Source organism: Croceibacterium aestuarii (genome assembly GCF_030657335.1).
GTDB lineage: Bacteria > Pseudomonadota > Alphaproteobacteria > Sphingomonadales > Sphingomonadaceae > Croceibacterium_B > Croceibacterium_B aestuarii.
Genome location: NZ_CP131039.1, coordinates 455144 through 1344111 on the forward strand (window position 1 = coordinate 455144; position 888968 = coordinate 1344111).

The 888968-nt window shown below is 66.0% G+C and carries 868 protein-coding genes, 8 tRNA genes, 1 other RNA gene, 2 pseudogenes and 1 riboswitch (2 of these 880 running past the window's edge); of the genes and pseudogenes, 434 read left to right on the plus strand and 445 right to left on the minus strand.

Annotation, left to right across the window (positions count from 1 at the left end):
- The 3 genes and pseudogenes from Q7I88_RS02075 to Q7I88_RS02085 form a co-directional block, all read left to right on the plus strand.
- Positions 1-327 (plus strand): annotated as a pseudogene (locus Q7I88_RS02075) (terminase large subunit domain-containing protein) (its annotated part extends 114 nt beyond the left edge of the window); the annotation flags it as partial.
- Positions 328-373: 46 nt separating this feature from the next.
- Complete coding sequence (locus Q7I88_RS02080) at positions 374-745, plus strand: DUF2793 domain-containing protein (RefSeq protein ID WP_439648398.1); 372 nt, start codon at positions 374-376, stop codon at positions 743-745.
- Between the two features lie 58 nt (positions 746-803).
- On the plus strand, positions 804-1334 hold the full coding sequence (locus Q7I88_RS02085; RefSeq protein WP_305097381.1) for a superoxide dismutase family protein: 531 nt from the start codon (positions 804-806) through the stop codon (positions 1332-1334).
- Here the strand turns inward: Q7I88_RS02085 and queC are convergent.
- The 5 genes from queC to Q7I88_RS02110 all read right to left on the minus strand — a co-directional run bounded on the left by queC (position 1331) and on the right by Q7I88_RS02110 (position 6040).
- The gene (gene queC / locus Q7I88_RS02090) at positions 1331-2056 is read right to left on the minus strand and encodes a 7-cyano-7-deazaguanine synthase QueC (RefSeq protein ID WP_305097382.1); all 726 of its coding nucleotides are present in this window, start codon (positions 2054-2056) and stop codon (positions 1331-1333) included. The two genes, Q7I88_RS02085 and queC, sit on opposite strands and share 4 nt — an antisense overlap.
- 50 nt (positions 2057-2106) lie before the next feature.
- The gene (gene hslO / locus Q7I88_RS02095; RefSeq protein WP_305097383.1) at positions 2107-3012 is read right to left on the minus strand and encodes an Hsp33 family molecular chaperone HslO; all 906 of its coding nucleotides are present in this window, start codon (positions 3010-3012) and stop codon (positions 2107-2109) included.
- 43 nt (positions 3013-3055) lie between these two features.
- On the minus strand, positions 3056-3985 hold the full coding sequence (argF, locus tag Q7I88_RS02100) for an ornithine carbamoyltransferase (RefSeq protein WP_305097384.1): 930 nt from the start codon (positions 3983-3985) through the stop codon (positions 3056-3058).
- Between the two features lie 2 nt (positions 3986-3987).
- Positions 3988-5175, minus strand: coding sequence for an aspartate aminotransferase family protein (locus Q7I88_RS02105; RefSeq protein WP_305097385.1), 1188 nt, complete (start codon positions 5173-5175; stop codon positions 3988-3990).
- 130 nt (positions 5176-5305) lie between these two features.
- Positions 5306-6040, minus strand: a complete 735-nt coding sequence (locus tag Q7I88_RS02110) for a cold-shock protein (RefSeq protein ID WP_305097386.1) — start codon at positions 6038-6040, stop codon at positions 5306-5308.
- 222 nt (positions 6041-6262) lie between these two features.
- On the opposite strand from Q7I88_RS02110, the gene Q7I88_RS02115 reads away from it, so the two are divergent.
- Genes Q7I88_RS02115 through Q7I88_RS02130 form a run of 4 tightly spaced genes read left to right on the plus strand, consistent with a single transcriptional unit; the run spans position 6263 to position 8789 of the window.
- Entirely contained in the window at positions 6263-7051 is a 789-nt protein-coding gene (locus Q7I88_RS02115; RefSeq protein WP_305097387.1) for a TerC family protein, read from the plus strand.
- Between the two features lie 8 nt (positions 7052-7059).
- Positions 7060-7500 carry a protein tyrosine phosphatase family protein gene (locus Q7I88_RS02120; protein WP_305097388.1) on the plus strand — a complete coding sequence of 147 codons (441 nt, stop codon included), beginning with the start codon at positions 7060-7062 and terminating at the stop codon, positions 7498-7500.
- A gap of 3 nt (positions 7501-7503) precedes the next feature.
- On the plus strand, positions 7504-7893 hold the full coding sequence (locus tag Q7I88_RS02125; RefSeq protein WP_305097389.1) for a hypothetical protein: 390 nt from the start codon (positions 7504-7506) through the stop codon (positions 7891-7893).
- A gap of 5 nt (positions 7894-7898) precedes the next feature.
- Entirely contained in the window at positions 7899-8789 is an 891-nt protein-coding gene (locus Q7I88_RS02130; protein ID WP_305097390.1) for a sterol desaturase family protein, read from the plus strand.
- 135 nt (positions 8790-8924) lie between these two features.
- Here the strand turns inward: Q7I88_RS02130 and Q7I88_RS02135 are convergent, their stop codons facing one another.
- The 3 genes from Q7I88_RS02135 to Q7I88_RS02145 all read right to left on the minus strand — a co-directional run bounded on the left by Q7I88_RS02135 (position 8925) and on the right by Q7I88_RS02145 (position 12210).
- Positions 8925-10052, minus strand: coding sequence for an OmpA family protein (locus tag Q7I88_RS02135; protein ID WP_305097391.1), 1128 nt, complete (start codon positions 10050-10052; stop codon positions 8925-8927).
- 404 nt (positions 10053-10456) lie between these two features.
- Positions 10457-11851, minus strand: coding sequence for an ammonium transporter (locus Q7I88_RS02140; protein ID WP_305097392.1), 1395 nt, complete (start codon positions 11849-11851; stop codon positions 10457-10459).
- A gap of 20 nt (positions 11852-11871) precedes the next feature.
- Entirely contained in the window at positions 11872-12210 is a 339-nt protein-coding gene (locus Q7I88_RS02145; RefSeq protein ID WP_305097393.1) for a P-II family nitrogen regulator, read from the minus strand.
- Between the two features lie 226 nt (positions 12211-12436).
- Between Q7I88_RS02145 and Q7I88_RS02150 the strand changes: the two genes are divergently transcribed.
- Both Q7I88_RS02150 and Q7I88_RS02155 read left to right on the plus strand, forming a co-directional pair.
- Positions 12437-13408, plus strand: coding sequence for an IS1595 family transposase (locus Q7I88_RS02150; RefSeq protein ID WP_305097394.1), 972 nt, complete (start codon positions 12437-12439; stop codon positions 13406-13408).
- Positions 13409-13691: 283 nt separating this feature from the next.
- Positions 13692-13919 (plus strand): hypothetical protein, encoded by a 228-nt coding sequence (locus Q7I88_RS02155; RefSeq protein ID WP_305097395.1) that lies wholly within the window; start codon positions 13692-13694, stop codon positions 13917-13919.
- Between the two features lie 125 nt (positions 13920-14044).
- Here the strand turns inward: Q7I88_RS02155 and Q7I88_RS02160 are convergent, their stop codons facing one another.
- Positions 14045-14176: a hypothetical protein gene (locus Q7I88_RS02160; protein WP_305097396.1), complete on the minus strand. Its 132-nt coding sequence runs from the start codon at positions 14174-14176 to the stop codon at positions 14045-14047.
- Here Q7I88_RS02160 and Q7I88_RS02165 point away from each other — a divergent pair.
- Entirely contained in the window at positions 14175-14723 is a 549-nt protein-coding gene (locus Q7I88_RS02165; RefSeq protein ID WP_305097397.1) for a hypothetical protein, read from the plus strand. The genes Q7I88_RS02160 and Q7I88_RS02165 overlap by 2 nt on opposite strands.
- Positions 14724-14965: 242 nt before the next feature.
- Here the strand turns inward: Q7I88_RS02165 and Q7I88_RS02170 are convergent, their stop codons facing one another.
- From Q7I88_RS02170 to Q7I88_RS02180, 3 genes are read right to left on the minus strand one after another with little or no spacing between them, the layout of a single operon-like run.
- Complete coding sequence (locus Q7I88_RS02170; RefSeq protein WP_369426102.1) at positions 14966-15694, minus strand: endonuclease/exonuclease/phosphatase family protein; 729 nt, start codon at positions 15692-15694, stop codon at positions 14966-14968.
- Positions 15691-16281 (minus strand): pyridoxamine 5'-phosphate oxidase family protein, encoded by a 591-nt coding sequence (locus Q7I88_RS02175; protein ID WP_305097398.1) that lies wholly within the window; start codon positions 16279-16281, stop codon positions 15691-15693. Before Q7I88_RS02175 ends, Q7I88_RS02170 begins: the two co-directional genes overlap by 4 nt.
- A gap of 53 nt (positions 16282-16334) precedes the next feature.
- Entirely contained in the window at positions 16335-17897 is a 1563-nt protein-coding gene (locus tag Q7I88_RS02180) for a peptide chain release factor 3 (protein ID WP_305097399.1), read from the minus strand.
- A gap of 409 nt (positions 17898-18306) precedes the next feature.
- On the opposite strand from Q7I88_RS02180, the gene Q7I88_RS02185 reads away from it, so the two are divergent.
- Both Q7I88_RS02185 and Q7I88_RS02190 read left to right on the plus strand, forming a co-directional pair.
- Positions 18307-18942 (plus strand): hypothetical protein, encoded by a 636-nt coding sequence (locus Q7I88_RS02185; RefSeq protein WP_305097400.1) that lies wholly within the window; start codon positions 18307-18309, stop codon positions 18940-18942.
- 173 nt (positions 18943-19115) lie between these two features.
- Positions 19116-19667 carry a hypothetical protein gene (locus tag Q7I88_RS02190; protein WP_305097401.1) on the plus strand — a complete coding sequence of 184 codons (552 nt, stop codon included), beginning with the start codon at positions 19116-19118 and terminating at the stop codon, positions 19665-19667.
- An 81-nt stretch (positions 19668-19748) separates the two neighbouring features.
- On the opposite strand, the gene pheT is transcribed toward Q7I88_RS02190, so the two are convergent.
- From pheT to Q7I88_RS02235, 9 genes are all read right to left on the minus strand, one after another.
- Positions 19749-22163, minus strand: a complete 2415-nt coding sequence (gene pheT, locus Q7I88_RS02195) for a phenylalanine--tRNA ligase subunit beta (RefSeq protein ID WP_305097402.1) — start codon at positions 22161-22163, stop codon at positions 19749-19751.
- Positions 22160-23299, minus strand: a complete 1140-nt coding sequence (pheS, locus tag Q7I88_RS02200; RefSeq protein WP_305098650.1) for a phenylalanine--tRNA ligase subunit alpha — start codon at positions 23297-23299, stop codon at positions 22160-22162. Before pheS ends, pheT begins: the two co-directional genes overlap by 4 nt.
- A gap of 74 nt (positions 23300-23373) precedes the next feature.
- Positions 23374-24261, minus strand: coding sequence for a helix-turn-helix domain-containing protein (locus Q7I88_RS02205; protein ID WP_305097403.1), 888 nt, complete (start codon positions 24259-24261; stop codon positions 23374-23376).
- Between the two features lie 243 nt (positions 24262-24504).
- Complete coding sequence (rplT, locus tag Q7I88_RS02210) at positions 24505-24864, minus strand: 50S ribosomal protein L20 (protein ID WP_305097404.1); 360 nt, start codon at positions 24862-24864, stop codon at positions 24505-24507.
- Positions 24865-24892: 28 nt separating this feature from the next.
- Positions 24893-25096 (minus strand): 50S ribosomal protein L35, encoded by a 204-nt coding sequence (gene rpmI, locus Q7I88_RS02215; RefSeq protein ID WP_305097405.1) that lies wholly within the window; start codon positions 25094-25096, stop codon positions 24893-24895.
- Positions 25097-25232: 136 nt separating this feature from the next.
- Entirely contained in the window at positions 25233-26036 is an 804-nt protein-coding gene (hisN, locus tag Q7I88_RS02220; RefSeq protein WP_305097406.1) for a histidinol-phosphatase, read from the minus strand.
- A gap of 43 nt (positions 26037-26079) precedes the next feature.
- Positions 26080-27696, minus strand: coding sequence for a hypothetical protein (locus Q7I88_RS02225; protein ID WP_305097407.1), 1617 nt, complete (start codon positions 27694-27696; stop codon positions 26080-26082).
- Positions 27697-27793: 97 nt separating this feature from the next.
- Entirely contained in the window at positions 27794-28198 is a 405-nt protein-coding gene (locus tag Q7I88_RS02230) for a cupin domain-containing protein (RefSeq protein ID WP_305097408.1), read from the minus strand.
- Positions 28198-29130, minus strand: coding sequence for a ribose-phosphate pyrophosphokinase (locus Q7I88_RS02235; RefSeq protein ID WP_305097409.1), 933 nt, complete (start codon positions 29128-29130; stop codon positions 28198-28200). Before Q7I88_RS02235 ends, Q7I88_RS02230 begins: the two co-directional genes overlap by 1 nt.
- A gap of 201 nt (positions 29131-29331) precedes the next feature.
- On the opposite strand from Q7I88_RS02235, the gene Q7I88_RS02240 reads away from it, so the two are divergent.
- A complete protein-coding gene (locus tag Q7I88_RS02240; protein WP_305097410.1) occupies positions 29332-29907 on the plus strand; it encodes a hypothetical protein in 576 nt (191 codons plus the stop codon).
- Positions 29908-30009: 102 nt separating this feature from the next.
- On the opposite strand, the gene glpX is transcribed toward Q7I88_RS02240, so the two are convergent.
- Complete coding sequence (glpX, locus tag Q7I88_RS02245; protein WP_305097411.1) at positions 30010-30993, minus strand: class II fructose-bisphosphatase; 984 nt, start codon at positions 30991-30993, stop codon at positions 30010-30012.
- 55 nt (positions 30994-31048) lie between these two features.
- Here glpX and Q7I88_RS02250 point away from each other — a divergent pair, with 55 nt between their 5' ends.
- Entirely contained in the window at positions 31049-31447 is a 399-nt protein-coding gene (locus tag Q7I88_RS02250) for a hypothetical protein (protein ID WP_305097412.1), read from the plus strand.
- Positions 31448-31449: 2 nt separating this feature from the next.
- On the opposite strand, the gene Q7I88_RS02255 is transcribed toward Q7I88_RS02250, so the two are convergent.
- Both Q7I88_RS02255 and Q7I88_RS02260 read right to left on the minus strand, forming a co-directional pair.
- Positions 31450-32745 carry a homoserine dehydrogenase gene (locus Q7I88_RS02255; protein WP_305097413.1) on the minus strand — a complete coding sequence of 432 codons (1296 nt, stop codon included), beginning with the start codon at positions 32743-32745 and terminating at the stop codon, positions 31450-31452.
- Positions 32746-32830: 85 nt separating this feature from the next.
- A complete protein-coding gene (locus Q7I88_RS02260) occupies positions 32831-33697 on the minus strand; it encodes a hypothetical protein (RefSeq protein ID WP_305097414.1) in 867 nt (288 codons plus the stop codon).
- 334 nt (positions 33698-34031) lie between these two features.
- Here Q7I88_RS02260 and Q7I88_RS02265 point away from each other — a divergent pair, with 334 nt between their 5' ends.
- The 4 genes from Q7I88_RS02265 to Q7I88_RS02280 all read left to right on the plus strand — a co-directional run bounded on the left by Q7I88_RS02265 (position 34032) and on the right by Q7I88_RS02280 (position 36575).
- Positions 34032-34685, plus strand: a complete 654-nt coding sequence (locus Q7I88_RS02265) for a TonB family protein (protein WP_305097415.1) — start codon at positions 34032-34034, stop codon at positions 34683-34685.
- A gap of 38 nt (positions 34686-34723) precedes the next feature.
- On the plus strand, positions 34724-35488 hold the full coding sequence (locus Q7I88_RS02270) for a MotA/TolQ/ExbB proton channel family protein (RefSeq protein WP_305097416.1): 765 nt from the start codon (positions 34724-34726) through the stop codon (positions 35486-35488).
- An 82-nt stretch (positions 35489-35570) separates the two neighbouring features.
- Positions 35571-36107, plus strand: coding sequence for an ExbD/TolR family protein (locus Q7I88_RS02275; RefSeq protein ID WP_305097417.1), 537 nt, complete (start codon positions 35571-35573; stop codon positions 36105-36107).
- Positions 36108-36140: 33 nt separating this feature from the next.
- Positions 36141-36575, plus strand: coding sequence for an ExbD/TolR family protein (locus tag Q7I88_RS02280; RefSeq protein WP_305097418.1), 435 nt, complete (start codon positions 36141-36143; stop codon positions 36573-36575).
- 83 nt (positions 36576-36658) lie between these two features.
- Here Q7I88_RS02280 and Q7I88_RS02285 read toward each other — a convergent pair whose 3' ends face one another.
- The gene (locus Q7I88_RS02285) at positions 36659-39127 is read right to left on the minus strand and encodes a ligase-associated DNA damage response DEXH box helicase (protein ID WP_305097419.1); all 2469 of its coding nucleotides are present in this window, start codon (positions 39125-39127) and stop codon (positions 36659-36661) included.
- A 236-nt stretch (positions 39128-39363) separates the two neighbouring features.
- On the opposite strand from Q7I88_RS02285, the gene Q7I88_RS02290 reads away from it, so the two are divergent.
- A complete protein-coding gene (locus Q7I88_RS02290; RefSeq protein ID WP_305097420.1) occupies positions 39364-40224 on the plus strand; it encodes a BON domain-containing protein in 861 nt (286 codons plus the stop codon).
- Between the two features lie 59 nt (positions 40225-40283).
- On the opposite strand, the gene Q7I88_RS02295 is transcribed toward Q7I88_RS02290, so the two are convergent.
- The 5 genes from Q7I88_RS02295 to Q7I88_RS02315 form a co-directional block, all read right to left on the minus strand.
- Entirely contained in the window at positions 40284-40871 is a 588-nt protein-coding gene (locus tag Q7I88_RS02295) for a DUF1989 domain-containing protein (protein ID WP_305097421.1), read from the minus strand.
- Positions 40868-41548 carry a guanitoxin biosynthesis heme-dependent pre-guanitoxin N-hydroxylase GntA gene (gene gntA, locus Q7I88_RS02300; protein ID WP_305097422.1) on the minus strand — a complete coding sequence of 227 codons (681 nt, stop codon included), beginning with the start codon at positions 41546-41548 and terminating at the stop codon, positions 40868-40870. Before gntA ends, Q7I88_RS02295 begins: the two co-directional genes overlap by 4 nt.
- Positions 41549-41627: 79 nt before the next feature.
- Complete coding sequence (gene pgmG, locus Q7I88_RS02305) at positions 41628-43031, minus strand: phosphoglucomutase/phosphomannomutase PgmG (protein ID WP_305097423.1); 1404 nt, start codon at positions 43029-43031, stop codon at positions 41628-41630.
- The gene (locus Q7I88_RS02310; RefSeq protein WP_439648399.1) at positions 43028-43273 is read right to left on the minus strand and encodes a J domain-containing protein; all 246 of its coding nucleotides are present in this window, start codon (positions 43271-43273) and stop codon (positions 43028-43030) included. The genes pgmG and Q7I88_RS02310 overlap by 4 nt, the downstream gene beginning before the upstream one ends.
- A 51-nt stretch (positions 43274-43324) precedes the next feature.
- On the minus strand, positions 43325-44131 hold the full coding sequence (locus Q7I88_RS02315; RefSeq protein WP_305097425.1) for a division plane positioning ATPase MipZ: 807 nt from the start codon (positions 44129-44131) through the stop codon (positions 43325-43327).
- A gap of 80 nt (positions 44132-44211) precedes the next feature.
- On the opposite strand from Q7I88_RS02315, the gene panC reads away from it, so the two are divergent.
- The 6 genes from panC (at position 44212) to Q7I88_RS02345 (ending at position 51577) form a co-directional block, all read left to right on the plus strand.
- Positions 44212-45093: a pantoate--beta-alanine ligase gene (gene panC / locus Q7I88_RS02320; protein WP_305097426.1), complete on the plus strand. Its 882-nt coding sequence runs from the start codon at positions 44212-44214 to the stop codon at positions 45091-45093.
- 53 nt (positions 45094-45146) lie between these two features.
- Positions 45147-45572 carry a methylmalonyl-CoA epimerase gene (gene mce, locus Q7I88_RS02325; protein WP_305097427.1) on the plus strand — a complete coding sequence of 142 codons (426 nt, stop codon included), beginning with the start codon at positions 45147-45149 and terminating at the stop codon, positions 45570-45572.
- Between the two features lie 135 nt (positions 45573-45707).
- Positions 45708-47861: a methylmalonyl-CoA mutase gene (gene scpA, locus Q7I88_RS02330; protein ID WP_305097428.1), complete on the plus strand. Its 2154-nt coding sequence runs from the start codon at positions 45708-45710 to the stop codon at positions 47859-47861.
- A complete protein-coding gene (locus Q7I88_RS02335) occupies positions 47861-49891 on the plus strand; it encodes an acetyl-CoA carboxylase biotin carboxylase subunit (protein ID WP_305097429.1) in 2031 nt (676 codons plus the stop codon). Before scpA ends, Q7I88_RS02335 begins: the two co-directional genes overlap by 1 nt.
- A 10-nt stretch (positions 49892-49901) precedes the next feature.
- The gene (locus Q7I88_RS02340) at positions 49902-50648 is read left to right on the plus strand and encodes an electron transfer flavoprotein subunit beta/FixA family protein (protein WP_305097430.1); all 747 of its coding nucleotides are present in this window, start codon (positions 49902-49904) and stop codon (positions 50646-50648) included.
- Positions 50648-51577 (plus strand): electron transfer flavoprotein subunit alpha/FixB family protein, encoded by a 930-nt coding sequence (locus Q7I88_RS02345; protein WP_305097431.1) that lies wholly within the window; start codon positions 50648-50650, stop codon positions 51575-51577. Before Q7I88_RS02340 ends, Q7I88_RS02345 begins: the two co-directional genes overlap by 1 nt.
- Before the next feature lie 4 nt (positions 51578-51581).
- Here Q7I88_RS02345 and Q7I88_RS02350 read toward each other — a convergent pair whose 3' ends face one another.
- The 10 genes from Q7I88_RS02350 to Q7I88_RS02395 form a co-directional block, all read right to left on the minus strand.
- Positions 51582-52100, minus strand: a complete 519-nt coding sequence (locus Q7I88_RS02350; protein WP_305097432.1) for a CcdC protein domain-containing protein — start codon at positions 52098-52100, stop codon at positions 51582-51584.
- Between the two features lie 56 nt (positions 52101-52156).
- Positions 52157-53713, minus strand: coding sequence for an aminomethyl-transferring glycine dehydrogenase subunit GcvPB (gene gcvPB, locus Q7I88_RS02355; protein ID WP_305097433.1), 1557 nt, complete (start codon positions 53711-53713; stop codon positions 52157-52159).
- Positions 53710-55071: an aminomethyl-transferring glycine dehydrogenase subunit GcvPA gene (gcvPA, locus tag Q7I88_RS02360; protein ID WP_305097434.1), complete on the minus strand. Its 1362-nt coding sequence runs from the start codon at positions 55069-55071 to the stop codon at positions 53710-53712. The genes gcvPB and gcvPA overlap by 4 nt, the downstream gene beginning before the upstream one ends.
- A 92-nt stretch (positions 55072-55163) precedes the next feature.
- On the minus strand, positions 55164-55535 hold the full coding sequence (gene gcvH / locus Q7I88_RS02365; protein ID WP_305097435.1) for a glycine cleavage system protein GcvH: 372 nt from the start codon (positions 55533-55535) through the stop codon (positions 55164-55166).
- Positions 55535-56710 (minus strand): glycine cleavage system aminomethyltransferase GcvT, encoded by a 1176-nt coding sequence (gcvT, locus tag Q7I88_RS02370; protein ID WP_305097436.1) that lies wholly within the window; start codon positions 56708-56710, stop codon positions 55535-55537. The genes gcvH and gcvT overlap by 1 nt, the downstream gene beginning before the upstream one ends.
- A 153-nt stretch (positions 56711-56863) precedes the next feature.
- Positions 56864-56957, minus strand: a riboswitch (glycine riboswitch).
- Positions 56958-57167: 210 nt separating this feature from the next.
- Complete coding sequence (locus Q7I88_RS02375; RefSeq protein ID WP_305097437.1) at positions 57168-59219, minus strand: PQQ-dependent dehydrogenase, methanol/ethanol family; 2052 nt, start codon at positions 59217-59219, stop codon at positions 57168-57170.
- Positions 59220-59227: 8 nt separating this feature from the next.
- Complete coding sequence (locus Q7I88_RS02380; protein WP_305097438.1) at positions 59228-60787, minus strand: carotenoid oxygenase family protein; 1560 nt, start codon at positions 60785-60787, stop codon at positions 59228-59230.
- A gap of 223 nt (positions 60788-61010) precedes the next feature.
- Positions 61011-63356, minus strand: a complete 2346-nt coding sequence (locus Q7I88_RS02385; RefSeq protein WP_305097439.1) for a heavy metal translocating P-type ATPase — start codon at positions 63354-63356, stop codon at positions 61011-61013.
- A 24-nt stretch (positions 63357-63380) separates the two neighbouring features.
- Positions 63381-64193, minus strand: coding sequence for a copper resistance protein B (locus Q7I88_RS02390; RefSeq protein ID WP_369426106.1), 813 nt, complete (start codon positions 64191-64193; stop codon positions 63381-63383).
- 224 nt (positions 64194-64417) lie between these two features.
- Positions 64418-66202, minus strand: coding sequence for a copper resistance system multicopper oxidase (locus Q7I88_RS02395; RefSeq protein WP_305097441.1), 1785 nt, complete (start codon positions 66200-66202; stop codon positions 64418-64420).
- A 62-nt stretch (positions 66203-66264) separates the two neighbouring features.
- Between Q7I88_RS02395 and Q7I88_RS02400 the strand changes: the two genes are divergently transcribed.
- Positions 66265-66540, plus strand: coding sequence for a metal-sensitive transcriptional regulator (locus tag Q7I88_RS02400; RefSeq protein ID WP_305097442.1), 276 nt, complete (start codon positions 66265-66267; stop codon positions 66538-66540).
- A gap of 430 nt (positions 66541-66970) precedes the next feature.
- Here Q7I88_RS02400 and Q7I88_RS02405 read toward each other — a convergent pair whose 3' ends face one another.
- The 3 genes from Q7I88_RS02405 to Q7I88_RS02415 form a co-directional block, all read right to left on the minus strand.
- Positions 66971-67294 carry a cupin domain-containing protein gene (locus tag Q7I88_RS02405; protein WP_305097443.1) on the minus strand — a complete coding sequence of 108 codons (324 nt, stop codon included), beginning with the start codon at positions 67292-67294 and terminating at the stop codon, positions 66971-66973.
- Positions 67294-67650 carry a hypothetical protein gene (locus Q7I88_RS02410; protein ID WP_305097444.1) on the minus strand — a complete coding sequence of 119 codons (357 nt, stop codon included), beginning with the start codon at positions 67648-67650 and terminating at the stop codon, positions 67294-67296. Before Q7I88_RS02410 ends, Q7I88_RS02405 begins: the two co-directional genes overlap by 1 nt.
- A 143-nt stretch (positions 67651-67793) precedes the next feature.
- Positions 67794-68480 (minus strand): alternative oxidase, encoded by a 687-nt coding sequence (locus Q7I88_RS02415; protein WP_305097445.1) that lies wholly within the window; start codon positions 68478-68480, stop codon positions 67794-67796.
- 167 nt (positions 68481-68647) lie between these two features.
- On the opposite strand from Q7I88_RS02415, the gene Q7I88_RS02420 reads away from it, so the two are divergent.
- Positions 68648-69277, plus strand: a complete 630-nt coding sequence (locus tag Q7I88_RS02420) for a trimeric intracellular cation channel family protein (protein ID WP_305097446.1) — start codon at positions 68648-68650, stop codon at positions 69275-69277.
- Positions 69278-69351: 74 nt separating this feature from the next.
- Here the strand turns inward: Q7I88_RS02420 and Q7I88_RS02425 are convergent, their stop codons facing one another.
- The 3 genes from Q7I88_RS02425 to Q7I88_RS02435 all read right to left on the minus strand — a co-directional run bounded on the left by Q7I88_RS02425 (position 69352) and on the right by Q7I88_RS02435 (position 73844).
- Positions 69352-71736, minus strand: coding sequence for a nitric-oxide reductase large subunit (locus Q7I88_RS02425; RefSeq protein ID WP_305097447.1), 2385 nt, complete (start codon positions 71734-71736; stop codon positions 69352-69354).
- A gap of 81 nt (positions 71737-71817) precedes the next feature.
- Positions 71818-73032 carry an NnrS family protein gene (locus Q7I88_RS02430; RefSeq protein WP_305097448.1) on the minus strand — a complete coding sequence of 405 codons (1215 nt, stop codon included), beginning with the start codon at positions 73030-73032 and terminating at the stop codon, positions 71818-71820.
- A 335-nt stretch (positions 73033-73367) separates the two neighbouring features.
- Complete coding sequence (locus tag Q7I88_RS02435; protein ID WP_305097449.1) at positions 73368-73844, minus strand: hypothetical protein; 477 nt, start codon at positions 73842-73844, stop codon at positions 73368-73370.
- Between the two features lie 98 nt (positions 73845-73942).
- Between Q7I88_RS02435 and Q7I88_RS02440 the strand changes: the two genes are divergently transcribed.
- The 6 genes from Q7I88_RS02440 to Q7I88_RS16525 all read left to right on the plus strand — a co-directional run bounded on the left by Q7I88_RS02440 (position 73943) and on the right by Q7I88_RS16525 (position 77528).
- Complete coding sequence (locus Q7I88_RS02440) at positions 73943-74224, plus strand: DUF6522 family protein (RefSeq protein ID WP_305097450.1); 282 nt, start codon at positions 73943-73945, stop codon at positions 74222-74224.
- Between the two features lie 40 nt (positions 74225-74264).
- Positions 74265-74957: a Crp/Fnr family transcriptional regulator gene (locus Q7I88_RS02445; protein ID WP_305097451.1), complete on the plus strand. Its 693-nt coding sequence runs from the start codon at positions 74265-74267 to the stop codon at positions 74955-74957.
- Between the two features lie 61 nt (positions 74958-75018).
- Positions 75019-75564 carry a hemerythrin domain-containing protein gene (locus Q7I88_RS02450; protein WP_305097452.1) on the plus strand — a complete coding sequence of 182 codons (546 nt, stop codon included), beginning with the start codon at positions 75019-75021 and terminating at the stop codon, positions 75562-75564.
- Positions 75565-75640: 76 nt separating this feature from the next.
- Positions 75641-76612: a protein NO VEIN domain-containing protein gene (locus tag Q7I88_RS02455; protein ID WP_305097453.1), complete on the plus strand. Its 972-nt coding sequence runs from the start codon at positions 75641-75643 to the stop codon at positions 76610-76612.
- Between the two features lie 344 nt (positions 76613-76956).
- Entirely contained in the window at positions 76957-77265 is a 309-nt protein-coding gene (locus Q7I88_RS02460; RefSeq protein WP_305097454.1) for a hypothetical protein, read from the plus strand.
- The gene (locus tag Q7I88_RS16525) at positions 77262-77528 is read left to right on the plus strand and encodes a helix-turn-helix domain-containing protein (RefSeq protein ID WP_369426109.1); all 267 of its coding nucleotides are present in this window, start codon (positions 77262-77264) and stop codon (positions 77526-77528) included. Before Q7I88_RS02460 ends, Q7I88_RS16525 begins: the two co-directional genes overlap by 4 nt.
- Here the strand turns inward: Q7I88_RS16525 and Q7I88_RS02470 are convergent.
- The 4 genes from Q7I88_RS02470 to Q7I88_RS02485 all read right to left on the minus strand — a co-directional run bounded on the left by Q7I88_RS02470 (position 77523) and on the right by Q7I88_RS02485 (position 81591).
- Positions 77523-78791, minus strand: coding sequence for a tyrosine-type recombinase/integrase (locus Q7I88_RS02470; protein ID WP_305097455.1), 1269 nt, complete (start codon positions 78789-78791; stop codon positions 77523-77525). The two genes, Q7I88_RS16525 and Q7I88_RS02470, sit on opposite strands and share 6 nt — an antisense overlap.
- Positions 78792-78955: 164 nt before the next feature.
- Positions 78956-79029 (minus strand) — tRNA-Gly (locus tag Q7I88_RS02475).
- A gap of 40 nt (positions 79030-79069) precedes the next feature.
- Positions 79070-79708 (minus strand): OmpA family protein, encoded by a 639-nt coding sequence (locus tag Q7I88_RS02480; protein WP_305097456.1) that lies wholly within the window; start codon positions 79706-79708, stop codon positions 79070-79072.
- Positions 79705-81591 (minus strand): cation:proton antiporter, encoded by a 1887-nt coding sequence (locus Q7I88_RS02485; protein WP_305097457.1) that lies wholly within the window; start codon positions 81589-81591, stop codon positions 79705-79707. The genes Q7I88_RS02480 and Q7I88_RS02485 overlap by 4 nt, the downstream gene beginning before the upstream one ends.
- Positions 81592-81748: 157 nt before the next feature.
- On the opposite strand from Q7I88_RS02485, the gene Q7I88_RS02490 reads away from it, so the two are divergent.
- Both Q7I88_RS02490 and Q7I88_RS02495 read left to right on the plus strand, forming a co-directional pair.
- Positions 81749-82537, plus strand: coding sequence for an SDR family oxidoreductase (locus tag Q7I88_RS02490; protein ID WP_305097458.1), 789 nt, complete (start codon positions 81749-81751; stop codon positions 82535-82537).
- Positions 82538-82555: 18 nt separating this feature from the next.
- Positions 82556-83161 carry a nuclear transport factor 2 family protein gene (locus Q7I88_RS02495; protein ID WP_305097459.1) on the plus strand — a complete coding sequence of 202 codons (606 nt, stop codon included), beginning with the start codon at positions 82556-82558 and terminating at the stop codon, positions 83159-83161.
- Here the strand turns inward: Q7I88_RS02495 and Q7I88_RS02500 are convergent.
- From Q7I88_RS02500 to pepN, 6 genes are all read right to left on the minus strand, one after another.
- Complete coding sequence (locus tag Q7I88_RS02500) at positions 83158-83694, minus strand: adenine phosphoribosyltransferase (RefSeq protein WP_305097460.1); 537 nt, start codon at positions 83692-83694, stop codon at positions 83158-83160. The genes Q7I88_RS02495 and Q7I88_RS02500 overlap by 4 nt on opposite strands.
- A 34-nt stretch (positions 83695-83728) precedes the next feature.
- The gene (locus Q7I88_RS02505; RefSeq protein ID WP_305097461.1) at positions 83729-84595 is read right to left on the minus strand and encodes a cytochrome c1; all 867 of its coding nucleotides are present in this window, start codon (positions 84593-84595) and stop codon (positions 83729-83731) included.
- Between the two features lie 26 nt (positions 84596-84621).
- Positions 84622-85905 carry a cytochrome b gene (locus Q7I88_RS02510; RefSeq protein WP_305097462.1) on the minus strand — a complete coding sequence of 428 codons (1284 nt, stop codon included), beginning with the start codon at positions 85903-85905 and terminating at the stop codon, positions 84622-84624.
- Positions 85906-85922: 17 nt separating this feature from the next.
- Positions 85923-86492, minus strand: coding sequence for a ubiquinol-cytochrome c reductase iron-sulfur subunit (petA, locus tag Q7I88_RS02515; protein ID WP_305097463.1), 570 nt, complete (start codon positions 86490-86492; stop codon positions 85923-85925).
- A gap of 175 nt (positions 86493-86667) precedes the next feature.
- A complete protein-coding gene (gene pgeF, locus Q7I88_RS02520) occupies positions 86668-87441 on the minus strand; it encodes a peptidoglycan editing factor PgeF (protein ID WP_305097464.1) in 774 nt (257 codons plus the stop codon).
- Positions 87434-90088: an aminopeptidase N gene (gene pepN, locus Q7I88_RS02525; protein ID WP_305097465.1), complete on the minus strand. Its 2655-nt coding sequence runs from the start codon at positions 90086-90088 to the stop codon at positions 87434-87436. The genes pgeF and pepN overlap by 8 nt, the downstream gene beginning before the upstream one ends.
- A gap of 50 nt (positions 90089-90138) precedes the next feature.
- Between pepN and Q7I88_RS02530 the strand changes: the two genes are divergently transcribed.
- The gene (locus tag Q7I88_RS02530; RefSeq protein ID WP_305097466.1) at positions 90139-90933 is read left to right on the plus strand and encodes a Rossmann-fold NAD(P)-binding domain-containing protein; all 795 of its coding nucleotides are present in this window, start codon (positions 90139-90141) and stop codon (positions 90931-90933) included.
- On the opposite strand, the gene Q7I88_RS02535 is transcribed toward Q7I88_RS02530, so the two are convergent.
- On the minus strand, positions 90893-91831 hold the full coding sequence (locus Q7I88_RS02535; protein ID WP_305097467.1) for a DMT family transporter: 939 nt from the start codon (positions 91829-91831) through the stop codon (positions 90893-90895). The genes Q7I88_RS02530 and Q7I88_RS02535 overlap by 41 nt on opposite strands.
- On the minus strand, positions 91828-92823 hold the full coding sequence (locus Q7I88_RS02540) for a threonine aldolase family protein (protein ID WP_305098545.1): 996 nt from the start codon (positions 92821-92823) through the stop codon (positions 91828-91830). Before Q7I88_RS02540 ends, Q7I88_RS02535 begins: the two co-directional genes overlap by 4 nt.
- 55 nt (positions 92824-92878) lie before the next feature.
- Between Q7I88_RS02540 and Q7I88_RS02545 the strand changes: the two genes are divergently transcribed.
- Positions 92879-93184: a GNAT family N-acetyltransferase gene (locus tag Q7I88_RS02545; RefSeq protein ID WP_305097468.1), complete on the plus strand. Its 306-nt coding sequence runs from the start codon at positions 92879-92881 to the stop codon at positions 93182-93184.
- A gap of 178 nt (positions 93185-93362) precedes the next feature.
- The gene (locus Q7I88_RS02550; protein ID WP_305097469.1) at positions 93363-93794 is read left to right on the plus strand and encodes a PRC-barrel domain-containing protein; all 432 of its coding nucleotides are present in this window, start codon (positions 93363-93365) and stop codon (positions 93792-93794) included.
- An 84-nt stretch (positions 93795-93878) separates the two neighbouring features.
- Here the strand turns inward: Q7I88_RS02550 and Q7I88_RS02555 are convergent, their stop codons facing one another.
- Positions 93879-95408, minus strand: a complete 1530-nt coding sequence (locus Q7I88_RS02555) for a PH domain-containing protein (protein WP_305097470.1) — start codon at positions 95406-95408, stop codon at positions 93879-93881.
- Positions 95405-95890, minus strand: a complete 486-nt coding sequence (locus Q7I88_RS02560) for a PH domain-containing protein (RefSeq protein WP_305097471.1) — start codon at positions 95888-95890, stop codon at positions 95405-95407. Before Q7I88_RS02560 ends, Q7I88_RS02555 begins: the two co-directional genes overlap by 4 nt.
- Positions 95891-96112: 222 nt before the next feature.
- On the opposite strand from Q7I88_RS02560, the gene Q7I88_RS02565 reads away from it, so the two are divergent.
- The 15 genes from Q7I88_RS02565 to Q7I88_RS02635 all read left to right on the plus strand — a co-directional run bounded on the left by Q7I88_RS02565 (position 96113) and on the right by Q7I88_RS02635 (position 106587).
- The gene (locus Q7I88_RS02565) at positions 96113-97219 is read left to right on the plus strand and encodes a tyrosine-type recombinase/integrase (RefSeq protein ID WP_305097472.1); all 1107 of its coding nucleotides are present in this window, start codon (positions 96113-96115) and stop codon (positions 97217-97219) included.
- A gap of 108 nt (positions 97220-97327) precedes the next feature.
- Positions 97328-97663, plus strand: coding sequence for a hypothetical protein (locus tag Q7I88_RS02570; protein ID WP_305097473.1), 336 nt, complete (start codon positions 97328-97330; stop codon positions 97661-97663).
- 265 nt (positions 97664-97928) lie between these two features.
- Positions 97929-98150: a helix-turn-helix domain-containing protein gene (locus Q7I88_RS02575; RefSeq protein ID WP_305097474.1), complete on the plus strand. Its 222-nt coding sequence runs from the start codon at positions 97929-97931 to the stop codon at positions 98148-98150.
- 187 nt (positions 98151-98337) lie between these two features.
- Positions 98338-98535, plus strand: coding sequence for a hypothetical protein (locus Q7I88_RS02580; RefSeq protein ID WP_305097475.1), 198 nt, complete (start codon positions 98338-98340; stop codon positions 98533-98535).
- Positions 98528-99280 (plus strand): winged helix DNA-binding protein, encoded by a 753-nt coding sequence (locus tag Q7I88_RS02585; RefSeq protein WP_305097476.1) that lies wholly within the window; start codon positions 98528-98530, stop codon positions 99278-99280. Before Q7I88_RS02580 ends, Q7I88_RS02585 begins: the two co-directional genes overlap by 8 nt.
- Before the next feature lie 281 nt (positions 99281-99561).
- Positions 99562-101145, plus strand: coding sequence for a terminase large subunit domain-containing protein (locus Q7I88_RS02590; protein WP_305097477.1), 1584 nt, complete (start codon positions 99562-99564; stop codon positions 101143-101145).
- On the plus strand, positions 101136-101447 hold the full coding sequence (locus Q7I88_RS02595) for an HNH endonuclease (protein ID WP_305097478.1): 312 nt from the start codon (positions 101136-101138) through the stop codon (positions 101445-101447). The genes Q7I88_RS02590 and Q7I88_RS02595 overlap by 10 nt, the downstream gene beginning before the upstream one ends.
- On the plus strand, positions 101440-102678 hold the full coding sequence (locus Q7I88_RS02600) for a phage major capsid protein (RefSeq protein WP_305097479.1): 1239 nt from the start codon (positions 101440-101442) through the stop codon (positions 102676-102678). The genes Q7I88_RS02595 and Q7I88_RS02600 overlap by 8 nt, the downstream gene beginning before the upstream one ends.
- Positions 102678-103289: an HK97 family phage prohead protease gene (locus tag Q7I88_RS02605; RefSeq protein ID WP_305097480.1), complete on the plus strand. Its 612-nt coding sequence runs from the start codon at positions 102678-102680 to the stop codon at positions 103287-103289. The genes Q7I88_RS02600 and Q7I88_RS02605 overlap by 1 nt, the downstream gene beginning before the upstream one ends.
- Positions 103286-103801, plus strand: coding sequence for a hypothetical protein (locus Q7I88_RS02610; RefSeq protein WP_305097481.1), 516 nt, complete (start codon positions 103286-103288; stop codon positions 103799-103801). Before Q7I88_RS02605 ends, Q7I88_RS02610 begins: the two co-directional genes overlap by 4 nt.
- A 1-nt stretch (position 103802) precedes the next feature.
- Complete coding sequence (locus Q7I88_RS02615; protein ID WP_305097482.1) at positions 103803-104864, plus strand: phage portal protein; 1062 nt, start codon at positions 103803-103805, stop codon at positions 104862-104864.
- Complete coding sequence (locus Q7I88_RS02620; protein ID WP_305097483.1) at positions 104864-105220, plus strand: hypothetical protein; 357 nt, start codon at positions 104864-104866, stop codon at positions 105218-105220. The genes Q7I88_RS02615 and Q7I88_RS02620 overlap by 1 nt, the downstream gene beginning before the upstream one ends.
- 2 nt (positions 105221-105222) lie before the next feature.
- Positions 105223-105633: an HK97-gp10 family putative phage morphogenesis protein gene (locus Q7I88_RS02625; RefSeq protein ID WP_305097484.1), complete on the plus strand. Its 411-nt coding sequence runs from the start codon at positions 105223-105225 to the stop codon at positions 105631-105633.
- A gap of 1 nt (position 105634) precedes the next feature.
- Positions 105635-105847, plus strand: a complete 213-nt coding sequence (locus Q7I88_RS02630; protein ID WP_305097485.1) for a hypothetical protein — start codon at positions 105635-105637, stop codon at positions 105845-105847.
- 89 nt (positions 105848-105936) lie between these two features.
- Entirely contained in the window at positions 105937-106587 is a 651-nt protein-coding gene (locus tag Q7I88_RS02635; RefSeq protein ID WP_305097486.1) for a hypothetical protein, read from the plus strand.
- A 22-nt stretch (positions 106588-106609) separates the two neighbouring features.
- Here the strand turns inward: Q7I88_RS02635 and Q7I88_RS02640 are convergent.
- Positions 106610-106684, minus strand: a tRNA-Thr gene (locus tag Q7I88_RS02640).
- 78 nt (positions 106685-106762) lie between these two features.
- Here Q7I88_RS02640 and Q7I88_RS02645 point away from each other — a divergent pair.
- Genes Q7I88_RS02645 through Q7I88_RS02685 form a run of 9 tightly spaced genes read left to right on the plus strand, consistent with a single transcriptional unit; the run spans position 106763 to position 114495 of the window.
- Positions 106763-106927, plus strand: coding sequence for a hypothetical protein (locus tag Q7I88_RS02645; protein ID WP_305097487.1), 165 nt, complete (start codon positions 106763-106765; stop codon positions 106925-106927).
- Between the two features lie 40 nt (positions 106928-106967).
- Entirely contained in the window at positions 106968-107654 is a 687-nt protein-coding gene (gene gpmA, locus Q7I88_RS02650; RefSeq protein ID WP_305097488.1) for a 2,3-diphosphoglycerate-dependent phosphoglycerate mutase, read from the plus strand.
- A 1-nt stretch (position 107655) separates the two neighbouring features.
- Entirely contained in the window at positions 107656-108141 is a 486-nt protein-coding gene (gene purE, locus Q7I88_RS02655) for a 5-(carboxyamino)imidazole ribonucleotide mutase (RefSeq protein WP_305097489.1), read from the plus strand.
- Positions 108138-109193, plus strand: a complete 1056-nt coding sequence (locus Q7I88_RS02660) for a 5-(carboxyamino)imidazole ribonucleotide synthase (RefSeq protein WP_305097490.1) — start codon at positions 108138-108140, stop codon at positions 109191-109193. Before purE ends, Q7I88_RS02660 begins: the two co-directional genes overlap by 4 nt.
- Positions 109190-109687: a dihydrofolate reductase gene (locus Q7I88_RS02665; RefSeq protein ID WP_305097491.1), complete on the plus strand. Its 498-nt coding sequence runs from the start codon at positions 109190-109192 to the stop codon at positions 109685-109687. The genes Q7I88_RS02660 and Q7I88_RS02665 overlap by 4 nt, the downstream gene beginning before the upstream one ends.
- The gene (locus Q7I88_RS02670; protein ID WP_305097492.1) at positions 109684-110619 is read left to right on the plus strand and encodes a bifunctional riboflavin kinase/FAD synthetase; all 936 of its coding nucleotides are present in this window, start codon (positions 109684-109686) and stop codon (positions 110617-110619) included. The genes Q7I88_RS02665 and Q7I88_RS02670 overlap by 4 nt, the downstream gene beginning before the upstream one ends.
- A gap of 14 nt (positions 110620-110633) precedes the next feature.
- Entirely contained in the window at positions 110634-113528 is a 2895-nt protein-coding gene (gene ileS / locus Q7I88_RS02675) for an isoleucine--tRNA ligase (RefSeq protein WP_305097493.1), read from the plus strand.
- Positions 113525-114073, plus strand: coding sequence for a signal peptidase II (gene lspA, locus Q7I88_RS02680; protein ID WP_305097494.1), 549 nt, complete (start codon positions 113525-113527; stop codon positions 114071-114073). The genes ileS and lspA overlap by 4 nt, the downstream gene beginning before the upstream one ends.
- Positions 114073-114495 (plus strand): DUF3035 domain-containing protein, encoded by a 423-nt coding sequence (locus tag Q7I88_RS02685; RefSeq protein ID WP_305097495.1) that lies wholly within the window; start codon positions 114073-114075, stop codon positions 114493-114495. Before lspA ends, Q7I88_RS02685 begins: the two co-directional genes overlap by 1 nt.
- 48 nt (positions 114496-114543) lie before the next feature.
- On the opposite strand, the gene Q7I88_RS02690 is transcribed toward Q7I88_RS02685, so the two are convergent.
- Positions 114544-115836 (minus strand): hemolysin family protein, encoded by a 1293-nt coding sequence (locus tag Q7I88_RS02690; protein ID WP_305097496.1) that lies wholly within the window; start codon positions 115834-115836, stop codon positions 114544-114546.
- A 157-nt stretch (positions 115837-115993) separates the two neighbouring features.
- On the opposite strand from Q7I88_RS02690, the gene Q7I88_RS02695 reads away from it, so the two are divergent.
- On the plus strand, positions 115994-116680 hold the full coding sequence (locus Q7I88_RS02695) for a YiaD family glycine zipper/OmpA-like lipoprotein (protein WP_305097497.1): 687 nt from the start codon (positions 115994-115996) through the stop codon (positions 116678-116680).
- A gap of 72 nt (positions 116681-116752) precedes the next feature.
- Here Q7I88_RS02695 and Q7I88_RS02700 read toward each other — a convergent pair whose 3' ends face one another.
- A complete protein-coding gene (locus Q7I88_RS02700) occupies positions 116753-117535 on the minus strand; it encodes a 3'(2'),5'-bisphosphate nucleotidase CysQ (protein WP_305097498.1) in 783 nt (260 codons plus the stop codon).
- A gap of 106 nt (positions 117536-117641) precedes the next feature.
- Between Q7I88_RS02700 and sucC the strand changes: the two genes are divergently transcribed.
- Together sucC and Q7I88_RS02710 are read left to right on the plus strand one after the other, a co-directional pair.
- Entirely contained in the window at positions 117642-118841 is a 1200-nt protein-coding gene (sucC, locus tag Q7I88_RS02705; RefSeq protein ID WP_305097499.1) for an ADP-forming succinate--CoA ligase subunit beta, read from the plus strand.
- Positions 118842-118936: 95 nt separating this feature from the next.
- The gene (locus Q7I88_RS02710) at positions 118937-119857 is read left to right on the plus strand and encodes a hypothetical protein (RefSeq protein WP_305097500.1); all 921 of its coding nucleotides are present in this window, start codon (positions 118937-118939) and stop codon (positions 119855-119857) included.
- Here Q7I88_RS02710 and Q7I88_RS02715 read toward each other — a convergent pair.
- The 7 genes from Q7I88_RS02715 to Q7I88_RS02745 form a co-directional block, all read right to left on the minus strand.
- Entirely contained in the window at positions 119854-120393 is a 540-nt protein-coding gene (locus tag Q7I88_RS02715; protein ID WP_305097501.1) for a GNAT family N-acetyltransferase, read from the minus strand. The genes Q7I88_RS02710 and Q7I88_RS02715 overlap by 4 nt on opposite strands.
- Positions 120390-121601 carry a DUF445 domain-containing protein gene (locus Q7I88_RS02720; RefSeq protein ID WP_305097502.1) on the minus strand — a complete coding sequence of 404 codons (1212 nt, stop codon included), beginning with the start codon at positions 121599-121601 and terminating at the stop codon, positions 120390-120392. Before Q7I88_RS02720 ends, Q7I88_RS02715 begins: the two co-directional genes overlap by 4 nt.
- Before the next feature lie 79 nt (positions 121602-121680).
- Complete coding sequence (locus tag Q7I88_RS02725; protein WP_305097503.1) at positions 121681-125184, minus strand: efflux RND transporter permease subunit; 3504 nt, start codon at positions 125182-125184, stop codon at positions 121681-121683.
- A gap of 10 nt (positions 125185-125194) precedes the next feature.
- Positions 125195-126376, minus strand: a complete 1182-nt coding sequence (locus Q7I88_RS02730; RefSeq protein WP_305097504.1) for an efflux RND transporter periplasmic adaptor subunit — start codon at positions 126374-126376, stop codon at positions 125195-125197.
- A 237-nt stretch (positions 126377-126613) separates the two neighbouring features.
- Positions 126614-126880 carry a GlsB/YeaQ/YmgE family stress response membrane protein gene (locus Q7I88_RS02735; RefSeq protein ID WP_305097505.1) on the minus strand — a complete coding sequence of 89 codons (267 nt, stop codon included), beginning with the start codon at positions 126878-126880 and terminating at the stop codon, positions 126614-126616.
- Between the two features lie 134 nt (positions 126881-127014).
- A complete protein-coding gene (gene sciP / locus Q7I88_RS02740; RefSeq protein ID WP_305097506.1) occupies positions 127015-127314 on the minus strand; it encodes a CtrA inhibitor SciP in 300 nt (99 codons plus the stop codon).
- A complete protein-coding gene (locus tag Q7I88_RS02745) occupies positions 127314-127631 on the minus strand; it encodes a hypothetical protein (RefSeq protein WP_305097507.1) in 318 nt (105 codons plus the stop codon). Before Q7I88_RS02745 ends, sciP begins: the two co-directional genes overlap by 1 nt.
- Before the next feature lie 110 nt (positions 127632-127741).
- On the opposite strand from Q7I88_RS02745, the gene mnmA reads away from it, so the two are divergent.
- Complete coding sequence (mnmA, locus tag Q7I88_RS02750) at positions 127742-128899, plus strand: tRNA 2-thiouridine(34) synthase MnmA (protein WP_439648355.1); 1158 nt, start codon at positions 127742-127744, stop codon at positions 128897-128899.
- Positions 128900-128902: 3 nt separating this feature from the next.
- On the opposite strand, the gene Q7I88_RS02755 is transcribed toward mnmA, so the two are convergent.
- Together Q7I88_RS02755 and Q7I88_RS02760 are read right to left on the minus strand one after the other, a co-directional pair.
- Positions 128903-130276 (minus strand): DUF2254 family protein, encoded by a 1374-nt coding sequence (locus tag Q7I88_RS02755; protein ID WP_305097508.1) that lies wholly within the window; start codon positions 130274-130276, stop codon positions 128903-128905.
- A 77-nt stretch (positions 130277-130353) separates the two neighbouring features.
- Entirely contained in the window at positions 130354-130701 is a 348-nt protein-coding gene (locus tag Q7I88_RS02760; RefSeq protein ID WP_305097509.1) for a hypothetical protein, read from the minus strand.
- Positions 130702-130733: 32 nt separating this feature from the next.
- Between Q7I88_RS02760 and Q7I88_RS02765 the strand changes: the two genes are divergently transcribed.
- Complete coding sequence (locus Q7I88_RS02765; protein WP_305097510.1) at positions 130734-131867, plus strand: serine hydrolase domain-containing protein; 1134 nt, start codon at positions 130734-130736, stop codon at positions 131865-131867.
- On the opposite strand, the gene Q7I88_RS02770 is transcribed toward Q7I88_RS02765, so the two are convergent.
- From Q7I88_RS02770 to pdxH, 3 genes are read right to left on the minus strand one after another with little or no spacing between them, the layout of a single operon-like run.
- Positions 131849-132646, minus strand: a complete 798-nt coding sequence (locus tag Q7I88_RS02770) for a PhzF family phenazine biosynthesis protein (RefSeq protein ID WP_305097511.1) — start codon at positions 132644-132646, stop codon at positions 131849-131851. The genes Q7I88_RS02765 and Q7I88_RS02770 overlap by 19 nt on opposite strands.
- Positions 132643-133593, minus strand: coding sequence for a cation diffusion facilitator family transporter (locus tag Q7I88_RS02775; RefSeq protein ID WP_305097512.1), 951 nt, complete (start codon positions 133591-133593; stop codon positions 132643-132645). Before Q7I88_RS02775 ends, Q7I88_RS02770 begins: the two co-directional genes overlap by 4 nt.
- Entirely contained in the window at positions 133590-134195 is a 606-nt protein-coding gene (pdxH, locus tag Q7I88_RS02780) for a pyridoxamine 5'-phosphate oxidase (RefSeq protein WP_305097513.1), read from the minus strand. Before pdxH ends, Q7I88_RS02775 begins: the two co-directional genes overlap by 4 nt.
- Positions 134196-134390: 195 nt before the next feature.
- Here pdxH and Q7I88_RS02785 point away from each other — a divergent pair, with 195 nt between their 5' ends.
- The 3 genes from Q7I88_RS02785 to fabI all read left to right on the plus strand — a co-directional run bounded on the left by Q7I88_RS02785 (position 134391) and on the right by fabI (position 137298).
- Positions 134391-135380 (plus strand): DnaJ C-terminal domain-containing protein, encoded by a 990-nt coding sequence (locus Q7I88_RS02785; protein WP_305097514.1) that lies wholly within the window; start codon positions 134391-134393, stop codon positions 135378-135380.
- 74 nt (positions 135381-135454) lie between these two features.
- The gene (locus tag Q7I88_RS02790; protein ID WP_305097515.1) at positions 135455-136498 is read left to right on the plus strand and encodes a YihY/virulence factor BrkB family protein; all 1044 of its coding nucleotides are present in this window, start codon (positions 135455-135457) and stop codon (positions 136496-136498) included.
- A complete protein-coding gene (gene fabI / locus Q7I88_RS02795) occupies positions 136495-137298 on the plus strand; it encodes an enoyl-ACP reductase FabI (RefSeq protein WP_305097516.1) in 804 nt (267 codons plus the stop codon). Before Q7I88_RS02790 ends, fabI begins: the two co-directional genes overlap by 4 nt.
- Before the next feature lie 8 nt (positions 137299-137306).
- Here the strand turns inward: fabI and wecC are convergent, their stop codons facing one another.
- Positions 137307-138554 (minus strand): UDP-N-acetyl-D-mannosamine dehydrogenase, encoded by a 1248-nt coding sequence (gene wecC / locus Q7I88_RS02800; protein ID WP_305098547.1) that lies wholly within the window; start codon positions 138552-138554, stop codon positions 137307-137309.
- Between the two features lie 312 nt (positions 138555-138866).
- Here wecC and Q7I88_RS02805 point away from each other — a divergent pair, with 312 nt between their 5' ends.
- The 5 genes from Q7I88_RS02805 (at position 138867) to Q7I88_RS02825 (ending at position 145653) form a co-directional block, all read left to right on the plus strand.
- Positions 138867-140198: an O-antigen ligase family protein gene (locus tag Q7I88_RS02805; protein ID WP_305097517.1), complete on the plus strand. Its 1332-nt coding sequence runs from the start codon at positions 138867-138869 to the stop codon at positions 140196-140198.
- 148 nt (positions 140199-140346) lie between these two features.
- Positions 140347-141069, plus strand: coding sequence for a polysaccharide biosynthesis/export family protein (locus tag Q7I88_RS02810; RefSeq protein ID WP_305097518.1), 723 nt, complete (start codon positions 140347-140349; stop codon positions 141067-141069).
- Positions 141070-141073: 4 nt separating this feature from the next.
- Positions 141074-143269 (plus strand): GumC family protein, encoded by a 2196-nt coding sequence (locus Q7I88_RS02815; protein WP_305097519.1) that lies wholly within the window; start codon positions 141074-141076, stop codon positions 143267-143269.
- An 82-nt stretch (positions 143270-143351) separates the two neighbouring features.
- A complete protein-coding gene (locus tag Q7I88_RS02820) occupies positions 143352-144458 on the plus strand; it encodes a hypothetical protein (RefSeq protein ID WP_305097520.1) in 1107 nt (368 codons plus the stop codon).
- 19 nt (positions 144459-144477) lie between these two features.
- The gene (locus Q7I88_RS02825) at positions 144478-145653 is read left to right on the plus strand and encodes a glycosyltransferase family 4 protein (RefSeq protein ID WP_305097521.1); all 1176 of its coding nucleotides are present in this window, start codon (positions 144478-144480) and stop codon (positions 145651-145653) included.
- Between the two features lie 2 nt (positions 145654-145655).
- On the opposite strand, the gene Q7I88_RS02830 is transcribed toward Q7I88_RS02825, so the two are convergent.
- From Q7I88_RS02830 to Q7I88_RS02845, 5 genes are all read right to left on the minus strand, one after another.
- Positions 145656-147143: a heparinase II/III domain-containing protein gene (locus Q7I88_RS02830; protein WP_305097522.1), complete on the minus strand. Its 1488-nt coding sequence runs from the start codon at positions 147141-147143 to the stop codon at positions 145656-145658.
- 357 nt (positions 147144-147500) lie between these two features.
- On the minus strand, positions 147501-149354 hold the full coding sequence (gene asnB / locus Q7I88_RS02835) for an asparagine synthase (glutamine-hydrolyzing) (protein WP_369426112.1): 1854 nt from the start codon (positions 149352-149354) through the stop codon (positions 147501-147503).
- Positions 149354-150580, minus strand: a complete 1227-nt coding sequence (locus Q7I88_RS02840) for an O-antigen ligase family protein (RefSeq protein WP_305097524.1) — start codon at positions 150578-150580, stop codon at positions 149354-149356. The genes asnB and Q7I88_RS02840 overlap by 1 nt, the downstream gene beginning before the upstream one ends.
- Positions 150564-151040, minus strand: a complete 477-nt coding sequence (locus Q7I88_RS16530; RefSeq protein ID WP_369426114.1) for a serine O-acetyltransferase — start codon at positions 151038-151040, stop codon at positions 150564-150566. Before Q7I88_RS16530 ends, Q7I88_RS02840 begins: the two co-directional genes overlap by 17 nt.
- The gene (locus tag Q7I88_RS02845; RefSeq protein WP_305097525.1) at positions 151028-152242 is read right to left on the minus strand and encodes a hypothetical protein; all 1215 of its coding nucleotides are present in this window, start codon (positions 152240-152242) and stop codon (positions 151028-151030) included. The genes Q7I88_RS16530 and Q7I88_RS02845 overlap by 13 nt, the downstream gene beginning before the upstream one ends.
- A 387-nt stretch (positions 152243-152629) precedes the next feature.
- On the opposite strand from Q7I88_RS02845, the gene Q7I88_RS02850 reads away from it, so the two are divergent.
- On the plus strand, positions 152630-153934 hold the full coding sequence (locus Q7I88_RS02850) for a sugar transferase (RefSeq protein ID WP_305098548.1): 1305 nt from the start codon (positions 152630-152632) through the stop codon (positions 153932-153934).
- 3 nt (positions 153935-153937) lie between these two features.
- Here Q7I88_RS02850 and wecB (Q7I88_RS02855) read toward each other — a convergent pair whose 3' ends face one another.
- Positions 153938-155065: a non-hydrolyzing UDP-N-acetylglucosamine 2-epimerase gene (gene wecB, locus Q7I88_RS02855; protein ID WP_305097526.1), complete on the minus strand. Its 1128-nt coding sequence runs from the start codon at positions 155063-155065 to the stop codon at positions 153938-153940.
- Positions 155066-155643: 578 nt separating this feature from the next.
- Between wecB (Q7I88_RS02855) and Q7I88_RS02860 the strand changes: the two genes are divergently transcribed.
- Positions 155644-156648, plus strand: a complete 1005-nt coding sequence (locus Q7I88_RS02860) for an NAD-dependent epimerase/dehydratase family protein (RefSeq protein WP_305097527.1) — start codon at positions 155644-155646, stop codon at positions 156646-156648.
- Here Q7I88_RS02860 and wecB (Q7I88_RS02865) read toward each other — a convergent pair whose 3' ends face one another.
- Positions 156649-157770 (minus strand): non-hydrolyzing UDP-N-acetylglucosamine 2-epimerase, encoded by a 1122-nt coding sequence (gene wecB / locus Q7I88_RS02865; protein WP_305097528.1) that lies wholly within the window; start codon positions 157768-157770, stop codon positions 156649-156651.
- 152 nt (positions 157771-157922) lie between these two features.
- Here wecB (Q7I88_RS02865) and Q7I88_RS02870 point away from each other — a divergent pair, with 152 nt between their 5' ends.
- Positions 157923-159233: a UDP-glucose dehydrogenase family protein gene (locus Q7I88_RS02870; RefSeq protein ID WP_305097529.1), complete on the plus strand. Its 1311-nt coding sequence runs from the start codon at positions 157923-157925 to the stop codon at positions 159231-159233.
- 22 nt (positions 159234-159255) lie between these two features.
- On the opposite strand, the gene Q7I88_RS02875 is transcribed toward Q7I88_RS02870, so the two are convergent.
- The 11 genes from Q7I88_RS02875 to Q7I88_RS02925 form a co-directional block, all read right to left on the minus strand.
- Positions 159256-159843 (minus strand): hypothetical protein, encoded by a 588-nt coding sequence (locus Q7I88_RS02875; protein WP_305097530.1) that lies wholly within the window; start codon positions 159841-159843, stop codon positions 159256-159258.
- Between the two features lie 126 nt (positions 159844-159969).
- A complete protein-coding gene (locus Q7I88_RS02880) occupies positions 159970-160497 on the minus strand; it encodes a demethoxyubiquinone hydroxylase family protein (protein ID WP_305097531.1) in 528 nt (175 codons plus the stop codon).
- Positions 160494-160964 (minus strand): disulfide bond formation protein B, encoded by a 471-nt coding sequence (locus tag Q7I88_RS02885; protein ID WP_305097532.1) that lies wholly within the window; start codon positions 160962-160964, stop codon positions 160494-160496. Before Q7I88_RS02885 ends, Q7I88_RS02880 begins: the two co-directional genes overlap by 4 nt.
- 11 nt (positions 160965-160975) lie before the next feature.
- Complete coding sequence (locus Q7I88_RS02890) at positions 160976-162310, minus strand: S41 family peptidase (RefSeq protein WP_305097533.1); 1335 nt, start codon at positions 162308-162310, stop codon at positions 160976-160978.
- A 93-nt stretch (positions 162311-162403) separates the two neighbouring features.
- On the minus strand, positions 162404-163621 hold the full coding sequence (locus tag Q7I88_RS02895) for a murein hydrolase activator EnvC family protein (RefSeq protein ID WP_305097534.1): 1218 nt from the start codon (positions 163619-163621) through the stop codon (positions 162404-162406).
- Positions 163622-163627: 6 nt separating this feature from the next.
- A complete protein-coding gene (locus Q7I88_RS02900; RefSeq protein WP_305097535.1) occupies positions 163628-164050 on the minus strand; it encodes a 23S rRNA (pseudouridine(1915)-N(3))-methyltransferase RlmH in 423 nt (140 codons plus the stop codon).
- A gap of 242 nt (positions 164051-164292) precedes the next feature.
- Positions 164293-164700: a ribosome silencing factor gene (gene rsfS / locus Q7I88_RS02905; protein WP_439648356.1), complete on the minus strand. Its 408-nt coding sequence runs from the start codon at positions 164698-164700 to the stop codon at positions 164293-164295.
- A 54-nt stretch (positions 164701-164754) separates the two neighbouring features.
- The gene (locus tag Q7I88_RS02910; RefSeq protein WP_305097536.1) at positions 164755-165417 is read right to left on the minus strand and encodes a nicotinate-nucleotide adenylyltransferase; all 663 of its coding nucleotides are present in this window, start codon (positions 165415-165417) and stop codon (positions 164755-164757) included.
- Positions 165417-166457: an aldo/keto reductase gene (locus Q7I88_RS02915; protein WP_305097537.1), complete on the minus strand. Its 1041-nt coding sequence runs from the start codon at positions 166455-166457 to the stop codon at positions 165417-165419. The genes Q7I88_RS02910 and Q7I88_RS02915 overlap by 1 nt, the downstream gene beginning before the upstream one ends.
- Positions 166458-166532: 75 nt before the next feature.
- A complete protein-coding gene (locus Q7I88_RS02920; RefSeq protein WP_305097538.1) occupies positions 166533-167585 on the minus strand; it encodes an aldo/keto reductase in 1053 nt (350 codons plus the stop codon).
- Between the two features lie 47 nt (positions 167586-167632).
- A complete protein-coding gene (locus Q7I88_RS02925) occupies positions 167633-168907 on the minus strand; it encodes a glutamate-5-semialdehyde dehydrogenase (protein WP_305097539.1) in 1275 nt (424 codons plus the stop codon).
- A 362-nt stretch (positions 168908-169269) separates the two neighbouring features.
- On the opposite strand from Q7I88_RS02925, the gene Q7I88_RS02930 reads away from it, so the two are divergent.
- On the plus strand, positions 169270-170310 hold the full coding sequence (locus Q7I88_RS02930; RefSeq protein WP_369426116.1) for a M23 family metallopeptidase: 1041 nt from the start codon (positions 169270-169272) through the stop codon (positions 170308-170310).
- Positions 170303-170707, plus strand: coding sequence for a bactofilin family protein (locus Q7I88_RS02935; RefSeq protein ID WP_305097541.1), 405 nt, complete (start codon positions 170303-170305; stop codon positions 170705-170707). The genes Q7I88_RS02930 and Q7I88_RS02935 overlap by 8 nt, the downstream gene beginning before the upstream one ends.
- A gap of 79 nt (positions 170708-170786) precedes the next feature.
- Here Q7I88_RS02935 and Q7I88_RS02940 read toward each other — a convergent pair whose 3' ends face one another.
- From Q7I88_RS02940 to Q7I88_RS02970, 7 genes are all read right to left on the minus strand, one after another.
- Positions 170787-171503, minus strand: a complete 717-nt coding sequence (locus tag Q7I88_RS02940) for a DUF1013 domain-containing protein (RefSeq protein WP_305097542.1) — start codon at positions 171501-171503, stop codon at positions 170787-170789.
- Between the two features lie 70 nt (positions 171504-171573).
- A complete protein-coding gene (locus Q7I88_RS02945) occupies positions 171574-172635 on the minus strand; it encodes a glycosyltransferase family 4 protein (RefSeq protein ID WP_305097543.1) in 1062 nt (353 codons plus the stop codon).
- 1 nt (position 172636) lies between these two features.
- The gene (locus tag Q7I88_RS02950; RefSeq protein ID WP_305097544.1) at positions 172637-173539 is read right to left on the minus strand and encodes a UDP-2,3-diacylglucosamine diphosphatase; all 903 of its coding nucleotides are present in this window, start codon (positions 173537-173539) and stop codon (positions 172637-172639) included.
- Positions 173540-173644: 105 nt separating this feature from the next.
- Entirely contained in the window at positions 173645-174259 is a 615-nt protein-coding gene (locus tag Q7I88_RS02955) for a glutathione S-transferase family protein (RefSeq protein WP_439648357.1), read from the minus strand.
- Positions 174259-175272, minus strand: a complete 1014-nt coding sequence (locus Q7I88_RS02960; RefSeq protein ID WP_305097545.1) for an LLM class flavin-dependent oxidoreductase — start codon at positions 175270-175272, stop codon at positions 174259-174261. Before Q7I88_RS02960 ends, Q7I88_RS02955 begins: the two co-directional genes overlap by 1 nt.
- Complete coding sequence (locus Q7I88_RS02965) at positions 175269-176234, minus strand: DUF8021 domain-containing protein (RefSeq protein WP_305097546.1); 966 nt, start codon at positions 176232-176234, stop codon at positions 175269-175271. Before Q7I88_RS02965 ends, Q7I88_RS02960 begins: the two co-directional genes overlap by 4 nt.
- A gap of 4 nt (positions 176235-176238) precedes the next feature.
- Complete coding sequence (locus Q7I88_RS02970) at positions 176239-177228, minus strand: NAD(P)H-quinone oxidoreductase (RefSeq protein ID WP_305097547.1); 990 nt, start codon at positions 177226-177228, stop codon at positions 176239-176241.
- A 131-nt stretch (positions 177229-177359) separates the two neighbouring features.
- Here Q7I88_RS02970 and Q7I88_RS02975 point away from each other — a divergent pair, with 131 nt between their 5' ends.
- The 6 genes from Q7I88_RS02975 (at position 177360) to Q7I88_RS03000 (ending at position 185914) form a co-directional block, all read left to right on the plus strand.
- Positions 177360-177566 (plus strand): DUF1192 domain-containing protein, encoded by a 207-nt coding sequence (locus Q7I88_RS02975; protein ID WP_305097548.1) that lies wholly within the window; start codon positions 177360-177362, stop codon positions 177564-177566.
- Between the two features lie 140 nt (positions 177567-177706).
- Positions 177707-180085, plus strand: a complete 2379-nt coding sequence (gene clpA / locus Q7I88_RS02980; protein ID WP_305097549.1) for an ATP-dependent Clp protease ATP-binding subunit ClpA — start codon at positions 177707-177709, stop codon at positions 180083-180085.
- Positions 180086-180093: 8 nt separating this feature from the next.
- Positions 180094-181839 (plus strand): M1 family metallopeptidase, encoded by a 1746-nt coding sequence (locus tag Q7I88_RS02985; protein WP_305097550.1) that lies wholly within the window; start codon positions 180094-180096, stop codon positions 181837-181839.
- A gap of 37 nt (positions 181840-181876) precedes the next feature.
- Positions 181877-182881, plus strand: coding sequence for a ligase-associated DNA damage response exonuclease (locus tag Q7I88_RS02990; protein WP_305097551.1), 1005 nt, complete (start codon positions 181877-181879; stop codon positions 182879-182881).
- A gap of 141 nt (positions 182882-183022) precedes the next feature.
- The gene (locus Q7I88_RS02995; protein WP_305097552.1) at positions 183023-184618 is read left to right on the plus strand and encodes a cisplatin damage response ATP-dependent DNA ligase; all 1596 of its coding nucleotides are present in this window, start codon (positions 183023-183025) and stop codon (positions 184616-184618) included.
- Positions 184619-184651: 33 nt separating this feature from the next.
- Complete coding sequence (locus Q7I88_RS03000) at positions 184652-185914, plus strand: SulP family inorganic anion transporter (RefSeq protein WP_305097553.1); 1263 nt, start codon at positions 184652-184654, stop codon at positions 185912-185914.
- Between the two features lie 9 nt (positions 185915-185923).
- On the opposite strand, the gene Q7I88_RS03005 is transcribed toward Q7I88_RS03000, so the two are convergent.
- From Q7I88_RS03005 to Q7I88_RS03030, 6 genes are read right to left on the minus strand one after another with little or no spacing between them, the layout of a single operon-like run.
- Positions 185924-186202 (minus strand): DUF167 domain-containing protein, encoded by a 279-nt coding sequence (locus Q7I88_RS03005; RefSeq protein WP_305097554.1) that lies wholly within the window; start codon positions 186200-186202, stop codon positions 185924-185926.
- Positions 186183-186758, minus strand: coding sequence for a gamma carbonic anhydrase family protein (locus Q7I88_RS03010; RefSeq protein WP_305097555.1), 576 nt, complete (start codon positions 186756-186758; stop codon positions 186183-186185). Before Q7I88_RS03010 ends, Q7I88_RS03005 begins: the two co-directional genes overlap by 20 nt.
- A complete protein-coding gene (locus Q7I88_RS03015; protein ID WP_305097556.1) occupies positions 186755-187297 on the minus strand; it encodes a GNAT family N-acetyltransferase in 543 nt (180 codons plus the stop codon). Before Q7I88_RS03015 ends, Q7I88_RS03010 begins: the two co-directional genes overlap by 4 nt.
- Positions 187290-187862: a GNAT family N-acetyltransferase gene (locus tag Q7I88_RS03020; protein ID WP_305097557.1), complete on the minus strand. Its 573-nt coding sequence runs from the start codon at positions 187860-187862 to the stop codon at positions 187290-187292. The genes Q7I88_RS03015 and Q7I88_RS03020 overlap by 8 nt, the downstream gene beginning before the upstream one ends.
- Positions 187855-188850 (minus strand): porphobilinogen synthase, encoded by a 996-nt coding sequence (hemB, locus tag Q7I88_RS03025; RefSeq protein ID WP_305097558.1) that lies wholly within the window; start codon positions 188848-188850, stop codon positions 187855-187857. The genes Q7I88_RS03020 and hemB overlap by 8 nt, the downstream gene beginning before the upstream one ends.
- Positions 188851-188898: 48 nt before the next feature.
- Positions 188899-190428 carry a M23 family metallopeptidase gene (locus tag Q7I88_RS03030; protein ID WP_305098551.1) on the minus strand — a complete coding sequence of 510 codons (1530 nt, stop codon included), beginning with the start codon at positions 190426-190428 and terminating at the stop codon, positions 188899-188901.
- 249 nt (positions 190429-190677) lie between these two features.
- On the opposite strand from Q7I88_RS03030, the gene Q7I88_RS03035 reads away from it, so the two are divergent.
- The 8 genes from Q7I88_RS03035 (at position 190678) to Q7I88_RS03070 (ending at position 197870) form a co-directional block, all read left to right on the plus strand.
- Positions 190678-193215, plus strand: a complete 2538-nt coding sequence (locus Q7I88_RS03035; RefSeq protein ID WP_305097559.1) for a helicase-related protein — start codon at positions 190678-190680, stop codon at positions 193213-193215.
- Complete coding sequence (locus Q7I88_RS03040; RefSeq protein ID WP_305097560.1) at positions 193216-193527, plus strand: S4 domain-containing protein; 312 nt, start codon at positions 193216-193218, stop codon at positions 193525-193527.
- A complete protein-coding gene (gene fdxA, locus Q7I88_RS03045; RefSeq protein ID WP_305097561.1) occupies positions 193524-193862 on the plus strand; it encodes a ferredoxin FdxA in 339 nt (112 codons plus the stop codon). Before Q7I88_RS03040 ends, fdxA begins: the two co-directional genes overlap by 4 nt.
- 120 nt (positions 193863-193982) lie before the next feature.
- Entirely contained in the window at positions 193983-194792 is an 810-nt protein-coding gene (locus tag Q7I88_RS03050; RefSeq protein WP_305097562.1) for a YihY/virulence factor BrkB family protein, read from the plus strand.
- A 261-nt stretch (positions 194793-195053) separates the two neighbouring features.
- Positions 195054-195587, plus strand: coding sequence for a CarD family transcriptional regulator (locus Q7I88_RS03055; protein ID WP_159796497.1), 534 nt, complete (start codon positions 195054-195056; stop codon positions 195585-195587).
- Positions 195588-195750: 163 nt separating this feature from the next.
- On the plus strand, positions 195751-196503 hold the full coding sequence (locus tag Q7I88_RS03060; RefSeq protein ID WP_305097563.1) for a head GIN domain-containing protein: 753 nt from the start codon (positions 195751-195753) through the stop codon (positions 196501-196503).
- Positions 196504-196596: 93 nt separating this feature from the next.
- Positions 196597-197427, plus strand: a complete 831-nt coding sequence (locus Q7I88_RS03065) for a head GIN domain-containing protein (protein ID WP_305097564.1) — start codon at positions 196597-196599, stop codon at positions 197425-197427.
- Positions 197428-197522: 95 nt separating this feature from the next.
- A complete protein-coding gene (locus Q7I88_RS03070; protein ID WP_305097565.1) occupies positions 197523-197870 on the plus strand; it encodes a hypothetical protein in 348 nt (115 codons plus the stop codon).
- Here Q7I88_RS03070 and Q7I88_RS03075 read toward each other — a convergent pair.
- Both Q7I88_RS03075 and Q7I88_RS03080 read right to left on the minus strand, forming a co-directional pair.
- Complete coding sequence (locus tag Q7I88_RS03075) at positions 197867-198802, minus strand: L-threonylcarbamoyladenylate synthase (RefSeq protein ID WP_305097566.1); 936 nt, start codon at positions 198800-198802, stop codon at positions 197867-197869. The genes Q7I88_RS03070 and Q7I88_RS03075 overlap by 4 nt on opposite strands.
- A 32-nt stretch (positions 198803-198834) precedes the next feature.
- Positions 198835-200205 carry an aryl-sulfate sulfotransferase gene (locus Q7I88_RS03080; protein WP_305097567.1) on the minus strand — a complete coding sequence of 457 codons (1371 nt, stop codon included), beginning with the start codon at positions 200203-200205 and terminating at the stop codon, positions 198835-198837.
- Between the two features lie 84 nt (positions 200206-200289).
- Between Q7I88_RS03080 and Q7I88_RS03085 the strand changes: the two genes are divergently transcribed.
- Entirely contained in the window at positions 200290-201126 is an 837-nt protein-coding gene (locus Q7I88_RS03085) for an ATP-binding protein (RefSeq protein WP_305097568.1), read from the plus strand.
- A gap of 9 nt (positions 201127-201135) precedes the next feature.
- Here the strand turns inward: Q7I88_RS03085 and Q7I88_RS03090 are convergent, their stop codons facing one another.
- Positions 201136-202575 (minus strand): PQQ-dependent sugar dehydrogenase, encoded by a 1440-nt coding sequence (locus Q7I88_RS03090; RefSeq protein ID WP_305097569.1) that lies wholly within the window; start codon positions 202573-202575, stop codon positions 201136-201138.
- A 64-nt stretch (positions 202576-202639) separates the two neighbouring features.
- Here Q7I88_RS03090 and Q7I88_RS03095 point away from each other — a divergent pair, with 64 nt between their 5' ends.
- A complete protein-coding gene (locus tag Q7I88_RS03095) occupies positions 202640-203122 on the plus strand; it encodes a free L-methionine (R)-S-oxide reductase MsrC (RefSeq protein ID WP_305097570.1) in 483 nt (160 codons plus the stop codon).
- Between the two features lie 119 nt (positions 203123-203241).
- Positions 203242-204108, plus strand: a complete 867-nt coding sequence (locus Q7I88_RS03100) for a hypothetical protein (RefSeq protein WP_305097571.1) — start codon at positions 203242-203244, stop codon at positions 204106-204108.
- On the opposite strand, the gene Q7I88_RS03105 is transcribed toward Q7I88_RS03100, so the two are convergent.
- The 9 genes from Q7I88_RS03105 to Q7I88_RS03145 all read right to left on the minus strand — a co-directional run bounded on the left by Q7I88_RS03105 (position 204109) and on the right by Q7I88_RS03145 (position 214453).
- Positions 204109-206814 carry an MSCRAMM family protein gene (locus tag Q7I88_RS03105; RefSeq protein ID WP_305097572.1) on the minus strand — a complete coding sequence of 902 codons (2706 nt, stop codon included), beginning with the start codon at positions 206812-206814 and terminating at the stop codon, positions 204109-204111.
- 28 nt (positions 206815-206842) lie between these two features.
- Positions 206843-207688 (minus strand): fimbrial biogenesis chaperone, encoded by an 846-nt coding sequence (locus tag Q7I88_RS03110; protein ID WP_305097573.1) that lies wholly within the window; start codon positions 207686-207688, stop codon positions 206843-206845.
- Between the two features lie 184 nt (positions 207689-207872).
- Entirely contained in the window at positions 207873-208445 is a 573-nt protein-coding gene (locus tag Q7I88_RS03115; RefSeq protein ID WP_305097574.1) for a DUF4402 domain-containing protein, read from the minus strand.
- A gap of 178 nt (positions 208446-208623) precedes the next feature.
- A complete protein-coding gene (locus Q7I88_RS03120; protein ID WP_305097575.1) occupies positions 208624-209598 on the minus strand; it encodes a ParB/RepB/Spo0J family partition protein in 975 nt (324 codons plus the stop codon).
- Entirely contained in the window at positions 209595-210371 is a 777-nt protein-coding gene (locus tag Q7I88_RS03125; protein ID WP_305097576.1) for a ParA family protein, read from the minus strand. The genes Q7I88_RS03120 and Q7I88_RS03125 overlap by 4 nt, the downstream gene beginning before the upstream one ends.
- On the minus strand, positions 210368-210997 hold the full coding sequence (gene rsmG / locus Q7I88_RS03130) for a 16S rRNA (guanine(527)-N(7))-methyltransferase RsmG (RefSeq protein ID WP_305097577.1): 630 nt from the start codon (positions 210995-210997) through the stop codon (positions 210368-210370). The genes Q7I88_RS03125 and rsmG overlap by 4 nt, the downstream gene beginning before the upstream one ends.
- On the minus strand, positions 210994-212844 hold the full coding sequence (mnmG, locus tag Q7I88_RS03135; RefSeq protein ID WP_305097578.1) for a tRNA uridine-5-carboxymethylaminomethyl(34) synthesis enzyme MnmG: 1851 nt from the start codon (positions 212842-212844) through the stop codon (positions 210994-210996). The genes rsmG and mnmG overlap by 4 nt, the downstream gene beginning before the upstream one ends.
- 66 nt (positions 212845-212910) lie before the next feature.
- Positions 212911-214191: a tRNA uridine-5-carboxymethylaminomethyl(34) synthesis GTPase MnmE gene (gene mnmE, locus Q7I88_RS03140; RefSeq protein ID WP_305097579.1), complete on the minus strand. Its 1281-nt coding sequence runs from the start codon at positions 214189-214191 to the stop codon at positions 212911-212913.
- A 10-nt stretch (positions 214192-214201) separates the two neighbouring features.
- Complete coding sequence (locus Q7I88_RS03145; RefSeq protein WP_305097580.1) at positions 214202-214453, minus strand: DUF6489 family protein; 252 nt, start codon at positions 214451-214453, stop codon at positions 214202-214204.
- A gap of 89 nt (positions 214454-214542) precedes the next feature.
- On the opposite strand from Q7I88_RS03145, the gene Q7I88_RS03150 reads away from it, so the two are divergent.
- Together Q7I88_RS03150 and Q7I88_RS03155 are read left to right on the plus strand one after the other, a co-directional pair.
- Entirely contained in the window at positions 214543-215244 is a 702-nt protein-coding gene (locus tag Q7I88_RS03150; RefSeq protein ID WP_305097581.1) for a dienelactone hydrolase family protein, read from the plus strand.
- A complete protein-coding gene (locus tag Q7I88_RS03155) occupies positions 215241-216860 on the plus strand; it encodes an FMN-binding glutamate synthase family protein (protein ID WP_305097582.1) in 1620 nt (539 codons plus the stop codon). The genes Q7I88_RS03150 and Q7I88_RS03155 overlap by 4 nt, the downstream gene beginning before the upstream one ends.
- A gap of 10 nt (positions 216861-216870) precedes the next feature.
- On the opposite strand, the gene rho is transcribed toward Q7I88_RS03155, so the two are convergent.
- The 3 genes from rho to hemE all read right to left on the minus strand — a co-directional run bounded on the left by rho (position 216871) and on the right by hemE (position 219798).
- Positions 216871-218127: a transcription termination factor Rho gene (rho, locus tag Q7I88_RS03160; protein WP_305097583.1), complete on the minus strand. Its 1257-nt coding sequence runs from the start codon at positions 218125-218127 to the stop codon at positions 216871-216873.
- Positions 218128-218300: 173 nt separating this feature from the next.
- Complete coding sequence (locus Q7I88_RS03165; RefSeq protein WP_305097584.1) at positions 218301-218744, minus strand: CopD family protein; 444 nt, start codon at positions 218742-218744, stop codon at positions 218301-218303.
- A gap of 31 nt (positions 218745-218775) precedes the next feature.
- A complete protein-coding gene (hemE, locus tag Q7I88_RS03170) occupies positions 218776-219798 on the minus strand; it encodes a uroporphyrinogen decarboxylase (protein ID WP_305097585.1) in 1023 nt (340 codons plus the stop codon).
- Between the two features lie 305 nt (positions 219799-220103).
- Between hemE and Q7I88_RS03175 the strand changes: the two genes are divergently transcribed.
- From Q7I88_RS03175 to Q7I88_RS03220, 10 genes are all read left to right on the plus strand, one after another.
- On the plus strand, positions 220104-220946 hold the full coding sequence (locus tag Q7I88_RS03175; RefSeq protein ID WP_305097586.1) for a pyruvate, water dikinase regulatory protein: 843 nt from the start codon (positions 220104-220106) through the stop codon (positions 220944-220946).
- The gene (locus tag Q7I88_RS03180) at positions 220943-221521 is read left to right on the plus strand and encodes a Maf family protein (RefSeq protein ID WP_305097587.1); all 579 of its coding nucleotides are present in this window, start codon (positions 220943-220945) and stop codon (positions 221519-221521) included. The genes Q7I88_RS03175 and Q7I88_RS03180 overlap by 4 nt, the downstream gene beginning before the upstream one ends.
- Positions 221518-222372: a shikimate dehydrogenase family protein gene (locus Q7I88_RS03185; protein ID WP_305097588.1), complete on the plus strand. Its 855-nt coding sequence runs from the start codon at positions 221518-221520 to the stop codon at positions 222370-222372. Before Q7I88_RS03180 ends, Q7I88_RS03185 begins: the two co-directional genes overlap by 4 nt.
- A complete protein-coding gene (coaE, locus tag Q7I88_RS03190) occupies positions 222369-222962 on the plus strand; it encodes a dephospho-CoA kinase (protein WP_305097589.1) in 594 nt (197 codons plus the stop codon). Before Q7I88_RS03185 ends, coaE begins: the two co-directional genes overlap by 4 nt.
- A gap of 45 nt (positions 222963-223007) precedes the next feature.
- A complete protein-coding gene (gene dnaQ / locus Q7I88_RS03195) occupies positions 223008-223697 on the plus strand; it encodes a DNA polymerase III subunit epsilon (RefSeq protein WP_305097590.1) in 690 nt (229 codons plus the stop codon).
- 35 nt (positions 223698-223732) lie between these two features.
- Positions 223733-224299 carry a ribosome hibernation-promoting factor, HPF/YfiA family gene (gene hpf, locus Q7I88_RS03200; RefSeq protein WP_305097591.1) on the plus strand — a complete coding sequence of 189 codons (567 nt, stop codon included), beginning with the start codon at positions 223733-223735 and terminating at the stop codon, positions 224297-224299.
- Between the two features lie 105 nt (positions 224300-224404).
- The gene (locus Q7I88_RS03205) at positions 224405-224866 is read left to right on the plus strand and encodes a PTS sugar transporter subunit IIA (RefSeq protein ID WP_305097592.1); all 462 of its coding nucleotides are present in this window, start codon (positions 224405-224407) and stop codon (positions 224864-224866) included.
- Positions 224841-225332 carry a PaaI family thioesterase gene (locus Q7I88_RS03210; RefSeq protein WP_305097593.1) on the plus strand — a complete coding sequence of 164 codons (492 nt, stop codon included), beginning with the start codon at positions 224841-224843 and terminating at the stop codon, positions 225330-225332. Before Q7I88_RS03205 ends, Q7I88_RS03210 begins: the two co-directional genes overlap by 26 nt.
- A 1-nt stretch (position 225333) precedes the next feature.
- Complete coding sequence (locus Q7I88_RS03215) at positions 225334-225678, plus strand: DUF1491 family protein (RefSeq protein WP_305097594.1); 345 nt, start codon at positions 225334-225336, stop codon at positions 225676-225678.
- Between the two features lie 209 nt (positions 225679-225887).
- A complete protein-coding gene (locus Q7I88_RS03220; protein WP_305097595.1) occupies positions 225888-226547 on the plus strand; it encodes a cell wall hydrolase in 660 nt (219 codons plus the stop codon).
- 14 nt (positions 226548-226561) lie between these two features.
- On the opposite strand, the gene xth is transcribed toward Q7I88_RS03220, so the two are convergent.
- The 3 genes from xth to Q7I88_RS03235 are packed head-to-tail and all read right to left on the minus strand — an operon-like array spanning position 226562 to position 228135.
- On the minus strand, positions 226562-227335 hold the full coding sequence (gene xth, locus Q7I88_RS03225; RefSeq protein WP_305097596.1) for an exodeoxyribonuclease III: 774 nt from the start codon (positions 227333-227335) through the stop codon (positions 226562-226564).
- Positions 227336-227345: 10 nt separating this feature from the next.
- Positions 227346-227672 carry an iron-sulfur cluster insertion protein ErpA gene (gene erpA, locus Q7I88_RS03230; RefSeq protein ID WP_305097597.1) on the minus strand — a complete coding sequence of 109 codons (327 nt, stop codon included), beginning with the start codon at positions 227670-227672 and terminating at the stop codon, positions 227346-227348.
- Between the two features lie 31 nt (positions 227673-227703).
- The gene (locus Q7I88_RS03235; protein ID WP_305097598.1) at positions 227704-228135 is read right to left on the minus strand and encodes a CBS domain-containing protein; all 432 of its coding nucleotides are present in this window, start codon (positions 228133-228135) and stop codon (positions 227704-227706) included.
- A gap of 118 nt (positions 228136-228253) precedes the next feature.
- On the opposite strand from Q7I88_RS03235, the gene Q7I88_RS03240 reads away from it, so the two are divergent.
- Positions 228254-228535 carry a hypothetical protein gene (locus Q7I88_RS03240; protein ID WP_305097599.1) on the plus strand — a complete coding sequence of 94 codons (282 nt, stop codon included), beginning with the start codon at positions 228254-228256 and terminating at the stop codon, positions 228533-228535.
- Between the two features lie 14 nt (positions 228536-228549).
- On the opposite strand, the gene Q7I88_RS03245 is transcribed toward Q7I88_RS03240, so the two are convergent.
- The 4 genes from Q7I88_RS03245 to Q7I88_RS03260 are packed head-to-tail and all read right to left on the minus strand — an operon-like array spanning position 228550 to position 231455.
- Positions 228550-228924: a (2Fe-2S) ferredoxin domain-containing protein gene (locus Q7I88_RS03245; RefSeq protein ID WP_305098552.1), complete on the minus strand. Its 375-nt coding sequence runs from the start codon at positions 228922-228924 to the stop codon at positions 228550-228552.
- 14 nt (positions 228925-228938) lie between these two features.
- Complete coding sequence (locus tag Q7I88_RS03250) at positions 228939-229391, minus strand: DUF2497 domain-containing protein (protein ID WP_305097600.1); 453 nt, start codon at positions 229389-229391, stop codon at positions 228939-228941.
- Positions 229391-230860, minus strand: coding sequence for a TolC family outer membrane protein (locus tag Q7I88_RS03255; protein ID WP_305097601.1), 1470 nt, complete (start codon positions 230858-230860; stop codon positions 229391-229393). Before Q7I88_RS03255 ends, Q7I88_RS03250 begins: the two co-directional genes overlap by 1 nt.
- A 1-nt stretch (position 230861) precedes the next feature.
- Positions 230862-231455 carry a protein-L-isoaspartate O-methyltransferase family protein gene (locus Q7I88_RS03260; protein WP_305097602.1) on the minus strand — a complete coding sequence of 198 codons (594 nt, stop codon included), beginning with the start codon at positions 231453-231455 and terminating at the stop codon, positions 230862-230864.
- Positions 231456-231631: 176 nt separating this feature from the next.
- Between Q7I88_RS03260 and Q7I88_RS03265 the strand changes: the two genes are divergently transcribed.
- The 3 genes from Q7I88_RS03265 to Q7I88_RS03275 all read left to right on the plus strand — a co-directional run bounded on the left by Q7I88_RS03265 (position 231632) and on the right by Q7I88_RS03275 (position 235192).
- A complete protein-coding gene (locus tag Q7I88_RS03265) occupies positions 231632-233158 on the plus strand; it encodes a fumarate hydratase (RefSeq protein WP_305097603.1) in 1527 nt (508 codons plus the stop codon).
- A gap of 73 nt (positions 233159-233231) precedes the next feature.
- Positions 233232-234458, plus strand: coding sequence for a sensor histidine kinase (locus tag Q7I88_RS03270; RefSeq protein WP_305097604.1), 1227 nt, complete (start codon positions 233232-233234; stop codon positions 234456-234458).
- The gene (locus Q7I88_RS03275; protein ID WP_305097605.1) at positions 234455-235192 is read left to right on the plus strand and encodes a LytR/AlgR family response regulator transcription factor; all 738 of its coding nucleotides are present in this window, start codon (positions 234455-234457) and stop codon (positions 235190-235192) included. Before Q7I88_RS03270 ends, Q7I88_RS03275 begins: the two co-directional genes overlap by 4 nt.
- Positions 235193-235280: 88 nt before the next feature.
- On the opposite strand, the gene Q7I88_RS03280 is transcribed toward Q7I88_RS03275, so the two are convergent.
- Positions 235281-235577 (minus strand): UrcA family protein, encoded by a 297-nt coding sequence (locus tag Q7I88_RS03280; RefSeq protein WP_305097606.1) that lies wholly within the window; start codon positions 235575-235577, stop codon positions 235281-235283.
- 217 nt (positions 235578-235794) lie between these two features.
- Here Q7I88_RS03280 and Q7I88_RS03285 point away from each other — a divergent pair, with 217 nt between their 5' ends.
- From Q7I88_RS03285 to Q7I88_RS03295, 3 genes are read left to right on the plus strand one after another with little or no spacing between them, the layout of a single operon-like run.
- Positions 235795-236064 (plus strand): hypothetical protein, encoded by a 270-nt coding sequence (locus tag Q7I88_RS03285; protein ID WP_305097607.1) that lies wholly within the window; start codon positions 235795-235797, stop codon positions 236062-236064.
- A 37-nt stretch (positions 236065-236101) separates the two neighbouring features.
- Positions 236102-236950, plus strand: coding sequence for a diacylglycerol/lipid kinase family protein (locus tag Q7I88_RS03290; RefSeq protein ID WP_305097608.1), 849 nt, complete (start codon positions 236102-236104; stop codon positions 236948-236950).
- The gene (locus Q7I88_RS03295) at positions 236943-237800 is read left to right on the plus strand and encodes a metallophosphoesterase family protein (RefSeq protein WP_305097609.1); all 858 of its coding nucleotides are present in this window, start codon (positions 236943-236945) and stop codon (positions 237798-237800) included. Before Q7I88_RS03290 ends, Q7I88_RS03295 begins: the two co-directional genes overlap by 8 nt.
- Positions 237801-237896: 96 nt before the next feature.
- Here the strand turns inward: Q7I88_RS03295 and rpsI are convergent, their stop codons facing one another.
- The 4 genes from rpsI to Q7I88_RS03315 form a co-directional block, all read right to left on the minus strand.
- On the minus strand, positions 237897-238433 hold the full coding sequence (gene rpsI, locus Q7I88_RS03300) for a 30S ribosomal protein S9 (protein WP_305097610.1): 537 nt from the start codon (positions 238431-238433) through the stop codon (positions 237897-237899).
- Positions 238433-238912, minus strand: a complete 480-nt coding sequence (gene rplM / locus Q7I88_RS03305; RefSeq protein ID WP_305097611.1) for a 50S ribosomal protein L13 — start codon at positions 238910-238912, stop codon at positions 238433-238435. The genes rpsI and rplM overlap by 1 nt, the downstream gene beginning before the upstream one ends.
- 157 nt (positions 238913-239069) lie before the next feature.
- The gene (cutA, locus tag Q7I88_RS03310) at positions 239070-239393 is read right to left on the minus strand and encodes a divalent-cation tolerance protein CutA (RefSeq protein ID WP_305097612.1); all 324 of its coding nucleotides are present in this window, start codon (positions 239391-239393) and stop codon (positions 239070-239072) included.
- Positions 239390-240466, minus strand: a complete 1077-nt coding sequence (locus tag Q7I88_RS03315; protein WP_305097613.1) for a COX15/CtaA family protein — start codon at positions 240464-240466, stop codon at positions 239390-239392. The genes cutA and Q7I88_RS03315 overlap by 4 nt, the downstream gene beginning before the upstream one ends.
- A 99-nt stretch (positions 240467-240565) precedes the next feature.
- Here Q7I88_RS03315 and Q7I88_RS03320 point away from each other — a divergent pair, with 99 nt between their 5' ends.
- From Q7I88_RS03320 to Q7I88_RS03335, 5 genes and pseudogenes are all read left to right on the plus strand, one after another.
- Positions 240566-240955: a MerC domain-containing protein gene (locus Q7I88_RS03320; RefSeq protein ID WP_305097614.1), complete on the plus strand. Its 390-nt coding sequence runs from the start codon at positions 240566-240568 to the stop codon at positions 240953-240955.
- 56 nt (positions 240956-241011) lie between these two features.
- Positions 241012-241225 (plus strand): annotated as a pseudogene (gene thiS / locus Q7I88_RS16560) (sulfur carrier protein ThiS); the annotation flags it as partial.
- Between the two features lie 36 nt (positions 241226-241261).
- Positions 241262-242056, plus strand: a complete 795-nt coding sequence (locus Q7I88_RS03325) for a bifunctional sulfur carrier protein/thiazole synthase protein (RefSeq protein WP_439648377.1) — start codon at positions 241262-241264, stop codon at positions 242054-242056.
- Positions 242057-242309: 253 nt separating this feature from the next.
- The gene (locus tag Q7I88_RS03330; protein WP_305097615.1) at positions 242310-242771 is read left to right on the plus strand and encodes a DUF892 family protein; all 462 of its coding nucleotides are present in this window, start codon (positions 242310-242312) and stop codon (positions 242769-242771) included.
- A gap of 82 nt (positions 242772-242853) precedes the next feature.
- Positions 242854-243378, plus strand: a complete 525-nt coding sequence (locus Q7I88_RS03335) for a hypothetical protein (RefSeq protein ID WP_305097616.1) — start codon at positions 242854-242856, stop codon at positions 243376-243378.
- Between the two features lie 3 nt (positions 243379-243381).
- On the opposite strand, the gene Q7I88_RS03340 is transcribed toward Q7I88_RS03335, so the two are convergent.
- The 3 genes from Q7I88_RS03340 to Q7I88_RS03350 all read right to left on the minus strand — a co-directional run bounded on the left by Q7I88_RS03340 (position 243382) and on the right by Q7I88_RS03350 (position 248064).
- Entirely contained in the window at positions 243382-245184 is a 1803-nt protein-coding gene (locus Q7I88_RS03340) for an AMP-dependent synthetase/ligase (RefSeq protein WP_305097617.1), read from the minus strand.
- Positions 245185-245267: 83 nt separating this feature from the next.
- Positions 245268-247019 carry a gamma-glutamyltransferase gene (gene ggt, locus Q7I88_RS03345; protein WP_305097618.1) on the minus strand — a complete coding sequence of 584 codons (1752 nt, stop codon included), beginning with the start codon at positions 247017-247019 and terminating at the stop codon, positions 245268-245270.
- Positions 247020-247029: 10 nt separating this feature from the next.
- Complete coding sequence (locus Q7I88_RS03350) at positions 247030-248064, minus strand: quinone-dependent dihydroorotate dehydrogenase (protein WP_305097619.1); 1035 nt, start codon at positions 248062-248064, stop codon at positions 247030-247032.
- 336 nt (positions 248065-248400) lie between these two features.
- On the opposite strand from Q7I88_RS03350, the gene Q7I88_RS03355 reads away from it, so the two are divergent.
- The 10 genes from Q7I88_RS03355 to Q7I88_RS03400 all read left to right on the plus strand — a co-directional run bounded on the left by Q7I88_RS03355 (position 248401) and on the right by Q7I88_RS03400 (position 255346).
- A complete protein-coding gene (locus Q7I88_RS03355; protein WP_305097620.1) occupies positions 248401-248814 on the plus strand; it encodes an SUF system Fe-S cluster assembly regulator in 414 nt (137 codons plus the stop codon).
- Positions 248811-250307 (plus strand): Fe-S cluster assembly protein SufB, encoded by a 1497-nt coding sequence (sufB, locus tag Q7I88_RS03360; RefSeq protein WP_305097621.1) that lies wholly within the window; start codon positions 248811-248813, stop codon positions 250305-250307. Before Q7I88_RS03355 ends, sufB begins: the two co-directional genes overlap by 4 nt.
- On the plus strand, positions 250304-250558 hold the full coding sequence (locus tag Q7I88_RS03365; RefSeq protein ID WP_305097622.1) for a hypothetical protein: 255 nt from the start codon (positions 250304-250306) through the stop codon (positions 250556-250558). The genes sufB and Q7I88_RS03365 overlap by 4 nt, the downstream gene beginning before the upstream one ends.
- On the plus strand, positions 250555-251073 hold the full coding sequence (locus Q7I88_RS03370; RefSeq protein WP_305097623.1) for a DUF559 domain-containing protein: 519 nt from the start codon (positions 250555-250557) through the stop codon (positions 251071-251073). Before Q7I88_RS03365 ends, Q7I88_RS03370 begins: the two co-directional genes overlap by 4 nt.
- 139 nt (positions 251074-251212) lie before the next feature.
- The gene (sufC, locus tag Q7I88_RS03375; protein ID WP_305097624.1) at positions 251213-251956 is read left to right on the plus strand and encodes a Fe-S cluster assembly ATPase SufC; all 744 of its coding nucleotides are present in this window, start codon (positions 251213-251215) and stop codon (positions 251954-251956) included.
- Between the two features lie 58 nt (positions 251957-252014).
- Positions 252015-252770 carry a SufD family Fe-S cluster assembly protein gene (locus Q7I88_RS03380; protein ID WP_305097625.1) on the plus strand — a complete coding sequence of 252 codons (756 nt, stop codon included), beginning with the start codon at positions 252015-252017 and terminating at the stop codon, positions 252768-252770.
- Entirely contained in the window at positions 252767-253954 is a 1188-nt protein-coding gene (locus tag Q7I88_RS03385; RefSeq protein ID WP_305097626.1) for an aminotransferase class V-fold PLP-dependent enzyme, read from the plus strand. Before Q7I88_RS03380 ends, Q7I88_RS03385 begins: the two co-directional genes overlap by 4 nt.
- Positions 253954-254454 (plus strand): SUF system Fe-S cluster assembly protein, encoded by a 501-nt coding sequence (locus Q7I88_RS03390; protein ID WP_305097627.1) that lies wholly within the window; start codon positions 253954-253956, stop codon positions 254452-254454. The genes Q7I88_RS03385 and Q7I88_RS03390 overlap by 1 nt, the downstream gene beginning before the upstream one ends.
- Positions 254455-254462: 8 nt before the next feature.
- Positions 254463-254987: a GNAT family N-acetyltransferase gene (locus Q7I88_RS03395; RefSeq protein ID WP_305097628.1), complete on the plus strand. Its 525-nt coding sequence runs from the start codon at positions 254463-254465 to the stop codon at positions 254985-254987.
- Positions 254984-255346, plus strand: coding sequence for a HesB/IscA family protein (locus Q7I88_RS03400; RefSeq protein WP_305097629.1), 363 nt, complete (start codon positions 254984-254986; stop codon positions 255344-255346). The genes Q7I88_RS03395 and Q7I88_RS03400 overlap by 4 nt, the downstream gene beginning before the upstream one ends.
- A gap of 11 nt (positions 255347-255357) precedes the next feature.
- Here Q7I88_RS03400 and Q7I88_RS03405 read toward each other — a convergent pair whose 3' ends face one another.
- The 3 genes from Q7I88_RS03405 to Q7I88_RS03415 form a co-directional block, all read right to left on the minus strand.
- Positions 255358-256299 carry a hypothetical protein gene (locus tag Q7I88_RS03405; protein WP_305097630.1) on the minus strand — a complete coding sequence of 314 codons (942 nt, stop codon included), beginning with the start codon at positions 256297-256299 and terminating at the stop codon, positions 255358-255360.
- A 63-nt stretch (positions 256300-256362) separates the two neighbouring features.
- Positions 256363-256794, minus strand: a complete 432-nt coding sequence (locus Q7I88_RS03410) for a hypothetical protein (RefSeq protein WP_305097631.1) — start codon at positions 256792-256794, stop codon at positions 256363-256365.
- The gene (locus Q7I88_RS03415) at positions 256784-257485 is read right to left on the minus strand and encodes an EI24 domain-containing protein (RefSeq protein ID WP_305097632.1); all 702 of its coding nucleotides are present in this window, start codon (positions 257483-257485) and stop codon (positions 256784-256786) included. Before Q7I88_RS03415 ends, Q7I88_RS03410 begins: the two co-directional genes overlap by 11 nt.
- Before the next feature lie 121 nt (positions 257486-257606).
- On the opposite strand from Q7I88_RS03415, the gene Q7I88_RS03420 reads away from it, so the two are divergent.
- The 6 genes from Q7I88_RS03420 to Q7I88_RS03445 are packed head-to-tail and all read left to right on the plus strand — an operon-like array spanning position 257607 to position 263155.
- Entirely contained in the window at positions 257607-258599 is a 993-nt protein-coding gene (locus tag Q7I88_RS03420) for an adenosine kinase (RefSeq protein WP_305097633.1), read from the plus strand.
- Between the two features lie 38 nt (positions 258600-258637).
- Positions 258638-259444: a COG4705 family protein gene (locus tag Q7I88_RS03425; RefSeq protein WP_305097634.1), complete on the plus strand. Its 807-nt coding sequence runs from the start codon at positions 258638-258640 to the stop codon at positions 259442-259444.
- A 58-nt stretch (positions 259445-259502) separates the two neighbouring features.
- Positions 259503-259991, plus strand: a complete 489-nt coding sequence (locus tag Q7I88_RS03430; protein ID WP_305097635.1) for a nuclear transport factor 2 family protein — start codon at positions 259503-259505, stop codon at positions 259989-259991.
- A gap of 1 nt (position 259992) precedes the next feature.
- Complete coding sequence (locus Q7I88_RS03435) at positions 259993-261225, plus strand: MFS transporter (RefSeq protein ID WP_305097636.1); 1233 nt, start codon at positions 259993-259995, stop codon at positions 261223-261225.
- A 35-nt stretch (positions 261226-261260) separates the two neighbouring features.
- Entirely contained in the window at positions 261261-262346 is a 1086-nt protein-coding gene (locus Q7I88_RS03440) for a GNAT family N-acetyltransferase (RefSeq protein WP_305097637.1), read from the plus strand.
- Entirely contained in the window at positions 262343-263155 is an 813-nt protein-coding gene (locus Q7I88_RS03445) for a proline dehydrogenase (protein WP_305097638.1), read from the plus strand. The genes Q7I88_RS03440 and Q7I88_RS03445 overlap by 4 nt, the downstream gene beginning before the upstream one ends.
- Here the strand turns inward: Q7I88_RS03445 and purD are convergent, their stop codons facing one another.
- The gene (gene purD, locus Q7I88_RS03450) at positions 263156-264445 is read right to left on the minus strand and encodes a phosphoribosylamine--glycine ligase (RefSeq protein ID WP_305097639.1); all 1290 of its coding nucleotides are present in this window, start codon (positions 264443-264445) and stop codon (positions 263156-263158) included.
- Between purD and xseA the strand changes: the two genes are divergently transcribed.
- The 4 genes from xseA (at position 264444) to Q7I88_RS03470 (ending at position 270541) form a co-directional block, all read left to right on the plus strand.
- Positions 264444-265904: an exodeoxyribonuclease VII large subunit gene (gene xseA, locus Q7I88_RS03455; protein WP_305097640.1), complete on the plus strand. Its 1461-nt coding sequence runs from the start codon at positions 264444-264446 to the stop codon at positions 265902-265904. The genes purD and xseA overlap by 2 nt on opposite strands.
- Before the next feature lie 24 nt (positions 265905-265928).
- Positions 265929-266132, plus strand: coding sequence for a DUF2093 domain-containing protein (locus Q7I88_RS03460; protein ID WP_305097641.1), 204 nt, complete (start codon positions 265929-265931; stop codon positions 266130-266132).
- A 53-nt stretch (positions 266133-266185) separates the two neighbouring features.
- The gene (locus tag Q7I88_RS03465; RefSeq protein ID WP_305097642.1) at positions 266186-267073 is read left to right on the plus strand and encodes a M23 family metallopeptidase; all 888 of its coding nucleotides are present in this window, start codon (positions 266186-266188) and stop codon (positions 267071-267073) included.
- A 303-nt stretch (positions 267074-267376) separates the two neighbouring features.
- On the plus strand, positions 267377-270541 hold the full coding sequence (locus Q7I88_RS03470) for a TonB-dependent receptor (RefSeq protein WP_305097643.1): 3165 nt from the start codon (positions 267377-267379) through the stop codon (positions 270539-270541).
- 132 nt (positions 270542-270673) lie between these two features.
- Here Q7I88_RS03470 and Q7I88_RS03475 read toward each other — a convergent pair whose 3' ends face one another.
- Positions 270674-272167 carry a tetratricopeptide repeat-containing sulfotransferase family protein gene (locus Q7I88_RS03475; RefSeq protein WP_305097644.1) on the minus strand — a complete coding sequence of 498 codons (1494 nt, stop codon included), beginning with the start codon at positions 272165-272167 and terminating at the stop codon, positions 270674-270676.
- 133 nt (positions 272168-272300) lie between these two features.
- Positions 272301-272588, minus strand: a complete 288-nt coding sequence (gene rpmB, locus Q7I88_RS03480; protein ID WP_305097645.1) for a 50S ribosomal protein L28 — start codon at positions 272586-272588, stop codon at positions 272301-272303.
- A 124-nt stretch (positions 272589-272712) separates the two neighbouring features.
- Between rpmB and Q7I88_RS03485 the strand changes: the two genes are divergently transcribed.
- Positions 272713-273168 carry a nucleoside deaminase gene (locus Q7I88_RS03485; RefSeq protein WP_305097646.1) on the plus strand — a complete coding sequence of 152 codons (456 nt, stop codon included), beginning with the start codon at positions 272713-272715 and terminating at the stop codon, positions 273166-273168.
- Between the two features lie 5 nt (positions 273169-273173).
- Here the strand turns inward: Q7I88_RS03485 and Q7I88_RS03490 are convergent, their stop codons facing one another.
- The 12 genes from Q7I88_RS03490 to Q7I88_RS03545 form a co-directional block, all read right to left on the minus strand.
- A complete protein-coding gene (locus tag Q7I88_RS03490; RefSeq protein ID WP_305097647.1) occupies positions 273174-273875 on the minus strand; it encodes a ribonuclease T2 family protein in 702 nt (233 codons plus the stop codon).
- Positions 273876-274304: a hypothetical protein gene (locus Q7I88_RS03495; protein ID WP_305097648.1), complete on the minus strand. Its 429-nt coding sequence runs from the start codon at positions 274302-274304 to the stop codon at positions 273876-273878.
- Positions 274305-274367: 63 nt separating this feature from the next.
- Positions 274368-275228: a carboxylating nicotinate-nucleotide diphosphorylase gene (nadC, locus tag Q7I88_RS03500; RefSeq protein WP_305097649.1), complete on the minus strand. Its 861-nt coding sequence runs from the start codon at positions 275226-275228 to the stop codon at positions 274368-274370.
- Positions 275229-275356: 128 nt separating this feature from the next.
- On the minus strand, positions 275357-276151 hold the full coding sequence (locus Q7I88_RS03505; protein ID WP_305097650.1) for a LytR/AlgR family response regulator transcription factor: 795 nt from the start codon (positions 276149-276151) through the stop codon (positions 275357-275359).
- Entirely contained in the window at positions 276148-277338 is a 1191-nt protein-coding gene (locus tag Q7I88_RS03510) for a sensor histidine kinase (protein ID WP_305097651.1), read from the minus strand. Before Q7I88_RS03510 ends, Q7I88_RS03505 begins: the two co-directional genes overlap by 4 nt.
- An 83-nt stretch (positions 277339-277421) precedes the next feature.
- Positions 277422-278114 (minus strand): DsbA family protein, encoded by a 693-nt coding sequence (locus tag Q7I88_RS03515; protein ID WP_305097652.1) that lies wholly within the window; start codon positions 278112-278114, stop codon positions 277422-277424.
- Between the two features lie 10 nt (positions 278115-278124).
- Positions 278125-279588, minus strand: coding sequence for a M48 family metalloprotease (locus Q7I88_RS03520; RefSeq protein WP_305097653.1), 1464 nt, complete (start codon positions 279586-279588; stop codon positions 278125-278127).
- Between the two features lie 12 nt (positions 279589-279600).
- A complete protein-coding gene (locus Q7I88_RS03525) occupies positions 279601-280536 on the minus strand; it encodes an alpha/beta hydrolase (RefSeq protein ID WP_305097654.1) in 936 nt (311 codons plus the stop codon).
- 135 nt (positions 280537-280671) lie between these two features.
- Positions 280672-282417, minus strand: a complete 1746-nt coding sequence (locus Q7I88_RS03530) for a PAS domain-containing protein (RefSeq protein WP_305097655.1) — start codon at positions 282415-282417, stop codon at positions 280672-280674.
- A 108-nt stretch (positions 282418-282525) separates the two neighbouring features.
- Positions 282526-283806, minus strand: coding sequence for an MFS transporter (locus Q7I88_RS03535; RefSeq protein WP_305097656.1), 1281 nt, complete (start codon positions 283804-283806; stop codon positions 282526-282528).
- A 40-nt stretch (positions 283807-283846) separates the two neighbouring features.
- Entirely contained in the window at positions 283847-284203 is a 357-nt protein-coding gene (locus tag Q7I88_RS03540) for a DUF2141 domain-containing protein (protein WP_369426121.1), read from the minus strand.
- A gap of 53 nt (positions 284204-284256) precedes the next feature.
- Positions 284257-284976 carry a sterol desaturase family protein gene (locus Q7I88_RS03545; RefSeq protein WP_305097657.1) on the minus strand — a complete coding sequence of 240 codons (720 nt, stop codon included), beginning with the start codon at positions 284974-284976 and terminating at the stop codon, positions 284257-284259.
- A 133-nt stretch (positions 284977-285109) separates the two neighbouring features.
- Between Q7I88_RS03545 and Q7I88_RS03550 the strand changes: the two genes are divergently transcribed.
- The 4 genes from Q7I88_RS03550 to Q7I88_RS03565 are packed head-to-tail and all read left to right on the plus strand — an operon-like array spanning position 285110 to position 287964.
- Complete coding sequence (locus Q7I88_RS03550) at positions 285110-285529, plus strand: hypothetical protein (RefSeq protein ID WP_305097658.1); 420 nt, start codon at positions 285110-285112, stop codon at positions 285527-285529.
- On the plus strand, positions 285514-285948 hold the full coding sequence (locus Q7I88_RS03555; protein ID WP_305097659.1) for a hypothetical protein: 435 nt from the start codon (positions 285514-285516) through the stop codon (positions 285946-285948). The genes Q7I88_RS03550 and Q7I88_RS03555 overlap by 16 nt, the downstream gene beginning before the upstream one ends.
- Positions 285945-286166 carry a helix-turn-helix transcriptional regulator gene (locus Q7I88_RS03560; protein WP_305097660.1) on the plus strand — a complete coding sequence of 74 codons (222 nt, stop codon included), beginning with the start codon at positions 285945-285947 and terminating at the stop codon, positions 286164-286166. Before Q7I88_RS03555 ends, Q7I88_RS03560 begins: the two co-directional genes overlap by 4 nt.
- Before the next feature lie 52 nt (positions 286167-286218).
- Positions 286219-287964 carry an alpha/beta hydrolase family protein gene (locus tag Q7I88_RS03565; RefSeq protein WP_305097661.1) on the plus strand — a complete coding sequence of 582 codons (1746 nt, stop codon included), beginning with the start codon at positions 286219-286221 and terminating at the stop codon, positions 287962-287964.
- 7 nt (positions 287965-287971) lie between these two features.
- Here the strand turns inward: Q7I88_RS03565 and Q7I88_RS03570 are convergent, their stop codons facing one another.
- The 3 genes from Q7I88_RS03570 to Q7I88_RS03580 all read right to left on the minus strand — a co-directional run bounded on the left by Q7I88_RS03570 (position 287972) and on the right by Q7I88_RS03580 (position 289803).
- On the minus strand, positions 287972-288475 hold the full coding sequence (locus tag Q7I88_RS03570; protein ID WP_305097662.1) for an MmcB family DNA repair protein: 504 nt from the start codon (positions 288473-288475) through the stop codon (positions 287972-287974).
- A 48-nt stretch (positions 288476-288523) separates the two neighbouring features.
- The gene (locus Q7I88_RS03575) at positions 288524-288931 is read right to left on the minus strand and encodes a hypothetical protein (RefSeq protein WP_305097663.1); all 408 of its coding nucleotides are present in this window, start codon (positions 288929-288931) and stop codon (positions 288524-288526) included.
- A gap of 62 nt (positions 288932-288993) precedes the next feature.
- Entirely contained in the window at positions 288994-289803 is an 810-nt protein-coding gene (locus Q7I88_RS03580; RefSeq protein ID WP_305097664.1) for a hypothetical protein, read from the minus strand.
- A 148-nt stretch (positions 289804-289951) separates the two neighbouring features.
- Between Q7I88_RS03580 and Q7I88_RS03585 the strand changes: the two genes are divergently transcribed.
- Both Q7I88_RS03585 and Q7I88_RS03590 read left to right on the plus strand, forming a co-directional pair.
- A complete protein-coding gene (locus tag Q7I88_RS03585; protein ID WP_305097665.1) occupies positions 289952-290353 on the plus strand; it encodes a DUF6152 family protein in 402 nt (133 codons plus the stop codon).
- A gap of 62 nt (positions 290354-290415) precedes the next feature.
- Positions 290416-290492, plus strand: a tRNA-Arg gene (locus Q7I88_RS03590).
- A 253-nt stretch (positions 290493-290745) separates the two neighbouring features.
- Here Q7I88_RS03590 and Q7I88_RS03595 read toward each other — a convergent pair.
- From Q7I88_RS03595 to traA, 4 genes are all read right to left on the minus strand, one after another.
- Positions 290746-291306, minus strand: a complete 561-nt coding sequence (locus tag Q7I88_RS03595; RefSeq protein ID WP_305097666.1) for a GIY-YIG nuclease family protein — start codon at positions 291304-291306, stop codon at positions 290746-290748.
- A gap of 6 nt (positions 291307-291312) precedes the next feature.
- The gene (locus Q7I88_RS03600; protein WP_305097667.1) at positions 291313-291756 is read right to left on the minus strand and encodes a hypothetical protein; all 444 of its coding nucleotides are present in this window, start codon (positions 291754-291756) and stop codon (positions 291313-291315) included.
- 263 nt (positions 291757-292019) lie between these two features.
- Positions 292020-292778 (minus strand): DUF6118 family protein, encoded by a 759-nt coding sequence (locus tag Q7I88_RS03605; protein ID WP_305097668.1) that lies wholly within the window; start codon positions 292776-292778, stop codon positions 292020-292022.
- 10 nt (positions 292779-292788) lie between these two features.
- The gene (gene traA, locus Q7I88_RS03610; protein WP_305097669.1) at positions 292789-295674 is read right to left on the minus strand and encodes a Ti-type conjugative transfer relaxase TraA; all 2886 of its coding nucleotides are present in this window, start codon (positions 295672-295674) and stop codon (positions 292789-292791) included.
- Positions 295675-295847: 173 nt separating this feature from the next.
- On the opposite strand from traA, the gene Q7I88_RS03615 reads away from it, so the two are divergent.
- Together Q7I88_RS03615 and Q7I88_RS03620 are read left to right on the plus strand one after the other, a co-directional pair.
- On the plus strand, positions 295848-296153 hold the full coding sequence (locus Q7I88_RS03615) for a conjugal transfer protein TraD (protein WP_305097670.1): 306 nt from the start codon (positions 295848-295850) through the stop codon (positions 296151-296153).
- A gap of 22 nt (positions 296154-296175) precedes the next feature.
- Complete coding sequence (locus tag Q7I88_RS03620) at positions 296176-296409, plus strand: conjugal transfer protein TraD (protein WP_305097671.1); 234 nt, start codon at positions 296176-296178, stop codon at positions 296407-296409.
- A 27-nt stretch (positions 296410-296436) separates the two neighbouring features.
- Here the strand turns inward: Q7I88_RS03620 and Q7I88_RS03625 are convergent, their stop codons facing one another.
- The 5 genes from Q7I88_RS03625 to Q7I88_RS03645 form a co-directional block, all read right to left on the minus strand.
- A complete protein-coding gene (locus tag Q7I88_RS03625; RefSeq protein ID WP_305097672.1) occupies positions 296437-298611 on the minus strand; it encodes a DEAD/DEAH box helicase in 2175 nt (724 codons plus the stop codon).
- Entirely contained in the window at positions 298608-299912 is a 1305-nt protein-coding gene (locus Q7I88_RS03630; protein WP_305097673.1) for an ATP-binding protein, read from the minus strand. Before Q7I88_RS03630 ends, Q7I88_RS03625 begins: the two co-directional genes overlap by 4 nt.
- A gap of 3 nt (positions 299913-299915) precedes the next feature.
- A complete protein-coding gene (locus tag Q7I88_RS03635; protein WP_305097674.1) occupies positions 299916-302330 on the minus strand; it encodes a tellurite resistance TerB family protein in 2415 nt (804 codons plus the stop codon).
- 62 nt (positions 302331-302392) lie between these two features.
- Positions 302393-303310, minus strand: coding sequence for a nucleotidyl transferase AbiEii/AbiGii toxin family protein (locus Q7I88_RS03640; RefSeq protein WP_305097675.1), 918 nt, complete (start codon positions 303308-303310; stop codon positions 302393-302395).
- Between the two features lie 3 nt (positions 303311-303313).
- A complete protein-coding gene (locus tag Q7I88_RS03645) occupies positions 303314-304102 on the minus strand; it encodes a type IV toxin-antitoxin system AbiEi family antitoxin (RefSeq protein WP_305097676.1) in 789 nt (262 codons plus the stop codon).
- A gap of 409 nt (positions 304103-304511) precedes the next feature.
- On the opposite strand from Q7I88_RS03645, the gene Q7I88_RS03650 reads away from it, so the two are divergent.
- Both Q7I88_RS03650 and Q7I88_RS03655 read left to right on the plus strand, forming a co-directional pair.
- Positions 304512-304718 carry a helix-turn-helix transcriptional regulator gene (locus Q7I88_RS03650; RefSeq protein WP_009802104.1) on the plus strand — a complete coding sequence of 69 codons (207 nt, stop codon included), beginning with the start codon at positions 304512-304514 and terminating at the stop codon, positions 304716-304718.
- Positions 304715-304915, plus strand: coding sequence for a helix-turn-helix domain-containing protein (locus tag Q7I88_RS03655; protein ID WP_305097677.1), 201 nt, complete (start codon positions 304715-304717; stop codon positions 304913-304915). The genes Q7I88_RS03650 and Q7I88_RS03655 overlap by 4 nt, the downstream gene beginning before the upstream one ends.
- A 34-nt stretch (positions 304916-304949) precedes the next feature.
- Here the strand turns inward: Q7I88_RS03655 and Q7I88_RS03660 are convergent, their stop codons facing one another.
- The 4 genes from Q7I88_RS03660 to Q7I88_RS03675 form a co-directional block, all read right to left on the minus strand.
- Positions 304950-305657 carry a hypothetical protein gene (locus Q7I88_RS03660; protein WP_305097678.1) on the minus strand — a complete coding sequence of 236 codons (708 nt, stop codon included), beginning with the start codon at positions 305655-305657 and terminating at the stop codon, positions 304950-304952.
- Between the two features lie 151 nt (positions 305658-305808).
- Complete coding sequence (locus Q7I88_RS03665; protein WP_305097679.1) at positions 305809-306954, minus strand: tyrosine-type recombinase/integrase; 1146 nt, start codon at positions 306952-306954, stop codon at positions 305809-305811.
- Between the two features lie 206 nt (positions 306955-307160).
- Entirely contained in the window at positions 307161-308411 is a 1251-nt protein-coding gene (locus Q7I88_RS03670; RefSeq protein WP_305097680.1) for an alpha/beta hydrolase, read from the minus strand.
- Positions 308408-308887, minus strand: a complete 480-nt coding sequence (locus tag Q7I88_RS03675) for a MarR family winged helix-turn-helix transcriptional regulator (protein ID WP_305097681.1) — start codon at positions 308885-308887, stop codon at positions 308408-308410. The genes Q7I88_RS03670 and Q7I88_RS03675 overlap by 4 nt, the downstream gene beginning before the upstream one ends.
- 100 nt (positions 308888-308987) lie before the next feature.
- On the opposite strand from Q7I88_RS03675, the gene Q7I88_RS03680 reads away from it, so the two are divergent.
- Complete coding sequence (locus Q7I88_RS03680) at positions 308988-310637, plus strand: hypothetical protein (protein ID WP_305097682.1); 1650 nt, start codon at positions 308988-308990, stop codon at positions 310635-310637.
- A gap of 11 nt (positions 310638-310648) precedes the next feature.
- Positions 310649-311419 (plus strand): OmpA family protein, encoded by a 771-nt coding sequence (locus Q7I88_RS03685; RefSeq protein WP_305097683.1) that lies wholly within the window; start codon positions 310649-310651, stop codon positions 311417-311419.
- On the opposite strand, the gene Q7I88_RS03690 is transcribed toward Q7I88_RS03685, so the two are convergent.
- From Q7I88_RS03690 to Q7I88_RS03740, 11 genes are read right to left on the minus strand one after another with little or no spacing between them, the layout of a single operon-like run.
- Positions 311416-312375 carry an alpha/beta hydrolase gene (locus tag Q7I88_RS03690; RefSeq protein WP_305097684.1) on the minus strand — a complete coding sequence of 320 codons (960 nt, stop codon included), beginning with the start codon at positions 312373-312375 and terminating at the stop codon, positions 311416-311418. The two genes, Q7I88_RS03685 and Q7I88_RS03690, sit on opposite strands and share 4 nt — an antisense overlap.
- Before the next feature lie 18 nt (positions 312376-312393).
- Complete coding sequence (locus Q7I88_RS03695) at positions 312394-313572, minus strand: CaiB/BaiF CoA transferase family protein (RefSeq protein ID WP_305097685.1); 1179 nt, start codon at positions 313570-313572, stop codon at positions 312394-312396.
- Positions 313554-314585: a TRAP transporter substrate-binding protein DctP gene (gene dctP / locus Q7I88_RS03700; protein ID WP_305097686.1), complete on the minus strand. Its 1032-nt coding sequence runs from the start codon at positions 314583-314585 to the stop codon at positions 313554-313556. Before dctP ends, Q7I88_RS03695 begins: the two co-directional genes overlap by 19 nt.
- Positions 314582-315868 carry a 2-hydroxyacyl-CoA dehydratase subunit D gene (locus Q7I88_RS03705; RefSeq protein ID WP_305097687.1) on the minus strand — a complete coding sequence of 429 codons (1287 nt, stop codon included), beginning with the start codon at positions 315866-315868 and terminating at the stop codon, positions 314582-314584. Before Q7I88_RS03705 ends, dctP begins: the two co-directional genes overlap by 4 nt.
- Positions 315865-317949, minus strand: a complete 2085-nt coding sequence (locus Q7I88_RS03710) for a CaiB/BaiF CoA-transferase family protein (protein ID WP_305097688.1) — start codon at positions 317947-317949, stop codon at positions 315865-315867. Before Q7I88_RS03710 ends, Q7I88_RS03705 begins: the two co-directional genes overlap by 4 nt.
- On the minus strand, positions 317946-318821 hold the full coding sequence (locus Q7I88_RS03715; protein ID WP_305097689.1) for a hypothetical protein: 876 nt from the start codon (positions 318819-318821) through the stop codon (positions 317946-317948). Before Q7I88_RS03715 ends, Q7I88_RS03710 begins: the two co-directional genes overlap by 4 nt.
- The gene (locus Q7I88_RS03720; RefSeq protein ID WP_305097690.1) at positions 318818-320122 is read right to left on the minus strand and encodes a TRAP transporter large permease; all 1305 of its coding nucleotides are present in this window, start codon (positions 320120-320122) and stop codon (positions 318818-318820) included. The genes Q7I88_RS03715 and Q7I88_RS03720 overlap by 4 nt, the downstream gene beginning before the upstream one ends.
- Complete coding sequence (locus tag Q7I88_RS03725; protein ID WP_305097691.1) at positions 320122-320565, minus strand: TRAP transporter small permease; 444 nt, start codon at positions 320563-320565, stop codon at positions 320122-320124. Before Q7I88_RS03725 ends, Q7I88_RS03720 begins: the two co-directional genes overlap by 1 nt.
- A 1-nt stretch (position 320566) precedes the next feature.
- A complete protein-coding gene (locus Q7I88_RS03730; protein WP_305097692.1) occupies positions 320567-321679 on the minus strand; it encodes a CapA family protein in 1113 nt (370 codons plus the stop codon).
- 24 nt (positions 321680-321703) lie between these two features.
- The gene (locus Q7I88_RS03735; protein WP_305097693.1) at positions 321704-324433 is read right to left on the minus strand and encodes a TonB-dependent receptor domain-containing protein; all 2730 of its coding nucleotides are present in this window, start codon (positions 324431-324433) and stop codon (positions 321704-321706) included.
- Between the two features lie 50 nt (positions 324434-324483).
- Entirely contained in the window at positions 324484-326175 is a 1692-nt protein-coding gene (locus Q7I88_RS03740; protein WP_305097694.1) for a CocE/NonD family hydrolase, read from the minus strand.
- A gap of 113 nt (positions 326176-326288) precedes the next feature.
- Between Q7I88_RS03740 and Q7I88_RS03745 the strand changes: the two genes are divergently transcribed.
- Positions 326289-326975 carry a GntR family transcriptional regulator gene (locus Q7I88_RS03745; protein ID WP_305097695.1) on the plus strand — a complete coding sequence of 229 codons (687 nt, stop codon included), beginning with the start codon at positions 326289-326291 and terminating at the stop codon, positions 326973-326975.
- Positions 326976-327060: 85 nt separating this feature from the next.
- Entirely contained in the window at positions 327061-328464 is a 1404-nt protein-coding gene (locus Q7I88_RS03750) for an aldehyde dehydrogenase (protein ID WP_305097696.1), read from the plus strand.
- A 54-nt stretch (positions 328465-328518) separates the two neighbouring features.
- On the opposite strand, the gene Q7I88_RS03755 is transcribed toward Q7I88_RS03750, so the two are convergent.
- The 7 genes from Q7I88_RS03755 to Q7I88_RS03785 all read right to left on the minus strand — a co-directional run bounded on the left by Q7I88_RS03755 (position 328519) and on the right by Q7I88_RS03785 (position 335894).
- A complete protein-coding gene (locus tag Q7I88_RS03755) occupies positions 328519-330993 on the minus strand; it encodes a membrane-bound PQQ-dependent dehydrogenase, glucose/quinate/shikimate family (RefSeq protein ID WP_305097697.1) in 2475 nt (824 codons plus the stop codon).
- A 155-nt stretch (positions 330994-331148) separates the two neighbouring features.
- Positions 331149-331233: transfer RNA gene (locus tag Q7I88_RS03760), tRNA-Leu, on the minus strand.
- Positions 331234-331285: 52 nt separating this feature from the next.
- On the minus strand, positions 331286-331888 hold the full coding sequence (locus Q7I88_RS03765) for a hypothetical protein (RefSeq protein ID WP_305097698.1): 603 nt from the start codon (positions 331886-331888) through the stop codon (positions 331286-331288).
- Positions 331889-331968: 80 nt separating this feature from the next.
- Positions 331969-333087, minus strand: coding sequence for a cobalamin-independent methionine synthase II family protein (locus tag Q7I88_RS03770; protein ID WP_305097699.1), 1119 nt, complete (start codon positions 333085-333087; stop codon positions 331969-331971).
- 4 nt (positions 333088-333091) lie between these two features.
- The gene (locus Q7I88_RS03775) at positions 333092-334126 is read right to left on the minus strand and encodes a 5-methyltetrahydropteroyltriglutamate--homocysteine methyltransferase (RefSeq protein ID WP_305097700.1); all 1035 of its coding nucleotides are present in this window, start codon (positions 334124-334126) and stop codon (positions 333092-333094) included.
- Positions 334126-334671, minus strand: coding sequence for a VOC family protein (locus Q7I88_RS03780; protein ID WP_305097701.1), 546 nt, complete (start codon positions 334669-334671; stop codon positions 334126-334128). Before Q7I88_RS03780 ends, Q7I88_RS03775 begins: the two co-directional genes overlap by 1 nt.
- Before the next feature lie 86 nt (positions 334672-334757).
- Positions 334758-335894 (minus strand): CaiB/BaiF CoA transferase family protein, encoded by a 1137-nt coding sequence (locus Q7I88_RS03785; protein ID WP_305097702.1) that lies wholly within the window; start codon positions 335892-335894, stop codon positions 334758-334760.
- A gap of 200 nt (positions 335895-336094) precedes the next feature.
- On the opposite strand from Q7I88_RS03785, the gene Q7I88_RS03790 reads away from it, so the two are divergent.
- The 8 genes from Q7I88_RS03790 (at position 336095) to Q7I88_RS03825 (ending at position 343836) form a co-directional block, all read left to right on the plus strand.
- Complete coding sequence (locus tag Q7I88_RS03790) at positions 336095-336877, plus strand: citryl-CoA lyase (RefSeq protein WP_305097703.1); 783 nt, start codon at positions 336095-336097, stop codon at positions 336875-336877.
- A 99-nt stretch (positions 336878-336976) separates the two neighbouring features.
- Positions 336977-337348 (plus strand): c-type cytochrome, encoded by a 372-nt coding sequence (locus Q7I88_RS03795; protein WP_305097704.1) that lies wholly within the window; start codon positions 336977-336979, stop codon positions 337346-337348.
- Positions 337349-337414: 66 nt separating this feature from the next.
- Positions 337415-339082 carry a GMC family oxidoreductase gene (locus tag Q7I88_RS03800; RefSeq protein ID WP_305097705.1) on the plus strand — a complete coding sequence of 556 codons (1668 nt, stop codon included), beginning with the start codon at positions 337415-337417 and terminating at the stop codon, positions 339080-339082.
- The gene (locus Q7I88_RS03805; RefSeq protein ID WP_305097706.1) at positions 339082-339975 is read left to right on the plus strand and encodes an MBL fold metallo-hydrolase; all 894 of its coding nucleotides are present in this window, start codon (positions 339082-339084) and stop codon (positions 339973-339975) included. Before Q7I88_RS03800 ends, Q7I88_RS03805 begins: the two co-directional genes overlap by 1 nt.
- Positions 339972-341153 (plus strand): cytochrome P450, encoded by a 1182-nt coding sequence (locus Q7I88_RS03810; RefSeq protein ID WP_305097707.1) that lies wholly within the window; start codon positions 339972-339974, stop codon positions 341151-341153. The genes Q7I88_RS03805 and Q7I88_RS03810 overlap by 4 nt, the downstream gene beginning before the upstream one ends.
- A 174-nt stretch (positions 341154-341327) precedes the next feature.
- Positions 341328-342137 carry an N-acyl homoserine lactonase family protein gene (locus Q7I88_RS03815; protein WP_305097708.1) on the plus strand — a complete coding sequence of 270 codons (810 nt, stop codon included), beginning with the start codon at positions 341328-341330 and terminating at the stop codon, positions 342135-342137.
- Positions 342134-343012: an NAD(P)-dependent oxidoreductase gene (locus Q7I88_RS03820; protein ID WP_305097709.1), complete on the plus strand. Its 879-nt coding sequence runs from the start codon at positions 342134-342136 to the stop codon at positions 343010-343012. The genes Q7I88_RS03815 and Q7I88_RS03820 overlap by 4 nt, the downstream gene beginning before the upstream one ends.
- A gap of 35 nt (positions 343013-343047) precedes the next feature.
- Entirely contained in the window at positions 343048-343836 is a 789-nt protein-coding gene (locus Q7I88_RS03825; protein WP_305097710.1) for an exodeoxyribonuclease III, read from the plus strand.
- 22 nt (positions 343837-343858) lie between these two features.
- Here Q7I88_RS03825 and Q7I88_RS03830 read toward each other — a convergent pair whose 3' ends face one another.
- Entirely contained in the window at positions 343859-344098 is a 240-nt protein-coding gene (locus tag Q7I88_RS03830) for a hypothetical protein (RefSeq protein ID WP_305097711.1), read from the minus strand.
- 136 nt (positions 344099-344234) lie between these two features.
- Between Q7I88_RS03830 and Q7I88_RS03835 the strand changes: the two genes are divergently transcribed.
- The gene (locus Q7I88_RS03835) at positions 344235-344618 is read left to right on the plus strand and encodes a hypothetical protein (RefSeq protein WP_305097712.1); all 384 of its coding nucleotides are present in this window, start codon (positions 344235-344237) and stop codon (positions 344616-344618) included.
- 4 nt (positions 344619-344622) lie between these two features.
- Here the strand turns inward: Q7I88_RS03835 and Q7I88_RS03840 are convergent, their stop codons facing one another.
- The 10 genes from Q7I88_RS03840 to Q7I88_RS03885 form a co-directional block, all read right to left on the minus strand.
- Complete coding sequence (locus Q7I88_RS03840; protein ID WP_305097713.1) at positions 344623-346236, minus strand: tannase/feruloyl esterase family alpha/beta hydrolase; 1614 nt, start codon at positions 346234-346236, stop codon at positions 344623-344625.
- A gap of 19 nt (positions 346237-346255) precedes the next feature.
- Positions 346256-347035 (minus strand): SDR family NAD(P)-dependent oxidoreductase, encoded by a 780-nt coding sequence (locus tag Q7I88_RS03845; RefSeq protein ID WP_305097714.1) that lies wholly within the window; start codon positions 347033-347035, stop codon positions 346256-346258.
- Positions 347032-347247 (minus strand): hypothetical protein, encoded by a 216-nt coding sequence (locus tag Q7I88_RS03850; RefSeq protein WP_305097715.1) that lies wholly within the window; start codon positions 347245-347247, stop codon positions 347032-347034. The genes Q7I88_RS03845 and Q7I88_RS03850 overlap by 4 nt, the downstream gene beginning before the upstream one ends.
- 124 nt (positions 347248-347371) lie before the next feature.
- Entirely contained in the window at positions 347372-348934 is a 1563-nt protein-coding gene (locus tag Q7I88_RS03855) for a phytoene desaturase family protein (RefSeq protein WP_305097716.1), read from the minus strand.
- Positions 348935-348944: 10 nt separating this feature from the next.
- Positions 348945-350090 (minus strand): serine hydrolase domain-containing protein, encoded by a 1146-nt coding sequence (locus tag Q7I88_RS03860; protein ID WP_305097717.1) that lies wholly within the window; start codon positions 350088-350090, stop codon positions 348945-348947.
- Positions 350091-350095: 5 nt separating this feature from the next.
- Positions 350096-350848: an SDR family NAD(P)-dependent oxidoreductase gene (locus tag Q7I88_RS03865; protein WP_305097718.1), complete on the minus strand. Its 753-nt coding sequence runs from the start codon at positions 350846-350848 to the stop codon at positions 350096-350098.
- Positions 350849-350853: 5 nt separating this feature from the next.
- Positions 350854-351267 (minus strand): nuclear transport factor 2 family protein, encoded by a 414-nt coding sequence (locus tag Q7I88_RS03870; protein WP_305097719.1) that lies wholly within the window; start codon positions 351265-351267, stop codon positions 350854-350856.
- Entirely contained in the window at positions 351264-351743 is a 480-nt protein-coding gene (locus Q7I88_RS03875) for a nuclear transport factor 2 family protein (RefSeq protein WP_305097720.1), read from the minus strand. Before Q7I88_RS03875 ends, Q7I88_RS03870 begins: the two co-directional genes overlap by 4 nt.
- Complete coding sequence (locus Q7I88_RS03880) at positions 351740-352147, minus strand: carboxymuconolactone decarboxylase family protein (protein WP_305097721.1); 408 nt, start codon at positions 352145-352147, stop codon at positions 351740-351742. The genes Q7I88_RS03875 and Q7I88_RS03880 overlap by 4 nt, the downstream gene beginning before the upstream one ends.
- An 88-nt stretch (positions 352148-352235) precedes the next feature.
- Positions 352236-353468, minus strand: coding sequence for a serine hydrolase domain-containing protein (locus tag Q7I88_RS03885; RefSeq protein ID WP_305097722.1), 1233 nt, complete (start codon positions 353466-353468; stop codon positions 352236-352238).
- Between the two features lie 114 nt (positions 353469-353582).
- Here Q7I88_RS03885 and Q7I88_RS03890 point away from each other — a divergent pair, with 114 nt between their 5' ends.
- Positions 353583-354776: an FAD-dependent oxidoreductase gene (locus Q7I88_RS03890; RefSeq protein WP_305097723.1), complete on the plus strand. Its 1194-nt coding sequence runs from the start codon at positions 353583-353585 to the stop codon at positions 354774-354776.
- A gap of 1 nt (position 354777) precedes the next feature.
- On the opposite strand, the gene Q7I88_RS03895 is transcribed toward Q7I88_RS03890, so the two are convergent.
- The 3 genes from Q7I88_RS03895 to Q7I88_RS03905 all read right to left on the minus strand — a co-directional run bounded on the left by Q7I88_RS03895 (position 354778) and on the right by Q7I88_RS03905 (position 357490).
- Positions 354778-355287: a hypothetical protein gene (locus Q7I88_RS03895; RefSeq protein WP_305097724.1), complete on the minus strand. Its 510-nt coding sequence runs from the start codon at positions 355285-355287 to the stop codon at positions 354778-354780.
- Between the two features lie 114 nt (positions 355288-355401).
- A complete protein-coding gene (locus tag Q7I88_RS03900; RefSeq protein WP_305097725.1) occupies positions 355402-356205 on the minus strand; it encodes a CmcJ/NvfI family oxidoreductase in 804 nt (267 codons plus the stop codon).
- A 37-nt stretch (positions 356206-356242) separates the two neighbouring features.
- The gene (locus Q7I88_RS03905; RefSeq protein WP_305097726.1) at positions 356243-357490 is read right to left on the minus strand and encodes an MFS transporter; all 1248 of its coding nucleotides are present in this window, start codon (positions 357488-357490) and stop codon (positions 356243-356245) included.
- Between the two features lie 332 nt (positions 357491-357822).
- On the opposite strand from Q7I88_RS03905, the gene Q7I88_RS03910 reads away from it, so the two are divergent.
- Positions 357823-360444, plus strand: coding sequence for a TonB-dependent receptor (locus Q7I88_RS03910; RefSeq protein ID WP_305097727.1), 2622 nt, complete (start codon positions 357823-357825; stop codon positions 360442-360444).
- A 130-nt stretch (positions 360445-360574) separates the two neighbouring features.
- On the opposite strand, the gene Q7I88_RS03915 is transcribed toward Q7I88_RS03910, so the two are convergent.
- Positions 360575-360856 (minus strand): integration host factor subunit beta, encoded by a 282-nt coding sequence (locus Q7I88_RS03915; protein WP_305097728.1) that lies wholly within the window; start codon positions 360854-360856, stop codon positions 360575-360577.
- Positions 360857-361023: 167 nt separating this feature from the next.
- Positions 361024-361365, minus strand: a complete 342-nt coding sequence (locus Q7I88_RS03920) for a GntR family transcriptional regulator (protein WP_305097729.1) — start codon at positions 361363-361365, stop codon at positions 361024-361026.
- Positions 361366-361511: 146 nt separating this feature from the next.
- Between Q7I88_RS03920 and Q7I88_RS03925 the strand changes: the two genes are divergently transcribed.
- The 3 genes from Q7I88_RS03925 to Q7I88_RS03935 all read left to right on the plus strand — a co-directional run bounded on the left by Q7I88_RS03925 (position 361512) and on the right by Q7I88_RS03935 (position 365621).
- A complete protein-coding gene (locus tag Q7I88_RS03925) occupies positions 361512-363167 on the plus strand; it encodes a peptide MFS transporter (protein ID WP_305097730.1) in 1656 nt (551 codons plus the stop codon).
- A gap of 6 nt (positions 363168-363173) precedes the next feature.
- Positions 363174-363653 carry an FKBP-type peptidyl-prolyl cis-trans isomerase gene (locus tag Q7I88_RS03930; protein ID WP_305097731.1) on the plus strand — a complete coding sequence of 160 codons (480 nt, stop codon included), beginning with the start codon at positions 363174-363176 and terminating at the stop codon, positions 363651-363653.
- 168 nt (positions 363654-363821) lie between these two features.
- Positions 363822-365621: a DEAD/DEAH box helicase gene (locus tag Q7I88_RS03935; RefSeq protein ID WP_305097732.1), complete on the plus strand. Its 1800-nt coding sequence runs from the start codon at positions 363822-363824 to the stop codon at positions 365619-365621.
- Between the two features lie 9 nt (positions 365622-365630).
- Here the strand turns inward: Q7I88_RS03935 and Q7I88_RS03940 are convergent, their stop codons facing one another.
- Positions 365631-366053, minus strand: a complete 423-nt coding sequence (locus tag Q7I88_RS03940; RefSeq protein WP_305097733.1) for a hypothetical protein — start codon at positions 366051-366053, stop codon at positions 365631-365633.
- A 12-nt stretch (positions 366054-366065) separates the two neighbouring features.
- A complete protein-coding gene (gene dxs, locus Q7I88_RS03945) occupies positions 366066-367988 on the minus strand; it encodes a 1-deoxy-D-xylulose-5-phosphate synthase (RefSeq protein WP_305097734.1) in 1923 nt (640 codons plus the stop codon).
- 149 nt (positions 367989-368137) lie between these two features.
- Between dxs and Q7I88_RS03950 the strand changes: the two genes are divergently transcribed.
- Positions 368138-368509: a hypothetical protein gene (locus Q7I88_RS03950; RefSeq protein ID WP_305097735.1), complete on the plus strand. Its 372-nt coding sequence runs from the start codon at positions 368138-368140 to the stop codon at positions 368507-368509.
- 39 nt (positions 368510-368548) lie between these two features.
- Here Q7I88_RS03950 and Q7I88_RS03955 read toward each other — a convergent pair whose 3' ends face one another.
- From Q7I88_RS03955 to rpe, 5 genes are all read right to left on the minus strand, one after another.
- Positions 368549-369016 carry a Fur family transcriptional regulator gene (locus Q7I88_RS03955; protein ID WP_305097736.1) on the minus strand — a complete coding sequence of 156 codons (468 nt, stop codon included), beginning with the start codon at positions 369014-369016 and terminating at the stop codon, positions 368549-368551.
- Positions 369017-369051: 35 nt separating this feature from the next.
- A complete protein-coding gene (msrA, locus tag Q7I88_RS03960) occupies positions 369052-369723 on the minus strand; it encodes a peptide-methionine (S)-S-oxide reductase MsrA (protein WP_305097737.1) in 672 nt (223 codons plus the stop codon).
- 250 nt (positions 369724-369973) lie between these two features.
- Positions 369974-371563: a bifunctional phosphoribosylaminoimidazolecarboxamide formyltransferase/IMP cyclohydrolase gene (purH, locus tag Q7I88_RS03965; protein WP_305097738.1), complete on the minus strand. Its 1590-nt coding sequence runs from the start codon at positions 371561-371563 to the stop codon at positions 369974-369976.
- Positions 371560-373455 (minus strand): heparinase II/III family protein, encoded by a 1896-nt coding sequence (locus tag Q7I88_RS03970; protein WP_305097739.1) that lies wholly within the window; start codon positions 373453-373455, stop codon positions 371560-371562. Before Q7I88_RS03970 ends, purH begins: the two co-directional genes overlap by 4 nt.
- The gene (rpe, locus tag Q7I88_RS03975) at positions 373452-374117 is read right to left on the minus strand and encodes a ribulose-phosphate 3-epimerase (RefSeq protein WP_305097740.1); all 666 of its coding nucleotides are present in this window, start codon (positions 374115-374117) and stop codon (positions 373452-373454) included. The genes Q7I88_RS03970 and rpe overlap by 4 nt, the downstream gene beginning before the upstream one ends.
- Before the next feature lie 221 nt (positions 374118-374338).
- Between rpe and Q7I88_RS03980 the strand changes: the two genes are divergently transcribed.
- Positions 374339-374842 carry a DUF2141 domain-containing protein gene (locus tag Q7I88_RS03980; RefSeq protein WP_305097741.1) on the plus strand — a complete coding sequence of 168 codons (504 nt, stop codon included), beginning with the start codon at positions 374339-374341 and terminating at the stop codon, positions 374840-374842.
- Here Q7I88_RS03980 and Q7I88_RS03985 read toward each other — a convergent pair.
- The 3 genes from Q7I88_RS03985 to Q7I88_RS03995 are packed head-to-tail and all read right to left on the minus strand — an operon-like array spanning position 374833 to position 377488.
- Positions 374833-375588, minus strand: coding sequence for a nucleotidyltransferase family protein (locus Q7I88_RS03985; protein WP_305097742.1), 756 nt, complete (start codon positions 375586-375588; stop codon positions 374833-374835). The genes Q7I88_RS03980 and Q7I88_RS03985 overlap by 10 nt on opposite strands.
- Positions 375585-376487 (minus strand): hypothetical protein, encoded by a 903-nt coding sequence (locus Q7I88_RS03990; RefSeq protein ID WP_305097743.1) that lies wholly within the window; start codon positions 376485-376487, stop codon positions 375585-375587. The genes Q7I88_RS03985 and Q7I88_RS03990 overlap by 4 nt, the downstream gene beginning before the upstream one ends.
- Positions 376484-377488 carry a diacylglycerol/lipid kinase family protein gene (locus Q7I88_RS03995; RefSeq protein ID WP_305097744.1) on the minus strand — a complete coding sequence of 335 codons (1005 nt, stop codon included), beginning with the start codon at positions 377486-377488 and terminating at the stop codon, positions 376484-376486. Before Q7I88_RS03995 ends, Q7I88_RS03990 begins: the two co-directional genes overlap by 4 nt.
- 86 nt (positions 377489-377574) lie before the next feature.
- On the opposite strand from Q7I88_RS03995, the gene Q7I88_RS04000 reads away from it, so the two are divergent.
- Genes Q7I88_RS04000 through Q7I88_RS04010 form a run of 3 tightly spaced genes read left to right on the plus strand, consistent with a single transcriptional unit; the run spans position 377575 to position 380253 of the window.
- Positions 377575-378693 (plus strand): CDP-alcohol phosphatidyltransferase family protein, encoded by a 1119-nt coding sequence (locus Q7I88_RS04000; RefSeq protein WP_305097745.1) that lies wholly within the window; start codon positions 377575-377577, stop codon positions 378691-378693.
- A 4-nt stretch (positions 378694-378697) separates the two neighbouring features.
- On the plus strand, positions 378698-379126 hold the full coding sequence (locus tag Q7I88_RS04005; RefSeq protein WP_305097746.1) for an HIT family protein: 429 nt from the start codon (positions 378698-378700) through the stop codon (positions 379124-379126).
- Between the two features lie 5 nt (positions 379127-379131).
- Complete coding sequence (locus tag Q7I88_RS04010; protein ID WP_305097747.1) at positions 379132-380253, plus strand: CDP-glycerol glycerophosphotransferase family protein; 1122 nt, start codon at positions 379132-379134, stop codon at positions 380251-380253.
- Here Q7I88_RS04010 and Q7I88_RS04015 read toward each other — a convergent pair.
- Positions 380250-380990 carry a phosphocholine cytidylyltransferase family protein gene (locus Q7I88_RS04015; RefSeq protein ID WP_305097748.1) on the minus strand — a complete coding sequence of 247 codons (741 nt, stop codon included), beginning with the start codon at positions 380988-380990 and terminating at the stop codon, positions 380250-380252. The genes Q7I88_RS04010 and Q7I88_RS04015 overlap by 4 nt on opposite strands.
- 92 nt (positions 380991-381082) lie before the next feature.
- Between Q7I88_RS04015 and Q7I88_RS04020 the strand changes: the two genes are divergently transcribed.
- From Q7I88_RS04020 to Q7I88_RS04030, 3 genes are all read left to right on the plus strand, one after another.
- On the plus strand, positions 381083-382429 hold the full coding sequence (locus Q7I88_RS04020) for a lipopolysaccharide biosynthesis protein (RefSeq protein ID WP_305097749.1): 1347 nt from the start codon (positions 381083-381085) through the stop codon (positions 382427-382429).
- Between the two features lie 19 nt (positions 382430-382448).
- Entirely contained in the window at positions 382449-383672 is a 1224-nt protein-coding gene (locus tag Q7I88_RS04025; protein ID WP_305097750.1) for a M20 metallopeptidase family protein, read from the plus strand.
- A gap of 127 nt (positions 383673-383799) precedes the next feature.
- A complete protein-coding gene (locus Q7I88_RS04030) occupies positions 383800-384441 on the plus strand; it encodes a PilZ domain-containing protein (RefSeq protein WP_305097751.1) in 642 nt (213 codons plus the stop codon).
- A gap of 27 nt (positions 384442-384468) precedes the next feature.
- On the opposite strand, the gene msrB is transcribed toward Q7I88_RS04030, so the two are convergent.
- From msrB to Q7I88_RS04045, 3 genes are read right to left on the minus strand one after another with little or no spacing between them, the layout of a single operon-like run.
- Complete coding sequence (gene msrB / locus Q7I88_RS04035; protein ID WP_305097752.1) at positions 384469-384963, minus strand: peptide-methionine (R)-S-oxide reductase MsrB; 495 nt, start codon at positions 384961-384963, stop codon at positions 384469-384471.
- A 49-nt stretch (positions 384964-385012) separates the two neighbouring features.
- Positions 385013-386308, minus strand: coding sequence for an ABC transporter permease (locus tag Q7I88_RS04040; RefSeq protein ID WP_305097753.1), 1296 nt, complete (start codon positions 386306-386308; stop codon positions 385013-385015).
- Entirely contained in the window at positions 386305-387282 is a 978-nt protein-coding gene (locus Q7I88_RS04045) for an ABC transporter ATP-binding protein (RefSeq protein WP_305097754.1), read from the minus strand. The genes Q7I88_RS04040 and Q7I88_RS04045 overlap by 4 nt, the downstream gene beginning before the upstream one ends.
- Positions 387283-387329: 47 nt before the next feature.
- Between Q7I88_RS04045 and queG the strand changes: the two genes are divergently transcribed.
- Complete coding sequence (gene queG, locus Q7I88_RS04050) at positions 387330-388379, plus strand: tRNA epoxyqueuosine(34) reductase QueG (RefSeq protein WP_305097755.1); 1050 nt, start codon at positions 387330-387332, stop codon at positions 388377-388379.
- On the opposite strand, the gene Q7I88_RS04055 is transcribed toward queG, so the two are convergent.
- The 9 genes from Q7I88_RS04055 to Q7I88_RS04095 all read right to left on the minus strand — a co-directional run bounded on the left by Q7I88_RS04055 (position 388363) and on the right by Q7I88_RS04095 (position 401653).
- Positions 388363-389589 (minus strand): NAD(P)/FAD-dependent oxidoreductase, encoded by a 1227-nt coding sequence (locus Q7I88_RS04055; protein WP_305097756.1) that lies wholly within the window; start codon positions 389587-389589, stop codon positions 388363-388365. The two genes, queG and Q7I88_RS04055, sit on opposite strands and share 17 nt — an antisense overlap.
- A 42-nt stretch (positions 389590-389631) precedes the next feature.
- Positions 389632-394260, minus strand: coding sequence for an NAD-glutamate dehydrogenase (locus tag Q7I88_RS04060; RefSeq protein ID WP_305097757.1), 4629 nt, complete (start codon positions 394258-394260; stop codon positions 389632-389634).
- Between the two features lie 254 nt (positions 394261-394514).
- Positions 394515-395498 carry an LLM class flavin-dependent oxidoreductase gene (locus tag Q7I88_RS04065; RefSeq protein WP_305097758.1) on the minus strand — a complete coding sequence of 328 codons (984 nt, stop codon included), beginning with the start codon at positions 395496-395498 and terminating at the stop codon, positions 394515-394517.
- A gap of 2 nt (positions 395499-395500) precedes the next feature.
- On the minus strand, positions 395501-396268 hold the full coding sequence (locus tag Q7I88_RS04070; RefSeq protein WP_305097759.1) for a tetratricopeptide repeat protein: 768 nt from the start codon (positions 396266-396268) through the stop codon (positions 395501-395503).
- Between the two features lie 13 nt (positions 396269-396281).
- Positions 396282-397010: an alpha/beta hydrolase gene (locus Q7I88_RS04075; protein WP_305097760.1), complete on the minus strand. Its 729-nt coding sequence runs from the start codon at positions 397008-397010 to the stop codon at positions 396282-396284.
- Positions 397011-397106: 96 nt separating this feature from the next.
- The gene (locus tag Q7I88_RS04080; protein WP_305097761.1) at positions 397107-398162 is read right to left on the minus strand and encodes a DNA polymerase III subunit delta; all 1056 of its coding nucleotides are present in this window, start codon (positions 398160-398162) and stop codon (positions 397107-397109) included.
- On the minus strand, positions 398159-398656 hold the full coding sequence (gene lptE / locus Q7I88_RS04085; protein WP_305097762.1) for an LPS assembly lipoprotein LptE: 498 nt from the start codon (positions 398654-398656) through the stop codon (positions 398159-398161). Before lptE ends, Q7I88_RS04080 begins: the two co-directional genes overlap by 4 nt.
- Positions 398653-401169 (minus strand): leucine--tRNA ligase, encoded by a 2517-nt coding sequence (gene leuS / locus Q7I88_RS04090; protein WP_305097763.1) that lies wholly within the window; start codon positions 401167-401169, stop codon positions 398653-398655. Before leuS ends, lptE begins: the two co-directional genes overlap by 4 nt.
- A 19-nt stretch (positions 401170-401188) precedes the next feature.
- Positions 401189-401653, minus strand: a complete 465-nt coding sequence (locus Q7I88_RS04095; RefSeq protein WP_305097764.1) for a DUF3576 domain-containing protein — start codon at positions 401651-401653, stop codon at positions 401189-401191.
- A 384-nt stretch (positions 401654-402037) separates the two neighbouring features.
- Here Q7I88_RS04095 and Q7I88_RS04100 point away from each other — a divergent pair, with 384 nt between their 5' ends.
- The 4 genes from Q7I88_RS04100 to Q7I88_RS04115 all read left to right on the plus strand — a co-directional run bounded on the left by Q7I88_RS04100 (position 402038) and on the right by Q7I88_RS04115 (position 405323).
- Entirely contained in the window at positions 402038-402754 is a 717-nt protein-coding gene (locus Q7I88_RS04100; RefSeq protein WP_305097765.1) for a hypothetical protein, read from the plus strand.
- A 158-nt stretch (positions 402755-402912) separates the two neighbouring features.
- Positions 402913-403635, plus strand: a complete 723-nt coding sequence (phbB, locus tag Q7I88_RS04105; RefSeq protein WP_305097766.1) for an acetoacetyl-CoA reductase — start codon at positions 402913-402915, stop codon at positions 403633-403635.
- A gap of 51 nt (positions 403636-403686) precedes the next feature.
- Entirely contained in the window at positions 403687-405081 is a 1395-nt protein-coding gene (gene fumC, locus Q7I88_RS04110; protein WP_305097767.1) for a class II fumarate hydratase, read from the plus strand.
- A complete protein-coding gene (locus tag Q7I88_RS04115) occupies positions 405078-405323 on the plus strand; it encodes a ribbon-helix-helix domain-containing protein (RefSeq protein ID WP_305097768.1) in 246 nt (81 codons plus the stop codon). Before fumC ends, Q7I88_RS04115 begins: the two co-directional genes overlap by 4 nt.
- Here the strand turns inward: Q7I88_RS04115 and Q7I88_RS04120 are convergent.
- Complete coding sequence (locus tag Q7I88_RS04120) at positions 405317-405559, minus strand: hypothetical protein (RefSeq protein ID WP_305097769.1); 243 nt, start codon at positions 405557-405559, stop codon at positions 405317-405319. The genes Q7I88_RS04115 and Q7I88_RS04120 overlap by 7 nt on opposite strands.
- Before the next feature lie 115 nt (positions 405560-405674).
- Between Q7I88_RS04120 and Q7I88_RS04125 the strand changes: the two genes are divergently transcribed.
- The gene (locus Q7I88_RS04125) at positions 405675-406544 is read left to right on the plus strand and encodes a UTP--glucose-1-phosphate uridylyltransferase (protein WP_305097770.1); all 870 of its coding nucleotides are present in this window, start codon (positions 405675-405677) and stop codon (positions 406542-406544) included.
- Between the two features lie 66 nt (positions 406545-406610).
- Here the strand turns inward: Q7I88_RS04125 and Q7I88_RS04130 are convergent, their stop codons facing one another.
- From Q7I88_RS04130 to Q7I88_RS04145, 4 genes are all read right to left on the minus strand, one after another.
- A complete protein-coding gene (locus Q7I88_RS04130) occupies positions 406611-407300 on the minus strand; it encodes a M23 family metallopeptidase (protein WP_305097771.1) in 690 nt (229 codons plus the stop codon).
- 147 nt (positions 407301-407447) lie between these two features.
- Positions 407448-408239, minus strand: a complete 792-nt coding sequence (locus Q7I88_RS04135; RefSeq protein WP_305097772.1) for a ferritin-like domain-containing protein — start codon at positions 408237-408239, stop codon at positions 407448-407450.
- The gene (locus Q7I88_RS04140) at positions 408236-408709 is read right to left on the minus strand and encodes a peroxiredoxin (RefSeq protein WP_305097773.1); all 474 of its coding nucleotides are present in this window, start codon (positions 408707-408709) and stop codon (positions 408236-408238) included. The genes Q7I88_RS04135 and Q7I88_RS04140 overlap by 4 nt, the downstream gene beginning before the upstream one ends.
- A complete protein-coding gene (locus tag Q7I88_RS04145; protein WP_305097774.1) occupies positions 408706-411372 on the minus strand; it encodes a [protein-PII] uridylyltransferase family protein in 2667 nt (888 codons plus the stop codon). The genes Q7I88_RS04140 and Q7I88_RS04145 overlap by 4 nt, the downstream gene beginning before the upstream one ends.
- Positions 411373-411461: 89 nt before the next feature.
- On the opposite strand from Q7I88_RS04145, the gene Q7I88_RS04150 reads away from it, so the two are divergent.
- The 4 genes from Q7I88_RS04150 to Q7I88_RS04165 are packed head-to-tail and all read left to right on the plus strand — an operon-like array spanning position 411462 to position 415374.
- Positions 411462-413141, plus strand: a complete 1680-nt coding sequence (locus Q7I88_RS04150) for a M28 family peptidase (RefSeq protein ID WP_305097775.1) — start codon at positions 411462-411464, stop codon at positions 413139-413141.
- Between the two features lie 4 nt (positions 413142-413145).
- Complete coding sequence (locus tag Q7I88_RS04155) at positions 413146-414138, plus strand: agmatine deiminase family protein (protein ID WP_305097776.1); 993 nt, start codon at positions 413146-413148, stop codon at positions 414136-414138.
- Between the two features lie 48 nt (positions 414139-414186).
- Positions 414187-415191 carry a UDP-glucose 4-epimerase GalE gene (galE, locus tag Q7I88_RS04160; protein WP_305097777.1) on the plus strand — a complete coding sequence of 335 codons (1005 nt, stop codon included), beginning with the start codon at positions 414187-414189 and terminating at the stop codon, positions 415189-415191.
- 60 nt (positions 415192-415251) lie between these two features.
- On the plus strand, positions 415252-415374 hold the full coding sequence (locus tag Q7I88_RS04165) for a hypothetical protein (protein WP_305097778.1): 123 nt from the start codon (positions 415252-415254) through the stop codon (positions 415372-415374).
- A 53-nt stretch (positions 415375-415427) separates the two neighbouring features.
- On the opposite strand, the gene thrS is transcribed toward Q7I88_RS04165, so the two are convergent.
- Positions 415428-417440 carry a threonine--tRNA ligase gene (thrS, locus tag Q7I88_RS04170; RefSeq protein WP_305097779.1) on the minus strand — a complete coding sequence of 671 codons (2013 nt, stop codon included), beginning with the start codon at positions 417438-417440 and terminating at the stop codon, positions 415428-415430.
- Between the two features lie 368 nt (positions 417441-417808).
- Between thrS and Q7I88_RS04175 the strand changes: the two genes are divergently transcribed.
- From Q7I88_RS04175 to Q7I88_RS04190, 4 genes are read left to right on the plus strand one after another with little or no spacing between them, the layout of a single operon-like run.
- Positions 417809-417982 (plus strand): hypothetical protein, encoded by a 174-nt coding sequence (locus tag Q7I88_RS04175; RefSeq protein WP_305097780.1) that lies wholly within the window; start codon positions 417809-417811, stop codon positions 417980-417982.
- The gene (locus tag Q7I88_RS04180; protein ID WP_305097781.1) at positions 417979-418152 is read left to right on the plus strand and encodes a hypothetical protein; all 174 of its coding nucleotides are present in this window, start codon (positions 417979-417981) and stop codon (positions 418150-418152) included. Before Q7I88_RS04175 ends, Q7I88_RS04180 begins: the two co-directional genes overlap by 4 nt.
- A 17-nt stretch (positions 418153-418169) precedes the next feature.
- Positions 418170-418742: a hypothetical protein gene (locus Q7I88_RS04185; RefSeq protein ID WP_305097782.1), complete on the plus strand. Its 573-nt coding sequence runs from the start codon at positions 418170-418172 to the stop codon at positions 418740-418742.
- A complete protein-coding gene (locus tag Q7I88_RS04190; RefSeq protein ID WP_305097783.1) occupies positions 418739-418930 on the plus strand; it encodes a helix-turn-helix transcriptional regulator in 192 nt (63 codons plus the stop codon). Before Q7I88_RS04185 ends, Q7I88_RS04190 begins: the two co-directional genes overlap by 4 nt.
- A 23-nt stretch (positions 418931-418953) precedes the next feature.
- Here the strand turns inward: Q7I88_RS04190 and Q7I88_RS04195 are convergent, their stop codons facing one another.
- From Q7I88_RS04195 to Q7I88_RS04205, 3 genes are read right to left on the minus strand one after another with little or no spacing between them, the layout of a single operon-like run.
- Positions 418954-419508, minus strand: coding sequence for an LptA/OstA family protein (locus Q7I88_RS04195; protein ID WP_305097784.1), 555 nt, complete (start codon positions 419506-419508; stop codon positions 418954-418956).
- A gap of 41 nt (positions 419509-419549) precedes the next feature.
- Complete coding sequence (locus tag Q7I88_RS04200) at positions 419550-420197, minus strand: LPS export ABC transporter periplasmic protein LptC (protein WP_305097785.1); 648 nt, start codon at positions 420195-420197, stop codon at positions 419550-419552.
- A gap of 24 nt (positions 420198-420221) precedes the next feature.
- Positions 420222-420839 carry a ribonuclease D gene (locus tag Q7I88_RS04205; protein WP_305097786.1) on the minus strand — a complete coding sequence of 206 codons (618 nt, stop codon included), beginning with the start codon at positions 420837-420839 and terminating at the stop codon, positions 420222-420224.
- 79 nt (positions 420840-420918) lie between these two features.
- Here Q7I88_RS04205 and Q7I88_RS04210 point away from each other — a divergent pair, with 79 nt between their 5' ends.
- A complete protein-coding gene (locus Q7I88_RS04210; protein WP_305097787.1) occupies positions 420919-421596 on the plus strand; it encodes a uracil-DNA glycosylase in 678 nt (225 codons plus the stop codon).
- Between the two features lie 24 nt (positions 421597-421620).
- On the opposite strand, the gene Q7I88_RS04215 is transcribed toward Q7I88_RS04210, so the two are convergent.
- Complete coding sequence (locus Q7I88_RS04215) at positions 421621-422541, minus strand: TauD/TfdA dioxygenase family protein (protein WP_305097788.1); 921 nt, start codon at positions 422539-422541, stop codon at positions 421621-421623.
- Positions 422542-422677: 136 nt separating this feature from the next.
- On the opposite strand from Q7I88_RS04215, the gene Q7I88_RS04220 reads away from it, so the two are divergent.
- Positions 422678-424027: an HD-GYP domain-containing protein gene (locus tag Q7I88_RS04220; RefSeq protein WP_305097789.1), complete on the plus strand. Its 1350-nt coding sequence runs from the start codon at positions 422678-422680 to the stop codon at positions 424025-424027.
- A gap of 44 nt (positions 424028-424071) precedes the next feature.
- Entirely contained in the window at positions 424072-424764 is a 693-nt protein-coding gene (locus Q7I88_RS04225) for a DUF4336 domain-containing protein (protein ID WP_439648358.1), read from the plus strand.
- A 28-nt stretch (positions 424765-424792) separates the two neighbouring features.
- Here Q7I88_RS04225 and Q7I88_RS04230 read toward each other — a convergent pair whose 3' ends face one another.
- The 4 genes from Q7I88_RS04230 to Q7I88_RS04245 form a co-directional block, all read right to left on the minus strand.
- Positions 424793-426229 carry a glutamate synthase subunit beta gene (locus Q7I88_RS04230; protein ID WP_305097791.1) on the minus strand — a complete coding sequence of 479 codons (1437 nt, stop codon included), beginning with the start codon at positions 426227-426229 and terminating at the stop codon, positions 424793-424795.
- Positions 426230-426234: 5 nt separating this feature from the next.
- Complete coding sequence (gltB, locus tag Q7I88_RS04235; protein ID WP_305097792.1) at positions 426235-430875, minus strand: glutamate synthase large subunit; 4641 nt, start codon at positions 430873-430875, stop codon at positions 426235-426237.
- A 222-nt stretch (positions 430876-431097) separates the two neighbouring features.
- Complete coding sequence (locus Q7I88_RS04240) at positions 431098-432906, minus strand: hypothetical protein (protein ID WP_305097793.1); 1809 nt, start codon at positions 432904-432906, stop codon at positions 431098-431100.
- A 28-nt stretch (positions 432907-432934) separates the two neighbouring features.
- Positions 432935-434164, minus strand: a complete 1230-nt coding sequence (locus Q7I88_RS04245) for a TIGR04063 family PEP-CTERM/XrtA system glycosyltransferase (RefSeq protein ID WP_305097794.1) — start codon at positions 434162-434164, stop codon at positions 432935-432937.
- A gap of 104 nt (positions 434165-434268) precedes the next feature.
- Between Q7I88_RS04245 and Q7I88_RS04250 the strand changes: the two genes are divergently transcribed.
- Together Q7I88_RS04250 and Q7I88_RS04255 are read left to right on the plus strand one after the other, a co-directional pair.
- Positions 434269-434418, plus strand: a complete 150-nt coding sequence (locus Q7I88_RS04250; RefSeq protein ID WP_305097795.1) for a hypothetical protein — start codon at positions 434269-434271, stop codon at positions 434416-434418.
- Between the two features lies 1 nt (position 434419).
- Positions 434420-435781, plus strand: coding sequence for a putative O-glycosylation ligase, exosortase A system-associated (locus tag Q7I88_RS04255; RefSeq protein ID WP_305097796.1), 1362 nt, complete (start codon positions 434420-434422; stop codon positions 435779-435781).
- Positions 435782-435822: 41 nt separating this feature from the next.
- On the opposite strand, the gene Q7I88_RS04260 is transcribed toward Q7I88_RS04255, so the two are convergent.
- Positions 435823-437061: a polyhydroxyalkanoate depolymerase gene (locus tag Q7I88_RS04260; protein WP_305098554.1), complete on the minus strand. Its 1239-nt coding sequence runs from the start codon at positions 437059-437061 to the stop codon at positions 435823-435825.
- 162 nt (positions 437062-437223) lie between these two features.
- Here Q7I88_RS04260 and Q7I88_RS04265 point away from each other — a divergent pair, with 162 nt between their 5' ends.
- The 5 genes from Q7I88_RS04265 (at position 437224) to Q7I88_RS04285 (ending at position 442807) form a co-directional block, all read left to right on the plus strand.
- Positions 437224-439011, plus strand: a complete 1788-nt coding sequence (locus tag Q7I88_RS04265) for an ABC transporter transmembrane domain-containing protein (RefSeq protein WP_305097797.1) — start codon at positions 437224-437226, stop codon at positions 439009-439011.
- A 132-nt stretch (positions 439012-439143) separates the two neighbouring features.
- Complete coding sequence (locus Q7I88_RS04270; RefSeq protein WP_305097798.1) at positions 439144-441264, plus strand: M13 family metallopeptidase; 2121 nt, start codon at positions 439144-439146, stop codon at positions 441262-441264.
- Positions 441265-441328: 64 nt separating this feature from the next.
- On the plus strand, positions 441329-442141 hold the full coding sequence (locus Q7I88_RS04275; RefSeq protein ID WP_305097799.1) for an undecaprenyl-diphosphate phosphatase: 813 nt from the start codon (positions 441329-441331) through the stop codon (positions 442139-442141).
- 72 nt (positions 442142-442213) lie between these two features.
- Positions 442214-442504, plus strand: coding sequence for a GlsB/YeaQ/YmgE family stress response membrane protein (locus Q7I88_RS04280; RefSeq protein WP_305097800.1), 291 nt, complete (start codon positions 442214-442216; stop codon positions 442502-442504).
- 51 nt (positions 442505-442555) lie between these two features.
- The gene (locus tag Q7I88_RS04285) at positions 442556-442807 is read left to right on the plus strand and encodes a hypothetical protein (RefSeq protein WP_305097801.1); all 252 of its coding nucleotides are present in this window, start codon (positions 442556-442558) and stop codon (positions 442805-442807) included.
- Between the two features lie 65 nt (positions 442808-442872).
- Here the strand turns inward: Q7I88_RS04285 and phhA are convergent, their stop codons facing one another.
- The 3 genes from phhA to Q7I88_RS04300 all read right to left on the minus strand — a co-directional run bounded on the left by phhA (position 442873) and on the right by Q7I88_RS04300 (position 444423).
- Positions 442873-443811 (minus strand): phenylalanine 4-monooxygenase, encoded by a 939-nt coding sequence (phhA, locus tag Q7I88_RS04290; RefSeq protein WP_305097802.1) that lies wholly within the window; start codon positions 443809-443811, stop codon positions 442873-442875.
- 58 nt (positions 443812-443869) lie between these two features.
- Complete coding sequence (locus Q7I88_RS04295) at positions 443870-444073, minus strand: hypothetical protein (RefSeq protein WP_305097803.1); 204 nt, start codon at positions 444071-444073, stop codon at positions 443870-443872.
- Positions 444074-444138: 65 nt separating this feature from the next.
- The gene (locus Q7I88_RS04300) at positions 444139-444423 is read right to left on the minus strand and encodes a hypothetical protein (protein WP_305097804.1); all 285 of its coding nucleotides are present in this window, start codon (positions 444421-444423) and stop codon (positions 444139-444141) included.
- Between the two features lie 143 nt (positions 444424-444566).
- On the opposite strand from Q7I88_RS04300, the gene recQ reads away from it, so the two are divergent.
- From recQ to Q7I88_RS04330, 6 genes are all read left to right on the plus strand, one after another.
- Positions 444567-446354 carry a DNA helicase RecQ gene (recQ, locus tag Q7I88_RS04305; protein WP_305097805.1) on the plus strand — a complete coding sequence of 596 codons (1788 nt, stop codon included), beginning with the start codon at positions 444567-444569 and terminating at the stop codon, positions 446352-446354.
- A gap of 311 nt (positions 446355-446665) precedes the next feature.
- Positions 446666-447583: an SPFH domain-containing protein gene (locus Q7I88_RS04310; protein WP_439648359.1), complete on the plus strand. Its 918-nt coding sequence runs from the start codon at positions 446666-446668 to the stop codon at positions 447581-447583.
- Between the two features lie 10 nt (positions 447584-447593).
- The gene (locus tag Q7I88_RS04315) at positions 447594-447797 is read left to right on the plus strand and encodes a type II toxin-antitoxin system antitoxin (RefSeq protein ID WP_305097806.1); all 204 of its coding nucleotides are present in this window, start codon (positions 447594-447596) and stop codon (positions 447795-447797) included.
- Between the two features lie 4 nt (positions 447798-447801).
- A complete protein-coding gene (locus Q7I88_RS04320; RefSeq protein WP_305097807.1) occupies positions 447802-447945 on the plus strand; it encodes a hypothetical protein in 144 nt (47 codons plus the stop codon).
- Between the two features lie 57 nt (positions 447946-448002).
- On the plus strand, positions 448003-448986 hold the full coding sequence (locus Q7I88_RS04325; protein ID WP_305097808.1) for a right-handed parallel beta-helix repeat-containing protein: 984 nt from the start codon (positions 448003-448005) through the stop codon (positions 448984-448986).
- Positions 448987-449035: 49 nt separating this feature from the next.
- Positions 449036-449299, plus strand: coding sequence for a DksA/TraR family C4-type zinc finger protein (locus Q7I88_RS04330; protein WP_305097809.1), 264 nt, complete (start codon positions 449036-449038; stop codon positions 449297-449299).
- Here the strand turns inward: Q7I88_RS04330 and ribA are convergent.
- The 8 genes from ribA to pabB all read right to left on the minus strand — a co-directional run bounded on the left by ribA (position 449296) and on the right by pabB (position 456800).
- Positions 449296-450372 (minus strand): GTP cyclohydrolase II, encoded by a 1077-nt coding sequence (ribA, locus tag Q7I88_RS04335; RefSeq protein WP_439648378.1) that lies wholly within the window; start codon positions 450370-450372, stop codon positions 449296-449298. The two genes, Q7I88_RS04330 and ribA, sit on opposite strands and share 4 nt — an antisense overlap.
- On the minus strand, positions 450369-451160 hold the full coding sequence (locus tag Q7I88_RS04340) for an exodeoxyribonuclease III (protein WP_305097810.1): 792 nt from the start codon (positions 451158-451160) through the stop codon (positions 450369-450371). The genes ribA and Q7I88_RS04340 overlap by 4 nt, the downstream gene beginning before the upstream one ends.
- 491 nt (positions 451161-451651) lie before the next feature.
- A complete protein-coding gene (locus Q7I88_RS04345) occupies positions 451652-452320 on the minus strand; it encodes a LolA family protein (RefSeq protein WP_305097811.1) in 669 nt (222 codons plus the stop codon).
- Between the two features lie 64 nt (positions 452321-452384).
- Positions 452385-452552, minus strand: coding sequence for a 50S ribosomal protein L33 (rpmG, locus tag Q7I88_RS04350; RefSeq protein WP_305097812.1), 168 nt, complete (start codon positions 452550-452552; stop codon positions 452385-452387).
- A 137-nt stretch (positions 452553-452689) separates the two neighbouring features.
- Positions 452690-453097 carry an alternative ribosome rescue aminoacyl-tRNA hydrolase ArfB gene (arfB, locus tag Q7I88_RS04355; protein ID WP_305097813.1) on the minus strand — a complete coding sequence of 136 codons (408 nt, stop codon included), beginning with the start codon at positions 453095-453097 and terminating at the stop codon, positions 452690-452692.
- Complete coding sequence (locus Q7I88_RS04360) at positions 453090-453743, minus strand: RluA family pseudouridine synthase (protein ID WP_305097814.1); 654 nt, start codon at positions 453741-453743, stop codon at positions 453090-453092. Before Q7I88_RS04360 ends, arfB begins: the two co-directional genes overlap by 8 nt.
- A gap of 85 nt (positions 453744-453828) precedes the next feature.
- Positions 453829-455004, minus strand: coding sequence for a pyridoxal phosphate-dependent aminotransferase (locus Q7I88_RS04365; protein ID WP_305097815.1), 1176 nt, complete (start codon positions 455002-455004; stop codon positions 453829-453831).
- Entirely contained in the window at positions 455001-456800 is a 1800-nt protein-coding gene (pabB, locus tag Q7I88_RS04370; RefSeq protein WP_305097816.1) for an aminodeoxychorismate synthase component I, read from the minus strand. Before pabB ends, Q7I88_RS04365 begins: the two co-directional genes overlap by 4 nt.
- A 96-nt stretch (positions 456801-456896) precedes the next feature.
- Here pabB and Q7I88_RS04375 point away from each other — a divergent pair, with 96 nt between their 5' ends.
- Positions 456897-458471 carry a helicase HerA-like domain-containing protein gene (locus tag Q7I88_RS04375; protein WP_305097817.1) on the plus strand — a complete coding sequence of 525 codons (1575 nt, stop codon included), beginning with the start codon at positions 456897-456899 and terminating at the stop codon, positions 458469-458471.
- 22 nt (positions 458472-458493) lie between these two features.
- Here the strand turns inward: Q7I88_RS04375 and Q7I88_RS04380 are convergent, their stop codons facing one another.
- From Q7I88_RS04380 to Q7I88_RS04405, 6 genes are all read right to left on the minus strand, one after another.
- Positions 458494-461154 carry a M1 family metallopeptidase gene (locus Q7I88_RS04380; RefSeq protein ID WP_305097818.1) on the minus strand — a complete coding sequence of 887 codons (2661 nt, stop codon included), beginning with the start codon at positions 461152-461154 and terminating at the stop codon, positions 458494-458496.
- Positions 461155-461239: 85 nt separating this feature from the next.
- The gene (locus tag Q7I88_RS04385) at positions 461240-462628 is read right to left on the minus strand and encodes an ATP-binding protein (protein WP_305097819.1); all 1389 of its coding nucleotides are present in this window, start codon (positions 462626-462628) and stop codon (positions 461240-461242) included.
- Positions 462628-463365 (minus strand): response regulator, encoded by a 738-nt coding sequence (locus Q7I88_RS04390; RefSeq protein WP_305097820.1) that lies wholly within the window; start codon positions 463363-463365, stop codon positions 462628-462630. Before Q7I88_RS04390 ends, Q7I88_RS04385 begins: the two co-directional genes overlap by 1 nt.
- Positions 463366-463390: 25 nt before the next feature.
- A complete protein-coding gene (locus Q7I88_RS04395; protein ID WP_305097821.1) occupies positions 463391-463969 on the minus strand; it encodes an EF-hand domain-containing protein in 579 nt (192 codons plus the stop codon).
- A 191-nt stretch (positions 463970-464160) separates the two neighbouring features.
- Entirely contained in the window at positions 464161-464562 is a 402-nt protein-coding gene (locus tag Q7I88_RS04400; protein WP_305097822.1) for a cupin domain-containing protein, read from the minus strand.
- Between the two features lie 3 nt (positions 464563-464565).
- Positions 464566-466371, minus strand: coding sequence for an aminopeptidase P family protein (locus tag Q7I88_RS04405; protein WP_305097823.1), 1806 nt, complete (start codon positions 466369-466371; stop codon positions 464566-464568).
- 116 nt (positions 466372-466487) lie between these two features.
- Here Q7I88_RS04405 and Q7I88_RS04410 point away from each other — a divergent pair, with 116 nt between their 5' ends.
- Positions 466488-468560 (plus strand): S9 family peptidase, encoded by a 2073-nt coding sequence (locus Q7I88_RS04410; RefSeq protein WP_439648360.1) that lies wholly within the window; start codon positions 466488-466490, stop codon positions 468558-468560.
- Positions 468561-468576: 16 nt separating this feature from the next.
- The gene (locus Q7I88_RS04415; protein ID WP_305097825.1) at positions 468577-468984 is read left to right on the plus strand and encodes an acyl-CoA thioesterase; all 408 of its coding nucleotides are present in this window, start codon (positions 468577-468579) and stop codon (positions 468982-468984) included.
- On the opposite strand, the gene ald is transcribed toward Q7I88_RS04415, so the two are convergent.
- Entirely contained in the window at positions 468981-470096 is a 1116-nt protein-coding gene (gene ald, locus Q7I88_RS04420; protein ID WP_305097826.1) for an alanine dehydrogenase, read from the minus strand. The two genes, Q7I88_RS04415 and ald, sit on opposite strands and share 4 nt — an antisense overlap.
- A 199-nt stretch (positions 470097-470295) precedes the next feature.
- Between ald and Q7I88_RS04425 the strand changes: the two genes are divergently transcribed.
- Positions 470296-471597 (plus strand): hypothetical protein, encoded by a 1302-nt coding sequence (locus Q7I88_RS04425; protein ID WP_305097827.1) that lies wholly within the window; start codon positions 470296-470298, stop codon positions 471595-471597.
- A gap of 69 nt (positions 471598-471666) precedes the next feature.
- Complete coding sequence (locus Q7I88_RS04430; protein WP_305097828.1) at positions 471667-472710, plus strand: substrate-binding domain-containing protein; 1044 nt, start codon at positions 471667-471669, stop codon at positions 472708-472710.
- A 68-nt stretch (positions 472711-472778) separates the two neighbouring features.
- Here the strand turns inward: Q7I88_RS04430 and Q7I88_RS04435 are convergent, their stop codons facing one another.
- Genes Q7I88_RS04435 through Q7I88_RS04445 form a run of 3 tightly spaced genes read right to left on the minus strand, consistent with a single transcriptional unit; the run spans position 472779 to position 475020 of the window.
- Positions 472779-474017, minus strand: a complete 1239-nt coding sequence (locus Q7I88_RS04435) for an SGNH/GDSL hydrolase family protein (RefSeq protein ID WP_305097829.1) — start codon at positions 474015-474017, stop codon at positions 472779-472781.
- Entirely contained in the window at positions 474014-474388 is a 375-nt protein-coding gene (locus tag Q7I88_RS04440) for a VOC family protein (protein ID WP_305097830.1), read from the minus strand. Before Q7I88_RS04440 ends, Q7I88_RS04435 begins: the two co-directional genes overlap by 4 nt.
- 17 nt (positions 474389-474405) lie before the next feature.
- A complete protein-coding gene (locus Q7I88_RS04445) occupies positions 474406-475020 on the minus strand; it encodes a hypothetical protein (RefSeq protein WP_305097831.1) in 615 nt (204 codons plus the stop codon).
- 160 nt (positions 475021-475180) lie between these two features.
- Between Q7I88_RS04445 and Q7I88_RS04450 the strand changes: the two genes are divergently transcribed.
- Positions 475181-476323 (plus strand): sensor histidine kinase, encoded by a 1143-nt coding sequence (locus Q7I88_RS04450; RefSeq protein WP_305097832.1) that lies wholly within the window; start codon positions 475181-475183, stop codon positions 476321-476323.
- Positions 476320-476676 (plus strand): response regulator, encoded by a 357-nt coding sequence (locus Q7I88_RS04455; protein ID WP_305097833.1) that lies wholly within the window; start codon positions 476320-476322, stop codon positions 476674-476676. The genes Q7I88_RS04450 and Q7I88_RS04455 overlap by 4 nt, the downstream gene beginning before the upstream one ends.
- A 28-nt stretch (positions 476677-476704) precedes the next feature.
- Here Q7I88_RS04455 and Q7I88_RS04460 read toward each other — a convergent pair whose 3' ends face one another.
- Positions 476705-477199: a MarR family winged helix-turn-helix transcriptional regulator gene (locus tag Q7I88_RS04460; protein ID WP_305097834.1), complete on the minus strand. Its 495-nt coding sequence runs from the start codon at positions 477197-477199 to the stop codon at positions 476705-476707.
- Positions 477200-477332: 133 nt separating this feature from the next.
- On the opposite strand from Q7I88_RS04460, the gene Q7I88_RS04465 reads away from it, so the two are divergent.
- Positions 477333-479729 carry a TonB-dependent receptor gene (locus tag Q7I88_RS04465; protein WP_305097835.1) on the plus strand — a complete coding sequence of 799 codons (2397 nt, stop codon included), beginning with the start codon at positions 477333-477335 and terminating at the stop codon, positions 479727-479729.
- Positions 479730-479837: 108 nt separating this feature from the next.
- On the opposite strand, the gene Q7I88_RS04470 is transcribed toward Q7I88_RS04465, so the two are convergent.
- Entirely contained in the window at positions 479838-482165 is a 2328-nt protein-coding gene (locus Q7I88_RS04470) for a DNA translocase FtsK (RefSeq protein ID WP_305097836.1), read from the minus strand.
- 46 nt (positions 482166-482211) lie between these two features.
- Entirely contained in the window at positions 482212-482769 is a 558-nt protein-coding gene (locus Q7I88_RS04475) for a thiamine phosphate synthase (RefSeq protein WP_305097837.1), read from the minus strand.
- Between Q7I88_RS04475 and Q7I88_RS04480 the strand changes: the two genes are divergently transcribed.
- Together Q7I88_RS04480 and Q7I88_RS04485 are read left to right on the plus strand one after the other, a co-directional pair.
- Positions 482768-483445 carry a YggS family pyridoxal phosphate-dependent enzyme gene (locus tag Q7I88_RS04480; protein WP_305097838.1) on the plus strand — a complete coding sequence of 226 codons (678 nt, stop codon included), beginning with the start codon at positions 482768-482770 and terminating at the stop codon, positions 483443-483445. The two genes, Q7I88_RS04475 and Q7I88_RS04480, sit on opposite strands and share 2 nt — an antisense overlap.
- Positions 483446-483574: 129 nt before the next feature.
- Positions 483575-486178 (plus strand): G8 domain-containing protein, encoded by a 2604-nt coding sequence (locus Q7I88_RS04485; RefSeq protein ID WP_305097839.1) that lies wholly within the window; start codon positions 483575-483577, stop codon positions 486176-486178.
- A gap of 73 nt (positions 486179-486251) precedes the next feature.
- Here Q7I88_RS04485 and Q7I88_RS04490 read toward each other — a convergent pair whose 3' ends face one another.
- Together Q7I88_RS04490 and Q7I88_RS04495 are read right to left on the minus strand one after the other, a co-directional pair.
- Positions 486252-487292 carry a rod shape-determining protein gene (locus Q7I88_RS04490; RefSeq protein ID WP_305097840.1) on the minus strand — a complete coding sequence of 347 codons (1041 nt, stop codon included), beginning with the start codon at positions 487290-487292 and terminating at the stop codon, positions 486252-486254.
- 246 nt (positions 487293-487538) lie between these two features.
- Positions 487539-490295: a [protein-PII] uridylyltransferase gene (locus tag Q7I88_RS04495; protein ID WP_305097841.1), complete on the minus strand. Its 2757-nt coding sequence runs from the start codon at positions 490293-490295 to the stop codon at positions 487539-487541.
- A 104-nt stretch (positions 490296-490399) separates the two neighbouring features.
- Here Q7I88_RS04495 and lgt point away from each other — a divergent pair, with 104 nt between their 5' ends.
- The 3 genes from lgt to Q7I88_RS04510 are packed head-to-tail and all read left to right on the plus strand — an operon-like array spanning position 490400 to position 493628.
- Positions 490400-491305, plus strand: coding sequence for a prolipoprotein diacylglyceryl transferase (gene lgt / locus Q7I88_RS04500; protein WP_305097842.1), 906 nt, complete (start codon positions 490400-490402; stop codon positions 491303-491305).
- Entirely contained in the window at positions 491305-492354 is a 1050-nt protein-coding gene (locus Q7I88_RS04505; protein WP_305097843.1) for a class I SAM-dependent methyltransferase, read from the plus strand. The genes lgt and Q7I88_RS04505 overlap by 1 nt, the downstream gene beginning before the upstream one ends.
- Before the next feature lie 5 nt (positions 492355-492359).
- Positions 492360-493628 carry an MFS transporter gene (locus Q7I88_RS04510; RefSeq protein WP_305097844.1) on the plus strand — a complete coding sequence of 423 codons (1269 nt, stop codon included), beginning with the start codon at positions 492360-492362 and terminating at the stop codon, positions 493626-493628.
- Here the strand turns inward: Q7I88_RS04510 and Q7I88_RS04515 are convergent.
- Complete coding sequence (locus Q7I88_RS04515; RefSeq protein WP_305097845.1) at positions 493625-495136, minus strand: sensor histidine kinase; 1512 nt, start codon at positions 495134-495136, stop codon at positions 493625-493627. The genes Q7I88_RS04510 and Q7I88_RS04515 overlap by 4 nt on opposite strands.
- A 149-nt stretch (positions 495137-495285) precedes the next feature.
- Between Q7I88_RS04515 and Q7I88_RS04520 the strand changes: the two genes are divergently transcribed.
- The 7 genes from Q7I88_RS04520 (at position 495286) to Q7I88_RS04550 (ending at position 502664) form a co-directional block, all read left to right on the plus strand.
- On the plus strand, positions 495286-496446 hold the full coding sequence (locus tag Q7I88_RS04520) for an isovaleryl-CoA dehydrogenase (RefSeq protein WP_305097846.1): 1161 nt from the start codon (positions 495286-495288) through the stop codon (positions 496444-496446).
- Between the two features lie 112 nt (positions 496447-496558).
- Complete coding sequence (locus Q7I88_RS04525; protein WP_305097847.1) at positions 496559-497569, plus strand: alpha/beta hydrolase; 1011 nt, start codon at positions 496559-496561, stop codon at positions 497567-497569.
- Entirely contained in the window at positions 497569-498639 is a 1071-nt protein-coding gene (locus Q7I88_RS04530; RefSeq protein WP_305097848.1) for an alpha/beta hydrolase, read from the plus strand. Before Q7I88_RS04525 ends, Q7I88_RS04530 begins: the two co-directional genes overlap by 1 nt.
- Before the next feature lie 78 nt (positions 498640-498717).
- A complete protein-coding gene (locus Q7I88_RS04535; RefSeq protein WP_305097849.1) occupies positions 498718-500319 on the plus strand; it encodes a carboxyl transferase domain-containing protein in 1602 nt (533 codons plus the stop codon).
- A 68-nt stretch (positions 500320-500387) separates the two neighbouring features.
- The gene (locus tag Q7I88_RS04540; RefSeq protein ID WP_305097850.1) at positions 500388-500918 is read left to right on the plus strand and encodes a MarR family winged helix-turn-helix transcriptional regulator; all 531 of its coding nucleotides are present in this window, start codon (positions 500388-500390) and stop codon (positions 500916-500918) included.
- A gap of 59 nt (positions 500919-500977) precedes the next feature.
- Positions 500978-501961 carry a thioredoxin-disulfide reductase gene (trxB, locus tag Q7I88_RS04545; RefSeq protein WP_305097851.1) on the plus strand — a complete coding sequence of 328 codons (984 nt, stop codon included), beginning with the start codon at positions 500978-500980 and terminating at the stop codon, positions 501959-501961.
- 115 nt (positions 501962-502076) lie between these two features.
- The gene (locus tag Q7I88_RS04550) at positions 502077-502664 is read left to right on the plus strand and encodes a hypothetical protein (protein ID WP_305097852.1); all 588 of its coding nucleotides are present in this window, start codon (positions 502077-502079) and stop codon (positions 502662-502664) included.
- A 60-nt stretch (positions 502665-502724) separates the two neighbouring features.
- Here the strand turns inward: Q7I88_RS04550 and gyrB are convergent, their stop codons facing one another.
- Together gyrB and Q7I88_RS04560 are read right to left on the minus strand one after the other, a co-directional pair.
- Positions 502725-505229 (minus strand): DNA topoisomerase (ATP-hydrolyzing) subunit B, encoded by a 2505-nt coding sequence (gyrB, locus tag Q7I88_RS04555; protein ID WP_305097853.1) that lies wholly within the window; start codon positions 505227-505229, stop codon positions 502725-502727.
- 665 nt (positions 505230-505894) lie between these two features.
- Positions 505895-506191: a hypothetical protein gene (locus Q7I88_RS04560; RefSeq protein ID WP_305097854.1), complete on the minus strand. Its 297-nt coding sequence runs from the start codon at positions 506189-506191 to the stop codon at positions 505895-505897.
- A gap of 222 nt (positions 506192-506413) precedes the next feature.
- Between Q7I88_RS04560 and guaA the strand changes: the two genes are divergently transcribed.
- From guaA to Q7I88_RS04575, 3 genes are all read left to right on the plus strand, one after another.
- Complete coding sequence (guaA, locus tag Q7I88_RS04565; RefSeq protein ID WP_305097855.1) at positions 506414-507988, plus strand: glutamine-hydrolyzing GMP synthase; 1575 nt, start codon at positions 506414-506416, stop codon at positions 507986-507988.
- 257 nt (positions 507989-508245) lie between these two features.
- Positions 508246-508614, plus strand: a complete 369-nt coding sequence (locus Q7I88_RS04570; RefSeq protein ID WP_305097856.1) for an alpha/beta hydrolase — start codon at positions 508246-508248, stop codon at positions 508612-508614.
- A gap of 107 nt (positions 508615-508721) precedes the next feature.
- Positions 508722-509171: a CHRD domain-containing protein gene (locus Q7I88_RS04575; protein ID WP_305097857.1), complete on the plus strand. Its 450-nt coding sequence runs from the start codon at positions 508722-508724 to the stop codon at positions 509169-509171.
- A 9-nt stretch (positions 509172-509180) separates the two neighbouring features.
- Here Q7I88_RS04575 and Q7I88_RS04580 read toward each other — a convergent pair whose 3' ends face one another.
- Positions 509181-509816: a hypothetical protein gene (locus Q7I88_RS04580; protein ID WP_305097858.1), complete on the minus strand. Its 636-nt coding sequence runs from the start codon at positions 509814-509816 to the stop codon at positions 509181-509183.
- Positions 509813-510241: a hypothetical protein gene (locus Q7I88_RS04585; protein ID WP_305097859.1), complete on the minus strand. Its 429-nt coding sequence runs from the start codon at positions 510239-510241 to the stop codon at positions 509813-509815. The genes Q7I88_RS04580 and Q7I88_RS04585 overlap by 4 nt, the downstream gene beginning before the upstream one ends.
- 183 nt (positions 510242-510424) lie before the next feature.
- On the opposite strand from Q7I88_RS04585, the gene Q7I88_RS04590 reads away from it, so the two are divergent.
- Positions 510425-511936: a thioredoxin family protein gene (locus tag Q7I88_RS04590; RefSeq protein ID WP_305097860.1), complete on the plus strand. Its 1512-nt coding sequence runs from the start codon at positions 510425-510427 to the stop codon at positions 511934-511936.
- A complete protein-coding gene (locus Q7I88_RS04595; RefSeq protein WP_305097861.1) occupies positions 511921-512358 on the plus strand; it encodes a GNAT family N-acetyltransferase in 438 nt (145 codons plus the stop codon). The genes Q7I88_RS04590 and Q7I88_RS04595 overlap by 16 nt, the downstream gene beginning before the upstream one ends.
- 50 nt (positions 512359-512408) lie before the next feature.
- On the opposite strand, the gene Q7I88_RS04600 is transcribed toward Q7I88_RS04595, so the two are convergent.
- The 5 genes from Q7I88_RS04600 to Q7I88_RS04620 all read right to left on the minus strand — a co-directional run bounded on the left by Q7I88_RS04600 (position 512409) and on the right by Q7I88_RS04620 (position 514666).
- On the minus strand, positions 512409-512642 hold the full coding sequence (locus tag Q7I88_RS04600; RefSeq protein WP_305097862.1) for a hypothetical protein: 234 nt from the start codon (positions 512640-512642) through the stop codon (positions 512409-512411).
- 188 nt (positions 512643-512830) lie between these two features.
- A complete protein-coding gene (locus Q7I88_RS04605) occupies positions 512831-513385 on the minus strand; it encodes a DUF924 family protein (RefSeq protein ID WP_305097863.1) in 555 nt (184 codons plus the stop codon).
- A 4-nt stretch (positions 513386-513389) separates the two neighbouring features.
- Entirely contained in the window at positions 513390-513791 is a 402-nt protein-coding gene (locus Q7I88_RS04610) for a hypothetical protein (protein ID WP_305097864.1), read from the minus strand.
- Positions 513792-513852: 61 nt separating this feature from the next.
- The gene (locus Q7I88_RS04615) at positions 513853-514113 is read right to left on the minus strand and encodes a zinc-finger domain-containing protein (protein WP_305097865.1); all 261 of its coding nucleotides are present in this window, start codon (positions 514111-514113) and stop codon (positions 513853-513855) included.
- A gap of 43 nt (positions 514114-514156) precedes the next feature.
- Positions 514157-514666 (minus strand): DUF4402 domain-containing protein, encoded by a 510-nt coding sequence (locus Q7I88_RS04620; RefSeq protein ID WP_305097866.1) that lies wholly within the window; start codon positions 514664-514666, stop codon positions 514157-514159.
- 199 nt (positions 514667-514865) lie between these two features.
- On the opposite strand from Q7I88_RS04620, the gene Q7I88_RS04625 reads away from it, so the two are divergent.
- The 7 genes from Q7I88_RS04625 to Q7I88_RS04655 all read left to right on the plus strand — a co-directional run bounded on the left by Q7I88_RS04625 (position 514866) and on the right by Q7I88_RS04655 (position 523291).
- A complete protein-coding gene (locus Q7I88_RS04625) occupies positions 514866-515816 on the plus strand; it encodes an ABC transporter ATP-binding protein (RefSeq protein WP_305097867.1) in 951 nt (316 codons plus the stop codon).
- Positions 515817-515855: 39 nt separating this feature from the next.
- Positions 515856-517442 carry an L-aspartate oxidase gene (gene nadB / locus Q7I88_RS04630; protein ID WP_305097868.1) on the plus strand — a complete coding sequence of 529 codons (1587 nt, stop codon included), beginning with the start codon at positions 515856-515858 and terminating at the stop codon, positions 517440-517442.
- Between the two features lie 93 nt (positions 517443-517535).
- Entirely contained in the window at positions 517536-518921 is a 1386-nt protein-coding gene (locus Q7I88_RS04635) for a peptide MFS transporter (protein WP_305097869.1), read from the plus strand.
- Positions 518922-519039: 118 nt separating this feature from the next.
- Entirely contained in the window at positions 519040-519777 is a 738-nt protein-coding gene (locus Q7I88_RS04640; RefSeq protein WP_305097870.1) for a hypothetical protein, read from the plus strand.
- 496 nt (positions 519778-520273) lie between these two features.
- Positions 520274-522286 carry a ribonucleoside-diphosphate reductase subunit alpha gene (locus tag Q7I88_RS04645; RefSeq protein WP_305097871.1) on the plus strand — a complete coding sequence of 671 codons (2013 nt, stop codon included), beginning with the start codon at positions 520274-520276 and terminating at the stop codon, positions 522284-522286.
- 80 nt (positions 522287-522366) lie between these two features.
- Entirely contained in the window at positions 522367-522876 is a 510-nt protein-coding gene (locus Q7I88_RS04650; RefSeq protein ID WP_305097872.1) for a hypothetical protein, read from the plus strand.
- Positions 522877-522949: 73 nt separating this feature from the next.
- Positions 522950-523291, plus strand: coding sequence for a hypothetical protein (locus tag Q7I88_RS04655; protein WP_305097873.1), 342 nt, complete (start codon positions 522950-522952; stop codon positions 523289-523291).
- 10 nt (positions 523292-523301) lie between these two features.
- Here Q7I88_RS04655 and Q7I88_RS04660 read toward each other — a convergent pair whose 3' ends face one another.
- Positions 523302-523511 (minus strand): hypothetical protein, encoded by a 210-nt coding sequence (locus tag Q7I88_RS04660; protein ID WP_305097874.1) that lies wholly within the window; start codon positions 523509-523511, stop codon positions 523302-523304.
- Between the two features lie 65 nt (positions 523512-523576).
- Entirely contained in the window at positions 523577-523771 is a 195-nt protein-coding gene (locus Q7I88_RS04665) for a hypothetical protein (RefSeq protein ID WP_305097875.1), read from the minus strand.
- Positions 523772-524021: 250 nt separating this feature from the next.
- On the opposite strand from Q7I88_RS04665, the gene Q7I88_RS04670 reads away from it, so the two are divergent.
- The 4 genes from Q7I88_RS04670 (at position 524022) to Q7I88_RS16575 (ending at position 526991) form a co-directional block, all read left to right on the plus strand.
- Complete coding sequence (locus tag Q7I88_RS04670) at positions 524022-525092, plus strand: ribonucleotide-diphosphate reductase subunit beta (RefSeq protein WP_305097876.1); 1071 nt, start codon at positions 524022-524024, stop codon at positions 525090-525092.
- A 5-nt stretch (positions 525093-525097) separates the two neighbouring features.
- Positions 525098-525304, plus strand: a complete 207-nt coding sequence (locus Q7I88_RS16535) for a hypothetical protein (protein WP_439648379.1) — start codon at positions 525098-525100, stop codon at positions 525302-525304.
- Between the two features lie 60 nt (positions 525305-525364).
- Positions 525365-526297, plus strand: coding sequence for a toll/interleukin-1 receptor domain-containing protein (locus Q7I88_RS04675; RefSeq protein WP_305097877.1), 933 nt, complete (start codon positions 525365-525367; stop codon positions 526295-526297).
- 199 nt (positions 526298-526496) lie between these two features.
- Positions 526497-526991, plus strand: a complete 495-nt coding sequence (locus Q7I88_RS16575; protein WP_500786079.1) for a hypothetical protein — start codon at positions 526497-526499, stop codon at positions 526989-526991.
- A gap of 102 nt (positions 526992-527093) precedes the next feature.
- On the opposite strand, the gene Q7I88_RS04680 is transcribed toward Q7I88_RS16575, so the two are convergent.
- The gene (locus tag Q7I88_RS04680) at positions 527094-527300 is read right to left on the minus strand and encodes a hypothetical protein (protein WP_305097878.1); all 207 of its coding nucleotides are present in this window, start codon (positions 527298-527300) and stop codon (positions 527094-527096) included.
- A 75-nt stretch (positions 527301-527375) separates the two neighbouring features.
- Positions 527376-527555, minus strand: coding sequence for a hypothetical protein (locus Q7I88_RS04685; RefSeq protein ID WP_305097879.1), 180 nt, complete (start codon positions 527553-527555; stop codon positions 527376-527378).
- Positions 527556-527592: 37 nt separating this feature from the next.
- Between Q7I88_RS04685 and Q7I88_RS04690 the strand changes: the two genes are divergently transcribed.
- A complete protein-coding gene (locus Q7I88_RS04690; RefSeq protein ID WP_305097880.1) occupies positions 527593-527781 on the plus strand; it encodes a hypothetical protein in 189 nt (62 codons plus the stop codon).
- A gap of 125 nt (positions 527782-527906) precedes the next feature.
- Here the strand turns inward: Q7I88_RS04690 and Q7I88_RS04695 are convergent, their stop codons facing one another.
- Positions 527907-528611 (minus strand): thermonuclease family protein, encoded by a 705-nt coding sequence (locus tag Q7I88_RS04695; RefSeq protein WP_305097881.1) that lies wholly within the window; start codon positions 528609-528611, stop codon positions 527907-527909.
- A gap of 36 nt (positions 528612-528647) precedes the next feature.
- A complete protein-coding gene (locus Q7I88_RS04700) occupies positions 528648-529058 on the minus strand; it encodes a hypothetical protein (protein ID WP_305097882.1) in 411 nt (136 codons plus the stop codon).
- A 92-nt stretch (positions 529059-529150) separates the two neighbouring features.
- Here Q7I88_RS04700 and Q7I88_RS04705 point away from each other — a divergent pair, with 92 nt between their 5' ends.
- From Q7I88_RS04705 to Q7I88_RS04720, 4 genes are all read left to right on the plus strand, one after another.
- Entirely contained in the window at positions 529151-529612 is a 462-nt protein-coding gene (locus tag Q7I88_RS04705; protein ID WP_305097883.1) for a hypothetical protein, read from the plus strand.
- A 76-nt stretch (positions 529613-529688) separates the two neighbouring features.
- Positions 529689-529925, plus strand: a complete 237-nt coding sequence (locus Q7I88_RS04710) for a KTSC domain-containing protein (RefSeq protein WP_305097884.1) — start codon at positions 529689-529691, stop codon at positions 529923-529925.
- Positions 529926-530027: 102 nt separating this feature from the next.
- Positions 530028-530174 (plus strand): hypothetical protein, encoded by a 147-nt coding sequence (locus tag Q7I88_RS04715; RefSeq protein ID WP_305097885.1) that lies wholly within the window; start codon positions 530028-530030, stop codon positions 530172-530174.
- Positions 530175-530228: 54 nt separating this feature from the next.
- Positions 530229-530444, plus strand: coding sequence for a hypothetical protein (locus Q7I88_RS04720; protein ID WP_305097886.1), 216 nt, complete (start codon positions 530229-530231; stop codon positions 530442-530444).
- Here Q7I88_RS04720 and Q7I88_RS04725 read toward each other — a convergent pair.
- Positions 530441-530599: a hypothetical protein gene (locus tag Q7I88_RS04725; RefSeq protein ID WP_305097887.1), complete on the minus strand. Its 159-nt coding sequence runs from the start codon at positions 530597-530599 to the stop codon at positions 530441-530443. The genes Q7I88_RS04720 and Q7I88_RS04725 overlap by 4 nt on opposite strands.
- A 436-nt stretch (positions 530600-531035) precedes the next feature.
- Here Q7I88_RS04725 and argB point away from each other — a divergent pair, with 436 nt between their 5' ends.
- Genes argB through Q7I88_RS04750 form a run of 5 tightly spaced genes read left to right on the plus strand, consistent with a single transcriptional unit; the run spans position 531036 to position 534498 of the window.
- The gene (gene argB / locus Q7I88_RS04730) at positions 531036-531920 is read left to right on the plus strand and encodes an acetylglutamate kinase (RefSeq protein ID WP_305098557.1); all 885 of its coding nucleotides are present in this window, start codon (positions 531036-531038) and stop codon (positions 531918-531920) included.
- A gap of 56 nt (positions 531921-531976) precedes the next feature.
- Positions 531977-532255, plus strand: a complete 279-nt coding sequence (locus tag Q7I88_RS04735; protein WP_305097888.1) for a YggT family protein — start codon at positions 531977-531979, stop codon at positions 532253-532255.
- Positions 532255-533145, plus strand: coding sequence for a bifunctional methylenetetrahydrofolate dehydrogenase/methenyltetrahydrofolate cyclohydrolase FolD (folD, locus tag Q7I88_RS04740; protein WP_305097889.1), 891 nt, complete (start codon positions 532255-532257; stop codon positions 533143-533145). The genes Q7I88_RS04735 and folD overlap by 1 nt, the downstream gene beginning before the upstream one ends.
- Positions 533145-533861, plus strand: a complete 717-nt coding sequence (locus Q7I88_RS04745) for a hypothetical protein (RefSeq protein ID WP_305097890.1) — start codon at positions 533145-533147, stop codon at positions 533859-533861. The genes folD and Q7I88_RS04745 overlap by 1 nt, the downstream gene beginning before the upstream one ends.
- 1 nt (position 533862) lies before the next feature.
- Positions 533863-534498, plus strand: a complete 636-nt coding sequence (locus tag Q7I88_RS04750; RefSeq protein WP_305097891.1) for a MarC family protein — start codon at positions 533863-533865, stop codon at positions 534496-534498.
- A 2-nt stretch (positions 534499-534500) separates the two neighbouring features.
- Here Q7I88_RS04750 and Q7I88_RS04755 read toward each other — a convergent pair whose 3' ends face one another.
- Together Q7I88_RS04755 and Q7I88_RS04760 are read right to left on the minus strand one after the other, a co-directional pair.
- Positions 534501-535115: an LON peptidase substrate-binding domain-containing protein gene (locus Q7I88_RS04755; protein WP_305097892.1), complete on the minus strand. Its 615-nt coding sequence runs from the start codon at positions 535113-535115 to the stop codon at positions 534501-534503.
- A complete protein-coding gene (locus tag Q7I88_RS04760; protein WP_305098558.1) occupies positions 535112-536026 on the minus strand; it encodes a tetratricopeptide repeat protein in 915 nt (304 codons plus the stop codon). The genes Q7I88_RS04755 and Q7I88_RS04760 overlap by 4 nt, the downstream gene beginning before the upstream one ends.
- Positions 536027-536222: 196 nt before the next feature.
- Here Q7I88_RS04760 and Q7I88_RS04765 point away from each other — a divergent pair.
- The 3 genes from Q7I88_RS04765 (at position 536223) to Q7I88_RS04775 (ending at position 539782) form a co-directional block, all read left to right on the plus strand.
- Positions 536223-536297: transfer RNA gene (locus tag Q7I88_RS04765), tRNA-Gly, on the plus strand.
- Positions 536298-536373: 76 nt separating this feature from the next.
- Positions 536374-537171, plus strand: coding sequence for an SDR family NAD(P)-dependent oxidoreductase (locus Q7I88_RS04770; protein WP_305097893.1), 798 nt, complete (start codon positions 536374-536376; stop codon positions 537169-537171).
- A 610-nt stretch (positions 537172-537781) separates the two neighbouring features.
- Positions 537782-539782 (plus strand): TonB-dependent receptor plug domain-containing protein, encoded by a 2001-nt coding sequence (locus Q7I88_RS04775; protein WP_305097894.1) that lies wholly within the window; start codon positions 537782-537784, stop codon positions 539780-539782.
- 3 nt (positions 539783-539785) lie between these two features.
- Here the strand turns inward: Q7I88_RS04775 and dcd are convergent, their stop codons facing one another.
- The 4 genes from dcd to Q7I88_RS04795 all read right to left on the minus strand — a co-directional run bounded on the left by dcd (position 539786) and on the right by Q7I88_RS04795 (position 544844).
- Complete coding sequence (gene dcd / locus Q7I88_RS04780; protein ID WP_305097895.1) at positions 539786-540340, minus strand: dCTP deaminase; 555 nt, start codon at positions 540338-540340, stop codon at positions 539786-539788.
- Positions 540341-540436: 96 nt separating this feature from the next.
- Positions 540437-540634, minus strand: coding sequence for a hypothetical protein (locus Q7I88_RS04785; protein ID WP_305097896.1), 198 nt, complete (start codon positions 540632-540634; stop codon positions 540437-540439).
- 77 nt (positions 540635-540711) lie between these two features.
- The gene (gene putA, locus Q7I88_RS04790; protein ID WP_305097897.1) at positions 540712-543825 is read right to left on the minus strand and encodes a bifunctional proline dehydrogenase/L-glutamate gamma-semialdehyde dehydrogenase PutA; all 3114 of its coding nucleotides are present in this window, start codon (positions 543823-543825) and stop codon (positions 540712-540714) included.
- Positions 543826-543953: 128 nt separating this feature from the next.
- Positions 543954-544844 (minus strand): MBL fold metallo-hydrolase, encoded by an 891-nt coding sequence (locus Q7I88_RS04795; protein WP_305097898.1) that lies wholly within the window; start codon positions 544842-544844, stop codon positions 543954-543956.
- A 174-nt stretch (positions 544845-545018) separates the two neighbouring features.
- Here Q7I88_RS04795 and Q7I88_RS04800 point away from each other — a divergent pair, with 174 nt between their 5' ends.
- The 14 genes from Q7I88_RS04800 (at position 545019) to Q7I88_RS04865 (ending at position 560170) form a co-directional block, all read left to right on the plus strand.
- Positions 545019-546872 carry a DUF3604 domain-containing protein gene (locus tag Q7I88_RS04800; protein ID WP_305097899.1) on the plus strand — a complete coding sequence of 618 codons (1854 nt, stop codon included), beginning with the start codon at positions 545019-545021 and terminating at the stop codon, positions 546870-546872.
- The gene (locus Q7I88_RS04805) at positions 546842-548734 is read left to right on the plus strand and encodes a DUF3604 domain-containing protein (protein ID WP_305097900.1); all 1893 of its coding nucleotides are present in this window, start codon (positions 546842-546844) and stop codon (positions 548732-548734) included. Before Q7I88_RS04800 ends, Q7I88_RS04805 begins: the two co-directional genes overlap by 31 nt.
- Complete coding sequence (locus Q7I88_RS04810) at positions 548731-549570, plus strand: peptidylprolyl isomerase (RefSeq protein WP_305097901.1); 840 nt, start codon at positions 548731-548733, stop codon at positions 549568-549570. Before Q7I88_RS04805 ends, Q7I88_RS04810 begins: the two co-directional genes overlap by 4 nt.
- A complete protein-coding gene (locus tag Q7I88_RS04815) occupies positions 549567-550544 on the plus strand; it encodes a HupE/UreJ family protein (protein WP_305097902.1) in 978 nt (325 codons plus the stop codon). The genes Q7I88_RS04810 and Q7I88_RS04815 overlap by 4 nt, the downstream gene beginning before the upstream one ends.
- A gap of 11 nt (positions 550545-550555) precedes the next feature.
- The gene (locus Q7I88_RS04820) at positions 550556-552229 is read left to right on the plus strand and encodes a thiamine pyrophosphate-requiring protein (RefSeq protein ID WP_305097903.1); all 1674 of its coding nucleotides are present in this window, start codon (positions 550556-550558) and stop codon (positions 552227-552229) included.
- A 70-nt stretch (positions 552230-552299) separates the two neighbouring features.
- Entirely contained in the window at positions 552300-553553 is a 1254-nt protein-coding gene (locus tag Q7I88_RS04825) for an FAD-dependent oxidoreductase (protein WP_305097904.1), read from the plus strand.
- A complete protein-coding gene (locus tag Q7I88_RS04830) occupies positions 553553-554641 on the plus strand; it encodes an alpha/beta hydrolase (protein WP_305097905.1) in 1089 nt (362 codons plus the stop codon). The genes Q7I88_RS04825 and Q7I88_RS04830 overlap by 1 nt, the downstream gene beginning before the upstream one ends.
- Positions 554642-554706: 65 nt before the next feature.
- Positions 554707-555618, plus strand: coding sequence for a hypothetical protein (locus Q7I88_RS04835; RefSeq protein WP_305097906.1), 912 nt, complete (start codon positions 554707-554709; stop codon positions 555616-555618).
- 28 nt (positions 555619-555646) lie between these two features.
- Positions 555647-556003, plus strand: coding sequence for a DUF6152 family protein (locus Q7I88_RS04840; RefSeq protein WP_305097907.1), 357 nt, complete (start codon positions 555647-555649; stop codon positions 556001-556003).
- A 17-nt stretch (positions 556004-556020) separates the two neighbouring features.
- A complete protein-coding gene (locus Q7I88_RS04845) occupies positions 556021-556389 on the plus strand; it encodes a DUF6152 family protein (RefSeq protein WP_305097908.1) in 369 nt (122 codons plus the stop codon).
- Positions 556389-557186, plus strand: a complete 798-nt coding sequence (locus Q7I88_RS04850) for a hypothetical protein (RefSeq protein ID WP_305097909.1) — start codon at positions 556389-556391, stop codon at positions 557184-557186. The genes Q7I88_RS04845 and Q7I88_RS04850 overlap by 1 nt, the downstream gene beginning before the upstream one ends.
- 86 nt (positions 557187-557272) lie before the next feature.
- Positions 557273-558055, plus strand: coding sequence for a glutathione S-transferase family protein (locus Q7I88_RS04855; RefSeq protein ID WP_305097910.1), 783 nt, complete (start codon positions 557273-557275; stop codon positions 558053-558055).
- Entirely contained in the window at positions 558052-558771 is a 720-nt protein-coding gene (locus tag Q7I88_RS04860; RefSeq protein WP_305097911.1) for a glutathione S-transferase family protein, read from the plus strand. The genes Q7I88_RS04855 and Q7I88_RS04860 overlap by 4 nt, the downstream gene beginning before the upstream one ends.
- Positions 558772-558817: 46 nt before the next feature.
- Positions 558818-560170: an MFS transporter gene (locus Q7I88_RS04865; protein ID WP_305097912.1), complete on the plus strand. Its 1353-nt coding sequence runs from the start codon at positions 558818-558820 to the stop codon at positions 560168-560170.
- 76 nt (positions 560171-560246) lie between these two features.
- On the opposite strand, the gene Q7I88_RS04870 is transcribed toward Q7I88_RS04865, so the two are convergent.
- From Q7I88_RS04870 to Q7I88_RS04880, 3 genes are read right to left on the minus strand one after another with little or no spacing between them, the layout of a single operon-like run.
- On the minus strand, positions 560247-560483 hold the full coding sequence (locus tag Q7I88_RS04870) for a helix-turn-helix domain-containing protein (protein ID WP_305097913.1): 237 nt from the start codon (positions 560481-560483) through the stop codon (positions 560247-560249).
- Positions 560483-561004, minus strand: a complete 522-nt coding sequence (locus Q7I88_RS04875) for a DUF2975 domain-containing protein (RefSeq protein WP_305097914.1) — start codon at positions 561002-561004, stop codon at positions 560483-560485. The genes Q7I88_RS04870 and Q7I88_RS04875 overlap by 1 nt, the downstream gene beginning before the upstream one ends.
- Positions 561005-561023: 19 nt before the next feature.
- Entirely contained in the window at positions 561024-561155 is a 132-nt protein-coding gene (locus Q7I88_RS04880; RefSeq protein WP_305097915.1) for a hypothetical protein, read from the minus strand.
- A gap of 394 nt (positions 561156-561549) precedes the next feature.
- Between Q7I88_RS04880 and rpoB the strand changes: the two genes are divergently transcribed.
- The 6 genes from rpoB (at position 561550) to gltX (ending at position 574538) form a co-directional block, all read left to right on the plus strand.
- Positions 561550-565725, plus strand: coding sequence for a DNA-directed RNA polymerase subunit beta (rpoB, locus tag Q7I88_RS04885; RefSeq protein WP_305097916.1), 4176 nt, complete (start codon positions 561550-561552; stop codon positions 565723-565725).
- A 60-nt stretch (positions 565726-565785) separates the two neighbouring features.
- Positions 565786-570186, plus strand: a complete 4401-nt coding sequence (gene rpoC / locus Q7I88_RS04890) for a DNA-directed RNA polymerase subunit beta' (protein ID WP_305097917.1) — start codon at positions 565786-565788, stop codon at positions 570184-570186.
- 100 nt (positions 570187-570286) lie between these two features.
- Positions 570287-571486 carry a S41 family peptidase gene (locus Q7I88_RS04895; protein WP_305097918.1) on the plus strand — a complete coding sequence of 400 codons (1200 nt, stop codon included), beginning with the start codon at positions 570287-570289 and terminating at the stop codon, positions 571484-571486.
- 112 nt (positions 571487-571598) lie between these two features.
- Entirely contained in the window at positions 571599-572708 is a 1110-nt protein-coding gene (locus tag Q7I88_RS04900; RefSeq protein WP_305097919.1) for an NADH:flavin oxidoreductase, read from the plus strand.
- 27 nt (positions 572709-572735) lie between these two features.
- On the plus strand, positions 572736-573182 hold the full coding sequence (locus tag Q7I88_RS04905; protein WP_305097920.1) for a hypothetical protein: 447 nt from the start codon (positions 572736-572738) through the stop codon (positions 573180-573182).
- A gap of 27 nt (positions 573183-573209) precedes the next feature.
- Positions 573210-574538 (plus strand): glutamate--tRNA ligase, encoded by a 1329-nt coding sequence (gene gltX / locus Q7I88_RS04910; protein ID WP_305097921.1) that lies wholly within the window; start codon positions 573210-573212, stop codon positions 574536-574538.
- On the opposite strand, the gene pyk is transcribed toward gltX, so the two are convergent.
- Positions 574535-575992, minus strand: a complete 1458-nt coding sequence (gene pyk, locus Q7I88_RS04915) for a pyruvate kinase (protein WP_305097922.1) — start codon at positions 575990-575992, stop codon at positions 574535-574537. The two genes, gltX and pyk, sit on opposite strands and share 4 nt — an antisense overlap.
- Positions 575993-576040: 48 nt before the next feature.
- Between pyk and Q7I88_RS04920 the strand changes: the two genes are divergently transcribed.
- The 5 genes from Q7I88_RS04920 to Q7I88_RS04940 all read left to right on the plus strand — a co-directional run bounded on the left by Q7I88_RS04920 (position 576041) and on the right by Q7I88_RS04940 (position 579339).
- Complete coding sequence (locus tag Q7I88_RS04920) at positions 576041-576355, plus strand: DUF1244 domain-containing protein (RefSeq protein WP_305097923.1); 315 nt, start codon at positions 576041-576043, stop codon at positions 576353-576355.
- 102 nt (positions 576356-576457) lie between these two features.
- Positions 576458-576694 (plus strand): DUF2312 domain-containing protein, encoded by a 237-nt coding sequence (locus Q7I88_RS04925; protein WP_305097924.1) that lies wholly within the window; start codon positions 576458-576460, stop codon positions 576692-576694.
- Positions 576695-576775: 81 nt separating this feature from the next.
- Complete coding sequence (locus Q7I88_RS04930) at positions 576776-577654, plus strand: SDR family oxidoreductase (RefSeq protein WP_439648361.1); 879 nt, start codon at positions 576776-576778, stop codon at positions 577652-577654.
- 31 nt (positions 577655-577685) lie between these two features.
- Positions 577686-578003 carry a heavy metal-binding domain-containing protein gene (locus Q7I88_RS04935; protein ID WP_305098560.1) on the plus strand — a complete coding sequence of 106 codons (318 nt, stop codon included), beginning with the start codon at positions 577686-577688 and terminating at the stop codon, positions 578001-578003.
- A 91-nt stretch (positions 578004-578094) separates the two neighbouring features.
- Entirely contained in the window at positions 578095-579339 is a 1245-nt protein-coding gene (locus Q7I88_RS04940; protein WP_305097925.1) for a histidine kinase dimerization/phosphoacceptor domain -containing protein, read from the plus strand.
- Positions 579340-579401: 62 nt separating this feature from the next.
- On the opposite strand, the gene Q7I88_RS04945 is transcribed toward Q7I88_RS04940, so the two are convergent.
- A complete protein-coding gene (locus Q7I88_RS04945; protein ID WP_305097926.1) occupies positions 579402-580121 on the minus strand; it encodes a CPBP family glutamic-type intramembrane protease in 720 nt (239 codons plus the stop codon).
- A 57-nt stretch (positions 580122-580178) separates the two neighbouring features.
- Here Q7I88_RS04945 and Q7I88_RS04950 point away from each other — a divergent pair, with 57 nt between their 5' ends.
- The 5 genes from Q7I88_RS04950 to Q7I88_RS04970 are packed head-to-tail and all read left to right on the plus strand — an operon-like array spanning position 580179 to position 582397.
- Entirely contained in the window at positions 580179-580922 is a 744-nt protein-coding gene (locus tag Q7I88_RS04950; protein WP_305097927.1) for a YebC/PmpR family DNA-binding transcriptional regulator, read from the plus strand.
- Positions 580922-581272 carry a DUF3147 family protein gene (locus Q7I88_RS04955; RefSeq protein ID WP_305097928.1) on the plus strand — a complete coding sequence of 117 codons (351 nt, stop codon included), beginning with the start codon at positions 580922-580924 and terminating at the stop codon, positions 581270-581272. Before Q7I88_RS04950 ends, Q7I88_RS04955 begins: the two co-directional genes overlap by 1 nt.
- The gene (gene ruvC / locus Q7I88_RS04960; protein ID WP_305097929.1) at positions 581272-581742 is read left to right on the plus strand and encodes a crossover junction endodeoxyribonuclease RuvC; all 471 of its coding nucleotides are present in this window, start codon (positions 581272-581274) and stop codon (positions 581740-581742) included. The genes Q7I88_RS04955 and ruvC overlap by 1 nt, the downstream gene beginning before the upstream one ends.
- Positions 581742-582056, plus strand: a complete 315-nt coding sequence (locus tag Q7I88_RS04965; RefSeq protein ID WP_305097930.1) for an antibiotic biosynthesis monooxygenase family protein — start codon at positions 581742-581744, stop codon at positions 582054-582056. Before ruvC ends, Q7I88_RS04965 begins: the two co-directional genes overlap by 1 nt.
- Complete coding sequence (locus Q7I88_RS04970) at positions 582053-582397, plus strand: ArsC family reductase (protein ID WP_305097931.1); 345 nt, start codon at positions 582053-582055, stop codon at positions 582395-582397. The genes Q7I88_RS04965 and Q7I88_RS04970 overlap by 4 nt, the downstream gene beginning before the upstream one ends.
- Positions 582398-582401: 4 nt before the next feature.
- On the opposite strand, the gene Q7I88_RS04975 is transcribed toward Q7I88_RS04970, so the two are convergent.
- The 4 genes from Q7I88_RS04975 to ubiG form a co-directional block, all read right to left on the minus strand.
- Complete coding sequence (locus Q7I88_RS04975) at positions 582402-583724, minus strand: MFS transporter (protein ID WP_305097933.1); 1323 nt, start codon at positions 583722-583724, stop codon at positions 582402-582404.
- A gap of 61 nt (positions 583725-583785) precedes the next feature.
- A complete protein-coding gene (locus Q7I88_RS04980; protein WP_305097934.1) occupies positions 583786-585393 on the minus strand; it encodes a GMC family oxidoreductase in 1608 nt (535 codons plus the stop codon).
- Positions 585390-585734 (minus strand): GatB/YqeY domain-containing protein, encoded by a 345-nt coding sequence (locus tag Q7I88_RS04985; protein ID WP_305097935.1) that lies wholly within the window; start codon positions 585732-585734, stop codon positions 585390-585392. The genes Q7I88_RS04980 and Q7I88_RS04985 overlap by 4 nt, the downstream gene beginning before the upstream one ends.
- Positions 585731-586468 (minus strand): bifunctional 2-polyprenyl-6-hydroxyphenol methylase/3-demethylubiquinol 3-O-methyltransferase UbiG, encoded by a 738-nt coding sequence (gene ubiG, locus Q7I88_RS04990; RefSeq protein ID WP_305097936.1) that lies wholly within the window; start codon positions 586466-586468, stop codon positions 585731-585733. Before ubiG ends, Q7I88_RS04985 begins: the two co-directional genes overlap by 4 nt.
- Positions 586469-586521: 53 nt before the next feature.
- Here ubiG and Q7I88_RS04995 point away from each other — a divergent pair, with 53 nt between their 5' ends.
- From Q7I88_RS04995 to Q7I88_RS05005, 3 genes are all read left to right on the plus strand, one after another.
- Positions 586522-587790 carry an aspartate kinase gene (locus tag Q7I88_RS04995; protein WP_305097937.1) on the plus strand — a complete coding sequence of 423 codons (1269 nt, stop codon included), beginning with the start codon at positions 586522-586524 and terminating at the stop codon, positions 587788-587790.
- Between the two features lie 161 nt (positions 587791-587951).
- Positions 587952-588281, plus strand: a complete 330-nt coding sequence (locus tag Q7I88_RS05000; protein WP_305097938.1) for a hypothetical protein — start codon at positions 587952-587954, stop codon at positions 588279-588281.
- Between the two features lie 23 nt (positions 588282-588304).
- Positions 588305-589648, plus strand: coding sequence for a L,D-transpeptidase family protein (locus Q7I88_RS05005; RefSeq protein WP_305097939.1), 1344 nt, complete (start codon positions 588305-588307; stop codon positions 589646-589648).
- Between the two features lie 5 nt (positions 589649-589653).
- Here the strand turns inward: Q7I88_RS05005 and Q7I88_RS05010 are convergent, their stop codons facing one another.
- Positions 589654-590142, minus strand: a complete 489-nt coding sequence (locus Q7I88_RS05010) for a nuclear transport factor 2 family protein (RefSeq protein ID WP_305097940.1) — start codon at positions 590140-590142, stop codon at positions 589654-589656.
- Between the two features lie 166 nt (positions 590143-590308).
- Here Q7I88_RS05010 and Q7I88_RS05015 point away from each other — a divergent pair, with 166 nt between their 5' ends.
- Genes Q7I88_RS05015 through Q7I88_RS05030 form a run of 4 tightly spaced genes read left to right on the plus strand, consistent with a single transcriptional unit; the run spans position 590309 to position 594172 of the window.
- Positions 590309-590800: a cupin domain-containing protein gene (locus tag Q7I88_RS05015; protein ID WP_305097941.1), complete on the plus strand. Its 492-nt coding sequence runs from the start codon at positions 590309-590311 to the stop codon at positions 590798-590800.
- 13 nt (positions 590801-590813) lie between these two features.
- Positions 590814-591803 (plus strand): hydroxyquinol 1,2-dioxygenase, encoded by a 990-nt coding sequence (locus tag Q7I88_RS05020; protein ID WP_305097942.1) that lies wholly within the window; start codon positions 590814-590816, stop codon positions 591801-591803.
- A gap of 41 nt (positions 591804-591844) precedes the next feature.
- Positions 591845-592711 (plus strand): hypothetical protein, encoded by an 867-nt coding sequence (locus tag Q7I88_RS05025; RefSeq protein WP_305097943.1) that lies wholly within the window; start codon positions 591845-591847, stop codon positions 592709-592711.
- A 33-nt stretch (positions 592712-592744) separates the two neighbouring features.
- Complete coding sequence (locus tag Q7I88_RS05030) at positions 592745-594172, plus strand: aldehyde dehydrogenase family protein (protein WP_305097944.1); 1428 nt, start codon at positions 592745-592747, stop codon at positions 594170-594172.
- Here Q7I88_RS05030 and Q7I88_RS05035 read toward each other — a convergent pair.
- Positions 594166-595746: a sulfatase-like hydrolase/transferase gene (locus tag Q7I88_RS05035; protein ID WP_305097945.1), complete on the minus strand. Its 1581-nt coding sequence runs from the start codon at positions 595744-595746 to the stop codon at positions 594166-594168. The two genes, Q7I88_RS05030 and Q7I88_RS05035, sit on opposite strands and share 7 nt — an antisense overlap.
- A gap of 87 nt (positions 595747-595833) precedes the next feature.
- Here Q7I88_RS05035 and Q7I88_RS05040 point away from each other — a divergent pair, with 87 nt between their 5' ends.
- Both Q7I88_RS05040 and Q7I88_RS05045 read left to right on the plus strand, forming a co-directional pair.
- Positions 595834-596844, plus strand: a complete 1011-nt coding sequence (locus Q7I88_RS05040) for an NAD(P)H-dependent flavin oxidoreductase (RefSeq protein ID WP_305097946.1) — start codon at positions 595834-595836, stop codon at positions 596842-596844.
- A gap of 365 nt (positions 596845-597209) precedes the next feature.
- Positions 597210-597722, plus strand: a complete 513-nt coding sequence (locus tag Q7I88_RS05045) for a hypothetical protein (RefSeq protein WP_305097947.1) — start codon at positions 597210-597212, stop codon at positions 597720-597722.
- Positions 597723-597725: 3 nt separating this feature from the next.
- Here the strand turns inward: Q7I88_RS05045 and Q7I88_RS05050 are convergent, their stop codons facing one another.
- On the minus strand, positions 597726-598406 hold the full coding sequence (locus Q7I88_RS05050) for an alpha/beta fold hydrolase (protein ID WP_305097948.1): 681 nt from the start codon (positions 598404-598406) through the stop codon (positions 597726-597728).
- 82 nt (positions 598407-598488) lie between these two features.
- Positions 598489-599895, minus strand: coding sequence for a vanillate/3-O-methylgallate O-demethylase (gene ligM, locus Q7I88_RS05055; RefSeq protein WP_305097949.1), 1407 nt, complete (start codon positions 599893-599895; stop codon positions 598489-598491).
- A gap of 118 nt (positions 599896-600013) precedes the next feature.
- Between ligM and Q7I88_RS05060 the strand changes: the two genes are divergently transcribed.
- The gene (locus Q7I88_RS05060) at positions 600014-600415 is read left to right on the plus strand and encodes a VOC family protein (RefSeq protein WP_305097950.1); all 402 of its coding nucleotides are present in this window, start codon (positions 600014-600016) and stop codon (positions 600413-600415) included.
- A 24-nt stretch (positions 600416-600439) separates the two neighbouring features.
- Here the strand turns inward: Q7I88_RS05060 and Q7I88_RS05065 are convergent, their stop codons facing one another.
- The 13 genes from Q7I88_RS05065 to Q7I88_RS05125 form a co-directional block, all read right to left on the minus strand.
- A complete protein-coding gene (locus Q7I88_RS05065) occupies positions 600440-601627 on the minus strand; it encodes an alpha/beta hydrolase-fold protein (protein WP_305097951.1) in 1188 nt (395 codons plus the stop codon).
- 124 nt (positions 601628-601751) lie between these two features.
- Entirely contained in the window at positions 601752-602930 is a 1179-nt protein-coding gene (locus Q7I88_RS05070; protein ID WP_305097952.1) for a BaiN/RdsA family NAD(P)/FAD-dependent oxidoreductase, read from the minus strand.
- 75 nt (positions 602931-603005) lie between these two features.
- A complete protein-coding gene (locus tag Q7I88_RS05075) occupies positions 603006-603641 on the minus strand; it encodes a YdeI/OmpD-associated family protein (protein ID WP_305097953.1) in 636 nt (211 codons plus the stop codon).
- Between the two features lie 5 nt (positions 603642-603646).
- Entirely contained in the window at positions 603647-604564 is a 918-nt protein-coding gene (locus Q7I88_RS05080) for a TauD/TfdA dioxygenase family protein (RefSeq protein ID WP_305097954.1), read from the minus strand.
- Positions 604565-604588: 24 nt separating this feature from the next.
- A complete protein-coding gene (locus tag Q7I88_RS05085; RefSeq protein WP_305097955.1) occupies positions 604589-605593 on the minus strand; it encodes a zinc-dependent alcohol dehydrogenase family protein in 1005 nt (334 codons plus the stop codon).
- A 30-nt stretch (positions 605594-605623) separates the two neighbouring features.
- Positions 605624-606409, minus strand: coding sequence for a glutathione S-transferase family protein (locus Q7I88_RS05090; protein ID WP_305097956.1), 786 nt, complete (start codon positions 606407-606409; stop codon positions 605624-605626).
- A 2-nt stretch (positions 606410-606411) separates the two neighbouring features.
- Positions 606412-607161, minus strand: a complete 750-nt coding sequence (locus Q7I88_RS05095) for an SDR family NAD(P)-dependent oxidoreductase (RefSeq protein ID WP_305097957.1) — start codon at positions 607159-607161, stop codon at positions 606412-606414.
- Positions 607154-607615 carry a protein-tyrosine phosphatase family protein gene (locus Q7I88_RS05100; RefSeq protein ID WP_305097958.1) on the minus strand — a complete coding sequence of 154 codons (462 nt, stop codon included), beginning with the start codon at positions 607613-607615 and terminating at the stop codon, positions 607154-607156. Before Q7I88_RS05100 ends, Q7I88_RS05095 begins: the two co-directional genes overlap by 8 nt.
- The gene (locus Q7I88_RS05105) at positions 607612-608484 is read right to left on the minus strand and encodes an amidohydrolase family protein (RefSeq protein WP_305097959.1); all 873 of its coding nucleotides are present in this window, start codon (positions 608482-608484) and stop codon (positions 607612-607614) included. The genes Q7I88_RS05100 and Q7I88_RS05105 overlap by 4 nt, the downstream gene beginning before the upstream one ends.
- Positions 608485-608645: 161 nt before the next feature.
- Positions 608646-610160 (minus strand): aldehyde dehydrogenase family protein, encoded by a 1515-nt coding sequence (locus Q7I88_RS05110; protein WP_305097960.1) that lies wholly within the window; start codon positions 610158-610160, stop codon positions 608646-608648.
- A gap of 86 nt (positions 610161-610246) precedes the next feature.
- Positions 610247-612400 (minus strand): PQQ-dependent dehydrogenase, methanol/ethanol family, encoded by a 2154-nt coding sequence (locus Q7I88_RS05115; protein ID WP_305097961.1) that lies wholly within the window; start codon positions 612398-612400, stop codon positions 610247-610249.
- Positions 612401-612425: 25 nt separating this feature from the next.
- Positions 612426-613226 (minus strand): glutathione S-transferase family protein, encoded by an 801-nt coding sequence (locus Q7I88_RS05120; protein WP_305097962.1) that lies wholly within the window; start codon positions 613224-613226, stop codon positions 612426-612428.
- Complete coding sequence (locus Q7I88_RS05125) at positions 613226-613993, minus strand: glutathione S-transferase family protein (protein ID WP_305097963.1); 768 nt, start codon at positions 613991-613993, stop codon at positions 613226-613228. Before Q7I88_RS05125 ends, Q7I88_RS05120 begins: the two co-directional genes overlap by 1 nt.
- Before the next feature lie 246 nt (positions 613994-614239).
- Here Q7I88_RS05125 and Q7I88_RS05130 point away from each other — a divergent pair, with 246 nt between their 5' ends.
- From Q7I88_RS05130 to Q7I88_RS05140, 3 genes are read left to right on the plus strand one after another with little or no spacing between them, the layout of a single operon-like run.
- Entirely contained in the window at positions 614240-615361 is a 1122-nt protein-coding gene (locus Q7I88_RS05130) for a 5-methyltetrahydropteroyltriglutamate--homocysteine S-methyltransferase (protein ID WP_305097964.1), read from the plus strand.
- Between the two features lie 21 nt (positions 615362-615382).
- Positions 615383-616567, plus strand: coding sequence for a DUF418 domain-containing protein (locus Q7I88_RS05135; RefSeq protein WP_305097965.1), 1185 nt, complete (start codon positions 615383-615385; stop codon positions 616565-616567).
- Positions 616568-616611: 44 nt separating this feature from the next.
- On the plus strand, positions 616612-616896 hold the full coding sequence (locus Q7I88_RS05140; RefSeq protein ID WP_305097966.1) for a hypothetical protein: 285 nt from the start codon (positions 616612-616614) through the stop codon (positions 616894-616896).
- Between the two features lie 65 nt (positions 616897-616961).
- Here Q7I88_RS05140 and Q7I88_RS05145 read toward each other — a convergent pair whose 3' ends face one another.
- Both Q7I88_RS05145 and Q7I88_RS05150 read right to left on the minus strand, forming a co-directional pair.
- Entirely contained in the window at positions 616962-619463 is a 2502-nt protein-coding gene (locus tag Q7I88_RS05145; RefSeq protein WP_305097967.1) for a TonB-dependent receptor, read from the minus strand.
- 194 nt (positions 619464-619657) lie between these two features.
- Positions 619658-622204, minus strand: coding sequence for a TonB-dependent receptor (locus Q7I88_RS05150; protein ID WP_305097968.1), 2547 nt, complete (start codon positions 622202-622204; stop codon positions 619658-619660).
- A 147-nt stretch (positions 622205-622351) separates the two neighbouring features.
- On the opposite strand from Q7I88_RS05150, the gene Q7I88_RS05155 reads away from it, so the two are divergent.
- A complete protein-coding gene (locus tag Q7I88_RS05155; RefSeq protein WP_305097969.1) occupies positions 622352-623254 on the plus strand; it encodes a LysR family transcriptional regulator in 903 nt (300 codons plus the stop codon).
- On the opposite strand, the gene Q7I88_RS05160 is transcribed toward Q7I88_RS05155, so the two are convergent.
- The 3 genes from Q7I88_RS05160 to Q7I88_RS05170 are packed head-to-tail and all read right to left on the minus strand — an operon-like array spanning position 623244 to position 625530.
- Positions 623244-624377 carry an amidohydrolase family protein gene (locus Q7I88_RS05160; protein WP_305097970.1) on the minus strand — a complete coding sequence of 378 codons (1134 nt, stop codon included), beginning with the start codon at positions 624375-624377 and terminating at the stop codon, positions 623244-623246. The genes Q7I88_RS05155 and Q7I88_RS05160 overlap by 11 nt on opposite strands.
- Complete coding sequence (locus Q7I88_RS05165) at positions 624377-624838, minus strand: nuclear transport factor 2 family protein (RefSeq protein ID WP_305097971.1); 462 nt, start codon at positions 624836-624838, stop codon at positions 624377-624379. The genes Q7I88_RS05160 and Q7I88_RS05165 overlap by 1 nt, the downstream gene beginning before the upstream one ends.
- Positions 624835-625530 (minus strand): nuclear transport factor 2 family protein, encoded by a 696-nt coding sequence (locus Q7I88_RS05170; RefSeq protein WP_305097972.1) that lies wholly within the window; start codon positions 625528-625530, stop codon positions 624835-624837. Before Q7I88_RS05170 ends, Q7I88_RS05165 begins: the two co-directional genes overlap by 4 nt.
- A gap of 73 nt (positions 625531-625603) precedes the next feature.
- Between Q7I88_RS05170 and Q7I88_RS05175 the strand changes: the two genes are divergently transcribed.
- Positions 625604-626533 carry an SDR family NAD(P)-dependent oxidoreductase gene (locus Q7I88_RS05175; RefSeq protein WP_305097973.1) on the plus strand — a complete coding sequence of 310 codons (930 nt, stop codon included), beginning with the start codon at positions 625604-625606 and terminating at the stop codon, positions 626531-626533.
- A gap of 54 nt (positions 626534-626587) precedes the next feature.
- The gene (locus Q7I88_RS05180; RefSeq protein WP_305097974.1) at positions 626588-627463 is read left to right on the plus strand and encodes a dienelactone hydrolase family protein; all 876 of its coding nucleotides are present in this window, start codon (positions 626588-626590) and stop codon (positions 627461-627463) included.
- A 285-nt stretch (positions 627464-627748) separates the two neighbouring features.
- On the opposite strand, the gene Q7I88_RS05185 is transcribed toward Q7I88_RS05180, so the two are convergent.
- The 10 genes from Q7I88_RS05185 to Q7I88_RS05230 all read right to left on the minus strand — a co-directional run bounded on the left by Q7I88_RS05185 (position 627749) and on the right by Q7I88_RS05230 (position 635473).
- Positions 627749-628687, minus strand: a complete 939-nt coding sequence (locus tag Q7I88_RS05185) for a dienelactone hydrolase family protein (protein ID WP_305097975.1) — start codon at positions 628685-628687, stop codon at positions 627749-627751.
- A gap of 22 nt (positions 628688-628709) precedes the next feature.
- Positions 628710-629513 (minus strand): CmcJ/NvfI family oxidoreductase, encoded by an 804-nt coding sequence (locus tag Q7I88_RS05190; RefSeq protein ID WP_305097976.1) that lies wholly within the window; start codon positions 629511-629513, stop codon positions 628710-628712.
- A complete protein-coding gene (locus Q7I88_RS05195) occupies positions 629510-630502 on the minus strand; it encodes an aldo/keto reductase (RefSeq protein WP_305097977.1) in 993 nt (330 codons plus the stop codon). The genes Q7I88_RS05190 and Q7I88_RS05195 overlap by 4 nt, the downstream gene beginning before the upstream one ends.
- 17 nt (positions 630503-630519) lie before the next feature.
- On the minus strand, positions 630520-630888 hold the full coding sequence (locus Q7I88_RS05200; RefSeq protein ID WP_305097978.1) for a hypothetical protein: 369 nt from the start codon (positions 630886-630888) through the stop codon (positions 630520-630522).
- A gap of 77 nt (positions 630889-630965) precedes the next feature.
- Positions 630966-631925, minus strand: coding sequence for a Gfo/Idh/MocA family oxidoreductase (locus Q7I88_RS05205; RefSeq protein ID WP_305097979.1), 960 nt, complete (start codon positions 631923-631925; stop codon positions 630966-630968).
- 79 nt (positions 631926-632004) lie between these two features.
- Complete coding sequence (locus Q7I88_RS05210; protein ID WP_305097980.1) at positions 632005-632916, minus strand: class III extradiol dioxygenase subunit beta; 912 nt, start codon at positions 632914-632916, stop codon at positions 632005-632007.
- A gap of 1 nt (position 632917) precedes the next feature.
- On the minus strand, positions 632918-633340 hold the full coding sequence (ligA, locus tag Q7I88_RS05215) for a protocatechuate 4,5-dioxygenase subunit alpha (RefSeq protein WP_305097981.1): 423 nt from the start codon (positions 633338-633340) through the stop codon (positions 632918-632920).
- The gene (locus Q7I88_RS05220; RefSeq protein WP_305097982.1) at positions 633337-633639 is read right to left on the minus strand and encodes a DUF2218 domain-containing protein; all 303 of its coding nucleotides are present in this window, start codon (positions 633637-633639) and stop codon (positions 633337-633339) included. Before Q7I88_RS05220 ends, ligA begins: the two co-directional genes overlap by 4 nt.
- Positions 633636-634676 (minus strand): amidohydrolase family protein, encoded by a 1041-nt coding sequence (locus Q7I88_RS05225; RefSeq protein ID WP_305097983.1) that lies wholly within the window; start codon positions 634674-634676, stop codon positions 633636-633638. Before Q7I88_RS05225 ends, Q7I88_RS05220 begins: the two co-directional genes overlap by 4 nt.
- The gene (locus tag Q7I88_RS05230; RefSeq protein ID WP_369426132.1) at positions 634673-635473 is read right to left on the minus strand and encodes an NAD(P)-dependent oxidoreductase; all 801 of its coding nucleotides are present in this window, start codon (positions 635471-635473) and stop codon (positions 634673-634675) included. Before Q7I88_RS05230 ends, Q7I88_RS05225 begins: the two co-directional genes overlap by 4 nt.
- Positions 635474-635637: 164 nt before the next feature.
- On the opposite strand from Q7I88_RS05230, the gene Q7I88_RS05235 reads away from it, so the two are divergent.
- From Q7I88_RS05235 to Q7I88_RS05255, 5 genes are all read left to right on the plus strand, one after another.
- Positions 635638-636312: a 4-carboxy-4-hydroxy-2-oxoadipate aldolase/oxaloacetate decarboxylase gene (locus tag Q7I88_RS05235; RefSeq protein WP_305097985.1), complete on the plus strand. Its 675-nt coding sequence runs from the start codon at positions 635638-635640 to the stop codon at positions 636310-636312.
- 1 nt (position 636313) lies between these two features.
- Positions 636314-637372, plus strand: a complete 1059-nt coding sequence (locus Q7I88_RS05240; protein ID WP_305097986.1) for a 4-oxalomesaconate tautomerase — start codon at positions 636314-636316, stop codon at positions 637370-637372.
- Positions 637365-638249 (plus strand): amidohydrolase family protein, encoded by an 885-nt coding sequence (locus Q7I88_RS05245; RefSeq protein WP_305097987.1) that lies wholly within the window; start codon positions 637365-637367, stop codon positions 638247-638249. Before Q7I88_RS05240 ends, Q7I88_RS05245 begins: the two co-directional genes overlap by 8 nt.
- 155 nt (positions 638250-638404) lie before the next feature.
- A complete protein-coding gene (locus Q7I88_RS05250) occupies positions 638405-639148 on the plus strand; it encodes a MipA/OmpV family protein (protein ID WP_439648380.1) in 744 nt (247 codons plus the stop codon).
- A gap of 231 nt (positions 639149-639379) precedes the next feature.
- Positions 639380-640978, plus strand: a complete 1599-nt coding sequence (locus Q7I88_RS05255; protein ID WP_305097988.1) for an AMP-binding protein — start codon at positions 639380-639382, stop codon at positions 640976-640978.
- Here Q7I88_RS05255 and Q7I88_RS05260 read toward each other — a convergent pair.
- Complete coding sequence (locus Q7I88_RS05260) at positions 640975-641142, minus strand: hypothetical protein (protein ID WP_305097989.1); 168 nt, start codon at positions 641140-641142, stop codon at positions 640975-640977. The genes Q7I88_RS05255 and Q7I88_RS05260 overlap by 4 nt on opposite strands.
- A gap of 48 nt (positions 641143-641190) precedes the next feature.
- On the opposite strand from Q7I88_RS05260, the gene Q7I88_RS05265 reads away from it, so the two are divergent.
- Complete coding sequence (locus Q7I88_RS05265; RefSeq protein ID WP_305097990.1) at positions 641191-642042, plus strand: PfkB family carbohydrate kinase; 852 nt, start codon at positions 641191-641193, stop codon at positions 642040-642042.
- A 4-nt stretch (positions 642043-642046) separates the two neighbouring features.
- Here the strand turns inward: Q7I88_RS05265 and Q7I88_RS05270 are convergent, their stop codons facing one another.
- Positions 642047-643246 carry a transaldolase family protein gene (locus Q7I88_RS05270; RefSeq protein ID WP_305097991.1) on the minus strand — a complete coding sequence of 400 codons (1200 nt, stop codon included), beginning with the start codon at positions 643244-643246 and terminating at the stop codon, positions 642047-642049.
- 150 nt (positions 643247-643396) lie between these two features.
- Between Q7I88_RS05270 and Q7I88_RS05275 the strand changes: the two genes are divergently transcribed.
- Positions 643397-644308: a hypothetical protein gene (locus tag Q7I88_RS05275; RefSeq protein ID WP_305097992.1), complete on the plus strand. Its 912-nt coding sequence runs from the start codon at positions 643397-643399 to the stop codon at positions 644306-644308.
- Between the two features lie 29 nt (positions 644309-644337).
- Here the strand turns inward: Q7I88_RS05275 and Q7I88_RS05280 are convergent, their stop codons facing one another.
- Complete coding sequence (locus Q7I88_RS05280) at positions 644338-645339, minus strand: nuclear transport factor 2 family protein (protein ID WP_305097993.1); 1002 nt, start codon at positions 645337-645339, stop codon at positions 644338-644340.
- 131 nt (positions 645340-645470) lie between these two features.
- On the opposite strand from Q7I88_RS05280, the gene typA reads away from it, so the two are divergent.
- On the plus strand, positions 645471-647303 hold the full coding sequence (gene typA / locus Q7I88_RS05285; protein WP_305097994.1) for a translational GTPase TypA: 1833 nt from the start codon (positions 645471-645473) through the stop codon (positions 647301-647303).
- Positions 647304-647420: 117 nt separating this feature from the next.
- Here the strand turns inward: typA and Q7I88_RS05290 are convergent, their stop codons facing one another.
- Positions 647421-648560: a phage exclusion protein Lit family protein gene (locus Q7I88_RS05290; RefSeq protein WP_305097995.1), complete on the minus strand. Its 1140-nt coding sequence runs from the start codon at positions 648558-648560 to the stop codon at positions 647421-647423.
- A 212-nt stretch (positions 648561-648772) separates the two neighbouring features.
- Here Q7I88_RS05290 and Q7I88_RS05295 point away from each other — a divergent pair, with 212 nt between their 5' ends.
- From Q7I88_RS05295 to Q7I88_RS05310, 4 genes are all read left to right on the plus strand, one after another.
- Positions 648773-650107, plus strand: coding sequence for an ImmA/IrrE family metallo-endopeptidase (locus tag Q7I88_RS05295; RefSeq protein ID WP_305097996.1), 1335 nt, complete (start codon positions 648773-648775; stop codon positions 650105-650107).
- Positions 650108-650113: 6 nt separating this feature from the next.
- Complete coding sequence (locus tag Q7I88_RS05300) at positions 650114-651739, plus strand: adenylosuccinate synthetase (RefSeq protein WP_439648381.1); 1626 nt, start codon at positions 650114-650116, stop codon at positions 651737-651739.
- Positions 651736-652404 carry a DUF7002 family protein gene (locus Q7I88_RS05305; RefSeq protein WP_305097998.1) on the plus strand — a complete coding sequence of 223 codons (669 nt, stop codon included), beginning with the start codon at positions 651736-651738 and terminating at the stop codon, positions 652402-652404. The genes Q7I88_RS05300 and Q7I88_RS05305 overlap by 4 nt, the downstream gene beginning before the upstream one ends.
- A gap of 229 nt (positions 652405-652633) precedes the next feature.
- Positions 652634-653671 (plus strand): hypothetical protein, encoded by a 1038-nt coding sequence (locus Q7I88_RS05310; RefSeq protein ID WP_305097999.1) that lies wholly within the window; start codon positions 652634-652636, stop codon positions 653669-653671.
- On the opposite strand, the gene Q7I88_RS05315 is transcribed toward Q7I88_RS05310, so the two are convergent.
- From Q7I88_RS05315 to Q7I88_RS05325, 3 genes are read right to left on the minus strand one after another with little or no spacing between them, the layout of a single operon-like run.
- Positions 653585-654787 (minus strand): spinster family MFS transporter, encoded by a 1203-nt coding sequence (locus Q7I88_RS05315; protein WP_305098562.1) that lies wholly within the window; start codon positions 654785-654787, stop codon positions 653585-653587. The genes Q7I88_RS05310 and Q7I88_RS05315 overlap by 87 nt on opposite strands.
- A gap of 47 nt (positions 654788-654834) precedes the next feature.
- Positions 654835-655695 (minus strand): alpha/beta fold hydrolase, encoded by an 861-nt coding sequence (locus Q7I88_RS05320; protein ID WP_305098000.1) that lies wholly within the window; start codon positions 655693-655695, stop codon positions 654835-654837.
- A gap of 31 nt (positions 655696-655726) precedes the next feature.
- The gene (locus tag Q7I88_RS05325) at positions 655727-658105 is read right to left on the minus strand and encodes a TonB-dependent receptor (protein WP_305098001.1); all 2379 of its coding nucleotides are present in this window, start codon (positions 658103-658105) and stop codon (positions 655727-655729) included.
- Between the two features lie 103 nt (positions 658106-658208).
- Here Q7I88_RS05325 and Q7I88_RS05330 point away from each other — a divergent pair, with 103 nt between their 5' ends.
- Positions 658209-658841, plus strand: coding sequence for a TetR/AcrR family transcriptional regulator (locus Q7I88_RS05330; protein WP_439648362.1), 633 nt, complete (start codon positions 658209-658211; stop codon positions 658839-658841).
- 3 nt (positions 658842-658844) lie between these two features.
- On the opposite strand, the gene Q7I88_RS05335 is transcribed toward Q7I88_RS05330, so the two are convergent.
- Genes Q7I88_RS05335 through otsB form a run of 3 tightly spaced genes read right to left on the minus strand, consistent with a single transcriptional unit; the run spans position 658845 to position 662783 of the window.
- Positions 658845-660239: an alpha,alpha-trehalose-phosphate synthase (UDP-forming) gene (locus tag Q7I88_RS05335; RefSeq protein ID WP_305098003.1), complete on the minus strand. Its 1395-nt coding sequence runs from the start codon at positions 660237-660239 to the stop codon at positions 658845-658847.
- A gap of 1 nt (position 660240) precedes the next feature.
- On the minus strand, positions 660241-662043 hold the full coding sequence (locus tag Q7I88_RS05340) for a glycoside hydrolase family 15 protein (protein ID WP_305098005.1): 1803 nt from the start codon (positions 662041-662043) through the stop codon (positions 660241-660243).
- Positions 662040-662783 (minus strand): trehalose-phosphatase, encoded by a 744-nt coding sequence (otsB, locus tag Q7I88_RS05345; RefSeq protein WP_305098006.1) that lies wholly within the window; start codon positions 662781-662783, stop codon positions 662040-662042. Before otsB ends, Q7I88_RS05340 begins: the two co-directional genes overlap by 4 nt.
- Before the next feature lie 189 nt (positions 662784-662972).
- On the opposite strand from otsB, the gene Q7I88_RS05350 reads away from it, so the two are divergent.
- Positions 662973-663767 (plus strand): hypothetical protein, encoded by a 795-nt coding sequence (locus Q7I88_RS05350; protein ID WP_305098007.1) that lies wholly within the window; start codon positions 662973-662975, stop codon positions 663765-663767.
- 10 nt (positions 663768-663777) lie between these two features.
- On the opposite strand, the gene Q7I88_RS05355 is transcribed toward Q7I88_RS05350, so the two are convergent.
- Positions 663778-665049 carry a PQQ-dependent sugar dehydrogenase gene (locus tag Q7I88_RS05355; RefSeq protein WP_305098008.1) on the minus strand — a complete coding sequence of 424 codons (1272 nt, stop codon included), beginning with the start codon at positions 665047-665049 and terminating at the stop codon, positions 663778-663780.
- 142 nt (positions 665050-665191) lie between these two features.
- Between Q7I88_RS05355 and Q7I88_RS05360 the strand changes: the two genes are divergently transcribed.
- Positions 665192-666184 carry an SPFH domain-containing protein gene (locus Q7I88_RS05360; protein ID WP_305098009.1) on the plus strand — a complete coding sequence of 331 codons (993 nt, stop codon included), beginning with the start codon at positions 665192-665194 and terminating at the stop codon, positions 666182-666184.
- Positions 666184-666666: an NfeD family protein gene (locus Q7I88_RS05365; protein WP_305098010.1), complete on the plus strand. Its 483-nt coding sequence runs from the start codon at positions 666184-666186 to the stop codon at positions 666664-666666. The genes Q7I88_RS05360 and Q7I88_RS05365 overlap by 1 nt, the downstream gene beginning before the upstream one ends.
- Before the next feature lie 29 nt (positions 666667-666695).
- Here the strand turns inward: Q7I88_RS05365 and Q7I88_RS05370 are convergent, their stop codons facing one another.
- Positions 666696-667640 (minus strand): complex I NDUFA9 subunit family protein, encoded by a 945-nt coding sequence (locus tag Q7I88_RS05370; RefSeq protein WP_305098011.1) that lies wholly within the window; start codon positions 667638-667640, stop codon positions 666696-666698.
- A 178-nt stretch (positions 667641-667818) separates the two neighbouring features.
- Here Q7I88_RS05370 and Q7I88_RS05375 point away from each other — a divergent pair.
- The 15 genes from Q7I88_RS05375 to Q7I88_RS05445 all read left to right on the plus strand — a co-directional run bounded on the left by Q7I88_RS05375 (position 667819) and on the right by Q7I88_RS05445 (position 684536).
- Positions 667819-667905, plus strand: a tRNA-Leu gene (locus Q7I88_RS05375).
- 144 nt (positions 667906-668049) lie between these two features.
- Positions 668050-668763: a cytochrome c oxidase assembly protein gene (locus tag Q7I88_RS05380; RefSeq protein WP_305098012.1), complete on the plus strand. Its 714-nt coding sequence runs from the start codon at positions 668050-668052 to the stop codon at positions 668761-668763.
- Positions 668760-669710, plus strand: a complete 951-nt coding sequence (gene coxB, locus Q7I88_RS05385) for a cytochrome c oxidase subunit II (RefSeq protein ID WP_305098013.1) — start codon at positions 668760-668762, stop codon at positions 669708-669710. The genes Q7I88_RS05380 and coxB overlap by 4 nt, the downstream gene beginning before the upstream one ends.
- Entirely contained in the window at positions 669707-671713 is a 2007-nt protein-coding gene (locus Q7I88_RS05390; protein ID WP_305098014.1) for a cytochrome c oxidase subunit I, read from the plus strand. The genes coxB and Q7I88_RS05390 overlap by 4 nt, the downstream gene beginning before the upstream one ends.
- On the plus strand, positions 671706-672317 hold the full coding sequence (locus Q7I88_RS05395) for a cytochrome c oxidase subunit 3 (protein ID WP_305098015.1): 612 nt from the start codon (positions 671706-671708) through the stop codon (positions 672315-672317). Before Q7I88_RS05390 ends, Q7I88_RS05395 begins: the two co-directional genes overlap by 8 nt.
- Positions 672314-672745, plus strand: coding sequence for a hypothetical protein (locus tag Q7I88_RS05400; RefSeq protein ID WP_305098016.1), 432 nt, complete (start codon positions 672314-672316; stop codon positions 672743-672745). Before Q7I88_RS05395 ends, Q7I88_RS05400 begins: the two co-directional genes overlap by 4 nt.
- Positions 672733-673071: a c-type cytochrome gene (locus tag Q7I88_RS05405; RefSeq protein ID WP_305098017.1), complete on the plus strand. Its 339-nt coding sequence runs from the start codon at positions 672733-672735 to the stop codon at positions 673069-673071. The genes Q7I88_RS05400 and Q7I88_RS05405 overlap by 13 nt, the downstream gene beginning before the upstream one ends.
- Positions 673072-673075: 4 nt before the next feature.
- Positions 673076-674998, plus strand: a complete 1923-nt coding sequence (locus Q7I88_RS05410) for a methanol/ethanol family PQQ-dependent dehydrogenase (protein WP_305098018.1) — start codon at positions 673076-673078, stop codon at positions 674996-674998.
- A gap of 13 nt (positions 674999-675011) precedes the next feature.
- Positions 675012-675542, plus strand: a complete 531-nt coding sequence (locus Q7I88_RS05415; RefSeq protein ID WP_305098019.1) for a c-type cytochrome — start codon at positions 675012-675014, stop codon at positions 675540-675542.
- 34 nt (positions 675543-675576) lie between these two features.
- Complete coding sequence (locus tag Q7I88_RS05420) at positions 675577-676521, plus strand: PQQ-dependent catabolism-associated beta-propeller protein (RefSeq protein WP_439648363.1); 945 nt, start codon at positions 675577-675579, stop codon at positions 676519-676521.
- Complete coding sequence (locus Q7I88_RS05425) at positions 676518-677312, plus strand: substrate-binding domain-containing protein (protein WP_305098021.1); 795 nt, start codon at positions 676518-676520, stop codon at positions 677310-677312. Before Q7I88_RS05420 ends, Q7I88_RS05425 begins: the two co-directional genes overlap by 4 nt.
- 84 nt (positions 677313-677396) lie before the next feature.
- On the plus strand, positions 677397-677927 hold the full coding sequence (locus Q7I88_RS05430) for an RNA polymerase sigma factor (RefSeq protein WP_305098022.1): 531 nt from the start codon (positions 677397-677399) through the stop codon (positions 677925-677927).
- 38 nt (positions 677928-677965) lie between these two features.
- A complete protein-coding gene (locus Q7I88_RS05435; RefSeq protein ID WP_305098023.1) occupies positions 677966-678889 on the plus strand; it encodes a FecR family protein in 924 nt (307 codons plus the stop codon).
- Position 678890: 1 nt separating this feature from the next.
- Positions 678891-681266 (plus strand): TonB-dependent receptor, encoded by a 2376-nt coding sequence (locus Q7I88_RS05440; RefSeq protein WP_305098024.1) that lies wholly within the window; start codon positions 678891-678893, stop codon positions 681264-681266.
- Positions 681267-681341: 75 nt separating this feature from the next.
- Complete coding sequence (locus tag Q7I88_RS05445; protein ID WP_305098025.1) at positions 681342-684536, plus strand: autotransporter outer membrane beta-barrel domain-containing protein; 3195 nt, start codon at positions 681342-681344, stop codon at positions 684534-684536.
- 126 nt (positions 684537-684662) lie between these two features.
- Here Q7I88_RS05445 and Q7I88_RS05450 read toward each other — a convergent pair whose 3' ends face one another.
- From Q7I88_RS05450 to modA, 3 genes are read right to left on the minus strand one after another with little or no spacing between them, the layout of a single operon-like run.
- Positions 684663-685274 carry an ATP-binding cassette domain-containing protein gene (locus tag Q7I88_RS05450; RefSeq protein ID WP_305098026.1) on the minus strand — a complete coding sequence of 204 codons (612 nt, stop codon included), beginning with the start codon at positions 685272-685274 and terminating at the stop codon, positions 684663-684665.
- Positions 685264-685962 (minus strand): molybdate ABC transporter permease subunit, encoded by a 699-nt coding sequence (modB, locus tag Q7I88_RS05455; RefSeq protein ID WP_305098563.1) that lies wholly within the window; start codon positions 685960-685962, stop codon positions 685264-685266. Before modB ends, Q7I88_RS05450 begins: the two co-directional genes overlap by 11 nt.
- Entirely contained in the window at positions 685962-686726 is a 765-nt protein-coding gene (gene modA / locus Q7I88_RS05460) for a molybdate ABC transporter substrate-binding protein (RefSeq protein ID WP_305098027.1), read from the minus strand. The genes modB and modA overlap by 1 nt, the downstream gene beginning before the upstream one ends.
- Positions 686727-686833: 107 nt before the next feature.
- Here modA and Q7I88_RS05465 point away from each other — a divergent pair, with 107 nt between their 5' ends.
- Positions 686834-687127 carry a winged helix-turn-helix domain-containing protein gene (locus Q7I88_RS05465; RefSeq protein ID WP_305098028.1) on the plus strand — a complete coding sequence of 98 codons (294 nt, stop codon included), beginning with the start codon at positions 686834-686836 and terminating at the stop codon, positions 687125-687127.
- Here Q7I88_RS05465 and Q7I88_RS05470 read toward each other — a convergent pair.
- The 9 genes from Q7I88_RS05470 to Q7I88_RS05510 form a co-directional block, all read right to left on the minus strand.
- Positions 687108-688565, minus strand: a complete 1458-nt coding sequence (locus tag Q7I88_RS05470) for an NAD-dependent succinate-semialdehyde dehydrogenase (RefSeq protein ID WP_305098029.1) — start codon at positions 688563-688565, stop codon at positions 687108-687110. The genes Q7I88_RS05465 and Q7I88_RS05470 overlap by 20 nt on opposite strands.
- A 61-nt stretch (positions 688566-688626) precedes the next feature.
- The gene (locus Q7I88_RS05475; protein WP_305098030.1) at positions 688627-690000 is read right to left on the minus strand and encodes an MATE family efflux transporter; all 1374 of its coding nucleotides are present in this window, start codon (positions 689998-690000) and stop codon (positions 688627-688629) included.
- 37 nt (positions 690001-690037) lie between these two features.
- Positions 690038-691039, minus strand: coding sequence for an alcohol dehydrogenase catalytic domain-containing protein (locus tag Q7I88_RS05480; protein WP_305098031.1), 1002 nt, complete (start codon positions 691037-691039; stop codon positions 690038-690040).
- A gap of 7 nt (positions 691040-691046) precedes the next feature.
- A complete protein-coding gene (locus Q7I88_RS05485) occupies positions 691047-691934 on the minus strand; it encodes an MBL fold metallo-hydrolase (RefSeq protein WP_305098032.1) in 888 nt (295 codons plus the stop codon).
- An 11-nt stretch (positions 691935-691945) separates the two neighbouring features.
- Positions 691946-692809, minus strand: coding sequence for an SDR family NAD(P)-dependent oxidoreductase (locus tag Q7I88_RS05490; protein ID WP_305098033.1), 864 nt, complete (start codon positions 692807-692809; stop codon positions 691946-691948).
- 120 nt (positions 692810-692929) lie between these two features.
- Complete coding sequence (locus Q7I88_RS05495; RefSeq protein WP_305098034.1) at positions 692930-693469, minus strand: 2,4'-dihydroxyacetophenone dioxygenase family protein; 540 nt, start codon at positions 693467-693469, stop codon at positions 692930-692932.
- Positions 693470-693604: 135 nt separating this feature from the next.
- On the minus strand, positions 693605-694150 hold the full coding sequence (locus Q7I88_RS05500; protein ID WP_305098035.1) for a 2,4'-dihydroxyacetophenone dioxygenase family protein: 546 nt from the start codon (positions 694148-694150) through the stop codon (positions 693605-693607).
- 78 nt (positions 694151-694228) lie between these two features.
- The gene (locus Q7I88_RS05505) at positions 694229-695485 is read right to left on the minus strand and encodes an MFS transporter (RefSeq protein ID WP_305098036.1); all 1257 of its coding nucleotides are present in this window, start codon (positions 695483-695485) and stop codon (positions 694229-694231) included.
- 13 nt (positions 695486-695498) lie between these two features.
- The gene (locus tag Q7I88_RS05510) at positions 695499-696044 is read right to left on the minus strand and encodes a VOC family protein (protein ID WP_305098037.1); all 546 of its coding nucleotides are present in this window, start codon (positions 696042-696044) and stop codon (positions 695499-695501) included.
- Between the two features lie 165 nt (positions 696045-696209).
- On the opposite strand from Q7I88_RS05510, the gene Q7I88_RS05515 reads away from it, so the two are divergent.
- From Q7I88_RS05515 to Q7I88_RS05545, 7 genes are all read left to right on the plus strand, one after another.
- Positions 696210-696968, plus strand: coding sequence for a class II aldolase/adducin family protein (locus Q7I88_RS05515; protein ID WP_305098038.1), 759 nt, complete (start codon positions 696210-696212; stop codon positions 696966-696968).
- Between the two features lie 29 nt (positions 696969-696997).
- Positions 696998-697177, plus strand: a complete 180-nt coding sequence (locus Q7I88_RS05520) for a hypothetical protein (RefSeq protein ID WP_305098039.1) — start codon at positions 696998-697000, stop codon at positions 697175-697177.
- The gene (locus Q7I88_RS05525; protein WP_305098040.1) at positions 697174-697716 is read left to right on the plus strand and encodes a (2Fe-2S)-binding protein; all 543 of its coding nucleotides are present in this window, start codon (positions 697174-697176) and stop codon (positions 697714-697716) included. Before Q7I88_RS05520 ends, Q7I88_RS05525 begins: the two co-directional genes overlap by 4 nt.
- 84 nt (positions 697717-697800) lie before the next feature.
- Positions 697801-698481 carry a Fe2+-dependent dioxygenase gene (locus tag Q7I88_RS05530; RefSeq protein ID WP_305098041.1) on the plus strand — a complete coding sequence of 227 codons (681 nt, stop codon included), beginning with the start codon at positions 697801-697803 and terminating at the stop codon, positions 698479-698481.
- 87 nt (positions 698482-698568) lie between these two features.
- Positions 698569-700770 carry a TonB-dependent receptor gene (locus tag Q7I88_RS05535; RefSeq protein WP_305098042.1) on the plus strand — a complete coding sequence of 734 codons (2202 nt, stop codon included), beginning with the start codon at positions 698569-698571 and terminating at the stop codon, positions 700768-700770.
- Positions 700771-700813: 43 nt separating this feature from the next.
- On the plus strand, positions 700814-701158 hold the full coding sequence (gene arsC / locus Q7I88_RS05540) for an arsenate reductase (glutaredoxin) (protein WP_305098043.1): 345 nt from the start codon (positions 700814-700816) through the stop codon (positions 701156-701158).
- Between the two features lie 99 nt (positions 701159-701257).
- The gene (locus Q7I88_RS05545; protein WP_305098044.1) at positions 701258-701887 is read left to right on the plus strand and encodes a class I SAM-dependent methyltransferase; all 630 of its coding nucleotides are present in this window, start codon (positions 701258-701260) and stop codon (positions 701885-701887) included.
- Positions 701888-701899: 12 nt separating this feature from the next.
- On the opposite strand, the gene Q7I88_RS05550 is transcribed toward Q7I88_RS05545, so the two are convergent.
- Positions 701900-702715: a glycerophosphoryl diester phosphodiesterase membrane domain-containing protein gene (locus Q7I88_RS05550; protein ID WP_305098045.1), complete on the minus strand. Its 816-nt coding sequence runs from the start codon at positions 702713-702715 to the stop codon at positions 701900-701902.
- A gap of 65 nt (positions 702716-702780) precedes the next feature.
- Between Q7I88_RS05550 and lipB the strand changes: the two genes are divergently transcribed.
- Positions 702781-703449, plus strand: a complete 669-nt coding sequence (lipB, locus tag Q7I88_RS05555; protein ID WP_305098564.1) for a lipoyl(octanoyl) transferase LipB — start codon at positions 702781-702783, stop codon at positions 703447-703449.
- On the plus strand, positions 703437-703721 hold the full coding sequence (locus tag Q7I88_RS05560) for a hypothetical protein (RefSeq protein WP_305098046.1): 285 nt from the start codon (positions 703437-703439) through the stop codon (positions 703719-703721). The genes lipB and Q7I88_RS05560 overlap by 13 nt, the downstream gene beginning before the upstream one ends.
- Positions 703722-703724: 3 nt before the next feature.
- On the opposite strand, the gene Q7I88_RS05565 is transcribed toward Q7I88_RS05560, so the two are convergent.
- Positions 703725-704591 (minus strand): HpcH/HpaI aldolase/citrate lyase family protein, encoded by an 867-nt coding sequence (locus Q7I88_RS05565; protein ID WP_305098047.1) that lies wholly within the window; start codon positions 704589-704591, stop codon positions 703725-703727.
- Between the two features lie 61 nt (positions 704592-704652).
- On the opposite strand from Q7I88_RS05565, the gene Q7I88_RS05570 reads away from it, so the two are divergent.
- From Q7I88_RS05570 to Q7I88_RS05580, 3 genes are all read left to right on the plus strand, one after another.
- Positions 704653-705561 carry a DMT family transporter gene (locus tag Q7I88_RS05570; RefSeq protein WP_305098048.1) on the plus strand — a complete coding sequence of 303 codons (909 nt, stop codon included), beginning with the start codon at positions 704653-704655 and terminating at the stop codon, positions 705559-705561.
- Between the two features lie 46 nt (positions 705562-705607).
- On the plus strand, positions 705608-706834 hold the full coding sequence (locus Q7I88_RS05575; RefSeq protein WP_305098049.1) for an MFS transporter: 1227 nt from the start codon (positions 705608-705610) through the stop codon (positions 706832-706834).
- A gap of 89 nt (positions 706835-706923) precedes the next feature.
- On the plus strand, positions 706924-708729 hold the full coding sequence (locus Q7I88_RS05580) for a DUF885 domain-containing protein (RefSeq protein ID WP_305098050.1): 1806 nt from the start codon (positions 706924-706926) through the stop codon (positions 708727-708729).
- Here Q7I88_RS05580 and Q7I88_RS05585 read toward each other — a convergent pair whose 3' ends face one another.
- From Q7I88_RS05585 to Q7I88_RS05605, 5 genes are all read right to left on the minus strand, one after another.
- The gene (locus Q7I88_RS05585; RefSeq protein ID WP_305098051.1) at positions 708730-710055 is read right to left on the minus strand and encodes a DUF2254 domain-containing protein; all 1326 of its coding nucleotides are present in this window, start codon (positions 710053-710055) and stop codon (positions 708730-708732) included.
- Positions 710056-710088: 33 nt separating this feature from the next.
- On the minus strand, positions 710089-711075 hold the full coding sequence (nadA, locus tag Q7I88_RS05590; RefSeq protein WP_305098052.1) for a quinolinate synthase NadA: 987 nt from the start codon (positions 711073-711075) through the stop codon (positions 710089-710091).
- Between the two features lie 48 nt (positions 711076-711123).
- Positions 711124-711843 carry a hypothetical protein gene (locus Q7I88_RS05595; protein WP_305098053.1) on the minus strand — a complete coding sequence of 240 codons (720 nt, stop codon included), beginning with the start codon at positions 711841-711843 and terminating at the stop codon, positions 711124-711126.
- A gap of 69 nt (positions 711844-711912) precedes the next feature.
- On the minus strand, positions 711913-712614 hold the full coding sequence (locus Q7I88_RS05600; RefSeq protein WP_305098054.1) for a DUF4230 domain-containing protein: 702 nt from the start codon (positions 712612-712614) through the stop codon (positions 711913-711915).
- Complete coding sequence (locus Q7I88_RS05605; RefSeq protein ID WP_439648364.1) at positions 712596-713477, minus strand: MBL fold metallo-hydrolase; 882 nt, start codon at positions 713475-713477, stop codon at positions 712596-712598. Before Q7I88_RS05605 ends, Q7I88_RS05600 begins: the two co-directional genes overlap by 19 nt.
- A 25-nt stretch (positions 713478-713502) precedes the next feature.
- On the opposite strand from Q7I88_RS05605, the gene glpK reads away from it, so the two are divergent.
- On the plus strand, positions 713503-714978 hold the full coding sequence (gene glpK, locus Q7I88_RS05610; protein WP_305098056.1) for a glycerol kinase GlpK: 1476 nt from the start codon (positions 713503-713505) through the stop codon (positions 714976-714978).
- Here the strand turns inward: glpK and Q7I88_RS05615 are convergent.
- Together Q7I88_RS05615 and Q7I88_RS05620 are read right to left on the minus strand one after the other, a co-directional pair.
- Entirely contained in the window at positions 714975-715442 is a 468-nt protein-coding gene (locus tag Q7I88_RS05615; RefSeq protein WP_305098057.1) for a DUF1465 family protein, read from the minus strand. The genes glpK and Q7I88_RS05615 overlap by 4 nt on opposite strands.
- 108 nt (positions 715443-715550) lie before the next feature.
- On the minus strand, positions 715551-715757 hold the full coding sequence (locus tag Q7I88_RS05620; RefSeq protein WP_305098058.1) for a YdcH family protein: 207 nt from the start codon (positions 715755-715757) through the stop codon (positions 715551-715553).
- Positions 715758-715934: 177 nt separating this feature from the next.
- Between Q7I88_RS05620 and Q7I88_RS05625 the strand changes: the two genes are divergently transcribed.
- The 5 genes from Q7I88_RS05625 (at position 715935) to tilS (ending at position 721388) form a co-directional block, all read left to right on the plus strand.
- Positions 715935-716093, plus strand: coding sequence for a YdcH family protein (locus Q7I88_RS05625; RefSeq protein ID WP_305098059.1), 159 nt, complete (start codon positions 715935-715937; stop codon positions 716091-716093).
- A 66-nt stretch (positions 716094-716159) separates the two neighbouring features.
- Positions 716160-718430, plus strand: a complete 2271-nt coding sequence (gene ptsP / locus Q7I88_RS05630; RefSeq protein ID WP_305098060.1) for a phosphoenolpyruvate--protein phosphotransferase — start codon at positions 716160-716162, stop codon at positions 718428-718430.
- Between the two features lie 100 nt (positions 718431-718530).
- Positions 718531-719358 (plus strand): helix-turn-helix domain-containing protein, encoded by an 828-nt coding sequence (locus Q7I88_RS05635; RefSeq protein ID WP_305098061.1) that lies wholly within the window; start codon positions 718531-718533, stop codon positions 719356-719358.
- Positions 719359-719473: 115 nt separating this feature from the next.
- Positions 719474-720442, plus strand: coding sequence for a tetratricopeptide repeat protein (locus tag Q7I88_RS05640; protein ID WP_305098062.1), 969 nt, complete (start codon positions 719474-719476; stop codon positions 720440-720442).
- Positions 720408-721388 (plus strand): tRNA lysidine(34) synthetase TilS, encoded by a 981-nt coding sequence (tilS, locus tag Q7I88_RS05645; protein WP_305098063.1) that lies wholly within the window; start codon positions 720408-720410, stop codon positions 721386-721388. Before Q7I88_RS05640 ends, tilS begins: the two co-directional genes overlap by 35 nt.
- On the opposite strand, the gene Q7I88_RS05650 is transcribed toward tilS, so the two are convergent.
- From Q7I88_RS05650 to Q7I88_RS05720, 15 genes are all read right to left on the minus strand, one after another.
- Positions 721385-722167 (minus strand): L,D-transpeptidase family protein, encoded by a 783-nt coding sequence (locus Q7I88_RS05650; RefSeq protein WP_305098064.1) that lies wholly within the window; start codon positions 722165-722167, stop codon positions 721385-721387. The two genes, tilS and Q7I88_RS05650, sit on opposite strands and share 4 nt — an antisense overlap.
- A gap of 34 nt (positions 722168-722201) precedes the next feature.
- Positions 722202-724970 (minus strand): phosphoenolpyruvate carboxylase, encoded by a 2769-nt coding sequence (locus tag Q7I88_RS05655; protein WP_305098065.1) that lies wholly within the window; start codon positions 724968-724970, stop codon positions 722202-722204.
- The gene (glk, locus tag Q7I88_RS05660; RefSeq protein WP_305098066.1) at positions 724967-725947 is read right to left on the minus strand and encodes a glucokinase; all 981 of its coding nucleotides are present in this window, start codon (positions 725945-725947) and stop codon (positions 724967-724969) included. Before glk ends, Q7I88_RS05655 begins: the two co-directional genes overlap by 4 nt.
- 45 nt (positions 725948-725992) lie before the next feature.
- The gene (edd, locus tag Q7I88_RS05665; protein WP_305098067.1) at positions 725993-727825 is read right to left on the minus strand and encodes a phosphogluconate dehydratase; all 1833 of its coding nucleotides are present in this window, start codon (positions 727823-727825) and stop codon (positions 725993-725995) included.
- Positions 727818-729248, minus strand: coding sequence for a glucose-6-phosphate dehydrogenase (gene zwf / locus Q7I88_RS05670; RefSeq protein ID WP_305098068.1), 1431 nt, complete (start codon positions 729246-729248; stop codon positions 727818-727820). The genes edd and zwf overlap by 8 nt, the downstream gene beginning before the upstream one ends.
- Positions 729249-729389: 141 nt before the next feature.
- Entirely contained in the window at positions 729390-730127 is a 738-nt protein-coding gene (locus tag Q7I88_RS05675) for a hypothetical protein (RefSeq protein WP_305098069.1), read from the minus strand.
- On the minus strand, positions 730127-730933 hold the full coding sequence (locus Q7I88_RS05680) for a hypothetical protein (protein ID WP_305098070.1): 807 nt from the start codon (positions 730931-730933) through the stop codon (positions 730127-730129). Before Q7I88_RS05680 ends, Q7I88_RS05675 begins: the two co-directional genes overlap by 1 nt.
- Before the next feature lie 5 nt (positions 730934-730938).
- The gene (locus Q7I88_RS05685) at positions 730939-731262 is read right to left on the minus strand and encodes a hypothetical protein (RefSeq protein WP_305098072.1); all 324 of its coding nucleotides are present in this window, start codon (positions 731260-731262) and stop codon (positions 730939-730941) included.
- A 195-nt stretch (positions 731263-731457) separates the two neighbouring features.
- On the minus strand, positions 731458-733752 hold the full coding sequence (locus Q7I88_RS05690; RefSeq protein WP_305098073.1) for a beta strand repeat-containing protein: 2295 nt from the start codon (positions 733750-733752) through the stop codon (positions 731458-731460).
- A 61-nt stretch (positions 733753-733813) separates the two neighbouring features.
- Positions 733814-735562, minus strand: coding sequence for a beta strand repeat-containing protein (locus Q7I88_RS05695; RefSeq protein WP_305098074.1), 1749 nt, complete (start codon positions 735560-735562; stop codon positions 733814-733816).
- A 473-nt stretch (positions 735563-736035) separates the two neighbouring features.
- Positions 736036-737034 (minus strand): CsgG/HfaB family protein, encoded by a 999-nt coding sequence (locus tag Q7I88_RS05700; protein WP_305098075.1) that lies wholly within the window; start codon positions 737032-737034, stop codon positions 736036-736038.
- 19 nt (positions 737035-737053) lie between these two features.
- Entirely contained in the window at positions 737054-737479 is a 426-nt protein-coding gene (locus Q7I88_RS05705) for a curli production assembly/transport component CsgF (RefSeq protein ID WP_305098076.1), read from the minus strand.
- Between the two features lie 204 nt (positions 737480-737683).
- Positions 737684-738250, minus strand: a complete 567-nt coding sequence (locus Q7I88_RS05710) for a helix-turn-helix transcriptional regulator (RefSeq protein ID WP_305098077.1) — start codon at positions 738248-738250, stop codon at positions 737684-737686.
- 159 nt (positions 738251-738409) lie between these two features.
- Positions 738410-739210 carry a transglutaminase-like domain-containing protein gene (locus tag Q7I88_RS05715; RefSeq protein WP_305098079.1) on the minus strand — a complete coding sequence of 267 codons (801 nt, stop codon included), beginning with the start codon at positions 739208-739210 and terminating at the stop codon, positions 738410-738412.
- 80 nt (positions 739211-739290) lie between these two features.
- A complete protein-coding gene (locus Q7I88_RS05720) occupies positions 739291-739707 on the minus strand; it encodes a secondary thiamine-phosphate synthase enzyme YjbQ (protein ID WP_305098080.1) in 417 nt (138 codons plus the stop codon).
- A 20-nt stretch (positions 739708-739727) separates the two neighbouring features.
- Here Q7I88_RS05720 and Q7I88_RS05725 point away from each other — a divergent pair, with 20 nt between their 5' ends.
- From Q7I88_RS05725 to Q7I88_RS05735, 3 genes are all read left to right on the plus strand, one after another.
- Complete coding sequence (locus Q7I88_RS05725) at positions 739728-740294, plus strand: alpha-ketoglutarate-dependent dioxygenase AlkB (protein WP_305098081.1); 567 nt, start codon at positions 739728-739730, stop codon at positions 740292-740294.
- Between the two features lie 78 nt (positions 740295-740372).
- Positions 740373-742130: a site-specific DNA-methyltransferase gene (locus Q7I88_RS05730; protein WP_305098082.1), complete on the plus strand. Its 1758-nt coding sequence runs from the start codon at positions 740373-740375 to the stop codon at positions 742128-742130.
- Between the two features lie 40 nt (positions 742131-742170).
- On the plus strand, positions 742171-744678 hold the full coding sequence (locus Q7I88_RS05735) for a DEAD/DEAH box helicase (protein ID WP_305098083.1): 2508 nt from the start codon (positions 742171-742173) through the stop codon (positions 744676-744678).
- Between the two features lie 322 nt (positions 744679-745000).
- Here the strand turns inward: Q7I88_RS05735 and rimO are convergent, their stop codons facing one another.
- Complete coding sequence (rimO, locus tag Q7I88_RS05740) at positions 745001-746374, minus strand: 30S ribosomal protein S12 methylthiotransferase RimO (protein ID WP_305098084.1); 1374 nt, start codon at positions 746372-746374, stop codon at positions 745001-745003.
- A gap of 74 nt (positions 746375-746448) precedes the next feature.
- Here rimO and Q7I88_RS05745 point away from each other — a divergent pair, with 74 nt between their 5' ends.
- Entirely contained in the window at positions 746449-746859 is a 411-nt protein-coding gene (locus tag Q7I88_RS05745) for a DUF1761 domain-containing protein (protein ID WP_305098085.1), read from the plus strand.
- Here the strand turns inward: Q7I88_RS05745 and Q7I88_RS05750 are convergent.
- From Q7I88_RS05750 to serS, 4 genes are all read right to left on the minus strand, one after another.
- Positions 746856-747884 (minus strand): potassium channel family protein, encoded by a 1029-nt coding sequence (locus Q7I88_RS05750; RefSeq protein ID WP_305098086.1) that lies wholly within the window; start codon positions 747882-747884, stop codon positions 746856-746858. The genes Q7I88_RS05745 and Q7I88_RS05750 overlap by 4 nt on opposite strands.
- A gap of 31 nt (positions 747885-747915) precedes the next feature.
- Positions 747916-748692, minus strand: a complete 777-nt coding sequence (locus Q7I88_RS05755; protein ID WP_305098087.1) for a LysM peptidoglycan-binding domain-containing protein — start codon at positions 748690-748692, stop codon at positions 747916-747918.
- Complete coding sequence (surE, locus tag Q7I88_RS05760; RefSeq protein WP_305098088.1) at positions 748689-749444, minus strand: 5'/3'-nucleotidase SurE; 756 nt, start codon at positions 749442-749444, stop codon at positions 748689-748691. Before surE ends, Q7I88_RS05755 begins: the two co-directional genes overlap by 4 nt.
- Before the next feature lie 112 nt (positions 749445-749556).
- Positions 749557-750837, minus strand: a complete 1281-nt coding sequence (gene serS, locus Q7I88_RS05765; protein ID WP_305098089.1) for a serine--tRNA ligase — start codon at positions 750835-750837, stop codon at positions 749557-749559.
- Positions 750838-750978: 141 nt separating this feature from the next.
- On the opposite strand from serS, the gene Q7I88_RS05770 reads away from it, so the two are divergent.
- Positions 750979-752238 carry a sulfotransferase family protein gene (locus tag Q7I88_RS05770; RefSeq protein ID WP_305098090.1) on the plus strand — a complete coding sequence of 420 codons (1260 nt, stop codon included), beginning with the start codon at positions 750979-750981 and terminating at the stop codon, positions 752236-752238.
- Between the two features lie 80 nt (positions 752239-752318).
- On the opposite strand, the gene Q7I88_RS05775 is transcribed toward Q7I88_RS05770, so the two are convergent.
- Together Q7I88_RS05775 and sppA are read right to left on the minus strand one after the other, a co-directional pair.
- Positions 752319-752393, minus strand: a tRNA-Val gene (locus Q7I88_RS05775).
- 65 nt (positions 752394-752458) lie between these two features.
- The gene (sppA, locus tag Q7I88_RS05780; RefSeq protein WP_305098091.1) at positions 752459-754366 is read right to left on the minus strand and encodes a signal peptide peptidase SppA; all 1908 of its coding nucleotides are present in this window, start codon (positions 754364-754366) and stop codon (positions 752459-752461) included.
- 139 nt (positions 754367-754505) lie between these two features.
- Between sppA and Q7I88_RS05785 the strand changes: the two genes are divergently transcribed.
- The 3 genes from Q7I88_RS05785 to Q7I88_RS05795 are packed head-to-tail and all read left to right on the plus strand — an operon-like array spanning position 754506 to position 757527.
- A complete protein-coding gene (locus tag Q7I88_RS05785; protein WP_305098092.1) occupies positions 754506-755543 on the plus strand; it encodes an aspartate carbamoyltransferase catalytic subunit in 1038 nt (345 codons plus the stop codon).
- A complete protein-coding gene (locus Q7I88_RS05790; RefSeq protein ID WP_305098093.1) occupies positions 755540-756772 on the plus strand; it encodes a dihydroorotase in 1233 nt (410 codons plus the stop codon). Before Q7I88_RS05785 ends, Q7I88_RS05790 begins: the two co-directional genes overlap by 4 nt.
- 2 nt (positions 756773-756774) lie before the next feature.
- Complete coding sequence (locus tag Q7I88_RS05795; RefSeq protein ID WP_305098094.1) at positions 756775-757527, plus strand: SDR family NAD(P)-dependent oxidoreductase; 753 nt, start codon at positions 756775-756777, stop codon at positions 757525-757527.
- 327 nt (positions 757528-757854) lie between these two features.
- On the opposite strand, the gene Q7I88_RS05800 is transcribed toward Q7I88_RS05795, so the two are convergent.
- Genes Q7I88_RS05800 through Q7I88_RS05810 form a run of 3 tightly spaced genes read right to left on the minus strand, consistent with a single transcriptional unit; the run spans position 757855 to position 760663 of the window.
- A complete protein-coding gene (locus tag Q7I88_RS05800) occupies positions 757855-759228 on the minus strand; it encodes a tetratricopeptide repeat protein (RefSeq protein WP_305098095.1) in 1374 nt (457 codons plus the stop codon).
- A 1-nt stretch (position 759229) separates the two neighbouring features.
- Positions 759230-759928, minus strand: coding sequence for a hypothetical protein (locus tag Q7I88_RS05805; RefSeq protein ID WP_305098096.1), 699 nt, complete (start codon positions 759926-759928; stop codon positions 759230-759232).
- Positions 759929-759946: 18 nt separating this feature from the next.
- A complete protein-coding gene (locus tag Q7I88_RS05810; RefSeq protein WP_305098097.1) occupies positions 759947-760663 on the minus strand; it encodes an AAA family ATPase in 717 nt (238 codons plus the stop codon).
- Between the two features lie 260 nt (positions 760664-760923).
- On the opposite strand from Q7I88_RS05810, the gene Q7I88_RS05815 reads away from it, so the two are divergent.
- From Q7I88_RS05815 to Q7I88_RS05850, 8 genes are all read left to right on the plus strand, one after another.
- Positions 760924-762066, plus strand: coding sequence for an SPOR domain-containing protein (locus Q7I88_RS05815; RefSeq protein WP_305098098.1), 1143 nt, complete (start codon positions 760924-760926; stop codon positions 762064-762066).
- Positions 762067-762112: 46 nt separating this feature from the next.
- Positions 762113-763408, plus strand: a complete 1296-nt coding sequence (locus tag Q7I88_RS05820; protein WP_305098099.1) for a DUF418 domain-containing protein — start codon at positions 762113-762115, stop codon at positions 763406-763408.
- 125 nt (positions 763409-763533) lie between these two features.
- Positions 763534-764199 (plus strand): SRPBCC family protein, encoded by a 666-nt coding sequence (locus tag Q7I88_RS05825; RefSeq protein WP_305098100.1) that lies wholly within the window; start codon positions 763534-763536, stop codon positions 764197-764199.
- Positions 764199-765380: a zinc-dependent alcohol dehydrogenase gene (locus Q7I88_RS05830; protein ID WP_305098101.1), complete on the plus strand. Its 1182-nt coding sequence runs from the start codon at positions 764199-764201 to the stop codon at positions 765378-765380. The genes Q7I88_RS05825 and Q7I88_RS05830 overlap by 1 nt, the downstream gene beginning before the upstream one ends.
- A gap of 75 nt (positions 765381-765455) precedes the next feature.
- Entirely contained in the window at positions 765456-765647 is a 192-nt protein-coding gene (locus Q7I88_RS05835) for a (2Fe-2S)-binding protein (RefSeq protein WP_305098102.1), read from the plus strand.
- A 112-nt stretch (positions 765648-765759) separates the two neighbouring features.
- A complete protein-coding gene (gene bfr / locus Q7I88_RS05840; RefSeq protein WP_305098103.1) occupies positions 765760-766245 on the plus strand; it encodes a bacterioferritin in 486 nt (161 codons plus the stop codon).
- 73 nt (positions 766246-766318) lie between these two features.
- The gene (locus Q7I88_RS05845) at positions 766319-768412 is read left to right on the plus strand and encodes an outer membrane protein assembly factor BamB family protein (protein ID WP_305098104.1); all 2094 of its coding nucleotides are present in this window, start codon (positions 766319-766321) and stop codon (positions 768410-768412) included.
- 19 nt (positions 768413-768431) lie between these two features.
- A complete protein-coding gene (locus tag Q7I88_RS05850; RefSeq protein WP_305098105.1) occupies positions 768432-769973 on the plus strand; it encodes an MBL fold metallo-hydrolase in 1542 nt (513 codons plus the stop codon).
- Positions 769974-770050: 77 nt separating this feature from the next.
- Here the strand turns inward: Q7I88_RS05850 and Q7I88_RS16540 are convergent, their stop codons facing one another.
- Both Q7I88_RS16540 and der read right to left on the minus strand, forming a co-directional pair.
- Positions 770051-770779, minus strand: a complete 729-nt coding sequence (locus Q7I88_RS16540; protein ID WP_369426140.1) for a glutathione S-transferase family protein — start codon at positions 770777-770779, stop codon at positions 770051-770053.
- Positions 770780-771273: 494 nt separating this feature from the next.
- On the minus strand, positions 771274-772668 hold the full coding sequence (der, locus tag Q7I88_RS05855; protein WP_305098106.1) for a ribosome biogenesis GTPase Der: 1395 nt from the start codon (positions 772666-772668) through the stop codon (positions 771274-771276).
- A 108-nt stretch (positions 772669-772776) separates the two neighbouring features.
- Between der and Q7I88_RS05860 the strand changes: the two genes are divergently transcribed.
- Positions 772777-773484 (plus strand): CHAP domain-containing protein, encoded by a 708-nt coding sequence (locus Q7I88_RS05860; protein WP_305098107.1) that lies wholly within the window; start codon positions 772777-772779, stop codon positions 773482-773484.
- 3 nt (positions 773485-773487) lie between these two features.
- Here the strand turns inward: Q7I88_RS05860 and Q7I88_RS05865 are convergent, their stop codons facing one another.
- The gene (locus tag Q7I88_RS05865) at positions 773488-773772 is read right to left on the minus strand and encodes a DUF3297 family protein (RefSeq protein ID WP_305098108.1); all 285 of its coding nucleotides are present in this window, start codon (positions 773770-773772) and stop codon (positions 773488-773490) included.
- A 35-nt stretch (positions 773773-773807) separates the two neighbouring features.
- A complete protein-coding gene (locus tag Q7I88_RS05870; RefSeq protein WP_305098109.1) occupies positions 773808-774032 on the minus strand; it encodes a hypothetical protein in 225 nt (74 codons plus the stop codon).
- 157 nt (positions 774033-774189) lie between these two features.
- Between Q7I88_RS05870 and Q7I88_RS05875 the strand changes: the two genes are divergently transcribed.
- Both Q7I88_RS05875 and tig read left to right on the plus strand, forming a co-directional pair.
- Positions 774190-774274, plus strand: a tRNA-Leu gene (locus Q7I88_RS05875).
- A gap of 44 nt (positions 774275-774318) precedes the next feature.
- Entirely contained in the window at positions 774319-775890 is a 1572-nt protein-coding gene (tig, locus tag Q7I88_RS05880; protein ID WP_305098110.1) for a trigger factor, read from the plus strand.
- 30 nt (positions 775891-775920) lie between these two features.
- On the opposite strand, the gene Q7I88_RS05885 is transcribed toward tig, so the two are convergent.
- The 3 genes from Q7I88_RS05885 to Q7I88_RS05895 all read right to left on the minus strand — a co-directional run bounded on the left by Q7I88_RS05885 (position 775921) and on the right by Q7I88_RS05895 (position 781840).
- Entirely contained in the window at positions 775921-778095 is a 2175-nt protein-coding gene (locus Q7I88_RS05885; protein WP_305098111.1) for a TonB-dependent receptor plug domain-containing protein, read from the minus strand.
- 105 nt (positions 778096-778200) lie between these two features.
- Entirely contained in the window at positions 778201-779691 is a 1491-nt protein-coding gene (locus tag Q7I88_RS05890) for an amidase (protein ID WP_305098112.1), read from the minus strand.
- A 40-nt stretch (positions 779692-779731) separates the two neighbouring features.
- Positions 779732-781840, minus strand: coding sequence for a TonB-dependent receptor plug domain-containing protein (locus Q7I88_RS05895; protein WP_305098113.1), 2109 nt, complete (start codon positions 781838-781840; stop codon positions 779732-779734).
- 216 nt (positions 781841-782056) lie between these two features.
- Between Q7I88_RS05895 and Q7I88_RS05900 the strand changes: the two genes are divergently transcribed.
- From Q7I88_RS05900 to Q7I88_RS05915, 4 genes are all read left to right on the plus strand, one after another.
- A complete protein-coding gene (locus tag Q7I88_RS05900) occupies positions 782057-782749 on the plus strand; it encodes an ATP-dependent Clp protease proteolytic subunit (protein WP_305098114.1) in 693 nt (230 codons plus the stop codon).
- A gap of 179 nt (positions 782750-782928) precedes the next feature.
- Complete coding sequence (clpX, locus tag Q7I88_RS05905; RefSeq protein WP_305098115.1) at positions 782929-784200, plus strand: ATP-dependent Clp protease ATP-binding subunit ClpX; 1272 nt, start codon at positions 782929-782931, stop codon at positions 784198-784200.
- Between the two features lie 4 nt (positions 784201-784204).
- On the plus strand, positions 784205-784567 hold the full coding sequence (locus Q7I88_RS05910) for a hypothetical protein (RefSeq protein WP_305098116.1): 363 nt from the start codon (positions 784205-784207) through the stop codon (positions 784565-784567).
- A 100-nt stretch (positions 784568-784667) separates the two neighbouring features.
- Complete coding sequence (locus tag Q7I88_RS05915; protein ID WP_305098117.1) at positions 784668-784853, plus strand: hypothetical protein; 186 nt, start codon at positions 784668-784670, stop codon at positions 784851-784853.
- A 10-nt stretch (positions 784854-784863) separates the two neighbouring features.
- On the opposite strand, the gene Q7I88_RS05920 is transcribed toward Q7I88_RS05915, so the two are convergent.
- The 6 genes from Q7I88_RS05920 to Q7I88_RS05945 all read right to left on the minus strand — a co-directional run bounded on the left by Q7I88_RS05920 (position 784864) and on the right by Q7I88_RS05945 (position 790357).
- Entirely contained in the window at positions 784864-785364 is a 501-nt protein-coding gene (locus Q7I88_RS05920; protein WP_305098118.1) for a GFA family protein, read from the minus strand.
- A gap of 8 nt (positions 785365-785372) precedes the next feature.
- The gene (locus Q7I88_RS05925; RefSeq protein ID WP_305098119.1) at positions 785373-786299 is read right to left on the minus strand and encodes a cation diffusion facilitator family transporter; all 927 of its coding nucleotides are present in this window, start codon (positions 786297-786299) and stop codon (positions 785373-785375) included.
- Between the two features lie 4 nt (positions 786300-786303).
- Positions 786304-786972 (minus strand): monofunctional biosynthetic peptidoglycan transglycosylase, encoded by a 669-nt coding sequence (mtgA, locus tag Q7I88_RS05930; protein ID WP_305098120.1) that lies wholly within the window; start codon positions 786970-786972, stop codon positions 786304-786306.
- Between the two features lie 38 nt (positions 786973-787010).
- A complete protein-coding gene (locus tag Q7I88_RS05935; RefSeq protein ID WP_305098121.1) occupies positions 787011-788264 on the minus strand; it encodes an MFS transporter in 1254 nt (417 codons plus the stop codon).
- 109 nt (positions 788265-788373) lie between these two features.
- Positions 788374-789288: an RNA polymerase sigma factor RpoH gene (gene rpoH, locus Q7I88_RS05940; protein ID WP_305098122.1), complete on the minus strand. Its 915-nt coding sequence runs from the start codon at positions 789286-789288 to the stop codon at positions 788374-788376.
- Between the two features lie 124 nt (positions 789289-789412).
- Complete coding sequence (locus Q7I88_RS05945; RefSeq protein ID WP_305098123.1) at positions 789413-790357, minus strand: RluA family pseudouridine synthase; 945 nt, start codon at positions 790355-790357, stop codon at positions 789413-789415.
- A 14-nt stretch (positions 790358-790371) separates the two neighbouring features.
- Here Q7I88_RS05945 and Q7I88_RS05950 point away from each other — a divergent pair, with 14 nt between their 5' ends.
- The 4 genes from Q7I88_RS05950 (at position 790372) to rnpB (ending at position 792608) form a co-directional block, all read left to right on the plus strand.
- Positions 790372-790770 (plus strand): M67 family metallopeptidase, encoded by a 399-nt coding sequence (locus Q7I88_RS05950; RefSeq protein WP_439648365.1) that lies wholly within the window; start codon positions 790372-790374, stop codon positions 790768-790770.
- A gap of 9 nt (positions 790771-790779) precedes the next feature.
- Entirely contained in the window at positions 790780-791418 is a 639-nt protein-coding gene (locus tag Q7I88_RS05955; RefSeq protein ID WP_305098124.1) for a histidine phosphotransferase family protein, read from the plus strand.
- Between the two features lie 20 nt (positions 791419-791438).
- Positions 791439-792149: an N-acetylmuramoyl-L-alanine amidase gene (locus Q7I88_RS05960; protein ID WP_305098125.1), complete on the plus strand. Its 711-nt coding sequence runs from the start codon at positions 791439-791441 to the stop codon at positions 792147-792149.
- A 7-nt stretch (positions 792150-792156) separates the two neighbouring features.
- An RNA gene (gene rnpB, locus Q7I88_RS05965) (RNase P RNA component class A) lies at positions 792157-792608 on the plus strand.
- 12 nt (positions 792609-792620) lie between these two features.
- Here rnpB and Q7I88_RS05970 read toward each other — a convergent pair.
- On the minus strand, positions 792621-793424 hold the full coding sequence (locus Q7I88_RS05970; RefSeq protein WP_305098126.1) for a metallophosphoesterase family protein: 804 nt from the start codon (positions 793422-793424) through the stop codon (positions 792621-792623).
- A gap of 287 nt (positions 793425-793711) precedes the next feature.
- Here Q7I88_RS05970 and Q7I88_RS05975 point away from each other — a divergent pair, with 287 nt between their 5' ends.
- Positions 793712-794458, plus strand: coding sequence for a TorF family putative porin (locus tag Q7I88_RS05975; protein ID WP_305098127.1), 747 nt, complete (start codon positions 793712-793714; stop codon positions 794456-794458).
- A gap of 61 nt (positions 794459-794519) precedes the next feature.
- Here Q7I88_RS05975 and Q7I88_RS05980 read toward each other — a convergent pair whose 3' ends face one another.
- Entirely contained in the window at positions 794520-795281 is a 762-nt protein-coding gene (locus Q7I88_RS05980) for an SIMPL domain-containing protein (RefSeq protein ID WP_305098128.1), read from the minus strand.
- Between the two features lie 99 nt (positions 795282-795380).
- Here Q7I88_RS05980 and Q7I88_RS05985 point away from each other — a divergent pair, with 99 nt between their 5' ends.
- Both Q7I88_RS05985 and nhaD read left to right on the plus strand, forming a co-directional pair.
- Positions 795381-795818: a VOC family protein gene (locus tag Q7I88_RS05985; protein ID WP_305098129.1), complete on the plus strand. Its 438-nt coding sequence runs from the start codon at positions 795381-795383 to the stop codon at positions 795816-795818.
- A 64-nt stretch (positions 795819-795882) separates the two neighbouring features.
- Complete coding sequence (gene nhaD / locus Q7I88_RS05990) at positions 795883-797184, plus strand: sodium:proton antiporter NhaD (RefSeq protein WP_305098130.1); 1302 nt, start codon at positions 795883-795885, stop codon at positions 797182-797184.
- Here the strand turns inward: nhaD and nhaA are convergent.
- Positions 797181-798374, minus strand: coding sequence for a Na+/H+ antiporter NhaA (gene nhaA / locus Q7I88_RS05995; RefSeq protein ID WP_305098131.1), 1194 nt, complete (start codon positions 798372-798374; stop codon positions 797181-797183). The genes nhaD and nhaA overlap by 4 nt on opposite strands.
- Before the next feature lie 144 nt (positions 798375-798518).
- Between nhaA and Q7I88_RS06000 the strand changes: the two genes are divergently transcribed.
- From Q7I88_RS06000 to Q7I88_RS06030, 7 genes are all read left to right on the plus strand, one after another.
- Positions 798519-799922, plus strand: a complete 1404-nt coding sequence (locus Q7I88_RS06000) for a glycosyl transferase family protein (RefSeq protein ID WP_305098132.1) — start codon at positions 798519-798521, stop codon at positions 799920-799922.
- Positions 799919-800989 carry a hypothetical protein gene (locus Q7I88_RS06005; RefSeq protein ID WP_305098133.1) on the plus strand — a complete coding sequence of 357 codons (1071 nt, stop codon included), beginning with the start codon at positions 799919-799921 and terminating at the stop codon, positions 800987-800989. Before Q7I88_RS06000 ends, Q7I88_RS06005 begins: the two co-directional genes overlap by 4 nt.
- 44 nt (positions 800990-801033) lie before the next feature.
- Positions 801034-801948 carry a sulfite exporter TauE/SafE family protein gene (locus Q7I88_RS06010; protein ID WP_305098134.1) on the plus strand — a complete coding sequence of 305 codons (915 nt, stop codon included), beginning with the start codon at positions 801034-801036 and terminating at the stop codon, positions 801946-801948.
- Positions 801945-802700: a TIGR02186 family protein gene (locus Q7I88_RS06015; RefSeq protein WP_305098135.1), complete on the plus strand. Its 756-nt coding sequence runs from the start codon at positions 801945-801947 to the stop codon at positions 802698-802700. Before Q7I88_RS06010 ends, Q7I88_RS06015 begins: the two co-directional genes overlap by 4 nt.
- Positions 802701-802784: 84 nt before the next feature.
- On the plus strand, positions 802785-804524 hold the full coding sequence (locus Q7I88_RS06020) for an ATP-binding protein (RefSeq protein WP_305098136.1): 1740 nt from the start codon (positions 802785-802787) through the stop codon (positions 804522-804524).
- A gap of 37 nt (positions 804525-804561) precedes the next feature.
- The gene (locus Q7I88_RS06025; RefSeq protein ID WP_305098137.1) at positions 804562-804996 is read left to right on the plus strand and encodes a hypothetical protein; all 435 of its coding nucleotides are present in this window, start codon (positions 804562-804564) and stop codon (positions 804994-804996) included.
- Positions 804996-805319 carry a hypothetical protein gene (locus tag Q7I88_RS06030; protein WP_305098138.1) on the plus strand — a complete coding sequence of 108 codons (324 nt, stop codon included), beginning with the start codon at positions 804996-804998 and terminating at the stop codon, positions 805317-805319. The genes Q7I88_RS06025 and Q7I88_RS06030 overlap by 1 nt, the downstream gene beginning before the upstream one ends.
- Before the next feature lie 22 nt (positions 805320-805341).
- Here the strand turns inward: Q7I88_RS06030 and Q7I88_RS06035 are convergent, their stop codons facing one another.
- The 3 genes from Q7I88_RS06035 to Q7I88_RS06045 form a co-directional block, all read right to left on the minus strand.
- Positions 805342-806820, minus strand: coding sequence for an MATE family efflux transporter (locus Q7I88_RS06035; RefSeq protein ID WP_305098139.1), 1479 nt, complete (start codon positions 806818-806820; stop codon positions 805342-805344).
- A gap of 23 nt (positions 806821-806843) precedes the next feature.
- On the minus strand, positions 806844-807590 hold the full coding sequence (locus Q7I88_RS06040) for a 7-carboxy-7-deazaguanine synthase QueE (protein ID WP_305098140.1): 747 nt from the start codon (positions 807588-807590) through the stop codon (positions 806844-806846).
- Positions 807591-807947: 357 nt separating this feature from the next.
- A complete protein-coding gene (locus tag Q7I88_RS06045) occupies positions 807948-810788 on the minus strand; it encodes a valine--tRNA ligase (RefSeq protein WP_305098141.1) in 2841 nt (946 codons plus the stop codon).
- Positions 810789-810901: 113 nt separating this feature from the next.
- Here Q7I88_RS06045 and Q7I88_RS06050 point away from each other — a divergent pair, with 113 nt between their 5' ends.
- The 5 genes from Q7I88_RS06050 (at position 810902) to Q7I88_RS06070 (ending at position 814850) form a co-directional block, all read left to right on the plus strand.
- Positions 810902-812011 (plus strand): ABC transporter permease, encoded by a 1110-nt coding sequence (locus Q7I88_RS06050; RefSeq protein WP_305098142.1) that lies wholly within the window; start codon positions 810902-810904, stop codon positions 812009-812011.
- Positions 812008-812889: an ABC transporter ATP-binding protein gene (locus Q7I88_RS06055; protein WP_305098143.1), complete on the plus strand. Its 882-nt coding sequence runs from the start codon at positions 812008-812010 to the stop codon at positions 812887-812889. Before Q7I88_RS06050 ends, Q7I88_RS06055 begins: the two co-directional genes overlap by 4 nt.
- A gap of 9 nt (positions 812890-812898) precedes the next feature.
- The gene (locus Q7I88_RS06060; protein WP_305098144.1) at positions 812899-813837 is read left to right on the plus strand and encodes an MlaD family protein; all 939 of its coding nucleotides are present in this window, start codon (positions 812899-812901) and stop codon (positions 813835-813837) included.
- 11 nt (positions 813838-813848) lie between these two features.
- A complete protein-coding gene (locus Q7I88_RS06065; protein WP_305098145.1) occupies positions 813849-814442 on the plus strand; it encodes an ABC-type transport auxiliary lipoprotein family protein in 594 nt (197 codons plus the stop codon).
- 141 nt (positions 814443-814583) lie between these two features.
- Positions 814584-814850, plus strand: coding sequence for a hypothetical protein (locus Q7I88_RS06070; protein ID WP_305098146.1), 267 nt, complete (start codon positions 814584-814586; stop codon positions 814848-814850).
- Positions 814851-814889: 39 nt separating this feature from the next.
- Here the strand turns inward: Q7I88_RS06070 and Q7I88_RS06075 are convergent, their stop codons facing one another.
- The 7 genes from Q7I88_RS06075 to crcB all read right to left on the minus strand — a co-directional run bounded on the left by Q7I88_RS06075 (position 814890) and on the right by crcB (position 819352).
- Positions 814890-815432 (minus strand): DUF2238 domain-containing protein, encoded by a 543-nt coding sequence (locus Q7I88_RS06075; protein ID WP_305098147.1) that lies wholly within the window; start codon positions 815430-815432, stop codon positions 814890-814892.
- A gap of 110 nt (positions 815433-815542) precedes the next feature.
- Entirely contained in the window at positions 815543-816247 is a 705-nt protein-coding gene (locus tag Q7I88_RS06080) for an ATP12 family chaperone protein (protein WP_305098148.1), read from the minus strand.
- Positions 816244-816492 (minus strand): hypothetical protein, encoded by a 249-nt coding sequence (locus Q7I88_RS06085; RefSeq protein ID WP_305098149.1) that lies wholly within the window; start codon positions 816490-816492, stop codon positions 816244-816246. The genes Q7I88_RS06080 and Q7I88_RS06085 overlap by 4 nt, the downstream gene beginning before the upstream one ends.
- Complete coding sequence (locus tag Q7I88_RS06090) at positions 816485-817141, minus strand: HAD-IA family hydrolase (protein ID WP_305098150.1); 657 nt, start codon at positions 817139-817141, stop codon at positions 816485-816487. The genes Q7I88_RS06085 and Q7I88_RS06090 overlap by 8 nt, the downstream gene beginning before the upstream one ends.
- Entirely contained in the window at positions 817138-817737 is a 600-nt protein-coding gene (locus Q7I88_RS06095; protein ID WP_305098151.1) for an FMN-binding negative transcriptional regulator, read from the minus strand. The genes Q7I88_RS06090 and Q7I88_RS06095 overlap by 4 nt, the downstream gene beginning before the upstream one ends.
- A complete protein-coding gene (locus Q7I88_RS06100) occupies positions 817737-818936 on the minus strand; it encodes an RluA family pseudouridine synthase (protein ID WP_305098152.1) in 1200 nt (399 codons plus the stop codon). Before Q7I88_RS06100 ends, Q7I88_RS06095 begins: the two co-directional genes overlap by 1 nt.
- Positions 818933-819352, minus strand: a complete 420-nt coding sequence (gene crcB / locus Q7I88_RS06105; RefSeq protein WP_305098153.1) for a fluoride efflux transporter CrcB — start codon at positions 819350-819352, stop codon at positions 818933-818935. The genes Q7I88_RS06100 and crcB overlap by 4 nt, the downstream gene beginning before the upstream one ends.
- A gap of 206 nt (positions 819353-819558) precedes the next feature.
- Here crcB and rpsU point away from each other — a divergent pair, with 206 nt between their 5' ends.
- From rpsU to Q7I88_RS06145, 8 genes are all read left to right on the plus strand, one after another.
- The gene (gene rpsU, locus Q7I88_RS06110) at positions 819559-819765 is read left to right on the plus strand and encodes a 30S ribosomal protein S21 (protein ID WP_305098154.1); all 207 of its coding nucleotides are present in this window, start codon (positions 819559-819561) and stop codon (positions 819763-819765) included.
- 141 nt (positions 819766-819906) lie between these two features.
- Positions 819907-820467, plus strand: coding sequence for an FKBP-type peptidyl-prolyl cis-trans isomerase (locus Q7I88_RS06115; protein WP_305098155.1), 561 nt, complete (start codon positions 819907-819909; stop codon positions 820465-820467).
- A gap of 162 nt (positions 820468-820629) precedes the next feature.
- Positions 820630-822288 (plus strand): DUF4153 domain-containing protein, encoded by a 1659-nt coding sequence (locus tag Q7I88_RS06120; protein ID WP_305098156.1) that lies wholly within the window; start codon positions 820630-820632, stop codon positions 822286-822288.
- Between the two features lie 36 nt (positions 822289-822324).
- Positions 822325-822627 carry an Asp-tRNA(Asn)/Glu-tRNA(Gln) amidotransferase subunit GatC gene (gene gatC / locus Q7I88_RS06125; RefSeq protein ID WP_305098157.1) on the plus strand — a complete coding sequence of 101 codons (303 nt, stop codon included), beginning with the start codon at positions 822325-822327 and terminating at the stop codon, positions 822625-822627.
- Positions 822628-822793: 166 nt separating this feature from the next.
- Entirely contained in the window at positions 822794-824281 is a 1488-nt protein-coding gene (gene gatA, locus Q7I88_RS06130; RefSeq protein ID WP_305098158.1) for an Asp-tRNA(Asn)/Glu-tRNA(Gln) amidotransferase subunit GatA, read from the plus strand.
- Complete coding sequence (gene gatB / locus Q7I88_RS06135) at positions 824272-825774, plus strand: Asp-tRNA(Asn)/Glu-tRNA(Gln) amidotransferase subunit GatB (RefSeq protein WP_305098159.1); 1503 nt, start codon at positions 824272-824274, stop codon at positions 825772-825774. Before gatA ends, gatB begins: the two co-directional genes overlap by 10 nt.
- Positions 825774-826247 (plus strand): nuclear transport factor 2 family protein, encoded by a 474-nt coding sequence (locus Q7I88_RS06140; RefSeq protein WP_305098160.1) that lies wholly within the window; start codon positions 825774-825776, stop codon positions 826245-826247. The genes gatB and Q7I88_RS06140 overlap by 1 nt, the downstream gene beginning before the upstream one ends.
- Positions 826248-826261: 14 nt before the next feature.
- Positions 826262-826723, plus strand: coding sequence for a tRNA (cytidine(34)-2'-O)-methyltransferase (locus tag Q7I88_RS06145; protein ID WP_305098161.1), 462 nt, complete (start codon positions 826262-826264; stop codon positions 826721-826723).
- Here the strand turns inward: Q7I88_RS06145 and Q7I88_RS06150 are convergent.
- Entirely contained in the window at positions 826720-829587 is a 2868-nt protein-coding gene (locus Q7I88_RS06150) for a M16 family metallopeptidase (protein ID WP_305098162.1), read from the minus strand. The two genes, Q7I88_RS06145 and Q7I88_RS06150, sit on opposite strands and share 4 nt — an antisense overlap.
- Positions 829588-829691: 104 nt before the next feature.
- A complete protein-coding gene (locus tag Q7I88_RS06155; RefSeq protein ID WP_305098163.1) occupies positions 829692-831014 on the minus strand; it encodes an MFS transporter in 1323 nt (440 codons plus the stop codon).
- Between the two features lie 214 nt (positions 831015-831228).
- Here Q7I88_RS06155 and clpB point away from each other — a divergent pair, with 214 nt between their 5' ends.
- The 4 genes from clpB (at position 831229) to Q7I88_RS06175 (ending at position 836444) form a co-directional block, all read left to right on the plus strand.
- On the plus strand, positions 831229-833808 hold the full coding sequence (gene clpB / locus Q7I88_RS06160) for an ATP-dependent chaperone ClpB (RefSeq protein WP_305098164.1): 2580 nt from the start codon (positions 831229-831231) through the stop codon (positions 833806-833808).
- 407 nt (positions 833809-834215) lie between these two features.
- Positions 834216-834998 (plus strand): SDR family NAD(P)-dependent oxidoreductase, encoded by a 783-nt coding sequence (locus Q7I88_RS06165; protein WP_305098165.1) that lies wholly within the window; start codon positions 834216-834218, stop codon positions 834996-834998.
- 15 nt (positions 834999-835013) lie between these two features.
- Positions 835014-835883 (plus strand): S-methyl-5'-thioadenosine phosphorylase, encoded by an 870-nt coding sequence (gene mtnP, locus Q7I88_RS06170; protein WP_305098166.1) that lies wholly within the window; start codon positions 835014-835016, stop codon positions 835881-835883.
- Positions 835884-835955: 72 nt separating this feature from the next.
- Positions 835956-836444 carry a MarR family winged helix-turn-helix transcriptional regulator gene (locus Q7I88_RS06175; protein WP_305098167.1) on the plus strand — a complete coding sequence of 163 codons (489 nt, stop codon included), beginning with the start codon at positions 835956-835958 and terminating at the stop codon, positions 836442-836444.
- A gap of 79 nt (positions 836445-836523) precedes the next feature.
- Here Q7I88_RS06175 and Q7I88_RS06180 read toward each other — a convergent pair whose 3' ends face one another.
- From Q7I88_RS06180 to Q7I88_RS06210, 7 genes are all read right to left on the minus strand, one after another.
- Complete coding sequence (locus Q7I88_RS06180; protein WP_305098168.1) at positions 836524-837537, minus strand: type II secretion system F family protein; 1014 nt, start codon at positions 837535-837537, stop codon at positions 836524-836526.
- Between the two features lie 19 nt (positions 837538-837556).
- Positions 837557-838528: a type II secretion system F family protein gene (locus Q7I88_RS06185; RefSeq protein WP_305098169.1), complete on the minus strand. Its 972-nt coding sequence runs from the start codon at positions 838526-838528 to the stop codon at positions 837557-837559.
- A 43-nt stretch (positions 838529-838571) separates the two neighbouring features.
- The gene (locus Q7I88_RS06190; RefSeq protein WP_305098170.1) at positions 838572-839858 is read right to left on the minus strand and encodes a CpaE/TadZ family protein; all 1287 of its coding nucleotides are present in this window, start codon (positions 839856-839858) and stop codon (positions 838572-838574) included.
- Between the two features lies 1 nt (position 839859).
- Positions 839860-840516, minus strand: coding sequence for a CpaD family pilus assembly protein (locus Q7I88_RS06195; protein WP_305098171.1), 657 nt, complete (start codon positions 840514-840516; stop codon positions 839860-839862).
- 14 nt (positions 840517-840530) lie between these two features.
- Positions 840531-842129, minus strand: a complete 1599-nt coding sequence (locus Q7I88_RS06200) for a type II and III secretion system protein family protein (RefSeq protein WP_305098172.1) — start codon at positions 842127-842129, stop codon at positions 840531-840533.
- Between the two features lie 67 nt (positions 842130-842196).
- Entirely contained in the window at positions 842197-843288 is a 1092-nt protein-coding gene (cpaB, locus tag Q7I88_RS06205) for a Flp pilus assembly protein CpaB (RefSeq protein WP_305098173.1), read from the minus strand.
- Between the two features lie 74 nt (positions 843289-843362).
- Complete coding sequence (locus tag Q7I88_RS06210; RefSeq protein ID WP_305098174.1) at positions 843363-843857, minus strand: A24 family peptidase; 495 nt, start codon at positions 843855-843857, stop codon at positions 843363-843365.
- A 105-nt stretch (positions 843858-843962) separates the two neighbouring features.
- On the opposite strand from Q7I88_RS06210, the gene Q7I88_RS06215 reads away from it, so the two are divergent.
- Entirely contained in the window at positions 843963-844904 is a 942-nt protein-coding gene (locus tag Q7I88_RS06215) for an alpha/beta fold hydrolase (RefSeq protein WP_305098175.1), read from the plus strand.
- Entirely contained in the window at positions 844901-845998 is a 1098-nt protein-coding gene (locus tag Q7I88_RS06220) for an NAD(P)/FAD-dependent oxidoreductase (RefSeq protein WP_305098176.1), read from the plus strand. The genes Q7I88_RS06215 and Q7I88_RS06220 overlap by 4 nt, the downstream gene beginning before the upstream one ends.
- 89 nt (positions 845999-846087) lie before the next feature.
- Here Q7I88_RS06220 and rnhA read toward each other — a convergent pair whose 3' ends face one another.
- From rnhA to ispH, 3 genes are read right to left on the minus strand one after another with little or no spacing between them, the layout of a single operon-like run.
- Entirely contained in the window at positions 846088-846525 is a 438-nt protein-coding gene (gene rnhA, locus Q7I88_RS06225; protein ID WP_305098177.1) for a ribonuclease HI, read from the minus strand.
- Between the two features lie 14 nt (positions 846526-846539).
- Positions 846540-847508, minus strand: a complete 969-nt coding sequence (thrB, locus tag Q7I88_RS06230; RefSeq protein WP_305098178.1) for a homoserine kinase — start codon at positions 847506-847508, stop codon at positions 846540-846542.
- Positions 847508-848479 carry a 4-hydroxy-3-methylbut-2-enyl diphosphate reductase gene (gene ispH, locus Q7I88_RS06235; protein WP_305098179.1) on the minus strand — a complete coding sequence of 324 codons (972 nt, stop codon included), beginning with the start codon at positions 848477-848479 and terminating at the stop codon, positions 847508-847510. Before ispH ends, thrB begins: the two co-directional genes overlap by 1 nt.
- A gap of 74 nt (positions 848480-848553) precedes the next feature.
- On the opposite strand from ispH, the gene Q7I88_RS06240 reads away from it, so the two are divergent.
- From Q7I88_RS06240 to tatC, 9 genes are all read left to right on the plus strand, one after another.
- On the plus strand, positions 848554-849201 hold the full coding sequence (locus Q7I88_RS06240; protein ID WP_305098180.1) for a hypothetical protein: 648 nt from the start codon (positions 848554-848556) through the stop codon (positions 849199-849201).
- Positions 849202-849256: 55 nt separating this feature from the next.
- A complete protein-coding gene (gene argS / locus Q7I88_RS06245; protein ID WP_305098181.1) occupies positions 849257-851014 on the plus strand; it encodes an arginine--tRNA ligase in 1758 nt (585 codons plus the stop codon).
- A gap of 9 nt (positions 851015-851023) precedes the next feature.
- The gene (locus Q7I88_RS06250) at positions 851024-851677 is read left to right on the plus strand and encodes an SPOR domain-containing protein (RefSeq protein WP_305098182.1); all 654 of its coding nucleotides are present in this window, start codon (positions 851024-851026) and stop codon (positions 851675-851677) included.
- Between the two features lie 109 nt (positions 851678-851786).
- Positions 851787-852806, plus strand: a complete 1020-nt coding sequence (nagZ, locus tag Q7I88_RS06255) for a beta-N-acetylhexosaminidase (protein WP_305098183.1) — start codon at positions 851787-851789, stop codon at positions 852804-852806.
- Positions 852803-853609, plus strand: a complete 807-nt coding sequence (locus Q7I88_RS06260; RefSeq protein WP_305098184.1) for a segregation and condensation protein A — start codon at positions 852803-852805, stop codon at positions 853607-853609. The genes nagZ and Q7I88_RS06260 overlap by 4 nt, the downstream gene beginning before the upstream one ends.
- A gap of 56 nt (positions 853610-853665) precedes the next feature.
- On the plus strand, positions 853666-854244 hold the full coding sequence (scpB, locus tag Q7I88_RS06265; protein ID WP_439648382.1) for an SMC-Scp complex subunit ScpB: 579 nt from the start codon (positions 853666-853668) through the stop codon (positions 854242-854244).
- A 33-nt stretch (positions 854245-854277) separates the two neighbouring features.
- Positions 854278-854517 (plus strand): twin-arginine translocase TatA/TatE family subunit, encoded by a 240-nt coding sequence (gene tatA / locus Q7I88_RS06270; RefSeq protein WP_305098185.1) that lies wholly within the window; start codon positions 854278-854280, stop codon positions 854515-854517.
- A 22-nt stretch (positions 854518-854539) separates the two neighbouring features.
- A complete protein-coding gene (gene tatB, locus Q7I88_RS06275; protein ID WP_305098186.1) occupies positions 854540-854935 on the plus strand; it encodes a Sec-independent protein translocase protein TatB in 396 nt (131 codons plus the stop codon).
- 9 nt (positions 854936-854944) lie between these two features.
- On the plus strand, positions 854945-855769 hold the full coding sequence (gene tatC / locus Q7I88_RS06280; RefSeq protein WP_305098187.1) for a twin-arginine translocase subunit TatC: 825 nt from the start codon (positions 854945-854947) through the stop codon (positions 855767-855769).
- A gap of 33 nt (positions 855770-855802) precedes the next feature.
- Here the strand turns inward: tatC and Q7I88_RS06285 are convergent, their stop codons facing one another.
- The 3 genes from Q7I88_RS06285 to Q7I88_RS06295 form a co-directional block, all read right to left on the minus strand.
- Positions 855803-855979: a hypothetical protein gene (locus tag Q7I88_RS06285; RefSeq protein WP_305098188.1), complete on the minus strand. Its 177-nt coding sequence runs from the start codon at positions 855977-855979 to the stop codon at positions 855803-855805.
- Between the two features lie 197 nt (positions 855980-856176).
- Positions 856177-857859: an amidohydrolase gene (locus Q7I88_RS06290; protein ID WP_305098189.1), complete on the minus strand. Its 1683-nt coding sequence runs from the start codon at positions 857857-857859 to the stop codon at positions 856177-856179.
- A complete protein-coding gene (locus Q7I88_RS06295; protein ID WP_305098190.1) occupies positions 857856-858755 on the minus strand; it encodes an NAD(P)-dependent oxidoreductase in 900 nt (299 codons plus the stop codon). Before Q7I88_RS06295 ends, Q7I88_RS06290 begins: the two co-directional genes overlap by 4 nt.
- Before the next feature lie 93 nt (positions 858756-858848).
- Between Q7I88_RS06295 and Q7I88_RS06300 the strand changes: the two genes are divergently transcribed.
- The 4 genes from Q7I88_RS06300 to Q7I88_RS06315 all read left to right on the plus strand — a co-directional run bounded on the left by Q7I88_RS06300 (position 858849) and on the right by Q7I88_RS06315 (position 867443).
- Positions 858849-860096: a threonine ammonia-lyase gene (locus tag Q7I88_RS06300; protein WP_305098191.1), complete on the plus strand. Its 1248-nt coding sequence runs from the start codon at positions 858849-858851 to the stop codon at positions 860094-860096.
- Between the two features lie 165 nt (positions 860097-860261).
- Entirely contained in the window at positions 860262-861110 is an 849-nt protein-coding gene (locus Q7I88_RS06305) for an arginyltransferase (protein ID WP_305098192.1), read from the plus strand.
- 52 nt (positions 861111-861162) lie between these two features.
- Entirely contained in the window at positions 861163-863241 is a 2079-nt protein-coding gene (locus Q7I88_RS06310; RefSeq protein ID WP_305098193.1) for an autotransporter assembly complex protein TamA, read from the plus strand.
- On the plus strand, positions 863241-867443 hold the full coding sequence (locus tag Q7I88_RS06315) for a translocation/assembly module TamB domain-containing protein (RefSeq protein WP_305098194.1): 4203 nt from the start codon (positions 863241-863243) through the stop codon (positions 867441-867443). The genes Q7I88_RS06310 and Q7I88_RS06315 overlap by 1 nt, the downstream gene beginning before the upstream one ends.
- Positions 867444-867452: 9 nt before the next feature.
- Here the strand turns inward: Q7I88_RS06315 and Q7I88_RS06320 are convergent, their stop codons facing one another.
- The 7 genes from Q7I88_RS06320 to Q7I88_RS06350 all read right to left on the minus strand — a co-directional run bounded on the left by Q7I88_RS06320 (position 867453) and on the right by Q7I88_RS06350 (position 874078).
- Positions 867453-868028 (minus strand): fasciclin domain-containing protein, encoded by a 576-nt coding sequence (locus Q7I88_RS06320; RefSeq protein ID WP_305098195.1) that lies wholly within the window; start codon positions 868026-868028, stop codon positions 867453-867455.
- A gap of 10 nt (positions 868029-868038) precedes the next feature.
- The gene (locus Q7I88_RS06325; protein WP_305098196.1) at positions 868039-869106 is read right to left on the minus strand and encodes a hypothetical protein; all 1068 of its coding nucleotides are present in this window, start codon (positions 869104-869106) and stop codon (positions 868039-868041) included.
- Between the two features lie 171 nt (positions 869107-869277).
- Complete coding sequence (gene glnA / locus Q7I88_RS06330) at positions 869278-870687, minus strand: type I glutamate--ammonia ligase (RefSeq protein ID WP_305098197.1); 1410 nt, start codon at positions 870685-870687, stop codon at positions 869278-869280.
- Positions 870688-870757: 70 nt separating this feature from the next.
- Entirely contained in the window at positions 870758-871096 is a 339-nt protein-coding gene (locus Q7I88_RS06335; RefSeq protein ID WP_305098198.1) for a P-II family nitrogen regulator, read from the minus strand.
- Between the two features lie 243 nt (positions 871097-871339).
- Complete coding sequence (gene argC / locus Q7I88_RS06340; protein WP_305098199.1) at positions 871340-872269, minus strand: N-acetyl-gamma-glutamyl-phosphate reductase; 930 nt, start codon at positions 872267-872269, stop codon at positions 871340-871342.
- Positions 872266-872607, minus strand: coding sequence for an SH3 domain-containing protein (locus Q7I88_RS06345; RefSeq protein WP_305098200.1), 342 nt, complete (start codon positions 872605-872607; stop codon positions 872266-872268). Before Q7I88_RS06345 ends, argC begins: the two co-directional genes overlap by 4 nt.
- Before the next feature lie 91 nt (positions 872608-872698).
- Positions 872699-874078 (minus strand): leucyl aminopeptidase family protein, encoded by a 1380-nt coding sequence (locus tag Q7I88_RS06350; RefSeq protein WP_305098202.1) that lies wholly within the window; start codon positions 874076-874078, stop codon positions 872699-872701.
- 35 nt (positions 874079-874113) lie between these two features.
- Here Q7I88_RS06350 and Q7I88_RS06355 point away from each other — a divergent pair, with 35 nt between their 5' ends.
- Together Q7I88_RS06355 and map are read left to right on the plus strand one after the other, a co-directional pair.
- Positions 874114-874947 carry a DUF4163 domain-containing protein gene (locus Q7I88_RS06355; RefSeq protein ID WP_305098203.1) on the plus strand — a complete coding sequence of 278 codons (834 nt, stop codon included), beginning with the start codon at positions 874114-874116 and terminating at the stop codon, positions 874945-874947.
- Between the two features lie 40 nt (positions 874948-874987).
- Entirely contained in the window at positions 874988-875815 is an 828-nt protein-coding gene (gene map / locus Q7I88_RS06360; RefSeq protein ID WP_305098204.1) for a type I methionyl aminopeptidase, read from the plus strand.
- Between the two features lie 20 nt (positions 875816-875835).
- Here the strand turns inward: map and Q7I88_RS16565 are convergent, their stop codons facing one another.
- From Q7I88_RS16565 to ccmA, 3 genes are read right to left on the minus strand one after another with little or no spacing between them, the layout of a single operon-like run.
- Positions 875836-876198 carry a DUF7668 domain-containing protein gene (locus Q7I88_RS16565; protein WP_439648383.1) on the minus strand — a complete coding sequence of 121 codons (363 nt, stop codon included), beginning with the start codon at positions 876196-876198 and terminating at the stop codon, positions 875836-875838.
- Between the two features lie 15 nt (positions 876199-876213).
- Positions 876214-876873, minus strand: coding sequence for a heme exporter protein CcmB (locus Q7I88_RS06365; protein WP_305098205.1), 660 nt, complete (start codon positions 876871-876873; stop codon positions 876214-876216).
- Positions 876870-877436, minus strand: a complete 567-nt coding sequence (gene ccmA / locus Q7I88_RS06370; protein WP_305098206.1) for a heme ABC exporter ATP-binding protein CcmA — start codon at positions 877434-877436, stop codon at positions 876870-876872. The genes Q7I88_RS06365 and ccmA overlap by 4 nt, the downstream gene beginning before the upstream one ends.
- Positions 877437-877532: 96 nt before the next feature.
- Here ccmA and Q7I88_RS06375 point away from each other — a divergent pair, with 96 nt between their 5' ends.
- A complete protein-coding gene (locus Q7I88_RS06375) occupies positions 877533-877823 on the plus strand; it encodes a 4a-hydroxytetrahydrobiopterin dehydratase (protein WP_305098207.1) in 291 nt (96 codons plus the stop codon).
- On the opposite strand, the gene Q7I88_RS06380 is transcribed toward Q7I88_RS06375, so the two are convergent.
- The 3 genes from Q7I88_RS06380 to Q7I88_RS06390 form a co-directional block, all read right to left on the minus strand.
- Positions 877820-878638, minus strand: coding sequence for an SDR family oxidoreductase (locus Q7I88_RS06380; protein WP_305098208.1), 819 nt, complete (start codon positions 878636-878638; stop codon positions 877820-877822). The two genes, Q7I88_RS06375 and Q7I88_RS06380, sit on opposite strands and share 4 nt — an antisense overlap.
- Before the next feature lie 34 nt (positions 878639-878672).
- Positions 878673-880634: a S9 family peptidase gene (locus Q7I88_RS06385; RefSeq protein ID WP_305098209.1), complete on the minus strand. Its 1962-nt coding sequence runs from the start codon at positions 880632-880634 to the stop codon at positions 878673-878675.
- 425 nt (positions 880635-881059) lie between these two features.
- The gene (locus tag Q7I88_RS06390; RefSeq protein WP_305098210.1) at positions 881060-881677 is read right to left on the minus strand and encodes a DNA-3-methyladenine glycosylase family protein; all 618 of its coding nucleotides are present in this window, start codon (positions 881675-881677) and stop codon (positions 881060-881062) included.
- A gap of 74 nt (positions 881678-881751) precedes the next feature.
- On the opposite strand from Q7I88_RS06390, the gene Q7I88_RS06395 reads away from it, so the two are divergent.
- From Q7I88_RS06395 to Q7I88_RS06435, 9 genes are all read left to right on the plus strand, one after another.
- Positions 881752-882069, plus strand: coding sequence for a 2Fe-2S iron-sulfur cluster-binding protein (locus Q7I88_RS06395; RefSeq protein ID WP_305098211.1), 318 nt, complete (start codon positions 881752-881754; stop codon positions 882067-882069).
- Between the two features lie 61 nt (positions 882070-882130).
- Positions 882131-883132: a cysteine synthase A gene (locus Q7I88_RS06400; RefSeq protein WP_305098212.1), complete on the plus strand. Its 1002-nt coding sequence runs from the start codon at positions 882131-882133 to the stop codon at positions 883130-883132.
- Between the two features lie 19 nt (positions 883133-883151).
- Positions 883152-883493 carry a hypothetical protein gene (locus Q7I88_RS06405; RefSeq protein WP_305098213.1) on the plus strand — a complete coding sequence of 114 codons (342 nt, stop codon included), beginning with the start codon at positions 883152-883154 and terminating at the stop codon, positions 883491-883493.
- The gene (locus Q7I88_RS06410; RefSeq protein ID WP_305098214.1) at positions 883468-884220 is read left to right on the plus strand and encodes a Gldg family protein; all 753 of its coding nucleotides are present in this window, start codon (positions 883468-883470) and stop codon (positions 884218-884220) included. The genes Q7I88_RS06405 and Q7I88_RS06410 overlap by 26 nt, the downstream gene beginning before the upstream one ends.
- Positions 884221-884473: 253 nt before the next feature.
- On the plus strand, positions 884474-884971 hold the full coding sequence (locus tag Q7I88_RS06415; RefSeq protein ID WP_305098215.1) for a division/cell wall cluster transcriptional repressor MraZ: 498 nt from the start codon (positions 884474-884476) through the stop codon (positions 884969-884971).
- Complete coding sequence (rsmH, locus tag Q7I88_RS06420; RefSeq protein WP_305098216.1) at positions 884968-885909, plus strand: 16S rRNA (cytosine(1402)-N(4))-methyltransferase RsmH; 942 nt, start codon at positions 884968-884970, stop codon at positions 885907-885909. Before Q7I88_RS06415 ends, rsmH begins: the two co-directional genes overlap by 4 nt.
- Complete coding sequence (locus tag Q7I88_RS06425) at positions 885906-886412, plus strand: hypothetical protein (RefSeq protein WP_305098217.1); 507 nt, start codon at positions 885906-885908, stop codon at positions 886410-886412. Before rsmH ends, Q7I88_RS06425 begins: the two co-directional genes overlap by 4 nt.
- 80 nt (positions 886413-886492) lie before the next feature.
- Entirely contained in the window at positions 886493-888160 is a 1668-nt protein-coding gene (locus tag Q7I88_RS06430; RefSeq protein WP_439648384.1) for a peptidoglycan D,D-transpeptidase FtsI family protein, read from the plus strand.
- Positions 888157-888968: the 5' portion of a UDP-N-acetylmuramoyl-L-alanyl-D-glutamate--2,6-diaminopimelate ligase gene (locus tag Q7I88_RS06435; RefSeq protein ID WP_305098218.1), read on the plus strand. Its footprint extends 652 nt past the window's final position; only the first 812 of its 1464 coding nucleotides appear in the window; the start codon lies at positions 888157-888159; its stop codon lies off the right edge, out of view. Before Q7I88_RS06430 ends, Q7I88_RS06435 begins: the two co-directional genes overlap by 4 nt.

Consider the following 888968-nt stretch of genomic DNA (forward strand, 5'->3'; position numbering starts at 1 on the left):
CCGCTCTGGGGGCGAAGCGCGCAGACCGCCCCGGCCGGCGACTGGTACTGCTGGCTGATCTGCGCCGGGCGCGGGTTCGGCAAGACTCGGGCCGGGGCGGAGTGGGTCCGCGCCGTGGCGCGGTCCGATCCGGCCGCGCGCATCGCGCTGGTCGGGGCGACGGCGAGCGAGGTTCGCTCGATCATGGTCGAAGGCGAAAGCGGCCTGCTCTCGGTCATCCCGGCAGCCAAGCGGCCCGAGTACGAACCGTCGCTGCGCCGCATGACCTTCGCCAACGGCGCGCAGGCGTTTCTCTATTCGGCCGGGGAGCCGGAGAGCCTGCGCGGCCCGCAGCACAGCCACGCTCGCCGGCCAGGCCCAGAAGGAGTTCTACATCAACGAAGCGCATGCCCGGATCGATGCGCTGCTCCACCCCGCCTGCGAGGGCGAGGCAGTCTCGCCCCCCGCCTCGCCGGCCGATGGAGACGCCTGGCTCGTCGGCTCCGGTGCCACCTCCGAGTGGACCGGCGAGGACGGCAAGTTGGCGAGTTGGCAGGCCGGCGCCTGGCTCTTCACCGCGCCGAACGACGGCATGCAATTGTTCGACCGCTCGACCGGACAAATCCTGCTCTATGCAGGCGACTGGCAGAGGCCTGTCGCGCCTTTGGCACCAAACGGAGGCACGAATGTGGACAGCGAGGCGCGTGCCGCTATTTCCGACCTGATCGCCGCGCTGGTCGCCGGCGGTATTCTTGCAGCAAGCTGAGGACAAGGAGCTTCGGCTTCGTTACTGCGTTGTGCTAGGAAACGCCCAGGAGATTGCCATGCCCCCGACCCGCATACTCGCGATCGCCGCTCTCGGTCTTGCCATCACCGGCTGCCAGTCGATCCAGGATGTGCCGACTGAGCGCATCGGCTCGGCCACGCTGCACTTTGCCAATGGCCTTCCGGCCGGAACGGCGCAACTTTACGGCAGCGGAACGCAGGTCAACATCTCGGTGGCGCTCGCCGGTTTTTCGCCGGGCGTCCACGGCATCCACCTGCATGCGACGGGTCAATGCGATGCCCCGGCCTTCACCTCGGCTGGCGGGCATCTCAACCCCGGCGGCAAACAGCACGGAATGGACAATCCCGCGGGTTCGCACCTGGGCGACTTGCCCAATGTCACCATCGGCGCGCAAGGCGCGGGCACTGTCAGTGCCACACTGAAAGGCTCGCGCGCCGAAGTCCTGGCTGACATCTTCGACGGCGACGGTACGGCAATTGTGGTCCACTCGGGCCCCGACGACTACAAGACCGATCCTTCGGGCAACTCCGGTTCGCGCGTCGCCTGCGGAGTGTTCAGCGCGTCCTAGCCGAGTTCGGGCCGCGCCGCGTACTCGAGACCGTCTTCCAGGCCCGCTTCGGCAAACCCCTTTAGCCGCAGACGGCACGAATCGCACAGCCCGCAGGCCCGGCCGTCAGGCGCCGGATCGTAGCATGACCAGCTCCACGCAGAATCCAGGCCGAGCCGCGCCGCCTCGGAGGCGATTTCGGCCTTGCCGAGATGCTGTAGCGGTGCATGGATCGTGAACGGCGCGCCCTCGATTCCGGCACGGGTCGCCAGCCGCACGGTTTCGGTGAAGCTGGCGATGAATTCCGGGCGGCAGTCCGGATATCCCGAATAATCGAGGGCGTTGACGCCGATGAAAATGTCGCTGCTGCCGTGCGCTTCGGCAAACCCGGCGGTCAGCGAAAGAAAGATCAGGTTGCGCGCCGGCACGTAGGTGACCGGGATGTCGCCGCCAACGCCGCCCTTGGGCACGTCGATGTCATCGGTCAGGGCTGACCCGCCGAACTTGCGCAGGTCGAGCGGCAAGATGACGTGACTGGCAACCCCCAGCTCGGCGGCAATGTGTTGCGCCGCCTCGATCTCGCGGCGGTGGCGCTGGTTGTAGTCGATGGTCAGGGCATGAAGCGTAAAGCCGGCTTCGCGGGCGAGCCCGGCGGTGACCATCGAATCGAGGCCTCCGGACAACAACACGACTGCGCCGGGACCAACGCCGGCCTGCTTTTCGCTACTAGTGTTGCTACTCATGTCGTTCGGCTAGGCGCAGCGCGCGCGCCCGGCAAGCCCGGGGCACGGCGCTAGTCTTCGATCTCGAATTCCCGCGAGCAGAACGCGCAATCGACCCGAATGATGCCGTGCTCGTCGCGCATGTCCTGCCGGTCTTCCTTGGGAAAGCGCGCCAGGACTTCCTCGAAATGGACCACCGAGCAACGGCATCCGCGGCAAAGCCAGGCGCCCTTCTCGACCCGCACCTCGTTTTCCTCGTGGAACAGGCGCCAGACGAGCGCTTCGAGGCCGAGTTCGGGATCGACCAGTTCGTCTTCGCGTGTACTACCGGCAAGGACCGCAACATGCTCCCATTCGGGGTGGTCCATCCGCACGTGTAGTCTTTCGCGCCCCTCCTCGCCTTCCGCCAGGTGCTGGATCAGCAGCCCCCCGGCAATCGAGCCGCCATGACCGGGCCGCACTGCGGTGCGCAGGATTGTCGGCACTTGCTCGCTCTGGGCAAAGTACTGCTCGACCGCTTCGGTGAGCGAAGCCCCCTCGAGCGGCACGATGCCCTGGTAACGCTGGCCGGTGGTGGCCAGATCGAAGGTAATGGCGAGATGGCCGGCGCCGAACAGCTGTTCGAGCGAAGGCGTGGCGCCCAGTTCGACCAGCTCGTCCGCATCGTGCTGGAGGTAGCCGCGCAGCTCGCCGTCGCGGTAGTCGCACACCAGCAGGCTGATCGCACCCTGGTCCGCCTGCGCCTGCATGGTCAGCTGGCTCCCGTCGCCCTTCAGCAACGCGCCCATGAGCGCGGTGACCACCAGCGCTTCGCTCAGTAACTGGCGCGCCACCGGCGGATAATCGTGCGCTTCGAGGATATCCTCGAGCACCGGGCCGAGACGCACAATGCGCCCGCGCGCGTTGCGGTCGGTCAGAGTGAATTGCAGGATCCGGTCGAAGCCGGTCTCGTCGGGATTCAAATCGTCGTCGCTCATCGCCTGCCCATATGGGGCGGATCCGATGGGATGGAAGGCGAGTTCAAAGCTTTCCGAAGCACCACAACAGAATCGACTTCTGCGCGTGAATGCGGTTCTCGGCCTCGTCGAATACGACCGATTGCGGTCCTTCGAACACGCCCTCGCTCACTTCGTCGCCGACGTGCGCAGGCAGGCAGTGCAGAAAGCGCGCGTCGGGCCGGGCCTTCGCCAGCAACGCTTCGTTGACCTGGAAAGGAGCCATCGCCGCCAGCTTATTGTGGGTGTGCTCCTGCCCCATCGAAACCCAGGTATCGGTGACCACGATGTCGGCGCCGGCTACCGCTTCGGCCGCGTCGCGGGTCAGGGTGACTTGCGAGCCGGCCTGGCGCGCTACGGCCACGAACTCGTCGTCGGGCTCGTAGCCGGCGGGCGTGCCGATGCGGACGTTGAACTTCATCAGCGCCGCGGCCTCGAGGATCGAGTGCAGGACGTTGTTGCCATCGCCGAGCCAGGCCACTTCGAGCCCGGGCAGCGCCTTGCCCTGCTCGATGATCGTGAGCAAGTCGGCGACGATCTGGCAGGGGTGCGAACGGTCGGTCAGACCGTTGATGACCGGCACGCTGGCATTGCGCGCCATCTCGGCAGCCTTGGCATGATCGTCGGTGCGGATCATGATCGCATCGACCATCCGGCTGAGCACGCGCGCGGTATCGGCGATGGTCTCGCCGCGGCCGAGCTGGCTGGTGCCCGAATCGAGGATCACCGAGCTCCCCCCGAGTTGGCGAATGGCGATGTCGAAGCTGACACGCGTGCGGGTCGAGCTCTTCTCGAAGATCATCCCCAGGACATGGCCGGCAAGCGGCACATCGGCATCCGCCTTGCCTTTCGGCCATCCGGCGCGCGCGGCCTTGCGGTCGATCGCGTCGTTAATCATCGCGGCGATGGAATCGCCGCCCGCATCGCTCAGGTCGAGGAAATGCCGCGCGGCCATCGTCAGGATTCCGGCGGCTGGTAGTCGGCCGCGCCGGCCGAGAGCTTGTCGAAGAACTCGTCGATTTCGGCATCGCCGATGACCAGGGGCGGCAGCAGGCGCAAGGTCTGGTCGCCCGCGGCGACGGTGAGCAGCTGGTGGTTGTCGCGCAGGTGCTGCATGAATGGCCTCGGCTCGACCGCCATGCGGATGCCGAGCATCAGGCCCTTGCCGCGCACACCTTCGAACAGCTCGGGGTAGTTGCCGATAAATTGCTCCAGCCGCGTGCGCAGCCGTTCGCCCTTCTCGCGCACAGAGGCCAGGAACTCGTCGTTGGCCACGGCATCGAGCACCGCCATGCCCGCGGCCATCGCCAGCGGGTTGCCGCCGTAGGTCGAGCCGTGAGTGCCAAAGGCCATGCCCCGTGCGGCCTTCTCGCTCGCCAGACAGGCCCCGAGCGGGAACCCCCCGCCGATACCCTTGGCCACCGCCATGATGTCGGGGACGACCCCGGCCTGTTCGTAGTAGAACATGGTCCCGGTCCGCGCGACGCCGCACTGCACCTCGTCGAATACCAGCACCAGATCGTTTTCGTCGGCCAGCTCGCGCAAGCCTTGGAGGAATTCGTCGCTGCCGGTGCGGATGCCGCCTTCGCCCTGGATCGGCTCGACCAGGAACCCGGCCGTGTGCGGCCCCATCGCTGCCTTCGCGCCCTCGAGATCGTTGAAGTCGACGTACTTGAAGCCGGGCAGGAGCGGGTTAAAACCCTTGTGCATCTTCTCCTGGTTGGACGCACTGATGGTCGCCATGGTCCGCCCGTGGAACGCATTCTTGAAGGTGATCAGCTCAAACTTCTCGTCGTCGCCGGCGTGTTGGTGATAGGCGCGCGCGGTCTTGATCGCGCATTCGACCGCTTCGGCGCCGGAGTTGGTGAAGAACACCGTATCGGCAAAGGTCAGGTCGACAAGCCGTTGCGCCAGCGCTTCGCCCTGGGGGCTGCCGTAGAGGTTGGAGACGTGCATCAGCGTCGCGGCCTGGCGCTGGATCGCCCCGATCAGGCCTTGATGGCTATGACCCAGTAGATTGACCGCAATGCCGGCGGCGAAATCGAGATAGCGAGTGCCGTCCTCGTCGATCAGGTGGCAACTTTCGCCGCGCACCGGCCGCACGCCGCACCGGGGGTAAACGGGCATGAGCGGGGTGATCGACATGGCTGGAATCCTTGCAACTGGAATAGACAAAAACGCGTGAACGACAAATGGCGGCCCTTACGGACCGCCATTTGCAACCGTTTATGCTTGTGCGTTGACCCGGTCAAATGCCGGGTCCGGCGCGGATCGGTCAGCCCTGAACGGGCACAAGGTTGACCGCCGAGTACTTGCCTCGTCGATCGACCTCGAGATCGAATTCGAACCGGTCGCCTTCGTTGATCCCGGGCAGGCCCGAGCGCTCGACCGCGCTGATGTGGACAAAGGCATCTTCCTTGCCGTCATCGCGGGTGATGAAACCGAAGCCCTTCATTGCATTGAAGAACTTCACCGTCCCGGTTGCCTTTTCGCCGGTCAGCTCGCGCTGCGGGGCTCGGGGCGCCACAGCAATAACGTCGCCGACGACCTGCAGGTCGGCAGCGGAGATCTTGCCCCCACGGTCGACGAGATTGAACTGCAGTTCCTGGCCTTCGGCCAGCCCCTCCAGCCCGGCGCGTTCGACCTGGCTGATGTGGACGAACACGTCCTCACCGCCCTCGTCACGCTGGATGAAGCCGAAGCCCTTCTGCGTGTTGAAGAATTTCACCTTGCCCTGGCCGGTTCCGACGACTTGCGCCGGCATTCCGCCGCCGCCGCCCTCGCGCGGGCCGCCGCCGCCACCGCCGCGGAAACCGCCGCCACCGCCGCGCGGTCCGCCGAAGCCGCCACCACCGCCGCGGTCGCCGCCAGCGCGGTCATTGCCGCCCCCCCAGCGATCGCCACCGCCATATGCCGGCGGACCATTATCCATGAAGGGATCGAAACCTTCTTCGCCGAACCCATCCCGCTTGTCGCGCCCCTTGCCGCGACGACCTCTGTCGTAACCCATCTAACGAACGTACCTTCGCTTCGCCCTCATTTCACCCCCGGCGGCGCGGACGAGGCGACACCGAGTGCCATGCGGAGGCCCCTCCTCCGCAAAAGTAGGGTCCGCTTATAGCTCAAAAAGCTCCGTGTGCGAACGATTTAAGAATCCGGCCTCGCGGAAGCGCGGCGCAGGCCTTCGTCAGTCAGCTTGCCAGGCCGGCGTAGTCGGGCCAGACAACCGAGCATGGACATCTTTGCACTGCTTGCAGATCCCGCGGCCTGGTTGGCCCTGCTTACCCTGGTGGCGCTCGAGATCGTGCTCGGAATCGACAACCTCGTGTTCATCGCCATCGTTTCCAACAAGTTGCCGGCGGAGCAGCGGGCGCAGGCCAGGCGGATCGGCCTGGCTCTGGCTCTCATCATGCGCATTGCGCTTCTTCTGCTGATTGGCTGGCTTGTGACGTTGCGGACCCCACTGTTCGACCTCGGCCTCGCCGGCGGCCCCGGCCCCAACGGTGAGCCGACGTTCGAGACCGCCTTTTCGGGCCGTGACCTGATCCTGCTGGTTGGCGGACTGTTCCTCCTGTGGAAAGCGACCAAGGAAATCCATCATGCGATGGACGTCGAAGGCGCCTCGGGCGAAATTCTCGACAAGGACGTGTCGCTCGGGGGGCTCGGCTTCACCGCCGCGATCGTCCAGATCATCGCGCTCGACCTCGTCTTTTCGGTCGATTCGATCCTCACCGCGGTGGGGATGACCGACGAAATCCCCCTGATGGTCGCCGCTGTCGTCATAACCGTGACGATCATGCTGTTCGCGGCCGATCCCCTGGCCCGATTCATCGAACACAACCCGACGCTCGTCATGCTCGCGCTGTCGTTTCTCGTCATGATCGGCTTCGTCCTGATCGCCGACGGCTTGGGATTCCATGTGCCCAAGGGGTACATCTACGTCGCAATGGGCTTTTCGGTCATGGTCGAGCTGCTAAACATGCGACAACGCAATCGGCGCGTTCGGCGCAGGACAGAATAGGCAAGACGATGAGCGATTTCCGCACTCTGTCGGACTCGATGCTGGCCAGTCCGCAAATCACCCCTTCGGATCTCCAGGATGCGAAGGAGCAAGGCGTGACTCTGGTCGTCAACAATCGGCCCGAAGGCGAAAGCCCGGACCAGACCCCGGGTGCGGAGATCGAAGCGGCGGCGCGCGCCGCCGGGCTGCAATACCGTGCAATTCCCATCGATCATTCGGGCTTCTCGCTGTCGCAAGTGGCGGCGATGGACGAGGCTTTGACGGCAGCGGAGGGAAAGGTCCTGGCCTATTGCAGGTCGGGCACGCGTTCGACCTTCCTGTGGGCTCTCGCCCAAGCCCGCCGCGGCACCGCGCCGGCCGCGCTCGTCGCCACGGCCTCGGCGGCCGGATACGACATCTCGCCGATCGCGGGCATGTTGCAACAGCTTGCGCAGGCGCGCAGCACCTGAGCCATGGCTGCGGCGCTCTGGCAATTCGCCGGTTCGCTCGTCGCTGTCGCGTCGCTGACCTGGCTGGCGTTTCGATTCGGGTTTTCGGGCCGACCGCAATTTCACGACGGCGCTGAGGCGGAACGCCTGGCCGACGAAATCTCGGGAGGTTTCCGACCGGTTGCGACCCTTCTGTCGGCCTCCCGCAGCGCGGCGCTGCTGCGCGACGAGGACGACCGGCTGGCGCTCGTCGCGCCCAGCGGGGCGCATTTTGTTGTCCGCCTGCTTTCGCCCAGTTCAAGCATAGTTCGTCGCTCGGATCTGCTGGAAGTCCGCGACGGCAAGGTTACAGGTGAATTCTCGGTCGACGCCGAGATGCTAGAGTGGGAGCGGGCGTTGGCTCGTTTAAGATAGCCGGCATGCCGCACTTCGACCCGCTGCCCTACGCGGTCCCCGTCTTCATAGCGCTGATCGCGATCGAGCTTGCCTGGTCGATTCGCAGCGGCAGGCAGCAAGCATACGAGGGCCGCGACACCGCCGTCTCGCTGGCGCTGGGACTGGGCAGCACTGTTGTCGGTGCGCTCGCGGCGGGTGCCGTAGCAACGATGCTGGTGTGGGCGCATCGGCTGGCGCCATGGGAAATTGGCTGGGCGTGGTGGGCATGGCCGCTCTGTTTCGTTCTCGACGACCTCGCCTATTATTGGTTTCACCGCTCGGCCCACCGCGTTCGCTGGTTCTGGGCATCCCACGTCAACCATCACTCGAGCCAGCACTACAACCTGTCGACGGCGTTGCGGCAGACCTGGACCGGCTTTCTTGCACTGGCATTCGTCTTTCGACTTCCGCTCGCCGCAATAGGCTTCGAACCGGGCATGATCCTGACATGCGCCGCCTTCAACCTGATCTATCAGTTCTGGATCCATACCGAGGCCATCGGCCGCATGCCCGCTTGGTTCGAGGCAGTGATGAACTCACCGTCGCACCACAGAGTTCACCACGCCAACAATGCGCGGTACCTCGACCGCAATTACGCGGGGACGTTCATTGTCTGGGACAAGCTGTTCGGGACATTCGAGCCCGAAACAGGGACAGAAGCCATCCGGTACGGAATCGTACGGCAGCTCGGAAGCTTCAACCTGTTCGAGGCGGCGTTCCACGAATGGATTGCCATCGCCCGCGATGTCGTGTCCGCACCCTGGCGTCACAAGCTGTCGTACCTGTGGCGCGAACCCGGCTGGAGCCACGACGGCAGCCGGGAGACCTCGGACGCGATTCGGCGCCGCCGTGGGCTGCATAAACCCTCGGGCTGAAGCTCGAGACCGCGGCCGAAGGAGCGCCATAGGTGCCGAGGCCGAGCAAGGTTGCTGCAGCTACCGATGCAGTCAAAGAAAAAGGGGCCGGAGGATCGCTCCTCCGGCCCCTTCTCGTTTTCGGTGGGGAACCGCTTAGTTGCCCGAACCGGGACCGTAAGTGATTTCCACGCGGCGGTTCTGCAGTTCGCGCACACCGTCGGCGGTGGGCACGCGCGGCATCGATTCGCCGAACGCCTGGCTGGTGATCGCCGAGGCGGGGACACCGTGGCCGGTGAGGTAGGCCTGCACCGACTCGTTACGACGGGCAGAGAGACCGACGTTGTACTTGGCCGAACCCGAACGATCGGCGTGACCGGCGAGCATGATCGGCACGTTGCGGCAATTGCCGTACGCAGTGATCGCGCTGTCGAGGATCGTCGCAGCTTCCGGCGTGATGTTCGACTTATCCCAGTCGAAGAACACGATGTACGGACCCTTGTTGCACACCTGGGCCGGCGGCGGCGGAGGCGGCGGGGGAGGCGGAGGCGGCGGCGGCGGCGGCGGCGGAGGCGGAGGCGGCGGAGGCGGCGGCGGAGCGGCCGCACCACCCAAGTTGGCGATCAGGCTGACCGAGAACGAATGAACGGCCAGCTCGGTCTGATAACCGCGCTGGGCAGAGTCGCGCATGTTGAACCTGTTGGTATTCAGGTACTTGTACTTCAGGCCGAGTTCGGCTTGATCGGTAACCGGAATACGAACAGCTGCGATCCCCTGATAAGCCCAGGCTGAATCGCTATCCTTAATATAGGTGTTGTTCGGAGTCGCCTGGAACTGGCTGGACAGCAAGGCGCGGCCAGCACCGGCGCCGATCGAAAGACCGACACCGTTGTTACCGCCGAGATCGAACAGGGCATTAGCCATGACCGTGGTGACGCGCGACTCGCCGGCGAGCTTGTAGCTTCCGGTATCGAACGGAGCCACGGTGTTAAGCAGCGGCGCGCCCAGCACCCCAGCGGTCACGCTCTTCGGGTCGAACTCGTAATAGGTCACTTCGCCTTCGGTGCGGATCGCACCCCAGTCGTAACCGATGAAGGCGCCGAGATCGAAACCATCGTCTTCGAAGACCTTGGTGCCGTCTTTGAAACCGTTGTTGATGACGTTGTGGTTTTCCGGATCGGCGTAACCGATGTCGGCGCCAAAATAGGCCTGACCATCTCGGGCCAAGGCCGGGGTGGCCAGGGCAGTGGCTGCTACAGCCATACCTAGGGCAATCTTTCGCATGGGACCTCCTTCAAAAAGCCGTGCGCTTATTGGCTACAATTTGCCAAATTCATAAAACGTCGAACCGAGCGGTCACCCTACAGGTTCCCTCCCCAAGGACAAAGCCTTCAGTTCAACTCAACATATTCAACGCCAGTGTTTTCGTTCCCCAATTCGCGGAAATCCGCGATTATTTTGTGCCCCGCGGACAAGAACGCGACAGAGTGTTGCGCGAATGCCACGTTGTTCGGCACGCCCTTACTATCTCGGTCGCGGCCCCGCAACAGGCGTTTTTGCCGAGGCTCAAACAGAAAAAGGGGCCGGAGCGGCTGGCTCCGGCCCATTGAGGTGTCGTTCGCAGGAGGAACGTGGGGAGGCGAGACCGGGGGGAGAGGAGGAGAGTCCCGGTCTCGCCAAACTTGCGATCAGTTGTAGGCGCGTTCTCCGTGTTCGCCGATGTCGAGACCTTCGACTTCGACTTCTTCGGAAACTCGCAGCCCGGTAACCAGCTTGGTCACGAAGGCGGCGATGATCGTCCCGACGGCGGCCCAGACGATGGCCACCACCACGGCAACGATCTGGGTGACCACCTGGTCGCCCATCACGAAGTCGTCGCCGCCCGGCCCGCCGAGCGCCGGCGAATAGACGATGCCGGTGCCGATCGCGCCGATCATGCCGCCGATGCCGTGGATGCCGAAGGCGTCGAGCGAGTCGTCGTAGCCCAGTGCGCTCTTCAACTTGGACACGGCCATGAAGCAGATCGCCGAGGCGACGAAGCCGAGGACGATGGCCCCGAACGGACCGGAGTTGCCGGCAGCCGGCGTGACCGCGACCAGGCCGGCGACGACACCGGAGCAGAAGCCCAGCGCCGAGCCCTTGTGGCCGGCCAGCTTCTCCATGAGCATCCAGCCGAGCCCGGCGGCCGCGGTGGCGACGAAGGTGTTGATCATCGCCAGCCCGGCAGTGCCGTCGGCTTCGAGCTCGGATCCGGCATTGAAGCCGAACCAGCCGACCCACAGCAGGCCCGTGCCGACCATGGTCAGCGTCAGGCTGTGCGGGGGCATCGGCTCGCTCGGATAGCCTTTGCGCTTGCCCAGGAAGTAGGCGAGCACCAGGCCCGAGACGCCGGCGTTGATGTGCACCACGGTGCCGCCCGCGAAGTCGAGGGCGCCCTTCTCGAAGAGAAAGCCGCCGCCGGCCCACACCATGTGAGCGATCGGGAAGTAGACGATGGTCAGCCAGACCGCCATGAACAGCATCGTCCCGGAGAACTTCATGCGTTCGGCGGTCGATCCGAGGATCAGCGCGGCGGTGATGGCGGCGAAGGTCATCTGGAAGCAGATGAACACGTATTCGCTGATGACTTCGTCGGAGAAGGTCGCCGCGGTCGAGTCCGGCGTCGTCGCGGCGAGGAAGGCATTACCCCAGCTGAAGAACGCGTTGCCTTCGGGGCCGAAGGCGGTCGAATAGCCCCACATCACCCAGATGAGCATGGCCAGCGCCGCGGTGGCGCCGATCTGCGTCATCGTCGAGAGCATGTTCTTGGAGCGGGTCAGCCCGCCGTAGAACAAGGCGAGACCCGGGAGGATCATCAGCAGAACGAGGATGGTCGAGGTCATCATCCAGGCGTTGTTGCCGGGATTGGCCACTGCGGCGGCCGGCGCCGCCTCGACGGTTGCCGCGGCGATCGGCGCCGCTGCGGCGGTTGTCGCATCCATCGCGGCGGTTGTTGCGTCGGTCGCCACTTCGGCGGCCTTGGCGGCGAAAGCCACGAGCGAAGCCCCGAGGGCCGCCGTGCCGTAAGCAAGTTTGCGGATCATCGTAAAACCCCTCATGTCTCTTAGAGCGCCGTGTCCCCGGTCTCGCCGGTGCGGATGCGCGTGGTCGACGCCAGGTCGAGCACGAAGATTTTCCCGTCGCCGATGGAATCGGTGCTGGCTGCGGTCTGAATCGTCTCGACCACCTGCGGCGCGAGAGCATCGGTGGCGGCGATTTCGAGCTTCACCTTGGGCAGCATGTTGGTCGAGTATTCCGCACCGCGGTAGATTTCGGTCTGGCCCTTCTGGCGGCCGAAACCCTTGACTTCGGATACCGTCATGCCCGCGACCCCGATGGCGCCGAGCGCCTCGCGGACTTCGTCGAGCTTGAACGGCTTGATGATGGCGATGATGAACTTCATCACGAACCCCTCTTGCTTACCGGATCGGTCCCGGCCGAGGAGCGCTACGCAATCATCGTGCCAAAATGTCGAAATGCGCCGTTTACCGCCGGTTACAGCTACCGCAGCGCGCGCGCCGTCCGTTCGGCTGCCCGAGCGCCGGGCAGCTGCCCAATATCTAGGCAATTGTATACTTGACAAAGCAGGCCTCTCTGCTAGGGTGTTTTCACAGACAGAGAGAGCCGAAATGAACGTCTTTGAACCCCGCTTCCAAAACGAAGATGCAGCCCGCGAGCACCTTGAGGCGCTGCACTGGCCGGACGGTCCTGCCTGCCCTCATTGCGGCTCGCTCGATGCCAAGCGCCTGCCTCCGCAGCACCGCAAGGCGACCAAGGCGCATCCGGGCGGCACGACCCGCAAGGGCGTTATCCAGTGCAACGATTGCCGCCAGCAATACACCGTGACTGTCGGCACCGTGTTCGAGCGCTCCAAGGTTCCGCTCAACAAGTGGCTTCTGGTGAACCACCTGCTCTGCTCGTCGAAGAAGGGTATGAGCGCCCACCAGATCGCCCGTATGATCGACGTTACCTACAAGACCGCTTGGTTCATGATGCATCGCATCCGCGAAGCCATGAAGGCCGTCGATAGCGAACCCCTCGGTGGCTACGGCACCACCATTGAAGCCGATGAAACCTACGTTGGCGGCAAGACCAAGAACCGCAATGCCAAACAGCAGCGCCGCTTCGATAAGCGCCGCTCGCACGTTGCCGACAAGCAGCCTGTCGTTTCGCTAGTCGAGCGCGGCGGCAAGGTCCGTTCGTTCCATATCGAACGCGCCACCGCCGAAACCCTGCGCACCGTGCTCGTTACCAACGCCGACCGTGGCAGCTGGCTCATGACCGACGATCACAGCGGCTATAAGACCGTTGGGCGCGAGTTCACCGGGCACGGCGTGGTGAAGCACTCGTTGGGCGAATATGGCCGTCACGGCGTGTTCCATACCAACACCGTCGAAGGCTTCTTTTCGATCTTCAAGCGCGGCATCGTCGGCATCTACCACCATGTCAGCGAGAAGCACCTGCACCGCTACACCAGCGAGTTCGACTTCCGTTACAACACTCGCAAGCTGACTGACTTCGAGCGCGCCGACGAAAACCTGCTTGGCGCCGTTGGCAAGCGCCTCACCTATCGGCGGGCTGGTTCTCTCCAAGCCGCGTAAGGCGAAGCCTGCGCGCCGCATTGGCGAAAGGCGAAAGCGTTGGAGTAAATAGTCGTTTTCCCCAACCGCGTGGCCTAGCGGACTCCGAAACCTCCCAGACTCGCATTATTCGGGAAGGTCGCGGGGTGCCCGAAGACACCCCGTCGATTCGCACTTGGCAATTTTGCTGGACCGCCAAGCCGGATCGAAGGAGCCCGAAGGCCCCCCGGCTGTGCAACTCTGGTGTGCCTTCGGCTCCTCTTTTTTGCAAGCGTCCTGCGACCAAACGAAGAGGAAAACGGCCATGGCCGCATGGTATAAATATGGATTCTATCTGACCCAGAGCGACAGCGAACAATTCGACAAGCTTTATCACCCCGGCACGACAGCACCGTACTCGGGCATCTATCGTTGTGAAAACTGCGGAGAAACGAATGCCTGCAACGCAGGGGACCCGTTGCCGCCGCAGAACCACGCGCAACATGCGCCGTCGCAGGGAGCGATCCTCTGGCGGCTCATTGTGTGGGCTTGACACCTTGAAGGGATAGCGCCCGCACCTCTGCGCTTGGCAGATGCCCCCAGAGCGCGGGCGCTAGACCGTTGAGCGCCATAGCCACGCCCGCAAGCCGGTTGGCCGGGATGTTCTCTTGCATAAACTCAGCGACTTTCTGAACGTCGCTGTCCGCGCTTAGGACCATCCTTGGCTCCTTTCGGCTTGTGCGGCTTCGGCGGCGTCTTCAGCATCCGCCTCAGCACTTCGTCTTCTTTCTTTTGATCGGTGTCTGTCATGACCATCTCTCTTGAAGACCTACATCGCGCCATCGGCAGAGTCGTCTATGAATGGGCACACCTAGAGGATGGCGTCGATGCCCTTGTCTTTGACCTTGCCGCGATCCTTACGCGGGCCTTCTATGACGAACGGGGAGCAGGCTTAGCCTATATGCTTCTTACATCGAACCTGGACCTTAGAGCAAACATTGCAACGGCAAAGGCCCTTGCCCTCCAAGCCGCCGAAGATTTGCCAGATCTCTTCGTTGAATTGGACCCCGTCCTAAACAACATCGAAGGTGAATTGCGAAATGAGCGAAACCGCTTCGTCCACGACAGGTGGATAATTCTCAATGAGAAAATTGTGCGCGTGAAAGCCGGTAGCAAAATCTCTCGGGAGCGCGGCTCGGGCCAACACCGCTTAGACATCGGAACGATCAAGGAATTTGCCCAACTATCAGAGGTCGAAAGTGTTGCGGATCACATCGCGGAAACGAGGCACGCTATCTTTCGATTCCAAGACCAACTTCAAGAAGCATACCGGCAGAAATTCCCTCCCGAAGAATAGCCTCGACAACCTCGCGTGGCGATCCCGGGCTGGAGCTATCGTGCCAAGCCAACGAAGCATACGCTTGTAGACCCGCCTCAATCATAGCGTCGGTAACCTCAACCCCATCCTTGGCATCGGCTGCCATGTGGCTTCCCCGGATATTGGGGCACCGGATACTCGAGTCATCAGCCTGTAACGCCGGGCAAACCCACCCGAATCGGCCTGCTTTGTCAAGTATACAATGCCCAATATCTAGGCAGTTATGTCGCCGACAAAGCAAGCGCCAGGCGGGCGACGACCGGGAGGTGGTCCGAAGCGCTGGTGGCGCTCGCGCTGTGGTGCACCCGGGCATCGCGGCACGACCATTCGGGCGAAGCGACGATGCGGTCGAGCGAGGCGAGCGGCTGGCGGCTGGGAAAGCTCTTGCCTGTCTCGAGCACCTGCCAGCTGTCGCGCAGCTCCTGCAGCGCGCGCTTGCCGGTGCCCCACTGATTGAAGTCGCCCAGCAGGACGGTCGGGTGATCGCCGTCGCAATCGTCGCAGTGGCGCAGCACGGCCTTGACCTGGTCGCGCCGGCGCAGGCCCGAGAGGTCGAGGTGCATGCCGAGCACACGCACGATGCGCGCCTCGATCCTGAGGTCGGCGCGCACCGCGCCGCGCGGCTCGAGCGTCGGCAAATGGAGCGCCTCGGTCTCGACGATCTCGATGTCGCGCCGCACCAGCAAGGCATTGCCGTGCCAGCCGAGGCTGCGCGGGCGGCGGGAAACCTCGGCCGCGCGCCACGGCGTGTCGTCGAGCAGGGCCTTGGGGAGCACGCTTTCACGCTCGCCGAAGCGGCGATCGCATTCCTGCAACGCGATGACGTCGGCATGCAGTTCGCGCAGGACGCGGATAATGCGGTCGGGATCGAAGCGCCCGTCGACGCCCACGGCCTTGTGGATGTTGTAGCTGGCGAAGGTCAGCTCCATCGGTTCGGCCGCTCCGCTCAATCGGGCACGGTGCCGGGCGCTCCGGCGATATAGCGGTCGGTCGGCTTGGCCGGCAGACCGTCGATGCTGGTCCGGCGGGTCCGGTACTTGCCGGCCCATTCGGCCGGGTCGGCCTTGGCGTGGTGCTTGAGCAGCGTCGGCCGCTCGCGCTCGAGCGTCATCAGCGGCACGCCGTAGCCGCAGCTCGTCTGCACGCTCTCCACCGCGATATCGAAGATCTGCCGCGTTCCCGGCAGCATGGTGAAATGCGCCGCCAGCTCGTCCCACCCGCGATCCCACGGCACCACGGGCCTGCCCCGGCCGTAGATCCTGAGGATCAGCGCCGGTTGCCGGAAGTTGCAGAACATCAGCGTGATGCGTCCGCCCGCACCCTTGTCGTCGGCGAGCAGGTGGGCATTGGTCTCGTTGCCCGATCCGCCGAGGTCGAGGTAGGCGACGCGCTTGGGCGCCAGAACGCGGAAGGCGTCGTAGCCCTTGGGGCTCAGGTTGATCCGCGCGTCCTCGGCCGCAGTCGCCACGAAGAACACCGGCTGCGCGGCGATCATCGCCCGGTGCGCCGCGCTCAGTTCGTCGAAGAATTCGGCCATGCTCTTCCCATACATAGCTTCGTCATTCCCGCGAAGGGCATGACGAATCGAGCCTACCGCTCCTTGGTCGCGCTGAAGGTCAGCTCGGGGTTCTTTTCCTGCTGGTAGCCGACGTCCCACGGGCTCTTGGCCATGAACACCATGTCCCCGTCGCGGTCCTTGGCGAGGTTGGCGCGGTTGAACTCCTCGAAGCTTCGCAGCGCCTCGGGCGAGCCTCTGAGCCAGCGGGCGGTGGCGAAGGGCGAAGCTTCGAGCCCGGCCTCGACCTTGTATTCGGCCTCGAGCCGCGAGACGAGCACCTCGAGCTGCAGCTGCCCGACCACGCCGACGATCCACTGCGCGCCGATCTCGGGATAGAAGACCTGGATCACGCCTTCCTCGCTGAGATCGTCGAGCGCCTTCCTCAGTTGCTTGGTCTTGGTCGGATCGCGCAGCTGCACGCGGCGGAGGATTTCCGGCGCGAAGTTGGGCAGCCCGGTGAAGCGTACGTCGTTCTTTTCCGACAGCGTGTCGCCCACCCGCAGCGTGCCGTGGTTGGGGATGCCGATGATGTCGCCGGCCTCGGCGGTGTCGGCGATCTCGCGGTCCTGCGCGAAGAACAGGATCGGCGAATGCACCGCGATCGGCTTGCCCAGCCCGCTCGGCGTCAGCTTCATGCCGCGCTTGAAGGTGCCCGAGACCATGCGCATGAAGGCGATGCGGTCGCGGTGCTGCGGGTCCATGTTGGCCTGGACCTTGAAGATGAAACCGGTGACCTCGTCGCGCTCGGGGCTGATCTCGCCCTGTTCGGACGGCTGCGGGCGCGGCTCGGGAGCGAAGCGGGCAATCGCCTCGACGATCTCGTTGACCCCGAAGTTCTTGAGCGCCGAGCCGAAATAGACCGGCGTCAGGTCGCCGCTGCGATAGGCTTCGAGGTCGAACGGCGCATAGCCCTCGCGCGCCAGCAAGCCCTCCTCGGCGACGCGTGCGACACCATCGGCGCTCAGGTATTCGGCTAACACCGGGTCCCCGGCGCCGCTCGTCTCGACGGTCTTGCCGTGGAATTCCTTGGCGTCGCCTTGCGGCAGGTGGAGCTGGCCGCTCTCGAAATCGAACACGCCTTCGAACAGCCCGCCCATCCCGACCGGCCAGCTCATCGGCGACACGTCGAGCGCCAGCTTGTCGGCAATCTCGTCGAGCAGTTCGAACGGCTCGCGCCCCTCGCGGTCGATCTTGTTGATCAGCGTGATGATCGGCACCGAGCGCAGCCGGCAGACCTCGAACAGCTTGAGCGTCTGCGCCTCGATGCCGGCGGCGGCGTCGAGCACCATGATCGCCGAGTCCACCGCGGTCAGCGTGCGATAGGTGTCTTCGGAGAAGTCCTCGTGCCCCGGGGTGTCGAGCAGGTTGAAGGTGATTCCGTTCTTTTCGAAGGTCATCACCGAGCTGGTCACCGAAATGCCGCGCTGCTGTTCGATCTTCATCCAGTCGCTGCGCGCGCGCCGCGCCTGGCCGCGGGCTTTCACCTCGCCGGCAAGATGGATGGCCCCGCCCTGCAGCAGGAGCTTTTCGGTCAGCGTCGTCTTGCCCGCGTCGGGGTGAGAGATGATGGCGAAGGTGCGGCGGTTGGAAGTCATGTCTCGATGGCGGTGTTGCAGCCTGTGAGCGGCCTTGGACCGAGCGTCACGCTGTAGGAAAGTGTTTTCTTGGGCTCGGCGCGCGGCCCTAGCCGGGCAGGACGGTCACGTCCATGCGGAAGCCGCGCTGCCTCGCCGCAAGCGAGGGTCATGATGTGACGGAAAACTGCGACACGTCACATCCAAAAATGGTCACCCGGACTTGTTCCGGGGCGGTGCTTTCTTTGCAACCTCGCCGAAGAAAAGCACTGGCCCGGAACAAGTCCGGGCTGACCGTGAGAGGATCGGCCCTCAGATCAGCGAAAACCTGCCTGTCGGCTAACGACCCAATTGCGGACATTGGGCGCGCTTGTCTGCCAGCCTGAAAGCTGCAACTTACTGTTCGTCTGGTGTGCGCTAGGGTCAGAGAATGCATGTATTCTGCAATCTTGAAGATGCTGGCGACGGCCTGCCGCCTTTGTGCGACATGACTTTTGAGGTCGTTGACAAAGCTTTCGATGAGAGCGCATCGACCTGGCGCATAAGCTTATGTGCCAGTGCTACGCCATACGAACCCGTAGGCTTTGTTGTCGACATACCAGTAGTTGGCTGGAGAGAGCAGATCGTTGGTGACGAAGATAGCGCTTTTCATAGCTTTTGGGGGCCGGTGACATTGCGAACGCGGGGCCACGATAGCGATAGACTGTTAGCACTTATGGCTGACTATTACGGGTTATCATCACCATCCGACAAACGACTACGCTGGCTGCCTAAGTACTTTCAGCCCCGTGACACCCTTTTGGGGAAAGGGTGGATTTTTTCTCAATGCGTAAACTGCCTTGCCGTAGGCATCCAATCAAACCCTGCGCTTATTTCTGACCATCCGGTGCATATGAAGCTCTTCTTTGATGATGGAGTTGAAGATGGTAACTACGCAGAAGTCTTCCTCGACATCGATTTGCCGCAGGGACTTTGTGCCTTGAACGAAAAAGATGAGGAATATCGCCCGCAGTTGGTTCATTGGTTATCTGTGCCGGGAATCGTTAACGCTAATCCGCGTGGCTGATAAGTTAGGATTCCAGTCAATAGCCGTTCCGCTTTCCACCCATAATCAGACGTTCGCACATGGCGCGGCGCTCGCCAGAAGCCGACAGGCGGCTTTCGCGCTTCGCGACCCGAAAGCAGACTGTCTGCAAACGACCCATTGCGGACATCCGCGGCAGGGCTACGACCACCGTTATGAGACGGAATCTAGTGGTTTTAACGATAGTCGCTGCTGCGTGCGGCGTCTGGGCAGGTTGGTCAGCGCGAAGTTATCTTGTCATCGACAGTTGCCTCGATGGAGGGGGTCGCTGGGCCAGCCGCGGCGATCGCTGCGAGGACATCACGCCCCCAAAGCGCACCGGCGGCGACGGGCAAACCACCAGTTCGAACGTGCAATCAAGATTGGTTGCCGCGGCACAGAGTGTGTCGCTAGAATTTCCACTGCAATTTGATCCAACCAATGCTCCCCCCAGCTATACCGAAATTGGTGCAAATCGAGGTCGGAAGAAGAGCCCGGAGCACCTAATCGATGCGCTGGTGCTTTGCAGCCCGGAGTTGGCTTGGATCGAGAAAACTTCCCATTCGATGGCGATCATAATGCCGTCAGACGAGAACGCGGTATGGACGGGAGTGAACGGCGCGGGATTTTCTGACGAGGACATCATCGGCTGCATCAAACAGAGCACCGCGGAGCCATTCCTCTATCGCAAGGTGACTACAGGGACCGACACTTTCCGCCGGAACTAATGTCGGCTTTCCACCCAAGATCGGACGTAGGGCGATAACCCACCGATTCCTAAAAGCGGGCACCGTGCGAGGGACGACAGCTTACCCCCGCAGTTCCGCACCCAGCTTGGCCGCGCTTGCCACGATCTTGTCGGCAATCGCCTTGAGCGCCTCGTCGGTGTAGCTCTTCTCGGCCGGCTGCAGCACCACCTCGATCGCCAGCGACTTTCTGCCCTCGGGCACGCCTTGGCCGCGAAAGTCGTCGAAAACGCGGGCATCGACGATGTTGGCCTTGTCGGCGCCCTTCACCGCGCGCAGCAGGTCGCCCGACGGCAAGCCGGCATCGACCAGGAACGCGAAGTCGCGGGTGACCGCCTGCAGCGCCGGGGGAGCGTAAGCAGGGCGAGCGAACGTGCCGCCACCCTTCCTGGCCGGAATGGCATCGAGGTACAGTTCGGCCGCCACGACGGGCCCTTCGATATCGAACGCGGCGAGCGTCGTGGGATGCAGCGTGCCGAACCGCGCCAGAACGTTCTTCGGACCAAGCCGCAGCGTCGCCGACTGGCCCGGATGAAACTGCGGCCCCGCCTCGCCCATGACCATGAGATTGGCCACCGGCGCGCCGGCCGCTTCGAGCAGCGCGAGGGCTTCGGCCTTGGCGTCGAAGGCATCGAACGCGGCGGCCTTGCCGCTGGCCCAGCCGCGCGGCGTCTTTTCGCCCGCCAGCAGCACGCCCAGCGTCGCGCGTTCGTCGCTGCGCCCGGCAGAACCGCGCAGATACCGACGGCCGAGTTCGAACAGCCGCACGCCGTCCGCGCCGCGGTCGCTGTTGCGCTTGGCGGCAGCAAGCAGCCCGGGGAGGAGCGAAGGCCGCATGGCCTTCATGTCCTCGCTGATCGGGTTTTCCAGAATCCACAGCCCGCCGTTGCCTTCGGCGAAATGCTCGGCCTCGCGTTCGGGCAGGAAGGACCAGGTGACGGCTTCGTTCAGGCCGCGCGCGGCCGCGGCGCGCCGAACCTTGCGCTCCATCACCTGTTCGGCCGTGGCGGTCGGACGGGCAACTCCATCCTCGCGCGGCAGGGCGACGCTTGCGATCGAATCGAGCCCGTGGATGCGGACCACTTCCTCGACGATGTCGGCCGGGCCCTCGATATCGTGGCGGCGCAGTGGTGCGGTGACCCGCCAGGCCTGCCCCGCATCTGACGCAGCGGGCGAAACGCCGAAGTCGAGCGCCGCCAGCGTGGCGCGCTGCTCTTCGTCGCCGATCGCCACTCCCCCGAGTTTCGTGGCCAGCGAGGGATCGTACGCGACGACCGTCGGCTCGCTCGGCGGCGAACCGGCACGCACGATCTCGCTCACCTCGCCGCCGCAGATGGTGACAATCAGCGAAGTGAGAATCTCGAGCCCATCGTCGAGGAACGCCGGATCGACGCCGCGCTCGAACCGGGTCCGGGCATCGCTGGCGAGCCCCAGCCGGCGCCCGGTCTGGCCGATCCGCTCGGGGTCGAAATAGGCGATTTCGAGCAGGACGTCGCGCGTCGCGTCCGAGACTCCCGAATCCTCGCCGCCCATGATGCCGGCGATGTCGTGCACGCCGTTATCGTCGGCGATCACCGTCATCTCGCTGTCGAGCGTGTAGGTCTTTTCGTTCAGCGCCATGACCTGCTCGCCGTCCCGCGCGCGGCGCGCGGCGACCGGGCCCTTGAGCTTGGCCAGGTCGTAGGCGTGGGCCGGGCGGCCGAAGGCGAGCATCACATAGTTGGTGATATCGACCAGCGCCGAGATCGGCCGCTGGCCGGACGCGATCAGCCGCTGCTGCATCCATTCGGGCGCGCTGCCGTTGCTCACGCCGCGCACGACGCGGCCGTAGAAGGCCGGGCAGCCCTCCGCATCCTCGGTGCGAATTTCGACCGGGCACGGGAAGCTGCCGGCAACGGCCTCGACCGTGTAGGGTTTGAACCTGCCAAGGCCTGCCGCAGCGAGGTCGCGGGCGATACCCTGCACGCCCATGCAATCCGGCCGGTTGGGCGTCACCGCCACATCGAACACCGGCGAGGCGCCGTGGTATTCGGCGAAGCTCTCCCCGACGGGGGCATACTCGGGCAGCTCGATGATGCCCTGGTGGTCGTCGCCCAGCTCGAGCTCGCGCACCGAGCACATCATGCCGTTGCTCTCGACCCCGCGGATCGCGGACTTGCGCAGTTCCATGCCATTCGCCGGAACGATCGCGCCCGGCAGCCCGAGCACGCCTTTCATGCCCGCACGCGCGTTCGGGGCGCCGCAGACCACCTGCAGCGGTTCGCCTTCGCCCGTGCTGACCGTCAGCACCTGCAGCTTGTCGGCGTCGGGATGCGGCTTCGCGCTGAGCACCTCGGCGACGCGGAACCCGGCGAGCCGTTCGGCCGGATCCTCGACCCCCTCGACCTCCAGCCCGATGCGGTTGAGCGCCGCGGAAATCTCCCCCGCACTCGCCTCGGTTTCGAGGAAGTCCTTGAGCCATTCGAGCGAGAACTTCACGACTTAGCTCCCACCCCGGCGCTGAGCGTGGGCTGGTCGAACGGACTGAACCCGTAATGCCGCAGCCAGCGAACGTCGCCGTCGAAGAAGGCGCGCAGATCGTCCATGCCGTATTTCAGCATCGCCAGGCGGTCGACGCCGACGCCGAAGGCGAAGCCCTGCCACTCGCCGGGATCGAACCCACCCATCTCGACGACCCGGCGGTTGACCATGCCGCTGCCGAGCAGCTCCATCCAGCCGTGGCCCGGCTCGTCGCCCGATCCGCCGAGCACGCGGCGTCCGTTCTCGATGGCGAAGCCGACATCGGCCTCGACGCTCGGCTCGGTGAAGGGGAAGTAGCTCGGCCGCAGCCGCAGCACGATGTCCTCGCGCTCGAAGAAGGCCTTGAGGAAAGTCTCGAGCGTCCACTTGAGGTGGCCGAGATGAATGCCGCGGTCGATCACCAGGCCTTCGACCTGGTGGAACATCGGCGTGTGGGTCGCATCGGAATCGGAACGGTAGACACGGCCCGGTGCGATGACCCGGATCGGCGCGCCGCCGGGATTTTCCTGCGCCACTTTGCGCATCGTGCGAACCTGTACCGGACTTGTGTGCGTGCGGAGCAGCATTCGGTGCTCCTGTGCGCCGCTTGTGTTCCCCTGTGTCTCCTGTTCGGCAGGAAAATAGAACGTGTCGTGCATGGCCCGTGCCGGGTGGCTCTCGGGCATGTTGAGCGCTGTGAAGTTGTGCCAGTCGTCCTCGATCTCCGGGCCGGTGGCGACCGCGAAGCCCATGTCCGCGAAGATTTCCGCGAGCTCGTCCATCACCTGGCTGACCGGGTGGACCGAGCCCTTCGGCAGCTCTGGCGGGGGCAGCGTGAGGTCGAGCGTTTCAGCTTTAAGCCGCTGTTCCAGCTCAGCATTTTCCATCTCGGCCTTGCGCGCTGCGAGCAAGTCCGAGACCTCCTCGCGCAGCGCGTGAATCTTCGGTCCCTGCTCCTTGCGCTCGTCGGGCATCATGCCGCCGAGCGTCTTGAGCAGCGCCGAGACCGATCCCTGCTTGCCGAGATAGGCCACGCGCAGCTTCTCGAGCTCTTCGAGACTCTGGGCCGCGCCGATCCTCGAACGCGCTTCGCTACCGATTGCCGCCGTATCCACGCGGTCCGCTTCCGCCTCTTCTGCTGCCAAGCGCGGCTCCTTAGGGGGACCGGGCCGGAAGCGCAACGTGGGAGCTAGGCGCGGGGGTCGTCGGGCGGGTCGAGCGCCTGCACCGCAGCCCAGGACAAGGACACCCGCCGGCGCATGACCGCGCCGATGATCGGGTGCTCCATGGCCCCGTAGGCGCCCGGCCCCATGCCCATGAACTGCTTGAATTCGCGGACGAACTGCGCCTGGTCGTGATAGGCGCAGTCCATCGCCCCGATCCACTTGAGCGAGGGGTCGAGCAGATATTGCGAGAGGCTGCGCATGAACCGCTGACGGCGCAGCAGCAGCTTGGGCGAGAAACCGAAAGCGCGACGGCACATCCGCTCCAGCGTTCGCTGGCTGACATCCACTCGCTCGACCAGCTCGGCGACCGTGGCGACGTCGGGGTCGACCAGCGCCTTGTGGATCGCCAGGATCAGCGCCTCGCCCGGTACAGGCTCGCCGCGGTTGTCGAGAAACCACTCGGTGATACGCGCAAGTTCGCCGGATTCGTCGGGCTCGTCGGCAAACACCGCGCCCGCCAGCGATGCGAAGCCGGCAAACGCCGGGTGGCCGTGCCCGTCGGCGACGACGTCGGCAAGGTGATGGGCCGGCACGCGGACGTATCTGGCCCAGCCCAGCGGCAGCAGACCGACGCCCCAGATCCGCGCAGTGCCCACCGAAAAGCGCACCGCACGCGAACTTGGGCCGGTTGCTGCAAAGGAAGAGCCGGCCACCGAAGTCCCGTTGGGCGAATGCGCCTCGGGAAGTCCGCCGGAACAGAAGCGCAAATTGGCCCATTCGGGATGCAGGTGATCCTGCGCGCGCGCGCCGTCAGAAACGGTAATGTCGGTGAAGTAGAAGGTCGTGAAATAGCGGCGCAGCTCGGGCGGCGGCTCGTAAAAGCGCACATCGACCCTGCACTCTTCCGTCACCGCACTCGCTGCCCCCTGCAAAGCTCGGCCCGTTCCGATCCCTAGCGTTCAGGGAACCGCAAAAGCCCAGAAAAAGCAAGACCTTCTACCGCTCAGCCTTTCGCGGGGGCGACCGGGCGCCCAGGAAAGAGCGCGGGAATGCGTCCTGGCGGTCGTATCGGAGGCAGCATGCGCGGACAAGAAAAGGGCGCGGTTGGCGATGCCAGCCGCGCCCTCTTCAGCTCTTTGGGGATCAATCCGGGATCAGGCCGGAAGAGCCTGCTTGGCCTGCTTGATGATCGTGCCGAAGGCGTCGCCTTCGTTCATCGCCAGGTCGGCCATGACCTTACGGTCGAGCTCGATGCCGGCGAGCTTCACGCCGTGCATGAACTGCGAATAGCTCAGCCCCTCGGCGCGGACCGCGGCGTTGATCCGCTGGATCCACAGCGCGCGGAAGTTGCGCTTTTTGACCTTACGATCGCGGTAGGCGTACTGCCCGGCCTTCTCGACCGCCTGGCGGGCGACGCGAATGGTGTTCTTGCGGCGACCGCGATAGCCCTTGGCCTGGTCGAGGATCCGCTTGTGCTTGGTACGGGTGGTGGTCCCGCGCTTGATACGTGCCATGTCGAAATACTCCTGTCGCTAACGCGGCTCAACCGAGACCGTACGGGGCCCACTTCTTGATCGTCTTCGCGTCGGCGTCGGCGATCACCTTGGTTCCCCGCTGTTGGCGGATGTACTTCGCATTGTGGCTGATCAGACGGTGGCGCTTGCCGGCGACACCGTGCTTGACCTTGCCGTTGGCGGTGATCTTGAAGCGCTTCTTCACACCGCTCTTGGTCTTCAGCTTGGGCATTTTCATCTCCTTGTCAGAGACACGTTGCAAACCGGCCCTGGCAGCCCTTTCAGCCAGGCAGGCCCATGGATTCTTGGGAATCACGTGTCGGTGAAGGGCGCGCAACTAGTGCCAAGCGGGGCAAAAGGCAAGCCGTTCAATGCGCGTGGTCGTGCCCGTGCGCCGCTCCGCCCATCGCCTCGAGCACGTCGTCGAGCCGCGCCGGATCACCGAGCGCCAGCACGAGGCCTTCGGACTCGGCGTTGAGCGGCTCGCCGTTCCAGTCGCACATCGTGCCTCCCGCGCCCTCGACCACCGGGACCAGCGCGGCGAAATCGTGCAGCTTGAGCCCGGCCTCGCAGACCACGTCGACGTGGCCCGAAGCGAGCAGCGCGTAGTTGTAGCAGTCGCCGCCCCAGATGATTTTGCGCTCGGCCACCGCGCCCGACAGTTGCATGAAGGGTTCGACCTGCTCGCCGGAGAACAGGTGCGGACTGGTCGTCGCCAGCACCGCGCCGGAGAGTTCGCTGCACAGCGCAGCGCGTACAGGCTTGCCGTTGAGGGTGGTTCCTTCGCCGGTCGCGCCGAGCCATCGTTCCCTCAGGATCGGCTGGTCGATCACCCCGAGCACGGGCCAGCCGTCCTGCAACAGTGCGATCAGCGTGCCGAAGATCGGCCGCCCGGCGATGAAGCTGGTGGTGCCGTCGATCGGGTCGAGCACCCATTGCCGGCCCGCGCCGGGATTGCGGTTGCCATATTCCTCCCCGATGATCCCGTCGCCGGGAAATTCCCGCTCGATCAGCGCGCGCATCGCCGCCTCGGCCGCCTGATCCGCCTCGGTCACGAACGACCGGTCGGCCTTCTGTTCGTGCGACCACTCCCCGCGATAGAGCGGCCGGATGGCATCACCGGCGGCATCGGCGAGGCGGCGAGCAAGGGCGATTTCGGCGGTAAGGTTCATCAAGCCGCGACTAACCTGTGGCGCGAAGGCCATGCAAGAAACTTCAGGGCCAGCTGAAGGTCAGCGGTGAAAAGAAGATCGAGATGGTCGTCGAATCCTCTGTCGGCTGGCCGAGCACGTCCCTTCCATCGAAAGAACGGGTGAGCTTGATGCCGCCAGATCCGCTGCTCCCACCGATATAGAACGGCAAATCGAAGATTTTGCGGTCGCCGTCGAAGGCGTATTCGAAACGTGGCGCAACACCCAGCGCTCCAATCCCGCGCAAGTTGAGGAATTCCGCACGGATTTCGCCGGCCAGCGTCCAGGTGGTAAACTTGCGCGGAGCAAGAAAATTGTAGGTGCCGCACTTGAGTAGCTGGTTGGCCGGCACGGTCTCGCAAATCTGAACGTCCTTCGCATCGTCGGGAATCGACCAGTCGCGCAGATAGCTCACCTGCGCCAGCAGCATCGCGCCCGGGCTGTAGCCACGCAGCAATTTGCTGCCTTTCGTCTCACCGACAATGCCGAAGGCGTGCGCTTCGATCTTTAGATTCTGGTGTTCGACCTCATCCTTCGTCCCCAACGCCATGGCCCGATCGAGAGTGAAGGCTTGCCGGTGGGCGTAGTCCTTATCGGGCCCAACCGAACCCGCGGCGGGATAGAACTTATACGTCTGCGTGCCGATCTTGGCCGATCCGCCGAAGCCGAAGAGCGGCTTGGGCTTCTCCTCCAGCGGGAGCCACAGCAGGCCCGACAGCTTGTTCAGAAGATCTCGATGCTTGGGATTTCCGTCTTTGTCTGCGGCCAATGCCCACAGAAGCGCCTCGTCACCGATACAGACCCTGTGCTTGTCCTCGCGGCAGGCATCAGCGAGCTGTTTGTCCAGAAAGGCGTCGAGCACATCGCGTGCATCCGACGCGTCGACTTTCCCGTACTGCACGAAATCGAAGCCCACCTGAATGCTGGTCTTGCTCGTGATGTCGAGATCCCCGACGCCGTCCTGGGTCGAGAAGACCTTCCCAAGCTTGGAATCCAGCGCAGTCGCGATCGCAACGAAGGGCGTGAATGTGCGCGGAGAATGCCCGTCGTAATTCGCCGCGTTGCAGCCGAGGTCGCTCTGCTCTCTCTTAGCGCTATGGTAGTAGCAATTGCGCAAATTGAGAGGAACGGAAAGCTTGAGCGAAGCCTCGGAGTCCTTGCCGAAGGCGACTTGCGGCACGAACCCAGCGGGCGACAGCGCCCGGCCCGGCAGCGATGTGGCGGCTTGATCGTACAACGCTGACGCTTCGACATCGGCGGCAGGCGCAAGGAGAGAGGCATCCGCCACGGTTTGTGCCGAGGCATCCCCGGTTGCGAGGGTGTCCGGCGGACCCTTGGGCACTCCGGTAAAGCATTTGCCCTCGAACACCGCGGGGTTGGCGATGACCGCCCGTCGCGCCTCGTCTGAGGCTAGTGCGCACCCGTCGGGCAGTGCGGCGCGAACTTGCTCCGGCGTCAACGGGGGCGGTGCACCTCGCAACTTGTCGATCTCCGCGCGCAACTCCCGCAGAACAGCCTCTTCGGCCGCAAGCCGTTTCTCCAGCTCCGCAATCTTTATTTTGTCGGGATTAGTTTGCTGCGCCATTGCTGGCGTAGAAAACACGAGCGCCAGCATACTTGCGGAGGTGAAGATGCGACCCATGATCGTTGCCCCCTGTTCGATCAGCGGTAAGTATGATCGGAATAGCGGGAATGACAAGCATGATCGAGCACGAGTTTTAGTTCGGATTGTTTTGGGCTCAGTCCCCCACCGCCTCGCGCAGCGGCTTTGTATCGTCCTTCACCCAGCTCGACACGGCGCGCACGCCCTGCGGGCCGGCCTTGCCCCAGTGGACCACGCCCGGAGCAATGCGCAGGCCTTTGCCGGGCTCGAGAACCACATCGGCCATTCCGGCGCGGGAAACAGTCGCGGAACCGCCCAGAACGTAAAGGAACTCCTCGCCATAATGGTAGTGCCGCGGAATTGCCGCGCCTGCCGGCATGTTGAGATCGCCGACGATCAGCGAATGGCCGGGGGCGGATTCGATCGGCCCTTCGAGCACCTGATTGATGCCGAGCGGCGGCGCGTAGACGGGGATGGGTGCGGGACTCGAAGCGCAGCCCGCCGTGGCTACCAGCCCGACCGCGGCAAGCGCGCGGCGCATCAGTCGAACAGGCTCGATACCGAGCTCTCGTCGGCAATGCGGCGCACCGCTTCGCCGATCAGCGGGGCGATCGGCAGGATCCGGATACGCTTGGAATCCCTGGCCGCGTCGGTCGGCAGGATCGAATCGGTGATCACCAGTTCGGTCAGCGCCGAGGTATCGACCCGCGCGACCGCCCCGCCCGAAAGCACGCCGTGGGTGATATAGGCCGCCACGCTCTTCGCGCCCTGGTCGAGCAGCGCCTGCGCGGCGTTGCATAGCGTCCCGCCCGAATCGACGATGTCGTCGATCAGGATGCAGTTGCGATCGCGCACAGAGCCGATGATGTTCATCACCTCGCTCTCGCCGGGCCGCTCGCGGCGCTTGTCGACGATCGCCAGCGGGGCATTGTCGAGCCTCTTGGCCAGCGCCCGGGCGCGGACCACGCCGCCCACGTCGGGCGAAACCACCGTGAGATCGCCCTCGTACCGCGCCTGGATGTCGGCCGCCATCGTCGGCGCGGCGAACAGGTTGTCGGTCGGGATGTCGAAAAACCCCTGAATCTGGCCGGCATGCAGGTCGACCGACAGCACGCGGTCCGCGCCGGCCTCGGTAATCAGGTTGGCGACGAGCTTCGCGCTGATCGGTGTGCGCGGGCCCGGCTTACGGTCTTGCCGGGCATAGCCGAAGTACGGCACGACCGCGGTAATGCGCTTGGCCGAGGAGCGCTTGCACGCGTCGATCGCGATCAGCAGTTCCATCAGGTTGTCGTTCGCCGGATAGCTCGTCGACTGGAGGATGAACATGTCTTCGCCGCGCACGTTCTCGTGGATCTCGATGAAGATTTCCTCGTCGGCGAAGCGCCGCACGCTGGCGTCGGTTAATGGAATCTCGAGGTAACCGGCGATCGCCCGGGCGAGCGGGAGGTTGGAATTGCCGGCCATGAGTTTCATCGGGGGCGCGCTCCTTTAGCCCGCAGAATCGCCTGCCGCCCGCTTAGCCGAGCGTCACTTTATTGCAACCGACGCCAAGGGCTATTCCCCCGCTCCCCTCGGACCATCGCGTCTGTGCGATAGTCGCCGGGTTTGGTTTACGGAGCGTTTACCGCGTTTCGCTATGGCCGATCGCGGGTCACGAGTAATGGAGCGCGGGTAATGCTGGCCAGGGCCAGGTGTAGCGTCGGCTTTCATCGACCGGACAAGGCCAAGGCCAGTCCGCGCAAGGGAAGCTGGATTTCGGGGTGCCGCGACTGCCGCCGCCCGATGACCTATTCGACCGGCTCCGCTTGGCGGACGCTGCCCGCACCCCCGCCGTCCACAACTCCGGTCTGGCGCCCGCTGGGCATCTTCTGCTCCGTCGTGCTTTCGCTGGCGCCGATCCAGAGTTCCGCGGCACAGAAAGATGCCGCCGCTTTGCTCGAGTCCGGTCAGGTCCGAGGTACACGCATTCTGCTGGCCGACCTCGAAATCCGCAATCTTCGCGACAGCGGCATGAACTGCCGTTCGCGGTTCGACGGCAGCAACGAAGATGCCGTACGGCTGGTGAGGGCCGGGCTGCCCAATCCCGGCTCCTACGTCCACATAGAGACCCAGTTCTGGCCCCAAGAGAACGGGCGCAATGCCTTCGCCATGACCTACACCAGCGAGGACGATGCCGGTCACCGGCAACTCGGCCGGGCCTTCGGCTCGGTCGACAGCGCCAGCTGCAAGGCGCGCCTGACCCGCGCGTGAGGGGCGGGCCGTCGGGTAAGCGGAAAACGTCGCTCGCCCTGATCCGTGCATAACGCCCGACGAGAGGGTTCGCCTGCCAGGACGCAGGCTTGCTTCGGCGCCCTAGTGCTTTCGGTGCTCGCCCTTGATCCAGCGCACGGTGCCGCTGCTCGCGCGCATGACCACGCTTTCGGTGGTCATCAGCCCGCCGCGGAGGTGTTTGACGCCTTCGAGCAGCGAACCGTCGGTGACCCCGGTGGCAGCGAAGATGCAGTCGCCCTTGGCAAGGTCCTCGAGCTGGTAGATGCGGTCGAGGTCGTCGATTCCCCACTTGCGGGCGCGGGCCCGTTCGTCGTCGTTGCGGAACAAGAGCCTGCCGTTGAACTGGCCGCCCACACAGCGCAGCGCGGCCGCCGCCAGAACGCCTTCCGGCGCGCCGCCGCTGCCCATGTACATGTCGACCGTGGTGTCGGGATCGGTCGTGGCGATCACTCCGGCGACGTCGCCGTCGCCGATCAGCACGATGCCGCAGCCGATATCGCGAAGTTCGGCAATCAGTTCGGCATGGCGCGGACGGTCGAGCACGCAGACGATGACCTCGTTGGGCGCGACTCCCTTTGCAGCAGCGACAGCCGTGACGTTTTCGGTCGGCGACTTGGCAAGGTCGATGACGCCTTCGGGATATCCGGGCCCGACGGCGAGCTTGTCCATGTAGACGTCGGGCGCGTTGAGCAGGCAGCCCTTCTCCGCCGCCGCCAGCACGGCAAGCGCGTTGGGTCCCGCCTTGGCGGTGATCGTGGTGCCTTCGAGCGGGTCCAGGGCGATGTCGATCTTCGGGCCGGTGTCCGGCGCGCCGCCGACCTTCTCGCCGATGAACAGCATCGGCGCCTCGTCGCGCTCACCTTCGCCGATCACGACGGTGCCGTCGATGTCGAGCTCGTCGAACGCCTTACGCATGGCCTCGACCGCAGCGGCGTCGGCCGCCTTTTCGTCGCCCCGCCCGACCAACCGGCTCGCGGCGACGGCGGCCGCCTCGGTTACCCGGACCATTTCCAGCACCAGCACCCGGTCGAGCACGTGACTGGGGGAGACGGCGGCGTTTTTCATGGCTAGTTCTGTCCCTCGAAAAGCTGGTCCCCGCGCTTAGGCAAGAGGCAATTGGATGTCGAGCATGCTATGGCTGGCGGCTGCGCTCACGACCTTCACCTTGCCGCCTTCCGCCGAGAGCTTGATCGAGCGGGCACGCGAGACCTTTTCGGTCGAAAAGCCCGAGCGCGAGGCCTGTCCGGAACCGACGGGCAACGAGATCGTGGTGTGCCGCGAAGCGGTCGATCCGGATAAGTATAGCGTACCCTCGGATGCCGACCTGGGCGTGGTCAAGGACGAGATTCCGCGCGCTCCCGACGTCTCGGGCTTGCCGGATTGCAGTAAGCCTTCGACCTGTATGGCGATCGGCGAGAAACCGCGCGACCCGCTGATCATCGACCTCGACGCGATCCCCGAGGCGCCCCCGGGGTCGGACGCCGACCTGATCGCGCGCGGCCTGAAGGCCGAGCGCTGAGCTCAGCCGAGCAGGCGCATGACCAGTGGCGCTTCGGCCAGGCTGGCCGAGCCTTCGAGCAGTGCCAGCGCCTTGGCGACATTGGCCTCGCGGCCTTCGTGGGTGACCATCGCCACCAGCACCTCGCCGCCTTCTTCTGGCCGGCCCTGTTGGATCAGGCTTTCGATCGACACGCCGCCGTCGCGCATCGCCGCGGCGATCTCGGCCAGCACGCCGGGCCGGTCGGCGACCACGAAGCGTAAATAGGTGCGGCCGGTGCGATGCCCGGCGTCGGCGCGCGCCAGCGTTTCGAGTTCCCCTGCCGGCACCGAGAAGGGCGGTCCGCTGTCGCCGCGGGCAATGTCGATGAGGTCTGCCGCCACCGCGCTCGCCGTCGGGCCGTCGCCGGCACCCGCGCCCTGAAACAGCAGCGGGCCGGAGAAATTGCCGACCGCCACCACGGCATTGGTCGGCCCGTCGACAGCAGCGAGCGGGTTGCCGGTCGGCACCAGGCAGGGCTGGACCCTCTGGAACAGGTTCCCCTCACCGTCGACCTCGGCCATGCCGATCAGGCGTATGCGGTAACCGAGCGCTGCGGCCTGGGCGATATCGGCGGCGCGCACGCTGCCTATGCCGCCCACGTCGACCGCTTCGAAGTCGATCTTCGCGCCGAACGCCAGCGCGGCGAGAATTGCCAGCTTGTGCGCCGCGTCGACCCCGTCGACGTCGAACGTCGGGTCGGCCTCGGCATAGCCCAGCCGCTGCGCTTCGCTGAGCACCTCGCCGAAGTCGCGCCCGGTCTGCTCCATCGTCGAGAGGATGTAATTGCAGGTGCCGTTGAGGATCCCGTAGATGCGTTCGATCCGATTGCCTGCGGCCCCTTCGCGCAGCCCCTTGATCACCGGGATGCCGCCGGCGACGGCCGCTTCGAAGCGCAGCACCGCTCCGCCCGCCTCGGCCAGTTCGGCGAGTTCGAGGCCATGGTGGGCGATCATGGCCTTGTTGGCGGTGACCAGAGCCTTGCCACCCTTCAGCGCGCGGCGCGCCGTGGCCAGCGCCGGTCCGTCCGACCCGCCGACGAGCTCGACCACGACGTCGACGTCGCTCCGGCCAGCGAGCGCGGTCATGTCGTCTTCCCACGCGAAAGACGAGATATCGACCCCGCGATCCCTGGCGCGGTCGCGCGCCGAGACCGCGACGATCTCGATCGGCCTTCCGGCGCGGCGGGCAATCAGCGCGCCGTTGGTTTCGAATAGCCGGACGAGACCGGCGCCAACGGTGCCGAGCCCGGCAAGAGCGATGCGAAGCGGTGCGGCCATGGCGATCCCCTTTGGAAAATTCGCCGGCGCGTTAAGGCCAAGCCGCGCCGTTGGCTAGGGCACCGTTATCTCTGCCGCGACAATCTCAGCTTAACGTGCGGGTGCAGGGGCCGAGCTGGTCGAGGACCAGCGCGTAATCGGCCTTGGCCTGGTAACGCGGGGCGCTGTCGCGCTGCAGGAAGGCCTTGTCCGGCAGTTCACGCGGCAGGAAGCAGGCCAGCCGGTACCAGGCGGCGGTCCCCTGTTCGGGCGGTCGCGCGGCCTGGTCGACGATCTCGGTCCACGACACGCCCCAGGTCGGAGCCATGCCGGGTCGCCGCACGACGGTGAGCGACACCGGCGTGCCATCCGCGGTATTGAGGAATAGCTGCGTTTCCGACTCGCCAGCGAGGTTGCCGGCCACGGACATCGCATCGCGCACGCCCGTGATGGGCGGCGGCGCGTCCGGCGCAGCGAGCTCGGCGATGATTGCGCGGAGCCGGGCGTCAGTGGACGCGTCCGCGGGCAGTTGCGCATCCGGTTTGACGAGTTGCAGCTGGCCCGGATGGCCGGGCACAGGTTGCGCAAAGACCAGGTATGACTGCTTCTTGAGCTTGGGCGGCTTGCCCTGGGGGGTCAGTGGCACGTCGACCAGGTACTTCAGCGATTCGCCAAGAGGACTGGGAGCCTTGAGCAAGGCCTCGGTCGTGGCTTCGAGATAGAGCCGGACCCTACCCGTCGCGAGACCCGGAGAGCGCTCGGGCTCGACCGCCGCCTGGTCCGTTACTTGCACCCGGGCGACGATGGCAGAGTCCTCAACCAGTCCGGCGAGATCGGCATAGGTAGGTTGCACAACGCCCGCCGGCTCCTGCCCGGCCGCGGTAGTGGGGAAGCTTCCGCCGGCGCAGGCGGCAAGCAGTGCAAGCGGGCCGACGATCAGCCCCGTCGTGCGGCGGCGCGAATCACTTAGCATCCTAAAGGTCTCCATGAATAAACAACGTAACGGCGGCGGCTTGGCTCCCGAAGTCTCCCATGGGAGGGCCCGAGGGTGAATCCGCGCTTAACCGATAAACCGATTGCCCACGCGTTTCTTCGTCGCTAAGCATCGGCGCGATGGGGACCGCTAGAACAGCAAACCACCCGTGGTGCCCGGGCCGATTTCGACAGTGATCCGTAACGGCGGATCGCACGACGGCTGCTTAGTTTGACATAGGCTCGACGTGCCTGTGAGGATGTTAGGTCCGGCAGGATACGGCGAGCTTGCCGGGCATTCGCCCCGGTGAATGAAGACGGAGTGAAGGGACTGGATGGCTTACGCTGACCAACAAATGAGCAGCAGTCGCATGATTGCGATTGTCATAGTTGCCCTTATCCACCTCGCTGTCGGTTATGCTCTTGTGACCGGCCTCGCTTACTCGGCCGCGAAGAAGCTGGTCGAGCGCGTGACGACGGTGGATGTGGAAGAGCCGCCGCCGCCGGAGGAAGAGCCACCGCCGCCGCCGCCCGAGCAGAACACGCCGCCGCCACCGGTTGCGCCGCCGCCGCCGATCAACGTCGCCGTGGCACCGCCGCCGATCCAGGTGCAAACGGTGATCCCGCCGCCCGCGCCGGTCGCACGCGTGGTTCCGCCGCCGGCGCCCCCGCCGCCGCCGCCGCCGCCCTCGCAGGCGCGCGGTGCCAGCCCGAAGGGCATGTCCGGCTGGGCGCGCCGAATTCAGGAAAACTATCCCTCGCGTGCCCAGCGCGAAGGAACTGAGGGAACCGTGGGTGTGGCGGTCGTTGTCGGAAGTAATGGCCGGGTGAGTTCGTGCAATGTCACGGCCTCGAGCGGCTCAAGCGTTCTCGACGAGGCAGCGTGCAGCGGCATGGAGCGTTACGCGCGCTTCGATCCGGCGCTCGACGACGCGGGCAACCCCGTCTCAGGGCGGTACAACACCCGCATCACCTACAAGCTCAACTAGTTCAGTTTTCCGAATTTCTCTAAGAGAGGACATCTCCAATGCTTATTGATCTCCTTGCTGCAGCTTCGACAGAAGCGCCGGCATCCAAGTTCGGCTTCACCGAAGCCCTGGAACAGGGCGGCGCCATCGCTTACTCGATCCTCGCCGTGCTCGTCATCATGTCGGTCGGTTCGTTCTACATCATGATCACCAAGCTGCTCGAGCAGGGCAAGATCATGCGCCAGTACAAGGCCGTTCGCGCCAACTTCTGGCGGGCCAACACTCTGAGCGAAGGCGCCAGCAAGCTCGAAAAGAACAGCGCCTGGCGCCAGGTCGTCGATGATGCGCTGGCCGCCGAAGCCCAGCACACCAAGATGACCGACTCGCTCGAGGCGCACGATTGGATGCACGGTTCGCTCGCGCGTTCGGAAGCGTCGATCAATTCGCGTCTGGCAAGCGGCCTGCCGTTCCTCGCCACCGTCGGCGCGACTGCGCCGTTCGTCGGCCTGCTCGGTACGGTTATCGGTATCTACCGCGCCATGATCGGGATCGCGATCTCCGGTTCGGGCTCGATCGACAAGGTCGCCGGCCCGGTCGGCGAAGCGCTGATCATGACCGCCATCGGCCTGCTCGTCGCGGTTCCCGCCGTGCTCGCCTACAACTGGCTGCAGGCGCGCAACAAGAAGATTTCCGAGATGCTGGCTGGCTTCTCGACCGATATTCTGGCGAACCTCACCTCGCGCGGCGCGGTGAAGCCGGCGGTCATCACGAAGACTTCGACGCAGCAGGCGGCCAAGACGACCGCCCCGGCAGCGAAGGCCTGATGCGCATTCCCGAGGCGGGCACCGGAGCACCGGCTGTCCGCCCCGGAAAACGCTAAAAGTAGTTTTGAGATAGGACGAGAACATGGCGATAGCAGTTGGCGGAGGCGGCGAAGAACGGCCGATGTCCGACATCAACACCACGCCGCTGGTGGACGTGATGCTCGTGCTTCTGATCATCTTCCTGATCACCGTCCCGGTGGCCTTGCAGACGGTCGAGAAGCTGAAGATCCCGGTCTTCCAGGCCGCTGAAACGAAGGACAAGGCCGAGAACCTGCTTATCACCGTCACAACGACGGACGCGCAGGGCCGCACGCCGACGCTTTCCCAGTCGGACTATTCCGGCGCAACGCGCAGCGGCAAGTGCCGGGTGTTCTTCAACAACGTGACCCCGGTGGATTCGACGGAACTCTACGACAAGGCGTTCGAGCGGCTCGACGGCATCGTCCAGCGCGAAGGCGGCGTTGAGGCGATCATGCAGGACCCGGAGAAGATCCCGCAGGTCATCATCCGCGCCGACGTCAACACGCCGTGGCGCTGCGTGGCCGGCACGATCTTCAACGTCCAGGCTGCTGGCTATCCGACGGTTGGATTCATCTCCAATCCGCGGCCGCTGAGCTGAGCCGGACCGAGAGCAATTCAGGAGTAACACGCAATGGCAATGTCTGGCGGTAGCGACGACGGCCAACCGATGATGGAAATGAACACGACGCCGCTGATCGACGTCATGCTCGTGCTCCTCATCATGCTGATCTTCACGCTTCCTCCGGTGACGAACGCGGTCAATATCGACCTCCCGTCGCCGAGCCCCAACGAAACCCCGCCGCCGGTCGACCCCGTGGTGAACAAGCTGGTGTTGACGCCCACCAACGAGATCCTGTGGAACGGCGAACCCATCTCGCCGGGCGGCCTCGCCGCCAATCTGCAGACATCGCTGCAACTGCCGACCGAACCGGAGCTGCAGTTCGAGCCGGAAGCAGAGGCGAGCTACGATCTTTCGGCCCAGGTGCTGAACATCATCAAAGGCTCGGGCGTGACCAAGTTCGGCTTCGTCGGCAACGAGAAGTACCGCGCTTTCGGCAAGGATTAGTCCAGGCCACAGACCAACAAGCGAAAAGGGGCGGAGGGATCCGCCCCTTTTTTTGTGAACGTCCGGCGCTGAGCCCATCCGACTCAGTCTTCGCTTTCGTCCGGCCAGAGATCGTCGACGGGCGCCTCCACCCGCATGGCCGCCCCCGCCAGCGCCTCCGCTTCGAACAGCAGCTCTTCGTCGACCGCACCTTGTGGCAGGCTTTCGCGGCCGATCATCACCATCACCGGCACCGCCAACGGACTGACGCGCTCGAGCCGCACGTGGACGAGCCGCGCCGCGGCGCTGTCGAGCAGATCGCCGAGCCTGCCGATGTCGGTCATCCGCTCACGGGCATCGGCCCACGCGGCCTCGAGCAGCACATGACCGGGCTCGTACTTGCGCAGCACGTCGTAGATGAGGTCGGTCGAGAAGGTTACCTGCTTGCCGCTCTTGCGCTTGCCCGGGTGTTGCCGCTCCACCAGCCCGGAAATGACCGCCACTTCGCGAAAAGCGCGACGCAGTAGGTGCGAATTCTGCACCCAGTCGACGAATTCGTGCGCCAGGATGTCCGGCGAAAGCAGCGCCGCCGGGTCTTCCACCGCCTTGAGGCCCCAGACTGCGAGCGAATAGTCGTTGGCGACGAAGCCGCCCGGCATCAGCCCGCGCTCTTCCATGCGCTTGGTGATCAGCATGCCAAGCGACTGGTTCGCGTTCCACCCGGTGAAGGTATAATAGACGGTGTACTCGCGCTGCGCGTGCGGAAAGCTCTCGACCAGCAGCGAATCCGGCCCTGGCATGGCGCTGCGCCAGTCCTGCACCTCGAGCCATTCGCGGACATCGTCGGGAAAACGGCCCCATCCGGCGCGGTCGACCAACATCGCCCGCACCCGATCGGCAAGGTGGGTGGTGAGCGGCAATCTCAGGCCCATGTAGCTCGGGATCTGTCCGGCGCGCTTCGCGGCGCGGACCACCAGCTCGAGATCTTTGAGCGCCTCGACCTCAAGGTCCATCCCGGCAAAGCGGATCGTGTCTCCGGGGCCGAGCGAAGCCGCAAAGGCCTCTTCCACCTTGCCGAGCGAGCGGCCGTTGCGGAATCGAATCTCGATCATTTCGGAATCGACGATGATGCCGGCGTTCATCCGGTGACGCTGGGCATGCTGCGGATGCGTCAGGCGCCACAGTCCGGCCTCGTCGCGCACGATGCGGCGAAACTTGTCGTAGGCCTCGAGCGCATAGCCCCCGGTGGCGACGAAGTGCAGCACACGTTGCCAGGTCGGTGCGTCGAGCCAGGCAAAGGCGAGGCTCGACCGCACCTCCGCGAGCAGCGCGGCTTCTTCGAACGGCGCAGCGCAAGCGCAGGTCATGACGTGCTGGGCGAGGACGTCGAGCCCACCGGGGCGAAAGTCCTCTCCGTCGCGCTGGCCCTGATCCACCGCATCTTTGGCGGCAGTGGCCTCGAGGAACTCGAACCTGTTGCCCGGCACCAGCACCGCTCGGCTCGGCTGATCGAGGCGGTGATTGGCGCGCCCGATGCGCTGGAGCAGGCGACTCGACCCTTTCGGCGCACCCATCTGCACCACGCAGTCGATATCGCCCCAGTCGACGCCGAGGTCGAGGCTGGCGGTGGCGACCAGGGCGCGCAATTCCCCGCGCGCCATCGCGCCCTCGACCTTGCGGCGCGCTTCTTTCGACAGCGAGCCGTGGTGGATGCCGATCGGCAGCGTGTCTTCGTTGGCATCCCACAGCTGCTCGAAGATCAATTCGGCGAGGAAGCGGGTATTGGCGAAGATCAAGGTCGTCCGCCCCTGCTTGACGAGCCGGTAGAGCTGCGGGATCGCCCAGATCGCCGCGTGGCCGCCCCACGGCACGCTGGCCTCTTCAGGCAACAAAATCTCGACCTCGGGCGCGGCCCCCTTCTCGCCTTCAACCAGCTCGACCGCGTCGATCTCGCCCCACGGCGCCAGCCAGGCGCGAAACCCCTCGACGTCGGCCACGGTGGCGGAAAGCGCGGCGCGTTGGAGGTCGGGGGCGATCGCCTGCAGCCGGCTGAGCGCAAGCGCCAGCAGGTCGCCGCGCTTGCCGGTGGCGAAGGCATGGATTTCGTCGATCACGACCCGCTTGAGCCCACGAAACAGCGCATAGCTGTCCGGGTAGCTTAGCAGCAGCGAGAGGCTTTCCGGCGTGGTCAGAAGGATGTGCGGCGGGCGGCTGCGCTGGCGCTTCTTGCGGTCCGACGGGGTATCGCCGCTGCGTGTTTCGATGCGGATGGGCAAGCCCATGTCCTCGACCGGGGCGACGAGGTTGCGCTGCACGTCGTGCGCCAGCGCCTTGAGCGGCGAGACGTAGAGCGTGTGCAATCCGTCGTCCGCAGGTGGCCCCCGCGACGGACAGAAGTCCGCCAGCGTCGGAAGAAACCCGGCCAGCGTCTTGCCGGCACCGGTGTCGGCCACGAGCAGGGCATGCTTGCCCGCATCGCTCGCCGCGAGCATTTCCGCCTGATGCCGGCGCACACGCCAGCCGCGTCCAGCGAACCACGCGGCAATTTCGGCGGGGATGGAAGGCTCAGGCATGGCTCAAGTCCATCCCTAGCGCGTAACGCGGACAGTCACGAAAGCGAAATTCGCTGCCGCTGTCGGCCCGGCGAATTCGCCGAATCGCATTGCCCCCGCGCCGGAGCGGGAAACACGGCGGCCCGTTCGCTCGTTGCGCTGTTGTACACTCCCCCTCCCCGGGGATCGGCCGCCGGAGGTTCTGTCTCCCTCCCGCCGCCGTTTGCATTGAGGCAGCACTCCAGAGGAGACCGGCCATGGCCGACCGCTACCAATCCAATCGACCCTATCGCGAGCGCTCCGACCGCGCGCCCGACTACGACGACCCGCGCGGGTATCGCCAGCAGGACCAGTTCTCGTCCGCCGCTGACGATGCCCCCGATGGATACCATCAGAGCTACGGCCAGATGGGCGAAGCCGGCTACCCGCGCGAGAATTATCAGGCCGAGCCGCGATACGAAACCGGATGGAACCGCAATGAACGTTATGGCGCCGGCGAAGCGGGATACTCGCGGCGTGAAGAACCACGCGGCCAGACCGCCTATCGTCCTGGCCGATACCAGCCCGCGGGGCGGGGCTTCGCCAGCTTCACGACCGAGGACCAGGGCGGCCGCGATTTCAGCGCTCCCACGCGGCGCCGCGGTTACGGCAGCTATGACGCGCGGATGGGTGTTCGCCCGACTTACGGCTATGGCGGCGGCGAGCAGCTCGACCGCGACGGCCGTCTCGACGACTACAGCGGCTTCGACGGCCATCGCGGCTGGTTCGACCGCGCCAGCGACGAGGTTGCGAGCTGGTTCGGCGACGACAGCGCCGCGCGCAGGCGCGAGATGGACCATCGCGGACGCGGTCCGCAGAACTATACCCGCTCCGACGAGCGGATTCTCGAAGACGCCTGCGACAACCTGACCGATGACTGGGCGGTCGACGCCCGGAACATTCAGGTCACCGTGAAGGACGGCGAAGTCACACTCGACGGCACCGTACCGAGCCGTAATCAGAAGCGGCGCGCCGAAGACTGTGTCGACTGCATCTCCGCGGTCGGCCACGTTCAGAATAACCTTCGCGTACAGGAGCGCCGCGAAGCCCCTGCCGAACGTGCCCCTTCGGGCAAGTGACCCAGGTTGTGGCAAGCCGGAATGGGGAGCGCTTGGGCGCCCCCCTCTCGGCCCCGCAGTCAATCCTCGATCGCGTAGTGGATGGGCTTGAAGCTACCGCCATTCGACGCATAGGCCGAACAGGCGGTCAAGCCGACGACGAGATCCATGGCCGCTCGCAAGCGGATGTAATCGCCGGGCCTGCTGACCGGAGAATCGACCCGCAGCGTCCCGTCCGGCGCGACCGGCACGTTCATGAACAGGTTGAACGCGCAGGGAATCGCGTCCGCTTCCACGCCCCACGGTCCGAGGGCCGCAGCGAGGTTGCCGAAGCAGCCGCGGTGAACCGGCTGGTCTGGGTAGAAATGCCGGAAGGTGGCCTCGCTACACGGGGTCAACAGGAAATCGTGGCTGCCAACGGTGTCCTCGACGATCTCAAGCATCGGGTTGGAGCGGTTGGACCATAAACGGTTGCCGGTGGAGAGCCGAATCGTCTCTTCGTAATCGAAGGTACGCCCGTTGGAGACGGCTTCGCGCACGTCAGTTGCCCCGAAACAGAGCAAGTCCGACACCTGCACCCCTTGCGGGTCGATGACCTTGAGCACCTGGCCTTGGCGCAGCTCGAACGCCACGCCGCTGCGCGGTGCAATCTCGACGATCTCGCTCACGCGGCGCGGGGATCGCGGAAGGGGCAGCGCCAGTCTTCTTCCACCGGGCGGCCGGAATATTGCCGCGCCTCGCTGGCTTCGCCGTGCCGCGCGAGCATCGGGTTCGGGCTTCCGGCCAAGTCAACATCGCGCTCGAGAATGCGCTCGCGCATGCGCTCATAGGTGCCGTCCTGCCGCAACTGCTCGAACTGGTCGTGCAGGTTGAACACCAGGATCGGATGGGGGAAGCGCCGCGCCGGCCGACTGGCCCGGGGGTGCAATCCGACCACGAAGAACGCTTCCCCGCCAAAGCTCAGCGAGAAATGCGGATCCTTGGGATTGGGGCTGACGCGCTCGTCATACGGCTGGCCGCACCACTCGTCCTTGTCGGCCAGCGATTGGATGCGCTGCCACATCGCGGTCTCGAACTCGTGCTCGTCCAGATCGCGCGGCCCTTCGAAGGCGATGGCGAGGCTGCGCAAGCCGCCCGGGTCGCGTTTGTAGCCATGCGCCCAGTCGATCAGTTCGCGGTGAATGCGGACGTCGTCCCAGGCGCTGGTGAGGTCGTGGCACGTCACGAGCTTGAGCGTTCCGCGCGCCAAAGCCGACTTGGCCCCCACGCAGGGAAAGGCCGGGTCGGCAATAAAATCGCGAATTTCCTGAACCGCCACTGCGGGCGGGTCGAACAAGCTGGTCATGTCTCGGATTCCTGAAGGATGTGACCAAACTACGCCGCAACCTGCCGAAAGGTTCCTTTCGAGAGCCGAAAAAGCCTGACTAATGCGGGGCTTGCGCTCCACGCGAGAGTCCCGAGGCGGCGAGCTGCTCGTCGATCTGCGCCATCAGGCGCTGAAGACCCGCTTCGGTCTCGCTCTCGGCCCGGGCGACAAGCACATCCTGGGTGTTCGAGGCGCGCAGCAGCCACCAGCCGTCCGCGCTCGTCACGCGCACGCCGTCGGTATCGTTTACATCGGCGTCGGTCTCGCCGAGCCTCTCCTTTACTTCGTCGATTACCGCGAACTTGCGGCTCTCGTCGACCTGGAAGCGCATTTCCGGGGTGTTTACGAGGTCGGGCATCGCCCCGCGCAGCTGCGTCACCGTCTTGCCGAGCCGCGCGGAGGCGGCGATCAGCCGGATCGCGGCGTACAGCGCGTCGTCGAAGCCGTAGTACGTGTCGGCGAAGAACACGTGACCGCTCATTTCCCCCGCCAACGGGGCCCGCGTCTCCTTCATCTTGGATTTGATCAGACTATGGCCGGTGTTCCACATCAGCGGCTGGCCGCCGAGCTCGGCGACCCGGTCGAACAGCGCCCGGCTCGCCTTGACGTCGGCGATGATGGTCGCCCCGGGAAGTCTATCTAAGAGGTCTTCCGCATAGATCATCAGCAGCTGATCGCCCCAGATAATGCGGCCTTCGCCGTCGATCGCGCCGATGCGGTCGCCGTCGCCGTCGAAAGCAACTCCGAAGTCGAGGTTCTTCTCGGCGACGAGCGCCTGAAGGTCCTCGAGGTTTTCCGGAACGGTTGGATCGGGATGATGATTGGGAAAGTTTCCATCGACCTCGGTGTAGAGGCAGAAGTGCTCGCCCGGCAGGCGCGCGACGAGCGCTTCGAGCGCGGGACCGGCGGCGCCGTTGCCGGCATCCCAGCCGACGCGCATGGCCGAAAGCGTGGCGGCATCGATGCCCTCGAGACCAGCGAGCAGCGCCTCGATATAATCGCCGAGCATCTCGTGCGAGCTGACCTCGCCGGTTCCGTCGAGCCAGGCGCCGTCCGCAGCCAACCGGCCGACCTTCTGGATGTCCTCCCCGAAGAACGGCCGACCCTGAAACACCATCTTGAAGCCGTTATAGTTGGCGGGATTGTGGCTGCCGGTTATCTGAATGCCGCCATCCACCTGCTCTAGCGCCGCCTCGGCGTAATAGAGCATCGGGGTCGGCCCCATGCCGACCCGCACGACGTCGCAGCCGCTGGAGGTCAGCCCCTCGATCAGCGCATGCTCGAGCATTGGCGAGCTGACCCGGCCGTCGTACCCCACGGCCACGGTCTTGCCGCCGGCTTCGCGCAGCAGCGTGGCGAAACTGCGGCCGATCGCCCGTGCATCGTCGGGCCCGAGCGTCTCGCCGATCACGCCGCGGATGTCGTATTCCCTGAGAACCGTCGGGTCGAATTTGTAACTCATCTGATCTCCGTGGAAGTATCCGGCAGTTCGCCGAGCAAGAGGTCGCGCGCGGCGTTGGCCTCGTGGACCTGGGCGTTGGTGCCGCCGCGGTCGGGATGGACCAAGGCGATCAGGCGCTTGTGCGCCGCGATTATGTCGCCCCTGCGGGCGCCGGCTTGGACGCCCAGCAACTTGCGCGCGCGCGACAAGGCCTGCGAACGAGTCGAGCTATTCGGCTGCCAGGGCCAGCGCCCGGTCGCCATTTTCCATACCACCACGGCCAGGACGGCAAAGACGATGAACCGGCCCACGCTTCAGGCCGCTTCGGCTCGCGGGACGAAGCCCGGCAAGTTCAGGTTGGCGACGAGTTCGCGCAGTTCCTGCCGCGCGACCAGATGGCTGGTGCCCAGTTCGCCGAGGTGCCCCTTGTCGAGCAGCGTGAGGCCCGAGGGGAACAGCTCGCGGTAAATCACCCGCTCGCTCAGCCCCTGGCTGACGCGGAAGCCGACCCGCTTGCTCAGCTCGGCCAGCGCCTGGTCGACGCGCTGCTGGTTGCGCGCCTCGACATGGTGGACGCGGTTGCGCACCACGATCCAGTCCATCGAGCGGCGTTCCTTCATCGCCCGGGTCTTGCGCGCCTCGAAAATCAGTTCGGAATAGAACGACAGGCGGCGGACCTTGAACGTTTCGGCATCGACCTGGCCGATCAGGTCGAAGTCGACGAAGCTGTCGTTCATCGGGGTGACCAGCGTGTCGGCGCTGGCGGCGGCGTGCCGCGCGAGCGGGTCGTCGCGCCCGGGCGTGTCGAAAATGACGAAATCGGCCGGTCCGGCGAGGTCGCCGCTGCTGAGCTCGGCGACCTTGGCTTCCAGCTCCTCGGGCGAGCCCCCGCCCAGCACGGCGAATTCGGCTGTCGGCAGGTCGATCTCGCGCCGCGCTGCGGTCTCGGCGCGGTTTTCGAGATAGCGGGCGAAGGTGCGCTGGCGATGGTCAAGATCGATCGCGACGACCCGCGCACCGCGATAGGCCAGCGCGATCGCCACATGCACCGCGGTGGTCGACTTGCCCGTCCCGCCCTTCTCGTTGGCGAAGACAATGCGGTGCGGTGTATGACTGGTCACGTGTGCTCGGGCTTTCTCGGTCGTGATGCGGCGGCTAGGGCTGCCTTGTCTGTCAGAGTCTTAGTCTAAGGGGTAGCCAAGTGGAAACCGTCGAACGGCTGGAAAAGCTCCGCGAAGCTGTGGACAGCTTACGCACTCGCGGCGCGGTGGCGCTGGTCCCGACGATGGGCGCATTGCACGAAGGCCACCTGACGCTGGTCCGCGAGGCCAGGGGGAAGGCCGCATCGGTGGTTGTATCGATATTCGTAAACCCGGCACAGTTCGGCCCGAACGAAGACTTGGGCGCCTATCCGCGCCAGCTCGCCGAGGATTCGCGTTTGCTGCAAGACGAAGGCGTCGACTTGCTGTGGGCGCCCCCCGTCTGCGAGGTCTATCCCGAGGGATTTGCCACTACCGTCTCGGTCAGCGGGGTCAGCGAGGGCCTGTGCGGCGCTTCGCGACCCGGCCACTTCGACGGGGTAGCGACGGTGGTGTGCAAGCTGTTCAACCAGGTTCGCCCCGACCTCGCGGTGTTCGGCGAGAAGGATTGGCAGCAGCTCGCCGTGATTCGGCGTATGGCCCGCGACCTCGATCTCGTGCTGCCGCGGGCCGAGGCAATCTACGGGGTGCCGACGGTGCGCGAGGCGGACGGCCTCGCCCTTTCCAGCCGCAACCGCTACCTTTCGCCAGAGGACCGGCAGAGCGTCGCCGCGCTGCCGCAAGCGATGCGCGAGGCAATCGCGGCGATCGGGGCGGGCAGCGCCGTTGCCCCCACCCTCGCCGCGCTCGAAGCGCACCTGCTGCAGGCCGGGTTTTCCAGCGTCGACTACGCCGAGTTGGCCGACGCGGCGACCCTTGCGCCACTGGCCGAACTGGGTGAGCGCCCCGCCCGCCTGCTCGTCGCCGCACGGATCGGCGGCACCCGGCTGATCGACAACATGCCGGTTGATGGAACCGCAGGAAGGGTGTCTGACTTGTCCTGAGAGGAGCGTTCGACTAGTTGCGCACGAAACCAAGTTAAGGATCAGCCAGCTCAATGAAACTCGGCCGCCTCAATCACGTGGGCGTCGCGGTGCCGGACATGGACGCGGCCATCGCGTTCTGGCGTGACACGATGGGCGCGACGCAAGTATGCGAACCGTTCGACATGCCCGAGCAGGGCGTGACGGTGTGCTTTATCGACACCCCGAACGGCGGCACGCAGGTCGAACTGCTCGCTCCGCTGTCGGACCAGAGCCCGGTGAGCAGCTTCCTCGCCAAGAACCCGCTGGGCGGTCAGCATCACCTATGTTTCGAGGTGCCCGACATCGCGAGCGCACGGAGCGAGTTTGAGGCCATGGACAAGCGCATCCTCGGCCCCACGCGGATCGGCGCGCACGGAACCCCGATCTTCTTCGTTCATCCAAAGGACATGGGCGGCATCCTCACCGAGATCATGGAAACTCCGAAGGCCAGTCACTGATGCGTTCGGTGCGAATCTCTTCCTTCGTCACCCTGAACTTGTTTCAGGGTCCATTTCTTCCCTCGCTCAGGTCAGGCCAACCGGCGCGATGGACGCTGAAACGAGTTCAGCATGACGGTTTCGGGAAAAGTGTTCATGGCTGAAAAGGCGACAAAGGACGATTGGCGCAATCTCGCCGACAATGAGGTCAAGGGCCGCGACTTGACCTGGCACGTGCCGGAGGGGTTCGCCATCGAGCCGCTCTACACCGCCGAGGACGCTCCGGCAGAGGGGCCCGGCCTGCCCGGTTTCGCACCGTTCACCCGCGGCGTGAAGGCCAGCATGTACGCCGGGCGCCCGTGGACGGTGCGGCAGTACGCCGGCTTTTCGACCGCCGAGGAATCGAACGCCTTCTACCGCCGCAATCTCGCCGCCGGGCAGAAAGGGCTGTCGGTCGCCTTCGACCTCGCGACCCACCGCGGCTACGATTCCGACCACCCGCGCGTGGTCGGCGATGTCGGGAAGGCGGGAGTGGCGATCGACACGGTCGAGGACATGGAGATTCTGTTCTCCGGCATCCCGCTCGACCAGATGTCGGTCAGCATGACGATGAACGGCGCGGTGATCCCGGTGATGGCGTTCTACATCGTCGCCGCGGAAAAACAGGGCGTGTCGGCTGACAAGCTTTCCGGGACCATCCAGAACGACATCCTCAAGGAGTTCATGGTCCGCAACACCTACATCTATCCGCCTGCGCCGAGCATGCGGATCGTGTCGGACATCATCGCCTACACCTCGGCGCACATGCCGAAGTTCAACAGCATTTCGATCAGCGGCTACCACATGCACGAGGCCGGGGCGACGGCGGTGCAGGAACTCGCCTTCACGATCGCCGACGGCAAGGAATACGCCGGGCGCGCGATGGAAGCCGGGCTCGACATCGACGCCTTCGCAGGGCGGCTGTCGTTCTTCTTCGGCATCGGCATGAACTTCTTCATGGAAGTCGCCAAGCTGCGCGCCGCGCGCACGCTGTGGTACGAGGTGATGGACGGCCTCGGCGCGAAGGCCGAGCGCTCGAAGATGCTCCGCACCCACTGCCAGACCAGCGGCGTTTCGCTGCAGGAGCAGGACCCCTATAACAATGTGATCCGCACGACAGTTGAGGCGCTCGCTGCGGTACTCGGGGGGACGCAGTCGCTGCACACCAACGCGCTCGACGAGGCGCTGGCGCTGCCCACGGACTTTTCCGCCCGGATCGCGCGCAACACCCAGCTCGTGTTGCAGGAGGAAAGCGGAATCACCAACGTCGTCGACCCCCTCGGCGGCAGTTATTACGTCGAGGCGCTGACCGCGAAGCTGGTCGAGGAGGCCCGTGCGCTGATGGCCGAGGTCGACGCCGCGGGCGGCATGACCGCCTACGTCGCCAGCGGCGCGCCGAAGGCTGCGATCGAAGAAGCGGCTGCCGCACGCCAAGCGGCGGTGGATCGCGGCGAGACGGTGATCGTCGGGGTCAACAAGTACGTGCTCGACGAACACGCCCCGATCGACACGCTCGACATCGACAACCACAAGGTCCGCGACGGCCAGATCGCCCGCATTCGAAAGGCCCGCGAAAGCCGCGACGAGGCGAAGTGCCATGCGGCGCTCGACGCGTTGGCCGAGGGCGCAAGGGGCGACGGCAATCTCCTCGCTCTCGCGGTCGAATGCGCGCGCGCCAACGCTACCCTGGGCGAGATCTCGTCGGCGATGGAGGCTGCGTTCGGCCGCTACGACACCGTGCCGACGCCGGTGAAGGGCGTCTATGCCAAGGCCTACGCCGGCGACGAACGCTTCGCCCAGGTGGTCGAAGGGGTCGAGGCCGTCGGCCGCCGGCTCGACCGCAAGCCCAAGATCATGGTCGCCAAGATGGGGCAGGACGGGCACGACCGCGGCGCCAACGTCATAGCCAGCGCCTTTGCCGACATGGGCTTCGACGTGCTCTCCGGCCCCCTGTTCCAGACCCCGCGCGAGACCGCCGACATGGCGTTGGCCGAAAACGTCGACGCGGTCGGGGCCAGCTCGCTCGCCGCCGGGCACAAGACGCTGATTCCCGAGTTGATCGGACACCTGCGCGATGCCGGGCGGGCCGACATCAAGGTCGTCGCCGGCGGGGTAATCCCGCCGCAGGATTACGACTTCCTGCGCGAGGCGGGGGTGCAGGGCATCTACGGACCTGGCACCAATGTCGTCGAGGCAGCCGCCGACCTACTGCGCCTGCTCGGCCACAACATGCCGCCGGCAGGAGACGTCACGAAGGAAGCGGCCAAATAATGTTCTCCAAGATCCTCATCGCCAATCGCGGGGAAATCGCCTGCCGCATAATCCGCAGCGCGCGGCGGATGGGGATTGCGACGGTGGCGGTCTATTCCGACGCCGATGCGCGTGCGCCGTTCGTGCAGCTGGCCGACGAGGCGGTGCATATCGGCCCGGCGCCGGCTTCCGAGAGCTATCTCGTCACCGACAAGATCATCGCCGCGTGCAAGGCGACGCGGGCCGAGGCGGTGCACCCCGGCTACGGTTTCCTGTCGGAGCGGACCAGCTTCGCCGAGGCGCTCGCGGCCGAGGGGATCGCCTTCATCGGCCCGCCGGTGGGTGCGATCGCGGCGATGGGCGACAAGATCGAATCGAAGAAGCTGGCGAAGGAAGCGGGAGTCAACGTCGTCCCCGGTTTCGTCGGCGAAATTGCCGATACGGATCATGCTGTCGAGATATCGAACCAAATCGGTTATCCGGTGATGATGAAGGCCAGCGCGGGTGGCGGCGGCAAGGGCATGCGGCTCGCGTATTCCGAGAAGGACGTCCGCGAGGGGTTCGAGGCGACCAAGCGCGAGGGGCTGAACTCGTTCGGCGACGACCGGGTCTTCATTGAGAAATTCATCGAGAACCCGCGCCATATCGAGATCCAGATCCTCGGCGACAAGTACGGCACGATCCTCTACCTCAACGAGCGCGAGTGCTCCATCCAGCGCCGCCACCAGAAGGTGGTTGAGGAGGCCCCCAGCCCCTTCGTCACGCCGACAATGCGCAAGGCCATGGGCGAGCAGTGCGTCGCCCTCGCCCGCGCGGTGGGTTACTACAGCGCGGGCACGGTGGAGCTGATCGTCAGTGGGGCGGACCCGACCGGCGAGAGCTTCTACTTCCTCGAGATGAACACCCGGCTGCAGGTCGAGCACCCGGTAACCGAGGCGATCACGGGGATCGACCTGGTCGAGCAGATGATCCGCGTCGCCGCCGGCGAGAAGCTCGGCTTCGGGCAGGACGACATCGGCATAAACGGATGGGCGATCGAGAACCGCGTCTATGCCGAAGATCCCTATCGCGGCTTTCTGCCGAGCACCGGGCGGCTGGTCCGTTACGATCCACCCGAGGCGAAATTCCACCAGGCGCCCTTCTCCCCCTCTCCTTCAGGGGAGGGGGACGCAGGGTATGTCCGGCTCGACGACGGCGTGGCCGAGGGCGGCGAGGTGTCGATGTTCTACGATCCGATGATCGCCAAGCTGGTCACGTGGGCGCCCACGCGCGACGAGGCCGCCGCGCTGCAGGTCGAGGCGCTCGACGCCTTCCGCATCGAGGGGCTGGGCCACAACGTCGACTTCCTCAGCGCGATCATGCAACACCCGCGGTTCCTGGCAGGCGAGCTGACCACCGGGTTCATCGCCGAGGAATATCCCGAGGGGTTCCACGGCGCCCCGGCAAGCGAGGAGACGCTGCGCGCCCTGGCGGCCGTTGCCGCCGGGATCGAATGCAGCGCCCGCGCCCGCGCGGCGAAGACCAGCGGCACGCTCAACGGCGCGCCGGGCAACATGAGCGACTGGTCGGTCGAGATGGACGGCGAACGCTTCGCGGTCACGCTGGACGAAGGCCACGCCATGGTCGACGGCCACAGGGTCGAGGGCACCTGCGACTGGCAGCCGGGCGACGCGACCGCGACGGCGAGCGGGAACGGAACGGCCCTCGGCCTGATTGTACGCAGGGACGGCGTTCGCTGGGCGATCACGACACGCGGTGCCACGCATCTTGCGCTGGTCCTGCCCGCCTCGGTGGCGCCGCTGGCCAAACACATGATCGAGAAGGTCCCGCCGGACCTCTCGAAGTTCCTGCTCTGCCCGATGCCGGGCTTGCTCGTTTCGCTGCATGTGGCAGAGGGCGATGACGTCGAACCCGGCCAGCCGCTGGCGACCGTCGAAGCGATGAAGATGGAAAATATCCTGCGGGCGGAGAAGGCCGGAACGGTCGCCGAACTGCGCGCAGCCGAGGGGGACAGCCTGGCGGTCGACCAGGTGATCCTCGAACTGGAGTGAAGGAAACGCCATGAAGATCCTCGTGCCCGTGAAGCGGGTGATCGACTACAACGTGCGGCCCCGCGTGAAGGCGGACGGCAGCGGGGTCGATCTCGCCAACGTGAAGATGAGCATGAACCCGTTCGACGAGATCGCGGTCGAAGAAGCGATCCGACTGAAGGAAAAGGGCGCGGCCGAAGAGATCGTCGCCGTCAGCATCGGGCCGGCCAAGGCACAGGAAACGCTGCGCACCGCGCTGGCCATGGGCGCCGACCGGGCGATCCTGGTGCAGACCGATGACGACGTCGAGCCGCTGGCCGTCGCCAAGATCCTCAAGGCGATCGCCGACGAGGAACAGCCGGGCATCGTCATGCTCGGCAAGCAGGCGATCGACGACGACAGCAACCAGACCGGGCAGATGCTCGCCGCATTGATGGACCGCCCGCAAGGCACCTTCGCCAGCAAGGTCGAGGTGGAAGGCGACGCGGTGAAGGTTACCCGCGAGGTGGACGGCGGTCTCGAGACCGAGAGCCTCAAGCTGCCGGCGGTGATCACCACCGACCTGCGCCTCAACGAGCCGCGCTACGCCTCGCTGCCGAACATCATGAAGGCCAAGTCCAAGCCGCTCGATACCAAGAGCCTGGCCGATTACGGCGTCGACACCACCCCGCGGCTGACGGTGACCAACGTTTCCGAGCCGCCCGTGCGGCAGGCCGGCGTGAAGGTCGAAAGCGTCGACGAACTCGTCGCCAAGCTCAAAGCCCTGGGAGTCGCCTGATGAAGACCCTCGTTTACGTCGAACACGACAACCAGCACCTGAAGGACGCGACGCTCGCCACGGTTACCGCCGCGGGCAAATTGGGCGAAGTCCATCTGCTCGTCGCGGGCAGTGGCTGCAAGCAGGTGGCCGAGGCTGCCGCGAAGATCGCCGGGGTCGGCAAGGTCCACCTCGCCGACGATGGCGCCTACGAGCACCAGCTGGCCGAGAACGTCGCGCCGCTCATCGTCGAGCTGATGGGCGACCACGACGCGTTCCTCGCACCCGCCACGACTACCGGCAAGAACATCGCCCCGCGCGTTGCGGCGCTGCTCGACGTCATGCAGGTTTCCGACATCATCGGCATCGAGGGCGAAAAGACCTTCGTGCGCCCGATCTACGCCGGCAACGCCATCGCCACGGTCGAATCGAGCGATGCCAAGCTGGTCATCACCGTGCGCGGCACCGCGTTCGACAAGGCCGATGCGGAAGGCGGAAGCGCTGCGATCGAGGACGTCAGCGGCCCCGGCGATGCGGGTCTGTCGACGTTCGTCGGTGCGGAAGTGTCCGAGAGCGAGCGGCCCGAGCTGACCAGCGCCAAGGTCGTCGTCTCCGGCGGCCGGGCGCTGAAGGACGCAGAGACCTTCGAGAAGCTGATCACCCCGCTGGCCGACAAGCTCGGCGCGGCGATCGGCGCGAGCCGCGCGGCGGTCGATGCGGGCTACGTCCCGAACGACTACCAGGTCGGCCAGACCGGCAAGATCGTCGCGCCGGAGGTCTACATAGCGATCGGCATCTCGGGCGCGATCCAGCACCTTGCGGGCATGAAGGACTCCAAGACCATCGTCGCGATCAATAAGGACGAGGACGCGCCGATTTTCCAGGTCGCCGACATCGGCCTCGTCGCCGACTTGTTCCAGGCGGTGCCGGAGCTGACCGAGAAGCTGTAAGCGTTCAGGAGGCGCGGCTCGCCCGCGCCTCCTCGAGCAGCCGCTTTGCCCGCAGGTACATCTCGATCCGCTGCATGGTGAACATGCCGAGCGCTAGCGCGGCGAGCGTGTTGACCAGCGCATTGACGTCCATGTGAAAATCTCCGCCGACCATCCGTGCGACATAGCGCACGGCGATAAGGCTGACGAGGAACAGCATCCCCGCGAGCGAAGCCTTCTGGCCGAGTTCGTGGGTCTCGGGGTCGACGTGGATCTCCATCAGCTTGCCCCGCTGCCAGCCGAGCGCTCCGCCGGCGAGCAGCGCGACCGCTACTAGCGCCCAGCCCACCACCGTGGGCGGGTGGGTGACGAACAGCATCGTCACCACCGCGCCGTAGAGCACCGGGACGATCCACAGCGTCTCGAGCCGGAGAGGTCGCAAATTGCGCATCCGCCGCATCCGCAGCGCCATGACGATGATGACGACGATGATCGGGACGATGTAGCTTATCAGCCCGCCGGGCTGTGCGGCCTGATTCTGCATTGACGCGAACCCCTTGCTGTCCGGGCAGCAAGGCTAACACGTGATCGGAGTGCTGCCTACTCCGCTTCCTCCCACGCCAGCACCGGCTTCCTCGCGGCCAGCGTCTCGTCAAGGCGGCGGCGGGGAGCGAGTTGCGGCGCTTGGTGCAGGCTCTCGTCGCCCGCGCGGCAGCGTTCGGCGACCGAGCGCAGCGCGAGGATGAACTGGTCGAGCGTCGCCTTGCTCTCGCACTCGGTCGGCTCGACCAGCATGGCCCCGTGAACGACCAGCGGGAAGTACATGGTCATCGGGTGAAACCCCTCGTCAATCAATGCTTTGGCGAGATCGAGTGTGGCAATTTCCTCGGCAAATCCCTTGTCGCCGAACAGCGCCTCGTGCATGCACGGCCCGCTGGCGCCGAAGGGCGCGAAGAGCACGTCCTCGCAGCTTCTGAGGATATAGTTGGCATTGAGCACGGCGTCGCCCGAGACCTGCCGCAGCCCGTCGGCTCCATGGCTGAGGATATAGGCCAGTGCGCGGGTGAACATGCCCATCTGGCCATGGAAGGCGGCCAATCGGCCTAGGCTCTGCGGTGCGGCATCGGTGCCGTCCTCCTCCTCGATCAGTTCGAGTCCGGCGGCGGACCTGCGGACGAAGGGAAGCGGCGCGAACGGCATCAGCGCTTCGCTCAGCACCACAGGCCCCGAACCCGGGCCGCCGCCGCCGTGGGGGGTGGAGAAGGTCTTGTGCAGGTTGATGTGCATGGCATCGACGCCGAGATCGCCCGGTCGGACCCGGCCGACGATGGCGTTGAAATTGGCGCCGTCGCAGTAGACGAAGGCCCCGGCGGCGTGGACCGCGTCGGAAATCGCCTTCATTTCGCGCTCGAACAGCCCGCAGGTGTTGGGATTTGTGATCATTACCGCGGCCACATCGGCACCCAGACGCGCCACAAGCGCACCCAGGTCGACCCGACCGGCGGCTGTGGCGGGGATGTTCTCGACCCGGTAGCCGGCGAAGGCGGCGGTCGCCGGGTTGGTGCCATGCGCGCTCTCCGGAACGAGAATGACCGAGCGGGCATCGCCGCGCGCCTCGAGCGCGGCGCGGATGGTGAGGATGCCGCACAGCTCGCCGTGTGCGCCGGCCTTGGGACTCATCGCCACCCCCGCCATGCCGGTGAGGGTGACCAGCCAGTGCGCCAGTTCGTCGATCACCCCGAGCGCGCCCTGGACCGTCGATTCGGGCTGCAGCGGATGCAGATCGGCGAAGCCGGGCATGCGCGCGATCTTCTCGTTGAGGCGCGGGTTGTGCTTCATCGTGCAGGAGCCGAGCGGGAAAATGCCGCAGTCGATGGCATAGTTCTGGCGGCTGAGGCGCGTGTAGTGGCGCACGGTCTCGGGCTCGGACAGGCCGGGCAAGCCGAAGCTTTCGGCGCGGCCCAGACCGCCGAGGCGGTTCGCGCCGGAGGACGGCTCGGGAAGGTCGACACCGCAAGTGCCGGTCCCGCCGATCTCGAAGATCAGCGGCTCTTCGAGCATCAGCCCGCGGTTGCCGGTCACGGTCTCGATCCCGCTCGCCCCCTCCGGCGCTTCGGGCGTTCCCGGCTTCCAGCCGCTGGTGTTGGGCGCGTTCATGCCAGGCACTCCTGCAGGGCGGAGGCCAGGGCCTCGATATCCTCTTCGGTCACGGTTTCGGTCACGGCGAGCACGATGCCGTTCTCGCGCCCTTCGCCATCGGGGTAGAGGCGGCCGAGCGAGACGCCCGCGAGCACGCCCTTCTCCGCCAGTTCGCGCACCAGCGGGCGGGTTTCGACCGGCAGGCGCACGGTAAACTCGTTGAAGAACGCCGTATTGAGCACCTCCACCCCCGGCACTTGCGCGAGCCGGTCGGCTGTCCGGCAGGCGAGGCGGTGGTTCTCGGCCGCGAGCGCGCGCAGGCCCTTTTCGCCGAGCAGCGTCATGTGGATCGAGAAGGCCAGCGCGCACAGGCCGGCATTGGTGCAGATGTTGCTCGTCGCCTTCTCGCGGCGGATGTGCTGTTCGCGAGTCGAGAGCGTGAGGACGAAGCCGCGCTTGCCCTCGGCATCGACCGTCTCGCCGCACAGCCGCCCGGGCATCTGCCGTACGTGCTTCGGGTCGCGCACCGCAAACAGGCCGAGATAGGGCCCGCCGAACTGCAGCCCGACGCCCAATGCCTGGCCTTCGCCGACGACGATATCGGCGCCCATCTCGCCGGGCGATTTGAGCGCCCCCAGCGCGACCGGCTCGGTCACCACCGCGACGAGCAGCGCGCCCGCTTCGCGGCAGGCATCGGCCAGCGCGGTCATGTCGCCGATGCGCCCGAGGATGTCGGGATATTGTACCACGACGCAGCCGGTCTCGCCGTCCACGGCATCCGCCAGCGCGGCGAAATCGGTCTCGGCGCTCAGCGTCGGCAGTGCGTAGTCGACCTGGTGACCGTCGAACTTGGCCATCGTCTGCGCGGTCGAGACATAGTGCGGGTGCAATCCGTTGGAGATGATTGCTTTGCTGCGCCTGGTCACCCGCCCGGCCATGGCGATCGCTTCCCAGCACGCGGTCGAGCCGTCGTACATCGAAGCGTTGGCCACCGCGCAGCCCAGCAGCCGCGCGACCTGGCTCTGGAACTCGAACAGCATCTGCAGCGTGCCCTGGGCGATTTCGGGCTGGTAGGGCGTGTAGGCGGTGAGGAACTCGCCGCGCTGGATCAGGTGGTCGACGCTCGCCGGGATATGGTGGCGGTAGGCTCCCGCGCCGAGGAAGAACGGCGCGTCGGCTGCCGCAAGGTTCTGCTTGGAGAGCGCGCGCATGTGCCGCTCGACCGTCATCTCGCTGGCGTGCGGGGGCAGGCCGTCGATCGGGCCATCGAGATAGTGCTCGGCCGGAACGTCGGCGAACAGGGCATCGATGGTCGGCGCGCCGATGACATCGAGCATCGCCGCGCGGTCGGTGTCCGTGAGGGGGAGGTAGCGCATATCCAACTTTCGTCATCCCAGCGGAAGCCGGGATCGGTTGCAGCAATGTCTTGCCTTGCCGAGAGCGGTCCCAGCTTTCGCTGGGACGACGATCAGAGCGAGGCCACGAAATCCTTGTACGCCGCCTCGTCCATCAGGCCTTCGAGCTCCGCGGCGTCGGACACCGTCAGCTTGTAGAACCAGCCGTCGGTCTCGGGCGCGGTGTTGACCAGCGCGGGGTCGTCCTCGAGCGCGGCGTTGCCTTCGGTCACGATGCCGCTGACCGGCGAATAGACGTCGCTCGCCGCCTTGACGCTCTCGACCACCGCGGCTTCCTTGCCTTTGGCAAGGCTGTCGCCGGCCGCGGGGACCTCGACGAAGACGATGTCGCCGAGCTGCTCCTGCGCATAGTCGGTGATGCCGATGGTGGCGGCGTCGCCGTCGACATCGATCCATTCATGGTCCTCGGTAAAGTAACGCGGCATCAGGCGGCTCCTTTGCGGAAATAGCGGTGCGGAACGAAAGGCATCGGGACGACCCGGGCGGGCAAGCGTTTGCCGCGCACTTCGAGTTCGAGTTGGGTGCCCTCAGACGAATGGGCAGCGTCGACGTAAGCCATCGCAATCGGATGCCCGAGCGTTGGAGCGAAGCCGCCGCTGGTAACCGTGCCGACCTGGCGGTCCCCCGCAAAGACGCCGGCCCCTTCGCGCGCGGCCATGCGGCCTTCGAGCGCGAGGCCGACGCGGCGGGTCGGCGTACCCTCTTCGAGAAGCTTGTCGATGCGTTCGGCGCCGGGAAAGCCGCCGGTCTTGCGCCGCGTCTTGCCGATGGCGAATGCGAGCCCGGCGCTGACCGGGTCGGTTTCATCCGAAAGGTCGTGGCCGTAGAGCGGCAGCCCGGCCTCGAGCCGCAGCGAATCGCGCGCGCCGAGACCGGCCGGCTTGATTTCCAGCTCGGCCATCAACCGCCCGGCGAGCTGTTCGGCTTGGCTCGCAGCGACCGAGATCTCGAACCCGTCTTCGCCGGTATAGCCCGAGCGGGTGACGATCAAATCGAGCTCGCCGAAGGCCCAGCGCTTGGCCTCCATGAAGCCGAAATCGGCGGTAATCCCGCGCATCGCGCGCTCGAGAGCGGTCGCCGCATCGGGCCCCTGCAAAGCCAGCAGCGCGCGCTCGTCGAGATGGTTGAGGCCGATCTCGTCGGGCAGGAACTCGCGCAAGTGGCCGATATCGTCCCACTTGGTCGCACCGTTGACGACGAGGTAATAGGCCGGTTCGCCCCAGTGCCCTTGGGTGCCCGCCTCCTCGTCGCCTTCGATCCAGCGGGTAAGATTGGTGACCATCAGATCGTCGAGAATGCCGCCGTCCTCGCCCAGCAGCAGCGAATAGCGCACCTTGCCGGGCTTGAGCGACGAGACGTCGGCCGGAAGCAAGGCTTCGAGCGCGGCGGCCGCGCCGGCACCGGTGACCATGAGCTGGCCCATGTGGCTGACGTCGAACAGCCCGGCGTGGCTGCGGGTCCATTCGTGCTCGGCGAGAATGCCTTCGTACTGGATCGGCATAGCGTAGCCGGCGAAACCGACCATGCGCGCGCCGTGGGCGCGGTGCCAGGCATCGAGCGGAAGCTTTTCGAGGGTTGCGGGGGCCTGGTCTTCGCTCATCTTACGTCCCGACAGTCGGCGGCGATGCCCGGGATGGGCCTCTGAACCATTGCCCCCTCTGTCGGGAAACCTGAGAGCCTGGCGCCGCTGTCGCGGCACTTACACCGTCGGTGGCCTCCGCGTGGACGGCGAAGACGCTTTCCAGAGTGCCCTGCCGACCCCGCGATCCATTCGCCTGAGAGATTCCGGGGCGGTTGCTCCTTCGGCGGCAGCGGACACGTCCGCTGCGCTCTCTCGCGGTCCGGCCGGGGCATGCCCCGGCGGGCACAGTCGTTTCGCGCGAAACTTTCCTTCGGTCAATCGGAAAGAGGATTCCTAGCAGAGAGTCTTGGTGTCCCCTGTCACACCGGACCTGGTCCGGGGTTGTGCCTTCTTTCGGCATTGGCGCTGGAAGAGCGAGCACCGGCCCGGAACAAGTCCGGGCCGGCTGGCGCGGGGTTGGGCCAGGAAGGGCTCGCTATCCCTCCCAGTCCTCGTTGGCCCGGGCGATGAGGTAGGCGTGGATGGCCTTGGCCTGCGCCTCGTCGAGCGTGTCGGCGAAGCTCGCCATGCCGTTCTTGGCGCGCTTGCCGCCGAGCACGATGTCGAGAAATTCGTCGTGCGTCGTCGGCGCCATGTGCCGCAGGTCCTTTACCCCGCCGCGCGCCGCGGCGCCGTGGCAGAGCGAACAGTGCTCGGCATAGAGCGCCTCCCCCTGCGCCACCGTTTCGGCGCTTGCTTCGAGTTTCGGCGGCGGGAGCAGTTCGGGCACCGCGAAAGACTCGGCCGGCATCGGCGGCAGCTTGGCGGTGCCGCCGAGCTTGAACACCAGCAGCCGCGGCTTGCCGAGAACGAGCTTGGAGTAACTGGCCTTTTCGACATGGGCGAGGCCGCCGCCCCACCCGGCGTTGACGGCGATGTATTGCACCCCGTCCACCATGTAGGAAATCGGCGCGGCGATCGGCACCTGCTGGACGGGCATCTCCCAGACCTTCTCGCCGGTGTCGGCGCGATAGGCGGCGAAGGTCGTACCGATCTTGCCCTGGAACACGAGGTTGCCGGCGGTGGCGAGCACGCCGCCGCTGCCCTTCTGCTCGTTCGGGGTGCGCCAGACCTCGCGCTGGGCGACCGGATCCCAGGCCATGAGCCAGCCCTTCGAATGGGCATCGGCGTATTCCGCCTGTCGCTTGCGTTCTTCCCCGGCGCCCATGAAACTGGTGCCGAGCCCGCCCTTGGCCGGATCGTAGCTCGGCGCAGCGGAATAGCTCATCCAGGTTTCGGTCACCGGGATATAGACCAGCCCGGTCTTCGGGCTGAACGCCATCGGGTTCCAGTTGTGCGCCCCGCCGGCGGCCGGCGAGACGAGGACCGGGTCCTCGCCGTAGCGCACTTGCGGGTTCTCGATCGGCCGGCCGGTTGTCATGTCGACGCCGCTGGCCCAGTTGATCGGCACGATGTTCCTGGCGCCGAGCAGCTCGCCGGTCTTGCGGTCGAGAACGTAGAAGAAGCCGTTCTTGGGCGCCTGCATCAGCACCTGCCGCTTCTTCCCGTCGATCACCAGATCCGTGAGGATCATCGGCTGGACCGCGGTGTAGTCCCATTCCTCGCCCGGCGTGGTCTGGTAGTGCCAGCGGTATTCGCCGGTCTTGACGTCGACCGCCACGATCGAGGCGAGGAACAGGTTGTCGCCGCCGCCCGGGCTGCGCCATTTCTGCGCCCAGGGCGAGCCGTTGCCGACCCCGATATAGACCAGGCCGAGCTTGGGATCGTAGGCCATCGCGTCCCACGCCGTGCCGCCGCCGCCGGCCTTCCACCACTCCCCGGTCCAGGTCTTCGCGGCCATCGCCATCGCCGCGTTCTCGAACCCGTCGGCCGGATTGCCCGGCACGGTGTAGAAGCGCCACGCCTGCGCGCCGGTCGCCGCGTCGTAGGCCGTGACGTAGCCGCGCACGCCGCGCTCGGCCCCGCCGTTGCCGATCAGCACCTTGCCGTCGTAGACCCGCGGCGCCCCGGTGATCGTGTAAGGCCAGGCGTTGTCGACCGTGAGCACCGACCAGACCGGCTGGCCGCTCTTTGCGTCGAGGGCGATCAAGCGGCCGTCGAGCGTGGCGACATAGATGTTGCCGCCCCACGCCGCGAGCCCGCGGGTGACGATGTCGCAGCAGGCCAGCCGCCCGAACTTGAGCGGAACGTGCGGGTCGTAGCTCCACAGCTTCTTGCCGGTCGCCGCGTCGTAGGCGGTGACGATATTCCACGGCTCGACGTCGAAGAGCACCCCGTCGACGACCAGCGGTGTCGCTTCCTGGCCGCGGTCGGTCGCTAGGTCGGCGTACCAGGCGAGGCCGAGCTGGCCGACGTTGCCGGCATTGATCTGGTCGAGCGGGCTGTAATGCTCTTCCGCGTAGGTGCGGCCGGTCGAGATCCATTCGCCCGGCGCCGGCGCGGCGAGGCGCGCATCGGCGACCCCGGCCGCGCCCGGCCCGGCAGCCGCCAGCAGGGCGGCGGCGGTTAAGACGGCAAGCGCTCGCATCCGCGGTCTCAGGCCGAAGCCCCGGGGATGTCCTGCGCGCCAGCCCAGAAGCCGTGAACCTGGCCGACGACCTTGAACGGCATCTTGATCCGCGCGATCGGCCCATCGGCCGGACGCTTGGTGTCGAACAGGATCAGGTCGCTGCGCCCGGCTTCCTTCACGCTCGAGCCGATTCCGATCAGGTAGCCGTCGCCTTCGTCGGCGTCGGGCTTGCGCGGTACGAAGGTCATTTCCGAAAGCCGGTAGTCGGGCACGCTGAGCTGCCGGGTGGTCTTGTCGCCGTGGTCGATCATCCACCAGCCGCCGTTCCCCTGCAGATAGCCGTAGCGATAGGGCAGCGTGTGGAAGCGGTCGTCCTGGCGGCTGAGCACACCGGTAACCTCGGGGAAGATCGTTTCGACCTGGAAGGTGTCGTTGCTCTTCCTGGCCAGATCTACGGTGAAACGGCGGATATAGCCGGTCGCCTTGACCGGATCCCACGGCTCGTGGACGTTGGGGAAGAACGGGAACTGGTTCGCTTCGCCCCCGTCCATGTCGACCGTGACCTTGTCGCCGTCGGACCACGCGCCCATCACGTGGGTGCAGAACAGGCTGTTGCCGGTGAACCACTTGATGTCCTTGCCGTCGCCGCCGCGGCGCATGATGCCGAGATAGCAGGGCAGCTTCGAATCGTAGGCGAAGTGCACGCCGCCGCGTTCCATCTGCGGCAGGTTGGCGGCCATGTTGGTCAGGTAGAGGATGACGTGGCGCTGGGTCATCGCGAAGTCGTGCATCATCCCGGCATAGGGCGCCTCGACGGTGACCGACCAGTTGATGTTGCCCTGCCGGTCGGCGGAGAAGACATTGACGTCCTTCGACAGGAACCCGCCCGCCTCGTAGCCGAACGAGAGGTATTCGCCGGTGTAGGGGTCGATCTTGGGGTGCGCGGTGTGGGTCTGGCTCTGCAGCTTGCCGCCGAAGGTGTAGTAGTCGTCGGTGGTCTCGAGGGTGAGCGGGTCCATCGCCACGGGCGGACTGTCCTCCTTGAACACCAGCAGCTTGCCGTGGTGGACGAACAGCTGGGTGTTGGCCGTCCCGCGCGACAGACCCTTTACGCTCGGATCGTCGGTCATGTGGTTGCGGTACATTCCGAAGAGGCTGCGCCGCGCCTCGTGCTGGGCCTTCCAGCGCTGGGTCTGGGCGTAGCGCGTGCGGTAGTCGACGTGACCGTCCTTGATGCGGAACATCGAGACGTGGCCCTCGCCGTCGAACGGAATGTCGCCGGCGTACTTGTCGGGCTTGGGATACTGCGGGTCGGGCCCGACGCGGTAGAACACCCCGTCGAGGTCGCTGGGCAGCGAGCCTTCGACTTCGCAATCGTAGAGATCGATCTCGGCGCGGCTGTTGGTGCCGGCCGGGCCGCCCCCGAAGGCGCGCGGGTCGGCCGGGAAATCGACCTGCGGCGCCGGACCTTCGTAGGCGAGCGCCGGCCCGCCGCTGCCGAGCAGCGCCGCCCCGGTGCCGAGTGTCGCCGCTCCGCCAAGGAACGAGCGCCGCCCCAGGCTTGGTCCGTCAGTCCTGTCCGTCATGTAAATCCTCTCCCGTCTGGGCAGCATTCTTGTCACATGCAAAAAGCTTTGCAAGCGCCGTTACGCCCGGCGCCGTGCGGAAACGTCGAATCCTGTGGTCGTTGGCATAGCATACGGGGGCGGCCTCAGCGCCGCGGCGCAGGGGGCTGAAGACGGTTGGCGCGGGTGGTGGGAATCGCACTCGCAATCGGCCCTCCGCAAATACCGCGCCCCCCGGCAGTCTTCAAAGCTTCAGCTGCCGTAATCGAAGCGCATTGCCGATCACCGAAACCGAAGAGAGGCTCATGGCCGCGGCAGCGATCATCGGGCTGAGCAGCAACCCGAAGGTCGGGAACAGCACGCCCGCGGCAACCGGAATCCCGACGGTGTTGTAGGCAAATGCGAAGAACAGGTTCTGCCTGATGTTCCGCATCGTCGCTCGCGAAAGGGCGATTGCCTGGGCGACGCCGAGCAGGTCGCCGCGGACCAGGGTCACGCCGGCGCTCTCGATCGCGACATCGGTACCGGTGCCCATGGCGATCCCCACGTCGGCGGCCGCGAGCGCCGGAGCGTCGTTGATGCCGTCACCCGCCATCGCCACTGTGCGGCCCTCTCCTTTGAGCGCGATGATCTTGCGGTTCTTTTCTTCCGGCGAGACATTTGCCTCGAGCGAGTCGATGCCGAGCTGTCGCGCGACGGCCTCGGCAGTCGAGCGGCTATCGCCCGTCAACATGACGATGCGGACGCCGCGCCGGTGGAGGTCCGCGATCGCCGCGGGCGTCGTCGGCTTGATCGGGTCGGCTACGGCAAGGAGGCCAGCGGGCTTGCCCCCGATTGCGACAAACATCACAGTCTGCCCTTCGCTCCGGCCCTTCTCGGCCGAAGCGAGCCATGCCGAGTCCGCGATGCCGACGCGCTTCATCATTTTCTCGTTGCCGATTGCAACGCGGCGCCCGTCCACGTCCGCCTCGACGCCTTCTCCGGTGATCGAGGATAGGTCAGTGGCCTCGGGCAGGGCCAGCCCGCGCTTAGCCGCTCCGGCGACTATTGCCGCCCCGAGCGGATGTTCGCTACCCTTCTCCACCGCGGCGGCGATCGCCAGTAGATCCTGTTCCGAGCTGTCACGATACGGAGATACCGCCACAAGATCGGGTTTTCCCTGCGTCAGAGTCCCGGTCTTGTCGACGACAAGCGTGTCGACCTTCTCGAGGGTTTCGAGCGCTTCCGCATTGCGGATCAGGATGCCGTGTTGCGCGCCCTTGCCTGTGCCTGTCATGATCGACATCGGGGTCGCCAAACCGAGCGCGCAGGGGCAGGCGATGATCAGCACTGCAATCGCGTTGACCAGGGCATAGGCCAAGGCAGGTGGGGGTCCCCAGATCGTCCAGGCGATGAAGGTAGCGATCGCGCTCGCGACGACCGCCGGAACGAACCACCCGGCGACGGTGTCGGCGACACGCTGGATTGGCGCACGGCTGCGCTGCGCTTCGGCCACCATCTGCACGATCTTGGACAGCATCGTGTCGGAACCGACGCCGGTTGCCTTCATTACGAAGCCGCCGGTCTGATTTACCGTGCCGCCGATCACCGGATCTCCGGCAGTCTTGGCGACGGGCACCGGCTCTCCGCTGATCATCGATTGGTCGACGTTGCTCGCACCCTCCTCGATCACGCCGTCCACCGGAATCTTGTCGCCCGGGCGCACGCGCAGTCGATCGCCCTCGCGAACTTCGTCGAGCGCGATCTCGCGTTCTTCACCGGGGCCAAAGATCTTTATCGCGCTGGGCGGAGCGAGCTCGAGCAGCGCTCGCAAGGCGCTGGAGGTCGAACCACGCGCCTTGAGCTCCAGCACCTGTCCGAGCAAGACCAGCGCGGTGATGACCGCTGCGGCTTCGTAATACACACCGACGCGGCCGGAATGGTCGCGGAAAGCTGGCGGGAAAAGATGCGGCGCAAGGGTCGCGACGAGGCTGAAGCAATATGCGATCGCCACGCCAAGTCCGATGAGCGTGAACATGTTCAGGTTGCGCGACTTGAGTGACAGCCACGCGCGCTCGAAGAACGGCCAGCCGCCCCACACGACAACCGGCGTCGCCAGGACGAGCTGGATCCACTGCACCCACGCCGGATCGACGATCCGATCAAGGTCGACGATCGCGACCATGTCGCTCATCGCGTATAGGAAAAGGGGCACGGTAAAGACGAGGGCGAACCAAAAGCGCCGAGTCATGTCGACCAGCTCGGGGTCAGGCCCTGCATCGAGGCTGACGGTCTCAGGCTCGAGCGCCATGCCGCAAATCGGGCACGATCCCGGGCCCGTCTGCCGGATTTCCGGGTGCATCGGGCAGGTGTAGACAGTGCCTTGCGGAAGGTCCTCGGGCTGCCTCCTGTGCGATCCTGAAAGATAATGGTCGGGATCGTTCACGAACTTGGTCTTGCAGCCGGCGGAGCAGAAGTAGTGCGTCGCGCCGCGGACTGTTGCGACATGCTCGGCGCCCTCGATCGAGACCTCCATGCCGCAAACCGGATCGATCGCGGTTCCCGCTTCAAGCCCCGATGGCCCGTGGCCGCATTGGGAATGATCGTGCATCTCACCCGTCCTTCGCAAATTTCCTCAGAACCAGAAGCGCAGGCCCGCGACGAAGCTGGTCGTGCTCGGGTCCTCTCCATCAGTCCGGGCCCAGTCGCCGCTTTTGCCGAGCCGCCATTCCTGCTCCACACCGATGTAGGGTGCGAACTGGCGGCTGAACTCGTACCGCAGGCGCAAACCTGCCTCTATCCGGTCGAGGCCCGAACCAATCCCCAGTTCTGGCACGTCCTGCGCGGATAGCGCGACTTCAGCGCGCGGCTGAAGGATAAGCCGCTGCGTGATCCGCTGGTCGAACTCGGCTTCGACGCGAGCGGTCAGATCGCCTTTGTTGGACAGGAAGGCAGCAGCGTCGACCTCGAACAGATAGGGCGCGAGACCCTGAACGCCGATCACCGCATGTGTCCGCGCTGGACCGGTCAGATCCTGCCGCACCCCGGTTTGCAAATCGAACCATGGCCCGATCGCGTGGCTCCACAGGCCCTGCACTTCGGCGCTCTCCGGCGTCTTGCCGAAACGCCCCTCACCCTCGCTCTTGAACCAGAACTTATCGTAGTCGCCGCCATAATATCCCTGGGCGTCCCAGAGGTAGGCATCCGAACCCTCTCGGGCACGGTACTCGAGTCGATCTCCCTGGAGCCAGAACACCGGCATCCCGCTGACGCCGCGCATGACCTCTATGCGCGAGGAATTCATCACGTCGGCGCCCCATCGATCATCCGCCGCGTGAAGCGGTCCCGCAAACGCCTCGGGAGGCGGCGGCCCTCGCGGAATGGTCTCTTCCGTGGCCGGCATGGCGGCGTGGTCCATTTCCGAATGGTCGGTCGCCGGAGCGTTCATCTGCACATGATCGGTCGCCGAATGGCCAGACCGGGGCTCGTGGGCTGAAGACGTCTTAGACCGCGACTGGTGCATTGCGCCGTGATCCGATTGCGTGGCGCTGGGCCCGGACGCCGGCGACGGCTGCCCCTGAGCGGGCGGCGTCCGATGCGCCGAGTGGTCCTGCATCTGCGCAGCCGCAGGCGCTGCACCGGCCAGCAGAAAGACGAAGAAAGCCAGGCGCTTCATCGGCCTTCTCCGCCGTCCAGCGGACGAACGGTCACCACCTGAAACATGCCGGTGTGCATGTGGTAGATCAGGTGGCAGTGGAAAGCCCAGTCGCCCGGCTCGTTCGCGGTCAGGTCGAACGTGGCGCTCCCGCCCGGCTGCACCACAACGGTGTGCTTGAGCGGCTGACGGCCTACAGAAGCTCCGTTCACAAGTTCGACGAAGTGGCCGTGCAAGTGGATCGGGTGCGCCATCATGGTGTCGTTCACCAGCTTCACGCGCACGCGTTCGTTATAGGCGAAGCGGATGGGATCGTCACTCACCGCGGAGAACTTCTTGCCGTCGAACGACCACATGTAGCGTTCCATGTCGCCGGTGAGGTGAATCTCCTTCAGCCGCGTCGGACTTCGGGCGTCGGTATTGGGCTTGGCCGCCACGAGCTGTCGGTAGGTCAGCACCCGGTGATCGACATTGTCGAGGCCGAGGCCGGGATAATCAGTCCGATCGACGGGGTTCATCGCGACCATGTCGAGCCCCGGTCCGACCTTGACGTTCGGCGGCAGCAGCGAGGTGTCGCGCATGTTCATGCCGCCTGACATCGTCATCGGCTGCGCAGCGCCGCCTTGGCCCGACCCGGGCGCCGGCCCGTGGTCCATCCCGGCCATCGAGCCGCCGGCACTCCCGCCCGAGCCGTGGTTCATGCCCATATCCGCCATGGTCAGCAGCGGGGTTTCTCGCAGAGCGGGAACCTCTGCCTTCGCGCCCGGACGACTCACCAGCGTAGCTACCGCCATGCCCGACCGATCCATCGCCTCCGCGACGAATGCGAAGGCGTCGGCGCCGTCAGGCTCGATAATGACATCGTATGTCTCGGCAACGCCGATCTGGAACTCGTCGGTCTCGACAGGGTGGACGTTCTGCCCGTCAGCGGCGATCACGGTCATCGGCAGGCCAGGAATGCGAACGTTGAAGAACGTCATGGCCGCCCCATTGATGATCCGCAGCCGGATCTTCTCGCCCGTGGCAAAACCGAGTTCGAGCCCGTCGTCGGGTCCGTGTCCATTGACGAGGTAGCTGTAGAGCGATCCCGTGACGTCGGAGATGTCGGTCGGCATCATTCGCATTCGCGCCCACATCAGGCGCTCTTTGCGACTGAGCGGATAATCGTCGGTCCAGGTGGTCTTGTTGAAGTTGAACGGGGCGTCGGCCACCTTCAACTTCTTGATTATCTCGTGCGGATGCATCGGCGACCAGTCCGTCAGCATCAGCACGTATTCGCGATCATAGGCGACCGGGTCCGGCTCGGCCGGATCGATCACGATCGGGCCGTAATGTCCCATCGGCTCCTGCAGCGTGTGCGCATGCCACCAGTATGTGCCCGCCTGGCGGATGGGAAATCGATAGCGAAAGGTTTCGCCCGGCAAGACCGCTGGCATCGTGATTCCCGGCACCCCGTCCATCAGGAAGGGCACCAGCAATCCATGCCAGTGGATCGAGGTTCCTTCCGAGCTGTTGTTGACGAGATCGACGGTGAGGTCCTGTCCCTCCTTGAGCCGCAACAACGGGCCGGGGACGGTTCCGTTCACGGTAACCGCGGGACCGACCCGTCCACCTGTGCGGAAGCGCGCCTCGGCAACGGTCATCGTCAGGTGCTCGCCCGAAAGCACGTCGCTACCTTTGCGGGCGAGTGTTCCCTCGTGAATTCCGCGAGCCCAAGCCGGCATCGCCAGACCGGAAGTCAACGCGGCGAATGCCGACCCCGCAATCACACCCCGGCGGGAAAGCGGCAACGAATCGCGCATTTCTTGCAAACTCCTCGGCGCCATTCTAAATACCCCATGGGGGTATATCAAGGGCAACGGATATGAGCTGCGAGAACACAAGGGCCAAGGTGAACCGGTTGAACCGCGTTGCGGGCCAGGTTCGTGGTATCGCGCAGATGATCGAAGACGGCCGCTATTGCATCGACGTTCTCACGCAGCTGCAGGCGGTGAAATCGGCGTTGGCCAAAGTCGAAAGCGAAGTTCTCAAAGATCACGCCGCTACCTGCGTCGCGGAAGCCATCGCTTCGGGAAGCGAGGCAGAACAGCGTGCGAAGTTCAACGAACTTATCGAGCTTATGGAGCGCGCACGAAAGTGAACGCGTAGCGTCGCCCTTTTGAGGGTTCGTTCATCAAGGTCGGCCGGGAAATCGTGGATGGGCGGCTGGAGCGGGTAGCGGGAAACGAATAGGACCAACAAGGAATTGATATTGTTTGCCTATCTGAACCCGTCAGACTTCGATCCAGCAGCGATACCATCACGAACAAAATGAAAACGGATCAGATTCCGAGAGTGGGAATCGCGTTTGCAGGTCGACGATTTCCGAATCAGTCCGAAAGTGATCGGTAGCGTCCGGTTTGCGCCCCAATCCCGGTCATTCCGATAAATCCGCGGTCCCGAAAGCAGCCCTTCGTTCAAGGTAGCGCCGATGGCAGCTGCGGACTTGAACTCGTCCCTCGAGAAGCCACCGCAAGCTCCGACAATAGCTGGCTGCGACCGCTGGTTCGCGCTGAGCCGTAGATTGAGGGCTACTTATCGAGCATAATGGTAACGAGCAGGCCGGCATCGTCATTTGCCCTGACCGAATGCCGCTGCCCGCGATCGAGGTAGAGCCAATCGCCCGAGGTCATCGTTACTGATTTGTCGCCCAGCACGAGTACGACGGACCCGTGCAGGCAGTGGACTGTCGCAAACCCCGCGACCTGATGCTCGGGGATTTCTTCGCCCGCCGCGAGCAACAGCCGCATGGCTTCGAACTGGCTCGTTTTCACAAGCGCGCGGTGGCGTGACCCGTTTTCGCCCGCTTCGTTGAGGTGGGCGATTTCAGTTGGCTGGATATGATGCAGTGCCATCAGGGCTCCTTTGGGGCTTGCCGTTTTGCCGGCCGTCCGTTGGTCCAGGCCGGCGGATCACTCGCGGGGAAGGACTGATCGGACGCTTCGTCGACCTCGTCCCAGCTGCGAAGGTCGCGGTCGAGCTCGGCAACACGAGTTCTGACCGCTTCTTCCATCACCAGATGAGTGCCCGACTTGCCGCCCTCGATCGCGTCCTGGATGCCTATCGCACAGCCGCAAAAGGTATCATGGACGGCGCCTTCGACATGGTCGAAGAGCAAACCGTCCGCCCCCTCCTTCCAGCGGGAAAACGCAAGTTGCGCAGCCTGTTCGATGGTCTCTGGGGTTATCGGATCGTCGTACTCGTGCGTCACTTTCGAAACCTCCGTGCTGGCTTGTGTGCATATCGGCAAGTCTGCGAAGCGCTGGAGGAGATAAGCGGGTGATCCGGCGCCGGGTGGTTGCGAGCCCATGCGTGCCCTCCTCGGGGCACACACGGTTCCTAGCTTAGTTCCCGCTACGCCGCCAAACGAATGTCGCCGGCATGCTCGGGGTATGCGGCCGCTTTCATCGCGGGAGCATCGCCGGCGAGCTGACTTGCGAAGCCATGATTAACGTCGCGGTGATGCGCTTCATCGGCGCGCACGACCAGCACCACGTCGCGCAGCGTCGCGTTGTCCGGAAGTTTCCAGTAGTGACGAGCGATTGCAGGCGCAGGGACATTCGGGCTGCGGCCTTCGTCGATTTCACACAGGTACAGCGTGTAGCTGATCACCGCCTCTTCCTCGAAGTAGCCGACGATGCGGTGCGCCGTACGCGGGCTGACGAGATACAGCGCGAAGAATGCCACGTAGAAGAGCCACTGCACGCCAAGGATCACGAGGCGTTCGAACGCTGTCGGCTGAGCAACTTCGATGAATGTCATCAGGTGCATGCGTTCGTTCTCCGCCTCCTCCATCAGGGTGCGGATCCATCCGTTATCGTCGCACATGCGGCGCAGGCACTTCAGGTGGTTGATCGTCGCGCCGACCATCCCGGGAACGGCTGCGACGGTTTCGAGGACGATTGCGCGGTGCCCGTAGCGCTTGGCGAAGAAGGTGTCGGCACAGAAGCGTAGCACTTTGGTGAAGCCGAAGGCGAAGTTATCCCGCAAGTCGATCGGTTTGTGATGAACGGCGGTGTCGACGAGTGGGATGTCGGCCATGGTGTGAAATCCTTTGGACTGGGGATCGGCAGCTTCGAAGCGGATAAATACGTACATAATTTACCTATTTATAGCACGTGCGAAACTTGCAACGGCCGTGCACATTATGGCGCGCGAATGAACCAGGGGGGCGCACTTCGGGAACGTCGTTCGGAGCGAGGAAAGTCATGTTCGAAAGCAGTCTTGTCCTGCTCGACTGGGTCGGAGTCGTGGTCTTCACGATAACCGGTGCGCTGGTCGCCTCGCGCAACCAGATGGATGTCATCGGCTTTGTCTTGCTGGGCACCGTCACGGGGATAGGCGGTGGGACGATCCGCGATCTCCTTCTCGATGTTCACCCGGTCCTTTGGCTGGAGCGGCCGCAGTATCTCGCCGTGTGCATCGCAGTTTCGGTCGCGGTTTTTTTCACCGCCCACCTTGCGAGTTCTCGCTACCGGCTGATCCTCTGGCTCGACGCACTGGGTCTTGCACTCTTCGCCACGGCTGGCGCCGAGAAGGCGATGAATCTCGGTGAAGACCCGCTGGTGGCGATCACGATGGGCGTTATCACAGCCTGCTTCGGCGGGATCGTTCGCGACGTGCTGGGAAAGGAGGACTCCATCATCTTCTCCCGCGAAATCTACGTGACCGCCGCCGTGCTCGCTGCGGCAAGCTATGTCGGGTTGGAAACGGCGGGGGCGTCCCGCCACGTCGCGATAGGGCTCGCGCTTGTGACCGGCTTCGGCCTGCGTGCCGGAGCCCTTGCTTTCGGCTGGTCTCTACCTCGCTACAAGTCACTCCCCCCGACCCGCCATTGACCGACGCACGAGCTCGCTCGGACGATCGTCGCAGCAAGGTGGTGGCGGGAGCCCGTCCCTGCGGAACAGGCTCCTCAGGCCATCAGTTGCACTTTAGGCTTGGGCCTCAACTTCACCAGAAAGTCCCAACCCATCAGTAGCGCGCCGGCGGAGAACACCACGTCGCCCGGCAGGCGCATCCACTGCCAGAACAGGGTGGTGTCGTAGAACGCCTGGCTGCGGGCCCACGCCAGCCCGTGTTCGTATACCGCGTCGAGTTGCGGCCAACCGATGGGGAAGAAGTGCAGGAATATCCACATCAGCAGGGCGACGTTGTAGCACCAGAAGGCGATGCGTCCCCAACGCTCGTCGAACTCAGCCTCGGGGCCAGCGCGATAGCGCAGGCAGAAGTAGATCAGCCCCAGCGCGAGCAGGCCGAACGCCCCGAACAGCGAGGTGTGCGCGTGATTCAGCGTCAGGAAGGTGCCGTGCTCGTAGTAGTTGACGAGCGGCGCGTTGAGCGTGCCGCCGCCGAAAACCCCGGCGCCTACGAAGTTCCAGAACGCCGAGCCGAGAATATAAAGATAGGCGAGACCGTAATCAAACGTCACGGCGCCCTTGATCAGACGATGCTGCGAGATCGCCTCGAGGATCAGCAGGACCAGCGGCAGGACCTCGATGAATGAGAACATCGAGCCGAGCGGAACCCACATGCTCGGTCCGCCGCCCCAGTACAGGTGGTGGCCTGTGCCGAGTACGCCGCCGAGGAAGATCAGGATCAGCTCCAGATAGACCGAGCGCTCCGCCAGCTTGCGCGAGACCAGGCCCAGCGACATCAGCAGGTACGCGCTCATCGCCACGGCGAAGAACTCGAACGACTGCTCGACCCACAAGTGCACAACCCACCAGCGCCAGAAGTCGGTGATGGTGAAGCTCTTCTCGATCCCCGTGAGCGGGACCATGCCGAAGATATAGAGCACTGCCACGTTGATGGTCGCCGCCCAGATCAGATGCTCCAGCCGGATGCGTCCGCTCCAGAACTGCCGTGTTGCTTCGACCAGGGTGTCGCGGCTTGGCCACAAGGCGCGGAACATCAGCACGCTCCAGCTCAGTAGGGCGACGAAGAACAGGATCTGCCAGAAGCGGCCGAGCTGGATGTACGACAGGCCCTGGTTGCCGAACCAGAACCAGCCCTTGTCGATCACCCCCTGGATGCCGAGGTAGTTGCCGAGGAGGGCGGCGGCGACGACGAACAGCGAGACCCAGAACAGCAGATCGACGAGGAAGCCCTGCCCCTTGGCCTCACGCCCACCGGCGATCGCCGGGGCGATGAAAAGGCCGCTGGCGATCCAACCCAGGCCAATCCAGACGATCGGCGCCTGCAAGTGAAAGCTGCGCAGGAAGTTGAACGGCAGAATGTAATTGAGCTGGATGCCGTAGAAGGTTTCCCGTTCGTAATAAGAGTGGGCCATGATCGCCCCGGCGGCCTGCGAGGCGAGGAACACCAGCGCCACGACGACGAAATACTTGCCGCACTTCTTCTGGCTTGGCGTCAGGGGAAGGTAGCGCGCCAGTCCGCGCTCCATCGGCGCATCGTCCGGGTGGTCGAGATAGGCGCGGTAGAGCCACAGCACGAACCCCATCGCGAAGAACGTGAAGCAGAAGCTGATCCACGTCCAATGGAAGGTGTTGGTGGTCGGGGTGTTGCCCACGCTCGGCTCGAACGGCCAGTTCTCCGTCCACGAAGTGTTGACCCTGTCGGGCCGGCGGGCGACCGTGGTGATCGCCGAATAGATGATAAAATCCGCCGTCTGCTTGCGCAGGGCAGGATCGAGGCTCTTGGCCGGAACCCAGCCCGCCGAGAGGTTTTCGGTGCTGAGCTTGGTTGTCAGTTCGTCCTGAAGTTGTCGGACCGCGTTGGCCACCGGATCCGGCAGCACAACCCTGTCCCGCGTCAGATCGATGCCCTGAAGCTGCTTCTGCATCTCGGACGTCGCAGCCACGTCGAGCAAAGTTTCGCTCAAGGACGAGGGCGCGGCGGTGGTCGGCTCGGGCGGTGTCCCGGCGGGACCAGTGGTGGCGAGCGACTTGTTGGCCGGCGGTTTGGTCCCTGGCGGCGGGGCGGTGGAATTCATGAGGCCTTGCTTGGTCAGCGCGCCCAGCCGCACGAGCGCCGAGGCGGTATAGTCCTCGCCGAAATAGGAGCCCATCCCGTAGATGCTGCCGTAATCCATCAGGTCGGCTTTCTGGAAGCCCCCCTTGCCGGCAATGATGTCCTCGGCGGACATCACCACTTCGCCGGAGCTGTCCACGAAGACGTCGGGAAACGGCGGTGCTTGCTCGTAGGTCTTGATTGTTGCCCAAGCGAGCAAGCCGAAACACACTATCGCCGTAGCGAGAAGGACCCACTTGAGAATATTGCTGACGCGATCTTCCGTGACAGGGGCCTCGAACTGCCCCGAAGCATCTACTTCAACCAAAGTACCTCTCCCCTGATCGCCACAATTGATTTAAATTACATAATCGATGCAATTGTCCGGTTGCGGACACTCTAGGCCCGTCTACGTCTTCTTCTTCTTCAAGTTCTGAAACAGTACGGGTGCATAGGCAATTGCGAACAGCGCGAAGGCGAGCGCCCACAGTCCGCCCGAGAGTTCCAGGCCAACTCGGTAGTCGAGCAAACCGGCCCCCGTGAGCACGCGCAAGGCGGCACCGGCGGTGACGCAGGCATAGATCGCGGCGGTTGCGGGCCCCGCGCGCAGCGCACGCCCGGTGTGGCCTAGCGAGGCGCGCGTCATCACTGCGAGGATCATGGTCGCTATTGCACCGGCGGTCAGGGCATGGACCGCGGCGGTCGGCGGCACCGCGGCTCCAGCGGAGCTGGCACCGAGCAGAAGCAACCCGAGCGGGATCCAGGCATATCCGATGTGAAGCACCAGAACGAGCGGATCGCGCCACGTGCGCCACCCTCTCCAGCGGGCGAGCCGAGCGAGCTGAGCGAGCCCCGCCAGTGCGAGGACAGGCGCAGTCCAAGGCTCCGAGGGGAACACGACCCAACCCGCGAGCGCCACCCCGGTCAGGACGATGATTGCGATATCGAACCGGCCCGGCTGGTCTGGAAGTCCGCTCGCGAAGCCCTGCTTGACCAACCAGTTGCGGGTAAATGAAGGGATGATCCGCCCGCCGATAAACGAAACCAGCACGACCAGCACCGCGATTGCCGCGTGGCTCGGAACTGTCTCGTCGCCGGGCAGGCCCAGGGCGATGGCATAGTCCAAGGCGTCGACACAGGCCAGGACGACCACCATGGCGATCGCAGGCACATTCCGGTTCTTGGCGGCGACGACCTCTCGTCCCGCAATGGCGGCAAAGACCAGGAGAAAGCCGACATCGAGTATCGCGGCACTGACGAGGCCGATCGTGCCGGAAAACCACACGGCCGCGCGCGCCGCCAGCCACAGCGCGGCCAGGGCGCCGAGCGGCGCGCCGGCTATGGGCAGCCGGCCGGTCCAGTTCGGTATCGCCGTAAGGAGAAAGCCGACGATGGCCGCTCCGGCGAAACCGAACAACATTTCGTGCCGGTGCCAAGCAAGCGCGGTGAATCCACTCGGGAGCGCCATCCCGTAGAGAATCGCGCCCAGCCAGGCGCAGACGGCAAAGGCGGCCCAGGCCGCCGCGAGGAAGAAGAAGGGCCGGAAACCGCCGCGCAGGATGGGCGGCGCGGCAGCCATGCGCGCCTTTCGCAAGGCAAGCATTTGTTCGCCGCGCGTCAGCATTTGCGCATCCCGGCATGTGTGGACTGTCGGCAAGCGGCATACCGGGCCGGCCCTGGTCGGGCGTCCCGCAATTCTTGCAACAAAGTCTGCAAAGCGCTCAATTCGGCCCGCGCCTCAACCGCGGCCTGTGCCGGAGCGGAGGTCGCGGTCTCTGTCGCTGCGATAGACCCACGCCCTGATTCGAGCGACCGAGCGCCGGAGGCGCTGGAGCCAGGTTGCCTGTTCCGCAACTCGGCCACCGCGTGCCGCACAGTGTATATCGAGCGGTCCGGGACCAGTGACGGTGCCGCATTCCGGGCAAAACATGATGTTTCTCCTTTATCTCGATGTCGCGTTCAGAAGATCGACCAGCCGTGGCTGCCCGCGACAGCGCCAAAAATGGTGACGAGGCTCAGCACCAGCAGGACGATGTGGGCTCGGCGAAGCCAGGCGAAGGCAGCGTCTGGCGATTTGGCCGCCCAACCGGAAAACCTGCGGTGCAGAATGAATGGTTCGCCGATAAACAGAATGAACGCAAAGATCAGCCAGAGGCAGACCATTGCGTGCATCCACCAGAAGGCAAGCCCGTGGAAGCGGTCCCAAAGGTCCAACTTGGCGATCATGTAAAATCCCGTCAGTCCGACCAGGATGACCGCCGCGCGCGCCTGCCAGACGAAGCGATGCTCGAACGCCTCGAACGCCCGAAGCCGGTCGGCACCGAGTTCTCCCCTGCGCACTGCGGGAATCGCCACCGTCGTCGCCATCGCTACCCCCCCGATCCAGATAACGATCCCCAGCACGTGGAGCGCGCGAGCCAGAGCGATATCATCCATTTTCCGAATCTCCTGACTGCGTCATTACGCCGCCCCGCGTCGCCAAGAGTTGCGCTGGCGCAAACTCCCGGCGAAAGGAATCGCTATAATGTTCGGTCATGGCTCAGACCATTTTTCAGGACGGTGACGTGGAGGTCGACGCAACGATCATTGCCGACGGCCTGGGAATGTCGCCCGAACAGGTCCAGGCCGAGATGCGTTCGGGCCGCCTCACGGCGATGTGCGAGCGCGGCATAGTTGAGGATGCCAGCACGTTTCGCCTGAGTTTCATGGCTGTAAACCGGCGATTGCATCTGATCGTCGACGCGGCGGGCGAGGTGCTCCGGCGCTCCGTCCTCACCGGTGGCGATCCGGCCGCCGGAAAGCTGCCTGACTCATGAACCGCTTCCTCTATCGCGGCGTAAACGGCAGGTTGAGAGAATGAGTTCAAACCATCCTCAAAGGCGCGCCATCGCTGCACTCGATTTGTTCGGCGGACTCCCAAAGGCGGCACTCGAGGAGGTGATCGCATGCGCGCGCATCCAAACGCTGGCGCGCGGCGCTCGCGTGTTCGATCAAGGCGAGCCGATCGAACGTGCGCATGCTCTGCTGTCCGGCGCCGTCCGCATCTCGCAGACAGGCAGTGACGGCGGGGAGGTCGTGATCCGCTTCATCGGCCCGGGCGAGGTCTTCGGTAGCGTGGCGATCTTTACTGATCATTGCTATCCGGCTGATGGGACGGTGATGGTCGAGTCGACCGAAGTCAGCTGGGCGCGCGCCGAACTGCTGGACCTCATTGCGCGGCATCCGCAAATTGCCTTCGATCTGGTCAAGATTGCCGGTCGCCGACTGGAGGAACTGCAGGAGCGGGTACGGGAGATGGCAACGCAACGGGTGGATCGCCGCATTGCGAACGCACTACTTCGACTCGCCCGGCAGGCCGGGATAACGAGCGACCGCGGCACGCAAATAGTATTTCCCCTGCGGCGAAAGGACATCGCGGAGATATCCGGGACCACGCTTCACACCGTCAGCCGCACACTCAATAATTGGCGCCGGCGGGGCTTGGTCATCGATGACAAGCTTGGCCTGATTCTGACCTCGCCCGAAGCGCTCGAGCAGGCGACGGAATGATGAAGACTGCCCGATAGTCGGATTGGGCGAAACGAGAACGGTAGTAGTCGGGAAGACACAGATGAACGAGACCATTCAATCGCTTTTGATCGATCACGATCACATGCGGAAGATGCTGACCTGCTTCGAGGCGCAACTCGACACCTTCGAGCGGGCGGCGCAGCCAGATTACGAAATCCTTGCCGATAGCTTGGCGTATTGCCGCGAATATCTCGATCAGTGGCACCATCCGCGTGAGGATGCGATGTTCGATTTATTGCAGATGCGCGACGCCGCGAAGGCCGCTTCGCTCAAAGAGCTTGAAGGCCAGCACAAGAACTTGGCTGCTGCGACCGTTCGCGTGGTTGGGATTTTCAAGGACGTGGCAGAGCGTGGTGCCGTGTACCTGCGAGAGGATCTAGTGAATTCCGGCCGCGAGCTTTCGGGAGCCTACAAGCATCACCTGAACTGGGAAGAAGCGAATTTCTTTCCCGTCGTGGAAGAAGTGCTTGAGTCGGCAGATTGGCAGAGTCTGAGCGAGCAGGTGGCGGTTCCGTCCGATCCACTGGCGGCGAACCTCGTCGACAGTCGGTACGGGTCGCTTCTGAGGGTAATCGCCGCCATGTGACAGACGCTTTGCGGCCGCGACGCAGCAGTGTCCTGGCTGGCGTTCGGGCGCTCTCCTCGTGTTCCTCGGCTGGATCATGAACAACCTCTACAAGAGGATCATGCCGTCGAATCTGCAAAGGAAAATCGTCATGAGCGTCGCTGATAGCGATGATAAGCCGATTATTATTTCTTCGGCCAGCGCTCGGGGAGGATCAGATCCCGAACACGGTAAGGCGGGTCAAACATTACTGCCGATGTTGATTGTGGGGCTGGTTCTCAATGTGGCGGGTGTCACCTTGGTCTGGCGGCTTGGAGGCGAGGATTTCAATAAGGCCGAGCACAATCGCGCCTTGCAAGACATCATCCCGCGCAGCCGGGGATCGATCGAATTCAAGCATCAGAATATCAGCGCAGTCTTGCTTGGGCTCGGGCAGCCGTGGATTGAGGGGTACAAACCCGCCGCCAATTTCCAGAACGCATTGGTCGATGGGGTCCTCCGTTGGTTGGATGCCCGACCGGATTGGCTCGCCACCAAAGAACGGGCGATCCAGACGTCTCGCTTGCGAGAAGCGCCGACACTCTGGATCGGGCCACCGCCGACGCAGCGCAATGAACCGCCGCCTGTCGATCCGGAATTCATGGCCGCCATTGGGCGCAAGTACGATGTTGCCGAACGGGACGCTCGGAATCGTGCCCTGGGCAAAGCTGGCGAGGAGATCGTCCTACAGCACGAGCAGAGCAGTTTACGCCAGGCAGGCCGGGAGGACCTAGTCGACAAGGTGCGATGGACCGCTGTCCAGGATGGCGACGGTTTTGGCTACGACATTGCTAGCTTCGAGGTCGATGGGCGCGAGAGGTTGATCGAGGTAAAGACGACCAACGGATGGGAACGCACACCCTTCCAGATTACGCGTAACGAATTGGCGGTGGCGGATGCCCGGCGGGATGATTGGCATTTGGTGCGCCTATGGAACTTCGCGCGCGAGCCGAAAGCCTTCGCAATAAGGCCACCCCTGGAGGCGCACGTCGAATTGACCGCAACGAGCTTTCTCGCCGGTCTGCGATAGGAGGAGTTGCCGCAGGCTCCATTCCGGAGGATTGCTCAAGACCTTCCAGCCTTGAACGTGAGAGCAATCGAAGCCAACCCGCGCAATTGGGAATTTGATCCACACCATACCCCGCGATTTGCGGGAAAAGATCAGAACCATTTCAGTTAGTTAAGGCCGGAATTGGGCTTTGGGCGAAACTGAGTGCTCTGCGAGCCGCGAATTGGATCAGGCGCCCTAACGATCTCAACCCCCTGTTTTGGCAAAGAATATCATCTGTTGACTGCAGTTTGTTCCCGATTTATTCTCATCACGCCTTCCGCAAGGTGAGCCAGGTTCCTCGGCCCGAAAAAGGAACCTGAATCATGGCTAGAAAATTCTCATTGCAGGCATATGTGCCTGCGCACGTTTCGGACTGGGTGACCGCTGAAGCGGCACGATGTCAGACAAGCCGAAGCGAATGGGTCGGCAGCATGCTGACCGACCTCTACGGCGGGCAGGAGCTGCGGACGGCATCCCAGAAGCAGATGGACCTGATGGCCCGAAGGCTGGTGTGGCTGAGCGTTGCGGTCGATGGCTTGCTCGCCGGCAGTCGCGATCCAGACCTGCGCGAGCAGGTGCATGCCGCCTATCATCGCAAGCTCAAGCGCATGGCGTTGGGAGAGAGCGAATGACCCGGCGCGATGACCAAAAGGGAGCGCCGGAGCAATTGTCGCTGCCCTATCACCAGGCCCGGCGGATAAGGAATGGTGGAGATGCCGCTCCTCTCGCCGTTCGCGTTTCTCAGGCGGCCAGGATGGTCGGGCTGGGCCGATCCAAGTTCTACGAGCTGATCGCCGCCGGAGACGTCGAGACGGTCAAGATCGGGCGCTGCACGCTCGTTCCCATCGAGAGCCTTCACGACCTGATCGAGAAGGCGCGAGAGGGGCGGTTATGATGCCCGATTGTCGTTCCCGAAGTTCGGGCGGAGGATCTTGGCGCCGCCCTTCAACTCGTCGAGATAATCCGACCAGTGCTGCATCATGCGCACGCGCTCGTCCCAGTACTGGCCTCGCGTATAGGCGCGGCGTACCGAGTTGGCTTCGGCATGGGCGAGTTGGCGCTCGATCGCATCCGGGTTCCAGAGACCCATCTCGTTGAGCAAGGTGGCCGCCATGGCGCGAAAGCCATGCGCGGTCATCTCGTCCTTGCCATAATCGAGCCGACGCAGTGCTGCGTTGATGGTGTTGTCGGACATCGGACGGTCGACCGCGCGGCGTGAATAGAAGAGGTAGGGGCTCAGGCGCACGTCGTGCTCAAGCTCTCGGATCAGCATGATCGCCTGACGCGACAGCGGAACGGCATGCGGCCTGCGCATCTTCATCTTGTAGTCGGGAATGGTCCACACGCCACGCTGCAGATCAAACTCGCGCCATTCGGCATGGCGCAGTTCGCCAGGCCGAACGAAAACATGCGGCAATAGGCGCATGGCGACGCTGACGATTCGATTGCCATCGTAGCCGTCGATTGACCGCAGTAGTGCGCCGACTTCCTTGGGTGTCGTTACCGCTGCTCGGTGGACGACCTTTGGCGTTACCAGAGCACCGCGAAGGTCCGAACACACATCGCGCTCGGCCCGCGCCGTCGCGATGGCATAGCGGAATATCTGGCTGCAGGTCGCCCGCATGCTGCACGCGGTGTAATACTTCTTGGTCTTTTCGATCCGCTTCAACGCCAGCAGCACTTCATGGGCGGAGATGGCCGTGATCGGACGATTGCCAAGCGTGGGCATGACGAGGCCGAGTTGCCATTCGTACTTCTTGATTGTCATCGGCGCGCGTTCTTCCAGCCGCGCCTTTTCGAGCCATTCGTCGGAGATCGCCTTGAACGTATGCGCCTGAGCGATCGAGGCGTGGATCGCGTCGAGCTTGGCCTGCTCCATCGGATCGATCTTGTCCGCCAGCAGGCGACGGGCCGCGAGCAGTTTCTCGCGCGCGTCGGCCAGCATCACTTCGGGCCAGCGCCCGAAAGACATGGTCTTCTGCTTTCCGTGGAAGCGGTAGTTCATCCGCCACAAGCGATTGCCGTTCGGCTGGACGAGCAGATAGAGCCCGTCGCGGTCCGAAAGTTTGTAGGGCTTGTTCTTGGGCCGCGCTGCCTTGACCGAATTCGCGGTCAGGCCCGTCTTGATCCGATTCTCTGGAAAGGGGCTCTGGGGCATGATGGTATGGCCTTTCTCCGTGGGTCCGGAGATACCATCAATCGTACCCGTTCCGTTCTGAAATCGGGAGAGATCGCTCCGAACTTACCGGGACTTTATACCAGAGAAAAACCGCAGAAAACAGCCGCTTAACGGACCAAAATGGACGTTGGCGGAAGGGCGGCTGGAGCGGGTAGCGGGAATCGAACCCGCCTAGCTAGCTTGGAAGGCTAGAGCATTACCACTATGCTATACCCGCTCGGGCCGGAGGCGCGCTTGCCATCAAGGGCGGCAGGGCGTCAAGCGCCCTCGTCGGGTTTCGAGACCTGCTGCGGCTTCGCATCGTCGACGGCTCCGTCGCCCGGCTGCGAGCCCGGCGGCCCCACCCAGACTTCGACGCGGCGATTCCTGGCGCGTCCCTTTTCGTTCGGCGTGCCGTCGGGCTTGGCGTTGGGAGCGACGGGGTTCTGCTCGCCCATGGCGATCACTTCGATGCGCTTTTCGGCAATCCCGTGCTCGACCAGCCACCCGGCGACCGCCTCGGCGCGCTTGCGCGAGGCGAACAGGTTGCCGCGGTCGTCGCCTTCCGAATCCGTATGGCCCCGCAAGACGATCGGCCAGCCTTCCCCGACTTGCTCGGACTTGAGGAGCGCCGCCAGCAGCTTCTTCGCTTCGGCATCGAGGTCGTAGCCGCCGTCGCCAAACGGGATGGTTGCCGTCAGCGGTTCGGGCGGGATGTCGAGCACGGGCGCCTGGACGACATCCGGCCTGATGATCGAGGCCGGCTCGCTCGCCGCGACCGTGGGCTCGGGGGCGAGCGTCGCCGTCTCGCTGGCGGCCGGCGTGGGTTCGGGTTCCTCCTCGCCGCGTTTGATCTCGCACCCGGCAAGCAGAACCAGGACGACAAGTGCGGCTCCGGCCGCGGCTCGCTTGGTCATGTCATCTCTCCCGCAATCTTCGGTTCGGTCTGCGGCGCGTCCGTCGATGCTTTGCGCCGCTTGGAATTGCGCCGGGCGGCGGCTTCTTCGGGCGTCTTCTCGCGTGGCGGCGAATAGGAAATGATCGTGTCGCCGGCCTTCGGCTCAGGAGCGGAAGCGTGGGTGAAGAACAGCATCCGGCCGTCGGGCTTGAGGATCAGCAGCATGCTGGTCGCATCGGGCAGCGTCACCTTGACGTCGTCGAGACCGTATTTGTCGGAAAGCGTCGTGCGGCGGAACTCCCAACCCTCGAGCTGGCGGCGCTGGACGTCGTAGACGCCGAACCCCGAGGCAAACAGCGCGCGGCCGCGCAGCGAGGCCGGCAGCGCGCGCGGATCGTCGCCTTCGTCCACTTCGCCGAGCTGGTAAACCGAGTCGGTCCCGATCTCGGGGGCGAATTCGGAACAGACCAGCGTGTTGTAGGCTTCGTTCTCGGTCGCCGCGACGAGCACCTGGAACGGCGACAGATCGAGATTGTGCTCGGTCGCCTCGTTGAGAATCTCGCCGTGATACGTCGGAATCCCGGCCTGCCGGGCCGAGCGCAGCCGCGCCCAGCTCGTATCGACCAGCATGACCGGCGTTTCCAGATCGTGCATCTGCCGGGCCAGTGCGGTGGTCCACGAGGTGGCGCCGACGATCAGCAGGCCGGGCCGCGTTTCGCCCGTGACCTTGAGCCAGCGGGCGACGATATTGGCGGTGAACCCGTGGGCGATGATAGTCGTCACGACCACCGCGAAGCTGAGCCCGTTGAGGATCGAGCCGTCACCGTAGCCGAGCTCCGACAGGCGGAAGGCGAACAGCCCGCTGATCGCCACCAGAACGATGCCGCGGGGCGCCACCCAGGCCAGAAACAGGCGCTCGCGCCAGGGAATGCTGCTGAACGCCAGACTGGTCAGGATCGTCGCCGGGCGCACGAGGAACAGCAGCGCAGCGAGGAACAGGGCGAAGCGCCATTCGAACTGCCTGAGCTCGGAGAAGTCCAGGCTCGCCGAGAGGAGGATGAACAGGCCCGAGACCAGCAGGACCGCGACGTTCTGCTTGAACGGATGGATCGAGCGCAGGCTTGCCACATCCATGTTGGCCAGGGCCACGCCCATGACGGTCACCGCCACCAGCCCGGCTTCGTGTTCGATCAGGTTGCAGACCACCGAAAGGCCCACGACCGTGACGAGCAGGACCGGAACCTTGAGGAATTCGGGCACCAAGCCGCGCGGGAAGGCGAAGGCGATCAACCGCGCCGCAAGGTAGCCGAGCCCCGCCGCCGCAGCGACGGCGAAGGCCATCGTGGGGATGACCGAAAATGTGTTGGCCCCGTCGGCCGAAAGGCGGAAGTATTCGTAGGCCACGACTGCGCAGATCGCCCCGAAGGGATCGTTGACGATCGCCTCCCAGCGCAAGATCGCCGCCGGCCGGGCGCTGACGTTGGACTGGCGCAGCAGGGGCTGGACGACCGTGGGACCGGTCACGACGAGAATTCCGGCAAACAGGATCGCCACAGGCCAGACGAGGCCGGCGACGTAATAAGCGGCCAGCGAGCCGAACAGCCAGCCGAACGGCACGCCGAACAGAACGATCCGCCACACGCCTTCGCCGTACTTGCGCAGCTCGCGGAAATTGAGGCTCAGCCCGCCTTCGAATAAGATCAAGGCGACCCCGATCGAGATGACCGGTTCGAGCATCGGGCCGAAGGCCGCCTCTGGATCGATGACGCCGAAGGCCGGCCCGGCGAGAAAGCCGGCGCCGAGCATGAGCACGATGGCCGGCCAGCCGGTTCGCCACGCGACCCACTGGGCCCCGATGCCGAGCACGCCGATCAGGGCGATGACGAGTGCCTGTTGTTCCAAGTGCCCCCTCTGGCGTGAAAGCCGCGCTTGCAGCCCTTCTCAAGCCAATGCGCGGGACGGCGATTCTTTCCTCGCCGGGCATAACACGAACGCATGCGGCTTGCGCGCTCCCCGTCGTTCGGCCAGATTTGACACCGTCAATGAGGGAGGGAAGCGAGTGGATCTCGGCATCCGCGGGCGCAAGGCCATCGTCAACGGCGGTAGCGCCGGCATCGGCAAGAGCACGGCGCTGGCGCTGGCGCGCGAAGGTTGCGATGTGTTCGTGTCCGCCCGCGGCGAGGCACGGCTGGTCGCGGCGTGCGGCGAAATCGCCGCCGAGACCGGCGCGAGGGTAGAACCGGTCGTCGCCGACCATGCGACCGCGGAAGGCCGCGAGGCGATTCTGGCGGCATGCCCGGAGCCCGACATTCTCATCGGTACTTGCGCGCCGCCGCCGATGACGCCCGATTTCCGGGCGATCGACGCCGCGCAGTGGCACGAGGCGATCCGCATCTCGATGCTGGGACCGATCGATTTCATGCACGCGGTGATCGACGGCATGGCGCAGCGTGGGTGGGGGCGCGTGGTCAACATCGCCACCGTGGCGGCAAAATATCCGGGCGAGATTCGCATCCTTTCGGGCAGCACGCGCGCCGCGCTAACCAACTATGCAGTCGCCGTGAGCAAGGTCGTCGCCAAGGATGGCGTGACCATCAACACCGTGTTGCCCGGCATGCACTACACCGCCACGGTCGACGAGCTGTTCAACGCCCGCGCCAAGGCCAAGGGCATCACCTTCGAGCAGGAAGTCGCCGAGTTCATCGAGGCATGGCACATCGCCAGCGGCACCTTCGGCGATCCCGACGACGCCGGGGCGATCGTGGCGATGTTCTGCAGCGAGGCGGCCAAGTACATAACCGGTCAAAGCCTGGTTATCGACGGGGGCGCAACCAATTCGACATTCTGACACACTGGGGAAAAAGGCATGCGCTTATCCAAACGCGTTCCCGGTCTCGCCTGGGCGGCGATCTTCGGGTTGGCGCTTGCTACCCCGCTGGCGATCGCCTGGGCGGCGCAGCACGGAGAGGAGAAAATCGTGTACGGACCCAACTACGGCAACGACCGCGCCGAAATCGAAGACCTGATGAGCCGCTATCTCTACGCCTTCGACTGGCAGGACGGCGACGCGTACGCCGCGACTTTTACCGAGGACGGTATCCTCGACTTCGCCGGGGGCGTCGAGCAGGGCCATGCCGAACTCAAGAAGGTGATGGACGACATGGCGGTGCGCGAGAAAGCCAAGGCCGACGCGAGCTTCCCCTACCATCGCCAGCGGGTGCGTCATTACGTCACCAACCTCGTGCTCGAGATCGACGGCGATACGGCGCGCTCGACCTCGTACTGGTGGGAATTCAACAACGACGCCCGCGCCGGCCGGCCCTATCTGGGCACCTACGGGCACTATGAGGACGAGCTCAAGAAGGTCGATGGCCGCTGGCTGTTCGCCAGGCGCAAGATCTACAACGAGGAAAATCCCAACATGCGCGCGACCGACGCCAACCCGGTCTATCGCCCCAGGCGCGAAAGTTAGTGCCCCGGGAACGCCATCAGCGCCCAGGGCTCGACGCCCGCGGCGCGTAGCGCTTCCGCCCCGCCGAGGTCGGGCAGGTCGATCACGAACAGCGCGTCCTCGACCGTCGCCCCGGCGCGGCGCAGCAGGTCGGCGCCGGCAAGCGCGGTCCCGCCGGTGGCGACAAGGTCGTCGACCACGACCACCCGCTCGCCCGCGTCGACCAGCGTGGGGTCGAGTTCGAGCCGCGCGCTGCCGTATTCGAGGGCGTAGTCGACGCCGATCACCTCGACGGGGAGCTTGCCGGGTTTGCGTAACGGCACGAAGCCGACGCCGAGCCGCGCCGCGACCATCGCGCCGAAGATGAACCCGCGCGCTTCCAGGCCGGCGACCGCTTCGGCACCGCGGTCCCGGGCGGCATCTGCGAGATGGTCGAGCGTCGCGGAGAGACCGGCTCCGTGGGCGATCAACGTGGTGATGTCGCGGAACAGGATGCCGGGGGCCGGGAAATCCGGCACCGTGCGAACCAGCGCCTTGATTTCGTCGGGCGTCATGGACGCGGCGCCCCATTGCGGGGGCGCCGGTGCATCAGGCTTTCTTCTTGGCGCGCGCCCAGATCTGCTGCTTGGCGAGGTAGGCCAGAATCGTACCGAACAGCACGAAGAGGACCACCGGCCAGCCGGTCTGCTTGCGCTTGGGCAGGCTCGGCTCCGCCGTCCATGTGAGGAACGCCGCGACGTCGCTCGACATCTGCTCGATGGTCGCCGGTGTGCCGTCGGCATAGGTGACCTGTCCCTCGGAGGTGAGCGGCGGCGGCATGGCGATGTTGAGATTGGCGAAGTACGGGTTGAAGTGCAGCCCCGGCGGCGTCGAGAAGTCGGGGAACTCGTCGTTCACGTGCTTGCCGTCGACGCTGAACGTGGCGATGTCGCGGTAGCCGGTGAGCAGCGAATGGACGTAGGCCGGTCCCTCCTCGCGCGCCTTGGTGATCAACGAGAGATCCGGCGGGATCGCATTGTTGTTGGCGGCGCGCGCCGCGACGTCGTTGGGATAGACCAGCGGGAAGTAGTCGGTCGGCTTGCCCGGGACGGTCGTCGCTTCACCGGTGTTCGGGTCGATGCCCGGAACCTGCCAGGTGGCGGCAATCGCCTTGACCTGAGCCTCTGTGTACCCGAGCTGCTCGAGGTCGCGGAAGGCGACGTGGCGCAGCGAGTGGCAGGCCGAGCAGACTTCCTTGTACACCTGGTATCCGCGCTGCAGCTGCTGCTTGTCCCAATGGGCGACAAGGTCGTCGCTCGCCTGGTTGAACGGCCGGGGCGACAGGTGGAACTCGGACTCGGCCGTCTTCTCTTTCAGGTAGCCCTGCGAGGCGACGTTATAGGCGCCGTTGGCGAAGGCCCACAGCGCAGCAACGGCGAAGAAGAGGCCGGCGAGTATCCCGATGATACGGACCATTGTTCTGACTTTCCCCTAACCCGCGCTTACGCTTTGTTCTCGCCAAGCACTGCCTTGTCGTCCGATCCCAGCACGGCCTCGGTGATCGAGAACGGCAGCGGATCCGGACGCTCGATCGACGACACGATCGGCAGGATGACGAGGAAGTGCAGGAAGTAATAGGCTGTGGCGATCTGGCTGATCATCACGAACGGCTCTTCGGCCGGCGAACCGCCGCAGTAGCCGAGGACCAGCACATCGATCACGAGAACCCAGAAGAACTTGCGAAACGCCGGACGGTAATGGCCCGAGCGAACCGGCGACCTGTCGAGCCACGGCAGGAAGAACCAGACCAGGATGGCGGAGAACATCGCCAGCACGCCCATCAGCTTCGCCGGGAAGAAGAAGAAATCGAACGTGAAGGCCCGCAGGATCGCGTAGAACGGCCAGAAGTACCATTCGGGCACGATGTGCGCCGGGGTGCTGAGCGGATTTGCCGGAATGTAGTTGTCGGCGTGGCCGAGCGCGTTCGGGAAGAAGAACACCATCGCAAAGTACAGCAACAGGAAGACGCCCAGACCGAAGCCGTCCTTCGCCGTGTAGTACGGATGGAACGGCAGGGTGTCGCTCTCGCTCTTCACTTCGACGCCGGTCGGGTTCGACGACCCCGGGATATGCAGCGCCCAGATGTGCAGGATGATGACGCCGGCGATGACGAACGGCAGCAGGAAGTGCAGGCTGAAGAAACGGTTGAGCGCCGCGGCGTCGGGCGCGTAGCCGCCGAGCAGCCAGATCTGCAGCGGCTCACCGACGGCCGGGATGGCCCCGAACAGGCCGGTGATGACCTTGGCGCCCCAGTAGCTCATCTGGCCCCAGGGCAGGACGTAGCCCATGAACGCGGTCGCCATCATGAGCAGGAAGATGACCACGCCGAGCAGCCAGACCATTTCGCGCGGCGCCTTGTACGAGGAGTAGAAGAAGCCGCGGAAGATATGGAGATAGACGACGACGAAGAATGCCGAGGCGCCGTTGGCGTGGGCATAGCGCATGAGCCATCCCCAGTTGACGTCGCGCATGATGTGCTCGGTCGAATCGAAGGCCCCGTTGGCATTGGCGGTGTAGTGCATTGCCAGGATGACGCCGGTGACGATCTGCAACACCAGGCAGAAACCGGCGAGGACGCCGAAATTCCACATGTAGTTGAGGTTGCGCGGTACGGGGTAGCCGCCGCCCAGCGAGTTGTAGACGAGGCGCGGCAGCGGCAGCTTCTCGTCCAGCCAGCGCATGAACGGCGCCTTGGGTTCGTAATGCTTCGCCCAGGGAAAGCTCATTGTCTCTCTCTTTCGCCTCAGCCGACCAGAATCGTGGTGTCGGTCGTAAATTCGTAGGGCGGCACTTCCAGGTTCCTGGGCGCCGGGCCTTTGCGGATGCGCGCCGCGGTGTCGTAGGCCGACCCGTGGCAGGGGCAGAAGTAGCCGCCGAACGGGCCGCGATTTTCACCCTCGCCTGCGCCCAGCGGAACGCAGCCGAGGTGGGTGCAGACGCCCATGGTGATGAGCCAGTTGGTCTTGCCCTCTTTGGTCCGCTCCTCAAGCGTTTGCGGATCGCGCAATTCGCTGAGCGGAACCGCGTCGGCCGCGGCAATTTCCTTGGTCGTCAGGTTGCGCACGAACAGCGGCTGCTTGCGGAACACCGCCTTGATCGCCATGCCCGGCTCGATGCTGGACAGGTCGACCTCGGTCGTGCTCTCGGCCAGCACGTCCTTCGACGGGGCCATCTGGCTGATCAGTGGGTATAGCGTGACGAGCCCGCCAACGCCGGCCGCACTCACAGCAGCGATTTCGATAAAGTCGCGGCGGCGAACGCCGTCATCATAGGCATGCGTATCGTGATCCGCGGTGCCGGTGGTTGTCGCCATTATCCCTGCCTTGCCATCGGCTCCGCCTGCGGTGGGAATTGGCGGACCCGTTTCTTATTCAATGCATCGCCCTGCCGGGAAGACCCGGGCGGGCGACTTGGCCGGGCTGATAGACGAGGCGGCTCGCCATGCCAACAGGCATTTTGGCCAGATTGAGCCGGGTGCGGAAATCGCGCTAAAGCGGCAGCCCGATCAGCGAAATCTGCCTGCCGTAGTCTGCTTCGCCGCGATGCGTGGCGCGCCGGTAAGAGAAGAACCGCTCCTCGTCGCTGTAGGTGTCCAGGCCGAGGGCGTCGATCGCGCCCACGCCCATCGCCTCGAGGCGCGCCTCGGCATAGCCTTCGAGATCGAAGTACCAGTGGCCGGCACGACCCGGTGCGAAAAACCGGCCGTCGCTCTGGGTAAAGCGCTCGCGAAAGGGGTCGTCGACCTCGTAGCTTTCGAGCGCTATAGCCGGCCCGATCGCCGCGGCGATGTCCTCGCGGTGGGCGCCGAGCGCCTCCATGGCCTCGACCACTGCTTCGAGCACTCCGCCCCAGGCCCCGCGCCAGCCGGCATGCGCCGCCCCTACGACGCCGGCAGAGCGGTCGGCGAGCAGGACCGGCGCGCAATCGGCGGTGAGGACGCCGAGGAGGAGGCCGGGCCGGTCGGTGACAAGCGCGTCGGCCCGCGGCCTTTCCGCTTCGTCCCATTCAGCGGCGATGACGCAGTCGGGCGAATGGATCTGGTAGACGGTGACCAGCCGCGCCTCCGGCAGCACTGCCTCGACTCCGCGCCGCCGGTTCTCGGCGATTGGCGCCATGCGCGGATCTCCCGGCTCCATGCCGCGTGAGCCCATGTCGAGACCAGCGACGAGCCCCTCGGAAACACCGCCTCGGCGGCCGAGGAAGCCGTGCGGTATCCCCGCTAGCGCCGCGCTGCGGATGACCTCGACCGGCTCGTCAACCAAGGCTGCGCGTGACCTGCTCGTAAGTGTCGCGGCTGAGCTTCGGGGCCCTGGCGATCCTTTCGAGTTCGGCCTTCATCAATGCCGAGCGGCCCGGTTCGATACGTCTCCACCGCCCCAGCGAGGGAACGAAGCGCGCCGCCGTCTGCGGGTTGAGCGGATCGAGCGCCAGGATGAGATCGGCGATCATCCGGTACCCCTCACCGCTCGCCGCGTGGAAGCCCTGCGCCGTTCCGGTGAAGGGCATATAGAGCGAGCGCACCCGATTGGGGTTCTTGAGCGTGAAGTCGGGATGGTCGGCGAGCGCCTTGACCTGTTCGAGCACCTTGGGGTGCAGCGAGCTGGCCTGCAGCGCGAACCACTTGTCGACCACCAGGGCGTTATCCTTGAAGCGTTTGTAGAAGTCGAGCAGCTTGTGAGTGCGCTGCGGCCCCTGGAGCGAGGTCAGCACCATCAGCGCGCCCTGCCGGTCGGTCATCGTCGTGGCCGCGTCGTACTGCTCCGCCGCCATTGCTTCGGCCCGCTCTGGATTGCCCGCGGCGAGATAGACCAGCGCCTGCGTCTTGAGCTTGCGCGCGCCCTTCGCCTCGAGCGACATCCCGCCCGGCGCCGTAACGGCGCGCTGGTGCATCGCCACCAGTTCGCCCTCGAGCGTCTGCCCGAGCCAGGCCTTGAGACCTTCACGCTCGGCACGGATGGCCGCAGGGTCGGCGACCAGCATCTGTTCGGCGAGGTAGGTCTCGCCCGGGAGCGTCAGCAGTTCGCCGCGCATCAGATCGTCGAGTTCGCGGTCTGTGATGACGGCGCGGAATGCTTCGCCGATCGCTGCGCGGCCGGAATCGCGTCTTGCTCCGTCGACCGACCCGCTGAGCAAGCCGCGCAAGTGGCCCACGACAAGGTCCTGCATCGCCTCGTAACGGGCGAAGGGGTCGTCGTCATGGGCGGCGAGGAAGACGAGATCGTCGTCCGCGACTTCGCGCTCGATCGAAACCGGCGCGGAGAAGCCGCGGTTGATCGAAAGAACCGGGGTCTCGTCGAATCCCGGGAAGTCGAAGGTCTGCCGGGCTTCGGTCAGCGTAAGGAGCTGCTCCCCACGATGCTTGCCCGATGTCCGGTCGAACAGCGCCACTCTGAGCGGAATGGGCATCGGCCGTTTGTCGGGCTGGCCGGGCGTGGCGGGGACGCTCTGCTCGAGCTGCAGGGTCGCTGTGCCGCCTGCGTGTTCCAGCTTCGCCGAGACCTTCGGGGTTCCTGCCTGCTCGTACCAGCGGCGAAATTCGCTCAGGTCGAGCCCGGCGCCATCCTCGATCGCGGTGACGAAATCCTCGCAGGTTGCCGCCTCGCCGTCGTGGCGTTCGAAATAGAGGTCGGTACCGGCCCGGAATCGCTCCTCGCCAGCCATCGTGCGCATCATGCGGATGACTTCGGCGCCCTTGTTGTAGACCGTGGCGGTGTAGAAGTTGGAAATCTCCTGGTAGCTGTCGGGCCGGATCGGATGCGCCAGCGGCCCCGAATCCTCGGGAAACTGGACCGACCGCAACACCCGCACATCCTCGATCCGCTTGACCGGCTCGCTGCCCATCGCCGCGCTGAACAGCTGGTCGCGCAGCACGGTGAAGCCTTCCTTGAGGCTGAGCTGGAACCAGTCGCGGCATGTGATGCGGTTGCCCGACCAGTTGTGGAAGTATTCGTGGCCGATCACGCCCTCGATCGCGTCGTAGTCGCCGTCGGTGGCGGTTTCCTCGTCGGCCAGCACGTACTTGGTGTTGAAGATGTTGAGGCTCTTGTTCTCCATCGCCCCCATGTTGAAATCGCTCACCGCGACGATGTTGAAGACATCGAGATCGTATTCGCGGCCGAAAGCCTCCTCGTCCCACTTCATCGAGCGCTTGAGCGATTCCATCGCATGGTCCGTGCGCGGCAGATCTTCCTCGCGCACCCAGATGGCGAGATCGACCTTGCGGCCGCTCATCGTCGTAAACGTATCGGTGTTGGCAACCAGCTTTCCGGCGACGAGCGCGAAGAGGTAGCTCGGCTTGGGCCAGGGATCGTGCCACTCCGCCCAGTGCGTTCCGTCCTCGCCCTCGCCCGAGGCGGTGCGGTTTCCGTTCGACAGCAGCACGGGAAAGTCTTCCTTCGAGCCCTTCATCCGCACGGTGTAGGTCGAGAGCACGTCGGGCCGGTCGGGGAAAAAGGTGATGCGGCGAAAGCCCTCGGCCTCGCACTGGGTGCAGAGCATGCCGTTCGAGGCATAGAGACCCATCAGCTGGCTGTTGGCCGCCGGATCGATCTCGGTGGTGACCTCGACGAGGTGCGAATCCTCGCGCAGCGGGACCATCAGGTCGCCGCCATCCATCGACCAGTTGTTGACCGCTTCACCGTCGACGAGCACCTCGGCAACCGTCAGGCCGTCGCCGTTGAGGCGCAGGACGTCGCTGCGATTGGCCCGGGCGTTGCGCTGCACGGTCAGAGCCGACTTCACCCTGGTCTTGTCGATACCCAGCGAGAAATCGAGCGAAACCTCGGGGACCAACCAGGGGAACGGGGTATAGTCCTCGCGCCGGATCAGCGGCGGATCCTTCGGGTCCGGTGCGGCGTCGGCCATCTCGGGGTTGCCGTCGGGGGTGGTGGGAGATGTGACGATGTCCATGTCGAATTATCCGGTCTTCCTGCTTGGGCCAATGCGGCTAGAACGCGGGCATGGCGCATATGTTCATTTTCGGCCTCGGCTATTCGGCGAAGGTAATCAAGAGTTCGCTGGAGCGCATCGGATGGAGCGTGTCGGCGACCGGTCGCGAGGGCGATTTCGCCTTCGCCGACACGCGGGCCGTGCAAACCGCGCTCGAACGCGCGAGCCACGTTCTCTCGTCGGTTCCCCCCGCAGAAGAGGTCGACCCGGTACTCGAAACTTATGGCGACGCGCTGGGCAAGCGCTGGCTCGGCTACCTTTCCTCCTCGGGGGTCTACGGCGACACCGGCGGCGCCTGGGTCGACGAAAGCGCGCCAACCGGGACAGGCCGGCGCACGGCCAGGGCCGAAGCGGATGCGCGGTGGCTCGATCTCGGGGCCAGGGTCTTCCGGCTTCCGGGAATCTACGGCCCGGGACGCAGCGCGCTCGAACGCGTGCGCAGCGGCCGGGCCCGGCGGATCGACCTGCCCGGCCAGGTCTTCAGCCGGGTCCACGTCGAAGACATCGCCCGTGGCGTGATCGCAGCGCTCGAGGCCCCGAACGGCGCCTACAACCTCGCCGACGATCTGCCCGCCAGCCAGAACGACGTCGTCGAGGAGGCGTGCCGCCTGCTCGGCGTGGAGGCGCCGCCCCTGCTCTCGCTCGAAGCAGCCGATCTCTCGCCCACGGCGCGCGGCTTTTATGCCGAGAACCGACGGGTGGCGAATGGCAAGGCGCGGCGCCTGCTCGGCTGGCGGCCCCGGTATCCGACCTATCGCGAAGGTCTCAGGGCGCTGGCGCGACGTTCTTGGCCCGCAGCGCAATGAACATGCCGCCCAGCGCCAACGCCGCCCCGGCGGCGGCGAGAAGCGACCACTGATAGCCTTCGAACACCGTCGAGAGCGCCATGGCGACGACCGGTACGACGACTCCGTTGTAGGCAGCCCGGCCCGGACCGAGCGTGCGGATAAGCCCGAAATAGAGCGGGAAGGTCACGACCGACCCGATCAGCCCGAGGTAGCCGACCGCGCTCCAGTAACGCAGCGAAGACGGGAACACGGGCGGCCCCGCCACGGCCCATGCATAGATCGCGTCGGCCAACGCGCCCCACAGCATCGCCCAGGCGAGCAGGATCAGCAGCGGCCGCCGGCTGGCCGTCTTGGTGGCCTGCAGGACGTTCGCGATCGAGGCACAGAGTATCCCCGAAAAGGCGAAGGCTATCCCGAGCCAGACCGAAGTGTCGAGCGAAGCAAGTTCGGCTTCGTGTTTGAGCAGGAGCGCAATCCCGGCGAGCCCGACGATCGAACCGACCAGGAAGCGCGCAGTCACCGGCGAGCCGATGAACAACCGCCCTAGAAGCGCATTGGGCACCAGCAGCAGCCCGAACAACACCGCGACGATTCCCGAGGTCAGATGCAGTTCCGCGCGGTAGACGAAATTGAAATTCAGGAAGAACTGCGTGAGGCCGATGAGCAGCGCCATCACGTGGCCCCCGAAGGTCATCGAGAAACCTCTCCGGTCCTTGAGGAATGCGGCGAGGATGAACATTCCCGCAGCGGCGATGAAGAAGCGGTAGCTTACCGACCAGCTTACCGGCGCCGCGGCGAGCTGGTCCTTGATGACCAGCCAGGTCGAACCCCAAATCACTGCGACCAGGATGAAGGGCACGGCGATGGCCGGGCGGAGCAGGGCGTGCGGCGGCTTGGGGTCGATATTCCAGCTCATAATGCGGCGATTGCCCTGCCCAGCGCGGCGGCATGGTCCTCGCGCGTGTCCCAGGCGGCCACGAAGCGCGCAGCGTTTGCCCCCCAGTCGTAAAAGCCAAAGCCCTGCGCCCGCAGCGCCTGGCGCTCCGCGGCCGTGCAGCGAACGAACACTTCGTTCGCTTCCACCGGATGGAGCAGGCGCTCGCGCGCGCCCTCGCCAATCGCCTGGGCGGCAGCATTCGCGCTTGCGGCGTTATGCAGCCAGGTGTCGCCATCGAGCATGGCCAGGATTTGCGCGGCGAGGAAACGGCCCTTGCTCTGCAGGTGTCCGGCACGCTTGCGGCGGAAGCGCACCGTGTCGGCCACGGTGGGATCGAAGAATACGACCGCTTCGGCGTTCATCGCCCCGTTCTTGACGAAACCGAAGCTGAGTGCGTCGGCCGGGCCGGCGCACTCGGCAGCCGGTCGGCCGAGGTGGACCACTGCGTTGGCGAAGCGCGCGCCGTCGATGTGCAGCTTCAAGCCCCGCTCTCCGGCGAGTATGTCGATCTTGGCCAGTTCGCCTGGAGTGTAGCAACAGCCGTATTCGCTCGCCTGGGTGATCGAGACGGCGTGCGGCTGGACCTGGTGGACGTCGGCCCGAATCGCGTCGAGAACGGCCGCTATGCCGTCCGGGTTCAGCTTGGCGTTCTCGCCCTCGGCCAGCAGCAGCTTGGCCCCGTGCAGGTAGAATCCGGGCGCACCGCATTCGTCCATCTCGATATGGGCCTCGCGGTGACACACCACCCCGCCGTGAGGAGGGACGAAGGCGGAGAGCGCGAGACAGTTGGCGGCCGTTCCCGTGGCCACCCACAGCACGGCGACCTCACGCCCGAATACCTGGGCGAAGCGATCGTCTAGCTCGGCCGAGAGACGATCGGTGTCGTAAGGGGTATCGGCTTCGTCGGCTGCCTGCATCGCAGCCCAGACTTTCGGGTGCACGCTGGCGGCATTGTCGGACAGGAATTGCATGATGGAACGCATTGGCCGTGCGGTCCGTTCGACGCAAGTAAGGAGACTGGCACAAATGACCGATATCATTGCAGTACGCCGCGAGGGCGATGCAAACCGTGGCGCCTACCGGGCCGGGGTGCCCGGCGGTGAACGCGACGCCGAGCTTACCTGGGTTGCGCGAGGTGAAGCGCGCATTGCCAACCACACGTATGTCCCGCCCGCCGCACGCGGCCACGGAATTGCCGCCGCGCTGGTCGAGGCGCTTGTCGACGATGCCCGCGAGCAGGGTTTCAAGATCGTTCCCCAGTGTAGCTACGTGGCCGCGGCGTTCCGCCGCCATCCCGAATGGTCGGAACTGCGAGCCGACACGCCGAACTGAGACAAGTATCGGATATTTCGCGTGAATTTCGGAACGATTGCTCGGCCCTGCCCGTTGATCAAGTGAACCAGCCGATGAGCTGCAGACGCCGGTAGGCGCGGGACGCCGTCCCTGGCCGCCGCTAGCATCCGGCAAGGATCGCGTCCGCCATCGGCACAATCCGGAAAGGCAGATCCACATGACTCAGACAACGCAATCGCGCCAAACCTATTCCGCCGGCGAACTCGACCAGCGCCGCGAATTCGACCGCAGCCGCCCGCTCGAACGCGACGAGACCAATCGCCTGATCAGCTCGGACAAGGTCCGCGGCACTTCGGTCTATTCGACCTCGGGCGACAAGCTCGGTTCGGTCGACCACTTGATGATCGGCAAACGCTCGGGCCGCGTCGAATATGCGGTGATGAGCTTCGGCGGGTTCCTCGGGATGGGCGAACAGTACCACCCCTTGCCGTGGGACGCGCTCGACTATGACACAGATCGCGACGGCTATGTCGTCGACATGAGCAAGGAAAAGCTCGAGAAGGCACCGACGTTCGAACGCGACGACCAGCCCACTTGGGACCGCGACTACGGCGAAACCGTCTACACCTATTACGGCGTGATCTACTGATCGGCGCCGCAGGAAAGCCCGGCAGAACGATCGGGCACAGACAGAGCAACAAGGGCTCCGGCAGACGCCGGGGCCCTTTTCGCGTCAACGGGGCAAGGCCGAGAAATCGATCGCCGCGGCGCTGTCGAGAACGGCATCCGAGACCTCCTGGGCGCGAGCGAATGGAATTCCGGGCAAGGCGAGCCTGCCGCCGGCAATTCCGAACCTCAGCGTGGCGTAGCCGCGTCGCCGGGCGAGCGGGCCCTGCACAATCTCGACCGACTGAACCTTGATTCGCGAGGCCAGGTCGAGGTGCGGCGCCAGCCACCCTCTGCGGACGAAGACCTGCTCTTCGTCGAAGGCATTGCGGTCATGCTTCCAGTGCTGATGCTGGACGATCGCTTCGACCGCCCCCAGCAATCCGAGACCAACCGCGACGAGCGGATAGCCGAACAGGGCCGCGGCAACGGCAAGAACGCCTACCGGAACAGTAAGCAGCAACGCCTTGTCGATCCAGTAGGCGGGACTCGGGCGCTGCCAGTTGGTCTCCGCGCCGGGCAGGTGGAACCCCGCCTCGCGCACCACCGCGGCAATCTCGTCGGTCCGCGCGAACGGGGCGACCGCGTGGCTGGCGTTCTTTTGATCGCTCGCCAGGCTGACGAATTCGAGGCCTTGCCAGCCGAACCGGTGTCGCACGATGCCGGTGGCTAGCCGCAAGGCCTGTACCCGGTGCACGGGCATGACGACGTCGGTCCGGGTAAACAGCCCGCGGCGGCGGCGGAAACCTTTCGATGTGCGCTCCAGCGTGAAGCCGTATTCGCGGGCGAACGTGCGTGCGATGCCGGTCAGCAAGCCGATCCCGGCGATCGCGAGCACCCCGACGAGGACGGCGAGCGCGGCGCCGAGCCGTCCGGTCGCACCGATCCAGTCGAAGTCGTGACGGTGGTTGCTGGCGAAGGCCGCCCACTCATCCCAGTCCCACGGGTTGAACGGCAGGAGAAAATCCAGCTGCTGGGCCGCGCCGAGGAGCACGGCGAAGATGACCAGCGAAAATTCGAACAGGCCAAAGGTGGCGATGCGCCGATTGTCCATCGCGAACAGGACCGGGGCGGACGCTGCTTGCTGCTCGACCTCGACCGGATCCGGTGCGGTATCGCCAGCTCTCGCCGTCTGCCTCTTCCGCTCGCGCACCAGCTCGCGAAGCCGCTCGGCCTCTTCGAGCGAGAGATAGGCGAGCGAGAGCTCGTCCTTGCCGCCCGCCCCGGTCTCGAACTTGACCTCGGCGAGCCCGAAGATCCTCGGCAGCAGCTTCTGTTCGAGGCTGACGTCCTGGATGCGTTCGTAGGGAACGGCGCGCGCATGGCGGCTCAGAAGGCCCTTCTCGACCCTGATGCTATCGGCGCCGGTGGTATAGGTCAGCTTGCTCCAGCTGAGCCAGGCAACCGCCATGCTCACCGCTAGAATGGCGGCCAAGATCGGGCCGACGACGAGCAGGCCCAGGGCGAGCGTCCCGGTGCCGGCGATGCCCGCCAGCGCCGGTATCCCGCCGCGCAGAAGCGCCGTCAGCGCCATGACCACAAGCCCGCGCGGATCGGTCCGCTTCGCGGCTTCGCTCGCGGCCGCCATGCCGGTCATTGAGCGGCGCGGGCGATCGTCTCGCGAATCGCCTCGCGCATCGCCATTGCTTCTTCTTCGCCGAGCCCCGGCAGCAGGACCGACGCGTTGTGGGTGCCCGCGGTGTGCAGGACCAGCGTGGCGAGACCGTAGTACCGCTCGATCGGCCCGCGGGTCACGTCGATGTGCTGGACCCGGCTGAACGGAACAACGGTGTCGGACCGGAACAGGATGCCGCGCACCACGCGTAGGCGGTCGGACGAAACGCGGAAACCGCGCGCGTAATGGCGCCGCAAAGGCATGCGGATTACCAGCCAGAGCGCGAAAGCGAGGATCGGCACGATCACCGAGCCGGTGGGCAGGATACCGGCGATTTCCAGCACCAGCGCAGCGACCACGAACGGCACGGTGAAGATGATGGCCTGCAGGCGCAGGACCTTCACGTGGTTGGGATGCAGCGGCGTGAGATCGCCCCCCACCCGGACCTTGGGAACATCATCCATAGGTGTCTTATATAGATAAGACGGCGCGCCGGGCAAGGCAGGGAACTGGTGCTGCTGGGGAGGATTGAACTCCCGGCCTCACCCTTACCAAGGTTGCGGCGCGGACTAACGCCGAAACATCCTGAAATGCCGAGCCCATTGTCTTAGCGCGATAATCTGTCTCCGCTTGCGTCATAATGTTTCCCCGTGTATTCGACACACATTCGACACGGGACAAACGGCATGGCGGACCTAAGCAAGGTTGGCGAGCGATCGAAGCTGAAGTCCAACCCTGGCAAGCAGCCTCACTGGCAGCGACTCAGGCGCGGGTGTTTTGTCGGTTATCGCCCCGCGGCCGATGGCGGCCCGGGAACGTGGATCGCGCGCGCCTATGACGACGTGGCGACCAAGTACCGGGTGAAGTCGCTCGGCGACTTTGGCGACCTTCCCGGAAGCGACCGCTTCGCCGCCGCTAAAGGCGAGGCCGAGGGGTTTGCGGTCGAGGTCGAGACGGGCGGGCTGCGCGATGCGAAGCTTGAAACCGTCGCCGACGCCTGCCGCGCCTACAGCGCCAAGGGAAACGACAAGGCCACGCTCGAGCGATTGGTTTATGGCGACCCAATTGCGGCCGTGAAGCTCGACAGGCTGCGCCGGCATCATCTCGAGGCTTGGCGCGGACGGCTCACCGGGAAGCCCTCCACGATTAATCGGGCCATGGTGCCGCTCCGGGCCGCGCTCAAGCGCGTCAAGGTCGACGGTCCCCCGGGAACCGATGCAGCGTGGCAGGAAGCGTTGCGGCCCGCCTCCGGGGCTGATGGCAGGCGGGCGCTCTATCTGGACCGCGCCGAGCGCCAGCGGCTCCTGCAGGCCATGGAGCCTGCCGCACAGGCGTTCTTTCGCGCCATGCTGATGCTGCCCTTGCGTCCCGGCGCCTTGGCGGGCTTGAAGGTGGCGGATTTCGACAAACGCACCGGCACATTGTCGATCGGCACCGATAAGAGCGGGCGACCTCGCCAGTTGTCGCTGCCCGACAACATCACCGCGTTCTTGACGAAGCAAGGCAAGGGAAAGCTACCGGGCGCGTGGTTGTTCACGACCGCGGACGGGCGGCAATGGAACCGCGATAGTTGGCAGGATCCGATACGCGCCGCGCGCGAGGCCGCCAGACTGCCTTCCGGTACCACGGCATACGTCCTGCGGCATTGTGTACTGACCGACCTTGTCGTTGCCGGCGTGCCGCTACTGACCGTGGCGCAGCTGGCCGACACGTCGGTTGCGATGATCGAACGGCACTACGGCCATTTGACCGCAACCGCGGCGAAAGACGCGCTGGCGAGGCTGGCGCTGTGAAGGAGACGAAGGAATCTCCCGGGTGACCGGGCGATAGAGCGGCCGAACGGGAGCGTAGGAGCGCCCCCGCCGGCCTGACCACCAACCGACTACGAAGGAGTCGAGAAGATGGCTACCCAAGCCCATAGCCCTAGCGGGCTCAACAATGCATCCCCGATCGTGGAGCTGCCGCGGACGCTCGCCTACATCATGGGCGCCCCGGCCGCTCCGCGCAGTGCAGTGGAAGCGTTGCTCCAGCGAGCGATCGACGAGCTCGACGAGATCGACGGCGACACCGACATGGAAGACGACGACCCCGCGGGCCAGTGCGACGAAGACGGCATAAACACCGCACTCGGATCGCTTTACTACTACGGCTTGGCGGGGCCGGGGTGTCCGATCGCCGATCCCGACGAGGGAGTGGAGGACAAGCCGCACGACCCAGAAGGCGACGTCGGCATTTGAGCCCACAAGGTCGCGACGTCGCGACGTTTGCACTGACCGTTGGCGGGAGGCCTGAAACCTCCCGTTGACGGGAGGTTCTGCCGAAACCTCGCGTCAACACGAGGCTCCAGGCGCTCGGAACTTGCTGTTGACGGCAAGTTCCTCCCGAAATGTCACGTCAACGTGACGTTCTGGGGCTTCGCGACGTCGCGAAGTTCGAGCGTCCGTAGTGCAGCCTCGAATCGCCCGATAACTGGTGTGCCGCCCTGAACAAAGGAGCGGCACAATGGAACACCCCAGTACTCCCAAATTGGCTTACAGCATCGAAGAAGCGATGGCGGCAACGACGCTATCGCGGCCCACTCTCTGGCGCCTGGCACGTGAGGGAAAACTCGAGACCCGCAAAATCGGCGGGCGCGTACTCGTGCCGGCTGAATCGTTGCGCAAGTTGATCGAGGGCGACAAGCTCACCGAGGGCGACAAGCTCACCGGGTTCGACGTCCTATGAACGCAGCGAAAAGCCCTCGCGCCGGGCAAGAGCGCGAGGGCTGGAATGTCCATTGCGGCGGACGTTTCGGCCCTAACAGAACCCGTCCCATTCTCCAAGCGAATGCCTCGATGGCAATGCGTCTGAGGGCGCTGCTGTGGCGACCGCGGTGGCAGCTCGGCAAGCGTCGCGCAGGCAGGGGCCGGTCATGAGCGCACAGTATCTCCGCGGCCAACACGCCGAGCTCGGCGACCTGTTCGCGGCTTGGGAACCTTGCTCGCATCACGTCGAGCCCGGCGTCCGAAACTCGCGCTTTGCTGCCCGCTTGGCGCCGTTCCGGACGCGAGAGGAAGCCGAGCAAGCACTGATCGCCGAGGGCGCGGTGATCGAGGCCAGCGATGGCTGACGAGCGTGAATTCACCACGCTCCCGCGGCGCGCGCTTGGCGATCGGCGGCTGTCCGGTATGGACCTGCGGGTACTCGGCGCGATCAGTCTGCACGACGGCCTGAGCTTGGCGAAGGGCAAGGGCCAGGGTTGTTATGCTGGTGACCGCAAGCTGGCGCAGACAGCGAACACCGATCGCAAGAACGTGAAGCGGTCGACTGCTCGGCTGATTGAGTACGGTTATCTCACCCGCGACACTGACACACTCAACCGCCGCGGCTTTGTCGTGCGGGTGATCCCGGACAGCATGGCGACGGATACCATAGGGGGTCAACTCGCCCCCTCCCAACAGGGGGTCAACTCGCCCCCTATAGGGGGTCAACTCGCCCCCTCTATAGGGGGTCAACTCGCCCCCCGAATAGATAAAGGAATAGAGCCTGAAGAGAACCACAGAATAGATTCAGCTAAGCTGCACAGCGCGCAAAGCGCGCCGTGCGAGCAGGTTCAAGAAGAGCTTGGCAGGGGGGACAGGGTTTCGATCCTGGCGCTCCTGCCGAAGCGCTTCAACGACTTCGCCACCGAAACACAACTGGTCATGTTCGAGAGGGCGTTCACGAAGATCGACCGGAACGCGGACGCCATCACATCGGAAGAGCGGAAGAAGCTTGAAGGCTGGCTTTTCGCCGCCGCCGATGCCTTCGCTGGCGAACAGCTTGGCTATCAGGCTCAGCGCCTCCTTGAGGAGTTTGCGCCTAATGCGGGCTAGCCTTGCCGTCCGTAGAGCCTCGCGTTGGGTTGGCGCGATAGTGCCCGCCATGAACGTAATCGCAGCATCCTCTTCGTTCGATTTGCGCCGGGACGCGTTCACCCGGCGTGACAGTGCGCCCGGCTGGCGAGTTGCACCATCGGCCGGGCGCACACCCCTTCCTCTCCTGCCGGCTCGCGCGGGTCGGTATGGACGTGCACCCAGCCCGCCGCGCGATCTTCGTTTTGCGAAGAACATCAGCGCTGGGTGCACACCTTTCAATCTGGTCCCAATGCCGGGCGATGCCCAACGGGGAGGGTTCGCGGAGCGGGCTGTTCCTTTCTCTCTCCCGAAAAATCCCGGGAATGGCGGCGATGACTGAGGCGGCAATCCGCTTCCTGCAGACGCTGAAGATCCCTGAGGGACCGAAAGCCGGACAGAAACTCAAGCTGGCGGAGTTCCAGAAGAAGTTCGTTCGCGGCGCGCTGGACCCGGAAAACATGGTGGCGGTGCTTTCGATCGGCCGCGGCAACGCGAAGACCGCGCTGGCCGCCGGCATCGCGCTCGGCAGCGTCATGGGCGTGTGGGATAAGCAGCCCAAGCGGGAAATCCTCATGGCAGCCCGCAATCGCGACCAGGCCAAGATCGCATTCAACTTCCTGGTCGGTTTCGTGGACAGCCTGCCGAAAGCGAAGCGCGAGAAGTTCCAGGTTCGGCGCGGCTCCCGGTTGGAGGTCGAGTTCATGGGCAACGGCGGCGGGCTCGCTCGCTGCATCGCGGCCGATGGCCGATCGATCCTGGGCGGTGCCCCTACGCTGGCGATCCTCGACGAACGCGCGGCATGGGAGCGCGAGAAAGGCGACACGCTCGAAAATGCGATCCTGTCGGGCCTGGGCAAGCGCGGCGGCAGGGCGCTTATCATCTCGACGTCGGCGCCGAACGACACGAACACCTTTTCCAAGTGGCTCGATGAACCCCCGCCCGGAACCTACGTCCAGGAGCACCGGCCGCCGTTCGGACTGCCGGCCGACGATCTGGAAAGCCTGCTGATCGCCAACCCCGGCGCGGTGGAAGGCATCGGCGCGAGCCCGGAATGGCTGCAGGCGCAGGCCCGGCGCGCAATCGCCCGCGGCGGCTCCGCGCTGTCCAGCTTCCGCAACCTGAACCGCAACGAGCGAGTCTCAACCGAGGATCGATCGGTCCTGGTCACCGTCGACGAATGGCTTGCGGCCGAGGTCGCGCCTGACGAGCTGCCGGCGCGCGAAGGTGAATGCGTGCTGGGCGTCGATCTGGGCGGCTCGCGGTCCATGTCCGCGGCCGCGTTCTACTGGCCGAAGACGGGGAGGCTCGAGGCCGTCGGCACCTTCCCCGGCAATCCGACGCTAGCCGATCGCGGCGCGGCCGATGGCGTGGCGGGCCGCTACGTCGAGATGAAGGAACGGGGCGAGTTGTCCACGCTGGGAGAGAACACGGTGCCGCCGGGGCCGTGGCTCGCCGAGATTGTCAGGTTGCTCGACGGCGCGCCTGTTGCCTGCATCGTGGGCGACCGATTCCGGCACGCGGAGTTCGCTGAGGCGATCAACCAGGCGCGCTTGCGCGCGCCGTTCATCTGGCGCGGGTTCGGCTGGAAAGACGGCAGCGAGGATATTGAGCGGTTCCGCCGGGCGCTATTCGATGGGCAGGTCAAGACCCGGCCCTCGCTGTTGCTGCGCTCCGCGTTCGCGGACGCGATCACACTGATTGACCCGGCCGGGAATGCGAAGCTCGCCAAGGGCCGCTCGCTGGGCAGGATCGACGCCGCGGCGGCCTCAGTGCTCGCAGTGGCGCAAGGCGCCCGGATGCTGGCGCGCCCGGCGCAGAAACCGGCGAGGACGCTATGGGCCTGAGGTTCGAACGCTTCGGCCGCTGGGTCTATCGCGACAAGCGATGGCCGGCACTGCGCCTCGCTGCGAAGCGGCGCGACGGCTGGGCCTGTGTCCAGTGCGGAGCGCGCGGGCGGCTCGAGGTCGATCATCGGGAGCCGGTGCGCTCCGCACCGGAACGCGCGTTCGACTTGTCGAACCTGCAATGCCTCTGCCCTCGCTGCCACACCCTGAAAACCCGGCGCGAGGTCGGAACCCCTGAACTCTCACCCGAACGTCAAAAGTGGCGCGACCTGGTTGCGCCGGAAAGGAACTGCCATGCTTGAAAGTGTAAAGATCGCCCGGCGCCAGTCGGAAATTCGCAGCTCCCTGTCGGAGCTGGTCGGCAAGGAAAGCCCGACCGAAGACGAAACCCGTTCGATGGAAACGCTCGACGCCGAGTACCGCGCGAATGAGACGCGCTACCGCGCCGCGCTGATCGCCGAGGACAGCGAGCGCCGGGAGGCCGGCGAAGAGCTCGAGACGCGCGATGACAAGGAATACGCAGAGCTGCTGCAGCGGTTCGAATTGCGCCAGGTGGCGCTAGCGATAGACGAAGGGCGCAAGCTCGACGGCGCGACGGCCGAAATCGTCGAGGAAATGCGCTCTAAGGGCGGATACCAGGGCATTCCGGTGCCATATGCCGCGCTCGAAACCCGCGCCGGGGAGACGGTTGCGGCCGACCAAATCAACCAGAAGACGATCCGCCCGATCATCGATCGCATTTTCCCGGGCAGCGTTGCCGAAAAGATCGGCGTGGAGCGCATCAACATCGCGTCGGGCGAACTGGCCTTCCCGGTTGCCACCGCGGGCGCCGTGTTCGGATGGCAGACGACCGAGCTTGGTAACGTGGGCGCTGCGTCGGAGTACCAGACCAGCGAGCGCAGCCTGAGCCCCGATCAAACCGGCGGTGCGCAGATGATTATCTCGCGCAAGGCGCTCAAGCAGGCAGGCGAAGGCCTCGAGGCGGCCATTCGGCGCGATCTGAACGCCGCGATCGGGACCGAGCTTGACCGCGTAGTGGTGAACGGCTCTGGCGCCTCTGGCGAGCCGCTGGGCATGATCCCCGGCGCTGCCACCTATGGCATTGCGAGCACGGCCGTGGATGCCGAAGCGACCTGGGCAGCGTTCCGCGCCGCCGTCGTCGCCTTCATGGAGGCGAACGCGATCACGTCGGCAAGCCAGGTCAACCTCGCGTTCGATCCGACGATCTGGGCCGAGCTCGACGCGGCCTACATCGGCTCGACTGCGGTGACCGAATGGGACCGGCTTACGAAGCACGTCGGCACGCCTGCCATTTCCAACGTCATCCCCGACGAAACCGCGATCATGACGGCCAACGTCCAGGGTATCGCGCCGGGCTATCTGGGCCTCTATGGCGGCGTCGACCTGATCCGCGACCCGTACACGAAGGCGGCCAGCGGCTCGCTTGTGCTCACCGGCCTGGTGACTGCCGACTTCACGGTGCCGAGGGGGCTGCAGGCGCGTATCCTTACCGGCATTGGCCCGGTGGCCTAATGGAAGCGCCGGTCTTCGATGCCGGATTGGAACTGAGAGCCGTTGGGGATGGCACCCGGCGGCTCTCAGGCCGTTTCCCGTACAAGAAGCGCGCCGTCATCGATTCGGGCGGCAACGGGCGCCGGCCGAAGAAAGAGCAGTTCGCGTCGAAGGCTTTCTCCTTCGCAGTGGAAGACGAGACGCGGGACATTCACCTGCTGATCGGCCATTCGTTCGATCGGCCGCTCGCCAGTCGGAAGGCTGGCACGCTGGCTTTGCGCGATGGCGATGACGCGCTCGCGTTCGAGGCCGTGCTGACACAGGACATTCAGCGCACGAGCTGGGCCCAGGACTTCATGGCTGCCTACGCTGCCGGCCTGATCGGCGGTATCTCGCCCGGCTTTCGCGTGGCGCCGCCCGAGGCCGTGACGAAGCCCGAGGAAACGACCGACGAACCCCCGGCCAAGGGCAACGCGCTCATTCGCACGATCTTTGCTGCCGTTCTGTTCGAACTGAGTATGGTGACCCGCCCGGCGTACCTTGAAACCGAGGCCGATCTGCGCGCCTTCAACCCGACGGCCGAACAGGGCGCGGCGCGGCATTTCCAGGCGATGGCGAGGTGGCGCGCATGAGCCTGACCCTGAAGCAAACCGAGGTCGCGCCCGATGAATGGCCTGCCGTCGAAGGCGTCACCGGCGATGCGCTGGCGATCGCGTGGCAGCGCGTCGAGCACTACATCGCGTACCGCTTCGCCGAGCGCGAGGTTGTCTGGCGCGTGGATAGTGACGGCTGCGAATGGCGCGCGCCGCTCGCGCCGATCGTCTCGCTTACGGCCCAGGAAGGCGAGGAAGCCGCCGCCGCGCCTGAGGCGGGCGCTATGGGCGGCTGGGTGCTCCCTTGCGGCCAAGTGACCGTGACAGCCCAGGTTGGCGCAGGGCCGGTGCCTGAGGCCGTTGCCGAGGCAGTGCGGCGCTACGCCGCGTTCGTCGCCAAGCTCGACGAAACGGGAGCCCCACCGCCGGGCGTCACCCGGATCGCCAGCGGCGACATTTCGCTATCGTTCCGGCTCGAGGATCGCGCGCTCGGCATGGCGATGGTCAACAGCGGCGCGGCGGACCTGCTGCGCCCCTACCGGAGGGCCTGACATGGGGTTGCTGCAAAGGATCTTCGGCGGGCAGGAAACCCGCTCCGCGTCGGGCACCGGGTACACGTCGCAAATCATGGCCGCGCGGGAGGCGTACATCGCCGGCCGGCTGGGCCTGGGCGATCTTACCGCCACGGTGCAAACCTGCGTCAGCTTGTGGGAAGGCGGGCTTGCGCTTGCCGACGTCAAAGGGACGGACCTGCTGACGCGGCACGATATGGCTATCGCTGCCCGCGCGCTGGCGCTGCGCGGCGAAGCGCTGTTCCTCAGTCGCGATCGACTCATTCCTATCATCGATTGGGATTTGTCGACCCGCAACAGCGTTCCTCGCGCCTACCGCGTATCGGTCCCCGAGATCGGCGGCGGCCGCTCCGAAACCGTGCTCGCTGGCGAGGTGATGCATTTCAGGGTTGCTCCCGACCCCGGCGCGCCCTGGACGGGGCAGGCACCGCTTCGCCGCGCGCAGCTCACTGCCGGCCTGTTGCACACGCTCGAAAGCGCGCTGGCCGAAGTGTACGAGAACGCGCCTCTAGGCTCCCAGGTAGTGCCATTCCCGGAAAGTGGCGACGTCGACCTCGAGACGATGGGGCATGGGTTCCGCCGCCGCCGTGGGCGGGTGCTGTTACGCGAATCGGTCAACGTGTCGGCAGCGGGCGGGCCGGTGCCACAACAGGACTGGAAACCGCAACAGGTGACGCCGGACCTGCAGGGCTCGCAGGCCGTGCAATCGCTCGCTGAGGCGCGTGCGGCGATCTTCGCCGCGTTCGGCGTCCTGCCGGCCATGTTCGCCACGAACGCCCAGGGGCCGCTCGTGCGCGAAGCCCAGCGGCACCTTGCGCAGTGGGTACTGCAGCCGATCGCACAGCTCATGGCCGAAGAGGCGAGCGCGAAGCTCGCCAGCGCGGTGACGATCGACGTGGTGCGGCCCGCCCAGGCGTTCGATGCGGGCGGACGTGCCCGGGCCTTCGGCGCTATGGTCACCGCTCTAACTCAGGCGAAAGAGGCGGGCCTGGACCCTCAGGCCGTCGAAGATGCGCTGAGTTTCATCGATTGGGCCGATTGATGGGATTGCTCGATACCGACATTGCCGCGATCTTTTCGGCCGCGCTGTCGGGGCTCTACCTCGATGCGACGTTGCACGCCGGGACTGGCGAGCCGATCTACGACGAGCTCGGCAACGTCATTGGCTACAGCGGAGGCGATACCGCGATCAAGGCGCAGGTCGACCAGGCCAGCGAGGCCATGCGGGAAGCGTCCGGCTTTGCGGAAGGCGACGTGCGGCTCATCATTCTCGCACAAGGCATCGGAGACGTGACCACCGACATGCAGGTGACGGTGCGGGGTGCAACCTTCAGCCTGTACGCGGCCGAGCTCGACGCCGCGGCAAGTCATTGGATTTGTCGAGCACGGGAGACATAGCAATGCCGATGAAGTTCAAGGGTGCGGACAAGCACCTGAAGCGGCTCAGGACGCTCGCCGCGAAGGTGCCCGACGAGGCGAGCGAGATGGTACTGGACGCGGCTAAGGCGCACGCCGCCGAGGCCAAGCGCCTGATCGGCGCCGGGAGTGTCAGCGCGGGGAAACACACCCCCTCGGCGCCCGGGCAACCGCCGCGAACCGACACGGGAGCGCTGGCCGATTCCGTTCGTGCCGAGCGCGTCGGGCCGTACAAGGCTGTGTCGAAAGCGACCGCGCCACATGCGGCTCCGCTCGAATTCGGGACTGTTGCGATTGCCGAAAGGCCGTTCATGCGACCGGCGGCAAAGAAGGTGCGAAAGGTTATCGGCGACCATGCCAGGTCGCGGGTGCGCCGCGTGACGGGAGAGGATTGAAATGTCCAAAACGCTGGGCGAGATTCTCACCGTGGGTGCCGCAATCGCGGTCAACGTCATCCCTGGTATCGGGCAGGCCCTGAGCGCCGCCATTACTATCGCTGGCCTGAAAGCTGGTGTCGACCTCCTGGGGCTGGGCCCCTCGGCTCCAAAGCCAGCGACCAACGAAACTGCGATCAAGCCGCGCCGATTGGGTTCGAGGCTGACACGGTGAGCGCTTGCAACTTGATCGTGCAGTCGCGCGCGCGCGCCGCATTTTTGCTAACTGACACCGCTTGCATTGGGTCCAGGACGGGGCGCGTCGTGAGCTTTCATTGCAAGGTGATTCCGGTGTTTGTCGATGGCCGCGCTGTCGCCGCTGTCGCGGTCACCGGACGGATAGAGCCGAGCGACCTTGGCGAGCATATCATGACACTCGTGCCGGCGTCGCTGCGGGACTTTCTCGACCGCTTCCCGGAGGCGTTTCGCGTCACCGAAATGACGCTTAAAGCCAGGAATGAAGCGGGCTCTATGGCGGCTGTCGTGGCTGCGTTCGACCATGCTCGAAACCTGGCGCTCGGCTTCACGATCGGGAATGACAACGCACTGTTCCCGCTCGACCAACGTCCCTATGAATTGAAGAAACGGTCAATGCACATAACGGAATTCGATCCGGACGACCTAGCGCTCCGGCGAATCGATTTCTGCGACCCGGGACAGTGGGAGCCGGAGAGCGACGGGGAGCGACTGATCGACGCGCAGCGGCGCGATCGTGGCCCGCAATTTGGCCATTACAGCATCGGAGGCGCGGCGGTGTTGACGCGGCTGGATAAGAACGGGCTCGCGACGAAGGTACTGAAAACATGGCCCGATCGGATAGGGCGCCGAATCGATCCCGACCGCCAACCGCCCCTAAAGGGGTGGCGTGATCGCCTCGCGCGTATTCGAGACAAATTCGACACGCGCCGCCGGTGACCGGCATAAGTCTTTGAAATAATGGTGCTGCTGGGGAGGATTGAACTCCCGGCCTCACCCTTACCAAGGGTGCGCTCTACCACTGAGCTACAGCAGCACTCGTTCGGAAGCCGCGCGCCTTAGCCGGACCCGCGCTCTTGTCAAGCGCGCGGCGCTGCGGCAACCGGCTATCACCATGACCGGGCAAGACGACAAGTCAACGCGCGAAGAACGCCTCGCGGCCAAGCTGAGGGAGAACCTGCGCCGCCGCAAGGCTCAAACTCGCGCTCTGGATTCGCGTACCCTCGACTCGCGCGAAACCGGCGAAGACGGCCTTCCCAAAGAGGGCGACGATAGCTAGGGCGTAGCGCTCCCTGATTTACCCCTAGGAGCGCGTTTCCTTGCCGACCCTCATTCTCGTCCGCCACGGCCAGAGCCAGTGGAACCTGGAAAACCGTTTCACCGGCTGGTGGGACGTCGACCTGACCGAGAAGGGCGTGGGCGAGGCAATCGCCGCGGGCCAACTGCTGGCGCAGAAAGGCGTGCTGCCAACCGTCTCGTTCACCTCTGTCCAGACGCGCGCCATAAAGACCCTGCACCTCGCCCTCGAGGCTTGCGGGCGGCTGTGGATCCCCGAGACCAAAGACTGGCGTCTCAACGAGCGCCACTATGGCGGGCTGACCGGGCTCAACAAGGCCGAAACCGCCGAGAAGCACGGCGCAGAGCAGGTCAAGATCTGGCGCCGCAGCTTCGATACCCCACCGCCCGAACTAGAAGCCGGCAGCGCGTTCGACCTCGCCGGCGACGAGCGGTATGCCGGAATTCCGATTCCCACCACCGAGAGCCTCAAGCTTACCATCGAGCGGGTGCTCCCCTACTGGGAGAGCGATATCCTCCCGGTGCTTGCCCGCGGCGAGACGGTGCTGATCTCGGCACACGGCAATTCGCTGCGCGCTCTGGTCAAGCACTTGTCGAACATCTCCGACGACGACATCACCGGGCTGGAGATTCCCACCGGCGAGCCGATCGTCTACCGGTTCGACGACAGCATGACGCCGGGCGAGCGGCGCTACCTCAAGGACATCTAGGATGGGAGCACCAGTCGCGATCGTGATGGGCAGCCAGTCCGACTGGCCGACCATGGAATGCGCCGCCAAGGTGCTGGACGAGCTCGGCGTGGCGTACGAAGCGCGGATCGTCTCGGCCCACCGCACGCCGGAAAGAATGTACGCATTCGGCAAGGGGGCGGGCGACGAAGGCTTCCAGGTCATCATCGCGGGGGCGGGCGGCGCGGCACACCTGCCGGGCATGCTCAGCGCGTTGACCCACCTGCCGGTGCTCGGCGTGCCGGTGCAATCGAAAGCGCTGTCGGGCATGGATAGCTTGCTTTCCATCGTGCAGATGCCGGCGGGTGTGCCGACCGGCACGCTGGCGATCGGCGAGGCCGGCGCGACCAATGCCGGCATCTTCGCAGCCTCGATCCTGGCACTCGGCGACGAGGCGTTGTCGCAGCGCCTGCAGGACTGGCGCGCGGCGCGAAGCGCGTCTGTCGGCGAGGTTCCGCAAGGCCGATGATCGCAGCTGGCGGCACCATCGGCATCCTCGGCGGCGGCCAGCTCGGCCGTATGCTGACCATGGCCGCGGCCCAGCTTGGTTATCGGTGCCACACTTTCGATCCCAACGCCGACAGCGGCGCGGCCGACGTCTGTGCCGAGTTCACCTCCGCCCCATGGGCCGACCGCAATGCCCTCGCTCGGTTCGCCGAGGAGTGCGACGTCGTCACCTACGAGTTCGAGAACGTGCCGCTTGGCGCCGCGCGGACGATCCCGGCAGACAAGCTGTTCCCATCGGCACGCGCACTCGAAATCGCTCAGGACCGGCTGCACGAGAAGGCTTTCGCCGAAGACCAGGGCGGGCGGCCCGCCCCTTATGCGCAAGTCGATTCGCTGGACGACCTGATGACCGCGGTCGGCCGGATCGGCGCGCCCGGCATCCTCAAGACCCGCCGCGACGGTTACGACGGCAAGGGCCAGTGGCGCATCGACAGCGAGCGCGAGGCGGAGGCGCTGCGCTTGCCTTCATCGAGTCTGATCTACGAGGGATTCGTGCGCTTCGCCGCCGAATTTTCGGTCATCCTGGTGCGCGGACAGGACGGCGAAGTGCGCTTCTGGGACAGCGCACAGAACGTCCACAACGACGGAATTCTCGCCACTTCGTGCCTTCCCCCCGCCTCCGTCATCGCCGCGCAAATCCCGGCGGCGCGCGCGCTGGCGGAACGGATCGCCGCAGCGCTCGGCTACGTCGGGGTTCTGAGCTGCGAATTTTTCGCCACCGAACACGGCCCGGTGTTCAACGAGATGGCCCCGAGGGTGCACAATTCCGGGCACTGGACAATCGAGGGTGCAGTCACCTCGCAGTTCGAGAATCACGTGCGGGCGATCTGCGGTCTGCCGCTCGGGGACACCGCGCTGGTGTTGCCGAATGTCCAAATGACCAACCTGATCGGCAACGACGTGAACCGCGCGAACGAGCTTCTCGGTACCCCCGGGATGCATCTGCATCTGTACGGCAAGAGCGAGGCGCGAGAGGGGCGCAAGATGGGCCATGTGACGCGGGTCTGGGCGTGAGCGGCGAAACGCCGGAGCGCGAGATCGTCTTCGTCGTCGCCCGCGCCGACGACGGGACCATCGCCAAGGACGGGGACGTGCCCTGGCGCATCCGCGAGGACCTGCAACGGTTTGTCGCCCACACCAAGGGCACGCCGATGATCATGGGGCGAAAGACCTTCGACAGCCTGCCAAAGCTGCTGCCCGGCCGCCGCCACATCGTGCTGACTCGCGACCCCAAGTGGTCCGCCGAGGGCGCGGAGGTCGCGCACAGCGTGAGCGAGGCGCTCGAAATGGCCGGCCCGGGCGATGTCTCGGTGATCGGCGGCGTCGACATCTTCAGGCTGTTCGAACCGCACGCTACCCGCTTCGAGCTGACCGAGGTCCACGAGAATACCGCGGGCGAACTGGTCATGGACTATCCGAGCGAGGACTGGATCGAGATCGCCCGCGAACGCCGTCCGGCCGACGAAAGCTGGCCCGCACACAGCTTCGTGACGTTCAGGCGCAGATGACCCGCCTCGACCATCGCCGGTCGGTGCCGGATGCCCTGCGCGGCGCGATAGTGGCGCTCGGCAACTTCGACGGTTTCCACCTGGGCCACCAGGCGGTGGTGCGCGAGGCGGTGGACTGGGCGAAAGGCGAAGGCCGGCCGGCGATCGTCGCCACCTTCGATCCGCACCCGGTGCGCCACTTCGCGCCGCACGTCCCGCCGTTTCGCCTCACCAGCCTCGACCAGCGGCAGGAGCTGTTCGCCGCCGCCAGGGCCGATGCGATGCTGGTGTTCCACTTCGATGCGGCGCTGGCGAATACCAGCGCGGAGGACTTCGTCGAGAAGCTGCTGGGCGAGCGCATCGGCGCGGCCGGCGTCGTCACGGGGGAAGACTTCACCTTCGGCAAGGGCCGCGGCGGCAACATCGGCGTGCTGCGCGAACGGGGCGCGGCTGTCGGCATCGAAACGCGGGCAGTCGGCCCGGTGATGGACGGCGGCCGCCCGGTTTCCTCCAGCCGCATCCGCGACGCGCTCAAGGCCGGCGAGTGCGGCGAGGCGGCGCGGTTGCTGACCCGCCCCTTCGCCATCCGCGGCGAAGTGATCCACGGCGACAAGCGCGGGCGCGCCATCGGCTATCCCACCGCCAACATGGAACTTGGCGCCTACCTGCGCCCGCGCTTCGGCATCTACGCCGTCCTCGGAACCCTGCCGACGGGCGAGGTGCTGCAGGGTGCCGCCAACATCGGCGTGCGGCCGATGTTCGATCCGCCCAGGGAACTGCTCGAACCCTATTTCTTCGACTTCGCGGGCGATCTCTACGGACAGGAGGTGGAGGTGGCCCTGCATCACTTCCTGCGCCCGGAAATGGCCTTCGACGGTCTCGACGCGCTTACGGCGCAGATGGCCGAGGATTGCGAGCGGGCGAGGAAACTCCTAAGCGCCGCCGCGAACTGACCTTTCAGAGTGCCATGAGCGAACAGCGCGACTACCGACCGACGGTCTTCCTGCCGAAGACCGATTTCCCGATGAAAGCCGGCCTTCCGCAGAAGGAACCGGGCATGGCCGCGCGCTGGGAATCCGAGGGGCTGTACCGGCAGATCCGCGAGAGCCGCGAAGGGCGCGAGAAGTTCATCCTGCATGACGGCCCGCCCTACGCCAACGGCGACATGCACATCGGCCACGCGCTCAACCACGTGCTCAAGGACATGGTCGTGCGCACGCAGACCCTGCTCGGTAAGGATGCGCCCTACGTGCCCGGGTGGGACTGCCACGGCCTTCCCATCGAGTGGAAGGTCGAGGAGCAGTACCGCAAGGCGAAGAAGAACAAGGACGAGGTCCCGCGCAAGGAATTCCGCGCCGAATGCCGCGCCTATGCGCAGCACTGGGTGGACGTGCAGCGCGAACAGCTGAAGCGTTTGGGCATCGGCGGCGACTGGGACAATCCCTACCTGACGATGCAGTTCGAGAGCGAAGCGACGATCGTCGCCGAGCTCCTCAAGTTCGCCGAGAGTGGCCAGCTCTACCGCGGCGCCAAGCCGGTGATGTGGAGCCCGGTCGAAAAGACCGCGCTGGCCGAGGCCGAGGTCGAGTACGAGGACATCGTCTCGACCCAGATCGACGTGGCGTTCGAGATCGTCGAAGCTCCGAACGCACCGGAATTAATCGGCGCTAGTCTCGTGATTTGGACAACGACGCCTTGGACAATACCTGTCAATCAGGCGATCGCCTACGGCAGCACCCTCTCATATCGCGTCTTCGAATTTGGCGGCAGGCGTCTTGTGATGGAAAAGAGCAATCAGATCGGCTCTGATTTCATCGAGCGGCTACAGCATGGCTCGCATCCCTTTGACCAAGCCCTCGTCGACAGTCCTGAAATCGGTGAGACTTCATTGCTCTCTTCGAAAGATTTCGAAGGGATGAGAGTCCGTCATCCTATGCACGAGCTTGGCGGCTTCTTCGCTGAGCTCAGGCCCGTTTTGAAGGCCGAATTCGTAGACAATGAGCAAGGCACCGGCCTCGTCCACATGGCACCCGACCATGGCGAGGACGACTTCGAGCTGTGCAAGTCCAACGGGATCAACCCGGTCTTCGCGGTCGAGGGCGACGGGAAGTACCGCGAGGATTGGGCCTGGCTCGGCGGGCAGGGTTCGGTCATCAACCCCAAGTTCAACGCGCCCGACGGGCCGATCTGCTCGGACTTGCGCTCAGCCGGCGCGCTGCTCGCGGCGAGCGCGGATTACCAACACTCCTACCCGCACTCGTGGCGCAGCAAGGCCAAGGTCATCTTCCGCTGCACGCCGCAGTGGTTCGTGCCGATGGACCGGCCGCTCGGCCACCTGCCCGCGATCTCCACCGCCGAGCAGCGCTTGGAGAGCGAGGGCGGCGACGACACGATCGACGAGGCGGCGACTGCCGGTTCGCCCACCCTTCGCGAACTGGCGCTGGGCGCCATCGCGGCAACCCGCTTCGTGCCCGCCAAGGGCCGCAACCGCATCGGCAGCATGGTCGAAGGGCGGCCCGACTGGGTGCTGAGCCGCCAGCGCGCCTGGGGTGTGCCGATCACCCTGTTCGTCAACCGCAAGAGCGGCGAGTATCTGGTCGATCCGGCGGTCAACGCGCGCATCGTCCAGAGCATCCGCACCCACGGCGTCGACGGGTGGGACGAGGAATACGCGCAGGCGATTCTCGGCCCCGAGTACGACGTCGAAGACTTCGAGCGGGTGACCGACATTCTCGACGTCTGGTTCGATTCGGGTTCGACCCACGCCTTCGTGCTCGAATCCGGCCGCTGGCCCGAGCTGCAATGGCCGGCAGATCTCTATCTCGAGGGCAGCGACCAGCACCGCGGCTGGTTCCAGTCGAGCCTGCTCGAAAGCTGCGGCACGCGCGGCCGCGCGCCCTACCAAGCGGTGCTAACCCACGGCTTCACTATGTCGAGCGACGGCCGCAAGATGTCGAAGAGCCTCGGCAACACGGTCGATCCCAACAAGGTCATGGAGCAGTACGGCGCGGACATCATTCGGCTCTGGGCGCTCTCCGTCGACTACACCGAGGACCACCGGATCGGCGAAGAGATCCTCAAGGGCGTCGCCGACCAGTACCGCAAGCTGCGCAACACCTTCCGCTATCTGCTCGGCGCGCTCGAAGGCTTCGACGAAAGCGAGCGCCTGCCGGTGGGCGAAATGCCCGAGCTGGAGCGCTACGTCCTTTCGCTGCTCGGCGAACTCGATGCGACCCTGAAGCGGGCGACCGCCGACTTCGACTTCAACACCTACGTCCGTGCGCTGGTCGATTTCTGCAACGAGGATCTCAGCGCCTTCTATTTCGATATCCGCAAGGACAGCCTCTATTGCGACGCGCCCGGCGACACGCGCCGCCGCGCCTGCCGCACGGTGCTCGACACGCTGTTCCACGCGCTGGTCCGCTACGCCGCGCCGGTGCTGGTGTTCACCGGCGAAGAGGTGTGGGGCACGCGCTATCCCGAGGGCGGCAGCGTGCATTTGCTGGAATGGCCGGACGTGCCCGCTGCCCACGCCGACGCGGCGCGCTGGGAGGCCCTGCGCGGCCTGCGCGAGCAGGTCACCGAAGCGATCGAGCCGCTGCGCCGCGAGAAGATCGTGCGCTCCGGGCTCGAGGCCAGCGTCACCGTGCCCGCCGACGCCGTGCCCCCCGGCTTCTCCGACGACGACCTCGCCGAGCTTTTCATCAGCGGCCCGGTCACCCGCGGTTCGGCGCTTGCCGCCGGCCGCACCGACAACCACAAGTGCGGCCGCTGCTGGCGCCTGCTGCCCGAGGTGAACGAGGACGGCGCGCTGTGCGATCGCTGCGCAGACGTGGTCGAAGAAATGGACGCCGCGGCATGAACACGATCGTCAAACGCCGCATCGCCGGCTTCGCCCTCGCTGCAGGGGTCTTCGCCCTCGACCAGTGGGTCAAGTGGTTCGTCGTCGCGCATTTTCACTTGCGCGACATCGGAGACCGGGTCGAACTGCTGTCGTTCTTCGCGCTGACCCGGACGCACAACTACGGCGTCTCCCTGGGGATGTTCACCGCGCGTTCGACCGAAATGCAGCTTGCGCTGATCGCGGTGACCGGAGCGATCGCGCTGGGTGTTGCGGTGTGGATCCTGCGCGAGCGCAAGATGGGCGACATCGTCGCGCTGGCGCTCGTACTGGGCGGCGCACTCGGCAACATCCGCGACCGCACCAGCTACAACTACGTTCTCGACTACGCCGACTTGCATTTCGGGGAGTTTCGCCCCTTCCTGATCTTCAACATTGCCGACGCGGCCATCACCATCGGGGTGCTGATAGTGCTTGCCCGCTCGCTGTTCATGCGCGAGAAACCCTCGCCCGAGCAGAGCCCCCCAGAGACCGAACCGGCGCCAGGCGCCGCGGAGACCCATTGATGCGCATTTCGACCCGTTTCGCCCTGATCGCCGGCCCCGTTACTGGTCTGGCCGCCCTGCTTTCGGGCTGCGGCGGCGGCGGCATTCTCGGTCGCGACCGGCCTGACGAATTCGCCGTGCAACGCCAGGCGCCGCTGGTCATTCCCCCCGACTTCGCCCTCGAACCCCCGCAGCCCGGCGCCCCGCGTCCGGCCGAAGGCACCGCCGCTCAGCAGGCGCTCGAGGCGCTGTTCGGCGGCACCGCCCCGCGCAGCGCGGTCGAAACCAGCGCCCTCGACCGCGCCGGCCAGGCCGATCCCGGCATCCGCTCCTCCGTGGGTGACCCGGGCACCTTCACCGTCGACAAGGGCACCACGACGCAAGCCATCGTCGCCGCCCCCGAAGGCGATGGCGAAGCGGCGCAAGCGGTTATTCCGAGCTAGGCGTCTTGTCGTTACGCCCGCCCATCCGGACGGGCATCAAACGAAAGACTACTCCTCGTTCACCAGCAATTTGTCGATCTTGCGCCCGTCGAGATCGACCACCTCGAAGCGCCACCCCTGGTCGCTGAAGTGTTCGCCCACCGCCGGCAGATGCTTGAGCATGAACAGCACGTAGCCCGCCGCGGTGGCGAATTCGCGCGACTGGGGCAGATCGATGCCGAGACGTTCGGCCAGCGCATCGGCCGACATCGCGCCGGAGACCAGTAGCGACCCGTCGTCGCGCTGGACCAGGTCGGGCTCGTCGCCTTCGTCCTGGTGGCTGGCGAAGGTGCCGGCCATCGCGTTGAGCAGGTCGGCCGGGGTGACGATGCCATCGAGATGGCCGTATTCGTCATGCACCATCGCCATGCCGAGACCCGAGCTCTGCAGGATACGCAGCGCATCCATGGCATCGAGCTGGTCGGGAACGACTTCGGCCTTGCGCATCAGCCGGTCGAGATAGACGGGCTTGCCCGCAACGAGCTCGGCCAGGACCTCGCGCACTTTGACCACGCCGAGCACTTTGTCGACCGAACCGTCGGCCACCGGCAGCAGCGAGTGGGGCGATTCGGCGATGGTTTCGGCGATTTCGTCCTTGTCCGCGCCCATGTCGAGCCAGTCGATCTCCGTCCGCGGGGTCATCAGTTCGCGCACCGTGCGATCGGTCAGCCGCATGATGCCCGAGAGGATTGCCCGTTCGCCTTCCTCGATCACGCCGGATCGCGTCGCCTCGGCGAAGATCATGTGAATCTCGTCCGCGCTCAGCCCGTGCTCGCCGCGGTGGCGCACCCCGATGAGCCGCATGATCAGGCCCGACGAGGTGTCGAGCAGCCACACAACGGGCGCCGCGGCGCGCGCCAGCAACGCCATCGGCCGGGCCATGACCAATGCGATCGGCAGCGCCTTGCGCAGCGCCAGCTGCTTGGGCACCAGCTCGCCGATCACCAGGCTCAGATAGGTGGTCAGCGCGATGACGAGGGCGAACCCGGCAGTTTGCGCAGTATCCGGGGCCAGGCCGAGCAATTCGAGCCGTTCGCCGGTCGGCCCGCCGAGCGTCGATCCGGAATATGCGCCGGCGACGATCCCGATCAGCGTTATGCCGACTTGGACCGTCGAAAGGAACTTGCCTGGGTCCCCGGCCAGCGACAGGACGGTCCTGGCCGAGCCGCTGCCCTTGTCGGCCAGCATCTTGAGCCGCGCGGTCCGAGCGGAGACGATTGCCAGCTCCGACATCGCGAAGACGCCGTTGAGCAGGATGAGTCCGGCAAGGATGGCCAGGTCGAACCAGGGAAAGGGAGACATTGCCGGCCGCCGCTAGCAGATTTGTGGCCCGGCGCGAAGCACCGCGAAGGAACGCGTCGGGCGCCGGGGCGTTTGTGGGGCTGTAGACGGCATACGGCGATCACATCGCCGTGCGCCGCGCACCGACCAAGTCTTTCCCAGCAAGGATGCCTACACCATGCAGATCAAACGCATACTCATCGCCGGCGCCGCGTCTGTCGCGCTGCTCGGCACCTCCGCCTGCGTCACCGATCCGAACACCGGCCAGCAGAAGATTTCGCGCACCGCCATCGGCGGCCTCGGCGGCGCGCTTGGCGGCTACCTTCTCGGCGGCCTGATCGGCGGCAAGACGGCCCGTATCGCCGGCGCGGTCGCCGGCGGCGCGGCCGGCGGGTATGTCGGTTATAAGATGGACCAGCAGATCAAGGAGCTGAAGGAAAACACCGCCGGCAGCGGGGTCGACGTGACCCCCGTCGACAACGGTAATGCCTTCCTCGTCAACCTTCCCGACGTGACTTTCGCGACCGGCAGTTCGACAATCAGTCCTTCGTTTCAGGCCACCCTCGACCAGGTCGCGTCCAATCTGGTGCAATACCCCAACAGCGTGATCGACGTGTACGGCCACACCGATACCGTCGGGTCGGCCTCGTCCAACCAGGCCTTGTCCGAACGCCGGGCGCAGGCCGTTGCCAACTATCTGACCAGCCGCGGCGTTTCCTCCGCTCGGATCCGCTGGCAGGGGTTCGGCGAGACCCAGCTCAAGGTGCAGACCGGCGACGGCGTCAACGAGCCGCTCAACCGCCGCGTCGAAATCAAGGTGATCCCCTTCACCGAAGCCGAAGCACGGGCTGCAGCGGGCCAGTAATCGGCCTCAGACAGGATTCCGCTCAGCGAGTGGAGTGGGGCCGGTCCTTAGCGGGGCCGGCCCCATCCGCGTTCAAGACCGGGAAAATTTCGCCGCGCGCTCGGCGAGCCGCTCGACTGCCGCGGCGTGGATTGCCGGGGCGCTGACCAGCAGGCCGAAGGCGCGCGGGTCGCGCTTGTTGTAGGCCAGGCGGTGACCGAAGGCGTCGGATACCGCCGCCCCGGCCTCGCGCGCGATCAGCGCTGCGGCGGCGACATCCCATTCGAAACCCCAACGCAAAGTCGCCACCAAATCTGCTTCGCCCGCCGCGACCATGGCCACGCGCAAGGCGATCGAATTGGGCTTGTCGACCATCACCAGGTCCTTGTCTGGACCGGGAAGGTGATCGGCGGGCACGCGGGCGCCCGGCAGTTCTTTGCGCGTGCTCGTGTGCAGGCGCTGGGAATTGCGCAGCGCGCCCTGTCCCGCCGTCGCACTCCACGATTCGCCGCGCGCCGGAGCCTCGAGCAGGCCGATAAGCGGCCGCCCTTCGCTGACCAGCGCGACCGAGATTGCCCAGCCGCTGCGCCCGCGGATAAAGTCGCGCGTGCCGTCGATCGGGTCGACCAGCCAGCACAGGCCCTTCTCGAGCCGCTCGGGATGGTCGACCGTTTCCTCGCTCAGCCAGCCGGCCGAAGGCAACAGGGCGCGCAATTCGCGCTTGAGGAAGCCGTCGACCTCGAGATCGGCGGCACAGACGGGGCTGCCCGGGCTTTTTTCCCACGATTCGAGGGCGTGGCCCGCGCCCGGCCACTGGCGCATGGCGATACGCCCGGCCTCGCGGCAAATCTCTTCCAGGCGCGCCCGATCGATCACTCGGGCGCTGTGAAGCGCCGCGGCGGTCTTTTCAAGCGCGGCAATCCATGCTTAGGCGCGCCCGCGGATTATCCTCTCTCCCCAAGACGTCAGGACATACCCCTCGATGAACATCCACGAATACCAGGCCAAGGAACTGCTGGCGAAGTTCGGTATCGCCGTGCCCACCGGTTATCCGGCGATGAGCGTCGAGGAAGCGGTCGCGGCTGCGAAGCAGCTTCCCGGCCCCCTCTACGTGGTGAAGGCGCAGATCCACGCCGGCGGGCGCGGCAAGGGCAAGTTCAAGGAACTCGGCCCCGAGGCCAAGGGCGGCGTGCGTCTGGCCAAGAGCGTCGCGGACGTGGAGACGGATGCCAGGGAGATGCTGGGCAATACGCTGGTGACTGTGCAAACCGGCCCGGCCGGCAAGCAGGTCAATCGCCTCTACGTGACGGACGGTGTCGACATCGCCCACGAATATTACCTTGCGCTTCTGGTCGACCGGGCCAGCGGACGTATCGCCATGGTCGTTTCGACCGAGGGCGGCATGAGCATCGAGGATGTGGCGCACGAGACGCCCGACAAGATCACCACCATCACCATCGATCCCGCGACCGGCTTCATGCCGCATCACGGGCGCAGCGTCGCCTTCGCGCTCAAGCTGAAGGGCGACACGGCCAAGGCAGCGCAGAAGCTGGCAAAGCAGTTGTACGAGGCCTTCGTCGCGCTCGATTGTTCGATGCTCGAGATCAACCCGCTGGTCGAGACCGAGCAGGGCGGTCTGCTGGTGCTCGACACCAAGATGAGCTTCGATTCGAACGCGCTGTTCCGCCACAAGGACGTGGAAGCCATGCGCGACGAGACCGAGGAAGACCCGATGGAGATCGAGGCGTCGAAGTACGACCTCGCCTACATCAAGCTCGACGGCAACATCGGCTGCATGGTCAACGGTGCCGGCCTCGCCATGGCGACGATGGACATCATCAAGCTCAACGGAGCCTTTCCGGCAAACTTCCTCGACGTCGGCGGAGGCGCCTCGAAGGAAAAGGTCACCGCGGCGTTCAAGATCATCCTTTCGGACCCGGCGGTGAAGGGCATCCTGGTCAACATCTTCGGCGGCATCATGCGCTGCGACACGATCGCCGAGGGCATTGTCGCCGCGGCCAGGGAAGTCGAGCTCGACGTGCCCCTGGTGGTGCGTCTCGAGGGCACCAACGTCGCGCAGGGCAAGGCCATCCTCGCCGAGTCCGGGCTGCCCATCATCCCCGCAGAAGACCTCGGCGATGCTGCCCGCAAGATTGTCGCCGAGGTCAAGCAGGCAGCCTGAAGCCGGCTTCGCCAGCGAAGATTTGCGACAAACTGCCCGCTTGACCCCGCGCGCTCGGACAATAGTCTCGCGCCGGGAAGAGGGGGAGTATTCGCATGGGCTTCGGGCGGATTGCCACGCTTACGATATTCATAACCGGGCTTCTCGCCGCGACTCCGGCCCAGGCGGCGGACGAAGCTTTGGTGTTCAAGCCGGCCAGCCAGTGGGCGCTCGATTACGGCGAAGACTATTGCCGGCTATCGCGCAGTTTCAGCGCCGATAGCAACACGCTGGCGCTGGCCTTCGAGCGCATCCAGCCAGGGCCGACAATGCGGCTGGTTCTGGTCGGCAAGGGCTTGCGGACCTATCGCAGCGCCGACGAGTTGGGCTGGAATTTCACGCCAGGCCAAGGGGAGCGCAAGACACGTTATGCCCGTGCCGAAATGGCCGACGGCAACGACTACTTCAATCTCGGACCGGTGACGATCGCACCCATCGCGGCGTCGGCGCCCGGCGCGCCACCGATTCCACCGCCCTACGACCGCGAGGCCGAACAGGCCGCCGCCAAAGCCCTGAGCGGCCTGCAGATCGCCGGCGGTCTGGTCGCACCGGTCGAGATCGACACCGGCTCGCTCGGCGCTCCCGTTGCCGCGCTGCAGGCCTGCGCCGACGATCTGGCCAAGACCTGGGGTCTCGATCCGGCGCGAATGGGCAAGGGCTCGACCCCGGCAGTTCCTGATGGCGGCGGCATCGGCTGGCTGCCGCAGGGGACAGTGCCGTTCGGCGACTTCTCCAAACTAACTGCAGGCTCGAATCAGGTCCGCCTGATGGTCGACGATTCAGGCAGGCCGACGGACTGCAAGATCCACTGGGCGACGCTGGACGCGGCGGTGAACGAGAAGATCTGCTCGACCCTGCTGGACAAGGCGCACTTCGCCCCCGCCAAGGACCCGGGCGGAAAGGCGATGCCGGGATTATGGATCGGCAGCCCGCTAATGCTCGGCCCGCCCTTCCCGGGCGGCAGGCGCGGGCGCTAGATGGCCTCCCGGGGCAGTCGCTCGAAAATCTGCACCGGTTCGCCGTCGGTTGGCATATTCGCCATGCGCAGCGGCACAAAGCCGAATTTTTCCGCCATGCGTAACGAGGGCGCGTTCTGCGGAGAGACGATGCAGACGATGCGCCGGGGACCGTGTTCGGCATCGAACCATGCGAGGATGGCGGTCATGGCCTCGCTGGCATAGCCCTTTCCGACATGGTCGTGGGCCATGATCCAGCCGGCCTCGGGGTTCAGGTCGAAATCGTCGCCCAGCCCGCGGTTGGAATGGAAAATCCCGATATTGCCGATCACTCGCGATTGTCCGCGCTCGCGGACGAGGAAGTTGCCGTAACCGTGGAAGTACCAACCGCCGGCGTTGCGGTGAAAGCGGGCGTAGTGGTCAGTCCAGCTCAGCGGTGGGCCGAGATGCGTCGCCGTCCGGGGATGGGTTACAAGCTCGTAAACCGCGCGCATGTCGTCGAAGCGCGGCTTCCACAGCTCGAGCCGCTCGGTCGTCAGCAAAGGCCGCTGACTCACACGAACTCCGAGACGAGGTGGATGACGACGCCCACCAGGCCGCCGACAAGGGTGCCGTTGAGGCGGATGAACTGGAGGTCGCGGCTCACCGCTCCTTCGATCCGGCCGGTCACCGTCTTCGCGTCCCAGCGGCGCACCGTTTCCGAGACCAGCTGTACGATCTGTCCGCCGTAGCGCGTGGCGACGCCGACTGCGGTGCGGCGAGCGAAGCGATTGACCTGGTCCTGCAGGGCCTCGTCCTCGCGCAGGGCCTGGCCGAGCTCGCCGATCATGCCCGCCAGTTGCCCGCCGAGCGCGCCCGCGCCCGGATTGCGGGCCGAGGCGATAAGCGCGGTGCGCAACCGTTCCCACACCCCCATCCACCACGCCGCCAGCGCGGGATTGGCGAGCAGGTCGTTCTTCATCGCCTCGACCTTCGCCCCCATGGCGGGATCGGTCTGCAAGTCGTGCGCCAGCTTTTCGAGCCCCTCCTCGATCTTGCCTCGCAAGGGGTGGTCGGGGTTCACCAGCACCTCGGCGAGCAGCCGGTAAAGCCCGTCGAGCACCGAATTGGCCAGCCGTTCGTCGAGGCCGGTCCAGCGCACCACCGAGTTGGCCTTGTCGTGGATGATCTGGCGGACCATGTTCTCGTTGTCTTCGAGCGTCAGACCGGCCCAGCGGATCAGCGCGTCGATCAGCGGCAGGTGGCGCTTGTCGGCAATCGCCCCGGCCAGCATCTGACCGAGCAGCGGCGAAACCTCGAGCTTTTCGACCTGGTGCAGCAGACCGGCGCGGACTTGCCCGCCGAGCCGCTCGGGATCGAGCGATTCGAGCACTTCGGCGAGGATCCCCCCGGCTCCGCTGCGAATGCGGGAGCCCTCACCCTTCGCTGGGCGGGAGAGAAAGTCGCCGGTGGCCTTCGCCAGATTCATCGCCCGCATCCGCCGGGCGACGACGACGGGCGTGAGGAAGTTGGTCCGCAGGAAGTTCGCCATCGTGTCGGCGATGCGGTCCTTGTTTTCCGGGATGATCGCGGTGTGCGGGATCGGCAGGCCCAGCGGGCGGCGGAACAGCGCGGTCACCGCGAACCAGTCTGCCAGGCCGCCGACCATCGCCGCCTCGGAAAAGGCCAGGACGTAGCCCCAGGCAGGATGGGTTTCGAGCATGGACCGGGCCAGCGCAAACAGCCCGGCCATCGACACCAGCAGGCCGGTGGCGATGCGGCGCATGGTCCGGGCCCGATCTGGAAGAACGAGAGGTTTGCTCACAGCGACAGGGCTGCCCGCCGCGGCCGGCCGGGTCAAGGCGTCACTCGGCCGGGAGCGCCCCACGCTGCGGCGCCTCACCGTCGGTCCGGTCGTCGCCCGGCTTGTAGGTCAGAATGCGGTCGCGCAGCCACGGCCCGAGGCGCTTTTCGAGCCCGTCGGCCAGGCTGAAGCCCGCGGGGACGATGAGCAGGGTCAGCAGCGTCGAGAGCGTCAGGCCGCCGATAACGATCGTGCCCATCGGCGCGCGCCAGGCGGAATCGCCAGCCAGCGAGATGGCCGTGGGTATCATCCCGGCAGTCATCGCCACCGTGGTCATGACGATCGGCTGGGCGCGTTTGTGCCCGGCTTCGATGATGGCCTCGCGCTTGGTCTTGCCGGTGGCCATTTCCTCGATCGCAAAGTCGATGAGCAGGATCGAGTTTTTGGCGACGATTCCGAACAGCATGAGGATGCCGATGAAAACCGGAAGCGAAATCGGCTGCCCCACGACGAACAGGAACAGCAGCCCGCCGAGCGGGGCGAGGAACAGCGAACCCATGTTGACCAGCGGCGAAACCAGCCGGCGGTAAAGCAGAACCAGCACCGAGAAGACCAGCAGAATGGCCGCCGCCAGCGCCACCACGAAGTTCTTGAGCAGCTCGGCCTGCCATTCATCCTCCCCGACGGGCGCGTTCGACACGCCCGAGGGTAGGTTCCGCATGATCGGCAAGCGGTTGATCGCCGACTTGACGTCACCGCTGGCGAAGCCGGGCGCCACGTCGGCACTGACGAAGACCCGGCGGTTCTGGTTGTAGCGCTGGATGCTTGTCGGACCTTCGCCGAAAGTGATGTCGGCCACGCGCTCGAGCGGGACCGAGCCGCCCGCCGACGTCGGCACCGGCAGGTTGCGAATTACCGACATGTCGCGCCGCGAATCCTCGCTCAGCCGGACCCGGATCGGGACCTGCCGGTCGGACAGCGAAAACTTCGCCGCGTTCTGGTCGATATCGCCGAGCGTGGCGATGCGGATGGCCTGGCTCAGCGCGCTGGTCGACACGCCGAGACTCTGTGCCAGATCTTCGCGCGGCTTGACGATCAGTTCGGGCCGCTGGAGATCGAGTTCGACGCGCGGCGCCACGGCGCCGGGCACATCCTTCATCTGTTCGACCAGCGTGTTGGCAGCCGCGTCGAGCTTGATGGGATCGGACCCCGAAAGCATGATCGAAATGCCCCGGCCGGTCCCGCCCCCGCCGCCCTGCTGGTTCTGGAAGCTTGCCCGCACGTCGGGCAGGGACTGGAGGTAGGGCGTCATTTCCTCCTCGAACTGCTTGCTCGTGCGTTCCCTGTCGTCCCGGAGCACGAGGCGGACCATGCCGCTGCCCTCGTTGACGATGCCCAGGGCGAGTTCGACTTCCTGTTCCTTCTTCATCCGCTCTGCGATCGTCTCGATCACCCGGTCGGTCTGCTCCAGCGTGGTGCCGGGCACCATGGAGACGCGAATCATCGAGAAGTCGCTGTCGTTGTTGGGGAAGAACTGCTTGGGAATGGCCATGAACTGCAGCGCGGTCAGGGTCAGCGCGACCACCCCGACGAGCATCATCCAGACCCGGTGATCGCCGCGGAATCGCGCGGCGTAGCGTTCATTGCGATAGGCATAGGCCTCGGCGAAATGCCGCCCGAGCAGGTGCGCCGCGAGAACAAGCACGCGGGCTATCAGGCGCGCTGCGAACCAGCCCGCCGCCAGCGCCACCGCGAGTCCCGCGAGCAGGAAAACCAGCGCGACCAGCCCGGCGATTACCTGACCGAGAAGTTCGGGCAGCGCCCCCAGGAAGCCAAGCCAGAACTGCGGCGTGACAAGCGAACCTACCAAGGTATCGAGAGCATACCCCACGCCCGCGAAGCCGGCGAAGGCGGCCGCCAGCACGACGAGACGGAAGACCAGCGCCACCGGGAAGTGCCACCAGTCCGACTCGACCGGAGTCAGCCGGGCGCGCAGCGCGTCGGCCTTGCTGGTGTCCAGAGACCAGTGCAGCACCGACATGTAGCGGTCCATCAACCGCCCCTCGCCGTGAGCCTGGTGGCCCTTCGCCTTGAGGAAATAGGCCGCGACCATCGGCGTGATGAGGCGCGCCACGGCCAGGCTCATCAGCACCGAGGCGACCACGGTCAGGCCGAAATTTTTGAAGAACTGGCCGGCGACCCCAGGCATCAGCCCGACCGGAAGGAACACGGCGACAATCGAAAAGGTGGTGGCGACCACCGCCAGGCCGATCTCGTCGGCGGCGTCGATCGACGCCTGGTACGCGCTCTTGCCCATTCGCATGTGTCTGACGATGTTCTCGATCTCGACGATTGCGTCGTCGACCAGAACGCCGGCGACGAGACCGAGCGCGAGCAGGGACATCTGATTGAGCGAAAAGCCCAGCAGGTCCATGAACCAGAAGGTGGGGATGGCGGAGAGCGGGATTGCCAGCGCTGCGATGATCGTCGCCCGCCAGTCGCGCAGGAACAGGAACACCACGACGACGGCAAGCACGGCACCCTCGATCATCGCCGCCATCGAGCTCTCGTACTGCTGCTTGGTGTAGTCGACCTGGGTGAACAGCCGGGTAAAGGTAATGCCGGGATTTTCCTTCTCGAGCTGCTTCAGCTCCTTGACGACGCCGTCGTACACGGTGACGTCGGATTCTCCGCGGGCGCGGGTGACCGAGAAGGTGACGATCTGTTTGCCGTTGAGCTTGGCGAGCGAACGCAATTCGCCGTAGCTGTCGGTCACCTTGGCAATATCGGCCAGCTTGATCGTCCGCCCACCGCCGATCGCGATTTGCGTCTGCGAAAGGTCGTAGGCCGAGGCGGCGTTGCCCAGGACGCGGACGGACTGCCGTGAACCGGCGATTTCGGCGCGGCCGCCGGCGGCGTTCGTGTTGAGGGTGCGCAGAGTCTGGTTGACCTGGCTGGCCGTCACCCCGAGCGACTGCATCTTGGCCGGGTCGAGAATGACCAGAATCTCGCGGTCGACCCCGCCGTTGCGGCTGACTTCGGCGAGCCCGTCGACCGTGAGCAGGCGCTTGGCGACGGTGTCGTCGATGAACCACGAGAGCTGCTCGATCGTCATGTCGTCGGCGGCGACGCCGAAGTAGACGATCGGCTGCGAACTTGTCCTCTGTTTGGAAACCCGCGGTTCGAGAATCCCATCGGGGAGTTCGCCGCGAATCTGGTCGATCGCGGCTTTGGCCTCGTTCACCGCCTCGTTGATGTCGGTGCCGAGTTCGAACTCGATCTGCGTGCTCGAACTGCCCTCTGAGGCGGTTGAGCTGATGTTCTGCACCCCGTCGAGCGTCTGCACGGCCGCCTCGACGCGTTGGGTGATCTGGTTCTCGATTTCGCTGGGCGCAGCGCCCGGCTGCGAGATATTGACGTTGACCACCGGGAACTCGATGTCCGGCCGGTCCTGGACGTCCATCTGGTTGAACGAAAAAAGGCCGGCCAGCAAAAGACCCACGAAGGCGACGATCGGGACGATCGGGTTGCGGATCGACCAGGCGGATATGTTGCGGAAGGCCATGCGCGAGGGCCTAGCGGCGCGAGGTGACGGGTTTGACGGTGTCACCTTCCGACAGGAAGCCCCCGGCACGCTCGACGATCTTCTCGTTCCCGGAGAGGCCCTCGACCACAGCGATACCGGTGTCGGTCACCAGCCCCGTCTTTATCGGACGCCGTACCACCTTGTTATCCTTGCCGACGATGTACACGTAGCTGCCCTTGTCGTCGGACATGATCGCGCTTTCCGGCAGTAGCGGAGCGGAAATCGTCCCACTGTCGATCACGGCGGAGGCGAAGCCGCCGGGACGCAGCGCTGGCGCATAGGCCAGCGCGATGCGGGCGTTGCCCTGCCGCGTCTGGGGGTCGATCACGGGCGACTTCTGCCAGATCTGCCCGGTAAACGACTTGTCGGTCCCGACAGGAGTGACCGTGGCGCTGGCGCCGAGGGGAACGGACGCGAGTTCGCTCTCGCCGAGCTTGGCGAGCAGTTCCATCTCGCCGCCCTTGGCGATCGAGAACAGCACGCCCGAACCCGCTCCCACGGTCTGGCCGGGTTCGACGTTGCGTTCGAGCAAGAGGCCCGCTGCGGGCGCTACGATGTTGAGCTGCGCGTTTCGCGCCCGCCGCTCGCCAAGTTGCGCTTCGGCGACGCGAACGCGGGCTACGGCCGCGTCGCGCGTCGCGGTCAGGCGATCAAGGTCGGCTTTGGAAATGAACCCACGATCGACCAGCTTCAGCGCGCGGTCGAGATTGGCCTGTGCCAGTTCGGCATCGGCCCGGGCTACCTGCAACTGAGCGGCCTGGCCGGCAGTCTGCTGGACCTGCACCGACCGATCGATAACCGCCAGCACCTGGCCGGCTTTGACCCAGTCGCCCGCATCCACGGGTACCGAAATCACCCGGCCGCCTTCGCCGACGCTGCCGACCGGCAGTTCGCGGCGCGCGGCAATCGTTCCCGTGGCGTTGATCGTGCCGGCGATGGTGCCCTCTCCGGGCGAAACGACGGTCACGACAGGAACCTGACCGGTGCGCGCGCCGAAATCCGGTTCCTCGCCGCCGGTGGCGAAGGCGAAATAGGCGACAAGCACCAGAACGGCGGCAACGGCCGCGATGACGATGTTGCGCCGCTTGTGACGCGCCCCTGCCTCCGCTTCCTCGAGAGAAGGGGACTGCCCGTCGGCACCGTCCAGACTGACTGTCGTCTCGTAGTTCATTCGCGCTTTCGAGCCTCACTGCCCGCCCCGGCGGACATAACACAGTTAACGCCGGCCCGCACGGCGAAGGTGCGGCCGGTTCGCCTGGGCGCATACTGCGCTGCAATATGCGGCGCAATCCGCTCTTCTATAGACGGCCGAGCCAAGCCGACGAGTAATAAATTGTCGTAAGCGACAAAAGGGGCGGCCCGCCATCGCGGACCGCCCCCCTCTTTACTGCAGTGTTTCGGCTTCGGCCTAGCGCACGCTGCCGCGCTGGAACAGATTGACGATGCCCAGCAGCACGATCGCGCCGACGATGGCGATAATGAAGCCGGTGAGATTGAACGTCTGGATCGTTCCTTCGACGTTGAAGATCCAGCCGGCCAGCAAGTTGCCGAGCAGCGCGCCGATGATGCCGACGATGATGTTCATGAAGATGCCCATCGAGGCATCGCGCCGCATGACAATGGAGGCAAGCCATCCGGCCACGCCGCCGACGATAATAGCGATAATCCAGCCCATATCCGTATTCCTCCTGCAAATTCGGTTTTATTCTCTCGAACTGCTGGGAAAACGTAGGATGGACGTGAGTGTTCCCCGCACCCGCTGACGACTCGCCGACGTATGGGTGCAAGCAACTGAAAGCTAATGGAATATCAGTACTTGAGCTGACGTTCGTAAAGGTCGCGATAATGCTGGATGCGGGTGACCCGCAGGCCCTGCATGCCCGAGCGGTCGACGGCACGCTGCCACGACGCGAACTCCTCGAGCGTCAGGTTATAGCGCTCGAGAACCTCGTCGATGGTCAGCAGGCCGCCATTGACGGCAGCCACGACCTCGGCCTTGCGCCGCACCACCCAGCGCTTGGTCTGGGGCGACGGAAGGTCCCTGATCGTGAGCGGCTCGCCGAGCGGGCCGATCACTTGCGCAGGACGGATTTTCTGGTTCTCGATCATCAATTTCCCCGGACGCTGTCCGCACCTCGTTCTACGTGTTGGTTCGCCATGCCGCTGGGTGCTTTGCCATCCGCTAAAGCATCGAGGTTAACGCCCTGTTTGCCGTCGCCGAGCGCAGCAATGTGCCGCGCGCAACTCGGGTTAAAGCTCCCCTCGCCCTGCTCGTCGAGCCCGTGCAAAGCGATGCGCAGATCGCGCGCCGCATCGAGCTTGGCGACCAGGTCCGACCAGCTGACCGGCCGAAGACCGCCGTCGGCCTCTTCGGCATGATCGAGCGGCCGCGCGGTGCCTTGTTTGTGGAACTTGGCTTCGAACATGTCCTTGCCGATAGCGGGCAAGCGTCAAGAACCGGTAAAGCCGCCGTTTACCCTGCATTATCTCCTTGCCTTTGCCGCGTCGCCTCCGGGCGTGTAAGGGGCGCGCCATCGTGTCCGCTATCGCCTCCGCCCCCGCCTCGTTGGCCGTCGATCCCGCGGCTTTGTTCGACCTGCCCCGGCCGGCCGGCGAATGCCGCATTGTCGTCGCCATGTCCGGCGGGGTCGACAGCTCGATGGTCGCCGCCCTGGCGAGCCGCAGCGGCGCCGAAGTCATCGGCGTAACGCTGCAGCTCTACGACTACGGCGCCGCCACCGGACGCAAGGGCGCGTGCTGCGCCGGCGACGACATCCGCGACGCGCGCACGGTCGCCGACCGACTCGGCTTCGCGCACTACGTGTTCGACCACGAGAGCGCGTTCCGCGAGGAAGTGGTCGAAACATTCGCCGACGACTACCTCGCCGGGCGCACGCCCATCCCTTGCATCCGCTGCAACATGGGGCCGAAATTCACCGATCTTCTGGACATGGCGCGCGAACTCGGCGCCGACTGCCTCGCCACCGGCCACTACGTGCGCCGCCTGGAGGGGCCTGCCGGACCCGAACTGCACCGGGCGCTCGATCCGGCGCGCGACCAGTCTTATTTCCTCTATGCGACGACCGATGAGCAACTCGATTACCTGCGCTTCCCGCTCGGCGGCTTGCCCAAGGCCGAAGTGCGGCAGATCGCCGCCGAATTCGGCCTCGCCGTCGCTGCAAAGCCGGATAGCCAGGACATCTGTTTCGTTCCCGACGGCGACTATGCGAAAATCGTACGTTCGGTGCGGCCCGAGGGGGTCCGGGCAGGAAGCATCGTCCATGCGACAAGCGGCGAAGTGCTCGGGCAGCATGCGGGTGTGATCCATTTCACCGTGGGCCAGCGCCGCGGGCTCGAGATCGGCGGCCAGGCCGAACCGCTCTATGTCGTCTCGCTCGATGCCGAGCGGGCTGAGGTGCGCGTCGGCCCGAAGCGGCTCCTGGCGGTCGGGGCCGCGCGGCTGATCGAGACCAACCGCATAGGTCCGCTCCCCGATGCGCCGCTGACGGCCAAGGTCCGTTCGCTCGCCCGGCCGGTTCCAGTGGTGCTCGACGGTCCCCTCGGCGCAGGAGCAGCAACGACCATTCGTTTCCCGCAGCCTGAATGTGGGGTCGCACCCGGCCAAGCGGCGGTGCTCTACGCCGGCGACCGGGTGGTCGGCGGCGGCTGGATCGAAGCGACCGAGCCCGGCTGAAGGTCAGCCGGAGGGCACCCGATCCGCCCGCGAATGGAGGTGTCCGCGAGACCGCGCCAGCTTGTCCCAGGCCCGCGCAAGCTTGTCGGCCGACTCGCGCCGGCCGCTGTCGCGAAAAGCCTGTTCGAGTCGCTCCAGCTCCTGACACAAGACGTCGGTCGGCACATGGTCGCCGAGGGCGGACAGGCTGTTGACCACAGCCCGTTCGATCTTGTCCTGCATTTCGGAAGGCACCTTGGCGAAGGCGCGGGAGAGTCCCTTGCCGATCTCGGCGAGGCTCTGCTGCTGCATCGATTCGGATGCTACCACCATCAGCGATTCGTAAGCGCAAGCGATGTGATCCATCAGCGTGTCGCGGCAATAGACCCGGCTTTCCGGGCAATCCTTCGCCGCCAGCTGTCCGCGCGGCCCCCAGGTGAAAAGGAGGTCGTTGAGAGCGTGAATGGCAATCAGACCGGCGGCCGGATTGGATTTGGCGGTCGATACCGAAGTCCAGCCGATGTTTCCAAGCTGATCGACGCCGAACATCGGGTCCCTGGTAAGCTCGCGCCGCCGCGCAACCCGTATCGCATTGCGGATGCGGTTTTCCTCGCTCTCGCCCAAGGGGGCCCCGCCCACGACCCGCGCCGCGACTTCGCCGTGGCAAATCGGCGCCCCGAGCGGTTTTTCGATCACGATTTTGCGATCGGCGTCCTGCTCGGCAATCTCCTTCAGCGGCGCGAAGTCGATGTGCACCACATAGCCGAAACCATGGCTGACGATTTCCTGCCCGCCCGGCAGCCCCGGCTTGCAAGGCTGCACGCCGGAACGGTGTCGCAATTGGCGCTCGCGCGCGGTGATCGTGGCGTCGTGAATCGTGGCGATGATCGACGAAGGCCGCGTCTGATCGAGCGTCGAGTAGATCAGCGCCACGAGCAGCACGAGGCAGATGATTGCCAGCAGCAGGCAGACGCTGGTGGCGAGCACCGGCACCGCATCCTTCTTGGAAAGGCCGAGACAGGTCAGGGCGAAGAGCGAAGACCCGACGAAGAAACCAAAGAAGGTCTGGTTGGAACGCCGCCGCATGTACTGATCGACGATCTGGTTGGTCAGCGCGGCGGAACTCTGTTGCACCGCCAGCAGCAGGATCGAGAAGGTGATCGAACTCATCGTCACGAGGCTTGTGGCGACCGTCGACATCAGCTGCGACGCCCGGTCCGTATCGCCGATGAACGAATCGAGCGCGCGTCGCCACGAACTCCACTCTCCCCGCTGGCCGGCGGCGGTATCGACCATGCTGATGCCCCAGGCAGCGACGAGAAATGCCGCCACCTCCGCGGTCGGTACCGCGAGGAATTCAGAAAAGCTGCGCCGTATGGTGTCGAACAACTTTTTCACAACCAAGCCCCGTTGCCCAACCGGTCATTCCCGGTTTTCCGACAAAAACCGCTCGGCGCGGGGTCCGTTCCGGCGCGCTACTCAGACCAGGGTTCGAGAACGCACCCATAGCCCTTGCGGTAACGCGCGGTCTCGCTGGCGAGCAGAGGCACGTACGCGGTGACCGATTTCTCGTCTGCGTCTTCGCTGAGGAAGACTGCTTCCATGCCCGGTTCGAAATCCTTCTTGCAGTCGGACAGGCCGCGTCCGGCGAGGTAGCGGCACGAGCAGGCGACGTGGGCGCCGTAGGCCGCCCCGGTCTCCGCCCGGCCGTAGATCGGCTCGCGGAAGAACCAGCCGGACACGAGCACGACGAAGGCCAGCGCGAGAATGATCTTGAGCCACCTTGGCCGGGAGCGCTGAGCTGAAGTCTTTGCGGTTGCCATTGCGAAGCGCCTGAAGGATGGAAGGCGCCCCGATGACGCCTCGCCATTTCCCTAGCCTTGCCGCAGCCCTGCTTCCAGCCCTGTTGCTGGCTGCTTGCGGCGACCCGGGCCCGCCACCCGAGCCACCGCTGCCGCCCGGCGCGCTCGAGGCGGTGAGCGCCGATCCCGGCGCCTCGCGCGAGAAGCTGGCCCGCGCGGTCGATGCGCTGTTCAACGACGAGGGCATCGGCGAAACCCGCGCCGTGCTGGTGCTCCACGACGGCGAGATCGCCGCCGAGCGCTACGAAGCCGGCTACGGCAAGCAAACCCCCTTCATCGGCTGGTCGATGTCGAAGACGGTTACCGGCCTGCTGATCGGCGCGCTCGTCGCCGAGGGACGGCTGCACCTCGACCGCTCGCCGCCGATCCCGGCCTGGCAGCGCTCGGGCGACCCGCGCGGCGAGATCACACTGCGCCAGTTGCTGCAGATGCGATCGGGCCTGCGCCACCAGGAGATGGCCGACCCGATCTACACCTCGGGCGAAGTGCGCATGATGTTCCTCGACGGGCGCGATGACATGGCCGCCTGGGCCGAAGCCGCGCCGCTCGAGCACGAGGCCGGGCGTGTGTTCCAGTATTCGACCCCCACCGCGATGATTCTCTCGGACATCGCCGCGCGGATTCTCGCCCCCGACGGCAGCGCCGACGAGCGCCGCGCGGCGGTCGACGAGTTCATGGTCTCGCGCCTGTCGGCGCCGCTACGCGCGCCCTCGCTGCGCGGCGAATACGATGCCTCGGGCACGATGCTCGGCGGCTCGATGATCTGGGCCACGGCGCGCGACTGGGCCAAGGTCGGTGAATTGATGCGCCACAAGGGCTCGGTACGCGGCACACAGCTCGTCCCGCGCAGTTGGGCCGAGTTCATGACCCGGCCCAGCCCGCGCAAGGCCGACTACGGCGCGATGACCTGGCTCAACCGCAAGTCGGACAGCGAGAAGGTCGTGCTGTTCCCCGACCAGGGGCCCGCCGACGCGTTCGCGCTGGTCGGGCACCTCGGCCAGTACGTGATCGTCTCGCCGAGCCAGGGACTGACCATCGTGCGGCTCGGCCATACCGAAGATAGCCAGCGCCGCGCACTGGTCGACGACCTGGCGAAGATCGCCGCGCTCTACCCCTCGAGGAAATAGGTCCCTTCGACCACCGTCGCGCAGTGGCCGCCGAGCCAGGCGCGGTCGCCATCGAGCCGGCAGACCAAATCGCCGCCACGCTGCGAGGCCTGGTGCGCGGTGAAGCGCTCGCGGCCGAGCCGCGCGGCCCAAAACGGGGTCAGCGCGGCGTGCGCCGAACCGGTCACGCTGTCCTCGTCGACCCCGGCGCCGGGGACGAACACCCGGCTCACGACGTCGCAGGAATCGCCCGGCGCGGTACAGATGTACTGGTGGTCGCCCAGCTCGGCCAAGCCCTTGAAGTCGGGCCGCAGCGCGCGGACTTCGCCCTCGTCCGCAAACAGGAAAATGGCGTAGCGGTCGGGGCTGACCCAGGTCTCGCGCGAAGTCCGCCCGAGCAGCACCACGGCTTCGGTGAAGCTGCCCCGCGCGGTCGAAATCGTCGGCAGGGCAAGCTCGTAACCGCCCTCGTCGAGCCGCTTCACCTCGAGCACGCCCGCCTGGCGGGTCCGGAACGTGACTCTGTCGCCGCCGTCGCGGGTGAGCACGACATGGCCCGATGCGAGCGTAGCATGACCGCACAGACGGATTTCGCAGGCCGGGGTGAACCAGCGCAGTTCCCAGTCGGCCGCATCGCTCGCGTCCGGCACGAGGAAGGCGGTCTCGGCGAACTTGTTCTCTTCGGCGATCGCCTGCAGCAGCTCGTCGGGGAGCCATTCGTCGAGCGGCATGACCCCTGCCTGGTTGCCGGCGAAGGGGCGATCCGAGAAAGCATCGACGTGCCAATAGGGCCGCTTCATGTGACTGCACTCCCGTCCTGCGGCAAAAGCTCTTCCGCCGCCGCGCCCGTCTCGTCGACGAGACCAATCGGATCGGTATGGATCAGCACCTCCACGCCGGGGAATTCGCGGTCCAGCCGGTCCTCGATCTTGTCCATCACGACATGGGCCTGGGCGACCGTCATCTGCGGATCGACCGAAATATGGAACTGGGCGAAATCGTGCACGCCGCTGGTCCGGGTCCGCAGATCGTGCATCCCATGGACTTCCGGAATTCGCGCCAGCACCGCGATGAACTCGTCGCGCTTGTCGTCGGGCCATTCCCTGTCCATCAGGTGGTCGAGCGCCTCGCTCGATGCGCGCCACGCGCCCCAGGCGAGCCACAGCGCGATCATCAATCCGAAGGCGGGATCGGCACCGGCAATGCCGACGAAGCGGTCCAGCACCAGCGCGGCGATCACCGCGAGGTTGAGATAGAGGTCCGACTTGTAGTGGACGTTGTCGGTCTTGATCGCGATGCTGCCGGTCGAACGGATCACGTGGCGCTGCCAGGCGAGCAGCGCGAAGGTGCCGAGGATTGCCAGGGCGGACACCGCAATGCCTTCGTTGGCCGAAGCGACCCGCCCCCCGGAGATCAGTTCGCCCACCGCGCGATAGGCAATGCCCACGGCCGACAGCGTAATCAGCACGACCTGGAACAGCGCCGCCAGCGCTTCGGCCTTGCCATGCCCGAAGCGGTGATCCTCGTCGGCGGGCTGGGCGGCGATCCATACCCCGATCAGCGTGGCGATGCTGGCGACGAGGTCGAGCCCGGTGTCGGCCAGGCTTCCCAGCATGGCGGTCGAATCGGTCTTCCACACCGCCCAGATCTTCATCGCCGCCAGCACGCTGGCCATCGTGATCGAGGCGAACGCGGCGCTGCGGGTCAGCCGCGCGCGGGCGGCAGGATCGTCGGAAATCGCGGTCATGGATACAGCAGCGTGCTCGACCAGCCGCCATCGGGCCGGCGGTTAAACTGGCGCCGCTCGTGCAGCCGGTTGTCGCGGTCGAGCCAGAACTCGATCCGCTGCGGCAGGCAGCGGAAGCCGGTCCAGTGAAGCGGACGGGGGATTTCCTGTCCATCGTAGCGCGCCGCAAGCTCGTCGACCCGGGCGAGATAGGTCTTGCGATTCTCGAGCGGGCGCGACTGATCCGAGGCCGCCGAGCCGAGCTGCGAGAGCGGGTGCCGCGAATGGAAGTAATCGTCGGCCTCCTGCGCGGTGACCTCGCTCAGCGGGCCTTCGATGCGGACCTGGCGGCGCAGGCTCTTCCAATGGAACAGCAGCGCGGCGCGCCGATTGGCGAGAATCTCCTGCCCCTTGCGGCTTTGAACATTGGTGTAGAACACGAAGCCCTCGGGCCCGTGGCCCTTGAGCAGGACCATCCGCACCGAAGGCGCGCCATCCGGCGTCGCTGTGGCGAGCGCCATGGCATTAGCATCGTTCGGCTCGCTCGCCCGCGCCTCGGCGAACCAGGCGTCGAACAACGCGGCAGGATCGCTGTGAGGGATCGCCTCCTGTTCGGCGGTCATGCCGAAACCCCCCGAACAGCCCCGATGATCGCGCCGGCCATGCGAATCGCGGCTCGGGAGAGATTCCCCGAATGCGGGGCGGGTGCGGCGCAGGAGGCGATTCTCGATAGCATGCAGCGACGCTGGCAGAATGACGGCATCGAGGAAAGTGTCGCGTGCTTGCGTCGGCATACTGTTGTGCCTAGCTAACACGCCATGGCCGATCCCTATGCAACCTTGGGCGTAACCCGCGACGCGAGCGAAAAGGACATCAAGTCCGCCTACCGCAAGCTTGCGAAGGAACTGCACCCCGACCGCAACAAGGACAAACCCGACGCGTCGGAGCGCTTCTCCGATGTGACCCGGGCCTATGACCTGCTGTCCGACAAGGACAAGCGGGCGCAGTTCGATCGCGGCGAGATCGATGCCGACGGCAACCCGGCAATGCCTTTCGGCATGGGCGGCGGCGGGAACCCGTTCGGCGGTGGCGGCGGTTTTCGCAGCCAGCGCGGCGGGGCCGGCCCGCAGGGGTTCGACCCGCGCGACTTCCAGAACATGGCCGGGGCAGAGGGAATCGATCTCGGCGACATCTTCGACGGACTGTTCGGCGGCGCCCGCGGCGGCACCGCCGGCGGATTCGGCGGCAGGTCGGGCGGGTTCGACCGCCGGCCCTCGCCGCCGCCGCGCAAGGGTGCCGACATCAATTATCGTTTGCGCGTCCCCTTCGCCGACGCCGCGGCGCTGAAAGAGCAGCGCATCACGCTCGCCGACGGGAAGACCATCGATCTCAAGCTGCCGCAAGGCACCGAGGACGGCACGCAAATGCGCCTCAAGGGCAAGGGCGAGGCCGGGCCGGGCGGTCACGGCGATGGGATCGTCACGATCGCACTCGAGCCGCACAAGTTCTTTCGCAAGGACGGACATGACGTGCGCATGGACCTTCCGGTCACGCTGAGCGAAGCGATTGCCGGGGCCAAGGTGCGGTGTCCGACGGTGGACGGCGCGGTCATGCTGACGATCAAGCCGGGGACCAGCGGCGGCACGGTCATGCGCCTCAAAGGTAAGGGTTTTTCGAAGAAAGGCGGCGGCCGGGGCGACCAACTGGTAACGCTCGAAATCGACCTGCCCGACGACATCGCCGAACTCGCCGGCAAGCTCGAGGGGTGGGAAGATACCCGCGACGTGCGCGCCGATCTCGGCGTGTGATCGCGCCTCGGAGCCATCGACCCGCCTGCTCGTTCGCTCGACAGGCAATGGACACCTGTTAGAAACCGCAGGCGATGGCGCCCCCTGGCCTCTCCGACCCGGACAAGCATGGTCCCCCGGTCGACGATCTTTCGCCCGAAAGCAGGCGGCGGCAGGCGCTCGCGCACAGCGCCGGATTCAGCGACCAGATGCGCTATCACATGGGCCCCGGCAGCCGCGTGTTCGAGGTGGTCAAGCGAGTCGTCGTCGGCACCTACAACGACGGCTTCATCCACGCCGGCAACCTCGCCTACATGGCGGTGCTGGCGATCTTCCCGTTCTTCATCACTGCCGCGGCGATGTTCTCGTTCGTCGGCGAGGAGAGCGAGCGGGCAGCGACGATCAACGCCGTGCTCATCGCCTTGCCCCCGGTGGTCGCCGACGTCATCGGCCCGGTGGCGCGCGACGTCGTCGCGCAGCGCAGCGGATGGCTGCTGTGGGCCGGCGGGCTCATCGGCTTGTGGACCGTCGGCAGCCTGATCGAGACGATTCGCGACATCCTGCGCCGCGCCTATGGCACCGAGCCCACCGCGGCATTCTGGAAATACCGCCTGTTTTCGACCGGAATCATCATTGCGTCGGTCATCCTGCTGATGTTCAGCCTCATCGCGCAGGTACTGATCGGTGCGGCGCAAGAAGTGATCGACGCCTATTTCCCGCAACTGGCGAACCTGCTGAGCGACCTGGCGCTCTCCCGCCTCGTCCCGGCCTTCGCACTCTTCGGCTCGCTCTACCTGTTGTTCCTCACCCTGACCCCGCACGCCTACCGCACGCGGCGATATCCAAAGTGGCCGGGCGCGCTGCTGGTCGCCGGTTGGTGGATTACCGTCACCCTGACCCTGCCGCCGCTGCTGCGCACCGTGTTCCGCTACAACCTGACCTACGGTTCGCTGGCCGGCATGATGATCGCGCTGTTCTTTTTCTGGCTCGTCGGCCTAGGCATGGTAATGGGCGCCGAACTCAACGCCGCGCTCGCCGAGACGCCGGAAGAGGAGCAGGACCTGATCGGTCAGGCGGACGAACGGCAGGACGCGGCGAACAGCGCAAGGCAAGAGATCCAGGAGGAACCTGACGAATGAACGGTCTGATGCACGGCAAGCGTGGCCTGATCATGGGCCTGGCGAACGACAAGTCGCTCGCCTGGGGGATTGCCCAGAAGCTCGCCGAACACGGGGCCGAGATGGCCTTTTCCTATCAGGGGGAGGCGCTTGGCAAGCGGGTCATTCCATTGGCCGAACAGCTCGGCAGCGATTTCACCTTCGAGTGCGACGTATCGAACATGGACGCCCTCGACGCCGCCTTCGCCAATCTCAAGAAGCGTTGGGCGACGATCGATTTCGTTGTCCACGCCATCGGCTTTTCCGACAAGAGCGAACTGCGCGGGCACTACGTCGACACGAGCCTCGACAACTTCCTGATGACGATGAACATCTCCGCTTACAGCCTGGTCGCGGTGGCTAAACGGGCCCGCGAAATGATGCCGAACGGCGGCAGCATCCTGACGCTGACCTACTACGGCGCGGAAAAGGTCGTGCCGCATTACAACGTGATGGGCGTGGCCAAGGCGGCGCTGGAAACCAGCGTGCAATACCTCGCCAACGACCTCGGGCCGGAAAACATTCGCGTCAACGCCATCAGCGCCGGCCCCATCAAGACGCTCGCCGCAAGCGGCATCGGCGATTTTCGCTACATCCTCAAATGGAACGAACTCAACGCGCCCCTGCGCCGCAACGTGACGATCGAGGACGTCGGAGGCTCGGGGCTCTATTTCCTCTCCGACCTGTCATCGGGCGTGACCGGGGAGACGCACCATGTCGATGCGGGATATCACGTGGTCGGCATGAAGCAGGAGGATGCGCCGGATATTGCGCTGAGTTGAGCCGATTCTTAGGCAGGCCAGATGCCGCGAGTGTCGTAGATCGTCTTACCGGCGAGTTTCTCCGGGTCGACCTGGCAAAATGCGTCGTGATCAACCAGGACGACGATGATGCCGCAATTATCAAGAGCATCGTCCAAGTGCGCCAAGGGTATGCCTTGAAATTCAACCTGGCCTTCTCCGGCATAGGGTTCGACCACCATCAGCCGATCCACGAACCGCTGATGAAGCGCTTTCGCCACCTCCAGTGCAGGACTTTCGCGGAAGTCGTCGATATTAGCTTTGAAGGCGAGGCCCAGAACCGCGATCTTCGTTTCAGGCTGCGCGACGGCGAGCCCCACGATCCTCTCAATCACGTAAGCCGGCTTGCTGTCGTTGACCTCACGTGCAGTCCGGATCAGGCGCGCCTCTTCCGGAGCGCTGTCGACGATAAACCAAGGGTCCACAGCAATGCAGTGTCCGCCGACTCCCGGGCCGGGGGCGAGGATGTTGACTCGAGGGTGCCGATTGGCAAGGCGGATGACCTCCCAAGTGTCGATGGCTAGTCGATCACAGATCAGCGAAAGCTCGTTTGCGAAGGCGATGTTTAAATCACGAAACGCGTTTTCGCTGAGCTTGACCATTTCCGCTACCCGCACCGATGTGGTCGAGCATTCACCTTTCACGAACTTCCGATAGAAGGCCGCAGCTTTTTCGGCGCAGGCCGGCGTAATCCCACCGATGCTGCGGTCGTTCTCGATCAGCTCGACGATTATCCGTCCCGGGAGTACGCGTTCCGGACAATAGGCGACCGAAATGTCGCCTTCCGCACCATTCACACTTGGCATTTGCAAGTCGGATCGCAGTTCGCCAATGACGTCCACCACTTGTTCTGTGGTCCCAACCGGCGAAGTCGATTCAAGAATAACCAGATCGCCTTTCTTCAAGACCTTAGCTATGCTGCGCGCGGCGGCCAGAACGTAGCTGACGTCCGGCACGTGAGCATCAGTGAACGGTGTTGGCACCGCGATGACGAATACATCCGCAGGCGCCGTTTCCAGAGAGGCCTTCAGAAGTCCGTTCGCCACCACTGCTTCGACAAGTTCAGCAAGGTCGTTCTCCTGGAGGTGAATCCGTCCCGAGTTGATTGTCTCGACCACCTGCGGATTAACGTCGATTCCCGTGACCCGCAGATGGGCGTTGGCCATCACGGCAGCGGTGGGAAGCCCGATGTAGCCGAGGCCCACCATGCAAACTTGGATCTTATTCGTGTTTTTCACTTTTGCGCACCCTGAACTTGAAGCGATAGAGGCGGCGGACTTGCTGCGCGCCATCCGCCGGAAAGCAACGAGAAAACGATGAAAGCCAAGCCCCTCGTCGGCCGCAACGCCGCTTAGTTGCATCCCGCCAGGATGTCGAGTACCGACTCACGCCAGGCCGACAAGCGGCGGGGGCTCTGAAGGAGTATGGGTCGCCGGATATGCCTTGTTTGGGTGTATTGGCACGCGGCGCGTTGGGATGAGGCTGTGGCAAGTACCAGAGAATTTCAGAAGTGGCCCCGAAGTGCCGACACTCGGCAAGGCAAGAGCGCGATGGTCGTCGCGTGGGTGTTCTTCAGCTTCTTGCTCATGTTTGGCGGAGGGGCGCGGGCTGATGCACTCTCGCAGGCGCTAGTCCGCATGCTTGCCATTCTCATCATAGCGACCACGGTCACAAATACGCCGGCCCAGGCTATAGTTAAGCTGCGCGGCCCACTGCTTCTGTTCGCAGGAGTAGTCTTGCTTGTCGTTGCGCAGCTTGTTCCCTTGCCACCGGGCATTTGGAGCTCCCTTGGAGACCGCGCGCGCTTTCAGGCACTTTCCACGTTCCCGGGCATCGATTTGGTATGGCGTCCGCTCTCACTCAATCCCGATGGAACGCTGAACACACTCGTTTCCCTGCTTCCGGTTTTGGCGTCCATCCTCGTTGTCGCCGACTCTAGGATGCGGAGTGCCGATCGAACCTTGCTGATGATACTGCTCGGGTTCATCGGCCTATCCGGCCTTGTCGGATTGCTGCAATTCGCCAGTGGCGGTAACGATTTGCTCTACCCCTATCGTATTACCAACCATGGATCGGCGGTCGGACTTTTCGCAAACCGCAATCATCAAGCCGCGGCCTTGGCGTGTGCCCTCCCTCTGCTGGCAGGGTGGCTGACGGCTCGCCGCGACCGAACGTTGGGCATCGCTGTGCTGCCCGCTCTGTCGGCCGTCTTGTTAGTAATCGCCCTGATCCTAATGACAGGATCCCGCGCCGGTTTTTTGCTCATGCTGGTCGGCCTCGCTGGTGCGGCGCTCCAACTTTGGCGGTCGGGCAAGATACCCTTGCACCGGATAAGTCCGAAAGTTCTGCTGTCCGGAGTGACCCTGCTGCTCATTGTCCTTGCCGCCGCAGGCCTGTTGCTTCGTAACGCCGAATCCACCAAACGCCTGCTTTCGCAAAGCGTACAAGGCGATCTTCGCTTGCAAGTCTTTCAACCACTCGTTGAGCTGGCGTTTCGCTACATGCCCCTAGGCACCGGCTTCGGGACCTTCCCGGATGTCTACAAGGTCTACGAGCCGAAGGACCTGCTGATGTTCCAATACCTCAACCACGCGCATGATGACCTGCTTGAGCTGGCGATCGAGGCCGGAATCCCGGGCTTGGCGCTACTAGCGCTGCTGCTCATCTGGTGGGGCGTCACGGTGGCCCGACTCTGGCGCCGGGGAAACGACGAAGAGCCATTGATTGACCTCGCTCGGGCCGGTTCGGTAGGGACCGGGCTCCTACTCTTAGCAAGCGTTGTTGACTACCCCCTTCGCACGCCGGCCTTGGGTGCCATCTTCGCGATCCTGTGCTGTTGGATGTACCTAGGAGGGCGTCGCTTGGCGGCGTTAAGGAACTGAAATCTTGCCCCAACCGGACAAAACCCTTTCCCGCAGACATCGCGTGATTTTGCCTTTACCCCCGAAGGCGTGAGCGCTAATGGCCCGCGCTTATTTGAGAAATCCGGCGGCGCAGGCTGCATCTAAGCCGGTGAAAGGATCCGCTAGAGTGAAGCTGTTCGTAACGCTGGCCGGGGCCAGCTTGGTGTGCTTAGTCTTGTCGGCCTGCGCGCACAACCCGGCCCTAGTAGAAGGGCCCGGCCTGAAGGTAGCGGAGAGCAGCGAACTTCCCGCTCCAACGGTCGGCGACACAACCGGGAGCGAGGGGCCCTATCGTATCGGTCCCTACGATACATTGAGCATTCAGGTCTACAATTTGCCAAAACTGAGCAACGACAAAATCCAGGTCGATGCCGGAGGCGGCATCGCTATTCCGCTGGTGGGATCGCTGGAGGCAGCGGGGCGGACGCCCGCTGAGTTGTCTGCGCAGATCACCTCAAGCCTTCGCGCGGCTGGCGTTCGGAAACCTGATGTCGCGGTGAATATGATCGAGATTTCAAGCCAGATCGTTACCGTGACCGGCGCAGTGCGCGAGCCGGGTAATTATCCGGTACAGCCGGAGATGACGCTCATGCGCGCCGTTGCGGCTGCGAAGGGTTCCACAGAATTGACCGATTTCAAACATGTCGTGGTGTTCCGCAATGTCGACGGGCAGCGGATGGCCGCGCTCTATAATGTCAATTCAATCCAGCGAGGCGTTTACGACGACCCGCGAATTTATCCCAATGACGTCGTGGTAGTTGGCGAAAGCGCGTCGCGCGAAGTACTTCGTATCGTGGGGCAACTTGCGCCCGCAATCGTAACACCCCTCGTCTATTTGTTTACAAGGTGATTTGATGGCTTTGTTCCGGCCCGTTACGCAGCCCGAAGCGCCGGTCCCGGCGTCGCAAGTTCCGATTGAGGGTTCAACAAAGTTCGGAGCGTTTCAGCTTCCGCAGCTCGTTGTCTACTGGCGCGTATTCGAGCGCCGCAAATGGCTGGTCGCGGCGATCGTCGCCGCGGCAGCTATTTTAGGACTAGTTGTCACCGTAGCGATGACGCGAACTTACACGGCTACCGCTTCGCTCGAGATTTCACGGCAGCAGGACAAGATTGTCGACGTCCAAGACGTTCGACAGGAGCCAACCGGCGTGGACCAGGAGTTCTATCAAACGCAATATTTGCTGCTTCGCGCTCGTACGCTTGCCGAAGGGGTCGTCGACCGCTTCAAGCTTGCCCAAAACGACCAGTTCTTCGCCTTATTTGATGTAAACCCCGAAAGCGACGGCAACTCGATGACCACGCGTCGTCGCAAAGCAGTGGATATCCTGCTTTCCGGCATCAGCGTCGATCCCAACAGGGGATCGAGCCTGGTTGATGTGAGCTTTTCCAGTCCCGATCCGCAGCTTTCGGCTAAGATTGCTAATGCATGGACCCAGCAGTTCGTCGACAGCAACATGGCCCGCCGATACGAAGCCACTGCCTATGCGCGGAAATTCCTTGAAGGGCGCCTCGAACAGGTGCGCGAGAAACTTGAGGATTCGGAGCGACAACTGGTACAATACGCAACTGCTCAGCGCATCATCAACGTCACTTCGAATGAAGGAACTGGTGCCGAAGGAACACGGCAGGAGCGTCCGATAGTGACCGACGATCTGGTGGCCATGAATCGCGCGCTCGCCGAGGCGAAGGCCGACCGGATTCAAGCGCAAGCTCGTCTATCCGCCGCTCGCGCCAACGGTGTGAGCGCGGAATCGCTCAGCAACAACGCAATCGCGGCCCTGCGCGAAAAGCGCGCCGAGCTTGCGGCCGAATACTCGAGATTATTGGTGCAGTACGAACCGTCCTTTCCGGAGGCGAAGGCGGCCGCAGATCAGATTGCTGAACTTGACAAGTCTATCGCGCGTGAAGAAGGGCGGGTGGTTTCAAGCCTGCGTTCCGCATATGCCGAAGCTGCCCAGCGCGAAAGCGAGCTTCAGGCCAAGGTCGACCAGCTCAAGACGAGCGTCCTCGACCTGCGTGGGCGGAGTATCCAGTATAACATCTATCAGCGCGAGGTCGACACCAATCGCGATCTCTACAATGGCCTTCTCCAGCGTTATAAGGAAATCGGAGCCGCCGCGGGCGTCGGTGCCAACAACGTTATCGTTGTCGACCCTGCAGAAGTGCCAGAGCAGCCTTCTTCGCCTAATCTTGGCATGAACGTTGCGTTGGCTATCATGGCTGGCCTTATGTTTGCTGGCATCGCGGTCTTTGCGCTCGAACAGATCGACCAGGCGGTCAACGATCCTTCCGACCTGCCACGCGTCCTTTCGTTGCCCACCTTGGGGGTCATCCCCGACCTGCCCGACCAAGTCTCGATCGACGAGTTGCTGGATCGCAAGTCGCAAACCGCCGAAGCCTATCTTACCGCGCTCACGAGTTTGCGACTGGCTTCAGATCACGGCGTGCCGCGAACATTTTCCGTCACCAGCGCACGCGCAGGCGAGGGCAAGTCCACGACGAGCCTCGCTCTAGCGATTTCACTGGTACAGGCTGGAGCAAGCGTTCTAATCATCGACGCGGACATGCGATCCCCCAGCGTGCATTCGCGCCTCGGCATTGCCAACGAACGAGGTCTCGCGGACTACCTCGCTGGCGACGACGATCTATCGTCAGTGGTCAAACTTGCGCGTCCAAACATATCGGCTCTTACCAGTGGGCCCATTCCTCCGAACGCGGGCGACTTGCTCGCCGGACCGCGCTTCGCCGCCCTGTTGAAGTTGGCCATGGCGCAGTACGACCACGTAATCGTTGACTCGCCCCCAGTTCTTGGCCTCGCCGATGCTCCGCTAATTTCCCGGGCGGTCGAAGGCGTGGTCTTCGTTGTCGAGGCAAACGGTTCGCGGTTCAACAAGGTGCGCGTCGCCCTCGATCGACTGCGCGATGCCCATGCCCACATCTTTGGCGGCCTTCTGACCCGGTTCCAGATGAACCGGGTGATCTACAGCTACGACTATGGATACGGCTATGGCGCGGAGAATCGCGAAGGAACGAAGAGGTCAAATGCCTGACGCCAAACGCCGGAGATGGCGAACCGGCGAGCTAATTCGAGTTGCGCTCATATGGATGTTGGCGGTCGCAATGGTCACTACCGTGACCGGCATCAGCCTCGGAACGGCGATCGTTTCGCGAGCGCCGAACGTGGTTGCCGCGCTGATGCCTTTCTTTGCCAGTTCGCATGATCGCTTCGCCGACGCCTTGGTGCAGGGCGGGATGATCGGCAAGCAGAACCAACTCATCCGATCGGAAGCCGCTGCGGCCCTGCGCCGCTCTCCCCTCATGGTCCACGCGGCAAGGTCGCTGGCGCTTGTGACCACGGAGCCACGGCAGCAGGCTGAAATCATGGCCTATGCCGATAGCCTCTCTCGCCGCGACTTGCTGACTAATACCTGGTTCATAGAGCAAGCCCACAAGGCCGGACAAATCGAGGAAGAATTGGCCCGGATCGACCTCGCGTTGCGCTCGTCGGCCAGCGGACAGACTGTGCTATTCCCTCTACTGGCATCGCTCCTAACAAAGCCCGCCAATGAGCGGGCGATTGCCCGTCTCTTCGAAAGGCAGCCCAATTGGCTACCGGCATTCGTGGATTTTGCTGTCAGCCGCCGTCTGGCGACGGAACCCTTAACTGCCGCCCTGCGTGGCATCGCCATCGCTTCGCCACCGGGAAAGGATCTGCCCCAGTCGTTGGTGGACCTGCTCATAGCCGAACACCATTACCACCTCGCTCTAGACTACGCCACCGAACGCGACCCGGCGCTAGCGTCAACCACTGGCTTTTTGCGTGATCCTTCCTTCGCTCGAGCAGAAGGCATCACTCCGTTTTCCTGGTTGTATGTTTCAAACGGGCTATTCGGCGCGCGACCGGCAGACAATGGTGTGGAACTTTATGGCAGCAGTACCGCGGGCGGTGTGGCGCTTGGACAACTCGTGCTTCTGCGGCCAGGGCGGTACGAGTTGGAGACGCGCGGGCGCGTAGGAGGGGGAACGGCGAAATGGGTGGTCGACTGCGCGCCTCCAGCCAACAGGACGCTGACTGAACTAGAGATACCGCGCGACAACGAGCGAGTTGTCCAAACTGCATTCACCGTGGGGGCCGGCTGCCCAGCCCAGTTCGTGCGTCTCACGGTGCGTGCTAGCGAAACGTCAGCTGCTTTTGAGGGCAAGATCGTCGAAATACGAGTTTCCCAAGCGTCCGAGTAACGCCTCCTCCGGTTTTGCTATGAAGATTCTGCTACTTACCGCTTATTTTCCACCCGACCTTTCGGCTGGCTCATTCCGCTGCGAAGCGCTCGCCGCGGCCCTAGGCCGGGCCGACGAGGTGCACGTCGTCACCGCGCAACCGCATCGCTACGCTTCTCACACGGCCAGCGCCCCGAACCATCAAGTGCTAGGTCGTGTAACGATCCATCGCGTACCCGTGCGGTCACACGACGGTTCAATGTTCTCTCAAGCCAGAAGTTACCTCGATTACGCGGTCGGAGCCCTGCGGTACGTTCACAGGCAGGATTATGACGTGGTGTTTGCAACGAGTTCTCGCCTCTTCACCGGAGTACTCGGCGCGGTAATAGCTACATGGAAACGGCGGCCGCTGTACCTCGACGTTCGAGACATTTTTGTGGATACGCTCAAAGATGTTCTTACCCGGCGCGCGTTTTTCCTGGTTCGCCCGTTTGCGACCCTGCTCGAAAGGTTCGCAATTTCACGCGCTACGACGATCAACCTCGTATCTCAGGGGTTCGAGGACTATTTCCGCAATCGTTACCCAGGCGAGCACTTCACCTTTCTCACTAATGGCATCGATGATTATTTTGTCGGCGCTCCCGTCAGAACCCAAGGGCGGAAATCCATTCCAGCAAATATCGTCTACGCGGGTAACATTGGCGAAGGCCAAGGCCTGGAACACATCATTCCGGCGGCCGCGCGAAGGCTTGAAGGGCAGGCGATCTTTTCAATCTACGGCGAAGGTGCCCGCCGGCCCGCTCTCGAACGCAATTGCGCACTGGCCGGAGTGCAAAATGTCTTGTTGCAACCTCCAGTTCCGCGCCATCGACTGCTCGAGGTCTACGAGAGCTGCGACGCCCTTCTGGTCCATCTCAACGCTTACGATGCCTTTCTGAAGGTCTTGCCGTCGAAAATTTTCGAATATGGCGCGCTGGGGAAACCCATCATAGCCGGAGTAGCTGGATATTCCGTGCAATTCCTGCGCGAACATCTGCCCGACGCTACCGTGTTTGAACCGCGGGACGTGGAAGGCCTCGTCACTGCAGTGAAGGGTTTGACGGAGGAATCGCCCAACCTCGATCGGACCGTTTTTGTCGCAAAGTTCCGACGCGACGCGATCAGCGAGCAAATTGCTCAAGGAGTCCGCCGAATAGCCGATACCTCTGCAGAGTGACGCTACCAGGTGACGCGGGTCTGAATTTCGGCAGGACGGTCGAACTCAACTTCGAGGACCGGAAGAGGGGTCTTTTCGAAGTAGTGCCGCGACTCCAGCCCGGCGACGACTTCAAATCGTACCGCTTCGACCTCACTCAAAACCGCAAGCGCGAAACGCCCCGACTTCACCGACCGGCCGTCCAGGTGCCAATCTCGCGGAGCCAACCGCCAGCGCAGAATCGCCTTATCGGCAAAGCCGCTTATGCAATCCTCCACTACCAGGGCCTGGTTCGACAGTTGAACCCGCCGTTCGTGCCGAGCCCCCCAGGCATCCCGGTAGCTAGCCGCGAAACGAGCCACAGGTCCGATAATGTCGAAGTTGAGGCCTCCTATCCGATTCCAGTCGCAAAAGAGAAAACGCCCAAGACGGGGCATCTGGTCGTGGTAATCGAAGGCGACAGTGTTATGCGAGCGCACACCGCTAAAGTAGTCTACCAGATCCGGTTCCGCCATGTAGCTGAAACTCCCCCCGTCGCGCAGGACATTGAGGCCCGCGACCGTCAGGTCGACATGGAGGGCATCCGCCTGCGCCGGCCGGAACGAATAGCTGGGGACTCGAATGAGCGCCGAAGCTTGGCCACGGCGAAGGATCGCGAACCCCCCCGCTAAGGCCATGTAATCGCCAGGCGGCGGAGCAGCGGGTCCCTGCGGAACGACCCCGAACGCCGTCAGGCCGTCGTTCCAAGGCCCCAGAGGGAAGGCCGGCCGCCCTAGAAAAAGGATCGATGCAAGTTGTACCGAAGGGCGATAGTCCCTGTATTCGGCGCACCCCAGGTCTAGAATTCGTGCGCCGTCGTTGTTGCCCACGTTTGGCACGTCGCCCGTACCGACATCGACTTGTGCACGTAGCCATTCGACCGCTGCCCGCGCCCTTTCCTGAAACCGGTTGGAAAACGCCGGTTGCTCGAAGCGCCTTCTCCAGAGTTCGGAGAGTGACAGCGTGTCAAGCAGGACCCGATGGTAATTCGTCGAGTAGAGGCTAAACGTGCCCTGGCTGTCCACGAGCCGCGCAACGCGATTCTCCAACCAGAACCTTCCCTTTTCGCGCCATTTGGATGCCTGATCATGACCGGCAAGAGAGGGCATCGTTCCGGCGATGAACAGCGCCGCCGCCTCCGAGGTTCCATGGTTGTTATCCTGGCCAATCGCATAGCCGATCGTCGGTTCAATTCGTTCGGCGTGCATTGCGATCAGGTCGGTCAGACCGGCTTCAGTGCTCTCGGCCTGCCCCAGCAAGAGGGCGGCCTGAGCCAGTTGCATTACGCGAACCGATGCTTCCTGCCCACACTTCCAGTTCGCACCGAAGTACGGCTCGTTCTGGGCAAGCCAGCGATCTAGCCAGCCATTGAGTGTTGCCAAAGCCGACACATTGCCTCCGCGCGCTGCGCGAGCGAGCGCCGGGACCCAAGCCATCCGGGACAGTTCCCAGATCACCTTGATGTCTCCCACCTCTTGGTCGAAATCGGGAATGTCCCACCATGGAGTGTGAGCGGAGCCGGCCCGGGCGCCTGTCAAGGGGTTGGACGTAAAATCTGGCCCCGACGCTGGCATCGCCAAGCGGAGGTACCCGAATAGCCGGAGTTCTCGTGACCAGTCGTGAACGTGTTCCGATCCATCCACATTTCCAATTGCTTCAGGCATGCGAAAAAAGGGGCCAGAGGTAGCCGTTGCTCGCAATTTTTGCACCCGATGAAATCGGAGCCTGAGAAGGGTCCGGTATAGAACAACGCGCGCAACGTTGTCCAAACCGAGATGCATCATGGTCCGTGCAGTTTGGAACACTCGGGCGAGCGGGCTCATCGCCACCTAGCTGAGGTAGGGGTCGAACTTGGCGATCCAAGTTTCGAGAGCCCAGGCAGAGAAAATTTGCCGATGAGCCACAGCCCGGTCGCCGACGAGGAACCGGTCCCATAGCCTTGTGAGGGCGGACCGATCGAGCAGCTGCCGATCAAAAATCGCTGCATCTCCCCGGATCAAGCGGTCGACGGTTGCGCGCAGGGGACCCCGCAACCATTGCTCTTGTGGGTTAGAAAATCCCTGCTTGTCGCGTCGCCAGATTATTTCACGCGGTAATGCGCCCTCAAAGGCTGTACGCATTAAAGACTTGGTCCATCCGAGGTTGACCTTGAGCGAAGTCGGTAGGGAAAGGCCGAATTCGATAATGCGGTGATCGAGATAGGGCAAGCGCACCTCCACGCCATGTGCCATTGACTGTCGGTCCTCATAGTGGGTGAGGTAAGGGACGGAAAAGCGTGCGATGTCCTCATACTGGCGCTCTGCGAGCGACTTGTTCCCTAGCGACACATCCCGACGTTTACGTGACGCCTTGGCCTGCACGCTCAGCGCCGATTCCGCGCGATTGGCCCAGGGAAAATAACGCTTCGCTTCGCTGTAATTGAGCTGACGCAGAACGGTTCCGGCTTCAATCGAACCAACCAGGTTGCCGAACGCCGCGCCCACGCGGGCCCGACGGAAATCATCGCGCAATGCCCAGAAGAAATACTTGCGATAGCCGCAAAACGTCTCATCCGCTCCTTGGCCACTGAGCGAGACGATCAAGCCCTGCTGCCGGGCCAGCTTCATCAAGCGGTAGAAGGCTACATTCGAGAAGCTTCCTAGCGGTGCATCGTTATGCCAGGTGACTTCCGCCAGCAGTTCCGCAGTGGTCTCCGGATCGGCTCCGAGATCAACCCGATGCGTGCTTATGCCGAGAGCTTCGCACACGCGATCAATATGTGCCGATTCATCGCCTTGTGCACCGGGGGAGACTGAGGACATCGCGTGCACTCTGGTTGGATCGCCGGTGACCTCTGCAATCAGAGCTGCGAGGATGCTCGAATCGAGACCGCCCGACAGCGTCAGACCTACCGGGACATCCGCGCGCAAACGAATTGCGACGGAATCGTACAGTAGCTCGCGCAGCCGGACCTCGGCTTCAGCGCGGCTTGTCTCAACGGTCTCGGTCCCTGGGATCCAGTAACGTTCTGTAGCCAGAGAGGGTCCATCCTGACCAAACTCCACGCGTGATAAGGTCGCGGGAGGCAATTGAACGATACCATCTAGCCAGCTGCCGCCCGAGACGTCCTGAAGCCCCTGGTCGATGTAATCCGACAAGACCTGCAGATTGACGTTGAACCGCGATCCGGAAAGTGCCGCCACAGTCTTCATTTCCGACGCTATCACCAACCGGTCGGCAGAGCGCCAGACGTACAAAGGTTTTTCGGCGGCGCGATCACGCGAAATTTGGACGGAGTTCGCCAGTGCCTGGACGAACACCATAGACCACATGCCGTTTGCATCCATTAGGGTCTGGCCAAGGCCTTGCTGTTCGGCCATCTCAAGCAGTACTTCGGTGTCCGTTCCCGTCCGTCGTTGGCGGTGCAACTTGTCTGCCAGCTCGAGGTAATTGTATATTTCGCCATTGAAAATGATCACACTACTGCCGCTTTGCGAACGCATCGGCTGTATCCCGGCGGCAGACAGATCAAGTATTGATAGTCTTTGATGGCCAAGGAGCACTCGCCACCCATTGCTCAGCGTCGCAACCTCGTGGCACGCGGCGTCGGGACCTCGATGGCCTTGGAGACGGTTGGCCAGGGAAGCCATTGTATCCGCTTCGGCATCGCTGAAACGTCCTACGACTGCATAAATACCGCACATCAGCCCTGGCCCACCGGTTCTTCAGCAACGTCGGGCGCAGGAGTATTGAGTCTGACAAGCAAGATCAGCATCAGCACAACCTGGATCGTCCGATAGGATGCCTGAGTAAAACAGAAGACCACGATCAACAGCAGAGATAGGAAGGCGAACCACTCGCCATCCAGTAGCTTGCGCAAATATACCCTCGGGGCGACCACGTAAAAGTAAAGGCCCAAGCCAATCAGCCCCATTGTCATTGCCATGTAGGCGATCGAAGAGTGGACATACCCCACAGAGGCGACGTCCGACCCTTCATTTTGCTCGAGCCCGTAATATGTCACGGACCCGGGCACTTGCCACCCGATTCCCTTGCCGAAGATTGGCGAGTCCTTGAAACTTTCGAAAGCGTACGTCCATTCCATCAGGCGGGCGCCGTTAGCATCTGAACTCAACTGTTCGAAGCGGTTGGTCAACTGGAATGACCCAAAGACGCCGAAGTAGTAGAACGCGATGACACCCACGACTAACGCGATGATCGCTAACAAGTTGAAGTGACGGATGCGTTCAAGAAAGTAGACTAGGATCGGAACCGACATCAGGGCCATGCCCGCGCGGTATCCGATCCAGATGTAGACATAGAACATCACCAGGACGAGAAGCCACCGATAAAGTTGCTTGAGGCCGCTGTCGCAAAAGAAAAGATACGGCACCATCACAAGTGGATAGGGGAGAACTGCGTCCACCACGTGATAAGTTAGCCGCTGCCCGAAGACATCCTGGCCAGTAAGCTGCAATACGATGGCAGTAATCAGGATGCGAGCGAGCCAGAATAGTCCAGCAACGAACAAGGCGTCGCTCAACCATTTCCTATCAAACGCTGTGAGTGGAGGAAGGAATACCGCCAGGAGGAAAAACGTGAAGGGCGCAACGCCTCGAACCCATTCGGCGACACCCCAGCCGTTGCCAAGTAGATTGAAAACACTCACCAGCGCAAAGAAGAGAAAGGCCAACATGGCGAGGGTACGGCCATTCGTTATCACGGGGCGAACTGTAGCGATCAGATACATCATCGTGCAGACCAAAACGCCGATGAACGCTAACGTACCCAAGTTCACCCCTGGGACGTAACTCATGAATGACGAAGCAATGACGAGAATCCCAAACGGTTTCACGCCCGGACTGGTCAATACAACGGGTGCGAGAGTCGCCGGGACGGGGGGGAGCTGGTCGCTAGCCGCCATCTGCATTTGATCTAATCGCCTTGTATCCAGGTTCGGTCGTTCCAACGACCCTGGCTGGGGCCCCTACAATGACTGAATATGGAGGAAAAGACTGCAATACCACAGAATTTGCGCCGATGACCGAATTGGATCCGATCTCAATATCGCCAAGGACCTTTGCACCTGAAGCAATGTAGACGTCATCGCCTATCCTTGGCGCAAGGTTTCGCTTCCGGCCAACGAATGCTTCCTTTGCACCGATAGTTATGGCCTGGCCTAGAAGGCAGCGCTCACCGACGCGGGCGCCAGCATGGACGACGACGACCAGCCCCCCATAGGCTAGGCGCGTGCCCTGCCCAATGGCGCAGGAGGAGGGCAATACGCACCGGGTCAGGGCGTAATTAGCCCGGTCGATCGACTTCGCGAGTCGATGCCATCCGCGCAGGTATGCGCCGCGGCCGAAGCGATAAAGCGTCATTGCATCCATTGCCAGCCTTTCACGAATAGTGTGCTTAGCGCAAGAAGGCCTAAAAGGGCGGTGACGGCCAATGCCGTGCCACTGGAAAGCGCGATAGCCAGCCCGACGCCAGTAAGACAAGTCGCGACGAGGGCCGAACGAAGAAAGTCCCTGGCGAACACGGTCGCGAGAAAGGTGGGGTAAAGCGACATACCGCCGAGTAAAGCATAAGCGTAGTCGGTTAGGTAAGTCGCGAAAAGGAGGAATCCCGCTATGGCGGCGGACCAGACGCCCACTCCGATTCCCACTACCTCGACGCCGCGGCGATGAATAAGAATCTTCTCGAAAATCGAACTGAATAATATGGTTGGATAGAGCGCGACAGCCACATAATATATGTGACTGCCCTTCGCGACGCCCCAATATGCGACGGCGACATCGGCACATAGCCACGCGAAGCCTAGAGCGGCGAGAACGGGAGCAAATGGCGAAATGCTGACCATCAGGTCTCTCGGGCCAGATATGCCGCGGCTAATCCCATAGAGCGCCTTGGAATTGATCGGGCTTAGCGTGTAGCCGAGCACTGCAAAAGTCGTGAAGAGGCGCAAGACGCCCAATTCCCGATCTGTAAGCTGAAACGATGCCGCCAGAACGGCTCCATATGTTACCACAATCTGGAAGCCGGCGAACATCAACCGCGACGGGAGCTGGCGCAACATCTGTCGGGTCCCTTCCACTGTCGTTAATGGAACGGGCGGACTCCGCAACTTCGGCCAGGCAAGAAGGCCAAGACCCATTGCCACTCCAAGACCATTGGTAATGGTCAATGCTAGGGCCAAATCGGTTCGACCGTTCAGAAACCATACCGCGCTGACGGAGAAGTTTATGGCACCGTAAGCGACGGCATAGGACAGCTGAGCGACCGGTGTGCCGATCTGGAAACAGAGATTGAGCACGACTGTTGAGAGGAAGACCGTGATAAAAAGCGGCAGGTCGAACGGAACGTTGGCTGCTCCCGGTACGAAGCTACGAACGGCCGCTAGGGCCGCTAGCGCGCAAGCTGCCGTTACTGTCGAGGATCGGATCAACTTGCCAGGATCTCGTTCCGCCAGGGTTGATTCCGCAATGAGGTCGACAATCCGCTGCACGACGAACGTGAGTGCGGTGGCCCCTACAAAGGTTCCGTACACCGTCAGGCCGAATAGCAGAGGATAGCCGTAAGAGACGATCATTGCGGAGCCGATTAGTGAGAGCTGCACGATTGGCGGGAGTAACCGCTCTATCAGTTGATGCAGGCCGCTCGACGACGCACCTCTGGGAATCGGCAATGCCGACTCCAGTTTTCCGCCTTTGAGATCTTGGGGCGCTCTCTCGTGCTCGCCAGTGTGTGACACGGAACCCTTCGAGTACGGTTCGCGGCGCCTTCGGCACCGTCAACGTCCGCTAACCGAGCGGCCCTAACAAAGGCTCCTCTCCTTGACCAGCGCAAATCCCGAGCCGCCCGAAACTTACGCTGCATGCCCTTAAGGCCGCGGGGGGTGACGTCATTTCTCGTAACCGTCGACAATGGACAAGTACCCATGTCGCGTCTAAGTCGTCGTAAGGAGAAGCTTGTGGGCATGTATTTGGGTACGAGTATTCGCGCTGTACTGCGCGATAGGGAGCCGTCGCGCCCTTCCCGATTTTATGCCAGATTCACATTCGAGTTGCTCGGCGGTCTATGTCTTTCAGTGCTGGTTCCAAGCGCTGTCGGGGCCGCCTTCGTGAGCGGTTTTCTCGAGCAGGCGACTGCGATCAACACCATCGTTGCACTGACGTTGGCATACGTTTCATCGATGTTAGTGATGCGCACCATGCGCGGATTTCCAGGGGTGGAGCCCGACACATACCTCCTACCGGCATTCGGCATTGTTTATGCGAGCATTGTCGTGGCCATGGTGCTGCTTCGTTTCGAATACAGCCGCATTCTCCTGATCTCAGGAATCTTGCTGGGCATGTCGTGGAGTTACTTCGTAGCGATAGCTCGGTCGCGCACAAAAACGTATCGCATCGGAATTATCGATTACGGTGACCTGCATGATATTGCGGAAATCAAGCGCGTGAAATGGCATCGCGTGACCGAGCCCACAGATGTCGCCGACCTTCATCTCGACGCCTTAGTAGCCGACTTCAGCGCAGACATCCCGGATCACTGGGAGGCTGCAATTGCGGAATTCGTCCTTCAAGGTTTACCTGCCTACCATGTTAAACAACTTAAGGAATCGCTAACGGGTATGGTGGAACTCGAACACTTGTCGGTCAACAGTGTCGGATCCCTCACTCCCACCCTTGCATATTTCCACCTCAAACGAATTATCGACTGGATTTTGGCCGCTGTCCTGCTGGGGCCATTGCTCCCTGTGATGCTACTGGTCGCCGTGGCTGTGAAGCTCGACTCTTCGGGGCCAGCCATCTTCCGCCAGATTCGTGTGGGGTATCGCGGTCGCCCCTTTACTGTCTACAAGTTTAGGACAATGTACGCCAAGAGCGTACACACGGATCCAAAGCTGGCGGCCCAGACACAACATGGCGATCCGCGTATCACGCGGCTTGGACGCCTGTTACGCGCAAGCCGGCTCGACGAATTGCCGCAAGTTTTCAATATTCTCAAAGGCGAAATGAGCTGGATCGGACCGCGCCCGGAAGCGGCGATTCTGGCTGAATGGTATGAGCGAGAAATACCGTTCTTCCGATACCGCTATGTCGTATTGCCGGGTATCACCGGCTGGGCTCAAGTCAATCAGGGTCACGTGGTGGAAGTGGCCGACGTGACCGGCAAACTTCATCACGATTTCTATTATATTACTCGCTTCTCCGCCGCGCTGGACTTGCTCATCATCTTCCGCACCATCCAGACAATGGTCAGCGGACGCGGCCATCGCTAGATCTTAGTTGGCTCCTGCAAGCAAATCAGCTATCCTTTGCGCGGCGTGACCGTCACCGAAGGGATTGTGTGAGCGGGCCATTTCGCCGTATGCAACTACATCGTCCAACAGCCGTTCGGCTTCGGCCACGATTGCGTTCGCCTCAGTGCCAACCAGCTTCGCCGTTCCCGCCTCCACCCCCTCAGGCCGTTCCGTCGTTGAGCGCATTACTAAGACGGGCTTGCCGAGCGCTGGCGCCTCTTCCTGAACGCCCCCGCTGTCGGTCAGGATCAGCGTGGAGAGACGAAGCAAGTGGGCGAAGTGGGGATAGTCGAGAGGCTCTATCATGGCGACGTTGTCGAGCCCAGCCAGCCGGTTGTTCATGACCTTGCGGACGTTGGGATTGAGATGAACGGGAAAGATTAGGGCGACGTCGTTTCGTTGTGCCAAGCGGCGAATTGCGCTGGCGATGTTTTCCATGCCCTCGCCGAAGTTTTCCCTCCGGTGCGTCGTGATGCCGATTATCCGTTTACCTTTGAAACGCGCTTCAATGTCGGCCAGGCCAGCTGCAAGCGAGGGGTCGCGCTCTATCCGACCCGTAATCCAGTGAAGTGCATCGATGACGGTGTTTCCGGTCACATAAACCCTGGAGGGATTCACATTTTCGCGCCGCAGTGCCGCTGCAGCAGTTTCGGTTGGGGCGCAGTTGAGCGCAGCAATAGTTCCAATGATCTTGCGATTTACCTCTTCCGGCCAGGGGTGGTGGATATTTCCGCTGCGCAGTCCCGCCTCGACATGGCAAACAGGAATTTTGCGATAGTAGGCCGACAAAGCTCCGACCATGGCTGTGGCCGTGTCACCCTGCACGATTACCCAATCAGGGCTTTCCGCATCCATAACCCGGCCCAGTTCGACAAGCAGCGTGGCGGTAAGTTGATCAAGCGATTGATCCGGCTTCATCACGTCAAGATCGTGATCCGGCGCAATTGAAGCAATCTCTAGAACTTGATCGAGCATTGCACGATGCTGCGCACTGACGCAGACCCTGCTAGCGAACCTGCCATCGCCGCCAAGCGTGTGTAATAACGGAAAGAGTTTGATCGCTTCTGGCCGCGTTCCGAAGATCGTCAGGGTTTTTATAGCTCGCTGCATGAACTGGCCTTGTTGCTTTCTCGTCGAGATGGAAGGGCTGCAACGGATGTTTGGACAAATTGTCAACCCTTTACCGGTTACTTTCGACGATGGATGTCTAGAGGACTCTCATATTCCAAGTGGCAACTCTTCTCTTGCACTTTCAGGACGAAAAACCACGGAGGACGCAATGAGGGTGGCAAGACACCGGACACGATTCTGTCGTGGTCCCAGTCGAGTGCCACTGTGGCCCGTCGACGAACTCGAACGAATCCTCGCGAACAGCGATTGCGAATAAGGGGGTCTCGGAGGTCCCAAACTCGGATTTCCTCCGCGCGCGCATGAGGCGGTCGGCAATTTCAAGGGCCGACAGGATCGTCATCGGCCCCAGTGATGACTTTGACTCGGAAATGATGGCGAGAGGTCTATCGGTCGCTGTTTCTCAACATATAGGTAGGCCGATGTAGCCGAGCCCGATGACCGAGACTTGCGGTAGGTTCTCGCCGCGCATGAAGACTTTCCGTTGGATTGCGTGTGCCGCATCCCCTAGGCGCGGGACGGTAAAGATACCGGTAATGCTGCTGCATTAGAGGGCGCATATGCAAGTTCTGGTCACAGGGGCGGCAGGATTCATCGGCGCGGCGGTGTGCGAGCGCCTGCTGGCGCGCGGCGACCGGGTCACCGGGATCGACAACCTCAACAACTATTATCCTGTCAGCCTCAAGGAAGACCGCGTGGCCCGGATCAGGGCGGCCGCTGGCGGCGAGCGCTTCGATTTCCGGCAGCTCGATTTCAGCAGGATGGACGCGTTGAGCGGCGGCCTGGCCGATTGCGAATTCGAACGGGTGGTCCATCTCGGCGCCCAGCCGGGGGTGCGCTATTCGCTGGAGAATCCGCACGCCTACCTCGAGGCCAACCTCGCCGGGCACCTCAACATGCTCGAACTGGCGCGTGCGCGGCAGCCCGAGCACATGGTCTATGCCAGTTCGAGCTCGGTCTACGGCGGCAACGAGAAGGTGCCGTTTTCCGTCTCCGATCGCGTCGACCACCCCTATTCGCTCTACGCGGCGACCAAGAAGGCCGACGAGCTGATGAGCGAGACCTACGCCCATCTCTACCGCCTGCCGCAGACCGGCCTCAGGTTCTTCACGGTCTACGGCCCGTGGGGGCGCCCCGACATGATGCCGTGGATATTCACCGCGAAGATCCTCGCCGGTGAGCCGATCCCGGTGTTCAACAACGGCAAGATGCGGCGCGACTTCACCTATATCGATGACATCGTCAGCGGGGTCGTCGCCAGCCTCGATCACGCCCCGGCCGACGACGGCAGCGAGAAGCCCGGCGGCAGCCTCGCCCCGCACGCGATCTACAACATAGGCAACAATCGTCCCGAGCAACTGCTCGACGTCATCGGCGTGATTGAGAAGGCCTGCGGCCGCAAGGCGGTTCTCGACATGCAGCCGATGCAGCCGGGCGACGTGACGCAAACCTACGCCGATATCGACGCGATCCAGGCCGACCTCGGCTTCGCCCCCACAACGCCTGTCGAAGTAGGTTTCCCGCGCTTTGTGGAGTGGTTCAGGGCCTATCACGGCCTTGGCTGATCAGCTCGCGAGCAGATCGGCGATCCGGGCCGCGCTTCGCCCGTCTCCGAAGGGGTTGTGGGCCCGCGCCATGGCCGTGTAGGCGGCTTCGTCGTCGAGCAGGCGCTCGGCCTCCGCCACGATGCGGTCGGCATCGGTGCCGACGAGCTTCGCCGTTCCCGCCTCGACCCCTTCGGGCCGCTCTGTCGTCTCGCGCATGACCAGCACCGGCTTGCCGAGCGCGGGCGCCTCCTCTTGAACGCCGCCGCTGTCGGTCAGCATCAGGGTCGAGATCGCGATCAGCCGCGCGAAGTGCGGATAGTCGAGCGGTTCGATCAGGGCGACGTTGTCCAAATCGGCGAGCCGCTCATTCATCACCTTGCGCACGTTGGGGTTGAGATGGACCGGCAAGACCAGCGCCACATCGCCGCGTGCGGCGAGGCGGCGGATGGCCCCGGCGATTCCCTCCATTCCTTCGCCGAAGTTCTCACGGCGGTGGCTGGTGACCCCGATGATGCGCTTGCCGGCAAATCGCGCCTCGATATCGGCCAGGCCTGCGGCGAGCCCCGGATCGGCCTCGACCCGCACAACGATCCAGTGGAGCGCGTCGATCACCGTATTGCCGGTGACGTGGATGGTCGCGGGATCGACATTCTCGCGCCGCAGCGCCGCCGCCGAAGTCTCCGTCGGCGCGCAATGCAGCGCGGCGATCGTGCCGATGATCTTGCGGTTCACCTCCTCGGGCCAGGGATGATGGATGTTGCCGCTCCTCAGCCCCGCCTCGACGTGGCACACAGGAATCTTGCGGTAGTAGGCGGCGAGCGCCCCGGCCATCGCGGTGGCGGTGTCGCCCTGCACAACGACCCAGTCGGGCCGCTCTTCATCCATCACCCGGCCAAGGCCGATGAGCAGCGCCGCGGTGAGCCCGTCGAGGGTCTGGTCGGGCTGCATCAAGTCGAGGTCATGATCGGGCGCGATCCCCGCGATCTGCAGCACCTGGTCGAGCATTCCGCGGTGCTGCGCGCTGACGCAGACGCGGCTGTCGAAGCGCCTATCTGCCTCGAGCGCGTGGACCAGCGGGAATAGCTTGATCGCCTCAGGCCGGGTGCCAAAGACAGTAAGGGTGCGTTTGCGGCCGCTCATCCAGCCGCCCTTAGCCCAATTCGGTTAATCGCGCGCTTACTTTGCCCGCTCGGGCGGGAATTGCTTCAGACATCGTTTGACGATAGCGCACACCAACTTCTCTCGCGCAACTGCGGGTGAGCGAGCTCCTGGCGCTAAACGGACGGAATTTCATGAAGATCGCAATGGTTGGCTCCGGCTACGTCGGCCTCGTGTCCGGCGCCTGTTTCGCCGATTTTGGGCACGATGTGGTCTGCATCGACAAGGACCAGTCGAAGATCGATCGTCTTCGCGAAGGCGTGATGCCGATCTACGAGCCCGGGCTCGACAGCTTGGTCGAAGCGAACGTGAACTCGGGACGTCTGACGTTCACCACCGACCTCGCCGAAGCAATCCACGGCGCGGCCGCCATCTTCATCGCTGTCGGCACCCCGAGCCGGCGAGGTGATGGACATGCCGACCTTTCGTTCGTGTACGCCGTAGCGCAGGAAATCGGCGAGACGCTGGGTAACGATGCCGTCGTCGTCACCAAGTCGACGGTCCCCGTCGGCACGGGCGACGAGGTCGAGCGAATTATCGCCGCCAGCGGCTGCAAGCACCGCGTATCGGTCGTCTCCAACCCCGAATTCCTGCGCGAAGGCGCGGCGATCGGCGACTTCAAGCGGCCCGACCGGATCGTCATCGGCGCCGAGGACGATTTCGCTCGAGAAACCATGCGCGAGGTCTATCGGCCGCTGTTTCTGAACGAATCTCCGATCCTTTTCGTCAGCCGTCGCAGCTCGGAACTCATAAAGTACGCCGCCAATGCCTTCCTCGCGACCAAGATCACCTTCATCAACGAGATGGCCGACCTGTGCGAGAAGGTCGGAGCCAACGTGCAGGACGTCTCACGCGGTATCGGCATGGACAACCGCATCGGGCCGAAGTTTCTCCACGCCGGCCCGGGCTACGGCGGCTCGTGCTTTCCCAAGGACACGCTCGCGCTGCTCAAGACCGCGGAGGACTACGACAGCCCGGTGCGCATCGTCGAGGCGGTGGTGAAGGCCAACGAGAGCCGCAAGCGGGCCATGGGTCGCAAGGTGGTCGAGGCGCTCGGCGGGATGGAAGCGGCGCGCGGCAAGCAGGTCGCGCTGCTGGGCCTGACCTTCAAGCCGAACACCGACGACATGCGCGATTCGCCGGCCATCGCAGTGGCACAGACCCTCATAGATGCCGGGGTAACAGTAAAGGCCTACGATCCCGAGGGCATGGAGCTGGCAAAGCCGCTGATGCCACAGGTCGAAATGGCGCAGAGCAGCTATGAAGCGATCGAGGGCGCCGACGCGGTGGTCATCGTCACCGAGTGGGACGCCTTCCGCGCGCTCGACCTCAAGCGGGTGAAGGACCTGGCCAGGGCCCCCCTGCTCGTCGACTTGCGCAACATCTACCGTCCAGACGACGTGCGTTCGGCGGGCTTCACCTACGTGAGCATCGGACGCAACTGACCACGACAGGGGCTAAACGCATTCACTCGGCCGGCGGCTTGGCTAGGTCGGCGTTGTTGTCGGGGTTGACCGCGTTGTCGGCGCCGGCGGCAGCGGCGGCTTCGTCCTCGCGCTTCAGCCGCGCCTCATATTCCTTCTCGATCTGTTCGACCCGGGCCTGCGTCGCCGCGGCCTCCTCGTCGATCGTCGAGAGGCGCTCCTCGCGCGCCTTGGCGACCAGCTCGGCCATCTTGACCGAATTGCCGTGCTTCTTTTCCTCGTAGGCCGCCTCGATCATTTTCGCGGTGCAGCCAAGCTCGCTGCCGAGCCCGACCGTCGAACACGACAACGGGCCGAAGTCGCCCACCGCTTCGAAGGACTTGACGCGATTGGTCCATGGCACGTCTTCGGGACTGTCGCTCTGCCTGAGGTCGGGCGGAATGCGATAGCGTTCGCTCTCGTCGAGGCGGGCGCAGACGGTGATCTCGTCGCCCGTCGACACGGGGCATTCGTCGTCGCCGTAGATGATCAGCTGGTTGATCTTCTCGCCGTCATTGTCCTGCGCGGCGGCGGGAACGGAAGCGAAGGCGCTTGCGGCAGCCAGCGCGGCGAGAACGGTCAGGGCTTTCATCGTCGGTATTCCTTCAAGCAAGCGGGCGGCATTGAGCACGGCGCGGCGTGAACTGCATATGAAGCGGCACGCCGATGCACGCCAGTCCCGCTATAGAAAGCGCCCCCGCGAGGGCCTTGTTCCGCGTCAAATCTTCTCGGACAGGCGGATCGCCGCGCGGCAGCCGAAGCGGATCGCTGCCGAGAGCAGCGGATAGCCCGGCGCGCGCTCGGCCCCCGCAGCAAGCGCCGTCTCGCGGTGCGTCTGTTCGTCGGCGCGGAAATCGGCGATCATTCCGGCCAGTTCCGGATCGTGATCGTCGGTTCCCTCAGCCCCCTCGAGCTCGTCGAGCTGGCGCGTATAGTGCCGGTCGATCTCTTCCTCGATCGCCGCGGTGCAGGCCATCGCCGCTTCGGGACCGATAAGTGCCGTCGCTGCGCCCAGCGCATAGCCGGCGACGGCCCAGAACGGTTGCAGCGCGGTCGGACGGGTGCCGCGCCGGGCCATCAGCGCGTTAAATTTCGCGAGGTGTACCGCTTCCTGTTCGGCCATGGCGCGAATCTCGGCCGAATCCGGCCCCCGATCGCCCATGACCGCCAGTTGCCCGGCGTAGATGCGGGTGGCCCCGTATTCTCCGGCCTGATCGACGCGAATCATCGCGGCGCGATCGGTCATGCGGATTTCCTTCCCAGCAAAGCGAAGATCGCGATCGCCGAAGCGGTCGAAATGAGGAAGTTATAGCCCGCCAGCGAGATGCCGAGCAGCGACCACTGCACCTCGTCGCAGCGCACGAGCGGGGCATTGAGGATCGCCTCCATCGCGTTTCCACCGCGCGCTGCGGCGGTATTGCTGCAAGCGGTCAGCCCCTCCCACCAGTCGTATTCAACCCCGGCGTGGTAGGCGCCAATCAGGCCCGAGGTAAGTATTCCTCCAGCGGCGAGCGCGATCCACACGCGCTTGTACGGGAGGAACAGCGATAGCGCGGCGAGCGCAAAGGCCGCGAAGTGCGGCCAGCGCTGCCACCAGCACATCTCGCAAGGGTAGAGCCCGAAGCCGTACTGGCCGAGGTAGGCTCCGCCCAGAAGCAGCAGCGGTATGCCGAACGCAAGGCGCTGTGCAAGCCGGTCGGAAGGGGACAGCATCGGCCTTTAGCTCAGCGATGCGCCGTCGTGACGCCGGCAGTGCGCTTCAGCGTCTTGATCGCATAGTCGAGCTGGAAGTCCTCCACGCCCTCCTTCTCAAGCTCGGCGGCGGTCGCGGTAAAGCGGGGATCCTGCTTGGTATCGCTTTCCAGCGCCTTGTCGTCGAGACCGGCCTCGTTGACGAGGTGGCGCTTGAGGTCGCTCTCGCGGTAGGAATACTTGGCGCGCAGCGCGGCGTCGGGATCGGACAGTTGCGGTACGCGAATGTCGGGTTCGATCCCGCCCTCCTGCACCGAGCGGCCCGATGGCGTGTAGTATCGCGCCGTGGTCAGCTTGAGCGCGCTGTCGCGGCTCAGCGGCAGCAACGACTGCACGCTGCCCTTGCCGAAGCTGCGCTCTCCCATGATCAGCGCGCGGTGCTGGTCCTGCAGCGCGCCGGCGACGATCTCGCTGGCGGAGGCGGTGCCGGCGTCGATCAGGACGATAATCGGGATACCGGCGGCAGCGTCGCCGCGAAACACCGATTCGGCGTCGTAATAGACGGTGTCGCGCCGCGTGCGGCCGCGCTGCGAAACGATGGCGCCCTTGTCGAGGAACAGATCGCTCAGCGCGACCGCCTCGTCGAGCGAGCCGCCGGGATTGCGCCGCAGGTCGAGAACCAGGCCGCCGAGCCGCCCCGCAGCCTGCTGGCGCAGCGCGCGCAGCGCGTTGTTGACGTCGTTGCCGACATCGCGGCTGAACTCGTTGACGCTGATGTAGCCGATGTTGCCGGCCTTCAAATCGGAGGTCACGGGCTCGAGCTCGATCACGCCGCGGGTTACCGTCACATCGAACGGTGCGTCGCGGCCCGCGCGCACCACCGACAGCCGTACCGTGGAGCCGGCCGGTCCGCGCATCTGCTCGACCGCATCGTCGAGTTCGAGGCCGTAGATGAGCTTGCCGTCGATGTGAGTGATGAAATCGCCCGCCTTGATGCCGGCCTTGTCCGCCGGACTGCCCTTGAACGGGGAGACCACCTTCACCGCACCCTCATCCATCTGCACCGAAATGCCGAGGCCCTGGTAGTTGCCGTCGATCATCGTCGTCAGGCGTTCGAAGCTGGCGCCCTCGAGATAGGCCGAATGCGGATCGAGCGCCGCAAGCATGCCGTCGATCGCGCCCTTGATCAGCACTTTGTCGTCGACCGGCTCGACATAGCTGGTCTTGATCCGCTGGTACGTGGCAAAGAACTTGGCGAACTCCGGCGAGAGCGCACTGTCGACCTGGGCATAGCCGGCGGTGGTGGCAGGCAGCAGGGCAACTGCGGTCAGCAGGGCGGCAGCGCGCAAGTGGGGAACGAATTTCATCAGCCGGTCCTCGTGGGTGTTGGCGCAGCTTGTATCGCGCACCGCCGGTTAATGCCAGATGAGGCGTCGGCCGGGTTTGCGGGCGGCACGTCCTCAGCCGACAAATTGCAGCGGATTGACCGGCTCGCCGCCGCGGCGCAGTTCGAGCGCGATGGTCGGGCGGCCCGGTCCGGCGACGCCCAGCGGAGCCCCACCTACGAGTGTGGCCCCAACTTCGACATCGATCCGCGCGAGCCCGGTCACCAGGCTGGTCCAGCCGCCGTCGTGCTCGATGATCACGATTCGGCCATAGCCGCGATAGGGACCGGCAAAGACAACGCGCCCGGCGGCCGGTGAGACGACCTGCGCCCCGGCGCGGGGAGCCAGCGTCAGCGCGCTGCTCGGCCCCGCCGGCGAGGGCGCGCCGAAGCCGCTGACAGTGCGACCGGTGACAGGAAGGTAATAGGGCGATGGCGGGCTCCCGGTGGCTGCATCGCGGGACGCAGCGGCGGGCTCGGGCACGGCATCGTTGCGCGCCAGCTCCGGCGCGGGCGGACGCAACACCGGGCCCGGCAAGGCGGCGAGACGGCGGCGGAGGTCGCCCGCCATGTCGAGTTGGCCGACGAGGCTGTCGAGATCGCGGGCCTGCTCGGCCAGCGCCAGAGCGCGCTCCGCCTCGCGCGCGGCGTTTCCGCCAGCCTCGCGCGAGGCGAGCCGCTGGCGCGTTTCCAGCGCAGCGAGCTCCGCGCGGCGCGTATCGTAGTTCTCCTGTTCGCTGCGCAAGACCGCGGCGGCCTGGACCGCCTGCTGGCGCAGCGCGCGGCTGCGCGCGAGCCGGGCGCGCAGGCCAGCCGTCTGCCGCTGCACCGTGGGGACGGCGCTCGACAGCAGGGCCCGAGTATAGACGATGTCGCGCACCGAACCGGGCCGCAGGATCGCGAGCGCCGCGGGACGGCGCGAAAACTGCTGCAAGGCCGCGGTCAGCCTGACCAGCGGCCCTTGCTGGTGGCCGAGTTCCTCGCGCAGCGCAGCGCGTTCGCGGTCGACCAGCTTGATCCGCGCTTCGGCGGCGGCGATCCCGGCCTCGGCTTGCTGGACGCGCGCGGCCAGTGCGGCGGCCTCGCGGCGGGTCTTGTCGGCGGCCTGTGTTGCGCGCGCCGCCTCCGCCTCGAGCCGTTTGCTGCGTTCCTCCGCCAGTTTTCGTTCGGTCAGCGCCTGGCGCAGCGCTTCGCGCGTCTCGCCCGGATCGTCGAACAGCGGCGTAGCGCCGTAGGCCGCCGCACCGAGTACGGCAGCCGAGACAAGGGCCAGGATCAAGACCGCACGCGTCATCGCCGGCTACCCTGCCCGATGATAGGGATGGCCGGCAAGGATCGAGGTGGCGCGAAAGAGCTGCTCGAGCAGCATCGCCCGGGCCAGCAGGTGCGGCCAGGTGGCCGACCCGAAGGCGAGCAACAGATCGGCCTCTGCGCGCTCCGCATCCGAATGGCCGTCGGCCGCACCGAGCACGAAGCGGCATTCGCGGATCCCTCCGTCCCGCCATTTTTCCAGTTGTCCGGCAAGCTGCTCGGAAGACAGGTCCCGGCCCTTCTCGTCGAGCAGGACAGTGCGAAATGGCGCTTGCGGCTCCGCGACGCGCCCGCCGGTCTCCGGCAGTTCGGTCAGCTTGACCGGCCAGGTCAGCCGCTTCTCGTAACGCGCCACGAGTTCGGCCTCGGGCGTACGGGCAATCTTGCCGCGGGCGATGACATGGAGGAGCATTGTGTTCTCTTAGCCTGAAACGCCGGCGGGGCCATCCGGCCTTTGGCGTTACTCGCGGCTCGGCTCGGCTTCGCTGCGGGCGCGCGTTCGTGCCTCGATGCCGCAACGGGGAAGGCCGAGGCTTCCCCTAGCGCCGGTTCGTTCGGCGACGAGCCGACCGCAAGGCCGCCCGCCGGTGCCCCGCAGCAAAGCGGCGGGATCCGCATCGAGGACGCGCGCCCGGATGGGCGCGCGCGAAGAAACTAGGCGTTGCCGGCCAGCGCGGCGCCGTCCTCTCCGAAGCCCCACATCCTCTCGAGGTTGTAGAAGCTGCGCACTTCGGGGCGGAACAAGTGAACGACCACGTCGCCGGCGTCGATCAGCACCCAGTCGGCGGCGGGAAGACCCTCGATGCGCGGGGAGCCCTGCCCGGCCTTCTTAAGACGCTCGGCCAGTTTCGTGGCGATAGCCGCGACCTGGCGCGTCGAGCGCCCCGAAGCCACGATCATGTAGTCGGCGATGCTGGACTTTCCCTCGAGAGGGATGGTCACGATGTCCTGTGCCTGGTCGTCCTCGAGACTTTCGAGAACCGAATTGAGCAATTCGTCAGCAGGCATGCGGACGGGGTTGGCAATGCCGGCAGCGGCCGGCGCGACCTGCGCAGGTGTCATTGCAGCAGTGTATGCTCCTGGATCGGGGAATGGCCGGCCCGGGCGCGGCTTGCCTCATGTGGCAGCCGGTCCGGAAGAATCGGATATGAGACTATGCGTAACCGCATCGCGCGGCGCCGGGCCGGAAAACCTCTTGGCCCAATCGGGATCCGACTGGCGAAGCCTGGTCGCCGAACGCGGATCGGGATCGAAACGCAGTACTATCAGCGCCGGGGCGCTCCATTCCATCCGGTTTTTCAATCCGGCCGCGGGCAACCGGTAGCGCCGCAGCCAGGCCATCGCGGGGCTCGCGAAAGCCTCGGCATCATACCCCGGACGAGCGATGACCGCAATCGGCATCGTCCTCGCTATGGCGCGCCAGTCCTTCCACCGGTGGAATTGGGCGAGATTGTCGGACCCCATCAGCCACAAGAAACGGCGTTTCGGATAGCGTCGCTTGAGCGCGCGAAGCGTGTCGACGGTAAAGCGCGTGCCGAATTCGCGCTCGATAGCGGTCACCCTGATCGGCGCCCGTCGCGCCTGCGCCCGGGCCGAACGCACGCGAGCGGCGAGCGGGCCGATGTCCTTGCGCGGCTTGAGCGGATTGCCTGGCGAAACCAGCCACCAGACGTCATCGAGCCCCAGGGCATCGATGGCGAACAGCGAAATTCGCCGGTGCCCGCCGTGGGCCGGGTTGAAGCTCCCGCCGAGCAGGCCGGTCAGCGGGCCGCCGGCCATTACGAGCTGGAGCTTTCGCGCGCCTTGCCGCCGCTGCGATAAGTGCCCTGCCGTTCGAGCATCCAGCCGGGATATTCGGGTGCCAGCGCGCTCGCCGCGTTGAGCTTGCTCATGTCCTCCTCGGTCAGGTCGACATCGACCGAGCCGAGATTGTCTTCGAGCTGGTCGGCCCGCTTGGCGCCGACGATAACGGTCGAGACGGCCGGCTGCTTGAGCAGCCATGCCAGCGCGACCTGCGCCACCGTGCAGCCGCGCGCCTTTGCCACGTCGCGCATCACGTCGATCACGTCGAATCCCTTGTCCTTGTCGACAGGCGGAAAATCGAAGTTCGCCCGCCGGCCTTCGCCCTCGCTGTCGCGCGTATACTTGCCCGACAGGAAGCCGCCGGCGAGCGGACTCCACACCATCAGCCCCATTCTCTCGCTTTCCAGCAACGGCACGATTTCCCGCTCGAGATCGCGCCCGGCGAGCGAGTAATAGGCCTGCAGCGAGACGAACGTCTCGAGGTTCTTGAGCTCGGAAATGCCGAGCGACTTCATGATCTGCCAGGCGGCCCAGTTGCTGACCCCGACATAGCGCGCCCGGCCCGACTTCACGATCGCGTCGAGCCCGCGCAGCGTCTCCTCGATCGGGGTCGCCGGGTCCCAGCCGTGGATCTGGTAGAGATCGACGTAATCGAGCCCGAGCCGATCGAGACTGGCGTCGATCTGCGCCAGCAGGTGGTGGCGCGAGGCGCCGCGGTCGTTGACCCCCTCGCCCATCGGCCCGAGCGCCTTGGTGGCGACGATCACCTCGGAACGGGTGACGCCGATATCCTTGAGCGCCTGCCCGGTCATCTTCTCCGACAGCCCGTTCGAGTAGACGTTGGCGGTGTCGAGGAAATTGACCCCGGCATCCAGAGCCTGCTTGACCAGCGCAGTCGCCCCGTCCTGCTCGACATCGGCGATCGCGGTCCACATCCCCGCGCCGCCGAAGGTCATGGTGCCCAGGCACAGTTCGGAAACGAACAGGCCGGTGTTGCCGAGATTGTTATAGCGCATGTGGGGAGGTCCTCTGTTGAGCGATCGGGGCCCGCTATCTGGGGGCGCGCGGCGGCCCGACAAGCGTCGGGCCGCTCATTCGCTCCGCCGGCGCGGCGAAATGCGGAAGCCGTGCCTCTGGCTCTGCGCGGCGATGGCCCAGCCGGGGTATTCGGGCTCGAGCGCGCCGATCGGTTCGAGCGTGGCCAGTTCCTCGCTGGTGAGTTCGATGTCGCTCGCGGCGAGGTTCTGGGCGAGCTGCTCGGCGCGCTTGACCCCGACGATGACCGAGGAGACCGCCGGACGGTGCAGCAACCAGGCGAGCGCGACGGCGGCGACCGAGACGCCCCGCGCCTCGGCCATCGGCTGCATCGCATCGACCGCGGCGAAGCTGGTCTCCTTGTCGACACGCGGGAAGTCGAGCTTGGCGCGGCGCCCCTCGCCGCTGACGTTGCCCTGCTCGTCGCGGGCATACTTGCCCGACAGCAAGCCGCCGGCGAGCGGGCTCCACACCATCAGGCCAAGCCCTTCGCTCGTCAGCAGCGGCACCAGCTCGCGTTCGAGATCGCGGCTCGAGACGGCGTAGAACGCCTGCAGCGAGACGTATTTGTCCCACCCCATCTTGTCCTGGATACCGAGCGCCTTGGCGATCTGCCACGCCGCCCAGTTCGACACGCCGACGTAGCGCGCGCGGCCCGAACGGACGATGTCCTCCAGCGCGCGCAGGCCCTCTTCCATCGGGGTGTGCGGGTCCCAGCCGTGGATCTGGTAGAGGTCGACATGGTCGAGCTGCAGCCGCTTCAGGCTGGCGTCGACCTGATGCAGCAGATGGTAGCGCGAATATCCCGCATCGTTCGGTCCATCGCCCATCGGACCCATGCCCTTGGTGGCGATGACCACCCGGTCGCGGGGCACGGCGAGGTCCCTCAGCGCCCGGCCCAGGAATTCCTCCGACTGGCCGGCGGAATAGACGTTGGCGGTGTCGATGAAGTTGATCCCGGCATCGAGCGCCTGTTTGACCAACGCGGTCGATCCCGCCTGGTCGAGGTCGTGCTGGAAGAAGGCGCTCGGGCGATTGCCGAAGGTCATCGCCCCGAGGCAGAGTTCCGAGACGACGAGGCCGGACTTGCCGAGGCGATTGTAGCGCATGCGAATTCTCCCTTGGCCCCGCTTTTACGGGTGCCGGGGAAAGAACATCAAGGGCGCGTTTGCCCGCTGCCGCGAACCTGCCACTTGTAGGTCGTCAGCCCTTCGAGCGCGACCGGGCCGCGGGCGTGGAGCCGCCCGGTGGCGATGCCGATTTCCGCCCCCAGTCCGAATTCCCCGCCATCGGCGAACTGGCTGCTGGCGTTGACCATGACGATGGCGCTGTCGACCTCGGCGAGGAAGCGCTCGGCCGCCGCGTCGTCGGCGGTGACGATGGCGTCGGTGTGCCCCGAACTGTGTCGGGCGATGTGCTCGAGCGCCGCGTCGAGCCCGTCGACCACCGCGACGGCCAGCACCGCATCGAGGTATTCGGTGTCCCAGTCGTTGGCGCTGGCCGGCTTGATCCGCGGGTCGAGCGACTGGGCGCGCGAATCGCCGCGCAATTCGCAGCCGTCGTCGAGCAGCGCGCCGACAACCTCGGACGAGGCCGGAAAATTCGCGTCGAGCAGAAGCGTTTCCATCGCCCCGCAGATGCCGGTGCGGCGCATTTTGGCGTTGAGAGCGATCTCACGCGCCATCTTCGGATCGGCGGCGGAATGGATGTAGGTGTGGCAGATGCCGTCGAGGTGGGCGAGCACCGGCACGCGCGCGTCGTTCTGCACGCGCTCGACCAGCCCCTTGCCGCCGCGCGGAACGATCATGTCGATCAGGCCCGCGGCCTTGAGCATGGCGCCGACCGCGGCGCGGTCCTGCGTCGGCAGCAACTGCACCGCTTCTGCAGGAACCCCTGCTTCGGACAAACCTTCGGCCAGCGCCGCGTGGATCGCGCGGTTCGAATTGACCGCCTCGGAACCGCCGCGCAGCATCACGGCATTGCCGGCGCGCACGCACAGCGCAGCGGCGTCGGCGGTGACGTTGGGGCGGCTTTCGTAGATGATCCCGATCAGGCCGATGGGGATGCGCACCCGCACGAGGTCGAGCCCGCTCGGCGCCGTGCTGTGGGAAATCTGCTCGCCGACGGGATCGGGCAAGGCTGCGACCGCTTCGACTGCGGCGGCGATTCCCTCGAGCCGGTCCGCGTCGAGCCGCAGCCGGTCGAGCATGGCCGGCGCCAGGTCTCGCGCCTCGCCAGCGGCGATGTCGCGCGCGTTGGCTTCGAGGATTTCTCCGGAATGACGGCGGAGCGCCGCGGCGGCCGAGCGCAAGGCCGCAGCCTTCGCGGCATCGTCCATGCGCGCCAGGACGCGCTGTGCTGCGCGTCCCGCCCGGGCAAGATCGGCGACGAGGGCGGTGTGATCGGTGGCGTGGTCTAATTGTGTCGACATGGCGCGCGCCTTATCATCGCCAGGCCGCCGTGTCAGGGGCCAACTGCCAAAGCGGGTCGGCGGGGCGGGCGAATCGCCCGATTGGACGAAGGTTCCCGCGATTCGTCGCATTTTTCATCAGGGCGCAACGACTCGTCCCGAATCCCGCTCGCCTCGCCCCCGAGTCGCTCGGGCCGATTTTGCTATTAACAATTGCATTGATAGGCCCGCCCCAACAAGAAAACGGGACTGGGGTCGAGAACTTGAACAAATCTACCGCTGACGGAATACGGGACCGTCTGCGGGGCTGGTTTCCGGATCGCGAATTTTTCATGCGATCGCGGGGGCAGGTCCGCTTTGTTACCCTGACATCGAAGGTGCAGATGGTCGCTGCCGGCGGCGCCCTGGCCGCGGTCGCGGTATGGGGCGGCTCGATGGCCGTGATGGGCGTCCTGCAATACCAGGCCCAGTCGCAGCGCAGCCTCTTGATCAACCGCGAGGCCAAAGTGGCCACCGCCGAGAGCCGCGTCGCCGAATACCGCGACGACCTCGACAAGGTGGCGGACGACCTCACGCGGCGGCAGGATTTCATCGAAAACGTCCTGCCGATGCTTCCCGACGACGTGAAGCCCGATGAAACCGTTTCCGACAGCAAGGACGAAACGCAAAAGACCATCGCCAAGGTCAGCGCCGCGCTGCCCGAAGCCACTGCACTGGCCCGGCTCGAGGCGCGCCAGCTGGCTTTCGTCGAAAACCTGACCCGCTACGCCGATCGCCGTTCGGCCGCCGCGGAAAAGGCGATTCGCCGGCTCGGGCTCGATCCGCGCCGGATGCTCGCCGCGACCCGCACCGCACAGGGCGGTCCGCTGCTGAAGCTCTCGACCAGTCGCGACGGTTCGCTCGATCCGCGCTTCGCCCGTCTCGGCGCCAGCCTGTCGCGCATGGATGCGCTCGAACGTGGGCTCGACGGCATCCCGCAGGTCATGCCGGCCGACTTCAACCAGATCTCATCGGGCTTCGGCTATCGCCGCGACCCGTTCACCGGCGGCGCGGCGATGCATGCCGGCCTCGATTTCCGCGGCCCTCGCGGCACCCCGATCCATGCGGCGGCGGACGGCGTGGTCAGCTTCGTCGGGCAGATCAGGGGTTACGGCAACGTGGTCGAAATCCGCCACGGCAATGGCCTGCTCACCCGTTATGCCCATATGTCGGGTTTCAAGACCAAGAAGGGCACCCGGGTCGATGCCGGCGACGTGATCGGCTTGATCGGCAGCACCGGCCGCTCGACCGGCCCGCACCTCCACTTCGAGGTCCGCATCAATGGCCGCGCGGTCAACCCCCGGCCTTTCCTGGAGTCAGCACCCCATGTTCTCGAAGAAGCCCGCGGAACCATCGCCGCAAAGGACACCGCGGCCAATGGCTAGCGGCTCGACCTTTTCCGTCATCGGTCCCGACGTCGTCATCAAGGGCGATATCTCGGCCAGCGCCGACCTCCACGTCGATGGCCGGATCGAAGGCGACATCGCCTGCGCATCGCTGGTCCAGGGCGAAGGCAGCACGATCGAGGGCGCGATCAAGGCCGACAGCGCCCGCCTCGCGGGGACGGTCAAGGGCACGATCGAAGCCAAGGAGCTGGTCGTGCTGAAGTCCGCGCGGATCGAAGGCGATGTGAATTACGACGCGCTGACCATCGAACAGGGGGCCGCGGTCGAAGGCCGCTTCGCCCACAGCGAACGCCGCGCCCAGCGTGCGGCCGAACCGGCGCAAACCAAGTCCGCGAAGGACGATGGCGAAGAGCCGCGCCTGACGCTCGCCGGCTAAGGGCCGGGCGCTTCGGCGCAAAGAAAAGAGCCGCTCCCTCGCGGGAGCGGCCCTTTTCTTTGCGCGTCTATCGAACGGCTCAGGCGGGCGATCCGCTTTCTTCCGCGGCGCGCTTGGCCTCGAGCCAAGCCTCCGCTTCCGCCTCCTGGGCCGCTTCGACCGCCGCCTTGGCCGAGGCGTCGCGCTCGGCGCGCAGTTCCTCGATCAGCTTCTCGCGGTCGTCGCGGCGATCGACCGCGACCGTCTCCTCTTCCTCGCTGGGCTCGGGCTGGGGTGCGCGCTTGGCCGCCTTCGCCACCGCCGCATCCAGCTCGCGCTGCGAACACAGGCCGAGCGTAACCGGATCCTTCGGCTGGATGTTCTGGATGTTCCAGTGCGTGCGCTCGCGGATGGCGTTGATCGTGTTGCGCGTGGTGCCGATCAGCCGGCCGATCTGCGCGTCGGAAATCTCGGGGTGGTTGCGAATGATCCAGGCGATGCCGTCGGGCTTATCCTGCCGCTTGGACACCGGCGTGTAGCGGGGGCCCTTGGTGCGGCTGACGTCGACCGGCGCACGCTGCATCTTGAGCGAATAGTTCGGGTCGGCCTGGCCGCGCTCGATTTCCCCGTGCGTCAATTCGCCCGAATGAACGGGATCGCGCCCGGTGTACTTGGAGCTGGCGAGGTCGTCGGCCATGGCCTGGACTTCGAGGATGTGCAGCCCGCAGAATTCGGCGATCTGCTCGAAGCTGAGCGAGGTGTTGTCGACCAGCCAGGAAGCGGTCGCGTGCGGCATGAGGGGGGTGGGCTGGGCCACGATATCTCTCCGGTAGAAATGCAAGGGCCGCCCCTCTCGGGACGGCCTGACGTGGAGACGATGTAGGCCATCAGGCGGCGCGCGGCAAGGATTCTCCGCAGGAAGGCGCCGTGTCGCCCGCCGGATCGGCCGGAAGCGGTTCGAGCGCGGCGAGGAACTGGTCGGTGCTCGCCTGCCAGGTGAAGCCGCGCGCCCGGGCGAGACAGTCCGAGCGGTCGAGCGCAAGCGCCCCGGCGATCGCGTCTTCGAGCCGCTCCGCCATCGCGCCCGAGCGCGCATCGAGCACGTCGCGCGGCCCGCAGACGGGATAGGCGGCTACCGGCGTGCCGCAGGCCAGCGCCTCGATCATCACCAGACCGAAGGTGTCGGTCCGGCTCGGGAACACGAACACGTCGGCCCCGGCATAGCAGGCGGCGAGGTCGGCGCCCGACTTGCGCCCGAGAAAATGAACCTCGGGCCAGGCGTCTCGCAGCCGTTCGAGCGCAGGCCCGTCGCCGACCACGACCTTCGATCCGGGATGCTTGCTGGCAAGAAAGGCCGCGATGTTCTTTTCCGGCGCGATGCGGCCGACATAGACCTGGATTGGCCGCGGCAGGCCGAAGAAGCGGCCTGGCGGCGCGATCTCGGGATGGAAAGTGGCGAGATCGACCCCCCGGGTCCACGGCCGCAGATTGCCGATGCCTTGTTCGCGCAGCTGCTCGCGCACCGATTGGGTGGCGACCATGACCCCGGAAGAGTGTGCGTGAAAGCGGCGGAAATAGGGCCAGAACAGCCCTGCCGGCAGGCCGCTGCGCCTGGCGATGTAGTCGGGGAACTGGGTGTGGAACGCGGTGGTGAAGGGGCGGCCCGCGTCGAGGCAGCTGCGCCGCGCGGCGCGGCCCAGCGGCCCTTCGGTGGCGATATGCACCGCATCGGGCGCGAATCGCTGCAGCCGCAGACCCACTTCTCGGGCCCCGGCAATGGCGAGGCGGATCTCGGGATAAGTCGGGCACGGCACGGTACGGAACTGGTCGGGAGCGATGACCGCCACGGTATGGCCGCGCCGGGTCAGTTCGCCGACCGTGGCGGTCAGCGTGCGCACCACGCCGTTGACCTGCGGCACCCAGGCATCGGTGACCAGAGCAATCCGCATGTCACGCCGCCGCCGCGATGGTCAGTTCCGCCACCGCGGCTTCTTGGGCTTCGCGGCGGGCGATCTCCTCGGGCCAGTGGAGGATTTCCATCCGGCCGTCGAAATGCTCGACCAGAGCCGTGCAGCCTTCGACCCAGTCGCCGTCATTATAGTATTCGATGCCGTCGAACTCGCGAGTCTCGGCGGTGTGGATATGGCCGCAGACCACCCCGTCGACGCCGCGCGCTGCGGCGGCGCGGGCGACCAGCTCCTCGTACTGCGAGATGAACTCGACCGCGTTCTTGACCTTGTGTTTGGCCATCTTGCTGAGCGACCAGTAGGACAGGTTGAAGCGGTTGCGGACCGCGTTGACCCAGCGGTTGAGGCCCATCAGCACGGTGTAGGCGGCGTCGCCGACGAAGGCGAGCCAGCGGTGCGCCAGCATGACCGCGTCGAATTCGTCGCCGTGCATCACCAGCAAGCGGCGGCCGTCGGCCGTATGGTGGATCGCTGCGCGTTCGATCTCGACCCCGCCGAAATTCATGCCCGCGAACTGGCGGAACATCTCGTCGTGATTGCCGGGCACATAGACGATGCGCGTCCCGCGCTTGGCCCGCTTGAGCACGCGCCAGACGATGTCGTTGTGCTCGGCCGGCCAATAGAGCCTCTTCCTCAGCCTCCAGCCGTCGATGATGTCGCCGACGAGGTACATCGTCTCGCTGTCGGTATTGTCGAGGAAGTCGATCAGCATCGCTGCGTTGCAGCCCTTGGTGCCGAGATGCACGTCGCTGATCCAGATCGTGCGGAAGCGGCGGCGCCCCTCGAGGGTCGGCTCGGGAATCCGCAGCGGTGCGAGCTTGTGCCCCGGGAATGCGGAGATTCCGCCGTTGTTGCCGACTGGCCTGTCTTCGAATGTCTTCAGCATGATGTCCGAACCCCTTTCGGCTGTCCGGGCACATCCAATGACGGCCAAATGTTACAGGGGATTCTCAGTTTGCGGACTGTTCCGCGACACTGTGACCGTTCGGGGTCAGACCATGGCGACGGAGCCGGGCAACTGCGCGACCCGCTCCAGCCATGCGCAAACGTAGGGACGGTCGCGCAGGCGAAAGCCGCCGGCTTCGGCGACATGGGTGTAGGCATAGAGCGAAACGTCGGCCAGGGTGGCGCTGTCGCCGACGAACCAGTCGCGTTCCGCGAGGTGCCGGTCCATCAGCGCCAGCGCATCCTCGCCGGCGATCCGCTTGGCCGGAATCTGCGCCTTCTGCTGCTCGGTGAGGTGCGCCTCGCCGACGAAAGCGAGCCAGAAGCGCAGCGTCGCGATGTTGGGCTCATGATTGTACTGCTCGAAGAACATCCAGCGCAGCATGTCGGCCCGCTGCCACCGGTCCTCTGGAAGCAGCGCGCTGCCTTCGGCGAGATACCAACAGGCGGCGTTGCTCTCGGGCAGGAAGCGCTCGCCTACCTGAAGCACCGGAATCCGGCCGTTGGAATTGACTTCGGACAGGAATTCCGCCGTTCGCGTCTCGCCCTTCATGATGTCGTATTCGCGCCGTTCGAGCGGCATGCCGAGCAGCGCCGCGGTGAGGCGGATCTTGTAACAGTTGCCGCTGCGCGGATCCTCGTGAAGGACGAGGTGCTCCATCAGCAAAATTCCGGCATGACTTCGCGCGCAAACAGTTCGGCGCTTTGGGTGATTTCCTGCTCGCAAAGATCGCCGAAGCCGATCTCGAGCGCCATGTAGTCGATTCCCGCATCGCTGCGCGAACGGGCCACCCAGTCGCGCACGGAAGCGGGAGAGCCGCCGAAGGCCATCCCGCCCTCCATCGCCGCGGCGAAGGTCGGGGCAAGGGGAAATTCGGGCATGTCGAGCCGCCGCGGCAGCCAGTTGAACGAGTCCGCAAAGCGCTGCCAGGCCCGCTCGCCGAGCGCAATGGCCTCGGCGTCGGTCGGGGCCACGACAAGCTGGCGCGCAAGCCCGGTGAACGGCACCGCGTCGCCGGTCTTGCCGAGCCTGGCGAGTTCCTCGCGGTAATCGTCGAACACGGGCCGCGCTCGGGCATCGGGGATGAGACACAGAAGGTTGACGTCGTTCGCCGCCGCCCAGGCGTTGCGGTGACTCGAGGCGGTGCCGTACCACAACGGCGGGTGCGGTTGCTGGACGGTTCGCACGCGCAGGTCGACGTCGGGCAGGGTGTAATAGGTTCCCTTGTGCGCCGTTACGGTGCCCTTCAGGCCGCCGATCACGATGTCCATCGCTTCCTCGAACATCGGCGCAAGATCGTCGACGGCGAGGCCGTAGCGGGTGTGTTCGGCCGGCTGGCCGCCGCGTCCGATCCCGACCTGCATGCGCCCGCCCGAAAGCTGATCGAGCATGCCGATTTCCTCGAGCAGGCGGACCGGGTGGTGCAGCGGGAGGAGATAGACCAGCGAACCCAGCTTCATGGTGGTGGTGCGCTGCGCCACCGCGGCGAGGAAAACCGAGGGCGACGGCGCCATGCCCAACTCGGTCGCATGGTGCTCGGTCAGGTGGTAGCAGTAGAAGCCGAGCCTTTCGTAGAGCTCGACCAGACGCAGCCGCTGGGCGTACTGCTCGCCGGTCGGCATGCCGTTGGCGTCGATGTGATCGAAGATCCCGAAACGCATCTCCCGGCTCATTTCCCCTCCTTCCCAAAAGGCGACCGCATGTGATAGGGCACGTCGATGAAGACGGCTTCGACCGCGGCAATCTCGCCGTCGACGATCTTGAACGCCTCCATCAGGTAATAACTGTGCGGGAAGGTGTAGAAGCTGTGCACCGGCGTCTTCCCGTCGGTCCAGGTGAAGTTTACCAGCTTGCCCTTGTGATCGATGAAGCCGCCGGTCACGACGATCCCCTTCTGCTCGTCGACGAGCGGAAAACGGCGCTCGCGCAGACGGTCGTCGTAGCGGTACTGGCCGAGCTCGAACTGTTTCTGGCAACCGTACTTGGCAATGGGATAATTGGGAAACGCAGCCTCGTTGCGGGTCGTCTGCAGGCCGTTCTCGATGCGGTCGCAATCGGGAGAGAACTTGGTCAGGATGGTGCCGTCGTTCTGCTCAATGGTGTTGAAATAGCCGTCTGCCAGCGCGATCATCCGCTCGCGCGATGTGCGCTTCGATGCGGGAACGTCGTCGAGCATGATCTTGCGCGGCGTGACATAGGTGTCGATCGAGGGGAACGGACTGTTCTCCACCTTGCGGGTGACGATCTGTTCGGCCTGGGCGATCTTTCCGTGTTCGATCTTCAACCGGAGCGCCATGATCGCCGGGACGCCATGCTCCTCGATGACCCCGAACCACGAGACTTCGCCGGATTTCGGGTCGGCGAACTTGAGATCGTAGCCGCGACGACCGTCGACGGTGTCCCAAGTGCCGTCGCCCACTTCGAGCTGGACGTTGTTGTCGGTGAAGATCACGTGGTCGGCCCAGGGAAGCCGCGCCGGGTCCTGTTTCACCAGGGCGTCGAGATAGGCATCGGCATGCCGATAGAGGCAGGCCCGGTCGCAAGCCACTGTCGGGCTGGAATTCATCGCCGGGTCGTGCGCCACCGCCGGGACGGTCGCCCCCGCCAGCAGGAGCGCCGCAATCACTTTCCGCATCGAACTATCCCTCTCCCGCGACTTCGAGCACGATCTTGCCGATGTGCTCGCCCGCTTCCATCCTCTCGTGTGCCGACCCAGCTTCGCGCAGCGCAAAGGTCCTGTCCATCGCCGGGCGCAGATCGCCTTCGGCGACCGCGGGCCAGACGTTTTCACGAATATCCTGCGCCAGCAGCGCCTTGAAGTCGGCGCTACGCGGACGCAGCGTCGAACCGGTCATCGTCTGGCGCATGACCATCATCTTGCCGACATTGATCGTCGCCTCGCGCCCGCCTAGGGTGGCGATCGTCACCAGCCGTCCGTCTCGGGCGATGCAGTCGAGATTGCGCTGCGTGTAGCTGCCGGCGACCATGTCGAGCGTCAGCTCGACCCCCTTGCCGTCGGTCAGGTCGCGCACGACTTCGACGAAATCCTGCGTCTTGTAGTTGATTGCTTGGGCCGCGCCGATTTCGCGCGCCGCCTCGCACTTTGCGTCGGTGCCGCAGGTCACGACGACCGTCAGCCCGAACAGCTTGCCGAGTTTGACCGCCATCGTGCCGATCCCGCTGGTGCCGCCGTGGACCAGCATTGTCTCGCCGTCGCGCGCCATGCCGCGCTGGAACACGTTGTGCCATACGGTGAAAAGCGTTTCCGGCAGGGCCGCCGCCTCGGCCATGGCCAGTCCACGGGGGACCGGCAGGCAGTGCCGCCAATCGACAGCGCAATATTCGGCATAGGCGCCGCCGTTGGTCAGCGCGCAGACGCTGGTTCCGAGCAGATCCTGCGGCGCTCCCGCACCCACAGCGACGACCTCGCCCGACATTTCCAGGCCAGGCAGCGGCGATGCGCCTGGCGGCGGCGGATAGGCCCCGGCGCGTTGCAGCGCATCGGGTCGATTGACCCCGGCAAAGGCTACCCTGACGAGGATTTCTCCCTCCCCTGGGTCCGGAACGGCGCAGTCCCGCGCGGCAAGCACCTCGGGGCCGCCCGGCGCGCTGATCGCGATCGCCGTCATTCGCTCGGGAATTCCTGCCACGATCTTACGCCCCCGCTCGTTTCTAACCCTGTCGCATCAAAGCCACATCCACACTGCTAACAACCGCCCCCATTGACAGCAAGCACCGCACATTGCGATGCTGCAGTGCAATGGACGATGACGATCTCCCACGCGCCCGCGGAGATGCCGCCAGCCTGCTGGCGAAAGAGAGCCTCGACACATATTCCCAGTTCGAGTTGACAGCGCGCATCGAGCTGCTCGAAGCCGAGATCGCTCGGGTCAAGGCCCATGCCAAACGTGCCTCGAACGATCGCGCTGCCGCAGAGGCCCTGTTCAGCCCGCGAGAGACCGACTGATGGCCCCCCGCCCCTCGCAAAACGGCGGGGGCACCCCATATGGTTGCTGTTCGAAACGCATGTTCGGACGCCGTTCAGGCCCGTCTTGCGATTTTCTTCATTCTTCGGATCGTATCTTCAGCCCAACGAACGGATAAGACATGCCAAGTTTCGCCCAGAGCCTCGAAAAGACCCTTCACGGTGCGCTGCAGAACGCCACCGACCGGGCTCACGAGTACGCGACGCTCGAACACCTCCTGCTGGCGCTGGTCGACGACCCCGACGCTGCGGAGGTCATGACCGCCTGCGGTGTCGAGCTCGACGAGCTGGGCCATGTGGTGCGGCAGTACCTCGATCAGGAATACCAGTCGCTCAAGACCGAGGACGAAAGCGATCCGCAGCCGACCGCCGGGTTCCAGCGGGTCATCCAGCGGGCGATCTTGCACGTCCAGTCCTCGGGCAAGGACACCGTCACCGGCGCCAACGTTCTGGTCGCACTGTTTTCCGAACGCGACAGCTACGCGGTTTACTTCCTGCAGCAGCAGGACATGAGCCGCCTCGATGCGGTGAGCTTCATCAGCCACGGCATCGGCAAAGGCGGCAAGCAGATCGAGAGCCGTCCGCCTCAGGGCGGCGTGGAACCGGGCGAAAAGACCGAGGAAAAAGCGGAGAAGGGCAAGAAGGATTCCGCCCTCGATCAGTTCACCGTCAACCTCAATCAGAAGGCGCTCGACGGCAAAGTCGACCCGCTTATCGGGCGCGGCCCGGAAGTCGACCGCACGATCCAGATCCTATGCCGTCGCTCGAAGAACAACCCGCTCTACGTGGGCGAGCCGGGCGTGGGCAAGACAGCCATCGCCGAAGGCCTGGCGCGCAAGATCGTCGAGGGCGATGTGCCCGAAGTCTTGCAGGATGCGATCATCTACTCGCTCGACATGGGCGCGCTGCTGGCCGGCACGCGCTATCGCGGTGACTTCGAGGAACGCCTTAAACAGGTCGTCTCCGAACTGGAAAAGATGCCGGAAGCCATTCTTTTCATTGATGAAATTCACACGGTGATCGGCGCGGGCGCGACCAGCGGCGGGGCGATGGATGCGTCCAACCTGCTCAAGCCGGCGCTTTCCTCGGGCGCGATCCGCTGCATCGGTTCGACCACCTACAAGGAATTCCGCAACCACTTCGAGAAGGATCGCGCGCTGCTGCGCCGGTTCCAGAAAATCGACGTCAACGAGCCTACGGTCGAGGATACCATAAAGATACTCAAGGGGCTCAGAAGCGCGTTCGAGGAGCACCACAAGGTGACCTACACGCCCGACGCGATCAAGACGGCGGTGGAGCTGTCGAGCCGCTACATCAACGACCGCAAGCTGCCCGACAAGGCGATCGACGTGATCGACGAGGTCGGCGCGATGCAGATGCTGGTGCCGCCGAGCAAGCGGCGCAAGAAGATCACGGCCAAGGAAATCGAGGCGGTCGTGGCGACGATGGCGCGCATTCCGCCGAAGTCGGTTAGCAAGGACGACAAGGCCGCGCTCGAGAACCTCGAGAAGGACCTCAAGCGCGTGGTGTTCGGGCAGGACGACGCGATCAAGCGGCTGTCGACCGCGATGAAGCTCAGCCGCGCCGGCTTGCGCGAGCCGGACAAGCCGATCGGCAGCTTTCTGTTCACCGGCCCCACCGGCGTCGGCAAGACCGAGGTCGCGCGCCAGCTTGCCTCGATCATGGGCATCCCGCTGCAGCGCTTCGACATGTCCGAATACATGGAGCGCCACTCGGTCAGCCGGCTGATCGGCGCGCCTCCGGGCTACGTCGGCTACGACCAGGGCGGCCTGCTGACCGACGCGGTCGACCAGCAGCCGCATTCGGTGCTGCTACTCGACGAAATCGAGAAGGCCCATCCGGACCTGTTCAACATCCTGCTGCAGGTGATGGATAACGGCCGCTTGACCGATCACCACGGCAAGACGGTCGACTTCCGCAACGTCGTGCTGATCATGACGACCAACGCCGGTGCGGCCGATTCACAGCGCCAGGGCATCGGCTTCGGTGCGGGCAGCAAGGAGGAAGCGAGCGAGGAGGCGGTGAAGAAGATGTTCACCCCGGAATTCCGCAACCGCCTCGATGCCATCGTGCCATTCGGCTATCTCGGGACCGAGACCGTCAGCCGCGTGGTCGACAAGTTCATCCTCCAGCTCGAACTGCAACTGGCGGACCAGAACGTGCACATCCAGTTCGACAACGATGCGCGCAGCTGGCTGGCCAAACGCGGTTACGACAAGCTGTATGGCGCGAGGCCGATGGCCCGTCTGCTGCAGGACGAAATCAAGCAGCCGCTCGCGGAGGAACTGCTGTTCGGCAAACTTGCGTCCGGCGGCGAAGTCCACGTCAGCATCAAGGACGGCAAGCCGTCCTTCGAGCTGACGCCGGCCCCGCCGAAGTCGCGGCCGAAACGCAAGCCGAAGAAGGCGGCGGCAGCGAAAAAGGCGGCGCCGAAATCGGCCGCCCAGGCCGAGGACGGCAAGGACGACGCCAAGGACTGAGCGCAGGGATGCCTGACGCGAAGACCCTGCGCGCCGCTCTGGCAGGCAGCGCGATGCTTTGTGCCGCGCTACCTGCGACGGCGCGCGACATCTCTCACGACGACCTTTCGCCGCACACGGCGGAAAGCGGCGCCCCGCTCACCGCTATCGAGCAGGCGATGGCGCTGCCGCATCTCGCGCTGGCGCTCGACGTCTATCCGGAAACGAAGACGATCAAGGGGCTCGCCGAATACACCGTCCAGGCGGCCGCGCCACTTTCGGCGGTCGAATTCGACCTCGATCCGCGCTTTGCCATTGCCGACATTACGGTCGACGGCAACTCGCTCGGCGCCGGCGCGTGGACCAACGATAAGGGCCTGTTGCACATCGATCTGCCGGGCGAGCTTGCCGCGGGTTCCTCCGCGCAGATCGGCATCGCCTATTCGGGCGCACCGCGGGTCGCGCCGGGCGCGCCGTGGAACGGCGGTTTCGTCTGGTCGGAGACCCCCGATGGCAAGCCATGGATCGCCACCGCAGTGCAAAGCGAGGGCTGCGACCTGTTCTGGCCCTGCATCGACCACCCTTCGCGGCGGGTCGACATGCTCGACCTGTCGGTTTCGGTGCCCGAGGGCCTTGTCGACGCCTCGAACGGGCGGCTGATCGGCTCCGAGACGGTCGGCGGGCGCACCACCTGGCGCTGGCAGGCGCGTCAGCCCAACAACTACGGCGTCTCGCTGCAGATCGGCCCCTACGAGCTGGCTCAGGCGGACTACGCCAGTCGCTTCGACAACACGATCCCGATACGCTTCTGGTATCTTCCAGGCCACAAGGAGGGCGCGGATCGGCTCGTCGGCGAGATGAAAGACTATCTCGACTTCTTCGAAAGCACGATCGGCCCCTACCCCTGGGGCGACGAGAAGGTCGGCCTTGCCGAAACTCCGCACCTCGGGATGGAGCACCAGACGATCAATGCCTACGGCGAGAACTACAAGCTCGCGCCCGAGGGCTTCGACTGGCTCATGGCTCATGAATTCGCCCACGAATGGTTCGCCAACCAACTGAGCAACGCGGGCACGGCCGACATGTGGCTGCAGGAGGGGCTGGGCACCTACATGCAGCCGCTGTTCCTGCAATGGAAACAGGGCGACGCGGCTTATGTCGCGAAAATGTGGGAGCAACGCCAGGACATCAAGTCCCGAGTCCCGCTGGCCCCGCGCGAATTCGTCCCGAGCGCCTATTACGACGATGCCGAGGCGGGGTGGGGAGGCGACATCTACACCAAAGGCTCATGGGTCATGCACACCCTGCGCTATCTCCTCGGCGACAAGGCGTTCTTCGCCGCGGTGACCAACCTGGTCTACGACCGCGACGATCCCAGACCGGGCAATTTCGACATCGTGGTCGCCAGCACCGACGATTTCGAGCGCATCGTGGAGGAGAAATCGGGCCGAGACCTCGGCTGGTTCTTCGACGCCTACTTCCGCACGGCGCCGCTGCCGCGGCTCACCTCGACCCGCGACGGGAAGACATTATCGCTGGCCTGGGTCACGCCCGCTGCCCAACCTTTCGCCATGCCGGTCGAGGTCAAGGTCGACGGCAAGCTCGTCACCGTTCCGATGGCCGAGGGACGCGGCACGCTCAAGCTGCCCGCGCCGCAAGCCCATGTCGTGCTCGATCCCGGGGCAAAGATCCTTCGCGACGACCCGGCGATAACCGCATGGCAGGCGCAAGAGGAAAAGGCCCGGGCCGCGAAGGCGAAGGATTCGCAAGGCTGACGCGGAACGAAGGCGGGCTATTCGCCTTGTCCAGTCAATGGCTGCACCGTTTTCCTGGATCCGCCCCGAGCCGCACGGGATCTACATCGCCCCGGCCGATTGCTGGATCGACCCGAGCCGGGCGGTCGACAAGGCCCTGGTCACCCACGGCCATGCCGATCACGCCCGCGGCGGCCACGGAGAGACGGTGGCAACCCCCGCCACGCTGGCGATCATGGAACTGCGCTACCAAACGCGTGAGGGCGCGGTGCCGGTGAGCTATGGCGAGACCCTGCGGCTGCCCGGCGAGGTGGACGCGACCTTCATCCCCGCCGGCCACGTTCTCGGCTCGGCCCAGGTTCTGCTCGAGCACGCCGGGGAACGGGTGGTGGTCACGGGCGACTACAAGCGGCGCCCCGACCCCACCTGCCCGCCGTTCGAAGTAACCCGGTGCGACGTGTTCATCACCGAGGCGACCTTCGGGCTGCCGGTGTTCTGCCACCCGCCCGTGGGCGAGGAAATCGCCAAGCTGCTCGGCGCGCTGGCCGACCATCCCGATCGCTGCGTGCTGGTCGGCGCTTACGCGCTCGGCAAGGCGCAGCGGCTGATCGCCGAGCTGCGCGCCGCGGGGCACCGCGATCCGATATACCTGCACGGCGCGATGGAGCGGATGTGCCGACTTTACGAGGAGTTCGGCGTCGACCTGGGCGATCTGCGGCTGGTGTCCGACCACAGCAAGGATGACATGCGCGGCGCCATCGTCGTCTGCCCGCCCTCGGCGCTCAACGACCGCTGGAGCCGCCGCCTGCCCGATCCGCTGACGGCCATGGCCTCCGGCTGGATGCGGGTGCGGCAGCGCGCCCGCCAGCGCAACGTCGAACTGCCGCTGATCATTTCCGACCATGCCGACTGGGACGAGCTGACGCAGACGATCGCCGAGGTCGACCCGGCCGAGACCTGGATCACTCACGGCCGCGAGGAAGCGCTGTTGCGCTGGTGCCAGCTGGGCCAGCGCCGCGCCCGGGCGCTGGCGCTGGTCGGGTACGAAGATGAGGACGATTGAGCGCGACCCGGTCCTCCCCGCCTGCGGGGAGGTGGCAGCGCGAAGCGCTGACGGAGGGAGCTATCCCCACAGCGCGGAGGGTGCGGCGAGCCCCCTCCACCGCACTTCGTGCGGTACCCCTCCCCGTCCCGGGGAGGATTGATGGACAAGTTCGCCGCCCTCGTCGATGCGCTGGTCTACACCCGCAGCCGCAACGAAAAGCTGCGGCTGATCGCCCAGTACCTTCGCAAGACCCCCGACCCCGACCGCGGCTGGGCGCTGGCTGCGCTGACCGCGGGGCTCGACTTCCCCGCCGTGAAGTCGAGCACGATTCGCAACCTTATGCACGAGCGGGTCGATCCGGTGCTGTGGTCACTGAGCCGCGACTTCGTCGGCGATACGGCGGAAACCGCGAGCCTGTTGTGGCCCGAACCGCCCGATGCCGCCATGACGCCGCCAAGCGTGAGTGAAACGGTCGATTTCCTGCATCATCTGACTCGCGCAACAGTCATGTCGGAGCTGCCCAAGCTGCTTGACCGGCTCGATGCCAACGGCCGTTACTCGCTGTTCAAGCTGGCCACCGGGGCCATGCGCATCGGTATCTCGGCGCGGCTCGCCAAGGTCGCCTTTGCGCAGGCTTTCGATGTGCCGGTCGAAGAGGTTGAGGAGTACTGGCACGGGATCGACCCGCCCTATGCCGCACTGTTCGCCTGGGCGGCCGGGGGCGGTGAGCCGCCGGACACCGAAAACCTGCCGCTGTTCCGCCCGTTCATGCTCGCTCACCCGCTCGAAGACGCGGTGCTCGACCTGGCCGACTACGTCGCCGAGTGGAAGTGGGACGGGATTCGCGTGCAACTGGTCCACGCGGGCGGCGAAACCCGGCTCTTCTCCCGCGGCGGTGACGACATCACCGGCGCCTTCCCCGAAATGGCCGCGGCGCTCGATATTCCGGCGGTGCTCGACGGCGAGTTGCTGGTGCGCGGGACCACGCAGGGCGGCGAGGCGGGCGGCGCGGCGAGCTTCAACGCCCTGCAGCAACGGCTCGGGCGCAAGACCGTCTCGAAATCGATGCTGTCGGAGTACCCCGCCTTCGTGCGTCTCTATGACGTGTTGATCCTCGAGGGCGAGGACTTGCGCGATCTGCCGTGGACCGAGCGGCGCGCCCGGCTCGAGGCGCTCTTGCCACGCCTGCCGGCGGAGCGTTTCGACATCTCTGCGGTGGTCGAGGCCGATCATTTCGAGCACCTCGCCGAGATCCGCGAAGGCGCCCGCGAGGATGCGATCGAAGGATTGATGCTCAAGCGCCGCGACAGCCCCTACGTCGCCGGGCGCAAGACCGGGCTGTGGTACAAATGGAAGCGCGACCCCCTGCTGGTCGACTGCGTGCTGATGTACGCACAGCGCGGCAGCGGAAAGCGCTCCAGCTTCTATTCCGACTACACCTTCGGCTGCTGGGACGGCGAGCCCGACGAGGGGGCCGACTTGCTCCCCGTCGGCAAGGCCTATTCGGGTTTCAGCGACGAAGAGCTCAAAAGGCTCGACCGCCACGTGCGGCAGAACACCGTAAACCGCTTCGGCCCGGTGCGCGAGACCGACAAGAGCCTGGTGTTCGAAGTGGCCTTCGATTCGGTCCACGAGAGCAAGCGCCACAAGTCGGGCCTCGCCATGCGCTTTCCGCGCATTCACCGCGTGCGCTGGGACAAGCCTGCCCACGAGGCCGACCGGATCGAGAGCCTGCGAGCCCTGATTCGCGATTGAGCGAGCAGGCCAGCAGGCCTAGTGATTCGTGCCGTGAAGCCCAAGCTCCTGACCACGCTGCCGACCTACACGGGACGCCTGTTCGTGGGCGACATGTTTGCCGGCATCAGCGTGGCGCTGGTGGCAATCCCGCTGTCGATCGCCATCGCCATTGCCTCAGGAGCCCCGCCCGCGGCCGGGCTGGTTACCGCAATCGTGGGCGGCTTCCTGATTTCCGCGCTGGGCGGCAGCCGGGTGCAGATCGGCGGACCGACCGGCGCCTTCATCGTCGTGGTGTACCGGGTCATCGCCGAGCATGGTTACGACGGGCTGGTTCTGGCGACGATCATGGCCGGTGCGATTCTGCTGATCGCGGGGCTGCTGCGCGCCGGCAACCTTATTGCCTACGTCCCCGAGGCCGTGGTCAACGGCTTCACCATCGGTATCGCCATCGTCATCGCCGCCAGTCAGCTCAAGGATTTTGCCGGCATCGAAGCGCAGGGCCTGCCGGCGGATTTTCTCCCCAAAATGCAAGCGCTGTGGAACGCGCGCCATTCGGCCAGCTGGATCGCCGCGGGCGCCGGGCTGGCGACGCTGATCTCGTTCGTCGTCCTGCGGCGCCTGGCGCCGCGCATCCCCGACCGACTGGTCGGCACCGTGCTGGTCTCGGCGATCGTGGCGGCGCTGGTCTTGCCCGTCGCCAACATCGAATCGCAATACGGCGCCCTGCCGCGCAGCCTGCCGCTGCCCTCGTTTCCGGCCGTGACCGGCTCGCGCGTCGCCGAACTGCTGCCTTCCGCGTTCGTCATCGCTTTCCTTGCCGCGGTCGAATCGCTGCTCTCGGCTATGGTCGCGGATCGGATGATCGGCGGACGGCATCGCCCCAATGCAGAGGTCATGGCGCAGGGCTGGGCCAATATCGGCTCGGCGCTGTTCGGCGGTCTGCCGGCAACGGGCGCCATCGCCCGAACGGCGACCAACGTGCGCGCCGGGGGCAAGACGCCCGTTGCGGGGATTGTCCACGCGCTGACGATCCTTGTCGTCCTGCTGGCGATCGCGCCGCTGGCGGGCTACCTCGCCATGCCGGCCCTGGCCGCGCTGCTGATGATGACGGCGTGGAACATGAGCGAGCCGCACAAGTGGAAGGGCTACATGGCCGCGCCCAACGAAGAACGCCTGCTGCTCCTCCTCACGCTATTGCTCACCGTACTCGCCGATCTCACGGTCGCGATCGGGGTGGGGGTCGGGGTCGGACTGGCTTTGCGGCTGCGCAAGAGCAAGCTCGAGGCGGAGCAGTGGCAACCGCCTGACGCGTGAGCCGACCGGCTAGTCGAGCTGGACCAGCTTGTCGCGCCCTGTTGCGCCGCGCAACAAGCGAAGGCGTGACGTCGCCACTCCGAGCGCCTGCGCCAGCAGCGACAGCACCGCCTCGTTCGCCTCGCCGTCCTTGGCCTTGGCGCGAACCTTGACGAGCACCGCACCGTCGCCAACCTCGACCGCTTCGCTGCGGGCGCCGGGGGTGACGCGCAGGGCGAGGCGGCCCGCACCATCGGCCAGCGCGCGAATGGCCGCGGGCGGCGGGAAATCAGGCTTCGGCCGGGCCACGCAGCTGCGCCAGGTGCCGTTCGGCCAGACGGCAGTAGCGCTCGGTCTGGAAGCGGATCTTCTCGACCTGCGCCTCGCTTTGCGTCTTGAGGAACTTTGCCGGGCGGCCGACCCAGATCTCGCGCGGCGGAATCTGCCTGCCGGGGCTGAGCAGCGCCCCGGCGCCGAGCATCGCGCCGGCGCCGATGCGGCAATTGTCCATCGCCACCGCGCCCATGCCGACGAAGCCGCGATCCTCCACCGTGCAGCCGTGGACCACCGCCATGTGGCCGATCACGCAGTCTTCGCCGATGATCGTCGGGCAGCCATCGGTGTCGGGGCGCGGTCCTTCGACGTGGAAGATGGAGCCGTCCTGCACGTTCGAGCGCGCACCGACCGCGATACGGTGAATGTCGCCCCTCAGCACGCAGTTGTACCAGACGCTCGCCTGCGGTCCGAGGGTCACGTCGCCGATAATCCGCGCGCCGGGCGCGACGAAGGCGGTCTCATGTATCTGCGGTTCCTTGCCCTCGAACGGCAGGATCGTCGCCCAGGGAAACCGCTCCGCGGGGCTCACGCCGCCTGCTCCAGGCAATAGGTGACATGCGGCCTGAGGCCGCTGTCCTCGGGGACGGCGGGATGTTCGAAATCCATGCCGGGCATATAGCGCATGCCGAGACGCTCCATCAGCCCGCGGCTGCGCACGTTGCCGACCGAGGTGATGGCCCAGATCGCTTGGCCGGGGTGCGTTTCCGCGGCCCAGCGCAGCGAGGCCTCGGCAGCTTCGCGCGCATAGCTCTGTCCCCAGCAATCCGAGGCCAGCCGCCAGCCGATCTCCAGCTTGTCGGCGATGAACGGCACGGTGCCGCGGGCGATGCCGCAAAAGCCCAGCACCCGCCCGTCGGCCTTGCGCTCCATGGCCCAGAAGGTGCAGCCCTCGCGCGCCTGCCGCTCCTGCAGGCGCGCGAGCAGCGCACGGGTCTTGTCCCGGTCGTTGAGCGGGCCGATCGTCGCCATGACTTGTGGGTCGGTGCACAAGGCGTGCAGCGGCGCGAAATCTTCGTCGCGCCAGGAGCGAACGACGAGCCGATCTGTCTCAATACGAACGTCATCCACGGCGGCGGCTCCATGCATCGGCGGTGACCGACCAAACCGTCGTCGGGTTGTCCTGCGGGGGATAGTCCGGATCGACATAGTCGAGATCGGTTCGGCGTTCGAGCCCGAGGCGGTGCATCATTCGCGTCGACGCAGCATTCGAATCGCTCGTCTGCGAATAGACGACGGCAATGCCGCGATCTTCGAACGCCCAGTCGAGCACCGCCCGCGCCGCTTCGGTGGCGTAACCACGCCCCTGGTGCGCCTCGGCGAACATCCAGCCGATTTCGCGCTGACCGCGCAAGGATACAGGCGCTGCCTCGCTGCGAACCTGAAACAGGCCAACCCGGCCGACCCGCTCCGCGGTGTCGCGCAGCAGCGCGGTCCAACGCTGGTGTCCTTCGGGCTTCAGGAATGCGGCGACGTCTTCTTCCAGACTCTGGGCAACGGCCGCCCGAGTACGGATCTCGCCACCCAAATTGCGCATCATCGCGGGCGTATTGATCGCTTCGAGAATCCAGTCGAGGTCCTCGGGCGCCGCGGGGCGCAGAACCAGCCGCTCGGTTTCGAGGACCGTGTCAGACACCGAGCAGTCGGGCCGCCAGCGGCGCGTGGTAGGTCAGCACTCCCGAGCATCCGGCGCGCTTGAACGCCATCAGAGTCTCAATCACCAGCGCGTCGCGCTCGCCCGCGCCGGCGGCCGCAGCCGCCTCGATCATCGCGTACTCGCCGCTGACCTGGTAGGCGAAGACCGGAACCACAAAGCGCTCCTTCACCCGCCGAACGATGTCGAGATAAGGCAGGCCCGGCTTGACCATCACGCTGTCGGCGCCCTCGGCGAGGTCGAATTCGACCTCGCGCAGCGCTTCCTCGGCATTGCCCGGGTCCATCTGGTAACTCTTCTTGTCGCCCTTCAGCAGTCCGCCCGAGCCGACGGCGTCGCGAAACGGGCCGTAGAAAGCGCTGGCGTACTTGGCGGCGTAGCTCATGATCTGGACGTTGTGGTGCCCGCCCATCTCGAGCGCCATGCGGATCGCCTTGATGCGTCCGTCCATCATGTCGCTCGGGGCGACGATGTCGGCCCCCGCCTCGGCCTGGTTGAGCGCCTGGTCGACCAGCACCGCCACGGTCTCGTCGTTGACCACGTAACCGGCCTCGTCGAGCAAACCATCCTGCCCGTGGCTGGTGTAGGGATCGAGCGCTACGTCGGTGAGCACGCCGATGTCTTCGCCGCAGGCGTCCTTGATCGCCCTTATGGCGCGGCACATGAGGTTGTCGGGATTGAGCGCTTCCCTGCCGTCGTCGGAGCGGCGCTCAGCCTGAGTGTTCGGGAACAAGGCAAGGCACGGAATGCCGAGATCGAGCGCTTCTTTCGCACGCGCGGCGATACCGTCGAGCGACCAGCGCGATACGCCCGGCAGAGAGCCGATCGGCTCTTCGACGCCTTTGCCTTCGGTCACGAACAGCGGCCAGATCAGGTCGGCCGGGGTGAGCGCGGTCTCGCGGTGCATCGCCCGGCTCCAGGCGGCGGCGCGGGGGCGGCGCAGCCGCGTCGAGGGATAGGAACCGGTCATAGGCGGCCACTTGCCGGATTTCGGCGCGGGTCGCAATCGCCGGCGAGGTCAGCCGACCTTCTGCTTGCTCTCGATCCGGTCTATTTCGCGCACCGGCTCTTCCGACAAGGACGGGTCGGGCGCGACCGTCGCCAGCGCGGCGCCGGGCTCGACCTGTTGCAGCTTGGCCAGCTCGCTCTTGAACGCCGCCAGCTGGCCGCCGCTGAGTTGCATGCGGGTGACGAAGCGCACGCCGGTCGGGTCGACAGTCTTGCCACCGCGGTACATCTCGTAATGCAGGTGCGGTCCGGTCGAAAGCCCCGTCGAGCCGACATAGCCGATCACCTGGCCACGCCGGACGCGCTGGCCCGGGCGCACGGCGATGCGGCTCATGTGCGCGTAGCCAGTTTCCATCCCGCCGCCGTGCTGCAGCTTGACGAAATTGCCATGTCCACCGTGACGGCCGGCGAATTCGACGGTTCCGTCGGTCACCGCATGGATCGGCTCGCCGTAGTGGGCCCGAAAGTCGATGCCCTTGTGCATTCGGCTGTAGCCGAGAATGGGATGGCGGCGCATGCCGTATCCCGAAGACCTGCTCCCCGGCACCGGGGCGACGAGACCCGAGCGCATCTCGCCATTGCCCGAAGCCTCGTAAAAGCGCCCGTCGCTGCCCCAGCGCATCAATTGCTTGCGCGGCTTGCCGTCGCGGATCAGCCCCGCATACAGCAGCTTGCCGGTCTCGACCTCGCCGGTCGCAGCGCGCTTGTAGTCGACGATGATGTCGAACTCGTCGCTCGCGGCGATTGCGCTCGACACGTCGATCTCATCGCCCAGCGTACGCAGGTACTCCTGCACCGCCCTGGCCGGCGCGCCGGCATTGCGCGCCGAGCGATAGAGGCTCGAGCCGACCACGCCGCGAATGCGAAGCGGGGTCGTGTCGACCTTGATCGGGTGAGGATCGAGGACCAGCCGCCCCGCCTCTCGCGAGACCCCGAGCTGGAGATCGAAACGGGCGCGGAACGACAGCGCGTCGAGCGGCCGCGAGGCGCCCGGTGCCGGGCGCCGGCCGAGCGTGATATCCACCTGGGTGCCAGGCGCGATGTCGCCGAGCGGCATCGTCCCGGCGACGAGGTCGGCGATGTGGTCGGCTTCTGCGGTGCTCACGCCGGCGCGCTGCAGCATGCGTTCGAAGCTGTCGCCTTTGCTGAGCGTGGCCACGAGATCGAGCCGGGGGCGTTCGGGAGCGCTTCGGAGCGGTACGACTTCGCGGGTTGCGCCCATGCGCCGGCCACTGTCAGCCCCGAGGGCGAGCGGCATGATCATCTGACTGCGGAATTCGTCGCGCACGTCTTCGTCGACGGCGACCACCGGCTTGGCCTCGAGCGGGGCAAAGTCGGGCCAACCGGCAACCGCCAGGGCCGAAAGTGCGAGCAGCGTGGCCGCCCCCCGCAACCAGCGCCGCGAGCCGATATCGCGCGCCAGGTCGGGCGCAAAATCGAAATCGGCCAAGGCCACCGACGTCCGCTGTCGCCACTGTTCATAGCGTTCCGCAAACGAGGAAAAGCGCGCGATTCTGGTCGCCGCCGGAGCACCGAGCATCTGGAAATGCGACAGCGCGGCAGCGGCGGCCGAGCCGCCCCCTTGCTGCGAAACATCGCTGTCGCGATCCTTGAACAACACGCGCCCTCCTGCGCGGCCAGGGCCAGCGTGGCTGGCCGGGCCCGATCCGGCGTTTCCTATCGGTCAAACGGGGTGAGCGGATAAAGTAAATTTCCTCTTAATGCGGCTGAGCCGAGTCCTGCCTGCGTCGAACTGTTGAGCGCAGCCGTGCCGGGCTTGCGACAAGCGGTGCGGCACGCCACATTTGCCGGCGACGTGACCGCATCGAACTCCGACAGCCGCGTGCGCGCCGTGCTCGGCCCCACCAATACCGGCAAGACCCACTTGGCGATCGAGCGCCTGTGCGGGCATTCGAGCGGCGCGATCGGCTTCCCGCTGCGCCTGCTGGCGCGTGAGGTCTACGACAAAGTCCGGGCGATCAAGGGCGACAAGCACGTCGCGCTGATCACCGGCGAGGAGCGGATCGAACCGCCACAAGCGCGCTATTACCTGTGTACCGCCGAGGCCATGCCGCGCGATGGGGGCGACCTGGCTTTCGTCGCTCTCGACGAGGCGCAGCTCGCCGCGGATCCAGAGCGCGGACACCTCTTTACCGATCGGCTGCTCAACGCCCGCGGCCGCGAGGAGACGATGCTGCTCGGTTCGGCGACGCTGGAACCGATGGTTCGCGCGCTGGTGCCCGGCGCGAGTGTCGAAGACCGACCGCGCTTTTCGACGCTGAAGCACGCCGGTTCATCGAAACTCAGCCGACTTCCGCCGCGTTCGGCGCTCGTCGCGTTCAGCGCCGAGCATGTCTACGCCATGGCCGAGATGCTGCGTCGCTTTCGCGGCGGCGCGGCTGTCGTCATGGGCGCGCTGAGCCCCGAAACGCGCAACCGCCAGGTCGAGTTGTTCCAGTCGGGAGAGGTCGACTACATCGTCGCCACCGATGCAATCGGCATGGGTCTCAATCTCGATGTGACTCACGTCGCCTTTGCCTCGCTGAGCAAGTTCGACGGGCGGCGCCAGCGGCGGCTGACACCGGCGGAGATGGCGCAGATCGCCGGGCGCTCCGGGCGCCACCAGAAAGATGGCACGTTCGGGACGCTGTCGGGCAGCAAGGCATTCGGCGGTGCCGAGTTCAGCGAAGATGAAATCTACGCCATCGAGGAACACCGTTTCGCGCCCTTGACCCATCTCTACTGGCGCGAGTCCGAGCCGCGCCACGACGACCTGGCGACCCTGATCGCCGATCTCGAAGCGCGACCCGACGAACCCCAGCTGCTCGCCGCGCCCGAAGCGATCGATCTCGCGGTGCTCAAACGCTTGGCCGAAGACGACGGCGTGGTGCAAGGCCTTGGCTCGGCCGCCGCAGTGCGCCGTTTCTGGCAGCTCTGCCAGCTGCCCGATTTCCGCCAGCAGGGCGCCGACATGCACGCCCGCTTCGTCGCCCGGCTGTGGCAGGACCTGCGCCACGGCCACCTCGGCGAAGACTACGTGGCGGCGCGAATCGCCGAGCTCGACAACACCCAGGGCGATATCGATGCCTTGCAGGGACGCATCGCCGCGGTCCGTTCCTGGGCCTACATCTGCCAGCGCCCCGACTGGGTCCGTTCGCGCGACGAGATGGCCGCCCGCGCGCGCGGCGCGGAGGCGCGATTGTCCGACGCCCTGCACCAGCGGCTCACCGAACGTTTCGTCAATCGCCGGACCGCTGTATTGATGAAGACCATGGGCAAGGACGCCGAATTGCTGCGTGTGGCGCTGGAAGACGACGGCAAGGTCGTGGTCGAAGGGCACGCGATCGGTCATCTCGAGGGGTTTCGCTTCGTCGTCGATGCCATGGCGACAAGCGAAGAGCAGCGCCTGCTGCTTGCCGCTGCCGAGCGGCACATGCCGAAGTTGCTCGCCGAACGGGCGAAACAGATGATCGCCAGCGAACTCGGCGAACTGAGGATCGCGCGCGGCCAGGTGCTGCGCGGCGGCGAGGCGGTCGCGTCGATAGAGCGCGGGACCACGCGCTCGCGTCCGCGGCTCGAACTGACGAAGGAACTGCGCTCGCTCGGACCGGCGCAGCGCGGGCGGCTGTGCGAAGCGCTGGAGCTATGGCTGACCGAGCAGCTGGCGCCGCTCGCGCCGCTTGCGGCGATCGAGGCGGCGGCACAGGACCAGGCGACCGGCAGCGAGGTGCGAGCGCTGCTCCTCACGCTGGCCGAGCACGGCGGGACCCTGCCGCGCGAGCGGGCCGGGTTGGCGGTGGTGCCGAAAGAGAAGCGCCCGCTGCTCAGGCGTCTCGGCGTCACGATCGGCTCGCTCGACGTTTTCGCGCCGGCCTTGCTCAAGCCGGCGGCGCGGACCCTGCTGCGGGAACTCGGCCTCGACCGGCGCCCGGTCAACCCCGGGATGGAAGCGGTGATCGCGGCGGGCAAGACCGTCCCGGCCGGCTATCGCCGCGCGGGCCGACAGGCGATCCGCGTCGACATGGCCGAAAAGCTGTTTCGCGCCGCGCACGAACAGCGCGCCGCAGGGCGGCGCCGCGGCTTTGCGGTCGACCCCGCGCTCGCCACTTCGATGGGTCTCAAGGAGGACAGCTTTCTCAAGCTGATGCGCGATGCGGGATTCCGCCGCAACGATCCGCCGCGACTCGCCGCCGGGGCATTCGGCCCCCCCGTTCCGGCGCGCTGGAGCTGGCGCGGGCCGCGCAAGGACCGCGATCCTGCGCCGCGTGGCCGCCCGGAAACTTCGGCCAACAGCGCCTTTGCCGCGCTCGCCGAGTTGATGCGCTGAATGCGGATCGACAAGCTGCTCTACTGCCTGCGCTTTGCCCGGTCGCGCTCGGCTGCGCAGCGCTGGATCGGCGAGGGCCATATTCGCCGCAACGGCGCGCGGGTGGTCCGCCAGGATCAGCCGATCGCCGTGGGCGACGTGCTCACCCTGCCCCTGCGCAGCAAAGTCCTGCCAATCGAAATCCTCGCCCTGCCGGTTCGCCGCGGGCCGGGCAGTGAGGCACGCAACTGCTATCGCCCGCTTGACGCAGTTGGCGCAATTGCCATAGCGGGCGAGCAAGACGCGCCACAAAAAGGAGCAGCGCACCCATGACTTACGTCGTCACCGACGCCTGCATAAAGTGCAAGTATACCGACTGCGTCGAGGTGTGCCCGGTCGACTGTTTCTACGAGGGCGAAACGATGCTGGTGATCAATCCCAGCGAGTGCATCGACTGCGGTGTGTGCGAGCCGGAATGCCCCGCCGAAGCCATCCTGCCGGACACCGAGGGCGGCCTCGAGCAGTGGCTCGAGCTCAACACCAAGTATTCCGCCGAATGGCCGAACATCACCGAGAAGAAGGATCCGCCCGACGACGCCGACGAGCACAAGGGCGAAGACGGCAAGTTCGACAAGTACTTCACGCCAGAGCCGGGCGAAGGCGACTAGGCGGGCACAAAATCGCCGCGCATCCGTAGGAAACGGGTGGGCACGAGCAAAACAAGCCGCGAATCAACGGGTTCTCCCTCGCTTTTCGAGCTCGAGGCGGGGGACTGGAAGCCAATCCTGGTGCGCGCCGCGCGCGAGAGTTTCGACGACAACCTTGCCCTGATCGCCGCTGGGGCTGCGTTCTACGCCTTCGTGGCCATCGTGCCGCTGCTCGCCGCGGCGGTGCTCATCTATGGAATGGCCGTCGAGCCCGAACAGGTTTCCAAGCACGTCCAGGCGCTCGCCTCGGTGTTACCGCCCTCGGCCGCCGACCTCGTCGCCCGCGAAATGCACACCGTCGTTGCGGGCTCCGACGGCAAGAAGGGCTTCGGTCTCGTCCTGGCCCTGGCGCTGGCACTGTTTTGGGCGCGTAACGGAGCAGGCGGTATCATTGCTGCGCTCGGCATCGCCTACGAGCGCGAGGATCGGCGGGGCATTCTCCACCTCACGCTGCTGGCCCTGCTGATGACGCTCGGCGCCATCTTCGCAACGGGCGTCGTCGTTGCCGCCATCGTGCTGCTGGCGGGCCTCGGGACCCTAATACCCGGCGTCGGTCCCGGATCGGCGACGCTCTACGAGACGGTGACCTACCTCGTCCTCCTGCTCGCCGGCATGGCCGCAGCCGCCACGCTCTATCGCTATGCCCCGGACGGGGCCGAACCGCGCTGGCAATGGGTCACCCCGGGGTCCGTCATCAGCGGAGTGCTCTGGGTCGTACTGATCGTGGGCTTCGGTCTCTACGTCAGGAACTTCGGCCACTACGACGCGACCTACGGCTCGCTCGGCGCAGTGATCATGCTGCTGACGCTGATGTGGCTCGGCTGTTACGTCCTGCTGTTCGGCGCGGAGGTGAACTGGGCCGCGCGCGAGCAAGCGGCCGCGAAATCGTAATGCTTGCTCGGGCCTGGGGCTTCCGAGGCGGCTTGTAGAACAAGCGCTGCGGGGAGAACGGAAGGAGGCTGGCAATTTTGTTGCGAATCTGCTACACAATCGTCCAACTGCCGCGGTTTTCCACAGGCGGCAGCCGATAAGGACAAGCAGGAGCTCACCCCCCAAGCGTCACCGAAAGATTGTACGGGTCGCCTCCCGGCGGTTCGGGCAGGTTTCGCTGACACAGTTCTCCGGGCTTCCTGCGTGACGAAAGGATTACAAATGGCTGCGAATGCGCCCGCCTTCGATGTCGGCGATTATGTTGTGTACCCCAAGCACGGCGTCGGCCGTGTGATCGAACTGCAGAGCGAGGAAATCGCCGGGATGCAGCTCGAACTCTACGTGCTGCGTTTCGAGAAGGAACGCATGACCCTGCGCGTTCCCGTCAACAAGGTCGAAGCGATCGGCATGCGCAAGCTGTCGAGCGACAAGACCCTCAAGGAGGCGATGGAAACGCTCAAGGGCAAGCCCAAGGTCAAGCGCACCATGTGGTCGCGCCGGGCGCAGGAATACGAAGCCAAGATCAATTCGGGCGACCTGGTGTCGATTGCCGAGGTGACCCGCGACCTGTTCCGGCCCGAAGACCAGCCGGAGCAGTCTTATTCCGAACGGCAGATCTTCGAAGCGGCCTCGAGCCGCCTCGCCCGCGAGCTGGCGGCGATGGAAAAGACCGACGAACCGACCGCGCTCGGCAAGATTCTCGACGTGCTGCGTAAGTATGCCCCGCAGTACTACGAAAACACCGAAGACGCCTGATCGCCTGCCCGCTGGGCTCGCGACAACCATCGATTGGGCCGCCCGGGAAACCGAGCGGCCTTTTCATTCGCCGAGCGGGCCATCCGGCTCGATGGATTACATTGCAGACGGCGCTCCAAGCCTGTATTATTGCCTTAACACACGGCAACAGGAGAATTTTGCGATGAGCTTCAAGAAAGTCCTCAAGGCACTCGGCCCCGTCGTCGCCATCGCTATAGCAGGGGGTCTGGCCGCCTGTGACAACGCGGACTTTACCGTGAACGGCAAGAAGGGCGTGCCGCTTGCCGACCTCGACCTGACGGGCAAGACACCGAGCGAGGTCGCGCTCCTCGGCCCCGATACCGTCGACGTCCGGACCGGCGAGACCCTGGCGATCGAGGTGGAGGGCGACGACGCGGTCAAGGACCTGCTGCGCTTCGTGCTCGACGACGAATCGCTGGCCATCATGCGTGCCAAGGGTGATGCCAAGGGTACCGCGGCGGTCACTGTCACCATGCCGAGCCCCCGCAAGCTGACCGTGGGCGGCTCGGGCAAGCTGACCGCCGCCGAACTGACCGGCGACGCCGAAGCCAATGTGCTCGGTTCGGGTTCGCTCGAAGTGGCCGGCATTTCGGCCGACAAGCTCTCGGCGAACGTCGCGGGGTCGGGCTCGATGAAGGCATCGGGCAAGACGGGCGAGCTCAATCTGGACGTCCTCGGCAGCGGCAGCGCCAAGCTCGGCGGCCTGAGCGCTGACAAGGCCGACGTGACCATCGCGGGATCGGGCGGCGCGACGTTCGCCTCGGACGGCGAGGTCGAGGCCGAGATTCTCGGTTCTGGCAGCGTGACGGTGCGCGGCGACGCGCGCTGCAAGGTCCATTCGGTCGGTTCGGGCAGCCTCGTCTGCGAGCGCAACACGGAAACGGTCGACGACTGAACCGGCGCTTCCCCCTTGCCCACCGCTGCGCCGGCGCGTTAACGACTGCCGCAGCGCTAACGACAGGGGACGTGCCGATATGAGTGTTCCGTTGTGAGCCGGCGCGGGCTGCCCCCGGCCAAGCCGAGGCTGCGCAAGCGCGAGATCGCCTTGGCAGTCGGCATCGGCCTGATCGGCGCGACCGGCGCGGCCGCGGTGATCGAGGGCATGCACGAGGACAGGACGCCCGTCGCTGCAAGCGCGCCGGCGGGGGTCGTCGGCGAAGACGGTGCCCGCACCTACCAGGTCGGATCGTTCGACACTATCGCCACGATTGGCCCGCAGGACGTTGTCGTGACCTACGGCGACGACTTCTCGGTTCGCGCCGAGGGGCCGTCCAGCGCGCTGTCGAAGCTCGAAGTCGTCACGCAGAACGGGACTTTGACGATCAAGCCGCAGAGCACCTTCGGCTTTGATTTCGGCCGCATGGAAGGGGCAACATTCTATGTGACCGTGCCGAAACTGACCGGCGTCGTCCTGACCGGCTCGGGCGACATGACGGTCGACAAGGTCGTGGGCGACAAGTTCTCAGGCACGATTGCGGGCTCGGGGGAGCTGGAGGTTGCCGCGATGGAGGTCGACAAGGCCGATTTCAAAGTGATGGGCTCGGGAACGCTTTCCACCACTGGCACCGCGCATTCAGCCAATGTCTTCATCGGCGGCTCAGGCGAGATCGATGCGTCCAAATTGAAGAGCGACGACGCCTCGATCACTGTCGCCGGATCGGGCGACGTCGGCCTGTTCGTCGCCAAAGCGGCGAAGATCTCGATCATGGGCAGCGGCGACGTCGATATCGACGGGACCGATAACTGCACGGTGTCGAACAGGGGCAGCGGAGACGTGAGTTGCAACGGTGCGGAGATTACCGGCCAATCCGACACCTGATATTGTCGGGCGAAGCCCCATGCTTCCCCACCGAGGTTCCCGAAAGAGGCTGGGCATTCACAGACCGGCAACCGTCGTCCGCCTAGGCCAATGACATGACCTCGCGTGCATCCACGGGCCTGCGCTATACGGCGCTGGCCGCCCTCGCCCCGCTGCTGCTCGGCGGCTGTCTCGCCAAGACCGCGCTCGATGTCGCCACGGCGCCGATCAAGGCGACCAGCCGGGCAGTCGATCTGGCGACGACAAGCCAGTCCGAAGCCGACGAGAAACGCGGTCGCGAAATTCGCCGGCGCGAAGAAAAGCTAGCGAAGCTCGACAAGCGGCTGCGCAAGCAGGAAACGAAGTGCCTCAAGGGCGACGACAGTGCCTGCCGCGAATCGGTCGAAACGCGCCGGGATATCGAAACGCTCTTGCCCACCGTTCCGCTCGAACGCGACCGCTAGGCGGCCGCGCGGCGTAGACGGTCGTTGATCGCCGCGCCCATGCCCGTTTCGCGAATCTCCGCCACGGCAATCCGCGGCTTCGCTGACGCCGCGGCTTCGTGCAGGCATTGGTAGAGCCGGGCGGCCGCCTCGGCGAGGTCGCCCGTCGCCGATAGGGTGCAATCCCCCTTGAGCGCCCCGAAACCGATCAGGAACTCGCCTGCTTGCGCGGCCTGCGCCCCGAGCCGCAACGGCTTGCCAGGCGAATAGTGCTGCGCCAGCTGGCCCGGCGCTTCGATCGCGCCGCCTTGCAGAGGCAGCGGCTCTCCGAGCACGCTTGCAATCTCCGCTTCGCCGATCGGGCCGGGGCGAAGCAGTTGCCAACCGTTGTCGCGCAGCGCGACTATTGTCGATTCGAGGCCGCGCGAGCAGATTCCGCCGTCGATCACCGCAGCGACCGAAGCGCCGAGCGAAGCAACGACGTGGCGCGGCTGCGTCGGACTGAGCGCGCCGCTGCGGTTGGCGGAGGGCGCCGCGAGCGGGAGACCAGTTTCGGCAAGCAGGCGCCGGGTCGCCGGGTGATCGGGCATGCGCAGCGCGACTGTCGGCAAGCCCGCCGTCACCGCCGGGGCAAGTCCACTGTCGTCTCGCAGCGGCAGGACGAGGGTCAGGGGGCCGGGCCAGTAGCGCGCGGCGAGATTTTCGGCGCGTTCGTCGAGCACCGCCAGCCTGCGCGCCGTGCCGAGCGAAGCGACGTGGACGATCAGCGGGTTGAAGTCGGGCCGGCCCTTGGCGCGGTAGATCGCCGCCACGGCGTCCACCCGGTCGGCCCTCGCGGCAAGGCCGTAGACCGTTTCGGTCGGCACCGCGACGAGGCCGCCGGCGCGTAGGATTTCTCCGGCGCGGGCGAGCCCGGCAGCGTCGGGAGCAAGGATTTCCGGCGCGACGTCCACCGCGCGGCGCTACAACGCGCCGCCCCCGCGCGCTAGTCCGGCGTGCCGGGCACGTGGAAGGTCCCCGGCGCGGGCGGGACAATCGGCACTTCGCCCGGCGGCGCGACTTGCGGCAGCCAGGCGTAGGGAATGCGGTAGGCGCGGTAGACCGCGTTCGAACGGCGCCCCACCTCGCCCGGCGGGTTCATGAATTCCCAGACCACGTCCTTGTCCGCGGTGACCTCGAAAATCCGCCCGGGCGCGCCTTCGGTCACCAGCGTGTTGCCGTTGGGCAGGCGCTGCGCGCTGCTGATGTTGGTGCTGTAGAAATTGGGCGCGGAGTAGGACCAGATCAGCTCGAGCGTCACCGGATCGATTTCCAGCACTCGCGAGTTCGCCCGCTGGTAGAGCGAATTGCCGAGCGGCGAGATCGGGCTGGGATCGCCGTATCCGCTGGCCCCGCCGTTGTCGAAGATCAGCACGTTGCCCGCACCCGGCAGGCCGCGCGGAATCATGTGGACGTGGTGCTGCCCGATAACCTGGCCGATCTTCGCCATCTGCGGCGTGGCGCTGAAGTCGGGGCCGAGCTGCCAGGCGATCGAGCCGTCGCGCGCGGCGATCGCGATCACGCTCGACTGGCGGCTCGAGACGATCACGTTATCCGGGTGGAAACGCTCGTCGCCGGCGTCGAACCACTTGTTCGGCCCCACATAAGTCGCCGAATTGGTGTGCATCCAGTCGTACCCGTCGCGCGTGCCGAGCCGGGCGATCGCCGCCCGCGCCCGCTCGCCGTAGCCAAGGCTGCCGATGTGTTCGCCGGCGATCCACTGCCAGCCAATCTCGCCATCCGCACCGACTTCGATCAACCGGTCGTCCTCGAGCAGCGTGGCGGCAATGCCCGGATCCCTGCGACTGGTGTGAGTCAGGAGCAGGGTCCGCCCACCGAGCGCCGGTGTCGCAGCGGGTGAGTAATATCCCGCGGGGAGGCTGGCGAGCTGCCAGTCGTGGTGCTGCCGCGCGCTCCATTGCCGCCCCGATTCCGGCTCGATCTGCTCGGCATGGTCGAAGCGCCACAGTTCCTTGCCGGCGAAGTCGACCGCGACCAGCGCGGTGGATTCCTGATGGCGCGCAAAGGCGCCCTGCGGGGCAACGAGCACGCCGCCGGGCAGGACGCGCGCGGGACCGCCGGCCGAAACGTTGAAGCCGTCCCAGCGCTTCACGGTCCGCCCGTTCATGTCGATGACCAGCACCGCCGGGGTGTCGAGCGTCGAGACCACAGTGAATCCGCTCCAGGTCCTGCCCGGATCGAAGATCGTCGTGCCAGTCGGAAATACCGTCGGTGCGGCCCAGCCGGTCGCCCCGGCGAGTCCGGCCAGTCCGGCGAGGCCGCCGGCGAATCCGCGCCGGGTCAGTGCCATGGTCATCGCGGTCTCCCCTCTCCCACCGGCAAGTCTAGGCAATCCAAAGCCGGCGGCAAGGCCAATCGCCGCTTGACCGCGGGGCCGCGAATGGCCGAACCAGCCGGCATGACCGATCTTGCCGACATCCTGCGCCGCCTCGCCGAACTGGGCGAGACGAAGTCGGGCGAAACAACCGACTGGCGCGCCGCCCCGGCCTATGTCTGGACCGGCACTAGCGGGAAACCGGTCGCGCAGATCGCCGCCCCGCCGCTAGCGCTGCTCAAGGGCATAGACCGGCAGAAGGCCGCCGCGACCGAGAACGTCGCCCGGCTGGCCGCGGGCCACGCGGCCCACGACATGCTGCTCTGGGGTGCGCGCGGCATGGGCAAGTCGGCGCTGGTTCGCTCGGCGGTCGCGGCGGCGCAGGAGGACGGCGCTGCGCGCCTCGCCCTGGTCCAGGCCGGAACCGATTCGCTCGATGCCCTGCCCGCGCTGTTCGCCGAGCTGGCCGGACAGGCGCGCAACTTCCTCGTCTTCATCGACGACCTCGGCTTCGCCGAGGGCGATACGCATGGACCCCGGCACTTGCGCAGCTGGCTCGAAGGTGGCGTCGAGGCACGCCCCGACAACGTGCGCCTTGCTGTCACCTCGAACCGCCGGGCGATCGTTCCGCGCGAGATGAGCGAGCAGGACGACCCGATCAATCCGCGCGACGCGGTCGATGACCGGCTGGCCTTGGCCGACCGCTTCGGCCTCTCGCTCGGCTTCCACGCCTGTTCGCAGGACGAATACCTCGCCATCGTCGCCGGCTATGCGGGCGAACACGGCCTCGACTGGGATGAAAGCGAGGCGCTCGAGTGGTCGAAGCGGCGCGGCGCGCGATCGGGCCGGGTCGCCTGGCACTATGTCACCGAACTGGCCGGACGCGCCGGCCAGAAGCTCTAGGGCGCGATCCTAGGGCGCTTCGTCGAAGGCGCGAGCGGGGTCGCCCTTGAGCTCCTTGCGCGGCGGCAGCGGCTTGCCGGTGTTGCGCACTTGCGCTCCGGCCGGCTCGGCGCCCGGTCTGGTGACCCGCCAGATGATCCCCGCGGTATCGTCGCTGACCAGCAGCGCGCCGGTCTTGTCCCACGCCACCCAGGTCGGGCGGCCGTTGGTCTCGTCGTCGTTCCTCAGGAAGCTCTTGAGCACCGGCACCGGCTTGCCGACCGGGTTGCCGCGTTCGTCGAACGCCACGTAGACCACGTCGTAGCCCGCGGCCGGCTTGCGGTTCCACGAACCGTGCCGGGCAACGAAGGCGCCGTGGTCGAACCCCGCGCCCATCGTGCTGCCCTCGTGGGTGAAGGCGAGACCGAGCGCGGCGACGTGCGGACCCAGCGCGAATTCGGGCCGCCGGGTGTATTCGGCCAGGAACTGCGGCATCGGCGCCTCGACGCGGTCATCGAACTTGTCGCCCCAGTAGATCCACGGCCAGCCGTACTGCGCGCCGACCGGCACGTTGGTGAGGTAATCGGGCACGAGATCCGATCCGAGCATGTCGCGCTCGTTGACCGTGGTCCACAGCTCGCCGCTCCACGGGTTCCAGGCGAGACCGTTGGAATTGCGAAGGCCCAGCGCGTAAGGCCGCGACTGGCCGCTGGCGATGTCGTATTCATGGATCGCTGCGCGGTTTTCCTCGGCCTTCATCCCGCCTTCACCAATGTTCGAGGCCGAACCGACGGTGATGTAGAGCTGATTGCCGTCGGGGCTCAGCACGATGTTGCGCATCCAATGGTTGCCCCCGCCGGGCAGGTCGAGCAGCTTTTCCGGCTCGCCGGTGATCGCCGCATCGCCGAGCTGGTAATCGAAGCGCAGCAGGGCGTTGTGGTCGGCGACGTAGAGCTTGCCGTCCTGCCACACGAGGCCGCCGGGCGATTGCAGGTCGTCGCGCAGCACCTCGCGCGCCTCTGCCTTGCCGTCCCCGTCGGCATCGCGCAGCAGAACCAGCTTGTCGGGCGAAGGCTCGTCGGCCCCGGCCTTGCTGAACAGGAACCCGGCGACGAGGTTGGTCAGCCAGCCGCCGGCCACCACGCGGTCGGGCGCGTTGCTCTCGGAAACGAGGATGTCGCCGTTGGGCAGGGGATAGATGATGCGCGGATGGTCGAGTCCCTCGGCAAACCGCGTCACCGTCAGACCCTCGGCCGCCTCCGGGACGGCGCCCTCGGGCCAACCGACCGGCTTGAACACCTTGACCGTCGGTATGGTCTGCGGATCGGGCTCGGCCAGTTGCGGATCGTCGCCTGTGACGGCCGCGACGCTGAGATCGGCGGGATCGCCGCGCAGCACCCACCAGAGCGCGACGGCGAGGACGAGGATCAGCACGAGCAAAGCGATGCCGATTTTCTTCAGGATAGCCATGGCGGCTGGATAGGGCAGCGGCGGGCTTGCGGCAATGCCGCGGCGCGCCTAGCTGGCGGGCACGATGTACGATTTCCAGGCCGATATCGACCAGCCCAAGTCCCAGTTCTACCGCGAACTCGCCGCCGCGGCCGACGCGCTGACGGCGGGCGAGCCGGATGCGGTGGCCAACATGGCCAACGTTGCCGCGCTGGTCTGGCAACTCGTGCCCGAGCTCAACTGGGCGGGGTTCTACCGCGCGATCGGCGAAGAACTCGTGCTGGGGCCGTTTTGCGGACGCCCGGCGTGCATCCGCATCCCCTTCGGCAGTGGCGTTTGCGGCACGGCGGCACTGAATGGCGAGAGCCAGCTGGTGGCCGACGTCCACGCCTTCCCCGGCCACATTGCCTGCGACGCAGCAAGCCAGTCGGAACTCGTGGTCCCGGTGGTCCGCGATGATACGGTCGTGGCGGTGATCGATCTCGATTCGCCGCGCGCCGGGCGCTTCGACGAAGAAGACCTCGCCGGGATTGAGGCGCTTGCCGGGATACTCGCCGCCCGCATCTGATTCGGCCCGTTTCGGGACACGGCCAGCGAACGCTTTGGTTTGCCGCGGCCTGCGATGGTAACCACCGGGTTAACTCGCGGGTCCTCCCCGCGTGCGGATTCGACAGGGGACCAGGGACCATGAAGCGCATTGCTTTTTCGCTCGTCGCGGCCACGGCCATGATGGCCGGCGTATCGCCGGCGCTGGCGCAGGACGGATATACGTTGCCGCCTCCGCCGCCGATCGATCCGCAGACCTATGAGCAGGCGCCCTACCAGCAGGCCCCGGCGGCCATGCCGGTCCAGACCTACGGAGACGCCGGGGTGCCCGCGCCGCAAGTCCAGTACCAGCAAACCGGCCCCCTTCGGCATTATGGCTACGGCGAAGCGCAGTATGCCCCGCCGCCCGCCCAATATCCCGCCGTGCAGGGACTGCCGCCGGTTCCCTCGGTCGGCTACACGCGCGACCAGCGCGAAGCCTGGCTGGCCGATTGCCGGCAGCAGTATTACGGCCCGAAGAAGAAGAACGGCGGAATAATCGGCGGCCTGCTCGGCATGGTCGGCGGAGGCATCGCCGGTCACGAGCTGACCGACGGACCGAGAACGCGACGGATCGGCGGAACGCTGATTGGTGCTGGCGTCGGCGGACTGGTGGGGGCCGCGATCGGTTCGGCCATAGGCGCGGCGGCCGACCGTGAGGACATGGACGAATGCGAGGCCTATCTGAGCCACTACACCGGCGGCTACGGCCTTGGCCCGATGCCCGCCGCGCCGGCCTATGGTCCGGGCTATGGCTACGGCTACGGTTACGGCGGATACGTCACGATTATGGTGCCGGTGCCGATGCAGCCGACTTACATCTACACTGCCCCGACGCGTCACGAGACCCGGTACGTGACAGAGGAAGTCGTCGAGGAGAGGATCGCGGCCCCGCGAACCAAGTACGTGCGCACGATCCAGCCAACCAAGTACATCAAGGCCAAGCCGGCCGCGAAGTACACAAAGTAATCAGGGCGAGCTACCGCCAAGCGGCAAGCCGCCGGCGCTGGCGATCGTGGTGGCCTGGAGCCGCACGATCCCGATTTCGACCAGCGTGACTTGGGGCGAGAGAATCGCCGTGCGGCCGAGGTCGCGCACGGTCCCCAGCGCTCGGGCAGTGCTCGCGGCGAGGCGCAGGCGGTAAGTGCCATAGGGCACGCGTTCGAACAGGAAGAACCCGTCATACTCGGTCAGCGTCGTGGCCGCGACGTCACCGTCCTGGTCGACCAGTTCGAGTTCGACCCCCGCGCGCGGGGTGTCCTCGAGCCCGTGGATCTCTCCCTCGATTTCGCCGGTCGGCGCGACCGGCAACTCGATTTCGCTGGTAATGCCGGCGCGCGGCGTCAGCACCAGGCCCTTCTTCACCGGCATCAGGAACGGATCGGGTAGCGTCGATTCGTCGACCGCCAGCAGGACCTGTTCGTAGGGGGAGAGGTTCTCGACGATCGTGCGGCCCTGCTTGTCGGTCGGGTCGGAGGCGCCGAATTGGCCGGCGGTGATGCCGACACCAGGCAAGGCTTCCTCGCCCGGCGAGCGAATCCCGTCGCCGTTTTCGTCGAGGAACACGGTGACCGCCGCCTGGCCCCGCCGGGCGAGCTTGTTCTGCGAGAATCGCAGGCCGTGGCCGAAAGGGTCGGGGCCGAAGCTGAAGTTGAGCGCGACATTAGCGCCGAGCGCACCGTTGGTATCGCCCGTGGCAGATACGTTGAGCGCAAACCTGTCGAACTGGCGCACGTAGCCGGCCTGGAACTCGGTCACCCGCTGGCGCGCGTCGTAGTCGGCCTCCAGCCGCAGGTCGGAGCGCTCGTCGAGCGACTTTTCGACGGTCACGCGGGCGCTTTCGAATCCCTTGCGCGATCCGCCCAGGCGATACTGTCCGTCGGCGCGCACGGTCAGCCCGAGTATCCGAGTATTGGCGAGCAGGCCGACCGAGGTCGCCTCGTCGCTGAGCTGCGGACCGAACACCTGGCGGTGAACGACGATGCCCGTCAGGGCAAGGCGCGGCAGGACGAGAGACGCGCGCGCCAACCATTCGTTAACCTTCTGGCCGTTGCGCTTCTCGGTGCGCTGGAAACCCGCGGAAATCGGGAAGACCCGCCGGCCCTTGCCGAGTGTGGTATCGAGTTGGAAACTTTGCGCCGACTTGTCGTCCTCCTGCACCAGGCCGCTGACATAGCCACCGTCGACGAAGAATGACTGCGCCTGGACGTTTATCTTGCCGAATCGGCCCAACGCCTGGGCGCGATAGGCGCGCCCCCGGCCCAGTTCCTGCGCCGCGGAGAGGTTGAGGACCATCTTTCCGAGCGTGCGCTGCAGGTCGAGTTCGGCGTACTGGCGTCGTTTGCCGTCGAGAAGCAGCGATTGCCCGTTCGCCCCGAGAACCGTGAGGTTGTCGAGCCCGTATTGCGCCCCGAAGCCATATTGCCAGCCTGTTTCGGGTCGGCCTGGCGGATCGTGGAAGGATATCAGGTCGCGGTTGCGCTGGATGACCCCGGCCCAGTACTCGAACTTGCCTGGCGGCACGGCGCCGTAACCGACCGGAATCGACTGGCTCTCGCGCCGGATCTGACCTTGCGGGCCGTACAGCACGACCTCGAGCTCGTTCTGGCCATAGACGAGGTTGACCTCGAATTCGTAGCGCCCGTCTTCGCGATCGCTCTGGAAGGCGAGCAACTGGCCGTTGCGGTACAGTTCGGCGTCCCAGCCTATGGGCAGGACCCCGCGCAGCACGGTGCTGCCGAAGCGTGAGGGGCGCTGCAACGGGCGGTTGCTGACGAAGGCGCCGCGGCCGATGCCGCCGGCACCGGCGAGGTCGCCTGAGAAGACCTCAACGTCCCCCACCGCGACCTGCGTGGCCCTCAGCGGCCCCAGCATTCCGCCTTTTGGATCCTTGCGGTAGGCGCGCACCCGCAAAGTGTCGGGCGTGCCCTTGTTGTCGGAGGCAAGCCGCGCGTCGTAGCTGACCTTGGCGACCTCGCCGCTGGCAAACAGCTCGTAGCGCATGTCGAGCTGCGTTTGGCCCTGGCCGCTGCGCAGGCCGGCGCGAGCGACCACGTCGACCGAGGGGGCGCGCCACGCCTTGTAGGGCGTCTCGGCCTTCGGGTAGGCGGAGAGGTCGAATGTCTTGTCTTCGCGAAGTCGCGCTGCACGACTCTTGCGCTCGATCGCCTCGATGAAGGGCAAGGGCTGCTCGCTTTCGAGCTTGAGCACAGACTGATAGAGGTTTGGCGTAAGGGTGGCGCCGAGCCAGCCGCCGAGCGACTTGACGTCCACGCACCAGCCCTCGGGCATGTCGAAGATTTCGCCGGGGAGCAAATTTCGCTCGTTGTTCATGATTTGTACCGTATTTTTGTCGCGGTCGATCGTGAAGGTCTGGTCCTCGCGGAACAGCCAGCCGGTCGCGCGGCGCGACTTCTTGTCGAGCCGGACCGGAAGGTCGAGGGCGAGGATCATGTCTCCCAGATCCACACAGACGCCATTTGCAGACTGATAGCCGCGCAACTCGTTGCGCAAGTTGAACTTTTTAACCTGAAGCTGGAGCAGGACGAAGTCTTCGGCGGTCGGAGCCGCGACAGGACCCGCCGGGGTCTGGGCCCTGACCGGAACGCCGAACGCCAGCAAGGCCGCCGCGCCCAGCGCGACGGCCTTGCCGGTCCATGTCCGAAAAGCCTTCATAGGTCTGTCCGCAAGCGGGACTGCTTGCTCAGCCGAGGACAGCGTCGACCGAAGCGATAAGTCCGCCGCCGCTCTCGACCGAGTCGCGGAATTCGATCCGCACCGGCCCCTTCAGCGCAGCGCTTTGTTCGGGCGTTATGGCGAACGCGGTGTGGCGCTCGCTTATCTCCGGATAGACCCCGAGGCCGCGGGCAACGAACACAGGTTCGCTGGCACCCTGGGGGTAGACGAGCAAGTCGCCGTAGATCGACGAGGTGCCGCTGCGTTCCATATCGACAGCGAACGCGTCGCCCTGCGGCGTGTGTTCGATGCGCGGGTTGGCGAGCCCGGCGGTAACCTTGAGTTCGCCCTTGCGGATGATGATCGGCATGACGATGCCGTAAATCGGCGTCAACCTGATGGAGATTCCCTCGCCCGATCCTTCCTGCTGATCGGCCACCGACTTGACCTTGGGCAAGGCAGCGAACGACATGTGCACGCGGTATTCGCCGTCGGGGAGGTCGGCGCCCGGCCTGGCGCTGATCCGCACCGACTGGGGCTGATCCGGCGGCAGGGTGACGCGGCGCGGGGCATAGCGGATCATCTCGAGCGCCGCCTTCTCGGTTGCGGTCTCTTCGCTTTCGCTGACCGGAACGAGGTTGCCGTCCTCGTCCATCCGGCGCAGTTCGAGCGTAATACGGTAGGTGGCTTCCTCGTTGCCCATGTTGTTGAGGATCACCTCGCCGCCGCGGCGCCCATCGAGCACCAGGCGGGTTGGTGCGATGAGCAGATCTCCCTGGGCCGAAGCCGGCATCGGTACGATCGTCGCTAGCGCCGCCAGGGCGGCTATCGAACTCTTGAACAAGGTGTGGATAGGTGTCGCTTCAAGGCGCATCGGCGTGGTCTCCCTCAGGGGACGCCCCTAAGTGGCTTCCCCTAGTTGGTGCCAATTGCCTAGGGCGTCAGGGTTAATTCGGCGTAAACCCTGCCCCTTGTGAGCAAAACAAAACCGCCCCCGCGCCACGCGCGGGGGCGGTTTGCTGTTCGCCCGTGGCCGGGTGCGGCCGCCTGGCGCTCGCTCAGTTGTAAGCGACCGAAACGGTCAGGGTTCCGCTGTAGACCCCCGGAGCCATGTTCGGCTGAACGATCAGATCGCCGCCGACGCTGAACGACCCGGCGCCGCCCGCGCTAAGCAGCAACTGGTTGGAATTGGCGCCGTTGACTGCGTTGGTCTGGAAGTTGTTGACGGTCATCGTCGAGGCGAAGCCGGCCGGGGCCGTTCCACCGTTGGCGACGGTGTCGTAGCTCAGCGTCTCGGACGTGTTGACGAAGGCCACATCGACCGCAAGACCGCCGAGCCCCGTCACGTTGAACAGCGGAGCCGCCGTGGTGCCGCCGCAAATGAGGCCGGTCGGGCAGGTACCGCGCGAACCGTCGGTGCCGACCGAAATCGTCTGGTTGGCGGTAATGCCGCCGTCGGCGATCGTGCCGAAATTCAGCGTGTCGGCCGTGGGATCGACATCTACCGACAGTGCGCTGAGGATGGTCGCCGTAACATCTGCCGAATCGGTGGTCGCGGCAGAGGCGGCCGAGGCAACGCCAAGCGACGCCATGGCGACGCCGGCAGCGGCGTAACGGAGAATCTTGCTCATAAGTGGTCCCTTCCAAGCTATTTTTTAAACGGACAGGCACCCATTGCCCGCCGAACGACCGCATCAGAGGTCCGTTCAGTAGGCGCTGTTAGCCGCTGCTTCGTTCAGCCTTGGTGGGCAACTATGGTTAATGACCACGCGTTTTCCCTTAAGGGATTCGACGCGGGCCCTTCTCTTCCTAGATCGAGGCGCCGGTCAGGCGCTGGCAAATCAAGTCGAGCTGGTCGAGCGTGCGGTAGCGAATGGTTACTGCACCCGAGCGCGGGTCCGCGTCGGTGGCGATCCGCACGTTGAGGCCCAAAAATTCCTCGAGGTGATTTTGCACCGCGGCGATATCCGCGTCCTCGCCCGGATCGCGCGGCTCGCGCGCCTTGCGCTGCCCGCCGCTGCCTTTCGCCCCGCGGGCGAGTTTTTCCACCTCGCGCACGGAGAGGCCGTCTGCAACCGCTCGCTCGGCCAGCTCGCCGGCATTATCGACACCGATCAGCGCCCGCGCATGGCCCATATCGAGACGACCCGCCTCGACATGATCGAGCACCGCATCCGGCAGCTGCAGCAAGCGCTGCAAGTTGGCGACATGGCTGCGCGACTTTTCGACCAGCTTGGCTATTTCCGCCTGGGTCATTCCTTCCTGTTCGGACAAGCGCTGGTAGGCGCGCGCTTCCTCGACCGGGTTGAGATCCTCGCGCTGAATGTTCTCGATGAGCGCCAGCGCCATCACCTCGCGCTCTTCGAGATCGCGAATTATCGCAGGTATTTCATGGACTTGCGCCTTTTGCGCGGCGCGCCAGCGGCGCTCGCCCGCGACCAGCTGGAAACGCCCTGCAGAGAGCGGGCGGACAATGACCGGCTGGATCACCCCTCGCGCAGCGATCGATTGGGCAAGCTCGCCGAGCGCCGCTTCGTCGAAGCGTCGACGCGGCTGGTCCGGGTGCGCCTCGATAGCCCCTACGGCAAGCATGGCGAGACCCTCGGCAGCATGCCGCTCGGTGCGATCGGCCGACGCTTCGTAGCCCTCCACTTCGACCCCGTGCAGGTCGCTTCGCACCAGCGGCTCCTCGCGCCGGGCTTCGCCGAGAAGCGCGCCGAGCCCTTTGCCGAGCTTGCGCCGCGCCGGCGGCTTGGCTGCAGCGGCGTTTTCCTTCGCGCTCATGCGGCGATCCTCTCTTTGGGCAACCGGCCGATCAGTTCGCGGGCCAATGCCATATAGGCGCGGCTACCGGCACAGGAGTGGTCGTAAATCAGTGCCGGCAGACCATGGCTGGGAGCTTCGGACAGCCGTACGTTGCGGGGAATGACAGCTTCGAACACGAGGTTACCGAGGCATTCGCGAACGTCGTCAGAGACCTGATCGGTCAAGCGGTTGCGGCGGTCGAACATCGTCAGGACGATCCCGACAATGCCCAGATCACGGTTGAAGCGTCCCTGCACCCGTTCGACCGTCTGAAGCAGCTGGCTCAGCCCTTCGAGAGCGAAGAATTCGCATTGCAGGGGGACCATGAGCGTATCGGCGGCCGTCAAGGCGTTGAGCGTGAGGAGTCCCAGGGAGGGCGGACAGTCGATGAAGCAGATTTCATGGCCCTTGTGCTCTCTGAGCGCATCGCGAAGGCGCGTGGCCCGGTTTTCCTCGGCGACCAGCTCGAGTTCCGCTCCGCTGAGGTCGACCGTCGAAGGAATGATCTCGAGGTTTGGGATGGCCGTGGCCATGGTACACTCGTCTGCGGGAGTGCCTTCGACGAGAAGATCATAGCTGGTTCGAGCGCGATCCGCGCTCGCTATGCCAAGGCCCGTAGAGGCGTTGCCTTGGGGATCGAGATCAATAAGTAGCGTCTTCCAGCCGGTGGCAGCCATGGCGGTCGCGATATTGATGGCAGTGGTGGTCTTGCCCACGCCGCCCTTTTGGTTCGCGATCGCTATCCGTATCATGCTGGTTCGGGCCTACCCCTGCCTACTATTATGCCTGCTTGCGGATCGGTCGCCGATTGTTCCACGTGGAACAGCGCGGCGCTCGGTGTGGGCAAGTCCTGCACTTCCTGCCCTGCGGAACGCCCTTTGGGCAACAGCCACATGGTGTCCGGTGTGGAAAACCGGGCGGACAAATCGAGCAGCTTGGGCAGCGGCGCGAAGGCGCGCGCGGAAATTATACCGGCGGAGAAGCTCTCCACACTTTCCAGCTTGCGTCCTTCTACCCGGCAGTTCGTAAGGCCTAGCTCCAACGCCGCCCGCGATAGCCACTCGGCGCGTTTGCGCCGGGATTCCACCAGGACGCAGACCGTATCTGGGCGCATGGCCGCGATCACCAGCCCGGGCGGGCCCGCACCTGTGCCGAGGTCGAGCCAAGGCGATGTTTTACGTGAAACATAGGCAAGTAGCTGCGCGCTATCGGCGAAGTGCCGGCGCCAAAGGAATTCTTCGCTCGATTTGGCGATGAGGTTCTGAACGCGATTCTCGGCGAGCATGAGGACGGCCAGTCGATCCAGGCGCTTCAGGCCTTCGTCATCGGTATATCCCGCACAGAAGCTACGTGCCTCGTGTTCGTCGTGTACCGTCATGCTGCTTCACCCGCCTTGCGCGCGTGAACCAAGATCACCGCCAAAGCTGCGGGCGTTATCCCTCGTACCCGCTCGGCATCCGCGAGGGTCTGAGGTCGCGCAGCTGACAGGCGTTCGATCATTTCCTTCGAAAGGCCCGGAATCCCGTTGTAGGTAAACTCCTGGCCAAGACGAACCGCGCCGCTCGATCGCATATCGCGCAACTCAGCGGCCTGCCGCGCCAGATATGGCGCATAGCGAGCGTCTTCTTCGACTTCGGATGCCAATTCGCTTGTCGGATCGAGGTCGCCATCGAACCATGGCGCGAAATCGCCGAGATCCATATCGAAGCGCAGCCAGTCGGCGATTCGACGTGAGCCTCCGTCGCGCTTAACGGAAAGACCGTGAGCGGCGAGCTGGGACGCTGACAGTTCACGGTCGAGAACCTGCGCCCAACGCGACGCGTCCTCCGTCCGCCTTTGGAACCAGGCTGCGCGTTCGTCGCCGACGCAACCGGCGGAAAGGGCCAGCGGCGTAAGCCGGGTCGCGGCGTTGTTCGCTCGAAGGCGCAGTCGATACTCAGCTCGCGCCGTGAGCATGCGATAGGGTTCGCTAACGCCGTGCAGAGTGAGGTCGTCGACCATCACCGCGATGTAGCCGTTGCCGCGGTCCAAACGGACGGGGTCGCGATCGAGGACCGCGGCGGCTGCCTGCATTCCGGCGACCAGCCCTTGCGCAGCCGCTTCCTCGTATCCGGTGGTGCCGTTAATCTGGCCAGCGCAGTAGAGCCCCGGCATGGTGCGGACTTCGAGAGAGGCCGTCAGGCTGCGGGGATCGATATGGTCGTACTCGACGGCGTAACCCGGCACGGCCATTTCCACCCGCTCGAGACCCTTCATGGTCCGCAGCATGGCGAGCTGAACCTCGCTCGGCAACGAAGTGCTGATGCCGTTGGGATAGACGGTGGAGACGCCCAGCCCCTCCGGTTCGAGAAACACCTGATGCCCGTCGCGATCGGGGAAACGATGAATCTTGTCCTCTATCGAGGGACAATAGCGGGGTCCGGCGGCGCCGATCGCTCCGCTAAACAACGGTGAGCGATGGAGATTGGCGCGGATAATCTCGTGGCTCCGCGGGTTCGTTCGGGTAATCGCACAAAACACCTGCGGATTGCGCCGCTCCGAGGTCAAGGGCGACATCGTCCAGGGGTCCGCGTCGGATTCCTGCCGTTCGAGGTTTGCCCAATCGATCGTGCGTCCGTCGAGGCGCGGCGGAGTACCCGTCTTGAGCCGCGCCAGCGGTAGCGCCGCTTCCCGCAGACGCTCGGCAAGAGCATGGGCCGAGCTTTCACCGATGCGCCCACCCTCGAAACGCACTTCGCCGCGAAACAGCCGTCCGCCCAGGAATGTGCCGGTGCACAGTACGACGGCGGCGGCCGAGAGCGTCGCGCCCCCCGCCAGCTTCAGGCCCACCACGCGTCCACCCTGCATCACCAGGTCTGCAGCTTCGCCCGCGATGACTTCAAGATTGCTCTGCGCCGTGAGCATCGTCTGAACCGCGCTCTTGAAAAGTGAGCGATCGGCCTGGACCCGAGGGCCCCACACCGCACGCCCCTTCGAACGGTTGAGCATGCGGTAATGAATGGCAGCGGCGTCGGCCGCCCGGCCGATTAGGCCGTCGAAAGCGTCGACCTCGCGAACCAGATGACCCTTGCCGAGTCCCCCGATCGCGGGGTTGCAGCTCATGGCCCCGACAGTGCTGGGATCGAACGTCACGAGCGCCGTGCGCGCGCCCATGCGCGCCGCAGCCGCAGCCGCTTCGCACCCGGCGTGACCTCCGCCGACAACGATGACCTGGAATTCTCGCATCAACGGTCGCCGATAATGGCCCTGGGCCTTGCGGTCAAAGCAAGACAGTGTTCCACGTGAAACAGGCTATTTTCCGACGCAAAAGCGACCGAACAGCGAATTGAGCATGTCCTCCGTAGAGGCCTTCCCGGTCAGGCGATCGAAAGCTGCCCGCGCGAGCCGTAAGTTCTCGGCAACCAGGAGCGGATCGTCATTCGGCTCGCATGCGGCCAGGGCCTCGGCGGCTTCCTCAATCAGCGACCGCTGCCGGCGGGCCAGCGCTGGCCTGTTCATTCCCCCCAACGCGCTGCGCGCCTCGGCCTCGATCGCCTGCCACAAAGTCACCACCCCTTCGCCGGTCACTGCCGAGAGGCGATGGTCGGGCACGCTCTTCGGCGCGCGATCGGGCCGATCGATCTGAGCTTCCACCTCCCACGCGCCCGGTGGACCCTCGCCTTCGGGGCCCAGCCACAGGATCAGATCGGCACGGCCGAGTTCCGCCCGTGCACGGCCGATGCCGACCTCTTCGATCACATCGCCACCCTCGTCGCGCAGTCCGGCCATGTCGACCAGGGTGATCGGAACCCCGCCCACCGCGATATTGCGCACCAGCACATCGCGCGTGGTGCCCGCCGCAGGCGAGACAATCGCCGCCTCTTCCTCGAGCAACCGATTGAAGAGCGTCGACTTTCCGGCGTTAGGCGGGCCGGCCAGCGCCACCCTGTAGCCATCGCGGAGCATTTCCGCCCGCGGTGCCGCGAGGGCGTTCCTCAAGTCCGCCACTAACCCACTGATATCCCTTTCGAAATGGTCTCCAAGACCGTCGACATCGCCCTCTTCGTCGAAATCGAGTACCGCCTCCACTTGCGCCGAAAGCGCCAGGACCCGAGCGAGCCATCCCTCGACCTCGCGCGACAGCGATCCACCGGCTACACCGATGGCCGCGCGGCGTTGCATCTCGGTTTCCGCCATGACGAGGTCGGCGAGGCCTTCGACCTGCAACAGATCGATCTGGCCATTGGCGAAAGCGCGCCGCGTGAATTCGCCGGCCCGTGCCGGGCGAAACCCCTCTATCGTTGCGAGCTCATTGCAGACTGCCTCGACCACCGCCCGCCCGCCGTGCAGCTGCAGCTCGGCGCAATCCTCGCCGGTTTCGGACCTCGGGCCCGGAAACCACAGGATCAGCGCCTCGTCGAGCAGGGCACCGGCGGAATCTCGCAATCGGCTTAGCTTGGCAGCGCGCGGCAGCGGTATCCCCCCGGCCAGCCGCTCCAGCGCTACACCGGCGCGCGGGCCGCTGATCCGCACGACTGCGATCGCCGCGGGCGGCGCTCCGCTGGACAGCGCGAAGATGGTGTCGGCGACCACTGGCGAGCGGTCAGTCGTCCGACTTCTTCTCGGTATTGCTCTTGGCGGCGCCTTCCATGAAGCTCTGGAACACCTTTAGCCCCATCTGGCCCATCGGCGCCAGCTGCTTGGCGTACTGTTCCAGTTGCTCGGTGTTCGATACGCCCTTCATCGCCTTGGTAATGGTGTCGATATAGACCGAATTGGCCTTTTCGACGTCGGGCAGCCCCATGAACTGGCGGGCTTCTTCCGGCGAGCAATCAATCTCGATATGAACCTTCATCACCTTCACTCCGCCTGGCGCGTGACGATTGCTCCGGAACGCGCGATACCGTTTTCGCGTATGACAGGCACACGCTGGGAGGATCCTATATGAGCGAGACGTTGCGTATTTCCACCCTTGAAGGCGACGGCGCCTTCGATTGCTACGTTGCCCGGCCGGCCGGCAAACCCACGGCCGCGATCGTGGTGATCCAGGAAATCTTCGGCGTGAACGCGGGAATCCGCCGCAAGTGCGACAAGCTGGCCGAAGCGGGTTACCTCGCGCTCGCTCCAGATCTCTTCTGGCGCATCGAGCCCGGCGTCGAACTCGATCCCGACATTGAACCCGAATTCAAACGCGCGCTCGAACTGATGGGGAAATTCGACCAGGACGTTGGTATTCGGGACATCGAAGCTGCGATCACGTACGCCCGCTCACAGGAAGGCTGCAGCAGGGTGGGCGCGGTGGGTTACTGCCTCGGCGGCCGGCTCGCGTACATGACCGCGGCACGAACCGACGCCGATGCCTGCGTCGGCTATTACGCCGTCGGGATCGACGGCCTGCTGCGAGAGAAAAACGCCATAGCCAACCCGCTGATGCTCCATATCCCAACCGGCGACGGCTTCGTACCGCCCGAGGTGCAGCGAGCGATGCACGAGGGCCTCGACGACCATCCCAAGGTGACGCTGTACGACTACGAAGGGCTCGACCACGGTTTCGCCACCGAGTTCGGCAGGCGTCGCAACGACGAAGCCGCGCAAAAGGCGGACGAGCGCACTGCAGCCTTTTTCACCGAGCATCTCGGCGCATGATCAATCGCGCTCACTGGCGCTTCTCTGCCAACCTCCCGTCCCGTCTCCTCGCCCCAGTCATCCTCATCGTGCTGGCCCTCGCCGCACTGGCCTGGCACCCGGCGCGTTCGGCGCTGATCCTCGTTCTGCCGCTGCTGGCGATCGCCGTCTGGGACTTCTTCCAGCGCCGACACACCCTCTGGCGCAATTACCCGCTGATCGCGCGCGTGCGCTGGATCATGGAGGACCTGCGGCCTTTCGCGCGCGCCTACATCGTCGAAGGCGACCTGGAAGGCCGCCCGTTCAACCATGACCAACGTGCTCTGGTCTATGCCCGGGCGAAAGGGCAACTCGATTCGCACCCGTTCGGCACCGAGCTCGACGTCTATTCCGACGAATACGAATGGCTCGCCCACTCGATGGCGCCGAACGAAGAGGCCCCCGCAGAATGGCGCGTCACCGTGGGCGAGGGGCGCTGCAAACAGCCTTATTCCGCCGCGCTGCTGAATATCTCGGCGATGAGCTTCGGTTCGCTGTCCGCCCGGGCGATAATGGCGCTCAACAAAGGCGCGGCTAACGGCAACTTCTATCACGACACCGGCGAGGGCGGTCTCTCGCGCTACCACCGCTCCCATGGAGGTGATCTGGTTTGGGAAATCGGCAGCGGGTATTTCGGCTGCCGCGACGGCTGGGGCAAGTTCGACCCGGCGAAGTTTGCCGACACCGCACAGATCGACCAGGTCAAGATGGTCGAGATCAAACTCAGCCAGGGGGCAAAGCCGGGCCACGGCGGCGTTCTCCCGGGCCCGAAGGTTACCGCCGAAATTGCCGCCGCCCGCGGCGTCACCAAGGGCGAGGATTGCATCTCCCCGGCAGCCCATAACGCCTTCCACACGCCCATCGAGCTGCTCGAGTGGGCCAACCAGTTGCGCGAACTGTCCGGAGGAAAGCCGGTGGGCATAAAACTCTGCATCGGCCAGCAACACGAAGTCATGGCGCTGACCAAGGCCATGCTCGAAACCGGTCTGCGCTTCGATTACATCGTCGTCGACGGGGCCGAGGGCGGCACGGGTGCGGCGCCGGTCGAACTGTCCAACTCGGTCGGCATGCCGCTGCGCGAAGGCTTCATCACCATGCGCAACGCCCTGGTCGGCACGGGGCTGCGCGGTGACATGCGGCTAGCGGCGGCCGGGAAAGTGCACTCGGGCGCGGGCATGGCGATGAATTTCGCTCTCGGTGCCGACTGGTGCAACGCCGCGCGCGCCTTCATGTTCGCGCTCGGCTGCGTGCAATCGATGAAATGCCACACCGACTTGTGCCCGACCGGCGTGGCGACGCAGGACGCCACGCGCCAACGCGGCCTGGTCGTGCCGGTCAAGGCCGAGCGGGTGGCGCGCTTCCAGCGCCACACATTGCATTCGCTGCGCGAGATCGTCGTCGCCATGGGCCTCGACAACCCGTGGCAAATTCGAGTCGAGCATCTCAGCGAACGAATCAACGCCGCGAAGAGCAACACGATGGACCGGATCTACAACTTCCTCGAGGAAGGCCAGTTGCTGGCCGACCCGGAATCAACGCAGTACGCCGGAGCCTGGAAAGCAGCCCGAGCCGACAGCTTTCGCTGCGCTGAAGGCTGAACCTGCGCCCTTACTGGTTCATCGTCGCGAAGAAGTCTTCGTTGGTCTTGGAATCCTTCATCTTGTCGAGCAGGAATTCCATCGAATCGATGGTTCCCATCTGCATGAGGATGCGCCGCAGGACCCACATCTTGCTGAGCTGATCCTTGGGCACCAGCAGCTCTTCCTTGCGGGTGCCGGACTTGCCGACGTCGAGCGCCGGGAAGATGCGCTTGTCGGCGACCTTGCGGTCGAGGACGATTTCGCTGTTACCCGTGCCCTTGAACTCTTCGAAGATGACCTCGTCCATCCGGCTGCCGGTGTCGATCAGCGCGGTGGCGATGATCGACAGCGACCCGCCTTCCTCGATGTTGCGCGCCGCGCCGAAGAAGCGCTTGGGGCGCTGCAGGGCGTTGGCGTCGACACCGCCGGTCAGCACCTTGCCCGAGCTCGGCACTACCGTGTTGTAGGCGCGGCCGAGGCGGGTGATCGAATCGAGCAGGATCACCACGTCCTTCTTGTGCTCGACCAGGCGCTTGGCCTTTTCGATAACCATTTCGGCGACCTGGACGTGGCGCGTCGCGGGTTCGTCGAAGGTCGAGGAAATCACCTCGCCCTTTACCGAACGCTGCATGTCGGTGACTTCTTCGGGACGTTCGTCGACCAGCAGGACGATCAGGAACACCTCGGGGTGGTTGTCGGTGATGGCCTTGGCCATGTTCTGCAGCAGCACGGTCTTGCCGGTGCGCGGCGGGGCGACGATCAGCGCGCGCTGGCCCTTGCCCTGCGGGCTGATCAGATCGATCACCCGGGCCGACTTGTCCTTGACCGTCGGATCCGACGTATCGAGGTTGAGCCTCTCGTCGGGATAGAGCGGCGTCAGGTTGTCGAAATTGGTGCGGTGGCGCACTGCGTCGGGATCGTCGAAATTGACGCTCAGCAGCTTCGTGAGGGCAAAATAGCGCTCCCCGTCCTTGGGGGCGCGGATCTCGCCTTCGACGGTATCGCCGGTCCGCAGGCCGAACTTGCGGACCTGGTTGGGCGAAATGTAGATATCGTCAGGGCCGGCGAGATAGTTCGCTTCCGGGCTGCGCAGGAAGCCAAAGCCGTCCTGCAGCACTTCGATCGTGCCCTGGCCGACGATTTCCTCGCCCTCGTCCGCGACTTCCTTGAGGATCGCGAACATCAGGTCCTGCCGGCGCAAGGTGCTGGCGCCTTCGACGTCGTATTCCTCGGCCATTGCGACGAGCTCCGCCGGCGCCCTCTTTTTCAGTTCTTTCAGATGCATGGGTAATGATTCCAGATAATTCGGTTGGGAGCCGGCAAGTCGTTATGGGCTTGGAGAAAGCTGACTCGGCCGCGCGGGACGGCGGCCTGTTCCGGTATCGGTGAAATAGGTCGTGCGAGCCAGCCCGTCAATTCGCAATCGAGGCGAACGCAGGCACGGCTCGCCGCAAATCGTCAGAACGGTTTGACCACCACCAGGATGACGATGATCGCCGCGGCGATGCCGGGAACCTCGTTGAGCATGCGCAGGGTCTTGCCCTCGAGCGGGCGTTCGCCCCGCGCCAGCTTCTTGGCATAGCTCGCCAGCCAACCGTGATAGCCCGACAGCGCCAGCACCAGCAGCAACTTGGCATGGAGCCAACCCTCGTCCCAGGCATGGAGCGAAAACGCGAGCGCAATGCCGAACACCCAGACGGCGATGATCGAGGGCAGCAGGATGATCTTGAGCAGCTTGCGCTCCCGGCTGGCCCATTCGGCGGCTTCAGGCGATCCGGTGGGCGCTTCCTGATGGTAGACGAAATACCGTGGAAGCATGAACAGCCCGGCCATCCAGAAGATCACGAAAATGATGTGACCGGCCTTGAGCCACAGGTAGGTCATCGAGAGAACATCCTGCATGCGCGCGCTGTAGGAGCCCGAGAGCCGCGCGTCACCCCTTTCCTCGCACGATTTCGAGCAAGCGCTCGACATTTTCGATCGGCGTTTCCTTGTCGATCCCGTGGCCGAGATTGAACACGTGCGGGCGGCCTGCGAAGCCGGCGACGATATCGCGAGCGTTTCGCTCGAGCGCTTCGCCGCCCGCCAGCAGTACCATCGGATCGAGATTGCCCTGCACCGGCATGCCGTCGGGCAGCTCGCGATGCGCCCATGGGACACTCGTCGTTTCGTCGATCCCCATGGCGTCGACGCCCGTCGCACGGGCATAAGTTCCCAGCTGATCGCCAATCCCCTTGGGAAAGCCGATGACGGGCGTGTCGGGGCAGCGCTTGCGGAATGCATCGACCAGCCACTTGGTCGGCTCGATGACGCAGACACCCTTGTGCTCGGGCGCAAGGCTGCCTGCCCAGCTGTCGAAGATCTGCACCGCCTCGGCCCCGGCCTCGACTTGGCGGGTGAGATATTCGACCGTCAGCTCCGCGATGGCGTAAAGCAGTTCGGCCATGGAATCGGAATCGCGATAGGCCATCAGGCGCGGCTCGCGGTGATCCTTCGAGCCCTGGCCCGCGACCATGTAGGTCGCCACCGTCCACGGCGCGCCGGCGAACCCCAGCAGGGTGACGTCGTCTGGCAAAGCCGCTCGCACGAGGCGAACCGTTTCGTAGACCGGATCGAGCCGTCGGGGCACCGCACGCAGCGTATCGAGCGCTTGATCGACAAGGGGAGGGGCCAGACGAGGCCCCTCGCCTGCGCCGAACGAGAGGTCCTGGCCCATCGCCCATGGAACCATGAGGATATCGGAAAACAGAATGGCCCCATCCATGCCGAACCGGCGCACCGGCTGCAGAGTGACTTCGGCGGCGAAGTCAGGATCGGTCGCCAGTTCCAGAAATCCGCCCTTTTCGGCCCGCAGCGCGCGGTATTCCGGCAGGTACCGCCCTGCCTGGCGCATCAGCCAGACAGGGCGCCGTTCGGTAACCTTTCCGCGCAGCGTATCGAGGAGCAATCCGGGCATCTCGGTCGGTTCCAATCCAAATAATAAGAGTCTTTAGAAGGTTTGCTGGAGTCTGTTGGGCCTGTGGAAAGTGGGGATTGCCGCGCCCTGCCGGATTTCTGTGCGCTTGAACAGAGCTCTCGGGGCCAGGCGACTCGTGCTTTGTTCCGAGTCAACCAAACCTTATCCCCACTGTGAGACCGCTGTTGGAATCCGGCCTATTGCCAACGTACAGGTCCGGCCCGAATCGCCCGATAGCGGTGAGCGATTTCCATGCTGAACTTGTCCGCCATTCGCTCCCGTGGTTTATGCCGGGAGTTGTCCACATGACCCGGCTCCATCTCCACCTCCTTTCGGATTCGACCGGCGAAACGCTGGAGATGATCGCCAAGGCGGCGCTGGCGCAGTTCGACGGCGCCGAGGTCATACGCCACTTCTGGCCCATGGTTCGCAGCCAACAGCACCTCGATCGTATCGTCGCCGAACTCGCGGGCAATCCGGGGCTCGTGCTCTATACCCTGGTCAACGCGGAAACGCGGGTGCGGCTCGAGGAACGTTGCCGCGCCCTGGGCGTGCCCCATGTTCCCGCGCTCGATGCCGTCACCGAAGCGTTGGAAAATCAGCTCGGCCAGGAGGCGAAGGGTCGCCCGGGGCGCCAGCACGCGATGGACGACGCCTATTTCGCCCGCGTCGACGCAATCCAGTTCACCATCGCCCACGACGACGGGATCCTGTGGGAAGAGTGGGAGGAAGCCGATATCGTGCTGGCCGGAGTCTCGCGCACGTCGAAGACGCCGACCAGCATTTATCTCGCCAATCGCGGCTACAAGGTGGCCAACATCCCGTTGGTAATGGAGAGCCCGCCGCCGGCGGAGCTGTTCAGCCTGCGCCATCCTCTGGTGGTCGGATTGACGACCGCAGCGCGCCGACTGATCGAGATACGACGCAATCGGCTGCTTTCGCTCAACGAAACGGTCGAGACGTCCTACGTCGACGAGGACGAGGTATCCCGCGAACTGGCCTTCGCGCGCCGCATGTTCGCCGATAACGGTTGGCCGGTGATCGACGTGACGCGCCGTTCGATCGAGGAGACCGCCGCTGCGGTCATGCGCCTTAAGGCCGAACACGACGAGCGCGACGGCAAGGACCAGGGGACCAAACCGATATGATCGTGCTCGCCTCCAAAAGCGCTTCGCGGCGGATGATGCTTGGCGCCGCCGGGGTCGACTTCGAGGTCGTGCCCGCAGCAATCGACGAGCGCGGGCTCGAGACGTCGCTCGGCAATGTTCCCCCGGGCTCGGTGGCGCTTGCGCTGGCCGAGGCCAAGGCCCTGTCGGTCGATGGCGAGGGCCGCCCGGTGCTGGGCAGCGATTCGGTCGTCTCGGTCGAAGGCCGGCGTTTCGACAAGCCGGAAAGCCGTGCACAGGCGGCCGAGCACCTGCGCTACTTTTCCGGAAAGACGATGGAACTGCATTCGGCAGCGGCCATCGCCATCGGCGGTCACTTGCGCTGGAGCAACGTCGCGCTCGCACGGCTGCAAGTCCGCGACCTGTCGGAAGATTTCATTACCCGTTACCTCGCCGCCGAATGGCCCGAGGTCAGCCAGTGTGTCGGTGTGTTCCGCATCGAGGCGCGCGGCGCACAACTGTTCGAGAGCATCGAAGGCGACATGTTCACCGTGCTCGGCATGCCGCTGCTGCCGGTTCTCGGTGCCCTCCGTGAACTCGAAGAACTGCCGGCATGACTGGTTATGCCGAGGTTATCGGCGATCCGATTGCGCAATCGAAATCGCCGGCAATCCATGGATACTGGCTGAGCAAGCTGGGCCTCGACGCCGCCTATCGTGCGGCTCTCGTATCGGTCGAAGGACTGGAGACCTATCTTGCATCGCGGCGCGGCGATCCGCAGTGGCGCGGGTGTAACGTGACGATGCCGCATAAACAGGCGGTAATCCCCTTGCTCGACCGGCTCGACCCGCTCGCCGCACGAATCGGCGCAGTGAACACGATCATCGCCGAGGACGGCGGCCTCACCGGCTACAACACCGATGCGCGAGGCTTCCTCGAACCGTTGCGCAGCCGGTTGGCAAAGCAGCACTACTTTCGCATGGCCCGGATAATCGGCACCGGCGGGGCGGCCCGCGCCGTCGTGACCGCGCTGGCGGACGAAGGTTTCACACTTGTCCTCGCCGGGCGCGATGCGGGCAAGGCACGGGCTTTGCTCGACGAACTGGCGCCAGGGGGCGAGCACCACGCCATCGATCTCGCGCATTTCGCCGATGAAACGGATTTTCCCTTCGACGACCGCGAAGGCTGTCTCGACCTGCTGGTCAATGCCAGCCCTCTCGGCATGGCCGGCCAGCCGCCCCTGGTCTACGATTTCAGCCACACCCCGCCCGGAACGGTGGTCTACGACGTCGTTACCGACCCAGTCGTCACTCGCTTGCTTGCGGAAGCGCGGCGGCGCGGTTTTTCCACCGTCGACGGGCTGTCGATGCTGATCGGGCAGGCCGCTGCGGCATTCGAAATGTTCTTCGGCCGCCCCGCCCCGCGGCACGATGCAGACATGGGCCTGCGCGCCCTGCTGTCACCATGAGCAGGCCCTTCGTGCTCGGACTGACCGGCTCGATCGGCATGGGCAAGAGCACCGTCGCGGCGATGTTCGCCAGGCGCGGCGTGCCAGTCTTCGATGCCGATGCAGAAGTGCGCCGCATGCAAGGACCCGCGGGCTCGCTCTTGCCGGCTATCGAGGCGGCGTTTCCGGGCACCACCGGCCCGGACGGCGTCGACCGTGCGAGACTCGGAGCGCGGGTGTTCGGCGATCCGGTCGCCCTCGCCCGGCTTGAGGCGATCGTCCATCCCGCGGTGCGAGCTTTGCGCGAAGCGTTCCTGATCGAACACAGCGGTGCACCGCTGGTGGTGTTCGATATCCCGCTGCTGTTCGAAAAGGGCGGCGCCGACGAAGTGGATGCGATTTGCGTCGTCTCGGCCCCGCCTGCGGTGCAGCGCGCCCGCGTGCTGGCCCGCGAACGCATGACGCCCGAGCGGTTTGCCGAGATCCTGGCGCTGCAGATGCCGGATGCCGAAAAGCGTGACCGCGCCGACCATGTGATCGATACAGGCCGCTCGCTGGCCGAAACCGATGCCGCTGTCGGCGCTCTGGTCGAGCAGCTGTCGCGGACCTGAAACATGCCCTTGCCAGCCGGGCCGGAGAGTCCGATAGGTAGGGCGATGCGGGAAATCGTGTTCGATACCGAAACAACCGGCCTCGATCCAAGGACGGGCGACAGGCTCGTGGAAATCGGCTGCATCGAGCTGGTCAACCGCGTGCCTACCGGGCGCACTTTCCATGCCTATTTCAATCCCGACCGACCGATGCCGATCGAAGCCGAACAGGTCCACGGCCTGTCCGATGCCTTTCTGGCCGACAAGCCGCGCTTCCACGAAAACGTGCTCGACCTGCTCGAATTCCTCGCCGATTCGCCGCTCGTGGCGCACAACGCCCAATTCGATTTCGGCTTCCTCAATTGCGAGCTCTGCTCGTGCGGACATCCCGAAGTTTCGCTCGATCGTATGGTCGACACATTGGGGATCGCCCGCCGCCGCCACCCTGGCGCGAAGCACTCTCTGGATGCCCTGTGTACGCGGTACGGCATCGATCGGAGCCACCGCGTAAAGCACGGCGCGCTGCTCGACGCCGAACTGCTGGCGCAGGTTTATGTCGAGCTTACCGGCGGGCGCCAGATCGGACTCGAGCTCGCCACCGAAACCATCGAAACGGTGGTCGAAACGGTCGGGATCACGGTGATGAACCGCATTTTTCGCGCCCCGCGGCCGCATGTCCCGAGCGAAGCGGAACTCATTCGGCACGAAGCGTTCGTCGAAACGTTGAATGGGCCGCTCTGGGATAAATCGCCCTGAGACAGGTCCTCGGGGCAGACAGGAGAGTCAATACCATGGAAATTCGCGTGTCCGGCCACCAGGTGAACACCGGATCGGCTCTGCAGGAACATGCCGCCGACCGGCTCAATGGAATCATCGACAAGTACTTCAGCCGCGCGCTTTCATCCCACGTTACCTTCGGCAAGGCGCCGACCAGCGCCTTCGCGTGCGATATCGTGATGCACGTCAACCATGGCCTTATTCTCAAGTCCCACGGCCAAGCGCATGACGCCCACCAGTCGCTCGACCAGGCCGCCGACAAGATCGAAAAGCAGCTGAGGCGCTACAAGCGGCGGCTCACGGACAGGCACGAGCAGGCGGTACATGCCACGCGTGAGGAGGACGCCGCCTATACCATCTTCGCGGCCGAAGAGGCGGAATCCGAAACCGAACCGCCCGAAGCACCGCCGGTCATCGCCGAAACTCGGATCGACATACCGCAGGTCTCGGTTTCCGACGCCGTGATGCTTCTCGACCTGCGTCATACCAACGCCCTGTTCTTCAAAAACGCTGGCACCGGCCGGCACAATATGGTTTACCGCCGCCCCGATGGCTCGATCGGCTGGGTCGAACCCTCGTGAAGCGCTAAGAGAACGCTTCTAGCCAATCGAATTGACGGCAACCGGGTGGCAGGCGGGCGGCTATGTCGACCGCGCGCCCGGGCCGGGAATTATTCGGGTTGAACTATGAACGTACATTTCTTTCTGGAGCCCGGCGACGTGGCGATCGTCGCCGCGACCTCTAAGGACGCCATTCTCGAGGCACTCGCGCACCAGTTTGCCAGCAGCTACGACCTGAACGGCGCCGAAGTGCTCGAGCGGCTGCAGGAGCGCGAAGCCTTGGGCAGTACCGGTTTCGGACGCGGTGTCGCCATTCCCCACGCCCGGGTAGCGGGGGTCAGCCGGCCCGTTGCTGTGCTGCTCAAGCTCAAAGACGCGGTCGATTTCGATGCCGCCGACGGCTTGCCCGTCGACCTGGTTTTCGGACTGGTGTCGCCCGAGCAGAGCGGTGCGGCGCACCTTCATGCGCTGGCGGCGATTTCGCGCCTGGTGCGCGACGAGCGCATTCACGATGCGCTGAGCGAAGCGCCCGACGCCGAGGCGCTCTACAGCATGATAAGCAATGCCGCGGATCGCGACGCCGCCTGAGGCCGAAGCGCTCGCTCCGCCGGGGGCCAGCCATCATTTCCGTGCGCTCGAGACCCTCTATGCCTCGGCCCCGGTGAATGCGCTGTTCCCCTCGCGGCTACAGGTCGTTTCCGAAGGGCACGCACGGATCGAATTCACCGTCGACGAGCGCGTTCATCACGCTGCCGGAGCGGCGCACGGCACGATCTATTTCAAGATGCTCGACGACGCAGCTTTCTACGCGGCCAATTCGCTCGTGACCGACCGTTTCCTGCTGACCACCGCGTTCAACCTGCACTTCACCGCCCCGATCCGGTCGGGCCCAGTCGTCGCGGAGGGCCGCTGGATCAGCGGCCGGCGCCGTGTGTTCGTGGCCGAGGCGCGGTTGCTCGACGGTGAGGGGGAAGAGATCGGCCGCGGCACCGGCACTTTCATGCGCTCGAAGATTCCTCTCTCCGGCCTTCCCGGTTACCGTCCGGAGCACTGAAATGACGGACGCGCGCCTGCCCGCCCACCTGGAGGTAAATGGACTGATTCGGGCGGTGGACGCTGCAGGCGGGTTCGGGATGGTTATCGCAAAAGGTGAACGCGATGCGGGAACTTTGCTAATAATATGTGGCGCAAATGACACAAAACTGCGCCTTTATGAGCGAATGCCGCAGCTCGACGGGTCGCGCCGATGGACTCTCGTCAAAGAGCAAAACCCTGAAAACAAAAGCGAATTCGCCGAATATTGGCAAAGACGAAGGGCTCAGGATCGCGACCTTTGGATCGTTGAGCTGGATATCGCGAATGCTGAACGTTTCATCGGATTGAACGGAACCATCGGTTGACCTTTGGAGGACCGGGGCTATCTGGCCGCCATCTTCCAATAGCGTAGGCAGCCTCGAGGCGCCGGGTATCCGGTGGCCTGGCCAGCGCGCAGTCGGGTGGCGGCCGGCAGGCCATTGCGAGCGAGATCACGCGGCTGCGGACTATTCCGCAGAGACAAGCGAGACCGCCAGCCTGCGTCGGGACGTCAACCGCCCTGAGTTAGGGATCGATGAGCCGAAAGACTCATAAGGCCGCCGCGCTCGCCGTGGCCGCCAGTCTGATATTTACGCTCGCGAACACCGGCGGTTCCGGTGCCTTCGCGCAAGAAAGCAAAGTCGCCGTCGAGGACAATGTCCCGACGGTTACGGAAACTCAGGACCCCGCCGGCCCGCACTTCGTGGCGAACGAAGTGGTGCAGCCGCTGCCGCAGGACGCCGCGCCGAGTGCGGCCATCGCCGAAGGGTCCGAGCCGCTCTCGCTGCGCGAGCTCGTGGCCGACATGCCGGTCGAAGGCGAACTGCCGCGCGAAATGCGCTGCCTCGCCGAAGCGATCTATTTCGAAGCCCGCGGCGAACCCCTCGCCGGCCAGCTGGCGGTCGGCCGCGTGATCATCAACCGCGCCGAATCCGCCGCTTTTCCGGACGACTACTGCGGTGTCGTGACGCAGCGGGCCCAGTTCTCCTTCGTCAAGCACGGGGTCATCCCCGCACCGCGCACCGGGACCACCGCCTGGAAGAAGGCCGTCGCCGTGGCCAAGATCGCCCACCAGGAATTGTGGGACAGCCCAGCCGGGGATTCGCTCTATTTCCACGCGACGCGGATCAAGCCGCGTTGGGCAAGCCGGAAGATCGCCCGCGCTACGCTCGCCCGCCACGTCTTCTATCGCTAAGCGGCACGGAGAATTCAGTCGCCGATTTCGACCCACACCGGGGCGTGATCGCTGGCTCTTTCGCGGCCCCGATATTCCTTGTCGACACCGGCGGCGACTAGACGGTCGGCGGCCTCGGGCGAGAGGAGCAGGTGATCGATGCGAAAGCCGTGATCGCGTTGCCACGCGCCGGCCTGGTAGTCCCAGAAGGTCCATACACCGCCGCGCGGGTTGAGCGTGGCGATCGCGTCGGTCCAGCCGTCGGCGAGAATGCGCGCGTAAGCATTGCGCGATTGGGGCTGCATCAGCGCGTCGCTGGCCATGGCCGCCACCGACCAGACGTCGCGATCCTCGGGAATGACGTTGAAATCGCCGACCACCACGGTCGGTAGCTCCCGCGCGAGCAGTTCGCGCAAGCGAACGCGCAGGCGCTCCATCCAGGCGAGCTTGTAGTCGAACTTGGGCCCGGGCTGCGGATTGCCGTTGGGCAGATACAGGTTGACGATTCGCACGCCCTTGACGTCGCACTCGATGAACCGCGCCTGCTCGTCGTCGGGATCGCCCGGTAGGCCCTTCACGACTTCGGCCGGGTCCTGGCCGTCGGCGAGAATGGCAACGCCGTTGAAGCCCTTTTGGCCGTGCCAGATCGCGCGATAGCCGATCTTTTCGAATTCCTCGGCCGGAAAGCCCTCGTCCTGGCTCTTGATCTCCTGAAGGCAGGCGACAGCCGGTCGGGTCTCCTCGAGCCACTCGATCAGGCGCGGTAGCCGCGCCTTGACGCCGTTGATGTTGAAGGATGCAATCCGCATCCGCCGAACCTTAGATGCCGAAGCTGGAACCGCAACCGCAACCGGCGGCAGCATTGGGATTTTCGACCTTGAATGCCGCTCCGCCAAGCGACTCGACGAAATCGACCACGCTGCCGGCGACGAGGTCGAGACTGACCGGGTCGACCACGAGCCGCACGCCATCGGTCTCGCTGACCGCATCGTCGCTCGCGGTTATTTCGGCTAGATCGAACTTGTATTGGAAGCCGGAGCAGCCGCCGCCTTCGACCGAAAGCCGCAGGACGGCCGGCTTGCCTTGCCGCTGGGCGATCCACTCGACACGCCGGGCGGCTGCGGGAGTCAGGGAAATACTGCTCATGCCTGCGATGTAGGGGGCGCGGGGTGCAGTCTCAAGCAGTCTGGATATATTGCCGCATCTGTTCCGCCTCGGCCGTTATTTCGTCGAGGCGGCCTTTGACGATGTCTCCGATGGAGATGAACCCGATCATTCGACCCTCGTCCATCACCGGCAGGTGGCGGATGCGGCGCCGCGTCATCAGCGCCAGCGCCTCGTGGGCAGTGGCCGACGGGGGAATCGTTACGGCCGGCGCGGTCATAACTTCGCCGACTTCCCGTTCGAGGCAGAACGCGCCTTCGTCGGCCAGGCGGTAGAGCACGTCGCGCTCCGAAAAGATGCCGGCCACCTGCCCCGCGCGAATGACCGGGAGGGCGCCGATGCGCCGTTCGGCAAGGAGCTTGACCGCATCGCGGACACGGTCGCCGGCCGAACAGCTCACGATGTCGGACGGGTCGCGCCGAACAATCAGATTGGCAATGTCCATGGCAATGTTCCTCTTCCCGCGTTCCAGTATGCCACAGGACGACGGAACGCGCGAATCCTGCAACGGGACGAGAAACAGGGGCGTTGATTGAAGCGTCAGACAAGAGCATCAGGCGCGCATGGCCAAACCATCCCCCCTCGACCAACCCGAGAACGCCGCCCACGCCTGGGCCCGCTATCGCCGCCTGATGCGCTGGATGGCGATGTTCACGCTCACAGTCGTCGTGCTGGTTCTCGGGTTTCTGCGCTGGGAGGTCGGACCCTCGCCCATCCATTTCTATATCGCCACGGGTCTCGGGATCGGCGCGGCGATGATGCTGATGGCGGCTCTGATGGGCCTCGTCTTTCTATCCAGCGGAACGGGACACGACGAATCGGTATCCGACCTCGAGGATAAATAGCGCCGGAGGGCGCGCTATTCGGCGGGACGAAGCCGGTAATCCTCGACCGGGACGCCGCCGATCAGGTGCTCCTGGATTATTCGTTCGAGCACCTCCTCGGTGCAGGAATGGTACCAGACGCGGTCGGGCCAGACGACGGCGATCGGGCCCGCGGTGCAGATCTGCAGACAGTCGGCCTTGGTCCGCTGTACGCCGCCGCCCGATTCCCGCGTGGGCCCGGCGAGCCCGAGTTCCTTGAGGCGCCGCTTGAGATACTTCCAGGCTCGCTCGCCGACGTCGCGCCGGCAGCATTCCTGCTTTTCCGACATTCCGCAGAGGAAGATGTGACGCGAGAGCGTCTCGCCGCCGATCTTGGCCAGGGCCGCTTCGGCCCGGGCGAGGTCGGATATCGCTGCGGGTTTGCTCAGCGCTTCTTGCCTGCGATTCGGGCGATTTCGGCCTGCACCATGCGATCGACGATCGCCGGAAGATGATCCTCGAGCCATTGCGCGAGCATCGGGCGGAGCATTTCGCGCACCAGGCCTTCGAGCGAGGTTTCCCCGGAGCGGACGATCTGTGGCTGCGCGCCAGGTTCCGCAAGCATGGCCAGGGCAGCGAGCGATTCGCGCATCGCCCCTGCGGTTTCGCGGGTGGTGAGCGCATCCTCGCCGCTGTCGTCTTCTTCGGCCAACTCGGCATCGGCGCCCAGTTGGAGCACTTCTTCTGCGTTCTCGGCGGTTTCGGACGGAGCACGGGCCATGCCTGCGCTCTCGCGCCTCTGCCGTTCGACAGAAGCGGATTCGCGGTTGTCGCGCGCGATAACTTTCTTGATCGATTCGAGGATTTCCTCGACCGAAGGTTCGCCGTGCTGCCGCATCAGTTTGTCAGTCCCGCCTGTTGCTCCGCGGGAATTTCCGCACCCTGGGCGGGAATGTCAACGGTGCGGGAGCTTTGCGTCTCGGGGTCCGGATCGCGCGACCAGTCCCAGATATTGCCCTTCACGCGATCATAATTGACCACAGGGTCGTACAACGCGCCCTCATCGTCGATGCCGAGATCGCGCGCTTCGGCGCGGCCCATCGCCGCCAGCAGGCTGAATCCGGCGACATAGGCATTGCGCCGGGCGGTAACGAGCTGGACCTGGGCGCGCAGCAGTTCCTGCTGGGCGTCGAGGATGTTCAGGATCGTCCGGTTGCCGACGCTGTTCTCGGCTCGCACACCTTCGAGACTGAGCGCTGCCGCATCGACCGCCGACTGCGTCGAAGCGATAATCGCCTGCGCCGCTTGCCAGCTCGAATAGGCCGAGCGAACCTGCGAGATGATGCTGCGCTCGGTCGAGACGACCTGTTCGAGAGCCGCCGAGGCATTGGCCTGCGCCTGGCGCTGCTGCGCCGCCACCCGGCCTCCCTGAAACAACGGCAAGGTGAAGCGCACGCCCGCCTGTGCGGCAGTCGAGACCTGGGGCGATGGACCGCCGGTAAAGCCGCTGCCCAGCGTCCCGAGATAGTTCTGGTAGCTGCCGCTGGTGTAGAGCTCGAGCTTGGGCAGTCGCCCTGCGCCAGCCGTATCGATATCGTATCCGCTGGCCTTGGCCCGTTCGCGCGCCGCGATCAGGTCGGGATTGTTCATCAGGGCGGCGGAAACCGCTTCGTCGACGCTGGCGGGCAGGCCGGGCAGCGGCGGCGGAGGCTGGAGATTGTCCGGCGCCATGCCGACCAGCGCGACGTAGTTTTCGCGCGCCGCAACAAGGTTAGCCTGGGCGGTTCGCAGGTCGCCCTGGGCAAGCGCCAGTCGGCTTTCCGACTGGGCCACGTCGGTGCGCGTCAGGTCGCCGATCTCGAAACGGTCGCTGGTCGCTTGCAGATTGACCCGGAGGACCTCGACGTTGTTGGCCGAAAGGCTGGTCACCGCTTCGGTCCGGATCACGTCCATGTAGGCGGCGACGACCTGCGCGAAGATCGAACTTTCGGTGCCGCGCAGGCCGGCCCGGCCCGCCTCGATGCGCTTCTTGGCAGCCTTGACGCCGTTGCGCACCGCTCCGCCCGAATAAATCGGGATGCTCAGGTCGCCGCTCCCGCTGAGCACGCGGTCCGGCGAGATGAAGCTCGACGAACTCTGCTTGAGATACTCGGTGTAAGTTGCCGAGGTGCTGACCGAGGGCAGTCCGCTGGCTTGCTGGATCACGACCGTCTCGTCGGTCGCGCGCTGCTGGGCGCGAGCGGCCTCGAGCGTGGGATTGTCCCCGTAAGCTGCGGTCAGCGCGTCCTTCAACGTGTCGGCCTGCGCCGGGACCGCAGCGAGGCAAGCGCCGGTGAGCAACAGCGTGCGCAGCGATCGACCCGTCATCTCAGAAACTCCAGGCCTTGGCCTTGGCAAATTCGGGCAGGGCCGGAATGCCGACTTCTGCGAGGGCGCGCAGCGCCACGTCGCCGCCGGCCTCGCGACCCACGGCAAGCCGGGTCAGCCCGTTGCGCACGAGGCCGCATACGACCCGGCCGTCATTCGCAAGCCGTTTGGTCAGCATCTCGGGCAAATGCTCGACCGCGCCATCGATCATCAGCAGGGTGAAATCTTTCTTGCGCGAGGCCTTGAGCGCCTCCTCCGGCGAAATGACTTCCAGGGAACCGGCGAGCGGTCCGACCAGCGCGGCAAGATAACCGCTGCCGCCATCGACGAGCAGGACCTTGTCGGCCAGCGTCGGTGCCGCTTCCTGCAGCATCATGCCTTGCACGATCGGTGCCGCAAGCCAGCGGCCCGCGCCCAGGGCAATTGCCCGGTCCATGTAGGCGACGCCTCGCGCCGCGGCGGGAACGAAGTCCTCGCGGGCCACGGCGGCCATGCGGCGAAGCACGAAGTCGGCGGTTACGCCGCTGGTGCGCAGCTGGCTGTCGATCATGGCCTTGCGAGCGGCGGGCATCGGGCGGTCTTCAACGACTGTCACGGGACCTCGAGATATCGTCCTTTGGGCGTTCGGGGGAGCCTTAGGGCCTGCATCCGGCGCGGGCAATGCCATGCTTTGTCGCAAGTTGTGTTTTGAAACCCGTGCGAAGCGCTTTGACCACACCCGGTCGGGACGACTATGGCGCGCGCAACTCGCCGGACAGGAGATGGCACCCGATGAGCGACATGGTCACGATCCGCGAGGAGGACCTGATCGAGAGCGTCGCCGACGCGCTGCAATACATCAGCTACTACCACCCGATGGACTACATCCGCGCGCTGGGTGACGCTTACGAGGCCGAACAGGGCCCCGCGGCCAAGGATGCGATTGCCCAGATCCTGACCAACAGCCGCATGTGCGCCGAAGGGCACCGGCCGATCTGCCAGGACACCGGCATCGTCAACGTGTTCGTCAAATGGGGCCAGGATTGCCGCCTCGGCTCTGCACGCAGCCTGCAGGACGTGATCGACGAAGGCGTGCGCCGGGCTTACACCAATCCCGAAAACAAGCTGCGTGCATCAGTCCTCGCCGACCCGGCGTTCACCCGGCGCAACACCCGTGACAATACACCCTGCGTGCTTTCGGTCGAAATGGTTCCGGGCAGCACGGTCTCGGTCGACGTCGCCGCCAAGGGGGGCGGCAGCGAGGCCAAGTCGAAGTTCAAGATGATGAATCCAAGCGACAACATCGTCGACTGGGTCCTCGAAATGCTGCCGCAGATGGGCGCCGGGTGGTGCCCGCCGGGCATGCTCGGCATCGGCATCGGAGGCACCGCCGAACATTGCGTGAAGCTGGCCAAGCAGAGCTTGATGGAACCGCTCGACATGGCCCAGCTCAAGCGGCGCGGACCGCACAACGATATCGAAGCGATGCGCATCGAAATCTTCGACAAGGTCAATGCGCTGGGCATCGGGGCTCAGGGCCTCGGCGGACTGGCGACCGTGCTCGATGTCAAGATCCTCGACGCGCCCTGCCATGCGGCCAACAAGCCCGTCGCGATGATCCCCAACTGCGCCGCCACCCGCCATGCCCATTTCACCCTCGACGGGTCGGGTCCGGCCTATCTCGAGACGCCGAAGCTGTCCGACTGGCCCGATGTTCACTGGCAGCCCGATGCCGCGGCGCGCCGCGTCGATCTCGATGCGCTTACCTCGCAAGAGGTGCAAAGCTGGAAGGCGGGAGACCGCCTTTTGCTCAACGGGGCGATGCTCACGGGCCGCGATGCGGCGCACAAGCGCATCAGAGACATGCTCGACAAGGGCCAGGAGCTGCCGGTCAGCTTCAGGGGCAGGGCGATCTACTATGTCGGCCCGGTCGACCCGGTCGCCGGCGAAGTCGTCGGCCCGGCCGGCCCGACCACCGCGACCCGGATGGACAAGTTCATGGACACGATGCTCGATCAGGGGCTGCTCGCCTGCGTCGGCAAGGCCGAGCGCGGTCCGGCGGCAACCGAAGCGATCGCCAGACACAAGTCTGCCTACCTGATGGCGGTGGGCGGAGCGGCCTATCTCGTCTCGCGCGCGATCAAGGCGTCACGGGTCGTCGCCTTCGAGGATCTCGGCATGGAAGCGATCTACGAATTTACCGTCGAGGACATGCCGGTGACCGTGGCCGTCGATTCCGCGGGAAACAACGTCCACACACTGGCTCCGGCCGAGTGGAAGGCGCGAATTTCCGCAGAAAGGCTGCTCGAGGGCGCTTGAGGTTCGACCAAGCGCCGATTCGGCTCGACATCGGCGCTGGCAGAGGATCGCCGCAAGCGGCTATGGCGGCGTGATGGACATTGCAGTCGAAGACAAGGCCCCGGCGCGGGTGCCTTTCCCCACCGTCCTGGCGTCGATCGTCGGACTGTGGGTGTGCTATTTCGTTCTGATCACCTTGCGCTCGTTGTCGCTCGAGCTCGGCTTCGAGAGCGAGATGATCTGGCGGCGCGCGCTGGTCTGCATCGCCGGAGTGGTCACGATGATCGGCTTCTGGCTGATCCTGCGCCTGTTCGACGACAAGCCGCTGTGGGCCAAGATCGTCGCGGCGCTGATCCTTTCGCTGCCGGTATCGATCATCCTCGCCCAGTCGAACGTTCTGATCTTCGCCTCGGTGGAAGAGCGCGCATATCGCGCGATGGCCGAACAACAGGGCTTCGAAGTCCGCCGCGATTCGTCGGGCGACCTGCTGGTCGAGGTTTCGGTTCCCGGCGCGACCGACGGCGCAGGCAAGCCCAAAGCGGTCACCATCGGACGCAAGTCCGCCGACATGAACGTCTGGCAAAGCCTCGCCGAAATCGGTTTCGGGCGCTATTTCATGCTGCTGGCCTGGTGTGCGCTATATCTCGCCTTCCTGACCGGCGAGAAAGCGCGCGCAGCCGAGCGCCGCGAGGGCGAATTTCGCCGGGCGGCCAAGGCGGCCGAGCTTCGTTCGCTGCGGTACCAGGTCAATCCGCACTTCCTGTTCAATACGCTCAATTCGCTGTCCTCGCTGGTCCTGACCGGTAAGACCGCAGCGGCCGAACGGATGATCCAGACGATGTCGACCTTCTATCGGCGCAGCCTCGCCGGCGATCCGACCGTTGACGTTTCTCTCGACGAGGAATTCGCTCTGCAGCGGCTCTACCTCGATATCGAGAGGGCTCGTTTTCCCGAGCGTCTCGAAGCCCAGTTCGACCTGCCCGAGGCACTCGGCGATGCCCGGGTCCCCGGCATGATCCTCCAGCCGCTGGTCGAAAACTCGGTCAAGCACGCGGTCGCCCCGAGCCAGGGCCGAGTGACGATCACCGTGTCCGCGCGCGAGGAGTACGGCCGGCTGGTTGTAACCGTGGCGGACAACGGTGGAAGCACCGACGCTTCCCATGATCCGCGGCCCGGCTACGGTATTGGCCTGCGCAATGTCGAGCAACGCCTCGCCGCCCGCTTCGGCGACGAGGCGACGATCGTTTCCGGCCGCTCGTCGGAAGGCTATGCCACGCACTTGCGCCTGCCGCTGGTCGGTGTAGCAAAGGCCGCCGCATGACCGAGCAAGCCACGCAACCGCTCCGCGCGCTGATCGTCGACGACGAGCCGCTGGCGATCGAACGTATGCAGGTCCTCTGCGCCAAACTCGACGACCTCGCAGTCGTGGGCACGGCAAGCGACGGCAAGTCGGCGCTGCGCCTCGCCGAAACGCTCAAGCCGGACCTGCTTATGCTCGACATGACAATGCCGGGTATGGACGGCCTCGCCGTGGCTCGCTCGCTCGCCGAAGGGGAAACGCCGCCGGCAGTGATTTTCGTCACCGCGCATGAAGACTTCGCGGTCGAGGCGTTCGATCTGGACGCAGTCGACTACGTGCTCAAGCCGGTCGCTTGCGATCGGCTCGAACGCGCTGTCGCACGGGCACTGTCGCGGCGCGGCAGCCGCAAGACGGGCGGAAGCCGCTGGCTGCGCGAGTTCTGGGTCCCCCACCGGTCCGAGCTGCTGCGCATCGAAGCCGAGCAGGTCGACCGGATCGATGCCGAGCGCGACTATGTCAGGCTCCATGTGGGCAATCGGAGCTACCTTCTGCTGCAGACCATCGCCGGGCTGGAAGCCAAGCTCGACCCGGAGGAATTCATCCGCATCCACCGTTCGACGATTTTGCGACGCGAGGCGATTCGCGGCCTGCGCCACGAAGGTCTTGGCGTCTGGGCCGCGGAGATGGCCGATGGCGAGGCGTTGCGAATCGGCCGCACTTACTTGCGCAAGGTCAAGGAAATGGCCGGCCGCTGACCGGCGCCGGCAAACCGATCCCCTACGACACAAAAAAAGAAGGGCGTCCTCTCGCGAGGGCGCCCTTCGGCGTGGCGGCTGGGGACGGTCAACCGCCGCGCTGGATTTCCGTGGTTAGGTAGGCGACCTGCACCGCCACCTTCTGGCGGGTCGCGCGGTAACAGGCGTCTTCATCGGCCGGCGTGGCAACCTGGCCATCGTCCTCGAAACGGCAGACTTTGCGCGCAGCCTTGTCGAGCCGGCTCTGCAGTTCGGCCTGCCCGGCGTCGCTGGTCAGGTCGAGGTCGCTATAAGCGACACGGGCGGTGCGCTCGGTGGCCATGGCGGGGGCGGCGGACAGCGCAGCGGCAAGGGCGCTGCCGATGATGAGAGTGCGGGTCGTCACGGTTCTATCTCCTCCTTCTGGGCGCGCCACGGTCCGTGGGGACTGGGGGTTGGACCGTGGCGCACTTGAACAATTAGGCATGTCCGGGGGCTTTTTCGCGCAACCTTCGACCAGAATGCGCGCCGCGCCGACCAGCAACCGCACGGTCCGACGAACGACCGTCGCAGCCCGGCGAATGGCCGATTGCATTCGCCGGCGAAGGGTCCAGATTGCAGCCATGGTCGCGGTCCTGATCGTCTTCGCGCTCGGCGTAGCCAACTTCGCGCTGCACAAGGCCGTTCTGGAGAGCGGCCACCCGATGCTAAGGCAGATGCCGTGGTTCGGCCGCGGAATGGGCGGGCGCGCGACGCTGGCGGTGGAATTCATCGTCCTGCTCGGCGCGCTGCTGTTGGCGGCGAGCGGCTTTACCGGCTGGGGCCGGGTCTATGCCGGCTATACGGCAATGAACGGCTTCGGCGCCTGGCTGGTCCTGACGCATCGAATCTGAAGCGGGAACCAGGCGGAGGACTGCGCGCTATGCGGCTATGAGCGCCGCGCGGGACATTTGGCTGATCTGCAACCCGGCCAGCGGCAGCAACGACGACGAGGCGCTTTCCGCGCTTCAGAACTGTTGCGAGGATTCCAGCTTCAGGATCGCAGCCAAGACGGTCTTCCCCGATCAGCGCTTGCCCGACGCGAAGACGCTCGACGCCGCGGGGGTCGACCTGGTGGCGATCTTCGCCGGCGACGGCACGATCAACGCGGCGATCGACCGGCTTTCGGGGTGGAGCGGGCAAGTTCTCATCCTGCCGGGTGGGACGATGAATCTGCTTTACCACCGATTGCACGGCGACCGCGAAATGGACGAGGTGGTGCGCCTCGTCGCGGCGGGCAAGGCCCGGCCGCGTCGCCCTGGCGTGATAGGCTGCAGCCAGGGGGTGGCGCTGGCTGGGCTGCTCGCGGGGCCCGGCACCAGCTGGCACGACGTACGCGAGACGATGCGCGAGGGCGATGTCCTTGGCGTCGTCGACAGTGCGGCCCAGGCTATCGGCGAAACACTGGCTGACCCCGGTATCGCCTGCCGCGAGGCAGGCAGTGCCGAGGGGTACCCCCTGATCATGCTGACCCCGCACGACGAGGGTATCGAAGTCGCCGCCTATCATGCCGAGACCACGACAGAATTCCTCAGCCAGAGCTGGGCGTTGCTGCGTCGCAGTTTCCGCGAGGGACCGCATGACATCCTGGGCACTTTCGACCGCTGTACTCTCGCCAGCACCGACGGCGAAGCCTTCGGCATTCTGATCGACGGTGAGAAGCACGACGCTGGTCCGACGGAGGAATTCGAGCTGGTCGCCTGCGGGGTGGACCTGCTAGCCACGCCGCGCGATGACTGACCGCAAAGTCCTGTTCCATCTCAGCGATATCCATTTCGGCCTCGCCGATCCGCGGGCGCTCGATTGGGTCAAAAAGGAAATCGCCGAGAGACGGCCCGACGCCGTGGCCATTACCGGCGACCTAACCATGCGCGCGCGGCACGGCGAATTTGCGCAGGCGACTGCCTGGATCAACAGTCTCGACGTGCCGGTGACGGTCGAAGTCGGCAACCACGACATGCCCTATTTCAACCTGATCGAGCGCTTCATCGCACCCTACCAGCGGTTTCGCGGCATGCAGGACAAGGTCGAACGCGAGATCGATCTCCCGGGCCTTGCCATCGTCCCGCTCAAGACCGTGCGCCGCTGGCAGCCGCGCTGGCCCTGGTCGCACGGCTGGATCACCGAGCGCGCGCTCGAGCGCACGTTAACAGCCATCGATGCCCTGCCGGCCGGGACCAAGGTCCTCGTCGCATGCCACCATCCGCTGGTCGAGGCAGGGACGAAGGGCAAAGCGTGGACCCACGGCGGCGATCATGCGCTGGCAGAGCTGGCGCGGCGCAAGGTCCTGGCGACGCTGAGCGGCCACGTGCACGACGCTTTCGACATCGTGCGCACGACGGCGCACGGCCCGGTGCGAATGATCGGTGCCGGCACCCTGTCGCAGCGGATCCGTTCGACCCCGCCGAGCTTCAACGAGCTCACCTGGGACGGCGAGACCATCGAACTGTGCGTGCGCAACCTCTATGCCATCCCGACCGAACAGATGCAGGTCGACGCCGTGCCCGAAGACGCGATGCCTCCGCGCGAGCCCGATGAGCCGGTCGCCCCCATCGGCGCCGTGCCCCCGGTCGATCCGCCGGTCCACTGAGCTTCGCGCGCACCCATCCGGCAATGAAAAAGGGCGGCCCCCTCGTGGGAGACCGCCCTTCGCATTTTCCTCCGTCGAGGAAACTCGTGCCGAAGTTTAGCGCTTCGAGAACTGGAAGCTCTTGCGGGCCTTTGCGCGGCCGTACTTCTTGCGCTCGACCGTGCGGCTGTCGCGGGTCAGGAAACCGGCGGCCTTGACTGCGGCGCGCAATTCCGGCTCGAACTTGGTCAGCGCCTGGCTGATGCCATGCTTGACCGCACCGGCCTGGCCCGACAGCCCACCGCCCTTGACGGTGGCGACGACGTCGTAGGAACCTTCGCGGTCGGCAACCTGGAACGGCTGATTGATGACGAGGCGCAGGGAAGGACGCGCAAAGTACACTTCCTGCTCGCGGCCGTTGACGGTGATCGTGCCCTTGCCGGGCTTGATCCATACGCGGGCGACGGCGTCCTTGCGGCGGCCGGTGGCATAGGCGCGGCCCTGCGCGTCGACTTCCTTCTCGCGCAGCGGGGCGGTCGAGACGGGCGCGATGATCGCTTCGGTGCCTTCGGCGGTCGGGGCGCCATCGGCGGTGCCGCCGGCGATGTTCTTGAGATCGGCGAGATCCGACACGGTGTTGTTTTCGTCAGCCATCAGTTGGCCACCTTGTTCTTGCGATTGAGCGAAGCGACGTCGAGCACCGCGGGCTTCTGCCCGTCGTGCGGATGCTCGGTGCCGGCGTAGAGATGCAGCGCACGCATCTGGTCGCGGCCGAGGGGGCCGCGCGGAATCATCCGCTCGACCGCCTTTTCGAGCACGCGCTCGGGGAAACGGCCGGCGAGGACTTTGTCCGCGGTCACTTCCTTGAGCCCGCCGGCGTAACCGGTGTGCTTGTAATAGGTCTGGCTCTTGAGCTTGTTGCCGGTGAAGCGCACCTTGTCGGCATTGATCACGACCACGTGGTCGCCGCAGTCGACGTGCGGGGTGTAGCTCGGCTTGTGCTTGCCGCGCAGGAGGTTGGCGACGATCACCGCCAGGCGGCCGACCACCAGGCCGTCGGCATCGATCAGGTGCCAATTCTTTTCGACCTCGGCCGGCTTGATCGACCGGGTCTGCTTGCTGAGCGCCTTCATGGCTGGGTACTCTCGTTGTGCGATGGGGTGCGGCAGGACGATTCGCGAACCGGCCCGCAGCGAAGGCGCGCATTTGTCCGCGAAAGGGCGCGAAGTCAAGGGATTCCGCGGGATTGCGGAGAGGTAAAATAATACCGGGGCCAGACTGCGATAGCGCTCAGTGACGCGCAGCCACGAGTTCGCCGAGCCAGGCGGCGGTCGCTCCGGGGGTTGCGTCGGCGTGCCAGCCGCTGACCGCGGGCGTCTCGTAGGGGTGCAGTTCGGCGAGTCGCGCGCAGGCCCGGTCGAGCAGGCTCGCATCGGTCTTGAACAGGACGGCGCATTCGCGCGCTTCGCTGCGTTCGCCCTGCCAGACGAACAGCGAACGGACCCCCGGCAGTATGTTGGCGCAGGCGACGAGGCCTTCGTCGAGCAGCGCGCCGGCCGTCGCAGCCGCGCTGTCCTCGTCGGCGAAGGCGCTCCACAGGAGGGCGGCGCTCATTCGCGTCTTCCGGCGGCATGTGCGGCCCATACCGTGGCCGCGGTGAGAAGAGCGCCGGTCAGCTGATGGAGCACCGCCAGCCACAGCGCGACGCCGCTCCACACGGTGGCGATGCCGAGCAGGATCTGCGTGCCGAAGGCAGTGTGTACGGCGATCGAGGCCTTGCGGCTGCGCACCCGCACCTTGCGCGCAAGGACGATCAGCAAGGCCACGACAACCCACGCCCACCAGCGGTGGACGAAGTGGACGAGAAATGGATCGTTCGCCAGCGCATGCAGCGCCCCCGATGCCCAGTCGACGCCGTCGGGAAAGACCTCGCCCTGCATCAGCGGCCAGGCCCCCCAGTTGAACCAGCCGCCGCCGGCGACGACCCCGGCGCGCAGTCCGGCCAGCCACGCCCCGAACAGGAGCTGCACGCCGAGCGCGGCGAGCACCAGCGCCGAAAAGCCGGTCAGACGAGCGGGCCGCGCCGCCGCATCCCGGCCAAGCTGCAGCAGGTCGAGCGCGGTCCATATCAGCCCGCCCATGAAGAACAGCGCCGTCAGAAGATGCGTGGCAAGCCGGAAATGGCTCACCCGCACATCGTGGACGATGCCGGATTCGACCATCCACCAGCCGATCGCGCCTTGCAGGCCGATCAGAGCGATGAGCGCGAGCAGGCGCGGCTTGTAGCCGGCCGGTATCTGCTGGCGGACCCAGAACCACGCCGTGGCGGCGATGAGGACAAGCCCGATCCCGCGCGCCAGCAGGCGGTGGACCCATTCCCAGAAGTAGATGAACTTGTAGGTCGCCAGCGTCATCCCGGCCGGACCGTTGACTTCGATGAACTGCGGTGTGGCGCGATAGGCGTCGAACTCCGCCTGCCACTGCGCCTGGGTGAGAGGTGGCAGCGCGCCGGTGACCGGCTTCCACTCGGTGATCGAGACGCCGGATTCGGTGAGTCGGGTTATTCCGCCGACCGCGACGATCGCCACGACCAGCGCCCCGACGACAAGAAGCCAGAAAGCCAGTGCGCGCGGACGCGTCGCCCCAGTCACCGATGTCCCGCTGGGATTCCCTGTGGTCGCAACCATAGCGCGGGCCGTTTGCGCGCGAAGCGTGCGAATCGCAAGGCCGCTCGCGCATTTGACATCTTGCGAAATGTTACACCGTCTCATACATCGGGCGCGCAAATGGGCCTGTCTCTTCACATGATTCGCCACCGGCTCGACCGGGTTGGCATGACGCTCTCGTGCCTGTGCGCGGTGCATTGCGTTGCCAGCCTCGTGGTCATCGCCGGGCTCGGCGTCGGCGGCACCTTCCTGCTCAACCCGGCGATCCACCGCTACGGGCTGGTGGTTGCCACACTGGTCGCCGCGGTCGCCATCGGCCTCGGCGCGCTCAAGCATCGCCGTCCGGCGCCCTTCGTCACCGCGATGACCGGCCTCTCGTTCATGGGCGGCGCGCTCGCCGTGCCGCACGGAGTGGAAGAGGCGGTGTTGACGGTGATCGGCGTCACCCTCGTCGCCGTCGGGCACGTGCTCAATCTGCGCCAACTCAAGGTGCCGGCCGCGCGCGGCTAGGTCCGTTCGACCGAGGCGGGCGTTGCAACGGTGACGCCTCGCGCTATCTCGGCTCCATGACCGCCCAGCTTTCCCTCACCGTCAATGGCGAACAGCGCCGATCCTCCGCCGCCACCATTGCCGCGCTGGTGACCGAACTCGGATTGAAACCCGAGAAGGTCGCGGTCGAGCGCAACGGCACGATCGTGCCGCGCTCGACGCTGGCCGAGGCCGCGCTCGCCGACGGCGACGTGCTCGAGATCGTGCATTTCGTCGGCGGCGGCTGAGGCCTTGCACCGCTTCGGCGTGGGGCCTAACCCGCGCCGCATGGACATCCAGACCACCAATGCCGAATCCGACACCTGGAGCGTTGCCGGGCACACCTTCAAGAGCCGCCTGATCGTCGGCACCGGCAAGTACAAGGATTTCGCCCAGAACGCTGCCGCGCTCGAGGCGAGCGGGGCGGAGATCGTCACCGTGGCGGTACGCCGCGTCAACATCTCCGACCCGAGCCAGCCGGTGCTGATGGACTATATCGATCCCAGGAAGGTCACCTACCTGCCCAACACCGCCGGATGCTTCACCGCGGACGAGGCGATCCGCACGCTGCGGCTGGCGCGCGAGGCGGGAGGCTGGGAGCTGGTCAAGCTGGAAGTGCTGGGGGAGGCGCGCACGCTCTATCCCGACATGCGCGAGACGCTCAAGGCCTGCGAGGTGCTGGCCAGCGAGGGATTCAAGCCGATGGTCTACTGCGTCGACGATCCGATCGCGGCCCAGCAACTCGAGCAGGCCGGCGCGGTGGCGGTCATGCCGCTCGGCGCCCCGATCGGCTCTGGCCTCGGCATCCAGAACCGGGTGACGATCCGCCTGATCGTCGAGGGCGCGAAGGTGCCGGTGCTGGTCGATGCCGGGGTGGGCACGGCGAGCGATGCCGCGGTAGCGATGGAGCTCGGCTGCGACGGGGTGCTGATGAACACCGCCATCGCCGAGGCCAAGGACCCGATCCGCATGGCCCGGGCGATGAAGCTGGCGGTCGAAGCCGGCCGCGACGCCTATCTTTCGGGCCGCATGGGCACGCGCAAATATGCCGATCCGAGTTCGCCGCTGGCCGGTCTGATCTGACGCCGCTCTGACGCCGCGAATTTCGCCGCCAAAAACACCTGCGTTCTGAAACCGTTGCCGGGCGGCAGCGTTTGTTGGCCATGATCCTGACGGCTACTCGCAAACCCCCAGTTCGAACGGCAGAAGAATCGCCCCCCATCGCTGCCGCCTCGCGCCCCGGGCTGCCTCGCCCGCGCCCGGGGCTGCGCTTCGAACGGCGCCGCGATTGCCTTCGGCCCGCCGCTATCGACGCGCTGCAAGCGAGGTGGCGGGCATGAGTCGCACCGCCAGCCAAGACGAACTGCTGCGAGTGTGCGTGCAGGACCTTCACGCGGCCCGCCGCACGGCCGCCGACCGTTTGCCCGGCGTTACCCGCCACGCCGGCACGGAGCTCGCCGAAAAGCTCGGCCGGCTGGGGGCCGACTTCGCCGACGAAGCCGAGCGCTTCGAGGCGAGCGGACTTTCGCTCGACGGGCCGGACAACATCTGGATGGCCGGGGTAATGGACGATGCCGAGCGCGACACCCGCTCGATCGAACCGGGTCCGCTGCTCGACATCGCGCTGATCGGTGCCCTGCGCAAGGGCATCATGGCCGATGCCGTATCGCTCGAAACGGCACTGGAGCTCGCCCAGGTGCTCGGACAGCAGGAACTCGCCGCGTCGCTGCAGGAAATGCGCGAGCGCGCCGGCTCCAGCGATGCCGCCATGGCTGCGCTGCTGCGGGACATCGTCTGACCGTACGAAAGATCGGCCAGCGCGTTTACCGGACGCTAACCACATTCGGTGACATTGCTCGGACATCCACTGGGGGCAAGTCATGGCCAAGACCGGTACTGCATCGCTGACTATTGCCGAGCTGCGCGAATTCGCCAGCTTCTCTGAAAGCGAGCAGCTCTTCATCGAGCGCAGCCTCGACATCGCGATGGGACGCGGCGACGCCTTCAAGACCTGGGGCGAGGGCGGCGACGGCGCGTCGATACGCGGCCAGTACCTCGCCTACCGCGAACTCAAGACGCTGCGCGACACCGTTCCGTGTGAAGCGACGATGGACGGGCTCGAGGCCTTCATGGGTCCGCTGATGCGCGTCACCGCGCTCGACCTCGCGCAGGAAAGACTCGAGAGCTTTTCAGCCTACCGCTTCCTCTACGAGCGCCTGCTCGGCGCCAAGTCGCGCCCGTGGCTGCCCGCCGCCTTCTGCGCCGCCGCCGCGCTGCCGCAGATTCGGCCGGCGCGGCGCAAGATGCTGCTCCAGTCGCTGAGCGAGGCCGCGGCCACTGCGCCGGGATGGTCGGACCGCGAGCCGCTGTTCTATCCCGAACGCGTCGAAGCCGAGGCGGCCTGACAGCTACCCTTTGTAGAGCGCATCGAGCCGGGACTGATACTTCTCGCGGATCGGCGCCCGCCTGATCTTCATGCTCGGGGTGAGCATGTGGTTTTCGATGCTGAAGCCCTCGTCGGCGAAGGCAAACTGGCGGATCTTTTCGAGCACCGACAGGTCCAGGTTCACCCGGTCGATTGCGTGCCGCATCGCCGCGCGGAAGGCGGGAAGCTCCTGCAGCGCGGCCATATCGAACTTCTCGCCGTTGGCCTGAGCCCATTCACAGGCCCAGTCGGAATCCGGCACGACCAGCGCGACGATGTAAGGACGCTTGTCGCCGCTGACCATCGCCTGGGCAATCTCCGGCTGCAGGGTGAGCATCGATTCGAGGCGCTGCGGGGCTATGTTGTCGCCCTTGTCGTTGACGATGATGTCTTTCTTGCGGTCGGTGATGACGATCCGCCCCTTGTCGTCGAGGTGGCCGATGTCGCCCGTGTGCAGCCAGCCGTCGACGACGGTCTTTGCGGTGGCTTCGGGATCGCGCCAGTAGCCCAGCATCACGCATTCGCCGCGGGCGAGGATCTCGCCGTCTTCGGCGATCCGCACCTCGACCCCGCGCACCGGGGGGCCCACGGTGGACAGGTCGACGCCCACAGACGGGCGGTTGACGCTGATCAGCGGCGCGCTTTCGGTCTGGCCGTAGCCCTGCAGGGTGACCAGGCCCATCGCCTCGAAAAAGGTGCCGATTTCCGGGTTGAGCGGCGCGCCGCCGGAGACCAGCGCCTTGATTCGGCCCCCGAAGCGTTCCTGAACCTTCGGGGCGATGGTGTGCGCAAGCACCTGCTCGACCGGCCAGTCGAACAAGGACCGTTTTCCGCTGGCCCGCCGTTCGGAGAGCGTCAGTGCGCGGTCGAGCAGGAAATTCGCCACCTTGCCTTGTTTCTCGACCGCTTTGACCATGCGCCCGCGAATCAGTTCGAAGAGCCGCGGAACGACCACCATGATGGTGGGCCTGGCTTCCTCGAGATTGGCCGCGAGCTTGTCGAGGCCCTCTGCGAACCAGATCTCCGCGCCCATCCCGATGGGCAGGTGCAAGCCCGCGGTGTGTTCGAGCGCGTGAGATAGCGGCAGGAAGGACAGGAACCGTTCCTCGTCCCAGCCGAAATCCTCGGCCAGGACGTGCGCTGCGGCATCGACGTTGTGGAGGATCGCCCCGTGCGCGAGCATGACGCCCCGCGGCGCTCCGCTGGTGCCGCTGGTATAGATGATGCAGGCCATGTCGCGGCGGCCGATCGCGGCAAGACGCGCGTCGACTGCCGCCCTCGCGGCTGCCGCGTCCCCGGTTACGAGGTCAGCCCATTGGTGACACTCGAACGCTCCGCGCTGCCCAGTGGTCAGCGCCTCGACACCCACGATGTGCTGTCCCAGGCCGGTCTGGATCATCGCCTTGATGAGCGGCGCGCCGAGTTTCTGGGTCGAGACGATGGCAGCGCGCGCGCCCGAGTTTTCGAGAATATGCTCGTGATCGCGCTGGGTATTCGTGGTGTAGGCCGGCGTCGTGACGCAGCCGGCGGCCATGATGGCGAGATCGGCAATGGCCCATTCGGGGCTGTTTTCCGCCACCAGCATGACTCGGTCGCCGCTCGCCAGCCCCATGGCGCGCAGCGCTTCGGCGAGCACGCAGACCTGGTCCGCAGCCTCGCGCCAGTTCGTCGCCTGCCAGACGCGGTCGCGCTTGGCGACGAGGAAGGGCTTGTCGCCGAGTTCGTCGGCGCGCTGCAGGAACAGCGCGACGAGGTTCTGCGCGGCGTCGAAATCGCTCAACTGCACGATGCGTGCATCTCCACCCTGGCGCCGGTTTGCCCGGCTCGTTCCCCGCCGCTGGCTTAGGGCCGGCGGTGTTGTCGGGCAAGCTACTCGCTGACCGCAACGCCGTCGCTGCGTGGATCGGCCGCGCCGACCCAGCCGTGTGCGGTATGAATCGCGCCGTTGGCCTTGAGAGGCAGCGCGCGCGCGGCGACCTGGTCATGGCCGAGCGCCTTCAGTTCGGGGATGAGCGATTCGAGCCAGCTGCCCTGTTCGACCGCGATGGCGTCGCCGGGGCTGAACAGCACCGGGAGGGCGATGGCTTGGTCGAGCGGAAGGCCGAAGTCGATCACCCCGATCAGCACCCGCGCGACCTGCACGGGAATTGTCGCGCCGCCCGCCGCGCCGACACTCATGTACAGCGATCCGTCGGGCGCATAGACCAGCGTTGGCGCCATCGACGAGCGCGGGCGTTTGCCGCCCTCGACGCGGTTGGCGACCGGGGTGCCGTCTTTTTCCGGCACGAAGCTGAAGTCGGTGAGCTCGTTGTTGAGGTAATAGCCGCCGACCATGATGCCCGATCCGAACGATCCCTCGACCGTCGAGGTCCAGCTGGTCGCGTCGCCCCACTTATCGACGGTCACGAAGTGCGAGGTGCCGTGCTCTTCGGGCTCGTCGCCGTCAGCCAGCGCCAGCGAGGCGCCGGGCGGGGAGCCGGCAACCGCCGCCGGCAAGGTGGTGTCGGGCGAAATCAGCGCGCCGCGCGCCTTGAGATAATCGGCATCTACCAGTCCGGCGACCGGTACCGACACATAGTCTGTGTCGCCCAGATAGAGTTCCCGGTCGGCGTAGGCGAGGCGCTGCGATTCGGCGAAGAGGTGCCAGAACCTGGGCGACTTGGGCCCCAGCGCGTGGAGGTCGAAGCGCTCGAGCTGCTTGAGGATGGCGAAAACGGTCGTCGCGCCCGACGAGGGCGGTCCCATCCCGCAGATGCGATAGCCACGGTAATCGCCGCAGACATCGGGGCGCGACTTGGCGTGGTAGCCGGCGAGATCCTGCACGGTGAGCGCGCCCTTGCGCGGGGTCTCGGCGTCAACTTCGGCGGCGATCTTGGCGGCGTTGGCTCCCGAGTAGAACCAGTCGGCCCCGTTCTTGGCGATCGCTTCCAGAGTATCGCCGAGTACCGGGTTGCGCAGGCGCGTCCCGACCGGAGCGGCCTTGCCGTCGGCGCCATAATAGAGCGCGAGGCCTTCCGGCTGATGCGCGGCGCGGTTTTTCGCGCGTTCGAGGAACTCGTGGCCGCGCTCGGTCAGCGTCCAGCCGTTCCGGGCGAGCGCGATGGCCGGTTCGAACAGCTCGGCCCACGGCAGTTTGCCATAGCGGCGGTGCGCTTCCTCGGCGAGACGCAGATTGCCCGGCACACCCACGCTGCGACCCGAGATCACCGCCTCCATGAAGCCGAGCGGCTTGCCGCTTGCGCCAAGGAACCACTGCCCGTCGGCCCCCGCCGGGGCGGTCTCGCGCCCGTCGAGCGTTTCGACTGTGCCCGCCGGGGTGCCGCGCAGAAAGAAGCCGCCGCCGCCGATGCCAGAGCTTTGCGGTTCGACGACGTTCAGCGCGAGCATGACGGCAATCGCCGCATCGGTCGCGCTGCCGCCGCGGCGGAGCATTTCCGCCCCGGCTTCGGCGGCGCGGGGATCGGCTGCGGAGACGAGGCCCGTCCCGAGCGAAGCCGAAGGGCCGTGCGCGCTCGCTGTGGCCGCCGGCCTGGCGGCGACCTCGGCAGGAGAGGAGAGCGTGGCGCAGCCCTGCAGCAGCAGGAGCGGCGCGGCGAGATAGGATAGGCGAAGCTGCAACATTGTCGCCCGGCTATTCGCTTCCGACCGCCTCCGCAAGCGAGGCGAAACCATCGCGGCGCATCAGCCCTTCAAGCCCGCGCACGATCCGGCGGGCAATTCCCGGTCCTTCGTAGACCATCGCGCTGTACAGCTGCACCAGGCTCGCCCCGGCGCGGATCCGCGCCCAGGCGTCCTCGGGACTGGCGATTCCGCCGACGCCGACGAGCGGCAGCGCGCCGCCGCTCGCGCGGCGAAACTGCCGAAGCGCCTCGAGCGCGAGCGGCTTCAAGGGAGCGCCCGACAAGCCGCCGGCTTCGCCCGCGTGGCGCGACTTGAGCGGCGGGCGCGATACGGTCGTGTTCGAGACGATGATCGCGCCGACGCCATGGTCGATGGCGGCGCGGGTAATGCGTTCGGGATCGCCCTCGGCGAGATCGGGCGCGACCTTCAGGAAGACCGGCTTCTTGGCGCCGGCCTGCATCACCTCGGCAAGCAACTCGTCGAGTGCCCCCTCGTCTTGCAGGCCGCGCAGGCCCGGCGTGTTCGGCGAGCTGATATTGATGGTCAGAAAATCCGCGACAGGCGCCATCGTCCGGACGCCCTTGACGTAATCGGCGATGCGGTCGGGGCTGTCCTTGTTCGCACCGACATTGACCCCGACGATCCCGCGCGTGCGATAGCGCTTCTCGAGCCGGCCCAGCGCCGCTTCCTGTCCGGCATTGTTGAACCCCATCCGGTTGATCACCGCCCGGTCCTCGACCAGCCGGAACAGCCGCGGCGCGGGGTTGCCCTTCTGCGGCAGCGGCGTGAGGGTGCCGACTTCGACGAAGCTGAAACCCATGGCGAGCGAGGGCCCGAACACCTCGGCATCCTTGTCGAAACCCGCCGCCAGGCCGACCGGGTTGGGGAAACGGAGCCCGCCGATCACCGTCTCCAGTTCCGGCGTCGATCGCGGCTCGGGAGTGAACGCGGTGCCTGTCCCGAGGCGCAGCAGGTCGATCGTGAGGCGATGCGCCCGTTCGGCGTCGAGCATGAACAGCGCGGGACGGAGCATCCGGTAGAGCATCGCGGCGCTATGGCAGCGCGTCTTTGCCGTGTCGATTGGCAACAGGGTTGTGGCATTCGTCGCTGCGGCGACCGAAAACATCGCCGATTCGCACGAAGTTGTCGCTTTTATACAAGGCGCGGGCGCGCGCCTCGCCTATCGAACGCATGCGACCCGAAGGGCTCGGCCCGTCTCGGCTGCCGGGTTCTCGACTGCGAAGGGCGGCTCCTGTGTGGGCCGCCCTCTTTTTTGTATTCTCTGCAAACGACTCGCAACAACCGGTTTTTGATTGCAACCCGCGCATCCCTTCTTAGGTGAACCGGAGCAATTCGTTCCGATTTAAGCGAGGGACCGCAGGTGCGCCTGTCCAGCATGGCCGATTATGCCGTCGTCACGATGAGCGCCGCCGCGCGCCATTGCGGCGGCGTGCGTACGTCGGCGACCGAGTTGGCGAGCGAGACCGGCCTTCCGCTGCCGACCGTACAGAAGGTCGTCAGCCTGCTCTCGAAGGCCGGATTGCTGCGCGGCTCGCGCGGGGCCGGCGGCGGGCTGCAGCTGGCGCGTCCGGCCGCGGCGATCAGCCTCGCCGACATCGTCGAGGCGGTCGAGGGTCCGATCGCGCTTACCTCCTGCGTCGAGGCAGGCAAGCACGATTGCGCGCTCGAGGGCAATTGCAACGTCCAGCCCCACTGGGGGCTGGTCAACAAGACAATGCGCGGCGCGCTGGCGGGGATTCCGCTGACGCAGCTCGCGGCAAGGGAACCGGCATGACCGACGACGTCGATTTCACCGATCGCCCCGAAATGGACAGGGCTGCGCGTGAGGCTGCCGACAAGGCCGCCGACTACGAATTCGGCTGGTCGAGCGAGATCGAAACCGACTTCGCGCCCAAGGGGCTGAACGAGGACACCGTCCGCTTCATCAGCGCCAAGAAGGGCGAGCCCGAGTGGATGCTCGACTGGCGGCTCAAGGCCTTTCGGCTCTGGCAGGACATGGCCGAGCCTGACTGGGCCAGGGTCGGCTATCCGCCGATCGATTACCAGGACGCCTTCTATTACGCCGCGCCGAAGAAGAAGGAAAAGCTCGGCAGCCTCGACGAGGTCGATCCGGAGATCCTGCGGGTCTACGAAAAGCTCGGCATCCCGATCGAAGAGCAGAAGGTGCTTGCCGGGGTCGAAGGCGCGCGCAAGGTCGCCGTCGACGCGGTGTTCGATTCGGTCAGCGTGGCGACCACCTTTCGCGAGGAGCTGAAGAAGGCCGGGGTCATCTTCCTGTCGATCAGCGAGGCGATCCGCGAGCATCCCGAGCTGGTGAAGAAGTGGCTCGGCAAGGTCGTGCCTCAGAAGGACAACTTCTTCGCCACGCTCAACAGCGCGGTCTTTTCCGACGGGACCTTCGTCTACATCCCCGAAGGGGTGCGCTGCCCGATGGAGCTGAGCACCTATTTTCGCATCAATGCCGAGAACACCGGCCAGTTCGAACGCACGCTGATCGTCGCCGAGAAGGGCAGCTACGTCAGCTACCTCGAAGGCTGCACCGCGCCGATGCGCGACGAGAACCAGCTCCACGCCGCGGTGGTCGAGCTGGTCGCAATGGACGATGCCGAGATCAAGTATTCGACTGTGCAGAACTGGTACCCCGGCAACGCCGAGGGCAAGGGCGGAATCTACAATTTCGTCACCAAGCGCGGGTTGTGCCAGGGCGCGCGCAGCAAGATCAGCTGGACCCAGGTCGAGACCGGCTCGGCCGTCACCTGGAAGTACCCATCGTGCGTGCTCAACGGCGAGGACAGCGTGGGCGAGTTCTACTCTGTCGCGGTAACCAACAACTTCCAGCAGGCCGACACCGGCACCAAGATGATCCACAACGGACGCGGCTCTCGCTCGACGATCATCTCCAAGGGCATCAGCGCCGGCAAGTCGAACAACACCTATCGCGGACTCGTCCGCGTCGCCGCCAACGCCGACGGGGTGCGCAACTTCACCCAGTGCGATTCGCTGCTGCTCGGCGACCGCTGCGGCGCCCACACCGTGCCTTACATCGAGGTCAAGAACCCGACCGCGCAGATCGAGCACGAGGCGACCACCAGCAAGATCAGCGACGACCAGCTGTTCTACGCCATGCAGCGCGGGCTGGGCGAGGAAGAGGCCGTGGCGCTGATCGTCAACGGCTTCGCGAAAGAGGTTCTGAAAGAGCTGCCGATGGAATTCGCCGTCGAGGCGCAGAAGCTCCTGGCGATCTCGCTCGAGGGGAGCGTGGGGTGAGCATCGCCGTTAGAACCTCTTGGGGGCAGACGGCTCTCATGCTTGCTCCAACAGCATTGTTGGTCCTTCTCGCGATGTGGGATCGAGACGTGATCTTCTTGATCCCCCTGACGTTTATCGCCTCGGCATTTATCGGCGGGCTGTCGGCAGCAGGCGATTCAAGTCGCCAATGGGGCCTCCACGGCCTGATCGCCGGAGTTGTCGCTCTGGCGGCGTCGATATTCGCTATTTTCAGGATGGCCGACTGGTGACCGCCCGCAAGAAACTCTCTCTCGGCAATGTCGCCACCCGCTCGGAAGAGCGTGAGGCGGCCGATGCAACGAAGGCTTGGAACATCTCGCCCGCGCGCGCCGCGCAGCTCAAGCAGGATGCACGCGACATGCGGCGCAATCCGACCGAGGCGCAGAAGGTGCTGTGGCAGCGGCTGAGCGACAAGCAGATCGGCTACACCTTCAACCGCGAAGTGGTGATGGGGAGCGCGATCGTCGATTTCGCCTGCAAGACCCGCTGGCTGGTGGTCGAGACCGGCGGCAAGGGCGACGCGTCCCAGGCCGCCATCGCCGCTTTGAGCGACCGCAAGCTGACCGACGTCGGTGTCCGGGTGATGCGCTTCAGCGACGACGAGATCCTGACGGATACCGATCGCGTGGTCGGCGCAATCAAGGCTGAACTGGAAAAGCCCTTCGAGCGTCCGCAGCTCGCCGGCTCGGCCAAGCCCAAGCCCGAGCGCGAGCGCGAGCAGCGCTTCCACCGGAGCCGGTACTGATGCGCCGCGCCTCTCATTCCCTTCGTCATGCTGAACTCGTTTCAGCATCCATCCCTCGGTCCGCAATGCGGGTGCAGGTGGAGAAATGGACCCTGAAACGAGTTCAGGGTGACGGCTCTGCAAAATTCGAGACACCCACATGCTGAAAATCACCGATCTCCACGCCACCGTCGGCGAGACCGAAATCCTCCGCGGCCTCACGCTCGAAGTGAACGCGGGCGAGGTCCACGCGATCATGGGTCCCAACGGCGCGGGCAAGTCAACGCTGGCGTATGTCCTCGGCGGCCGCCCGGGCTACGAAGTGACCTCGGGCTCGGTCGAGTTCATGGGGCACGACCTGCTCGCCATGGACCCGCACGAACGGGCCGCCGCGGGCCTGTTCCTCGGCTTCCAGTACCCGGTCGAGATTCCCGGCGTTTCCAACGTCCAGTTCCTGCGCGAGGCGCTCAACGCCCAGCGGAAGGCGCGCGGGGAAGAGCCGCTCTCGGGCGGCGAGTTCCTCAAGCTGGCGAAGGAAAAGGCCGCGCTGCTCAAGCTCGACATGGATATGCTCAAGCGCAACGTGAACGTCGGTTTCTCGGGCGGCGAGAAGAAGCGCAACGAGATGGTCCAGATGGGCATTCTCGATCCCGCCTTCGCGGTGCTCGACGAAACGGATTCGGGACTCGACATCGACGCGCTCAAGACCGTGGGCGAGGGGATCAACGCGATCATGCGCAAGGGCGACAAGGGCGTGCTGCTGATCACCCACTACCAGCGCCTGCTCGACTACGTGAAGCCCGATTTCGTCCACGTCCTGTCGAAGGGCCGGATCGTCAAGAGCGGCGGCGCCGACCTGGCGCTCGCGCTCGAACGCGAAGGCTACGAGGCGGTGGCGGCGTGAAGACGCATTGCCCCTCGGATCGCTTTTTCGCGGGAATGACGAAGGTGGAGAAGGAGGCGTGACAGAACTTGCGACTCTTCCGAGCACCCGCGACGAGGACTGGCGCTACGCCGATGCCGAGGCGCTGGCGTCGCTGACGCCGGCCGACCTCGACGTCTGGCATGACGTTACCCTCGCGCCGGGCGAGACGCGCTCGAAGGACCTGGTGCTCGACGACGCGCATCCCGGCATTCACCGCGTCCGCCTGACCGTGGGCGAGGGCGCGCGGGCGGAGATTTTCGCGATTGCTTCGGCAGCGGCCTACACCCGGCTCGAAATCGAGGTCCGACTGGCAAGGGGCGCGCACTTCCAGTTCGGCGGCGTGACCATCGGCGGCGGGGACGACACCCGCGAATTCGTCACCCGCGTCACCCATGCCGAGCCCGAGGCGACCAGTCAGCAGGTCGTGCGCGCGGTCCATTGGGGCACCGCAACCGGCAATTTCCTCGGCCGCATCGAGGTTGCCCGCGATGCGCAGAAGACCGACGCGGTGCAGGACTTCAAGGGCCTGATCCTCGAAAAGGGCGCGAGCACCAACGCCAAGCCCGAACTCGAAATCTTCGCCGACGACGTCAAGTGCGCCCACGGCGCGGCGATCGGCCAGATGGACGATGCCGCGGCGTTCTACATGGCGGCGCGCGGGCTGCCGCCCGAAGCGGCCAGGAAGCTGCTGGTGCGCGCCTTCATCGCCGACGCTTTCGCCGCTCATTCCGATGAAGAAGCGCAGGAATCCCTGCTCGAATCCGCGCTTGCGACGCTGGGAGACGCGGTGTGAACGTCGCCGCGACCATCAGCCGCAAGGCGGACTTCCCCGGCCTCGTGACGCCAGCGGGCAAGCCCTGGCACTACCTCGATTCGGCCGCCACGGCGCAGAAGCCGCGCGCAGTGATCGATGCCGTCACGAAGGCGCTCGGCGCCAACTACGCGACGGTCCACCGCGGGGTCTATTCGCGCTCGGCCGAGATGACGCTCGGCTACGAAGCGGCGCGCCGCCGGGTTGCGGAATTCATCGGCGGGAGCGAGGACGAGATCGTCTTCACCCGCGGCGCCACCGAGGCGATCAACCTGCTGGCCTACAGCTACCCCGACAAGCGCCGCGTACTGCTGAGCGAACTCGAGCACCATTCGAACATCGTTCCCTGGCAGCTCGCCGGCTGGGACATCGACGTCTGCCCGCTGACCGAGGACGGGCGGATCGACCTCGATGCCGCCGCCGACATTCTGACGCCGGACCACGCGATGGTCGCCTTCGCGCATGTCTCGAACGTGCTCGGCTCCGTGCTTGATGCCGGGCGCGCCGCCGAGCTGGCGCATGGCGTGGGCGCCAAATTGCTCCTCGACGGCTGCCAGGCGGTCCCGCGCCTGCCGGTCGACGTTGCTGCGCTCGATTGCGACTTCTACGCCTTCTCGGCGCACAAGCTCTACGGCCCGACCGGGATCGGTGCGCTGTGGGGCCGCAGCGAACTGCTGGCCGCAATGCCACCCTGGCAGGGCGGCGGGGCGATGATCGACCGCGTGACCTTCGAGACGACGACTTACGCCCCCGCGCCGCAGCGCTTCGAGGCCGGGACCCCGGCGATCGTCGAAGCGATCGGTTTTGCCGCCGCCTGCGACTACGTGGCGAACATCGGCCTCGACGCCATTCACGCCCACGAGGCGAAGCTTGTGGCGATGACCCGCGAGGGGCTCGGACGAATGAACGATGTCGTGCTGTTCGGACCCGACGAAAGTGCAGGTATCGTCAGCTTCGCAATCGACCGAATTCATCCGCACGACCTCGGCACGATATTGGACGAAGAGAACGTGGCGATCCGCGCCGGGCATCACTGCGCCCAGCCGCTGATGGACCGGCTCGGCGTGCCCGCCACCGCCCGCGCCAGCTTCGGCATCTATTCGGACGAGGACGACGTCGCCGCCCTTCTGCGCGGGATTGAAAGGACCAAGAGGATTTTCGGCTGATGAACGACGAGAGCAAGAAGGACTACATCGCCGCGCCGCCGCCGAACGAGGTGGTCGCGGCCGTCGAACAGCCCCCGCGTGCGCGGGTCGACGATGCCGTCGAAGAGAGCGCCGGCGCCAAGCTGGAGCGCAAGAAGGACTACCTCGAAGGATTCCTCGCGCAGAAGCCGGCCGCGGTGTCCGGCGGCGAGCCGGGCGGCGAGCTCTACGAGGCGATCGTCGCGGCGCTGAAGGAAATCTACGACCCGGAAATCCCGGTCAACATCTACGATCTCGGGCTGATCTACGGCGTCGAGGTGGACGAGGAGGGCGCAGCGCAGGTCATCATGACGCTGACCACGCCGCATTGCCCGGTGGCCGAATCGATGCCCGGCGAGGTCGAGCTGCGCGTCGGCGCGGTCCCCGGCGTGCGCGATGCCGAGGTCAGCCTGGTGTGGGATCCGCCGTGGGGGCCCGACAAGATGACCGACGAAGCGCGGCTCGAACTGGGTATGCTATAAGCGATTGTATGCAAACCGTTATCGATCCCCGACCGACACCTTCCGCGCCGCACATGACCGTGGAGCTGGCCAATTACGCCGACCCGCTTCACGCCGCCGACGTGGTCCTGCTCACCGACGCCTATGCCCGCGATCCGATGGGCGGCGGCGAGGCGCTGCCGGCCGATGTCTGCAGCCGGCTGGTCGATGGCCTCGCCGCGGCGCCAGGAGCCTTCTCGCTGATCGCCCGCGTCGACGGCCGCCCGGCGGGCATCGCCAACTGCCTCACCGGGTTCTCGACGTTCGCGGCGCGCCCGCTGGTCAACGTCCACGACCTCGGCGTGCTTCCCGCCTACCGCGGACGCGGCGTCGGCAAGGCGCTTCTCGGCGCGATCGAGCAGGAAGCGGCGAAGCGCGGCGCCTGCAAGGTCACGCTCGAAGTGCTCGAAGGCAACCAGCCGGCGCGCAAGCTCTACGCCGCGACCGGCTATTGCCAGTATGCCCTTGATCAGGCGACCGGCACTGCCCAGTTCTGGGAGAAGAAACTGCCATGAACGAACAGACCACCACTCGTCCGGCCCGCCCCGCCGCCGTCGTCCTGACCCCCGCGGCCGAGGAGCGCATTGCCGAGCTCATGGCCAAGGCGCCCGAAGACGCCATCGGCGTCAAGCTGTCGACTCCCAAGCGCGGCTGCTCGGGCCTCGCCTATTCGGTCGACTACGTCAGCGAGGAAGCACCTTTCGACGAGAAGATCGTCACCCCCGGCGGCACGTTCTACATCGACGGCGCCAGCGTGCTCTACCTCGTCGGCAGCACGATGGACTGGGTGGTCGACGACTTCACCGCCGGCTTCGTGTTCGAAAATCCCAACGCCAAGGGCGCGTGTGGCTGCGGCGAGAGCTTCATGGTGTGAAGGCGCTTCAATCAGGTCTGCGAGATTTCCTCGGTTACGAAGGCGAGTAGCGCCTGTTCGAGGTCGTCGACCTGGTCGTCGGCCATGATTCGATCCTCGAGCCACTCCTGTTCTTTCGGCGTCACTGCCTCGGCCTCGAGCGCCAGCTGGTCGCGCGAGGGCTCGGAGCCTTTCTTCCCGAACACCACGCCGAAGGCATTGGGCGCGCCCTTGGCCATGCGGCCGATGAAGCTGCCGACGCCGCTCGCGCTGTCGTTCATGAACGCTTCGAGCTCGGCGGCGCGTTCGCGCGACAGCTGCGCCGAGAGCGCGACGTAGCCCTGCAGGTAGTTGCCGACGCCCTGCACGAACAGCTGCTGCCACTCGGGCGCGTTGTCCTGCCCGAGCGTCGCATCCTTGATGCGGAACAGCATTTCCGCCTCTTCGCGGCTCACCGCCGCCGGGCGGTCGCCGCCCGCGGCGAAGATCGTCCGGCGCAGCACGGCGCAATCGGCGCCGGTGACCTTGGCCGGTTCGAGCGAGCCGCCCTTGCGGGTCGGGCCGCTCCCGGTCATCACCGCGCGTTCGACTTCCTCCAGCACCGCGTGCTTGAGCATGTCGGGAACGTTGCTGGCCTTCTCGATCACCCGCACGATCAGCTCGAGCTCGGTCATCGAATCGAGCGTGCCGTCGGCGGTGACGCGGGCCACCAGCCATTCGGCCTGAGCGTCGGTGACGTAGCCTTTCGGCTCCCAGGTATTGAGGACGTATTCGCCGATCGCCTCGACCAGGAAATCGCACCATTCCGCAGGGCGTTCGCCGAGCAGGGCGTCGATCGCGAAGATGGCCTCGGCCTCCTCGTGATTGATCACGCCGTCGCCCCAGCCTTCGCGGCGCAGCGCGAGAATTTCCTCGTGCGTGATCGCGCCGTCGGCGGCGGCCTGGCGGGCGATATCGGAAAAATGCATGGTCATGGGCGCGAGTGTTCCCCGGTCGAATATCGCCCGGGTTTATGGCCCGATACCCTTAAATCCGGGTTACTTTCTCAGCGCCCGCACGCAGGCGGCGCGGTCGACGTCGAGACCGTCGCTCTGCCGCCGGGCGTCGACGTACGTGGCGACCGGCTCCGCCCCCGGCCGCAGCGGGTAGAGGAAAATGTCGAGCACGCAGGCCTCGCCGGCAAACTGCAGCTTGCGCATGTCGCCTTCGCGCACGTCGAGCCGCGGCTTGCCGAACAGGCGGGTGAGACGGCCCGCGTCCTGCTCGATGACGTCCTCGAGCCCCGCCGCGTGCAGGACCTGCGGGACGACGAAGCCGCGCGGCGCCGGTTGCTGTGGGCGCGACGGCGGCACCTCGCGCGCAGCCGGCGGGCGCGGCACGGTCGCGACGTCGCGCGCCGGCTGGGCCGGGGGCACCGCCGTACAGCCGGCGAGCAATCCGGCCAGCACGAAGGCCGCGCTAAACCGCATGGAGCGCCCTCCCGCGGCCGTGTACCAGGTGCGTGGCGGCCGCCGCGCCCAGAACCGGCGCGATCAGGTTGGCGAAAGGCACGAACATCAGCGCGGCGATGGCCCCGCCGAGCAGGAACCGTTCCGCCCGGCTCACCGGCGCGGGCGTTTCGCGCGTCGGCCGGTGGCGCAGCCAGACCATGTCGACCAGTTCGCGCCCGAGCAGCCAGGCGTTGACCGCCCAGAACAGCGCCGCCGTGCCGATGCCGGTGAACAGCAGCGCGAGCGCGAAGGGCGCAGCCACGAGGTTGGCGAGCAGGGCGCGCGCGGCGCCGCCCAGCGCGATGCGAACCTCTTCGGCAAGCCCCAGCTTGCGCGCCCGCGAATGGGCATCGGCGTAGAAGCGCCGCTCCACGGCCACGACCACGTCGTCGGCGAAGAACTGCAGGATGGCGAGCGCGACGATTCGAAACAGCAGCCAGCCGGCGAGGACCGTGACGAGGAGCGCAGCCAGCGCGCCCAGTTCGGCGCCGTAGGCGACGCCGAGCGAAGCCAGCCAGGTGTCGAGGGCATAGAGCAGCGCCCCGCCAAGGGCGACGAACACCGCCAGCGTCGAGAGCGCGACCTTGATCAGCAGGCGCAGCACGGCGCCTTCGGCGAGCGCGCCGGCGCCGCGCAACAGCGCTGTCGGGAGGCCAAGGGGCGCTTGCATCGTTCGGAGGCCCAAGTGCCGCCGGGCCGGGATCAAGTCAATCGCGCGCGGGGCCTGCGCCTTGGCCTTGCGCCGATCCGCCGCTAAGGCGCGGCGGCTTGCACCAACGACAGGACCCTACATGACCCAGCCCCGCTACGACGTAATCGCCATCGGCAACGCCATTGTCGACGTGATGGCCCCTTGCGACGATGGTCTGATCGACGAGCTCGGGCTCAACAAGGGGGGCATGACGCTGGTCGATACCGACCGGGCGAACGAACTTTACGACGCGATGGGGCCGGCACGCGAAATTTCCGGCGGTTCGGCAGCCAACACCCTCGCCGGCCTTTCCGCGATGGGCGCGCAGTGCGCGTTCATCGGCCAGGTCGCGCAGGACCAGCTCGGCGCGGTCTTCGCGCACGACATCCGAGCGGTGGGCATCGATTTCGACACCCCCCCGCGCGCCGGCGATCCGCCGACCGCGCGCTGCCTGATCTTCGTTACCCCCGACGCGCAGCGCACGATGAACACCTTCCTCGGCGCCTCGCAGTACCTGCCCGCCTCGGCGCTCGACGAAGAGGCGATCGGCGGGGCGCGGGTGCTCTACCTCGAAGGGTATCTGTGGGATCCCGAAGAGCCTCGCGCCGCGATGCGCCGGGCCATCGAGACCGCCCGCAATGCCGGGCGCGAGGTCGCCTTCACGCTCTCCGACGCTTTCGTAATCAGCCGTCACGGCGACGATTTCCGCCAGCTCATCGAGGGCGGCCTGATCGACATCCTCTTCGCCAATCACGTCGAACTCGCCGCGCTGACCGGCGAAGACGATTTCGAGGCCGGCATTGCAGCGCTCGAGGGCAAGGTCCCGGTGCTCGTCGTGACCCGCAGCGAGAAGGGCGCCGTCGCCGTCTCGGGCGGAGAGCGCGCCGAGGTCGCGGCGGAGCCGACCGAAGTGGTCGACACCACCGGCGCCGGCGACCTTTTCGCCGCCGGCTTCCTCTACGGCCACGTCAACGGCGAACCGCTCGAGCGCAGCTTGCGCCGCGGGGCCATCGCCGCGGCCGAGATCATCAGCCACTACGGCGCCCGTTCCGAAGTCGACCTCGCCGCGCTGATGGCGGAAAAGCTCGGCTAGGACTGGGGTCGGGCGCGGCCGGCGGCGTCTCACCCGCGATGGGACAGACACGGGATGCGGCCGCGCCGCGCGATGCCGCGCTGACCAAGGTCCCCGCGGTGACGCTGGGCTTCTGGGTCATCAAGATCCTCGCCACCACCTTCGGCGAGACGATGGGCGACACCGTCAGCATGAGCTGGCTCGGCGAAACGACGGCGGCTGCCGGCCGGTCGGGCCTCAACGGCTACCTCGTCGGCACCGCGCTGTTCGGCGGCTTGCTCGCTCTGCTCGTCTGGCTGCAAGTCCGGGCCCGGCGCTTCCACCCCTATCTCTACTGGGCGACGATCATCGTCTCGACCACCGCCGGTACGACGCTGGCCGACTTCGCCACGCGGTCGCTCGGCGTCGGCTACCCCGGCGGTTCGTTGCTCCTGCTTGGCCTCGTGGCGGCTTCGCTGCTTACCTGGCACCGCGCGCTCGGCACGATCTCGGTCCGCTCGGTGCACGAACCCAGGGCCGAGCTCTACTACTGGCTGACCATCACCTTCTCCCAGACGCTCGGCACCGCGCTTGGCGACTGGGTGGCCGACGGGCCGCTCGGCTACCTCGGCGCGGCGGAAATATTCGGCGGGGCGCTGGCGCTCGTCGCCGCGGCCTATTTCTTCACCCGCGCGAACCGCGTGGCGCTGTTCTGGGCGGCGTTCATTCTCACCCGCCCGCTGGGCGCGGTCGTCGGCGATTTCCTCGACAAGCCGGTGGCTCATGGCGGGCTCGAACTGAGCCGGCTGGCGGCATCGCTGGTGCTCGGCGGTGCGATCGTGGCGCTCGTCTGGCTCGTGCCGCAGCGCGCCCAGGTGCGCGGCTGACGCGCCCCCTTGCCGCCGGCGGCGCAGCGGGCCATTCTGCGGCCGAAGGGAGAGTGGCATGGCGGGGAAGGTTTCGCTCGAGGATCGCGTCGCTATCGACGAGCTGATGGCGCGCTATTGCTGGGCGCTCGATACGGGCGATTTCGAAGGCTACGCGGCGACCTTCGCCGAGGACGGCTGGCTGCGCCACTGGCCCCAGGGGCAGTGTGTCGGGCGCGAAGGGCTCAAGCGGGCGACCGACTCGCTGTGGTACGACAAGCCCAATCACTATCTCGGCCGCCAGCACCGCTTCTCGGCCGTGCTGATGAGCCCGAAGGGAGAGAACGGGGTGCGGATCAAGGCCTTCTGGTCGATCCTGCAGCACGACGTCGAGACCTTCGAAAACCGGGTCTTCGGCATGGGCACCTGGGACACGCTGGCGGTAAGAGAAACAGACGGCGAATGGCGCTTCGCCAGCGTCGATGTCGACCTGTGGATCAAGGGCCAGGTTCCCTGGGTCGGCGAGGATCGGGCGTGGAAGACTCCGCCGGCCAAGGCGGCCGAGTAGCTTGACCGCCGACAGCCGGGCGGCGCTGCCAGCCCTCGTACAAGTATGGGGGCTCGTGACGGTGGCGCTGTGTCTCGCCGCGCTCGTGATCGACGGGCTCGACTACCAGTTGCTCGCCCTCACCGCGCCGCTGATCATGGCCGAATGGGCCGTCGCGCGGGCCGATTTCGGCACTGCGATGGCCGCCGCGCTGTTCGGCATGGCCTTCGGCGCCGCGGGGGGCGGATGGCTGGGCGACCGGATCGGCCGCGTGCGGGCGCTCGCCCTGTCCGTGATTCTGTTCGGGTGCGCCACGATGGCGGTGAGCCGGACCGGCGAGATTGCTCCGCTCGCTGCGCTGCGCGTCCTCGGCGGTATCGGCTTCGGCGCGGCGGGCCCCAATGCGCTCGCGCTGGCCTGCGAATGGATGCCGCTGCGCTTCAGGACCTACGTCGTGGCCTTGCTCTCGGTCGGGACGCCGGCGGGCGGGATGATCGGCGCGGCCGCGCTGCCCGCCCTGCTGCCGTCGCTCGGCTGGCGCGGGGTTTTCCTCTCGCTGGGAATCGCCGCGGTTGCCCTCGGCGCCGTGCTTGTCGGTGTCCTGCGCAATCCGGCCCACGAAGCGCGGTCCGCGGTCGGCGCGCGAAGCTTGCTCTCGGCCCCGTTCGCCCGGCTCAATATCGGCGTGGGGCTCAGTTTCGCCGCGCTGATCGCGATCAGCTACGGTCTCAATGCCTGGATGCCCTCGTTTCTCACCGCGGCCGGATTCACGCTCGAACAGGCCCTGGCGGCGAGCTTCGCGTTCAATGCCTGCTCGATCCTCGGGGCTTTTGCCGCCGGATGGCTGGCCCGGGCGCAGGGCTCGCGGCGGGTCATGCTGGGCAGTGCGGTGCTCACCGCGGTCCTTCTCGTATCGTTCGGCGTCACGCTCGACGCCGCACCGGGGGCCCGCGCGGCGATCGATGCGCTCGCCGCCTCGGTCGGTTTCGCCGCCAGCGTCGGGATCACCACGCTCTACGCCATGGCTGCGCTGCTCTACCCGCCCGAGGTTCGCGCCGGCGGGATCGGGCTGGGCATGACGAGCGGGCGGATCGGCGGGATCGCGATGAGTTTCGCGGGCGGATACCTGCTCGATTTCGCGGACGGTTCGGCTTCGGTGCTGTTCGGCGTGCTCGCCGCGGCCGCGATCGTCGCGACCACCGCGGGCTGGCTGGTGCGCCGCCATATCCCGGCGCACGGATTGGAAGTTTCTTAGGAAAATCCTCCTAATGCCCGGCCGAGGGGCAACGAATGGAATTCTCCGCAATCCACATTCCGGTGTTCGACTTGAACACCGCGGAAGGCGCCACGGCGCACCAGCGCGCCTGGCGCCATCTCGAGAGCCGCGCCACGCTGCCGACCCAGCACCCCGATTTCGTCGCCGCCTTGCGTCCGACGCTGCTCGCCGGCGACGAACTGGCGCTGTTCCAGGTCGAGAGCGAGGGGCGCTTCGAGGCGGTGCTGCCGCTCGCCCGCTCGCGCCGCGCCTTTTCCCGCTGGCGGCTGGCGGGCGACGACGAGGTGTTCGAACCGGGCGATGTCCTGGCGCGCGATTCGGTCGCGGCACATCGTCTTGCCACTCTGGTCGCGCGCGAGCGGCGTCCGCTGATCATGGCGCGGGTGCCGGCCAGCTCGGCCTTCGTTCCGGAGCTGCGCGAAGCGATGCGCGGGCGGGGGCTGGTCGATATACGTCCGGCGCCGCCGTGCCCGACGATCGCGCTGGACGAGAGCTGGGGCGAACCGGAAAGCCATTTCAGCGCGCGCCGCCGCTCGGACTTTCGCCGCGCTGCGCGCCGCGCCGCCGAATTCGGCGAGGCGACGTTCGAGATCCTCACGCCGACCCCTGGAGATTTCGACGCGGCCTTCGATGCCGCCATCGCGGTCGAGGCCGCCGGCTGGAAACGCGCCGCCGGCTCGGCGATTGCCTGCGACCCGCGCAAGGAGGCCTTCTTCCGCGCCTATCTCAAGGCGGCGAGCGAGAACTGGAACTGCCGCATCTCCTTTCTCAGGCTCGGCGGGCGGATCGCTGCAATGCACCTCGCGGTCGAGCTGGGCGGGCGGCACTGGCTCTACAAGATCGGGTTCGACGAACGCTTCGGCCGCTGCTCGCCCGGCACGCTGCTCATGCTTCACGCGCTCGGCGATGCGGCGCGGCGCGGGATCAAGCGCTTCGAGCTGATGGGCGACGCGGAGAGCTGGATCGCCGACCTGTGGACGCGCGAGGCGCATCCCTGCGTGCAGCTCAGGACCTACCCCTTCGGCCCGGCCGGCGCCGCCGCGTTCGCCGCCGACAGCGCTCGCTGGACGTGGCGGCGGCTGGCCCGGGTGCGGCGATGAACCTGGCGCTGCGCGAGCGCCTGCGCCGCGCGCGCTATGCGCTGCCCGAGCTGGTCGAGACCGCGGCGCCCCGCCTCGACATCGATGCCGCGGTGCGGCACATCGCCGGCGTGGGTGGGCGCGGCGTTCGCACCACGGCGGGCTATTTCCACGCCAGCCGCGAAAGCGCGGCGGAAGTCGCCGCCATCTGGCGCGATCTGGCCGCGGGGCTGGCTGCCGCTGCGATCGACACCCGCATCGCGATAAAGGCCAACGCGCTCGGCTTCGACCCCGCGTCCATTTCCGCCATCGCGGCGAGCGGAGTGCCGCTGAGCTTCGATGCCATGGCCCCGGCCTGGGCCGACGACATCCTCGCGCTGGGACGGGAATTCGCCGCCGGCGTGGCGCTTCCCGCGCGCTGGCACCGCAGTCCGGCCGATGCCCGGGCCTTGCGCAATGGGCCGTGCCGCATTCGCTTGGTCAAGGGCGAATGGGCCGACCCGTCGGCCGACGTTCCCGACCCCTTTGCCGCCTATCTGGCCCTGACCGAAAGCCTCGCCGGCCGCGCCGGCCCGGTCGGAATCGCGACGCACGACCCGGCGCTGGCCGAAGCAGCGCTGACCATCCTCGCGGCGGCCGGGACGCCATGCGAGCTCGAGCAGCTGCGCGGGCTGCCGCGGCGGCGCACCGTGGCGATTGCCAGAAGGCTCGGCGTGCCGGTTCGGCTCTACCTCCCGTTCGGGCCCGGCTGGTGGCCTTACGCGGTCAATCAGGCGCTCGCCCGCCCGCACCTCCCGCTGTGGGCGATGCGCGATGCGCTCGGCCTCTGATCAGGCGCTTTCTCGCGCGATCTCGCGCCAGCCGATGTCGCGGCGGCAGAAGCCGGTGGGAAAGTCGATTTCGTCGACGGCCAGGTAGGCCTTGTGCTGCGCCTCGGCCACGCTCTGGCCTCGCTGTGTCACGCTGAGCACCCGCCCGCCATGGGCCACGAGGTGCCCGTCCCTGAGCGCAGTGCCGGCATGAAAGACCTTCGCGCCGCCGGCTTCGGCCCGCTCGATTCCACCGATCTTGCCGCCCTTCTCGGGCGTCCCGGGGTAACCCTTCGCCGCCATCACCACCGTCATCGCGACATCCGCGGAAAACCGCGGCGGTGGCAGCGAAGCGAGGCTGCCGGTGGCCGCTGCGTAGAGATATTCGCCGAGGTCGCTCTCGAGCCGCATCATCAGCACCTGGCACTCCGGGTCGCCGAAGCGGCAATTGTATTCGACCAGCTTGGGTCCTTCGGGGGTCAGCATCAGGCCGGCGTAGAGCACGCCCGAATAGGGCATCCCCTCCTCGGCCATCTGCCGCACCGTCGGAGCGATGATGCGCTCGATTGCGTCGCCCCGCAGCACCGGATCCAGCACGCGGGCCGGGCTGTAGGCGCCCATCCCGCCGGTGTTCGGCCCGGTGTCGCCTTCGCCGACGCGCTTGTGGTCCTGGGCGGTGCCGAACGGCACGATTGTCGCTCCGTCGGTCAGCGCGAAGAAGCTCGCTTCCTCGCCTTCCATGAATTCCTCGAGCACGACCTCTGTTCCCGCCGCGCCGAACACCCCGCCGAACATCTCTTGAAGCGCTTCATCCGCATCTTCGCGCGTCTCGGCGATGACCACGCCCTTGCCCGCCGCAAGGCCGTCGGCCTTGAGCACGTGGGGGGGCGCGAAGCGGTCGAGCGCCGCAGTGGCCTCGGCCAGCGAGGAGGCGCGGACATAGCCCGCGGTGGGAATGCCGGCGCGCTCGCACAAGTCCTTCGTGAAGCCCTTGCTGCCTTCGAGCTGGGCGGCGGCCTTGCTCGGCCCGAACACCGCAATGCCGGCGCCGCGCAAGCTGTCGGCGAGGCCGTCGACCAGCGGCGCCTCGGGCCCCACCACGACGAAATCGACGCTGTGGGCTTCGCACCAGGCGATCACCGTGGCGTGGTCGCCGGCGTCGAGCGAGACCAGTGTGGTGCATTGGCCGATCCCGGGGTTGCCCGGCGCGGCATAAAGGGTACCACCCTCGTCCGCGATGAAGCGGGATTGCGCCAGCTTCCACGCCAGCGCATGTTCGCGCCCGCCCGCTCCCAGCAAGAGGATATTCATGCCCGGCCCTTCTTTCGACGACGCCCTGTCCGCTGCCGGGCTGGTAGCCAAGGGCGCCGCCGGGGACAACGCCGCTCCGCTCTCCATCACCGAGATTTCCAACCTGCTCAAGCGCACCGTGGAGGACCGCTTCGGCTTCGTGAAGCTGCGGGGCGAGCTCTCGGGAGTGAAGCGAGCCGCTTCCGGGCACTTCTACTGCTGCCTGAAGGACGAGGGCGCGGTCATCGACGGGGTCATGTGGCGCGGCAATGCCGAACGGCTCGGTTTCCGGGCCGAGGACGGGATCGAAGTCGTCGCCTCGGGCAAACTGACGACCTATCCCGGACGATCGAAGTACCAGATCGTCATCGAGCGGATGGAGATCGCCGGCGAGGGCGCGCTGCTCGCTTTGCTCGAGAAGACCCGCCAGCGGCTCGCCGCAGAGGGTCTGTTCGCTCCCGAGCGCAAGCGGTCGCTGCCGTTCATCCCGCGAGTTATCGGCGTGGTCACCTCGCCGACGGGCGCGGTCATCCGCGACATCCTGCACCGGCTGGCGGACCGCTTCCCGAGCCGCGTGCTGGTCTGGCCGGTGCTGGTCCAGGGCCAGGGCTCGGCCGAGCAGGTTGCCGCTGCGGTGCGCGGTTTCGGCGGACTGGACGAGGACGGCGCGATGCCGCGCCCTGACCTGCTGATCGTGGCGCGCGGCGGCGGCTCGATCGAGGACCTATGGAGCTTCAACGAGGAAATAGTGGTTCGGGCGATCGCCGAATCGCCGATCCCAGTGATCAGCGCCGTGGGCCACGAAACCGACACCACGCTGGCCGACCATGCCGCCGACCGCCGCGCACCCACGCCGACGGCCGCCGCCGAGATCGCCGTGCCGGTGCTGCGGGACCTTGCTGCGACGCTCGATGAATTGGGCCTGCGCCAGCGCAAGTGCGCGCTGCGCCCGGTCGCGCTCGGACGCGAGCGGCTAGAGGCGCGCGCGGGGCGCTTGCCGCAGCCCGAGGCGCTTGCCGCGGCGAAAGCGCAGTCGCTGGACGACCTTGCCGAACGCCTGCGCCGCGGTCTCAGCGACCGGGCGGCGAAGGCGCAGCGCCAACTGCTCGACGATCGTCACCGGCTGTCGGGCGCGCTGCTGCGGACGAACCTGCGCAACGCCCGCCAAACGCTGGGCCGCGTGCGCCTCCTGCCCGGGCTCGTGGCGCGCCCGCTGGCCGAGCGCGGCCAGCGGCTCGCGGCGCTCGATCGGCTGCGGCGCTCGCTCGACCCGAAGGCCCCGCTCGAACGCGGCTATGCGCTGGTCAGCGCCAGGGGCCACCCCGTCGTATCCTCACGCGCGGTGGCGGCGGCGCAATCGATTCTCACGCTCGAATTCCGCGACGGATCGCTCGACGTTACACCCTATGGGGAACCGAAGCGCAAGCCTCGGCCCGTCGCGCCAGTCAAACGTCCCGCACAAGACGATTTGTTCGAGTGACACACCGTTGCTAAGGCCGCATCCATGCTGATGAATTCGCGACAGACCCCCGCCACGCTGATTTACGGGCCGAACGGCTTCCGCGTGGTCAAGCCCGGCCATTTCGTCTCTTGCGCTGTGACTGGCGAATCCGTTCCGCTCGAAGAGCTGCGCTACTGGTCGGTCGAGCGGCAGGAGGCCTACGCCGGCGCCGCCATCGCCACGCAGCGGCTGGCGGGCGGCGATTGAAATTGCTGGTCCGAACGCTTCGGTTCGCATTGCTCACCTCAATCGGCGTCGCGTTGGCCGGCTGCGTCGGTCCGGGCGATACCGCTCCCCCTTCGGCGCCGACTCCGAGTCCGGTCGCAGTCGTCCAGCCGACCCGGACCCCGCCAAAGCCTGCGCCCGCGCCTTCTCCGACCGGCCCGACCACTTTCGTGTACTCCGGCGAGCTGACCCAAGGCGGCTGGCTGCGCGGCCAGGCGCCCGCCGGGACCGTTACGGCCCGTCTCGGCGACGAGATCCTGGAGCTCGACCCGGCCGGGCGCTTCTTCGCCGCCTTCGACCGCGACGCGGGGCCCGCGGCGATGCTGACGGCCACGCTGTCCGACGGGCGCACGGTCAGGAGCCCGCTCACGGTCAGCCCACGCGACTGGGATATCGAACACGTCAATGTCGCGCGCACCCAGGGCCGCACGACTGCGGAGTTCTGGAAGATCCGCGAGCCCGAACTGGCGCAGATCGCGGCGGCGCGGGCCGAAGACCACGATATCGGCGGCTGGCGACAGGATTTCATCTGGCCGGTCAAGGGGCGAATCTCGGGCCGCTTCGGCTCGCAGCGGATCTATCGCGGCGGCGAAGCGGGCAGCTACCACTCGGGCCTCGATATCGCGACCGGGGAAAGCGGCACGCCCTACGTTGCCCCGGCCGACGGCGTCGTGGTGCTGGCCGCGCAGACCCCGTTTTCGCTCGAGGGCAATCTCCTGATCATCGATCACGGCGACGGGCTTAACAGCGCCTTCCTGCATTCCTCGAAGCTTGCCGTAAAAGTCGGCGACGTGGTTCGTCAGGGTCAGTACCTCGGTAACATCGGCATGACGGGGCGGGCGACCGGGCCGCATCTGCACTGGTCGCTCAAATGGCGGGATGCGAGGCTGGATCCGCTGCTTTTCGTCGCGCGCGGCGATTGAGCCGCGAGTCATCCAAGCATAAAGTTTCTGCGTCATCGACCTGCGGTGCAATTTTGCAACGCTTCCTGCGGTTGCATTTGAAACATTGTTGCAAAACCCGCGGAATTCGTCGATTTCTGAGTGTCGTTGGTCGGCTCACAGCCCCGTGTGGCAATTTGGTTACAGCTGAAAACCAATGTCCCCGGCGGCGGACAAGAGCTTTGACCCGCGCCCCCAAGTTCTCCCATTGCACCGCATCATTTTCCGATTGGGATTCGCGTGCCCGAAGCGCGCGGATGGGGCCGGCGAGGCCACTGTTCGGAAATGCTCAAGGTATCGTCGCAGTTCCGGCGGCGGCCTTTGGAAAAAAGGGACTGGAACGTGAAATCATTCCTCAAGAAATCGGCTCTGTGCGGCGCTAGCTGCCTGCAAGCCCTCTCCGTCGCCGGCATCGGTGTCGGCGCTCTCGCTCTGGCCACTCCGGCTGCAGCGCAGGACTACACGGCCGGCGCTGTCACCGGCACCGTCACGGACGAATCGGGCAACCCGGTCACGGGCGCTACCGTCACCCTGACCTCGACTGATCAGGGCTTCAGCCGCACGAGCTCCACGGGCCCCAACGGGAACTTCCGCTTCGGCGGCCTGCCCACCGGATCCTACAGCATTAAGGTTGAATCGGCCAACACCGCCAATTTCACCGCTACCGACGTGAGCGTACTCGCCGGTCAAACGGCTTCGCTTCCGATCACCGTCGCCGCTGTCGGCGGAAATGAGATTGTCGTCACCGCGGCGCAGATTCAGCAACCCTTCACGGGCACTACGACGGGCGTGAACGTCGACGTAGCCGAGCTGACCAAGACCGTTCCGATCAGCCGCGATCTCACGTCTGTCGTACTGCTGGCGCCGGGCACTACCAAGGGCGACACTGCCTTCGGCAACCTCGCGTCGATCGGCGGCTCATCGGTCGCGGAAAACGCCTATTATATCAACGGACTCAACATCACGAACTTCGACAACTACGTCGGTTCATCGCGGGTGCCGTTTGAATTTTACCGCTCGGTCGAAGTGAAGTCGGGCGGCTATCCGGCGGAATTCGGCCGTGCCACCGGCGGCATCGTCAACGCCGTGTCGAAGTCGGGCTCAAATGAGTTCACTGCTGCGCTCCATCTCAACTGGACCCCAACCTGGGCCACTTCGGCGGGCAAGGATCTCACGCTCAACGACGGCTACAAGACCACGAATCGCGCATTCGACTCCCGCCGCGGCAGTGACTATTCTGCGATCGCCGAGCTCGGCATGCCGATCATTCGCGATCGACTGTTCGTCTACGGTCTCCTCGAATATCGCAACAGCGATGTCTACACGACGAGCCGTTCGGGTCGCTCGACCAATCGCGATCGTTCGAACGATCCGTTCTATGCGATCAAGGTAGATGCTTTCCCGATCGACAGTCAGCACCTCGAATTCACGCTGTTCGACACCCGCCGGACCACAACCCGCCAGGTATACCGGTATCAGGAGAGCCCCGAGGGAGTCGCCTCGCTTGGCGCCGTTACCTCGACGCGCGAATATAATGCCGGTGGTGTGAACTTCGTGGGCAAGTACACGGGACAGTTCACCAACTGGCTCACCCTGTCTGCTGCATACGGTCGGATGCGCGATCGCTTCGACAGCGAGGGCATCGATACCGCGTCCAACAATCCGTACTTCCGCAACGTTTCGGGCGGCACTCTGTTCGGTGTTCCTGATCGCGGTTATTTCACCCCACAACGGGCAAGTTCGGCGGAATTCCCCTACACTACGGAACGCAAGTTCTATCGGGCTGATGCCGACGTCCTTTTCAGTCTGTTCGGCGATCACCATGTTCGTGGCGGCTTCGATAAGGAAGACAACACTCTCGCTCACAATACGGTCCGGACCGGCGGCCCATTCGAACTGGCGAACGGGTACATTACCCAGACGGCGTTCGATGCTGGCAACGGCGGGGCAGGCGTGGTCTATATCGCCAACCCTGACCAGAACGGTCAGCACCAGGTGGAAGTGAACTACTACAACACAGGTGGTACCTTCACTTCGACCAACCAGGCGTTCTATCTCGAGGACGAATGGCAGGTGACCGATCGGCTGACCGTAAACCTGGGTGTGCGTCGCGATGATTTCCAGGTCAACAAGCCGGACGGCACCGTGTTCCTTGAAAACAAGAAGAACTACGCCCCCCGTCTGGGTCTGACCTACGAACTGTTCCCGGAATCGAACGGTCGCGTCTACGCAACTTATGGGCAGTACTTCCTGCCGCTGGCCAGCAACACGGCGTACCGTGCTGCGGGTGCGGAATACTACATCCGCGAACAATTCAGCTTCTCGGGGCTGGACGCCAACGGCCTTCCGATTCTCTCCGGTCAGATCGACGACCCTGATTATTCGAAGACCTGTCCCTTCAACATCACCGGCTCGCCGTTCTCCAGCGGAACGCGCTGCGCCGTAACGGGAGATGGCTCGGTTAAGGATCCGAAGTATTACATCGGCCAGGATCTGAAGGCGACGCGTGAATCGGAGTGGATCGTCGGTTACGAGCAGAATGTCGGCCCAGTAAAGGTCGGAATAAGCTACACGCATCGTAACCTCGATCATACGAGCGAGGATGCCAGCCTCGCTACGGCGATCCTGAACTATTGCGATGCCAACAACATCACCGATTGTCCGGCCGCCTCGTCCGTGACCGGAAGCGAGCAGTTCGCAATCATCAACCCGGGCGAAGACGTCACGGTGATCGCCGATCCGTTTTGGGGTCCAACTTTGGGCGACACGGAGATCACGATCCCCGCTAAGCTTACCGGATATCCGAAAGCTACCCGCAAGTATGACGCGGTTTCGCTGACCGTGGACAAGCCTTGGGATGGGCGCTGGAGTCTAGGAGGCAACTACACCTGGTCGAAGAGCAAGGGTAATTCGGAAGGCTTCGTGCAGTCGGACATCGGACAGGACGATGCCGGCGCAACGATCGACTTCGACTTCCCCGGGTTCACCGAAGGCTCATACGGCTATCTGCCGAATGATCGTCGCCATCGGATCGCGCTTTACGGCGCCTACGGGTTGACGGATTCGCTCATCCTCGGCGCTAACATCTCGATCCAGTCGCCGCGGCACCTGAGCTGCTTCGGCGCCTATCCAACAGTGAACTTTGCCCAGAACTACGGTACCGGCTACGTCCACTATTGCGGGGGCAAGCTTTCGCCCCGTGGAACGGCGACCACGACGAACTGGTTGGAGCAGACGAACCTGTCAGCGCGTTACAAGATCAACGTGCCGACGGGGCAGGAACTTACGTTCCGCGCCGACGTCTTCAACGTCTTCAACTCGCAGGCGGTCACATACCGCAACGAGACCGGGGATCTGAATTCCAGCTTCGCTCCCGATCCGGAGTTCGGCCGGCCCGCGTCCTACCAGTCACCGCGTTCGGTCAGGTTTGGGCTGGACATTACCTTCTAAGATAAAAAGCCTGAGAGTTCGCTGGAAGGGCGGTCCGGGAGGACCGCCCTTCTTTTTGGTGCTGTGGGGCCAAGTCGGAAGCCCACTTACCGAATGACGAGGGCGACCTGCCCGCAGGCAAATCAGGCTGGTTCAACGGCCTTCATAGGTTTGATAGAATTCGCCCATCCAGCGCTCATATCGCCTCGAAAGTCCTATCCGGCCGGTCACGATGGGCTGGCGGACTTGCACCATACTGGCAGTGCGCACCTTCCGTTTGGATAGGTGCGCCTGGTCTAATCCCGGTTGCGGCGGCAGGCCCGCGTGTACCAGGAGGCGATCTATCGTGGCGGTCGGATTTGCCACGAATTCCTCATATTGTACGACCATGATCTGCTCACCGAAGTGCTCCTGCCAATGGGCGAACAGGCGATCTTCCAGCCGCATGAAATGCCCTATGTCCGCGAGCGACCAGGACCACGTCATCGGAGAGCTGAAGTAGTTTCGGAAGCAGGAAAGCGCCACGTCCGCAGCATCGCGCCTTAGCCAGACTATGGGGCAACGCGGGAGCGCGTGCAGTATGAAGCCCATCTGGTGGGAATGAAGCAGGGTCTTGTCGACGACCAGCGTGTTTGCGCCGAAGCGCATGTCCATTAGTCTCGAATAGGTTGCCGCTACCCGCCCCCACGGGTCGGGTTCGCCGCTTGCCTGGTAAGCAAACGCCCCCTCTAGCGTCTGCCCGAGAGTCGGTATCAAAGCAGGAGCCAGGAGATTGACTTCACCGCCATCGGACACTGCGTCGTGCGCAGTTAGAACCTGTTCGGTCAACGTAGTCCCACTGCGCGGAAGGCCATTGACGAAGATCGCGCGCTTGTGGGGCCGCTGCGGCGGCTTGAGCTTTGCCATGTTTTCAGGTGTGAAGTCGCGCACCAGGCGTTCCACAAATGCCTCCATCTGCGCCCTTTCGTACCGTTCCCCCTTTCGTCGCAGATCCGCCCCCGCAGTGTAGTGACGCATGGCGGCTTCGAACTCTCCCAGGTCGTGATATGCTCGGCCGAGTGCGTACTGAAAGCGGCTCCCTGCGTTCGCGTCGGCGCTGCCCATATGGCGCGATGCCGTGAGCATGGCGTCGAAAAGCTCGGGCGAGTCTTTGAAATTCGACACTGCCGACAGGGCAAACCAGATCAGCGGAGCGCTTCCGCCACTCGACAAGGCACGGTGATAAAGACCGCGAGCTTTGTCGAAATCTCCGAGTTGCGCAGCCGTTTGGCCGCAAAAGTGCAGGACCGCGGGATGTTCGCGCACCTGCGACTCCATCCGCTCGATCTCCGCGACTGCCAGGTCTTCCCGCCCTGCTTTTGTCAACTCGCCCCAATAGAAAAGATACCGGCTCAGCAGCATAGGTGTAGTGCGGCTGAAGCGACGTGCGGCCTCGATCGCCATGTCGATCTCGCCGATTCGGGACGCCAATGCAGAAATGCTCTTCCAGAACTCTCCCTCAGAAGAACCGAGTGAAAGAGCTCGCGCGAGGCATTCCTGTGCGCCGTCCCGGTTACCGTCTTTCAGGCGAGCCAGAGCCTCGTAGGCCTGGGTATGCGCAATTGTTGCCACTTCATCGCCATGTAAAACCCGCTCGCTAAAGGTCAATGAGGGAGCATCTCGACAAGCAGGTCTGTGGAATAGTTTTGGCGTCCGACTCGCAGCGATGCGCCCATGCAAAAAGGCCGCCCGCCCCGGAGGACGGGAGGCCTTGTTTCACAGCTCGGCCGAAGCCGGCTGGTCAGGCGGCTTCGCCAGCCTTTTTGAGCTCGCGCTTAACCTTCAGCGCGCGGGCGCTGAGCTTTTCGTCGCTGGTCTTAAGCAGCCAGTTGTCGAGGCCGCCATTATGTTCGACCGATCGCAGCCCCTGCGTCGAGACGCGGAACTTGTAGCTGCGATCGAGCTTCTCGCTCATCAGCGTGACGTTCTGCAGGTTGGGCAGAAACACCCGCTTGGTCTTGTTGTTGGCGTGGCTCACGTTGTGGCCAACCTGGCGGCCCTTGCCGGTCAATTCGCAGATGCGCGACATGATTAGTCTCTACTCGTAAATCGGATGGTGTCCGGGAAAGCGGCGCGCATAGCCGCACCCCTGCGAATCGTCAAGCATTCGCGCGCCATTGCCGGCCCGTCGGCGGCGGTTTAGCGAGGGGGCGATGACCCGCTGGCCGCTCCCTCCACCGATGCAGCGTGCGCTGGCCCTCGCAGAGGCCGCCGCTGCGGCAGGTGAAGTGCCGGTCGGCGCGGTGGTGGTGCGCTCGGGCCAGATTGTCGGGGAGGGGCACAACGCGCCGCGCGGGTTGTCCGATCCAACCGCGCATGCCGAAATCCTGGCGATTCGGCGGGCGGCGCAGGCGCTCGGGGCCGAGCGCCTGGAAGGGTGCGAGTTGTGGGTGACGCTCGAACCGTGCGCGATGTGCGCGGGGGCTATCGCCCATGCCCGGATCGACAAACTCTACTACGCTGCGGCGGATCCGAAGGGCGGGGCGGTCGAACACGGAGCGCGTGTGTTCGAGCAGGCGCAATGTCTGCATCGTCCCGAGGTCTATTCCGGCATCGGCGAAAACGCGGCTGCGGCGCTGCTGCGGGGGTTTTTCGCTGCGCGCCGCTAGAGCGACTACAATCCGCGCCAGATCGAGACCGCGGCCCCGTCTTCCGCTCCGCGCTCCCATTCCGGGCAAGCCGCGGCCCGAAATTCGCGATCGTAGCAAAGCCGGACGCCCTCCAGCCAGCCGCGCGGGTTGAGCACGACGCCGATCTGCGCAGCCTTCCAGCGCGGGTTGGCATCGGCAATCGCCTTCCGAAGGTCGCCAGCGTTCAGACCGTCGACACGCGACACGCGGTCGAAGTCGGGCCAGCGGACATTCGCCCAGAGCACGCGCTGGATCGCGAAATAGGCGGCGGGACTCTGCGTCATGCAGCTGCCGTGGCGCGCCCATTCGTGGCCCAGCAGCTGCGCCGAGGGCGTGGCGCAGAGGTTTTGCCGCAGGTCAGCCGCGCGGATCGGTCGCGCAGATCGGCACCATTGCGGCGAACGGCGCGCTCCCTCCGGCCACAGGCCGTGCAGAATCATGCCGAACCGGCCTTGCCGCCCAGAACACTGACGGGAGTCGGCGGGCGAGCCGGCGCGCGTGCGGCAGTATTCCGGCGACCAGCTTGCCGCCAAGGTGTAGCCGGTCACAGGCGCGTGCACCTCTGCGCCGCTTTCAGGCGCGGACAGTTCGATCGCCCCCCGGGGGATCCGGCATTGATACGCTTGCGCGGCGGCGGGGGCGGGCGCGCAAACGATGGCCAGCGCCAGCAGGCTGCGCGCAGCCATTCAGTCGAAGGTTTGCGGGTCTGCCGGCTCGGAGCCTGCGAACCAGGCTTTGGCATCTGGCCGAAACAGGAACCAGATTGCCACGGCCTGTGCAGCCACCGCTACCAGGCTGAGGACCTCGAGCATCGTCAGTCCGCCGGCGAAGGTACCGGGCAAACTGAACAGGCCGAGCAGGAAGAACAACACGATGATCCACTTGGCAATCGCGATGCGTTTGGCCGACGTCAGCCACCAGAGCAGCAGGTTGATCGCAATGCCGATGACGAAGGCGCCGATCGCCCAACCCGGCCCAAGCGCCAGGCCCTGCGCCGCGCCTTCGCCGGCGATCTGCGCGGTAACGGCGTCGTAGCCGATGATGAAGCCGGCCGCCGAGATGGCCAGCGAGCCGAGATAGAACAGGTCGAACTTGCGAATGGAATCGGGTTTCATGGCGTCTCCCTCCCTGGAAGACCCCTTTTGTGCCGGATGCGGGCGGCGCAGGCAATCGGATCGTCAGAGCGGATTGAAATCGAGCCCGATGTCGGCTGCCGGCGCGCTTTGCGTCAGGCGGCCGACCGAGACGTAGTCGACTCCGGTTGCGGCGATCGCCGCGATCGTGGCGAGAGTGACCCCGCCCGAAGCTTCTGTCGGTACGCGTCCGGCGACCAGTGCGACCGCCTTGCGCAGCGTTTCGGGCGGCATGTTGTCGAGCAGCAGGTGGCTCGCCCCGGCGGCCAGCGCAGGCTCGATCTGGTCGATCCGGTCGACCTCGCAGATGACCTGGCCAACTCCGGCATCGCGCGCGCGCCGCACGGCCTCGTCGGCGCTGCCGGCGACAAGGATGTGATTGTCCTTGATCATGGCCGCGTCCCATAGCCCCATCCGGTGGTTCTGAGCACCGCCCTGCCGGGTGGCGTATTTCTCGAGATGCCGCAGACCGGGAATGGTCTTGCGCGTATCGAGCAGCACCGCGCTTGTCTTGCCCATGGCGCGGACATATTCGCGGGTCATCGTCGCGATGCCCGAGAGATGCTGCACGGTGTTGAGCGCGCTGCGCTCGGCGGTCAGCATGGCGCGGGCGTTGCCCGTCAGCCGCATCAGGTCGGCGCCGGGCTCGACTTCCTCGCCGTCCTCGACCAGCAGCTCAACGTTCATGGCCGAGTCGAGCGTGCGGAAGAACGCGGCGGCGATCGGCAAGCCGGCCACAACGATGGCGTCGCGGCTGTCCATCACACCTGAAAACCGCGCTTCGGCCGGAATGACGCTCTCCGCCGTGACGTCATGCCCGCCGCCGGGCAGCCCGACGCCAAGATCCTCGTCGAGCGCGGCGCGAACGAATGCTTCGAGATCGAAGCCGGGGAGCGTGAAAGTCATGCGCAGGTTCCTAAACGGACCCGCAGGGTCCGCAAGGGCGCTTGGCTCAAATAGCCCGCCCGCAGCGGGGGGCAGCTTGCTGCCTGTCTAGCGAGGACGGACGCGCGGATTCGCGTTCGCAAGGCGAATCAGTGCACGAACCGCGCCACGACGTCGCGATAGGACCGGCTCACTTTCACTTCGGCGCCGCTGTCGAGCACCAGGAAGCACTCGCCGTTGGTGTGCGGTTTGACCTGGCGAACCTGGTCGAGGTTGACGATGGTCGAACGGTGGACGCGCTGGAACACGCGCGGGTCGAGCCGGCGCTCGAGGTCCTTCATCGTTTCGCGCAGGATCAGCGAATTGTCGCCGGTGTAGATGCACATATAGTCGCCGGCGGCCTCGATATGCTCGATCGTGTCGACGTCGACGCGGAAGATCTGCCCGCGGTCCTTGACGTTGATGAGCCTTTCGTAACGTCCGCTGCTTTCCTCGTCGCCGGCCATGTTCTCGATGGCGTCAGGGGCGACTTCGGCGAGGACGTCCTTGAGCTTCTCCGCCTCTTCGGCCGAACGCTTCTCGCTCAGCCGCGTGCGTACTCGCTCAAGCGTGTCGGCGAGCTTGTCCTCGTCGACCGGTTTCATCAGGTAGTTGACGGCGTTGGCTTCGAAGGCGCGGATGGCGTGCTCCTCGTAAGCAGTCACGAAGACGAACAGCGGCGGGTCGATCTCCATCACGCCCTTGACCACCGAGAAGCCGTCGAAACCCGGCATCTGCACGTCGAGGAAAACGAGGTCGGGCTTTTCGGTCTTGATCTTGCGAATGGCCTCGCGCCCGTTGGCGCAAGTATCGATGATTTCGACGTCGCTGAACTTCTCGAGCCGGAGTTGCAGGCCCTGAATGGCCAGCTTTTCGTCGTCGACGATGATTGTTCGAATGGTCATGTATCAAATCCCAGGGCCCGCGAGGCAGGCGGGCTATTAACTGTCGAGGCCGGAATCGGTTTCGGGCCCTCGGCGTGGTCGGCGAGACGCTGGTAGGGGATCTCGATGATCACCGTGAAACCGCCGTCAGCCGGGGTGCGAATCTCGAACAGGTGGTCCTCCCCGTAAGCTTGCGCAAGGCGATCGCGGATATTGGCGAGACCAACGCCGGTCGAAACGGTGCGGCCCGCGCCGGCGAATCCGGATGGAAATGTCGTCCGCGCCCGCCCGCCGTGCAATCCCGGCCCGGTGTCGGATACGGTCAGGCGAAGGCGTTGCCCGACCAGTTGCGCCGACAGGCTGATGCGGGCCCCTTCTTCTTGCGGGCTGACGGCATACTTGATGGCGTTTTCGACCAGCGGCTGGAGCAGGAAGCTCGGGATCGTGGCTTCGGCGGCAGCGGGATCGATGCTGAACACCGTGCGCAAACGGTCCTCGAAGCGCATGCGTTCGATATCGAGGTAGAGCTTCAGCGTCTCGACCTCCTGTGCCACCGAGACCTTGGCCCCGGGCTCGCTGATCAGCGTGTGGCGCAGGAATCCGGAGAGCCGGGTAAGCATGGCATTGGCGGGTTCGGTCTGCTTGAGCAGCACCAGCGTGCTGATCGAATTGAGTGTGTTGAACAGGAAGTGCGGGTTGAGCTGGTAGCGCAGCATGGCCAGCTGCGCGCTCGTCGCCTGGGCTTCGAGCCGTTCGAGGCGGTCGGCCTGTTCTTCGACCTGGAGGAAGAAGTTGATCGCGTAATAGAGCGCCGACCAGGCACCGAGCAGCGAGCCGTCGAGGAAGATCAGGGCGACGAAGCGCTGGGCGAAGCTCGTCTCGCGGATGTTCGCGTAATAGATTCCCTGCAGCCACGAATCGATCGACGCATAGAGCGTGACGGCCGCGGTCAGGACGAGCGCGGTCACCCCCCAGGTGACCAGTGCCGTTCGGTTGATCAGTTGGTGGTAGATCACCGCCAGGACGAGGCTGATCGAGAAGCCGGTCATCATTTCCACCAACACGATCAGCAGCAGGCCGGAAGGCTGCTCGTTGGTCAGGATGATCATCGTGCGAAGCATCATCGCACCGAGCCAGCCTCCCAGCTGGAGATTCCAGAAGGCGCGATTCTTGTCGGCGAAGAACGGGGTCGGCTTCACCGGCAACATGGGTTTCGTGTGGGACCATCCGGCGGGGGCGCTTTCCGCCGGGCGCTTGCGCGGCCTGCGCCGCAAGAAGGTGCCGAGCGCGTTCAGGACTGGCGCGCCTCCGCAATCGCGCTGGCCAAAGCCTCGTGGCCCACCGCGCCGTCGATTACCTGGTCGCCGATCACCCAGCCGGGCGTTCCGCTGATGCCGATTTGTGAAGCCAGCTGGTGATTCGATTGCAGGAACGGATCGAACTTGCCGCTGCCGATGGCCGCCCTGGCCTTGTCCATGTCCAGCCCAGCGCGCTTCGCCGCTTCGGCGATGGTTTTCGCGTCCGGCGTCCCGATGGCGTACATCGCATCGTGGAACGCGGCGTACTTGCCCTGCTCCGCCGCCGCCAGGGCCATGCGCGCGGCGTCGACGCTCTCCGGGCGGAGAATCGGATACTCGCGCATCACCACACGCAAGTCCGGGTTCTCCTTCACGAGCCGCTTCACGTCGGCGACACTCATGCGGCAGTACCCGCAAGCATAGTCGCTGAACTCGACCACGGTGACCTTGCCCTCGGGATTGCCCAAGACGGCCCCGGGGAAGGGAAGTTCGAGCTCGGCGCGTAAGGAACCGATGCGGACCGATTGTTGGCGCCGGTTGAGCTCCTCCATCGCCTTGGGCAGGACTTCGGGGTTCGCCATCAGGTAGGTCCGCGTGGCCTCGTCGCCGAAGCCGGCATAGGACCACACCGCAGCTCCGGCGAAGCCGCCGACGAGCGCAATCACGAAGGTAAGAAGCCAGCGCATGGCCAAGGGCTTACTTGCGGTCCTTCTCGCGTTCAAGCTGTGCGCGGGCCTGCATGGCAACGTCCTGGGCACGAAGCCAGTCGGGCGAGCCCTCCTCAAGACCCGCTTCCGCCGCCTCCGCGTTGCGCAGCGCTTCGGCCGATGCCCCGGTCATGACCTGCTGTTCGGAACTGGCCAGGCGCGCCCGGGGGATGTCGCCCTTGGCCCCATAGACCATGCCCAGATTGTACCAGGCGAAAGGATTTTCGCGGTCCTTGGCCACGGCGGCGCGCAGGACGTTTTCTGCTTCGTCGTAATGCTTTGGGTCCTCGGTCGCGACCAGCGCATGGCCGAAGGTCCCGGCGATCAGAGGATCGTTGGCGGTCAATTGGGTCGCTTCGCGCAGCGGCTCCAGAGCTTGGTCGGGATGCCCGGATTCGAGCAGGACCTGGCCCTTGAGCTCGAGGAAATAGGGATCGCCCGGGTCGCTGGCGAGCAGCGCGTCGGTTTCGCGGATGGCGTCGTCGAGCTTGGCTTCCTTGTGATAGGCGTAAGCCCGCGCGTAGTGCGCCGGGACGGTGTTCACGTAGGTCGGATAGCTGCGCAGCGTATCACCCGGCTTGGCCAGATAGCCGTAGAGCTTCGCCTTGACCCGCTGGAAGCGGGGTTCGATGTCGGCTGCCTTCTGCGATACGGCGGGGCAGGAGCCGAGATCCAGGTCGGTCGGGGGCGGCGGTACGGGCTCGCTCGGCGCCGGAATTTCGACGTTGGCTTCGAGGTCCACAGGCGGCGCATCGTTCCAGGCAGGATCGACCTTGAGATCATCCTCGAGCCGGGCGATGCGATCACCGGTCAGCGGGTGGGTACGCGTAAAGGCCGCGTCGTCTTTTTGGCTGTAGCCGTGGCGGAATTCCAGGCTTTGCAGCTTGCGGAAGAAATTCACCGCGCCCCGGCCGCTGATCCCGGCGCATTTGAGCAGTCGGACGCTGGCTGCGTCGGCGGTCGACTCCTGCGCACGGCTGAAGGTGAGCAGCGAGCCGTACGCCGCCTGCTGGCCCATCGCCAACGCGCCCATGGCGGCATCGCCCGCACCCGCCGCGGCGGCCGCGATGCCGACCAGCAGCGAGAGGATCGAGATACTGGTCGCCTTGCTGAGGCCCTCGTCGAAGCGAATGACGTGGCCGCCGATAATATGGCCGAGTTCGTGCGCCAGCACGCCTTGCACCTCGTTGGCGCTGTCCGCTGCGTTGATCAGGCCCGAATGGACGTAGATCCGCTGTCCTCCGGCGACGAAGGCGTTGAGCGTGGGATCGTTGATCAACACGACCTCGACCGAGCCCTTCGGCATCCCCGCCGCCACGACCAGCGGGTTGACCATGTCCTGCAGCAGCGCCTCGGTCTCGGAATCGCGGAGGATCGATTGCGCCGCCGCCGGTTGCGCCAATAGCATCGTTGCAGCGGCGAGGCAGGCGAGCAGTCTGGCGAGGAAGCGCATGTCGGCTTTCGGCTAAGACACAGCGGCCTGAACCGCCGCTGAAGCGGGGTTGAGAGCGATCGAATCGAAAAACGTCATCACCGCATCAATTTCGCGGCGGTCGCGGTCGAACGGACGGGCCAGGTGGGTCAGCGTGCCCGCATGGCTGAAGCCAGGCAGGACACGTATCTCGGCCCGCGCCCCGAGTTCGGCCTGGCGGGCAGCCAGGACCTGCGAATTGCGCGGCCTGACCGTCTCGTCGGCGTCGCCGGTGACGAGCAGCAACGGCGGCGCGTCGCCGCGCGCGAAGGCGATCGGCTGGGTCTGCCGCGGGTCGCTCCAGCCGCCGAAAGCCGCGCGCGAATAGTCGCTGTCCCACGGATAGAAGTCGTAGGGCCCGGCCAGGGCCGCGACGCCCTTTACGATGTCATCGGGCACGCCCTCGCGGCCGAGCCACTGGCGGTCGAGCGCGAGCATGACGGCGTTATAGGCTCCGGCGGAATGGCCCGACAACAACAGGGTCTCGGTCGAAACTCCCAGTTCGCTGGCGTGGTCGAGCAACCAGCGCACAGCCGCGGCGCTGTCCTCGAGCATGGCCGGGAAGCGGCCGGCATCGCCCAGGCGATAGCCGACCAGCGCGGTGGCATAGCCGCCTTGAGCAAAGGCACGGGCGACGAAGCCGTAGTCCGCGGGGCTGCCGTTCTGCCAGCCGCCGCCGTGGATGAAGATCACGAGCGGCGGATTGGCCACGCCGGCCGGGCGATAGACCGCAACGATCTGTTGGGGATCGTCGCCATAGGATCGGCGCACCGGCGGCAAGGTCGCGACCGGGCGGGCAAAGCGGGAGTCGATCCAGTCGAGCGTGGCTACCGACTGGTTGCGCACCGCCCAGGCGTAGGTCGCGGCGGCCCCCAATGCGGCGACGGCGACGAGGCCGAGGGTGAGGGACGCAGCAAGGCGCACGGACATGCCGGCCGCGCTACACGCGAGCATCGTTGCTGCGCAAGCCAGGTGCAAGATGGCGCCGTCTTGAGAGCGGCGAAGTGTGCCGCGCTCCCTGTGGTGCAGGAAACGGCGGTCCCGCATCACTTTGCGAAAGCGAGGTCAGCCGATGAGCTTCTTCGCCGCGCGTTCGAGCAGGCTAGTGTCGTCCGGCACTTCGCCGACCAATTCGATGCCTCGATCTTCGCTGCGGCGAATCATCACCAGGGCGAATTCGGCGCCGCTCGGGTCGAGGTCGGCGAGATCGATAGCCGGCAGCTCGCGAAGCTTCGCCGCGAGCGCTTCGCGCGGATCTTCACCCGGATCCTTGCCGCTTTCCGCCTTGCGCATCCGGCGTTCGGCCTGGACCACGCCTTTGAGTCCGCCTTCGGCGTTGCGCAAGTAGTCGCCGAGCGCGCCGCGCGGCAGTTCGAGGCGGTGAGCGTGGCTCAGCGCGGCGGCGTATTCGGTCACGCGGGTCTTGTCGTAATCGGCGCCGAAGACGAGCTTGATGATCGGCGTCATCGGCGCGCGATCCTGCACCGTGAGGCCGGAATCGACTAGCAATTCGTCGAAATTCTCGGGCTCTTCGGAGGCGGCGAGCGAGAAATCGTAAGCCCGGCCGATCGCTTCGTAGAGCGCGCTGCGGGTGCGGTCCTCGCTGGTCCGCGCGGCCGCTGCCATCTCTCTGGCCGCGGCGAGCCAGTCGCCCAGTTCCATGTTTGCAGGGTCGAGATCGGGAAGGCCGATTTCGGCGACCATGTCGCCTTCGTCGGGTTCATATTCCGGCTCGTGGGCGGAGGGAGCCGGGCCATAAACCTGCATCGGCTCGAGCTCTGGCTCTTCGTAGGCTGCCGTGGGCTCGGCGAAATCTGCGCCTTCCATGCCAGAGGCCGCGTCGAAACCGGGTTCCGAAAAATCCTGGTCTGCAGGAACTTCGGGCAGCACTGCGGTGCGCTCGGCCTTGCGCAGTCCGCCGCCGATCGAAGTCAGCGAACCGAACGAAGGACGGGGCATACCGCCGGACTCCGACTCCTCTTCGCCTTCTTCGAAGTCCTCGTCGTCGTCGTAATTGAGGCCGAACTTGGCAGCGTAGTCGATCGGCCCATCATCATCTTCTTCTTCGGCCTCGGCGTGGAAGCCGAGGTTGGCGCCGAAGGGGGCGCCGTCTTCGCCGAATTCGCCGTCGTCGACGTCGTTGGCAACAGTGGCACCCGGGCCGTCGGCCCAGTCGGTCATCGGGGTATCATCTAGGCGGCTCGGCGCGCCCTGCGGCTTCTGTTCGAGCGCCTGATCGACCTGGAGCAGCAATTCGTCGGACGTGTGCTGGTCGGCCAGTTCCTTCCAGTTGATCACCCCATAGATGAAGTCGATTCTTTCGTCGTCGGTCGAGAACGGCAGCAGGATTCCGCGGTAGAGAATCGTGGAGCCGCGCTGATTCACGAACTCGGCCTCGAACCCGATGGGCGCCTGATTGGCGAGGATCTGCATGTAATGGTCGGTGATGCGGCTAAGCAGCGAGCGCGCCGGCACGTCGGCCAGCGTCTGCAGGTCCTGCAGCGTGACTTCGCATTCCTGGGCGAGCTCGGACCCGAGATAGGCGATGCCGGGGTTCTCGATTCCCGCGGTAAAGTCGAGCAGCACGCTATAGGGGCCGAAATCGGGCAGGTCTTGCAGGTCGAGGTCGTCGATCGCCGGGAAGTTGCGGTCCTCCAGCATGCCGGCCCAATAGTTGTACGCACGAACCTGCATGCGCCGTTCGTCGGTGCCGATCGAGGCCGGCGGGGCTTCGCGGTCGAAGTCGTCTTCGCCCGCATCGTAGTCGCGCTCTTGATCAAGCGCTCCGAAGCTGCCCCTCAAGGTATCCATGGCAATAATGCCCCCGGTTCGGTCAATTCAGGGGATCGTTCTGGCGCAGCGTGGTAAATTAACCGTTAAACCGGCCTCTTCAGCGACAAGAATCTCAATCTGCTGGCGTCATGCCGCCGGCCGGGACGCCACCGTGCCTTCACCGATTTGCGGCATCGGCGCGAAAATGCGCAGCGTCACCAGCGCCGCCAGCAGCCAGGCGGAGGCGGCGAGAAGCGCCGGCGCCAGTCCTGCAGCATCCGACAATGCGCCCCAGATCCACGCCCCGATGGCGAAACCCCCGAACGACATTGCCTGGAAAATCGACAGGCACCGGCCGAGAATCTCCTCGGGACTGCGCAGCTGCATCGAGACGTTGAGGCTGGTCATGGCCGTCACTTGCCCGGCACCGGCCAGCAGGCTGCCCACGATGGCCTGGGGAAGCGAGGCAGACAGCGCGAGGGTGGCCAGCGCTGCAGCCGAGAACAGCATCGCCGCGCTGACCGCCGCCTCGGGCCCGAAGCGGCGGCGGAACGGAGCAACCCACAAGGCGGTCACCACCGAGCCGATGCCGAAAGCGCCGAGGACCAAGCCGAACTCGAATTCCCCGCCGCCGATCTGGTCGCGCAAGACCAGCGGGATCAGCGCCTGATAGCCCATTGCGCCGACGCCGAAGGCAAAGCCGCGCAGCAGGACGCGGCGCACCGGGCTCGACGAAGCGCAGAAGCGCAGCGCCGCGCCGATCGCCGGCAGAATCGCCCGGCGCCCGGCGGGCCCACGCGGGGGCGGGCGCCAGCGCAGCAGGACGAGGATCATCAGCAGATAGCTCAGCGCGTTGACCGTGAAGGCCATCTTCGGCCCCGAAAGCGACAACAGCAGGCCGCCGATCGCCGGGCCGACGCTGCGCGCCATGTTGAAGGCGATCGAATTGAGCGAAATCGCCTGCGGCAGGTCTTCGCGCGGCACCTGAAGGCGTACCGAGGCCTGCCATGCGGGGCCGTTGAGGGCGAAGCCGCTGCCGATCAGCAGGGTGAAGAGCAGCAGAGACCAGGGCGCCAGCGCATCGAGCCAGGCCATGGCGGAGAGCAGGGCCGAAACCGCCGCCATGCCCGCATTGGCCACCAGCATGACCGTCCGGCGATCGTAATGGTCGGCCAGGGCCCCGGCGAACATGCCGAAGAACAGCATTGGAATGACGACAGAGGCCTGAACCAGCGCGACCAGCAGGTGCGAATCCGTCAGGTCGGTCATCAACCACGCGGCCGCGGTCGACTGGACCATGCTGCCGACTGCCGAGACGAGGTTCGCGGTCCACAATGCGCGAAACAGCGGCCAGCGGAACGGTGCGAAGGTCGAATCCGCCGCTATGCCCTTGGCCGGGATGCCGAATTGGCCTGTTTCGCCGCTCACCTGAGGCGCTTAGGCTCGCTCCGGAAAAGCGGCAAGCGCGTTACAGCAGGTAGCGCATGCGTATCGTCTGCTCGACCGCACGACCGCCCACTTCGAAAGCCGCGGCGGCGAACTTGGGCGGGCCCATATGTACCGCAGCATCGCGCGAGAAGCCGAATCCTTCCCTGGGTATCATCAGGGTCTTGTCGGCGCGGCCGTTGCCGTTTTCGTCATGCAGCAGGGCAATTGCGTAACGCCCGGCCGGAATTTGGCCGAAATCGAGATGGACCTCTGGGCCCGCGGGAACGGTCAGCGAATATGCGTGGCTGTCGCCGGTGCAATCGGGAAAGCGCCGCGGGTTCGCAGTGAGGCAAGCCTGAACCAAGCCCTTGGCCGACCGCAGATCGATGACCGTCACGCGCACGTCGCCTCCCGGCGCTGCCGCCCCGGTCGTCAGCAAGGCACTCGCGATCAGGCCGAGCGCGGCGAAAGGCCGCGATCCGTGCCGCAGAGTCGATCCCAGAATCGAAAATAGAGGCCGTAGTTGCATTTGTACTCGTCGTGATGCCTTTGATGATGGCTCGCGGTTATCAGCCAATTGCCTGCCTTCGAGTAAACGAGGGCGCGGGGAAACATCTCCCAGCCCATGTGGTTCGTCACGCCCATGACGGTCATTATCGTCAAGACCAGCAATAGCATGACAACATGTATCGGCACGATGAATACGAGGGCCGGAATGACGATTGCCCCGCTCAGCGCCTCGAGCGGATGAAAGCTCATCGCCGCCCACGCGGTCGGCGGACGGCTGGCGTGGTGCACCGCATGGGCGGCGCGAAACCAGCGCGGGCGGTGCAACAGACGGTGCGTCCAGTAGAACCAGGTGTCGTGCGCCAAGAGGTAGAGAAATACGGATAGCGGCAGGTACCACAGCGGGTAGTCACTCCAGCCGTCGTAGATCAGCGTCCAGCCGCGTTCCCGCCAACCCCAGGCGACAACGCCCGCCGGTACTCCGTAAATCGCTGCGGACGCCAGAGACCAGCCGATCTCGCGGCGGATCTGCGGTTCGAGCGATGCATAGAGGCCCGGGCGAACCCGCCGGGTGACGAGAGCGAACAACCCGCTGCTGGCGAGGTAACGGCCGCCGACTATCAACGTCATGGCCAGTGCGGAAAGCAGGATGCCGATTGCCATGCGGCAGCTCTAGCGCCCCGCGCAGCAAGGGGACAGACTTTCCATCAATGACAAGAAGATTTGACTTTAAGACAAGAGAGACATACATCGCGAGTCGTCAAGAGGGTTTGACATAAGGCCAAGAGGTTTTGACATGAGGACAACTGGCTCACCCTTTACCGCGAGAGAGCGCCGGCTCCGCCGCAACGGTTGGATCTTCAACGCGTGGCTCTTCGCTTTCGCCGCCACTTTCCTGATCGGCGGGCGGGTCTTTCGCTATGCCGACTCGGCTCCGGAGGGGCCGCCGGCCATCGCGCTTTCGCTGCTGCCTCTCCTGCCGAGCGCCTTCGCCTTTCACGCCTTCCTGCGATTCGTGCGCGAGGCGGACGAGATGATCCGCGCGGTGCTCGTCGAGGGGCTGATGTTCGGCTTTGCAACGGTGATGGTGTTTTGGGGCGCGATCCAGCTGCCCGAGCACGTCTGGCTGCCAAAAGTCAGCGCCGACTTGCTCATGGGTGTGCTGCTCGTTGCCACCGGTTTCGGCGGCATTCTCGCCCAATGGAGGCGGAAATGAGCGGTGACATGAACAGTTGCGCGGCGAGCCTGCGGCCGCGAGATGTGCGCAACGGGTTGGCAATCAATGTGTTCAGCGCGATCTGGGCGGTAAGCTTCGTCGGTGCGACGGCGCTGGTCGCTTTTCTCGACCCGCCCGCTGTTCTGGCGGCAGCCATTGTCGCGGTGCCGCTCGGCGTCTCTTTCCTCGTCCTGCGGTCCTATCGCAAGTTCCTGGCCGAAGCCGACGAGCTCTTGCGCAAGACTCATCTCGAAGCCTTGTGTCTGGGTGCAGGAGCAGCCCTGTCGGTGGGTACGACGTTCCTCTTGCTCTTGCCGCTCGGCGCATCGGCGCCTTGGGGGCTTGCCCTGACGCTGACCGCCCTTTGCCTCGGCTACACCTACGGCGTAATTCGCGGACTGAAGGCCTACCGCGAATGAACAACCGGCTGCGCGTGCTCAGGGCGGAACGCCGCATGTCGCAGGCCGATCTGGCCGAGCTGGTCGACGTTTCGCGCCAGACGATCAACGCGATCGAGGTCGGCAAGCACGACCCCAGCCTCACGCTCGCCTTTCGCATTGCCCGAGTGTTCGCCCAACCGGTCGAGGCGCTGTTTTGGGAAGGCGAAGGGCGCGAGCGGGCGCTGTCCCCCGATTAGGCTTGCGTCACATTATTTAGCCAATTACCTAAATGGTATCTGGAGAAGAACCATGTCTTTCATTCGCTCGTTCGGCGCGGCTGCGGCGGCCCTCTCGCTTTTACTCGCCGGCGTTCCGGCATTGGCGCAGGAAGCGCCGCAAATCGTCGGCGATTGGCACGGCACCCTGACGACGCCGCGTGGGCCGGTCGTCCTGGTGCTATATGTGACCGAAGGCGAGGACGGCGCGCTTGAAGCCAAGGTCGAGAATGCCAACCAGGCGCCCGGACAAATGGCCGATGTGACCAGCATCGCGGTCGACGGCGAGCACCTGTCGTGGAAGATCGACCGGATCGGCGCGAGCTTCGAAGGCGACTGGCAAGCGGAAAATCATGCCTGGAAGGGCACATTCAACCAAGGCGGAGCGCTGCCCCTCACCTTCGAGGCAGGTCTGCCGCCGCCCATGCCGGTGGTGGAAGGTCTGGATGGGCTCTGGGAAGGCACCGCAAAGCTCAACAATGCGAACCTGCGCCAGGTCCTGCGCATCACCACCGGCGAACGCGGCACGATCATGCTGATCGATTCGCCCGATCAGCTTGCGAACGGCGTCCCGGTAGAGGACTTCAGGCGCAACGGGCGGGAGGTCAGCTTCTCGCTGATGGGAGGCGTGACGAAATTCACCGGAACCCTGTCCGAAGACATGACCCGTCTCAATGGCGCCTATACGAATACGCTCAACGACAATGTCGCCGAAGTCAGTCTGACACGAATGCAGGGCGAGGCGGCGGCGCCCAAACCGCCGGCACGGCCGCAAACGCCGCAGGAGCCTTTCCCTTACACCGCCGAGGAAGTGGCATTCGACAATCCGGCGTTTGCCGAAGTTCATCTCGCCGGCACGCTGACACTTCCCGAAGGCAAGGGCCCCTTTCCCGCCGCCGTCCTGATCACCGGTTCGGGCGGACAGGATCGTGACGAAACGCTGATGGGACACCGCCCCTTTGCGGTCATCGCCGACTATCTCACGCGCCGCGGCATTGCCGTGCTGCGCTACGACGACCGCGGCGTGGCCAAGTCGACCGGGGACTATGCCGCGGCGACCTCGGCCGATCTTGCCACCGACGCCAACGCCGCAGCCGCCTATCTCATGACCCGTCCCGAGATACGCCACGACGCGGTCGGCTTTATCGGCCATTCCGAAGGCGGCATGATCGGGCCGATCGCCGCGTCGAAAAACTCCGACATCGCCTTCGTCGTCATGCTGGCCGGACCGGGAACGCACCTCGACCAGCTGATGCTGTCGCAGCAGCGGCTGATCGGAATGACGATGGGCGCCAGCGAGGCGCAGGTCGACAAGCAGGAACCGGTCATGGCCGCCCTCTTCCGGGCCATTGCCGACGCCGACACGCCCGAAGCGGGCAAGGCGGCTGCGCGCGCCGTTCTGACCCCCGAGGCGCTGGCGAAACTCGGCGTGCCGGCGAACTACGATCCCGACGTGATCGTCGGGCAGATCTCCGGTCCGTGGTACCAGTATTTCCTGAAGTATGACCCTGCTCCGGTCCTGGCCTCGCTGGAAATGCCGATCCTGGCGATCGGGGGCAGCCTCGACCTGCAGGTTCCGGCCGAGGCCAACCTCGCAGCGATCAAAGCGGCGACAGCGGCCAATTCCGATGCGACCGTAACCGAACTGCCCGGCCTCAATCACCTGTTCCAGCACGCCAAGACCGGCGGGATCGGCGAATACGCCCAGATCGAGGAGACCTTTGCTCCTGAGGCACTCGATCTGGTCGGAGACTGGATTGCCGCGCGCTTCGTGAATTGACCTCTTTCTAACCGGCAGTGCGTCCCCAGCCGCCGCATTCGGCGTCGCTGCCGACGGTCAGACGGCGCAGCGCGGCGCGGGCCAGCCGCTCGGTCTCGGTCTTGCGGCGCGCCGCGGCGAGCGGCTGGGAGGGTGCCGGGCGGACGATCTCCGCATCGTATTCGTCCGCCACAATCACCCCGCAGCAGTCGGGCCGGAAATCGGCTCCATCGAGGCACGCGCGGTCGAGTTCGGGCGGCAGGCCCCAGTAAAAGCGGTCGCAGAACTCGAGATAGTCGGGCCATTTGGCGTCGCCGAGAAGGTCGGCGCGCGCGGTCTTGATTTCCACGATGACGATTCGGCCCCTCGCGTCGATTCCCATCAGATCGGCGCGGCGACCGTTCCTGAGCGGCATTTCACTCAGCGCCCAGATGTCGTTGCGCGCGAACAGTCGGCAGATGCCGCGCGTCACGGCCTGGGCGCGGCGATCGAATTCATCGAGCGCTGTGGCGAGTGCGGACGAATCGGCCATCCCGCTTCGTTGGAACAGAGCAAGAACTTCGTCAAGCCGCAGATGGAATCAGGCGCTGCGCGGCGGACCCATGGCTCCGCTCGGCGGCAATAGAGCGACCACTGCCCCCCGTGCGGCGATGTATTCGCGCCATAACGCCAGCGCCGCAGGGCGCGGATCGGCACCGCGCGCATTGACCCCGAGCAACGCGGCTATGCCGGGCTGCATCATCGCGGCGATGTCGTCGATCTGCTGATCGGCGAGCTCGCGGCGCCATTTCGCTGCATCGCGCATCAATGCCGGCAAGTTGCGCACTTCCGGGCGCGGCCGCTCCTGATCGAGGCCTGCCAGCGTCGCAACGACATTGGCCGCCTCCTGCAGGGCGGCCCATTTGCGGCTCGATGCGCCGGCGGCGCCCTGGCCGAAGTGGATGCGCCCGGACCTGCCGGGCGTCATCGTCGGGGGAACGGCGTTCATGGGGGCGAGAATAGTCCGAGGCCCTTGCCAATTCGCTAACCGGCTGCGGCCGGCTTCGACCGTCAGTTTCCGGCTTCGTCTTGGCCGAGCTCGGCGAAAGGATCGTCCTTGTCGTCGAGCTTGAGGTCGATGTTTGCTCCGCCGTCGCCCGATTCGAGACGGTTGTTTTCCGCGCAGACATATTCCCGCATCGGGAACGAGTTATCGAGCTTGAAAGCAACCTTCGTGACGTAGGGCTCCATCAGCACCTCCGGATCCTCGATGGTGATCTCGTCGACCATCTGGCCCGGTGCGGTGAGGTAAAACCGTTCGTGGGTCGTCATCTTGGCGCTGTGCTCGACGCCGGGTGCGATGGTGGTCAGCAGGCTGAAGCCGTTGCTGTCGACGATCAGCGTGTCGCCCTCCCAGTGGCCGACCGAATTGCCCTTGAAGAACAAATCGGGGTCCTCAGGCAGCTTCTGACCGAGATAGACCCGGCGCACCTGTTCATAGGCTTCGGTGATGATCGTGACCCGGTCGGGCGAATAGAGAAATTCGATGGGATAGGGCTGCTGCATCATCCCCGGCATCCCCGGTGGCAGGCAGTGTGCCTGGGCATAGAGCGGCGGACCGCCTTCCTTGTACTTCGCGTTGAAGGCGTCGAGTTTGGCCTGCGCTTTCGGCGTCAGCACCATCGGCTTTCCGCGATTGGCGAACAGCTTGGACCAGTCCGGGTACCAGACGCCGGTCCAGTCGGGCCACTGCACGACCTGCTGATATTCGGTCGCGCGCGGCACGGTGAAGTCCTTGTTCGGCTCTTGTGCGCTGAGCGCTCCGCCAGGCCCCGTTGTCAGCAGTGCGGCTCCGGCAAGGAGGTATTTGCGCCCGATCATCTGGTTTTCTCCCGCGATATTTCAGGCTGCAAATTGTGACCCTATTTGACTACAGTCAAGAAGCAGGTTGATTTTGTCCGTTAGACACTGGCAAATAGCAACAGATCGCCCAGCGCAGGTTCATCTGCAGTCGGGCATAGGAGAGGCCATGACAAAGATTTCCCCCCGCTTCGCCCTCGCCGCTGCCGCGCTCGCGGCGCTTGCGATTCCCGCCGCCGCCCACCATTCGACCGCGATGTTCGAATGGGGCAAGGCCAAGCCGCTCGAGAACATGACGGTCCAGCGGTGGGAATGGACCAACCCGCACACCTTTCTCTACGCCACCGATGCCGAAGGCAACAAATGGGCGTTCGAAGGCATGAGCCCCAACCACCTGGTCCGCTACGGCTGGTCGAAGCGCTCGCTCAAGCCGGGCGACAAGATCGACATGACGTATTATCCGCTGCGGGACGGCCGGCGTGGCGGTTTCGACGTCACCGTTCATTTCTCCGACGGGAGTTCGCTCAACCAGTTCGGCGAAGCCGGCTCGCGCACAGCCAACGCCAACTGACGGGCCCAAACCGCTTTCCGCTTGGCGCGCCGCATGGCTGTTGCTAGGCGCTCGTCCCGCACGCACCCGTAGCTCAGCTGGATAGAGCGCTGCCCTCCGAAGGCAGAGGTCACAGGTTCGAATCCTGTCGGGTGCGCCAGTCAACTACCTTAGGGCGTTATGATTGCTCTACTTTTTAGAAAATCGCAGAAGCAGTTCCTACGATTGACCCCACATAATGTGCGGGCTTTTCCAGCACATTCTGGGGCTTTCCGGGACGTTCGATAGCCGCACTTGCCCTCTTCAGAAGGCACCTGCAGAGCAGCGAATCCACGCGAATCTGGGCATTGCCCGCACACGACGCAATTGTACTTGGTACATCCGATACTTGGCTAAATGGCAAATCAACGCCCTCAAGCGGTCAGCGCTCTCGCCGTTGCCCTTCGATTGTTTCGCAACTCACTCAACGTGGGGGAGAAAGGATGGGTGGAGAAGTCGATGTTCAGGGGCGTCCTGTAACTTTTGACCAAGTCCTGTTCGGCTTCAGCCGGTCGAGGATCGGTGATCCAGCAGGCGTAAATATTCTCATCCATCCAGTTGCGGAGCCGCGCTGCTCCTTGAGGAGATGTGTGGAATTTGGCCTTGCCCTTTTCGATACGCAGAACGCTAGGTCCAGCGACGTCCGGTAATAGTGAAGCCAGCGTCAGACAGATCGTCGAACGACGCTCGTTCCCGCCAAGGTGGTTCTGACCCAGCCTGTTACGCAACGTACCGCGCCTCGCGAGGTCAGCACCTGCGGTGCCTATATACAGAAGGCTAAGCTTTCCGCGACAAAAGGCTCCATCGATTGGGGCGATCCCTGGCGCGATCCCAAAGTAAAACCCGTAAACACCCCGGTCGGTAGGCAGCATCGCCTTATTGCGACGCACATCGGAGAGTTGATACAGAGGGCTGGTTTGAAGGAAATCTGGCATAACATCTCAGTCCGATCTCGGTACGGTCTCCTTGGCTGCGAGCGACCACTCCGCGAGTGGGACGAAATGCTCGTCGATGATCTTCATAACTTCGTGATCATCATACTGCGTTGTGAAGCCTGCCTGTGTCGCCCAGCTCTTTGTGACTCCGGACAGCCAGAAATAGACGAAAAAGCAGTTTGCAAAGACCTCCGTTAGGAAGTCATTCGAGATTCTCAACGAGGCTTCGTCTTCAAGACCCCAGCCTGGTACCTCTTCGAGTCGATGAACCATCTGATTGCGGATATTGAGAAACGTCGAAAGGCGGGAATCGATTTGAGGTTCGACGTCAACACGGAACCGGAGTTGATTCAGGAAATAGCCAATAGTTTTTTCCCGTTCAGCTTTCGACTGCGCTTCCCACTTTTCGAGATCAAGTCCTTCCTGCCCTTTCTGTATGACGAATGTCATCACAAAGCGAAACGCGGCTTCAACGTTTTGTACAAAGAGCAGAGCCTCCCCAAGCCGAGCTAGCGTATCTTGTTTGGTTGTGCCTCGCCTCGCGTCAATTACACGGCGTAGCTGGTCGAATGTGAAAGGGATCATAGGCTGCGTCGAAGAAATCAAGTCATGCTTGTCTTGTTGGCTCGGTATATCTCACTTCACGACAAGGCACCAAAGCTGGCCAAACAAGGATTTGTCGTTCTATCCGATCTTGGTGCCAGCACAAACCTTCATGGCTTGATCTGAATTGAACAACTGACAGACTTTTCCGCTTTCTGTGCCCGCTCATGGCAGCGATCCAAGGCTTCTCGGTTTGCGCCCAGGATGAGCTGCGCTGTAGCCAGTTCCTCCCAGGCTTCGGGGTTCTCAGACCGGATCAATCTTATTCCCGCTTCCACGATGGTCGGTTCGCCAACCGCCTTGCGAGCCATACTTTCAGGCCAATGCCAGCTTTCGGGCATAGCGCGGGCAATGGTGCCGGGCAGGATCGTCCAAAGCAGCATACCGGCAACCAGCCCTATGGCTGCAAAGCGCCAGGTCTGGCGCTTCTGTTCGGCCTCGACGCGGACACGCCCGACAATTGCAGCGAGACGACCGGTTGCGTTTTCCAGGTCTTTGCGGCCCTGCCGGAACAGGTCGCTGCTGTCGCGCAGCATATCGAGCGAGGCGCGCTTGATCTGAACTGCAATGTCTTCCGGCGTCAGCTCGATGGCAGGCTTGCTGCCGATTGCGGTCAGCGTCTTGGAGACCTGTGCCAGCTGTTCGGCCATTTGTCCGAGCGTAGTCGTGTAGTCCGGGATCACGATGTCAGCTCGCTCCCTGGCCATGTTTTGGACCGTATGGCGCACCATCGCCATTTCGCCTTCGAGACGGGCGAAGGCTTCCGCTGCCGGATCGGATTCCGTCACAGCCTCCGGTTCTGGGTCCTGAGCGGGTGGTTCCTCCACTTCGAGGTCCAGTTGCACCTCTTCGATGTGGTCGTCTTCCATGTCGTTTCTCCTAGATGCCCATGTCGAAAGCGCGGGTGCGCTCGCGACTGAGGGTTGCGGTGAGTTCGTTTGCGATGCTGCGTTCGGGCTTCGGATCGATGCCGAGTTCGCGGGTCTTGCCGCGCAGCAAGCCTTCGACTTGCGGGTCGCGTTCAAGCCCCTTCGCCAGCTCGTTAAGCTTGGCCGACACGCGGGCAGCGCCTGCACGGTCGCCTTGCTGCTCAAGCTGTTTGCGGGTCGTGCTCAAGCCCTGCCAGTCGCTGACAAAGCGCTCGGTTCGCAGCGCCGGATCGGTGCGGACGGCGGCTTCATGCTGCGTGGCTCGCATCGCCTCCTGGCTGCGCCCGCCAGCGGCCTCTGCAATAAGCTCAGGACGCCGCTCAAGCGCCTTGGCAAGATCGGCGGCGGCATGGGGCCGGATCGCATCGAGCGTGTTTCCTGCCTTCTCCAGCGCGTCCCTCTGGTGCGGGAGAACGGGCAAGCCCTGGGCCTGCATGGTTCCGATATCGCCCAGCGCGCGGGCATAGCGTTCGACTGCGCGGCGCTGCTCGTTCCGTGTGTTCGATTGTGCTGGAAGCGGCTCAAGCAGCCGTGCCTGCGGACGGAAGTTTCCGAAGATCGATTTGGCGCGTTCAGGCACCTGCCGAACCATCTCCACGATCCGTTCGCGGAAGCTGATTCCGCGCAGTTCGGCGAAAGCCTGTTCGGGCTGGTAGTCGCCCGCCATATCCTTCCTGCGCTCGCGGCTCAGGGTGCGGATGAGTTTCGACCGGTCGGCAAAGTCATCGCGCCCATAGTGCAGCGCCAGCCCGTCGCGATGGCGCGACATGGCAACATAGGCGGAATGACTGTCCATGCCCGGTGTGGCGAGCACATGCGTGCGGTCCACCGTCATCCCCTGCGCCTTGTGGATCGTGGCGGCGTAGCCATGATCGATGTGGGCATAGTCCTTGGTGTCGAACGCAACTTCGCGACCATCGTCGGTGCACACTGCCATGCTCTGGCCGCTGGCGTTTTCGACCGTGCCCAGCGTCCCGTTCTTGACCCCAAGCCCACGCTCATTGCGCAGGAAGATGATCCGGTCGCCCGATGCAAACTGGCGTTCGCCGCGGGCCGCCTTGATCGTGGCATCGATTGCCAATGCGCCAGCCTCGCGCATCTTCTCGCGCGCCATCTGGTTCAGTTCGCGCACCTCGTCATTGGTGTGGGTGAGGATGATACGGCTGTCGTCGGGGTTGGCTTGCCGTTCCTGATTCCAGTGTTCGATCAGGTCAGCGCGCGCAGCCTCGCGTGTGTCGGCGGCATGGACCATGCCGCGTTCCTCGTAGCTGCGGATCGCTTCGCCGGTGCGACCCGTTGCGAGGTGCCGGGTCGCATCCTGCTGCCATGCCGAAAGCTGGCGGCGAACCTCGCTGATCTCGACCCCGCCGTGGCGTTCGTGGATTGCCCGGAATGCCGCGCCTGCCTCGATGGCCTGAAGCTGCTGCTGGTCGCCAACCAGAACAACTTTCGCACCGGCCTTGGCCGCATGGGAGAGTACGCGCTCCATCTGGCGCGTGCCGACCATGCCAGCCTCGTCGATGACCAGCACATCCTTGGCAGTTAGCTGCTCGCGGCCTTTGCCCCACTGGTGTTCAAGGCTGGCGATGGTGCGCGATGCAATGCCAGAGCCGTTCTCCAGACCTTCGGCGGCAATGCCGGAAAGCGCTGCGCCGCGCACATTATAGCACGCGCTTTCCCATGCCTCGCGCGCAACGCCTAGCATGGCGCTCTTGCCGGTTCCGGCATAGCCAACGACAACCGAAAGACCGCCCTTCTTCGTGACGTGTTCGAAGGCGGATTTCTGTTCGCCTGAGAGTATCAGGCCGCGCTTAGCAGCGCTCCCTAACGCGGCGTTTCGCTGGACTTCACTGACGCTGTGTCTGGTGCGCTGCGCCATCATGTCAGCGGCATGATGCAGGCGCTGTTCGGTCTCGATCATCGCCCGAGAAGTGAACCGGTCCTGGCCGCGTCCATCCTTGCCCAAGGCAATCAGGTCAGGCGATGCGCGCACGGCGTTGTAGACCGCGTCGAACTGCTCCTTTCCGTCACTATGCCGGTGAGCAAACGCGGCGAGATCGCGCTTCGTGAACGTGGCCTGCTGGTGGGTGATCGCATCGAGTGCCAGCTCCGGATTGGCGATGATCCGCTCGCCATTGCGCTGGGCGATGGCGCGGTGTTCTTCGATCCGCTCGGCTTCGAGCCCGCGACCGCCAATCCGCGAGGCGGCGGGGCCGATCTTGTCCTGCGGCTCCAGCGCAATCCCCTGCGCTTCCAGGCTGCGATGATCGATCCGCGCATCGATGTCGCGCTCCGCCAGCGCGCGGTTCACATGATCGGCCCAGCGCTCGCGCCATTGCTCGATCAGCGCGGTCTTGTTCCAGTCGCGAACCTTTGCGCCAAAGCCATCCTTCGTGACCTCGCGCATCGTCACCATGACGTGTGCGTGGGGCTTGGCCTTGCCGTCCTTGCCGATATCCCAATGTATGTTGAGATCGGCGATCATGCCCTTCTCGACGAACTCCGCTTTCACAAACTCGCGCGCCAGCTTGATGTTGTCTTTCTTCGGCAGCTCGCGGGGCAGGGCGAACTCGACCTCGCGGGCAAGCTGGGAATCCTTGCGCTTCTCGGCGGCCTCGACTGCATTCCACAAGGTGGCGCGGTCGGCGAAGGCTTCGGGCGCGCCTTTGGGCAACATCACTTCGGAATGAAGAAGGCCTGCCTTGTTGGTGAAATCATGGGTTCTGTCGATCCGCTCATCGTGCAGCCGTTCGCCTGCACGATAGGCCGCTGCCGCCACGGCACTGCGTCCGCTCGACCTTCCGATGACCTTTGCGCTGAAGTGAAAGATTGCCATGTCGGCAATCCAGTTACACCGCAAACGCCACGTCGGCACGACGTATAAGCGCGCCCTCTCATGATAAAATCCTGATCGGGACTAGGCGGTATCACACTGTCCCGGCGACCTTACTGCATTGGATTACAACCAGGATTATCATGGCTCCATCACACCAACGATGGAGACAACACATGCGCAAACCCCGCGATTTTGATTCGGAACTGAAGGTCCTCGCCGACAAGGCAAAGCAGTTGAAGGAACGCCGCGTGCGCGACCTTGGAGCGCTGGTCACGGCAACCGGAGCCGATGCGCTCGATGCCGATGTCCTGGCGGGCGCGCTGCTCGATGCTGCCGCCAATACCGACAAGGCCATCGTGGAGGGCTGGCGCAAGCGCGGCGCGGCTTTCTTTCAAGGCAAGTCACGCGACACTTCGGGCGGACCTGGCAAACAGCCGGAAGGCACTCTCCCGCTCGATGGCGGCGCGGCATCGGCTTGAGGCGGCAAAGGCTCGAACCGACATGCGCGAATGGCAGGTCAAACGCCGCGAAAGGACCAGGCAACTGATCGAGCTGGGCGGACTTGTCGCCAAGGCTGAGTTGATCGAGTTGACCGATGATGATCGCGCCGCGCTCTACGGTGCGTTCCTCACCGTCGCTGCCAAGCTGCGCGGGCCGGATGGGGCGCAGGCGCTGGTCCTGTTCCGGCGCAAGGGCAAGCGGGCGTTCGAGGCGGAGCTATCGAATGACGGATAGCAGCACGATCCGAAAGGCAATTGGCGGCTAATCGCGTCCTAAAATTGAGCGGGTCAACTCTGCCAATCCGCTAGCATCTAGGTGAGCGGACAAAGCATCTTTCTGCAGCAATTCCTCTGTCAAATGTGGATGGAATTTCTCGAACAAAAGGTTCGGTGAATGAGCAAATAGGTCCACCTCTTTGCCATCTGCCAGAGCTGAAAGGGCATCGATCAACTGCGGACTTTCGTCCTTCCCGAACACTTCCAGAAACCCATCGTGTGTCTGAACGGTGAAGCCGTTGGCGCGAAGGGCGAGTGCCAAGGTCGTTGTCCGAACGGAACCCGTTTTGGTCGCTATGACAGCAGCGTTGTCGCTTAGTTGCGCAATCCTTCCAGGGTCAAATTGCAGTTGGCTGTAATTGCTGCGTGCCTCGTCGAGTAGCTCCAGCGCTGTCGCATCAAGGTAGATCGGGCGCTTTTGTCCCTTCAGAACATCGAACATGCGCTGGATCACCCGGTCATGGATGTTGCCAGGGTCGCCCCCAAAGATGGGCGGCACTCCGGCTTTCGCCGGTGCAACCAGGATGACACGATCCCGGTCGAGAACTTCCTGCACCAGCCAGCGCCTGCCCGAAAAAATGAGAAGCATTCCGGGCGCAATCATGTTGTCGATGGGGAGTGTTCCAAGCTCTTTACCGCCGGAAATCAACCGGTATTCCTCCGGTGTCTGAAATACGGCGTAGAAGCTATAGTGCTCGACCAGCTTCTCGCCATTGGCACCGAGCAACAGAAGGCCATCGCTGGCTTGCTCAATGAGCGCGACCTCGGGTTGCCCGAGTGCTCGCAAGACATCCAGAAACAACTGGGTATCGACCTGGCGGAACGGTCCAGTCTGGCAGAGAATCCCGTGTAGTTGTTGCGCACGTATTCCGCCCCGCTCGGCGATCACCGATAGGATTTGGTGAACTAGGGTCGAAAGGTGCAGGGCCTCGCGTTGCGGCGGTTCGCACCAGCCTTCCAAAAGCAATTCGATCATCGCAATGGCCCGCACCATGCCCAGGCGAAGACGGTCCGAGAAATTGCTTGTCGGCGTAAGCTTCGCCTCGACTGCGTATTGTCGAAGGATGGCTGGCTTGCCCGGTCGCCGCCCTGAACGGCCAAGTCTTTGCCTGAGCGATGCGACGCTGAACGGTGCGCCAAGCTGGCCGACACAGGTCACATCGCCAATATCAATTCCCAGTTCCAGCGTGGAAGTGCAGATGGCAGTCGTCGGCGCAGTACCATCTTTGAGGCGACGTTCGACGAAGTCCCGATGCTCGCGCGATAGGCTGGCGTGGTGAGGGTAAAATTCCTGCGGCAGGTGTTCCTTTTCGCAGAGTGCGCGCAACCGATCTGAGTAGATTTCAACTGTCTGACGCGCACCGCCAAAGACAAGATTGTCGCTGCCTCTCAGGTGTTCGAATAGGTGCTGCGCAATGGCATCCGTCGCTGAAGGGCCTTCATGGTCCTTGTCGCCAGCAACGTAGCCACGGAGCTGAAGCTGCAATTCGGCTGATCCGCCCTCGGCAATGACCTGTTCGACTTCAACTGGGCTGTCAGGACGAAGATAGGCCTTCGCCAGCTCCATATCTCCGAGTGTGGCCGACAAACCGACCCGACGAATAGGTCTCTTGAGGGCGATTTCGAGGCGCGTGAGAAGCGAACGCATCTGGATGCCTCGCTCACTGTCGAGGACCGAATGCAATTCATCGAGAATGACTGCGCGGGTCGCTCCAAACAGCCTCGGAATCTCCAATCCGCGTCGAATGAATAGCGCTTCAAGGGACTCCGGGGTGATTAGCAGCACGCCCCTCGGTCGCTTGGTAGCCTTAGCCTTCACCGATGACGAAACGTCGCCATGCCACGGCGTGATAGGCAAGTCTGTATCGCGACAAATGTCTTCAAGTCGGCGCGCCTGATCGGTGATGAGCGCCTTCAGCGGCGCGACATACAGAACATCGAATCCGGAGTCCTCACTGGGTTCATCGAGCACCTGGGACAGTAGCGGGAGAAACGCGGCTTCGGTCTTGCCTCCGGCGGTGCTGGCGGCGACAATCAGGTCACGATTGCCGTCCATAAGCACGTGCGTTGCGCGCGCCTGAATATCGCGCAATTCCTTCCAGCCTTGCTGACGAATCCATTTCTGGATTGGCCGAGCCAGCTTGTCGAACGCCGTGCTCACAGTCGGAAGCTGGCTAGCTCGTCGCTCTCGGGAACAGCGCCAACGCTCTCATCCACGTCGCTCATGTCGTCACCAGAATCCTCCGCCACGTCGAGTTCTTCGATGAGGTCCGACCATTCGACGCCGGGGTTTTGTTCGAGCACCGCCAGAAGATTCACGAATGCCGTGACCGTGTTCCGAGGGGTTCTGAAATAGGCCTCCCCGATCCTGTCCGAACAGTGCGCCATAAACGCTTCCAAGGCGTTGTCTGGCAGGATTGCTTCATCGCCCTGCATAACGGCGCGAATGTTGGCCAGAAGCACGAACAAATCTTCGGGCGTGAGGCTGGCTAGTCGAATGACCGGCCCGGAGAGATCGACCAGTCCGTCACGCGCAAAGGCGTTCTCTGCGAGGCGAGACTGGAGGGCCTCATAGCTGTAGAGGCCGCGCCGCGTATTCATGAGGAATTCCGGCGTTCCTCCCATGAGGAACCCAAGGTTCTCCGCGCTGCCCTGGAGCACGTCGTTCAGAATGCGCAGGATTTGCTCATAGTTGGCGTTGCGCGCTTGCGATGAAGTCAGCTTGTAGAGGTTGACCATCTCGTCAAGGCCAACGAGCAGGCCCTTGTAGCCAGCTTCACAGACAAAGGCCGACATCAGTTTGAGGTGGTCGTAGACGCTGGCGTCATTGACGATAGTGCGAACACCAAGAGCCTTGCGAGCATCCGTTTTGGTTGCAAATTCGCCGCGCAGCCATCTGATCGCCGCCGATTTCAGCTCTTCATCGCCGGTTTCGTGCCCCTCCCAATACCGGCGGATCACCTGCGCGAAGTCGAAGCCTCCTGTGAGCTCCTCGAAATGGGCAAGGCGCTGGCGAATGATGTCATCTGTCGATTGTTCTTGCGCCTCGGCATCGTGCTGGGCCTGGCTGACAAAGCGTTCGACAACATTCGACAATGCACCACCATCTGGCTTGGTCCGGGTGGCAAGATTTCGCGCCATCTCCGCGTAGAGGCCCCGTGCTTGCCCGCCGGTCGCGTGGATGCGTCGATCCGGGGCTAGGTCGGCAAACATGACGACCAGTCCCTTTTCGAGCGCCACAAGCCGGATCAGGTTCATGAAGAAGGTCTTGCCGGAGCCATACTCGCCGATGATGAAACGAATGGCTGAACCGCCATCGGCGATCCGGTCCATGTCCTTGACGAGTTCCTCGATCTCACGTGCTCGTCCAACCTGGATGTGCCGAAGCCCCAATTTGGGAACAACACCGGCGCGTAGCGCCTGAACGATGGCGTCGCGTTCGCGCGGTTTCAGTCTCGCCATGAATTAATCCCCCTTCGCCATCTCGGCTCGCAACGTATCGGCTATGTCCGGCGATACGTCATATCCCTCATACTCATCGAGCATGGCCTCATCGAATTTATCGAAAGCCCACTCGTTGACTACCTCAAGCGCGCCAGAGGGCATGAGCCCTTGCTTACTGGCGATCTCGTCAAACTCTTCGTCAGTCCAGTGATCGCGCTGGATTATCTGCTCTACAAGCATCGCGTGCTTGGGATCGAGGCCAGCCATTGACGATGGAAGAGCAAGTGCTGCGGTAGCCTCGTCGCTCACGTCTTCGTCGGTTGAAAAAATCTCGCCCAATACGCTTGAAACGCGCTCGGTGTCATTTCGAATAGCGGCAATACGCGCTGCATCGAGCGAACCGGCTTTGGCTTTCGGCTCGTCCGGTATTTGTTCGCCTGGTGCTTCAGCTTCGGCGGCTTTGACGCGAACAGGGCCGTCTGGCACATCGCCAGCATGGAGGTCGGCGTAAACGAGGCCAGCATCGATCCCCAGAGCCTTGTAGATCTTCTCGATGCAAGCCACTTCTTCAGACTGAATCACGCTGTCAGCGTGGGCTATCGCGACAACCGCCGCACGCAGGGCCAGATGATGTTCAGCGTCTGCGTCTTTCAGCTTGCTCCGCAGCCATGACATGTCTGGCGGTACATCGAGATACCATTCGAGGTTGGCGTAGAGACGCTTTCTCTCCAGCTCAGTCAGGCCGCTAACCGCTTCGATCTTTTCACTGAGTGCCCTGCGTTCGGCTTCCACAATTTTGCTGTCGGCATGTGCGACGAAGGTCGCCAGCGCCAGTTCAAACAATTCGGTTCGATATGCCGGGGAGACGTCTTCAAGCTGTTCAACCGGCTCGCCGAGTTCGAAGATCACAACGGGTTCGTCGATCTTCGGTCCACGCAGCGAGAATCTTGGGTCTGGAGCCATACCGAATCCGATACGGGCGAGTGCATCCGCTGCGCCAGTCAAGTTCCGCTTTCCGAGCTTCTCCGGCGTTTCTCCTTCCAGGCGCGAGATCACATCAAGTGCTGGGACCAGCCCGCCCGCCGCTACTTGTTGGCGCGCCCAGTCTTTGAGTTCTTCCAACTCGTCTGATGGGAACAGACCCCAAAGCTCAGCAGGTAGCAGCGCCTGTGCTTCAATGCTCCCACGGCCATCTGGATTTCGTCCAAGATATCGGCTAAACTTGTCGAGTTCATCCATAGCCTCATCTGCGATTTCTTGGGCTATCTCGACTGGTTTGCGCAAGCCGGAGATGTCGAGGATAGGCTTCCCGTTTGCGGAAATTGGAATGTTTCCGCCAAACTCACCTGATGCGGCCCTGTAACTGTATTCTAAGTGTTTTCTTGGCTTCGACACCGTGAGTTCGTTAGGAAAGCGGATTGCAAATTTGTGCCTGAACAATGACATAAACTCGTCCTCACAGCGAGTAGCCGGTGTGCGAAGGCGCCTTTCATTGTGACACATGAACCAGCTCAGGAGCCAATCCGCGTCAATTGGCATATCGTTGGCAATTGCTCCGCCTAAGGCGACTTTCAAGGACAGTGGAAGTTCCCAGCCCCAGTTCTTGTAGATGGGCTTCTTGAAATCTGCATCGTCTACAATGATGCTCGCCAAATCGATGAATTCTCCGAGATAGCGCTGCGCAGAGTGATTTTTACCGAACAACTCCTTTAATCGCCGCACCTCGACAAGAATGTCGCGTTTTTCGTTTTCTGACGCGTCATCGACCAGAAACCGCCGCTCTAAACCGTAGAAGAACAGGAACATGTAGCCGGGGTTGATTGATCCATCTTGGCGACCACCAGCCAGCCAATCGAGATAGGTAGCCCTGCAAACGGCAGGAATGCTCGAATAGCCCGGCCAATATGACATGTTGTCGCCATTCTTGTCCGACCCGACCCGCGCGACGGATAAAGATGGATCGATGTAGGCTCGACAGACCTCGCCATAGTAGGATGAACCAATGCGCGGTGGAGTGCCAACATAGACCATCCCATCGATCGTGCGACCCGCGATAGTGACGAGCTGGTCCCTAGGCACCCACCCTTGGTGACGGCGAGAAGTTGTTTCGGGGGGTTGCTGGAGCGTCCTGTTAGGCGGCTGCGGATTAGAGCGGGTTTGGCGAGGTCTCGAAGGTTGAATTCCCGGTCCTCCAGGTAGGCCGGGCAACACTCTGTCAGTAGGTCGCATCCCGTCTTCAGCCGGACTCTCGATCTCAAGTTTCGAGCTGCGACGCTTTTCGTACCACCAGACAAAGGCAATCGGCGCGAGGAGTGCGAACAATGCTTCAAGCGCATCGGGTAGACTGTCCAATGCAATTGCCGCGATTATTACGCAAACAAAGAAAAAGACGACGTAAAGCCCGATAATGCGGATGATTTTCCAGACAATCGACATACGCACTGCCTGCCATTTTGCGAATGAGAGGTCACGCGGATTTTCGCCAAGGGCATATTCGGTCAGCCGAGAAGTACTTTCTCAAGAACCTCAATCAGCTCGTTCCGCTTCTCAGGCAGCATATTCTCCAGATTCCGCTGCTTCCACACTACGGCTGGCAAGTGCCTTGCTTCCGGTATGCCGAGAAGCTCCCAGTCCGGTTCACCGCGCTTGAAGCCGATCAAGAATTGGCGGTGTGCGTCCGGCATTTCGCCAACCATGGTGTTGACGAGTGCCTCGCGCGCGGCCTCAAGATCGGCAAGTTCGACATTCTCTTGGGTCATACCGATAAATCCGCGCTCGAACTCCGCGTTCAGTGGTTTGCGGGTCGGAGCGAGCACTTCGGCCATCGGGCGATTGTGGCTGATAAGGTAGACGAGGAATGCGTGCCGCAGTTCGCCACTTATTCCTTCATTCGCCAGCAGGTCTCGCACGTCGAACAAGTCACGCGGGTGCTGGCGGTCCAGCGCCGCCACGATCTTCCCCGCATAGAGGTCGGCAAACGACACAACCTGCATTTCGGCGAAGCCGAATGTGTCTTCGACTGCGGGAACGACGCTCATGACCACGGGGTCGTAGACGGTGCCACGCAAGACAGGCGTTACCTCGATCTTGATCTGAACGCTTTCGGAGCGAACGATTAGCTTGGTGATGATGTTGTCGCCTGCTGAACGCGATGGGGCGACCGCCGCGCCCGGTATCCCGCCTTCGATCCGCTCCTTGATCCGCACCATCGCCGCGTCGATAGCTGCGAGTGATGAAGCGCGCTTCTCGACCGGCAAGTAGGTCAGGTCGATGTCCACCGAGAGGCGCGGCAAGTCGCGCACGAAGAGGTTGATCGCCGTGCCGCCCTTGAGTGCGAAGCACTGCTCTTGCGCCACGAACGGGATGGTGCGGATCAGGAGGGCCACCTGCTGCCGATAAGCGTCCTGGAAGGCCATTTCCTATTGTCCTCCAAGATCGGCAGGCACCGTGATGTCGTATTGCGGATCGAGCCTGCCCCCCTTCACCAGAACCCTTTTACCGGAACCCAAATCGATCCTGGCCAAGTCGAGTTTCGGTCGCCAAGCGTGACGGTGCCGGTCGGCAAAGAACAGGAACAGCCGCTTCACCTTGACGCTGGAGCAGGCTTCGAGAAGAGTTTGCAGGCGACGAGGGCTGAGATCGCTCAAGCCTTCCATCAAGGCATCGACCTGATGAAAGCTCTCATGCTTGGGCAGTTCATCGAGCAATTCGAGAACGGCGCGCTCCTTGCTCGAATAACGAACAGGCAATTGCGCGCCAGTGGCACTGTACATGGTGGGGCTTGGCAATGGCGGCGGGTCGGCATCTGCCGGAAACAGGCGCAAGCTGTTGTGCCATGCGAATGTTACTTCAAGCGGCAAATCATCGAGCCAGGTTGGCGGTCGTGTCGGCCCGTAAAGGTGAACTGTCTGGACGTTTGTCGAAAGGTAGTGGGCATAGCCTTGCTGTTCGAGCGCGGTGCGACCGCCAACGGTCAGTGGAAGGTCAAGCATGGTCTGAAGCGAGATCACGACCTGCTGCCAGGTCATAGGCCCGCGTGAACGGCGATAGACCCGTCGCGCTGGGCTATCCAGCCAGCCGGAACTTACATACTGGCTGCGCAGCGCGGACGAATAGCCATTGGCCTCAAGCCAGGCGGCATCGACCAGAAGTCCTTCCGGGAGCTCCTGCTGGAGTTGGTTTAGCTTGCTGTCCAAACGCGTAGCCATGCTTAGTGTTTTGCCACTTGTGTAAACTTGTGTCTAGTTTAAATTAGCCTCAAAAGGCTAAGCTGAACTTAGCGTTCTGGCAAAGATTCAAACCGCGCCGCCAAGCCGACTGCGCGAAAGAACACATGATTCGTCCGCGAAACCCGGCAACGCTGGCGTGGAAATTCGTCGCTGCCGTCGCAAATTCGCGCGTGTCAGCCGCAAAATCGCGTCGAACGAAAAAATTCTCAGAACCAAAGGCGAAGGAGCGGTTTGTCCGTACAGGTCTCTATCCGTCCATAGCCGGTTCAACTCGTGCAAATCGTTGAAGAATTGCCCGAATTCCACCTGAACCTGACCCTTGCGCCTTTCAGAAAAGTTCTCATTATGTTCCGAAGAGGGGCTGTCAATGTCAAAGTGAGAATGCCCCATGTCGAATACCGAACGCATCATCCGCCTCAAGACCGTGCTCGACCGCACCGGCCTTTCCCGCTCTACCATTTATCGCAAGATCGCCGAGGGCACATTCCCGTCGCAGGTCAAGATCAGCATCCACGGCGCGGGCTGGCACGAGTCTGCCATCAATCGCTGGATTGCCGATCCCGCTCACTATCGTGAAGAGGAACCGGCGGAATGAGCGGCCATCAACCTGTCGAGCCGGTCTGCGTCAGGATCGATGACGCTGCCCGTATGATCGGCGTTGGGCGCACGAAGCTCTATGAACTGATCTCCAGCGGTGAACTCGAAACGGTGAAGATCGGCAAGGCAACGCGCGTTACCACTGCCAGCTTGCAGAAGTTCGTCGAGCTGCGAGTTTCAGACCGGTGGCATTGAAACCCTCTTTAGAGAAAAGCCGACCGGACTCCTGTCACTCTGTCACATCGCCCACGCGCCACACTGTCACTTCGTTCTTAAGGCGATTGACCAGGAAGGTCATATCAGCATCCGGGAAATAATAGGCATCGTGCAATCTCGACATTGTTGCAGGCCCCTTCTGGGCAGGCCCAAGCCGCGCCTCGAAGCTCTCTCGATTCCATGGCACATTCATGCCGATATTGCCCATTACCCAACGTTGCAGCTCATTCCTACGCTCGGCGTCTGCGCGATCTTCTCCCGAACCGCCCAATGTGATCCTGTCCGTAGCTTCGAGTTCGGGTGCGGTCTTTGCGGCTGGATTTCCATTCTCCGCTCCCCACCGTGGGTAGAAACTCACCTCTGCATCATATTCTCCGCTAGGCAACGCGTTGCGAGCGCTGGAGGTATCGAGGACAAATTCGGTGCGAGGGGACGCAAGTGTAACTCGCTCGCTGTGACCTATGAAGACGTCGTCAGGCTTTTGACCCGCCAAAGCCACCCCAGCCATAACCTCTACCGGAGTTGGAAGATTGGTTGTCACAACGAATCGGATTTGCGTGTCGCTTTGCGGTGAGGCGTCCAACGAAATTTCAGCCGTTGCAGGATCGAAAGCATCGCCAACTGAGCCAGCTTCAACTTCGACAGCTTCGGGCGCTGGGTTCGGGGCTTGACCACAGGCCGCAAGTGTCAGGACTAGGCCTGCCGTCCACAAATACTTCATTGTAACCCCCTATAATCCCATATCAGAAATGGCTTGCGGTGTCCGAAAAGCCCGCGAAGCAGCCTAAGAATGGGATCGTAGCGAACTTGATAGCCAAATCTAGTCGAAGTCGGGGCCGTGCATAGCTTGGCACTTGTGGCACCTTTGACCGTTATGATTCCGGATTCAAATACTCCGCCCACATAGCCATCAAGTCGCGCCGCTTGTCGAAGAAGTCGGTGCGGCGATAGGCGGCTTCGACCTGGTTGCTCAGCTTGTGCGCCAAGGCCTTGTCCGCCACCTCCTTCGGAAAGTCGGTCTTCTCTGCCGCCCAATCGGTGAAGGCAGATCGGAAGCCGTGGACCGTCGCGCCCTTGATCCCGGCATCGCGCAACAGCTTGGTCATTGTCATGTCGCTGATGGGTTTCTCGCCATTGTTCGAGAAGACGAGGCCATCGTCGCTCGTGCGCAGTTTCCAGCGCCGACGCAGAATGGAGACCGCTGCCTTGGAGAGCGGCACCACATGCGTTTCCTTTGCCTTCATGCGCTCGCCGGGGATGGTCCAGACCGCCTTGTCGAGGTCGAACTCGGTCCAGACGGCCTTGCGCGTCTCGCTTGACCGCACGGCGTTGTAGATCGTGAAACGCAGGGCATCGCGGCCCGTGGTGGGTGATGCGGTCGCCAGCCCCTTCATGAACGCCGGAATCTCTGCATAGGGCATAGCCTTGAAGTGTTCGACCTTGTCGGTCTGGCGCGGCAATCCTTTGCGGACCGAGCGCAGCGCGGCCTCTTCTTCCCGCCATCCCTTGATATGTGCAAAGTCGAGCACGGCACCGATGCGCTGTAAGATCTTACGAGCAGTGTCGGGGATTTCGAGCCAAATGGGCGTAAGCACCTCGACGACGTGGGTGCTGTCCACCTGATCAACGGGCTTCCTTCCAATCATTGGAAAGACATGGTTTTCCATGCTGGAAATCCAGTTACGATAGTTCTGATTTTTCCAGCCGTCCTTCAAAGCTTCGTAGCATTCGCGCGCTGCGGTTTCGAAGCTCGGGACAACCTTACGCGACTTCCGTCGCTCGGCAACCGGATCGATCCCGGCACGAACCTGGCGGCGCAATGCGGCTGCGGCGTCCCGCGCCTCAGTCAGCGTCACATCAAGCGCCGATCCCAATCCATAGTCGCGCCGCCTGCCGTTATGCTGCATCCGCAAGACCCAACTACGCGAGCCACTTTCCTTTACGAAAAGGCACAAGCCACGGCCATCGACATAGCGACCGGGTTTGGCGTTCTTCACCTTCAATGCTGTCAGTGCCATAGGTTATACACACCATAAAATTGTTCCAACTTTCGACCCCACATGGTGATCGAAATGCAGGCAAACGGGGGCGATCAACCGTGAACACAGTAGAAGACAAATCCCTGATTTTACAGAGTGGTTAGGGACGCCCCGGCACTGCCTGCGACAGAAGTTGTAGCAATGTCGGGTGCGCCAAGGCTTTCGAGACACGCTCCGGTTGGAGCTCAGTCCAGGCCTCGCGGCATCGGCGGCGGCCGTCTGGTTGCATAGCTACCGGCCGGCACGCCCCACGATCCGCTCTGCAGGCGCTTCTCCACGGTGTGGATCGCGTCGAGTATCTGATCGCCCGAAAACGTACAGTGCCCTGCCTGGTCGAGATACAGCGACTTGAAGTCGGCGGCGGGGGCCTGCGCCGCGTAGCTTTCCTGCAGCGAGGGCGAGGTGACGGGGTCGCCGAGGTTCTGCACTGCCAGCAGCGGCACCGAAGGACGCAGCGTGGGCGTGTAGTGCGCGGCCATGTAGGTCCGGGCAGCGGGCCGCGAGGGAACTCTTGGCGCTTTGGCGAGCCGCTCGAGGTCCGCGCCGAGGTCTAGGTCTGCGGCGGCATAGGCGGCGCGAACGAAGTCTTCCCGCCCGCTTCGTCGAAGCAGCGCCGCGTAGTCGATGCCCGTGTTCCACGAGTAGCCAACGCCCGCGCGTTGCTCCTGTTCGGCGCGCGGGAGGAAGACTCCCATCGGGAAGGCCCTGACCAGAGCCTCGACCTGCCGTTCGCGGGTTCGCTCGGGGCTTTCGCCCGGCACCTCGGGCACCCAGGCCGGGATGCCTGCCAGGGTGGCGGCAAGAACGAGCCGCGCCCGGCCGGCGGCCGAAGCTTGCGCCTCCCGGGCGACTGCTTGGACCATTGCACCATTGGCGCGGTCGTCGGTGATGCCGACCAGTTCGATGGCGGACCTGGGCGCGAGCAGCGTCTTGAAAGCAAAGGCGCCGTCGAGACCCATGTTCATCATCGCGATCGACCCTCCGATCGAGCCGCAGAATGCGACTGCTCCGTCGATGATAGGCGCGCGTTTCTCGGCCAGCGCGGTGGTGACAAGTCCGCCCATCGAAAAGCCATAGGCGATGACCGACTTCGGCTTGCCGTAGCGCCGGGCGAAGGCCGCCACGGTGGCTTCTTGCGCGGGGACGGCCTCGGCCAGAGCCCAGCCGCCGGAGCCATAGTTCGAAGCCGCGAGTGCATAACCGCGCGCGAGAAGCGCTTCGCGGTATTGCGCCGGCGCCGGTTCAGGATGACCTGCCGCCGGGGCGTATCCGCGCGAATGCAGGAGAAGGGTGCCGTTCCAGTTGTCGGGGACAGCGGCCGACCAGACCGCGCCGCCGGGCAGGACCGCCTCGGTCGTCGGCGAACGGTCGACCGCCGCCGGGCCCGCGCATGCAGCGGTTGCCACCAACGTGAGTGCGGCGGCTCCGGCCTTCACCGCAAGGTCTCCTGCAGCTTGCGCAGCAGACGTGCCAGTTGGGCCCGTTCGGCCGCGGATAGGCCCTGGGCGATCTTCTGTTCCTGGAGTTTGCTGAACGTCCGTGACGCTTCAAGACGCTCGCTGCCCGCGTCGGTTACCCGCAGTTCGGCCTTGCGGGCGTCATCGGGCGATGGGCAGCGGCTGATCAGTCCCGCTTCCTTCAGCCGCCGGATGAGCAGGGTCACTTTGGGGGGATCGAGAAACAGGATGTGGGCAAGATCCTGGGGCGAAATGCCCGGGTTCTTCGCCACCAGCTCGAGCAAGGAAATCGCGCCGCTAGGCAACGCGGGCGGCTGGGCGCCCTCTGCCGGCCGCATCGCGCGCCGAATCGCCCGCCGGGCGATATGGACGCGAAAGCCGATGTGCTCGGCGAGCATGCCTTCATCGAAATGGTCCGGCGCAGCCGGGCTTGCTGGTGCGGGCGCAGCCGCCATATCCTGCCTCTTCTTTCCGCGCGAGAATTGGGTTGCCGCGCTCGCAATATCGCTCTAGGAATTACTTATCAAAGATAACTAGTTTGGCAATGAGGGATGCATGGGGTTTAACCGGACAAGCTGGGCGCGTCCCGATCGATTGCTCCTCCTGGCCGGGATTGCGTGTTTTGCCATCAGCGCGGCGTCGTCGTCGGGCCAGTCGGCTGACGAGGCGGCCGTTGCGGGTCATGTTCCCGATCAGCTGGAGCAGGCCGAAAAGGCCCCGGTGACGAAACAGGACGGCGGCAACGGTCCTGCGCGCTGGTGGGCTCCCGGAGAGGGCCGGCGCTTCCCGGCATTCCTTACCTATGGCAACGACAGCGGCGAGCTCGGGTTGCTGAACGATGCCGGTGCCTTCGAGACTGCCGGCCATCCGTTCTTCGAACCGCTCGGCCGCAACGGCCGGGCTTGCGTCAGCTGCCACCAGCCGGCCGACGGCATGGCGCTGTCGCTCAAGTCGATCGACGAGCGGTGGCGGGCCACCGGGGGCAAGGACCCGATCTTCTCCGCCATCGACGGGGCGAACTGCCCGAACCTGCCGCCGGCCGACCCGGCCTCGCATTCGCTGCTGCTCAAGCGCGGGCTGTTCCGCATCTTCCTGCCCTGGCCGCCCAAGGCGCGCGACGGCACGCCGATAAAGCCGGAATTCGATATCGAGGTGGTCCGCGATCCCGGTGGCTGCAACCTCGACCCGACGTACGGGCTCAACAGCAAGAACCCGACGATCTCGGTCTATCGCAGGCCGCGCGTGGTGGCGAACATGCAGTACGTCCTGCATCGCAACTTCGGGATCGGCGCCTTCGTCGGCAAGACCGGCGAACCGGCTGCGCGCGATCCGGAAAACGGCCAGCCCGTCAACATGAACATGATGGCCGATGCGCGTCAGCCGACGGTCAAGACGCAGGCCGTCGAAGCGGCGATCACCCACCTGCAATTCGACGGCGTGCTCAGTCCCGAGCAGCTGCAACGGATCAAGGATTTCGAATCCCAGATCTATTCGGCGCAGGTGAAGCTCGACGGGGCGGGCAGCCTGATCGAGTCCGACGGCCCGCCCGGAATGGGGCCGTACAACCTCGCCAGTGGCGACAAGGGCGTGCTCGGCAACAACATAACCAAGTGGGTCATACCGGTCGGAGATGCCTGGCAGGTGAAGAAGTCGGGCGAGAGCGAGGACCAGTTCGCCAAACGGCAGTCGATCCTGCGCGGGCAGAAAATTTTCCACTTCCGCACCTTCTGGATCAAGGACTCGATGTACCTCAACAACGTCGGGCTGGGGAATCCGGTCAAGCGGACCTGCGCCACCTGCCACGGCATGCACATGACCGGAATGGACACCGCCAACGGCTGGATGGACATCGGCACCACCAACCTCCCCTGGGCCAAGGAGGCGCCGCGCAATCCATGGCAGACCGAGGATGAGCTGATGCCGCTGTTCAAGATCACCTGTCACAAGGACGTGCAGCCGCATCCCTATCTCGGCAGGGTCATCTACACGCAGGATCCGGGCCGGGCGCTGATTTCCGGCAAGTGCAACGACGTCGGCACGATCGTGATGCAGCAGTTCCGCGGGCTCGCGGCACGCGCGCCGTATTTCTCCAATGGCTCCGCGGCCAGTGTTCGCGAGCTGATCGACTTCTACGACCGGCGTTACAACATCCAGTACAGCGAGCAGGAAAAGACCGATCTCGGCAACTTCCTGATGAGCCTGTGAGGAGGGGGACCATGCGCTTGCTTCCACGTGCCGCCGCCCTGCTCGCCGCCACCGGTTGCGCTGCCCATGCCGCCGAGCCGGACCCGCTGCCCTTGGTCGCCTGCCCCATAGTGCAGGACACGCCCAGCGTGCCCTGCTGGATCGTCGAGACGGGCGGCGAGACCTATTACCTCGGCATCCAGTCGGACGTCTCGGCGCCGTTCAACCCGCCTTCGCTCGGGCACAAGGTCCTCGTCGAAGGCAAGGTAGACCGAAGCGCGCCGCGCATCTGCGGCGGGCTGGTGGTCGATCCGGTGACGGTCTCGATCATGCCCGAGGCATCGCCCGAGTGCGACGATCTGCGCATGGTCAATCCGCGCATCTCGCTGCCTTTCGAGCCGCCGCGTCCTCCCGGTCCGAGCCTCGGGCGGCTGGCCTTCACCTACCCGGGGCCGCCCCCGGCGCCGCAACCGCCGTTCGAGACGAAGGCGTTCACGGTGCCCTACGAATTCGAAGGCATGGTCGGCTTCAAGACGCCGCGGTTCCTCAATCCGGTGCTGCTCTATGCGCAGCAGACCGAGGCGCGGCGGATCGAGATCACCGGTTATCGCGGCGCCACGAGGCTGGCCGACGGAACGGTCCTGAAGGAACACGAGGGCATCGCGCATGCCAGGGCGGAAGAAGTCGCCGCAATGCTCAAGGGAGCGGGTATCGACCGGGCCGACTACGTGGTCTCGGCCGACGAAAGCCCGGCCCCTGGCGGGCCGGACAATCGCCGGGTCGAGATCAAGGTGGTGCCCTAGTCGAAATTCTTCAGCGCGACCGTCGCCTCGGGATTGACGCACAGGCGGCAATTGGCGCCGAGGAAGCTGCGCGCGGCGCTCCTGCTGCCCCGTAGCTGCCATTCGAGCCAGTCTACGACGATGCCCGCGGCGGTCCCGCCCATCGGCTTGTTGTAGGTACCGCCGTGGCCGAACGGCAGGTTGACCAGCGCCACCGGGACGTGACCGATGCGGCTGACGTCGTCGGTGCCGTTGGCATAGGCGATGTCGGTTGGCCCGCCGAGCAGGTACATCACCGGGGTGTGGAACTTCTCCAGCGCCGATTTGGGCAGGCTCATCCCGCCGATCGATTCTCCGCTGGCGTTGAAGATGCCCGAGTTCTGCACCACCACGGTCGTGACCCGGGGATCCGATGCGAGACCGATGGCTTGCAGCCCGCCGCAGCTGAAGCCGCCGACAGCGACGGCCTGCTTGTCGATGAGCTCGGCATACTTGCTGCCGTTGCGCGCGTTCTCGGCCAGAGCGAAATCGAGTCCCTCGCGGACATCGTCGGCGCTTGTCGCCGGCGGGGGCAGGCGCTGTCCCGCCTCGGGCGCGCGCGGCGGCTCCGGCTGGACCTTGGCATTGGGCCCGCTGCGCCACTTGCCCGGCGCAATGACGAGGTATCCATAAGAGGCGATCTCGGCGAGGTGCTGGCGCTGGCTCGAGCCGTCGTCGGCGCAGCCGCCGTTGCCCCAGGCCAGCACGCCGAGCTTGCCGCCCTTGAACGGGGCAAGATCGGCGGGGCGGTAGACCACGTGGTCGGGGATTCCGGCATCGAGTTCCATGACCGCCGGGTAGGGCCCGTCGCCGGGTGTATCGGGCACCTTGTTCGCCTCAGCCATCATGCGGGCGAAATCGTTCTCCTGGGCCCCCGCGGCGGTGGACAGCAGTGCAATCGTGGCGGCCAGCACCGCAATCTTTCCTGTTTTCATCATCGAAGCCTCTCCCGTTTGCTAGATTGCGCCATCCGCCTTGAGCCAGGCAAGGATTTCCTCGCGATGCTGGTCGAGCCGGGGCGGCGGTTCGTCGGTGCCCGGGGCGCCCGGCTCCATGGCGAACCCGGCATTGGGGATCGCCAACGTGCCGATCTGCGGAATGCCGGGGATCGGCACGTGCAGCAGGCTTGCGTCGCTAGCCAGGTCGACCGCTTCGTTGACCGTGCGGATCATCCCGCAGGGGATCCCCTTGGCGCTCAGTTCGGCCTCCCAGTCGGCCGCATCGCGCGTGGCGAAGGTCCGGGCCAGCTCGTCGTGGACGAGTTCGAAGTTGGCGCGTCGGGCGGCCGGCGTGGCGAAGCGCTCGTCGCTCAGCCAGTCCTCCCGGTCGACCAGCTTGGCGAAGGCGGCGAACTGGTTCTCCTGCACGATGCCCAGCGAGACCTGCCGCTCGTCGCGGCAGATGAACAGGGACGCCGTCGGCAGCCCGCTGTAGCCGGTGTTGCCCATGCGCTTCATCGCCTGGCCCGTGACCAGGTAGGGCGTGATGGCCGAAGTCATGAAAGACAGTGTGGCGTCGAACATCGACACGTCGATATAGGCACCCTCGCCGGTGTTCTGGCGCTGGATGATCGCGCTGAGAATGGCCAGCGCGGCGGTCTGTCCGGCCAGCGTGTCGACGATCGGGAAGCCGACCCGGACCGGCGGTTCGCCCTCGCCGCCGCTGAGCATCATCATCCCGGCGGTGGCCTGAACGATATTGTCGATTGCCGGCCAGTCGCGCTGCGGGCCGCTCTGGCCATATCCGGAGACCGAGCAATAGACGATGCCCGGGTTGGTTTCGCGTACCGCTTCGTATGCCAGTCCGAGCCGGGCGATCACGCCGGGGCGGAAATTCTCGATCATCACGTCCGAGCGTTCGATGATCGCCCGGGCAATCTCGAGTTCCTTCGGGTCCTTGAGGTCGAGGGCGACGGACTTCTTGCCGACGTTGGCGGCGATGAACGGCGGGCTCATGTCGGCAAAGCGCGGGTCTGGGCTGTAGTTGCGGAACTGGTCGCCGCTCTTGGGTTCGACCTTGATCACTTCCGCGCCCATCAGCCGCAGCAGGTGCGAAGCGAACGGGCCGGCCATGACATGGCTGAAATCCGCCACGCGGATTCCGCTGAGAGGCTGGTTCACGGCTGTACTGGGCACTTGATTCCTGTCTCCGTTATGCTCGCCCGCGCTTTCCTGAAGGCATCGAGCCCGTCGATATCCAACTTGGCCAGCTTGCGGGCGTTTTTCTGTGCGTCTTCGAGATACAGCGCGTCGAATCGCGCCTGTTCGGCCGGGTCGATGTCATGCACCTCGATGCCGGCCGCCTTGGCCGCCTGGGCTCCGGCCAAGGCGCCCTTTTCGATTTCGTCGGCCAGTGCCGCTTGCCACACGCTGGCGGACCGTTCGAGCAGCTCCTGTTGCGCCGGGTTCAGGCGCTGCCAGACCTTCGCGCCGATAGCACGTGAGGGATAGGCGCCGCGCGGCACCTTCAGCGTGGCGAAATAGCGCCCGACTTCGTCGAAATGGAGCACCTTGAAAGTGTCGACAGGCGCGATGACACCGTCGATCACCCCGCGCGCCATGGCCGAATAGACATCGCCCATCGGCATGTTGACCGGATCGGCGCCGAGCCCCCGCAGGACGGCGAGCAGCTCGGTCGGCGCGCGAATGCGCATGCCCTTGAGGTCGGCCAGCGAGCGCACCGGCTTCTTGCTGGTTATCACGCCTGGCAGCAGGCCGCCCTGGATCGCCAGGACGTGGAGCCCGGACATTTCCCGGCCGATTTCGGGGACCGTCCTTTCGAGGCAGCGGTAAACCGCGACCTGGTCGGCGATGGAGTCGGCGCCGCTGTAGAAGCCCGACTGGATGCGCACCAGATGGGTCCCGCCGCGCGTGTAGATCGGCGTGATCAGGCCGATGTCGGCCACGCCGTGGCGCAGTTCCTCGAGCGACATGTCGGACGACAGCAGCGCGCCCGACCACACCGGATGAATGTCGAGCGAACCGCCCGAGGCCTGCTCGATATAATCTATCCAGCGCTGGTCGGCGCGGCTGAACGGGTGGCTTGGCGGATAAGGGGTCGCATAGCTGAGTTCGGTCACGCCGGCGGGAATCGGCCGGGCGCAATTGGCCAGCGCCAGCAAGAGCAGGATGGACGTCAATCGCCTCATGCTAGCCCGCGCTCGGCCAGGAAGTCCGCCACGAGCCCGACCATGCGGTCATGGTCCCAGTTCTTGGCGTCGACCATGTCGGCGTCGATCATCAATACCGGCACGCCCGCTTCCTCGAGCGCCAGCGCCGTCAGCTTGTTGCCCGATTGCGACAGGCGGTTGTCGGGCGGCAGCAGCATGACCGCCGCATCGATCCCGCATCGTTCCGCCTCGCTGACCATCCAGCCGTTCATCCACGGCGGCAGGTGCAGCACTTCGTTGATCGAGCAGATGCGGCTGGCGAGCGCCTCCATCGGTTTGCCCTTGACCTCGCGGATGTACTGCGGGCCGGCGAAGGGCAGGTACATCGACCAGACGAACACCGCGCCCATCGTTTGCTCGAGCGCCTGGTAGAACCCGGGATCGTGCCACACGCCGGCGCCGATCCACATCAGGCGCAGCTTCTCGTTCGACGAGGCGCCGACGCCTTGGGCGACCATGGCGCGGACCTCGTCGCGGAACTTGCGGGCGTGCTCGACCGCCCAGTCGGACCCGCGGTGCCACTGCGGGATCATGGTGTTGGTCATCTGCTCGGCTATCGAGACGGGGCAGGGACGCGCTTCGCCGATCGCCTGTGCGGCTTCCCACAGGTACTGCTCCTGCTCGTTGATGCGGTCCATCAACCGGGTGAGCTTGGCGGGATCGAAGGTCCGCCCGGTCTTGCGCTCGAGCAGGGCGATCAGGTCCTCGGTCTCGCGCATCATCAGGGCGATCCGGTCTTCCTCGTAGACCGCCTCCCACTCACTGTTCGAGCGCGCGTACCAGTCGACTTCCTTGTGCTCCCACGCCGGGGCTTCCATCGCGAAGAAATCGGTGCCCATGGCCTTGGCCCATTGGGCAAAGACGTGCTGGATGCAGTCGCAGGTCAGCCGGGCGACGAGCACGGTCGGGGTCGGCAATCCGCCCCAGGGAGCGGTCGCCGGGTCGTTGGCCAGCGTGCAGGCGAGCCCGAGCGAGCAGTACTTGCAGGAATTCTCCGGGTATCCGGCATCGACCATCGCGTCGAAATAGCGCGCCGAAAGCTGCTTGGCCGAGATGTAGGCCGACCACCACTGGTTGGCGATCACCGGGATATCCATGGCGTGGAAGATCTCGTGCGGAGTATCGGCCTGGGCGATCACGAACGGCGCGCCCTCGTCGACGACCATGCGCTTGAGCTCCTGCCCGAAGGCCTTCTGGAAGGCGGTCGCCTCCGCCGTGCAGGCGAGGGTCTTGCGGCTTCTCACTCCGGGGCCGGCACTCACTTGAACACTCCTTCGTCGTCGAGCCTGTCGATCGTCTCGTCGTCCAGCCCGCAGACCGTGCCCGCCACCTCGCGCGCATGCTCGCCCATGCGCGGGGCGCGGTAGGGCCGGGGAACGTCGCGCGAAAAGCGGATCGGGGTGGCGATATGGCCGAACGGGCCGAGCAGCGGGTGGTCGAGCGTGACCAGCGCCCCGCGCCCGGCGAGCTGCGGATCGTGCTCGATCATGTCCTCGCAATCCTGCACCACCCCGGCGGCAAAGCCGAGGGACTGCAGCTCCGCCGCGGCCGCTTGGTCGTTCCGGGCGGCCGTCCAGGCGGCAATGTCGCGTCCCGTGTGCTCGATCAAGCGCTTCATCTGCGCTTCGTCGAACACGCTGATGGCGATCCAGCGATCCTCGCCGGCGCAGGGGAAGACGTCCTGGAAATGCACCGCGGGATCGGCATTACCGCTGCGCTGCGGCCGCTCGCCGGCCCTGGCGCGCTCGAGATAGGGGCGCATCTGCTGGACGCAGATCTCGTACATTGAGGCGTCGATATGCCCGCCGCGCCCGGTCTGCCGCCTGGCTTGCAATGCCGCCGCCGCGCAGCCCGCCATGACGAACGGCACGATCACGTCGCCGTAAGGAACGGCGCCGGGGATTACCGGGTCGCCGCCTGCGTAGCCGGTCAGGTAGGTCCGGCCGGACAGCGCACCGCCGGTGCCGTCGACCCCCCATTCCTGCGTCAGCGGACCGGTCTGGCCGAAGACGCTGCCCGAGACCATGACCACGCCCGGATTGATCGCCTTGAGATCGTCGTAGCCGAGCCCGAGCTTGGCCATCGTGCCGGGCGAGAAGTTCTCGACCACCACGTCGGCCCACTCGATCAGTGGGCGCAGGACCTGCCACGCCGCGGGATTCTTCAGGTCGAGCGTTACGCTGCGTTTCGAGGAGTTGAGGTGGGCGAACCACGGCTTGTCGTCGAACTCGCCATGCCTTGAGGCTGCAACCTGCACGTCGAGGCGGGCAAGGTCGGGCCGTGTCCGGCTCTCGATCTTGACCACGTCGGCACCCAGGTCGCCGAGCGTCTTGGTGGTGATCGAGCCGACCAGCGCCCAGGCGAAATCGAGCACCCTGACGCCGGACAGCGGGCCCGGGCGCTCGACGGCAGGGGATGGGCGCTTTTCCGCAGGTGCGCCTTCGCGGACCGCGGCGAAGCGCTGCGGCAGACCGTCCGGCGTGTCGAAGAAGCCGCGCGCGGCAAGGTGCGGATCGGCCAGGACGTCGGCCGGTTCGTTGACCACGCAGGCGTTGATGCCGCGGCGCAGGCCCTCGGTGGCGATCTCGTGCTTGGTCTTGCTGGCGAAGAAGGCGGCGATTGCCTCCTCCCAAACCGCCCGCGTCTCGGCCGGCAGGGTGGAGCGGTTGTAGGCCAGCCAGTCGACGCCGCGCAGCGGGTTGTCGACCAGCGTCTCGTCCATCCAGTCGGACAGCGCCTGGTTCGCCGGTGCGCCGAGCCGACCCGTCATCAGCGCGTGAAAACACCAGCCGTCGGCCAGCCGCCAGATCGCGCGGACGGTAACCTTGCCGTAGGCGAGCTTGCCGCCGACACGGCCAAGCTTGCGCCGATCGAACTGCCAGACGAGGGTGCCGCTGGCGCCGCGGCTGAAAGCGACCTGCTGGATCGAGACGTCGACGTGCTGGCCCTGGCCGTGCATGCCGCGAGCATAGTGCGCAGCCATCGCCCCTGCGGCCGCGGCCATGTCGGCATGGAAAGTGCAGGCATCGCCAGCCTCCTTGACCGGCGGCCGGCCCGGCTCACCGGTCACCCGCAGCGATCCCCCCATCGCCGAAGCGACGAGCTCGCCGCCCTGCCAATCGCTGCGCGGCCCGCCCGAACCGAACGGCGTCACCGAGACGTGAATCGCGGTCGCCGGGATTCCGAGATCTCTAGTTGCTTCGAAGCCGAGGTCGTCGATGACGAACGAAGCGCCCTGCACCTCGCCGCCGATCTCGGCACCGAGCGAGGCGAGGAAGCGCGCCAGGGGCCGTTCGGCCATGCCGCCGAGCACGGCGACGCGGTGTCCGGATAGCAGGCTCACGAAACGATCTCCGAAAGAAAGGCAGCGATTTCGTCCGCCGCACCATCGCGCGCCAGCCAGTCGCGGCGGGTGAGGACGAGCGAAGGGATGCCGGCTTGCTCGAGCGCAGCGCGCTGGGCTGGCAGGTGCCAGGCCTGCGCCTCGTCCTCCTCGATCTGCCACAGCACCGCGGCCGCCGCGTCGAGCGCCTCGATTTGCCCGAGCAGCCTTGCCCCGCTGTCGACGAATGCGCGAGGGCCGTGCGGCGAGGCGTGGACCTGGCGAGCAAGCGTCTCGAACGGATCGCCAGGCGCGCGATCGATCTCTTCGTCAAGCAGGCGCCAACTTTCTTCGAGCGTCGCGCCTGCCGCCGCAAAGCCAGCCGTTTCGATGGCGCGGTGGAGGCGGCGGTCGGGCGGCGGGGTGCCGGCGAGCAGACAGGCTGGCTTGGTGGTGTCCACGGGGCAGGGCGCCGCTCCGGGGCCCGCCGCAAGGAGCGTTTCTGCCGTCACCTCGAGCTTTCCGGCGAGCTTGCTGAGAGACTGCACGGTGTGCGTCAGACTGCTGTTGCGCGGGACCTTGGCGATATCGAGGATGACCGGCTCCGGCCCGCCGACGAGCCCGCGACGCTGCAGCTCGCAAATGTAGTAGTAGAGGCGCTGGGCGCTGTCGTCGGCGCGGCTGAACACGACGTGCGAATGCGCCCCGTATTCGTCGTGTGCCCAGCTTTCGAGGATGGCCTTGGCCCACGGCGCGAACTTGCTTTCCATCCAGCGATCCGCCGCAGGCGTCGCTCGCTCGGCGTCGAAAGCTATAGTGCCCGCGTGGCGACCCGTTGCGCGGAGCAGGCGTTGCGGCAGCTCGGGGCCGACATGAACGATGGTTGCGGTCATGACAGCACTCCGGGCAGCCACAGCGCCATCCCGGGTATCAGGATCAACAGCAGCAGGTGGACGAAATCGCTGGCCAGGAACGGCGCCACGCCGCGGAAGATGCGGCCGATCGAAACGTCCTTGGTCACATTCTGGATTACGTAGAGGTTCATCCCCAAAGGCGGGTGGACCAGGCCCATCTCCATGGCCCGGGTGATGAAGATGCCGAACCACACCGGTGTCATGCCGGTGTCGCGCACGATAGGCAGCAGGATCGGCGTGGTCAGCAACATCAGCGCCAGTCCGTCGAGCACCGAGCCGAGCGCCAGCAAGAGCAGGGCTATCGCGACCAGCGTGCCGACCGGGCCGAGGTGCATCGCGGTCACCGCCCCGCTGGCGGCCGAGGCCAGTCCGGTGACGGCCACGAAGACCGAAAAGACCAGTGCGCCGATGAGGATCAGGAAGATCATCCCGCTGGTCTTCAACGCCGCCTCAAAGGCACCGAACAGCTGCTCACGCGACAAGCCGCCGCGCCGCAGGGCCAGTATGAACGAACCCGCAGCACCGATCGCCGCCGCTTCGGGTGGGCTGATCCAGCCGAAGGCGATGCCGCCGATGACCAGCAAGATCAGGGCAACGATCTCCCAGATTCGCGCCAAGTAGCGCCAGCGTTCCGACCACGGTGCACGCTCGGATTCGGGGGCCAACCCGGGCTTCCAGCGCATGAGCAGCCAGATCACCGCGAAGTAAAAGAGCGCCTGCGTGATCCCGGGAATGATCGCTGCGGTGAACAGCTCGCCGATCGAGGTTTCGGCGATGATGCCGAACACGATCAGTGCGCCCGAAGGGGGGATCATCTGGCCCAGCGTCCCGCCGGCCGCGACGGTGCCCGTGGCGAGGCTGTCGGAATATCCGCGTCGGCGCATTTCGGGCAGCGCGACCGAGCCGACCGTGGCGGCGGTGGCCAGACTCGATCCGTTGATCGCCCCGAAACCGGCGCAGCCGGCCACTGCGGCATAGGCGAGTCCACCCGGCCGATGCCCGACGAATCGCGCGGCGGCGGCGAACATGTCGCCGCTGGCGTTCACCGCGAGGAGGATCTGCGCCATCAGCAGGAACAGCGGCAGGGTGCCGAGCTCGTAGCGGGTCAGGGTGTCGACCGCGACCACGCCTGCCTTGATGACCGCCGCTTCGGGCCCGAGCACGACCGCCAGGCCGCCTATCCCGACCAGCCCGAGGGCGATGCCGATACGGACGCCGCCGAGGATCAGCGCGAACAATACCGCGAGGCCGAGCAGGCCGGTCAAGGGCGTGTCGTACATCAGCGGTCCGCCCCACGGACCAGCCCTGCCAGCGCAATCAGCGTGCAGGCGACGAACCCGGCGTTGGCGATCAGGCGCAGGATCCGCCACGGCACGCCAACCACCTCGCTGCGCTCGTGCCCGCTCCACAGGTCGGCGGCCAGCCAGATCGAACCGCAGGCAAGGGCCGCGAACAGGCATGTCGACGCCAGCCGTGACGTCTTTGCCAGGACGTGCCGCGGCGCCCCCTGCAGGCGGTCGATGACGAGCCGCACCCGGGCGTGCCCGCCGTGAAGGGTGGCCAGGACCAGTGCGATCGTGCCCGATACCAGGATTGCCGCCTGCACCAGCTCGATCGAGCCGATGATCGGCATGCCGACATTGCGCCCGATCACCGCAAGCGTGTCGATCGCCATGGCCGCAAGCAGCGCCGCGCCGCCGGTCCAGACGAGGATCGCGCGCATGTCAGACCGCCTCGCGCACGGCGCCGTCGGGCGCAACAACAATCGGCGGCAGACCGGCCATCGCCGTGATCGCCTCGAGATAGCTTCGCACGTCGGCGGCCCTCTCCTCCTCGGCGAGGACCGGACGGCCAGGCGCTTCGACGAATACCGGGACGATCGAGGCCCGGGGCGGTTCTCCCGGCGCTATGGTTATCCGCCCCAGAAATGCGAGTTTGGCCTCGGGATGGAACGGTGCGAGGTCGTACCCCTCTTCCGGCTCGAAGCCGAACAGTTCGCGGCGCTTGCGGGCCCACTCGGCGCGTGCCGGGTGGTCCTGCGCCGGAGACAGCGCTCGGGTCACGACGCAGCCGTTGCCCAGGCCGTGGAAGATCGGCCGCCCGCCATGAAATTCGATGCCGCGGGCAATGTGCGCGTGGTGCGAAATGACCGCATCGGCCCCCCGTTCGACAGCCATCTGCGCGATCGGCCGCTCGTAGGATTCGAGCATCGCCGGGGTATGCACGCGGCCCTTGTGCATTGCGACCAGAACGACGTCCGCCGCTTGCCGAGCCGCTGCGATATCGGCCGACAGGATGTCGCCTGCCTCGCGCTCGATCCCGGCTATACGCGAGCGCGGCGAAACCGGTTCGCCATTGGCGGTCCTGAGCGGGAGGTATGCTGCGCCCGCTCGCGAAGCGCTTGCCCGGCTGAATTCTGGCCCGACGCAGTTGTAGCTCAGCAGCGCCACGCGCATTCCGCCCGCCTCCACAATGGCCGGTTCTCGCGCTTGATCGATGTCCATCCCGGCGCCCGCGTGGGCAATCGCCAGGACGTCGAGGCCCGCGATGGTATCGGCGATCCCGCGCGCCCCGCAGTCCGCGATGTGGTTGCCCGCCAGGCTGACCATTGAAATTCCAGCGCGGGCGATGGCAGCGAGGTTTTCCGGCGGCGCGCCAGGCGCCGGCACGTCGCCGGAAACTTCGCCGCGGCAATCGGTGTGCGGCACTTCGAGATGTCCGATCGCCAGGTCTGCCCCGCGCAGGGCCGGGGCAATGCCGGAAAGCCAGTGATCGGCATCAGGTTCGTCGAGGACGAGGTCGCCCGTGACGACGATTTCCACACCGGCTTTCGACACTTTACCCCCGCGCTCGCCTGCGCCTCAGAACTTCGTGCGCAGGCTTACAGCGAATTCCCGCCCAATGGGATTGGTAACGGTGGGATCGTATCCACCCCCGCCGTTGCTCCCAGGACGCGAGTTCACATAGGGCGGATCGGCATCGAAGAGATTCCTGACTTCGAGACCCAGTTTGACGCTGTCGATGCCGAGATCGAAGGACTCGCCCATGTCCCAGTCGAAGGTAAGGTCGACCGTGGTGTAGGAATCGACCTTCTCGACTGGGAGCACGAGGTCGTTCTTATACCCGCCGATATGGGTCAGCTGGGCCCGGCTGGTGAACGGGCCGTGAGTCCAGGCGGCCGACGCCCGGGCCTTGAAGGTCAGCGGATTGAAAATGAAGTTGCGAAGATCGTTGAAGTCGCCGCCCGGCGTAAAGGCGACCTGATAGCTCGTGATGTAGGTGCCGCTCGCCCCGAAGGTTAGCGTGTCCATGTCGCCAAGGTAGGTGCGATAGCGCAGGTTGAAGTCGATCCCGCTCATCTTGGAGCGGCCGAGATTGAGGCTGCGGCCATCCACGAACACGCAGCTCGCCGGGTTCGGCACATCGATGCACGCTGTCGAAGTGCCGGGGAAGGGCCGAACGAGGACCGGCCCCGAGCCGCCGACGCCGTTGTCGCGCACATCGATGATCCGGTTGTAGGCGTCCTGCTCGAACAGGATCACGCCGGTGCCGGCGTATTCGTCGGCATAAGTCAGCACCGCCAGATTCGAGAGCAGGCCCGAGATCGTGTTCTTGTACGCGATGTCGAAGTAGGTGAGATTGACCGTGAGCCCGTCGAGCGGCTCGAGGTCCACGCCGGCCGTCCAGGTGGTGGCGGTTTCCGGCTGCAGATCGGGGTTGGGGCCAGAGCCCAGCGTGAACCCGCTCACCGTCCCCGCACCGTTCGGGTTCTGGTAGTTTTGCACGTAAAGGTTCGTGCTGTTGCCGAAAATTTCCGGGAAGGTCGGAGCACGAAACGACGTCCCGTAGCTGGCGCGCAACTTCACGCCATTTACCGGGGTCCAGTTGACGCCGAACTTCGGATTGGTCGTGTCACCGACATCGCTGTAATCGTCGTATCGGACGGCTGCAGTGAGCGTCAGATCCTCGAAGCCGGGCGTCGCGTTGCCGGGGCCGAAAATCGGTATGTACAGTTCGGCGTAGACGGAATCGACCTTGCGGTTGTTGGTGACTTCGGTCGGAGTACCGGTGTTGCGCGTCTGCGTGAAATCCTGCCTTTCGTAGCCTGCGGCGAGCTTGAGCTCGCCCCCCGGCAAGCTGAACAACGGGCCGTCCGCCCCGGCTTGATAGGTGGTCAGCTTGGCGTCGGTCGGGAATGTGGCCTCGGCGCTGAAGATGCTCGCCAGGGCGGTCGGCGTCGTGCGGCCCAGTCCGTAGGGATCGAAGGCCGCACCGGGATCACTGCTGGCGAGGGCGGTAGCGAGCGCCGTCCTGTCGACGCCGGCAGTGGAATCGGCGCGGTCGCGCGCCTTGCCGAAGCCCACCTTGCCTTCGAGCTTCCAGTCTCCGGGCAGGCGGACGCGGAAGCCCGGGGTCGCCTGCCAGTTGGTTTGGAAACCGGAATACTCGTCGGGCGGGAAATCGTTCTCGAAGCTGTAGGCGATCTGGTAGCCGCCCGAGCCGGGGACATAGAACGGCGGCGCAACGAAGAAGGCATTGCTTTCCGGAACGGACAGCGTCTGCGTCAGGATCCCCGGCGTACGGCTGAACTTGCGCTTGTTGTAATACCCGTCGAAAACGAATTCGACATTATCGATCAGCTCGTAGGTCGCCGTGCCGTTGACCGAGTCATAGGTCTGTTGAGGGAACAGGTCCTGTCCGGTCAGTGCGTCGCACTTGTTCTGCGTTCCCGGGGTCAGGTTGCCGGCGTTGCTCGCGCCGTACTGGTCCGGCAGGGCATAGGTCTGACCCTGGTAAATGAGCGTGCCCGGAGCGCATTGATTGACCCGGTAGTCGGGACCGCCGAATTTCGTCTGATCCGACGTGTAGAAATCGCGATCGGCTCCGCTCAGGTTGGAGCGAAATGCATGCTCGTAGGCGAGCATGACCTGGCCTCGCGAAAATACCTTTCCTGCGGCGACGCCCGCGTTCCACTCCCAGAAATCGCCGTTGCCGGTGGAGGCGAGCCGTCCGAACGCCTCGACGCCGTCCAGATTGCGACGGGGGATCAGGTTGACCACGCCGGCGACCGCATCGGAACCGTATATCGCCGAGGCTCCGTCGGCGATGACCTCTACCCGTTCGACGCCCAGCGTCGGCAGGACCGAGGGGTTGATGGCGCGGCCGTTGGTGGTCATCCGGTGGCCGTCGGTGATGATCAGCGTCGAGAACGGCCCGAGACCGCGCAGGTTGATCGAGTTGGACCACGTCGCGTTGCCGTTGCCGCCGGACTGCGCGCGGGAGTTTTCCGAAAAGCCCAGGTCGAACACTTGGGGCAGTTCCTGGATCATCCGGTCGAGAGTGACCTGGCCGGCTGCCTCGATCTGGTCGCGCCCCAGCGAGGTCACGATCGCGCCGACCGGAGCGACGCCCTCGATGCGGCTACCGGTAACGACGATCTCCCCGCCGAGGGGCCGTTCCTCCTTCGTCTTGGCGCCCTCTCCGTCCGCTTCCGCGACCTGGCCGTAAGCTGGCACCGTGCAGAGCATGGCACCCAGCGAGGCCCCGCACAGCAACAGGCGTATCGAGTTCTTCCTTTCGCAAAGCCGCATCGTAGTCACTCCCTTTCGTCGTGCCGTCTGCGCGGCACTGTTGCGTTGATTCAATTTGCCAGAGGCAAGTCGACACGCGACCCATCTTGCCCGCCCCAAACAACCGTGATTCGAGGGGCGGGATCGAGCTTGATATCGGTGAGGTTTCGCTGCCGCGGGTCGGCCCCGGCCACCACGAAACGCAGCCTGTCGCCGGCCGGCACGACTAGTGAAACCGGCGTCATCGCGATCGAGAGCGAGACTTCTTCACCCGCCGCGGGCCGCTCGACGTCCTTTTCGAACCCCGAGTGCCAGGGCAGACCGAGCGTCTCGTACGGCGCCAGCGACAGCTTGTGGTGCGACAGCTTGAGGCGGCCGAACGAGATGACCTCGCTGGTCCCGTCCGCCCTTATCCGATCGAGATAGACGAAGACGTCGGCGTTGGGATTGTCCGACGAGACTTTGAGCTGCGCGACGGGATAGCCGACGAGCTTCAGATCGTGCTGCAGCGCGCCTCCGGCAAAGCCGAGCCCGTGTTCGGTCATCGGCCGTGGCCAGAAGGCGAAGTATTCGGCCGGGGGCAGATCGTAGTCGACCGTGAAGGTGCTGGCACCCTGGGCGCCAGAGGTTTGCGCCCCGAAGCCGGCTTGAGAGAGAAACCAGGGCAGCGGATGCGAGCGAACGCCGGGCAGCTCGCTCGAAGTGACGTAGCCACCGGTCCCGTTCAGTCCTTCGACCCAATATGTCGCGCGGGGCAATTTGCCGTAATCGGGGTCTTGGTGCTTGAGATAGTGGTCGAAAAAGTGGACGATCTCGCCCGGCAGGTCGAAGCCTTCGGGCGGGACGCAGTGGCTTCCGGGACCGGCCAGGAAGCGGCTCCCCAGATTGGCGGCGGAAAGGATCACCTGGCTGGTCGGCTCGTCGCGCCAGTTGCCCCAGAAGTAAGTGGCGATGCCGGCCCGCTTGACGGTGTCAAGATAGGTGTAGGGGCCGACCTCTTCCCAGAACTTCGTACCGGTGAAGGCCGACATGCTGTCGCGGTACGGCATGCCGTACCACAGCGGGCCCATCGGGGTGTTCTCGGCGTGTTCGGCCACGGCGGCCTTGAGCATCGATCCGTCGCGGTCCTCGTCCATCGGGACGGTGGCGAGATCGACCTCGGGCTTTTCGTCGGGGCGGGTGTTGAACTGCGCAGTGATGCCGCCGTTGCGGACGAAGGCATACTTGTCGAGGTCGCTGGCGCCGATGAAGGCTGCCTTGAGCGAAGGGGGGGCGGTCGTGGCGACCTGGAAGGCCGCGCCGCCGAGATAGGAGCAGCCGACCATGCCTACCGAACCATCGGAATAGGGCTGCTTGGCGAGCCATTCGACGAGGTCGCGTCCGTCGAGCGCTTCGGTCCTGTCCTGGAAGCCGCGGCGGTGGCCGAACGAGGCGCCCTTGCCGCGAATGTCCGCCACGGCGACGACATAGCCGGCGCGCAGCAGCGAGCGCAGGCCGAGGTTGTCGCTCATCGCCGTTTCGGTGACCTTGCCGTCGGCGTCCTTCGAGCGGCCGCGGTAGGGCGTGAAGACAAAGATCACCGGAAGCGGTTTTTCGATCGCCTTGGTGTTCACGGCCGGGCGGTAGACACTCATCGCCAGGCGGGTGCCGTCGCGGACCGGCACGTAGTGCGAGGTCGAGACTACATCGGGATAGGACTCGGCCGATAGCGGCGAAGCCATCGCGGCCAGCGCAATCATCGACCCGCAAAATGTGCGACGCATGACGGTAATTCCTCCTCCCGGAATTCAGACAAGACAGTTCGGTCGACGACTTCAACAAAAATCACGACAACGAAATTATTGACAATTTGATTGCCGAGCGAGATGCTTGGCAGATGGAGACCAAAGGGAATGGCGGGCTGCCCAGAAAAGGGCCGTCGGGCATCGAGATCGCCGACTGGATTCGCACGCAGATACGGCGCCAGCGGCTCGTGCCCGGCCAGCGGCTGATCGAAGTGGACATCATCCGCCAGACCGGCGGCAGCCGCTTCAAGGTCCGCGAGGCCCTGCAGCGGCTTTCGGCCGAAGGGCTGGTCGATATCGAAGAGTATCGCGGCGCCTCGGTGCGCAATGCGAGCATGGACGAGGTGCGCCAGCTCTACCACGCGCGCGGCGCGCTCGAGGGCATCTGCGCGGCCGATTTCACCCGCAAGGCGACGCCCGAACAGAAGGCTGAACTGGCGCGGATCGCGAGCGAGATGGACGACTGCGTCGCCAGCGCTGCACCCGAACATTTCGCCCGGCTCAATGCCCGGTGGCACAACCTGATCATGGAAGCCGGCGGCAATCTGGTGATCCAGGGGATCGTCCAGCGGCTCAACACGCCGATCCACCACCTGGTGTTCGAATCCTTCTATCGCGGAGAACGGCTGCGCGCCGCGGTGCAGGACCACCGCGATATCGTCGACGCGATCATGGCCGGGGATTGCGATCGCGCCGAGGCGGCAATGCGAACCCATGTCATCAATGGCCTGAAGTACCTTTCGGAACTCGACCGGAACGTGCACTACGGCGACGGCTGAAACGGGGCTTGGCTAGGCGCCCCCGCGATTGCAGGCTTCACGACAATCGCCCGGCGATTCGCGGGCACGCATAGGAGAGGACCAGATGAGCACTTTCGAACGCCGTAATCCCGTGACCGGCGAGGTGGCCTCGAGCGCGAAGGCCATGAAGGCTGGCGATGTCCCGGCGATTGCGGCGAAGGCCCAGGCCGGGTTCGCCGAGTGGTCGAAGACGGGCCCCAACGCCCGCCGCGCAGTGCTGAACAAGGCAGCCGATGCGCTGATGGGCAAGAAAGACGCCTTCGTCGCCGCCATGATGGGCGAAATCGGCGCGACCGCCGGCTGGGCGATGTTCAATCTCGGTCTCGCCGCCGGAATGGTGCGCGAGGCCGCCGCGCTGACGACGCAGATCTCGGGCGAGGTGATCCCGTCCGATCACGCGGGCACGATCGCCATGGCGCTGCGCGAACCGGTCGGGGTGATGCTCGGCATCGCGCCGTGGAACGCACCGATCATCCTCGGCGTGCGCGCGATCGCGGTGCCGCTGGCCTGCGGCAACGCGGTGATCCTCAAGGCGAGCGAGACCTGCCCGCAGACCCACGCGCTGATCATCGAGGCCTTTGCCGAGGCCGGTTTCCCCGAGGGGGTCGTCAACGTGGTGACCAACGCGCCCGAGGATGCCGCCGAAGTCGTCGGCGCACTGATCGATGCGCCCGAAGTGCGGCGCATCAATTTCACCGGTTCGACCGCGGTCGGCAAGATCATCGCCAGGCGCGCCGCCGAACACCTCAAGCCCGTGCTGCTCGAACTCGGCGGCAAAGCGCCGATGGTCGTGCTCGAGGACGCCGACCTCGACGAGGCGGTCAAGGCCGCGGCGTTCGGCGCCTACATGAACCAGGGCCAGATCTGCATGTCGACCGAACGCATCATCGTGGTCGAAAGCGTGGCCGACGAGTTTGCCAGGAAGTTTGCCGAAAAGGTCAAGTCGATGCCGGTCGGCAACCCGGTCGCCGGCAACACCCCGCTGGGCGCGGTGGTCGATCGCCACACGGTCGACAAATGCTACGCACTGATCGACGATGCGCTCGGCAAGGGCGCGGTTCTGCTGACCGGCGGCGAGACGACCGAGAACGTGCTGATGCCCGCGCATCTCGTCGACAAGGTCACCCCCGAGATGAAGCTGTTCCGCGACGAGAGCTTCGGTCCGGTCGTCGGCATCGCCCGCGCGCGCGACGAGGCGCACGCCATCGAACTCGCCAACGATACCGAATACGGCCTCTCTTCGGCCGTGTTCACGCGCGACACCGCGCGCGGCCTCAAGGTCGCGCGGCAAATCCAGGCGGGCATCTGCCACGTCAATGCCTCGACCGTCTCGGACGAGCCGCAAATGCCGTTCGGCGGGATGAAGGCCTCGGGATACGGCCGCTTCGGCGGCAAGGCCGGGATCGACGCCTTCACCGAACTGCGCTGGATCACCTTCGAGACCGAGCCCGGGCACTACCCGATCTGATCGGGGCGAGGGCCGGGCCGAAGGCTGCGTCGCTGCCCTTCGACCGGCCCGCGCCTAGCCCCTCGCCGGGAGCGCGTAGGCGACCAGGGCGTCGCTTATCGGCGTCTTCATGAAGTGATGCCCGCCCGGCATGACGACCACGTATTGGCGACCGCCCACGGAGTAGGTCATTACGTTCGCCTGCCCGCCACCGGGCAGGACGTCGTGCCACAGCTCCTTGCCGGTCTTGAGGTCGATGGCGTGAATCAGATTGTCGGTCGTGGCCGCGATGAACACCAGGCCCCCGGCAGTGACAACCGCGCCGCCGTTGTTGGGCGTTCCGATCGTCCACGGCAGCCCGAGCGCGATGCCGAAGGGCCCGTTGGCGCGGGCAGACCCGAACGGACGGTCCCAAATCGTCTTGCCAGTTTGCAGATCGAGTGCGCGAATCCAGCCGTAGGGCGGTTCCTTGCACAGCAGGCCGGTGAAATGGACCTTCCACCCCGCATTCACGTCGACGGCATAGGGGACTCCCGCCATCGCCGAGCCGGCGCCTTCCGCGCCGCCGCCGCCCTTGTTGCCTTCGGGCCCCCGCGGCTTCCACCCCTTCTTGTCCGCTTCCTCGCGCGGAATCAGGATGTTGTAATTGGGCATGTCGTTGTAGTTGGCCACGATCACTCCGCGCGTCGGATCGACCGCGACGGAACCCCAGTCCGAGCCGCCGTTGTAGCTCGGATATTCGATCCAGTGCCGGCCGGTGGTCGGCGGCGTATAGAACCCCTTGTAGGACGCCTCGCGGAAGCGGATGCGGCAGACCATCTGGTCGATCGGCGACATGCCCCACATGTCGCGTTCGCGCAGGTCGGACTTGCGCAAGTTGGCGAACATCGAGAACGGCTGCGTCCGCGAACGCTCCTGCGGCTCGACGCCGCCGCCCGGAACCGGCTTTTCGGCTACTCCATGCAGAGGGCGGCCCGTTCGCCGGTCGAGCACGTAGACGTCGCCCTGCTTCGACGGCAGGACCACCGCCGGCGTGCCATCGGGCAAGTCGACGAGCGTCACCTGGCTGCCGAGGTCGTAATCCCAGACGTCCTTGTGAACGGTCTGGAAGTGCCACACCGGGTGGCCGGTTTCCGCGTCGAGCGCCACGAGCGAGCTGTTAAATTCGTTTTCCTGCGGGCTGCGGTCGCTGCTCCAGTAGTCGTCGGCGCTGTTGCCAGTTGGAATATAGACCAGCCCGAGCTTCTCGTCCGCCGATGCGGTGGTCCACATATTGGGCGTTCCGCGGGTGAAGGTTTCGCCCGGCTTGGGCCAGTCGTATTGACCGGGCCGGCCGAGATCCCACGCCCATTTCCGCGCGCCGGTATGGACGTCGTAAGCCTGGATCACCCCCGACGGCGCGTCGTTCTTCTCGTTGTCGAGAACCTGACGCCCGGTCACGATCACGTCGCGCACCACGACCGGGGGTGCGGTGATCGATGCCATGCCGGGATAGACCTGGCCCAGCCCGACTTTGGTATCGACCTGTCCGTTGACCCCGAAGTCGGCACAGGGTTGTCCGGTGGCCGCGTCAACCGCGATCAGGCGGGCGTCCAGGGTCGCTTCGATCACCCGGGCGGCGCACGGGGCGTTTGCGGGTGCGGAGTTCGTCGGCCCCTGGTCCGCAGCAGCGGTCCGCGGCGCGGCGCTCGGCCCCGCAGCGGGCGGGGCTGGCGTCGCTGCCTGCGCCGATCCGCCGTCGTAGTAGGCAACCCCGCGGCACGTGGCGCCGTACGGTATCGATGCATCCGGCACCTTGGGATCGAACCGCCAGAGCTGTTTACCGGTCGCCGCATCATAGGCGATCAGCGCGTTCATCGCCGAACACACATAAAGGCGATTGCCGATCTTGACCGGGGTCGTCTCCGGAGAGAACTTGCCCTGTTCGAGCTTGCCGCTGGGCAGTTCGCCTGTGTGGGCCACCCATGCGCGCTTGAGCTGGCCCACGTTTCCCGGCGTGATCTGCGCCAGCGTGGAGAAGCGTTCGCCGGCGTTGGTGCCGCCCCAGGCCGGCCAGTCGGCCCCGACCGCTTGCGTCCCGGGCGGGTGCGCTGCCGGCGGAAGCGCGCTGGCGACGCGGTCGGGCTGCGCCGCCGCGTCGGCCCAGATGACCGCGCCGAGAAATACCAGCGAACCGACTGCCCCGGCGACGGCGGTCAACCACCCGGTCCGCCGGTCGACGAGGGGCGACACCAGCGCGACGAAGGCCAACAGAAGCGCCGGTCCGACCAGCCGCGGAACGAGCGCCCACGGGTTGGTCCCGGATTCCCACAGCGCCCACGGCACGGTGAGGCTGAAGACTGCCACATAGACCCACATCCCGGCAGGGCGGCCAAAGAACAGCAATCCGGCCGCGACCACCATCGCGAGACCGGCTATGGCATAGTAAGGCGAGCCTCCGACCGCGACGAGCCAGGCTCCGCCGACCGCCAGGATCAGCCCGATACCCCCGATCACGAAGGCGAGGAGAAGCGCAGCCAAGCTGCGGCCGGCGGGTTCGGATTCAATCATGGGGGCCTCGGCGGTGGGGATGGGTATGCAGCAGACCAATGGAGGAGTGCAGGCCCCGGTTCCCGCTGGCGTCAAGCAATCCCTGCTATGCAGCGAGAGGACTTCCGCCGCGCGAGCCGTTTTGACCACAATTGCGCAAGTCGGCCGAAGCGCCGTGGTGCGGACGGTGGGACTCGAACCCACACGAGCAAGGCTCAGGGGATTTTAAGTCCCCGGCGTCTACCATTCCGCCACGTCCGCGCGCGCGCAGGCCTAGCCGCTTCGGCGGCGGCTTGCCAGACGCCAGCGGCGGTTACTTGCCGCGGTAGAAGCAGGCGAGGAAGACCGGATCGGAATCGAGCATGTCGTAGTCCGCCTGGACCAGATCCAGTTTGGGACCGCGGGCCTTGCTGCCCATGTCGATCTCGCCGGAGCCGATTTCCGCGCCGGTGAAAGGCTGGTCGGGGCGATAGATGACCCCGCAGGTGCTCTCCTTCGACTTGGCGCAGTCGGCCTTCTGGAATTCCTTGTCGAAGGCCTTGAGCAGCTCGGCATCGTGGGGCTGGCCGACCTTGCGCTGCATCCCCTGCAGCCGATAGTCGAGCTCATCGATCTTGCCGTTTTCCCCCCGGTGCTTGGCCAGGACGTAGGCGACCGGGTGGCCCAATATATCCAGCCCGGCGGGCGTATACATCTCGATATCGTCGTCGGGCCAGGCGGTGACCTCGCCGAACGAGGTGATGAGTTCGTCGGTCACCTTGTCCATGCATGGCTTGTCCTGCTTGAACACTTTCGGCGCTTCGGGCGGGGTGGCCGCATCCGCCGCCGGCGCGGGCGGCGGGGCCGGATCTTGCGCCGTCGCCGCAAACGGCAGCAGCAGTGAAGCACCGGCAGTCAGGATCAGCGAGAACCGCATCGTTTCCTCTCCCTCGGAAATTGCGCTCAGGACTCGAAACCGTCCCTTGAATACACGCAATTCGCCGCCGACGAAAAGGGTTAGGTGTAACGCTTGCTTGCAATCTCCGCGCCTTGCGCCAGCGCGGCGAGCTTGGCCCAGACGACTTCGGCGTCGACGGTATTGCTGCCGGCGTGGACCGAGAAGCCGCAGTCGACCCCGGCCATGACCCGCTCTGCGCCGAGCAGATCGGCGTAGCGCCCGATGCGCTGGGCGATGAGGTCCGGATGCTCGATGTACGGGCTCTGCGGCTCGATCATGCCGGGGCACAGCACCTTGCCCTCGGGCAGCGGGTGGTCTTCGAACCAGGCGAATTCGTGCCCGTGGCGCGGGTTGGCGCCTTCGATCAGCACGGTCTGCGGCCGCGCGCTCCAGACGATGTCGGCGATCTCACCCAGCGGGACGTCGCAGTGGTGCGGCCCCGGGTAGTTGCCCCAGCACAAGTGCATCCTGAGCTGCTCCGGCGGAATGTTGCGCAGAGCGTGGTTGAGCGCGGCGATGTTCATGCCGATGCGCTTGCGGAAGTCCTCCAGGCTGAGGTTGGTGAACTGCACGTGGCGGCCCATCGCGAGGTCCGGACAATCGACCTGCAGCGTGATGCCGGCACCGGCGATGGTCTCGTATTCGTGGCGCAGGCCCTCGGCGAGGGCGAAGACGTACTCCTCGTCACTGGCGTAGTATTTATTCGGAAAAAACAACGCGGTAACGCCGGGGCTGGCGGCCGACATGAAGGTCTCGTGGCCACCCGCGAGGCGAACGAGGCGCTCGGCATCCTCGCGCGGGGCGTCCATGTCGATGACCTCGATCGGGCCGGTGCAGGCGGGGGCGGAGCGCTTGGCGCGGCCCTTGTTGCCGAACACCTGGGCCTTGGCGCCGGGGAACTCCTCGAGGTCCTGGAACTCGTACTGCCCGGCCTCGCCGCCGAAGCCCGAGAGGCGGTGCTTGATGTAGGTGGCGTAGCTCGGCTTGGACATCTCGCCGTCGTTGACGACCGTGATGCCGGCCTGCACCTGCCGCTCGACGACGAATTTCGTCGCCTCCTCGATCGCCGAATCCAGCGTTTCGTCGGCAATGTCGTCGCCGCTTTCGCGGGCGAGCATGAGATCCAGCAGATGCTCGGGCCGCGGCAGGCTGCCGGTGTGCGTGGTACTGAACGCCATGCCGTCAGCCCAGTTCGGCGCGGACGATCTTCGCCCCTTCGGCCATCGCCTTCATCTTGCCGAAGGCGACCTCGCGCGGGAGGTACTTGAGGCCGCAGTCGGGGGCGACGATGACCTTGTCGGCCGAGATGTGCGGCAACGCCTTGCGAATCCGCGCGGCGACGGTCTCGGGCTCCTCGACCGCGTGGGTCGAGAGGTCGAGCACGCCGAGGATGATGGTCTTGCCGGGCAGCGATTCGAGCACCTTGGTGTCGAGGTTGGACTGCGCGGTCTCGATCGAGATCTGCTTGACCGCCGAGCTGGCCAGTTCGGGCAGGAACGAATAGCCCTCGGGCCGCTCGTGGATCAGGTGGGCGTAGCCGAAGCAGATGTGCAGCGCCGTCGTGCCCTCGACCCCCTCGAGCGCGGCCTCGAGTGCCTTGAGGCCATATTCCCGCGCCTTGTCGGGCCGGGCCTGCATGTAGGGCTCGTCGAGCTGGACGACGTCGGCCCCTGCGGCGAACAGGTCGATGATCTCGTCACGCACCGCCCTGGCATAGGCGACAGCGAGCGCTTCGGGATCGTTGTAGTAGTCGTCCTGCGCCTGCTGGCTCATGGTGAAGGGCCCCGGCACGGTGATCTTGATCGCCTTGTCGGTATGCTGCTTCATGAACTCGACGTCGCGCACCTGCACCGCATGGCGGCGGCTGATCTCGCCGGTCACGCGCGGCACGGGCACCGGCTCGCCCGAACGGTCGAGCGCGGTGCCGTGGTTGTCCATGTCGACGCCGTTGAGGGCCGTGGCGAAGCGGTTGGAGTAGCTCTCGCGCCGCATTTCGCCGTCGGTGATGATGTCGAGCCCGGCGCGTTCCTGTTCGTGGATCGCGTAGATCGTCGCATCGTCCCACGCCTCTTCGAGCAGCTCGCCTTCGGGGATGCGCCACAGTTCCTTCTGGCGCGTGCGCGGCGGGAAGCGGCCGGCCAGCTTGGCGCGGTCGATCAGCCATTCGGGCTGGGCATAGGAGCCGACGAGCGAGGTCGGCAGGAGTGGCAGCGACATCAAGCGGCTTCGAGCGTTGAGGGCCGCACGTCGTTGTTCGGCGTATGGTCGCCCGCCAGCCAGCGCTTGAGCTCGCTGTGCGCGTCCTTCTTGCGCATCTCGTTGATCTGTTCGACGTGCGGCGCATCGTGGGTGAACTCCACGATCATCCCGTTGGGATCGACCACGTAGACCGAGCGGCAGTAGCCGTGCTCGAGCACGTAGGTGGCCTCGAGATTGTTGTCCTTGATGCGCTTTTCGAGCTCGTCCTGCGTCTCCTTGTCCACGTTGAGCGCGATGTGGATGAACGGCGAGGACGGGATTTCCGGGCCGAACTGGGCCTGGTCGTCGTCATGGGCGAACTGGAAGAAGGCCAGCGCGCTGCCGTCGCCGAGGCCGAAGAAGCAGTGGCAATAGGTCCGCTGCTTGCCGAACAGTTCCTCCTGCTCGCACCAGGTGGCGACGAGCGGGAAACCGAGGATGTCCTCGTAGAAATGCCGGGTCGCCTCGAGATCCTTGGTGACGTACGCGGTGTGGTGCAGTCGGTTGGGCAACTTGGCGGTCATGGTCGGCTCCTCTCGCGCCCCGACTCTCCCGTCCGGGCGAATTTCGTTAGCCAGCTTATCACCTCGTCCGGCAGAGGCAATGCATCCTAACGGTCGAGATGATCGGACCCCAGCACGCCTTCGTTGTCGGCGCCCAGGTCGGGCGGCGGCGTGACTCCTTCCATCTTCTCGCCATCGAAGCGGATCGGATAGCGGATCGTGCGGAAGGTGCCGCGCGGGCCCTCTCCTTCGACGACCAGCCCGTGGTGCGCGGCGAGTTCGCCCTCGACCACTTCCTGCGAGCTGTAGACCGCCGAGTGCGGCACCTCGAGCGCCGTCAGCCGCTCCTCCCAGTATGCCCTCGGCTGCGACTTGAAGATCGGTGCGAGGTAATCGACCACCTTCTCGTAGTTGGCGATGCGCGCCGGGCGGCTTTCGAATTCCGGGCGCTGGAGCATCTCGGGCTGTCCGACCGCCTCGGCCAGGCCCTCCCAGAACTTGGGCGGACTCGACATGTGCAGCGCGATCCAGCCGCCGTCGGCACATTCGAAGACGTAGCTCTGCGACACGTGCGGTCGCGACCACGGCCCCATGACCTCGTCGACGCTCAGGTAATGCGTGAAATCGTCGAGATTGAAATAGCTCATCGCCTCGAACATGCTGGTCTCGACCAGCCGCCCCTTGCCGGTCTTCTCGCGTTCGTAGAGCGCGGCGAGCACGCCCTGCGCGGCGAAGAAGCCGGTCACCGCGTCGCCGATCGCCGGGCCGACCACGCGGGGATTGGCCGGGTTGACCAGCAGGCGCAGGAAGCCGGTGCTCGCCTGGCTCACGGTGTCGAACGCCGGGCGGTCGCGCCACGGGCCGTCGTTGCCGAAGCCCGAAATGCCGCAATAGATCAGCCGCGGGTTGATCCCCTGCAGCCGCTCCGGCCCCACGCCGAGCCGCTCGGCCACGCCGGGGCGAAAGTTCTGGATGAAGACGTCGGCCGACTTCACCAGCTCATCGAGCTTTTCGAGGTCGGCCGGGTCCTTGGTGTTGAGCTCGACCGACTTCTTGTTGCGGTTGTAGGTCTGGTAGTGCGGCGAATAGAGGTCGCCCTTGAAGGCACGGAACGGGTCGCCGGTGCCCGGCTGTTCCACCTTGATGACCTCCGCCCCGAGGTCCGCCAGCAGCATGCCCGCCGCCGGTCCGGTGATGAAGGTGCCCATGTCGAGCACGCGAATGCCTGCGAGGGGTTTGGCCACTGGTGTCTCCCGGTTTCGTTTCGCCCAGCCCTAGCCGTTCGCTGCGAGCGAAGTCGAGATAGCTGTTCGCCGCCGCGCGCAAACCACCCTTTCCGTTTCCACTTCGTCACCCCGGGTCAAGCCCGGGGTGACGGTTTGGAGGCGGAGACTCGACAATCGCCGACGGTCAGGTTCAAAGCGCGGCGAACAGGGAGACGCAAATGCGCATCGGCAAGCAGGACCAGAACTTTACTTCCATCTGCACTTCGGACGCGGAATCGATCACCGTGCGTGGGCATGACCTCGTCAACGATCTGATGGGCCAGATCGACTTCACCAGCTACTTTTGGCTGCTGGTAACCGGGCAGATGCCGAGCGAGGACCAGGTTTTCTTCGCCAATGCGGTGCTGGTGGCGCTGGCCGAGCACGGGCTGGTGCCGAGCGTGGTCGCCGCGCGCATGACGCTCGCCGCCGCGCCCGAGGCAGTGCAGGGCGCGGTGGCCGCTGGGCTGCTCGGCTGCGGCTCGGTCGTTCTCGGCAGTGCCGAGATCGCCGGCAAGTTCTATGCCGCTTGCGTCGAGGATCAGCGTGCCAGCGGCGATCCGATAGAGGATGTGGCCAAGCGCAACATCCGCAAATGGCGCGAGCATACCAAGGCCGTTCCCGGCTTCGGCCATCCGCAGCACGCCGGCGGCGACCCGCGCGCCAACCGCCTGCTCGCCATGGCCGACGAGCGCGGCGTTTCGGGCGAGCACGTGGCGATGATGCGCGCGCTCAAGGCCGCGCTGCCCGAAACCATCGGCCGCGACCTGCCGATCAATGTCAACGCCGCGATCCCCTCGATCATGCTCGACGTCGGCTTCCCGCTGGCGGCGCTCAAGGGCATCGGGCTCTTGTGCCGCACCGCGGGCCTGATCGGTCACCTCACCGAAGAGGCCGAACGCCCGATCGGCTTCATCATGAGCGGTGCGGCGGCGCAGGCGATCGAGTATGATGGGGAGTGATTGTCAGGCGGGCGACGGCGCGGTCGGATTTGCCGCCCGTCAATGACGGTGGCGTCAGCCGCCTGCTAAACTGTATCGACTTGTCCCTAGGAGACACCGATGAACGCAGCAAAATCCGCGCATTTGGCGACCTGGTCGGGGCTTGCCTCCCTTGCGCTGGGGTTGTCCGCGTGCTCGACGGTCGGCGACCCGCCGGAGTCGAGTGCCTCGATGGGACTGCTTATTGCCCGCGACCGGTGCAGCGGGTGTCACCAGACCGGCGGGGGCGGCGAGTCGCCCAATCCCCGTGCCCCGACCTTTCGCGAAATCGTCGATCGCCCTGGCGTGACGCCCGAGACGCTCGCCGCCTTCCTCACCAACAGCCACAACTACCCGATCGAGATGGGCTTCCGGCTCGAACCGCATCAGGTCGATTCGCTGGTCGCCTACATGGTCCGTTGGCGTAGCGAGGACGCGGCGTCACAATCCTAACGCCCGTGATGATTGAGTCCTTGCCAAGCTAGCGACCCCCGCGCAAACTGGGCGCGGGAGAGACGAATGGACGCTGCGGAATTCGATTTTGTCGTCGTCGGGGCGGGCTCAGCGGGGGCCTGCGTGGCGGCGCGGCTGGGCGAGAATCCCGGCACGACAACCTGCGTCATCGAGGCCGGTGGCCCCGACAGCCATCCGTTCATCCACATCCCGAGTTTCGTCGCCGCTGCGATCGGGCGCGAAGCGACCAACTGGCGTTTTTCGACGGTGCCGCAGCCGGGCATGGCCGGACGCTCGATTCCCGTTCCGCGCGGGCGCGTGGTCGGCGGCTCGGGCTCGATCAACGGCATGGTCTATTTCCGCGGCCACCCGACCGACTACGACGACTGGGCCGACGCTGGCGCGGCCGGATGGTCCTACGCCGAGGTGCTGCCCTATTTCACTCGCAGCGAGCACAACGAGGATTTTCCGGAAAGCGTGTTCCACGGCAAATCGGGCCCGGTGAACGCCAAGCTGGTGCCCAATCCCAACCGGCTCAACTACGCCTTCATGGATGCGCTGGGTGAACTGCAGTTCCCCGCCTGCCCGGACTTCAACGGACCCAACCCTGAAGGGTACGGTCGGCGCCAGGGGCTCATCCGCGACGGACAGCGGGAAAGCACCGCCAAGGCGATGCTCTGGCCTATAGTGCGGGCAGGCAAGGTCCACCTGCAGACGGGGGCGCAGGTGGCAAAGGTGGTGGTCGAGAACGGCCGGGCCATTGGCGTCGAACTGGTCGACGGACGCGTGATCCGTGCGCGGCGCGAGGTGATCCTTTCGGGCGGCGCCGTGCAGACGCCGCAGCTGCTCATGCTGAGCGGCATCGGGCCTGCCGACCACCTGAAGGACATGGGTATCGAGGTGATCAGGGATGTGCCCGGCGTGGGCGCGAACTACCACGACCACCCGGCCAGCCCGATCCACATGGAGACGCGAGACCCGACCAGCTACGGCATATCCTGGAAGGTCATGCCGCGCGATATCCTCCACTTCTTCCAGTATCTTACGACCCGCACCGGGCCGCTGGCCGGCAACGTGTTCGAAAGCGTCGCCTTCCTGCGCACCGACCCGAGCCTGTCGCGCCCCGACGTGCAGTTCGTGTTCCAGCCAGCCAAGCGGCTGACGAACCCGAAGATTCCCTTCCCGCTCGGCCATGGCTACGCGATCAGCCCGGTCAACCTCTATCCCAAGAGCCGCGGCACGCTGCGGCTCGGCTCGCCCGATCCCGGCGCCGCGCCGGTCATCGACCCGCACCTGCTCGAGCACCCCGACGACGTGAAGCCGCTGATCCGGGCGCTCAAGATTGCCCGCCGCGCGTTCGCGACGGAGGCCTTCGCCGAGTATGAGGGCGTCGAGGTCGCGCCCGGGCCCGAGTGCCAGAGCGATGCGCAGTGGGACGCCTATATCCGCGAGACCGGCTATACCGTGCACCACCCGGTCGGCACCTGCCGCATGGGCGGGGATGCGGAATCGGTGGTCGATCCGCAACTGCGGTTCCGCGGGGTCGAGGGTCTGCGCGTTGCCGATGCCTCGGTCATGCCTTCGATCATTGGCGGCAACACCAACGCACCCTGCGTGATGATCGGCGAACGCTGCGCCGATTTCGTGCTCGGCAAGCCGCCGCTTCCCGCCGCCGAGCTGCCGCCGGAAAGCGTGGCGCGGTACAAACCCAAGCCCAAGAGGAAAGCTGCCTGATGGCCCGCGAACACATGAAGTCCTGGCAAGTGGGCGACGTCACCGTGACGCGCATCGTCGAGCTGTGGGACTTCCAGGACGACATCCGAATGACCATGCCCGAGGCGACCGAAGAGGAAGTCCTGGCAATGGAATGGCTGCACCCGCACTACGCCACGCCGGCGGGGCGCCAGCGGATGAACTTCCAGGGCTTTGTGGTGCAAGCTTCCGGGCGTGTGATCGTGGTCGATTCATGCATCGGGGCGGGGCGGCAGCGCGATTTCGACGTGTTCTGCGATCTGCCCGAGGGTTTCCTCGAGGATCTCGAAAGCCTCGGCATCACGCGCGAGCAGGTGGACACTGTGATGTGCACCCACCTGCATTTCGATCACGTTGGCTGGAATACCTACAAGGACCCGAAGACCGGCGCGTACAAGCCGACCTTCCCCAACGCGCGCTACCTGTTCGGGCGCAAGGAATACGATGCCTGGCAGGAGACCATCCGGCACGACGGGCATCATAGCGACACCCACCTCGTCGAATGCGTCGACCCGATCGTCGCCGCCGGAATGGCCGACTTCATCGAGGCGGATCACGTCATCGCCGAGGGCATCTACTGCGAGCCGAGCCACGGCCATACGCCGGGCCACGTCCACGTACGGATCAGCTCGAACGGCGAGGAAGCGGTTATCACGGGCGATCTGATGCACCACCCGATGCAGGTTGCCATGCCGCACCGCGAGGCGACTTTCGACATGGACAAAGATGCCGGCAAGCGCACCCGCACCGGCTTCGTCGAAACCTATCGCGACAGCGGCGTGCTGGTGATCGGCGCCCACTTCTTCGAGCCCACCGCCGGGCACCTCGAGACCGGTATGGACGGGCAAACCTGGTTCCACGGGCTCGGCCTATGAGCCGCGAAATCCCCGAGTATGATCTCGACATCTTCACCCCCGAAGCGGTGCGCCATGCGCGCGAGGTCGACGATGCCCTGCGCGAATTCGCCCCCGCAGTGCGGCTGCACGACGGCACGGTGATGATCGCCCGGCATGAGCACGTTACCAAGGGCCTGCTGGACTGGAAGACGTTCTCCTCGACGAGCCGACCGTGGCACGATCCGACCAGCCCGCGTCCCGAAATACTCCTCACCGACGACCCGCCGCGCCACACCAAGGTGCGCAAGGTTATCGCCGACGCGCTGAGCCCGCGCGCGCTCGAGCGCGTCAAGGGCATCTTCGAGGATCGCGCGAAGGAGCTGCTCGCGACGCTGCGCAAGCGCGAGGGAGAACCGGTCGATGCCGTGTCGGAAGTGACCCAGGCCTATGTCTTCCAGGTCCTACCCGACATCCTCGGCCTGCCCGAGGAAGGCCGCGAGCACATGCACGGCTTTTCCGAGATGGTCTGGGTGACGATGGGCCCGCCGGGGGAGCTGTTCGACCAGGCGATGCAGTACGATTACTCGGCGGTCATCGAATGGCTCGAGACCAAGTGCGAACGCTCGGCGCTCGACCCCGAAGGCATCGGCGAGACGATCTATGCCGCCTCGGATACGGGGCAGGTGACGCCTGAGGAGGCCAAGCTGCTCTTGCAGACCGTGCTCAGCGCCGGGGCCGACACGACCTTCATCACCATGGCCAATGCCCTTCGCGCCTGGGCGATGTTCCCCGGGGAATATGCCCGGCTGCGCAGCGAGCCGAGGAAAGTCCGCGCCGCCTTCGACGAATCGCTGCGCTGGGACAGCCCGAGCCGGATGGCCGGGCGCATCACCACGACCGACGTCGAGATCGACGATATCGTCCTGCCCGCCGGTACCCGCTGCGGGCTGATGTTCGCCGCCGCCAACCGCGATCCGCGTTACTGGGATGCGCCCGACGACTACCAGCTCGATCGCGACACCAAGCACTCGCTCGGCTGGGGTTACGGCGTGCACGGCTGCGTCGGCCGGGTGCTGGCGCAGGGAGAAGCGCAGGCACTGCTCGGCGAAATCGTCCGCCAGGTCGAAGCGATCGAACTGGCCGGGCCGTACGATCCGTGGATGACGACCGTGGGCCACGGGCCGATCCATCAACCGGTAAGACTCAAGTTTGCTTGAGTTAACCATGCGGTTTCGCGGCGTCCGCGGGGTTTCCAGGCAGTCATCTGCGAAGCTGCCGCCATGCATCAACCATCCTTACGTCATCCCCGCGAACGCCGGAATCCAGGGAATTTCGCCCAACGGCCACACTGGATTCCCGCTTTCGCGGGAATGACGAAATAAGGAGGGAGGATGACCGCCCCCGTCACCCGCATCGACGCCATCCGCTACGCCAGGCACGAGCGGAATGCGGCCGCAAACTTTACTACGCCGGTCGACGATCACGACTTGCCGATGCCGCTCGACTATTTCGTCTGGGCGATCCACCGCGATGGGCATCCGCCGGTGATCGTCGATACAGGTTTCGGCGACGCCGCGGCTGCGGCGCGCGGACGGACCATGATCCGTCCGGTGATCGAGGGACTGCGCGACGCGGGTATCGATCATCTTGCGGTCGAAGACGTCATTCTCACTCACCTGCATTACGATCACGCCGGGTCGCTCGGCCTGTTTCCGAACGCGAAGTTCCACGTGCAGGACGCCGAACTGGCCTTCGCCACCAGCCGCCAGGTGTGCGACGCACCGACCCGCGCGCCGTTCGACGGCGAGCCGGTCGCCGAACTCGTGCGCAAGCTCTACGCCGACCGCGTGGTGTTTCACGACGGGGACGAGGAATTTGCGCCGGGCATCGTGCTGCGCCTCGCGCATGGTCATACCGCGGGGCTCATGCTGGTCTGCTGCGAGACAGCGCGCGGGACAGTCGTGCTGGCGAGCGACGCGGCGCACCTCTACGCCAACATCACGCGCAAGCTGCCCTTCCCGATCTTCGTCGACGAAGCCGACTACCGCCGCGCGCAGGAAAGGGCACTGGAACTGGCGGGTGGCTCGCTCGACCACCTGATCCCCGGTCACGACCCGCTGGTGCTGGCCTGCTTTCCGGCTAAGGACGACATCGCGCGGGTCGACCTGCCCCCGCACACGGCGATCTCGGAGACGCAATGAGTACGATCGGATTCCTCGGACTTGGCCGCATGGGCGCGCCGATGGCGGCAAATCTCCTGGCGCACGTCGACACGCTCTTGGTGCACGACCTCTCGCAGGATGCCGTCGATGGGCTGGTCGCCAAGGGCGCCGAAGCCGCCGGCTCCGTCGCCGCGCTGGGCGAACGCTGCGACATCGTCTTCATGAGCCTGCCGACTCCGCCGATCGTCCGGCCGGCGGCGAAGGAAATCGTTTCGCGCGGCCGCCCGCGCATCCTCGTCGACCTGTCGACCTCCGGACCGGCGCTGGCGCAGGAACTGCACGACCTTCTCAGCCCCCTGGGCGTCGCCAGTTTCGATGCGCCGGTCTCGGGCGGCATTCGCGGGGCCGAGCAGGGCACGCTGGCGATCATGGCCGGCGGTCCGGAGGCGCTCTGGCCCGAGGTCGAGCCGCTGCTCCAGCGCATCGGCAAGCCGTTCTACATGGGCGAGACGCCGGGCGCCGGGCAGGTGATGAAGCTTGCCAACAATCTTCTCAGCCTCGCCGCCATCGCCACGACCGCCGAGGCCATGACGCTCGGCATCAAGGCCGGGCTCGATCCGGCGCGGATGATCGAAGTGCTCAACGCCGGCACCGGGATAAACTCGGCGACGCGCGACAAGTGGCCACGCGCCGTCCTGCCGCGCACCTTCGACTTCGGGTTCTCTGCCCAGCTCAGCCTGAAGGACACCCGCCTCGCGCTCGACGAGGCGCGGGCGATGGGTGTGCCGCTGCCGACCGGCGAGCGGCTCGCCAGCCTGCTCGACCGCACGCTCGCGACTTACGGCGACGATGCCGACTTCACCGAGATGGCGAAAGTGGTCGAGGAGGACGCGGGGATCGATCCGCAACGCTGACGGGAGACGAATCCTCCTTTTCGCGTTGTGGGGAGGTGAGGATCGCGACCTACAACGTCAACGGAATCAACGGCCGCTTGCCGGTGCTGCTGCGCTGGCTCGATGAGACCCAGCCCGACGTAGTGTGCCTGCAGGAACTCAAGGCGCCCGACGACAAGTTTCCCGCAGCGCCGTTGCGGGATCGCGGATACCAGGCGATCTGGCATGGCCAACCGCGCTGGAACGGTGTCGCCATCCTCAGCCGCGTCGGCGAGATCCAGGAAACCCGCCGCGGGTTGCCGGGCGATCCCGACGACACGCACAGCCGCTACATCGAAGCTGCCGTCGCCGGGGTTCTCGTCGGTTGCCTCTACTTGCCGAACGGCAACCCGCGTCCCGGCCCGAAGTTCGACTACAAGCTGCGCTGGTTCGAACGGCTTGCCGCGCATGCTCGTGAACTGCTCGACAGCGGCTTGCCAGTCGCGCTGATGGGCGACTTCAACGTCATGCCGATCGAGCTCGACGTCTATGCACCCGAGCGCTGGGTGGACGATGCGCTCTTCGCACCGGAAGTGCGCGCTGCCTGGGCGCGCCTCGTCGGGCAGGGATGGACCGACGCCCTGCGGGCCGTCCACGGCGATGAAGTGATCTACACTTTCTGGAAATACTGGCGGAATGCCTTCGCCCGCAATTCCGGGCTGCGGATCGACCACTTCCTGCTCAGCCCGCCGCTACGCGACCGGCTGCGCGATAGCGGCGTCGACCTCGAGGCGCGCAGTTGGGACAAGACGAGCGATCACGCGCCCGTATGGATCGAGCTTTCCGATGGAAAGAAGGGCAAATAGCGCCGCAGCGCTTGATTCGTGGTCAGGCCGCGGCGGGCGGGGTTTCGAAGCGCTTGCGCTTGGCCGCTTCGCGATCCTTGCGGTCCTTGTACTTCTTGAGCGCATAGCCGCCCGCAGCCATCGCGATCATCGCCGGGATGCTGGCGCGGCGCAGGACCGAACCGGTAACCGCGCCCAGGATCGCGCCCTTGGTCCCGCTGACGCTTGCAGTGTTGTCCGCCACCTGCTTGCCGGCGATGCCGCCGAGAATCTTGCCGAGCATGTCGTTGTCTCCTTCGTGTTTGCAGTAGAACCATCGGCCACCCTCGCCGGTTCCGGGGCGGCAAGGCAGGCAAGGCATTGGAGAATCGTGGTTAATCAGCTGGCGCCGGCTGACGAGCCTGCGGTAGACTGGGCTCATGAGCCTGTTTGCGTTTCTTGCTTTGGCCCAGGGTGCCGTCGCCGACGTGCCGACGAGCTATGACGGGCAGTGCATCTATCCCCCGGTCCTCGGCGATCCCCGACCGGGCGAAGTCCGGTTGACTTGCAGCCGCGTGATCACCGACGGAGCAGGTATCGATTTCATCGATCGCGAATGGGACAGTCGGATGATGCGCTTCGCGGGCGTATGGGACGGCGATCTGCTCAAGGTGCGCTCGGTCACCCCGCGCACGGGGGCCGCGCTCCAGGCTCGCGGAGTCTGCCGGGTAGATTATGCCGATGGCGCGGTCTCGGTCATCGCCTGCACCGCCATTGCCGGCGGTCGATCGTGGATCGGCAACTTCCGAGTTTCGTGTATCTGAGCCGTCATTCGACGCATTCGAAGCTGGCGGCGCTAGCCGTGTCGCCGCCGGTGTAACGCGCGTACTTGGGCCAGGGGCAAAGCGGCCGCGAAATCTTCGGCGCGGCGCTCGTCTGCGCGACGATGCGGCCGGGCGCGACATCCTTTTCCACCCAGTCGACGATGGCATCGAGCATCTCGAAACGGTCGGTCGCCTCGCCGCCGCCGCAATGGGTCATGCCGGGCACGAGATAGAGGCGCATTGCGTCCTTCGCCTGGCGCCCGCTCGCCGCCAGCGCGCTTTCGAACCAGCGCGCCAGCTCGCTCGAGGCCATGCCCTGGTCGGACAGGCCATTGTAGGCGATCAGCTTGCCGTGCCCGACGAACGTCGAGAGGAAGGGATTGTCGGCATCCGCCAGCATCGCGGTCGGGGCGACCCGGGCGAGCATCGTCTCGAGGTCCATCGGCTGCCACGGATCGTAGTCCGGATCCGGCGGCGTCAGCTGGAACCAGCGCAACTGCCCGAGGCCGAGGGTGGCATCGGCGGCATTGGGCGCGCCCGTCTCCGCCGATCCGAGCCGCATCCCGCGCCAGGCGGGCCCGGCGATCCCGGTGTCGTAGTTGAACGGGCCGTAGACGATCCGCCCGTCGGAAGTGCGCGGCCCGCGCATAAGCTCGCGCAGGGCGTCGGCCTTGGCCTTGCTCAGGCACGCGCCCGTCTCGCCCGGCTTGCACTGCGCCATGGCGGGGTCGAAATCGCAGCCCTGCCAGTCATAGATCAAGCCGTCGGGCAGTCCGTCGCGCGCGTCGCAGCGCTTGAGCAGTCGCGTTTTGACCTCCTGCAGTTCGGCGTCGCTGAAGGCCTTGGCCAACAGCGGATGACCTGCCGCATCGCGCGGCGCGATCCGGGCGAGGACGCCGAGGTTCCACACCTCGTCGAGCGCCACGCGAGAGAAGCGCAGGGTCGGGTGCCCGGCAACGATGCCGTCGAACTGCGTCGGCAGGCGCTGGGCGGCGGTCAACGCCTGGCGGCCGCCGTTCGAGCAGCCGACAAAATACGAATGGTGCGGGGCCTTGCCGTAGTTGCGGCGGATCAGCGCCTTGGCCGCCGCCGTGACCTTGTCGAGCGCGTTGTAGCCGTAATCGATCCGCGCCTGCTGATCGGCGCCGAAGGTCGCATCGACGATCGAGCCGGTATGGCCCGAATCGGTCGCAACGACGGCATAACCGCGGGCGAGGGCGACCGGCCCTCCGGTGCCGGTTATCGTGCCGACCGCCGGGTTCACCTGCCCGTCCATCCCGCCGCCGCCCTGGAACAGGAAGCGGCCGTTCCAGACGGCCGGCAGGCGAAGCTCGTAGCCGATCGCGAACTCGCGCCCGCCGACGCCGGTGCGCCGCGCCATCGCGCCGGTCACCCGGCAGTGCGCGGGCAGCACGATCTCGGGTGCGCCCGGACGCTGCGATGCGAGCGGCCCGGCAGGGACCCAGGCGGCGTGCTCCACGCCCAGCGCCGGGTCGGCTTCGCCCGGTAGCGCCGCGCAACGCTCGGCGGCAGCGCCGGACGGGGCCTGCGCCGCCGTTGCCGTCGCCACCGCCAGTCCGGCAGCCGCGAGGCAGCGAGCCCTGTGGTGAATTCTCATGCCGCTCTCCCCTCGCGGATCAGACGTCGTTGCGGATCGTCGCCAGCGCGCCGCCGTCGATCTCCCACTTGGCGCCGTTGACGTAACTCGCCTCGTCACTGAGCAGGAAGCTGACGACGTCCCCCACCTCGCGCGGCTGGCCGACGCGGTTAAGCGTTGCCGTCTGGCCGAGCTTTTCCATCCCGGCCTCGACGCTATCGAACATCTGCTCGAGCATACCGACGAGCAGCGGCGTTTCGATCACGCCGGGCATGACGCAATTCACCCGCACGCCCTTCTGCGCGACTTCGCTCGCGGCGGTGCGCGTGAGGCCGACGGCGCCGTGCTTGGCGGCGTTGTAGGCGCAGGCGCCGGCCAGCCCGCGCTCCGAGCCGATCGAGGCGGTGTTGACCACCGCGCCCCTGCCGCGCCGGACCATGTCGGGCAGGACGTAGCGCAGGCCGAGGAACATGCCGCGCAGGTTGACGCGCAGGACCTTGTCGAACTCGTCGACCGGGTATTCGTGGGTCGGCGCCAGCGTGCCCTCGATCCCGGCGTTGTTGAAGAACCCGTCGACGTGGCCGAAGACATCGAGCGCGGCCTTGGCGTAGCCCCTGGTCGCCTCCTCGTCGGAGACGTCGGCAACGTGTGCGATGGCGGCATCGCCCAGCTCGGCAGCGCGCTTCTCCAGACCTTCGCGGTCGATATCGACCATCATCACCCGCGCGCCCTCGCGCACGAGGATCTCGCAGGTGGCAAAGCCGATCGCCCCGGCGGCGCCGGTGACCAGCATGGTCCGGCCTTCGTGACGTTTGCTCACTTTTTCTCTCCCTTGCGGAACGGCAGCGTGACGAGGAACCACATCAGCTTCGGAGTCAGCAGCTTGCGGAACGCGCGCGCCTGGTCGGGCGTCAGCGTGGCGGCCATCGGCATGGTGCCGAAGACCTTGCCCTTGAGCACGAGGTTGTCGCCCTCGCGCTCCACCTTGGTCACCTGCATCAGCTCGGACTTGTCGGCGGCGAAGATCTTCACGAGCACACACCCACTTCTTCGTCATCCCGGGCTTGACCCGGGATCAGGCTTCCTTTCGCCAATCCAAGCGTAGCTAGACCCCGGATCAAGTCCGGGGTGACGAGGGATGAGAAGCGGAGCGAACTCACGCGATCCGGATCCCGTCGAAATCGATGCCGATATCCTCGGCCATGACCATCGCGGTGGCGCGGCCGGCACCGAACACGCCGCCACCCGGATGTTGAAACGGGCCGACCAGGTAGAGCCGCTCGACACCGGGCACGCGGTACTGGCCGAGCTCGGGCGTGGGGCGGTGGCTGCCGGACTGGTAGGTTGTGGTGGCGATGCCGTGGAGGTCACCGCGGAAGAAGCTGGGGCTGGTGCGTTCCATGTCGACGGGGGAGTCGCAATGATACTCCAGCACGACTTCGGGGACATTCTCGATGTAGTTCGACATCTGCGCGATCATGCCCTCGGCGAACTCGGTCTTCGCCTCGTCCCAGCTGCGCCCGTCGGGGCGTTCGTAGGGAACGTAGTCCCATGCGTGGAAAATCGCCTTGCCCTCCGGCGCGCGGCTCGGGTCGTGCTGGGTAAGCTGGCCGACGCCGACCAGCGGCGTAGGGCTCATGCCGCCATAACGCAGCTCGTCGAAGGCGCGGCGCATGTCCTCGTAGCTCGCCGGCATCAGCTCGTACATGACGGCCGAGAGGTCGCCCGCCTTGAACCTGAGTGGTGCATCGAGCGCGGCATGGACCGTGAAGCAGGCGGCGGGCGTGATGTGCGTGCGCAGAGCGTTCTTCGCCACGGTCGGCGAGACCGACGGGACCATCTCGGGCAGCAGGTGCGGGTGGATCGCGCCGATCACCCCGTCGGCGGCCGACAGACGCTCGCCGCTGTCGAGCACCACGCCGGTGGCCCGGCTGCCGTCGGTCTCGACCTCGCGCACCGTGCAGCCCGCGCGCACCGCGCCGCCGTGGTCCTCGATGCAGGCGATCAGCGCACTGGTCAGCGAGCCCGACCCGCCGACGGGGACGCCGAACCCGAACTTCTCGAGAAACCCGAGGAAGACGTATGCGCCGATCCCGGTCGCCTTCTCGTCGGGGCTGACAAGGTTTTCGCCCGCCACGCGGCCGAAGTGGGCCTTGATCTTGTCGTACTCGAAAAGCTCTTCCATCAGGTCGAAGGTGCTGACCTGCGTGGTGCGCCAGATCTCGCGGCCTTCCGCACTCTGGTCCATCATCGCCGTCTGCGCGCCGAGCGGCATGGGCGGCGAATAGAGGCCGGCCTGGATCATCGGCAGCCACGCCGCGGCCTGGCGGCTCATTTCGAGGAAGGTCTCGGCGTCCTTCGTGCTGAACCGGGCAATCGCCTCGGCCGACTTCGCCGGGTCACGGTGCAGCGGCAGCGTGGCGCCGTCCTCCCACACGCTCATCATCGGGACATCGGGGAAGACGTATTTGAGCCCGTACTTTCGCTTGAGGCCGAGATCGTCGTTCAGCAGCAGCGGATTGCCCTGGATGAAGATGTGGCTCATCGAATGCTGGTCGTGAGTGAAGCCGGGCCGGGTCAGCTCGCGGCTCACGACCCCGCCGCCGAACCACTCGTTTCGTTCCAGGACCAGCACGCGCTTTCCCGCCACCGCGAGGTAGGCGGCGGCGACGAGCCCATTGTGGCCCGATCCGATGACGATGATGTCGGCGTCTGCCATTGGTATTCCTTCAGATCATGGCCGAGAGCGCGATATCGCTGAGCTTGCCGCAGCGTTCGATATTGGCGGCCTGGGTCATCACGCCCGCGCTGCACAGCGCGAAGCTGACGTCGGCCTCGGGATCGACCCAGAACATCGTGCTGCCCGCGCCGTAGTTGCCGAAGGTCTCCGGGCTGGCGAGCGAGCCGAACAGGTGGTGAAAGACCCCCGTCCCGCGCACCTGGAAGCCGATGCCCTGGTTGGCGGGCGGGACCTCCCATCCGGCGTTCTCGGCCACGCGCTTGTAGAGCTGGTTGGGCATGTCGCCGGTGTGCACCTTGCGCGCCAGCCGGATCATCGCCGGCGAGAGTATGCGCACACCGTCGAGTTCGCCGCCGCGGCGGAGCATTTCGGAAAAGCGGTAAAGGTCCTCGCTGGTCGAGGCGCAGCCCACGTGCGGGGCCTCGACTTCCGGGTCCTCGAACAGCGCGTGGTCGCCCTCGATGTTGCGGCTGAGGTGCTTGATCGGGACGGTGCCGCGCATGTCGGGCTTGACGTGCCGGTCTTCGAGGTCGGGGCGCAGGCCCATGCTGGTGCTGTCCATCTTCAGCGGCGCGAACAGGTCCTGGTGCAGCAGCGTCTGGTAATTGCGACCCTGCGGGTCGGTGCGGACGAGCGCGGTGCCCATCAGCACGTGGTTGACCAGCGGCGAATAGTCGCAGCGCGTGCCCGGCGGCACTTCGCCCGCGACATGCTCGACAGAGGCTTCGAACAGGTCCTGCAGTCGGTCGAGGTACATACCCTCCTTTGGCGTCCACACGCCGGGCATGCCGGCAGTGTGAGTCAGGAGGTGATAGAAGGTCGCGTCTTCGCGCGGCTTGCCGGTGAACTCGGGCAGGACGTCCTTGACCTTGGTGGTCAGCGCGAAGCGGCCTTCCTCGATCGCCTTCATGATGAGGACGTTTGTGAAAGCCTTGGTGACCGAAAAGATCGAGAAGACGTTGTCGTATCTGAGCGGCCGCTCGCCGTCCGCGTCTTCCGCCCCGAAGGCCCCGGCGAAGACCACCTCGCCGCCGCGCCCGACGGTCAGGACCGCACCGAAGTAATCGCCACGCGCGATATCGGCGAGGATCACCTCGCGCAGCGTATCGAGTCGTTGGTGCCAGACCTGTGCCATCGTACTTATCCTGCCGCGATGATGCCGCCGTCGACGGCGAGCATCGCACCGTTGATGAATTCCGCTTCGTCCGAGAGGAGGAAGGCGGCCGCGTTGGCGACGTCCTGCGGCGTGCCGTTACGCCGCAGCGGGATGTTCTTTGCCCGCTGCTCGTACTGCTCGGGCGTCACGAAGCCCTCGGTTGCCGGGGTCGGGACGCTGCCAGGGACGATGGCGTTGACGCGGATGCCGCGCGGGCCGAGCTCGCCGGCGAGCACCTTGGTCAGCCCGGCGATCCCTGCCTTGATCGTAGTGTAGGCCGCGGTGTTGGGCCGTCCGCGATAGGCGACGGGAGACGAATAGTTGAGAATGTTGCCCGGCACCGAGGCCTCACGGTGACAGAGAAAGGCCTGAACGCCCCAGAACACGCTCTTGAGGCCGGCAGAGAGCATGCGGTCGAGCGTTTCTTCGGTGACCTGCTCGATCGGCTCGTAAACCAGCACGCTGGCGTTGTTGATCACCGCCCGCAAAGGCCCCGCATCGTTCGCAAACGCCTCCGCGACGTCGAAGAACGCCTGGCGCCGCCCGAGGTCGGCCTCGTAAGCGAAGGCCTTGCCGCCAGCGCCGCTTATCGCAGCCGCGACGTCATGCGCAGTGTCGCCGTTGACGTCGGCTACGCCGACGACCGCGCCCTCGGCTGCGAGATGGCGGGCGATGCCCTCGCCGAGCCCGCGCCCGGCGCCGGAAATCAGGATCGGCCTGCCTTCCAAGCGCGCCATTGGCGTCATTCCATCCCGAACAGCTTGGCGGTGTAGTGGCTGTCCATGTACTCGCGCATGGCGTCGATCTTGCCGTTCGAGACCTCGAACACCCAGCAGTAGTCGTTTTCGTAGACGAGCCCGTCGAGCGTCTTGCCGGTCGAAAAGCTCTCGACGCAGACCCAGGGGCCGGCGCTGAACATGTTCTGCACGTGGACCTTGGGATCGCCCGGCTCGAACATGCCGCGCACCGGGGCGAGGAACTTGTCGATGATGTCCATCCCGACGTGCTTGCCGGCGCCGGCGATGTTCTTGACCTTGGGCTCCCAGGTCGACTTGTCGTGGTAGAACGCGCGCAGCTTTTCGAGGTCGCCCGAGGACAGGACCTCGAAGAAGTCGAGCACCAGCTGCTCGTTGGCGTTCTTTGCCGTCACGCTCATTTTCTCAGGCCTCTCGCTTCATCGGTCGGGGTGGGAAAGACAGGGATCTTGCCGCCTTCGTGCAGCGCGAGGTGACCCTGGCGGCTGGCGAAGCGCCACGCGCCGTCCTCGAACAGGTATTCGTCGTCGAAGCCGCCGACGAAGATGCCGTTCGCCGATTGCGGCGGCTCGACCAGCTCGTGGTTCGACATCATCACGACGTAGCTGCTGCCGCGCGCCCGGGTCTTCGACACGACCTCGACCAGCACGTTGGTCACGAGGTGACGCACGAGGATCGGCGGGCGGTCGCGGAAGATCGCCTGGATCGCCGCGCGGCCGTGGAACGGATAGCCCGGCTGGAACGGACGGTCGTAGGTCCCGTCCTCGGCGAACAGCTCGGCCAGCGCGGCGTGGTCGCCGTTGTCGGCATATTTGGCGAAGAGCAGCGGGAGCTTGCCGCACTCGTGCTCGATCCGGATGCGCTTGCTGTCTTTCATTGTCCTTCCTCCGCATCGATTTCGGCGAACGCCTCGTTGACGATGCGGAAGCTGTCGACCGCCGCCGGGATGCCGGCATAGACCCCGACCTGCAGCAGGACTTCGCGGATTTCCTCGCGGCTCAGCCCGTTGTTGAGCGCGCCGCGGGTGTGGATCTTGAGCTCGTGGCTGCGCCCGAGCACCGCGATCATGGCGAGGTTGATCAGGCTGCGGTCGCGCCGCGGCAGTTCGTCCTCGCGGCCCCAGGTCCAGCCCCAGCAGTATGTCGCGACCATCTCCTGCAGCGGCGCGTTGAAGGGATTGGGGTTGGCCGTCGCGCGGTCGACGTAGGCGTCGCCGAGCACCTCGCGGCGGATTTTCATGCCCTTGTCGTAGAGGTCTCCGGCCTTTTGGTTCTTATCCATTTCTCTTTCCTTCGAATCCAGTTCGCACGTCAGCGGCTCCGCCCTGGATCCCCGCCTGTGCGGGATGACGAGGGTGAAGCGCGCGTCGCTATTTCACCACCGAGTACACCGCGTCGATCAGGCGCCGCGCGCGCGGGCCGTTGTCGCCGACGGCGTGCATCTGGTTGCAGCAATACGAGAAGCCGAGCCTGGCATCGGGATCGCCGAAGCCGATCGATCCGCCGAGGCCGTGGTGGCCGAAGCTGCGCATGTTCGGCCCCATGTAGACCGCTTGCGGCGTGTTGAGCAGCACCCCGCTCGCCTGGTGGTAGGGGCGGTCCTGCAGCAGTTCGACCTGGTTGTGCCGCTCTTCGATCATCCTCTCGAGCTGGCCTTTCGAGAGAAGCGAGATACCGTCCACTTCGCCCACCGTCGCGCCGTAGATGCGGGCGACGCCGCGGGCGTTGCCGTGGCCCGAGCCGCTGGCGATCTCGACCTCGCGCCAACGCGGCGAGTTCATCGTGTCGTACCACGGCTCGTGCGGGTTCTGCAGGAAGGCGAAGCTGCGCAGCACCGCGCCGTCCTGCCAGCCTTCGGGCGTGGTCGGCCTGGGCGGCACCTCGGCGTCCTTGGCCGCGAACAGCCGCGCCTTGGTGTTGGGAAGCACCTCGGCGACGTGCGCCTGCTGGTTCTCGTCCATCCCGCCGATGTAGTATTCGGCCTGCAGCGGCGCGGTGACGTTTTCCTTGAGGAACGGCCCCACGGTCATGCCGGTGACCCGGCGCATGATCTCGCCGAGCAGGAAGCCCTGGTTGTGCACGTGGTAAGCGGCGCGCGTGCCCGGCTGCCACAGCGGGTGCTGCGCCTCGAGTGCCTCGATGTAGGCCGGGTAGTCGAAGAACCCGCCGGGATACATGACGTCGTCGGTCAGCACCGGGATCGCCGCGGTATGGTCGAGCACCATGCGCACGGTGATGTCCTCTTTGCCGTTCTGCGCGAACTCGGGCCAGTAGTGGGCGATGCGCTCGTCCGGATCGACCAGCCCGCGGTCGATGACCATGTTGAAGCAGATGCCGGTCACGCCCTTGGCGACGCTCATCATGCAGACCGTCGCATGCTCGTCCCATTCCTGCGAGCGGTCGGCGCGCGCCCAGCCGCCCCACAGATCGACCACCGTCTCGCCTTCGATCACCACCGAGGTCGCCGCGCCGAGTTCCTCTTCCTCCCGGAAGTTCTCGACGAACGCTTCCACCGCCGGGGCAAACTTCTCGTCGTAGCGGCCGCGGAGCGGAAAGCTTTGCCCGCGCGCATCGATGGTCTCGTGGAATTCGGCGAGTGCCAAGTTTCTCTCCCTGTTGCCGAGCCGTTGCGACTCTAACGCGCGTTAGCGTAGGCCAGCGCATGGAGCAGCGAAAGGCCCTTTGCACGCTAACGATCGCGCGCCATGCTTAGAGGCATGATCGATCATGACGTCATCGTCGTCGGCGGCGGGCCGACCGGGTTCGTGACAGCGCTGGGACTGGCGCAGGCCGGTGTCGACGTCTGCCTGGTGGAGGCGGCGGCGGACATCGTCGAGAGCCCGCGGGCCTGCGTCTATCACTGGTCGATGCTCGACGGGCTGGAGCGGCTCGGCATCCGCGAGGAATGCGAGGGCGTAGGCTACACCAAGGACGACTATCGCTGGCTGCACAAGGCGACTGGCGAGGCGTTCGAATACGACATCTCGGTCGTCGGACGGGTGACGCCGTTCAACTACAACATGAACATGGGGCAGGACAAACTGGCCGACATCGCGCGGCGGCGGCTGGAGGCGCTGGGCAATGCGACGATCCGCTGGAACACGCACTTCACCGGGCTGGTGCAGGACGACGATGGCGTCACGGTATCGCTCGAGGGGCCGGAAGGACGGGAAGAGCTGCGCGCGAAGTGGGTGATTGGCGCCGACGGGGCCGGGAGCGAGGTCAGGAAGGCGCTCGGCCTGAGCTTCGACGGGATGACCTGGCCCGAGCGGTTCGTGGCGACCAACATCCACCACGATTTCGAGAGCGGCGGATACCTGCAGTCGAACATGGTGATCGACCCGCAGTGGGGCGCGGTGATCGTCAAGATCACCCGCGAGGGCCTGTGGCGCTGCACCTACATGGAAGACGCCAACCTGCCGGAGGAGAGCTTTGCCGAGCGCATCCCGGCGGCGTTCGAGCACCTTTTGCCTGGACGCGGCGGCTATGACGTCGTGATGGCCTCGCCCTACAAGATGCACCAGCGCTGCGCCTCGTCGTTCCGCCGCGGCCGCGTGGTGCTGGCGGGCGACGCGGCGCACGTCACCAACCCGACCGGCGGCTTCGGACTGACGACCGGGCTGTTCGACGCCTACGCGCTGTGGCCGACGCTCGCGGCGGTCGTGCTCGAGGGCGCGGACGAGGCGCTGCTCGATACCTGGGCGGAAGAGCGGCGCGCGGTGTTTCTCGAAAAGGCCGATCCGCAGGCCCGCGCCTACAAGGACTTCGTGTTCCACGCCTGCGGTGGCCCGGGACCGAAGCTCGACGCCGCGCTGCAAGGCATGCGCGACATGGTCGTCGACGCCGAGGTGCGCTTTAAGCGACTGATGTTCACCAAGGGGCTGGAGACGACGAGCCCGGCGGAGCGCTGAGCTAGCCTGAGCACTCGCCAAGCGCCGAATAGGGCTTTCCGAAACACTCGACGAGCACGTCGGTGGCTTCGATGTTGCGGGGCCATTTCATGTCCTGGCCGGCTTCCTCCTTGAACCGGCGCTGCAATTCAGGCCAGTTGGACGGCTCCGGCACGGCCAGCAGCCGTTCGCGCGCGGCGATCAGCGCGTGGCGGTCAGATCGGAGGAATGCGATTATCGCATCAACGTAGGCCTGACCGGCCGCATCGCCGAAGGCGCCGCGTCCCTCCTCGATCAGCGGGATTGCGCCTGAATAGTCACCCCCTGCGGCGCGGAACTGGCCTTCATGAAAGGCGAGGAAGCTTCGCACAAACGGATTGAGACTTGCATCGTGCCGCTCGCGCCACTGGGAGATCAGGATGGCCACTGCGGTCTCGCAGCCCTCCTGCTTGGCTATTTCGCGCCAGCCCCACTCCTTGCGCGGCTCGTCGGCGACCGGTTGCACGCCTTGGTCGAAATCCTGATAGGACATTGCCAGGTATCTATCGGGGTCCGGAACGCATTCCATATAAGGCTTCTGTGGCGCGAAGGTCAGAGCGGCAGCGATTAGCGGAATTGCGAGCATATTCGTCTTCCCCTGTCCCGGCTACAGATAGGCGATGGTCCGCAGTTCGATGCTCTGCCTGGGCGCGGCATCGGGCGGCGTGTTGGGGTCCTCGAAGGCCGAGTGGGCGGTGAACTGGACGGCGTCGGGATCGCTGTCGAACAGCTTGAAGACGAGCGCCTCCCACGGCTGCATGTGCGGCACCCAGCACCAGCGGTGGTCGGGCGCGTAGGCGAGGTTGTAGCCCCACAGCGAACGGCGCTTGAAGTCGCCGAGGCCGCCGACGACCTCGCTGTCGAACAGATCCTCGCGCTTCACCGTGCGCGCGTCGCACAGCGCCAGCGGCGCGCTTTCGACCATGACGATCGGGCGCCAGACGTTGATCAGCATGAACCGGGTCCGCAGCCGCCGCTCGGCCTCTTCGGCAGGCAGCATGTCGCGGGTGAAGTCGCTGACGGTGCGCAGGCCGTAGTCGACGTGGGCGCCGTGGGCCGGCTGGTTGTGGCCATGCGCGCCGGCCTGGTTAGTGCGGATCATCGGGCCGAAGCTGACGACCTTGTCGGCCCCGGTCAGCCGCTGCACCAGCGCTTCGGTCAGGCGGCAGTAGCGGGCGAGTTCGTCCGCATCGGTGAAATCGGTCACGTCGACCGGCTCGTCCGCCAAGACGAAGCCGTTTCGCTCCAGCGCCAGCTCGTCGATCTCCGGCCGGATGTCGTGGATCGTAACGGTGTGCTCGTCGCCCGGCCAGTAGCTCTTGTCCCGGTCGCCGGGGTGGAACGTCGCCTTCTCGCCACGCACGATGTATTTCATCGTGGCTTCGACGTCGTAGGTCATCAGCTCGTGCATCGCGACTCTCCCGCGGCCGATGATAGCGCGCGAATGGTCAGGCGGGAACGGGGTTGCGCCGGGCGATCACGCGCGGGTTGGTCTCGGTGACGAGAAATGCGGTCAGCCCGGCGAGGATGGCGAGGCCCATCTGCACGTAGAGCGGGACGGCGAGGCCGTACTCGTCGCCGAGCCAGCCGGCGATCGGCGGGCCGAAGACGCCGCCCGACAGTTCGCCGATCGCCACCACCAGCCCCATCGCGGTGGCGGCGCGGGCGCGGCCGAGCGTCTCTGCCGGGATCACGCCCATGAACAGCGGGAAGGTGCCGAGGCCCATCCAGCTGACGAACAGCATGGCCGTGAGCAGCGGCACCGGCCCGTCGAACCACAGCAGGGCCGCGGGCGAGAGCGCCATCAGGAAGGCGAAGACGATGAGCAGCGGGCGGCGCCCGAAGCGATCGGACAGCCAGGTGACGACCACCCCGCCGACCGCGGGGCAGATGCCGACCACCGCCATGACGTTCGACCAGGTCTTCGGCTCCATGCCCTTGGGGCCGTCCATGTAGAGCGGCATGAAGATCGAGCCGACGACGACGGTGCCGACGGCAAAGCAGCTTACCAGCGAGCAGACCCAGATGTTGCGTTCGCCGAGCATCGACCATGGCGAGAGAGCGGGTGCAGCCTCTTGCGCTTCGGCGGGCACCGGCTTCGGTTCGCGTATCAGCCACCAGATGAGCACGGCCAGCAGGAGGCCCGGAATGCCCGAGATGTAGAATGCCCAGCGCCAGTCGAGCGCTTCGGCGACGCGCACCAGGATCAGCGGGGCGATCGCCGTGCCCAGGATCGAGCCGAAGGCGTTCTGGACAATGCCCGCGTTGAGGCCCTTGCGGCTTTCGGCCGAGGCGGCGATCATGATGGCGAGGCAGATCGGCAGGAACGGCCCCTCCGCCGCGCCCATCACCACGCGCGCCGCGAACAACGTGCCGAAGCTCCACGACAGGCCGGAAAAAACCGAGCAGAGCGAGAACAGCACCATTGCGCCGAGCAGGAACGGCTTGCGCCGGCCGATCGAATCCGACCAGCGGCCCACGAAATAGGCGCCGAGCGCCCAGGTGGCCGAGAGCGCCGAGCCGAGCCAGCCGATTTGCGCGTTGGAAAGTTCGAGGTCCTTCTGCACGAACGGGGCGAGGAACGTCATCGCCATCCGGTCGAAATAGGCGAAGCCGTAAGCCAGCCCGAGCAGCACGAGAACGCGCAGCTCGTATCCGCGCGGCGGAGATTCGCCAGCTATTTGCGCAGCTTGCATCAGTCGGCCCCTCCCGCCCCGGCAAGCGGTTTAAGTGCCGCGGGAGGAAGCTGTTGGCAAGAGGGGCAGCGCAATATTCATATTGTCGCAGCGCGCCGCTGTGTTGCTTGTTTGCGACAACTTGCGACAAATGTGGCCTTTTCATGCCGCACCGCTCGGGTTCGTTGTTTTCCCCAGCCGTAACACCCGTTAACGTTGTCATCGGAGAGGAATGCCGGCGGGACCGACCGCCCATTTCCTTTTATCAGCGAACACAGGCCGGCGCGATCGGCACTGGTCGCTGATCGTCAAGGACCGCGGGTGCAGTGCCGCTCGCTGTGGGAGGATGTTTGATGAACTTCAGGAGTTTCGCGCTCGTTTCGTCGCTTGCCGTCGTGGCAGCTCTGGCGAGCCCCGCCTATGCGCAGGACGATAGCCAGAACACGTCTGCCGACCAGGACGCGGCAGCAAACCAGGACGATGCCGACAATCGCCCGAACGAAATCATCGTCACCGCGGAATTCCGCGAAGCCAACCTGCAGGATACGCCGATCGCCATCACCGCGGTCAATTCCGAGATGCTCGAAGCGCGCGGACAGACCGACATTTCGCAGGTCGCGGCGCAGGCGCCCAACGTCACCCTCACGCCGCAGCCGCAGAACGGCGGCTCGGGCCTCATCGCCTACATCCGCGGCGTCGGCCAGACCGACTTCAACTATGCGCTCGACCCCGGTGTCGGGATCTACGTCGACGACGTCTACATTCCGACCCTGTCGAGCTCGCTGCTCGAGCTGATGGACCTCGACCGCGTGGAAATCCTGCGCGGCCCGCAGGGCACGCTGGCCGGCAAGAACGCCATCGGCGGCGCGATCAAGCTGTTCGGCGTCAAGCCCAAGGGCGACGGGTCGGGCTCGCTGCAGGTCGGCTATGGCTCGTTCAACCGCCTCGACGTTCGCGGCATGGCCGATTTCCGCATCAACGACCAGCTGTCGGCGCGCGTTTCGGGCCTCACCAAGTCGCGCGACGGCTATGTCGACCTGCTCGACTACGGAGTGGCGCATCCCAACGGCAACGTGCCGGCCAACAACGCGCGCGGGGCCTACCCCGTCGTCGGAACGCAGGGCGGGCAGGACATCGCCGCGGCGCGCATCGCCTTGCGCTGGGTTCCGATCAGCACGCTCGAAATCAATCTGTCCGCCGACTACACGCGCGAGCGGTCCGAGCCCCAGCCCACCGTGCTGCTCGCCGCCGGCCTGCCGCAGAGCGCGACGAACCCGGTGTTCATCCCCTCGACGACGCCCGGAGGCCCGTACGCCGGGCTCGCGACCGGCGCCGGTCCGGGACAGCCCGCCTTCCTGCCGGGCAAGGATGGCAATCCGGTACCGTTCGACTGCCGCTTCGTGCCGGCCGGGCAGTATAGCTGCGACAGCCTGAGCTCGAGCGTCTACGGCGGCGATCCGCGCTACATCAGCTACGCCAACTTCCTCGACGCCACCGCGCCCACCTCGCAGGCGCCGTTCAAGCCCTACTCCGCGCTCCAGAACCAGGATTTCAACGGCTGGGGCATCATGGGCAACATCAAGTTCGACATCAGCGACACGATGCAGCTCTACTGGATCGGCGCCTGGCGCGAATACACCAGCAAGTTCGGTCAGGACCAGGACGCGTCGACCGTCCCGATCGCCCAGCTCGACAACCGCCTCGACCACCGCGCGTGGAGCCAGGAAGTGCGCCTCAACGGCGAACTCGGCGGCGGCTTCTTCGAGTACACCGTCGGCGGGTTCTACATGGACCAGAAGGGCAGCTATACCGCCCGGGTCGACCTCAACTACGCCGGCATCGACTTCATCCACGGGCCCGACACCACGCCGTCGACGTCGAAGGCGCTGTTCTTCAACGGCACGCTCCACCCGACGCCGATGTGGAGCATCTCGGGCGGCGTGCGCCGTTCGTGGGACGAAAAGACCTACACCTATTTTCGGCGCAATCCCGACGGCACAATTCCCGGGCCGTGCGAGTTCTTCACGATTCCTCAGCCGAACGGGATCGCCGGGCCGACCGGGATCGGCAACTCGCCGAACTGCCTGCTCGTCGGCATCTTCGACCTTGCCGGCGAGTTCAAGGGCAAGCGGTGGGACTGGCGCGCCGTCACCGACTATCGCTTCTCCGACCAGTTCCTCGCCTATGCCTCGATCGCGACGGGCTACAAGGGCGGCGGCGTGAACCCGCGGCCGTTCTTCGGACCGTCGACCGGTCCGTGCCCGGCGTTCTCGTACAATCCCGACGGCACCGTGATTCCGGCGCCGCCGTGCGACCAGGTCCTGCCGTTCCGGCCGGAGTCGATCACGACCTACGAAGTCGGCTTCAAGAGCGATTTCCTCGATCGGCGCATCCGCCTCAACGGCGCAGCGTTCTACAACGATTACAAGGACATCATCTTCACGCTGTCGGCCTGTCCGTCGTCGCCGTGCCTGCGGCCGACCAACGTCGGCAAGGCCAAGGTCAAGGGCTTCGAGCTCGAAACCTCGATCTACCCGGTCGACGGGCTCTCGCTCGACGGCTCGGTGAGCTACATCAACGTGAAGTACAACAAGGCCTCGGTTGCTCCGGCCGGTCTGACGGGTAACGAGACCTTCCCGTACACGCCCGACTGGACCTACAGCTTCGGCATCCAGTACGACTACGACATCGGCCCCGGCAGCGTCGGCGCGCGCTTCGACGGAAGCTATCGCTCGGCGATCTACACCGAGACGGGCAACACGCCGTGGAGCCGGGTGGATTCGCGGTTCCTGGGCAATGCTCAGCTCACCTACACCACCGCCGACAAGGACTGGAAGGCGACGCTCGAGATCCAGAACATTTTCGACAAGTACTACTTCACGAGCGTCAGCGACGTGTCCAAGTCGCTTGGTGCGGTGACCGGCGTGCCCGGCCTGCCGCGTACCTGGATGGTCAGCGTCAAGCGCAACTTCTGAGGCCCTGCCCGCAGCGGCGGGCCTTACAAGAGGCCGCGGATCTCGGGATCCGCGGCCTTTCCTTTTGCCGGACGGGCAAAGAAAAGGCCCGCGCGCGGCGGGCCTTCTGTTCGCCAGTAGGCGGTACCGGTCAGTCGGCGTTGAGGCGCTCGCGCATTTCCTTGCCCGGCTTGAAATAGGGCACTCGCTTGGAGGGGACGTCTACTGCCTCGCCGGTGCGCGGATTGCGGCCGGTGCGGGCTTCGCGGGCGCGGGTGGAGAAGGCTCCGAAACCGCGCAACTCGACGCGCCCGCCTTCGGCCAGGCGCCGGGCGATTTCGTCGAAGAAAATTGAAACGACCTGCTCGACCTCGTCGGGCCGCAGTTCAGGATTCTCGGCGGCGATCGCCTGGAGAAGCTCAGATCGGATCATTCATTCCCTCCTCCGGTGACCGTGCGAACCCTAGGTGTCTGGGTTCCATTAGCGCAAGCTATTTTACGATACCAGTGAGCGACCCGATAAATGCCAAAGTGACAGACAACGCGGGCCGGTGCAATCCTTGCGGCGGCAGCTTGTGTTTTTTGCCACGTCGGCGCGATTCAGGCGCGGGCGAGCAGGTCGGCCGGGGCGACGCCGAGGCGTTCCATCCGCTCGCGCACCGCCGGCCATTCTTCGTCCAGAAAGCGCCGCCGTTCGCGTTCGCGCAACTGTTCGGCCGCGCCCTTGACCACGAACATGCCGACCCCGCGCTGGACCCTGACCAGCCCGTCGGTCTGAAACTGCTGATAGGCCTTGGCCACCGTCAGCGGGTTGGCGCCCTGCTCGGCAGCGAAAGCGCGCACCGAGGGGAGCATTTCGCCTTCGCGGTAGCGGCCGTCGATAATGGCGGCGGCAATCAGGTCGCGCAGCTTGAGGTAGACCGGGCGGGTATCGTCGCTCATCACTGCATCAGTGCCATAATACAGCGTATCGGGTCAAGCCGGGTTGCCGGTTTCGTCTGAAACGAAACACGCTTCACATGAATGAATTGCACGCTAGGGTGCGTCCTTTCCCCGGAACGCGAGACAACGACGAGGATGAGGATCCGATGAAAGACATTGCGGTGTGGAACGAAGGCGACTGGATCGCGGCGATCGCAGCCGTCGGCCTGTTCGCCATCCTGGCGATCGGCGGGATCATCGCCACGCGCAAGAGCAAGGAATTCGTCGGCCACCCGCGCGGCCTGTTCGTGCTGTTCTACGCCGAGATGTGGGAGCGTTTCTCCTACTACGGCATGCGTGCCCTGCTGATTCTCTACCTGACCAAGTTCTGGCTGTTCAACGACGGCAAGGCTAACCTGATCTACGGCGCCTACACCAGCCTGGTCTACATCACCCCGGTGCTCGGCGGCTATCTCGCCGACCGCTGGCTGGGGCAGCGCAAGGCCGTGCTGTTCGGGGGCGTGGTGCTCGCGCTGGGACACCTGTTCATGGCCTACGAGGGCATGCAGGGGGTGACCGACCCGGCCACCAAGCAGGCCGACTTCGCGATCAACGTCTTCTGGCTGGCGCTCAGCCTGATCATCGTCGGATCGGGGTTCCTCAAGGCCAACATCTCGGTCATCGTCGGCCAGCTCTACCGCATGACCGACACCCGGCGCGATGCCGCCTACACGATCTTCTACATGGGCGTGAACGTCGGCGCGGCGTTCGGCACAATTCTCGTCGGCTATCTCGGCGAGACGATCGGCTGGTCCTACGGCTTCGGCCTCGCCGGCATCGGCATGGTGCTCGGGCTGATCATCTTCGTGGCCGGCAAGCCGGCATTGCGCGGCAACGGCGAACCGCCCGCTGCCCTCGCGAGGGGCAACGAACTGAAGCTCTACGCCATCGGGCTCGCCGCGGTCGCGGTGATCTGGATGCTGATCCAGTACCAGAACGTGATCGGCGGCATCCTCGCCTTCTTCGGCCTGGCGATGCTCGCCTACACGCTCTACGAGGCATTCAAGCTGCCCAAGGAACCGCGCCAGCGGATGTTCGCGATCCTCTTCCTGATCGCGCTCAACCCGGTGTTCTGGGGCCTGTTCGAACAGGCCGGCGGCTCGCTTTCGCTGTACACGGACAAGTTCGTCGACCGCGGCGGGGTGCCGACCAGCCTGTTCCAGTCGATCAACGCCATCTACATCGTGCTCTTGGGCCCGGTCTTCGCAGCGCTGTGGCAATGGCTCGGCAACAAGGGGATCGAGCCCTCGACCCCGGCCAAGTTCGCGCTCGCACTGTTCCAGGTCGGCCTCGGCTTCCTGGTCTTCGTCTGGGGGGCCGGAACCGGCGATCCGGCGATCATGACCGGGGTGGTCTTCGTGTTCCTGATCTACCTGCTGCACACCACCGGCGAGCTGTGCCTGTCGCCGGTCGGCCTGTCGGCCATGACCCGACTCTCGCCGGTCCATCTCGGCAGTTTCATCATGGGGGCGTGGTTCTACATGACCGCAGTGGGCAATTTCGTCGCCGGCAAGATCGGCGAGGCGACCGGCGGCGAGAACGGCAACATGAGCAAGGAACTGACCTTGCACATCTATTCGAGGATCGGCTGGGTCACGATCCTGATCTCGGTCGTCGTGCTGGCGCTGAGCCCGTTCGTGAAGCGCTGGATGCACCTCGACACGCTCAAGGACCGCAATGTCAGCGACGACCTTGCGGGCGAGGAGGAAGTGGGCGAGCCGCAGGCGCCCGGCTTCCACCCGGCAACCGACCCGCGGAGCTGACGCGCGATGCACAAGTTCGTGTTCGCCGCGGCGCTCGCCGCGCTTCCCGCCGCCGCGCTGGCGCAGGACGAAGCCGCCCCCGACCGCTCGCAGGACATGGCCTGGCACATGGCGCAGCAGCAGGCGCTGGCCAGTCGGACCATGGCCGAGGGCTGGTCGTGGTTGCCCGGCGGCGTGCTGTGGCGCCGCACCAAAGGCGACGGATCGGGGGCGCATCCGACCGTCGACGACACCGTCACCGTCCACTACGTCGGCACGTTCACCGACGGCGAAACCTTCGACAGCTCGCGGCAGCGCGGGGAACCGGCGACCTTCCCGCTCCGCGGCCTGATCAAGGCCTGGCAGGAGGCGATCCCGATGGCCGGCGTCGGCGATACCATCGAACTCGCGATCCCGGCGAGCATGGCCTACGGACCGGTCGGCCGCGGACCGATCCCCGGCGATGCCACCCTGCTGTTCGAGATCGAACTTCTCGGGATCGAGTAGCGCGCGAGGCCGGCGACATCGGCTAGAGCCAAACGGGAAAAAACCCGCTAGGGGCCGCGGCACGACGCCGCGGGGCGAATCACGCCCGGACCGGCCCACATGCTCGTTTCAGCGATGAAACCGCTCCCCCGAGGCCGCATCCATGCGGCCATTTGCGATTGACCCGTCATGCCTTTTTCAAGCCTTCCCCAATTCCTCGCCGACGCGCTCACCGAACGCGGCTACGAAGCGCCTACCCCTGTTCAGGCGGCGGTGCTCGAGCCCGAAGCCAGGGGCCGCGACCTGCTCGTTTCGGCGCAGACCGGCTCGGGCAAGACCGTCGCCTTCGGTCTTGCCATGGCCACCGACCTGCTCGGCGATGCCGGCACGCTCGAACCCGCCGAGAGCCCGCTCGCCCTCGTCGTCGCCCCCACGCGCGAGCTGGCGCTGCAGGTCAGCCGCGAGCTCGGCTGGCTCTACGCCAAGGCCGGGGTGCGCATCGCCAGCTGCGTCGGCGGGATGGACCCGTCGAAGGAACGCCGCGCACTGGCCCGCGGCGCACACATCGTCGTCGGCACGCCGGGCCGGCTGCGCGACCACCTCGAGCGCGGTGCGCTGGTGCTCTCCGGGCTCAAGGTCGCCGTGCTCGACGAGGCCGACGAGATGCTCGACATGGGCTTTCGCGAGGACCTCGAGGAAATCCTGGACGCCACCGGCGAGACCCGCCGCACTCTGCTGTTCTCGGCCACCATACCGCAGCCGATCGTGGCGCTGGCCAGGCGCTACCAGAAGGATGCGCTGCGCATTTCGACGGTCGGCTCCGAGCGCGGGCACGGCGACATCGCCTACCAGGCCGTCACCGTCTCGCCCTCCGACATCGAGAACGCCGTGGTCAACCTGCTGCGCTTCCACGAGGCGGAAACCGCGATCCTGTTCTGCGCCACGCGCGACAGCGTCCGCCGCCTCCACGCCACGCTGCAGGAGCGCGGCTTCGGCGCGGTCGCGCTCTCGGGCGAGCACACCCAGTCGGAGCGCAACCAGGCGCTGCAGGCGCTGCGCGACCGCCGCGCCCGCGTCTGCGTGGCCACCGACGTCGCCGCGCGCGGGCTCGACCTGCCGAGCGTCAGCCTGGTGATCCACGTCGAGGTGCCGCGCGATGCCGAGGCGCTGCAGCACCGCTCGGGCCGCACCGGCCGCGCGGGCAAGAAGGGCACCGCGGTCATCATCGTCCCCTATCCGCGCCGCAAGCGCGTCGAGGGGATGCTGCGCGGCGCGCGGATCGAGGCCGAATGGATCACCGCGCCGACGCCCGAGGCGATCCGCAAGCAGGACCGCGAGCGGCTGCTGGCCGAGCTGCTCGCCCCGGTCGAATATGAGGAGGAAGACCGCGAGCTGGCGAAAGAACTGCTCGCCCAGCGCAGCGCCGAGGACATCGCTGCGGCGCTGGTCCACGCCCAGCGCGCCAAGATGCCGCAGCCCGAGGAGATGATCCCCAACACCCCCGAAGCGCGCCAGGCCGACCGGGAGAAGCGCAAGCGCCCGGGCTTCGAGGACACCGTGTGGTACCGCCTTGCCGTCGGGCGGCGGCAGAACGCCGATCCGCGCTGGATCCTGCCGCTGCTGTGCCGCCGCGGGCACGTCACCCGCGACGAAATCGGCGCGATCCGCATTTCCGCCGACGAAACGCACGTCGAAATCCCGAGCGCGTTGAAGGCGAAGTTCGACACCGCGCTGGAACGGACCGCCAAGTCGGAAGACCCGGAAGACACGATCCACATCGAGCCTTCCGAAGCGCCGCGCCACATGGCGCGCGAGAACCGCCGTGAGGGGCCGAGGCGCGAGCCAACCGGACGCGGCGCCCCCGGTCGCGACTATGCCAAGCCGGGGCCCCGCAAGCACCGCAAGGGTCAGTCGAACGACGATGGTCCGCGTGGCGGCGGCGGCAAGCCGTTCAAGCGGAAATTCAAGCCGAAGGGGAAGCGGGATTGAGCGACGGGGTTACACCGGCCCCATCGAAAGCCAGCGGCCAAAGTTGCGAAGTGTCGGAGGCCATCCTGCGGGCCAATCGGGCAGGTTGCTTTCGTGAAACCCCTGCTGGTCGGCAAACTCTCTGGGCCAGTCCATGCTCCAGTCGTCGTCATCTATGCGAAGGTCTTTGGAGAATTCATCGTCAGGATGTGGGCTAAGCGGGGAACGTACATAGAAGAGTACATGGTCCCACAGGAATTCCGCCGCTTCGGTGGAACAATCTGGCTCCATCATGGCAAGAAATTGTTCGCGGCTAAGATTGGGACGACTTTCCGCGAGCCGATGATGCGCTTTACGGACCGAGTAAAATCCGTAGGCGACGACCACGATGAGTAGGCCCAAAACCCATAGCAAAACTGCGAGCCACTCCGGGATTCCAAGCGCTTCGCCCATCTCGCTAGAGCCTTAGGCCCGCGCTTCCTCAACCCCCGCACTGTTGTGCCGCAGCGCGCTGAGCACCGTCTCGACGATATGCGGCGCGTTGAGGTGGGCCTCGTCGTACTGCTTCGCCGGGTCGTCGTGGTCCTGGAACACGTCGGGCAGGCGCATGGTGCGGATCTTGAGGCCGGCGTCTGTCAGGCCTTCGTCGCTGGCCAGGGTCAGGACATGCGCGCCGAGACCGCCGATGGCGGCTTCCTCGACCGTCACCACGACCTCGTGCGTGGTCATCAGCTTGCGGATCAGTGCGCTGTCGAGCGGCTTGGCGAAGCGCAGGTCGGCGACTGTGGTCGAGAGGCCCTTGGCCTCGAGCTGGTCGGCCGCTTTCATCGCTTCGGCGAGGCGCGTGCCGAGCGAGAGGATGGCGACCTTGCTGCCTTCCTTGACGATCCGGCCCTTGCCGATTTCGAGCAGCTGCGGCGCTTCGGGCAGGTCCGCGCCGGTGCCGCCACCGCGCGGATAGCGCACGGCGATCGGGCCGCTGTCGTGCTCGGCGGCGGTGTAGGTCATGTGGACCAGGTCGGCCTCGTCCGACGGGGCCATGACCACGAAATTGGGCAGAGTCGAGAGGTAGGTGACGTCGAAGCTGCCGGCGTGGGTCGCCCCGTCGGCGCCGACCAGCCCGGCGCGGTCGATGGCGAAGCGCACGGGCAGGTTCTGGATCGCCACGTCGTGCACCACCTGGTCGAAGGCGCGCTGCAGGAAGGTTGAATAGATCGCGCAGAACGGCCGCATGCCCTGCGCGGCGAGGCCGGCGGCGAAGGTCACCGCGTGCTGTTCGGCAATCCCGACGTCGAAGGCGCGATCCGGATGGGCCTTGGCAAACCTGTCGACGCCGGTCCCGCTCGGCATCGCGGCGGTGATGGCGCAAATCCGCTTATCGGTCTCGGCGAGCTTGGCCAGGGTGTCGCCGAACACGTTCTGGTAGGCCGGCGGGCCGCCCGCGCTCTTTTTCTGCTCGCCGGTGATGACGTCGAACTTTTGCACGCCGTGGTACTTGTCGGCGCTGTTTTCGGCCGGGGCGTAGCCTTTGCCCTTCTGCGTCACCACGTGGACCAGGATCGGCCCCAGCTCGCTGTCGCGGACGTTTTCGAGCACCGGGAGAAGGTGGTCGAGGTTGTGCCCGTCGATGGGGCCGACGTAGTAGAAGCCCAGCTCCTCGAACAGCGTGCCCCCGGTGGCCATGCCGCGGGCATATTCCTCGGCTTTCTCGAGCCCGTGATGGACCCGGCGCGAGAGCTTTTTGGCGAGCTTCGAGGCGAGGCTGCGAAGCCCAAGGTACTCGCTCGAGGAGACCATCCGAGCGAGGTAGGCCGAGAGCCCGCCGACCGGCGGCGCGATCGACATGTCGTTGTCGTTGAGGATGACGATCAGCCGGTTGCCCGCCTGCTCGGCGTTGTTCATCGCCTCGTAAGCCATGCCGGCGCTCATCGCCCCGTCGCCGATCACCGCGATGCCGCGGCCCGGTTTGTCGTTCAGCTTGTTGGCGACGGCAAAGCCGAGCGCGGCGGAGATCGACGTGCTCGAATGCGCCGCGCCGAAGGGGTCGTATTCGCTTTCGCTGCGCTTGGTGAACCCGCTGAGCCCCCCGCCCTGGCGCAGCGTGCGGATGCGGTTCCGGCGTCCGGTGATGATCTTGTGCGGATAGGCCTGATGGCCGACGTCCCACACCAGCCGGTCTTCCGGTGTGTTGAAGACGTAGTGGATGGCGACGGTCAGTTCAACCACGCCGAGGCCCGAGCCGAGATGCCCGCCGGTCGTGCCGACGGCGTCGATCATTTCGGTGCGCAGTTCGTCGGCCAGCTGACGGAGCTGGCCCGGTTCGAGCTTGCGCAGGTCTTCGGGGGTATCGACGGTGTCGAGTAGCGGCGTTGCGGGACGCGAAGTCATGTCACTGGCTTAGCGGAGCAAATCGGGCGTGTCGATGAAGCGTGCGTGAGGAATACCTGAGCAACGTGTGCCCGGTCGGCGGCGTTTACGTTCTCGTTACCCTGGAGCTCTAAATTCCGGCCTCACCATGCGATCGTGGGGGACGTGGCATGAAATGGATCAAGGCGATGGGCTTCGTGTGCCTCGCGGTCGCGGGGTTTTTCGGCTTCCGCCTCGTGCTCGGGCTGGCGATGGACCAGATGGTCACCGACGACGAGCCGCAGGTCGAGGCCGTCGCGGCCGCGCCTGGTCACGGGGTGACGGCGACGCTCGCCCCGGCGGTGAACTGGTCGTCGAGCGCGGTGAGCGGGGAGGAAGGGGCTGCCCCGCTGCCTGCGGCATCGCCCGCCGAGCCTGCGTTCGGCGAACCCGATCCGGAATTCGGCAAGCCCAATCCTGCGCTCGCCCACCCGGCCGTGCCCTTGGGGTATTCGGCTCCGCCGGGCGAAGAGCCGGTTGCGGGCGAGGCGGTCGTCAACTGACCGGCGCCCGAGACTGGGCGTTCTATTGCTTCGCCGCGCCTAGCTCGCGCACTCGTCGCACAGGCCGCGCAGTTCGACCACCGGCCGCACGTTGGCGAAGCCATGGCGATTGCCCGACTGGCGCAGCGCGTCGGTGAGAGTGTCGTCGTCGATGTGCGAGGCCTTGCCGCAGTCGTCGCAGATCAGGAAGATGCAGTCGTGCCGGCAGCCCGGGTGGGTGTTGGCGAGGTAGGCGTTGGCGCTTTCGATCCGGTTGGCGAGGTTGGTGCGCACGAACAGATCGAGGATGCGGTACACGCTGTTGGCGGCGACGCGCTTGCCGCGGCGCCTGCCCAGCCCCTCGGCGATATCGTATGCCGAGACGGGGCGATCCTGATCGGCCAGCGCCTTGAACACATCGGCGCGTAGGCCGGTCCACTGCTCGCCGGCGGCGGTCAGGACGTCTTCAGCCTCGGAGACCAGCTTGGCCCCCGAGTGCTCGTGATGGTGATGTGCATGGCCGGCCATGGCGGCGATATAGGCGCAGCCGGGCGGAGGGGCAATCAGCCGGTCTGGAACTTCGCGCTGTAGAGCGAAGGGTACATGTCCTTCAGCGCGGCGACCTTGGGCAGGTCCCAGGCGCGAATATAGCCCTGGTTGGGGTTCTTGTAGGCGAAGTCCTGGTGATAATCCTCGGCGGGGTAGAAGGCGCCGGCCGGGGCGATCCCGGTGACGATCGGGCGCTTCCATTTGCCGCTGGCCTGCAACTGCTTGAGGTAGGCGGCGGCGACTTCGCGCTGCTCCTTGTTCAGCGGCACGAGCGCGGCATTGTACTGCGGACCGTGGTCGGGGCCCTGCTCGTTTTTCAGCGTGGGATCGGCGACCACCGAAAAGAACACGCGCAGGAGCTGGTCGTAGCGCACGACCTTGGGATCGTAAGTGACCTTGACCGATTCGCGGTGGCCGGTGCGTCCCGACGACACGGTTTCGTAGTCCGCGTCGGCCTTGCTGCCGCCCTCGTAGCCGGAAACCGCGCTCTTCACGCCCTTCACGTGGCTGAAGACGGCTTCGACGCCCCAGAAGCAGCCGCCCGAAAAGATCGCGGTCTTCAGGCCGCCGCCTTCATGGGCGGTGCGCGCCGCGGCGGGCGCCGCAACGACGCTCTCGGCAGCGATAGCGGGGGAGCAGGCGCTGGCGGCCAGCGCGGCGGAAGCGAGGAGAATCTTGAGTTTCATGCCGTCCTTATACCAGCTGCGGAAAGATTTGTGCAGCCAGAACCAGGGCCGTGATTCCGAAGCCGAGGAAAAAGGAGCGGTAAAGATCGGCGGTGAACAGGCCCATGGCGGTGTGCTTTCGTCTCTGGTTGCGGCTGATGACCGGGATAGAGAGCGACGGGTTACCCAGGATTGAACGAGCAGTAGGCTTGCGTTCAGAATGGGCGCGTTCAGGATGAACCGGTTTATGAATGCGACGAACTGCGAGCGGCTAGTGCCGAAAATGGCGCATCCCGGTAAGAACCATCGCCAGACCGGCCGCGTCTGCCGCGGCGATGACCTCGTCGTCGCGCATCGAGCCACCCGGCTGAATCACCGCCGTTGCCCCGGCCTCGGCCGCGGCGAGCAGACCGTCGGCGAAGGGGAAGAAGGCGTCGGAAGCGACCGCGCTGCCCTTGGTCCTGGGAGATTTCCAGCCATAGGCTTCTGCCGCCTCGCTCGCCTTGATCGCGGCTATGCGTGCCGAATCGCGGCGGTTCATCTGGCCCGCCCCAATGCCCGCGGTCGCGCCATCCTTCGCATAGACGATGGCGTTCGACTTGACGTGGCGGGCGACGGTCCAGGCGAACAGGCAATCCTTGAGTTCCTGCTCGGTCGGCTCGCGCTTGGTGACCACTTTGAGGTCGGCGGCCGAAATCGCGCCGTTGTCGCGGCTTTGCACCAGCAGGCCGCCGGCGATCGGCTTGAGCTGCAAGCCCCCGCGCCGCGGGTCGGGCAGCTCGTCGATCAGCAGCAGGCGCAGGTTCTTCTTTTTCGCGAACGCGGCGCGTGCCGCATCGTCCGCCCCGGGGGCGACGACCACTTCGGTGAAAATCTCGCAGATCGCCTCGGCGGTCGGGCCGTCGAGCGGGCGGTTGACCGCGACGATGCCGCCGAACGCCGAAACGCTGTCGCATTGCAGCGCGTCGGTCCAGGCTCGCAGTAGGCTCGGTCCCTGGGCCACGCCGCACGGGTTGGCGTGCTTGACGATGACGACCGCCGGGTCCTGGCCCTTGAACTCGGCGCACAGCTCGAGCGCGGCGTCGGCGTCGTTGTAGTTGTTGTAGCTCAGTTCCTTGCCCTGGACCTGTTCGGCTTGTGGCAGACCGGCGATGTGCGGGCCGAGCGGTTCGTAGACCGCCGCTTTCTGATGAGGATTCTCGCCGTACCGCAGCTCGGCTAGCTTGCGGCCGTTCACCGCGATCATGTCGGGGAACATCTGGCCCTGGTCGGCGAAGGCGAACCACTGGCTGATCATCGCGTCGTAGGCGGCGGTTGCGGCGAAGGCCTTGGCGGCCATCTTCCTGCGGAAATCGAGCGTCGTCGCCCCGTCGTTCGCGGCCAGCTCCTCGTACAGCGTGTCGTAGTCCGCCGGATCGGTGACGATGGTCACGTAAGCGTGGTTCTTGGCCGCCGAGCGGACCATGCTCGGCCCACCGATATCGATGTTCTCGATAACCGTGTCGCGGTCGGCGCCGCGCATCACGGTTTCCTCGAACGGATAGAGATTGACGACCACCAGATCGATCGCGGCGATATCGTGCGCTTCCATCGCCGCGGCGTGTTCGGGATCGTCGCGGACTGCCAGTAAGCCTCCGTGGATCAGCGGGTGAAGGGTCTTGACCCGGCCATCCATCATTTCGGGGAAGCCGGTCACCTCGGAAACGTCGCGCACGTCGAGCCCGGCTTCGCGCAGGGCCTGCGCCGTGCCTCCGGTCGAGATCAGCTCCACGCCGGCCTTGGCGAGCTTGCTGCCGAGATCGGCCAATCCGCTCTTGTCGGACACCGACAGGAGCGCCCGCCTGATGGTCACCTTGCTCATTCGAACTGACCTATCTTCTTGAACAGCCAGGCGAAGCTTCCCCCGCCGCGCGATTCCATACCTTCGATGACGAGCTGCTGCACCGGGTGGGGGCGGCCCTCGCCGTCGATCCACAGGCTCTCGTCTATCGTCACCTCGCTGCGCGGGGCGAGAAACTGCCAGTAGGTTCCGTCGCGCAAGGCGAGGTGTGCGCCGCGCCCGGTGTCGGTCAGGCTCGCTTCGACCGCCGGTCCGAGATGAAAGCGGATGGCATAGGGAACCTTGCCGCGCTTGCCCTTCTTTCCGGCCGGTACCAGCAGGTCCTCACCGCGCAGTTCGGTACCGTCGTCGCGCAAGATCAGGATGCGGCGGTGGACCAGTCCGAGACGCGAGACGTAGCCGTCGTGGCTCGCCTCGATCCGCGTCGCCTGCGACTTGCCGGCCTCGGCCAGCCGGCGATCGACCTCGACTTCCGTCACGCCGCTGCCGAGCTTGCCGTTGATGAGCACGGCGGTGGAATTGGAATCGCCGAGCACCAGCGTCGAATGCGCGGCGGTGGCGCGCAAGCCTTGCTCAATGCGCACCGGGACCAGCCCGCCGGCGGTCGCCGCGCCGCCGCAGTTGACCACGATCCGATTCGGCCCGTGCGAGAGCTCGAAGGCCAGGGTCGAGGCGCAGCCATGGCGGCTGTGCCGGGCAAGCGGCGGCGGGGCGGCGTCGAGCAGCAGCGTCGAGCGTCCGGCCGTGACGCGCTGGTAGCCCCACTGCCGGGCGTCCTTGAGCGGGCGGGTGCGCACGCCGCTGGCCGCTATCAGCGCGCGTAGCCTGTCCTCGCCGACCGCGGACGATCCCTGCCACGAGCCGAGCGCGCCATCCGCATGAATCATCGCGAGCAGCGGCGGCACGAGCATCCGCAGCATCGCGTCGATCGCCTGCGGCGGGTCGCGCCGGGTGGCGCGATAGCAGGCGGTCAGCCGAGTGAGCAGCGCGATCGCTTCCATCTGGTCGAGCGGGCTGCGCGACAGCACGCCGCCGTCGTCGCCGACGAGATCGCCGAGCGCGCGGACCAGACCTGCCTCGCCGAACAGCCGCCGCGGCTTGCCCTCGGGCAGCAGCAGCCCGGCTGCGACGATGCCGCACCACCCGGCAACCTCGGCGAGCCGGTCGTCGGCCTTGCTTACGTTACGGTCGAGCCAGCGGGCGGTCTCGACCGCCGCTGCGAGGGTGCGCGCACGCAGCCGCTTGGCGTTGCCGCCGAGCAGCAGCGGGGCGTGGACCAGCCAGCCGAGCAGACGCTGACCGGCGTGGCCGACGCGCCAGGCTGCGCCCTTGCCAGGCTTCGGATTGGCTTCGAGCCAGGCGGCCAGGACCCGCTCGGCCGTCTGAGTGCATTGCTGGCGCGGGGCGCAGGCCTCGAGATCGGCGAGCCAGGTGAAGCCGTGCACCACGCGTTCGAGCGGCGGGGTCAGGCGGGCGACCGGCGAACAGTCGAGATGGGCAATCGGGGTCTTGACCCCGTGGACGATGAAATGCCCGGCGCGCAGGGCGGTCCCGGCCACCGGATCGCCCGGCAGCGGGTTCTCGACCGTCGCCAGCAGGCGCGGAGCCGGATGCTTGCGAAATGGGGCGGCGAGAGCCGAACCGGGTATGCCGAGGCGGTAGGCGAGCCGGATCAGCCGTTCGCCGGCCGAAACCTCCGGCGGGACGAAGTCGGAGATGACCAGTGCACGGCCCGGCTCGATCAGTTCGCTGGGCGCCGGCGGGATTGCTTCCTCTTCGACCCCGGCGGCGAGCGGCTCTTCCTCGGTAGCGGAGAGCGGGATGGCCATGGCGTCGCCGCCCTCGTCGGCCGGCTCGGCATCCAGTTCCTCGACCCCGAGGGGAAGCATGGCCTGGACTGCCCGGTCGCTCATGGCGTGTTCCCGCGCAGCGCAGCAATGTTGGCGGCGTAGCAGTCGGGCCCGCCCTTGAAGGTCGCCGATCCGGCGACCAGCACGTCCGCTCCGGCCGCAATGCATTGCTTCGCGGTCTCGGCGGTGACTCCCCCATCGACCTCGATGAGGACCTCTAGCCCGCGTTTGTCGATCATCGCGCGGATTGCTTCGATCTTCTTGAGTTGGCTGGCGATGAAGCTCTGCCCGCCGAAGCCTGGATTGACGCTCATCACCAGCACCAGATCGACCTCCTCGATGAGGTAATCGAGCATCTTGGCCGGGGTTCCGGGATTGAGCGAGATGCCGGCCTTCTTGCCCAGCGCCCTGATCGCCTGCACCGAACGGTGGATGTGGGGCCCGGCTTCGGGGTGAACGGTGATGATGTCGGCCCCGGCCTCGGCAAACGGCTCGAGCCACGGATCGATCGGACTGACCATCAGATGGACGTCGAAAGTCTTGTCGCTGTGCGGACGCAGCGCCTGCACCACCGCCGGGCCGATGGTGAGGTTGGGGACGTAGTGCCCGTCCATCACGTCGACGTGGATCCAGTCGGCCCCCGCCCTGTCGATCGCGCGCACTTCCTCGCCCAGCCGTGCGAAATCGGCCGACAGGATGGAGGGTGAGATAAGGGGTCTAGCCATGGATTTGCTTCGTTGCCTTAGCGGCAGGAGACCGGGGCATAAACCGGCACCCGGCTTTATCCACCGCGGCAAGGGCGCGGCGCGGCGCTTTAGCGGTCCTGTCGGGCGAGTTCACAGGCTATTCAGCGCACTTTGCTAGAAATCCCGCCGAACGGGGCCATTTCACCTGCCAGACGATTATCTCGCGCCCCGGCGCACGAAGACTGATGGAGTTCGAGTTGATGAGCCGCGCTGTCCCCCCTCGCCTTGCCGCCGCCGGCCTTGCGCTTGCCGCGCTGGCCAGCGCCAGCGTCGCGGGCGCGCAAGGCGTGAGCTACCGCAATACGATCCCCAACAACCCGGCCGCCTGCCGGGGCGATCGCCCGGCGGTGTGGATCACCGTCAATGGCGTCAAGGCGTCACAGGGCAAGATTCGCGTCCAGCTCTATCGCGGCACGGCGTCCGACTGGCTGCAGAAGGGCAAATGGATCTACCGGATCGAAACCCCGGCCAAGGCCGGGCAGATGACGTTCTGCATGCCGGTGCCGGTCGCCGGAACGTACGCCATCGCCGTGCGCCACGACCTTAACGGCAATGGCGACACCGACTTGCGCGAAGACGGCGGCGGCATGTCGAACAACCCCTCGATCAACATCTTCAATCTGGGCAAGCCGAGCTACAGCAAGACCGCGTTCGAGGTCGGCAATGCGGCCAAGCCCATAACGATTGCAATGCGCTACTTCTGAGGGTCGGCCAGCGCGCGTACCAGCGCGAGGTCGGCAGGTTTGTCGACATCGATCGCGGCCCGTCCGTCGGGCGCCTCGACCAATGCCGCGACGATGCCGATGCGCCGCCCGATCCGTTCGACGGCCTGCGCCATCGTCAGGCGGCCGGTCAGGAAATTCCACAGCGTCCCCCAGCCGAGCCGGGCGGCGATCCGCCATGGGCGCTTGCGGTCGGCCTCGACGCGGCGCCAGGCGGCGATGGCCAGCGGCGTGGTGGGGGTGGCGAGGAAGAACAGGTTGCAGCCCGACCAGTCGCCGTCGGCCAGCGAGAGCCAGGTCCGCTTGCTGCCCGGTGCGGCCGTCTCGACCGCTGCGCGCCGTGCGAGCATGAGCGAAACGTCGGTGTCCGGCGGGGTACCCGCGACCAGCGCCGCGAGCCAGCCCGGTTCGAGCAGGGCGTGGTCGGCAGTGGTCACCAGCAGCGGCGCGCCGGTGCGCTCGAAGGCGAGCGCCACGCTTTCACTCGGCCCGCTCGCGGTAGGCAGCAGCGTTGCGCCCAGCCGCCGGACCTCGTCCTCGACCTCTGGATGATTTGCGGCCACGAGGACTTCGCTCGCGCCATAAGCTCGCGCTGCCACGACCACGCGCTCTAGCAGCGTCGTCTCGCCGACCCGGGCGAGCACCTTGTGCGGCACGCCCTCGGCCGCGGCGACGGAGTCCAGGCCGTTGGGGCGGCTTCCAGCGAGGATCAGAACCGGCGGCGTCATCGCCGGTCTCGGCGTGCGCGCCACACGCGCCACAGCACGCCCGGTGCCGCGAGCAAGGGATGCTTCTCGCGCCACGGGGTGATCTCGACCGCGACGCCGGTATGACGCTCGATCTTCCAGGCGATGTAGCGCGGCGCCCCGGCGAAGGTCGAGTTGGCGCGTACCAGGCGCGCGGCGTTGAGCAGCTTGCCGAGCCTGCGGCGCGTGTTCCACCAGCGCAAGATGCGCCGCCGCTCGTCCGGTTCGAGCTGCGGCGCCAGACGGCTGCCATCGTCGCGGAACGGTATCCTGGCCGAAGACAGCGCCGCGCGTAAGAGCCCGTCGAAATGCGCCGGATTCGCGGCGAGGATCGAATCTTCTCGGCCTGGTGCCTCGACCCTCAGTTCGGCGCGGTAGGTGGCGCGAAACAGAGCCCGCCAGTAGTCGTCGGCCTGGCCTTCCGCCGGGCCAAGCGCGGCAGCGAGCCGGGCGGCGGTGCGCGCCGCCCCGGCAATCGCCTCGCCGACTGCGCCGGCAGCCGCTTCGTCGCGTGCCCAGACCAGCGCGCTTGGTTGCACGAAACGCGCCCAGATCGTCGTATCGAGGCTTTCGCCGCGCGCCGCCTCGGCAAACTTGGCGAGCGACATCTCGGCGACCTTGGCACGCAGTCTCTCCCCCGTCGCCGCATCGTCCCACTCGCGGTAGGAAACCTTTGGCCACAGGCCGGTCTCGGGCGGGCCAGGCACCAGGACGTAGTAGTCGAGCACTCCTTCGAGCGATCCGGTCCTGAGATTGGAGCCGTAGAACAGCACCGCCACGCCCGCTGCCTCCTCGCCGAGCAGCTGCGCCTGGTGGGCGACTTCGGGCCGCACCTCGCGCGCAAGCATCGCCGCGACCCGCGCTTCGAGAGCTTCGCTCACGGCGCGACGAAGGTCAGCGAGGGGCCGGTCGAGACGCGGTAGTTGCCCGGGGGAAAGGCCTCGCCGTCGAGGATGAACGGCTCGTCGGTCTCGAAGCCGAAGCAATCGGCGGCAAAGCAGTGATAGCCGCTTTCCCGATTGCGGCGACCGATTGCGACCAGCGGCAAGCGCAGCAGACTGCGCCGCGCCGCGGTGTCGAGAACGCTCGCCTTGAGTCCTTCGCGGAGGTCGCCGAACGGCTTGAGCCCGAGCGGGAAATTTTCGAGGGTCGAGGCAATCATGACATAGCGCTGGTCGCCGCCCGGGAGAGGCTCGTTGCCGGGCAGGGTAATCCGCAGGAGCGAGCGCTGGCGCCATGGGTTATCGTTCCCCGCCAGGAGCGCCTGGCCGAGCGCCCAGGCCGCAGTCAGGCCGACGGCGGCGGCGTTGAACGCGCCCCAGCGATGCGCGTCCTGTCCGAGCCGAATGGTGCGGTGGAACACCCCGCCGCCCAGCAGGAAGCCCTGTACCCGCGACTGCGGATCGGCGGCCTCCGACACGATCAGCGGGCACCGCGTCACAGACCTGCCCGCACGGGCGGATTCCATCGCCGAGGCGAGCGACCAGTGGTCGGGCGCACCGATATCTGCGGCGAGGGCATTGGTCTTGCCCTTGGGCAGGACGATGAGCGTTGGCCAGTCGTCGCCGAAGATGGCAGCCCCGCACGTAAGGACGTCGCGCACCGTGCCGTCGCCGCCGGAAATGGCGAGGTAGTCGACTCCCTTGGCAGCGAAGGAATCGAGCACTCCGAACAGCTCGCGGCGCTTGGTCGTCGTTTCGACAATGACATCGGCACCGGGCGCCGCGCCCTGCTCGCGGCCTCTGTTGCGATAACTGCGGCGATTGCGGATGACCCCGACCAAAGGGACGGCGCGGGGGGTGCTGCGCGCGTCACCCGCCGCGGCGCTCGAGCCCGGCGCCGGCCGCGGCAGCTCGTCGAAGGTCTTGATGCCGTCGCTCATTGCGCGAAGCGCATACCCGTCGGGTCTGCCTTGAAGCTAGGGCTTTCTTGCGCTTGGCCAGCACCGGCCTTAATCGCTGGTGGCCTATGAGCGAGACCGAGCCTGCCATTTCCGTCGAAACCGTCGGCGCCAACCCGGTCCGGCTGTGGGGTCTCGACACCGGCGAACGCGTGCGCCGGATGGCGGCTAAGTTGGGGCTCGGCGGGACCGGCGCGCCGGTCGTGCTGGCCAATGCCGCATACGCTTTCGATCCCGCCTGGCTGGCCCATGTCGCCGCTCATCCCGGCGTGGTGCTGACGTTAGGCGAAGCGCCGGTGCTGGGTCACGCACGCGGCGAGCAGGAGGCTGCGGGCCTGCGCGCCGCGATGCGGGGTGAGGGACCGGTGCCCGCAGACCTGCTTTCGCTGGCTTACGAGGACGGCGCTGCGATCGAGAACAAGGCCCTGCGCAAGCGCGAGCGCCCCTTCCTCATGATCCTGACCGCCGAGACCCGCCGGGCGATCGAGCGGGCGAGCTATTTCGGCGCCTACAAGGGCGTCACCGACCTATTGACTAAATACCTCTGGCCCGAGCTGGCGCTGTGGCTGACGCGGCTTGCCGCTTGGCTCGGGCTCAGCCCCAATGCGGTGAGCGCAATCGGCGCGGTGCTGTGCATCGCCGCGACCGTCGCCTTTGCGCACGGACAATACTGGCTCGGCATGGCGATGGGTTTCGTGTTCATGGTGCTCGATACCGTGGACGGCAAGCTGGCGCGCTGCACGATAACCTCGAGCCGGCTGGGCGACGTGCTCGACCACGGCATCGACCTCGTCCACCCGCCGTTCTGGTGGTGGTTCTGGACCACCGGCCTGAGCTATTGGGGCCTTGGCCTTTCCGAGATCCTCTTCTGGTGGGTCCAGGGCGCGATTCTCGGCGGCTATATCGTGCAGCGGCTGATCGAGGGGGTCTTCATCGCCCGGTTCGGCGGCATTCACATCCATGTCTGGGAAAGGTTCGACAGCCGCTTCCGGCTGGTCACGGCGAGGCGCAATCCGAACATGGTGATCCTGTTCGTTTCGCTGCTGTTCGGCCGCCCCGATATCGGCATCGTCGCGGTGGCGGTGTGGACCGTGCTGAGCTGCGCCGTGCACCTCGTGCGGCTGATTCAGGCTGCGGCGCAGCAGCGACGGGGCGAGCCGGTCATCTCGTGGCTGGCGCAAGGGTGAGGCGATGAACGAAACGATCCGGAAATTCGGCTGGCCGGCAACGCTGATCAAGGAATTCGACCACTGGGTCGTGCTGCTGCGCCCCGCCCAGCCAACGCTCGGAAGCCTCGTGCTAGCGGCCAAGAGCGACGCGACCGCGTTCGGTGACCTGCCGGGCGAGGCGCATGCCGAACTCAAGACGATCACCGCGGCGATCGAGGCCGCGCTCCGCGATTTCACCGGCTATGCGAAGCTCAACTACCTGATGCTGATGATGGTAGACCCCCACGTCCATTTCCACGTCATCGCGCGCTACGAAGGCGAACGCGAGTTTGGCGGGGTCGCTTTCGCCGACGCCGGCTGGCCCGGGGTGCCGCAGCTCGGCGATGCGGTTAAGCCCGACGAGAGGATGCGCACGGCACTCGTCGCCGAACTGACGAGGCGGTTCGGCTGACGGCTGTGCCCCGGCTCAACGTTTCCCTGATCGGCGGCGAGCACCAGCTCGCGCACGTCCTGCCGGTCGCGGCCGAGCTGCACCGCCGCGGAAGGGTCGAAGTCATGGCCTACGCGGCGCCGGGCGCGACCCGCGTAGCGCACCAGTTGTGCAACGACATCGGCTTGCCCGAAGTGCCGATCCGGGAGATGAGCTTGCCCGCGGCGCTCGCGGTCTTGCCGCGCAGCTGGCACAAGGGGCTGCGCGTGGTGCGCTGGGCCGGGCCGCTGCGCGATGCGGACGCGCTGCTCACCGCGGAGCGCACGACCACCTTGTTGAAATCGCTGCCGGGCAAATGTCCGCCGCTGTTGCATATCCCCCACGGTGCAGGCGACCGGGCAAAGGGGTTCGAGCGCAGGATCGCCCGGTTCGACATGGTCTTCGTCGCCGGCGAGAAGGATCGAGAGCGAATGCTGGCCGAGGGACTGGTCACGCCCGAGCGTTGCCTGGCGGTCGGCGGGGTCAAGCTCGCGGCGATGAGCCGCATGGGTCTGGAGCGCAGCCGGCCGTTCGCCTCGAAGCGGCCGGCGATACTCTACAACCCGCACTTCGAAAGCGCGCTTTCCTCGTTCTCGACATTCGCCGAACGTCTGCGGGCGTTCGTGCTGGCGGGCGACGAATACGATCTGGTAATTGCCCCCCATGTCCGGCTCGCCGAACACTGGAGCGACGCCGAACGCGCGAACTGGGAAGCGCGCGCCGTTCCCGGGCGCGTCATCGTCGACCTCGGCTCGGAGCATTCGTTCAACATGGATTACACGCTGGGCTGCGATATCTACGTCGGCGACGTGAGCAGCCAGGTGTACGAGTTTCTCGTTCGCCCGCGGCCCTGTCTGTTCCTGAACGCCCACGCGGCGGAGTGGCGGGGCAATGCCGATTACGCGATGTGGGCGTTCGGGCCGGTCATCGGGCCCGACGACGACATCGGGCCAGGAATCGCACGCGCCATTCGCGAGCAGCCGGCGCGCAAGAAGGAGCAGGAAGCGGCCGTCGTCGCTGCGGTGGGGCGCCACCCCTGGCTCGAGGGCGAAACCGGTCCCGATGCTATCGAGAAGGCCGCCGACGCTATCGAAGCGTTGCTCGCCTAGACCCAACTGGCGGTCAGGGCGGTCGCATCCTCGATATCGTTGAGGTAATCGACCTCGGCCCAAGCCAGTCCCTCGATCGAACAGGTGCCGACCTTGCCGCTGGCGGCGAGGGTGTCGATGACTTTCAGGTACCAGTGATTGACGCCGTCGGGCGTGCGCATGGCCTGCCGCACCGCCTCGCGAAACAGTTCCGTCCCTTCGCCGCGGAAGGCGAGGAATCCGATCGACTCCGCGTTCGAGCGTTCGGCCGTCAGCGTCTTGCCGATATGCACCAGCCGCCCGTCGGCGGCGTGCTCGACCTTCATGTCGTCGCTGTCGTATTCATCCTTGACGTCGACGGTCACGGTCACCGGCCAAGGCGAACCCTGCTGGACCCTGGCGACGATCTCTTCGCAGACCAGCGTGTCGCCGTTGAGTATGAGGAAGTCGCCAGCGGCCATCCGTTCGCGCACGATCCAGCATGAGCCGAGATTGTCGGCAACCTTGTAGAACGGGTTGAAGTGGACGTGGACTTCCGCCCGCGGATCGGCGATTTCGGCGAGATGCGTCTCGACCATGTCGGTCATGAAGCCGGTGACGACGTCGATCCGCTTCACGCCGCCGCGGGCGAGCATCTCGATCTGCCAGCCGAGCAGCGAGCGGCCGGAGAAGTCGATCAGGCATTTCGGGCGTTCGGCGGTCAGCGGAAGCAGGCGGCTGCCCTGGCCGGCGCTCAGCAGGATGGCGTTCTCGATCATCGCGCGCGTCTAGCGGGCGGCGCGGCGCGATGGAAGCTTAACGGGGCTCGTCGCTTGCACCCCTCGCCTTGCTGGTCCAAAGCGCAAGCGCCATGCCTGCCCCTACCCAGCCCCGATCGCTGCTCGGCCGCATGCTGGCGAACACCGCCTGGCTGCTGGGCGGCAAGGGTTTCGGGGCGGTGTGCAGCCTCGTTTACCTCGCAATTCTCGCCCGTTCGCTCGGGCTGAAGGATTTCGGCCACTTCTCGCTCATTTTCGGCTCCGCGCAGGCGCTCGTTGCCTTGTCGGGCCTGCAAACCTGGCGCGTCGTGGTACGGTATGGCGCCGGCCACGTGCATGCCGGCAACTGGGCTGCGTTCGGGCGGCTGTCGATGCTCTCGGCCCTGCTCGACCTCGGCAGTGCGCTGCTCGGCGTGGTCGTCGCCTGGCTTATCTACTTCCAGTTCAGCGACGCGCTCGACCTCAATCCCAAGTACCTCGTCGCCGCTTTCTGGTTCACCGTCGCCAGCCTCTTCGCGCTGGTTTCGACGCCGACCGGAATCGTGCGCGCGCTCGATCGCTTCGACCTCGGGGTCTATGTCGAGGCGCTGGTGCCCACCTTGCGCCTCGTTGCCGCGGTGGCGATCTGGCTCGTCGACCCCAAGGTGGTCTATTTCCTTGCCGCCTGGGCGGCGATCGATCTGATCGAGGCCGCGGGTTACTGGATGCTGTCGCGGCGGCTGTGCCCCGAATCTGTGAGTCTGCGACATCTCAAGGACTGGCGGCTGGCGACCGACGACAACCCGGGAATCGTGCGCTTCTCGCTCGTCGCGTTCGCCAGCTCGACGCTCGACGCTGCAGTCAAGCAGGGACCGCTGCTGGCGGTCGGATACCTCGTGGGCACCCGCGCCGCCGGCCTCTACCGCCTCGCAGCCCAGCTCAGCCAAGGGCTGGGCAAGCTCTCGGTGCTGCTGACGCGCGCCGCCTATGCCGAGATCAACCGCGCCCGCGTCTCCGCGGAGCACGCCGAATTCCGCCGCCTTGTGCGGCAGACCTCGCTGATCGCCGCTGCGGCCGGCGCGGTGGTGGTCGTTCTCGCGGTCGTGCTGGGCGAGCCGCTGCTCGACCTCATCGGCGGGTCCGACTTCGATGCCGGCTACGCGGTGCTCGTGCCGCTCACCTTCGCCGCCAGCCTCGAGCTCGCCAGCGTGGCCTTCGAACCGGTGCTGCATTCGACCGGGCACGCGCGCTATGCGCTGTTCGGGCGTCTCGCCGGGTTCGTGGTGCTGGCGGGCGCCATCGGCTGGCTCGCCGGCTCCGCGACCGCGGTGACCGTCGCGATCGCGGTCGCGGTCGGCGGGGTCGCCACCTATGTCGCGCTCGGTGCGCTGGCCTGGTACGTCATGGCGCGGCTCCCAGCCTATTCGCCTGCGGCGCCCGCGGCTGGCGAGGCGCCATGACCGGTGCTAGAAACCGGCCATGTTGACCAAGGCCCTGCTCGAAGACTCGCGCGCAATCGCCGGCCGCATCACTGCGCTGCGCCGCGCCATCCACGCCGAGCCCGAGCTCGGGCTGGAAACGCCGAAAACGCTGGCCAAGGTGCGGGACGAGCTTGCCGACCTGCCGCTCGAATGGCGCGAGGGGTCCTCGTGCACGGGCGCGGTGGCGGTGCTCAATGCGGGCAAACCCGGCAAGTGCGTGCTGCTGCGCGGGGACATGGACGCGCTGCCCATGGACGAGCTGACCGGGCTCGACTTCGCCTCGACGATAGCGGGGCGAATGCACGCCTGCGGGCACGACACGCACACGGCGATGCTGGCCGGCGCGGCACGGGTGCTGGCGGCGCGCGCGAACGAACTCGCCGGCGAGGTGCGCTTCATGTTCCAGCCGGGCGAGGAAGGGTTTCACGGCGCCCGTTTCATGATCGACGACGGATTGCTGGGCGGCGGCGATGACGGCGTGGCGCTGCCCGACGCCGCCTTCGCGCTCCATATCATGCCCAATGCGCCGCACGATACGATCGGCGGACGGGCGGGGACCCTGCTTGCGGCAGCCGACATGATCGACATCAAGGTCACCGGCCGCGGCGGCCATGCCTCGATGCCGCACGACACGCGCGACCCGGTCCCGGTGGCCTGCGAAATCGTCATGGCACTGCAGGCAATGGTCACCCGCCGGTTCGACGCGGCGGAGGCGGTGGTGGTGACGATAACCCAGCTCGATTCGGGCAGCGCGCATAACATCGTGCCCGATTTCGCCCGTCTCAAGGGCACTATGCGCACGCTGACGCCCGCTGCGCGCAAGGCCGTGCGCGAGGACATCCACCGCGTCGCAGAGAACATCGCCCGCGCGCACGATTGCACAGCCGAGGTGCTCATCACCGAGGGCTTCCCGCCGACGATTTGCGATCCGCGCGCCGTCGACCTTGCCGAGCAGGTCGCGACCGATCTCGGCGGCGAGTTCCTGCGTCTCGAAGCGCCGCTGATGGGGGCGGAAGACTTCTCCTACGTCCTCGAGAAGGTCCCCGGGGCAATGTGCTTTCTCGGCGTGGCCGAGGCCGGCGCCGACTGGCGCAACTGCTGCTCGATCCATTCGAGCCGGATGATGGTCGACGAAACTGTCCTGCCGCGCGGCGCGGCCTTCCTCGCCGGCTGCGCCAGCGCCTTCCTGGCGGCCGGAGACTGGCCGAAGGCAAACGGTTAACCAACTTGCGTCGCTTCTAGCGGGGAATGCTGAGCCAGGGTTATCGGTTCGGCAACCGTAAGCGTGGCATTTCGGCATCGGGACTAACCCCCTTTTCGAAGCCGGGGCGAGACAGGAAGCAGGGAACATGACGCAGGCCGCCAGCTCTACGGCGCCGCCCGTCGCTGAGCTTGGGTCCGGTGAGGGCTCCGATCAGCGGACAGCGGCTCGCTACACGCCGCTGATCCGCACCGCGAAGCTCGTCGGAGCTTCCGGCGAATTCCTCTGCGTGGTGAGCGACGTCTCGGCGACCGGTGTCAGCGTCCGCCTGTTCCACCCTCTGCCGTCCGATCGCGCTCTCTCGCTCGAGATGCCCAACGGCGATCGCCTGCCGCTCGAGACGGTGTGGGAAAGGGAAGGCCGGGCCGGTTTCCGTTTCGCCGCCGAAGTCGATCTCGACCGCGTCCTCGAAGGGCGCGGCAAGTGGCCCAAGCGGCCGATCCGGCTCAACCTCGAATTGCCGGTTACTCTGTCGGGGCTGACCGGGCGTTTCGATGCCGAACTGCGCAACATCTCGCTGCAGGGCGCGCAGATCGAATGCAACACGCGGCTGGCGATCGAGCAGCGCCTGCGCATGACCGGCGGCGGCCTTCCCGAGGTCGAGACCAAGGTGCGCTGGCGCCAGGGCAGCACGTACGGCCTGATCTTCGACAGCCTGCTGCAGTTCGCCGACCTCGCGCGGATCGCCGCCTATCTCCAGGGTTTGAAATCGAACCAGTCCGGCGCCTGACGAGGGCGCGCTGGCGGGTCACCCGCGTCAGGCGGGGCGAAACAGCATCGCGTCGCCGTTCATGCAGTAGCGTAGGCCTGTCGGCTTGGGGCCATCCTTGAAAACGTGGCCCAGGTGCCCGCCGCAATCGGCGCAGTGTACTTCGGTGCGCGGATAGCCGAGCTTGAAGTCGGTCGAGGTGCCCACCGCCCCCGGCAGCGGCTTCCAGAAACTTGGCCAGCCGGTGCCGCTTTCGAACTTGGTCGCGCTCGAATAGAGCTCGTTCTTGCACCCGGCACACACGAAGGTGCCCTTGCGGTGTTCGTCGTTGAGCGGCGAGCTGAACGGCCGCTCGGTCGCTTCGTGGCGCAGCACGTCGTACTGATCCTTGGTCAGGCGCTTCTTCCATTCGGCGTCGGTGTAGGAGACCTTGAAGGTCTTGGCCGAGGCCGGCGCGGATCCGCAGGCGGCGAGGAACGTGGCGGCCGACCCGGCTCCGAGCCAGGTCAGGGCGGTGCGGCGGGTGGCGTTGGTTTGGGTCATGACAACTCTCTTTATGCACAGGCAGGGCGAACCGTTCCTGAACGAGAGCCTACATGTTCCGGGCGAGCCCGTCAGCCGTTTCCAGTGCAGACCGGCGGAGAAGGGCGAAGCGCTTCTTCCTCTTCACCGGTTGCGGGCCGGATTTCATCACCCGCTTGCGGAACAGCCGGGCGCCGAGGCGCACCGCGATGTAGACCCACAGCGCCTGCCATAGCACCGCGAAAACGTGCGGCAGCACCGCATCGTCGAGCGCAGCGCGGGCGAGCATCGCGAAGGGCGAGGACAGCGGGAAGGCGATGGCCAGCAGTTCGACCGGTTCGCCTGGCTTGCCCATCGCGTAGCTGGCGAAGAAGAAGAGAAGCACCTGGCTCATGGTCACCGGCATCGACATCGTCTGCACTTCGCGCACCGTCGTTGCCAGCGAGCCGATGGCGAGGAAGATCGAGCCGAGCAGCAGGTAGCCCATCGAGAAATAGATCACTCCGAACAGGAAGAAGAGCGGCCAGCCCACCCCCGGCTCGGGCAGCTTGCTCAAGTCGACGAAGCTGGCGACCGGCCCCTGCATGTCCGCAAGGGTGACGAGGCTGCCGATCACCGTGCCCCACAAAGCAATGCCGACCAGCGATACGCCGAGCATGGCGAACAGCTTGCCCATGAACACCGAGTCCATCGGGATCGCCGCGGCGAGAATCTCGATGATCTTGTTGGCCTTTTCCTCGACGAGATTCGACAGCACCATGCCGGCGAGCAGCATGATCAGCAGGAATAGCAGGGTCTGCCCCGCCTGCGCGGTGGCGAGGCGGGCTCGCTTGGCCGAGGCGCCGCTGGTCGCGACGACCTGCGTGGCAACCGGCGGGAAGGCCTGGGGCGACTTGCCCAGTGCAGTGGCCGCGAGCAGGGCGACGCTGCCGCGGAACGCGGTCAGGCGGCTTTCGGGTGCGGTTAGCACCGGGTGCTCGAGTGTCCCCGAGAGGACCGCAGCGATGTTGCTGTCACGCCGGGCCAGCAGTGCGCGCGCGTCATAGGTCTCGCCCTCGGGCACCTGCGCGACTTCGCGAATCTGCGGCATGGCCGGGCCGAGCTGGGCGCGCAGCGACTTGTGCGCAGCGAACAGCCGGGCTTCGTCGGAGGCGCTCATGGCGATGGCGATCTCGGGCTCGCCGGCGCTCGAATCGAGCGAACTGCCGATGCCGCCGGCGAGCGCGCCGACGATGATCGGGAACAGCGGCCCGAGGAGAAAGAAGAAGAAGACCCGGCTGAACAGGATGGCGGTAAAATCGCGCCGGGCAATGACCGCCGCCGCGGCGAGCAGCGAGAGGCGCGACTTGGGGGTCTGCTCGCTCATCGGCGCACCCCGACCGGGCTTTCCTCTTCGAGCGCGCGGGCCGCGGCCTCGCCGGCAATGGCGACGAAGGCGTCGTGCAATCCGGCCCGTTCGATCGACAGCGAGAGGATGCCCGCCTCGCCCTCGATCAACGCGCGCAGCAGCGGCTCGATGCCGCTTTCGGGGAGGGGAAAGTTCCAGAAATTGCCCTCGGCGCGGGTCGCAGGCGGCAGCGCGGCGCGCCACGGGCCGTCCTTGCTGCGCGTCTCGAGCCGGACCTGCGCCGGAATGCGGTCGCGCGCGGCGTCGACCGAGCCGGCGTACGGCACCTTGCCCCCGGCAATGATCGCCACTTCGTCGCACAAGCGCTCGGCATGGGCGATGACGTGGGTCGAGAAGATCACAGTCGTGCCTTCGGCCGCAAGATCGCGGATCAGGCGTTCGAGCTTGCCCTGGTTGATCGCGTCGAGGCCCGAGAACGGTTCGTCGAGCACCACCAGCTGCGGCTCGTGGACCAGCGTGCCGAGCAGCTGGACCTGCTGCGCCATGCCCTTCGACATCTGCCGGATCTGCCGGTCGGCCGGCAGCCCGTGCTCCTCGAGCAGCTCGCGGCCGCGAACCCGCCCTCGCTTGAGCGGCAGACCGCGCAGCGCGCCCATGAAGGCGATCGCCTCGTAGGCCTTCATCGACGGATAGAGCCCGCGCTCTTCGGGCAGGTAGCCGATCAGCCGGGCAATTTCGCTCGGTCGGTCGTGCCCGAGCACACGGCGCACGCCCGAATCCGGATCGATGATGCCAAGGATCATGCGCAGCGTCGTCGTCTTGCCCGCGCCATTGGGCCCCAGGATGCCGTAGATCGCGCCCACCGGCACCGAAAGGTCGATCCCGTCGACCGCAAGCGTGCCGTCGAAGCGCTTGACCAGCCCGCGAGCCTCGATAGCCAGCCGGCCGGATGCATTGCGAGCTGGGGAGGTCTGGCCTAGCGCTGCGTCCATCGTGTACGCGGCATAGGCCGCGCGGGTAAACGGGAGCAAGGCTCAACTTGGTTAACGCGGGCGTTAGCGGCGATCTCAAGCAGGATCTTGCGGCCAAGGCGCGCGAGCTCGGCTTCGTCGCCTTCGGCGTGGCCCCCGCGGCCGACGACCCGCTACGCGCACGGCGGCTTGAGGAATGGCTCGGCGCCGGAATGCATGGCGCGATGGAGTGGATGGCGGCGCGCGCCGACGTCCGCAAAGGGCCGCAATCGATGTGGCCTGAGGCGAGGAGCGTCATTGCTCTGGGCATGAGCTACGCACCAGAGATCGACCCGCTGGCCCCTGGCGAAGCGAAGATCTCCGTCTACGCCCAGGGTCGCGACTACCACGACACTGTCAAGAAGGCGCTCAAGGCGCTCGCTCGCTGGCTGGTCGAGCGCGTGCCCGGCACCGAACTGAAGGTCTTCGTCGATACCGCGCCGGTGATGGAAAAGCCGCTGGGCGAGGCCGCTGGGATCGGCTGGCAGGGCAAGCACACCAATCTCGTCAGCCGCGAGCACGGCTCGTGGCTATTCCTCGGCGCGATCTACACCACGCTGGAACTGGAACCCGACGAACCGCACGCCGACCGCTGCGGCAGCTGCATGGCGTGCCAGCAGGCCTGCCCGACCGATGCTTTTCCCCGGCCTTACCAGCTCGACGCGCGACGCTGCATTTCATACCTCACGATCGAGCACGCGGGGCCGATCCCCGAGGAATTCCGCGAGGCGATCGGCACGCGCATTTACGGCTGCGACGATTGTCTGGCTGTGTGCCCGTGGAACCGCTTTGCCGACGCGGCGCAGCGGCACCGCGCGTTCCTCCCCCGCGAGGACCTTGTGGCCCCGAGACTGGCTCAATTGCTGGCGCTCGACGACGCGGCGTTTCGGCAGAAGTTCTCCGGCTCGCCGATCAAGCGCATTGGGCGCAATCGTTTCGTGCGAAACTGTCTGATCGCGGCCGGGAACAGCGGCGATCAAGCGCTTCATTCGCAGGTCAGCGCGCTGCTCGCCGATCCCGATCCGGTCGTGGCCGAGGCGGCGCGCTGGGCGCAGGCGCGGCTTACAACATCTCCTTGAGCTGTACGTCCGGATCGAGCAGCAGATCGGGATCGATCACAGCCCGGGCCTCGATCAGCTTGCGACCTTGCGCATAGTCCTTGGTCTTGTTGACGCAATCGAGCGCGATCACGCGGCCTTCCTTGAGGTAGACCACCGAGAAGCTTCGCTCCGCGGGATCGCCGCGCAGCACCGTGGTGTCGTGCTCGGCCGAGAGGCCGACCGTCTGCAGCCTGAGATCGTACTGATTCGACCAGAACCACGGCAGCGCCTTGTAAGGCTGTGGGTCCCCGCAGATCGCCTTGGCCGCGGTCGCGGCCATGTCGTGCGCGTTCTGCACGCTTTCGAGGCGGATGACCGCCCCGTCGGCATAGGGATTGCCATGCGCCGCGCAGTCGCCGATGGCATAGATGTCGGGCAGGCTGGTCCGGCACATTTCGTCGACCTCGACGCCGTTGGCGCCCGCCGCGCCGGCGCTGATCAAGGGGCCGATAGCCGGGACGATGCCGATGCCGACGACGACCATGTCGCAAGCGATCGTCTCGCCGCTTTCGAGCGTTACGCCGGTCACGCGGGACCCATCGCCCTGCAGAGCCCCGACCATCGCCTCGAGCCGCACGTCGACGCCCTGGCGGCGGTGCTCGTCCTCGTAAAAGCGCGACAGGTCTTCTCCGGCCACGCGGCCGAGCACCCGATCCTGCGATTCGAGCAGCACCACATCGCAGCCGCGCTTGCGCAAGACCGCCGCAGCCTCGAGACCGATATAACCGCCGCCGATCACCACCACGCGCTTCGCGCCGGCCTCGAGTTCGGCCAACATGCGATCGACATCGGCCTTGTCGCGCACGGTGTGGATGCCGGCAAGGTCGGCGCCCGGGCACGACAGGCGGCGCGGGTCCCCTCCCGCCGACCAGATCAGCGTGCCGTAGGCAACCGTCGCGCCTCCGGTCAGCGTCAGTTCCTTGGCTTGCGGATCGATCTTGAGCACCGCGGTACCGGGCCGCAGCGTCACCGCCTTGTCGGCCCAGAATCCCTCGGGGCGGATCAGGATGCGCTCGAACGGCTTTTCCCCAGCGAGGTATTCCTTCGACAACGGCGGCCGCTCGTAGGGCGGCGCGGGATCGCGGCCGATCATCAGGATCGACCCTTCGTATCCCTGCTGGCGCAGGGCAATGGCGGCCTGGGCTCCGCCGTGGCCCGAGCCGACGATTACGATATCCGCGCTCTCCATGGCGCCGGGCTTGGGCAATTCGCTGTCCGCGTCAACCCCGCTTCAGCGTTGCAGGACGTTGCGTGCCTGGCTCGCGATCTGCGCCAGCATGGCGGGAGCCACCGGGGCAGCCGACTGCGCGCGGGCGATCATCGAGCGGAACTGTCCGATCTCGCGGGCATTGCGCTCGGCCCATGCGGCGATCAGGGTCGAGATGTCGTCTTTGGCCGATTTGCGCCGCGCCAGCGCGCGCAGGAAATCGAAGCGCATCTGCTGGAAATCGCGCGCCAGGCCGGCGACGAGTAGCCGCTCCCAGGGGTCCGACGGGTTCATTACTGCCGCGACCGATTGCGCCCAGTCGAGCCCGAGCCGCGCGCCGAGATCGACGAAGGAGTGGGCCAGCTGGGTTGCGGGGAGACCGCTGTCGCGGGCCAGGCAGGCAAGGCCGATTGCCCCGTCCATGGCGAAGAGACGGGCGACCAGCTTGGCGCTGCGCTCCGGGGCGCCGGCGGCGATCAGGTCGAGTTCGATCTTCGTGGCATGATCGCGCGTGTCTTCGGCGAGCAGTTCGTCGACGTGATCGCCGAGCTCGGCGACGCCCTTCTTCAGTTCGGCGATGGTCTGCGCCGGGGCCAATTCGGTGCCGCGCGCGCGGAGCAGATCGGCCATGTGGCTGCGCAGCGCATGCGCGGTCTGGTCGAACAGCATCAGACGCGCGGTTTCGGGCATTTTCGCGGTGTCGAGCGCCGCCCAGACCTCGTCGAGCCCGAGCAGCGCGCTGGCCGAGACGAACGAGGCGCCTACCCGGTCAAGCCCCGCTCCCTCTTCCTCGGCGAGTTCGAAGGGGTGAATCATACCCATCCGATTGACGATGCGGTTGGCGACCACGGTCGCGACGAGTTCGGGCCGCAGCCGGTGGTTGAGAATCTGCCGGCGGAACGGTTCGCGCATCGTTTCCGGAAAATCGCTCAGCAGCAGCGGCTCGATCGCGCTGTCCTGCGTCAGCGCGCAGTCTTCGAGCGCATCCTGCAGCACCAGTTTGGCGTTCGATAGCAGCACGGCGAGTTCGGGCCGGGTGAGGCCCATGCCATCCGCCGAACGCCGCGCCAGCGTCTCGCCGTCGGCGAGACCCTCCGTCTTGCGATCGAGTTCGCCGATGTCCTCGAGCGTCTCGATCAGCCGCGTCTGGCTGGCGACGGCGCGGGCGCCGCCTCTTTCGGCAATCGACAGCGCGAGGGCCTGCAGACGGTTGTCCTCCAGCACCAGCGCAGCCACCTGCTCGGTCATCTCGGCGAGCAGCGCTATCCGGCGCGCCTCGGTCAGCTTGCCGGCGGCCTTGGCGGTGGCGAGGGCTATCTTGATGTTGACCTCGTTGTCCGAGCAGTCGACTCCGGCGGAATTGTCGATGAAATCGGTGTTGATGCGTCCGCCCTTCAGCGCGAAGGCGATGCGCCCCGCCTGGGTAATGCCGAGGTTCGCGCCCTCGCCGATGACCTTGGCGCGGACTTCGCTCGCGGCCGCGCGCAAGCCGTCGTTGCTCGGGTCCCCGACCTGCAAGTCGCTTTCGCCGTCGGCGCGCACATAGGTGCCGATACCGCCGAACCATAGGAGGTCGACGGGGCTCTTGAGAATGGCGTTGATCAGGCTCTCGGGATCGAACTCGCGGGTCGCGGTGCCGAGCGCGGCGGCGGCTTCCTTGCTGATGACGATGGTCTTGGCGCTGCGCGCGTAGACTCCGCCGCCCTTGCTGATGAGCTTTTCGTCGTAGTCGGCCCAGCTCGACCGCGGCAGCTCGAACAGGCGCTTGCGCTCCTCCCAGCTTGCCGCCGGGTCGGGGTCGGGGTCGATGAAGATGTGGCGGTGGTCGAATGCGGCGACGAGTTCGATCGTTTTCGACAGCAGCATGCCGTTGCCGAACACGTCGCCGGACATGTCGCCGCAGCCAACGACCCGGATCGGGTCGGCCTGCACGTCGACGCCCATCTCCAGAAAGTGCCGCTGCACCGAGATCCAGGCCCCGCGTGCGGTGATGCCCATCGCCTTGTGGTCGTAGCCCTTCGACCCGCCGCTCGCGAAGGCGTCGCCGAGCCAGAAGCCGCGCTGAATGGCGATTGCGTTGGCCACGTCGGAAAAGGTCGCGGTGCCCTTGTCGGCCGCGACCACGAAATAGGGGTCATCGCCGTCGCGGACCACCACGCATTCCGGATGGACGACCTTCTTCCCCTCGATGTTGTCCGTCACCGACAGAAGGGTGCGGATGAACACCTCGTAACTGGCGCGCCCTTCGGCGAACCAGGCGTCGCGATCGTCGGCAGGATCGGGCAGTTGCTTGGGGTAGAACCCGCCCTTGGCGCCGGTCGGTACGATGACCGCGTTCTTGACGCGCTGCGCTTTCATCAGGCCGAGAATCTCGGTGCGGAAATCGTCGCGCCGGTCGGACCATCGGAGCCCTCCGCGCGCGACCGGGCCGGCGCGCAGATGGATCCCTTCGACGCGCCGCGAATAGACCCAGATCTCGCGCCATGGGACCGGCTTCGGCAAGCCCGGGACCAGCGCAGAATCGAACTTGAAGGCGAGCGCCTCGCGCGCCGCTGGGGCGAAAGCATTGGTGCGCAGGATCGCCGCGATAGTGCGCCAGACGAGCCGCAGCAGGCGGTCGTGGTTGATGGACTCAACGCCGGCGAGGCCGCTGCGAATCGCGGCGTCCGCCGCGGCGATCGTGCCGGCGCGGTCGCCCTTGAAGCCGGGATCGTGGTGGGCGCGAAAGAGCTCGACGAGCCCGCGGGTAACCGCCGGTGCGCCGCGCATGGCGTCGACCACGGTATAGATCGTGTAGGCTATCGCCGACTGCCGCAAGTAGCGGTAGAGCGCCCGCATCCACCCGGCTTCGCGCTCGTCGAGCCCCGTGGCGATGACCAGGCGGTTGAACACGTCGTCTTCGGCGATGCCGTTGAGCACTGCGCCGATCGCCGCTTCGATCGCGCTCTCCCGCTCGAAAACCGCCTCGACCTCTTCGCGGCGCGGCAGCAGCAGTCGGAAGTCGTGAATCGTGTAGCGCTCGCCGTTGCCCAGCTCGGTGGGCACTTCCGACAAGACGCGGAAGCCGAAATTCTCAAGCGCCGGGACGGCATCGCTCAGCGGCATCGAGGGGCCGAGTTGATAGATCTTGAGTCCGAGCTTGCACGGGTCGTCGCTCTCGATCCGGTAGAGCCGCGCATCGCGCCCGAGAGGGCGGTCGGCGTCGCCGGGCGTGAGGTGGTGAATTCGCGCGATGTCGCGCGCCGCTTCGGCTGGGCCGTAGGTTGTCCGGTACCCTTGCGGAAAACCCTCTGCGAAGCGCGCGACGAGCGCAGCGGCGCGCCCGGACTCGTAGCCTTCGAGCTCGGCCTCGACCGCTTCACTCCAGCCGCGCAGCATGTGCTGCAGCCGGTCGTCGATGGTTGTCTCATCGGGGCTGTGCTCATGCCCGCGGAAGTCGAGTACGTATCGCAGCATCGCGAGATTGCCGCCTTCGACCACGAGGCTCCAGTCGAGGGTGTCGGCCTCCGTCTCGTCCTCGAGCATGTGCTGAATCTGCATCCGCACCTGGGTTGAAAGCATGTCGCGCGGCAACCATACGAAGGCGAAGAGGTGGCGCGCGAGAGGCGCCATGACGAGCGCGGCGCGAGGCCGCGGGCGATCGCCGAGGGCCATCATCGCTGTCGCCACTCGGGCGATGTCGCGGTCGGCAAAGCCGATGACGAGGTCGTGCGGCAGAGTCGTCAGCGCGTGGAGCAGGGCCTTGCCGTCATGGCTGGCCGGCGGAAAGTCGAACAGCTCCATCATCGCCGCGAGCTGGCGGCGCAGCACGGGCACTTCGTCGGGCGGCGTGAGCAGCGCGGTGCTGGTCCAGACCCCCGCGTGGATCGAAAGCGCGGTCACTTTGCCGGCATCGACAATGGGGACGATGAACAGGTCCAGCGGAACGCGCCGATGGACCTTGGAGAGACGGTTGGCCTTGATGATGAGCGGAGCGCGCCCGGGGCGCGCGCCCGCCTGGCGGTCGAACCAGGCGAAGGCGCGCTCGTAAGTATCGTCGGCGAGAAGTTCGCGTGCGCTCTTGCGGCAGATGCCGAGCAGCTGCGAGCGGCTGCCGTCGCGGAAGCGGGTGACGTGGCCGAGCTGGGTCAGCATCCCGCCGCCGAGCCAGTGCAGCAGTTCGGCGCCTTCGGCATCGTCGATTCGCTCGGCATCGGCGGCCATCAGCCCGCGCATCTTCGCCCAGTCCTGGACTGCCGCGCGCACGTCGCCCAGCGCGGCGGCGATGGCGCGTTCGAGGGCGCGCCGGTCCTTGGCATCGACCCGCGCCGTCTCGAGGTAGATCATCGATTCGCGCGGCGCGGCATCTTCGGCATCGGGCAAAGCGAGGAGTTCGCCCTCGGCATTTCGCGCCGCGGCCACGATCGGGTGGACCAACAGATCGATGGCAAGGCCCTGGGCGGCGATCGCCATGGCAACCGAGTCGACCAGAAACGGCATGTCGTCGTTGACCACGGCGACGCGCATGAAACGCCGCCCTTCGTGGGCGGTGCGGATCAGGATCGACGGTTCGCCTGGCTCGCGCTGGGCTGCGGCTTCGAAGAGGAACGCGGCGGCTTCGGCCATGTGACCGGGCGGGGGGTTCTGCTCGCCGGGCAGGAGCGAGCCCGCCATGCGCTCGCCCAGTTGCCTGACGAGCCCCGCCGGCGATTTCGCGCGGGCCGCGTCAGGTGACTTTTCCCGCTTTACACCGTCAGCCTTGCCCCTGCCCTTCGCCGCCATTCTCGCCAGACTCCGTACTCGTTACAGCTGAAACGATATAACTGCGCGCGCCTCTGCACCTGCTCGTGGCGCAGGACAAGGGCAATTCGCGGCGCGGATCGTCTCTCTCGCCTTAACATACGCCCGCCCAGCGCGAGGGTTTCCGCTCAGGCGGCGATCGCGTCCATCGTCAGTTGCAGCGAGCGCCGCCTCGCAGCCGGGTCGAAGGTGGCGCCGGAGACGATGATCTCATCGGCCTGTGTGCGGCGCACGAACGCCTCGATACTCGCCGCAACGGTCTTCGGAGAGCCCACTGCTCGGGCGACCGAGAGTCGCTCCAGCATGCCTCGGGCGTTTTCGGGCAGAGTGTCGCGATAGCCCGGGATTGGCGGCGGAAGTTTGCCCGGTTCGCCCGAGCGGAGGCGTACGAACGATTGCTCCTGCGAGGTGGCGAGAATTCCCGCCTCCTCGTCGGTCTCGCCGCAGATCACGGTCATCGCCGCCATCACGTGCGGCTTGTCGAGCGCCGCCGATGGGCGAAACTGCTCCCGGTAGGCGGCGAGCGCGCCGTCGAGGTGGTCGGGCGCGAAATGGCTGGCGAAAGCATACGGAAGGCCGAGCCGCGCGGCCAGCTGGGCGCCGAACAGGCTCGATCCGAGCATCCACATCTCGACTTTCGCTCCGAAACCGGGGGTCGCCCGGATCGGCAGGTCGATGTCGCCGGTGAACAGGGCGCGCAATTCTACCACGTCCTGCGGGAAATATTCCGAGGCGCGGTGCAGGTCCTTGCGCAGCGCCTGGCCGAGTATCGGGCCGGCGCCTGGCGCACGGCCCAGCCCGAGGTCGATCCGGCCGGGAAACAGCGCGTCGAGCGCGCCGAATTGCTCGGCGATGACGAACGGATTGTGGTTGGGCAGCATGATGCCGCCCGCGCCGATGCGGATCGTTTCGGTGACATGTCCGATGTGCGAGAGGGCCACCGAAACCGCGCCGCCGGCAATGCCTTCGCTGCCATGATGCTCGGCAACCCAGAAGCGGCGATAGCCGGCCGCCTCGGCAGCTCGCGCCAGATCCCCGGCCTCGCGCAGCGCAGTAGCCACATCGCCGCCTTCGCGGACCGGGACGAGATCGAGAACGGAAAGCGGTACCATCGTCATTCCTTTACGCGGGCCGGGCCCGCGAGCTGATCCAGATAATTCGCGGCGGTCGCCGCGGCGGGGCTGTCGGGCGCGAACGTGCGGACGTTTTGCCAATAGCCGCGCGCGGAGGTCTCCTCCCCGCTCAGCATGGCGATGACCCCGGCCTCCAGCAGGACCTGCGAATCTTGCGGGGCAAGCGCCAGCGCGGTGGCGATGAACGCCGCGGCGCCGCCTAGGTCTTCCTCCCGGCGGTCGAGCGTGGCCGAGAGCAGCCAGACCTCCGCCACTTGCGGCGCGTTCCTGCGGGCGCGCTCGAGCGCCTCGTCCGCAGCTTGCGGCTGGCCCAAGGCGACAAACGCCCGCGCCTGGTCGGCGGCGATCGTTCCGGCAAGTTGCTTCTCGCCCGCGCTCGAAGCATCGGTCTCGGCGGCGGCGAGCGCGGCAATCGCGGCCTCGTCGTCGCCGGCCTCGAGCGCAGCGTTTCCGGCCATCGCGCCGAGCCGCGCGCGCAGCTCCTCGTCCACCGCCGCATCGCGCCCCGCGCGAAAGGCCTGCGCTGCCGCGTCCCAACGCAGCAGGCTGACGTAGGCTTGGCCGAGGCACTGCTGCGGCAGGGCCGTTCCGGGGCCGGTCGCTTCGCCCAGCCAGGCGCCGGCGGTAGCGATGGCCGTCGCCGGATCGCTGCGCGCCTGATCGAGACATTGCGAGAGCCGGCCGGCCTCGCCCGGCGCAAGGGCCGCCGAAGCCGGCGCGGCGAGGAGAGCGAGGGCGGACAGGATCATCGGACGCTTCCGGTCATAGGGCGGCCACGGTACGGAGCAGGAGGGCGATGTCCTCCTCGCGCGAAAGCCGGTGATCGCCGTGCTTGACCAAGGTCACCTGCACATCGCTTGAACGCAGCGCGGCGGCGAGGCGGAGCGAAATCTCGGGCGGCACGTCGGCGTCGTCCTGTCCGTGCAGAAGGCGCACCGGGCCGTCGAACGGAATTGCCGCGCCGAGCTGGCGCTGCGCGTTGCCGTCGGCCCAGAAGCGGCCAAAGGTTGGCGTCGGCTCGGGGCCGTAGGGATTGTCCTCGAAGACAGTCTCACCGGCGCCGAGCGCCGCCTGCTGCGCAGGCGAATAGCCCCAGTCGGTGAAATCGGGCGCGGCGGCGATGCCGACCAGCGCTGCGACCCTGCTGCCGAGCGCGCGCGCGGCAAGCAGCATGAGCCAGCCGCCCATCGACGAGCCGACGAGGATGACCGGCCCGGCAAGCCTCGTTTCCACCAGCGCGACCACTTCCTCGCACCACCGGCTGAGCGTGCCATCGGCAAAGTCGCCCGGGCTCTCGCCGCAGCCCGAGTAGTCGAGCAAGAGCCACGCGCGTCCCTCGTGCGCGGCCCAATCGGCCAGCGCGGTCGCCTTGGAACCGGTCATGTCGGACATATAGCCCGGCAGAAAGACCAGCGCGGGACCGCGGCCCGGGCCATGGCGAAAGGCAATTATGCGGCCGTCGGCCATGGCGTGGAATTGTGGTGCGCTCACAGCCGGCACATGGGATCACCGGGCGGCAGGGGCAAGCGACAAACGCCGGGACGTCCGGCAGGAGCCAACGAAAGGCCGGCTCGCTTGAACGGGGATTTACGGCTTGCGCTTGTTCCTCAAGGCATTGCGCGCGATTTCGGCCAGCTCCTGCGCCAGCAAGGTGTCGGCCGCCTGGCTGTTCCCGAGAAGCAGCCGGTGCGTTTCGGCCAATCGCCGCACGAGCCGATCAAGCGGCTTTCCGCGCCACACGGCGAGCTGGGCCTTGAGATCCTGGGCGTCGCCGAAGAATACGCGCCGCGCCGCGCGCTCTTCTTCGATGAACTGGTTGAGCTTGCCATGCGGGCCAAGGCGGGCGGCGAGTTGGGCGAGCTGGGCCGCGCGCCGCTCGAAGGCGAGCAGCAGGCCGACCGGGTTGAGTGAGACTTCCCGAAGACGGCGGAATTCCTCGGCAAGCGCCGGGCCTGTGCCCGACAGGACGGCGTTGACGAGCGGCATGAAGCCGTCCTCTTCGGTGCTCGCCCCGACCGCGTCGAGATTGGCTGCGGTAAGGGTTTGCGGATTCTGCGGCGAGGCATCGCGGAACAGTGCCAGCTTCTCGACCTCCGAGCGGGCGAGGCGCTGGTCGAGCCCCGCGCCGCGAGCGATGCGCTCGCTCAGGTCGTCGGCCATGTTGAGGCCGAGCCCCATGCCGATGCGTCGCACCTCGTGCGCGACCGAGCGGAGATCGGCCGGGTAGAACATCCCCACGAAGCCGTCGCCGCGCTTGGCGAGAAGCTTGGCGGTGCGGGCCTTGTCGCTCGCCGAGGTCGCGACGACGATTACCGGGCAGGCGCCCTGGCCCTCGCCGGCGTCGTAAGTGTCGAGGAGGTTCTTTACCGCGTCGTGCGCCTCGTCGCCGCTAGCGCGAACCCAGATGTGGCGCGAGCCGCCGAACAGCGAATTCGAGCGCGCCTCGTCAGCCAGGCGCACCGGGTCGGAGCGCAAGTCGGCGCCGGACAACTCGACCCGTTCGCCGGGCTCTTCGAGCAGTGCGACCAGCGCCTCGGCCGCGGCATTGGCGCCGGATTCGTCGGGACCGCAGAAGAAGAACACGCGCGCATCGCGAGCCGCCCGCGGGGCGTGCTGGCGGAAATCGCGCTGCGTCGCCTTCATGAGCTGTTTCGGACCGTCAGCGCCAGGCGCGCGACGATCCGGTCGGCAACTTCCTTCGACAGGTTCTCGAGCGCCGTTTCCTCGGCAGCGATCGTGGCATATTCGCTCGACACCACGTCGATGCCGGCATCGGAGCCCGCTGTCGCGTCGAGCACCACCTCGTCGCTGGCGATATCGACCAGTTGGTAGCGCGCGCGCAACGTGCGCCGCTCGCGCCCGACCGAATCGTCGGTCAGCAGACCAAGCCCCTCGAGCTTGTCGTCGAGCAGCACGTCGAGGCGGTAGCGCGCATTTTGCGTTTGGGCGCCCGTCTGCCCGAGCCGGTCCTTGAGCGCATTGCGCACCAGCCAACCGGCCTTGCCGTCGATCGGGGCGACCTCGACGCTGGAAAGCCCGCTCGCCACAGTGCCCGCGGCGCCGCCCGAATACATCGGCGAGAGTCCGCACCCGGCAAGTGCGAGCGAGCCCGCAAGGAGGAGCGCCAGCCCCCTCACGCGACGATGTTCACCAGCCTGTCGGGGACAACGATCACCTTGCGCACCTCGGCTCCATCGAGCGAACGCTGGACCTTCTCGCTGGCCAGTGCAAGCGCCTCGAGTTCGGCTTTCGCCAGGCCTTTGGCGACGGTCAGGGTGTCGCGCAGCTTGCCCTTGACCTGGATCGCAATGGTCACCTCGTCGTCGACCAACAGCGCCGGGTCGGCGGCAGGCCACGGCGCGTCGGCGACGAGGCCGGCCTCGCCGATCGCGGCCCATCCTTCTTCGGCGAGATGCGGCATCATCGGCGCGGCGAGCAGGAGGAGCGTGCGAATCGCCTCGCTGCGGCTGGCGCTCGGCGCGCCCTTTTCGGCGGCGCTGGTCAGCTCGTAGATCCGCGCCACGGCCTTGTTGAAGGCGAGCGCCTCGATGTCTTCGCCAACCGCGGCAATGGCCTTGTGGACTTGGCGATCGAGGGCTCCATCGGTTCCCTGAGCGCTTGCATCGTACTGCCCGAACAGCCGCCACAGCCGCTGGACGAAGCGCCAGCACCCCTCGATGCCCGCGGCCGACCACGGCAGGTCGCGCTCGGGCGGGCTGTCGGAAAGCATGAACCAGCGCACCGCGTCGGCGCCGTAGCGGGCGATGATCGAGTCCGGGTCGACGGTGTTCTTCTTGGACTTCGACATCTTGATCACGGGGCCGATGGCGACCGGCTTGCGATCCGCCAGCAGAACCGCGCTTTTGCCGCCGCGTTCGACTTCGTCCGGGCTGTAGAAGACCTCGCGATCACCTTCACGGCGCGAATAGGTCTCGTGGGTGACCATGCCCTGGGTGAAAAGCGAGGCGAACGGCTCCTTGACGTCGAGCTGGTGGATCCGGGCCAGCGCGCGGGTCCAGAAGCGGGCGTAGAGCAGGTGCAGGATCGCGTGCTCGATGCCGCCGATGTACTGATCGACCGGCAGCCACTTCGCGACAACCGCCGGGTCGAACGGTCGGTCCGCCGGCTGGCTGGCAAAGCGCAGGAAGTACCATGAGGAGTCGACGAACGTGTCGAGCGTGTCGGTTTCGCGCGTCGCCGCGCTGCCGCATTTCGGGCAATCGACATGCTTCCACGTCGGGTGGCGCGCAAGCGGGTTGCCGGGGATCGAAATGTCGACGTCCTCGGGCAGCACGACGGGGAGCTGGTCCCTCGGCACCGGCACCACCCCGCAGGCGTCGCAATGGATGAACGGGATGGGCGCTCCCCAGTAGCGCTGGCGGCTGACGCCCCAGTCGCGCAGGCGCCAAACGGTCTTGCCTTCGCCCCAGCCTTCGCTCACGGCCCGGTCGATCACCGCCTGCTTGGCGCTGGCGACATCCATGCCGTCGAGGAAACTCGAATTAACGAGCATACCGTCGCCGGCTTCGGCCTCGGTCAAGGGGGCATCGGCGGTCGCGGCATCGGGCGCCACCACCCGGACGATCGGCAGCCCGTACTTGATGGCGAAATCGAAATCGCGCTGGTCGTGCCCGGGCACCGCCATGATTGCCCCGGTGCCATATTCCATCAGCACAAAGTTGGCGATGTAGACCGGCAGGTACTCACCGGTGAACGGGTGCTTCGCTCCGATCCCGGTGTCGAAGCCGAGCTTTTCGGCCGTCTCGAGCTCGGCCGCGGTGGTGCCGCCCTTCTTGCATTGCTCGATAAACTTGGCAGCGTCGCAATTGCCCATCGCGACGGCTTGCGCGACCGGGTGGTCGGGCGCGACGGCAACGAAGCTTGCGCCGAAGATCGTGTCGGGTCGTGTGGTATAGACCTCGACGGTCTCGCCGTTCGACAGGTCGAAAGTGAACTGCAGGCCGGTGCTCTTGCCGATCCAGTTCTCCTGCATGATGCGGACCTTCTCGGGCCACTTGTCGAGCTCTCCCAGCCCGTCGAGCAGTTCCTGCGCGAAGTCGGTGATCTTCAGAAACCACTGGCTCAGCTTGCGCTTCTCGACCGGGGCGCCGCTGCGCCAGCCCTTGCCGTCGATCACCTGCTCGTTGGCCAGCACGGTCTGATCGACCGGGTCCCAGTTGACCGCCGATTCCTTGCGATAGACGAGCCCCGCCTCGTAGAAGTCGATGAACATCGCCTGCTCGTGCCCGTAGTAGTCGGGATCGCAGGTTGCCAGTTCGCGGCTCCAGTCGAACGCCATGCCCAACCGCTTCAATTGCGCCTTCATGTTGGCGATGTTGCCGCGGGTCCACGCACCCGGATGCACGCCCTTCTCAATCGCGGCATTCTCGGCCGGCATGCCGAAAGCGTCCCAGCCCATCGGGTGCAGCACTTCGTGCCCGGTCATCCGCTTGTAGCGCGCCAGCACGTCGCCCATCGTGTAGTTGCGCACATGGCCGATGTGGATGCGCCCGCTGGGATAGGGGAACATCTCGAGCACGTAGCTGCGCGGCCGGTCGCTCGCGTCGTCGGCGGCGAAGACGTCGCGCTCGTCCCAGACGCGTTGCCAGTGTCCGTCGGCCCGCGACGGATCGAATCTCTCTTCTCTCATAGATGCCCCCTACGGGAACTTAGCCGAGGTCGGAACGCCTGAGATCGCGCGCCTTGGTAAGGATGATGTCTTCCAGCTTCTGCACCGTTGCGGCCTGGACCGGGGCAGCCACCCACTGTCCGTTGCTGTTGACTTCGCGGCTGGCGGCGATGCGCAACGCATCGGCGCGCAGATCCTGGTCGAGGATCGAAACCGAAACCTTGACTCGCTCGCCCGGGTTCTGGGGGTTCGAATACCAGTCGGTGACGATCACGCCGCCGGCGCTGTCGGCCTGGGTCAAGGGCATGAAGCTCAGCGTTTCGAGGCTGGCGCGCCACAGGTACGAATTGACACCGATCGAGGTGACCGAGGCGGAGGCCACCTGTGCAGCCTGGTCGTCCTGCTTGTGTCCGCACGCAGCCAGCGCGAGGCCCAGCCCGGCGACCAGCACGAAGCGGGCGGGCTGCAAGCGGCGGGCGGCGGGGCGGAAATTCGGAAGTGCCATGAACGGTCCTGTCTGTCTTCGCGGGCGGCTCGCCCGTGAGCGCCTCTATAGCCTCACCTCGGTGCGCGGCAAGCCGCAGCATCCCTGCGATGTCGTAGCGCCAATGCGCCCCGCAGCGCTGAACCGGCGCTTAACCCCGGACCCCCGTTCCGCAGTCCACCTGTGGGCCTCCTGCAACAGTCCCGGAAAACCGCGCGGAAACGATTCAAAATGCATGGAATTCGTGGCGCTTGCGCCTAACGTCGCTATCAAGAGGGCGGTATCGCGATTCCCTCACCGGTCAGGAACCATTCAGGGCCAGGTGTGTGATAGGCGTACGGACCTTTGTCTGAGGAGGCTGAGCTGACGATGGGCAGGAAGCGCACAAGCGGCAGGACGGGCGGCATGACCGCCACCGTCGCGCTTGTCTCGCTCGTGCTCGCCGGCCTTCCGACCGCGGGCTGGGCGCTCGATTCGCTTGGCGGCAAGCAACTCGGGTCGGTCGCTGCCAACCTCACTTTCACCCCAGCGTCGGTGGACCCGCAAGTCGCCCGCCTGGTGGGTGAAAGCAAGTCGACAGCCCATCTGCTTCGCTTCACGCCCGCCGGCCTGGCGGAGCGGACGAATCGCTCGGTCACTGTCGCGGTGCGCGTGGACGAAGACGTGGCTCGCGCCATCCAGGTGCGCTCGGCGATCGATTCCGCGAAGGACCAGCTGGCCAGCACGGCTGCGGTGCGCATCGCCCCGACACGGTACAATTTGGGCATTTCGCGCGGCTATCAGAGCTTCGTGCAGCCCTCGGTGATCGACAAGAAGCTGTCGGCCGAATCGATTCCGGATCTCGCCACTTTCCGCCCGAGCCCGGGCGCCAAGCCGGACGAAAGCCGCTTCGCGCCTCGCATCGCGCTCGAGGCGGAAGAGAAGACCGGCAGCGCCCCGCTGACCCGCGATTCGATCGGTGCGCAATCGGTCGACGTCGGCGGCAGCTACCGTCTGTCGCGCAACCTCGATGTCACCGCCGGCGTGCGATACGAACAGGACCGCAATCGGCTCGCTCCGCTGGCCGACGCCAAGCAGACCGATAGCCAAGCGGTTTACGTCGGCACTCAGTTCAAATTCTAGGTCCGGCCGGCTTGCAGTCGGAGGGCGGAAGATCCAATGTTTTCGGTCGGCCGACCGCCGCAAACCCACCCCGCTTCGACGGGGTTTTTCTTTGCCTGCAAGACTGCGCCCGCTAAGCCTGTAACCGGGAACAGGATATCCGGCTGAAGGGAGAGTGCATGTCACGCGTCGCCATCGTTACGGGGGGAACCCGGGGAATCGGCAGAGCCATTTGCGAGGCGCTGCAGGCGCAAGGGCGCACAGTTGTCGCCAATTATGCGGGTAACGAGGAGAAGGCGCGGGCCTTCAGCGAAGCGACCGGCATCAAGTCCTACAAGTGGAACGTGGGCGACCACGAAGCTTGCATGGAAGGCTGCGCCCGCATTGAGAGCGAAGTCGGCCCCATCGACATAGTGGTCAACAACGCCGGCATTACCCGCGACGGCACGCTGATGAAGATGAGCTACGCCGACTGGACCGATGTGCTCAAGGTCAACCTCGGCGGCTGCTTCAATATGGCCAAGGCGACATTCGCCGGAATGAAGGACAGGGGCTGGGGCCGTTTCGTCAACATCGGCTCGATCAATGGTCAGGCCGGGCAATACGGCCAAGTCAATTACGCCGCCGCCAAGAGCGGCATCCACGGCTTCACCAAGGCACTGGCGCAGGAAGGCGCACGTTACGGCATCACCGTCAATGCCATCGCCCCCGGCTACATCGACACCGACATGGTCGCTGCGGTGCCCGAGAACGTGCTCGAAAAGATCGTCGCCCGCATTCCGGTCGGCCGGCTCGGCCATGCCGACGAGATTGCCCGCGGGGTGGCTTTCCTGACGTCCGACGATGGCGGTTTCGTGACCGGTTCGACGATGAGCATCAACGGCGGGCAGCACATGTACTGACGTCCCGGCGCGGGCGGTGACACGGACAATGACAGCGCGTAGTGTGTCGTCATGAGCGAGACCCGCATCGAATCCGATACCATGGGCGAAGTGGCGGTACCCGCCGATCGGCTGTGGGGCGCGCAGACCCAGCGTTCGAAGGACAACTTCCGCATCGGCGGCGAGCGTATGCCACCGGCCGTCATCCACGCGCTCGGCGTGATCAAGGGCGCGGCTGCACGCACGAACCGCGCCCTCTATCGGCTCGATGAGCGGCTGGCCGACGCCATCGAAGCAGCGGCGGAAGAAGTCGCCTCGGGCCGGCTCGACGATGAATTCCCGCTGGTCGTCTATCAGACCGGCTCGGGGACGCAGTCGAACATGAACGCCAACGAGGTTGTCGCCAACCGCGCCAACCAGCTGCTCGGCGGCAAGCTCGGTGCAAAAAGCCCGGTCCACCCCAACGATCATGTCAACATGAGCCAGTCGTCGAACGACACCTTCCCGACTGCGATGCACATCGCCGCCGTGCACGTTCTGCGCGAACAGCTGCTTCCGGCGCTACAGGCGATGCATGCCGATCTCGCCGCCAAGGCGGAGACGTGGGGCGGACTGGTCAAAATCGGCCGTACCCATACACAGGACGCGGTCCCGCTGACGCTGGGGCAGGAGTTTTCCGGTTACGCACGGCAGGTCGAGGCTGGAATCGCGCGCATTGAGGCGGCGCTGCCCGGGCTCTACGAACTGGCGCAGGGCGGCACGGCTGTCGGCACTGGGCTCAACGCCCCCCAAGGCTTCGCGGAAGGCGTGGCGCAGGAGATAGCCCAGGCGACGGGGCGGCCTTTCGTTTCCGCGCCCAACAAGTTCGAAGCTCTCGCCGCTTCCGATGCGCTGCTCTTCGCGCACGGCGCGCTGGCGACGGTCGCCGCCTCACTCAACAAGATCGCCGGCGATATCAGGCTGCTCGGCTCGGGACCGCGCGCCGGGCTCGGCGAACTGGCGCTGCCGGCCAACGAGCCGGGCTCCTCGATCATGCCCGGCAAGGTCAACCCCACTCAAGTCGAAGCGCTGACCCAGGTCTGCGCGCGGGTGTTCGGCAATCAGGGGACGATGCAGTTCGCCGCGAGCCAGGGTCAGTTCGAGCTCAACACCTATCGACCGGTGCTCGTCTATACCTTCCTGCAGTCTGCGGGCCTGCTGTCCGACGCCGCCGCGAGCTTCACCGAGCACCTGCTGTCCGGCCTCGAGCCGCGCGAGGACGAACTGCGGCGCGGCGTCGAACGCTCGCTCATGCTCGTAACCGCTCTCGCGCCGACGATCGGCTACGACAAGGCGGCGGCCATCGCCAAGGATGCCCATGCGCGCGGCGTGACGCTGCGCGAGGCGGCTCTCGACAGCGGCGAAGTGAGCGCCGAGGACTACGACCGGATCGTCGATCCCACCGCGATGCTCGGCCCTCGCAATTGAGGCGCGAAATCTACCACCCTCCCATCAAGCGCTCGGTCGAGATAGCGGGCCACAAGACATCGATCAGCCTCGAACCGCTGTTCTGGGACCTGCTCCGCCGGGCTGCCGAAAGCGAGGGGGTGCCGCTCAACGCGCTCGTCGCGCGCATCGATGCCGAGCGGATCGAGGCGCCCCTTGCGCCGGGCTTGGCCGGCGCGGTGCGACTGTGGCTGGCCGCGCGCGCCGGCGACGTCGATCAATAATTGGCGGGCGGGTCGGAAGCCGGGAAGCTTTCGTCGCTCTCCTCGTCCGGCTTGGTCCAGCCGCGCTTGGGCGGATCGGCCATGGCTTGTGGGCCCGAATCGCGCACTTGGGCAAAGTTCTCGTCCCCGGCCTGGCCATTGGCGAAGGCGGCCTGGTCGCTTGCCTTGTTCTTCTCCCACGCCTTGTAACCGACATATCCCAGTGCCCCGAGGGCGGCGAGCTTGAGTAGTGCCATCGATAATCTCCTTTCCCCGGTGCAACGCACCGCAGCGCCCTTGGGTCCGGCCGTCGCGGCGCACTGAGGCATCGGCGGTTGACGCGCGCCTTGCTGCACCGCAATGAACGTGGCTATGGACCGCAAGCCAATCAAAAAAGCCGTCTTTCCCGTCGCCGGACTCGGCACCCGATTCCTCCCCGCCACGAAGGCCATTCCCAAGGAACTGCTGCCAATCGTCGACCGGCCGCTGATCCAGTACGCGGTGGACGAGGCGCGCGAGGCGGGGATCGAGCAAATGATCTTCGTCACCGGGCGCGGCAAGACCTCGATCGTCGAGCATTTCGACATCGCCTATGAGCTCGAGGCGACGATGAAGGCGCGCGGCAAGGACCTCTCGGTCCTCGATTCGACCCGCTTCACGCCGGGCGACATCATCACCGTCCGGCAGCAGGTTCCGCTCGGCCTGGGTCACGCCATTTGGTGCGCCCGCGCGATCGTCGGCGACGAGCCGTTCGCGATCATGTTGCCCGACGAGCTGATGATCGGCGAGCCGGGCTGCATGAAGCAAATGGTCGAGGCTTATGGCGAGGTCGGCGGCAACCTGATCAGCGTTCTGGAAGTGCCGCGCGAGGAGGTTTCGAGCTACGGCGTGATCGATCCCGGAAGCGAGAACGGCGCACTGACCGAAGTGCGCGGGCTGGTCGAAAAGCCCCCGGTTGCGGAGGCGCCGTCGACCAAGATTCTGTCCGGCCGCTACATCCTCCAGCCCGAGGTCATGCGGACCCTCGAGAGCCAAGGCAAGGGCGCCGGAGGGGAAATCCAGCTGACCGACGCGATGGCGCGGATGATCGGCACCCAGCCGTTCCACGCGGTGACCTTCGCCGGCCGCCGCTTCGATTGCGGGAGCAAGCTCGGTTTCGTCGAGGCCACGCTGGCGCTGGCGCTCGAGCGTGAGGACATGGCCGAGGACGTGCGCGCCATGGCTCTCCGCCTGCTCGGCTGACAAAACAAAAGGGCGGCAGGATCGCCCCGCCGTCCTTTCGCTTGCCGTCCAAGCAGCTGGAAAGTCTTACTCGTCGTCGCCGCCGCCCTGGCCGCCCTCACCCGCCACGAGCGCGACTTCGCTCATGACCATGTAGGGGGTCGGATCGACCGCTTCGCCGGCCACGCGCACTTCGTAGTGCAGGTGCGGGCCGGTCGAACGGCCGGTGGTGCCGACATATCCGATCACGTCGCCCTTGTGCACGCTCTGGCCCTCGCTGACGTTGAAACCCGACAGGTGGCCGTAACGGGTTTCCATTTCCCCGCCGTGCTCCAGCTCGATGAAGTTCCCGTAGCTGCCGAAGCGCGAAGCCATCTTCACGTAACCGTCGGCGGGTGCATAGACCGGCGTGCCGGTCGGCGCGGCGAGGTCGACACCCTTGTGGGCGCGGCGGCCGCCGAGCACCGGATGTTCGCGCACGCCGAAGCCGCTCGACATGCGGGCGTAGTCTACGGGAATGAGCGAAGGCACCGAGACGGCCTGCCGCGGGGCGGCCATCGGATCGGAACTGTGCTCGGTGCTTTTCCAGCTGGCGAAGAGCTGGGTGAATTCCTTGTCCCCGTTGCCGAGGACTTCCTGCGAGGCGCTGCCCTTGAGCGAGCCGGTCATCTGCGTCGTCGTCGCCGCTGTTTCGTTGGCGACCGCGGGACTGGCGGCGATTGCCAGCGCAGCGGCGGCGAGAGCGGCTGAAGAGCGAAGGGCTCGATTGAAATGCATACGACCAGTATTCCCGTCCAGTTTCGTTTTCTGCCGGCAACTGGCGTTGCACGGCGCGTTCCGGACCATCGATCCGGTGAAATTTCTGAGACTTTGGGAACCCCCCCGCGGTCTCGTCGTTGAGATGGTTGACCGGGAAAAGGTTAACTAGGCAATGCCAGCGTACCAATCGCGCGGCAAACCGCCTGCGAGACGCGCCGAGTCGTTGAATGGCGGCTTCAGAGCGCCCCGGAAATGCAAAGCCACGAGATTCTGCCACAAATCGCGCGGCGTTTCGTCGCGCATACGGCTCGCTTCGCGGAAATGCTTGGCGCCGAATCCGACATGGCGAATTTCGTCGTCAAGGATTCGTTTGAGGATACGCGCCCCGGATTCGTCCCCTGCGGCGCGCACACGCTCGAGCATGCGCGGCGTCACGTCGAGCCCGCGCGCCTCCAGCACCATGGGAACCACGGCGAGCCGGGCGGCCGCATCGTGGCGCGTGTCGTGCGCGGCCTGCCACAGTCCGGAATGGGCCGGCAGCGCCCCATAGAAGGAGCCGAGCGCGCGCAGTTTGCGCTCGATCAGGGCAAAATGCATCGCTTCGTCGGCCGCCACGGCGAGAAAATCGGTGACGAAGCCGCGGCCCATTTCGGCGCCGAAGCGGCCGGCCATGTCGAGCGCCAGGTCTATTGCGACGAATTCGATATGCGCGATGGAATGCCACAGGGCGATGCGCGTCGTCTCCGCCCCGCCCTTGCCGCGCCGCGGCATCTGCGCCGGCGGCAGCAATTCGAGCGCCGCGGGCCAGGCCGGACGCGCGGGCATTTCCATATCGAAGGTCCATTCCAGCCGCCCGAGCCGCCAGTCGCGCGCGACACGGCGCGCGGCCATGACCTTCGCGCGCGTCTCGCCGGTCAGCAGGGCGGAGCGGATCGCGCTTGCAACCGATGTGCTCACAGTGCCTTCGCGGCTTCGAGAACCTCGGCGGCGTGGCCCTTGACCTTCACCTTGCGCCAGACCCGCGCGATCCTGCCGTCGGCACCGACGAGGTAGGTGGTGCGCTCCATGCCTATGTAGGTGCGGCCGTACATGCTCTTCTCGGTCCAGATGCCGAGCGCGTCGGACAGGCCGCCGCTCTCGCTGTCGGAGGCAAGCGGGGCGACGAGGCCATGCTTTTCGGCGAACTTCGCGTGCTTCTTCGGCGGGTCCTTGCTCACGCCGAGCAGGGCCGCGCCGACTTTGTCGAACTCGCCGGCCAGCGCGCTGAAGTCCTTGTTCTCCGTGGTGCAGCCCGGCGTATCGTCCTTCGGGTAGAAGAACAGCACCAGCTTGCGGCCCTTGAAGTCCGCGGGCTTCACGCTGCCGCCGTCGGGCGTCTCGAGCGCGATATCGGGAAGCGGATCGCTGACGTCGGGGCGTTCGCTCATGTCAAATCCTCCAGGGTTTCGCCGAATGTCTCGGCCCAGGTTGTGGCGACGTTTTGCCGCGCCTCGCGCAGGCTCTGCAAGAGCGCGTGGTAGTCATCGACGCGGCAGGCACAAGCCAGCGCCCGTGCCGCGGCCTTCGGTGGTTGCTGGGCGTCGGGGGCAAGGAGCCGGGCGGCGACCAGCAGCCGGCTCATCAGGTCGTAGTCGCGTCGGAACTCGCTGGGCAGATGTCCAGCCTCGGTCAGCGCATCGATTGCCGCGCCGAGATCCGGCGAGAGGCCGCTCCGTTCGCGCAGTTGCAGAAAATGGACGATGAACTCGCAATCGACCAGGCCGCCGCGCAGGAGCTTGGCGTCGAGCGGCCCGGCGGGGATCTTCGCCGCGGCCATTTCGCCGCGCATCTTGAGCACGTCGGCACGCAGTTGCGCCGGGTCGCGGTCCCGCTGCAGGGTCTCGTCGATGATCCGTTGCAGCTCGGCGCGTGCACGCGGCGGCCCGAAGACGGGGCGGGCGCGAGTCAGCGCCATGTGCTCCCAGGTCCAGGCATCGCTGCGCTGATAGAGCGCGAAGCTCTCCAGGCTGACGGCGATCGGCCCCTGCGCCCCCTGCGGGCGCAAGCGCGTGTCGATCTCGTAAAGGGCCCCCGCTGCGGTCGGAACGCTGAGGGCGGCGGTGACCCGCTGGCACAGGCGGTTGTAGTAATGCGACGAGGACAGCGGCCGCTCGCCGTCCGATTCCCCGCCGATCTCGCCGCTGAACAGATAGACGAGGTCGAGGTCCGAGGCATGGGTCAGCGCTCCTCCGCCGAGCCTTCCGAGCCCGAGGATGACGAGATCGCTGCCGTCGATGCGGCCGTGGACGCGGGCGAATTCCTCTTCCGCCGCGCTGGCTCCGACATCGAGCGCCGCTTCGGCCAGCCGGGCCAGGCCCGCGGCGATCGCGAGCGGATCGTGGCGCGCTTCGACGAGTTGCACGCCGAGGGCAAAGCGCTGTTCGCCAACGACGCGGCGGATTGCATCGAGGCGCGTTTCGTACTCGCTCCCCCCGCGTGTGCGCATGTCTTCGGCCAGGCTCGCGACCGGTCCCGGCAGGTCCAGGGCGGTCGTGTCGATCAGTGCATCGAGCAACTCGGGATGGCGCGCCAGCGCGTCGGCGAGGGTCTGGGCGAGCGTGACCACGCCGAGCACCTGGTCGAGCAGGCCCGGCCGGGCCTCGAACAGGCGGAACAGGTTGATTGCCGTGGGTATGCGCTCGATGATCGTCTCGAGCCGGGCCAGGGCGCGCTCGGGCTCGGGCGCCGAGGCGAGCGCTTCGGCTAGCGTCGGGCGGAGCGCGGCGAATGCCGCGCGCGCCTCGGGCCCGCGCAGCGTGCGCATCGTATCGCGCCAGCGGTCGAAGCGCGCCTCGATCGTCGCCAGCACGCTTTCGTCCGCGGGCGGTACGGGGCGGGCGCGGTCGTCGACCCGGCCGAGCAGGGCGTCGTAGCGCAGTCCCACCTCCTGCGCGATCGAGCGCACCTCTTCGACCAGCGCGGCGCCGTCCGCGAGCCCTTCGAGGCGTGCGACGTTGTCGAGCGCGGCGGACGTTTCGGGCAGCACGTGCGTCTGCCGGTCGTTGACCATCTGCAGGCGGTGCTCGAGCGTGCGCAGCCGGTCATAGCTTTCGCCGAGCAGCACCGCGTCGTCGGCGGCGACGATCCCCTCGGCCGCCAGGGCGTCAAGCGCCGCGCGCGTGCCGCGAACCTGCAGGGCGGGATGGCGGCCGCCATGAATAAGCTGGTGGGTCTGGGCGAAGAACTCGATCTCGCGGATGCCGCCGCGGCCAAGCTTGAGGTTGTAGCCCGGTCCCGCTTCGTCCGGCCCAGAGTGGCTTTCGCGGATTCGCGCGGTCAGCCGGCGCACTTCCTCGATCGCGGTGAAATCGAGGCTGCGGCGCCACACGAACGGGCGGATCGCGCGCAGGAAGGCCTCGCCCGCCGCGACATCGCCGGCCGCCGCCCGCGCGCGGATGAAGGCCGCGCGTTCCCATGCCAGCGCCGAACTCTCGTAGTGCGAGAGCGCCGCATCGAAGCTGATTGCGAGCGGGCTGACCTCCGAAGCCGGGCGCAGCCGCAGGTCGACCCGAAAGACGTAGCCCTCGGCGGTCTGCTCGGTCAGCAGCTCCATCAGCCGGCGCGCGACGCGCTGGGCCGCCTCGCCCGGGTCGTCGCGTTCCCGGCGCGGCAGCAGGGCCGGATCGAACAGCAGGATCGGATCGATGTCGGAGCTGTAGTTGAGTTCGCACGCCCCATGCTTGCCCAGCGCCAGCGCGGTGAATCCCGCCGGATCGGCGCCGGGCACGCGGTGCCGGATCGCGGCGCCGATCGCCGCATCCAGAGCGCGGTCGGCGAAAGCCGATAGCTCGTGCATGACGCGCGCCAGCGAGAACGCTCCGGCCAGATCACCGATCGCGAGCGCCAGGGCCAGGCCGATCCGCTCGCGGCGCAGGGCAATTGCGACATCGTCCTCAGGCACTGCGGCCGCGGCGAGCGCCTCCTCGCCGCGGCCTTGAGCCAGGAGTTCGGCGATATCGGCCCGGCGTTCGAGCGCGGTGGCGAGAAACGGCGCATGCGCCCGCGAGCGCTCCAGTGCGCCTTTCCAGTCCGCTTCGCTCGTTTCGGCCATCGCCGTTCAAGTGCATGGCTCGCGCGGCGAGGGCAAGCCTTGCGTCGCGGCGCTTGTTCCTCGCGCGCGGCTTTGCCAAGGGAGGCGCGATGGAGCGTCCCGCCAGGATTATCGCCGCACCGTGCGCCGCGCTGCTGCTCGCGCTGGCAGGCTGCGCCGGCGTGCCCCTCGCGCAGCCGGCGGCCGTCGGCGAGCCCATCTCGCTCGATACGCTCAAGGAGGTCACGCAAACGCTGGCGGCCGACACGTTCGAAGGCCGCGCGCCGGGCACGCCGGGCGAGGACAAGACGCTCGCCTATTTGGTCGAGCGTTTCGCGGCCGCGGGCCTGCAGCCGGGCAACAATGGCTCGTGGTTCCAGGACGTCCCGCTGGTCGAGATTACCGCCGAGGACCTCGGTGCGCTCAACGTCTACGGACCGGCGGCGGATTTGTTGTTCGCGGCCGGAAGCGACTGGATCGGGGTGACCTACCGCGAACAGGAGAGCATCTCGCTGCACGACAGCGAACTGGTGTTCGTCGGCTACGGCGTCGTGGCGCCCGAGAAGGGCTGGGACGACTACGCCGGTATCGACATGCACGGGAAGACCGCGGTCATCCTGGTCAACGATCCCGACTGGCGCAGCGAAACCGATGCCGGCCCCTTCGGCGGCCGGGCAATGACCTATTACGGGCGTTGGACCTACAAGTTCGAGGAAGCGGCCCGGCAAGGCGCGGCAGCGGCGCTGATCGTGCATGACGATTATCCCGCCGGCTATGGCTGGAACGTCGTCGAGCGGTCGTGGACCGGGCCGCAGTCGCACACCCGCAAGGAGAACGGCGGCGAAGCGCAGACGCTGGTCAACGGCTGGATCGACCACCGCGCCGCCGAGGCGATCGCCGGGGCGGTGGGGACGAACCTGGCCGGCCTCGCTGCGCAGGCGGAACAGGCCGGCTTTCGGCCGGTCCCGCTCGGCCTCAAGGTCTCGACCGCGTTCGACAATTCGCTGCGTTACATCGATTCGAAGAACGTCGTCGGCATCCTGCCGGGCAGCGAGCGGCCCGGCGAATACGTCATCCATACCGCGCACTGGGACCATCTCGGCCATTGCCCGGCGAACGATGCGGGCGACGACATCTGCAACGGCGCCATCGACAACGCGCTCGGCAGCGCCGCGCTGGTCGCGCTGGCCGAAGCGCAGGCGAAGACCGGCCCGGCGCCGCGCAGCATGGTGTTCCTCGCGCTTACCGCCGAAGAACAGGGCCTGCTCGGCTCGGAATATTACGCCGCGCATCCGATCTACCCGCTCGACCACACGGTCGGCGGGCTCAACATCGATGGCGGCGCGATGACCGGCCCGGCGCGCGACGTCGACGTCATCGGTCTCGGCAAGAGCGAGCTCGACAAGGTCCTGGCGCGCAACCTGGCGAAGCTCGGCCTCGCGGCCTCGGCGGATTCGGCGCCGCAGGCGGGATACTACTACCGCTCCGACCATTTCAGCTTCGCCAGGCGCGGGGTGCCGATGTTCAATATCAAGTCTGGGCAGGACCTGGTCGACGGCGGCCGCGAGGCGGGGGCTGCGTGGAACGCGGACTACCGCGCAAACCGCTATCACGCGCCCGACGACGAGTACGACCCGGCCTGGGACTGGCGCAACGTGCAGCGTCAGTTCGACCTGTTCTACCTCCTCGGCCGGGACCTCGCGACCAGCCGGGACTGGCCGAACTGGGTGCCGGGCGACGAATTCCGGCGTATCCGCGACGAATCCTGCGCCGCATCGGGAGGATGCTGAACCGATGAGCAAGACAATGCCGATGCCTGCCGAATTCGCCCCGCAGGACTGGCTGTGGATCGGCTTTCCGCACCGGGCCGACCTGTGGGGAGAGTTCACCGACCCGGCGCAGGAGCAGATCGCCGCCTATGCCAATGCCGTCGCCGCAACCGGGCAGGACGTGCGGCTGGTGGTGCACGACGATGCCAACGAGGCCCGCGCGCGCCGGCTGGTCAGCGCCGCGGTCACGCTCGAGCGTCATCCCTACGGCGACATCTGGCTCCGCGACACCGGGCCGATCGTGCTGTTCGACGATGCCGGCCGCCGCTTCGCGCGGCGTTTCCGCTTCAACGGCTGGGGCGGCAAGTACGACGACATGGAGGGAGACCGCGAGGTGGGCGAATCGCTCGCCCGTTCGGCCGGTCTCGAACTCAGCTTCGCCGACTGGGTCCTCGAAGGCGGGGCGATCGACAGCGACGGCACGGGGCTGGTCGTGACCACCGAGCAGTGCCTGCTCAATCCCAATCGCAATCCCGTACTGTCGCGCGAGGAGATCGAGGCGCGCCTGGCGCGCGATCTGGGCTTTACGCGCGTCCTCTGGCTCGGGGAGGGCCTGGCCTGCGACCATACCGACGGCCACGTCGACAACCTCGCCCGCTTCGTCGCGCCGAACACCCTGGCCATTCCCTTGTCGGCCGGGCCGGACGATCCCAACGCCGCCGTCTACGCCGACGCTCGAGCCCGGGCCCTCGCTGCGGGGGTCGCAGTGGCCGACGTTCCCTCGCCCGGCCTGGTCGGCGACGACGAGGGCGCCGAACCGGCGAGCTTCATGAACTTCGCCATCGGCAACGATATCGTCGTCGTCCCGACCTACGGCACGGCTCACGACGCGGACGGTGTCGCTGCAATCGCCAGCCTGTTCCCGGGCCGCGAGACGATCGGCCTGCCCGCCGACGCGGTTCTTTCCGGCGGCGGCAGCTTCCACTGCGCCAGCCAGCATGTCCCTGCGCAAGTCTAATTCTATTTGTTGCCCGACAGGGCCCAGCGAGGAACGAACGAGCATCCCATGAGCGAAAAACCTCCCGTCCTCGTCACCGGCGGCGCCGGCTATATCGGCAGCCACGCCGTCCTCGCCCTGGCCGATCGCGGCTGGCCGGTCGCGGTGATCGACAACCTCACCACCGGCTTCCGCTTTGCGATTCCCGAAGGCGTTCCCTTCTACGAGGGCGACATCGCCGACGCAGAGCTTCTGGCAAGGATATTCGAGGAGCAGGGGTCGCGGGCGATCATGCACTTTGCCGGCTCGATCATCGTGCCCGAATCGGTCGAGAAACCGCTCACCTACTACGAGAACAACACCGCCAAGAGCCGCGCGCTGATAGCCGCGGCCGTCGAACACGGCCTCGAGCACTTCATCTTCTCGAGCACCGCCGCGACCTACGGCATTCCGCAGGACAGCCCGGTCCGCGAGGACAGCGCCAAGGCGCCGATCAATCCTTACGGCTGGTCCAAGCTGATGACCGAACAGATGCTGGCGGACACTGCCGCGGCGCATGCGATCAACTACTGCGCCCTGCGTTATTTCAACGTCGCCGGGGCGGACCCGCAGGCGCGCACCGGGCAATCGACTGCCGGGGCGACGCACCTGATCAAGGTCGCGGTCGAGGCGGCGCTGGGCAAGCGCGACCATGTCGCGGTGTTCGGCACCGACTACGACACGCCCGACGGCACCGGGGTGCGCGATTATATTCACGTTTCCGACCTCGCCGACGCGCACGTTCTCGCGCTCGAGCACCTGGTGGCCAATCGCGAAACCTCGCTGACGATGAACTGCGGCTACGGCCGCGGGTTCTCGGTGCTCGAGGTGCTCGACGCCGTCGATCGGGTAACCAACCAGAGCATCGAGCGCCGCATGGAGCGGCGCCGGCCGGGCGATCCGGATTCGCTCATTTCCGATCCTTCGCGCATCAAGGCGACCCTCCCGTGGCAGCCGCGGCACGCCGACCTCGACGAGATCGTCAATCACGCCTTGGCGTGGGAACGCCGCCTCCGCGAAATTCGCGGGAGCTAGCCGGCTTGCGGGCGCTCGCGTCCTAACCTTTCGTTAGGGATTGCAGAGCACAGTCTTGGCATGGCCAAAGCCGTTGCCTTGTCCCGCGCTCTCGCGCTCCGCTCCGCGGATGCGGTGCGCGTGGCCATCGTCGCCGGCTGCGCCCTGGCCCTCATCGCCGCCGGCCAGGTCCTGCCTTACTGAGACGAGTTCGCCGTCGGCGCGGACGGGGTGCCGCGCAAACGCCCGCGAGATTGTCAGCGCAGATCGGGCGGGGTCGCGGCCTCGGTCAACATGGCGATCGCCTCGTCGAGACTCATCGTCTTCTGATGCTGCTCGCCCAGCGTGCGCACAGCCACGGTGCCTTCCTCCGCTTCGCGCTTGCCGACCACCAGCAGGTGCGGGACCTTGGCCAGACTGTGCTCGCGGACCTTGTAGTTGATCTTTTCGTTCCTGAGGTCGCTTTCGACGCGGATTCCGGCGACCTTGAGCTGTTCGGCGACCTGCTCGGCATAGTCATCGGCATCGGACACGATCGTTGCCACCACCGCCTGCACAGGGGCAAGCCAGACCGGCAGGCGGCCGGCGTTATGCTCGATCAGGATGCCGATGAAGCGCTCGTAGGAGCCGAAGATCGCGCGGTGCAGCATGACCGGGCGATGCTTCTCGCCGTCCTCGCCAACGTAGCTGGCATCGAGCCGCTCGGGCAGCACGCGGTCGGACTGGATCGTGCCGACCTGCCAGGTACGGCCGATCGCGTCGGTCAAATGCCATTCGAGCTTGGGGGCGTAGAACGCGCCTTCGCCGGGCAGCTCCTCCCAGCCGTATTCCTCGGTCGCCATGCCGGCGTCGACCACCGCCTGGCGCAGTTCGGCCTCGGCCTTGTCCCAGTCTTCGTCGGAGCCGTAGCGCTGCTCGGGCCGCAGCGCGAGCTTGACCGCGTAGCTGAAGCCGAAGTCCTTGTAGATTCCGTCGGCCAGCTCGCAGAACTTGCGCACTTCGTCGACGATCTGGTCTTCGCGGCAGAAGATGTGCGCGTCATCCTGCGTGAACTGGCGCACGCGCATCAGTCCATGCAGCGCGCCGTGCGGCTCGTTGCGATGGCAGCAGCCGTTCTCGTAGATGCGCAGCGGCAGGTCGCGGTAGCTCTTGATGCCCTGGCGGAAGATCAGGACGTGCGCCGGGCAGTTCATCGGCTTGAGCGCCATCCAGTCGGCCTCGCCGCTGATGATCGGTCCCTCGTCCTCGGTGTTGGGCACCTCGTCGGGGATGACAAACATGTTCTCGCGGTACTTGCCCCAGTGGCCCGACTGCTCCCACTGGCGCGCATCCATCACCTGCGGTGTCTTGACCTCGCGGTAGCCGCCGGCGTCGATCTTGCGGCGCATGTAGGCTTCGAGCTCGCGCCAGATGAGATAGCCCTTGGGGTGCCAGAAGACGCTGCCGTGCGCCTCTTCCTGCAAGTGGAACAGATCCATCTCGCGGCCCAGCTTGCGGTGGTCGCGCTTGGCCGCTTCCTCGAGCCGGTGGAGGTGGGCGTCGAGCTGCTTCTTGTTGAGCCAGCCGGTGCCGTAGATGCGCGTGAGCTGGGCGTTGTTCTGGTCGCCGCGCCAGTAGGCTCCGGCGACGCGCATCAGCTTGAACGCCTGCGGATCGAGCTTGCCGGTGCTGGCGAGATGGGGGCCGCGGCACATGTCGAGCCATGAGCCGTCTTCGTTCGGATCCCCCGACCAGTAGACCGTCAGTTCTTCGCCCTCGGGCAGCTCCTGCGCCCATTCGGCCTTGAAGGTTTCGCCTTCCGCCTGCCACCTGTCGATCAACTGCTGCCGGCTCCAGACTTCGCGGCGCAGCGGTTTGTCGGCGCGGATGATCTCGCGCATCTTCTCCTCGATCGCCGGCAGGTCGTCGAGCGAGAAGGGATCGCGGGCGTCCGGGGCCTTCACATCGTAATAGAAGCCGTCCTCGGTCGCGGGGCCGAAGGTGATCTGCGTGCCGGGCCACAGCGCCTGGACCGCTTCGGCCAGGACGTGGGCATAATCGTGTCGTACCAGTTCGAGTGCTTCGGCTTCGTCGCGCGAGGTAATCAGCGCGAGCTCGGCATCGCCCTCGAACGGGCGATTGATGTCGCGCACTTCGCCGTCGACTTTGGCCGCCAGCGCCGCCTTGGCGAGACCCGGCCCGATCTGTGCCGCGACGTCCGCCGGGGTGGAGCCGGCAGGCATCTCGCGGACCGAACCGTCGGGCAGGCTGATCTTCAAAAGCTCCGTCATCTCAACTCGCTCTAATCTCGTCGGCGGCTCGCCAATGGCACAAGGCGATGCGCACCGGAAGTGCGGCGTCGGTCTCGTTGAACAGTTCGGGAAGTGACGCCGGCCGCCCGAACCGTTTCGGCCCGGGGCGCAGGCGCTCGCGAGTCAGGCCGCGAGAGACCGCCCCCGGGCGCGCCGGGCGGTGGTAGTCGGGGTAGTGCTCGCGCGCGGCGTCATGCGCTGCAACATAAGATCGCGGCGTAAAGAAGTCACTAGCCCCAGCACCCTCCCTCGTTCTGACAAGGTCGCTAAACTCTTTGTCAATGACGCTTGAGAGCGGTTCGATCACTGTCTAGGTTCCTTTACATCAATTCAAGGGAGCTTGACCAATGAAACTTGACCTTCCCACCCTCGTGGTCGCCGGCGCCATTCTCGCGCTGGCCGCCCTCAACCGCTTCGGTGTCATCGGCGACGAGCTGGCCTACGCCGGGTTCATTTCCGTGCTGGTCAGCGGTTTCGTCTTCGCTCGGCGCCAGGTCTGCAGACTGGAGTGCGCATCGTGAGCAACCTGAAGAACGGTCTCGGCTGGGCCGGGGCCATGCTGCTTGTCGCGGCTGGTGCCAGGTTCGGCTTCATGGATCGCGACGCGGCGCTGACCCTGCTCCTGGTCTTGCCGATCCTCGCAATTGCGTCACTGCGCGACCGGGTCTGCCACCCGCGGAGCGCATCGTGAACGAGCGGGCGACAGGCGTGCGTCCGGGCCTTTGGATCGGCCTGTTCCTCGCCGGGGCGGGCGTGATCGCCGCGCTCCGGTTAACCGAGGCAATCAATGGCTCGACGGGCTTCATCCTGTTCGCCGGCGTATGCGCCTTGCTCATCCCGTTCGCGCGCAGCGTCGGCAGGCGAGGTCCGGGCCGCGCTGGCACCGCGATCGCCCGTTACACCAAGGGAATAGTCGCGAGCGCGCTGCTCTACGTTCTCGGCCTCGGCCTGGCGATGACTCTCGACCGGCGCATGGAGCTTGAAGGTGCGACGGCCTTCCTCGTCGCGCTCATGCCGGTCCTGCCGATTCTCTGGATGATCTACGTGGTGGGCCGCTATCTCGTGGAAGAGCCCGACGAATACCTCCGCTACCGGGCGATGGTCGCCTCGCTTGCGGGCCTCGGCCTGGTCCTCGCCGTCGGCTCGTTCTGGGGCTTTCTCGAAACCTTCGGCCTCGTCGTCCACGTCCCGGGCTGGTGGGCGGTCCCGATCTGGGCCTTCGGCATGGGAATGGGCCAGCTCTGGCTGGCCTTGCGCGACCGCACGGGGGGCGAGGAATGAGGAACCGCCTCAAGGTCCTGCGTGCCGAGCGCGACTGGAGCCAGCAGGACCTGGCCTCGCATCTCGAGGTCTCGCGGCAGAGCGTCAACGCGATAGAAACCGGCCGCTACGACCCCTCGCTACCGCTCGCCTTTCGCATAGCCGACCTTTTCGGCCTGGCGATCGAGAAGATCTTCCTGCGTGACTGACGCGTGGCGCGCTTAGGTTTCGTTCAGTCCTTCTTAGGTACCGTGAAGGATCCGCTGACCCGGCCGTTGGCGCCGGTCGTCCCGGGGGCGCTTGCGCCGCGGCCGTCGACGCTGGACAGCCCCGAGGCCAGGTCGATCGTCAAGCGCCCGCCGTTGAGCGTATCCGCGCCGCGGCGAAGCGACACGCCCCCCGAGAGGACGATCACGCGGCGATTGAAATCGTAGACTCCGGCCGCCCCGCTGGCGCGCTCGCTACCGCGGGCCACGGTCACTCCGCCGGTCGCGTCGATCCGCTGGATCCGCAGGCCGTTGGCATTGGTATAGGCCACGGTCATGCGTGCGGCGGTGAGCCGAAGGTCGCCCTGGTCGATGACCACATCGCCCGACAGGACCACGCGGTTTTGCCGGTCCTGCAGTTCGATGCGATCGGCGGCGTAGTTGACCGGCTGGTCGGAATCGAAACCCGCGATCGCCTGCGCATCGGCGATGTTGCCGAATGCCAGCGCCGCGAAAACGCCCGCGATCAGGCCGCCGGCAAGGCCGCGCAAGGCGAGGCGGGAAATCGGGCTGCGGTCCATGGGGGACGCTCCTAAGGACTGTTGCCGGGCGCGTGAAGCCGTCATTTCGGCAGCCTCAGGCGATTGGGGACCATCCGAAGCCGTGCGTTGCCAATCAGCGCCACCGTCCGCGCGGCGAGATCGGCGCGCATGGCGTTGGCGGAGAACGTGCCTGCGGGCACGGTCCCCTCGACTCCGCCGGTTCCCACGAGGGTCTTGTTCCTGAGGTCGATCGAAACGCCGCGCGCGGTCATGGTGTAGCCGTCCCACGCCTTGAAACTGACCGCGCTGTCGATGGCCACGGTTTCCGCCTCGAAATCGTAGCGGCCCGAATCGGCGGCGAGAACGGCGGGGCCTTGCGGCAGCAGGATTCGTGCGGTCAGGTCGCGCATCCGGACAACGGGCTCGCTCGCGCCCTTCTGCACGGCTTCGCCGGCGGCGAGCGAGAACGGCCGTCCATCGGAATCCTCGCCCCGGTAGACCGCATTGTCGACACGCAAACGGTCGTTGGCGAGGGCTACCTTGTTGCGGTCGAGCAGGAAGCTGACCTCGCCCCGCGGACTGAGCGGGGTGATGACCATCAGCGCGGTTATGACTCCCACGGCTGCCGGTAGTCCTACCGCGAGCCAGCGCACGATGCGGTCGAGCGATCCGCCGGGCGCCGCAAAGGCGCGGCGGCGATCTCTCTTCAGGTCGGCTTCGGCTGTCATGGCTCGTTCGGTGGCGGTTGGCGCCTAGTCGTGGCTGAAGATGTCGCGGTCGGCCCAACCGGCGATGTCGAGACGTGCGCGGGCGGGCAGAAAATCGAAGCAGGCCTGGGCCAGTTCCATGCGCCCTTCGCGCTCGAGCCGCGGCACCAGCACCTCGCGCAGGCGGTGGAGGAAGCGAACGTCCGAAGCCGCATAGTCGCACTGCGCTTCGCTGAGCTGCGGGGCGCCCCAGTCGCTCGACTGCTGCTGCTTGGAAATGCTCTCGCCGAGCAGTTCCTCGATCAGGTTTTTGAGGCCGTGACGGTCGGTATAGGTCCGCACCAGCTTGCTGGCGATCTTGGTACAGAACACCGGGGCCGCGACCACGCCGAGGTAATACTCGATCGCCGCGAGATCGAATCGCGCGAAGTGGTACAGCTTGAGCCGGGCCGGATCGGCCAGAACGGCCTTGAGGATGGGCGCATCGTAGGCGCTGCCATTGGCGAAGCGGACGAGGTGTTCGTCCCCTTGTCCATCGCTGATCTGCAGGAGGCAGAGGCGGTCGCGGGGCGTCACAAGCCCCATGGTCTCGGTATCGACGGCTACGGGCCCGGCGGCGAGCACGCCTTCGGGCAGGTCTTCTTCGTGGAAATGTACGGCCATGGGCGAGAGCCTTAGGCGGATTGGGGAAAGAGGGAAAGCACCGCGTGGTGACGCCGCGCGGGCAAGGCTATGAAGCGGCATGACCGATACGGTACCCGAGAGCTGGCGCCAGGCGCTCGACCCGGTGCTTGCCCTTCCCGAGAGCCGGCGGCTGGGCGGCTGGCTTCGTTCGCAGGAGGCTGCAGGCAAGACGATCTACCCGCCGCGCGGGATGCGGCTGCGGGCGCTCGATCTCACCCCGCTCGACGAGGTCAAGGTCGTAATCCTCGGGCAGGATCCCTACCATGGACCGGGCCAGGCCCACGGTCTGTCCTTCTCGGTGCCCGAAGGGGTGCGTATTCCGCCCTCGTTGGTCAACATCTACAAGGAATTGCGCAGCGATCTCGGTATCGAGCCGCGTCCGCACGGCAACCTCGAACGCTGGGCGCGGCAAGGCGTTCTGTTGCTCAACAACTCGCTGACCGTCGAGGCCGGCCAGGCGGGCAGCCATGCCGGGCGCGGCTGGGACGCGATCACCGATGCCGCCGTAGCAGCAGTCGCGGCTCGCGACGTTCCGAGCGTCTTCATCCTGTGGGGCAACCATGCCCGCAAGAAGGCCCAGAAGCTGCCGGAGCTGGCGAGCGGTGGGCGGCACCTCGTGCTGACCAGCGCGCACCCGAGCCCGCTCTCGGCGCACGCAGGTTTCTTCGGTTCGAAGCCCTTCAGCCAGGCCAACACCTTTCTCGAGGCCAGCGGTCGCGGCAGGATCGAGTGGTGAGGCTGCTACGGCAGGCGCCTTAGCTCAGGCGGCGTCGGCGAGGCCCATCCATTCGTAGGCGCTGGTTTCGGGACCGCTCTCGTTAATCGTCGTGCGGCGCATGTCGCGGCGATAGGCGTCCGAATGCAGCGGCGTCGCCGCGTGCATCGTGCAGCGGTTGTCCCAGATCACCAGGTCCCACTGCTTCCACTGATGCCGGTAGAAATATTTCTCCTGCGTGGCGTGAGCGTAGAGGTCTTCGATCAGCGCGAGTCCTTCGGTCGGTTCCATGCCCTCGATCCCGAAGCAGTGCCCGCCAATGTACAGCGCTTTGCGTCCATAGGGCATGGTCCGGACCAGCGGGTGCGTGACCGTCGGGAAGGGGATGATCAACCGCATTTCAGGCGTGATCTCGGCCTTGAAGCCGGCCAGCTTGCGGCCCTCCCAGAAATCGTGCAGCCCTACGAGACCCTCGATCCGCCCCTTCATCGCATCCGGTAGATCGTCGTAGGCGGCGCGCGCGTCGACGAACCAGGTATCGCCCCCCGCGCTCGGCGGCGGCGTTTCGACACCGTGAAGCAGCGACCATTTGGTCGGCATGGCATGGAAACTCGAATCGGTATGGAATCGCTCGGCGCCCTTCGCGAGGCTCTTGGGATCCGAGCCGTAAGGAATGATCTCGTCGTTGTGGTCGAGGTTGCCGGCGTGGAAGATGCCGGGCGTGTACTGGCGGGTTCCCTCCGGCCGCGCTGCACCCTTTGCCCGGCTTGGCAATTCCAGCGGCCCGAATGCGCGGCTGAATTCCTTCTGCTGCTCATCGGAAATCCGCGCATCGCGGATCGCCAGGACACCGTAGCGTGCCATCGCATCCTCGACTGTTCTGACCAGTTCGTCGTCGGGTGCCAGCGTCAGTTCGGCGCCGACCAATTCGGCGGCAAACAGCGGGTGCAGGGGGCGCACGTCCATCGAAATCTCTCTCCCGTCGGCGATCGGCCGTAATAGCCACGAAATCCTGAAGCATCGAGCGCGACAGGACCGACTAAACGCCAAGTTAACCGCGTGTCTGCGCCTGGCGGCAAGGGTTTTTTCCTATCCCCCGTGCATGCGACACGAATTGGTCCTCGAACGGCGTATCGCCACGGTCTGCCGGTCGGAGATCGTCGCAGCCTTCACCTATGCGCTCGATCTGACCGAAGGACAGCCGCAAGGCCATTCGATCCGCGCCTGCTACATCGCCAGCGAGCTGGCCCGCGAGATCGGGCTGCCGGAACAGGATCGGGCGGCGGTCTATTATGCCACGCTGCTCAAGGACCTCGGCTGCAGTAGCAATGCGGCGCGGATCCACGAGCTCTATCGGGCCGACGACCTCTCCTTCAAGGCCAATTGGAAGGCGGTCGCCCCCGGTCTCGGGGCGACCCTGAAATTCGTTTTCGCGCATACCGCGCGCGGAGCTCCGCTGAAGGCGCGGGTCAATGCGATCGCGCATATCCTCAAGAACGGCGATGCCATCGCCCAAGAAATGATCGAGACCCGCTGCACGCGCGGTGCCCATATCGCGCGCGAACTGCGTTTCGGCGAAGGCGTTGCGCAAGGGATCTACCACCTCGACGAGCACTGGGACGGCTCGGGCCGGCCCGGACGTCTCGCCGGCGGCGCCATTCCTCTCGCCTCTCGCTTTGCGCTGATCGCGCAGATTGCCGACGTGTTCCACCGCGCAGCCGGTCCGATGTCCGCCTGCACCGAGGTGGCGCTGCGTTCGGGAAGCTGGCTCGACCCCGAGCTTTGTTCGGCCTTTGCCAGGATCGCCGCCCGCCCGCGCTTCTGGGCACGGCTCGAGTCTCCTGCGCTCGAAACGCAGGTCATGGCCATGGCGCCGGACGTCGAGGACGAGGTCGACGACGACTATCTCGATGCGATCACCGCGGCCTTCGGCAAGGTCGTCGATGCCAAGAGCCCCTACACCGCCGGGCATTCGGCGCGCGTGGCCGACTATTCCGAGCAACTCGGCCATCGTCTCGGCGTGCTGCCGACGCGGTTACGCCGTCTGAAACGCGCGGCCACGCTGCACGATGTCGGCAAGCTCGGCGTATCGAGCGCCATCCTCGAAAAGCCGGGCAAGCTCGATGCAGACGAATGGGTCGTCATGCGCAGTCACGCGAGCCACACGCAGGCGATTCTCGGGAGGATCGGCGCGCTGGCCGACATGGCCCCGATCGCCGCCGCGCACCACGAAAGGCTCGACGGCAAAGGCTATCCGCTCGGTCTGGGCGAGCAGGTCATCAGCCGCGAGACGCGGATCATCACGCTGTGCGATTTCTACGACGCGCTGACCGCCGAGCGGCCCTATCGCGCCGCGATGCCCATCCCCCAGGCGCTGGCGGTGATGGAAGGCGAAGTCGGCAAGGCCATCGACGGCGATGGCTTCGAGGCGCTGCGCGAGCTGGTCTCCTAGCGGCGCCAGTTGACCTGCGTCGCGCTTTACCGGAAGGCCTCGAGATGCTTGAGCCCTTCGCCAAGGACATCTGGATCGCAGAGGGCCCAGTCGTTTCTATCGCCGGGTTCAATTACGGTACGCGAGCAGCGGTGATTCGCCTTTCGGAAGGCGGACTGTTTGTCTGGTCGCCGATTGCCTTGAGCCAGAATTTGAAGGCGCAGGTCGATGCGCTCGGCCAGGTCGAGTTCATCGTTGCACCCAACGCGGTGCATCACCTGTTCTTTGGCGATTGGGCAAGCGCTTACCCCGAAGCGCTGCTCTTCGGGCCAGCCCGCCTCATGCGGAAGCGTCCCGAAATCGCCTGGGACGGGACACTGGAGGACGCGGCGGTGGCAGGCTGGGCGGCGGACATCAACCAGGTGGTCGTCCGCCGCGGTCAGATCGACATCGAAACGGTCTTCTTCCATCGCGCGTCGGGGACCGCCGTGTTCGCCGACCTGATCCAGCACTTCGAGCGCACCTGGTTCAAGGGATGGCGCGCGTTTGCCGCGCGGCTGGACCTGATGACCGCGCCCCAAGCCGAGGTGCCACGCAAGTTCCGGCTGGCCTTGGGCAAGGGGGCTGCGGCGAGAACAGCCGTGGAGCGCATTCTGCAATGGCCGATCGAGCGGGTCGTGATGGCGCATGGCGAGCCGGTTATGCGGGATGGGCATGCCTTCATCGCGGACCGCTTCCGCTGGCTGAAGGTCCGTTAGCCCGCCTCCGCCGGGCTTCGTCTTGGCCTTAGCGCGGAAGCTGCGTCGCCCCCATCAGCGCCTCATCGACCGAGCGCGCGCACTGGCGGCCTTCGCGAATCGCCCAGACCACCAGGCTCTGCCCACGCCGCATGTCGCCGCAGGCGAAGACCATGTCCTCGCTGGTGCGGTAATCGTCGGTGTTGGCCTCGACATTGCCGCGGTCGGTCAGCTTGACGTTCGACTGGTCGATCATGCCGACCTTCTTCGGGCCGACGAAGCCCATCGCCAGCAGGATCAGGTCGGCCGGAAGGACGAATTCACTGTTTGGGACCTCCTCCAGTTTGCCCTTCGACCAGTCGGCGCGGACGCACTTGAGGCCGGTGACCTTGCCGTTTTCCCCGATCACTTCCTTGGTCAGGACGGCCCAGTCGCGCTCCACGCCCTCTTCGTGGCTCGAGGAGGTGCGCAGCTTCATCGGCCAGTCGGGCCAGGTCAGCATCTTGTCTTCCATCTCGGGCGGCTTGGGCATGATCTCGATCTGGGTGACCGACTTCGCGCCCTGGCGGTTCGAGGTACCGACGCAGTCGCTGCCGGTATCGCCGCCGCCGATAACGATTACGTCCTTGCCGGTCGCAGTCAGCGAACCGCGGGGCGCGGCGCGGACTTCGTCGTCGCCGGCATTGCGCTTGTTCTGCTGGGTCAGAAATTCCATCGCCAGCCGCACGCCGGGCAGTTCGGCGCCGGGAATGTCGAGCGGACGGGCTTCCTCCGCCCCGCCGGCCAGGACCAGCGCGTCGAAGTTTTCCTTGAGCGACTTGAGCGAGACGTCGACCCCGACTTCGGTGCTGGTGCGGAAGTGGACGCCTTCGGCCTCCATCTGCACGGCGCGTCGGTTGATCAGATGCTTTTCCATCTTGAAGTCGGGAATGCCGTAGCGCAGCAGGCCGCCGATCCGGTCGTGCTTCTCGAACACCGTCACCGAATGCCCGGCGCGGGCGAGTTGCTGAGCGCAGGCGAGGCCCGCCGGGCCACTGCCGACCACCGCGACGCGCTTGCCGGTCTTTTCTTCGGGGACGTCGGGCTTGATCCAGCCTTCCTTCCAGCCGCGGTCGACGATGGCGCACTCGATGCTCTTGATGGTCACCGGCTGGTCGATAATGTTGAGCGTGCAGCTCGCCTCGCACGGGGCGGGACAGATGCGGCCGGTGAATTCGGGAAAGTTGTTGGTCGAATGGAGGTTTTCCAGCGCATTGCGCCAGTCGTCCTCGTAAACCAGGTGGTTCCAGTCCGGGATCAGGTTGTTCACCGGGCAGCCGGTGTGACAGTACGGAATGCCGCAGTTCATGCAGCGGCTGGCCTGGTTGCGCAGGTGATCCACGCTCGGCGGAATCACGAACTCCTTGTAATGCTTCACCCGTTCCTTCGGGTCGGCGTAGCTGCGATCCTTGCGGTCGAGCTCGAGAAAGCCGGTTTCCTTGCCCATCGCCTCTACTCCGCCGCAACCGAAGCGGCTTCTTCGCGCTCGGCCTCGAGTTGCTTCAATGCGCGGGCATAGTCGCGCGGCATCACCTTCACGAACTTCGTCAGGGTATTCTCCCAGTCATTGAGCAGGGCGGCGGCGCGTTTCGAGCCGGTGTGCAGCTTGTGCCGCTCGATCAGGATGCGCAGGCGTTCCGCGTCGTGGCGGAGCATGTCGCCCATGCCCATGTCCTCGACGCTGCGACTGCGCTGTTGCGGGCGGCCGGTGCCTTCGTCTTCGTCAGGTTCTGGCGAAATGGTCTCCAGGTCGACCTGTGCGAGGTTGCACAACTGGCTGAACTGGCCGTCCTCGTCGTAGACGTAGGCGACGCCGCCGCTCATGCCCGCAGCGAAGTTGCGCCCGGTCTTGCCGAGCACGCATACGACCCCGCCGGTCATGTATTCGCAGCCGTGGTCGCCGGTGCCCTCGACCACCGCGACGGCCCCCGAGTTGCGCACCGCGAAGCGCTCGCCGGCGACGCCGCCGAGGAAAGCCTCGCCGGAAATCGCGCCGTAAAGCACCGTGTTGCCGACGATGATGTTGTCGGTCGCCTCGCGGTCGACGCCGGCCGGCTGTCGCACGACGATGCGGCCGCCCGACAGGCCCTTGCCGACGTAGTCGTTGGCATCGCCGGTCAGGTCGAGCGTGACGCCGTGGGCGAGCCAGGCGCCGAAGCTCTGCCCGGCGACGCCGGTGAAGTTGATGCGCAGAGTATCGGGCTTGAGACCCGCGTGGCCGTACTTCTTCGCGATCTCGCCCGAAAGCATCGCGCCGACGGTACGGTTGACGTTACGAATCTCGCGTTCGAGCACCAGCGGCTCGCCGTTCTCGATTGCCGGCCCAGCCGCGGCGATGAGGTCGTTGTCGAGCGCCGCGGCAAGGCCATGGTCCTGTTCCTCGGTGTGGAACAGCGCCTTGCCGGCGGGGACTTCGATCTGGGCGAGGATCCGCGACAGGTCGACCCCGCGCGCCTTCCACTGCTTGATCGCCCGCCGGGTGTCGATGCGATCGACCCGACCGATCATCTCCTCCACGCTGCGGAAGCCCATCTCGGCCATGATCTGCCGCAGTTCCTCGGCGACGAAAAAGAAGTAGTTGATGACGTGCTCGGGCTGGCCGGTGAAGCGCTTGCGCAGCTCGGGGTTCTGCGTGGCCACGCCGACCGGGCAAGTATTGAGGTGGCACTTGCGCATCATGATGCAGCCCGCCGCGATCAGCGGGGCAGTGGCAAAGCCGAACTCGTCGGCGCCGAGCAGCGCACCGATGGCGACGTCGCGCCCGGTGCGCAGGCCGCCATCGACCTGCACCGCGATGCGGCTGCGCAGATCGTTGAGCAGCAAGGTCTGCTGGGTTTCGGCGAGGCCGATTTCCCACGGCGATCCGGCATGGGTCAGGCTGGTCAGCGGGCTGGCCCCGGTGCCGCCTTCATACCCCGAAATGGTCACGTGGTCCGCGCGCGCCTTGGAAACGCCCGCGGCGACCGTACCGACCCCGACTTCCGAGACCAGCTTGACCGAGATGCGCGCGACTGGATTGACGTTCTTGAGGTCGTGGATGAGCTGCGCGAGGTCTTCGATCGAATAGATGTCGTGGTGCGGCGGGGGGCTGATCAAGCCCACGCCCGGCGTCGAATGGCGCACCTTTCCGATCACCTTGTCGACCTTGTGGCCGGGCAGCTGGCCGCCTTCGCCGGGCTTCGCGCCCTGCGCCATCTTGATCTGGATGTCGTCCGAGTTGACCAGGTACTCGGTGGTCACGCCAAAGCGCCCCGAGGCAACCTGCTTGATCCGGCTGCGCATCGAATCGCCATTGGCCATCGGTAGGAACCGGTCGGGCTCTTCGCCGCCCTCGCCGGTGTTCGAGCGTCCGCCGATGCGGTTCATGGCGATCGCCAGCGTGGTGTGCGCCTCGCGGCTGATCGAGCCGAAGCTCATTGCTCCGGTGCTGAAGCGCTTGACGATTTCTTCGGCGGATTCGACCTCGGAGATGTCGAGCGGCGCGTCGGCCTTCTTCAGCTCCATCAGCCCGCGGATCGTCAGCAGATGTTCCGCCTGCTCGTTGAGGGACTTCGCGAATTCTTCGTAATTCTTGAAGTTGTTGCCGCGCACCGCGTGCTGCAGGCTGGCGACACTGGTCGGGGTCCAGGCGTGGTCTTCGCCGCGCAGGCGGTACTGGTAGATTCCGCCGACGTCGAGCATATGCTCGTAGATCGGGTTGTCGCCGAACGCCGCGGCATGGCGGCGCACGGTTTCCTCGGCGATTTCCTGCAGTCCGGCGCCCTCGATGGTCGTCGCGGTACCGGTGAAGTACTTCTCGACGAATTCGCTCGACAGGCCGACTGCGTCGAAAATCTGCGCGCCGCAGTAGGACTGGTAGGTCGAGATGCCCATCTTGGACATGACCTTCTGGATGCCCTTGCCGACCGCCTTGATGTAGTTCTTGGCGACCGTTTTGGCGTCGAGCTGCGGGAATTTCTCGGCCCGCAGGTGCTCGATCGTCTCGAAAGCGAGGTATGGGTTGATCGCTTCCGCCCCGTAGCCCGCGAGAACGCAGAAATGATGCACCTCGCGCGCCTCGCCGGTCTCGACGACAAGGCCAGTCTGCATGCGCAGGCCCTGGCGGACCAGATGGTGGTGCACGGCCGCTGTCGCCAGCAGAGCCGGCATCGGGATGCGGTCGGGACCTTGCGCGCGGTCGGACAGGATCAGGATGTTCCGATCCTGCAAGACCGCCTCGGTCGCCGCCCAGCACATTTCCTTGATCGCCATTTCGAGGCCGTCAGCTCCGCTGGCGGCATCCCAGGTCATGTCGATCGTTTCGGTGCGGAAGGCCCCGTCGAGCGAACTCTCGACCGAACGGATCTTCTCCATGTCCGTGTTGGTCAGGATCGGCTGCTCGACCTCGAGCCGCTTGTGGGTGCCGGCGTCGTGGCCGAGGAGGTTAGGCCGCGGCCCGATCATCGAAAGCAGGCTCATCACCAGCTCCTCGCGGATCGGATCGATCGGCGGGTTGGTGACCTGGGCGAAGTTCTGCTTGAAATAGTCGTAGAGCAGCCGGCTGCGCTCCGACAGCACGGCAAGCGGCGTATCGGTTCCCATGGAGCCGAGCGGGTCGTCGCCGTTCTGGGCCATCGGCTCGAGGAACTTGGTCAGATCCTCCTGTGTGTAGCCGAAGGCCTGTTGCCTATCGAGCAGGCTGACGCCGTGTTCGCGAACAGCTTCGTAATCGGTCTCGATCGCCTCGAGGTCGCCCAGCTTGTACTGCGCCTGGGCGAGCCACTTGGCATAAGGCTCGGCATTGGCCAGCTCGGCCTTGAGCTCCTCGTCCTCTACGATCCGGCCTTCCTCGAGGTCGATCAGAAGCATGCGGCCCGGCTGCAGGCGCCACTTGCGCACGATATCGGCCTCGCGCACCGGCAGCACTCCGCTTTCGGAGGCAAGGATGCACAGGTCGTCGCGTGTGACGCAGAAGCGCGCGGGCCGCAGGCCGTTGCGGTCGAGCGTCGCGGCGATCTGCCGTCCGTCCGTAAAAGCGACCGCCGCGGGGCCGTCCCATGGTTCCATCAGCGCGGCATGGTATTCGTAGAACGCCTTGCGTGCCGGATCCATCAGTGGGTTGCGCGCCCAGGCTTCCGGAATGAGCATCATCATCGCGTGGGCGAGCGAATAGCCGCCTAGCAGGAGCAGCTCGAGCGCGTTGTCGAGGCAGGCGGTGTCGGATTGTCCGTGCGGGACGATCGGCCACAACTTGTCGAGGTCCGGACCGAGAAGTTCGGACTCCATCGTCCGGCGGCGGGCGTTCATCCAGTTGACGTTGCCGCGCACGGTGTTGATCTCGCCGTTGTGCGCAATCAGCCGGAACGGTTGCGCCAGCCGCCAGCTGGGGAAGGTGTTGGTCGAAAAGCGCTGGTGCACGAGTCCGAGCGCCGAGACGCAGTCGGGATCGCGCAGATCGTCGTAGAAGCTTCCGACCTGGGTCGCCAGCAACAGGCCCTTGTAAACGACGGTGCGGCTCGAGAAGCTCGGCATGTAGAGCTTTTCGATCTCCGGCATGCCCTTCTTCCTGGCCAGCTCCTTGAGCGGGTTCTGGGTCTGCTTGCGGATGACGATCAGCTTGCGCTCGAAGGCGTCCTGGTCCTCGCAACTCTCGCCGCGGCCGATGAAGCATTGCCGGATCATCGGCATAGAGGCGAGCACCGCCTTGCCCAGGCCGTCCTGTGTGGTCGGCACGTCGCGCCAGCCGATCAGACGCTGGCCTTCCTTGGCGATGAACTTCTCGAACTGCCCGCAGATGAATTCGCGCGCTGCGTCTTCCTGCGGCAAGAAGCACATCGCAACGGCGTATTCGCCCGCCGGCGGCAGGGTCAGGCCCTCGCTCTCCGCCCATTTGCGATAGAGCGGATCGGGGATCTGCATGAGGATGCCGGCGCCGTCACCGAGCAGCGGATCGGCGCCCACCGCGCCGCGGTGATCGAGGTTGGCAAGGATCTCCAGCGCCTGGCTGACGATCGCGTGCGATTTGGTTCCCTTGATATGGGCCACGAAGCCCACACCGCAGGAGTCATGTTCGTTGCGCGGATCGTAGAGGCCCTGGGGCGCGGGAAACTCCATCAAACTCGTATTCCTGTTCTTTAGTCAAGGTAGCGAGCCTCGAGGCGGCTTGCGCCGCAACGAAGGCCGATTCTCTCATACCGGCTGCTACCGAAAATGTCGCGAAGTTCTCCCTTGGCGACACGAAGCTGTTTTTGCAAGCGCGAAGGCCCGCTCCGGCGTGCGGAACGGGCCTTCGAAACGTTGTGGTCGCCGATCGCGGCTTATCGCCGCCGGCCGAGTTTAGGCAGCTCCGCTCATCCGCTGGAGGGTTTCGAGCGCGGCGCGCAGTTCGCGCTCGGCATCGCCGTGGTTGCGCGGTGCATCCTTGGCGCTGTTGCCCGCAGGGGGATCGAAGGGCCGCGGGGCGTCGTCGGACGGAGCTTCGACCACCTCGGCGCTCTGCTTGGCTGCGGGAAAGGTCACAGCCGCTTCGAAGTCGTCTTCCTCCGGCTCCGGCTCATCGATGCGGACGAATTCCGCCTGCTGGCGCTGGAACGGGTTCTTCATCGCGAGGAGCGAACTGTATTCTTCTTCCGAGTCTTCGTCGTCCTCGGATTCGGGCTCGTCGAAATCGAGCGCATCGAAAGGCTGGGCTGATGCGCTCGGCTTCTTCCGGAGAGGGAGCGAGAACGACGCGGCAAGGTCCTCGTCGTCTTCTTCCTGTTCGTCATAGTCGTAGCTGAACATTGTCTCAGGCTCAGGCTCAGGCTCAGGCTCAGGCTCCGGCGCGGCGAAGGCCTGGGGGTCGGCAGCCGGTTCCGATTCGGCGGCGGGTGCGAATGCGGACTCGGTCGACGCCGCGCCATCGGCGCTGTGCTGTCCGCCAAAGAAGTCGGCTCGGGCGCGGGCAGCCTCTTCCGCGGCGGCGGCATCGAAGTCTTCGATCGCATCGGAAAAAATAGGCCGGGCCGCGGGAGCGGGATGCGCCTGTACGGCCCTTTGCGCACGCCGCCGTTCGAGCGATGCGCCCAGACGAGCGGCGAGCTGGACCAGGCCCAGATCGCCGAGTGGCCGGTCGTCGGCCTGCACGTCAAGCGCTTCATCGGACGGCTCGACGACCGACAAGACCGGCGCCGCCTCATGGACCTGGGGCATGGAGGCAGGGTCCGCCGGCGCGGACTCCCCGTGCAGGCGCGGCAGCGAGAAATCGGGCAATTCGTCGTCCAACTGATCTTCCTCTTCGTTCGGCACCTCGAGAGCCGCCATCTTGCGCCGCAGCGATGGCGCGGCGAACGGCAGCGCCTCTGCCGCGGGCGTGTCTTGTTGGGACTCTTCTTCCAGATCCTCATGCGGATCGAGCTGTTCGAGTTCGGGGGCAGCGATAGTGCTCACCAGCCGGAATTCCTGACGTTCGCCTTCGCTAGCGAACGCCACGTTCTCCTCATCGACGCTATCCTCGGGCAGGACTGGCGGGGTAAAGTCGGTCATGGCAATCTCCTGGCCGTCGGTGTCATCGCCGGGTCCGGCAAAGTCGCCGAGATCGAGTGCATCTGCGTCCAAAGCATCGCCGGCCTCCTCATACTCTGCGTCCTCGCCGGGCAGCGGCACTGCATCGAGGAATTCGCTCTTCGCGCTCTCTTCGGCGAACGCCAGGGCACGGCGCTTCTGGGGCGCGGCGGCGCGCGGGCGCGCCTTGCCGAAGCCCTCGTCCAGCGCTGCGAGGCCCTCCTCGCCGAGTTCGTCGTGAGCCGAGATCGGTCGCCGCGCCGGCTTGGTGTCGGCCACGCGGTCGCGTGGCCGGTGCGCGTGGGTCAGCGCCACTCTCCTTGCCAGCAGCAGACCCATGACCCCGCCGGCGACCCCCGCGGCGAGCGCCAGCATGGCACGCGCGGTGAAGCCGAGCGGCGGTGCGGCCGAAGGCATAAGCGCCGCGATCCCCGTCACGCCGCTGAGACGCTCGAGAAGACCAACAGGGAGGATCAGGGTGCCAAGGCCGAGCAACGCGGCGAACCACAGCGCAACGATTGCCGGGAACGCAGGATGCGAACTGATGGGCGCTTTCGCGGTATCGGTGTTCATTCGGTTCATGTCGGCGGACATCGTGGCCACAAATACTTCCTGTCAGCGTCGGCGGGCATCATGCCGCAACCTGTGGGCGGCCCTCTCGATCCGGCCCTAGCAAGCCTTGGTAAACGTCTTGATAATGACGAATATTGCGGGCCCAATCGTGATGCGCCGCGACGTGGGCGTGGCCGGCCTGCCGCATGGCATCCCAGCCTTCCCTGGCATCGAACAGCGCGGCGAGTCGGACGGCACAGGCCGCGGGATCGTCGGCCGGAAACAGCACGCCGGTTACGCCGTCGGCAATCAATTCGCGGTGCCCTCCGACATCGGAAGCGGCGACGATGCGCCCTTGGGCCATCGCTTCGAGCGGCTTGAGAGGCGTGACGAGATCCGTCAACCTGCTGCGCTTGCGGGGATAGGCCATGATGTCGCACAGCGAATAGTAGCCTTCGACCTCGGTGTGCGGGACGCGCCCGGCAAAGCGGATCGCGTGGGCGACGGGCGAGGCCTCGCTGCGCGCCTTGAGCGCGGCTTCCATCGGGCCGCCGCCAACCAGCAGCAGGCGCGCCCCGGGGTGAACCCGCAGGAGGTCCGGCATGGCGTCGATGAGGTCGTCGAGTCCTTCGTAGTCGTAAAAGCTGCCGATAAACCCGATCACCGGCCCTTCGCCGATTGCAAGTTTGCGTGCGAGCGCCTCGTCACGGCGCGGCGCGGCGCCGAACAGTGTCAGGTCGACGCCGTTGGGCATCACTGAGATCTTCTCGGGTGCGACCCCGCGCGCGACGAGATCGCACCGCAGACCCTGGCAGATCGTCACCACCGCGGCGGCGGCGGCGATGGCGCGGTTTTCGAGCTCGCGGGTCAGGCGGTACCTGAGCGAGCCCTCGCGCGACGCGCCGTTGCCGACTGCCGCGTCCTCCCAGAAGGCGCGGATTTCATAGACCAGTGGCAGGTCCAGGGCTCGCGCCGCCCGGGCCGCTGCCAAGCCGCACAAGGCCGGCGAATGGGCGTGGAGCACATCGGGCCGCCATTCGGCGGCCACCGCCTCGATCGCGCGGGCCAGCGCGCCGATTTCGCGCCATTCGCGTAGCCCCGCCGGTCCGCTCGCGGCGCCCGGCGTGCGGTGAAAGGTCAGGCCGTCGATCTCCTCCGTCGCAGGGCCTTCGGCGCCGTGGCGCAGGCCGGTCACGCCGCGGACCTCAATCCCTGTCGCCTGCTGCGCGCGGAGGATAGCACGTGTGCGGAAGGTGTAGCCGCTATGCAGCGGCAGCGAATGGTCGAGGACGTGGAGGACCCGGGTCATCGCCGCCGCTGTGCCACGACAAGCTTAACGGCGCGTCAACCCGGCGCGGGTAAGGCGGCGGCAGGAGTGTCCGGAAATCGCTCCGCTCGCTTCGGGGATGCGCCTTGATCGACCTCGCCACACTAGTGTTGACGCACGGCCTGATGATGGTCGCGCTCGTGCGACTGTTGTCGCGCGACGACCTCGATCAGGAGGACCGGAGGCCCGCTGCGCGCAAGCCCTGGCATCGAACGGCCGGGGACGCCGCAGAGTAGGATGCTCGATCTGTTCCTCCTCGCTTTCGTCGGCGCTTTCCTCGCGCTCGGCATCAAGCGCCCGTTCCTATGGGTGCTGGTGTACATCTACATCGACGTGGTCGCGCCGCAGAAAGTCGGCTGGACGATCATCCAGGCGATTCCGCTGTCGCTGATCGCCTTCGTCGCCTGCTTCGGCGGCTGGCTGCTGTTCGACAGCAAGAAAGGCAGCCGGTTCACTTTGCGACAGGGCCTGATCGTCGCCCTGCTCGTCTATTGCTTCTTCACCACGCTCCATGCCGACTTCCCGGTCGAGGCGAAGGTGAAGTGGGAGTGGGTGTGGAAAGCCCTCGTCTTCGCCGCCTTCCTGCCGCTGACGCTGCGCACGAAACTGCGGCTGGAGGCCGCCGCACTGATCATGGTGCTGTCGATAGGCACGATCGTCATCAACGGCGGCATAAAAACCGTGCTTGGCGGGGGCGGCTACGGCACGCTGTCGTTGCTCGTGCGCGAAAATGCCGGGCTCTACGAAGGTTCGATCCTGTCAACGGCAGCCGTCGCGACCATTCCCCTGGCGCTGTGGCTGGCGCGGCACGGCACGATATTCAAGCCCGATTGGCGGGTCTGGGCTTTCGTCGCGGGATTGATCCTGTCCTGCCTGCTGATCCCCGTCGGGACGGCCGCACGGACCGGGCTGGTCTGTGCCGCGGTGCTCGGAATTCTGATGCTGCGGACCGCCAAGCACAAATTCTTGCTCGCCGGGGGCGGCGCGCTGGCACTGGTGGCGGCGATCCCCTTCCTCCCGCAGAGCTACCTCGAGCGGATGCAAACACTGACCAACACCCAGGGCGACGAGAGTGCCTCGACGCGCGTGCAGGTGTGGGAGTGGACGCTCGACTACGTGAAGAAGAACCCGTGGGGGGGCGGCTTCGATGCCTATCGGCAGAACAGCTTCACCTACTACACGGCCAAGCGCGAGGGCGAAGGCACAAACGTGCGCGTGGTTTACGATCAGGTGACCGACAAGGGCCGTGCCTACCACTCATCCTACTTCGAGATGATCGGCGAGCAGGGCTGGTTCGGCTTCGGACTGTGGCTCTTGCTGCAGTTGCTCGGCGTCTGGCACATGGAGCGAATTCGCTGGATGTTCCGCCGCGGCGAGGACGGCAAGGACAGCTGGCAGCGCGGACTGGCAACGGGGCTGCAACAGGCGCAAATCGTCTACATGGTCGGATCGCTGTTTGTCGGCATCGCCTTCCAGCCGTTCTGCTACATGCTGATCGGGCTGCAATGCGGCCTGTGGAGCTATGTCCGCCGAACCACGCGCGAACCGGACAAGGCCCGCTTCCGTCGTCCTGAGAACAGCGGAGCTGTCGCCGCCTGAGCCCCGCTGACCCGGAGGGCGTTTGCGGCATATCGCGGTGACTACGGTCCGCCTGGCTCGCGGCCGTTGCTGGCAATCCATTCCTCGACCACGGGGGCGATTCGGTTGCGCCACTTGCTGCCGTTGAAGATCCCGTAGTGCCCGACGTCGCGGGCGAGGTGGTACTTCTTCTTCGCCAGCGGCAGGTGCTCGGCGAGGTCGAGCGCGGCGCGGGTCTGGCCGACGCCTGAAATGTCGTCGTTCTCGCCCTCGATCGCCAGCAACGCCGTGTCGCGAATCGCGTCGGGGTCGATCGGCTTCCCGCGGTGGACGAACTTGCCGCGCGGGAGGGAATGGCTCTGGAACACCTCTTCGATTGTCTCGAGGTAGAATTCCGCGGTCATGTCGCAGACCGAGAGGTACTCGTCGTAGAACCGCTTGGTCGAGGCCGCTTCCTCGGTCTCGCCCACCGTGAGGTGTTTGAACATCTCGTAGTGGCTCATCATGTGAGTCTCGATGTTCATCGAGAGGAATCCGGCAAGCTGGAGAAAGCCCGGATAGACCTTCCGCCCTGCGCCGGGATAGTTGAGTGGCACGGTCGCGATGACGTTGGCCTTGAACCACGACAGCGGCTTTTCCATCGCCAGGTTGTTGACGCTCGTCGGGCTGGCGCGGGTATCGATCGGTCCCCCCATCATCGTCAGCGTCGCGGGACGGCAGGGGTCGTTGTCGGCAGCCATGATCGCGGTCGCCGCGAAGGCCGGGACCGAGGGCTGGCACACCGCCAGCACATGTGTGCCCTCGCCGGTGAATCGGAGAAACTCGATCAGGTAATCGATGTAGTCGTCGAGATCGAAATGGCCCTCCGACAGAGGAACCATCTTGGCGTCGGCCCAGTCGGTGACCCAGACCTCGTGCTTTTCGATCATCCGCTTGACGGTTCCGCGCAGCAGCGTGGCATAATGCCCGCTCATCGGCGCAACGATCAGCAGTTTGGGCGCATTCGCGGGCAAGCCGGCGCGGCGGAAATGACGCAGGTTGCCGAAAGGCTTCTCCAGCACGACCTTTTCGCTGACCGTGCGGCGCTTGCCCTCGATTTCCACGGCATCGATGCCGAAGTCCGGCTTGCCGCGCTCTTCATAGAGGTGGGCGAAGACCTCGAGCGCGCTGGCGACGATCGGTCCCATGCCGAAATAGCCCATGGGCAGGGCCGGATTGTTGAGCACCTTGGCGCTGATCGCGGCCCAGTTGCTCGCACCGGCCAGCAAAGTTCGCTGCATTTCATAAGCGTTGTAGAGCAAGATCACGTTCCTCGGTTCGCCGCCGGTCTTACCGTTTGGCGGGAAATTTGCATTTCACACTGCAACCAAACACCTCATGTTGCAATGCGGCATTTCCGATCGTCTGAGCAGGAGCCGTCATTCCGCTTCAATCTAGCGCCGCAATCGGCTAGGCGCGCCGCCATGGCCCGCCGCCCCCAGCGTCCAGACGTCGAGCCCGCCGATAATCTCGGCCCGCTGACCATGATCGGCAAGGCCGCCGCACGATATCCGCGGCACGTTGCGCTTGCCCTCGTCTCGCTCGTCGTCACTGCCGCGGCGACGCTGGCTATTCCCTCGGGCTTTCGCCTGATCATCGACCGCGGCTTTGCCGCCGGCAGTGATCCGGCGGAAATCGGTCGCTGGTTCCGCTACCTGTTGATGATCGTCATGGTCCTGGCGGTGGGAACGGGCAGCAGGTTCTATTTCGTCTCGACTCTGGGCGAGCGGGTCGTCGCCGACATTCGGCTGGCGGTTCAGCGCAACCTCTTGCGCCAGTCGCCCGGTTTCTTCGAGGAAAACTCGCCCAGCGAGATTTCCTCGCGCATGACCGCCGACACGGCGCAAATCGATCAGGTGGTCGGCACGACCGTGTCAGTCGCGCTGCGCAATGTGATCACGGTGCTCGGCGGAACGGCGTACCTGCTGTATCTCTCGCCGCTGATGACCGGTGCGCTCGTCGCCGTGGTCGTCGTGGTGATCCCGCTGATGGCTATCTTCGGGCGCCGTGTGCGTTCGGTTTCGCGCGAAAGCCAGGATCGGATCGCCGACGTCGGGGCGATGACTTCGGAGGTGCTCGGGGCGATGAAGATCGTTCAGGGCTTCAATCAGGAAGGGCGCGAACAGGCGCGTTTCGCGGCCGCGGTCGAAAGCACTTTCGGCACGGCCCGGCGGCGCATCATCCTGCGCTCGCTGATGACCGTCACGGTTATCGCCTTTGTCTTCGGCGCCATCACGATACTGATGTGGCGCGGCGCGATCCAGGTGGTCGAGGGTACCCTGTCGGGGGGAACGATCGCCGCCTTCGTGCTCACCGGCATGCTCGTCGCGGGCGCGTTCGGCTCGCTGACCGAGGTCTATGGCGACCTGCTGCGCGGCGCGGGCGCGGCGAGCCGGCTCAACGAGCTGCTCAAGGTCAAACCCGAGATTGCCGCGCCGGCCCGCCCGCAGGCCTTGCCCGAACCGCCGCGCGGCAGCCTGGCCTTCGATCACGTCACCTTCCGCTATCCGACGCGGCCCGAAGTGGCGGCGGTTGCGGACTTCACGCTCACTATCGAGCCGGGCGAGACGGTTGCCGTGGTCGGCCCCTCCGGCGCGGGCAAATCGACCATCTTCCAGCTTGCCGAGCGGTTCTACGATCCCCAGCTCGGCACGATACGGGTCGACGGGGTGCCGCTGACGAGCGCGGATCCCGCAGACGTCCGCCGCCGTTTTGCGCTGGTGCCGCAAGAAGGCACGCTGTTCGCGGCGAGCGCGCGCGACAACCTGCGCTACGGCGCCTGGGAGGCGAGCGAGGAGGCGATCTGGGATGCCGCCCGCGCCGCCAATGCCGAGGATTTCCTCAAGGCGCTGCCGCAAGGTCTCGATACCTTTCTTGGCGAAGGCGGCGCGCGCCTGTCGGGCGGCCAGCGGCAGCGCGTCGCCATCGCCCGCGCGGTGCTGCGCGATGCGCCCATCCTCCTGCTCGACGAAGCCACCAGCGCACTCGATGCCGAAAGCGAGCGACTGGTGCAGCAGGCGCTCGAGCGGCTGATGACCGATCGCACGACGCTGGTCATCGCCCACCGCCTTGCGACCGTGCGGGCCGCCGACCGGATCGTGGTGATGGAGAATGGACGGATCGTCGAACAGGGCACGCACACCGAACTGCAGGCTGCCGGCGGTCTCTATGCGCGCCTCGCCTCGCTGCAATTCGATGACGTCGCGGCCTGAGCGAGCTTGACCGCACAAGCTCAGCCTGCATTAATCGGTCAAGTATCAAATGAAACTGGGCGTCGCGCGCGGTTCCGTCGTTGCGGCCACAACATTTAGAATTCCGTCGAACTCGCGAATGCAGGGGCTTTCATGATCCGCACGATTTTCAAACTGACCGTTTCCGCTGCCGCGCTCGCACTGGCGGTGCCTTCCGCCGCGCAGGACCAGGCCGAGCGGACACCGCCGCCGCAGATGTCGTTCGGCACCTGGGGCGTCGACCCCTCGGCGCTCGATCCGTCGGTCGATCCCGGCGATGACTTTTTCGCCTACGTCAACGCGAAGTGGCTCAAGAACAACCCGATCCCCGCCGAGTACTCGCGCTACGGCGCCTTCACCATGCTCAGCGAGAAGTCGACCGCGGACGTCGAGAAGCTGGTCGCCGACCTAGCCAAGAGCGACCCGGCACCGGGCACGGCCGAGCGCCGCATTGTCGACGCCTATAACGCCTATCTGAAGACCGATGCCATCGACGCGGCCGGAATGGCTCCGGCGATGCCGTATCTAGAGAAGATCTACCAGGCGCCCGATCTTGCCGCGCTTGTCGAGCTGTTTCCGCAAGCGGGCTTTCCGTCCGTGGTTTCGCCCGGTGTAACCGTCGATCCCAAGGATCCGAACAGCTACATCGTTTCGGTCGGGTTCGACGGGATGGGTTTGCCCGACCGCGATTACTACCTTGTCGACAACGAGCGAAACCGGAAGATTCAAGCCGCCTACAAGGATTACCTGGCGTTCCTGCTCGGCAAGGCGGGATATCAGGACCCCGCGGCTGCGGCCGAATCCGTCTATGCGTTCGAGCATCAGGTTGCCGAGCTCGAATGGGCGCGCGCTTCGCTGCGCGACGACAACGTTACCTACAACAAGCTGACAAAGGCGGACCTGGCGGCGCTGGCGCCGCAATTCCCGACCGAGCGGCTGCTGGCATCCGCGCAATTTGGCGATCAGCCCCAGTTCCTCGTACCGCAGATTCCCCCGACGCCCGAAGAAGTCGAGGAATTCGGCCTCACGCCCGAATTCCTCGCCGGCATCGGCGGCGGAACTCCGGCGATGATGAAGCTGCTCACCAAGACCCCTTTGCCGACGCTCAAGGCCTTCATGGCGGCGAGGTTCCTGTCGAACAATGCGCCGGTTCTGCCGACCGAGATCGACGACGCGAACTTCGCCTTTTACGGCAAGCTGCTGAGCGGGCAGCCGGAGAAGCGGCCCCGCTGGAAGCGCGCAATCGCGGCAACGGAGGGCGAACTCGGCGAGCAACTCGGCCAGCTGTACGTCGCGAAATACTTCCCGCCCGAAAGCAAGCAGGCGATGGACGAGCTTGTCGCCAACCTGCGCAAGGCGCTGGCGACGAGCCTGGAAAGCAACGATTGGATGAGCGAGGCGACCAAGAAGGAAGCGATCGCCAAGCTCGACGCGTTCACGCCCAAGGTCGGCTATCCCGACGAGTTCGAGACCTACGAGGGTCTTGCAATCCGGCCCGACGACGCTCTGGGCAATCGCATTCGCGCCATCGCGTGGAATATCCAGGACAACCGATCGAAGCTGGGCAAGCCTGTCGACAAGACGGAATGGGGCATGCTTCCGCAAACGGTGAACGCCTACTACAACCCGGTCTTCAATGAGATCGTCTTCCCCGCCGCCATCCTGCAGCAGCCGTTCTTCGGCCCCAATGCCGACCCGGCAGTCAATTACGGCGGGATCGGCGCGGTAATCGGCCACGAGATGGGCCACGGCTTCGACGATCAGGGATCCAAGTCCGACGCCACCGGCACGCTGCGCAATTGGTGGCAACCGTCCGACCTCGCCAAGTTCACGCAGCTGGGCGACAAGCTGGCGAACCAGTACGGCAAGTACTGTCCCTACGACGACGGCAAGACATGCGTGAACGGCCGCCTGACACTGGGCGAGAATATCGGCGACATCGGGGGGCTCAGCCTCGCCTACCGGGCTTACAAGATGTCGCTCGGCGGCAAGGAAGCGCCCGTGATCGACGGTCTTACCGGCGATCAGCGCTTTTTCATTTCCTGGGCGCAAGTGTGGCGCTCGATGCAGCGCGAGGCCCTCGGCCGCCAGCGGTTGCTGACCGATCCACACAGCCCCGAGGAGTTCCGCACCAACGGGGCCGTGCGCAATCAGGATGCCTGGTACAAGGCGTTCAACGTTACGCCTTCGGACGATCTCTACCTGCCGCCCGAAGAACGCGTCCACATCTGGTGAAAATCTGCCGCGGCAGGCGGGGCGAGCTTGACTTGTCAGCCTGCCGCGCCATGACCGCCGGCCCATGGGACTGACCCTCACTGCAATCCTGCTCGGAATCGTCGAGGGCCTGACCGAATTCGTTCCGGTCTCTTCCACGGGCCACTTGATCCTGGCGACCGAACTGTTCGGTTACGATGCCGACGAGTGGACGATGTTCAACGTCGTCATCCAGCTCGGCGCGATCCTTGCCGTGGTCTACCAGTATTGGCCGACATTCTGGAGCGCCGGCATGGGCGTGCTGCGGCTCAAACGCCCGGGCCTGATGTTCGCGCGAAACATCCTGCTCGCATTCCTGCCCAGCGCGGTCCTCGGCCTGGCGCTGAAGAACTATATCGACGTCATGCTCGGCAGCCCGATGCTGGTCGGCTGGACGCTGCTGCTTGGCGGCATCGCGATCCTCGGCATCGAGAAACTTGTCGATCCACAGGGCGAGCACGGCGTCGCCGACATGCCGCTGCGCCAGGTCGTCGGGATCGGATTCGCGCAGTGCCTGGCGCTGATCCCGGGAGTCAGCCGTTCGGGCGCCACGATCATGGGCGCGCTGGCGCTCGGCGTGAACCGCAAGACCGCCGCAGAATTCTCGTTCTTCCTGGCGGTGCCCACGATGGTGGGAGCGACCGCGCTCGAGCTGTTCGAAAAGGGCGACCGTCTTACCAACGGCAGCATGCCGGTCGGCTGGGGCGAAATTGCGATCGGTTTCGCGGTCAGCTTCGTGGTTGCGCTGGTCGTGATCCGCGCCTTCGTCGCCTATGTCAGTCGCAACGGATTTGCGCCCTTCGCATGGTATCGCATCGCTGTCGGCCTGGCGGCCATTGCCTGGCTCGGCCTCCGCTAGGATCGCCCACTACGCGGAACGATAGGAACGGCGGGCGATTGGTTCCTGGCAAGGAGACGTGCCTGAACCGCCATGGGACTACCGTTCATCATCGTTGCGGGGCTGGCCATCGGTTGGCTGGCCGCCGTCATCGGGCGCATCGAAGGTTTTCGAGGAATTGCGATTCAACTCGTTGCGGGTCTCGCCGGGGCCCTCGCGGCGGGCTTGCTGATTGCCCCGTTTTTGGGTGCCGGCAATCTTCTTGCTGGAACCTACGGCATAGCTGCGGTGTTGTTGACGCTGGTGGGTGCGACGGTAGTCGTCGCCTTACTGAACGTGCTTGGTCCGAATTTCGCGCGTGGACGCGCGGGGCCAAAGGCATAATACTGCTCGCAAGGGCCGGGTGCTCCGGTCCTGAAACCAAGGGGAATACGAATGAAGAAGTTTATTGCGCTCGCGGCCGTCGCCGCTCTCGGCCTCGGCCTCTCGGCGTGTGACAGTGCGCAGGAGAACGCCGCCGAAGATGCCGGCGAACAGCAGGCCGAAGTGGTGAACGACCAGGCCGAAGCGATGGAAGACGCCGGCCAGATCACCGACGATCAGGCCGATGCCATGACCGAAGCGGCGGAAAACAAGGCCGACGCGATGGAAGAAGCGGCCGAGGACGACACCACCGCCGTCAACTAAGGCTCATCAAACACGTACGCGAAGGCGGCCCCGGAGCGATCCGGGGTCGCCTTTTTCGGTCCGGGCTAGACCGGATCCGCGTCCGACCCGCGGCCGCCGCGCAGGTGGTACTCCTGCGTGCCGCGGTGGAGCACGTCGTCGACGTCGATCACCGCCGCGTTGGCATAGGTGAAGCCAGGATGCAGGTTGCGATAAAGCCGATCGAAATCGCGTTCGACGGTCTGGCGGTAGAGATCCTCGAAACTCTCGATGACGAAGTATGTCGGCTGCAGGTCGCTGATCACGTAATCGGTGCGCATTACCCGGTCGACGTTGAGCATGATCCGGTTGGGCGAGCGCGCTTCGAGCGCGAAAATCGCCTCGCGCGGACCCGAGAGGATGCCGGCGCCGTAGATGCGCAGCTCGTCGCCCTCCTGCATCAAACCGAATTCGACCGTGTACCAGTATAACGCGCCGAGGGCCTTGAGCCGGTTGTAGCGCATCGCCTTCCACCCGGCCTTGCCGTATTCCTGCATGTAATCGGCGAACACCGGGTCGGTGAGCAGCGGGACGTGGCCGAACACGTCGTGGAAGACGTCGGGTTCCTGAATGTAGTCGAAGGTCTCGCGGGTGCGGATGAAATTGCCCGCCGGGAAGCGGCGGTTGGCGAGATGCCAGAAGAACACGTGGTCGGGGATCAGCATGGGCACGGGGACCACGCTCCACCCGGTCAGCTTGCCGAGGTCCTCGGACAGATCGCCGAAATCCGGGACGCCGCCGCGGTTGAGGTGCAGCTTCTGCAAGCCGGCCATGAACGAGCTGCAGGCGCGGCCCGGGAGGATGTCCATCTGCCGCGCGAACAGCTCGTTCCAGATCGCATCGTCGTCGGAAGTGTATGCGCGCTGCTTCGGTTCGAGCCAATCCTCGCCGATGTGCGCCGGGCGCCGCAGGGGCGCGGTGAAGACGCCCTCGGGTACCCGGGGTATTGCGCTAAAGTCGCTGTCAGGTTCGACGATCGTGGCCATGGTTTCAGTTGAAACGTCTAGCACGTCGCCGATATCCCGGCAATTCGCCGCGGCCCAGTCAGCCGGTGGGTTGCGGCGAGGGGCTCGCGATGGCCCCGGGGATGTCCTTGGGCTCGACGCGCTGCTGCTCGAGCATCTCCGCCGCCTCGTCGAGCGCCTTGGCTTCGCCGACACTCACGCCGCCTGGACCCGGATCGTTATCGCGCGGCCCGCATGCCGCGAGAGCGAGGAGGAGAAGGACGGGGGCAGCGAGGACTTTCATGCTCGATCGCGGCGCGACCCGGGCTGACAGGGCGCCCGCCCCGCCAGCCCGGCATCGTCACTCGCCTAGTTCGTAGCCGAAGTCGCGTCGGCTGCGGCGGCCGCGGCGGCGTCGGCAGCCGACTGCGCGGCTTCGCCCGCGGCGGCGGTCGAATCGTCGACGCCGCTGCTGGCGTCCTCAACCGGGGCGCTCTCTTCCGCGACCGGCGCGGGCGCTTCGCTCATCGCCTCGTCGGCGGGCATCTCGACATTGTCGGCCATCGCGTCCTCGGAGGCGTCGTCGGCGCTGCCGCAGGCGGCGAGGGCAAGAACGGCGGCGGAGGCAAAGGCGGAAATCGCGAACTTTCTCATGATCGTGGGACCTCTCGAATACAGGGGCACGGTGCGCCGTGCCGGGGCGGGCAGGCTTAGCGGACACGGCGGCGGTAGAAAACGTCCAAAATGCGGCCAGTCACCGGTTCCGTCCAAGCTGCGGATCTGGCACAGGATTTCGCATGGCCGACAGCGTCGAAAGTCTTGACCGGGCAAGGGATGCCCTGCGCGCCGTCTTCGGCTTCGAGCACTTTCGCGGGGTCCAGGACGACGTCGTCGGGCGCGTCCTGGCGGGCAAACCGACGCTGGCGATCATGCCTACGGGAGCGGGCAAGTCGCTGACCTACCAGCTGCCGGCAACGATCCTGCCGGGCACCTGCGTGGTGATCTCCCCGCTCATCGCGCTGATGCACGACCAGCTGCGTGCGGCGCGCGCCAACGGCATCGCCGCGGCGACCTTGACCAGCGCCGACGCCGACTGGCGCGAGACGCAGGACGCCTTTCGCGCCGGCAAGCTCGATCTGCTCTACATCGCGCCCGAGCGGGCCAGCCAGCCGGCTTTCCGCGATCTGCTGTCGTCCGCGCCTTTGTGCCTGTTCGCCATCGACGAGGCGCATTGCGTTTCCGAATGGGGCCACGATTTCCGCCCCGACTACCGCCAGCTGCGTCCGCTGCTCGATTCCTTTCCCGAGGTGCCGCGGCTGGCGCTGACCGCGACCGCCGATCACCGCACCAGAGCCGACGTGCTCGAGCAGCTCGGCATCCCGGCCGAGGGGCTGATCGTCGCCGGGTTCGACCGGCCCAACATCCGCTACGCGATTCGCCCGCGGCAGTCGCTGGCGAGCCAGTTGGCGAACCTGATGCGCAGCGAGCCGGGGCCGGGCATCGTCTACGCCCCGACCCGGGCCAAGGTCGAGAAACTTGCCGAGCAACTGGCGGCGGCGACCGGGCGCACGGTGCTGCCGTACCATGCCGGGCTCGACCCGCAGGAGCGCGCCGGCAACCAGGCGGCCTTCGTGGCCAGCGAGGACACGGTGATCGTCGCAACGATCGCTTTCGGCATGGGCATCGACAAGCCCGACGTGCGCTTCGTCGCCCACGCCGGGATCCCCAAGTCGATCGAGGCCTATTACCAGGAGACCGGCCGCGCCGGTCGCGACGGCGATCCGGCGCAGGCGGTGATGTTCTGGGCTGCGGGAGATTTCGCCCAGGCCCGCCAGCGTCTCGGCGAGGTGGACGAGACCCGCCAGCAGGGCGAGCGCGCCCGGCTCGATGCGCTGGCGGCGCTGGTCGAAACCCCCGGGTGTCGCCGCGCGATCCTGCTGCGCCACTTCGGCGAGAACCCGCCCGGAACCTGCGGCAACTGCGACAACTGCCTCGAAGCGCCCGAGGTCATCGACGCCACCGAGATCGCCCGCAAGCTGCTCAGCGCGGTCTACCGCACCGGACAGAGCTTCGGCTTCGGTCACGTCCAGAAAGTGCTCACCGGGGCCGACGACGAGCGGGTCGTGCAGCGCGGGCACGACCGCTTGAGCGTGTTCGGCATCGTCGGCGAGGACGAGGCGCGGCTGCTGCAGCCGGTCAGCCGGGCGCTGCAGGCGCGCGGCAGCCTGGTCGCGACCGAGCACGGCGGGCTCATGCTGGGAGGCGATGCACGCGCGATCCTCAAGGGCGACCGGACGCTCTCGATCGTCCGCCCGCAAAAGCCCGAACGGGGGAGCCGGCGAGCCCGCAATCAGGCCGCCAACCCGGTGGGGGACCCGCTGTTCGAGGCGCTGCGCGAACTGCGCCGCAAGCTCGCCGCCGAGGCGCAGGTGCCGCCCTACGTCATCTTCCACGACGCAACGCTGCGCGAGATGGCGGCGGTGCGCCCGGCAAGCCTAGCCGAACTGGGCGCGGTCTCGGGCGTAGGGGCCAAGAAGCTCGAGGCCTATGGCGATGCCTTTCTCGCGGTGCTGCGCCGACACTAGCGAGCCGACCGGCAGGCCAGCTCTGTCCGTTCAGATTCGGTTGCCATTTCCTGACGATGCAGGTTGACACAAATTACACCCTGTAACCCGGGCAATTTCGGTTCAAGCACTTGAATCACAACGTAAAAAACTGCGCCCGAGCAGGGTGACAGACTCGCGGGGGCGATCGAAAAAGTCTGCGGGAGCGAGGCAACGATGGCAAAGAGCGATCCGAACCGTTGCACAGCAACCTGCCTGTAGGAAAGCCGATTCCGCTTGAACTCCGTCGAAGGTGATATAAATATGATATCATCTTTAAAAGGAGATTCGTCGTGACTAACGAAAGCAGGGGCATGACCAAGAGCCACGAAAGCGCGGCCAGCACCTTCAGCGGCTACATCATGCTGCTCGTTTTGCTGGCAGCCGTCTTGCTGGCCTGGTTCCTGATCCGGAACATGGTGCCGGGCGAGTACGCCGCCAAGGCGGCCAAGCTGGCCTTCGGGGGCACCATCCTGGCCTCGATCGGGGTCGTCGGGCTGGTGCTGGCGGGCTTCTACATGATCCAGCCCAACCAGGCCGCGGTGATCACGCTGTTCGGTTCCTACAAGGGCACCGACCGCACCCAGGGCCTGCGCTGGATCTGGCCGTGGATGGGCAAGAAGAAGGTGTCCGTGCGCGCGCACAACATCCACTCCGAGCGGATCAAGATCAACGACCTGCGCGGCAATCCGATCGATGTCGCCTGCAACGTGGTGTGGCGCGTGGCCGACACCGCGCAGGCGGTGTTCGACGTCGACGACTACCGCGAGTTCGTGAATATCCAGATCGAGGCGGGCCTGCGTACCGTCGGCGCCCGCCATCCCTACGACGACATGAGCGAGGACGACCAGACCACGCTGCGCGGCAGTGCCGACGTGATCAACGCCGAGCTCAGGGCCGAGCTCAACGAGCGGCTTCACGTCGCCGGCCTCGAGGTCGACGAGGCCGGGCTGACCCATCTCGCCTACGCCTCCGAAATCGCCGGCGCCATGCTTCGCCGCCAGCAGGCCGAAGCGGTCATCGCCGCACGCGCCAAGCTGGTCATGGGCGCGGTCTCGATGGTGCAGATGGCGCTCGACAAACTCAGCGAGGAGGACATCGTCCATCTCGACGACGAACGCCGTGCGGCGATGGTTTCCAACCTGATGGTCGTCCTGTGCGGCGAGCGCGACGTGAACCCGGTGGTCAACGCGGGCTCGCTCTACACCTGAGGACGAGGGAGTGCCGCGCGAAAAGAAGGCCTTTGCCCTGCGGCTCGATCCCGCGCTCCACGCGGCGATCGAGCGGCTGGCGGCGCAGGACTTCCGCTCGGTCAACGCCGAACTGGAGGTCCTGCTGCGCGAGGCGCTCGAACGCCGCGGCGTGAAGGTCCCGCGCCCCGATCCGCCGCGGCGCGGCCGCCCGCCCAAGTCAGAGGAGGAATAAACCGATGATCGTCGTTCCTGTCACCGCGCGCAAGGCCGGAGCCCAGGCCAGCACGCCGGCCGAAATCGGCCAGCCGCACCTGGTCTTGGCCATCATTTCCGGCATCCTGCTGCTCGCCGGGCTGGGCCTGCTGGCGGCGGCGCTGTGACGTGCCGACGCCCGACCGCTTAGCGATGCGTTAACCCTCCTGGCTTAACGCGGGCGCATGGAAATTTGCGCCAAGCCCCCGCTCCACCGGCCGTCGTTGCTGCTGTTTGGTGCGGTTGCCGCGCTGGCGGTCGCGGCGATCCCGCTGAGTGCGCTGTTCGCGCAGGCCGGCCCCGCCCCCTTCACGGTCGTCGAAACCGGCCGAGGCTTCGCGCGGTTGCAGGACGCGGTGGACGCGATCGGCAACGGCAAGGGCTCGATCGCCATCGCGCCGGGCGTCGTCCGGCAGTGTGCGGTGCAGACCGGCGGCGAGGTGTCCTATCTCGCGCTCGAACCGGGCAAAACCGTCTTCGACGGCGTTACCTGCGAGGGCAAGGCGGCGCTGGTGCTCCGCGGCCGCTCGGCCCAAGTTTCCGGCCTGGTGTTCCAGAACATGGCCGTGCCCGACTACAACGGCGCCGGCATCCGGCTCGAATCCGGCAATCTTACCGTCGCCCAGAGCTGGTTCCACGACAGCCAGCAGGGCATCCTCACCGGCGCCAATCCGCAAAGCCGCCTGGTCGTCGACCGTTCGACCTTCTCCAGGCTCGGCAACTGCGAGGACTCCTCGGGCTGCGCCCATTCGATCTACGCCGGTGAAATCGCCCAGGTCCGCGTGACCCGCAGCCGCTTCGAGGAAGGCAGCGGCGGGCATTACCTGAAGAGCCGCGCCGCCCGGGTCGAAGTCGCCAGCTCGAGCTTCGACGATGCCCGGGGGCACGGCACCAACTACATGATCGACTTGCCCGACGGGGCCACCGGGCAGATCAGCAACAACTGGTTCGTGCAGGGCAAGGACAAGGAAAACTGGTCCGCCTTCATCGCCGTTGCCGCCGAAGGGCGCGAGCAGACCAGCGCCGGGCTGTTCATCGTCGGCAACGACGCGCGTCTCGCCCCCGGCATCTCGCGCAACACCGCCTTCGTCGCCGACTGGTCGGGCGACAAGCTCAACCTCGGCGAAAACGCGCTCGGCCCGGGCCTCGCCCGCTTCGAAAAGCGCTGAGGGGAACCCCTGCCCGGTGCCGCCGGTTTATCCGGAAAGGAGGCACCAGATGGCAGGCGGTTGGACGCGCGACGGCGCGGTTCAGGACCAGATCGACGACACCGTGAACGACGCGGTTTCCGCCGCCCGCTCGCGCATGCCGAAGGGCGAAAGCGCCACCCATTGCGACTTGTGCGGCGAACCGATTCCCGAGGGCCGGCGGGAAGCCGTCCCCGGCGTGCGAACCTGCGTCGAGTGCCAGTCTGGCCGCGACCGGACGGTAGTCCATTCGACCATCAACCGGCGCGGGAGCAAGGACAGCCAGCTGCGCTAGGGCAGCAGGTGCCCCGCCGCATCGCGCTTGGTCGCGAGGTAGCGTTCGTTGTGCGGGTTGGTCGGCAAGGCATGCGGCACGCGCTCGGCCACTTCGACACCGCTGGCCTCCAGCGCGGCAACCTTGGCCGGGTTGTTGGTCATCAGCCTGATCGAGGAAATGCCGAGCAGGTCGAGCATGCGCGCGGCGACCGGAAAATCGCGCGCCTCCTCGGGCAAGCCGAGCCGGCGGTTGGCCTCGAGCGTGTCGAACCCCTGGTCCTGCAGGCGATAGGCGCGCAGCTTGTTGACGAGGCCGATGCCGCGCCCTTCCTGGCGCAGGTAGAGCAGCACGCCCCAGCCGCCGTCCGCCGCCTCGGCCGCCATCGCCGCCAGTGCCGCGTCGAGCTGCGGCCCGCAATCGCACTTGAGGCTGCCGAAGACGTCGCCGGTCAGGCATTCGGAGTGCAAGCGGACCAGCGGCAGGCGCTCGGCGCTGCGATTGCCGATGACCAGGGCGACGTGCTCGCGCATGTCGTCGGCGCTGCGGAACACGAAGATCTCGCTGTCCTCGCTGGCAAGGGCGGGCAAGCGGGCGCGGGTGGCGATGGTCAGCCGCGAGGTATCGCGCCAGGCGGCGAGGTCTTCCACAGCCACTGCGACCGCCGGTTCGGCGGGCGTGGGCGCGACGAGGAACGCGGGCAGGATCCCGGCGAGCAGCGCCAGTTCCATCGCCGCTTCGGCCTCGGCGCGCCAGCGCAGCGAGTCGGCGCGAAATGGGCCCTTGAGCGGCGCTTCGAGATCCATCGCCGGATCGGCGATCGGGCGCGCGGCGGCAAGGTCGATCGGTTCGGCCGCGCGGATCAGCACTGGGGCGTGCGGATCGGCCGCCTCGCGCTGGTTGGTGAGCTTGAGCGTCGCGGCGCGCGCCGCAGAAATCAGCGCCAGATGCGACTGCGCCGCAGTGCCGAGTGCGGTCTCGACCGGCAACAGGATCGGCCCCGCGCCGACCTGTAGCGGCCAGCCGTGGCGCAGCGCATCGATCGCCTGCGCCGCGCGGCGCGATGGCGCCAGGGAAGGCGGGGCCTCGCTCAGAGGTCGAGCTCCGTGACGATCGGCACGTGGTCGCTCGGCTGCTCCCACTTGCGCGTCTCCTCGACGAAGCGGTAACCCGTGGCCTGCTTCGCGAGGTCGGGGCTGGCCCAGATGTGGTCGAGCCGCCGCCCCTGGTCCTTCTGCCGCCAATAGCTGCGGTACGACCACCACGAATAGTTGCGGTCCGGCGCCGGGATGAAGGCGCGGCCGATATCGACCCATTCGTGCGCGCCCTGCAGCAGGCCAAGCGTTTCGACCTCGAGCGGCGTGTGGCTGACGACCTTGAGCAGCGCCTTGTGGTCGTAGACGTCGCATTCGAGCGGGGCGACGTTGAAGTCCCCGACCAGCAGCGTCGGGCGGTCGATCGCCTCGGCCCAGCGGGTCATCCGCGCGAGAAAATCGAGCTTCTGGCCGAATTTGGGATTCACCTCGCGGTCGGCGACGTCGCCGCCCGCCGGGATGTAGACGTTCTCGATCACCAGCCCTGCGCCGGCGCCGTGCAGCTCGACACCGACGTGGCGCGCCTCGCCGTTGTCCTGCCAGTCGTGGCGCGAAATCTCGGTGAAGGGGACTTTGCTCACCGTGGCGACGCCGTGATAGCCCTTCTGCCCGTGGATCGCCTGGTGGACGTAGCCGAGATCGGCGAGCGCCTGCGCCGGGAACTGGTGTTCCTGGCACTTGATCTCCTGCAGGCACAGCACGTCGGGCCGCTCCGCCTCGGCGAACCTGACGACCTGGTCGATCCGCAGGCGGACCGAGTTGATGTTCCAGCTGGCAATCGAGATCATGGCGTGGGGATTAGGGAGCGCGAGGCTGCGCGGCAAGGCGCGAAGGCTCTCGTTTTGCGCACCCGCCTCCGCGGGCGCATCCTCGGGGCTGTTCCCTCCGTCCTGCGGACTGCGGGGCACCTGCGGGCGGCCGTTCGGCATTGCGGTTCGCTGGTCGCGAAGCGGACTAGCTCTCTACCTGACAGAAAAGCGCTGGAACGGGTTGTGACCAGCAGCCCGCTAGAGCGAACGCGCGCCCGCAGCGGGCCCGGGCCCCGGACTTGTCCGGAACTCCAAGAAAGAAAAACCCCCACCGCGGGGGCATTGCGGTGGGGGTTCGTCTTGAGCGTTCGTCACGCTGTCACAAGCCGGCGTATGCGAGGCTGGGGCAACAGGGGGGAAACCCGCCTCCGCCGACTTGCTGAAGCCAAGCTACTCCCGGTCGGCTTGCTGCGCCATGAATGGCCTCATGCAATTCATCGCAGGCCGGGAGCAAATGACCGGCGAGCCGTTCAGCCGGGGCGACGAGACGAGCGGCGCGGGTCGCGGAACTTGAACGCCGAATCCGGCACCGCGATGCCGTAGCGCTGGTTCGACAGGCGCACGGTGGTGCGCTGGTTCTGCGCGTCGAGCTGTACCCAGCTGACGAGCTCCAGCCCGCCGGGGGCAGCGGCGTCCTTGACCATGATCGCGGTGAAGGTGCCGAACTCGGGCTTCTTGGGATCCCTCACCTCGATGCTGAGCACGTCGGGATTGCCGCTGGGAATCAGCCGCCCGTATTTCTTCACGTCGCGGCCCGGATCGAGCAGCGCGCCGAGCGGTGAATTCTTGATCGGATAGGGCTGCACCTGGTTCACCTCGTAGTCGATGAACGTGAGCCGCTTGCCGTCGGAGACGACGAGCATGTTGGCGCCCTTGTCGTATTCGAAACGCAGCTTGCCCGGACGCTTGAGCGTGAGCTCGCCGCGCAGGGTATGGCCCGCGCGATCGGTCTGGGTGAAATCGGCCTTCATGGTGTCGATCGCGCGCAGCGCTGCGACGGCGCGGTCGAGCTGGTCCGAATCGGCCGCCGCCGCCGGAATCGCCGGGGCGACGAGTGCGGTGACGGGCAAGGCAAGGGCCAGCGCGCCGGCCATGGCGGCGCGCAGCGGATTGCGAGTAAGCGAGGTCAAGTCTGTCATGCTCCCAAAGCTAGGTTCGGAGCATTGAACCGGTTGTGAACCTTTGCGGTTCCCACCGTTCAGCTTACTTGATCTTGGCTTCCTTGAACTCGACGTGCTTCTTGGCGATCGGGTCGTACTTGCGGAAGACCATCTTCTCGGTCGTGTTGCGCGGGTTCTTCTTCGTCACGTAGAAGAAGCCGGTGTCGGCGGTCGAGTTGAGCCGGATCTTGACGGTTGCGGGCTTCGCCATCGTTCGTGTTCCCAGTGTATCGTGAGGGCCGCAGAAGCCCGAAATAACCAAGGGCGGCACGCATGGGCCGCCCATCCGGGCGCGCCATTGCGTCAGCGGGTGGGAAAAGTCAAGCCTCGGGCGCGCTCGGGCCGGGGCTACCAGTCGATCTTGCCACGGTTGCTCTTGAGCGTGCCGCGGGCCTTTTTCGACTTGATGCGCTTCTCCTTGCCCACCCGGTTGAGCCGCGTTTTCGCGCGCGGCTTGGGCGCGACGTGAGCCTTGGCGACAAGCTCGGCGATGCGTTCGCGGGCGTCCTCCCGATTCGCCTCCTGCGTTCGGTGCTTGCGCGCGGTGAGGACAATCTCGCCGTCGTTGGTCATCTTGCTGCCGGCGAGCCGCTTCAACCGGGCGTAGACCTGCGGCTGCAGGCCGAGCGCGGCGGCGTCGAGCCGGACCTGCACCGCGGTCGCCACCTTGTTGACGTTCTGACCGCCGGGCCCGGAGGAGGCGATGAAGCTTTCCTCGATCAGGGCGAGCGCGCGGGCAACCGCCTCGTCAGACATCGCCGAAGCCCAGCGCGACGAAATCGGCCGGCAGCGGCGCATGGGCGATGACCGGCGGCTTGCCCTCGCGCGGGATTTCCAGTCCGGCGGCGTGGAGCATGGTGCGTGCCGCGCCCGCCTTCTCGCCATAGACCGGGTCGCCGAGCAGGGGGATGCCGATGCCGCTGGCGGCGTGGACGCGGATCTGGTGGGTGCGCCCGGTCTCGGGGCGGAACTCGACCAGCGCGCGGCCGCCCGATTCGCCGAGGATCTTCCAGTGAGTGACCGACGGCTTGCCCTTTTTCGCCGGGATCATCCGCCAGCCCTTCTCGGCGCTGCTGATCTTGCTCAGCGAAAGCTCGACGGTACCCTCCTTCGCCTCGGGAACGCCCACCAGCACGCCAAGATAGCGCTTGCCGACCAGCCGCTCTTCGAAGGCGCGGGCGAAGCGCTTCAATGCCTTGGGATTGCGCGCCAGCAGCAGGCAGCCCGAGGTGTCGGTGTCGATCCGGTGCACCGCGACCGGCGCGCGCTGGAAGCCCAGCTTGAGCTCGTCGATGTGATCTTCGAGCGAGGCCCCTCCCGCACGCGGCTTCTCGATCGGCAGGCCGCCCGGCTTGTCGATGACGAGAGCTTCGCCGTCCTCGAAGAGGATCGGGATGGTCACGCCGGCCCCCGTTCGTGCTGAGCTTGTCGAGGTACGCTGCTAGGCCCTTCGACAGGCTCAGGGCGAGCGGATGTGGCGCGGGTTTTCATGCCAGCGCCGCGGCGATGCGCTTCATCGCTTCTTCAAGCACCGCGTCGTCGGCGGCGAAGCTGATGCGGAAGCCGTTCTTGCCGCCGAACGCGCTCGCGGCGACGACGGCGACGCCGTGATCGAGCAGGTGCAGCGCCAGCTTGGTATCGTCGCCGAAGCGGCTCATCAGCGAGGTCGCATCGACGAAGACGTAGAAAGCACCCTCCGGAACGGGGCAGGACAGCCCGGGAATCGCGTTGACCGCGGCCACGACCATGTCGCGCCGTTTCCTGAACCGTTCGCGCCACCCGGCGAGGAAATCCTGCGGCCCCTCGAACGCGGCGACGGCAGCGGCCTGGCTGATCGAGGCCGGGTTGCCGCTCGTGTTGCTCTGCAGCTTGCCCATCGCCGAAATCAGCCAGTTCGGCCCGGTGGCGACGCCGATGCGGAAGCCGGTCATCGCGTGGCTCTTCGAGACGCCCGAGACGGTGCAGATGCGATCCGCGAGGTCGGGGCACAGGCTGGCCAGCGTGGCGTGCGGCTGGCCGGTGTAGATCAGCGGGGAATAGATGTCGTCGCTCAGGACGAGGATCTGCGGGTGGCGGCGCAGCACCTCACCGATCCCGCGCAGCATGTCGGCCGGAAACACGGCGCCCGTGGGATTGCCCGGGCTGTTGAGCATCAGCCACCGGGTGCGCGGGCCGATCAGCGCCTCGACCTCGGCCGGATCGAAATGGAACCGGTGATGCGCATGCGTGCGCAGCGGCACGACCTTGCCCCCGCAGAAGCGCACCATTTGCGGGTAGCTGACCCACCACGGCGCCGGAACGATGACCTCGTCGCCTTCGCTCACCGTGGCGGCCAGGGCCTCGAAGATCACCTGCTTGCCGCCGGCGCTGACGATCACGTTGGCGGGGTCGGTCGCGATCCCGAGATCGCGCTCGAAATGCAGCGCCGCCGCCTTCTTGAGCCGCGCGGTGCCGGTGACGGGCGTGTACTTCGTTTCGCCGGCATCGAGCGCGGCCTTGGCGGCATCGATGACATGCGCCGGGGTGGCGAAATCGGGTTCACCCACCGACAGCGAGATAATATCGCGGCCCTGTTCGCGCAGTTCGGTCGCGCGGTCGGTCATCGCGGTCGTGGGGGAGGCCTCGATGCGCTGAATCGCCTGGCTGAGGCGGGGTTGGTTCATGACAGCAGCCTGGCGGGCAGCAGGCCGCGCACCGCATTGCCGAGCAGGAAACCGCCGGCGAGGTCGTCGAGCGTGAGATCGGCCTCCTCGGCGCGGCCTTCCTCGAGAAGTCTGCGGCGCAGCACGCCGGGCAGCAGGCCGAGCGAGGCGCGCGGGGTGAGAAGCGCGTTCCCGCGTTCGACGAACAGGTTGCTGATGCTGCCTTCGGTGACCAGCCCGTCGCTGCGCACCAGCAGCGCTTCGCCCGCGCCGTTCGCCTTGGCCACCGCCATCGCCGCTTCGTAGAAACTGCGGTCGGTGGTCTTGTGGCGAAGGCGCCAGTCGCCGGGCACGACCGGCAACGGCAGCGCGAGGCATGGCACCGGACCATCGGCGAGGTCGGGCAGGGGCGAGGATTCGAGCGCAATTTCGCCGCTGCGGGCGAGCAGCAGGCGCACCTTGGCCGGGGTCTCGAGTTCGAAACACAGCGCGTGGATGCGGTTGCGCGCCTCGTGCCGGTCGAACGAGAAGCCGAGCTCGGCTGCGCTCGCCTTCATCCGTTCGAGGTGCAGCTCGAGCAGTTCGATGCCCTTGTCGGGATCGAACCGCATCGTCTCGATCAGGTCGTGGCCGCCGGCTTCGCCGCGCACGAAGCCGCCCTTGACCAGGCACTCGCGCCATTCCTCCATGCCGTCGCTGTCGGCGACGATCGCCCCGCCGACACCGAGCACGACGTGGTGCTTGTCGTTTTCGCCGGGGGTCAGGCGAATGGTGCGGATGGCGACGTTGAAAGCAGCGTCTCCGCTTGCGCCAATGCGGCCGATGGCGCCGCAATAGGGCCCGCGCGGGTCGCGCTCGACCGTGTCGATCAGCTCCATCGCGCGGATCTTCGGCGCGCCGGTGATCGAACCGCACGGGAACAGCGCGCGGATCATGTCCATCGCTCCGCGGCCATCCTGCAGTTCGGCGTGAACGGTCGAGGTCATCGTGTGCAGCGTGGGATAAGTCTCGACCGCGAAGGGGCGTTCGACGCACACGCTGCCCGCCCGGGCGACGCGGCTCAGATCGTTGCGCATCAGGTCGACGATCATCAGGTTCTCGGCCTTGTCCTTGACCGAGGCGGCGAGTTCGGCGGCAAACTCCCGGTCTTCGGCCTCGGTGGTGCCGCGCGGGCGGGTGCCCTTCATCGGCTTGACCTTGGCCTTGCCGCCCTTGAGCGAGAAGAACAGCTCGGGGCTGAACGACAGCAGCCAATGGTCGCCATCGAACACCAGCCCGCCATACCCGGCGTTGGCCGCCGGGCGGATCGCCTTGTAGATCGCCACCGGGTCGCCGCGCGCGGCGCCGGCGAGCGGAAAGGTCAGGTTGGCCTGGTAGATGTCGCCGGCGCGGATCGCTTCCTGCAGCTTGGCGAATGCGCCGAGGTAGGCGCCGGTCGAGACCTGCGGCTCGAGCGGGCCGATCGAGGCGAGGCCTTCGCCGGAGCGCCGGTCGAGCCAGTCGGGTACGCTGGCGGCCTCGATGGTCTCCACGTGGTCGAACAGCGCCAGCCAGACGAGCGGACCGTTTGCGCCCGTGCGGTCCGCCACCAGCGGCATCAGCCGCTCTTCGAGCGCCAGGCCCGCCTCGTAGGCGATGTAGCCGGCGAGATGGCCGCCGGTCATCGCCCGCGTCGCCTCGGCTTCGGTCAGCACGCGCGCGACTTCCTCCGGGCGGCGGGCCACGAAGATCTCGGTCGGATGCTCGAACAGGTGGGCGTCGACCGCGCCTTCGCTGCGGGCATCGTCGAGCAGGATGAACGGTTCGCCGGACGGCATCGGCCCGCTCTAGCTTCTGGAACTGTAATGTCTATTGCTTGACCGTGCGCGCCGCGCTGCGCCACACGCTGGCAAGGTGGGGCGACGGGAGCGAATATGAGCGCGATTTTCCTCGGACTGGCATCGAACGGGGAGCGCCAGACGCTCGAACTGAGCCGAGCGAACCGCCACGGATTGATCGCGGGCGCCACGGGAACGGGCAAGACGGTGACGCTGCAGGGGCTGGCGGAGAGCTTTTCCGCAGCGGGCGTGCCGGTGTTCGTGGCCGACGTGAAGGGCGACCTGTCGGGCATTGCGGTGCCCGGCTCGCACACGTTCAAGCACGCCGACGCGCTCGAAAGCCGGGCGAAGGAGCTGGGCATGGACGACTATGCCTATTCGGACAACCCGGCGGTGTTCTGGGACCTGTTCGGCGAGCAGGGCCACCCGATCCGCACGACGGTTTCGGAAATGGGCCCGCTGTTGCTCGCCCGCCTGCTCGACTTGAACGAGACGCAGGAAGGCGTGCTCGACGTCGTCTTCCGGGCGGCGGACGAGCAGGGCCTCTTGCTGCTCGACCTCGATGACCTGCAGGCATTGCTCGCCGATTGCGCGCTGCACGCCGACGAGCTTACGGCCAAGTACGGCAACGTCACCAAGGCGACGATCGGCGTGATCCAGCGCCAGCTGCTCAGCCTCGACAGCCAGGGCGGGGCGATGTTCTTCGGCGAGCCGGCGCTGGAGATCAACGACTTCATTCGCACCGACGAACAGGGCCGCGGGATCATCAACGTGCTCGCCGCCGACAAGCTGATGCGCAGCCCTAAGCTCTACGGCACCTTCCTGTTCTGGCTCCTCGCCGAACTGTTCGAGGCTCTTCCCGAAGTCGGCGACCCGGAAAAGCCCCGGCTGGTGTTCTTCTTCGACGAGGCACACCTCTTGTTCGACGATGCCCCCGACGCGCTGCAGGACAAGATCGAGCAGGTCGTGCGGCTGATCCGCTCGAAGGGCGTGGGGGTCTTCTTCTGTTCGCAGAACCCGATCGACATACCCGAAAAGGTCGCTGGCCAGCTCGGCAACCGGGTCCAGCACGCGCTGCGCGCCTTCACCCCGCGCGACCAGCGGGCGATCAAGGCCGCGGCGGAGACATTCCGCATCAATCCGGACCTCGATGTCGAGAAGGTCATCACCGAGCTGCGCGTCGGCGAGGCGCTGGTCTCGACGCTGATGGAGGACGGGGCGCCCTCGGTCGTCCAGCGCACGCTGATCAAGCCGCCGCGCAGCCGGCTCGGCCCGATCGACGCCAAGGAACGCGCGATCATCCAGTCGGTGAGCCCCTACGCCGGCAAGTACGACCAGCGGGTCGATCGCGACAGCGCCGAGGAGGTGCTGGCCAGAAAGGCCGCAGACGCCGCCGCGACCGCCGACGAAGTGGCCGAGAAGGGCCGCGAAGAAGTGGGCAAGCGCGAGCGCAAGAGCACCAGCATCTGGGAAAAGGCGATGAAGCGCGCGGCCAGCGCCGCCGCCGGATCGGGCGCGGCGATCGCCGCCGGGGCGATCACCGGCAGGAAGTCGCGCGCCAACCCGACCAAGACTGCGGCTTCATCCGCGCTCGGTTCGATCGCCACCGACCTCGCCGGACCGCTCGCCGGGCGCTTCGTGCGCAACCTCGTCGGCGGGCTGATGCGCTAGTCGCGCATCGCCCGCCGCCGCATCAGCGCGCGGCGAGCCAGGCGCCCAGCTGTTCGCGGATGCGGGGATAGGTGGCGAAGCGGTTCTCCATCGAGGCGATGGTGCGGTTGGCCGAGACGCGTTCGTCGGCGGCATAGCTGTCGCGCAGGGCCTTGACCTTGGCGAGCATGGCGGGATCGTCGCTGTCCGCGGCGAGCCGCGGGTAGAATCCCGCGCGGGCGGAATCGTCGACCAGCGGATCGATCTCGGCCTTGTGGGCCAGCGCGAAATCGTAGGTCATGTCCGCGTGGTTGGAGGCGACACGGCTGATGATCCGCACGCCCTCGTCGGGCTGGACCGCGTCGCTCAGGGCCAGCTGCAGGCCTTTCATCGCCAGCGCATCGTCCTTCGCGGCGCCGATGTAGGGGATCAGCAGCTTGCGCTCGACGCTGTCGGTCGAGGAAAGCGCAAACCGGCGCAGGAATTCCCAGTCCTCGGCTGTCGCATTGCGCGCGACGATCGAGAGCCAGGTGCCCTTGAGCTCGCCGTCGAGCGCGGTGCGGTCCTGCGCCAGGCGAGCGAAGCGCCGCCGGGCTTCGGCCACCACCGCCGGATCGCCCATCTTGCCGAGATCGGCGATGAGCTCCGCGCGCAGGCTGGCGTCCGACAGCGATTCGCCGGGGCGCGGATCGAAGCCGAGCGCTTCGAGCCGGGGCGCGAACTTGTCGTGCGCCAGCTTTGCCAGCTTCGCCTTGCGGCCTTCGTCGTTGAGGATGTCGTAGAGGCTCGACCACTGCGACATGACCGTTTCCACGACCAGCGGATTGGCGTCGGCCGGCACCGCCGCCAGCATGTCGAGCGCCGGAGCATAATCCTGGTACGAAGCGGCGGCGAGCGCGAGGTTGTCGCGCACGAGACCGAGCTGGTCGCGCGGCGCCATCGCCGGCAGCGCGGCGGTCAGCTGCGTCAGCATGTCGCGCGGATAGAGCGTGCGGAAATAGCTCAGCTGGCCGCCGTTGACGTTGACCGCGCCGCAGCCGGGCAAGTCGAGCGAAGCCGTGCCGTCGAGCACCAGCGGATGTTTCGAACCGTCGGCGGCGACCACCGTCATCGGCACCAGCCAGTGCTTGGGGTTGGCGGCGACTTCGGCCTGCTGGTCGCGGCTGAACTGGCCCTGCCTGAGCGACAGGCTGGTGCGCCCGTTCGCGCAGGTCGCCGACACGGTGACCAGCGGGACGCCGGCCTGGCTGGTGTAGCCGCGAGCGATATCGACCAGCCCCTTCGCGCCGGCCTTTTCGACCGCCTGCCACAGGTCGTCGGTGGTGGTGTTGCCGTAGGCGTGGGCCTTCATGTAGCCGCGGATTCCCTCGCGCCAGGTGTCGGCGCCGGCATAGTCCTCGAACATCGTGAGGATCGTCTCGCCCTTCGAATAGGCGATCGAATCGAACTGCTCGTCGGCTTCCTTGGCGGTCTTGGAGGTGAGCACGATCGGGTGTGTGGTGCGCAGCGCGTCGGCCGCCATCGCGCCCTCGCGCGAGTTGACCTTGCCGACTTCGGTGTTCCAGTCGGGGCGGAACTTCGCCGTCGCCTTCGATTCCATCCAGCTGGCGAAACCTTCGTTGAGCCACAGGTCGTCCCACCAGGCCATCGTGACGAGATCGCCGAACCACTGGTGCGCCATCTCGTGCGCCAGCGCGGTGTGGATGTACCTGAGCTTGTCGGGACTGGTGGTGCGCGGGTCGACCAGGAGGTTGTCCTCGAAGGTGAAGATCGCGCCCCAGTTCTCCATCGCGCCGAACTGCTGCGAGCTGCCCGGCATGCCGATGTTGTCGAGCTTGGGCAGCGGGTACTTCACGCCGAAATAATCGTTGTAGTACGGCAGGACCTCGACCGCCTCGTCGAGCGCGTAGCGCGCGGTCTCGCCGCTGCCGGTGGGCGAGACGATGCCGACGCTGGTGCCGTCGACGGTCTTAGCCAGTCGCTCGAAATCGCCGACGCCGAAGAACAGCAGGTAGCTCGACATTTTGGGCGTGGTGGCGAAGACCACCCGCTTGGTGCCGTTGCCGAGGTCGGTCTCGCTCGTGACCGGCATGTTGCTGACCGCCATCTGGTCCGCCGGAACCACCGCCGAGACGTCGAAGGTCGCCTTGTACGAGGGTTCGTCGAACATCGGCGCGAACTCCCGCGCGTCGGGGATTTCGAACTGCGTGCCGAGCGCGCGCTTGGGCTTGCCGGTGCGCTTGTCGGGATAGTCGAGGGCGAAGAAGCCGCTCGGCTTGCGGCCGATCGGCCCGCTGTAGGCGATCTCGAGCCGGTAGGTGCCCCCGGCGAGCGCGTTCGCTGCGGTGAAAGTCGCGGTTTCCTTGTCCTCGTCGTAGGCCACCTGCAGCGGGACCGCATCCCCCCCTCCGGCCGGAGCAATGGTCGCCTGCGAGACCGTCAGACCGACCGAATTGAGCGTGATCGTCCGGCTTGCTTCGAACAGCGCGAGATCGATAGCGACCCGGCCGGAGAACGTCAGCTTGTCGGCATCGGGGACGACTTCGATCGCGTAGTGCGCCGGGCGGGCGTTGCGCGGCAGCTCGCTTGTCACGGATGCGGGAAGCGGGGTCAGCGAGGGCGCGGCAGGCGCCGTCTGGTCCACAGGAACGGTCGCGCAGCCCGCAAGCAGGGCTGCGGCGCTGGCGGCGGAGATGAAACGCATGCGATTTCCCGAAATTGATTTCTGTTGCAACCGGCGGCGCTTACCAAGCCGCGGTCCGGCTAGCGAAGTCGCCCGTCGAACAATCTCAACGCTTGGTCGGGATGCGCAGTTCCGCCCGCAGTCCGCCGCCCGGCCGATTCGCCAGGACGAGTTGGCCGCCGTGCTGCTCGGCAATGGCCCTGGCGATGGTGAGACCGAGGCCGGCCCCCCCGGTCGAACGGTTGCGCGAGCCTTCGCCGCGCTTGAACGGCTCGAGCATGGAGGCGATCTGGTCCACAGGGATGCCCGGCCCGGCATCGTCGACGCGGATGATCGCCATGTCGCCCCCTTGGCGCAACGAGACCTCGGCCTTGCCACCGTAGCGCACGGCATTGGCGATGAGATTTCGCAGCGCTCGCCGGAGCCAGGTCGCGCGCACCGGCGCGGCCACGCGCGGGCCTGCGGCGAGCTCGACCGGTTCGTTCATGTCCTCGAATTCGCCGACCACGTCGGCGGTCAACGCGCCGAGATCGGTCTGTTCGAGCGGGTCGCTGGGTCGCCCGACCCGGGCCAGCGAGAGAATATCGTCGAGCGTGCCGCTGATGTCCTCGATCGAGCGCGCCATGCGCTCGCGCTCGGCATCGTCGGTGACCGATTCGATGCGCACGCGCAGGGCCGACAGCGGAGTCTTGAGGTCGTGGCCGATGGCCCCGAGCATGACATCCTTCTCGTCGAGCAGGCCGGCGATGCGCGCTTCCATCGCGTTATGCGCGGCGATCAGCCGTCGCGTGTCTTCAGGCCCGCTGGGCTCGAGCTGGCCGTCGGTCTCGCGGGTTTCGGCGAACGTCTCGAGCCGCCGGGTGAGCGCGGCGAGCGGCCGCGTGATGCGCCGCAGCAATATTCCGAGCCCGCCTACCAGTATGACGTAAAGGAGCAGCGTCTGCATGATGACCGAGCCGATCCCGCGCGGATCCGGGGTCGGCACGGGTACGCGCGCGACGAGCCAGCGGTCCGAATCCGGCTTGCGCAACCCGGCCACGATCAGATCGCCGTTCTTCCAGTCTTCATCGCTGCGCCAGCGCGACCGTTCCTGCAGGCGCGCGACGACGAAAGGATCGGAATGGACGGGCCGGCTGGTGACGACGAGTTCGCCGACGGTGACGCCCTGTTCTTCGAGGATCTGCCGGAGCAGCTGTTCGCGCTGCGCCTCGCGCTTCTCGCCCGGCCTGAGCGGCGAAGTCTCGCTGTGCTCGAGCCGCAGACGGCGCCACATCCGGCCGCGCTCGCCGAACGAGCCGGATGGCGCGCGCGACCTGTAATCGATGCGCGGTTCGGCCACGAGCTGAAAGGCGAGGCCATTGGCGGCGCCGAACTCGAGCCGCGCTTGCTGGGCCCGGTAGATGAGCACGGCCGAAATCGCCTGCGCCACCAGCAGCGCGGCGGCCACGGCGAGCAGCATCTGGCCAAGCAGGCTCCTGGGAAGGAAGCGGCGCATCAGTCGCGCTCCGGCGCGACCCGGCGGACATCGGCGGCGAGACGGTAACCCCCGCCCCAGACCGTCTGGATAAGTTTCGGATCGCGGCTGTCGGCCTCCATCTTGCGGCGCAGGCGGCTGACCTGGTTGTCGACGGCGCGGTCGAACAGGTGGGCCTCGCGGCCCTGCACCATGTCGAGCAGCCGGTCACGGTCTAGGACCTGGCGCGGATGGCCGAGAAAGGCGACGAGCAGGCGGAACTCGGCCGAGGAGATGGGCACGACCGCCCCGTGCGGGTCGGTCAGCTTGCGCTTGAGCGGATCGAGCACCCAGCCGTCGAACTGGTAGAGCGCGTTCTCCTCCGGCGGTGGACCGCCCTTGGCGATGCGGCGCAGGACCGAACGGATTCGGGCGACCAGCTCGCGCGGCTCGAAAGGCTTGGCCACATAGTCGTCGGCGCCGATTTCGAGCCCGACTATGCGGTCCATCGCCTCGCCTTTGGCGGTCAGCAGGATGACGGGCAGGTTCTTGGTCTCGGTCAGGTGGCGGCACAGCGACAGGCCGTCTTCGCCCGGCATCATGATGTCGAGCAGGACAAGGTCGGGGGTATCCTCGAGCAAGGCGGATCGCGCCTTCGCTGCGTCCTCGGCCTGGCGCACGACGAACCCCTGGCGAGTGAGGTACTCCGCCAGGGGTTCGCGCAGGCTCGGTTCGTCGTCGACGAGCAGCAGCCGGGTGGGAGCCGTTTCCGTGCTCACGATGTCAGTGCCCCCTTCAGGCCGTTCAGCCCTGACGTTGTGCACGACGCTCGCGCCACTTGTCACGCATCGTGTCGCGCTGCGCCTTGCGTTCGGCGGGGGAAATCGTGCCGTCCTTGTCGGCATCGACGGCGTCGAAGCGGGCGAGCGCGGCGGCCTGCAGCTCGGCCAGCGTCACCGCTCCGTCCTTGTTGGAGTCGGCGTTGCGCATGCCTCGCAGGCCGAGCCGAGCGCCGCCGCGATGGCCGCGCATCGCCATCCCATGCTTGCCGCGGTCGCCGCGATGGGCGCCCTGCTCGCCGCCACGCTTGCCGTGCCCGGCGGTGAACTCTTCGAAGCTGAGCGAACCGTCGTGGTCGGCGTCCATCGCCGCGAAGCGCGACTTCTGCATCGCGGCGCGGTCGGCTGCGTCGAGCTTGCCGTCGCCGTTGGCGTCGCGCCGCTTGAACGCGGCGGCGGTGCGGGCTTCGAGCGCCGACCGGGTCATTTCCGCGGGCGCCGTGGCCGCGCGGGCCTCGGCCGGGGTGCTGGCGAAGAATGCGGTGCCGGCGAACAGCACCGTGGTCGTGAGGGTGGCCAGCGCGAGGGGTATCGATTTCGTCATCTGAGGGCTCCGATCTTTCTGTTGAGCGACGGGTCCGCCACGCTTTGGGGGAAGGAGGTCCGCGGCAGTCCCGTCACTCGATAGTCAGCGGTTTATCTGCGCAATGTCGCAGGGATTTGCCGGAAGCGGACAAAAGTGTCGCAAATTGTCCGCCGCCGACGGGCCCATTCATGCACCGGAAAGTTCGCCCCTCAGCGGGGGCGGTGCTGCGTTCCGATGCCGGCGGTGATGAACAGCGCAGTCGCTTCGCCGTCGATGTCGGCGGTGTGCCATGCGCCGGGCGGATTGATGACGTATTCGCCCGGGCCGATGGTGACTGTGGCGGTCGAGCCGTCGACGAATTCCTGGTGGAGCGTCATTTCGCCCGCGGTGCACAGCACAACCTCGCCGCCGGCCGGGTGCATTTCCCACATCGGCCAGCTCTCGGTGAACGTGTACATCGCCACGATCCGCGCCTCGTCGCCGTCGTCTGCGTGACGCTCCGCGTAATCGGCGTACCATTGCATCGCCCGCTCATCGCGCGGGAATTCCGGCTCTTCGACCGCGCTCGCGCCGAGGCCGAGATGGATCGGGTGGGTGTCGAGCCGCGGCATCGATCAGATCGGCTCGCAGGCCGCCTCCAGCCACGCCAGATCCTCTCCCGCGAGTTGCGGCGCGAGCACTTCGAGCACGCGGGCATGGTATTCGTTCCACCACTCGACCTCTTCGCCGGTCAGCATGTCGAGATCGACCAAGGTGCGGTCGATCGGGACCAGCGTCAGCGTTTCGAAGCCGAGCCAAGCGCCTTCCATGCCAGGGATGTCGCGTTCCTCCACCAGCACGAGGTTTTCGATACGGATCCCGAAGTCGCCGGCCTTGTAGTAGCCCGGTTCGTTGGAGAGGATCATCCCGGCCATCAGCTCCTGATCGGTGCCGGCCTGTCCGCCGCGCGGCTTGGCGATGCGTTGCGGGCCTTCGTGCACGCCGAGGAAGCTGCCCACGCCGTGGCCGGTGCCGTGCGCGTAATCGACGCCCGCCTGCCACAGGAACTGCCGGGCGATGGTGTCGAGCTGCATCCCGCTGGTCCCCTGCGGGAAGGTCTGCCGGGCCAGCGCGATGTGGCCCTTGAGCACCCGGGTGTAGCGATCCTTCTGTTCGTGCGACGGCTCGCCCGGGCCGATCCACACCGTGCGGGTGATGTCGGTCGTCCCGTCGCAGTACTGGCCGCCCGAATCGCACAGGAACACGCTGCCGGGTTCGATCGGCAGGTTGCTGTCCTCGTCGACCCGGTAGTGCGGGATTGCGGCATGCGGGCCGGCGGCGGAAATGGTGTCGAACGAATTGTCCTTGAGCAGTCCGGTCTCCTCGCGGAACGCCTGCAGCTGCGCCGCGGCGCTGAGCTCGGTCTCGCCGCCCTTGGGCGCCTCGGTCTCGAGCCAGCGGAGGAACCTGGTCACGGCCGCCCCGTCGCGCGCCTGGGCATCGCGATGGCCTTGCTGTTCGATGGGGTTCTTGATCGCCTTGGGAAGGATCGTCGGATCGCGGACCGCGACGGTGGCCGCCCCGGCGTTCTCGAGCGCCTGGAAAATTGCCGCGACGCCGAAGTTGGGATCGACCGCGACTTTCTTGCCGGCGAGTTCCCCGAGCGCGTTCTCGAAATCGAGCCGCGGGCGGAGCGTCACCGCGTTACCGAGATGCTTGGTCAGCTCGGGGGTGACCTTTTCGGGCGCAATGAAGAGCTCCGCGGTGCCATCGTCATGGGCGATGACGTAGGACAGCGCGACCGGGGTGCGCTCGACGTCTTCTCCGCGGATATTGAGCAGCCAGGCGATCGAATCGAGCGCGCTGATGACCGTTGCATCGATCCCTTCGGACTTCATCCAGTCGGCGACCTCGGCGCGCTTCTCGGCGCTGGAGCGGCCGGCGTTGTCGTCGGTGTGGATGACCGCGACCGCGGCGGAGGGGTCGGGCCGATCGGCCCATACGGCATCGACCGGGTTGCTGTCGACCGCGACGAGTTCGCCGCCGATCTTCTCGAGTGCGCTCGCCGTTCCCTGGGCCCAGCCGCGCGAATGCAGCCAGGCGTCGTAGCCGATCTTCGCGCCCTCGGGCGCATTGGCCTTGAGCCAGTCGGCCGGGCTGGTGTCCATGATCGACTGGTATTCGTAGAGCTTGCCGTCGACCTGCTCGCGCACCTGCACGGTGTAGCGCCCGTCGACGAACATGGCCGCCTTGTCCTTGAGGACGACGGCCGTACCCGCCGAGCCGCCGAAGCCCGTCAGCCAGGCGAGGCGCTGGGCGTAGCCGCCGACGTATTCGCTCATGTGTTCGTCGGAAATCGGGATGACGAAGCCGTCGAGCCCGCGCTTGCCGAGTTCCTTGCGCAGCGCGTCCAGCCGGGCTTCGTGGGTTTGCATCAGCATTGTCGGGCGACTCCGGTTTCGTTTGTAAGCATGCTGGCGATGTAGTCTCATCCGCCGCTCGCTTCCAGTGCAGCGGGAATTGCGCCGGTTCTTCCATCGCGCGCCGAAGCGGCTACATGGGCCGCATGAACGACAATTCCCTGCTCGCCCCGCCGATCGCGGCGAAGAAGCCCTCCAGCATTACCCACCACGGCATAACGGTCAGCGACGACTACGCCTGGCTGCGCGATGCGGGCTATCCGACGGTCGCGGACAAGGAGGTGCTCGCCCACCTCGCCGCCGAGAACGCCTGGTTCGAGGCGCGGATGAAGCCCCACGAGCGAACGATCGAGGCGCTGTTCAAGGAAATGCGCGGGCGGATCAAGGAAGCGGACAAGTCGGTGCCGCAGAAGGACGGCGACTACCTCTACTGGATCGAATACGAGGACGGCGCCGAGTACAAGAAGTGGTGGCGCAGGCCGGTGGCCGGCAGCCCCGACGAGCTGATCCTCGACGAGGTCGCGCTGGCGGAGGGCAAGGAGTACTTTCGGCTCGGCGCGCTCTCGGTCAGCAAGGACGGGCGCTTGCTGGCCTATTCGGTCGACGACAACGGCTCGGAACGCTTCACCGCCAAGATCAAGGACCTCGCCACCGGCGAACACTTGCCCGACGAAATCCCCGGCACGCTGTCCTCGCTCGTCTGGGTCGCGGGGGATACGGGTCTCGTCTACTCGCTGGCCAACGAGAACTGGCGCACCGACAACGTCCGTTTGCACTGGCTGGGCCGGCCGATCGACAGCGACGTCGAGCTCTACCACGAGGACGACGAGGGCTTCCGGGTCGGCGCCTCGCTCTCGGCGCAGGAGGACTGGATTGTGATATCGGCGGGCGACCACGAAACCAGGGAATGCTGGCTGGTCCCGGCCGCTGAGCCGACCGCGGCGCCGCGGCTCGTCAGGGCGCGCGAGAAGGGGGTCGAATACGATGTCGACGTGCGCGAAGGCACCGTCTGGGCCCACGCCAACGACACCCACGAGAACTTCCGCGTCGCCACCGCCCCGCTCGAAGCGCCGGACGCTTGGGAGACACTGATCGAGGGAACCGACGAATTCTACCTCACCGGCTTCGAGCTGTTCCGCGACTTCTATGTCGTCGAAGGCCGGCTGGGCGGGCTCGACCGGGTCGAGATCCGCTACTACGACGATCCGGCGCGGATTGAGCCGGTCGCGTTTCCCGAAGCGAGCTACAGCGCCGGAACCGGGAGCAATCCCGAATACGACCAAACCGTGCTGCGCATGTCCTACGAGAGCATGATCAGCCCGGCGAGCACCTACGACTATCACGTCGCCGAACGGCGGCTCGAACTGCTCAAGCGGCAGGAAATTCCCTCGGGCTACGACCGCGATCTCTACGCCACCGACCGGCTCGAGATCGCCGCTCGCGACGGCACGCCGATCCCGGTCAGCGTGATGTACCGCAAGGACCGCAAGGCCCCCGGGCCGCTGCACCTCTACGGCTACGGCGCCTATGGCATCGCCATCCCGCCGGGTTTTTCGACCACCCGCCTCAGCCTGGTCGATCGGGGCTTCGCTTATGCCATCGCGCACATCCGCGGCGGCGACGACATGGGACGCGCCTGGTACAAGGCGGGCAAGCTCGAAAGCCGGGTCAACACCTTCACCGACTTCGTCGACGTGGCGAAGGGGCTGATCGACCGCGGGCTGACCGAAGCCGGCCGAATCTCGATTTCCGGCGGCTCGGCCGGCGGGGAGCTGATGGGCGCGGTGGTCAATTCGAACCCCGAGCTGTGGGGCGCGGTGGTGGCGCACGTGCCGTTCGTCGACGTGCTGGCGACGATGCTCGACGCAACGCTGCCGCTGACCCCGGGCGAATGGCCCGAATGGGGCAATCCGATCGAGGACCGCGAGGCGTTCGAGCTGATCCAGTCCTACAGCCCCTACGACAACGTGCGCGCGCAGCCCTATCCGCCGATGCTGGTGACCGCCGGGCTCAACGACCCGCGCGTCACCTACTGGGAACCGGCCAAGTGGGTCGCCCGCCTGCGCGAGCTCAAGACCGACGACCACGAACTGCTGCTGAAAACCAACATGGGCGCGGGGCACGGCGGCAAGTCGGGCCGTTTCCAGAGCCTGCACGAGACGGCCGAGGAGATGGCGTTCATTCTTTGGCAGATGGGCGTCGCAGCGTGAGCGGCGCGGCATCCTGATGGGGCGAGCTTCGCTCAGCCCGACCTTTACCGCGCTGCCTGAGCACATCGACGTCTACGGCCACGTCAACAACGCCGTCTGGGTGCGCTGGATGGAGGACCTTGCCACGGCGCACTGGACGGCGGTGGCGCGCCCGCAGGACCTCGATGCCTACGCTTGGTTCGTGACCCGGCACGAGATCGATTATCGCGGCAATATCGCCGAGGGCGAGAGCTGCACGGGGACGACCGAGATCCGCGAAGGGCCCAGCGGAGCGCGTTTCGACCGCTACACCACCTTTCGCGATGACGCAGGCAAGGTCCTCGTCAACGCAAAGACGACCTGGGCGATGATCGATCGCGCTAGCGGGCGGTTGATGCGCGTGCCGGCCGAGGTAGCGGAGCCGTTCCTGCCCGCACGCGCCTAGGCGATGGCTTCTTCGATCGGCAGGAGGTCGTAGCCGAGTTCTTCGGCCACAGCCGGGTAGGTCACCCGGCCGGCGTGGACGTTGAGCCCCTGGGCGAGGTGTGGGTCCTGGCGCATGGCTTCCTTCCAGCCGAGATCGGCAATGCGCAGCGCGTGCGGCAGGGTGACGTTGTTGAGCGCATAGGTGCTCGTGCGGCTGACCGCGCCGGGCATGTTGGCGACGCAGTAGTGGACGACGTCGTCGATCACGTAAGTCGGATCGTCGTGCGTCGTCGCGTGGCTGGTCTCGAAGCAGCCGCCCTGGTCGATGGCGACGTCGACCAGCACTGCGCCGGATTTCATCGTCCCGAGCATTTCGCGGGTCACCAGCTTCGGCGCCGCCGCGCCGGGAATCAGCACGGCGCCGATGACCAGGTCGGCCTCGGCCACGGCCTCCTCGAGGTTGGCCTTGTTGGAAAAGCGCGTGCTCGCGCGGGCTTCGAAATGGGTCCCGACCTTTTCGAGCACTTCGGGATTGCGATCCATGATGACGACGTCCCCGCCGAGTCCCGCAGCCATCTGGGCCGCGTTGAACCCGACCACGCCGCCGCCGAGGATGACGACCTTGCCGGGCAGCACGCCAGGAACGCCGCCGAGCAGCACGCCGCGCCCGCCGTGCGCCTTTTCCAGCGCCGTGGCTCCCGCCTGGATGCTCATGCGTCCCGCGACCTGACTCATCGGCTTGAGAAGCGGCAGCGAGCCGCCCGGACCCGTGACGGTTTCATAGGCGATCGCGGTGCAGCCCGACTTGACGAGGTCCGCCGTCTGTTCGGGGTCGGGGGCAAGATGGAGGTAGGTGTACAGGATCTGGCCCTGGCGCAGCATCGCGCGTTCGCCGGCCTGGGACTCCTTGACCTTCACGATCATGTCGCACTCTGCGAAGAGGCTTTCGGGCCCGTCCTTTATGACCCCCCCGGCGGCCCGGTATTCGGCGTCGCTTGCGCCGATGCCGAGTCCCGCGCCGCTCTCGATCCACACTTCGTGGCCGTGCGTCACCAGCTCCTTGGCGCTCTCGGGCGTCAGACCCACCCGGTATTCGCGGTTCTTGATTTCCTTCGGGCAACCGATGCGCATTGTGGAATCTCCTGATTGGCGAGGGCCGTTACAAGTGCAACCGGTTGTGCGCAATGGGGTGCGCGGTCGCCGGACTGCCAACGATTTCTGTCCACAGGTTATCCCGAGCAGGCGAGACGACTGTCATTCAACTGTAACAAGCCGCGCCTAGCGGGCCGGGCGTCACATCACGGACATATGCAATTCAGGACGAAGACACATGGCGGCGAGAAAATCGCAGATTTCGGTAATCGCCCTTGCGGCGGCTTGCGCCTGGGCGGTCCCCGCGCATGCCGAAGAGGCCGACAACGCCGCGATCCAGCAGCAGCTGGCCGAGATGCGCGCGCAGATGGCGACCATGGCGGCGCAGATGGACGCGCTCCAGGCGAAGGTGGACGAGGCGCAGACGAAGGCTGCCGCGGCCGAGGTAGCCGCCGGGCAAGCCGCGCAGGTCGCCCAGGCCGCAACCGAGACGGCCGCCGAGGCGCGCACCGCCGGCGAATCGACCGGCGTCTTCGCGAAGGCGGCCAAGTGGGCGGAAGACACAAAGATTTCCGGCCGGATGTATTACAACATCAGCTCGGTGAGCGCCGACAACGCGGCCGGCGCCAACGTCGAGAAGGATGGCGGCTTCGAGCTCAAGCGCTTTTACGTCGGGGTCGACCACAAGTTCGACGAAACCTTCTCCGGTAACGTCACGATGGATGTCAGCCGCGTCGACAACGCCGGCAAGAACGTCGGCCTCGGCTTCTACGTCAAGAAGGCATACCTCGAAGCCAAGCTCGCCAAGGAACTGAAAGTCCGGCTCGGCTCGGCCGACATGCCCTGGATTCCCTATGCCGAAGGCATCTACGGCTATCGCCATATCGAGAAGGTCATCACCGATCTCGACGGCTTCGGCACCTCGGCCGACTGGGGCGTCCACGCCTCGGGCGATCTCGCCGGCGGGGTCCTGAGCTACCAGGTTTCGGCGATCGACGGCGGCGGGTACCGCGACCCGAAGTTCACCAAGACGGTCGACCTCGAAGGCCGAATCTCGGTGAAGTACGGCGGATTCAACGCCGCGGTCGGCGGATACACCGGCAAGCTCGGCAAGGATGTCACCGGCGCGGCCCTCTATCGCACCGCCTCGCGTTTCAACGCCCTGCTGGCCTACAAGGACAAGATCGGCGCCATGCCGGTGACCATTGGCGGCGAATACTTCACCGCGAAGAACTGGAAAGTCCTGCAGGCCTCTCCGCAGGACAAGGCCGAAGGGTATTCGCTGTTCGCCTCGCTCCAGCCCGTCGAACGGTGGAGTGTCTTCGGCCGCTACGACCATGTCGAGCCGTTCAAGACCTCGGCCCCGCTGACGCAGGACGATTTCACCATGGTCGGCGTGCAGTACAGCCCCGCCAGCATCGTGGATTTCGCACTGGTCTACAAGCACGACAACGCCGACGGCGGCCTGAAGATCGGCAATCTCGATTCAGGCCAGGCAAAACGCGACGAACTCGGTCTCTACGGCCAGTTTCGCTTCTGACCGGGACTTGTCACCCCTCTGTCACACAATAAGCATAACGAGCCCCAGCAACCCCAGCAGGAACCCCTCATGAAACTTTCCAAATCGATTGCTTTCGCTTCGCTCTCCGCTCTCGCTCTGACCGCCTGCGGAAGCAGCGGCGGCGGCGCGGCGCGGGATTCGATTCACGCCGTCGGCTCCTCGACCGTCTATCCCTTCGCCAAGGCCGTTTCGGAAACCTTCGCCCGCTCCAACCCCGACTTCAAGTCGCCGCTGATCGAATCGACCGGCACGGGCGGCGGGATGAAGCTGTTCTGCGCCGGCGTCGGTGCGGATACCCCCGACATCGCCGACGCCAGCCGCCGGATGAAGCCCAGCGAATTCGCCGATTGCCAGGCCAACGGCGTGACCGACATCATGGAAATCCAGGTCGGCCTCGATGGCATCGCCTTCGCATCGACGAAGGGCGGCATCACGATGAACCTGACTCCGGCGATCGTCTACAAGGCGCTGGCCGCCAAGCCCTATGGCAAGGAACAGACCGCCAAGACCTGGCACGACGTCGATCCCTCGCTTCCCGACACCCCCATCCTGGTTTACGGGCCGCCGACCACCTCGGGCACGCGCGACGCGCTCAAGGAGCTGATCCTCGAAAAGGGCTGCACCGCCGACCCGGCGATGGAAGCGCTCAAGGAATCGAACAAGGACCAGTTCGACCAGACCTGCACCGAAATCCGTTCCGACGGCGCCTATGTCGACCAGGGCGAGCAGGACAACCTGATCGTGCAGAAGATCGAGAGCAACCCGAAGGCCATCGGCGTGTTCGGCTATTCCTATCTCGAGGAGAATTCCGACAAGCTGCAGGACCTGCCGATGAACGGCGTGCCGGCGACCTACGACAACATCTCCAGCTTCAAGTACCCGGGCGCGCGCCCGCTCTACATCTACGTCAAGAAGGCGCACCTCGATGCCATCCCGGGCCTCAAGGAGTTCGTGAACGAGTGGACGACGCAGTGGGCCAAGGACGGCCCGCTGGCGAAGATCGGTCTCGTTGCCGCGCCCGACGACGTGCTTGCCAAGAGCGAGGCGACGATCGCCAACGGCACCACTCTGACGGCCGACGACCTCAAGTAAGTCTTCGGCTAACCCGGCGGCGGCGCGGACGGTATCCCTTTGGTCCGCGCCGCCCTCCGGCAGCACTGCTAGTCGAATAGCGACAGGTCGATCGAATCTCCGACCGCCTTGAGCCCGGCGTCCGAGCCGTGCAGGTGGTCGCCGATGTGATAACCCTCGCGCATCTGCTCGGTGTCGTTCGGGTCGGCGAAAGCGAGGTCGATCCGCGTCACGGCGTCGAACGCGCCGCCTTTGACGATCCAGTCGTTGATCTTCTGGCGCGCCGCCTCACCCTCTTCGGACCAGTAGCTCGCGCCCTTGTAGGGGCCGATCGGCGCGCCGATCACCTTGATGCCCTTCTCGTGCGCGCGGGCAATCAGCTGCTTGAAGCCGGCAATCATCTGCTCGACCGTGACCTTCGGCTGATCGAGCCCAGGGAAGCCGGGCTGGTTGGGCCGCTTGGGGCCGAAAGCGTTGCCGATGTCATTCACACCCTCGAACACGATCATGTACTTCACGTTCGGCAGGCTCAGCACATCCTCGTCGAAGCGGCTCAGCGCGCTCTCGCCCATGCCGGGGGCCAGCACGCGGTTGCCGCTGATCGCCTGATTGGCCACGGCCCACTCCTTGCCCGCGGCCTGCAACCGGTTGGCAAGGATATCGGGCCAGCGCCGATTGGCGCCGGGGGTCGAGCCGACGCCGTCGGTGATCGAATCGCCGTAGGCGACGATCGTCCCGAGAGCATCGGGCGAATCCACCTCCACGCCCGAAAGGAACGCCCTGAACTGCTTGGTATCGACCGGTGTGAAGGACTTGCCGACGAAGTTGCCCGGCGGGCTTACGGCAAGCTCGTCCTGCCCGGTCAGGTGGCAGGTGCAGGGGCCGGTGTCTTCCGGCAGGTAAATTTCGACCTTCATCCGCGCCAGATCGGGCAGGTCGACGTCGACGGCGTCGGAAACGAACGGGGCGCCGCGCGGAATCACCGCTCCCGCCTCGCCGCCGAAGGTCAAGGTGCGACCGGTGCCGGGAACCTCCTTGCCGGCATCGTCGATCTGCGCGATCCGCGCCGCGCCGATGGCCAGCGGGTGGGGGCCGTAGCGATTGGAAAAGGTCACCCGCAGCTTGCTGCCGCCCTCGGTCACGCGGATGACCTGCGTCAGCGTGACGTTGTCATAGCTCGCCGCGGCGAACGGCCCCTCGGTGCCGAGCGGCGCATGCGGCGCAGCGGTCCAGCTGGCGACCCATTTGGCGCTGGCCGGACTGGCCGCAAAGGCCAGGGCGGCGGCCGTGAACAGCGCGCCGCGGGCGCCGATGGTGTAAATGCTCATTGCTTACTCCCCTCTTCCCAACCGTAGTCGTAGAACACCCGAAGAATATTGCCGTCGGGGTCGAAGGCAAGAAACTCGTGCAGGCGGTGCGGCGTCTCTTGGCGCAGCGCGTCAACCTTCGCCCCCGCCGCCCGCCAGCACGCGTGGAGATCGTCGACCTCTGCACGGCCGGCCATGTTGTACCAGGTCACCTGCGGCCCGGCGCTCGCCTGGTGCGCGCGGTAATGCGCCGCGGCCACGAACAGCCGCGCCCCACCTTGCGACAGGCCCGCCAGCCCGAGTTCCTCGTCCGCCCAGTCGACCGCAAAGCCGAGGCAATCGCGATAATAGGCCAGCGCGGCGGACAGGTCGCTAACGGGAATTTCAGGCACCGGCGACGGGAATGCGCTCACCGCTTCCAGACCCAGTATTGCGGCCCCCAGCGCTCTTCCAGTTCGGCAAGGCACTCGACGTGGATCTCGCGCACGCGGCTCGCCGGCATGAACTCGGCCGGGTCGATTTCCTCGATCTTGAGCGTCGACTTGTCCTCGTAGAGGTGTTCGCCCTTGAGCAGCGCGTTCTCGTCGTAGGGCCAGATGAAGGCCTGTAGCGAATGGACGAGGTAGAGCCCGTCGTCCTTGAGGCCGGCGTGCCCGACCTTGGCCAGCTCGGCCCCGGTCGACATCTGGTGGAACCACATCTCGTCGGCAATGCCCCAGTCGGCCACCGCGACGAGATCGCCCGAGTTCCACAGGACGATCTCGCCGATGCTCGAATAGAAGTCGAACACGCCCTTGCGCCCCTTCACCTGGAACGGCTTTTCACCCCAGGTAATGTGATAGACCGGGTCGTCGGCCATCATGTCGGGCGCGGTGATTTCCTCGAACATGCTCGCGCCTTCGAGGTGCACGTGGCGGCAGTAGTTCTTGAGGATCGCCTTGTGCAGCGGGTTGTCGGTCCGGTCGTGCAGCTCGATCGACGGGTCCATGCAGCGATAGACTTCGGCTTCGTATTTCGATGCCATCGGCGTTCCTCTCCTTTGCCGGCGAGGCTGCCACAGACGGCCGGAATAGAAAAGGACGGAACATTGCCGTGCTCGGCCAGTATCCTGAGCGCCGGCCCTATCTGCCGGAAAGATGCATGCCGGCAGCTGCCGCCGGCAAACGCAGGGAAATGGCACGACGATGGAAGCGATTGAGCGGTTTTTCTCGGTCCGCGGGTTGGCGCCGCACGGTTACTGCCTGTTCTGGGACCCGGCCCTGGTATGGACCCACGTGGTCTCCGACGTGGTGATCGCGCTGGCCTATTTCTCCATCCCTTTCCTCCTCTGGCGTCTGCTCAGGATCCGCCGCGACATCGAGTTCGGCTGGCTCGTCGCGCTGTTCGCGATCTTCATTCTGGCGTGCGGGATGACGCATGTGATGGGCATCGTAACGCTGTGGGTTCCGGCCTACGGCTGGGAAGCGCTGGTCAAGGCCATCACTGCGGGGGCTTCGCTCGCCACGGCCGCGCTGCTCGTCCCGCTGCTGCCCAAGCTCGTGGCGATACCTTCGCCGGCCGCGCTGCAGGCGGCGAACGAGGCGCTGCGGCGCGAGGCCGAGGTGCGCGAACAGGCCGAGGCCATGTTGCGCCAGTCGCAGAAGATGGAAGCCATCGGCCGGCTCACCGGGGGCATCGCGCACGATTTCAACAACCTGTTGGGGATCGTCATCGGCAACCTCGATCGCGTGCAGCGCAAGGGCGAATTGCCTGAGGATACGAGCCGGGCCATCGACAACGCGGTCGCCGGAGCGGAGCGCGCGGCGGTGCTGATCGACCAGTTGCTGGCGTTCGCCCGGCAGCAGCCGCTGCAACGCCTGCCGCACGACGTGAACCGGATCGTCGCCGGCATGTCCGAGCTGATCCGCCAGACGCTCGGGTCGCGCATCGACCTCGCCATCGAACTCGAGCCTCACCTGCCACAGGCCATCGTGGATCGCCATCAGCTCGAAAGCGCGTTGTTGAACCTCGCGATCAATGCCCGCGATGCAATGGATGAGCAGAAGGGCGGCAGCGTGGAAATCTCCACCCGGTCCGGCGACGCAGGCATGATCGAGCTTGCGGTGCGCGACAGCGGCTGCGGCATGGATGCCGAGACGCTGAGCCGCGCCGCCGAGCCCTTTTTCACCACCAAGCCCGTCAACGAAGGTTCGGGACTGGGCCTGAGCCAGGTGACCGGCACCGTCGAACAACTGGGCGGCCGTGTCGAGATCGAATCCGCGCCGGGAACCGGGACCGTCGTTCGGCTGTTTCTCCCCTCGCATCCGGGGAGCGCGCCAAACGCATGAAGCCGAAAATCCTGCTGGTCGAGGACGAGCCGCTGCTGCGCGAAATGACCCGCGAAGATCTGCGGGACCTCGGCTATTGCGCCATCTGCGCCCGCAATGCTCCCGAGGGATGGGACGTGCTGCAGAACGAAGAATCGATCGGCGTCCTGATCACCGACATCCGCATGCCGGGCGAATTCGACGGCTGGGAACTGGCGCGCCGCGCGCGAAACCAGCTGCCGTCGCTGGGAATAATCTACATCAGCGGTTACTCCGGCGAAGAGCAGCAGCTCGCTGCGGGTGGCGTGTTCCTCAAGAAGCCTTATCGCCTGCCCGATATGGAGCGGGCGCTGTCGGAGGTCGTGCCGAACTGACGTGCGCGGTCGCGCCGGACCATTGCCGTCAGCGATGAATCTTGGCCAGCAGGCGGCGTAGTTCGGCCAGTTCCTCGGCCGTGAGGTCGGCCACCAGCGCGTCGTCGGCCTGCTTGATGAGAGCGCGCAGTTCGGTCACCCGTTCGTGCCCGGCGGCAGTCAGGAAGATGCCGAAGCTGCGCCGGTCGTCCGGGGCGATGCGCCGCTCGACGCAATCGCGCGCCTCCCAGAAGTCGATCGCCAGCGTGGCGGCCGGGCGCGACAGTCCCAGCGCGTTGGCCAGCTGGGTCTGCTGCGCGCCCGGATTGGTCGCAATCAGTTCGAGCATCGAGGCGCGCAGCGGGGTGATCCCAGAATCGCCGAACACCTTCTGCAGCAGCGAATAGCCCAGGATCCATGCGAGCTTGATCGCGAACCCGGTGCGATCGTTAAGCAGGCCGTAGTCGAGCGGACCGTCCGACATCTTCGGTGCCCTGCCGCGAACGTCATCGATGCTCAGCCGGTCTTCACCGTCGATCTGCATCGGCCGAGACTGGTCGCAATGCGACATAAATGCAACTAGCTTGTTATTGCCAATATCTGTTATTGCCTGTAACAAAGTTGTCGACAAATTCGTCGGGCCAAGTTCGGGGCCCGACGCCGTGGGAGGAATTGGAATGAACAAGCAAGTGCCCGCCTTGCGCCGGGGCCTTATGGCTGCCTGCGCTCTTTCGACACTGGCGATTGCCGCCGCGGTGGCACCGTCGGTGGCGGCCGCGCAGGACGCCGACGCTGCCCAAGCCGAAGAGGGCGAGGCCGTCCAGGGCGGCGACATCGTGGTGACCGCGCGGCGGCGCGAGGAATCGCTGCAGCAGACCCCGATCGCGATCTCCGCCTTCTCGGCCGAAGCGCTCGAGGCGCGCCAGATCACCTCGTCGCAGGATCTCGAGAAGATCACGCCGAGCCTGCAGTTCAAGCCGGCCGGGCAATTGTCGGGCAACAGCTCCGCCTCGGTCGTGTTCATTCGCGGCATCGGCCAGCTCGATCCGACCGCAGCCGTCGACCCTGGCGTCGGCATGTACATCGACGAGGTCTATGTCGGCCGTTCGGTCGGCGGGACCATCGAATTCGGCGACGTGGCCAGCGTCGAAGTCCTGCGCGGCCCGCAAGGCACGCTGTTCGGACGCAACACCATCGGCGGCGCGATCCTGGTCCGCACCAAGAAGCCCGAATTCGACGAACTTTCGGCGACCGGCCGGATCCGCTTCGGCGACTTCCACCTGTTCGAGGCCTACGCTGCGGCCAACGTGCCGCTGTCGCAGAACCTCGCGGTGCGCGTTTCGGGAGGCCACCGTACGCGCGACGGTTACGTGACCCGCGCCTACGACGGGCTCGATCTCGGCAACGAGAACGTTTCGACCGCCAATGCCGCCCTGCGCTGGGAGCCTACGGCGACCTTCGAGCTTTCGCTGCGCGGAGACTATACCAAGCGCAAGGAGCACGGCGCGCCGTTCGTGTTCGCCGGCATCAACGAGGATGCGCCGGTCCCGGCCATTGTTAGCGTGGCAGCCGGCTGCCCCGGCGCGACGATGCCCTTCCCGGGCACTCCGAACCCCGGCCCGCCGCATGTCCCGAGCATCAACGACCCGCGCTGCGCCAACGACTTCTACGAGATGGGTCCGTTCACCAACGGCGGCACCGCCGACGTTCTCAGCACCTCGGAAGTCTGGGGCGTGTCGGGCACGGCGCGCCTCGATCTCAGCGACAGCGTGACGCTGAAGAGCATCACTGCCTATCGTTCGACCGAATCGCGCGGCATTCGCGACGCCGACAACACCCCGTTCCTGATCATCACCACCGATGTGGGTTCGCAGTCGAAACAGTTCAGCCAGGAACTGCAGCTGCAATACGATGCGGGACCGGTCAACGCGATCCTCGGCGGCTACTACTTCGATGAAGACACGACCGAGCGGGCGACGGTGCCGCTGTCGTTCCCGCCGTCGCCCCCGGTCATAGCCTCGATCTTGGCCGGCGGCCCGGGCACCCGCGACCTGCAGGTCTCGGATCTCGAGACCCGCTCGCTCGCGGCCTTCGGCGAAATCTCGTACGAGATCGCCCCCCGGCTCGAGCTGACCGGCGGTCTGCGCTACACCGAGGATCGCAAGACCTATCAGGGCACGGTGCTCAACCTGTTCCCGGCGACCCTCCCCGATCCGGACCCGCTGCCGACCAAGGCGATCCCCGAGGGTGGGCCGCTGTTCATCTACAGCACACCCAATCGCAAGACGTTCTCGGCGCTAACCGGCTCGGCCAGCGCGCGCTACGAGATGAACGACTGGCTCAACACGTACGTGTCCTATTCTCGCAGCTTCAAATCCGGCGGGTTCAACACCCGCTACAACGCTCCGCCTCCGGGTTTCGTACCGGTCCCGTTCGACGAGGAGTCGGTCGACAGCTACGAGGTCGGCGCGAAGATCTCGGTCGATCGGTTCCGGCTCAATCTCGCGGCGTTCCAGGCCAACTACAACGACATCCAGCTCGTGTTCCGCCAAGGCGTGGTGCCGCTGCTGTTCAACGCCGGCAAGGCGCGCATCCGCGGCTTCGAAGCGGAGGCCAGCTACCACCCGTTCGGCGGGCTCCAGCTCGATGCCGGGATGAGCGTGCTCGACGACAAGATCCTGTCGATTACGCCGGTGCCGGGCGCAACGGCTACGGTCGCGCCGGGCGAGGACCTGCCGCTGACGCCGTCGTTCCAGGGCAACTTTGCGATCGGCTACGATCTTGAGCTCAACGACGAGTACACGCTGACGCCGCGCTTCGACGGCAGCTACACCTCGCACCTGACCTTCATCACCGGCAGCGTGCCCGAGATCGAACAACCGGCCTATTTCGTCGCCAACGGCTCGATCCAACTCGCCTCGAACGTCGGTTGGAAACTGCAGGCCGGCGTCATCAACCTATTCGACAAGCGGTATCTTATCCAGGGCAACGCATCGCTCGGCACGCTCGGCTATGCGGAGAAGATCTACGCTCGCCCGCGGAACTGGTACGTGCAAGTCTCGGCAGACTTCTGAGGGGGGCCGCCCGTAATCGGGCGGGGCGGGCGCGGCAGGGTCTCCCTGTCGCGCCCGTAGTGCATTCTGCGGGGGGAAATTGTTGCGTTCGGGGTTCGAAGCCGCGCCCTAGAGTGGGTTGCCGTCGCGGTCGCGGTAGATGTCGCGGCGGCCGACGTGGTTGGCCGGTCCGACGATGCCGTCCTCCTCCATGCGCTCGATCAGTTTTGCAGCGGTGTTGTAGCCGACGCCGAGCTGGCGCTGGAGCCATGAACCCGATGCCTTCTGGTTCTCCCATACGATCTGGCAGGCCTGGCGGTAGCGGCGCTCCTCCGGATTGTCGGAGGCGGTGAATTCGTCCTCGAACGCGAACCCGCCGTCCTCGGGCTCTTCGGTGACTGAGTCGACGTATTCCGGCGCGCCCTGGCCGCGCCAGTGTTGGGCCACCTGTTCGACTTCCTCGTCGGACACGAAGGGTCCGTGGACGCGGGTCAGCGCGCCGCTCGACGGCTTGTAGAGCATGTCGCCCTTGCCGAGCAGCTGCTCGGCGCCCTGCTCGCCCAGGATCGTGCGGCTGTCGATCCGGCTGGTGACGTTGAAGCTGATGCGCGTCGGCAGGTTCGCCTTGATGACGCCGGTGATGACGTCGACCGAGGGACGCTGCGTCGCCATGATCAGATGGATGCCGGCGGCGCGCGATTTCTGGCTCAGGCGCTGGATCAGCACCTCGATTTCCTTGCCGACGGTGACCATGAGGTCGGCCAGTTCGTCGACGATCAGCACGATCTGCGGCAGCACCTCGTAGTCGAGCTGCTCTTCCTCGTAGATCTCGTCGCCGGTCTCGGGGTCGAAGCCGGTCTGCACCCGGCGTCCGAGCGGCTTGCCCTTGGCGATCGCCGCCTTCACGCGCTCGTTGAACCCGCCGATGTTGCGCGCACCGATGTCGCTCATCATGCGGTAGCGCTTCTCCATCTCCTCGACCGCCCACTTGAGCGCGCGGACCGACTTGTGCGGCTCGGTCACCACGGGCGAGAGGAGGTGCGGGATGTCGTCGTAAGACTTGAGTTCGAGAACCTTGGGATCGACCAGGATCAGCCGGCACTCGTTGGGCGTGAAGCGGTACAGCAGGCTGAGCAGGATCGTGTTGAGTCCGACCGACTTGCCCGAGCCTGTGGTCCCGGCAACCAGCAGGTGGGGCATGGCGGCGAGGTCGGCGACGATCGGTTCGCCGGCGATGTCCTTGCCGAGGATGATCGGCAGCGCGCCTTTGTGGTGCTGGAAGGCCTCGGAGGCGGCGAGCTCCTTGAAGCTGACCATCTGCCGGTCGGCGTTGGGAAGCTCGATGCCCATCACGGTCTTGCCCGGGATCGGGCTGACGCGGGCGCTGATCGCGCTCATGTTGCGGGCGATATCCTCGGCCAGGCCGACCACCCGGCTGGCCTTGATGCCCGGCGCCGGCTCCAGTTCGTACATCGTCACCACCGGGCCCGTGCGCACCGCGGTGATTTCGCCCTTGACGTTGAAATCGTCGAGCACGGTTTCGAGCAGGCGGGCGTTACGTTCGAGCGCGAGCTTGTCGAGCTTCTTGCCCTTGTCGGGGGGCGGGTCGGCGAGGAGGTCGAGACTGGGCAGCTCGTAGGCGGCGAACAGGTCTCTCTGGGTGCCCTTCTTGCCCGGCGTGGCGGGCTTGGCCGCGCTGCGCGGATCGGTGATCTCGGGCGGTTTGCGGGCGGCCGCCTCGACCGTTGGATCAGGCCGCGGCTCGCGCGCCGGACGGTCCTTCTTCTGCGGCTTGAACGGGTTTTCGCTTCGCGGCAGCGCGGGCATGCGGCGCAGCGCTTGCGGCAAGGCCAACAGCTTCGCCCAGTCGAAAGCGAAGACCCGGCCGACGAGAAACGCACCGATCCCGAGCGAGGCCAGACCGGCGCCGAGGATGGTCCAGAACCGCCCTGCCTCGGGCATGCGGGCCGCGACCGCCTCGATCGCACCCGCCCCGAGCAGGCCGGTCAGGCCGCCGTAGCCGGCCGGGCGATCCCATTTCTGCGCGTCGGTCATTAGCGCCAGCACCGTGCCGAGAAGCGCCATGCCGAGCAGCAGCATGATCACCGCGCGCCACCAGCGGAACCCGTGCGGCGTCTCTTCCTGCTCGGCATCGCTCCACAGCTTGCGCGCGAAGACATAGGCCAACGGCACCAGCAGGTAGGCGAGCAGGCCGAAGCCGAGGTAGGCCATGTCCGCCGCCCAGGCCCCGGCGCGGCCCATCCAGTTGGCCACAGGGCCTGCCGCAGCGGTGGAGAAGGAGGGGTCGGTTTGCTCGTAGGAGAACAGCGCGAGCAGCAGGAAGGCGGTGAAGGCGTAGAGCAGCACGCTGCCGGTTACCTGCAGCGCGCGCGCCGCCGCCCGCCGAAACGCCGCGCGCCAGTCGACCGGCTCTGCCTTTGCTGCCCGTGTGGCCATGCTTCGATCCCTTCCCGGTCAAGAATCGCAGACCGAGGACTCGGGGTCAAGAAAGTCCGTCGATGGCGGCCCAGCCGGGCCAGGCGAGGCGGCGCGCGGTGTCCGGCGTCATGCCTCCGAGAGCGATCACCGGCATTTGCGCCTGCGCGGCGAGCAGCCGGAAGCGCGCCGGGCCGAGCGCCACCGCGCCCGGGTGCGAGCGCGTCGCGAAAGCGGGCGAGAGCAGCAGGGCGTCGGCGCCGATGCGGTTGGCCTGGCCGATCTCGGCCATGTCGTGGGCGGTGGCCAGCGTGAGCAGATCGCGCCTGGGATAGAGCGCACGCGGCGCGCCGTAAGCGCCGTCGGCACCCCATTCGAGCGCGGTCATGGTGCTGTCGGCGAGGATCAGCACATGCCCGCGCGACCGGGCTGCGCGAGCCAGCGCATGCCACCGTGCGACCCGCTCGGCGGGGGCCAGGTGATAGTGGCGGTAGATGAAGCCGGAACCGCGCGGCAGGCGCTCCAGCGCCGCCTCCAGGCGGGCGTCGTTGCGGGCGTCGGAGAGCAGCCACAGGGCGGGGAGGTACTGGCGCGCGGGCATCGCTGCGCTATAGCGCCGGCCCATGGCCGAAACCCATACCCAATCCGCAGCCGCCCGCCTTGCCGCCGTCGAAGAGCGCATCGCTCATGCCTGCAAGTTCGCCGGGCGCGGGCGGGACGAGGTGACGCTGGTCGCGATCAGCAAAACGCACGACGAGGCGTCAATCGCGCGCTTGATCGAAGCGGGACAGCGGGTGTTCGGCGAGAACCGCGTGCAGGAAACGCAGGCCAAGTGGCCGGCGCTGCGCGAGCGCTATTCCCGCGTGGAACTGCACCTCGTGGGCACGCTGCAATCGAACAAGGCCGAGGACGCCGTGGCGCTGTTCGACTGCATCCACTCGCTCGACCGCCCGAGCCTGGTGAAGGCTCTGGGCAAGGCGATGGACAAGACCGGGCGGCAGGTGCCCTGTTTCATCCAGGTCGATATCGGCGAGGAAGAGCAAAAGGGCGGCTGCGCGATCGCCGAGGTGCCCGGACTGCTCGAACAGGCGCGCGGCGCCGATATCCCGGTGGTCGGCCTGATGTGCGTTCCCCCGCTGGGGATCGAGCCGGCCCCGTTCTTCGCCCTGCTCGACAAGCTGGCGCGCGACAATGGCCTGGAGGGCCGCTCTATGGGCATGAGCGGCGACTACGAGACCGCGATCATGCTCGGCGCGACGCATGTGCGGGTGGGCACGGCGCTGTTCGGAGCGCGGGACTGACCGCGGCCGGCGGCGCCGTGGTTGCGAAACGGCAACCGTATCGTTCCTTGCCAAACCGATTTGACGGATGCAAAATCCCGGCAAATATCGGTGCGGGACAACAAAGTCCCGCCGGAGGGGATTATCGTCATGCGCATGCTGTCTCGCCTGTCCTTGCTGTCCTGGCTGCTTCCCGTGTCGGCGTTGCTCGGCCTGGGCGCCGCCGCCCAGGCGCAGGACGGACACGCCCACGCGGAGACGCCGGCCGACTCGGCGCCGACGCCGGCCAGGGAGCGGCTGTGGTCCGATCCGGCCGCCTGGCCTGAAGGAAAGGTGCCGCGCGAAGGGGATGCGGTGACGATCGGCCGGGACATGAACGTCGTCCTCGACGTCGCCCCTCCGGCGCTGCGCAGCCTGACGATCGACGGGACGCTTAGCTTCGCGGACACGCGCGACATCGAGCTGACGACGGAGTGGATCTACCTGCGGCGGGGCACGCTGCAGATTGGCAGCGAAGCCAAGCCCTATACCCACAAGGCGACGATCACGCTGACCGACACCGTCCCCGACGAAGACATCAACACCATGGGGGATCGCGGCATCCTCAACATGGGCGGCACGCTCGAGCTGCACGGCGACCGGACGAATGCGTGGACCAAGCTGGCGGGCACTGCCGAGGCCGGCAGCACCCGGATCGAGGTCCTCGATGCCTCCGGCTGGCGCAAGGGCGACGAGATCGTCCTCGCCTCCACCGACTTCAATCCCCGCCAGGCCGAGCGCCGCCATATCGCCGCCATCAGCGGCAACCGGCTGACGCTCGATCGCCCGCTCGACTACATGCACTACGGGAAGATTACCTACGGCGTCGACGAGCGCGGCGAAGTCGGGCTGCTGACCCGCAACATCAAGGTCCAGGCGTCGGACGACGCGGAGAAATCCTATTTCGGCGGGCACATCATGGCGATGGCCGGCGGGAAGATGCACGTTTCCGGGGTCGAGCTCTATCGCATGGGCCAGAACATGCACCTCGCCCGCTATCCCATTCACTGGCACATCATCGGCGAAGGCGCCGGCCAGTACATCCAGAACTCGGCGATTCACGACACCTACAGCCGCTGCGTGACGGTGCACGGAACGAACAACGTCCGGGTCGAAAACAATGTCACCTTCAACACCGTCGGCCACTGTTTCTTCCTCGAGGATGCCGTGGAGACGGGTAACCAGTTTATCCGCAACTTGGCGATTCAGACCAAGTGCCATCCCGACGACAAGCCCTGCGTGCCGACCAACCTGGTCCTCGCGCACCAGTCCACCGAGGGTCAGAAGGCCAAGGACATCCTGATCCCGTCGGACAACACGGCCTCCTCGTTCTGGATCACCAATCCCGACAACATCTACCGCGACAACGTGGCCGCCGGGTCCGACGAGATCGGCTTCTGGTACGCCTTGCCGACGCACCCCACGGGGGCTTTCCTTGAAAAGGAAGGCAGCGACAAGATCTGGCCCGGCCGGACCAAAGTGCGCGAGTTCAGCGGCAACGTCGCCCATTCCAATTTCGACGGCATGGTCCTCGACCGCGGTCAGGCGCCCGACGGCACGTTCGGCATCGCCGGCCCCAACTTGACCAGCTACGCCGATCCGACCGATCCCAAGAGCGGGCTGGTGGTGTCGGAATTCGACAACTTCACCGGCTACAAGAATCGCAACGGCGCGATATGGGGCCGCGGCGAATACCATCTCTACAAGGGCCTGAAGCTGGCCGACAATGCGATCGGCTTCACCCATGCCTCGGGCATTCCCGGCATCGCGCCCTACACCTCGCGCGTGGTCGATTCGTTGTTCGTGGGGGAGAGCGACAATATCGGCAACCCGCGGACTCCCGAGGAGATTGCCTATGGCCGCAGCCTGCCGTCGGCCTCGGCGGATTTTCCGATCCGCGGGTACGAGTATTACGATTTCCACCACGAACTCGAAAACACGACCTTCGTGAACTTCGAGCCCAACCAGCTGCGCGATGCGGGGGCGATATCCTATCTGCTGTTCACCAGCTTCGGCATGAGCACCGACAACACGGTCAAGGGTCTCAAGTTCGTCAATGCCCAGCCGGTCAGCTTCCCGCCGATCCAGAAGCGCTGGGCCTCGGACTACGGCCGCAGCGCTGCTTACAAGAGCGCGGCGTTCCACGATCTCGATGGATCGGTTGGGGGAATCCCCGGCGCTACCATCGTCATCGACAACGGCATCGCCTCCGATGAGGACGTTTGCGAGATCAAGGCGAGCTGGAACGCGGCGGTATGCAAGGGCGACATGGGTCGGTTCAGCATCGCCGGCGACTTCAGCGGCTTCCAGACCGGCCCGATCACCGATCCCATCATCCTGCAGCGCAACGGCCGGCGGTTCGAATACGTCGGCGAAACCACGATCGGCAGCGGTGCCGAAGTGCGGGTCGAGACGGCTCGCGACACGCTGTCGCTGGCGCTGACCGAAATGGACGACGGCTCGTCGGTGATTCTCGAGTTTCCCGGGTTCACCGCCGCCACCGGAGCGGTGGAGCAACCGAGCCTCGAGGCGCTGCGCAAAGCCGGCGAGACCTCGTACTTCAAGGACGGCGACACGCTCTGGGCCAAGCTGGTGGTCGACAATTCCGCCGGACTGACGGTTTCGCCAGGGAGCAATGCGCCCCCCGGGCTCGCCGCCCGCGCCTTGCCGGTGGGAGCCCGGCTCGACGTGAGCAAGGAAGGCCTCGGCGGCTGACCGGGCGCGAGCCCCGGCGCTGCCGGGTGGCTCGCTCCTTTCGCAGTGTCCGTCCTCGCTGCGCCGTCCGCGGTCAGGCCGCGTGCAGCACGCCCCGGTACGGCATTTCCTCGAGCGCTCGCCCGGCTCCCCGGGCGACGCACATCAGCGGATCGTCGGCAATGGTCACCGGCAGGCCGGTGGCTTCGGAAATCACCGTGTCGATCCCTTCGAGCAGCGCGCCGCCCCCGGTCATGACGATACCGCCCTCGATGATGTCGGCGGCGATTTCCGGGGCGGTCGCCTCGAGCGCCTGACGCACGGTCTCGACGATCTGGCCGACGGTCTCGCGCAAGGCCTCGACGATCTCCTCCTGATCGATCTGGGTTTCGGTCGGCACCCCGCGAACCACGTCGCGGCCGCGAATGGCAAGCTTCTTCGCTTCGCCCCTGATCGTCGCGGCGCCGATTTCGAGCTTGATCCGCTCGGCGGTCGCTTCGCCGATGATCAGGTTGTGGTTGCGCCGCACCCAGCCGGAGATCGCCTCGTCCATCTGGTCGCCGCCGATGCGGGTCGAGAGGGTCACGGCGAGTCCGCCGACCGAGAGCACGCCGACTTCGGTCGAGCCGCCGCCGATGTCGACGACCATCGAACCGAACGGTTCGGTCACCGGCAGACCGGCGCCGATCGCCGCGGCCATGGCCTCGTCGATCAGCGAAACCTGGCGCGCCCCGGCATTGCTCGCGGCATCGCGGATCGCGCGGCGCTCGACGGTGGTCGAATTGGCCGGCACGCAGAGCACGATCTCGGGGCTGCCGCGCAGCCGCACCCCGGCATTCTGCTTGGCCTTGGCGATGAAGTGCCGGATCATTTCCTCGGCCACTTCGAGATCGGCGATGACCCCGTGGCGCAGCGGACGGATGGTCACGACGTTATCGGGCGTCCGCCCGAGCATCAGCTTGGCGTCCTCGCCCACCGCGCGCACCCGGCGCACGCCCTGAATCGTCTCGAGCGTGACGACCGAAGGTTCGGCCAGCACAATGCCATGGCCCTTGAGATAAACGACAGTGTTGGCCGTTCCGAGGTCGATCGCCAGATCGGCCGCCCGGAACGGGAAAAAACCCATGAATGACATCGTGCTGATTCGTCCTTCCCCTGGCGCTCGTGCGCCCGGGGGCGTTCGGCGCGCGAACCTGTCGCCTATATTAACGGTGTAGAAACCATGCTGGCTAAGCGACGTGCGGTGCGGCGAAATCGTTGAAGCGAGCGGGCGGCTTTAAACAACGCGGCGATTGGGCAACAATGGCCCGGTTCTCAAGCGGCGAGGCGATGGGACAACAAACACTCCGCCCTCAAGCAGCGAAACGGTAGGGGCGTCCAACTAAGCCGCTTCGCTCTCGCGCTGGCGCTCGTCGCTCGCCGCGTCCAGCAGCGCCGCCTCGATGCCCTTGAGGCGGTCGGTGGTCGTCACCTTTCCGCCGAGCAGGTCGGTGACGTAGAAGGTGTCGGCGGCGCGTTCGCCATAGTTGGTGATGTGCGCCGAATTGACCATCAGCTTGCTCTCGAACAGCGCCCGGGCGAGGCGGTTGAGCAGCGCCGGGCGGTCGCGCGCCGAGACCTCGATCACGGTGAAGCGGCCCGAAGCCTTGTTGTCGAAGCTGACCCACGGGCGGACCTCGAAGCTGTTCGCCCGGCTGCGCGCGAGCGGCCGCTTGGCCAGCTGCGGGACCAGCTCGATCTTCCCGGCCAGCGCGTCCTCGATCGACTTGCGCAGCCGGTCGAGCTGGCCCTGTTCCTTGAACGGCTTGCCGAGCGGGTCCTGGACCAGGAAATTGTCGACCGCCTTGCCGGCGCGGTTGGTGTGGATCCGCGCGTCGATGATGTTGCCGCCGGCGAGATGGATCGCCCCGGCGACGCGGAAGAACAGGCCCGGATGGTCGTCGCCGATCACCGTCACCAGCGTCGCCCCGCGCGCGGCGTAGTATTCGGTGTGGATCGACAGCTTGTGTTCGCGCTCCTTGGCGGCGCCGTAATGCACCAGGTTGAGGGCGATGATGTCTTCGGGCTCGGCGATCCAGTAGGCATCGTCGAAGCGGCTCGCCAGCTCGTCGATCAGCCCCGCCTTGTCGCCGAGCAGGTCGGCAACCCGGTGCTTCTTCGCCGCCACGCGCTCGGCTCGTCCGTGCCGCTTGTGGCCGAGGCGCAGCTGCTCGAGGGCGAGCTCGTAGAGATTGCCGAGCAGCTGTCGCTTCCACGAGTTCCAGATGCCGGGCCCGACGGCGCGGATGTCGACCACCGTGAGCACCAGCAATTGCCGCAACCGCTCGACGCTTTCGACCTGAGCGACGAAGTCGAGGATCGTCTTGGGATCGGCGAGGTCGCGCTTGAACGCGGTGGAGCTCATCAGCAGGTGCCAGCGGACCAGCCAGCTGACCAGCTCGGTCTCCTTGTCGTCGAGCCCCAGACGCGGGCACAGCTCGAGCGCGACCTCGGCCCCCAGCACCGAGTGGTCGCCGCCGCGGCCCTTGGCGATGTCGTGCAGCAGCGTGGCGACGTAGAGCACCCTGCGGCTGGCCAGTTCCGGAATGATCTCGGTCGACAGCGGATGGTCATCCCGGTGCTTGCCCTGCTCTATAGCCGCCAGCAGGCCGATCGCCCGGATGGTGTGCTCGTCGACCGTGTAGTGGTGGTACATGTCGAACTGCATCTGCGCGCCGACCTTGCCGAAGTCGGGTACGAAACGGCCGAAAACCCCGGCCTCGTTCATCCACCTGAGCACCGTTTCCGGATCGTTGCGTCCGGTCAGCAGCTTGAGAAACAGCTCGTTGGCACGCGGGTCGTGGCGGACGTCGTGATCGATGCACTTCACGTCGCGGGTCGCCATGCGCATCGATTCGGAGTGGATTTCGAGCGAGTGCTCCTCGGCGAGCTGGAAAATCTCGATGAGCCGCACCGGATCCTTGACGAACCAGTCGTCGGAAGGCGCGGCGATGCGGCCGCCGAACACGCGATAGCCCTTGAGCGTGCGCGACTTCTGGCGAAAGCCGGCGAGCAGGCCGCGGGCGCGCCGCTTGCTGGCCATTTGCTCGTCGATGTGGGCGAGGAACACCCCGGTCAGGCTGCCGACCTGGCGCGCCTGGAGGAAATAGTACTGCATGAAGCGCTCGACCGCGCTCTTGCCCGGACGGTCGGCGAAGTTCATCCGCCGCGCCACCTCGCGCTGCAGGTCGAAGGTCAGCCGGTCCTCGGCGCGCCGGGTGATGGTATGCAGGTGGCAGCGCACCGCCAGCAGGAACCCTTCGGCGCGGCGGAAGGTGCGGTATTCGCGCTGCGTGAACAGCCCCGCGTCGACCAGCTCTGCGGCGCTCTGCACCCGGTGCAGGTACTTGCCGATCCAATACAGCGTCTGCAGGTCGCGCAGGCCGCCCTTGCCGTCCTTGACGTTGGGCTCGACGACGTAGCGGCTGTCGCCCATGCGCTTGTGCCGCTCGTCGCGCTCGGCCAGCTTCTCTCTGACGAACTGCGCCTCGCTGCCGGGCACGACATCCTTCCAGAAGCGCTGCACGGCCGCATCGTAGAGCTCCTGGTCGCCCCACAGGTAGCGCCCCTCGAGCAGCGCGGTGCGAATGGTCAGGTCGCTCTTGGCCATGCGCACCATCTCGTCGAGCGAGCGGCTCGAATGGCCGACCTTCAGGCCGAGGTCCCACAGGTAGTAGAGCAGCGCCTCGATAACCTGCTCGCACCAGGCCGTGGCCTTGGCGGGGGTGATAAAGGCGATGTCGATGTCCGAATGCGGCGCCATTTCGCCGCGCCCGTAGCCGCCGACGGCGATCAGCGTCAGGCGCTCGCCCGACGTGCGATTGGCCGCGGGGTAGACGTCGCTGGTCACGTGGTCGTGCATGACCCGGATCAGCTGGTCGATGAGGAACGACTGGCTGTGCGCCACTTCGTGCCCGGCGCTGGGATGCTCGGCCAGGCGGCGGGCCACTTCGGCCCGGCCGTCGTCCAGCGCACCGCGCAGCAGCTCGACGACCTGGGGGCGCGCATCCGGCATGCCGCGGTCGGACACCGCCGCCGCAACCGCCTCGGCGAGTGCGCGGCGGTCGACGATGGCCCGCTGGTTGGGGATGGAACTCATGGCAGTGACATAGAGAATGCCGCGGCGCATGCAATGCGAGCCACCCTTTCGCGCTCCGCCGGCATGTGGCAAGGGGCCTGCGAACCGCGGGATTTCCAGGATATATGCTCGACATTCTTGCCGTCACCGCCAGCGACCCGATCCACTGGGCCGACCTCGGCCTGCGTCCCGGCATCCCGCTCGGCTTCTTCACGCTGCGGTTCTATTCGCTGGCCTATCTCGCCGGCCTGCTGCTGGCCTACTGGCACGTTTCGAAGATGATCAAGGCGCCCGGGGCGCCGATGGCGCAGCGCCATGTCGACGACCTGTTCTTCTACTGCACGCTGGGCGTTATCCTCGGCGGACGGCTCGGTTATGCGCTGTTCTATACCGGCGGCGAGACCGACAAGCCGAGCCTGTTCACGCATTTCACGCCCACCGAGACGATCAGCTGGGACCTGCTGCGGCTGTGGGACGGGGGGATGAGCTTCCACGGCGGCGTGATCGGCGTGCTCCTCGCCATCGCCTGGGTCTCTGTCCGCAACAAGCTCTCCTTCATCCGCGTTGCCGATTACATCTCGGTCAACGTCGGCTTCGGGATGTTCTTCGGCCGTATCGCCAACTTCATCAACGGCGAGCTGTGGGGCCGCCCGGTCGAAAGCGACGTGCCGTGGGCGATGGTGTTCCCGGGCGGCGGACCGGTCGCGCGCCATCCCAGCCAGCTCTACGAAGCCCTGCTCGAAGGGGCGCTGGTCGCGGCCATCATGGTGCCGCTGTTCTGGAAGACTCGGGCGCGTTTTCGCCCCGGCATCCTCGTCGGCACTTTCACTGCGCTGATCGCCAGCGCGCGCTTCGTCGTCGAGTTTTTCCGCCAGCCCGATGAGCAGCTGACCGATTTCGCCATGCGCACGGGCCTCAGCATGGGTCAGTGGCTGTCGATCCCGCTGATTCTCGCCAGCATCGCGGTTATCGTCTGGGCGCTGCGCCGTCCGCCGCTCGCTTCGGGAGCGGGGAGCGCGGCAGCCAGGTGATGAACGAGCAGCCGCTCGCAGACATTTTCCGCCGGTTGATTGCCGCGACGGGCCCGATAAGCCTGACGCAATACATGGCCGAGGCGAATGCCCGGTACTATACGAGCGCCGACCCCCTCGGCGAGGGCGGAGATTTCGTCACGGCGCCCGAAATCAGCCAGATGTTCGGCGAGCTGATCGGACTGTGGCTTGCCGACATGTGGATCCGCGCCGGACGCGAATGGCCGGTGATGTACGTCGAACTGGGTCCTGGGCGCGGCACGTTGGCGCGCGATGCGCTCAGGGCGATGAGGCGCTATGGCCTCGATCCCGAGGTGCATTTCGTCGAGACCTCGACCCCGCTCAAGGAACTGCAGCTCGAGGCGGTGCCGCACGCGCAGTTCCATGACGATTTGTCGCGAGTGCCGATGGACGGACCGATGCTGCTGGTCGGCAACGAATTCCTCGATGCGCTGCCGATCCGGCAGCTGCTCAGGACGCCCGCCGGCTGGCGCGAAATGGTGGTCGTGCCCGACGGTGAGAAATTTGCCTGCATCCCCGGCCCCCGGCCGATGGACGCCGCCGTGCCCGAGCTGCGCCGGGATCTGCCCGAGGGCACGCTGCTCGAAACCTGCCCGGCGGCTGCGGCGATCGTCTACGAGATTGCCGGGCGGCTGGTGCAGCAGGGCGGCGCGGCCTTGCTGATCGACTATGGTCATGCCGAGGAGCGCACGGGTTCGACCTTCCAGGCGGTGCGGCGGCACCGGAAGGCCGACCCTTTCGCCAAACCGGGGCAGGCCGATCTGACCGCGCACGTCGATTTCCACGCCCTCGCCCGGGTGGCGGAATCGCGCGAGGCGCGCTGGCTCGGCACGGCCACGCAGGGCGACTGGCTCAAGGCGCTCGGCATCGAAGGGCGCGCCGAAGCGCTCGGCGAATACGCCCCGCAACACCGCGACGCGCTCCATTCGGCCATGCACCGCCTGATAGACCCGGACCAGATGGGCGAGCTGTTCAAGGTCATGGGCCTCGCCGCCCCCGGCTGGCCCGAGCCGGTCGGGTTCGGCTAACCCGGATGCCCGCCGGCCACCGTGTTTCGCGGACTTCGCTTGCCGTGGCGGCGTTCTCGACCGTGGTCGAATGGTACGACTTCACGCTTTACCTCTACTTCTCGACGGTGCTGGCGCGGGTGTTCTTCGGTGGCGGCGAGGGGGCGCTGGTCACCGCGCTGATGGGCTTCGCGCTGGCCTACCTGATGCGTCCGGTCGGGGCGGCGGCGTTCGGGCACATCGGCGACCGTTACGGACGGCGGCCGATGCTGCTGATCTCGATGGCGATCATGTCGCTGGCCATGCTCGGCACCGCGCTGCTGCCGACCTACGGCCAGGTCGGGATCGCGGCGGCCTGGCTGCTCTTCGCCCTGCGCTGCGTGATGGGGTTCTCGGTCGGCGGCGAATACACCGGGGTCATCGCCTATCTGCTCGAAGGCGCGGACCCGCGCCGACGCGGCCTGGTCGCGTCGCTCGCCGCCGCTTCGAGCGAGATCGGCGCGCTCCTCGCGGTCGGTGTGTCCGCTCTGACCGTCAGCCTGACCAGCGAGGATCAGCTGGCGAGCTGGGGCTGGCGCGTGCCGTTCTTCGTCGGCGCGGCATTGGCCGGCGGGGTGTGGTTCGCGCGCCAGTCGATGGAGGAATCGCCCGAATGGGCCGCGCTGCACAAGGCCGACGCGCTCCATGCCAACCCGCTCGGCCACGCGGTCACCCGGCAGAAAGCGGCACTGCTGCGCGCTTTCGCAATCTCGGCGCTCGGTTCGATCACCTATTACGTCGGCATCAGCTATGTGCCCGCCTTTCTCGACACGACCGGCACGCTGGGCGAGGAGCGCGTGCTGTGGCTCTCGACCGCCGCAGCGGTGGCGGTCATCCTCGTCACTCCGCTCGTCGGGCTCCTGTCGGACCGTTTCGGACGCAAGCCCGCGCTGGTGGTCATCGCCTTGCTCAGCGCGGTCCTGCCGATATCGCTGTTCACGTTGATGGCCGGCGGCACCGCCAGCGAGGCGCTGGGCGGGGCGCTGGTCCTGGCGCTGGTCGCGGGGGGTATGAGCGCGATCGGAGCAATCGCTTGCGGAGAGCAGTTCGGCGAGGCCAGCCGGGCCAGCGGACTGGGGCTCGGCTATACGCTGGCGACCGCGTTGTTCGGCGGTCTGACCCCGTGGCTGGCGCAGCTGCTGGTCGAACGGACCGGCGCGCCGCAAGTGCCCGGGATCATGATCGCAATGGTCGCGGTGGCCGCGCTACCGGTGTTCCTGACCATGCGCGAGACCGCGCCCGGCCGCCTGCGCTAGGCGCCTATCGCCTGCTTCGAGACCTGGAGTTCGACGACGAGCCCGCCCGGCTCGAAACGGCGCTGCCACGAACCGCCGAGCTGCCCGGTCACGCTCATTTCGACGAGGCGCGAGCCGAAACCATCGGCCGGCTCCTCGTCGGGTGTGCTGCCGCCGTGTTCGGTCCAAGTCAGCAGCAGCATGTCGGCGTCGTCGCGCACGGCGAGGTCGACGTGGCCGCCAGCGGCCGCCAGCGCACCGTACTTCGCCGAATTGGTCGCCAGCTCGTGGAACACCAGCGCCAGCGGCGTCGCCGCGCGGCTGGCGATCGCGCAGTCGTCACCGCTGATCCGGACGCGGCCGCCGTCGCCGCTGCCGTAAGGGGCGAACAGTTCCCCCAGCAGGCCGAGCAGGTTGTCGCGTTCGGCACCGTCTGTGGGGCGGACGAAATCATGCGCGCGGCCGAGCGCGCGGATGGTCTGCGTCAGGCTATCGGCAAAGGGCTTGTGTTCGGGCTGCGAGCGGACCGAGAGACTGACCAGTCCGGCAATCACAGCGAAGATGTTCTTGATACGGTGCGACAGCTCCTTGGCCAGGAGATCGCGGCTTTCCGAGAGGCGGCGCGTCTCGTCAATGTCGGTCATGGTGCCGAACCACTGCACCACCTTGCCGTCGCCGCCGATCATCGGCACCGCCCGCGTGAGCATCCAGCGGTATTCGCCGTCGAAGCGCCGAAGCCGGTTTTCGTATTCGAAAGGCTTCGCGTCGGCGATCGATTGCTCCCACGCCGCAATCATCGGTGCGTAATCGTCGGGGTGGACGAAGACCGCGCCGCCCTGGCTCAGGTCGCCGAGCGGCGCGCCGGTGAATTCGAACCACCGGCGGTTGAAGTAATTGGGCCTGCCCTCGGGGCCGGCCGACCAGGCGATGTCGGGGATCGAATCCGCCATCGCCTTGAGACGGGCGTCGCTCCGCTCGAGTTCGCGCGCCGACCTCAGGTCCGCCCGCCGCGCCCTCAGCCGCCGCATGACCGCAGCGGTGAGCACGGTCAGGCCCTGCCGCTGCAGCGCGGTCAACCCGTCCTTGCGCGGCACGGAGTCGATGACGCAGAGTGAGCCGAGCGGTGCGCCCTCCTCGGACACCAGCGGCATCCCGGCGTAAAAGCGAATGTGGGGCGGCCCGGTCACCAGCGGATTGTCCGCAAAGCGTGCGTCCGCCGTCGCGTCCGGGACCACCATCCCTTCGGCGAGGAGCATGGCGTAGGCGCAGAAAGACATTTCGCGCGGCGTCTCGCTGGCGTCCAGCCCGGCGCGGGCGAGGAAGCGCTGGCGCTCTTCCTCGACCAGGCTGACCAGCGCGATAGGGGCATCGCACAGCCGCGCGGCGAATTCGGCAATCGCACCGAGTTCCGGGTCGTCTTGCAGCGAATCGAGACCATAGCTCGCGAGCAGGCGCTCGCGGTCCGCCTCGGGAGGGGTGCGCGGCGCGAGGGGAGCCGCTTGGGCCCGGGATTCGGTTTCAATTTTCAATAATTTGCCTCGGATTGGCTGCTAGAGTAATTTTTCGCCCGGCAAAAGAGGCTAGTCGGTCCAGGCCGCGCGCCAAAGTGCTTACACCCGAAACCGGTTTGCGCGGGCGACAGGGCGCGGCTATGCGCCCGGCTGAAGAGGATATTCCCATGCGCGCCACTCCCGACTTCGATTTTGCCCTCGGCGAGAATGCCGAGATGATCCGCGAGACTGTCGCTCGCTTTGCCGACGAGCAGATAGCACCGCTGGCCGAGGCGATCGATCGCGAGGATCGCTTTCCCGAGCCTCTGTGGCAGGCGATGGGTGAACTGGGCCTGCACGGCATCACCGTGCCCGAGGCGGACGGGGGTCTCGGTCTCGGCTACCTCGAACATGTCGTCGCCATCGAGGAGGTCAGCCGGGCGAGCGCTTCGGTCGGGCTCAGTTACGGGGCCCATTCGAACTTGTGCGTCAATCAAATCGCCCGCTGGGGCACGACCGAACAGAAGGCCAAGTACCTGCCCGGGCTGATCAGCGGCGAACACGTCGGTGCGCTGGCGATGAGCGAGCCGGGTGCCGGATCGGACGTCGTCTCGATGAAATTGAAAGCCGAAGCCGTGCAGGGCGGCTATGTGCTCAACGGGACCAAGTTCTGGATCACCAACGGCCACATTGCCGATACCCTGGTGGTCTACGCAAAGACCGATCCGGCCGCGGGCAGCAAGGGGATCACCGCCTTTCTGATCGAGAAGGACTTTGAGGGTTTCGCTCCGGGCCAGAAGATCGACAAGCTCGGCATGCGCGGCAGCCCGACCAGCGAGCTGGTGTTCGACGACTGCCACGTGCCCGAAGACAACGTGCTCGGCGAAGTCGGGCAGGGGGTAAAGGTGTTGATGAGCGGGCTCGACTACGAGCGCGCGGTGCTCGCCGGGGTCCAGCTCGGCATCATGCAGGCCTGCCTCGACACCGTGATTCCCTATGTCCGCGAGCGGCATCAGTTCGGCAAGGCGATCGGCCACTTCCAGCTGATGCAGGCCAAGGTCGCCGACATGTACGTCGCGCTGCAATCGGCCCGCGCCTACACCTATGCAGTGGCCCGCGCCTGCGATGCCGGCAAGACCACCCGGTTCGACGCCGCCGGCGCGATCCTGCTCGCGTCGGAGAACGCCTTCCGCGTCGCCGGCGAGGCGATTCAGGCGCTCGGCGGGGCCGGTTACACGACCGACTGGCCGGTCGAACGCTATTTGCGCGATGCGAAATTGCTCGACATCGGCGCGGGGACCAACGAGATTCGGCGGATGCTGATCGGTCGGGAACTGATCGGGCTCTAGTCTGCGGGTCGCCGGGAGCAGAGCCCGTTCCCAACGCGCGACACTTAGTTACTCGACAATGCCGCCGCGACCGGTGACACTGCCCGCCTGATTCCTTGGGAGGGGCAACCGGATGAAATTTCTGCTCACCGCTCTGGCCGCGGGCCTGGCGCTCGCCGCTGCACCCGCCGCCGCGCAAGACATGGCGCGGCTCAGCTGGCAGACGATGCACAGCAAGGCGATGGAAGGGAACCTCGAGGGCAACAGCGCCGACCGCACCGTCCTGGTCGTCACCCCGCCGGGCTACGACGAGCATCCGAACAAGCGCTATCCGGTGGTCTACTTCCTCCACGGCTACTGGGCGACGCCGCAGATGTACGAGGACATGGCCAAGTTCGAGGAGGCGGTGCAGGGCGCCGCGGCGGACGGCAGCGAGGTCATCCTCGTCATGCCCGACGGCTATTCCAAGCTGAAGGGCGGGTTCTACTCGAACTCGCCGACGGTCGGGAACTACCAGGATTTCGTCGGCAAGGATCTCGTCGCCTGGGTCGACAAGACCTACCGCACGATACCCACGCGCGCGGGCCGCGGCCTGTCGGGGCATTCGATGGGTGGCTACGGCACGCTGCGGCTCGGCATGACCTATCCCGAGACCTTCGACAGTCTGTTTGTAATGAGCGCCTGCTGCCTGGCGCCGATGACCGTCACCCCCGAGGCATTGCAGAAGGCGGCGGCGATGACGGACGAAGATGCTGCCAAGGCGGATTTCGGCGGGCTGGCCGGGGTTTCCACCCTGGCGGCCTGGGCGCCCGATCCGCACAATCCCCCACTCTACATAGACACTTCGATGACCGACGACGGCAAGGTCGATCCGCTGGTCAATGCCGAGCTGACGGCCAATGCGATGCTCGCCTGGGTGCCCTCGCACATCCCGGCGCTGAAGAGCTTCGATGCCATCGCACTCGACATCGGAACCAAGGACTTCTTGCTCGCCCAGAACCAGCAGCTGCACGACCAGTTGACCCATTTCGGCGTCGAGCACTCATGGACCAATTACGACGGCGACCACGGTAACCGCATCGCCGCGCGGATTCGCAGCGAACTGCTGCCGTTCTTCGCCAAACACTTGGAGAAAGCCCACTGATGCGCATTCTGGTCGCCACCCTCGCCCTCGCCGCTGCCGCCGCGGTTCCCGCCCTCGGCCAGGAGGGCGGCGCGCCCGCCGGCCGTCCCGCGTTTGTCAACATCACCGCGCCGGCGCCGACGATTCCCGACGGCATCACGGTCGAAAGCCCCAAGGTCCATGGCAAGTCGCTCGAAGGCAACCTCGAAGGCAATAGCGCCGACCGCGAGGTCATGGTCGTACTGCCGCCGAGCTACGGCAAGGAGCCGGGGCGGCGCTACCCGGTGGTCTACTATCTTCACGGCTTCGCCATCGATGGGCGCAACTTCTACAACTTCATGAAGGTGCCCGAGGCAGTCGCGGCCAATGCCGAGCAGGGTAACGAGTTCATCGTGGTCGTGCCTGACACGCTGACCAAGATGGGCGGCTCGATGTATTCGAACTCCGTGACGACCGGCAACTTCCGCGAGTTCGTCGCCAAGGACCTCGTCGCCTACATCGACAGCCATTATCGCACGATCGCCAGCAAGGACGGGCGCGGGCTCGCCGGGCATTCAATGGGCGGCTATGGCACCTGGGTCACCGCGATGACCTATCCCGGCGTGTTCGATTCGATCTGGGCGCAGAGCGCCTGCTGCGTGAGCCCGCGCGACGAGACGGTCGAAAGCGCCAAGGCGATGGGAGACGTGCCGATCGCCGGGGTCGACCAGTCCGGCTTCGGCATGCGCGCCGGCCTCGCCTCGATGACCGCGTGGAGCCCCAACCCCAAGAACCCGCAGTTCTACGCCGACTTCCCGCTCGGGGCCGACGGCAAGGTCGACGCGCTCGTCATCGCCAAGTGGGCGAACAATTCGCCGCTGGCGATGGTGCCGAGCCGTATCGATGCCTTGAAGAGCTACGACGCGATCGGTTCCGACGTCGGCACCAAGGACGGCCTGGTTCGCGACGACACCATGATACACGAGGAACTCGACGATTTCGGTATCGAGCACACGTTCCTGACCTACGAAGGCACCCACGTCGACAAGATCGCCGAGCGCTTCAAGGACGTCGTCCTTCCGTTCATGGCCAAGCACCTGCAGATGAAGTGAGCGCATCGCGGCTTGGCCTTCCCGCTCTCGGCGTCTAGTCACGCCTGAAACCGGATATTTGGGAAGGACAGGGCCGCGGTGAGCGCACCCACACTCGACAGCAAGCTCGACCTCGATAGCCCCGAAGCCAAGGCCCGCGCGGCGCACAACCGTGCCCTGGCCGAGGAATTGCGGGCCAAAGTGGCCGAAGCGGCGCTAGGCGGCAGCGAGAAGTCGCGCGAACGCCACGTTTCACGCGGCAAGCTTCTGCCGCGCGAGCGGGTCGAGCGCCTGCTCGATCCCGGCTCGCCGTTCCTCGAGATCGGCCAGCTCGCCGCCAACGGGATGTACGAGGGCGACGTCGCCGGCGCCTCGATGATCGCCGGCATCGGCCGCGTCTCGGGCCGCCAGGTGATGATCGCCGCCAACGATGCGACGGTGAAGGGTGGCAGCTACTACCCGATGACGGTCAAGAAGCACCTGCGCGCGCAGGAGATCGCTTGGCAGAACCGGCTGCCGTGCATCTACCTCGTCGACAGCGGCGGGGCCAACCTGCCCTATCAGGCCGAGGTCTTCCCCGACCGCGACCATTTCGGCCGCATTTTCTACAACCAGGCGCAGATGAGCGCCGATCGCATTCCGCAGATCGCCTGCGTGATGGGCAGCTGCACCGCCGGCGGCGCCTACGTCCCGGCGATGAGCGACGAGAGCGTGATCGTACGCGAACAGGGCACGATCTTCCTCGCCGGACCGCCCCTGGTGAAGGCTGCGACGGGCGAGGAGATCAGCGCCGAGGACCTCGGCGGCGGCGACCTCCACGCGAAGAAATCGGGCGTGGTCGACCACCTCGCCGAGAACGACGAGCACGCGCTGACCATCGTGCGCGACATCGTCAGTCACCTCGGGGCGAACGAGGGGGCGAGCCTCGACTTGCGCGAGCCGCGCCCGCCGAAGTTCGACGCCGAGGAGCTCTATGCGATCGTGCCCGAGGACGTGCGCGCGCCTTACGACGTGCACGAGGTCATCGCCCGGCTGGTCGATGGATCCGAGTTCCACGAGTTCAAGGCGCATCACGGCTCGACGCTGGTGTGCGGCTTCGCGCATGTCTGGGGCATGCCGGTGGCGATCCTCGCCAACAACGGCGTGCTGTTTTCCGAAAGCGCGCAGAAGGGCGCGCACTTCATCGAACTCGCCTGCCAGCGCGGCATTCCGCTGCTGTTCCTGCAGAACATCTCGGGCTTCATGGTCGGCGGCAAGTACGAGGCGGAAGGCATCGCCAAGCACGGGGCCAAGCTGGTCACCGCGGTCGCCACGGCGCAGGTGCCCAAGATCACCGTGGTGATCGGAGGCAGCTTCGGCGCCGGCAACTACGGCATGTGCGGCCGCGCCTATTCCCCGCGCTTCCTGTTCACCTGGCCCAATGCGCGCATCAGCGTGATGGGCGGCGAGCAAGCCGCGAGCGTGCTTGCCACCGTCCACCGCGACGCAGAGACATGGTCGAAAGAGGAAGAGGAAGCGTTCAAGGCCCCGATCCGCGAGACTTACGAGCGCGAGGGCAACCCGTACTACGCCACCGCCCGCCTGTGGGATGACGGGGTGATCGACCCTGTTCAGACCCGCGACGTGCTCGGCCTCGCGCTGGCCGCGACGCTCGAAGCGCCGATCCCCGCGCAGCCGAAGTTCGGCGTGTTCCGGATGTAGCCCGGCCTTCCCCGTTTTTATCGCCGCAAAGGCTTTCCGAAGGCGGCCGGGCGGAATAGGGCAGTGGCATGGCGAGCGAGGGGGCATTGCAGCGCAAGGCAGCCGAAGCAGGTAGCGTCGCGGTCCATCGCGAGGGCGAGACGCCGCCGGACATCTTGCTGACCGTGTTGCTGGTGCTGGTCGGGCGCCGCTGGCGTTCGCTGCTCGACGAGAAGCTGCGGCCGACGGGTCAGTCGAGCGCGCGCATGGAGGCGCTCTCGGCAATCAGGAATTCGCCCCCGCGCAGTGCGCAGGTCGAAATCGCCAAGCGTCTGCGCATCGAAGGACCGACGCTGACGCGGATGATCGATACGCTGGAGAAAGACGGGCTCGTTGCGCGCCTGCCCGACCCGGCGGATCGCCGCTCCAAACTCTTGCAGCTGACCCCCGCCGGCGATCAGGCGCTGCAGGAAATCTTCGACCTTGCGGATGTCTATCGTACCCGCCTGCTCGAGGGAATCGACGACGGCGACAAGGTGGCGCTGGCGCGCATTCTGGGGGGATTGCTCGAGCGTCTCGACGAGGGCTTGGCGGGGGACGGCTCGGGCCAGCCCGCTTGATTGGCGCCCCGCCGCCGCTACCTAGGGGCTGAGGCGATTCTTCATCAGAGACGGACCACATGGCGACTCACACCACCCGCATGCTCATCATCGGCTCCGGCCCCGCCGGCCTTTCTGCCGCCATCTACGGCGCGCGTGCCGGGATGGAGCCGATCGTCGTGCAGGGCCTGCAGCCCGGCGGCCAACTGACCATCACCACCGACGTCGAGAACTACCCGGGCTTCCGCGAGGTTATCCAGGGGCCGTGGCTGATGCAGGAGATGCAGGCGCAGGCCGAACATGTCGGTACGCGGATGATGTGGGACACCATCACCGAGGTCGACATCGCCGGCGGCACGCCGTTCAAGGCGATCGGCGACAGCGGCGACGAATATGTCGGCGACGTGCTGGTCATCGCCACCGGGGCGCAGGCCAAGTGGCTCGGCGCGCCGGGCGAGGAGGCGCTGTCGGGCAAGGGCGTCAGCGCCTGCGCGACCTGCGACGGGTTCTTCTACCGCGGCAAGAAGGTCGCGGTGATCGGCGGCGGCAACACCGCGGTCGAGGAAGCGCTTTACCTGACCAACCATTCGGACGACGTGACCCTGATCCACCGCCGCGACGAATTGCGCGCGGAGAAGATCCTGCAGGACCGGCTGTTCGCCCATCCCAAGATCTCGGTGCTGTGGAACAAGACGGTCGAGGAATTCCTCGGCGATCCGGCTGGTGCCGGACTGACCGGCCTGAAACTGCTGGATACCGTCACCGGCGAATCCAGCGAGTTCGCCTGCGAGGGCGCCTTCGTCGCGATCGGCCATGCCCCGGCGACCGAGCTCTTCAAGGGGAAGCTGGAGATGGACGCAAACGGCTACCTGCTGGTCGAACCGGGTACGCCGAAGACCAACGTCCCCGGCGTCTTCGCCTGCGGCGACGTGATGGACCACGTCTATCGCCAGGCCGTCACGGCCGCGGGCACCGGCTGCATGGCCGCGCTCGACGCCGAGCGGTTTCTCGCGACATTGGAATTCGCCGCCCGCGAAGCCGAACAGGCCGAAGCCGCCGAGTGAGCTCCGCTAGGCGGTGAGACAGGGCGCACGGCAGCGCGGCGGGACCGGGAACTGGATCCCGGCTCTTCCGTAGTTGTCACCGTGAGCGGGAGGGGCCCACAGGAAAGGTGCCCCGATGCAGACGCAGACAGCCATTCTCATCCTGATCGCCGCGGCGGTGGTGCTGGCGCTGGCCTTCTGGTTCATCGCCCGGCGCAAGAACACGGCTGCGCTGCGCGAACACTATGGCGACGAATACGACCGGACGGTCGAAGCCCGCGGCGGCGTGGCCGATGCCGAACGCGATCTCGAAGAGCGAGAGAAGCGGGTCAAGCATCTCGACATCCGCCCGCTCGGCCTCCAGCAGCGAAGCGAGTTCATCGACGAGTGGCGTGAAGTGAAGGCGGTGTTCGTCGACAGCCCGGTTGAAGCGGTACACCACGCCGATCGCCTGCTGGCGGAGATCATGACCGCGCGCGGTTATCCCATGGCCGACTTCGACCGCCGCTACGAAGACCTGACCGTCGACCACGGCGAAGTGGCGCGGCACTACCGAGAGGGACACGAGATCGTGCTCAGCTATGGCAGGGACAATGCCTCTACCGAGGATCTGCGACAGGCCATGATCCACTTCGAGGCGCTGTTCGACGACCTCGTCAACGAAGTGACAGGCGTCGACAAGACCCGCCCCGTCGACCGCTCGGCGACGACCAGGATCGGCTGACCCGCCTGACTTCGAGGCGATTCGGCCGGACGGGCCTTGCGGCGTCCCTGCCGTGTCCGATCAGACGTCGAGATTGGCCACGTTGAGCGCGTTGTCCTGGATGAACTCGCGGCGCGGTTCGACGACATCGCCCATCAGGCGCGTGAAAATCTCGTCGGTCACATCGGCGTCCTCGACCTTGACCTGCAGCAGCTGACGGTTGTCGGGGTCGAGCGTGGTCTCCCACAGCTGCTCGGCGTTCATCTCGCCGAGGCCCTTGTAGCGGCTGATCGACAAGCCTTTGCGGCCCGCGGCGAGAACCGCGTTGAGCAGTTCGGTGGGCCGGGTGATGGCGCCGGCGACAAGCACCGGGGCGTCGCCCTCCGCGTCCTCTTCGGATCCCTCCGGCTCTGGCTCGGGTTCGGCCTCGGCTTCGGAGGCGCGGACCAGCCGCGAAGGCGCTTCATAGTATTCGACCTGTTCCTGTGCGAGCCGGTGCATCTTGCGCGCTTCGGCGCTCGACACGAAGGTGGCGTCGAGCAGGTGCACATCGGCGACCCCGCGCCATACGCGCCGCATCCGGATTGCGCCTTCGGGAGAGAGGTCGCCTTCCCAGGTCGCTTCCGGATCGCCCATCGACAGGCGCGCCGCCGCTGCCGCCAGCGCTTCGGCTCGCGCCGCCGGAGAAGCGTCCGGATCGAACGCCCCGGCAAGCGCGAGTTGCTCGATCACGCCGGCGTCGTAACGCCGCGGGACAAAGGCCATCAGGTTCTTGAGGCGTAGCGCGTGGTCGACGAGCGTGCGGAGCCCCGTTGCCGGAATAAGGCCCGACTGCGTTTCCAGCAGCCGGCCCTGAAGTCCGGTGTCGACAAGGTAGCGGTCGAGCGCGCCCTGGTCCTTGAGATAGACCTCGGAGCGGCCCTTGCTGACCTTGAACAGCGGCGGCTGGGCGATGAACAGATGGCCGGCGCGGATGATGTCCGGCATCTGGCGGTGGAAGAAGGTCAGCAGCAGGGTGCGGATATGCGCCCCGTCGACGTCGGCGTCGGTCATGATGACGATCTTGTGGTAGCGCAGCTTGCCGAGGTCGAACTCGTCGCGCAGGCCGGTGCCCATCGCCTGGATCAGCGTGCCGACTTCCTTGGAGGAGATGATCCGGTCGAAGCGCGCGCGTTCGACGTTGAGGATCTTGCCGCGCAGCGGGAGGATCGCCTGGTACTGGCTGTCTCGGCCCGACTTGGCCGAGCCGCCGGCCGAATCCCCCTCGACCAGGAACAGCTCGCTCTTCGACGGATCGCGCTCGCGGCAGTCCGAGAGTTTGCCCGGCAGGCTGGCGACGTCGAGCGCGCCCTTGCGGCGGGTCAGCTCGCGCGCCTTGCGCGCCGCTTCGCGGGCCGCGGCGGCATCGATGATCTTGAGGATGATCGCCTTGGCGTCGTTGGGATTCTCCTCGAGCCACTCGGTCATCTTCTCGCCCATGAGGCTTTCGAGCGGCTGGCGCACTTCGGAGCTGACCAGCTTGTCCTTGGTCTGACTGCCGAACTTGGGATCGGGCAGCTTGACCGAAACGATCGCCGTCAGGCCTTCGCGCATGTCTTCGCCGGAGAGAGTGACCTTCTCCTTCTTCATCAGCCCCGAACGTTCGGCATAGCCGTTGAGCGTACGGGTCAGCGCGGCGCGGAACGCGGCGAGGTGCGTGCCGCCGTCGCGCTGCGGGATGTTGTTGGTGAAGCACAGGACGTTTTCGTAGTAGCTGTCGTTCCATTCGAGAGCGACGTCGATGCCGATGCCGTCCTTCTCGGCCGAGACCGAGATCGGCTCGGGCACCAGCGGCTGCTTGTTGCGGTCGAGGTATTTCACGAAGGCCGAGATGCCGCCTTCGTAGAACAGGTCGTGTTCGGCCACGTCGGCGTGGCGCTTGTCGCGCAGCAGGATGTGAACGCCCGAATTGAGGAAGGCGAGCTCGCGATAGCGATGCTCGAGCTTCTCGAAATCGAATTCGGTGACGTTCTTGAACGTGTCGGTGCTGGGCATGAAGGTGACGCGCGTGCCGGTGCGCTCGCGCCCGGCCGGCCCCCTGATCTCGAGCGGCGAGACGGCGTTGCCGTGCTCGAAGCGCATCCAGTGCTCCTTGTCGTCGCGCCAGATGGTCAGCTCCAGCCATTCGCTGAGCGCGTTGACAACGGAGACGCCGACGCCGTGCAGACCGCCGGAAACCTTGTAGGCGTTGTCGTCGGAAGTGTTCTCGAACTTACCGCCGGCGTGGAGCTGGGTCATGATGACCTCGGCCGCCGAGACGCCCTCGCCCTTGTGCATGTCGACCGGAATGCCGCGGCCGTTGTCCTCGACCGAGACGGAGCCGTCGGGGTTGAGTTCGATCAGGATCAGGTCGCAGTGCCCGGCCAGCGCCTCGTCGATGGCGTTGTCGGAGACCTCGAACACCATGTGGTGAAGGCCCGATCCGTCGTCGGTATCGCCGATGTACATGCCGGGGCGCTTGCGCACAGCGTCGAGGCCCTTGAGGACCTTGATGCTATCGGCTCCATAGCCGTTGGTGTTGGGGGTGTTTTCGCAGTTTGCGTCCATGCCCATCATATAGGGATTGGAGGGGCCATTCCCAAGCGTCGCGGGCATATTTTGCACAAGTCCGGCGCGGGGTGCTTGCGATGCCGAAACGCGCGGATTCCTGGGGCGCAGATAGGCCAAGTCGCGACTGGTCGGGGAAAGAAAGTCGGGGCGCGGCCGCCGGGGGGATGGGGAGAGAGGGGCGGCCGCGCCCCGTACGGGGTCTTCAGCTTGACTGGTGGACGATCAGACGATCGTTGCCGACAGCATCGCGCCGCTAAGGGTGGCGGCAGCGAGGAAGACCAGGATGTGCGATGCGATGGTGCGCATGGCGTAGCTCCTGTTCTGGTTATTCGCCGGCTGGGGGCTGGGGGGAGAGGGGTGCCTCCCAGCCGGCTTGAGCGGTCAAATAGTGTTGCATGACATACAACTCAAATGCGAAAACCGCGACGGTTGTTGCGTAGCGTGCAACAGCCTGTCGCCAATCTTCGAGTGAGCTGAGTGGCTACATCCACACGAGCGGGAGCGGATAGCGCCCGGCGCATTCGAAGTAGGAATTGAGGATTTGCTTGGCGATGCGGAGCATGATTGGCCTTTCTGTTTGGAAGGGATGGAGGAGAATTCGCGTGCTCGCGGCCGGCCCGGGGGAGAGGAGGAGAGCCGGGCCGACCGCAAGGGGGTGAAGGTCAGCGCAGCGCGACGGTGATCGCGGCGGGCTCGGCGGCCCCGGCGAGCTTGCGGTCGATCTCGCCGCGCACCTCGCTCCGGCAGTCCTTGTAAAGCTGCCAGCCCTTGAGATCCCGCAAGAAGGGCTTCTCGCATGCACGATCGAGCGCGACTTCGATCTTCTGGTCGAGCGTGGGAGTATGACGTTCTGAGGGTCGCGGCGCGGGTCGCTCGCCGATCACCAGCACGGTGGATTGCGCCGAAGCGGGCACGGCCCCCAGCACCGACGTGGCAAGAGCGGCGATCAGAAGTTTCATCATCGTCTTCCTCCGGGCAGTTTGTAAGTGTCGCATACAATGTTGCGGTGCAGCATATATATTGCAAGTGCGAAAAAACGCAGTTCCAATGCATTCGATGCAACACGGCGACCTGTCCGCCCGACGGGCTCAGGCGCATGGTGGATGCACAGGCCGCACACCGGTCTCGGCGCGGGCGCTGCCTCGCTTTACAGCCCGGCGCGGCCTCACTATCGCCCCGCCATGGACGCAGCGCACCTTCCCGATTCCATCCTCATCGTCGATTTCGGCAGCCAGGTGACGCAGCTTATCGCGCGAAGGGTCCGCGAGGCAGGCGTCTATTCCGAGATCGCGCCGTTCTCGCTGGCCGAGGCGGCATTCCACCGCTTGAAGCCCAAAGGCATCATCCTGTCCGGCTCTCCGGCCGGGGTGCCAGAGGAAGGCTCGCCGCGCGCACCCGAAATCCTGTTCGAGGCCGGCATCCCCATTTTGGGCATCTGCTACGGCCAGCAGGTGATGAGCCATCAGCTCGGCGGGGAAGTGCGCCCCGGGCACGAGACGGGCGACGGCGGCGAATTCGGCCGCGCGTTCCTCACCGTGACCAAGGAATGCGCGCTGTTCGACGGCCTCTGGCACGTCGGCGAGCGCCATCAGGTCTGGATGAGCCACGGCGACAAGGTCACTCGCTTCGCCCCCGGTTTCGAGATCGTCGCGATCAGCGACGGCGCGCCCTTCGCGGTGATCGCCGACGAGGAGCGCAAGTTCTACGGCACGCAGTTCCACCCCGAAGTGGTCCACACGCCAGATGGCGGCCGCTTGATCGCCAACTTCGTGCGCCACGTCTGCGGGCTTGCCGGAGACTGGACGATGGCCGAGTTCCGCAAGACCAAGATCGAGGAAATTCGCGCCCAGGTCGCCGACGGCAAGGTCATCTGCGGCCTCTCCGGCGGGGTCGACTCCGCCGTCGCCGCGGTGCTGATCCACGAGGCGATCGGCGATCAGCTGACCTGCGTCTTCGTCGATCACGGCCTGATGCGGTTGGGTGAGGCCGAGCAGGTCGTTACCCTGTTTCGCGACCACTACAACATTCCGCTGATTCATGTGGACGCCGAAGAGAAGTTCCTCGGCGGGCTGGCAGGCGAGACCGATCCCGAGAAGAAGCGCAAGTTCATCGGCGCGGCTTTCATCGACCTGTTCGAAGAAGAGGCGCGCAAGATCGGCGGGGCCGACTTCCTCGCCCAGGGGACGCTCTATCCCGACGTGATCGAGAGCGTCAGCTTCACCGGCGGTCCTTCGGTGACGATCAAGAGCCACCACAACGTCGGCGGCCTGCCCGAGCGGATGAACATGAAGCTGGTCGAGCCGCTGCGCGAGTTGTTCAAGGACGAGGTCCGCGAACTCGGCCGCGAACTCGGCCTGCCCGAGGTCTTCGTCGGCCGCCACCCCTTCCCCGGTCCCGGCCTCGCCATCCGCATTCCCGGAGAGGTGACCAAGGAGCGGTGCGACATCCTGCGCAAGGCCGACGCGATCTATCTCGACGAGATCCGCAAGGCCGGGCTCTACGACGCGATCTGGCAGGCCTTCGCCGTGCTGCTGCCGGTCAAGACTGTCGGAGTGATGGGCGACTACCGCACCTACGACAGCGTTTGCGGCCTGCGCGCGGTGACCAGCACCGACGGGATGACCGCCGATGTCTACCCCTTCGACGCCGGTTTCCTCACCCAGTGCGCCACGCGCATCGTCAACGAGGTCAAGGGCATCAACCGCGTGGTCTACGACTACACGTCGAAGCCGCCGGGCACGATCGAGTGGGAATAGGATGGCCCAAGCGACGGTGATCTTTGCCGCTGGGCGGGGAGGCTCGCCCGAGCGCCACTTCGCGACGCTGGCGCGTTTCGAGAAACGAGGCCTGCAGGTGGTCGCTCCGGATCTTCCGATGATCGCCACGATGCGGCCGACCGCAGACGATCTTCTCGATAGGGCAGTAGCGCTGGCCGCTGCGCTTGATGCTGCTTCCCCCATTTGGACCAGTTGTTGGCGTCGGCCACTCTGTCGGAGCGACTAAACTGCTTGCCATGACGGGTGCGAAAATCTGGATGGCGCCGGGCGACTGCCTGTCCATTCCGCGCGAGCCGAGAGTCGAAAAACTCGCCATGCTCGCACCTCCGGTGGAATGCTTCGCAGCTCCGGGAGCGCTCGACGAGGTGACCTTGCCGCTGTTTCTGCGTTCCGGCGGCCGCGATAAGATTACCCCGCCCGGTAGCCACCGAGAATTCCTGCGCGCCCTGCCGGAATGCGTCGAGGTGGATTACCAAGTCGTGGCTGAGGCTGGACACTTCAGCTTCATGGACAAGTTCCCCCCGGGTGAGACGGAAACGCTGCCCGACGGGCCGGGCTATCGTGCCCAGCTTGTCGCTGAAATCCTTGATTTCGCTCATCTTTGACCATCGTCTGGCGGATCGAGTGGGTACAATCGGAACGACTCTTCTCTTTCGGCCGTTCGACCCCTCGTAAGCCGCACTCACGCGGCGACGAATCACGAGAGGTCGCCATGAACAGAACAATTGTCTCGATCACCGCGCTTGCCGGGGCCGCCAGTCTGGCTGCCTGCGCGACGCTCGAAGAGGAGGCGGTCGACGCCACTTCGGACACCTACCATGCGACGCTGCTGGGCTCGAACGAGGTTGGCGGAGGCGATCCCGATGCTTCCGGCCGGGCCGAAATCTCGATTTCCGATGCATTCAACCAGGTCTGTTACGAACTCAAGGATCTGAAGGGCCTCGACACCGTCACCGCGGCGCATATCCACTTCGGTAAGGCCGGGACGAACGGACCGCCGGTGCTGACCCTGACCAAGTCGAACCAGGGCGAATGGAAGGGCTGCAAGGACGGCGCGGAATGGACGCAGAACCGCCTGCAGGGCAACCCGCAGGATTTCTACGTCAACGTCCACACGACGGCTTACCCGAACGGGGCAATCCGCGGCCAACTGGTCGATTGATCGCGGCGCTCACTCGCTCCGGCGAGTGAGCGCTCGCACCAGTCCAATGAGCAGCAGCACGGCGGGAACGGCCAAAGTGGCCAGGCCGGTCAGACCGTTGAGGCCGGGGACATGCTTCCAGTAGAAGACCATGGCCACAACCAGCACGAGCCCCGCACTGATGTATGCTTTTACCGGCACGCTCGACATCGGATTGACGAACAGGCTCTCGTAATTCTGCCCGGGCAACGAAGTCTCCCCATCGGCCACCTGCCCCGCCGACAGCATGTCGCGGTAATACGGCAGGTAGGCGAAGCATAGCGCCGCATTGAGCGCGACGGTCAGCAGCGCCAGCACGCTGAGCACCGCATCGCCCTCGATCAACAGCGCGATGAACGCGCCGACGACATTGACCGGCATCAGCGCCGCGAGCGCGAAAGGCACCAGCCGATCGACGATCAGCAGCGCGCCGGCGGCGATGGCGATGAACTTGGCCACTGCCAGCAGTCCGCTCTGGTCGAGCTGGCCCATCAGCCGCGCCGCCATCGGATCGTGCCACGCCATCGGCGGCACGAAGGGCACCAGGAAGGGCAGGAAATAGGCCAACGCCGTCACGGCCATGAGCAGGCCGAGCAGCAGGCGCAGCGCATCGAGCGGGCGGATCATGGCTGCACCTCCTTCTGCCCCCAAGGCCAGCGCGGAGTTGCGTGGCGCACGAACATCGGCCGGTAGCTATCCCAGTAGGCGAGCAGCAGCAGCACGTTGCAGGTCAGCACCGACCAGCCGTAGATCGCCGAGGCGGTCCACCAGCCCTGCAGCTCGGTGTCCCAGTACCAGACCGTGAAGGAGACCGGCAGGACCATGACCAGGAACAGCGGCAGGCGAATCCCGAGCAGCACTGCGATTCCGGCAACCAATTCGGTCGCCTTGACGAATGTGAACAGCCCGCTGTCGAGCAGGGCGGTGAACACCCCGATGCTGAGCGGCTCGTTGCCGGTCGGCTGCGGGTAGAGGCGGATGAAATGGTTGAGGCCCGCGGGTATCATCCACGCGGCATAGATCAGGCGCACGAACCAGACTGCGTAACGCATAAAGCCCTCCCCCAGGCCAGGCAGGGCGGCGGGTTCGGCCAGCCTGTTCCCCTGGGACAGGGTAGGCTGCGGCGAAAGCGATTGTAAATGCCCATGTCGGGGTACCGGCGCTTCCGGTTGCATCCGCAACCTTGCCCCGCGATGCGAGTCGGGCCACAAGCGCGACCGACGAAAGGGATTTGCATGCGCTATACGACCGTTGCCGCTGCCTTCGCGCTGACGCTTGCCACCGCCGCCTGCCAGAACGGCAGCGACCAGGCCGAAGTCGCCCAGGCCAGCGAAATCGCCTGGCGCCACGGCGACGTTGCCGATGCGCTGACCGAAGCCAAGGAAGCCGGCAAGCCGGTCATCCTTTACTGGGGTGCGGTGTGGTGCCCGCCGTGCAACCAGATGAAGGCCACGCTTTTCCGCGACCCGGAATTCATTGCCGAGACGCAGAACTTCATTCCCGTCTATCTCGACGGCGATACCGAGGGTGCACAGCGCTGGGGCGAACAGTTCGGCATCAGCGGCTATCCGACCGTCATCATCCTGCAACCCGACGGGACCGAGATCACGCGCATCGCCAGCGCGACGATGGCCGGCGAGTTGCCCCACCTGCTGGAGGTCGCGGCCAAGCGCACGACCTCGATCGAAACTCTGTTGGCCAAGGCCCGGGCCAACACCGCCAACCTCGACAAGGAGGACTGGACCATTCTGGGCGGGTTCGACTGGATGAACGATCCCAAGCACTTTTCCGACCTGACCAAGGCCGGGACGCTGCTCGGCCGGCTCGCGCAATCGGCGCCGACGCCCGAACTGCAGCGCCGCTTCGGCCTGCTAGCCTTGGCGGTCGAAGCCGACGACACGCTCACCGCCGAACAGCAGGCACGGGTCGAACGCGTGCTTGGCGGCATGCTCGAAGACAAAGACGAGATCCTCGCCAACCGGCAGGAGCTGACATATTACGCTCCCGACTTGGTCAACGCCTTGCCCGCGGGCGAGGCGCGCGAGCGGTTGACCGGCAAGCTGATCGAGGCCGGCGACACGATCTTCGCCGCCGACGGACTTTCGCTGACGGACCGGGTCGACGCCGCGAATATCGACATCGCACTCGCCAATTCGAATGGCGGAAAGGTCCCGGCCGACGTTCTGGCGAAGGTTCGCGAGCGGGCCGAGTGGGCCGATGCCCACGCCAAGGACAAGCAGCAGCGGCAATCGGTGATGGACGATGCCGCTTACCTGCTCAAGGACGCCGGAGACATCGAGGCGGGCCGCAAAATCCTGCTCGGCGAACTCGAGACCTCCGAAGCGCCCTACTATTACATGAGCAGCCTTGCCGACTTCGCCGAAGCGCAAGGCAAGGACGCGGAGGCGATCGACTGGGCGCACAAGGCTTACGAGGCCTCGCGCGGCCCGGCGACGCGGGTGCAGTGGGCCATCTCGTGGTCGAACTACGTGATGCGCCTCACGCCGAAAGACAAAAAGGCCGTCGAGGCCAGCGCGCAAGCCGTGCTCGCGGAGTTGGCCAAGAACCAGGAGGGCTATTTCCAGCGGACCCGAGTCAAGATCGACAAGTGGGGCCAGTCGCTGGCCGAATGGGCGGCCAAGAACGGCGGCAGCGAAGTGCTCGACGGTCTGCGCACCGAGATGGCGGAGTTGTGCACCAAGCAGGGGGGCAAGGCCGAAAGCTGCCAGTCGTGGGCGAAAGCCTGATCCGGGCGGCCGCGGCGGAGGACAGCGCGGCGCTCGCCCGGTTGGTCGGCCAGCTCGGCTACGACTCCACCGCGGCCGAGATCGAAGAGCGCTTGGATCAGTTATCGGCCGAAGGATGCGCGGTTTTGGTCGCCGTGCGCGGGGGCGAGGTGGTCGGCTGTCTCAGCACCTCGCTGATGCGCGTGATCCACCGCCCCGCACCCGTCGGGCGGATTTCGATGATGGTGATCGAGGAGCGGCTGCGCGGCCAGGGCATCGGCGCAGAACTGGTCGCCGCTGCCGAGCGGCACCTGCTCGCGTCGGGCTGCCGATTGATCGAAGTGACGAGCAACCTCGCCCGCGAACGGGCGCACGCCTTTTACGAACATCTCGGCTACGAGAAAACCAGCGTGCGCCTGTCGCGCGAACTCGCGACGAAATGAAAAGGGCCGCAGTAACGCGGCCCTTTTCGAAATCTTGTGGTACGCGAGCCCTACGGGCTGGCGGGAAGGTCGCTGGTGTCGAAGCTGTCGTCGTTCGAAACCAGGAGAGCCACCGCGACGGCTGCGCCGAGCACGGCAAGAATGGGGAGAAGCGAACCGCCGGCCAATTCTTCCTTCTGCGAAACATGCGAGGACCCGCGAGCTTCGGCGGCCTGCGCTGCCAGCGGTGTGGCAATAAGCCCAGCGGCCGCGAGCGCGGTGAAAGTGGTTTTGGCGATCTTCATATACGACTCCCTATAATGCATCTCGTCTTTGCCCTCAACGACGAGTCGGGTCAAGCGTTCCCGGAAGCCGCGCCTTATCTCAGACGCTTCGAAACGCAAGAAGAATGCGCTGCAAATGGTTCGATCAACCGGATCTCCGGATGGGCGTTGCCCCAGGCGAAATGGCGAGATTCGACCGGTCCCGCCGGTCACCAGGCAAAGCCCGCGGCAATTGCCTCTTGCTCAAGAGCGGTTGGCGCTCTGCCAAGCACGGCATTGCGGTGCGGAAAGCGGCCAAAACGGGCAATCATTCGGCGATGCGCGCGGGCAAAAGCGAGTGCCCTCGAATCACCGAGTTCGGCGAAAAAGCGCACACTCGCGATCTGGTCCCGGCGATCCTCGCTATGCATCAGCGGCATGGCCAGAAACTGGCGTTCGTGAAGTCCCAGCCCCGTATCCCAGCCGCGTTCGAGCGCGCCCTTGGCGATGGCGCGGGCAAGCGGGTCGCTGGTGAAGGCGAGCGCCGACTGGCGGTGCAGGTTGCGCGGGATTTGGTCGAACAGAAGCACGGCACCGCGCGCGATATATGCATCGCCCAGGAAGTCGGAGGCAGGGCGGCGTCGCAGCGCGTCCCACCATCGGCCGAAGCGCCGCGCCAGTTCTCGATCGAGCGCGGGGTCGGAAGCAAACCAATCGGCCGGGCCGAGATGGTGAAACCAGAAATGCAGCAGGTCAGCCGCCCATGGGCGCCGGGCGGCTGCCAAACGGTCAGCCCTCCCGGGTGTAGGGCACGAATTCGGTCAGGAAGACGATTCCCGTCGTCATCCCGCTCGACCTGTCGATGGTGTGCATCTGGTCCTGGACGCACAGCTGGCTCGGGCTGAAACGGTTGATTACCAGGATGTCCGAGGTGTCGAGTTGCCGGGGCTGCGCGGGCCGGGCGACGTAAATCGTCTTGCCGTGGCCGTAGACCATGGCGACCTGGTCGATGATCTCGGGGCTGTCACTGCGCAAAGTGTTGATGCAGCTTACCGGTTCGCCGGCGGTCCGCCCATCGATCAGCTTCGCCAGCCGCTCCTCGCCCCGTGCCACGCGGTCTCCGGCAACGGCGGGTGAAATCGCGCCGAACGCAATTGCAGCGCCGGCGATGCAGGAAAGAAAGGTCTTCATCGTGTGTCTCCTGACCGGATTCTTACACCGGACCGGGTGAACACCGGCTGACCGCCTGATCTCAGGCGACGCTCGCGTCGCCCGGTTCGGGCAGGTCGCCGGGCGAAACCTCGTGGATGCCGTGTTCGGCCGCGCTGCCCCTCAGCACGAAACGACGATCGCAGTAACCGCAATCGACGTAGCCCTTTTCGTCGATCTCGAGCCAGACGCGCGGGTGCCCGAGCGATGCCGGGCGATAGCCCGCTCCGCCGCGGATTGCGCCGGCGCCGTCGCACGAGACGCGGCGGGTGTCGGTCAGGGTGATTTCGGGTACGTATTCCACGGCCCCGCCGTTATCGCGAAGCGCGGGTTCTGGCAACAGCGGTTCAGTTGAACTGGATCTGCACGAGCACGGTGCCGTGGTAGACCCCGGCGGGCTGGGCGGCGCCGACATGCAGGGTTCCGCCGAGCCTGAATTCGGTGATGCCGTTGGCGGTGTCGATGTTGTAGCGGCCAAGGTTCCAGCCGCTTCCGCCGCCGTTTGCGCTCGTCATCCCCGTCGTTCCGAGAGTGATGGCGTCCATCGTCATGCTGTTTCCGGCCCCGGCGGCCAGCGTAACGGTCCCGCCGTTGGTCTCGCGGATGCGCACCTTCCAGTTGCGCTTACCGTAGATATTGAAGCGGGCGGCGCGGCACACCCCGCTGCGGACAAGCCCGCTCGATGCCGTGCAGTTCGCGGTGCTGGCCGGGGTCAGGACGATGGTGCCGGCGGCGTTTGGCTGGACGATCGAGCCGAAGGCCATGTCGGCGGTCTTGGCGATGGATCCCGGAGTCTGGATGACTGTCAGCGCGTCGGCGCTGGCCGTGTCCTGCGCCCTCGCTTGCCCGGGCGCCAAGATGCACGGCACAGCGGCGGCGAGCGCGAGAACCGCGCGCGGGCCCTGCGCTGGCAGGCAAGGTTTGCAGGATGTTATAGGCCCCATCGTGCCGCTCTTACGATAGCAGCCGATAGGGGATGGTTGCCCTGCATGGTTAAGACGGCGGCAACAAACGACAGCTTTACGCCGTGCGTCCCGCGCCTCTAAAGGCGAGCGCATGAGCGACACCGCACCCGCCATCGCCATCCGCGACCTGGTCAAGGAATATGCCGCATCGCCCGGCGCACCGCCCAAGCTGGCGCTCAAGGGGGTGACCTTCGATGTCCCCGAAGGCGGCATCTTCGGGCTGCTCGGGCCGAACGGCGCCGGCAAGTCGACGCTGATCAACATCATGGCCGGGCTGGTCACCAAGACCTCGGGCACGGTGGAGATCTGGGGCCACGATATCGACCGTGACCACCGCAACGCCAAGCTCAACATCGGCATCGTGCCGCAGGAGATCGTCTTCGATCCGTTCTTCACGCCCTTCGAAGTGCTCGAAAACCAGGGCGGGATGTACGGCGTGCCCAAGGCGCTGCGCCGGTCGATGGAACTGCTCCGCGCGGTGCACCTCGAAGACAAGCGCGACGCCTATTCGCGCACGCTATCGGGCGGCATGAAACGGCGCCTGCTGATCGCCAAGGCGATGGTCCACTCGCCGCCGATCCTGGTGCTCGACGAGCCGACGGCGGGCGTCGACGTCGAACTGCGCCGTCAGCTGTGGGAGCTGGTCACCGAACTCAACGCCGAGGGCGTGACCGTGGTCCTGACGACCCACTACCTCGAGGAGGCCGAGGAGCTCTGCGACCGCATCGCCATCATCAACCACGGCGAACTGATCGCCAACAAGCCGACCCGCGAAATGATCGGCATGATGGGGGAAAAGGTGGTCGAGGTGACGGTCGACAGGGACATCGGGGAGATCCCGAGCGACCCCGCGTTCCACAAGTGCGAAAAGACGGGCGAGCGGAGTATCGCGATAACTTTCGACAAGTCCCGGGTCAGCGCCGGCCAGGTGCTCGCCCGGCTGCAGGCCCAGGGTTTCACGATAGAGGACGTGACGACTCGCGAGGCGGACTTGGAAGACGTTTTCGTACAGCTCACCAGCGGCGTGCCCGAAGCGGCCTGAACGCTTGCCGAGCAAGGCGCGGCAAGCCATGACGGCGCCATGACAGGCAAGGCCAGCGACGTTCTCGTAATCGGCTCCGGCGCCGCCGGTCTCACCGCGGCGCTGACGCTTGCGCAGCGCTGCAAGGTGACGGTGCTGGCCAAGGGTCCGCTGACCAGCGGTTCGACCGCCTGGGCGCAGGGGGGGATCGCCGCGGTGCTCGATGCCGGCGACACCTTCGCGGAACATATTCGCGACACGATGACCGCCGGCGCGGGGCTCAACCGGCGCGAGACGGTCGAATACGTCATCGAGCGTGCCCCCGCAGCGATCGAGCGGCTGGTCCAGCTCGGCGTGCCCTTCAACACCGAGGGGCCGGCGCTGCACCTGACCCGCGAGGGCGGGCACAGCCACCGCCGCATCGTCCACGTCAACGACGCGACTGGCTGGGCGGTGCAGGCCGCGCTGCTCAAGGCGGCCGAGGAAAACCCCAACATCACCCTGCTGCCCGAACACACCTGCATCGATCTGATCACGGGCAAGAACGAAGCGCGCTTTTCCGGTTCGGGCCGGGTCTGGGGCGCCTATGCACTCGACACCGCGAGCGGCAAGGTCGAGGCTTATACCGCGCGCGCCACGGTCATGGCTTCGGGCGGAGCGGGCCGGGTCTACCAGTTCTCGACCGCGCCGCGCGGAGCGACCGGAGACGGCATCGCCATGGCCTGGCGCGCCGGGGCGCGGGTCTCGAACATGGAATTCATGCAGTTCCACCCGACCTGCCTGTACAATCTCGAGGTCAAGAACTTCCTCATCACCGAGGCGGTGCGCGGCGAGGGGGGGCGGCTGATCAATCCGGTCACCGGCGAGCGCTACATGGAGCGCTACGACCCCGAGCGGATGGAACTGGCTCCGCGCGATATCGTCGCCCGGGCCAACGACGATCAGATCAAACGCTACGGTCTCGACTACGTCCACCTCGACATCAGCCACCAGCCGCCCGATTTCGTCCGTGAGCATTTCCCGACGATCCACGAGAAGTTGCTCGGTCTCGGCATCGACATGACGAAGCAGCCGATCCCGGTCGTGCCCGCGCAGCACTACACCTGCGGCGGCGTGCTGATCGGGCTCGACGCACGCACCGATCTGCCGGGGCTATGGGCGGCGGGCGAGTGCACCGAGAGCGGGCTGCACGGCGCCAACCGCCTCGCGTCGAACAGCCTGCTCGAATGCTTCGTGTTCGGCGAGGCGGCGGCGCGCGACATCCTCGCCTGCTGGGACAAGCTCGACGCGGTGCCGCCGATCCGCGCCTGGGACGAAAGCCGCGTGACCGACTCCGACGAAGAGGTGGTCATCAAGCAGAACTGGACCGAGATCCGCCGCTTCATGTGGAACTACGTCGGCATTGTCCGCACCACCAAGCGGCTCGAGCGCGCCGCGCACCGGATCGCGCTGCTATCGGGCGAGATCGCCGACTACTACGGCCACTTCCGCGTCACCACCGATCTCATCGAACTGCGCAACTTGCAGCAATGCGCCGACCTGATCGTACGCAGCGCGCTGCACCGCCACGAAAGTCGCGGGCTGCACTACACGCTCGACTATCCCGAGACCGCAGAAGTGGCGGTCGATACGGTACTGGTGCCGTGAGACCCAATTCTGTAGCGTCGCACCCATACTGACCGGGGGGCCTTGCATGCACGAGCCGCGTTCGACCTGCGCTTTGCCCGCGGGTGCAAATTGATGAGCGACGCGGCCGCCGACCGGCGCGGCGATACCTGGTTCGGCCACCCCAAAGGGCTGCTGTTCCTCTCCTTCACCGAGGCGTGGGAGCGGTTCTCGTTCTACGGGATGCGCGGTCTGCTGGTGCTTTACATGGTGCAGGAACTGCTGCTGCCCGGCAGGATCGAGAAGATCGCCGGAATGGCCGGCTACCGCGCGGCGGTGGAGAGCGTGTTCGGGCCGCTCAGCACGACCGCCTTCGCCAGCCAGACCTTCGGGCTCTACGCCGGTTTCGTCTATTTCACTCCGCTGTTCGGGGGTATCGTCGCCGACCGCTGGCTGGGCGCGCGCAAGACGGTGTTGATCGGCATCGCGTTGATGACGGCGGGTCACCTGGCGATGTCGTTCGACGCCAGCTTCCTGCTCGCGCTGCTCCTGCTGGTGCTCGGCTCGGGCTGCCTCAAGGGCAACGTCGCGGCGCAGGTCGGCCACCTTTATCCACGCGATGACGAATCGCGGCGCACGCGCGGCTTCACGGTGTTCTCGACCGGCATCAACGTCGGGGCAATGCTCGGCCCCTTGCTCTGCGGCTTGCTCGCCCAGGTCTACGGCTGGCACTTCGGGTTCGGTCTGGCGGCGGTGATGATGCTGCTCGCCGGGGCGGTCTATATCGCCGGGTGGCGGCATTTCGCCGACGACAAGCCGCTGCGCAGGAACGCAACCACTCCGGCGATGCAATCGGCCGACTGGCGCATGCTGGGCCTGGTATTCGTCGTCGTCGCGCTCAACCTGTTCTGGATCCTGCCCTACGACCAGAGCGCGAACATCGGGATGCTCTGGGTGGCGGGGAGCGTAGACCTCGCCACTCCGCTCGGCAACGTGCCGCCGGCATGGTTCAATGCCGAGGATCCGCTTGCATCGGTCCTGATCGCGCCGGTGCTGGTCGCGCTGTGGAGCTGGCAGGCCAGGCGCGGGACCGAGCCGCACGACACCGGTAAGATGGCGCAAGGCTCGGTGGTCATGGCGCTGTCGATGCTCGCGCTGGCGGCGGGGGCGTGGCAGACGGGCGTCTCCGGCAAGGCCGCAATCGTCTGGCCGGCGATCGCCTATTTCCTGTCGGGGGTCGCCTTCATGTTCAGCTGGCCGACCATCCTGGCGCTCGTTTCGCGCCGCGCCCCGCCGGGTGTCAATGCCATGGCGGTCGCCGCAGCCTATCTGGCGCTGTTTGTCTCGGGCATCGTCGTCGGCTGGCTCGGACGGTTCTACGAGCAGATGCCGCACTGGCAGTTCTGGCTGCTGCACGCGGCAATGTGCCTTGCCGGCGCGGTGCTGCTGACGATCCTCGGTCCCATGTTGCGGCGGCGGATGGATGCACTCGACGCGCAGCCTTCCTCCGCGCCGGGCTAAAAGCGCGCCCGCCTAGCGGAAGGCATGCAGGAAACGCCGCGAAGCGAAAGCGATTTTGGCAGAGCCGTGCCGCTGCCCGATGGAACCGGCCCCGCGGTGACCGGTTCTTCCGGGCAGAATGGCGAAAGCGCATTTCCTCCCGCCGGCGCGTAGCGGCACTCCCGGTCTGCGAGACGGCGAGCCTGTTCGCGGCCCGGCGGGGCCGGGCCCCGCAGCTGCCGTGACCGCCCCGTCGCCCGGCAATCCGCGCTTGCGGCGCGCGGCCTGCGCTGCGCCTCTCTGCGTCCTGGCGGCTTTGGCCGCCGCTTGTTCCGCCGGGGAGAAGCAGGATGAGCCCGAGGCCCGAGGCTCTGTCGCCGCGAACCCGCAACCTGCCGCCAGCGAGAACACCGGCGACGAGGAGGGGGCGCGTGCCTGGCGCTACACCTCGGTCACCGATTGCACGAAGGTGCGCGAAGAGAACGAGGAGATGCCCTATGTCGAGCTGCGCTGCGACGGGCCGGCCGGCTACGCACTGCGCATCAGCGATTCGGACGGCCGCAACGCCGTGGCTGTCATCGACCCGCAAGGGGAGGAAACGCCGCTCGAGCTCTCGCGCCTCGGGAGCGGGGGCTTCAGCTCGGTCGGCCAGACAGCGGAATGGCGCGGACCCTCGGCGGGCGCCTTCACTCCGGATGCGCTGATCCTGCGCTACAACCTGTCGGAAAGTCCGTACCCGGAGCCGCCGGTTCCCTACCTCCTGGCGATTCGCCTCCAGCCCGAGCCGTGCGTCGTTGCGAAAATCGCGCCCGGTCCGGCACAGAACGCCGTCTCGCGACGCCGCGCCGACGATCCGGGCGCGTGCCTGTTCGATTGATTGTTGCGCCGATCGGCGCTGGGCGATTGCAAAATTCCGGTGGCGGATTCGTTTGATTCATAGCCCGCCGGGGACAAAAAAAATTTCGGAGAAATCATTTTGACTCTTGCGCTGCGCGCCGGCCCAGCTTTCCCCGCGCGTCGCGCCGTATGGCGAGCGTAAGACACCTGCCGGTCGGGCGCGAAAACACGGTCAATTCGGGTTTAACCCTCTTGAACAGGATTCGCCATTGAATCACTATGGCTAGTGGTTCGGTTGCGGGGCACACCCACAAGACCTAGATTCCGCTCGCGCAGCCGAAAGGCCAGCGCTGGGGCAGATTCGGGACTTCGGGACGCTCTGGCAACCGTCGCTGGGGACAGGCGGGGGATAAGTTTTTGCCCGCCCTCCGGCCTGAATTGCTAGGGTGAGCTTTCGCTCTCGCGATTCGAACATACATGGAACATCGCGCTCCGGGAGGAGTCGCGGCGCAACTGACATCGGGGGATTGCGAGCAATGGAATTTCGGAACGGGGACGACGCGGCAATGGGCTTGGGCGAGCTGGAACTCGAGACGATGGAAAAGGCCGCCGAGGCGACCCCGAAAAAGGCGGTAGAGATGGAAAAGAAGGACAGTGGCAGCGATTCGCTGGTGATCGAGCAGGCGGCGGCAGACGCCATGGCCGAGGCGGCGAAAGCTGTGGCCGCGCCTGTGCACGATTCGAAAGCGGTCCACGCGCGCCGGTTCAGCATCGCAACCGATCCCGCGCGCGACGAGCTGCTGACCGATTTCGGCAAGGAAACGCTCAACGATCGCTACCTGCTGCCCGGGGAAAGCTACCAGGATCTGTTTGCCCGCGTCGCCGATGCCTATGCCGACGACCAGGATCACGCACAGCGGCTCTACGACTATATCTCGAAGCTGTGGTTCATGCCGGCGACCCCGGTGCTGTCGAACGGCGGCACTGGGCGGGGTCTGCCGATCAGCTGCTATCTCAACTCGGTGTCCGACAGCCTCGAAGGCATCGTCGGCACCTGGAACGAGAACGTCTGGTTGGCCAGTCGGGGCGGCGGCATCGGCACATATTGGGGTCAGGTGCGCGGTATCGGCGAGCCGGTCGGGCTCAACGGCAAGACCAGCGGCATCATTCCGTTCGTGCGGGTGATGGATTCGCTCACCCTGGCGATCTCGCAGGGTTCGCTGCGGCGCGGGTCGGCGGCTTGCTACCTCGACGTCTCGCATCCGGAAATCGAGGAGTTCCTCGAGATCCGCAAGCCGTCGGGCGACTTCAATCGCAAGGCGCTCAACCTGCACCACGGCGTGCTGCTGTCCGATGCGTTCATGGAAGCAGTGCGGGCGGGCGAATCGTGGGATCTGACCAGCCCGAAGGACGGTTCGGTCCGCGCCACGGTCGATGCCCGCTCGCTGTTCCAGAAGCTGGTCGAAACCCGCCTCGCCACCGGCGAGCCCTACATCGTCTTTTCGGACACGGTGAACCGGATGATGCCGGCGCACCACCGCGAGCTGGGCCTCAAGGTCTCGACCTCCAACCTGTGCTCGGAAATCACCCTGCCGACCGGTGTCGACCACCTCGGCAACGATCGCACCGCAGTGTGCTGCCTGAGCTCGCTCAACCTCGAGACCTGGGACGAGTGGAACGAGGACAAGCGGTTCATCGAGGACGTCATGCGCTTCCTCGACAACGTCCTGCAGGACTACATCGACCGCGCTCCGCCGGAGATGGCGCGCGCGCGCTATTCGGCGATGCGCGAACGCAGCGTCGGCATGGGCGTGATGGGCTTCCATTCGTTCCTGCAGTCCAAGGGCATCGGCTTCGAAGGGCCGATGGCCAAGGTCTGGAACCTGAAGATGTTCAAGCACATCAACCAGAAGGCCAACGAGGCCTCGATGATGCTGGCCAAGGAACGCGGGCCCTGCCCCGACGCCGAGGAAACCGGCGCGATGGAGCGCTTTTCCTGCAAGATGGCGATCGCCCCGACCGCATCGATCTCGATCATCTGCGGCGGCACCAGCGCCTGCATCGAGCCGATCCCGGCGAACATCTATACCCACAAGACGCTGTCGGGCAGCTTCGTGGTCAAGAACCCCTATCTCGAGAAGTTGCTGCGCGAGAAGAGCAAGGATTCGACCACCGTGTGGAACTCGATCCTCGAGCGCGGCGGCTCGGTCCAGCATCTCGACTTCCTCTCCCCGGAGGAGAAGGCGACGTTCAAGACCAGCTTCGAGATCGACCAGCGCTGGCTGCTCGAATTCGCCGGCGACCGCTCGCCGTTCATCGACCAGGCGCAGAGCCTCAACCTGTTCATCCCGGCCGACGTCGACAAGTGGGACCTGATGATGCTCCACTTCCAGGCCTGGGAGAAGGGCATCAAGTCGCTCTACTACCTCCGCTCCAAGTCGGTGCAGCGCGCCGGGTTCGCCGGCGGGGTCGAGGCGGACAACACCGCCGAGGCGGCGAAGTACGAACTGCCGACCACCGACTACGACGAGTGCCTCGCCTGCCAATAGCGGCCCGCTATCGCCCGAGCCTTTGCCCCGCGGCCAAGCTGGCGTATGTTGGCGCGGGAAATTGCATGGGGAGAGGCGCTATGGCTCTTGGACTACGTATCTCGGCGCTCGCCGCGGCCGCGCTGCTGGCCGGCCCGGGCCAGGCCCGCACGGTCGGCGCGTGGGAGGTTTCGCGCACCGGCCCCGATGCCTGCATGATGAGCGCGCTGTTCGGGTCTGACGGAAACGTCTTCACCCTGGCGCTGCTGTGGCATGCCAGCGAGCGCCGCCTCGAAGTCCTCGCCGCGGGCAACGACTGGCAGGAGCTGCGCCGGCGCGAAGGCAAGACCGCGGCGCTCGAACTGACCTTCGACGGCCGCGTGCCATATTCCGAGTGGCTCAGCGAACAGGCCGCCTTCACCGACCTGAGCGGCGGGCTCGACGGGATCGTCGGCGACTGGGGCAGCGAGCACAGCGGCGACCTCGCCAAGGCGGTCACCGGCTCGAAGAACGTGACGGTGAAGGTCGGCGCCACCGACTTCGGCTCGTTCGACCTGTCGGGGGCCGACGCCGCCTATCGCGAACTGCTGCGCTGCGGCGAGAGCGCCTGACAAGCTGCTGAGCAAAGCGGCAAATTTTCGGGCGGTGGCGAATTGTTAACCATTGCCGGCTATTCCCGTGCCCATGCCAGCGCCGATCATCCGCGCCGAAAAGTACCACGGGACCGCCGAGCTCGGCCTGTCGCGCTACCTCGTCATGTACATCGCGCAGATCGGCTGGGTGCTGCTCGGCGTCTACCTGCTCCGCAACGCCTACTGGCCTTCGACCTGCACGCCCAAGGGCTTTGCCGAGGTCTACGCCTGTTCGATGCGCCTGCCCGAAACCCGCCACTGGATCGAGGCGGCGCTGCTGACCTGGCTGTGGTCGACCCCGATCCTCGTCGCGCTCGACATCATCCGCCGCTACCGCGCCTGGGCCGAGAAGCGCGCCGACAGGGCGCTGCCGATCAAGCCGCGCCGCGACTAGGCCCGCCGCGTCACGCCGGCGGGCGCGGGTCTTCGCCCTTGCCGCCGCGGTCTTCGGAATAGCCTTCCTGTTTCGCTCCGCTCGCATCGCGGGCGGTCGGCTTGCCTTCTTCGCCCTCGGCGTGGGCTTCCCTGGTCCCGGCGGACGACGCCGGCGGTTGTCCGCCGCGCTTGCCGATCTGGGCACCCAGCTGCTGCTGTTGGGGCTGGTGATACCACATCGCGTGCGTGCTCCTTCGGCGGATAGACTCTCATCGCCGCGCCCGGTTCCGCGCCGCCGTAGCGCCTAGCTTCGGCGCTGCTCCGGGCTGCGGGCCGCGCGGTCGAGCGCGCGGCGTGTCGTTGCCTCTTCGTCCTCCTCGTCGCGCCGCGCCTCGGCGCGCGCCTGGTCCTCGCGCGGGCCGGTGCGCGGCGGCTCGCCGGGGGCCTCGCTCGGCACCTGCGTGACGATGCGGGAATCGTCGGGTTCGTACTCGCCCATGGTTCATCTCCTCGTTGGGTTTGACGCCCCGGCAACGCCGCATCCGCGCACGCCGTTCCGCGCTTTGCGGCAGGCCGTGCGCCGCGCGCTCCGTTATCCCCAATCGCGAGCCTTGCCGCGCTTCGCCTCGCCGCCCCGCGGGCATAGCGTGCAAGCCTTGAGTCGCGCGGGCAAAATAGTTCCCGACAGCGATTCCCTTATCCCGCCTCCATCGCTATATATGGGGGCCGACGCGAACCGGAGACACCAGATGCCGCTGCTTGAAGCCCGCAAGACCTACAAGCCCTTCGAATATCCGTGGGCCTACGAGTTCTGGAAGCGCCAGCAGCAGATCCACTGGATGCCCGAGGAAGTGCCGCTGGGCGAGGATTGCCGCGACTGGGCGCAGAAGCTTTCCGAGCACGAGCGCAACCTGCTCACCCAGATATTCCGCTTCTTCACCCAGGCCGACATCGACGTGCAGAACTGCTACCACGAGCAGTACGGCCGGGTGTTCAAGCCGACCGAGATCAAGATGATGCTCGCCGCCTTCTCCAACATGGAGACGGTGCACATCGCCGCCTACAGCCACCTGCTCGACACGATCGGCATGCCCGAAAGCGAATACGGCATGTTCCTCGAATACGAGGAGATGAAGGACAAGCACGATTACCTGCAGCAGTTCGGCGTCGACAGCGACGAGGACATCGCCCGTACGCTGGCCATGTTCGGCGGCTTCACCGAAGGGCTGCAGCTCTTCGCCAGCTTCGCCATGCTGATGAACTTCCCGCGCTTCAACAAGATGAAGGGCATGGGCCAGATCATCTCGTGGAGCGTGCGCGACGAGAGCCTGCACTGCGAGGGCATCACCCGCCTGTTCCACGCCTTCACCAAGGAACGCGACTGTCTGACCAAGGCGGTCAAGGAAGACATCATCGACATGTGCCAGAAGACGGTGCGGCTCGAGGATGCCTTCATCGACCTCGCCTTCGAGGCCGGCCCGGTGCCGGGCATGACGGCCAAGGAAATCAAGAAGTATATCCGCTACATCGCCGACTGGCGGCTCGGCCAGCTCGGCCTGCAGAGCATTTACATGGTCGAGGACCACCCCCTCCCCTGGCTCGCCCCGCTGCTCAACGGCGTCGAGCATGCCAACTTCTTCGAAACCCGCGCCACCGAATATTCGAAGGCCGCGACCAAGGGGAACTGGAACGACGTCTGGGCCAGCTTCGACAAGCGCCAGAAAGCCAAGGCCGCGAACGAGGAAGAGGCCGAGGACGACGGGCCGGGGTTGTTTGGGGACGGGGCTACGGGTGAGGCCGGGAGTGTGGCGGCGGAGTAGGACAAATTTCAAAGCTTTATTCTGAATGCGAGAAATGCAGTGGATCCGGCATTTGGACACCGCGACCGGAAAAACGTCCGGGCGGTGGAATGACGTTACATAGCCCGCGCGACTGCCCAGATTGCGAGGGCATTGGTGCTATTCCGACGACCCAAGGTGTCGCCATTCTGGACCTAATCCAGCGCTGGCGCAGAGCGGGGAAGCTGCGCTGAAAGTTGGAACAAAACGGAACATATGCTATTCATTTCATGAACGAATGAGCGAGTCGCGCTATGTCTGTCAAAGTCTTCATTTCATATTCTCACGCGGATGACGATCTGCTCGACAGGTTGCACAAGCATCTCGCGCAACTGCGCCGCGATGGAACGATAATCGCGTGGTATGACCGGGAAATCACGGCTGGACGTCGATTGGACGATACGATTGGCACCGAACTAGAAGATGCTGATATCTTTCTCGCGTGCGCTAGTCCCGATTGGATCGACTCGAACTATGCATATGAAACGGAATTCAAGCGGGCCCTTGAAAAAGAAATCCAGGGCACAGCGGTCATTGTGCCCGTCATCTTCAAGCCGTGCGATTGGCTATCAACACCACTTCAGCAATTCAGAGCTTTGCCGAAGGATGGAAAGCCTATCACTGAATTCACTAATCAAGATGTCGCGCTTCTGGATGTCGTCACCGGGCTAAGGGCACTCGCCAGACAGCGATCCACGACTGAATATAAGGGTCAAGCCGATGTTGCCCAAGTGGAGCGCCCTGTTTCTAGATACCGGGTTCAGCGCGAATTTGATGAATTGGACAAACGCGACTTCGTAGAGACCGCGTTCAAGGAAATGTATCGCTTCTTTGAGGCGTCTGTCGCTGAACTAAATTCGATTGAGGAAATCGAATGTCGTTTGTCGCCACTTGAGAGTGACTACTTCTCCTGCACGGTCATCAATCGAGGTGTGAAAAGAGGATTCGAAACTGTGCATGTACGCAAAGGCGGAACTTGGGGCGCTATCGATCTCCTCTTCGGCGAGCATAACCAATCTAATACATCAAACGGGGGCTTTAGTGTGGTAGCCGACAACTACCAGCTAGCCCTTTCGCCATTGATGTTTCAATTCGGCGGCCGCGAGGAAGATGTTTTGAATGCTAGGGACGCGGCCAAGATGGTGTGGGACAATTTACTTTCAAAAGTTGGCATCGAATATGCCTGAGCCCGTGGGATTTAGGTGCGATGATTGCGGCTACGGATTCGTGGAAGCCGTCCTTACCGATGGTGAGAAGTCCGAACTCAGGCGAACGAACCAAACTTGGTCTTCTCTCCGTTGCCCAAAGTGCGACAGCATTAAGCTCAGCCGAGTTTAGCTGAGGTGAGATACTGAGGCCCCAAAGAAAGTCCTGGAGTTCGCGGAAATGCGCCTGACCAGCAACGAAATTGATCTTCCGCTCTCAGCTTTCGAGATTACCGAGTTACACAGCAAGAGTAGCGTCTTCGGCCTCTTTCTCCCGTCGCGCTCAAGCGAATACCCTAGCATTGTCGATGGTCTAGATGGGCACCTAATTGTGGTACCACTTGAAGGGCCAAGAGCCTTCAAGAGGTTTCTTCTCCAGACGGGTGGACGCCTTGAAGGACTACTGTTCCCCGATATCAAATTCGCGGTGAATCTAGCGAGCCACGCAAATCCCAATTTGGAGGGGCAACGCGGAGACCTCACAATAATTGACGGCAAGGTTCATCTGTCTACCACAGACGCGCGTAACGGCTGGGAAGATGTTGAACCTTTCCCCCTTCAGTCTCCTCCGAAGCTCGGATCCGATGTCCGAGCTCGGTTCCAACAATGGTCGCTCTTCATTGAACTTGGACGAGTTGAGATAGAACTCTGGAAGACTGCGCCCAACTTGGAATGAAAGCGAAGTAATCTCACCGCCAATAGTCCGCCCGTTCCGCGCCGTCGAACCGGCCGGAGGTGAGGCAGGGATTGCGCTAACAGCTTACCAATCCCAGCATGCCTAATTGCGCCTCGTGGTAACGAGTTCGCGGTCGCAATCGACACACAACCCTTGGCCGCGAGTGAAGTCGCTGGTCGTTCCCAACGCCATCGTGACCCGGTTGGCCTGCTGGTGGCGAAGTGCCAGATGGTCGGCAACGCAGCTATCGCATATTTCGTCCGGCCTGCGCTTCGTGAGGTAGTCGTTCACGCGTTGTGCGATGATCATCGTCCTGTCCTTCTTCAACCCACCAGTCGATACGCGCCGCGATCATCGATGAATTCGAGTACACCCTTCGCGTAACTAATGCAGTTCGCGGCTCAGCGTCTGTTGGGGCGTCTGACCCTGCGAGCCGGTTTCACTTACGATCCAGTCGAGCTTAGCGTCGACCAGCTCCTGCCGGGAGAATTCCGCGCTGCCGATGCTGGTGACGTGCTGCCGCACAGCATCTTCGACCACTTCGGACCAATCTCTGCCAGGCATCGGTTCCATCTCCGTTGAACGCCGCCATCTTGCGGCAATGGCGCAGCGCAGGGAAGAACCCAAAGTGCGGATGGTCTGCGAGGATTGCGGATCGGAGGAAGTCACTCGGGACGCGTGGGCCGAATGGAACGTCGACATGCAGCACTGGCAACTCGGCGCAGTGTTCGATTACGCCTATTGTCACCGCTGTCAGGCAAATGCTCACATTGAGGAGCGGCCGATCTAGGCTGGTCCGGAAGGCAGCTTTTGCCCGTTACCCTTTTCGTCACTCCCGCGTAGGCGGGAGTCCAGGTCCGGCGTCTCGACTGGATTCCCGCCTTCGCGGGAATGACGAATTGGAGATGCCAAGCCCTAGCACCAGTCCCGCCGATACCCGCGCCATTCCTCGGCCAGCCCTTCGGCGACCAGCGTGCCGCCCAGACTCCGGCCTCCCCGAGTCACGATACGCAGCGCGCGGCCGTACTTGTCGCGCTCGCGCCCCGTTCCGTCGGCGTTCGCTGCGAGCGTGAACGGGCCGGCGTTGAGCAGGGCCAGGAAGCGCGTCGTCGCCTGCGCGCCGAGCGCGGCTTCGCGCGGGCAGCCGGGCGAACCCACCTCGGGCGCGTTGATGTCGGCCACGCGGATCTTCTCGCCTGCATACCAGAAGGTGTCGCCGTCGATCACGCAGTTGCCGCCCGCGCGGCCCCTGCCGTTGCACAGCCCGAAACGCGCTCTCTCGCGGTCCTGCCCCTGCGCGAACCCGGCGGGCGCAGGCGCGCGGGCCGGGGTGAGCTGCGCCAGATCGGGCTGCGCGGCGTCGAGCTCGGCCGGGCTGGTGTCCCACCCGCGCGGGCGCGGCGCCTCGCCGGTCACCGCCACCGTCACCGCGGGCAGGTCGGTCGGGCCCGCATCGCGCGACGGCCAGTCCCAGGCGAACACCGCGGTGAACACCGCCAGCGGTAGCATGATCATGATCGGCGAGAAGAGCGAGTGCCCGTCCTCCTTTCGCGGCGCAGCCGCGGGCGGCGCGTTGGCGACGACGCGCAGCGGAACGGCTTTGAACGGCTTGCGGGCCATGCCGCCCATTCTGCACGCGCGTCCGTCACCGAACGATTAAGCCCGGTTCGCGGCTCCCGGTCGGCGCACGGCCCACGGCATCAGCGCAAAGCCGACCTGTCCCGCCAGCCCCAGCAGCCCCGGCGTGCGCCCCAGCCCGGCCAGCCACTCTCCGGCCGAGCCGCCCAGCGCCAGCGCCAGCAGCAGTTCGGCCGCCAGCAGCAGCGCGAAGGCCAGCGCGCCCATCGCCAGCGCCTCACGCGCGGCGGCGATGCCCTCGCGGCGGGTCAGCCAGCGCGCCGCCAGCCAGCTCGCGGCGAGCATGACCGGCAGTTCGAGCAGCACCGCCCCGGTCTCGCCCAGCAGCGGGGCCAGCAGCAGCACCCGCGCGGTTCCCAGCACGAAGCCGAGCGCGAAGATCGCGGCGAAGTAGAGCGCCGCGGCGCGGGCGATGCGCGGCCATGTCATCGCGGCGCAGCCTATCACCGCGCGCCGCCTCGCGGGAGGGCGCGCATTTTGCATTTTCCTACACGCCCCGCCTGTGCCTAATACCCTCGGCCATGAAACACTGGCCCACACCTTCGCCTCGCACCGCGCCGCCCACCCGCCGCCGCGTTCCGCTGTTCCATCCCGTGCCCGTCGGCCCGCGCCAGGACGGCTGGACCGTCCAGCGGCAGGCGTGGTTCATCGGCTGCCTGGCCGAGACCCGCTCGGTGATCGAGGCGTGCCGGCGCGTCGGGATGGGGCGCGAGAGCGCCTACCGGTTGCGCAAGCGGCCCGGCGCGGCGGGGTTTGCCGCCGCCTGGGACGCGGCGCTGGGAAAGCCGCACCAGAGTGTGGACTTGGCATCGGCGAAGTCCACAGGGCTCGGCGCGCGCTACCGCTTCGAGGCCGGGCTGATCCGCACGGTCATGGACCGCGGCCGCTATGCCGCAAGTGCCCGGAAAGAGGACGATAATGCCATGCTGCAGGTCCTCGCGCAGTGCGATCGCGGCGCGCGGCCGGCGGGCGGCGGCGGGTGAAAGCCACACATTTCTCGCACCGCGTTTGCGGTCCATGTCGCGGGGAGCCTCCCCCGCGCCCGCGCGTTGTCCTGCCATGCCTTCGACCGCGATACGCCGCTATGCCTATCGCCCCGACGCGGCGACGCTCGACGTCGAATTCGTCGGCGGGCGGACCTACCGCTATCACGCGGTGCCCGAACCGGTCGCGCGCGGGCTCGCCGGGGCGCGCTCGAAGGGCGGTTATTTCAACCGCTACTTGCGCGACCGCTATGCTTTCGAGCACCTGCGCGGCGGCTGGGAGGCGCCGGACGAGGAAGCCGATCCGGCCTGATCTGCGCCGCCGGCGGCGCGGCTGGCGGAGCGAGAGAGTGAGGGAGAGGGAACCCGCCGGCCGCTCCGGCGTCGCCTGAGTGAAAGCCAAGAGGAGGATACGATGAATCCCGTCACCCGCGCCGACCGCGAGCGCGAGCTCGAAGCGCTGCTCGCCGAGATCAAGGCCCACCCCGAACGCGACATGAGCGCCGAGCGCGAGCGCGCCGCAGTGCTCCGGCGCACCCTCGACGCCGGTCACGACGCCTGAACCGGGGGGCGTGCGCGAACCTCGCCTTAACCGGTTGCCGCTAGGGCTGGGGCCATGTTCAACAAGTACCAGAACATGTTCCGCAGCCGCTGGAAGGCGCTGTGGTGGGCGGCCGGGGTGTGCCTGACCGCCTATTGCACGGTTCCCTCGCAGGAGCAGACCGACGCGCAGGTCGCGGCGGCCGCGTCCGCGGCGCATCCCGCGCACGTCAATCCCTGGGCGCTCGACAAGAGCGCGCAGCGCCGCAGTCCGGGCGGGTCGGGCGGCTAGGGTAGGTCGCGCAGTTCGGTGCGGCGATCGCTGCCCGAACGGCGTTCGGCGCGGCGGCGCTCGGGATGGGTCACCGGCACCTGGCAGGTCCGGCGATCGGTGCCGGTGCGGCGGCCGACGTGCTCGTCCTCGGCAATGTGCGTCGTCGTGGCCATCTCGGCCTCCCGGTCCCGCCCGCTGGTGCGCGCCCGTGCGGCGCGCCGGCCATCGGCCAGGTTCTCGCGCGCAGTTTAGACCGGCTCGGTTGTCATCGCGTTAACGCCGCTCGGCGGTGGGCACGGGCCCAACGAAAGAAGGGGCGGCAGCTTGCGCCGCCGCCCCTTGCGACCCTCGGAACCGGCCCTCAGGAGGGGAGGGAGGTCGCGGCCGGTCCGTGAGGGCTCCGTGATCGGGTGCTCTCGCAGGCAAGACGAAGCCGGTGCGATCTGGCTCCCGTGCTTGCGGCAGGCCGCGCCGCCCGCGCGGCGACCCGCCTGCGCCGGCAATTGCGCGCACACTTGTGCTAGGCAGGCCGGGACCGAGCCGCTACAGCCGCGCCCCACGAAACCGAGGGCTGCGAGAGGATTGGTGCACGTGAGCGAGGACAGGCAGATGCTCGCCAAGGCCGAGACTCTGATCGAGGCGCTGCCCTATTTCCAGCGCTATTCGGGTCGTACTTTCGTCGTCAAGTACGGCGGCCACGCCATGGGCGATCCCGACGCGGCGCAGGATTTCGCGCAGGACATCGTGCTGCTCAAGGCGGTCGGCATCAATCCGGTGGTCGTCCACGGCGGCGGCCCGCAGATCGGCGCCATGCTGCGCAAGATGGGCGTGGAGAGCACCTTCGTCGACGGCTTGCGCGTGACCGACAAGCAGACCGCGGAGGTCGCCGAAATGGTCCTCTCGGGCGCGATCAACAAGGAAATCGTCGGCTGGCTGGCGCAGTCGGGAGGCAAGGCGCTGGGCATTTCCGGCAAGGACGGCGGGCTGGTCACCGCGCGCAAGGTCAGCCGCACGGCCAAGGATCCCGACAGCAACATCGAGCGGGTCGTCGACCTCGGTTTCGTCGGTGAGCCCGAGACGATCGACACGACGATCCTCGAAACCGCCAGCAAGGCCGGGATGATCCCGGTGGTCGCCCCGATCGCCGCGGGCGCAGACGGGCACACCTACAACATCAACGCCGATACGATGGCCGGCGCCATTGCCGCCGCGCTCGGCGCCGCCCGGCTGTTCCTGCTCACCGACGTGACCGGCGTGCTCGACAAGCAGGGCACGCTGCTGACCGATCTGACCCCGCGCGATATCGAGCAACTCAAGGCCGACGGGACGATTAGCGGCGGGATGATCCCCAAGCTCGAGACTTGCGTGCATGCCGTCGAAGGCGGCTGCGAGGCGGCGGTCGTGCTCGACGGGCGCGTCGGCCACGCCATGCTGCTCGAATTCTTCACCAGCCGCGGCGCCGGTACGTTGATCCGCAAGGCCGCTAGCGCTTGAAGCCTGCCGCTGTCTTAGTCTAACGATACACCGGCAATTCCACCGAAAGGCATCCGATGTACGCGCTTATCCAGATCATCGCCCTCCTGACGAACATCGTCGTCATGCTGGTGATCGTGCAATTCGTCATTGGGCTGCTGTTTGCCTTCAACGTGGTCAATTCCTCGAACCAGTTCCTCGTCCAGGTCTATCGCTCTATCAATTCGCTGCTCGAACCGGTCCTCGGGCCGATCCGCCGGATCATGCCGGAAACCGGAGCGATCGACTTCTCGCCGCTGGTGCTGGTGCTTGGCCTGCAGATCCTGCTGATCGTGCTGCAGGGAATAGCCTACTGATGGGCGCAGGCCTGATCGACGGGAAGGCGTTCGCCGCCGGCCTGCGCGAGAAGGTCGCGAAACACGCCGCCGCATTCGAGGAGAAGGCGGGTCGCAAGGCGGGCCTCGCCGTGGTGCTGGTCGGCGAAGACCCCGCGAGCGAGGTCTATGTCCGTTCCAAGGGCAAGGCGACCGAGGCCGCCGGCATGAATTCGTGGGAACATCGATTGCCCGCGGACACCGACGAAGCGACGCTGCTGGCCAAGGTGCGGGAACTCAACGCCGACCCGGCGGTCGACGGCATCCTCGTCCAGCTGCCTCTGCCCAGAGGGCTCGATGACCAGAAAGTCATCGACACGATCGATCCCGACAAGGACGTCGACGGCTTCCACATCGTCAACGCCGGCCGCCTCGCCGTGGGGCAGGAAGGGTTCGTCCCCTGCACGCCGCTTGGCTGCATGATGCTGCTCAAGGATACGCTCGGCGACATGTCCGGGCTCGAGGCGGTGGTGATCGGGCGTTCCAACATCGTCGGGCGGCCGATGGCGCGGCTGCTCGCCGACGCCAACTGCACGGTGACTGCGGCGCATAGTCGCACGCGCAACCTGCCCGAGGTCGTGCACCGTGCCGACATCGTCGTTGCGGCGGTCGGTCAGCCGGAAATGGTCAAGGGCGACTGGATCAAGCCCGGGGCCACCGTGATCGACGTCGGCATCAACCGCGTCGGCGCAGTCGGCGAACTCAAGCGACTGGTCGGCGATGTCGATTTCTCATCGGTCAGCAAGGTGGCCGGGGCGATAACGCCGGTTCCCGGAGGGGTCGGGCCAATGACGATCGCCGTACTGCTGCGCAACACGCTCGTTTCGGCCTATCGCCGCGAAGGCCTCGACCTGCCGAAGGATGCCCTCTGATGCGCTACGCCGCTGCCCTTGCTTCTCTTGCGATCCTGGCCGGCTGCAGTGCTGGGCCGGGCCGGCCGGGGGACGCCGGGCGGGGGCGCGATTTGCGGCCGGTCGCCCATCCCAGCGAGGTCATCGCGGCCGAACTGGCGTTCGCCCGGATGGCGCGGGAGAAGGGCACCTGGACTGCCTTTCGCGAGTTCTCGACCGATGACGCGCTGATGGCCAGCCCTCGCCTGGTCAAGGCCCACGAGGCGCTCAAGGGCCAGGACGATCCGGCTGAGCCGATTGTCTGGGGCCCGGATCATGTCTGGTCGAGCTGCGACGGCTCGTTTGCGGTCAGCACGGGCGGAGCGCGATATCCGGACGGACACCGGGCGCGCTTCGTGACCGTCTGGCAGCGGCAGCGCAAGGGCGACTATCGCTGGGTGCTCGACCAGGGCCTGCCCGACGATACGGCCGACGTCTCTCCCGACATGATTGCGGGGGACGTTGCCGAGTGTCCGGCCGGTCCCCCGCCGCGTAGGCTCGACTATCGCCGGGGCGAAAACTGGGCGGTCAACGTTTCGAACGACGGCACGCTGGCGTGGGACACGCGGGTTGCCGCCGACTGCAGCCGGACCATCGTCATCCGCACGCGGCAAGGTGATGGCATGAAAGAGGTGTTCCGCCGCACCGCGCCGGCCCCGCAAGTCCCGGCCGGGCAGGCGGCGCCGGATTGCGGCTGACATGCTCGACCTGTTCCTCTCCGCCTTCATAACCCTGTTCGTGGTGATCGACCCGCCGGGGTGTGCGCCGATCTATGCGGGACTCGTGGCCGACGCCGACGCCCGCCAGCAGCGCGCGATGGCCATTCGCGCGACGCTGATTGCCTCGGTGATCCTCGTCGCCTTCGCGCTGTTCGGCGAACAATTGCTCGGCGCGCTGCATATCGAACTCGACAGCTTCCGCATCGCCGGCGGGTTCATGCTCTTTCTCATCGCGCTCGAGATGGTGTTCGAAAAGCGCACACAGCGGCGCGAGGAACGCGCCGAGAAGATTCGCGTCCAGAACGAGCAGACACCCGAGATCGAAGACGTTTCGGTTTTTCCGATGGCGATGCCGATGCTGGCCGGTCCGGGCGCCATCGCCTCTATCATGCTGATGACCGCGCGCGCCCACGGGACCGAGCAGACGCTGGTGATCCTTGGCGCCTTGGCTGCGGTGATGGCTCTGACCTTGATCGCGCTGGTCCTCGCCTCGCCCCTGATGAAGATCTTCGGCGATAAGGTGGAAGCGGTCATCACCCGCCTGCTCGGCGTGCTGCTCGCGGCGCTGGCCGCCCAGTTCGTTATCGACGGGCTGCGGGGGAGCTTCGGGGGCTAGCGCTATTGCAGGGTGACCCGGCCCTCGTCGGGATCGCTCCGGCCGAAGAACTGCATCAGCTGAACCAGCAGCTCGCAGCGTTCGGCGATGGTGCCCGCTTCGAGCAGGGCCTGCTTGGCAGCGGCGTCGAACGGGGCGATCTGTGCCACGCCGTTGATCAGGGATTCGTCGTCGAGCTGCGCGACCGAACTCCAGTCGACCGAATAGCCCTGCTGGTCCGCGAAGTTGCGGGCTTCGCGTTCGAAGCTTGCGCGCTCGACCGCGCTGAGCGTTTCGAAGTCCGGATCGGCAATCAGCTCGGCTTCGATCTGGCGGAATGGTGTCGAGACATCGATTTCGCGCAGCAGGCGGAAGCGTGACTGGCCTTCGAGAACGATATTGTAGCGACCGTCCTCGAGAGCCTCGACATCCTCGATCCGGCCGACACAGCCCACGGAGAACAGCGGCGCGCCCTCGCGGTCGGACTGCGGCTGGATCATGGCGATGCGCCGGTCTCTGGCCAGTGCGCTGCCGACCAGCGCACGATAGCGCGGTTCGAAGATGTGCAGCGGCAACTGCAGTCCGGGAAACAGGATCACCCCGTGAAGCGGGAAGATCGAGAGCCGCTCGGCGCTCATCCGAACAGGAGCAGCGAAAGCCTGCGACGCTGCGCGGCGACCCACGGATCATCGAGCCCGACGGCCTCGAAGATTTGCAGCAGCTTGGCCCGGGCCGCACCGTCTTCCCACTCGGGCTGGGTTTCGACCAACTTGAGCAGTGTGTCGGCCGCGGCGTCGCGCTCGCCCGCGGCGAAAGCGGCTTGGGCGAAATCGAATTGTGCCTGGGCATCGGCAGGGCGCTCGGCGGCGGCCTTGCGCAGCGCATCGAGTTCGCCTGGGTCGACCTGCGTCCCGGCGAGTTCGATGGCGCTGTGCGCCTGGTTCACCAGCGGGTCCTTCTGCAGGTCTTCGGGAAGGGAGGAATAGACCGCCTGAGCCTCCTCGGTGCGGCCCGCGGCGACGAGGGCGCGGATCAGGCCCGATTGTACGCCGGGCTCGTCCGGTGCCATCGCTGCTATCTGCTGGAATACCGAAGCGGCGCGCTCGGCATCGCCGTCGGCCAGCACCTGTTCGCCCATCGCCACGAGGCCGCCGATGTCGGGCTTGGCCGCATCGCCGCCGCCCGCTGCTCCGGCCTTGACCGGAAGCTGCGACAACAACTGATCGAGCGCCTGCTTCAACTGCGATTCGCTTCGCATCGGCGTCAGGTCGGCGACGGGCTGACCCTGGAATATCGCATAAACCGTCGGGATCGAGCGGACCTGGAACTGGCTGGCGATGAACTGTTCCTCGTCGACGTTGAGCTTGGCCAGGATCACGCCCTTGTCGGCATATTCGCCGCAGACCTTTTCGAGCATGGGCGCGAGTGCTTTGCACGGGCCACACCATTCGGCCCAGAAATCCAGCACCACGAGCTTGTCCTGCGATGGCGCGACCACGTCCTTCTGGAAGCGTTCGACAGCCTTTTGTTCGTCGATATTGAGACCCATGCTCGCCAAGGGTGAAGCTCCTGCTGCTGCTCACGAAAATGTGCGGCCAATGTGGGCCTTCGCACGCCATTGTGAAGGGCGCGGACGCCATGGGCAAGGGCGGCGGCGCAGGCGCGCGATTTCCTCTTGCGGGGGCGCAAGGCGGCTGCTAACCGCGCGCTTCCCACGGAAACCGCGTGTTTCCGAGCGCCAGTGAGCGGGCGTAGCTCAGGGGTAGAGCACAACCTTGCCAAGGTTGGGGTCGGGCGTTCGAATCGCCTCGCCCGCTCCATTTTCCAGATCGTCGCAGCCTGTCTCGACTCCGTGCCGCGCGCGCGATAGCGCGGGTGCGCAAAGGAGAATTACGCATGGGTAAGCTCGATGGACACGTTGCCATGGTCACCGGCGCTGGCCGCGGGTTCGGCCGGGCGATTGCCGAACGACTGGCGGCAGAGGGCGCCAAAGTTGCGCTTTTGGCGCGGTCGCCGGGGGAGATCGGCGAGGCTGCCGCGGCTATCGGCAGCAACGCCTTGGCGGTGCCGTGCGACGTGACCGACCCGCGCTTGGTCGACAGCGCCGTGGCCACCGTTTCGAGCGAACTCGGCGCGATCGACATCCTCGTCTCCAACGCCGGGATTCCGGGCCCGTTCGGGCCGCTATGGGAAGTCGATCCCGAAGCGTGGTGGCAGGCCCAGGCGGTGCACATTCGTGCCCCCATGCTGCTGCTCAACCGGTTGCTTCCGGGTATGATCGAGCGGGGGACCGGTCACGCGGTGTGCGTTTCGGCCAAGGCGGCGCGGATCGTTGCACCCAACCTCTCGGCCTATTGCACGGGCAAGATCGCCCAGAACCGCATTGTCGCCGAGGCGGCCGCCGAGCTGGAAGGAACCGGCGTGGCGGTGTTCGCGATCGATCCCGGGTTCGTATTCACCAAGCTGGCGCGCGACACGATGGAAGACCCTGCGGCGCAAAAACACCTCGCCGGTATGGTCGCGCGGCTCAAGCAGCGCGAAACCGATCCCGGGGCCGACGCCGATCTCGAGCGCTGCGCCGACCGGGTGCTGGCGCTCGTCTCGGGCAAGTACGATGTGCTGTCCGGCAATTACTACGAACTCGACGACGATCTCGATGCGGCCTTGGCGGAACGGAAGAGCGCGCAGGGCTGATCGGCTGGTCGCAATTTCGGTGCGATCCGGCTCAGGCCTGTTTCGAGCAACGAGCTTGCCGCGGCATTAGGCTCCAGCATGTTATATTGTAACGCTAACGCGCAGAAGCGTCACGCGAGTGTCGGCATCATTCGCCGTCGGCACGCCCCTGCGCGTGGCTGGCTCCACCTCTCGCGCGTTCTGCTTTGCGCGGCGCTGCTCGTGCAGTGCGTGTTCGTCCAGTCGCATGTCCACGCTGCCCAGCCGGTGGGCCGCGCGGTGGCTGCTCAGTTGCACGGGGCAGACCGGGCGGCGAGCGTGTCGACCGATTCCGTCAACAAGGCGCCCGAATACTGTCTGCAGTGCTGGGAAGCGGCGATCGCGGGGCACTACGTCGCGCCGAACGCCAGTTTGGCTCCCCCGCCACCGCCCTCCATGCTTTGGGGTACTATCGCAGCAATGGCTCAGTGGTCGCTGCGACAGCCGCCACGCGGCTGGTTGGGCCGGGCTCCACCGCAATAACTCCGATTCATCGCTAAGAGTCCTGCCGGCGCAACCTGCGACGGACTTGTTTCCAGCGGCACCGGCGCGCTCAGGCTTGGCCGGCGCGCCGCACTCCGGAGTTTCAACCATGCGTTTCCTGTTTCTTGCCGGCGTGGCAGCCGCCGCGCTTCATCCCGATCTCGCCGCCGCCCAGGACCAGTCTCCCGCGCCGGACCTAGCGAGCGAGGACGAAATCATCGTCACCGCCTCGCCTTTCGGACACGAGCTCGACGACACCCCGGCAATCACGTCCTCGGTCGACAGCGACGATATTCTCAAGAGCGGTGGCTCCTCGATCGCCGCAGCGCTGTCGAAAGTGCCGGGCGTCGCCGGCACGGGCTTCGCCTCGGGCGCCAGCCGCCCGGTTATCCGCGGAATGGACTCCAACCGTGTCCGCCTGCTCGAGAACGGCACCGGTGTGTCCGACGTGTCCGACGTCGGGCCCGACCACGGCGTGCCGATCGACCCGCTGTCGGCCCGGCGCATCGAGGTCGTGCGCGGCGCAGCGACCCTGCGTTATGGCAGCCAGGCCATCGGCGGCGTGGTCAACGCGATCAACGACCGCGTGCCGACGTCGCTTCCGGCCAGCCCGTTCTCCGGAGAGGTGACCGGCAGCTACGGCACGGTCGACGACGCCTGGCAGGGCTCGGCGCTGGCCGACGCGGCGGTCGGCAATCTCGCGCTCCACGCCGATGCCTTCGTCCGCGACGCCGGCGACTATTCGACGCCGCTGGGAACCGAGGCGAACACCTTCTTCACCGGCCACGGGGCTTCGCTGGGCGGGTCATATTTCTTCGGCGGCAGCGACAGCCATGTCGGCGCGGCAATCGAGCGATACGATGCCAAGTACGGCATTCCGGCCGAGACCAGCCACATCGACATGACCCAGACCAAGCTGCTGACGCGCTCGTCGTTCGCGCTCGGCACGGGACTGCTCAAGACGCTCAACGTCGATGGCAGCTACGCCGACTACCAGCATTCCGAGATCGATAGCGCCGGCATGATCGCCGCGACATTCACGAACAAGGAATACGATACCCGCGCCGAATTGCTCCTCAACCCGATCGGCATGCTCGCCAACGCGGCGCTCGGCGCAGAATACCAGCACCGCGACTTCGCCGCGCTCGGCGATGCGAGCAGCTACCTGCTGCCGACCACCAGCGAGAACGTCGCCGGCTACCTGTTCGTCGACCTCCAACCGCTCGAGCAGCTTCACCTCGAGCTGAGCAGCCGGGTGGAGAACGTCGCGCTGACCGGAACTCCGGCCTCGGGGGCGTTCACCAGCCGAAGCTTCACCCCGCTCAGCGGCGCCTTGGGGGCGCTTTACGAGCTAGGCGATGCGGTCAAGGTCGGCTTGCTGTTCTCCAGCACGGGCCGCGCGCCGGCGATCACCGAGCTGTTCGCGCGCGGGCCGCACGATGGGCCCGGTACCTTCGAGATCGGCGACCCCGACCTGACCATCGAGCGGGCCAATTCGCTCGAAGCCTCGCTGCGCGTGCGCTCCGGCGCGTTCCACCTCGAGGGCAGCGTCTATTCGAGCTGGTTCAGCCACTACATCTACGGCGACCTGACCGGCCGGACCTGCAGCGAGGACGGAAACTGCACAAGCGATCCCGGAGGCGATTTCCGCGAGATGTTCTATCGCCAGCAGGACGCGCACTTTCGCGGAATCGAGGGCAAGGCGAGCTACGTTCTGGCCGATGCGCCCGCGGGCCGGCTCGAGGCGAATGTCCTCGGCGACTACACCCGGGCAACGCTTGGTGACGGTAGCAACGTCCCGCGCATCCCGCCTTGGCGGATCGGGGGCGGGCTCGATTGGGGAAGCGACCGCGTCGATGCCGGTTTCACGCTCATCAAGGTCGCTCGGCAGGACGAGCCCGGAGCTTACGACACCCCCACTCCCGGCTATTACGATCTCTCGGCGCAAGTGGCGTGGCGGCCCTTCGCCGGCCGGCGCGGCATCGAGTTCGTCGTTGCCGGGCAGAACCTGGCGAACGAGGTCGCTCGCAACGCCGCATCGCTCAACAAGGACCTGGTCGTTCAGCCGGGGCGCAACGTCCGTCTAGTGGTTAAGTTCGCGCTACCCTGAATGTCAAAGGCGGGGCAGCGTGACCCCCCGCTGCCCCATGTATTTGCCCGCCCGGTCGGCATAGGTCACCTCGGGTCGTTCGTTGCCCTGCAGGAACAGGAACTGGCAGGCGCCCTCATTGGCGTAGATCTTGGCCGGCAGCGGCGTGGTGTTGGAGAACTCCAGCGTCACGTGTCCTTCCCAGCCCGGCTCGAGCGGGGTCACGTTGACGATGATTCCGCAGCGGGCATAGGTGCTCTTGCCAAGGCAAATCACCAGCACGTCCTCGGGCACGCGGAAATACTCGACTGTGCGCGCCAGCGCGAAGGAATTGGGCGGGATCACGCAAATGTCGGTCTCGCGATCGACGAAGGAATTGGACGCGAAGTCCTTGGGGTCGACGATCGCGCTGTCGACATTGGTGAAGATCTTGAACTCGGGCGCCACCCGCGCGTCGTATCCGAAACTCGAGAGTCCATAGGAAATGCAGCCGTCGCGCCGCTGGGCTTCGACGAACGGCTCGATCATGCCGTGGTTGAGCGCCTTGTCGCGGATCCAGTTGTCGGAGAGAATCGCCATGGGCGAGGGATTCCCGAAGTGCGCGCGCGGGGCAAGGGGACGCGCGGTTTATTCCCCTCTGCAATGGCACCGCCGGGGTGAGTCGCCGCCCTCTTACTAGCGCAAGGGCCCGGCTTCCTGGCGCTGTTTCAGGGTTCTGGCGATCTGCAAGCAGATCGTCGCCAGCCAGATGATGTTGCACACGAGCATGGCGCGCACGGGAATCCAGCCCATCAATCGATAGACCAGCATCGATATGTAAGTACCGTATCCAACGCCGATCAAAAGGTCCCAAAAGTTGAAAGGCCGATCCATTACTCACATCCTCCATCGGACATCGAGGAGGTCGAAAGCTATCCGCTCACTGGCAACGGCACAACCGCCGGCCCGCTCTACCCTCCCGCCAGCAGGCTCGCGTTGCCGCCTGCCGCCGTAGTGTCGATAGTCGTCACGCGCTCGGTGGCGAAGCGGTAGAGGTAATGCGGACCGCCGGCCTTGGGGCCGGTGCCGGACAGCCCCTCCCCGCCGAACGGTTGACTACCGACCACCGCGCCGATCTGGTTGCGGTTGACGTAAAGGTTGCCCACGCGGGTGTTCGCCTCGACATGGCGGTGCACCGCGTCGATCCGGCTGTGCAGCCCCAGCGTCAACCCGAAGCCGGTCGAATTGATGTCCTCGATCACCCGGTCGAGCTCGCCGGCCTTCCACCGCGCCACGTGCAGGACGGGACCGAAATGCTCCTTCTCGAGCTCGCGGATCGAGCCAATCTCGATGATCGTCGGGGCGACGAAGCTTCCGGCCTTGGCGGCATTGGGCAACTTGCGACGCCAGACACGATGTTTCGAGCGCTTCATCGACGCGATGTGCTTCTCGAGATTGGCCTGCGCGTCCTCGTCGATCACCGGGCCGATGTCCGTATCCAGCTTCGCCGGGTCGCCGATGACCAGCGCCTCGAACCCGCCGCGGATCATCTCCAGCATCGAATCGGCAACTACGTCCTGCAGGTAGACCACGCGCAGCGCGCTGCAGCGCTGCCCGGCCGACTGGAACGCGCTGGCGAGCACATCGCGGGTGACCTGCTCGGGCAGGGCGGAACTGTCGACGATCAATGCGTTCTGTCCCCCAGTCTCGGCGATCATCGGCACCACACCGCCCTTGCGCTCGGCCAGCGTGCGGTTGATTGCGTGGCTGGTCTCGGTGGAGCCGGTGAAGGCGACCCCGGCGAGGCGCTCGTCGCCGGTTAGCATCGCCCCGACCTTGCCGCCGCCGGTGACGAGCTGGAAAGCATCGGCCGGAATGCCGGCCTCGTGGCAGAGCCGCACGGCGAGCGCCGCGATCAGCGGCGTCTGCTCGGCCGGCTTGGCCAGCACGCTGTTGCCCGCCGCCAACGCGGCTGACGACATGCCGGTGAAGATTGCCAGCGGAAAGTTCCACGGGCTGATGGTGACGAACACGCCGCGGCCGTGAAGCTTGAGATAGTTGTCCTCGCCGGTCGGCCCGGGCAACCGGTGCGGACGACCGAATTCGCGCCGCGCCTGGTCGGCGTAGTAGCGCAGGAAGTCGACCGCCTCGCGGACCTCGAGCACCGAATCGAGCAGCGTCTTGCCGGCCTCGCGCATGCACAGGCTGATGAAATCGGTGGTGTGCGCCTCGTAGAGGCGGGCCGCTTCCTCGAGCAGCTCGGCGCGCGAAGCGCCGCCAAGCGCGTCCCAGCCGGGCTGTACCGCTCTGGCGCGATCGAAGGCGAGGTTCACGTCGGCCTTGGTCGCATCGCGGCAGGTGCCGACCACGGCGCCGTCGTCCTGCGGACTGATGATCTCGTAGGCCTTGCCGCCCTTGCCGAGCGTCGGCCCGGCTTCCCATTGCCGCCCGGCCAGCGAAGCAATCGCGTCCATCAACGGTTCGCGCACCAGCGGATCGGCGAGGTCGACGCCGGCGCTGTTGAGCCGCCCGGGGAAGATCTCCGCAGGCAGTGGGATGGTCGGATTGCGCAAGGGGTTGAGCGCGGCGAGGTCCTTGACCGGATCGGTGGTTAGCTCCTCGATCGGCACCTCGGCGTCGGCCATGCGGTTGACGAACGAGGAGTTGGCCCCGTTCTCGAGCAGCCGCCGCACGAGATAGGCGAGCAGGTCCTTGTGCCCGCCGACCGGCGCATAGATGCGCACCGTGGTGGGCTTTTCACCGGCTTTCTCCTCCTGTTCGGCAAGCTCTTCGTAGATGTCCTCGCCCATGCCGTGGAGGCGCTGGAACTCGAGTTCCTTCGAGCCGGCAAGCGCCTTGATTGCGCCGATCGTATAGGCATTGTGGGTTGCGAACGCGGGGTAGATTACGTCCTCCGCCTGGAGCATCCGTCCCGCACAGGCGAGGTAGGAAACGTCGGTCGCCACCTTGCGGGTGAACACGGGGTAGTCGCGCAGGCCGTTCACTTGCGTCAGCTTGATTTCGGTATCCCAGTAAGCGCCCTTGACCAGCCGGACCATGAGCCGGCGGTTGTGTTTGCGGGCGAGGGCGATGGTCCAGTCGACCAGCGGCAGCGCGCGCTTCTGGTAGGCCTGGATAGCGAGGCCAAAGCCTTCCCAGCCGCCCGCGAACAGGGCGTCGTCCGCGACCAGCGCCTCGATGATGTCCATCGACAGCTCGAGCCGATCGGCTTCCTCGGCATCGACGGTGAAGTGTATATCGGCCTCGCGCGCCAGCATGGCGAGCTCGCGCAGCATCGGTACCAGCGCCGCCTTCGCCGCCTCGCCGTGATAGAAATCGTATTTCGGGTAGAGCGCCGAGAGCTTGACCGAAATGCCGGGACTCTTGCGGAAGCCACCTTTGGCCTCGCGCGCCAGACGGCGGATGGCGGCCTCGTAGTTCGCCCGGTAGCGCTCGGCATCGGCGAATGTCATGGCCGCCTCGCCGAGCATGTCGAAGCTGTGCACCAGCCCTTCCTTGCGCTCGGGCGCGGCGCGTTTGAGCGCTTCCTCGATGGTCCGCCCGAACACGAACTGCCCGCCGAGAATACGCATCGCCTGCAGGGTCGCCTTGCGGATCACCGGCTCGCCGAGCCGCCCGACGGCGCGCTGCAGCGCTTTGCCCATGCCATGTTCGGTCGCCTTGCCGCCGCGCAGCACTTCGCCGGTTAGCATCAGCGAGAAGGTGGCCGCATTGACGAAGGTGGAGGTGCTCTCGCCGAGATGCTCGCCCCAGTCGATCCCGGCGAGCTTGTCGTGGATCAGCGCGTCGGCGGTCCCGGCATCGGGCACGCGCAGCAGCGCTTCTGCCAGGCACATCAGGGCGATGCCTTCCTCGGTGGCGAGGCCGTAGCTGTGCAGGAAGGCGTCGAGCCCGGCGGCCTTGCGCTTGCGTGCGCCTGCGATCAGCTTGCCGGCGAAGGCGGCTGCTTCGGGTTGCAGCGCGCTTGCCGGCGCGGCTTGACGCAAGCGCTGCTCGATGCAGGCCTCTTCGTCCATGCGGAAGGCGTGGCGCAGCGCGGTGCGGTCGAGGGGGGATAGGGCCATTGCGGGCGCCTTGAACCCGGTTTCACTTGCAATCAAGAGAGTCGCTCACCCCGTGTGTTTGCTGGTTTCAATCAGACCTACACGGATGCCGACACGATAGGTTCCGGGCTGTCTCGCTCGCGCGGCTCCTATTCTGCTACCCATTCGTAGCGGAATGCATCGCCATCGCGCAGCACGCGCCCGGCGCTGGTGCGGCGGAAATGCGCCGGGAAACATAGCAAGCCGTCATCCGCCGCCCGCTCCATGGTCCGCTTGCGCGTGACGCTGGCCGCGGCCCCGTCGGTGTCGAAGGCGAAGCGCAAGTCATGGCGGATGAGCTGGACGGGGTGGTGAATCACGTCGCCCCAGAACAGTGCCGGCGCTCCGCCGGCCTGCGCGGAGATCGTGCAGCAGCCCGGCGAATGGCCAAACGCCGGCTCCATCCACACCCCGTCGGCAATCTCGCCCAGCGCGATGTGGTCCTCGTCGACCAGCTCGCCCTTCCCGGCCTCCATGATCGGCAAAATCGAATCGAGGAAGGCGGCGAGATGCACCGCTTCGCTTTCGGGCGCGCTCATGAAATATTCGTAGTCCCGCTTGCCGAACAGGTAGCGGGCATTCTCGAAGGTCGGCACCCACTTGCCGTTGTCGAGCCGGGTGTTCCAGCCGACGTGGTCGAAGTGCAGGTGGGTGCACATGACCAGGTCGATGTCGCCGGGCGCGAATCCGGCGCGGCGCAGGTTTCCGAGGTAATCGGTGTTGAGGCCCGAGACCTCCGGAATCAGCCGCTGCTTGTCGTTGCCGTCGCAGGTGTCGATCAGCACGGTCGTCCCGTCGATCTCGATGACCCACGAATGGACCGAAAAGGTCATCAGGCTGGTCTCGGGATCGGAATTGACCTCGTCGAGCTGATCGTACCAGGTCAGCAGCCGCGCCATGTCGGCGCTGGTGACACCGGGCAACTGGCCGAGCAGTGGCACGGGCGAATCCATCTCGTAAACCTTGTGAATTCGCATCCGGCCGAGCTGAATCGGTTGCATGGCGCTCTCCCTCGAACGCCATCGTGCCCCAACCGCACGCGCTGCGAAAGCCTGCAAAGCGATAACCAGCTGGTTATTGCGGTGATAGGCTGCACCTCACTTCCCCGGGGTCGGTCAAACTGACATGGTGCCCCTGCAAGGGAGCCATGGAGTTCCGGGGAGAGGGTGAAGACCATGGCGGGCAACCGAACGGCGACGGGCGTAATGGCGAGCATGGCAGCCGTGGCGGCCATCGCGGCTTGTTCGCCGGCCTCGCCACGCACCGAGGCGGGGCGTCCGGCCGTCGAGGCAGCGGCTGCGGCCGTGCCCGTGGCGAGCGATGCCGGCGACCGCGTGGTGCTTTTCGGTGATCTCCACCTGCACACCAGCTATTCGCTCGACGCGGCCGCTTCGAAGACCGAGACCACGCCCGACGATGCCTATCGCTATGCCATGGGAGAGCCTGTCACCTATCTCGGCCGCACGGTGCAGCGCCGCGCTCCGCTCGATTTCCTCGCCGTGACCGACCACGCCGAATACCTCGGCAACGTGCGCAAGGTGATGAGCGGCGAGATGCCGCCGCCCAGCCGGGACTGGGTGCCGCTCATGGGGCATCACGGCGGCGCCGACATGTTCAAGCTGTTCCGCCTCGCTGTCGCCGGCCTGTACGGCGAGGACCGCGAAGGACTGACCAACCCGGCGCTGGTCTATTCGAATTGGCAGGACGAGATCGCGGCGGCCGAGCGTAATTACCGCCCCGGTCGCTTCACCGCGCTGGTCGCCTTCGAATATTCGCCGACGATCCGGTCGAACGGCGGGCACATGCACCGCAACGTCATCTTCCGCGGGCCGAAGTACCCGGCGATGCCGTTCGGCTCGACCGATTCGATGCACCACGAGGCGCTGTGGGCCTATGCCGAGCAGAACCGGCGCGAGGGGATCGAATCGCTGATGATCCCGCACAATTCCAACCTGTCTTCGGGCATGGCGTTCGGGCTGACCGATACTTACGGCAATCCCATGACCGCGGACTACGCGGCCCGGCGTGCGCGCAACGAACCGCTAGTCGAGATGACCCAGATCAAGGGGACGAGCGAGACCCGGCCCGAACTATCACCCGGAGACGAATTCGCCGATTTCGAGCTCATCGCCAGCAAAGGCGATGCGCAGGCCAATTATGTCCGGCCCGGACTCAAGCGAGGGATGGAACTGGCCGAGACGCTCGGCGTCAATCCGTTCGCGCAGGGCTTCGTCGGGGCGAGCGACTTCCACTCGGGCGTCTCGGCGAGCGAAGAGGACAACTACCCTGGCGGCCTCGGTCTGTCCGACGACCCGGCCAATGCCGAGGAAATCCTCACTGCCGATTCGCCGGTCATCGGCAGCCCGCTAGCCAATCTCTCGGCCTCGGGCATCACCGGCGTGTGGGCCGACGCGAACACCCGCGAGGCGATCTTCGACGCGCTGCGCCGGCGGGAGACCTACGCCACCTCGGGCCCGCGCATCCGTGTACGGATGTTCGCCGGCTGGGGTGACGCGACGGCGTTGACGAAAGGCGGCGACTGGGCCCGCAGGGCCTATCGCTGGGGTGTGCCGATGGGAGGCAACCTCGCCCATCCGGTCTCCGGGGCGGGCGGACCGAGTTTCGTCGTGCAGGCGGCCAAGGATCCGCTCTCGGGCAATCTCGACCGCATTCAGGTGGTCAAGCTGTGGCGCGAACACGGAAAATCCTACGAGAAAGTCTACGACGTTGCCTGGTCGGGCAATCGCCGCCGCGGCGCGGACGGCAAGGTCGGCCCGGTCGGCAACACTGTCGATGCCCGAACCGCGACCTACAACAACTCGATTGGCGCCGCCGAGCTGGTCGGCACCTGGCACGACCCGGATTTCGATCCTGCCGAACGGGCGATCTATTATGCGCGGGTCATCGAAATCCCGACGCCGCGCTGGGCGACCTATCTCTCGGTCAAGAGCGGCATTCCGCTCTCGCCGACCACCAGACCCTGGCTGCAGGAGCGCGCATGGACATCGCCCGTATACTACACCCCGTAACCCTCACCGTCCTCGCCGCGCTGGTGCTGGCCGGCTGCACGCAGCAGTCGCCCGCGCCCGCGGACCGTCCGCTCAAGGTCGAACTGGCCGGTTCGACCCGCGTTTCGGCACCGGCGGGAGATCGAATGCTGCTGTGGGGCGATACCCACGTGCACACGATCAATTCGGCCGACGCCTTCAGCTCGGGCAAGGCGGCGGCCGACATCGATACCGCCTATCGCTTCGCCAAAGGCTTCCCCGTCGTTCATCCGCGCACCCAGACGCGCATACGCATCGACCGCCCGCTCGATTTCATCGTCATCTCCGACCACGCGGAAAACCTCTCGGTCCCGATCCGGGTCGCGCACGAAGATCCGGCGCTGCTGGCCAATCCGACCGGCCACCGGCTGTGGGAACTGTTCAAGGAGAAGGGTGCCCGCGCGCTGTCGGCGGCGGTCATGGGACTCGCCCTGCCGCCGGACCAGGCGCGGGCGCAGTACGACGCGCTCAACGATCCCGCGGTACGCCAGCCGGCATGGAACGCCGAGGCCGCCGCGGCCGACCGCTACAACGAACCGGGCAAGTTCACCGCTTTCGTCGGCTGGGAATGGACCTCGTCGCCCAACATTCGCAACCTGCACCGCGTGGTGATGACCGATACGGACGGCGTCACCGCGCGCCAGTTCCTGCCCTACAACTATTACCAGAGCGAGCGACCCGAGGACCTGTGGCGTTTCCTGGAGCAGACGAAGGCGCGCACCGGGGTCGACTTCCTGGCGATGCCGCACAACTCGAACCTGTCGGAGGGTCTGATGTTCGCCCTGACCGACAGCGACGGAAAGCCGTTCACCGCACAGTATGCGCGGACCCGCCAAGCCTGGGAGCCGGTGGCGGAGATCGCCCAGTACAAGGGCACCTCGGAAACCGACCCTGCGCTTTCGCCGAACGACGAGTTCGCCGGATTCGAACTGCGCAATGCTTTGCTCACTGGGCAAGCGATCAAGCCGATGGCCGGGTCCTATGTCCGCACCGCGCTGATGCGCGGCCTGGCCGAAGAGCAGCGCATCGGAGTCAACCCGTTCAAGCTCGGCATCGGCGGCGCGACCGATACGCATACCGGCTTCAGCACGGTCCGCGAGGAAGCCTTCCTCGGCAAGATGGGTGAGGACGTTCTGCCCTCGGAACGGATCGGCGACAACTTGCCGCCCGTGCCGTTCCACGCGGCCGAAATGTCCGCCGCGGGCCTGACCGGCGCGTGGGCCGATCACAACGACCGCAAGTCGATCTTCGCGGCGTTCCGCCGCCGCGAGGTCTACGGCACCAGTGGCCCGCGCATGAGCGTGCGGCTGTTCGCCGGATACCGCTTCGCCAGGGGCGACGAGAACGCGCGCGATTTCGGCGCCATGGGCTACCGCAAGGGCGTGCCGATGGGCGGCCAGCTCGCGCCGTCGACCGGCGCGGCCCCGCAATTCGTCATCCGCGCGGCGAAGGACCCGCGCGCTGCGGGGCTCGACCGCGTGCAGGTGGTCAAGGGCTGGGTCGACGCCGGCGGCAACACGCACGAGAAGATCTTCGACGTCGCCTGGTCTGGAAATCGCCGGATCGGCGCCGACGGCAAGCTGCCGGCGGTCGCCAATCCGGTCGACAAGGTGCACTGGCGCAATGACTGGAACGCTGGGGCGAGCGAGCTGGCGACGTTCTGGAGCGATCCGCAATTCGATCCGAAGCAGCGCGCGTTCTATTACGTCCGCGTGCTGCAGGTTCCGACTATCCGCCAGCACGTCTACGACGCACTCGCGCTGGGCATCGACCCGGAAACGCTGAGGTTCTCGACCACGCTGCAGGAACGCGCCTGGTCTTCCCCGGTGTGGTACGCTCCGTGAAGGCACCCGGCTGGCTGCGCGAGCCGCTTGTCCATTTCCTGATTGCCGGCGTGCTGCTCTACTTCGGCGCTTCGCTGCTTTCGCCGGTCCCGGAGGCAGGGCACGTCATCGTCGTGGACGACGATGCCCTGGCGACCAGGCTACTGCAGCAGACCGGCACGACCGACCGACAGGCGGCGCTCAGGGCGTTGCAGGCGATGCCGGCCGCCGACCGGCAGAAGCTGGTCCGCGAAACCGCTGCAGACGAGGCGCTGTGGCGCGAAGGGCGGGCGCTCGGCCTCGACACGGTCGACGGCGTGGTGCGCATGCGCACCATCCAGCAGATGCGGCAGGTCCTGACCCAGGAGGCCGCGAGCGACATTTCGGTCGGCGATGCCGAAGTGCGCAAGTTCTACCAGGACAACAAGGCCGCTTATGCCGAACCGGCTTCGGCCAGTTTCAGCCACCTGTTCTTCGCCGGCCCCGATGGCAAGGTTCGCGCCGGGGCGGCGCTGGCGCGGCTGCGCAAGGACGCGAGCGCGCAGGAATACGGCGATCGGTTCCTCTACCAGACCAATTACGCGGACGCCGGGACCGAGGAACTCGCCGGGCAGTTCGGCATCGGCTTTGTTCAGTCGCTGCTTGCCCTCCAGCCCGGACCCGGCTGGCAGGGGCCGGTCAAGTCCGACCATGGCTGGCACCTGGTGCAGCTCCGCGAGCTGACGCCGGCCAATGTGCCCGCTTTCGAGGAGATCGAAGGGCGGGTGCGCGAAGACGCCATGGCGGCGAAGCGCAACGCCGTGACCGCCGAGGCGGTCGCCAAGTTGCTCGGCCGCTACGAGGTGCGCGCGCGGTGATCCGGTTTCTGTGGCTTGCCCTGTTGCTGGCGCTGATCCCCGGCGCGGCGCGGGCCGACGACAACCGTCCGCTGGCGATGACCCTCGACGAGGGCAAGCCGGGCGAGTGGGACATGCGCTGGCGCGTGCCGGCCAACCTTGCCGCCCACATGGTGCCCGAGGCGAGCGTGCCGGATGGCTGCGAAGCGCTCGGTCCCAGCCGCCGGTGGAGCGATGCGCTGGGCTACTGGGGCGGGGTCCGTTTCCGATGCGGCGAGCCGCTGGCAGGCAAGTCGATCGCACTGGCCTATCCGCGCAGTGCGCCGCCGCTGGCGACCATCGCCCGCCTTCACCCGGCGAGCGGCGCGGAGGAGACGATTCTCGCCCAGCCCGGTGAGCTCGCGGTGGCCATTCCCGCCCATCCTGCCGAGGAAAACCTGTTCCTGCGTTTCCTGCGCCTCGGCGTCGAACACATCTGGACCGGGATCGACCACCTGCTGTTCGTCGCTGGACTGATCTTCATCGCCGGGACCTGGCGGCGCACCGCGGTGACCATCACCGGGTTCACAATCTCGCATTCGATCACCCTGGCGCTCGCCGCGCTCGGGCTGATGACCTTCCCGCCCGGCGCGGTCGAGGCAGTGATTGCGCTGTCGATCGTGTTCCTCGCGGTGGAGATCGCCAAGGGTCCGCGCGACACGCTGACCTGGCGCAGGCCGGTGTTCGTGGCGATGAGCTTCGGCTTGTTGCACGGCTTCGGCTTCGCCGCCGTGCTCGGGCAGATTGGCCTGCCCAAGGAAGGGCTGGTCACCGCGCTGCTGGCCTTCAACCTCGGCATCGAGCTGGGCCAGGTGATCTTTGCCGCGCTGGTGTTCGCGATGCTTCATGTCCTTGCCCGACTGCCGGCGCTTGGCAATCCCCACCGGGTCCAGCGGATTGCCGCCTATTGCGTGGGAATCCTCGCCAGCTACTGGATGTTTGACCGAATCAATTGAGGGGAAGTGAAGTGCGGCAGGGGAGCGGCAAGGCCGACCAGCAGGTGCACGCCAACGGCACGGTGGCCGACGCCATCGCCGCGGTGCTCAAGCGCGAGGGGGTGGAGATCGTCTTCGGCTATCCGCGCAACCAGATCCTCGAAGCGGCGGCGCGGATCGACATCCGCACCGTGATCGTGCGCCAGGAACGCACCGGCATGCACATGGCCGACGCGGTCAGCCGGATGAGCAAGGGCGGCCAGATGGGCGTCTTCGTCATGCAGCAAGGTCCCGGCGCGGAAAACGCCATGGGCGGGGTGGCGCAGGCCTTTGCCGAAAGCGTGCCGGTGCTGGTCATGCCGCAGGGCTATGCGCTCAGCCAGATGTACGTGCCGCACAATTTCAACTCGGTCCGCTCCATGGCGACTTATGCCAAACACGCCGAACCGCTGACCAGCGGCGACCAGGTCGTGCCGGTGATGCGCCGCGCCTTCTCGATGCTCCGCAACGGCCGCCCGCAGCCGGTGGTGATCGAGCTGCCCTACGACGTGCTCGACAAGCCCTACCAGGGCGACTTCGAGTACGTTCCCGGCAAGGTGCTGACCTCGCAGTCGTCCGCCGAAAGCATCTCGGCCGCGCTCAACCTGCTGATGAGCGCGAAGAACCCGGCAATCTACGCCGGGCAGGGCATCCACTGGTCCGAAGCCTACGACGAACTGCGCGCCTTGGCCGAGCACCTGGCCATTCCGGTGATGACCAGCCTGCCGGGCAAGTCCGCGTTCGACGAGACCCACCCGCTGGCGCTCGGTTCGGGTGGCAACGGGATCAACGGCTGCGTGCGCAAGTGGCTCGACGAGTGCGACGTGCTGTTCGGCGTCGGTTGCAGCTTCACCGCGACATCGTTCGGCCTCGCAATTCCCGCCGGCAAGCGGGTGATTCACGCCACGCTCGATCCCCTCGACGTCGACAAATCGGTACCGAGTGAAGTGGCGCTGGTCGGCGATGCGAAGTTGACCCTGGCGGCCATGCTTGCCGAGGCGAAGCGGCGCGAGCCCACTCCGCGCGACAATTCCGCGGTGGCGCAGGCGATCAAGGATTGCGAACGCGAGTGGTTGGCCAACTGGGAAGCCAAGCGATCGCAGGAGACTTCACCGCTTTCGCCGTACCGCGTGCTGCGCGACCTCTACGACACCGTCGATGTCGACAATACCATCATCACCCACGACGCCGGCTCCCCGCGCGACCAGCTCGTGCCGTTTTGGAAGTCGACCTCCCCGCACAGCTATATCGGCTGGGGAAAGTCGACCCAGCTCGGCTACGGCCTCGGCCTCGCCATGGGCGCCAAGCTCGCATGCCCGGACAAGCTGTGCATCAACGTCTGGGGCGATGCGGCGATCGGCTTTACCGGCACAGACCTCGAGACAGCGGCGCGCGACGGAATCCCGATTCTCTCCATCCTGCTCAACAACGAGGCGATGGCGATTGAGCTGCCGATCATGCCGGTGGCGACCGAGAAGTATCGCGCCACCGACATCAGCGGCGATTACGCGATGTTCGCCCGTTCGCTCGGCTGCCACGGCGAGCGGGTGACCGAAGCAAGCGAAATCGTCCCGGCGCTGCAACGCGCGATCGCGGCGATCGAAGCGGGACAACCCGCGCTGGTCGAGTTCATCACCGAAAAGGAAACTCAAATATCCCGCGGCTGAATTGTCAGCATACACCTTTGCCTGAATCAAATCAGCCGATAGGACTCCACCGCTGAGGAGAGATTCAGGGATGAGCGAGCGCAGGGACGTAATCGTGGTCGGGGCCGGACCGGTCGGAATGCTGACCGCGCTGACGCTGGCCCAGGGCGGGGCCTCGGTTACGGTGCTCGAGCGTGAGCCCGATATCATCAACAGCCCGCGGGCTGCGGTTTATTTCCCTTCAACGCTGATCATCCTGGAAGAGCTGGGCCTGCTCGACGAGCTCAATGCGATAGGGTTCCAGAATCGGGACTTCGGCACCCACGTCCCCGAATTCGGCTATTCGTCGGTGGTCAGCACCGAGCCGGTCGAGGGTATTCCCTACGACTACCAACTGCATGCCGGGCAGCACGACGTCGCTCGCGTAGCGATGGAGCACGCGATCGAGTGCGGCGTGGAGATATTGTTCGATCACGAGGTAACTGCGTTCACCGACTCCGCGGACGGGGTCAGCGTCACGGTCAGCTCGGCCGACGGGGAGAAAACCTTTGCCGCCGACTGGCTGATCGGCGCGGATGGCGCGCGCAGTACGGTGCGCCGATTGGCCGACATCAAATTCGAAGGGCACACCTGGCCCGAGCGTTTCGTCGCCACCAACGTGAAGTTCGACTTCCGTCGCCTCGGCTACTGCCAGGCCAATTTCGTCTGCGACCCGGTCAACATGGCGGTGATTGCCCAGCTCGACCGCGACGGTTTGTGGCGCTGCACCTACATGGAGGACGCGAGCCTGCCGCTCGACACCTACGAGGAGCGGATTCACCAGCGCTACGAATGGTTCATGCAGGGGAGCAAGGATTACGAACTCGTCTCCTCGAGCCCCTACATGCTGCACCAGCGCGCGGCGGAGACCCTGCGCAAGGGCCATGTTCTGCTCGCCGGCGACGCGGCGCATGCGACCAACCCGTGCGGCGGGCTCGGCCTGACCTCCGGAGTGTGGACCGGCGTGGTGCTGGCCGATGTGCTCGGCGCGGTGATCCGCGGCGAGGAAGATGAGGATATCCTCGACCGTTTCTCCAGTGAGCGGCGGCGGGTGTTCTGGGATGTCGTCTCCCCGGCGGCGACAGAGAACAAGCGCATGCTGCAGGAAAAGGACCCCGAACAGCGCCAGAAGGACCTCGCCGCGGTGAAGGCGCTGTCAGAGAACCCCGAATCCGGGGCGCTGCTGATGCTCTTCGCCTACAAGGTGATCGGCGACGTGCTGCGGCCCGGCTCGCGCTGGGCCGACGCCGACCCGACGCCGCGCGTGGCGATCGACATTGCCGGCCGGCAGGGGCAGATTCACTGATGGCGCGCGACGTGCGGCCGGCGGCGCTCCACGCGGCGGGCAGCGGTGAGCCGCTCGAACTGGCGGCACAGGGCTTCTTCTGGACCGGCGGCGAGCTGATCGACCATCCGGTGGCGGGCAAGGCGATGCGCGGCCAGCAGTACAACGAGTACTGGATTCCGCACGACCTGAAACACCGGTGGCCGATCGTGATGATACACGGCGGCGGCGGGCAAGGCACCGATTTCCTCGGCACCGCCGATGGGCGGGAAGGGTGGGTCCACTGGTTCGTTCGCCGCGGCTGGGCGGTCTACGTGGTCGATCGCCCGCAGCACGGCCGCAGCCCGTTCCAGCCGGCCTTCCAGGGCGAGATGGCCGGGCCCGGGCCGACAGTGTTCCTCGAACGGCTGTTTACCCGGCCGCAGGACTTCGATGACAATTACCCGCAAGCGAAACTGCACGACAAATGGCCGGGAACAGGCAAGATGGACGACCCTGCGTTCCTTGCCTTTCTGGCCGGGACCGGACCGACGCTGTCCGATGCGGCGCAGTGGCAGGCCGATGCGCAGCGCGCGGGGGCCGAACTGCTCGACCGCATCGGCCCGGCGATCTTGCTGACTCATTCTGCCGGCGGCCCGCCGGGATGGCTCATCGCCGATGCGCGCCCCGATCTGGTTAAGGGCCTGATCGCCGCCGAGCCGCTCGGTCCGCCGTTCGAGGCGATCAGCGGCCCGCTGCCCTACGGCATCGCCCACGCGCCGCTGACCTATGACCCGCCCCTGGCGGAAGGCGAAGAGCTTGCGAGCGAGGAGCGCGCTTCGCCCGGCGAAGGCTTGATTGCGTATAAGGTGCAGGCCGAACCTGCGCGGCGCCTGCCCAACCTTGCCGCGGGCTTTCCGGTGGTCGTCGTGACCGCCGAGGCTTCCTGGATGGCGGCCGACAACCACGCCGCGGTCGCGTTTCTGCGTCAGGCGGGTGTCGCGGCGGAGCATGTTCGCCTCGAAGAGCGCGGTGTCCACGGCAACGGCCACGCGATGCAGCTCGAGAGCAATAGCGACGACGTGGCGGCGATTATCGAAAATTGGCTGCTGGAGAAGGATTTGGGCTGACACCAGCCTCGTTCAGCGCTAAGCAATGTGAGAAAGTCAAAAAGGTCGCGATAAGGGAGAGGGTCTTGCGGTATTTGGTAATCCTTGCATTCCTGGCAGCCGGCCTAGCTACGCCTGCAGCGGCACAGGATGCCTATCCTGCCGAAGGCGACCTTCCGGCGCAGCCGGAGGTCGTGCGCCCGCTGACGCCTATTCCTCCCGAGCGATACAGCGAGATGGTGCCGAAGCACCCGGGCTATCTGGGTGCGCTGGCGCCCGAGAATCTCAACAAGCTGCGTCCCAAGCCCCCTTTCGACGTCACCGGGACCTGGTTCGTCGACCTGCACGAAGGCTTCGCCAAGTTCATGTTCGGGCCTCCGTATCCGAAGTTCTATGCCGAAGGACGCGAGGCGCTGATCGAGGCGCCCAAGTATGCCGCGCGCAACGAGACATATCATGACGCGATCGGCCAGTGTTACCCGCCGGGCATGCCGATGATCATGACGCGCGTGTGGCCGCACGCATTCATCCAGTTGCCGACGGCGATCTACATGATCTCGGGGTTCAACAACGCCGTCCGCACCATCTTCCTCGACGGGCGCGAACATACCGATCCGGATATCGTGGTGCCGAGCTACAACGGCGAGTCGATCGGTCACTGGGAAGGCGATACGCTTGTCGTCGACACGCGCTATTTCGAACCCGACCACCACTACATCGACGCCGGCATTCCGATTTCGGACCAGTTTGCCATGGTCGAGCGGATCTCGATGCCCAAGCCCGACAAGATGCGCATCGAATACATTATGACCGATCCCGACATGTGGGAAGGCGAGTGGCGCTCGGTCAAGGAATTCGATCGCGCTGACTACACCGACATCAACGAAAGCCACTGCATCCTGCAATACAACGAGAACCTGCCGGGCACCGAACTGGGCAGCAAGGCGGCGAAGGCGCGGGGGCAGACCGAACTCGAAGGAAGCGAAAATGGAAATTAGGCCATGGGCCCTTGCGGGTGCGGCGGCAATGCTGACTGCCACGCCGGCGCTCGCTCACCACAGTTTTGCAATGTTCGACCAGAAAAAGGTCATGACTCTGGAAGGTAAAGTGACCGAGTTTCAGTGGACCAACCCGCACGCATTCATCGAAATGGACGCGAGCGGCCAACACTGGTCGATCGAACTCAACAGCCCGAACAACCTCAAGCGGCAGGGCTGGCTGCGCTCCTCGCTGAAGAGGGGCGACAAGGTCACCCTGCGCATGAATCCGCTGCGCACCGGCAAGCCGGGTGGACTTTTTCTCGACCTGACGAAGGCCGACGGAAGTGTGCTCGATTCCGGGCTTCCGAAGAACGGTCAGCCGGTCAACGTGCCTCAGCCGTGAAGATTGGAGAAGCAACGATGAACACATTTGGCAAGCTGCTGCTCCCCGCGCTGGCGCTCAGCGCCGTGCCGGCCGCAGCGCATCATTCCTATTCCATGTTCGACATGAAGAAGACTATCGCACTCGATGCCACGGTGACGAAATTCAAGTGGCAGAACCCGCACAGCTTCATTCTCGTTGACGTCAAGGCGCCGGAAGGGACGGAAAACTGGGCCATCGAGATGACCAGCCCGAACAACCTCGTCCAGGAAGGCTGGAAGCGCTCGTCGCTCAAGCCCGGCGACAAGATCACGCTTTATGTCCACCCGCTCCGCACCGGGGCGAAGGGCGGCTCGTATGTCGGGGTCAAGCTGGTCGACGGTTCGACACTGGGCGACGTCGGTTAATGCGGGCGTGGACTGTTGCAGCGGCGGCGGCCGTCGCGCTTGCCGCCCCGGCTTCCGCACAACTCGGTGCTGCCCCGAAGTCGCCGCCGCCCAAAGGCGTGACCGCAGGCGAGGGCGCAGCGTATCCCAAGGGGCATTATGCCGCACTCGATGCGCTTCCCGATTGGGGGGGCATCTGGTTCGTCATGTTCGAGCGCCCCGCGCCCGGTTCGCCGCCACCGCCAAAGCCCAAGCTCAAGCCAGACTACGCCAAAAAGCTCGAGGAATTCCGCCGGCAGGTGGCCGAGAACGACGGCGTGGTGCCGCGCGCACGGTCCAATTGCAGCCCGCCTGGCATGCCGCGCATCATGCGCCTCGCCCAGTATCCTTACGAGTTCATCTTCGCGCCGGGCCGGGTGACCATCAACCAGGAAGCGTGGATGCAGACGCGGACCATCTGGACCGACGGACGGGCGCACGAGCAGGATCCCGATCCCACCTTCATGGGAGATTCTATCGGCCACTGGGATGGCGATACTCTTGTCGTCGACACGATCGGGATCGACCCGCAACTCGAGATGGACACAGGCGTGCCGCATTCCGACAAGTTTCACCTCGTCGAGCACATCCATCTGGACCCCGCCGATGCCGACGTGCTGGTCAACGAGATGACCATGGACGATCCCGAAGCGCTCGAGGAGCCGTTCCACGTGACGGCGCGCTATCGCCGCGACAGGTACGGCAAGCTACTCGAATTCCAGTGCTCCGAGAACGACCGCAATCCTGTCGACGAGGAAGGCCACACGCAATTTGAATGAGTTGAATGCAACTGATTGACGGTAGCAAGAGGGCGGGATAGCCAGCTTGTCCGGGTCGCAGCGGCAAGAGCCGGGCCGGGAATATAATGCTGGAAGTCTACACCTGGGAACCGAATGCCAATTCGGGAAAGCCGCTGTTCTGCCTCGCCGAAAAGGGCGTGCCGTTCACCCATAGATACGTCGACATGGGGGCGCACGAGCATTTCTCGTCCGAGTTCCTTGCGATCAATCCCGACGGGACGATTCCGGCCATTGTTCATGACGGATTCGTCATGACCGAGAGCACCCCAGCGATGGAGTACATCGACGAGGCTTTCGAGGGTCCACCGCTGCGCCCGCACGACCCCTTCCGCCGCTGGGAAATGCGCGTCCTCATGCGCTACATGGACAATGTCGTCGCGCCTTCGCTGGCAATGCTGGCTTCGAACCGGCTGGCGGCGCCGCGTTTCGTTGGGCAGGACCCTGACGAACTACGGGCGCAGCTCGATCGAATCCCGCTCCCGGAACGTCGCGCGGCTTGGGAAAAGCTCATGTTCCAGTCGACGGCGGAGGAAGAACTCGTCGAATCCGAGCGGCGCCTGACGGACGCGGTGGAGCGGTTCGCCGCCATCCTCGACCGGCAGCAATGGCTGGTAGGCGAAGTCTTCTCGCTCGCCGACATCTGCGTCTTCGCGACTTTCTACCCTCTGTCGCAGTCGCGCTCCGACCACGTCAACGACAGCGAGACGCCGGGACTCATGCGGTGGCTGCGCCGCTGCCATGAACGGCCGGGCCTTCAGGCCGCGTTCCGCATGGGGCGCGGCTTTTTCAGTCAGCGCGCGGTGGAGATCCGGCGCCAACTTGGCGTGGGCGAGGCGGGCGCCCGATGATGAGGCTTCATTACGCTCCCGGTTCCGCGCATTCGACCGCCGTGCGCATTGCGCTCGCCGAAAAGGGGCTCGATCACGAACTGCACAAGCTCGATCTGGTCGCTTACGAACAGCATTCGCCAGGCTACCTAGCGGTCAACTGCCACGGCATGGTGCCGACACTGCAGGACGGCGGCCGTATGCTGTTCGACAGCTTCGCCATCCTCCAATATCTCGATGACCAGTACGCCGAGCCTCCGCTCGCCGGATCGGATCCGCGCCAGCGCTACAAGGCCGCCAAGTGGGGCAAGTACGTCGAAACCCACATCGCCCCGCATCTCGCGATCGCTCGCTGGACCGCGTTGAAGGGTAAAATGCCCGAACGGGAGCAAGCCGGGCTCGATCGCCTCCTACCCGAGCGAGCCGCTCTGTGGCGTCGGGCGATGGCCGGGTTCGAGGCTGCGCAACTCGAGACTTCGACCCAGATGCTGGTCGCGGCCGGCGAGCGGTTGGCGGCCGATCTCAGGGGCGAGCGGTGGCTGTGCGGCGATATCTTCACGCTGGGCGACATCGCGGTGTTCCCGCACCTCGCCCAGTTCGCCACGCTGGGGCTGCGTTATCCGAGCGAGGTCCAAGACTGGCTAGGGAGGGTCGCAGAGCGCTCCTCGGTGGCAGGGCTGAGCGGAGACCTGTTTCCGGTCGCGGTGATGGGGCCAGAACCTGGGCGTTGGGGATAGCAGGGAAGCGCGCTAAGAGGGGCGACTGGGCGGGGAGAAGACAGTTATGGCAAGCGATGCCGCGGCGCCCGCTGCGCGCAATTATCCGTCGCCGCGCCAGGCCTGGTACACCGTCGGCGTTCTTGCCGTCATCACCACCTTCGCACTGCTCGACCAGAATATTCTGGGATTGCTGATCCAGCAGATCAAGACCGACTTCGATCTCACGGACTCGCAGGCCGGGCTGCTGCTGGGGCCGACTCAAGCAATCTTCTACGCCCTCGTGGCGGTGCCGTTTTCGCGGTACATCGATCGCTGGACGCGCAAGTGGATCGTCATGGGCGGCCTGGTGGTCTGGAGCCTCGCCACCGCCGCATCCGGCCTTGCTTCCAGCTTTGCACAGCTGTTCGTCGCGCGGGTCGCGGTCGGCGCGGGAGAATCCGTCAACGGGCCGACCGCCTATTCGATGGTTGCCGACAGCTTTCCGCGCGAGCGGCTGCCGCGGGCGGTGGCAACACTCCAGCTCGGCACGGTCGCCGGAAGCGGACTGTCGTCGTTGCTTGGCGGGGTGATGATCTGGCTAGTGGCGACGGTCGGATCGCCCGATCTGCCGCTGGTCGGCGCGCTCCGTCCCTGGCAGGTCGTGCTGCTGGGCGTCGGCCTGCCCGGTCTGGTCATCTCGCTGCTGATGCTCTCGGTCAAGGAACCCCCGCGCCACAATCTCATTTTGCGGACTGAAAGAGCGGGCTTCCGCACCACAATAAGGTACCTGTGGCTACACTCCGCGGTGTTCGGGCCGATGTTCATCGGGCTAACCATCGGTTCGCTAGACGTCGGGGGGCGCGCCTGGGGCGCGGCCTTCTTCGAGCGAACCTACGGCTGGTCGCCGGCCACTTACGGCATCGCGTCGGGCATAATTTCGATCCCGCTCATGCTAACCGGGCTGTTCCTCGGCGCGAAGTGGGCCGAATGGTTCCAGAATCGCGGCGATCCAGCGGGCGCCTACCGGGTCATTCTCTATACGAGGCTGGTTGCGATCCCATTCTCGGTGCTGATGCCCCTGATGCCGATCCCCGAACTGTCGCTGGCCTTCAACGGCGTCTATTATCTCACGCTGGGGATGAGCGGGCCTATGCTCAACGCGGTCATGCTAGCGATCTCGCCCAACCAGATTCGCGGACAGATCATGACGCTCTACTTGTTCATCTACACGGTGGTCGGGGTGGGGCTCGCGCCCTACGTCACCGGGCTTACGACAGACCACATCTTCACCTCGCCCGCCGACCTCAGGTGGTCGATCGTCCTGCTCCACGTCGTGTTTCTGCCGGCCTCGCTGGTGGTCACCTGGATGGGCCTCAAGCCCTTCCGCGCCGAAGTCCAGCGCCTCGACGCAGAGGAGGCGGCCGGGGGAAAGGGGTAATGCAAGCTCGCGATGTGAGAGGGGGGGCCTAAAGGGCCTGGACCATCAGAATTCCGGGCCCTGTATGATGGCCGGACTATCCGGCGTCGTAGCTGAGCAAGTCGCCAGGCTGGCAATCGAGTTCGCGGCAGATCGCCTCGAGTGTGGTGAACCGGATTGCCTTGGCCTTGCCGGTCTTGAGGATCGACAGGTTGGCCAGCGTCAAGCCGACCCGCTCGGCCAGTTCGGTCAGGGTCATGCGCCGCTCGTGCAGCAGGTCGTCGAGCTTCACCACGATGCGGGTTCCTTCCTCGGCTTCGGTTTCGGACGGCATCAGACGGTCCCCTCGAGCTCGGCGCGCATTTCGGTCCCTTCGCGGAACACGCGGGCCAAGACGAACAGGACGAGGATGAGGACGATGCCGGCCCCGCCGCTGTCGAAGTTGAGATCCTCTCCGTCGATCGCGTCGGCAATGTAGGTCTGCGCCCAGGCGACATAGACGGCGAAGCCGATCGAAAGGATGTCACCGACCAGCGCGGTCCAGGCCATGCGCGAGAGGCGAATAGAGTTGGCGGGGGTGAAGGGATCGCCGTCCTTGACGCTGGCAAGGATGCGCCAGAGCAGCAGGAAGAAATATTCCGCCATGCCCAGGAGGACCGCAATTCCCAGCAACACGCCTTCGATCAGCAGGATTGCCTGGACCGGCGAGATGCCCCTGTCGTCTGCCGCGAGTTGGGCGCCGATGTCGGCGTGGAAGAAGGGCAGGACGGCGGCGCCGACGCACACTGCCAGTATGACTATAGCAAAGACGGCCATAAAGAAGCCGATGATGAAGCGCAGGATGGTGATGGCCATGGCTGGTCTCCCGTATACCTCAGGCCACCGCCGGAATGGCGATGACCGATGCGGCGTGTGCGGCGGGGACGGTGACGACCGGGATGATCGTGCCGACGGCGAGGAACAGCGCTGCGATAGCAGCGGCAGCTGAGCGGCTAAGACGGGCCATTTATCGAACTCCTTGATCTTCGATATCGATAATCAATAATCCGGGTGCGTCTTACTGTCAATCAATAATATTGAAAAACGATATGCACCATATCGCGGTTCGATGAGCCTGCCCCTCTATGGGCCCAAAATGTCCGTGCCAGTTGACCGTGCGGCGCCTACTACCTATATGGCGGCTCAGCCGGAAGCTTCGAGCAAGGCGCACCTTACGCGGGGGTGCGTATCAGGAAGGAAGCCCGGCCTCCCGTGAGACTCGATACGAGGCTGCAGTCCGGCCACCGGCAAGGTGTGCCCAAGCTGCGGCCCATTGGCGTCTCGCGGCCCCTACCGCCCGACACGAATTTCAATGGCCGGCGCGAGTCGCCGGCGCGAAGCGAAGAGGCAAGTCCCAACCCATGGCGACCAAGACCAAGGCCCCGAGCAAGGCCGGCAGCAAGAGCAAGCGCATCCGCAAGATCTTCGGCAACATCCACGAAGTGGTGCAGATGCCGAACCTGATCGAGGTGCAGCGCGAAAGCTACGAGCAATTCCTGCGCTCCGACCGCAGCACCGGCTATGTCTCGGGACTTGAAAAGACGCTGCGCTCGGTGTTCCCGATCCGCGACTTCGCCGGCACCGCCGAGCTCGACTTCGTCCACTACGAGCTCGAGGATCCCAAGTACGACACCACCGAATGCCGGCAGCGCGGCATCACGTATGCGGCGCCGATGAAGGTCACGCTGCGGCTGATCGTGTTCGAGGTCGACCAGGAGACCGAGACCCGCTCCGTCCTCGATATCAAGGAGCAGGACGTGTACATGGGCGACATGCCGCTCATGACCGAGAACGGCACCTTCATCATCAACGGCACCGAACGCGTGATCGTGTCGCAGATGCACCGCTCGCCGGGCGTGCTGTTCGACCACGACCGCGGCAAGACCCACTCTTCGGGCAAGTTCCTCTTCGCCGCGCGGGTAATCCCCTATCGCGGCTCGTGGCTCGATTTCGAGTTCGACGCCAAGGACATCGTCAACGTCCGCATCGACCGCAAGCGCAAGCTGCCGGTCACTTCGCTGCTCTACGCCCTCGGCCTCGACAGCGAGCAGATACTCGAGCACTTCTACAACACGATCACCTGGAAGCGGACCACCGGCAAGAAGGGTGAAGGCTGGGAAATCCCGTTCGTCGCCGAGCAGTGGCGCGGCGCCAAGCCGGGGTTCGCCCTGGTCGACGCCAAGACCGGCGAGGAAGTGTTCCCGGCCGGCCAGAAGGTCAGCCCGCGCGCGGCCAACAAGGCCGAGAAGGACGGGCTCAAGACCCTGCTCATCCCGACCGAGGAAATCTTCGGCCGCTATGCCGCCAACGATCTGGTCGACGACAAGACCGGCCGCATTTACATCGAGGCGGGCGACGAAGTCTCGCCGGAGAACCTCGAGAAGCTCGACCAGGCCGGCATCGACCAGCTCGATCTGCTCGACATCGATCACGTCAACACCGGTCCGTGGATCCGCAACACCCTGCAGGTCGACAAGGCCGAGAACCGCGACGAAGGTCTCGAAGCGATCTACAAGGTCATGCGCCCGGGCGAACCGCCGACCAAGGAAACCGCCGAAGCGCTGTTCGAAGGCCTGTTCTTCGACGGTGAGCGTTACGACCTTTCGGCCGTTGGACGCGTCAAGCTCAACATGCGCCTCGGCCTCGACGCCGAGGACACGGTGACCACGCTGCGCAAGGAAGACATCCTCGCGGTGGTCAAGGAACTGGTCGACCTCAAGGACGGCAAGGGCGAGGTCGACGACATCGACAACCTCGGCAACCGCCGCGTGCGTTCGGTGGGCGAGCTGCTGGAGAACCAGTACCGCGTCGGCCTGCTGCGCATGGAGCGCGCGGTAAAGGAGCGCATGAGCTCGGTCGACGTCTCGACCGTGATGCCGAACGACCTGATCAACGCCAAGCCCGCGGTCGCCGCGGTGCGCGAATTCTTCGGCTCGTCGCAGCTTTCGCAGTTCATGGACCAGACCAACCCGCTGTCGGAAGTGACTCACAAGCGCCGCGTCTCGGCGCTCGGGCCGGGCGGTCTTACCCGCGAGCGTGCGGGCTTCGAAGTCCGCGACGTTCACCCGACGCATTATGGCCGTATCTGCCCGATCGAGACGCCCGAAGGGCCGAACATCGGTCTGATCAACTCGCTCAGCACCTTCGCGCGGGTCAACAAGTACGGCTTTATCGAAACCCCTTACCGCACCGTCGTCGACGGCAAGGTGAAGGGCGATGTGACCTACCTCTCGGCGATGGAAGAGCAGAAGCACACAGTCGCCCAGGCATCGGCCGAACTGACCAAGGACGGAGCCTTCGAGGAAGAGCTCGTCTCGGCGCGCCAGAACGGCGAGTTCGTGATGAGCCCGCGCGAAAACGTCACGCTGATGGACGTCAGCCCCAAGCAGCTCGTCTCGGTCGCCGCCTCGCTGATTCCGTTCCTCGAGAACGACGACGCCAACCGCGCGCTGATGGGCTCGAACATGCAGCGCCAGGCGGTGCCGCTGGTCAAGGCCGAGGCGCCGTTCGTCGGTACCGGCATGGAAGAGACCGTGGCGCGCGATTCGGGTGCCGCGATCGGAGCCATGCGCTCGGGCGTGGTCGACCAAGTCGACGCCACCCGCATCGTCATCCGTGCCTCGGGCGAGGTCGACACGACCAATCCCGGCGTGGACATCTACACGCTGCAGAAGTTCCAGCGCTCGAACCAGAACACCTGCATCAATCAGCGTCCGCTGGTGAAGGTTGGTGACACGGTCGAGGCGGGCGACATCATCGCCGACGGTCCCTCGACCGATCTCGGCGAGCTCGCGCTGGGTCGCAACAGCCTCGTCGCGTTCATGCCGTGGAACGGCTACAACTACGAGGATTCGATTCTCATCTCCGAGCGCATCGTCAAGGACGACGTCTTCACCTCGATCCACATCGAGGAATTCGAAGTCATGGCGCGCGACACCAAGCTCGGGCCCGAAGACATCACCCGCGACATCCCCAACGTCGGCGAGGAAGCCCTGCGCAACCTCGACGAGGCGGGCATCGTCTACATCGGCGCCGAAGTGCACCCCGGCGACATCCTCGTCGGAAAGATCACGCCGAAGGGCGAAAGCCCGATGACGCCGGAGGAAAAGCTCCTCCGCGCGATCTTCGGCGAAAAGGCCAGCGACGTTCGCGACACCTCGCTTCGCCTGCCGCCCGGCGTGGCCGGGACGATCGTCGAGGTCCGGGTGTTCAACCGTCACGGCATCGAGATCGACGACCGTACCCGCGCGATCCAGAACGAGGAAATCGAACGCCTCAAGAAGGACAGCGAGGACGAGCGCAACATCCTCAACCGCGCGACCTACAACCGCCTTGCCGAGATGCTCGACGGACAAACTGCCTCAGCGGCACCCAAGGGCATCAAGAAGGGCACTGTCATCGATCAGGCGCTGCTTGAGACCGTCGACAAGTACGAATGGTTCAAGTTCGCCGTCGCCGACGACAAGATGCAGGCTCAGCTCGAAGCAGTGAAAGGCCAGTACGACGAAGCCGTTCGGTCGATCGAAGAGAAGTTCGAGGACCGCAAGGAAAAGCTCGAACGCGGCGACGAACTGGCCCCGGGCGTGCTCAAGATGGTCAAGGTCTTCGTGGCGGTGAAGCGCAAGCTGCAGCCGGGCGACAAGATGGCCGGCCGGCACGGCAACAAGGGCGTCATCAGCCGCATCCTGCCGGCCGAGGACATGCCGTTCATGGAGGACGGCACCCCGGTCGATATCGTGCTCAACCCGCTGGGCGTGCCCAGCCGCATGAACGTCGGGCAGATCTTCGAGACCCACCTCGGCCTCGCCGCGCGCGGACTCGGCCAACAGGTCACCGCGGAGCTTGAGAAGTGGCGCGAAGCCAACCCCGACCCGGTGGCGGCGAAGCCCCCGAGCGCGCTGGTCGACAAGCTCGTCGATATCTACGGCGACAACTACGCCGACGAGATCAAGGGTCGCTCGACCGATGAAGTCGTCGAACTGGCGGAGAACCTGAAGAACGGCGTCCCGATGGGCACTCCGGTCTTCGACGGTGCCAAGGAAGCCGACGTCACCGCGATGCTCGAGAAAGCCGGGTTCGACAGCTCGGGCCAGGTCACGCTGTATGACGGCCGGACCGGCGATGCCTTCGACCGCAAGGTGACGGTGGGCTATATCTACATGCTCAAGCTGCACCACCTGGTCGACGACAAGATCCACGCGCGTTCGATCGGACCTTACTCGCTGGTCACCCAGCAGCCGCTGGGAGGCAAGGCGCAGTTCGGCGGGCAACGTTTCGGCGAAATGGAGGTCTGGGCGCTCCAGGCCTATGGTGCCGCCTACACGCTGCAGGAAATGCTCACCGTGAAGTCCGACGACGTAGTCGGCCGGACCAAGGTCTACGAGGCGATCGTTAAGGGCGACGACACCTTCGAGGCCGGCATCCCGGAGAGCTTCAACGTGCTCGTGAAGGAAATGCGCAGCCTAGGTCTCAACGTCGAACTGTCATCGCTGGGCGAGGACGAGGACGACGACGGCCTGCAGATCGCGGCGGAGTAATGGAGGGGCTCCAAGCCCTTCCATCGCCCAGGATTTTCACCCGCAAGGGAATGTGAAAAAATGAACGAACTGACCAAATTCACCAACCAGCTGGCCAAGCCGGAAACCTTCGACCAGATCCAGATCGGGATCGCGAGCCCCGAGCGTATCCGCTCGTGGTCGTTCGGCGAGATCAAGAAGCCGGAAACCATCAACTACCGCACGTTCAAGCCCGAGCGTGACGGGTTGTTCTGCGCGCGCATCTTCGGTCCGGTGAAGGACTACGAGTGCCTTTGCGGCAAGTACAAGCGCATGAAGTACAAGGGCGTCGTGTGCGAAAAGTGCGGCGTCGAAGTGACCGTGACCAAGGTCCGCCGCGAGCGCATGGGCCATATCGAGCTGGCTGCGCCGGTCGCGCACATCTGGTTCCTGAAATCGCTGCCGTCGCGCATTGGCCTGCTGCTCGACATGCAGCTCAAGCAGCTCGAGCGGGTGCTCTACTTCGAGAGCTACATCGTCACCGAGCCGGGCCTGACCCCGATGGAGAAGTTCCAGCTCCTGACCGAAGACGAGCTGCTCGACGCGCAGGACGAGTACGGCGAAGACGCGTTCACCGCCGGGATCGGCGCCGAGGCGGTCAAGATCATGCTCATGGACCTCGACCTCGAGGCCGAACGCGATGCGCTGATGGAAGAGCTGGCGACGACCAAGTCCGCGCTAAAGCCGAAGAAGATCATCAAGCGTTTGAAGGTGGTCGAAAGCTTCATCGATTCGGGCAACCGCCCCGAATGGATGATCCTCGACGTCGTGCCGGTCATCCCGCCCGAGCTGCGCCCGCTGGTGCCACTGGACGGCGGCCGCTTCGCGACCTCGGACCTCAACGACCTCTATCGCCGCGTCATCAACCGCAACAACCGGTTGAAGCGCCTGATGGAGCTGCGCGCGCCCGACATCATCGTGCGCAACGAAAAGCGCATGCTGCAGGAAGCCGTCGACGCCCTCTTTGACAACGGCCGTCGCGGCCGCGTCATTACGGGTGCGAACAAGCGTCCGCTCAAGTCGCTGTCCGACATGCTCAAGGGCAAGCAGGGCCGCTTCCGCCAGAACCTTCTGGGTAAGCGCGTCGACTACTCGGGTCGTTCGGTGATCGTGACCGGTCCGGAACTCAAGCTGCACCAGTGCGGCCTGCCCAAGAAGATGGCGCTCGAGCTGTTCAAGCCGTTCATCTACGCCCGCCTCGACGCCAAGGGTCTCTCTATGACCCTCAAGCAGGCCAAGAAGTGGGTCGAGAAGGAGCGCAAGGAAGTCTGGGACATCCTGGATGAAGTCATCCGCGAGCACCCGGTGCTTCTCAACCGCGCCCCGACGCTCCACCGTCTCGGCATCCAGGCCTTCGAGCCCGTGCTGATCGAGGGCAAGGCGATCCAGCTCCACCCGCTCGTCTGCTCGGCGTTCAACGCCGACTTCGACGGAGACCAGATGGCCGTGCACGTGCCGCTTTCGCTGGAAGCCCAGCTCGAGGCGCGTGTGCTGATGATGAGCACCAACAACATCCTCTCTCCGGCCAACGGCAAGCCGATCATCGTGCCCTCGCAGGACATGGTGCTGGGCCTGTACTACCTCTCGATGGACCGCGAAGGCGAGCCGGGCGAGGGCAAGGTGCTGGCCGACATCAAGGAAGTTCACCAGGCGCTGCAGGTCGGCGCGGTTACGCTGCACTCCAAGATCACCACCCGCGTCCCGCAGACGGGCGAGGACGGCAAGGAGTTCATGGCGCGGGTCGATACGACCCCGGGCCGCATGCTGATCGGCGAATGCCTGCCCAAGAGCCACACGGTGCCGTTCTCGGTCATCAACAAGCTCCTCACCAAGAAGGAGATCGGCGACGTCATCGACCAGGTCTATCGCCATACCGGTCAGAAGGACACGGTGCTGTTCGCCGACGCGATCATGGCGCTGGGCTTCCGCCACGCCTGCCGCGCGGGCATCAGCTTTGGCAAGGACGACATGATCATCCCCGACTCCAAGATCGGCATGATCGAGGAGTCCAAGAAGCTGGTTGCCGACTATGAGCAGCAGTACCAGGACGGGTTCATCACCCAGCAGGAAAAGTACAACAAGGTGATCGACGCCTGGAGCCGCTGCGGCGACCAGGTGGCGAGCGCCATGATGGACGAAATCCGGGCGACGCCGAAGGACGAGGACGGGCGCGAGGCGCCGGTCAACTCGATCTACATGATGAGCCATTCGGGTGCGCGCGGTTCGCCGGCGCAGATGAAGCAACTCGCCGGCATGCGCGGCCTGATGGCCAAGCCTTCGGGCGAGATCATCGAGACCCCGATCATCTCGAACTTCAAGGAAGGCCTGACCGTCCTCGAGTACTTCAACTCGACCCACGGCGCCCGCAAGGGCCTGGCGGACACGGCGCTTAAGACGGCGAGCTCGGGTTACCTGACCCGCCGCCTGGTCGACGTGTCGCAGGACTGCGTGATCGTCGAGGACGACTGCAAGACCAAGAATGCCATGGAGATGCGCTCCATCATCCAGGGCGGCTCGGTCATCGCCAGCCTCGGCGAGCGCGTGCTCGGACGCACCACCGCCGAAGACATCGTCGACGTCAAGACCGGCGAAGTGCTGGTCAAGGCCGGTACGCTGATCGACGAGGCGATGGTCAAGGTCCTCGAGGAAGCCGAAGTGCAGTCCGCCAAGATCCGTTCGCCGCTGGTCTGCGAAGCGGAACAGGGCGTCTGCGCAACCTGCTACGGGCGCGACCTTGCGCGCGGTACGCCGGTCAACATCGGCGAGGCGGTCGGCGTCATCGCCGCGCAGTCGATCGGTGAGCCCGGCACCCAGCTGACGATGCGGACCTTCCACATCGGCGGTGCGGCGCAGCTCAACGAAACGAGCCACCTCGAAGCCATTTCGGACGGCAAGGTCGTGTACCGCGACATGCCCACGATCATGGACAAGAAGGGCCGCCTGCTGAGCCTCGCCCGCAACGGCGAGATGGCCGTGATCGATGCCGAAGGCCGCGAGCGCGCGATCCATCGCGTGCCCTACGGCACCGTCCTGATGTTCAAGGATGGCGCCAAGGTGAAGGAAGGCGACCGCCTGGCCGAGTGGGACCCGTTCACCCTGCCGATCATCACCGAGCAGTCTGGCGTGGTTCGTTATCAGGATCTGGCGGACGGCAAGACGATGGAAGAGCGCATCGACGAAGCCACCGGCATCGCCCAGCGCGTGGTCACCGAGTACCGTGCCGCGGGTCGCTCCAAGAAGGAGGACTTGCGTCCGCGCCTGACCCTGCTCGGCGAAGCCGATGCCGAGGGCAAGGGCAAGACCAAGAAGGCGGAAGAGACCGAAGCGGCGCGCTACATGCTCGCCCCGGGCACCATCCTCTCGGTCGAGGACGGCCAGGAAGTCGAAGCCGGTGACATTCTCGCCCGCGCTTCGCGCGAAGCGGCCAAGACCCGCGACATCACCGGCGGTCTGCCGCGGGTGGCGGAGCTGTTCGAGGCGCGCATGCCGAAGGACCTGGCGATCATCGCCAAGATCAGCGGGCGGATCGAATTCGTCCGTGACTACAAGGCCAAGCGCAAGATCGCGATCGTCCCGGAAGAGGGCGATCCGGTCGAGTACCTGGTGCCCAAGACCAAGGTGATCGACGTCCAGGAAGGCGACTTCGTGAAGAAGGGCGACACCCTGATTTCGGGCTCGCCCAACCCCCACGACATCCTCGAAGTTCTCGGGATCGAAGCGCTCGCAGAGTACCTCGTCAACGAGATCCAGGAAGTCTACCGGCTCCAGGGCGTGAAGATCAACGACAAGCACATCGAGGTGATCGTTCGCCAGATGTTGCAGAAGGTCGAGATCACCGAGGGCGGCGACACGGTGCTGCTGCCGGGCGAGCAGGTCGACCTCGAGGAGATGAACGAGGCGAACGCGAAGCTGGGCAAGGGCAAGAAGCCCGCCGAAGGCAAGCCGATCCTCCTCGGCATCACCAAGGCGAGCCTGCAGACCCGCAGCTTCATTTCGGCTGCTTCGTTCCAGGAAACCACCCGCGTGCTGACGCAGGCGGCGGTCGAAGGAAAGAAGGACACGCTGATCGGGCTCAAGGAAAACGTGATCGTCGGCCGTCTCATCCCCGCCGGTACCGGCGCGGGCATGAACCGGATGCGCGTCACCGCCTCCAGCCGCGACGCCGCACTTCGCGCATCGTGGAAGAAGGCGCAGGAAGCCCTCATCGCCGCCAACACCGCGGAAGAAGAGCGTAAGGCGGAAGCCCTGCGCGATCCGGCCGACGATCTTGGCGATGATGTGCTGGCTGCGGTCGAGGGGGAAACCCACGGCACCGATGCCGACGCCGGCGAATACCTGATGGACAGCGACGAGACGCTGGAAGACCAGGTCGACGAAGCGCCGAGCGAAGATGCCATGCGTGCCGCGATGGGCGGCAACGCTGCCCCGAGCGACGAAGACTGAGCGCCGCGCATCAAACAGGAAAAGGCCCCGCCGGAGCGATCCGGCGGGGCCTTTCTTTTGGCGTCTTGACGGCCCTGCGGGGCAATCTATTTACTGTGTTATGAAGATAACACACGTAGTGATCGGCATGGCCGCGACGCTCGCTCCCATCGTGCCGGCGGCCGCTTCCCCTCAAGCGGCGGAGGCGGCTTTCGATCGCGAGGCCTGGCTGCGCGACTATGCCGGCCTGAAGGAAGCCATTGCGCGCGGCTATGCCAACCTCGACTGGATCGTGGCTCGGCGCCATCTCGACCTCCCTGCGCTCGATCGCGCGACCACCGAGCGGCTCCAAGCAGCGACCTCGGTGAAGCAGGCGGTCGCGGCGATATCCGCTTTCACCGAGGCCTTCGGCGACAATCACCTGCGCGGTGCCCAGGGCCCGGCCCCGGAGGCCGCCTTGCGCAATGCCGCCGCGGAGGCGGCGGAGGCAGACGCGCTGGAAGCGATCGGGGAACTGCGTTCTCAGGATTGCGACGCGCTCGGCTACGAGGATGCCCCGAGGCTGGGCGCTTTCGACCCAGCCGACCTGCCGGGCTGGCAGCGCGTTGCCTCGCCCTACTTCACCGCCGGAACGAGCGGCCGTAGCGGCGTGATCCGGATTCATTCGTTCGACGAAACTGCCTATCTCGCGGCATGCAGGGCCAGTTGGCAGCCCGCCCGTACGCCGCGCGAGACCCAGCTTGCGACGCGCGAAGCCCTTCAGGCGGAACTGAGCCGCCTCGCCGCGGCGCTGCGCGGGGCCGGCGCGGAGACGCTGGCGATCGACCTCACGGGAAACGGCGGCGGCAGCGAGTGGAGCGAAGACGCTGCCGGCCTGTTTTCCGACCGCGAGCTGACCCGGCCGACGCCCCGGCTGATCGTGGAGCATTGCGACCGGTCGGGCGTGTGGCGCGGCGAGAGCGTGTGCAGCAATCTGTCGCCGCCGGGTGGGATCGACCGCCTCGCCGGCAAGGCTGCGTGGGCCGGTCCGGTCGTGGTCTTGGTCGGGAACCGGACCGCATCGGCCGCCGAAGACTTCGCCTACTGGCTGCGCGGCAGCGGGGTGACGCGGCTCCTTGGTGAGCGCACGTTCGGGGCGGGTTGCGGCTACATGGATGGCGGCCGCGCGTACCAGTTCCGCGCCATCGACGGCCATGTCATGATGCCCAACTGCTCGCGCTACACCTTCGAGGGGATCAACCAGGTCGAGGGCCTGGAGCCCGACGTGACGTGGGACTGGTCGGGGGGACCGCCGGACCTTGACGCGACGCTCGAACCCTAGCGCCGGCGTCACCGAGCGGGCCAGCGAAGAATTCCTTGCCCTCCGGCAAGAGTGCTTGAGGGGAACCCTTCGGCACCCCATTCATAGGTGGCGAAAAGAAACGGAGTTCCCGATGAGCGATACCAGCGTCCTGTTCCAGCCGTTCGAGAGCGCCAAGCTGTCGCTGCCCAACCGCATCGTGATGGCCCCGATGACGCGCAACATGTCGCCTGGCGGCGTACCGGGCCCGCAAAACGCCGCCTACTATGAACGCCGCGCGGCGCACGGCGTCGGGTTGATCCTGTCGGAGGGCACGGTGGTCAAGCGGCCCTCGTCGCGCAACCTGCCGAACGTTCCGTTCTTCCATTCCGAAGAGCCACTCGGGGGATGGCGCCAGGTGATCGAGGCGGTGCACGCCGCCGGCGGCAAGATGGGCCCGCAGATCTGGCATACCGGCGGCACCACCGCCGATCCCAGCTTCGAACGCGGGCCGCTCGATACGCCCTCGGGCCTCAACAAGCCGGGTGAGAGCGTGGGCGAGCCGATGAGCGAGGAAGCGATCGCCGATACGATCGCCGCCTTCGCGGCTGCCGCGGCCGATGCAAAACGGCTCGGCTTCGACACCGTCGAGATTCACGGCGCGCATGGCTACCTGATCGACCAGTTCTTCTGGTCCGGCTCCAACCAGCGGACCGACAGGTGGGGCGGGGCGACGATCGCCGAGCGCAGCCGCTTCGCGGTCGAGCTGGTCAAGGCGTTGCGCGCCGCGGTCGGTCCCGATTACCCGATCCTCATGCGCGTCAGCCAGTGGAAGCAGCAGGACTACGACGCGCGCCTGGCGACCACGCCCGACGAGCTCGAAGCGTGGCTTAGCCCGCTGGTCAGCGCCGGGGTGGACATCCTGCACTGCTCGCAGCGCCGGTTCTGGGAGCCCGAATTCCCCGAGCTCGACGGAGAGCAGGGCCTCAACTTCGCCGGCTGGGCCAAGAAAATGACCGGAGTGCCGACGATCAGCGTCGGGTCGGTGGGCCTTTCGGGCGAGTTTCTCGGCTCGTTTCGCGGCAAGGGCGCGGCGCGCGAAAGCCTCGATGGCCTCGTCGCACGCATGGAACGCGGCGAATTCGACCTCATCGCGGTCGGCCGGGCGCTGCTGTCCGACCCGCTATGGGCCGAGAAGGTCCGCGACGGACGCGAGGACGAATTGGCCGACTTCGATCCGGCGGCGATGAACGAACTGGTCTGACGCGCCTTTTGGGCGTACGATGCGTGCATGTATCGCTTGGTTCCGATCGTCGCCGCGCTCGCCCTGGCGGGTTGCGATAGCAGCGCGCCGTCGCCCCGGCCTACGGCGAGCACCGCCACTGCAACCCCGGCCGCGGTGCCGCTCGACTCGCTCGTCGGAGAGTATCGCGTGGCCGGGATCGACGGTCAGCCGCTCGACGCGGACTACGGCATCGCGCTTAGCGTCACGCCGGAGCGCATCGATTTCGCCAACTGCCGCCAGATCGGGTGGAGCTACACGCTCGAGAAGGGCAAGATCGAGACCGAGCGCTCGCCCCCCGGCGGCCCCGATGCCAAACCCTGCGACGAGGAGTTGCCGGTCTACGTGGTCCAGATGATCAGCGCCATCGACGCCGCCAAGAAGGCGGAGCGGACGCCGCAGAACGGCATCGAGCTCACCGGCGGCCTGCGCAGCCTGACACTGTTCTCGCAATAGCGCGCCCCTCCCGCTAGGAGCGGCGTCATGACCGTCGTCACCCGTTTCGCCCCGTCGCCCACCGGGCGGCTCCATGTCGGAAACATCCGCACTGCGCTGCACAACTGGCTGCTCGCCAAGCAGGCTGGTGGACGCTTCCTTTTGCGGATCGACGACACCGATGCAGAACGCAGCCGCGAGGAGCACGTCGTGGCGATCCGCGAGGACCTCGCCTGGCTGGGGATCGAACCGGATGGCGAAGAGCGACAGTCGCAGCGGCTGGCGCAGTACGAGGCGGCGTTCGAGGCGTTGCAAGCGGCGGGCCGGGTCTATCCCTGCTTCGAAACCCAGCAGGAACTGGAACTCAGACGCAAGGTCCTGCTCGGGCGGGGGTTGCCGCCGATTTACGACCGCGCCGCGCTGCGGATGAGCGATGCCGAGCGTGCCGCAAGGGAGGCCGCCGGCGAACAGCCGCACTGGCGCTTCAAACTCGACCACGACGAGCCGATCGCGTGGCATGACGGCATTCGGGGTCCGCAGCATTTCGACCCGGCGCAACTCAGCGACCCGGTCGTGCGCCGCGGCGACGGGTCGTGGCTCTACATGCTGCCGAGTGCGGTCGACGACATCGAGATGGGGGTCACCGACGTGCTGCGCGGTGAAGACCATGTTTCGAATACTGCGCTGCAAATACAGATGTTTACCGCACTCGATGCTGCGCCTCCGCGGTTCGCGCACGAAGCGCTGCTGACCGGCAGCGAAGGCAAGCTGTCGAAACGGCTGGGCGCGCTCGGCTGCGACGCCTTTCGCGAACAGGGGATCGAGCCCGAGGCGCTGGTCGCCCTGCTGGCGCGCATCGGCACGGCGCTCCCGGTCGAACCCATCGCTGCGCGTGAGGTGCTGGTCGAGAGCTTCGATCTCGGCACCTTCGGCCGGGCCCCGGCGCGGTTCGACGATGCCGAACTCGAACGGCTCAATGCTGCGATCGTCCACCAGTTCGACTTCGGCCATGTGGCACCGCGTCTGCCCGCCGGAATGGACCGCGCCGGCTGGGAAGCGATCCGCCCGAACCTGACGCACGTCGCCGAAGCCGCCGACTGGTGGCAGGTCGTCACCGGGCCCGTCGAGGTCCCGGACCTTTCCGCCGAGGACCGCGCCTATCTCGCCGATGCTGCCGCGATGCTGCGCTGGAGCGACGACCCATGGCACGGCCTGACCGGCGCCCTCAAGCAGGCGACCGGGCGCAAGGGCAAGGGGCTGTTTCTGCCGCTCCGCCTGGCGCTCACCGGACGGGCGTCCGGGCCGGACATGGCCGCGCTTCTGCCCTTGATAGGCGAGACCGAGGCGCGCAGGCGGCTCGGCGCCGCCGCAGGCTAGTCGCCCTTGTGCTTCTTGAGCTCGTCGCCGGCGATGGTGACGACGTGGAGCAGGTTGGTCGCGCCGGGAACGCCGAACGGGACGCCGGCCATCACCACCGCCTTCGAGCCGGCCTCGCCGAACCCGTGGCGTAGCGCCATGCGCTTGCCCTTGGCGATCATCTCCTCGAAGCTGCCGATGTCCTTGGTGGTCACGGCATGGGCGCCCCACAGCAACGCCACCCGGCGGGCGGTCGCGACCGAAGGAGTCAAGACCATGACCGGTACCGCCGGCCGCTCGCGCGCCACGCGGCGTGCGCTCGAGCCGCTCGAGGTGAACACGATGATGGTGTTGATCGCCACGGTGTCGGCGATGGTCAGGCAGGCATGGCTCAGCGCGTCGGCGGTCGTCGCATCCGACGGCGTGTCGAGGAAATGCACCCTTTCCTTGTAGGATTCGTCTTTCTCGACCTGCTTGGCAATCGAGTCCATCATCAGCACCGCTTCTTCCGGCCACTGGCCAGCAGCGGTCTCGGCCGAGAGCATGACGACGTCAGCCCCGTCGTAAACTGCGTTGGCGACGTCGGAGACTTCGGCCCGCGTCGGAGCCGGGCTGTCGATCATCGATTCGAGCATCTGCGTCGCTACTATGACCGGCTTGCCGGTTAGCCGGGTCTCGTTGACGATCTTCTTCTGCAGCGGCGGAACTTCTTCGGGATTGAGTTCCACCCCGAGGTCGCCGCGCGCGACCATCACGCCGTCGGAAAGCTCGATGATTTCGTCGAGCCGCTTGATCGCCTGCGGTTTTTCGATCTTGGCGCACAGCGCGCCGTATCCGCCCATCAGCCGCCGCGCCTCGGCAATGTCTTCGGGGCGCTGAACGAAGCTCAGGCCGATCCAGTCGGCGCCCTGGCTCATGGCGAAGGCAAGGTCCTTGCGGTCCTTCTCGGTCATCGCCGGGATCGGAACTTCGGCATCGGGCACGTTGACGCCCTTGCGGTCGGAGATGATCCCGCCGACTTCGGCCACGCACTCGATCCTGTCCGTCCCGGCCTTGCGCACGCGCAGGCGGATCTTGCCGTCGTTGATCAGCAGGCGCTGGCCTTCCTCGAGCACTTCGAACAGCTCGGGATGAGGCAGGAAGACCCGTTTCTCGTCGCCAGGCTCATCCCTGCGGTCGAGCGTGAACTTCGCGCCGTGGGCAATGCGCGCCTCGCCGTCGCGGAAAGTGCCCACGCGCAGTTTGGGGCCCTGCAGATCGCAAAGAATGGCGATCGGGCGACCCGTTTCCTTCTCCAGCGCGCGAACCGCCCTGATGGTCTCGGCATGGGTTTCGTGGTCGCCGTGACTCAAGTTGACGCGAAACGCGTCCGCGCCGGCGCGCAGCAACCGCCGGAGCATTTCCGGGTTGCGCGACGCAGGGCCGAGCGTGGCGAGAATCTTGACCTTGCGGCCGCGGGGTTCGAGTTTTGCCATGGCGACACGCCTATGTCAGAGCCGCGCTACAAGACAAGGACACTGATCATGAACGATATGAACGACCGCCTCGACGATCTGCCCGACGAGGTTGCCGCCGCCGCATTTCGCCGCTTGGTCCGCCACTTGCGCAATCGCCACGATGCCGAGAATATCGAGCTGATGGGGCTTGCCGGGTTCTGCCGCAACTGCCTTGCGGACTGGATCATCGATGCCGGGTACCAGGGCGACAAGGCCGCTGCGCGCGAACTGGTTCACGGCATGCCGGCCGCCGAGTGGAAGGCCAAACACCAGGGCGAATCGACGGCCGAGCAGATTGCCCGCATGGAGGCGAGCTTGGCGCGCAACCAAGGCATGCATTGAGGCCCGTCCCGCCGAGGAAAAGTTTTCCACCCGGTTCACCCGGCGCAGGCTCGCCGCTATCAGCGCGCTCAACCGATTCTCATTGCCTGACCGGAGCATTTCATGGCCGAAGCCACCGACGACCGCCTGCGCCTGCTGATCGAGCGCATCGAACGCCTCGAGGAAGAGAAGAAGGGCATCGCCGACGACATCCGCGACGTCTACGCCGAGGCCAAGGCGGTCGGCTACGATCCCAAGATCATGCGCCAGGTGGTGCGGCTGCGGAAGATGAAGCCCGACGATCGCAACGAGATGGAGACCATCCTCGACGTCTACAAGGCCGCGCTCGGGCTGGGTTGAGGCGCCCGCGCGCCGAGCGCCGGAACGGTCGCGCCTTCCAGTTCATTTCCTAAGCAAACCCGTTTGCGAAGGAAGGACCCCATGACCGACGACCTCAAGACGCTCGACAAGGCGCACATCGACGAAACGGCCGAAGAGCCGCGGATGCCGGGGCACGAATCGAACCTCGAGCCCAAGCCGGAATGGCAGCCGCGCTATCCCGGATCGGGCCGCCTGAAAGGCAAGGTTGCGCTTGTTACCGGCGGCGATAGCGGAATCGGGCGCGCCACCGCGGTGCTCTTCGCCCGCGAAGGCGCGAACGTCGCGATCGCCTATCTCGAAGAGCACGACGATGCGCACAAGACCCGTGAGCTGTGCGAGGCGGAAGGCGCCGAGGTGCTGCTCTCGGCCGGCGATCTCGGCGATCCCAAGCACTGTGAGGGCGTGGTGCGGGCGGTCATCGACAAGTGGGGCAGGCTCGATGTGCTGGTCAACGACGCCGGCGAGCAGCATCCCGACAAGGAGGTGACCGATATCACCCCGGAACAGCTGCAGCGCACCTTCCAGACCAATATCTTCTCGATGTTCTACCTTGTCCAGGCTGCGCGTCCGCACCTGAAGAAGGGTGCTTCGATCGTCAACTGCACCAGCGTGACGATGTACAAGGGATCGGGCGGGCTGCTCGACTATAGCGCCACGAAGGGCGCGATCACCGCTTTCACGCGCTCGCTGAGCGAGAACCTGATTAAGGACGGCATCCGCGTGAACGCCGTCGCGCCGGGGCCGATCTGGACACCGCTCAACCCGGCTGGCGGGGCGCCGCCGGAGAAGGTGAAACACTTCGGAGAAAGCACACCGATGGGCCGCCCCGGCCAGCCCAACGAAGTCGCGCCGTCCTTCCTGTTCCTTGCCTGCGACGATTCCTCCTATATGTCGGGCCAGGTGCTACACCCGAACGGAGGAATTGTGGTCAATGGCTAGCCGCAGCCCGTGGGGGCGCAACCCGACAGGAATGATCGTCACCACCACGAATGCGATCGAGAGCCATCCGGCGAAGGATTACTACGGCATCGTCACCGGCGAGGTGATCGTCGGCGCAAACATGTTTCGCGACCTGTTTGCCTCGATCACCGACCTCGTCGGCGGGCGCTCGGGCCAATACGAGGAAGTGCTCGGCCGCGCCCGGACACAGGCGATCGAGGAAATGTGTGACCAGTGCCGCGCGCTCGGCGGCAACGCGGTGATCGGCTGCGACATCGATTACGAGGTGATCGGCAAGACCGGCTCGATGCTGATGGTTAGCGTCAGCGGCACAGCGGTGCGCGTCTGACCGCCGACGCCGCGGTCCTCGCCCCCTATCCGCCAACAAATGACTCCCGCATCGAGCGGGAATCTGCCATCCTCCTTGCGTGGGAGGCGCAATGGCAACCGGGATCAGCCCTGACGATCTGTTGATCACACCGGAGCTTTATCGTCGCGAGGCACGCCCTGCCGATCTGCGGGCGGAGCTGAATGCTTATCGCGAGCTGTCCACACTGATGGACGTCGGCCCTGCCAAGGCTATCGATCGCTTTCTTGAGCTCGCCCTCGAGCTATGTCCGGCTGCCGGTTCCGCCGGTTTGAGCGAACTCGTCTCGGGCGAGGGTGGCGAGGCGTTCGAATGGACGGCGATGAACGGCGCGTTCGCGCCACACGTCGGCGGCACCACGCCGCGCGATTTCAGTCCTTGCGGGCTCTGCCTCGACCGCCATCATACGATCCTGGTGGAGCGCCCGGCGCGCGTGTTCACCTATTTCGACGAGGCCCAGCCGGCAATCTGCGAAGGCTTGATCGTCCCGCTTTACGACACCGGCAAGCAGCCGCTTGGCACCTTGTGGATCGTCAGCCACGTCGAGGACCGATGCTTCGATCCGACCGATGCGCGGATCATGGAACAGCTCGCCGTACAGCTCGTCCTGGCAATCAAGCTGCGCCGGAAAGCCCAGATCCGCGTCGCTCTGGAAGAGGCGGTTCGCGACCGCGAGGTTCTGGTGGAGGAAGTACGCCACCGCGTGAAGAACACGATCCAGATGACGTCCTCGCTGTTGAGAATGCATGAACGGTCGGCCTCGTCCTCTGAAGCGCGTTCGGCTTTGCGCGACGCGCGAAATCGCCTGAAAGTCCTGTCGAGCGTATACGAGAAAATGCTGCGGCCGGATGACGAGGGGCTTAGCGTCGAAGTGGGCAAGCTGATCGACAGTCTCGTGTTCGCCCTTGTCAGGACCGCTCCCGCCGAGAGCCGGCCCCAGGTGCAGGTCGATTGCGCAAATCTATCGGTAGATATCAAGACCGCGACCTCTCTGGCCCTGGTCGTCAACGAGGCCGTTACGAACTCGCTGAAGTATGCATTTGCGTCCGGCCCTGGAGGTACCCTGCGCGTCAACCTGGAGGCGCCGGCGGACGAATGCTCGTTGGTGATCAGCGACGATGGCGTCGGGTTCGACGGGTCCGGGCGGAGCGGCAGCTTGGGCATGCGTCTGATGAACGGCTTGGCGCGCCAGCTCGACGGGCGACTGAGCATCGACGGCTCGGATGGAACGACGGTCGCCTTGCGCTGTCCGCTCAGGCGCTCATCGTGGACGTCGCCAGAGGCGCAGGCTCAGGTCCAGCGCGTCGCCGCAGGGTGAACGAGGTCGCCGCAAGTCTGGCCTGAAGCCGATGTGCGGTTACCGGCCGATGGATCGCGCGCCTATCCAGAACCCAGCAGAACCAGCGAGATGAACAACGTGTTGTGCGCCGCGTGCATCAGCATGCTCGACCACAGCCCGAAGCGCGTCCGCACGTAGCCGAGGATCAGCCCGAGCAGCAGTTGCGGCAGGGTCAGCGGCAGCAGGATCAGCGCGTTGCCGTCGGTGAAGTTGGTCAGGTGGACGCTGCCGAAGGCGAGCGCGCTCCCCCAGTAGAACCAGCGGAAGTGGTGCTGGAACCAGCTCATCGCGTCGCTGCGCCGCTTCCACCAAATCGCCAAAGCAGCGAGCAGCAGGGCAGCACCGAACGCCGCCAGCGCCGCGACGCCATTCCCGCGGGCCGAGAGCGCCATAAAGAGAGTCGCCCCTCCGAGCAATAGCAGCACCGCGAAGACATGCCCCGGACGACCCGACAACCAGCCGCGGAACACTATCTCCTCGGCGATCGGCGCGCCGACCACGATCAGGGCGATAAGCAGCGGCGTCATCTGCAATTCGCCCAGCAGGTGATCGGGCAGCTTGTAGCCGAGCGCTTCGGCCAGGGCGGCGAGGCCGATCAGTGCGGCCATCAGCACCAGATCGAGCACAAACAGCCTGCCGAGTACGGCGATTGCGGTGGCGGAAATCCCGCTGGCCCGCGGCGGCAGGTCGGGATGTGTGACGAAGGCGCCGAAGCGTCGCCACGTCTCTGCATGCTGCAGGCTTGTCGCTTGGCCGGTCATGCGGCTAATGGCCCCCTGAAATCTGAAAATACCATTACGTGAGAGCGAACCGACGCCATGGCCGGCCATTCCAAATTCAAGAATATCATGCATCGCAAGGGGGCGCAGGACAAGAAGCGCTCCAACCTGTTCTCCAAGCTTTCCCGCGAGATAACCGTCGCGGCGAAAATGGGCATGCCCGATCCGGACATGAACCCGCGCCTGCGCCTCGCGGTCAACGCGGCCAAGGCGCAGTCGATGCCCAAGGACAATATCCAGCGCGCGATCGACAAGGCGAGCGGCGGGGATGCGGATAACTACGAGGAAGTGCGCTACGAAGGTTACGGCCCCGGGGGCAGCGCAATCATCGTCGAGGCGCTGACCGACAATCGCAACCGCACCGCGACCAACGTGCGCAACTGCTTTGCCAAGAACGGCGGAAACATGGGCACCGAAGGCTCGGTGGCGCACGGTTTCGAGCGCAAGGGGCTGATCGAGTACCCGCCCGAGGCCGGCGACGAGGACACCGTGCTGATGGCGGCGATGGAAGCCGGCGCCGACGACATCGAGAGCTCGGACGATGGCCACACGATCTGGACCGAAGCGGACGCGCTGCACGAGGTGGCCGGGGCGATGGAGAAGGCGCTGGGCGAGGCGGAAACCGTCAAGCTGGCGTGGAAACCCAACATCACCGTCGAGATGGACGCGGGCAACGCCGGCACGCTGCTCAAGCTGATCGACGCGCTCGACGACGACGACGACGTGCAGACCGTATGGGGCAACTACGAGATCCCCGACGAGATCATGGACAAGCTCGGCTGATGTGGACCGTTGTCGCCAAGGCGCTGCTCGCCGGGGCGATGATCGCGGCCATTTCCGAGATCGGCCGGCGCCTGCCCGCGACCGCGGCGATCGTCGCCTCGCTGCCGCTCGTATCGGTGCTGGGCATGATTTTCCTGTGGCACGCCAAGCCCGATGCCGAGAACATGGCGGTCCATGCCCAGGCGACGTTTTGGTACGTTTTGCCCAGCCTGCCGATGTTCCTGCTGATCCCCGCGCTCCTGCGCGTGGGAGCCAACTTCTGGATCGCGCTGGCCGCCGGCTGTGCGCTGACGGTAGGGCTCTACCTGCTGATGATGCACTTCGGGCCCCGGCTCGGCCTCCGGCTCTGATGCTGGTCCTCGGACTCGATCCCTCGCTGTCGTGCACCGGCTGGGGTCTGGTGAAGGTCGAAGGTTCGCGGTTGACCCACGTCGCCAACGGCCAGGTGCCGACCGATGCAAGGGCGCCGATGGCCGAGCGATTGCACCATTTGTATGCCGCCATCGCGGCGGTGATCGAACTGCATGCGCCGGACCGGGCGGCGGTGGAGGAAGTCTTCCTCAACAAGAACCCGCAATCGACGCTCAAGCTGGCACAAGCGCGCGGAACCGTGCTCGCGGCGTGCGGGCGCGCCGGGATCCCGGTCAGCGAACATGCCGCCCGGCTGGTCAAGAAAGCGGTCGTCGGTACGGGCGGGGCGGAAAAGGCTCAGGTTCAGGCGATGCTCAAGGTGCTGCTGCCGGGCGCGGAGGTCCAGGGGGGTGACGCGGCCGATGCGCTCGCCGTGGCCATTGCCGACGCGCATCTGGGAGGGCGGTGATGTTTCTCGTCGTGTTCCGCAATCGCAAGCGCGCAGACATGAACGGCGCTGCCTACCGCGCCGATGCGGACGCCATGCTCGACCTCGCGCAGCGCCAGGCCGGCTTTCTCGACTTCAAGTCCTACACCGCCGACGATGGCGAGGTGATCGCGCTCAGCCAATGGGAAGACGAGGTGTCGGCACGCGCCTGGGGCCGCCTGGCAGAGCACCGGCTGGTGCAGCAGCGCGGCCGCGCCGAGTATTACGAGGACTATACCCTGTTCGCCTGCGACAACCCCCGAATCCACACGTTCAGCCGCAAGGACCAGGCATGATTCGCTTCTACGGCATTCCCAACTGCGATACGGTCAAAAAAGCGCGGCGCTGGCTCGAGGAGCGCGGCGTGGGCTACGAATTCCATGACTACAAGAAGGAAGGCGCCGACCCGAAGATGCTGCGCGACTGGTGCAGCGCGGTGGGGTGGGAAGCGCTGCTCAACAAACGCGGTACGACCTTCCGCAAGCTGCCCGATGCCGACAAGGAAGGCATCGACGAAGCCAAGGCGGTGAAGCTGATGAGCGAGCACCCGAGCCTGATCAAGCGCCCGGTTGCGATCTATGCCAATGGTCTGCTTGTCGGCTTCGACACCGACCAGTGGGAAGCAGCGCTGTGTTGAGGCGCTAGTTGATCTCGCCCTCGGGCAATTCGGCCGCCTCGTGGCGCGAACCGGCGCGCATCGTTGCGTAGACAAGGCCCCCGGCGATAGCCAGGCCGACCATCGTCCAGATAATCACCGTCATCTCCGGCGTTCCGCCCAACACGGCGAATAGCGTTGCGCCGAGCGTGACTGGCAGATTGCTGAGCGAATTGTAGATTGTGAATTGCGTCGCCGCGACCGTTGGGTCGGATAATTGCATGCGCAGCGGGTTGGTGCAGATGCTCGTGACGGTGCCGAACATCGAATAGAAGCACGAAATGGCGACGAAACCAGCCGTGGTCGCGGCCCAGAACGCCTGGCCATAGAGCACGAACAGAACGAACAGCGCCACGCCGGCATAGACCAGCACCGTTGCTCGCCGCGCCCCCAGCCTGGTGGTGAGAAAGCTTCCGATCCCGATCGAGGCGACCGACATCACCAGATCGACCGTAGAGATCATGCCGGAGTAGGTGGCTGTGGTAAAACCGGCGAAACTGACCGCGATGATCGGCCATAGCGTGTCGAGCATGCCCGCGCCCGTTCGCGAGAACCCCGCGGCGATCAGCAGCTTGAGACTATCGAGCTTGACCAGCGACTTGAATGCCGCGGTGGCCATCGGCCACCAGGCCCCGACATGGCGCTGGAGATTGACCGGGTGGGTCGTCCCCTCGCTCCAGGGAAACCGCTTTTCACCCGGTCGCTCGCGCAGGAAGACGACGTAGAGCGTGATCAGCAGGATGAAGGGCAGGAAGAGCAGGAAGGTGTCCTGGCTGCCGAAATACTGCAGACCGAACCCAGCCGCAGCGCCCGACAACGCACGCCCCACGGTCTGTCCGCCGAACATGAAGGCGCTGGCCGTTCCCTGCTCGATTTCCGGCAAGGTATCTACCGCCAGACCGTCCACGGCAACGTCCTGGATCGCCGATCCGGCGCCAATCAGAAACACGATGTACAGGATCGTTTGCAGATCGTCCGGACCGGGGCCGATGAACGCGGCAATGGCGAATCCGGTCACCATCAGCAGTTGCGCGCCGATCAGCCAAGCGCGTCTCCGACCCATCGGCAGGTAGGCATAGCGGTCCATGAAAGCCGCAGGGATGAACTTGAAGCTCCACGGCAGGAAGGAGGTGCCAATGATCGCGGCGACCGACGATTCGGGCGCGCCGTTGGCGATCAGCCAGGCCGGAAAGGCCACGGTCGAAACACCCAGCGGAATGCCTTGCCCGATATATAGCAGGAAAAAACTGATGATGCGCAGGAACTTGCTCTCGGAAAGGATCATCGACCCTGCGACACGATCATCCATCCTGCAATTCTCCCGCTCACCCGGTGTTTACCCTTAGGGCGCAGGGGGACGATTGCAAATGTTACCTGTTGGCGATGCGAACGAGATCCGCGGCCTTTTCGGCGATCATGATCGTGGGCGCATTGGTATTGCCGCGAATGATCTGCGGCATCGAACTGGCATCGGCCACACGAAGTCGCTCGATTCCCCGGACCCGCAGGGCGGCGTCGAGCACGGCCTCGGGCCCGGTGCCCATGGCGCAGGTGCTCGTCGGGTGTCCGCCGCTTATGACGCTGTCATCGAGCCACCCGTCGATTGCCGCGTCGTCCGCAGCCTCTGCGCCGGGAGCGATTTCAGCGGCGACGGTTGGCGCCGCAGCATCGGTCGCGAAGAACTCGCGCATCAGGTGAATCGACGCTCGCAACCGCTTCCGGTCGCTCGGCTCGGCCATGAAGTTGAGCAAGACCTTGGGCAGGTCACCCGGGTCGGCGCTGCCGAGCGTCACCGCGCCGCGGCTCTCGGGGTTGAGAAGCACGCATCCGGCTGTCAACTGATGTCCGGCTCCCTTGCGCCAGCCGGGGAACCAGACGCGCGCCATATAGCTCGTGTGGCTGACCTGGAACTGCAGGTCGGGCCGCTCCTGTTCGGGGCCCGACCGGACGAAACCCTGCGCGGTCATCGGGCTCTGCGCCGGGGTGCCCTTGCCGGTCAGCGTCCAGCGCAAGACATTGAGGGCGATGCGGTCGAGCCGCAGTTCTCGATCGAAGGTGTTGGGCTGGGCCGCCGCCCAGACAGTCACGGCGATCGGATGGTCCTGCAGGTTCTGCCCGACTCCGGGCAGGTCGTGAAGCACAGCGACGCCGTGTTCCTTGAGATGCGAGGCCGGGCCAATTCCCGAAAGCATCAGCAGCTGCGGGGAGTGGATTGCCCCGCCGCACACTATGACCTCGCGCCGTGCGTGCAGCTGTTTCGTCTCGCCGCCCCGGCGGTACTCGACGCCGACTGCTCGTCCGTCCTCGATCAACACGCGCGACGCGAAGGCTTCGGTCAGCACCGACAGATTGCGCCGGCGGCGGGCCGGATCGAGGTAGGCCCGCGCGGTACTGTCACGGTGGCCTTTGCGGATCGTGCAGTCGGGCATCCCGAAGCCTTCGGGCTCGGGCACCGCAAAGTCGGGTTCTTCGCCGTAGCCGAGCGCCTTGCCGGCCGCGTACATTGCCGGGGTCAGCTCGGGATGGGGCAGCATCGGCGTGACCGAGAGCGGCCCACCGCCGCCGTGGATTTCGCTCGCGCCGCGCCAGTTGGTCTCGGACTTGCGGAAGTAAGGGAGAACATCCTCGTATCCCCAGCCGGGCAGGCCCATCGCCGCCCAGCCGTCGTAGTCCGCCTTGTGCCCGCGGATATACATCGTGCCGTTGATCGCGCTCGACCCGCCGAGCAGACGCCCGCGCGGAATGGGCTGGGCGCGGCCCCCCATGTGCGGATCGGGCTCGCTCATCAGGTTCCAGCCGTATCGCGGATCGGCGCTGACCGGCATCCACGCCAGCGGCATGCGGATCATGGCCGAATCGAGGTCGCTGCCCGCTTCGAGCAGGGCGACTTGCGCGGTCTCGTCTTCGCTCAGCCGCGCGGCAGCGACGCACCCTGCGCTGCCCGCCCCGACGACGATATAATCGACTTCGGCGGTCATAGGTAGCGGCCGATCAGGCCGGCCTCGCCGCGCAGGCGTTCGGCCGGTCCGGCCTGCCCGGCTTTCTCGAGCGTTGCCGCGGCGGCAATCCGTTCGGCCTGCTCGCTTTCGAAAATCGCCCTGATGTCGCCCTCGCCGAGAACTAGCCGGGGGACTTCGCCCTTGCCGGCGCTGGCGCGCAGCGGGCTGATGTTGTCGTCGAGGCCCGCAACTGGCACCGCCTCGGCATTGTCGATGGCCGCCACGAGCGAGCGGAGCAGGCCGACTTCGTCCTTGCGGCCGGCGCGCATCGCGTCCTTGAGGTCGCCGCGTAGCTGCTGCCGGGTTTCCTCGGCGGTCATGCGTGGCGCGCGGTGACGATGTAGCTGAGCGCCAGGTCGCCCGAAAGGTGCAGGCCCTTCGTTGGCGAGAACGCGATGCCGCGCGGTTCACCGATCGCCAGGCCCGCACCGGCCAGCAGCTCGCCGAGCTCTCCCGGCGTGACGAAGTCGTTCCAGTCGTGGGTGCCCTTGGGCACCAATCCGGCGGCTTCGGCGAGTCCAACCATCAGCAGGCGCGATTGCGGCGTGCGATTGGGGGTGGAGAATATGAGCAACCCGCCGGGAGCGAGATGGCGGGCCAGTTCGGCGAGGAACGCGGGCTTGTCGGAGACATGCTCGATCACTTCCATCGCGGTTACGAGATCGAACCGGCCCATCCCGAGCGAGCCGAGCTCGCCAGCGCGATAGTCGATGGTAAGGCCCGCACCTTCGGCGTGCGCTCTGGCCACCGCGATGTTCTCTTCCGCCGCATCGACCCCGGTCACTTCGGCGCCAAGCCGGACGAGCGGCTCGCACAGCAGCCCCGCGCCGCAGCCGACGTCGAGCGCTCGCTTGCCGGCGAGGGGTCTCAAGCTTTCGGTATCGCCACCCCAGGCTGAGTCGATCGTCTCGCGGATGAAGGCCAGCCGCACCGGGTTCAGCCTGTGCAGCATGGCCGAGGAGCCCTTGGGGTCCCACCAGTCCCGCGCGAGCTTGCCGAAGTGGGCCGCTTCCTCGGGGCGGATGGTTGCCGCTGTTACAGTTGCATCGGACATTCCCCGCTCCTAACAGCGCGCACAGTTCACCGCCAGCAGGGGAAATAGACCGCGTGGCCCGCATCGTGATGAAATTCGGCGGCACGTCGATGGCCGGGACCGAGCGCATCCGGCGCGTGGCGAACATCGTGCGCAAGCAGCAGGCGGCGGGGCACGAAGTGGCTGTCGTCGTTTCGGCGATGGCGGGGGAGACCGACCGGCTGGTAAATTTCTGCCGCGAGGCCAACCCGCTCTACGATCCGGCCGAATACGATGTCGTCGTTGCCAGCGGCGAACAGGTCACCAGCGGCCTGCTTGCCCTCACCTTGCAAGCGATGGGCTGCAAGGCGCGGTCGTGGCTCGGCTGGCAGCTGCCCATCCACACCGAGGGCGCGCACGCCAAGGCGCGGGTGCACGAAATCGATTCGGATGCGCTGCTCGCCTCGATGGCGGCGGGCGAGATCGCGGTCATTCCCGGCTTCCAGGGCCTTTCGGACGACGGCCGGATCACGACGCTGGGGCGCGGCGGCTCGGATACCTCGGCGGTCGCAGTGGCGGCGGCGATCCACGCCGACCGCTGCGACATCTACACCGACGTCGACGGCGTCTATACCACCGATCCGCGGATCGTCGCCCGCGCGCGCAAGCAGAAATACGTCACTTACGAGGAAATGCTCGAGCTCGCCTCGGTCGGAGCGAAAGTGCTGCAGACCCGCTCGGTCTCGCTCGCCATGAAGGAAGGCGTGCGCGTGCAGGTTCTCTCTAGCTTCATCGACGACGATGCCCCGCCGGCGGACGACCTGCCCGGCACGATGATCGTCTCGGACGAGGAAATGGAAGGTTTGGACATGGAACGGCAACTCGTCACGGGAATCGCCCACGACAAGAACGAGGCGCGTGTGGTGCTCACCCGCGTGCCCGACAAGCCCGGCGCGGTCGCGAACATCTTCGCTCCGCTCGGCGACGCATCGATCAACGTCGACATGATCATCCAGAACGTCGGCCGCGAGAAGGGCGAGACCGACGTGACCTTTACCGTGCCGCAGGCCGACCTCGCCCGCGCCCAGGCGCTGCTCGAGGACAAGAAGGAAACGATCGGTTTCAACCGCATCATCACCGACAGCAAGGTGGCCAAGATCAGCGTCGTCGGCGTGGGCATGAAGAGCCATGCGGGCGTCGCGGCGACGATGTTCAAGGCGCTGGCCGACCGCGGAATCAACGTACAGGCGATCTCGACTTCGGAAATCAAGGTCAGCGTGCTGATCGACGAGGACGAGACCGAACTGGCGGTCCGCGTTCTGCATACCGCCTACGGCCTCGACGCTCCCGATATTGCCGCCTGAGCCGGCCTGCCCGGCCGCGCCAAATCGTCCCGTTACCGGGCAATGCCGAGACGGAACTTGCCGCGTTAACCTTCGTTAACCAAGGTCAGGGGCGCTATCAGGGTGCGCCAGGGCGTGCCCCACAGGTGTGCGCCGGGGGCGCAACGGCAAGGAGGTTTTCGATGAACAAGGGTTTGGTTTTCGCCCTCGCAGCGGCATTCCCGCTGGCGGCGTGCAGCACCTACGAGGACGACTATTATGCCGAGTCCGCCCCGCCTCCGTACGAGCAGCCGGCGCCGACTCCGGTGGCGACCGCACCCTGCCCGGCCATAGGCGGCACCTGGAAAGGCGACGCGGCGATCGGCGGTGCGGTTCCGGGCCTCGCCGGGGCGGCTTGGGCCGATGCCGATAACGATGGCTGCATCGACGGCTACGTGCGCGAAGGCGTCTATTATTCGGGTGCCCCGGTGATACAGACGGTGCCGGCAACTTACACCGGCGAACGCGGCTGATCGCTCTCGGCCCGCATGCACTGATGGTTCGAGCTTGGGTCCTGGCCGGCGCACTGGCGGCGGCGCTGGTGGTGCCGTCGCCGGAGGCGGCGGTGAAGGCCGGGTGGCGCGGTGAACCGAGCGAACAACTGCGCGACGAATTGCGCATGGACATCGCCGAGCGCGCCGGCAAGTCGGTGCGCGCGTTCTACGCCGCACGCGGCAACGCTCCGCTATGGCTCAACCAGTACGCCCGGCCCTCGGGTGCGGCCACGCTGCTGCTCTACCGCATGCGCGCCGCGCAGTTCGACGGGGTCGATCCCGGCAAGCTCGGCATCGACCGACTGGTCCTGCTGGCCGAGAAGGCGCAGCGCGGGGACATCGACGACGTCGCGCGCTACGAGGTCGCGCTGTCCGAGGCATTCGCCGACTATGTCCGGGCGATGCGCGCGGCGCCGCGCCTGCCGATGATCTACGGCAGCCCGGCGCTCGAGCCGGTGGTCCCGGCGCCGCTCTCGGTCCTCGAGACCGCGGCGCAGGCCGCATCGCTTGAAGACTATGTCGATCGGATGGCCTGGATGAACCCGCTCTACGCGCCGCTGCGCAAGGCGATGCAGGACCCGGCCTACAGCGAGCAGCAGCGGCGCAGGATCTGGACCAACCTTGCCCGTCTGCGGGCCATCCCGGCGATGCCGCAGGGGCGCTATGTGCTGGTCGATACAGCGTCCGCGCACCTGTGGATGTACGAGGACGGCAAACCGGTCCGCGATATGCGGGTGGTGGTCGGCAACGATGCCGGGCAGACGCCGATCATGGCCGGGTTCATCAGCCAGGCGGTCGAAAATCCCTACTGGCAGGTGCCCGACGACATCGTCCGAAACGAACTCGCCGCCTATGTCCTGCAGTACGGACCCGGCTGGGTCGCCGACCGGCGTTACGAGGTGCTGGACGGCTGGGAAGAGGGCTCGCACGTGCTCGATCCCCGGACGGTCGACTGGAAAGGCGTGCGCGCCGGGACGGTCAAGGTCCATATGCGGCAATTGCCGGGCGGCTCCAATTTCATGGGCCGGGTCAAGTTCGAATTCCCCAACCCGCAAGGCATCTACCTGCACGACACCCCGGCCAGGGACCTGCTGAAGAAGGCCGACCGCCAGCTCAGCCACGGCTGCGTGCGACTCGCAGACGCCGCGGCGATGCACCAATGGCTGATGGGGAAGCCGATCCCTCCAGGCGGCGCTCGCGCGCCGGCCGAACAGGTCGTGCCGCTGCCCGAGCCGGTGCCGATCTACATCACCTACCTGACCGTGCAGCCGCAGGGCGACGGCCTGGCGTTCCTCGACGACCCCTATGCCCGCGATGCGCGCGTGCAGATCGCTGCGGCGGACTAGGCGGGCTAGTCCTCCCACCCCTCGGGCACAGCGTTGGGTCCCATGATCTGGCGCTTGAGGATCCACCAGCGGCCGTCGCGCTTGACCAGCCAATCGAATTCGCGGCCCTGGGTCAGCAGCTTCGGGGCATCGCCCTGCTTTTCGGTAATCGTCTCAGTGAACACGAGGCGTGCGGTCGCCGTGTCGCCATGGACCTTCACAAGCATGTTCCCGATCAGGATGTTGAGCGCGAACGACTTGCGCTGGGGCGCATCGGCGGGGACCGAGGCGTACATGCCCTTGATCGCTTCGATCCCCTTGTAGCTGGTCGTGCCGAGAATCATCTCGCCGTCGGGAGCGTAGAACTGGCCCACCTTGGCGCCTATCCCGCCGCCGAAATCGTTGTAGTACTCGGTAAGCATGTCTTCGATCGCGGCGCGGTCGGCCAGGGCTTGCGGGCCAGGGGCCTCCTGCGCGGATGCCGGTGCGGCAAGCGCCAAGGCGGCAGCCGCCAAATGTTAGTCCCAATACCCGCTTCATTGCTCTCTCCTCGGCTGGTCTCCGGCAAGATTACGGGCATCGCGCCGCAAGCCAAGTTCCAATTTGCCTCTCTCAAATGGGGTGTTACCATCGCTCGAAGGCCGGATGGCGAGAATCGTCGGCGGCGGGGAGAGTGCGAATATGGCCTACAAGACCAAGACCGGCTCGCTGCAGTCCTACGACAAGGGCAAGATCGAGCTGAACGATGACCTGAAGAAATACGCCTTTTCGAATATCTACGAGGTGGCGGGGAAGAGCGCCCCGTTCGAGCGCGTCGCGGTGGTGCAGAACCTCGAATACGTCGCCGAAGCGGTGCGCGTCGAGGGCGAGGGCCCGTGGTACGCCGCCCCGCACGACGAATTCGCCATCGTGATGGACGGCGAGGTGACCTTCCGCTTCATCAAGCTGGCCGATGACCAGGTGCCCGGCCACGAAGGCGGCGCAGTGCAGCTCGGCGGCGAGCCCAACGGACCGCGCATGGGCAAGGTCGTTGCGCGCAAGGGGCACCAGGTCCTGCTGCCGCACGGCGCGGCCTACCAGATGAGCTCCGCCAGCCCCGCGGTCGCGCTGGTCCAGACGGTCGACGGACCGGTGACGGTCAAGCGCTGGGCCGAAATCTGCGTAACGAACTGAAGGAGAGGCACCGATGGACGCACCCGCACAGAAAATCGTCGCCACCGGCACCGACGAGGATACCGGCTACGACAGTTTCCGCCTCGGCGGCTTCACCTTCTCGCGCGACGAGTACTTCGCCCACATCGGCTGGCCCAAGGGCAGCCACATCATCGAGATCGACCGCTTCCTGCGCGCCATGGTGCGCGATATCGGCTGGGGCTTTTTCTACGGCTGGATATTCTTCGACGACATCTTCGGGACGACCAACCACTACGGCACGGTCGACATCTTCGCCGGCAGCTACGACGCCGGCTACAAGGCGCAGGGTATCGATTATCTCGAGACCTTCCCGGCCGAGGTCGTGTCCGAAGCGTTCATGACCATCAGCCGCAACTGGATTTCGGAAGGCTACGACCCGCTCAACGCCCCGCTCGAAACCGGCACTCCGATCGGGCCCAAGGGCAAGGAGCGCGAAGGCGAACTGCTGCGCAGCTTCATTGCTGCCGACCGCATGCTTGGCCTGCCCGGCGATAAGGGGGTGCGCACCGAAAAGGACGGCTTCCCGATCAATCGCGCCTTTGCCGACATCGAGTTCGACCAGCCCGATATAGAATGCGAGCCGGGCTTCGAGGGCCAGCTTCATGCCATCAACCTGTTCGACCACATCGCCCGCAGCGACATCACCTGGAATCCGTCGATCAGCGCGGTCACCCGCGGCAACATCTGCTGCGTGACCAGCGAAGAGCACATGCTGCCGGTGATCCACGGCAACGACCGCAACGAGTGGTTCATCCAGCTTAGCGACGAGATCCAGTGGAAGATCGCCGACAAGAACACCGGCGAACCTCGCGGCAAGATCACCATGCGCGCAGGGGACGTCTGCGCCATGCCAGCCGACATCCGCCACCAGGGTTTCGCGCCCAAGCGCTCGATGCTGATGGTCCTCGAGAACGGCACCCCGGGGCTGGAGAAGCGCTACGCCAGCGGGGAGCTAAAGCCCTATCCGGTCGACTTCGGATAACCGGCTTGTCACCAGCCCGGCTGGCATCCTCGATCGCGGCAATGGCCGCAGTGCTCGCCGCGCCCGCCGCGTGGGCCGAGGGCGCCGACTACTACCGCGGCGGCTGGCGGACCGAACCGGGCGCCCCGCCGCAAGTGTTCGAATTCGTCATCGACGGCTCGCAGGTCCACGGCATCTACTGCACCCATTGCTCCGACGGGACGACGCTGGCGCGGATCGAGGGTACGTTCGATGAAGACGAGGGGCTGGCGTTCACCGTCAGGCATCTCGACCTGGCGGGCAATCTCACGACGCAGGACCGGCTGCGCGGCAAGCTGGAAGGAGGCAGGCTCCACGTTACCGGGACGCGCGGCGTCGACGGCGGGGCAGTCGACCTCGTTGCGACCAAGGATCCGCGAGGGCCGACGCCGGCGACGATCGTCCAGACCATGCTGCCGCCCGGCTCGCCGCCGGTGAGGGTGCTCGAACGCCAGGGCGGCGGCGGGGGCGGGCCGCCCGCGCCTTATGTCAAGGCGGGGGCATGGAAGTCGCCGGTCAAGCCCGCCGACCTGCTCGGTGTCTGGCTCGGCTTCGGATTTGGCGAGTCCAAGCAGTATTTCTTCATCCGCAAGGACGGCGACGCACTGTTCGGCATGGCCTGCGGGCCGTGCGACAACCCCTACACCATGGGTGTGCTCGACCATTTCGCCTTCGCGGGCGACACGGTGCGGTTCGACATCCAGCACCAGGACTGGGGCGAGGGTACGACAGTGCCCTTCGTCCGCCATCTTTCGGCGCAGATCGGCATGAACGAACTCAGAATGGACGCGCGCCGCGCCGACACCCCCGACCAGCCCGGAATCGTCGCTTCGCTGGTCGGGCCCCTTGCGCTCGAAGCCACGGCAGGGAATGTGAACGCCGCCGACTGACGGCCGGCTCCAATCGAACCCAAGAAGGTACTCATGCAACTCAAAGACGACATGCGCTTCTACATCGATGGCGCCTGGGTGGATCGCCCGAACGCCGCGAGAATCCCTGTGACCAATCCGTGGACCGAGGAGACCATTGGCCACATCGCCGCCGGAACGGCAGAGGATGTCGATCTGGCCGTGGCCGCGGCGAAGCGCGCGTTCGAGGTATTTTCGCAGTGGTCGGTCGCGGACCGGATCGCCCTGCTCGAGCGGATCCGCGACTTGATCGAGGAACGGGCCGAGCAATTCGCCCAGGCGATCACCGCCGAAATGGGCGCGGCGATTAGCTTCTCGCGCGGCGGGCAGGTCGTGTTCGGCGTGGCCCACGTGAAAACGGCGATAGAGGTCCTCAAGGACTTCGTGTTCTCCGAAGAAGTCGACGGTATCCATATCGAACACGAGCCGATCGGCGTCGTCGCGGCGATCACGCCGTGGAACTGGCCGCTCTACCAGATCACCGCCAAGCTCGCTCCGGCCTTCGCCGCGGGCTGCACCGTGGTGCTCAAGCCGAGCGAGATGTCACCTTATTCCGCGCTATTGTTCGCGCAGGTCATGCACGATGCCGGCGCGCCTCCGGGCGTGTTCAACCTCGTCAACGGCAGCGGCGAACTGGTCGGCAATGCCCTGTCGGGGCATCCTGACGTCGACATGGTCAGTTTCACCGGCTCGACCCGCGCGGGCGTGCTGGTGGCCCAGAACGCCGCGCCGACCGTCAAGCGCGTGGTGCAAGAGCTCGGCGGCAAGTCGCCCAACGTCTTCCTGCCCGATGCCGACTTTGCCGAGGCCGTGCCCAAAGGCGTGCTCGGAGCGATGCGCAACGTCGGCCAGTCCTGCGCCGCGCCGACCCGCATGGTGGTGCCCCGCGCTCGGCTCGCCGAGGTCGAGGCGCTGGCGAAGGAGGCAGCCGAAGGGATCGTCGTCGGCGACCCGAACGACGAGGCCTGCTTCATCGGTCCGCTGGCCAACCGCCCGCAATATGAGAAGGTCCAGACGCTGATCCAGGCCGGCATCGACGAAGGCGCCAAGCTGGTCGCTGGCGGGACGGGCCTGCCCGCAGGCCTCAACCACGGTTACTTCGCCCGGCCGACGGTGTTTTCAGAAGTCACGCCCGAGATGCGCGTGGCGCGGGAGGAAATCTTCGGGCCCGTCTTGGTGATCCAGCCCTACGAGGATGAGGAAGACGCGATCCGGATCGCCAACGCAACCGTCTATGGCCTCTCCAGCCATGTGCAATCGGCCGACCAGGAGGCCGCACGCCGGGCCGCCAAGCGCATCCGCGCCGGGCAGGTCCACATCAACTATCCGGCATGGTCGGGCTTCGCTCCGTTCGGCGGCTATCGCCAGTCGGGCAATGGCCGCGAGTACGGGCGCTTCGCCATCGAGGAGTTCCTCGAGACCAAGGCCATCCTCGGTTACTGAGTGCCGGGCGGACGGTCGCTCGCCTCGACCTCGATCGGCTCGCCGGGATTGACCGGTACCACGGTGCGCCCGAAGCGGATGTAGCGGGCCGGTGCGCGGGCCAGGTCGTTATCGTATTGCGCCTGCACCTTCGCCGGGTCGTAGCCCATCCATTCGAGCGTCGTCGGCAAGATCTGGCTGGCCGAGTGGCGCTGCGCGACAGGCGCGGCGTAGCTCGTTGCCAGCACTGGAGGCAGGAAGGCGAGCAATGGGATGGCGTATTCCGCCGGCACTCGCTCGCGACTGCAGTGCGGCAGCTTGCCGGGGGTGAGGTTCTGCCCGTGATCGGAGGTGTAGATGACCGCGACCCGGGTGCGATTTACGCCTTCGAGCAACGCGCGAAAAAAATCGTCCTTCGAATAGCTCAGCGCAGCGCGGTACTGCTCGGCCTCCGGCGCATCGTCGGGCAATGTGCCGGGCGGGTAGTGGTCTTGATACTGGAAATGGACGCCGCGCAGCACGACGTAGGTGAAGGTCCGGCCCGGCCCTTTCAACTGAACGTTCAGCCGGGCGGCGATGGTGCGGTCGGTATCGATCCCATCGGCCATCGAAACAACCTCGTCGATCAGGGCGCGCTCGGGCGGCAACAGCAGGTTCTGCGGCGCGCCGCTGGTCTGCCCGTCGATCAGCATCGTCCGGTAGCCGGCCTTGCGGGCGTAGCCCCAGATCGACGGCGTCTTTCGCAAGTCGAGCCCGGGCCCCGCGTGGCGCACATCGACGCCCGAGCGTAGCGCAAGGTTCGAGGGAGCGCTGCAGTTGCCGAGGCTTACCGCAGCGCCGAAGTCAACCGGATCGAAGCGCCGGGCCGCGGGCAAAACGATCCGCGCGAAGGGCTCATAGGCGACGCTCTCGTCGACCAGCCAGACGATGTGATCGGGCGTTCCGGCCGCATCGGGGTTAAGCTCGACGGCCGCGCGCGCCGGGGGCGGTTCGGCAGTCAACATTGCGGATCCGTAAGTATAGAGATTGCGCTCGGCCGCGAAGGCAGTCGGCCAGCCGCTCAGCAGCGCGAGATTGGGCAGGGCGACCAGGAGCAGTCCGCCGATCGTCGCGGCTGCGCTGGCGGGCACTGCCAATGCCCGGCGCAGCGATACCCTCGCCGCGGCCAATAACCCCGTCGCCACCATCGCCTGCGCGAGAGCCCAGAGAAGCGGTCCGGCAAACTCGCCCGCCGCCTGTCCGGCCTGCCGGGCTTCCTCGCCGATCCACGCCAGCCTGCCTGCGTTGAGCGCATCGCCGACCGTCTGTCCGTAGCCGAGATTGACGAGGACCGAGACGAACGTCAGCGCGAGTGCCGCTCCCGCCCAGCGGCGCGGCAGCAGCCACAGCGCGCCCAGAAGAGCCAGCGCCTGGCCGGCCAGCAGCATGAAAGTGCGGATGGCCGACTGCGGATCGTTCGCCGCCCAGCGGTAGAGCACGCCGTTGACGAGCTGGAAGCGATTGGCCAGCGCGTAGGCGAGCGCGAACAGTGCTGCGCCCGCGAGGGCGCGCCACCAGGAGCGCACGAGGCGCGGCGAGGCGGACGATTGCGTCATCCTTTACGGGCCCGGAATAGCGCATGGGCGTTGATGAAGCTTTTACGCCCGCTTGCGGGGTTAACGGCGCCAGCCTAAGCGCCCCTGATGAGCGATTTTCCCAAGACGCTGCGGCTGATGGCCCGCGGCTGCGAATTCCTCGGCACCGAATACGCGATCCTGTGCGGCGCCATGAGCTGGGTTTCCGAGCGCAATCTCGTCTCCGCGATCAGCAACGCGGGCGGTTTCGGGGTGATCGCCTGCGGAGCGATGACGCCCGACCTGCTCGATGCCGAAATCGCCGCGACGCGTGAATTGACCGACAAGCCGTTCGGCGTGAACCTCATCACCATGCACCCGCAGCTGATGGAGCTGATCGAGGTGTGCGGTAAGCACGGCGTGGGCCACGTGGTGCTCGCCGGAGGCATCCCGCCCAAGGGCAGCGTCGAGGCGATCAAGGGCCACGGCGCCAAGGTCATTGTCTTTGCGCCGACGCTGGCGCTCGCCAAGAAGCTGCTACGCTCGGGCGGCGATGCGCTGGTGATCGAAGGAATGGAGGCCGGTGGTCACATCGGCCCGGTGGCGACCAGCGTGCTGGCACAGGAATTCCTTCCCGCGCTCAAGGACGAGCACCTCGTGTTCGTCGCGGGCGGCATCGGCCGGGGCGAGGCGATTGCCGGCTATCTCGAAATGGGCGCGGTGGGCGTGCAGCTTGGCACCCGCTTCGCCTGTGCGACCGAATCCATCGCGCACCCCGACTTCAAGAAGGCCTTCTTCCGCGCGGGCGCACGCGATGCGGTCGCGAGCGTGCAGGTCGATCCGCGCCTCCCCGTCATCCCGGTCCGCGCGCTGAAGAACAAGGGCACCGAGCTGTTCACCGCAAAGCAGCGCGAAGTTGCGCAGCGCCTCGACGATGACGGCATAGCCATGGGCGAAGCGCAACTGCAGATCGAACACTACTGGGCCGGCGCCCTGCGCCGCGCGGTGATCGAGGGGGATGTCGAGAACGGCAGCCTCATGGCCGGCCAGTCGGTCGGCATGGTCAAGGAAGAAGAGCCGGTCGCGCAAATCATCCAGACCCTGATGGCCGAGAGCGAGGACGCGCTCACGCGGCGGTGATCGGGGAGTCCGAACTGGCGCCCTACCGCAATCGCCTCGCCATGCTGGGGCTGGTCCGGATGTGGTCCGACCTGCCGGCGCTCGGTCGCTGGTGGGACCGGGTCCGCCAGTGGGAAGCTTCGAACCTGCGCTCTTCGCGTCGCTGCCGCAGGACCCGCGCGAACGGATGGGGGCAGTTGGCCAGTCGGTGCGTTTGCCAAGCAGCGGCTCCGGCGATGTCGGTCCGCCGTCATGCTTGCACAGGCTGGCGAACCCCCTTTCCGATCGACCCAAAAGCGCCCCCGCTGGTCGGCTCGGCCATTACCTTGATCGCCTGAGGGCCCTAGACGGATGCGGCACAGGGGTGTGTGAAGGACGGACATACCTTGAATACCAACGCCGCAATATTCGAGCGCGGTCTTGCCGCCGCCGAACCCGGTCCCATCGATCCCGTGGGCCTGCAGTTCATGCGGGCGAGCGGACTTGCCCAGGCCCGGCTGCAACTGGCCATCCTCTCCGGCAATCGCCAGCGCGCGCTGTGCGAAATCGACCGCTTGGTGGAAATCGACCGCAAGCTCGAAACCATCCTGGTGCAGGGTCTTTCGGCCTGCGCCGAGATCTCCGGCGAGGCGATGGAGACTCATCTCGCGCGGCAGAAGAGGGCCATAGCCACCGAGAAACTGGCGCTCGGCGCGGCGATCGAGTTCCCGCGTCTTGCCGCTTCGCGAGACACGGGCGACGCTGCGGACGAACTCCTGCTCGGCGAAGAGCAGGGAGTCACCGTCGTAGAAGACACGCGATTTGCGCGGCGGCTTGGACTTGCCGCATTCTGGATCCTTGCGCTCGCCGTTGCCGGAGCCTTGCTGGCAGTGGCGGTGCCGATACTCGCCGCGGGCTAGGGCCTATCCGGCAAGTCCGAGCAGAACTTTCACCGTCAGGTCGGGATCGTTCTGCATCACGAAATGGTCAGTGGCTGTTTCGTGATAGTCCCAGCCTTCGGCCTTCGCCTTTTCCGCAAAGCGCGTGAACGGGGTCGGCTGATAGCCGGTGGCGAAGATGTAGCTCTTTTTCGCAATCGCCTGCTCGTCACCCGAATAGGGGATTGCCTCGAGCAGGGTCAGCAGCGGGTGGTAGCCGACCACGCCGGGCACGACCGAGAAGTCGATCGCTCCGATCGGATCGACGAAGCCCGGCTTGTGGCGCTGCGTGTCGATGTACCAGTTGTGCTCGAATTCGCCGGTGATGTCCCACAGCGACTGGTCGCTCTCGGGCAGGAAGGCGTCGATGTAGCAGATCGCATCGATCCGCTTACCGAGGCGGCTGGCGACGGCGGTGATCACCATTCCGCCGTAAGAATGCCCAGCGAGGATGAAGCGCTCGAATCCCGCCTGTTCGATCTGTTGCACGACCGTGTCCACATGATCGCTGAGCGTAATCCCGGGATGCAGTTCGTCCTGGCGCGTGCCGAGTCCCGTCAGCGTGGCAACGAGCACTTCGTGGCCTTTGGCTTCGAGCCGCCCGGGCACTTCGCCATAAGTCTGACCGCCGCCCCAGGCCCCGTGGACCAGCACGTATTTCGCCATTCGCTCTCTCCCACCAAATTGAGAAGGCCCGCGAAGCCTGGAGCTTCGCGGGCCTTCGATCATGCCATCAGGCCATGCGCGCTCACTTGCGCGAGGTGCGCCAGCCGGTCGCGTAGGTGTCAGCCGCCATCTTCGAATAGGGCACCGGCGAGACGATCACGCGGGCTTCGAACTGCTCGTGCGGCTCGACCGTGGTCTTGTCGGTGTTCGGCGCTTCGCCCCACTTGACGTGCAGCTCGGTGCCGAGCGGGATTTCGTGGTCGATGGTGGCGAGGCTCAGGCCCTTCTTCTCGTTGTACGAGTAGCCGGTGAACATCGACAGGCCGACCGTGTTGCCGTCGGCATCGACGACCGCGTCGTAGTTCGAGTTGGCGTAGTTCGCCAGCGGCAGGTCGAAGAACTTGTAGTTCGGACCGTCGACGTTGAACAGCGAGCCGGTGATGGTCTTCATGTCATCGGCGTTCCACTCGAGAGTGACCTTCTTGCGCTGCTCATCCTTGTGCTCGGCCACTTCCTTGAGCGCATCGGCGCCGTGGAAATCGTGGTCGAACTTGACGAACGGGCCGTAACCCAGCTCCCACGGATTGAGGTAGTAATCCTCGATCGTGTCACCGACGAACGAGCCGCCGATCGAGCCGGTCGCTTCGTAGGAATCGGCGCCGAGCCACTTGCGGTAATCGGCCAGCTTGTCGCCGGTGTAGATCGCCGGCAGCGGGCTGGGGATCCAGCCGGATTCGAGCGTATTCGAGGGATAGGCCCGGCTGCCGACCGGGATCAGGCCGAATTCCTCGCCCGCCTTGAGGATGTGCTCGCGGACATATTCCTGGTCCTCGTAGGGACCCCAGATTTCCAGACCCGGCGAACCGGCCATGCCGTGGCGCAGGGTGCGGATGGTCTTGTCGCCGATCTTCATCGTCGACATGTTGAAGAACTTGAGCTTGTCGAGCGGCTCGCCGTTGAGCTTCTCGATCACGTCCCAGGCGCGCGGGCCCTGGATCTGGAAACGCCAGGAGATGCGCTTCACCGGCTTGCCCATCGGGCGGCTCGGCGAACGCGGGTCGTTGATGACCTCGACGTCGTAGCCGCCGGTCTCGGCGTGGTACATCAGCCAGTTGGCGGCCGGCGCGCGGCCGACATAGACGAATTCGTTTTCGGCCAGGTAGAAGATGATGCCGTCACCGATGACATGGCCATAAGGGGTGGTCGGGACGTACTGCTTGGCCTTGTTGACTTCCCAACCGGCCGGCGAGTTGATCATCGTGTCCGACAGCAGCTTGAGCGCGTCAGGACCGTTGATGTAGAGATCGAACATGTGGTGCGACTGGTCGAACAGCACGGCGCCGTGCTGCCAGGCCCACTGCTCGGAGCGCCAGTTGGAAAATTCCGGAGCGACGACCGGGTAGACATAGGCACCGATCTGGTTGTTGCGCAGCTGGCCGACGATGTCGCCATTTGCCTGCGCGAGGACTTGTTCGAGATTATCGGCCATCAGACTTCTCTCCATGATTGTGAATGAATCACATATACGAAAATTGTATGTGGCACATACAATATCTGGCATGGTAGGCAAGGGCTAAAGGGCAGCGATTCCGGAGAGGAAGAAAGCGATGAACGTCGAAGCGCTCGACCACGTCAACATCATCACCGACAGGCTCGATGAAACGGCCGAATTCTACGGCAATTTGCTCGGCCTGGTGCGCAAAGATGCCCCGCCGCCGCTGACGCCGCAGACCGCCACCTGGATGTTCGACGAGCAGGATCGGGCGATCATCCACATCAACTCGCTCGATTGCACTCGCACCTACGACCGCGAGGTGACGCCCGGCGAGCTTACCGGTGCGCTTCATCACGTCGCGCTCAAATGCAAGGGCTACGAAGAGGTCAAGGCCCGGCTCGACGCAATGGAGGCCGATTACCAGGAGAACCTGGTCAGCGCGATCAACCTGCGGCAGATCTTCACGCCCGACCCTAACAACGTGCTGCTCGAACTCAACTTCTTCGCCGACTGAGTTTCGCTGCCGGTCGGCGTCGCCTCAGTCCCGGAACAGCAGCGGGGCGAACTCGCGCAAGCTTCGGCGCCACGACAGGAACTCGTGGGCGGTGTTCGGCGAGACGTAGAACACGCTGTTGAAGCCCGAGGCCTTGAGCGCTTCGTGGTTGGCGACCGGGTCGAACGACGGTGCTCCGGGCGGTGCGACGGCGCGCCGATCCAGCTCCCTGCTGCCGTAGCTGACGAACGCAAGCTTCACCTCGTCGCGAAAGCCGGGCGCATTGGCCACGTCTTCGGGCGAGAAACTGCCCCCGCTGAAGAGACCGACGTAGCCGAACTTGTCCGGGTTGGCGGTGGTGATCGTCTTGGTCTCCATGCCGCCCATCGACAGGCCGGCCATGGCGCGATGGTCGCTGTCGGCGAGCGTGCGGAAATGGCTGTCGACATAGGGAATCAGCTCGTCCAGCAGCACGGCCTGGAACGGCTTGATGTCGAACTTGGCGAGGCCGCCGGGCTCACCGGGGCGGATCACGTTGGTCATGCCGTAGGTCATGACAATGATGAACGGCCGGGTCTTCTTCTCGGCGATCAGGTTGTCCATGATCAGGTTGGCGTGGCCCTGCGTGGACCAGGCGGTTTCGTCCTCGCCCCAACCGTGCTGCAAGTAGAGGACCGGGTAGCGCGCCGACTGGTTGGCGTCGTAGCCCGGCGGGGTGTAGACGAAGGCCCGCTTCTGCGTCCCGGTGCTCGGCGAGGGGAACAGGATCTGCTGCACGTTGCCGTGGGGAACGTCCTTGAGCGCGTAGAAGTCGGCATCGTGCGCCGGCACCTCGATCCCGCTTTCCCAGCGCGTCGAGCCGTAGAAGTTGCGCGTGCCCGGATCGTTGAACACACCGCCGTCGATTTCGAGGTGATAGTAATGGAACCCTTCGTCGAGCGGTCCGCTGGTCGTGCCGACCCAGGTCCCGTCGTCGGCCTTGTGCAAGACTGTTCCGCCTTGTCCGCCCAGCCCGAGGGTCGCCTTCACGCTCTGGGCCTGTGGGGCGGTGACGCGAAAGCGGACATAGCCTTGCGAGTTCACTTGCGGGTAGTCTTGTCCAGGCTGGTTGAGCGAGGACGGCTTGAAGTCCTCGGCGATGGCGGGCGATGCGCCTTGCGCGGGAGCCGGCGACGGCGCCCCAAGGGCCAGCAGGCCGAAACTGGCGACGAGCGCTGCGATAGTCCTCTGCATGAAACTCTCCCGATAATCCGGCATCGACTGCCGAGTCCGAATTCCCCTATTGTCGGAGTTATTTCAAAATCGCGGCGATACGGCAATTGCCGACCGACGTCACCGCTGTGAGCGTGATTGCAGGTCAGACCGCCTGGCCGGCTGCCCAGCCGCTGGCCCAGGCCCATTGGAAATTGTAGCCTCCGAGCCAGCCGGTGACATCGACCGCTTCACCGATCGCGTACAGGCCTGGCACACGGCGGGCTTCCATGGTCTTTGAGGAGAGTTCGGCAGTGCTTATGCCGCCGACGGTAACTTCGGCCTTCGCGAAGCCCTCGGTTCCGTTGGGCATGAAGTGCCAGTCGGCCAGGCGCGCCTCGGCGCCCGCCAGCGCGGCGTCGGTGGCATTGGCCAACGCGCCTTCGATCGCGAGCCGGTCGGCCAGAGCGTCGCCGAGGCGCTGGGGCAACGCGAAGCGCAGGACGCTGCGCAGCGTTGCCCGCGGATTGACCTGCTTGGCAGCGACCAGCCAGCCAGGGGGCTCGTCCGGCAGGAAATCGATGCCCACGGGTGTGCCGGGGCGCCAGTAGGACGAGACCTGCAGGATCGCCGGGCCCGAGAGCCCGCGATGGGTGAACAGGGCCGCCTCGCGGAAGGCCGCTGAGCCGCAGCGCGCCTCGACAGGTGTCGCCACGCCCGACAATTCGCGGAACAGCACGTGCTCTCCGCCCAGCGTCAAAGGCACCAGCGCCGGGCGCGGCTCGACCACCTTGAGGCCGAACTGGCGCGCCAGGGCGTAGGCGTATCCGGTGGCGCCCATCTTGGGGATCGAGGGGCCGCCGGTGGCGATCACCAGCGAAGCGGCCTCGAACGTTTGGCTAGCGGTTGCGACGGTGAAGCGGCCACCGGCATGTCCGACACGGGCGATGTCCGCTCCGCAGGCGATGACGACGCCGGCCTTGGCACATTCGTCCAGCAGCAGGTCGACGATTTGCCGCGCGGATCCGTCGCAGAACAGCTGGCCGAGGGTTTTTTCGTGCCACGCGATGCCGCGCGCCTCGACCAGCGCGAGGAAGTCGTGCGGGGTGTAGCGGTTCAGCGCTGACTTGGCGAAATGGGGGTTGGCCGAGATAAACCGTTCGGGCGCAGCATGTATGTTGGTGAAGTTGCAACGCCCGCCGCCAGAAATGAGTATCTTCTTCCCCGGCTTCTCGGCGCGCTCGATCACCAGCACCCGCCTTCCGCGCTTGCCCGCCTCGGCCGCACACATCAGGCCGGCGGCGCCCGCGCCAAGGACGATTACGTCGAAACTGGGGTCGGGCACGCGGGGACTTCCGGTGAGGGGGGACGGCGGGTTCGCGGCCTCTTGGACTACCGCATGGCAAATTACGAGTGCCGCTCAGTACTCCTGTGCCCCTTTACCGGCGATGATCTTGTCGCGGAACTTCGCAATCCTGGCCAGGCGGGTGCTCGATTGCTTGGCTCCGTTGAGGTTGATGACGTAGCTGCGCTGCCGTCCGGGTGTGAGATCCTCGAACGCTTCGGCCAGCTCCGGATCGGCGTCGAGTGCATCGACCAGCTCCTCCGGCAGTTCGAACTCGGCGATTTCCTTCTTGGGCTTCACGCGCCTGTCCGCATAGCCGATCGCCTCTTCCAGATAGGCGCGGACGGTCGGCTCGAGTTTCGCGACCTGATCGTCGGCGGTGAAGCGGATCACGCTGGCGTGCTGCGTGTTCGGGCCGTTCTTCTCGAGCAGGCCTTCGGGGTCCTCGAGCAGCGCGGCATTCATGAAGGTCAGGCGGAAATCCTCGCGAAAGGCGCTGATCAGCGCGATATTGCGATCGCCGCGCATGTAGCACGGGTGGCCCCACTTGGCGGTTTCCTCGAGTCCCGCATCGAGGCAGATCTTGCGCAGAGCAATCAATCCGGCGTGCCAGCGCTTCGTCGAGCACTCGGCTGTGTCGAACCGGTCGCACCGCCCGCAGCCCTTGTCGAAGAAGTCCTGCGGGTCGGTAATCATCTCGCGGGTCGCCATGGGGCTCAGGCCGCGACGCTTTCCTTCACCTGCGATGTGCGCGCCGTGGTGGTGCGGTACATCTCGCGGCGATAGCCGTCGTAATCGTTGGGGCCGAGGTGCATGGTGCAGCGGTTGTCCCACATGGCGACCATGCCCGGCTCCCAGCGCAGGCGGCAGGTGAAGGCGTGCTGAGTCGCGTGCTGGACGAGGAAGTCGAGCAGCGGCTTGGCCTCGTGCGTGGTCATGCCTTCGATGCCTGCGGCATAGGTATCGCAGATGTTGAGCGATTCTTCGCCCGTCTCCGGATGGCGCTTGACCAGCGGGTGAATGTGACCTCGGATGCCTTCCTCGTGACGTTCCTTGTCGGCGAACTGGATCGCCTTGCCGAGCAGCTTTTCCTGCGTGGCGAAGTTGTTCACCGCGCTCATCCACACCTTCAGTGGGCGGATCATCTCGCGGTAGGTCTCGGACAGGTGACGCAGCGCGAGGGCGCAATTGGCCCAGCTCGTGTCGCCGCCGTAGGGCGGGCATTCGACGCAGCGCAGGAAGGTCACCGCAGGCGGTTCGGCGAGGAAGGGGCTGTCGGTGTGCCAGCCGCCGCCGAACAGCGATGCCGCCCGGGTGTCGGCTTCCTTGATGATCGGGTGAACCTCGCGGTGGCCCGGGACGCCCTGCGTATAGGCATCGACCGCGAAGGGGCCGAGCCGAGCGGCGAAGCCCTCATGCTCGGCGTGGGAGAGGTCCTGCCCACGCAAGTAGAGCATCTTGTGGTGGTAGAGCGCCTGCTTGAAGTCCTCGAGGCCTTCGTCCGACAAGTCCGGCAGGCGCACGCCGACGACTTCGGCGCCCATGGCGCTGGTCAGAGGACGGGTCTCGAAATGGCTCGATTCGAACGGGGCGTTGTCGAATTCCCCGCACGGCGTGACGCGGACTTCCCACATGGCTCTGGCCTCCTCTCCGGCCCCTTATAGCGCAATCACCGTCTTGGCGAAGCTGTCCGATCCCCAGGCATGGGCGTAGGCCTTGTCGGCATCCTCGAAGGCGAAGACCTTGCCGATCGCCGGCTTGATCGAGTGCCGGTCGATGAAGGCGTTGAGATCGTTCGCCATGGCGACATTGCCGACGAAGATGCCGCGCAAGCTGCCGCCGGTCATCATCAGGCCGCGCGGGTCGGGCGGATCGCCCTGGGTGAGCACGCCGATCATGGCGATCTCCCCGCCGGGGGCAAGCGCGGCCATCGACTGGCCGAGCGTGCCGGTGCCGCCGACCTCGACCACGTGGTCCGCACCGCCGAATTTTTCCTTCACGTAAGGACCCCACTCGGGCGTGGTCTCGTAGTTGACCGTATGGTCGGCGCCGAGCGCCGTGACCTCGACCAGCTTGTCGTCGGAACTCGAGGTGGCGATCACCTCGGCGCCGGCCGCCTTGGCGAGCTGCAGCGCCAGCATCGAGACGCCGCCCGAGCCGAGCACCAGCACCTTGTCGCCGGGCTTTGTCTTGTGCCCACAGAACAGCGCGTTCCACGCGGTCACGCCGGCGCAGGGCAGGCAGGCAGCCTGTTTATAGTCCAGCGACTTGGCGAGATGGACCACGCCGGTTTCGGGCAGCACGACCTTCTCGGCCAGCATGCCTGGACCCATCCCGTCGCCTAGCGCCATGGACATCTTGGGCGGACCGTCCTGCCAGTCGGTGAAGAAGGCCCCGGCTACGCGGTCGCCGGGCTTGAACTTGGTGACGCCCTCGCCAACCGCGAGAACCTCGCCTGCGCCGTCGCTGAGGGGGATAGTGGGCTTTTGCAGCACGCCGCCAAAATACTTGCCACTGGCCACGGCGAAGTCGCGGTAGTTGATCGACCAAGCCTTCGGCGCAATCAGGACCTCGCCAGGGCCGGGCTCGGGATCGGGCAGGTCGTCGACCATGTAGAGCTTGTCGAAGCCGTCGGAACCGGCGGGAAGCATCCATGCGCGCATTGTTTCTCTCCTTGCTCGTGCCGACTTGCGTTAGCTGTGCTCGCGGCCGTCGCCGCTCCAGGTTCTCAAACCCGGCTGGGTGCGATCCTCGCTCGCCAGCGCGGCCCGCACCGCCGGACGGTCGCTGATCGCCTCGCGCCAGCGCACCAGGTTGGGATAGTTGCCGTCGACCTCGAACTGGGGGAACATGCGGTTAACGCTCAGCCCGCAGTGGGCGTAAAAATTGATATCGGCGAGGCCGTAGCTATCGCCGGCGAGATAGGCGGTCTTGCCCAGTTGGGCTTCGACTTTGTCCAGCGCGTAGCCGATCTTCTCGAGCGCATAGTCCAGGTCCTTCTGCTCGAAGCCCGAGCGCGCGGTCATCCACTTCTTGCGCTGGTCCGGCAGCGGCACGTGGCTCATGAGTTCCTCGAACTTGCCGTCCTCTATGCTGCCGGCGATCACCCGGATCAGCCGGTGCCAACCGTGCATCGAGACGTAGTTCATCACGTGCTCGTCGACGAACTTGTTCCAGTAGCGCATCCGCGCTGCGCCGACCGGCGTCGCCGGGCGGAGCGGGCCGCTGTCCGGCTGGGCGTCGGGAAAGGCGTCTTCGAGGTACTCGTTGATCACCGTGGTATGGGTGACGATCGTCCCGTCGTGATCGAGCACCGGCACCTGGCCTTCGGGATTGATCGCCACGAACCAGTCGGAATGCTGCTCGAACTTGTGCAGGTCGACGTAGACGCTCTCGTATTCGAGGCCTTTTTCCTTGAGCGGAATCATCGACTTGAGCGAATTCGCCATCGGTTCGGCGTGGTAGTATTTCAGAGCCACCGTCAGACCTCCAGGCTTTCGAGGACACCGCCGTCGACCGCCCAGTCCTGCCCTGTAACATGGCTGGCCGCGTCGCTGAGCAGGAAGGCCGCGACTTCGGCCAGCTCGTGGGGAGTGCCCATGCGGTTCATCGGCACGCGCTGTTCGATCAGCCCTTTCTGGTGCTCGGGGATGCGGTCCATCGCCTCGGTGACGATGAAGCCGGGGATCACGCAGTTACAGCGCACGTTGTAGGGTGCCATCTCGACCGCCACGGCGCGGCTCAAGCCGAGCAGCCCATGCTTCGAAGAAACGTAGGCCGGGTTCATCGCCATGCCGCGCTTGCTGGCCATGCTGCCGGTGACGAGGATGACCCCTTTCTTGGCCTCGATCATCGGCGGCAGGACCTTCTGGATCGCCCAGAAGACCGAGGTGAGATTGACCTTCAGCGTCTTCTCGAACTCGTCGGGATCGAACGCGGTGAACGGGGTGAAGCCGCCGGTCAGCCCGGCATTGGCGAACAGGCCCTCGATCGGCCCGAAGTGCGCGGCAGCCGCATCGAGCGCGGCTTCGAGCTGGGCCTTCTCGCCGACATCGGCGGCGAAACCCTTGGCGCGATCGCCGATCGAGCCCGCTTCCTGGTCGAGCACCTCCTGGCGTCGCGCGATCATCGACACGTTCGCACCGCGCGAGGCCAGAAGTTTAGCGGTTTCGAGCCCGAGCCCGGTCGATGCACCGGTGACGGCAACATGCATGCCGTTAAAATCAGTCACTTGCCTCTCCCTTGGCAATCGCGGCCCATTTGTCTGCGTTTGGATAGTCGAAATTCTCGGGATCCCAAATCCTTTGCAGGAGCGCGCGGGCCTCTGCCTCCGGCATCCCGTTTTCTCGGTTGTACCGGTAGAAGAAGGCCGACACGCGCCAGTTCATGATGCAATGGACGTAGACCGGCCCGTCCTCCCGGTCGAGCGCATCCCGAAAGGAAGCATAGTGCTGTTCGCGCGGCGCATCGAACGGGATGGGAATGGCCGTGTAGCGCAGCTCGGCCTCGGCCATCGCCCGCTCTGCGTCGGGGAGAGCTTCGGGGTGATCGGGCATGGCCAGATTGATGACGTGCCGCGCACCCATGGCCGCGAGCCGCACGGGATCGCCGGCGCTGAATTTGCCCGAGGTGGTGACGCGGTTCGACAGCCGCAGGAAGTTGCGGATGTCGTCCGGATCGCTCACGCCAGGCCCAGCACCTTGGCCGCGTTGTCCTTCATGATACCCGGCATGACCTCGTCGCGGAAGCCCACGTCCTGCGCCGCCTTGATCCACTTGTCGGGGTGGATCAGCGGGAAGTCGCTGCCGAACAGCATCTTATGCTTGAGCTGAGTGTTGGCGTAGGTGATGACCTGTTTGGGGAAGTACTTCGGGCTCCAGCCTGACAGGTCGATGAACACGTTGTCCTTGTGCAGCGCCATGCTGAGGCTCTGGTCGACCCAGGGCCAGCTCGGGTGGGCGAGAATGATCTTCATGTCGGGGAAATCGACCGCGACGTCGTCGATCAGCATCGGCTCGCCGTATTTGAGCCGCATGCCGCCTCCGCCGCGCATCCCGGTGCCCATGCCCGAGTGCCCGGTGTGGAAGATCACCGGCAGCTCGTACTCGTTGATCACCTCGTAGATCGGGTAGGCCATGCGGTCGGCCGGGTGGGCATTCTGCGCAATGCCGTGGAACTTGAAGCCCTTGACGCCGTGGTTCTCGACCAGGTCGCGCGCCTCGCGGGCGCCGTACTTGCCCTTGTGTGGATCGATGCTGGCGAAGGGGATGCAGATGTCGTCGTTCTTGTTGGCGAGTTCGGCGACCTCGTAGTTGCTGACCCGCTTGGCGCCCATGCCGCTCTCCGCATCGACAGTGAACATGCAGAAAGCGATGTTCGTTTCCCGGTAGAGCTCGATGATTTCGGGCATCTTCGGCCGCTCGCGCGGCGCCTTGAAATAGGCGCTGGCGGCATCGAAGAACTTGCCCATCACCGGGTCTTCGGGATCGTGGCACGAAACCTCGGCGTGAACGTGCACGTCGATGGCGCGGATTTTGGAAAGATCGATGGGCAAAAGTGGTTCCTTGCGTTCCAGAAGGCCGTCACCCCGAACTCGTCCCAGGGTTCATTGCGCCTTGCCCGCAGCCTTCGGACGTGCGGCGGAATGGATGCTGAAACAAGTTCAGCATGACGAAAGCGGGGTGGGCACCCGTCCCACCCCATTTCATGCGCGGCTTACAGCTTCATCAGTACCGACTTGGTCTCGAGATAGGCCTCGAGGCCGAGGCGGCCCTGTTCGTGGCCGATGCCGCTTTCCTTGTAGCCGCCGAACGGCAGCGCCGGGTCGATCATCGCGTGGCAGTTGACCCACACGGTGCCGGCCTGGAGGCGGCTGGCGATGCGCACGGCAGCCGAAGCATCCTTGGTCCAGACTCCCGCGGCGAGGCCGTAGTTGGTGTCGTTGGCTTCCTTGACCACTTCGTCGAGGTCTTCGAAGCGCTGCGCCACGACGACGGGCCCGAAAATCTCTTCGCGCACCACGCTCATCTGCGGGTTCACGTCGGTGAGGATCGTCGGGTTGACGTAGTAGCCGCCGTCGTTGCTCGGCACGTCGCCGCCCATCAGCACTGAGGCGCCGTCGCGCTTGCCGGCCTCGATGTAGCCGAGCACGCGCTCATGCTGCTCCTTCGAAACGAGCGGGCCCATGTGTCCTTCGGGGTCGAGCGAGGGGCGCGGGGCCCAGAACGGCGCGGTCTCGGCCATGCCTTCGACGACCTTGTCGAACACCGACTTGTGAGCATAGAGCCGCGAGCCGGCGACGCAGACCTGACCCGAATTGAAGAAGATCGCCTGGCTCACGCCCGGTGCAGCCTCCGCCACGTCGACGTCCGGCATGACCACGACCGGGCTCTTGCCGCCGAGTTCGAGCGTGACATGCTTGAGCGTGTCGGTCGCATTGCGGTTGATCAGCTTGCCGATCTCGGTCGAACCTGTGAAGGCGACCTTGTCGACGTCGGGGTGCTTGACCATGCGGTCGCCCGCGGTGTGGCCATAGCCGGTGACGATGTTGACCACGCCGGCGGGCACGCCCGCCTCGTCGATCAGGTCGGCGAGGCGCAGCGCGGTGAGGCTGGTTTGCTCGGCCGGCTTGAGGACCGTGGTGCAGCCCGCGGCGAGCGCCGGGGCGATCTTGAGGCACGCCATCAGCAGCGGGAAGTTCCACGGCACGATCTGCGCGCAGACGCCAACCGGCTCCTTGAGCGTGTAGGCGAACATCGTGCCGCCGGGCATCGAGTAGGGAGCCTGTGTTTCGCCCCCGATCTTGCCGGCCCAGCCGGCCATGTAGCGGAAATGCGCGGCGGCGCCGGGCACGTCGACCACTGCGGCCATGCCTTTCGGCTTGCCGACGTCGATCGCTTCGAGTTCGGCCAGCTCGTCGGCGTGGGCCTCGATCAAATCGGCGATCTTGTGCATTGTCTTCTCGCGCACGACCGGCGGAAGGTCGCGCCAGCGGCGGTCGTCGAACGCGGTGCGAGCGGCGGCGACTGCGCGGTCGATGTCCTTGTCAGTGGCTTCGACGAAGCTGGCGATGACCTTGCCCGATGACGGATCCTCGACGTCGATAGTCTTGTCGCCCGAGCTGTCGACCCATTCGCCGTTGATGTAGAGCTGGGGCTTGCGGCCCAGCAGCTTCTTGACGGCATCTGAATATTCCCGCTGCGTGCGGTCGATGGTGGTCACTTCGTTCATGACTGGTCGTCCTCTCGTGAAATTCGAATCCGGTTTGGTCGTTTACTAGCAAGAATGGGGCTTTTTGACCATGCAAACAGCCCGCCTCAGGAACTCTTGCCGCCCTGCTTTTCGAGTGCCTTGTCTTCGTTGGCGCGCTTGATCAGATATTGCCGCACGGCCTCGGCATCCTCGGCCGTCAGCGCGGCCTTGAACGAGACCATGCCGTTGTCGTGCAGCGCGCCGTCGATGACGATGGCCTTCACCGCGTCCGGACTGTTGAGCGTCGCCGAATAGCGCAGGTCGGGATTGAGCGCCCCGGCGACAGCGGCATCGCCGTGGCAGACGCCGCAATAGCGCCCGTAGACGTCCGCACCGTGGGCGATCTGCGCTTCGCTGCCGGTTACCGGGGGCGGATCCAGTATCCGCTTGGGGAACTTCGGCGCCTCAGGCAGTTTGGCGGTTCCGCCGAGTTTGAAGACCAACAGGCGGCTGATGTTGCGCGGCGGCCCGTTTACCGAGCTGAGGATGCCCGGGGCGATATCCCACACGCCGCCCCAACCGGCCAGAACCGCAACGTGCTGCTCGCCGTCGATGGCATAAGTCATCGGCGCGGCGATGACCCCGCTCTGGGTCGGGAACGACCACAGCTTCTTGCCGTCCTTGGCGCCATAGGCGTTGAATTGCTCGGTCGCCGTGCCCTGGAACACGAGGCCGCCGGCGGTCGCCAGCGTGCCGCCGTTCCACGGCCCCTTGTAGGACACACGCCAAGCCTCCTTCTGCGCCACCGGGTCCCACGCGACGAGCGCGCCCTTGGTGGCGTCGATGTTCATCTGGCGGAACGCCGGGTCGGCCGGCATCGCGGTCGCTGCGGCATCGATCGCGTGCTGGAAGCCGATGGCGCTCGGCTTGAAGTCCTTTTTCGCCATGAACGGGAAGGCGGCAAGGTTGGCCGGGATGTAGGTGAGCCCGGTCTGGGGACTGTAGCTCATCGGTTGCCAAGAGTGCGCGCCGCCGGCTCCTGGCAGGTTGACCCACAGCTTGCCCGTCTTCTCGTACCGCGCCTCGGGATTGATCGTCGGGCGGCCGGTCTTCGGGTCGATACCGGTCGACCAGTTCATGGCGGTCCAGGCCTTGGCGTCGATGAACTTGCCGCTTGCTGCGTCGAGCACGTAGAAATAGCCGTTCTTGGGCGCGTGCAGCGCCACGTGCCGCTGCTGGCCGTCTATAGTGAGGTCGGCAAGCATGATCTGCGCGTCGGAATCGTAATCCCAGCGATCTTCCGGGGTTTCCTGGAAGTGCCATTTGTATGCGCCGGTATCGGCATCCACCGCCACGATCGAGCTGGTGTAGAGGTTGTCCTCGGCCGTTTCGCCGGTGCCGAGCCGGCCGTTCGCGCCCGGGTTCCACGGCTCGGCATTGCCCGTACCGAACAGCACGAGGTTGTTGACCGGGTCGTAGGTGATGGCGTCCCACACGGTGCCGCCGCCGCCGAGCTCCCACCACTTTCCGCTCCAGGTGTCGGCCGCCTTTTTCATGGCGTCGTTCTCGAACCCCTTCGCCGGGTCGCCGGGCACGGTGTGGAAACGCCAGGCCTCCTCGCCGGTCTTCCAGTCGTAGGCGGCGATGAAGCCGCGCGCCTTGTATTCCGCACCGCCGCTGCCGATGAAGACCTTGCCATGCGCCACGCGCGGGGCGCCGGTGATGGTGTAATTGTCCTTGTCCGGCACGACCTGCTTGCGCCAGGCAACGGTGCCGTCGGCCTGATTGAGCGCGACGAGGTCTCCGTCGAGCGTCGCGACGTAAACCTTGTCGCCATATAGCGCGACGCCGCGGTTGACCGCGTCGCAGCAGGCCACCGGAAGGGTCGAGCGCGGCACTTCTGGATCGTACGTCCACTTCACCGCGCCGGTCTTCGCGTCGAAGGCCATGACCTTGGACCAGGCGGTGGTGATGTAGAGCACGCCGTCGTGCATCAGCGGGGTGGCTTCCTGCCCGCGCGCGGTGTCGAGGTCGGCGAACCAGGCGAGGCCGAGATCGCCGACGTTGTCGGCGGTGATCTGGGTCAGCGGGCTGAAGCGCTGCTCGGCATAATCGCGGCCGTAGGTCAGCCATTCGTTTCCGTCCGCGGCTGCGATCATGGCGTCGGTCACGCCTTCGGTCGGCGCGTCCGACGAGGCGCCGCCGCCGGCAATGCCCGCATCGCAAGCGGCTGCAAACATCGACAGCACCGCGGCCGCAGCGAAGCTCCACTTCTTCATTGCCCGTCCACTCCCAAAAAGGCTCTCAACCCCAACGATTGATCTCCGGCCCCGGCGCAAATTTGCGCTCGGGATGTTCCGTTGTAGCGCGCGCCAGCGCCGACTGCACGCTCGGCCGCGCTTCGACGCGATCCATCCACGCGATGCAGCGATTCTTTCCGGCGAACGCAGCGGCTTCGAGGTCGCGCATCGGGCGCAGCCAGGCAAACGTCTCGAGATCGGCGATGGAGAAATCTTCCATCAGCCAGGGGCGCCCGTCCGACAGCTGCATTTCGACTCGCTCGGCGAACTGCGTCACCTTGGTCTTGCTATCTTCGACCTTGGCGGCGTCGACGCGGTCGTCGTGCAAATCCTGCCAGCGCTGGCGCAGGTCTTCGCTCGCGATCGCGGCCAGCAGCGCGTCGAAAGCGGGCTTGTCGAGCTCGGCCAGCGGATGCTGCGAATAGGCAAGGTTGCCGAGATAGGCCACAGCGGGGGAGAGACGCTCGATCGCCTGGCGGCACCACATAAGCATCTGCCAGCGCTTGTAGGGATCGGCCGGTTGGAGCCCGCACCCGCACACTGCTTCGTCGAAGTACTGCGCCAGAAACACCGCCTCGCTCATCGCCTCGCCGCCGGCGACCAGAACGGGTCCTTCGCCCTCGACGGCATATTCCATCGCGACGCCGTCGGAGATTCCCGGCAATGCGTGGCGTTCTCCAGCCAGCAGATCTATGGGGCGGCATTCGATATCGAGACCGCTCTCCGCCAGCGCCGCGAGCACCGACAGCGAGGGCCCGTTGGGCTCGCCGTGATAGAGAATTGCCTCCGGCGTCTGCTCGGTCATCACCCGAGATCCTCCATGATCTCGTTGAACCGGTCGGTGAAGCGTCCGCTACCCATTGCCCAGGTTCGTTTCACGGCCGGGCGGGCGTAAACTGCCTTCAGCCAGCGCCAGATATTGGGCGTGATCTCCGGCCCGCAAAGGTCGGGATTGCCGACCGGCAGCATGTAGGTCGAATTGAAGATGTTGATGTCAGCCAGCGAATACTGGTTGCTGGCGACGTATTCGCGCTTGCCCAGTTCCTCTTCGAGCATCTCGACGCCCTGGGCGATGCGGCGGCGGCTTTCGGCCAGCTCGCTCTCGCTGAATTCGGCGAACATCGCCTTGCGCCAGGCGGCACGCCGTTCGGGCAGCGGGATGCGCGCAATCATCGCCTCCCGCTCGGCTTCCGACTTGTGCGCCAGCGCGGGGCCGATGAACGTGCACCAGCCGATCATGGAGAAGCTCGGGCCAAGCCATTGGTCCATGAACTTCATCCACCAGCGCACGCGCCAGCGGTCTTGCGGTTCGTTCGGCATCAGCGCCGGGCCGGCGAACGCATCGTTGACGTATTCCATGATCGCGGTGCTTTCGGTCAGCACCTTCTCGCCATGGAGCATCGCCGGGATCGTTCCTTGCGGGTTGACCGCGAGGTATTCCGGCTGGTGCTGGTCGAATTTCAGCATATCGATGTAATGGCTGTCGAATTCGACACCCTTTTCGGCAAGTGCCAGCATCGGCTTGCCCGAGTTTGCGTTCGGCTCCCAGTGATAGAGCGTTACGTCAGCCATGTCCTCTCCGCACGGCCAGATAATCACGGCCGTTATTGTAAGCATCGCTTACAAAACGCGCGCGAGTCCGGTCAAGCTTCGCCGCACCTGCGAAGGTAACTCTTGCAAGTGGGTGCGCAAATGTCCTATTTGTCGTGCGTCAGCAGAGCGCGAGCCCGCGCCACGACTCTGGCCCAACCGTCAGCCGAGCGCGAGCCCGCGCCATGACTCTGGCCCCACGTAAAACTCTGGTCTGACAGGATACCCATGAGCACCAAGCTGCCTTCGCGCGCCGACCACGTCGGCTCCTTCTTGCGCCCCAAGTCCGTCATCGAGGCCCGCCAGCACCGCGCCGCCGAGAACATTTCCTACGAGGAGCTTCGCGCCGTCGAGGACGAAGCCATCGCCGAGCTGGCCAAGTGGCAGGAAGCGCTGGGCCTCAAGGCGATCACCGACGGCGAATTTCGCCGCATGTTCTTCCACACCGATTTCCTGCTGCAATTGGCCGGCGTCGAAGAGACTGGCGGCATCAAGAAGGCGTTCAAGAACGACAAGGGCGTCGACGTCGAGTTCGCCCCGCCCAAGATCGTCATCACTGGTAAAGTTGAGCATGTGAAGCCGATCCAACGCGCCGACTACGAGTTCCTCGCGCGGCACGTCACCGAAACCCCCAAGGTGGCGATCCCCAGTCCGACGATGCTGCACTTCCGCGCCGGGCGGGCAGGGATTCCCGAAGACGTCTATCCGGAGATGGAAGACTTCTATGCCGATGTCGCCGCGGCCTACCGCGCCGAAGTGGCCGACCTGGCGGACGCCGGTTGCCGCTATATCCAGTTCGACGACACGAATCTCGCCTACCTCTGCGACACCGGCCACCGGACCGATGCGGAAAACCGCGGCATGGATCCCGACGCGATCACCCATGACTATGCCAAGTTGATCAACGCCAGCTTTCGCGATGCGCCCGCCGACATGATCAAGACCATGCACCTGTGCCGCGGCAATTTCCGCTCGAGTTGGGCGGCCGAAGGCGGTTACGATCCCGTTGCCGAGGTGATGTTCGCCGAGTGCGACATCGACGCCTTCTTCCTCGAATACGACGACGCTCGCTCGGGCGACTTTGCCCCGCTGCGCTTCCTGCCCAAGGGCAAGACCGTGGTGCTCGGTCTGGTCTCGACCAAGCTCGGTGACCTCGAGACCCGCGACGAAATCATGCGGCGGATCGAAGAGGCGGCGAAGTTCGCCGACATCGACCAGCTTGCGCTCAGTCCGCAATGCGGTTTCGCCAGCACCGTGCACGGCAACGACATCACCACCGAACAACAGGCCGACAAGATCCGCCTGTGCGTCGATGTTGCCGAAGAGGTGTGGGGCAAGGTAATGGCCTAATCTTCGCCGGGAGGGTGAGGATTGGCCGCACGACGGATCGACCTGGTTGACGCACTGCGCGGCTATGCCCTGCTCGGGCTGCTGCTGGTGCATAGCTTCGAACGGTTCGAGCTCTACTGGCTCGACCCACGTCCCGACGCCTGGGTCGATACGATATTGGCTCTGTTCGCCGGTAAAGCGTTTGCCATCTTTGCGCTGCTGTTCGGTTTCAGCTTTGCCACCATCATGGCCAACGAGCGCGCGCGGGGCGGGGATTTCACTCTCCGCTTCGCGTGGCGGCTCGTCTTGCTTCTGGCGATCGGGACCGTGCACGCGCTGGTCTACCGCGGCGACATCCTGCAGGTTCTCGCCCTTGTCGGGCTGGTGATGATCCCGTTCGACCGAGTCACGTCGAACCGCTGGCTGCTGGCTGGCGCGATGCTGGCTTTCCTGCAGGTCCCCTTGCTCGTGCAGGCCTGGGCCGCCGGATCGGGCGCGGCGTGGGCGACCGCAATGCCTTTCTTCTTCGCTGATCCCAGCCTTCAGCGGCTCGCCGACGGATCGCTGGCGGACGTGATCGCTGCCAATGCGGGACCGGGCATGCATGGCAAGTGGTCGTTCTATCTCGCCACCGGGCGGATCATGGAAATTGCCGGTCTGTTCCTGGTCGGCATGGTGCTCCAGCGCGGGGGCTTGTTCGCCGCTGCCAGACCGGCGACCTGGGCGGCGATTCTCGCCGCTGCAACCGTGCTGTGGTTGCTGGTCGTTCTCCTTACACCGGCGCTGCTCCCGCCGGGGCCGGGCGAGGGAGGGGCGCCGATGCAGCAGCAGGCGGTGGTGTGGCTTCTCGACCAGTGGCGCGCGCTGGCCGCGATGGCTGCGCAAGTCGCGGCGTTCGTCCTGCTCTGGCATACCCCTGTGCGCCGCGTCCTGGCGCCTCTCGCCTCACCGGGGCGCCTGACGCTGACGCTCTATGTCGGCCAGTCCCTGGTCGCCGTGCCGCTGCTCTATGGCTTCGGCGCCGGGCTCTACGACGATTTCTCGAACGCTGGCATCGTGCTACTCGGCTTGGCCTTCTTCCTTCTGCAGGTGGTGGCGGCAAACTGGTGGCTGCGGCACTATCGCTACGGTCCGCTCGAATGGCTCTGGCGCGCCGCCACCCGCACCACTCTCGACGTGCCCTTCAGAGGTGGCGTGATAATTAACGAGACACCCACGGCCCGTTAACCCGCTCTGGCTAGTCTGCGGCTTCAATCGACGCGGAGGGCCTGATGTCTGCACGCAAATCTGTCAGAGGAAGCACCCAAATCGGCGCGCTGTGCGCTCTCGATGCGCGGTCCTTCCCTATCGCCATTTCCGACATCACGCCCGAGGGCTGTTCGTGCGAAGCGGACTGCGAATGGGGCGAGGATTGCGAATTCCTTCACCTGAAGATCGCTGACAGCGTCGAAATCAACGGCCGCGTGCTGGCCTGCAAAGGACGCCGCGCGCAGATCGGTTTCTTCGGCCAGATCCACCCGGCGGTCATCGACCAGTGGAAGCGCCTCGCGGCCTGATCAACCGGAAACGGAAAAGGGCGACCCCGCGAGGCCGCCCTTTCACGTTCAAGAAGCCGAAACGGTCAGAAGTTCTTCTTGACCGTCACCGCCCACTCGCGCGGCCGCCCTGGCTGGGCCTTGTCGAGCCCGGCTCCGGCAGCGCGCAGGTCGAAAACCGTGAGGTAGTAGTACTTGTCGAACAGGTTGGTCACCTCAAGCGAAGCCGACAGGTCCCGATCCTCGTTGCGCCAGGTGATCCGCGCATTGGCGATCGTGTAGGCCGGAATGTACTGCGGATCGCCGAGGTACTTGGCGCCGGTATAGACCTTGTCCTGGTAGCTGACGTCGATGCGCGGGGTGATCGAGCCGATGGTGTCGAGCGGGATCTCATACTGCGCGCCGATGGTCCACTTCCACTCGGGCAGGCCGGCCCGGGGATCGGTCAGGGCAGTCGTCGAACCGGCAATCAGGCTGGTGTACTTGAAGTTGATGTAGCTGATCGAACCGTCAATCGAGAAACCTTCGACGGGCCGGATGCTCGTCTCGGCCTCCACGCCCCATTCGCGGGCGTTGCCGCCGTTGACCAGCGCGGCGCACGGCGTCGAGCCGTCGGGACAGACCGAGGTGCCGATCTGCGCGTTGGTCAGCTTGCCGTAGAAGCCCGTGAGATTGAACCGCAGGCGCCGGTCCCACAGATCGGACTTGAAGCCGGCTTCCCAGTTCTTCAGCACTTCGGGGTCGAAACTGATGACCTGACTTGCGTAGAACGGCCGCGGGTTGGTGCCGCCTCCCTTGAAACCGGTCGAATATGAGGCATAGACCATTAGCGCATCGTTGATCCGGTAGTTGAGCGCAGCCCGGTAATCCCAGCGGTTGCCGTTGTAAGTCGCTACTGCGCCGGTCAGCGCGCCCGGTGTTCCCGCCCCGTTGGCCGCGCCGACCGGATCGAGATAGGGATTGATCGTACCGTCCGGATAGAGGCGGTAGTAGTGGTATTCCTTGCTCTCGTCGGTGTAGCGCAGGCCGCCATCGAAGGTCAGGCCCGGAACGATCTCCCAACTGACGTTGGCAAAGCCTGCCTTGCTTTCCGCCGGGGTTTCGTCCGGCTGAATGAACTGCAGCGGGAACACACCAAGGCCCGGCGTCGTGTAAGTCCCGTTGGTGGTGTTGATGTAGCGCAGGTCCTGATACGAGAAGTAGTCCGTGCGCTGCTTGAAGTAGTATGCGCCCACGACAAGCGTCGCGGTATCGGTCAGCTCGGCGTTGAGCCGCAGTTCCTCGCTCCAGTTCCAGTGCGTCAGGTGATTGGAACCGCCCGACAGCGGAATCGGCGAAATGTCGTCATCGACGCCGAAGTCGGAGATCCAGCTCTGGTAGGCGAGGATGTTGTCGATGCTCAGTCGGTCGGTGAGCCCGAAGTGGCCGTTCGCGGCCAGGTTGTAGCCCTTGTAAAGGCTGCGGTTGCTGCGCTGGGTGGCGAGGAGCGGTTCGCCCGAAGTGGGGAAGCCCGGCACCGCCACGCCGTAATAGGTGATCGCCGGCGAGGAATAGCCCGAGAACGAGCAGAACTTCCCGCAGATGAAGCGGTTGTCGTAGGGTACGCCGCCGATGTTGGTGTTGGCGTTGTTAATCAGGTCGGTGGCGATCAGAACTTCGCCGGTCGCGGTGTGCTCGTCGTGCGTATACTCGGCCGTCAGGTTAATATCGATGTCGGAGGTGGGGTTGTAGCGCAGCGCGCCGCGGACCGCCTGATAACCGACGCCGCCGAGCTTGGCGACGCGGCAGTCGCCTTCCGGCTGAAGGCGCGGAATGCCGCCCGCCGGGTTGACCAGCCTGGTGTTGCCGTCGTTGTCGGTAAACGTGGCGCTGCCGCCGGCCGGAAACACGCAGCCGAAATCGAGCTGGTCGACGTAGCCTTCCTGCTGCTTGAACACGCCCGAAACTCGAGCGGAAATGTCCTGAGTGATCGGGAAGTCGATCCCGGCGCGCAGACCGATGCGATTGCGGCTGCCATAGGTGGCTTCGACATAGCCTTCGCCCGAGCCGGTCGGTTTCTTGGTGAACATCTTGATCGAGCCACCTTCGGAATTGCGTCCGGAAAGCGTGCCCTGCGGGCCGCGGAGGATCTCGACCCGGTCGAGGTCGAGGAGATCGAACACCGCACCGATCAGCTGCGGATAGTATACGTCGTCGATGTAGATGCCGACGCCGGGCTCGTAGGCCGGGTTGAAGTCGGCCTGGCCGATGCCGCGGATGGAGGCGCTGATCGAAGGGCCGAACGATGCGCCCTGCGGCTTCAGCGTGACGTTGGGCGCGCTGTCGGCCACTTGCACCAGGTTGGTCTGGCTCTTGGCTTCCATCGTCTCGGAATTCACGGCGGTGATCGCCAGCGGTGTGTCCTGCAGGTTCTGTTCGCGGAACTGCGCGGTTACGATGATCTCGTTGCCTGATGCCGCGTTGGCGCCGCTCGTGTTCGTAGTCTCTGCAGCGTTATCATCCTGCGCGAATGCAGGCTGAGCGGCGGCAATGACGATGAGCGACGCGCCCGCGGTAAGAGCGCGGCGCAATACTGGCTGACGATCCATGACTTCTATCCTCCCAGATCCGTTCGTCGGCCCCTGTTGCCCTGCCGCGAACTGCACGTTGGATAATCCTGCGCGTGAATCTGACCAAGCTGATTGTATCGGTCGTTAGGATTTTTGGCCGATGTGTTGCGGACATGCAAAAAGGGCGACCCTGCGGGCCGCCCTTTTCGGTTCGACGGGTGACTGCTTAACCGTCAGAATTCCTTCTTGACGGTCAGAGCCCACTCGCGCGGACGGGCCGGAGCAACGATACGACCGCCGTTGTTGTTGCGCTGATCGAAGACCGAGTAGAAGTAGTACTCGTCGGTCAGGTTTGTCACCTCGAGCGCGACCGAGAGGTCCCGCTCCTCGTTCCGCCAGGTCAGGCGGGCGTTCACCGTGGTGAAACTCGGCAGGTATTGGGCGAGGCGGTTCACACCGGTTCCGTCGAAGCCGGAGAAGGTCTCGTCCTGATAGGCGACGTCGACGCGCGGCGTCAGCGACCCAGCGCTGGCCAAGTCGATGTCGTACTGGATGCCGGCCGAGGCTTTCCACTTGGGCATGCCGGTGCCCGGATCGGTCGGAAGGATGCCCGTACCTGGAACCACGTAGGTGTACTTGAAATCGAGATAGCTGATCGCACCGTCGAGGCGCAGCCCGTCGACCGGCTCTGCATTCATTTCGGCTTCGAGGCCCCGGATCCGGGCATCGCCTCCGTTGATCCGGCAGGCTGACGGAGTCGCGTAGGCCGAAAGTTCAGGCGGCAGCGGACAGGGGCTGACGGACTGCTGGATCGATTTGTATTCGTTTTGGAAGGCCGAAACGTTCAGGCGCAGCCGGCGATCGAAGAGGTCCGATTTCACGCCGACTTCGTAAGCGGTAAGCGTTTCCGGGTCGAACGACAGCAGCTGGAAGGCGTTGAAGGGCCGCGGGTTGGAGCCGCCCCCTTTGAAGCCCGTCGCCACGGAGGCGTAAACCAGGAACTGTTCGTTGATGCGATAGTCGAGCGCGACACGCCAGTCGACCTTGTCGCCCTTGTACTTGGCGACGCTCCCGGTCAGAGCTTTGACGATCTCGGTGGTGTCGCCGTCGCCGTCGGAGTCGTTTGTATCCGGCCCTTCGTAACCCGCGCCATACGCCACGCCGACCGGATCGAGGAAGCCGTTGATCGTGCCATCCAGGTTGTAGCGGAAATAGTTCTGATCTTTGGTTTCCTTGGTGTAGCGGACGCCGGCGTTCAGGTTCAGGTCGGGAACGATTTCCCAGCCGATGTTCGCGAAGACCGCCTTGGCATCGGCGTTGATGTGATCGGGCTGCCGGAACTGCAGCGGATAGGGCGGGATATAGCGCAGATCCTGGATCGAATCGTACACCGAGCCCTGTTCGAAGTAGTAGCCGCCCACCGTCACGAAGACGGTGTCGGTGGCTTCCCAGTTGGCCCGCAGTTCCTGGCTGAAGCTCCAGTTCGACAGGTTGTTGATGCCGAAGCCGGTGCGGGCGGGCGACAGGTCCCCATCGGCCGTGAAATGCGTATCGAACTCGCGGTAGCCGGTGATCGAAGTCACCTGGACGGTGTCGCTCAGCTCGAGGTTGGCCTGCCCCGAGACGCCCCACCCGCGGTATTTGGTGCGGTTGGAGTCTTCGACCGCCGCCAGTGCAAGGCCGTTGGCACCCGGGATGCCGCCCACGAATACTCCGGCCGCCTGGCCATCGACCTGGAAGTTGCACCATTTGCCGCAGATGAAGCGGTTGTCGAACGGCAGGCCGCTCGGCGTCGCCACGTTCGGGCTGCTCTTGGTACGGGTCGCCTGAAGGACCTGGCCCGCGCCGGTGCGGTCGTCGTCGGTATAATCGCCGATGATGGTGAAATCGAACTTGTCCGAAGGCTCGAAGCGCAGGATCGCCCGGCCGGCCTGGTAGTTCACGCCGCCGAGCTTGGCGACGCGGCAGCTGTCGTTGAAGACCCGGGCCGGCTCACCGCCGGCCGGGTTGACCGGCATGGTGACGCCGGTATCGCTGTTGACGAACGTGGCGCTACCGCCGGCGGGATAAACGCAGCCGAAATCGAGCTGGTCGATATAGCCATCCTGCCGCTTGGCCACGCCCGAAATGCGCGCGAAGATCTTGTCGGTCAGCGCGAAGTCGGCAGCGGCACGCACCGAGATCTTGTTGCGCGAGCCGTAACTCCCTTCGACGAACCCGCTGTTGGTCCCGTTTGGCATTTTCGAATACATCTTGATCGCGCCGCCGATCGAGTTGCGCCCGGACAAGGTCCCCTGCGGGCCGCGCAGGATTTCGACCCGGTCGAGGTCGAGCGTGTCGAAGATCGCCCCGGTTAGCGAAGGATAGTAGATGTCGTCGATGTAGATGCCGACGCCGGGCTCGTAAGCGGGGTTGAAGTCGTTCTGGCCGATGCCGCGGATCGACGCCGTGACCGAAGGCCCGTAGGCGGCGGTTTGCGGCCTGATCTGCACGTTCGGTGCCTGGTCGGCGACTTGCGCCAGATCGGTCTGGCTCTTGGCCTCCATCGTCGCAGCGTTGACGGCGGTGATCGCCAGCGGCGTGTCTTGCAGGTTCTGTTCGCGGAACTGGGCGGTAACGATGATTTCGCCGCCGGCCACAGCCGGCTGGGACGATTCTGTATTCTGATTGTCGGCCTCGTCCTGCGCCGCGGCCGGCTGGGCCACGAGCGCCAGCGTCGATGCGCTGAGCGCAAGAAGTGCTCGTGCGGACGAGCTGCGTCGATTGAAAAAGCGCGCCATAATTCCCTCTCCCTTGAGCCGCAGCAGTATGATTCCGCCGCTAGTTCGTATGTATTGCTTACAGTCTCGGTTTTGCGGCGCATCGAGGGTGAAAAGCAACGCCACTACAGGCTATCACAGTGATAACCATTCGGCTATCGTCGGTCCGTGCCCACGACTCGCCAACTCGAGCTTTTCATCACAGTAGCCGATGCCGGCAGCATGCGACGCGCAGCTGACAGGCTGGGCATCTCCCAACCATCGATAAGCAAGCAAATCAAGGCGCTCGAACGGGATGTCGGCGCTGAGCTGATCGTGCGCACGCGGGGCGGGCGTGCCGTCCTGTCGCGCTTTGGCGAGGAGTTGCTGGAGGACGCCCGCAAGAGCGTCGATATGAACAGGCGAATCCGCAACCGCTCGCGCAACAGCCAGGTCGACAAGCCGCGCATCTTCTTGCGCGACTATTTGCTCAGCGTGATAAAGGCCCGCTTCGCAGAATTCGTCGCGGCGGGTCTGGCGCGCGACACCCAATTCATTGTCAGCGAAGATCCTGCGCAATCGATGGCTCGCGACGGCAGCGGCGGCGACGCTTTTGCAGTCTTCGGCTCGCTGCATCTTCCCGCGGAACGAAACCAGGTCAGCCATGTCGTGCTAGAACAATCGTGTTCGATCTACGCCGCGCCCCACGTGGCCCGCGACCTCGCAAGCGGCCGCCTGGCGATAACCGAATTAAAGACACTGTTTCCAGCCGAGGAATTCAAACTTACGCCGTGGTTGGAGAGGATGTTCGAGCGCGCCGGCGCGAAGCAGGACAATTACGAATATGGCAGCCACTTCATCGATCTGGTGATGGACCGGGTTGCGGCGGGCGAGGGCATTTCGATCTTCATGGACATGCATGCTCACCACATGGTCGAGGCGGGCAAACTGGTGGCGGTGCAGCCCTGTCAGGAATCGCTCCTGCTGGTGATTCTCGCCGACCAAGCGGTGCAGGCCGCGACCTTTGCTCAGGTCTGCCGCGCCATGCAGCCGCTTCGAACCACGCGCTTCGATCCCTGGTCTAAGTCTTGATGCGGAAGACGCGCCGCGCGTTGTCCTCCATCAGCAATTTCTTGTCCTCCGCGCTCATCTGCATGCGATCGTAGGCCGCCACCTCGTCGGAGGATTGCTGGTACGGATAATCCATGGCGTAGAGCACACGATCGGCGCCCATCACCTCCTGGCAGAACCTGATCGCCGGCTCCCATCCCACGCCGCTGGTGGTGATCCATATGTTGTTATGAAAGTAATAGCTGACCGGGTGCTTCAGCTTCACCGGCGGCTGGCCGCCCCGCAGGCCTGCACGGTTGTCGGCGTTTCCTTGCATCCAGTCGAAGCGGTAGAGGTGCAGCGGCATGCATTCGCCGAGGTGGCCGATGACCAGCCGCAGCTTGGGGAAGCGGTCGAAGGCGCCGGAAAAGATCAGCCCCATCGTGTGCAGCCAGACATCGTGCGGAAAGCCGCCGAGTGCACCGAAGAACCCGCGAGTCTCGTAGTGCGGCGCGTTGAACGGCGCTGTGGGGTGGATATAGAGCGCGCCGTCGTTCGCCTCGATCGCCTCGAGGATCGGCCAGTAATCCTGCTCGTCGATGTAATGGCCCTGCCAGTGCGAGTTGAGTACCGCGCCGCTCAGGCCGAGCGTGGCCATCGCCCGGTCGATCTCCCTGACCGAACCGGCGACGTCGCGCGGATCGAAGGCGGCCAGCGCGCTGAACCGGTCGGGATGGTTGCGGCAGGCCTCGGCAGCGATGTCGTTGGCTTCGCGCGCCAGCGCCGTGCCTTCGCCGGGCCGAACTACCTGCACCCCCGGCGCGGTCAGCAGCAGGAGCTGCCGGTCGATGCCGTATTCGTCCATGTGCGATAAGCGCAGATCGCCGAGGTCCTGCAGCATCTCCTGCAGGCTCGGCATGCGGCTGAACATGCCGGCCATCTTGAGCGAATCGTCGCCCGGCGCATCGCCGCTCTCGAAGTAGTCGACTTGCGCCTTGACCAGAGCCGGGAAGGTCCAGGCTTCTTCCGTGGCGATGCGTTTGTAGGGGGCTCCGCGATCGACGTGGCCGGCGCGCGGGGCGAGGCCGACGCGGGTGCGCACCGAGAAGTCTTCCTTGAAGTGGCCCTTGAGGCCGAATTCGCTGCCGTCTTCGAGCTTGGGCATCAGAACATTCCGTTTTGGTTCTTGCACTTCGCCGGGTCGGGCACCTCCTGCATCACGTCCCAGTGCTCGACGACGTAGCCGTTCTCGATGCGCAGCAGGTCGACGATGGCGTAGCCGCGCGTGCCCGCCTCGCGCATGAAGTGGAAGTGGACCGCGACCAGGTCGGCATCGCCCCAGACCACGCGCTTCACCTCGTGGCTGAGGTCGGGCAGACGCGCCATGCTCGCCTGCATCATCGCCAGCGTCGCGTCGCGTCCGGTCGGGGCGTTCGGGTTATGCTGGATGTAGTCGGGGTGCATCCAGCAGGTGAACGCGTCGGTCGGATTGTCCTCGACGTAAAACAGCTGGATGAACCGCTCGGCCACCTGGCGGGTGGTCAGCTTATCGCGGCCATTCGTGTCGCGGGGGTCGAAGGGGGGCGAGTCGATGTCCCAAGGCAGCGCCCCCGCCGCAGGTTTCACTTTTCCTGGCCCGCCAGCATTGCGCCGAACTTGGGATGCGCGAAATGCATCGGCACGTCCTGGCGATAGGGCCAGGTCTTGCGGTGCTCGCTTTCGGGCAGCAGCCGGTCAGGGCCGAGCGGATCTTCGGGCCAGGTCTTTTCCGCCGGCTGCAGGTGCGCGGTGGTGTGCGCCCAACCTTCCTCGTAATTCGCCTGCCACTGCATCATGTAGTCGAGCCGCTTGATCTTCCAGACGCCGTTTTCGCGGACGTAGTCGTTCTCGTAGATGCCCGCTTCGAGGAACTGCTGCGGCATCATCTCCTCGCGGGTTTCCTGGAAATCGTCGTGCCAGCCGCCGAGTAGGATGCCGTGGAAGCGCCCCTTGGCGGTCTGCCGGTCCGGCGCGACGGTGATGATGTCCTGCATCTGGAAGTGGTCGAGAAGCAGGCCGTTCACCGGACCCGGGCGGCCCCCGGTGAATCGTCCGGCGATCCAATCGCCGTAGAGCCGCTTGACGCCCTTGTGACCGACGTATTCGCCCGAGAGGAACACCACTGCGCCATCCTCGGCGAAGAGCTCGGCGACCTCGTCCGGGCGGTTGAAATCGATGTAGTAGCCGTAGGCCCAGTGCAGGCGGCGAATGGCCTGGATATCCTCCAACACGCCGACCTTCTGCTCCAGCTCCGCGAGGCGGGCTTCGACGTCACTCATTCTCGACTCTCCCAACAAACTTTGTATGCAACCCTAACGAACGATACGATTTTGGGTAGAGGAAAGTCCGGACATGAGCGAGCAACCGAGCGGCTGGGAAGGGCGTGTCGCCTTCATCACCGGGGCGGTCACGGGTATCGGGCTGGGCACGGCGCAGGCCTTCGCCGACGCGGGCATGAAGCTGGCGCTGAGCTATCGCAACGAGGACGACAGGGCAGCGACCGAGGCGTGGTTCGAGAGCAAGGGTTACGACCAGCCGCTCTACCTCAAGCTCGACGTGACCGACCGCGCGCGCTTTGCCGAAGTCGCCGACGAGGTGGTCGACCGCTATGGCGAGGCCCACGTGCTGGTGAACAATGCCGGAGTCTCGGTGTTCGGGCCGACCGACGAGGCCACCTACGACGACTACGACTGGATCATGGGCGTCAACTTCGGCGGAGTGGTCAACGGGCTTGTCAGTTTCCTGCCAAAGATCAAGGCGAGCAGCGGCCGTCGCCACGTCACCAACGTTGCCAGCATGGCCGCCTTCCTGCCGGGGCCGCAGGCGGGCATCTACACGGCCAGCAAGTTCGCCGTTCGCGGGCTGACCGAAAGCCTGCGCTACAACCTCGTGCCGCAGGGAATCGGCTGCTCGCTATGTTGTCCGGCGCTGACCCGCACCAACGCCTGGACCAGCGCGCTCAAGCGCCCCGACAGCTTCAAGGACACTGGCTTTGCCGAGGCGCGCGAGGGCGAACTCAAGCAGTTCGGCACGGCTTTCGAAGAGGGCATGGATCCTTATGTCGTCGGCTCGAAAATCCTGAAGGGAATGACCAACCAGGACGGCCTCATCCTGACTCACCCCGAGCACGGTCCCGACTTCGAGGAAATCCACGAAAAGCTCATGGCTGCACTGCCGATCGAAGAGGCGCCTCCGGGCCGGCTGCGGATCGAGGAGCTGCGCCGCAAGGCCATGCGCGACGCCGAAGCGGGCCTCAAGATGAAGATGGACGACCTGACCTAGACTCGCGCCCGGCTTGCGCTATCCTCGCCGCGAAACGGGTAGAGGAGACAGGCGATGTGTGAACTCGATCAACTCGACGCAATGGGCCCGAAGCGCGGCCTCAGCCGCCGCCAGTTCACGGCGATGGGGGCGGCCGGCGTGGCCGCGGCTGCCTGCGCGCCGACCGGCGGCGTGAAGGCGCAGGACGGGCTGGTCGAAAACATGGTCACCTTCGATGCGCCTGGCGGCACGATGGACGGCTTCTTCGTTCACCCGGCGCAGGGCAAGCATCCCGGTGTAATCATGTGGCCCGACATCGCCGGCCTGCGCGATGCCAAGAAGGCCATGGCGCGGCGGCTCGCCGATGCCGGCTATGCGGTCTTCGTAGCCAATCCCTATTACCGAAGCGTCGCGGGCGAGCAATTTGCCGACTTCGAGGCTTTCCGCGCCGCCGATGGCTTTAAGAAGGTCGGGCCGTGGATGGCCAAGAACACGCCCGACGCCGCCATGGAAACTGCCAAGGCGGTGGTTGCTTGGCTCGACGCGCAGGACGCCGTCGATACCGCCAAGGGCGTCGGCAACCAGGGTTACTGCATGACTGGCGGATGGACCATCATGACCGCGGCGGCCGTGCCGGAGCGGGTCAAGGCCGCCTGCAGCTTCCACGGTGCAGGTCTGGTGAGCGACGAACCGCATGCGCCGGTCAACTTGCTCGACGACATGGCGGCGGACTCCAAGGCGCTCATCTGCATCGCCAAGAACGACGACGCGCGCGCGCCGACCGACAAGGAAAAGCTGAAGGAAGCCGGCGAGAAGGCGGCCGCCGAGGTCTCGGTCGAAGTGTACGGCGGCGATCATGGTTGGACCGTGCTCGACAGCCCGGTCTACGATCGGGCCGAGGCGGAGCGCGCCTGGGCCAACATGCTGGAGACCTACAAGACCTTCCTCTGAGCGCTCGCAGTGCCGCAGGCGCGGCTGTCTACGGCACTGACCACCCCGAAACCAAGCCCGGACGCAAAAGGGGCGGCCCTTTCAGGGCCGCCCCGCTTGAAATCGTGCGATCGGCCACCGAGGGGCCGGAACCGAGGGACCTATTGGCCCCGAGCCTCCGGTGACAGGGCGAGAATCGTGCGGCGCTGGTTAAAACCGCCATACCATTCATGGTTACCATGGGGTTACCCATCGATTCGCGCGGCTGGAGCGCGAAAGCGGGGTGAAACGAATCTCCCGCCTCTCTTAGAGTCCGTTCTTGCGCTCGATGGTCACGTCCGAATCGCGGCACCATTTGCCCTGCGGGCAAGCAAAGGCGGCCTTTGCCGCAGAGTCGCCGCGCAACTGCCAAAGCAGCCAGTCCACTACGATCGCCGCCCCCTTGCCGCCGTTCGGCTGGTTATAGGTGCCGCCGTGGCCGGTCGGGATGTTGACGAGCATCGCCGGGACGTTTTCGATCCGGGCGAAGTCGTCGGTGCCGTTGCCATAGGCGATGTCGCTCGGTCCGCCGAGGAGATAGAGCACCGGGGAATGCAGCACTCTGAGCTGGTCCTTCGACATGTTCATTTCCATGAACGGGCTGGGCTCCGAGAAGATGCCGCTGTTCTGCACGATCATCGTGTCGACCCGCGGATCGTCCGCCAGCCGAAGAGCCTGGATGCCGCCGCAGCTATAGCCGGCCAGTGCGATCGCATCGGGGTCGATGAGGCCAACGTAACGGCTGCCCGAGCGGCCGTTCTCGGCCATCGCCCAGTCGAGTGCATAGGCTAGGTCGGTCGCGCTGGTCGGCGAATCGGTCGAATCCTTGGGCCGAACGGCCGTGCGCGCGACCTTCGCGTTGGGACCGCTCTGCCAGGTGCCCGGCGCTATGGCGAGGAACCCGTGGCTGGCGATCTCGGCCAATTGCTGCCGGGCGCTGGTCGCGTCCGCGGCGCAGGCGCCGTTACCCCACACGAACACGCCGAGCTTCTCCGAGGAAAACGGCGTCAGGTCCGCGGGGCGATAGACCACGTACCCAGGCAGGTCGGGATCGATTTCCATGATTGCGGGGTAAGGGCCGGTTCCAGGCGTGTCCGGCACCTTGTCCGCCGCGGCCATCATTTTCGCGGCGTCCGATTGCGGCCCCGTAGCGCAGCCGCCGGCGGCAAGGACCAGTGCGGCGCCGAGTGCGAGGCGTTTCAGCATCGTTTTCCCTCCCAGGTTCGGCTCATTCGTACCAGTAGCACGTGCCGCGCATTTCCAGGCTCACGCGCGGCGGGGCATCGGGCCCGGCGAGCGGATTGTCGAAGGCCCCGTGCGGCATCAGCTGGGCGCGCGCCGGGTCGCTTTCGCTGGTCTTGAAAACGATCGCCTCGTCGGGCCGCATGTCGGAATAGTAGAACCACTCGTGCGTCGGATTGGCGGCCAGCAGGTAGTTGCCGAAGCTCCATTCGGGGCTCCCGTCGAGCGGGTCGAAAATCGCGTCGCACTCTATGAGGTCCTCCTCGGCGACGCTGGGGTAGGCGCACAGGCCGAGCGGCACGTCCTGCGTCCCGCCGGCGAGCGAGCGCCACACGTTATACTGGGCGCTGCGGACCGGCGTCTTGCCCTCCGGCGCACCGCGGTCGCGCATCGCCCTAGCGGCCTCCTTCGACATGTCGACATGGACGAAGCGCGCCGGATGCGAATTGTCGTGTTCGGCATTGGCGCCGCTCTTTTCGGAGAAGCGCAGAATGCCCATCGGCGTCATCACCACTTCGTCGCATCCCGTCAATCGCTCGAGCAAGTCGGCTATCTCGCTGCGGTGCACATTGGCCACCTGATCGAGATCGGTCAGGTCGGCCACCGCGCTCTTGTGCTCCACCAGCGCGAAACCCTCACGGTCGAGACCGGCATCGATGTCGCGCGCGTCGCGGATCGTCACCTCTGCCGGCTTCAGCGGCACGAAGTCCTTCTCGTGCGCGTTGGCGTAGAAGTACGGCTTCTGCTCGGTGCGTTCGGAATATCCGATCGCCGCCTTCACGTCTTTCATGCGTCCTCGAACTCCTCGGTGTCGATCGTCGGCCTGATCGCTTCGTGATAGCGATGCCCGCGCACCGTGTCGTGATTGATAATGCACCCGGCCTCCGCGATCGCCTCGGCGGGTATCGCCAGGTCGGCGGCGGCATAGTTTTCTTCGAGGTGCGCGACGCTTGTCGTGCCCGGAATGACGTGACAGTTGCTGCCCTGCTCGAGCACCCAGCGGAGCGCCAGCTGCGCCGGGGTCACGCCGTGATCCGCAGCGAGTGCGGCGAGCCGCTCGACGAGCTTGAGGTTGTGCGGCCAGTTGTCGGCGTCGAATCGCGGCATCTTGGTGCGCAGATCCTTGTCCTCCAGCCTCGATGGGTCCTTGAGAACGCCGCCAAATGCGCCGCGGCCGGTCGGGCTGAAGGCAACCAGGGCGATGCCGAGTTCCTTCGTCGCCTCGAGCACTCCTATCTCGACGTTGCGGGTCCATAGCGAGTATTCTGGCTGCACCGCAGCCATGGGATGCACCGCGTGCGCTTCGCGCAGATGCCCCGCGCTCCACTCGCTGACCCCGTAAGCGCCGATCTTGCCCGCCTCGATCGCCCGGACCATCGCGCCGACGCTGTCGGCGATCGGGACTTTGGGATCGAAGCGGTGCATGTAGAAGAGGTCGATGTGATCGGTGCCGAGCCGCTCGAGGCTCGCATCGAGCGAAGCGGCGATCGCAGCCGGGCTGCAATCGACACCGCGTTTCGCCCCATCGACGACGATACCGACCTTGCTGGCAAGGAAGAACTCCCGGCGCCGGTGCATCACCGCCTTCTTCAGCAGAGTCTCGTTCTTGCCGCCGCCGTAGATGTTGGCGGTGTCGAGGTGGTTGTAGCCGATGTCGAGCGCGCGGTTCAGCAGCGCGATGCAGCCGTCTTCGCCGGGCGGGGTGCCGTACGCCCAGGACAAGTTCATGCAGCCGAGTCCGACAGGGTGAAGCGGTCGTCCGGCGATCGTGCGCTGCATGTTCGATAATTCCTTCGTCAGTGGAGTGAAAAGCTCGTCCCGACCCACCGATAGAAGTCGTCCTGCACCGAGTTCAAGCCCTGCGCCGAACGCATGTAGCCCTCGACGTCGTCGTCGATCGACTGCAGACGCCATTTCGCCTGATGGTCCGCCAGGGCCTGGCGCAAGGCGAAGAAGCGCGCGGAAAAATCGTCCCTCAGCGCCGGATCGGTCTGCAGCCGTTCGTCGGTCTTCACGTCCTGCAAGATTTCGAGCATGAGCATCGCATAGCGGCTGCGCAGCCTGACGATCTCGTTCTTGCCATCGGCGTCGCCGGCTTCGGCGAGCGCGCGCATCTTGCGATACATCGTCTCGGCTTCGGCCAGCGTGGAATCCAGCTTCCCCATCGGTCCCTCTCCCCTGATCGACCCCCTTTTCGGAGGTTCTCTCCCGCTATTATGCGGGAATCAAGGTTGGGAAATGGTTACGACCATCCATCCTGCGCTTCGAGGCTCGCCGCCAGCTCGCCGATGACCCGGTAGCAATCCAGCACCTGCGAAACGGAGGAATTGGGTTCGCGCCCTTCGCGGATCGCGGCGATAAACTCGCGGTCTTGCAGTTCGATGCCGTTGTTTGACACCGCTACGCCGGAAAGGTCGATCGGCTCCTCGCGCCCGGTGACGAGATCGTCGTAGCGGGCGATATAGGTCGCGGTGTCGCCGATGTAACGGAAGAAGGTGCCGAGAGGCCCGTCGTTGTTGAAGGACAGCGCGAGCGTGAGGATCTGCCCCGCTTCGGTCTTGAGCTGGATCGACATGTCCATGGCAATGCCGAGTTCCGGATGGCGCGGGCCCTGGATCGCGTTGGCGGTGATGACCTTGCTACCGGTCATGTACTGGAAGATGTCGATGGAGTGCGCCGAGTGATGCCACAGCAGGTGGTCGGTCCAGCTCCGCGGCTCGCCCTTGGCGTTCATGTTCTTGCGGCGGAAGAAGAAGGTCTCGATGTCCATCGCCTGGATGGTGAACTCGCCCGCGTCGATCCTGTTCTTCACATACTGGTGGCTCGGGTTGAAGCGGCGGGTGTGGCCGACCATGCAGACGAGCCCGGTTTCCTTCTGCTTGGCCTCGACGGCCTGAGCGTCGGCCCAGCTGTCGGACAGCGGTATCTCGACCTGCACATGCTTGCCCGCGTCCATGCACTGGATCGCCTGTTCGGCGTGCATCTGGGTCGGCGTGCACAGGATCACCGCATCGACGTCGTCGCGCTCGAGCGCTTCGGCAAGGTCGGTGCCCGAATGCTTCGCGCCGTATTTCTTTGCCACGTCGGCCGCCTGTTCGGCGCGGCGCGAGATGATCGAGGTGATTTCCACCCCGTCGATGTTCTTGAGGCCGTCGAGGTGCTTTTCGCCGAAGGCGCCGGCGCCGGCGAGTGCGATACGCATGGGGTGTCTCCTGTAGCGGTCGTCGTTGGCTGGCCGGGCGCGCGGATCTGCGGCGCCCGACCGGATTTGCGAATGTGGCTCAGGCCGCGTCGGCCAGGCTGTGGCCGCTCATGATCCTGCGCGGTTCGAGCGCCTCGCCCGCGGTGTCCTCCGGCTGGAGGATCAGCGCGCCGAGTGCGGTGTTCGAAGCCGGGATGTGGTAGAAGGTGTAGAGGTCCTTGACCTTGTCCCCCAGCGCACCGCGCATGATCAGCCACATCACCAACTCGATGCCTTCCGACCCGCTTTCGCGCAGATACTGGATATGGGGCATCTTGCTGAGCGTTTCCGGGTCGTTGATCAACTGGTCGATGAAGTTGAGATCGAAGTCCTTGTTGATCAGGCCCGCCCTGGGCCCTTGCAACTGGTGGCTCATCCCGCCGGTGCCCCAAACGTGCACGTTGAGGTCCTCCGGGAAGCTCTCGACCGCCGCCTTGATGCTGTCACCGAGCGCGAAGCAGCGCGCGCCCGACGGTGGCGGATAGGTCACCACGTTGACCGGGAAGGGGATGACCTTGCACGGCCATTCCTTGACGTCGCCGAACATCATCGACAGCGGCACGGTGCAACCGTGGTCGACGTCCATCTGGTTGAAAATGGTCATGTCGAAATCGTCGAGAATCAGGCTCTGGGCGATGTGCCAGGCGAGGTCCGGGTGTCCGATCACGTCGGGCACGGGGCGCGGGCCCCAACCTTCATCGGCCGGGGCGAAGCGCTCGGCGCATCCGATCGCGAAAGTCGGGATTACGTTCATGTCGAATGCCGACGCGTGGTCGTTGTAGACCAGCACAATGACGTCCGGGGTGTTCTCGGGCTTGGCTATCCATTCGCGGATCGGGTCGTACCCGGCGAAGACGGGGCCCCAGTAGTCGTCGCGGTCCTTGCCGGTCTGCATCGCTGCGCCGAGCGCCGGAATGTGGCTCGAGGTGATGCCTGTGGTTACGCGGGCCATGTCAGTACTTCCCCTTGATCGAGCGGGCGCCTTCGGGCGAGCGGCCGCCCTTGAGCATCATTTCGGCATATTCTTCCTGCGTCATGCCGGTCATCGATCCGGCCGCGAACTGGAAGCTTTTGCCGTCGGTAGAAAAAAGCTTCGACAGGAAGTAGACGTTCCCGCCTTCGTCGATCATCGCGTTGTAATCGCGGTCGAGCACGGCCTGCTTGGCCGCGGGCGAGAGGCTCCACTCGTCGAGATAGGCGCGTTCGTCCTTCTTGAACCGTTCGCGGTTTTCCGCCTTCATCAGGCTCATGGCGAACTGGTTGAGCCAGTATCCCTTGCGCGCGCGCTGCGCTGTGAACACGCGGGTACCGGGAATGTCGTCGAACTCCGCAAGGTACTTGTGGATGTCGATCCGTTCTTTCTTCTTTTCGGTCATGACTGGTCTTTCCATTCGTATGCCAGCGGGGCCTCGCGGAAGGCGAAGCGGTCGATGTGGCGTTCGATAACGCCGCGCATGCGTTCGTTTTCTTCCGCGTCTGCCGTGGTCAGCGTGATTCCGATCCCGTCCTTGTGCGCGGTCATTACGGCATTGGTGTGCTCGCTGAACGGGAACAGGCCCATCCCGTCTCCCTCGTCGTAGCTGGTGGCGAACTTGTGGCCCCAGTGACTGACAAGCTGCTGGATGTAGCGCTCGGGCTTCTCGCAGGGTGCAAACCCGGTGGCGGTGGCGCTCATGGACGCTGCTCCTTCAGTCCTCGTGTGTTGAGGATCGCGTCGAGCCTCGGGTAAACCCGGCGCGCATTGCCCTCGAAGATCATGTGCCGATCGAGGTCGGAGATATCGAGAGCGTCGACATAGCGCTTGGTGTCATCGAAATAGTAGCCGGTTTGCGGGTCGATGCCGCGCACCGCTCCCACCATTTCGCTGCCGAACAGGATATTCTTGTTGTCGATCACATCGGCCAACAGGTCGATACCCGGCTGATGGTAGACGCAGGTATCGAAGAACACGTTGTTCATCAGGTGCTGTTCGATGTCCGGCTGCTTGAGCATGTCGGCCAGGCCCCGGTAACGGCCCCAGTGATAGGGCACCGCGCCGCCGCCGTGCGGGATGATGAGCTTGAGGTCGGGGAAACGGCTGAACAGATCGCCCTGCAGCAATTGCATGAAGGCGACAGTGTCTGCCGCAAGATAGTATCCGCCTGTGGCGTGCATCGCCGGGTTGCAACTGCCCGAGACGTGGATCATCGCCGGGACGCCGAGGTCGCACATCGCCTCGTAGATCGGGAACCAGTACTCGTCCGTGAGCGGCGGGTGCTGGAAATAGCCGCCGCCCGGATCGGGGTTGAGGTTGCAGACGACGAAGTTCAACTCCTCGACGCAGCGGCGCAGTTCGCGCACGCTTTCCGACATGTCCGATTTCGGACTCTGCGGGAGCATGCAGCCGCCGATGAAGGTATCGGGGAAGAGCTGGGTGACGCGGTAGATCAGATCGTTGCAGCGCATCGCCCATTCGCTTGCCACCTTCTGGTCGCCGACATGCGGCGCCATGGCCGATGCGCGCGGGCTGAAGATGGTGAAGTCGGCTCCGCGTTCCTTGATCAGGCGGAGCTGGTTTGCCTCGATCGTCTCGCGAATCTCGTCGTCGGAGATCTCAGGGTAGGGCGGCGGCTCGGTGCCGTTTTTGTACGCCGCCTTCTGCTCCTCGCGCCATGCGTCATGGCCCTTGGGGAGCACCGTGTAGTGGCCGTGGCAGTCGATGATTAGGCTCATGCCGCTTGGTCTTTCCTTGTTCTGGCGTTCTCACCCGCGCGGCGCTGCAACGCCACCGCGCCTTCGCTCATCACCGGCTCGACGCCGAGCCCGGCGAGAGTCTTGCACACTTCTTCCATTTCCGCCGCGCGGCGCAAGCCATGCGTGTCCATTCGCTCGCGGTTGTAGGCGACCTTGTCGGCCCAGCCGGTGGCTTTCTCGCTCGCGTCGAGCGAGGCCATGACTTCGTCGAACACGCCCGCCGCCTCGGCCGCTGCGGCGCATTCGCTGGTCAGCGCCTCGAGGCCCTTGACCATGACCGAGCGGATCATCTTGATCGCGCTCGCCCGCCCAACCTCGTCGCCGACAATGCGGGTCTTGCCGAAGCCGAGCGCGTTCAAAGCCGCTTCCGCGTCTCCGGCGCAGGGCCCCGCCAGCAGCAGCGGCACATCGAGCGCAGCCGGGTCGACCGGGGCCATGACGGCGACGTCGACGTAGCGTCCGCCCGCGCTCTCGATCGCTTCGGCCGCAGAACGCTTGGTCTGTGGCGCGACTGAGTTCATATCACACCACAGCGTGCCCTCGGGCACCAGCGCAGCATAGTCCCGCGCGGCCGGAAGGGCGGCATCCGCGGTGACGAGGCAAAGCGCGATGTCGGCGTCCACCAGCGCGGATGCCGGGTCGCCGGCAGCATTGATCCCGCATTCGGCCATAAGAGCGCGGCGCTCGGGCAGCAGGTCCCAGCCCCTGGCCCGGCCGCTCCAGCCGCCTGCGCGCGCAAAGGTGGAACCAGCCTCGCCGAAGCCGATCAGCGCCACATGCGGGGGCGTTTGGGGTGGAATCGTTGTTGGCATCCTCTTCGCGTTCGTCTTACAGACTGTATGTGTTACTTACAAGTTTGCGGACCGGTTCCGAGCACCCTTGACGGAGCCGGGGGAGGCAGTCCACCGCAGCAAAAATTTTGCCCAGGAGAGTCGAGCTTATGGCAGGCGTTGTCGTCCAGAACATCGAGCGTGCGGATCCCGAGGTCGTTTCCGCCCTTGGCAGGTGCGGGGTGGCGACAGTACACGAGGCACAGGGCCGCACCGGCCTGCTCGCCAGCTACATGCGGCCGATCTACCCGGGCGCGCGGATCGGCGCTTCGGCTGTGACCATCTCCGTACCGCCGGGCGACAATTACATGGTTCACGCCGCAATCGAGCAGTGCCGCGAAGGTGACGTGCTGGTCATCGCACCGACTAGTCCATGCGAAGACGGCTATTTCGGCGACCTGCTGGCGACCAGCGCGCAAGCGCGCGGGGTGAAGGGCCTGATCATCGATGCCGGGGTACGCGACGTGCGCGACCTGCACGAGATGGACTTCCCGGTCTGGTCGAAGCGGGTGTTCGCGCAGGGCACGATCAAGGCGAGCCTCGGCAGCGTGAACGTCGACGTCGTCTGCGCCGGCGCTTTCATCCGCCCGGGCGATATCATCGTCGCCGACGACGACGGCGTCTGTGTGACCCGGCGCGAGGATGCCGAGGCGGTGCTCAAGAAGGCGCAGGCGCGCGAGGCGAACGAGGAAGAGAAGCGCCAGAAGCTCGCCGACGGCGTGCTCGGTCTCGACATGTACGGCTTCCGCCAGAAGTTGACCGACATGGGGCTGAAGTGGGTCTGAGATGAACTCGACTCCCGTCATGTGGATGCGGGGCGGCACGTCGAAGGGCGGCTACTTCCTCGCATCCGACCTGCCCGAAAGCACCGAAGAACGCGACGCATTCCTGCTCGGCGTGATGGGCTCGCCCGACCCGCGGCAGATCGACGGCATGGGCGGGGCCGATCCGCTGACCAGCAAGGTCGCGGTCGTGAAGCCGTCCGAGCGCGAGGGCATCGACGTGGACTATTTGTTCCTGCAGGTCTTCGTCGACCAGGCGATCGTCACCGATCAGCAGAACTGCGGCAACATCCTTGCCGGCGTCGGCCCTTTCGCGATCGAGCGCGGGCTGGTCGCGGCAACCGGCGAGGAAACCAGCGTGGCGATCTTCATGGAAAACACCGGCCAGGTCGCCGTCGCCAAGGTTCAGACGCCGGGCGGCACGGTCAATTACCGGGGTGATGCGCGGATCGACGGAGTGCCCGGCACCCACGCGCCGATCCCGCTCGAATTCCGCGACACCGCCGGCTCGACCTGCGGCGCGCTGCTGCCGACCGGCAACGCGGTCGATGTTATCGAGGGCGTGCGGTGCACGCTGATCGACAACGGTATGCCGTGCATCGTGTTCAAGGCCGAGGACGTCGGCGCGACCGGTTACGAAACCCGCGAGGAACTGGAAGGCGACGGCTTCGCGCCGATCCGCGAGAAGATCGAGGCAATCCGCCTCGCCGCCGGGCCGCTGATGAACCTCGGCGACGTGAGCAAGAAGTCGGTCCCCAAGATGACCCTAGTCGCGCCGCCCAAGAACAGCGGTGCCGTCACCACCCGCGTGTTCATCCCGCACCGCGCTCACGCCTCGATCGGCGTGCTCGGCGCCGTCACCGCGGCAACCGCCTGCCTCGTCCCCGGTTCGCCCGCCGCCCAAGTGGCCGAAGTACCCGAGGGACGGCGCAAGACGCTCAGCATCGAGCATCCCTCGGGCGAACTGACCTGCGTCATTGAAGTCGATGCAGCGGGCGAGGTCGAGACCGCCGCCCTCCTGCGCACCGCACGCAAATTGATGGATGGAACCGTCTTTGTCTGATCGCATTACGAGCTGGCACCGAAACCCCTCCAAGCCGACTTTCACTCCGCCCCCCGGTGCGGTGGACGCGCATTGCCACGTCTTCGGGCCGATGGCGCAATTCCCGTTCAGCGCGAAGGCCAAGTACCTTCCCGAAGACGCCGGGCCCGAGCAATTGTTCGCCCTGCGCGACTTTCTCGGCTTCTCGCGCAATGTCATCGTCCAGGCGAGTTGCCACGGCACCGACAATGCCGCGACGCTCAACGCGATCGCCAAGTCGAACGGCAAGGCGCGCGGCGTGGCGGTGGTCGATCCGGCGATCTCGGAAGAGGAACTCTATGCGCTTCACGAAGGCGGCATCCGCGGCATCCGCTTCAACTTTCTCAAGCGGCTGGTGGACAATGCCCCGAAGGACAAGTTTCTCGAGGTCGCCTCGCGCCTGCCCGCCGGCTGGCACGTGGTGATCTATTTCGAGACGGATATCCTTGCGGAGCTGCGTCCGTTTATCGATGCGATCCCGGTGCCATTGGTTATCGATCACATGGGACGCCCCGACATGACGCAGGGCCCCGATGGGCCCGACATGCGCGCCTTCCGGGCGCTGCTCGACAGCCGGAGCGACATCAACTTCAAGCCGACCTGTCCCGACCGGCTCGACGCCATCAAGGAAGGCGGCGCGGGCGACCCGTGGGACAATTTCGCTTCCGCAGTTGCGCCCCTCGTCGCCGATTACGCCGACCGCTGCGTCTGGGGCACCGATTGGCCGCATCCCAACATGCAGGACGAGATTCCGGATGACGGGCACGTGGTCGACATGATTCCGCGCATCGCCCCGACGGCCGAACTTCAGCACAAGTTGCTCGTCGCGAATCCCCAGCGGATGTACTGGTCGGACTAGATCTGCGTCGACGACGCGGAACACTACCATCGTCCGCTGGTTTCCACGTTTGAAGCGACGCTGCCGACCGGATCGAGCGCGCGCGAAAACAGGGAGTCCGCCTTCTGTACAAGCTAAAACTCCGCCACCTGCTCCTCGCTGCGGGTACCGGCGCAATCGTCTCCGCACCTGCCAATGCGCAGGACAAGGACCCATGGCGCTACCGCGTCGCTGCCGGTGCGCAGGTCAAGCCGCAATACCCTGGCGCCGACGGCGTTGCGCTGAAACCGATGATCGACGTGGACCGCGCCCGCGGCGATGCGCCTTTCGAGTTCGAAGCGGCCGATGACAGTTTCGGCTTCAACCTCGTCGAGGCGGGCGGGCTCGAAATCGGTCCGGCGGTGACGATGGTCAGCCCGCGCAAGGCCAAGGATGTCGGCGCCGCGGTTCCGAAGGTCGCTCGCACTTTCGAAGTGGGCGCCTATGCCAACTTCTGGCTGAGCGACAATGTCCGGCTGCACAGCGAAGCACGCCGAGCGGTCAACGGGCACGATGGCTGGGTGGCAGATGGCGGTGCGGACGTAGTCATGCGCGACGGCGATGCCTGGTTGTTTGCGATCGGCCCCCGGGTGACCTGGGCCGACGGCTCCTACCACGACGCCTATTACAGCGTGACCCCGGCGACGTCGCTCGCCACCGGCCTTACGGTATACGACGCCAGGGCGGGGATCGAATCCTACGGCGCGACCGCCAGCGCGGACTTCGCCTTCACCTCGCGATGGGGCGTCTCGCTCTACGGCAAGTACGACCGGCTCACCGGCGATGCGGCGGCTTCGCCGATTGTTCGGCAGTACGGTTCGCGCGACCAGTTCTCGGCCGGCCTCGCACTAAGCTACACCTTCGGGGGCGGCACGCGCTGACCGCCCAGGGGCATAAGGTCTTTGGCTTGCATCACCGGTGGGCTAAGCTGCGGTCCGTGACGTCGCAGAACGTCACTGGAGAGAGGCAATGGCAGACATGGGCCGCAGGGAGATCCTTGCAACCAATCCGGGCGACACCACGGCTCTGACAGCGATCTCGCCGGCTGCCGGTGGCCGCGCCGTCGGCAATTGCAGATCGGGTGCCGAGGGCGGCTGCGCGAGCAAAACGAAATGAGCGGCAAGCTCGAGAGGGCGCTCGCCAATTCTTTCGAAGGCCACGCGGTCCGCGACGTCACTATCGGCGACCTGCTGCGCGAGGCGGCGGCGGCCTGGTCCGAACGAGAGGGTCTGATCGAGGGCAAAGCCGAAGGCACCGCCGGACGGCGCTGGACCTTTGCCGAGATGCTCGACGATGCTGAACGAATCGCCGGTTCGCTCGCCGGACGCTACCGGCCGGGAGAGCGGATCGCGATCTGGGCGCCCAACATGCCCGAGTGGGTCCTGCTCGAATATGCGGCGGCGCTCGCGGGGCTCGCCCTTGTCACCGTCAATCCCGCCTACCAGGCGCGCGAGCTCGACTATGTGTTGCGCCAGTCGCGCAGCGTCGCCCTTTTCCTCGTGCGCGAGCACCGCGGCAATCTTATGCGCGAGATCGCCGAGCAGGTCGCCACCGAAATCCCGGCTCTGCGCGAAATCGTGGACATCGAAGACCAACAGGCCCTGTTCGGGAGGGGATCGAGTGCTTCATTGCCCGAGGTCGGCACCAACGAACCGGCGCAGATCCAGTATACCAGCGGAACGACAGGCTTTCCCAAGGGCGTGGTGCTGTCGCACCGCAATCTCGCCAACAACGCCCGGATGTTTTCGATCATGGGGAAGCTGGAGGAGGGCTCGAAGATGATCGGCCTGACGCCGCTTTTCCATACAATGGGTTGCTCGATGGGCGTGCTGGGCACGGTCCAGCTCGGTGCCGCCTACGTGCCCTTGCGGGTATTCGATCCCGACGCCGCACTCGACCTGATCGAAAGCGAAAGGATTGGCTGGACGTTGTGCGTCCCGACGATGGCCCAGGCCCTGGTCGAGGCGCAGCGGCGCAAACCCCGAGATCTTTCACATTTCGCTTACCTCGGCGCTGGTGGGGCGATGGTGCCGCCCGAGCTGGTCCGCGCCATCAAGCAGGTTATCGGTGCCGACATTCGGGTCGCTTATGGCCAGACCGAGAGCAGCCCGCTGATCACCGCCTGCCGCCGCGAGGACGATTTCGAGGACGTGTGCAGCACCATCGGTCGACCCTCGCTCGAATGCGAGGTCGGCATCTTCGATCCGGCAACCGGCGAGATCCTGCCCTGCGACACGGTGGGTGAAATCCGCTGCCGTTCCTATGCGACAATGATCGGCTACAACGACAATCCCCAAGCGACTGCCGAGGCCGTGGACGCCCAGGGCTGGCTCCACACCGGCGACCTCGGTACGATGGACAACCGCGGCTTCGTGCGCATCACCGGGCGGGTCAAGGAGATGATCATCCGTGGTGGTGAGAACCTGTTTCCCGCGGAAATCGAAAACGTCCTGCTCGAACATCCAGACGTCGCCGAAGCGGCCGTTGTAGGCGTGCCGTGCCCGCGGCTGGGCGAGGCTGTCGCCGCCTTCGTTCGTCTTGAGGATGGTGCTGCGCTCGACGTCGAGGCGCTGCGCCAGCACTGCCGCTCGCAAATCAGCCCGCAGAAATGCCCGGCGCACTGGCAGGCGGTGGAAAGCTGGCCGCTCACGGGCAGCGGCAAGATCAAGAAGTTCGAGCTGCGTGACAGGTGGCTGGCGGAAAACGCCTAGCGGCGCTCGCTGCGTCGCGCCCGCCGGCGGCGCCACCACCAGGTGCAGCCGCAGGCGGTGCAGCCGAGAAGGAACGCGCTCCCCCCGACAACGAACGCTCCGACCGCCAGAGCTCCGGTAATCGTCAGGACGAGCTCGGTCAGAAAGTGAAGCAACCCGCGCATGGCGTCCCTGCCTAGCGGACGCGGCCTGGCCGCGCTACGCCGCTAACCATGTCCCTGCTCTTCATCGGCCGCAGCACGTTCGATCTCGGTTACGTTTGCCCGGCGTTCCCGGAGGAGAATTCGAAGCTTTCGGCCGCGAATTTCTGGACCGGAGCCGGCGGCTGCGCGCTCAACGCTGCGGTCACCGCGCGGGCGCTGGGCAGCGAAGTGCGGCTGCTAACCCTGCTCGGCGGGGGGCCTTTCGCTACAGCCGTGCACGAGGAACTGGTGCGCTACGAGGTTCCGGCGGAGGATTTCGCGCGCCCGGGGGATGAGGTCCTTCCGGTGTCCAGCATCGTGGTCGTACCGGCCCATGGCTCGCGCACGATCATCAACCAACAGCCACCGCAGGGCATCGTCCGCGAGCCAGACATCGCCGCTTTGCTCGACGGGGTGGCGATGGTGCTTGTCGACGGCCACCTGCCCGATCTCGCGGTGCCCTTGTGCCGCGAGGCGCGCTCGCGCCGAATCCCGGTGGTTCTCGACGGCGGATCGTGGAAGTCATGGACCGGTGAGATCATGCCGCATGTCGACTGCGCCATCGTCTCCGCCGGGTTTCATCCGGGCGGCGTGCAGGCGAGCGATCTGCTTGCTGCGGTCCACGCGCTGGGTCCGGGCGAAGCGGCGGTGACCCGCGGCGCGCGACCGCTCGAATGGAGTGATGGCAAGCAGCGGGGCGAAATCGCTCCGCCGCAGGTCGAGGCGATCGACACCCTCGGTGCGGGCGATATTTTCCACGGCGCCTTCTGCCATTTCCGCGCGAGCGGCGACGATTTTCCGACGGCTCTGGAGCGGGCAAGCGATGTCGCCGCGGAAAGCTGCCGCCATTTCGGCACGCGCGCCTGGATCGACGCGCTCTAAGGGCTCACCCCTCGAGCGTCATCCGAACGAAGTCGACCGTGCCGCGGGTCGCCTTGGCGAACTCCGTCGCGGTGGCCTGGAAGCTGCCATAGTGGCTGAATTCGATTGGCTCCATGCCGTCGTATTCGTAGGCCTGGCGGAAACTGGGCAGCTTCATCAGCTTCTCGAGGCTCGCCGCGTTGGGCTCGCGCTCGATCGCCTCTGGGTCGAACGGCGCGAGTTCGTCCTCGACTTCCATCAGCTGCAAGATGTAACCCGGCGGACAGGTGTAGACCATGTCGCTGCCGGCGAAATCGGAGATGTGGCGGCTGACCGTGTTGCCTGCATCGTCCTTCTCCACCCGCATCGAACACTGCAGCATCGTGGAGGGGTGGTCGTTCTCCTTGCCCCACCAGTAGGCGCGCTTGAGCACGGCTTCCTCGCCGTCGCGAATTTCCATCAGCGAGAGATCGATGCCGCGAGCCTTGGCCTCGGTCTGCCAGTCGCTGAGTTGGCCGAGCCGGCTCGACATGTGGGTGACGACGCTGCGCCATTTCGACAGGTCGACCCCGTCGGCCTTGGCGCGTTCGATCCCCCGGCTGACGGCATTCATGCAGGCGAGGTACTGCGGCACGGTGAAGCTGGTGGTGTTGTTGGTGCTGATTCCCCGTGCCGTCAGCTCTTCGATGATCTCATAACCCTGCGCCGAGCCGGGAATCTTGACCATTACGTTGGCGCCCTGTTCGGCGATCGACAGGCCCTGTTCGAGCATGGCCTCGCCATCGGTGACGAACCTTGGATCGACCTGGCCCGAAAGGAAACCGTACTTGCCGCCGGACTTGTCCCAGACCGGGCGGATCGCTTCGGCGCCGCGCTTCACCAGATCGAGATACATTGCCCAGTAGACGCCCTCGACGTCGAGCGACGGATCGGCCTTGGCGATGCCGAGGATGGCGTTGCGCCAGCCTTCGGGATCGACCTGAATCGCCTGCAGAGAGAGCGGCGGATTGGTGGTGACCCCGCGGAAACCCATCGTGCCTTCGCTGGCGACCGTCTCGGCGTCGTAGAAGCGAGACAGCTGCGATTCCCAATCGGCGCGCTTGTTCGCGGGCGCCTTCGCCAGCGTTTCGGCTTCCCAGCTCGGATAGATGAGCGGAGACGAATCCCACCAGATCTCGGCATCGGGATTGGTGGCGGCGAGCTTTTCGAGCGGATGTTGTGTCATGGTCTCTCCAATGCACAACTCGGCCGGGTATGGTCCAGCCATTTCCGGCCATGGTCGGCGAAAGCTGCGCTTGTGCGGCCAATCGTGTCAAAGTGTCACGGTGTTACTCCGCGGCTTGCCCGCTGCGGGCAAGCGGCTAGAACCGGCTTCATGACGATCGTTCTGCCGCGCCTTGCCTTTTCGCTTGTCTTGCTCGCCGCCGCACCGCTCAGCGCGCAGGGGGCGGTGCCGGCGGAGAAGACAGGCGATGTCTGGGGCGGAGCTGAGATCGTCGTCACGGGGCGCAATTCCGGTGAAGTCGACGGGCGCGAGGTGACCCGGCAGGCTCGCGCCATCACTCGCGAAACCAATCTCCGTCACGAGCCGATCGCGCGCTTCGCCGATCGCGCTTGTCCCGGCGTTATCGGCATGAAGCTGGCTCACGCACAGACGGTTGTGGCGCGCTTCCGCTTGGTCGCCGGCGAACTCAATATCCCGCTGGCCGACGAAACCACCTGTCGGCCCAACATCATTATCGGCCTGAGCAAGGACCCCGCCGCCTACATGAAGGCTTACAACGCGCGTACCCTCAAGCTGTCGCGCAACCTGACAGCCGCCGAGCGGCGCGAGCTTACCGAGACCGCACAGCCGGTGAAGGTGTTCTCGATCGTCGACGACCGGATGCGCAACGGTCAGACGCTCGCGCGCAAGCAGAACCTCGCCGAAGTGCCTGTCGGGCTGCAGGAAGGGGGACAGTCGCTCATTTCGAACGGTATAAGGCGCGCTATCACCTCGGCGATGGTGATTTTCGACACCGATGCAGTCGAGGGCACGAGTCTGCGCCAGATCGCCGATTACGCAGTGATGCGTGTCTTCGCCCGAACCCGCGACGCCAGCGGCGCGAAGGCGCCGGATTCGATCCTCAGCCTGTTCGACCCGAACGCTTCGCCGCCGGACGGCCTGACCGACTTCGATCGGGCCTTTCTGTCGGCAATCTACGAAGGCAGCCCCTACGGAGACGGGCAGCACAGCGTGCAACGCGTGGCGCAGGTCCTAAAGCGGCAGCTCAGCGCAAACGACTAGGCGCGGCGCAACCGCCGCGCCCGGTTTGCTCAGATGTCGTCCTTTGCCCCCACGTTGCGGTACTTGATCAGCCATTTGCCGTCGACCTTGACGAGGTCGTCGACCCCGTTGCCGGCGGCTACGATCTTGGGGGCGTCCTTGTCGCCCGGACGGCCGAAATCGCCAAACACCGATTGGTGGTAATAGTGATACTTGGCCGTCGTCGGCCCGGTGAACTCGATGTACTGGTTCATGGTGAAGTGACGCATCGTTCCGAGCGAGGTCCCGTCGGTGTCCTGCTTGGCGCGGCTGGCGACCAGGTCGGTGATCATCTTTTTCAGCGCTTCGTGCCCCTTGGTTTGGCCGAACGCGCCGTCCTCGGTGAAGTGCGCGGCGTACTTGTCGGCATCGTACATGTCGAGACTGCGGTCGTAGGTCCACATCAGGTTCTCGATCGCCTCACGGTCGGCGACCCGCTCGGCGGCCTGCTCGGGCGTCAGCGGTTTGACGGCGTTCGACGCCTGTGGCTTGGCCGGCGGCAGCGTGGCCGGGTCCCAGTGCTCATCGGCTTTGCCATCGACGAAGCGCCAGGTGTCGAACCATGTCGTGGTGTAGGTGTCCTTGGGGTCGCTGCCGTAGGGCACGACACGCCGGGTCAGAACCGTGACATAATCGCCTTCCGCGTTGACCGCGACGACACCGTTGGGATCGTCGGCGCTGAGCGCCGGGCACGGGTCGAGCGGCTTGCGCTTGGCGACTTCGGTGAAGTAATAGATCACGCCCTTCAGCCCGCTGGCGGCCATCGGGTTGTGCTGGATATACTTGTCGGTCAGCCATTCGCCGGCCCGGTTCCACTCGTTGCACTTGAGCAGTTCGCGCATGATGTGCAGCGCGGCCTGCTTGTTGCGGTTGAGCGTGGGATCCTTGCTGGTGAACAGCGCTTCCGGGTTCGGCGCCGGCACGACCGGGTCGGACAGCGCGCGCATCTGCGCGGCGGCGGGTGTCCCAGCGAGCACGGCAAGCGCGGCAGCGGCGGCGAAAAGGCGTCTCATCGAATCTCTCCCTCGAACGATTTGTCGCCCATGATGCATGAGCCGGCCGCTTTGTCCATCGCCCGCACTTGTTGCATCGCAGCAATGGCGCTATGGGCGCCAGCGAAACCTCGCTCCCGAAAGCACCTGAAATGACTTCGCTCCGCAACGTGGCGATTATCGCCCACGTCGATCATGGTAAGACGACCCTCGTCGACCAGCTGTTCCGCCAATCCGGCACCTTCCGCGACAACCAGCGTGTCGAGGAAAGGGCTATGGATTCCAATGACTTGGAGAAGGAGCGGGGGATCACGATCCTGGCCAAGCCGACTTCGGTCGAGTGGGCGCCCGAGGGCGGGCACGAAACCTACCACATCAACATCGTCGACACGCCCGGCCACGCCGACTTCGGCGCCGAGGTCGAGCGAATCCTCTCCATGGTCGACGGGGTGATCCTGCTGGTCGACGCCGCCGAAGGGCCGATGCCGCAGACCAAGTTCGTCACCGGCAAGGCGCTCGGCCTCGGGCTCAAGCCGATCGTCGTGGTCAACAAGATCGACCGCCAGGACGCCCGCGCCAGCGAAGTGCTCGACGAGGTGTTCGACCTCTTCGTCGCGCTCGAAGCGAACGACGAACAGCTTGATTTCCCGGTGCTTTACGCCTCAGGCCGCGCCGGCTTCGCCAGCGAGGACATCGACGCGCGCGAGGGCGACCTGACGCCGATGTTCAAGCTCATCGTCAGCCACGTCCCGCCGCCGGACCTCGACGAGGACGGCGAGTTCGCCATGCTCGCCACCCTGCTCGACCGCGATCCGTTCCTGGGGCGCATCCTCACCGGGCGCATCGAATCCGGGCGGCTCGAGGTCGGCATGCCGATCAAGGCGCTCGACGTCGCCGGCAACCAGGTCGAGGCCGGCCGCGCCACCAAGGTCTTCGCCTACAACGGGCTCGACCGCGTCCCCGTGCTCCACGCCAAGGCCGGCGACATCGTCGCCATCGCCGGGCTGACCGAGGCGACCGTCTCCAACACGCTGTGCGCGCCGCAAGTCTCCGCCCCGATCCACGCCCAGGAAATCGACCCCCCGACCCTCGCCATGAGCTTCGCGGTCAACGACAGCCCCTATGCCGGGCGCGAGGGCGACAAGGTGCAGAGCCGGGTGATCCGCGAACGGCTCGAGCGCGAGGCCGAAGGCAACGTCGCCATCCGCCTGACCGAGAGCGCCGAGAAGGACGCCTTCGAGGTCGCCGGCCGCGGCGAACTGCAATTGGGCGTGCTGATCGAGACCATGCGCCGCGAAGGCTTCGAGCTCTCCATCAGCCGCCCGCGCGTGCTGTTCCGCGACGGCCCCAGCGGCCGCGAGGAGCCTTACGAAACGGTCGTCATCGACGTCGACGACGAGCACTCGGGCACGGTCGTCGAGAAGATGGCCCAGCGCAAGGGCGAGATGACCGACATGCGCCCGAGCGGCGGCGGCAAGACCCGCCTCACGTTCAGCGCGCCGAGCCGCGGCCTGATCGGCTACCACGGCGAGTTCCTCTCCGACACCCGCGGCACCGGGGTGATGAACCGCCTGTTCGACCGCTACGGCCCCTACAAGGGCCCGATCCAGGGCCGCCAGAACGGCGTGCTCATCTCGATGGAGCAGGGCGAGGCCGTGCCCTACGCGCTCAACGCGCTCGAAGACCGCGGCGTGCTGTTCATCAAGCCGGGCGAGAAGCTCTACGAAGGCATGATCATCGGCGAGAACGCCAAGCCGCAGGATCTCGAGGTCAACCCGCTCAAGTCCAAGCAGCTGACCAACTTCCGCAGCACCGGCAAGGACGACGCCGTCCGCCTCACCCCGCCGCGCAAGATGACGCTCGAACAGGCGATCGCCTACATCCAGGACGACGAACTGGTCGAAGTGACGCCGGAGAGCATCCGGCTGCGCAAGCGGTACCTCGATCCGCACGAGCGGAAAAAGGCGTCGCGGTCGGCGGCTTGATTTGGGCCGTTAGCAGAACGTCCGGTTTCGGCATATCTGAGACAGATGCAGACATCTTCTTGGAATAGCCGCAGCGGAAAGGCGGATCAGGAATGCCCGCACCAATCAGCGACAGATTCAAGGTGTCGGCAGCTGCTCCCAGAGTTTCCTGCGCGTTTCTATCATGCGGATACGATCCGCCTCCGGCATCACACTTAGGAAGTCTTTGAGGAGAGCATCGACCGCGTCCATCACGCGGGCGCTCGTGCCGCGAAACCCCTTTAGCGTGCGGAACGCGATCGGTTCGACCGCAGCGACTGAGTCGAAGCGAGCGATGCGCTCATCAGCTGAGGGATGTGTGTCGCCAGTCGGCATTGCAGCCCCAAGCGCGTGTTCAAACCGACGCAGCATCTCAAGCGCCTTGAGCATGATTACGCCGCCCGCACCAGAGGCCAGATACGGGTTCCATATCGGAGTGCGATCGCGTTCCCCCATCGGCCTACAAAGTCTCAGCGCGAACTGGTCGGCCTCAAACTCTTCTGCGCGAGCGTCTGCAGCCATGTCTCGGCCATGCCCATGATGATGGTGTCCGTATTCGTGCGCTATGACAAATATTTCCATCGCACGGGCTACTTGTTCGACAAGTGGAAGCAGAGCGGGTTCCGATGGTTCGAACGGCACTGTGCCGTTAGTTCCAGTCATCGCGAACGACATGAAGGTGCGGTTCCAATAAAGTGCGAGAGGCATATTCGTCCGCAGGAGCAGTTTGGCCTCTGAGAGCGCGAAAGAATCCGACTGCCAATAAACTGGATCAAGCATAATCGTGCGATAGAAAGCCTTTGCGACAATGCCGCAAAAGCGGAAGGTGAATGCACCAACCGAGACAATGCTTTGCTCGGTCATTATCACGCCTGCTTTCGATGCAAAGGGCCCGGTGATTGGCTCGATGCCTCGTGCGACACTACGATAGGTGTCTAGGCCTTGTCGCGCCATCTCGGCCTCGACGTCGTCGCAAAGCGATGCGTGGAAGGCTTCGGCCGAGCGATTGACGCCGGGGCTTGTAGACGGAGCAGCCTCATCTCGTCGTGAGCTTAACGCAAGAAGCTCATCGGCTTGCTGCTCACTCCAACCAGCTGCTTTGAAGCTTGCTCGTGCATGCTCCTCGTCGCCGCGAGGATCATATTCTGGGTCCATCACAGCGGCGCCAGGGTGGGCGGCTGCACGCTCAAACATTTGCGACCAAAGGTCCGTTGCAGCTTCGTTGCTTTCTTCATCCATAGTGTTGGAATAGCACCGCGCGGTGGCAGGCAAAATGCATAGTCGGAAATCTATTCTCCTTCGGTTGTGATACTCGAAGGACTTGAGAGTCTGGAGACATGCCGATCGATCGTTACGTAAGTCCTGCCATCTCAAGGTCATTTGAGATGTTGATTTACGTTTTTCGGCACTTTGCAACCTAAAGAAATTGGAGCACTGTCAGCTTTGGAAAAATGACAAGCGCACCCTCCATTAACTGGACTAACTCCTCGGTTCGGGCCTTCGCCAAGAACAGTGATCCACGCATAGCTATTGAAAAGGCGGCGCGAGAGCTCGTTTTGAAAGCACGCGAGAAGGGTTGGGAAGGCCCGCCATTTAACCCCCTACACATCGCTGAAATGCTCGGGGTCCAGATGGAAGCTAATTCAAGCGTGGCCGATGCCCGACTGTTGGCAACCGATGTGGGACCTAAGATTCAGTTCAATCCTCAACAACCGAGAGAGCGAGTGCGTTTCTCGATCGCTCACGAAATCGCACACCTTCTCTTCCCTGACTGGTCGGAGCAGATTCGCAATCGAGGCGGGGATACAACACCTGACGATTGGCAGTTGGAAATGCTGTGCAATCTGGCCGCTTCTGAGTTCGTGCTTCCAATCGGCAGCCTATCAGCCACAGAAAACATTCTTCCAATCGAAGATTTGATGCTCCAGCGCCGAGAATTTGACGTTTCCGCTGAGGCCTTTCTTATCCGATTGGCAAAGATATCTAGTCGACCGATAGGAGTTTTCGTCTCGTCGCCTACGGTTCTTGAGGACGGGACCCGCCACTACAAAATCGACTATTTCGTCAGCTCGCCCACCGCGCCAAGGGTGCGATTGTCGGGGATGACTATCCCGGACGATAGCATCGTGCATCGGTGCACTGCCATAGGGCACACGGATCGCTCGGTTGAATATTGGGTGACCGATGCTCCAATCCAGATCGAATGTGTTGGCCTAACGGCATATCCGGGAAGCATCTACCCAAGAGTGGCTGGTCTGCTCAGATTTGACCGGACCCAAGAGAACCATCTTCCGATACGTTTGCTGCATGGAGATGTTCTTGAACCTCGCAATGGTGGCAAGAAGATCATTTGTCAGCTGGTCAATGACAAGGCCATCAAATGGGGAGGTGGCGTCGCGCGGAAGATTGCGAAACGCTTCGCTGGCGCGGAAGAGGCATACTCCGAGCAAGTCAAACAAATCCGGCAGCGCGATCGTTTGGGAAGAACGATATTTTCAGAAGCCAATGACAACCTAACCATCGCAAGTCTGATAGGGCAGGAGGGATTCGGACCATCCCTTTTCCCCCGAATTAGGTATTCCGCACTACAATCCTGTCTTGAACAAGTTGCCGATCGTGCTGCAACCATTGGGGCGAGCATTCATATGCCTAAGATCGGGACGGGCTCGGCGGGCGGCGACTGGTCCACTATTGAAGAAATACTTGATGATGTAATGGTTCGGGCAGGTCTGTTTGTGACCGTATATGATGTCCCACCGAAGCGCGTGCAGCTGGAGTTGTTATAGGTGGCTGTGGGGGGCGCAAATCTTCGCATCGTCTTACTTTCTGGGCCAATCTGTTCCGGCAAGTCGGCCTTGGTACGGCTCCTAGAGAAAAAGCATGGTGCCAAGATCATTAAGACACGAGAGCTCATACTTAAGAAGGCTCCTAGAACTAAACGAGAGCGCAAATCCCTTCAGCGGGCGGGTCAGAAGCTCGACCGAGCGGACGGCGGTGCGTGGGTCGGTGAGGCACTGCAGCGTACCATCGACAGCTCTGCGACAGGACGGACGCCTAAGGGCCTCTATGTCGTCGACTCTGTCCGCATCTTAGGTCAAATAGAGGCTATTCGGCGCGCATACGGTGCCGAAGTTCATCACATTCATCTAACCGCTACGGAAGAGGAACTTCGCAAGCGCTACGAGGATCGTAGCAGGGAAGACGATGAGGCGGTCGAGTATGACGACCTGAAGCGAAATCAGACCGAACGTCAAATCGAGAGTCTCGCGGAAGTCGCGGACATCGTCGTCTCGACGGATCGCTGCAGTGAAGAAGCCGTCCTTGTTCGGGCAACCGCGCTTCTAAACCTCTATCCGCGGTCAAATGATGCCCTCGTTGACGTGCTGATTGGAGGTCAATTCGGCAGTGAAGGCAAGGGAAACATCGTGGGGCACATTGCGCCGGAATACGATCTTCTTGTGCGGGTCGGCGGCCCTAACGCAGGGCATCAGGTTTACGCAGAGCCTAAGCCGGAAAAATACTATCATTTGCCTTCGGGCACGCAGCGGGCGCCGAACGCGAAGCTGCTACTCGGCCCTGGTGCCGTAATCTACCCGAAAAAGCTTCTCGCAGAGATTGTAGAGCACAAAATCAATACTGAGAGGCTGACGATCGATCCGCGAGCCATGATTATCACTGACGCGGACCGCGAAGAGGAGGAGGAGCGGTTTGGCAGCATTAGCTCGACCGCACAGGGCGTTGGGATCGCTTCAGCGCGAAAAATGACAGGTCGGTCGGACTATAAAGACAAGAAGGCCGCGTTCCTCGCCCGCGACTGCGAAGATCTTCAGCCTTTTTTGGGAAGCGCGCGTCAACTTTTGGCAGACGCTATCGTGGCCGGCCAACGCATCCTGTTGGAGGGCACCCAAGGCACGGGACTAAGTCTTCACCACGGTGACTATCCCCATGTCACTACGAGGGATACGACGGTGTCGGGATGTCTCGCTGATGCCGGTATTGCACCTTCAAACGTACGGAAGATCATTATGGTCTGCCGCACATATCCAATTCGAGTGGGTGGGCCGTCTGGTCCGATGGCACATGAGGTAGATATGGCGGAAATCCATCGGCGCAGCGGCATTCCGCTCGAGGAACTCGAGAAAAACGAACGGACGACCACTACTGACAGGCCACGTCGAATCGCCGAATTCGACTGGCTACAGTTTCGCGACTCAGTCCAGCTTAATGGTCCGACCGACATCGCGTTGACATTTGTCGACTATTTCGACGTGAAGAATCGAAAGGCATATCGTTTTGAGCAGCTCTCAGATGAGACAATTAGCTTCGTGGAAGAGATTGAGAGGATATCAGGTCGGCCCGTCTCTCTCCTCTCTACGGATTTCAACTGGCGAAACGTCATTGATCGGAGGGCGTGGTGACCGAAGCAGAGCTTGAAGAGCTGATCAATGAATGCCCTACGCTTTATCACATGGCGGAGCGAGGCTCATGGGATTCGATACAGCAATTCGGTCTTATGAGTACCAGCGCTCTCTTGGACCACTATTCCGTCAACCCGCCGAAGCGCACCGAGATCGAAAGTCAACATCGCCCCGAAAGCGTCGAAGTGACAGGTAATGGCCTGCCACGCGCCGTCGTGCGTGACCAAATTCCGATGAGCGACGCGGGTCTGAGACGGGCCTTGCCCGACCGGCTCTCTCCAGCGGATTGGTATGAGCTACTGAACGCGAAAGCATTTTTTTGGCTTTCGGAGAAGAGGCTTCACAAGCTCACAAATGCCAAGGCGTACCGTGACCAAGAGCACGATGTCCTTGAAGTTGATACACGATCGCTAATTGAGGCTCATCGAGATGCAATTTGGCTTTGCCCGATCAACAGCGGGTGCACCAAACCGATGCCGCATCCCAGAGATGAAACTATTTTCGCGCGCATATCAGACTATCCCTATTCTCACTGGCGGGAAAGACGTGGCCGTCAAGAGCGCGTAGTCGAATTGGCCGTTGATCATTCGGTCGAGGACATTCGCAACCACGTGAAGCGCGTCGTCGTTAAGCGAGGCACCGAGGTCTTGAGAGTCGTTCAATGAATTAAGATGAATGAAACCATGGAGGAGAGCTCCTGATGCAGGCGAAGGTGTCCGCTTTCGGGTTGCAGCGATTTTGGCACGAACGTCGGACATGGGGCGCAAAGCGGTCGGAAGGGGTTCGCCACTAACTTTAAGAAACCATTTTCCTACAGCCCCCCATTTGTGCCTTACCCTGTTCGATTGGCTCGCGCCGATCCGCGATTCTCGCCATCGATCAGGAGACCCGCCCATGCGCAAACGCGGCACCGCCCTTCGCGAAGTTCAGGCCGCGATCGGCCGTTGTGCCGACGACACAGCTTCGCTTCCGACAGGCTCAGGACAGTCGGACGTAGCGAAGCCCCCGCTCCCCGAGTTCGAGCCCGTCCCGCGCCGCTATCGCCATGACGGGTGGACGCCCGAGCGGCAGAAGGCGTTTATCGAGGCGCTGGCGGATTGCGGCTCGGTCACGCGGGCGGCGGCGATGGTCAACATGGCGCAGGCCAATTGCTACACCCTGCGCCGCGCGCCCGGGGCCGAGGGGTTTCGCGCGGCGTGGGACGCGGCGCTCGATTTCGGGGTCGCGCGGCTCAAGGACATCGCCTTCGAACGGGCGATCGAGGGCCAGCTCCACCCGGTGATCCGCGGCGGCAAGCTGGTCGGCTATCACCGCAAGACCAACGACGCGCTGCTGATGTTCTGCCTGCGCCACTACGGCAAGGACGCGAGCGGCAAGCGCACGACGATCAACTACTTCTCGACCAAGGCGGTGGCGGGGGCGAGCGCGGGCGGCGAGGACCGTGCGGCCTCCGGTACCGAGGCGAGCACGACCACCGTGCGCACGGTGATCGCCGGCGACGGGGCGGCGGGCGCGGGGCGGTCGGTCGAGGCGGCGGCGGGGGCGCTGGCGGGGTTCGAGGGGCTGCCGCTCGACGCCGAGGCCCATGCGGCGATCGCCGCCGCGCTCGAGGCCTGCGCGGCGCGGACGCGGGCGGCGGGAGAGGCGCGTGGCGAGGAGGCGGCGGACTTCGCCGCGGACGATCCGGACGAGCCCTTCGTCCCGCTGCTGCCCGGCGGGAACGCGTTTCGCGGCACGCTCGAACCGCCGGTCATGACGCAGGAGTGGGTGCGCTTCGCCGAAGGAGAATCGCCGTGGGAGCTGGCCGGGGCCGCGCTGCCCGACTGGGCGGCGGAGTCGCCTGAGTCAGTCCTCGACCCAGCCGCGCCGGAGGCTGGGGCCGGCGAGGGCCATGAGCAGGGCGGCGAGGGCGTAGAGCGAGAGCGCGAATAGCATCGACATGCGCAGCGCTTCCGCCCCGTAGACCGGAGTCAGCGCGTCGGACAGCGCGCCGAGCGCGTAGATGCCCGCGCCGAGGCCGATCAGGTTGTTGATCAGCAGGAACAGCGCCGAGGCCATCGAGCGCGCCGGCGGCGCTACGAGATGCTGCACGGCCGAGAGCACCGGGCCGAGCCAGACGTAGGCGAGCGCCTGGGGGACGAGCAGGAGCAGGAACGCGGCGGTCACGCTCGAAGTCGAGATGCCGAGCGCGAAGAGCGGGGCGCCGAGCAGGAAGGCGGCGCCCGGCAGCCAGGCGAAGGCGGCGCGGTCGCGCTGGCCGAGCCTGTCGCCGAGCCAGCCGCCGGCGAGGATCCCCGCGACCCCGCCGAGCAGCAGCAGCGCGCCGAAGAACTGCGAGGCGCCGACGAGGTCGAGCGCGAAGCTGCGCTGCAGCAGGCTCGGCAGCCAGAAGGCGATGCCGTAGCCGCACATCGAGCTGGCCGAGGCGCCGAAGGCGAGCAGCCAGAACGCGGGCTTGCGGGCGAGGACCCTCGCGGTTGCGCCGAGGGTGGGGGCGGCGGGGCGCTCGGCGGCGCGCGCCTTGTCCTTGACCAGCAGCTTGAAGGGCAGGGCGATGAGCACGCCGGCGAGGCCGACCGCGAGGAACGCGAGCCGCCAGTCGACTTTCGCGGCGATGTAGCCGCCCGCCAGCACCCCGGCGGCCGAGCCGAGCGGGATGCCGAGCGAATAGATCGAGAGGGCGAAGGCGCGCTTCTCGCTGGGGAAATAGTCGCCGATCACCGCGTAGGAGGGGGCGACCCCGCCGGCCTCGCCGATGCCGACGCCGAGGCGGGCGAGGAAGATGTGCCAGAAGCCCTGCGCCAGGGCGCACAGCGCGGTGAAGCCGCTCCATGCCACCAGCGAGACGGTGATGACCCAGCTGCGGCTGGTGCGGTCGGCGAGCACGGCGAGCGGGACGGCGAGGGTCGAATAGAGCAGCGCGAAGGCGACCCCGCCGAGGAGGCCCATCTGCGCGTCGGTCAGGTGCAGGTCGGCCTGGATCGGCGCGGCGAGGATCGAGAGGATCTGGCGGTCGACGAAGTTGAACACGTAGACCAGCATGAGCATGGCCAGGACCACGCCCGAGCGCGGCTGCCGCGTCGGGAAGGGCGTGCTCACGCCGGCCAGTACCCGGCGAGGAACGCCTCGATCGCCGCGACCGCTGCGGGCTCGTCGAGCAGCGGCGCATGGCCGCGCTCCGGCACTTCGGCGTGCTCGAACGGTCCTGCGTGGCGCTGTTCCATCTCGGCCACCGTAGCAGCCGAAAGCAGATCCGACAGCGCCCCGCGTATCGCCAGCACCGGCGTGGCGGAAATCGCCTCCCACAGCGGCCAGAGGTCGGGCGGGGCGACTTCGCCCTGACCCTCGAACCCCCGGGCGATCGCCGGGTCGTAGGCGAACGCGACGCGGCCGCCCGCATCCTCGCGGCAGGTCCGCCGGGCGAAGGCGAGCCAGTCGTCGCGGCCGAAACCGGGAAAGGCGACGGCGTTGCTCGCCGCACAGGCCTGCGCCGCTTCGTCCCACGAGGCGAAGGCGGAGCCCGCGCCGACGTAGCCGGCGATGCGCGCGAGCCCCGCGGGGTCGAGCGCCGGGCCGACGTCGTTGAGCACGATGGCGGGAATCCGCGCCGGGTCGGTCGCGGCCATGATCATCGCCATCAGCCCGCCCATCGAGGTGCCGATCACGCCGCAGCGCCCGATGCCGAGGCCGCCGAGCAGTGCGGCCATGTCCTGCGCATAGACGTCGGGCCGGTAGCTGGCCGGCTGCGGATCGTGGTCCGACAGCCCGCGCCCGCGCTGGTCGGGCACGATCAGCCGGTAGCGCGGGGCGAGGTGCGCGGCGAGCGGTTCGAAATCGGCGCTGTTGCGGGTCAGCCCGTGGAGCAGCAGCAGCGGCGGCCCTTCGCCCCCGTAATCGCGGGCAAAGAGCCGCAGCCTGCCGTCGGCGGAGGCGTAGCGGTGTTCGCGGTACGTCATGCGCCGCCGGACCTTCTGACCGGGAGGAGGGTCAGAACCGGTAGGTCGCGGTGACGAAGACCTGGCGCGGATTGCCGTAGAACGCGGTCAGCACCCCTTCCTTGCCCAGCGCCGAAGTCGGGTAGCCGTTGCTGCCGTAGGCGAGGTCGCCGGTCACCGGGTCGGCGAGGTTCATGAAGGTGTAGCCCGAAGTCTTGTACTGCTTGTCGCTCAGGTTCTTGCCGTAGAGCCCCAGGCTCCAGCGGTCGCCCGGCGCGTTATAGACGATGCTCGCATCGACCAGCGCGTAGCCGTTCTGGTCGAAGTAGGGGTTCGGGATTTCGAACTGATAGGTCTTCGACTTGTAGGACAGCGAGGTGCCGACGTAGAGATCGCCCTCACCCACAGGGGTGGTGTAGCTCAGCGTGCCGCTGGCGGTCCACTTGGGCGTATTCTGCACCTTGCGGTACTGCGCCACGTCGGTGGGCACGCCGCCGATGAGGGTGACGTATTCGCGGTATTCGGCATCGATGTAGCCGACCGAGCCCGCAAAGTTGACACGGTCGCCGGGCGTACCGATGTCGCGCGCGAGCCGGGCGTTGGTTTCGAATTCGAAGCCCTTGAACCGGGCCTTGCCGGCGTTGGACACGACGCCGCAGAATCCGGGCAGCCCGCCGATCGTACAGGCGACCGAACCGGGAATCTGCACGTCGGTGTAGTCGGCATAGAAGCCGGCCAGCGCGACATAGAGCGCGCCACCTGCGAGGTTGCCCTTGTAGCCGACTTCGTAGCTATCGACCGATTCCGGGTCGAAGCTGAGGAAATCGGCGATCTCGGCGTCGCTGAGCGAGCCGTTGCCGTCGAGATCGGGCGCGTTGACGCCGGTCCCGCGCGGATCGAAGCCGCCGCCCTTGAAGCCCTGCGAATAGCTTGCGTAGATGTTGTGGTCCGGATTGGGCTGATAGCTCAGCGAGACGCGCGGGGTGAACTTCTTGAAATCGGCCGAGCCGTCGAAGTCGGTGGCCGCGCCGCCGAGCGGGACGCCCGCACCGCCGAACACCGGCGAACCGCCGCCGAGGTAGTTCTGTTTGAGGATCGAGGCGGTACGCTTGTCCCAGGTGTACCGGCCGCCGGCCGACACGCTCCACTGCTCGGTCAGATCGTAAGTGAAGTCGGCGAAGACGGCATAAGTTTCGGTATCGACGTCGGCCTCGGTGAAGCCGGTGAGGCCGGCCAGGCTGGTGAACAACCGCACGTCGAAGGCGGTGTCGGCCTTGGCGTTGAGGTAGTAGGCGCCGACCAGACCCTTGAGCGGCCCGCCGTCGTCATAGAGTGCCTGGAATTCCTGGCTGAACTGCTTGTTCCTGTAGATCGCGGGGACGTCGAAATCGACCGGGGCGAGGGCATCGAAGTCGATGGGCGAGGCGCTGTCGTCCTTGCGCCAGCCGGTGATCGAGCGCAGCGTGATGCCCGAGCCGACCTCGACCGAGGCGTTGAGGCCCATGCCGTAGGCTTCGACGTACTGCTTGGGATCGACCAGCCCGCCGCGCGTGTCGTAGACGTCCTTGAGCACCGGAGCGTCCGACTGCAGGCCTGGAATGAGGCGGTGCCCACCGCGCGGGTTGGAATTGTCCTTGGTGTAATCGCCCGACAGGCGGATCGAATAGGGCGCGCCGTGGCCGCCGGCCTCGATGGTGCCGCGCGCGGCCCAGACATCCTTGTTGTAGTTGTCTTGGCCGGTGGTCAGGTTGGTGCCGAACCCGCCGCGCGAGAGCCGGGCGGCCGAGGCCCCGACGCGCACGTCGCCGCCAACGGGGGTCGAGGCAGTGATGACGCCTTCCGCCTGGTCGTAAGTCCCATAGGTGGCCTTGACCTTGACCGAAGGCTCGTCGGGCAGTTCGCGGGTCACGTACTTGACCGCGCCGCCGATCGTGTTGCGGCCGTAGAGCGTGCCCTGCGGCCCGCGCAGCACTTCGATACGCTCGACGTCGTAGATGTCGAGCACCGCGGCCTGCGGCCGGTTCAGATAGACGTCGTCGAGATAGATGCCGACGCCCTGCTCGAAGCCGGAGACCGGGTCCTGCTGGCCGATGCCGCGGATGAAGGCCGAGAGGGTCGAATTGGTGCCGCGCGAGGTTTCGAGCGTGGTGTTGGGCGCGAACTGCGCGATGTCGGTGATGTCCTGCGCGCCGCGCTCGGCGAGCTGCGCCTCGCTGAAGCTCGAAACGGCGATCGGCACGTCGACCAGGCGTTCCTCGCGGCGCCGGGCGGTGACGATGATCGCGCCTTCGCTCGCATCGCTGCCCGAATCGGCCTGCTGGTTGGCGGCAGCATCGTCCTGCGCGGCGGCCGGAGCAGCGGCGAGGGTGCAAAGGAGCACGGTGGCGATGGGGGCGAATGCGGTGGAATGCCGCAGCACTGCGAGGTTCATTGTCATCTCCCGACCTATTGTCTTGTTGCCCGGGGCCAATAATGAAACATGAACCGACTTTCAACTTTAATCTTTTGCCACGAGGCGTGCAGCGCGGTAGCTCATGCCGATGGCAAGTGACCAAGAGCCGATCGCAGGCGCCGGCGAGGGCAAGCAACCGCGCACCGAGCGCGGCCGCAAGACGATGCGCAAGCTGCTCGATGCGGCTGCCGCCGAGTTCGGCGAAAAGGGTTTCCACGACGGCTCGATCAGCGCCATCACGCGCCGCGCGGGAACCGCGCTGGGCACGTTCTACACCTACTTCGATTCGAAGGACGAAATCTTCCGCGCGCTGGTCAACGATCTCAGCGGGCAGGTCGGCGCGCGCGCCGCGGCGGCGCTGGCGAGCGAGACCGAAGCGCTGGAAAAGGAACGCGCCGCACTTGCCGCCTTCCTCCGCTTCGCCCGCGAACATCAGGAAATCTATCGCATCATCGACGAGTCCGAATTCGTCGACCCGCAGGGCTTTCGCCACCACTATGAGACAACCGCAAGCCGCATCCTCGCCCGCCTGCAGCAGGGCATCGCAGCGGGCGAACTGCGCGACGACCTCGGCGAGCCGGAGGCCTGGGCGATCATGGGTATGAACGTGTTCCTGGGCCTGCGCTTCGCCATCTGGAGCGACGAGATCGCTCCCGAAACCGTGTCCGCCGCCGTCAATCGCCTGTTGCGCGAAGGAATCGGGAAGAAAGCCTGAGGGCTAGCCCGCCAGGTCGCGGGTGAAGTTCTCGGTCCAGCGCTGCACGTTCTCGTCGCGCACGCATTCGAACATCGGCTGCCAGCGCGCCTTGCGCTCTTCGAGCGGCATCTCGAGCGCGTCGCGAATCCCGGCGGCGATGTCGTCGGGGCTGTGCGGGTTGACCAGGATTGCCCCTTCCGTCTCCCCCTTCCCGCCCAGCTGCTGTGCGGCGCCGGCGAAGCGGCTCAGGATCAGCACGCCCGGATCCTCCGGGTCCTGCGCGGCGACGTATTCCTTGGCCACCAGGTTCATCCCGTCGCGCAAGGGCGTGACCAGGCCGATCTTGCAGGCCCGGTAGACGCCGTAGAGCTCGGCGGTGGTGTGCCCCTGATTGACGTAGCGGATCGGCACCAGGTCGATCCTGCTGCGCGCACCGTTGATTTGCCCGGTCTTCTGCTCGAGCTCGGCGCGGATCTTCTTGTAAGAACCGATATCGGCGCGGCTCGGCGGGGCGATCTGGATGAAGACGAGATCCTTCACCCGCTCGGGATAACGATCGAAGAACCGGCCGAGGCCGTCGATCCGCTCGGGCAGGCCCTTCGAATAGTCGAGCCGGTCGACACCGATCATGGCGGTGCGCCGGCGCGTGCTGGAAATGACCCGCTGCTGCGCCTGCCGCGCCTCGCCGGTCTCGCCCTGGGCGGTGAAGTGCTCGAAATCGATACCGATGGGATAGGCCCGGGCGATCGTCGTTCTGCCTTCGAACGTAATCCGGCCGCTCTCGGTGTCGACCTCGGCCCCCAGTTCCTTGCGGCAATAGTGCAGGAAGCTTTCGAGCCACTCGTCGCACTGGAAGCCGATGAGGTCGTAGGCCAGGAGCGACTGGACCAGCCGCTCGTGGTAGGGCAGCGAGACGAACAGCCGGGTCGGCGGCCAGGGAATGTGCAGGAAGAAGCCCATCCGGTTCTTGACCCCGCGCCGGCGCAGCCCGTCGCCGAGCGGCATGAGGTGGTAATCGTGCACCCAGACCAGGTCGTCGGGCTCGATCAGCGGGGTCACCCGGTCGGCGAACAGCTCGTTGACCCGTTCGTAGCCGCGTCCGGTCTCGCGTTCGTATTCGGTCAGATCGAGGCGGTAGTGGAACAGCGGCCACAGCGTCGAGTTGGCGTAGCCGTTGTAGTATTCGTCGACATCGTGGGGCTCGAGGTCGATGGTCGCCATGGTCACGCCGTCGTAGATCCCGACGGTGGGTTCGGGCGACGGCTTCTCCGCCTCTTCGCCCGACCAGCCGAACCACAGCCCGCCGGTCTTCTTGAGCGCGGCGTTGAGCGCGCCGGCCAGCCCTCCTTGGGCGCCAGCGGCGCCGCGCGCCTTGGGCACCGCGACCCGGTTTGATATGACGACGAGACGGCTCACGTCAGCGAATTGTACTCCAGCTCTTGGACAGAAGTCCGGCGCAGTTGATCACTCCAACCAGCGAATATGTCTGGGGGAAGTTCCCCCACAGCTCGCCCGTCTCGAAGTCCATGTCCTCGGACAGGAGGCCCGACGCGGTGCGGTGATCGAGCATGGTCACGAACAGCTCGCGCGCCTCGTCCTCGCGGCCGCAACGGGCCAGGGCGTCGATCAGCCAGAAGGTGCAGATGTTGAACGCGGTCTCCGGCGCGCCGAAATCGTCTTCCTGGGCGTAGCGCAGCATGTGCTCGCCGCGGCGGAGCGCCTTTTCGACCTGTTCGAAGGTGGAGAGGAAGCGCGGATCGTCGGGCGCAAGGTATCGCAATTCGACCATCTGCAGCAGGCTGGCGTCGAGGTAGTCGCTCTCGAAGCTGGCGCCGTAATGGCCGCCCGCGCCGTTCTCGACCCAGGCCTCGGCATCGATCTTCTCGCGGATCGCCGCGGCGCGTTCGGCCCAGGCCGCGGCGCGGTCTTCCTTGCCGAGGTGCCGCGCGACATTGGCTAGCCGGTCGCAGGCCGCCCAGCTCATCACCGCCGAATAGGTGTGCACTTCCTGGCGGGTGCGGAATTCCCACAGCCCGGCGTCGGGCTGATCGTGCATTCGCCAGGCCATCTCGCCGACTTGCTCGAGGCTGGCGAAGTCGCGCTCGTCGGCCATCCGCAGCAGCCGCCGGTCGAGAAATCCCTGCACCGTGGGCAGCACGATCTGACCGTAGCAATCGTGCTGGACCTGCATGTAGGCGGCGTTGCCGACGCGGACCGGCCCCATGCCGCGATATCCGGCGAGGTGGGGTGCGGTCGTCTCGCCCAGCTCGCCCTGGCCCATCACCGAATAGAGCGGCTGGATCTGCCCGCCGGCGGCTTCGTCGACGATGTTGCGCAGGTAGGCGAGGTACTTCTCGAGCACGTCGAGCGCGCCGAGGCGGTTGAGCGCCTGCACCGTGTAGTAGGAATCGCGGATCCAGCAGTAGCGGTAGTCCCAGTTGCGCTGGCTGCCCGGCGCCTCGGGGATCGAGGTGGTCAGCGCGGCGACGATGGCGCCGGTTTCCTCGTGCTGGCACAGCTTGAGGTTGATGGCGCAGCGGATGACCTCGTCCTGCCACTCGTAAGGCGTGGCGAGCCCGCGCGCCCACAGCTTCCAGTACTTGCGCGTGTCGGCCTCCATGCGCCGCAACTCGGAGCGGATGTTGCCGCTGAACGGCTCGTCGGGGCCAAGGAAGAAGTGCTGATCGCTCTCGACCCGGTAGGTGCGGCTTTCGAGCAGGTAACCGACCGGCGCATCGGTCGAGAGGCGCATCGCCTGCGCGCCCAGGAGGTAGCGGATGTGATTGGTGCCGCTGGTCGTCTCCGGCGCTTCGGCGCCATAGTCGCGCATCGGCTGCAGCGTCACCTTGAGACGCGGCGAGCCGGCCACGGGGCGCACGATGCGCGTGTAGGCGACGGGGCGGTACATGCGGCCCGAGCGCTCGAAGCGGGGGCAAAAATCGGTGATCTCGACCGCGCTGCCGTCGATGGCCTCGAGCCGGGTGACGAGGATAGGGGTGTTGCGTTCGTAATGCTGGGTGGCGGAGACCTGGCCTTCGATCTCGAAGCGCCACACGCCCCGGTCCTGCCGCTCGCCGTTGAGCAGCGCGCAGAACACCGGGTCGCCGTCGACCCGCGGCACGCAGCCCCAGACGAGCCCCGCCGCCTCGTCGATCAGGCCGGAAACCTGACAGTTGCCGATCGTCCAGAGTTCGAGGCCGGGCTGTGCGGGTACGCTCACAGCTCCAACCAATGGTGCACTGCAGCAGGATCGGCAAGCCCGTAGCGCGCATTTTCGGTTGCGCGCGGGCCGACCGCGACGGCGAACCCGCCGAGCGCGGCGCAGGCGGCAAAGCCGTCCTCGTCGGTGACGTCGTCGCCCACGAACACCGGGATCGCCCCGGCGAAGGGCTCTTCGGCCATCATCGCCTGCACCGCGCCGCCCTTGTCGGCACCGGGCCGGACCAGCTCGGCCACCCGCTTGCCGCGCTTGACCGCGAGGCCGTGGCGCCGTGCCACTTCGTCCAGGAACAGGGCGCAGGCCTCCTCGCGTTCGGGCGTCTCGCGCGAATGCAAGGCCGCGCCGTGGGCCTTGGTCTCGTAGCGGACTCCATTGGCGGCGGCGAAACGTTCGACTTCGGCAATGGCCGCGCCGGGAAGCGCCAGCGCCGCTTCGCCCAGAACGGTGCCGTCGGCCGCGCGCCGCGCCGCGCCATGCGACCCGGCGCAGGCGACGCGCAGCGGGCCGCAATGCGCCTCGAGATCGTCGATCGCCCGTCCGCTGATCAGCGCCAGGCGACCGCCGAGGCGCTCGGACAGCGCCGCGAGCCGCTCGCCCAACCCGGCGGGGACCGCTATCGCGCCGGGAGTGGGGGCGATCTCGACCAGCGTGCCGTCGAAGTCCAGGAACAGCGCCAGCGGTCCGGCGGACAGCAGCGTTTTCAGCGGGGGCGGCGGGGGAAGATCGGGTTCAACGCTCATGCGCGGCCCGACATAGGCGGGCAGGCGTGTGGGTCAACGCCTGGCAAGGCGAGCGCGGCCTTTGCGCCGGGCGAGGACCTTTTCGGAGCGGCCACCCCGCCCGCGCAAGGGCGCAAATGGCCGCTTGCAGCACCCGCCGCGCAGGAGGATAGTGCGACCGGGGGCCGACTCTCATCGGGGAGATGGAACGTGCCGTACCGAATTCTCGCCACGCTCGCCGCCGCGGCGGCATGCTTCGCCGCCTCGCCGGCATCCGCCGAGGTCTACGGCGGCGCGGCGCGCGAAGAGCCCCTGCCGCGCTTCGAGGATCGGCTGTGTCCAGGGGTTATCGGGCTGCAGCGCGATCAGGCAGAGATGGTCGTCGGGCGCATTCGCGAAACCGCCGCGACCCTCGGCATTCCGCTGGCCGATACGCAAACCTGCGAGGCCAACATGGTGATCGCGGTGTCGAACGACGGGCGCAAGTTCATCAACGAACTCCGCGAACGTCGCGGATACCTGTTCGAGAACCTCGACAAGGACCAGAAACGGCGCCTTTTCGAAGAGGAAGGCCCGGCCCGCAGCTTCGTGCGCGTGGTCACGCGTACCCGCGACGGCATGATCGTCGAGCGGGCCAACGGCCTCACCGCCCCGCCGCAGGCGACCGCGGCGATGGCGCATTCGAAGATCTACGTCGCGACGCGGCGCGACATCGTGTCCGGCACGGTGCTGGTCGACGCGGCGGCGCTGGCCGGTCGCGGTATCGTCCAGCTCGCCGACTACGCCACGATGCGCGCACTGGCCGGCGACAGTGCCGAGGCGGTCGCGATGCCGGGCGGCTCGATCCTCGCGCTGTTCGACGACGCGCAGGCCGCCCCGTCCGAACTGACCGCGGGCGACAGGATTTTCCTGCGCACGCTCTACGGCACGCAGCCCAACATCCCTGCGGCGCAAACTCTGGCGCTAGCCCAGCGCCGCATCGACGAGCAGACGCTCGCCGAATAGCGGCGGTTGGCTACTCGCCCGGCGTGATCCGCAGCACCGCGCCGGTTGGTTCGTCGGTGAGGAGGTAGACCGAGCCGTCGGGCGCGACATGGGCATCGCGGAAACGCTGCTTGAGGTCGGCGAGCAGGTACTCGGGCTCGCCTTCGGGCATGCCGTCCTTCATTTCGAAACGCAGCACACCCTTGGTGAAGCTCGGCAGGAGCAGGTCGCCCCGCCAGCCGGGGAACATGTCGCCGGCATAGAACACCGGATTGCCGGGATTGAGCGATGGCGGGCCGAAGGCGAGCACCGGGTCGGTCATCCCGGGCACGTTCCTGATGCCCTTGGCCGGCTCGCCGTTGTAGTGGTTGCCCTGGGTGACGTCGATCCAGCCGTAGTTCCGGCCCTTCTCGATCCGGTTGAGCTCGTCGCCGCCGCGCGGGCCGAACTCGGTTTCCCACATCGTCCCATCGGCCGGGTTGATGGTCAGCCCCAGCGGGTTGCGGTGGCCGGTGGTCCAGATTTCCGGCTTCCAACCGGCCTTGCCGACGAAGGGATTGTCCGCGGGGACCGAGCCGTCGGGATTGAGGCGCATGATCTTGCCGAAGTCGTTGTCCGGCTTCTGGACCATTTCGCCGTAGTTCCGATCGCCGCTCGTGACGTAGAGCTTGCCGTCGGCGCCGAACAGGATGCGCCCGCCCCAGCTACCGCTCGCCGGCCCCTGTCCGCAGCATCGCTCGGGCCAGGGCTGGGCGCCGTACCAGGCGTCGGCGACGAAGATGTCGTGCACGTCCCTCAGCTGCGCCGTGCCGTCCCAGGTCGCGCGCATCACCGCCAGCGTGGTCTGGTCATGGTCCGGCTCGGCCGGCTTGACGTAGCTCATGTAAAGGTAATGGTTGCTGGCGAAGTCGGGGTCGAGGACCACGTCGTATAAGCCGCCGATGCCGGCCGGGTTGATCGGCGGCAGGCCGGCGACCGCGACCGGATCGAGCTTGCCGTCGCGGATCACCCGCAGGCGCCCGTCGCGCTCCGTCACCAGGATCTCACCGCTCGGCAAGAAGGCGATGCCCCAGGGCCGCACCAGCTGCCGGGCGACGACCTCGACGTGAATCTTGCCGTTCCGGGTCTCGTAATCCCATGGGCCGCGGCCGAGCTGGGTCGGGGCCGGAGGCCCGGCCGGACGCGGTGGCTGGGTGGCGGGTGCCGCCCGGGCGGGAGCCGGAGCATCCTGGGCCGCTAGCGGCTGGGCGAGCGTTCCCGCGAGCAGCGAGGCGGCGAGCATGGTGGCTGGTGAAATGCGCATTCGTGTTCCTCTCCCGGCCGAGACGTTGACTCGGTCCGGCACCTCTAGGGTCTTCGGCCGCGCGGCACAATCGCGCTTCCGGTTTCGCTTGGCCGGGGGGTCTCCTCCGGTTAGGATATCGCCTAACGAGGAGGGAATTGCGATGGGTCCGTTCCTGATTGCCCTGTTGGGTTTGCTGATCATCTTCCTAGTCATGGCCGTGCGTGTGGTGCGGCAAGGCTACGTCTACACGATCGAGCGGCTCGGCAAGTTCACGCTCGCCGCCGAGCCCGGATTCCACCTCATCCTGCCGTTCATCGACCGCGTCGGGCAGAAGGTGAACGTGATGGAGCAGGTTCTCGACATCCCGGGCCAGGAAATCATCACCAAGGACAACGCCATGGTCGGCGTCGATGCGGTGGTGTTCTTCCAGGTGCTCGATGCCGGCAAGGCAGCTTACGAGGTGCACAACCTCTATGCCGCGATCATGGCCCTGACCACCACCAACCTGCGCACCGTGATGGGCTCGATGGACCTCGACGAAACGCTCTCGAAGCGCGACGAGATCAATGCCCGGCTGCTCTCCGTAGTCGACCACGCGACGAGCCCGTGGGGGGTCAAGATCACCCGCGTCGAGATCAAGGACATTCGCCCGCCGTTGGACATTTCCGAGGCGATGGCGCGGCAGATGAAGGCCGAACGCCTCAAGCGCGCGGAAATCCTCGAGGCCGAGGGCGAGCGCGCCAGCCGCATCCTGCGCGCCGAAGGCGAGAAGCAGAGCGCGATCCTTTCGGCCGAAGGCAAGAAGGAAGCCGCCTTCCGCGATGCCGAAGCGCGCGAGCGCGCCGCCGAAGCCGAAGCCCAGGCCACCCGCGCGGTCTCGCAGGCGATATCGGAATCCGGCAACCAGGCGATCAACTACTTCATCGCCCAGGAATACACCAAGGCGGTCGGCAAGTTCGCCACCAGTCCCAATGCCAAGACCATCCTCTTCCCGGTCGAGGCGACCCAGCTGATCGGCACGCTGGGCGGGATCGGCGAACTCGCCCGCGAGGCGCTGAGCGATGGAAACAGGTCCGCGCCGGCGAGCGACAGCGGCACCCCGCTGCCGCGCTCGGCCCCGCGCTCTGCGGTTCCGCGCACCGGCGGCGAGTGATGGACTGGCTGACCGGTATCGAGCCGCACTGGGTCTGGCTCACGCTCGGCCTGGTGCTCGCCGCCCTCGAGATGCTCGTGCCCGGGGTCTATCTGATCTGGCTTGCGGTCGCCGCGCTGGCCACCGGCCTGCTGACCGCCGCGTTTGACATCTCGCTGCCGCTGCAGGTGGTCGACTTCGTGTTTCTCTCGCTCATCGCCGCGTTTTCCGCGCACCGCTTTTTCCGCGACCAGCCGATCGAGAGCAGCGACCCGCTGATGAATCGCCGCGGCGCGCGCATGATCGGCGAGACGGCGCTCGTGGTCACCGCCATCGAGCACGGCAGCGGGCGCGTGCACATCGGCGACAGCGAGTGGATCGCCCGCGGCCCCGACGTCCCAGCGGGCGCGCGGGTGCGCATCACCGGAACCGACGGCTCCTCACTGCTGGTCGAGCCGGTGGCGGTTCTCGGCGAAGGCGCACCGCCGCCCGCGCAGGCCTGACGGTCCCGCTTGTCGTCCTAGCCTGTCGTTCAGGCCGCGCTGGCATCGCCGAAGCGGCCGTGCTTGCGGAACCGGACCATCCACCTGTCGAGGAACAGGCCGAGCGGGTGGGCCTGAACCTCGAGCTGCTTGAGGCCGGGCAGCGCCCCGGAGGCCACGTTTCCAGCCTTGAGCATGCGCCACTGGTCGCCGTTCATCGGCGTCAGCGGCAGCGCCGCGAACAGGCCCGAGAGTGCATCGGGCACGGCGACGAAACTGCGCCGGCGCCCTTGGGCGGCGGCTATCCGCCGGTGGAGATCGAGCATCGAAATCTGCTCCGGACCTGCCAGCTCGTAAGTCTTGCCGCCGTGTTCCGCGGGATCGGCGAGCGCCTTCGCGAGCGCTTCGGCCACGTCGTCGACCCACACCGGCTGGATCTTCGCATCGGGCCCGAACACCGGCAGAACCGGCAGCGCCGAGATCAGCCCGGCGAACATGGTGATGAACCGATCGTCCTCGCCGAACATGACCGAGGGCCGCACGATCGTCGCCCGAGGAAACGCTGCGCGGACCTGCTCCTCGCCGCGCCCCTTGGTCGATGCGTAGCCGCTTTCCGAATCCGGATCGGCGCCGATTGCCGAGACATAGGCGAAGGCACTGGCGCCGCCCCTCGCCGCGGCCTGCGCCGCCCAGCCGGCGGCATCGGCCTGGAGCGTCTCCAGGTCGCCGGCGAAGGCGCCGACGAGGTAGGCGGCGGCGTCGGCCCCCTGCATCGCCAGCTCCACGCTGCGCCGATCGGCGACGTTGCAGCGGGTGAACTGGATCTGGCCCAGCTTGGCCAGCGGCCGGAGCGAATGGGCTTTTTCGGGATGGCGATCGGCAATGCGCACCCGCGCGCCGCACTCGAGCAGCGCCTGCACGAGGTGCCGGCCGACGAAGCCGCCGCCACCGATCACAACCACCAGTTTGTCCTCGAGCGGTCCGTAGGTCGCCATGATACCTGTAAATCCCTCTTTTCCGCGGCCGCTTCGGCATCGGCCCCGTGCTGAGGGGGCCATGCCGCAACCCGCCGAGCGCCGCAAGCCGCCGACTTTTGTTTTGACAAGACCGCCGCGCCTTCGCTATCGGCCCGCCCCTACCCGCCGCTCGGCCCAAGAAGACCGCGCGGCCCGTGCCCAGATGGCGGAATTGGTAGACGCACCGTCTTCAGGTGGCGGCGCTCGCAAGGGCGTGGAGGTTCGAGTCCTCTTCTGGGCACCATTACTGGCATATCGCATCGTCTCGCGAACCCGGTGGCGGTTCTTCGGCCCTGATCCGCGGGCTCGACGCCCTTGACATCATTCGGGTTTCTGCGCGATGAAGAGTCGCGACGGGAGGGCTTGGCTTGAGGAGGCCGGCCCGAGAATGCCCTATTGCGGCGCACCGCCTTTGCCCGACAGCCTGTGGCTGAGGTGGAATTTCGATCCGATTCTCATTGTTGCCCTGGCGCTGCTGGCCGGGGTGCATCTGCGCCGCTGCCCGGCGTCGCGCCGCACGATGGCAGCGGGCGGTTGGGCGATAACTTCGTTGGCTCTGATTTCGCCCCTCTGCGCGCTTTCGGTTTCGCTGTTCGCGGCGCGAGTCGGCCAGCACATGATCATGTTCCTGCTGGGCGCGCCGCTCGTGGCAGCGGCCCTGCCGGCCGCGCGCAATTCGCGCTGGCTATGGCCAGCCACAGCCGCGTTCACCGCATTCCTCTGGCTGTGGCACATGCCCGCGCCGTACGACGCGACGCTCCATTCCGACGCGATCTATTGGGCGATGCACACCACGCTGTTCTTCAGCGCGGTGCTGCTGTGGCGTGAGCTCCTGCCTCTCGGCGAGCGGCCAATGGGGCTGGTCGCGGCGGGTACGGTCGCCTCGATGCAGATGGCCTTCCTCGGCGCGGTTCTCACACTCGCGGGACGCCCGCTTTTCTCGTGGCATTATATCACGACCCAGGCTTGGGGCTTCACGCCGCTGGCCGATCAGCAACTCGGCGGCACGCTGATGTGGGTGCCTGGCGGGATCCTCTTCCTGTGGCTGGCTCTGCGCACGACCGCTCACGTTCTGCGCGATCGGGAGGGCTTTGCCGTATGAGCGGCGCGCCGCTCGGATACCTGACCAGCAACGGGGCAAGGGCGGACGCGACCGTTCCGTTGACCTGGTTTCTCGTGCTGCTCTCCAGCGCGGTCTGCCTGATCATCGCCTACATGCTGTGGCGCGCCGTGCGCCGGGGCAGGGCGGTGGAGGCCGGCCTGCCCGCGGTCGCGCGCGGGGTCGGCGGCGTCCGCCTGATCTTCATCGGCCTCGGCATATCCTCGCTGTTCCTCCTCGTGGCGCTCGGCTGGACGATGATCGCGCTTGGGCACGTCGCGCCGATGCCGCGGCGGCCGGAAATCACGATCGACGTCACCGCGCATCAGTGGTGGTGGCAGGCGGACTATGGCGGGGCGGTGCCCAGCGAGCGCTTCACCACGGCCAACGAAATCCACGTGCCCGTCGGCGCCAAGGTGCTCGTGCGGCTGCACGGGGGGGACGTGATTCACAGCTTCTGGGTGCCCAAGCTGACCGGAAAGACCGATGCCATTCCCGGCCAGGTCAACCTGACCTGGCTCGAGGCCGACGAGCCGGGAATCTATCGCGGGCAGTGCAGCGAATACTGCGGGTTGCAGCATGCGCACATGGGCTTCGAGGTGGTCGCCGAAAGCCCTCGCGAATTTGCCAAGTGGCGCGCGGCCCAGCTGCAGACCGCGCCTCCGCCGGTCACTCCGGAGCAGGCGGAGGGCCTCGCTCTGATGGAATACCGCTGTGCGCTGTGCCACACCGTTCGCGGCACGAGCGCGGGGTCGAACGTCGGGCCCGACCTTACCCATCTCATGAGCCGCAGGCTGATCGCTGCCGGCACCTATCCCAACAATCGCGCCAATCTCGCCGGGTGGATCGAGGATCCGCAGGGCGCGAAGCCTGGCGCCCAAATGCCGCCCCAGCACCTTACGGGGCCGCAGCTTCAAGCCGTTGTCGCTTACCTGGAGACGCTGGAATGAGCGCAGCCGACCTCACCGCCGGCCGCGAAGGGCCGCTGGCCGATACCGACACCCGCCTGTCGCGCACCCCACGCGTCGCCGTGGCCGACGCCGCCCTGCGCGATCGGCTCGAGCGGATCTGGCGTACAGAGCCGGGACTGAAGGGATGGTTCGGCACAGTCGATCACAAGGAAATCGGCAAGCGCTACCTGGTGACGGCCTTCATCATGCTGGCGATCGGCGGGATCGAGGCGCTGGTTCTGCGGCTCCAGCTTGCCGGGCCCAACAAGCACCTGCTGACGCCAGAACAGTACAACGAACTGTTCTCGACCCACGGCATGACGATGATCTTCCTCTACGCGGGGCCGGTCCTGTCGGGCTTTTCGAACTACTTTTTCCCGCTGTGGCTCGGCGCGCGCGATATGGCGTTTCCGCGAATGAATGCGCTCAGCTACTGGATCTACCTCGCCGCCGCGCTGTTCCTCTACGCCGGGCCGCTGGTCGGGGCGGGGCCGAACGACGGCTGGTTCAACTACGTCCCTTACGCCGAAAAGGCCTTCAATCCCGGCATCAACGAGGACATCTACGCGCTGGGCATGGTCTTCCTCGGCATCTCGACCAGCGTCGGGGCGGCCAACTTCATCGTCACCGCGGCGCGCTGCCGGGCGCCGGGAATGTCGATAAACCGCCTGCCGATCATGGTCTGGGGCACGCTGACGGCGAGTGCGGCCAACCTGGTGGTCATACCCGCCGTAAGCCTGGCCTTCTTCCTGCTGTGGATGGACCGCAACCTGGGGACGAGCTTCTTCACCGTCGCCGGCGGCGGCGAGCCGCTGTTGTGGCAGCACCTGTTCTGGCTGTTCGGCCATCCCTGGGTCTACGCCATCGTCCTGCCGGCGATGGGCATGGTATCCGACGGGCTGCCGACATTCTCGCGGACCCCGCTGGTCGGTTACACGCTCGTCGCGCTGTCCACCGTGGCGACGATGCTGCTCGGCTTCGGTGTCTGGGTGCACCACATGTTCGCCACCGGCCTGCCCGGTCTCGGCCTGGCGTTTTTCTCCGGCGCGTCGATCATCATCACCATTCCCAGCGCGGTCGCGGTGTTCGCGTGGCTGGCCACGATCTGGCTGGGCAAGCCGGTTTTCACCACGGCCTTCAAGTTCTTTGCGGGGATGATCCTGCTGTTCGTGATCGGCGGCGTTTCGGGCTTCATGACCGCCAGCGTGCCGGCCGACTGGCAGCTCACCGACACCTACTTTGTTGTCGCTCACCTTCACTACGTGCTGATCGGCATCAACGTGTTCCCGGTCTGCGGCGCCACCTACATGTGGTTCCCCAAGATGACCGGGCGGCTGATGGACGAGCGGCTGGGGTGGTGGAACTTCTGGACCATGTTCCTGGGCTTCAACCTCGCGTTTCTGCCGATGCACCTGACGGGGCTGCTCGGCATGCCGCGGCGGATCTACACCTACGACGCCGGAATGGGCTTCTCGGCGCTGAACATGATCACGACGATCGGCAGCTTCGTCTTTGCGGTGGGCGTGCTGATGTTCTTCTGGAATGTCATCAAGTCGCGGCGCAGCGGCGCGATCGCCGGTCCCGACCCGTGGAGCGGGCCGTCGCTCGAATGGACCATCCCCTCGCCGCCGCCTCCCTATAATTTCGCCGTGATCCCGACCGTCGCGAGCCGGCATCCGCTGTGGGAGGATCAGCTCGACGAGACCGAAAACCGATCGAGCTTCGAGGAGGGCATGACCCTCGACGAAGGCAAGGAAGCGCTGGCCGTATCGATCCTCGATGCGGAGCCCGACCGGATTCTCAAGATGCCGAGCGACACGACTGCGCCGTTCTGGCTCACGGTGGCGACGGCGGTGCTGTTTGCCGGGCTGCTCGGCAAGCTGTGGTGGCTGGCGGCGCTCGGCGGCATCGGTGCAATCGCCTCGCTGGCGTTCTGGAACGAGCCGCGCACGAAGCTGCTCGAGCGCGAACCGGACGCGCATGAGGAGAGGCGCAATGGCTGAACGTATCGTATCGCGCCCCGAAGCCCTGCCACTCGGCCCCATCGGTGGCCGCGGAATCGGCTGGAACGGCATGGTCATGCTGGTCGTCGCCGAGGCCTCATTGTTCGGCTACCTGCTGTTTTCCTACTACTACCTGGCGGTATCCAACCCCCCCGGTTGGGTGCTCGAAAGCGAACCCAGTCTCAAGCTGGCTCTGCCCAATACGTTCCTGTTGCTCGCATCGAGCGTCGCTGCCTGGTGGGGCGAGCGCGGCATTCGCAAGGACGACCGCGGCCAGGCGCTCGGCGGCATCGGCCTGGCGATCGCCATGGGGGCGGTGTTCGCGATCGTCCAGGGTTTCGAATGGAAGGACAAAGCCTACGGCCTCGGAACGAGCAGCTACACCGCGCTCTATTTCGTGACGACCGGCTTCCACATGGCTCACGTCATCGCCGGGCTGATGATTCTCGGCGCGCTCTGGCTGTGGACCTGGCGGGGGTTCTTCTCGCCGCTGCGGATGCTGCCGATGGCCAATGGCATCGTCTACTGGCACTTCGTCGACGCGGTGTGGCTGGCGGTCTTTTCCACCTATTACCTCTCTCCCTATCTCGGAGTCGGACAATGACCCGCGACCAGGACGAAGGCGCTCATCCCGCGCCCCACCGGGGCCGGGTGGAAACGCACGAGGCGTTGTTCGCGGTCTGGGCCGCACCGCTGGCCTGGCTCGTCCAGCTTTCGGCGATCTATGCCTTTTCCTCGGCGCCCTGCTTCTATTACGGCATCCGCCTGACCACGCACCCCGGGGTCCAGCCCTGGCCGCTGATCATCGGCTGTGTCTGCCTCCTCGTTGCGCTTGCCGCACTGTGGCTGGGCGTGGTGCTGCTCCGGCGCACCAAAGACGAAACCGGAGGCAGCAAGCGTCATCTGTTCGAGACCGGGCAGGGCCGCACCCGTTTCATGGCCTTGTGGGGCATCGCCTTTTCCGCGGTGTTCGTCTTCCTGATTGCCGTCAACATCCTCCTGCTGCTGGGAATGCCGGTATGCGAAAGCTAGTCGCCCTGGCGCTGATCCCGCTGGCCGCCTGTGCGGGCGGCAGGGACGACGACACCACCGAGCTCGCCAAGCAGGTGATCGCCGATCACTGCGGGCTGTGCCACACGGTGCCAGGGGTGATCCAGGCGCACGGCAAGGTCGGGCCGAACCTCGAAGGGATCGGCAGGCGCGAAGTCATCGCCGGCAAGTTGCCCAACAGCCGTCCCAACCTGCTGCGCTGGATCACCCACGCACAGACGATCGCGCCCGGATCGGCGATGCCCGACATCCCGCTGACGCCTGAGCAGGCGAACGCCGTCGCCGACTATCTCTATTCGCTGGACTGATGCCATGAAGACCAAGACCATCCTCCTCGCCACGTTTGCCGCCGTCGCCGTCGCGGCGCTTCCGGTCGTGGCTGCCCAGACCGGGATGTTCCCGCAGCGCGCCGGGGCCAAGCCGCCGCTGCCCAAGCCGGTCCCCGCCGGCGACGTTTTCACCCGCGAGCAGATCGGCCACGCGCTGGCGCCGCCGACGCCCGGGGCCGGGCGCACGGTCGCCCCCGCGGCCGCCGCGCCGCAGGATGACGGGCAGTGGACCATGCCGGCCAAGAACTATGCGGCGACGCGCTACACCTCGCTCAACGAGATTACCCCGGCGAATGCCAAGAACCTGCAAGAGGTCTTCAGCTTCTCGCTGGGCGTCAACAAGGGTCAGGAAGCCGCGCCCATCGTCGTCGACAACACGATGTACGTCGTTAGCGCCTTTCCCAACCACGTCTACGCGCTCGACCTGACCAAGGAAGGCGCGCCGCTCAAGTGGAGCTACAATCCCAAGCCCGTGCCGGCCGCCGCGGGCGTGGCCTGCTGCGACGTGGTCAATCGCGGCGGCGCCTATGCCGACGGCAAGTTCGTCTTCAACACGCTCGACGGAGCGACGATCGCGCTCGATGCCAAGACCGGCAAGGAGGTCTGGCGCACCCAGCTGGGTGACATCAACAAGGGCGAGAGCGTGACGATGGCGCCGCTGATTGCCGGCGGCAAGGTCCTGGTCGGCAATTCGGGGGGCGAGTTCGGCGTTCACGGCTGGCTCACCGCGCTCGATCTCGGCAGCGGCAAGATCGCCTGGCGCGCCTATCACACCGGGCCCGACGACCAGGCGCTGATCGGCAAGGACTTCCATCCTTTCTACGCGATGGACCGGGGCAAGGACCTGGGCGTGAAGAGCTGGCCGGCGGGTGCCTGGCAGATTGGCGGCGGCACGATGTGGGGCTGGATCGCCTACGATCCGGCGACCCAGACGATTTTTTACGGCACGGCCAATCCTGGCCCGTGGAACCAGCTCCAGCGGCCCGGAGACAACAAGTGGACCGCCGGCCTGTTCGCGCGCGACGTCAACACCGGCCAGGCCAAGTGGTTCTACCAGATGAACCCGCACGATGAGCACGACTATGACGGCATCAACGAGCAACTGCTGCTCGACATGCCATTCGGGGGCAAGATGCGGGAGGTCCTGCTCCACCCCGATCGCAACGGCTACGTCTACGTCGTCGATCGCGAGACAGGCCAGGTGCTTTCGGCCGATCCATACGGCCCCGTGAATTCGTCCAAGGGGGTGAACCTCAAAACGGGCCGGCTGATCGTCAATCCGGCGAAGGAAACCCATCTCGGCCAGGTAGTGCACGACATCTGTCCCACCGCGAGCGGGGCGAAGGACTGGAATCCCTCGAGCTTCAGTCCGCGCACCGGGCTGGTCTATATCCCGCACGAGAACCTGTGCATGGACTGGATGAATCTCGAGGTGAATTACATCTCGGGCACGCCCTACGTCGGGGCGGAGGTGAAGATGAAACCCGGGCCGGGCGGGCATCGCGGCGAACTCACCGCGTGGGACCCTGTGCTGCGCAAACCGGCCTGGACGATTCGGGAGGATCTGCCCGTCTGGTCCGGCACCGTTTCGACCGGGGGCGACCTCGTGTTCTACGGAACGATGGACGGCTGGTTCAAGGCCGTCGACGCGCGCACCGGGAAGCTGGTCTGGAAGCAAAAGCTCGAAAGCGGCATCATCGGCCAACCGATCAGCTACAAGGGGCCCGACAGCCACCAGTACGTCGCCGTGCTGTCCGGCGTCGGAGGCTGGTCGGGCGCGATCGTGTCGGGGCCGCTCGACCCGCGCGACGGCTCCTCCGCACTCGGTTTCGTCAACACGATGACCGACCTTCCCAACCGCACGACCGCAGGAGGGACGCTCCATGTCTTCGCACTTCCGCATTGAGATCGCTGCCGCAATGACTCTCGCACTCGCGCTGGGGGCCTGCGATCAGGCCAAGGACGATACCTCGACCGGCACCTTCGCTCCGGCCGGCCCGGGCGCCCCCGCGCAGCGCGACGTGGCGCTGGTTCCCGGCGGCGGCGATCTGGTCACCGCGCCCGATCGGCGGGCGCTGCCCTACCTAGACAATGCCGCGGCCGTGACCGAGGGGATGCAGCTCTACAACCAGATGAACTGCGTGGGCTGTCACTTTAACGGGGGCGGCGGAATCGGGCCCCCGCTGATGGACACGAGCTGGACGTACGGCGGCCGGCTCGATCAAATCTATGACACGATCTATTTCGGGCGCGCCAACGGCATGCCGGCCTGGGGCGGTAAGCTGACCGACGACCAGATCTGGAAGATTGCCAGTTATGTCCGCTCGATGTCGTTGCCCGAGACGATTGCCGCGAACGGCAACGGCACGCCCTCGCAGCATCCCGCGCCCGTTCCGAGGGAAGCTGACGCATTCGACGGATGGCACGTTCCCAAGGAAGCCGGAAGTTAGGTCGCTCCCTGCCCTGTTGGCGCCAACCCTGGCGTTGGCGCTTGCCGCGTGCTCTTCGTCCGAGCGGGGCGGCGACCGCGTTTTCGTCTCGGACGAGGAGGCCGACGTGGTTCACGTCCTCGACGGTGCGAGCGGCGAGGTCGAGGGGGCTTTGCAGACCGGCGAGCGTCCCCGCGGCCTCGCGCTCTCCCCCGATGGCAAGACGCTGTATGTCGCGGCGAGCGAATCCAACCGCATCGAGGCCTGGGACAGTCACTCGCTGCGCAAGCTCCGCGAACTCGGTTCGGGGAGCGATCCCGAGCGCATCGCGGTCAGCCCCGACGGGGCGACGATCTACGCGGCCAACGAGGACAAGAGCGCCGTTTCGTTCATCGACGTCGCCAGCGGCAAGGTGGTGCGCGAGGTGCGCGTCGGGCCCGAACCCGAAGGCATCGGCGTCTCCCCCGACGGCAAGTTGTTGATCGCGACCAGCGAAGTGGCCAGCGTCGCCCATTTCATCGACGTGGCCAGCGCCAAGGTAACCGACAACCTACCCGTCGGCAGCCGGCCGCGCGAAGTGCTGTTCCTCAAGGGCGGGCGCGAGGCCTGGGTCTCGTCGGAGCAGCGCGGAACAATCGCGGTGTTCGACACCGCTTCGCGCGAGATGAAGCGCACGATCGACCTCGCCGCGGCCTTCCCCGACCTCGAGAATCCGCAGGCGGTCGAGCTCGAGCTGACCCGCGACGGCAAGCGCGCCTTCGTCGCCATGGGGCGCGGTGACCGCGTCGCGGAAATCGATCCGGTGAGCTACCGCGTGGTCCGTTCGTTCCCCACCGGCCACCGCACTTGGGGAATCGCCCTCTCGCCAGACGACGCGCGACTCTATGCCGTCTCGGGGCTCTCGGGCACGGCAACGATCATCGACCTGGAGAAGGACAAGGTCGCCCACACGGTCACGCTCGGCGGCAAGCCGTGGACTGCCGAGGCTGCCTCGCGATGAAGCGCGCCGGGTTGCTCACGCTCCTGCTGGCAGCCTGCGCCCCCGATCCGCTCAAGGTCTGCGCCGATCCCAACAACCTGCCGTTTTCGAATCGGGCGGGCGAAGGGTTCGAGAACAAACTGGCCGAACTGATCGCCTCCGACCTCGACCGGCCGATCGCGTACACCTGGTGGGCCCAGCGGCGCGGATTCGTGCGCAACACGGTGGGCGAGGGCGCCTGCGACATCTGGCCCGGTGTCGCCGCGGGGCTGGAAACGCTCGAGACCACGCGTCCATACTACCGCGCGAGTTACATGTTCGTGACGCGTCAGTCCGACGACCTCGCGGGCCTGACGCTCGACGATCCGCGGCTGAAACGCCTTTCGCTGGGCGTGCAGTTGGTGGGCGACGATGGCGGCAACACTCCGCCGGCGCACGCCCTCGCCCGGCGCGGCATTATCGGCAACGTCCGCGGCTACATGCTCTATGGCGATTATACGCGGCCCAATCCGCCCGCCGCGATCGTCGACGCGGTCGAAAAAGGCGAGATCGATGCTGGCCTCGTCTGGGGCCCTCTCGCCGGCTACTTCGCCCGGCGAAGCAAAGTGCCCTTGCGGCTGGAACCGGTTACTCCGTGGCTCGACGACAACCAGTGGCCGATGGCCTACGACATTTCGGTGGGCGTGCGAAAGGATGATCCGCAGCTGAGGGATGACGTCGATCGCGTGCTCAAAGCCCGCAAGCGCGAGATTGCCAAGCTGCTCGAAGATTATGGGATCGAGCCGATCGGGCCGCAGGCGACCGCGCCCTAGACCGCGAATGCCGTTTGGCGGCGCATTGGCTTTTCATTCACCGTTCGACGCCCTAATTGCGCAAGCGATCGGATGCCTGCCGCAATGTCGCAAGACCCCCCACGCACCGGGCTCGAGGGCGCGTTCTTCGAGCATCGCGAGCGCCTCGTGCGCTTCCTTGCCGTGCGCGGGGCGGGCGAGGCGGCCGAAGACCTCGTGCAGGAGGTCTGGCTCAAGATCTCGACCAGCCAGGCGGGCCCGGTCGCCGCGCCGCTGCCCTATCTCTATCGCGTCGCCGATTCGCTGATGATCGATCGCTTCCGCTCGCAGCGGCAGGCCGCGAAGCGCGACCGTGAATGGACCGACCTCTCCGCCGGAACCGTCACGGGCACATCCGATGCGCCATCGGCGGAGCGGGTCGTCGCTGCCCGCGATTTCGTTCGGCTGGTGGAGGAGCTTCTTGCCCGGCTCGAGCCGCCGCGCGTCGCCGAGGTCTTCCGCCGGCACCGGGTCGACGGCGTACCCCAGCGGCAGGTGGCGGCGGAATTCGGCGTAAGTCTGTCCACCGTGGAGAGCGACCTGAGGGTGGCCTATCGCGCGCTGACCGAGCTCAGGGAGCGCCACGATGAGGTCTGAGCGTATCGACTCCGTCAAGTCGTCAGGAGGACTGCTCGATGCAGCGTGACGAACGTATTCGCGACGAAGCCGCAGCCTGGGCGGTCCGCGCGGGAGACCCCGGCTTTGCCGATTGGGACGCCTTCGAACACTGGCTCGGCCGGTCGCCGGAGCACGCTGCCGCCTACGACCGCGTCGCGGCTGCGGCGGCGGAAGCTGCGGAGGAGCTGCGCGCGGCGCGCCCGGCTTCCGCGAACGACGATGACGTGCCGCAGCCGGCGCGGGTTTCGCGCCGCTGGTTTGACGGGGCGCTCGCTGCCGCGCTGGTGGCGGTGCTCGCATTCGCGGTTTGGCCGGGCGGCAGCACCTATTATGAAGAAACGGCACCGGGCGAGATCCGCATGATCGCGCTTGGCGGCGGCGACCGGATCGACCTCGCGGGTGGGACGCGCATCGAGCTCGACCGCGACGATCCCCGGTTTGTACGGCTCGAGAGCGGCCGCGCACTGTTCACCATTCGCCACGACGAGGCGCATCCGTTCCGCGTCGTGGCCGGCGACGACGCCCTGCTCGATGTCGGAACGGTGTTCGACGTGGCGCTCGACGAGGCGAACGTGCGCGTTGCGGTGGCCGAGGGGGCGGTCGTGTTCAATCCCGCGCGCCAGGCGGTCCATCTCGCGCCCGGCGAGGTACTGCGCAGCGCTCGCGGTTCGGACGCTTACCGGACGAGCACGATCGCGCCCGCCCAGGTCGGCGAATGGCGCGAGGGCCGGCTGAGCTTCGACAATGCCAGCTTGGCGGAAGCGGCGTCCGATCTGGCCCGGGCGACCGGCGTGGCCTTCCGCGCGGCGCCGGGCAGCACTGTGCGGATTTCGGGCAGCATCGTCATCGCTCAGGTACGCGAGGATCCGCGCGCCGCCGGGGCCCTCCTCGGCGTGCCGGTCCGGCGCGAGGGCGACGACTGGGTGCTCGGCGCGAACTGAGATGCACCGGACGCTGCCCGTCCTGCTTGCGGCAAGTGCCGCTCTCGCCGCCAGCGCGGCGCACGCCGAGAGCGTGGCGATCGACGCGCCCGCCGGGCGCGCGGCCGATGCAGCCATTGCCATCGCCCGGCAGACCGGCACGAGCATCGTGATTACCGACCCGGCGGTCGCGGATCGCAAGGTGAGGGCGATCCGCGGCACGATGGGTGCCGGCGACGCCGTGCGCAAGCTCGCCCGCTTCGCGCGCGTTCGCGCCGTGGCCGCAGGCCGCTACGGCTGGCGGCTGATCCCTGCACCCGAAGCGCGCCGACCCATACCGAACGCACCGGCGCCAAGACCGGTCCGCGCGGGACCCGCGCCGCCGAGCGAGATGAGCGAAGTCGAAGGAACGCCGATCATCGTCGAAGCGAGTAAGCGCGACCTCGCGCTGGGCGATTTTCCGGGGCAGGTCTCGCTGCTCGACGGGGAGGCGCTCGAACTCGGCGGGATCGGCGGGACCGAGAAGATAACCCAGCGGCTGGCCACGGTATCCTCGACCCACCTCGGCAGCGGCCGCAACAAACTGTTCATTCGCGGCATCGCGGATTCGAGCTTTACCGGTCCGACTCAGGCCACCGTGGGGCAGTATCTCGGCGATCTGCGATTGAGCTACAACGCGCCCGACCCCGACCTGCGTCTGTCCGACCTCGACCGCGTCGAGGTACTCGAAGGACCTCAGGGCACGCTTTACGGCGCCGGATCGCTCGGGGGGATCATCCGCCTGGTGCCGAATGTCCCCGATGCCGGCTTCGCCGCCGCCTCGGGCCAGGTCGGCCTCGGCTACACCCAGCACGGCAGCGCGAGCGTCGACGCAAGCGCGACGATCAACCTGCCGCTGGTCCGCGACCGCGCCGCGCTGCGCATTACCGCCGATGCCGCACGCCAGGGCGGCTACATCGACAAGCCGCTGCTCGGCCGCGACAACGTCAATCGTACCGACCTGGTGGGAGGACGAGCGATGCTCCGGGTCGAACTCGCGCCCGGCTGGCAGGTCGATGTCATCGGTCTAGCCCAATCGACCGACAGCGCCGACAGCCAGTACGCCGATCGCCAGGGGCCGCCGCTGTCCCGCCAGGCCCGCGTCGCCGAAGGGTCGCGGAGCGACTATGCGCAGGCACAGATCGTCGTCTCGGGGGAAATCGGGCTGCTGCGTTTCCGTTCGTCGACCGGATACACCTCGCAAGACCTGCTCGAGCGCTACGACGCGACCGCCCAGGGCGCGCCGCCGCGCCTGTTCCTTCAGTCGAACGACACCGAGATGTTCGCCAACGAGACGCGGCTCTGGCAGCCTCTGGGCGACAATATCGGGTGGGTTCTCGGGGCGAGCTATACCCGCAACCGGATGCGCCTCTCGCGTCGGCTCGAAGACGAGCAGACGGCAATCGCGACGACGGTGACCGGCGTTCGCAACGGGATAGACGAACTCACGGTCTACGGGGAGGGCAGCCTGCGCCTGCTCGACCGGCTGATCCTGACCGGCGGCGCCCGCTACACCCACTCGAAGCTGAGCGGCACGGGCGAAGACGTTCAGCCGATGCTGTTGGCGGCGCTTGCCGGCATAACCGCCGGTCGCACCGAAACCGCGTTCTTGCCCTCGGCCTCGCTCCTCGCCGACGTGCTGCCGGGCACGGTGCTCTACGTCCGTTACCAGGAAAGCTTCCGGCCCGGCGGCCTCGCGGTCGCGGGGCCGATCGTGCGACGCTTCGACAACGATAACAGCGCCACCTTCGAGATCGGCGCGCGCCACGGGAATCGCGGCCGGGGCCCCTTCGATCTCGCCGCCAGCGTTTCCTATACCCGCTGGGACGATATCCAGGCCGACTTCATCGACCTGTCCGGCTTCCCGAGCACCGCCAATATCGGCGACGGGCGGGTCTGGACCGCCACACTGAGCGGCGGGCTCGAAGTCAGTCCGGCACTGCGCCTCGACGCCGGGGCGAGCTGGAACAAGAGCAAGGTCGACGAACCGCAGCTGGCCTTCGCCGCGCGAATCACCCAGGTGCCGAACATCGCGGCATTCACCGGCCGGGTCGGCTTCGATTATCTGCACGAGTTGTCGGGCGGCCTCGAACTGACGGCGCAGGGCTGGGTCAACTACGTGGGCAAATCGCGTCTCGGGATCGGACCCGAGCTGGGCGAACTGCAAGGCGACTATCTCGACAGCGGCGTGACCGTGCGCGTCGGTCGCCCCGAGCTCGGCCTGACGCTCGGCGTGGCCAACCTCGCCGATGTCCGGGGCAACCGCTTCGCGCTCGGCACGCCCTTCGCCATCGGCCGCGACCAGGTCACCCCGCTGCGTCCGCGCACCGTTCGCCTCGGCTTCGACGCGTCCTTCTAAATTTTTTTGCGAGGCCGCCAAGGCTGCGCGGCAAGGGCTCCGTCCAGTCCGTCGTAATCGACGGGAAGGACCTCCATGCTTCGCTACCTGCTTGCTTCGACTGCCGTTCTCGCCATCGCGGCGCCTGTCTCGGCCGAGACCATTTCCACCACGGTGACCACGCCGCTGAAGACCTCGACGGTCAAGGCCGGCCAGCCGGATTCGATCACCGTCGCCACTGCGGGCTCCGTGGTGCTGACGAGCGGCACCGCGATTACCATGGACGACGACCACAGCGTCACCGTGCAGGGGGACCTGACCGTGACCGGGGCAAGCAGCTCTGCCGGCATCGTCGCCGTCGCCGGCACCACGGGTGACATTAGCAATTCGGGCAAGATCACGATCGACGAGGCTTATACGGCCACCGACAGCGACAACGACGGCGACCTCGACGGCCCGTTCGCCGTGGGATCGGACCGCTACGGCATTCGCACCGACGGCGCGCACACCGGCAAGGTGGTCAATTCCGGCACCATCACCGTCGAAGGAAATGATTCGTACGGCATCCTGCTCGGCGGGCCGCTCGGCGGCGAGCTCAGGCACGACGGCAAGACGACCGTGTTGGGCGACCGCAGCGTCGGCGTGCAGGCGGGTGCAGTCTCGGGCAACGTGCGCCTCGCCGGCCAGGTTCAGGCCACCGGCAAGGACGCCGTCGGAGCCCGGTTCACGGGCGATATCGGCGGAGCGATGGTGGTTCAGGGCGGCATCGTCTCGACGGGTTACCGCTTGACCACCGTGCCCTCGAACACGAGCAAGCTCGACTCCGACGACCTCTTGCAGGGCGGCTCGGCGCTGGTGATCGAAGGCAGCGTGGCAGGCGGCGTCGTCCTGGCAATTCCGCCCAAGGAATCGAACGCGAACAGCACCGACGACGATGGCGACGGAATCGAGGATTCGAAAGAAGGGTCGGCGCAGATCACCACCTACGGTGCAGCACCCGCCATGGTCGTCGGGTCTAGCGGGCATGACATAACCATCGGCGCTGTGGCAGGGACGGCGACGCAATTCGGCCTGCAGGTCGACGGCGGCATTGCCGGGCTCGGGCTCTATTCCGGCGTCGACGCCAACGGCCTGCTCATCGGCGGGCGCGGCGGCGCGGTGACGATTGCCAACGGCATTGGCGTTTCGGGAAGCGTCGTGGCGACCTCGAACGGCGCCAACGCTACCGCCCTGCGCCTCGGCGCCGGCGCCTCGACCCCGGTCCTGCAGGTCTCCGGCAAGGTCGAAGCGAGCGGCGGCAACAGCGCCAGCGCCTTTACCACTGCGGTGCAGATCGACGCGGGTGCGGTCCTTCCGGCGCTGCGCAACAGCGGCTCGATCAAGGCCACGGCCGGCACCACGGGCAATGCGACCGCGATCCTCGACAGGAGCGGAACCCTGGTGCTGATCGAGAACAGCGGCTCCATCGCCGCGGCCGGCCCAGCGGCGGATTCGGGACGGCTCGTTGCGATCGACCTGTCGGCTAACACAGCCGGGGCGACGCTTCGCCAGACCGAAGTCGGCAGCGGCTTCACGGCGCCGTCGATTACCGGCGATGTCCGCTTCGGCTCGGGCAGCGACGTGTTCGAAGTGGCCGACGGCACCGTCAAGGGCGCCGTCCAGTTCGGTGCCGGCAACAATCGCCTCTCGCTTTCGGGTGACGCCGCGCAGACCGGCAAGGCGGTGTTCGGTGCGGGCGACGACACGGTAAGCCTGGCCGGGACCTCGGCCTACGCCGGCACGATCGACTTCGGCGGCGGCAACGATGTGCTGACGCTCGCCGGAACCTCGCTGCTCAGCGGCAAGCTGCTCAACGCCGGCGGCCTCGCCGTCACCGTCAACGGCACGCTCGACCTCACCGGGCCGGTGACGCTCAAATCGCTCGACGTCGCTTCGGCCGGCGTCCTCGACGTGACGCTCGACAAGGCGGCGGGCGCCGGCACGTTCTACAACGTTACCGGTACCGCTTCGTTCGGCACCAACGCAACGCTGGCGCTGCACATAGCCGACGTTGGCGACGCGGTTGGACGATACACGATCCTGCAGGCCGGCACGCTCGAAGGCGCGGCCGGGATCAAGACCACGACCGCCACGATCCCGTTCATGTTCAAGAGCACCCTGGCGAGCGATGCGCCCGCCAACACCCTTGCCATCGATGTCGGGAAGAAGACCACGAGCGAGCTTGGCCTCAACCGGTCGCAGAGCGCGGCCTATAACGCCGTGTTCGCAGCCGTCGGCGCCGACGACCAGATCGAGAAGGTTTTCCTGGGGATCACCGACGGCGACGTGTTCCGCAATTCGGTCAAGCAGATGCTGCCCGACCATGCCGGCGGGGCTTTCGAAGGCGTTAGCCTCGGCAGCCGGGCCTTCATCGCGCAGGCCTTCGAGCCTGTCGGACCGCTCTACTCGGTCGGCGGGCTCGACATCGTGCTCAGCGCGGTCGGCTGGGCGACCGACAAGGACCAGGGCGCGACTGCGGCTTACAATCTCGACGGCCTCGGCTTCGGGGCTTCCGCCGAAATCGACACGGGGATCGGCAGTTTCGGCGGATCGCTCAACTGGTACTGGAACGAGTACGACAACGGCGGCGACCAGAACCGCGTGCTGTCCGATACGTATGAACTCGCGGCTTACTGGCGCGGCAAGTGGGGCGGCTTCTCGGCCTTCGCGCGGGGTTCCTACGGCCTCGCCAATTTCCAGGGCCGCCGGACCTTCACCGGCGAGGCGGGGAGCCAGCACGTCGAACGCAACGTCATCAGCAAGTGGAACGGCAGTGTCGTCACCGCAAGCGGCGGCGTGTCGTTCGAAGGCGGCGGCAGCCATCTGTTCTTCCGCCCGACGGTGACCGCCGACTACCTGAAGCTCGACGAGGACGGCTACACCGACCGGGACGGCGGCGGCCTCAATCTGGTGGTCGATGGCCGCAAGAGCGACGAGTTCGCGATCAACGGCGGGCTCGCACTGGGCGTCGACTTCACCGGCAATTCGCGGCGCGACGAGAACTGGTTCCGCGTCGAAACCGAAGGCGGTTGGCGGGAAATCGTCGGCGGCGCGCTCGGCTCGACAACCGCCAGGTTCGCCGGCGGCACGGCCTTCACGCTCGACCCGGAACAGCGCGAAAGCGGCTGGTACGCAAAGCTGCGGGCCCGCGGCGGCGCCTCGGGCTTCGAACTCGGCGGCGAGGCCGGAGCAGAGGATCACGGCGGCAACACCGCCTACACCCTGCGCGGAACCTTGCGCCTGGGGTTCTGACGCAAACCTTTCGGCAGGAGCGCAGACCGGCGGCCACCCTCCGTTCAGGGCCGCCGGACCTGCCGGCACTGGCGCCGAAGCCTCAGCCCCCCGGCTTCGGCGCCACTTTTTTTTACAGTCGCAAGCTCAGTCCAGCGCGACAACCTCGTCGGCGAGCCGTTCGACCTCCGCTGGCGAATGGCTGACCAGCAGGGTCGGCAGCCCCAGCTCGGCGCCGATCCTTTCGAGCAGCCCCGAAATTTCCTCGGCGCGCGGCGGGTCGAGCGACGTGAGCGGCTCGTCGAGCAGGAGGAAACGCGGTGCGCTGACCAGGGCGCGGCCGATGGCGACGCGCTTGGCTTCACCGCCCGAGAGCGTGGCCGGCATTCGACCCGCCAAGGCCGCGACGCCGAGAAAATCCAGCGCTTCTTCCGGCGTCATCACCGCGCCCTCGCGGTGTCCGTAGGCGAGGTTGGCGGCGACCGTGCGGTGCGGGAACAGGCGCAGGTCCTGGAAGACGTACCCGGCGCGGCGCGCCTCGGGCGGCAGGTCGATGCGCGCGGCGGAGTCGAACAGCGTTTCCCCGCCGATGCGGACATGGCCCGCGCGCGGTCGGCGCAGGCCGGCGATGCAGCCGAGAAGCGTGGTCTTGCCGCTGCCCGAGGGGCCGGTGACGGCCACGGTGCGGGCACTGCTTGCCAGGCGAACCCGGCGCTCGCGCTCGCCTGCGCGGTAGGTCAGGTCGAGATCAAAGGACATGCGCGCGCCTGCCGTGGCTGCGGCGGACCAGCAGCTCGCTCGCCAGCAGGGCAGCGATCGAGAGAAGCACGGCGACGATCGCCAGCCGGGCGACGGCGCCCTCGCTCCCTGGCACCTGCAGGTCGGAGTAAATCGCCAGGGGCAGGGTACGCGTCTGGCCCGGGATATTGCTGGCGAAGGTGATGGTCGCGCCGAACTCGCCGAGCGAGCGGGCGAAGCCGAGCATGGTCCCGGCGAGCACGCCGGGCAGGCTGAGCGGCAGGGTGACGGTCGCGAAGGCCCGCCACGGCGTCGCCCCCAGGGTGCGCGCCGCCCCCACCAGCCGGCGGTCTACCGCCTCGATCGAGAGCCGCATCGCCCGCACCATCAGCGGCAGGGCCATGACCGCGGCGGCGAGCGCCGCGCCCGTCCAGCGAAAGACGAGCACGATTCCGAAGGTGTCGTAGAGGAACCGGCCGACCGGCCCGCTTCGGCCGAAGGCGAGCAGAAGAAGCCAGCCCGTGACCACCGGCGGAACGACCAGCGGCAGGTGGACCAGCGCGTCGAGCAGGACCCGGCCCGGGAACTGCCGCTGGGCGAGCAGCCAGGCGAGCGCATAGGCGACCGGCAGGGTCAGCAAGACCGCAACGAAGCTGACGCGCAGCGAAAGGGCGACGATCGCCCATTCGGCCGCACTCGGCCAGTCGATCACGGTGCGGTGAACCCGTGGGCGCGCAGGATGGCCTGTCCTTCGGGGGATAGCAGGAAGGCGCGGAATGCGGCGCCGCCCGGATTGCTCGATGCGGCGAGCAGCGCCAGCGGATAGCGGATCGGCGGGTGGCTGCCCGGCGGCAGGGCGGCGACCACTGCGACCTTCGCCGAAGCGCGCGCGTCGCTGGCGTAAACGAGGCCGAGCGGAGCCTGTCCGCGCTCGACCAGCGCCAGCGCCGCGCGGACGTTCTCGCTGGAGCTGACCGGTACCGGCAGGGGCCAGAGCCCGAGGTGTTCGAGCGCGGCCTTGCCGTAGCGGCCGGCGGGCACGCTCTCGGGATCGGCCATCGCCAGCGGACCTTCGCCGAGTGCGCGGGCAAGGCCGCCGCGTGTCAGCGCCAGCGGCGCCGCGCGGGAGGCCGGGGCGATGAGAACCATCCCGTTGGCGGCGAGATCGGCGCGGCTGGCGCGGTCGATCTTCGCGGCCTGCTCGACGCGGTCCATCCACGCCTCGTCGGCCGAAATGAACAGGTCTGCCGGCGCGTCGGCGAGCACCTGCCGCGCCAGCGCCGGGGTCCCGGCAAACGATACGACAGGGGCGGGATGGCCTGCATCGGCATAGGCGTGGGCCGCCTCGGTTATTGCTTCCTGCATGCTCGAGGGTGCAAGAACGATCGGGCCGGATCCCGCATCGCGGCTGCCGCAGGCGGCAAGCAGCAGGGCGCAGAGGGCGGCGAGAACGAAGGCGGTCGAGCGGGTCATCGTGGCGCGGCTATATACAGGGGAATATAGATGGTCCAGCACGAGGGAGAGCTGAAATCGCCCGGCTGAAACTCAAGCTCCAGCTCTATTGCGGCGAGGAGATCGCCATGGGCCCGGGCAAGGCCGCGCTGCTGCAGGCGATCGACGAAACCGGCTCGATCTCCGCCGCCGCCCGCACGCTCGGAATGAGCTATCGCCGTGCCTGGCTGCTGGTCGATACGATGAACCGCTGTTTCGATTCTCCTCTGGTCGAAAGCACGGCCGGGTCGGGCGCGCGCGTGACCGAAGCGGGCGCGGCGGCGCTCGCCGATTACCTCGCGCTGGCCGAACAGGTCGAAGGCGCCGCCGGCGGCGCTGCATACGACAGGCTCCAGCGCGCGATCAGAGGTTCGCCTCGCTGAGATACTTCACGTTGAGATATTCCTCGATCCCGTGGTGCGAGCCCTCGCGCCCCAGGCCCGACATCTTGACCCCGCCGAAGGGGGCATAGGGCGTTGAAATCAGCCCGGTGTTGATGCCGACCATGCCGCTCTCGATGGCGCGGCCCATGCGGGCGATCGTTTTCGGGTCCTGCGAACAGAAGTAGGCAGCGAGCCCGAACGGCGTGTCGTTGGCCATGCGGATCGCGTCCTCGATCGTCTCGAAGGTCACGACGCCCGCGAGCGGACCGAAGGTTTCCTCGGTCGTCAGCAGCGCCCCTTGCGGGACGTCGGCCAGAAGCGTCGGGCAGACCATCCGTCCGTCAAGATCGCCGCCGCCGGCGACGACGCGCGCGCCGGCCTTCAAGGCCTGTTCGCGGTGTTCGAGCACCTTGTCCTTGCCGGCATCGTCGATCATCGGCCCGATGTCCGAGCTTTCGTCGAACCCATCGCCGGGCCTGGTGTTCGCCACGACCTTGCCGAAGGCTTCGAGGAAGGCATCCCTGATCCCTGCCTGCACGTAATAGCGATTGGCCGCGATGCATGTCTGGCCCGAGTTGCGGAACTTGGCCACCCGCGCGGCCTCGACCGCGACGTCAAGGTCGGCGTCGTCGAAAACGATCATCGGGGCATTGCCGCCGAGCTCCATCGAGATCTTCTTCATCGTCGCGGCGCAGGCCCGGTAGAGTTCGACGCCGACTTCGGTCGAGCCGGTGAAGGAGAGCTTGCGCACGGTGCTTGACGAAGTCAGCGCCTCTCCGATTTCGCGCGCGCTGCCGGTCAGGACGTTGAACACGCCCTTGGGCACGCCCGCTTCTTCGCCCAGCTTGGCGAAGGCGAGCGCGGTCAGCGGGGTAGCGCTGGCCGGCTTCGACACCACCGTGCACCCGGCCGCGAGCGCCGGGCCGACCTTGCGTGTTAGCATGGCGAGAGGGAAATTCCACGGGGTGATGAGGCCGCATACGCCGACCGGCTCGCGCGTGGCGTAGAGCGCGCGGCCGGGTTCGTGCGGCGGAATGATCTCGCCCTTGGTGCGGGTCGCTTCCTCCGCGAAGAACTGCATGAAGCCGTTGGCATAAGCGACTTCGCCGCGCGCGTCGGCCAGGGTCTTGCCGTTCTCGCGCACCATGATCCGGGCCAGGTCCTCGGCGTGCCGATCGATCAGTTCAAACCACTTGCGCAGGACCGCGCCGCGGTCCTTCGCCGGCATGGCGGCCCACCCGGGGAAGGCATCGCTCGCCGCCTCGATCGCCTCGCCCGCGGCGCGCTTGCCGAGGCCGGGGACTTCGGCGATCTCCTCCAGCGTATAGGGATCGTCGACCTCGACCGGCTTGCCGTCGCCGCCAATCCACTTGCCCCCGACGAAGGCCTTGGAGATCAGGAGGTCGGGTTGATCGAGCTTGCCGCGCGTCGCAGTCATGATGGTATTCCTCGTTTCAAGTCTCTTTGCTCAACGCAGCGCTCAACGCCAAAGGTCCAAATCAGGCCGTCACGGCTCTCGATCCAGCTTTGCTCTGTTTTTCATTGGCAGCAAAGATCCGCCACGCGATCAGTCCCGCCGCCGCGAAGCCGGCGAGGTTGCAGGCCAGTTCCGCGAGGTAGATGGCCGAGGCGCCCATTTGCCCGCGCAGCAGCCAGGCCACCGGTATCATCACCAGGAGGACCCGGCCCAGCGAGAGCGCCAGGGCGGTGCCGGCGCGGGCGATGGCGTTGAGCGCGCCATTGACCACGATGAGCACTCCGTATCCGGCGTAGCCCCACACCGCGATGGCGAGATACTGCGCGGTCTGGTCGCGGGTGGCTGGATCGCTGCTGAAGCGGGCGGCGAAGAAGTCACGGCCGAAGAACAGGACCGCCGCCGCTGCAAGCCCATAGGCGAGGCAGAAACCGTTCGCGAGCAGCAGCGCGCGCTTGGCGCGTCCCTTTTCATCCGCGCCCCAGTTCTGTCCGACGATGGCGCCGATCGAACTCGAGAGCGCGAGCAGGGGCACGACCGCGAAGGTTTCCAGCCGCCCGCCGGCGCCGAAGCCCGCCACCGCCGCGCTGCCTTCGCTCGCCAGCAACGAGGTGAGAATGGCGAGGCCGGCGGGGTTGATGGCGTTCGAGAATGCCGCCGGACCGGCGACGCGGGCGAGAGCGGCGACGCCGCGATGCCAGCCCTGGTGAATGGCGGCGGCGGGGTGGAAGCCGATCTTCGTGGTGCCGAGCAAGGGCACGGCGACGATCACGCCCAGCGCCCACCCGGCGACCGTGGCGTAGGCCGCGCCGTCGAAGCCGAACGCGGGCAAGCCCAGTCCGCCGTTGATCAGCAGCGGATCGAGGAACCAGTTGGCCCCGGAAAAGGTCACCAGGATGATCGTGCTGCGCACCGCCGCGCCTTGTCCGCGCATCGTGCCGTTGATGCCCATCAGCACCAGCAGGAGCGGGAAGCCGAGCGCGTAGCTGCGCATGTAGCTGTCGATCAGCGGCAATTGGGCCTCGCTCGCCTGCATCAGCCGAAACAGCGGCGCGCGCAGGAGCAGCAGCAATCCGGCGACGGTAATGCCCACGGCCAGGCCGACCAGGATGCCGAGATTGCCGCGCTGGCGCGCCTTGTCCTCGTCGCCTTCGCCCAGTGCGCGCGAAACGACCGAGCTGACCCCTGCGATCACGCCGACCCCGAGGCTCGAAAGCGCGGTCGTCACTGGAAAGATGAAGCTGATCGCGGCCAGCTCGCGTTGGCCCAGCTGGCCGAGGAAATAGGCATCGATGATGCCGACCGACATGATCGAGGCGACGCCCAGAACGATGGGCGCGGTCTGACGCCAGAGATGTCCGGCAATCGAGCCGTCGGCAAGCTTCGCGGTGTCGGACATCTCCCATCCAACGCGCCAGGGCGCATCGCGTTTCGCGCTAAGGCGCGATCAGCACCTTGCACTGGCTGGTGCGGTGCTTGAGACTTTCGAACACCTCGGGCACGGCGGCCAGCGAGATCGTGTCGGTTACCAGCAGACGCGGCTCGATCGCTCTGGACGACAGGGCTTCGAGCGAGGCTTCGTATTCGGGCACGGTGAAGAATGCGGCGGTGACCAGCTTCACCTCCTTCGACAGCATGGCGAACGAGTTGAACGTGTCGGGCCGGGTGCACAGCCCGAGCAGCAGGATCGTGCCGCGCGGCTTCACCTGCTCGACCCCCTGCGCGATCAGGCCGGGCACGCCGACGCATTCGAAGACGATGTCGGCCTTGCCGCCGAGTCCGCGCTCGGCGCTGCCGACCGGGTCGGCCGGATCGACCACGAAGACGTCGGCGCCCATCTCGAGGGCGCGGCTTTCCTGGAACTCGGCGATGTCCTGCACCGCGACCGTGCTGGCTCCCATCCGCTTGCACCAGAAGGCCACCGCAAGGCCGATCGGACCCGCGCCGAGCACCAGCACCTTGTCGCCCTTCTGCAGCCCCGAGAGGTTGACCCCGTGCAGCGCCACGGCGAGCGGCTCGATGATCGCCCCGTCGGCCAGGCTCAGGTCGGAACCGAGCCTGACGCACTGGTTGGGCCGCGTGACCGCGTATTCGGCATAGCCGCCGCCCTGCAGGCCGAAGCCGTCGCACCACTGGACCTCGCCCTTGCGGCAATGTTCGCACTGGCCGCAGGATTTGAGCGGGATGACCGAAACGAGATCGCCGGTCTTGAGCCCCGTTACGTCCTTGCCCAGGCCGACGACTTCGCCGGCGAATTCGTGGCCGAGCACGTCGCCGTGCCTGCAACCGTATGCCGCATCCTCGGTCATGTGCAGGTCGCTGCCGCAGATGCCGCACCGGCCGACCTTGACCACCACCTCCCCGGCTTCGGGCGTCGGGTCGGGCAGGGTCTCAAACTTGAGCGGGGTGTGCAGGGCCTGGAACGTTGCGGCACGCATGTAGGGGTCATTCCTCCCACGGGGGTTGGACGCCCATCGCCACGTCGGCGGAATTGGGCAGGATGAAATTGTTCAGCACATCGATCGCCTCGGGGAAGGCGGTCTTCGCTTTGGCCTGCAGGTCGGACGAGCTCTTCGCCTCGGCGACCAGCTTCGGCCAGGCATCGAGGAAGGCCTTGCTGAAGGCGATCCCGCTTTGGTCGTTCGGCAGCCCCGGCTTGGCGTGTCCGGCGACGACCATTTCGGGATGCAGCGCATCGAGCGTGTCGAGCGAGGCGCGCCAGGCGGCGACGTTCTCCGGCTCATGCTCGCCGAGCCACAGGAACACCTGGTTGAACACCAGGTCGCCGGGGAACAGCGCCTTAATGTCGGGCGCCCACAGCGCGGTGGCGTGGACGTGGTCGCCCTGCATCGGGCCAAGCACCTTGAGTTCGTGGCCCTCGAGCCTGATCGTATCGCCTTCGAGCGCCGCCGGTGCGCTCGGGTGCGCCGGGCCGTTGGCGCCGAGCATCGGGCTCCAGCGCACGACCTTGTAGGGCAGCGAGCGCCAGATGTCGGCAACCACGGTGGGATGGGCGACGATCTTCGCGTCGGGGAAGGCCTCGGCCAGCACGTCCATCGAGAAATAGTGATCCGGATGGTCGTGAGTGACGAAGATGTATTTGAGCGTCTTGCCGCTATCGAGCACCATCGCCGCGACGCGGTGCGCGTCGGCCTTGGTGAACGGTGGGTCGACCAGCACCGCATCGTGCTCGCCCATGATCAGCGCGGCGTTGGAGTGGAGCGAGCCGGCACTGGTGCGCAAGACCTCGACGGTGAGCGGCGGCTTGTCCTGCGCCGCGGCGGGTGCGGCCAGCGCCAGTGCCAGTGCGATACCTGCGACGATTCGCGCCATTTCGTCCTCTCCTAGTCGTTCAGCGGCTTGACCGGCCCCAGCTGCATGCCGCCATCGATCATCACGTGGGCGCCGGTGATGTAGCTGCCGGCGTCGCTCGCCAGCAGCAGGGCGAGCGGCTTGATCTGGTAGGTTTCGGCCATGCGCCCGACCGGCACCAGCTCGTCCCACGCCTTCTTCGCCGCCGGGTTCTTCTTCACCCACCCGTCGCCGATATTGGTCACGAACGGGCCGGGGGCAATGGCGTTGACGCGGATGCCGTAAGCGGCGAGCTCGTAGGCGGCGTGGCGCATGAAGTGCTTCACCCCCGCCTTCGCCGCCATGTAGGGTACGCCGACGATCGCCTCGTTGACCTCGGCGGCGTTCGAGCTGGTGATGACGATCGCGCCGCCGCGCCGCTGGCCGCCCGCCTCGTTGGCCTTCATCGCCCGCGCCGCCTCGCGCACCGTGTGGAATACGCCAGTGAGGTTGATGCCGATCGACTTGTACCAGCGCTGCGGGTCGTAGACGTCGATCTGCCCGGCGGGGTTGCGCCGGCCTTCGGGCGTCCAGAAGCCGTTGCCGACATCGAGGCCGGCGTTGGCGAAGCAGATGTCGAGCCCGCCGAACGCAGCGACGTGATTGTCGATCGCCTGCGCCACCTGCGCGAGGTCGGAGACGTCGCACAGGTCCCAGCGCGCTTCGTAGCCTTCGTCGACCAGCCGCTGCGCCTCGCGCTCGGCGCCTTCGGCATCGATGTCGGTCAGCGTCACTTTCGCGCCGGCCTCGGCCATGCATTCGGCATAAGCGAGCCCGATCCCGCTCGCCGCGCCGGTGACCAGCGCCGAGCGGCCGCGGATATCGAACTGGTCCAGGGTTTTCGGGCCTTCGGTCATTCTCGTCCTTTCGAACTGCCTTCATTTATCATCCCGGACTTGATCCGGGATCCCGCTTCCTTGTCCTGGCGCGGGTCGGAGAAAAGCGGGACCCCGGGTCGAGCCCGGGGTGACGATAGGTTAGAGGTAGAGCTTCGGGTTCACCGCGATGCCCTGCTCTTTGCAGTAGCTTTCGTAGTGGTTGATCATCCACCACACGTCGACCGTCTCGATCAGTTTGGCCTGGTTGTCGTAAAACTCGATCGGGCCGACCATCCAGCCCCACAGCTTGCACCCTTCGGGGTGGTCGGTGACGAGGGTGTGGCTTTCGCCGGGCACTTCGAAGATCAGCCCGCCCGGCGAGGCGACCCAGTCGTATTCGAGATAGCGCACCGAGCCGGTGATGCAGACCATGGTGACCGTGCCGCGGTGGAAATGCGTGCCGATCGTGCCCGGGCCCTTCATCCACAGGATGTTCGAATAGGCGTTCTGGCGCACGTCGAACGCCAGATGCTTGATCGCCGCGGTCTCGCCGAACGGCACCCACGGGCTGTCCCTGTCGCTCTCGGCGTCGATGTAGCGCCCGCCCGGCGTGTGCGCGCGGACGAGGTCCTTGTAGTTGAACGGGACGTCGACGATCCGCTGTTCGGTGTTCGGCGGGGCTTTCATCTGGCTGGCCATGGAAGTTCCTTTGTTCTTGGCCCGCTCCCCCTCGAGGGGAGAGGGTTGGGAGAGGGGGAGTCCGGTTTCATCCCCTCTCCCTCCGCCGCTTCGCGGCTCCTCCTTCTCCACTGAAGGGGAGAGGGCAGTATCATCCTACCGCATCAGGCTTTCGAGATAGGCGCCGCCGACCCCGTTGCTCTCGTAATGGGCGCGGGCGTCCTTGATGTAGTCGAACACGTCGTAGTGGCCGACGGTGTTGCCGTGCTCGTCGAGCCACATCAGCGGGCCCGAGACGACGAAGAAGACTTTCATCGGGTCGGCGTGTTCGTAGCTCACCAGCGTGTGCGCCTCGCCCGGGGTCTCGAAGATGAAATCGCCGGCGGTCGCGGTCCATTCGTGCTCGAGGTAGGCCCACTTGCCGCTGATCGTGTAGGCCCAGATCGGTTTGGGATGGTAGTGCCGGTTCACGATGCACGGCTTCTTGGCCATCAGCACGTCGGCCCACATGTTGAGCGCCGGGCTGATCCACACCGGTTTCGAATAGACGTCTTCGACCGCCGGGCGGCCGATCGGCACCCACAGCCGCTCGTCGCCCTCGGCGATCTTGGCCATGTAGGCCTCGGGCTTGGCGCCGGGGCGCAGCGCGTGCGGGATGGGCGGGGTTCCGGCCCAGGGTTCGGTTGTCGGTGCTTCGGGCATGGTTCTTCTCTCTCCAGCGGCCCCGTTCGGCGGGGCTCGTTCAGCCAATTGTGCGCGCAACCCGGCAGGCGGGCAAGGTCAGGCGATCAGCGGGTGCAGGCCGCGCTTGTGGCGCACCGTCGGCGCGCTTTCGACCATGAACAGCGCCAGCACGAAGCTGGCAGAGGTCAACACGATGAGGAACCACATGACTGCGGAAATCCCGTAGCTGTCGGCGAGCGCCCCGGCGAGCGTGGGGCTGAACACCCCGCCGAGGACTTCGCCGATGCCCATGACGATGCCGGTCAGCGTGGCGGTCAGGCGCGGGTCGACGCTTTCGGCCGGCACCGTCGCCATGAACAGCGGGAAGATGCCGTTCAATGACCAGCCGAAGTAGAACAGGATCGCCATGAACAGCCACGAGCCGCCGTCGTAGTAGAGCGCGGCGAGCGGCAGGATCAGCCCCATCACGCAGACCGCGATGAAGGTCGGCTTGCGGCCGATGTTGTCGGAAATCCACGGCACCAGGAAGGCGTTGACCCCGGCCGAGATGCCGAGCGCCGCCATGATCCAGCCCATCACCGTCTCGTCGAACCCGAGCGACTGGGTCAGGTAGAGCGGCATGAAGGCCCAGGTGACCACGAGATAGCTGACCAGCAGGATGGCGATCAGCGTGCAGATCAGCACGTTGCGGTTGGCCAGCGCCTGCTTGATGGTGACCTTCTCGCGCTCCGGCTGGCCTTCGTTTTCGAGGCCCTTGGGCGGTTCCCGCAGGGTGAACCAGATCAGCCCGGCGGAGATGAGGCCCGGAATGGCGGCGAAGAAGAAGCCCTCGCGCCAGGTATAGGCGATCGCGATCGGCACGAGGATCAGTGGCGCCGCGGTCGAGCCGAGCAGGTTGGAGCCGAGGTTCTGGCCGACGCCCATGGCGGTTCCGCGCCACTTGGGCTTCACTTCGGAAACGATCATCGCGTGGCTCACCGGCATGACGCCGCCTTCGGCTGCGCCCATCAATAGGCGTGCGCCGAGCAGGAGCAGGAACGATCCGGCGATGCCGGAAAGCATCGAGCACAGGCAGAACAGCACGGTTGCACCGATGACGATCGGCTTGCGGCTGCCGAGCTTGTCCGACAGCGGCCCGACGGTAAGCCCAGACAGCGCCCAGGTCAGCGACAGGCCGGACGATAGAAGGCCGACCTGCGTGTTGCTCAGCATCAGGTCCTTCTGGATGAAGGGCATCATGAAGTTCGCCGCCTGGCGGTCGAAGAACAGGATGCCGAAGTTGAGGCTCAGCAGCAGCGTCAGCCAGGTCTGGTAGCCGTCGCTGCGCCGCCGCACGGTCGAGGTGGTGATCATGTGGGGCATCCTGTCAGAGGAACGGGCGAACGGGGTCGCTGCCGTCCCAGCCTTGCGAGGCTTTCCAGAAGCGGGTGAAAGTCTCGTCCATGCCGGGGGTCACCGGCAGCAATTCGAGGAAGCCCCACTGCGGGGCGTTGCCGTCGTCGAGATAGACCACCTCTCCGCCCGTCGGGACCGCGGCGCGGAACGCCTCGACATAGCCGCGCTGCTGGTAGTCTTCGCTTGCCGCATCGACGTCGGCGCAGGCGAGACCGAAGTGGTGAAAGCCGTGGCCGCGATGGGCGATAGTTTCCTTGTAGACGCTCGGATGATCGTCGAGCGGCTGGATCAGCTCGATCAGCATGTGCCCCGCAAAGCCCATGCCAATGGTGATGTCGGCCTTCGATTCCTCGCCGCGGTAGGTCTGTCCGGGGACCAGGAAGTGGGGTAGGACGAAGAACGGACCCGCCCCGGTGTTGGTGGTCCAGTGATCGATCGCCGAGCGCAGGTCCTCGACCACGAACGCGGTCTGCGCGATTCCGCCCATCGGCTGGCCGTAGCCCAGCTCGTCTGCCATTCGCCTCTCCCCTCGCCGGCCGCGCCGGTCTGGTGGTATGGCTCGCCAATCCGCAGGACAAAGTCAATCGGCTTGCTGCGCGCCGGCGCGATTGGCGCAGCACCAACGGGCCATTGGCGAGGACCGCCGCAAGCGCTAAGCACTGGCGGCAAACGGAGAGAACCCATGGCGACCCAGCTCAAGCCCGACATCACTTGCAGCGAGGCCGAATGGCAGGCGCGGCAGGACCTTGCCGCCTGCTATCGCATCTTCGCGCACCTCGGCTGGTGCGAAAGCATCTACAACCACATCACGCTGCGCGTTCCGAGCGAGGACAACGCCTTTCTCATCAACCCCTACGGACTGCTGTGGGAGGAGGTCACCGCCAGCAACCTCGTCAAGATCGACGGCGAGGGGAACAAGGTCGGCGACAGTCCCTACCCGGTGAACCTCGCCGGGTTCACCCAGCATTCGGTGTTCCACAAGAGCCTGCCTTACGCGCACGCCATCGTCCACACCCATACGCCGGACACGATGGCGGTGTGCTCGACCGAGGGCGGGCTCGAGCCCTCGAACTTCTATTCCTGCTTCTTCGAGGGCGCGATCGGCTACCACGATTTCGAAGGCATCACCGTGCGCTCGGAAGAAGGCGAGCGGCTGGTCAAGAACATCGGCAACCATTTCATCCTGATGCTGCGCAACCACGGCCCGGTGGTCATGGGCCGCACGATCCAGGAAATGTTCCTGATGTACTACATGCTGCAGCGCGCGTGCGAAGTGCAGGTCAAGACCGCGAGCATGGGCAAGCCGATCGTCGTGCCGCCCGAGGTCATCGAGACTCACCAACGCGACCGCGACAAGCAGCTGACGACCGATTTCGGCAAGCTCGATTTCGAAGCGTGGAAGCGCAAGATCGACACTATCGATCGGAGCTGGCGGGATTGAGCAAGTCCTGCCCCAAGTGCGGGGGCCGGATGGACGCCGGGCTCCTGCTCGATCTGCGGGACGGCAACCAGAAGGCTGTGACCGAATGGGTCGAGGGCGCTCCCGAGCGCAAGTGGTACGGGCTCGTCACTCGCGGCAAGCGCAAGCTGACGGTGGAGACGTGGCGCTGCTCGCGTTGCCACCTGCTTGAAAGTTACGCGCCAGGATGACGGCCCTGACCGTCAACGAGCGGCCGGTGCGCTTCGACCTCGATCCGCAGACGCCGCTGCTCTCGGCGTTGCGCGATGCGGCCAACCTGACCGGCACCAAATACGGCTGCGGGGTCGGCGATTGCGGTGCCTGCATGGTGCTGGTCGACGGCGAGGCGCTGCGCTCCTGCCTCATCACGCTGGCCGAAGCCGAGGGCCGCTACGTCACGACGATCGAGGGCCTGAGCCGCGACCGCAGCCATCCGGTGCAACAGGCTCTGGTCGCGGAGCAGGCGATCCAGTGCGGCTTCTGCACCCCGGGCATCGCCATCGCCGCCGCTTCGCTGCTGGCGCGAAACCCGGCGCCGAGCGAGGACGAAATCAAGGCCGCAATCCCCAACTTGTGCCGCTGCGGGGTCTATCCGCGACTCGTCAGGGCGATCCAGCGCGCCGGGCGGGTGGCGCGGCGGCAGGAACGGATCAGCGCCGCGCCGGCTCCGGGCATCGACCCCGAAGACGCCGCGGCGGCAGTCCCGGCGATGCGCCACTCGGGAGAGTGACTCAGCGCCGGAGAGCCGCGCGGAGGCTTGACATTTCGTAATTGCAAATCATTCGCGTTATATATTGATGCGAGGATTTGACCAATGATCAACATCGAAGGCATACTCGATGCTGAGGCTGTCGCCGAGGTGCGCGAAATCGTCGACACCGGACCGTGGGTCGACGGCAACGAGACGTCGGGGCACCAGTCGCGCCTGGCCAAACGCAACCGTCAGCTCAAACAGGGCTGCGACGAGGCGGCGAGGGCGGGCAGGATCGTCCTCCAGGCGCTCGGCAACGCACCCGAGTTCATCGCCGCCGCGCTGCCGCTCAAGATCTTTCCGCCGCTGTTCAATCGCTATGAAGGCGGCGAGGCCTTCGGGGCCCATGTCGACAACAGCATCCGCGGCGTGGCGGGATCCGATTTCCGTATCCGCAGCGACCTGTCGTGCACCCTCTTTCTCGAGCCGCCCGAAGCCTACGAGGGCGGCGAACTGGTGGTGGAGGACCTGTTCGGCGAACACAGCGTCAAGCTCGGCGCGGGCGACATGGTGCTTTATTCCGCTTCCAGCGTGCACCGGGTCGAGCCGGTGACCAGGGGCGCGCGCACCGCGTGTTTTTTCTGGCTGCAGAGCATGGTGCGGGACGGCGGCGCTCGCGAGCACCTCTACCGCCTCGATCGCAGCATTCGCACGCTGAGCGAGGAGCGCGGGGGTGGTGACCGCGTGGTCGTCGATCTGACCAATCTCTATCACAATCTGATGCGAAGATGGGCCGACACCTGATTACTATTGCTACTCATTCGCATTAGTGTTGACACGCAGCTTCGCGCCTCTATCAGGGCCGCCACCACGAAGCTGCGAAAGAGAATCATGACCCTTCCCCGTACCGCCGCCGCCCATGGATTCGTGGCGCTGAGCTGCGTCGGCTTCATAGCCAGCGCGCCCGCCTCGGCCGATGAGGCGCCGGGTGAATTCGGATCGTCGATCCTGGTAACCGGGGAGCGGGACCGCGGCACGTCGTCCGCCAAGGATACCGCGCCGATCGTCAATACGCCCCGCACCGTCTCGGTCGTCACGCAGGAGACGCTCGAGAAGACCGGCACCTTTTCGCTCGAGGATGCACTGCGCACCGTTCCCGGCATCACGCTCGGCGCGGGCGAGGGCGGCACGGCCAGCGCGGACATGCCGCTGATCCGCGGCGTCGATGCCACCGGCGACGTGTTCGTCGACGGCGCGCGCGATGTCGGCTCGCAAAGCCGCGAGTCCTTCGCGCTCGAATCGATCGAAGTCTTCAAAGGCCCGAGCGGGACCTTCGGCGGACGCGGCACGGCCGGCGGGGCGATCAACCTGGTGAGCAAGGTCGCCCGCATGGACACCTTTGCCAGCGCGCAAGTCACTGCCGGAACATCCGACATGATCCGGGTTACCGGCGACGCCAACCGGCAGGTCTCGCCCGACGTCGCGCTGCGCGTTGTGGGCATGTACCAGGATTCGATGGTCCCGGGCCGCGATCATGTCTCCGACGACCGGTGGGGCGTTTCGCCGTCGATCGCCTTCGGCATCGGCGGCCCGCTCACCGCGACGCTGGCCTATTACCACCTGCAGACGAGCGGCATTCCCGACTACGGCATCCCGCTTACCTCGCGGGGCCAACTCAGTCCCGATCCGGCGACGCCGGACATTCGCCGGCCGGCCGACGTCGACCGCGACAACTTCTACGGCCTGCTGGCGCGCGATTTCCAGAAGACCAACGTCGATGCGGTGACGGGGCAGTTCGAGATCAGGCTGGCCGACGACGTGACCTTGTCGAACACCACGCGCTATAGCTGGACCGTCAACGACTATATCGTCACCAACCCCGACGACAGCGCCGGCAACGTCGCCAACGGCCTGGTCTGGCGCAACATCAAGAGCCGCAATTCGCACAGCGAGGGCGCGGTCAGCAACACCAACCTCGCCGCCGATCTCGTCACCGGCCCGGTCGGCCACAGCATCGCCGCCGGGTTCGAGTACAGCGACACCGACGCGCGCAACTTGCCCTACGAGGTCGACACCGGCGACCGCGCCTGTCCCGCCGCGGCCATTGCCAGCTACAACTGCACCAGCCTCTACAATCCCAACCCGCTCGACCCCTGGACCGGCACTGTGGCCGCCGGCACCAGCCCCTCGTCGGCGAGCGCCCGGGACTACGGCGTTTACCTGTTTGACACCGCGACGATCGTGCCGCAGCTGCTGCTCAACGGCGGTCTGCGCTGGACCTCGTTCAAGGCGGCGGCCGATGGCTTCAGGCGGGGTGTGCCCTACGACGCCGTCAACAGCGGGGAGTTCTGGTCGTGGCAGGCCGGAGCGGTCTTCAAGCCGAGCGCGAACACCAGCCTCTATTTTTCCTATGCGGATTCGAAGACCCCTCCCGGAACGACCGTGGGCGAGGGTTCGGAAAACCTCAGCGGTTCGAACGCGCTCTACGAGCCGCAGGGCACCGAGAACTGGGAGGCCGGGGCAAAGGCCGAACTGTTTGGCGGCGATCTGCTGCTGTCCGCCGCGGTCTTTCGAGCCAACCGCAAGAACATCCAGCAGCGCGATCCCTCGGGCGACGTCACGGAGGTTTTCGATTCGGCGCGGCTGCAGGGGCTCGAGCTCAGCGCCTCCGGGCGCGTGGGACCGGTTACCATGCTGGTCGGGTATACCTACCTCGAAAGCCGGCTGGGAGCCGACGCGGCGGCGGTGGATGGCGATCCGGCCACGGTCTCGAACCAGGGCAACGTCCTCCCGCAGACTCCCAGGCACAACATCGCCGCGACGATCGACTGGAAGGTTTCGCCGGCGCTCAGCATCGGCGGCGGCGCCTACGGCGCGTCGAAGCGCTATGCCGATGCGGCGAACCTGATTTCCGCGGACGGCTACCTGCGCCTCGACGCCCACGCACAATACGATTTCGACGAACACTTCGGCCTGCGGGTCAACGTCAGCAACCTGACCGACCGGCGTTACATCGTGAAGCTGCGCAACCCGCATTTCGCCGTCCCGGCCGATGGCCGGCAGGCGCTGGTTACCCTCATTGCCCGCTATTGAGGCGGGCAAGGGTTTGCGTTAGCGGGCGGCAGCGGAGGATGGCATGAAGGCGACGATCTGGCACAACCCCGGCTGCAGCAAATCGCGCGCCGCGCTCGAAACGCTGCAGGGACGCGACGATATCGAGCTGACGGTCGTGCAGTACCTCAAGGACCCGCCGAGCCGCGAAAAGCTCGCGCAACTCTATCGCGACGCGGGAATGGCGCCGCGCGAAGGGGTTCGCACGCAGGGAACCGATGCGAAGGAGCGCGGCCTGACCGAGGCCGACGACGCCAGCGTGCTCGATGCAATGGTCGCCGATTCCCGGCTGATCGAGCGACCCCTGGTCGAAACCGAAAAGGGCGTGCGCCTTTGCCGCCCGCCCGAGGCGATCCTCGAAATCCTCTGAGCGCCGCCCCGGCGCGGGTTGCATCGGACCGGCATATCTGCGAGGCGGCGAGACATGTTCGGGCCGGGCGCAGCTGGCCGCAAAAGGTGCATGCAGTCGATGGATGGAAGTGAACTGGCAACCGAACGTCGCGGCTCCAAGCTGACGCGGCGTGTCGCCCGGGCGCTCGGCCCGGCCGGCGTGTTCTTCCGCGGTTTCGTCGAACACCCGCGGATGGTCGGATCGATCATTCCCTCCTCCGAGCACACGATCCGCAAGATGCTCGCGCCGGTGAAGTGGGACGAGTGCAAGGTCTTCGTCGAATACGGCCCGGGGGTTGGCACGTTCTGCCGCCCGGTGCTCGACCGCCTGCCGCGCGACGGGATGCTGGTGGTGATCGACACCAACCCGCTGTTCATCGACTACCTCAAGCATACCATCGGTGACAGCCGCTTCCACCCGGTGCTCGGCTCGGCCGCCGACGTCGAGGAAATCCTCAAGGCGCTAGGCCAGGACAAGGCCGACTACGTTCTTTCCGGCCTGCCGTTCTCGACCCTGCCCGATGGCGTCGGCCCGGCGATCGCCGCGGCGACCCACCGCGTGGTGCGCAAGGGCGGCGCCTTCTTGACCTACCAGTTCAGCACGACCGCGCGCGACCTGACAGCGCGCCACTTCGCGCGGGTCGACACGGGTTTTGCCTGGTGGAACGTCCCGCCCTGCCTGCTCGCCTGGGGCTGGCAGGAGGGCTGAACGCCCTCCCTCCTATTCGAAAGTCTCGCTGATTTGCGCGTGGCTCGTCCCGCCGAGCTGGTCATGGACGGCCGATAGAACGGCGAGGAAGGCCGTGGCCCAGACCGCGTTCATCAGCGCCGCGGTGAGACCGCTGCCGAACACCATGGCTTCGGGGCCGAGCATGGCGAACAGAAAGGTCACCACCATCGAGATGACGATCATCACCACGGCGAGCGCGACCACGAGCAGGAAGTAGAACCCGAACAGGCGGAACGAATTGCCCTTGGTCAGTTGCCACGAACGAGAGAGCGCGGTGAACGGGTTGCCGACGTCTTCCTTCACCAGGACCGGCGGCACCAGCGAGAACTTGGTGAAGGCGTAGAAGACCAGCGGGATCAGCACCAAGACACCGAGCACCGCTGCAGCAGTCGAGGCAAGCGAAGCCAGTCCGACGAGCACGACCGCCAGCAGGCCGATGCCGAGCCCGACCAGGAGATAGGCGGCGATGTACGACAGCACCTTGCCGACCCCGATCTTGAGCGCCTCGGCCACCGTCGGCCGGCGATGGTCGGTCAGCAGCGCGAGGATGCCGAGCATGCCGATGCCCTGGACCACCGACAGCAGGACCAACAGCCACCAGTTGCGCTCGTAGAACCTCGTCATCTCGGCCATCGCACGCTCGCCGCTCGCCGGGTCGGTCATCGAAGCTGTCGCATCGGGCATCAGCAGCATGAACCCGAAATAGGGGAGGAAGAAGAACACCCCGGCCACGACGAACACGACGTCCTTGTTGGCGCCGATCAAGGCCATGGCCTCGTTCCACGCGCGGTTCATTTCCAGCTTCATGCTCGGCAACCCCTCTGTATGCTCGGCACTTGATAAACCCGGCAATCGTCGCCACGCAATCGCCGATGGCCAGCGCTCCCCAATCCGAGGTCGAATGGCGCCGCGACTATGCGGCGGTGCCCTATCGCCAGGCCCTCGCCGAGCAGGAGGCGCGCAACGCGGCGATCGCGGCTGGCGAGGCGCGCGAGCTCGTCTGGTTGCTCGAACATCCGCCGGTCTACACCGCCGGGACCAGCGCCGATTCGGCCGAGCTCGTCGATCCGCGCTTCGAAGTCGTCGAGACCGGGCGCGGGGGACGGTACACCTACCACGGCCCGGGCCAACGCGTCGGTTATGCCCTGCTCGACCTGACGACGCGCGGGCGCGACGTGCGTTGCTTCGTCCATTCGATCGAGGGATGGGTCATCGCCACGCTGGCGGACTTCGGGGTAGCGGCCTGGCGCGCCGAGGGCCGCATCGGCATCTGGACCCGCGACGTCGACGGCAGCGAAGCCAAGATCGGCGCCATCGGCGTGCGCATCCGCCGCTGGGTCACGATGCACGGCTTCGCCGTCAACCTCGCGCCGGACCTCACCCATTTCGGCGGCATCGTCCCCTGCGGAATCGCCGACTTCGGGGTCACCAGCCTCGAACGGCTCGGAATCGCGGTTGCGCCGGAGGAGTGGGATGAGGCATTGCTAGCCCGCGCGGACCAGTTCCTGGCCGCGCTGGGGAGTACGCAGTGCGCCGCTTGAAATTCCGTCACCTCGCCATCGCCGCCACGCTGTGCGCCGCGCTCGCCGCGTGCGGCGACAAGCAGAAGCAGACGACCGAAGGCGATGCCTCGGGCGAAGTGCTCGAGGGCACGATCAGCGACGACATGCTGCCGCTTGAGCGGCTGCAGTCGCGCCCGCCGCTGGTCGAACCCACCGCCGCCTCGTCGGGCAGCCCCGCTGCGGCCGCGTCAGTCGCGCCGGCGGAGGAGCCCGCTCCCGCCGCCGCAGCGGTCGAACCGTCGGGCGAATAGCTACTAACCGGCGCCTTCGAGCAGGCGCCGCGCCTGTTCGAGGTGCGGCTGGTCGAGCATGCGTCCGTCGAGCTGCAGCGCGCCCGCCCCGGGGTTGGCGGCAAAGGCGGCGACGATAGCGCGCGCCTCGGCAATTTCGGCGTCGCTGGGAGTGAACGCCGCGTTGATCACCTCGACTTGCGACGGGTGGATCGCCAGCATCCCGGCAAAGCCATCTGCCCTGCTTTCCGCCGCCACCCGCCTGAGGCCGTCGAGGTCGCGGAAATCGGCGTGCAGCGTGTCGATGGCCAGGACCTGGCGCGCATGGGCGGCGAGCAGGACCATCGCTCGGACCATGCGAAAGGTGTCGGTCCAGCGCCCTTGCGAGTCGCGCTTGCGGCTCGCGCCGAGCGCGGCGGAGAGATCCTCCGCGCCCCAGGTCAGGCCGGCAAGCCGCGGCAACTGGACCCCGGCATAATCGGGAATGCCGAGCGCCGCGGCAGGCGTCTCGCTGACCAGCGGCAGGATCCTCGTCGTCCCGCTCGGCAGGCCATGGCGACCTTCGAGTTCGTAGAGTTCCGCCGCCAGCGTCTGCAAGGCGGCCGGGCCCGCGGCCTTGGGCAGCATGATTCCGGCGGGGGCGGCGGGCATGACGGCGGCGAGGTCGTCACGCCAGATGCCGGTGTCGAGCGCGTTGATGCGGACCCAGCGCTGCGCGGTCCCGGCGCGCTCCTCGAGCCAGCTCGCGGCGGTCTGCCGGGCATAGACCTTGGCCTGCGGCGCCACCGCGTCCTCGAGGTCGACGATCACGACGTCGGCAGCCAGATCCGCCGCCTTCGCGAGTTTCCGTTCACTGTCGCCGGGTACGAACAACCAGGATCGCATCGCCATCGTCCACACTCCTTTGCCTGCGTCCTATAGCGTTGGCGCGGCGGGCCGCTAGAGCGGTGAGGTGGAATCGCTGCGCAAGCCTGCCCCGTGGCTGCTCCTCGCCATGCTGCTCGCGGGCAACGCCGCGCTGGCGCTGGGGCCGTGGTTCGTCCGGCTTGCCGATACCGGGCCGGTCTCTGCTGGCTTCTGGCGCGTGACTCTGGCCCTGCCGCTGCTGTTCCTTTTCGCCCGCGTGCAGGAGGGGGCCAATCCGCCGCAGGTCCCGCGCAAGGCGGCGCTTGCCATCGTCCTTGGTGGTACGCTGTTCGCGCTCGATATCGCCAGCTGGCATATCGGCATCGGCTTCACACGGCTCGGCAACGCGGCGCTGTTCGGCAATTCGGGAAGCCTGATCCTGATGGTCTGGGGCTTCGTCCTGGTCCGCCGCTGGCCCGCCGGGCGCGAGTGGTCGGCGATCCTTGCCGCGCTCGCCGGAACGGCGATCCTGCTCGGGCGCAGCTTCGAGGTGTCGCTGGCGACGCTTTCGGGCGACCTGTTCTGCCTTCTGGCGGGCGTGCTCTATGCCGGTTACCTGCTGCTGCTGCAGGATGCGCGCAAGGCAATGGGCTCGTGGCGCCTGCTCTCCCGCTCGACCGCCGCCAGCGCGCCGGTGCTGCTGCTCGTCGCGCTGCTCCATGGCGAACCGGTCTGGCCGCACGACTGGGGGCCGGTCGTCGCGCTCGCCCTGCTGAGCCAGGTCGCAGGACAGGGGCTGCTGGTCTTTTCGCTGCGCCATTTCCCGCCGCTGGCCATCGGCCTGGCGCTGCTGACACAGCCGGCCGTGGCCGCGCTGGCCGGGTGGCTGGCCTTCGGCGAAACGCTGGCGCCGGTCGACGTGTTCGGCATGGCGCTGCTCGCCGCAGCGCTCGCCATATCGCGCGCAGCGGGGGAATCGACGCCGGCCGAAGCCGCTGGTAGATCGTCTGCCTGAGGGAGACATCCGGCGCGGCGTGTGTCGGGAACTGGGGGGAAATACCATGCAACAAGAGGACACATCCGCGCGCTGGGATACCGGCTACGAATGGAAGATCATCCTCATCCTGAGCCTGACGTTCGGCCTGGTCGGGCTCGACCGATTCATTCTGCCGGTCCTGTTCCCGGCGTTCATGGACGAGCTCGGACTGACCTACGAGGATCTCGGCAACCTGGTCGGCATTCTCGCCGTGTTCTGGGGCATCTCGGCTTTCGCCATGGGCTTCCTCTCGGACAAGATCGGGCGCCGGAAGGTTCTGATCCCCGCCGTGGTCATCTTCTCGCTGATGTCGGCACTGTCAGGTGCTGCCGGCGGGCTGGTCAGCCTGCTGCTGATCCGCGCGGTCATGGGCCTCGCCGAAGGTCCGGTCGCCTCGACCGGGGTCGCGGTGGCGGTCGAAGCCTCGCACCCCAAGCGGCGCGGCATGAACAACGGCATCTTCCAGTGCATGATCAGCTTCTTCGGCAACGCCATCGGCCCGATCATCGCCACCCAGCTGCTGCTGGTCACCGATTGGCGAACCGTGTTCATGCTGGTCGGTATTCCCGGCCTGATCATGGCGACGGCGATGTTCTTCCTCGTGAGGGAGCCGGCGCATCATGCGGTCGGCGGAACGCGGATCGCGCGGACCAGGTTCTTCGATCTGTTCAAGCACCGCAACGTGCCGCTCGCCATGCTCACGCTAATGTGCGCGATGGGCGGGATCTTCGTGATGGGGGCGATGATGCCCAACTACCTCACCGACTATCTGCACCTGTCGATCCAGGACATGGGCTTCGTCGCTTCGGCGATCGGCTTCGGGGGCGCGATCGGGCAGTTCGCCATGCCCACGGTCTCGGACTTCATCGGCCGCAAGCTGGCGACGCTGCTGTCCTACATCCTGGCCGCGGTGTTCACCTACTTCTTCACCCAGGCCGGCGCAGACGACCTGACCACGCTGTTCGTGCTGCTGTTCTTTGCCGCGCTGTTCAACTTCTCGGCGCTGGCGATCCTCGCCGGCCCGGTTGCGGCCGAGGCCGCACCGCTCGGCATGGTCGCGTCGGTGGCGGGGCTGGTGATCGGGGCGGGCGAAGTGTTCGGCGGCGGCGTCGCCCCGGCGATCGCCGGACGGATCGCCGGATCGAGCGGCATCGAGCACGTCTTCACCTTCACGATTTCGAGCCTCGTGCTCGGCTTCCTGATAGCGCTGTTCCTCAAGGAAACCGCACCGCGCAAGACCGGCCAGGTCTAGCTCCCCCCGCCGCCTGCATAGCCTTCCGGCGGGGAGGTGACGCGGCACGCGGGCGCTGATAGGCGGTGGTCATGAGGGAGATCCGAGCGATGACGTCCACCAAGTTTGCAGCCGGCCTTGCCGCCGCGCTGCTAGCCGGCTGCACCACCGTTCCGGCCCAGGCGCCTCCCGCCACCCCCGTCCCGGCAGAGGTCATCGCCAGCCCGAGCGACGCCGAGGTCAACGCGACGTTCGAGAAAATCGGTGCGAGCTACATCGATATCTACACCGCGCTCAATCCGGTCGCCGCGACCGCGCTGGGCGATCACACTCACGACGCGGAGCTGCCGGCGATCGGGCCCGAGGCGCGCAAGACCGAAGCGATGATGTATCGCCAGCTGCTCGCCGCGCTCGCACAGATCGACCGCGCCCGGCTGACGCGCGCAAACCAGGTCGATTACGCGATGCTCAGGAACGAGCTCGAATACCAGCTCTGGGCGATCGAGGTGCTGAAGACCTGGGCTTCCGATCCGCGGCAGTACAACGACGTTGTTTCCGGTTCGATCTACACCCTCATCGCGCGTGACTTCGCCCCCTGGCCCGAGCGCTTCGACAACATCGTTTCGCGGATGGAAAAGATCCCCGCCTATCTCGAGGCATCGCGCGAGCAGATTGAACCGTCGAAAGTCTCGAAGATCAGCGCCGAGACGCTGTCGCGGCAGAATTCGGGCATTCTCGAGATCGTCGATGCCGCGCTCCTGCCCGAGGTCGAAGCCAGCGACGTGCCGCGCAACCGCTTCGATGCCGCGCTCGATGCGCTCAAGAAGGCGGTGGCCGAGCAGCAGACCTGGATCGACGAGGTCCTGGTCCCCGGTGCCAAGGGCGACTTCCGCCTCGGCCCGAAGCTCTACGACCGGAAGATGAAGTTCGCCCTGCAGAGCGACATGACCCGCGCCGAGCTCAAGGCGAAGGCGCAGGCCGCCTTTGCCGAGGCGCGCTCGCAGATGGAGGAGGTCGCGCGGAGCTTTCCCGACTGTGCCACCGGCTCGCAGCAGGCGGTCATCGAGTGCGCGCTCGACAAGACCTACGCCAGTCGCGCGCCGCGCGACGGGCTCGAGGACGCGGCGCGCGAGACGCTCGCCGCCGCTACGGAGTTCACGCGCCGGCAGGGCTTCGTCGGCATGCCGAGCGGGCCGGTCAAGATCATCACCATGCCCAAGTTCCAGCAGGGCGCCGCGGTCGCTTACGACGATCCACCCGGCGCGCTCGAACGCGACCAGCCCAACTTCTTCGCCATCAGCCCGATCCCGGAGGACTGGAGCGACGAGCAGGCCGACAGTTTCCTGCGCGAATATAACACCTACATGCTGCACGAGCTCTCGATCCACGAGGGCGTGCCCGGCCATTACCTGCAGCTCGACCACGCCAGCCGTACGCCCGACTTTCTGCGCGGCGTGCTCTGGTCGAGTCCTTTTGCGGAAGGCTGGGCCGTTTATTCCGAGCGGCTCATGGCCGAGCACGGCTATCTCGGCGGGCGCGACACGGTCGAAGGGCGTCTGTTCGAGCTGACCATGCTCAAGATGCGGCTGCGCTCGATCGTCAACACGCTGCTCGACATCGGCATCCAGACGGAGGGCATGACGCGCGAGGAGGCGATGAAGCTGATGATGGAAGGCGCCTTCCAGCAAGAGCGCGAGGCGGCCGGCAAATGGGTCCGGGCACAGCTTTCTTCGGTTCAGCTGCTCAGCTACTTCACCGGTTACGAGGAGCACCTCGCGCTGCGGCGTGAGGCGGAGAAGCGCTGGGGCGCGGACTTCGACGAGCGCAAGTACCACGACGCGTTGCTGAGCTTCGGCACGCCGCCGGTGAAATACGCCCGCGCCTTGCTGTTCGACCTGCCGATCCCGGCAGAATAGTCAGCCCGGCAGCGCCTGGGTGAACAGGATGTAGTGCGCTTCGATATCATGCAGGTCGGGGCCGTCGATCTCGGTCCTAACCTGCTGCATCAGCAAGTCGCCGTGTTGCCGCAGGAGCCTCACGCGGCTCTCGTCGTCGATCGACCTGGCCGTGTTGCGCAATGTATCGAACATGACCAGCGAGGCGGTGTGGCTGGCCGCCACCGCACCGCGGATCGCGCCGAAGCCGCGGCGCAGGTAATGGTCGAAATCGTCAGCCAGCGGAAACACGTTCGTGGTGCGGTCGCCCTCGCTGTCCCGGTCGAGGTCGCGCCTGAGAAGGTCCCGGCCGCCCAGTTCGGCCGTGGCGGCGCCCAGCCAGTGCAGCGCGGTAATCGCGGTGAACGGATCGTTGATACCGGGCGACAGCGCCCGCAACCCTATTTCGACCAGTTCGTCGATCAGGAACTGCGGGTCCTGTTTCGGTGTGCGGGAGGAGCCGAGGCTGAAACATCCGGCGAGATCGCATTTCTCCTCGTCCGCGCCGATCACGCGGGCGAACGTCACGCCTTCGTGGACGAAATCTCCGGTTCGCACCTCCAGCACCACGGTGGCTCCGTGATCGCGGGCGAATTTGCCCAGCCCTGCGTAGTCGATGAACTGGACATAACCGGTACGCTCGGCCTTCATCTTGATGCCGCCTTCGGGCGCCTGAGGAGCAATTTCACCCCCGTTGCGCTCGGGAAAGCCCTTGCGCACCGCGTCGAGCAAGCGCTCGCCGATGCCCTTGAGCACGGTGTTGATCCGGATCGAGCTGGGAATGTGGTTGAGAAAGAAGACCAGCACCGCGATCGACAGCGCCATCAGCGCGTAGGCGACCAGCAGCGAGAGCTGAGGCACGAAGCCGGGCAAGATGGTGCTGGCGGCATCGGCTGCGCTCGAGGCCTCCTCGTTTTCCGCCCGCACCGTGCGCAGCACGGTGATGGCGTAGACGAAGGTGCCGATGAAGGTCGCCAGGCTGAGCTGGTTGCCGCGGTCCTCCATGAAGTTGGTCAGCAGGCGAGGGCCATAGTTGCCGCTCGCGTAGGCCACCGCGGCGATGGTGATCGAAAACACCGTCGAGGCGACTCCGATCATCGACCCGGCGATGATGTTGAGCATGGTGGAGGCCGATTGCGGCCGAGCCGGAACCAGCCAGGGTTCGTCGTTGAGCGAATCGGCGAAGCCGTGCCGGTCGAGGTAGATCAGACCCAGCGCCAGGGCGACGCTGGCGAGCGAAAACAGCGCTGGATAGAACCAGTATGTCGAGTTGAGCCGCGCCCAGAGCCGGCGGATGTCTTCCCTCATGCGGGCTTCAACGCACGAGGCCGCCGCGGGTGCCTAGACCCGCCCGAGATCGCCCTCGCCGATGGTCCCGCTGGCCATCTCGAGCATCCGGTCGAGGCTCTGCTTGGCTTTCAGCCGCAGCCCTTCTTCGATTTCGATGCGCGGTTCGAGGTCGCGCAGGCAGGCGTAGAGCTTCTCCATGGTGTTGAGCGCCATGTAGGGGCAGATGTTGCAGTTGCAGTTGCCGTCGGCCCCGGGCGCACCGATGAAGGTCTTGTTCGGCAGCGCCTTTTCCATCTGGTGGATGATGTGCGGCTCGGTCGCCACGATCAGCGTGTCGCCGGGGAAGGTCTTGGCGAACTGCAGGATCGAGCTGGTGGAACCGACATGGTCGGCGTGGTCGATGATCGTCGGCGGGCATTCGGGGTGCGCGGCGACCGGGGCGCCGGGATACTGCGCCTTGAGCTTCATCAGCTCCTTCTCGCTGAAGGCCTCGTGGACGATGCAGACCCCGGGCCAGAGCAGCATGTCGCGGTCGAACTTGCGGTTGAGATAGCCGCCGAGATGCCGGTCCGGGCCGAAGATGATCGGCTGATCCTCGGGGATCTGGCTGATAATCGTCTCGGCCGACGAGCTGGTGACGATGATGTCGCTGAGCGCCTTCACCTCGGTCGAGCAGTTGATGTAGGTCAGCGCGATGTGGTCGGGATGCGCCTCGCGGAAGGCCTTGAATTTCTGCGGCGGACAGGAATCTTCGAGGCTGCACCCGGCATCCATGTCGGGCAGCACGACGATCTTGTCGGGCGAAAGGATCTTCGCGGTATCGGCCATAAACTTGACCCCGCAGAACGCGATCACGTCGGCGTCGGTATCGGCCGCCTTCTTGCTCAGCTCCAGACTGTCGCCGACGAAATCGGCGAGGTCCTGCAGTTCGGGCTTCTGGTAGTAATGCGCCAGGATGACCGCGTTACGCTCCTTGCGCAGCCGGTCGATCTCGGCGCGCAGGTCCGTGCCGGTGGGGTTTCTCGTCTCGACGCTCATCAATGTACCAACCTTCCGCAGTCCAGATGGCTCCGCGAAGGCCAGTGATCAACCCGTAAACGAATTCGCGAACGCGACCCATGGCGGCAGATCGCTGAGCGTGAAGAGCGCCGCCATCCACCCGACGAGCGCCGCAGCGGTGATGAAATGCGCCGGGTGAACCCGTCCGTGGAGACGGCGGTCGAGCAGCATCGCAGCGCCCAGATGGGCAAGCAGGATTACGACGACGAGCGCGATTGCCCGCTGGTCGAAGAATTGCGGAAGGACCAGCCGGCCCCAGGCGACCGACATCAGGGTCAGCATCCCGCCGAACATCAGCCGCTTGTGCCAGTCGGGGCGGCGGCGCAGCGCGATCCCGGCTCCCGCCAGTCCGGTGAAGATGGCCAGATTGAGCCAGTCCATCATCAGGAACCAGTTGGCGGTAAAGAACGGCGGGTAGCGCCCGGCTGCCACGGTCTGGGTGATCGCCCAGAAACTGTAAAGAACGAGCCACGCGCCGAGCGCCGCACCGAGCGCGCCGAGCCGCTTATGGGTGGCGGGGTCGCCGCGATGGACCAGCCAGGTCTGCACCACGTAGAGCGAGAGGAAGGCCGTCATCGTTACAGCGTGCACGTGCACCCACCACGGTGAGGCGAAAGTCGAAGCTCCGATAACGAAAAAGAACCCGAACCCCCCGACAGCGGCCGCGAGGAAGAACAAGGACATGACGAAATAGAAAGTCCGCTCCCGCTGGAGCGGAGAAGTAACCGGTGCAGCGATCGTCGCCATAACGCCGACTCCCCCCGAAGAAGCGCCCTGGCGACTATTTACTCCGCGGCGGTACCGCCGGCAATCGCTTCACTGCGCCGGGGCTTTCTCCCCGTCGAAGGTCACGTTGACCGTGACATCGCCGTAACCCGCGACCTGCAGCGGAATGGCGAGGTTCTGGCGCACGGCGTCTTTGGCCGCCTTGCGCGCCATGGCCAGCATTTCCGGGTTGCGGGCGAATTCGGACGCCTTGCGTTCGGCCTGGGCGGAGTTGTTCTTGAGCATGTCCTGCGCGGCTGCGCCGATAACGAAGTTGCCGTCGGTGAACAGCCGCGCCGACTTCTCGTCGAGATTGGGAACGGTGGTCTGCAGCGGCGGCAGTTTGATGGCGAAGGTGTCGCTGCCGTCGTCCCACGTCATTCTGTCCCGGCCCACCCGGCTCAGGTCGACGCGGTATTCGACCGTCGCGGGCACGATCATCGCCTGGTGCGCCTTGAGGATCGGCACGCCCAGGACCCCCCGTTCGTCGGTGCTCTCGGCGACAACCTCGAAGCGGCTGGCAAAGACGGTGAGGGCATTCTGCTTCTCGAAGGCGAGCATGGCGCTGGCCACGGGATCGCCTTCGGCGCGTTCGAAGTAGGCTTTCCAGGTGAGGAAGCCGACCGCGGCCAGCAGGACGATAGCGATCAGCCATGGCACGCGCTGTACGCGCGCCAGCGAATGCTCGCGCTGCGGGCGGGGCTCGGCGGCAAGCGTTTGGCGCTCGCGCTCCGTCAGGGTCTCGTTTGCCATGTCTCTCCCGAACGGCCGACCATGCCGCGACGTTCCAGATCGTTGAGATGCGCCGTCACCGACATCGCCGCGGCAGCCCAGAGGTATTCGGGCACGCCCTTGTACATCTGCGGCACCAGCTGCCCGACCTCCTGCGGAGCGTCGCCGAGCAGGCGCAGGATCTGCCGCTCGCGCTGGCGGCGATGGCCGATCATTCCGCGCACCAGCTGCCGCGGGTTGCCGATCGCCGGGCCGTGCGCCGGGAAGTAGATGCGGTCCTCGCGCGCCTGCAGCTTTTCGAGGCTGGCCATGTAATCGGCCATGTCGCCGTCGGGCGGGGCGACGACGGTGGTCGACCAGCCCATCACGTGATCGCCGGTAAATAACGCCCCGCTCTCCTCGAGCGCGAAGCACAGGTGGTTCGAGGTATGGCCTGGCGTGGCGAGCGCGGTCAGCGTCCAGCCGGGCCCGGCGACCTGCTCGCCATCGGCCAGCACGCGGTCCGGGGCATAGCTCTCGTCGAACGGCGCGTCGGCGCGCGGGCCCAGCGTTTCGAGCGCCAGCGGCGCGCAGCCGACGATCGGCGCTCCCGTCGCTGCGGCCAGCGGCGCCGCGCCGGGCGAATGGTCGCGGTGGGTGTGGGTGCACATGATCGCCACCACCGGCGCGGTGCCGATCGCCCGGGTGAGCGCGGCGAGGTGATCTTCGTCGGCCGGGCCGGGGTCGATCACCGCCAGCCCATTGTCACCGCCGACGAGGTAGGTCTGGGTGCCCGTGTAGGTGAAAGGCGATCCGTTCGGCGCCAGCACGCGGCGCACCAGCGGTTCGAGCCTTTCGACTTCGCCGGTCGGCCAGGGTTGCGGCGGTATTGCCATGCCCTGCATATGGCGCGTGAGAGAGAGGATTGAAATGACCGAGCCGCTGATCCTGGTCCTTGACGAAGGCACCACCTCAACACGGGCGATGCTGTTCACCGCGCAGGGCAAGCTGCAGGGCGCGGCGCAGGAGCAGCTCGCCCAGCACTATCCGCGCACCGGTTGGGTCGAGCACGATGCCCGGGAGATCTGGGACAAGACGCTGGCCTGCGCACGGGCCATGGTGGCACAGGCCGGCGGGGCCGAGCGCATCGCGGCCATCGGCATCACCAACCAGCGCGAAACGGTGGTGGCGTGGGACAAGGCCAGAGGCGAGCCGCTGTGCCGCGCCGTCGTCTGGCAAGACCGCCGCACCGCCGAGTTCTGCGCCGAGCTGCGCGCTGCCGGACACGAGGAGGCGGTGCAGGAGAAGACCGGGCTGCTGCTCGATCCCTATTTCTCGGGCACCAAGATGCGCTGGCTGCTCGGCAACGACGACGCTGTCGCCGAGGCGGCACGCGAAGGGCGGCTGGCGCTCGGCACGGTCGACAGCTGGCTGGTGTGGAAACTGACCCGGGGGCGGAGCTTCATCACCGACGCCAGCAATGCCAGCCGCACCCAGTTGCTGGCCCTGGAGGGCGCCAGCTGGGATCCGGCGCTGTGCGACCTGCTCGGCGTGCCGATTTCGGCGCTACCCGCGGTCGTCGACAACGCCGGTCCGCTCGCCGCCACGCACCCGGACTTGTTCGGGGCGCCGATCCCGATCACCGGCATGGCCGGCGACCAGCAGGCGGCGACCATCGGGCAGGGCTGCCTTGCGCCGGGCGAGACCAAGGCGACCTTCGGCACCGGGGCTTTCGTGCTGGCCAACAAGGGCGCCGCGATCCCCCGCTCGGCCAACCGCCTGCTCGGCACCGTGCTGCACCAGCTTGGCGGACGGCGGCACTATGCACTCGAAGGATCGGTCTTCGTGGCCGGAAGCCTGTTCCAGTGGCTGCGCGATTCGCTGCAGATGATCGTCAGCGCGCCCGAGAGCGAGGAACTGGCCCGTTCGGTGCCCGACAGCGCCGGTGTGGTGGTCATTCCCGCGCTGTCCGGCCTCGGCGCGCCGCACTGGCGCGCCGACGCGCGTGCGGCCATCACCGGGCTCAGCTTCGCGGCCACCCGCGCCCATGTGGTGCGGGCGGCGCTCGAGGCGATCAGTCACCAGACGCAGGACCTCGCCGCCGCCTTTGCCGCCGACGGCGCCGAGTGGACGACGCTCAGGATCGACGGGGGAATGAGCTCGAACGACTGGCTGGCGCAGGATCTCGCCGGGCTGCTGCAGGTGTCGGTGGTGCGCCCCGATTTCGTCGAGACCACCGCGCTGGGGGCGGCCATGCTGGCCGCGCTCGGCGCCGGACTCTACGGCTCGCTTGCGGAAGCGGCTGCGGCGATGATCGGCTCGGGCGAACGGTTCGAGCCGGGCATGGACGATGCGGTTCGCCAACGGCGCCTGGCCGGCTGGCAGGCGGCGCTGGCGAAGCTCTAGCGGGCGCCCATTTCGGCGCCGAGACGGTCGCGCAGTCGGTGGATCGCGCTGGGATACATCGCGAAGCGATCGCGCCAGGCGGCATCGAGCCGGGCAATCCGGGCGTGGAAGCGTTCGGTGTGGCGGATCAGCGCCACGAGATCGGGTCCGAGCATCGCCAGTTGCCGCTCGTCGGCGACCGGCTGGCCGGGCGGCAGCCGGCCATGGTGACGCAGCTGGAATTCGCTCAGTTCGCCGGAGAAGTAAGCCCGCTGGTTGAGCAGCCAGGCGATGGCATGCATCATTCGCGTCGTGGTGCGCAGCGCCTCGCACGACAGCGCCACGCGCGCCAGGTCTTCGTCCTGGCCGGCAAGGTCGAGCCGGCCCGACAGGTCGAACGCCGCGCGCACTTCGTCGGCCAGTTGCAAAGCCTCGCGGTAAAGCGATTCGACGATCGTCGGACTGAGATCGGCCGGTTCAGACATCCGGTGTGCTGGCTAGCCTCGCGAACCTGTTTGCGACCAGCGCGTTAACCATGGTTATCCTCCGTCATTTGACCTTGTCCCGCAATCGCACGGCCGGCCCGCCTCGCGTCACGCGGTGATATCGGGCGTCAGGAAATCCTCCAGGGCGGCAATCTGGTCCTTCAGTCCGAGCTTGCGCTTCTTCAATCGGGCAATCTGCAACTGATCCTGGCTGCCCGCTTCGGTGAGCGCGGAAATCGCCGCGTCGAGATCGCGGTGCTCGGTCCGCAGCAACGCGAGCCGGCGGCGCATTTCGTCCTCGCTTGCCCCTGCCATGCTTGGCGCCTTTCTCGACGTATCGATCCTTCCGCCCGGTTCGGCGCGGTTCGGTTTGGCGAATTAACGATTGTGTGATTTGATGACAATCGCGGCTCCGGCCGAAATAGCCTGAGTCGCGTTTAGCGAGCCAGCCGCCCTTGGCGCATGGCTTGAAAGATTGACCAGGAGAACGCCATGGACAATTCGCACGTCGCCGCCCTTCAGGCTAAACATCAGGGTCTCGATCGCCGCTTGCGCGATGAACTCAACCGACCGGCTCCCGACGAAACGATTGTCCAGGCACTCAAGAAGCAGAAACTTCAGATCAAGCAGGAAATCGTCGGAGTGCACTAGCGCCAGCGTGGCGCCCGCGCCGCAGAAACCTGTTCAAAGCCGGCGGTATGCGATAGGCGGCGGACGATGTCCGCCGCCGCTGCCGCCCGTTCGATCCTGACCCAGCTGCACGAGCTGATGGCCTCGCGGATTTCCGCGCAGGGCAAGCTCAACCAGGTCGTCGATATCATCGGAGAGGCGCTCCATAGCGAGGTCTGCTCGATCTACCTCCTGCGTGAAGGCATGCTCGAGCTGTTCGCGACGCGCGGCCTCGAGCAGGCCGCGGTTCACGTCACCCGGCTGGGGGTCGGCGAAGGGCTGACCGGCACCATCGCCGCCAACATCGAAACGCTCAACCTCGCCGAGGCGACGACCCACCCCGAATTCCAGTACCGGCGGGAAACCGGCGAAGAGAAGTTCCACTCGTTCGCCGGTGTGCCGATCGTCCGGCGCGAACGGGCCATCGGGGTGCTGACGGTTCAGCACGTCGACCCGCGGCGCTACGAGGACGTCGAGATCGAGGCGCTGCAGACGGTCGCGATGGTGCTGGCCGAACTGCTCCACAACGCGGGGTTGGTCGACAACGAGTCGGCCGGCGGCACGTCGGGCAACCATACCGGACAGGAAGTCCTGCACGGGTTGCAACTGGTCAAGGGTCTCGCGCTCGGCCAGGCGGTGTTCCACCAGCCGCGCATCACCATCGAGCAGACAGTGGCCGAAGACACCGAGGCCGAGCGCCAGCGGGTCTACCTCGCCTTCGACAGGATGCGCGAGCAGATCGATCACATGACCGGCCAGGCCGAGTTCGGCGTCGGCGGAGAGCAGGAGGAGGTTCTCGAGACCTATCGGATGTTCGCCTACGACGAAGGCTGGAGCCGGCGCATCAACGAGGCGATCGATTCCGGTCTTACCGCGGAGGCGGCCATCGAGCGCGTGCAGCAGCGCACCCGGATGCGCATGCGCGAGATCGACGATCCCTTGCTGGCCGACCGCATGCACGACCTCGAGGATCTGGCAAATCGCCTGCTGCGGATCGTTTCGGGTCAGCTCGGCACCGCGGCGAGCCAGGGCCTGCGCCACGACGCCATCCTGATCGCCAAGAATCTCGGCCCCGCCGAGCTGCTCGAATACGACAAGCGCCGTCTGAAGGGCGTGGTGCTCGAGGAAGGCAGCCTCACCGCGCACGTGGTGATCGTCGCCCGGGCGATGGGCGTGCCCGTGATCGGGCGGCTGCGCAACGCGCGTGGCCTGATTCGCGAAGGCGACACGCTGCTCGTCGACGGCGACGCCGCGACCCTGACGATCCGTCCGGCGCAAGGCGTGCTCGACGCCTTCGAAGGGCGCCTGCTGAGGAGCCGCGAACGCCAGGCCGGCTACGCCAAGCTGCGCGACGTCGAGCCCTTCACCCGCGACGGGCAGCGGGTGCAGGTGATGATGAACGCCGGCCTGCGCGACGACATCGCCATGCTGAACCTGACCGGCGCCGACGGCATCGGTCTGTTCCGCACCGAATTCCAGTTCCTCGTTTCCGCCCAGTTGCCTTCGCGCGACATGCAGAAGCGGCTCTACAAGGACGTGCTCGACGCCGCCGGCGAACGCCCGGTGATCTTTCGCACGGTCGACATCGGCGGCGACAAGGCGCTGCCGTACACGATCACCGAAAGCACCAACGAGGACGAAAACCCGGCGATGGGCTGGCGCGCGCTGCGCCTCGCGCTCGAACGCGAGGGGCTGCTGATGGGCCAGGCCCGCGCGCTGCTCGAGGCGGCCGCCGGCAAGACGCTCAACGTCATGTTCCCGATGGTCTCCGAGCCGTGGGAGTTCGACGCGGCAAAGGAGGTGTTCGATCGCCAGCTCGCCTATCTGCGCGGGCTTAAGCGCACCTTGCCCGAGGCGATCAACTACGGCGTCATGCTCGAAGTACCGGCGCTCGCCGAAATGCTCGACGTCCTCGCGCCGAAGGTGCGGTTCATCTCGATCGGCACCAACGACCTGACGCAGTTCCTGTTCGCCGCCGACCGGGCCAATCCCAAGCTGGCCGAGCGCTACGACTGGCTCAGTCCGTCGATTCTGCGCTTCCTCGCCCGCGTCGTGCAAGGAACCAAGGGGCACAAGATCGACCTCGGGGTGTGCGGCGAGATGGGCGGGCGGCGGCTCGAGGCGCTGGCGCTGATCGGTCTCGGCATCCGGCGCCTGTCGATTACCCCGGCCTCGGTCGGCCCGATCAAGGAACTGGTGCGGCGCATCGATACGGAGGAAATCGGCGCGGCGATGCAGGGCTTGCTGGCCAGCCCGCCGCGCGACATGCGCGCGGCGCTGGCGCAGTGGGCTGCGGATCACGAAATCGATGTCGATTAACCTTGCGATTGCGAAGCGCTCTTGACTTGTGCCGCGCGGACCCGTCTCTTCGCGGCAAGTAGGGTTCGCGATTGAACCATGAACCGCAACAGGGGCGGACATGGACGAAACTGACGTGACGGAAGCAGTTGAATTGCCCCAAAGGGCCGGGCCGAGGCTACGCGCGGCGCGTGAAGCCAAGGGTCTGACGCTCGAACAGATCGCGGCGCAGACGCGGATTCCGCAGCGACATCTCGAGACCATCGAAGAGGGAGCGTTCTCCGACTTGCCCGGCCGGACCTACGCCGTCGGTTTTGCGCGAACCTATGCCCGCACGGTCGATATCGATCAGGATGAAATCGTGGCGATGGTCCGGTCGGAACTCGACGAGCAGGGCGACGAGCGCGATTGCCATGCGCCGGCAAGCTTTGAGCCGGGCGATCCCGCGCGGGTCCCCTCGCGCAGCCTCGGCTGGTTCGCGCTGTTTGCGCTGGTGCTGCTGATCGTCGGCGGCTTCTTCTTCTTTCGGCAGATGTTCTCCCCGGCGGCCGAGCTGCCGGCTCTGGTCGATAGCGAAGACACCGCCGGGGCCCCGCAGCAGCCGGCCGCAGCGGCGACCTCGGCGGTCAATCCTGCCGGAGCCGTCGCCTTTACCGCGCTCGAGGAGGGTGTCTGGATCAAGTTCTACGATGCCAGCGGCCGCCAGTTGATGCAGAAGCAGATGGCCAAGGGAGAAACCTACGTGGTCCCGCAGGACGCCGATGGCCCGCAGGTGTGGACCGGGCGGCCCGATGCCTTCCGCATCACCATCGGCGGGCGCGAAGTGCCCAAGCTGGCCGAGGAAGAGCAAATCATGAAGGACATTCCGGTCACTGCCGAAGCACTGCTGGCCCGGCCGACGGCCGCCCCGCAGCCAGCGGGGGAAAACGCCGCCGTTCCTGCGCGCTGAACGCCGCGCTTACTCGACAAGCGAGTCCCGCCTTGGCACAACGCCGCCTGCATGCCGCCGCGATGAGCGGGCGCCGGCCCATGCGCAAGAGTTACTGTGGACGGAGCTGATCCCGATGAAATTCACCCTTTCCCAGGCTTCGCGCGGCGCGTTGTCCGGCCTCGTCCTTGCCGGGTCGCTGACGCTTGCCGCCCCGGCAGCGGCGCAGTCGGTCGACGAGGCCCGGCTGCGCAAGATCGAAGCCGAGGTGCGCGCGCTCCAGCGCACGGTGTTCCCCAACGGCGACGGACGCTTCTTCACGCCCGAAGTCATCACTCCGAATGGCGCGTCGCCGGCGAACAGTGCGGTGGGCACTCCGTCGGAGACTGCGGTGACCGATATCCTCGCCCGTCTCGATGCGCTCGAAACCCAGCTCCAGCGGCTGACCGCCCGCAGCGAGGAAAACGCCAACAGGATCGGCGAGCTGCAGGCGCGGGTCGACGCGATGACGCCGCCGGCCGGCATCGCTCAGCCGGCGGCCGGCGCCACCCAGCCCGCCACCGGCACGCTCGTGGCGGCACAGCCGGCGCCTTCCTCGTCCGGCGCGGCGGCTGCTCCCGCCCGGGCGCCGGAACGGGCGGCGACACCGGCCGGATCGGGACCCTCGGCAGAGCGGCTCGCCGCGGTCAAGGCGATCGAAAAGCCCGCCACCGGTGATCCCGGCGACGACGAATACGTCTATGGCTTCCGGCTGTGGGACGCTAAGTTCTACCCCGAGGCGCAGCAGCAGTTGCAGCTGTTCGTCGACAAGTATCCGAACCATCCGCGCATCAGCTTCGGCCTCAATCTGCTCGGACGCGCCTATCTCGACGACGGCCAGCCGCGCACCGCGGCGACGTACTTCTATAAGAACTACACCGAGCACCCCGACGGTGCGCGAGGGGCCGACAGTCTCCTGTACCTCGCCGAGTCGATGATCGCGCTCAAGGATACACCGCGCGCCTGCCGTGCCTTGGCTACGTTCGGCGAGAACTTCCCGGCGCTGGCTACCGGGCGCCTCCAGGACCAGTATGACCGGGACCGCAAAGCCGTCAAATGCAGCTGACGCGGTAAGCGCCGAGCAATCCGCGCGCTTCGCCGCCGCGCTCGGCAAACTGTGTCCCCAGGGCGGACGGATAGGCCTCGCTGTTTCGGGGGGGCCGGATTCGCTCGCCATGCTGCTGCTGGCCCATGCCGCCATGCCGGGCGAGTTCGAAGCGGCGACGGTCGATCACGGGTTGCGCGCCGAAGCGGCGGAGGAGGCGGCTTTCGTCGCGCGGATTTGTGCGGCGCGCGGCATCGCCCACTCCGTGCTGCGGGTCGAAGTGGCGCCCGGCAATGTGCAGGACGAGGCCCGCCGGGCGCGCTACGCCGCGCTGGCTGCCTGGGCTCGGGAGCGGGGCTTCGCCGCGCTGGCGACGGCGCACCACGCCGACGACCAGGCCGAGACTGTCCTGATGCGCCTCAACCGCGGCAGTGGGCTGGGCGGCCTTAGCGGGGTGAGGGCGCGCGGGACGGTGCCGGGCGGCACGCTGCCTGTGCTGCGCCCACTGCTGAGCTGGCGCCGGGCGGAGCTGGCGGCCCTCGTCGCCGGCGCGGGAATCGAGGCGGTGAGCGACCCGAGCAATGCCGACCCGCGCTACGACCGGGTGCGGATGCGCACCGCACTGGCCGAGGCCGACTGGCTCGATGCCGCGGCGATCGCGCAAAGCGCCGCGTACCTCGCCGATGCGCAGGAAGCGCTCGATTGGGCCATGGAACGCGAGTGGGATGCGAACGTCGAGATTGTCGCCGGCGGCATCCGCTATGAGCCGTCCGCGCCCAGGGCCATCGTGCTGCAGGTGCTGCGGCGGATCTTCGCGGGGTTCGGTGCAGACCCTCGCGGCGGCGAGATTGCCCGGCTCGCCGACGCCCTGTCCGAAGGCGAGACGGGGACGCTCGGGGGCGTCGTCGCGCGGCCGGAAACGGGCGGCTGGACCTTTCGGCCCGAACCCCCACGCAAGTCCGCTTAGCCTTCGATCAGTGCGTCGCCCACCGTGGCGGTCTTGCCGCGGGTGATGATGACCTTGTCGCCCTTGCTGGCGGAGGCGAACAGGCGGCTGGCGAATTCGTCGGGTACGCCGATGCAGCCGTGGCTGGCGAAGCCCTTCTCGACCAGGCGGCCGCCATGGATGGCGACGCCGTCGCTGGTCAGGCGCAGGGTCCACGGCATCGGCGCGTTGCCGTACTTCTCCGACACGTTGTGGCGCTCCTTGCTCATGATCGGGAACGTGCCGGTTGGGGTCGGGTACTCGTCGGTGCCGAGTAGCGCCGCGGTGGCGCCGATCTCGTAGCCGCCGCGGAAGGCGCTGATCACGCGCGCGTCGAGATCGACCGTGATGACCAGCGGGCCATCGGGCACGCCGGCGTCGTCCCAGAACCACTGGCCGTACTTGATCGGCCCGGCGATCGGCAGCACGCGCTTGATGACGAAGGGGCTGTCCTGCGCGGCAACGACCGCGCTGGGCGAGGGCGCGGGTTCAGGCGCGGCGAGCGCTGCCGCCGTGTCCGCCTCGTCTGGGCCCAGCACGTCTTGCGACGTCAGCCAGGTCGAGGTGTCCGTATCCTGCGCCTCGATCGATTGCCCGGCGAATACCGCCGCGCCCAGGGCGAGCACCACGCCGAGAGTTGCGCCGCCGATCCATTTCACCGCCTTGTCCATGTGGTGCTCCATGCCGCAAGCCCGCCGGATTTCCAGCGCCCCGCGCGGGCGCGTCCCGATGCGGGACTCGGGCGCGGCAAAGGTTAACACGAAAATTCCTCCCGGAAACGGGGAGGAGCAGGTGCTATCCGTGCGCGCCGAACAGGTTGGCGATGGCCCGGCCGATGCGCAGCGACAGGCCGTAGGCGCCCTCGATCGGGTCGATGAAGCGGGCGCGCAAGGCGCCATAGCCTTCCTCGCCGCTGTCCGGGTAGTCGCTCGGCTCGCTGACCGAGAAATCGCGCAGCCGCGGGAATTCGGTCGGGAAGGTGCGCCGCAGCTGCTCGAGCGCCTCTTCGATGCGCAGGGTGAAGACCATTTCCAGAACGTCGTCGCGGCTGATGTCGTTGGCGCGGCTGAACGCCGGGATCGATACCGCGCAGATGAACATGTGCTGGAACAGCGCGAGGCGCAGCGCCTGCAGCACGCCGATCATCCGCCGCACGTCCTCGCGGTCCTCGCGGGCCACCTCCGGCGGGATCAGCGCGTAAAGCCGGTGCAGCTTGAGCGCGTCGACGCGCAGGCGGCTGGCGAGGCGGCGGAACACGCCGTTGCGGTCGTCCTTGACCAGGTATTCGGCCAGCGCCTCGCAGGGGCGGGCGAGATTGTTCTCTGTTCCGCGATAGGGGCGGCTGGCCCAGTAGGCCGAATTGAACAGCTCGCCGAACGCGGCGACGGTCTTGACGCTGGCCAGCGCGTCGGCCGCGCGCACCAGCCGCATCAGCTGCCGTCCGCGCGGGCTGTCCGAGAGCAGCGCCGCCAGTTCCTCGTAGTTGCCTTCCGCCGCACTGCCGACCCCGGCGATGACGTTAACCGGATAGCCGAGCTGCTGCAGAATGGCGTTGTGCGGGATGGCGCGGATCTGCCGCAGGCTCATCTCGCGGTCGGCCGAGAGGTCCGACTGGCGGCGCGAGACGCGGCTGCCGGTCGGATTGAGCATGCCGAGCCCGAAAGCGGTGATGGCACGGCTGTAGGTGCGGCTTTCGAGGTGCTCGCGCTGCTGGTCCTTGATCGCCCGGTAGAAGTCGAGGCTGAGATCTGTGCGGCGATAGAACGGATCCGGCGCCGCGTTCTTGTCGGTCTGCGCGGGATGCAGTTCGGCGATGCGGGTCAGGGTGGCGAGCGCCAGCTCCGATGTGGCGAACCACAGGTAGCCGTCGCCGCCCTGGAAGCTGACCTCGGGTTCGAGGCGAATGCCGGCGCGGGCGAAGCGCCGCCGCGCCCACGGGCTCAGCGCCCATTCGAGCCGGTCCTGCATGCCGTTGGGATGCGCCCCGCGGCCCATCGATTCGCCGTGGGTGTCGAAAATCAGCGCCGCGACATCGGTCAGATTCGACGCCTTCATCGCCTCTGCCAGCCGTCCCTGCAGCCGCTCGATGGCGAGACTCGCGGGGATCTGTCCGACGAAGCGCCCGGCGTCGGAAAACCCGGTCTGGATCGCCACCCGCCCGCGCACCCTGGCGTAATCCTGGTACTCCTTTTCCGCCAGCAGCTCGTCGAGAAAACGCCCGCCGTGTTCGAGCGCGCTCTCGGTTTCGAACAGCGGCGATATGTCGACCTTGCCCTCGATTCCGAACAGCTTGGCGAAATAGAGCGCGGCGAGCATCGTCGCCGGCTCCTCGCACTCGGCCACCAGCATGCGGATCGGCGCGTCGCCGTCGACGTGCTGGAGGATCTGCGCCATGGCCAGGAACTGACGGATCGCGGTCGAGCTCTCGATCGCCAGCGCGGCGAAGTTGCTGCGCAGCGGTTCGACCTCTTCGATGGCCCGCCGCAAGTGGACGATCGCGCCCTTGGTGGCGAGGTCGAGTTCGCCCTTCGGGTCGATCCGTCGGCGGATCGCGTTGTGCAACTGCTTGGCGTTCACCCGGAAGTGAATCCAGCCCATGCCCAGCCCGTCGGCGCGCATTGCCGCGGCCAGCGTCTTGAGCGCGACGGCGCGCCCCGCTTGCGCATCGCGCGCCTCGTCCTCCAGCGCCTCGACGAACGGCGCGAGGGTCAGGCACTTGCGCGGATCGTTCGCGGTCAGCCGGTTGGCGGCGACGGACAGCGCCGCGGGGTCGGTCAGGTCGGCGGCGAATTCGGCCGCGCGGTCGGCGGCATAGCCCGCCGCCGGCTTGAGTTCGCCGAGCAGCGGGTGGGCGGCATCGATCGCCTCGAGCGAGGCGACGTAGCGGTGCAGCCGCTCGGCCTTTTCCGCCAGCCGGAAGCCGATCGAGTGGAACCACTTGATGTCGGTCCGACCATCCATGTCGTATCCGACCCAGGTGGCGAAGCGGAACGGCAGCGGCGCGAGTTCATGCCACTCGCCGGGCCAGCGCTCGCGGGCGATATCGAGCAGCCGCGCGACGATCCGGTCGCGCGCGCCCTGGGCGTTGGCGATCGCCTTCATCGCCTCGGCATGTTCGTAGGCGAGGGTGATTTGCGGACGTTCGGGGGCGGTGACACAGGCGCTGCCGGCACCTTCGGCGGCGCGCGCGGCGACCGCTGCGGTCTCCGCGGGCGCGAGCAGGAAAGTCGGGTGGGCGGTGAACACCGCGTGGAGCTGGGGCGCCTCCCACGCGGCGCGAAAGCTGGCGAAATCGTTGGCGGGAGAGCACGCGGCGAGCGCTGCGAGGTTGGCGTCCGGATCGACCGGTTCGACCAGGCGGTGGAGCCGGTCGGCGCGCCGGTCGAGCGCGGCGCATTCGAGTTCGGCTATCAGCGCGGCGCAGTCGTCGAGCGTCAGCCGCCCGCTCTCCAGATCGCGCGACAGGTCGAGCGAGAGTTGGAACACCGGGTTGAACAGCGGCGTCTCCGCGGTGCGCGCGTGCAAAGCCTGCAGGCGGCCCAGGAGATCGGCGACCGAGGTCATGCCAGGTGCTGGCGGGCGAAGGCGGCAGCCGCTCCGTAAAGCCCGGGCTGGGGGTGGACGATGAGCTTGACGGGGATGCTTGCCATCAGGCCCGCGAAGCGTCCCTTGGCGCGAAAGCGCTCGGCAAAACCCGAGGTCAGCAGGATCTCGCGGATGCGGTAGCCGAGACCTCCGGCGATGACCACGCCGGCGAAGCCGCCCTGGGTCAGCGCGACGTCGCCCGCGGTGGCGCCGAGCGCGAGGCAGAAGCGGTCGACCGCGGCCGCGGCGAGACTGTCGCTGCCCTCTATGCCGCGGGTCCAGATCGCGACGTCGTCTTCGGAAGGGACCGCGCGGCCTTCGAGCGCGGCGAGCGTCTCGTAGATGTCGACGATTGCCGGGCCGGAGACCACGCGTTCGACCGAGACGCGGGTGTGCCGCCTGCGCAGGCGCGAGAGGATCGCGTCCTCGATGGTGTCGAGCGGGGCGAAATCGGCGTGCCCCCCCTCGGTTGCCTGAACGTGGTAGGTGCCCGCCTCGGCATCGCGCCACAGGTGCGCGACCCCCAGGCCCGTGCCGGGCCCGAGCACGCTGATCGTGCCCTTGGGTGCGAAGGGCTCGTCCGGGCCGGCGAGGTGGAGGAACTCGCTCGCGTCGGCGCGCGCTACGGCGTGCGCCACCGCCTCGAAATCGTTGACCAGCGTATAGCGCGTGGCGCCGAGCTTGGCCTCGATCTGCGCCGGGCGGATGATCCACGGGTTGTTGGTGAAGCGGATGACCTCGCCGCCCACCGGGCCGGCAATGGCCATGGCGACGTCGCTCGGCAGAGTTCCGCCCATGCGCTCGCGGAACGCCTCCCACGCGGTCTGGAAGCTGGCGTGATCTTCGGTGTGCAGCGTTTCGGGTTCGCCAAGCTGGATCGTGCCGTCGGCGGCGATGGTGGCGATGGCGAAGCGGGCGTGGGTGCCGCCGATATCGACCGCGACGATATCGGTCATCCTACGGCCCTCCCGCGGGCAGGTGGTGAGAATGGCGGCGAAACATCAAAGCCCCGCTTCGGCGAGCATGGCGCTGCCGCCCTTTTCGGCCTCGTCGGCGAAGCGGCGGAACATGGCGAAGAGCTCGCGGCCCGTGCCCTGTTCTTCCTCGCGCATGACAGCCGGTTCGCGCGCGGCGAGATCGGCACTGGTCGAGAGCGTGCCGTCGGTGGCGCTCAGCCGCACCACGTCGCCGTCGCGCAGACGCGACAGCGGGCCTCCGCCCAGCGCCTCGGGGCTGCAGTGGATCGCCGCGGGCACCTTGCCGCTGGCGCCCGACATGCGCCCGTCGGTGACCAGCGCGACGCGGTAGCCGCGGTCCTGCAGCACGCCGAGCGGCGGGGTCAGCTTGTGCAGTTCGGGCATGCCGTTGGCGCGCGGGCCCTGGAAGCGCACGACCACCACCACGTCGCGGTCGAGTTCGCCGGCGGCGAAGGCCTCGGCGACGGCATGCTGCGTCTCGAACACCCGGCACGGCGCCTCGACGGTCCAGCGATCTTCCTCGACCGCGCTGGTCTTGAATGTCGCCCGGCCGAGATTGCCCGTCACCAGCCGCATGCCGCCGTCGGCCTGGAACGGCGCCGAGGCGGGGCGCAGGATCGCATCGTCTCCGGCCTCGCCCACGTCGCGCCAGGCGAGCGTTTCGCCGTCGAGCCAGGGCTCCTTGGTATAGGCGTCCATGCCCTCGCCGTAGACGGTGCGGATGTCGCGGTGGAGCAACCCGGCGCCGAGCAGTTCGCGGATCACGAAACCGAGGCCGCCAGCCGCCTGAAAATGGTTCACGTCGCTCTCGCCGTTGGGATAGACGCGCGCCAGCAGCGGCACTGCATGGCTCAGCTCGGCAAGATCGTCCCAGTCGATTATGACCCCGGCGGCGCGGGCGAAGGCGGGCACATGCAGCGCGTGGTTGGTCGACCCGCCCGTCGCCAGCAGTCCGACCGCGGCGTTGACGATCGAACGCTCGTCGACGCAGTGCGCCAGCGGGCGGTAATCGTTGCCGGCTTGCCCCGATCCCGGATTGCGGGCGATCTCGGCCAGGCGGTGGACCGCCGCACGGGTCAGCGCCTGGCGCAGCGGCGTGCCCGGGTTGATGAACGCCGAGCCGGGCAGTTGCAGACCCATCATCTCGAGCATCATCAGGTTGGAATTGGCCGTGCCGTAGAACGTGCACACCCCGGGCGCGTGATAGGATCGGCTCTCGCTGTCGAGCAATTCGGCACGGGTCGCCTTGCCCTCGGCATAGAGCTGGCGGACGCGCTGCTTCTCCTTATTGGAGATGCCGGTCGGCATTGCCCCGGCGGAGAAGAAGATTGTCGGCAGATAGCCGAAGCGCAGGCCGCCGATCAGCAGCCCGGGCACGATCTTGTCGCACATTCCGAGCATGGCGACCGAATCGTACATCGCATGGCTGAGGCCGACCGTCGTCGCCAGGGCGATAACGTCGCGGCTGAACAGCGACAGCTCCATCCCGTCGGCACCCTGGGTGACCCCGTCGCACATCGCCGGGGTGCATCCGGCGACCTGCGCGGTCGCCCCGACCTCGCGTGCCCAGACCTTCATCTGCGGCGGATAGGCGCCGAACGGCTGGTGAGAGGAGATGGTGTCGTTGTAGGCCGAGACGATGCCGATGTTCGGCCCGCGCTGCGCGGCGATCGAGTCCTTGTCCTCGCCCGTCGCGGCAAAGCCGTGCGCGAGGTTGGAGCAGGGCAGCGCGGTATTGCGGTCCGCGTGCCGCTCGCCCTCGCGGTCCATCAGCGCGAGGTAGCCCCCGCGCGAGGCTTTCGAGCGTTCGATGATGCGGTCGGTGACCCGCGCAATCGTCGGGTGGAGGTTACTCATTCCAGGTGACTCCGTCGCGTTCGGCCAGCGCGATCGACGCGCTCGGGCCCCACGAGCCGGCGCTGTAGGGTCTGGGCTCGTGCTTGTCGGCGGCCCACAGCGCGCGGATCGCGTCGATCCAGCGCCACTGCGCCTCGACCTCGTCGCGGCGCACGAACAGCGTCTGGTCCCCCTCGATCAGGTCGAGCAGCAGGCGTTCGTAGGCAATGCGCCGCTCCTTGCCGGAAAAGGCGTCGGGCATGGCGATGTTGAGCGGCACCGCGCGCAAGGTCATACCCTCGCGGTCGAGCCCGGGGACCTTGGCCATCAGCGAAAGGGTGATGTTCTCCTCGGGCTGGATGCCGATTACCAGCCGGTTGGGCTGCATCTTGGCGCCGTTGAAGATCGAGTGCGGCACGCACTTGAACTGGACCACGATCTCGGTGACGCGCTTGGGCAGGCGCTTGCCGGTGCGCAAGTAGAACGGCGTGCCGCGCCAGCGCCAGTTGTCGACATGGGCTTTGAGCGCCACGAAGGTCTCGGTGTCCGAGGGCTTGCCCAGCTCCTCGTCGTACCCGGGCACGATCTGCCCGCCGCTGGCGCCGCCGCGGTATTGCCCGGTCACCGTTTCGCCGCTCTGGACCTGGCGCAGCGAGCGCAGCACCTTGACCTTCTCGTCGCGCACTTCGTTGGGCGACATGCCGCTCGGCGGCTCCATCGCCACCAGCGCGAGGAGCTGGAGCATGTGGTTCTGCACCATGTCGCGCAGCGCCCCGGCGCCGTCGTAGAAATCGACGCGGTCCTCGAGCCCGACCGTCTCGGCGACGGTAATCTGCACGTGGTCGATATGGCGCGCGTTCCACAGCGGTTCGAACAGGACGTTGGCGAAGCGCAGCGCGATGAGGTTCTGCACCGTCTCCTTGCCGAGGTAGTGGTCGATGCGGAAGATCCGCTCTTCGGGGAAGGCAGCGGCGACCGCGTCGTTGATCTCGCAGCTGCTGGCAAGGTCGGTGCCGAGGGGCTTTTCAAGCCCGATGCGGGTGTCGCCGGTGGTCAGACCGACCCGGCTGAGCCCGGCGATGGTGGTCTCGAACAGGCTCGGCGCGGTCGACAGGAAGATCGCCAGCTTGTGGTCCGGCCCGACCTTGGCGGCGAGCTGTTTAAACCCTTCGGGGGTGGTGACGTCGAGCGCCTGGTAGCTCAGGCGGTTGAGGAAGTCGGCCATCGATCCGCGGCGCTGCGCCGGGAGGAACTTCTCCAGCGCCTCACGCGCGAACTGGCGGAAATCCTGGTCGCTCATCTCCGAACGGGCGGTGCCGACGATGCGCAAGTCCTCGGCGAGCAGCTTGTCGTGATCGAGCGCGGCGAGCGAGGGAAGCAGCATGCGCCGCGAAAGATCTCCCGTGGCGCCGAACAGGATCAGCGTGTCGGCTGTGAATGTCATAGCTACCTTTTGATACCGCAACTTGGCCGCGCTGCAATGCAGCATGGCCCCCGCACGCGGGTATGTCACGAAACGCGGTAGCGCGAAAGGGCGGTTGGGAACGTTATCAGGAGAGCGGCGGCGAGCGGCGGCCGGGCGCTCTCACTGGCTCCCGCCGCCGTTCGCCTGCATGTCGACGATGATGCCCCGCAGCACCTCGGCGAGGTTCGCGGCGGCCTCGGGCTCGGTGGGCTGCGCGGGTTCGCTCGGCGGCGTCTGATCTCCGGCAAGATAGATCGAGGCCAGCTCCTGGTTGCTGCGCGCGTCGGCATCGGGGTCGCCGTGCGAAGCGATGCGCAAACGAAGCGAATCCGGGCTCCTTGCGGCGCCGTACTCGCGGCTGTCCTGCTCGGCGAGGAGCCGCTGTTCGGCGCTCAGGACGGGCGCGGTGGGAGCGTGAAACTCCCCGGCGCGGCGCTCGAGGATGCGGCGACATTCGGCCAGTTTCGCCCGGTCGAGCTGCGGATCGCAGCGGTCCGCTCCCTTGATCGGCGCTGCGGATTGCGGGCGGCTGTCGGCGCTGTTCGACACCGACGAAACCCGCACACCGGGCGCACCCGGCGGCGCGACCTGTACCGGCGCGGCTCCGTCGTCGGAGCTGGAGAGCTGGGAAATCGGCGCCGCGGAGGGCGCCTGCTCCTGGTCGGTCGTGACCTGCCGGTCGTGCGCCTGCGGCGGCGTTGCAACAGGATCGCCGCCGGGCGCGATCTGCTCGATGCCGGGCCGGTCGGGGCCCGCGCCGATGGCGAATTCGTCGACTTGCGTGCGCTGATCGGGCGCCGCCTGCGCAGGCGCGGCGAGGGCGGCGAGGCAGGCCAGGACGATCGGGCGCCGGACCATCAGCGGCTCTGCATCACCTGCATCGCCTGCCCGCCTGTCTGCTCGATCGCGACGTGCGACAGGCCGTCGCCGATCTGCGTCCATGCAAGCTGGTTGTTGTCGCCGCTCTGGCTGGCGTTCATCTCGTTGTCGGAGCCCTTCTGGACCAGCAGCGCCTGGTTGTTGTCGCCGTCCTGCGTCAGCGAAATCGCGTTGCCATCGCCGAGCTGGAGCGCGGCCACGCCGTTGCTGACCGCGCTGCCCTGCTGGTCGATGGCCATGTGGTTGCCGTCGCCGAACTGCTTGAGGAACGCAACCTGGGCGCTCTCGCCCGCCTGATCGAGCGTCAGCACGTTGTCGGCACCGAACTGGCCGACCAACGCGTAGTGCGCGCCGCCGCCGCTTTGCCCGACATCGGCACCGTTGCGCGCGCCGTCCTGGTAAATGCGGGCATATTGGGTGTTGGCTGACTGCGTGATCGAGGCACGGTTCTCCTCGCCGACTTGCGTGATGAACGCGCCGCTGTCGTTCCCCGGGCGGACGATGGCAAGCGGCGCGCCGCCGCCGTGAACGTCGCCGCCGTGATCGTCGCCGTCATGATCGTCGCCGTCATGATCGTGGCCGTAGCCGTGGCCGTTGCCATGGCTTTGGTGCCCCTGGCCGCGGCACCGGTTGTGTCCGTCGCACGAGTGGCCGCGGTCGTGATCGTCGTCGTGCTGCTGGCTGCTTTCGCCGTGCGACGACGGACCGTTGCCGTTGGCAAGCGCCGGCGCCGCCCCCACGAGGAGCGCGGCGGCGAGCGAGGTCGTCAGGATCGGCTTCCGCATGGTGGTCACTCCTTGCTCGGGCCCTGGCGCACGACGACGCGGTTGCCGCTGCCCGACTGGCTGACGGTGGCGCGATTGCCCTCGCCGGACTGCGCAAGCTCGGTGGCGTTGCAGGCACCGTCCTGCACCACGTCGGCTTCGGCGGAACTGCCGCTCTGGCGAATGTCGAGAACCTCGCCGGTGCCCGACTGGACGGCCAAGGTGGCGTGATCCTTGCCGTGCTGCTCGAGCCTGACGGTGCCGTCGGGATCGTTGCGCACGATCGTGGCGCTGTGCCCGGTCCCGGTGCGGATCACGGTGGTGCGGCCCGGCGCGCTGTCGCTCGTCATGGCGCTCTCTCCTGCGGTTTGATTGGGGCAGACAGGTGACGCGGCCTGCGCGGCCGCCGAAGCGCCGAGCGCGCCTGCGAGGGATGCGAGGTATCCGAAGGCGCGGTGACTCATCAATCCTGTCCTTACTCTAAAATCGGGTGGTTGGCGATCCGCGGCCCGGCGTAGATGCCGGGCCGCGGCGCCTGGAAGCGGTTAGCTCCCGCTTTGCGTTACGGTTGCGGTGTTGCCCGAACCGCTCTGCATCACCGTCGACAACGCGTCTGTGCCCGACTGTGTCACCGTCGCGGTCTGGTCCGATCCCGACTGCGTGATGTACGAGTCGTTGCCGGTCCCGCTCTGGGTCAGCGTCGCAGTGCTGTCGGTGCCCGTCTGGATGATCGACGAATAGCCGTCCTCACCCGACTGGGTCGCATTGGCGGTGTTGCCCGAACCCGAGTTGATGCCAAGGAAGCCCACGCTACCCTGGCTGATGTCGGATTCGTTGCCCGTGCCGGACTGGACGACGTTGGCGGTCTGGCTCGTGCCGCGCTGGGTGATATCCGAGCCGTTGCTCGTTCCATCCTGCGACACGTAGGCCACCTGTTGCGAGCCGGCGCCGATGCCGAACAAGCCGTTCGTGCCCTGGTCGATCGTCGAACGGGCCAGCACGCTGGTGCTGAGCTGCTCGACATAGGCCGACTGGAACCCGCCCGACTGCGTCACCGACGAACTGCCATGGTCGCCCGCCTGGTTCACGCCGCTGGCGGTCTCGTCGAAGTATTCGCCAGTGGAGTTGGCGAGGCCGCCCTGGCTCACCGTCGATTCGTTGTCGGTGCCTGTCTGCGAAACGTTCGCCTGATGGCCGCCGATCAGACCCTGGTTGATCGTCGAGTCGTTGCCCGATTCACTCTGGTAGACCACCGCACCGCTGAGGACCGTCGACGACTGGTTGATCGTCGATTCGTTATCCGAACCGGTTTGAGTCACCTGAGCGCCGTTGAGAACGCCCGTCTGGGTGACCCTGGAGGTCAGGTTCGTGCCGGTCTGGGAGACATCGGCCAGCGTTGCCGTGCCCGACTGGTCGACGTCGGACAGGTTCTCGTCGCCGCTCTGGCCGATCGTCGCCGCGTTGCTGTCGCCGCTCTGCGCGATCAACGACACGTTGGTGGGGGCGTTGGCAGGCGGGCTCTGGTTGGCGCCGTACTGCGTGACGGTCGCAGAACCGTTGGTACCGGTCTGGTCGATCTGGGACGCATTGCGCGCGAAGTCGCCCGTGACGCTACCCTGCGTGACTTCGGCCGAGCCGGTGCCGCTCTGGTTGATGACCGAGGTGTTGTACACGCCCGACTGGTCGACATCGGCCGAAGCAAGGTTGCTCTGGTTGATGCTCGAACGGTTGAGAATCCCGTTCTGCCCGACCGTTGCCGAGGCGCCGTCGGCCGACTGGTCGATCAGCGAGACGTTGTTGGCATAGGCTTCGCCCGCGCCGTTCGGTGGGGGCAGATCGGCGCCGTCCCAGGTGCGCGAGCCGAGCGTGTTGACCCCGCCGCCCTGCGAGACGTTGGCAGTGGCGCCGGCGCTCTGCGTGATGCGCGAGGTGTTTCCGTCGCTGTTCTGCACCGAGGTCGCCGAAGCGTTCTCGGCAGTGGCGGTCTGGTCGATCGTCGAGCGGTTGTCGTCGCCGTTCTGCGTGATCGAGGCAAAGGCCGGCACAGCGTCCTGCGTGATCGCGGCGGTATTGTCGTCGCCATTCTGGACCACGAATGCGTCGGCATTCACGTCGGGGACTACCGGCTCGCTGGCCGGGTTGGCATCGCCGGTCCCGTCAGCGCTCTGGCGGATGACCTTGGCGGTATTGCGGTCGCCGTCCTGCGCCACTGTGGCGTTCGAGAAGTTGCCCGCCTGGTTGATCTCGGCGAGGTTGAACGCGCCCGACTGCGTGACGGCGGCATTGGTGTTGTCGCCCGTCTGAGTGATCGAGCTGGTGTTGTCATCGCCACTCTGGAGCACGCCAACGAGGTTGGTGGGATCCGCGCTGGCGTAGTTGTTGTCGGGATCGCCGGCCGCACCGTTGATGCCGCTCTGGTTGACGGTCGACAGGTTGCGGTCACCGGTCTGCTGAACGCTCGCTTCGTTGTAGCGGTTGCTCTGCGTGATGAACGACGTGCTTGCGCCGCTCTGGTTGACAGAGGCATTCTGTGCGCCGCCCGACTGGGTGACAGTCGACTTGGCCGCGCCGTCGTCCTGGATCACGCTCGCGCGCTCGTCCTTGCCGGTCTGCGCGATTGTGCTGTTCGCGCCGTCCGTGTCTGCCTGCTGCTGCACGTTGGCGACGTTGTTGGCGTTGCTCTGCGTGATCGTCGAACTGCTGTCGGCACCTGTCTGAGTCACCTCGGCCGATTGGTTGGAGCCGCTCTGCGTTGCCGTCGAAGTGTTGTTCTGGGCAATTGCCGGCATCGCGATCAGCAAAGCTGCCGCCGAAGCCGAAGTCATAAGAATTTTCTTCATCGGAATTCTTCCTGCGGAAAAACCGAAAGGCCGGCGTCGCTAAGGACGCCGGCCGGTTCGATTAGAGACCCTGGGTGACGGTGACCGTGTTGCCGCTGCCGTCCTGGTTCACGGTCGAGGAATTGCCGTTCGACAACTGGGTCACCGTGGCGGTGTTGTCCATGCCGTACTGAACGAGCAGCGACTCGTTATCCGCGCCGCTCTGCGTCACGTCCGCGGTGTGGCCCGAACCCAGCTGATTGAGCTGGCTCAGGTTGCTCAGGCCCGACTGCGTGGTGCTGGCGGTGTTGCCGCTGCCACCCTGGATGATGTCAGCCTTGGAGTCGTCGCCACCCGCCATCTGGGTGATCGTGCCGGTATTGCCCGTGCCAGGAGCGTAGTTGTAGCCATACGTGCCCGGAACGATCTGCTCGTAGCCTTGGTAGATCGTTGCGCGCGACCGATCCGCTACCTGATCGACAGTGGCGGTGTTGCCGTCGCTGATCTGCTCGACATCGACGAAGTTGTAGCCGGTGTCGAGCGAAGCGGCCGTCCCCGACTGGGTGACGGTGGCGGTGTTGTCGCTGCCAGCCTGCCAGACGTAGCTGTCAGCATATTCGGACGTGGCCTTCTGCGTAACGGTGGCAGTGTTGCCGTCAGCCGTTTCCGGGCGAGGAACGTACGACTGGTATCCCTGGAACAGGGTGCTCACGCCGTTCGCGCCGCGCTGGGTGACCGAGCTGTCGTTGTTGGCGCCGTCGACCCGAGTGTAGTTCTCGGTGTTCGCGGCAGACTGGATGACGCCGGCGGAGTTGCCGTCGCCGTTCATCTGCACGCTGCTGTACGCGTTCGAGGCGCCGGCCTGCTGATCCACATCGGCGGAATTGCCGGTGCTGGCAGTGTTGGTCAGGCCCTGTTCGACGATGCTCTCGTTGTCGGTTCCCGCCTGCGTCACGATGGCGCTGTTGCCGTCGCCGTTTTGGTCGATGTCCGAAGTGTTGCGGAGGCCGCTCTGGTTGACGCTCGCATCGTTGTCAGAACCGCTCTGGTCGATGGTCGAAACCAGGTCCTCGCCGTTTTGGATGACCGAAGCGTCGAGCAGGCTCGGGTTCTCGCTGCTCAGCTGATTGATGGTCGACTCGTTGCTTGTGCCCGTCTGCGACACTGTCGCATGCGATGCAGCCGCCGAACCAGGGCCGCCAATGAGTTCCTGGCGGATAGCTGAGTTGTTAGCATCGCCATCCTGGAGAACGCTGGCAACGGCGCGGCTCGCCGGGTTCTGGTCGACCGTCGAGATGTTGTCGTTACCGACCTGCGTGACACCAGCCGAAGCGGTTTCGTCAACAGCATCGCCGACCGAGTTCAGCTGTCCACCCTGGGTGATCGTCGAATCGTTGCCGGTGCCGCCGCTCTGATGGACTTCGGCGGCGTTTGCGGTGCCAGCCTGAGAAACGCTCGAGGTGTTGTCGCCGTCCTGCTCGACGAACACGCGATTGCGATTGTCGATGCCGTCGCCACGCTCTTGTACGACGGTCGAGTCGGCGCTGTCGCCCGACTGCTTGACGGTGACCGTGTTGTTGCGGTCTGGCGTCTGCGAATTCACGGTCGACTGGGTGACCGACGACGTGCCGTTGGTGCCGCTCTGCGTGACGTTTGCATCGTTGCCGCTGCCGGTCTGAGTCACGGTGCTGCCGTTGCTCGAACCGCTTTGAGTAACCACGGCGCCGAGATCGGTTCCGTTCTGGTCTACGGTCGAAGTGTTCTGCGCGAACGCAGGGACCGCAACGAGCAGGGCGGCTGCTGATGCCGAGGAAAGAAGAAGTTTTTTCATGATGTTACTCCGTTGGAAACATTTGTGTTGAAACTCGTCCGCGGCAGAATCCCCGGGCGAGGCGTTGCGACACACGTCGACGAACCCGTGAGCGGGTTTCGATTGGGATGCCCACGCCATGCCCAGGCACGGCGGCGGTCCATTGCTGTTCCGAACGGGAGCGGGAACCGCGCGCCGCGCGCGCGGTTGACCATGATAGCGGGGGCGTATTTGCTCGCCTGGTTAACATGGTTGTAAAGCTCCCTTCGGAGTTTCATAACCATGCCTGTCTCGGCCCGAGGGCCGGGGCAGACACGGTTGTTCACACAGCAACTTCGTCAAATGGGGCGCGTCGGGGCTGCAACTCCGGCGCGCCTTTTGCATTGACCTTCGAAGAGAGCTGCAACTCTCCCTCGGGCCACCGGAAAACTCGGCTTTCACGGGGCAGGTCCGGCACCCGCCCCAGCCTTATGCTCACGCCGCGAGCGGCGTGTTCAATTCCTCGTCGGGGCGCGCGGGCGCCCCACGGCATCCTGCTCGGCCGCCTCGGCGGCGGCCGTGCGCTTGATCTTCAGCGGCTCCATCGGCGGCGCGTTCTTCAACGCGGCTTCCACCGAAGCCTGGTCGATCTTGCCCGCACGCTCCTGGCGATACTGCCAGAGCAGAGGCCAGCCGGCCTGCTGGTCGGCGAAATCCCACAGCTTGAGATCGACGCCTTCGAGCACGAGGCTGTAGACGGCTTTCTCGATGGCCTGCTGCAGCGCCAGCTGGTCGGGCTCGTTGGTGGTGATCCCGGCTTCGGCCTGAAGCAGTTCCTTGAAGGCGATGTAGCGGAAGGCGTTCGCGCCGATCGACTTGCTGGCGATCGTCTTGGAGGCGGTGACGGTGGTCAGCACCTCGCCGGTGCGGACCGAAACCGCGCGGAGGTAGACCGTGACGGTATCCTGGCGATATTCGGTCCGGCCGCCGATCCCGAGGAACGCGGCGCCGGCCCCGCCGGTAACCGTGTTGGTATCGTAACCGATCACGCCGCCTTCGAGCAGCACGCCGGCAAACAGCAGCGCGGGGAGGGCCTGCGGGTTGACCCCCTGCTCGCCGAGATAGCGCTCGCGCATCTCGCGGATGATCTGCCGTTCGTTGAGCAGGTTCTTGAGCGATTCGCGCTCGACGATGGTAAACCACTGCCGGTTGCCCGCGTCCTGCAGCGCCTTGATCAGGATCGAGGCGCCGCCCTGGCTGACCGCGCGCGACAGCGTCTGCCCGGTTTCCGAAGGCTTGAACTGCCCCGTCTGGTCGGAAAATCCGTACACCGCGATGGCGACCGGGCGGCTCGGCGCGGGGAGCGCGGCAAGCAGCGTCTGCGTCTGCGTCTGCGCGGGAATGAACGCGGTCGAGCGGGTTTCGGGAATCAGATCCCGCCCGTCTTCGGTAACCGTCATGCAGCCGGTCAGGGCGAGTGCAGCAGCGCTGGCAAAGAGTGGGGAGAGACGCATAATTCCGGGCCGTCTGCCTTCAGTTCACTTCGATGAAGGTGGGAATGACGATCGTCGTCACCTCCCCCGTTTCGTCGTTGGTGATGTTGAGGGTCACGTCCTCGAGACCGCGCGAGAAATCGATCGTCTGTCCGCCGAAGCTGATCGTGCCGCTCTGCTGCGGGTTGTCGCCAAAAATCGCGTCGACGATCTGCGAGGACAATGCCGAGAGCAGGCGCGACTGCAGCTGACGGGCGAAAATGTCGGCCTGTGAATTGGTGCTCCGGGCGTTCGGATCCTTGTAGTCGTTCTGGGCATTGGCGATGCCCAGCAGGTGCGCCGAATTGAACGGATTGCCGCCGAACGACGGGTCGATCGGCTGGTAGACCATGTCCTGCGCCGCTGCAGGAACCGCGATGAAGATCGCCAGCGGCAAACATGCCGCAAGCCGTGCCCTTGATTTCATGACATTGCCCCGTCCAAAACGCTTGCATGCCCCGGAGCTCTTGACGAACGCACGTCCGCCCGATCTCTCTAAAGTTAACCGGTTATTAACCTTTGAATTTGCGATTCGCATCCCCAATTTTGGTGAGGGTGGGGGGAAATGCGGTGAGTTGAAGCGAGTGTGTCAATTCGGAACACTACCTGCTCCGCACGGCTCCGCAGGGGCTCAGGCGGCGCAGTAGGTTCGCACCAGCTGGTGCAGCTGGATCCCCGATTGCACCGCGGCCTTCGAATAGATCTGCTTGAGGTGACTGCGCACGGTGGAGATCGAAACGTCGAGTTCGTCGGCGATGCCGCGCGGAACCTTGAGCTGGAGGAAGAGCTCGAGAACGCGGATTTCCGCGGGCGTCAGGCGCAAGTCCTCGACGATCCCGCTGTCGGAGATATCGCAGTGCGGCATCGAGAGATTGAACAGCAGGAAGATCAGGTTCTCCCATTGCTGCGGCCGCCAGGCGAAGACCATCGCCCAGTGCCCGTTCGACTTGGCCCGCAGCAGGAAGCGGCGCGGCGTGGCGTCGCACGATTGCAGGAAGCGGGCGAACTCGCCCGGCCGCTGCTCGTCCTCGATGCGCAGCCGATTGTTGCGAATCCTCACCGGCAGCGGATCGCGCAGCAGCGCTCCCGCCCGTCCGCATTGGAACTGCAGCGCCAGGTCGCTTGAAACTGCGATGTGCGGACGCCGGTCGATCTCGAGCCAGGTCCGCGCGAATTCCCCTTCGTAGTCGCTTGCCATCGTTCGATGCCGCAACGCTCGCCCACGCCGCCAAGCCTGGCGTCAGAGCCGATACGTGCAGGCTGCCCCTTTTCTGTCGCGACCCCCCTGGAGTTCGCCGCTCATGGCCATTAACCTTAATTAACCATTAGCCTCGTGGCAACAACCCGCGCGCCGGGCTCATGCCGAGCGGCTCACCGAAACCTCCTTGTCGCCGAATTCCGCCTCGCCGAACACCGTCATGAAGCTCACGTCGGCGGCATCGCGGCCGACGCCGATCTTCACCGTCTCGGCCGGGTCGGCCATGCCGGTGGCGTCGACCAGATACCAGGCGCCGCCGTGCGGGATCGTCGGATCGGCCAGGAACACCTCGGCCAGGGCGTGGAAGTCGGGCGGCGTCACCCCGGGGGCATAGGCGCTGACGTAACGCGCGGGGATCGCCGAGGCGCGGGCCATGGCGATCAGCACGTGGGCATAGTCGCGGCACACCCCGCGGCGCTCGACGAAGCTGTCGGTTGCGGTGGTGTTGGCGTCGCTCGATCCGGCGACGTAGCTGAAGTTCTCGGCGATCCAGTCGCGAATCGCGGCGATCCGCGCGCCGCCCGCGGTCGCTCCGAAGCGCGAGCCGACGAACGACTGCAGCCGCTCGACTTCGCAATAGCGCGAGGCGAGCAGGTACTCGATCGCCTCGCCGGGTAGCTCGTGCGGCTCGAGCGCGGCGAGCGTGTCGATGGTGGGGACGAGCCGGTCGACCTCGACCGTGGCGCTGTAGTTGACCTCGAAGCGCCCGTGCGCGCGCAGCCACAGCCGCTCGCCGATGGTGTCCTGCGCGGGCACCCGGGCGAAGTCGTCGGCCTTGCTCGTGCGGCAGTCGCTGGCGAGGATCCGCTGCTCGGGGATCGCCGCCGCCTCGAATTGCAGCAGCACGTCGCTCGCCTGCGGCAGGGTGAAGGAAAAGCTGGCCTTGATGTCGATCGGCATATGCTGCCCCAATGCCCGCGCCCGCGCGCTGTTCCTGACCGAATCCCGCGCCCGTCGCTTTGCCCGCCCGGCCCGCGCGCTCAATCCCCCATCGCGTGGCACGCGACATAGCGGCGGTGGGCTTCGGCGCGGTGCTCGGCGAGGTAGACCCCCTGCCAGGTCCCGAGCAGCATCCGACCGTCGGCGAAGGGCACGGTCAGCGAGGTTCCGGTCAGCATCGTCTTGATGTGCGCGGGCATGTCGTCGGGCCCCTCGCTGTCGTGCTCGTAGCCGCCGCCCTCGGGCGCCGCCATGTCGAGCCAGCGCAGGATGTCGCGGCGCACCGCGGGGGCGGCGTTCTCGTTGATCAGCAGGCTGGCGCTGGTGTGCTGACAGAACAGCGTCACCGTGCCCATCTGGATGTCGCTGGCGCGCAGCCAGCTGGCGATGTCGTGGGTCACGTCGAGCAGGCCCTGCCCGTCGGTCTCGAAAGTGAGGATGGCGTGTGCTTGGCGCATCGCGTTCCTATATCGGAAAAATGGCTCAGCAGTGCGATTTGTTCGGCGCGCCCCCGCCGGTCCCGGGGCTGGTCTTCGTCGAGGAGGCCGTCGGTCCCGCGCTCGAGGCCGAGCTGGAGCGCCGCGTCGACGCCTGCGCGCTCGCCCCGTTCCAGTTCGGGCAGTGGCAGGGCAAGCGGCTCACGGCGAACTTCGGCACCGCCTACGATTACCAGCGCGGCCACCCCATCCCGGCGCCGCCGCTGCCCGCCTGGCTGCTCGATCTGCGCAGCCGGCTCGCCGGCCTGGCCGGACGCGCGGCGGAGGATTTCGTCCAGGGCCTCGTCATCCGCTACGATCCCGGCGCCGGCATCGGCTGGCACCGCGACCGCCCGCAATACGGCGAGGTCCTCGGCCTCTCGCTCACCGCCCCCGCCACCCTGCGCCTGCGCCGCCGCACCCCCACCGGCGGCTTCGAGCGCCGCGCCGTCGAGCTGCCGCGCCGCAGCCTCTACCTGCTGAGCGGCGAGGTCCGCGACGCATGGGAGCACTCGATCGTGCCGATGGACGTGACGCGAAGGTCGATTACGCTGCGGACGATGCGGTAGGGGAAATCATCGGAAACCGAGTCGGCTACTGTTGGGTGTTCGCCCCCACGCTGCTAGCGAGTGCGGAAGGGAGTCCGCATGCCAACGCTCGATTTCAAGGGTAAGCCGTTTGTCTATTCGCACCACCTCTCGGTGCCCTACCGCGAACTGATCATCGACAAGGACAAAAGCTTGCCGGCCGAGAAGGAGGAGCCTTCGCTCGACGACAACCTGATCATCCACGGCGACAACCTGGAAGCGCTCAAGGCGCTGCTGCCCCGCTACGCTGGCAAGGTGGATGTGATCTACATCGACCCACCCTACAACACCGGCAACGAAGGCTGGGCCTATAACGACAACGTCAACTCGCCGCAGCTCAAGGAATGGCTCGGCAAAGTAGTCGACGCCGAGGATATGGAGCGGCACGACAAGTGGCTGTGTATGATGTGGCCACGATTGCAATTGCTACGAGAGTTGCTTGCGCCTGACGGAGTGATCCTGGTCAGTATGGACGAGACAGAGATCTCAAATCTATACTTATTGATGGATGAAGTTTTCGATCGCTCAAATCGATTTGAGAACTTGATTTGGAAAAAGCGTTACGGAGGCGGACCGAAGGAAAAATTCTTCGTGAATCTCCACGAGTATCTCTTGGTATACGCAAAAGACAAGCGGAATATTACACGAATTGATCGCCCTCTGACGCCTTCTAAGATAGAGCGATATTATCGCTGGACAGATAAGCAGTTGCCTGTCCGCGGCCCGTATCGTCGCCAGCCGTTGGAGGCGGCTAAGAGCTTGCAAAAAAGAGAGAATCTTCGATACCCAATAGAAGCCCCTGACTCTTCCAAGTTGTGGCCGAACTATCAGTGGCTGTGGGAAGAGGATCGGTATAAATCGGCGAAAGCAGATGATGAGATAGAAATACTACCATCGAACGGCGGTTGGTCGGTCCAATACAAACAGTATCTAAATGACGAAAGCGGGATTCAGAGAACCGAGAAACAGCAGAGTATTCTAAATGCTAACTCTGATTTTATTGACGGTATATATACACAGACAGGTTCGTCAGAGATACGATCTATCTTTGGAGGGGTGGACGCATTTCCGTACCCTAAACCATCATCATTGCTTACAACGATTCTAGAGGCGAAATTCCATCCTAAGGACCACGCAAGCGCTGTAGTCTTGGATTCATTTGCGGGCTCGGGAACAACCGCTCACGCGGTCCTTGCGGCAAATCACGCCGACGGCGGCAAACGCAAGTTCATCTTGATTCAGCTCCCTGAGATAATTCGTGAAGATCAGCCGGCATACGAGTTGGGCTTTCGGCAGGTTGTCGATGTAACCGCCGAACGCGTCCGTCGCGTGATCGGGGGTGTCCCGAACGCCAAGAACGACGCTTTGCGAGAAGGCCTCGGCGGTTCGTTCACCTACTGTAAGCTCGGCGAACCGATGGACATGGAGCGGTTCTTCGCCGAGGACGGCACCGCGCCCGAATGGGATCAAGTTGCGCGCTATGTCGCCTATACGGCTACCGGCGAAACGCTTGCGCCAGCCGAAGGGCCGGACGGGTTTGCGGGCCATGCCGGCAAATATCGTCTGCACCTGCTCTATCGTCCCGATGCGGAATGGATGCGCTCGAACGAGGCGATGCTCGATCTGACCACCGCCGAACGGATTGCTGAAGCAGCGAAGGCGGACGGCGGAAAGCCGGTACTGATATTCGCCGCGGGTAAGCTGATGGGGCAGCGAGTGCTGACCGGCCTAGGCCTCACATTCTGCCAGCTTCCCTATTCGGTCCATCGCATTCTGGGCGACGGAACCGAAGGCGTGGCAGGCATCGATGCGGCTTAAGGAGTATCAGCTCGAAACGCTCGACAAGCTCGACGGCTTCGTGCGGCTGCTTGCGGAAGAGCGCCGCAATGAAGTCGAAACGCTGCAGTTCATCGCTAGCGCGCCGGAAGCGATGCAGGCCAAGCTCATGGAAGGTCAGGTCGACCCTTGCATAGCGGCTTGGAAGAAGGCGCAAGAACAGGAGATCGCCGCCTCGCCCGACCCGTGGCGCGAACTGCTCGATGGCTACGGTACGCAGGTCCCGCACGTCTGCCTCAACTTGCCAACCGGCTCAGGCAAGACGCTGATCGCCGGGCACGCGGTGGGCCGCATCCTTGGCGGCCTCGACAGCGCCATGACCGGCTTCGTCCTTTGGGTGATGCCGTCCGAGGCCATCTACAAGCAGACCCGCGCCCAGCTCCGCGACCGCGGCAGCCCTGTGCGGCAGGCGCTGGAAGTGGCCAGCGGGGGGCGCGTCAAGCTTGTCGAGAAAGCCAATGATTTCACGGCCGCCGATGTGGAGACGGGCCTCGTCGTGATGACGCTCATGCTCCAATCGTCGGTCCGGAAGAACAACCGCGAAGTGCTCAAGGTCTTTCGAGACAGCGGCAATTACGTCAGCTTCTACCCCGACATGGACGACAAGCTGGCGATGGACGCCCTGCTTGCGAAGGTTCCGAACCTCGAAACCAATGATCTTGGGGATGGCACGCCCGCGTCCGTCAAGCAGAGCCTTGGCAATACGCTGCGCATCGTGCGCCCGCTGATCGTGCTAGACGAAGGGCACAACGCCTACAGCGAAACGGCAAGGAAAACCTTGGGGGAAATGAACCCGCGGTTCCTGCTCGAACTGACAGCCACGCCTGACCGGGAGCAATCGAACATACTCGTAAAGATCGGTGGCCAGAGGCTTCGCGCCGCCGAGATGCTGAAGCTACCCATCGAACTCGTCTCGGACGCAAACGCTCCTTGGAAGGACACTCTCAAGGCGGCGCTCGACAAGCGCGCCGCTCTGGAGCGGCAGGCGCGGGAGCATCACGACCGCACCGATCAATTCATCCGCCCCATCCTGCTCGTGCGCGTCGAACGCACGGGCAAGGATCAGCGCGACGGGATGCACATCCACACCGAAGACGTGCGCGAAGAACTGTTGTCACATCCCGGTGTGCAGGAGGACTGGATCAAGGTCCAGACCGCCAGCGTCAAGGAGCTCGATGATACCCTTATGGATGAAACCAGTCAGGTTCGCGTGATCATCACTAAGGATGCCTTGCGTGAAGGGTGGGATTGCCCGTGGGCCTATGTGCTGGCTCTACTGTCAAAGACGCAGGCGAAGACCGCGCTGACTCAGATGATCGGCCGCGTCCTGCGCCAGCCCGGCGCGCAGCGGACCGGGGTCGACGACCTCGACAGTTGCTGGGTCTATTGTTCCGATATCGAAGTGAAGGACGCCGTCGAAAGCGTGCGCAAGGGGCTCGACGAAGAAGGCATGGGGGACCTGAAAGGCGCGGTCCGCGCAGGCGGCAACGTCGAAACCGAAATCCGCCGTGCCGAACGGCGCGCCGCCTTCAAAGGCGAACGGATACTAGTGCCCGCCGTCACCCATTCGGACGGAAAGGGTGGGTGGCGCCAGCTCGATTTCGACGGAGATATTCTCGGCGGGATCGACTGGGAGGCAGTTCGTTACACGGGCGGCAGGACCCTCGACCTAGCCAGCGCCGGGGCGGCGCGTGCCCGAACAAGCTTTGATTACGGGCAAGGCGGAACACTCGAAAAGCAAGGTTCTGTTGAGCGAACCTTGCTGGCCAACGACGTCGACCGTCCGGATCTCGCACGGCGCTTGCTTGGGCTGATTCCCAACCCCTGGGTTGGTATCCGCCTGGTCGACGAAGGCCTGGGGGACTTGCGGGCGCGGGGAATTGCCGACGAAGAGATAGCCAGAGGACGGCTGGACCTGCTCGCGGACATGCGCACCAAGCTGACGGCCGACATCGACGAGAGGGCGCGCGAAATCTTCGAGGCAAAGCTGGATGAGGGGCTCATTGCCTTCAAACTGACGGGTGCAGCCAACGATTGGGAAATGGACCCGTGGGTCGAAGTGGAGTTTGCCCCCGGCATCGATACCTGGATGCGCAACGCCGACGACGAGAATCTCCAGCTCTCGCTGTTCGACCAGGGTATCAAGAGCAGCGAGCTAAACGGGTTCGAACGCGAAGTTGCCCTGTATCTGGATGGGTCGGACGCGCTCGCCTGGTGGTGGCGGCTTGCGTCGCGCGGAGCGTGGGGACTTCAGGGTTGGCGACGCCATCGGGTCTACCCCGACTTCCTGATGAAGCTGTCGGGCGACGGCAAGCGATTGTTCGTGCTGGAAACCAAGGGCAAGCAGCTCGACAATTCCGATACAGCCTTCAAGCGCGATTTGATGCAGACGCTACAGGACGCCTACGAGAAGCCGTCGATGGGGGAAGTAGAGCTGTTCGATGACTCGCCCGACGAAGTCCGTTTCCGGATGCTGCTGCAGGAAGAGAATTGGCGGTCCGAACTCGGAACCGCCTTCGTAGCGAAATAACCACTTTCCTACACGCCCCCAACCTGTCTAGCCTTCTCGGCGCACGGTCCGGGGCCGGGCCGCCTTTCGATGTTCCAATCCACCCTTGCGGCGTGTTTTTCGCCTGAATCCCCGGATCTGTCACCCGGGCAAATTCGGCCTAACATCTTGGAGGACAAAGATAAAATGCGATAGAGGCCGGGTGACAGGGTGTAATTTGTGTCATCCTGCCGCGGGCCTTCAAATCCAGCCTAACGCTTCGCTGCTTGAGGCCTTTTGTCCGGCCTACGCTTCGCTGCATGAGGCCTTCTGTCTGGCCTAACGCTTCGCTGCTTGAGGCCGGTCAGGCCAGCACGCCGAACAGGTCGTGCTCGTCCGAATCCTCGATGATCGCCGCGGCGAAGTCGCCGGGCCTCAGGGTGGCTGGGACGTTGCGCAGGAAGACGTTGCCGTCGATCTCGGGGGCGTCGGCCTGGCTGCGCGCGGTGGCGCCGATGTCGCCGTCCTCGTCCGGCTCGCCGACCTCGTCGACGATCACCGGCAGCGTGCGGCCGACCTTGGCGGCGAGTTTCTCGGCGCTGATCCGGGCGGTGAGGTCCATCAGGCGGGCGTAGCGCTCTTCCTTGACCGCCTCGGGCACCGGGTCCGGCAGGGCGTTGGCCGCGGCGCCTTCGACCGGCTCGAAGCGGAACGCGCCGACGCGGTCGAGCCGGGCTTCCTCGAGCCAGTCGAGCAGGTACTGGAAGTCCGCCTCGGTCTCGCCGGGGAAGCCGACGACGAAGCTCGATCGCACGGTGATGTCGGGGGCGATCGCCCGCCAGGCCTTGAGCCGCTCGAGCACCTTGGCCTCGTTCGCCGGGCGCTTCATCGCCTTGAGCACTTTCGGGCTGGCGTGCTGGAACGGGATGTCGAGGTAGGGGGTGAGCAGCCCCTCGGACATCAGCGGGATCACCGCGTCGACGTGGGGGTAGGGATAGACGTAATGCAGCCGGGTCCACGGCACTTCGCCCTCCGGAGTGCGCAACTGGCCGAGTTCGCGGGCGAGGTCGGTCATGTGAGCGCGGACCGGGTGGCCGTGCCACATCTGCTCCTGATGGCGGATGTCGACGCCGTAGGCGCTGGTGTCCTGGCTGATGACCAGCAGCTCCTTCGTCCCCGCGGCGACGAGCTTCTCGGCCTCGCGCAGCACCGCGTCGATCCGCCGGCTCGCGAGCTTGCCGCGCAATTGCGGGATGATGCAGAAGGCGCAGGAGTGGTTGCAGCCCTCGGAAATCTTGAGGTAGCTGTAATGGCGCGGGGTGAGCTTGATGTCGGTGTCGGAGGGCTGGGGCACCAGGTCGACGAACGGCCCCTGAGTCGGCGGCGCGGCCTCGTGGACGGCCTCGACCACCTGCTCGTACTGGTGCGCGCCGGTGACCGCGAGGACCTGCGGGAAACGGGCGCGGATCGTTGCCGCCTCCTCGCCCATGCAGCCGGTGACGATGACCCGGCCGTTCTCGGCAATCGCCTCGCCGATCGCCTCGAGGCTCTCCTCCTTGGCACTGTCGAGGAAGCCGCAGGTGTTGACCACCACGACGTCGGCGCCCTCGTAGTCGGGGCTCATCGCGTAGCCGTCGGCGCGCAGCTTGGTCAGGATGCGCTCGGAATCGACCAGCGCCTTGGGACAGCCGAGGCTGACCATGCCGATGCGGCGCTGCTCGGGGATTCGCGTTGCCATGATGCGCGCGCCCCTACACCCGGCGCGGCGATTGGGCTAGACGCGAGTGCAAGGGGTCGGTCGGGAGAGGCAATATGGGCAATGTGAATCTGCTGGCGGTGTTTCTTGGCGCACTGGCGTTCTTCGTCATCGGTGCGCTGTGGTACGGGCCGCTGTTCGGCAAGACGTGGAAAGACCTGATCGGTTACGACGGCGACAAGCTGCCCTACCCGGCGTCGAAGAATCCGATGCCGGTGATCATGGGGCTGGCATTTCTGCTCGAGCTGCTCGTCGCGCTGATGCTCGGGCACAACATCGCCCGGACCGATCCGCCGCCGTGGGTCATCATGATGATGGCGACCGGCTTCGGGGCGGTGATCATGACCCCGGCGCTGGGCATCCACTACTTGTTCCAGCAGCGCCCGGGCAAGCTGTTCGCGATCGACGCGGGCTACTTCGTCGTCGGCATGGCGGCGATGGGCGGGGTGTTCGTCGCCTTCGCCTAGCGCGGGGTGTCGCTCGGCAGCGTGCGGCGGATCTCGACGATGACGTCGCCCTCGCGCAGCGCGCCGGCCTCGTCTTCCCAGAAGCCGGTCATGCCGCCGTCGCGATAGACCCTGAGGCCGCGCCCGCCGGTGTCGAGCTGGTCGAGCGACTTGCCGATCTCGTCGGGCCTGACCGGGCGTTCGACGAGGTGGACGCGGCCGCTGATCGAGGCGAGGTCGGCGAGGTAGTCGGCAACGTGCGCGCCCTGCGCGCTGCCGGCCAGCAGCAGCCCGGTGAAGCGCACCGGGTTGATGACGTTGTCGGCCCCCGCCTGCCTGGCCAGCAGTTCGTTGTCGGCTGCCCGCACCACCACGCTGATCGGGACCTTCGGGGCGAGGTGGCGGACGGTGAGGACGATCAGGATCGAGGCGTCGTCGCGGCCGGCCGAAACCAGCACCGCGCGCGCTTCGGCGATGCGCACCGAGATGAGGTTCTCGTCGCGCGTCGCGTCGGCCTCGATCACGTTGCAGCCGAGCGCCTCGGCCTGCGCGAGCCGGTCCTCGTTCGGGTCCATCACCACGATGGACGAGGGATCGGCGCCCCGGGCGACGAGTTCGGCCACCGCCTCGGATCCGGAAATGCCGTAGCCGAGGACGACGTAGTGATCGGCCAGCTTGGCCTGGATGCGTGCCATGCGCCATTTCTCCCACGTGCGCTTGATGACGAAGCTGTACGCCGCGCCAACGAAGATGAAGATGACCGCGAAGCGGATCGGGGTAACAATGATCGCCTCGATGAGCCGGGCCCGGTCGCTGATCGGCGCGATGTCGCCAAACCCGGTGGTGGTGATCGAGATCATGGTGAAATAGACCACGTCGAGGAAACTGACATGGCCGTCATGATGGTCGACCAGACCGGCGCGATCCCACCAGTGGATCATCACCACGGCCATGATCAGCGCCATCACCGCCCCCATCCGCAGGCTGACGTCGGCCCACACCGGGACCCTGAGCGAGCGGCGCAGCGGGATGAAGCGTTGCGTCATGCGCGGACCCGGCTACCCGTCGCCTCGGCCATCAGCGCCCCGGCAGCCGCAGCAGCGGCGCCGGGTCTACCGGCTTGCCGCCGCGGCGAATTTCGAAGTGGAATTCGGGCTGCGCGGCCTTGCCGCCCTGTCCGCCGATGCCGACCCGCTCCCCCGCCTTGACCGCGTCGCCCACCGACACGGTGGTGCGGGCGAGTTCGCCGTAGTGGCTCTGCCAGCCATTGCCGTGGTCGATCACCACCAGCTTGCCCCAGCGGCTGGCGTCCGCGCCGACGGAGAGGACGATGCCGCCGGCCGCGGCGCGGACCATGTCGCCGGTGCCGACCGCGAAATCGAGCCCGGCGTGCCCGCCGCCGTCGGGGCGGCGCTTCCAGCCGAGAATCACCTTCCCGTCATGCGGGCGATCGAACCAGGGCTCGGCAGGGGCCGCGGCAGGATTGCGCTTGGGCAGGACCGCCGGAACGATCAGCTTCTGGCCGAGCTTCACCGTCCCTATGGAATCGAGCCCATTGGCCAGCGCGATATCGCGCGCCGGCACGCCATAGCGCTCGGCGATCTCGCTCAGCGTGTCGCCTGCTTTGACGGTGTGGGTGCGCTGGCGCGGGATGATCAGCGTCTGCCCGATCTTCACCGGGTAGGGCGCGGCAATGCCGTTGGCCTCGGCGATCACGGTTTCGGGCACGCCGGCGCGGTTCGCGATGCCCTTGAGCGTTTCGCCCTCCTCGACCACGTGCTTCGTCTCGGTCGCGGGATCGCCCGCTGCGACCAGCAGCGTGGCCGCCGGCAGCAAGGCGATCCACCGGATCATTCGGCGTAGCTTTCGGCCAGCTGGCCGATAGAGGCATAGTGGGTCAGATCGACGTGAAGCGGCGTCACGGCGATGTATCCGTCGTCGACGGCCTCGAGGTCGGTGCCGTGGTCGAGCGTGTGCTCGACGTCGTCGAGCCCGAACCAGAAGTAGGGTCGACCGCGCGGATCGGTGCCCTCGACCAGCGAGCCGCGCGCGTAATCGTGAAAGCCCTGGCGGACGACGCGAATGCCGCGCACGTCGCTCGCTGCGACCGCCGGGAAGTTGACGTTGACCAGCGTGCGCCTGGCGAGCGGCATGTCGAGCAGCGGCTGCAGCACGTTCGCGGCCCACTTTTCCGCCGCGGCAAATCCGTGGCCACCGTCGCGCAAGGCCTGGCTCAATGCGACTGCCTTCATCCCGGCCAGCGCGCCTTCCATAGCCGCCGAGATGGTGCCCGAATAAGTCACGTCGTCGGCCAGATTCTCGCCATTGTTGATGCCCGAAATGATCAAGTCCGGGCGGCGATCGCTGAACAGCTTGCGCAGCGCCAGGTTGACCGCATCGGTCGGTGTGCCGGTGACGGCAAAACGCTTCGCGCCATGCTCCTGCAGGCGCACCGGCATGTGCAGCGTAAGCGAGTGCCCGGCGCCCGATTGCTCCTCCGCCGGGGCGCAGACCCAGATGTCGTCGGACAGCTCGGCGGCGATCCGCTCCAGCAGTGCCAGGCCGGGGGCGTGGATGCCGTCGTCGTTGGTGAGGAGTATCCGCATCTGTCCCTTATGGCGTCACCCTGAACTCGTTTCAGGGTCCATGTCTTGGCTCGCAAGGACCGTGCATGGGGCACGATGGATGCTGAAACAAGTTCAGCATGACGAAACGAGATTACGAGTCGGGGACGAGGCGATCAAGGCCGCCCACATACGGCATCAGGGCCTGGGGAACACGAACCGAGCCATCGGCTTCCTGATAGTTCTCCAGCACCGCGACGAGCGTCCGTCCGACCGCGAGGCCCGAGCCGTTGAGCGTGTGGACGAAACGCGTGCCCTTTTCGCCATCCGGCCGATAGCGGGCGTTCATTCGCCGCGCCTGGAACTCGCCGCACCAGCTCACACTGCTGATCTCGCGGTAGGCGCCCTGGCCGGGCAGCCAGACTTCGAGGTCGAAGGTCTTGCGTGCGCCGAAACCCATGTCGCCGGTGCACAGCAGCATCTTGCGATAAGGCAGATCGAGCGCTTCGAGCACCAGTTCGGCCGAGCGGACCATGTGCTCGTGCTCGGCCTCGTGGTCCTCGTCGCGGCAGATAGCGACCAGTTCGACCTTGGAGAACTGGTGCTGGCGGATATAGCCGCGCGTGTCCTTGCCCGCCGCGCCGGCCTCGGAGCGGAAGCACGGGGTGAGGGCGGTGAGACGGATCGGTGTGGAAAGATCGTCGAGAATCTGCTCGCGCACCGAGTTGGTCAGGCTGACCTCGGCAGTGGGGATGAGCCAGCGGCCGTCGGTCGTCTTGAACAGATCCTCGGCGAACTTCGGCAGCTGCCCGGTGCCAAACATCCCCTCGTCGCGTACCAGCAGCGGCGGGATGCATTCGGTATAGCCCCGCTCCCCGGTCTGCTGGTCGAGCATGAACTGGCCGAGCGCGCGTTCGAGCCGCGCCATCGGCCCGCGCAGGAAGGTGAAGCGCGCGCCGCTCATTTCCGCCGCGGTGTCGAACTCGAGCCCGAGCGGCGGGCCGAGGTCTGCGTGTTCCTTAGGATCAAAGTCGAAGTTACGTTGCTGGCCCCAGCGCGCCTCCTCGACGTTCTCGGTTTCGTCGGCACCTTGGGGCACGCTCGGATCGGGCAGGTTGGGCAAGCCGGCGAGCAGCGCGTCGAGTTCTTCGCCCAGCGCCTTGCCCTCGTCTTCGAGCGCGGGGAGGGTGTTCTTGAGCTCGCCGACCTCGAGCTTGAGCTCCTCGGCCAGCTCGACCTCGCCGCGGCCCATCGCCGCGCCGATCGCCTTGCTCGCCTCGTTGCGCCGGGCCTGCGCGTCCTGCACGCGGGTGGTCACGGCCCGGCGCCGCTCGTCCAGATCGAGAATGCGGGCAGCGGCAGGCTCGGCCCCGCGTGCGGCTAGGCCGGCGTCGAAGGCTTCTGGGTTTTCGCGAATGGCGCGCAGGTCGTGCATGGCCGCGGCCTATCACGCAGGGCGAGGGGGTTGGCAAGGGGCGAAGGGCGCGTCAGGGAACCCGGTGCGGGGCCTGGGCGTCTGCTTAGCGATGCCGGCCGGCCCTGCGCACGGTTCGCGACACTGCAGGAAAGGCCCCGTATGACCAATCCTCCGCGGCGCACGCGCTTCATTGCTGGCCTGAACGCCGCCATGCGCATGGCTCGCCGCGCCGGTATCGCCGAACGCCCGGTGCTTGACCGCGAGCCGCTAATGCAGCGGGTCAGCGATGAAACCGGGCTCGCCGACTTCGGCGACGCCTGGTTCCACGAGCCTTACGACCGCCTCGTCGCATCGCTGCATTCCGAGGCCCAGCTCAATGCCGCCGGCGAATGGGCCGCGATGAAACAGTTCGAGAAGATGCTGCGCGACCGGTTGTGGGCCGAGCAATGGTTCGCCCGCCACCCCGAGATCCTTGAGCGCCGCCTGCCGCACCCGGTGATCGTCGTCGGCCCGATGCGCTCGGGCACGACGCGCCTGCACCGCCTGCTTTCGCGCGACCGGCGCTTCAACCACATGCGCAGCTTCGAGACGATCAGCCCCGTCCCGCGTCCGGACTTCGAACCGGGGATGCCCGATCCGCGCGTCAGCCTCGCACGGCGGATCATGGGGGTGGCGCGGCTGGCCAACCCGCGAACGCTGACCATTCACCCGACCGGGCCTATGCAGCCCGAAGAAGAGCTCGGTCTGCTGGTAAACAGCTTCTGGGGGATGAAGAACGAGGCGCAGTGGTTCGTGCCCGGCTATGGCCGCTGGTGCGAGCGGCACGACGCGACCGGGGCCTATCGCCAGATGGCGCGGCTCCTCAAGCTGGTCGGCTGGTCGCAGCAGGTCTCCAGCCTGCGGCCGTGGATTCTCAAGACCCCGCAGCACATGCTCGACCTGCCGGCGCTGATGAAGGTCTTTCCCGATGCGCGGCTGATCTTCACCCACCGCGACCCGCTGGCGATCGTCGGCAGCGCCGCCTCGCTCGCCTGGAACCAGACGATCATCTACTCGGATCACGCCGACCCGCGCCGCATCGGCGAGGAATGGCTGCGCAAGACCCGGCTGCAGATAGAGCGCATGCGCGCGGCGCGCGATGCCATCCCGCGCCAGCGCATGATCGACGTGCACTTCGACGACATGGAGCGCGATTGGCGCGGCGAAATGGCGCGGGTCTACCGATTTCTCGGCCTCGACATGGCGCGTGCGCTCCAGGGCATGGAACGCTACCAGCGGCAGACCCGCAAGCTGAAGCGCCGCCCCCACGTCTACAGCCTCGAGGCGTTCGGCCTGACCCCGGGCCGCGTACGCGAGGAACTGGGCGATTATGTGGAAACCTACGGCATCGCGCGCGAGGAGAGGCAGGCCGCGGGCTAACGTGCTTGCCGCCTCCCGCGCTATCGCTCGGGAAATGTCCGGCCGAAAACGTCTCCCGGACGTTTCGAGTCACGGAAACCTGGTGGGCGCGGCAGGGATTGAACCTGCGACCCCACCCGTGTGAAGGGTGTGCTCTACCACTGAGCTACGCGCCCGCCTCCGAGGCCGAGGGCCCGGGCAGGGGCGCGCCTTTGCCACGCAGGCGCGCCGATGACAAGACTCAGTCGAGCAGCAGCCTGGCGAGCAGCGAGCGCGCCTGTGCCGTCACCGCGCGGGGGCGTTCGTCGGCAGCAGCCACCGGGCATTCGAGGCAGCGCGCCTGCAGTCCGCGCATGCTCACCAGCGTGGCGAGGTCGCCGAACATCCGGCGGTCGAGCCCGGCCTGCTGGCCTGCGAGATACCCGAAGATGTCGCGCGGTAGGGCGGCTTGCGAGGTCCCGCCGCCTCTCATCAGGCCGGCGACGAAAGCGTCGAACGGGCTCGGCGGGGCCGAGAGGTAGCGCGCGTGCCATGCGCCGTCCTTGAGGCCGGCCTTCTTTGCCGCCCATTCGAGCGCCGTGTCGAGGTCGCCGAACTGGTCGACGAGACCCAGCTGGCGCGCCGTGCCGCCGTCCCAGACCTGACCCTGGGCGATCTCGTCGACCCGCTCGGGGCTCAGCTTGCGCGACTTGGCGACCAGCGAGACGAAGCGGCCGTAGGAGAACTCGACGGTCGATTGCAGCATCGCCTCGGCCTCGGGCGTGAGACCGCCGAGAATGTCTGGCTGGCCGGAGAGCGGCGTGGTCTTCACCCCGTCGGTCGAGACGCCGTAGTCGGCGAGCAGGCCTTCGAACGATGGAACCACGCCAAACACGCCGATCGAACCGGTGATGGTTTCCGGCTCGGCAAAGATGCGGTCGGCGGGAGTCGAGACCCAATATCCGCCGCTGGCTGCATAGGAGCCCATCGACACCGCGACCGGAATGCCTTTCGCCTTCTGGCGCAGGATCGCCCGGCGGATCGCTTCCGAACCGGTGATCGTCCCGCCGGGCGAATCGACCCGCACGACCAGAGCGGCGAGGTCGTCGTCGAGCGCATCGTCGAGCAACTTGGCGATACGCGCCGCGCCGGCTTCGCCCGGGCCGGCGTTGCCGTCGCTGATGTCGCCGGCAATGGTGATGACCCCGATTGGCTTGTTGCCGGTCAGCGACCGCATCCCGTCGCTGCCGTCCCCAATGTCGGCGAGCCACGTATCGTAATCGGTGTTGGCGAAGGCGCCGGGGCTGTCGTCCCATTCGTCCTTGCCGGCGACCTCGGCGACATGCGCGCCCCACTCCTCGCGCGTCCCGATCTTGTCGGCGAGGCCGGCGTCGAGCGCCGCTTTCGCCATGTCGCCGCCCGTCGCCTTGGCCCAGGCGACCATGTCGCCATCGAGGTAACCGAGCCGGGCCTTGGGCCGCGCCTGCTTCACGTTCGCGAGCCATTCCTGCCACACCGAATCGATCACCGGCTGGATATTGCTCTTCGCTTCGGGCGACATGTCGTTGCGAATGTAGGGTTCGACCGCGGCCTTATAGGTGCCGACGCGGAACACGTGCGCCTTGACGTCGAAGCGCTTGAGCAGGTCGCCGTAGTAGAGGTTGCTGCCACCCGGCCCGCGCACCGCGACCCCGCCCATCGGGTCGACCCAGACCTCGCTGGCGTGCGCCGCGAGCAGCATCGAATCGTCGGAATAGGCTACGGCATAGGCGAAGATCGGCTTTTTCGCGGTGCGGAAGCGGTCCATCGCTTCGCCGATTTCCTGCATTTGCACGTGCCCGCCGCCGAGAAAGGTGGTCAGGTCGAGCGCAATGGCTTTGATCCGCTTGTCCTTGGCCGCCTCGTCGATGGCCCGGATCACGTCGCGAGCGGCGAATTGCCGGTCGGGGAGCGCGCTGCTCAGCAGGCTTTCGAACGGCGGCACGTTCTGGACTTCCTCGACCACCGATCCGCTGAGGTCGAGCAGCAACGCGCCGTCGCGCACCGCCGCGGGGCTCGGGCGATTGCTCAGCACCGCGAAGAGGGCCCAGAAGAACAGCAGCAGGAAAACGAGGCTGAGCCCGTCCTTGATGGCGACGAGCAGATGCCAGACCTTGCGCGCGAAACTCATGGGGAAACCTCGAAATTCCTGTTCGGGGTCTCTTAGGGGTCTGGCGGGCGCGGTGCTACCCGAATCGGCCTGAGCCGCAATCCCGGCTCGACAAGAGACATTGCCAGCGGCGAGCGCTAGCCTTATGGGCTCGGCTTTAATGACATCGTCGGACGACACTTCACACGCGGGCCGCTATCCGGCCGGCGGGCGGGCCTTCCCGCACCGCCATCTGCTCGGCATCGGGCACCTTGAAACGCACGAGATCCTCTACCTGCTCGACGAAGCCGAGCAGTGGGTGCGATTGAACCGTCTCCCGCAAAAGCACTCGGACCGGCTCGCCGGCCTCACGATCATCAACGCCTTCTTCGAAAACTCGACCCGCACGCTGCTCAGTTTCGAAATCGCCGGCAAGCGGCTCGGCGCCGACGTCGTCAACATGCACGCCGCGCAGTCGAGCGTGAAGAAGGGCGAGACGCTGATCGATACTGCGGTGACGCTCAACGCCATGCGCGCCGATGCCATCGTCATCCGCCATGGCTCGAGCGGCGCGGTGGCGCTGATCGCCGAGCGGGTCGGCTGTCCGGTGCTCAACGCCGGCGACGGCCAGCACGAACACCCGACGCAGGCGCTGCTCGATGCGCTCGCGCTGCGCCACAAGCTGGCCGAGCAGGGCCGGCCGAGCAGCGACGGGATGATGAACGGCCTCGTCGTGACGATCTGCGGCGACGTCCTGCACAGCCGCGTAGCGCGCTCCAACATCCTGTGCCTGCAGGCGCTGGGCGCGAAGGTTCGCGCCTGCGCCCCGCCGGCGCTGATGCCTGCGGGGATCGAGGCGATGGGTGCCGAACCGTTCCACGATTTCGAGGCGGCGCTCAGCGGGGCCGACGTGGTGATGATGCTGCGGCTGCAGAACGAGCGGATGAGCGGCCAATTCATTCCGAGCCCACGCGAATATCGCCACCTCTACGGGCTGACGCTCGAGAGACTTCGGCGCTGCGCTCCGGAAGCCATCGTCATGCACCCCGGACCGATGAATCGCGGGGTCGAGATCGACAGCGACGTGGCCGAACTCGCCGGACAGTCGATCATCACCGACCAGGTCGAGATGGGCGTCGCCATCCGCATGGCCTGCCTCGACGTGTTGACCCGGCGCGAACGCGGCGTGCCCGGCTGGGGCGAGGGGGCGTGGGTATGAAGCAGACGCGCCCGCTGACGATTACCGGCGGCAGGCTGGTGCTTCCCGGCGGCGTCGCTCCCGGCGCGATCCGTTGTGTCGACGGAGCGATCGCCGCTGTTGGCGACCTCGCCCCCGAGGACGGCGACGAAATCGTCGATGCGCGCGGATTGTTGGTTGCCCCGGCGCTGGTCGATTTCGGGGTCTTCGCGATCGACAAGCCGGCGTTCCACTTCGGCGGCATCGCCCGCGCGGCGCTGATGCCCGACCGTTCGCCGCCGCTCGACCGGCCCTCGGCCGTGCGCTTCGCGGCGCAGAGCGGCAAGCCCGACTTGTGGGTCCACCCGCTCGCCGCTGCCACCGTCGGCCTCGAGGGCACGCACCTCGCCGAACTGGCGCTGATGCGCGATGCCGGGGCGAAGGCGGTGGCGACCGGGCGCAACTGGATCGCCGACAGCGGCACCATGCTGCGCCTGCTGCAATATGCCGCGATGCTCGACTTGGTGGTCGTGAGCCATGTCGAGGACGGCGGGCTGACCGGCAATGCGGCGACGACGGCAGGAGAAATGGCCAGCCGGCTCGGACTGCCGAGCGCGCCGGCCGAGGCCGAAGCGCTCGCCGCGGCGCGCGACATCGCGCTGGCCGAGATGAGCGGTGCACGGCTGCACTTGCGGCAGGTGACCACCGCCGCGGCGCTCGAGTTGGTGCGCGCGGCCAAGGCGCGCGGCGTCGCGGTGACCGCCGGCGTGACCCCGGCGCACTTCATGCTTTCCGACCTCGCGCTGCAGGACTTCCGCACGTTCGCCCGCCTTTCGCCGCCGCTGCGCTGCGAAGCCGACAGGCAGGCGGTGGTCGCGGCCATCGCCGAGGGCACGATCGACGTCATCGCCAGCGGTCACGATCCGCGCGGGCCCGAAGACAAGCGCTTGCCTTTCGCCGATGCCGAGCCGGGCATGGCCGGGGCCGAGAGCCTGCTGCCCTTGACCCTCACGCTGGTGCGCGACGGGGTTATCTCGATGGAGCGCGCCTTCGATCTGCTGGCGGGCGAGCCTGCTCGCCTGCTCGGGGTTGCGGCGGGCGAACTGAAGGCGGACTGCGAGGCCGACCTGGCGCTGATGGATCCCGAACGCCCCTGGATACTCGATTCGGCGATGATGGAAGCGACCGCCGGCAATACCCCGTTCGACAAGCAGCCGGTTCAGGGCCGCGCCACCGCATTGTGGAAGGGCGGGGTGAGGATCGACGATTGAGCATGGCTAGCGGCAAGACCGCCCTGATAACCGGTGCCGCCTCGGGCATCGGCGCGGCCTGCGCGCAGGCCCTGGCGGAACGCGGTGCAACTCGGCTCGTGCTGGTCGACCGCGACGAGGCCGCCCTGCGCGCGCTCGAGCTGGCGACCGAGGATGTGCTTCACGTCACCGGCGACGTCGCCGATCCCGCGCTGTGGGAAGAAGTCGAGGCGCTGGCCGGTCCGCTCGACCACGCCGTGCTCAACGCCGGAATCGGGCTCGGCGGGCCGATTGCGGAACTCTCGTTCGAGACATGGCGCGCGCTGATGGCAGTCAATCTCGACGGCATGTTCCTCTCGCTGCGCACGGCGATGCGGCTGGCCAACGACAACGCCGCCCTCGTGCTCACCGCCTCGGCCGCCGGGATCAAGCCCGAGGCCGGAAATGCCGCCTACGCGGCCTCGAAAGCGGCGGTGATCCAGCTCGCCAAGGTGGCGGCCAAGGAAGGTGCGTCCCGCGGCATTCGCGTCAACGCCATCGCCCCGGGCGGCGTCGATACTCCGATCTGGGACGCGATGCCGTTCTTCGCCGGACTGGTCGAGCAGCACGGCGGCGACCGCGCCGCGGCCATCGCCGCGATGGGCAAGGGCAGCGCGCCGCTCGGACGCTTCGCCACCGCCGAAGAAATCGCCGCCCAGGTCGCTTTCCTGCTGTCCGACGAAGCAGCGACGATCACCGGCACGGTACTGGTCAGCGACGGCGGCTATTCGCTCTAGGAACCTACCGGGCGACGTTCGCTGCAAGGTTACTCTTGTTACACCTGTAAACCTGCAACCTGACGGTTAACCGACTGAAATATCGCCTAATCCACCCACAATAACAGGGTTACGAAGCCCCGCTCCGCTATGGAAAACGCATGGGGTCGGCGCCGCAAGGGGAAGCGGACGATTCGAATGAGCGGCCAAGCGATGTTCCACGTCCGGGCCGTGTAGGACAGCGAAATATTGGCACCAGAAGATGCCCGCAGCCCGCCCCCAACACTGCAAACGAAAAACCCCGCCCGGTGAGGGGCGGGGTTCTCGCTGTTATCGTGGTTGCGCAGATCAGCGCATCGCCATCCGCACGCCGGTATCTATCGCTCCGGGCAGAGGCCGGTCCTGGGCGTAGGCGAAGCAGGCGTTGCCGCGGTTCTTGACCTGACCGCACATGGCCTGCGCACCGGCGAGGCCGTAGCCGGCGGCGGAGACGCGCCAGTAACGCTTGCCCTTCACCAGCGCCTCGGTGACGACCATCTCGTGCCCGGCCAGTTCGGGGTAGCGCTTGGCGTAGATGCCCCAGGCGCGGCGCGCGCCCTGTTCGCTGGCGAAGCTGCCGAGCTGGACGAGGTGCGAGCCGTCGGACTTCTTTGCCGCTGCGGCATAGGCCGGTTTCAGCGCGGCGCCCTGGCGCAAGGCCACGGTCTGGACGACCGGCTCCTGGACGAAGCGGACCGCGTCCTGCGCAACCTGGGCGAGCGAACCGCCCGCGGGCGCCAGCGTGGCGAAGGCGGCCTGGAAGTCGTCGGGCCGCTCGATGCTCTGCGCCGGATAATCCTGGTAGGCAACGCCGGCGGACCGGCCTGCCGACACGGCGGGAAGTTCGCTGGCGTCCTGCTCGCGGCCGGCGTAGGCCGAGGCCTCGGCGGCAAGCTGCTGCACCGACGGCGTGTTGGCGAGCGCCAGCGATACCGGCTGGCCGGCGTCCTGCACCCCGGCCGGCGCGCCGATCAGCGAGGCGACGCGCTGCTGCCAGGCTTCGGGCTGGGCCATCGTCGCCCATTCCTGCATACGGTCGCCGACCTGATCGGCCGGTACGTCCTGCGCGGCCATGACGCGCGCTTCGCGCCATTGCCCCGAGAGCGCGTAGGCATAGGCGAGGTTCTGACGGATTTTCGGCGTGTTGTAGCCTGCGCGGATGGCCTGAGACATGACCTGCACGCCGCGCTGCGGCTGCCCGGCGAGGGCATAGGCGAGGCCGAGGTCGGCCGGGGCGATGGCGTCGTCCCAGTCGTTGAGCACGGCCACGGCGTCGTTGTAGCGGGCCTCGCCCGACAGGGCGAGCGCGAGACTCAGCGCGGTGCGCGCCGAGTTGTCGCCCAGCGCCATCGCGTCGTTGAAACTGGTCGAAGCCGACGCGAAGCGGCCGGCCTCGAGGTAGGCCGAGCCCAGCATCGCGCGGTAGGCGGCGTTGCGCGGTTCGGCCTCGACCGCGGCTTCCGCGTTGGCGATAGCCTTGTCGGTCTTGCCTTCCGCGAGCGCGGATTGCGCCTTGCTTGCCGAGAGGTCGGCGCGCGGGGCGGAGCCGGTGGCGCAGCCCGCGAGGAGAACCGCGCCCATTGCGCTGGTGATGGCCAATCCCAGTTTCGGGCTGATCGCCCGGCCGATGCGGCTGGTCGTGTGCATGGTATCGATCCCCTTGCGGTATCTCGCCTGGTTCATGTCAGTCACGCCGGACCTGCGCGGCCAGGCTCTCGATTTCCGGAATGTCCTTGAGGAAGCGGTCGAGCGCTTCGGTAACGATCTGCTGCGCGCTGCGACCGCGCACCGTACTGGCGAGGCGCAACTTGAGGTGCCGCCTGGCGTCGAGGCGCAGCGTGAACGCGGCGCGGCGGCTGTCGTTGGCCGCCTCCCGCTTGGTCTTTGACTTGCCCGGCGCAGGAGCTGGCTCGGCGGCGATCGCGGTGAACTGCGCGGTCGCGGCAGCCACCGGTGCGCCGGCGTCCGTCTCGTCGCTCGCGGGCGAGGGCGGCGCGGATTGTTCGGCGGCCGGTTCGTCGACCGGCGGCAGCGCCTGGATCTTGGCGGCCTTGGGTTTCTTCGCCTGTTCTTCCTCGGCGAGGCGGGCGGCGAGCTCTTCGTGCATCGTGCGCACCTTGGGGCGCGGCGAGGCACGGTCGGTGATCGCTTCGGCTTCGGGGTTATGCGGCGACGGCGTGAGATGGAGCACTTCGGCGGAGTGATCCGCCGCGGCGTCCTCCTCGCCCATGTCGTCCCAGCCGAGATCTTCGAGATTCTGCGCCGCGGCCGAGCCGTTCATCGCCGGGATGCGGTTGGCCTGCGGGCGCATGGCGGGCTTCGCGCCGCCCTTGCGGGCCAGCAACGTTGCGCCGAGCGAGGCGAAGGGTTTGGGGTCGTTCATCCGACCTACCCTCCCGCTTTACTGTGCGACCCGGCGGCCGAAGCCACCCTGCGGGCGGTGCGAGCCCGGCATCTGCGACACGCTGTTCGGCGCAGCGAAGACGGTGCGGCGGAAATTCCGCTCGAGCCGGTCGGCGATATAGTGCCACAGCGCCGCGACTTCCTGCGCGCTGCGCCCCTCGGGCTCGACTTCCATGACCGTGCGGCCGTCGATCATCGAGGCGGCGAAATCGGTGCGGTGGTGAAGGGTGATCGGGGCCACGGTGCCGTGCTGGGACAGCGCGACGGCGGCTTCAGAGGTGATCTTGGCTTTCGGCGTGGCTGCGTTGACGACGAAGATCAGCGGCTTTCCGGCACGTTCGCACAGATCGACCGTGGCGCCGACGGCGCGCAGGTCGTGCGGACTCGGCCGGGTCGGAACGACGATAAGTTCGGCCACCGAGATGACCGACTGGATGGCCATGGTGATCGCCGGAGGCGTGTCGATGACGGCGAGCTTGAAACCCTGCTGCCGCAAGGTCGCGAGGTCGTTCGCCAGCCGCGCTACCGTGGTATGGGCGAAGGCCGGATATTCCGCCTCGCGCTCGTTCCACCAGTCGGCCAGCGATCCCTGAGGATCGATATCGATGAGAACAACCGGTCCCGCCCCGGCGCGCTGCGCCTGGACTGCGAGGTGCCCGGAGAGCGTGGTCTTGCCCGATCCACCCTTTTGCGAAGCCAATGCCAAAACGCGCAAGGCTATTCCCCCTGAGGTTGCGACCGGAGGGAAAATTCCGGCCCTTCGACAAGCGGGATCGCAGAACACCCCTAAATTTGAGTTAACGCGGGGCCACCGAGCGGAGGAATTCGCGGCTCCGGATCGGCAAATGCAGCGCGCAGGTCTCCGAGCGGCGATTCGGGCGTCGAAAAATCGCCCGGCATAAAGACTTTGCTAATGCGGCATTTACTATGGCACGCTTGAAACGAACGGGAGCGGGCGTGCGCAGGGGTTTGGCGATGATTGCGACAGTGAAGCGGACGGGTTGGGCAGGCATTGCCGCTGCGGCGCTGCTTGCGGCTGGCCCGGCGCTCGCCGACGTCAAGACCGGCGTCGATGCCTGGAGCCGCGGCGACTACGCCCTGGCGGTGCGCGAATGGCAAGGGCCGGCCGCGGCGGGCGATGCCGACGCGATGTTCAACCTTGCCCAGGCCTATCGCCTTGGACGTGGCGTCCCGACCGACCCGCGGAAGGCCGAGGCGCTCTATGCGCGCGCCGCGGCGGCCGGCCACATCAAGGCCGCCGATACCTATGGTCTGATGCTGTTCCAGGACGGACGGCGCGAAGCGGCCTTGCCCTACATCCAGGCGGCCGCCTTGCGCGGGGACCCGCGTTCGCAATATCTGCTCGGCATAGCTCACTTCAACGGCGACATCGTGCCCAAGGACTGGGTCAGGGCCTATGCCCTGCTGACGATGGCCAACAGCCAGGGCCTGCCGCAAGCTGCCTCGGCGCTGGCGCAGATGGACGAGAGCATTCCGCTGGTGCAGCGCCAGCAGGCGGCCGGGCTGGCGGTGCAGATGCAGCGCGACGCCGAAGCCCAGCGCGGACGGGCGCTCGCCTCGGCCGACCTTGGCGCGGGTGGCGCCGCTCCGGGCGCGAATACGCCGGCGCCTCAGAGCGTGCCGCCTGCCGCTGCCTCCCGTCTGCCGAGGCCCGTCGCCACGACGGCGGTATCGCCCTCGGTCGCCGCCGCCCGCGCGGCGCTGGCGCAGGCCGCCCAGGCCACCGGAACCGAAAGCCCCGCCGAAGCCGGCGCCTCGTTTGCCCGCGCTGCACCGGTTGCGGCGCCGAGGGCAGAGGTTGCTGCCGCCGAACGCAAGGCGCCGGTGCCTGCCGCTCCGGCTGCCCCGCGCGCTGTGGCCGGCAACCGCACCGGTCCGTGGCGGGTCCAGCTCGGCGCGTTCTCCGTCGCGGGCAATGCCGAGCGGCTGTGGTCGCAGCTCAGCGGGCGCAGCGAGATCGCCGGACGCCAGCGATTGCTGGTCCCTGCCGGGCGGGTCACCAAGCTGCTTGCCGCGGGCTATTCCACGCAGGCCGAAGCCGATGCCGCCTGTCGAAGCCTGAAGCGCGCCGGTCAGGATTGCCTTGTCACGCGCTAGGGCCCGGCGGTAATCGTGGCCCCCTGACAGGTGCAGGGGGATATCGATGGCCACAGTCGTTTCCGCAACGCCGGACGAAGTTCCCGCGGATGCGACGCCGGATCAGCCGGTCAAGGCAAACGAGCGGCTCGTTACCCTCGACCTGATTCGCGGGGTGGCCGTGCTCGGCATCCTGTTCGCCAACATCACGGCATTCGGGCATCCCCAGGCGGCTTATTTCTGGCCCGCCGCGCTGCCCGGCGGCGCCACCTTGGGCGACAAGCTGGTTTGGTTCGTCCAGCTCGTCTTCGTCGACCACAAGTTCCGCGGCCTGTTCTCGCTGCTCTTCGGCGCGGGCATCTATCTGTTCATGGAGCGGGCCTGGGCGCGCGGCAGCAGCCGCTGGCTGCAGTTCCGCCGCCTGTGCTGGCTGCTCGTCTTCGGCGCGATACATTATTTCCTCATCTGGCCCGGAGACATTCTCGGCACTTACGCCGCCGCGGGGATGATGGCGCTGCCGATGATGAAATGGTCGGACCGCAAGCAGCTCAGGACCGGAATTGTTCTCTACACGCTGGGCGTGCTGGCGATGCTCGCGACCCTGGGCGGAGCCTGGGTCGCAGCAAACAACCCCTCGGTTGCGGCGCGTCTGGACGACAAGCAGCGCCAGCAGATCGCGACTGCGGAACGCAGGACGCTCGAAGACGTCGGCAAGAACGTCACCTTCATGCGGTCGGCAAGCTACCCCGATTATGTGGCCGAGCGGGTGACGAAGCACTGGGGCGGTTTCGTGCAGGGGCTGGTGATCGTGCCGTTGATGGAAACGCTCGGCCTCGTTCTGATCGGCATGGCGCTCTACCGGCGCGGCTTCTTCAGCGGCGCGTTCGATCCGGGGAAGATGCGGCGCAACGGCTGGATCGCGCTGCTCGGCGGACTCGGGTTTACGGCGCTGGTGGCGCTTTGGCCCGAGCGGACCGGCTTCCCGTTCTTCACCACCATCTTGGTGTTCAACGAACTCGGACGCCTCGCCCAGGTGCCGATAGCGCTCGGTCTCGCCGCGGTGCTGATCGCCGAGGGGCCGCGCTTGGCCGAGACCGGATTCGGCAGCCGCTTCGCCGCCGCCGGCCGGATGGCGTTCAGCAATTACCTCGGCACCTCGCTTCTCATGCTGTTCGTGTTTCAGAGCTGGTCGCTCGGCCTGTTCGGCGAACTGCACCGCCTCCAGCTCATGCTGATCGTGTTCGCGGTGTGGGCCGGGATGCTGCTGTGGTCGAAGGCGTGGCTGGCGCGGTTCCGCTACGGCCCGCTCGAATGGCTGTGGCGCAGCCTGACCTACTGGCAGGTTTTCCCGCTGCGCCGATAGCGGGCCGGGAAATTCGCCGCATCTGAGGCGCGCTTGGCCGCTTTGTTCGGCGGCCGTGCATGGCGCGCGGGAACCGGCTGCCTTCCCGCCCCTTAGGCGGGAGAACGAGCCGGAGAATCAACGACATGAACGACAAGAGGACAAGCAGGGTCGAAGCCGCGGCGGGGCTGGGCCTCGCGCTCGGCGCGGCGGCGATCGGCGCATATCTCTCCACCCGCAGGGATCGCGGCGGCTGGGACGACGACGCACCTGGCTACACTGCGCGGCGCGGCTTCGGGAAATACGAGGTCAGCGGCCGCACCGTCACCATCGGCAAGCCGCGCGCCGAGCTGTTCGCCTTCTGGCGCGATTTTTCCAACCTGGCGCAGGTGATGGAAAATGCGGAAAAAGTCGAGACCCGGCCCGATGGCCGATCGGTCTGGACGATCAAGGCCCCTGCCGGCCAGACAGTCGAGGTCGAGACAGAGGTGGTGCGCGAGGTGCAGGACGAGCTGATCGCCTGGCGATCGGTCGCAGGCTCGCAGATCGACACCGAAGGGCGCGTGATGTTCAAGGATGCGCCCGGCGACCGCGGTACGCAGGTGACACTGATCGTCGCCTACGATGCGCCGGGCGGGAAGCTCGGGAAGGCGATCGCAAAGCTGTTCCTGCGCGAGCCCGAAATCCAGGCGCGGCACGACCTGAAACGCTTCAAGATGCTGATGGAATGCGGCGAGATCGCCACCTCGGCGCGGCGCCGGGAGGACACCCGCGCAGCGCGTCAGAACCAACACGAGAAGGAGGCAGCCTGATGCGCGCGCTCACCTGGCACGGCACCCACGACGTCCGCATCGAAACGGTCGACGATCCGGAGATCATAAACCCGCGCGATGCGATCATCAAAGTCACCAGCACTGCGATCTGCGGCTCCGACCTGCACCTTTACGATCACGTGATCCCCGGCCTCCTGCCCGGCGACATCCTCGGCCACGAGTTCATGGGCGAAGTGGTCGAGACCGGCGCCCGAAGCACGCTGAAGAAGGGGGAGCGGGTGATCGTCCCGTTTCCGATCAGCTGCGGCAACTGCTTTCATTGCCGGATCGAGCAGTATTCGTGCTGCGAGAACTCCAACCCCGCCGAAAAGCAGGACCTGACGCTACCGGTCTACGGCCAGCCGATGGGGGCGATCTTCGGCTATTCCCATCTCACCGGCGGCTATTCGGGCGGGCAGGCGGAATATGTCCGCGTACCGTTCAGCGACGTCGGCCCGATGGTCGTGCCCGACCACCTGGAGGACGACAAGGTCCTGTTCCTGACCGACATCCTGCCGACCGGCTGGCAGGCGGCGGAGAACGCCGACATCGGCCCCGACGATACCGTCGCGGTCTGGGGCTGCGGCCCGGTCGGTCTGTTCGCGGTCCAGTCCGCGCTGGCGATGGGGGCGGCCAAGGTGATTGCGATCGACCATTACCCGCACCGGCTGGAGCTGGCGGCGCAGCTTGGGGCGGAAACGATCAACTTCCGTTCGAGCAACGTGCTCGAAGCCCTGATGGAAATGAGCGGCGGCATCGGCGTCGACGCGGTGATCGATGCGGTAGGCATGGAAGCGCACGGCTTTGCGATCGATAACATGCTCGACGTGGTCAAGCAGAAGGTCGGCGTCGGCGCGGACCGCGCGCACGCGCTGCGCATGGCGCTTCTGGCGGTGCGCAAGGGCGGGCGCGTGTCGATCCCGGGCGTCTATGGCGGCCTGGCCGACAAGTTCCCCACCGGGGCGCTCATGGAAAAGGGGCTGCAGGTCCGCACCGGACAGACCCACGTTCAGAAGTACACCCGCAAGCTGTTGGCGATGATCGAGGACGGCACGCTCGACACCACCTGGTTGATCAGCCACCGCCTGCCGCTGGAGGAGGGGCCCACCGGCTACAAGAACTTCCGCGACAAGCAGAACGAGTGGACCAAGGTGGTGCTCAAGCCGGAAATGGTGAACTGAGCCAAGTCTGGAATTGCTGAGGCTTGCTATTGCAAGACATTCGCATTAAGTCTCGGCACAGGAGTCGAATGCGCCATGTACGTCTGCGTCTGCAATGCGATCAGGGAATGCGAATTCCGCCGCGCCGCCCACGAGCATCCCGGCGACGCGGAAGCGGTCTACGCCGCCCTCGGCAAGAAACCGCAGTGCGGCCAGTGCCTCGAGGAGGCCGACGAACTCCTGGCCGAAGAGCGCTTCGGGCAGCGACACCTCACGCTCGTCGCCTGAGCCGACGAGGTTGCGCAGCGCGGCCAGCCGCTTCTGCCCGCTGCGCCCCCCTTGCCATCGCGCCGTTGGAAAGCGCATGGTCTGCTGACACGCAGCAGCAATGGAGACGGCCGTGAAGGGTGACGAGAAGGTCATCGAGTACCTCAACAAGGCGCTCACCAACGAACTCACCGCGATCAACCAGTACTGGCTGCACTACCGAGTGCTCGCCGATTGGGGCGTGACCCGGCTCGCCGAATACGAGCGGCACGAATCGATCGACGAGATGAAGCATGCCGACGTTCTCGCCGAGCGGATATTGTTCCTCAAAGGCCTCCCCAACTTCCAGGCCATCCACAAGCTCAAGGTCGGCGAGACGGTCGAGGAAATCCTCCGGGCCGACCTGGCCGTCGAAGAGGAGGCGATCCCCCTGCTGCGCGAAGCGATCAAGCACTGCGAGGGCGTGGCCGATTTCGTCAGCCGCGAGATTTTCGCCCGCATCCTCGAAAACGAGGAGGAACACGTCGATTTCCTCGAAACCCAGTTCGACATGATCGAGCGGATGGGGCTGCCCAACTATGTCCAGTTGCAGAGCAAACCGGCCGGCGAAGGCGATTGAGGGCTGTTTCACACCCTAGCCGATTGCCGAATCCCTGCTAACCTCGCCCGGAAGGCCAGTTGGGGAGAGAGCAATGGCGATGAGGGGATGGGCCGCGCGCGGCTTGGCGGCTGCGGCTCTGATGGCGACCGGGTTGGCGCAGGCACAGTCCTCCAACGAGGACTTCGTCCCCGTGACCGACGCGATGATCCAGAATCCCGACCCGGCGGATTGGCTGAGCTGGCGCCGCACGCTCGACAGTTGGGGCTATTCGCCGCTCGACGAGATAAACAAGGGCAACGTCGATCAGCTCCGCCTCGTCTGGGTGCGTCCGCTCGAGGCCGGGCACCAGGAGGGCACGCCGCTGGTCCACGATGGACGCATGTTCTTCCCCGGGCCGAGCGATATGATCACCGCGCTCGACGCTGCTTCGGGCGACGTGCTGTGGACCCACAAGCGCTCGCTGCCCAAGGACATGGGCCAGTACCTGACCTTCCCCGATACCAACCGCAACCTGGCGATCTACGGCGACCTGATCATCGCCCGCGGATCGGACGACCACATCTATGCGGTCAATGCTCTGACCGGAAAGCTGGCGTGGGACACCAAGATCCTCGACTATCGCAAGGGCGCCAAGCAAAGCTCCGGACCGATCATCGCCGAAGGCCTGGCCATCACCGGCCGCTCGTGCGAGCCGGAAGGCGGCCCCGACGCCTGCGTCATCACCGCCCACGATGCCAGGACCGGCAAGGAAGTCTGGCGCACCAGCACGATCGCCCGCGGCGACGATCCCAACGACAAGACCTGGGGCGGCACCCCGCTCGAAAAGCGCACGCAGGTCGGCGCGTGGATGAACGCCAGCTACGATCCCGAGCTGCACCTGCTCTACATGGGCACCTCGGTCAGCGCGCCGACGCCCAAGTTCCTGCTCGCCGGCAACGACCATACCTACCTCTACCACAACTCGACGCTGGCGCTCGACGTGAAGACGGGCAAGATCGTCTGGCATTACCAGCACATCGTCGATCACTGGGACCTCGACCACCCCTTCCCGCGCATCCTGCTCGACGAGACCGTCGCGCCCGATCCGAAGGAAGTGACGTGGATCAACCCGAAGATCGTCAAGGGCAAGACCTACAAGGTCGTCACCGGCGTTCCGGGCAAGACGGGGGTGGTCTACACGCTCGACCGGACGACCGGAGAATTTCTGTGGGCCCGGCCGACGGTGCAGCAGAACGTGGTCCAGTCGATCGACGGCAGGACCGGCAAGGTCACGGTCAATCCCGAAACCGAGTTCGAACGGGTCGGGCAGGAGCGCTACGTTTGCCCGTCCTCGACCGGCGGAGCGAACTACCAGGCGCCGGCCTACAGCCCCCTGACCAAGACGATGTATTTCCCCGAGCAGAACCTTTGCGAAACGGTCAGCGCGGTCGAGCCGGACTGGAACAACCTGGGGTACTCGATCTCGTCGAAGATCTTCATCCCGCCCGAGGCCGACAAGAAGCTCGGCGTGATCCACGCGATCGACGCGGTGACCGGCAAGACCAACTGGACCTACTCGATCCGCGCCGGGATGCAGTCGCTGCTGACCACCGGCGGCGGGCTGCTGTTCGGCGGCGACAGCGCCGGGCGCTTCCGGGCCATGGACCAGCAAACCGGCAAGGTGCTGTGGGAAATGAACCTCGGTTCGGCGGTGACCGGCTACCCGATCACCTTCAGCACCGGCGGTCACCAGTACGTCGCCGTCTCGACCGGGTTCTGGCTCGGCGACAGCTTCACCCCCGAGATTCTCAAGGGCACGCAGGGCACGCTGTTCGTCTTCGCGCTGCCCGACGCCGGGATTGGACGCAAAGGCCCCGACCGCGAGCCGGTCGACGCCCGCGCCGCCCCGATCGAGGTGACGCCGCCCAAGGCCGATTCCGCGCCGGGCGCGGGGGCGGCGGCTGTAGACGGGCAGGCGCTCTACACCGAGCATTGCTCCGGCTGTCACGGCGGCGATTACCAGGGCGGCGCGGGCATTCCCCCGGTGAGGGGCGCGGCGTTCATGGCCAACTGGAAGGGCAAGTCCGCCGACCAGCTCCACGCCTATCTCAAAACGGCGATGCCGCCGGGCGCGGCGGGCACGCTGAGCGATGCGGAATACCGGGCGATTGCCGCCCACATCCTCAAGGTGAACGCGGCCGATTGACGAGGGCAGGGGGGAAAGCATGATGAAGGCATCGATGATCCGGGCCGTTCTCGGCCTGCTCGCGGCAGCTTGCACAGTGCTGGGCGCAGGCCCTGCCGCAGCACAGGACACCGCCCCGGCGCGCGCGGCGCTCGAACAGGCGGCCGAGGCGATGGGCGGGCTCGACAGGCTGCGCGGCCTCGACAACGTCGTCATGACCGGGTTCGGCCAGCGGGTCTATTACGACGGCGGCGGGTTCATCACCGGCGACGAGCACGCCCCGCCCAAATGGATCTCGGTGACCGACGCGCAGCGCACCTTCGATCTCGCGAACCACCGCGCGCTCAACCAGGAACGGCGCAGCATGCAGTTCCCCTTCGCCGGGTTCTTCGGGCTCGACTTCAAGCGAAACGCCAGCCTGCAGACCGGCAGCGAGCTTCTCGACCACCCGCTCCCGGCGCTGCTCGCGGCGCTCGATCCTGCGACCAAGCTCGGGAGCGTCACGACCGACGAGGGCGCGATCGTGGTCGAGTTCACCATTCCCGGATCGCGCAGCCCGGCATGGATCGGCATCGATCCGCGCACGCACCTGCCCAAGTTCACCCGCTGGATTTCAGGCCACCCCAACCTCGGCGAGGTGACCACCACCGCCTGGTTCACCGGCTACCTGCCGTTCGGCGGCGTGCAGCTGCCGATGGGGCTGATGAACCAGATGGACTGGCGCAACCAGACCAGCCTGATGTTTCAGGTCGATTCCTACCGGCTGAACCTCGACGAGGCGCAGTTGCCCGTGTTCCCGGCCCCAGCCCCGGCCCCGGCCGCCGCTCCGGTCACCGCCAAGGTGACCAGGCTCGCCGACGGCGTGTGGGACGTGCGCACCGGCACCGCGGGCGGTCCGGTGATCGAGTTCGCCAGGCGGCTGGTTATGTTCGAGGCCTACGGCGGCGAGGCGCAAACGCTCGCGCGGATCGACGCCGCGAACAAGCTGGTGCCGGGAAAGAAGGTCGAGGCGGTGATCGTCACGCATCATCACTTCGACCACACCGGCGGCATCCGCGCTGCGGTTTCCCGGGGCCTCGAGGTCATCTCGAAGCGCGGCAACGAGGGGATCATCCGCGAAATGGTCACCCGCCCCGCGGTCTATTACCCCGACGCGCTCGCCCGCAATCCGCACGATCTCGCGTTCACCCCGGTCGACGAGAAGCTGGTGCTGGAGGACCCGGTGCGGCGGCTCGAGATCTACCACACGCTCGAACACAGCCACATGCCCGACGGGGTGTTCGCCTACCTGCCCAAGGAGCGGATCATGATGGAAGGCGATTTCGGCGACGAGGCTTGGCAGCTGCACTTCTGGGGCGGCGCGCTGGCGGCCAACATCAAGCATTACGGCATCGACCCGCTGACCGACGTCTCGGTCCACGGCTCGGGCCCGCTGACCATCGCCCAGACGCTGGCCAACGATCAGAAGCAGATCGACGCGGCCAAGGAATGGTGCCGCACCACCCAGGCCGGCGGGCGCTACGCCTTCGGCTGCCCGGTGCAGTACGACACGACGGGCCCGGTGCCGCTGGAGGCGCGGTGAGGGCTGGGAGGACTGTGACCGAAATGGGTGGGGAGCGGGCTGGCAGGTCTTATTGGAACAAGCAACTTTCAGTCGGTTTAGGCACGCCAGCGTTCGTAGATGCGATGCACCCATCTGATCGATGGTCGATTGGACCACTCTTCGAGTTGGAGGGAGAGTGATCGCGGCCACGCAATACCATCGGAGATGCTAAGTATAGGCTCGACCGTGAGCATTGCCATGGGTGCGAACAAGCTCGCTGCCGTCAGGTCGGCACGACCAAATTCCTCACCTACTAGGTAATCACCATTCCCAGCGAGTAGCTCATCGAACCAGTCGAGCTGCGTCTCTAGCTCACCCGCTAGCGATGGCAGTAGCTCGGGGCGGGCGCTCATTCCCGATATCATTGCTCGGCGCAGCAGGGGCCAAGTGACGCGACCGATCATGCCCTGAAATCGACTGGTAACCCGCATCAGGATGTCACGAATGCCAGAATGGGGATCGGACAGCAGACCCGAGTATAGATAGCGACGGATCAAAGGTCCTATAGTTTCCTCGAACCTTCTCTCTATCGCCTCGTCACCGCCGGCTAGGCCCGTCCAATCCAGAATGCGATCGCTTCCTTGAAGAATCAATCCATCGAGATGAACGAGAACAGGAAGCGACGTCGCTTCCAAAGAGAATTGCTTTACTCGCAGTATGTGCAACCCCGGCGCGAGGCGCTCTTCGTCAAAATCTAGCCCGCTGTGAGTGAGCGCCCAACGCGCTCTCTCGCAAAAGTGAGACGGTGGCAATGTGAGGAGACGCGGTTTCGGTCGTATCGCCATGCCTGGATCGCCAACTTTCGTTGCCTAAATCATATCGCCGGGACTCACGGAAGGAAAAGGCTATTACACGCAGTCGCTTTTAGGAGGAGACGCAACCGTTGCCGGATGACCGGTTTCGGTGTGCCTAACAAGCTTTTCGAACGTCCCGAAATTGGCTCGTTACCGACCATTCCCGCAGACATCCTCCCAAATCATTTTCCTACACGCTGTGCGCTGCATAAAGGTCTCGATTCGCTTCTTCCGACGGAGACCGGATCATGCCCGCGACAAGCGCCCGATTTCCTGGCTCAGCCAGCGTCACGCGGCTCGCATCGTCACAAGCTACGCAGCGTTTCCTCGACCGATCTTTGCGTGAACTTTGGCCGCGCGAGTTCTGGCTCAGGACAGTGTCAGGTCTGCCAACCACATCTGACCTTCACGGGCCGGAAATTTTCGCCCCTGGACCGTGTAACACGCGGTCCATGTCTGTAACCTTCGCGCCGCAATCCGCGTGCTCAGCCCTTGTCGAACGGGTTCTTCGGGCTCTTCAGCGTTAGCCGCACCGGAACCGCACCGAAGCCGAGGTCGCTGCGGATAGAGTTGAGCAGGTAGCGTTCGTAGCTCGACGGCAGATCGTCGAGCCGGGTGCCGAAGATCACGAAGCGCGGCGGGCGGGTGTTCGACTGGGTGATGTAGCGCAGCTTGATTCGCCGGCCGCCGGGGGCGGGGGGCGGATTGGTTTCGAGCGCGTGGTCGAACCAGCGGTTGAGCGCGGCGGTCGGCACGCGGCGGCTCCACGCCTCGCGCACCTCGAAGGCGGCGGAGAGCATCTGGTCGAGTCCCTTGCCGGTCAGCGCGCTGACCGCGACCACGGTCACGCCCTTGAGCTGGGCGAGCCCTTCGTCGAGCGCAGCGCGGATGCCGTTGAACAGGCCGCTGGGGTTCTCGGCCACGTCCCACTTGTTGATCGCGACGATCAGCGCGCGGCCTTCCTCGAGCACGAGGTTGGCGATCTTCAAGTCCTGCACCTCGAGCCCGCGCGTGGCGTCGAGCAGCAGGACCACCACTTCGGCGTAGTCGATCGCGTGACGCGCGTCGGCGACCGACAGGCGCTCGAGTTTGTCCTGGACCTTGGCCTTCTTGCGCATCCCGGCGGTATCGACGAGCTTCATCGGACGCACTTCGCCCGACTTCGGATGGGTCCACTCCCAGTCGACCGAGATCGAATCCCGAGTGATCCCGGCTTCGGGGCCGGTCAGCAGCCGGTCCTCCCCGAGCAGACGGTTGATCAGCGTCGACTTGCCGGCATTGGGGCGCCCGACGATGGCGAGGCTGAGCGGGGCGTTGGCGTCGGGCTCGTCATCGCCTTTGGGTTCGTCAGGCTCGGCCCACCCGTCTTCGTCCTTCTCGAGCAGCGGCCGCAGCGCCTGGAACAGGTCGGCGACGCCCTCGCCGTGCTCGGCGCTGACCGCCACCGGCTCGCCGAAGCCGAGCGCATAGGCCTCCATGATGCCGGCGTCGCCCGAGCTGCCCTCCGCCTTGTTGGCGACCAGCACTACGGGCACGTCCTGCTGCCGCAGCCAGCGGGCGATCTCGCGGTCGAGCGGGGTCAGGTCGGCGCGCGAATCGATCACGAACAGCGCCACGTCGGCGCCCTTGAGCGAGACCTCGGTCTGCGCGCGCATCCGCCCGGGCAGGCTCTCGGGCTCGTCGTCTTCCCAGCCGGCGGTGTCGACCAGCTGAAACTTCAGGCCGAGCAGTTCGGCGTCCCCGAAACGGCGGTCGCGGGTCACCCCCGGCTGGTCGTCGACCAGCGCCACGCGCTTGCCGACGAGCCGGTTGAACAGCGTCGATTTGCCGACGTTGGGGCGTCCGATGATGACGACCTGGGGGAGCTTGCGCGCGGCCATAGGCGGCGCAAGTGGCCGTTTGCACTCCCCTTGGCAAGTAGCATGGTGCGCCGTGTGACCCGGTCTTTACCCTTCGTTGACCATGTCGGCTCAGACGAAACTAACCAAATGTCGGATAGCCCGGACCGCATGCAGGTCGCATCGAAAATGGCCATTGCCGCCGCTCTCGGCATGATTGCCGCGCCGGCGCTGTCGGAACCGGCAAGCCCCCATACCCGCGAGCTCCCGCCCTATCTCGAATGCGTGCCTTATGCGCGCGCGGTCAGCGGCATCCAGATTTTCGGCGACGCCTATACCTGGTGGGATCAGGCGGCCGGGCGTTACCGGCGCGGCCATACTCCCAGGGCAGGCGCGGTCATGGCCTTCGAGCGGCATGGCAACATGCGCCTGGGCCACGTGGCCGCGGTCAGCAAGGTCGTCGATTCGCGCACCGTGCTGCTGCGCCATGCCAACTGGTCGCCGCTGGATGGGCGGGGCGGACAGGTCGAGAACGACGTCCGCGCGGTCGATGTCTCGGCCGCGGGCGACTGGAGCGCGGTACGAGTGTGGAACGCCGCGATCGGCGATCTCGGCACCACCGCCTGGCCGGTCGCAGGCTTCATCTATCCCGGCACGGCTGCGCCGGAGTTGGCCGAACCAGTCCAGCTTGCCACTGCACCCAAGCCCAAGTCGCTTGCCCCTCCGCGCGATTTCCTTGCGGCGTTCGCCGAGTTTGCGCAAACGGACGACCGCAAGCGGACCGCGCCCCCGGAAAGCGCGCGGCGAGCGACAGCGCGGGCCCGGCCCGTCGATCTGCTCGCGCAGCTCGGAGGCTAGGTCTCAGTCCTTCTTCGCAACCGGGGCGTCGTCGCCGAGATCCTCGTACCAGGCCTCGACCGGCCCGGTCAGCTTGACCAACAGCGGGCGGCCCTTGCGGTCGACCGTCTTGCCGGCCTGGACCTTCACCCACCCTTCGGAGATGCAGTATTCGTCGACATTCGTGCGCACCGCACCCTTGAAGCGAATGCCGATCCCTCGCTGCAGCTTCTCCGCGTCGAAGAAGTCGCTGTCGGGGTGGACCGAGAGGTGGTCTGGCGGAAAGTCGGGTGTGGTCTCGTCGCTCATGGCCACGCCCCTAACCGCCGCGCGGCAAAATGCAATCAGTCAGGCGGCGGGGCCTCGCTCGGCATGACCGGCTGCGCGGGGACTTCGGCGGGGGTTTCGCCTGGCTGGTCGTTATCGCCCTGGCCCGGTTGTTGTTCGGGCGCCTGGCGGCCGGGATTGTCGGTATCCCCGCCTTCGCCGGGCTGGACCTCGGGCGGAGCCTTGCCCGGGTAATCGTTGTCGCCGGCGTTTTCGATGGTCGGTGGAATGTCGTTTTGCATCGTCGGTTGCCTCGCTGGAATCGGTAATTGAAACGAACCGGCGCTCCGCAACGTTCCTTCGCAACACTCCACCTGCCGTGCCGCTTGCCCTTTTCGCCCCGGGCGAGTAACGGCGCTCGTCTGTGCGCAGGCCCAGCCTGCACGGGCACGTCGGGCCGCGGGCGTGGCGGAATTGGTAGACGCGCTGGATTTAGGTTCCAGTATCGAAAGATGTGGGGGTTCGAGTCCCTTCGCCCGCACCAGTTCCTGGCGTCCCTTGAGCAATGGAAGTTTTGGAAGGCTAAGAATGCAGATCGTCGAGACCACCAACGAAGGCCTCAAGCGCGCTTACAGCGTGACCATTCCCGCCAAGGATATCGAGGCGCGGATCGATGCCGAGGTGAAGAAAGTTGCCCCGCAGGTGCGCATGCCCGGTTTCCGGCCCGGCAAGGTGCCCGCCAATCTCATCAGAAAGATGCACGGAGAGGCGCTCCATTCCGACGCCTTCAACACCGCGGTGCGCGAATCGATCGACGAGTTGATGCGCTCGAACAAGCTGCGCCCGGCGCTGCAGCCCAAGGTCGATCTGGGCGACGGTTACGAACAGGGCAAGGACGCCGAGCTGACCGTCGAGCTCGAAGTGCTGCCCGAGATCGAGGTGCCGGCCATTGACGACCTCAAGCTCGAGAAGCTGGTCGTGCCGGTGGCCGATGCCGAAGTCGACGAGGCGCTCGCCAAGCTGGCCGAGAACCAGAAGAGCTACAAGGACGCGCCCAAGACGAAGAAGGCCTCCGACGGCGACCAGTTGATCATCGACTTTGTCGGCCGCGTCGACGGCACAGAGTTCGAAGGCGGTAAGGCCGAAGGCGCCCCGCTGGTGCTCGGCTCGGGCCAGTTCATTCCCGGCTTCGAAGAGCAGCTGACCGGCGTGAAAGCGGGCGATGAGAAGACCATCACCGTGACCTTCCCCGAGGACTATCCGGCCGAGCATCTCGCCGGGAAGCAGGCCGAATTCGACATCACCGTCAAGGAACTCAAGGTTCCCGGCGAAACCAAGGTCGACGAGGACTTCGCCAAGTCTCTCGGTCTCGAGAGCCTCGACCAGCTCAAGGGTCTCCTCAAGGGCCAGCTCGAGCAGGAAACCGCCGGCCTGACCCGCACGCAAATGAAGCGCCAGCTGCTCGACAGGCTCGCCGCCGACCATGATTTCGCCGTTCCACCGGCGATGGTGGAAGCCGAGTTCGACCAGATCTGGGAGCAGCTTCAGGCCGAAGCCGCCAAGGAAGAGGACCCGGCCGCCGCGCTCAAGGAGATCGAGAGCGAGAAGGACGACTACAAGCGGATTGCCGAGCGCCGCGTGCGCCTCGGCCTGCTGCTGTCCGAGATCGGCCAGGCCAACGGTGTCGAGGTCTCCAACCAGGAGATGCAGATGCTGGTTCAGCAGGCGGCCCAGCAGTACCGCCCCGAGGACCGGGAGAAGTTCGTCGAATACGTCCGCAACGAGCCGATGGCCCAAGCCCAGCTGCGCGCCCCGCTTTACGAAGACAAGGTCGTCGACTTCCTGTTCGACAAGGCCGAAGTGACCGAGCGCGAAGTGACTCGCGAGGAGCTCGAGGCGGCGATCGAGGCCGAAGAAGCGACCGACGAGATTACCCCTGGCAAGTCGGCGGAGAAGAAGAAGCCGGCTGCCAAGAAGCCCGCGGCGAAGAAGGCTCCGGCCAAGAAAGCCGAACCGAAGGCGGAAGCGACTGCCGCCAAGCCTGCGGCCAAGAAGGCTCCGGCGAAAAAGCCCGCTGCCAAGGCAGAGGCCAAGCCGGCCAGCGAAAAGAAGCCCGCAGCCAAGAAGCCGGCCGCGAAGAAAGCTTCGGCCAAGAAGTGATGTCCTGAGGGGCGGCCGCGCGCCGCCCCTTCAGAAGCTACCCGACACGAACAGGTTGAACACGTATCCGATGCCGCGGCGGCGGTCTTCGTGAAACAGCAGCTGCGCGCTGTCGCGCGGTCCGGCGTAGACCCAGCGGTCGAGGATGGACTTGCCGCGAAACAGGTTGGCGATCCGCGCCCTGACCTTCAGGCCGAGCAGATCCTTGTGTTCGATGAATAGGGCCCCGAAAGTCGGATTGTTGAAATCGTAGCCGAACTCGCTGATGCGGAAGTAAGGGGCGAAGATCGTCCGCCGGAATTCTGCGCCCCAAGCCAAATCGGTGCGCGGAACGTCGTGGCGGAAATCGAGCTCGATCTGTTTGCGGCGCGCCCGGTCGAACGAGCGCGCGATGCCGGTCAACGGATCGGCAAGATTCGAATCCTCGATCTGCATGCGCAAGTCCAGCTTGGCGCCAGTGAAACCGATCGGATCCATGCGCCAGGTCCCGTCGATCGAATAGCCGCTGCGGCTCGCGCTGGGCACGTTGCCGGTCGATTCGCCGCCGCCGGGCACGGGAACCACTGTCAGATAATCTTCGATGCGGTCGTGGAACAGGTGGATCGTGGCCGATCCCCAGGCGCCGAAATTCTGCGTCATGTCCAGACGGAATTCCCAGCTTTGCGGCGGACGCAGCTGGTTGTTGCCGGCGTCGGTGTTGTCATTCGACAGGTTCACCGCAGCGAGGAAATCGGAGAAGTTGAGCTGGCCGACCCGGCGGGCGACCTCGAACGACAGGTCGAACGCCTGGTTCGGCTTCCATGCAAAGTTGAGCGTGCCCTTGGGACGCAGGAAGGAGCGCGACAGGGCGTTGCTGCCGGTCTGCGAAATCGTGGAATGTTCGCCGCCGAGCGACAGCTGTAGCGAAAGGTTGCCAGTCAGCGGGCGTCCGTAAGTGAGGATTGATTCATAGCGATCCTCCCGCACCCCGCCGGTTCCGGCAGGGAAGGGAATTTCGACGAACGAACCGGAGGTGTCCAACAGATAGAGCGAAGCCGAAGTGTCGAGCCGGTTGAAGGCCGCCTCGCCCGAGAACTGCCAGTCGCCGCCGAGCATGGCCCAGCTGTATTCCGCCCTGCCGATCCGTTCACCCTCGTCGGTCACGCTCGTGTAGCGAGTGCCGAGATCGGGCCGGCCATCGGCGATCGAGAGGATCGACTGCGTTCGGAAATTGGCATGATCCGAGCTGTCGAGCGCGATGAGCTTCAGTCGGCCGGGGCCGAACGGGAATTCTATGTCTCCGCTGATCTCGTGGTCGCGGCCCGTATTCTTCGTTCGCAGCGCCTCGAGGAGCGGTGTCGCGCCGGGGTCGGGGCGGTGCTCGTCCTCGCGCGAATCGGACCAGCGCCGGCCATAGCTGAGATTCAGGTTGGCGGTGGCCTGGCCGAGGTCGAAGCGCACCGTCGCGCCGAGCTTGGGCGTGTCGAACTTGGAGGAGTTCTCGCTGTAGCGCGCGTCGATCACGCCGAAACGATCGGTGATGAAGTTGGGCCCGCCCGAACCGCCGTAGAACGAATCGTTGCGCAACGAGAGCGTCCAGGCCGCCTTGCCGGTCGTCCCGGAAACCGAGACGTCGCCCTGAGTCAGGCGTATCGGCGCCGGCCCGGTCGAAGCTTGCGGACGCCATTCGAAGCGGCCGGACATCCCGCTGGACTTGGCGATCACATTGGCAACCCGTCCGGACAGGCCAGGGATGTTGAGGTTCGAACCGTCGACGATCTCGATACGGATCACGTCGTCCGCCGCAATGCGGGCCAGTTGATCGTCGACGTTGGTCGACTTGCTGGTCAGCCGTTCGCCGTTGACGAGCACGTTGCCCGAGGCTTGGCCGAGGCCGCGCTGCTGGTTCCCGCCTCCGAAACCACCGCCCCCACCTTCGATACTGAAACCCGGCACGTTCTTGAGCATCTCGAGAGCGTTGCGCGGGGCGTAGCGGGCGAAGTCTGCGGGGGTGTAGACCTGCCGCTCGCCGATGGTGGCGTCGGCAGCGGCTGTGGCGCCGAGCTCCGAGTGCCCGGTGGACGGCGTTTGCTCGTTTGATGTGTCTGCGCCGGCCTGCGCCAAGGCTTCGCCAGTCGCAGAAACCTGTTCCTCGGTCGTGGCGGCGTCCTGCGCGGCGGCGGGGTGTGCGCCTAGCGCAATGACGAGGGCGCTCAACGGCGCCATGCCGATCGTCCCCCGCATCCTGTGCCCCGCTCGTTGACTTTGCCCGATCTGCCGGACGTTTTCGATTAGCTTCCCAGCGATACTGTGCCAACCCGCACCCGTGTATTATTGTGTAGCAGGCGGTTGCCAGCGTCCAAACGATGGCACGGCCAGCTTGGCGCTGCGGGCGCGCTCGTAAGCCGCACCGATTTGGAGCATGTCCGCATCGCGCCACTTCGCGCCGATGAAGCTGATGCCGACCGGCAAACCTTCGACCGCGCCCATCGGAACCGTCAGGTGCGGATAGCCGGCGATCGCCGCCAGGCTGCCTGCGCCGATCGAGCCGTTGTAATGGTCGCCGTTGACGAGGTCCGTGGTCCAAGCGGGGCCCACCGTGGGGGCGACCAGCACCGCGAGCCGGTTCTCGGCCAGCAGCTTGTCGATTCCCTCGGCACCCGCCAGCCGCAGGCTGTCGGCCCGGGCTTTGCGATAGGCCTCCGCGTCGGTGGTCTTTTCGGCCTGTTCGAACAAGCCCTGCCCGAACCAGCGCATCTCCTGCTCGACGTGTGCGTCATCGAAGGCGATGGCATCGGCCAGCGTGCGGATCGGAATCTCGGCCGGCGAACCGCCGAGATATGCCGCCAGGTCGCGGCGCAGTTCGTATAGCAGGACGGTCAATTCTGCAGCGCCCATTTCCTCGGGCGGATCGTAATCGAGTTCGACGATCTCTGCCCCGGCGCGCCGCATGTCGGCCAGCGCGGCATCGAACAACGCGGCGACCTTTCGGTCGTTACCGACCGCGCTGCGCAACACTCCCACACGCTTGCCCGCGAGCGAAGCGGTCGCGAGCCCGGCGGTGAAGTCGGTCAGGTGCTTGTCGGCGTCGGCAGTCGCCAGGTCGGCCGTATCGCTCCCGGCGATCGCGCTCAACAGCAAGGCGGCGTCTTCGACGCTCCGCGCCATTGGACCGGCGGTGTCCTGGCTGGCGCTTATCGGCACGATGTGAGTGCGGCTGACCAGCCCAACGGTCGGCTTGAAGCCGACGATGCCGTTGACGCTCGCCGGGCACGTGATCGAGCCGTCGGTCTCGGTGCCGATTGCGGCCCAGGCAAACCCGGCGGCAACCGCAGCTCCGCTTCCCGAGGACGAGCCGCAGGTATTGCGGTCGATCGCGTGCGGGTTCCTGGTCAGCCCGCCAACCGCGCTCCACCCGCTGGTCGAGTTCGATGAGCGGATGTTGGCCCACTCCGACAAGTTCGTCTTGCCCAGCACCACCCCGCCGGCCCGGCGCAGCCGGGCGATCAGCGGCGCATCGCGCCCCGTCCGGTTGCCGGCGAGCGCCAGACTTCCTGCGGTCGTGGGCCATTCGCGGGTCTCGACGTTGTCTTTGACCAGCACGGTGCGACCGCCGAGCGGCAGGCCGGCCCTCTCTGCTGCCTGCGCTTCAGCTGCGGCGGTCTCGGGATCGAGAGATACGATGACGGCGTTCAGCGATGGCCCATCGTCGTCGAGGGCAGCGATCCGCTCGAGATACGTCCTGGCGGCAGCGCCCGCGTCCGCATGGGCGGAGGTGGCGAGGGCGAGCGCCGCGAGCGACGCTGGAAGTGCGATCTTCATGTCCCGCACCCTGCCACCCCGGAGGGCGGGGCGGAAGGGGCTAGAAGTTACCCTTGATGGTGATGCGGTAAATCGTCGAAATGTCGTTTCGCACGTCTTCGACGAAGAGAAGCGGCGAGCGGTCGCGCAGGCCCGAGTAGACGTATCGCTTGTTGATCGATTCGCCGGCCGTGAGGTTGAAGACATTGAGGCTGGCGGTCAGTCCGAAGACATCCTTGTTCTCGATGAAGGCATAGGTGTAGATCGGGCCCTCGTAGTTCACTCCGGTCTCGTAGAGCCGAACGTAGTGTTCGTTGAGCTGCGACTGGAAGCCCGCACCCAGCGCCCAGTTGCTCTTCGGCACGTCCCAGCGCAGCGTCGAATCGTGGTTGAGATAGGTCTGGCCGCTGAACGGGCGGTGCTCGCCGGTCAGCGGGTCGGGCAGCGAGGTGTGCTCGTACGTCGTCGAGGTGGTAAGCTTGGCACCTTTCCACCCGAGCGGGTCGAGGTTGATGGTGGCGTTGAATGCCACGCCCAGAAGCTTGGCCGTACCGTCGATGTTGCCCGGCGATTCGCCTCCGGGCACGGGAACGATGTCGATGTAGTCTTCGATAAGCTGGCCATATCCGCGCAGCGTCGCCGAGCCCCACTTGCCGAGGTTTTTCTTGACCTCCAACTCGCCTTCCCAGGCTTGCTGCGGGACCAGCCGCACATTGCCGGCGTTGCTGTTGTTGTTCTGCAGGTCCACCGTGGCGAGGAAGGTGCCGAACGATAGCTGGCCCACCGTGCGCGCCGCCTTGAGCGAGAGATCGAGGCCTTTATGCGGCGTCCACGCGAGCGTCAGCGAACCCTTGGGGCGCCAGAACTCGCGAGTCAGGCCGTTCATCCCGGTCTGCGACAACTTGGAATATTCCCCGCCGACGCCGAACTGAAGCGTCAGGCCGCCGGCCAGCGTGCGATTGTGCGTCAGGATCGACTCGTAACGGTCTTCGGTCACGTTTCCGCCGCCGGCCGGCAGCGGCTGGTTGTCGAACTCGCCGTTAGGCAGGAGGGGACCGAAGGTTGCGATGCGGTTGAGGCGATTGAACGCCGCCTCTCCGTCGAGCTCCCAGTTGCCGCCGAGCATGTCCCAGCGATATTCGGCGCGGCCGATCCGTTCTCCCGACCTGCTGTCGGTCCAGAAGCGGCTGCCGATTGTGGGCTGGCCGTCGTCGAAGATGTAGTACGACGTCGCCGGGCCGTCGCTCTGCTCGAAACGCTCGATGCCGATCAGCTTTAGCCGGCCCGGTCCGAGGCCGAACTCGACGTCGCCGCTGATGTCGTAGTTGTAGCCTTTGTCGATGTTCTGGAAGTTGCGGCGGTAGCTCACGTAGCCGAGCGGGTGGCGATATTCGTTGTCCACGAAGCGGGTGTCGGAGAGGCCGTATGTGGCGCTCAAGTTGACGATCGTGTCACCCGGCGGCGTCCACTTGAGACGGCCACTAATCTGCGGGTATTCGCCCTTGGTATATATGAGTTTTTCGCGCGTTTCGATGACGTTGCCGGCCGCATCGTAGATCAGCGTACCGCGACCGCCGCCCGCTCCGCCGCGCCCCGTGCCGTGGGAGATGGCGGCGGACCAATCGAGCCTGTCGTTCGACCCGCTGACGGACACTTCGCCGCCGCCGTAGCTCGGGCGTGCGTACTTTGGCCTGAAGTTCGCGCGATATTCGAACCTGCCGCTGATGCTGCCACCCTTGGTGATGACGTTGGCGACCTGGCCGGACAGGCCGGGGATGCCGAACGTCGCGCCGTCGACGATCTCGATCCGCACCACCCGGGCGACCGGGATACGCGAGAGCTGGTCGACCACGCTGTCCGACTTGCTGGCCAGCCGCTCACCATTGAGCAGGACATTCTGGTTGGCCTGGCCAAGGCCGCGCCCCTGGTCCGTCTGGTTGATCGTGAAGCCCGGCACCTGCTCGAGCATGTCGAGCGCGCTGCGCGGGGCGAATCGGGCGAAGTCCTCGGGCGTGTAGACCTCGCTTGCGCCGGTCTTGCTGGCGCCGCCGCTGGCGTCGACCGCCGGTGCCGGGGTTGCTTGGTCTTCCTGCGCAAGGGCGGGAGCGGACGCCGCGCAAAGCGCGAGCGCGGCGCATGTGGTGAGGCACGCGATGACAGTTGTTTTCATAGCCCCTCCTAAGATTCGGCCGCCGCGCTCGCAGCGGTCCATCGACGGGCGGCAATATTCTCCCGATGTCGGGCGATTGGGCCGACCAACGGCCATGCCGGACCGACGAACTGCAAATCCTCCCCGCCATCCCTGCGCGCAACCGTTTGGGCAAGCCCCTTGAACATCGCGCGCCCAGGCGCGACATAGGCGCCGCATCACCACTCGAGAGGACTTATGATCGACCTGTTCGGTACCAGCAACGCGCAAGGCAAGTTTACGCAGGATCCCGTCACCGGCGCCCTGGTGCCCGTCGTCGTCGAAAGCACCAGTCGCGGCGAGCGCAGCTTCGACATCTTCAGCCGCCTGCTGCGCGAACGCATCGTGTTCGTGACCGGCGAGGTCGAAGACAACATGGCCTCGCTGATCGTCGCTCAGCTGCTCTACCTCGAGAGCGAGAACAGCCGCGACATCTCCATGTACATCAACTCGCCGGGCGGCGTGGTCACCGCCGGCATGGCGATCCATGATACCATGCAGTACATCAAGCCGCGGGTTTCGACCGTCGTCGTCGGCCAGGCCGCTTCGATGGGCAGTTTTCTGCTTGCCGCGGGCGAGCCGGGTATGCGCATCGCGCTGCCCAACAGCCGCATCATGGTCCACCAGCCGAGCGGCGGCGCGCGCGGCATGGCCAGCGACATCGAAATCCAGGCCAAGGAAATCCTGCGCATCCGCCAGCGAATGAACGAGCTTTACGTCAAATACACCGGCCAGTCGCTGACCGACATCGAGAAGGCGCTCGACCGCGACACCTTCCTCGAGGCTGACGAGGCGCTCAAGTTTGGGATTGTCGACAAGGTGTTCGAGACTCGCCCGGCGACCGACGAAGTCGGCGACACCAGTGGATCGGGTGGAGGCGCACCCGACTGATCGGCAAACGAAAGCTTGTCACCGACTGGCGAAAAACTGTAGCGTTTTGGCAACCCTGCTCCTTCAGGCTGGCGCAAGCTGGGGGGATTAAGGATGGGGCCAATTGATTTGAAAGGTCGGGGGTCTACATTGTCCCGACGAAACCCGCGCCACGTTTGGCGCGGGAACAGGATTGAAGAATGACGAAACTGAGCGGATCCGACAGCAAGAGCACGCTCTATTGCAGCTTCTGCGGCAAGAGCCAGCACGAGGTGAGGAAGCTCATCGCCGGGCCGACGGTGTTCATCTGCGACGAATGCGTCGAACTGTGCAACGACATCATCCGTGAGGAAGCCAAGGGCGGCGGCATCGGCAAGAAGGACGGCGGCGTTCCTACGCCGCAGGACATCTGCGGCACGCTGAACGATTATGTGATCGGGCAGGAGCGCGCCAAGCGCGTGCTCTCGGTGGCGGTGCACAACCACTACAAGCGCCTCAAGCACAGCGGCAAGTCTGGCGACGTCGAGCTGGCGAAGTCGAACATCCTGCTCGTGGGCCCGACGGGCTCGGGCAAGACGCTGCTGGCGCAGACGCTGGCGCGCACCTTCGACGTGCCGTTCACCATGGCCGACGCCACGACCCTGACCGAGGCCGGTTATGTGGGCGAGGACGTCGAGAACATCATCCTCAAGCTGCTGCAGTCGAGCGACTACAACGTCGAAAAGGCGCAGCACGGCATCGTCTACATCGACGAGATCGACAAGATTACCCGCAAGGCGGAAAATCCCTCGATCACGCGCGATGTATCGGGCGAGGGCGTGCAGCAGGCGCTGCTCAAGCTGATGGAAGGCACCACTGCCTCGGTTCCGCCGCAGGGCGGCCGGAAGCACCCGCAGCAGGAATTCCTGCAGGTCGACACGACCAACATCCTGTTCATCTGCGGCGGCGCCTTCGCCGGGCTCGAAAAGGTCATCGCCGATCGCCTGCAGAAGCGTTCGATCGGTTTCGGCGCCAACGTCGCCGATCCCGATGCCCACCGCATCGGCGAACTGCTCGAAAAATGCGAGCCGGAAGATCTGCTCAAGTTCGGGCTGATTCCCGAATTCGTCGGCCGCCTGCCGGTGATCGCCACGCTGCACGACCTCGATGTCGATGCACTGGTGGAGATTCTCAAGGAGCCGAAGAACGCGCTGGTCAAGCAATACCAGAAGCTGTTCGAGCTCGAGGACGTCGAGCTGACCTTCACCGACGACGCGCTGGTCGCGATCGCCCACAAGGCGATTAAGCGCAAGACCGGCGCGCGCGGCCTGCGCTCGATCGTCGAGGCGATCCTGCTCGATACGATGTTCGACCTGCCCTCGATGGAGGGCGTGACCGAGGTCGTGGTCGACAAGGATGTCGTGGACGGCCGCAAGGAACCGGTTCGCGTCGTTTCGAACGAGGGCAAGGGCAAGAAGGAAGCGGCGGCCTGATTCGGTGACGGATGCGGCCATCGTTGTAGTTTTTACCCTTACCGTCTTGTCAGCTATGCTGGCGCTTTCGCTGCAGGTGAATCGGCGGCTACCGCCCGAAGGCCCGGTGGCCATTCACTTCGACCTGCGGGGCCGGGGCGATCGTCTCGGCAATCGTTGGCTGGTTCTGCTGGCCATGCCGATCGGCTACCTGCTCTCCAGCGGCGTGACGATCGGAGCGGCGCTGGCCGCCGGCCCGGGACCACTATGGCAAGGGCTCGCCATCCAGGGCGGACTGGGCGCGGTGCTCTTTGCGGTGCACCTGTTCGTCATGCGCTTGCTGCTTCGCTGGCGTCGCAGCTCCGGTTCGCCGAGCGGACGCAGCTGACTTTTCGTACCGCACGCTATTCAGCGTCGCGGACGCCTAGTGCGGCCGATCGGGCCGCCTCATTCTCCCGCTGATCGGGAGCAAAATCAGGAGATAATCTATGCCCACCAATGCCCATCTGGCCGCCAAACTTCTGCGCGACGCCGGGGTCTTCTTCCGCAATGTCGCCGAGCAGAACCCGCCGATCGCCGAACAGATGAACGACAACGCCCAGGTCTACGACCAAGTCGCCGATCTCGTCGAAGGCGACCCGACCGGCAATCTGCCGGAACAGGCCGAACAATAGGCCTGACGGCCTAGCTGCCTTCGCCCGCCTTCCGGCGGGCGACCAGCGCCATCAGCCTGTCCCTGTTTTCCTGCGGCAGCACTTCGCGAAAATCGTAGTACCGTTCGAATGCCGGTATGCCTTCGGGGAGCGTGACCCACGGCATCTTGCTTTCCGTAAAGATCACGACGTCGGGCTTGATCGAGTCCGGATCGTCGAGCGAACCCGCGCGCACGCCTGCGCTGAGGGTGCCGAGGCGGGGATAATGGCTCCACAGCGCAGTGCCGCAGGCGCGGCATTGGCGGATCGTGTGCAACTCGCCGCTGCCGCCAGGCAACAGGCGGTCAATCAGTTCGCCTTGCAAAATCTCGATTCGGTCGGTTTCGATGAAGGCGTTGACCACGCTGGTCGATCCGCTTTCGCGCTGGCACAGGCGGCAATGGCAGTTGTGCACCATCATCGGATCGCACGTGATACGATAGCGGACCGCGCCGCAGCCGCATCCACCTTCCCGGATGGTATTTTTCGTCATCGCGAATCCTACTCGTGCGCCGCGTGCCCGAGCCCGCAGTTGTCCTCGCCGGTCTCCACCTGCAAGGTGACGTGGCCGATCGCGTGGTGGTGCTCGAGTTCGTCGGCGGCATGCTTGAGCACTTCGTCGCCCGGATAACCGCCGGGCATGACGAGATGCGCGGTCAGGGCGGTCTCGGTCGTGCTCATCGGCCAGATGTGTAGATCGTGCACCGCGGCAACGCCGGGCAAGCCCTCGAGGAAGGTGCGCACGTCGGTTTCATCGATGCCCTCGGGTACCGCCAGAAGTCCCATTTTTACGCTATCGCGGAGCAGGCCCCAAGTGCCGTAGCCGATGACCACGACGATCGCGAAACTGGTCGCCGGGTCGATCCACTGCGCGCCGGTCGTCAGGATCAGCCCGCCGGCGATGACCACGCCGAGGCTGACGAGGGCGTCGGCCGCCATGTGCAGGAAGGCGCCGCGGATGTTGATATCGTCCTTGCGCCCGCGAACGAACAGCAGCGCCGTGGCGGTGTTGATGACGATGCCGATCCCGGCGACGACGATCATCGTCCAGCCTTCGACCGGTTCGGGGTGCAGCAGCCGGTCGATCGTCTGGAACAGGATGGCACCGAGCGCCACCAGCAGCAGCGAGGCATTGGCCAGTGCCGCAAGGATCGAGCTCGCCTTGTAACCGTAAGTGAAGCGCGGGCTGGCGGGGCGCTGCGCCATGTAACTCGCTCCCCAGGCAATGAGCAGGCTCATGACGTCGGACAGGTTGTGCCCGGCGTCGGCGACGAGCGCCATCGAACCCGACCACATGCCAAACCCGGCCTCGATCAGCACAAAGACCGAATTGAGCACCACGCCAATGGCGAAAGCGCGATCGAAGTTCGCCGGCGCGTGGTCGTGGCCCCCGGCGTGGCCGTGCGAATGAGAATGCCCTGTGCCCATGCCGCTAGCCATAGATGCACGAATCGAGCCCGTCACGCCGGACAACGCCGATGCGCGCCCGGATGGTGTTGCCATAGCGGCGGGTGAAGCCGCCGGGGCTGATGACGGACCGCTCCTTCGGCAGAGGCAAAGCGGCGGCCATTCGCGCCGCCTCGGTGGGGGTCAGGCGCGCGGCGGAGTGCTTGTAGTAGCGCTGCGCCCCTGCCTCGACGCCGTAGGTGCCGATGCCGGTTTCGGCGACATTGAGGTAGACTTCCATGATCCGCCGCTTGCCCCAGATGTTCTCGATGAGGAGGGTGAACCAGGCTTCGAGACCCTTGCGGAAATAGCCGCCGCCCTGCCACAGGAAGACGTTCTTGGCGGTCTGCTGGCTGATGGTCGAACCGCCGCGGATGCGGCCGCCGCGGGCGTTCTTCTCGATCGCCTTTTCGATCGCCTCGCGGTCGAAGCCGTTATGGCTGCAGAACTTGCCATCCTCCCCGGCAATGGCCGCAGCGACCATGTTGCGGTCGATGCGGCTGAGCGGGGTCCAGTCCTTGGTGATGCCGTTGGGGTCGAGGATCATGGTCGCGGTCACGGGTACCGGCACGAAACGGAACAGCACCACGAGCAGCAGGCTCAGGGCGATGAAGCCGAGCAGGACCTTGACCAGGAAAAGCATTACGCGGGTCATGCCGGCCGACCTATCGCCGCTCCTCCTGCGCTGCAACGTCAGCCCTGGCCGCGGCGGGGCCGGGTCGCGGCGACGAAGAGCCAGAACAGCACGATGGCGACGGCCGGGAAGGCCAGTTCGCCAAACAGCATGGCGTTGGTACCGTACGCATCGTGTACATGGCCGTCGATCGTCGACATGAGGGCGATCGGAATGTTGGACAGCGAGGCCATCAGATTCCAGTTGGTCGCCGCGCTCTTCTTGCCGATCGCCTCGAGCACGATCGCGGCGTAGCCGGTGTAGGCCATGCCGACCATCGCCTGGTAAGCGAGGACGCCGCCGACGAACACCGTCGGCGTGCGCGGCAGCAGGATCAGCGAAACGGCCACGAGCCCGACGAGGAGGCCGAACATCGAATAGGCCTTCTTGAGTTCCATCCGGTCGCAGATGAAGCCCGCAACGAGGGCGCCGACGATCGAAGCGATGCCCCCGGCGATACCGTTGACGAAAGCCACCATGTTGCCCCCGGCGCCCCATTCCTCGGCGATCGCCGACCACGGAACCCCGCCCGAACCGATCGGCAGGAGCATGATGATCAGGGCCAGGTAGCCGAGCCGCGAGCGGGCGACCTGCCAGACGTTGACGAGTACTTCCTTGAGCCCCGCGAGGTAGTTGAGCCCCTCGGTCTTGACCACTTCGAGCTTCGGCAGGAGCAGGGTCGCGCCCCAGCAGGCGAAACAGACAAGCGCGATGACCACGCCGGAAATCCACGCTTCGGCGAGGTTTTCGGCGAGCACCAGCCCAACCCCGCCGCCGATGCCCGCGCCGCCGAGGTTGCCGGCCTGAGACCAGCCGCTGGCGCGCCCGCGCAAATCCGCCGGGACCTGGTTGGCCATGAAGATCTCTGTCGACATCGAGACGAAGGTCGAGGTGACCGAGGAGAGGACGATGAGCGCGGTGAAGATCGGAATCTCCGCCTGGGTCTTGGGCAGAACGCTCATCAGCAGGATCGAAAGCCCCACGGTGACCGTGCCAATGCCGTACCAGAGCTTGGGATTGCCGAAGGTGTCGACAATCGGCGCCCACAGCATCTTCACGGTCTGCGGCCAGACCGACAGGGCGATGATCGTGGCGATGATCGCCACCGGGATCTGTCCCTGGCGCAGCTGGAAGGCGAGGGTGACGGTGACGTAGCCGCTGGAGATGCCGAAGGGGGCGAACAGCGGGGCGAAGAGCCACGGCCTGCGGACCACCCCCCTGCTGACGTGCGCTTCGTCGACGGCGGGGCCGGCTTCGGCGTGTACGGTGGTCAAGCGGTCTCTCCGGATTGCGGCGCGCGCCGCCCGGGACAGTTAACGGCAAAGAAAAGCCGGGCAAGCAATTACTCGCTCGCCCGGCTTGTCGTTCGTTACGCTGCGCCGATCAGGCGGCCGGCATCGGCGCCGGGAGCAGCTTCTCGGTAGCGATGCGCTGCATCGCCTTCTGCAGCTTCTCGAAGGCACGCACCTCGATCTGGCGGATGCGCTCGCGGCTGACGTCGTAGACCTGGCTCAGCTCCTCGAGCGTCTGCGGATTGTCGGTCAGCCGCCGCTCGGTGAGGATGTGCTTCTCGCGCTCGTTGAGGCTGTCCATCGCTTCAAGCAGCATGTCGTGGCGCACTTCGGCTTCTTCGGCATCGGCGACCATCTCGTCCTGCAGCGGACCCTCGTCGGTCAACCAGTCCTGCCACTCGCCCGAACCTTCTTCGCCATTGCGCATCGGCGTGTTGAGCGAGCCGTCGCCGCCCATCATCATCCGACGATTCATGTTGACGACTTCCTGCTCGGGAACGCCGAGGTCGGTCGCGATCTTGGCGACGTCGTCGGGGTGCAGGTCGGTATCCTCGTAAGCCTCGAGGTTCTTCTTCATCCGCCGCAGGTTGAAGAACAGCTTCTTCTGCGCCGCGGTGGTGCCCATCTTCACGAGGCTCCACGAGCGGAGGATGAATTCCTGGATCGAGGCCTTGATCCACCACATGGCATAAGTCGCCAGGCGGAAGCCGCGATCCGGCTCGAACTTCTTAACGCCCTGCATGAGCCCGACGTTGCCCTCGGAAATGAGGTCGGAAACCGGCAGGCCGTAGCCGCGATAGCCCATGGCGATCTTTGCCACGAGGCGCAGGTGCGAGGTCACGAGCTGCGCCGCAGCGTCGGGGTCCTCGTGTTCCTCATAGCGCTTGGCGAGCATGTATTCCTGCTCGGCCGTCAGCACGGGGAATTTCTTGATTTCGGCGAGATAGCGGTTGAGGCTTTGCTCTCCGCCCAGCGCCGGAACGCTCGGTGTCTTGGCGTTGCTCACTGTGTCCTAAACCTTTCTTTCGTCGACCGCGGTGCTCAGGCCCCTGATGGGCACCCGCGCGGTGCAGCCACATCGAATACTGTATAGCAGAATTTCCTGTAAAACAGGGCGCAGTTCATCGATTTCAATGACCGGTTTCGTCGATAAGTTCCCTCATGTCGCTCGGCAATTCGCTCGAAAATTCCAGCCTTCGCCCGGACAGCGGGTGGATGAAGCCGAGAATTGCGGCGTGCAGCGCCTGGCGGCGAAAGTCGAGGGCCTGGAGAATCGGCCGAAGCGATGAATTTGCCCTGCCATAGACAGGGTCCCCCAATAGCGCATGGCCGATTGACGCAAGGTGAACCCGGACCTGGTGGGTTCGCCCGGTTTCGAGCCGGCATTCGACGAGCGAGCAATTGGTCAGCTTTTCCAGCACCTTGTAATGAGTGACGGCATGTTTGCCGCGGTTAGCTGTGTCGGGGAGCAGGGCCATCTTCTTGCGATTGGTGTCGGAGCGGCCGATTCGCCCGCGAATCGTCCCTTGCGGGGGTAGCGGATGGCCGTTGCAGACCGCGAGATAAGCGCGTTCGATCGAATGGTCGGCGAATTGCCTAGCCAGCCCTTCGTGCGCGGCATCGGTCTTGGCGACGACGAGCAGGCCGGACGTGTCCTTGTCGATCCGGTGCACGATACCGGGTCGTGCAACCCCGCCGATTCCCGAAAGTCCTCCGGCGCAGTGGTGCAGCAGGGCATTGACGAGCGTCCCGTCGCGGTTCCCCGCCGCCGGGTGGACGACCATGCCTGCGGGCTTGTCGACCACGATCAGCTGCTCGTCCTCGTATACCACGGCGAGCGGGATGTCCTGCGGCCGGGCGTCGGGTTCGCAGGCGGCGGGCAGGGCGATGGAAAAGGGCGCGCCTTCCTCGTACTTCGCCGCAGCCTGCGAGGTCGGGGCGCCGGCGACCGAAACCGCCCCTTGCGCCATCAGCGCCTGAATTCGAGCCCGGGACAGTCCGGCTGCGTCGGCCAAGGCTTTGTCCAGTCGCGCGCCGCCAGCCAGCGTTCCGGTGATGATTTCCTCGTCCCCCATGCTAGGGAAAATGGGTGGCGAATATCGAGGTGACAAGAGGCGTGATGGAGCGCTTGCTGGCCGAGGCGCAGGCCGCAGCTCCGCACGAGGCATGCGGCCTGTTGCTCGGCCGCGGCATGCACATCGAGACGGCCGTTCCGGCACGCAACGTCCACCCGCGGCCGGCCACCCGATTCGAGATCGATCCGCAGGCGCTCGTCGACGCTCACCGCGCCGCCCGCGCGGGCGGTCCTGAAGTGCTCGGCTACTATCACTCGCACCCCGCGGGCACGGCCGAACCCTCGCCAACCGACGTTGCGAGCGCGGCAAACGACGGCAAGATCTGGGCAATCGTCGCAAACGGGACAGTCCGTTTCTGGCGTGCCGGGGACGGAGCCTTCGGCGAGCTTCCAACCGGCCTGCACAACGGCTAGGGGAGGCGGATGCCCGAAACGGTCGACCTTGCTTCCCTTCTCTGTTCCCGCCTCTGCCACGACATGCTCAGCCCCGTCGGCGCGCTGAGCAACGGCATCGAACTGCTGCGCGACGAGCGTGATCCCGAAATGCGCCAGCGCTGCATGGAGTTGCTCGAGCAGAGCGCTCGGATCAGCACCGACAAGCTCAAATTCTTTCGCCTTGCTTACGGCGCCGCTGGCGGATTCGGCGATGTTGTCCCCACTCAGGAACCGCGTGACCTCGTCCAGGGCCTCGTCGGCGACAATGGGCGGATCGTCCTGCAATGGGCGGTCTCCGATCCCGAGTTGCCCAAGCCGGCGGTCAAGGTGCTGCTCAATCTCGCCGCGATCGGTATCGATGCTTTGCCGCGCGGCGGCCAGCTCGACGTGGGCGCGGAGAAACGCGACGGCGCGACCGAGATCGCCGTCCGGGCAGCCGGCGCCAAGATCGCCTTCGACAAGTCCATAGGCATGGCGCTCGACGGCTCGCTGGCGGCTGAAGACCTGTCCGGCCGCACCGCGCCGGCGCACATGATCCGCCTGATCGCCGAGCGTTCGGGCGGCGGTGTTCAGTATGCGCTGAGCGACGAGGCGCTCGTCATGGGCGCAATCCTGCCCGACGCCTGACGCGGCTGGGAGCGAGGGGTATGGCTGACGAACTCGTCCACCGCGAAGTCCCTTCTCCGAACTGGAACGAGCGCGGCGGCGAGCGCGTGTCGATCGTCGTGCTGCACTACACGGACCTGCTCACCGCGGATGCAGCGATCGAGCGGATGTGCGATCCCGAAGCCGAGGTCAGCGCGCACTACCTGATTAGCGAGGAAGGCGAAGTCGTCCGCCTGGTGGCCGAAGACAAACGCGCCTGGCACGCCGGCGTGAGCTACTGGCGCGGGCATGCCAACGTGAACAGCCAGTCGATAGGGATCGAGCTGCAGAACCCGGGACACAGCAATGGCTATCGCTCTTTTCCCGAGGCGCAGATCGAAGCGCTGGTCCCGCTGCTCCACCGCATCGTCAAGACTCACGACATCCCGCGCGCCAACGTGGTCGGCCATTCCGACATCGCCCCGGCGCGCAAGCTCGATCCCGGCGAGCTTTTCCCGTGGGAGCGGCTGGCCGAATACCACCTGGCGCTGCCGCGCCCGGAAAAGCTGGAGCTGGGCGACCCGTTCGACAACGACGGCGCGTTCTATCTCGCGCTCGAGCGCTTCGGATACGACATTTCCGACGGCCACAAGGCGGTCGAGGCCTTCCAGCGGCGCTGGCGGCCACGCAAGATCGACGGCGAGGTCGACGGCGAGATTCGCGCGATCCTGTTTCAATTGCTCTTGGATCGCGATCGGGGACGCACTAGGTAGCGGCGTGCCAGGGGACCGGGCAGCCGCGCCCTTCGACCAGCTCACGACGAGCGGGTTGGAGATCGAGGAAAGTCCGGGCTCCACGAAACGAGGGTGGCGGGTAACGCCCGCCCGGCAAGCGTCCTTTCGGGCGCGGGCCGAGGGACAGTGCCACAGAGAGTATACCGCCGATGGCTCGCGCTCCTTCGGGAGATCGGAGCACAGGCAAGGGTGAAAGGGTGCGGCAAGAGCGCACCGGGTCCCTGGCAACAGGGTCCGCATGGCAAACCCCACCTGGAGCAAGACCGCATAGGGGTCTCGCGCCGACGTGTCGGCAGGAGTGTTTCGCTCCGAGAGACCCGGGTTGGTTGCTTGAACCGCATGGCAACATGCGGCCGAGATGAATGGCTGCCCCCGCGGCGTGGGTCCTTGCGGATACCGCCCGTGGGACAGAACCCGGCTTACAGGTCCCCTGGCACAATTCTCTGCAGATCAGGCCGCGAGAACACGCGGAGTTGCGCTGATCGCTCCGTCGAGCTCGACCGCCTCGATGTAGCGGCGCGTATCGCCTTCGAGCACGAGCGCGGTCAGGCGGCCGTTGCAATAGGCACCGGTATCGATGCCGATGCGGTTGCCGCGATCGTCGGGCTCGTCGAAGATCGTGTGGCCGTGAACGATAACCGCCCCGTGCGGAGCGGCGTGCGAGAGGAACGGCTCGCGAATCCACCGCAAGTATTTGCTGTGCTGCTCTTCCAGCGGCATATCGGGCATGATGCCGGCGTGAACGAACAGGTAGTCGCCGATGGCGATCATGTCCTCGAAACCGGCGATGAAATCGCGGTCTTCCTGCGGCACGCAGGCGTTCATCATCGACTGGACGTCGTCGATCTCGGCGGAGTTGTAGATGTGGCGATCGATGCCGTAGCTAAGCACCGTCTCGCGCCCTCCGAAACGCAGGAAATGACGCAGCATGTCGCGGTCGGTGAAGCTCTTGAGGAACATTTCCTCGTGATTGCCGGCGAGGATGCGCACCTTGCGGCCGCGCTGCCAGTCGCGGGCCCGGGCGACGACCCCGGCGCTGTCGGGCCCGCGGTCGACAAGGTCGCCGAGGAGAACAACGGTGGTATCGGCTGGGACTGCGCTCGCATCGTCGGCTTCGATCGCGTCGATCAGCGCGTTGAACAGGTCGAGCCGCCCGTGGACGTCGCCCACGGCGTAGACCCGCTGGCCCGCGGGCACCGACGCCGTGGGACGTTCGCCCTCGCGGCCGAAAAGATGGCGAATTGCTTTCAACATAAGTGCAGCGTCGCGGATGTAGGCCCTTTGCGTTTCAGCGCAATAGTGCAACCGGATGGGCGCCCCATGGGCCGTCGCCGATTGCTGCGGCCTTAATGTGATGCCGATTCGACACACATTGCTATCACCGATAGCGACCGGCGCAACTTTCTCTTGTGCAATGCAGCAACGGTGTGCAGTTTCTTGCTGCATCGCATGAAGCCCTGTCCATCCAAACGAGGCAGGCCGTGCGAATTCGCAGGTAGGGACGAAGCAGAGTTTCACACCCGCAATTGAGGAAATTGCCAATGCTTACGTCCATCCGCGGCCTTTGCGCCGCCACCGCGCTCGCCGGCGCGGCATTTCTCGCCACTCCCGCCATGGCGGAAGACGAAAACACTAGCGGCTTCTCGATTTCGGGCAACGCTGCGGTCGTCACCGATTACCGTTTCCGCGGCGTATCGCTTTCCGGCGGCGACGCCGCCATCCAAGGCGGTATCGACGTGGCCCACGACAGCGGCTTCTACGTCGGCACCTGGGGCTCGTCGATCGACGGCGGCGCCTACGGTTCGACCGAACTCGACATCTACGGTGGCTGGAGCGGCGATGTCGCCTCCGGTCTGTCGGCGGACGTCGGCCTGCTGTATTACTATTATCCGGGCGGTGTCGGCGGCGCCGATCTCGACTACTTCGAGCCCTACGCCTCGGTCAGCACGGCCTTCGGTCCGCTCGGCGCGACCGTGGGTGTCGCTTATGCCTGGAGCCAGGACTCGCTGGGTAACGACGACAACCTCTATCTCTACACCGATCTGAGCGCGGCGATCCCCAACAGCCCGATCAGCCTTTCGGCGCACCTCGGTTATACCGACGGCGTTCTCGCGCCGCCGTTCCTGGCGGGGACGACCGACGAGACCGGTCTCGACTGGTCGATCGGTGCCAGCGCCACCGTGCTGGAGAAGCTCACCGTCGGGGTGTCGTACATCGGCGTCGAAGGCCCCTCGATCAACGGCTTCACCGACGACGCAGTCGTGGGGACGCTCTCGGTCGCATTCTGATTGCATCGACGATGCACGATGGGCCCGTGCCGCTTCGGCGGGACGGGCCTTTCTCGTTCGCCTAACCGAGCGAGAAGTCGACCGTCGTGACCACGCGAACCTTCTTGTACGGCGTGTCGGCAGCGCCCCAGCCGCCGCCCTCGCCATCGCGCGCTTCGATGGTGAAATAGCCCTGCGTCGCATCCTTGATCGATCCGACCGAAGTGCCGCTGTCCTTGGCGAACTGTTCCGCCGACGCGCGCGCGTCCTTGGTCGCTTCGGCGACCATCTCGGGCTTTATGTCGTTGAGCTTGGTGAACGTATAGGAAATCGCCGAGCCTTCCTCGAGCAGGACGCCGCGATCGATCAGATCGAACTGTTTCGCCACCGCCTTTTGGGCGCGCTCCACGTCGTTGCTGCGCAGCGTCATGCGCTGGCGCACGGTGTAACGCGTCACGCCGTTGTCGGTGTAGCTCGAGACGTTGGCGCCGGTCGGCTGCACCGAGTCGGCGGGAAAGCCGAGCCCGGCGAAGAAACCGGTAATGGCCCGCGTGTCGGCCTGCGACTTGGCCTGGGCGGCGCTCAAATCGGTGCTGGTCGAGGAATAGCTCAGCGTCCATGTTGCCAGGTCCGCCATCACGTCGCGTTCGGCCAGGCCGCGTACGGTCACCGAGCGCTCGGCCTCCTTGGCCCTCAGCAAGCCGTTGCCGAGCAGGTAGCCGCCCACGATCATGCCGAAGGAAAGCACGGCAGCGCTGCCGAACCAGCGCAGTACGGTCCTGTCGCGCAGGAAACCCAAGCGGCCCGCAGGTGGTTCAGGCGCTTGATCGGACGGTGCAGGCATCGCTAGTCTCCCTGATATGCTACCCCGGTCCCCTGACCGAATGCACGACAAGTTGTGCAATTCTGTCGATGAACCGATTTTGAACGAAGGACACCCGCAATGGTGCAATACCTGCATTCGATGATCCGCGTCTCCGATCCCGAGGCGACGGTGGATTTCTTCAAGCTCCTGGGCATCGAGGAAGTGCGCCGCATGGAGAGCGAGAAGGGCCGCTTCACTCTGATCTTCATGGCCGCTCCAGGGCAGGAGGGCGTCGCCGAGGTCGAACTGACCTACAACTGGCCGCCCGAGGACGGCAGCGCGCCGGAGGCTTATTCCGGTGGGCGCAACTTCGGCCACCTCGCCTACCGCGTCGAAAACATCTACCAGACCTGCCAGACGCTGATGGACGCCGGGGTGACCATCAACCGGCCGCCGCGCGACGGACACATGGCCTTCGTGAAATCGCCCGACGGTATCTCCGTGGAACTGCTCCAGGACGGCCATCTCGAACCCCGGGAACCCTGGGCGAGCATGGAAAACACCGGCAGCTGGTGACCGGCCCGGGCCGATTGCCCGGTTTCCCTCGCATCGGCGGCGCGAATTTGCCAGAGGGGCGGGCATGACCGCCCTGCTCGTTACCGTATTCGTTCTCTCCTACACTGCCATCGCGCTGGAGGAGCCGCTCAAGGTCAACAAATCGGCTGCGGCGCTGATCGGCGCCGGGTTGCTGTGGACGATCTATGCCATGGCCGCGGGGCTGCCCGAGATGGTCGACGAGGAGCTCAATGCCTCGCTCGTCGACACGGCGCAGATCGCCTTCTTCCTGCTCGGCGCGATGACCATCGTCGAAGTGATCGACGCCCACGACGGCTTCGACGTGATAACCAGCCGCCTCCATGCCCGCACGCTGGCCACGCTGATGATATTCATCTGCGTGGTGACCTTCTTTCTCAGCGCCATTCTCGACAACCTGACCACCACTATCGTGATGATATCGCTGTGCCGCCGTCTGCTCTCCGAACGCACCGACCGGCTGCTGTTCGCCGGGATGATCGTCATATCCGCCAACGCTGGAGGCGCGTGGTCGCCGATGGGCGACGTCACCACGACGATGCTGTGGATCGGCGGCCAGGTTTCGACCACCGCGATCATGACCAAGCTGATCCTGCCCTCGCTGGCCAACATGGCCGTGCCGCTGGCAATCGTTGCCTACGGCCTGCGGGGCAAGCCGATCATGGCCGCAGAGAAGGATAAGTCCGTCGAAGGCGCGCGCGAGACAACGCCGTTCGAACGCAACCTGATTTTCACCGCCGGCCTCATCGCGCTCATCTCCGTGCCGGTCTTCAAGACTGTCACCCACCTGCCGCCGTTCCTCGGCATGCTGTTCGGCCTCGGCATCCTGTGGGCGCTCGCCGACCGCGTTCATGTGGAAAAGCCTTATGCCGAGCGCAAGCGGGTGACCATCGCCCATGCGCTGGCGCGAATCGATATGAGCGCAATCACCTTCTTCATCGGGATCCTGCTCGCGGTCGCCACGCTCGAGCATGCCGGTGTGCTCGAGGCGCTAGCCGATTGGCTCGATCGGGCCATCGGCCGCCTCGACCTAATCGTCATGGCGATCGGTTTCGTCAGCGCGGTGGTCGATAACGTCCCGATGGTCGCCGGTGCGATGGGCATGTATTCGATGGACGTCCATCCGACCGACAGCTTCCTGTGGGAATTTCTCGCCTATTGCGCCGGGACAGGCGGCTCGATCCTGATCATCGGCTCCGCCGCAGGGGTTGCGGCCATGGGCCTCGAGCGGATCGACTTCATCTGGTACCTCAAGCGCTTCAGCCTGCTGGCGCTGGTTGGTTACCTGGCCGGAGCCGGGGTCTACATCCTGCAACAGGAAGTTCTCGGCCACGCCGCGCTGGTCTAGCCGGCGGGCTGCTCCAATGGCGGCGCCAGCCGCAGGATTACGTAGCCGAACAGCAGCGAAAGCAGCGTGCCTGCGAGAACGCCGAGCTTGGCTTGCTCGTAGAGTGCGTCGTCGCCCCCGAAAGCCATGGTGGCGATGAACAGGCTCATGGTGAAGCCGATGCCGCACAGCGCCGACAGGCCCCAGACCTGAACCCAGCTCGTACCGGCAGGCCGCGGCGCGATGCCCAGTCGCTCTGCCAGAAAAACGGCACCGAAGACCCCCGCCTGCTTGCCAATCACGAGGCCGGCGGCGATCGCCAGTGGCAGCGGGGCGAACAGCGCGCCGACACCGAGACCGCGCAAGTCGACCCCGGCATTGGCGAAGGCGAACAGCGGAACCACCAAGTAGGCGTTCCAGCCGACCAACGCGTGCTCGAGGTTTTCGAGCAGCGGCGTTCCATCGTTCTGCCGCATCGGCACGGCGAACGCTGCAAGAACCCCGGCAATCGTGGCGTGGACGCCCGAGTGCAGAACGCAGACCCACAGCACCAACCCCCCCAGCACGTACCAGCGTAGCCGGCCGACGTGCAGCCAGTTGAGCAGCACCAGGCCGGCCCCGACAGCGACCGAGGCAAACAACCAGACGAGCTTGATCTTGGCGGTGTAGAAGAAGGCAATGATCAGCACCGCGCCGATATCGTCGACGATCGCAACGGTCAGCAGCAACAACCGGGCGGGCAGCGGCACGCGCTTGCCGAGCAGCCCTATCACTCCCATGGCGAAGGCGATGTCGGTGGCCGCAGGGATGGCCCAGCCGCGGTCGAGCTGTGGATCGCCGCCGACGATGGCAACGAAGATTGCCGCTGGCAGCGCCATCCCGGCGAAGGCGGCCATGACCGGCAGGCGCAGAGCCTGAGGGTCGGACAGATCCCCGGCCATCAGCTCGCGCTTTACCTCCAGGCCGACGACGAAAAAGAACACCGCCATCACCGCATCGTTGATCCACAGGTGCAGGGTGTCGAGCTTGGCTATCGGCGACCATGACAGCTCTGCATGGAACAGGTCGTGATAGGGACCGGCGAGCGCGCCGTTGGCCGCCGCGATGGCGGCAAGGGCGACCGCGATCAGCAGCAGGCCTTCCTTGGCATCGCTTTCGAAAAGGGCGCGGAACGGGCGAGCGGCCTGGGCCAGCAAACTGGTCTCGGTCATGGTTGTAGCCTTTCCGAAGTAGCGCGGGCGTTCAAGCAAAACCGAGGGTCCAATTCCGCGGAAGTTGCGAAGTCACGGGAAAGCTTGCCTTTTAGTGTGCAATAGGTAATTCTGCCTATGGGATACATCAGGGGCGCAATCTTGATGATGCAGGGGGCATGGGCACCGCTGGGGTGGCTGGCGCTTGTCGAGCGCGAACTACTTCTCTTTGCGGCTTCGTTCTTCGTTTTGGGAGCCATCGACGAGATCGCAGTCGATCTCGTGTGGCTGTGGTTACGCCTCACAGGCCGAGCTCGAACCGCGCAAGTCGATCGCGCCTCGCACGAAGGACGTCCGCTCGCCGGCCGCGCCGCGTTGCTTATCCCCACCTGGCGCGAGGAGAGCATCATAGCTGCGACCCTCGCCCACGCGCTTGCTGCTTGGCCTCAGAAAGACCTGCGCATCTATGTCGGCTGCTATTGCAACGATCCCCAAACGGTGCAGGCGGTGATGGAGGGCGCCGGTTGCGACAGCCGCGTTCGGCTGGTCATCAACGATCGATGCGGCCCCACGACAAAGGCCGATTGCCTCAACCGGCTCTATGCCGCGATGGAGGCCGATGAGGAGCGCTGGGGCGATCGCTACCGCCTCGTTGTGTTGCAGGACGCCGAGGACGTGGTCGATCCCGCGGCGCTTCCCTTGCTCGACGCGGCAATCGACCTCGCCGACTTCGTGCAGATCCCCGTGCTGCCGGAACCGCAGTCGACCTCGCGATTCGTCGGCAGCCATTACTGCGAGGAATTTGCCGAATCGCACGGCAAATCGCTGGTCGTTCGCCAGGCACTCGGTGCGGCTTTGCCCGCCGCAGGAGTCGGCTGCGCCTTTGCGCGGGACATGCTTGGCTGCATCGCGGGCGCTTCCCCAAGCGGCATGCCGTTCTCGGTCGAATCGCTGACCGAAGACTACGAGCTGGGGCTGCGCATCGAAGCGGCGGGCGGCCGCTCATGCTTCTTGCGGGCCCGCGGGGAAGATGGCCGCCTGGTGGCAACCCGGGCCTGCTTCCCGGCGCGGCTCGAACTCTCCGTGCGGCAGAAGGCGCGCTGGATTCACGGTATCTCCTTGCAGAGCTGGGACCGTCTCGGCTGGTCGGGCGGAGCGGTCGAGACCTGGATGCGCCTGCGCGACAGGCGGGGGCCGCTGACCGCTCTGGTTCTGTTCTGTGCCTATCTCGTCCTGCTGCTCGCCGGGGGGCTGTGGCTCGCCGGCAAGTTCGGACTCGGCCGGCCGTGGGAGCCCGACGGGCTGCTGCTGGTTTTGCTCTGGGCCAATCTCGCCAGTTTCGCCTGGCGTTCGGTGATGCGTTTCGCCTTCACCGCGCGCGAATATGGCGTAGGCGTGGGGCTGATGGCGCTGGCGCGGCTGCCGCATTCCAACGTCATCGCGATACTCGCCGGGCGGCGCGCGCTCTTTGCCTATGTCGGTACGCTGCTCGGCGCCGAGGTGCGTTGGGACAAGACTTATCACCACGCCCACCCGTCCTCGCTGCTCGTACCGGACAAGACGGCATGACCGGCGCAAGGACCCGCGGGCAGCCGCTGCTGGTTTTTGCGTCGATCATCGGGGTATGGCTGGTCGCCCGGGTGCTTTTCTGGGAAGCGCCTTTTCCCGCGCTGGCCAGCATCCCCCACCATTTGCCACCCGAGGAGCGGTCCGTCGCCCGCTCGTCGTCGCAGTCGGTCGGCCCAGGTTTAGCCCCAACCGCATTGCCTAACGCCGGCGGCCAGTACCAGACCGCGGCCGAAGGCGCGCCGCGGCCGGTCCCGACCGCTGCGTCGTCTATGGTCGAAGCGGCGGCCGCGCCGTTCGCGCATCTGGTTCTTGCCCCCGGAATAGCGGCGCTCGGTGCGGAGCGCGGTAAGGAAATCTCTGCTGCACCCGTGGCCGACCGGCCGCTGCTGAGCACGCGGCCCGCGCCGGTCGCAACCGCCCGGTGGTCGGGTGACGGTTGGCTGCAGTGGCGGGACGGCTCCGGGCGCTCGGTTGCGCCGGGCGCTGCCAGTTACGGACGCAGCCAAGGCGGAGCGGTGGTGCGCTACCGTCTGGCGGACGGCGGCGCGCGTCCCGAGGTTTTCGCCCGCGTGACGCACACACTCGAAGGTCCGCGCGAGGGCGAACTCGCTGCGGGGATTTCGGCCCGCGCGATCGTTGCAGTGCCGCTGCGCTTCGCGGCCGAGGCGCGGGTGACCGATACCGCAGCGGGGCGCGAGTTGCGTCCGGCGGTATTTGCGGTGACCGAACTGGTTCCCGCGCCTTTGACCCACACACTGCGGGCCGAGGCTTACGCTCAGGCCGGATGGGTCGGCGGCCAATTCGCCACGGGCTTCATCGACGGACAGGTTCGGGTGGATGGTCGTCTGGCCCGCTATGGCGCACGCGAGGGCGAACTGCGTGTCGGCCTCGCTGCGTGGGGCGGGGCGCAAAAAGGCGCAGCGCGGCTCGATGCCGGGCCAAGTGCGACGGTTGCACTCGGGCTGGGCGAGGTGCGCACACGCGTCGCCCTCGACTATCGATTTCGGGTCGCCGGCGATGCAGCCCCCGCGAGCGGGCCGGCACTGACCTTTTCTGCCGGTTTCTAAGGCCGCCGCTTCCAAGCTCCGCTGCGCTGCGATAGGGCTGGGGCATGGACGTTTACCTCCCCATCGCGAACCTCGCCGTGAATGGGCTGGTCATCGTCGCGCTGGGTGTGGTCACGGGCTTGCTGTCGGGCATTTTCGGCGTCGGGGGCGGATTTCTGACCACGCCGCTGCTGATCTTTTATGGCGTGCCGCCTACCGTCGCCGCAGCGTCCGCCGCATCGCAGGTCACCGGGGCCAGCGTATCGGGCGTGCTGGCCCACAGCAAGCGCGGCGGGGTCGATTATCAGATGGGCGCCGTGATGGTCGTCGGCGGTGTCTTCGGCTCGCTGATCGGCGCGGGGCTGTTCAACCTGCTGACGGCGATCGGCCAGATCGATACCGTCATCAACCTGCTTTACGTGATCCTGCTCGGCGCGATCGGCTCGCTCATGGGGCGTGAATCGATCCAGACGATGCGGGCGAGGAAATCGGGGGCCACGCGCCGTGCGGCCAAGCGGCGACACCACCCGTTGGTCGCCAGCTTGCCGCTGCGCTGGCGGTTCTACCGCTCGGGCCTGTACATTTCGCCACTGGCTCCGCTGCTGATCGGCATGGGCGTGGGCATTCTGACGATGCTGATGGGCGTCGGCGGGGGCTTCATTCTCGTCCCGGCAATGCTCTACATTCTCGGGATGAGCGCGGGCGTGGTGGTCGGCACCAGCCTGTTCAACACCTTGTTCGTCACCATGGCTTCGACCATGATGCACGCGCTCACCACCCACGCGGTCGACATCGTTCTGGCGGGCACGCTGTTGCTCGGATCGGTGACCGGGGCGCAAATCGGGACACGCATCGGGCTGAGCGTGCGGCCGGAAATTCTTCGTCTCATCCTCGCCGCGATCGTCTTGCTTATTGCCTTGACCATGGCTTTCCGACTCGGCGTCCGGCCCGACGAGGTCTATTCGGTGGTCCCGTTGTGAGACGCGCCGCGCTCGCGCTGCTGGCCTTCTTCGCGCTCACCGCCCAGCGCGATCCGATCCTGGTGCCAGAGGTCAGCCAGCACGAGATCGAGGTGCGGCAGGGCTTCACCGGGACCGAGCTGCTGCTCTACGGCGCGATCCTCGAACCCGACGGGCGGCGCGCCGGTCGCGACTACGACATCGTCGTCGTGCTCAAGGGTCCCACGCAGCCGATCGTGCTGCGCGAAAAGCAGCGCATTCTCGGGATCTGGGTCAACGCCGACAGCACCGATTTTCGCTCTGCGCCGTCGTATTTCGCGGTCGCCAGCTCGCGGCCGATCGACCGGATCGTCGATGCCCGCACCGCTGCGATCTACGAACTCGGTCTCGACTACCTGCAGCTTTCGCCCTCGGGCTCGATCGATCCGGAAGAGCAGCAGCGGTTCACCGCCGGACTGGTCGATCTGCGCAAGCGCGAGGGGCTCTACCGAGAGAATCCGGCGGGCGTGTCGATCAGCGAACAGGTGCTCTACCAGGCGCGCATCGCGCTTCCTTCGAACGTAACGACCGGGCGATACACCGCCGAAACCTTCGCCATCAACCGCGGCCGGGTGGTCGCCTCGGCGATCTCCGATGTCGAGGTCAAGAAAGTCGGCTTCGAACGCGCCGTGGCCGCTTTCGCCCAAGGTTGGGGCTTCTTTTATGGTGTCATCGCGGTCGCATTGTCGGTCTTCATGGGCTGGTTCGCGGGGCGGGTCTCCTCTTTCGTCTAGGTCCGCCGCATGCTTCGGTGACCCGATCTTAACCACCACCGGCTATGCCCGGAGGCGGTAAGATCGAGACCACGGGCGAGACAAATGAACGACATGACGAGGCAGCAATTCGAACGCGGCCAGCAGCCGGTCGAACAGCGCGGTGCACCGCAAGGCGCTGCGCAGCCCGCCCCGCGTCCCGCAAGCGCGCCGGCAGGCGACGCAAGAAGGGTTGCCTCGACCGACAATGCCGGCAAGCCGATCGGCGTGGTGCTCGAAATCGCAGGCTCGGGCTCGTTGATCGCGCTCGACCTGGAGCGCGTGACCGAATGCGCCGACGACGGCGACCCGTCGATTGCGCTGGCCGGCCAGGTCGGCAGCCAAATCAAGATCAAGACCAACGACGGCTGGCTGCTCGCCAGCGTGCGCAACCAGAAGCAGGACCGGCGCGCCGCGGGCATTCTCGCCAACATCGACTTCATGGGCGAGGGCGACGAGGAAAAGCTCACCGGGCGAATCCACAGCTTCCGCCGCGGCGTGACCCGCTATCCGATCCCCGGCGCGCTGGTCTATCCGGCCACCACCGCGGACCTCAGGCAAATCTACGCCTCCGACGGACGCAATGCGATCCAGGTCGGCACGGTCTATCCGACCACCGACATTCGCGCCGGCATTTACGTCGATGCGATGCTCGGCAAGCACTTCGCGCTGCTCGGCTCGACCGGTACCGGTAAATCGACCAGCGCCGCCCTGATCCTGCACCGGATCTGCGAAAGCGCGCCCAACGGCCACATCGTGATGATCGACCCGCACGGCGAATATTCCGCTGCGTTCAAGAACACCGGGACGATCTTCGACGTCAGCAACCTGCAGATGCCCTACTGGCTGATGAACTTCGAGGAGCACTGCGAGGTATTCCTGACCTCGACCGGTAACGACCGGCAGGAGGACAGCGACATCCTCGCCAAGTGCCTGCTCAAGGCGCGCGGCAAGAACCGGCTCGCGGAACAGATCGGCAAGATTACGGTCGATTCGCCAATCCCCTACCTGCTCAGCGACCTGACGACGATCATTACAGACGAGATGGGCAAGCTCGACAAGGCGACGAGCAGCGCGCCGTTCATGCGCATCAAGTCCAAGATCGACGAGCTCAAGGCGGACCCGCGCTACCAGTTCATGTTCTCGGGCATGCTGGTCGGCGACACCATGGCCGAATTCATCGGCAAGATCTTCCGCATGCCGGGCGGCGGCAAGCCGATCTCGATCATCGACGTGTCGGGCGTCCCGTCTGACATTACTTCGACCGTGGTCGCGGTGCTCAGCCGCATGGTTTTCGACTTCGCCATCTGGGGCCGCGAGGAGAAGACCCGGCCGATCCTGCTGGTCTGCGAAGAGGCGCACCGCTACGTGCCGAACGAGAAGAACGCCGACGGATCGAGCGTCGGGCGCATCCTTAGCCGCATCGCCAAGGAAGGCCGCAAGTACGGCATCAGCCTGGGGCTGATTACGCAGCGCCCGTCGGACCTTGCCGAAGGCGTGCTCAGCCAATGCGGTACGATCATCTCGATGCGTCTTAACAACGACCGCGACCAGGCCTTCGTCAAGGCCGCCATGCCCGAAGGCGCGCGCGGGTTCCTCGATTCGATCCCCGCGCTGCGCAACCGCGAATGCATCATCTGCGGCGAGGGTGTGGCGATCCCGATCCGCGTGGCGTTCGACAACCTCGAAGAGGTCAGGCGCCCGGCCTCGGAAGATCCCAGCTTCACCGATTTGTGGCGCGGCGGCGGCGGCGAAGAGGAAGCGGTCCACCGCACCGTTCAGCGCTGGCGCAGTCAAGGCAAGTAAGACCTCCGGTTGCGTGGCTGCGGCGGATGCCGTTGCCATGACCGCCCTTGCGCTGGTAATCGCGCGGCGGGTTGACGAGGACATTGCAATGAATTCGAGTGGCAAGAATGCCCCGCTGTTGCGCCGGTTCGGCTGGCGCGAGGGCCTTATTCTCGTCCTGTCGGCGGTGATCGCCGTGATGGCGTGGCGGATGGACGTCCAGGCGCGCGAGCGGTCCGATCTCAGCGACCGGTTGCTGCGCGAGACGCAGGCCCATGCGCTGACCAAGCTGCAACTCAACACCGTCGAATTCCGCGCCGCGAACCGCGTGCTGGCGACCGATGTCAGGCGCGACGACCTCGACAAACGGATCGTCGAGCAGGCGAAACGGGCCGAACAGCTCGAGGCCGAGGCTGAAGACTTGCGCCAGAGGTTGATCCGGGAGACGAACTGCGTGACTCCGAAGTCGATTCGCAACGCGGAAGGCTTGTGATGCGCCGCGCCCTCTTCCTCGCCCTGCTGCTGCTGCCCGGGTGCACAACCATGCCCGGCGCCGCCGAACCCGCGCCCCAGCCCGCGCCTTCGCCGGAGCCGGTCGCCTGCGTTGACCGCGCGCAAATTCCGGCCGAGCCGCCGATGGTCGGCGAGAGATTCAACGGCGACGCCAAGCACGATCTGCAGATCCTCGCTCCCAATGCGCAGGCGCTGCGCAAGTGGGGCGAGGACCTCAGAGCGCTCCTCGAAACCTGTGCCGCCGCCGGTCCGCCCCCGGCTCCCGCAGCCCCCGCCGCCGGCGCCACGCCTTCGGCGAGTTAAGGGCGCGCGCCCCGGCGCCTGACTAGAGGTTGGGCGCGTAGCGGCCGGCGGGCTGGCCGTCGGCCTGGGTTTGCTCCTGCGCTTCCTCGCTGGTTTCGGCGGAGGCGTGCTTGCGCCAACCCGAGTAGTGGTAGAACCACCAGGCGAGCACGAGGCCGGCGATCGCGCCGACGGTGAACGACCACCAGATGGCGTCCGAGCCGAGCGTATCGTAGGTCAGGAAATAGAAGCCCAGCCGCACCGGGTAGAGTGCCACGGCGATGATGACCAGCGGCACCACGACCGCCCCCCCGGCGCGCATCGTCGCCGAGTAGACCATCGTCACGCCGAAGAACATGAAGCTCCACACCGAGATCACCTGGATGTGGCGGCCGATCTCGACCGCCTCGCTCCCCGAACCGAGGAACAGCACCAGCGCGGCGCGGTCGAAGACCAGGAGTAGCAGCGTCAGCACCCCGGTCATCGCGAAGTTGACCAGCACCCCGGCGCGGGTGACGTGATCGAGCCGGTGCCACTTCTGGGCGCCGATGAACTGCGCGGCCATCGCACTGACCGCGCCGCCGATCGCCATGGCCGGCATCTGGATATAGGTGAACAGCTGCATCGCGGCGCCGTAGGCCGCGGTCATCATCAGCCCCTCGCGGTTGACCAGGCCGACGATGATGATCCCGGCCGCGCTCATCACCAGCATCTGCGCGCCCATCGGGATGCCCTTGAGGACGATGAACTTGAGTTCGTCGCGCACCGGTCTGAGGTATCTAAGCTCCGCCCCGCGCAGCCGCAGCGGCAGGTCCTTGGCGTATACGTAGACGATCATCCCGAAGAACGAGACCAGGCTGGCGACGATGGTCGAAAGCGCCGAACCGGCGATGCCGAGCTCGGGGAAGGGCCCGAAGCCGGTGATCAGCATCGGGTTGAGCACGGCGTCGATCGCCACGGTCACCCCCATGAAGATCAGCGGCGTGCGCGCGTCGCCGGTTCCGCGCAGGCCCATGGTGAGGATCACCGAGACCATCATGAACGGCATCGAGACGAACATCAGGCGGATGTAGGTCAGGGCCAGCGCATAGGCTCCGCCGGGCGTGTCGAGGACGGTCAGCAAGGCCGGCGCAGCGAGCCAGCCGACCAGCGCGATCGCCACCATGACGAAGACGGAAAATCCGACCGCGGTGCCGAAGGTCCGGCGGGCGCCGTCGATGTCGCGGGCGCCGTAGCGCTGGCCGATCTTGACCGTGCCGGCCATGCCGAAGCCGAAGGCCGCGCTGGCGACGAGAAACATGATGATGTTGGCATTGGCGGTTGCGGCGAGAGCGTCCTCGCCGATCAGCCGGCCGACCCAGATCGAATTGACCGTACCCGAAAGCGACTGCAGCATGTTGCTGAACAGCGTCGGCAGGGCGAAAATCATCAGGGTGCGCAGGACCGGCCCCTGGGTCAGGTCGCCGCGCATCGGCATCGCCGGTCTCGCGGCCGGTCCGCCGCCGGGCTGTTCGCCGCTCATGCAATCCCCCTCGTTGATAGCGCTCACGTCCCGCGCGTGTCGCCGTATAGCCCGATGTGCAACCTTTTGGACAGAGTCAAACCGTGTTTCACGCACAGCGCCGCAATCCATCTTTCGCGGGCGTCGAGCGTCTCGGCATCGGTGCCTTCGGCCATCAGCCAAATTCGCTCGCGCGGGATCGCGTAACGCTGGGCGAGGGCGAGCACTTCGTCGGCATCCGCGGGCTCGGCGACGACGAACTTGAGCGCGGCACGCGGCTCGGCGGCCCAGGCGTGAAGACGTTCGGGTGGCAGCGCGAGGTCGGCGGGATTGCCCGAATGGGCGAGCTTGGGGCTGACGTTGTACTGCGCGACGAGCGCATCGAGCGCTGGCGGCGGGGCGACGGTGCCGTTGGTCTCGATCTCGACCCGGATACCGGGCAGCAGTGCGAGCAGCCGATCCAGCATGCGGGCCAGCGCCGGCGCCTGCAGCAGCGGCTCGCCCCCGGTGACGACGAGGCGCGGCTGGCCGAGCGCGGCTATGCGCGCCGCGGCGTCCTCGGGCGCGAGGCTCACCTGGTTGGCCTTGCGGACATAAGTCTCGCCGCCGCGGTGCGGCCGGTTGTCGCCCTCGAAATGCCAAGTGTAGGGCGTGTCGCACCATAGGCAGGCGAGGTTGCAGCGGCTCAGGCGGATGAAGGCACAGGGCCTGCCCTGCGAGGGTCCTTCGCCCTGCAGCGAGGCGAAGATCTCGGGCTCGCCGTGGTCGTCGGTGGCGAGGATCAGCGCCATGGCGTGTTGGATTCGGGTGACACAAGCGACACCCTGTCAACCTGCCAAATTTGGACGTTCGACATTAAAAACAATACGATAGGCGTCGAAATGCCGGGTGACACTTTTGCGGGATCGGGGCGCAAAACGCAGTGAGGTCGAAGGAATTGCATCACCAGCCACGCTGGCAAAGCCCAAGCGTGTAGGAAAGCGTTTTTCGCGGCGTCCGCTTCATCAACAGCTCCATCCCGTCATGCTGAACTGTTTCAGCATCCATTCCTCGTCCGCTGCGGCGGTGCGGTTGGGGAAATGGACCGTGGAAGCGAAGCTGTGCAAGGCACAGACACGTTCAGGGTGACGAAACAGGAAAGCGGTTCGCTACCCCAGCCGCGCCAGTGCGGCTTCGAGCCGCTCGGCCTCGGCCGTATGGTGCGCGTGGTCGGCGCGCGCCTTCTCGACCGCCTCGGGCTTGGCGCGTTCGACGAAGTTGGCGTTGGACAGCCGGCCTTCGAGCGCCTTGGCCTCCTTGCGCGCGGCTTCGAGCGCCTTGGCGAGGCGGGCCTTTTCGGCCCCGATGTCGATCACGCCTTCGAGCGGGATGACGAACATGTCGCTGCCGGCACCGATCTGCATCGCCGCTCCGGCAGGCGCCTCGCGCTGGTGGATGGCCGAAAGCCGGGCCAGCCGATCGAGCGTTGCCGCGTTGGAGAGGATGACGCGGGTGGCGAGCGTGGAGGGCGAGGCGAGCCAGGCTTCCAGCTTGGCGCCCGGGGCAAGACCGAGTTCGTTCTTCGCCGTGCGCAGGTTGCGCGTGAGCTCGACGAGCCACTCGACTTCGGCCTTGGCCTCTGCGTCAACCGCTGCTTGCGGCGCCGGCCACCTGGCCACGATGAGGTCGTAGGGCCGTTCGTCCTGCGCATGCCACAGCTCTTCGGTGATGAAGGGCATGAACGGGTGCAGCATGACGAGGATCTGGTCGAGCACCCAGCCGGCGACGGCGCGGGTTTCGTCGGCCGACGCCCCCTCTCCCAACCCTCTCCCCTGAAGGGGAGCGGGCTTTTCGCTCAGCACGCCCTTGATCAGCTCGAGGTACCAGTCGCAGAACGTGTCCCAGACGAAGTGGTAGATCGCATTCGCCGCGGCATCGAAGCGCAGGTCGGCCATTGCCTTGTCGAGTTCGGCCAGCGTCTCGACCACCTCGCCGACGATCCACTTGTTGACCGCGAGCGTTGCCTCGGGCGCGGCCAGGGTCTGCGACGCACCGATCCCGTTGGCCTGGCAGAAACGCGTGGCATTCCAAAGCTTTGTCGCGAAGTTGCGGTATCCCTCGACGCGCTTCTCGTCCATCTTGATGTCGCGGCCCTGGCTTTCCATCGCCGCCATGAAGAAGCGCAGCGCGTCGGCGCCGTACCGGTCGATCAGGCCGAGCGGGTCGACCACGTTGCCCTTCGACTTGGACATCTTCTGCCCGTCGGGCGCGCGCACGAGGCCGTGCAGGTAGAGCCGCGGCCAGGGGATCTGCCCGGTGTTGTGCATCCCCATCATCATCATCCGCGCGTCCCAGAAGAACAGGATGTCGAAGCCGGAGATGAGGAGGTCGTTGGGGTAGTGCTTGGCCAGCAAATTTTCCTCCCCGGCACGGGGAGGGGGACCGTCCGCAGGACGGTGGAGGGGATTTGCCCCTCGCACCGACGCTGCAGGAGGAGAATCCCCTCCGTCAGCGCTCCGCGCTGCCACCTCCCCGTCCCGGGGAGGCAATTCGGCGTCCGGCCAGCCGAGCGTGGCGAAGGGCCACAGGGCGCTGGAGAACCAGGTGTCGAGGACGTCGGGGTCGCGGCGCAAGGGCGCGCCTTCTCCCGCTTGCGCTTGCGCTTCTTCCTCGGTCTCGGCGACGTAGACCTTGCCATCCTCGCCATACCAGGCCGGAATCCGGTGCCCCCACCACAGCTGACGGCTGACGCACCACGGCTGGATGTTTTCCATCCAGTTGAAGAAGGTCTTTTCCCAGCTCTTCGGGACGATCTCGATCGCGCCTGAGCGCACCGCCTCGATCGGGCCCTTGGCCAGCGTTTCGGCGTCGACGTACCACTGGTCGGTCAGCCAGGGTTCGATCGGCACGCCGCCGCGGTCGCCGTAGGGTTGCTGGATCGTGCGCGGTTCGGCGTCGTACTCGGCCCCGTCCTTGTCGACGTAGGGGACCAGAAAGCCGCCCGCCTTCATCGCCGCGACCACCGCCGTGCGCGCTTCGAACCGGTCGAGGCCGATGAATTGGTCGGGAATGAGGCCGTCGGCGGTCTGGATGACCTTCGCTTCGGCATCGAACATGTTGAGCATTTCGGCAGGCGCGATTCCGGCGCGCTTGCCGACCTCGAAGTCGTTGAAATCGTGCCCCGGGGTGACCTTGACCGCGCCGGTGCCCAGCTCGGGATCGGCATGCGCGTCGACGACCACCGAGATCGGCCGCCCGGTCAGCGGCAGGCGAAGCTGCTTGCCGACCATTGCCGCATAGCGCGGATCGTCGGCCGAAACCGCCACCGCCATGTCGGCGAGCATCGTTTCCGGGCGGGTGGTCTGGACCTCGATCGATCCCGAGCCATCGGCGAGCGGATAACGGAAGCGCCAGAAGTGCCCGGCGACCTCGCGCGTTTCGACCTCGAGATCGCTGATCGCGGTCTTGAGCTTGGGGTCCCAGTTCACCAGCCGCTTGTCGCGGTAGATCAGCCCCTGGTTATAGAGGTCGACGAAGACCTTCACCACCGCGCGGGTAAAGTGCGGGTCCATGGTGAACTGTTCGCGGCTCCAGTCCATCGAACAGCCCAGGCGGCGCAGCTGGCGGGTGATGGTGCCGCCGCTTTCCTCCTTCCATTCCCAGACCTTGTCGACGAATTCCTCGCGCGAATAGTTGGTGCGCTTGTCCTGCCGCTCCTCGAGCTGGCGCTCGACGACCATTTGCGTGGCGATGCCGGCGTGGTCGGTGCCCACGACCCACAGCGCGTCCTTGCCGCGCAGCCGCTCGTAGCGGACCACCACGTCCTGCAGCGTGTTGTCGAGCGCGTGGCCGATGTGCAGCGACCCGGTGACGTTGGGCGGCGGGTTGACGATGGTGAAGGGCTCGGCGTCCGGCCGCGCAGGCCGGAACTGGCCGGTCTCCTCCCAGTGGGCGTACCACTTCGCCTCGATGGCGGCGGGATCGAAGGTCTTGTCGAGCTCTGTCGTCATATGCGCGAGCGCCTTTGCCAGCGGCGAAGGAGGCGCGCAAGGCGCGCGTCGTGGCCGATCGGGCTTCGTGAGCCGCTTGCCGCCTGCGGTTTTTGCCCGCATAGCAGCGCGATATGCGCGAATGGGCGGACTTCTCCATCGAACAGGGCGATGGCGGCACGCAGCTGGTGCTGCACGGCCCGTTGGTCATTTCCAGCATCGGGGTGCTGGACGAGAAGCTGCGCCAGTACGAGGGCGAGGCGGCGCGCATCGACCTTTCGCAAGTGGAGCAGGTCGACACCGTTGGCGCCTGGACGGTGCTGCGCTTTTCCCGGGCCAGCGGCGCCAAGATCACCGGGGCGAGCGAGAAGGCGCAGCGCCTGATCAAGGCGGTCGAGGACGCCGAGAACACCGCCGACATCGAACCGCCGCGCCCGCGCCTGCTGCTGCGCGTGCCCGAACGGGTCGGCGAACTGGTGCTCGAATTCTTCACCGGGGCGCGGCTGATGATCGGCTTCGTCGGCGCACTGCTGGTGTCGGTCGGCGGCATTTTCCGCCATCCCTCGCGCTTCCGCATGAAAGCCTTCGTCCGCCAGCTCGAGCTGACCGGCGTCACCGCGCTGCCGATCATCGGGCTGATGAGCTTCCTGATCGGTATCGTCGTCGCGCAGCAGGGCGCCGCACAGCTCAAGCAGTTCGGAGCGGAAATCTACACCATCAACCTGACCGGGCGGCTGACCCTGCGCGAGCTCGGCGTGCTGATGACCTCGATCATGATCGCCGGCCGCTCCGGCTCGGCCTTCGCCGCGCAGATCGGGACGATGAAGCTCACCGAGGAAATCGACGCCATGCGCACGATCGGCGTTTCGCCGATGGAAGCGCTGGTGGTGCCGCGCGTGCTGGCTCTGGTGGTGATGATGCCGCTGCTCGGCTTCTATTCGAGCGTTCTCGGGATCATCGGCGGGGCCTTCGTCGCCGACCTTACGCTGGGCATCCCGTTCCTCACCTTCCTTTCGCGCATCCAGGAAGTCGTCCCGCTCTACGACGTGTGGGTCGGGACCATCAAGGCGCCGGTGTTCGGCCTGATCGTGGCGCTGACCGGCTGCTACCAGGGCATGCAGGTGTCGGGCGATTCGGAGCAGGTCGGCCTGAGGACCACGATGGCGGTGGTCCAGGCGATCTTCATGGTCATCGTGCTCGATGCGTTCTTCGCGGTGCTCTTCACCGAGGTCGGCTGGGCATGAGCGAGGCGCAGATCGAGGCCGAGGCGGCCGACGATGTCGGCACGCGCTACGACGGCGAGTACCCGATCGTGATCGAGGGGCTGCGCAACAGCTTCGGCGACCAGGTCGTGCACGAGAACCTCGACCTCAAGGTGCGGCGCGGCGAAATCCTCGGCGTGGTCGGCGGCTCGGGCACCGGCAAGTCGGTGCTGATGCGCTCGATCATCGGCCTGCAGATACCCGACGAGGGAACGATCGAGGTGTTCGGCAAGAACATCCTCGAATCCGAGCCGGACGAGGAAATCGGCGTGCGCAACCGCTGGGGGGTGTTGTTCCAGGGCGGGGCGCTGTTCTCGACCCTGACGGTGGGCGAGAACGTCGAAGTGCCGCTCAAGCAGTTCTACCCCGAGCTCGACCCCGAACTGAAGCACGAGATCGCCCGCTACAAGGTCGTGCTCTCGGGCCTGCCGGAAGATGCGACGGCGAAGTATCCCTCCGAGCTGTCGGGCGGAATGCGCAAGCGCGCCGGCCTGGCCCGCGCGCTGGCGCTCGACCCGGAACTGTTGTTCCTCGACGAGCCGACCGCCGGGCTCGACCCGATCGGCGCGGCGCGGTTCGACGAGCTGACCCGCGAACTGGCCGACACGCTGGGGCTGACGGTGTTCCTCATCACTCACGATCTCGACACGCTCTATGCGATCTGCGACCGCGTGGCGGTGATCGCCGACCACAAAGTGATTGCCGTCGGGACGATCCCCGAGCTTCTCGAAAGCGATCACCCGTGGATCCAGGAATACTTCAACGGGCCGCGCGGCCGCGCCGCACAGGCGAGCGAGAAGCGCGCGGAGCGGGCCAAGGGCGCCAAGAGCATGGACAACAGCGACAAGGCGGGGGCATAGGACAAGCGAATGGAAACCCGCGCAAATCACGTCTGGGTCGGGATCGTCACCCTGGTGCTGCTCGCGGCGCTGTCGGTGTTCATCGTCTGGATCGCCGGCTGGGGCACTAGCGACCGCAAGCAGTACGACATCTTCTTCCCGCAATCGGTCGAAGGCCTCGCCGAAGGCAGCCAGGTTACCTTTGCCGGCGTGCCGGTGGGCAAGGTCGAAGACATGAACCTGTGGGAAAAGGACCCGCAGTTCGTGCAGGTGCGCATCAGCGTCAAGGAAGACGTCCCGATCCTCGAAGGCACCACCGCCACGGTGCTCGGCAGCTTCACCGGGGTGTCGACCATCCAGCTCGACGGCGCCCGCGCCGGGCAGCCGCCGATCACCCAGATCGGGCGCGACGGAGTGCCGGAGATCCAGCCCAAGGCCGGCGGCCTCGGCGCGATTCTCGCCGGTGCGCCGCAATTGCTCGACAATCTTTCGACGCTGACCGAGCGGCTCAGCGACCTGCTCGACAAGGACAACCAGAACTCGATCAAGGGCATCCTGGCCAACACCAACCGGATGACCGACCAGCTCGCCGAAACCGGTCCGCGGGTGAACGAGGTGCTCGACCAGCTCGACGCCACGCTGGCGCAGGCCACCGAAACGCTGGCCCAGTTCGAGACGACGCTGGGCACGACCGACAAGCTGCTCAACCGCGACGGCGCCTCGACGATGCAGGAACTGCGCCGCACGCTGGTGTCCGCCCGCCAAGCGGCCGACGCGCTCAACGCCACGATGCAGGACGTGCGCCCCGCCGCGCGGCAGGTTTCGGAAAGCACCCTTCCGGCGGCCGAGGCGGCGCTGCGCGACTTGCGCAAGACCACAGCAGCCCTGCGTCAGATGGCCGAATCCATCGAGGCGGGCGGCGCCGGCGGCCTGATCGGCGGCCAGAAGCTGCCGAACTACAAGCCATGAGGCGTGATGCGATGACCAATTCCAGCCGGGCCCGCCTGGCCTTCCTGCCGCTCCTCGTGCTGGCGCTCGCCGGCTGCGTCAGCCTGGGCAAGGATCCGCCCGACAGGCTGCTCAACCTCACCGCCTCGAGTCAGGCGGCGGCGGGCACCGGGGCCGCTGGCAACGCCGACACGGCCCTGGCGATCCTCGACCTGCAGGCGCCGCAGAAGCTCAACGTGACGCGCGTGCCGGTGCTCACCGGCAGTTCCTCGCTGGCCTACCTCAAGGACGCCGAATGGGTCGAAAGGCCCGCCCGACTGTTCCAGCGCGTGCTCGGCGACACTATCCGCGCCAAGGGCAACCGGCTGCTGGTCAGCGGGACCGACCTCGAATACAGCGCCGCCTCAAAGCTCTCGGGCACCCTCGTGGCGATGGACTACGATGCCGACCGCATGGCCGCGGTGGTGCGCTTCGACGCCGTCCTGATGACCGGCGACAGCAAGGTCCTGACCCGGCGTTTCGAAGCGGTCGTCGAGGGCGTGCCGGCCAAGGCTCAACCGGTCGGCGCGGCGCTCAACGAAGCGGCCAACAAGGTCGCCGCCGAAGTCGCGGAGTGGGTCGGGTAAAGCGGCGCGACCCCCGCGCTGATTTGGCCGCGAACCCACTCGCCGCGCCAACCGGCTCTGCCCGCTCCCGGGAAAACCGCTCTCGGAACTCTTGCCCGAGTCTCCTCATTGTTTGGGTGTAACCCAACACAGGAGATTTCGATGAAAATTCCCATTGCAGCCGCAACCGCACTCGCCCTGACCGCCGTCGGCGCACCAGCCGCCGCGCAGCAGTCGAGCATCAAGGCCAAGAGCCCCGAGGTGGTGGAGCATAATGCGCGCGGTAAGGCCACCAAGGTCAAGGTCGACAACGTCGTCTACGACGTGTGCACATCCGAACAGCAGGACCACTGCATCCAACCGCGCGCTGCGGGCCTGCGCTGGGGCGACCGCCCGCTGAATTACTGGCCCGACCAGAAGCGCTCCTGAGCGCGGAACACCAGGCCGCTCTCGCGAAGTGGGCTTTCGTTAGCCCAGATCGCTTCGCGGGTGCCGCGCCGCCCACAGGCAGAACAGAGCCGCGCCGACGGCGCCGATCGTGTCCATGACCAGATCGCTCGCGGTGTCGGCCCGGCTGCCGATGATGCCGATCAGGTATTCGAAACCTTCCCAAGCAAAGCCGATAAGCAGACCGAGCGTGCCCACTTTCAGAAAGTACGTGGCGCGGTTCATGGCCGGCTTCGCCTCGTTGCGCTGAATGAGCAGCCAGGCAATTGCGGACACCAGGACGAACGGTGTCAGCACGTGAACCACTTCGTCGAACCAGACCGGCCGCTGCCACAGATCGAAGGCGTAACCCGCGCCGTTGAGCGCCGCAACGGCGGTAAACAGTAGCGTGAAAAGCGCGGGCAGGCGGTCCTGCCAGAGCAGGAAGGCCAGGGAGCCGGCGACCATTACGGCGAGTATGCCGGCGTCGGCGGCGCGTCCCGCCAGCACCAGGTATACAGCGCAAATGGCCGTCAGCGTTGCCAGCGCGAACGACCCAAAGCGCATCTGCCGAACATCGAACACTCTCACTCTCCCCTCGGCGGCGACTCAAATGCGCCTTGCCATACAGAAGCCGATCCGGGCCCCAGGAGTTCCTGACGTGCGAGCGGCGCGCGCCGCTCGATGCCCGCCGCTCAGTCCGCGGCGGGCTGTGCAAGCCGAGCGAATTGCGCGGCTTGCCGGAACGCGTCGAGTCGCACCTTTCGGCGCTCTTCGGCCTGTAGATCCCAGCCCCACTGTTCGGCCTGCCAGTCCTCCTCGCAGTTGGCCGCGGCAAACAGCGCATCGATGTCGGCGTCGTCTTCCAGCGCGCTCAGGCCGACAGCGAGCGAGGCGGTGAGGGTGGTCAGCATTTCCAGCGCGGCGAGGGCGAAGGGGTCCTTGGCGGCGAGCGCTTCGCGCAGGCGGCGCAGCGTTTCGGATGCTTGCGGGCGGTGGACCACACCGCTGACCCGTTCGAAGCGTACCCCGTGCCTCTGCTCAATGGCTGTCACCAGCGGCTCCCACAGCTCGAGCTGACGGCGGTAGAGCGGCTCATCCGGATCGGCGCGGTAGCACAGCGTATCGGTCTCGGCGTAGCGCAGCAGCTTGTCCGCGACCGTGCCCGGAGCGGGGGCGACCTGGTCGATGGCGTAGTCGGCCAGGTCGCGCAGCACGAAGGACTTTGGGTCGACCTCCTCGCCTTGCGCAGCCCATTCCCCCGCCAGCGCCTCGGCCAGCGCGGGCGAAGGGACGATCTGCGCCGCACCGCCCTGAGTCTTGAGCGGGCGCCCGTCGAGCAGGACGCGCCAGCCGCCGTCGGCGGCTTGGGTCGTGACGTGCTTCCAGAAGCGCTTCATTGCCGCGGCGTGCGCCACTTGCGGGCGAGGACGATGGGGACGAAGAACCCGTCGGCCAGGCCGATCAGCACGAGAGCATAGCCGAGAATGTGGTTGGCATCGCCGGCCCAGTTCATCACGTCCCGGGTCAGCAGCAGCCCGACGATGACCAAGGCAAAACCCATGATGCGCATAGCCTGCATCACCATCCAGCGATTGCGCGCGACGTCGTCGGTGGGTCGGTTTCTCGGCGGGCGGCTAGCCATCGAGCATCTCCTGGAGTTCGGCGGCGTCGGCGGCGACCGCTTCGGCTCCGGCGGCGACCAGCTCGGCGGGCGCGTGGTAGCCCCAGGACACCCCGAGCGCGCGGACCCCCGCGGCGCGGGCCATCTCGATGTCGTAGGTCGTATCGCCGATCATCACCGTGACTGCAGGGGCAACGCCGGCTTCGGCCATCGCCGCCTCGAGCATCGCCGGGTCGGGTTTCGATGGGTGGCGGTCGGCCGTCTGCAGAGTGGCGAACAGACCATCCAGCCCGTGCAGCGCGAGCAGGCCGGCCAGCCCTCGGTCGGACTTGCCGGTGGCGACGCCGAGCTGCCAGCCGGCGCGGCGCAGGACGCGGAGCAGTTCGGCCACGCCGTCGAACAGCGGTTCGGCGACGCGCCCCTCGGTGCGGGCGAGAAAGAAGGCGCGTTTGTAAGCGTCGACGAGCCGCGCGACGTCCTCTTCGGTGGAGTCGGGGGCGAGGCGGCGCACCGCGACCGGCAGGCTCAGCCCGACGATGCGGCGAACCTGATGGCTCGGCGGCGCGACGAGCCCGCAGGCGCCGAACGCCTGCGCCATCGCTCCGCAAACCGCGCCCTGCCCGTCGGACAGGGTGCCGTCGCAATCGAACACGGCGAGGCGCGTGGTCATTCGGCGAGGCTCCGCATCAGCGCGGCCATGCCGGGCGCTCCTTGCGCTTCGAGGGCGGCGATCACCGCCGCGCGGTCTTCCGGCGACTTGTTCTGCGAAAGCTTGAAGGTCGGCCGCCAGGCGCGCACTTCCATCTCGAAGCCGGCGATGCCGGTCAGCATCTTGCGAAACTTCGTCTCGTCCATCTTGGCCCGTGTCCACGGCGCGCCCTCGATGCGCGCTTCCTGCCGCGCCGACAGGCCGTCGAGCAGCGCGACGAGCCCGTCTTCGTCCATCCGTCGAACCGGGCCCTCGAGCTCGAGCGCGACGTAGTTCCAGGTCGGGACCTGGGCTGGATCGGCATACCAGCGCGGCGAGACGTAGGCGTCGGGGCCGTTCACCACCAGCAGCGCATCGTGGCCTGCGAGATGCTTCGTCAGGGCGTTGCCACGCGACAGGTGAAACTGCACCGCCCCGTCGCCGGTCGAAAGCAGCGCGGTATGCGCTACGCGCGGACCGTCCGGGACTTGCGCGAAGACCATGCCGAAGCCGATCTCCTCGACCAGTGACTCGTGCAGCGCCCGGTCCTCGTTGCGGAAAAGCGGGTTGGGATGCATCAGCGCGTCTTCGTCGGCTTCTTCGGTCTGCCTCCGCCGCTACGGGGCGATGTGCCTCCGCCGGTGCGGCGCGAGGTGCGCTCGCCGCGGCGGCCCTTGCGGACCTGCTTGGCGTGGGCCTTGGCGGCCTGCTTCTTTTCGACCCTGGTGCGCGGCGGCGGGTCGTGGCGGATCGGCGTCGCATCGCTCATGCCCGGATCGAGCCCGAGCTGGGCCATGCTCGCGGCAAAGTGGTCGGGGAGGTCGGCGGTGACGTCGAGCTTGCCCGAAACCTGGCCGTCGCCCGGCGGGGCATCGATGATCAGGCGCCGCGCGTGGAGATGCATCTTGCGGCTGATCGAACCGGTCAAGTAGGCGTCTTGTCCGCCGTACTTGCCGTCCCCGACGATCGGGTTGCCCATCGCCGCGCAGTGTACGCGCAGCTGGTGGGTGCGCCCGGTCAGCGGTTCGAGCTCGAGCCACGCCGCCTTGGTGCCGACGCGGTCGACGACGCGGTACTTGGTCCTAGCCGGCTGGCCGTTTTCCATGTCGACGTGCATCTTCTCGCCGCCGGTGCCGGGCTGCTTGGCCAGCGGGGCGTCGATCGTGCCCTCGGCGATCTCCGGCACGCCGACGACCAGCGCCCAGTAGACCTTCTTGGCGCTGCGGCCGGAAAAGCGCCGCGAGAAGAACGCCGCGCTGCCCGGGGTGCGGGCGATCAGCAGGACGCCCGAGGTGTCCTTGTCGAGGCGGTGGACGAGCCGCGGGCGCGGCTCGTCCGCTTCGGCATAGGCGTCGAGCAGCCCGTCGACATGGCTGTGGGTCTTGGTCCCGCCCTGCGTGGCGAGGCCCGGCGGCTTGTTGAGCACCAGCGCCGAATCGGTCTTGCGGATCAGCATCGCCTCGGCCTGGGCGCGCTGTTCGTCGCTCAGCGGGCGGACCTGGCGCGCCCGCGGCGCCGAATCGCCGCCTGGCGGCACGCGCAGTACCTGCCCGGCGGCGAGCCGGTCGTCGGGCTTCGCGCGCTTGCCGTCGACGCGAATCTGCCCGGTGCGCGCCCACTTGCCGACCATGGCGAAGCCGATCTGCGGCAAGTGGCGCTTGAACCAGCGGTCGAGCCGGATGCCGTCGTCGTCGGCCTGAACCGTGAACTGGCGGACCTGGTCCTGCCCGCCTGCGTCGTCGCGCTTCGCAGCGTCCGGGCCCTCGCGAACGGTCATCCGGCAATCCGCATGGCAATGAGCCCGATATAGAGCGCCGAGAGCCCGGCAAGCACCGAGACGGCGGCGTAGAGGAAGCCTTGCGCCGCCTGGCCGCGCTCGACCAGCAGCATCATTTCGAGGCTGAAGCTGGAGAAAGTGGTGAAGCCGCCGAGCAGGCCGACGCCGAGGAACAGCCGGTACTGCTCGCCGCCCAGAGATCCCGACGATCCGTGGCGCGCGAGGAACCCGGCGAGCAGGCCCATCGCCATGGAGCCTATCACGTTCGCCGCCAGCGTCGCCCAGGGAAAGGTGGTGACTGCCTGAACCCCGAGCCAATGCGTCATCCCGCGCCCGAGCTGGTAGCGCAGGACCGCGCCGATCCCGCCGCCGATGGCGACGTAGGCGGAAGCGGCGAGGGTGGAGGGCTGGGTCATGCGCGCCCCTTAGACGGGCGCGGCGGCAGTGGAAAGGGCAGCGACCTTCGAAATCCTTGCGTTTCGCCCGCCATTCCCTTATCGCGCGCCCTGTTCGAGCCGGTCCGGAACGGATTCGGCCCGTTTTTCATTGGTATTATGCATGGTGCACCCCGCGCCGGTCTACCGCGGGCTCTCCCGGTTTTTTCGAAAGGTGGCTTAGGTTTATGCAGATCATCGTCCGCGATAACAACGTCGAACAGGCTCTCCGCGCGCTCAAGAAGAAGCTGCAGCGCGAGGGGGTGTATCGCGAGATGAAGCTGCGCCGCCACTACGAGAAGCCGAGCGAGAAGCGCGCCCGCGAAAAGGCTGCCGCCGTGCGCCGCGCCCGCAAGATGGAGCGCAAGCGGATGGAGCGCGACGGCTCGCGCTAAGCGAGTTCGGCAAGCGTCAGGCCGGTTTGCGCCCGAAAGGGCCGTCCTGGGCTTCCCGCTCTTGTAAGCATCTAACCGATAAGCCAAAGGGGCGCGGGGGTTCGATCTCCGCGCCCTTCTTGCGTTTCAGGATACCTGTCGATGGCCGAAGTTACCCGCGTTCCGCTCCAGCCGATTGCCAAGGGCTCGGTGCTCAAGCTGTGGCTCGGCCTCCTGCTGGTCGTGGCGGTCGCAGCCGGTTTGGCCTGGTGGGCCATGCCGAAGGGCGTCGAGGTCGACGAGATCGCCGCGGGCAAGGGTCCCAACCCGGTCGTCGGCGACGTCGTGTTCGTCAAGTATACCGGCAAGCTCCCCGACGGCACGGTGTTCGACAAATCGCAGGACATGAACCTGCCGGTGCAGGGCATCCTGCCCGAGGGCACGCCGATGACGCTCGACGGGGTGATTCCCGGCTTCAAGGAAGCGCTGCTCAAGATGCAGAAGGGCGGCAAGTACGAAGTGCGCATCCCGGCCGACAAGGCCTATGGCGCCAATCCCCCTTCCGGATCGCCGATTCCGCCGAACAGCGACCTGATCTTCGAGATGGAGCTGGTCGACTTCATGCCCGAAGCCGACGCCCAGCGCCGTGTGCAGATGATCCAGCAGCTGATGTCGGGCCAGCAGCAGGGCGAGGGCGGGGCCGCGAAACCCGCCACCAACTGACCTTTCGCCGATTGCTCACAATTCGCTCATGCCTTGCGCCGCGATTGGCGGCATGATGGCGGCTGTCCGGGCAAGAGGAGCATAACCTCCATCCGTTCGTGGTGAGCTTGTCGAACCACGCGCGCGTCCTTCGACAGGCTCAGGACGAACGGGAGTGGGATTATGGACTCGAGCGAAGACATCAGGACAGACTGGCCGCTGCGCCCCTGGCTGCTCGCGGTCCTGCTCGGCGTCGCTGGGCTGCTGGTCTGGACCTTCGGCGGCAAGGGCGACGACGTGCCCTGGCGCGTAGCGGCCGCCGCCTTCGTCTTCTTTGGCGCCATTGCCGCGGCCTTCACCATCGAACGCGACCGCTGGAAGGAGCCGCTGGTCTTCGCCCTCGCCGCGGGCCTCGTCATCGCCGGCCTGGCCTGGCGCGCGGTCGCCGCGGGCGATCACTACGCGGTTCCGCAATACGGCCTCTTCGCCGGGATCGTCGCCACCGGGCTCGCCCTTCCGCTGTTTCAGGCGGGCTTTCACCGCACGCGCTTCGCCACGCCGTACCAGCAGGTGCATTACCACGTCTGGAGCGACGCGATCAGCGCCGGGGGCAGCCTCGCCTTCGTCGGCGCCTCGTGGATCGTGCTGGTGGTGCTGAGCGGGCTGTTCGGCCTGCTCAAGATCTACCTCCTGCGCGACCTGATGAACGAAGGTTGGTTCGGCTGGACCTGGTCGGGCGCTGCGTTCGGCGCGGCGCTCGGCATCCTGCGCGGACAGCTAAAGATCCTCGGCACGCTGCAGGCGGTGGTGATGACGATCCTCTCGGTGCTCGCCGTGCCCCTGGCGCTAGGCCTGGTGCTGTTCCTCGTGGCGATGATCGTTTCGGGGCCCGAGGTGCTGTGGCAGGCGACGCAGAGCGCGACGCCGATCCTGCTGTCGTGCGCGGCGGGATCGTGGGTGCTGGCCAACGCGATCCTGCGCGATTCGGACGCCGAGATGAGCGGCAACCGCGTGCTGCGCTGGGCGAGCATCGCGCTGGCCGCGGCGATCCTGCCGCTGACGGTGTTCGCGGCGGTTTCACTCGGCACGCGGGTGGCGCAGCACGGTCTCAGCCCGGAACGCATCTGGGGTCTGATCGCGATTGCCGTGGCCTGCGCCTATGGCCTCGCCTGGCTGGTTGCGCTGGTGCGCGGCTGGAAGGGCGGCTGGGGCGCGCGGCTGCGGCAGGCGAATCTGCACCTGGCCGCCGCGATCTGCGTCGTGGCCTTGATCCTCGCGCTGCCGATCCTCGACTTCGGCGCGATTTCCGCGCGCAACCAGCTGCACAGGCTCGAAAGCGGACAGGTGGCGCCGGAGGACTTCGATTATACCGCGCTGCGCTGGGACTTCGGCGACGCCGGGCGCGAGGCGCTGGCGCGGCTGGCGAAGAGCGATAATGCCAAAGTGGCCGAACTGGCGGCGGCGGCGCAGGCGCAGAAGGAGCGCGCCTATTATTCGCGCTTCGACGCCAACAAGACCCGCGCCGACTTCAAGCTGCGCGTCCAGCCCGACGACGCCGACTTGCGCGAGGGCGTGCTCGATTACCTCGTCGCCAATCCCTTCCAGTGCTCCGAGCGCTGCGTGGCGCTCGATCTCGGCGAGGCGAGCGATGGCGGCCGCCGCGTGGCGATCGTGCAGGGCGGCGGTTACGTGGTCATCCGGCTGAGGCGGGGTGTTACTCCGGGCATCGAGGAGCCCCGAGCCGACGTCTATCCGCCGCTCAAGCCGGATTCGGTCGTCGAGGTCGGCGAAGGCCGCGTCATCCGCATCGACGGCAAGACTGTCGGCCCGCCGCTCGATTGACTTGAAGGCTTTCGTCGGCGCGGCTAACGCGCGGCCATGTCGGTAGACCGTGAAACCGTGGCGAAAATCGCCAGCCTGGCGCGCATCAGCATGGACGAGGGTGCCCTCGACCGGATGGTGCCCGAGTTCAACAACATCCTCGCCTGGGTCGAGCAGCTCGGCGAGGTGGACACCAGCGGCGTCGAGCCGATGACGGCGGTGATCCCGCAGGCGCTGCGCCTGCGCGACGACGTGGTCGATGCCGACCCGCTGACCGGCGGCGGCATTCGCGACAAGGTGCTGGCCAATGCGCCAGCGGCCGAGCACGGCTTTTTCGGCGTGCCGAAGGTGATCGAATGACAAGCGCAGCATTGCCATTCGATCATCCCGGACAGGCGCGCAGCGCCGCGTGTTCCGGGATCCACAACAGGAAGTGCGGAGCCGCCACACGGGCGTCTGCGGGCGGGGCGCAATGGACCCTGGAAGCGAAGCTATGCTTGCACAACCGAGTTCAGGGTGACGAACTATGAGTGCGGAACTGACGAACCTCGGCGTCAAGGCGATCCGCGACGGGGTCGCCGCGGGCGATTTCTCCGCGCGCGAAGTGGCGGAGGCGTTCAACGCCAACGTCGCCGCGGCGCAGGATGCGCTCAACGCCTTCATCGTCGCCACGCCGGAAAAGGCGCTCGAAGCCGCCGACAACGTCGATGCCGACCGGGCGGCGGGCAAGCCGCTTGGCGCGATGGCGGGCGTGCCGATCGGCATGAAGGACCTGTTCGCCACCCGCGGCGTGCAGACCACCGCGGCGAGCCACATCCTCGGCGGGTTCGTGCCCGAGTATGAGAGCACCGTCAGCCAGAAGCTGTGGGACGCCGGCGCGGGGATGCTCGGCAAGCTCAATCTCGACCAGTTCGCGATGGGCTCGTCGAACGAGACCTCGTACTACGGCAACGTCATCTCGCCGTGGCGCAAGCAGGGCAGCAATGCCGGCCTCGCCCCCGGCGGCTCGTCGGGCGGCAGTTCGGCGGCGGTCGCGGCGCGGCTGTGCCCGGCGGCGACCGGGACCGACACCGGCGGCTCGATCCGCCAGCCCGCCGCCTTCACCGGCATTACCGGGATCAAGCCGACCTATGGGCGCTGCAGCCGCTGGGGCATCGTCGCTTTCGCTTCGAGTCTCGACCAGGCCGGGCCGATGGCGCGCGACGTCACCGACTGCGCGATCATGCTCGGCGCGATGGCCGGGTTCGACCCCAAGGATTCGACCAGTCTCGACCTGCCGGTGCCCGACTGGGCGGGCTCGCTCGACGCGAACCTCAAGGGCAAGCGCGTCGGCATTCCAAAGGAATACCGGATGGACGGCACCGACGCCGACATCCTCAAGCTGTGGGACGACGGCATTGCCTGGCTCAAGGACGCCGGCGCCGAAGTCGTCGACATATCCCTGCCGCACACCAAGTACGCGTTGCCGGCCTACTACATCGTTGCCCCGGCAGAGGCCTCGAGCAACCTCGCGCGCTACGACGGCGTACGCTACGGCCTGCGCGATCTGCCCGACCACGCGGGTCTGCAGGACATGTACGCCGCGACTCGTTCCGCCGGCTTCGGCGACGAGGTCAAGCGTCGCATCCTGATCGGCACCTACGTGCTCTCCGCCGGGTTCTACGACGCCTATTACACCCAGGCGATGAAGGTCCGCACGCTGATCCGGCACGACTTCGAGGAGGCCTGGGCCAGGTGCGACGTGATCCTCGCCCCGACCACGCCGACCGCCAGCTTCGCGCTGGGCGACAAGGTCGACGATCCGTTGGCGATGTATCTCAACGACGTGTTCTCGGTCCCCGCGAGCATGGCCGGCCTGCCGGCGATAAGCGTGCCGGGCGGGCTCAACAAGGAGGGTCTGCCGCTCGGCCTGCAGATCATCGGCCGTGCGTTCGAGGAACAGGAGGTCCTCAACGCCGGCCTCGCGATCGAACAGCGCGCCGGGTTTACCGCACAGCCGGAGAAGTGGTGGTGAGTACTTATCGCATCCAGGGCGCCACGGGCGAATGGGAGGTCGTGATCGGCCTCGAGGTCCACGCGCAGGTCACCTCCCATGCCAAGCTGTTCTCCGGCGCCTCGACGCAGTTCGGGGCTGAGCCCAACGCCAACGTCAGCCTCGTCGATGCGGCGATGCCCGGCATGCTGCCGGTGCCCAACCGCGAATGCATCCGCCAGGCGGTGCGCACGGGTCTCGCGATCGACGCGCAGATCAACAAGTGGAGCCGGTTCGACCGCAAGAACTACTTCTACGCCGACCTGCCGCAGGGCTACCAGATCAGCCAGCTCTACCACCCGCTGGTGGGCGAGGGGCAGCTGCTGATCGAAGCCGACGAGAAGGCCGGCATTCCCGAAGACAAGGTCATCGGCATCGAGCGCATCCACGTCGAGCAGGACGCGGGCAAGCTGATGCACGACCAGCACCCGACGATGTCCTACGTCGACCTCAATCGCTGCGGCGTGGCGCTGATGGAGATCGTCAGCCGTCCCGACATGCGTTCGCCCGCCGAGGCCGGGGCTTACGTCCGCAAGCTGCGCTCGATCCTGCGCTACGTCGGTTCGTGCGACGGCAACATGGAGCAGGGCTCGATGCGCGCCGACGTCAACGTCAGCGTGCGCAGGCCGGGCGAAGAATTCGGCACCCGCACGGAGACGAAGAACGTCAACTCGGTGCGCTTCGTGATGGCGGTGATCGAGCAGGAAGCGCGCCGCCAGGTCGATCTGATCGAGGACGGCGGCACGGTGGTGCAGGAAACCCGGCTCTACGATCCCGACCGCAACGAGACCCGTTCGATGCGTTCGAAGGAAGACGCGCACGATTATCGCTACTTCCCCGATCCCGACCTGCTGCCGCTGGAACTCGACGATGCCTTCGTCGAAGAGTGCAGGGCGAGCCTGCCCGAGCTGCCCGACGCCAAGCGCACCCGCTACATCGCCGAGCTCGGCGTGCCCGAATACAACGCCCACGTCCTCACCGCCGAAGTCGAAACCGCGCGCTGGTTCGAGGTGCTGCTGAGCGAGACCGCCGCCGCGCAGGGCAAGTCCGAGGGCGAGGTCGCCAAGCAGGCTAGCAACTGGCTGCTGTCCGAATTCTTCGGCGCGCTCAACAAGGCCGGCCACACGCTCGAAGAGAGCCCCGTGAGCCACGAAGCGGCCGCCGAACTGCTGGCGCTGGTCGGCAAGGGGGTCATCTCAGGCTCGATCGCCAAGCAGGTGCTCGAAACCATGCTCGCCACCGGCGACAGCGCGGGGGCGATCGTCGAGCGCGAGGGGCTCAAGCAGGAAAGCGACAGCGGCGCGATCGAGGCTGCGGTGGACAAGGTCTTGGCCGACAACGCCGACAAGGTCGCCGACTACAAGGGCGGCAAGCAGGCGCTGTTCGGTTTCTTCGTCGGGCAGACGATGAAGGCGATGCAGGGCAAGGCCAACCCGCAGGTGGTTAACGAGGTTCTGAAGGCGAAGCTCGGCTGATGGGCGAGCCGCCGCGCCCGCCGTTGCCGCCGTTCACTGCCGAGACCGCCGCGCAAAAGGTGCGCATGGCCGAAGACGCCTGGAACGGCCGCGATCCCGAGAAAGTCGCGCTTGCCTATTCGCCCGACAGCCGCTGGCGCAATCGCGCCGAGTTTCTCCAGGGGCGCGCGGAGATCGCCGCCTTCCTGACGCGCAAATGGGCGCGGGAGCTCGAATACCGGCTGATCAAGGAGCTGTGGGCCTTCACCGCGAACCGCATCGCCGTGCGCTTCGCCTACGAATGGCGCGACGACAGCGGGCACTGGTTCCGCTCCTACGGCAACGAGAACTGGGAGTTCGACGCGCTCGGCTACATGCGCCTGCGCATCGCCAGCATCAACGACTTGCCGATCGCGGAGAGCGACCGGCTGTTCCACTGGCCGCTCGGTCGCCGGCCCGACGACCATCCCGGGCTTTCGGAGCTCGGGCTGTAAGCCGGCGTGCGCGCATGCCGCTGACCATCGTCCTCGTCGAACCCGAAATCCCCGGCAACACCGGCGCGGTGGGGCGGACCTGCGTGGCGCTCGATGCCGAGCTGGTGCTGATCCACCCGCTGGGCTTCGACATCAGCGATGCGCGGGTCAAACGCTCGGGCCTCGATTACTGGCCGCACGTCAGGCTGGCCGAATTTGCCGACTGGGACGCGTTCGTCGCGGAACGCCAGCCGCGGGCCGACCAGCTTTTCCTGTTCGAGGAACACGGCTCGGTCTCGTTCTACGAGCCGGACTACCCCGACGATGCGATCCTCGTGTTCGGCAAGGAGACGACCGGCATCCCGCCGGCGATCTGGCGGGGCTATCCAGGGCGCCAGTTCCGTCTGCCGATGCGCTCGCAGCACATCCGCTCGCTCAACCTCGCCAACACCGTCGCCGCCGCGGCCTACCAGGCGCTGCGCGGCAAGCTGGCCTAGAACTCGCTCGCCTCGCGGTACTCGATCGGGATGCCGAGGTCGGCGAGCTGGCTGTCGATCTCTTTGCGGTCGCCGACCACCACGATGACCATGTCGTCGGGCTGCAGGTACTTCGCCGCGGCCGTATCGATCGCCGCGGCGTCCATCGCGCCGTAGACGGCGGGCAGCGTCGAGTAGTAGTTGTCGGGCCGGCCGAGCAGCTGGTTGTCGAGAATTCCGCCCAGCACCTGCGAATTGGTCTGGAACGAATTGGGCAGGCCGCGCACGTTGCCGTCGGTCACCCGCTGCAGTTCCACCTGGTCGACGCGCTTGCCGGCCGGGAAGGCCCGCATGTCCGCCAGCATCGCCTTTATCGCCTCACCGGTCTTGTCGGTCTGTACCGGGCTGTAGGCCGTGGCCATCAGCGGCCCCTTCGTCGAACTGACCGAGGAATAGGCGTAATAGGTCCACCCCTTGTCCTCGCGCAGGTCCATGTTGAGCCGCGAGAGGAAGCCCCCGCCGATCACCTGGTTGGCGAGGTCGAGCGATTCGAGGCTCGGCGCGGTGCCTTCCACCGGCAGGACGTGGCCCATCATGATCATCGACTGCGGCGCGCCCGGCCGGTCGATTACCACCATGCGCTGCTTCGCTGGCGGAACGGCGACGGAAAGGTCCTTGGTCGGCGCGGGCGTAGCAGGAGCCTGCCAGTTGCCGAACGCCTGCTCGAGCAGCGGAAGCAGCCTGTCCATCGTGATGTCGCCGACCACGGTGATCTGCGCCAGGTCGGGCCGCAGCCATGTCTCGTGCGCCGTGGACAGGTCGGCGGGCGTCAGGCCTTCGACCACGCTCGTCCGGCCGGCGGAACCGACCGAGCCATAGGGGTGCGCGGCGCCGTAGATCAGCGGCTTGAGCGCGCGCTGGGCGAGGGTGGTCGGCGTGGCCTGCTGTTGCTGGATCGCCGCGAGGCGCTGGTCCCTGACCCGCGCCACGTCGTCGGCGGCGAACTTCGGGTGCCGGGCGATGTCGGCCATCAGCGTCAGCGAGGGCGCCAGGTTGGCGGTCAGCGCAGTCATGCTCACGCGGCTCGAATCGAGCGACGTGCCGGTCTCGATCGAGGCGCCGAGCCGCTCCTGCTCCTCGGCGATCTCGACCGCGCTGCGGCTGGTCGTGCCTTCCTTGAGCAGGTCCATCATCAGCGACTGGGTGCCGGCGCGGGCGTTGCCGTCAGCGGCATAGCCGGCGTCGAAATCGAGCGAGACGCTGACCTTTGGGATCGCCGTGCGCGTGGCGAGCGACACGGGGATGCCGTTTGACAGCGTGGCGTGGCGCACGGCCGGGAAGGTCAGGTCGGCCACCGGCGCGACCGGCGGCGCTTCGCGCGCCGGTCCTTCTGCCACCGGCGGGGCCGGGGTCTTGGGGTCGGGCGGGGGCGGCGCCACGCTGCCTTCGTCTCCCCAGCCGCCCAGATCGGCTCCGTCGAGCGTGCGCTCGCCCGGCTCGACGACCAGGGTATAGGCGGGGCGGCCCAGCCACTTGGCGAGCGCCGCGCGGACTTGCGCCGGGGTCAGCGTCGCGGTTTCTTCGAGCGCCTTCTTGTAGTGCGCGGGATCGCCCGAATAGAGCAGCCCCTCGGCCAGTGTCGCGCCCTTGCCGCCCATGTCGCCGACCACTTCGAGTGCGCCGATCTCGGCCGAGACCGAGCGGGTTGCCGCGCGCAGCAGTTCGTCGCCCGTCGGGCCGTCGGCTACCAGCTGGTCGATGACTTCACCGAGGCGTCTCTCGGCCAGGGCCTCGTCGACGCCGGGCTTCACGACCATCTCGGCCTGGAGCAGGCTCGCGTCCTCGAACTGCTGGGCGTAGGCGCTGACCGACACGGCCAGTTGCTCGTCGCGTACGAGGATGTTGTCGAGGCGCGAGCTGGCGAGCCCGCCAAGCACTGTCATGCCGGCGTCGAGCGCCGCGGCGTCGGGAGCGTTGAGGCCCGGGCCGCTCCACACCTTGAAGATCTTGGTCGCCGGGACCTGGTCGGTGATGACCTGCCGCTTCGGCGCATCGAGCGTAACGATCGGCGAGGTCGGCTCGGTGATTTCGGGGCCGCGCGGAATGTCGCCGAACCACTTTTCGACCAGCGGCCGCGCGGTTGCCGCGTCGATGTCGCCGGTGAGCGCCAGGATGGCGTTGTTGGGGCCGTAATTGTCGATGTACCACTGACGCACGTCGCTCAGCGTGGCGGCGTCGAGGTCGGCCATCGAGCCGATCGTCGAGTGGCGATAGGGGTGGCCGACCGGGAACAGCGCATCGCCGATCAGATATTCGGTCAGGCCATAGGGCTGGTTGTCGCCAAGCCGCTTTTCGTTCTGCACCACGCCGCGCTGCTTATCGAGCTTGTCCTGCGTAACCGCGCCGAGGAGGTGGCCCATGCGGTCGCTTTCCATGAACAGCGTCAGGTCGAGGGCGCCGGTCGGCACGGTTTCGACATAGTTGGTGCGGTCGTACCAGGTCGAACCGTTGGTGCTGGTCGAGCCGGCGCCTTCGAGCGGAATATCGAAGTTGGGCACGTTCTCGCTGCCGCCGAAGAACAGGTGCTCGTAGAGGTGGGCAAAGCCGGTCTTGCCGCGCGGCTCGTTCTTCGAGCCGACCCGGTAGTAGGTCGTCACCCCGACGACCGGCGTCTTGCGGTCGGTATGCACCAGGACGGTGAGTCCGTTGGGCAGGGTGAAGCTCTGGTAGGGAATGTCGACCGCATCGACCAGCTGCGAAAGCGGGGCGGGCTTCGCCGGCGCCGTGCTGGCCGCGGGCGGCGCGGTGGCGGCGATCTCGGGCTGGGTGGTGGCGCAGGCAGCCAGGACAAGGGGAAGGGCGGCGGAAAGGAAAAGGCGACGCATCGAGTGTCCCGTGATCGTGTGAAAGGTGCGTTCCCGCGTGCCTAGCACGCGCGCGCGCGAAGGGTCAGGCTTTCGACCAACGGCATACCGCGCCAGATGGGCGTTCAGGCCGCGGCGCTGCGGGCGATCCCCACCTTGACCGGCGCGCTTTCCTTCAACGCCCACATTGCGACGAGGCCGATCAGCGAGACCCCGGTCAGGTACCAGGCGATCGACATCGGGTTGCCGGTCACTTCGAGAATCCAGGTGACCACGAGTTGGGTCGAACCGCCTAGGAAGGTCACCGGCACGGCATAGACCAGCGCGAACACGCGGGCGCGCACCGCCTTGGGAATACTCTCGCTGATCGCGGCATAGACCGCGCCGTACATGTAGCCCGAGATGTAGCTCAGGATCAGGTTGGCGCCGATGAAGCTGACCGCGTCGCGCCAGCTCGTCAGCCACAGGAAGCATGGCACCACCAGCACGCAGAACAGCGCCTGCGGCAACAGCATCACGTGCTTGCGGCCCTTGCGGTCGCTCACCGCGCCGCCAATCAGCACGGCGATGACCGAGATGCCGTTGTTGGCGAACTCGCCGGCGAGCGAGAGCGTGGGCGAGAGCTTGAGCGTGTTCTGCCCGTAGGTCGCCATGTACTGGAAGATGTAGGTCCCGATGGTGCCGGCGCCGATGATGATCAGCCCGCAGACGATCGGCCGGATGTACGAACGGAAGCCCTCGTCCGCCGCGACCGGCGAGGTATCTGCATGGTGCACCGTTTCGGGCAGCGAATTGCGCACCCACAGCGCGACCGGGACGATGGTGACGCCGAGCGCCAGAGCGATGCGCCAGCCGTAGTCGGACAGCTCCGCCTCGCTCAGCACCGCGGCGAGCAGCAGGCCGACTAGCGAGCCGATGGTGGCGGCGATGTTCTGGCTCGCCCCCTGCCAGCTCATCGACCAGCCGCGGCGCCGCGGGTCGGCGCCTTCCATCATGTAGATCGTCGCCGAACCGACCTCGCCGCCGAGCGCAAAGCCCTGGATCATCCGCGCGATCACCGCGATCACCGGCGCGGCATAGCCGATGGTGGCATAGCCCGGGGTGATCACCAGCAGGATGATCCCCGCGCCCATCAGGCTCATCGAGATCATCATCGCCGGCTTGCGTCCGACCCGGTCGGCATAGCCGCCGAGGATGTAGGCGCCGAGCGGACGGGTGAGGAAGCCGACGAAGAACGTCGCCAGCGAACCCATCAGCGAAAGGAATGCGCTCTCGGACGGGAAGAAGGCGTGTCCGATCTGGATGGCGAAGAAGGCGAAGGTGATGAAGTCGTAGAACTCGAGCCCGTTGCCGAGCGTGGCGGCGATGATCGCCTTTCGCCGTTCCTGCGGGGTCAGCGGGTGGTCGAACTCGGCGTCGGGGGCTGCGTCTGCGGGTACTTCGCTCAAGGCACGTCCCTTCGCTAGCGGCGGGATGGGGTTTGATGCCCCGGAAGCGGTGCAAAGCCTAGGAAAAACTCGGATTTGCCGCGGCAAATTTGACTCAGGACACTGTCAGCCGCGAAATCGAATCCTATATCCCGCACACAGCCGGGCGTGGCAGCCTCTTGTGTTGCAGGAATGTCACACCATCTAGGCCGGGAAAGGAATTGAGGGGCACTTCATGAATCTCGAAAAGTTCACCGATCGGGCCAAGGGCTTCCTGCAATCGGCACAGACCGTCGCGATCCGCATGAACCACCAGCGGATTTCGCCAGAGCACATTCTCAAGGCACTTCTCGAAGACAACCAGGGCATGTCCTGGCAGCTGATCGAGCGCGCCGGCGGCAATCCCAAACTGGCGGTCGACGAGGTCGATGCGGCGCTGGCCAAGGTGCCTGCGGTATCCGGCTCGGGAGCGCAGTCGACACCCGGACTCGACAACAACGCGGTGCGCGCCCTCGACCAGGCCGAACAGCTGGCGACCAAGGCCGGCGACAGCTTCGTGCCGGTGCAGCGCCTGCTGCAGGCGCTCGCACTGCAGAGCGACAGCGCGGCCGGCAAGGCGCTCAAGGCCGCCAACGTCGACGTCAAGAAGCTCGAAGCGGCGATTCAGGACGTGACCGGCGGTCGCACCGCCGACAGTTCGGGGGCCGAAGAGTCCTACGACGCGATGAAGAAGTATGCGCGCGACCTCACGCAGGCGGCGCGCGACGGCAAGCTCGATCCGGTCATCGGCCGAGACGAGGAAATCCGCCGCACGGTGCAAATCCTTGCACGGCGGACCAAGAACAACCCCGTGCTCATCGGCGAGCCCGGTACGGGCAAGACGGCGATTGCCGAAGGCCTGGCGCTGCGCATCGCCAACGGCGACGTGCCGGATTCGCTCAAGGACCGCTCGCTCATGGCGCTCGACATGGGCGCGCTGATTGCCGGCGCGAAGTACCGCGGCGAGTTCGAGGAGCGGCTGAAAGCCGTGCTCGACGAGGTCAAGGGCGCCGAGGGGCACATCATCCTGTTCATCGACGAGATGCACACGCTGATCGGCGCCGGCGCGTCCGAAGGCTCGATGGATGCCGGCAACCTGCTCAAGCCCGCGCTCGCGCGCGGCGAGCTGCACTGCATCGGCGCCACCACGCTCGACGAGTACCAGAAGTACGTCGAAAAGGACGCCGCGCTGCAGCGTCGCTTCCAGCCGGTCTTCGTCGCGGAACCGACGGTCGAGGACACGATTTCGATCCTGCGCGGGCTGAAGGAGAAGTACGAGCTGCACCACGGCGTGCGCATCACCGACGGGGCGATCGTTGCCGCCGCGCAGCTCTCCAACCGCTATATCACCGACCGTTTCCTGCCCGACAAGGCGATCGACCTGATGGACGAGGCCGCTTCGCGCATCCGCATGGAAGTGGAGAGCAAGCCGGAGGAGATCGAGAACCTCGACCGGCGCATCATCCAGCTCAAGATCGAGGAGCAGGCGCTCGGCAAGGAAAAGGACCAGGCGAGCAAAGACCGCCTTGCCGCCTTGCGCGAGGAGCTGGCGAACCTCGAGCAGCAGTCAAGCGAATTGACCACGCGCTGGCAGACCGAGCGCGACAAGATCGCCGGCGAGGCGAAAGTCAAGGAAGCACTCGACCAGGCCCGCATCGAGCTCGAACAGGCGCAGCGTTCCGGAGATCTCGCCAAGGCCGGCGAGCTGCAATACGGCCGCATTCCCGAACTCGAGAAGCAGCTCGCCGCGGCCGAAGGCGTCACCGAGAACGCCTTGCTGCGCGAGGAAGTGACCGAGGACGATATCGCCGGCGTGGTCAGCAAGTGGACCGGAATCCCGGTCGACAAGATGATGGAGGGCGAGCGCGAGAAGCTGCTGCAGATGGAAGGCATGATCGGCAAGCGCGTGATCGGCCAGCAGCAGGCCGTCGCCGCCGTGTCGAGAGCCGTTCGCCGCGCCCGCGCGGGCCTGCAGGATCCGAACCGGCCGATGGGCAGCTTCCTGTTCCTCGGCCCGACCGGCGTGGGCAAGACCGAGCTGACCAAGGCGCTCGCCGGGTTCCTGTTCGACGACGACAACGCGATGGTCCGCATCGACATGTCGGAATTCATGGAAAAGCACGCCGTCGCGCGGCTGATCGGTGCGCCTCCGGGCTATGTTGGTTATGAAGAGGGCGGAGTTCTAACCGAAGCGGTTCGCCGGAGGCCCTATCAGGTCGTGCTGTTCGACGAGGTCGAGAAGGCGCATCCCGACGTTTTCAACGTCCTGCTGCAGGTGCTCGACGACGGGCGCCTCACGGACGGGCAAGGCCGGGTGGTCGATTTCTCCAACACGCTGATCATCCTGACCAGCAACCTCGGCAGCCAGTACCTCTCGAACATCACCGACGACCAGAGTGTCGAGGATGTCGAGCCGCAGGTGATGGAAGTCGTGCGCGGGCATTTCCGGCCCGAATTTCTCAACCGGCTCGACGAAATCATCCTGTTCCACCGCCTGAGCATGGACGACATGGGCCCCATCGTCGATCTTCAAGTCGCCCGGGTGCAGAAGCTGCTCAAGGACCGCAAGATCGAGCTCGACCTGACCGAAGGCGCGCGCAAGTGGCTCGCCCGTGTCGGCTACGACCCGGTCTACGGCGCGCGGCCGCTGAAGCGGGCGGTGCAGCGTTACCTGCAGGATCCGCTGGCCGAGAAGCTCCTCGCCGGCGAAGTGCCCGATGGCAGCACGGTCAAGATCGACGAGGGCGACGGCGAACTGAAGATGGTGGTGGCGTGAGGTCGATGGCCTGAACGAGGAAGGGCCTCGGCCTGGGCAGCGACCACAGGGGGCGGCACGTGAAATCGCCGCGTTTGCCCCGCGGTGAGGGGGCATTCCACGCCTGGCGCCGTTGTGCATCCGGAAATCACTTTCCTACAGCTCCCTATCTGTGCCTTAAGCTCGCCGATGAAACCGCCGGCACCCATCGCCCTTCGGCAGCGTTTTGCCGCCGTTTCCCGCGATGTGTCACCCCCGGAAGGGAGCCGGTTTTCGGCGGAATTCCGCGGGTTTCGCTCGCGGCGGCAGGGTGACAGGGTGTAACTTGTGTCACCCTGTCGCGCGGTCGGGAGACCCTCGGGCGCGGGGATGACGAAACGAGGACGAACGGCTAAGCCGCGCTCGACAGAACCAAGGAGCCTGCACGCATGAAGATCGACAACACCATCGCCGCCGTCGTCACCGGCGGCGCCTCGGGCCTCGGCGAGGCGAGCGCGCGGGCGCTGGCGGCCAAGGGCGCGAAGGTCGCGATCTTCGACCTCAACGCCGAGCGCGGGGAGATGGTAGCGGGCGAGATCGGCGGCACGTTCTGCCAGGTCGACGTTTCGGACGAGGCCTCGGTCGATGCCGGATTCGAAAAGGCGCGCGCCGCCCACGGGCAGGAGCGGGTGCTGGTGTGCTGCGCCGGGATCGGCACGATCGGCAAGACGGTGCGGCGCGACCGCGACAGCGGCGAGATCTCGCACCTGCCGGTCGACCTGTTCGTGAAGACCATCAAGGTCAACCTGGTCGGGACCTTCCAGTGCGTCGCCAAGTCGGCTGCCGGGATGATGACGCTCGACGGCATGGAAGACGGCGAGCGCGGCGCGATGGTCTGCACCTCGTCGGTCGCCGCCGACGACGGCCAGATCGGGCAGGTCGCCTATGCCGCCAGCAAGGCCGCGGTGAAGGGCATGACCCTGCCGATCGCGCGCGACTTCATGCAGGAAGGCATCCGCATCAACTCGATCCAGCCCGGCATCTTCGCCACGCCGCTGCTCGCCGGCTTGCCGCAGAAGGCGCAGGATTCGCTCGCCGCCGCGGTGCCGTTCCCCAAGCGGCTCGGGCATCCCGAGGAATATGCCGGCCTCGTCATGTTCATGCTCGAGACCGGCTACTTCAACGGCGAGAGCGTGCGGCTCGACGGCGCCATACGCATGGCGCCGAAGTAGCGACCGGCTAGGCGCATGGCCGGCTGGCACATCGGAGTCATCGGCGGGTCGGGGCTCTACGAACTTGGCGCGCTCGAGGATGCCCAGGTGATCCCGGTCGGCAGCGCCTTCGGCGCTCCGAGTTCGCCGGTCACCATGGGCCGGATCGGCGCCGTGCAGTTCAGCTTCATCGCCCGCCACGGCGAGGGCCACCGTTTTTCGCCGAGCGAGGTCAACTACCGCGCCAACATCGATGCGCTCAAGCGCTGCGGCGTGACCGACGTGCTGGCAATCAACGCCATCGGCTCGCTGCGCGAGGAACTTGCGCCAGGTACGTTCGTCGTCTGCGACCAGATCATCGACCGCACCGTGGCGCGCGAGCGTAGCTTCTTTGGCGAGGGCCTGGTCGCGCATGTCAGCCTCGCCGATCCGGTCTGTGGGCGACTTGCGGGCTTTGCCGCTCGCGCCGCCGAAGCGGCGGGGGCCTCCGTCCATCGTGGCGGCACTTACGTGGCGATCGAGGGGCCGCAGTTCTCGACCCGGGCCGAGAGCCACATGTTTCGCGCTCTCGGCGCCGACGTCATCGGCATGACCGCGATGCCCGAAGCGCGGCTCGCCCGCGAGGCCGAGCTGCCCTACGCCGTGCTCGGAATGGTCACCGACTACGATTCCTGGCGCGACAGCGAAGCGGGCGTCGAGGCGGACGAGATTCTCGCGGTGATGAGGCGGAACGCCGCGCTGGCCCGGACGACGCTCGTCGCGCTTGCCGACGCGCTGCCGGCCGAGCGAGAAGCGGTGGACATCGAGACGGTCCTCGACAGTGCCATCGTCACCCCCCGCGCGCACTGGCAGCCGGCGCGGCTGGTCCGGCTCGATGCAATCATGGCGCGGCTTCTGGCGCAATAATACGCAAGGTCTTGCAGCGAATCGCATAGCAAGCTTGCAAATTCTGCGGAATTTGCAACAAACTGGTTTTCTATGAAACAATCTACACGTCTCAGCGATTTCCTGCCCTATCGTCTCTCGGTGACCTCGAACGCGGTCAGCGGCCGTATTTCGCAGGAATACCGCAGCCGCTTCGGGCTCAGCATTCCCGAGTGGCGCGTCATGGCCGTGCTCGGCGACGCCGGCGGGCTGACCCAGCGCGACCTCACGCGGCTGACGCTGATGGACAAGGTGGCGGTCAACCGCGCCTGCAAGGTGCTCGAGGAGCGCCAGCTGGTGGTGCGCGAACCGAACGCCAGCGACGGCCGTTCGCATCTGCTCCAACTCACCCCCGCGGGCTCGGAGATGCACAGCCAGATCATGCCGCTGGCGCTGGAGATGGAACGCCAGCTGTTCGCCAGCTTCACCGACGAGGAAGTGGACACGTTCCGCTCGCTGCTCAGCCGCGTCCTGACCGAAGCCGAAGCGCTCGCTACCGAGACGTTCGACGGCGCCGACTACGGACTCGGCGCGCCGGACTGAGCCGTCCGGTATGCGGCAATGAAAAGCCCCGCCGGCCTGGGCCGGCGGGGCCTTTTGTCAGTGCGAAGCGACCGCGAGGTCAGTGCGAGCCGGGACCGCCGCCCGAGAAGGCGTCGCTGATCGAGCAGGCCGCCGGACCGAGAATGACGATGAACAGCACCGGCAGGATGAACAGGATCAGCGGCACGGTCATGATCGCCGGGAGGCGAGCGGCCTTTTCCTCCGCGCGCATCATGCGCTCGTTGCGGAACTCGGCCGACAGCACCCGCAATGCCGAGGCGAGCGGGGTGCCGTAGCGTTCGGTCTGGATCATCGTCGTCACCACGCCGCGCACCGCATCGAGCTCGACGCGGTAGGCGAGGTTCTCGAAAGCCTGGCGCCGCTCGGTCAGGAACGACAGTTCGATCGCGGTCAGCGCGAACTCGTCGCCGAGTTCGGGGTAGGCCCGGCCCAGCTCCTTGGCGACCCGGTTGAACGCAGCGTCCACGGTCAGGCCGGCTTCGGCGCAGATGACCAGCAGATCGAGCGCATCGGGCAGCCCCTTGCGGATCTCCACCGTGCGCTTGTTGGCCTTGTTCTTGAGGTAGAGCTCGGGTCCCTTGTACCCGGCCACCACGAGCGCGGCGAAGGCCATGAAGCGCTTGAAGCTGCCCCAATCGGGGAACGTATCGGTCCAGTACAAGACGACGATGCCGAGAAAGCCTAGCGCGATCGGCAGGACCATGCGGGCGAAGATGACGAAGACCGCGAATTCCTTGTTGCGGTAACCGGCCTGGGCCATCTTCTGCTGAATGATCTTGACCTGGCTGTCCTGCAGAACCTTCATGTTCTGCAGGGTGTCCTTGACCTTGTCGGTGGTCTCGGTGCGCTTGACCAGGCTCTGGCGCTTCTTCGCCTTGCCGGTGATGATGCCCGACTTGAGCTCTTCGCGCCGCGCGTTGAGCGACTTCACGCGCTTGGCCATCGGGTCCTTGACCGTGATGGCGGTGTAGACGGCGAAGAACATCGCCGCCGCGGCAATGCCCGCCAGGATCGTGCCGACGAGTACGACGTCGACGCCGAGGAGGGTGGGACCGTGAGCGGGAGTAATCATGATATCGTAAGCTCCCCGCTCAGATTTCGAAGCTGACCATCTTGGCCATGATGAAGCCGCCGATGCTCATCCACACCAGGCCGCCGAGGCCGGCGACCATCAGGCGTTCTTCGGTGAAAAAGCCGCCAATATAGCTCGGGTTGATCCAGTAGATCAGGACGAACACGATGAACGGCAGCGAGCCGACGATGTAGGCAGAGGCCTTCGATTCCGAGCTCATCGCGCGGATCTTGAGTTTCATCTGCGCGCGCTTGCGCAGCACGTCGGCCAGGTTGGAAAGCGTTTCGGCCAGGTTGCCGCCGGTCTCGCGCTGGATCGCGAGCGTGATGACGAAGAACTGGAACTCCGGCGTGCCGAGACGGTCGGCCGTTTCCTGGAGCGATTCCTCCATCGTCCGGCCGATCTTGATACGCTCGACGACCCCTTTGAACTCGTGGCCTACCGGTCCGGGAATCTCCTGCGCGACGACGCCGAGCGTTTCGGTCACCGGCAGGCCCGAGCGCAGGCCGCGCACAAGCAGTTCGATGCTGTCGGGAAACTTGGCGTTGAAGGCGTTGAGGCGGCGCTTGATCATCGAGTTGACGACCATGTGCGGCAGCCCTGCTCCGACCAGCAAGCCGACGCCGAGCGCCAGCAGCGGCGCTCCGGTCTTGAGGAACAATACCGCCGTAATGGCCACCGCGAGACCGACCGAGGCATACATGTACTGCGTCAGCGACCAGCCGCGTCCGGTCCGCTCGAGCCGCATGGCTAGCGCTTCCGAGCGCGAACCCGCCCCCGCGACCCTGTGCATCTTCGGTTTGCGCGCGGCGATCGCCTTCTTGAGTTGGGATTCGACCTTGGCGTTGGTGCTTTCCGAGTGACGATAGCGCACGCCCTGAAGACGCCGCTGCGCCTCCTTGGCCGGCGACTTGCCGGTGAACGCGAGACTGCCGAGAATCAGCAGCGCCATGATCCCGGCTGCCACCAGCGCAATCTGGAAGATGATCATAACGCTATCGCCTTTCGCTCACCGGGCCCGATATCCGGCCCGATCAGGCCGGTTCCGCCTGCGGCGCTGCCTTGGGCTTCTTGCTCAGGAGCGACTTGAGATCGAACTTGCCGAGCAGCGAGGAGCTCGCTGCGGTCGCCTCCCCTTCCTCGCCTTCTTCGCCCTTGCCGAGCACGGCCTTGGCGATGTCGCGGATGACCGCGCCGGCCTTGCTCGAGCGGTTCGCGTCAACGAAGGTCTGGCCGAGCTTAGCCGCGTTGACGGCGGCTTTCTGGTCGTAGGGGATCAAGAAATCGATCTTGCGCTCGATCGAGGCCTCGAAATCCGCTTTGCTGATTTCCGCCAACCCGGTTTGCACCTTGTTGGCAACGACGATCGGGGCGACCGCAGGGGCGTTGGTCTTGAGCCACGAGAGGATGCGGATCGTGTCGCGGGCCGAAGCCAGCGTCATTTCGGCGACCAGCGTCACGACATTCACGTCCTGCAGCAGGTGCGGGAAGTTGATCAGCATGTTGCGCGGCAGGTCGACGACCGTGCTCTCGAACGCCTGGCGGAACTCTTCCTCGAGCTGCACGAAGGCGCTGCCGTCGGTCATCAGCGGTGAGTTGATCGGCGCTTCGGCCGAGAGGATCGCGAGGTTGTCGTTGGCCCGGATCATGGCGCGCTCGATGAACAGGCCGTCGATGCGACTCGGGTTTTCGATCGCGTCTGTCAGGCCGCGACCCGGTTCGAGGTCGAGGCTGAGCGCCCCGGTGCCGAAATGCACATCGAGGTCGAGCAGCGCGGTCGGGCGCTTGTGATCGGTGCTGAAGAGCCAGGCGAGCGAAGTCGCCAGGGTCGATGCACCGACACCGCCACGGGTACCGACGACGGCCGTCGAGACGTGGGGCTTGTGCGTTTCGCCTTCGCCGCCGCGCGGCGCGGCGAACACCGCCTGTGCCTGGTTCAGCGAATCGCGGACCTGTCCGGCCGAAAGCGGCTTGAGCAGGTAATCGTGAATCCCGCTTGCGAGCAGGTCCCGATAAAGCCGGACGTCATTCACCTGGCCGACCGCGATCACCACCGTGCCCGGTTCGCAGACCTCGGCCAGCGCGTTGATATCGTTAAGGGGATCGCCGCTTTCCGACAAGTCGACCATCAGGATTGCCGGGCTCGCGGCAATCGACAGCGATTGCACAGCGTTGCGCAGGCCGCCCTTGGCGCACTTTTCCGGCGCCCAGCCTAGCTCGATCACGACCGGACGCAGGACGTCCAGAGCGGTTTCGTCGCAGATGAAGGCGGCGAAGGGGTCGCGGTTGCCGGCCACGCCGGGTTTCCAAGGCGCATTCATCTTACTTACCCCCTTCCTGTGAGGACACGGCGGGCAAGCCCTGGGCGCCCGTCGGCGGTGCGTCGCGGTAGGTCTTGATTGCCTTGCTCGAGCTCATGACGGTCGTCTCGCCGGTACCCGTGGCGCCGTGCAGCAGGTGCTCGGGATTGGCGACCATCGCGGCGATGTTGCCATTGACGGCACAGCCGAAGCCGGAGTGCGTGGCGTTGTCGCCGTAGTCGTTGAGCTTGTCGTCCCAGTTGGGGCAGTTCGGCACCGAGGCGTGGCTGCGCGTGACGACCACACGAACCTTGCCGGGATCGACATAGCCTGCAGTGACCGGAGCGCCGTCGCTGAGCAGCAGGCCGTAACGGCCAGCCAGCTTGGCGATGTCGTCGCGGACGGCGGGGCTCGCCGTGGCATCGTCGATCGAGACGCGATCGCCGTATCCCAGACCCAGCGAGTCAAACCAGCCGGCCAAGCGACCCTGCTCGCTCACCGGCAAGCCGGCCGCGTTCGCGCCGAGGTCGAGCGCATAGTTGGAGCGCTCGACGATCGGTTGGTTGACGCTGTCGAGCGAGTAGTTCTTCGGCGCGCTGTTCGTGGCGCAGGCGCCCGTCGCCAGCCCCAGCGAGAGAGCGAGCGCGGTCGTCAGCGCTTTGTTGGTTGCGATAGACATCGTCTTCACCTTTCTCACTGGAAGCTGAAGCCGGGCGAGGCAGCCTCGGCACGCTTTTCGGTCTTCATGTCCTTGCGGCGATCGGCGTCGTCGGCCTGGCGCGGCGCGGTCACATTGTCCCCCAGGCCGACGGCCGGCGGCGGGGCGGATTCGCCAGCGGCCTCGGGGCCGGGACGCTCGGCGCCGGTGACGCCGTTGTTCTCGCGGTTGAGCAGGAACTGCTGGCCGGCATCCGGCGCGCGGAAGCCGTCGGTCGGCAGCTTGATCTCGCTGTCGTCCACCGGGTTGACCAGATACGGGGTGACCACGATCACCAGCTCGGTCTGTCCCTTGCGGAATTCGGTCGACTTGAAGAGATTTCCGAGGATCGGCAGGTCACCGACGCCCGGTGCCTTGTCGATGGTGTTCTGCGCGTTGTTGCTCAGCAGACCGGCGATCATGAAGCTCTGGCCGGAGCCGAGTTCGACCGTCGTTTCCGCGCGGCGGATCGTCAGCGCCGGGATCTGGAAGCCGTTGAGCGTCACCGCGCCCTGGCTCGAAAGCTCGGACACTTCGGGGCGGACGCGGATCGAGATCCGGCCGTTGGCGAGAACGGTGGGCGTGTAGGCCAGGCTGACGCCGTACTTCTTGTATTCGACGGTCGTCGTGCCAAGACCTTGGCTGAGCGGAATGGGGAATTCGCCGCCGGCAAGGAACTCGGCGGTTTCGCCCGAAAGCGCGGTCAGGTTCGGCTGCGACAGGGTGGTCACCAGACCGTCGCGCTCGGCCAGATCGAGCGCCGAGCCGATGTCGAGCCCGAGGAACTTGCCAAACGCACCGATCGTCGTGCCGTTGGCGAGCGGGCTGACTGAAGTGGCGGCGCATTCGGCGAGTTTCGTCGGATCAGTGATGCTGGCGCAAACCGTCGTCACGCTGCCCGCGCCCACGCCGGTAACTCCGCCGCCGGGCCGGTAACTAGGCAACCAGCCCGCACGGCCCTGCCCGATTCCGAATTGGAAGCCGCTCGAACTATCGATTGACGCGAGGTTGACGCCCAGCGAGCGGACGAGCGAGCGGCTCACTTCGGCGAAGCGGACGCGCAGGTTGACCTGCAGCGGCGTCGCCGTCTTGAGGCGCGAAATGACGTTGGCATTGTCGCCGACGAAAGCGGAGACGAGACGCTCCGCCTCGGCCGCATCTTCGGGCGCGGCGACCGTGCCGGTGAGCAGCACCGTGTTCGTGCCCATCGTCGCGACGTTGATTTTGGCTTCCGGCATCGCCAGCGTCAGCATCTGATCGACACTGTCGAGGTTCGAACCGACGCGGACGTTGGCCGACCAGACGATGTCGCCGGCACTGTTGCTGGCATAGACCGTGGTCTCGCCGCCGGCCTTGCCGAAGACGTAGAGCTGGCGTTGCGACTTCACCTGCACGTCGGCAATCGAGTCGTTGGCGACGAAGATGTCCGACATCGAGCCGGGCACCGTCACCAGTTGGCCGCGGCCGATCGAGATGACGATCTGCTGCGCCGGCGCGGCGACGGACTGGGCTTCGGCCGGGCCGGCCGGAATGCCGGACAGCGGCGCCAGCGCACTCGCGGCGATCAGCGCGGACTTGAGAAGGCGGCTTTTCATTGTCTTGCCCCTCGATTGGAACACGCGGTCAGCGTTGCTCTTGAGTTTGGTTGCGTTGCTCATGGGATTACCTGAGAGTGGCGACGCCGACGCCAACGGTACCGGCTGCAGAGCCGACGGCCGCGGCCTGACGGTCCTTGAGCTGTCCGGCGCCCTTGTCGACGGATTCGACTGTGGTTTGCGCGGAGCCGCGCGTTACCCGCACAACCGGGCCGCTAGGACGCGTCGGCGCGCTGCCCTGCTGCGGGGTACCCGGCATGGGTGCAGCCTGAGGGACCGTGGTGGCGGGCATCGAACGGCGCTGGAAGCGCGACACGTCGCCGCCGGTCACGAAGGTCGAGGCGCCGTCCTGCTTTGCGGCGACGGCGCGGCGCAGCAGACGGTCTTCCTCGTCCTTCGAGACGCCATCGGGCACGTTGACTTCGCCGTTGGCGATTGCCTGGTCGAGCTCGCTCTGGTTATCGGCGATCGAGCGTAGCGACAGGCTCAGCGTTCCGATCGTCTGGGCGACGGTAATCTTCTCCGCAATCTTGGGCGTCGCTTCGAGGGTGATCGTGCGGAACGCCTTGACGACGGTCTTGCCATCCTCGGTGGTGGTCGTTTCGGTGGACTGGTCGGTGGCGAGCACGCGGAGGTTGTGAAGGATTGTCTCCGCCGCATTCAGGCTCTGGCCTTCGACGCCGCTGATCGTCTGCGTCAGCATCAGGTCGACATGGTCGCCCGGGAAGATGAAGCCGCCAACGCCGGTCTTTTCGGACACCGGCACGGTGACGGCGCGCATGCCCGGGCCCAGCGCTGCGGCCAGGAAACCGCGATCACCGGGGCTCACGAGCGAACCCTGGGTGACCGGTTCCCCCGCCGTGATCGGATGGCGCACGACGGTGCCAAGCAGCTTGCTCATGTCCGCCTCACCGTCGATGAAATAGGCGTCCTGCACCAGTTCCTTCGGCCACAGCTGATAGCCGATGGCGTCGGCGGTGATGATTGTGCCAACCGGCAACGCGCGCTTGGCCACGAGGACCTTGGGCCCCTGCGGCTGGGCCGGCGCGGCCTCGGCCTGCGGCGCGGACGCGCCGACGAACATGCTCCGGGCGGCCAGGGCCGTGCCGATCGCAATGATCAGCGCCCCCAGCAGCAATACCAGCTTCTTCCTGTCCATGGTGCGTCAAGCCCCCTCGATGGAAATGGCGTTAAGATTGTTGGCGCTTAAGCCGTGAGTGGTTAAAATCGGGTTCACCCCAAACTGCCGGAAACGGCGGCGCTGGCCGGCCAGTACTGAGCCGAAAGCACCCACAATCCGGCGCAGGCGATGGCGACGCCGTAAGGGATGGCGAGGCGCTCCTTGCTGCCGCGGATCATGTGCCAGGCCGCGAAAAAGACCGTCAGCACGCCGCCCAGCAGCGCCATCATGACCAAGAGCTTGAGAAACCAGCTCGGTTCGATCCACATCGCCAGCGCGGCCAGGAGCTTGACGTCACCGCCGCCCATCGCGCCAAGCGCGAAAAGGCCGGCGAGGACGACGAAAGCCGCGAGCGCAACGCCGACCTGCAATGCGACGTCCGGCCACAGCGAGAGGTCGCTGGCCCACCAGAACAGCGGTGCGGACAAGGCGATGCCGGCGGTGAGCCAATTACCGATCTGACGCGAACGCAGGTCGGTGAAGGCGGCAATCAGCAGTGCGATTGCCAAGCCCGCCAGCAGTCCATATTTGAGCGGATCGTCCAACACCGATGCCCCCGTGAATTCCCGGATGTCAGTGCTAGCGATCAGGGCTTACCAAATAGTAACCACGGGCAGGAGGCTGGAATTAGCCAAGGCAATGAGGCGGAAAACGTGCGTTTCGACCGCCGCGCCATTCCGTCTATCGCCCAGGAAAGCCGCTGGCTGACACCCGGCGGCCAAGCGCTTCGCCGCATCGACTGGGCGCCGCCGGCGCAGGGCGGGCGCGGCGGCATTCTGTTCATGCCCGGGCGCGGCGATTCCTACGAGAAATACCTCGAGACGCTCGACCACTGGAACCGGCAAGGCTGGGGGGTCACTGCTGCCGACTGGCGCGGACAGGCCGGTTCGGGCCGGCTCGGGGGCGACGCGATCACCGGCCACATTGACGATTTCGGCATCTGGACCGCCGATCTCGCTGCCTTGTGGCGCGAGTGGCGCGAGGACACCAAAGGCCTGGGCGTCCTCGCCGGGCATTCGATGGGCGGCCACCTCGTACTGCGCGCGGTTGCCGAACGGGCGATCGCGCCCGACGCGCTGGTGCTCTCCGCGCCCATGGTCGGGTTTCTGCCCGATCTGGTGCCGGAACGCTTGAAACTGGCTGCGGCCAGCCTGATGTGCCGGCTCGGCGACCCGCGCCGGCCGGCATGGAAGTGGAGCGAAAAGCCCGGCGAGTTGCCGACCGGGCGGGCCCTGCTGTTAACTCACGACACCGAGCGTTATGCCGACGAGGCTTGGTGGCGCGCCACGAGGCCTGAGCTGGTCATGGGGCCGGGAAGCTGGGGCTGGCTGCGCGCGGCGCTGCGATCGATCCTCTACCTGCGGCAGCGGGGCGTGATCGAAGCTATCGAAACGCCGACGCTTATCTTGGCGGCGGAGCATGATCGACTGGTCAGTTACGCCGCCATCCGCCGGATGGCCCAGCGCCTCCCGCATTGCGAACTGGTGCGATTCGGCCGCGAGGCGTTCCACGAACTGCTGCGCGAAGCCGATCCGGTTCGCGACCGCGCGCTTGCGGCGATCGACGCATTCCTCGACAGGCTCGCGCCGAAATGAAGCGAGAATGCGACATCGCGGTGATCGGCGCAGGAATGGCCGGCGCCAGCATCGCTGCCGAGCTGGCGCCGCATGCCAGCGTTACGATCGTCGAGGCCGAGGCGCAGCCCGGCTACCACGCCACAGGCCGCTCGGCCGCGTTCTGGGAGGAGTGCTACGGCGGCCCCGACGTCGTGCCCTTGACCCTCGCCTCGGGACCATATCTGCGCGAGCTCGGGCTGCTGCGCGAACGCGGCGCGCTTTATGTCGGGCGGCGCGAAGACGAAGCAGCCATCGAGGCCTTCCTGCAGCGCTTCGCAGGCTCGGGCGCGACAATCGAGCGGCTCCACCGCGCCGCGCTCGAGCGATCGATCCCTGGCGTTCGGCCGGGATGGGACCATGCGGTCAGCGAACCCGCCTGCGCCGATATCGACGTCGCCGCGCTTCACCAGCATTATCTCAAACGCGCGCGAGCGGCGGGAGCGCAGCTGCGCTGTTCCGCGCGCGTCGACCGGCTGGAGCGATCGGCCGCCGGCTGGGATATGGCGCTGGCCGACGGCAACGAAGTGCGCGCCGGCGTGGTGGTCGACGCAGCCGGCGCCTGGGCCGATTCGGTAGCACGGCTGGCCGGCGCCGCCTCGCTCGGCATCCAGCCATTGCGGCGGACCGTGGCGCAGCTTCGCACCTCTCCCGCGCCACCCGACGACCTTCCGCTGGTGCTCGACATTTGCGGCCGCTTCTATTTCAAGCCCGAGAGCGGCCGGGTGTGGCTGAGCCCGCACGACGAAACGCCGACCGAGGCTTGCGACGTCGCGCCCGAGGAACTCGACATCGCGGAGGCCATCGCCCGGTTCGAGAAGGTCGTCGATTGGCGCGTCGAGGCGCTCGAGCACAAATGGGCCGGCCTGCGCAGCTTCGCGCCGGACCGCCTGCCGGTCTACGGATTCGACGTGCGCGCGCCCGGGTTCTTCTGGTTCGCGGGTCAGGGCGGTTTCGGAATCCAGACCGCGCCGGCGGCGGCGCGCTTTGCGGCGCAGCTCCTGCTCGGCCTGCCGCGCGACGCTATGACCGAGCGGCTCGATGCTGCGCTCTATTCGCCGGACAGGTTCGCGTAACCATCGCGGACGCAGGGGCAGGTCGGTCGCGCCGCTTCTCCGCAAGACCCGCCGCACGGCGCCGGTTCACTGCCGGAGCCAGCCGTTCCTTAACTTGCAGCGGTGTCGGCCGCTGCGCTCGCCAGCCGGTCCGCCCGTTCGTTTTCCGGGTGGCCAGCGTGGCCCTTGACCCAGATCCACCTGATGCGGTGCGGCGCCGCAGCGTCGAGCATTTGTTGCCACAGGTCGGCATTGAGTACCGGCTTCCGGCTGGCATTGATCCAGCTCTTGCGCTGCCATCCCTCGATCCACTTGGTTATTCCGTCGATGACATAGCGGCTGTCCGAATGCAGGTTGACCTCGCAAGGTTCGGTCAGCGCTTCGAGCGCACGGATGACCGCGGTCATTTCCATGCGGTTGTTGGTGGTCGCCGCCTCGCCGCCCGACAGCTCCTTTTCATGAGTCCCGCGCCGCAGGATCGCGCCCCAGCCGCCGGGGCCGGGATTGCCTTTGCAGGCCCCGTCGGTAAAAATCTCTACTGCCTTCATCGCCCCGCCTTGCCCTAGGCTCCGATGCCGGGAAAGGCCCTGTCAGCATGTTCTGCATAGAATTCGAGACGCCGCGCGAAATCCATCGGGTCCTTGCGCGTAACCAGGGCGTCGGCGGGGGTATGGAGCCAGTCGTAAGCGCGGCTCGACAAAAAGCGCATCGCCGCCCCGCGGGCCAGAACGGGCAGTGCGGCGCGCTCCTTTTTCGCCAGCGGCCTGACGCTCTCGTATCCGGCGACGAGCGCTTCGGCGATGGCCGGGCGAAACGCGCCCTTCTCGTCGAAGCACCAGGCGGCGTGGGTCACTGCCAGATCGTAGGCGGTGATGTCGTTGCAGGCGAAATAGAAGTCGATGAGGCCGCTGACCTGCTCGCCGAGCATCAACACGTTGTCGGGAAAAAGGTCGGCATGGATGACCGAACGCGGCAGCTCGCTTGGCCAGTTCCGCGCCAGGAAGGCGAGTTCGGCGCGCACAAGACCAGGCAATGTCGGCTCGATCTGCGCCAGCCCAGCCTCGCCGCAATCGTCGAGCATCGCGCGCCATGCGGCGAGGTCCATGGCGTTGGCCCGTTCGCCGGGAAAGTCCGTGGCCGCCGCATGGATGCCCGCCAGCGCGGCCCCCACCGCCCGGGCCTGGGCCGCCCGAGGACGCGCGACCGAGACACCGGGCAGGAACTCGATGAGGGCCACAGCCTTGCCGCCGATGGTCCGCGATGCCGCGCCCGAGCGATCGTGGATCGTGCGGGGGACCGGGCAGCCTCTTGCCGAAAGGTGGTCGAGCAGGCCGAGGAAGAACGGCAGTTCGGCCACGTCGATGCGCCGCTCGTACATCGTCAGGATGAAATGCCCGCCGGTGGTTTCGACCAGCCAGTTGGAATTGGAGACGCCTTCGGCAATACCTTTGGCGGACCGCAACTCACCCACATCGTATTCGGCGATGAGCACCGCGAGCTCTTCAGCCGAAAGGTGCGTGTAGACCGCCATCAGGCGAGTTGGCGCGGCAGCTTGAAAATCATCTTTTCTTCGGCGGTGACCACGGTGTGCTCCTCCACCTCGCGCCATTCGCCAAGTTTGTCGACGACTTCGCGGACGAGCTTTTCGGGCGCCGAGGCTCCGGCGGTGATGCCGATGGTCCCGATGCCCTCGAGCCAAGCCGGATCGATGTCGGACGCACGCTCGATCAGACGGGCGTCGGTTCCACAGCGCTCGGCGACCTCGACGAGGCGCAGCGAATTGGACGAATTGGGGGCACCGATCACCAGCACGAGATCGCTGCCCGGGGCGATCTGCTTGACTGCGGCCTGGCGGTTAGAGGTCGCATAGCAGATGTCCTCGGCCTTCGGGCCGACGATGTTGGGGAACCTGGCGGAGAGCGCTTCGACCACCTTTGCGGTATCGTCGACCGACAGCGTCGTCTGGGTCAGATAGGCCAGCGGAGTTTCCGCGGGAATGTCGAGCGTAGAGACGTCTTCGACCGTTTCGACCAGAGTCATCGATCCTTCGGGGACCTGACCGAACGTTCCGATCACCTCGGGATGGCCGCGGTGGCCGATGAATACGATGTGCCGCCCGGCCTCGATCTGGCGTTCCGCCTGGCGGTGGACCTTGCTGACCAGCGGGCAGGTCGCGTCAAGGTATTGAAGGCCGCGATCTTCGGCTTCGGCCGGGACCGACTTGGGCACGCCGTGGGCGCTGAAAACCACCGGAACGCCATCGGGAACTTCGTCGAGTTCCTCGACGAAGACGGCACCTTTGGCTTTCAGCCCGTCCACCACGAACTTGTTGTGGACGATCTCGTGACGCACGTAGACCGGCCCCCCGTAGCGGGCGAGCGCGCGGTCGACGATTTCGATCGCCCGGTCCACCCCGGCGCAGAACCCTCGCGGAGCCGCGATCAGTACGGTGAGCGGCGGCTTGGCCGCCGGGGTATTGGCTTCTTGAAATGGGGCGTTCATCTTGCCGCCTCTAGCCGTTGTGCCGCCGGGGCGAAAGGGCTAGGGCACCCGCGCAAATCTGACGAGGACAGTGCATGAAAATCCGTACCGCCGCCTTTGCCGGACTGGCCTTAGCGACCCTGGCGGGTTGCAAGACCCAGGGCGACCTCGTCGTCGATGAGGGCGTCGGTATCACCGCACTTCGCACGGTTTGCCCGGCGGTCGGGATTCCCGACTACACCGGCGACATCACGCTGTTCTCGCCGTCGGGGACTGTCACCGCGGAGGCCATCGACGTCACCGCCTCGATGACCGACGTGCGCACCACCTGCGACGAATCGGGCGACAAGATCTACGCCCAGGCCAATTTCGACGTCTTCGCCCAGCGCCGCGACAGCCGCGGGGCCCGGACGGTCGAACTGCCATACTTCGCCACCGTGGTGCGCGGCGGCAACGCGGTCCTGTCCAAGCGGGTCGGCACCGTGACGCTCAATTTCGCCGATGGCCAGGCGCGCGCTTCCGCCACCGGATCGGGCGGCGCTTTCATCGACAAGGCCGAAGCAACGCTGCCCGACGACATCCGCGAACGCATCACCCGCAAGCGCAAGGCGGGCGAGGCCGACGCAGCGGTCGATCCGCTGGCCGAGCCCGCGGTCCGCGCCGCGGTGTCGCGCGCGAGCTTCGAATTGCTGGTCGGTTTCCAGCTTACGCAGGAACAGCTGGCTTACAACGTTACGCGCTAGGGCCGAGCCGCGTCAGCCTTTCCCGGGCGCGGCAAACAGGCTAACGGCGCGCGCAATGTCCGATACCCAGACCCTGTACGCCGCGTTCGCGGCCAAGATCGATGCAGCGCTGTCGGCACTGGAAGCTGACGGAATGCTGCCCCCTGGGCTGCCGCGCGCCAATATCAGCGTGGAGCCGCCGCGCGATCCCTCGCACGGCGACCTGGCGACCAATGCGGCGATGGTGCTGGCCAAGCCCGCGGGCACGAATCCGCGCGGTCTGGCCGAGGCTATTGTCGCCAGGCTCACGAGCGATCCGGCCGTGGCGAGTGCCGAGATTGCCGGGCCCGGCTTCATCAACCTGCGACTCGCCGAAGACGCCTGGCGCAACGAGCTCGCGGCAATCGACACGCTCGGCAAAGACTACGGCCGGTCGCACTTCGGCGCCGGGCGGCGGGTCAATGTCGAATACGTCTCGGCCAACCCGACCGGTCCCATGCACATGGGGCACTGCCGCGGTGCGGTGGTCGGCGATGCGCTCGCCACCTTGCTCGAATTCGCCGGCTATGCCGTGATCCGCGAATACTACGTCAACGATGCCGGAGCGCAGGTTCAAACCCTCGCTCGCTCGGTGCACATGCGTTACCGCGAGGCGCTGGGCGAGGATATCGGCGAGATTCCGCCGGGTTATTATCCCGGCGATTACCTCGTGCCGATTGGGCAGGCCCTGGCCGAAGAGTTCGGCGACAAGTACGCCGGCGCACCAGAAAGCGAGTGGCTCGACCTGTTTCGCGAACGGGCCGTGGCGGCGATGCTCGAGATGATCCGCTCCGACCTCGCCTTGCTCGGCATTCGTCACGATGTGTTTTCCTCCGAAGCCGAGCTGCAGGCGCAGGGCAAGCCCCAGGCGGCCGAACAATGGCTGCGCCAGCACGACCTGGTGTTCGACGGCATCCTCGAAGCTCCCAAAGGCAAGACGCCCGAGGACTGGGAACCGGTCGAGCTGCCGCTGTTTCGCTCGACCAAGTTCGGCGACGATCAGGACCGCCCGATCCGCAAGAGCGACGGCAGTTGGACCTACTTCGGCGCCGATCTCGCCTATCACATGCAGAAAGCGGAAGGCGCCGACGAGCTGATCGACATCTGGGGTGCTGACCACGCCGGCACGGTCAAGCGGATCAAGGCTGCCGTCGCCGCGCTCAGCGAGGGCGCCAAAGAAGCTGGGGGCGAGCCGATTCCTTTCGACGTCAAGCTGGTGCAGATGGTCCAGCTGCTGCGCGGCGGCGAGCCGGCCAAGATGTCGAAGCGTTCGGGCAATTTCGTAACCATTGCCGACATGGTCGGCGAGGTCGGCAAGGACGTGGTCCGCTTCACAATGCTGACCCGCAAGCCCGAAGCGCAGATGGATTTCGACTTCGTCAAGGTGGTCGAGGCGTCGAAAGACAATCCGGTGTTCTACGTCCAATATGCCCACGCGCGCGTCCGCTCGACCCTGCGCAAGGCTGCGGCCGAGGGACTGGCGCCGTCGCGAGAGCACCTCGACCGCCTCGGCGACGACGAGCTGAATCTGGTCAAGCTGGCGGCTCAGTTTCCGCGCATCGTGGAAGCGGCCGCGCAGGCGCGTGAACCGCACCGTATCGCCTTTTATCTCTACGACCTTGCGGCTGCTTTCCATGCCTTCTGGAACATGGGCAACGACGATCCAGCCAAGCGGATTATCGTGACGCAGGACCCCGAGCTCACCGCGGCGAGGCTTTTCCTCGGCGAGCAAATCGGGCAGGTACTTCGCAACGGCCTGGCTGTACTGGGGGTTGAAGCAGTCGAGGAGCTGTAGGGGATGTCTGTGGCTGGCGACGAAGACGAGACGAACGGTGCGGTCGATGCCGAGGAACTGGCGTTTGCCGACGAGGACGAACGGCTACCCTGGCTTCAGGCAGACGACGAATATGAAGAACAGGGCGTCGACACCGGGCGGCTCATCGCGTTCGTGTTGGTCGCTCTGGTTCTGCTCGCCGGGATCATTGGCAGCGGCTGGTGGCTGCTCAACGACCGCTCTGATCCCGCGAAAGTCGCCGACGGCAGCACGATCCGAGCACCCGAGGGCCCATACAAGGAACGTCCCGATGATCCGGGCGGCGCCACCGCCGCGGGAACCGGCGACTCCAGCTTCGCAGTCGCCGAAGGCCAGCAAGTCCAATCGCGCGTCGCCGAAGGAAGTGCCGCCCCCGAACCCAGCATCGACCGCGAGCAGGACGCCACGGGCGGTGTCGGCGTGCAGGTCGGTGCCTATTCAAGCCGCGAGCGCGCCGAGCAGGGCTGGCAGTCGCTTTCCGGCCAGCATCCCGCCCTTTCCGGGGTTAAGCACCGAATCCTGCAGGGCGCGGCGGATGGCAGCCCGATCTTTCGCCTCCAGGCGGTCGCCAGCGATGCCGGCGCGGCGCAAGAGCTGTGCAGCAGCCTGAAGGCATCCGGCGCGGACTGTCAGGTCAAGAACTGAGCGACCGGCTGTCCGGGTTTGATGCCGAGCCGGAGCGTGGTTACTGTCCACATTACCGAACGAGCCGGCGCTTGCTCGCATTCGTAAATCCTGCGACTTTCGCAATCTTATGACGCCCGCAATCTTCGGCATTTCAGGTCCTGCGCTGACCGGCGACGAACGCGCGTTTTTCCGCGAGGCGGACCCGGCGGGCTACATCCTGTTCGCGCGCAATTGCGAGAGCCGTGCACAGCTGCGTGCGCTGACCGACGAACTGCGGTCAATCCACGGACGGGAACGCTGCTTCATCTCGATAGACCAGGAAGGGGGGCGCGTCGCCCGGATGAAGCCGCCCGAGTGGCAGGAATTCCCCCCGGGCGAGATGTTCGCACGGCTCTGGGACGTGGCCCCGGCAACCGCCATCGAGGCGGCGCGGGCGAATGCAGAGGCGCTTGGTATCGAGCTCGCGGAAGCCGGCATCTCGGTCGATTACATGCCGCTGCTCGACGTACGGCAACCGGGTTCTCACGACGTCATCGGCGACCGCGCGCTGGGCAGCGAGCCGATGCAGGTGGCAGCCCTGGGCCGGGCAGTGCTCGCCGGGCTGGCGCGGGCCGGCGTTACGGGCTGCGTCAAGCACATGCCGGGGCATGGCCGGGCTATGTGCGACAGTCACAAGGCAATGCCGCTGGTCGAAGCGAGCGAGGAGGAGCTCGAAACCGACATCGAGCCGTTCCGCAGCCTCGCCGACGCTGCGATCGGAATGACCGCGCACGTTCTCTACACCGCTTGGGACGCGGACAGTCCGGCTACGCTCTCCGAGTTCGTCATCCGCGAGATCATTCGCAAGCGAATCGGCTTTACCGGCCTCCTGCTGACCGATGATCTCGATATGGCGGCGCTGACCGGCTCGGTGCCGGAACGCGCCGAACGGGCGCTTGCCGCGGGGTGCGACATCGCTCTCAACTGCTGGGCGAAGATGGAGGACATGATCGGGATTGCCGATCGGCTGCCGCAAATGTCGGACGAGACGGCCTTGCGCTACGAGCGTGCTCTGATCGCTTCCGGCGATAGCGCGACAGCGGGAGACGAGGCCGAATTGCTGGCGAAGCGCGATGCTCTGTTCGAAGCGGCAGGGGTGCAGGCATGAGCGACGAAAGCCTCCTCCTCGGCGACGAAGTCGAGCGCGCTCTCGACGAATGGGGCGGCCCCGGCGCTGCTCCAAGCGACGACGCCGCGCTCTATCTCGAGCTCGACGGCTGGGAAGGGCCTCTCGACTTGCTGCTCGACCTGGCGCGGCGGCAGAAGGTCGACTTGCGCGAGATCTCGATACTGGCGCTGGTCGACCAGTACATCGTCTACATCGAGCGGGCCGAGGCGCTGCGGCTGGAGATCGCCGCCGACTATCTCGTGATGGCGGCCTGGCTGGCATACCTCAAGTCCGCGCTGCTGCTGCCCAAGGAGGAACAGGAAGACCCGAGTCCCGAGGAACTGGCGCTGCGCCTGCAACTTCGCCTGCAAAGACTCGGCGCGATGCGCGAGGCCGCTGCGCGGCTGATGGCGCGCGACCGCATCGGGCGCGACGTGTTCCTGCGCGGCAGCCCCGAAGGCCTGCGGGTCGACCGGGTCAACGCCTGGCAGTGCGATTGGTACCAGCTGGTCTCGACGTACGGACAGATGAAGGCGCGCAACGAGCCGGTGGTGCACATGGTGCGCGAGCGGCCGGTGATGACGCTCGATTCGGCGCTCGACCGGGTTTCGGCCATGCTCGGCGTTACGCTCGACTGGATGGAGCTGCGCCAGTTCCTGCCGCAGCATTCCGATCCGCGTCTCAAGCGTTCGGCGCTTGCCTCCAGTTTCGTCGCCGCGCTCGAACTGGCCCGACTCGGACGGGCGGAAATGCGCCAGGAGGAAATCTTCGGGCCGCTCCATTTGCGTCGGCTCGCATCGTGAAGCCCGACGATCTCGTGCGCGGCGTGGAGGCGACATTGTTCGCTGCCGAAAAGCCGATGTCGGCCGAACAGCTCTCGGCCCATCTCGGCGGTGCCGACGTGCGTGAAGCGCTCGCCGAACTCGCCGATACCTACCGCGAGCGGGGGGTGCATCTGGTCGAGCGCGGCAAGCGCTGGCAGTTCCAGACCGCGCCGGACTTGGCGCACCTGCTGCGGCGGGAGAAAGAACAGGTCCGACGCTTGTCGCGCGCCGCGACCGAAGTGCTGGCGATCGTCGCCTATCACGAACCTGTCAGCCGCGCCGAGATCGAGGCGATACGCGGCGTGCAGACGTCGAGCGGAACGCTCGACGTGCTGATGGAAGCGGGCTGGGTCCGGGTCGCGGGGCGGCGCGAGGTGCCCGGGCGGCCGGTGATCTATGCCACGACACCCGATTTCCTGAGCCATTTCGGACTCGCAAGCCGCAAGGATCTGCCCGGGCTCGACGAACTCAAGGCGGCCGGTCTGCTCGATCCGGTCGACGACGCCTTCGAGGCCTTGACCGGGCAGGATCGGTCCGGAGATGGAGACGAGCGTTTCGCTGAGCCGAACGAGAGCGAAGATGCCGTGCTGGAAAACCGTGAGGAAAGCGCCTAGACTCTGCAGTCAAAGCTTTTGGAGTACTTTCCAGTGAACGTCGGACCATTTCAGATCCTGATTATCGCGCTGGTCATCCTCGTCCTGTTCGGCCGCGGCCGGATTTCGGAGATGATGGGCGACTTCGGCAAGGGCGTGAAGAGTTTCCGCAAGGGCCTGAACGACGACGACGAACCGGCCAAGCCCGCTCAGCCCGCCCAGCGCATCGAAGGCCCTGCCGCCGAGGCCAAGGCTGGCGAAACCCAGCCCACCTCCGACAAGACTTCCCACTGATTCCGGGCGGGAGCGCCCTTCCATGTTCGGTATCGACGCGCAGGAACTGCTGGTCATCGTCATTGTCGCGGTGCTCGTGATCGGCCCCAAGGACATGCCGCTGGCAATGCGAACCGCCGGGCGTTGGATTGCCAAAGTCCGGCGCGTCTCGAACCATTTCCGCGCCGGTCTCGAAACCATGATCCGCGAAGCCGAAATGGAAGAGATGGAAAAGAAGTGGGCGGAGCAGAACGCCAAGATCATGGCCGAGCATCCTGCCGACGCGCCTCCCGAGATGGAGCCGACGGGGGCCCTGCCGGCGCGTTCGGTTCCGGGCGCGAAGGGCGAGGATCCGGTGGTCGAGGGCAGTGCGGAATCCCGCGCCGCGGCGGAGCCGGGCGGCGAGCGCACTCCGCCGGCGGCGGACAAGCAGGACTAGCCTGCGGCCATGGCGTTCAAGCTTCGCGACATCGATGAGACACAGGCTCCGCTGCTCGATCACCTGATCGAGTTGCGCACCCGTCTGGTGCGCGCGGTTGCGGCTTTTGCCGTCGCCTTCTTCGTCTGCCTCTATTTTGCCGAGGGCATCTTCGGATTGCTGGTCAGGCCGCTCGCAGCGGCTTTTCCGGCAGGCCAGGGCAGGCTGATTTACACCAAACTCTACGAAGCGTTCTTCGTGAACATCAAGGTGGCCATGTTCGCCGCCTTCTTCATCAGCTTCCCGGTCATCGCCAACCAGTTGTGGCAGTTCGTCGCCCCGGGCCTCTACGCGCGGGAGAAGAAGGCCTTCCTGCCGTTCCTGATCGCGACGCCAATACTTTTCACGCTGGGCGCGAGCCTCGCCTATTTCATCGTCATGCCGACGGCCTTCAAGTGGTTCCTCGGTTTCGAGGGCACGGCCGGCGGACTGCAGCAGGAAGCTCTGCCGGCAATGGGCGAATACCTCGACCTGGTTATGCGCTTCATCCTCGCCTTCGGAATAAGCTTCCTGCTGCCGGTGCTCTTGCTGCTGCTCAACCGCGCCGGACTCGTGACGCGCGAACAGCTCGCCGGTGCGCGGCGTTACGTCATTGTCGGAATCTTCGTGGTGGGTGCGGTGATCACGCCGCCGGACGTGGTGTCGCAGTTTCTGCTGGCGGCCCCGCTTCTGATTCTGTTCGAAGGCTCGTTGCTACTGATGCGCTTCAGCGAGAAGAAAGCTGCGCGCGAACGAGAAGAAGCGGCGGCATCCGAAGATGCCGCCGCCCCTGTAACGGACAGTTCGGCGGACTGAAGCCGCCGTGTAGTGTCAGCTAGCCGGAAAAGCCTACGGGCTCGTCGGCGCGCTCTTCTCGTCGTCGTTGCTGATCACCAGGATGACTCCCAGCGCGACCAAGCCCGCGATGACCAAGCCGAGACCCGTGCCGGCCAGCGCTTCGCTGTCGGAAGTCTTCGATGCCTGGCGAGCCGGCGCCGCGGCCTGGGCCACAGTCGATCCGAGCAACAGGCTTGAAATCGCGATCGCAGTGCCCGCGGTTCGCATAAGAGACATAAACATCCTTTCAAAACATGCAGCAGCAAACTGCCCCAGCGCAGTTCGCTGCAAGAGCTTGTAACACGAACTCTGGCGAGAACCAAACAGCGAGAAAGAGATTAGTTTTCGCTTATTTGCAGCAGCGCCGCGTTAGTGGGCCGGCAAGTCTAACGCTTAGACCGGCGAGACTCTTCCGGGGCGGTCGTGGCGTCTCCGAACACGCGGATGCCCCCAATCCAGGTCTGGAGGATTTTCGTCGCCCTGATGTGATCGGGGGTCGAGAGCAAGGGATCGCGATCGAGAACCAGGAAGTCGGCTCGCTCGCCCACGTCGAGCTGCCCGAAGCGCCCCTCGGCGAATCCTGCATACGCGGCCCCCGCCGTATAGGCGGCGAGTGCAGCCTCGCGCGTCACCGTTTCGTCGGGATGCCAGCCACCGAACGGCTCGCCGCTCGCATCGGACCGGCTGATTGCGACAGCTATGCCTTCCAGTGGGTCGGGAGCTTCCACGGGAGCATCCGAGCCGAAGGCCAACGGCACGCCGTTCTCCTGCATGGTGCGCCAGGCGTAGGCCCCGGCGAGCCGGGCCGGTCCGAGGCGCGCTTCGGCCATCAGCCGGTCGCTGCTCTCATGCACCGGCTGCATCGAGGCGATCGTGCCGTGCGCGGAGAATCGGGCGCAGTCGGCCGGGTCGACGATCTGGGCATGTTCGACGCGCCAGCGCCGGTCGCCGTCGTAGGTTTCGCTGAGCTCGTCTATCGCGTCGAGCACTTCGGCATTGGCGGCATCGCCGATCGCATGGACCGCGACCTGAAAGTGATCGATTGCCGCGCGGCTCATCAGGTTTCTGAGCTGGGTTCCGTCGAGCAGCTTAAGTCCGGTATTGCCGGGGTCGTCGGCGTAAGGGGCCTTGAGCCAGGCCCCGCGCGAGCCGAGCGCGCCATCGAGATAGAGCTTGAGCCCGTTCATCCGCAGCCGGTCGCCATACAGCCAGACGGTCGGCCCCGGCCCGGCGATGAGCTGCATCGTCGGGACATCGCTGGCATAGGACATTATGCGTATCCGCAGTCGTCCCTCGTCGCCGGCGCGGCGGAAGGTCATCCAGTCCTCGGCACTTGTGCCCATGTCGGCGACCGCAGTAACCCCCTTGCTGACCAGCAATTGCTGCGCCTTGACCAGTGCGAGGTCGCGGTCTTCGGGGCGCGGCGGCGGAACCAGCGTATCGATCAGCGCAGTCGCTGCGTCGACGAGCACACCGGCCGGCGCCTTGCTGCTGGGCAAGCGCACGATCCTTCCACCGACAGGGTCTGCGGTCTTGGCAGTGACGCCCGCCTCTTTCAGCGCAACCGAGTTGGCCCAACCTGCATGACCGTCGACTCTTTCGAGCCAGACCGGTCGGTCCGGCACTGCGGCATCGAGTTCGGCCGCCGTGGGAAAACGGCCGAGACCCCAGGTTTCCTGGTTCCAGCCGCGCCCGATGATCCACGGCCGGTCGGGATGTTCGGCGGCGTAGGCCGCGATTTTCGCCTGGGCTTCCGCGAGCGAGCGGGTGTCAGACAGGTCTAGAGTGAGCAGAGAAAGCCCGAGGCTCATCACATGGGCATGAGCGTCGATGAGTCCGGGTATGACGACATGGCCGTGGCCGTCCTCGCGGTAATCGACCTTTGGCGGTTTGTCGCCGAACTTGAGAACTCGGGTGATGCGCCCCTCGTCGTCGAACACGAGACCGGCAAAGCGAGTCACTTTGCCGTCGCGGTTCACCGAGATGCCGTCGACATTGTCGAGCAGCGTGTCGGCCAGTGCGGGAGCGGGAGAAAGCAGAGCGAGCGCCAGCAGGGCGCGGCGGATCATGTGCGGGGCTCCGGCAGGTGGCGAATCAACGCGCTGGTGTCCTGGCGCGCGCCGCCGTCCGCTTGCACCTGGGCATAGAACTGATCGACCAGTGCGGTGACCGGCAGCGAAAGACCCCTGGATTTCGCTTCGCCGAGCGCGATGGCGAGGTCCTTGCGCATCCAGTCGATTGCGAAACCGAAGTCGAATTCGCCCGCCGCCGTCGTCGGCCAGCGGTTTTCCATCTGCCACGACTGCGCCGCACCGCCCGAAATCGCCTCGAGCACGCGGTCCATGTCGAGCCCCGCTCCCTGCGCGAAGCGAACGCCTTCGGAAAGGCCGGCGAGGACGCCGGAGATGCAGATCTGGTTCACCGCCTTGCATGCCTGTCCGGCGCCGGCTTCCCCGATATGGACGGTTCGCGCACTATAAGCGTCCAGGACGGGGCGCGCGCTTTCCATCGCCCGAAGGGATCCTCCGCACATCACGGCCAGCTTGCCGTTTTCCGCCCCGGCCTGACCGCCAGAGACCGGAGCGTCGAGTGCCAGCACGCCGCGCTCGGCGGCCTCGGCGGCGATGCGCCGGGCAATCGCCGGCGAAACGGTGGTGTGATCGATGAATAATGCGCCAGCGGTCATCGCCGCCAGCGCGCCGCCTTCGGCCAGGACGACTTCGGCGAGATCGGAATCGTTGCCGACGCAGGTAATCACCACCTCCTGCTCGGCGGCGGCTTCGGCTGGGCTTGGCGCGGTCGCGACGTCGAGACCTTCGCCCGAATAACGCTCGAGCCACTCGGCGGCGCGCGCGGAAGTGCGATTGTAGGCGGTGACGCGGTGGCCGCGGCGGGCGAGGTGGCCGGCCATTGGTGCGCCCATCACGCCAAGGCCGAGGAAGGCGATACGCTTGGCTGTTGTCATGGTCGCCTCCCTGCCGTCTTGTCCCAGGCAAAGCAACGCCCTGCGGCTTTCGGGTTTCCCTTGCCATGAATTTTGCATTACGGCCCGCCGCCAATGAGCGAAGCAGATCCCACCTCGAAAGCGGCGCTGTCAGCGCTCACGCTGGCCGACGTCGAAGCCGCCGCCAAGCGGATCGGCGATGCCATCGTGCGAACCCCGACACTGCACAGCAAGACCCTGTCGAAGATCACCGGGGCGGAGATCTGGCTCAAGTTCGAAAACCTGCAGTTCACGGCCGCCTACAAGGAGCGCGGCGCGCTCAACGCCTTGCTGCTGATGGATGAAGACCAGCGCAATCGCGGGGTGATTGCGGCCAGCGCCGGCAACCACTCGCAGGGGCTGAGCTACCACGGAACCCGTCTCGGCGTGCCGGTGACCATCGTCATGCCCAAGACCACGCCGGTGGTGAAAGTCATGCAGACGGAGAGCGTGGGCGGCAAAGTCTTGCTTGAAGGCGAGACCTACGACGAAGCCTATGCCTACGCCCGCGGCCTGGAAAAGAAGCTCGGCCTGACCTTCGTGCACCCGTTCGACGACCCCAACGTCGCTGCGGGCCAGGGCACGGTCGCGCTCGAAATGCTTGCCGATGCGCCCGAACTCGACACGCTCGTCGTGCCCATCGGCGGCGGCGGGCTGATATCCGGCATGGCGACGGTCGCCCGGGCAACAAACCCTGCAATCGAGGTGCTCGGGGTCCAGGCCGCGCTCTATCCGTCGATGTACGACAAGATCAAACATGCCAGCCTGCCGTGCGGCGGCGACACGCTGGCCGAAGGCATCGCGGTCAAGCAGCCGGGCGAATTCACCGCGCAGATTATCGAGGCGCTCGTCGACGACATCCTGCTGGTCAGCGAGCCCGAGCTTGAAAAGGCTGTCTCGCTGCTGTTGCAGATCGAGAAGACCGTGGTCGAAGGCGCCGGCGCAGCCGGGCTTGCCGCGGTCATGGCCCACCGCGATCGTTTCAAGGGCAAGAAGGTCGGCCTCGTGCTGTGCGGCGGCAATATCGACACCCGCCTGCTTGCCAACGTTCTGCTGCGCGACCTGGCGCGCGACGGCCGGCTTGCGCGCCTCAGGATCACGCTCCAGGACCGACCCGGTGCGCTGTACAAGGTGATGCACGAGTTCGACGCGCACAACGTCAACATCCTCGAAATCTACCACCAGCGCATCTTCACCGACTTGCCCGCAAAGGGCCTGGTGACCGACATCGAATGCGAGGCGCGCGATCGCCAGCAACTCGAAATGCTCGTCGCCGCGCTTCGCGGCAAGGGCTACGCGGTTAGCCAAGTGGAGCTGAACTGACCGATTTCAGGGCGGTTTCGTCTTTCGCCGACGGCCTTGTGAAAATTAACCCTGCAACCGGGGAAAATTACGGTTAATAGTCTTCTAAGCGGCGATTCCTGCGGTCATACCGCGGGCATCGCGCAAATTGCTTCTGTTCTGGCTTGGAGAGGACCGCCCAGCACCGTGACGGCCCCGGTACGATTTCCCCGCTTCTTCGTGACGAGCCCTGCGCCGTGCCCCTATCTGCCGGGCAAGACCGAGCGCAAGGTGTTCACCGAGCTCAAGGGGCCGCATGCCGAGGAACTGAACGACGCGCTCGGCCGCATCGGATTCCGGCGCAGCCAGACCGTCGCCTACCGCCCGAGCTGTGCCGATTGCCGCGCCTGTATATCGGTGCGGGTCGTGGCCGGGGAGTTCGCCCCTTCGAGCACCCAGAAGCGCAATATCAAGCGCAACCGGGACATCGTCGCGACCGAGTGCCGGCCCTGGGCCACCGCCGAACAGTTCGAGCTGCTGCAGAAGTATCTCGGCGCGCGCCACCCCGGCGGGGGAATGGCGGCGATGGACGAGATTGACTACGCCGATATGGTGGAACATACCTCGGTCTCGAGCTATGTCATTGAATACAGGGAGCCATCGGTCGACGGAAAGCCGGGTCGTCTAATCGGTGCCTGCCTGACCGACCGGCAAGGCGACGGGTTGTCGATGATCTACAGTTTCTACGACCCGGACCATGAGATTCGCACGGGCCTTGGGAACTACATCATCCTCGATCACATTAGACGAGCAGGTCGGGAAGGCCTGCCCTACGTCTATCTCGGCTATTGGGTCGAGGGTTCGCAACGTATGCAGTACAAGGTGCGTTATCGCCCGCTTGAAAAACTCGGACCTGGGGGCTGGCAGCGTTTCTCAGATGATGAACAGGCCGCGCTTATCGCCGCCGCCGTGCGGCCACGCAGCGCCGTGCCGGGCGTCGAAGGCGGATCCAAGGACGGAACTCCCGGCGGCCAGCACCAGTACAAGATCGCCTGACCGCCTCTGCGGGCGCCGGTTGCTTGCCGCCCTGGCGGCGGGTGCAGCGCTCGTGGGCCAGCCCGTAGCGGCGCAAGACCGATCGACCCTCCCCGAGTTGGAGGACTTGATCCCGGACAGCGCGATCAGCAACCCGGAAGCGTGGGCGGAACAAGGCGTTCCTCAGGATGCTCAGGCGCAAGAGAACGCGCCGCCGCCGGTCGATAGCGAACTGAGCGAAATGCCGCTGCTCGACATCCCCTGGCCCGAGGACCTGGAGCTGCCTGCGGTCGAGCCGCTCGCGCCCGAGCAGGACATCACCTTCGCCGAAGACCTTTCCGCGCCGACGACGCCGAACGTCGGCGACGCGGTGCAGTTGTCGCGCGCGCTGACCGTCGTCTTTCCCACGGATCGCTCCCTGCTCCCCGAACGAGACGATCTGCTGGATCATTTCCGGGAGCTATCGACCATCGAGGAGGACGATGCCGGGGACAACGCCGCACGGCTGGCGGCACAAGCGCGCGAGGACGAGGCTCTGATGGAGCGGCTGCTGCGCATCTATGGCTACTACGATGCGCAGGTCATTCGCTCGGTCGGCGGCGAGGCCACGGGTGACGCCGCCGATTCCGAGCATCCGTCCGTGCGCTTCGATATCCTTCCCGGCGAGCGTTATGCCGTTGGGGCGGTCGATCTGGGCGAACTGGCAAAAACCGGCGACGATTATCGCCAGCTGCTCGGCGCCTTCGGAGTCCACAGCGGCGATCCGCTCAATTCTTTTGCGATCAAGTCCGGCCAGGCCGCGCTGGACAGCGCGCTCGGCGAAGCCGGCTATCCGTTCGCCGCCATCGACGATCCCCAGCTGCTGATAGATCACGACCGCCAGGAAGGGGACCTGACGATGGAGGTCTCGCCGAACGGCAAGTACCGTTTCGGCAAGGTCACCAGCAATCTGCCGAACTTCCTCTCCGGCAAACATCTTGCGACGATCGCCCGTTTCGAACCCGGAGACCTCTACCGGCGCAGCGACGAAATGGATCTGCGCCGCGCGATCCAGGCGACCGGTCTCGTCAGCACCGCCACGGTCACGCCGGTCGAGGTCGCGCCGCCCTCTGGCAACGAGCCGGGCGTGGTCGACATGCAGGTCGAGATGACCAAGGCGAAGCTGCGCACGGTAAAGGGTTCGATCGGTTACGGCACCGGCGAGGGGTTCAAGCTCGAAGGTAGCTGGGAACATCGCAATCTGTTCCCGCCGGAAGGTGCGCTCAAGGTGCGCGCGATCGCCGGTACGCAGGAGCAGCTCGCCGGTGTGACCTACCGGCGCAACAACTTCCTCGGCCGCGACCAGGTTCTGACGATCGACGCCTATGCCAGCACGATCGACTATGCCGCCTACGATGCGCAAACAGCATCGCTGGTCGGCACGTTCGAACGTCTCAGCACCTTGTTGTTCCAGAAGCGTATCAGCTGGTCCGGGGGGATCGAACTGGTCGCCACGAAGGAGCGGACCGCGACGGCCAGCGGCACGCCCGGCGTGTGGCAGACCTACTTCATCGCGGCGCTCCCCGGCTACATTCAGTGGGACACAAGCGACGACTTGCTCAATCCCACCACCGGGTTCCGTCTCTCCGCCAAGGTCTCGCCCGAGGTGGCGCGGACCAACGGCAGCGAAACTGTCTACGTCCGCACCCAGCTCGACGGGTCCTATTACCGCTCGGTCAGCGACAAGATCGTGCTCGCCGGGCGCGCGCGTCTTGCCAGCATCCCCGGGGCCCCGGTGGCCGATATCGCCCCTTCGCGGCGGCTCTACGCCGGCGGCGGCGGGTCGGTGCGCGGTTACGGCTACCAGAAAATCGGACCGCAGAGCGCGATTGGCGATCCGACCGGCGGACGTTCGCTGGCCGAGTTCTCGCTCGAGGCGCGAATCCAGACCGGCCTGCTCGACGGTGCGCTTGGTGTCGTTCCATTCGTGGATGCCGGCACGGTAGGTTCCGGTTCCACCCCCGACTTCGGCAATATCAAGATCGGCGCCGGCATCGGGCTTCGCTATTACACCAGCTTCGGACCCGTCCGGGTCGATCTTGGTGTCCCCATCAACCCCGGGCCGAACGATGCCAAATTTGGCGTCTACGTCGGCCTGGGCCAGGCGTTCTGATGGCGGAGGAGGACGAAATCGACGCCCCCGCGGCGGACGGGCACGGGCCGCTGCACGGCCTGCGGGTCGCCGGGCGCTGGGTTGGCCGCATTGTCGCCGGGCTGGTCCTGCTGATCGGGCTCGCGGTGGTGTTCCTGCACACGCCGCCTGGCCGGCAGTTCATCGTCGATCAGATTTCCAAGTTCGCGCCGGCCAGCGGTCTTTCGGTCTCGGTCGGCCGAATCAGCGGCTCGGTGCTATGGAACGCCACGCTTTACGACGTGACGTTCCGCGACGCCGATGGAACGCTGTTCCTGAAAGTGCCCGAGGTCGAGCTCAATTGGCGACCTTACAAGTTCCCCTTCTCCGGGCTCGATGTGCGCAACCTCGTGTTGCACGACGGCACGCTCTACGCTGCGCCCGATCTGAAACCCGGCGACCCCAACGCTCCGATCCTCCCCAATTTCGACATCCGGGTGGATCGCTTCGTGATCGACGACCTGCACGTCGCCAAAGGCCTGCTGGACGAGGAACGGACCGTCAACTTCAATGCCTCCGCAAAAGTGACCGACGGGCTAGTAGAGCTCGATGCCGACGGCGCGCTGGGCGGGGGCGACAAGTTCAGCGTGCTGGTCGCGGCCGAGCCGGACGACGATCGGTTCGATCTGGGGCTCGACTACCGCGCGCCCGCGGGCGGGCTGCTGGCATCCTTGGTCGGTGCGCAGGAGGACATGACGATCAAGCTCGAGGGCGACGGCACCTGGAGCAAGTGGGACGGTACCTTCATCGCGCGGCAGGGGGGCGATCGACTGGCCGATTTCGAAGTGCAGAACTTCGCCGGCCGATACGTCATCGCCGGCCAGGTACGCACGAACGAATATCTCACCGGCATTCCCGCCCGAGCGCTCGGCCCGAGCCCGGTCGTGGTGCTGGTCGGCAATCTCAAAAACAGCGTCGCGAGCGGCGCGCTCGCGCTGCGCGGCAAGGGGCTCAAGCTGAGCGCGCACGGCGCGGTCGATCTTGGCCAAAACGCATTCGAGACTGTGCGCGTGAACGCCGTCTTGCGCGACCCGTTGCTGCTCGGGGAGAACATGCGGATCGAGGGGGCAAAACTCAGCGCCACCCTCGACGGGCCATTCCGCAAGCTCGATGTGCCGTTGGACCTCACGGTTGCGCGCGCAAACCTTTCGGGCACCGTGATCGAGGGGCTGGAGCAGCACGGGACCCTCCGCTGGAACGGAGACCGGCTCGCCTTGCCGCTCGACGCCAGCGTCGAGCGGATCGCCAGCGGCAATGCCATGCTCGACCCGCGGCTGGTTAATGGCACTCTTCGCGGCGAGGTCACGCTGGCGAACGGGCAGATCACGGCGGACAACCTGCGCTTGAACTTCCCTGGCCTGGATGCCCGGTTGACGCTGCGCGGCGACACCGCGCGCGGCGGGTACGCCTTGGCCGGCCCGGTCGAGATGCGCGGTCTGCAGCTCGACAACGTCGGCACGCTGGATGCCGGGGCGAAAATCCTCTTCAAAACCGGCAACGGCGTGCCGTGGACGCTGGCCGCCAACTTCACCGGGCGGCTGACCAAGGTCAGCAATGCGACGCTCGCCAACATCGCCGGCGACAACATCCGGTTCGACGGCGGGGTGAGGCTGGGCGCCGGCCAGCCGATTTCATTTTCTAAGACGACGCTCAAGTCGAGCAAGCTCTCGCTCACGCTCGACGGCAAGGTGCAGGGCGGCGAGACCACGCTGGTCGGCAGGGGCCGCCACGTCGACTACGGCGGGTTCACCGTCGAGGCCGCCATTGCCGCAGACGGACCGCACGCCGAACTCGTCTTCGCCAGCCCGCTGCCTGCGGCGGGCCTGAAGGATGTGCACGTGGCAATCGCCCCGACCGAGAACGGTTTCGCCATCGACACGAGCGGCCAGTCGTTGCTTGGGCCGTTCGATGGCGCCTTGCGGCTCGCCATGCCCGCGGGCGGACCGGTCAGCGTGACGATCGACCGGCTCAACGTTTCGGACACCGCTGTGACCGGGTCGCTGACCATCGTCGAGGGGGCTGCCAAAGGCACGTTGAGCCTCGCGCAGGGCGGCGTCGATGGCACCCTCGCCCTGGCCCCGCGCGGCGGCGGGCAGGGCTTTGACGTGAACCTGACCGCGCGCGACGCCCGCTTTGGCGGGGCTACCCCGCTGACCATTCGCCGAGCCAATCTTACCGCCACAGGAACGATCGGCGGCGGGAGCACGACGATTTCGGGCCAGGCCCAGGCCCAAGGGATCAGCTATGGAAGCCTGTTCATCGGCCGCTTCTCAGGCCGCGCCAACGTCGTCGATGGGGTGGGCAAGTTCGACGCGGCGCTGACCGGCCGGCGCGGCAGCGGCTTCGACTTGCAATTGACGGGCAGCGCCAGCTCTGGCCAGGTCGCCGTTGCGGTGAAGGGCAAATACGGCTCGCGCACCATCTCCATGCCGCGTCGGGCAGTGCTCACCAAGCAGCCCGACGGCAGCTGGGAACTGCGCCCGACGCAGCTAAACTATGGCGATGGCCGGACGATCCTCGAGGGGCGGTTCGGCGGGACCCAGCCGATGCACGGCAAGTTCAGCCTCGACAAGATGCCCCTGTCGCTGATCGACGCAGTCGGCGGCGATATCGGCCTCGGCGGGACGATCTCGGGCATCGTCGAGTTTTCGGGCGGCGCCGGCGGCGCGCCGACCGGCGAGGCGCGCGTGATGGTCAAGGGCCTGACCCGCTCGGGCCTGGTCCTGACGTCGCGACCGATCGATCTTGCGCTGGTCGCGCGGCTCTCGCCGACGATACTGCAGACCCGGGCGGTCCTGAAGGACGAGGGCGGCGTCAAGGGGCGTCTGCAAGGGCGCATTGCAATGCTTCGGCAGGGCGGGTCCCTGTTCGAACGGCTGCAGGACGGCGACCTGCGCGCGCAGATGCGATACGACGGGCCGGCGGCTTCGCTGTGGCGGCTTGCGGCGCTCGATCTCCTCGACATCAACGGCCCGCTGCGCGTGTCGGCCGATGTCACTGGCTCGCTGCGCAACCCCGAGGTCGTCGGTACCATCGCCGGCGACAGTCTACGGGTGCAGAGTGCCCTTACCGGCACCGACCTCAAGCAGGTAAAGGCGCGCGGGCGGTTCTCCGGTTCGCGGCTCCGGCTGACCAGCTTCTCCGGCACGGGGCCGGATGGCGGCAAGGTTACCGGCAGCGGCACGGTCGATCTCTCCAACCTCGGTCAAGGACGCGGGCCGGCTATCGACCTGCGGTTGGCGGCACGAAACGCACAAGTCCTCGCCTTGCCGAACATGAGCGCCACCGTTACCGGCCCGATGCGCATCGTCTCCGACGGTGTCGGTGGGACGATCGCCGGGCGGCTGCAAGTCGACAAGGCGCACTGGCGGCTCGGCGCCGCCGCAGCGAGCGAAGAGTTGCCCGACATCGCGACTCGCGAAATCAACGTCCCGGCTGACGTCGCCCCGGCCAGGAAGGTCGGCGCGCCGTGGCGTTACCTGATCGACGCCAGGGCGCGCGACGGCGTGAAGGTCGACGGTATGGGGCTCGACAGCGAGTGGAGCGCCAATATCGTCTTGCGCGGCACCACCGCGGATCCGCGGATCGGCGGCACGGCCACGATCGTGCAGCGCCAGGGTTTCTACAGTTTTGCCGGGACCAGGTTCGACATCACGCGCGGGGTCATCAGCTTTGACGAATCTGCGCCGCCGGACCCGCGGATCAGTCTTCTCGCCGAAACCTCGGCCAACGGCATAAGCGTTCGGGTCAGCGTCAGCGGACGGGCCACGCAACCGGAAATCCAGTTCGAGTCGACGCCCTCGCTGCCCGAAGAAGAGATCCTCGCGCGATTGCTGTTCGGCGGCTCGATCAGCAACCTCAGCGCGACCGACGCCCTGCAGCTCGGCGCGGCGCTGGCCAGCCTGCGCGGCGGCAGCGGTATCGATCCGATCAACAAGCTGCGCCAGGCTGTGGGTCTCGACCGCCTGCGCATCGTCCCGGCCGATCCCGCGCTCGATCGCGGTACCGCGCTGGCGCTCGGCAAGCGCTTCGGTCACCGGTTCTATGCCGAGATCATCACCGACGGCCGGGGTTATACCGCGACACAGGTGGAGTTCAGGATTACGAGCTGGCTATCGCTGCTCGCGACCGTATCCTCGCTCGGGCGCGAGAGCGCTTCGCTTGAGGCTTCGAAGGATTACTGAGGCGCCCCGCTAGCCAGCACCGGCATCGTCGAACGTCTTGAGCACGGCGTTGAGCGGGATCGCGACACCGTTGTTGGCGGTGAGAGCCTCGCCGGCGATCTCGGCCTGCGCTCCGTCCTCGCCGGTTACGGCGATGGTGTCGCCCGACTTGCTGAAAGTCAGCGTGTGATTGCCCATCGTTTCGACGTCTACCGAACCGCCCTTGGCGTCTATCGCGCTCGCGATGTCCTTGGGCGTCATGTACCCGGGGAGGATGTGATCGCGCAGGATGGCCGCCAGCACCGCTTTCCGGGCCGGGTTGCGCAGATCGTCGCCTATCTCGCCGAGGGCATCGAAGGCCGCGTTGTTCGGGGCCAGGAGGGTATAGGACCCGGCGCCGTCGAATACCTGGGCAAGCCCGGTTTCTCCGAGCGCCTCGGAAACGGTGCTGAGGCTGGAGTCCGCCGAGATCGCTCCGGCCAGAGTATCGCTGGCGGTGATCCGTTCCGGTTCTTCCGGCTGGCTTTTGTCGGCCGAGTTGCACGCGCCCAGCGCGAATAGGGAAAGTGCGGCAAGGGCAGCGAGCGGGTGCGGGTGAGATGTCATGCGAAGCTCCTCAGCCTGCCAGCAATTCGATGGCTGCGGCCACGATCTGCGTCTTGGGATCGACCTGGTAGATATAGCCGTCGCTGTAGCGATAGCTCCGGTCGGGCCCATCGGCGTACTGCGCGCGATAGGGGCGGGGGACGTTGTAGACGTCGTAGCCCGGCGGCATCGGCTCGCCGACGCGGATGTCGTCGCCCGAAAGCAGCGCGGCTATCGAGGTGATCCCGGCGCTCTTCGGATCGACCCGGTAGAGCACGTCGTCGGCATAGCGATAGCCGCCTGAAGGCCCGAGGTCGTAATAGTCGACGTAGTAGTCCGGCACCGGGTGCGGTGCGTAAGGCATCGGCCAGGGATTGCCGATCGACAGCGCCCCGCCCAGCAGGGGAATGTATCCACCCACGCGGTTTCCGTCGAGGCGCAGTAGATAACCGTCGGCATAGCGGTAGCGCCCGCCTCCGGTCGCGAGACTGCCGAGGCCCCACCAGTCGGGCGGAAACGCCGTATAGCGGTATCTCGGTTCTACTGTCGTCGCGAGGCCTGGTGGCAGACAGCCGTCGTGCTTCTTGGCGAGCCCCGGCGGACATCCGTCGATCAGGCCGCGCTCCTCGCGGCCGTTCCACAGCTGGCGCACCCCCGGGCGATCATAGACATGCCGTCCGTCGGCAAGGACGCGGACGTCCGCGGTCGGCGGGCCCGCACGGGCATTCGGATTGCGCTCGCTGGCCCGCGCTGCCAGCGCCGGGCCTCTGGCTTCGTTGCTGCCGTGATCCTTCGACGTATTGCTGTTTCTGTTCGCGTTGGCGTTCATGTTTCCCGGCGCGGCCGGCTTGTCCGTTGCGGCAGGCACGCGGGCGGCTTTTGCCGGCGGTCCGCGGTTGTCTTTCATCCCGGCCGCCATCGCCGACTTGCCGTTTCCGTGGGCCGCCTCGCCCGGCTCTATAGCTCCCTCGCTGCCTCGATCCTTGGCGGCCGCGCTGTGTGCGGCCGCGCTCATAGCGTTCTTTCCATTGCCCGGATTGGCGTTAGCCCCGGCCGCGAGCATCGTTGCCGCAGCCAGGGCAGACATCGCGTACTTCATTCGAACTCTCCTCGTCGCGGCAACGGGGCGCGCGACGGGCCAGTTCCCGGATATCGGACGAGCCGAGCGGGGTTTTCGAATGAGGCCGGGCGAAGGAAAAGTGCGAGGCAAAGCAAAAAGGGCGCCCGGTTTCCCGGACGCCCTTTTCCCTTGGCGCAATCCGCGGGCGGATCAGGCCGAGTAATACATGTCGAATTCGACGGCGCAGGGCGTGGTCTCCATGCGCAGGACCTCGGGCCACTTGAGTTCCATGTAGGCCTCGATCTGGTCTTTGGTGAAGACATCGCCCTCGAGCAGGAAGTCGTGGTCGGCGGCCAGACTGTCGAGCGCCTCGCGCAGCGAGCCGCAGACGGTGGGCACTTCGGCCAATTCGGCAGGCGGCAGATCGTAGAGGTTCTTGTCCATCGCTTCGCCCGGATGGATCTTGTTCTTGATCCCGTCGAGCCCGGCCATGAGCAAAGAGGCGTAGCACAGGTAGGGATTGGCCATCGCATCGGGGAAGCGGAATTCCACGCGCTTGGCCTTTTCGCCCGTGCCGTAGGGAATGCGGCAGGACGCCGAACGGTTGCGCGCCGAATAGGCCAGCAGCACCGGCGCTTCGTAGCCCGGGACCAGGCGCTTGTAGCTGTTGGTCGTCGGGTTGGTGAAGGCATTGAGCGCCTTGGCGTGCTTGATGACGCCGCCGATGAAGTACAGGCACGTTTCCGACAGCCCGGCGTAACCGTTGCCGGCGAAGAGCGGCTTGCCGCCGTCCCAGATCGAGATGTGGGTGTGCATGCCCGACCCGTTGTCGGTCTTGATCGGCTTGGGCATGAACGTCGCCGTCTTGCCGTAGGCCTGCGCGACCATCATCACCACGTACTTGTAGATCTGCATCCGATCGGCGGTGGTGGTCAGCGTGCCGAAGGTCAGGCCGAGCTCGTGCTGCGCCGCGGCCACCTCGTGGTGGTGCTTGTCGCAGGGCAAGCCCATTTCGAGCATCGTCGCGACCATTTCGCCGCGGATGTCGGTGCAGCTGTCGACCGGGGCTACCGGGAAATAGCCGCCCTTGGCGCGCGGGCGGTGGGCAAGGTTGCCGCCTTCGAGTTCGGCGCCGGTGTTGGTCGGCAGCTCGATGTCGTCGATCTGGAAACCCGAGCCGGCATAGCCGTCCTCGAAACGCACGTCGTCGAACATGAAGAACTCGGCTTCGGGGCCGACGTAGACGGTATCACCGAAGCCGGCCGACTTGACGAAGGCCTCGGCGCGCTTGGCGGTGGAGCGCGGATCGCGCGAATACCATTCGCCGCTCGAGGGTTCGACGATGTCGCAGAAGATGATCATCATCGGGGTGGCGGAGAAGGGGTCGACATAGATGGCGTCGAGGTCCGGCTTGAGGATCATGTCGGATTCGTTGATCGCCTTCCAGCCTTCGATCGACGAACCGTCGAACATCAGGCCTTCCTCGAGCTCGTCTTCGCCGAGCACGCTCGACACCATCGTCAGGTGCTGCCACTTGCCCTTCGGATCGGTGAAGCGAAGATCGACCCACTCGATCTCCTCGTCCTTGATCCGCTTCACGATATCCTTTGCACTGGCCATGGTCGTCCTTCCTTGAAGAGCTTTTTTCGTTCGTGTTTGCGGGAAGCGGGAAACCGCTTCCGGGATTGTCTCAGATCGCGGCGTCGTCCTTTTCGCCGGTGCGAATGCGCAGCGCGGTGTCAATGGTGCTGACGAAGATCTTGCCATCCCCGATGCGCCCAGTCTGGGCGGCGCCGGCGATCGCCTCCACCACCCGTTCCGCCTGATCGTCGGTCACCACGACCTCGAGCTTCACCTTGGGTAGGAAATCGACCACATACTCGGCGCCGCGATAGAGTTCGGTGTGGCCTTTCTGCCGGCCGAATCCCTTCGCCTCGGTCACGGTGATGCCGGATACGCCCACTTCGTGCAGCGCTTCCTTCACCTCGTCGAGTTTGAAGGGCTTGATGATGGCTTCGATCTTTTTCACGTGACCCCTGCGAGCAATGCCGGCGCCACCCCAGTCGGCGGGCCGGACGATCCGACAATGTCCCGGCAACCATTCTTCAAGAATCGTGCCAAGGCGCGATGTGACCGACCTAGACAATCGCCGGCGTGCCGAAAAGGGCGGAATCGCAAGATTCTCCCGTTCCGCGGCAATCGTGGAGAAATTTTAGTGCGTTGTGCATGCCCGCCGAAAAGGCAGCGTTGCCCAGGAAACGGGCAGGCGGCGTCAGAGGCGCAGCCCCGCGGTCTCGTCCAGCCCGGCCATCAGATTGAGCGACTGCACCGCCGCGCCGCTCGCCCCTTTGCCGAGATTGTCGAGCACGGCGACGAGCCGCGCCTGCGATCCGTCGGGCGAGGCGAACACGTGAAGCTCCATCGCGTCCGAGGGCCGGCGCGACTTGCGCAGCAGCAGTTCGCCGTCATCCGGCGGGGTCCCCATGCGCACGATCTCGCTGCCGGCGTAGAACTCGGTCAGCGCCTCACGCATGGCCTCGGTCGCGCCCGCATTCGGCATTGCTGTTAGAGGGAGCGGAATCTCGGTCACCATTCCGCGGTGCGCCGGAACGACGGCGGGCGAGAACAAGGGAGGGATGGAGAGGCCGCAGCGTTGCTGCATCTCGGGCACGTGCTTGTGGCCGAGCGCCAGGGCGTAGCCGCGCCAGGCGATGTCGCTGTCCTCCTCGAAGCGGGCGATCAGCGCCTTGCCCCCGCCCGAATAACCCGACACCGCGTTGCAGGTGTAGGGCCAGTCGGCAGGCAATAGCCCGGCACGGACGAGCGGCGCGACGAGCGCGATGAAGCCGGTCGAATAGCAGCCGGGGTTGGAGACTCGCCGCGCCGAGGCGAGGGTATCGCGGCCGACGATTTCGGGAAAACCGTAGACCCAGCCCGGCGCAGTGCGGTGCGCGGTCGAGGCGTCGATCACGCGGACCTCGCTGCCGGGCTCGATCAGCGAGACAGCCTCGCGCGCGGCGTCGTCGGGCAGGCAGAGGATGGCGAAATCGGAGCCGTTGAGCGCCTCGGCCCGGGCGGCCGGATCCTTGCGCCTGTCGCCTTCGAGCACGACGAGCGAGAATTCACTGCGTCCGGCAAGCCGGCCGCCGATCTCGAGGCCGGTGGTGCCGGCCGCGCCATCGATGAACACCGTGCGGATCATGCGACCGCCGGTTCGAGCCGGTCGAGATGGACGTACCCGACGGGACCTTCGAGCGAGACGCAACCCCATGCGTAAGCCCCGGCGACGTCGAGAACTTCGAAACTGTCGCCTTCGATCAGCGTGCAGAGCTCTTCCGCTCCGTCGCCGGTGTCGGCGAGAAGCGGTGCGCCGCCCGGCATCACGGCGCGCGGCTGGGGCACGGCATAGTGCGGCACGAAGTGTTTGCCGGCCAGGGCGATGTGCGCCAGGTCGCCGCGCAGGGGCACGGTCCGCGGGTCCGGTTTTTCCACCGGCCCGGCAAGGGTGTACAGACCCTGTCCGTGCGCTTTGCCGCTCATTTCCTTGTCTGCCGCTCCGGTCGCGTGGTTTCAGGCCGCGGCGCTTAGACCGCGCAGCCCTCGCGAGCAAGCTGGCCGGGGCGAGCCGTGCTCAGCCATAGCGTTCCTGCAACATGCCCCAGGCGGCGCGCAACCCGCACGCGGCGCCGCCTTTGGGCCGGCCGGGCTTGGCCGCGGGTCGCCAGGCAAACGTGTCGAAATGGGCCCAGTCGATGTCCTCGCCGACGAACTTGTCGAGGAACAGCGCGGCGACGCTTGCCCCGGCGAAGCCGTTGCTGGGTGCGTTGTTGGTGTCGGCAATGTCGGACTTGAGCCACTCGGCATAGGCGCCGTGCAGCGGGAGCCGCCAGACCGGATCGTCGTGCGCCTTGCCTGCGGCGAGCAGCGCCTCGGCCGTCGCATCCTGGCGTGCGAACAGCGCCGGCAGGTCCGGCCCCAGCGCGACGCGCGCCGCCCCGGTCAGGGTGGCGAAGTCTACGATGAAGTCGGGCTCGCCCTCGCTCGCCAGCGTCAGCGCATCGCCGAGGATCAGCCGGCCTTCGGCGTCGGTGTTGCCGATCTCCACCGTAAGCCCCTTGCGGCTCGTCAGGACATCGCCGGGACGGAAGGCGTTGCCGGCGATGGCGTTCTCGACCGCGGGGACGAGACACTGCAGGTGAACCTTCGGCCCCGCGCCCATGACAAGCGAGGCGAGCGCGAGCGCGTGTGCCGCGCCGCCCATGTCCTTCTTCATCAGCAGCATGCCCGCCGCCGGCTTGATATCGAGGCCGCCCGAGTCGAAGGCCACGCCCTTGCCGACCACGGCGAGGCGCGGGTGCTTGGGGTCGCCCCAGATGAGCTCGATCATGCGCGGTGCGTGGCTGCGCGCGGCGGCGCGGCCGACCGCGTGGACCATCGGGAATTCCTGCGCCAGCGCATCGCCGCGGGTGACCTTGACCTGGCCGCCGTGCTGCTTGGCGAGCTTTTCGGCGACCTCTTCCAGCGCAGCCGGTCCCATGTCCTCGGCCGGGGTGTTGACGAGGTCCTGCACCAGCATCGCCGCCTTGGCCTCGGCCATCGCGGCGCCCGCCTTGTTCGCTTCCTTGGTCAGCAGGATCCGCGGGCCTTCGCCGTCTTCGTCCTTGTAACGGCCGAAGCGGTATTGCGCGGTCTGCCAGCCATAGAGCGCCGGGCCGGGCTCACCGTCGGCGCGGCGGTATACTCCTGCCGGCAGCGTCTCGGCCAGCTTGGCCATGCACCAGCTCGACAGGTCGTCGGGATCGGCGACCCCGCCGACCGCGAACCAAGTGTCGCCATCGGGCACGATGCCGACCTGATAGCCGCTGCCGTCGAATTTCTGCCCGGCAAGCGCTGCGCGCTGCGGGGCGGAAAGGGTCTTGGCCCAGCCGTCGAACCCGTCCTTGCTCACGAGGTGGATGGGGATTGCGTCCTGTCCGCGATCCGGCTGGATAAGGTCGTCTTTTGTGCTCATAAGCGGCCCATTGCCCGTTTGCCCGAAGGATTCCAATGCCCATCCGCATCGCCCCGAGCCTTGCCGTGCCCCTGGCGCTGCTGGCGCTCGCCGCCTGTTCCTCTCCCGAGGAAATTGGTGACAAGGTCGGCGCCAAGCAGGATTCCGCCGCGGCGGGCGGCAGCGCGACCGCCAGCGCGCAGGCGGACGCCAAAGGCGGGGCCCACGCGGTCAAGGAGGAGACCGACCTCTACCAGTTCGAGATGTCGTGGCCGCAGCAGGCCGGCAATCTGCCGGCGCTGGCGGCAAGGCTCAAGGCCGAAGAGAACAAGGCGCGCCAGAAGCTGAAAGAGGAGGCGGAGGAGGACCGCCAGAGCGCCAAGGACAACGATTATCCTTTCCGCAAGCACAGCTGGGTGGAGGAATACAAGGTCGTCGCCGACCTGCCCGGATGGCTCAGTCTGACCGACGATTTCTACAGCTTCTCGGGCGGGGCGCATGGCAATTACGGCCGTTCCTCGCTGGTCTGGGACAAGGCGGCGAGCGAAGGCCACGAGGGCATCGACCTGTTCGCCTCGCCGGAGGTGCTGCAAGCGGCGCTGGGCCGGACGCTGTGCGATGCGCTCGATGCCGAACGGCTCAAGAAGCGCGGGGCGGACTATGTGTCGAGCGGGATCGACGAATTTGACGCCTGTCCGGGATTGGACGAAGCGACGATCATCGTCGGTTCTTCCAACGGCAAGACCTTCGACCGGGTCGGAATCTATTTTGGTCCCTATGTCGCCGGACCCTACGCCGAGGGCGACTACGAGCTCGATTTCCCGGTCGATGCCGAAGTGCTCGATGCGGTGAAGCCGGCCTATCGCTCGGCGTTTTCGATCAAGCGCTGAGCCACTCGCAATTCCGGCGGCCCCTCGCTACATGGGCTCCATGACCGAATACCAGCACATCACCGGCACCGAGACCGTCCTGCGCGACGGCACCATCAAGCTCCACGGCCCCGAGGGGTTCGAAGGCATGCGCAAGGCTGGGCGTCTGGCGGCGGAAATCCTCGACGAACTGGCGAGTTTCATCGAGCCCGGCGTCACCACCGGGCAGATCGACGATCTCGTGCGCCAGATGACGCTCGACGGCGGCGCGGTCCCGGCGACGATGGGCTATCGCGGCTATGCACATTCGTGCTGCACCTCGATCAACCACGTCGTGTGCCACGGCATCCCGGCCGACAAGGCGCTGAAGGACGGCGACATCGTCAACGTCGACGTCACGCCGCTGCTCGACGGCTGGCACGGCGACACCAGCCGCATGTTCCTCGTCGGCGACGTTTCCCTGAAGGCGCGGCGGCTGGTCGAGGTAACCTACGAATGCCTGATGATCGGCATCGACAAGGCCAAGCCCGGCGCGCGGCTCGGCGATATCGGCGCGGCGATCCAGAAACATGCCGAGGCGCATCGCTATGGCGTGGTGCGCGAATTCTGCGGCCATGGCCTCGGTCGCCTGTTCCACGACGCCCCCGAAGTCGTCCACGCCGCCAAGGCCGGGACCGGTCCGGAACTGAAACCCGGCATGTTCATGACCATCGAGCCGATGATCAACCTCGGCAAACCGTGGGTGAAGCTGCTGAGCGACGGCTGGACCGCGGTGACCCGCGACAAGTCACTGTCGGCGCAGTTCGAACACTCGATCGGGATTACCGAGGACGGGAACGAGATCTTCACGGCGAGCCCCAAGGGGCTGGACAAGCCGCCTTACGGCTGAGGCGAAGGGGACTTACGCTGCTAAGGGACGTGAACTGACTTTATCTCCCACTTCGATCCGGTCTCCTCAGACAATTTCGCGTGAAGGGTCAGGTCGCTAACTGGCTCCGTAGCGGTTGTAAGGTCTACTAGTCCAAGCCAATACCCATCCATCCAACGGTAAACGGATCGCTCCCAAGTAGCGTCATCTAAGGGCGCCAGTCTGTCTCCATAAGCTGATACATTTGCCGCGATTTGGTTCGCTATCGAGGTGGAAATTGTCGCGACATCTTTGACGGGATTTTCGACGAGCCTGTAGTCACCGACCACGAAGGCAGCGGCAATCTGCCGAAAGGTATCACGCCAGAGCTCCGGAATAGGATGCTCCGAGTCATCCTTTTGCATAGGTTTTTCGGCCACCTAACCCTCTCGTGCAGCCCTGATTGCCGCCCCAGCCGCAAACGGCGTTACCGCGCAAAGCAGCAGGCTGATCGCCGCCGTCAGCGCTATCCCCGCATCGCCGCCGGTCGAGAGCGCACCGGCGCCAAAGATCAACAGTGGCACCGCCAGCGGCACCAGTAGCAGCCCGGCGAGCGCGGCTCCGGCGCGCAAGCTCAGGGTCAGCGCGGAAATCATCAGGCCGATCGCGGCGAGGCCCGGCGTGCCGGCGAGCAGGCCCCACTCGAGCGTGGCGACGGTCTCGCCCGGAAGGCCGAGCAATGCGGCGGCGGGCAGGGTGGCGAGCATCAGCGGCGGGCCGAAGCTGAGCCAGTGCGAGACGAGGCGCACCGCGGCGATCGCCTCTTCGGAAATGCCGCGCAGCGCGAACTGGTCGAGGAAGCCCTGCTCGAAATCGGGCGCGAACAGGCGGTCGAGCGGCAGGATCGCCGCGAGCAGGGCGGCGACCCAGACGATTCCGCCGCCGGCGCGCGCCAGCAGCACCGGGTCCGGCCCGACGGCGAAGGGAAACAGCATCGCCACCGCGAGGAAGAACAGCACCGGCAGCACCGCGCCGCCGCGCCGTCCGCCGCCGAAGGCCAGCGCGAGGTCACGCCGAAGCAGGGCGAGGAGAGGGCTCACGGCGCGTAGTCCAGGATGTCGATGGTCTGCAGGCCTTCGAGACCGAACGGCTGGTGCGAGGCGATCAGAGCGAGGCCGCCCTTGTAGCAGTGCGCGGCCACCTGCCCGACCAGCGATGCGGCTGCGGATACGTCCAGCCCGTTGAGCGGCTCGTCGAGCAGCCACAGGCCGCCCGGGCGCGGCGCCGATTGCACGATCGCCGCGCGCTTGCGCTGGCCGGTCGAGAGGTAGCGCACCGGCACCTCGACCAGTGGGGCGAGCGTGCCGGTGTCATGCGCGCCGTCGATCCGCTCCCAGAAGGCCAGCGCCTTGCCCAGCGGCAGGTGCTCGTCGAGCGGCAGGTTGCCGTCGAGCAGCGCCCTCGGACCTTGCCAATCCACGGTTCCGGCAAACGGCCGCAGCAGTCCGGCAACGATCCGCAGCAGGCTCGACTTGCCCGTGCCGTTGGCGCCGCGCACCTGCAGCGCCCCACCCGGCGCAAGCTGGAACGACAACCCGCGAAACAGTACCCGGTCGCCGCGGCGGCAGGCGAGGTCGCTGACTGTGAGGTGGGCCCCTTCCATCGCCGCGAGCGTTAGGCCAAGGAACCGCCAGCGACAATCCTTCGACCCCTGCTTTCGCAGGGGCGGGCAGGCGCAGGACGAGCAGGAGCGAGACACATGGCCGTAGCCGAACTGACCGAGACGGAACGCGAGAGATTGCTCGAAGCCCACGGCGCGTGGTCGCTGGCGCGCGAGGGCAAGGCGATCGAGCGGCATTTCAAGTTCGCCGATTTCAGCGAGGCCTTTGGCTTCATGACCCGCGTCGCTTTGCTAGCTGAAAAGCACGACCACCACCCCGAGTGGTTCAACGTCTACAACCGGGTCGAGATCACCCTGACGACGCACGACGCCGGCGGTCTCTCGGCCCGGGACGCCCGGATGGCCGAGGCGATCGACGCGCTGGTCTAGCGCCCGCTGACCTTGTCGTGCGCCTGGGCCAGCAGCCGGGCGCGCTTCTTGAGGGTGCCGGGCATCCATTTGGCGATGAAGCTCAGCTTGCGTGCGGTCTTGCCGACCAGGTGGTGGGTCTGCTCGCTGCTCATCGCGGCATAGGCCGTGTCGGCCACGACTTCGACCGCGGTGAACTCCAGCCCGGCCTCGACCACGGTATCGCGGATCTTGACGTTGCGGGTGCGGTTGGGCGGGTTCTGCAACAGCGGCGTGTCGATGAAGCTGGGCATCAGGCTGCGGACCCGGATGCCGTGGACCGCCCATTCGGCGTCCAGCGATTCGGTCAGCGAACGCACCGCGGCCTTGGTCGCGCCGTAGAGGCTCTGGTTGGCCATGCCGTGCAGCGCCGCGGCGCTGGCGGTGTTGATCAAGGTCGAACCCGGCGCGGTTTCCTTGAGCCAGGGCAGGGCGGCCTGCGCGCCGTAGACGACCCCGGCGAAGTTCACCGCGATGATCCGGTCGATCTCCTCGAGCGTGTATTCCTCGAGCGCGCCGCCGAGCGAGATACCGGCGTTGTTGACGACGCAGTCGATCCGCCCGCCGGCGGCGCGTGCGGCGATGCGGAGCGCCTCGTCCCACGCCTCGCGATCCGACACGTCGAGCTTGTGGCTGTAGGAGAAGCCGCCGGGCATGCCCGCGACGGTTTCCTCCATGCCTTTCTCGTTCACGTCGGCGAGGGCGACGAACCAGCCCTCGTGCGCGTATTTCTGCGCGATGGCCCGGCCTATGCCGGATCCCGCGCCGGTGACGAAAACCGCCTTGCGAAGCGCCATGCGCTCTCTCCCTCTCGATGCGCGGGAATAGGCGTCAGGCCTCGGCCGCTTCAAGCCCCTTCACGTGGTCCTTGCCGGTGCGGATCTCGGCGGTCGATTTTTCAAGCGTCGCGCCGACGGGTTCGGCCCGGCCGCCCAGGCATTCGGCGAGGAAGTTCTCGGTGATCGCGCTGAAGGCGATGTTGTTTTCCGGGCGGGCGAACCCGTGCCCTTCGTCGGGAAAGACGACGTAAGTGACCGGGATTCCGTCGCGCTCCATCGCCTCGACGATCTGGTCGCTCTCGCTCTGCTTCACCCGCGGGTCGTTGGCCCCCTGCGCGATCAGCAGCGGGCGGCAGATGTCTTTTGCGCGGTAGAGCGGACTGCGGTCCTTGAGCAGCTGCAGGCCGTCGGGCGTTTCGGGATTGCCCATCCGCTGGTGGAACTGCTTGACCAGCGGCTTCCAGTACGGCGGGATCGTCTCGAGCAGGGTTTCGAGGTTCGAGGGGCCGACGATGTCGACCCCGCAGGCGAACACCTCGGGGGTGAACGCGAGGCCGACCAGCGTCGCATAGCCGCCATAGCTGCCGCCCATGATCGCCACCTTGTCGCGCGCGGCGATCCCTTCGGCGACGGCCCACTCGACAGCGTCGATCAGGTCGTCGTGCATCTTGCCGGCCCATTCAAGGTTGGCCGCGTTGACGAAGCCTTTGCCGAACCCGGTCGAGCCGCGGTAATTGACGCTCAGCACGGCGTAGCCGCGGTTGGCGAGCCACTGGTGCCCCGGGTTGAAGCCATAGGCGTCGCGCGCCCAGGGGCCGCCGTGGACCAGCAGCACCAACGGCACCGGCGCATCGGGCTTGCCGTCCTGGTCCGAATCGGTGCCCGGCGGAAGGGTCAGAAAGCTCGGAAGGGTCAGTCCGTCGCGGCTGGGAATTTCGCGCGGATACATCGCGACGAGCGGCGCGCCCTCGAGCTCGGGTCGGGTCACGTAGAACTCTTCCAGCGTCCCCGCCTTGCGGTCGTAGATGAAGGTGCGGCTGGGCGCGGTCAGTGGGTCGTTGCCCACGATCCAGACGTCGTCCTCCTCGGTGCGCGATTGGACCGCGAAATCGCCCGGCAGCTTCTCGCGCAGGAAGTCGAGCGAGGCGCCGATGCCTGCGTCGATCGCGTGCCATTCGCGGCGCAGGTAATTGGCCGACCAGGCCTGCACCACGCCGGTCTTGGTGTCGCGCAGGGTGCCGCCGATGTCGGCCTTGTCGTGCTCGGCCAGCACGGTGCGTTCGCCGCTGGCCACGTCCTCGGCCACCAGCGCCGCGCGGTCGCGGCCGTGGCTGTCGATCCAGTAGAGAATGCTGCCGTCCGCGGTGAAGCCGGCAGGAGCCGTGGTCAGCGAATCTTCGAGGCCGGTACTGGCGAAGGGTGCGTCCTCGACCTTGCCGTCCACCACCTTGAAAAAGTCGCTGCCGCCCTCGGCGTTCTGACGCATGGCCAGCCTCAGCACCAGTTCGTCGTCGGCCATGAAGCCGGCGTAGCTGTCCTCGTTGCGCAGCTTTTCGGTCAAGGCGCCGGTGTTCACGTCGAGCAGGTGGACGTCGAACATCGAGGGGTCGCGGTTGTTGAGTCCGACGAGGATCTTGTCCTTGTGCTCGTGCGAGGCGCCGACGATCTGCACGCGGGTGTCCTCGAACGGGGTCAGCGCCGTCTCCTCGCCGCTTGCCACGTCGACGCGGTAGAGCAGGAAGTTCTCGTCGCCCGCCTTGTCCTGCACGTAGAGCAGGCTCTTGCTGTCGCCGGCCCAGAAATACTGCCGGATGGGGCGATCGGTCGCAGCGGTCATCGCCTTGGCCTCGTCGGGGCTGGCCTTGGGCGCCATCCACACGTTGAGCACGCCGTCGCGCGGGGCCAGCCAACTCAGCCACTTGCCGTCGGGACTGATCTGGCCGCCGGCCCGGGTCGGGTTGCCGTACAGGTCGTCGCGCGGGATCAGCGGGAAATCGGCAAGGCTCTGGGTCATGGCATTCTCTCAGGGTTGGATGGTCCGGATATGCGCCGAGATGGTGCCTCGCGGTCCGGTTGCAAGCTGTGTTGTATGCCTAATACACGAAGCCGACAAGCGGGCGCGAAGAGGCCGGGGCGCAGGGTTACCAAGTTTACAGGTGTAACCCGCAGCCGGGTCCATCAAAATCGTTGTATTTCAACGGCATGGACGGTGCAGGGTGACGGATACGGAGGATGACACATGCGGGGGGCGGAACAAAATCTTGCTGCCCGGCCGAGCGACTGCGGACCGGGGCGACGGCGGGCGGCGAACGGCGGAGCGAGGGGCGTGTGTCATCGGCACGAACCTAGGCACCTTGCAGCCTTGTAGGAAAGGACTTTTGTCGATCCGCCCACCGGCGGGATAGCCCCCTGCCGGGAAGGGACCTTCGCGGCGGCAGGCTACAACGCCGCGTTGTTGTAGCAGTGCCAGGTGAGGATCGCGACGGCCCCGCGGTGCGGGCTCCAGGGCTCGGCCAGCGCGCGGACCTGCTTCTCGCTGGGCCGTTCCTCCAGCCCGAGGATCTTGCCGATGCCGGCCTGCACGGCGAGGTCGCCGGCCGGCCAGATGTCGGGCCTTCCTTCTGCGAAGAGCAGGTAAATTTCCGCCGACCAGCGGCCGATCCCCTTGATGCGGACCAGTTCGGCGATCGCTTCCTCGTCATCGGCCGGCAGGTTGTCGAGGTCGAGCTCGCCGCTGGCGACGAGTTCGCACAGCGAGCGGGCATAACCCTGCTTCTGGCGCGACAGGCCGCAGGCGCGCAGCGCGTCGTAATCGCGCGCGAGCAGTTCGCTGGCGAGCATTTCCTCGCCCAGCTCGGCCTCGAGCTTGCGCCACATGCTCGAGGCCGCGGCGACGCTGACCTGCTGGCCGACGATGGTCCGCAGCAGGGTGCGGTAGCCGCGGTCGCGGATGCGGGGTTCGGGGTGTCCGGCGAGGTCGAGCGCGCGGGCGATCGCCGGTTCGCGCTCGGCGACGACGCGCAATCCTTCTCGCAGCTGCTGCGCGCTCAGTCCCATTTGCACTCCGCTTGCCAAGTCAGGCGGGATTGCCTAGCAGCCGCGCCGGTCAAGGCCAGAGGAAAGCGAACGCAATGCCCAAGCTGACAGTCGTGAACCGCGCCGGCGAGGAAAAGACCGTCGAAGTCGGCAACGGTCTGACGGTGATGGAATCGATCCGCGACAACGGCTTCGACGAACTGCTGGCGCTGTGCGGCGGTTGCTGTTCGTGCGCGACGTGCCACGTCCATGTCGACCCGGCGTTTTTCGACAAGCTTCCGCCGATCAGCGAGGACGAGGACGACCTGCTCGACTCCAGCGACCACCGCGACGAATACTCGCGCCTGTCGTGTCAAATTCCTTTCACGCCCGACCTCGACGGGCTCAAGGTGCGGATCGCCGAAGAAGACTGATTTCACGGGCAACAAGCGCAATTGCGTTGCGGCCTGGCGGTGCGCCCCCTAGTTCGTAACCATGACGGCGCTGCGCACTCTTACCAACACGCTCGATCTCATCGGTAACACGCCTCTCGTCCTGCTCAAGGGTCCGAGCGAGGCCGCCGGCTGCGAGATCTGGGGCAAGTGCGAATTCATGAACCCCGGCGCTTCGGTCAAGGACCGGGCGGCGCTGTGGATCGTGCGCGATGCCGAGGAAAAGGGCGAGCTGAGGCCCGGCGGCACCATCGTCGAAGGGACCGCGGGCAATACCGGGATCGGCCTTGCGCTGGTCGCCAATGCGCTCGGCTACAAATCGGTCATCGTCATGCCCGACAATCAGTCGAAGGAGAAGATGGACACCTTGCGCGCGCTCGGCGCGGAGCTCGTGACCGTCCCGCCGACCAAGTTCGCCGATTGCAACCACTTCGTCCACACCAGCCGCCGCCTGGCCGAGGAAACCGAGGGAGCGGTCTGGGCGAACCAGTTCGACAATGTCGCCAATCGCCGGGCGCACCTCGAAGGCACCGCACCGGAAATCTGGGAGCAAGTCGAGGGGCGGATCGACGGCTTCACCTGCGCGGTGGGCACTGGCGGCACGCTGGCCGGCACCGCGATGGGTCTCAAGGAACGCGACGAGAAGGTCACCATCGCGCTGACCGATCCCTACGGCGCGGCGCTGTACAACTATTACGCCCACGGCGAACTGAAGTCGGAGGGCAGCTCGGTCGCCGAAGGCATCGGGCAGGGGCGGATCACCGCCAATCTCGAAGGCGCGCCGATCGATACCCAGTTCCGCATTTCCGACGTCGAGGGGCTCGAATGGGTCGGCCGGCTGCTGCGCGAGGAGGGGCTCTGCCTCGGCCTGTCGAGCGGGATCAACGTCGCCGGTGCGGTCGCGCTGGGCCGGAAGCTCGGCAAGGGCAGCCGGGTGGCGACGATCCTGTGCGATACCGGGTTCCGCTATCTTTCCTCGCTCTACTCGGCGGAATGGCTCGAGTCGAAGAACCTGCCGGTTTTCGACTGGCTGCGTTCATCTTGAAGCGCTAAACTCCGCGGCGATGGCCGAGGACATTTCCGAAACCGAAGCGGCGGATATCAAGCGCGGCGCGGCGCGTGCGCAGGCCGCGCAGCGTCTGCAGGTCGGCCTGTTCGGGCTCGGCGGGATGATCCTGCTGATCGGCGTCGCGAACATCATCATGAACCAGGCCCTCGAAGCGGAGGCGACGGTGGTGCCCGAGGCCGCCGCGACCGTGGCGCCGAAAGAAGCGCCGACGAGCGCGAGCGACCCGCTGGCGGATGCCGGCGTCGGGCCCGACCTGCCGTCCGAACCGCTGAAGCCGCCGGCGGAAAAGGTGCCGGCGCTCGGCCCGACCAATGCTCCACCGACCAACACCGACTAGCGCCGTCCTCGCCCTGCTCGCGGCCTGTCTGGCCGGTGCGGCGGCGACTGCGGGGGAGACAGCGCCGCGCCCTGTCCTCGGCCTGATGGGGACGGTGCCGATCTACTGGGGCGAAGCTGCCGGGATTAACGAAGTGCTGACGGCCAAGGCCGAACCGCACTGGGCGCGGCCGGTGCTGGAGCGCAGCTACGACCTGCAGCCGATCGACAGCCTCGATGCCGCTGCGCTGGCCAAGGTCGACGATCTGCTGCTGGCCCAGCCGCGCGCGCTGAGCGGGAAGGAGAATGTCGCTCTCGACGCCTGGGTCCGACAGGGCGGGCACCTGCTGCTGTTCGCCGATCCGATGATGACCGGGCATTCGCGCTTCGCGCTGGGCGACCGGCGCCGGCCGCAGGACGTGACCCTGCTCTCGCCGATCCTCAGCCACTGGGGGCTGGCGATGGATTTCGACGCCGACCAGCTGCCGCGAGCGGAACTGGTCGAAACCGAGGACCTTGCCCTGCCGGTCAACCTCCCGGGCCGCTTCGCCCTTCGCGGTGAATCGGCGCCGTGCCGCATTTCGGGCGCGGGCGTACTGGCGCGCTGCGCCATCGGTGCCGGCACGGCGACGATCCTCGCCGATGCCGCGCTGCTCGACCTCTACGACCCGGATCCTGGCGCCGCGCGCGCGCTGCAAGGGCTGATACGCCTCGCCTTCGCTCCCGCCGGGGAAATCGCGGGACGCTAGCCAGGGCTCCGCATCGCCGAGAGAAAAATCGGTCCGCATTCGAGGGTTGTGGGCCCTTCTTTGCGAACTTTTTACACAAATTCCCCGATTTTCCCCTTCCATCCCCGAACCACCCGCGATAGATAGCGAGTCCATCGGACAAACCGCCCGAAATTCCTCCCATTTGTCGGGAGACGGCTCCGTACGCGCTGGAGCCGGCGGGGGAGGTGCGTCCGTACGCCGCAGGGGCAAATGAGGGACGGGGTAACGGTCAGTGGCTGACAAGCCCATCAGGTATCACGGCAAGGGCTTTTCGCTACGCGGCGAGAAGAATCGCCTCGTGCTGCCGACGACCCTGCGCAAGGACGTGGTTGCCTCCAGCGGCGGCGAGCGGATCGTCTGCCTGACCAAGCACCCCGACTGGGACTGCCTGATGGGCTTCGGCCTGTCGCACACCGAGACGTTCGACGCCTGGCTCGACAGCGAGCAGGAGCGCGCCACGCGGCTGGGCCGCGATTTCAACCGCGGGGCGATGTCGCTGGCGCTCTACGGGTACGAAGACCTGCCGTTCGATGCGAGCGGCCGGTTCGTCCTCAACCCCGACCTGCTCGAGATGGGGAAAATCGGGGACGAAGTCTATTTCCAGGGCGCCGGCGAATACTTCACGCTCTGGGCGCCCGACCAGCTCTACGCCATGGACAGCGCTTTCGAAGGGGCCAAGGTTTCCTGCCGCCGGCTCCAGGCCGAAGCGCAGAAGGGCAAGCGCAAGTGAGCGCGCCGCACGTCCCTGTCCTGCTCGACGAGGTTATCGCGGCGCTGGGCCCGCAACCTGGCGACGTGGTGGTCGACGCGACCTTCGGCGCGGGTGGCTATACCCGCGCGATCCTCGATCGCGGCGCGACGGTCCATGCCTTCGACCGCGACCCCGATGCCATCGCGGCCGGGCAGGCCTGGCCCGAGACGCGCGAGGTCCCGCCGCGCCTCGTGCTCCACCCGCGCCGCTTTTCCGAAATGGTCGCCGCCCTCGGCGAAGCCGGAATCGCGCGGGTCGACGGTGTGACGATGGATGTCGGCGTCTCCTCGATGCAGCTCGACCAGGCCGACCGCGGCTTCGCCTTCTCGGCCGACGGCCCGCTCGACATGCGCATGAGCCGCGAGGGCGAGAGCGCCGCCGACTTCCTCAACGCGGCGCGCGAGGAGGACATCGCCGACGTGCTCTACCAATACGGCGAAGAGCGGCAGAGTCGCCGCGTCGCCCGGGCCATCGTTGCCGCCCGTCCGCTGGCGACGACGGGCGACCTGGCGCGCGTTGTGCGCAAGGCGCTCGGCCATCGTCCCGGCGCGCCCAAGGACCCCGCCACCCGCACCTTTCAGGCGGTGCGGATCCACGTCAATGCCGAGCTCGCCGAACTCGAAGCGGGCCTGCGTGCGGCGGAAGTGCTGCTCGGCGAGGGCGGACGGCTGGCGGTGGTCAGCTTCCATTCGCTCGAAGACCGTATCGTGAAGCGCTTTCTGCGCGAGGCAGCCGGAGCGCATGCCGGCACTTCGCGCCACGTGCCCGAGCCGAAGGCCGATTCCCCTCCGGCCTTCGCTCGGGTTTCGAAGGCCATTCGGCCCTCGCAAGCGGAAATCGCGCGCAACCCCCGGGCCCGCTCGGCAACCCTGCGCGCCGCGGTACGCACTGCCTCGCCAGCGCGGGAGGCCGCATGACCCGGCAAAGTCGCCTGCGCCGCATCGGCTGGTTCGCCGCCCTGTCGATCTGCACGCTGTTCTACGTCGGCTTGCATCTCAAGGTGAACGCGGTGCGCAGCGACGTGGTCCGCGCCGAGCGCCAGATCGTCGCGCTCGAATCGCAGAAGCTTCTGCTGCAGACCGAGTTCGAGACTCGCGCCAGCCAGGAACAGCTGGCGAGCTGGAACCGGGTCGAATTCGGCTACGTCGCGCCCGGGGCGAGCCAGTTCGTCACCGACGAGCGCGAGCTCAACGATTTCGGTTCGCCGCCGAGTGCCGGCGCGCCGGCCCCGATCCGCGTCGCCAGCGCCGCCGGCGGCGAGGCGGCACCGCCGTTTCCCAAGCTCGTTTCACCCTTGACCGGCAAGCCGATCGACAAGCGGCTGATCGGACCCGAGACGCCGCGCGAGGCGATGGTCGCGAGGAACGAGGGCGGGATCCGCATCCCGCTCGACGCCGCGGCCGGAGGCTTGGGCGAGTGAATGCGCTGACCTTCAACGGCGGCTACACCGCGCCGCGCATCCGGGTCGGCTTCGCCCCAGCGCGTATCCAGCTCTCGGACATGCGCCGCAGGGTCCTCGTCACCGCACAGCTGCGCATGCTCCTGCTCGGTGCGCTGTTCCTGCTCGTCGCCTGCGCGGCGCTGCTGCGGATCGCCTATCTCGGTTTCGTCCAGCCGGCGCCCGAAGAGCATTCGATGGCCGAGGCCCTGCTGCCGCCGCGGGGCGAAATCACCGACCGCAACGGCGTGGCACTGGCGCGGGCTTTCCCGGCCTATTCGCTGTGGTTCAACCCCGACGCCCTGTCCGACGGCGGCCCGCCGCTGGTCAAGCCGGCGCGCGTGGTGGCGGCGCGGCTCAAGGCCATTTTCCCCGATCTCGACACCGCCGAGACGGTCAAGCTGCTGACCTCGGGCAAGCCCGGCTATATCCGCAACCGCATCCTGCCCGAAGAGGTCAACAAGGTCGTCGCCATCGGCGAGCTGGCGCTCGAGACGCCGTCGGAAGAAGACCGCCAATACCCGCAGGGCAAACTGGCGGCGCACATCCTCGGCTACGTTGCTTCCGACGGTCACGGCCGCGTCGGGATGGAGAGCTTCCTCGACAAGCGGCTGCTGGCACCGTCGGAACGCGGCCATCCAGCCGCCTTGTCGGTCGACGTCAGGGTCCAGGGCGCGCTCGAGGACGAACTGGCTTCCGGCATGCGGGCGGTCGATGCCGTGGGCGCCGCGGGCATCGTGCTCGACGTCGACACCGGCGAAGTCCTCGCGCTCGCCTCGCTGCCTTCGTTCGACCCCAACAAGATCGACGATGCGGGCCAGTCGAACATGTTCAACCGGGTGACCAACCAGGTCTACGAGCTCGGTTCGACCTTCAAGCCCCTGACCGTCGCCGCGGCAATCGATGCGGGGACGATTACCGACCTTTCGCGGCGGTACTCGGCTCGGCCCATTCCGATCGGCGGCTTCACCATCAAGGACAGCCACGACCTCGGCGCGACGCTCAACGTGCCGGAAACGCTGATCCATTCATCGAACGTGGTCACCGCGCACATTGTCGAGGATCTGGGCCCCGACAAGCTCAAGCGGACCATGTCCGACCTCGGCATGGACGAGCGGCCCTACATCGAACTGCCGGCGCGCGGCTTCCCGATCTGGGCGAGCGGCAAGTGGCCGCTCCTGCGGGCGATGACCGTCGGATACGGCCACGGCATTGCCGTCACGCCGCTGCACCTGGCCAGCGCTTATGCGGCGCTGGTCAACGGCGGACTCTGGCGTCCGGCGACGCTGCTCAAGGTCGAGCCCGGCCATGCCGCGCGGGGCCGCCGGGTCTTCAAGGCCAGCACCAGCGCGCGGATGAACCAGCTGCTGCGGATGATCGCGGTCTTCGGGACCGGGCGCAAGGCGAACGCGGAAGGCTTCCGCGTCGGCGGCAAGACCGGCAGCGCGGAAAAGCCAGGCGCGGGCGGCTATCGGCACTCGACTCTGGTTTCGACCTTCGCTGCGGCCTTCCCGATGGACAAGCCGCGCTACGTCGTCATCGTCATGCTCGACGAGCCCAAGGCCGTCGCCGCCAGTTCCTATCAGCGCACCGCCGCCTGGAATGCGGCGCCGATCGTCGGCAAGCTCGTCCCCCGCATCGGGCCGATGCTCGGCGTCTTGCCCGACGCGAGCCGGGACATCGACCTGTCGGACCTCAGACCGCTGGTCGGCGACGGGGGCGGCGAATGAAGCTGTCCGCCCTCGCCGAGGCGGCCGGACTCGATGCGGGAAGTGCGGGCGAGGCCGATGTCACCGGTTTCGCCATCGACCATCGCAAGGTGGCCCCGGGCAACATCTTCGGCGCCTTCCAGGGCGCCGCCGTCAACGGCGAGGACTTCATTCCCGCCGCCGTCAGCGGCGGGGCGGTCGCGGTGGTCGCCCGGCCCGAGGCGACGGTCGAGGGCGCAGCGCATCTCGCCGACCCGGTTCCGCGCCGCGCCTTCGCCCGGCTCGCGGCGCAGTTCTTCCGCCCGGTCCCCGGCACCGTGGTCGCCGTGACCGGAACCAACGGCAAGACCTCCACCGTCGAGATGACGCGGCAGATCTGGCGCATGTGCGGCGAACGCGCGGCCTCGATCGGCACCCTCGGCGTGACCACGCCGGACGAAAGCGTCTCGACCGGACTGACGACGCCCGACATCGTCACTTTCCTTTCCAACATGACCGGCCTGGCGCGCGAAGGCGTGACCCATGTCGCCTACGAGGCGTCGAGCCACGGCCTCAGTCAGTACCGCAACGAGGGGCTGCCGGTCGCCGCCGGCGCCTTTACCAACCTGAGCCGCGACCACCTCGACTACCATGCCGGAATGGAAGACTATTTCGCGGCCAAGATGCGCCTCTTTGCCGAGGTGGTGGACGCGGGCGGCGCGGCGGTGATCTGGACGGACGACGCGTGGAGCGACCGCGCTGTCGAAGCGGCCCGGGCGCGAGGGTTGCGACTTGTCACCGTGGGGCAACAGGGCGACGCGATCCGCCTGCTTTCCCGCAATCCCGGGCA

Excerpts from the sequence above, each read along its gene's own strand:
- Q7I88_RS04325 (WP_305097808.1), top strand. The coding sequence starts at position 448,003 with ATGGAAATTTGCGCCAAGCCCCCGCTCCACCGGCCGTCGTTGCTGCTG.
- Q7I88_RS05835 (WP_305098102.1), top strand. The coding sequence starts at position 765,456 with ATGTACGTCTGCGTCTGCAATGCGATCAGGGAATGCGAATTCCGCCGC.
- Q7I88_RS06290 (WP_305098189.1), bottom strand. The coding sequence starts at position 857,859 with ATGATCCGCCGCGCCCTGCTGGCGCTCGCTCTGCTTTCTCCCGCTCCC.
- Q7I88_RS05985 (WP_305098129.1), top strand. The coding sequence starts at position 795,381 with ATGGTGCAATACCTGCATTCGATGATCCGCGTCTCCGATCCCGAGGCG.
- Q7I88_RS04495 (WP_305097841.1), bottom strand. The coding sequence starts at position 490,295 with ATGAGTTCCATCCCCAACCAGCGGGCCATCGTCGACCGCCGCGCACTC.
- argF (WP_305097384.1), bottom strand. The coding sequence starts at position 3,985 with ATGGCCGCGCGGCATTTCCTCGACCTGAGCGATGCGGGCGGCGATTCC.
- Q7I88_RS05890 (WP_305098112.1), bottom strand. The coding sequence starts at position 779,691 with ATGAAGATCGCACTTCCAGCGTCGCTCGCGGCGCTCGCCCTCGCCACC.
- Q7I88_RS06000 (WP_305098132.1), top strand. The coding sequence starts at position 798,519 with ATGATGCAGGGGGCATGGGCACCGCTGGGGTGGCTGGCGCTTGTCGAG.
- Q7I88_RS05550 (WP_305098045.1), bottom strand. The coding sequence starts at position 702,715 with ATGAAGCTGGAAATGAACCGCGCGTGGAACGAGGCCATGGCCTTGATC.
- Q7I88_RS03485 (WP_305097646.1), top strand. The coding sequence starts at position 272,713 with ATGACCCGCTGGCCGCTCCCTCCACCGATGCAGCGTGCGCTGGCCCTC.
- traA (WP_305097669.1), bottom strand. The coding sequence starts at position 295,674 with ATGGCAATCTTTCACTTCAGCGCAAAGGTCATCGGAAGGTCGAGCGGA.
- Q7I88_RS03155 (WP_305097582.1), top strand. The coding sequence starts at position 215,241 with ATGATCAATCGCGCTCACTGGCGCTTCTCTGCCAACCTCCCGTCCCGT.
- Q7I88_RS03645 (WP_305097676.1), bottom strand. The coding sequence starts at position 304,102 with ATGGCTACGCGTTTGGACAGCAAGCTAAACCAACTCCAGCAGGAGCTC.
- Q7I88_RS03685 (WP_305097683.1), top strand. The coding sequence starts at position 310,649 with ATGCGCTTGCTTCCACGTGCCGCCGCCCTGCTCGCCGCCACCGGTTGC.
- Q7I88_RS04205 (WP_305097786.1), bottom strand. The coding sequence starts at position 420,839 with ATGGCCGTACATTTCCACGAAGAAGACCTGCCCGAAGGCGTGCTCGCC.
- ggt (WP_305097618.1), bottom strand. The coding sequence starts at position 247,019 with ATGTTGCAGCTTCGCCTATCCTATCTCGCCGCGCCGCTCCTGCTGCTG.
- Q7I88_RS05205 (WP_305097979.1), bottom strand. The coding sequence starts at position 631,925 with ATGCGTATCGCACTCGCCGGCGCCGGCGCCTTCGGCGAAAAGCACCTC.
- Q7I88_RS04560 (WP_305097854.1), bottom strand. The coding sequence starts at position 506,191 with ATGAAACTTCTGATCGCCGCTCTTGCCACGTCGGTGCTGGGGGCCGTG.
- Q7I88_RS02600 (WP_305097479.1), top strand. The coding sequence starts at position 101,440 with ATGCTTGAAAGTGTAAAGATCGCCCGGCGCCAGTCGGAAATTCGCAGC.
- Q7I88_RS03120 (WP_305097575.1), bottom strand. The coding sequence starts at position 209,598 with ATGAGCGCGAAGGAAAACGCCGCTGCAGCCAAGCCGCCGGCGCGGCGC.
- Q7I88_RS03640 (WP_305097675.1), bottom strand. The coding sequence starts at position 303,310 with ATGGCCTTCCAGGACGCTTATCGGCAGCAGGTGGCCCTCCTGATCCGC.
- hslO (WP_305097383.1), bottom strand. The coding sequence starts at position 3,012 with ATGAGCGACGACGATTTGAATCCCGACGAGACCGGCTTCGACCGGATC.
- Q7I88_RS02565 (WP_305097472.1), top strand. The coding sequence starts at position 96,113 with ATGGCGGACCTAAGCAAGGTTGGCGAGCGATCGAAGCTGAAGTCCAAC.
- Q7I88_RS05495 (WP_305098034.1), bottom strand. The coding sequence starts at position 693,469 with ATGGCCAGCCAGATGAAAGCCCCGCCGAACACCGAACAGCGGATCGTC.
- Q7I88_RS04710 (WP_305097884.1), top strand. The coding sequence starts at position 529,689 with ATGCCTTCGACCGCGATACGCCGCTATGCCTATCGCCCCGACGCGGCG.
- Q7I88_RS05530 (WP_305098041.1), top strand. The coding sequence starts at position 697,801 with ATGATCAACATCGAAGGCATACTCGATGCTGAGGCTGTCGCCGAGGTG.
- Q7I88_RS02505 (WP_305097461.1), bottom strand. The coding sequence starts at position 84,595 with ATGGTCCGTATCATCGGGATACTCGCCGGCCTCTTCTTCGCCGTTGCT.
- Q7I88_RS04800 (WP_305097899.1), top strand. The coding sequence starts at position 545,019 with ATGGCGGGCAACCGAACGGCGACGGGCGTAATGGCGAGCATGGCAGCC.
- Q7I88_RS03835 (WP_305097712.1), top strand. The coding sequence starts at position 344,235 with ATGAGCCTGTTTGCGTTTCTTGCTTTGGCCCAGGGTGCCGTCGCCGAC.
- Q7I88_RS05825 (WP_305098100.1), top strand. The coding sequence starts at position 763,534 with ATGAACGACAAGAGGACAAGCAGGGTCGAAGCCGCGGCGGGGCTGGGC.
- ruvC (WP_305097929.1), top strand. The coding sequence starts at position 581,272 with ATGCTGGTCCTCGGACTCGATCCCTCGCTGTCGTGCACCGGCTGGGGT.
- rpsU (WP_305098154.1), top strand. The coding sequence starts at position 819,559 with ATGCAGATCATCGTCCGCGATAACAACGTCGAACAGGCTCTCCGCGCG.
- Q7I88_RS03335 (WP_305097616.1), top strand. The coding sequence starts at position 242,854 with ATGGCCAAGACCGGTACTGCATCGCTGACTATTGCCGAGCTGCGCGAA.
- ligA (WP_305097981.1), bottom strand. The coding sequence starts at position 633,340 with ATGACCGAAAAGAAGAAAGAACGGATCGACATCCACAAGTACCTTGCG.
- Q7I88_RS05705 (WP_305098076.1), bottom strand. The coding sequence starts at position 737,479 with ATGAAATCAAGGGCACGGCTTGCGGCATGTTTGCCGCTGGCGATCTTC.
- Q7I88_RS03570 (WP_305097662.1), bottom strand. The coding sequence starts at position 288,475 with ATGGCCGATTCGTCCGCACTCGCCACAGCGCTCGATGAATTCGATCGC.
- glnA (WP_305098197.1), bottom strand. The coding sequence starts at position 870,687 with ATGGCCAGTGCAAAGGATATCGTGAAGCGGATCAAGGACGAGGAGATC.
- Q7I88_RS04900 (WP_305097919.1), top strand. The coding sequence starts at position 571,599 with ATGAGCGATACCAGCGTCCTGTTCCAGCCGTTCGAGAGCGCCAAGCTG.
- Q7I88_RS03665 (WP_305097679.1), bottom strand. The coding sequence starts at position 306,954 with ATGGCACTGACAGCATTGAAGGTGAAGAACGCCAAACCCGGTCGCTAT.
- Q7I88_RS05770 (WP_305098090.1), top strand. The coding sequence starts at position 750,979 with ATGACCAATCCTCCGCGGCGCACGCGCTTCATTGCTGGCCTGAACGCC.
- Q7I88_RS05060 (WP_305097950.1), top strand. The coding sequence starts at position 600,014 with ATGAACGTCGAAGCGCTCGACCACGTCAACATCATCACCGACAGGCTC.
- hpf (WP_305097591.1), top strand. The coding sequence starts at position 223,733 with ATGGAAATTCGCGTGTCCGGCCACCAGGTGAACACCGGATCGGCTCTG.
- Q7I88_RS16525 (WP_369426109.1), top strand. The coding sequence starts at position 77,262 with ATGACCCGGCGCGATGACCAAAAGGGAGCGCCGGAGCAATTGTCGCTG.
- Q7I88_RS04635 (WP_305097869.1), top strand. The coding sequence starts at position 517,536 with ATGAGCGACGCGGCCGCCGACCGGCGCGGCGATACCTGGTTCGGCCAC.
- Q7I88_RS03240 (WP_305097599.1), top strand. The coding sequence starts at position 228,254 with ATGGCCAAACCATCCCCCCTCGACCAACCCGAGAACGCCGCCCACGCC.
- argS (WP_305098181.1), top strand. The coding sequence starts at position 849,257 with ATGTCCGATACCCAGACCCTGTACGCCGCGTTCGCGGCCAAGATCGAT.
- Q7I88_RS02975 (WP_305097548.1), top strand. The coding sequence starts at position 177,360 with ATGGACGATGACGATCTCCCACGCGCCCGCGGAGATGCCGCCAGCCTG.
- Q7I88_RS02685 (WP_305097495.1), top strand. The coding sequence starts at position 114,073 with ATGCGCATTTCGACCCGTTTCGCCCTGATCGCCGGCCCCGTTACTGGT.
- Q7I88_RS02885 (WP_305097532.1), bottom strand. The coding sequence starts at position 160,964 with ATGCTGTCCCCTTCCGACCGGCTTGCACAGCGCCTTGCGTTCGGCATA.
- Q7I88_RS02125 (WP_305097389.1), top strand. The coding sequence starts at position 7,504 with ATGGCTGCGGCGCTCTGGCAATTCGCCGGTTCGCTCGTCGCTGTCGCG.
- Q7I88_RS03805 (WP_305097706.1), top strand. The coding sequence starts at position 339,082 with ATGGCCCGCGAACACATGAAGTCCTGGCAAGTGGGCGACGTCACCGTG.
- Q7I88_RS03650 (WP_009802104.1), top strand. The coding sequence starts at position 304,512 with ATGTCGAATACCGAACGCATCATCCGCCTCAAGACCGTGCTCGACCGC.
- Q7I88_RS05960 (WP_305098125.1), top strand. The coding sequence starts at position 791,439 with ATGGCTGACGAACTCGTCCACCGCGAAGTCCCTTCTCCGAACTGGAAC.
- Q7I88_RS03175 (WP_305097586.1), top strand. The coding sequence starts at position 220,104 with ATGACCCGGCTCCATCTCCACCTCCTTTCGGATTCGACCGGCGAAACG.
- cpaB (WP_305098173.1), bottom strand. The coding sequence starts at position 843,288 with ATGGACAGGAAGAAGCTGGTATTGCTGCTGGGGGCGCTGATCATTGCG.
- Q7I88_RS02155 (WP_305097395.1), top strand. The coding sequence starts at position 13,692 with ATGGCCGCATGGTATAAATATGGATTCTATCTGACCCAGAGCGACAGC.
- nadB (WP_305097868.1), top strand. The coding sequence starts at position 515,856 with ATGACAGGCAAGGCCAGCGACGTTCTCGTAATCGGCTCCGGCGCCGCC.
- Q7I88_RS05145 (WP_305097967.1), bottom strand. The coding sequence starts at position 619,463 with ATGGATCGTCAGCCAGTATTGCGCCGCGCTCTTACCGCGGGCGCGTCG.
- Q7I88_RS04210 (WP_305097787.1), top strand. The coding sequence starts at position 420,919 with ATGACCGATACGGTACCCGAGAGCTGGCGCCAGGCGCTCGACCCGGTG.
- Q7I88_RS05210 (WP_305097980.1), bottom strand. The coding sequence starts at position 632,916 with ATGGCCCGCGTAACCACAGGCATCACCTCGAGCCACATTCCGGCGCTC.
- Q7I88_RS03935 (WP_305097732.1), top strand. The coding sequence starts at position 363,822 with ATGCCTTTTTCAAGCCTTCCCCAATTCCTCGCCGACGCGCTCACCGAA.
- thrB (WP_305098178.1), bottom strand. The coding sequence starts at position 847,508 with ATGGCGGTCTACACGCACCTTTCGGCTGAAGAGCTCGCGGTGCTCATC.
- xseA (WP_305097640.1), top strand. The coding sequence starts at position 264,444 with ATGCCCGGCCCTTCTTTCGACGACGCCCTGTCCGCTGCCGGGCTGGTA.
- Q7I88_RS05520 (WP_305098039.1), top strand. The coding sequence starts at position 696,998 with ATGGACGCCGGGCTCCTGCTCGATCTGCGGGACGGCAACCAGAAGGCT.
- Q7I88_RS04895 (WP_305097918.1), top strand. The coding sequence starts at position 570,287 with ATGAAGATAACACACGTAGTGATCGGCATGGCCGCGACGCTCGCTCCC.
- Q7I88_RS03080 (WP_305097567.1), bottom strand. The coding sequence starts at position 200,205 with ATGACCATGGCACTGACCCGGCGCGGATTCGCCGGCGGCCTCGCCGGA.
- Q7I88_RS05415 (WP_305098019.1), top strand. The coding sequence starts at position 675,012 with ATGACTCTCGCACTCGCGCTGGGGGCCTGCGATCAGGCCAAGGACGAT.
- Q7I88_RS04875 (WP_305097914.1), bottom strand. The coding sequence starts at position 561,004 with ATGGCCATCACCATCCTGCGCTTCATCATCGGCTTCTTTATGGCCGTC.
- Q7I88_RS03325 (WP_439648377.1), top strand. The coding sequence starts at position 241,262 with ATGGACATCCAGACCACCAATGCCGAATCCGACACCTGGAGCGTTGCC.
- Q7I88_RS05595 (WP_305098053.1), bottom strand. The coding sequence starts at position 711,843 with ATGGCGACGATCGCTGCACCGGTTACTTCTCCGCTCCAGCGGGAGCGG.
- Q7I88_RS05365 (WP_305098010.1), top strand. The coding sequence starts at position 666,184 with ATGGACTGGCTGACCGGTATCGAGCCGCACTGGGTCTGGCTCACGCTC.
- Q7I88_RS04340 (WP_305097810.1), bottom strand. The coding sequence starts at position 451,160 with ATGATCTCGATTGCCAGCTGGAACATCAACTCGGTCCGCCTGCGGATC.
- Q7I88_RS02915 (WP_305097537.1), bottom strand. The coding sequence starts at position 166,457 with ATGCGCTATAACAATCTCGGCAACACCGGCCTGTTCGTTTCCGAACTG.
- Q7I88_RS05815 (WP_305098098.1), top strand. The coding sequence starts at position 760,924 with ATGATTGCGACAGTGAAGCGGACGGGTTGGGCAGGCATTGCCGCTGCG.
- Q7I88_RS06345 (WP_305098200.1), bottom strand. The coding sequence starts at position 872,607 with ATGAGCGGCAAAGCGCACGGACAGGGTCTGTACACCCTTGCCGGGCCG.
- Q7I88_RS03420 (WP_305097633.1), top strand. The coding sequence starts at position 257,607 with ATGACCCAGCCCCGCTACGACGTAATCGCCATCGGCAACGCCATTGTC.
- Q7I88_RS04040 (WP_305097753.1), bottom strand. The coding sequence starts at position 386,308 with ATGAGCGAGCAGACCCCCAAGTCGCGCCTCTCGCTGCTCGCCGCGGCG.
- Q7I88_RS04510 (WP_305097844.1), top strand. The coding sequence starts at position 492,360 with ATGCCCGCCGGCCACCGTGTTTCGCGGACTTCGCTTGCCGTGGCGGCG.
- Q7I88_RS02630 (WP_305097485.1), top strand. The coding sequence starts at position 105,635 with ATGTCCAAAACGCTGGGCGAGATTCTCACCGTGGGTGCCGCAATCGCG.
- Q7I88_RS05485 (WP_305098032.1), bottom strand. The coding sequence starts at position 691,934 with ATGGCGCGAATCGTCGCAGGTATCGCACTGGCACTGGCGCTGGCCGCA.
- Q7I88_RS02765 (WP_305097510.1), top strand. The coding sequence starts at position 130,734 with ATGACGCCTCGCCATTTCCCTAGCCTTGCCGCAGCCCTGCTTCCAGCC.
- guaA (WP_305097855.1), top strand. The coding sequence starts at position 506,414 with ATGGACGCAGCGCACCTTCCCGATTCCATCCTCATCGTCGATTTCGGC.
- Q7I88_RS03620 (WP_305097671.1), top strand. The coding sequence starts at position 296,176 with ATGCGCGAATGGCAGGTCAAACGCCGCGAAAGGACCAGGCAACTGATC.
- Q7I88_RS03530 (WP_305097655.1), bottom strand. The coding sequence starts at position 282,417 with ATGGATACCTTGAGGGGCAGCTTCGGAGCGCTTGATCAAGAGCGCGAC.
- Q7I88_RS04825 (WP_305097904.1), top strand. The coding sequence starts at position 552,300 with ATGAGCGAGCGCAGGGACGTAATCGTGGTCGGGGCCGGACCGGTCGGA.
- Q7I88_RS03510 (WP_305097651.1), bottom strand. The coding sequence starts at position 277,338 with ATGTTGCCGGTGAAGCCGACCCCGTTCTTCGCCGACAAGAATCGCGCC.
- Q7I88_RS03925 (WP_305097730.1), top strand. The coding sequence starts at position 361,512 with ATGAAAGACATTGCGGTGTGGAACGAAGGCGACTGGATCGCGGCGATC.
- Q7I88_RS05955 (WP_305098124.1), top strand. The coding sequence starts at position 790,780 with ATGCCCGAAACGGTCGACCTTGCTTCCCTTCTCTGTTCCCGCCTCTGC.
- Q7I88_RS02925 (WP_305097539.1), bottom strand. The coding sequence starts at position 168,907 with ATGTCGACACAATTAGACCACGCCACCGATCACACCGCCCTCGTCGCC.
- mce (WP_305097427.1), top strand. The coding sequence starts at position 45,147 with ATGAAACTCGGCCGCCTCAATCACGTGGGCGTCGCGGTGCCGGACATG.
- Q7I88_RS04490 (WP_305097840.1), bottom strand. The coding sequence starts at position 487,292 with ATGTCATTCATGGGTTTTTTCCCGTTCCGGGCGGCCGATCTGGCGATC.
- Q7I88_RS04025 (WP_305097750.1), top strand. The coding sequence starts at position 382,449 with ATGTTGACCAAGGCCCTGCTCGAAGACTCGCGCGCAATCGCCGGCCGC.
- asnB (WP_369426112.1), bottom strand. The coding sequence starts at position 149,354 with ATGTGCGGTATTTATGCAGTCGTAGGACGTTTCAGCGATGCCGAAGCG.
- Q7I88_RS05445 (WP_305098025.1), top strand. The coding sequence starts at position 681,342 with ATGCTTCGCTACCTGCTTGCTTCGACTGCCGTTCTCGCCATCGCGGCG.
- Q7I88_RS06320 (WP_305098195.1), bottom strand. The coding sequence starts at position 868,028 with ATGACATCTCACCCGCACCCGCTCGCTGCCCTTGCCGCACTTTCCCTA.
- Q7I88_RS02805 (WP_305097517.1), top strand. The coding sequence starts at position 138,867 with ATGGTCGTCGCGTGGGTGTTCTTCAGCTTCTTGCTCATGTTTGGCGGA.
- Q7I88_RS04145 (WP_305097774.1), bottom strand. The coding sequence starts at position 411,372 with ATGGCCGAAACGAGCGAAGCGGACTGGAAAGGCGCACTGGAGCGCTCG.
- Q7I88_RS03285 (WP_305097607.1), top strand. The coding sequence starts at position 235,795 with ATGGTCGCGGTCCTGATCGTCTTCGCGCTCGGCGTAGCCAACTTCGCG.
- Q7I88_RS05295 (WP_305097996.1), top strand. The coding sequence starts at position 648,773 with ATGACAAGCGCACCCTCCATTAACTGGACTAACTCCTCGGTTCGGGCC.
- Q7I88_RS05475 (WP_305098030.1), bottom strand. The coding sequence starts at position 690,000 with ATGTCCGACACCGCGAAGCTTGCCGACGGCTCGATTGCCGGACATCTC.
- Q7I88_RS02555 (WP_305097470.1), bottom strand. The coding sequence starts at position 95,408 with ATGACCGGCATGGCGGCCGCGAGCGAAGCCGCGAAGCGGACCGATCCG.
- Q7I88_RS03090 (WP_305097569.1), bottom strand. The coding sequence starts at position 202,575 with ATGGCTATCCTGAAGAAAATCGGCATCGCTTTGCTCGTGCTGATCCTC.
- Q7I88_RS02935 (WP_305097541.1), top strand. The coding sequence starts at position 170,303 with ATGGCTAGCGGCTCGACCTTTTCCGTCATCGGTCCCGACGTCGTCATC.
- rplM (WP_305097611.1), bottom strand. The coding sequence starts at position 238,912 with ATGAAGGCGCTCAGCAAGCAGACCCGGTCGATCAAGCCGGCCGAGGTC.
- Q7I88_RS03630 (WP_305097673.1), bottom strand. The coding sequence starts at position 299,912 with ATGGCGAGACTGAAACCGCGCGAACGCGACGCCATCGTTCAGGCGCTA.
- pdxH (WP_305097513.1), bottom strand. The coding sequence starts at position 134,195 with ATGACCGCCGAACAGGAGGCGATCCCTCACAGCGATCCTGCCGCGTTG.
- Q7I88_RS03235 (WP_305097598.1), bottom strand. The coding sequence starts at position 228,135 with ATGGACATTGCCAATCTGATTGTTCGGCGCGACCCGTCCGACATCGTG.
- gltX (WP_305097921.1), top strand. The coding sequence starts at position 573,210 with ATGACCGTCGTCACCCGTTTCGCCCCGTCGCCCACCGGGCGGCTCCAT.
- Q7I88_RS04600 (WP_305097862.1), bottom strand. The coding sequence starts at position 512,642 with ATGAAGATCGCCAAAACCACTTTCACCGCGCTCGCGGCCGCTGGGCTT.
- Q7I88_RS04430 (WP_305097828.1), top strand. The coding sequence starts at position 471,667 with ATGAAACTTTCCAAATCGATTGCTTTCGCTTCGCTCTCCGCTCTCGCT.
- Q7I88_RS05920 (WP_305098118.1), bottom strand. The coding sequence starts at position 785,364 with ATGACGAAAAATACCATCCGGGAAGGTGGATGCGGCTGCGGCGCGGTC.
- Q7I88_RS05025 (WP_305097943.1), top strand. The coding sequence starts at position 591,845 with ATGGCCGCAGTGCTCGCCGCGCCCGCCGCGTGGGCCGAGGGCGCCGAC.
- Q7I88_RS06375 (WP_305098207.1), top strand. The coding sequence starts at position 877,533 with ATGGCCGTAGCCGAACTGACCGAGACGGAACGCGAGAGATTGCTCGAA.
- clpB (WP_305098164.1), top strand. The coding sequence starts at position 831,229 with ATGAATCTCGAAAAGTTCACCGATCGGGCCAAGGGCTTCCTGCAATCG.
- Q7I88_RS02110 (WP_305097386.1), bottom strand. The coding sequence starts at position 6,040 with ATGGGTTACGACAGAGGTCGTCGCGGCAAGGGGCGCGACAAGCGGGAT.
- Q7I88_RS03840 (WP_305097713.1), bottom strand. The coding sequence starts at position 346,236 with ATGAGAATTCACCACAGGGCTCGCTGCCTCGCGGCTGCCGGACTGGCG.
- Q7I88_RS02180 (WP_305097399.1), bottom strand. The coding sequence starts at position 17,897 with ATGACTTCCAACCGCCGCACCTTCGCCATCATCTCTCACCCCGACGCG.
- Q7I88_RS02625 (WP_305097484.1), top strand. The coding sequence starts at position 105,223 with ATGCCGATGAAGTTCAAGGGTGCGGACAAGCACCTGAAGCGGCTCAGG.
- Q7I88_RS03165 (WP_305097584.1), bottom strand. The coding sequence starts at position 218,744 with ATGCAGGATGTTCTCTCGATGACCTACCTGTGGCTCAAGGCCGGTCAC.
- Q7I88_RS03220 (WP_305097595.1), top strand. The coding sequence starts at position 225,888 with ATGAGCCGAAAGACTCATAAGGCCGCCGCGCTCGCCGTGGCCGCCAGT.
- Q7I88_RS02395 (WP_305097441.1), bottom strand. The coding sequence starts at position 66,202 with ATGCGCGATTCGTTGCCGCTTTCCCGCCGGGGTGTGATTGCGGGGTCG.
- Q7I88_RS05290 (WP_305097995.1), bottom strand. The coding sequence starts at position 648,560 with ATGGATGAAGAAAGCAACGAAGCTGCAACGGACCTTTGGTCGCAAATG.
- Q7I88_RS04580 (WP_305097858.1), bottom strand. The coding sequence starts at position 509,816 with ATGATCCGCCCGCTCGATGCGCTGCGCCTGCTGCTCGGCCTGCTCATG.
- Q7I88_RS04725 (WP_305097887.1), bottom strand. The coding sequence starts at position 530,599 with ATGGCCACGACGACGCACATTGCCGAGGACGAGCACGTCGGCCGCCGC.
- Q7I88_RS03040 (WP_305097560.1), top strand. The coding sequence starts at position 193,216 with ATGCGGATCGACAAGCTGCTCTACTGCCTGCGCTTTGCCCGGTCGCGC.
- Q7I88_RS05200 (WP_305097978.1), bottom strand. The coding sequence starts at position 630,888 with ATGGGGAAGCTGGATTCCACGCTGGCCGAAGCCGAGACGATGTATCGC.
- Q7I88_RS02530 (WP_305097466.1), top strand. The coding sequence starts at position 90,139 with ATGGCGCATATGTTCATTTTCGGCCTCGGCTATTCGGCGAAGGTAATC.
- Q7I88_RS02870 (WP_305097529.1), top strand. The coding sequence starts at position 157,923 with ATGAAGATCGCAATGGTTGGCTCCGGCTACGTCGGCCTCGTGTCCGGC.
- Q7I88_RS06200 (WP_305098172.1), bottom strand. The coding sequence starts at position 842,129 with ATGAAAAGCCGCCTTCTCAAGTCCGCGCTGATCGCCGCGAGTGCGCTG.
- Q7I88_RS05850 (WP_305098105.1), top strand. The coding sequence starts at position 768,432 with ATGATGAAGGCATCGATGATCCGGGCCGTTCTCGGCCTGCTCGCGGCA.
- Q7I88_RS05500 (WP_305098035.1), bottom strand. The coding sequence starts at position 694,150 with ATGCCCGAAGCACCGACAACCGAACCCTGGGCCGGAACCCCGCCCATC.
- lgt (WP_305097842.1), top strand. The coding sequence starts at position 490,400 with ATGCTCGACATTCTTGCCGTCACCGCCAGCGACCCGATCCACTGGGCC.
- Q7I88_RS03400 (WP_305097629.1), top strand. The coding sequence starts at position 254,984 with ATGAACGAACAGACCACCACTCGTCCGGCCCGCCCCGCCGCCGTCGTC.
- Q7I88_RS05605 (WP_439648364.1), bottom strand. The coding sequence starts at position 713,477 with ATGCAGGGCATGGCAATACCGCCGCAACCCTGGCCGACCGGCGAAGTC.
- Q7I88_RS06020 (WP_305098136.1), top strand. The coding sequence starts at position 802,785 with ATGAACGACATGACGAGGCAGCAATTCGAACGCGGCCAGCAGCCGGTC.
- Q7I88_RS02235 (WP_305097409.1), bottom strand. The coding sequence starts at position 29,130 with ATGAAACTCATGGCCGGCAATTCCAACCTCCCGCTCGCCCGGGCGATC.
- Q7I88_RS03105 (WP_305097572.1), bottom strand. The coding sequence starts at position 206,814 with ATGAAGGCTTTTCGGACATGGACCGGCAAGGCCGTCGCGCTGGGCGCG.
- Q7I88_RS03980 (WP_305097741.1), top strand. The coding sequence starts at position 374,339 with ATGAGCCGCGCTGTCCCCCCTCGCCTTGCCGCCGCCGGCCTTGCGCTT.
- Q7I88_RS02460 (WP_305097454.1), top strand. The coding sequence starts at position 76,957 with ATGGCTAGAAAATTCTCATTGCAGGCATATGTGCCTGCGCACGTTTCG.
- Q7I88_RS06425 (WP_305098217.1), top strand. The coding sequence starts at position 885,906 with ATGACCCGGCAAAGTCGCCTGCGCCGCATCGGCTGGTTCGCCGCCCTG.
- Q7I88_RS05130 (WP_305097964.1), top strand. The coding sequence starts at position 614,240 with ATGAGCACCAAGCTGCCTTCGCGCGCCGACCACGTCGGCTCCTTCTTG.
- Q7I88_RS05195 (WP_305097977.1), bottom strand. The coding sequence starts at position 630,502 with ATGCAGCGCACGATCGCCGGACGACCGCTTCACCCTGTCGGACTCGGC.
- Q7I88_RS04425 (WP_305097827.1), top strand. The coding sequence starts at position 470,296 with ATGGCGGCGAGAAAATCGCAGATTTCGGTAATCGCCCTTGCGGCGGCT.
- Q7I88_RS16540 (WP_369426140.1), bottom strand. The coding sequence starts at position 770,779 with ATGGCGATACGACCGAAACCGCGTCTCCTCACATTGCCACCGTCTCAC.
- Q7I88_RS05355 (WP_305098008.1), bottom strand. The coding sequence starts at position 665,049 with ATGCGCATTTCACCAGCCACCATGCTCGCCGCCTCGCTGCTCGCGGGA.
- Q7I88_RS02415 (WP_305097445.1), bottom strand. The coding sequence starts at position 68,480 with ATGGCCGACATCCCACTCGTCGACACCGCCGTTCATCACAAACCGATC.
- sucC (WP_305097499.1), top strand. The coding sequence starts at position 117,642 with ATGAACATCCACGAATACCAGGCCAAGGAACTGCTGGCGAAGTTCGGT.
- Q7I88_RS03495 (WP_305097648.1), bottom strand. The coding sequence starts at position 274,304 with ATGAAACCCGATTCCATTCGCAAGTTCGACCTGTTCTATCTCGGCTCG.
- Q7I88_RS04020 (WP_305097749.1), top strand. The coding sequence starts at position 381,083 with ATGCCTGCCCCTACCCAGCCCCGATCGCTGCTCGGCCGCATGCTGGCG.
- Q7I88_RS03265 (WP_305097603.1), top strand. The coding sequence starts at position 231,632 with ATGAGCGACATGGTCACGATCCGCGAGGAGGACCTGATCGAGAGCGTC.
- arsC (WP_305098043.1), top strand. The coding sequence starts at position 700,814 with ATGAAGGCGACGATCTGGCACAACCCCGGCTGCAGCAAATCGCGCGCC.
- Q7I88_RS04645 (WP_305097871.1), top strand. The coding sequence starts at position 520,274 with ATGGAATTTCGGAACGGGGACGACGCGGCAATGGGCTTGGGCGAGCTG.
- Q7I88_RS02725 (WP_305097503.1), bottom strand. The coding sequence starts at position 125,184 with ATGGCCTTCCGCAACATATCCGCCTGGTCGATCCGCAACCCGATCGTC.
- Q7I88_RS02400 (WP_305097442.1), top strand. The coding sequence starts at position 66,265 with ATGAGCTGCGAGAACACAAGGGCCAAGGTGAACCGGTTGAACCGCGTT.
- Q7I88_RS03920 (WP_305097729.1), bottom strand. The coding sequence starts at position 361,365 with ATGAGCGACGATACCCGCCCGGTCTACCTCAAGCTGCGCGACCTGATT.
- Q7I88_RS04830 (WP_305097905.1), top strand. The coding sequence starts at position 553,553 with ATGGCGCGCGACGTGCGGCCGGCGGCGCTCCACGCGGCGGGCAGCGGT.
- Q7I88_RS02745 (WP_305097507.1), bottom strand. The coding sequence starts at position 127,631 with ATGTTCGAAGCCAAGTTCCACAAACAAGGCACCGCGCGGCCGCTCGAT.
- Q7I88_RS03070 (WP_305097565.1), top strand. The coding sequence starts at position 197,523 with ATGACCTCGCGTGCATCCACGGGCCTGCGCTATACGGCGCTGGCCGCC.
- Q7I88_RS02115 (WP_305097387.1), top strand. The coding sequence starts at position 6,263 with ATGGACATCTTTGCACTGCTTGCAGATCCCGCGGCCTGGTTGGCCCTG.
- Q7I88_RS03210 (WP_305097593.1), top strand. The coding sequence starts at position 224,841 with ATGCCGCGGATCGCGACGCCGCCTGAGGCCGAAGCGCTCGCTCCGCCG.
- Q7I88_RS04175 (WP_305097780.1), top strand. The coding sequence starts at position 417,809 with ATGAAACTTGACCTTCCCACCCTCGTGGTCGCCGGCGCCATTCTCGCG.
- Q7I88_RS04505 (WP_305097843.1), top strand. The coding sequence starts at position 491,305 with ATGAACGAGCAGCCGCTCGCAGACATTTTCCGCCGGTTGATTGCCGCG.
- purE (WP_305097489.1), top strand. The coding sequence starts at position 107,656 with ATGGGAGCACCAGTCGCGATCGTGATGGGCAGCCAGTCCGACTGGCCG.
- Q7I88_RS04045 (WP_305097754.1), bottom strand. The coding sequence starts at position 387,282 with ATGGACGCAGCGCTAGGCCAGACCTCCCCAGCTCGCAATGCATCCGGC.
- Q7I88_RS05980 (WP_305098128.1), bottom strand. The coding sequence starts at position 795,281 with ATGCCTGCACCGTCCGATCAAGCGCCTGAACCACCTGCGGGCCGCTTG.
- Q7I88_RS02385 (WP_305097439.1), bottom strand. The coding sequence starts at position 63,356 with ATGCACGATCATTCCCAATGCGGCCACGGGCCATCGGGGCTTGAAGCG.
- nhaD (WP_305098130.1), top strand. The coding sequence starts at position 795,883 with ATGACCGCCCTGCTCGTTACCGTATTCGTTCTCTCCTACACTGCCATC.
- Q7I88_RS04840 (WP_305097907.1), top strand. The coding sequence starts at position 555,647 with ATGCTGACTGCCACGCCGGCGCTCGCTCACCACAGTTTTGCAATGTTC.
- Q7I88_RS02175 (WP_305097398.1), bottom strand. The coding sequence starts at position 16,281 with ATGGCCGAATTCTTCGACGAACTGAGCGCGGCGCACCGGGCGATGATC.
- Q7I88_RS04225 (WP_439648358.1), top strand. The coding sequence starts at position 424,072 with ATGCTTGAGCCCTTCGCCAAGGACATCTGGATCGCAGAGGGCCCAGTC.
- Q7I88_RS03030 (WP_305098551.1), bottom strand. The coding sequence starts at position 190,428 with ATGCTCGGTGCTCCGGCGGCGACCAGAATCGCGCGCTTTTCCTCGTTT.
- dcd (WP_305097895.1), bottom strand. The coding sequence starts at position 540,340 with ATGGCGATTCTCTCCGACAACTGGATCCGCGACAAGGCGCTCAACCAC.
- Q7I88_RS03950 (WP_305097735.1), top strand. The coding sequence starts at position 368,138 with ATGAAATGGATCAAGGCGATGGGCTTCGTGTGCCTCGCGGTCGCGGGG.
- rpmB (WP_305097645.1), bottom strand. The coding sequence starts at position 272,588 with ATGTCGCGCATCTGCGAATTGACCGGCAAGGGCCGCCAGGTTGGCCAC.
- Q7I88_RS02710 (WP_305097500.1), top strand. The coding sequence starts at position 118,937 with ATGGGCTTCGGGCGGATTGCCACGCTTACGATATTCATAACCGGGCTT.
- Q7I88_RS04575 (WP_305097857.1), top strand. The coding sequence starts at position 508,722 with ATGAACAGAACAATTGTCTCGATCACCGCGCTTGCCGGGGCCGCCAGT.
- Q7I88_RS02165 (WP_305097397.1), top strand. The coding sequence starts at position 14,175 with ATGACCATCTCTCTTGAAGACCTACATCGCGCCATCGGCAGAGTCGTC.
- phbB (WP_305097766.1), top strand. The coding sequence starts at position 402,913 with ATGTCACGCGTCGCCATCGTTACGGGGGGAACCCGGGGAATCGGCAGA.
- Q7I88_RS04155 (WP_305097776.1), top strand. The coding sequence starts at position 413,146 with ATGAGCAAGACAATGCCGATGCCTGCCGAATTCGCCCCGCAGGACTGG.
- Q7I88_RS04970 (WP_305097931.1), top strand. The coding sequence starts at position 582,053 with ATGATTCGCTTCTACGGCATTCCCAACTGCGATACGGTCAAAAAAGCG.
- der (WP_305098106.1), bottom strand. The coding sequence starts at position 772,668 with ATGGCCGCGCGCAAGCTCCCCCAGGTCGTCATCATCGGACGCCCCAAC.
- Q7I88_RS05320 (WP_305098000.1), bottom strand. The coding sequence starts at position 655,695 with ATGACGTACCGCGAACACCGCTACGCCTCCGCCGACGGCAGGCTGCGG.
- Q7I88_RS04165 (WP_305097778.1), top strand. The coding sequence starts at position 415,252 with ATGGCCAAAGCCGTTGCCTTGTCCCGCGCTCTCGCGCTCCGCTCCGCG.
- Q7I88_RS03680 (WP_305097682.1), top strand. The coding sequence starts at position 308,988 with ATGGGGTTTAACCGGACAAGCTGGGCGCGTCCCGATCGATTGCTCCTC.
- Q7I88_RS16565 (WP_439648383.1), bottom strand. The coding sequence starts at position 876,198 with ATGCAAAAGGATGACTCGGAGCATCCTATTCCGGAGCTCTGGCGTGAT.
- Q7I88_RS06180 (WP_305098168.1), bottom strand. The coding sequence starts at position 837,537 with ATGATTACTCCCGCTCACGGTCCCACCCTCCTCGGCGTCGACGTCGTA.
- Q7I88_RS03180 (WP_305097587.1), top strand. The coding sequence starts at position 220,943 with ATGATCGTGCTCGCCTCCAAAAGCGCTTCGCGGCGGATGATGCTTGGC.
- Q7I88_RS05120 (WP_305097962.1), bottom strand. The coding sequence starts at position 613,226 with ATGACCGAGCAGACGCCGGAGGCAATTCTCTATCACGGCGAGCCCAAC.
- mnmG (WP_305097578.1), bottom strand. The coding sequence starts at position 212,844 with ATGCGAGAATTCCAGGTCATCGTTGTCGGCGGAGGTCACGCCGGGTGC.
- Q7I88_RS05710 (WP_305098077.1), bottom strand. The coding sequence starts at position 738,250 with ATGGCAAGCGACTACGAAGGGGAATTCGCGCGGACCTGGCTCGAGATC.
- Q7I88_RS05505 (WP_305098036.1), bottom strand. The coding sequence starts at position 695,485 with ATGATCACCACCTCGACCGTGCGGCGGCGCAGCGACGGCTACCAGACC.
- Q7I88_RS03775 (WP_305097700.1), bottom strand. The coding sequence starts at position 334,126 with ATGTCGCTGCCACTCCTGCCGACCTCGCTCGTCGGCTCCTATGCCCAG.
- Q7I88_RS06175 (WP_305098167.1), top strand. The coding sequence starts at position 835,956 with ATGAAACAATCTACACGTCTCAGCGATTTCCTGCCCTATCGTCTCTCG.
- Q7I88_RS05450 (WP_305098026.1), bottom strand. The coding sequence starts at position 685,274 with ATGTCCTTTGATCTCGACCTGACCTACCGCGCAGGCGAGCGCGAGCGC.
- Q7I88_RS04405 (WP_305097823.1), bottom strand. The coding sequence starts at position 466,371 with ATGCTGATGCAAACCCACGAAGCCCGGCTGGACGCGCTGCGCAAGGAA.
- rsmG (WP_305097577.1), bottom strand. The coding sequence starts at position 210,997 with ATGACGGTACACGACGAACACGAGGCACGTAGCTTCTGTGCGGGATAT.
- Q7I88_RS05360 (WP_305098009.1), top strand. The coding sequence starts at position 665,192 with ATGGGTCCGTTCCTGATTGCCCTGTTGGGTTTGCTGATCATCTTCCTA.
- Q7I88_RS02375 (WP_305097437.1), bottom strand. The coding sequence starts at position 59,219 with ATGCGAGCGCTTGCCGTCTTAACCGCCGCCGCCCTGCTGGCGGCTGCC.
- Q7I88_RS03750 (WP_305097696.1), top strand. The coding sequence starts at position 327,061 with ATGAGCACTTTCGAACGCCGTAATCCCGTGACCGGCGAGGTGGCCTCG.
- Q7I88_RS05680 (WP_305098070.1), bottom strand. The coding sequence starts at position 730,933 with ATGCGGAAGCCGATCCTGACGACCTCGCTCGCCGCCGCGCTCCTCGTG.
- rpe (WP_305097740.1), bottom strand. The coding sequence starts at position 374,117 with ATGGCTAGACCCCTTATCTCACCCTCCATCCTGTCGGCCGATTTCGCA.
- Q7I88_RS04465 (WP_305097835.1), top strand. The coding sequence starts at position 477,333 with ATGAACAAGCAAGTGCCCGCCTTGCGCCGGGGCCTTATGGCTGCCTGC.
- Q7I88_RS02335 (WP_305097429.1), top strand. The coding sequence starts at position 47,861 with ATGTTCTCCAAGATCCTCATCGCCAATCGCGGGGAAATCGCCTGCCGC.
- Q7I88_RS03520 (WP_305097653.1), bottom strand. The coding sequence starts at position 279,588 with ATGCGCTTCCTCGCCAGACTGCTCGCCTGCCTCGCCGCTGCAACGATG.
- Q7I88_RS05430 (WP_305098022.1), top strand. The coding sequence starts at position 677,397 with ATGTCGCAAGACCCCCCACGCACCGGGCTCGAGGGCGCGTTCTTCGAG.
- Q7I88_RS05015 (WP_305097941.1), top strand. The coding sequence starts at position 590,309 with ATGGCCTACAAGACCAAGACCGGCTCGCTGCAGTCCTACGACAAGGGC.
- Q7I88_RS06035 (WP_305098139.1), bottom strand. The coding sequence starts at position 806,820 with ATGAGCGGCGAACAGCCCGGCGGCGGACCGGCCGCGAGACCGGCGATG.
- Q7I88_RS02535 (WP_305097467.1), bottom strand. The coding sequence starts at position 91,831 with ATGAGCTGGAATATCGACCCCAAGCCGCCGCACGCCCTGCTCCGCCCG.
- gatC (WP_305098157.1), top strand. The coding sequence starts at position 822,325 with ATGTCGGTAGACCGTGAAACCGTGGCGAAAATCGCCAGCCTGGCGCGC.
- Q7I88_RS04570 (WP_305097856.1), top strand. The coding sequence starts at position 508,246 with ATGACGGGTGCGAAAATCTGGATGGCGCCGGGCGACTGCCTGTCCATT.
- gcvPA (WP_305097434.1), bottom strand. The coding sequence starts at position 55,071 with ATGCGCTACCTCCCCCTCACGGACACCGACCGCGCGGCGATGCTCGAT.
- Q7I88_RS03295 (WP_305097609.1), top strand. The coding sequence starts at position 236,943 with ATGACTGACCGCAAAGTCCTGTTCCATCTCAGCGATATCCATTTCGGC.
- sufB (WP_305097621.1), top strand. The coding sequence starts at position 248,811 with ATGACCGACGACGTCGATTTCACCGATCGCCCCGAAATGGACAGGGCT.
- rnhA (WP_305098177.1), bottom strand. The coding sequence starts at position 846,525 with ATGAAGGCAGTAGAGATTTTTACCGACGGGGCCTGCAAAGGCAATCCC.
- Q7I88_RS02225 (WP_305097407.1), bottom strand. The coding sequence starts at position 27,696 with ATGGGTCGCATCTTCACCTCCGCAAGTATGCTGGCGCTCGTGTTTTCT.
- Q7I88_RS03725 (WP_305097691.1), bottom strand. The coding sequence starts at position 320,565 with ATGCGCGCGATCCTCGTCTGGACCGGCGGCGCGGCGCTGCTTGCGGCC.
- Q7I88_RS05265 (WP_305097990.1), top strand. The coding sequence starts at position 641,191 with ATGTCCCTGCTCTTCATCGGCCGCAGCACGTTCGATCTCGGTTACGTT.
- Q7I88_RS05730 (WP_305098082.1), top strand. The coding sequence starts at position 740,373 with ATGCCAACGCTCGATTTCAAGGGTAAGCCGTTTGTCTATTCGCACCAC.
- Q7I88_RS02390 (WP_369426106.1), bottom strand. The coding sequence starts at position 64,193 with ATGAACGCTCCGGCGACCGACCATTCGGAAATGGACCACGCCGCCATG.
- Q7I88_RS03410 (WP_305097631.1), bottom strand. The coding sequence starts at position 256,794 with ATGCGGTTTAGCGCGGCCTTCGTGCTGGCCGGATTGCTCGCCGGCTGT.
- Q7I88_RS05525 (WP_305098040.1), top strand. The coding sequence starts at position 697,174 with ATGACGGCCCTGACCGTCAACGAGCGGCCGGTGCGCTTCGACCTCGAT.
- Q7I88_RS02260 (WP_305097414.1), bottom strand. The coding sequence starts at position 33,697 with ATGCTAAGTGATTCGCGCCGCCGCACGACGGGGCTGATCGTCGGCCCG.
- Q7I88_RS05970 (WP_305098126.1), bottom strand. The coding sequence starts at position 793,424 with ATGTTGAAAGCAATTCGCCATCTTTTCGGCCGCGAGGGCGAACGTCCC.
- Q7I88_RS03995 (WP_305097744.1), bottom strand. The coding sequence starts at position 377,488 with ATGAGCGACGGCATCAAGACCTTCGACGAGCTGCCGCGGCCGGCGCCG.
- msrA (WP_305097737.1), bottom strand. The coding sequence starts at position 369,723 with ATGAAACTCAAGATTCTCCTCGCTTCCGCCGCGCTGGCCGCCAGCGCC.
- Q7I88_RS02495 (WP_305097459.1), top strand. The coding sequence starts at position 82,556 with ATGCGCTTATCCAAACGCGTTCCCGGTCTCGCCTGGGCGGCGATCTTC.
- Q7I88_RS04195 (WP_305097784.1), bottom strand. The coding sequence starts at position 419,508 with ATGGACCGCAGCCCGATTTCCCGCCTCGCCTTGCGCGGCCTTGCCGGC.
- Q7I88_RS06145 (WP_305098161.1), top strand. The coding sequence starts at position 826,262 with ATGCCGCTGACCATCGTCCTCGTCGAACCCGAAATCCCCGGCAACACC.
- Q7I88_RS02720 (WP_305097502.1), bottom strand. The coding sequence starts at position 121,601 with ATGCGCCGCATCGCCACCGGCCTGCTGGTGTCGATGGCCGGGCTGTTT.
- Q7I88_RS02660 (WP_305097490.1), top strand. The coding sequence starts at position 108,138 with ATGATCGCAGCTGGCGGCACCATCGGCATCCTCGGCGGCGGCCAGCTC.
- Q7I88_RS05390 (WP_305098014.1), top strand. The coding sequence starts at position 669,707 with ATGAGCGCAGCCGACCTCACCGCCGGCCGCGAAGGGCCGCTGGCCGAT.
- Q7I88_RS03505 (WP_305097650.1), bottom strand. The coding sequence starts at position 276,151 with ATGACCATTCGAACAATCATCGTCGACGACGAAAAGCTGGCCATTCAG.
- Q7I88_RS05275 (WP_305097992.1), top strand. The coding sequence starts at position 643,397 with ATGACGATCGTTCTGCCGCGCCTTGCCTTTTCGCTTGTCTTGCTCGCC.
- Q7I88_RS03615 (WP_305097670.1), top strand. The coding sequence starts at position 295,848 with ATGCGCAAACCCCGCGATTTTGATTCGGAACTGAAGGTCCTCGCCGAC.
- Q7I88_RS06050 (WP_305098142.1), top strand. The coding sequence starts at position 810,902 with ATGCGCGAATGGGCGGACTTCTCCATCGAACAGGGCGATGGCGGCACG.
- Q7I88_RS02880 (WP_305097531.1), bottom strand. The coding sequence starts at position 160,497 with ATGACCGATCGCGCCGCGATGATTCGCGTCGATCAGGCCGGAGAATAC.
- dnaQ (WP_305097590.1), top strand. The coding sequence starts at position 223,008 with ATGCGGGAAATCGTGTTCGATACCGAAACAACCGGCCTCGATCCAAGG.
- Q7I88_RS04265 (WP_305097797.1), top strand. The coding sequence starts at position 437,224 with ATGGCCCGCCGCCCCCAGCGTCCAGACGTCGAGCCCGCCGATAATCTC.
- Q7I88_RS02135 (WP_305097391.1), bottom strand. The coding sequence starts at position 10,052 with ATGCGAAAGATTGCCCTAGGTATGGCTGTAGCAGCCACTGCCCTGGCC.
- trxB (WP_305097851.1), top strand. The coding sequence starts at position 500,978 with ATGGCGACTCACACCACCCGCATGCTCATCATCGGCTCCGGCCCCGCC.
- Q7I88_RS02770 (WP_305097511.1), bottom strand. The coding sequence starts at position 132,646 with ATGAAGCGGCCCTATTGGCACGTCGATGCTTTCTCGGATCGCCCCTTC.
- Q7I88_RS04485 (WP_305097839.1), top strand. The coding sequence starts at position 483,575 with ATGCGCATGCTGTCTCGCCTGTCCTTGCTGTCCTGGCTGCTTCCCGTG.
- Q7I88_RS05220 (WP_305097982.1), bottom strand. The coding sequence starts at position 633,639 with ATGAGCGCCACCGCCACCGGGTTTGCACCCTGCGAGAAGCCCGAGCGC.
- Q7I88_RS02275 (WP_305097417.1), top strand. The coding sequence starts at position 35,571 with ATGGCGATAGCAGTTGGCGGAGGCGGCGAAGAACGGCCGATGTCCGAC.
- Q7I88_RS05515 (WP_305098038.1), top strand. The coding sequence starts at position 696,210 with ATGGCGACCCAGCTCAAGCCCGACATCACTTGCAGCGAGGCCGAATGG.
- Q7I88_RS05870 (WP_305098109.1), bottom strand. The coding sequence starts at position 774,032 with ATGCAAAACGACATTCCACCGACCATCGAAAACGCCGGCGACAACGAT.
- Q7I88_RS05400 (WP_305098016.1), top strand. The coding sequence starts at position 672,314 with ATGACCCGCGACCAGGACGAAGGCGCTCATCCCGCGCCCCACCGGGGC.
- Q7I88_RS05175 (WP_305097973.1), top strand. The coding sequence starts at position 625,604 with ATGAGCGAGCAACCGAGCGGCTGGGAAGGGCGTGTCGCCTTCATCACC.
- Q7I88_RS03350 (WP_305097619.1), bottom strand. The coding sequence starts at position 248,064 with ATGCTCTACCGGATGCTCCGTCCCGCGCTGTTCATGCTCGACGCCGAA.
- Q7I88_RS02890 (WP_305097533.1), bottom strand. The coding sequence starts at position 162,310 with ATGAAATTCGTTCCCCACTTGCGCGCTGCCGCCCTGCTGACCGCAGTT.
- Q7I88_RS02860 (WP_305097527.1), top strand. The coding sequence starts at position 155,644 with ATGCAAGTTCTGGTCACAGGGGCGGCAGGATTCATCGGCGCGGCGGTG.
- Q7I88_RS04540 (WP_305097850.1), top strand. The coding sequence starts at position 500,388 with ATGGCGAGCGAGGGGGCATTGCAGCGCAAGGCAGCCGAAGCAGGTAGC.
- Q7I88_RS03395 (WP_305097628.1), top strand. The coding sequence starts at position 254,463 with ATGCAAACCGTTATCGATCCCCGACCGACACCTTCCGCGCCGCACATG.
- Q7I88_RS04650 (WP_305097872.1), top strand. The coding sequence starts at position 522,367 with ATGGCTCTTGGACTACGTATCTCGGCGCTCGCCGCGGCCGCGCTGCTG.
- Q7I88_RS02190 (WP_305097401.1), top strand. The coding sequence starts at position 19,116 with ATGAGACGGAATCTAGTGGTTTTAACGATAGTCGCTGCTGCGTGCGGC.
- clpA (WP_305097549.1), top strand. The coding sequence starts at position 177,707 with ATGCCAAGTTTCGCCCAGAGCCTCGAAAAGACCCTTCACGGTGCGCTG.
- Q7I88_RS05255 (WP_305097988.1), top strand. The coding sequence starts at position 639,380 with ATGAGCGGCAAGCTCGAGAGGGCGCTCGCCAATTCTTTCGAAGGCCAC.
- Q7I88_RS03250 (WP_305097600.1), bottom strand. The coding sequence starts at position 229,391 with ATGCGGCAGCACGGCGAACCTTCGGTCGAGGAAATCCTCGAATCGATC.
- Q7I88_RS03125 (WP_305097576.1), bottom strand. The coding sequence starts at position 210,371 with ATGATACGGATAGCGATCGCGAACCAAAAGGGCGGCGTGGGCAAGACC.
- Q7I88_RS04470 (WP_305097836.1), bottom strand. The coding sequence starts at position 482,165 with ATGGCCACACGGGCAGCAAAGGCAGAGCCGGTCGACTGGCGCGCGGCG.
- tatC (WP_305098187.1), top strand. The coding sequence starts at position 854,945 with ATGGCGTTCAAGCTTCGCGACATCGATGAGACACAGGCTCCGCTGCTC.
- Q7I88_RS05640 (WP_305098062.1), top strand. The coding sequence starts at position 719,474 with ATGAAATTCACCCTTTCCCAGGCTTCGCGCGGCGCGTTGTCCGGCCTC.
- Q7I88_RS04525 (WP_305097847.1), top strand. The coding sequence starts at position 496,559 with ATGAAATTTCTGCTCACCGCTCTGGCCGCGGGCCTGGCGCTCGCCGCT.
- Q7I88_RS04700 (WP_305097882.1), bottom strand. The coding sequence starts at position 529,058 with ATGACATGGCCGCGCATCGCCCGCGCCGCGGCGCTCTACTTCGCCGCG.
- ispH (WP_305098179.1), bottom strand. The coding sequence starts at position 848,479 with ATGAACGCCCCATTTCAAGAAGCCAATACCCCGGCGGCCAAGCCGCCG.
- Q7I88_RS05280 (WP_305097993.1), bottom strand. The coding sequence starts at position 645,339 with ATGAGACGCCTTTTCGCCGCCGCTGCCGCGCTTGCCGTGCTCGCTGGG.
- Q7I88_RS06240 (WP_305098180.1), top strand. The coding sequence starts at position 848,554 with ATGAAAATCCGTACCGCCGCCTTTGCCGGACTGGCCTTAGCGACCCTG.
- Q7I88_RS05035 (WP_305097945.1), bottom strand. The coding sequence starts at position 595,746 with ATGACGCAATCGTCCGCCTCGCCGCGCCTCGTGCGCTCCTGGTGGCGC.
- Q7I88_RS02150 (WP_305097394.1), top strand. The coding sequence starts at position 12,437 with ATGAACGTCTTTGAACCCCGCTTCCAAAACGAAGATGCAGCCCGCGAG.
- Q7I88_RS04760 (WP_305098558.1), bottom strand. The coding sequence starts at position 536,026 with ATGGGTCTCAATATCGACGAACAAAAGGCTGTCGAACGCTTCCAGAAG.
- Q7I88_RS06055 (WP_305098143.1), top strand. The coding sequence starts at position 812,008 with ATGAGCGAGGCGCAGATCGAGGCCGAGGCGGCCGACGATGTCGGCACG.
- rpmG (WP_305097812.1), bottom strand. The coding sequence starts at position 452,552 with ATGGCGAAGCCCGCAACCGTCAAGATCCGGCTCAACTCGACCGCCGAC.
- Q7I88_RS02970 (WP_305097547.1), bottom strand. The coding sequence starts at position 177,228 with ATGACGGCGATCGCGATCAGCGCGCCGGGCGGCCCCGAGGTGCTTGCC.
- Q7I88_RS05370 (WP_305098011.1), bottom strand. The coding sequence starts at position 667,640 with ATGGCGACCTACGGACCGCTCGAGGACAAACTGGTGGTTGTGATCGGT.
- Q7I88_RS02610 (WP_305097481.1), top strand. The coding sequence starts at position 103,286 with ATGAGCCTGACCCTGAAGCAAACCGAGGTCGCGCCCGATGAATGGCCT.
- Q7I88_RS04985 (WP_305097935.1), bottom strand. The coding sequence starts at position 585,734 with ATGACCGCCGAGGAAACCCGGCAGCAGCTACGCGGCGACCTCAAGGAC.
- Q7I88_RS05140 (WP_305097966.1), top strand. The coding sequence starts at position 616,612 with ATGTCTGCACGCAAATCTGTCAGAGGAAGCACCCAAATCGGCGCGCTG.
- Q7I88_RS03330 (WP_305097615.1), top strand. The coding sequence starts at position 242,310 with ATGAGTCGCACCGCCAGCCAAGACGAACTGCTGCGAGTGTGCGTGCAG.
- galE (WP_305097777.1), top strand. The coding sequence starts at position 414,187 with ATGAGCGAAAAACCTCCCGTCCTCGTCACCGGCGGCGCCGGCTATATC.
- Q7I88_RS05110 (WP_305097960.1), bottom strand. The coding sequence starts at position 610,160 with ATGAACGAAGTGACCACCATCGACCGCACGCAGCGGGAATATTCAGAT.
- Q7I88_RS05845 (WP_305098104.1), top strand. The coding sequence starts at position 766,319 with ATGGCGATGAGGGGATGGGCCGCGCGCGGCTTGGCGGCTGCGGCTCTG.
- Q7I88_RS03765 (WP_305097698.1), bottom strand. The coding sequence starts at position 331,888 with ATGCGGTTCTCGCTGATCCTGACTGCCGGTGCTTCACTGCTGCTGCCG.
- Q7I88_RS03735 (WP_305097693.1), bottom strand. The coding sequence starts at position 324,433 with ATGCGGCTTTGCGAAAGGAAGAACTCGATACGCCTGTTGCTGTGCGGG.
- Q7I88_RS03800 (WP_305097705.1), top strand. The coding sequence starts at position 337,415 with ATGGACGCTGCGGAATTCGATTTTGTCGTCGTCGGGGCGGGCTCAGCG.
- Q7I88_RS04055 (WP_305097756.1), bottom strand. The coding sequence starts at position 389,589 with ATGGAGAGCGCGGATATCGTAATCGTCGGCTCGGGCCACGGCGGAGCC.
- ccmA (WP_305098206.1), bottom strand. The coding sequence starts at position 877,436 with ATGGAAGGGGCCCACCTCACAGTCAGCGACCTCGCCTGCCGCCGCGGC.
- phhA (WP_305097802.1), bottom strand. The coding sequence starts at position 443,811 with ATGGCCACGATCGTCGAACCTGACAGCGACTTTAGCGCAATACCCCGG.
- Q7I88_RS02615 (WP_305097482.1), top strand. The coding sequence starts at position 103,803 with ATGGGGTTGCTGCAAAGGATCTTCGGCGGGCAGGAAACCCGCTCCGCG.
- Q7I88_RS06095 (WP_305098151.1), bottom strand. The coding sequence starts at position 817,737 with ATGCATCCCAACCCGCTTTTCCGCAACGAGGACCGGGCGCTGCACGAG.
- Q7I88_RS06395 (WP_305098211.1), top strand. The coding sequence starts at position 881,752 with ATGCCCAAGCTGACAGTCGTGAACCGCGCCGGCGAGGAAAAGACCGTC.
- Q7I88_RS04870 (WP_305097913.1), bottom strand. The coding sequence starts at position 560,483 with ATGCCGTCCGAAACCGAAGCCGAGGAAGGAACCCGCATCGTGGTGAAG.
- Q7I88_RS04070 (WP_305097759.1), bottom strand. The coding sequence starts at position 396,268 with ATGATCCTGTCCGCCCTCGCTCTCCTCGCCGCGCCGGCTTCGGCGGCC.
- Q7I88_RS03635 (WP_305097674.1), bottom strand. The coding sequence starts at position 302,330 with ATGTCGATTGTCTGGAAAATCATCCGCATTATCGGGCTTTACGTCGTC.
- Q7I88_RS02240 (WP_305097410.1), top strand. The coding sequence starts at position 29,332 with ATGCTGGCCAGGGCCAGGTGTAGCGTCGGCTTTCATCGACCGGACAAG.
- Q7I88_RS05600 (WP_305098054.1), bottom strand. The coding sequence starts at position 712,614 with ATGGCAAACGAGACCCTGACGGAGCGCGAGCGCCAAACGCTTGCCGCC.
- Q7I88_RS06040 (WP_305098140.1), bottom strand. The coding sequence starts at position 807,590 with ATGGCGCTGATCCTCGCCACCGACGACCACGGCGAGCCCGAGATCTTC.
- hemB (WP_305097558.1), bottom strand. The coding sequence starts at position 188,850 with ATGACCGGTTCCTATCCCTCGACGCGGCTGCGCCGCCCCCGCGCCGCC.
- Q7I88_RS04365 (WP_305097815.1), bottom strand. The coding sequence starts at position 455,004 with ATGAACCAACCCCGCCTCAGCCAGGCGATTCAGCGCATCGAGGCCTCC.
- tilS (WP_305098063.1), top strand. The coding sequence starts at position 720,408 with ATGACCGGGACCGCAAAGCCGTCAAATGCAGCTGACGCGGTAAGCGCC.
- Q7I88_RS02695 (WP_305097497.1), top strand. The coding sequence starts at position 115,994 with ATGCAGATCAAACGCATACTCATCGCCGGCGCCGCGTCTGTCGCGCTG.
- Q7I88_RS03525 (WP_305097654.1), bottom strand. The coding sequence starts at position 280,536 with ATGTCCGTGCGCCTTGCTGCGTCCCTCACCCTCGGCCTCGTCGCCGTC.
- Q7I88_RS04930 (WP_439648361.1), top strand. The coding sequence starts at position 576,776 with ATGACCGACGACCTCAAGACGCTCGACAAGGCGCACATCGACGAAACG.
- Q7I88_RS04965 (WP_305097930.1), top strand. The coding sequence starts at position 581,742 with ATGTTTCTCGTCGTGTTCCGCAATCGCAAGCGCGCAGACATGAACGGC.
- Q7I88_RS05635 (WP_305098061.1), top strand. The coding sequence starts at position 718,531 with ATGGACGAAACTGACGTGACGGAAGCAGTTGAATTGCCCCAAAGGGCC.
- Q7I88_RS05830 (WP_305098101.1), top strand. The coding sequence starts at position 764,199 with ATGCGCGCGCTCACCTGGCACGGCACCCACGACGTCCGCATCGAAACG.
- pabB (WP_305097816.1), bottom strand. The coding sequence starts at position 456,800 with ATGCCGTCCGGCGAACCGTTCATCCTGCTCGACGATGCCCGCAGCGAA.
- serS (WP_305098089.1), bottom strand. The coding sequence starts at position 750,837 with ATGCACGACCTGCGCGCCATTCGCGAAAACCCAGAAGCCTTCGACGCC.
- Q7I88_RS04345 (WP_305097811.1), bottom strand. The coding sequence starts at position 452,320 with ATGACAGACTTGACCTCGCTTACTCGCAATCCGCTGCGCGCCGCCATG.
- Q7I88_RS02140 (WP_305097392.1), bottom strand. The coding sequence starts at position 11,851 with ATGATCCGCAAACTTGCTTACGGCACGGCGGCCCTCGGGGCTTCGCTC.
- Q7I88_RS05690 (WP_305098073.1), bottom strand. The coding sequence starts at position 733,752 with ATGAAGAAAATTCTTATGACTTCGGCTTCGGCGGCAGCTTTGCTGATC.
- glpX (WP_305097411.1), bottom strand. The coding sequence starts at position 30,993 with ATGAAAAACGCCGCCGTCTCCCCCAGTCACGTGCTCGACCGGGTGCTG.
- Q7I88_RS02145 (WP_305097393.1), bottom strand. The coding sequence starts at position 12,210 with ATGAAGTTCATCATCGCCATCATCAAGCCGTTCAAGCTCGACGAAGTC.
- Q7I88_RS04060 (WP_305097757.1), bottom strand. The coding sequence starts at position 394,260 with ATGGCGGGCTCGCTCCTGCCCGGCGAGCAGAACCCCCCGCCCGGTCAC.
- Q7I88_RS05800 (WP_305098095.1), bottom strand. The coding sequence starts at position 759,228 with ATGAACCAGGCGAGATACCGCAAGGGGATCGATACCATGCACACGACC.
- Q7I88_RS02845 (WP_305097525.1), bottom strand. The coding sequence starts at position 152,242 with ATGATCGTCTCTTACGGCTATCCTCTGCTATTCGGCCTGACGGTGTAC.
- xth (WP_305097596.1), bottom strand. The coding sequence starts at position 227,335 with ATGCGGATTGCATCCTTCAACATCAACGGCGTCAAGGCGCGGCTACCG.
- Q7I88_RS03550 (WP_305097658.1), top strand. The coding sequence starts at position 285,110 with ATGAGGACAACTGGCTCACCCTTTACCGCGAGAGAGCGCCGGCTCCGC.
- Q7I88_RS05750 (WP_305098086.1), bottom strand. The coding sequence starts at position 747,884 with ATGACGCAACGCTTCATCCCGCTGCGCCGCTCGCTCAGGGTCCCGGTG.
- Q7I88_RS04330 (WP_305097809.1), top strand. The coding sequence starts at position 449,036 with ATGGCAGGCGGTTGGACGCGCGACGGCGCGGTTCAGGACCAGATCGAC.
- Q7I88_RS03900 (WP_305097725.1), bottom strand. The coding sequence starts at position 356,205 with ATGCACGAGCTGATGACCTACGACGTCGAAGCCACGATGAAATACATC.
- Q7I88_RS05860 (WP_305098107.1), top strand. The coding sequence starts at position 772,777 with ATGTCGGATAGCCCGGACCGCATGCAGGTCGCATCGAAAATGGCCATT.
- rpoB (WP_305097916.1), top strand. The coding sequence starts at position 561,550 with ATGGCGACCAAGACCAAGGCCCCGAGCAAGGCCGGCAGCAAGAGCAAG.
- Q7I88_RS05745 (WP_305098085.1), top strand. The coding sequence starts at position 746,449 with ATGGGCAATGTGAATCTGCTGGCGGTGTTTCTTGGCGCACTGGCGTTC.
- Q7I88_RS04380 (WP_305097818.1), bottom strand. The coding sequence starts at position 461,154 with ATGCGTTTCATCTCCGCCGCCAGCGCCGCAGCCCTGCTTGCGGGCTGC.
- sppA (WP_305098091.1), bottom strand. The coding sequence starts at position 754,366 with ATGAGTTTCGCGCGCAAGGTCTGGCATCTGCTCGTCGCCATCAAGGAC.
- Q7I88_RS02445 (WP_305097451.1), top strand. The coding sequence starts at position 74,265 with ATGAGTTCAAACCATCCTCAAAGGCGCGCCATCGCTGCACTCGATTTG.
- Q7I88_RS02285 (WP_305097419.1), bottom strand. The coding sequence starts at position 39,127 with ATGCCTGAGCCTTCCATCCCCGCCGAAATTGCCGCGTGGTTCGCTGGA.
- mtnP (WP_305098166.1), top strand. The coding sequence starts at position 835,014 with ATGGCCGGCTGGCACATCGGAGTCATCGGCGGGTCGGGGCTCTACGAA.
- Q7I88_RS04475 (WP_305097837.1), bottom strand. The coding sequence starts at position 482,769 with ATGGGCCGGCGCTATAGCGCAGCGATGCCCGCGCGCCAGTACCTCCCC.
- Q7I88_RS05790 (WP_305098093.1), top strand. The coding sequence starts at position 755,540 with ATGAAGCAGACGCGCCCGCTGACGATTACCGGCGGCAGGCTGGTGCTT.
- Q7I88_RS16575 (WP_500786079.1), top strand. The coding sequence starts at position 526,497 with ATGCGCCTGACCAGCAACGAAATTGATCTTCCGCTCTCAGCTTTCGAG.
- Q7I88_RS06165 (WP_305098165.1), top strand. The coding sequence starts at position 834,216 with ATGAAGATCGACAACACCATCGCCGCCGTCGTCACCGGCGGCGCCTCG.
- Q7I88_RS02430 (WP_305097448.1), bottom strand. The coding sequence starts at position 73,032 with ATGCTGACGCGCGGCGAACAAATGCTTGCCTTGCGAAAGGCGCGCATG.
- rimO (WP_305098084.1), bottom strand. The coding sequence starts at position 746,374 with ATGGCAACGCGAATCCCCGAGCAGCGCCGCATCGGCATGGTCAGCCTC.
- ligM (WP_305097949.1), bottom strand. The coding sequence starts at position 599,895 with ATGGCCGATAATCTCGAACAAGTCCTCGCGCAGGCAAATGGCGACATC.
- Q7I88_RS04715 (WP_305097885.1), top strand. The coding sequence starts at position 530,028 with ATGAATCCCGTCACCCGCGCCGACCGCGAGCGCGAGCTCGAAGCGCTG.
- Q7I88_RS04945 (WP_305097926.1), bottom strand. The coding sequence starts at position 580,121 with ATGACCGGCCAAGCGACAAGCCTGCAGCATGCAGAGACGTGGCGACGC.
- Q7I88_RS03715 (WP_305097689.1), bottom strand. The coding sequence starts at position 318,821 with ATGACCGCAACCATCGTTCATGTCGGCCCCGAGCTGCCGCAACGCCTG.
- Q7I88_RS04125 (WP_305097770.1), top strand. The coding sequence starts at position 405,675 with ATGGACCGCAAGCCAATCAAAAAAGCCGTCTTTCCCGTCGCCGGACTC.
- Q7I88_RS03580 (WP_305097664.1), bottom strand. The coding sequence starts at position 289,803 with ATGATCGGGCGCAAATACCTCCTTGCCGGAGCCGCACTGCTGACAACG.
- Q7I88_RS02895 (WP_305097534.1), bottom strand. The coding sequence starts at position 163,621 with ATGACGCGTGCGGTCTTGATCCTGGCCCTTGTCTCGGCTGCCGTACTC.
- Q7I88_RS03675 (WP_305097681.1), bottom strand. The coding sequence starts at position 308,887 with ATGGCGGCTGCGCCCGCACCAGCAAGCCCGGCTGCGCCGGACCATTTC.
- Q7I88_RS04705 (WP_305097883.1), top strand. The coding sequence starts at position 529,151 with ATGAAACACTGGCCCACACCTTCGCCTCGCACCGCGCCGCCCACCCGC.
- Q7I88_RS05075 (WP_305097953.1), bottom strand. The coding sequence starts at position 603,641 with ATGGCGACCCGCGAGATGATTACCGACCCGCAGGACTTCTTCGACAAG.
- Q7I88_RS05725 (WP_305098081.1), top strand. The coding sequence starts at position 739,728 with ATGGCTCAGCAGTGCGATTTGTTCGGCGCGCCCCCGCCGGTCCCGGGG.
- Q7I88_RS02130 (WP_305097390.1), top strand. The coding sequence starts at position 7,899 with ATGCCGCACTTCGACCCGCTGCCCTACGCGGTCCCCGTCTTCATAGCG.
- nagZ (WP_305098183.1), top strand. The coding sequence starts at position 851,787 with ATGACGCCCGCAATCTTCGGCATTTCAGGTCCTGCGCTGACCGGCGAC.
- Q7I88_RS02670 (WP_305097492.1), top strand. The coding sequence starts at position 109,684 with ATGACCCGCCTCGACCATCGCCGGTCGGTGCCGGATGCCCTGCGCGGC.
- Q7I88_RS03060 (WP_305097563.1), top strand. The coding sequence starts at position 195,751 with ATGAGCTTCAAGAAAGTCCTCAAGGCACTCGGCCCCGTCGTCGCCATC.
- Q7I88_RS05715 (WP_305098079.1), bottom strand. The coding sequence starts at position 739,210 with ATGCCGATCGACATCAAGGCCAGCTTTTCCTTCACCCTGCCGCAGGCG.
- Q7I88_RS02620 (WP_305097483.1), top strand. The coding sequence starts at position 104,864 with ATGGGATTGCTCGATACCGACATTGCCGCGATCTTTTCGGCCGCGCTG.
- Q7I88_RS05180 (WP_305097974.1), top strand. The coding sequence starts at position 626,588 with ATGTGTGAACTCGATCAACTCGACGCAATGGGCCCGAAGCGCGGCCTC.
- Q7I88_RS03655 (WP_305097677.1), top strand. The coding sequence starts at position 304,715 with ATGAGCGGCCATCAACCTGTCGAGCCGGTCTGCGTCAGGATCGATGAC.
- fdxA (WP_305097561.1), top strand. The coding sequence starts at position 193,524 with ATGACTTACGTCGTCACCGACGCCTGCATAAAGTGCAAGTATACCGAC.
- Q7I88_RS05310 (WP_305097999.1), top strand. The coding sequence starts at position 652,634 with ATGCGCAAACGCGGCACCGCCCTTCGCGAAGTTCAGGCCGCGATCGGC.
- Q7I88_RS02550 (WP_305097469.1), top strand. The coding sequence starts at position 93,363 with ATGACTCAGACAACGCAATCGCGCCAAACCTATTCCGCCGGCGAACTC.
- Q7I88_RS02340 (WP_305097430.1), top strand. The coding sequence starts at position 49,902 with ATGAAGATCCTCGTGCCCGTGAAGCGGGTGATCGACTACAACGTGCGG.
- coaE (WP_305097589.1), top strand. The coding sequence starts at position 222,369 with ATGAGCAGGCCCTTCGTGCTCGGACTGACCGGCTCGATCGGCATGGGC.
- Q7I88_RS02585 (WP_305097476.1), top strand. The coding sequence starts at position 98,528 with ATGGCTGACGAGCGTGAATTCACCACGCTCCCGCGGCGCGCGCTTGGC.
- Q7I88_RS02785 (WP_305097514.1), top strand. The coding sequence starts at position 134,391 with ATGGCCGATCCCTATGCAACCTTGGGCGTAACCCGCGACGCGAGCGAA.
- gcvPB (WP_305097433.1), bottom strand. The coding sequence starts at position 53,713 with ATGAACGCGCCCAACACCAGCGGCTGGAAGCCGGGAACGCCCGAAGCG.
- Q7I88_RS04095 (WP_305097764.1), bottom strand. The coding sequence starts at position 401,653 with ATGGCACTTCCGAATTTCCGCCCCGCCGCCCGCCGCTTGCAGCCCGCC.
- Q7I88_RS06295 (WP_305098190.1), bottom strand. The coding sequence starts at position 858,755 with ATGACAACAGCCAAGCGTATCGCCTTCCTCGGCCTTGGCGTGATGGGC.
- Q7I88_RS02470 (WP_305097455.1), bottom strand. The coding sequence starts at position 78,791 with ATGCCCCAGAGCCCCTTTCCAGAGAATCGGATCAAGACGGGCCTGACC.
- Q7I88_RS02185 (WP_305097400.1), top strand. The coding sequence starts at position 18,307 with ATGCATGTATTCTGCAATCTTGAAGATGCTGGCGACGGCCTGCCGCCT.
- nhaA (WP_305098131.1), bottom strand. The coding sequence starts at position 798,374 with ATGACCGAGACCAGTTTGCTGGCCCAGGCCGCTCGCCCGTTCCGCGCC.
- gntA (WP_305097422.1), bottom strand. The coding sequence starts at position 41,548 with ATGACCAGCTTGTTCGACCCGCCCGCAGTGGCGGTTCAGGAAATTCGC.
- Q7I88_RS03915 (WP_305097728.1), bottom strand. The coding sequence starts at position 360,856 with ATGATCCGATCTGAGCTTCTCCAGGCGATCGCCGCCGAGAATCCTGAA.
- Q7I88_RS04905 (WP_305097920.1), top strand. The coding sequence starts at position 572,736 with ATGTATCGCTTGGTTCCGATCGTCGCCGCGCTCGCCCTGGCGGGTTGC.
- Q7I88_RS03315 (WP_305097613.1), bottom strand. The coding sequence starts at position 240,466 with ATGGTTGCGACCACAGGGAATCCCAGCGGGACATCGGTGACTGGGGCG.
- Q7I88_RS04520 (WP_305097846.1), top strand. The coding sequence starts at position 495,286 with ATGCGCGCCACTCCCGACTTCGATTTTGCCCTCGGCGAGAATGCCGAG.
- Q7I88_RS05575 (WP_305098049.1), top strand. The coding sequence starts at position 705,608 with ATGCAACAAGAGGACACATCCGCGCGCTGGGATACCGGCTACGAATGG.
- Q7I88_RS03085 (WP_305097568.1), top strand. The coding sequence starts at position 200,290 with ATGGCCGAACCAGCCGGCATGACCGATCTTGCCGACATCCTGCGCCGC.
- Q7I88_RS02950 (WP_305097544.1), bottom strand. The coding sequence starts at position 173,539 with ATGCTGAAGACATTCGAAGACAGGCCAGTCGGCAACAACGGCGGAATC.
- Q7I88_RS04775 (WP_305097894.1), top strand. The coding sequence starts at position 537,782 with ATGCGTTTCCTGTTTCTTGCCGGCGTGGCAGCCGCCGCGCTTCATCCC.
- Q7I88_RS02955 (WP_439648357.1), bottom strand. The coding sequence starts at position 174,259 with ATGGAGCACCTCGTCCTTCACGAGGATCCGCGCAGCGGCAACTGTTAC.
- Q7I88_RS04980 (WP_305097934.1), bottom strand. The coding sequence starts at position 585,393 with ATGACCGCCGAAGTCGATTATATCGTCGTCGGGGCGGGCAGCGCAGGG.
- Q7I88_RS04415 (WP_305097825.1), top strand. The coding sequence starts at position 468,577 with ATGGGGCGAGCTTCGCTCAGCCCGACCTTTACCGCGCTGCCTGAGCAC.
- Q7I88_RS05020 (WP_305097942.1), top strand. The coding sequence starts at position 590,814 with ATGGACGCACCCGCACAGAAAATCGTCGCCACCGGCACCGACGAGGAT.
- Q7I88_RS04665 (WP_305097875.1), bottom strand. The coding sequence starts at position 523,771 with ATGGGCGAGTACGAACCCGACGATTCCCGCATCGTCACGCAGGTGCCG.
- Q7I88_RS02455 (WP_305097453.1), top strand. The coding sequence starts at position 75,641 with ATGAACAACCTCTACAAGAGGATCATGCCGTCGAATCTGCAAAGGAAA.
- scpA (WP_305097428.1), top strand. The coding sequence starts at position 45,708 with ATGGCTGAAAAGGCGACAAAGGACGATTGGCGCAATCTCGCCGACAAT.
- Q7I88_RS04065 (WP_305097758.1), bottom strand. The coding sequence starts at position 395,498 with ATGGTACCGCTTTCCGTTCTCGATCTCGTCCCGGTCCGCGAAGGCGGC.
- Q7I88_RS04005 (WP_305097746.1), top strand. The coding sequence starts at position 378,698 with ATGAACGAAACGATCCGGAAATTCGGCTGGCCGGCAACGCTGATCAAG.
- pyk (WP_305097922.1), bottom strand. The coding sequence starts at position 575,992 with ATGGCAAAACTCGAACCCCGCGGCCGCAAGGTCAAGATTCTCGCCACG.
- Q7I88_RS03460 (WP_305097641.1), top strand. The coding sequence starts at position 265,929 with ATGCTGATGAATTCGCGACAGACCCCCGCCACGCTGATTTACGGGCCG.
- Q7I88_RS04695 (WP_305097881.1), bottom strand. The coding sequence starts at position 528,611 with ATGGCCCGCAAGCCGTTCAAAGCCGTTCCGCTGCGCGTCGTCGCCAAC.
- Q7I88_RS04610 (WP_305097864.1), bottom strand. The coding sequence starts at position 513,791 with ATGAAGACCTTTCTTTCCTGCATCGCCGGCGCTGCAATTGCGTTCGGC.
- Q7I88_RS04805 (WP_305097900.1), top strand. The coding sequence starts at position 546,842 with ATGGACATCGCCCGTATACTACACCCCGTAACCCTCACCGTCCTCGCC.
- Q7I88_RS04855 (WP_305097910.1), top strand. The coding sequence starts at position 557,273 with ATGCTGGAAGTCTACACCTGGGAACCGAATGCCAATTCGGGAAAGCCG.
- Q7I88_RS03150 (WP_305097581.1), top strand. The coding sequence starts at position 214,543 with ATGAGCGAGACGTTGCGTATTTCCACCCTTGAAGGCGACGGCGCCTTC.
- Q7I88_RS04925 (WP_305097924.1), top strand. The coding sequence starts at position 576,458 with ATGGCCGAAGCCACCGACGACCGCCTGCGCCTGCTGATCGAGCGCATC.
- Q7I88_RS02985 (WP_305097550.1), top strand. The coding sequence starts at position 180,094 with ATGCCTGACGCGAAGACCCTGCGCGCCGCTCTGGCAGGCAGCGCGATG.
- Q7I88_RS05030 (WP_305097944.1), top strand. The coding sequence starts at position 592,745 with ATGCAACTCAAAGACGACATGCGCTTCTACATCGATGGCGCCTGGGTG.
- Q7I88_RS03890 (WP_305097723.1), top strand. The coding sequence starts at position 353,583 with ATGATCGATCATGACGTCATCGTCGTCGGCGGCGGGCCGACCGGGTTC.
- Q7I88_RS02775 (WP_305097512.1), bottom strand. The coding sequence starts at position 133,593 with ATGACCGCGATTTCCGACGATCCTGCCGCCCGCGCGCGGCTGACCCGC.
- Q7I88_RS05805 (WP_305098096.1), bottom strand. The coding sequence starts at position 759,928 with ATGAACGACCCCAAACCCTTCGCCTCGCTCGGCGCAACGTTGCTGGCC.
- arfB (WP_305097813.1), bottom strand. The coding sequence starts at position 453,097 with ATGTCTGACGAGGCGGTTGCCCGCGCGCTCGCCCTGATCGAGGAAAGC.
- Q7I88_RS05315 (WP_305098562.1), bottom strand. The coding sequence starts at position 654,787 with ATGCTCATGCTGGTCTACGTGTTCAACTTCGTCGACCGCCAGATCCTC.
- Q7I88_RS03390 (WP_305097627.1), top strand. The coding sequence starts at position 253,954 with ATGAACGACGAGAGCAAGAAGGACTACATCGCCGCGCCGCCGCCGAAC.
- sciP (WP_305097506.1), bottom strand. The coding sequence starts at position 127,314 with ATGATCGAGAACCAGAAAATCCGTCCTGCGCAAGTGATCGGCCCGCTC.
- Q7I88_RS04220 (WP_305097789.1), top strand. The coding sequence starts at position 422,678 with ATGCGACACGAATTGGTCCTCGAACGGCGTATCGCCACGGTCTGCCGG.
- Q7I88_RS04230 (WP_305097791.1), bottom strand. The coding sequence starts at position 426,229 with ATGGGCAAGGAAACCGGCTTTCTCGAGCTCGACCGCAAGGATCGCAGC.
- Q7I88_RS02560 (WP_305097471.1), bottom strand. The coding sequence starts at position 95,890 with ATGGATGATGTTCCCAAGGTCCGGGTGGGGGGCGATCTCACGCCGCTG.
- Q7I88_RS05480 (WP_305098031.1), bottom strand. The coding sequence starts at position 691,039 with ATGCGTGCCGCAACGTTCCAGGCCCTGCACACCCCGCTCAAGTTTGAG.
- Q7I88_RS03870 (WP_305097719.1), bottom strand. The coding sequence starts at position 351,267 with ATGAGCGTGACGGCAAAGAACGCCAACGAGCAGCTGGTGCTCGACTTC.
- msrB (WP_305097752.1), bottom strand. The coding sequence starts at position 384,963 with ATGACCCAAACCAACGCCACCCGCCGCACCGCCCTGACCTGGCTCGGA.
- Q7I88_RS03860 (WP_305097717.1), bottom strand. The coding sequence starts at position 350,090 with ATGGCACAGGTCTGGCACCAACGACTCGATACGCTGCGCGAGGTGATC.
- Q7I88_RS04140 (WP_305097773.1), bottom strand. The coding sequence starts at position 408,709 with ATGAGCGAACGCCCCGACGTCAGCGATCCGCTTCCCGATATCGCGCTC.
- Q7I88_RS05115 (WP_305097961.1), bottom strand. The coding sequence starts at position 612,400 with ATGAAGAAGTGGAGCTTCGCTGCGGCCGCGGTGCTGTCGATGTTTGCA.
- Q7I88_RS06400 (WP_305098212.1), top strand. The coding sequence starts at position 882,131 with ATGACGGCGCTGCGCACTCTTACCAACACGCTCGATCTCATCGGTAAC.
- Q7I88_RS05755 (WP_305098087.1), bottom strand. The coding sequence starts at position 748,692 with ATGATCCGGTGGATCGCCTTGCTGCCGGCGGCCACGCTGCTGGTCGCA.
- Q7I88_RS03895 (WP_305097724.1), bottom strand. The coding sequence starts at position 355,287 with ATGTCCTATCAGGATTTCGACCAAGGCGTGCAACCGGTCGCCGACGAG.
- Q7I88_RS06150 (WP_305098162.1), bottom strand. The coding sequence starts at position 829,587 with ATGCGTCGCCTTTTCCTTTCCGCCGCCCTTCCCCTTGTCCTGGCTGCC.
- edd (WP_305098067.1), bottom strand. The coding sequence starts at position 727,825 with ATGAGTAACCTCCACCCGACGATTGCGCGGGTCACCGACCGCATCATC.
- Q7I88_RS05620 (WP_305098058.1), bottom strand. The coding sequence starts at position 715,757 with ATGGCAGGGGCAAGCGAGGACGAAATGCGCCGCCGGCTCGCGTTGCTG.
- Q7I88_RS02965 (WP_305097546.1), bottom strand. The coding sequence starts at position 176,234 with ATGCGGAAAGTGATTGCGGCGCTCCTGCTGGCGGGGGCGACCGTCCCG.
- Q7I88_RS02120 (WP_305097388.1), top strand. The coding sequence starts at position 7,060 with ATGAGCGATTTCCGCACTCTGTCGGACTCGATGCTGGCCAGTCCGCAA.
- Q7I88_RS05700 (WP_305098075.1), bottom strand. The coding sequence starts at position 737,034 with ATGCGTCTCTCCCCACTCTTTGCCAGCGCTGCTGCACTCGCCCTGACC.
- Q7I88_RS05490 (WP_305098033.1), bottom strand. The coding sequence starts at position 692,809 with ATGACCGAAGGCCCGAAAACCCTGGACCAGTTCGATATCCGCGGCCGC.
- Q7I88_RS05040 (WP_305097946.1), top strand. The coding sequence starts at position 595,834 with ATGAGCGATTTTCCCAAGACGCTGCGGCTGATGGCCCGCGGCTGCGAA.
- purH (WP_305097738.1), bottom strand. The coding sequence starts at position 371,563 with ATGAGCAAGGTGACCATCAGGCGGGCGCTCCTGTCGGTGTCCGACAAG.
- Q7I88_RS03320 (WP_305097614.1), top strand. The coding sequence starts at position 240,566 with ATGGGCCTGTCTCTTCACATGATTCGCCACCGGCTCGACCGGGTTGGC.
- Q7I88_RS05325 (WP_305098001.1), bottom strand. The coding sequence starts at position 658,105 with ATGAACCTCGCAGTGCTGCGGCATTCCACCGCATTCGCCCCCATCGCC.
- Q7I88_RS04720 (WP_305097886.1), top strand. The coding sequence starts at position 530,229 with ATGTTCAACAAGTACCAGAACATGTTCCGCAGCCGCTGGAAGGCGCTG.
- sufC (WP_305097624.1), top strand. The coding sequence starts at position 251,213 with ATGCTGAAAATCACCGATCTCCACGCCACCGTCGGCGAGACCGAAATC.
- rpsI (WP_305097610.1), bottom strand. The coding sequence starts at position 238,433 with ATGGCTGACGAAAACAACACCGTGTCGGATCTCGCCGATCTCAAGAAC.
- Q7I88_RS04685 (WP_305097879.1), bottom strand. The coding sequence starts at position 527,555 with ATGCCTGGCAGAGATTGGTCCGAAGTGGTCGAAGATGCTGTGCGGCAG.
- Q7I88_RS05580 (WP_305098050.1), top strand. The coding sequence starts at position 706,924 with ATGACGTCCACCAAGTTTGCAGCCGGCCTTGCCGCCGCGCTGCTAGCC.
- Q7I88_RS02345 (WP_305097431.1), top strand. The coding sequence starts at position 50,648 with ATGAAGACCCTCGTTTACGTCGAACACGACAACCAGCACCTGAAGGAC.
- Q7I88_RS03755 (WP_305097697.1), bottom strand. The coding sequence starts at position 330,993 with ATGATTGAATCCGAACCCGCCGGCCGCAGCTTGGCTGCGCTTCTCCTC.
- Q7I88_RS04400 (WP_305097822.1), bottom strand. The coding sequence starts at position 464,562 with ATGCCGCGGCTCGACACCCACCCGATCCATCTCGGCCTCGGCGCGAGC.
- Q7I88_RS02690 (WP_305097496.1), bottom strand. The coding sequence starts at position 115,836 with ATGTCTCCCTTTCCCTGGTTCGACCTGGCCATCCTTGCCGGACTCATC.
- Q7I88_RS06405 (WP_305098213.1), top strand. The coding sequence starts at position 883,152 with ATGGCCGAGGACATTTCCGAAACCGAAGCGGCGGATATCAAGCGCGGC.
- Q7I88_RS03810 (WP_305097707.1), top strand. The coding sequence starts at position 339,972 with ATGAGCCGCGAAATCCCCGAGTATGATCTCGACATCTTCACCCCCGAA.
- Q7I88_RS03415 (WP_305097632.1), bottom strand. The coding sequence starts at position 257,485 with ATGCAAGCGCCCCTTGGCCTCCCGACAGCGCTGTTGCGCGGCGCCGGC.
- Q7I88_RS04300 (WP_305097804.1), bottom strand. The coding sequence starts at position 444,423 with ATGAGAAAGTTCGCGATTTCCGCCTTTGCCTCCGCCGCCGTTCTTGCC.
- gcvT (WP_305097436.1), bottom strand. The coding sequence starts at position 56,710 with ATGAGCGAAGACCAGGCCCCCGCAACCCTCGAAAAGCTTCCGCTCGAT.
- otsB (WP_305098006.1), bottom strand. The coding sequence starts at position 662,783 with ATGAGCGTTGAACCCGATCTTCCCCCGCCGCCCCCGCTGAAAACGCTG.
- Q7I88_RS04445 (WP_305097831.1), bottom strand. The coding sequence starts at position 475,020 with ATGGCATCGAAATACGAAGCCGAAGTCTATCGCTGCATGGACCCGTCG.
- Q7I88_RS05185 (WP_305097975.1), bottom strand. The coding sequence starts at position 628,687 with ATGCTGAAACGCCTCGCACTCGGCGCCGCACTGGTCCTTGCCGCCGGC.
- Q7I88_RS06140 (WP_305098160.1), top strand. The coding sequence starts at position 825,774 with ATGGGCGAGCCGCCGCGCCCGCCGTTGCCGCCGTTCACTGCCGAGACC.
- Q7I88_RS02605 (WP_305097480.1), top strand. The coding sequence starts at position 102,678 with ATGGAAGCGCCGGTCTTCGATGCCGGATTGGAACTGAGAGCCGTTGGG.
- Q7I88_RS03605 (WP_305097668.1), bottom strand. The coding sequence starts at position 292,778 with ATGGAAGACGACCACATCGAAGAGGTGCAACTGGACCTCGAAGTGGAG.
- coxB (WP_305098013.1), top strand. The coding sequence starts at position 668,760 with ATGAGCGGCGCGCCGCTCGGATACCTGACCAGCAACGGGGCAAGGGCG.
- Q7I88_RS02960 (WP_305097545.1), bottom strand. The coding sequence starts at position 175,272 with ATGAGCCGGGAGATGCGTTTCGGGATCTTCGATCACATCGACGCCAAC.
- Q7I88_RS03815 (WP_305097708.1), top strand. The coding sequence starts at position 341,328 with ATGACCGCCCCCGTCACCCGCATCGACGCCATCCGCTACGCCAGGCAC.
- Q7I88_RS02420 (WP_305097446.1), top strand. The coding sequence starts at position 68,648 with ATGTTCGAAAGCAGTCTTGTCCTGCTCGACTGGGTCGGAGTCGTGGTC.
- Q7I88_RS05065 (WP_305097951.1), bottom strand. The coding sequence starts at position 601,627 with ATGCAGAGGACTATCGCAGCGCTCGTCGCCAGTTTCGGCCTGCTGGCC.
- tig (WP_305098110.1), top strand. The coding sequence starts at position 774,319 with ATGCAGATCGTCGAGACCACCAACGAAGGCCTCAAGCGCGCTTACAGC.
- Q7I88_RS02790 (WP_305097515.1), top strand. The coding sequence starts at position 135,455 with ATGGCGCCCCCTGGCCTCTCCGACCCGGACAAGCATGGTCCCCCGGTC.
- Q7I88_RS04950 (WP_305097927.1), top strand. The coding sequence starts at position 580,179 with ATGGCCGGCCATTCCAAATTCAAGAATATCATGCATCGCAAGGGGGCG.
- Q7I88_RS02480 (WP_305097456.1), bottom strand. The coding sequence starts at position 79,708 with ATGACCAAGCGAGCCGCGGCCGGAGCCGCACTTGTCGTCCTGGTTCTG.
- Q7I88_RS06350 (WP_305098202.1), bottom strand. The coding sequence starts at position 874,078 with ATGAGCACAAAAGACGACCTTATCCAGCCGGATCGCGGACAGGACGCA.
- Q7I88_RS04920 (WP_305097923.1), top strand. The coding sequence starts at position 576,041 with ATGAACGATATGAACGACCGCCTCGACGATCTGCCCGACGAGGTTGCC.
- Q7I88_RS04270 (WP_305097798.1), top strand. The coding sequence starts at position 439,144 with ATGATCCGCACGATTTTCAAACTGACCGTTTCCGCTGCCGCGCTCGCA.
- Q7I88_RS05465 (WP_305098028.1), top strand. The coding sequence starts at position 686,834 with ATGGGCCCGGGCAAGGCCGCGCTGCTGCAGGCGATCGACGAAACCGGC.
- Q7I88_RS03095 (WP_305097570.1), top strand. The coding sequence starts at position 202,640 with ATGTACGATTTCCAGGCCGATATCGACCAGCCCAAGTCCCAGTTCTAC.
- Q7I88_RS02510 (WP_305097462.1), bottom strand. The coding sequence starts at position 85,905 with ATGAGCTTTCCCTGGGCGAAGCATTACGAACCCAAGGCGCCGTTCATG.
- pepN (WP_305097465.1), bottom strand. The coding sequence starts at position 90,088 with ATGGACATCGTCACATCTCCCACCACCCCCGACGGCAACCCCGAGATG.
- Q7I88_RS05435 (WP_305098023.1), top strand. The coding sequence starts at position 677,966 with ATGCAGCGTGACGAACGTATTCGCGACGAAGCCGCAGCCTGGGCGGTC.
- lipB (WP_305098564.1), top strand. The coding sequence starts at position 702,781 with ATGGCCAGCGCTCCCCAATCCGAGGTCGAATGGCGCCGCGACTATGCG.
- Q7I88_RS04410 (WP_439648360.1), top strand. The coding sequence starts at position 466,488 with ATGGGCCGCATGAACGACAATTCCCTGCTCGCCCCGCCGATCGCGGCG.
- Q7I88_RS04100 (WP_305097765.1), top strand. The coding sequence starts at position 402,038 with ATGACCGCCACCGTCGCGCTTGTCTCGCTCGTGCTCGCCGGCCTTCCG.
- rho (WP_305097583.1), bottom strand. The coding sequence starts at position 218,127 with ATGCATCTGAAAGAACTGAAAAAGAGGGCGCCGGCGGAGCTCGTCGCA.
- Q7I88_RS04120 (WP_305097769.1), bottom strand. The coding sequence starts at position 405,559 with ATGGCACTACTCAAGCTCGCCGCCCTCGGGGCACTGGGATATGTCGGT.
- Q7I88_RS04375 (WP_305097817.1), top strand. The coding sequence starts at position 456,897 with ATGAGCGCGATTTTCCTCGGACTGGCATCGAACGGGGAGCGCCAGACG.
- Q7I88_RS04215 (WP_305097788.1), bottom strand. The coding sequence starts at position 422,541 with ATGGACGTGCGCCCCCTGCACCCGCTGTTTGCCGCCGAATTGGTCGGC.
- Q7I88_RS06005 (WP_305098133.1), top strand. The coding sequence starts at position 799,919 with ATGACCGGCGCAAGGACCCGCGGGCAGCCGCTGCTGGTTTTTGCGTCG.
- Q7I88_RS04190 (WP_305097783.1), top strand. The coding sequence starts at position 418,739 with ATGAGGAACCGCCTCAAGGTCCTGCGTGCCGAGCGCGACTGGAGCCAG.
- Q7I88_RS05510 (WP_305098037.1), bottom strand. The coding sequence starts at position 696,044 with ATGGCAGACGAGCTGGGCTACGGCCAGCCGATGGGCGGAATCGCGCAG.
- gltB (WP_305097792.1), bottom strand. The coding sequence starts at position 430,875 with ATGGAGTTTCCCGCGCCCCAGGGCCTCTACGATCCGCGCAACGAACAT.
- Q7I88_RS04845 (WP_305097908.1), top strand. The coding sequence starts at position 556,021 with ATGAACACATTTGGCAAGCTGCTGCTCCCCGCGCTGGCGCTCAGCGCC.
- Q7I88_RS06300 (WP_305098191.1), top strand. The coding sequence starts at position 858,849 with ATGAGCGAAGCAGATCCCACCTCGAAAGCGGCGCTGTCAGCGCTCACG.
- Q7I88_RS04385 (WP_305097819.1), bottom strand. The coding sequence starts at position 462,628 with ATGCGCCGCTTCCTTCCCAGGAGCCTGCTTGGCCAGATGCTGCTCGCC.
- Q7I88_RS04245 (WP_305097794.1), bottom strand. The coding sequence starts at position 434,164 with ATGACCCGGGTCCTCCACGTCCTCGACCATTCGCTGCCGCTGCATAGC.
- Q7I88_RS03405 (WP_305097630.1), bottom strand. The coding sequence starts at position 256,299 with ATGACCATGCATTTTTCCGATATCGCCCGCCAGGCCGCCGCCGACGGC.
- Q7I88_RS06220 (WP_305098176.1), top strand. The coding sequence starts at position 844,901 with ATGAAGCGAGAATGCGACATCGCGGTGATCGGCGCAGGAATGGCCGGC.
- Q7I88_RS03875 (WP_305097720.1), bottom strand. The coding sequence starts at position 351,743 with ATGAAAGACAGCAAGCGCATCCGGATCGAGCACGAGTGCGGCAAGCTC.
- argC (WP_305098199.1), bottom strand. The coding sequence starts at position 872,269 with ATGATCCGCACGGTGTTCATCGATGGCGCGGCCGGCACCACCGGCCTC.
- queC (WP_305097382.1), bottom strand. The coding sequence starts at position 2,056 with ATGAGTAGCAACACTAGTAGCGAAAAGCAGGCCGGCGTTGGTCCCGGC.
- nadA (WP_305098052.1), bottom strand. The coding sequence starts at position 711,075 with ATGAGCGTCGAGACGAGAAACCCCACCGGCACGGACCTGCGCGCCGAG.
- Q7I88_RS05655 (WP_305098065.1), bottom strand. The coding sequence starts at position 724,970 with ATGACCTCGGTCGCCGATCTCCTGGGCCGCCTGCAGGCTTTGCACGCG.
- Q7I88_RS06195 (WP_305098171.1), bottom strand. The coding sequence starts at position 840,516 with ATGTCTATCGCAACCAACAAAGCGCTGACGACCGCGCTCGCTCTCTCG.
- Q7I88_RS03100 (WP_305097571.1), top strand. The coding sequence starts at position 203,242 with ATGAAGCGCATTGCTTTTTCGCTCGTCGCGGCCACGGCCATGATGGCC.
- Q7I88_RS05125 (WP_305097963.1), bottom strand. The coding sequence starts at position 613,993 with ATGGCTGACGTAACGCTCTATCACTGGGAGCCGAACGCAAACTCGGGC.
- Q7I88_RS05005 (WP_305097939.1), top strand. The coding sequence starts at position 588,305 with ATGGTTCGAGCTTGGGTCCTGGCCGGCGCACTGGCGGCGGCGCTGGTG.
- Q7I88_RS02265 (WP_305097415.1), top strand. The coding sequence starts at position 34,032 with ATGGCTTACGCTGACCAACAAATGAGCAGCAGTCGCATGATTGCGATT.
- Q7I88_RS02270 (WP_305097416.1), top strand. The coding sequence starts at position 34,724 with ATGCTTATTGATCTCCTTGCTGCAGCTTCGACAGAAGCGCCGGCATCC.
- Q7I88_RS02825 (WP_305097521.1), top strand. The coding sequence starts at position 144,478 with ATGAAGATTCTGCTACTTACCGCTTATTTTCCACCCGACCTTTCGGCT.
- ubiG (WP_305097936.1), bottom strand. The coding sequence starts at position 586,468 with ATGTCCGATGCAACTGTAACAGCGGCAACCATCCGCCCCGAGGAAGCG.
- Q7I88_RS02840 (WP_305097524.1), bottom strand. The coding sequence starts at position 150,580 with ATGCAGATGGCGGCTAGCGACCAGCTCCCCCCCGTCCCGGCGACTCTC.
- Q7I88_RS03595 (WP_305097666.1), bottom strand. The coding sequence starts at position 291,306 with ATGCCAGATTTCCTTCAAACCAGCCCTCTGTATCAACTCTCCGATGTG.
- Q7I88_RS02910 (WP_305097536.1), bottom strand. The coding sequence starts at position 165,417 with ATGGCCGGCGGCCCGCTGACCGGCCTGCTCGGCGGGAGCTTCAACCCG.
- Q7I88_RS03955 (WP_305097736.1), bottom strand. The coding sequence starts at position 369,016 with ATGGCCGGCCATGCACATCACCATCACGAGCACTCGGGGGCCAAGCTG.
- Q7I88_RS05240 (WP_305097986.1), top strand. The coding sequence starts at position 636,314 with ATGAACTCGACTCCCGTCATGTGGATGCGGGGCGGCACGTCGAAGGGC.
- Q7I88_RS05975 (WP_305098127.1), top strand. The coding sequence starts at position 793,712 with ATGCTTACGTCCATCCGCGGCCTTTGCGCCGCCACCGCGCTCGCCGGC.
- ileS (WP_305097493.1), top strand. The coding sequence starts at position 110,634 with ATGAGCGAACAGCGCGACTACCGACCGACGGTCTTCCTGCCGAAGACC.
- Q7I88_RS03795 (WP_305097704.1), top strand. The coding sequence starts at position 336,977 with ATGAACGCAGCAAAATCCGCGCATTTGGCGACCTGGTCGGGGCTTGCC.
- Q7I88_RS05900 (WP_305098114.1), top strand. The coding sequence starts at position 782,057 with ATGATCGACCTGTTCGGTACCAGCAACGCGCAAGGCAAGTTTACGCAG.
- Q7I88_RS03270 (WP_305097604.1), top strand. The coding sequence starts at position 233,232 with ATGGACATTGCAGTCGAAGACAAGGCCCCGGCGCGGGTGCCTTTCCCC.
- Q7I88_RS03790 (WP_305097703.1), top strand. The coding sequence starts at position 336,095 with ATGCGCATCGGCAAGCAGGACCAGAACTTTACTTCCATCTGCACTTCG.
- Q7I88_RS03470 (WP_305097643.1), top strand. The coding sequence starts at position 267,377 with ATGCTCAAGGTATCGTCGCAGTTCCGGCGGCGGCCTTTGGAAAAAAGG.
- Q7I88_RS06190 (WP_305098170.1), bottom strand. The coding sequence starts at position 839,858 with ATGAATGCGCCTTGGAAACCCGGCGTGGCCGGCAACCGCGACCCCTTC.
- Q7I88_RS04865 (WP_305097912.1), top strand. The coding sequence starts at position 558,818 with ATGGCAAGCGATGCCGCGGCGCCCGCTGCGCGCAATTATCCGTCGCCG.
- Q7I88_RS02815 (WP_305097519.1), top strand. The coding sequence starts at position 141,074 with ATGGCTTTGTTCCGGCCCGTTACGCAGCCCGAAGCGCCGGTCCCGGCG.
- Q7I88_RS03770 (WP_305097699.1), bottom strand. The coding sequence starts at position 333,087 with ATGGCGTTCAGTACCACGCACACCGGCAGCCTGCCGCGGCCCGAGCAT.
- Q7I88_RS04275 (WP_305097799.1), top strand. The coding sequence starts at position 441,329 with ATGGGACTGACCCTCACTGCAATCCTGCTCGGAATCGTCGAGGGCCTG.
- rpmI (WP_305097405.1), bottom strand. The coding sequence starts at position 25,096 with ATGCCCAAGCTGAAGACCAAGAGCGGTGTGAAGAAGCGCTTCAAGATC.
- Q7I88_RS02760 (WP_305097509.1), bottom strand. The coding sequence starts at position 130,701 with ATGGCAACCGCAAAGACTTCAGCTCAGCGCTCCCGGCCAAGGTGGCTC.
- Q7I88_RS03205 (WP_305097592.1), top strand. The coding sequence starts at position 224,405 with ATGAACGTACATTTCTTTCTGGAGCCCGGCGACGTGGCGATCGTCGCC.
- gyrB (WP_305097853.1), bottom strand. The coding sequence starts at position 505,229 with ATGGACGCAAACTGCGAAAACACCCCCAACACCAACGGCTATGGAGCC.
- Q7I88_RS05260 (WP_305097989.1), bottom strand. The coding sequence starts at position 641,142 with ATGCGCGGGTTGCTTCACTTTCTGACCGAGCTCGTCCTGACGATTACC.
- Q7I88_RS02930 (WP_369426116.1), top strand. The coding sequence starts at position 169,270 with ATGGTCGCTGCCGGCGGCGCCCTGGCCGCGGTCGCGGTATGGGGCGGC.
- Q7I88_RS05545 (WP_305098044.1), top strand. The coding sequence starts at position 701,258 with ATGGATGGAAGTGAACTGGCAACCGAACGTCGCGGCTCCAAGCTGACG.
- Q7I88_RS02545 (WP_305097468.1), top strand. The coding sequence starts at position 92,879 with ATGACCGATATCATTGCAGTACGCCGCGAGGGCGATGCAAACCGTGGC.
- Q7I88_RS04680 (WP_305097878.1), bottom strand. The coding sequence starts at position 527,300 with ATGATCATCGCACAACGCGTGAACGACTACCTCACGAAGCGCAGGCCG.
- Q7I88_RS04940 (WP_305097925.1), top strand. The coding sequence starts at position 578,095 with ATGGCAACCGGGATCAGCCCTGACGATCTGTTGATCACACCGGAGCTT.
- Q7I88_RS05945 (WP_305098123.1), bottom strand. The coding sequence starts at position 790,357 with ATGGGGGACGAGGAAATCATCACCGGAACGCTGGCTGGCGGCGCGCGA.
- zwf (WP_305098068.1), bottom strand. The coding sequence starts at position 729,248 with ATGACATTCACAGCCGACACGCTGATCCTGTTCGGCGCCACGGGAGAT.
- Q7I88_RS04785 (WP_305097896.1), bottom strand. The coding sequence starts at position 540,634 with ATGGATCGGCCTTTCAACTTTTGGGACCTTTTGATCGGCGTTGGATAC.
- Q7I88_RS03515 (WP_305097652.1), bottom strand. The coding sequence starts at position 278,114 with ATGCGCTGGCTTCTTACCTTCGTGATTGCGCTCGTCGGCGGCTTCGCC.
- Q7I88_RS05915 (WP_305098117.1), top strand. The coding sequence starts at position 784,668 with ATGCCCACCAATGCCCATCTGGCCGCCAAACTTCTGCGCGACGCCGGG.
- Q7I88_RS05820 (WP_305098099.1), top strand. The coding sequence starts at position 762,113 with ATGGCCACAGTCGTTTCCGCAACGCCGGACGAAGTTCCCGCGGATGCG.
- Q7I88_RS06045 (WP_305098141.1), bottom strand. The coding sequence starts at position 810,788 with ATGACGACAGAGCTCGACAAGACCTTCGATCCCGCCGCCATCGAGGCG.
- glk (WP_305098066.1), bottom strand. The coding sequence starts at position 725,947 with ATGACCGATATCGTCGCGGTCGATATCGGCGGCACCCACGCCCGCTTC.
- Q7I88_RS05675 (WP_305098069.1), bottom strand. The coding sequence starts at position 730,127 with ATGGTCCGGCGCCCGATCGTCCTGGCCTGCCTCGCCGCCCTCGCCGCG.
- fabI (WP_305097516.1), top strand. The coding sequence starts at position 136,495 with ATGAACGGTCTGATGCACGGCAAGCGTGGCCTGATCATGGGCCTGGCG.
- recQ (WP_305097805.1), top strand. The coding sequence starts at position 444,567 with ATGGCCGACAGCGTCGAAAGTCTTGACCGGGCAAGGGATGCCCTGCGC.
- scpB (WP_439648382.1), top strand. The coding sequence starts at position 853,666 with ATGTCGGCCGAACAGCTCTCGGCCCATCTCGGCGGTGCCGACGTGCGT.
- Q7I88_RS04770 (WP_305097893.1), top strand. The coding sequence starts at position 536,374 with ATGGGTAAGCTCGATGGACACGTTGCCATGGTCACCGGCGCTGGCCGC.
- Q7I88_RS05535 (WP_305098042.1), top strand. The coding sequence starts at position 698,569 with ATGACCCTTCCCCGTACCGCCGCCGCCCATGGATTCGTGGCGCTGAGC.
- Q7I88_RS03440 (WP_305097637.1), top strand. The coding sequence starts at position 261,261 with ATGGAATTCTCCGCAATCCACATTCCGGTGTTCGACTTGAACACCGCG.
- Q7I88_RS04015 (WP_305097748.1), bottom strand. The coding sequence starts at position 380,990 with ATGATCGAGAACGCCATCCTGCTGAGCGCCGGCCAGGGCAGCCGCCTG.
- Q7I88_RS03880 (WP_305097721.1), bottom strand. The coding sequence starts at position 352,147 with ATGGATAAGAACCAAAAGGCCGGAGACCTCTACGACAAGGGCATGAAA.
- Q7I88_RS03585 (WP_305097665.1), top strand. The coding sequence starts at position 289,952 with ATGACAAAGATTTCCCCCCGCTTCGCCCTCGCCGCTGCCGCGCTCGCG.
- Q7I88_RS02500 (WP_305097460.1), bottom strand. The coding sequence starts at position 83,694 with ATGACGCCCGACGAAATCAAGGCGCTGGTTCGCACGGTGCCGGATTTC.
- Q7I88_RS05685 (WP_305098072.1), bottom strand. The coding sequence starts at position 731,262 with ATGACGAGCGACAGCGCGCCGGGCCGCACCACCGTGATCCGCACCGGG.
- Q7I88_RS02280 (WP_305097418.1), top strand. The coding sequence starts at position 36,141 with ATGGCAATGTCTGGCGGTAGCGACGACGGCCAACCGATGATGGAAATG.
- Q7I88_RS02990 (WP_305097551.1), top strand. The coding sequence starts at position 181,877 with ATGGCTGCACCGTTTTCCTGGATCCGCCCCGAGCCGCACGGGATCTAC.
- Q7I88_RS05695 (WP_305098074.1), bottom strand. The coding sequence starts at position 735,562 with ATGAAAAAACTTCTTCTTTCCTCGGCATCAGCAGCCGCCCTGCTCGTT.
- hemE (WP_305097585.1), bottom strand. The coding sequence starts at position 219,798 with ATGCCCGGATTGCTCCTCGATACGCTGCGCGGAAAGGTTACCGAACGG.
- Q7I88_RS04150 (WP_305097775.1), top strand. The coding sequence starts at position 411,462 with ATGGAGCGTCCCGCCAGGATTATCGCCGCACCGTGCGCCGCGCTGCTG.
- Q7I88_RS02435 (WP_305097449.1), bottom strand. The coding sequence starts at position 73,844 with ATGGATGATATCGCTCTGGCTCGCGCGCTCCACGTGCTGGGGATCGTT.
- typA (WP_305097994.1), top strand. The coding sequence starts at position 645,471 with ATGACTTCGCTCCGCAACGTGGCGATTATCGCCCACGTCGATCATGGT.
- Q7I88_RS03575 (WP_305097663.1), bottom strand. The coding sequence starts at position 288,931 with ATGAACGCCGTTCCCCCGACGATGACGCCCGGCAGGTCCGGGCGCATC.
- modA (WP_305098027.1), bottom strand. The coding sequence starts at position 686,726 with ATGACCCGCTCGACCGCCTTCGTTCTCGCCGCCCTCTGCGCCCTGCTG.
- Q7I88_RS06185 (WP_305098169.1), bottom strand. The coding sequence starts at position 838,528 with ATGATCATCTTCCAGATTGCGCTGGTGGCAGCCGGGATCATGGCGCTG.
- Q7I88_RS03555 (WP_305097659.1), top strand. The coding sequence starts at position 285,514 with ATGGAGGCGGAAATGAGCGGTGACATGAACAGTTGCGCGGCGAGCCTG.
- Q7I88_RS04395 (WP_305097821.1), bottom strand. The coding sequence starts at position 463,969 with ATGACGAAATCGATACCCCTCGCGCTGGCCACCCTCACGACCACGGTG.
- Q7I88_RS02945 (WP_305097543.1), bottom strand. The coding sequence starts at position 172,635 with ATGCGGATTGCTCTGGTCACCGATGCCTGGGTGCCGCAGGTCAACGGC.
- Q7I88_RS03660 (WP_305097678.1), bottom strand. The coding sequence starts at position 305,657 with ATGAAGTATTTGTGGACGGCAGGCCTAGTCCTGACACTTGCGGCCTGT.
- Q7I88_RS04030 (WP_305097751.1), top strand. The coding sequence starts at position 383,800 with ATGACGCAGGCCGCCAGCTCTACGGCGCCGCCCGTCGCTGAGCTTGGG.
- Q7I88_RS06085 (WP_305098149.1), bottom strand. The coding sequence starts at position 816,492 with ATGGCTAGCCGCCCGCCGAGAAACCGACCCACCGACGACGTCGCGCGC.
- Q7I88_RS04655 (WP_305097873.1), top strand. The coding sequence starts at position 522,950 with ATGCCAGCGCCGATCATCCGCGCCGAAAAGTACCACGGGACCGCCGAG.
- Q7I88_RS02250 (WP_305097412.1), top strand. The coding sequence starts at position 31,049 with ATGTCGAGCATGCTATGGCTGGCGGCTGCGCTCACGACCTTCACCTTG.
- Q7I88_RS05380 (WP_305098012.1), top strand. The coding sequence starts at position 668,050 with ATGCCCTATTGCGGCGCACCGCCTTTGCCCGACAGCCTGTGGCTGAGG.
- Q7I88_RS05225 (WP_305097983.1), bottom strand. The coding sequence starts at position 634,676 with ATGAGCCTAATCATCGACTGCCACGGCCACTACACGGTGCTCCCCAAG.
- Q7I88_RS02350 (WP_305097432.1), bottom strand. The coding sequence starts at position 52,100 with ATGCAGAATCAGGCCGCACAGCCCGGCGGGCTGATAAGCTACATCGTC.
- Q7I88_RS03780 (WP_305097701.1), bottom strand. The coding sequence starts at position 334,671 with ATGACCGCCAAGTTGCCCAACCGACTGCACCACACCGCGTACGTCACC.
- Q7I88_RS03905 (WP_305097726.1), bottom strand. The coding sequence starts at position 357,490 with ATGCAAGCTGCGCAAATAGCTGGCGAATCTCCGCCGCGCGGATACGAG.
- Q7I88_RS05170 (WP_305097972.1), bottom strand. The coding sequence starts at position 625,530 with ATGAGTGACGTCGAAGCCCGCCTCGCGGAGCTGGAGCAGAAGGTCGGC.
- Q7I88_RS06315 (WP_305098194.1), top strand. The coding sequence starts at position 863,241 with ATGGCGGAGGAGGACGAAATCGACGCCCCCGCGGCGGACGGGCACGGG.
- Q7I88_RS05865 (WP_305098108.1), bottom strand. The coding sequence starts at position 773,772 with ATGAGCGACGAGACCACACCCGACTTTCCGCCAGACCACCTCTCGGTC.
- Q7I88_RS05080 (WP_305097954.1), bottom strand. The coding sequence starts at position 604,564 with ATGTGGGAAGTCCGCGTCACGCCGTGCGGGGAATTCGACAACGCCCCG.
- Q7I88_RS04735 (WP_305097888.1), top strand. The coding sequence starts at position 531,977 with ATGTACGCGCTTATCCAGATCATCGCCCTCCTGACGAACATCGTCGTC.
- Q7I88_RS05425 (WP_305098021.1), top strand. The coding sequence starts at position 676,518 with ATGAAGCGCGCCGGGTTGCTCACGCTCCTGCTGGCAGCCTGCGCCCCC.
- Q7I88_RS06010 (WP_305098134.1), top strand. The coding sequence starts at position 801,034 with ATGGACGTTTACCTCCCCATCGCGAACCTCGCCGTGAATGGGCTGGTC.
- Q7I88_RS06065 (WP_305098145.1), top strand. The coding sequence starts at position 813,849 with ATGACCAATTCCAGCCGGGCCCGCCTGGCCTTCCTGCCGCTCCTCGTG.
- Q7I88_RS06025 (WP_305098137.1), top strand. The coding sequence starts at position 804,562 with ATGACCGCCCTTGCGCTGGTAATCGCGCGGCGGGTTGACGAGGACATT.
- Q7I88_RS04530 (WP_305097848.1), top strand. The coding sequence starts at position 497,569 with ATGCGCATTCTGGTCGCCACCCTCGCCCTCGCCGCTGCCGCCGCGGTT.
- Q7I88_RS04590 (WP_305097860.1), top strand. The coding sequence starts at position 510,425 with ATGCGCTATACGACCGTTGCCGCTGCCTTCGCGCTGACGCTTGCCACC.
- Q7I88_RS05050 (WP_305097948.1), bottom strand. The coding sequence starts at position 598,406 with ATGGCGAAATACGTGCTGGTCCACGGGGCCTGGGGCGGCGGTCAGACT.
- Q7I88_RS06385 (WP_305098209.1), bottom strand. The coding sequence starts at position 880,634 with ATGACCCAGAGCCTTGCCGATTTCCCGCTGATCCCGCGCGACGACCTG.
- fumC (WP_305097767.1), top strand. The coding sequence starts at position 403,687 with ATGAGCGAGACCCGCATCGAATCCGATACCATGGGCGAAGTGGCGGTA.
- purD (WP_305097639.1), bottom strand. The coding sequence starts at position 264,445 with ATGAATATCCTCTTGCTGGGAGCGGGCGGGCGCGAACATGCGCTGGCG.
- Q7I88_RS06325 (WP_305098196.1), bottom strand. The coding sequence starts at position 869,106 with ATGAAGTACGCGATGTCTGCCCTGGCTGCGGCAACGATGCTCGCGGCC.
- Q7I88_RS05150 (WP_305097968.1), bottom strand. The coding sequence starts at position 622,204 with ATGGCGCGCTTTTTCAATCGACGCAGCTCGTCCGCACGAGCACTTCTT.
- Q7I88_RS06355 (WP_305098203.1), top strand. The coding sequence starts at position 874,114 with ATGCCCATCCGCATCGCCCCGAGCCTTGCCGTGCCCCTGGCGCTGCTG.
- argB (WP_305098557.1), top strand. The coding sequence starts at position 531,036 with ATGCTCGCCAAGGCCGAGACTCTGATCGAGGCGCTGCCCTATTTCCAG.
- Q7I88_RS02590 (WP_305097477.1), top strand. The coding sequence starts at position 99,562 with ATGCCCAACGGGGAGGGTTCGCGGAGCGGGCTGTTCCTTTCTCTCTCC.
- Q7I88_RS03425 (WP_305097634.1), top strand. The coding sequence starts at position 258,638 with ATGGGACAGACACGGGATGCGGCCGCGCCGCGCGATGCCGCGCTGACC.
- Q7I88_RS05470 (WP_305098029.1), bottom strand. The coding sequence starts at position 688,565 with ATGACTGCGACGCGCGGCAAGCTCGATCAACCCGACCTCCTGATCTCC.
- Q7I88_RS06080 (WP_305098148.1), bottom strand. The coding sequence starts at position 816,247 with ATGAAGCGCTTCTGGAAGCACGTCACGACCCAAGCCGCCGACGGCGGC.
- Q7I88_RS05785 (WP_305098092.1), top strand. The coding sequence starts at position 754,506 with ATGACATCGTCGGACGACACTTCACACGCGGGCCGCTATCCGGCCGGC.
- Q7I88_RS04255 (WP_305097796.1), top strand. The coding sequence starts at position 434,420 with ATGCTCGATCTGTTCCTCCTCGCTTTCGTCGGCGCTTTCCTCGCGCTC.
- Q7I88_RS03215 (WP_305097594.1), top strand. The coding sequence starts at position 225,334 with ATGACGGACGCGCGCCTGCCCGCCCACCTGGAGGTAAATGGACTGATT.
- Q7I88_RS04295 (WP_305097803.1), bottom strand. The coding sequence starts at position 444,073 with ATGAAAGTCCTCGCTGCCCCCGTCCTTCTCCTCCTCGCTCTCGCGGCA.
- Q7I88_RS02920 (WP_305097538.1), bottom strand. The coding sequence starts at position 167,585 with ATGCGCTACAATCGCCTCGGCAAGTCCGGCCTCGTCGTCTCGGAACTC.
- Q7I88_RS02575 (WP_305097474.1), top strand. The coding sequence starts at position 97,929 with ATGGAACACCCCAGTACTCCCAAATTGGCTTACAGCATCGAAGAAGCG.
- petA (WP_305097463.1), bottom strand. The coding sequence starts at position 86,492 with ATGGCGACAACCACCGGCACCGCGGATCACGATACGCATGCCTATGAT.
- Q7I88_RS02255 (WP_305097413.1), bottom strand. The coding sequence starts at position 32,745 with ATGGCCGCACCGCTTCGCATCGCTCTTGCCGGGCTCGGCACCGTTGGC.
- Q7I88_RS06410 (WP_305098214.1), top strand. The coding sequence starts at position 883,468 with ATGCTCCACCGACCAACACCGACTAGCGCCGTCCTCGCCCTGCTCGCG.
- Q7I88_RS02645 (WP_305097487.1), top strand. The coding sequence starts at position 106,763 with ATGACCGGGCAAGACGACAAGTCAACGCGCGAAGAACGCCTCGCGGCC.
- mtgA (WP_305098120.1), bottom strand. The coding sequence starts at position 786,972 with ATGACCCGCGTAATGCTTTTCCTGGTCAAGGTCCTGCTCGGCTTCATC.
- Q7I88_RS02105 (WP_305097385.1), bottom strand. The coding sequence starts at position 5,175 with ATGTCGATCACCCCGCTCATGCCCGTTTACCCCCGGTGCGGCGTGCGG.
- Q7I88_RS03940 (WP_305097733.1), bottom strand. The coding sequence starts at position 366,053 with ATGGGCGAAGCGCTTGGAATCCCGGAGTGGCTCGCAGTTTTGCTATGG.
- Q7I88_RS04670 (WP_305097876.1), top strand. The coding sequence starts at position 524,022 with ATGCCGCTGCTTGAAGCCCGCAAGACCTACAAGCCCTTCGAATATCCG.
- Q7I88_RS03290 (WP_305097608.1), top strand. The coding sequence starts at position 236,102 with ATGAGCGCCGCGCGGGACATTTGGCTGATCTGCAACCCGGCCAGCGGC.
- Q7I88_RS06380 (WP_305098208.1), bottom strand. The coding sequence starts at position 878,638 with ATGGCGCTTCGCAAGGCGGTTTTCGTCACCGGCGCGGGATCCGGCATA.
- putA (WP_305097897.1), bottom strand. The coding sequence starts at position 543,825 with ATGGCCCTATCCCCCCTCGACCGCACCGCGCTGCGCCACGCCTTCCGC.
- lspA (WP_305097494.1), top strand. The coding sequence starts at position 113,525 with ATGAACACGATCGTCAAACGCCGCATCGCCGGCTTCGCCCTCGCTGCA.
- Q7I88_RS04450 (WP_305097832.1), top strand. The coding sequence starts at position 475,181 with ATGGAAGCGATTGAGCGGTTTTTCTCGGTCCGCGGGTTGGCGCCGCAC.
- Q7I88_RS06090 (WP_305098150.1), bottom strand. The coding sequence starts at position 817,141 with ATGACCACGCGCCTCGCCGTGTTCGATTGCGACGGCACCCTGTCCGAC.
- Q7I88_RS04850 (WP_305097909.1), top strand. The coding sequence starts at position 556,389 with ATGCGGGCGTGGACTGTTGCAGCGGCGGCGGCCGTCGCGCTTGCCGCC.
- Q7I88_RS02310 (WP_439648399.1), bottom strand. The coding sequence starts at position 43,273 with ATGGCGACCGGGCGCTGGCCCTGGCAGCCGAATAGCTCGACTCGTTCG.
- Q7I88_RS04750 (WP_305097891.1), top strand. The coding sequence starts at position 533,863 with ATGCTCGACCTGTTCCTCTCCGCCTTCATAACCCTGTTCGTGGTGATC.
- Q7I88_RS03560 (WP_305097660.1), top strand. The coding sequence starts at position 285,945 with ATGAACAACCGGCTGCGCGTGCTCAGGGCGGAACGCCGCATGTCGCAG.
- Q7I88_RS04955 (WP_305097928.1), top strand. The coding sequence starts at position 580,922 with ATGTGGACCGTTGTCGCCAAGGCGCTGCTCGCCGGGGCGATGATCGCG.
- Q7I88_RS03490 (WP_305097647.1), bottom strand. The coding sequence starts at position 273,875 with ATGGCTGCGCGCAGCCTGCTGGCGCTGGCCATCGTTTGCGCGCCCGCC.
- Q7I88_RS04795 (WP_305097898.1), bottom strand. The coding sequence starts at position 544,844 with ATGCAACCGATTCAGCTCGGCCGGATGCGAATTCACAAGGTTTACGAG.
- Q7I88_RS02450 (WP_305097452.1), top strand. The coding sequence starts at position 75,019 with ATGAACGAGACCATTCAATCGCTTTTGATCGATCACGATCACATGCGG.
- Q7I88_RS04550 (WP_305097852.1), top strand. The coding sequence starts at position 502,077 with ATGCAGACGCAGACAGCCATTCTCATCCTGATCGCCGCGGCGGTGGTG.
- Q7I88_RS05085 (WP_305097955.1), bottom strand. The coding sequence starts at position 605,593 with ATGCGCGCATGGATGCTTCCCGCCGGTTCCGACGGCTTCGACAAGCTC.
- Q7I88_RS02730 (WP_305097504.1), bottom strand. The coding sequence starts at position 126,376 with ATGAACTACGAGACGACAGTCAGTCTGGACGGTGCCGACGGGCAGTCC.
- Q7I88_RS02900 (WP_305097535.1), bottom strand. The coding sequence starts at position 164,050 with ATGCTCCTCCATGTCATCGCCCGCGGCAAGATTGCCCGTACGCCCGAG.
- Q7I88_RS03600 (WP_305097667.1), bottom strand. The coding sequence starts at position 291,756 with ATGACATTCGTCATACAGAAAGGGCAGGAAGGACTTGATCTCGAAAAG.
- Q7I88_RS04660 (WP_305097874.1), bottom strand. The coding sequence starts at position 523,511 with ATGTGGTATCACCAGCCCCAACAGCAGCAGCTGGGTGCCCAGATCGGC.
- cutA (WP_305097612.1), bottom strand. The coding sequence starts at position 239,393 with ATGAGCGCCGCCCTCCTGTGGAGCGCCTTCGCCGACGAGGACAGCGCG.
- Q7I88_RS03430 (WP_305097635.1), top strand. The coding sequence starts at position 259,503 with ATGGCGGGGAAGGTTTCGCTCGAGGATCGCGTCGCTATCGACGAGCTG.
- Q7I88_RS05925 (WP_305098119.1), bottom strand. The coding sequence starts at position 786,299 with ATGGGCACAGGGCATTCTCATTCGCACGGCCACGCCGGGGGCCACGAC.
- Q7I88_RS04975 (WP_305097933.1), bottom strand. The coding sequence starts at position 583,724 with ATGGATGATCGTGTCGCAGGGTCGATGATCCTTTCCGAGAGCAAGTTC.
- Q7I88_RS04455 (WP_305097833.1), top strand. The coding sequence starts at position 476,320 with ATGAAGCCGAAAATCCTGCTGGTCGAGGACGAGCCGCTGCTGCGCGAA.
- surE (WP_305098088.1), bottom strand. The coding sequence starts at position 749,444 with ATGCGGATACTCCTCACCAACGACGACGGCATCCACGCCCCCGGCCTG.
- Q7I88_RS05625 (WP_305098059.1), top strand. The coding sequence starts at position 715,935 with ATGGACAATTCGCACGTCGCCGCCCTTCAGGCTAAACATCAGGGTCTC.
- Q7I88_RS03910 (WP_305097727.1), top strand. The coding sequence starts at position 357,823 with ATGAACTTCAGGAGTTTCGCGCTCGTTTCGTCGCTTGCCGTCGTGGCA.
- Q7I88_RS06115 (WP_305098155.1), top strand. The coding sequence starts at position 819,907 with ATGGCCGAAGTTACCCGCGTTCCGCTCCAGCCGATTGCCAAGGGCTCG.
- Q7I88_RS04000 (WP_305097745.1), top strand. The coding sequence starts at position 377,575 with ATGAGCGAGACCGAGCCTGCCATTTCCGTCGAAACCGTCGGCGCCAAC.
- Q7I88_RS05895 (WP_305098113.1), bottom strand. The coding sequence starts at position 781,840 with ATGAAAACAACTGTCATCGCGTGCCTCACCACATGCGCCGCGCTCGCG.
- Q7I88_RS03145 (WP_305097580.1), bottom strand. The coding sequence starts at position 214,453 with ATGAAGGTTCATATCGAGATTGATTGCTCGCCGGAAGAAGCCCGCCAG.
- Q7I88_RS06060 (WP_305098144.1), top strand. The coding sequence starts at position 812,899 with ATGGAAACCCGCGCAAATCACGTCTGGGTCGGGATCGTCACCCTGGTG.
- rplT (WP_305097404.1), bottom strand. The coding sequence starts at position 24,864 with ATGGCACGTATCAAGCGCGGGACCACCACCCGTACCAAGCACAAGCGG.
- Q7I88_RS03865 (WP_305097718.1), bottom strand. The coding sequence starts at position 350,848 with ATGGCGCGCTTGGAAGGCAGGCCGATCCTGATTTCCGGCGCCGGGCGC.
- Q7I88_RS04675 (WP_305097877.1), top strand. The coding sequence starts at position 525,365 with ATGTCTGTCAAAGTCTTCATTTCATATTCTCACGCGGATGACGATCTG.
- Q7I88_RS04755 (WP_305097892.1), bottom strand. The coding sequence starts at position 535,115 with ATGAGCGCCGAGCGGCTCTCGATCTTCCCGCTTCACGGGGTGATCCTG.
- Q7I88_RS05160 (WP_305097970.1), bottom strand. The coding sequence starts at position 624,377 with ATGCCCAAGCTCGAAGACGGCAGCGAATTCGGCCTCAAGGGCCACTTC.
- Q7I88_RS04690 (WP_305097880.1), top strand. The coding sequence starts at position 527,593 with ATGGCGCAGCGCAGGGAAGAACCCAAAGTGCGGATGGTCTGCGAGGAT.
- Q7I88_RS02230 (WP_305097408.1), bottom strand. The coding sequence starts at position 28,198 with ATGCGCCGCGCGCTTGCCGCGGTCGGGCTGGTAGCCACGGCGGGCTGC.
- gcvH (WP_305097435.1), bottom strand. The coding sequence starts at position 55,535 with ATGCCGCGTTACTTTACCGAGGACCATGAATGGATCGATGTCGACGGC.
- Q7I88_RS05720 (WP_305098080.1), bottom strand. The coding sequence starts at position 739,707 with ATGCGCCAAGCACACGCCATCCTCACTTTCGAGACCGACGGGCAGGGC.
- Q7I88_RS06390 (WP_305098210.1), bottom strand. The coding sequence starts at position 881,677 with ATGGGACTGAGCGCGCAGCAGCTGCGAGAAGGATTGCGCGTCGTCGCC.
- Q7I88_RS02290 (WP_305097420.1), top strand. The coding sequence starts at position 39,364 with ATGGCCGACCGCTACCAATCCAATCGACCCTATCGCGAGCGCTCCGAC.
- Q7I88_RS05585 (WP_305098051.1), bottom strand. The coding sequence starts at position 710,055 with ATGAGGGAAGACATCCGCCGGCTCTGGGCGCGGCTCAACTCGACATAC.
- Q7I88_RS04320 (WP_305097807.1), top strand. The coding sequence starts at position 447,802 with ATGATCGTCGTTCCTGTCACCGCGCGCAAGGCCGGAGCCCAGGCCAGC.
- Q7I88_RS06070 (WP_305098146.1), top strand. The coding sequence starts at position 814,584 with ATGAAAATTCCCATTGCAGCCGCAACCGCACTCGCCCTGACCGCCGTC.
- folD (WP_305097889.1), top strand. The coding sequence starts at position 532,255 with ATGGGCGCAGGCCTGATCGACGGGAAGGCGTTCGCCGCCGGCCTGCGC.
- Q7I88_RS03275 (WP_305097605.1), top strand. The coding sequence starts at position 234,455 with ATGACCGAGCAAGCCACGCAACCGCTCCGCGCGCTGATCGTCGACGAC.
- Q7I88_RS05190 (WP_305097976.1), bottom strand. The coding sequence starts at position 629,513 with ATGAAAGACGTGAAGGCGGCGATCGGATATTCCGAACGCACCGAGCAG.
- Q7I88_RS04280 (WP_305097800.1), top strand. The coding sequence starts at position 442,214 with ATGGGACTACCGTTCATCATCGTTGCGGGGCTGGCCATCGGTTGGCTG.
- Q7I88_RS05410 (WP_305098018.1), top strand. The coding sequence starts at position 673,076 with ATGAAGACCAAGACCATCCTCCTCGCCACGTTTGCCGCCGTCGCCGTC.
- Q7I88_RS03970 (WP_305097739.1), bottom strand. The coding sequence starts at position 373,455 with ATGAGCGACCGGGCAGTCCAGGCCATGCTTCCCCTCGGGGTCGAGGAA.
- thrS (WP_305097779.1), bottom strand. The coding sequence starts at position 417,440 with ATGACGGAGCTTTTGAAGATCAGCCTGCCCGACGGTTCGGTCCGCGAG.
- Q7I88_RS04480 (WP_305097838.1), top strand. The coding sequence starts at position 482,768 with ATGGCCGAAACCCATACCCAATCCGCAGCCGCCCGCCTTGCCGCCGTC.
- Q7I88_RS03445 (WP_305097638.1), top strand. The coding sequence starts at position 262,343 with ATGAACCTGGCGCTGCGCGAGCGCCTGCGCCGCGCGCGCTATGCGCTG.
- Q7I88_RS16530 (WP_369426114.1), bottom strand. The coding sequence starts at position 151,040 with ATGGATGCAATGACGCTTTATCGCTTCGGCCGCGGCGCATACCTGCGC.
- Q7I88_RS06430 (WP_439648384.1), top strand. The coding sequence starts at position 886,493 with ATGCGCCGCAGGGTCCTCGTCACCGCACAGCTGCGCATGCTCCTGCTC.
- Q7I88_RS05565 (WP_305098047.1), bottom strand. The coding sequence starts at position 704,591 with ATGGCGATGCGATCCTGGTTGTTCGTACCCGGCGACAGTGAACGGAAA.
- clpX (WP_305098115.1), top strand. The coding sequence starts at position 782,929 with ATGACGAAACTGAGCGGATCCGACAGCAAGAGCACGCTCTATTGCAGC.
- Q7I88_RS02570 (WP_305097473.1), top strand. The coding sequence starts at position 97,328 with ATGGCTACCCAAGCCCATAGCCCTAGCGGGCTCAACAATGCATCCCCG.
- Q7I88_RS03820 (WP_305097709.1), top strand. The coding sequence starts at position 342,134 with ATGAGTACGATCGGATTCCTCGGACTTGGCCGCATGGGCGCGCCGATG.
- Q7I88_RS02875 (WP_305097530.1), bottom strand. The coding sequence starts at position 159,843 with ATGAAAGCCCTGACCGTTCTCGCCGCGCTGGCTGCCGCAAGCGCCTTC.
- Q7I88_RS03115 (WP_305097574.1), bottom strand. The coding sequence starts at position 208,445 with ATGAGCAAGATTCTCCGTTACGCCGCTGCCGGCGTCGCCATGGCGTCG.
- tatB (WP_305098186.1), top strand. The coding sequence starts at position 854,540 with ATGTTCGGTATCGACGCGCAGGAACTGCTGGTCATCGTCATTGTCGCG.
- Q7I88_RS03830 (WP_305097711.1), bottom strand. The coding sequence starts at position 344,098 with ATGCTCGGCAAGATTCTCGGCGGCATCGCCGGCAAGCAGGTGGCGGAC.
- Q7I88_RS03185 (WP_305097588.1), top strand. The coding sequence starts at position 221,518 with ATGACTGGTTATGCCGAGGTTATCGGCGATCCGATTGCGCAATCGAAA.
- gatA (WP_305098158.1), top strand. The coding sequence starts at position 822,794 with ATGAGTGCGGAACTGACGAACCTCGGCGTCAAGGCGATCCGCGACGGG.
- Q7I88_RS03110 (WP_305097573.1), bottom strand. The coding sequence starts at position 207,688 with ATGCGCCTTGAAGCGACACCTATCCACACCTTGTTCAAGAGTTCGATA.
- Q7I88_RS04585 (WP_305097859.1), bottom strand. The coding sequence starts at position 510,241 with ATGCGTTACGCAGTCTGGTTCGTGCGCCTGATCTATGCCGCGTGGATG.
- Q7I88_RS02160 (WP_305097396.1), bottom strand. The coding sequence starts at position 14,176 with ATGACAGACACCGATCAAAAGAAAGAAGACGAAGTGCTGAGGCGGATG.
- Q7I88_RS05000 (WP_305097938.1), top strand. The coding sequence starts at position 587,952 with ATGAACAAGGGTTTGGTTTTCGCCCTCGCAGCGGCATTCCCGCTGGCG.
- Q7I88_RS05395 (WP_305098015.1), top strand. The coding sequence starts at position 671,706 with ATGGCTGAACGTATCGTATCGCGCCCCGAAGCCCTGCCACTCGGCCCC.
- Q7I88_RS05330 (WP_439648362.1), top strand. The coding sequence starts at position 658,209 with ATGCCGATGGCAAGTGACCAAGAGCCGATCGCAGGCGCCGGCGAGGGC.
- nadC (WP_305097649.1), bottom strand. The coding sequence starts at position 275,228 with ATGACTTTCACGCTCCCCGGCTTCGATCTCGAAGCATTCGTTCGCGCC.
- Q7I88_RS03545 (WP_305097657.1), bottom strand. The coding sequence starts at position 284,976 with ATGGCAATCGGCATCCTGCTTTCCGCACTGGCCATGACGTTGATAGTC.
- erpA (WP_305097597.1), bottom strand. The coding sequence starts at position 227,672 with ATGAGCAGTATTTCCCTGACTCCCGCAGCCGCCCGGCGTGTCGAGTGG.
- Q7I88_RS02380 (WP_305097438.1), bottom strand. The coding sequence starts at position 60,787 with ATGACGGACAGGACTGACGGACCAAGCCTGGGGCGGCGCTCGTTCCTT.
- Q7I88_RS04860 (WP_305097911.1), top strand. The coding sequence starts at position 558,052 with ATGATGAGGCTTCATTACGCTCCCGGTTCCGCGCATTCGACCGCCGTG.
- Q7I88_RS03740 (WP_305097694.1), bottom strand. The coding sequence starts at position 326,175 with ATGCGTCGCACATTTTGCGGGTCGATGATTGCGCTGGCCGCGATGGCT.
- Q7I88_RS05235 (WP_305097985.1), top strand. The coding sequence starts at position 635,638 with ATGGCAGGCGTTGTCGTCCAGAACATCGAGCGTGCGGATCCCGAGGTC.
- Q7I88_RS03690 (WP_305097684.1), bottom strand. The coding sequence starts at position 312,375 with ATGATGAAAACAGGAAAGATTGCGGTGCTGGCCGCCACGATTGCACTG.
- Q7I88_RS06120 (WP_305098156.1), top strand. The coding sequence starts at position 820,630 with ATGGACTCGAGCGAAGACATCAGGACAGACTGGCCGCTGCGCCCCTGG.
- Q7I88_RS04200 (WP_305097785.1), bottom strand. The coding sequence starts at position 420,197 with ATGACAGCCGAAGCCGACCTGAAGAGAGATCGCCGCCGCGCCTTTGCG.
- Q7I88_RS03855 (WP_305097716.1), bottom strand. The coding sequence starts at position 348,934 with ATGGCAGACGCCGACATCATCGTCATCGGATCGGGCCACAATGGGCTC.
- Q7I88_RS06100 (WP_305098152.1), bottom strand. The coding sequence starts at position 818,936 with ATGACCGTTCGCGAGGGCCCGGACGCTGCGAAGCGCGACGACGCAGGC.
- Q7I88_RS02085 (WP_305097381.1), top strand. The coding sequence starts at position 804 with ATGCCCCCGACCCGCATACTCGCGATCGCCGCTCTCGGTCTTGCCATC.
- Q7I88_RS05270 (WP_305097991.1), bottom strand. The coding sequence starts at position 643,246 with ATGACACAACATCCGCTCGAAAAGCTCGCCGCCACCAATCCCGATGCC.
- Q7I88_RS04080 (WP_305097761.1), bottom strand. The coding sequence starts at position 398,162 with ATGAAGGCGACGCAGCGCGATTTCCGCCAGCACGCCCCGCGGGCGGCT.
- Q7I88_RS02540 (WP_305098545.1), bottom strand. The coding sequence starts at position 92,823 with ATGCAATTCCTGTCCGACAATGCCGCCAGCGTGCACCCGAAAGTCTGG.
- crcB (WP_305098153.1), bottom strand. The coding sequence starts at position 819,352 with ATGACCCAGCCCTCCACCCTCGCCGCTTCCGCCTACGTCGCCATCGGC.
- Q7I88_RS05615 (WP_305098057.1), bottom strand. The coding sequence starts at position 715,442 with ATGTCTGAACCGGCCGATCTCAGTCCGACGATCGTCGAATCGCTTTAC.
- Q7I88_RS03055 (WP_159796497.1), top strand. The coding sequence starts at position 195,054 with ATGGCTGCGAATGCGCCCGCCTTCGATGTCGGCGATTATGTTGTGTAC.
- Q7I88_RS02735 (WP_305097505.1), bottom strand. The coding sequence starts at position 126,880 with ATGGGCTGGATTATCGCTATTATCGTCGGCGGCGTGGCCGGATGGCTT.
- ptsP (WP_305098060.1), top strand. The coding sequence starts at position 716,160 with ATGTCCGCCGCCGCTGCCGCCCGTTCGATCCTGACCCAGCTGCACGAG.
- Q7I88_RS02595 (WP_305097478.1), top strand. The coding sequence starts at position 101,136 with ATGGGCCTGAGGTTCGAACGCTTCGGCCGCTGGGTCTATCGCGACAAG.
- Q7I88_RS04880 (WP_305097915.1), bottom strand. The coding sequence starts at position 561,155 with ATGGCCCGTCTTAGCCGCTCAGCTGCCGCTGCTATCGCAGCGCTGTTC.
- Q7I88_RS02405 (WP_305097443.1), bottom strand. The coding sequence starts at position 67,294 with ATGGCACTGCATCATATCCAGCCAACTGAAATCGCCCACCTCAACGAA.
- dctP (WP_305097686.1), bottom strand. The coding sequence starts at position 314,585 with ATGAGGCGATTGACGTCCATCCTGCTCTTGCTGGCGCTGGCCAATTGC.
- glpK (WP_305098056.1), top strand. The coding sequence starts at position 713,503 with ATGACCGAGCCGCTGATCCTGGTCCTTGACGAAGGCACCACCTCAACA.
- Q7I88_RS05885 (WP_305098111.1), bottom strand. The coding sequence starts at position 778,095 with ATGGCGCCGTTGAGCGCCCTCGTCATTGCGCTAGGCGCACACCCCGCC.
- Q7I88_RS02995 (WP_305097552.1), top strand. The coding sequence starts at position 183,023 with ATGGACAAGTTCGCCGCCCTCGTCGATGCGCTGGTCTACACCCGCAGC.
- leuS (WP_305097763.1), bottom strand. The coding sequence starts at position 401,169 with ATGAGAGAAGAGAGATTCGATCCGTCGCGGGCCGACGGACACTGGCAA.
- Q7I88_RS04935 (WP_305098560.1), top strand. The coding sequence starts at position 577,686 with ATGATCGTCACCACCACGAATGCGATCGAGAGCCATCCGGCGAAGGAT.
- Q7I88_RS03565 (WP_305097661.1), top strand. The coding sequence starts at position 286,219 with ATGTCTTTCATTCGCTCGTTCGGCGCGGCTGCGGCGGCCCTCTCGCTT.
- wecB (WP_305097528.1), bottom strand. The coding sequence starts at position 157,770 with ATGAGCGGCCGCAAACGCACCCTTACTGTCTTTGGCACCCGGCCTGAG.
- Q7I88_RS04130 (WP_305097771.1), bottom strand. The coding sequence starts at position 407,300 with ATGCATTTCAATCGAGCCCTTCGCTCTTCAGCCGCTCTCGCCGCCGCT.
- Q7I88_RS02440 (WP_305097450.1), top strand. The coding sequence starts at position 73,943 with ATGGCTCAGACCATTTTTCAGGACGGTGACGTGGAGGTCGACGCAACG.
- Q7I88_RS02580 (WP_305097475.1), top strand. The coding sequence starts at position 98,338 with ATGAGCGCACAGTATCTCCGCGGCCAACACGCCGAGCTCGGCGACCTG.
- Q7I88_RS06030 (WP_305098138.1), top strand. The coding sequence starts at position 804,996 with ATGCGCCGCGCCCTCTTCCTCGCCCTGCTGCTGCTGCCCGGGTGCACA.
- Q7I88_RS05405 (WP_305098017.1), top strand. The coding sequence starts at position 672,733 with ATGCGAAAGCTAGTCGCCCTGGCGCTGATCCCGCTGGCCGCCTGTGCG.
- Q7I88_RS05440 (WP_305098024.1), top strand. The coding sequence starts at position 678,891 with ATGCACCGGACGCTGCCCGTCCTGCTTGCGGCAAGTGCCGCTCTCGCC.
- Q7I88_RS05795 (WP_305098094.1), top strand. The coding sequence starts at position 756,775 with ATGGCTAGCGGCAAGACCGCCCTGATAACCGGTGCCGCCTCGGGCATC.
- Q7I88_RS03930 (WP_305097731.1), top strand. The coding sequence starts at position 363,174 with ATGCACAAGTTCGTGTTCGCCGCGGCGCTCGCCGCGCTTCCCGCCGCC.
- Q7I88_RS04745 (WP_305097890.1), top strand. The coding sequence starts at position 533,145 with ATGCGCTACGCCGCTGCCCTTGCTTCTCTTGCGATCCTGGCCGGCTGC.
- Q7I88_RS06260 (WP_305098184.1), top strand. The coding sequence starts at position 852,803 with ATGAGCGACGAAAGCCTCCTCCTCGGCGACGAAGTCGAGCGCGCTCTC.
- Q7I88_RS04285 (WP_305097801.1), top strand. The coding sequence starts at position 442,556 with ATGAAGAAGTTTATTGCGCTCGCGGCCGTCGCCGCTCTCGGCCTCGGC.
- Q7I88_RS04640 (WP_305097870.1), top strand. The coding sequence starts at position 519,040 with ATGGCGAAAGCGCATTTCCTCCCGCCGGCGCGTAGCGGCACTCCCGGT.
- rsfS (WP_439648356.1), bottom strand. The coding sequence starts at position 164,700 with ATGACACCTGCGCAGGTCGCGCCGGCCGCTGCCGGCATTGCCAACCCC.
- Q7I88_RS03985 (WP_305097742.1), bottom strand. The coding sequence starts at position 375,588 with ATGACGCCGCCGGTTCTGATCCTCGCTGGAAGCCGCCCCAACGGCCTG.
- Q7I88_RS04460 (WP_305097834.1), bottom strand. The coding sequence starts at position 477,199 with ATGCAGATCGACGGTGAAGACCGGCTGAGCATCGATGACGTTCGCGGC.
- Q7I88_RS04625 (WP_305097867.1), top strand. The coding sequence starts at position 514,866 with ATGAGCGACACCGCACCCGCCATCGCCATCCGCGACCTGGTCAAGGAA.
- Q7I88_RS03745 (WP_305097695.1), top strand. The coding sequence starts at position 326,289 with ATGGAGACCAAAGGGAATGGCGGGCTGCCCAGAAAAGGGCCGTCGGGC.
- dxs (WP_305097734.1), bottom strand. The coding sequence starts at position 367,988 with ATGACTTCGCGTCCCGCAACGCCGCTACTCGACACCGTCGATACCCCC.
- Q7I88_RS03720 (WP_305097690.1), bottom strand. The coding sequence starts at position 320,122 with ATGTACGACACGCCCTTGACCGGCCTGCTCGGCCTCGCGGTATTGTTC.
- hisN (WP_305097406.1), bottom strand. The coding sequence starts at position 26,036 with ATGAACCTTACCGCCGAAATCGCCCTTGCTCGCCGCCTCGCCGATGCC.
- rpoC (WP_305097917.1), top strand. The coding sequence starts at position 565,786 with ATGAACGAACTGACCAAATTCACCAACCAGCTGGCCAAGCCGGAAACC.
- wecB (WP_305097526.1), bottom strand. The coding sequence starts at position 155,065 with ATGCAGCGAGCTATAAAAACCCTGACGATCTTCGGAACGCGGCCAGAA.
- ald (WP_305097826.1), bottom strand. The coding sequence starts at position 470,096 with ATGCGCATCGGTTGCCCGAAGGAAATCAAGAACCGCGAATACCGGGTG.
- Q7I88_RS04435 (WP_305097829.1), bottom strand. The coding sequence starts at position 474,017 with ATGAGCATTTACACCATCGGCGCCCGCGGCGCGCTGTTCACGGCCGCC.
- Q7I88_RS02850 (WP_305098548.1), top strand. The coding sequence starts at position 152,630 with ATGTATTTGGGTACGAGTATTCGCGCTGTACTGCGCGATAGGGAGCCG.
- Q7I88_RS03255 (WP_305097601.1), bottom strand. The coding sequence starts at position 230,860 with ATGACGGGTCGATCGCTGCGCACGCTGTTGCTCACCGGCGCTTGCCTC.
- pgmG (WP_305097423.1), bottom strand. The coding sequence starts at position 43,031 with ATGAGTTACAAATTCGACCCGACGGTTCTCAGGGAATACGACATCCGC.
- map (WP_305098204.1), top strand. The coding sequence starts at position 874,988 with ATGACCGAATACCAGCACATCACCGGCACCGAGACCGTCCTGCGCGAC.